Origin of the sequence: Pseudoalteromonas sp. 1_2015MBL_MicDiv, from assembly GCF_002407505.1 — a bacterium.
GTDB lineage: Bacteria > Pseudomonadota > Gammaproteobacteria > Enterobacterales > Alteromonadaceae > Pseudoalteromonas > Pseudoalteromonas fuliginea.
Genome location: NZ_CP012737.1, coordinates 1499460 through 2422205 on the forward strand (window position 1 = coordinate 1499460; position 922746 = coordinate 2422205).

The following is a 922746-nucleotide window of genomic DNA, read 5'->3' on the forward strand; positions in this document are numbered from 1 at the left end:
CCATCCAACAGGTATTCACCTTCGTTAAAAGGCTCGAGCATACCTGCAATATTTAAAAAGGTTGTTTTTCCTGAGCCGCTAGGACCGGTAACAGCAATAAATTCGCCTTCGTTTACTTGCAGGTTAAAGTCTCGAAGCGCGTGGGTTTGTACCATTTCTGTTTGATATACTTTACTTACATTGTTCATTTGTAACATGGGTGTTCCTAATTATTTTTAGCGTTGGTTGAGAACGTCTGTTTAATTTAATAAAATCGTATCGGCTTGCTTAAAGTCGCTGTAGCTTGAAATAATAATTTCATCGTTTTCTTTTAGTCCGCTCAAAAGCTCAACCGCATTAATGCTGGTGGCGCCTATTGTAATAGGTATACGCTTTGCGATATTGCCATCGACTTTATAAGCTATAATTCCGCCTTGCTGCATAAATGCACCACGCTTTACTTGCATTACACCTTCTCGGTTGTCGAGTAAAATACGTGCAGTTAAGCGTTGGTTCTGACGAATGTTGTTAGTAACACCTTTAAATCGGACGCGTGCTGTTACTTCACGATTATTAACTTCTGGTGATATGGCGGATAAATTCCCCATCACTGTTTCATTGCCTAACTTAAGCTCTACTTCCATACCGAGTCCTAATTCGTTGGCGTAACTTTCAGGTACTTGAAGTTCCGCTTCGAAATTACTTAAGTCGACGAGTGTCATAAGAGGTTGGCTTTGCGTCACTGCGGCTTTTTGTTGCACAAGTAGGTTACCCACGATCCCAGTAACGGTAGCTTTAATAGATAGGTTGCTTACTTTTCTGATTAAATCATCAACAATAAGTTGCTGGCGGGTTACATCACTTTTAGCTGCTTGTAGTTCAAAGGCGAGCGTGTCTTTTGCAAGTAATACCTCTTGTTGTGCATGCTTATATGTGAGCTTTGCACGTGATAAATCATCAACTGCTTTTTCAAGATCAATTTGGCTAATTAAGTGCTTTTGTATTGATAACTGCGCCCGGCGATTTTCGCGCTCAGCGGCGTTAAGCTCAACTTGTGCCATATCAAGTGTTTTATTTAAAGTGAGTGTTTGGCGTCTTGCTTGCAAATGCTGCCTTTGCTGCTCGCCTTGTAGTCGTTTAAGTACAGACTCCTGTTGCTTTAATTCGTTAGTTAACTCAGGGCTTTGCAGCAGAGCAAGTATGCCCCCTTGCTTTACTGTATCGCCAGCCTTTACTTTTAAATCTATAAAACCACGTTCTGGGCTGTATATTTTAGGAGCATTAGCAGCAACAATTTTACCACTGGCGGCAATGTCTCGAATGAGCGCTTTAACGTGTACTTTGGCAACCTGTATTTTTGAGCGGCTAATAGAGCTTTTAGCGCTATGACTTGTTAAAAAAATATAAGCAATTGTAGAGACTGCAATGAAAATAACCGCAGTGATGATCGCGTATTTTTTATAGTTTATAGGTGCCTTTACTTGTACGTCTTGTGCGCTGGTATCTTTCATCATTAGGCTCTCCTACACGGCTTTTATATATTTTTCACACAGTAGAAAAAAAACTGCGGTGCAAATAGCGACAATAGGAGATATCAAAAATAAACTAAGCATAAACATAATTATTCCACTTAACGAATGTGTATAGCTCTATACGATTAGCATGCCAAAGCGTAACTTACTGTAATTAGATGATTAAATTTATTTTATGTGTTTTTTATATGTCCGCGGACATAAAAGTGTCCGCAGTGGACGCATTAGTAAATAAAAATTCACTATTAAGAGATTAAAAATGCCACAAATATTAATAACTATACTAATGACCAGTAAAAAGCAGAGAGGTTAAGCCTCAAAATTACGGAAATAACACAAAACTATCTAAATGTTAACTAACTTTATCGGTGTATGTTGAATATTTATTCACTGAATGAGGGCTTTACGTTTACGTAAGCTGTAGCTTTTGACTTGGTTGTTTTTACAAAATGTTAAACTTGACACCAGTGTCATGAAAAAATAACGCCTAATATACGACTAAATGTTAAAAATAATGATGAAAAAGAAATCTTGCTATGAAGTGAGAAATATTCAAGAATGTGAATATGTATTCAAAATGCTATTGACTCTATTTACGATAGAGGCTAGTTTTGTCCGTCTGTTAGCAAATCGTCGAGCAGTTCATCCACGCTAACAGTGCAGCAAGGGGAGGGGTCTATGTTATACGACTCAAAATTAGAAAAAGAAAATTGTGGCTTTGGCTTAATAGCCCAAGTTAATGGTCAAGCTAGTCATAGGCTTATTCGTACTGCTATTACGGGGCTTGATCGCATGCAGCACCGTGGCGGTATATCTGCCGATGGTAAAACAGGCGATGGCTGTGGTTTATTATTACAAAAACCAGATAGCTTTTTTCGTGCTATTGCGGCTGAGAACAATTGGCACTTAGGTAAAAATTATGCCGTAGGTATGATTTTTTTAAATTCAGACCCTGTTTTAGCACAAGCTGCAAAAAAAATACTTAGCGAAGAATTAGAAAAAGAAACGCTAAATATTTTAGGTTGGCGCGTAGTGCCAACCGACCCATCAATGTTAGGTCCTATAGCAGTACAACAATTACCTGGGTTTGAACAAATTTTTGTTAGTGCGCCAGAAGGTTGGCGCTCTAAAGATTTAGAGCGGCGCTTATATGTAGCGCGTCGTCGCGCTGAAAAGCGTATTGTTGATGATGAAGCTTTTTATATTGCAAGCTTATCTGGATTAGTTACTATCTATAAAGGCCTTATGATGCCTGCAGATTTACCTAACTTTTACCTAGATTTAGCTGATATTCGTATGACCAGTGCGATTTGTGTTTTCCATCAGCGCTTTTCTACTAATACTCAACCGCGTTGGCCTCTTGCTCAACCTTTTCGTTATTTAGCACACAATGGTGAAATTAATACCATTGAAGGTAACCGCCAATGGGCACGTGCGCGTTCTTATAAGTTTGCGTCACCACTTATTCCTGATTTACAAACAGCGGCACCGTTTGTAAACGAAACTGGTTCTGATTCATCAAGCTTAGATAATATGCTTGAACTGTTTTTAGCTGGCGGCATGGATTTATTCCGTGCGATGCGTATGCTCGTTCCACCTGCATGGCAAAAAAACCGTGCAATGGACGATGATCTACGTGCATTTTACGACTTTAACTCTATGCATATGGAACCATGGGATGGTCCGGCAGGTATTGTAATGTCGGATGGTCGTTTTGCGGCGTGTAACCTTGACCGTAATGGACTCCGCCCAGCACGTTATGTAATTACACAAGATGGCTTTATTACGCTTGCATCAGAAGTGGGTATTTGGGATTACACTGCTGATGAAGTAGTTGAGAAAGGTCGTGTTGGTCCAGGTGAATTATTAGTTATTGATACTAAGCTTGGCAAAATTTGGCACTCGGATGAAATCGATCAAGATTTAAAATCTCGCCATCCTTACAAGTCATGGCTTGAAGAAAACGTTAAACGTTTAGTTCCATTTGAAGAACTTACTGAGCAAGATGCCGGTAATCGTTCTTTTGATAATGAAACGCTAGCTAAATATCAAAAAATGTTTGGTTATACCAACGAAGAGCTTGATAGCGTTATTCGTGTAATGGGTGAAAACGGCCAAGAAGCAACAGGCTCAATGGGTGATGACACGCCATTTGCTGTGCTTAGTGAAGGGCATCGTTCACTTTATGATTACTTCCGCCAAAAATTTGCGCAAGTAACAAACCCACCTATCGATCCACTGCGTGAAAATCATGTAATGTCACTTGCGACATGTATTGGTAGTGAGCAAAATGTATTTAACGAAACAACAGGCCACGCTAAGCGCCTACAGTTTGATACGCCAATTTTAATGTACGCAGACATGCAGCAATTATTAAATGCTGATGAAGCACATTACAGCTACTGTAAAATTGATATTACGTATACAGTTGAAGAAGGATTGGAAAAAGCAGTATCGCGAATTTGTGATATTGCGCAGAAAAAAGCAGCATCGGGCTGTATTATGCTTGTTCTAACAGACCGCAACTTTGATGAAACGAATTTACCTATTCCAGCAGCTATGGCTGTGGGCGCGGTGCAAAATCGTCTTGTTGATAATAATCTTCGTTGTGAATCGAACATCATTATTGAAACTGGTAGTGTGCGCGATGCACACCAATTTGCAGTTTTATTAGGTTTTGGTGCAACTGCCATTTATCCATACCTTGCGTATGAATCGTTAGTTGCAATGAGCGACAATAAAATTATTGATAAGTCGTATTGCGAAGTAACGCTTGCTTATCGTAAAGCCATTAACAAGGGCTTATATAAAATCATGTCTAAAATGGGCATAAGTACGGTTGCGTCATATCGTTGCTCAATGTTGTTTGAAGCGGTTGGTTTATCTGATGCTATTGTACAAATGTGTTTTAAAGGAGTGGCAAGTCGTATACAGGGTGCCTGTTTTACCGATTTTGATGACGATCAACAGAGCCTACATAAACTTGCTTTAAGTAAACGTAAATTATTAAGCCACGGCGGTTTGTTTAAGTATGTTCATGGTGGCGAATATCATGCTTATAATCCGGATGTAATCCAAACCCTACAAAAAGCAGTTCGTTCTGGTGAATACAGCGATTACAGTGAGTATGCAAAACTCGTTAATAATCGTCCGATTGCTACGCTACGTGACATGCTTTCGCTTAGATTGCCGGAAACCGGCATTAGCATTGATGATGTCGAGCCTGCAGAAAATCTTTATAAACGATTTGATTCGGCCGCAATGAGTATTGGTGCTTTATCGCCAGAAGCGCATGAGGCGCTAGCAATTGCGATGAACCGCTTGGGTGGGTGTTCAAACTCGGGTGAAGGCGGCGAAGATAAGCTGCGTTACGGTACCGAAAAAAATTCACGTATTAAGCAAGTCGCTTCAGGTCGATTTGGCGTAACGCCGCATTACTTACGCAGTGCTGACGTTATTCAAATTAAAGTAGCGCAAGGTGCAAAACCAGGTGAAGGCGGGCAATTACCAGGTGAAAAAGTAACCCCATATATTGCTAAACTTCGTTATTCGGTGCCAGGTGTTACGTTAATTTCGCCACCACCACATCACGATATTTACTCAATTGAAGATTTAGCACAGCTAATTTTCGATTTAAAACAAGTAAACCCTAAAGCACTTATTTCTGTAAAACTGGTTTCAGAACCTGGCGTAGGAACCATTGCGACAGGTGTTGCTAAAGCCTATGCCGATTTAATTACTATTTCTGGCTATGATGGCGGTACAGGTGCAAGCCCACTTACTTCAGTTAAATATGCCGGTAGCCCATGGGAGCTAGGCCTTGCTGAAACACAGCAAGCACTTGTTGAAAATGGCCTTCGTCATCGCATTCGCCTGCAAACAGATGGTGGCTTAAAAACAGGTTTAGATATTATTAAAGCAGCAATTCTAGGTGCTGAAAGCTTTGGCTTTGGTACTGGCCCAATGGTTGCCCTTGGTTGTAAATACTTGCGTATTTGCCACTTAAATAACTGTGCGACCGGTGTTGCAACACAAGACGAAACACTTCGCCAAAAGCATTATCACGGCCTACCAGAAATGGCGATGAACTACTTTAAGTTTATAGCGCAAGAAGCCCGTGAAATTATGGCAAGCTTGGGTGTTGTAAACTTAACTGACTTAATTGGTCGTTTAGATTTACTTGAAGCAATTGAAGGCAAAACAGCAAAACAGAAGAAAATTGATTTATCTTCTGTAGTTGCTCAGCCTAATAACCCAACTGGTGAAACACTTTATTGTAGTGCGCCTAATAGCTCACATTATTTAGGAAAGCTTAATGAAAGCCTACTTGCTAAGGCGCAAGAAGCAATTGACGCTTCAAGCGGTATTTCGCTAGTAAGTCGTATTTGTAATACAGACAGATCGGTTGGTGCAATGCTTTCTGGCTATATTGCAGATAAATATGGCAACCAAGGTATGGCTGCGGATCCAGTCGTAATTGAATTACACGGTACTGCGGGTCAATCATTTGGCGTGTGGAATGCAGGTGGCCTTGAAATGACATTGGTTGGCGATGCTAACGATTACGTAGGGAAGGGCATGGCTGGTGGCAAGCTAGTTATTCGTCCACCACTTGGCTCGTCGTTCGAAAGTCATAAAGCTACAATTGCAGGCAACACATGCTTATACGGTGCGACAGGCGGTAAATTGTTTGCAGCTGGATGTGCCGGAGAGCGTTTTGCAGTTCGTAACTCAGGTGTACAAGCCGTTGTTGAAGGCGTAGGTGATAACGGTTGTGAATACATGACTGGCGGCGTTGTATGTGTACTGGGCAACGTAGGCGTTAACTTTGGTGCAGGTATGACAGGTGGTTTCGCTTATATTTTAGATGAGCGAAATGATTTTGAAAAGCGCATTAATCCCGAGCTAGTAGAAGTGGTTACACTTGAAGAATTAACATCGCATCAAGAACATTTACGCGGCTTAATTGCTGAGCATTTAGAGCTTACGGGTTCATGCAGAGCAGAAAGTATTCTAGCTAACTTTGAATTGTACTTACCTATGTTCAAATTAGTAAAACCAATATCAAGCGACGTAAAAAGTTTACTCGGGCATCGCGCTCGCAGTAGTGCCGAACTACGTGTTCAGGCGCAATAAGGGGGCAGTATGAGCGAAAATGTATATCAATTTATAGACGTGCAGCGTGTAGACCCACGCAAAAAACCAATCTCGTCACGTAAAAAATCTTTCGTAGAAATTTACGAGCCCTTTTCAGAAAATCAGGTTAACTCACAAGCTGACCGTTGTTTAGATTGTGGTAACCCATACTGTGAGTGGAAATGTCCTGTACATAACTACATTCCACAATGGTTAAAGTTAATACGTACGGGCCGTATAATAGAGGCTGCTGAGCTTTCTCATCGTACCAATAGTTTACCAGAAGTGTGTGGCCGCGTTTGTCCACAAGACCGCTTGTGTGAGGGCTCGTGTACGCTCGATGAAGAGTTTGGTGCGGTAACAATTGGTAATATTGAAAAGTACATTACTGATGAGGCATTTAAAATGGGCTGGAAGCCTGATATGTCTTATGTAACATGGACCGACAAAAAAGTAGCCATTATTGGTGCTGGCCCTGCAGGTTTAGGATGTGCTGATATTTTAGTACGAAATGGCGTTAAGCCAGTGGTGTTTGATCGCCATCCAGAAATAGGTGGACTACTCACGTTTGGTATTCCTTCTTTTAAACTTGAAAAATCAGTAATGCAAAAGCGCCGTGAAATATTCACTGAAATGGGCGTAGAGTTTAAGTTAAATGTTGAGGTAGGTGTTGATATTACGCTTGATCAAATTTTAGCTGATTACGACGCCGTATTTTTAGGGGTGGGTACGTATCAGAGTATGCGTGCAGGTCTTGAAAATGAAGATGCACCAGGCGTTCATGATGCACTCCCATTTTTGATTGGTAATACAAATCGTGTAATGGGCTACGACGAGACAAAACAACCGTGTATTGATATGGCTAACCAAAAAGTAGTTGTACTTGGCGGTGGTGATACAGCCATGGATTGTGTGCGTACGTCTATTCGTCAAAATGCTGCAAAAGTAACGTGTGCTTATCGTCGTGATAAAGAAAATATGCCGGGTTCTAAACGTGAAGTTAAAAACGCGAAAGAAGAAGGTGTCATCTTTACGTATAACGTTCAGCCTAAAGGCATTGTTCTGAACGATAAAGGTAAAGTAACCGGCGTTAAAATGGTTAAAACTAAATTAGGCGAACCTGACGCAAAAGGCAGAAGCCGTGCTGAAGAAGTACCTGGTTCAGAACATGTTATTGAAGCAGACCAAGTTATTATGGCGTTTGGTTTCCAACCACACAAAATGGATTGGTTAGAAAAATACGATGTAGAAATAAACCACTGGGGTGGCATTAATGCTCCAGAACAAGGTGAGTTTACACATCAAACTACTAACCCTAAAATATTTGCTGGTGGCGACATTGTACGTGGTTCAGATTTAGTGGTAACTGCTATTTTTGAAGGACGTAATGCCGCAGAAGGTATTATGGACTATCTTAAAGTATAACTATTTTTTGGTTACTTTAAATATACGTTAAAGCAAGCTTTCGAGCTTGCTTTTTTTATACGTAATAATGCCTTAGACCAACCTGCATAAATTTTTGAGAAATTTAACGAATTAAATTGCACTGTAACGTCGTTAAGGATTTTTTATTTAGAACAACTAGGGTATGTTGATCTTTCAGGATTAAAGTTTGTTCAATTTTGGGGCGATTTAATCGCGGAGCGGGGTTTGTAACCTAGTGGGCTTGTTGGTAACTGCTCCTGCGTTAGCCAACTGGCTTATATTCATTTAAGAATAAAAAATTGAGCAAATCTTCCGCGTCCTGCTAACGCGCCTTACCTAAATCTATGTAGGTAACAAAGAGTTAATCGTCCTTAGAAAGAATCCAAAGGGCAGCGCATATTTGGCATTTATGCTACGTTATCCAAATTTATGGAGAATAATCACACTACATTTGCCTGAATACCAAACATACGGCTGAAAAATTAATCACGAAAGGTCAACACGCCATAATTATTTATCCTTTCATATAAATAATGTAGGCAATTAGGTCTAATATTAGAGAATGCTTAACCGTGAAGGTAGGGAGAAAGAATCTAATTCTACTTTTTCCGTATTTTAGTATGGTATTAAGTGTTGATTAATTAACTAAATAAATACAAAATACGCGGCTTATTTACTATTTGCTTACTTTGCGTTCTGGGTTGGCGTTATTTACGAAAAGAAAACTGATAAATTATGCACAAATACTTCGATAAAACAGAAAGAGAATTAATAGTAAGGTTTTTCTCATCAATAGGCTTTATATCCACATTTTTGATGTCGTGTATTGCATTTATTAATAGCGAATATTTTCTTTTTGTGACACTTTTCGGTTCGTCACTTATCTATATTTGGGCATTTAATGTTTACAAAGAGGTAGAAAAGTCTGCAAATGCGATTTTATATAATCTTTATGGATTGATGCTTTACTTAGTTGTTACTGGCGGCGCTGAAGGTACAGGGCCAATTTGGATATTTATTGTATCACCAGTAACATATTCTATTCGAGGATTAAAGCGAGGGACATCTGATATATTCATATTTTTGCTAGCGATAATGTTAGGCTTTTATTGCGCAGACATGTTTAATATTTATGAATATAAACCAGCACAATTTCCTTATAGAATTGTATTTTCGTTTATTATTGTCGCTTTACTCACAGGTTTTTACGAACAATCAAGAGAGAAGTACAGCAATAAAATAATAGCTTTAAGTCAAAGAAATGAACGATTAGCAACAATCGATCCATTAACTGAGCTTCCTAACCGTCGTCATGCAATGAATAAGTTAAGTGAATTCAAAAAGGAACATGCTTACAAAGGCATACCTTTTGTATTGCTACTAGCTGATGTTGATAACTTCAAAAAAATTAATGATAAATATGGACATAACTTTGGCGATGAGGCACTTATTCATTTAGCTAATATTTTTAAGAAAAATATTCCACAAAATGCTGTTGCTTCTCGTTGGGGGGAGAGGAGTTCTTAATAGCAATACCTAATGTTAGTGTTACAGAAGGGGTAAATGTAGCAGATAAAATCCATGATTCACTTAAAAAGGCAGCGGTAAGTTTACGTACTAATACTGTAAACTTAACAATTAGTATTGGTGTTGTTCAAAGTGAAGAAAACAGATCAATTGATCTTGATATTAAACATGCTGATCAGCAACTCTACAAAGCAAAAGAGCAAGGTAAAAATAGAACTTGCTCAGCTTAGTAACCATCTATATTTGCTAATCCATAGAGAAGGAGTCAAGAGAAGGTTTCGTTTTGGCTTTTCTTCGTTTTACACTCATGTAGCAAAAAAAATTACAGGTAATTTGGAGCGCAATAAGTATCGTGTAACTCCCTTTTAAGTATTGTGAGTCTCTGTCAAACTCAACAGCTAAATATAAACCTGCGAATAACAATTGAAACACTAAAACTATATTTAGAAAGCGTAATAAACGTTGTTTAAATTGAGTATGTTTAAATCGACTTAAAAGCATTAAGAGCACACATACTATTATTAAAAGCCAACTAAAACCTATACACATATAAATGACACTATTTTGCATTATATTTATCTCTTAGCAATTTGATACATGTTGATTTGCTATAAATCGGTAGTTAAATAACATTAGGCATGTGCCATTATCAGTTCTTTTGCGTTAGCTTTAGCCGTCTTACTTACGTTGTCTCCAGCTAATAAGCGAGCTATTTCATTAACTCGTCCATCTTTATTTAAAGGCAGCATATGAGTAAATGTTTCACCTTGAGCAATTTCTTTAGCTACAAAGAATTGTTGATGCGCACTGCTAGCGACTTGCGGTAAATGCGTTACACAAATTACTTGAGTTGATTTACCTAACTGACGTAATAGTTTTCCAACTGCCGATGCGGTAGGGCCTGATATACCTACGTCAACTTCATCAAAAATAAGTGTTGGGGTTGTTACTTTTTGTGCAATAATAACTTGAATTGCTAAGCTAATACGCGAAAGCTCCCCCCAGATGCTACTTTAGCAAGCGGTTGTAGTGGCTGTCCTGGGTTAGTTGAAACTAAAAATGATACATTGTCGTACCCTAAACTGTTGGGTGCACGCTCAACTTCTTGAGTTAATGCTATTTCAAATACACCATTTTCCATTGACAGGTTAGCCATACTCTCACTGATCAAAGTGTTTAGTGTATTTGCGTACTCTTTACGACTTTTGCTTAACTGATCGCTTGCCTGTTGGTATGTCACTCGCGCATTTTCTATTTCGGATTCTAGTTGTTCTAATCGAGCACTATTAGTACTAATTGACTCCAGTTCCTGTGAAATAGATTGATGAAACTCAACTAGGGCTTGTGGTTTTATATGGTGTTTGCGAGCTAAGTCCATTGCACCACTTAGTCTATTTTCTACTTCAACTAAGCGAGCTGGGTCTAAATCTGCTTGTTCAGTGTAATCACGCACTTCGCGACTCGCTTCTTCAACTTGTACAGCGGCTTCGCTAAGCATAGCAGCTACGCTTACTAAACTTTCGTCATATTGAGCCAGTTCGGTAAATTGCTGAGCACTATGTTGTAACAACGAGCACGCATTTTGTTCATCGCTTTCGTAAAGGTGCTGTAGCTCTCGTTGGCAGGCTTCTAAAATGGTTTGGCTATTACTGAGTTTATAATGCTCAGCCTCTATTTGTTCAAATTCATTTTCTTGCAAAGCAAATTCATCTAGTTCTGCAACTTGATATTCTAAAAGTTGTTTTTGAGCCGCTTGCTGTAATTGTTGCTGCTCTAGGTGCTTAAATTCTTTTTGTAAGTTAGCGAACAGCTTATAGTTTTGGCTCACGCCGTTAACTAAATCATTGTGACCGGCATAGGCATCAAGTAATTGCAATTGATGCTCAGCTTTCAAAAGATGCTGATGGGCATGTTGCCCATGAATAGAAATTAAGTATTGACCAAGTTCTTTTAGCTGTGCGGCGGTTACCGCACTACCATTAATATAACTTTTACTGCGGCCATTTTTACATACCACCCGACGTAATAAGCACTCGTTATCGGCATTTGCTAACATGTGTCGTTCTAAAAAAGCGTTAGCTAGTGGAAGTGCACTTAAATCAAATTGTGCACATACTTCTGCCTTATCCGTGTTAGGGCGAACCGCTGAGGCTTCTGCTCGTTCACCTAAACACAGTGAAAGCGCATCAATGGCTATAGACTTACCTGCACCCGTTTCACCGGTGATGGCGGTCATACCGTTTTGCCATTCGGTACTTAAATTACTTACTATTGCAAAATTTTTAACTTCTAAACCAATTAACATACTGTTTATCCATCCAGTCAATTAACTGTTAATTTATACAGTGTTTTGGTTTTTTGCAAATTAATTTTTTAGTATTTAAGCAACACTTGCCTCTTCGTTAATAGGAGAGTCATTAGTTTCTTGTTGCAAAAATTCAACTTCTTCTTTTTTATCAATGTGTTGATGGATGTCTTCTGTTTGGATAGTAAATATTAACGAAGGTAGTTGAGTGTCATAAAAAGCTTTGTTATATAAAATACCTTGATGAGGTAGCTCAGCTATAAAGTGCTGTAAGTTATCAATTAAACTTTTAGCCGAATTAGTTTGATAAGTTTTATTTAATTCGTTAGATAAAGTGCTGACGAGTAAATCAGTTACATCTTCTAATTTTTGTAAATTGTCATCATTATATGCTTGTACTACAAAAAAATTACTAACAATTGCCTGGACTCTAGGAACGTGTTTCGGGCGTATTACCTTAACATCCAACAATTCATTTAGTTTGCTTTTCAAACGTGTACTAATTTTTGAAACTCGATCATTAAAAATTCTCTTCTTGGTTTCGCTTGCTATACGACGATTATTTTCAACTATTAAATAGCTACCTAGTAGCGTAATTAATAACAAAAGTGAAAAAAATACAACATACGTCATTTGCTATAGTTCCTAATAATATTATTTTTTATTTTGCGATATTTTGCTCTAAAGTCTTACACTTGGCAATAAAATTAGTATAAACGACTACCCCAATTTAATTTAGTACGTAAAACGTTGTAGTAAGAATAATTTTTTGGATGAATTAAACGCAGTTTTTTATCTGCTTTCTTAATGACAACCTCATCGCCAGGTAAAACAGCAAGCACAACATGGCTGTCGCAACTTACCTGTAGGCTATCTGTATTTTCTAGGCTTAGCTTCAAGCGTACTTCGTTATCAGCATCAACGACTAATGGTCTGCTCGATAATGTATGTGGGAACATAGGTACTAACGAAATAGCATTAAGCTCTGGTGTCAAAATAGGTCCGCCACCTGAAAGTGAATACGCCGTTGAGCCTGTTGGTGTTGATACAATTAAGCCATCCGAGCGCTGTGAAAATACAAAATCTTTATTAATAAAGGCTTCAAACTCAATCATATGTGCAACTTTATCGGCATGAAGCACGGCTTCATTGACCGCAGAATTAGCGCTTTTTAATTCGTTGTGGCGGTATACCTCTACTTCAAGTAAAAAGCGATTTTCTTCAATAAAATCACCACTTAAAACTTGTTCTAAACTTGGTTCAAAACCTTCAGGGTTTAAATCAGTTAAGAACCCAAGGTTCCCCCTGTTAACACCGATTACTGCTACGTTGAAACGAGCTAAAACACGTGCTGCGCCCAACATGTTACCGTCACCTCCAACGACAATAGCCAAATCAGCCAGCTCCCCTAAGTCGACTAACTTAACTAGTTTATCTGTGGGTACATCAACTAACTGGCCACCAGTGCGTTTTTCTACGATAACCTCAAAACCAAGTGCAAGTAAAAATGTATGCAGACGTTGTAGTGTTGCGGCTGCACCAGGGTGGTTTGGTTTACCAATAAGGCCAATGGTTTTAAAAGGAGAATCCATAATGTGTACACTATAAGTTTGAATGTTTGTAGAGTAACCCAAAAGAGAAGTGTTTGAAAATACAGATCTTAGCTTAAATTGGTATGATTAACTTACCTAGGTAATTAATTTAGTTTTATTAGCTACCAGCATACTATGTGACTTGAAATAACTGTAAATGCCCCGATATATCAGACATGCAACAAGATGTAGATAACATGAAATTAAATCCACGAGATCAGCAAATTTTTTCAGCTGTTATGAACATGTACTGTAATGGTGAGGGGTTACCCGTCCCATCAACAAAAATTGCTAAGCTTAAAGGCATGGCTGTGTGTTCGGCTACGGTACGTAATGCGATGGCTCGCTTAGAAAAAGTGGGCTTATTGTATTCACCTCATACATCTGCAGGCCGTGTGCCTACAAATGAGGGGTTTGATTATTGGTTTGACGAGTTCTTTCCACTCGCTGATATTGCTAATTATTGGCAACCAGAGCAATCACAACTCGTTGAACTTGCTCATGGTTTGAGCCAAAAATATCAGGTGTGTTGTTGTGTGGGTTTGCCACAAGCCAGCTCGCAGCAAGTATTTAGAGTAGAGGTACTTGATTTTGATTCTACCGACTGGCTTATTTTATTAATAGACAGAGCAGGGCAGAGCCATAATATTTGTATTGATAAGCCTCATGATTCGTCAGACTCTGTTCGTTATCAGTTTGCAACGTGGTTAAACACCGTCTTTAGTCAACAAACCTTGATGGAAGGTTTATACCGTATGCAAGCTATGGCTAATACCGCGCCTCGAAATTGTCACGATTCGCTTAATCAATGGACGCGACAACTAAGCCAAAAATTAGGCTCAGATAACAGTATTGTTGTTGGCGAAAATTACCTTTACAAACAAATTGATTGTGAACAAAGCTTAAATATTGGTGTCTCATTTTTAAATTATGTAGAAGATAAGCTCGCTTTTAAAAATGGGTTATCGGTACTTAATAGCGAAAAATTACCTTTTACTGAGTGCGATGAATTGATTGTAATAAGCGTGCCGTACTTTCAAAATCAAGAATACCAAAGCCGCTTTTGTATAATTTGCCCTAAATCAGCGCAAATTGAAGAAATAATCCAAGAATTTAAATTAATTGAGACATCTAACTCTTGAATCTTTTTATTCAATCCCCATAATTACCGCAGTTGAAAAGAATTGGAGCACGTATTTTATGTCTGAGCAGACACAAAACCCTGAGCAAGAAGTAGAATTAAACGAAGAAATTTCTAAAATGCAGGCTGATGTAGAAGCAGCAGTAGAAGCCGCTGAACAACATGCAGAACAAGAGCAAAGCCCTGAAGCAGAAATTGCTATGTTATATGCAGAGCTTGAAGCTGCAAAGCAAACAATTGCGGATCAAAAAGATGGTGTTGTTCGCGCAGCAGCAGACGTAGATAATATTCGTCGTCGTGCAGCACAAGATGTAGAAAAAGCGCATAAATTTGCACTAGAAAAATTTGCTAACGAATTACTACCTGTAATTGATAATCTTGAGCGTGCTATTGAATTTTCTGATAAAGAAAATGAGACTTTAAAGCCGTTGCTTGAAGGTATCGATATGACGGTTAAGAGCTTCAATGACGCTGTTTCTAAATTTGGTGTTGAAATTGTAAACCCACAAGGTGAGATGTTTAATCCAGATTTTCATCAAGCAATGTCAATTCAACCAAGTAACGATGTAACACCTAATACAGTACTTGCTGTTATGCAAAAAGGTTACACATTGAATGGTCGTTTATTACGCCCTGCAATGGTTATGGTTTCTAAAGCTGCTGATGCTTAATTGAATTATTAGTTTTAAAAAATGCCTCATATTGAGGCATTTTTTTTGTCTTTTTTATAGTGAATTAACTGTACGAGCATAGTGAGTAACACGGCACTAAACATTAAGCTTGAAAATGGCACTGCGCTTTTTGCATGCATAATAGCGAGTAAGGGGCCAACTAATGCGCCACTACCAAAACGAAGAGTGCCAATTACGGCGGTTGCCGTGCCTGTGTTTTTTTCAAACTTCATTAAAATTAACGAGTCAGCATTACTTGCTGTGACGCCTAAACTCATCATTAATGGCGCAATAGCAGCCACAATATAATAAAGTGATAAATGCAATAAGCTAAATGTTAATAGCGCAAGCCCAGATACAAACCCACATACAAGCCCAATATAGAGCATCTTTCGAGAGCCCAGCCTTGGTACAATTCGCGTATTTAAAAAGTTACCAAACATCAGCGCCATTACGTTAAAGGCAAATAATACACCAAATAATTGTTCTGACACTTCATATAAATCTAAATATATAAAAGGTACTGAGGTTAAAAAGCAAAAAAATCCAAATGATACAAACATAGAACTGAGTATGTCGGCACGTGCATCTTTATTACTGAGCACTGTTTTATAGCTATCAAAAAATAAAGCGAGACCCTTTTTTTCATTTTTGTGAATAGGAATATCGATTAGATATACTTGTACAAACGCTAATATTAAAAAGCTATATCCAGCAAGCACCAAGAATATGGTTGACCAAACAGAAAACCCTAAAATAAACGAGCCAACTGAGGGGGCAACTAACGGTGCTACCATCATGATCATCGATACATACGACATTCCTTTAGCTGTGTTTTGCTGATAAATATGGCGAATAATACCCGGTACTACTACCGTTGCTGCAGCTCCCGTAAATGCTTGTACTGCTCGAAGAGTCCAAAAGGCATGGATTTCGGTGGTAAATGCAAGTGCAAGTGAGCTTGCGCCAAATAGGGTTAAGCCAATACGGGCGAGCTTACGGCGGCCAATTTGATCGGCAATCGGGCCAAAAAATAACATCCCCAATGAATAACCTGCTAAGTAAATACTCAACGATATTTGTACATTTGGCATATTAGTGTGTAAATCGTTTGCAATTACCAGCATGGCGGGCAAATACATATCAATAGCCAATGGCGTAATCGCCACAATACTGGCTAATAAAGGCAATAAAATACGGGTATTAAAAGACGAGGCTGAGGCGTCCATGTGTAAACTCAACAATCACTAAAAACAAGGACTGTAGTGTAACAGGGCATTGTATTTGGATAAACTTAGTTCGCCTGCTAAGTTTATCGTCTTATCGCATCTTGTTAATATAGCGCTATATAAAGCAAATATTTTAAATTGGTACTGTGTTTGCTATTCTACAAGCAATAAAAAATTAATTGCTTAAGAGAATTACCATGAAAAAACTAGTACTTGCGGTATTAGCGACAGCCGTTTTGGCTGGTTGTAAAACGTCGCCAACAGGACGCACACAAATAGCGCTTTATTCAGACCAACAAATGAGTGAAATGGGCACTGCTAGTTTTGCTGATATGAAAAAAAACCAACCAATTAATAAAGATGCAAAAACAAATGCATATGTAAATTGCATTGCTGAAAAAGTAGTGGCTGTATTACCAAAAGAATACGCTTCGCAAAATTGGGAAGTGGTTGTATTTGAAGATGAATCTGCTAATGCTTTTGCACTACCAGGTGGTTACATTGGTGTTCATACTGGCTTATTAAAAATTGCTACTAATCAAGACCAATTAGCAACAGTACTAGGGCACGAAGTAGGCCACGTAATTGCTGAGCATTCAAATGAGCGTGTTTCACAAAGCTCTATTTTAGATACAGGTATGCAACTTGGTAGTGCGGCACTTGAAATGGGTAATATTCAATACCGTAACGAAATTATGCAAGGCTTAGGTTTGGGTGCACAGTATGGTGTTGTTTTGCCATTTAGCCGCTCGCACGAATCAGAAGCCGATACTATTGGTTTAGATTTAATGGCTGAGGCTGGCTTTAACCCACAAGAGTCAGTAACCCTTTGGCAAAATATGAGTGCGGCAGGTAGTGGTACAACACCTGAGTTTTTATCAACTCACCCAGCGCCAAGTAACCGTATTAAAAACTTACAAGCGCAAATGAGCAAAGCACTTAGTGAGCAAAGTACTGCTAAAGCACAGGGTAAAAACCCACAGTGCACACTGTAGTTAAGCGCTTTACTATTTGAAGTAGTGTACGTTTAGTATTAATGCGTAAAACCCCTGTAAGTATTTTACCTACAGGGGTTTTATTTTAGTTCTTAAGCGTGGTTATTCAGCAGAAAGTGCTTGTTTAAATACATTTTTAAAGCGTTCGAAATCTTCAATGTGCGGCAGATGCCCTAAGTTATCCAGCTCGAATAATTGTGCGTCAGGGATAAGTGTTGCAGCGTGTTTGCCTAATTTATCATATCGACCAAGCTCGTAATTAACACCCTCTTTTTTCCAGTTACGGCCAGGGCCGGTTCTATCCCGCGTACCTATAATTAATTTAACCGGCATAGTTAAATCTTTAAATTCGGTTATTACAGGTTGAGTGAAAATCATATCGTATGTTTTTGCATTCACCCATGCCATTTGTTCTTTATCTGGGCCTTGTATTTGCCCTGTTATGAAGTCAGTTAAGGCTGAATATGTGGCATTCCACTTACCATCGTAGTAATTTTTTTGTTGATATTTTCTTACGCCTTCCGGCGTTTTTGAAAACTCATTTTTATAGAAAAAATTTGTATCTTTGTAATCAACATACTGCAAGTAGTTTTCAAGCCCAATAGGGTTTAATAAAATTAGCTTTTTAGTTGTATTTGTATACATTAATGCAAAACGACTCGCTAGCATCCCGCCCATTGAGTGCCCTAATACAATCGACTCTTTTATATCAAGTGAGTCCATTAACGCATGAGTATGATGAGCAAGAGCCGCAAATGAATACTGGTAATTAGTTGGCTTAGACGACTTACCAAAACCAATTTGATCTGGAATTAATACCCCATAACCTAAAGATTGCAGATATTGCGCAGTGGTAGTCCAGTAATCTGCATTAAAGTTTTTGCCATGCATAAGTGTAACTGTTGGCATGTCGGATTTGGTTGGCTTTAAGTAAATATAGGCCATTTTTAATGATTGTTTTTGCGACTCAAGTGCAAAGTAATTTACTTTAAAATCGTATTCGTAATTAGTTAAAAGTGCATCATAAGAAAGGGCAGATGTATCTTGAGAAGTGCCAGCTAAGGCATTGTTTGTTAGTACTAATAAAGTAGAGAAACAAATAACTTTAATCGACGACATTCAGTTACTCCTATTAAAGGCGAGCGCTTGGCTTAAAAGAAGTACAACAATAACTAAGTATTTACACCTGTTCAATTAAATGTTTTACGTGGACGAAAAGAAGCGAAGCTAAATTAAAGCTTCGCTTATTAATTACTGAGTAAAGAGCTGATTGTTAAAGCTTAAAACGTCCACTCAATATGGATTTGTGGTACCGATTCAGTGACTTCAGTACCTAGTTTATTGTGCCAGTATTGTAATTCCATACCCAACAGGAGTGTGTTTTCTTTCATTTGAAGAGCGTGGCCCATATCCCACACTAAAATAGGCTGTGCGAGTATCCAAGCTTGTACATCGTTACCAAATTCATCTTCACGTTCAGCAATGTATTCAGCGTGGCCTTTAAAGCTAAACTTTTGTGAGCCAATAGAGAAAGGATACTCAAAAGCTACATCAAGCATCCAGCTATTAGTTTCAATAGGTGCACCGCCTTTTGCTACACCTTCACTATCGTCAATGTAAGCTGTGAACAACGTTTGAAAAAAGTTAAAACCAGGTACATCCCAGCTTAATTTAACACCTGGTAGGTATTTCATTACTTTTGCATCACCAGCAACGTTAATACCGCCCGTAAGGCCAACATCTAATAATGCACCAGAGCCAATTTTTTCGTCGCTAATGGCCGATAAGCTTACCGTTGAGTACCATTCACCATAAAAATCAGCATCTTGGTAACCATCATCTATATCGTCTTTACTGTAATCGATAAAGAAGAAGTTATCGCCGTAGTCATAGCCCGATGCATGTTGAACCGAGTAAACGGTAGTATCGGACTCTTGTTTAGAAAATGGATTTTTTTGACTGCCATTATTAATGTGTAGTGCTGTACTGCTCCAATTAGCAGCAAAAGCCGACGATGATAAAGCAAGAGAAGTAAAAGTAATAAAAGGGAGTAATTTTTTAAATTTCATAACTGTTTAATAACTATAATTTTAGTGACACGCGGAAGCAGAGATTATAGCAGAAGAGATTGATTTGTTGATCGCTAATTTAACACATGTTGCAGCTTACTTTATAAGCTGCAACATGTGGAGACGCAATTTATTACGCTTTATTGCGGCGTAAGCAAATGATAGTTATTGCCGTAAATGCTAGGATAAAACAATAATAGGAAGAGGTTGATACTTCCCAAGGGCTTATTTTAAACGTAGCGCCAAGTAACAATGCTTGTGCGCCGTATGGTAAAGAACCCTGCGTTACACAAGCAAAAATATCTAGCAAACTTGCAGAGCGTTTACCGCTTATTTCACCATCATCAGCAAGCTTTTTAGCAATAGGGCCGGCCACAATAATAGATACGGTGTTATTGGCAATACAGACATTACTTGTTAAAACTAACGCAGCGATACCTAATTGATCTGCCACTTTACGGTGCCATTTTGCAATGATTTTAGTAATTGCTTGAATTTTTTGAGCAATGTAATCAAGGCCACCATTAATACGAATAAATTCAGATAAGCCACCAATAAACATTGATAGTAAAAATATTTCCTGCATATCGGTAAAGCCTTTGTAAATGTCTTTTACAAAGCTTGCGCCTTCATAACTTCCTGTAAAGCCCATTAATGCGGCAAAAATAATACCGCTAAACAACACTACAAAGACGTTCAAGCCAGCAACTGCTAGCACTAAAATAAAGGCATACGGAAGCACTAACCAAATATCGTAATCCTTGGTTTCAACAACTTGAGCAGCAGGTGTTAAATAAAACAATAAGCCAATAGTCAGTATTGCAGCAGGGACAGCAATTTTAAGATTCTCTTTAAACTTGTCTTTCATTTCACAGCCCTGCGTGCGCGTAGCTGCAATAGTGGTGTCTGAAATAATAGATAAGTTATCGCCAAACATAGCGCCAGATACAATCGTACCGGCCATTAATGCTGGATCTATACCTGTTTTAATTGATACCGCATAAGCGATAGGGCCAATGGCGCCAATCGTACCCATTGACGTACCCATTGCTGTTGATACAACCGCTGCAATTAAAAATAAACCAGGGAGTAACAACGAAGGTGGAATAAGCGATAAGCCTGCATTTACTACCGCATCTACACCACCGGTTGCACTGGCAACGGCAGAAAAAGCACCCGCAAGTAAGTATATTAAACACATGGTAATAATATTGTTGTGTCCGGCACCTTTAATAAAGGTTTCTACACATTGGTTTACCGTGCCTTTATTTAAAATAAACGCAAGCATGATGGCGGGCAATATAGCAACAGGTGCGGGTAGTTGGTAAAAAGCATAATCAACCCCTTGCGATTGCAAATACAAACCTGAGCCTAAAAATAGCGCTACAAAGGTAAGTAGGGGAAGTAAAGAAAGTATTGCTTTGTTTTTATTAAATGATGGCTGCATCATAATCCTCATAACCAGTAAAATTTATCACAGCCAAAACTCCTCTTTTAGCTGAATTTAGCAGTACAACTTTTTAAAAAAAGTTGTTAGCCGCAGCGTCCGCAAGCCAAAGACCAAATCGACGCGAAAGAGAAGTTTAAATGTATAGATGGCTAAAGTAAACTGGTATTGTTATTATTATTAAATTAAAAGGTCACCTGACTATTGCATGACTTTTAGATAATATCTATAAAACAACGCGATTTTCAGCGATTAATATTTATCCAACTGCATAAAAATACCCACCTGCGTATTTTGTAATGCCCGGATATATGGCTAATAAACGGATTCAAATTAAATTAGGTAAAAACAATGACTACAAATCGAATAGGCGTTTTTGGTGCTAATGGCAGAATGGGCTTAGCTCTATTAGAAGCAGCGACAATTAAAGAGCAAACACAACTTACAGGTGCATACGTTCGTAGCAGTTCATCGTTATTAGGTATTAATGTAAATCAAGTAAATAGCGCAGCCGACAGCAGTGTTAGCTTTAGCGAAGAAACCACAATAGATAATGTAGATGTTTTAATCGACTTTACGCTTCCCGCTGGTATGAAAAACCATTTAAAAACCGCTGTAGCACAAAAAATTCCTATGGTTATTGGTACAACGGGCTTAACAAGCGACGATATGGCACTTTTACACGATGCCGCTAAGCATATTCCTATTGTATTTGCGCGAAATTACAGCGTGGGTGTCAATGTATTACTCAACCTTGTGCAAACTGCAGCGACTAAGTTTGGTGACGATTTAGATATCGAAATATTTGAAGCGCACCACCGTCATAAAATAGATGCACCATCGGGTACCGCACTGGCAATAGGTGAGTCAATCGCGCAAGCGAAAGGCTGGGATCACGACGAGGTTGCGGTATATGACCGAAGCCAAGTAGAAACAGCTAAATCTCAAAATGAGATTGGTTATTCTGTCCTAAGAGGGGGCGATATAGTAGGTGAACATACCGCATACTTCGCTACAATGGGCGAAAGGCTTGAATTGACACATAAAGCAAGTTCGAGAATGACGTTCGCTCTAGGTGCTATAAGGGCTGCAAGCTGGTTGAAAAACAAACCTGCTGGACTTTATGATATGCAAGATGTGCTAGATCTTAAGTAGTTTAGTTACTATTTTAACTGTTTGGGTCTAATTTCACCTACAGTGACTTATTTGTAACAATTAACCAAATAATGTTAGACCTAAATAGCAACTTCATGTAATATGCAGCCAATTTGCCAAAAATTACTAAATGCGTGTTTCCAATTATACCCAAGTGGCTAGTAAATCCAGGGTTTCAGTGGGAATGAAAATAGTTTTAGGCAAGAAAAATGATTGAAGGTTGAATGCTTTACATCTGCATCATTTAAGACTGCGTAAAACAATTTAAGCTCACAAAAATCTGGTTTTGACGATCCCTCTGGGTATTGGCGGGGTGTTAAGCAATTGCTTACTCCCGTTTTTTACTGTTAGGAGGTTTAACTTGACTAAATCCGCTCTGTTAGTCCTAGAAGACGGCACAGTGTTTCGCGGTACTGCAATCGGCGCTGACGGCATGTCAGTCGGTGAAGTGGTATTCAATACGTCTATGACTGGTTATCAAGAAATTTTGACTGATCCATCATACGCGGAACAAATCGTAACTTTGACGTACCCACATATCGGTAATACGGGTACCAACAGCGAAGACGAAGAAGCGAATCAAATTTGGGCTAAAGGCCTAGTGATCCGTGATTTGCCACTGCTAGCAAGTAACTTTCGTAACGAGCAATCGTTAGATGATTACTTAAAAGAACGTAATATTTTAGGTATTGCGGACATCGACACCAGAAAGCTAACTCGAATTTTGCGTGATAAAGGCGCACAAAACGGGTGTATTGTTGCCGGTGACGAGCTAGACGAAAATAAAGCGTTACAAGCCGCGCAAGCCTTCCCAGGTTTAAAAGGCATGGATTTAGCAAAAGTTGTCTCAACCAAGGAAAATTTTGAGTGGCGCGAATCAAGCTGGACATTAGGTGAAGGATTTAAAACCCTTGACGCTGCTGATGAAAAGTTTCATGTTGTTGCCTACGACTTCGGTGTAAAACGTAATATCTTACGTATGCTTGTAGACCGTGGTTGTAAACTTACAGTAGTACCAGCGCAAACTTCAGCCGCTGACGTACTTGCTTTAAACCCTGATGGTATCTTCTTATCTAATGGCCCTGGTGACCCTGAGCCATGTACTTACGCTATTGATGCAATTAAAACCTTTTTAGAAACCGACACACCTATTTTTGGTATCTGTTTAGGTCATCAGTTATTAGCCCTTGCCTCAGGTGCTAAAACAGAAAAAATGAAATTTGGCCACCACGGCGCTAACCACCCAGTTAAAGACCTAGACCGCGATGTAGTTATGATCACAGCTCAAAACCATGGTTTTGCAGCTCAAGAATCAAGCCTACCAAGTACGCTTCGTGCCACGCATAAATCGTTATTTGATGGAACGCTTCAAGGTATTCATCGTACAGATAAACCTGCGTTTAGCTTCCAGGGTCACCCTGAAGCAAGTCCAGGTCCACACGATGCAGCACCATTATTTGACCACTTCATCGATTTGATGCAAGCGCGTAAACACTAATTTAACTGGAGTAATAATGCCAAAACGTACCGACATAAAAAGCATTCTTATCTTAGGCGCAGGCCCAATTGTAATTGGTCAAGCTTGTGAATTTGACTACTCTGGTGCTCAAGCGTGTAAAGCACTTAGAGAAGAAGGCTATAGAGTTATATTAGTTAACTCAAACCCTGCAACTATCATGACCGACCCTGAAATGGCTGATGCTACCTACATCGAACCAATTCACTGGGAAGTGGTAGAAAAAATTATTGAAAAAGAAAAGCCTGATGCAGTACTGCCTACAATGGGTGGTCAAACAGCATTAAACTGTGCACTTGATTTAGACAAGCACGGTGTATTGGCTAAGCATGGCGTTGAGCTAATTGGCGCAACGGCTGATGCAATCGACAAAGCAGAAAACCGTGAACGCTTTGACGTAGCAATGAAAAACATTGGTCTTGAATGTCCACGTGCTGAGATTGCTCACACAATGGAAGAAGCAAAAGATACAATGACCCGCATTGGCTTGCCGTGTATCATTCGTCCTTCTTTCACCATGGGTGGCACCGGTGGCGGTGTTGCTTACAACATGGAAGAGTTTGAAGAAATTTGTGAGCGCGGTTTAGACTTATCGCCAACAAACGAATTATTGATTGATGAATCACTGATTGGTTGGAAAGAGTACGAAACAGAAGTTGTACGTGATAAAAACGATAACTGTATTATTGTTTGTACCATTGAAAACTTTGACCCTATGGGTGTTCACACTGGCGATTCAATCACCGTTGCACCAGCGCAAACGTTAACCGACAAAGAATACCAAATTATGCGTAACGCCTCTATGGCGGTATTACGTGAAATTGGTGTAGAAACTGGCGGTTCTAACGTGCAGTTTGGTATTAATCCTGAAGATGGCCGTATGGTTATCATTGAGATGAACCCACGCGTATCACGCTCATCTGCACTTGCATCAAAAGCAACGGGTTTCCCAATTGCTAAAATTGCTGCAAAGCTAGCAGTAGGTTATACGCTTGATGAACTTCAAAACGATATTACTGGCGGTAAAACTCCAGCGTCTTTTGAGCCTTCAATCGATTACGTTGTAACAAAAATTCCTCGCTTTAACTTTGAAAAATTTGCCGGTGCTAACGACCGCTTAACTACGCAAATGAAATCTGTTGGCGAAGTAATGGCGATTGGTCGTAACCAACAAGAATCATTACACAAAGCATTACGTGGTCTTGAAGTGGGCGCAACAGGTTTTAACCCAATAGTTGCACTTGATGACCCTAAAGCGAAAGAAAAAATCATCCGCGAATTACGCGAGCCAGGTGCTGAGCGTATCTGGTACATTGCCGATGCAATGCGCCATGGTATGAGCGTTGATGATGTTTACGAGCTGACTAAAGTTAATCGCTGGTTCTTAGTACAAATAGAAGATATTTTAAAAGACGAAGCAAAAATTGGTGAAGTAGGTATGGCTGGTTTAAATGCCGACTTCTTACGTAAACTTAAACGCAAAGGTTTCGCAGATCCACGTATAGCTGAAATTGCTGGTGTATCTGAAGCTGAAATTCGTAAAAAACGTCACTTATTAAACATCGTGCCAGTATACAAGCGTGTTGATACGTGCGCCGCAGAATTTAGCTCAGACACAGCTTACATGTACTCATCTTACGATGAAGAGTGTGAAGCAAACCCAACAGATAAAGACAAAATCATGGTTATTGGTGGCGGGCCTAACCGTATCGGCCAAGGTATTGAATTTGATTACTGTTGTGTACATGCCTCGCTTGCGCTTCGCGAAGACGGCTATGAAACCATTATGGTTAACTGTAACCCTGAAACAGTATCTACCGATTACGATACATCAGACAGATTATACTTCGAACCAATTACACTTGAAGACGTACTTGAAATTGTACGTGTTGAAAAGCCTAAAGGCGTTATCGTGCAGTACGGTGGTCAAACACCACTTAAATTAGCACGTGAGCTTGAAGCTAATGGTGTGCCAGTAATAGGTACTTCACCAGATGCGATTGACCGTGCAGAGGACCGCGAACGCTTCCAACAACTTGTTGAGCGTTTAAATTTACTTCAGCCAGAAAACGCAACAGTAACTTCAACTGAAGAAGCACTACTTAAATCAGTTGAGATTGGCTTCCCATTAGTTGTACGCCCGTCGTATGTACTAGGCGGTCGTGCAATGGAAATTGTATACGACGAAGATGATTTACGTCGCTACATGACCGAAGCGGTACAAGCATCAAACGAAGCACCTGTATTACTGGACCGTTTCTTAGATAATGCGATTGAAGTTGACGTTGACGCAATTTGCGACGGCGAGCAAGTAATCATCGGCGGTATCATGGAGCACATTGAGCAAGCGGGTGTTCACTCGGGTGACTCAGCCTGTTCATTACCTGCGCATTCTTTATCACAAGAAGTGCAAGACGTAATGCGCAAGCAAGTAACCGACATGGCGCTTGAGCTTGGTGTTGTAGGTTTGATGAATACACAGTTTGCCGTAAAAGATGGCAAAGTGTACTTAATTGAAGTCAACCCGCGTGCCGCACGTACTGTACCGTTTGTATCAAAAGCAACCGGTGTAGCGCTTGCAAAAGTGGCGGCTCGTTGTATGGCGGGTCAGTCTTTGGCAAGCCAAGGTATCACTAAAGAAGTGATCCCTCCTTATTACAGCGTTAAAGAAGTTGTTTTACCATTTGCTAAGTTTCAGGGTGTGGATCCAATCCGTGGTCCTGAGATGCGTTCAACGGGTGAAGTGATGGGTGTTGGTGATACTTTCGCCGAAGCATTCGCAAAAGCACAATTAGGTGCAAGCAACACTTTACCACGCGGTGGTCGCGCGTTATTATCTGTTCGTAATAGCGATAAGCCACGCATTGTTGAATTAGCCAAGATTATGACCGACTTAGGTTTTGAACTTGACGCAACGGGTGGCACGGCACACGCTCTTGAAGAAGCTGGCATTGAAGTACGACGTGTAAACAAAGTATATGAAGGCCGCCCGCATATTCTTGATTATATCAAGAATAAAGAGTACAGCTATATCGTTAATACCACCGAAGGTCGCCAAGCGATCGAAGATTCGAAGGTGTTACGTCGTGGTGCATTGCAAAATAAAACCAACTATACGACAACCTTGAACGCGGCTTTTGCTAACTGTACTGCTAACAAAGCAGATGACCGTAGTAAAGTAACGTCAGTTCAAGAGCTACACCTGCGATTGAACTAAGGAAATGTGCCAAGGCCAACTAGGGCCTTGGTGTTAAGTGAGAAAAGTATGCAATCAATTCCGATGACAGTTCGTGGCGCAGATTTACTGCGCAAAGAGCTTAACGAATTAAAAACAGTTACCCGTCCAAAAATTATCGCCGACATTGCTGTTGCGCGTGAACACGGTGACTTAAAAGAAAACGCTGAGTACCACGCTGCACGTGAGCAACAGGGTTTTTGTGAAGGTCGTATTCAAGAAATTGAAGCTAAACTTTCAAATGTTCAGATAATCGACGTAACTAAAATGCCAAATACGGGCAAAGTTATTTTTGGTACCACAGTAACTATAGTAAATGTAGATACGGATGCTGAAGTAAAATATCGTATTGTAGGCGATGATGAAGCAGATATTAAAAACAACTTAATTTCTGTTAATTCACCGATTGCACGTGGCTTAATTGGTAAACAAGTAGACGATGCAGTGTCTATCCAAACGCCAAAAGGTATCGTTGAGTACGAAATCATTGAAGTTGAGTATCTTTAACGCATAACTCACTTTAACGTTTTAAATAAAAACCGATGTATTTACATCGGTTTTTTTATGCCTTAAATAAATCACTATACTGATAAGGGTGTTCATATTGCATAAAGAGTAAGCATGATGATATAGGTACATAATCACTTTATACCAATCTGCTTATATATGGGGTCTATTTAACGTTAAGAAAATTACGCTAGAACTAGGCAAAAGTTTTTATATCTAGTTGTTCTAAATAAAAAACTTTTAACGACGTTATAGTGCAATTTAATTCGTTAAATTGATCAAGGATTTATGCAGGTTGGTATTATTAAAAAGGAACACTCAATGGCTAATATACTTTACCCAGCGCCTTTAAAAGTAGGCTCTAAAATTGCTATTTGCTCACTTTCATCTGGGCTAAAAGAAAAATACCATGCTCGATTAGACATTGTTATAAATGGACTAAAACAAAGAGAGTATGGTGTTGTTGAAGGGGAGTTTTTACGTCAAAACAAACCACGTGAACAGCTTAACGCAAAAGCGCATGCTCAGCAGCTAATGGTTTTTTTACTTGATGATGAAATAGATGCGATTATGCCGCCGATGGGTGGTGAGCTGGCAATGGAGATACTGCCACTACTTGATTTTAACGCCATTAAAGAAGCAAAGCCTAAGTGGTTAGTTGGTTTTTCTGATGTGAGTACTATTGCATGTGCATTAACAGCTAAGTGCCAATGGGCAACCCTTCACAGCGCTAATCTTATGCAGTTACATCCAGATGAAAAAAATCCGTATAGCTTACAAATATTTGAAACTCTGACCTACGAAGCCGGTAGTAAATTTGAGCAAGGTCCTTCTTCTTTATATCAAAAAAATAAGCCTGATTACGCGCAAAACCCGAACGAATTACTCAGCCCGAGTGAGCCCACAAATTGGCAATGTTTAAACTACACAGATAAACGTACCATAGAAATGTCTGGTCGGTTATTTGGTGGGTGTTTAGATACCGTAGGTTTATTGCTTGACTCGCCATTTTTAGCGCTGCATGAGTTTAAGACGCACAGCGCACCTGAAGGACTTATTCTATACCTCGAAAACTCAGAACTTACACCAACAACCGTTGCACGATTTTTACTGTCATTAAAATTAGCGGGCATATTTGACGACATCAATGGTTTGATTTTAGGGCGAAGTGAAATTACACAAAGTCATTACGATGCCTTTGATTATCGTCATGCGCTTGATGTTGCACTAGGTGGGTGTTTATTTCCTGTAATTATTGATGCCGATATAGGTCATGTTCCACCTAACTTAAATTTAGTAAACGGCGCTACTTGTACAATCACCGCTGAAATAAATGAAGGTAAAGTCATCAAAGCCTCATTAAATACCGAGCTTTGTTAGAAGTGTACTCACTTACCTTTGATAAGTAATTAGGTTAAAGGGTATAATAAGCCCGCTTTTATAGCGCTCTAGTTATAAAAGTGAATTCTCAGGGCGGGGTGAAATTCCCCACCGGCGGTATGTTTAATGTTTTTTATGACTTAAACGAGCCCGCGAGCGCTTTATTTAACTTATTTTAGGTTAAGTAAAGGTCAAGCAGATCTGGTGAGATGCCAGAGCCGACGGTTACAGTCCGGATGAAAGAGAATATGGCTTATTATACTAATACCGATTTTATTAAAGGCCTGATCATTGTATCGCGTTAAGTGAGCTGTTTTTTTGCGCTATAATTAATCACTAATTTAATGCAGTTGGTATAACACTGTGCGCTGCATTTTGCTGCGTGCTTTTTGTTATTCTATTTAAGCTATTTTGGTAGTGTTCGCTTTAAATTTAAGTGATGTATTACTGATCCTTTCACAGTCCTGAATCTATTATTTTTAATTGGAATATAATGATGATTCAGTCTCTACTTACTCAATTCGGCGAAAGCCATACCCGCGTACAAAGCGCAATCACTGCACTACAGCAAGGCCAAGGCGTACTTGTTGTTGATGATGAAAACCGTGAAAATGAAGGCGACTTTGTTTTTTCAGCTGAGCATTTAACGACTTCTCAAATGGCCGAGATGATCCGCGAAGGCAGCGGCATTGTTTGCTTATGCATGGGGGAGGAGCGCATTAAACAGCTCGATTTACCGCAAATGGTAGCTAACAATACGAGTCAAAATAACACCGCTTATACAGTCACTATTGAAGCTAAACATGGCGTTACAACAGGTGTGTCTGCTGCTGATAGAGTAACTACTATAAAAGCAGCGACAGCCGATAATGCAAAACCAAGTGATTTATCGCGCCCAGGGCATGTGTTTGGTTTAAAAGCACAAACGGGTGGCGTATTAGTGCGTCGCGGTCATACCGAAGCATCAGTTGATTTAATGCAACTTGCCGGCTTAAAACCATTTGGCGTAATTTGCGAACTTACTAATCCCGATGGTTCAATGGCGCGCTTACCTGAAGTGAGTGATTATGCTAATAAGCATAATATGACCGTGGTTTCTATTGAAGATCTCGTGCAATACATTCAAGCTGCGCAGCTTAAAGTAGGTTAAATTACTATTTTATCAGCCTTAGATATATTAAAAGCACGCACCTGTTGCGTGTTTTTATGGGCCTAACTTGCTCTTAAAATATAATAATCACTTGTTTTTATTTACGTTATTTAAGAAGCTTAGCGAAGGAATTGCACTTTCTGTAGCCGCTACATACAGTACTCTATAAGGAATTACCCCATTAAAATAGATTATTCTAACTATACACTTGAAGAATTGTTCGATGTAAAAGCTAATATAGATAAAGATAAATACACTGAGAATTTCAATGCATTAATGGCTGAATTTTTAAAAAGAGAAAACGAATTAAAACACTATAATGATGCGATAGAAAAAGAGGCTGAGGCTAAAAAAATATTACGAATGACCAGCTGCTCTAATAAAAGAATAGCGGGTGTGTTTTTATTTGGTTTGTGTATCAGTTTACCCTTATTGTTGTTCGCTGAACTGTCGATTTTAAGCACGATTAATCAATTTTACAGCGTGGTACTTTTACTTATGGTGGGGTTACCTTTATTGCATTCTTTTCGTTATGGCTGGACACTATCTAAATACGGTATAGTGACTGTAACCGACGATGTGTTTTCCTTCACTGTAATGCAATTTTTTTATAGCTGTACTTTTTGTTCAATACTTTTGCTTACCATATTAAGGTGGCCTTAACAGTTACTGCAGCACATTAGTACAGAGTAATATGCTTGGATCCTTTACTGAATATGAGTTGTATTTATAAATGTATAAGCGAAAAAATAGCAGCTGATATAAACCAGCTGCTTGGTTTGAAAAATTATAAAACTTGAATAACTTGCTCTTTAGCTAAACGTGATTTAGGTAATTTGGCATTATAATCTTCTGCGTCATCATGGTAGCCAAGCACTAAAGCTACATCACAAATGTAACCATCTATCTCTTTTTCAAAAACTTCGCCAATCAGCTCGGCATCTACGCCTTCCATTGGAGTTGAATCAATCCCTAAGCGTTCTGCTGTATGCATTGTATTACCAAGCGCTATGTAAGTTTGTGCTTTAGTCCACCTCGAATAATTGTTATTTTTTAAGAAAACTTCCAGACTTTATTTGAGAGGCTAATTAAAGTGTGTGACATTACATGTTAACTGTCAGTGCTAACGTTATAGTATAAGTGAAAGATAGTACGGCTTATTTTGCTTTTGTAAGCGAGTTAATGCCATGCTATATTGACGTTAACTTATATAAAAGGAATTAATAATATGATCGTTAAATTTAATAAACTTTGGTCTAATCATCCATATCCTGACGCACCTTGTGATAAATCTCTGTTTGGAAATCAATGCGCTATTCGCATGGGGGTTGCGCTAGAAAAGTCAGGAATAGATACTTCGTCTTTTGATAGTATGTATCCTCAACGCCGGTGCTACCCTGGTTTAAAGCATAGTCCTAGACATATCTTGGCAGCTCAGGAGCTTGCAAATTGGATTGACTCTCCTCGTAGCACTGCATTTGGTACTAAAAAAGTAATTAAAGGGGGCGCTTTATCCAAGTTGAAAGATAAAAAAGGAATTATATTTATAATGAATGGCTGGGGTAATACTGATCACATTGACTTGTGGGATGGGGAGTACCTAAAGGGTGGTAACACAGATTGGCTGAATTTAGGTGATGAGATCTGGTTTTGGGAAATTTTAGTATGAGAAATAAATTAACATTTAGCTCTATGTTACTTTTATTTTCTTGTTCAAATATAAACGCTGGCATACTTTTAGATGCTGAAATTTGCGAAGTTTCAATGGACAATAATAGTGAAAAACTACAGTTGTCACCTCCATGCTCATTAGTCAAAACTGAAAATGGCAAGAAAAATTTTTTTCAATTTAATGAAAGTAAAATTTATATTATTTCTGGAGCCCCGGCTAAATTAGAGAAATTAAAAAGATGGTCAGTAAAAGAGAGTGATAGATGTTCACTGGAATATCAGGCTGTTATAGTCGTTAGTAATAAATTTTCTCTATCTAAACTGAAAGATAAAGGTTTAGTGTGTCCTGATATTGGTTTAGATGAAAAGTTTTATCAACAATTTGTCCAATATTAATCTATGAAAGAGTAGTACAGTTTTCTCGCTTACTCCATATACCTTACGGATTATAAAAAACCACTTATTATAATAAGTGGTTTAATTGAAAACTGTTATTAATATAGTATTACTTATAAAACCTGAATAACTTGCTCTTTAGCCAAGCGAGATTTAGGTAGCTTAGCATTATAATCTTCAGCGCTATCGTGATAGCCAAGTACTAATGCGACGTCGCATACGTAACCATCAAGTTCTTTTTCAAAGACTTCGCCAATCAGCTCGGCATCTACGCCTTCCATTGGAGTTGAATCAATGCCTAAACGTGCAGCGGCATGCATAGTGTTACCCAGTGCAATGTAAGTTTGTGCTTTAGTCCACTCTTCATTAATGCCTTGCTCATCAGTATTCATATCAACAAACGCATAAGCACCGAAAGCTTGTTCGCGATTTTCTGCTTTAGTTCGACCATTTTTAATATCTGCATCAATAACTTGTGCGTAGTCATCGCGAGTATATTTAGGATTGTGAGCGAATAATATTATATGCGAAGCTGTTTTAATATGTGGCTGGTTAAACGCAAATTTATTAGCAAATGTACTATGCATACGCTCTTTAGCCTCATCTGATTCAATTACGATGAATTTCCAAGGCTGCGAGTTAATAGATGATGGAAATAGGCGCATAGCTTCGTAAATAACGGCTAAATCGTCTTGAGATACACGTTTCTTTGCATCGTAACGTTTTGCTGTGTAACGCTTTTCTAAGTCATTAATAATAGGGTGAGTCATTAGTTTCTCCATTGAGTAGGTGTTTTACCAGTATTTACTATGTTGAGTCAGTTTTAGTAAAAACAAACCCTTTTAAAAATTTATTACAAAAATAATATCGTGTTTTTAAATCACTCTACTTATTTAATTCAATTGATATCTACGTAGAGTAAAGTCTATCAATATAGCTAGGTACGGATAGTAGTGGGTTATTACAATATGATAAACAGGTACATGGTTGAATCATTATCAAATATTATTAGGTAATAGTTTCTTTAATAAATATAAATACAGCCATAGCCACCCCGAAATATTGGCTGAAGACACCAATTACATTGGTGCCTTCAATTAATTCAGGCAGCGCGTATTTAGTATTTATGGAATTAAAAACCTTCCAACACTATTTTGCCAATAGAGCGACTTTCTTCAAGTTCTGCGTGTGCAATACGCAGGTTAGCCGCATTTATAATGCCTAAATTTTTACCAATCGTTGTTTGAATATGGTCCTGATCAATTAACTCAGCAACATGATTTAATAACTTACTTTGCTCAATTAAATCTTTGGCATTAAACATTGAGCGGGCAAACATAAATTCCCAATGTAGAGATAAACTCTTCATTTTTAATTTACTAACGTCTAGTGACTCAGGGTCGTCAATCATTGCAATTTTACCAAATGGTGCAAGTACCTCTGTATACGCTTCAAAGTAAGTATCAGTACTGTGCAGACTTGCTACATGTGTTACCGAGCCAATGTTTAATGCGTCAATTTGAGCGGGTAATGGTTTTGTATGATCAACGACATAATCTGCGCCTAGTTTTTTAACCCATGCTTGTGAGCTTTCACGCGATGCAGTGGCAATCACCGTTGCGCCAGTAATCGCTTTAGCAAGCTGAATAAAAATAGAACCAACGCCGCCTGCGGCACCTGTTACTAAAATAACTTCGTCTGATTTTGTTGTTGAATCAGCTGCTTGTTTTACAATGTTTAAATGCTCAAATAATAATTCGTACGCTGTTATTGCAGTAAGGGGTAATGCAGCAGCTTCAGCATCGTTTAAGCTTTGTGGTTTGAACCCTACAATGCGCTCATCCACTAATTGAAATTCTGCATTACTACCTGGGCGGGTAATATCACCTGCGTAGTAAACAGCATCGCCAGGTTTAAATGCCGTTACAGCATCGCCAGTGGCAACAACTTCACCAACGGCATCCCAACCAATAACTTTTACTTCACCATCAGCAGGGGGCATAGATGCACGCACTTTGTAATCTGCTGGGTTAACCGCAATAGCTTTAACTTTAATTAATAAATCGCGACCTGTTGCAACTGGCTGTGGTAATTCAACATCAATTAACGATTCAGGATTAGAAACAGGAAGAGATTTTTTATAACCAATGGCTTTCATAATAAGTGTCCTAATTTGTTTACATATAAGGTGCAAGCCATGCTTTGGCTAGCTGATGGATATATAGTAGACCTTGCTTTAATATAGATAAACCGCATAATTGTTGAATCATTATCAAATAAAAATAGATAATATGAACATAGAAGATTTAAAACTTATTTTAAAAGTAGCTGAGTTTAGAAGTATTACGCTCGCAGCTGCTAAGTTAGATATGCGTACAGCCACAGCAAGCGCTGCTATTAAACGTGTTGAGGCAGCCCTTGGTAGTGAGCTATTTGTTCGTACAACACGTCATTTAAGGTTATCGGCTGCTGGGGAGCGCTACATACCACAATGTGAGCAGGCTTTAGCTGTACTTGAGCTTGCAAAGCAAAATCTAAAAGGTGAGCATGACGAAATTGAAGGGGAGTTGCGCGTTGCCCTTTCATCTGACTTAGGCCGTAACTTAGTGATCCCATGGATTGATGAACTCATGGACACTCATCCAAAGCTAAGTTTAAGAACGCATATAAGTGATAGTAATATCGACTTTTACCGTGACTCAGTTGATATAGCGCTTCGTTATGGCTCGCCTAATGATGCTAGCGTTTATGGATTCAAAATTTGTAACGTACCGCGCTTGTTATGTGCAACTGACGAATATCTCTTACAAAACGGGGCTCCCATGCATCCCGATGATTTAGCGTCGCATCAAGGTTTGTTTTATCAATTGCAGGATATTATAAATAATACGTGGGAATTCACCGATGGTGAGTCAAAATATAAAGTTAAAATGAATGGCAGGCGCGCCTCAAACGATGGCGATTTAGTAAGGCGCTGGTGCGTTGCGGGTAAAGGCTTGGCTGTCAAATCAGCCCTTGATATAGCCGATGATTTACTCAATGACAGGGTGGTTACTGTAATGCAAGATTATCAACATGTTAATGGTGAACTTTGGCTTATTTGCCCAAGTAGGCAGTCAATAACCCCAGCGGTGCGTTTACTACGTGATGCATGCAGAGCAAAATCCCATGCTATTTTGCAGCAGTTGGTAAAGAAAGGAATTATTGATAAAAGTGTACTGAGCTAATTAGTCTACTTAATAATGCCACTGGCTTAGAGCTGGTGGCATTTATCGTATTCGTTAACTTAGCTTTTTATTAAAAAACTCAACTGTACGTTGCCATGCAAGCTCGGCATTGTCTTTATCATATCGACCTGTAGAGTCGTTATGAAATCCATGATTTGCCCCTTTATACATATGCATAGTGTATTCAACATTATTAGCTTTTAAATCTTGTTCGTACTGTGGCCATGACGCGTTTACACGTTTATCCAGCTCGCCTAATTGAATCATTAGCGGCGCTTTAATATTTTTACGTAAACTTTCGCTGGCTGGAGTACCGTAAAAAGGCACTCCGGCGCTAATTAAGTTGCTATCTACTGCCGCTAAATAGTTAACAATGTAGCCGCCAAAACAAAAACCGACAGCGCCTAACTTACCGTTACTGTTAGCATGCGATTTTAAAAAGTGCGCTGCGGCAACAAAATCGTTTTGAATTTTAGCGCGATCCATGGTTTTTTGCATAGCGCGTCCTTCATCATCATTACCAGGGTAGCCACCCAGTGGAAATAGCGCATCGGGTGCAAATGCAATAAAGCCTACCTTCGCTAAGCGTCTTGCTACATCCTTTACGTATGGGTTTAATCCACGGTTTTCGTGTACCACGAGTACAACAGGGAGCTTACCTTCTATGTTTTTAGGGGTTGCTAAGTAACCTTTGCCTTTACCGTGCCCGTCTGGCGAATCGAATTCTTCGTACGTTGCTTTAATATCATCGTCATTAAACGACACTTGTTCAGCCAATGCGTAATTAGGTAATAATGCTGATGTAAGTACAGCCATCGAAAAGCCAAGTGCGGCAAGGCCACCGAGTTTTTTCATAAACGTGCGGCGGTCCATCAAACCATGGGCGTATTCGTCATACCAATCAAAGGCTTCTTGAGGAATGTGATCAGAAGGGGATGTATTCATAGCTGTTCCTTAACTTTATTATGTCTATTTATTATTTAAATACCATAACGTATTAGGGATAAAAAACGAGCAATATTTCTCTCAATTATTAGGACTGTTGCCAAAGTTATCCTGCGTGTTAAAAAATAAGTAATAGAAGTATTGTTAGCAAATAGGTGAATATCATTTTTAAGCTAAAAATAAAAAGCTCGACATAATATGCCGAGCTTTTTTGGTTGGGATGTTACTTAATTTAGCTATTAGTAGGCGCTGGTTGGGCATCTACTAGTGGTGGCTTGCCACGCATTTTACGTACTAATCGTTTAGCATCTTCTAGTGCAACGTACTGGCACGGTATAAGTATCAGTGTAATTACTGTGGCAAATAACACACCAAAAGCAAGTGATACAGCCATTGGGATAACAATTTTAGCTTGTAAACTCGTTTCAAAAATAATTGGCATTACACCAATAAAAGTCGTGATTGAGGTAAGTAATATCGCTCTAAAGCGACGAGCACCGGCTTGCATTACAGCATCCTTAATCGCAACGCCTTCAGCGCGTGCTTTGTTTACAAAATCAACCATAACGAGGGAGTCATTTACGACCACACCCGCTACAGCAATAATGCCAAACATCGATAAGCTGCTCATAGTCATACCTAAAATCATATGGCCAAACATCGCGCCAACTACACCAAACGGAATAACCGACATTATAATAAGTGGCTGCGAGTAAGAGCGAAGCGGAATCGCTAACAAGGCAAATATAATCATCATTGATATACCAAAGTCACGAAGCTGCTCTGAAGCACTATCCATCTCTTCTTGAATGCGCCCAGCTACATCACTTGTAACGCCAGGGTAACTTTTAAGTAATGTTGGTAAGTATTCATCACGAATTTCTTCTGCAATTGCAAATGGTTCGGCTTGGTCGGTATTTACCGCAGCCCATACGTTTACAGTACGTTTAGAGTTTTCGCGGCGAATACGGTTTACACCGTCAACCAATTTAACTTCGGCTATTTCACTTAGCGGAACTTCAGCGCCAGTAGGCGTAATAATACGCACACTTGCTATGTCGCTAATTGAGTTACGTTCGTCTTCTGGATAGCGGATCATCACTTTAATTTCTTCGCCTTCACGCAATATTCGCTGCGCTTCTAAGCCGTAGTAACTAAAGCTAACTTGCGACGCTACATCAGCAAGCGTTAAACCCATGCTGTAAGCGAGTGGTTTTAAATCAAGTTGCACTTCGTCGGTAGCGCTTTGCATTGAATCGTTTACGTCGCCAACGCCTTCCATTGTTTGTAATTTGGCTTTTAATTTACCAGCCACTTCTTTTAGTTCGTCAGCATTTTTGCCTTCAAGTTTAAAGCTAACGTCGCCATCATCTCGACCGCCATTCATTATACTGTCTTGAATGGTCATGGTTTTAATGCCTGGTAGGGCGGGCATTTGCTCGCGCCATAACGCACTTAGGGCAAAGGTATCGATAGGGCGTAAATCAGGCTCTACCAAAATGGCCATAATATTTGCTTGCGTTCGTCCGCGCAGACTTACCGATAAATCGCGGATCATCGGTTTACCGTATTGCTCTTGTAGTTGCTGATCGACCTTTAACAACACGCTTTCTATTTTTTGTGCGGTTTCAAGTGTTGCTTGCTCAGATGAAGCAAGGTTCATTTCTATATCAATACGTGGAAAGTCGTGCGGTATTTTAGGGTTTGGTACAAACTTAACTAAACCACCTGCAAACATACCTGCGCTTACAATAAGCAAACACATAAAGCCAACAATCACTGTATAGCGATAATGAATACAGCGGCTAACAAAAGGAAGGTAGTAGTTATTCACAAAGCCTTTTAAACCACTATCAATCACCATACGTAAGCGATGTAATAGGTTTTTAGGATTTGGTTTACGTGGGTTCATTGCTGCAATATGTGCAGGCAAAATAAGTTTTGATTCAATGAGTGAAAAAATCAAACATAAAATAATCACGCCACCAATTGCTTTAGAAAAAGCAGCGCCAGGGCCGGTTGCGAGTGTTTGTGGTAAAAATGCCGCAATGGTTGTTAGTACACCAAAGGTTGCTGGCATCGCAACACGTTTTACACCGCGTACAACATTATCAAGAGTGTGGCCGTATTTTTCTATTTCGGCGCTGGCTGATTCGCCCACAACTATGGCGTCATCAACAACAATCCCGAGCACAAGTATAAAGGCAAAGAGTGAGGCTAGGTTAATTGTTACATCTAAAAAGCCAATGGGCATAAACAAAAAGGCGCCCAGAAAAGACACCGGTAAACCCATCATTACCCAAAATGCTAAGCGTAGCGGTAAAAATAGTGCCAGCACTATCATTACTAACAAGCCACCCCAAATCATGTTATCGACCATCATATCGAGTCGACCTTCAAGGTAGTAAGTTAAATCAACAATAGGAGAGAGCTTAACGCCTGCTGGTAAAAGTGGCTCTTTAGTTGCCATGTAACTTTTAAGGACTTTTGCTACATCGGTAATATCTTGATCTTTTGATGCGTTAACTTCAAACGAGAGTGAATTTTTACCATTATATTTTGAATATTGTAGACCTTCTTCAAAGCCATCATTAATAGTTGCAACATCGCCTAAATAAATTTGTGCACCATCAGCAAGGGTAATAAGGGGGAGTTTTTCAAACTCAAAGCCACGGTAGGCTTGTTTTTCAACACGCATCGAAATATAACCATTTTCAGAGCGTATTTGCCCCGCCGACATATTGGCCGAAAAGTTTTGTACAGCCCCTGCAATATCTCTAAATGTTAAGCCATATTCGCGCAGTTTATCGGGGCTGACTTCTATACCAATTTCGTATTCTAAGCCGCCGTTAAAATTAACAAGATTCACGTGAGGCAGTGCTTGTAGCTCGTCTTTTATATCGTTACCAAGCTCTTTTAACTGGTAGTTACTCATGTCGCCGTAAAGCGCGAGTATCATTACTTCTTGCTCAAACTTATCGCGGCGAACAACAGGGCGTTCCATCCCTGCAGGAAAGGTGTTTATTGAATCAACTTGTACTTTAATTTCATCAAGTACTTCTTGTGGGTTGTATTGTTCTTCTATTTCAATCCAGGCTTGTGAAAAACCACGGTTAGAGTAAGTAATTAGGCGTTTAATGCCTTCAATGCCTTCGAGGTTTTCCTCAACTTTTATGGTTATGCCTTCTTCAACCTCTTGCGGGGCTGCACCTGGGTAAACTGCTTGTACGCTTATCCAGTTGCTTTCAAACTGTGGGAACATTTGTTTGCGAATAGTCATCGCCATTAAAACACCGCCCACTAATATAAATATCATTAGTAGGTTGGCTGCAACGGGATTTCGGGCAAACCATGCTATTAACCCTGTTTCACGAGTGTTCATGATTATTCCTCTTTCAGCGCAAGTTGAGTTACATCAGTTTTATCAGGCGCGATATCTTCAACTTTTACTGCCATACCTTCAGTTGGGTATTCAAGCGCTGAGGTAACAATTTGCTCGCCATTGTTTAACCCTTGGCTGGCTATAATCATGCCGTTTTGCTCGCGTATAATATTGAGGGTTTTAAACGACAATGTTAAATCGTCATTTAAAATGACAATTTTATTATCTTTAACTAAGTGGTGCGCAACAATAATTGCGTTATCAAGCGGGCGACCTTCAATGGTAGCATTAATGTACGAACCAAAACGAAGAGGGCGTGTTTTGTCGCCATAAGGTGTTGCAAGTTGTGCAACCAAATAGCTCATACGGCTTGTTTGATCAACCACACCTTCGGTGCGAATTACTTTGGCTTGCCACATTGTTTGTTTACCTGCGTATTCTGCGTTAAATGTAACATTTGAGCCTACGCCGCCATTTTTTAAATATTGCAGTTCTTGATCGGCAACCGGTAAACGTACCTCTGCAACTGAGGTTGCACTCAATGCACCAAAACTATTACCTGGGTTTACTACTGAACCCAAGCTAATTGTGCGCTCATTAATAATGGCATCATAAGGGGCTTTAATATAAGTACGCTCAAGATTGCGGCTAGCACGCTTAACACTTGCTTGAGCAGAGCGGTAACGCGCTAATTTTTCTGCCAGCTGTGGTTTTCGTAAATAAAGTTCGGATGCAATAGCGTCGCTTGAGTCTGACTTAATACGCTCCCACTCAGCTTTTGCTACATGTGCTTGTGCGCGTTCTATTTCAAGTGCAGAGCTTGCTTGTGCTAAACCTGCTTGCGCTTCAATAAAGTCTGCCTCGTAATCATTTGCATCAATTCGTGCTAAAATATCGCCTTGCTTTACAAACGCGCCTTCAACAAATTGATCTGATACCGAAATAACTTGCCCGCTAACTTGTGCTATTAGCTCGGTACGATACTTTGGTTTAACAATGCCGTACGATTTAACATCGAGCGTTATAGAATCTAAAAGTACGCTTTGTGTTGCTACTAAAGGGCGTAAATCTTGCTCTGGCTTTTCTTCAGGTGGCTGTTTCATCATCTTAAAGGCTATAGCTAGCGCAATGCCGCCTGCTAAAACAGCGATTGGGAGTATTATTTGTTTTGTAGTAGCCACAAGGCATTCCTTCATAATTGGTGGTGACAGAGCAATAATACGCAATAAAGTGTTTACAAGCTGTTTTAAGATGTAACAAAGCATTACATATGTGTGTTACAACTCGCTATGCGACTAATTAAGTTCCTAAAAAGAAATTAAAGTAAGTGTTTTTTATTCAGAGGAAATTATGAAAACCGAATCGATGAATTGCAGGCTAGGCTGCGGCGCATGTTGTATTGCGCCAAGTATTAGTTCGCCTATTCCAGGTATGCCAAATGGTAAAAAAGCCGGAGAGCGCTGTATTCAGCTGGACGAACGTAATTTATGTAAGTTATTTGGTGATGAAAGTCGGCCTAAAGTGTGTAGCGATTTTAGCGCCACGTTTGATGTGTGCGGGTCAACAAACGCGCAAGCCCTAGCGCTTATTACAGAGCTCGAAGAGCTCACTTAGTGAGCTATTAAAATACACATATATTTACACTTATTTATTACTGTGTATTTATTTTAAGTAATTAAAAGCTGCGCTTTTCACGCGAGCAAGCTCTGCGTCTACTGTCAAAGTGGAGGTTTGTGTCTGTTTTGTAGACGTGAAGCTTGCTTACGTTACTAGTTACCAGCTATACGTTGCGCTTAACGTATATTGTTCACCGCGCCCAGGTGTACCAGGTATTTCTTCAAACGACTCATCCCATAAGTTATCTGCCGCTAAGGTGATAAATAAATTACTCAACTGTGGCGGCGTTATTTTAAGCGTTAGCTGGGTAAATAACGCGTTGTCATTGCCGTTTCTAAGTGCATTTTTGTGTTGTGTACGCCATTCGTTATCTATTCTAAATTCTAAAATATCAGTTGGGTTGTACACAGCGCCAAGTGTTAAACGGTGATCAGGAAAGTTTAATGCGTAAAAACTGGCATCAATATCGGCTACGCCGTAGTTTTCTGATTTATGTAAATAGGTGTAGCTTGCTATAAGTTTTGCTGTATCAAAGTGCTTAGTCGCTAAAAATTCAACCCCTGCAGTATCAATATCAACTGGGTTTGCAAAGCGCGCTGAAGTTGAATCAAAGTTAAAGGTCCAATCGGTTAAGTTATTATCTTTGCGATAAAAAATAGCCGAGTTTAACTGCCAGCTTTGTTCTTCAAGTAATAAACCTAGCTCCAAGTTTGAAGTGGTTTCGCGCTTAAGGTTGTAATTACTTCTAAATAATCCACCAGAATCACTGCCGCCAATGGCGGTATAGCCTGCAACTTGGCTTGCTTGTGCATAAGATAAATAAAACGTGCGCTCAAAACCTTCGCTGTTTTGTGTATTTAGCGTTACATCACCAATGAGTGACAGTTCAGAGTCGTCTCTATTTGTATCGTCAAACGCAGCACCTAAACGAAATGTAAGTTGTTTATTATCCTCAAGCACCATTTGGTATTCAGGCAATACGCTTAATTTATAATACTTTCGTGAGGTAAAGTTGTTTTCAAGTGTTGTTGATTCAATCGAGTCATCAATAAATTGTGCTGAGTAATTTATTGCCAGTGCATCGCTTTGTGCATGGCGACCCGAAAGTCCAAGCGATTTAACGTCGCTTTTATGAAAAGCTTCAAATGCACTAGGATTTTCGCGCGAGTAAATATAGTGATCGTCATGGGTACGATAATACGCCGATACTTCAAAGTTACTGTTATCAGCGTAGCTTTGCTTGTGATTAAGCATCCAAAGGCGGGTTTCTAAATCTTCAGTTTCGTTAACGCCAAAAGGGGTGTACAAGTTAGGCCAGCCAAAAAACTTATCTTGCGAGCCATAAAATAAATCGGTTTGGCTGTCCTCGCTTGCTAATTGCACGCGAGCTGAGGCGCGCGAAAAGTCATGGTCACCATTATCAATGGTTCCATCACTTTGCGAGTGAGAATACTCACCTTCAAAGCCCAGAGTATAGTTAACTAAACTATCAAGTTGTGTGTTTTTAGCAGCATGAATGCTTTGCAGATTAAAGTCATTTGTGCCAGTACCAAGCGATATACTGCCGCCTGTAATAATTGGTTTCCAACCAAATGAAACCGTACCTACAGAGCTATTCATACCGTAAAGTGCGTTATCGGCACCGGTTAAAACATCTGGGCCGCTTAGCATTTGCGGTGCAATGGGGATTTCAGCAAAATAATGACCAGATTGCGGGTCAAGCAGGGTAGCGCTTCCTACTCTAAAACCGGTGTTTTCGAAAATACCGCCGCGTATAGTTACATCAGCCTGCGCCTCAGCCATATTACGCGATTGTAAATCAACACGAGGGTCATATTCTAAATTAGAAATAGGCGAGTCGAATGTACCTACTGGCAACTTATTTGCAGTGGGTGAGGCCTCAACCGTTATTTTCTCGATTGCCGACTCATCAGATAGCGTATTAGCATTAGCAAATGCAGTAACGCTGCATAATATTGCAGGTATTATAAGGTGTGGTGTGCGATTCATGTGTTTCTCATCATTTTTTATTTGTAGCTGCGGTTACAATTAATTTCAAAGCTTATATTTGAGCATGATAAAATAACTAAATGTAACAGCAGTCATTTTGTGCGCGATTGTACATTAATTTGCTAATAACTGCATTTGATAACCATTTACACTTTATTTATTGGGTAACATTTATAATGGATACGACACAACAAAATACTATTTACTTTGCTGGTGGCTGCCTGTGGGGCGTACAAGAATTTTTAAAGCACTTACCAGGCATAATAAGTACTGAAGCAGGGCGCGCTAATGGAAAAAATGATAATACACAAGGCGATTACGATGGTTATGCCGAATGCGTAAAGGTCATTTTTGATCCAAAAGCGGTTAGCTTAAACGAGCTATTTGGCTTCTTTTTTGAAATTATTGACCCGTATAGCATTAATAAACAAGGGGATGACGTAGGCCCTAAATATCGCACTGCCATTTATAGCAAAAGCCAAGATCATTTAAATGTCGCTAGCAATTATATAAGCCAGCGAAATGATGCTGATAAAATTGTGGTAGGGGTAGAGCTGCTAACGAACTATGTACCAAGTGATCCTGAGCATCAAGACCGTTTAACTAATTACCCTGATGATTATTGCCACATACCGCTTGAGCTATTGCATAAGTATAAATCGTAATTTAGAGTGGAGTAAGGGCATAAAGATAAGTAATTAGAAGCTATCGCTTCTCGCGCAAGCAAGCTTAGTGTCTACAGGTAAAGTTTAATTCGGTGTTTTTGTAGACGTACAGCTTGCTGACGTGACGAGCGCAGCTCGTAATTTAAGGTTGAATATAGCGTTAGGTAAAGGTAAGTAATTAGAAGCTATCGCTTCTCGCGCAAGCAAGCTTAGCGCCTACAGGTAAAGTTTATCCGATGTTTGTTTTGTAGACGTGCAGCTTGCTGACGTAACGAGCGCTTTATTTCAAAAGTCCCAAAAACAAGCACCCATAAAAAAACTCACATATTGTGAGCTTTTTCAAACTAACTTTAAACTTACAGCTGTTTTTGCGGCGGGAAGTTACTTAAAATTTCGCTGACTGTTTTATTAATTGATGCTTCACGTTGTTCTGGCGATTGATTTTTCTTTAAACGGCCTTCTTTTGCGCCGCGCCATACTAGCTGGTTAGATTCACGATCTACAATATCGATAATCAGTGTACCCACTTCGTATTCACGCGCAGTTGTATCGCGTTGAAAACCAGTACCCCAATAACCCCAATGCGGGCGGTAGTTTATATTGAAGTTGTCTACTTCAAGCTCTTTGTCTACCGATGCATGATAGTTAACAAGTACATCAGCATTTGCTGCATCAACTAAGCTCATACCTAATGTTTGGCTAAGCTCTTTATTAACAGCAGCGCGTACACGCTTTTCCATTAGGCCATTAATTTGATAGTTATTTGTATCTTTAGTTAGGCTGGCGTTTTCTACCCAAGCAAATGTTTTAAAATTACTAAAGTTAGCTGATTTATCGTAATCCCAATCTGGGGTTTGTGTACAGGCTGTAAGAAGTGCTAGCGCTGCAACAATAAGTATATTTTTCATTACGTTTGCTCCAATAAAATGCATTAATTTAAAATAACACACATAGTTTAAATGTGTATTATTTAAACGTCCTATATTTTAGTTTAGTTGGTTTGCCTTAACGGCCAATTAATTGTGTTCAACTTCAATCCAATCTTTTTCATCTACCCAGTTTTGTGCACCGTCTTTTACCGAGCGAATAGGCACAATGTAGTCACAACTTATTTGTGGTTTAACTGAGGCAAATATAGGCACAAAACCAAAGCTTAGTGCGGTTTCTATAATTGCTTTTTGATTTTGCGGATCGATATCGGCCGCTTCATCTATATAAATTGGTATACGGTATAGGTTTTGTTCCTGGTCACTTAATAAGTAGCGAATAAACAACATGCCACACAATAACTTAATAGTAATTCGTGTCCCGTTTGAACCCGCCGAATCTATTTTTTCAAAGTGCTCTGTTTCACCTGCACGGTTAACCACTTCAAATCGAATATCAAATAAATCGGTAAGCGTTAAACCCGCTTTATCTGAGGCGAGTTTAATTAAGTGATCTTTCGCTTCGTTTACCGCACTTTCGCTGTACGGTTCTTGGCTCAGTAAATCAAGTGTGTCACCTTGCTCAAACTGATGCGACGTGCTGATAATGGTATCTATACTATCAACCAGCATTTTGCGCGGTATGACGTTAATTTTAAACGCTTGCAGGTTTGAAATGCGGTGCTGGCTTATGCCTTTATTAAAGCTATTCATTTCGCGGCGAAGGCGGTCTAAATCTTCTCGCAAGCCTTTAATAGTTGCGGCCACTTCGGTAAGCGCAACACGAGCTTGGCGTTCAACAGCATCGCGTTCGTTATCAATGTTATGAAACGCGCTAATTAGCTTTTGGTATTTAGTATATTCGTCGTTTTCGTTGTCGAATTTAGTAATACCCGCGTTATATACATGCAAATAGGTGTTGCGTACGTTTATGTCAAAATTACGCAGCTCTTGACAGTCTTTATTAAAGTGATGAACAAGATCGCTTAAGTTATCAAAGTCGACTGTAATATCAATCATATACGGGGTTACTTTACCGCTGTATAAATCAAGCGTGTGGTCAATTCGATCGCTTTTAACTTGGCGTAAGCGCTCAGTTTGGCGATTAATTTGCTCTTGTTTAGATTTAATTAACGAGCGACGATCGGCAATTGAGCCACTATTTTTTTGAATATCTTGCAGGTAGTCGTCAACTTGTTCGCGCTCAGCTAATAACTGCTCTTTTAGCATGGCTTGCGCTTCAACCGACTGCTGCATTATATCAAACTGTTCTAAGCGTTTTAGGGCGCTCTCAGCGCTCATAAGCTCATCGTATAGCGCGTCTTTTTCTTTTTGCTTGTCGGCAACGTTTGCTGCAACATCGCGTTGTTGTTTAAATTCTTTAAGTGAATGCTCAAGTGCACTGAGCTGAGCGGTTAATTGCTCTTTGTTTTCGCCGCTTTGCATTTGCACAGGCGAGAGCTTTTTAAGCTTAATGCTCGCACCTGGCAGAGTTAGTACACCGCCTTTAACGTTTTCGCTAAGTAGCGATAAAAATTCACCAAACGCATCTTCGTCATCAATGGTTATATCGCCATTAGTGGTGGTTGCAAACGAGAGAATATCTGGGTTTAAAATCCGTGATATTTCCTCTACTTCTTTTAACGAGAGGTCTTCGCGCATGCGGGTAAACAAATTAAACTCAAGGTTTTTAAGTTGCAGCTTTAAGCTCTTAATTTGTTTTTGTGTTTCGCTAATGCGGTAGTCAAGCGTATGTAGGCTTTGCCCTTGTGCGCTGGTTATAGAGTGCGAAAGCGACTCGTAATCTTGCTTTAACTGAGTCAGGCTGGTTTTAAGGGTGGCTTTATTTACCAGTTCAAATTCGCTTTTAAGCGCATCGTAATCTAAAAACCACTGCTCAATTTGTGTTTGTCTGCGCTCTATGTCGCGCGATTGCTGTACGTATAGGCTTTGCTTTTGCTCAAACTCGTGTTTTTCGTGCTCTATATCTTCAAGCGCTATACCCAGCTCATTAAGTTGCGATTCTTGATAGGTATCAAAATCAATCAGTGCTTGGTCAATTTTAGGTGCGTATGCGGCTAATTTACCTTTAAGCACGGTTTGGTTTTCAAGCATTGATTCAAGCGCTGCTATTGGCTCTTGCATTGACTCAAGGGCTTTTAATTCGCGTTTTGAGCGATTTACTTTATCAAACGAGCGACGCCATACTTCATAAAAGTCGACTTTAGAGTTCGACATATGACGTTCAAACACGCGTAACATAAAGCGTTTTACGTCGCTTGCGCCTAATTTGTGTAAGTTAAGAATACGTCTAAATATTTCTTTATAAATAGAGGAGTCTTGCACATTATTAAGCGGGATCATTTTTAAGTTAATGTCGCCGTCAAATGGGGTTGCGCCGCCAGTCAGTAGCGCGTTTAGCTCTTGTGCTTTTAACTCAATAGGGTTGTAGTTAAGCGATTTTAAATGGTTGAACAGCTTGGTAAATTTAATAATAGTTTTACCTTGCGTGTACTGCTCTAAATCAAGCTTTCCTTGATAACAAAAGTACTGATGCGCGTAACCGGCAATTTTACCAAGTCCCGCAACGCCTATTACTACCGAGCCATGAGGCAAGTTAGCTTCTAGTAAAATGTACGACTGATCGGATGAAAAATAAAATTTACGAGTTTCATCTAAATCGTGTCCGTCCCATTCGGTTAAGCGCAAATCGTTAATAAGCGGAAACTGCAGAGCGTTAATAACCGAGCTTTTACCTGTGTTATTGGGCGCGCAAATAGAGCTGCTTTTATCAAGCGGGATCACACATTTTGCATAGCCTGCGGTGTTAAGTAGGGCGAGTTTACTCAGTCCGTATAGATTTTTCATTCCTCGTCCTCTGTAATATAGGTTTCTTCGTTTACTTCCATTAATGCATCTATATAGCGGTGAATTGGCGCTTGTAGCATAAAGCCGCCTTCTACTTCACGGGCTAAACCTAGGCGCACCATGCGCAGGTAAACGTCTTTGCGCAAATCAGATCCCGAAAATATCTCAAGCTGATCAAACAAATGTTTGTTAATTTGCACCAGCGTTTGCATAAGCTCTAAATCGTTTACGTCGTCAAACAATGCGCGCATTGGGTCTTTACCCGTATTGGCGTAGTGCTCAATTAAAATGTAAATAGTGAGCGCGATAGCGCGAGATATTTTGCCCATATTGGGTGTACTTTCGTCGCTACCAAAGTAATAAAAGCCACGGCTGTCGTGTTTTAAATCGTTACCCAGGGCGGTAAATAGGGCGGTGTAGTCTTCTATGTGTTGGTCAAGCTCTTGCCACATTACGTTGTCTTGCTCGCAAATGTGATAACCCGCTACTAATTTTTTATTAATGGCTTGTAGATGGGTTAGCTCGTCTAAGTTTATGTGTGTCATGGTTTATTTACCTGCCTTTGGATCTGGCTGAGGCTCTGAATTAAATGGATATAAAGAAAAGTGCTGACCGGCAATTTTTACGCGGGCTTTTTCATCGCTTTGAATTATTTTAATATCGCAGTCGCTGACTAATTTTTGATACAAAAATAGCATTTCGTCGGCATCGAGATCTGGATAGCTTTCGTCTAAAAATTGCAGCAAGGGCTGCGGCTTTTTGCGTTTTTTATTAAAGCGCTTAGCAAAGCTGGTTTTAACATCGTTGTAGTCAGGAATATTAGGCGTAACAAATGCAGGCACGTCTTGCTGGTCAGGCAATTGGTATTCTTCGTGTTCAAATTCAACCAAGCTTGCCATGTAAGCGACAATATGGCGTTGCTGACCAAGCGAGTAGCGCTGCGCGTCACTCACAAAATGTGGCTGCACCGCGCTTAGCATATTGTCTACGCCATTTTTACGCACAAGCCCAAGTACTTTGGCAGCTTGGCGAGTAATTAAGTTATTACGGCGTAGCTCTTCGCGCAGCGGCATAAGCATATCGGCACTTTTACGTAAGCTTTCTCGGCCCATTAAATGCATTTCGAGTATACGGGTACGTAATTGTTCCAACATACGTTTGTCATTATACGCTTTACCTGAGCGCTCAATGTGCAGTATTTGCTTACTTATTTGCTCTTCAATGAGGGTAAAACACGCATGAAATTCACCACGAATATCAACCATTTTAAGCATTGGATCTATGTATTCGTCAAACGCTTCTATTACCGCTTTATAACGCTTTTGCAGCGATTGCACCGCATTATTTGATTTGGCTTGTTCAACAATATTTAAAATAGCGTTTTCGTTGTGCGTATAGAGCTTCATTATTTTACGCACCCGATCATCCATAATGCGGCTGTAGCGGCGTAAGTCGTCAAAGTCTTCTATTTCGCCAGCGTTATCTAGGCGGTTGCCTAAACGAGCTAGGTCCTCTACTAGTACGCTAATTTCTTGTGCTAAACCTAAATGCTCTTCTTGCAGTAAAAACGTAGCAAAATCAGCAATAGCACGATTTATTTCAAGCTGAGAGGATTTAGCCAGCGGAATTAAAATATCTTGGTTTAACAAACGATTTGTTTCTTTATAAATGCGTTCGTTTGACCACGTAGGCTGCTTTTGCTTAATCGCGTTTTGTACGTCTTTTAGGCTAAAGTCAGCCATTTTAAAACGTTTAAATAATAGCTCTAATACACCCCAATGTTCGGTTATGGTGTTTAGCAGCTTTTTAGCTGGGATCATAAGGGGTTACAACATCCTAGTATTTTATTATTGAGTTCTTTTAGAAGACTCATTATTACGTATTTTTAATTAACCTTGTCTGTATATAGTATTCGTTTTTAAGACCATTTAATAATAGTTTTTGCATAGAGGCAGTGCTAAAATTCGCGCCGAAAATAGGCACATGAAATGGAATGTTATTTGTGTGTTCTTTAAAACTATATCAAAGGTTGTTTAACTACCATGGTTTCCTCGATTATTCTAACCCTGATAGCGATTGCATTTTTACTGATCGTTATAGAAGATATAATCCATGTCAATAAAGCTAAAACCACGCTGTTTTTTGGTACGCTTTGCTGGATTCTTCTTTTTATATACCCTCTACACGGGCAAAGCCCCGATACGATTCAACACCTCTTAAATGAAAATATTTTAGAAATTGCCTCATTATGGCTATTTTTAATGGCTGCAATGACCTTTGTAGCGTATTTAAATTCAAAGGGGTTTATAGAAAATATTGTGCACCGTGTTATGCCAAAAAGTATTAGCGAAAAAAAGCTCATGTTTTTGGTGGGTGGTTTTGCGTTTTTGTTTTCGTCGATTTCAGATAACGTAACAGCGACGCTTATATCGCTTGCGGTTGTTATGTCGTTAAAACTTGAACCTAAAAAACTCATTAAATACGCCACGCTTATTGTGTTTGGGGTTAACTCAGGTGGGGTATCGCTAATAACAGGTGACGTAACCACACTAATGATATTTTTAGATGGCAAAGTAACCATTGCTCATTTATTACTACTTATAGCGCCAGCACTTGCAAGCGTTATGTTGCTAGCCGCGTTACTGTCTATCGGTATGAAAGGGCGTGTTGGGTTTGCTGGTGCAGGTAAAACCCGCATTGAAAAAACCGACATTACCATTTCTGTTATATTTTTATCTACCGTAGTGAGCACACTTACGCTGAGTGTAATTTACAGCGTACCGCCTCTATTAACCTTTTTGTTTGGCTTATCAGTGATGTTTTTAGTGGCGCAATTTTTAATGCGCAAAAAAGACATAAACAAAGACATAATCGATTTTGTTCGCGATATAGAATACGACACATTATTGTTTTTTGTAGGTGTACTTTTACTTGTAGGCGCACTTAAAGAAATAGGTATGTTGAGTAAATTTACCGACTTATACACGGTAATGGCACCAGAATACGCAAACTACTTAATGGGCATATTATCAGCAGGGGTCGATAACGTACCGCTTACTGCTGCATTATTAAAAGCCGATATAGTAATGAGCCAACAACATTGGTTGTCGTTTACGTATGCAACGGGCGTGGGCGGTTCAATGCTTATTATTGGTTCGGCTGCGGGCATTATTGCCATGAGCAAAGTTAAAGCACTTACCTTTATGAGCTACTTGCGTTTATCGCTGCATTTATTAATTTGTTACACGGTTGGATATGCGGGCTCGTATTACATGGGCAGTTTTATTTAACTCATAAATTATTAAATGCTTGACAGCTAGACGTCTAAACGATAACTTTCAAAGCCCCGCTACTTAGTGGGGTTTTGTTTTATTAGCCACTGGTTAATAAAGCATTCAGAAGAGGTGCGATACTTAGGTACTTAATGTTAGGCGACGAAAGCCGATGATCATTAAGGAGGGAAGTACTCGCCGAGGAAAATAATGGTACGTCGTCATTGTTTTTCGGTTTATGGGGCTGAATCCTCAAAACTGTCACCAATATAGGTGGAGAGCTTCTGGCAGTGGACTTATCTTCAAGCATTCCTTTGCCAAGTTCTTCTTGTTTTATTGCGGTTTGGATACCGCGAAAGGAGACTAAATGACTACCCAATCAGTGCCACAAACAGTATCAGGCGCAAAATCAGATTACATCGTTGCCAAATTTGGCGGAACCAGTGTTGCAAATTTTGAAGCGATGAGTCGCTGTAGCGAAATTATTGTTGCAGATAAAAGCGTACGTATTGTTGCCGTGAGCGCCAGTGCCGGCGTAACTAATCACTTAGTTGCACTGTGTAAATCAAGCATTACCTCAAGTGAGCGCCAAGAACACATAAACGGCGTGCTTGCTATTCAACAAACTATTTTAGATGAATTATCGCTAGATGCCGATTTAGCGGTTGGCTTTAGCGAAACCCTAAAAGCATTTCAAACATTGGCTCAAGAGCCACTGACAATCGATCAGCAACATGATGAGCTACTTAGCTTTGGTGAGCGTTTATCGTCGTATTTGTTTGCTCAGGTACTGCGTTTACAAGGTTTAAATGCCGATCGCTTTGATGTGCGCAAGGTGCTTAAAACCGACAGCCAATTTGGCAAAGCAACGCCCAACGTTGCAGCCACAGCGCAAGCTGCTAAAGAGCATTTAATTCCGTTATTAGACACTCAAGTAATTGTAACTCAGGGATTTATTGGTAGTGACGAATACGGTCACACCACAACGCTAGGACGTGGTGGTTCAGACTACAGCGCTGCATTATTAGCTGAAGCAATTAACGCTAAAAGTGTGCATATTTGGACCGACGTAGTGGGCATTTTTAGCACCGACCCGCGTTTGTGCGCAAAAGCGACGCCGATTGCACGCTTAAGTTTTGACGAAGCCGCTGAAATGGCAACCTTTGGCGCAAAAGTATTGCACCCAGCGACTATTTTACCAGCAAGCCGTAGCCACATTAACGTGTTTGTAGGTTCTAGCCGAGAGCCTGAGCGAGGCGGTACGTGGATTGAGCGTGAAAAATCGCAGCAACCAGGTATACGCGCAGTAACGCAACGTAAAAACCAAATTTTGCTTACGCTCAAAAGCCCAGAAATGCTACTAGCAAGCGGCTTTTTAGCACGCGTATTTACACTATTAAGTGAATACAATATATCGGTAGATTTGGTAACCACATCAGAAATCAGTGTAGCTATAACGCTTGATAACGCGCAAAACGCCTCGCGCCCAGAGCTTGATCAAGAATGCCTAGATAAGCTTGCAGAGTTTTGCCATGTTTCGGTAGAAAACAACCTAACATTGGTGGCACTTATTGGCTCTGAGATTCAATTACGCCAACACGAAATGAACTTAATGAGTGTACTAAAAGACTTTAACATTCGATTAATTTGTCACGGTGCTAGTAAGCACAACCTGTGCTTTTTAGTAGAGCAAACTGAGTCAGATAACGTAGTACAATCTATTCATAGCCGTTTATTAGAAAACGATTTTGCTGCGTAAATCGCGCTTATTCACGAAAGTGATTTATTAAAGTTACTTAACAAAATCAGTTAATAAAAAGCATCGCCAGTCGGTGCTTTTTTTATGCACCACACTTATATCAAAACAAACATTACTGTCACTGCTATCAGCTACAGTAACGCTATTACTGCAAGCACTGAGCTTTGCACTATGTAATTCGTCAAACACATTAGGGCTAAGTAACTTTGCAATAGGGCGGCTGGTGGCTTTAGCAAGTGACTCTTTTAATGTCCAAATTCTAAAAAACGTATCCGCTTGGGCTTGGGTATTAGTGGGCTTTGTAATAAGTGTAATTTCATCATTATGATAAAAATGCTTAGCGAGTTTTTCAAATGGGCGGTTTAGGCTTACTTTTTCAATATCAAAACCAAATTCACTTTTACCAAGGTTAAGCGCAACCCCAACTAAACCATGCGAGTGCGAAATACAGGTATTAATAACATCACCATTTACATGTAGTTGCAGCTTTGAGCTTGCCTCGTCAAATTCTGTACTCATTTTATTAAGGGCTACGTGCGCATGTTGCGGCTGCGTTATTTTAATAAGGTGCTTTAACAATAACCGCGTAGCTAAATACTCTTGCTTAGCTTGCGGGCTTTTGCGGCGGTTTATAATGGCTAACTCAAACAGGCTTAAGCAATCGGGCAAATTAAAGTCACTAAGTTCAAGTGTTTTAGCATTAAATAATAAAATACTGTTACTAGCTAAAGACAAGTTTACTAATTGAGTTGAAGTAATACTCAAGGCGTTTTTAAAATAGTGTTCAGTCATAAAAGCCCTAAAGCAAAAGAAGTCGCTGATATTGTGAGCGGTTAACGCCCCTAATAAAGGCTGGGTACAATTTTATTACTCAGCTGGCATGAAATATGGTTTAATTCACAATAATCAAAATAATAACAGATTTGTAGATGTATGGCACAAGTGCGTGATGGGTTTCAAAGCCGACTTGGTTTTGTTTTAGCCGCTGCTGGCGCAGCAGTGGGTTTAGGTAATATTTGGGGTTTTCCTACGCAAGCGGCCAACCATGGCGGCGGTGCTTTTTTACTGGTTTACTTTATTGTTATATTTTTACTTGCGCTCCCTGCATTGTATACCGAACTTTATTTAGGCCACAAAGCACAAGCTAATCCGGTAAAAGCATTGGGCGATGCATGGCAAAGCACTAACCGCAAAGTAGGTGCAGCAGCAGGTTATATTGGTCTTGCGGGCGCGGTTGTTATGCTAAGTTTTTACTCAATAGTAGCAGGGTGGATGCTCTCCTACGCTATTGAACCCATAACAACCTTTTTAGGTTTCACAGGCGCAAGCGAATTTTTACATAGCGACTCAGTGCTTCGTAATTTTGTATTTACGCCGCTTATGCTTATTTTAACTGCCAGTATTATTTTAAAAGGTGTTAAATCGGGAATCGAAACCTGGTCGCGCCGTTTAATGCCTCTGCTACTCGTATTGCTTGTTGGTTTAATTGCCTACATTGCAACACTCGATGGCGCAAGTGAAGGCTTTGCCGCGTATTTAATTCCTGATTTTAGCCAAATACTCGATCCTAATTTAATTATTGCCGCAATGGGGCAAGCGTTCTTTTCGCTCTCGTTAGGTGTGGGTTGTATGATGATTTACGGATCGTATTTACAGCCAGATGCTAATTTACCAAAGCTCACCGCAGGTGTTGCCTTACTCGATACCAGCGTTGCTTTTTTAGCGGGGTTACTCATTATTCCTGCTATTTATGTAGCGCAGCATAACGGCGTTGAAGTATTTAGTGGTGGTAAACTAATTGGCGAAGGGCAGCTTATTTTTGCTATTTTACCTGCGCTATTTAGCACCATGGGCGAAATTGGCTTATTAGTTGGTTTATTGTTTTTTGTATTAATGTCTATCGCATCGGTTACGTCAACTATATCGACCACCGAAATTCCGGTAGCGTTTTTAGTCGAAAATCACAACGTTAGCCGCACCAAAGCAACATGGGCGGTAAGCGCCGTTGTACTTGTGTGTGCGAGTGCGATTATACTAAATTTTGATTGGTTATTTGGCTTAGTTATTATGCTATTTACCCAATACCAATTACCACTAATGGGCTTATTTTACTTTATTACAGTAGGGTGGATGTGGCAGCGTGGTAATAAATTACACCAAGCAACAACCGGCGTACATTACTGGTTTGCTCAGTATATTCGTTTTGTTTGCCCAATATTAATGACCTTGGTATTTGCAAATGTTGCATTTGGTTAATTTTATTTAAACCCTAAAAATAGATTAATAAAGCGAAGTGAGTTTTAAACGCACTTCGCTTTTTTTTGTGCCTGAAATTTAGGTATAGCTTATGTCTTTATAAAACCTCGTTAGTCAGAGGCCTACCTTCACTTACTTCAAGCGCGTTAAGTAGGGTTGTGTTTGCTATTTCGGTGAGTGCTTCTTGGGTAAAAAAGCCCTGATGGCCTGTTACTAAAACATTTTTAAAGCTCACTAAACGCGAAAATATATCGTCTTGGTTTATTTCGTCGCTGTGGTTTTTAAAAAACAGCTCCGACTCTTGCTCGTAAACGTCGAGCCCTAAATACCCTAATTTTTTAGTTTTAAGTGCATTAATGCACGCTTTGCTGTTAAGCAGTGCCCCGCGAGAGGTGTTAATAAGCATAACGCCGGTTTTCATTTTGCTAAATGCCTCATCATCTATTAAATGATGAGTTTGTTCCGTTAATGGGCAATGCAAAGAAATCACATCGCTTTGGCTAAGCAAGGTGTCTATATCGGTAATTGTATAATTGCCAGGTTGTGCGTAGGGGTCGCACACTAATACTTTAGCGCCAAAGCCATTTAAAATGTTACACAGCGCAAGGCCAATTTTACCGCAACCTACAATACCCACGGTTTTATTGTGCAAGTTAAAGCCTAGTAATCCGTTTAAATCAAAATTGTCTTCGCGTACGCGGTTATACGCTTTATGGGTTTTACGGCTAAGCGTGAGCATAAGTGCAATACAATGCTCGGCTACTGCCTCAGGGCTGTATGCTGGTACGCGTAATACTTTAATTTTATGTGCTTTTGCTGCAGGTAAATCAACGTTATTAAATCCTGCACAACGTAGCAAAATAGTATTTATGCCTTCGCTTGCCAGTTGTTCAATAACCGTGGCGTTTACGGTGTCGTTTACAAATACACATATGGCATCAAACCCGTTTGCTAAAATAGCCGTTTGTTCGCTTAGAGCTTGCTCAAAATACGTTATTTTTATATCACGATTATCGCGTGTACTTTGTTCAAAAAAAGGCAGTTCGTACTTTTGAGTACTAAAAAAAGCAATGTTCATGGTAATAGCTCCGACGCTTAAGGAAAAATAATAGTAACATTAAACTACTTTACAAAAACGTGCCTAATTAGTTCTCCTGCTACTAATTTAAGCTTTAAGCGAAGTAAATATAGGTGTTTTAGGCGATATTCTTTTATCACTTTTTGCTGTGTTTACCTTTGCTGCTTGCAGTAGGTTGCTTTCTATTACTTGTTTAAGTGTTTCGGGCTTAGTGCGCGGTGCATAGCGAGCAACCTGCTGACCTTGCGAGTTAATTAAAAACTTAGTGAAGTTCCACTTAATTGCACGGTTTTGTGAAATACCCCGAGTATGTGATTTCAAATAATTAAACAACGGGTGAGTTTCTGGCCCATTTACCATTACTTTACCAAATATCTCAAACGAGATATTAAATTGATCTTGGTAAAAGTCTTTAATGGCTAAATTATCAAGCGGCTCATTTTGACCAAACTGATTACACGGAAATGCCAATATTGTAAATCCGCTACTTTTATATTCTTGATATAGTTTTTCAAGCGCACTTAATTGCACCGAAAAATTACACTTACTCGCTGTATTAACAATCAGTATGGTTTTTCCCTGTAGCTTACTAAGAGGAAAGCTTTCGCTGTTGTAAAGTGGTGCATTAAATTGATAAATACTATCCATAGGTTACCTACTTACATTTCCGATTAAGGAAATTTTATAAAGATTTTCATTCGCTTTTTTATCAGCCGGTTGACATAATCTAAGCCTAGTTTCTAAGTTATCAGTTAAATAGGTCATTTTTATGTCAATGAAAGTCGCATTTATAGGTTTAGGCGTAATGGGTTACCCAATGGCGGGGCATTTAGCAAAAGCAGGGCACAGCGTATGCGTTTATAACCGCACTCAAGCTAAAGCACAAGCGTGGACTGCAGAACACTCAGGAAGCTTTGCACCAACCCCGCGCGAAGCTGCCAACAATGCCGACATCGTATTTATGTGTGTTGGTAACGATGACGACTTACGCTCAGTAGTGTATGGCAACGACGGCGTGTTAGCGGGCATGTTGCCGCACACTGTTTTGGTTGATCACACCACAACCTCTGCTGAAGTAGCCCGCGAAGTAGCTGCAAAAGCTGAACTACAAAATGTCGACTTTATAGATGCGCCAGTTTCGGGCGGACAAGCTGGCGCCGAAAATGGCGTATTAACGGTTATGGCAGGTGGCAGTGAAGCCGTATTTGCTAAAGTGCAGCCAGTTATGGCGGCGTTTAGCCGTTTTAGCCAACTGTTAGGCGGCGTTGGCTCGGGACAATTTTGTAAAATGGTTAATCAAATTTGTATTGCTGGCGCAGTACAAGGTTTAGCCGAAGGCTTACATTTTGCCAAGCAAGCAGGGCTTGATGGTGAAAAAGTAATAGAAACCATTTCTAAAGGCGCAGCCGGTTCGTGGCAAATGGAAAACCGCTACAAAACAATGTGGGCGGGTGAATACGAGTTTGGTTTTGCCGTAGATTGGATGCGTAAAGATTTAGGCATTGCACTTGATGAAGCTAAAAACAACGGCGCTACTTTACCAATGACCGCAACGGTCGATCAATATTACGCCGATGTACAAGCACTTGGCGGCGGTAGATACGACACCTCAAGCTTACTAGCACGTATTGAAGCGCTGCATAAAAAGTAACGCTGTATACGCAAAGCTTGCTTGCGTATAAAAACGTAGTTTTTAAAATGATAAAGATATTAAAAGCTGCGCTTTTCACGTGAGCAAGCTCGACGTCTACCGCCAAAGTGTAGCTGTGAGTTTTACTTGTAGACGCGAAGCTTGCTTGCGTATAAAAACACAGTTTTTAAAATGACAAAGATATTAAAAGCTGCGCTTTTCACGTGAGCAAGCTCGACGTCTACTGCCAAAGTGCAGCTGTGAGTTTTACTTGTAGACGCGAAGCTTGCTTGCGTATAAAAACACAGTTTTTAAAATGACAAAGATATTAAAAGCTGCGCTTTTCACGTGAGCAAGCTCTACGTCTACACTCAAAGTGTAGATATGCGTCTACACCGAATTACATGCTTTGTGCGTAGTTATACAGCGCCTTTAAAATTGTAAGATTTTTTTCGCTGTCGTCATGTTCATGCGCTAGGTTTTCAAGGGTGATCATAAAATCTTGCGCGTTAATCGATGGTTGATCTTCCCCATGCATTAACTTGTTTTGGCAATACTGGCGCCACTGGTCAAGCTCTTGCTGGTTTAGCGTTTCAGGCCAGTTACGGGCGCGGTATCTAAACAACAATGTATTAAACTTTTTATCTTCAAAGTCTAACTTCAACCCAGCCAATTCATCTGGTTTTGCATCACGAATAATCGCAAACTTAGCCTTGTCGGCATGGCTTGTAAAGCCATCGTAAAGTAAGTAGTCAACGTTAGTTGTTGCGCTGTAATCACCTTGCTCGTTAAACACTTCCGTTACTTTATCGCGAAGGTCGGTATTGGCTTTTAAAATAGCTAAGTTAGTTAAGCACTGCTCGCGGTTAATCCCTAGGCGGGCGGCGTTTTCAGGCAATAACGTTTTAGCTGGGGCTAAAATAGGGCACTTGTTTAAATGCACTAATTTTAAGCCAACAGGTAATTCACCCTCGGCTAAATCAACACGTTTGGTGTATAAACGTTTGCGTAACTCTTCTACGTTTAAATCAATGAGTACTTGCGGGTTTTGAGTTAAATCAAAACAAATAACCGCGTTTTTATTTACCGGATGAAAGCTCATTGGTGCAACCCAGCTTGTACAGCCTTGTGTTGCAGGTATGCGCGATGTGGTATGCACCAGCGGCGTCATGTTAAATACATCAACCAATTCAGCAAGAGCTTTTTTATTACGCAGCCCAAAAAAGAAGTTATACAGCTTTGGCTGTTTTTCTTTTATTAGCTTAGCCAGTGCAATAGTGGCGGTTACATCGCTTAGTGCATCATGCGCAGCGGCGTGTTCAATACCATTAGCTACCGTTAAATGTTCTAGCTTAAAGCTTGGGCTGCCGTCTTCTTTTAACGGCCATTCAATGCCTTCAGGGCGCAGCGCGTAACAAGCACGTACTAAATCAATAATATCCCAGCGACTATTATTATTTTTGTATTCGCGCTCGTATGGGTCGTAAAAATTACGGTAAAAGCTATAACGGCTTACTTCGTCATCAAACCGAATACTGTTATAACCGGCAACACAGGTGTTTGGCACGCTAAATTCGGCATGAATTTTTGCTATAAACTCAGCCTCAACCAAGCCTTTTTTCATCGCCACTTGCGGCGTAATACCCGTAATTAAACACGCCTCAGGGTGAGGCAAGTAATCCGCTTGCGGCTTACAATATTCAATAAGCGGCTCGCCAATAATATTTAAATCAAGATCGGTACGAATACCCGCAAATTGGCTCGGCTTATCTTTTTGTGGGCTCGCCCCCCAAGTCTCGTAGTCGTGCCAATAGATTGTTGCTTGATTTTGCTCTTGATATGCCATGCTGAAAACCCTGAGTAGTTAACTTAAAAGCGCCTAAATACGTGCCAAGTTACTAAAATAATGAATTATTTAGATTATGGCATATGGGCGAGGGAGTTTATAGGTTTGTCTGATAAATGAGGTGTTAGTTAGATATTTTGAATTTTGAGGGCTAGAGCTTACCTATACTTAATTAAGTAATTCAAAAGTGGGCTTTATTGCTGCAAATAAAATTAACTGTTACATTTGTAACTATATTATATGAAAGGACTCTGTAAAAATGAAACTCAATCAAGTTTTATCAATTGTTAACCAAGTCGAAAAATCTAAATTTATTTCATGTCTCGACCGCCTTTGTTCTGATGCTGCTAAGAATAATAAAAAACTAGCTAAAACAATAGACAATATTGACGGTCAAATTAAAAATGCGTCTGGTAGCGAAATTACCCAATTATTCCATACCGTCAGAGATTTTTTTAAATGCTCTGTAAAAGATCAAATATTAATGAGTACAGCACAACTCAACTTGCTAGTTAATATTTTGAGCCGTGACGGGAATGGAGTTGCTCGAATTAGCTGGATTGAATCGCTTTATGAGAAAGAGTGGGCTGAGTTATCAAGGCTCTCAAAAGAGCTTAAAGATTATATCCAACAAAATTCAGCTGAAAGTATTTTAGAAAGAAATCGCGCCTTGAAAATTTATCATGCGTGCATGAAAGAAGCATACTTTAATGATGAAAAGAATAATCGCGATGCTAAAGTAACTGACGATGAGCGCAGCATTCTGAATGTGCTTGCAGATGAGTTGAATTTAACAACAGATGAATGCGCTGCTGTAGAGCATTTAGTCGATGTTATTCCTAAAAATGGAGTGCTGGATGCTTTAAATAGCCTGAGGGATATGGGGTTATTGTTTATAAGTAAAAAACGCCAAGAAGTGTTCATTCCAGATGAAATAGTAACTTTACTTAATGAAATTCAAGGGAAAGATTTAGCCGATAAATATATATTAAGAATCCTCAGAACTCTTACTGACGCTGAGCTTTCAAATGCACTTAAAGCGCATGGTCGTAAAATAAGAGGCGTAAGCCGAACTGATAAGATTCAAACAATTATTCATTCAGGACTTAGCGCAGCTAGATTACTATCAGATGATATCCACAGTCTTGAAGATAATCAAAATCAACGTAAAGAGCGCTTAAAACAGTTAATTCAAGACTTAGAAATTGACACTGAAAAACTTGGCACTACTTTAGATGAGCGTATTAGTTTAATACTATCATCGCTATCAGGTGCAACAGAAAAGGAGTTTGATTCCCTCAGCGCTAGTGGATTTAAGCAGCTTCTAAAAACATTAGAAGAACATTTTCCAACAATGCAAGTAGTGCTTAAAGAAGCATTTGAGCTTGAAGCTAATGAAATAATAGATACTGAAAAATTACGTGCCTTGAGTATCACACCTCATGATATTTTATATTTACTTTCAAATGATGAAGTAAGAGAAGTTCGAGATAGTATGGGGCTATCTAAACGTGGTAATGCGCGTTTTGCTATTTTAGAAAGCTTTGCTAATGCGACCGATAAACTAATTGAAAATTACGACGCATTAGCGCGTCGTGATATCAATACTCTTAGGGAAGTTGGTGCAGATGTAACAGAAGCTGATATTGGTGTTAAGTTTGAAGAAGTCACAAAAGCAATTTTTGAACTACTAGAGCTAAATATCGACGAAGACCTTCGTAAAGATTTAAATACTGCTAAAGATAAAGCAGATATCGTAATTTCACTAAGTGATAACGACATAATTATAGGTGAAGCAAAAACCTGTAAAAATGGAGATTTCGCCAAATATTCAACAACGTCGCGGCAAGTAAAAGCCTATGTAACTCGCGCAGAAAACCAGGGTAAACGAGTTGCACAAGTGTTGATAATCGCGCCCAGCTTTTCAGATGATTTTATTGAGTCCGCCGAAATGGATACTGAAGTAAATATCTCATTGCTAGAAGCGCATGGTCTTAAGTTAATACTTGATGCTTACAAATCTAAACGTAACCCAAGTTTCGCTCCTAAGTTACTTACTAAAGGTGGTTTGCTGAAAGCAGAGTTAATAGCCAAGAATATCTAAGGCAGATACTAAAGGCATGTACTAACTTAAAAAATCAGTTAATTTAATAAAAGAAAGATCTACCTAATACAATGAAATTAAAGTTAAAAATAACATTACTCTACTCACTTTTCATATCTACTAGCGCTTTAGCTGGACTGGCTAAAGTTCAATTAAATGGCTTTGACGTTGAATACGAGCTAGCTGGTAAAGGTAAACATACTATTTTACTTGAAGCGGGCGGCTCTGCTGGTTTAAGTGATTGGGAACCGGTTTTTGAATCCCTAATTCAACACGCTAGAGTTATACGGTATTCTCGTATTGGTAATGGCGGCTCTGCACAAATAAAGAAAAATTATAGCTCTGAGGAATATGCAGCTGAGGCTTTGTTACTTCTTCAAGTACTAAAAATAAAAGAGCCTGTTGTGTATGTTGCACACTCTTATGGTGCTTATATTGCGCGTGTATTTGCTGCAACATACCCTAATCAGGTTAAAGCGTTGATGTTGATTGAGCCTGGATCAGAACACGATGTAGATATTATGCGCGGGATTGATTTGTCACGCGCTGAAAAAGAAATTGCAGCAATAAAGCTCGACGATATGAAAAATGGAATGTCGAATCAGTATTTAGATTTTTGGGCAAAACGCCCGCTACCAGATTATCCACAAATTGCTGATATACCAGTAACTGTTATAGCCTCAGTTAAAAAATATAAAAGTCCATCGGTATTATTTTTTACCGACAAAGCACGTGAAATGTGGGGCGACTTACATTCAAAGTGGGCTAATGCCTTTCCTCGAGGTGAAATAGTAATAACGAATAAGAGCTATCACTACCCGCAAAATGACGAGCCAGAAATGGTTGTAGCCCAAATAGTTAAGTTACTAGAACGCACTCAATAAGTTTAAGTTTCGTTGGTTGTTTTTATAAATATCAATTGTCGTAAATTAGTAATTTGGCATTAGACTAAAGTCTATAGGTTAGATTTATTCACTTATTAGGTTTGTTTTAATCGTTTGTCGGTTTTGTGTTAATTCTCTAAAGTTCAGTTGTCGGCAACAAGCACGGCTTAACCAACAGGACTACGACCATGAAACTTACTCTTATCAAAACTATCGCTCTTAGCTCACTACTTACATGTTCAGCTGCTGCAATGGCTGAGCAAAGTGATTACAAATTAATGGTTATTGAAACTGCAACAGCGCCACAGCCACTTGAGCAATCATTTAACAGCTGTGCACTGAATGTTAAGTCAAAAAATTATGCAGAAGCTGAAACAATTTGTACACAAGCAATCGCGCTTTTAAAAGACGCAGATGGCCCTAAATTTAAAGTACGCCAACTTACATCGTTTGCATTAAGCAATCGTGGTGTTGCACGTTTAAAAGCGAACAACGACACTGCTGCACTTGCTGATTTATATGAAGCATCAAAATTATCTAACAGCACAATGGTATCGCACAACTTATCTCGCGCTAAAGAAGATCTTTCATTATAAGATTTATTAATAAAGTGCTTACTAAAGCATGATATAAAATAGCGACAGTACAAAAAAGCCATGTTAGGTTTACTCCTAACATGGCTTTTTTGCGTTTTAACAACACAAGTTTACGGACTTACTAAATAATAACTAATTTAATATTACGGATTAATAAAAATGGAACTTACAAGCAGCTTAACCATATTTGAAATTGGCGCGATATTTTTATCAATTACGGCGTTACTCACCTATGTGAATCACCGTTTTATTGGCTTGCCAACAACCATTGGTGTAATGGTCATTTCGATGGTGGTTTCTATTGCGGCTATATTTTTGGGCTTTTTAGGGTTTGATGATCTTATAGATTACGAAGTGAGCTTGCTCGATCAGTTAGATTTTACTGAAGTTTTGCTTGATGGCATGCTCTCTATGCTGCTTTTTGCTGGGGCGCTGCACGTAAATGTTAGCGATTTAAGGCGCTATAAATTGCCAATAGGCATTTTAGCCTGTGTGGGTACGTTGCTATCAACGGTTATTATTGCTGGCGCGCTTTATTTAGTACTTCCTTTGCTTGGTTTTGATTTAGCGTTTATTTGGTGTTTACTGTTTGGTGCATTAATTTCGCCAACCGATCCTATTGCGGTAATGGGAATTTTACAATCTGCGGGTGCGCCTAAAAGTATTGAAACCGTGATTGCGGGTGAATCGTTATTTAACGATGGTATTGGCGTGGTTATTTTTGTGCTTTTATTGGGTGTTTTATCAAGTGGTGATATTCCTACAACCTATTATGTAGCGCACACGCTGGCGGTTGAAGCGGGTGGCGGTATTGTTTTTGGTTTGGTATTAGGTGGTATTTTATATTACTTACTCAAAAGTATTGATAGTTATCAAGAAGAAGTACTACTTACTTTAGCGGGCGTTATTGGTGGCTATGCACTGGCAAGCCATTGGCATTTGTCGGGCCCACTTGCAATGGTAATGATGGGGTTAATGGTGGGCAATCATGGCCGTAGTATGGCTATGAGCGACAAAACACGCCATTACGTTGATTTGTTTTGGGAGCTAATTGACGAAATTTTAAATGCCATTTTATTTGTACTCATAGGGCTTGAAGTCGTCATGATTGCATTTTCGAGTAATTTATTTATTGCTGGTGGCTTAACAATTTTAATCGCCTTACTCGCACGTTTAATCGTTGTGGGTATAATAACCACTACATTTAATAAGCAATTAGAGTTGCCATCTGGCGCATGGAAAGTTTTAACCTGGGGTGGCTTGCGTGGTGGTATTTCTGTTGCATTGGTATTGCAATTACCTGATGGGAACGAGCGCGATATTTTATTAGCTCTCACTTATGCGGTTGTGGTGTTTTCTATTTTAATTCAGGGTTTGAGTATTGGTAAAGTAGCCAAAACTATCCGTTAAATATAATTTTTTAAAAGCGTGTGAAATAGCTGTATTTCACACGCTTTTTATTTCCTCTTATAAAAACAAAAAGGGAAGTGTGTGTTTCAAAACAGTTAATTCATTAATGATGAAAAGTTACTAGAGTCGAAATTATAAATACATGACTTAGTATTGCATGTGATTAAATGTATAAATTTTTTTGATTGTTATTCAATTACACTAAGGCAAGATGCTTAAAATAAAACGGACCAAATAAAAGCATAAATAATTATATACGTTCTAAAATGCAAGATAGCTATTTCAGACACAAGGGTTGGTGCGTAAGCTACTTAAATATATAGAAAAATGCTAACCGTATTAGACTAAGGTCTATAGGTTAATTTTCTTCACTTATTAGGTTTGTTTTAATCGTTTGTCGTTTTTGTGGTAATTCACTAAAGTTCAGTTGTCGGCAACAAGCACGGCTTAACCAACAGGACTACGACCATGAAACTTACACTTATCAAAACTATCGCTCTTAGCTCACTACTTACATGTTCAGCTGCTGCAGTAGCTGATGCAAGTGATTACAAATTAATGGTTATTGAAACTGCAACAGCGCCACAGCCACTTGAGCAATCATTTAACAGCTGTGCACTGAATGTTAAGTCAAAAAATTATGCGCAAGCTGAAGCAATTTGTACACAAGCAATCGCGCTTTTAAAAGACGCAGATGGCCCTAAATTTAAAGTACGTCAACTTACATCGTTTGCATTAAGCAATCGTGGTGTTGCACGTTTAAAAGCGAATAATGACACTGCTGCACTTGCTGATTTATATGAAGCATCAAAATTATCTAACAGCACAATGGTATCGCACAACTTAACTCGTGCTAAAGAAGAATTATCTCTATAAGGTCTTTTTATAAAGTGCTTATTAAAAGCATGATATAGATAGCGAGAGTAAAAAAGCCCATAATAGGTTAGCGCCTAATATGGGCTTTTTTGTGTTTTTTGGGTTTATCGTACGAGATTGAATGATGCCTAAGTTAGAGTGGTTATATAATGAATGTGCTAGATAAATCAGATTATACAGAAGATTGCTGGTTTATAAGATAGGATAAACTATATTCACGAAGGTAGAAAATAATGAGAAGCCCCACAAAACCCGTGATGATTTATGAACAGTGGGTACAATTTTTTGAAACCATATTGGAAAATATTAAAATTACGTAAAGCCTGACTTAAGCTCAGGCTTTACGTGTCAGTAATGACCAGAGAAAACGTTAAAGACAATAATTAAAAATTACCTTCACATAAGATGAGTTGGCCTCCGCGAGAGCATGTTTGCATCATAGGCGGGTAAACTGTAGTTGATGTTTCTGTTACATTGCCATCGTTATCAGTTACTTTTAATTTAACTTCAGAGGCTGATGTAATATCAACATGACTTTTGGTTGTACTTTGGCCATTTACCCATTTCTCTACTTTTTGAACCTCGCCATCTCTATCGCTAAATGTAAATTGAGCAACTATAACCCCTGCAGCATAGTATGTGGTATCTGTTCTGCTATCGTAACTTTCTTCTACATAATGTCGGTTGATACTTGCTTTTGGAGTATATTGACAGGATTCATTTGATATTGTTTCGTATGCAGAATTAGGCAAGTTACTACTACAACGGTAGTTTTTCCATGAACCATTATCATATTTGTCCTGAATTATTGTATACCATTGGCTATAACTTTTAGAAACATATTCACTCAAAAAATGACCATCAAATGTACTACAGCTTGCTAATCCGTAATAGTATTCTAATTGATTTGTTGTTGTTTCACATTTTACTTTTTTATCACCAGCAGCAGATGCCAAAAATGGCAATGCGAACAATAAAGACATAGTTGTTGAAGTTAAAAATTTCATAGTTACGTACCTGTATAGAAAACAAGCCTTTATGTTATCGAATTGTTTATTTTTTGTAAAGTGGGTGGCGCATTAATTTGAGGCTAAATTTTTAACTATATTAAATCGATTTTTGCATATAAGAGCACGATGTAGTTATTATCCGCTCGATTGATTTACCAAGCGCTGAAAAAGAAATTGCAGCTATAAAGCTCGACGATATGAAAAATGGAATGTCGAATCAGTATTTAGATTTTTGGTCAAAACGTCCACTACCTGATTATCCACAAATTGCTGACATACCAGTAACTGTTATAGCCTCAGTTAAAAAATATAAAAGTCCATCGGTATTATTTTTTACCGACAAAGCACGTGAAATGTGGGGCGACTTACATTCAAAGTGGGCTAATGCATTTCCTCAAGGTGAAATAGTAATAACAAATAAAAGCTATCACTACCCGCAAAATGATGAGCCAGAAATGGTTGTAGCCCAAGTAGTTAAGTTGCTTGAACGTACTAAATAAGGTGTTGGTTTGGTTGCTGATTGTATAAATACCAATTGCCGTAAATTAGTAGTTTGGCATTAGACTAAAGTCTATAGATTAGATTTATTCACTTATTAGGTTTGTTTTAATCGTTTGTCGTTTTTGTGGTAATTCACTAAAGTTCAGTTGTCGGCAACAAGCACGGCTTAACCAACAGGACTACGACCATGAAACTTACACTTATCAAAACTATCGCTCTTAGCTCACTACTTACATGTTCAGCTGCTGCAGTAGCTGATGCAAGTGATTACAAATTAATGGTTATTGAAACTGCGACAGCGCCACAGCCACTTGAGCAATCATTTAACAACTGCGCACTGAATGTTAAGTCAAAAAATTATGCACAAGCTGAAGCAATTTGTACTAAAGCAATCGCACTTTTAAAAGACGCAGATGGCCCTAAATTTAAAGTTCGCCAACTTACGTCATTCGCATTAAGCAACCGTGGTGTTGCACGTTTAAAAGCGCATAATGACACTGCTGCACTTGCTGATTTATACGAAGCATCAAAATTATCTAACAGCACAATGGTATCGCACAACTTATCTCGTGCTAAAGAAGAGCTTGCTCTTTAATAATAACTTTATAGCCATTGATGGGCTGTTACGTTTTCGAGAATAACAAAACCCCACGTTAGGTAGTACTTAATGTGGGGTTTTGCATTTAAAACACATTCGTTTACAAAAACCACCTACTATGCAAACCTCTAACTTTAGGTACGTATAGCCTGAATTAGAAAGTAACAGCTCCTTCTCGTTGTGCTTAATTAATCTGAACTCTGGATAATAAATCTATCTCGAGCAGCTATTTTCAGCGCTAACTGCGTTTAATTTACTTGCAATAGGCCAGCTATTGACGCGTAAATTCGTCTTGTTTCCACTGAAAATTTCTGGCTAGAGAAAATAAACTTAAATATCATTATAATTCAATGTTTTAGTAAATATCTTAACCAGAGTTTAGGTTAATTAACAAATGTAAGTGCTTAAATTAACATTCCATGTAATGATATAGGTACAGGGCATGTTAACTTGTTGCCATCCCCCCATAAAAACTCAATAAATTTCTGTTGTTTAAATTAATACCAACCTGCATAAATCTTTGAGCATTTTAACGAATTACATTGCACTATAACGTCGTTAAAAATTTTTTATTTAGAACAACTAGATAAAAATTTTAGCCTAGTTCTAGCGTGATTTTCTTAACGTTAAATAGATCTCATATATAAGCAGATTGGTATTACTTATTTTTTATAAAAATAATTCATTTAATTTATAACAATATGATTTTTAATAATAATTAAAGTACAAAAAAGGAAGTCTTTGTATGTTTTTTAAAAAAAGTCAGTTAGCTATTTCATTAGCGTTTACGCTAGGCCTTGTTGGATGTGGCGGCGATGATAAAGCGAGCGTTGCAGAGCCCGTTGCAGAGTCTGTAGTAGTCAATGCAGACCCCGTGAAGGTAGACCCAGTAGAAGTTAACACCATCTCTCTTACTGGAAAGGTTATTGATGGCTATGTATCTGGTGCAATAGTATGGCTAGATATTGATGGCGATGGTATTTTTGACGAGCAAACAGAACCTTCTGTAGTCTCTGAAGAATCGGGTAATTATAGTTTTAATTTTACAGAAGAGCAGGCGCTGTGTGTGCCGTATTCAACTATGTATGTTGATGTACCTGTTGGCGCAATTGACGAGGATTTAGGAGAGGTGACACAAGCGTATCAAATGTCATTTCCGCCCTCAATTGAGGCTTTGACTGATGAAGATATTCGAAATATATCCCCTTTAACAACCGTTATTTGGGAGCAGTTGAGCCTTCAATTACAAAAAAGTGGTAACAATAATTTAAGTTGTGATGCACTTAAGGAAAATATTGAGCTACTTGCAAACCTTCAAAGCGAAATAACAAATGTAATGCAAAACTTGGTTGCGCATTATAATTTGTCGACGGAACAAATTTACTCAGATTTTATCGCTACTAACGACAGCGACGCTTACGACAGAGCACAAGCAATTGTTAAGGGGTTAAAAGCGGCCTATAAATTCAAGCAAGAGCTAGATGCTCAGTTTCCTGATGCAGAAGAAGTAAGAGCAGTGATTTACCAAGACACAGCAAAAGATGCAGAGTATGGGTTTGAAAATGCATGGTACCGCGACAAAGTTATTTTTGCGGGCACTGAGTTTTTTCATGAGCAAGTAAAGCTTAAAAATACAGACGAACTCGATAAAATTGATTTTATTTTAACTCAACTTCAATCAATAGATACGCCTTGGGGCGAAGAGTCGTTAAATGGAAAATTAAGAGTTAGAGATGATGTATACATTAACGTCGATCGTACTTACCGATGCTCTAGTATTGAGAACGTTAGTTTTGAGAAAAGTAATGTGCGTTACAGCGTTGATAATACAAGCCCGTCGGTTAACTTCCCAACAGCGGATGAATGCGTTAGTTCTAATTTAGATACACCGTTCGAGCGAGGTTTTAGCATTAGCTATACTGAGTCGGGATCGTTTTACCAAACTGACTTTGCCTTTAGAGAGGAAAATGCCGACTTTCAAACATTATCTGATTGGGTAAATGTTAAAGACAAAGCTGCTGATTTAGACACTCAAGATTTAGTTACTGTACTCGCTGCTATGCCCTATAAGTTTGATGACGAAACATCTATTGATGCTAGCTTTTGGCGTAAATACAAAACCACAGACAACGTACGTATTATTAAAACAATTGAAGGGCAATGGTTTAGAGAGACTCGCCGAGAAGATGGAACAACGCTGTATGAATGCGGTGAAAACGGTGTTGATTGGGGGCCATGCGAATAGTTTCTCCTTAAAGTATGAATGTTAATTATTTATGCTAATTAACCTGAACTCTGGATAATAAATCTATCTCAAGCGGCTATTTTCAGCGCTTTGGATAAAACGACAAAATGTTCAACATTAAAAACCACGTTAGGTTAATACCTACCGTGGTTTTTTGCTTTTAACTAAAGGTCCTTATAAATCATTTGGTTATGTGGTTTTAACCTCAGCTGTAACGCATGTAATATTGGTGTAATAGTAAGATTTTATCCCGTACGCTAAAGTATTTTAGAAGGAACATATTTAAAAATACTTAAATGATCCGTGTTTAAGTTTTTAAGGTGTTCGGGGTATTAATATCTAGGAGAAAACTACAATGCAGCAAGAAGCAATAACTAAACTTAAAAACCGTAACATTAGTCACCTCAAAGCCGATTTAGCGTGCGTAAAAGCAATAGCTCAAGCTGCTATAAATGTTGAGCTTTTCACTATTCCGATTTATATGGTATCGCTTTATTCTATAAAGGGAATGCATCAAATTAACAGTGCCGGAAGTAAACTTTACACTGGGCGCTGGTGGCCAGGCTCTGGTGCAACGGCCGCAACTAAGGAAAAACCACTAACAACCAATGAAAATGTGTTTAATAAGGTATACAGCGTTTTTATTGAAGAGATGTTGCATCTACAGTTAGCTTCTAATATGGCTAGCACGATAGGTGTCACGCCTATTTTTACAAGTAAAGCATTACAAAGCGACGATTATGGTTGGCATTGTTATAAAGCAAATTCAACATTAATACCGCATATCTTAGATTTTACAGACTGGAAGGGCAAAGATCCTGATTTAAGTAAGTTAACAGTAGAGCTGAGGGCAATGAATGAGGCGCAGGTCGATCTTTTTTTAGCGATTGAAGAAAAAGCTGAGCGTGGACATGAGATGTTATTTAACCCTCCAGTAAAGCGGAAAAACGGCGATGTGGGAACGAAGTATTTTGAATCAGCGCCATTTAATTGGTTTACACCGAGTATGGGAGAAACTGATTTACCATTATTTGGCTCTATTGGTCATATGTACTTGTGTTATTGGGATTACTTAGAGATTACTTATTCCGATGGTAGTCATTTACTATCGCACTTAATTTCACCTGCAAAAGACAATGGCTTACAGCGAGATCAATTTAATAATACCCCACCGAGAGAAGCTAAGCAGTATCCAGGTATTAAAACTGAAATAGAATGTACAACTCAAGATTTGAATAACGTAAAACTACAGCTCATCAATAATATTAATGCTATTACTGACCAAGGTGAAGGTGATGATGTGGTTAAAACGATTATAGAGCGTTGGGTAACCGAGCCTTGGGCGGTTTCGTTTGAGAAAGCTCAAACAAAAAAAGCGGGTATGCTCAGTAGCGTGCAATCTAAGTTTCAGCCGAGTAAAGAGGGCTTAATTAAAGATTACCCAGGGTATGATGATCAAGGTAATCCTACAGCGGCTGCATCAGGCTCTGCTCAAGCGCGCTTTGATAATGGGGGGAAAGATCATTTTGAACTATTCGACGAAGTTAAAAGCTTAATAGCTAAAGATGATTATATTACCTGGGATGTATGGCATGAAAATAACCCAGATAAACCTTGGAATGATGCAATGCTAGGTATTGATGGTGCACCTCACCTACCTAAAACATCCGATATTGCAGCGGCTTTAAATCGATTAGGTTCACCAGCAGAAATAGATAATACGTTTACTATTTTTAGCTCTTCTGCTGTTGGTACCATTAAAGGAATTACAACATCACTGAACAAATATTGGGCTGATCCTAAGTCACAATTTCCTTCGCCTGCGATGGGTGGCTCTGGAGATCGTGTTTCTATTTGTTGGGCTGTTACGGGCCGTTGTCCTGATCTAGTTACAGGCATTGAAAATCAAACAAAACAACAGTTGTATCATGCGTGTCAAGGTATGGCGATAGATGAAAGTAGTGGTGATGATAAGAATGTGTGTGCTGATAAATTGGCGTATCACAGCTGTAAAGGGTCGAACGAGTGTAAGACACAAGGTGGTTGTGGCTTTGTGCAAAGCGCAACGGGTGGCGGTAATTGCGGTAGTTCTGCGGCAGCAGGATTAAAAAGCGCGCCAGCAGATAATTTATGTGGCAGTTTGGGAGGTTGCGCTGTGCCTATTTCAGCATCACAACTTTACCCTGCACAAAGTGATGCTAATTATGAAATGCAGTTATATAAATTTGGTGAAGCCCCACACTTTCATGCACAAGAAATACAATGGCCAGAATTAGTTGCAAGAGATATGTTACCTCCTACTGTTGTTGAAAAAAACTCTATGCCTTATCACCAAGGTGAAGCTGTTTACGATGTTGCATGGCGCAGCTACTGTGCTGCAAAAGGTTTGGTGAAAGTGCAAGGTAGTGGCCATAATAAATCCATTCATATTCCTTCATCGCCGGCACCATCTGATATTCGTTTGGTATTACCGCCTTCAACTTAAGCGATTTTTTCAATAGCAAAATTAGTGTAATCAATTCAGTGCACCATTACACAGCTATAAACCGTAAGGCTCCTTTATGGGGGCTTTACTCATTTATAAGGACCAACATTTTGACGAAAAATATGCTTAATTTAGAGCCATTGGGATTTGGGGTTGGATTAAGAACACAGCATTTCCCTTATCTCATGAATGAAAAAGACTGGGGGATTGATTGGTTTGAAATAATTAGTGAAAATTTTATTGATAATTATGGCTATGCTCGTCACGTATTAGAAGAAGTCCGTGCAAAAAAACCGATTGTAATGCACGGTGTGTCAATGAACATTGGCAGTACAGATCCCTTAAATCAGGTATACCTTGAAAAGCTAAAAAAACTTGCTCATGAAATCGAACCTGAATGGATTTCAGATCACCTTTGTTGGACAGGTACAATGGGTGTTAATAGTCACGATCTTTTACCTATGCCACTAACTAAGGAAAGTTTTCAGCATGTGGTTTCAAGAATTCATTATGTGCAAGATTTGTTACAACGCCCATTAATACTTGAAAACCCTTCTAGTTACTTAGAATTTCAACAAAATACTTTTACTGAATGGGACTTTTTATCAGAACTAGTTAATCAAACTGGCTGCGGACTGTTGCTAGATGTAAATAATGTTTATGTGTCATCTTATAATCATGGTTATGACCCTGAAACATTTATTAAAAATCTCCCTCATGATCACATTGTGCAGATACACCTAGCAGGACCCACATTAATGGGGGACTGCCTTATTGATACGCATGACAGACCCGTGCCTGAAAAAGTGTGGTATTTATATCGACTGGCTCAGTCACTTGCTGGCGGTAATATTGCTACTTTACTAGAATGGGATGCCAATATACCTGACTTTCCTACGTTAGTGACTGAATTGAATAAAGCGCGTTCAGTTCTTAGAGGTGTCATGCCAAGCACAGATAATATTTTTAGTACAATGAATGACACAATAGCACTCTCTACTCCAATAGTCCGTTAAATAACATATGGTTAGATTAAAGTATGAATGAAGTAACGCTGAAGAAAACACAAGAATGGATGATGACGATGTTAGTTGTACGTGGCGATCTTAGAGAAAAAGTGATGCAAGCTTCTGCACATACTGATTTATCTTGGGAGTTATTAACCGAAGGTAAAGAAAGATCAACATTTTTTCGCCGCTTAAACATATATGCTGCAGGGTATGTTATGCGCTTAGTTGAATGCTTAAAATCTGAATATCCAACTCTTGAGAGCTTTATGGGGGAAACAGTTTTTGCAGATTTTGCAAAAGCATACATTGTTACTCTTCCCTCGGAAAAGCCAAGCTTGTATGACTTAGGTGCTGGATTTTCACTGTTTCTTCAAAGTACTCGCCCAGAAGGTAATTATAGCTCTGAGGAGGAAGCCTTTTTTTCTTTGCCGGCTGAAATTTCTCGTGTTGAGCGAGCGCAGGCGGAGGTATCATTAGCTAAAGGATTTGAAGGAGAGCAAGATGAACTCGCTGTATTAGATTTTTTTTCGATACTACAACAAAAGCTTACTGTAAAAACACCTCCTTGTTTACGTTTAGTTGAATTAGCTTACCCAATTATACCATTGATGGAAAAGCTCCAATTACATGATGGATATGATATGCCTGTAGCAAAATTAAATTTTGTCGCTTTGTCTCGTATTAATTATAAATTAAGTACATTAGCGCTTGAATCTTGGCAGTTTGAATTTTTAAAAGTGTGTGAGCAAGAGCCTCTTTTATCAAATTGTATTGAAATTACGTCAAAAGTCACTGGTTTAGATAAAGGTGATTTATTAGCGCGTTTATTGTTCTGGCTGCCCAACGCTACTGTGCATGGATTACTTAAAGTAACTTATTAATATAATCAAAAATATCACTTTATTCCGGCTTTTAAATTACAGCTTAAACTCTATTTTATTTATTAAACACTTTTTAATCTGTTTTTTACCTAGCATTACTGTAAAATTATCGGCTTAACATTTGTATAGCAATGTTTACAATTGTTATTGCTCGTTAAGTATTTAAACTAATTTAAGTAGAGCTTATGATTTTTTACATTATAGGGTTAAGTTTACTTGTTATTATTTTATGCGTTGCGCTTTATGTAATTTACAGCAATATAAATAAAAGTCGAGTAAGAAAATCCAAGGAATACAACGTACTGTTTGATAAAGACACGATAGTGGATGATTTAATCACTCAACTAACAGAAAAAAATCAAACACAAGAAAACCAAGATAAAACAGCTAAAGGTAAAGAAGAAATCCTTGCAACATTTGTTGAGTTACATCGCTCTGGTAGCTTTTGCGCACATTTGAGTGAACAGGAAATTATTTACTTTGTGAAAAAGAAATTAAACATGGAGAGTAATAAAAATGGATAGAGAAAAAGCAGTCCCAGCAGTAAAAAGTGACTCATTTATGAGTCGGTTTGGTCGTCGTAATGTAATTATAGTGTCATCAATTGTTGTTGTATTGGCGGTAATTGCAACGCTTACATCGCAAGTTGTTTCGTGGAATGAAGCCGATGAGCGTTTAGTACATCAATCGGCTTTTACAGGTAACTTAACCGTAATAAATCAAGCCGGCCCTTATTTAAAAGCGTTTGGTAGTACATCTGCTTATAAAAAAGTAATTTCGATTAATTTTACGGGCGATGCCGGTGCAACAGCAAGCGCAATCGTGCCGTTAATACCAATTCGATTTTTAGATACCACAACGGGCGGCGCACGAGGTGTTTCTCGTTTTAGGTTACCAGGCAATGTACCAGCAGCTGAGTCGGGTGCTCTACGTGGTTTACTTAAAATACACGAAGAGTTTGGTTCACAAGAAACATTAATATCTAATTTATTAATGCGTGCAACCACTGAAAATGTAAAAGCATCGGCGCGTATGATGTCGGTAGAGCAACATTACTCTGGTGGTAATGGTCAATTAAGCCAAGATTTTGCTGATCAATTAACCAACGGTATTTTTGTTACTGAACAAATTATTAGTACAGGTGAGCGCGATAAATCTGACGATTTAGGTAATTTAAGTAAACAGCAACGTGTCACTATTAATATTAAAGTGGACGATGAAGGTAATACATTGCGCAACGCACCTATTTTAGGCGCTTACGGTATTACAGTAGTTGATGCCAGCATTATTGATATTGACTACGAAAGCAAAGTAAATGCTCGCCTTGAAGCCCAAAAGCAAGCAGCTGCTGATGAAGCACTAGCGCGTCAAAATCTTAAAAAAGCTGAGCAACAAGCACGTACTGAAGTGGCTTTAGGTGAACAAGCAATTGCTAAGCAACGTGCTGAATCTGAAAAGCTAAAAATTAAAGAGCAAATTGATGCTGAACGAATTAAGGCAAATGCCATTATTTCTGCGCAGCAACGAGTGGCTGTAAAAGCGGAGCTTGCAAAAGAGCAAGAAGAGATTTTAAAGCAACAACGTTTAGAAGCATTAGGTATGGATGTTTTAGCTGAGGCTCGTTTAAGAGCTAAGTCTGCTGCACTTGATCCAAAGTATGTATTTGATGAAACGCTAAAAGCAGAGGTTAAAATTCAAACTGCTTTATTTACAAGCTTAGGTAATAGCCGTTTAGTGCCTGAAATTGTAATAGGCGCAGGCCAAGGTGAGCAAAGCAATGGATCTGAGTTTATGCGCTTATTAGCCGCCGATGCAGCATTGAGTCTTAAAAAGCGTTTAGAAAAAGAGAAAAAATAAACGATTAGTTAAGTATTGCACAAACAATAAAAACGTTGGCTGATTCGCATTGGCCAGCGTTTTTTATTGCGTAAATTTTGTTATTGTATGGTGCGGCTTAGCTTGTGAAAACAAGCTTTTTAAATTATGAAATAAAAGAGTGAGCAGTACTTATGGATTCCAGTAATCAATTTATTTTAGATTTAGGGCAAGAGCATATTACCATTCAGCGACGATATGAAGCGCTGGGAGCATTTAACGATTTTTTGATTGCTGTGTGGTTTTTAATTGGCAGTTTTTTCTTTTTAAATGACTCACTAATAGAAAGTGGCACATGGCTGTTTATAGCGGGCAGTGCCCAATTGCTTATAAAACCTGTTTTGAAGTTGATCAGCTTAGTACATGTTAGTCGGGTATTTCATTCAAATAAAACAGCATAAACACGACTTATGATGAGTTCAGTTATTATGGCTAATAATTTACCAATATAAGTTATTTAAATATCAAGGATAGAGCATTGAAAGTACTTAAGTGGATTGCAATTGGCATTGCTACTGTATTAATTATAGGCTTACTAATTCCCGAAAAAATAATGATTCCGGTACAAGGTGCCACAAGTAAAGATTGGAACCATAACACGTTTTGGTACGAGCCTTGGGGTAGGTCGGGTGTGCACAAAGGAATTGATATTTTTGGCATAAAGAACACTCCTGTAGTTGCCTCAACAAATGGTGTTGTTATATTTGCAGGTGAGTTAAGCCGAGGTGGTAAAGCGGTTGCTGTACTTGGGCCAAAATGGCGCGTGCATTATTTTGCACATTTAAATGAGTACAGTGTAAGTGCTGGCGATACAGTGAGCATAAACAGTCAAATTGGTTTACTGGGCGATACTGGAAATGCCGCAGGGAAACAGCCTCATGTGCATTATTCTATTTTATCGTTAGTGCCCATGCCGTGGCTTTTTACAACGCAAAATCAAGGGTGGAAAAAGATGTTTTTTTTGAGCCCACATAAAAAATTAACGATTAAGTGACCATTGTATTTACTATAAAATGACCTTTTAAATTTAGCTGTTAATCCCGTATAAAATGGGCTTAACAGCTTCAAAGTAATAAATTTTAATTGTTAATACTGATTTTTCGTTTACTGCATTGCTACTGCGAGCTGGTGGTATAAACCAATACCAACAATCACATTAAACGGGAAAGTTACACCGAGTGAACTCAGCATAGCAAGACCAATATCGGCTTTAGGGATTGCCGCCTTTATTGCAGCGGGTGCGGCTATGTATGAGGCGCTGGCTACTAAGCTGCCTAAAATAACTACCGAGCCTAATTCTAAATTTAAAAGTGTGCCTACTGCTGTGCCAATCGTGCCTAAAAATAGCGGGGTGACGATAGCAAATACCGCTAGTTTCCAATGCTTCCAAGGGATAGGGCGTAGAGTTTGCGCGGCGACTAAACCCATTTCTAGTAAAAATAATGCAAGTACAACTTTAAAGCTACTGGTTAAAATACTAGTTACCTGGCTGCCTTGCACCGTGCCGTACATCATACCTATTACTACACCGCCAACGAGCAAAATTACGCTTTTGTTCGTGAGAGTTTCGTGCCAAAGGGCTTTTAACGACAGCTCATTATTTTGGCCGTTTTCTTTATCAAGCTTTCGGTAAAGCAATAAACCAACAATAATTGCAGGGAGTTCTAGCATCACTAAATACAATGTTACTTCTGCACCTACTACTAATTTAGCCGACTCGGCATAGGCGAGCGCAACAGCAAATGTACCAGCACTCACTGAGCCGTAATGTGCGGCAATGCTGGCGCTATTAGCAACAGAGAGTTTAATCACGTATTTTAAAATAGGGTAAAGCATAAGGGGTATAAGTGCACCAAGGAGCATAACCGATCCCATTTCGGGCAGTAGTTGCCAGCTTAAGTTACCGTGCAGCACCATACCGCCTTTTAAGCCGATAGTTAACATAAGCAATAAGCTTAATGTGTCGTAGGTGGCTTTTGGAATGGCCAAATCAGAGCGTAAAATACCCGCTACTAATCCTAAAATAAAAAACATAACAACAATATCTGGCACTGGCTTTCCTTACTAGTTGGTAAATTAAGTAGCGCTATTGTAGATAAAACTTTGTATAGTAAATAATAAAATAAATACGAGTTAGTTATAGATGTTTATCTATGGGTTGCTTATTAGATAACTATTATTAGGTACATTATGAGGTAGGTATGGATTTACGACATATATCGTTTAGGTTGCTTGAAGTATTTATGAGCGTGGTTAAAACGGGTTCAATAAGCGAAACCGCAAGGCGTTTACATCTAACACAGCCAACGGTATCGCTACAAATAAAGCGACTGCAAGAAGCGGTAGGCGAGCCACTACTTCTTATACAACAGCAAAAGCTACATGTGACCGATGCAGGACTTGAACTGTTTAAAATATGCCAACAGGTGTTTGGACATTTTGAAGACTATCAAGATTTTTTAACCGAGCTTAATGGTGGATCGCGCGGCCGTTGTAAAATTGCAATGGTTAATACGGCGCAATATATTTTACCAAAACTACTTGGACCTTATAGTAATTTACATCCCCATGTTGAGCTCCCGCTTGAAATAGGTAACAGGGCTGAGGTACTTGATAGGTTTGAGCGAGGAGAGGACGATATTTATGTATTTAGCCACCCGCCGTCGCTTGAACACGCACAAGCTGCGCGTTTTTTGCATAATCCACTGGAATTTATAGTGCCGCTAAACCACCCGTTAGCTCATGTAAAAGCCGTTAAATTAACTGATTTAATGCAGTATCGTTTTTTACTACGAGAAAATGGCTCAGCAACACGTATGTTATTTGAAAGCGAGTTACAAAGCCGAGGGTTAGTGCTGAGCGATAGCGTGCAAATGGCGAGTAATGAAGCAATACGCGTCGCGGTTGCATCGGGGATGGGCATTGCGGTTTTATCACGCCATGTACTTGCAACAGACGATACTAGTTTTAAAATTTTAAACGTAACCAATGCACATCTGGCGAGTCATTGGTATTTTGTAATGCGAACAGATAGGCACATATCGCATGCTGCACGTAACTTTTTAAAGTTTGCGCAGCAGCACATAGAGCAATATTTAGATACGCAGTGGGTGCGCAATGAGTTACATAACTTAGATTTAAACTAGATTTAAATTAGGTTTAAAGTTAATTAATATCCGGTGTTGAGTCTCTTAAAATAAGCTTTGGCTGAAACACGTGCTTTACTGTTATGCCGCTCTTTTTATAAATATCTTTAAGTACTAAGTTAGCCGCAGCTCGGCCCATTTCGGGAACTGGGTTATCTATTGTAGTCAGTGTTGGGTAGAGGTAATTGGTAAAAATTACGTTATCGAACCCAATAATGGCTAAATCTTTTGGTAGGTTAAAACCGTGTTCGCGGGCGTATTTCATGGCACCCGATGCCATTTCGTCATTGGCACATACAAGGGCGGTTATTTGCGCTTTGTTTTGAATAAAATGCCTTAAGCCGTCGCTGCCGCCGGTTTCTTTAAAGTCGCCTATGTAAAATAGCTTTTCGTCAAAGGTTAGGTTGTATTCTGCTAATGCCTGTTTGTGACCTTTTAAACGATTTGACGCATCTTCTTTAAACTGTGGGCCTGCTATGTACGCAATGTTTTTATGACCTTTGTTGATCATGGCTTTAGTGGCTAAGTAGCCGCCCATTACGTTGTCGAGGCTAATGCAGTTTTCTTCAATTTCTTTAACGTAGCGGCTCATTAAGTAAATAGGGGTTTTGCCTTTACTTAACTCAATTAGATACTCGTTTGATACCGCTTCTACGTGGGCAATAATAGCGTCGCAATTACGGCCTATTAAAAATTCAAAACCGCTTTTTTCTTTTTTCTCGTCACTGTGCCCAGGCGTAATAATAACGTGTTTACCCGCAATACGAAGGTGCTCTTCAATGGCTGACATCATTTGACCAAAAAACGGACCATCCAACTCAGAAACTAAAATACCGACGCTGTTTGTAGTGCTAGACGCCAAAGAGCGAGCAATAGAACTTGGCTGATAGCCTAGCTCTTTCATTGCTTCTAATACCTTTTTTTTAGTTTTTTTGCTTACGTAGTCGTTGTCGTTAAGTACCCTTGAAACAGTTGATAAAGACACACCTGCCATTTCTGATACTTGATAAATTGTCGCCATTGATGTCCTAGCTTATATGTGTTTTTAATCGCGCTTTATAAAATATAAAGTGCGAAGGGTCATTAAAAGTTAATTTACACATTACTGCGTCTAATTGCTAAGTCTTCTGTTATTTTTTGCGTCATCGCTGAGGTTAGTGGATAAATAAGCATCAATGCAGCGCCTAAAAAAGCAAATGCGGCAGGTATCCAGCTCATAAGTAGCTGCATACCAGGTAGGGCTTGCGTAATTGTTAGCTCATCCATGCCGTTATAGCCGTAGCCTGCAAGTACCACTAATACTAAAGCACCTGCAAAACCACCACCGGTTTTTTGCACAAATGTACCCGCAGAATAAATAAGGCCAGTAGCGCGGCGTTTGTTTTTCCACTCTGAATAATCGGCTGAATCGCCAAGCATACTAAAAAATAATGTTGGCATCATCGCGGCAAAAAATTCAGCAGCGCAACCAAAGGTAAATACAGCGACCAGGTTATCGCTAGGCACCCAGTAAAATGCAGTAGTGAGTATGCCGCTTAGCATTAATGATGCTATAAATAGGTTTCGTTTACCCATAATTTCGGCCAGTTTACCCGTGGCAAGTGCGCCTAATATAGATACAACCAACAAGGCAATAAAGTATTGCCCAGCCATAAGTTCATTGGCTACGTGGTACTTAAAGTAGTACGCAATTACACCGTATTTTATGCCATTAAACATCATGGTTAAAAAACCAATGCCGAGTAACACCAACCAAGGTTTATTGGTCAGAAGATCAACCATATCGCGCTGTGATCCCGTTAAACTTTGCTTATCTTTATTGAGTAGTTTTTTAATAACGAATGTCATTGCAGCCATAACAAGGGCAAAAAATACGCCGCTGTATAAATCGCGGTAATAAAAAAACAGGGTGGTAGCAAGCAAAGGTAGGATTATAAATGGCAGGCTTTTGGTTAAATCAAACAACTCTGATTTTAAATTCCCTTCATTTGAGGCGTGCGGTGTTACACGCTCTTTGGTGGTAGCAAACGTTATAATCATTAAAATAATAAGTAAGCTGGCAAATAAGTACATAGTAAGCTGATAGCCTTTGGCGTTGTCGCCGCCACCAAAAAATGCCACTAGCTCAGGTAAAAAACCCATAACCAATAAGCCACCAGTAAACGCACCTGCAAACCTAAAACCAGAGAGCTTTGTGCGTTCTGTATCGTCTGGTGTCATAACGCCCATAAGTGCCGAGTAGGGCACGTTACTTACTGTGTAAGCAAGCGTTAAACCTATGTAAGTTACGTAGGCATAAATAAGTTTATTGGTGGTGCTAAAGTCGGGTGTAGTAAAACACAACACCATAAACAAGCCCAAAAATGGTGCGGAGTAGAGTATCCACGGGCGAAATTTACCAAAGCGCGACTGCGTTCTGTCGGCAATCATACCCATAATAATATCGGTTACGCCATCAGACAGCCTTACCACCAAAAACAACATGGCAGCGGCGGCTGCCGATATGCCAAATGTATCGGTGTAAAACACCGCTAAATAAGCAAGCGCGCCGCGCCATACTAAGTTAGCGCCGGCATCGCCCATGGCGTAACCGACTTTTTCGTATAAAGGGAGTTTGTTCACAGTGTGTGTTCTTATTGTTATAAGCCGATAAATTATCGGCTAGTTATTAGGTTACTGTACGCTTTACCGCTGGCTTTAACAGTTCGTTTTTGTGTGTTGTAGTCTACGTGTACTATTCCAAAACGCTTTAAATATCCTTCTGCCCATTCAAAGTTATCCATTAGGCTCCACGCAAAGTAACCATCTACTTTTACGCCTTGCTTGGTTGCGTTATGTAGGGCATTTAAATGTTCGTGGTAATATTCAATACGGTCGTTGTCTTCTACTTCACCGTCTTTAAATTCGTCAGCCATGGCTGCGCCGTTTTCGGTAATATAAATAGGCGGTAGGGTGTATTTTTCGTTTAACGATACAAGTAATTCTGTCAGCGCTTTAGGATAAATTTCCCAGCCTATATCGGTCATTGGCGCTTTATGTGGCAGCTCATGGTAAAAGTCGGTTTCGCTTGCTTGATAATGCATGCGGGTATAAAAGTTAACCCCTAAATAATCCAGCGGTTGAGCAATTATTTCCATGTCGCCATCTAAAATATCTGGGCGGTGGGCGTTAGGTAATTGCTTAATAATATCAGGGTATTTACCTTGCATTACAGGCTGCATGTACCATTGGTTTATATAGTCATCAGCAAATGCAGTGGCTTTTAAATCGTCTTCACTTTGGGTAACTGAGTAACAAGGCGTAAAGTTAAGTACAATACCGTTTAGTGTATTTGGGCTATTTTTAGCAAGTACTTGCATAGCCAAACCGTGACCCAGTAATAAGTGGTGCGCGGCTTTGCGACCAAATTCGCGACCTACTATGCCAGGCGCATGTACGCCTATTTCGTAACCTAAGTAAGAGCTGCAAAAAGGCTCGTTTAAGGTGGCGTAAGAGTGCACACGTTCCCCAAATGCTTTGGTAATTAAATCTGTGTAATGTGCAAATTCGTAAGCGGTGTTACGGTTTAGCCAACCGCCTTCATCTTCAATATGTTGTGGTAAATCCCAGTGGTATAGCGTTACAAAAGCTTTAATGTTACGGCGTTTTAATTCATCTAAAATGTCGGTATAAAACTTAACGCCTGTCGGGTTTAAGTGACCGCTTTTAGTCATTACGCGCGGCCACGAAATCGAAAGTCTATAAGCGTCTACACCTAATGATTCAATTAAGTTTATATCGTCTTTCCAGCGAGTGTAGTGCTCGCAGGCTACATTGCCATTTGAATTATCGACTATTTTGCCTTCTTTACTGCAAAAGGTATCCCAAATACATGGCAAGCGATCAGCTGCGCCGCCTTCAATTTGAAATGAGGCCGTAGCTACACCATAAGTAAAATTTTTGGCTAAAAGTGGTGAGCCACTAGGTAAAGATAATTGTTTCATTAAGAGAAAACCTCTGCTTCTTTTTTGGTAAAGTTTGCTTTGTATAGAGCGTATATTAAATTCATTATTGGAAGCGCTTCCATATTTAATTTGATTAATCACTAAGTATGGTATTTAATAACTTTAAGGAAGCGCTTCCATATTTAGGTTAGTGGCTATTGTTAAACAGGTCAATAGTTAAATTTAAATAACAAATAGGCGCTCACAAAATCACACTGACACAACACAGGGCTATAAAAATGAAAAAAAGCTTAAACACTAACAGGTTACACATGCTCCCTATTTTAATAGGAGGATTGTGCGTTTTAAGTGGGTGTAATAAACAAGAGATTAACGCAAATAATAGCCAAGGCGCCGTAGCCAAAAAGGCTGAGCATGAACAAGGTGATTTATCACTTTGGCCAACGCTTAAAAGCAAAGTAATGAAAACGCCTGAAATTGAAAATACGATTAAACAATATTTAAAAACAATGACGCTTGAGCAAAAAGTAGCGCAGATGATCCAACCTGAAATCCGCGATATTAGTGTTGAAGATATGCGCAAATATGGCTTTGGTTCGTATTTAAATGGCGGTGGCTCGTTCCCGAATGCTAATAAGCATGCAACGCCTGCCGATTGGATAACACTTGCTGAGAGTATGTATCAGGCATCGGTTGATGACTCAATTGATGGCAGTAAAATTCCAACTATGTGGGGCACCGATGCCGTACATGGCCATAATAATGTGATTGGCGCGACGTTATTTCCGCACAATATTGGTTTAGGTGCAGCAAATAATCCTGCATTAATTGAGCAAATTGCAGCAGCTACGGCAATAGAAGTAATGGCAACAGGGATAGATTGGGTATTTGCACCAACAGTTGCGGTTGTGCGCGACGACCGATGGGGCAGAACGTACGAAGGCTACTCAGAAGACCCTGCAATTGTACGTGAGTATTCAGCCGCAATTGTAAACGGATTGCAAGGTAGAGCCGATGAGGACTTTTTAAGTGATAAACGCGTAATTAGTACTGTTAAGCATTTTTTAGGCGATGGCGGCACTGTAGATGGTGACGATCAAGGCGATAACATTGATAGCGAAGAGGTGTTATATAACATTCATGCGCAAGGTTATATTGGCGGCCTAACCGCAGGTAGTCAGTCGGTTATGGCATCGTTTAATAGCTGGAATGGTAAAAAAAATCACGGCAATAAATACCTACTTACCGATGTATTAAAAACAAAAATGGGTTTTGATGGCTTTGTTGTAGGAGATTGGAACGGACACGGACAAGTTGCAGGCTGTACAAATGAAAGTTGTCCGCAGGCTGTTAATGCGGGGCTTGATATTTTTATGGTGCCAACGGGTGCATGGAAACCACTTTATGAAAATACAATTAAACAAGTAAAAGCGGGCACAATAACAATGGCGCGAATAGATGACGCCGTAGCGCGTATTTTACGCGTTAAATTACGTGCAGGTTTATTTGATAAACCAAGCCCTGCAAATCGAAAATATTCAGGTAAATTAGAGCTAATAGGTGCGCCAGTACATCGCGATATTGCCCGCCAAGCGGTACAAGAGTCGTTAGTACTGCTTAAAAACAACAACCATTTATTACCGCTTAACCCATCAAGCAACATACTTATTGCGGGCGATGCGGCCGACAACATAGGCAAGCAATCGGGCGGTTGGAGCATTACGTGGCAGGGAACTAATAATCAAAATGCAGATTTCCCTGGGGCAACGTCTGTTTATGCGGGGCTAAAAACACAAATAGAGGCTGCTGGCGGTAACGCTATTTTAAGCCCAACGGGTGAATTTAATACCAAACCCGATGTAGCCATTGTTGTATTTGGTGAAGAACCGTACGCAGAAGGACATGGCGATAAGGACAACCTTGAGTTTGAACGTAACAATAAACGCTCTCTTAAAATATTAAAAACATTAAAGCAGCAAGGTATTGCGGTGGTGTCGGTGTTTATATCAGGCAGACCAATGTGGGTTAACAGCGAGCTAAACGCGTCAGATGCATTTGTAGCAGCATGGCTTCCTGGCACTGAAGGACAAGGCATTGCTGATGTTTTATTAGCGGATGAAAATGGGCAGGTACAGTATGACTTTAAAGGTAAATTGTCTTTCTCGTGGCCTAAATCGCCACTTCAAACCGCAGTAAATAAGGGCGATGCTGATTACTCGCCATTATTACCCTATGGCTTTGGCTTAACGTATAAAGATGAAAGTACGCTTGGCAATAATCTAAATGAAGACTCAGGTGTTGATATTAGTAACCTTGCGCCGTTATCTATATTTAATGGCAGCTTTAGAACACCGTGGCGTTTGTTTTTAAATTCAAACAGCGAGCAGCACCAAGTAGCAAGTAACAGTGTAAAGCTTGGCAGCATTACTTATCGCACTGAAGACAAAGCGATTCAAGAAGATGCGATGCAATTTAATTTTGATGGCACTGCAGCCAGCTATATCGAAATTAATAGTAACTTTACTGAAGACAAAGTGGCCTACAGTGAAGCAAATTCAGCCCTTAGCTTTAGCTATAAAGTAAACCAAATACCTAGCTCAGAAACATACCTTGCAATGAAGTGCGAACAAGGCTGTGGCGGCGAGCTTAATATTACCCGTGAGCTTGAAAATGCTACTTTAAATACATGGCAAACCATGAGTATAGATTTAACGTGTTTTGCTAAAAAGGGCGTTGATTTTGCCAGAGTAACCAGCCCTTTTATTATTAAAACGGCAGGAGAGCTTAGCGTTTCAGTTGCAGATATTAGCTTTGAACCACAAGGCGCTAAAAGCGCCGTGGTTAAGTGTGAAGAGTAAAACGTAAAAGTTGTTGTGTGTTGTCTCAAAGCCCTTAGTAATAAGGGCTTTTTTTAAAGAGGATATTTATGCTGGGCAATACTGTTTTAAAAATTCATGATGAGGCGGTAATTGGCTGACGCGTTGCTCTATTTGTTGCTTAATACCGTGTAAAAAACGGGTGAGTTCTTCGTCGCTCATCATGCTGGCTATTAAGTGATGTTGATTAGGCTCAATACCTTGGCCAAGCATAACTTGCACCCACGAATCGACTCTAAAAATGTCGCCATCGTCTAAAAATACACGGCCGGTTTGTTTAAACAAATCAATTTTATGCTGAAGTGTTTTTGGCACTTCCATGGCACTACAATGCTGCCAAAACTCACTGTCATCGCGATTAGTTACTTTGTAGTGCAGCACAATAAAGTCGCGAATATTTTCAATTTCGCTTTTAAGTTGTTTGTTGTATTCGTCAATTGCGTGATTGGTAATGCCATTAAACGGAAATAAACGCATAAAGCGAATAATACCCGACATAATTAAGTGAATGCTGGTGGACTCAAGTGGCTCTACAAAGCCGCTAGCAAGGCCAAGCGCTAGGCAGTTTTTGTTCCAGCCTTTTAAGCGGCGCCCTGTTTTAAATTTAATAATACGTGGCTCTGTAAGCGGCTCGCCCTCAATGTTATTTAATAAGAGCGCTTTGGCTTGTTCGTCATCCATATATTGGCTGCAATAAACTAATCCGTTGCCGACACGGTTTTGCAGTGGTATACGCCATTGCCAACCGCTTTTATGGGCAATAGAGCGGGTAAGTGGCAATACGGTATCGCTGGTTGATTTTGTTTGCACCGCAATGGCGCTGTTACACGGTAGTAAATGCGACCAGTCTTCGTAGCCAGTATGCAATGCTTGCTCTATTAATAAGCCTCTAAAGCCGGTGCAATCAATAAAAAAGTCGCCGTTAATGTGCTCGCCATTATTTAAAATCAATGATTCTATATGGCCCGTTTTAGGGTTTTTTACTACTTTTTGTATTTTACCTTCAATGCGGGTTACACCTAATGGCTCTGAAAATTCACGTAAAAACTGTGCGTAACGCGTGGCATCCATATGGTAGGCATAGTTAATAGGGTTTTGCTGATTAAACGCAAATTTACCGGCTTTAGCCGCTTGCAGCTCGTAGCAGTAATCGCCAAATGGGTTGTTTATCCCAAGTGCTTTGCCTTGCAGCCAAAAGTGATGAAATTCACCCGCCCAACATTCTTTGCCCGTTGCGCCAAATGAGTGAATATAATGCGTGTTTTCATCGCCCCAGTTTTCAAAGCTAATACCTAGTTTAAAACTGGCTTGAGTGGCTTTCATAAATGCTTGCTCGTTTATACCCAGCAATTTATGAAATGTTCGAATAGGCGGAATTGTTGCTTCGCCAACACCTACAGTGCCAATATCGTCAGATTCAACAAGGGTTATGTTTATATTGTTGCCAACTAGTTTAGCAAGTGCCGCTGCGGCCATCCAACCTGCAGTGCCGCCTCCAGTAATTACTACGTTTTTAACAGCATTTGTTTTAGTCATTATGTGGCTGCCCATTATTTGATAAAAGGTGATTTAAAAGCGCGCGATTACTTGGCAGTCCATTTAAGCACTGCGCTATTTTTTCGCGATTTTGCTGATAATAGTAATCCCCAGCACGTGGGTCGTTAAATGTATTTTGTGCAGAGACTGTTTGTGTATCAAAGCCCATGCCATATAAAACGTATTGATAACTGCTTGATGAAAATACTTCTTCGTTTTCAATAAAATCAAAGCGGCTAGGGGGCTGAAATTGCCAAAGTTTAAGTAAGTTTTGCAGGCGCTCGGGCGCGGTATTTAAACTACTAATATTTTGCCAATAGGGAGTGTCGTCGCGCTCGCTTAGCACATAATGAAGTTTTAAAAACTCAATAACGCGCTGCCAACGAGTGCTAAAACGCTCATTAAATCGTATGGCAAGTTGGCTCATGTGTGTGCGGTTTTGCGGTAGTTGCTCGCTTATCATGCTAATTGAAAGCTCAACCATGGCAAGTGCTGACGCTTCAAGTGGCTCTAAAAAGCCAGCAGACATACCCACGGCAACACAGTTTTTAATCCAAAATTTTTGCCTGTAACCAGGGCTGAATTTTAATACACGGTAGTTAAGTTGCTCAGCTTGTTGCTCACTGGTACTTTTAGCTATGTAGCTTTTTAGAGTATTTGTTGCGCTTTCATCACTTTGATATTTACTACTAAATACATAACCTGTGCCACGGCGTGTTGGCAGGGCTATGTCCCAAATCCAACCGTTACTTTGCGCTGTAGATAGCGTAGCAGAGGCAATTGGTTGATTGATGTGTGCATTAGGTATTTGCGCCGCAACAGCGCTGTTATTAAATAAAGTATGATCTTGCGCTATAAACTCACTATTAAAATGATCACCAATTAAACGAGCGCAAGAGCCTGAGCAATCTATAAATAAATCACCTGTTATATCGCCATTATTATTTGTTTTTAATGACGCAATATAGCCATGATCGTCGTTAATAACCTCGGTTACATCGTCAATAATATGTGTAACGTTTAGGTTTTTAACGCAGTGATTTTTTAAAAGTTCAGCAAATTTACCCGCATCTAAATGATAGCCATAGTTGGTGACCGCTGCATATTCGGGAGTTTGTAATTGTTTTGGTGCAAGTGCGGCTTGGCATACAAAGCTTTGCATATTAACAACGTCGGCAAACTTTTGGTTAGGTGCAATACGTTGCCAACTGGCGTGTAAATTAGTGTGCTCGTAGCCTTGTGGATTCATAAAAGGGTGGTAGTAGTTTTCTCCCTCGCTGAGGTTACGCCAATTTATAAATTTAGAACCTTGCTTAAATGATGCGTCGCACTGAGTTATAAAATCACTTTCTTTAATGCCAATGCGCTGTAGCGTATTACGCATTGACGGCCATGTACCTTCGCCCACACCCAATATAGGCACATTTGCCGACTCCACTAACGTTACATTAAGGTGCGGGTGTTCGGCGGCTAATAAGCCTGCGCTTAGCCAGCCGGCAGTACCACCACCTAAAACGACTATTTTTGTTATTGGTTTGGTCATGAGTTAACACCCTAAAGTTGATAACAATTAAACTAGCATTAATACTGTTTTAAATACAAAAAAGCCGCTAGTAAAAACTAACGGCTTTACTTTGTATTACCTTTAGAAGTTGTAACGCATACCAATATTGTAACGTGCACCTAGCTGTTGTAGGTTCCACAATTGAACTGAAGTACGGCCATGTTCGCGGCTGTTTTGTTCAGTAATATTAAGGCCTTCAACAAAAAACGATAGTTGTTCGCTGTAGTTGTACGCAACATTAAAGTCGATTTGATAATATTCTTCAGTAAAGCCTGGCTCGTTTACGTATCGAGCTGCGCTATTTAAAAACTTATCACGCCAGTTGTAAGCAATACGTGCCTGAAAATCATCGTTTTCGTACATTGCTATAAAGTTAGCTGTATCGCTTAAACCCACTAATGCAAATTGTGTTGTAGTAGGGTCAGCGTTTACATCAAAGTCTATGTCGCCATTAACTGTGGTGTAGTTTGCTTGCACACCAAAGCCGCTTTCACCAAAAAAGTGCTGAAAGGCAATTTCGAAACCATCAATAGTGGCATTTTTATTGTTGGTAGGTACTTGCGCTGTAAATTCTAGTAATGGGTCATCGCTGTTAGCAATTACATCGTAAGCGGCTTCAAACTCTTCGTAAGTCATAGAGTCAAAATCAACGCCATTTTCTGTTGCGGCAACCATTTGAAATAAGTTTGAATCGGTTAGAGCAAGTCCGCGAGATTCTAGCTCAGCAATGGCAGCTTGAGCGCGAGGACCCGCTGTTGCATCGCGTAATCCGTAGTAGTTTTGCGTCATGGGTGTTAAACCAATAAAGTTTTCGATGTCTTTAGTGTAATAACCTACCGACACATAACTTGTTTCTGCAAAGTACCACTCAGCCGATACATCAATATTATTTGATTCAAGCGGCACTAAACCAGGATTACCCGTTGACGCAGTAGCTGGTGAAGAACCCGCTAAAAGAGTAGGGGCACCTGGTACACCAACAGTCGCTGCTGAACTTAAGTTGTCGTAAGTTGGGCGAGCAATTGTTGTGCTATAAGAAAAACGCGCTTTTACGTTTTCAATTACTTCTATGTCAAAGTCAAAGCTTGGTAAAAAGTGATCGTAGCTAGATTTAAGCGTGAAATCTTCTTTAGCTGAGCCAAAACGAACATTAAAGTCGTTATTACCTTCCCACGCTACTGCGTTAGGTAAATCGATATTAGCCGTTGAAGTAATGTCGGTAGACTCTTGGCGCGCGCCAATTACAATGTTGTATGGCATATCGCCAATGTAGCCGTTGTAAGTAAATTGCACAAACGCAGCGGTTATGTCTTCTTCAATGGTGCGGTTTGTTGCAAATGCGCCATCGGCTGCAAAGTTAAAGCCATATTCTTCACCCGCCCAGTAACCAATTTGCGATGCGCTGCCGGTATAACCTTGGTTGAACGAGCCCGATGTATCGTAGTCGTCAAACTCAGCTAAAAAGTTTGTTGGGTTAAGGTAGCCATCAGGTAGTTCGCCTGGGTTTTCTATACCCCAGTTACCCATTGTATTACGTGTAAGTGATTGCAGTGAATGGCTTTCCATAGAGCGAGACTCTATACCAAAGTCAATTGCGCCGTTTTCAATTTCGTATTTACCATGGATTCTAAATTCTGTGATTTCAGACTCTTGGCGAGCAAAGTTAGAATCTAAAATAGACGTACCCACATCAGAGGCATCTAACGTGTTATTACAATTTAGGTTGTCTCGGCGGCAATCATCAAAATCGATACTCATTGATGGCAGTTCGCGGCTAAAATCAACTTCTTGTGCGTTAACTACGTTTGCGCCCAAGCCTGCGTTTACCCAGCTGCCGTAAGGTGCATCTGGTTTGCTAGTGGCTTTTGAATTGTGCGCATCAAACATAAAGCTCAATTCTGAATTAAAATAGTATTCAACGTTTAAACCAATAGAGTCGTTTTGATTAACTTGGTTTAGCTCTTGAAACGCTAAGCCTAAATCGCGTGTTTGCTGATCGCGACGTTCTTCTCGGTAGTAAATAGGGGTTTTTACCGTGTTGTCGTCAAATGTTAGCGCGCTTTTGTAGTTATCCATCCATATTGATTGCTCAGCACGGGCTTCGAATAAATCTTGCTTAGAATATGTGTAATCAAGCGTGGCTGTTAAATCGTCAATTGGGCTGTACTGCAGCGTTAATTGTGCGTTTGTACGAGTGCGTTCTCTGTCGGCAATGGTGTAGCGCAAATCTGATGGCATTGAATAAAGCTGGCCAACAGCGGGTGCATTAGTTAAAACAATATCGTCTGCAGCTTGTGGGATTGTGCCGTCAAAAGCTGATGTATTCCATTGATTTACAAATGCACCTGTTGATGAGCTATCGCGCTGTTGCATGCTTGCAGTTAACGAGGCACCAAATTTAGCTTCACTGTCGGTCCAGCTAATTAAGCCCGAAAGCTCTGGTGTTATGTCATCACCAACGCGGTTTGTTGAGTCGTGTAATGCTTTTACGCCAATGCTTGAAACAAAGCCTGGATTGTCGAGTGGGCGAGCGGTATTAATATTAATTGTTGCGCCAATACCACCTGATGCAATGCTTGCTTTACCCGTTTTATATACTTCAACCGATTTAACGCTGTCAGACGCTAAGTTTGCAAAATCAAAAGCACGAGAGCTGGGTGTACCGCCGCCTGAAGGCAATGAAGCTGCCGGCATAGTACGTCCGTTTAGGGTTACCATATTGTAGTCGGGGCCAAAACCACGAACCGTTACTTTAGAGCCTTCACCATTTGAGCGATCAATCGACACACCCGTAATACGCTGTAGCGACTCTGCTAAGTTGGTATCTGGAAATTTACCAATATCTTCAGCTGATATAGCATCTACAACGCCAGCGGCGTCGCGTTTTAAACGGGTAGACTCTTTAATACTACTTTTAAAACCAGTAACTTGAATTACTTCAACATCTGTATTTGCTTCTTGTGCATATACAGGTAAAGAGATTGATGCGCCTAAAATCAGAGATAGGCTGGTCGCTATCTTTGTTTTTCTTACAATATGGTTGGACATTCGGTTTCCCTCGCACTTTTATCATTATTATTAACAGCTGTATGGGGCTGTTATTGTGTAATTATAAACATTGTCAAATGTATGGAAGCGCTTCCAGAAAAGCCTATTTAATTTAGCTTTGTGGAAGCGCTTCCAGAAATGCTAGTTTATATTTTGAATAGGGTCAACTATTGTTTTAATAAAATGAGACTAAATTGTTTTTAAAATGTATTTTTTTTGGATTTAATTTTATTTAAATTATAATTGGTTATAAAAAATCGTTTGAAATAGTGCGGTAACAACATTTTATTATAAGAAAACCAATTATTGATTAATTTAGTTATTTACACACTTTTATAAGGTGTTTAAATCAGCTTTTAATACTAGCTAAAATTAATAAATTGGCCGTTGGTCACTCAACAAAAAATAGGTACATTTGCTAACTTAGCGAAAATGCCGATGTAGTGATTATGTAAAACGCAATTGATGAAAAGGCATCAAGCGGCGGTTCTATTTCACTTTATGAATAGGTTATTAAAAAACCAACAATTGTTTAAAAAATCGTTAAATAAATCACTAAAAAGTAATGTAGTTTTTGCAGAATATGGTTTAAGCATAAACTTATAAAGTATTACGCATAAGGGAGTTGCGAGTCGCTAGTTTTATCGCTATTTTAAAGGTTCTCTCATAGATGGATTTTTTATGCGCAATAAATTTTTAGCGAGCTTTTATTCTTTTTTCTTATTAGTACTATTTGGGTGTGATGATCACATTTCGTCTTCGCAGAAAAAAGCCCATTTAGAGGATTTAGTAAAACCATCTTCAGATTCAAAACAACAAGAACAATTTACTAACGTTGAGGATCCAGTGTTAGTACTAGGGCTAGTTGCAACACATTGTAAAATGAATGAAACCGCTTATATAAACGCTAAGATGCAAAAAGTGCTGCGTAATCCAAGTGAAGATATTGCTTATAAACTTGAGCCTACTGATAACGTACTTTCTATTTGTGTTGCTAAAGACGACTCATCATTGAGCTATCGATTTGGTCGAATTAATGACATAGGGCTTGAAAAAGAAGCTACACCAAGTGCACCATTTGGTAGTTACTACAGGCAAGTAGGGCGTATTGGCGAGAGTATTTTATTTTTTAGTAATGGCGAGTATCATTATTATATTATTAACTCAGGCGGCATGGGCAGTGGTGTAACCGTTAATGTTTATAAAAATAAAACGCTAATAACTGAGCTTTTTTCAGGTAATGATCCTTATGATGACTTTGTTATAGCAACTGATTTAAATTTACCAAAAAAGCTGGTCAGTGAAAGGCGACCTTTTAATAAGAAAATGCAGTAAATAATGACTCCACAACAGCAAAAGGTGATTGAACAAGGACACTGGTTTAAAAACCGCAGCCCTTATTTAAAAAGCTTTTTATTAACGCAAGGCAAAACGCTCACGCTAAAAGCCCAGCAATCATTATTTTTGCGAGGTGATAAGCACGATGGAATTTATGCCGTACTTAGCGGCGTGGTACGTATTAGTGGCGTAAGTAACGAAGGCAAAGAAGCCGTATTGAGTTTTGTAGATACGTCACTTTGGTTTGGCGAAGTCACCTTGTTTGATGGCGGCCTGCGCACTCACGATGTGTACGCACAAACCGATGTTGTGCTTTTTTACGTACCCCAACGCGCGCTTGAACAGCTTTTAAATGAACAACCACAATATTGGCAAGAGTTTGGTTTATTACTGGCGCAAAAATTACGCCTAATGTTTACCTCAATGGAAGATCAAGCGTTATTAAGCGCTGAGCAAAAAGTATGTAATCGGCTTTTAATGTTGAGTGAACACACAGAGCATTTAACACCGCTTGTTTTATCTCAGCAGCAACTTGCTGATATGACCTACCTAACGCGCCAAACTATTAATCAAATACTGCAACAACTTGTTAGCCTACAAGCTATTAGCTTGGGGTATCAACGTATTACTATTATAGATAAACAAAAGTTACAGGCCTGTGCTGCACAAGCTTAAATAGGCTGGGTATTTTTAGTTGGAACCAAAATTGCTAAAGATAATGTAATACAACAATGGATTTGAGCTAATGACAACAATAACCTTTAAAAATCAATATAGTAACTATAACTCATCGAGTATAACTAAAGCGGCAAGCCCGAGCGAAGTTACGGCAACTAATGTCCTCCCTAATGAAAAAACAAGTGAAGTTAAAGGCATAAGCTCAGGCCCTCAAGAGCAAACATTTTTAGAAAGCGCGCAAGAAGCGCTGGTTTATCAGCGCTTAGGTGTAAATAAAGACAAGATAGACGAGCTTAAAGCGGCAATAGAAGAACTTACTAAAGAGCTACAAGGTGAGGGTGCAGACCCTGACGCAATTGCTGATAAAATTGAGGAACTTCAAAAAATGATCGATCAAGAGTATCAACAAGGGCGCGAGCGAATTGATATGCAAGGTGAACATGAGCCGGGTAAAATAATTTCTGCATTTGCTTAATTTACACAATGTCGGATACCTGACATTGTTGTTGTGTCTACTTTTGCTAAAGTAAGTTTTACACATAAAATAAAGGCAATAAAATGAAAACACTTCAACAGCAACTTGGTAAATATGGTTTATATCATCGTTCTAAACGTAATGTACTAACGCATTTTTTTGGTATTCCGCTCATTGTATTTGCAGCCTTGTGTTTACTAGCGCGTATTCAAATACCCCTTGGTAGTGTAGTAATTGATGGTGCACAACTTTTTGTATTAGCGTCGGTTGTTTATTATTTTATGCTGAGCTTTTCGCTTGGCTTTATTATGGCCGTAATATTCACCTTACTCCTTGTTGCTGCTCAGCCCATTGCGGCAATGGCGTTTTGGCTTTGGTTGAGTATTGGCGTAGGTGTGTTTGTATTTGGCTGGGTATTACAGTTTATTGGGCATTATTACGAAGGTAAAAAACCTGCGTTTGTAGATGATCTAATTGGTTTAATTATTGGCCCTTTGTACGTAACTGTTGAGTTACTATTTTTAATGGGTTTTTACAAAACATTAGAAGATGAAGTAAACGCGATAGCAGGCCCTACAAAGGCGTAAAATACTTTACTAAGTACCTTAATAAAACTTAATAAATAACAATAAAAGGGCAGATAACGCATGCAATATAATAATAAAACCGTGTGGATCACTGGCGCATCGTCAGGCATTGGTAAAGAGCTTGCTATACAATTTGCCGAGCTTGGAGCGCGCGTTATTTTATCGGCGCGCAATGTAGATAAACTAAACGATTTAAAAGCAACGCTTAAAGGCGAAAGGCACTTAGTTGTACCGCTTGATTTAGCCCAGCCAGAGCAGGTAATAAGCACAATAACAGCAAAAATGAACGAGCTTCCTACAATTGATATTTTAATTAATAACGGCGGCGTATCGCAGCGCAGTTTATTTTTAGAAAACGACTTTAACGTGTACCGCCAATTAATGGAGGTTAATTACTTTGGCTTAATTGCACTTACTAAAGCTATATTGCCTACTATGGTCGCAAGGCGCAGTGGCTCAATTGTGTCTATTAGTAGTGTGGCGGGTAAAGTTGGTTCAAAATTTAGAACAGGTTATTCGGGTTCTAAATATGCGGTTGTTGGTTTTATGGATTGCCTACGTGCAGAAGTAGCGGAACATAATATTCATTGTTTAACAATTTGCCCAGGCTCTATTAAAACAGCAATTGCGCATAACTCATTAAACGAGCAAGGCATAGCGCAAAATAAACCAGAAGAATCGATAGAAAATGGCATGGATGTAAGCGTAGCAGCTACAAAAATGATTCGCGCCATTAGCGATAAAAAAGACGAAGTGATTATTGGCAAAGGTTTAAGTGGTTGGGCGCCTACAATTAAGCGCTTTTTTCCTACTTTGTTTAATCGCATTACCGCAAAAACAAACTATAGGTAGCGTCGTTTATTTCAAAGGCGTAAAATGCCGTAAATTTGATCAATTTAGAAAAGGATTCTAAATGAAGTATTTCTGGCTGAGCCTGTTTTTTATTGTATCAATTTACTCTGGTATTAATCCAAAAGATCAATTTACATGGCTGCTTGAAGTTATCCCCGCAATTATTGGTTTAGTGCTGCTAGCAAGTACCTATAGCCACTTTAAACTTACCCCTATTTTATATACATTTATTTTAGCGCATTGCATAGTGCTGATGATTGGCGGGCATTACACCTACGCCGAAGTCCCTTTTTTCGATAACCTATTTGGTAGCGAGCGTAATAACTACGACAAAGTAGGGCACTTATTTCAAGGGTTTGTACCAGCACTACTAGCACGCGAAATTTTACTGCGCAAAAAAGTAGTAAATGGTCGAGGTTGGTTAATCACTTTTGTTATTTCGGTATGTTTAGCATTTAGCGCGTTTTACGAATTAATAGAATGGTGGGTTGCAGTGTTAAGCGGCGAAAACGCAGAGGCGTTTTTAGGCACGCAAGGTTACGTGTGGGATACCCAATCTGATATGGGACTGGCGTTATTTGGGGCTATTTGCTCATTGTTAATGCTTTCAAAAGTACACGATAAACAGCTGAAAAACGTTAAAAATTATTTATAGGCTATAGGAACGTTGAAGACTTTCTATAAGAATGTTTATAAAAAAATTGGTAAAAAAAGACTATTAACTTATGACTGTAAACACTAATGATTACTCAATTAGCACAGACAAAAGCAAACTTAACTTTAACGTTATTTATAACTTTATTGCTAATAGCTATTGGGCCAAAGGCATTCCTAAAAGCGTGATGCAATCGGCTATTGATAACTCAATGTGCTTTGGTGTTTACAGCGCTCATAACGAGCAAGTTGGCTTTGCCCGAGTAGTGACCGATAAAGCAACCTTTGCCTATTTAGCCGATGTATTTATTGCCCCGCACTTGCAAGGTACTGGGCTGAGTAAGTTACTTATTAAAACGATAGTAGAGCACCCTGAGCTACAAGGGCTCAGGCGCTTTTTATTAGCGACTTCTGATGCGCATGGTCTTTATGCACAATACGGGTTTAAACCGATAGACAACCCCGCACTACTAATGCAAATAAATCCTGAGAATGTGTATGGTAAAAATAATCGTGATACCTAATAAATGGGGGGAAGAGCAAATTCCGTTTAAAGTGCTTGTTAGGTGCTTAAGCTCGATAGCATCATATATGTGACAAATGCAAAAAGACAAATAGGCACTAAAATATATGCGACTACATCTGACATACACCAAGTCCCTTCAAATAGCTGATCCCTTCTAAAAAGAGAAATAGTTCTGCCGTAAACAATTATAAGAACAACAGCTATTATTGGCATCCATGAAATTTCATCATTTGCCAAAAGCAATAATGGCAGCAATAAAGATATACACCACAGAGTAGCTACAAAACTTGCGCTTTTATAAATGCTTGCCAAATACTTCATAACATCTAACGTCCGCATGCTGGTTGGCTAATATCCGAAGCGTAGGAGCCAACCAGTATTTATCATTGTTGAAGCGCTTGTTACATGGCAGGTTACACTATTTTTGGTTTTCAAATTTACCGCCGAATTCTGCTTTTGCTTTGAGCAAATACTCCGAAACCCACTCTAAACAAAGCCCTGTATATTGAATCTCTACTTGTGATTTGACACCACGACCTCTATTACCATCAGCCATTCTATAGAAGCCCATTGGGAAAGTATGGGTTTGGTTAGATGCAAATATGTATTTAAACCTGAAGTCTGAGACGTTACCACCACTTGCAGTCAGAATTTCATCCTGACTTTTGAAAAAGGCATTTTTGCCTTTTAAAAAGTGTGTTTGTTGTTTATCAGATAATTTACGAAACCATTTGTTTGATTTTAAATTTTCTATGACTTCATTTTTACACTCTTAGCTTTTTCCTTTTCCTCGTAGTCCATGCCTAACGCATTGAACATTTTAACCCTTGATAGATGATCGTGTAGATTCATCAATTGCCAACGAGCATTCCACTCTTCACTTGAGCACTTATCACTACACAGGTAATAAAAAGTAAGATAACACTCAATAAGATCTCTAATTAAAGATGCAACAGAACTATAATCCCAGTGAGCAACCTTACCAATCCGGTGGGGTTTTGGAGCCTAGCGACCAATGGAGTGAGCGCAATTACATAACTTCGTAAACAATAGCGAAGCATAAAAATGAGAACTGGTTGGTGATGGTATTCCAGCACACTCTTGAGACAGCTTTGTACATTCTAAAAGCGCAGACTCATACTTTTTAAAAGAATCGTGATAATTTTCCATTGAATCACTTTAAACAGTTGGTTAGGGCTACACTTGGTTAATTATTTACAAAGAATATTGATAACACAAAGACAATAAAAAGTGAGATACGTAACCTACGACACCATTTAAACTTTGACCACTCATTTTCAAGAATGTGTTTTGTGCAACAATTTCCTTTTGTAAATGCCTCGTATGCTTCAGTTAAACGAAAATTTGTTATACCGATTTCCTTATTGTCTCTAGCTAATCGTGCAGCGAAACCCATGTAAAAATAAGTCTCAATAAATCCTACAACTAAAGCGCAAATGATAATTCCTATCTGGAATAGCATATTTGAGTAACCCCAACGAGCTTGTAGATTAACTCGTTTTCTTATTTATTTTTATTTATAAACAAACCATAGCTGAGTTCCTATTTTGATTCAATCGATTACTGAAAGATTAAACTAAACAGCCACTCCGGAAAAATAAAGTCAATCTAGGCTAGGCTCACTTTTTAGGTTAAGAATTTATCTTTTATTACTCGGTTACTTACTTTTTATCCATAAAATAACTCATTATCACACTTAAACCTAAATTACAGGCATCGTAATAACTGCATGATGCAGTTGTGATTTATTACTGAATAGTTTTACTGAGTAGTTTAAATTTTATGCCAGTAGCTTTTCGCAGTTACTGATATTCGCTCGCCGCTTTCGCTTTAAGTTTTCACAATAACTGAAAGATTAAACTAGACAGCCACTCCGAAAAAATAAAGTCAATCTAGGCTAGGCTCACTTTTTAGGTTAAGAATTTATCTTTTATTACTCGGTTACTTACTTTTTATCCATAAAATAACTCATTATCACACTTAAACCTAAATTACACGCATCGTAATAACTGCATGATGCAGTTGTGATTTATTACTGAATAATTTTACTGAGTAGTTTAAATTTTATGTCAGTAGCTTTTCGCAGTTACCGATATTCGCTCGCCGCTTTCGCTTTAAGTTTTCACAATAACTTGCTTGTGAGGCTGGCCTGCCAACTGCGCCATGAAATACGCGCGTAAATTGGGTTGTAAGCTTTAACCAGTTTTCGGGGGAAATATTAACTCTTTCGAGTAAGGGTAAGTGTGTACTTTTAATATAACCGCGTTTATCCTGTCGTATACAACGCCCTGTTAATTCAACATGTTCAAGGTACGATTTAAGCTCAAACGGGAGTCCTTTTGGCATTATCTGACGTGGCATTCCTGCAAAGCGCAGTAGTTGTTTTGGTTGTTTGCCTTCTTTTGCGTATGTTAGTCGTTGTTTAACGCTGGTGTGGTCTGATTCCTCAGGCGTGTTAGCCATTTTAGCTCTAATTGGGTTTAAATCGACATACGCCATACAAGCGGCAAGTGCTGCTTCATCTAGTAATGCTTGTGATGTAAATCTGCCTTCCCAGAACCGTCCTGTGCAGTTATCTTCTTTATTTGCTCTGCGCGCAATGTCTTCATTTAACAGCCTCATAAACCAGCTAATACTTGCTAGGCGTTCTCGATATTCCTTTACTGTTTGATTTAAAAAGTTAAGCTCAGCTTTACTTAGGGCTTCTCCCTGTATGTATTTTTGTGTAAGAGCGGTGCCTTTACAGAGCTTATGCCAGCGAATGATAATCGCTTTATCATTTAATCGATTCACTTTTTTATCATCAACATACAGCACTAAATGAGTGTGGTTACTCATAACGGCATAAGCACATACATCAATACAAAATACCTTAGCTAGCTCAAGCAGTTTATCTTCAACCCAGCCTCTGCGGTGCTCGTAAGATTGACCTGTAAAGTGGTCTTCACCACATAAAAATGCACGGCGCACGCAACGCGAAATACAGTGATAATATTTTGTATCAACCAAACTTACTTGACGCTTTCTTGCAATTGCCATGTGACACCCTGCTTTTTTTGCACTAAATAAAGGCTAGCCTCTAACTTCGAAAAGTGCAAAATTTAGGATGAGTGTCACTATAATTCCATAGACAACCTCGCACTGCTAATGCAAATAAGTCCTGAGAATGTGTATGATCAAAACAATCGTAAGAGCTAATAAACGGGGGCGAAGAACAAATTCCGTTTAATAGTTTTATCAGAGGATACTTTCCTCTTTTTATGAGCAAAGTATGTCCTCTTAATTATTTTTAATATTAATAACAAATCCTGTAACACATTGCGAGTATTAAACTTTAAGTCGGGCTGTTCTTTTAATAATATGCAAAAAAGAGGAAAACGTCCTCATTTTTAGACTTATGAGGAAAAACGCCAGCACGGTACACAAATGCAGCAATTAAGTATTTAAAATGAAAACCAAACCCGATTTTAAATCATTTAATAGTCACTAAAAAACGGTGGGGATAACGTAAGTAACGGCTTAAGTACACTTTTTTGTGTAAGCTTATTATAAAAGGTGGTTTAGGGTCGGTGGAAGCTGTAAAAAGGAGGTCATGAATTATTTACTAAACGCGTCTTCCTACTTTTAAAACAGGGCAGACACGATGTACTTAAACCAATCGACTTAAATATTTAGCCTTTCTAGCGTGCTAAATAAAGCGTTAACGGCGTTATAAATTTCTTATGTAGAACAACTACATAAGGAATTTATGCCTTGTTATCACTCTATTTATCCGTCGCTATAAATGTCTAATAACTTAACACGATTGGTATTATTTGGCTTTTTTAGCCTCTAGAGTTTCTATTTCACTCCAAATTTTTTCGGCTTCTGCACTTAACATGGCGAAGCTTTTAATGTCGCCTTTTCTTTGTGCCTGCATGCCTTGCTCTAGTTTTACATCGTATTCTTTACGCAGTTTTTTTACGGGATCAGGCTTTAAAAATGAAAACATTAGTATTCTCTTAATTTATTAAATTATATGTAGTTAGTGTACGCATTAATGGGCTTAATAGTTCTTTGTTTGGTGAAAATGTTTACTTTGCGCTTTAAAAGCGCAAAGTAAACACGGTGTAATTATTAACGTACTGTGTGCTAGTTCTGGTTCTAGTGCTAGTGCTTACGTTTCTGGCTCTAGGCGTTTAATACCTTGTCCATCAATACCTAAATAAATAAAACCATCGCTGCCTTGGGCTAGGCTGCGAACTCTGCCAATGCCATCGAGTATTTTATATTGCTTAACAACTTTGCCCTTTGAGAGTTCCAGTGTGCTAATAAAAGCAAACTTCATGGAGGCTAGTAATAGTTTACCTTTAAGCTTTGGGTATTTATCACTCGTTACATACAACATATCGGAAGGGGCAATTGAAGGGGTCCAATGTAATACGGGCGATTGCATGCCGTCTTTTTCTTTAAGGTCGGTAAACTTGGTACCGCTGTAGTTAACGCCATAACTTACCAAAGGCCACCCGTAGTTAGCGCCTTTTTTTATTATGTTAAGTTCATCGCCGCCGCGTGGCCCGTGTTCGTGAGACCATAAAATATTATTTTGATTATCAAACCACATGCCTTGTGGATTACGGTGCCCATAAGACCATGCCGCATGTTTTGCATCTTTTTGTTTAACAAACGGATTATCGCTTGGGATACGGCCATCATCGTGTAAGCGATAAATTTTACCGCCATCACGGGTGAGATCTTGCGGGTTTATGTCGCGCGAGCCGCGATCGCCTATTGAAAAATAAACATAACCTTCATCATCAAACACAATACGGCTGCCGTAGTGCTGGCCTTTGGTACTATTATGCTCGCCTTTGTATAGCAATTGCTGATCAGACAACTGCGTATGATCGCTACTTAGCTTAGCGCGCATTAAGGCGGTGTTACTTCCGCTTCCTTTGCCCTCACTACTTGAGTAACTAAAGTACAGCCATTGGTTTTGCTTGCTATCGGTGTGTAGTGCTAAATCAAGCAATCCACCTTGGCCATTAGCTTCAATGTTGGGCAGCCCTGAAACCTTAGCTAACGTAGTTGTATTTTTAGGTAATAAAAATAACGCTCCACTGCGCTCAGATATTAGCAAACCACCATTAGCTAAAGGTTCAATAGCCCAAGGTATAACCACACCTTCTGCCGCTGTTACTGCGTTAACGCTAAGCGATAAGGTATCGAGCTGTTTATAATTTTTTACGTAATCGCTTTTTGCATTTGCGGGTGCATTAATAGTGAACATAGCAACGGCTAAACCTGCACTTATTAGTTTAGGGTGAGTGTTATGTGACCTTAAATTTATCATTATGGCTTCCAAAATTAATCCAATCTTACATAACCTTAACATGGCATAAATGAATTTGTTAAGCGTTGAGTTGAATGAAAAACACACACTTATATATTTTAAAATTACCTCTTCACAGGAAATTGTTTTAGCAAATTGCGCTAATAAAAATTGAATAATTACTCTATTGGGGTTGAAAACTTAAAATTTGAGCGTACACTTGTGCGCTGAAGTTTGGGCGTACACGTGTAAGTTCAAAGTAATTAAGATTTGATAGAGATTTAACCATGATGACTCAAGTATTAAACCAATTTTCAAAATGGTTTTTACACCATCAAAGTTTTGCAGGCTACATAGAGCCAATAATGCAGGTGTTTAAACCTGCGTGGCGTGCAGGGCAGTTTAGAGCGCAAGTAGTTAGTACCGCTGTGCTTGATGGCGGTTTTTTAAGTGTGCAACTCAAACCAAGCAAAGATTGGCAGGCGCATACGTCAGGGCAGCATATAAGTTTAACGGTTGAAATTAATGGGCGATTATTAACACGCGTTTTTACCGTGGCCTCAAGCGCTCAGCAATTTAAAAATACTGGGTTGGTGCGCTTACTAATCAAAACAAATGCGCAAGGGCGCTTTACAGGCTTACTCAGCAGTGCATTAAAAGCGGGGTTGTGGTGCAATATTTCTGCGCCAAGTGGCGACTTTGTATTTAAAAACACACACACGCCAGCCACTTTTATTGCCGGCGGCTCGGGTATAACACCTATGCTGGCTATGCTTGATGATTACTTAAGCCAAACTACGCAAAAAGTATCGTTGGTGTATTACGCAAAAGCCACTGAGCATCAATGTGTTGATGAGCTAAGTGAGTTGGCAGCGCAATTTGAGCATTTTTCGTTTTTATTATTAACGCGTGAGCAATCAAGCGATATAACCAGCAATATTAAGCCGTGGGAAAACCCAGACATTTACTGCTGTGGCCCTCCAGCATTTATGCAAACGGTGAGCGATTTTGCTAAAACACATAAGCTAAATTATTACCAAGAAGCATTTGGTTTAGCGCTACCAAGCTTAAACGACGATAGCCAATTTAATGTAAAAATTAACGCCAGTGCCTATATTGTATCGGGCAACGATGTTTTACTGACTCAGTTTGAAGAAAAAAAGCTACCCGTTAAACGCGGTTGCGGTATTGGTATTTGCCATCAATGCCAATGTATTAAAAAGTTAGGCGTGGTACGTAATTTAAAAACAGGTGAATTGAGTGACAACGGCGAGCAATTAATACAACTTTGCGTAAGCCAACCTGTTAGTGATTTGGAGTTACAATTATGAAAAACATTAACTATGACATGCTCGCAAGCGAGCTAGATGCCATTAAAATGGACACCCTTGGCAAAGTTGGCCAACAAGATGCTGACTATATTCGCTCTGTTGTGCGCAAACAGCGAGTGTGTGAATGGGGCGGGCGAATTTTGCTAATGCTTGGTTTTATTCAGCCACTATTGTGGGTTGCAGGCGTTTTATTATTGGCACTTGCTAAAATTTTAGACAATATGGAAATTGGCCACAATGTAATGCATGGTCAATACGATTGGATGAACGACAAGCAACTTAATTCTCAACATTATGAGTGGGACATTGCGTGCGATGGACAAAGTTGGCACCGCGTTCATAACTTTGAACACCATACGTATACTAATATTATTGGTAAAGACAGAGACTTTGGTTATGGCTTGTTGCGTTTAAGCGATGATTTTAAGTGGCGTTTTAAAAATGTATGGCAGTTTTTTACGTATATTAATTTAAGTGTGCTATTTCAGTGGGGCGTGTCGTATCACGAGTTAGCTGCAGAGCGTGTGTTTATTGGTAAAAAGAAAGAAAACCGCGAAGGGCTTGTATCGCACTCAACACTAAAGCAACGCTTTTTTAGTAAAGGCGCTCGCCAGTTAATTAAAGATTATGTGATATTTCCGTTACTTGCAGGGCCTTTATTTTTATGGGTATTAGCGGGTAACTTGGTAGCAAATTTAATCCGTAATTTATGGACGTCGACCATAATATTTTGTGGTCACTTTACTGAAGAAACAGAGACCTTTAAACAAGAAGACTGCGTAAACGAAACCCAAGGGCAGTGGTATTACCGCCAAGTACTGGGCTCGTCTAATATTAAAGGGTCGCATTGGTTTCATGTTTTAACAGGGCATTTGAGCTGCCAAATAGAGCATCACTTATTTCCTGATATGCCGTCTTCGCGCTATCAAGAAGTGGCACCGCAAGTACAAGCTGTTTTGCAAAAACACGGTATTGATTATCACACTGGTGGCTTTTTTAGACAGTATACGTCGGTATTAAAACGTATTATTAAATACTCGTTTAAATAAATTACTTGTTTTAAAAAATCGATCTATGTAACAGCATAGGTCGATTTTTTTGTTTATAGCACCCAAAGCGGTTGATTAGTAAACAGCACTTGCAAAAAATTCTCATAGTTAATTAAAAAAGCCTTACTTTAGCTATGGTTAAATAGCGTGTGATTGTCATACAATGGAGGGAAATAGACCACACAAGAGAGATTAAAATGGCCGCATTTGGTACCGTGTTTATGCCGCAGATGATTCAAGCTCGTTTTTCTGATAATAAATGGAGCGAAAGCTCAATTGTCCCTTCCGATAAACTTGAACTTCATGCTGGTGCGCACGTTCTTCATTATTCAAGTACATGTTTTGAAGGCTTAAAAGCCTTTCGCCATGAAGATGGTTCTGTTTATCTTTTTAGAATGGATGCAAACATTGCACGCATGCAACAAAGCTCAGCGCTACTAAGCTTACCGAGTTTTGACAGCGATATGCTAAAAACGATGATTATCGATATTATGCGCCAATACGCAGATGAAACGCCATTACCGCCGGGTTCTATGTATATTCGCCCAACGCACATTGGTACTGAGGCTGCAATTGGTAAAGCCGCAGCGCCATCAATGAGCTCGCTTTTATACACATTACTATCGCCAGTAGGTGATTACTTTGCCGGTGGTGCAACTGCACTACGTGTACTGCTTGAAGAAGATGGCATGCGCTGCGCGCCGCACATGGGTATGGTAAAAAGTGGTGGTAACTACGCCAGTGCTCTAGCACCTATTAGTGCTGCACGAACTAAGTACCAAGCAGATCAAGTTTTATTTTGCCCAGGTGGCGACGTTCAAGAAACCGGTGCTGCTAACTTTATTTTAATTGATGGCAACGAAATTATTACTAAAGCGCTTGATAGCACGTTTTTACATGGTGTAACGCGTAATAGTATTTTAACCATAGCCAAAGATTTAGGTATGACGGTAAGCGAGCGTAACTTTAGCGTTACTGAGCTACTAGAACGTGCTGCTAAACCAGGTACTGAAGCGGCGCTTTCGGGCACTGCCGCTGTACTAACTGCCGTGGGTACGTTTATTCATAAAGATAAAGAATACAAAGTAGGTACTGGCGAGCCAGGCCCAACGACTGCGCGACTTCGCCAAGCATTGAACGATATTCAATGGGGTAAAAGTGAAGACAAACACGGCTGGTTAACTAAAATTTAATTATAGATTTAATAGCAACTCGCATTAAAAAGCCACCTAATCGGTGGCTTTTGTGTGTTTGGTTACTTTAAGCTGTGCTTATTAAAACTTCATTTCTATTTTACCGTACACGTAGCGTCCGTTAAATCCATACGCTGAGAAGCTAGAGTAAGCAAATAAACGCGAGAAGGTTGTTAAATCGTCAACATTTTCACGGGTTGCGTCTGGGTAAATATCAAAAATGTTATTAGCCCCTAAGCTCAGCGATACGTTGCTAGTAAGCAAGTAGGCCACATCTAAGTCAGTTATCCATTTAGGTTTAAGCACTTCGTTACGTTCTGGGTTATCTGAAGGGTCTTGTGTTTCACCGTAACGCGTTGTTCTAAGCGTGGTGCGCCATTGATCCATATTCCATGTTGCACTTAAATTGTATTTATTACGCGGTGTACTTACTTCAAAACGACGTAGTTCGTTACCAGAGAATAAGTTGTCTTGATCGAACCCAGCACCTTGCAGAGTTGCTGGTGGGTCAATAATATTTGTTACTTCATTTTTGCCGTAGTTATAACCTAGGTTAAAGGCTAAATCGCCGTAACCATCGGTTGGTACATTATAAGAAGCTACAACATCAACACCGCGCGTTTTACTGTCAATTGCGTTTAAGAAAAAACGACCTTGGTTAGCGCCTGTGCCTTCAAGAAGTTGCTCAATAGCAGCGCCCGATAAGTTGTTTGATAGCACAATGCGGTCATCAATTAATATTTGGTAGTAATCAACCGATAAGCTGAAATTAAAGTCGGTAGACCATGTAAAACCAACGCCGTAGTTTGTGGCTTCTTCAGCATCAAGACCCGGCGAGCCCAGTGCTTTTGCTACATCGCTGCTTGGTGCAAAGGTACCGGTTTCGGTTGGTTCACCATCAACAAATACAGTGGCCACTGAGGTAAAGTATTGTTGCTGCAAAGAAGGTGCTCTAAAACCAGTAGAAACAGAGGCGCGTAGTGCTAAGTCTTCAGTTAATGAGTAACGAGTTGCAACTTTACCATTAACGGTATCGCCAAAGTCTGAGTAATCCTCGTAACGAGCGGCAACTGTTAGGTTCCAATCATCGGTAAGGTAAGTTTCAAGGTCTATATATAAGCTCACGTTATGACGGCTATTATCACCTTCGGATTCCGGTGTAAATCCAGGAAAGACTTGTGAGCCCGCTGCGCCAAATGGGCCATCAACAGGGTCGGTTACTGCACCGCCTGGGCCAAATGTGCCTTGTGCGTATGAGGCTTCTTCGCCTGCATCTATTTGGTAACCTTCGCGGCGATACTCAGCACCTACAGCTACGTTTACAGAGCTTTCTAAAAAGCTGACGTCTACTTCGCGGCTAAAATCAACGTTTAAGGTAAGTTGATCGTAAGTAAGGGTGCCGGCATCAAAGTTTGTTTGGCTAGTAGGGCCGTATGAAGTATTTAAGCTGTTGGTAACACCAAATTCAAATGCATCTTGACCATATACGGCCGATACATCGTAATTCCATTCGCTTACGAAACCTTTAACACCCAGAGCTAATGAAAAGTCATTTATATCTGAGGTAATAACCGGTAAAAAACCATCAGGATAAATCTCTTCTACGTTACGACTATCGTTTGCGCGACGATAAAACCCGCCGCCTTCGCCTTCACGTTTGCTGTAAGAGCCAAATGAATATAAATCGGCGTTGTTTGTTAACTGGTAACCCGCGTTGTAAAAAATAGAGAAGTCTTCAACATCGCCATTACCAAAGTTATGGTTATATCGATTTACGGTCAGTTCGCGTGGGTCGAGTGAGCCATCTTCTAATCGTGCATAGTTTTCACGTTGGTCGTAGTCTGAGCGGTTAGTTGAATGGCGATCGCGGTATTCTGTTGAGATGTTTAAAAAGCCATTATCGCCTAGTTCAAAACCCATATTACCTTGTAGGGTTAATGTTTGACCGTCGGTTAACGAGCGATCGCTACCCTCGGTAAAGGCTAAATCACCATCACTGCCTTCAGATACTGACTTTAGCTGTGGTACACCGTCCATTTCGGTTACGTTAGCGCCGTAGTTTGCTGAAAACGAGCCACCGCTGCTGGCACTTTTAAGCACAATATTAATAACACCAGCTATAGCATCAGAGCCATATTGCGCTGCTGCACCATCACGTAATACTTCAATGCGGGCAATAGCATTTGCTGGTATCGCATTTAAATCAACCGATGATGAACCACGACCCGTTGAGCCATTTAGGTTAAGCAGTGCATTACTGTGGCGGCGCTTGCCATTAACAAGCACTAGTGTGTGATCGGGTGCTAAGCCACGAAGTTGGGCAGGGCGCACATGGTCGCTACCATCTGTAAGGGATGCCTGCGGAAAGTTAAAGCTGGGTAATAAACTGCTAAGCAGGGCATTCGTTTCAGTAAAACCTGAATTATTGAGTGCATCAGCACCTATAATATCAATAGGCACTGAACTATCTTCTACTGTACGACCTAATCGGCGAGAGCCTATGACGCTTATTTGTTCAATATTTTCTTCTGCTTTGGTGTTCTGCTCTGCAGCATTTACGCAGAGCGAACCCAGTAGTGCAGCAGAGGCGCTCATTGCGAGTAATATTTGTGGTACCGATGTCTGTAATTTAAATAATGGCTTTTTATTCATGTTCTATTTCCCTCATTCGAAACCCATTGAATTATTCTATTTTTTTATACAAAAAAGTGGGTAAACCTCTTTGTTACTTTGAACATATACTTAATTAACAAAGTCAGTCAATTGAATAACATTCAATTAATCTAGGGATTTTTATAATTACATTTGGTTGTTTTTTATAATGACCATTGTTTTAGTTATATAGCTAAGGTGATTGCTAAGTAATTGATGAATAATGAATTTTATTTAAAAGTTAAATTTAACGTTTAGTTAACTGGTAAGATGAGATTGATGGGTTTAATTAATTGAGAGTAGGAAGCCGTTTTTATTGGGCTGGCAATAAACAGCTGTTGAGCTATAAATATTTTTAAAAAATGTAAAATACAAAACCACCCATTAAATGTTAACTAAATTAACATTTAATGGGTGGTTTATAAATTATGTACTACTTATTAGAACCTATACTCTAAAGCATGAAGTAATTTTGTTTTTATAAGTAATTGGTATAAAAAAGAGTGCTAAAAATAGTGTTAAAATTTAATTTTTCCTACAAGCATATCTTTAAACATTACCCAATCTCCCCACAAACTGTAAAAAGGGTGTTTAAAAGTAGCAGGGCGGTTTTTTTCAAAAAAGAAATGCCCGACCCACGCAAACCCATATCCAATAACAGGTAATAGCCATAATAAACTGTATTGCTGTTTCAATAATGCTATTGCAATTACAGCAAGAACCAGTGTGCTTCCTATAAAATGTAAGCGGCGGCAAATAACGTTGCGGTGCTCTTTTAAATAATAAGGGTAGAAGGCTTTAAAGCTTTTAAATGTGGGGTTTGTACTTTGCATTGCGTGCTCTTTTATTGTTTTTTATTTTATGAGGATTGTGGGCTATTAAAGCGCACCTTTACATTTGTTTACAACGACAAATAGCATTGAACGCATCTTAATAGACAAAAGGATTAAAAGTTAATAACTTCTTATGCTATTAATAATAAATAAGAACCGAACTCACCATGTTTAAGCAAACTTTAACATGTGCTGTACTTATGGCACTTAGCGGTTGTTCAGAGCCAACTAATACAGTAACTCAAGAAGAAGTAAAAGTATCAATGAAACAAGTAAATACAATTGTGTACCCAGAGACTAAAAAAGGTGAAGTGGTAGACACTTACTTTGAAGAATCGGTGACGGATCCATATCGTTGGCTTGAAGATGATATGAGCGGCGAAACTGCTGATTGGGTTAAAGCGCAAAACAATTTAACGTTTTCTTATTTAGAACAAATACCTTATCGCGATAAGTTAAAGCAGCGCCTTGAAAAACTAATGAATTACGAAAAAATAGGCGCTCCTTTTACTGAAGGCGATTACACCTATTTTTATAAAAACGATGGCCTGCAAAATCAATATGTTTTGTACCGCAGTAAAGAGGGCGGCAACGTTGAAGTATTTTTAGATCCAAACAAGTTTAGTGACGATGGTACGACGTCTATGTCTGGTTTATCGTTTTCCAAAGATGGCTCGTTGCTCGCATATCAAATATCTGAAGGTGGCAGCGACTGGCGTAAAATTATTGTTATCGATACTCACACTAAAGAGCAAGTTGAAGAAGCGCTTGTTGACGTTAAATTTAGTGGCATTGATTGGTTAGGTAACGAGGGCTTTTATTATTCAAGTTACGAAAAACCTAAAGGCAGTGAGCTTTCGGCTAAAACAGATCAGCATAAAGCGTATTACCATAAGCTAGGTACTGCTCAATCTGCTGATAGTGTTGTATTTGGTGAAACTGATGAGCAAAAACATCGCTATGTAGGCGCTGATGTAACTCATGACGGCCGCTACTTACTTATTTCAGCTAGTACGTCAACCTCAGGCAATAAGCTGTTTGTAAAAGACTTAACAAAGCAAAACAGTGAGTTTGTAACGGTTGTAGGAAATACTGATTCAGATACATCAGTTATTGATAACGAAGGCAGCAAGCTGTTTTTAGTTACTAACCTTAATGCACGAAACAAAAAAGTAGTGACGGTTGATGCAAGTAACCCAAGCCCAGAAAATTGGGTTGATTTAATTCCTGAAACCAAAAACGTACTAAATCTTACAAAAGGCGGCGATACCTTTTTTGCCAACTACATGGTTGATGCGATTTCGAAGGTAAAACAGTACAACAAAAAAGGTGAGTTAATTCGTGAAATTGCTTTACCGGCTGTAGGCACTGCTCGTGGCTTTGGTGGTAAAAAAGATCAAACAACGCTTTATTATTCATTCACTAATTATACAACACCGGGCACAACCTATACATTTGATGTATCAACTGGCGAGTCGGATGTTTATCGTAAGTCGGCTATTGATTTTAATAGCGATGATTACACGTCTGAGCAGGTGTTTTACACATCAAAAGACGGTACTAAAATACCGATGGTAATTACCTATAAAACAGGCATTAAGCTTGATGGATCTAATCCTACAATTTTATACGGTTACGGTGGTTTTAATATTAGTTTAACGCCAAGCTTTAGCCCGGTTAATGCAGTATGGCTTGAGCAAGGTGGTGTATACGCCGTTGCTAATATTCGCGGTGGTGGTGAGTACGGTAAAGACTGGCACAATGCCGGCACTAAATTGCAAAAGCAAAATGTGTTTGACGACTTTATTGCGGCGGCTGAGTACTTAAAAGATAAAAAGTACACCTCTAAAAAACGCTTAGCACTTCGCGGTGGCTCTAATGGTGGCTTATTGGTTGGCGCCGTAATGACGCAGCGCCCAGACTTATTTCAAGTTGCTCTTCCTGCTGTAGGTGTACTTGATATGCTGCGCTACCATACATTTACAGCAGGCGCTGGTTGGGCATACGACTACGGTACCAGTGAGCAAAGCAAAGAAATGTTTGAATACATTAAAGGTTACTCACCACTTCATAATGTAAAAGCAGGTGTTGAGTATCCAGCTACAATGATCACAACGGGCGATCATGATGACCGCGTTGTTCCTTCGCATTCGTTTAAGTTTGCCGCTGAGCTTCAAGCAAAGCAAACGGGTAATAATCCAACGCTTATTCGCATAGAAACCAATGCGGGGCATGGTGCAGGTACTCCAACAAGCAAAACAATTGAGCAGTTTGCTGATATATTTGGTTTTACGCTATATAACATGGGTGTAGAGTCGTTATAAAAGCGCTTTAACAAAATAGCTAACAAAATAGCTAACAAAATAGTCAAAACAAAAAAAGCCGAGTAAAGTTAATTTACTCGGCCTTTTCTTTTTTTTTGTGTAAGCTAATGGATATAGGTTGTTTTTTAAGTATTTTTATTTGGGTTAATAATAAAAACCAGATTATAAAAATGAAAGTTAACTTTCCTTATTATCATGATACGAGCTCTTATAATTTAATATTCGCTCGATCACAAAACACATACACTGTAATAGCAGCATACTAGCACTCACCCACTGTAATCCATCATAGTTAAATATTATTGATATCAAAAATAAGCTACCAAATAGCCCAAGATATAATTTGTAATCTTTTAAATTAATAACTCTTATCTTACAATTTTCATATGAAAGTATAGTTAGCAATAAAATACTAAAAATTAAATATATTAAGGTAATAATGTAAGAGCTTATTGAACCAAAAGCAAAAAAATACAACCATAAAAGATAGTAATTTATAAAGCTTTCAAATGTTTCTTTACCAGAAAGTTCAAAAACTTTAATACAAATAAAAGGTGATATAAGCGGTAATAAAAATATAAAAAGTATATCCATAATAACATCCAAAATAGGAGGGTGAAATTTTTAGATTATATGATTAATAACAGACTTGCTGTATTATGTCTCCCCCACCAGAATTAGTCCAGACGTTCATACATACAAAGCCTCTTTCAAGGGTTTCGACTCCATCCCAGTTACTCCCACCCTCTGAGCCACTTCCTGATGATTGGCTTGAGCGTATATTAATCAATTTACCGCCCTTAATGACTAGCGTATCACCTGCTTTTAAATCAGTTTGATACCAATTAGTGCTAGTCAAAACCTCGTTTGTGGCTACAGCAGTAGCAGTTGCAGTGAGGTTCGCACTAATAAAAACTTTTAACGCTTTTGCAACCTGTGTTGCTAGCTTCCCCACCCGATGTGAAGTTATTAAGGAAATTGCAATTCTTCTCGCATCATTATTACCATCGATAAATGGCTGATTTATCGTAAGTTCTATTTTTTGGCTGGATATGTAATTTATAAAATCATTTTTCACCCATTGCTCACAGCTATAATCTGGGTCGTATTTACATTCTAAAGGCATATCTAATAACCCAATAGCATTATCTTTTTCTATATTATTACCCGCTAATAAAGTCGAGGATGTAGTAACGCCAGAATAAAATTCATCCAAGTAATCTTTTAGAGTAATGCTTTCAATGAATTGATCATCACTAAAAAAATTAAAAACCTGTGATTCACTCAAAAACGTATCATAAAAACTGAATAGATATTTCAGTTCTTTATGTATATCACAACCAAACTTACAGGTAATATTCAAATGCCCATTATCGTCTAGAGGGTAAATTGTAGGTTCCTTGGGTTTTATGGAGTTCATGTATTTTGTTAAGTCATTTGCGTTGACCACATTAGAAAAGCTTAGTACGGAGAGTAAAACAACTGAGCATAGTATTTTCATGGAATTTCCTTATAAATAAATTTTAATCAGTGAACCATAGCTTTTGTTTAACAAAAATTCAATCATTAATTGACCTTGCATCTCATTTTTTTACTTTGTTTTTTTAATTTAACAGGTAAATGGTTTAAAATTAGTTGAACTTTACTTCGTATTACATTTTTATTGCATAGGTGAAAACAATCGTTGATACGTTTTATAAGCGTATTCGTCGGTCATTCCGCTCAAATAATCGCAAATTATACGCATACCTTGGTTTTGCTTTTGTGCTTCTATGTATTGTGCTTGTGTTGTTTCGGGCAATAAACGCAGCGGATCGCTAGCAAAAGCGGTAAATAACTCTATTAGTAAGTTTTGACCTTTGAACTCTATTTGCTGCATTTCGGGGTCACGTATTAAACGTTGAAACACAAAATGCTTAAGTATTTGCAATACACTGTCGTATTGGGCATCTAATTTAGCGGTGTTCTTTAAAATAGGGCATTCAAAGTCATCGTTTTGAATATCTAAATGTATATGAATAATAAAGGTATTAACCAGCTCACCTATGGCATCTTTTCGCTCATAATCATTTTTTGAAAACAAACGCTGGGTCAGCGATTCAAGCATGGTGTTTAACCAGGCAAAATTTAGTGCTTTTAAATGAGGCAGAGCATGAGTTTGCCAATCGTCTAACGTAAGTACGTGGGTTGCAATGGCATCTTCTAAGTCGTGTACCGCGTATGCTATATCGTCGGCGTGTTCCATTATGGCGCTATCGAGCGATTTATACGTTGTTTTAGCGCGGTACTTATCAATAGCGGCATGGCTACCTAGCAATGTTTTATCGTTTTCAATTAGTGGTTCTACTATCCAATTAAATATGGCTGCATCGTCGTTGTATAACCCTTTGGCAGGTCTCCAATCATCCGCTTTTATAAATGCACGACCGGTTGTATCGTCAGGAATGGTATGCCAAAGCGTATTAATAAACGCGGGGTATTTTATAAAGCCTAATAAAGTACGACGAGTGAGGTTCATGCCGTGGCCATTACTGTAGGGCTCAAGTTTTGCAACTATGCGCAGTGTTTGTGCGTTACCTTCAAAACCACCGTGATCGCGCATCATGTAATTTAGTGCTATTTCACCACCATGCCCAAAAGGCGGATGGCCAATATCGTGCGCTAAACACAGTGTTTCTAGCAGTCCGGTTGATGGAAAGTGCGTAAAGTCACTATGTTGCGCTTTTAAATGGCGCAATATGCCGGTACCAATTTGCGATACTTCTAAAGAGTGGGTAAGGCGAGTGCGGTAAAAGTCGTTTAGGCCAATGCCCATAATTTGAGTTTTAGCTTGCAAACGCCTAAATGCAGCGGCATGAATAATACGCGAACGATCGACCTGCCACGGCGAGCGGTTATCGCTAGGACGATGTTTATATTGCTCTATTATTCGGCTTTGCCATTGTTTATCCATACTGCTTACTCACACATAGTTAATATTATTAAACTTTGCTTAGTATACCCATGCACTTATAAATTGCGAATGAACAAATGCACTACATAGGCTCTGTTTTATCTAAAACCCAAATACATTGCGAAGATTCAACCGTAAAAGGTTATCAAACCCCAGTTATTCGCGTTTATAAAGTGGCTTAGGTATAATGCGCCTTCGTATGCTTGTGTATAAACCATGCATAGTTGTTGTTTCAAAGAGAGAATACATGTTAAAAACGATTTTTAAGCTTTTACTAACCGTGTTTTTTGTATGGGCGCTTGCATATCCGTTTATACAAAGTGACGATGTTGAATCGGAAGAACAAACGTCAGAACAACCAAAAAAAGTGAAGAAAAAAGAAAAACCATTACATAATGTAAAACTGCCAAAGTTTTCAGAATTTAGTGATGTTAAAGAAAAAAAACATGCATTTTTTAGCTTTATTCGTCCGCACGTTGAAGCCGAAAATAAAAAAATACTACAGCAACGCGCTAAGCTTGAAATAGCACGCATGATGCTTGAGGATAACGAGCCACTGCAATCTAAACAAAGCAAAGATATTGTTAAAATTTTAAAGTCGTACGGCTTACCAACCACGGTTGATACGCTAATACTTACACAAGCACTGCGCCGTGTTGATATAATTCCTAAAGAATTAGCGCTTATGCAAGCAGCGAATGAATCTGCGTGGGGCACATCGCGTTTTGCACGTATTGGCCTTAACTTTTTTGGTCAGTGGTGTTATTCAAAAGGTTGTGGCATGGTGCCAAGACGCCGTAATACAGGTGCTGTGCATGAAGTGGCTGCGTTTAAGTCGGTAAGAGCGGCTATAAATTCTTACTTTAAAAATATCAACACACATCCTGCTTATAAAGATTTACGCGCGATTCGCGAAAATTTACGCCTTGAACAAAAGCAGATCAAGGCGACAAAACTAACGCAGGGTTTAATGTCATATTCTGAACGTGGTGAAGCGTACATTGAAGAATTGAACACCATGATCAACCAAAATAGAGCTTACTTTGATGAATAAACGTATTCTAAATTGCGTGAGTGTTATCTCGTTGTTGTTGCTTAGTACGACGGTATTTAACGCCAATGCGAGAGAATTTGTGATGTCGTACGACGGTTTTTACGATCGCTTAAAGGTAGTTAACAAAGGCGATTTTCAATATGCGCGAGTTAACTTTTATATAAGTGATATAGCAACTAACGAAGCGTGCGCAATAAAAAGCGGTACTATTTTAACCGAAAAAAACGAGTATCCGCTCAACTTTACCGATAAAGCACAGCTACTATTACCGTTCGATAAGCAACTTGATAGCGATAAAGCGGTGATTGTTGTTCAGCCACAAAACCCTGAACATGATTGCCAATTAAAGTTACAAATAGAAGCAAATGAACTTGAAGGTTTAGCGCTTTCAAAGCAGTCGTTATATACCATTAACGAAGAACTTGATGAGCTGTTAACTGATCTGTCGGGCTTTTTTGTAAGTAAATTAATGTGGTTTTTATTACCAGAGCAAAAGGGCGTAGCAGTTACATTTAAAAGCCCAATGCAATTTGATGATAAGAGCATAACGTGTGAAAAGTCAGTGTGTTACTTTGCAGTTAAAGATAGCTGGGAAGATGATACCGCAGCATTTGGCGATATATCGCAGGTTATTAAAGTAACGCCTTGGATTGTTAAGTAGCTCACATACAAAAGCGGCATTTAGCCGCTTTTTTTGTAGCAAAATTAGTATTTGCTTTTAGTCTTTATTTAATAAGTGGTGAAGATGAATCGCGCTGCATTAAAGTGGGTTCAAAAAAGCGATTTATAACAAGGTTTTTATTTTGATAAACATCTTTAAGCACTAATTTAGCGGCCATTTCGCCCATTTTCCCGACCGGATTATCTATGGTCGTGAGTGTAGGGTACAGATAGTTTGCAAAAATAACGTTATCAAATCCAACAATCGATAAATCGTTTGGTAAATTATAACCGTGCTCTCGAGCATATTTCATAGCACCGGAAGCCATTTCGTCATTGGCGCACACTAGTGCAGTAAAGCTGAGCTTTTCATCAATAAAATGTTTTAAGCCTTCACTACCACCGGTTTCGTTAAAATCGCCAATGTAATAAAGCGCAGGATCAAATTTAATACCAGCCTCTGTGAGTGCTTGTTTATGACCCTCTAAGCGGTTAAAAGCATCGGCTTTAAACTGCGGACCTGCAATGTACGCTATTTGTGTATGGCCTTGATTTAATATAGATTTAGTGGCTAGGTAGCCACCTAATTGATTATCTAAACTGATACAGTTATCTTTTAATTGCTCTACGTAACGGCTCATTAAATAAACGGGCGTAGAGCCTTTACTTAGTTTTATTAGGTAGTCGTCTGAAACGGCTTCTACGTGCAAAATAATAGCATCGCAGCGTCTGCTAATTAAAAACTCAATGCCTTCTTGTTCTTTGTCTTCTTCACTGTGCCCGGTGGTAATAATAACGTGTTTACCCGCAGCACGAAGCTCCGACTCAATACCTGCCATCATTTGGGCAAAGAAAGGACCATGTAACTCAGACACTAAAATACCGACACTGTTAGTACAGTTAGAGGCTAAAGATTGCGCTATTGAGTTAGGCTTGTAGCCAAGCTGCTCCATGGCATCAAGCACTTTTTGTTTGGTTTTATCGCTTACACGGGTATTTTTGTTCATCACGCGAGAAACGGTGGCTAACGATACGCCCGCAAGCTCTGAGACTTGATAAATTGTTGCCATGTTATTTGTTCACTCGCTTATCCTTAACTAGGGTCTGTTGATCTTTGCGGATTAAAATTTGTTCAAACTAGGGGCTATTTAATCGCGGCGCGAGGTTTGTAACCTAGTGGGCTAAGTAAAAACCGAGCAACAAAGAGTAAATAGCCCCTAGAAAGAACCCTTTGGGCAGCGCCTGTTTGGCATTAATGCTACGTTATCGCCCATTTATGGGGAATAACCACACTACATAGGCTCTGCCTTGCCTAAATACCAAACAGACTGCTGCAAATTTAACCTTGAAAGATCAACAGACCCTAGTTGTTAGTTTAGATTGAATATTTTCAACAACCTGATTAGTCAGTGTATATTTTTTCATTATGTAGGCAACAAATAAAGATCCAAAAGCAGGCAAGACAGTAAATGAAAGTAAAATACCGTGTTGAGTATCAAGTGTTTGTACTGCATCGGCCTGATAGCTGTAAAAAGATAACAACCAGCCTGCAATTGCGCCGCCTACCGCCACGCCCATTTTAATAAAAAATATGACGCCTGAATAAACTAAACCCGTAATGCGTACACCTGTTTTTTCATGCCCGTAATCTATGGTGTCGGCCATTTTGGCCCACAACAACGGGGTTGCCATATCTAAAAAGAATTTCCATAAAATAAAGGCAGTAAATGCGAGTACTAATTGATCTTTACTAATAAAGTAGCTAAAACCACAAATAGCGGCAGCAATAACTTGTAAGCTTATATAGGCTTTTATTTTACAAAAGCGCTTTGCAAGCGGTTGAGCTAAAGCACAACCTACCATGCTTGCTGCAACGCCTAGTGTCATAAATAAGGTGATTAAATCGTCTCGACCTAAATAGTATTTTACGTAGTAAACAGCAAGCGTAAGCCTTAATACTTGACCGGTAAGTAAAAAGAACGCCGCTAAGCAAAGCGTTCGCCATTGATCGTTTTTAATTAATGCTTTAACACTTTGGGCAAAAGGAATGTTTTGCTCTTTTGGCTGTTGTATACGCTCTTTTGTGCCTAAAAAACAAAGTAAAAAAAGTACAAAGCCTAAAATGCTCATTGCAGTCATGGTGTATTGATAGCCCTTAGCTGCATCGCCTTGGCCAAAGTACTCAACCATTGGCATAGTACAACCCGCTACTATTACGCCGCCTAACATACCAAATACAAAGCGGTAAGACTGAATAGTCACGCGCTCTTTTGCGTCGCTTGTAAGTACACCGCCCAGTGCACAATAAGGAATATTGATAGCGGTGTAAGCCACCATAAGTAGTGTGTAAGTAGTAAAGGCGTAAATTATTTTATCGGTGCCTTCTAAATCAGGCGTAGTAAACGCTAAAATACTAATAATAGCAAAAGGAAGTGAAAGCCAAAGTAGGTAGGGGCGAAAGTGCCCCCAGCGCGTATGTGTTTTGTCAGCAAGGTTGCCCATTAATGGGTCGGTTACGGCATCAAAAATACGTACTGCTAAAAACATAGTACCGACAACAGCGGGTGATAAACCCACTACGTCTGTGTAGTACAGCATTAAAAACATCATAACTGTTTGAAAAATAATATTACTGGCGGTGTCGCCTAAGCCATACGCTATTTTTTCTTTTACACTGACCATGATTATTTATCCCGCTTTATACTTGTTTTTAGTTATGGGTATGCTCTTATCTTTTAGAGATGAGTTCTTTATAAGCTAAGCCACTGTTTTTAATAGTGCGTTGCTGGGTTTTATAATCTACATACACAATACCAAAACGTTTTAAATAGCCTTCTGCCCATTCAAAGTTATCCATTAAGCTCCAAGCAAAGTAGCCATGTATAACAACACCTTGTTCAATTGCATTATGAACCGCGTTTAAATGAGTATTATAATAACTTAAACGGTCTAAGTCGTTAACTTCACCATTATTATACGTATCGGGCATTGCTGCACCATTTTCGGTTATATAAATAGGCGGTAAGGTGTATGTTTTATTAAGCGATACGAGCAAGTCAGTGAACGATTGCGGATAAATTTCCCACCCCATATCAGTTAGCGGGCCCATAGGTGCAATAGGCTCATAAATGTCAGTAGGGTGCGCTTTATAAACTTGGCGGGTATAAAAGTTAATACCTAAGTAATCAATAGATTGAGAAATTAGTTCCATATCGCCCTCAAGAATCTCAGGCTGATGGTTTAATGGTAATTGATTAATTATATCGGGGTATTGGGCATCAATTATTGGTTTGATATACCACTGATTAAGGTAGTCGTCTGCAAATGCAGTGGCTTTTAAGTCTTCATCACTTTGAGTTAGGCTATAACACGGCGTAAAGTTTAGCACTATGCCATTTAAAGTATTAGGCGAGTTTTGCTTTAATACGCTCATAGCGAGTCCGTGGGCTAATAATAAATGGTGCGCTGCTTTACGACCATATTCTTTACCCACTTTACCTGGGGCATGGATACCAATTTCGTAACCTAAAAACGCACTACAAAATGGTTCATTCAGTGTGGCATAAGAGTGAACGCGATCGCCAAAGGCTTTGGTAATTAAATTTACGTAATGCTCAAAAGCGTAAGCTGTTTGTCTGTTAAGCCATCCGCCTTCATCTTCAAGATGTTGCGGTAAATCCCAGTGGTACAAAGTAACAAAGGCTTTAATATTGCGACGTTTTAGCTCATCTAAAATATCAGTATAAAACTTCACGCCTACAGGATTTAACTTTGCGTCTTGGGTCATCACGCGCGGCCATGAAATAGAAAGCCTGTAAGCATCTACGCCAAGTGACTCAATAAGGTCTATATCATCACGCCAAAGGTTATAGTGATCGCACGCGGTATGACCGTTTGAGCTATCGACTATTTTATTGGGCGTATCGCAAAAAGTGTCCCAAATACATGGGAGACGATCTTGTGATCCGCCTTCTATTTGAAAAGAAGCCGTGGCCACACCGTACACAAAGTTTTTAGATAAAAGCGGTGAATGGGGCGGTAGTGATAATTTTGTCATTAATAACAAACCTTTTGTTGGTCATTTACAGAGAGATCAGCCCTGTGTTTTTATTTAATTAATGCTGTATGCGTGGTACAAAAAATAAAAAGTGTTGAAATATACAGCTTGTTCGTATTTAATTGCATATGAAAGCGCTTACATTTAAGGTTAGTGTTTATTAATTCTTAGGTCAACTCTTTAATGCTTCTGGATGGTTTAAAGACAGCTGAAAACTGCAACAGAGCAGCTTAAGAATAGATTTATAATAATAAAATACGGAGAACACATGGCAAGTTCAGCACCAGTGACAACACACACACAGTCGCAAAACTATCAGGATAAAAATTACAGTTTTGCATTAACTTCTTTAACAACATTATTTTTTATGTGGGGATTTATAACCTGCTTAAATGATATTTTAATCCCACACTTAAAAGCCGTATTTAACCTAACGTATGTACAAGCAATGCTTGTGCAGTTTTGCTTTTTTGGCGCTTACTTTTTAATGTCACTTCCAAGTGGACACATTGTTAAAAAGCTTGGTTATAAAAAAGGAATCGTGGTTGGGCTTTTAATTGCGGCAGTCGGGTGTATATTATTTTACCCAGCAGCGTCTTTACATAGTTATCCTGTCTTTTTATTCGCTTTATTTGTACTTGCCAGTGGCATAACGTTATTACAAGTATCTGCAAATCCTTATGTAAGTTTGTTGGGTTCAGCAAAAACAGCGTCGTCTCGATTAACGCTTACTCAGGCTTTTAACGCGTTAGGCACTACGGTTGCGCCATCATTTGGTGCTCTGTTAATTCTAGACTCAGCGTCAGATGCCTTTTTAACACCGGCTCAAAATGCAGAGTCAGTTCAACTTCCTTACCTCCTTTTAGCTGCAATGCTTATTTTACTAGCCGGTATTTTTGCTTGGCTTAAATTACCAGACATTATGAGCGAGCAAAAAGCAGAAGCCGAAAAATCAGAAGCAATTGAAGGCAGTGCTTGGCAGTATCGCCATCTTGTATTAGGTGCTGTGGGTATATTTATGTATGTAGGCGCCGAAGTGGCAATTGGTAGCTTTTTAGTCAGCTTTTTAGCACAAGAAAATATAGCAGGGCTAAAAGAGCATGTTGCAGCTCATTACATCACTTATTATTTTGGTGGTGCTATGGTTGGGCGTTTTATTGGTGCTGCTGTAATGCAAAAACTACCCGCTGGTAAAGTACTTGGCTTTAACGCAACCATGGCTATTATTTTAGTCATTATTGCCATGAGCACGTCGGGTCAATTAGCAATGTGGTCAATACTATTGGTTGGTTTATTCAATTCTATTATGTTCCCAACTATTTTTAGTTTAGCGTTAAATGGACTTGGTAAGCATACCGCTCAAGGCTCTGGTATTTTGTGTTTGGCGATTGTAGGTGGTGCAATAGTGCCACTTTTACAAGGTGCGCTTGCTGATAGTGTGGGTGTTCAACTTTCGTATGTTTTACCTATTTTATGTTACATATTTATCGTTTTTTACGGCCTACGAGGCAGCAAACCAGTATTAGTGAAGGAGCCATCATAATGAAAACGACTTTTAAACTTAATGCATTAGCAATTGCAACGTTAGTAGGAAGTGTTACTGCATTAAGCGGATGTACTAACGAAAGTAATGTTGAAAAAGTAAATGTTGAAGCGCAATCAAAGCTTGAGAAAATTTGGCCAAAGCTTTCAATTGCAGTGAAAAAAGATCCAGCGATTGAAGCTCAAATTGTCACGTTTTTAGAAAGTATGACGCTTGAGCAAAAAGTAGCGCAAATGATTCAACCAGAAATTCGTGATATTACCGTTGAAGACATGCGCAAATATGGTTTTGGCTCTTACCTTAATGGCGGTGGTGCTTTTCCTAATGGCGATAAGCATGCAACGCCAGAGGATTGGGTTGCACTTGCAGAAAAAATGTATCAAGCATCTATTGATGACTCAGTGGATGGCAGCAAAATTCCAACTATGTGGGGCACCGATGCAGTACATGGCCATAATAACGTAATTGGCGCGACGCTTTTTCCACATAATATTGGTTTAGGCGCGGCTAATAACCCCTATTTAATAGAGCAAATAGCGTCTATTACCGCAGTAGAAGTAATGGCTACGGGAATAGATTGGGTATTTGCACCCACTGTAGCAGTAGTACGAGACGACCGATGGGGCAGAACGTACGAAGGCTATTCTGAGGATCCAAAAATTGTTCACGATTACTCAGCAGCGATTGTAAATGGATTGCAAGGTAAAGCCGATGGCGACTTTTTAAGTGATAAGCGCGTTATTAGCACGGTTAAGCATTTTATTGGCGATGGCGGCACCGTTGATGGGGATGATCAGGGAAATAATATAGACAGCGAGCAGTCGCTATTTGATATTCATGCCCAAGGTTACGTAGGTGGTTTGTCGGCGGGTAGTCAATCTGTTATGGCGTCTTTTAATAGCTGGAATGGCGTTAAAAATCACGGCAATAAATACTTACTTACAGATGTATTAAAAACACGTATGGGTTTTGATGGTTTTGTAGTGGGTGATTGGAACGGCCATGGGCAAATTAAAGGCTGTACTAACGAAAGCTGCCCAGAAGCGGTAAATGCTGGCCTTGATATTTTTATGGTGCCAACAGGCGCGTGGAAGCCGCTATATGAAAATACAATTGCACAAGTAAATGCAGGTAAAATAAGTATGAGCCGCATTGATGATGCGGTTGCACGTATTTTACGCGTTAAGTTACGCGCTGGGTTATTTGATAAACCAAGTCCGGCTAAGCGTCTTTACTCGGGTAAAACAGAGCTTATTGGCGCGCAAGCGCATCGCGAAGTAGCACGTCAAGCTGTGCGCGAATCGCTTGTATTACTTAAAAACAAAAACAGCTTATTGCCTATCGCAGCTAATCAACGCGTACTTGTTGCAGGTGATGGTGCCGATAATATAGGTAAACAGTCGGGTGGTTGGAGTATTACGTGGCAAGGGACTAATAATAAAAATGCAGACTTCCCTGGAGCAACGTCAATTTACAAAGGGCTTGAAGAGCAAATATCTGCAGCAGGTGGAAGTGTTACTTTAAGTGCTGATGGTACGTTTGAACAACGTCCTGATGTTGCCATTGTTGTATTTGGTGAAGAACCTTACGCAGAAGGGCACGGCGATAAAGATAACCTTGAGTTTGAGCGCGGAAATAAAAAGTCGTTAGCACTTTTAAGCTCGCTAAAAGAGCAAGGCATCCCTGTTGTTTCTGTGTTTATTTCAGGTCGCCCTATGTGGGTTAACAGCGAACTTAACGCATCTGATGCGTTTGTAGCTGCATGGTTACCTGGTACAGAAGGTGCGGGTATTGCTGATGTTTTATTAAAAGCGGCAGACGGCACCATCCAAAATAACTTTAAAGGTAAGCTATCGTTTTCTTGGCCTAAATCGGCGGTACAAACTGCGGTTAATAAAGGCGATGAAAATTACGATCCATTACTTCCTTATGGTTTTGGTTTAACGTATGGCGATAAAAACGTGCTAGCTGACGACCTTGATGAAGACTCTAAACTTGATAACTCAGGGCTTACAAGTATGGATATACTTGTTGGTGCACCTGTAGCACCATGGCGCTTATTGTTAAAATCGGGCGATGAGCTTTTAGATGTATCGAGTAGTACCCATGAATTTGGTGCAATTAAATACCGTACTGAGGACAAAACAGTACAAGAAGACGCGCGCCAATTTAACTTCAGCGGTGCAGAAAAAGCCAGTGCTGAAATAGTAACAAGCTTTGCAGAAGATACCATTGCCTACGTTGAAGCAAACAGTGTGATTAGCTTTGATATTAAATTAAACGAAGCACTAACGAGCGATGTAGCCCTTGCTATGACTTGCTCAGGTGAATGTGGTGCAAGCATTGATTTAGCAAACGTAGTGGATAAAACTATTGAAAATAAATGGCAGTCAGTATCAATCGATTTAGGTTGTTTTGCTGATAAGGGTGTTAATTTTGCAAACCTAACAAGCCCATTTAGCTTACGCAGTAATGGTAAAACATCAATTTCTGTAGCTAATATTCAGTTTTTGCCAAATATGGCAGGCGAGGCTACGCTCTCTTGTAAGTAGTTTATTAACTCTATTGTGTGTTTACCAAAGCCCTTCAAATGAAGGGCTTTTTTTATGTAGAGGATTAATACTAACCTGCATAAATACTTGAGTAATTTAACGAATTAAATAATTCTTAAACGTTGTTAATTTAGAACAACTAGATACAAAATCTAGCTTAATTTTGGCGCAGTTTATTTATAATGACTAAGTCAAACTTTCTAGGGCTGATTTAATATCAGGGTGATGAAAGCGATAATTATGAGCTTGCGCCTTACGTGGGATAACAAATTGCCCAGTGGTTAATAAATCTGACATTTCACCCATTAGCAGTTTAAGTACTGCGGTTGGCATAGCGATAAATGCAGGCCGCGACAATGCATTCCCTAAGCTTTTACTAAACTCGGCATTACTGACCGGGTTTGGTGCTGTTGCGTTAACTGGGCCTGAAATTTCTGGGTGCTTAATTATAAAGAGTATTAGCTGAATCATATCGTCAATGTGTATCCACGACATACCTTGCTCTCCGTTACCAATCGGGCCGCCTAAGCATAATTTAAAAGCGGGTAGCATTTTACCTAATGCCCCACCTTTTTTAGCTAAAACAATACCCGTTCGTAAAAGGCACACTCTGGTTTGTTCTGATTGCGCGAGTAAAGCTGCATTTTCCCACTCTTTACAAAGCTGGTGGCTGAATTCGTCGTGTGGGTTTTCAAAAGTTTCATCAATAGGGTTACTATTTTGTCGACCATAAAAACCAACGGCACTACCTGATATAAAAGTATGTGGGGGAGTGTTACTGGCTTTAATTGCTTCACTAATTTGCTGTGTAACACCAATACGGCTGTCTCGTATTATGTGTTTTTGTTTGTCACTCCAACGTTTATTAACAATCGGTTCGCCAGCTAGATTAATAACAATATCAACGCTGTTAAAATCCACTGAATTAACATTACTTACGGCTTTAACTTTATGGCCCAATAATACGTTTGCTTTAGTCGGGTTTCGGCTAAGCACAGTAACAGTATTATGGTGAAGTAAAAAAGGGCATAAGTGCTTACCAATTAATCCAGTCGCGCCAGTAACAAATATATGCATTATTAATCCTTACAATAAAATAGTAGCAAGTGATTAAAAAACATACTCGCTAGCAAACAGCTTTGCAAATTTATACGTAAAGCATACTTTTATGATCACTTGGTAATTATTTCATTTCATTAGCTTTTGCCTTACACTGGGGCAATATAATTAATAAAAGGATTAGTGAGTTGGCAAATTTAACTGGAGTGAATAAAAGTTTAATAGTTTTTGCTGCCTTGGTCGTTGTACTTGCGGGTATAAAATCAGCAAGTGTAATTATTATTCCATTTATTTTAGCGGCGTTTATTGCCATTATTTGTAATCCATTTATTAAGTTTTTCGCGCGATATCGAATTCCCAAAGGTATTGCTGTTATGTTAGTGGTACTAATTATTGTTGGTTTAGGCGTAAGCTTAGGTGGGCTTGTTGGGCAGTCCATAAACGATTTTTCGCAGCAGCTTCCTGAGTATAAAACACAGCTTAAAGAAGAGTTTGTATGGCTGGTCGATTTAGCATCTCAATACAACATATTGATTAATAAAGAACAGTTAATCAATATGTTCGATCCAGGAAAAATGGTCGATGTAGCCACGGATATGCTCACTGGTTTAGGTGGGGTAATGGCCAACATGTTTTTAATTATTTTAACGGTTGTGTTTATGTTGTTTGAAGGGCCGATGCTGAGTAATAAAATACACATGGCCCTTGATGATCCCGATAGTAAAATGAAACAAATAGACCGCTTTTTAGAGTCGATAAACTCCTATCTTGCTATTAAAACATTAGTGAGTTTAGCCACCGGTATAATCGCTGCATTTTATTTATGGATTTTAGATATCGATTATTTTGTACTGTGGGGAGTATTAGCGTTTATGTTTAATTACATTCCTAATATTGGATCAATTATCGCAGCTGTACCTGCGGTATTACTTGCCCTTATTACTCAAGGCCCATTAGTGGCAGGACTTGTTGCTGCAGGGTACTTAACGATAAATACGGTAATGGGCAATATTGTAGAACCTAAATTTTTAGGTAAAGGGCTGGGTCTTTCAACATTAGTGGTGTTTTTATCATTAATATTTTGGGGTTGGTTACTAGGCACTGTAGGTATGCTTTTATCTGTGCCATTAACTATGATTGTAAAAATAGGCTTAGAAGCCAGTGCCGAAGGTCAGTGGGTTGCCACTTTATTGGGCAGTGGTGAAGACGCCGCCAAAAATAACTAGTCGCTGTAACTATCAAGGGCTGGATAAATTACAGCTCTTGATTGCTAAAGACTAATGATTGAATTAATAGCTTCGTCAACTGCATTTATTGCACCCTCTAAGTATCCTGCTTCTTGTTTTGCAAATTCACTCGCTACAAAATGAATATTTAGGTTACTTAGCTGCTCACCCAAGCCTGAAAAATTAAATTCTGGGTGTTGTGAAGACTGAGTACGGTCGTCCTCATTGGCTACAAGCTCATCCTCTGCCCAGTCTTTAATAAAGTACCCTGTTGCCTTTTTAGCATCCTGACCATAAAAGTAGCTAAGCTGCTGGACACAGGCTTGAATTAACTGCTCTTTAGTTACTTCGCTTCGTGATAAGTAGGGCATACCTATAAAACCAAATAATGCGGCGTAATTATCATCTTCAGCACTGGCATCGTGAATTTCGACCATAGGGCCGACACGGTTAAAGCATTGTCCTGATAAGTTATTATCACGCCAAAATGCATGTTCAAAAGTAGCTATAAACTTGGCTTGTCCTGCCATCCATGTCGGTACGCTGTTGAGGCGGCTTATGAGTGTTGGAGTAGCCCATTGTTCAGGTGTTAAATGGGCTGTCACCATGCGTGCAGGAATTGCTGACATTAGTTTATTCGTATTGAAGTGTTTTATATTACCTAAATGATTCACTGTAATTTGCCAGCTATCACCGCTCTTTTTAAGCTCAGTGACATTGTGGTTTAACAATACAAAATCTGGATTAAGTTGCTCATACAATGCAGTTATTAAGGTATTCATACCGTGTTTGAGCCTAAATAATTGCATCTCTCCAGCGCCTGCAATTTGTTGTGGTTGCTCTGAATGTGGCGATTGGTATAACACATCGCCTTTGGTGTATTGCTCAAATAGACTTAAGTTGAGTGACTTGATTAGCGCTTGAATTTTTGGCTGGTGAGGAAATATCCATGTAGGGCCCAAATCAAAACTAACACCACTATTTATTGGTGATTGCGCCGAATAAATTCTGCCACCTAATTGCGATTTAGCTTCTAATAATAAATATGGGGTATTAAGTAGTCGCAACTGATACGCACTGTATAAGCCCGCCAGCCCACCACCTATAATAATTACAGGTTTAATCATTTTATTACCTATAAGCAACCGATTAGTAGATTGCTTGTTTTAAAATGGTTTTTTAAGTGCATCAGTAAATTGGTTGATAAGTTGGATTTCACAGATTTTATAACTAATAGCCGCAGTTGTTGCATTAGGGAGTTTTAATAAATAACGCCACTGGCAAGCGCTTTCTATGTATTTTTCATTATTACTAATGCTGCGCATAAATAATGGAAGTATTTGGGTATTACCTGTACTTTCTTGTGATGTAGTGAGTTCGTATTTACGCTTTTGTATCCAACTGCCTTGCACTAGTTTTGCTTTATTTATTTGTGTATCTAGGCATTGGATATAACGCTTAGCTTCATCCGTGGTTGCTTTTTTTACTAAAGTACACGCTTCATTAGCAAAACTGTATTGGCTAATTATTAACAGTACAATTGCAGTTAGCTTTAATAAATTATTACTTTTTATCATTATAATTAAACTCTAAAATAAATTGAGCACCGCCCAAGTTATCAGCTTTAGTGATAGTGAGAGTACCGTGATACGACTTAACTAAATCAGATACAATTGCCATACCCACACCGTGTCCGCTTTCATATGTATCTAGGCGTGTACCACGAGTGAGTAAAGACTCGCGCTTGTCTTCTGGTACACCAGGACCATCATCGCTAATACCAATACACAGAGTTTTACTTTGGACTACTTGTATTTCGACTTGTGAACGACATGCTTTACAGGCGTTATCAATTAAATTACCCAATAGTTCCATTAAATCGGTTTGATCACCTAAAAAGTAGTCTTTATCTGTTACTGTGCAACTAAAAATAATATCTTTATCACGATACACTTTTGCCATAGCACTTAAAATAGAATCGAGAACTGGCTTAATTGGCGTTTGTTTCTTCCAAGTATCAGAGGCACCGGTTGCTGCCCGTTTTAATTGGTGCTCGATCATCACATTAATACGGTCAAGCTGCTCTTGTGCATCTGCATCATTAGCCAGCGGGCTTGATTTCAAAACAGCTAGTGGTGTTTTAAGCGCGTGTGCAAGGTCGCTCAATGAGGCTCTGTAGCGCTCTTTCTGACGTTGTTGAGAATCAAGGAGTAAGTTTAAATCGGACTTAATAGTTTGCAACTCAATGGGGTATAACCCTTTAATTTCTTGGATATCGCCAGACTCGATCGCTTTTATTTCTTTATCAAGTCGTTGCAGTGGCCGTGCACTCCAAATAAAACCAACCGCCATAAGACCCGCGATTGCAATGCCCATTATAAACATCCAATCAACAAGTGTTTGCTTAAAACCGTCCATTAAACGCAGTAAGGCATCGTTACGTTTAACTAATATGAAGCGTGCCTGTTCTGATTGATCTATGTTGTTTAAAATAACAGTAAGGCTAAGTTGCCAGTACGCAGTGTTTTTATATTCAACTCGTCTAAAGTCCGCTGCACCTGCTTTTGTTTCTACTTGCTGAGGTACAAAATTAACGTTAACAGCTGATTCAGAATGCCAAATGGGTTCATCGTCACGATAGATCATTGCGTAGGTATCGGAGTTTAGTCTATTTAACTCAGGCGCTAAAATTGTACTTGGCATAATAATGCCATGCTCAGTAAAGTCGACTTCAGATATAAGCGAATATAGCTGTGCTTCGAGGGTTTTTTCTGTCGCATCAACAAGTGAAGCGTAATACGCTTTGCCAATTGAATAGAACAGGATTGGGAGTGCGACTAATAAAACAAAGACAAGGATAAATCCTTGCCTTATTTTTAACGATATTTGCGGTATTACCACTGACTTTTAAGCCTGTAACCGCGCCCACGTAGTGTCTCTACTGGGTTTAATACACCTTCAGGGTCAAGTTTCTTGCGTAAACGCAGTACAAATACTTCGATAACATTTGAATCAAGGTCAAAATCTTGATCGTAAATGTGCTCAGTCAATTCTGATTTTGAGATTACTTTTTGCGGGTTTACCATTAAATATTCAAGCACTTTATATTCGTAAGCGGTTAGGCTGAGCTCTTTATCATCAACCCAAACTTGCTGCGAGCGTGTATGGATTTTGATTGGGCCTGCTGTCATTTCTGGATTTGCCTTACCTGCACTGCGACGAATTAATGCATTACAACGTGCAATAAGCTCTTCAACGTGAAATGGTTTTGTAAGATAATCGTCTGCGCCAGCATCTAAACCTTCTACTTTGTCCTGCCAGCGATCACGCGCTGTTAAAATCAGAATAGGGATAGTAATACCTTGTGCACGTGCTTTATTAATCAATTCGATACCGTCTATTTTAGGTAAACCTAAATCAACAACGGCCATATCAAGCGGATATTCAGTAATATGGAAAAGACCTGCTTCACCATCGTGGCATAAATCCACGCTGTAACGTTCTTTTTCTAAAGCATTACGTAGGTTATCTGCTAAATGTAAATCGTCTTCTATAACTAAAATTCGCATCGGTTAATCCTTTTTTACTTCGCCAGTTTTTTTATTTATATGTAAATCGACGACATGGCCGTCAGATTTGAGTATTCGCACTGTATAAAAGTCAGTTTGTTCAGAAATCTTAAGCGTTTTACCGTTAATGGTTTTTTTTGCGAGTATTACAGCCTTCTTTTTGCTTACTTCAGCTTTAGCCGTTGGATTTGTGGCTGTTGTATTTACTTGAGAAAAGCTAGCAAAGCTAGTACAAGCAATAAAAGTAAGACTTAATAATATGCGCATGATAGAACCCCTAGACCAAACACACTTAGTTTAATTAACTAAGTTACTAAAATTCAAGTAAAAACACTAAATTAGCTTTTACTTTAACAATTTTAATTAAAAACCCGTGAACAAACCCTGAACTATGTTAATAAGCGATTATTTATAGTTAAGCAGGGAAAACTTTTTTAAATGGTTTAACAACAGTATTTTCATATACGCCTGCGGCAACATACGGATCAGCCGCAGCCCATTCACGCGCGGCTTCTATTGAATCAAACTCAGCCACAACGAGTGAACCGGTAAAACCAGCCTCTTGAGGATCTTCACTGTCAACTGCTGGAAAAGGACCTGCAGTAAATAAGCGATTTTGTGAATCAAGCTCATTAAGACGTTCCAAGTGTGCTGGGCGTGCTGCTTTTCTAAGCTCTAAGCTGTTTTCAACATCTGTTGAGTGAATCATGTACAACATAAGAAATCTCATAAAAATTGTTAAATTTGATTAACGCAATACTATCACAGCGTTGAAAATTGGTGAATTAAAAGCGTATTTAGGCAGGTTTACACTTCGATTTTATTTTTACACTGTATTTGCTTGAAAATATCTGTGTAACACTGGTAGAGTCGCTGAAATATACAAAATAATAAAAAGGTTTTATGCATGAGCGATAATAGAGAGCGATTTAGTTCCCGTCTCGGATTCATACTAGCGGCAGCAGGTTCTGCTGTGGGTATTGGTAATTTAGTTGGTTTTCCTGTTTCTGCTACCAAAAATGGTGGTGGCGCATTTTTATTAATTTATGCTTTATTTGTCGTATTCATTTGCTTACCTGTCATGATGGCTGAAATGGCAATGGGCCGTAATGCTCAAAAAGATCCACTCGGCTCGTACAAGCTGTTGGCAAACAATGACAAAAAGTGGAAGTTTGCAGGATTTTTAGCTGTGCTTACACCATTTATGATTGCAGTGTTTTACATGGTAATTACAGTGTGGATTTTCGGCTACTTAATGCAAACTGGTTTGGGGAATTTAGATTTACTCGCTGAACCTAGCCATTTTGGTGTTTTTATTAATAGCTACACTGTTTTTGGTTACATGGCGGTAGTGGTAATTATTGTTAACTTAATTTTATTAGGGGGTGTTAAGCAAGGCATAGAAAAAGCCGCTAAATTTCTGATGCCAGCACTTCTAGTCATGCTTCTTGCTTTAGTTATTTATGTATTAACACTTGATAATGCAATGGCAGGTGTTAAATATTATATTATCCCTGATTTTTCTAAAATGAGTGCAAGCGTACTTAATGGGGCGCTAAGCCAAGCATTTTTCTCGTTGTCGTTAGGTATGGGTATATTAATGACTTACGCGTCGTATATATCTAAAAAAGATGACATTGTAAGTAGTGCAAAAATGGTAGCAATTACTGACTCGTTAGTCGCCTTTGTCGCAGGTCTTATGGTGTTACCGGCTATATTTAGTTTTGATCCAAACACAGACCCATCAGCACTTTCTGATTCGTCAGTGTCGATGATTTTTGTGTACTTGCCGAAAATATTATTAGCACTGCAAAATGATATCGGATACGTAGGCGCATCAATTGTAGCATTCTCGTTTTTCTTGTTGGTATTTTTTGCTGCAATTACGTCATTGGTATCTATTGTTGAAGTACCGACAGCCACATTAAGCGACCGCAAAGGAATTAGCCGTAAAAAAGCATTGGGTATTTTAACACTTACAACTGGCGTGCTAACTATTTTATGTACTATGTCGTTTGGTATGATTGACAGCCTTACCTCGTTTACCAGTTATGGCGGTGTAAATAAGAGCTTTTTCGATATTATTGTTGATGTATTCTACGACACAATTTTACCGCTTAATGGCTTAATGGTGTGTTTGTTTGTAATGTACCGCTGGAAAAAAGCACGTTTAACACAAGAGCTAAGCTTAGGCTCGCCTAATTATGCTGGTAGCTTAATGGAAAAATACGTTAATTTTTCACTTTCAACGTTTATTCCAATTATTTTAGCGGTAATATTTATAAATACAGTCGCGACTAAGTTTTTTGCTCTAAAAATATTTGGCTTTTAAATACAGACCCAATTATATAAGCCGTACTTGTTGCGGCTTTTTTGTATGTAAATTTAAATAAAGGTTACTTTAATTAAATGCGCCTGAGTCGAGATAGCTGCCAATGCCAAGGGTAAACATCCAAAGCCCCCATAAGCTATGCTCAATAACGCACACAAAGGTTGAGCGGCTTTTTGCGTAGGTATAAGCAAACAGTAAGCCACCTAAAAATGCTAAGGCTACTGCAATCCAATTTGCATACACAATATGCGCCAACGCAAATACACTCGCACTAACTACAATACGCACTGCTTTTTTTGGCATAATGCGTTTATAACGATGGAAAAAATATGTTCTGAATATTAATTCTTGAGGAATAACCGACAGTATTGGATACAGCACCAACAGTAAAAGCCAATCATTAAATGAGTTACGGGGAAGGGTAAACCAGTTGCCTTGATGAATAATCCCGTAAAACATGCCTGAGAACAGCGCACCTAAAAAAAAGAAGCTAAACACACGCCTTTTAACAGCAGAAAATTGCCCAAGGCTTGTGAGTCTAAATCGTTTAAAATGGGGATCGCCTAGTAGCAACATACAACACACACTCATAAGTATAATAAGCGCAGGGATAAGCCAATTAGCTAAGTGCTCGCGTAATCCAAAACCCAACAAGGGCAGCAATATAAAAATGAGGGTAAATTCAAACCAGCGGTATTGATTAGCGTTCAAGGTCGTCTCAACTTGCTTTTTTTAATAAGCTAACAAGCTAAGACGACACTTTTATGACGAGGGGGCTTACTTTGCAGGCTCTTCTTCATCAGGGAAGTATTTATATAAGGCGATAATAGTGGCAAAAATGCTTACAAAAGTAATACCCATTAAACCAAACACTTTAAAGTTAACCCAAAAGTCGAGCGAAAAATTATACGCAATATAAATGTTTAGTGCCGCTATACCAGCAGTTATAGCAACCCACATTAGGTTAAGCTTATCCCATAACGGTTCTGGGACAACAATGGCTTGTTTTGTATCATTAGCGTTTTCGAGGATTGAGCTAAGCGCTTTTTTAACGAGATTTTTATTAAGTACATAACGGCTAACAAGTAACGTTAAACTTAAACCTGCATATATGAGTGTTGCTTTCCATTTAATGTATTGCTCATCATGAAGTACCAGCGTTAGCGTACCAAACACGGCAGCAATGCCAAAAAATATCCAATGACGAGTAGGTACATTGCCATGTTTAAAGTAGCTATAAGCAACTTGAATAAGCGTAGTGGCCATCAATAAACCGGTAGCCCAATAAATATCGACGAGTTTAAACACTGCAAAAAACAGTATGAGTGGAATGTATTCAATTAATGCGTGCATATACTACCTAAATTATACAAAAAAGAGTCAAAGGCTTTTTACCACATAAAGCTTAGCAACTACAAGGTTGACTTGTTGCCCTGTAACCCTTAGCCTGCGTGGCTTTATTACCAATTTGGTTTGGTATTTTTCATATCATCATATTCCCACGCTTAACCAACACTGATTTGGCGTGTATTTAGGAGCCTAAAATGAATAAAGCAGAACTCGTTGCTGCCATTGCACACAAAAGTGAATTAACAAAAAAAGATGCTCAAGCGGCACTTTCAAGCTTGCAAAAAGTCATTACTAAATCGCTTTCTGAGGGCGATCAAGTTCAAATTAATGGCTTTGGTACCTTTGCGCTAAGTTATTACCCAGCGCGTACTGGGCGTAACCCACAAACAGGGGCTGCAATTGAAATAGAAGGCGCAAATAAAGCGGTTTTTAAACCCGCGAAAGCGTTAAAAGATCTGCTTTAAATTTATTTAAGGTTTTAAACCTCGTATTGATAGATAAGTTACATGAGCGCGAAGTAAATTCGCACCTACGGGTATATGCTGTAGTTCAGGATTACACGTCGCGTTTAATGGCTTTAAATTACATGAGCGCGAAGTAAGCGCACCAATGTGGAAATATGTTGTAGGTGAGGTTTTACACCTCGCTTTTGGTGGTGTTAAATTACATGAGCTGGAAATAAAGTGGCACTTATGTACATTATTCATAATCTCTAAATAATTTACATGGTAGCATAACTCTATTTCAATTTACTCCTTTATTTTCAATTGCTTGTTATCGGCACGCATCGTGCTTTTTTAATTGTGTATTTTAAATATAACTTTTAAGAAAATAAGGAGATCTCAATGAGTACATTACAAATAAGCACACGTTTACAAGGCAAAAAAATCGCAATTTTAGCCACTGATGGATTTGAGCAAAGTGAGCTTTTATCTCCACGCAGCGCATTACTTGATGCTGGTGCAAACATCGAAATAGTATCAATTAAAGAAGGCCAAATTACTGGCTGGGATGAAGACAAGTGGGGCGATAAAGTAACAGTAGATAAACTAGTTACAAACGCGGATCCTGCTGATTACGACGCGCTTATGCTTCCTGGTGGTTTATTTAATCCAGACAGTTTACGCCAAGATAAAGATGCTAAAGCATTTATTGATGGCTTTTTTGGCGCAGAAAAAAACAAACCCGTTGCTGCTATTTGCCATGCGCCGTGGTTGTTAGCTGAAATTAATAAATTGCGCGACCGTACCATTACCTCTTTCCCTAGTATTAAAAGCGATTTAATTAATGCAGGTGCTAATTGGGTTGACCAAGAAGTATGTGTAGATAAAGGTTTAGTAACAAGCCGAAGCCCAGCTGATTTGGAAGCATTTAATGCTAAATTTATTGAAGAGATTTTAGAGGGTAAACACCAAGCTCACTAATTTGCTTTTCAAAAACAAAAAAGGGCATTTAAATGCCCTTTTTTAATGTGTAAATTTACACTTTTTATAATGCGGTTGCGGCTTTCATTTCACTAACAAATGCTTTTAACTGCGTTGTCATTGCGTCTAAATCGTTAAGGTTAGCTTCAATAATTTTAACTACAGCAGAGCCTGAAATAGCACCTGCTGCGCCTGCGTTAAGTGCGGCTTTTACATCATCTGGTGTTGAAATACCAAACCCTAAAAGAGCAGGAGCTGCATGGTATTCTTTTAATTTAGTGACAATATTACCCGCTGGCATTTGTGCTTTAGTATCGGTACCGGTAACACCAGCGCGCGATAGTAAATACGTATAACCACGACCGTAAGAGGCGCATTGGCGAAGTGTGTCGTCATCCGCATTAGGTGTTGCAATAAAAATTGGGTCTACACCGTTATCCATTGCCGATTTTCTAAATATTTTAGATTCATGCAGAGGCACGTCAGCCACTAAAATAGAGTCTACACCTACCGCTTTTGCATCTTTGTAAAATGCTTCTATGCCGCGCTTAAAAACAAGGTTTGAGTAAAGCAATAATCCAATTGGAATATCGGCGTTATACTCGCGTATCTCTTTAATAATATCAAAGCAATCTTGCGTGTTAATGTGCACATCAAGTGCGCGAATATTAGCTTTTTGAATTACAGGACCATCCGCAATCGGGTCCGAAAACGGAATACCAAGCTCAAGCGCATCAGCGCCGCCGTCAATTAGGCTTTTAATAATCGCAACACTTTGCTCTTTACCTGGGTCGCCAATTGTTACAAATGGTACAAACGCACCTTGTTTTTGCTCGTTAAGCGCTGCAAACATTTTGCCGTAACGATCCGTTTTTACTTGGCTCATAGCTGACCTCTTTCAGTTAGTACATTGTGAACGTGTGCTAAATCTTTATCGCCGCGACCACTTAAATTAATCACTAAAACGCTTTCCTCGGTTTGCTCTTCTGCGTACTTAAGCGCATAAGCTAACGCATGGCTTGATTCAAGCGCCGGAATAATCCCTTCGTTTTTAGCAAGTGATTGAAACGCATCAAGCGCTTCTGTATCGGTAATACCCACGTATTGAGCGCGACCAGTTTCGTGTAAAAATGCGTGCTGAGGACCAACCGCAGGGTAATCAAGACCCGCTGATACAGAGTAAGACTCTTCAATTTGGCCATCGTCGTTTTGCATAATATACGTATAAGTACCGTGTAATATGCCTTTGGTGCCTTTACAAATTGTTGCACCGTGCTCATTTGTATCAAGACCTTTACCAGCAGGCTCAACACCAATTAATTTAACGCCTGGCTCGTCAATAAAGTCAGTAAACATACCAATCGCGTTTGAACCACCACCAACACAAGCAATAACAGCGTCAGGTAAACGACCTTCTGCTTTAAGTACTTGTTGTTTGGCTTCTTCACCAATAATTTTTTGATACTCGCGTACAATTGTTGGGAATGGGTGTGGACCTGCAGCTGTACCTAGTAGGTAGTGCGCGTCTTGGTAATTTGCTGACCAGTCACGCAGCGCTTCATTTACTGCATCTTTTAATGTGCCAGAACCCGCTGTTACCGGAATAACCTCTGCGCCCATTAACTTCATTCTAAATACGTTAGGTTGCTGACGCTCAACGTCTTTTGCGCCCATATAAATTCGACATTTTAAACCCAGTAGTGCACATGCAAGCGCGGTTGCAACACCGTGTTGACCAGCACCGGTTTCAGCAATTACTTGTTTTTTACCCATGCGCTTTGTAAGTAACGCCTGGCCAAGTACTTGGTTGGTTTTATGTGCGCCGCCGTGTAGTAAGTCTTCACGCTTTAGATACAGTTTTACTTTTGGGTTTTTAACTAAATTGCGCGTTAAAGTAAGTGGGGTAGGACGACCCGCATACTCGTTTAATAATTTACTTAGCTCTGCCTGAAACTCAGGATCTTTTTGTGCTTTGTTAAATTCATTTTCTAACTGCTTAAGCGCAGGGACAAGTAACTCGGGTACAAACATACCGCCAAACTCGCCAAAATAAGCTGGATTTTGCATTTTAACCTCAATAATTTCTGATGCTTGTAAAAGCATTATGTAATTTGTTAGGGCACTTTTTACCCGCAGATTCTTCAACGCCTGAGTTTAAATCAAGGCCTAGGGCACCTTTAAAAAGCGCATCTTCAATATTGTCTGGATTTAAGCCTCCAGCGAGCATAAATGGTGTAGTTCCACCGCTAAGCACCGACCAATCAAATGCTTTACCTGTACCGCCAGCTTGTGTATCGCTGTGCGTATCGTAAAGGTGTCGATCAACCCCATTTACAGGCGTTGGCAATGCATCTTTTATTGCTTGAGCTTTCCAAATTTCGCAATTAGTTGGTAACTGTGTACGCAAGTCAGCAATGTAATCGTCACTTTCTTGACCATGTAATTGAACTGCCGCTAATTTTAGCACACTTGCGTATTGAGCAACTTGCTCAATGGGGGCATCTACAAATACACCAACAAAATTAAGTGGTGCGCTTTGGCTCAGCTCTCTTGCACAATCTAAATCGACATAGCGAGGCGATTTAGGATGAAAAATTAAACCGCCATAAACAGCACCGTTTTGATATGCCGCTTGTGCATCTTGGCTACGTGTTAAACCACATACTTTATTGTCACCTAAAATAACACGGCGACATGCTTGCTCTAAATCACGCTCGCCCATAAGTGAGCTGCCAATTAAAAAACCATCGCATAATGGAGCTAAACGTTTTACGTCATGATGGGTGTAAATACCCGATTCCGAAATAACCACTTTATCAGCCGGAATAAGCTTTCGTAGTTTTTCAGTAGTGGCTAAGTCGGTGCTTAAATCGCGTAAATCGCGGTTATTAATACCAATAATTTGTGCATCAAGCGCAAGTGCGCGGTGTACTTCTTCTTCATTACTTACTTCGGTTAACACCGACATATTAAGTGAATCGGCAACAGCATGCAGTGCTTTATAGCTTTCGTCATCGAGTACCGAAAGCATCAGTAATATAGCGTCACCACCATATATACGTGCCATATACACTTGGTACTCGTCTATAAAGAAGTCTTTACAGATAAGCGGTTGTTCTACTTGGCTGCGCACAAATTCGAGGTAATCAAAACTGCCTTGAAAATATTTAGCATCAGTTAACACGCTCATGCAGGTGGCGTATTTTTTATAAACTGAGGTAATTTCGGTTAAATCAAATGGCTCTCTAATTAACCCTTTTGAGGGCGATGCTTTTTTACACTCTAAAATAAACTGTGTGCCTGGGGCTGCTAATGCTTTGTAAAAACTACGGCTTGTAGGCACTGCAAGGTGCTTAAAGCTTTCAAGCGGGCGTGCGGCTTTACGCTCAATGAGTTCTAATTTTTTATCAGCAACAATTTTGTCTAATACATTAGCCATTACTTACCTCAATAATTGCATTTAGTGTGTTCATGGCTTGCCCTGAACTTAATAATGTTTGTACTTGTTTTGCCCCTTCTTTTAACGTTTCTGCTTTACCTGTTAGGTATAAAAGGGCAGCTACGTTAACCACAATAGCAGCATTATGTGCATCTGTGCCTTTGCCTTGCAAGATGGCGAGGCTAGCATTTGCGTTGTATTGTGGGCCTTCACCAGCGAGTTGTTCAAGTGAATAGTTTGCAAGGTCGAAGTCGCTTGGGTTTAGTGTGTACTGCGTAATCTCGCCATTATTTAGCTCAACTACCGTTGTTGGGCCGTGTAGAGCTATTTCGTCAGTGCCCGAGCCGTGAACAATCATAGCGCGCTTTGTGCCAAGGGTTTTAAGTGTTTGTGCCATTGGCATACACAACGCTTCGTTATACACACCTAACAATTGCACTTCAGGTGCTGCAGGGTTAGCAAGCGGGCCTAAAATATTGAAAATAGTGCGTGTTTTAAGCGATGTGCGTACGCCCATCGCATGGCGTACGCCACTGTGATAGTGCGGTGCAAACAAAAAGGTAAAATTGGTTTGCTCAAGACATTTTGCTGCTTGCTCTGGGCTCATATCTATATTAATGCCCAAGGCTTTGAGTAAATCGGCTGAGCCTGAATTACTCGATACACTGCGATTACCATGTTTTACCATGTTAATACCAGCAGCAGCGGCAACAATTGCTGACGTTGTACTTATATTAATTGTGTTTGAGCCATCGCCACCAGTGCCACAGCTATCGGCAAGTTGCGTACTGCTGGTAGTAAAAGCAACAGCGTTTTCGCGCATTGAGGCTGCAGCACCTGCTATTTCATCGCTTACTTCGCCTTTAATTTTAAGGCTTATTAGTAGGGCGGTTAGCTCAATCTCGCTCATGTTACCTTGCATTATTTCATCAAACAGTGCTTTGGCGTCTGCGTAGCTTAATGATTGCCCTGTAATTAGTTGTTCAATAGCGTGTTGAACATTTATGGGTTGTTCTGGTTGTGTACTCATAATGTCCTCTTTTATTTGGCGCGTGTTAAGTAAGCGACACTTTGCTGAAGTAGCATTGCGCCGTTTGGCGTCAGTATTGATTCTGGATGAAACTGGTAACCCAATGCGTTGTCATCATGATGATAAATAGCCATTGGGATATCTTCGTACTGGGCAATAACCTTTATATTATCAGGCACTTTTGTTGCCATTAATGAATGGTAACGTGCTACAGGCATTGTATTGCCCATACCATCAAATACAGGGTGCTCGCCTAATTTAATAATTGAAGACTTACCATGTACGGTTTCACCCGCGTGACCGATTACTCCGCCATAGCTTTGTGTTAACGCTTGTTGGCCTAAACAAATGCCTAACATTGGGAAGTGGCCTTTAGAGAGCTCGATAAGCTCCATTAAACAGCCTGCATCGCTTGGTGTGCCAGGACCTGGGGAAAGTACTAAGAGTACTTGTCCTTGCTCTTGGCGCATTTTATTAAAAATAACCTCAGCGCTAATGTTGTTTCTGTAAACAACCAGTTCGCAGCCAAGCATCGTAAGCTCATCAACAAGGTTATATGTAAATGAGTCAAAGTTATCTAAAAAATAGATTTTAATAGGATTCGTTTTACTCATTTTATACCGCCTTATACGTAGATTTTATGGCGGTGATAACCGCTTGTGCTTTAGCGCGAGTTTCGTTTGCTTCTGAAATAGGATCAGAGTCAAACACTACACCGGCACCTGCTTGCACGTAGGCTTTGTTATTTTTAACAAAAGCTGAGCGAATAACAATACAGCTATCCATTGCGCCATCACCGGTTAAGTAACCTACTGCGCCGCCATAGCTGCCACGGCGCTTACCTTCAGTTTGACGAACAAGCTCAGCAGCACGAACCTTTGGTGCACCAACAAGCGTGCCCATGTTCATACACGCTTGGTAAGCATGCAATGCATCAAGCTCGGGTTTTAGTGTGCCAACAACGCGTGACACTAAATGCATTACTTGTGAATAGCGGTCTACTTTTAATAGCTCTTTGGCAAAACGAGTACCTGCAACACTAATGCGGGCTACGTCGTTACGCGCTAAATCAACGAGCATTAAATGCTCGGCGCGCTCTTTTTGATCGTTTCTTAGTTCCAACTCAATGCGGCTGTCTAGGTCTGGGTTTATTTGCCCGTTAGTAAATTTGCCGCGCGCTCGAGTACCAGCAATTGGGTATACTTCTACTTGCTGATTACTTACGTCGTACTTAAGGGCCGACTCAGGAGACGCGCCAAATAAAGCAAAGTCTTCATCGCGCATATAAAACATGTAAGGGCTTGGGTTTTGCTTTTTAAGCTGGCTATACGCATGTAAAGAATCAGGGCAAGGTAGTGAAAATGTACGCGACGGCACTACCTGAAAAATATCACCATCTACAATGTTCTTCTTAAGCTTAACAACTTGCTCGCAGTAAGTGTCATCGTCTATATCAACGCTTACCTCACATTCGCCACTTTGCATTTCCGCACTAAATTCTGCTGCGTTATCGCAAAGTGTATTTAATCGTTCTAACTCTTTACCTACTTCAAAGCAGTTAGCGTGTACGTCTGGGCCATTAAATACATTACCAATGAGCTCAGTTGTTTGCTTTTGATGATCAATAAGAACTAAGGTTTCGGCTAAGTAAAATACGTAATCTGGGCAGGTGTTTTCGCCATCAGGTACATCACTTAATTGCTCAAAGTTTGCCACCATATCGTAAGCAAATACGCCGCCTAAAAATACCGAAAATGGATTGTTGGTTGTGCTTTTAATACTGTTGATACACGTACGTAGTGCGCTAAATGCGTTATCAGCAACGAGCTTGCTCGCTTCGTCAGTATCGCCGCTAGTGTCTAAATAACAAAGGGTAAGTGTTTCGCCGTCTAAAGTGGCATCACAGCTTTTAACATTTGCCTGCAAGTAGCTAAGTAGTTGTTGCCCATTATTAGATTGAGCATTAATAGTGACTGTTTTATCTTGGCATACGATGCGCAGTGCACAGTCGACTAAAATTAAACTTTTTACACTGTCTTTAGAATCAATCTCAGCCGATTCAAGCAGTAGTGAGTTAGGCTTATCAAGTGCCGCGTATAATGCAAGAGGGCTACTAATATAGTCGCGTACTTGCGTAATGCTTGTTACTTCGCCTGGTGTGGTAGTTATATGACTAAAAATCAAACCTCATTCCCTCAAAAAATTAAACCCCGCAGTGCTTTTGCAATGCGGGGTTTGAATAACGATATCTAAATTACAAACAGATCATTACCGTCCCGCTATATCAGGCGCCACCACCAACGATGTGTAAGAGTAAGACCGTTATTCATGTTTTTCTGCCTCAAAATTTATTAAATATTGTTAACGTATATGTTTCGTAAAATTTAGTTATAAAAAAACCCGCATAGTTGCGGGTTTTGAATTTTTGCTAGACACGACAATTCATCACCCGAAAATTACGAGTGCCACCACCAAATAGTGTTTAAGTTTGAATTGATCATTATTGTTAATTCTTAATGTGTCTGAAAGTGGCTACAGTAAAACGTATCTTATGCTTTTGTGTCAAGTGTTTATTTAAAACAATTTAGTCAAAAAAGTTGTTATACTTACATAAACACCAGTAACCCTTAATTTTAAGCAGTTTTCTTTTGATAAAATACGATTTACATAGCCATACTACACATTCAGACGGGCGTTTAACGGTTGAAGAATTATTGCATCGCGCTGTTGATAAAAATATTGATGTGTTTGCTATTACCGATCATGACACTGTGGCGGCTATTAAGCCTGCTCAGCAATTTATTGAAGCAGAAAACTTACCGCTTTCATTAATAACGGGTACCGAAGTGTCTACCAAATGGGAAAGCTTCGAAATTCATATTGTAGGTTTAAATATTGATATTAATAATATTGACCTTACCTCTTTATTATCGGCTCAGCAGCAAAAGCGAGAAGAGCGTGCACTAGAAATTGGCGCACGCCTTGCAAAAAATGGTTTTAATGGCATTTACGAGCAAGCTAAAGAGCTGGCAAAAGACGCGCAAATTACGCGCGCACATTTTGCACGTGCCCTTATTGAGCGCGGTGTAGCTAAAAATTTCCCGGGTGTTTTTAAAAAGTACTTAGGGCGCGGCAAAACAGGCTACGTACCTAGTTGCTGGTGCACCATGCAAACCGCTGTAGAGGCAATACATGCCGCTGGTGGTGTTGCTGTACTTGCTCACCCAAGTAGCTATCAAATGTCAAACAAGTGGCTACGCAAATTATTAGTAGAATTTAAAAGTGTAGGAGGAGACGCAATGGAAGTTGCACAACCTCAACAGGCGCCAAGCGAACGTCAATTTTTAGGTGAACTCAGCCGTGAGTACGAACTACTTTGCTCGCAAGGGTCTGATTTTCATTTTCCGACAAGCTATTTAGAGCTTGGCAAAAATTTATACTTACCGAAAGACTGCCAAGGTGTTTGGCAAGTTTGGGAAGGACAAGAAGGGGCATTAACATGAGTCAATTATTCCATATTCATCCTGATAACCCGCAACCAAGACTGATTAGTCAAGCCGTTGATATTATTAAACAAGGCGGCGTTGTTGTTTACCCAACAGATTCGGGCTATGCCATTGGCTGTAACATTGGTAATAAGCAAGCCAAAGAGCGCATAGAGCGTATTCGTGGTATTGAAAAAAACGATAATTTTACGCTAGTTTGCCGTGATTTATCGGAGCTATCTACTTATGCACGTGTAGATAACCAGCTATTTAGATTAATTAAAAATAATACGCCAGGGCCTTATACCTTTATTTTTAAAGGCACAAAAGAAGTCCCTAAGCGTTTATTAAACGACAAGAAAAAAACCATTGGCATGCGTGTAATTGAACATCCAATTGCTTGTGCGTTACTTGCCGAACTTGGCGAGCCGCTAATGTCGTGTTCTTTAATTTTACCAGGGCAACAATTTACAGAATCAGATCCTGATGAAATATTAGAGCGATTAGATAAGCACGTTGATTTAATTATTCACGGTGGTTACTTGCCAGAGCAAGCAACCACAGTAATCGATTTGTCGGAAGATGACGTTAAAATATTACGTGTTGGCTGTGGTGATACAAGCCCGTTTGAGTAATAACAAGTGAGCGAAAATACTGCTGATACAAAAAGTAGTGAAAAGCCAGTGCAGCAAAAGCTGCCACTGGCTTTTTTGCATGGTAAAGCGGTTGTAGATAAACCCGAAGACTTATATATTCCGCCCGATGCGCTCGAAATAATATTAGAAACCTTTGAAGGCCCGCTCGATTTACTGCTTTATTTAATTAAAAAGCATAAGCTTGATGTGCTCGACCTTTCTATTTTTAGTATTACAGAGCAGTATGTAAGTTACGTTGAAATGATGACCGAGTTTCAACTCGAACTTGCCGGTGAATATTTAGTTATGGCCGCGTTACTTGCACAAATTAAGTCGCGCTTATTACTTCCTGTACACGAAGAGCTTGAAGAGGAAGAAGACCCTCGCGCTGAGCTTATTAAACGTCTACAAGAATATGAGTTATTTAAAAAAGCCGCCGAAAACCTCGATGATATCCCCCGTGTTGGGCGTGATATTTTTATAGCGCATGCCGCTATGCCAATAAATGAAGACACAAGTCAAAACCTCCCCGATATTGAACTTAAAGACTTAATGCTGGCGCTGAGTGATGTAATGGCGCGAGCAAAAACGTTTGAACATCATCAAATTACTGCCGAAGTACTCTCAACCCGAGAGAGAATGAGCCAAATATTACAACAGCTATCGAAAGCAAATTCAGCAGTGGTGTTTAATGCGCTTTTTACGCCTGATGAAGGGCGTAGTGGTGTGGTAGTTAGTTTTATAGCCATGCTTGAACTCATTAAAGAAGGACTTGTTACTTGTTTGCAAGTAAGCCCAGAGAGCTTAATTTATGTCAGCTTGAGCGAGCAATCCACTCTATAAACTTATCTGTTTAATCCTCAACTTCTAAAACTGACTTTAATTATCAAAGTTCTGTGCGTATACGCACGTAAAGTGTTTGTAAATGTTATTTTCATTTAAGGCTATGCACTATATTGTAACGTCATAGCATTATAGGACGTTACACATGTTTAAAAATACACCTTCATCTTACGGACTTGTCGCCATTATTTTACATTGGCTCATGGCGTTGACTATTTTTGGCCTGTTTGGTTTAGGTTTATATATGGTTGAGCTTACTTATTACGATAGCTGGTATAAAGGCTCGCTCGATTTACATAAAAGCATTGGTATTACGCTTGTCGCCGTATTTTTATTTAGAATTTTATGGCGTGCTTTATCTACACAACCTAAACCATTAGGTGAAAGTAAAGGCATGAACCAATTAGCACATACTGCGCATATTGCTATGTATATTATTTTGGCTGTTATTGTTGTTGCAGGGTATTTAATATCAACCGCAGACGGGCGTCCAATAGAAGTATTTACTTTATTTAATGTATCAGCGCTTGATTTTGCCTTTGATGACCAAGCCGATATTGCAGGAAAAGTACACTATTACGGCGCGTGCACATTAATCGGGTTTGCAGTATTGCATGCACTAGGGGCGTTAAAACATCACTTTATCGATAAAGATAAAACCTTAATTAGAATGATCAAACCATTAAAGGATGATTAAAATGAAAAAATTATTAGTAAGCACAGCCGTTTCGGCTGCAATGATGTTATCGGTAACAACTGCTAATGCAGCCGACTACGTAATTGACACAAAGGGTGCTCATGCATTTGTAAACTTTAAAATTAAACATTTAGGTTACAGCTGGTTACATGGCCATTTTAATACCTTTGATGGTAAATTTAACTACGATGCTAAAAACCCTAATGCGTCGCAAATTATGGTTAATATAGATACAACAAGCCTTGATTCTAATCATGCCGAGCGCGATAAACACCTTCGTGGTAAAGAGTTTTTAAATGTTGATAAATACCCAACAGCGACGTTTAAAAGCACCAGTATTAAATTTGAAGACGATTCAGGTCAAGTAACAGGTGATTTTACGCTGCATGGTGTAACCAAAACCATTACTTTTGAAATTGATAAAGTGGGTGAAGGTAAAGATCCATGGGGTGGTTACCGTGTAGGCTTTGAAGGTGAAACAAGCCTTAAGCTTACCGACTACGGTATTGATTACAATTTAGGGCCAGCCTCTACCCATGTAGATATAGGTTTATTTATTGAAGGTATTCGTCAGTAATATATAAAATACTTAATTATAAACAATAAACAGCGTCATTTTTAATGGCGTTTTTTTCTATAAATACTTATTTTTTTATACGCTCTTGCAATAAAGGCCTTAAATGCTCTGGCAACCAGCGCATTAGCACATCATTATAAGCTGGTGTTTTTTTTATTACTTTGAGCTGCTCATTAAGCATTGCTATATCTTTTGCACCTTGCTCATTTTTAGTGCAACCAATAAAGCCATAACTTAACGCAGGGGATTCGATTAACGGTCGTTGTGTTAAATTTTTATCAAAATTCATTAATTTAGCTAAATAATAATGTTCGCTTGGGTAACCCAATAAAATATCAATCCGTTTTAAATTAAGCATATAAGTAAGGCTCGCTAAGCTGTCGCGAGTAGGTCTTATTACTAAATCTATATCGGGAGTTGTGTTTATAACCGAATCTATCTCTTTTCCATAAGAACGACTCATTGATATGCCGAGTGTTAGCTTTTTATCACGTATTAAATCTAATAATGACACTTCAGTCGCATCAGGCAATTCAAGTGCGTCTGCAAGCTTGCTATGCATAGCAACAGAAGGTGATAGGCCTGTAGTTGAGCTTTCGTCTGTAAAGTAAATATGCTTTTTTCGGTAATCATTTTTATAAAGAGATAATGCGCAAGTATTATTGGACGTATTTGATAGCTCTTGGATTACTTTTCCCGAAGGGATGATAATTTGATTAAAGGTAATAGCGGGTAGTTGTTTTTCAAGTAGGGATATAATGCTTTCATCGCGGCCTTGGTGTTGATATTGGCCATTTAAAATGTAGTACGGTGCAAAGTCGTGCGTTAACCAATTAATGGTTTTAGCATTACTTACAGGGCTTACAAAACAAAACATTAAAAAAAGTATACATAAACGGAGCATTACAGCAGTTGCCAATAATTATTATTGTAAAACTATTGTAACCATTAAAGGGCTAAAAAGTAAAATGCCAGCAACGAGGCTGGCAAAATATATTTTCAATAATCACAATAATAAAAAGCAATTAAAGTTTTGTTTAACTAGCTTTTAGCCATTTAACAAATTGGCGTGCATCACTCGCTTTTTGAAATAATGCATTTTTTAAACCTTGTGTATCACTAAAGATTACACGATGTTTGTTTACTGAAATTGATTGCACTGGATGTGCAATTTGGATCATAGACCCATTATATTTATAAGACATAATAAAACTCACTTTATTCTTGTTATTTATTCTGCGCTATATTTTATAGCTTCGTGCAGTCAATAAATAAACGATGTTGTGTTTAGCTTCATTACAGTGTTGACGATCTTTATGACACTTTTGCGATGATAATAAAATTCATCTCGGTATTATTTAAGGGGTTCTCGCCGTACAATAACTTAGCTTTCAAATATACGTTTTGCGGGGCTTACTGGATCAGGGTAAATGGTTAACCGCGGCGGTTTCTTTAAACCAGAGAGGGAAGTTAACTTATATGTATATTATGTGCAAGCTATTTTTTTATTTATTTATAATACATTTTATCAACTGCCTATGGCCTCCAATTTTATTTACTAAAGGATAAGTATGAATTACCTAATTGCGAGCGATATTTTTGGTTTAACACCTGCTTTTACGCAGTTTACAGAGGGGTTTGACACTAAGGTAACGGTTATTGATCCTTATGATAATGAGTTGCAACCTATTGATAGTGAAGAATATAACTACAATAAATTCATACAGAAATGCGGGCATGATAAATACACCGACAAACTTCAAAAATGTTTTGCGCATTTGCAAGCACCAACAACTTGTATCGCATTTAGCGCAGGGGCAAGTGCAGCATGGCGCGCACAGTTATTAACAGGCAATACACACCTTAAAAAGTTAATAGGGTTCTACCCATCACAAATTCGTAATTATTTAGCATTAGATGCAAACGTACCCTGTGAGTTTATTTTTCCTAAACATGAGGTACATTTTAATGTTGATGAAGTGATAGCCATTTTAAATAATAAGTCCGCAGTAAAGTGTAATAAAACAAACTACCTACATGGTTTTATGAACGAGCACTCAGTCAATTTTAATGAGCAAGCGTATAACTATTTTAGCCATTACTTAAAAGTAGCGTTATAGCTGATTAATTTGCGCTTTTGTAATATTAGGAAAGTCAGTGCGATTATTGTATTGTGCGTATAGAGTAGAAAAAACACTGCTTCTAGATTGTTTATCAAGCTCTTTTATAAACATTCTAGCATTAGAGCGTGCTGGCCTACAGCATAATTGATACGCCTTTATAACACTTGCCAAAGTTTGCCCTTGTTTTTGCAATGCTAGATCTGCTTGGGCAAAAAAAGCTGCGCCTGTCCAGTAAACACGTTGCTGAGCACGTTGTTTCCACATATCGGCAGAGAGCTTATTAAGTGGCTGTGTTTTAGTTTTGGTTTGCAGGCGGGCACGATCAAACCCTGCATTTAAGCGTTGTACAAACTGCGGCTGGGTGATTATACCGCTGTCACGCATTATTACGTTTTGCATATAACTGGCAAAACCCTCGCTTAGCCAAAAACCGGAGTAGGGAAATAGCGGCAAATATAAATGTGAAAGTTCATGGTATAGCGTCCAATCTTTAGTGAATGCTTTTAAACTGGCGTAACGATCTATATGTAGTTCTAGCCCATCGGGATTATTTCGCTTTACAGTAGCCCAAGGTACTGGCTCAAAAGCAAAATATTGCGGTTTTAAATAAATAGGTAAGGTACTTTGTTTTAGAGGCCCTAACGTATTTTGTGTTTTTTCAACACTTTGATTCACCCAAGTAGACACCGTCCTTTGACCACTACTTGAGAGTGAATTGAGGTTGTGTATTACTACCTCAACGGCTAACGTTTTAAACGAGTTGATTGATAGTAGCAATATAAAAAAGAGTTTCATTAAAGTGTTCCACTGTAATTTAATAGCTAATACGATAAGGCTAATTAAACAAGACCAACCCATGACGTAAATAGTCACAGTTAATTTGTTATTTTTTTAAATGATAGTAACTATAAAAGTACAAATACAGACACGCCTTAATTAGCATGCTTTAATCATATTTATAGAACCTTTGTAGGTGTTAGCAATGCAGTACCAACATATAAATGTGCCAACGCAAGGTCAAAATATCACGATAGACCAATACGGACAGTGGCAAATTCCGTTAGAACCTATCATTGCTTATATTGATGGCGATGGCGTGGGTTTAGATATCATGCCGGTAATGCGCCACGTTGTTGATAGTGCAATTGAACATTGCTACAAAAACGCTCGAAAAATACATTGGATGCAGGTTTATAACGGCGAGCAAGCCGCAAAACTGTATGACGGTGACTGGTTTCCACAAGAAACAATTAACGCAGTACGCGCCTGTAAAATTGCCATAAAAGGGCCGTTAACAACGCCGCTGGGTGGTGGCTTTCGCTCACTCAATGTAGCCCTCAGGCAAGAAATGGATTTATTTGTAAATATGCGCACTATAAAAGGCTTTAGTGCACTCCCTTCTCCTTTAAAAAATCCTTTTTTAACAAACATAACCGTGCTGCGCGACAGCAGCGAGGATGTGTATTCAGGTATTGAATGGCAAGCAGGCAGTGTAGAAAGCGAAAAAATGCTCGACTTTTTATGCGAAGAAATGGGGGTAACGCGCTTAAGGTTTACACAAGAGTGCGGTATTGGCATTAAAAATATATCCAAAGAAGGCTCTGAACGACTAATGCGCTTTGCAATTAAGTATGCACTTAAAAACGATAGTGAATCCTTAACACTAGTGCACAAAGGCAATGTACTTAAATTTACCGACGGGGCATTTAAGCGTTGGGGGTTTGCACTTGCAAAAAGCGAGTTTAATGCCACCGCACATGAAAATGGGCGTTGGCTGCAAATAGAGCGAGGACACCAAGCGCCCTTAATTATTAAAGAAGTCATAGCTGACAACATGCTGCAACAATGTTTAATGCATCCAGAGCAATTTGATGTAGTGGTGACGACTAACCAAAACGGCGACTTTTTAGCGGATATGCTAAGCGCACAAGTTGGTGGTGTTGGCATAATGCCCGCAGCTAATTTAAATAATGATGTTGCATTTTTTGAGCCCACACACGGCACGTTTGAACGTATAGCAGGGCAAAATAAAGCAAACCCAAGTAGCAGTATTTTAAGTGCGGTATTAATGCTTAAATTTATGGGATGGGACGAGGCCGCATTACTGATAGAAAGTGCGTTAGAGCAAACATTTAAAAGTGGTGAAGTAACCTTTGATTTAGCGCAAGAGCAGAGCGATAACTCAAGTATTCATAACTCGACAACCTTAACTTGTACTGGCTTTGCAAAGAAGGTTATCGAGCACTTTTAAACACATTCATTATTAAGCTGCTGAGGCAGTTTTTACTCTGTGCATACAAGGGCGGTTGGTTAACTGCGCTGCACGATGGTAAATATCATGTGCTTGGGGTTCATCGCATTGTGTACCGCTAAGCGTATCCATTAGTGCGACAACAATAATTGCAGGAACCTGGCAGCAATATTCATCTAAAACAGCTTCTGTCGTTTGCGCATCAACATGGCAAAGCGGGTGGTTTTTAAGTTGGTATGCGTTTAATAATGTATCTACTTCTAATACATCATCTGGTTGATGTTTTGTTTTACGACATTTACAACCAAACTCATCAACTAAAGTAGCTAATGCTTGATAAGTCTCAGTGGTGTTAGTTTTTGCGCATAACTGCTCTTCAATAAACTGATGTAAGTTAGCATCAATAAATAACCCGTCTTGTTGTGTGAAGCTTGATGTTGTCATAATTATTACTCTTAGTTTGTTGGCTTAACTTCACTCTAGCGCTAAGTGTATTATTAATGAAATTGTTGTTTTCAATAACTGACATTGATTTCATCAATAGTAAGTTTTAAAACTAAATAAAAAATAGAAAACATACCTAAATTATACTAATTAATTTGGTGCAGAGTGGTAAAAACGTGCACAAAACTGGAACAAGGGGAGTCATTGAGGAATAAATATGGACTATTAGTTAATTGTTTTTATTGAATTTTAATTTTTTTATGAAGTTGGTACTAAGCTTGCTAATCATACACTGTAGGTAGACTCCTATATCGACGATTTCCAAAAGCGCCATGGTATTTTCCCAAAGTTGAATACCACGGCGCTTTTTATTTTTCGCGTGTATTTTATTTAGTCGTAACAATAGTAATGTTAAATTTTAATAAAGTAGGGAATAGCCACTAAAATAGCGCCTACAATCAACAGCATGCTAACACTGCTCATAAAATACGGAAATACCAATAGCGATAAACCAATACAAAGTGGTACTACGGTTTTTTTTCTTCGCCCGTAAGTAAGGTAGCCAATACCAATGCCACCAAACAAAACACTCCACGCAATTATTGATGCACTATCCATTTGTAAATTACCTATTTTGAAATACTGATTTAAATTACGACCGACATAGCCAGCTTTTCAATACCATGTGAAGGGGTCCATCTTTTAAATTCCACGAAGCCATGCTTTTTATATAAATTTATTGCAGGAGTATTAGCAACCGCAGTCTCCACTATTGCATGAGAAAAATCATCCATTGCTAAAACATAACTTATTAGCTTACTTGCGATACCTTTTTTAAAATGACTAGGATCAACGGTTAAACTGCAAATATCTAAATACTCGTTGTTTGTATCTACTTCTATAACGGCTGCTAAACATTCATTTTCGCTGTAGCCATAAAAGGTTGTTTCTGATTTTTTTATACCTTTAATATTACGCGCTAAAGGAGGAAAGTTATGCGCGCCGATCAGTTTAGCCTCTATAGCGTAGGACTTTTGAAAGACAGCAAAAATTATATTTGCAGTATCGTTATTCTTATTATTAAGTTTGTTTATCATTATATTCTTCTAATGAAAGTAAAGCTTGGACAGTATGCGCGATAGTAAAATACCTGGTGCTTGATGTGATGAAAATAATAATTTATCTATCTGCAATCGTTTTAGCAAACGCTAATAACTCACGCCTTAACCATTGGTGCGCTGGGGCGTGGTGCAGCAGTGGGCTCCATATCATTTTTACTTCAATAGGCACTATTTGAAATGGTACAGGGCTGATTACTAAATCAGTATGAGAGGTTAATAACTTAGCTTGCCTGCGCGGTAGGGTGGCAATAAGTTGCTCTGATTGGCAAAGCAGGCTTGCAACCATATAGTGGCGAGTAAAAACACGTATTTTACGTGTTTGTTCTAGTTGCCAAAGCGCTTCATCTACCCAGCCTAATTTTTGCTTTCCTGATTTATTAGTAACAGCGGCTTCAGGCCCCCAGCCGGCACGATTTACCCAAATATGCTCTTTTTTTAAGTAGTCGTCTAACCCTGATTGTTGTAAAAATGTATTTTTAGGATGCGTTAAACAACAGTAGTTATCTCGCCATACACTGGCTTGATGAAACGAGCGTGGCAAACCATTAAAGCGATTTATTGCTAAATCTATAGTGCCTTTTTCCATGTCTTGTAGGTTTACGTCGCTTGGACTTAATACATCAAAATTAATACCGGGGTTTTTACTAAGCTGCGCAGTTATAAAAGGGGCTATTAAGGTCGACTCTATGTAGTCGTTTGCCATTATTCTAAACGTAACTTCAGCCGTTGTAGGGTTAAATTGCTCACTAGGCTGCGTAATAGCTTCAGCCATTTTTAAGAGCGCCTCAACTTCAGGCTTTAATGCAAGTGCCTTTGCCGTTGGTGTCATAGAGCCTGCAGCACGCACCAGCAATGGGTCGTCAAATAAATCGCGCAAACGTTTTAGCGCATTACTCATAGCCGGTTGCGTAAGAGCAAGTTTATTTGCAGCTTTTGAAACACTTTTTTCATCGATGAGTACATTTAAGTAAACTAACAAGTTGAGGTCGACGTTTCTTATATTCATATGGGCGTGTTGGCCTTTCAGGGTTGAAATTTGTTCAATCTAGGGGCGACTTAATCGCGGCGCGAGGTTTGCCACCTAGTGGGCTAAGTAAAAATCGAGCAACTAAGAGTTAATCGTCCCTAGAAAGAACCCTATGGGCAGTCTGTATTTGGCCTTTATGCAGCGTTAAAGTACATTTATGGGGAGTCACCACATTACATGTACTTTGCCTTGCTTAAAAACCAAATACACGGCTGCAAAATTAACCTCGAAAGGTCAATACGCCCAATAAATTCTATTTATACGCTTTATTAATTATCTAAATTAAAGCCTGCTTGCTAAGGTGTAAACAATTAATAAAAAATAACCGCCATAACTGGCATCAATATAAGTGCTGTATTTATGCAAAATAGGCTAACAAATCAATCTAATAATACGCTGCAAAACGTTATTGCCAGCAAGCTTGCACGATCTGTTTTTGCTGGATTTGAGGCGATGTTTTCGCAATTTTTAAATATTACACTGGGTGCGCAAAGCCGTTTTGAACAACGACAGTACCACAGTGTGCAAAGTGCTATGCGTGAGCGTTTACAGGTTTACGAGCGCGAAGTGAAAAACGTGAGTGAAGCCGTTAGAGTTATTGCTTACGCTGAACTTACTTGCCCACAAACGTGGCAGTTAGCTAAAAATATTTACGGCGATATGGTACAAAATCACGAAAATAAACCTATTGCGCATACTTTTTTTAATTCAACGTTTGGCGCAATTTGGGACGATAAAAAAATTCGTACTGTGCATTTGTTTGTATTAAAAGCAAAGTATCGTAGTGAGCCACGCTCTTATGAAAGCTTAGTTAGCAGGGTATCGCTACATAGTGGGTTTAATAACGCCGTTAAAACGCTTATTACTAATCAAGTATTTAGAGTGCCATTTAGTAATTTAGAACGCGATGTAGCCACATTACAAAGTACGTTAATGCAAGGCGCTAAGCAGCAATGCAAACAGGTGTACGAACTTATCAATTTAAACGACGGGTATATTGAATACGCCAACTCATTATTTTTTAGAAACAAAGCCTGTTATTTAATTGGGCGCTGCATTGCTAAAAATGGCGACAATATGCCTTTTGCTATCGCTATTTTAAATACCGATGAGGGACTAAAGCTTGATGCTGTAATGATTTGCGCCGATCAATTAAGTTTATTATTTGGTTTTGCACGCACCTATTTTATGGTTGATACCGACAAGCCCGCTCGTTATGTAGATTACTTAAGTGTGTTAATGCCACACAAACAACGCTTTGAGTTATTTAACGCCATTGGTTTTATAAAGCATGCCAAAACTGAGTTTTATCGGCACAAGGTTGATACAACTAAAAATAGCCCAGCCAACTTTAAGTATGTCACAGCAGCAGGGACGCCAGGTATGGTAATGCTGGTATTTACTATTGAAGGGCTAGATTACGTTTATAAAGTAATTAAAGACAAATTTAGTGCGCCAAAAACAGCCACCAAAGCACAAGTGAAAGAAAAGTATAACTTTGTAAAACAAGCCGATAGGGTTGGTCGTTTGGTAGACACACACGAATTTAGATATTTAGCGTTTGATTTAAGCCGTTTTAGTGATGAACTTCTTGAGCAGATGAAAAGCCAAATTGGCAGCAGCATAGTTATATCTGGCAAGGCACTAATTTTAAAGCACGTTTATGTTGAGCGTAAAATGACCCCGCTTAATTTATATATTAACCAATGCGATAACAAAACCTTAGAGAGCGTGATGCATGACTACGGTAAAGCAATTAAAGAGTTAGCGGGCGCTAATATATTTCCGGGCGACATGCTAATGAAAAACTTTGGCGTAACGCGATGGGGGCGAGTGGTGTTTTACGACTTTGACGAAATTTGCCCGCTTACCGATTGTAACTTTAGAGACGTGCCACAAACCCAAAATGCACTCGAAGAGCTAAGTAGTAACTCGTATTTTGATATAGCTGAAAACGATATATTTCCGAGCCAATTTAAGGTGTTTTTTAGTGCCAACGATATTGCGTTTAACTATTTTAATAATAAGCACAGTAACTTGTTTTTAGCGACGTTTTGGCAGAGTTGTCAGCAACAAATACATAATGGTTATCTACCCGATGTTTATCCTTACAAACAAAGTTGGCGCTTTTGAGGTTGTTTGAATCTGTGTTCATCCCCATCTATATGTTATTACAGTTTTTAAACTTGGAGTAATAATGAAATATATTTCTCATGAAGATGGCAACCTTGCATTTAGTGAAACCGAAAAACCGGTTTTAAAGAGCCATGAAGTACTTGTTAAAGTTGCAGCAATAGGTGTAAACCGTGCAGACAGTATGCAGCGCCAAGGTAAATACCCGGCCCCTGCGGGAGATAGCCCGATTTTAGGTTTAGAATGTGCGGGTACAGTTACTGAGCTTGGAAAAGATGTAGATAAAAGCTGGCTAAACAAGCGTATTTTTACGTTGTGCTCAGGTGGTGCTTATAGCGAATATGTAGCAGTTGATGCAAAACAGCTTATGGAATTACCCGATGATGTAACAATGGCAGAGGGCGCCGCAATAAGCGAAGTGTATTTAACGGCATTTGGCGCATTATTTGAGTTTGGTAAATTACAAAAAGGGCAAACAGCGCTTATTCATGCAGGTGCTAGTGGCGTAGGCGGTGCAGCAATTCAAATGGCTAAAAGCGCAGGTGCTACCGTGGTTATTACCGCTGGTACGGATGACAAATGCCAACACGCAAAAGAGCTCGGTGCCGATCATGCAATTAACTACAAAACCACCGACTTTGTAGAATATATGAAAGCAAATGAGTTAACAGCAAATGCAATTGTAGATCCTGTTTCGGGTAGTTACTTAAATAAAAATGCCGCTATTGCAGCCATGGATTGCCAAATTATAATGCTTGCATTTTTAGATGGACGTTTTGCAGAAGTTGATTTTGCGGCACTTTTACAAAAGCGTATTTCGTTTCATGCCTCAACGCTTAGAAATCGTAGTATTGAGTTTAAACGCCAGGTACGCGACGACTTTGTAGCACGCTTTTACAATGATATTGCCACTAAAAAGTACGACTTTAACCTGTATAAAACATTGCCTTGGAGCGACGCAAACGAAGCCCATGCTATTTTAGAGCGCAATGAAAACGCAGGAAAAGTGGTTTTACTTGTAGAGTAACTCTTTAATTTTAGGGTTTAGCCCATATACTAAGCCCTATAAAAAATATTTAAGGTTTAATAATGAATCCAATACTAGCAATACTTAAAGAGCACAATGTAAGCGACGAAAAAGTAAAAGCATTGTTTGAAGCGTTTACTCAAAACCCAATGATGGCAATGGCGCTTGTTCAAGAGCTTGGTATTCCGCCAGAAAAGTTACAACAATTAATGGCAGTCGTGATGACTCAACCGCATCTTATTAAAGAAGCGACTGACGAACTTGGTTTAGATTTTGAAAAAGTAAAAGAAGCGAAAGAAAAACTAAATCAACAGTAATTGATAATCTAATTTTCAGATTGATCATATAGCAAGGTAAGCAACGACCTTGCTATACCCGCCGTAAAGCACACACTTTTTGTTACACTCTACATTGAACTGCTCAGCATTTAGTTAGTCATAATAATACTTAATTAACGCAGGGAAATAATATGAAACCGCTTTATAAGTTTTGGAAAAACAACCGATCTCTTATCGTATTTATTGCACTAATGAGCGTATTTAGAAGCGCTGTAGCCGATTGGTACGAAGTGCCAACAGGCTCAATGAAACCAACAATTCAAGAAGGTGACAGAATACTTACCGATAAAATGGCCTATGATATTCGTGTCCCATTTACGCATATAAAACTACTTAAACTAGTGGACCCACAAACCGGTGATATTATTGTTTTTGACTCACAAGCTGCTGATAACCGTTTAATTAAACGTGTAATTGGTGTGCCAGGGGATACGGTTGCGCTTGAAAATAATGAGCTCATTATTAATGGTAAAAAACTTAATTATGCAGATCAGCAAAGCAACATAGACTCGCTTGATAAAATCGAAGATTTAAACGGGTTAGCGCATTCGATAAGAGTGGCAAATATTCCTTCACGTTTATCGGGCTTTGACGCAATTACAATTCCTGATGATTATTATTTAGCAATGGGCGATAACCGCGACAATAGCGCTGACTCGCGTGTAATAGGTTTAATTCCGCGTAATGAGTTATTAGGAAAAGCAGAGCGCGTTATAGTCTCACTTGATTACGATAACTATTACCTACCAAGAAAAGACCGCGTATTGAAAAAGCTCAATTAAAAAAGATGATTAATTTTATAGTTAAAATATAACTGCCTATTTAGGCAGTTCACTTATATATTTTTTTACAAGCTTGGTAAGAACACTACGCTCTTGTTCAGTATTTAATACCTTACAAAAATCGCCACTGACTGCAGCGCCACAAGCACCTGCTTCAAACCACTGAGATATATTATCTAAATTCACACCACCAACAGGCATTAATTGTGCTTCTGAAAAAGGACCGGTTAATGCTTTAAAGTAACCGACGCCCATACTGCCGGCAGGAAATACCTTAATAATATCAGCGTTATATTCAATTGCATTTGCTACATCGGTAGGTGTTAGTGCGCCCATTAATACGGGTAACCCGTACTGGTGGGCAAGTTCGACAACCGATTTGTTGGTATTTGGCGTTACGATAAACTGCGCGCCCGCATCAATAGCTTGCTGGGCAAGGGTGGTGTTAATTATTGTGCCAGCACCAATAAGTGCGTTTTTATGCGCTGCGCGAGCTTTTGCTATTTCTTGCTCAAAGCCAGGTGTGTTTGAAGTGATCTCTAATGAGTGTATGCCCGCATTTATTAAACAATCAATTAATGGAGCTACATCGGTTTGTTGTTTTAAGCGCAGTATGGCGACTAATTTGTGTTGCTTTATTTGGCTACTTACTTTTGTTCTGTTGGTATCTAAAATTTGGGTCATAATTACAATTCACTTTATTTAATGCAAAGGCATTTGTATAAACGGCTAGGCTTAATATACGACTAAACATTACTTTTGCCCATAAAAAAACCGCTGATGTATCAGCGGTTTTTATTGTATGAGTAATATTACATTACGCGCATACCAGGCTCTGAGCCGTCATCTGGGTTAAGAATATAAATTTCTTTTCCGCCAGGGCCTGCTGCTAATACCATGCCTTCAGACATACCAAAGCGCATTTTACGAGGCTTAAGGTTAGCAACCATAACGGTTAGCTTGCCTTCGATATCCTCAGGTGCATAAGCTGATTTAATACCCGCAAACACTTGGCGAGTTTCGCCGCCTAAATCAAGTGTTAGCTTAAGTAGTTTATCTGCGCCTTCTACGTGCTCTGCTTTAGCAATCTTAGCTACGCGTAAGTCTACTTTTGCAAAATCATCGAATTCAATTTCGTCGCTAATTGGCTCTTTTGCAAGTGGGCTGTTAGGGTCAATTGTTACTTTTGGTGCTAAGCTTTCTTTAGATTCTTCAACCATTTTGTTCACTTTATCCATTTCAACACGTTGCATTAACGGTTTAAATTTATTGATAGGGTGGCTTACTAGTGCATTTTGAACGCCGTCCCATGCAAGGTCGTCATTTAAAAACGCTTGTACGTTATCAGCCATTCCTGGTAACACGGGTTTTAAGTAAGTAATTAAAATGCGGAACAAGTTAAGACCAAGAGAACACACTTCGTGTGCTTCTTGTTGCTTAGTTTCGTCTTTAATTAATACCCAAGGCGCTGCGCCATCAATAAATTGGTTTGCTTTGTCGGCAAGCGCCATTATTTCGCGAATTGCGCGGCTGTAATCGCGGTTCTCGTAGTGTGTTGTAATGCTCGGTGCAGCAGCTTGAAACTCTGCTAACAGCTCTGGTTGCATAATAGTGCTGCTTAGTTTGCCATCAAACTTTTTAGTAATAAAGCCAGCACAACGGCTCGCTATGTTGACTACTTTACCTACTAGGTCTGAATTTACGCGCTGTGCAAAGTCTTCTAGGTTTAAATCCAGATCAACAATACCGCTGCTTAATTTTGCTGCGTAGTAGTAACGTAAGTACTCTGGGTTTAAGTTATCTAAATAAGTACGCGCTTTAATAAACGTACCCTTTGATTTAGACATTTTTTCGCCATTCACAGTTACAAAACCATGAGCGAATACGTTAGTTGGCTTTCTAAAATTAGCGCCTTCTAGCATTGCTGGCCAAAATAAGCTGTGGAAGTAGATAATGTCTTTACCAATAAAGTGGTAAAGCTCTGCATCTGAACCTTCAGCCCAAAACGCATCAAAGTCGAGGCCTTTTTCGTCACATAGGTTTTTAAAGCTCGCCATGTAACCAATAGGTGCATCTAACCAAACGTAAAAATATTTGCCTGGTGCATTTGGGATTTCAAAACCAAAATAAGGTGCATCACGGCTAATATCCCATTGCTGCAAGCCATCGGTAAACCATTCGTCTAGCTTGTTAGCCATTTCTTGTTGAATAGTGCCCGAGTGTAACCACTCCTTTAGCATGCCTTCAAATGCTGGCAGGTCAAAAAAGTAATGCTCAGAATCTTTAAGTACAGGTTCTGCGCCTGACATTACAGAACGCGGATTAATAAGTTCGGTAGGGCTGTATGTAGCACCACACGAATCACAGCTATCGCCGTTTTGGTTTTCAGACTTACACGTTGGGCAAGTACCTGTTACAAAACGGTCTGGTAAGAAAATACCTTTTTCAGGGTCGAATAATTGCGAAATAGTGTGCTTTTTAATATGACCGGCATCGTTTAGGCGGTTATAAATAAGTTCGCTTAATTCTTTGTTTTCTTGGCTGTGCGTGCTGTGGTAGTTATCAAATTTGATATTAAAGTCAGCAAAGTCGCGTTGGCGCTCTATGCTCACTTGTTTTACCATTTCTTCAGGCGTGATCCCTTGCTTTTGCGCATTAAGCATAATTGGCGTGCCGTGGGCATCGTCTGCGCAAACATAATAAGCTTCGTGGCCTTGTAGTTTTTGAAAACGTGACCAAATATCAGTTTGAATATATTCCAATAAATGACCTAGGTGAGTAGGGCCATTTGCATAAGGTAATGCGCTGGTAATCAGGATCTTTCGCTGCGTCATAATCATTCCGAATTGAGGATAAAGCGCCGTTTTTATTATACAAACGGCAATTATCATTAATTTATCTACAAGCTATCTGCTTAGAGTGCGCACAGCTTATGGATTTTTATTAATTGACTGGTGTTAATGCCCTGAATGTTACATAATTCCGTGGCACTTTTCATCAAAGAAACGCTATTTAATTGCTATGTTTGGACTGTCGAAACTATTCTCTTCTAAATCGGTGCAAAAACAACCGATTATAACTGCCTTAGCGGCATATCGTAGTGCGGCTTTTGCCGTCGGTATTGACGAAAGCTTTATCGATACTATTACTCAAAATGACGATAAATCACTACACATTAAATTAACTCTGCCATTTGCTGGGCAATCAGAAATGCCTTTAGTTGAGCAACACGTAAGTGAAAGCTTAAATGTGCCTATAACAATTAGCGCCAAGGTTATCATTAAAGAGGCGGCTAAGTTTAAAGCGATTAAACATATTGTACTTATTGCCTCAGGCAAAGGTGGAGTAGGTAAGTCAACTACTGCTGTTAACTTGGCAGGCGCGCTTAAAAATGAAGGCGCAAAGGTGGGTATTTTAGATGCTGACATTTATGGCCCATCTATCCCAATGCTTTTAGGATTAGTGGGCGCAGAGCCCGTCACTAAAGATAACAAACAGCTACAGCCTTTTGATGCAAATGGCATTAAAGCGCAGTCAATTGGCTTTTTAGTTCCAAGCGATGATGCCACGGTATGGCGTGGACCAATGGCGTCAGGCGCGCTGAGCCAGTTACTTAACGAAACCGATTGGGCCGAGCTTGACTACTTAATTGTTGATATGCCACCTGGCACCGGTGATATTCAGCTTACAATGAGCCAAAAAGTACCCGCTAGCGGCACTGTTATTGTCACTACACCGCAAGATTTAGCGCTAGCCGATGCGCAAAAAGGCATTGCTATGTTTAATAAAGTAAACGTACCGGTGCTTGGCTTAATTGAAAATATGAGCCACTACATTTGCAGCCACTGCGGTGAGGCAAATCACGTATTTGGTAAAGACGGCGCACAAAAACTGGCGCACAAGCATGGCGTGCCTGTACTTAGCCATATTCCTCTTGCCATAGATATACGCGAGTATTCTGAGCAAGGTAAACTTATTGCAAACGATAACAACGCCGCGATAAGCAAAACATACAGCGCAGCAGCGAGGCTAATAGCCAGCACGCTTTATTATCAACAGCATCACAATTCGATTGAAATTGTGATTACAGAAGATTAATAAATAATGAGACTTTCAGACACACATATTAATGAATACTTAAGCGATGGCCGCATAGTTATTGAGCCTGCACCAACGAGCGAGATGATTTCCGGTGTAACGGCCGATTTACGCTTGGGTAATAAATTTAGAACTTTTAATGCGCATAATGCCGCATATGTCGATTTAAGTGGTCCAAAAGATCAGTTAAATAAAGCCATGGAATCGATCATGAGTGAAGAAATAGTGCTTGATGAAGGTGAAGCATTCTTTTTACACCCAGGTGAACTTGCACTAGCTATTACCCATGAAAAAGTAACGTTGCCAGCAGATATAGTAGGTTGGTTAGATGGACGCTCATCGCTTGCGCGTTTGGGTTTAATGGTGCATGTAACCGCGCACCGAATAGACCCAGGCTGGAGCGGCAATATCGTTTTAGAGTTTTACAACTCAGGTAAATTACCACTGGCACTACGCCCGCTGATGAAAATTGGTGCTATGAGCTTTGAAATGTTATCGGGCCCGTGTGAAAACCCATATAATATTCGTAAAGATGCAAAATATAAAGATCAAAGCAGCGCAGTAGCAAGTCGTATTAGTGACGATAAATAATCACCAAATATAGACATTACTCGTCCATTTTATGAAGCGCATAACCCAGTAGTTCAAAATAGTGGTTAAGCGCTTCATTTGCTTTATTAATATGCTCACTATTTGGGTATATTAAATTACTACTTTTTAAGCCTCCCACTAAAAAACTATTTTTTATATATGTGTGGCCTTCAATACAGGCTTCAAAACACCGTGCTGCAAGCTCTTCTGGCATGCTCATATAATTCATATTGTGGGCTTTATCGTGTTCTATACACGTTTGTACAAAGTTATTTGCATCAATACCATCTTCATCTAAAAATACATGTTTATAAAAACTGTTCAAAGCATTATTAAGTGGATGCGATAAATTAGGCGTGTTTGAAAGCCACAATTTTGAGGCAAAGCCAAAGCGGGGTTTTGCTGCAAATAAATGCTCGCTTATATGATGGTCAAATGCATGGAACCATTCGTGAGCAAGTGCACCACCGCCTGCATTTTTTGCAAGAGCAAGTGTTTGAGAGGCTGCATTATAATGCGCTTGCACACCTTTTTGACCACCATGACCAAATGCAAAGTTAAGCTTGCCGCGCAGGCCAATAGCTTTGGGCGGTAAATGCAGTATTTGCGCAAGATCCGCCAGCGCATCGTAAATTAAATTGGCGCTAATGTAGCGCTCTTCTTTAGTTACCCATTTACCAACGACCATAGATCTAAAGCCGAAGGTATCTCTTATATCGCTAAAGTCGACTTGGTCGTCAAAGCGATAGTCGGGTCCTTGGCGAGTAAAGCCACGTTTTAGTCTGTTAGGGTAGTTACGCATTGCAAGTTTCATATAGTAACGAGTTTAATCTAAGTAACGTGCTTTTACGTGCTCGGGCATGTGTTGGGTTTGTTTTTGTATTAATTCATTAAGCGCATTATAAAGTGGTGCGGGATTTAGCTGCTCTATTAAAAACAAACTATGCGCTACAGCTTCAAGTGTGGATAGGCTGTCGGCCCGAGGGGCTTTACGAATAGCATAACGATTTTTAGGTAGCTGTTTAAAACTGACCGTTTTAAATTTATTAAGTAATGTGGTGAGTTGCAAAATTTTGTAGGCTTTTTTCCATGTACCATCAACCACGATTAAATGGGTGACGTTTTTTATACTAGGCTGCTCAGCGCTATCGTCTAAATTTATAGCGTGTTCGTTAGGGTAGAGTAAAACAGTTGAGCTTACTGGCAGTGTTTTTAGTATGGAAAAGTCATCATTATTTTCGCCTTTGATTATTTGGCAATCAGTTAGGCATAAATTGAGTAGTTTAGCTGTATTTTTTGCTGTTTTTTCTTCACTCGGGTGCTGTAGAATAATAACCGTAACTTTGTTGTTTATATTTGTAATTGCGTTGCAAATACAGGTGTTTAGTGAAAAGTTACAATGATTACAAAGTGTGCGTGCCATTTAATAAACTTTTTGTTGCCAGTATGATCCTCGTAATTATACATTTATAAGGTAATTAAGTTGGTTTTTTTTACGCATCAATATAAAGTAGTACTATTAAACTGTAACTTACATGGATTGTTTTAAGGGCTTAAAATATGACAGAAATAAATATTGATACATCAGCATTAGAGAGTATGGAATCGTTATTGGGTGAGCAGTTTGCTGATACACTTGATTTTTGCTGCTCAGAGTTTGAACGTTTAGGCTCAGAAGTTTTAGCAACCATTGGTAAAGATAAAGAAGCAGCTATTCGCCACTCCCATAGCTTAAAATCGAATGCGGCGCAGTTTGGAGCTTCAAGCCTTGCTGAAGTATCGCGTGTTATTGAACAAAATTTAAACCTAGATAACTTAGCTGAAGCTATCGACGCATCTAATAGCTTAATGGCTCAAGTAACAGGCTCTCAAGCTAAGCTAAATGAATGGTTAGCATCTCGTTAATTATTGAAGCTGAAACGTGAATTTATTTCAGTATTAAGCACCTAAATTGACTGGCATTTTACGCCTTTACTAGGTTAGTCTAAAGGCTCACTAGGGCGTGTTGATCTTTCGGGATTGAATTTGCAACGAGTGTCTGGTTTTTAGGTTAGGCAGAGCCTATGCAGTGTGGTTTTTCCACATAAATAGGCGATAACAACACATAAAAACTAAACACGCATTGCCCAGAGGGTTCTTCCTAGGGGCTATTTTCTCTTTGTTACTCAATTTTTACTTAGCCCACTAGGTTACAAATCTCGCGCCGCGATTAAATCGCCCCTAGGTTGAACAAATTTAATCCATAAAGTCAATACGCCCTAAAGAGGTAAAAATGTCTGATATTAAAAAGAGTCACAAATTAGAAGGTGTATGTTATGACATTCGTGGGCCGGTTTTAGCACAAGCTAAAAAAATGGAAGACGAAGGTCAAAAAGTATTAAAATTGAATATAGGTAATCCGGCTGCTTTTGGTTTTGATATGCCAGAAGATATGCACCGCGATATTATCCGCAACTTATATTCAGCCCAAGGTTACTGTGACTCTAAAGGCCTCTATTCAGCCCGCGTGGCTATTTATCAGCACTACCAACAACGTGGATTACATAATTTAGATGTAGATAACATTTATATTGGTAATGGCGTAAGCGAACTTATTCAAATGATCACCCAAGCGCTATTAAATAATGGCGATGAAGTGCTTATTCCAGCTCCAGATTATCCACTTTGGACTGCTTCTGTCACGTTATCGGGTGGTAATCCGGTGCATTATTTATGTGATGAAGAGCAAGATTGGTTTCCGGACATTGCAGATATAAAAAGCAAAATAACATCTAAAACTAAAGCGCTGGTATTAATCAATCCTAATAATCCGACAGGTGCGGTTTACAGTGACGATTTGCTAATGCAATTAATTGATATAGCGCGTGAACATAAACTACTGCTATTGAGCGATGAAATTTACGAAAAGATTTTATACGATGATATAACGCATACTTCAATCGGCTCACTTTGTGATGATGTACCAATCATTACTTTTAACGGTTTAGCTAAAACTTACCGTGCAGCGGGGCTGAGAATGGGGTGGATGGTGCTAAGCGGTCGTACCTCAGTTATGGATGATTTACGCAAAGGTCTTGAAATACTTTCATCTATGCGTTTGTGCGCAAATGTACCTGCGCAATATGCAATTCAACAAGCGTTGGGCGGCGTGCAATCAATTGATAATTTGATTAACCCAGGCGGGCGCTTATACGAGCAGCGCGATATAGCATGGCGCGGGTTAAACGCTATTGAAGGCATTAGTTGTAAAAAACCTAAAGGCGCGCTTTATGCGTTTGCCAAAGTAGATACAGCACTTTTTAACGTTAAAGATGATGAAAAGATGATGTACGATTTGCTAAAAGCCGAAAAAATATTACTTGTACATGGCAGGGCGTTTAATTGGCCCGAGCCGGATCATTTTAGGTTGGTATTTTTACCAAGCAAAGATGATTTATCCGATGCGATGTTAAAAATGAAGCGCTTTTTTAAAGACTATCGCCAAGTATAGCTATTAACAAAATAAAAAAACGAGCCAAATTTGGCTCGTTTTTTACTTTAGTCATGAATATATTAGCAGGGCGTGTTGAACTTTGTTCAATCTAGGGGCGATTAAATCGCGACGCGAGGTTTGTAACCTAGCGGGCTAAGTAAAAACCGAGCAACAAAGAGTTAATTGCCGCTAGGCAGAACCCTGCGGGCTGAGGGATCCCCACTTTATCCAGCGGCCTCTTTTTGATAATTAAAAATAAAGTTTTTTAAACTTTTTTCTATATAGCTTTGTGTAATACGTCTCTTACATAGCTTTATGACTTGCTTGGCTAAGGTTAAAAATGAAAGAACTCGGCGATTCTTAACACTATTTGCTTGAAATTTTATATGCCACTTTCTTTTTTCTGCTTCACACCCTATAAACCATAACGCAGTGCTCGCTATTGTGGCTATCAAGCATAATATTCCTATTCTATTTATGCCGGTGCTTTTACTAAAACGCCACGAAAAACCATATCTCAAACTTTTGTCATCGCGGAAATTTTGCTCTATTTGCATTCTTTTACTATATAAACCAACTACTCGCTTACTCGTCATTGTATTGTCTGATGTCGCGAGTAACCATGGCTCTTTCGCTAAGTTTTGATACATTTTTGTATCTTTCGTAAATCTGCTTTTTCCTTTTCTTCCTTTATTTTTTCCATGATATACGTGTAAAAATGCATCGCATGCTGTCGGGCTGGACTGAGTTAGTCGTGCTTGACCTAACGCCTTTGGTATATCGCTGGCACCAGCCCTAAGTTGTTTTAATGTATGCCATTGTGATTGCATGGCTAGTTTACACTTCATTGAGCCTCTTAATCGACCTATCATATGCCAACCAAGTTCGCGTACTTTACTATACCAAGGCGTAAGAAAGCCGCCGTCTGTTACAATATAGACACTAGGATGTCGTCCAAGCACTTCATAAAGTTCATCTAAAAACAGGCTGTTGGTTGCTGGGCTATCAAAATTCTTCTGCTCAACAATCATGTTATAAATCACGATAGAGCGCCCATCCACAAGTAAGCTTGCTCGCAGTAAGTGATAGTCGTGACCACAGGCACCGCTCCAGTCAACGGCAATTGCAAGCATTGGTAAAGAGTCGATAATAGGATGAGCTAATGCTTTATAGATAGCGACCCTTTCATTGTAGAGGTGAGTATTTTTTAAGAAGCGATCAACGCGTTTTATTTTATGTTTTACATCCACAGCGCCAGACAAATTTCTGCCGATTTCAGTTAAGGTAAGTTTATTGCCCGAAATTAATGCATTACTGCAGCTTAGTAATGTTTTTACTCTGGCATTATTGAATGGCGCTAATGCATGTTTAAAGTACTTATGGCAAACTGATGTGTCAGGCATAGCAGTTGTGACTTATGTGGGTTGTGGTGATTTACATAAGATCATAAATTGCTGTGCCTGTCACGTTTTGGGGATTCGTCAGCCCTGCGGGCAGCGCATGTTTGGCATTTATGCTGCGTTATCGCCTATTTATGGGGAACAACCACCGTTCATAGGTTCCGCCTTGTCGAAACACCAAACATGCCGCTGCAAATTCAACCACCAAAGTTCAGCACGGCCTAATACGCTTTATCTACACGCACCGTGTTGTCGTTCAAGTAAACTAATCTTACGTTATCACCTTTACTAAAACGCATTGATTGGTCTTCATCTTGAACAACCATAAACTGGTCGCCGTTTTCAACTTGTATTAATAACTCTACAAAATGATTTTGCTGATAATGACTTTGCTGCTGCCTGTTATGTGCAACACTGCCGCCAATTACCGAGCCTAATATTGTTGCTACTGTGCGGCCGCTACCGCCACCAAACTGGTTGCCTACAACACCGCCGAGTAATGCACCGCCGAAGGTTTTCCAGCCGTTGTTTTTGTCTTGAATGATTTCTTGTTCGGTAATATTGCGGACCGATTTTACGTCACCAAATAAAACTTGCTGCACAGGGACTGCTTTATTGCGCTCGTATTTAGCAAACGTAGGCGCACTTATTATAAGTAAGGCGCACATAATTACAGTAATTGCTTTCATAATTTGCTCCTATTGGCTACCAGCCAAAGGTTGATTTTTCTTTCGTTTTACGAATTTCAGTTTCGTCTGCCCATTCAACTAGGCCGCTTTCCATATCCATTAGACGCATCGTAAATTTATAGTATACGTCTGATTTATCAGCATTTGATTTAACGATACTTGATAAATTTCCGTATAACATATATTGCGCGCCAATTTGTTTACCAAATGCAACGGCTGTAGCAGGGTTAACAAGGGCATCTTCGTTTTGAAACGTTAATTGCTCACGTACTGACTCAACACGAGTCATATCTACAAAACGGAACTTACCGCTGCGTAGCATTTGTGTTGAGATTGAATCGGTGATTGATTCAGTATCAATGTGTTCACTGGTTTTGTTTTTAATACGCTCAACAAATACTACAGGGCGTTTATTAGCGGTCATTGTGCCAACAACGGGTGAGCTGAGTAATGAATCGGTCATTTGGCTCGCTACTTTTTGTAAGTCAGTAGAGCCAAAATTAATATCGGTTGTTTCTACTGCTTGTGCATCGCCATAACTTACTACGGCTTTATTAGCACAGCCACTTAATACTAAAGCGCTCAAGCCAACTAAAGCGTAAGTTGATGCTGTTTTAAATTTGTTACTGATGATCATGGTTGTTTCCTTTAATCTTTAAATTCTTGTGATTCGGTAGACACTTCTCTTACTGCTAAAGAAAAGGTAACTGCATCAGAGCTTGGTGCTAAGCCCGGTAATTGTGTTTTTGCAAAACCAAATAAGGTGAGTGCTTGCCAAGGTGAGTGGTTGCCTTTAATAACAAAGCCGTCTTTATCAAACCAATTAAATTGATACTGTAAATACTGTGATTTTTTATACTGACTCGAAAGTGTCACTACCACATCGGTTAACTGGTTTGTTTGACGGGTCTTTATGTCAGTTATAGTCAGCTTTTTACTTAAAGCTGGGTTATCAACACGTAATTGCTCATTAAACTGGCTTTTATTTTGTTCAACAGAAATACCGGATGTAATCGGTTTACTTGAACATGCACTTAGCATTAGTACTGCTAATAATGGCGCTATGTATTTCATGATGGCTCCTAAAGTTGAACTACGTGGTAATTAAAGTAGTTATTGATAGAGGTTAAGTAAATTAACGTTAACCCTTGCTTACTAATGGTGAAATTTATAGGCGCTTGTGTGCCTATATGCAGAGAATGCTCACCTGTATTTAGGTTTTGCCTTGCAACACTTATTTGATTTGGAAGCGTAAGCCAACTGCGTGTATCAGCTTGCTCAGATGCCAAATTATAAATATTGGCAATTATGTTACCTACATCACCGGCGCTGCGAGCAAACTCTGCACGCACTTTTTCTTTTGCCACTAACCTAAGTACTTGACGGGCTACTTTTGCAGGTATTTGATCTTCTAATGTTTTGGCTGCAAGTGCTTCAATATGTACCAGTGGACTAAGCGTTAAGCTTTGTGCATCAATGTTTATGGCGTTAAGACGGCGCACATAGGCGTTATCTTTATATACCGGCATTGCTAGGCTATAAAAGCGTGCATCGCCACGTGATGAATAAATTGGTAAGCGCAGTTTAAATTCATCTTGTTTTGGTACTAAGCCTTGTTCAAATAAAACAATCACTTCGCCTTGTGATGAAGAAATAGTTGGCGCATCACTAAAACGTTTTTTGAATTCACTTAAGTCTTGCGCAAACCCTTGTTTTTTAGCAAGGCGTATTACGTCCTGTTGTAAATAAATATTGTTAGGTTGTATAGCGAGTGCTTTTTTATAATCAATATAAGCATCGTCGTATTGTTTAGCACTTTGGTAAAGCAAAGCAGATAAGTAAAACGTGTAGGCATTTTGAAAGCCATTTTTTACATCCCTGGTTACATTGTTCATACTCGGGTAGTGCTGTTGCGCTTCTTTTATTGTTGAGTCTATTTCAGTTTGATTTTCTGCAAGTGCATCAACTTGTACTTTATTAGCTCTACGAATTTCTACTAAAGCGCCTTCAATATCATTTTTATATACATAGTTAAGTGCTTTATAACTATGAAGCATGCTCATTTCGTAAGCAGGTGGAACATAGGTAATGGCTGAGTCGTTAGTAAATAACGCATTACTTTGTTCAAGGCCCGCACTAACTTGTATTTTGGCGGCTTCACGTTTTTTTTGCATTTGCGTATACACATTCTCAAATTTGCTTTGTGCATCATTTGCTGTATTCGCTAAGTCGTTTAAACGAGCTTGCTCGAGTTGGTTGAGTAAGTAGCTGCTGTGCAGGGTGCTATTATTAGCAATAAGGGATTGCGCTTCTTCGATATTATTTTTCTCGATCGCATTTCTTATTGGTGTCATTTGCGTGGCATAGTCATTAAATAGGTCACTAAAACCTATTGTGCTACACCCACTTAAAATAAAACAAAAGCTTAAAGTTATACTTAGGCGCACTGCGCACTCCTCTTAATTTACCTGCATACATTAACATATTATTTTTAGCTAAATGTGTGAAATATTGTAAAAAATCGTAGAGTAAAATTGCCTGCTAATCTAGAAATATAAGATCACACTGGTGAACAAAACGTGAACTCTATTAATTTTTTATCAACTACACTGAAATAGTAATTTAGCTTTTACGGTCTAGCTATTTGTTATATCACTTAGAGGAAATAAAAAATGAAAAAGTTCACAGGTGCAGCAATGGCTGTAATGGTTGCAGGTTTAGTTGGTTGTAATGCTACAGAGGCAGAAACATCACCATCAAGTTCTGTTGCAAATAATGGCGCAACAACTGATTTAGTTCATTGTTACGATGCAAATGTGTGTGGCGGTCATAACGATTGTAAAACAGCTGAAAATGCATGTGCTGGTCAAGCATCATGTAAAGGTACTGGTTTTGTAGCTATGCCTGCAAAAGCGTGTGCTGACGTTGGCGGTAAAGTAAAAGATAAATGGGTTGGCAGTGTAGCTAAAGCTGATTTAGTACATTGTAATGATGTAAATGTATGTGGCGGTCATAATGATTGTAAAACAGCTAATAACGCGTGCGCTGGACATGCATCATGTAAAGGGACTGGTTTTGTATCAATGCCAGCAAAAGCATGTGGTGACATTGGTGGTTCTGTAGGTAGCTAATACCAATTTTATTAAAAATATGATCTTTTTATCGCATTAAATAGCACACTTATTGCGTTATTTTCTTAGCGCTATAATAGATCACAAATTTAATGCAATTGGTATAAAAATTTATCGAACGCATAAAATAAGCCTGAACGATGTATTTTATTATTCAGGCTTATTAAGGAAGTTTATGACAAATCGTTTTTTAGGTTTTGGTTTAGGACTAAGAGCCCCTCATTTTGAGCAAATTATTGCAGAGAAACCAGCTGTAGATTGGTTTGAAATTATTTCAGAAAACTATTTTGTAGCCGGTGGAAAACCTTGGCATTATTTAAATAAAATCAGATCTGATTACCCCATTGTGATGCATGGTGTATCAATGTCGATTGGTAGTACAGACGCAATCAACAAAGACTATTTAAATCAGTTAAAAAACACCATTGCAAGAGTAGAGCCGCAGTGGGTGTCTGATCATTTATGCTTCACTCAAGTTGGCGGCATAAATAGCCACGATTTACTGCCAATGCCTTACACCAATGAGGCGCTTGAACATTTAGCTAATAAAATATCGCAAGTTCAGGACTACCTAGGCCGAGAGATGATTTTTGAAAATGTGTCGAGTTATTTAACATACAACGCTTCACAAATGAGTGAGTGGGAATTTTTAGCGCAATTACATAAGCAAACTGGCTGTAAGTTTTTAATGGATGTAAACAATGTTTATGTAAGTGCACGTAATCACGACTTTAACGCAATGGATTATTTATCGGCTATTCCGAGTACTGCTATTGCGCAAATTCACTTAGCAGGACATCAAGACTTTGGTACGCATATTATAGATACTCATGATGAAGATGTCCCAGATGCGGTATGGGACTTATATGCTCAGTATGCAAAAACATTAGGCCCTGTAAGTACTATGATTGAACGCGATGATAATATTGGCTCCCTTGATGATTTAATAACTGAACTTGAGCATGCTAAAACGCTAGTGAAACCGTTTTGGGATATTAGAGCATGAGCGATTTAGCGAAGCTGCAACAACAGTTTATGGATTTACTGCAAGGTGAAAGTTCGGATATTAGCGACCAAATTGCGCAGCAAGGGCAGTTAAACACACAACAGCGACTCTCTATTTATCAAAACGCTTATAAAATTCGTTTAAGAGCTGTTGTAGAACAAGATCACGAACAGTTGGGCATTTACTTAGGTGATGATTTATTTGAGATGATGGTTGATGGTTATTTAGCTTTATATCCTTCAACTCATACGTCACTACGAATTTTTGCAGATAAATTACCTGATTACTTAGCCACCAATACTCCTTTTAACGATTACCCCATACTTGCAGATATAGCCAAATTTGAACGACTATTGCTAAGCGCGTTTGATGCAAGCGATAAAACATTACTCAATGTATCAGAGCTTGAAAGTATTGAACCACAGCAATGGCCAAATTTACTATTAAAATTACATCCAAGTGTACAGTTAGTCGCGTTTAATACGTTGGCGGTTGAAAGTTGGCAGGCAATAAAAGAAAAGCAAACACCGCCAGAACCAATAGCCTCAGAACCTCGCTTTTGGGTTATTGCACGTGATATTGACAGGCGTACACAATATTTAAGCGTTGATGCACAAGAGCATCGCTTACTGAATCTATTAAAACAAAACACACCCTTTGCACAGTTATGCCAATCCTGTTTAAATGAGCTCCCTGGTGAGCAAATCGCTGGGTTTTTAATTACTAAAATTAATCAGTGGCTTGAACGTGGTTGGTTAATTAACGAGTAAGTTTAAACAACAATGTTTTTTTGTTGCAAAGGAATTTTTTTGAAAGCCACCATATACACAATCATTGCTTTAATTGCGTTTGCCGCAAATTCTCTTTTTTGCAGAATGGCTTTAGCCGAAGGCTATATAGATGCTTGGAACTTTACAGTTATTCGCTTACTAAGTGGTGCAGCGTGTTTGGGCATTATAATGGCTATTTATACCCATAATTTAAAAGGTAAAGGCACATTTAACCCCGCTATTATAAGTGACAGAGGAAGCTGGCGAAGTAGTATTAGCCTTTTGGTTTATGCACTTTGTTTTTCGATTGCTTACGTAGAGCTTGATACAGGCACTGGCGCACTTATTTTGTTTTCCGCTGTGCAACTTACTATGATTGGCTGGGGTATATATCAAAAAGAGCAGTTGAGTGTGCTTCAGTGGTGCTCGTTTATAGTGGCGCTAGGTGGCTTTGTATATTTAATGCTACCATCTGCTGCAGTGCCTTCACTGTTTGGTGCATCACTTATGGCACTCAGCGGTATAGCATGGGGTATTTACAGTATTCGCGGTAAAGTGTGTGTATCGCCACTGCGTACTACTGGGTTTAACTTTATAAGAAGCTTAGTTGCTATCCCTGTTTTATTACTCGTAGGTATGAGTTATTTAAAAAATATCAGTATTGAAGGGGTGTTACTTGCGTGTGCCTCGGGGGCAATAGCGTCTGGAGTTGGTTATAGTGTTTGGTATGTAGCAATGCCACTGCTTAAAAGTACCCAAGCTGCTGTTGTGCAGTTGTGTGTGCCGGTACTTGCAGCCATTGCTGGGGTTTTGTTTTTATCTGAGCAGGTAACAATGGAGTTTGTAGTCGCAAGCTCCTTAATATTAGGGGCCGTGCTGGTGTTTATTTTAAATAAAAAGAAGGCTTAATATAACCTCATAGCTTAGTTCTTAAGGAACACAGACCGTGTGACTTCCTATCTTAAAACGGCAAATATCATTGTTTTTCTCAATGCTTTGCCGCTTACAATTTACCGCTAGTAGCTCAAATACACGATGTATCTTATGGCTGCACCGTGTTTGTTCTATGCAATCCAGAATATCATCCAACCAAAGATAACTGCACTTACTCGCTCTAAATGTCGAGATCGCACACTTAAACATACCCGCTGCACTATGGCAGATAAAACGCTTGATAAGTGTTTGCAGTATGCTCAGCCAAACCAATGATTCGGCAATATGAGGATCTCGTGTGATGAACCCTTTAAGGTTATTCCATGACTTTAGTTCTTTGAAAAACAACTCAATTTGCCAACGAGTTGCATATATATCGAGTAGTTCGTCAAAGCTAAACTGTGCCTCTTTTAAATTAGTAACAAGGAAAACGGGGCGCTTTTCATTCGGTAAATAGATAAGCCTGTACTCGGGCCCATTTTTCTTCCAACGTACTGTTAATTCAAGTGGTTGGCTTGCGAATTTATCGAGTAACGTTTTGATTTTAATGTTCTTTTCTTTAAGTTCTATACCCGCGCAATAAGCTGATGTAACGATTGGGTTAATGTTTTTATTTGCTCTGATCAAAAAATATCCGCCATCTTGAGCTACTTGCTCAAAGTAATCTAAGTCAAAATACCCAGCATCAGCAAGTAATAACGTATCTTCAAGTGTGTGGCTACCTGGTAAAAAGGCGCGCTCAGTTTCAACATCAGGACGAATATCTATTTCGCAGGGTTGTTCATTAAATAGGTCATAGGTAACGTGCAACTCAATTGCGGCAGGACTTACAGCAGTAAAACGACCAGCAAAAACCTGCGCTAATTCATCATGTAGAGCAAATGAAGAACCATCTTGCAATAACACTCGCTGTACTCCTCGCTGGGTAAAAAAGGTTTTATCCAGCGTGTTTACAGTCAATTTAGACATCGCTTGAATAACGAGCTCACGGACAAGCTCAGTCAAGGCTGGTTTTCGAATTTGATTATGAAAGGGTTTATAACTTATCGTGCAATTAGCCTGCGTTCGCAAGTTTTGATGGATATCTGACAAGTTAGCGTCTTGCAGGCAAGATAAGCTTTTAAACACGGCTTTGAGCAGAGAAACGATCGACAGGCAACGGTGTCGAACTTGAAATCCAGAGGTTTTTGCAAGCTCAATGAGGTGTTTTTCTGAGATAAGGGCTTTTAATTGGTTTGAAACTTGGTTAATCTGCATGTGAACTCTGTTTTTAGTCATGTTTTTATTGGCGTAACTATTTGATCATTAACAGAGTTCAACTTCAAGTTTTCTTAAGATCCAACCTATGAATATAACCTAACCTTCTTTTAGGTGTGGGCTTACGTTTGTTACAAAGCGTGTATAAATAGCAGGTAAGTTATCAAGTATCGCCTGCTTGCCCTGTAGTTCACTGTTTTTTATACATTCAAAAAGTACTTGCTCGCTAAGTTTATTCACTAATAATTGTGATTGCTTAATATGGCTTATATGCCAAAGCTCAGGTGCGACGCCACCTAAATCATGCTGGTAAGGGCGATAAAAGCCAAATTTAACTAAGTTAGTATCAAGCCAATTACTTAAAGGCGCAAAAGGCCCACCTTGTAGGTATTCATCAGGTGCTAGCTGCAGTTTATAATCATCACTTACCGCAGCTTTATCAAACACATCTAAGTCAGTCCCTAAATGATGCCTGCTTGCCCCAGGTAGTGCAGAGTAGAGCATTATTGCTATACATTTATCAATCTCGCTTAGCTTAGTTAAATCTACAACTTCTTGCTGTTTATTATAAACAGGTCGACTACCTAAAAACTTATTATTCCAAATAATTGACTGACGTTCAAAGTCGCGAAAACTTGAGGCAATAGTAAGATCAAATCCCGCTTTTTGAGCTGCACTTTGCAGCGCTAAAAAGTCGCTAATAATAGCGCTGTGCAAGTGATGATTTTGTATATCAGTTAAATGTGTATCACTTTGCCCTGTAATACACATTATCGATGTTGGTTGAGTGGCATCCATTATGTTAAAAGTTGCTCTAATATTTGCTCGTAAATGTTGGTAAGGGCTATTAAATCATCGGTACTTACGCATTCATCTACTTTATGAATAGTAGCGTTACGTGGCCCTAGTTCAATTACTTTAGCACCTGTTTGCGCAATAAAACGCCCGTCAGATGTGCCACCTGTGGTTTCTAGGTTTGTGGTTAAACCGGTTACCGATTTAATAGCATTGACTGTGGCATCAACAAGAGGTCCGTGCTCGGTAATAAAAGGCAAACCATTTACTATCCAACTTAATTCATAATTTAAGTTATGCTTTTGTAGAATGTCATTTACACGTTGTTGTAATTGCTCATGCGTTACTTGCGTACTAAATCTAAAGTTAAACTGTATTTCTAGTTCACCCGGGATCACATTACCAGCACCTGTGCCGCCATTAATATTTGAAATTTGAAAGCTGGTAGCAGGGAAGTATTCATTTCCGTTATCCCACACCGTTTGGCTAAGCTCAGTAAGTGCAGGGGTTGCTAGATGAATTGGGTTTTGTGCTAAATGTGGGTAGGCTACATGCCCTTGTACGCCCTTAACGGTTAAAAAAGCGGTGAGTGAGCCTCTTCGACCATTTTTAACAACATCACCTAGTACATCTCGTGATGAAGGTTCGCCAACTAGGCACATATCGATTTTTTCACCGCGTGCTTCTAGCGTATCAATTACACGAGTCGTCCCGTTTACAAATGGACCTTCTTCGTCAGAAGTAATTAAAAATGAAATTGAACCTTTATGATCTGGGTGCTTAGTAACAAAACGCTCGGTTGCTACAAGCATTGCTGCAAGTGAGCCTTTCATATCGGCAGCGCCACGGCCATGTAAGAGACCGTCTTTTATTAATCCTGAAAACGGCGGATGTTGCCAATTTTTTTCAGGGCCTGTTGGCACCACATCGGTGTGACCTGCAAAACAAAAGTGCGGTGATTGTGTGCCTTTTCGAGCCCAAGTGTTAAGTGTGTCGGTAAAAAATAATGGCTCTATATTAAAACCAACCGCAGCAAGGCGATCGTTCATCATCTGTTGGCAGCCAGCATCTTCGGGGGTTACTGACTCTCGTTGGATTAGCGCTTGAGCGAGTGCAATTACGTCAACAGTCATTATTTAAAAATCTCATCGTATTGAACTGCTTTAAAACCTAAATGGTAGCTGCCATTGTTTACGAGTACCGGACGTTTGATCATTGCAGGTTGTTCAACTAACAGTGAAATAGCACTCTCTTTAGTTAAGCTTTGTTTCTGCTCATCAGTTAATGCACGATAAGTAGTACCACGTTTATTAACAAGCTGTTCCCAATCAAGCTTATCAGCAAAGTCACTCACCATTTGCTCATTTACGCCATCTTTACGGTAGTCGTGAAAAGTAAATTCGACATTGTTATCGGTTAAATATTTTTTAGCTTTTTTAATCGTGTCACAATTGCTAATGCCGTATAAGGTAATCATAGATTTAATTCTTCTTAATAATAGTTAATAGGGTGTCTTCACCCGCTTGTACCAGTGAGTGAGAGTAATGAAATGTACCAAGGTTGTGGCCATTTAGTAAAATGAGGCTAGCAAGCATAGGAGTATCGAGCTCTCGTAAATCAAAATAAGCAAGGCGTTGGCCTTTGATTATTTTGCTACCATTGAGCTGTGCTATATGAGTGTGTGTAATTGGTTGCGATGTTGAAATGGTTAAGTTGATTAACACTTTCAACCCATTTTTTGCTTGTAATATAAACTCCGTGCCTGCATTTTTTACCTGTAATAAAGTGCCATCAAACGGCGCTAAAATTTTATGGTTAGTTAGTTGCACTATAATACCTGGCCCAAGTGTGCCAAAGCGAAACAAAGGTTCTGGATGTTCATTTAGCTCCAGTACTTTGCCTGAAAAAGGGCTGGTAATATTAATGGCGTTACGAGGTATTTTGTTTTGCGCAATATATTCTACTTTTTGTGCTTTCATAATTTATTCAGCCACCACATTGTAGCCATCTTTTTTTAGTGCCGTAATAGCTTGAAGTGCAGTTTGCTTTTTTACAAGTATGTAATCGGTGTCGTAGGTTGAAATTGAAAATATAGATATTTTAGCACGTGCTAATACGCCCGAAATATTGGCCATTATCCCGGTTAGCGAAAAACCAAGTGGGCCAACAACTTCAAGTGCTTGCCAATTTGGCTCTGTGTCTAGGCTGTTTATTTCAAAGCTACTAGGGCATACAATTGAAAGTTCGTCGTGGGTTTTAGAAATAAAAAACAACGGGAGTTTTAACAGCGCCGCAGGTATGTCGGCATCTATATCTAAGCTATGTATAGATAAAACGGTGCTGTGTAATTGTAATGTTTGTTTTGACATTAAAAACCTGCGAAACAGCAATATCGGTAGGTTTATAGTATAGATTATTAGCTTTAAATTAAAGGTGTAACAGTAACTAACCTGATAGTAAGTGAGTTAATTCCCGAAGGTAGAAAAACTTACCCACAATTTCTGTGGATAAGTATGGGGGTTGCAGGGTATAAATAGCCTAACTATTTAATTATTAAATAAATAATAGCTAGGCTATAAAAAGCACATGTTAGTGTTGGTGTTTAATTAAGTGCTTCAGCTTGTGCTGCTTGAATGGCCGTTAGTGCAATGGTATACACAATATCATCAACTAATGCACCACGGCTTAAGTCGTTAACAGGTTTGCGCATACCTTGTAGCATTGGACCAATACTTATTAAATCAGCGCTACGTTGTACTGCTTTATAGGTAGTATTGCCTGTATTTAAATCAGGGAATATAAATACAGTCGCTTTACCTGCAACAGGGCTATTAGGTGCTTTTTTAAGTGCCACGTTTTCCATAATGGCTGCGTCGTATTGAAGTGGCCCATCAATGATTAAATCAGGACGCTTTTGCTGCGCTATTTTTGTGGCTTCGCGTACTTTTTCTACATCAGCGCCCGTGCCAGACGTACCCGTACTGTAACTGATCATAGCTACACGCGGCTCTATACCAAATGCAGCAGCAGAGTCGGCAGATTGAATCGCTATATCTGCAAGTTGTTCAGCATTAGGGTCTGGGTTAATCGCACAGTCACCATAAACTAACACTTGGTCAGGCAGCAGCATAAAAAACACGGATGATACTAACGATGATCCTGGCGCTGTCTTAATTAACTGCAGTGGTGGGCGAATTGTATTGGCAGTGGTGTTTACTGCACCCGACACTAAGCCATCTACCTTACCTTGCTCAAGCATCATTGTGCCAAGTACCACGTTATCTTGCAGTTGCTCTTGCGCGACTACGGCAGTTAGACCTTTGCTTTTTCGGATTTCGACCATAGGCGCAATATAATCATTAATGATGCTTTTAGGCTCAATAATACTTACGTGTTCGTTAAGCTCAATCCCTTGTTGCTCTGCAATGCGCATTATTTCTTCGCGATCGCCAAGCAATATAGTTTTAGCAATGCCGCGTTGGCCACAAATAGCAGCCGCTTTAATAGTACGAGGTTCATTGCCTTCTGGTAGCACAACTGTTTTTCCGGCTTTACGGGCTTTGTCTGTTAACAAGTAACGAAATGCTGGAGGCGATAATTTACGTGTTTTACCTACGCTTTTTGCTAACGTGTCTAACCAGTCAGAATCAATATGTTCAGCGTTATGATCTTTTACTTTTTCAATTCGTTGGTCGTCGTCGTTTGGTACTTCCATATTAAAGTTATGCAGTAATAACGAGGTGCGCCATGTATCGCCATCAGTAGCGAGTATAGGCAAGCCAGTTTGCATAGCTTGCTCACACAAGGCCATAATACGTGGCTCTGGCTCAAAGCCACCGGTGAGTAATATAGCGCCAAGCTTAGTGCCATTCATAGCTGATAAACATGCAGCTACGAGTATGTCTGAGCGATCGCCTGGTGTTACCAATAAGGCACCTGGGGTAAAGTAATTTAAAATATTTGACACTGTACGCGCACAAAAAGTAATACGACGCAGGCGACGATGCAGCATATCGCCTTCGTTTATTATCGTTGCTTTTAAATACGCGCTTAAATCTTTTACGCGAGGTGCGACTAAGTCAAAATCCCACGGAATTGCACCAAGTAACATAAACGGGTTTTTTCTAAAAATAGGTAACGACGCTAAACGATTTAATTCGTTTTCAAGTTCTTCTGGTTTGTAGGTGTCAACTAAATCGGCGCGAGCGCGGCCCTCTTCATCAAGTGGCGCATTTACTTTATTAAAAATACAGCCAAGTACGCGAGGGTGATCAATTCCACCATAGTTACCCGCTGCGATTTCAAGGCGGTCTTCTATTTGTGTAATGCTGTAATTACCGGGGGTGAGTACAAATACAATGTCGGCGCCAAGTGTTTGTGCAATTTCACGATTTACACGTCCAGCGTAAGGTTGACGACGAGTAGGGACCATACCTTCTATGATGGCTACTTCATCGTCGTTTATTTTGCTCTCAAAACGCTCAACAATTTCCTCTAGTAGGTCGTCACCTTTGCCATCGCCAATCATTTGCTCTGCGTAATCGAGTGCAAAAGGTGTAGGTGGGTTAATCGGTGAGCCTTGGGTAACTATTTGCGTTGATTTTTCAGGGCCCGTTTCACCCGAGCGGGGCTGCGCAATTGGTTTAAAAAAGTTAACTTTAACTGTTTTTTGCTCAAGAGCGCGGACTAAACCAACAGAGACAGAGGTTAGACCAACACCTGTAGAGACAGGAATTAACATAATACGACGCGCCATATTAAAGCTCCTTTGCTATGTCTGCAGCATCAAGTGCAATAACCCACTCTTCATTTGTAGGCATGACAACGGCTTTACTACGTGCCTGTGAAGAGCTAATAATACCTTCTTGGCCAAAACGAGCATTAAGATTAGCTTGTTGATCGCAATCGAGTCCTAAAAAGGCAAGCTGTGAGATTACTTTTTCACGAATAATATCAGAGTTTTCGCCAATACCGCCGGTAAAAATAATCGCATCAAGGCGTTGTAGTGGTACCATATAAGCGGCAATTTGTTTTGAAAGACGGTAGCAAAACATATCAAGCGCGAGTATTGCTTTTTTATTACCGGCAACAGCCGCTTCTTCGATTGTGCGGCAATCATTAGAAAGCTCGCTGATACCTAATAAACCACTTTTTTGATTGAGCAAGTTATCTATTTGCTGTGCAGTGTAATCGAGCTGCGTGGTTAAAAAGTTAAACAGGCCTGGATCTATATCGCCACTACGGGTGCCCATCATTAGGCCCTCTAGTGGTGTTAGGCCCATACTGGTATCTACACTCTTACCATTTTTAATAGCACACACTGAACAACCATTACCTAAGTGGGCACTGATAAAGTTACTTTGCTCAATAGGTTGATTAAGTAGTTTTGCTGTTTGGCCTGCAACATAAAAGTGGCTTGTGCCATGAAACCCATAACGTCTAACGCCAAATTCTGTATATAGCTTATATGGCAGTGCATAAAGGTAAGCTACTTCATTCATCGTTTGGTGGAACGCAGTATCAAATACGGCTATTTGTGGTAAGCCTTCGAACGATGCCTGTGCAGATGCAATGCCTAATAAATTAGCATGTCCGTGAAGTGGCGCAAGTGTTGCTGCCTGTGTAATACCCGCAATGACCTTCTCGTCAATCAAAACAGATTGCGTAAAATGCTCGCCGCCGTGCACAACACGATGACCCACAGCAATAAGTTGCTCATCTAAACTATGATCTTTTATTAGGCTTACTAACGTATCTATTGCCTCTGCATGGGCTTGACCTGCTACTAAGTTAATGACAGTTTTAGCGCCTTTGAATTTATATTTTATAGAAGGAGTTGTTGCACCTAAGCGCTCTGCTAGACCAGATATAATTTCGTGGCCCGTGTTTGCATCAATAATGGCAAATTTTAAGCTGGAGCTACCACAATTTAGTACTAAAACGTGTTGTGACTTAGGGGAGGTTGTTGGCATAAATTCATTTCCATAAACAAAATTTAGTAAGTGAACGTGAAACATTAATCGTTACACTCAGAGTGATAAATAAGGCTCAAACATTTAATTAAGCTAAACTAAAATGTAGCTGAATCAATGCGAAATATTTTACCCCAGTTATGGAATTTAGTTTAGTGTTTTGCACACTTTAACAGCAAAATTAAGCACTTTTACTGAGAAAGTAAAAGCCCTTAAAATTGTGTTACACTTTAGAAATAATCAATTTAGTATTGTGTTTTAATAGAGTCACTGTGAGGAGTCATGATGCAAAAAAGTGTGATGTCACAAGTACAAACAGGGCGGTTGTATGCAAAACAATGGCCAATGAGAAAAGAGTTAGCACCTCTATTCATCGAGTTTAAGGTTATTAAAGCTACTGATCTTGCGATCACAGTTATGCCTATTTTAGCCATGCTTACGTTATTTTTTCAGCTGAATTACCTCGGTTCAGACTTCTTACCGCAAGCTATTGCGAGTGCTTTGTTTTTTATCTCGTTACCGTTACAAGGGTTATTATGGCTAGGTAAGCGTGCGCAAACACCTTTAGAGCCAGCCATGCAAAAGTGGTATCACGAGCTTTATACAAAAATGGTTGCCAACGGTTATCAAGCGCAGTTAAGCGAAAAAAAGCCTCGTTATTTGGAGCTTGCGAGTCTACTTAAAGACATGTTTGATAAAATGGATAAAGCGTTTACGAAAGAGCAATTTTAGACGTCGTTAAACTTACGCCTAAATAACCCCAAATTTGATTATGCAGTTTTTGTAAACTGCGTAATGTAAAATGACAAGGTGACAGTATGCTCGCCTTTTTCCCTAAGTGTTTCCCAATGTTCTGGCCTGAACTTCCATGCAAATGGCGTCATCATTATTAAGTCTTTAATATCAGTAAAGCTAAGCGCTACATGCTCTGTTAAAAGAGCTTGCTCTGATTTTTGAAACCCTTTTGGCGAAGATATTTCAGTATGTTCGTTTACTTTTGAATATATATACGATTTTAGCTCTTTTAAATGACAAGGTCCTGGGCTTGCAACCACTAATGTTGCGTTTTGATTTGCAAGGCGCTCAAGCTCTTGCTCAAACAAAGGTGCAAATACGCTAACAAGTACATCAGCAAATTGGCTTTCAAAAGGCGCTTGGCTAATTGATGCCACACTAAAGTTGCAATTAGAGTAGCGCTTTGCTGCATATTTAACCGCAGATTTTGAAATGTCGACGCCGTACACAACTGCGTTTGTTTTACTTGCTATTGCTTGGGTATAAAACCCTTCACCGCATCCCAAATCAATAATAGTATTTGCACTTATATTACTGATTATATCGCTAAGGTTTTCTTGTAAAAAGCCATAATAGCCACGTTCTAAAAATGCACGCCTAGCTTGTACCATTTCAAGCGAATCGCCTGGTTGTTTTGAGTTTTTTTGTTGCACAGGCAGTAAATTAACATAGCCCTCTTTAGCAACATCAAAGCTATGGTTGTTAGCACAACGAAGTGTTGAATCAGTTTTCAAAAGTGCGTGGTTACACAGCGGGCATTGATATTGTAGACTCATGAGCCTAGGTAGTCCTTATCGTAAAAAGTTTTTACCCAATGCGGGCGATAGGTGATCATAACTGTTATAGCCATGCCGTTGAGCATTGCTTCAGGAAACCAAATTATGGCACTTAAATAAACGTAGTTATCTGCGAGTTCTTGCCAATTGTATTGCCCTATAGCTAAGTAAAATAAAGCACCTAGGCTTATTTTTATACAGGCTATAACCCCTGCAGTTATGAACGCACAAACAAATATATAAACAAAAAAATGACGAGGTAAATACTGGTAACTAATTATAAAGCCAAGGTAGCTTAATAAAATAGGAATAAATGCACAAATAAGCAGTTGAACTGGCAACAGTTCAAGTTCAATTTGACCAAATGCAGTCAGTAGGGCTGTGGCAAGTAGGCTACTTAAAATAGTCAATCGCCAGCCTAAAATTAATGTTGCAGCTGTAACGCCTAATATGTGTAAATCGAGGCCAGTTAAAATTCCTGCTTTTATTCGCCAAAGCACTGCAAACACTAACGCACATGCAAGCACCCCAGTTTGACGGGCTGGCGTATTAAGCAATGTTTTATATGTTTTTTTATCAAAGCTTAGTAGGGCAATAATAATTACAAGGGCCCAAAGTAGCCCTTGTATTGTTATGCTGAGCATAGTAATTACTTAAATGTTGACCATATAGGGGCATGATCTGAGGGTTTTTCAATACCGCGCAGTTCGTAATCAATACCAGTATCTATACAACGTGCTGCAAGCTCATTAGTTGCAAGTACTACATCTATTCGAAGTCCTCGGTTATCTACAAACCCCTTAGAGCGATAGTCAAACCATGAGTATTGATCGTCTGTTTCTGGGTTTTGTTCTCTAAAGGTGTCTTTAAAGCCCCAATTAAGTAATGTTGCAAGCCATTCACGCTCTACCGGTTGGAAAGAACATTTACCCGTTTTTAACCAACGTTTAGCATTTACTTCACCAATACCAATATCTAAATCGGTAGGTGATATGTTGATATCGCCCATAACAATTATATCTTGATCGGGTGTATGGTTTGTTTCAAGGTGAGTCATCAAGTCAATATAGAACTGGCGTTTATAAGGGAATTTAGTTTCGTGATTGATATTATCGCCTTGCGGGAAATAACCATTCATTACGGTTAAATCACGACCGTTTTCTTGCTCTACAGTAACGCTTATCATGCGTTTTTGCGATTCCTCTGTATCGGTAGCAAATCCTTTTAAGACCGATTTAGGCTCTTTCTTGCATAACATAGCCACACCATAATGTGCCTTTTGACCATGGTAATAAACGTGGTACCCCATTTTTTGCACATCTTCTAGTGGGAACGCCTCATCATGAACCTTAATCTCTTGCAGTCCAATCACGTCTGGTTGATGTTTATCGATAATTGCTTGTAATTGATGAAGACGAGCACGCAGACCATTGATATTGAAAGAAATCACTTTCATTGAATTTACCTTAAAATTGGTTCTATTTAATGCACTAAATTGTATCAGTATTTACGCGTACATAACATGACTGAAATGGATAAAATCGCTGCATAATTGTTGACCAAATGGTGTTTGAAGTTTAAACATTGTTAATGCTATATTAATTTGTTAAATAAATAAAAAATTCAATTGATATCTAAAAAGTAGGTTATATAATGCGCGAAATCACTCAATAAGCTCGTTCAAATAGGATCTCACATGAAAACACAACTAATTTTAGCTGCAGCACTTTTAGCATCAACTACGGTCTCGGCACAAAGTAATTCGTATTTTAGTAAAGATAATAAAATAGAATCTAAATTGTGTGTATTAAGTGCCAATGAAGGCTTTTCTGCCGCTCGTAAAGAAGCAGCCCAGCATGGTGTGTTTTTATCACGCTTTTCACAAAGTATTTTGTGTAATGGCGAAGATATTCGTGATATTGCTAAAAAAGGAACAACTACTGAAGTGATTAAAACTAAAGTTGAAGTGTTTGCTAAAGACACTCAACAAGAAACACAACTGTGTATGACTGCTTTGAAACAAGGTTTAGCGCCAGTTCGTCAAAAAATCGGTAATTTAAACTCTCTAAAGTGTAATGGTCAAAAAGTAACTGATTTTGTAAAACGTTATCAAAATGCGGCTATTTAATAACACAAAAATTTGAAAAGCATGCCCAGTATATTTATATATACTGGGCTTTTTTTTGCAAAAATTACAAAGCACTTTGCAAAGTTTTCAGATATAACTTATTGAAATTGTTTGTTAAATGCTCTTTTTATTTGTAACTATTTGATTTTAATTAGTTAATTAACATTGGCATCCGAATTGTATTAGCTAAAGTGACATTTATTTAATTACAAGGACACGTCTTATGAAAAAGTTAACATTAGCAACAACAATTTTAGCATCTTTAAGCCTCGCGGCTTGTTCTTCAAATCAAGGCCTTGAGAAAATAGACAGTGATTTTGCAAGCCTGGACAATGACAGCGATGGCTACATTTCAAAAGTCGAAGCGGATGATGATAGCATCTGGGAGCATTTTTCGAATATTGATACCAATATGGATAATGAAATTAGCCGTAAAGAATTTAACGCCTACATGCAGCTAAATGCAGGTAAAGTGGCGACTGATAGTGACGTAAGTGAATCAGCGTTTAAAGCTGAAATAGCTAAGTTTGATAAAATTGAGAGTAGTTTTTCAAGTTTAGATAATGATAGCAACGGTTATATTTCGATTGCTGAAGGCAACGATGATGATATTTCAAATCATTTTGGTTATATGGATGAAAACCAAGATAAGCGCATCAGCAGAAGTGAGTTTAAGGGCTACATTAAAAAATACGGTAATGCTGTAGCCGAAGATGACGCACTAGAAGCAATTAAACGCAGCTAATTTTTGCTTTTAAAATAATCAAGTTAGAAGCCAGTGATTGTCACTGGCTTTTTTGTGTTTTAAATCTAGTTATTTGGTAGATATATTTTCCTAGTTTGGTGTTGTTCTGTCATAATAGATGGCTGTGTATTTTTATTTGTTAAGAGTGTGTATGGCGGGTCGGCGAATTAGTGATGAACAACTAGTTGAGATCATTGAAGCAGCTATTTTTGTTGCAGATAAGCCTGTTAGTAAACGCCACCTTAAAGACGTAGTATTAATAGATTTAGCTATTTCTATGGCGCGAATAAACGACGCAATAGATACTATACAAGAACATTTTCAAACTCGTGGTATTCGTCTAGTCGAAGTTGGCAGTGGTTATCGCTTTCAGGCATGTAGTAGTTTAAGCCCTTGGTTAAATAATTTGTGGCAAGAACGTGCGCCTAAGTATTCACGTGCTTTACTGGAAACATTATCGCTTATTGCATACAGGCAGCCCATTACACGTGGCGAAATTGAGCAAGTAAGGGGAGTTACTACGGGTTCGAATATTATAAAAACCTTACTCGAAAGAGAGTGGGTTAAAGTGGTGGGGCATAAAGAGGTTCCGGGTAAACCGGCTTTATATGCAACTACTAAACAATTTTTAGATTATTTTTCGTTAACAGGTTTAGATAATTTACCAGCGCTGCCAACAGAGCAGCAAAGTAAAATTAACCAGTTATTAAGTGATCCTTCTGTGAGAGAACCATCCGAATGAGTATACAAGGTGAAAAGTTACAAAAAGTCCTAGCCCGTGCAGGCGTAGGCTCGCGCCGTGAAATGGAAAAATACATTGATGCAAACCGCGTTAGTGTAAACGGTAAAGTGGCAAAGTTAGGCGACCGTGTTGAGGAAACAGACTTAATTCGTGTTGACGGACACACTGTGAAAATTGAAGAAAAAGCAGATAGAATTTGTCGTGTAATTATGTATAACAAACCAGAAGGTGAGCTAAGTACACGTAAAGATCCAGAAGGGCGTCGTACTGTATTTGACCGACTTCCTCGTATTGATGGCGATCGTTGGATTGCAGTAGGCCGCTTAGACGTTAATACATCAGGTTTGATGCTGTTTACTAATGATGGTGAGTTAGCAAACCGTTTAATGCACCCAAGTTATGAAGTAGAACGTGAATACTCTGCACGTGTATTTGGTGAAGTAACCAACGAAACGGTTAAAAACCTACTACGTGGTGTTGAGCTTGAAGATGGCCCAGCCAAATTCACGACTGTAACCCCAATGGGTGGCGAAGGTGTTAACCGATGGTTTAACGTAACGTTAAATGAAGGGCGTAACCGCGAAGTCCGCCGTTTATGGCAATCTCAAGATGCGGAAGTATCTCGTCTTATTCGTATTCGTTACGGTAAATTGGAGCTAGATAAGCGCGTACCGCAAGGTGGTTGGATGGAGTATGATCTAGAAACGGTAAACTATTTACGTAAAACCGTTAAATTAGGTCGCGAGACGCAGACTAAGCTTTCTGTTATGCCAGAAAAGCGCAAAGATAAACGCGCTAAAATCAACCAAATCCGTAAAGCAGTTAAAAAACACAATCAACGTGTTAAGCCGACTAAACGTAAATAATCAATTAGTTATTTATTTAACACAAAAAAGCCGCTCATTGCGGCTTTTTTAATGTGCTTTTAAATAACACAGGACTTAGGCTGAGTTATTTTTTTACCTGAGCATCTAACGATTCGCCATTCACTTCACTAGAATCGTCACTCATTAGATATAAATAGGTAGGCATTAAATCCTCTGGTGTAGCAAGCGCGTCTCTATCTTCACCTGGATATGCAGCCGCTCGCATTGAAGTGCGCGTAGCACCTGGGTTAATACAGTTTACACGAATGTTTGTTTTACCTACTTCACATGCCCATGTTTGCATCATGCCTTCTACTGCAAATTTCGAAATGGCATAAGGTCCCCAAAATTCACGGCCTTTGCGACCAACACCTGATGATGTGAATACGATTGATGCATTATCAGATTTACGAAGAACCGGAAACAAGGCTTTAGTGATCATAGCTTGTGCAGTCACGTTCACTTTCATTATATTTTCGAACGTAGATGAGCAAAAATGCTCAAGTGGGCCAAGCGAGCCTAAAATACCGGCATTATTAAGAAGCCCATCTAGGCGGCCAAACTGATATTCAATCGTTGCGGCAAGGTCGCGGTAGTTTTGCTTCGTTGCGCCTTTTAAATCCATAGGCACAATTGCAGGTTTAGGATAACCTGCATTAACAATTTCATCGTAAACACATTCAAGTTTATTAGTTGTTTTACCTAATAAAATAACCGTAGCACCATACTTTGCATATGTAATGGCTGCTACTCGACCAATGCCATCGCCGGCGCCTGTTATTAAAATAACTTTATCTTTGAGTGCGTTTTCAGCTGCTTGATAAGTGTGCATAAAAGTACCAAATTGTATGATTTTTTTAATTTTAACATAGCAAAACGTGAAGTAATCGAATTTATTGCAAAATTAGGTGGCGAAAATAGAAACTTTACGTTAAGTTTAACTGGTCTAATGTCTCATTAATAACCTGATTACATTGTTTTAACTTAATACACTGATTAAACACACTATAAAAATAAAATATGTGCGGAGCCAACAATATGAAAAAAATGCTACTTTCACTCTCGGTTACAGCTGCTTTAGCAGGTTGTGGCGGTGGAGAAACGTTAAAAGATGTTAAAAACGACACAGCCCCAGTTATTCCAACGGCAACAGTAAGTTTTGACCCTGCTAATGGAGTTATATCTGTTCCAAACGATTTGTTAATGAGTGGTACCCAAGACGGTACATTAAACATTCCTGGTGAATTAGATGATGATAACGTGTCTATTCCACGCACAGCTTATGCCAACCCACAATTGGCTCTAGGCGCACTTGATGGTTGGTCTTCGCAGGTTCCTTATAAAATTGATTTAACATTCCCACCGAGTGTGAGTTTAGATGAAGCGTCTGCTGGGGCTCCTGGTACGGTTAGAATTTTTGAAGTAATAATGGGTGCAAGCTTAACGGATGAAGAATGTTCGGTAGTAGCTGCAGGTACTGCTTGTAAATTAGTGGGCGAACTTACCTTTGGTGTTGACTTTGTTACTCAGGCTTCAGGTAATGCTGTTGCAATTGTTCCTCTAAAACCATTTAAAGCTGGTAGTTCATACATTAATGTATTAACAACAGGGCTTAAAGACTCATTGGGTCGCTCTATTGAGCCATCTTCAACTTATGGGTTAGTTAAACAAGAAGCGCCATTAATTACAGCAGCCCAACTTGGTTTGCAGGGCGCAGTTAATAGCTACGAAAATGTAGTTGTTAGTTCTGGAAATATTACGAAAGACGACATTATTTTCTCAGGTGCGATGACTATTCAATCAGCAGGGCCTGTGCTGGGTACTATCAAGCAGTTGTTAGCAGTGAGCTTGCAACAGCCAAGTATGGCAACACCTGCTGTGCAAGTACCAGAACAACCAATGGTAAATGTACAACAAGTATTTGCTTCACAAGGTGTTGAAGTATCGCCTGCTTTTTCTGGTGTTCAATACCAAAAGGGTAGCATTATGCTTCCTATGTACCTAGGGACTCCAACAGGCACTGAGATAAGTGATTTAAACGATACATATTGGCAAGGTATGTGTGATAACGCAGTAGCAATACTTGGTTATAAAGCTGTTGCAGGTGATGCTTTTCCTGCAGAACCTATTAGTGAGAATGACGGGTTATGTTTTGCATTGAGTAGTGGACAGCTTCGAGATTTAGGTTTAGACAGCACGCGTCATTTAACTAAATATAATACCATTCCAAAAGTACAAAGCATGGCGAATGTGCCAGTACAACTAACAAAACCTATTTTACCAATTATTAACGGTGTTCGTGCACAACTACAATTACCGGCTATTGAAATGCCAGAAAATGGCTGGCCTGTTGTAATTATGCAACATGGTATTACTACGCAAAAAGAAAGTATGCTAGCGTTAACTGCCCAACTTTCTATTCAAGGTTTTGCAACTGTAGCAATTGACCACCCAAGACATGGTGAACGCGGTATCGATGTTGATGGTGATGGCAGTGATGACTTTAATGCAACAACAGGTTCGGTACTTAGTTATATGGACTTGAGTTCATTACTTGTTGCGCGAGATAGCCTACGTCAATCAGCGGCTGATTTATTAGGCTTACGCTTGGGTTTAAACTTCATTAACGATACGACTATCAATAGCAAAGATGTTACCTACATCGGGCATTCGTTAGGGTCTATTGTAGCCCCGGCATTTATTGCTCAAGCTAATAGCCCAATGGCACCTACTGTTGACCCACTGTTTAATGTAAATACAGTAGCACTTGCAAGTGGCGGCGGTGGCATAGCAAGCTTCTTACTTGAATCTGCTGCGTTTGGTCCATTTATTCAAGGTTCAGTACTTTCACAAGCTGGTACAACCGAAGCTGATGAACTTAATGTCTACCTACAAGGCGCTGCGCTTTCTAACTGTGGCTCATTAGTACCAGACATGGAAGCTTACTTGACATGTGGTTACAATGAATATGTTGCATCACTTACTACTGCGGGTGAAACGACTAAACTTACTAACATTCAAGGTGTATTTACACAGTTTGCATTTGCGGCACAAACAGCACTTGATAGTGGTGATCCAACTAACTACGCTGCCACGGTGAAAGCATTAGGTACTCCTGTTTATACTAATGTTGTTGTGGGTGATGGTGTTGATAACAAGCCCGACCAAGTGATACCGCCAATGGCAGCTAATAATCCTATTTCTGGCACAATTCCATTAGCTAACTTGATGGGTCTTGAAACAGTAAGTACTTCGCAAGCATTAAGTGAAACACCTTCGAGCTATTTAGTTAAATTTACTAAAGGGCATCATGGTTCTATATTAACGCCAGCTCAAGATGCTGCACAGGCTTCAACTGTTGAAGGCAGTGCTGCTGCTAATGCAGAAATGCAGCTGCAAGTAGCTACTTATTTAGCTGCACGTGGACGTATGTTATTAGTTTCCAACCCTGAGGTTGTGACTGATTAATAACCAGTAAAATAATTAACCTTTAAAAGCCACTGAAAAGTGGCTTTTTTTTGTTTTAAAGCATGTTAAATTAGCTGAAATTTATAAATGGAGAAACCAGTTGGAATTTTTATACGAGTACGGTTTGTTTTTTGCTAAAACAGTTACTTTTGTTATCGCTATAGCAGTTATTTTAATGTTAATAGTTGGCGCTGCAGTTAAGCCAAAAGCTAAAAAAGGTGAAATACAAATAGATGATATATCAGAACAATTAGTAGAACTTAAAGAAAGTTTTTTGCAAAATACGCTCGGTAAAAAAGAGCTAAAGGCGCATCAAAAGGAGTTAAAAACGCAAAGTAAAAAAGCAGATAAAGACGAAGCTAAACCTCGTTTATATGTAATTGACTTTGTGGGCAGTATGGATGCACACGAGGTGGAAAGCTTACGAGAAGAAATAACAGCCATTATCTCTATTGCTGAGCCTAGTAAAGACAAGGTCCTTATTCGTTTAGAAAGTGGTGGCGGGGTCGTACATGGCTACGGACTTGCTGCTTCGCAACTACAGCGTATTAAAAATGCTGGCATACCCTTGAGTGTCTCAATTGATAAAGTGGCTGCCAGTGGGGGGTACATGATGGCATGTGTTGCCGATGAAATACTCGCTGCACCATTTGCAATTGTTGGCTCTATTGGGGTGATTGCTCAAATTCCTAACTTTAATAAAATATTGAAGAAAAATGATGTTGAATTTGAACAAATAACTGCTGGTGAGTTTAAGCGTACGCTTACTTTATTTGGTGAAAACACAGATAAGGCCCGTGAAAAATTTCGTGAAGAAATTGAACAAACTCACGACTTATTTAAAACATTTGTGAGTACACAACGCCCAAGTTTAGATATAAATCTAGTTGCGACAGGCGAGCATTGGTTTGCAACTCAAGCTATTGAAAAAGGCTTGGTAGATGTTATAAAAACAAGTGATGATGCTTTATTAGAGCAACAACATGAACGCCAAATCTATAAAATTAAATATAAAGTCAAAAAAGGACTGAGCGATAAGCTCGCGCTTGGCTTGAGTAGTGGCGTAAATAAAGTCGGGATAAACTTACTTTCTAAATTTAAGTCCCTAAATCCTTAGATTAGAATTTTTAACCTGAGAACAAGCTAATTATTTTTACTCGAAAAAAAACCTTGATGCAAAACATCAAGGTTTTTTATAACTCAATAGTCATAGATTATGAATCAATAGACTTATGATAATCTTCTAAATCTTTAGCTGCGTTAGGGTCATTGAATACGCTTTCATCAAGTTCACCTTCAGACTTGGCAACAACACAGGTAACCATACAGTCACCAGTAACATTTACCGCAGTACGGGTCATATCAAGTAATCTATCTACGCCAATTATAATAGCAATCCCCTCTACAGGTAAGCCAACTTGGTTAAGTACCATTGCCAACATTATTAAGCCAACACCAGGAACACCGGCTGTGCCTACAGATGCGAGCGTAGCTGTTAATATGACCATTAAATAGTCAGAAATCGTTAAATCAACACTAAACACTTGTGCAATAAATACGGTTGCGACGCCTTGCATAATCGCTGTACCATCCATATTAATGGTTGCACCTAGGGGGATAGTAAATGAGGCAACTGAGTTGCTTGCACCTAACTTTTTAGTCGCAGTTTCAAGTGTAATAGGCATGGTTGCGCTAGAGCTTGATGTACTAAATGCAAATAAACAGGTGTGCTTCATTTTAGCTAAGAAAATACGTGGGTTTAAGCCCGTTAGTATTTTTAATAGTAATGTGTAATTTACAAGCGCATGTAATAGCAGGGCCAAAACAACAACGCCAAAATATTTAGCTAGGCTCACAATTAAATTGAGCTCTATTGTAGTGAACAGCTTTGCCATTAAAAAGAACACGCCATATGGTGCGATGTTCATTAATAAAGTAACTAATTTTAAAATAACTGTGTTTAAGTCTTCAAATACATCAGCAACGCGTTTGCCTGCTTTACCACTTAGTGCCATAGCAATACCAAATAGTAATGCAAATACAATGACTTGTAGCATGTTGCCTTTAGCCATTGCTTCAAATGGATTTGTTGGGAACATGTCTATAATAACTCTAGCTAGAGTAGGTGCTTCTTTTGCATCGTAACTCGCTTGAGAAGGTAAGCCAATTCCTTCCCCAGGATTAAATAATAAGGCTAGGGAGATTGCTACTGTAATAGCTATAGCTGTAGTTAGTAAATATAAACTAATAGATTTGCCACCTAAGCGTCCCAGTTTTTTTGGATCGCTAAGGCTGCAGGTTCCACAGACAAGTGAAACAAAAACGAGCGGAACAACTAACATTTTTAAGCTAGCGATGAATATTTGCCCACCCACATGAAAAAGGCCATCGACAAAAAATGCTTTAATTGGCAAAGAGAATAACCCAAGTGGTATTAGATAATCGTCTTCACCAGCTAAAATAGCCTGAAATATAAAGCCTACTACAACCCCTAACCCCATACCTATCATGATGCGAGTGGTTAAACTCATTGAACGGATTTTTGACATATACCCTAATCTACTTTTAATAAATTTTGTCATAGACTACCAGCCTATAAATATTTATACAGAAAAAGTTAGTATTTATTGAAAATTATTTTATACAAAAAAGTAATAAAAAACTGTGATTTTAAACTAGGTTATAGGTTAATATTAGGTAAATAACGTTTAGTTAATAATAACAACACTAGGGAGAGGTCAATGCCTTTAACGCGATTGCTCAGTATTATGTTACTTAGCTTTTTACTCATGGCTTGTGGCGGAGGTGGGACGCTTGAAAAAGATGGCACAGTGGGTGGTGATACTGATACCGACACAACTGTTTATACATTAACCCTTCAAGGGTATTCTCAAACTAGTGACTCTGAATCAAATGCAGTAACTGCTGACGCGCCAATAGATTTACGTGTAACACTTAAACAAAATGATACCCCAGTTGCAGGTAGACGCATAACGTTCAGTTTAGCTGATGGTGTGGGTGAACTTACTCCAGAGTCGGCATTAACCCAAAGTGACGGTATTGCCACTGTTGAACTTTCTGCGGGAACAATTACAGGCGCGGGAGAAGTTACTGCGACGTATACTATTGATGGCGCATCGTATACAGACGTTTTTGATTTTCAAACTCAAACTGAAGTTATACCTAAAGTAGAGCTGGCCGTTAATTTACAAACATTAAATGGGGGAGAGGCCAGAAATGTAAATTTTTTAACGCCCGCAATTGCACAAGCAATACTTCTATTAGACGGTGAACCAGCTGCTTTTCAGCTAATACAATTTAATCTATCAGGCTTTGGAACAATAAATCCGTCTAATGGAACAGCAATGACCAATAATGAAGGCATTGCTAAAATAGATATACTTGCTGGCACTGAAGCTGGTGCAGGAACTGTTTCAGCTACTTATATTACTGAAGATGGCAGTAATATAAACTCTAATGCTTATACTTACACTACAGCAGGCGACGCTCCTGTACTGGGATTGTCGGAAGATTTTACGATTGATTTAAGCTTACTTTCGGCGACAACGCTGGCACAAACGAGCCAGATTAGTGCAAGTGAAAGTGGTTTAATTAAGGCGCTTGTTCTAGATTCTGATAGTCAACCAGCGGTTGGAGAAGTTGTTACCTTTAACTCATCGCTTGGTAGTTTATTGCCCAGTTCAGGGACTGCACTGACTGACTCAAAGGGTATAGCTACGCTTAATTTGACATCAGGAACAATTGAAGGGGCTGGTATTGTTACCGCACAGTTTGAAGCGGTTGAATCTACATTGGGCTTTTATACCAGTGGGGATGCGATTGATCCAAATCAAAGCAGTGCCGATATAGCATTTACAATATTCCAAAACTGCCCACCTGACTTCAAAACGACGAAGGATGTGAGTTTATGTGAAGAGACTGCCGGTATTTCTGGTGATTCAATCGGCATCCTTTATATTAAAGTTAATAAAAAAGATTCAACCATACCACTAACTCAAACTCTCGTTACGGCAACAACAACGATTGGCTCTATTTCACCTACAACGGGCACCGCAATCACCGATGTAAATGGTGTTGCAATACTTGATATTATCCCCGGCAGAGATGTAGGGGCTGGAGAAATAACTGTTTCAGTATTAGGGAGCAGCATTACCAAAGCATTTCAGATAGCTGCTGTAGATATTGATATTACTATAACAAGCTCTTTAGCTGATGATGAATTTCTAGCCGCAGGTGCTACAGCACTAATTTCTATTGAAATTACTAAAGATGGTGAAGCCTATACAACCCCATTAAATGTAGAATTTTCATCAGGCTGTGTTGCAAGTGGTTTAGCTGTAATGGATGAAGCTGTTACCAGCATTGGTGGTTTCGCCCGTTCAACTTACCGACCTTTAACGTGTGTTGGCGGCGATATTATTACTGCAACAGTTGTTACTGGAGGTGATACTGTATCAGGTACGGCAACGATTAATGTATCTCCAGCTGATATTGGCTTCATCCAATTTATTGAAGTAACACAACCTGTTATTTCATTAAAAGGTACAGGTGGAGCTAACAGAAGTGAAATTTCAGAAGTTAGATTTAAACTAATTGATTCTAACGGTAATGCACTAGCTTCTAGAACTGTCGACTTTACATTATCCACTTCAGTGGGTGGAATTACGCTTAGTACCGCTTCGGCTATCACCAATAGTGCTGGTGAGATACAGACTACAGTTCAGTCTGGTGCAGTTGCGACTCCTGTGCGTGTTATTGCTTCAAGTAAAGATGATGTTGGTGGCGAAACTGTGGTTGTAACAGCGCCTTCGGATATTTTAGTTATAAGCACAGGGATTGCTGATCAAAATAGCTTTTCACTATCTCGCTCAGAGTTTAATACGCATGGTTTAAATGTTGATGGGACTTTAGTATCTGTTAATGCGCGCTTAGCCGATCATTTTAATAACCCGGTACCAGATGGCACTGCTGTAAGTTTTATTACTGAAGGTGGTGTTATCGAACCAAGCTGTACGACTACGAATGGCGTTTGTAGTGTTATGTGGACAAGTAGTAATCCACGCCCGTTTACCGATTCAATGTACGAAAATACAATTGCTCAAAAATGTGATAGTGGATTACCGTGTCCATTAGGTATTTTAAATAATGATCTAACATTAGATTTACCATTAGGGGGGCGTGCAACCGTTCATGCATATGCTATTGGTGAAGAGACTTTTTCAGACTTAAATGGTAATGGTTACTTTGATAGGACAGACTTCTTTGATGATTTATTTGATATTCCAGAAGCTTTTATTGATAACAATGAAGATGGCACTTTTGGCGGTAAAGACTGTAACGATGGAACGGATCCTTGTTCACGTGATAACTCAACAGGCGATGAGTTTGAAGAGTTTGTAGATTTTGATGGTAATGGTTCTTGGACTACAGAGAACGGTTTATACAATGGTTTACTATGCCGTCAAGAAGACGAAACTGCTGGTATATGCAGCCGCCAAATGGTTAACGTATTTCAAAACCAAGAAATTGTAATGTCTGGTGATGCTGCTTTCTTTAGGTTAATAACTTATGCCAATGATTGTGCTGCTATTACAGGCGTAACAGCGACTGAGGTGCGTGTAAATAGTGACCCTACAGGGCCTTTAGTGCGTAGTTCAACAGGCCAGCTAATGTGTGGAGTTGATTCAATAGACTTAACAGTAGCGACAGGAACTAATAGTGTTGGATTAACCGTGTTCATAGCTGATGCCTATAATAACCCTTTACCCGTTGGGAGTGAGGTAAGTATCGCCTCTGAAAATGGTATTCTAACGGGCACTAACAGTTATATCTTTCCTAATACAACAAGTTTTGTGCCTGTAGGTATTTCCTTTGGTATAACAAGAGAGCCAGCCGATGGAAGAAATGATATAACTGATGGTTTTTTAACAATTAGTGTTGAAGCTACATCGGGTCTTATTTCGTCAACTTCAATTGCAGTTACTGACGACGCTAAGCTATAATTTTATGATGTTTTAAAAAAATGCCAACCTTTAGGTTGGCATTTTTGTTTGTGTTCTATATATTCCACAACAATTATTCTAAAAACACCTGTTTGTTTAAATTAGCAACAGAAATTGTTCGTTTATTCAGTAAATACTGAAAAGTTTGTATTAAAAGCTTGTAACAACTAGTGTTTGTAGATATACCTATAAATATTCGCGCCGCTTAGAGCGGTAAACACATTTTTAATATTTGGTTAGAAATAGGCAACTATGGGCAAATCGCTAGTAATTGTAGAGTCACCTGCTAAGGCTAAAACAATTAATAAATATTTAGGTAATGATTTCATCGTAAAGTCTAGTATTGGACATGTACGAGATTTACCTACTTCGGGTTCGAGCAAAGCTAAAGTGCCGGCAACTAAAACGCCAGCAGAAGTTCGTAAATTGCCACCTGAAGAAAAAGCAGCGTATAAAAAACAACGAGATTATACCAACTTAGTCGCACGTATGGGAATTGACCCTGAACAAGGCTGGGAACCGCATTACGAAATATTGCCGGGTAAAGAAAAAGTTGTCCAAGAATTACAAAAACTGGCAGAAAATGCAGATCAAATATATCTCGCAACGGATTTGGATAGAGAAGGGGAAGCGATTGCTTGGCACCTTCAAGAAATCATTGGTGGAGAGCCTGAAAAGTATAAACGCGTAGTTTTTAACGAAATTACTAAAAATGCGATTCAACAAGCGTTCGAAACGCCGGGTGAGTTAAATACCGATATGGTTTTTGCTCAGCAAACGCGACGCTTCTTAGATCGCGTTGTAGGCTTTATGGTGTCGCCATTACTGTGGGCAAAAGTCGCTCGCGGACTTTCTGCAGGTCGAGTTCAGTCAGTTGCAGTGCGTTTATTGGTTGAACGTGAACGTGAAATTAAGGCATTTATACCAGAAGAGTTTTGGGATATTCATGCTGATGTTAAAAACACAGAGTCAGAGTTACGTTTAGAAGTAACCAAACAAGACGACAAGCCATTTAAGCCAGTAAATGAAGCTCAGGCTAGCGCAGCAGTTAAAAGCCTTGAGAATGCCGAATATAAAGTTGTTAATGTTGAAGAAAAACCAAGTAAGAGTCGCCCAAGTGCGCCTTTAATTACTTCAACAATGCAACAAGCGGCGAGTACACGTTTAGGTTATGGCGTTAAAAAGACCATGATGCTTGCTCAGCGTTTGTATGAAGGTGGTTACATTACTTATATGCGTACCGATTCAACTAATCTGTCAAAAGATGCAGTTGCTATGTGTCGTGAATATGTAACCGAGCAATTTGGTGAAAAATATTTACCAAAAGATCCGATTAACTACAGTTCTAAAGGCAATGCACAAGAAGCGCATGAGGCTATTCGTCCATCAAGTGTAACAGTGCTTTCTGGTCACATTGAAGGCGTTGACGCTGATGCTAAAAAATTATACGAGCTTATTTGGCGTCAATTTGTTGCATGTCAAATGGTGCCTGCAGAATATGATCTAACTACTTTGACTGTTGCAGCAAACGATTTTCAGCTCAAAGCAAAGGGTCGCGTATTACGCTTTGATGGTTGGACTAAAGTGCAACCTGCAATTCGCAAAAAGAATGAAGAAGATCAATCATTACCACCGGTTACATTAGGTGAAACACTGACTCTTGTTGAACTTGATCCTAAGCAACATTTTACCAAGCCGCCTGCGCGTTTTAGTGAAGCGAGTTTGGTTAAAGAGCTTGAAAAACGAGGTATCGGTCGTCCTTCTACGTACGCATCTATTATTTCAACGATTCAAGACCGTGGTTATGTACGTGTTGAAAATCGCCGTTTCTTCGCTGAAAAAATGGGTGAAATTGTTACCGATCGTTTAGTTGAAAACTTTACAGATTTAATGAATTTTGACTTTACCGCTAAAATGGAAGGTCGGCTAGATGATATCGCGGAAGGCGAGCGCGTTTGGACTGAAGTACTTGATAAATTCTATGCTGATTTTTCAACGCAACTAACTGTCGCCAAAGATGAGCCAGAACAAGGTGGTATGCGTCTTAACGAGATGGTTGAAACAGATATTGAATGCCCTACGTGTAGCAGAAAAATGGGTATACGCACGGCCTCAACCGGTGTTTTCTTAGGGTGTACTGGTTATAGCCTTCCACCAAAAGAGCGTTGTACTACAACGATGAACTTGGTATCGGGTGATGAAGCTGTAGCTGCAGATGTTGAAGATGTAGAAACTGAAAAGTTAATGCAAATGAAGCGTTGTCCAATTTGTGAAACAGCAATGGACTCATACCTAATTGACGAAACTCGTAAATTGCACGTGTGTGGTAATAACCCCGCATGTAAAGGCCACGTAGTTGAGGAAGGTACCTTTAAAATTAAAGGCTATGATGGACCAATTATCGAATGTGATAAATGTGGTTCGGACATGGAGCTTAAATCGGGTCGCTTTGGTAAGTACTTTGGCTGTAATAACGAAGAATGTAAAAATACTCGTAAGCTACTTAAAAATGGCGAAGCAGCGCCGCCAAAAGAAGATCCTGTTCACATTACTGAATTAGAATGTGAAAAATCAGATGCGTATTTTGTTTTACGTGATGGCGCTGCGGGTATATTTTTAGCCGCAAATACTTTTCCTAAGTCACGTGAAACACGTGCACCTAAGGTAGAAGAGTTAAAACGCTTTAGAGACCGCATTTCGCCTAAGTTTTATTATTTAGCAGATGCACCAGCTAAAGATCCTGATGGTAATCTTGCTGTTGTACGCTATAGCCGTAAAAATAAATCTCAGTATGTTATGACTGAAGTTGACGGTAAAGCTACCGGCTGGACTGCTCATTATGAAGCGGGTAAATGGACAGAAGAAGCGAAGAAAAAAGCAGCACCTAAAAAGAAACCAGCGGCTAAAAAAGCCCCTGCTAAAGCAAAGGCTAAGCCAAAAGCAAAAAAAGAGGCTGAATAAGTAAATAATCGCTTATTCATCGCTTTTAAAAGCTAAAAAAACCGGAACGCACAGCTTGTGTCGATTCCGGTTTTTTTTATCTATTTATATGTACTTCGCAATGGCTTTGTTAGCCGCACATATAATACCAACCTGCATAAATATTTGAACAATTTATCGAATTAAATCACTCTACAACGTTGTTAAAAATTTTTATTTAGAACAACTAGATACAAAATTTTTGCTTAGTTCTAGCGCGATTTTCTTATCGTTAAATAGACCACATATACAAGCAGATTGGTATGAATATTATTAAATTTTTACAGAAGATATTTTCTTGTATCCTTCTGATTCAAGTTCATCATTTACACACTTTAATACGTATGCATTTAGATCTTCATTACTTACGTCGTCATCTTTAGCCCAGTTAACACACATTTCTGTGTATTCTTTTATTGTTTCGGCTGAGGCGTTTGTCGCATCGTCTGCTACTGCGTAAGTTGCAGATACTGCAAATAAAGGTGCTACGATTAATGCTAGCAATGCTTTGTTCATTCGTTTATTCCTAAAAAAATGGTGTGACGACTGAATTACGCTATTTAAGTTGAAGCGTAAAACAATAGTGCCCAGTACAGAACAATTCTGTTGGTATGCTGATTTTTAAACGAAATTGAGATAAAAGATAACGAAATATTTTTATCGTGAAGATGAGTAATTCATTTATCGGTATTTTCACATCATTGTGTTGTTGTGAGTTATAAGCTAAGGTCGCTTTTTTAAATTAAAAGACCAAAAAATGTCATCACATACACCTCAAAAAAAGCCACGCCAAGCGAATAAATTAGAGCATGCGTTAGAATCTTTTATCTTTAAAGGACGTTGGCTTCTGGCCCCATTTTTTGTTGGTTTACTCTTTGCAGTTGTATTGTTACTAATAAAATTTTTTAAACAGCTTTATTTAATGGGTATTGCGACGTTTTCAGCAACTAATCAAGAATTACTTGTTGGCATTTTAACCTTAGTTGATACCGCACTATTAGCAGGGCTATTACTAATCATTACATTCAGCGGTTACGAAAACTTTGTTTCAAAGCTTGATATTGATAATCATGAAGACAGACCATCTTGGATGGGGAAAGTCGGTTTTTCAGGGCTAAAAATGAAACTAATAAGCGCAATCGTGGCTATTTCAGCTGTTGAATTATTAAAAGTATTTATTAACTCAGGTGCATACCCAAACGATGAATTACTGTGGAAGGTGATTATTCATATTACGTTTGTTATGTCTGGTGTTCTATTTGCGCTAACTGATTACTTAAACAGTAAAACCCAAAGTCATTAGAAAAATTAAATGTACAAAAAAGCCCAAGTAATTTACTTGGGCTTTTTATGTTTAGAGCTTAGCTGTAACATTAAGTGTAATTATTGATGTCATTAACACTCTGCATAAAAGCAAGCGTAAGGCTCAAGCGTTAGTGTATCTTGGCTTAATTTTGCGCTGTGATGGCTAAGCTCAGTATATTCTTTAACGATTGATGTTGGCATATCAATACTTGCTTGTTGAAAGCTTAGATTAAACATGCAAAGCATTCTTTGCGTTCCAAGGGTTCTATAAAAAGCAAGCATAGGCTCAGGCGTTTCAATAAACTCAATATCACCCTCAAGCAAAACCGTTTGCTTTTTTCGCCAGGTCATAAATTCACGGTAGGCATTTAAAATTGAGTTGTTATCATTTGTTTGCATCGCAACTGATTGTTTTTTGTGTGCATCATCTACTGGGAGCCAAGGCTTGGCTTCACTAAACCCAGCGTGCTGCGATCCAGTTTGCTCCCAAGGCATTGGCGTTCTACAGCCATCACGCCCTTTAAAGTTAGGCCAAAACGTTATGCCATACGGGTCTTGTAAGTCTTCAAAGGCAACACTTGCTTCACCTAACCCTAATTCTTCACCTTGGTACATACACACGCTGCCGCGAAGAGAAGCAAGTAGGGCGGTTAACATTTTACATTGCTGAGAATTGATTTTGCCGTTTTCGCTCCAGCGGCTTGCTACGCGCTCTACGTCATGATTGCTAAATGCCCAGCATGGCCAGCCCTCAAGCATATGTTGTTCTAGGGTTTGAACCGTAGTTCTAATATATTCACTTGAGTAATCATTTGTTAATAGCTCAAAGCTATAACCCATGTGCAGTTTGTCGCCACCTTGGGTGTACTGCGCCATTGTAGCTAATGAATCTTCTGATGAGATTTCGCCAAGCGATACAGTACCTGGGTATTTATTAAGTAATGCACGAATATCTTGCATAAACTCAATGTTTTCTGGCTGAGTATTGTTGTAATAATGGTACTGAAACGCATACGGATTATCTTCACTAAAACCACGGCCTTGACGCTTATCTTTTGGTTTAGCTGGATTATCGCGTAGTCGTGCATCGTGATAACAAAAATTAATAGCATCGAGTCTAAAACCATCAACGCCTTTTTTAAGCCAAAACTCTACATTATCAAGCACTGCTTTTCTTACATCTGGATTATGAAAGTTAAGATCCGGTTGTTCGGTTAAAAAATTATGCAAGTAGTATTGCCCGCGACGAGGTTCCCACTGCCAAGCCCCACCACCAAAAATAGAAAGCCAGTTATTTGGCGCTGTACCATCTTCTTTTGCATCGGCCCAAACATACCAGTCGGCTTTATCGTTTATTAAATTATCGCGGCTATCTAAAAACCACTGATGTTGATCAGAGGTGTGACTTAATACCTGATCAATAATTATTTTAATATCACGATCATGGGCTTGGCTTATTAGCTCATCAAAATCATTTAAATCACCAAAAAGCGGGTCAATGTCGCGGTAGTCACTAATATCGTAGCCAAAGTCTTTCATTGGCGATTTGAAAAAAGGTGAAATCCAAATAGCATCAACGCCTAAGCTTTTAATGTAATCAATACGATTAATAATTCCTTTTAAATCACCAATACCATCGTTGTTGCTATCTTGAAAGCTACGCGGATAAACCTGATAAATAACCGCACCTTTATACCACTGCTTTTGGGTCATGCTTTTCTCCGTCATTCCACACAGTACTTAGACTATTCTTATTTGTGATTAAGATTAATCACGTTATTTGAAAAAGCATACGTGAAGCCTTGAACACTGTAAAAAGCCTGCATACGTATGCACTAAAATTAATACAATTAAATTATTAAAAATAAGTACTTAGGCATCATTAAAAATGTTCGATTTGTGTGTTTTTTTGTTTACCAATTATATAATTTAGCTATTTTCTTACTCGAACTAAACCTAATAGCTTGTCCTATAAGGGAAATATATTTTATGTTTCACCTTTAATGGTCTGACCAATTCAACACTTGGTTGATGTTTGATAGTTCTTATTTTTCATAGCGGTACTAATTAGTTTCACTTTGTTTACATCAAGGTCAGTGAGCTATTAACTGTTAATAGAGTAAATTTAACGAGCAATGTTTTTCAATTGATTTTATTTGTTTTTATATGTAATCAAATCAATTGGTTAGTCTTTATTTTTTCAAGTTTATGTTAATGTTAAATCCTTCTGTAACGGTTGAATACGTATGCATAAAGTTGTTAATAAAATAAAGCTGGCGTTAATATTCATCCTGACAACAAAATTAGCTCGCCTGTTTGACTATCACTCAAACAATGAATGCGGGTATCACAATATGGGTAACGGGAAACATTATGTCTATGTTCAAACCAAGTATATTAACTTTGGCATTAACAGCTGCAGGCTTATCAAGCTTTGCAACACTAGCTGCTCAAGAAAATACAATAAAAAAAGATGACGTAGAGGTTATCGAGGTTAAAGGCTTTCGTGGCAGCTTAATTGAATCTATAAACACTAAACGCTTTTCTACACAGGTTGTAGAATCTATTTCTGCAGAAGATATAGGTAAGCTACCTGATTCGTCTATTGCTGAGTCTATTGCACGTTTACCAGGTTTAACTGCACAACGTTTAGATGGCCGAGCAAGTCGTGTGAGTGTTCGTGGTTTTAGTGAAGATGAAAGTGCGACCACTTTTAATGGCCGTGAGCAAGTGTCTATTGGTGACAACCGAGGCGTAGAGTTTGATCTTTACCCATCTGAAATAATGAGCGGTGTTACTGTTTATAAAACACCTAATGCCAGTATTGAAGCCGAAGGTATTGCTGGTGTCATTGACATGCAAACGGTTAAGCCTTTAAGTAAAGGTGAACGTGTTGTTATGTTTAATGGTCAGCTTGAAAAAACAAGCTTTGACAAGTTAAACCCAGATGGCGATAACCAAGGTTTCCGCGGTACTTTTTCGTATATTGACCAATTTGCAGATGACACTATTGGTGTGGCATTCGCGTATAACAAAATGAGTTCTCCAAACCAAGAAAAGCGTTGGAATTCGTGGGGTTATCCTGATTACAGTGTTTCTGAAAATAAGCTTAAAGACGATACAACGGTTGGTCCATATAGCTCAATACTAGGTGGCGCTAAACCTTATGTGCGTTCATCTACATTAGATCGTGACTCAGCAATGCTGGTTATAGAAGCATCTCCGAATGATCGCTTGAATATGACATTCGATGCATTATATGTTGATTTTTCTGACGAAAGAATTTTACGCGGTATTGAAATTCCATTTGCATGGGGTCAAGGTAGTATAGATCCAAACAGTGTTATTGTAGACGAAGACTCTGGTTTTATTACTAGCGCTAAGCTGCAACAAGGCCAGCGTGTTGTTGTTCGAAATGATTATGAAGAACGTAATGCTGAACTAAAGCAATTCGGTTTTAATACAAAATACGATATTAATGATGCATGGTCTGTAGAGTTTGATGCAAGTGTATCTGAAGTAGAACGTCAGCTTTGGAGTATAGAAAGCTACTCAGGAACTGGTCGCGGAGACAGTAATGGTGTTGCTGATAACTTAGGTTATACCTTTAATGGTGGCAACACGGGCGCGCAATTTACCCATGAACTTGATTACAGTGACTATAACTTAATTCAACTAGGTGGACCGTTATCTTGGGGCGCAAGCTCTGCGTTAAATGATAAATACGGCCTAAATGATACGCCTTACCAAAATACAGCACAAGATGGCTTCATCAACGCACCAGAAATTAATGATGAGCTTCAAACATTAAAGTTAGCTGCTAGCAAAGTGCTTGAAAATGACTACATAAGCGCTATTAAATTTGGTATTTCGTACCGTGACCGTGAAAAAACTAAAAAGTCAGAAGGTTATTTTATGACTTTGAAAGATTTTTCACTTGATAACCCAGGAATGGTCTCAGTACCTGAAAAATACCGTTTGGGCACTGCAAGTTTAGACTTTATTGGTATGGGTAATATGATTGCTTATGACACTAATGGTCTGGTTAATGACGGTTACTACAATCTCCTACAAGAGAGCTTAACAGATCAAAAACATAAAACGCAGTCTTGGACAGTACAAGAACAAGTTACAGCTTTATTTTTGCAAGCAGATATTAATACTGAACTAGGTTCAATTCCTGTTTCAGGTAACGTTGGTGTGCGTTATGTTAAAACGGAACAATCCTCACAAGGTTCTGCTGCGACGACCGAAAACGGTTTAGTTGTTGTATCTCCAACAGACATTAGCCATGATTACTCGCATGTATTACCTAGCTTAAACTTATCATTTGCAATAGATGAAGAACAAACGGTTCGTTTTGGTGCAGCTAAAACTATTTCACGTGCTCGTTTAGATGAAATGAACGCTTCTGTAAATGCAACATATAGCCCAACTCAAGACTCTAACGGTAATAACTGGAGTGTATCTGGTGGTAATCCGCAGCTTGAGCCTAAAGAAGCCACTGGTTTTGATTTAAGCTATGAAAACTATTTTCATGAAGAAGGTTATTTTGCAGCAGCGTATTTCTATAAAGATATTTCTACTTGGATTTTTGACGGTAACTACGCAATAGATATGACTGGTGTCGCTAATCCATCAACAGGTGAAATACCAGCAAATAGCCAAGGTTCTGGCTCAGGCAAAGTAAATGGTGGCGGAGGTGACCTTTGGGGTTACGAGCTATCTCTTTCTTTACCATTGAGTATATTTAGTTCATCACTGGAAGGCTTTGGCTTAATTGCCAGCCATACTGGTGTAGAGCAAGATATTGAAGATCAAAATGGGAATGAATATGAACTGCCAGGTTTATCAGAGAAGATCGATAGCTTAACTTTTTATTACGAAAGAAATGGCTTTCAAGCGCGTACAAGTATGCGTAAACGCTCTGACTTTAAAGGTAATGTTAACGGCTTAGGACTTGCGGCTACGCAAGTAGATATTAAAGGCGAAACAATTTGGGATATTCAAACTGGATATGATTTTGCTGAATCTGGCTTACAAGGTCTGGAAGGGTTATCTGTTACATTCCAAATTCAAAACTTAACCGCAGAGCCATTTACTTCGCTTTCGGGTGATAACAATTTACAAGTACGTGACTACCAAGATTACGGTCGCACTTACTTGTTAGGCTTTAGCTACAAGCTATAATAAAAATTGTGTGTAGAAGCCCTTGTGATTTATTTTACAAGGGCTTTTTTATAGCTACTTTACCTAACTTTTTAATCATACTTTGATTTAATAAAACGTGGATAATAAGATGAAATCAATAAAACACGTCGTGATCGCAGGCGGTGGTACCGCAGGTTGGATAACTGCAGCACTGCTTAATAAAGTGTTAGGTAAAGTAATTAATATCACATTGATAGAGTCATCATCTATTGGCACCGTGGGAGTTGGAGAAGCAACCATACCACCTATTATCCAACTTAATAACGCATTAGGCATTAACGAAAAAGAGTTTATAAACGAAACCAACGCAACAATTAAACTCGGTATTGAATTCGAAAACTGGAAAAAACCAACGCACAGTTATATGCATGCGTTTGGCCCGATTGGAAAAGACTTCCCGTTTTGCGACTTTTATAACTTTTGGTTAAAAGGTCGAATCACGGGTTGCGAAGACGATTTATGGGATTTTTCGTTAAATTACCAAGCCGCTAAACAGCATAAATTTGCTCCCTTAAACACAATACCCAATACCCAATTACCTGGGCTAAGTTACGCTTATCATTTTGACGCCACACTTTACGCTGAATATTTAAAAAAGCTGGCAATATCGCGTGGTGTAAAACACATTGATGCCAAAATTAGTGAGGTTACACAATGTTTAGCAACGGGTAATGTAGAAACACTCATACTCGATGATAATAAGCAAATCAACGGTGATTTATTTATAGATTGCACAGGGTTACGTGCGTTGCTTATTGAGAAAACACTCAATACCGGATTTGTAGATTGGTCTCATTATTTACCATGCGATAGTGCCATTGCAGTACAAACAAAATCAAACGATGAATTAAAACCTTATACGCAAGCAATTGCGCACAGTGCCGGTTGGCAGTGGCAAATTCCGCTACAAAGCCGAATAGGCAATGGCTTGGTTTATTGTAGTCGTTATTTATCGGATGAAGACGCAAAGGCGTTGTTGCTTAATAACTTACCCGCAGATCCAATAACAGAACCTCGATTTATTAAATTCAAAACAGGTAGACGTGTAAAGCAATGGCATAAAAATGTAGTCGCGGTTGGTTTATCAAGTGGCTTTTTAGAGCCATTGGAATCTACAAGCATTCACCTAATTCAAAGCGCAGTTACGCGGCTGATTAAATTATTTCCGCACCATGGTATTAGCGGTGCGTTAGCAATCGAGTTTAATAAACAAAGCGTGACAGAAATAGAGCACATGCGCGATTTTATTATTTTGCATTACAAACTTACTGTGCGCGAAGACTCCGCATTTTGGCGTCAATGCATCCAAATGGATATACCGGATTCACTGATCCATAAACTTAATCTATTTAAACAAACAGGTAAGGTGATTCGTGAAAATAATGAGTTATTTGCCGAAATAGCATGGCAGCAAGTGATGATTGGACAAGGCTTAATACCTGATGACTATTGCACTATTGCTAATTCGTTTACGGACGAGCAGTTAAGTGATTTGTTTATTAGTTTAAAGACATTAGTAAATTCGACAGTTGAAAAACTTCCTACCCACAAAGAATTTTTAGCCAGTATTAAAAGGGCGTCATAATGCGATTTATACAGCAAATACTCTTACTCTGTTTATATACTATACCAAGCATGTCTTATGCTCTTAGCGTTGAACCAGCTAATTGGTGGGTGGGCATGAAAAAAAATACAATTACGCTAATGTTGCATGAACAAAACATTGCAAACACCCAATTTAAGCTTTTACCTTATCAAGGAGTTGAGCTGGCCAATATTACGCGCACCGAAAACCCTAATTACGTATTTTTACATATAGCCATTAGCGATACAGCCCAAGCAGGCACATTAAAATTTAATAGCAATGGTAAGAATAATTTCATTTTCTCTTTACTTGAGAGAACAAAAAATAGTGCTGTGCGAGAAGGTTTTAGCAGTAAAGATACTGTGTATTTAATTAATCCTGACCGTTTTGTAAATGGCGATAAACAAAATGACACCGTGAGCGGTATGTTGGAGGAAGTAAATCCAACATTTAAAGGAGGGCGACACGGTGGTGATATACAAGGTGTTATTAATGCATTGCCATATTTAAAAGATTTAGGTGTAACGCAGTTATGGTTAACGCCGGTGCTTGAAAACAACATGCCCGATTACTCTTATCACGGTTATGCTATTACTGATTTTTATAAAGTAGACCCACGCATGGGTTCTAATTCACTTTATAAATCGCTCTCAGTAAAGGCCAAAGGGCAGGGGATTGGTCTTGTAATGGATATGGTGCTTAATCACTTTGGTGCTGAGCATACATGGATGAAGGATAAACCGAGCAAAGATTGGATCAACTTTAATGGCGAATTTGAAAATGGTAAAAATGCGACAAGCCATGCCCGCCAAACAATTCAAGACCCACACGCAAGCGATTACGATAAACGCCAGTTTAACGATGGCTGGTTTGTAGCCAGCATGCCGGATTTAAACCAGCGCCAACCACTTTTAAGCGAATATTTAACTCAAAATGCGATTTGGTGGATTGAATACGCAGATTTAAGTGGTATTCGCGTTGATACTTACTCTTACTCAGATAAAGCATTTTTGAGCGATTGGACAAAAGCAATTATGCAAGAGTATCCGGATTTTAATATTGTAGGAGAAGAGTGGACCTCTAACCCTGCTATTGCCTCTTACTGGCAACGTGGTAAGCATAACCAAGATGGCTATACGTCAAGCCTACCAAGCGTTATGGACTTTTCGTTGCAAGAGTCGGTAATTCAAGCGCTAAATGAAGATGAAAGTTGGAACACCGGTTGGGTTAAAGTATATGAATCGTTAGCTAATGATTTTTTATACCCTGATACCAATAACATTATGGTATTTGCAGATAATCACGATATGAGCCGCGTTTACACTGAACTTGGCCAAGACGAAGCCAAAACTAAAATGGCAATGACCTTGTTTTTAACCACACGAGGTATAGCCCAAATGTACTACGGTACGGAAGTGCTATTAGATAACACCCCAAGTAAAGACCATGGTGATATTAGAATAGACTTCCCAGGTGGATTTAAAGGCCAAACTCGTAACGCCTTTACGGGCGAGGGGCTAACAAAACAGCAAAAAGAGATGCATAAAACAATTAGCACCTTGCTTAACTTTAGAAAAAGTAGCACTGCGCTTGATAAAGGAAAACTTGTGCACTTTACGCCTCAACAAGGTGTGTATAGTTACGCGCGTATTAGCGACGAGCAAACTGTGTTGGTATTTATGAATAAAAACACAAAAGAGCTCACTAAGAATATTGAGTATATGCAGGAAGTAATACCAAAAAATGCCAAAGCACTAAACTTATTCACCCACAAAACACAGGTGTTGGGTAATACAGTTGCTTTACCGGCAATGAGTGCAACGGTATTAATTATAAATACCTCTCAATAGTTTACCTGAATACGTATGCAGCAACTGTATGGTTGCTGCAGTAATCTTTAGTATAAAGTTAATAACAATACTGACAAAAAAGACACACAATGAAAAAATCAGTTTATGTACCCGCAGTACTTTGTAGTGCACTTATTGCTACAGGGTGTTCAGAAAACAACAAACCTGAACAACAACAAACACCCGCACACATGCAAAATGAGCTTACCAAGCCGGTTGTATATCAAGTATTTACCCGTTTGTTTGGTAATACTGAAACAGCCAATGTTTCATGGGGCACTAAAGAGCAAAATGGTGTAGGTAAATTTGCCGACTTTAACGATGCAGCCCTAAAAGGCATTAAAGAGCTAGGTACAACGCACGTTTGGTATACCGGTGTGTTACACCATGCGTTAGTAGGCGATTATACCGACTATGGGATCTCACAAGATGACCCCGATGTAGTAAAGGGCCGTGCAGGTTCGCCATATGCAATAAAAGATTATTATGATGTAAATCCTGATTTAGCAATTAACGTGACGAATCGTATGGGAGAGTTTAGCCAGCTCATTGAGCGTACGCACAGCCATGGCATGAAAGTCATTATTGATATAGTGCCTAACCATGTTGCGCGAAATTATCAATCATTAGGAAAGCCTAAAGGGGTTGAAGATTTTGGCGCGCAAGACGACACCAGTAAAACGTACGATAAAAACAACAATTTTTACTATGTGCCTGGGCAGTCATTTCAAGTGCCTACCTCTACAACCTATAAAGTGCTAGGCGGGAATGCTCATCCTCTTGTTGATGGTTTTTTTGATGAAACACCCGCCAAATGGACAGGTAATGGTGCTCGATCTCCAAAACCAGATATGAACGATTGGTACGAAACAGTAAAAGTGAATTACGGTGTAAAGCCTGATGGCAGCTACGACTTTGTAGGGTTACCAAATGAATACAAAAATAAAGATTACCGTGCTCACTACGCGTTTTGGCAAGATAAAGAGCTCCCTAACAGCTGGTACAAATTTAGAGACATTGCGCTTTTTTGGTTAGATAAAGGTGTTGATGGCTTTAGGTACGACATGGCCGAAATGGTGCCGGTTGAATTTTGGAGCTTTTTAAACTCATCAATAAAAATGCAAAAACCTGATGCATTTTTACTTGCCGAAGTTTACAACCCAAAAATGTACCGTGCTTATATCCATCAAGGTAAAATGGACTATTTATACGATAAGGTCGGTTTTTACGATACCTTAAAAGCAATTATGCAAAGCAAGCAACCTGCAAACGCTATTTTTGATGCGCAGCAACAGGTTGCGGATATTGAACAGCACATGCTGCACTTTTTAGAAAATCACGATGAACAGCGTATCGCAAGCCCAGATTTTGCAGGCAAAGCCGAGTGGGGTAAACCAGCCATGGTGGTTTCAAACCTGATTAGCCGTGCACCAACCTTATTATATTTTGGCCAAGATGTAGGGGAGGATGGATCTGAATATGCAGGCTTTGGCTTACCAACCCGCACCAGTATTTTTGATTACATTGGCGTACCAGCGCATCAAGCATGGATGAATAGCGGTAAGTTTGACGGCGCTAATTTAACAAAAGAGCAGTCAGCACTTCGTGATTACTATAAAGCCATTCTGTCACTTAATAGTTTACCTGCAGTGGTGGGCGGTGAAATGAGTGAGCTTAGTGTTACAGGAAGTGAGCGAGTTGTAGGCTTTACCCGCAAACTTGGCCAACAAATGCTTTACGTATTAAGTAACTTTAGCGAACAATCTCAAACAATGACGGTTAATTTATCAAAAGTGCAATTAGCGGGACTCAGCGAATACACTCAATTGCATGACTTACTTGAGCAGCATAGCACCGAGATTACATCAGGGTCTCAAGGCGCAACCTTCACACTTACACTTGATGCATTTAGCAGCGCAGTATTAACAAATAAGGCTAATAATGAATAATCAAAATAATAGCGACAAGCCAACTCTAAGCTTTTGGCAAATATGGAACATGTGTTTTGGCTTTTTAGGCATACAGTTTGGTTTTGCCCTGCAAAACGGTAACGTGAGCCGAATATTCCAAACATTAGGCGCACAAGTTGATGATATTCCCATTTTATGGGTAGCAGCACCGCTAACCGGTTTAATTGTGCAACCTATTATTGGTTATTGGAGTGATAAAACGTGGTGTCGTTTTGGTCGTCGTCGTCCATTTTTCTTTTTGGGTGCAATATTAACAACCATTGCATTGTTTATTATGCCGCATTCGCCAACATTGTGGATTGCTGCTGGTATGTTGTGGATTATGGATGCGTCAATTAACGTAACCATGGAACCATTTAGAGCACTTGTTGGTGATAACTTGCCAGAAAAACAACGCGCTACCGGTTACGGGTTACAAAGTTTTTTTATTGGAATAGGTGCAGTTTTGGCATCAGCACTGCCATGGATGATGACAAATTGGTTTGATGTGAGTAACACGGCAGCTATTGGTGAAATACCTGACTCAGTTAAGTACTCATTTTACTGGGGTGGCGTTGTTTTACTAGCTGCTGTGTTGTGGACTGTTGCAAAAACAAAAGAATACACACCTGAGCAATTAGCTAAATTTGAGGCACAAAAAGGGCCAGTTGTAACGGCTGAAATTGCTGATATTAACTACAATAAAGGCGGCATTATATTTGTTGTATTAGGCCTTGCAACACTTGCCCTAGTGATGGGCTTAGCGCTTGAAAAAGAACTTTATTTATTAGCGGGTGGCTTACTTGCCTTTGGCATTGTGCAGTGGATAGCTGGTTTATTAAAAGCTAAAAATCACACTCAAGGGGGCTTTTACCAAGTAGTACAAGATGTATTTACAATGCCAGAAGCCATGAAGCATCTTGCATGGGTGCAGTTTTTTAGCTGGTTTACTTTATTTGCCATGTGGATTTATACCACCGCAGCAGTAACAAGCTTTCATTATGGTAGTAGCGATGCAACCTCTAAAGCATTTAACGATGGTGCAGACTGGGTGGGTATTTTATTTGCCGCCTACAATGGCTTTGCAGCTATTGCCGCTATGTGTATTCCGTTTTTAGTTAAAAAAATGGGCTTAAAAGGCGCGCATTGTTTTAACTTATTACTAGGCGCACTAGGCCTTGCCAGCTTTATGTTTATAACAGACCCCAAAATGCTGCTTATTCCTATGATTGGTGTTGGTTTTGCGTGGGCTTCAATATTGTCACTGCCTTATGCAATGCTAAGTAACTCATTACCGAGTAATAAAATGGGTGTTTATATGGGAATATTTAACTTCTTTATTGTTATTCCACAGCTACTTGCAGCCAGTATTTTAGGGCTTATTTTGAGTCATGTGTTTTCTAATCAGCCCATTTACGCTTTGTTAATTGGTGCTGCGTCATTTGTATTAGCAGCCATTGGTGTTATGCGCGTTAAAAATTCTAATTAAGAGTAAAAAAATGAAAAACTATAACCTAATTACTATTTCATTATTAGCACTTGGATTAACTGCATGCGGTGCTCAAAATACGAATCAGTCACAAACAGTACAAACATCTAAAACAACTGCGCCTGGTGCCCCGGGCAGCGACCCGTTTTGGTCATACGCAGGTAAAACAGGGATTGGCACATCGTACGAGCAATACCAAAATGGTCATTACACAAGCGATGCACCAACAGGTGTAGTATCAAAAGTCTGGTTTTCAATAGCTAAAGGCATGATCACCGAAACTATGTTTGGCCTTATTCATCAAGCACAAATAAAAGATATGCAATTTGTGGTAACAGGAAAAGACTTTACTGTTAGCGAAGCAGACGATCTTGATGTCACTATTGATTATCTATACAAAGACGAGCAAGGCCGTCCGTTATCACTTGCTTATAAAATAGTAAGTAAAGATAAACAAGGCAGATTCACTCTTGAAAAACACGTTTTTACCGATCCTGATGGGCAAAGTTTATTTGTTCGTAGCGTGTTTAATACCGACCTTAAAGACGTTAAAGCCTATGTTGTGGTAAATCCATATATTGATAATAACGGCCTTGATGATTTTGCAAAAACTACCGAGCAAGGTTTAGTTGCTTGGCAAGGTGACAACTACTTAACATTGCAAGCAAATACTGAATTTGGCGCAAAAACGGTTGGCTTTACGGGTGTAAGCGATGGTTTGGATGAGCTTAAAAAGTCACAATCATTAAATACCAGCTATAGCAATACTGGTGAGCAGTCAGGTAATGTCAGTTTACTTGCTGAGCTTGGCAATATTGAAAGTAATACCACGTTTGATTTAGTACTGAGCTTTGCACATAACGAGCAACAAAGTGCAGAGCAGGGCGCCCAAACATTAGCAAAAGGTTATCAAAGTGTACTTGATAACTACAATGGTAAAGGTGCGGCATTTGGTTGGCAAGATTACCTACAAAGCCTTACACCTATTAATAAAATGACGGGGCAAACGGCCGATAACGGTAAGTTACTTTATACCAGCGCAATGGTATTAAAAGCACAAGAAGACAAAACGCACGCAGGTGCGCTTATTGCGTCGTTGTCTAATCCGTGGGGCGAAACCGTATCGGCTAAAACAGGCTCAACTGGTTATAAAGCCGTGTGGGTACGAGATTTCTACCAAGTAGCTATGGCATTTATGGCACTGGGTGATACAGCTACAGCAAAAATAGCATTCGAATACCTTGAAAAAGTTCAAGTTAATAGCAAAACGCCAGGTAACAATGGCGATACAGGCTGGTTTTTACAAAAAACACATGTCGATGGCGAACTAGAATGGGTGGGTGTACAGCTTGATCAAACTGCGATGCCAATTATGCTTGCGTGGAAATTACACCAAGCAAATGTACTTAGTGATGCCGAGCTTAAAGACTGGTACGCACGTATGTTAAAACCAGCGGCGGATTTTTTAGTCGAGGGCGGCCTTGCTAAAATTTTGTGGAACGACACGCAAATTACACCACCGGCAACACAACAAGAGCGCTGGGAAGAGCAAAGCGGTTATTCGCCTTCAACTACAGCCGCAATAGTAGCAGGCCTTGTTACAGCCAGTGATATAGCAGCGCTTAGTGGCGATGATAAAAACGCACAGCGCTACCTAGCTACGGCTAAAAAGTATAACAACGATATTGAATCGCAAATGTTTACCACTAAAGGTAACTTAAAAGGCGAAAATAGTGATGGTGAATACTTTATTCGTATAGGCCAAGATACCGATGCAAACTCAGACACTAAAATTAACGCTAATAATGGCCGTGAAGGTTTTAACAAAAAGCAAATTTTAGATGGCGGCTTCTTAGAACTAGTACGCTACGGCGTACGTGGTGCTAACGACGAAAGCATTGTTAAAACATTGCCTGAGTACGATGACGAAACGCTTGAAGATAACCTACAAGTTAAATACAGCTTTAGCTTTGACGACGGCAGCGGCACATTTGCAGGCTACCGTCGCTACGGTAATGATGGCTACGGCGAAGATGAAGTAACCGGTACTAATTACGCAGAGGGTGGCAGTAATACACCAGGCCAACGTGGTCGTGTATGGCCGTTTTTCACCGGTGAGCGTGGTCACTATGAAATAGCTGCAGCTAATGCGAACAACGCTCTGGATGATGCTAAACAAGCGCAAATTAAAAACAGCTATGTTAAAGGCTTAGAGCAATTTGCCAATGAAGGCATGATGTTACCAGAGCAAGTATGGGACGGCGTTGGTGTAAACAAAGCAGGTTATACACTGGGCGAAGGGACTAATTCAGCAACACCTCTAGCTTGGACACACGCAGAATACATTAAGCTGGTACGCTCACTCAGTGATAAACAAGTATGGGATCACTACCCAGTTGTTAAAAAAGCACTAAAATAGTAATTTTTCATATTTTTAAATTTAAAAGCCATGGTTTATAACCATGGCTTTTTAGTATCTGTGACCTAAGAGTTGTTAAGCTGACCTCCTTGCTTTTAGTTCATCAAATCTGATTATCCATAAAGCGTATGTTCACCTCAATCGGAACACTTTTATTGTGGCTGGTTGATCTTTCAGGATTTAAATGTGTTTTATCTAAATGCGGCTTAACCGAGGCGTAAGGTGTGTAACCGAATGGAGCTGGTAACGGCTCCTGCGCTAATATAATGACTTACATCGCCTATGGTGAATAACCTCGACCCATAAGCGCCAATTTGCCTAAAACCAGACATACTGCTGTAAATTTAACCTCGAAAGGTAAATAGGCTCTAGTTAATTTATATCTATTTAACCTGAATTCTGGTTAAGAGATTTATGAACATATTGAACCACAATGATAGTTAAACTTATTTATCTCAAGCAGTTATTATCCAAAGTTCAGGTTATTTAATAATGATAAATATGACAACTTAATTTTTATTTACGTGTAATTTACTCGGGTTGTATTGCCAGTGCTTCGCTTTACCGTATTAGGGTAGTCAATGGGTGTAACTAATTTGTAACCTGTTAACAGGTAGTAAATAAAGCTGTTTTACATGCCTCTGACAACCCACACAAATTGAAAGGTGATACCCGTGCAAAAAATAAACACAATAACTTTGGCAATCGCACTTGCTTGTTCGTTGCCTAGTATTGCTCAAGAGTCTTTAGCAGATCAAAGCAATAGTAACGAGGTTAAAAAAAATGACACTGCATTAGAAGTTATATCGGTAACGGCGACTAAGCGTAAAACAAGGTTAATGGAAACACCCGTCGCAATTACAGCGTTAACATCGGCACAATTAAAACAAAGTGGTGTTAATAATATAAGGGATATAGCAAATCTTGTACCTGGGCTTGATATATCAACGGCAACAGATCAATCAGCACCAGTTATATCTATGCGAGGCGTGCGCTCTACCAATATTACTGAACTTGGCGACCCTGCTGTTGGCGTGCATTTAGATGGAATTTATTCACCAAGAATGCAAGGTGCTTTAGCATTAATGTACGATGTTGAGCGTATTGAAGCACTACGTGGACCACAAGGTACGCTGTTTGGCAGAAATTCGACCGTTGGTAGCATTAATGTTATTTCTGCAAAACCTGATTTTACTGATGATTATGGTAGTGTAACGTTAGAAGCGGGCAAATATAATACACGCAGTGCGGAAGGTTTTTATAACTTTTCAGTTAGCGACGATTTTGCGGTCCGTATTGCAGCTAAAGGGTTAAAACGTGATTCTTATTTGGAAGGTTATTACGATCCTAACCAATACGATACTCGCAGATTAAGTGATGCAGTACTAAATACAGACGTTATTTCACAAGATTCATATCAAAACATTGGCAGTACACTTACTCAACGAGAGAATTGGTGGATAGATGCAGCTGGTACCAACCCAGAGTCGCAGCAAGTTCGCGCGTTAACAGAAGCTGACAAATCAGATTTTTATAATAGTGCTAATGAGTATTCATTTAGAGTAAGTACGTTATGGTCGCCTTTAGATGGTAATTTCACCAACCATACCGTATTTCAAAAATATGTTAACGACAGTGGTAATAATGTTGATTTGATAAACTGCGATAAATTACGAGGTCGCCCAACAGAGTACGGTGGCGATTGTTCAAACTTTTTACCTTCAGATAATGCATATCAAGCGGTTGTGAATGTACCCGGTGAACTTAAATTAGATATAACGTATTTACGTAACACTCTTAATTATGCATTAACAGACGATCTTGATTTAGTGTGGTTAGTGGGCTTTGAAGACATGGAGCGCTCCTCAAAGCAAGATAGCGAAGCGGGTTTAGATGTTTGGGATGGTGCAACTTATTTTTTAGACGGTACTGGCGCTAAATCTTATTCTACAGAGCTGCAACTACAATCATCGGATATGACTGACCTTACTTGGATTGTGGGCGTTAACTATTTTCACGAAAAAACCACAACGCTCGGGTATTACGATAATCCAATGGACGATAAAGTATTTTGGGATCAACCTGATAGATCAACCGATGCATTCGCATTTTTTGCTCAAGCTACGTATAAAATAACCCCCAAACTGCACGCCACACTGGGATATCGCTTTAGTGATGAAACAAAAGAAGATAAAGGCGGGCGCTCTTATCGTTGCTCAAATGCAGATGGCTGCGCGCCGGGTTGGTTTAATCGTACTGATTTAAATAACTTGCCAGCAGATTACTTTGAAGATCCTACTATTTACGCATCATTTTTTGAAAATGACAACAAAGGCAGTTGGACGCACCATGACTTTAGAGTGGGTTTAGATTACGACTTGAGCCCCGATACAATGCTTTATACTTATTTAGCAAGCGGCTTTAAAGCCGGTGGTATTGGCGATGTGTTTGAAGTAGTAAACGATAGAACCTCTGAAGTAAATCGATTCGAAACGCAATTTGATCCAGAAGAAGTATTAACATGGGAAATAGGCGCTAAATCGAGCTTTTTTGATAACTCGTTAAATCTACAAGCTGCATTTTTCTACACAGATTACACAGACATGCAGTATGCATCTGTTGGTTCTATTGGTAACGTTGAGCGTCTTTCTGCTGTCGAGGATAATGATGGTAGGCCTATTTTGGATGGCTCAGGAAACCCTGTATTAGATTACATAAATCAGCCTGTTATAGCGTATTACACACAAAATGTACCTGGTTCTACTATTAAAGGAATTGAGCTCGAATTTGATTGGAAGCCATATCCAAATGGTCGAATTACGGGATATGTAACCTGGACAGAGGCTCAAGTAACAGACGACTGGTTTACAAAGTGGGATTACGATGCTGAGTATTTATTTGATATTTCTTATGAGGACTCACTCAATCCTGAAAATCCTTTGTTACAAACTAATTTAAAAGGCAATGACTTGGCGATGACGCCTAAATTTACCGCTAATTTAAGTTACACGCATAGTTTTGATTTTGGTGAATACGGGTTCATACACAGCTGGTTTAATGTAAGTTGGAAAGATAAATCATATTCAACAGTTTGGAACGTTGATAAACACCTCGATGATATGGAGTTTGCCATCTCTGATGAAGCCACGCGTTATATAGATGACTCCCGTGATAGCTTTGCAATGTTTAATGCCTCTTTAAAATATGAACCGCAAAGCCAAAAATGGTTTGCAGAAGCGTTCATTAGTAACGCCAGTGACGAAACTGTTCAGCATTGGAACAGTACCTCTAAAGGCTTTGCTAAAGGCAGTTTTGGTATGCCTAGGTACTATGGTGCAAAAGTAGGGTTTAACTTTTAACCTATAGTGTCAAATATAGTATTAATACGTACGTCCTGTGCTTTAAGCGGTTGTGTAATTACAGTATTTGACGTGCATTTAAATCTTAATAGAGATCATTAAATATGTATAAAAAAATAGTCGTATTCATTTTACTAAGTGCGTTGTTAGTACCTGATGTACTAGCTAATAGTTTTAAAGATAATTTTACATGGGGTTTTGATTCATCAATATGGACACCCAGAACAGGCGATAATGGCAGCCCATTTGGCTGTACATTTGAACCAGGTCTAATCTCACCAAGCTCACATGGCATAACACTGGTAGTTGATAACAACAAATGTGCTGAGCTACAAAGTACAAATACGATAACCTATGGCAAAGTACAAGGAGCATTAAAAACAGGGAATACCCCAGGGACTGTATCATCTATTTTTACCTATACCTCATGGTTTGATGAGCCAGGACGGGCTTGGCAAGAAATTGATATTGAATTTTTACCTTCACTTGGCAATGTCGTTCATACCAATATTATTTATCAGCCAAATGGCGGGGTATATCAAAGTTGGGAAGAAGATATTGATTTAGCACAGTTTGGAGTAAACATTCAAAATGAGTTAGTAGAAATAGGATTTGAGTGGAGTGTAAATCAAATACGCTGGTTTATTTATAATAGCCAAGGTACAGAGCAAACAATTCGCGTTATGTATAAAGACAATGGTGATGGCAATTTAACAAATAACGAAATTCCTGCTTATGCATGGCCGGTTGATAACACCAAGTTGATGATTAATCACTGGCATGGTGATAACTCAGAGCAAGCTTATTATTTTCCAGGTCAGTATTATCAAAGCTCTGCTTGGGCATACTATGACTTCATTCAGTACACGGCTAACTAATTAAGCTCACTTTGTCGTTCTACAGTACTTTGTTTAATTGATCACTACATTAAACGTTGTGTGGTTCATTATTTTATTACGGCTAATTAACCTGAACTCTGGATAATAAACCTATCTCGAGCAGCTATTTTCAGCGCTAACTGCGTTAAATTTATTTGCAATAGGCCAGCTATTGACATGTAGATTCGCCTTGTTTTAACTGAAAATCGCTGGTTAGAGAAAATGAATTTAAATATCACCCTAATTCAATATGTTAGTAAATCTCTTAACTAGGGTTCAGGTTAATTACATAAAATCGCAAGGAAGCGTTTTTCGTAATAATGTTAGCGTGAATGGCTAACAGCATTAAAAATCAAGTTATAAAAACTCTAAGGATCCCTAAATGCTTACTATTAATCGTCGTTTTTGGCGAAATACTTTTCCTGCTTTATTAAGCGTATGTACTTTAAGCGTTAGCGTAATGGCTACAGAATCAGTAGATTGGCCAATGGTTAATACGCAATTAAAGCCTAATCTATCGGTTGAGAACCAAATTGATGAGCTTATGGCGACAATGAGTATTGAGCAAAAAGTAGCGCAATTAATTCAACCAGAAATAAGCTATCTCAGCGTTGAAAAAATGCGAAAGTATGGCTTTGGCTCATATTTAAATGGCGGTAATTCAGCACCATACGGCAATAAAACCGCAGATTCAAAAACGTGGTTACGCTTTGCTGATGAAATGTATTTAGCCTCAATTGATAGCTCGCAAGACCAAAGCACAATACCCACTATTTGGGGCACAGATGCTATGCATGGCCATAGTAATGTATATGGTGCAACGTTATTTCCTCACAATATTGGTTTAGGTGCAGCTAACGATGCAGAATTAATAAAAAAAATTGGCAAAGCAACAGCAAAAGAAGTTTCAGTAACCGGTATTGAATGGAGTTTTGCACCCACAGTTGCTGTAGTAAGAGATGATAGGTGGGGACGTACTTATGAAAGTTATTCAGAAGACCCTGATATAGTTAAACGTTACGCAAGTGCTATGGTGTCAGGTTTACAAGGTGATATAAACGACGATTTTTTAAATGGTTATCATCGTATTGCTACGGCAAAACACTTTGTGGGTGATGGCGGCACCGAAAACGGTATAGATAGAGGAAATACTGTGATTGATGAAAAAACACTGAGAGACATTCACGCGGCGGGTTATTTTTCGGCGATTGAATCAGGTGTGCAATCAGTCATGGCTTCGTTTAATAGTTGGAATTCAAGACGAGTTCACGGCAGTAAATATTTATTAACGACTGTACTGAAGAAAAAAATGGGGTTTGATGGATTTGTTGTAAGTGATTGGAATGCGCATAAATTTGTAAAAGGATGCGATCTTGAACAATGTGCCGGTGCATTTAATGCAGGTGTCGATGTAATGATGGTGCCAGAACACTATGAGGCATTTTATCACAATACAATTAAGCAAGTTAAGCAAGGCGATATAAAGCTTGAGCGAATAAATGACGCGGTTAGGCGTTTTCTTCGCGCAAAAGTGCGTTGGGGATTATTTACCAAGGATAAGCCATCGAGTCGTGCAGAATCTAAAAATACAGACTGGTTAAATGCCCCAGAGCATAAAGCTTTGGCACGTGAGGCGGTTAGAAAGTCTTTAGTATTATTGAAAAATAATACACTAAAAAATAATCAAAATGTGTTACCAATATCTCCGCGTAGCAAAATATTAGTGACAGGTAATGGCGCACATAATATTGCCAAACAAGCGGGTGGTTGGAGCGTATCATGGCAAGGAACTGATAATACCAATGCAGATTTTCCAAATGCAGTGTCTATTTTTGATGGTTTAAAAGAACAAGTACTTGCCGCTGGTGGTGAAATTGAATTATCGCAAAATGCACAATTTAAGCAAAAACCCGATATAGCAATAGTCGTGTTTGGCGAAGAGCCTTACGCCGAGTGGTTTGGCGACATACAAGGGCTTGAATATCAGCGAGATAATAAAAAAGATCTCGTTTTATTAAAATCGCTGCAAGCACAAAAGATTCCGGTAGTGAGTGTATTTATAAGCGGTCGTCCGCTTTGGGTAAATAAAGAGATAAATGCGTCTGATGCGTTTGTAGCCGCATGGTTACCAGGCTCACAAGGGCAAGGTGTTGCTGACGTTTTACTTTTAGATAAAAACGATGCTGTTCAATACGACTTTACAGGTAAATTAAGTTTTTCGTGGCCAAAATTTGACGACCAATTTATTCTCAATAAAGGCGATAAAAACTACGATCCTTTATTTGCTTATGGTTATGGACTTAGTTATAAAGAACCTAAAAGTGTAAAAAAACTATCCGAAAAAACCAGTCCAAAAGCTAATGAAAGTGACAGCCAAGGCACCTCATTTTTTGTTAGAAACCTAGCACCTAACGTTCGCTGGGCGTTATCAGACCAAACTCAAATCAACATGATGACTAAAAGCTCATCAGCCATGAGCGCCGACGGCAAAAGTATTTCTATGCAATCGGTTAACTTAGCGTATCAAGAAGATGGCAGGCAGTTTGTTTGGAATAATACACAAGAGATTGCCACAGTGAGTTTACGTTTCGAACAAGCAACGACAGAGTTTAAAGACGTTGATAAACAGTTCATACAATTTGATATACGCGTTGATGATGTGCAATCGGATGTTGTTGAGCTTCGCGCAATGTGTGGGGAACAAGTATGTTTGACTAAAATAAGTCTAATGACTCAACTTACCCAATTAAAAAATAAAGGCTGGCAAACTGTCGCTATAAAGTTGGGATGTAGTGCAGCGCAAACAAAGATGAACGAAGTCACTGAAATACTTAGTATTAATGCTCAGCATCCACTCAACTTAGCAATTGCGAATGTTGCGTTAGTGAAAGCGACACAGAGTAATAGCCTTATTATAGGCTGTAATGATTTATAAACTAATACCTGTTTTCATTTTATTAGGATAGATGTGAAATTAGAATCTCGGCGTTATTTATTTTGGGCTTTTCAGTTGAGTGGTTGGGGGATTTATGCACTTTTAACTGAAATAATGATAAAGCTACCTAGTAACGAGCCTTGGCAAATTCATATTCCGCATTTGTTACTCGACACCTTATGCGGGCTTTTCATAACGCTTGGTTTAAGGAAGTGTTATTTTTTCGCAAGAACAAAATCGGCAAACATAAGTATTCCACTGCATGTTTCAGCGCTGTTGATTGCAAGTATAGTGTGGACCGCTTTTAAATGGGCTGCTTTGCAGTGGTTTTATGGCCATTGGTGGTCAGCGATGAGTTGGTTTGACTTTGGCACCTGGAGTACGGCGTCACTTACTATGTTAGCAACATGGACGGGGGCTTATTTTGGTATTACATCTTACCTTGATAACCAAGCGCAAAAACAAAAAGCTGCTGTTGCTCTTAACTTAGCAAACGAAGCACAGCTTAAAATGCTGCGTTATCAGTTAAATCCTCATTTTATGTTTAATAGCATTAACGCAATTTGTACGTTAATACTAAAAAAAGATAATATGCATGCAGTTGATATGCTTGAAAAACTATGCGATTTATTACGGTATAGTTTGTACACCGATCCGCTTGCTAAAATAACAGTGCACGAAGAAGTACAAATATTAAATACCTATCTTGATATAGAGCAATGCCGTTTTGGTAATAAGCTGAATGTAAACATTATTACCGAGTCTCACTGCGATGACTTTTTAATTCCTTCTATGCTTATTCAGCCTTTAGTTGAAAACGCTTTAAAGCATGGAATGGATCAAGCTCAAAACATAACAATAACGCTAAGAATAGAGCAAAAGAATAATACGTTGTCTATTTCTGTTTTAGATACAGGCAAAGGTTTTAACACAAATACTAATTCTCAAAGAGGAATAGGCTTAAAAAATTGTGAACAACGATTAAGCTTAATTTATCCTCAAAATAATAAATTTAAAACAGGTAACAACGAACTGGGCGGAGCGTGGGTTAATATGGCAATTCCACTTGAGCGTACACAGGAGAATATGCATGCAGCTAAAAACACTGATAGTTGATGATGAGTACAGTGCTATAGAAGGGTTGATGATAAGGCTTGAAAGCTTTCCTCAAATAGATGTTATTGGCCATGCTAATAGTGTAGATGACGCCGTAAGTATTATAAATAAAACCCAACCAAACCTTATTTTTTTAGATATAGAAATGCCTGAAAAATCAGGCTTTGAGTTAGTTAAATACTTTATTGGGAATTATTGCCCTGCTGTTATTTTTGTTACAGCTTTTCATCAGCATGCAGTGCAAGCTTTTGAAGTTAAGGCGGTAGATTATTTGCTCAAGCCGGTTAAATTGCAGCGCTTAGGTGAAGCTATTGAGCGCGCAAGTGAACGTTTAAGTAGCGTGGTTAACAAGCAGCAATTACTTGAAATGCGCGAAAGTTATTTAAACGCGCAGCAACCAAGACTCACCAACTCAACAAAAATTGAAACGTTAGTTGAGGCTAATAACTTAATTATACAAGATGGTCGAAACCCTATACAACTTGTACCTTACAACGATATTTTATGTATAGATGCAGCAGGTGATTATATGTGTGTACATACTCAACAAGAAACATTTGTGATGCGCGCTCGAATGAAAAGTCTCGAAAAAGATACACTCCCAGCTGATTTTGTACGCATACATAAATCAGCTATCGTAAATCTGAAGCATGTAAAGCGTTTAGAACCTCTGCGAAATAGTGAGTACAACGCTATTTTAAAAAATGATAAATCTATGAAAGTAAGCCGTACTTACAGCAAAGAACTAAAAAGTCGATTACTTAAAAACTCTGGTTACTTATTATCACAGAGTTTGAATTAGAAATAATGGTTTCAGTGGCAATTATATTGCTCAATTATTTTATCTTCTTCATTCTCTGGTTCAAGAATGAAACTAAACCAGTAGCAGATAGACGAAGTGATGAAAAAGCAGAACTGCACGTCCTGGTTATAAAAATGAAAGGGTTTAATGAATAAAGCCTCGCTATAAAGGGTTTAATGAATACGTAAATAATTTAAAGCTTGAATTCAAGAGTCCTAATGATTGGGAGTTAGTAATGAATATTGATGAAAATAAAATAGATGAAGCTGCATTAGCGTTGATGTATCTCACATTACATGAGCACAATCGAGCTTGGAAGCAAGTTGATTGGGAAGTAACCAACCGGTTGTTTGAAAAAGGTTTAATCTGTAACCCTATTGGTAAAGCTAAATCTATCGTATTAACGGATGATGGGCTTAAACAATGTGAAATGTTATTTAATAAGTTATTTGTAAAAAATGAGCCCTAAAGTTTACAATTAAATTAACTTGAGCCTCTGGCAATTAATAGCGGCGGTAATAAAGTGCTTTGCACTTCTTCCCCGCGTATGAGTTTTAATAAATTTTCAACTAGCATTTGTCCTGCAACCGTCGTATTTTGCTCTATGGTCGTAAGTGGTGGGTTTACATAGCTCGCAATAGCAATGTTATCAAAGCCGACAACAGCTACGTCTTTAGGTACCTTGATATTTGCTTCTTTAAGCGCTCGTATTGCGCCAATGGCGATTAAATCGCTTGCAGCGAATAAGGCGTTAAACTTTATATTATTAGCAATAAGGGAGCGGGTGGCGTGATATCCAGATTCTTCTGTAGATATAGCGTTGGCCATCTTTCTTTCGTTTATTGTTACTTTATTAGCAAGTAGCTCATCTTTGAAGCCTTGAAAGCGTGCAAAAAATTCTGGACTATGATCTGAAGCATCACCTATAAACGCACAATCGTTACGATTATGTGCAATAAAATGGGCTGCAGCTTGCTTACCTCCACCATAGTTATCACAGCATACGGTTAGATCAGGGCGGTTATCAACCGTTGCTCCCCAACATACAAATTTAGTATTTTGTTCAAGTAGGCTTTTAAACTTTGGTTGAAAGTCGATGTAATCACCATAACCTAATAAAATGATGCCATCAGCTCTGTGGCTATCTTCGTAGTCAGCTTGCCAATCAGCACTAGCAGATTGAAATGAAACTAATAAGTCATAGCCTTCTTTAGCGCACGCGCGAGTTATGCTACCTAGCATAGCCAAAAAAAATGGATTAATTTGTGAGTCATCTGAGGTTGGGTCTTCAAATAATAACAACGCGAGTGTACTACTTTGTTGCGTGCGAAGATTACTGGCATTTTTATCTACTTTGTAGTTAAGTTGTTTGGCTACATCGTGAACACGTTTGCGTGTTTCTTCATTAACCAGAGGGCTATTACGTAAAGCACGAGAAACGGTTGATTGAGACACTCCAGCATAGTGGGCAATGTCGAATGAAGTAGCTTTACCTTTCATTGTTACAACTTAATTAAAGTAATAAATAATTGTGCCATTCTCGTTTATTAATGGATTTTTTCAAGCTTTTTATGGTTAAAGGCATTTATTTATTGATTTGACCATGACACCGGTGTCATAATGTGGGCGTTTTATCATTTTGTTGTCAAAACGTATTGGCTGTCTATATTCTTATAGGCAGCATTTTTACTGTGATAGCTGCTTTAGGGTGATAGCCTAAAGTAAATAAATACCAATGGTTTACCGTTGTAGAATAATAAGCATTAATCGCTTAAACAAAAGAGATAACACCATGAGCTTACACGCTTCTACCAAATTTGATCCTATCCTAGTTGCTGATGTCGGCGGCACCAATGCTCGTTTTGCTCTAATTACAGCTTTTGACGAGGCAAAAAACCAATTTATTATAGAGCATAACAACACATTTCCCAGTGCTGATTTTGGTTCGCTTGAAAATGCATTAGAGCGTTACTTATCAACCATCTCTCATATTAAACCTAAACGCGCATGTTTAGCAGTTGCAGGCCCTATAAAAGCAGGGCAAGTGCATTTAACTAATTTAGGCTGGCATTTTAGTGTTAACGAATTTAAACAACATTTTAATTTAGAAAAATTAGATGTTATTAACGATTTTGCTGCTTTTGCGTATGCGTCGCCTTATTTAGATCCTCTGCAAAATGTGACTGTGAAATCAGGGCAAGCTGATGAAAATGCAAATATTGGTGTAATGGGGCCCGGTACTGGCTTTGGTGCTGCGTGTTTAGTAAGAACAGCTCACTCTACGTCAGTATTAAGTTCTGAAGGTGGTCATATATCGCTTGCGGCGGTTAACGAATTAGATACCGCACTAATTACAGAACTCAGAAAAGAGCATCAGCATGTATCTGTAGAAACCGTATTTTCTGGTCCAGGCATTACACATTTATACAAAGCAATGGCTGCAGTTAAAGGTGTTACTGCAAAAAACCTTGATGCGGCGCAAATTAGTAGCTTAGCTAATAGTGGTGAGTGTGAAGTGTGCGATGCAACTCTCAATCAATTTTGTGATTGGATAGGCAGCGTGGCAGGTGATTTAGCATTGGCTTATGGCGCATTAGGTGGTTTGTTTATTGGTGGTGGTATTTTGCCTCGCATGCAATCTCGCTTACTTGAAAGTCGTTTTGTTGAACGTTTTTCGCAAAAGGGTATTATGTCGCAATATACAGGGCAAATTCCCGTAACGCTTGTAACGCAAGATAACATCCCGTTAATTGGTGCCGCAGCATGTTTGCACAACAGTAAATAAGGTCGTTTCCTTGTTTGCATTTGGAAAATAGAGTGATGAAAAAAGTAACAATCAACAGCGTAGCAAGCCATGCTGGTGTTTCTAAAAAAACGGTATCACGCGTTTTAAATAACGAACCTAATGTTAGTGTGGCTACGCGTGAAAAGGTGCTTGCAGTATTCAAAGAGCTTGATTATACCCCAAACCCAATAGCACGTGGGCTTGCTCAAAATCGCAGTTTTATCATTGGTTGCCTCTACGATAACCCAAGTAAAAGTTACATTACGCGAGTGCAAACAGGTGCGCTAGCTGCTTGCCAAGAGAATAATTACAACCTTTTAATTCACCCTTGTGAATTTAGAGGTGAAGCTCTTATCAACAATATTGAGCAATTATTACAAACATCACGGTTAGATGGAATTGTTCTGACGCCACCATTTGGTGATTTTGCTGAGTTGGTTAATTTTTTAAAATCAAAAAAAATTCCTTATGCCAGAGTGGCATCAGCAATATTAGAAGATGATTCAATCTCTGTGCGCAGTAATGATGAGCAAGGTGCATTTGAAGTAACAGAACATTTGATAAGCCTTGGTCATAAGTCAATTGCTTTTATCAAGGGGCATCCAGATCATAGTGCTACGCAACAACGATTTAAAGGTTATAGACGTTCGCTTGCCAGCCATGGTATAGAATTTAACGAACGCCTAGTAGAGGAGGGTAACTTTAGTTATCACTCTGGTGTGGATAGCGCGCGTAGTATTTTAGATTTGTCACCAAGGCCAACCGCTGTATTTGCTTCAAACGATTACATGGCTGCAGCAGTACTTAAATTAGCAACTCAGCGTCAATTAAGAGTGCCTGATGATATTTCAATAGCAGGGTTTGATAATGCACCGATTGCACGCCATATTTGGCCAGGATTAACAACAATTGCACAACCTGTTGAGGAAATGACTAAGCAGGCTGTTACTCAACTTATTTCTCATATAGAACAGCCTCAAGATGAACCATTTCAGGTAATTCTTGAATCTCGTTTGATCACACGTGAATCAACAGCTCAAGTTAAAAAATAGTCTAAATTCTTTTTCACAGTAGCCCGAATATGAGTGACGCATATTTGGGCTTTTTTATTTTTATAAACTTGCTAAAAAGCCGCTTATACCTAAAAATTATAATGTTCATTAATCGGTCATGTTAAAAAGTTAGTCTATTTTTATTACTCAGGGTTGACACCGGTGTCATGGTCATGCGTTAATACAGTGACACCGGTGTCAGGGTTGTTGTGAGAGGCTCCCTGGTAGCGTACCTTTGAACGGGTAAATCAAAGATGCTCAGTACAGTTATTTACGTGGAGTCTGTAATTGCTACTGAGCCTTTATCCTCTAACTAATAGAGATGAGTTAAATTATGTTGCACCCTCGTATTCAAGAAGTTACCCAGCGCGTTATAGAACGCAGTAAAAATACCCGTCAAGCCTACTTAGAACGTATTTCGCACGCAAAAAAACAAACAAGAGTTCGTGCTGGATTAGGTTGCGGTAATATTGCGCATGTTATGGCTGCATGTAGCAGTGATGACAAAGCCCGCTTAAAGGCTGATGAGCAGCCAAATCTTGCTATTATTAACTCATATAATGATATGTTATCGGCTCATGTGCCATACAAAGACTACCCAGATTTAATTAAAGACATTGCAACAAAATACGATGCTACAGCTCAAGTTGCTGGTGGCGTTCCTGCAATGTGTGATGGTGTTACGCAAGGGCGTGACGGCATGGAGCTTTCGTTATTTTCTCGTGACGTAATCGCTATGTCTACAGCAATATCGCTTTCGCACGATGTGTTCGATGGCGTTTTTTGTTTAGGCGTTTGTGACAAAATTGTTCCTGGTTTATTAATTGGTGCATTGTCGTTTGGTCATTTACCTGTGTTCTTTTTACCAGCAGGTCCAATGCAATCAGGTATTCCTAACAAAGAAAAAGCACGTATTCGTCAAAAATTTGCACAAGGTTTAGTGAGTCGCGAAGACTTACTTGAAGCTGAAAGTGCGTCTTATCACAGCGCAGGTACGTGTACGTTCTACGGTACTGCAAACTCAAACCAAATGTTAATGGAAATAATGGGCTTGCACCTTCCGGGTAGTTCGTTTATTAATCCTTACACTGAGCTTCGCGATGGCCTTACTGGTAATGCTGTAGAAACCATGCTTAAGCAGCTTACCGATGATAAAGAAAGTCCGTGTTTAGCCGATGTGATCAGTGAAAAAACGATTATAAACGGTTTAGTGGGCCTGCTTTCTACAGGTGGCTCTACTAACCATGCAATCCATATTGTTGCGATAGCAAAAGCTGCCGGCATTCAGGTTACGTGGAAAGATATGTCTGATTTATCAGAAGTTGTACCACTGCTTACACGTATTTATCCTAACGGCTCAGCTGATGTAAACCACTTCCAAGCAGCTGGCGGTATGGGTTTCTTAATGCGAGAGCTAGCAAGCGCTGGTTACTTACACACAGACGTTAAAACAATGCTAGGCGATGGTTTAGCACCTTACATGACAGAGCCTCGTTTAGATAAAGACGATAGCTTGATCATGAGTAACTCAACCGGCCCAACTAAAGTTAAATGGGTAGATTGCCCAGCAAACTCACACGATGAAGAAGTACTTCGCCCAGTGAGCAACCCATTTAGTAAGCAAGGTGGTCTGCAACTTCTAACGGGTAACTTAGGTAAAGCTGTTATCAAAGTGTCAGCGGTTGCTGAAGAACATCAGATTGTTACTGCTCCTGCGAAAGTATTTAGCTCACAAAGTGCTCTGCAAGATGCATACACGCGTGGCGAATTAAACCAAGACTTTATTGCTGTGCTAAAAGAGCAAGGCCCTAAAGCGAAAGGCATGCCAGAGCTACATAAGCTAACGCCAGTAATGGCAACGCTTCAAGATGAAGGCTTTAAAGTCGCCATTGTTACTGACGGCCGTATGTCGGGTGCATCAGGTAAAGTACCTGCAGCTATTCACTTAGCGCCAGAGGCTGTTGAGGGCGGTATTATAGCTAAAATTCGAGAAGGTGACTTAGTGACGCTTGATGCGCCAAACGGAATTTTGAAAGTACATGTTAGCGATGAAGAACTTGCAAAACGTGAACTAGAACTTAGCCAACCAAGTGCAACATTTGGTACGGGTCGTGAATTATTTACAGGGTTTAGAAATATCGTAAGCAGTGCCGATTTAGGGGCGAGTGCTTTTGGACTTGAATGAAAATTAGCCATACTGGGTAATGAGGAACAAGTAATGAGTATTGAAAAAATCTTAGCATCGGCACCAGTGGTGCCAGTGGTTGTAATCGAAAAATTAGAAGATGCTGCACCACTTGCTAGAGCGTTATATAACGGCGGTTTAAAAGCCTTAGAAATTACACTACGTACACCAATTGCCGCAGAAGCTGTAAAGCTAATGAAAGCGGAAGTACCTGAAGCCTATGTAGGTACTGGAACAGTTGTAGATAAAGCAAGCTTTGATCTTTCAGTAGCTGCGGGTGCTGATTTTATGGTGAGCCCAGGTGTTAGCGATGAGCTGATTGCTTTAGCAAAAGAGTCAGATATACCATTTTTACCAGGCGCTGCAACGGCGAGTGAAGTTATGCAGCTTGCGTCGCATGGTTTTAAGTTTTTAAAATTCTTCCCTGCAGAAGCTGCAGGCGGAACAGCAATGCTTAAATCAATCTGTGGCCCATTACCACATATTACTTTTTGCCCAACTGGCGGCATTAGCCTAGCAACTGCACCTAATTATTTAGCGCTTAACAACGTTATTTGTGTTGGTGGTACTTGGATGCTAGATAAACAACTAATTGAAAATAAAGACTGGCAAGCAATTGAAGCGCTTGCTCGCCAAGCAAGTGAACTTAAATAGGAGTCTAAAATGATTAATGTAGCAATTAACGGTTATGGCCGTATCGGTCGCAATGTATTACGTGCACTTTACGAGTCAGCTCAAAACAACGAAATTAAAATTGTCGCAATTAACGATTTAGCACCAGCTAACGTAAATGCACATTTAACGCAGTATGACTCAGTTCATGGTATTTTTTCTAAAAAAGTAACACTTGAAAACAACACTATGCTAATTGGTGATGACGTAATTACGTTAACGCAAGAGCGTGATCCTGCAAACTTACCGTGGAAAGAGCTAAACGTAGATATCGTTTTAGAATGTACTGGTTTTTTCACTAAACGTGATGACGCTGCTAAGCACATTACTGCAGGCGCTAAAAAAGTAATCGTATCTGCTCCAGGTACTGGTTTAGATGCAACAGTAGTACATGGTGTAAACAGCGACGTAATTAATGCTGATAGCAATATCATTTCTAACGCTTCTTGTACTACTAACTGTTTAGCGCCAATTGCAAAGGCAATTAACGACACTGTAGGTATTGAACAAGGTAGCATGACAACTATTCACGCTTACACCAACGATCAAAACTTATCTGATGTTTACCACCCAGATTTATACCGTGCGCGTAGTGCAACTCAATCTATGATCCCAACTAAAACAGGTGCTGCGGCAGCTGTTGGTTTAGTATTACCAGAACTTGCTGGTAAATTAGACGGTATGTCGGTACGTGTACCTACAATCAATGTTTCTTTAGTTGATTTTACGTTTATCACTAAGCGTGATACGACTACAGAAGAAATCAATGCAATCATGAAAGAAGCATCAACGGGTTCAATGAAGAGTATTTTAGAATATAACGAGCTTCCGCTTGTTTCTATCGACTTTAACCATAACCCAGCGTCGTCTATCTTTGATGCAACGCAAACTAAAGCCAATGGCAAACTAGTTAAAGTAATGGCTTGGTACGACAACGAGTGGGGTTTCTCAAACCGCATGTTAGACCAAGTTAAAGCATTAGGTCAGTACTTATAATTGACCTTGTAAAAGTTTAGCTTTATCCAACCAAGCCACGCATTGCGTGGCTTTTTTGCGTTTGGTTTATCTGTGTATTTTGCAATTCAAAATTAGCAGGGAACTATTTGTATTTTTTATACCCTAAATTTTGTTAATATGTGGGTGTGTAAATCAATGGAATTTCGTTGTATTTAATCAACTCAACGACGCAAGGAATAATAAAAATGATCAGAGCTTTATCGCGAAAAATATTTCGCACAAATCATCTTCAGATAGGTGAGGGCAACATAAGTGGCTACATAGCCTGCTTTTTAGCAATACTGAGTTGCTTAGGCGTATTAGCGTTTCACTTTCCTGAATACTTAACCACACCAGAGCTGAGAAAAAGCTACAGCGTCGACTTTTTACGTCAGCTTATGTTTGCATCATTATTGGTCTCGGGCAGTTTAGGATTACTTAACTTTGTACGTAATACCAATAAGCGTTTAGGGGCTACAGCGTGGTTTTTTATTTTACTCGCTATTATGTTTGGCGGACCAAACGTTGAAGTAAACGAATTTGCTTCTGATACACCTTATATAGGGCTTGATTGGTTTATTTTAGATTTACTCGGCTCAACACTTATATTCATTGTGATTGAAAAGTTATTACCTCATCGTAAAGATCAAAAAATATTACGTAGCGAATGGCGAGGCGATTTAAGCCACTTTTTTGTAAATCATTTGATTATTGGCTTTGTATTACTCGTTACTAACCACTTTGTGCATTATGGCTTTGGCTGGGCTGTGTCATCTACAGTACAAGGTTATATAGAGCAAACACCATTTGTAGTGCAGTTGTTTTTAATAATACTCGTGGCTGATTTAATGCAGTATTGGGTGCATCGTGCTTATCACGAAGTCCCTTTATTATGGCGCTTTCATGGCGTACATCACAGTGCTAAAGAAATGGATTGGTTAGCGGGCTCTCGCCAGCATATTCTTGAAATACTCGTTACTCGCAGCTTAGTGCTCACGCCTATATTTGTACTTGGATTTTCACAGCAAATAATTAGTTTGTACGTAATAATTGTGGGTTTGCAGGCGGTGTTTAACCATGCAAATGTACGTGTGAAATTTGGTTGGCTAAAATATTTTATGGTTACACCGCAGTTTCACCATTGGCATCATGCGTCAGATAAAGCCGCGATTGATCGTAACTACGCTGCACATTTTTCGTTTTTAGATTACGCGTTTGGTACTGCTGTTAAAGGCCAAAAAGAGTGGCCACAAGCGTATGGTGTCGTCGGGGATTACATGCCCGTAGGCATGCTTAAACAACAGGTTTACCCGTTTAAGCGCACTAAATAAGTTCGGAAAATCCGAATAAACATAAATTAAAAGCGAGCAAGGTGTTACATTTTGCTCGCTTATATTATTATTAAACTTATTTTAGCTCAGCTAATAACTCAGTAAATGTTGGCCTTTGATTTAATGCAGGTTGCATAGCACATTTTGCCATATCGGACATTTTAACAAAGAGTTCACTTTGCCTATCATCACCGGTTACCGTGCCTAATAAGTCTTCAATTAAACACCCTAATGCACGTACTTCAATTAACTCGATTTGCTTTTGTTGATAATCACTTAACATGGCTAAGTTTGTGGCTGCACCAAAATCACCAAATAAAACATCAGCATCTTTGTTTATCATGGTGTTATGCGCATACACGTCGCCATGGCTTACTTTACGAACATGCAAGTGATGTAGTGTACTTACCATTTGCTGTGCAATTTTTAAAATAGCTTGAGTTGAGTAATGGCAATCATCATTAAAGGTATCACGCGTACAGGTTTCAAGGTTTGGAGGCAGGCCTAAATTAGCAAAGCTTTTATCTATTAGCTCCATTACTAAACCTAGCTGATCACTTTGCTCAATGTAGGCAAGTACTTTAATTAAATTAGCGTGAATGCCTGCTTGTAAGCAGCAATTTACTTCATCAAGCGGGTAGCCGTCGCTGGTAATTGCGCCTTTAAATAATTTAATCGCCACAGCACTTTCAACAGCTTGCGCTAAATGAATAACGCCGGATGCACCTTGACCAATAATATGACTAAGTGTGTAATCGTTAAGAGGCTTATTTTCTAAGCTGCACTTTGTAAGGCACTGGGCTTTATTAAAATCGTTACCGGCGAACGCAAGCCAAGCAAGTTTAGGCAGTTCAAACAGCCAGTCGTCTACGTGTGTTAAGTTATTAGCAGAGAGCCTAACAAGCTCAAGGTTTTTACACTGCGCCATGCTACTTGGCAGTTGCTTAAGTTGATTGCCTGCAAGCGCAAGCTTTTTAAGCTGGGTATAATTACCAAAATCTTCAGGCAATTCGCTTAACGTATTATCGGTGAGTATTAGCCACTCAATATTTTTTGGCAGGCTGTTTAAAGCAAATTCAGAAATTTGGTTACCTTTAAACGCGACCATAATTAAAGCAGGGCATTTAGCCAGCACAGCAGGAATATGCTTAAACTGATTAAACGATAAAAACACACGCTTCAGGTGTGTTAAACAGGCAAATTCATTAGGTAGTGTTGATAAGTTATTATTTGATAAATCGAGAACTTCAAGCGTGTCAGCTAAGCTAAAAATTTCTTCAGGAAATGTCGTTAGCTCTTCTACCAATTGCAGGCGAGTAGCACCAACAAGTTTGCCACTTTTAAGCTCTTTAAGGGAGTTCATATTAATACCATGTTCTAAAAATGAAAAAGCCAACATAGCTGTTGGCTTAAAGTCGTTCTAACTTACTAAATCGCTCTTTAGAATTGCGCGTTATGGTAAATGTTTTGTACGTCGTCGCAATCTTCTAACATGGCTAAAAAGCGTTCCATAACTTCAACGTCTTCGCCTTCAATCGGCGTTTCAATTTGTGGCACAAAGCTAATTAGGTCTTCGTCAAATTCAGTCACGCCCATTTCTTCAAGCGCGGTACGTGTGTTGTTGTACTCTGTATGAGGAGCAAAAACAGTAACTTTACCGTCATCTACTTCTACGTCAGTTACATCAACATCAGCCATCATAAGAGCTTCAAGTACGGCTTCGTCGTCATCACCGTCAAATACAAAAATAGCAAGGTGATCAAATAAATGTGAAACAGAGTTTTGAGCGCCAATTTTAGCATTTGCTTTGGTAAAACAAACACGTACATCAGCAAAGGTACGCTTGTTGTTGTCTGTTAAACAGTCAACAATAATCATACAGTTACCAGGGCCGTAACCTTCGTAACGTGTTGCTGCGTAGTCTTCACCGCCGCCGCCTTTTGCTTTGTCGATTGCGCGGTCAATAACGTGTGCTGGTACTTGGTCTTTTTTAGCGCGTTCAATTAAACGACGTAATGATAAGTTACCATCTGGATCTACACCGCCGTTTTTTGCACAAATATAAATTTCTTTGCCGTACTTAGAATAAACTTTAGTTTTAGCACCCGCAGTCTTAGCCATTGAATCTTTTTTGTTTTGGTAAGCTCTTCCCATCTGCGTTTCGCCTTAATATATGTAAATAATAGAATAAAATTATAATGCGTATTCTAAAGGTAAATGCATTCAAGGGCTAGTAAGTATTAAAACAGATTAGAACAGCTGCGTTTAAAAACTATCTAAAATGTATTCTAGTGAAGTGTTTTGGTACTGACTTAAAGAAGGTTTAAGAGCAAATTTAATCCAATAAAAAGGCAACTCATTTAATGAGTTGCCTAAAGAGTAATAAAATTAAACGAGGCAAATTAATAGCCTTATATATTACTTACCAAATACGTACACGCTCATCTTCAGGAAGGTATAACGCATCGCCTGGTTTTACATCAAACGCTTTGTACCATGCATCGTGGTTACGTGGCGCCTGTGCTCTAAAGCGACCAGGGGCATGTGTGCCACCACGAAGCTGGTTAAGCATGCTTTGTTCAGTACGTTTTTCTTTCCATACTTGAGCCCACGCAAGGAAGAAGCGCTGATCGCCAGTAACACCATCAATAACAGGCGCTTCTTTACCATTTAAACTTAGCTTGTACGCGTGATAGGCCATTGATAATCCACCTACATCACCAATGTTTTCGCCAAGGCTATTTCGACCATTAACAAAATTACCTTCAATTGGCTCGTATTTACTGTACTGCGCAGCCAGTTGATCGGTTTTCTTGTCAAATGCAGCGCGGTCAGCATCATTCCACCAGTTACGTTGCACACCGTTTTCGTCTGATTTTGAACCTTGAACATCAAATCCATGACCCATTTCGTGACCAATTACAACGCCAATACCGCCATAGTTTACTGCCGGATCGGCATTTGGATCGAAAAACGGCGGTTGGAATATTGCAGCCGGAAATACAATTTCATTAAACGAGCTATTGTAGTAAGCGTTTACGCGTTGTGGCGTCATGCCCCAGCGGTTACGGTCTGTTTTTTGTAGCTCTTTTTCAACACTTTCAGCGTGGAAAAATTCACGCATCTTTTTCACATTACCGATTAAATCGTTTTTAGTAATGCTTAAACCATCATAAGACTGCCAAATATCGGGATAACCAATTTTTGGTACAAATGCAGCCAGTTTAGCGTGCGCATTTACTTTAGTTTCATCGCCCATCCACTCAAGGTTATCAATACGTTCACCCAGGGCTGTACGAAGGTTTTCAACCAGCTCTGACATTTGTTGTTTAGATGATTCAGGGAAGTAACGCGCTACGTATATTTTACCAATAGCAAAACCAAGCGAACTTGTGCCTGACATTTCACTTATTGCACGTTTCCAACGAGGGCGAGGCTCTTGCTGTCCGTTTAGTTCTTTGCCAAAAAAGCAAAGTTAGTATTAAATACTTCTTCTGATAGTAAACCTGCGTTACCGCTAATAGCGTGATACGTTAGGTAACCTGAGTTCTGCTTAAGCGATAACTAATGCGTTAAGCTCTACGTCAGTTAAATTAAGGTGTGGCTTCTTTTCTTTCAAGCAATAAGCCACCAATCCAGCGACTAAATTCAACATAAAGCCGTTCATACTCCGATGTCTTGAATGTTCAATGAAGGATATGTTCTTGAGCTGGTCATTAATTGTTTCGATTATAAAGCGTTTTGAAAGCATTGCTCTATCCCATAATGACATCGCTTTTGCCTTCATATTTTTGCGAACCGTCGTAATGAGCTTTACCCCTTTATCGAGTAAATCGGCTTCTAAAGCTTTACTTAAATACCCTTTGTCACCATATAATTTATCCGTCAGGCAGCTCGCTAATTCACGGACTGGTTGAGTATCATGTACATTTCCTGTTGTCACTTTCGCAGCAACAATTTCACCATGGTGATTAACGATTAAATGTAGTTTGAAGCCATAAAACCATCCCATTGTTCCTTTGCCACGCTGGGCTATTCCATCAAAGGTTTTGTGTCTTGGAATACGAATGTTATGGCACACCTTAATACATGTGGAGTCAATGAATTCAACGCCTGTGGGTTTACCTTCAAGTGAAGTTAAATAGGCACACATCGGCACAATTACCCTCTGCATAACGGCTAAAAATCGTGTGTAACTGAGCAAGTTGGGAAATTCACTTTTGTACATAAGTGATACATAGCCAAGGTAGTAATTCTTGAAATCTCGGTGATGTGACATATGAAAACTAATAACAATAGTCATAATTTCACTGGTCGTCATACGTCCTGAACGCTGACGTTTTTGGGTGCCATCTTCGAGTAATTGTTTTTCCCATTGGGGTATAAATACTTTATAAAAATCATCGACATCGCAAAATAATTCAACTAATTTAATCATGCCTGTTCCTTGCTTATCCAATCGTTTTTGGTCGAAAGATCGGATCTCGGAACAGGCATTTAGTTCAATTTATTAAACGAGATTCAGGTTAGGTAGTCTTTCCATACTGCAATATCTTCTTGATTGATTAGCTCAATCATCGCTTTTATAGGTTCAGGCTGAGAGACATTTAACTGAGGTACTTTATAACCTGTTTGCGCAAAATATAAATCCCAGTTAAAACCAGGATAAGCAGTGCTTAAATCAGCGCGTTCAATTTGGTTTAGCGTTAAATCGCGATTACGGCGCTTTTCACGAGGCCAATGACCTTGTGCAATTTTGGTTTCAAGATCAACAATTGCTTGAGCGCGCTCTGCGCTATCTTCTACTCCTGCACACTCAAGCATGTCAGCAATGTGAGCAACATAAGCTGTACGGGTTTTAACAAAGCGCTCAGCATCTTCAAGGTAGTAAGAACGATCTGGTAAGCCTAAACCACCAGCACCTAGCGACATTTCATATTTGTTAGGGTCTAGGCGATTAAACCACATGCCGCCACCAAAAGGGGCTTTATTACCGGTTAATCAAGACTTACCAAACATCTCAGCTAAATCGTCGGTCGACGCTATATCATTAATTTCACTTAACAATGGCTTGATTGGCGCCACACCTAGTTTATTTAGTGTTTCGGTATCCATGTAGGCGTTGTAAAAATCAGCAACGAGTTTTTCTTCTGCGTTTAAATCTTTACGTGCGGCTATTTCTTCAATAATAGCTTTAACATCGCCTTCGCTTCGCTCAGCTAATCCTGAAAATGCACCGTAGCGGGTTTTATCTGCAGGCATTACGTAGTTGTCATACCATGTGCCGCTGGCATACATAAAAAAGTCATCGCCTGGTTTAACAGCTTCGTTACGCGCTATTAGGTCAACACCAAAATTACCTAACTCTGCTTTTTGTGTCACTGCTGCAGTGGCTACTTTAAGTTGTTGCTCTTCTGTTTTTGTTGTTTGCGGCTCTGAACAACCGGTAATAAATGTGGCAGCTAATGCTGCGGCAATTAAACTCTTTTTCATTACTTACTCCTGAGTATCACTGATTGAATTAAAGCAGCAGTGAATCATTTTTATTGTTACGAATATTTAACTTATCGATTGTTATTGATATTAATCAGACAAACAAACCTTTTGAGGTGAATTACCACAGTGCTCGATAAAACTAAGATAGAGGAAAAGAGAAAGGCTAATAGGTGCTATAAACGCTTTATTTAGCTCGAATACTTAAAAGTATCCGAGCTAAGAGGGGTTACACACTATTTATTTTTTATGCTGGAGCTCCCACATACGGGCATATTCTCCGTCGAGAGTAAGTAACTCATCGTGCTTACCTTGCTCAATAATTTGCCCGGCTTTGAGCACAATAATGGTGTCTGCATCGGTAATAGTAGAAAGGCGATGAGCAATAACAATACTCGTATGATTACTGGCAACTTCGCGCATTGCAGCAAGTATTGCTTGCTCAGAATGAGAGTCGAGTGCAGATGTTGCTTCATCAAAAATTAAAATAGGGGACTTTTTCAAAATGGCGCGCGCAATAGCAATACGCTGTTTTTCGCCGCCGGATACTTTTAAACCACGCTCGCCAACCAATGTTTTATCGCCTTTATCAAGTGTGCCTATAAAGTCTTTTAAATGCGCCATTGCAATGGCGTCGTCAATTTCAGCATCGCTTGCTGTTGGTCTACCGTAAGCGATATTTTCACGAATCGTGGTGTTAAACAACACGGTGTCTTGCGGGACTATTGCAATGGCTTTTCGTAAACTATTAAGTGTTACTGAGTTTATTACTTGATTATCAATGCTAATTTCACCGGTGCTTACATCATAAAAACGATAAAGCAGTCGCGCCAATGAGCTTTTACCTGCACCACTGGCACCAACAATGGCTACTTTGCTGCCAGCTTTAACACTAAAACTAAGGTTATTAAGAATAGGGCGATGCGCATCGTAACTAAAACTTACATTATTAAATGTTATTTCACCTTGGCTAATATTGAGCTCTTTTGCATTAAGTGCATCGGTTATTTGTGGTTTTTTGTTAAGTAGTCCAAGCATGTTTTCAAGGTCGGTTAGTGCGCGCCTTATTTCGCGGTACACAAAACCTAAAAAGTTAAGCGGTAAAAATAGCTGAATCATATACGCGTTGATCATCACAAGTTCACCAATAGAGAGAGTTCCTGCAACTACTTCGGTTGAGCCCAACCACATTAACGCGGTAATAGCACAGGCAATAATAAGTGCTTGGCCTGAGTTGAGGGCGAGCAACGACATTCTATTTTTTAAACGGGCTTTTTCCCAGTTTGCTAAAAAGGTGTCGTACGTTTTAGCTTCAAACTGTTCATTATTAAAATATTTTACAGTTTCATAGTTAAGTAGGCTGTCTATAGCGCGGGTATTACTTTGGTTGTCGGCAGCGTTTGCTTCGCGAATAAAGCGGTTTCTCCACTGAGTAACCACCACAGTAAAGGTAATATAAATAGCGACTGCCAATAATGTAATAAGCGCAAACCAAACAGAAAACAACGTGCCAAAAATAATCGCAACGGTCAGTATTTCAAATAAAGTAGGCACAATGTTAAACATTAAAAAACGCATTAAAAAGCTTAACCCGCTTGTACCGCGTTCTATATCGCGGCTAATGCCACCGGTTTGCCTATCTAAATGAAAAGCCAGCTCAAGTGAGTGCAAATGCTTAAATACTTTTAAACCAATATCACGCATGGCGTGCTCGGTTACCCGAGAAAATACAGCATCTCTTACCTCACCTAAAAATACGCTAGCAAAACGCAGTCCACCGTACATCAATAGCAATAAAGCAGGAATAACTAACAGTGGGTTAATCGACTTATCTACAGAGTCTATTATTTCTTTAAGCGCCCAAGGCATTAAAAGCGTGGCACCTTTTGCGCCTATAAGCGCGATAAGTGCAATAAAAACACGGCCTTTAAATTTTGTAAGGTAGGGCCACAGTGTTTTTACACTTTGGCGTAAATTCATGGCGTCTGGTCGTTTTTCTGTGCTTTGTCTGGGGCGCATTAGCGATCTCTGTTAAAACTAAATACTTAATTAATAAGCATTGTATTTTAAATGCTTGCCCTTATATACTACGCATCCCTTATTTTAGTTTTAAAACGTGAATGTTTAAATTTAGAGTGTTTTTAACTGCCTTTTTGCTACTTGCTGCACTTTTTAGTGTGCAGAGCAATGCTATGGGCGCCTCACAAAATTTAAATATAAATATTAGCACGCAGGTTTCGCCTACTGATATTGCCGATTTAACTAAAATACAGCCTATTAGTAAGTCTGTAGATACTTCGCAACATAAAAAAACGCATCAAACCGATTTTGACGCGCACCAACCAAGATTAACTGCCAATAATTCATCTTTGTTTTTGCACACTGTGCAAAATGAGCCAGAATACGATGTGGTTTTTGAATTTTTTGCTCAAAATCTTGTTAGGCATATATTCTTACCACCAAGAGCCGTTAACCGTATACAACCTTGGTATACGCTTGTAACTAATAGTAAAAAGTCGCGCTTAAGTGGCTGGAAAGATGTTAACTTACTCTACACTGCCGTAACTACCTACCACGCTTAATTTTCCTTATTTAATTTTATTAGGTTTTAACTTTTAAAGTTTTAGCCTGCAGATTAATTGTGCTTTTAAAAAGTACGTTGCTAGCATTTCTGGCAATAAGGATTAAACATGTTAAGTTTTAAAAAAGATAAAAAGCCGTCTACGGCTAAGTTCAAATTAAGCTATATAGCCATGCTAATAGTATTGGTTTTATTAGCTATCAGCGCATTACCAAACCTATATCCAAACAAATCGTGGTTGCACATAAGTGCTGCCCCGCACAGCGAAACGCAATCTTTACCAAGCACTAAAACCCTAGTTACCTTTTTAAATAACCAAGGGCTTGAGGTTGAGCAGGGTTTAGATAAGCAATCGACTATTAATGTACTTTTAAACGAGCCAACTAAAAGCGCTCAGGCGCAAGTGGCTATAAAAGCGCAATATCCAAACACGCAAGTAAAAATTGTTGAGCATGCAACCAGCCCTACATGGTTACAAGATTTTGGTTTATCACCAATAAAGCTGGGCCTTGATTTAAATGGCGGTGTGCTATTTGTACTAGACGTAGATTTAGATAAAGCCGTTGATGAGCAATTAGTCAGTGCGTATCAACAAGCTAAATCAATCATTATTAAGCAAAAAGCACATGGCGTAAAAGCGAAGCAAACTCAGCACGGGTTTGAAATAAACGCATTGCCTAATGCAACCGACAAGTTAACCCCCGTTATTAAAGAGCTACAAAGCCGATTTGCTAATTTAGCCGTTGTAACAAGCAATAATGGCAGCGTTAAAACTGCCAAATTTAGTTATTCAGAGCAAGGCCGCAGCAGCTTTGATAAAGAAGTAATGGGGCAAACACTTACAACCCTTCGTTCACGTATTGAAGAGTTAGGCATTACCGAAGCGGTAACACAGCAACAAGGCAAACATCGCATTCGTATAGAGCTTCCTGGCGTACAAGATCCAACCGAAGCTAAGCGTATTATTGGTGCAACAGCATCGCTTGGTTTTTATCAATTAAAAGAAATAGGCGGACAAACATTTAATATGCAATCGGGCGGAACGATAAAGCTCGATCCTGTGCCAATTTTTACAGGCGATCATATTAATAATGCAAACATAGGCCGCGACGATTGGGGTAAACCACTTGTACAACTAAGCCTAGACGGCCAAGGTGGGGATGCTATGTCGGCGTTTTCAAAAGCCAATATTGGTAAGCCAATGGCGACGGTTTACTCTGAGTACTCTCAAAATGCTAAAGGCGAAGTAGTTAAAAAAAGCGAAGTTATTAATGTTGCCAATATTGCTCAGCATTTAAGTTCGCGTTTTAGTATTACCAATATGAAAAGCCAACAAGCGGCAGCCGACCTAGCATTATTACTACGTGCAGGCTCGCTTACCGCACCCGTTACAATTGTGCACGAACAAACAATAGGCCCAAGCCTCGGCAGCGAAAATATTAGTAATGGCTTAGCCGCGCTTATGTTAGGCATGGGTATTACGCTTGCATTTATGGCGCTTTGGTATCGCCGTTTAGGCCTTATTGCAAACGTAGCACTTATATTAAATTTAACGTCGCTTGTGGGCTTAATGTCATTATTACCAGGGGTTGTGTTAACCCTGCCGGGTATCGCTGGCCTAGTATTAACCATAGGTATGGCGGTAGACACTAACGTAATAATATTTGAACGCATTAAAGAAGAACGTCGCCAAGGCCGTGCACCATATCAAGCTATTCAAGAGGGTTATAAACAAGCCGCAAATACAATATTTGATGCCAATATAACCACCATGATCACCGCACTTATCTTATACGGCATAGGCTATGGGCCCGTTAAAGGTTTTGCCATTACATTAGCACTGGGGCTTTTAACGTCTGTATTTACAGGTGTGTACGTATCAAAAATATTAAGCCAAACGTTGTATTTAAAAATGGGTAAAAAAGCAGGAGTAAAAGCACATGCTTAACACTTTTTTGAAAGGTGAAAAGGGCACACGTTTACGTTTTATGGGCATGCTTTTAAGCGCCATTTTAGTGCTGCTATCCGTATTTACGCTTGCGCAAAAAGGTCTAAATTTTGGCCTAGATTTTACCGGCGGTTATTTAACTGAGTTTACAACTAGCCAAAGCGTTGAGCTAAAAGAGCTTCAATCGTTTATTGCTAAAAATCACAACGGTGAGTTTGAGCTAACCGCACAAGGGAATAGCCATTTTCAATTAAGAGAAGCGCCAAGTGCATCAACTACATCAACAACAGCTAATAGTCCTGATTGGCAAAGCGCCGTTACACAAAACGATGATATAAACGCACAGGTTTTATCGTCAGCTTATATTGGCTCACAAGTGGGCGATGAGTTATTTGATCAAGGCTGTTTAGCCATGTTTGCTGCAATGATTGCAGTAATGATTTACCTTGCAGTGCGTTTTGAGTGGCGCTTAGCCGTTGGCTCTGTGGTTGCGCTAGTGCACGATTTAATACTCGTACTTGGGTTATTTTCACTATTACAAATTGAGTTTAACCTAACCGTGCTGGCAAGTTTACTGGCTATTATTGGTTACTCACTTAACGACTCAATAATAGTGGGAGATAGAGTGCGCGAGCTTTTACGTGTTCCATCAAACAATATACTTAGCCCTGCAACTATTATTAATAATGCGATTAAAAGTACACTAACACGTACCTTAATAACGTCGGGTACCACACTTGCAACGGTTGCGAGCGTTTGGTTACTTGCAGGCGCACCACTGCAAGGTTTTGCTATTGCATTATTTACCGGCATTGTAGTGGGTACGTTCTCGTCTATTTGTATAGCGGCAACCTTGCCAGAGCTATTGGGCTTAAGCGCTAAAAACTACGAAGTTAAAGTAGATGCCCACACGCAAACATTATTAGATATGCCATAAAGTTTTTAATAAAGGATAAGCAAAGAGCTGCACCAACCAACAGCTCTTTGCTTGTTTAATGCTTATTTAAACCCCGCTAGTATTCCCACCAAACTTGCGGGGTTTAAAACAATGGTTTTAAGCCTAGCAAAAATGTTAAACTAACTGCCTTATTTTTACTGCCAGTATTGTATTAATCCCCATGAATAAAACCCACGTTATCGAACATCTTCGTTTTGCGCTAGAAGCGCAGCTTACAACAGCAAAAGTAGCGGCAAAAACTGCGCACGACACCGCCACACATGAAGAAAACATAGCCGAAAACAAATACGATACCCTAGGGCTCGAAGCCGCTTATTTAGCACAAGGCCAAGCCCAGCGCGTAAACGATTGCTATAAAAGCATAGAATTGTTTGAGCCTGCCTTTAACGAAAAGCCTACCGACAAAATAGCTATCGGTTCGCTGGTATGTTTAGAAGATGATAACGCAGCCCAAAAATGGTTTTATTTAGGCCCTGCAGCTGGTGGTTTAACAGTAAACGTTAAACAGCACGCAATTGCTGTTGTAACACCCGGCGCACCAATGGGTAAGCAGTTACTAAATAAACAGATTTATGATGAAATTACGTTAACAATTGCAGGTAAAGCCCACGAATATGTTGTGGTAGAGATCTTATAAAGCTTTGGTTTTTAAGAGAAGCGTTTGCTGGCAAAGCTATGCCAACGTAATAATCGCTTATTTATATTCATAAATTAATTGTCGGATGGCATGGCTCCGCCATTTATCCAACCTACAGCTATGTTTTTATAGCGTAACGTGGTGTGTATTTCAATTTCTACAAAGGCATATAATGAGAAGTACCTAATAGTTTAAAAGTGAGCAGGGTTGACGTTAGGTGCTTCCTTTTTAATTGAGTTTAGTGGTTATACAGCCTCGTTAGTTGTATTTCCCAAGTTGGCTACTCGGTGCTACTATAGTGATACATCTGTTTGGGGATTATTATGAGAGTAGAACTAGTAACAACATTGAAGCGTCAAGCAACGAAGATATTATCTGAACTTCATTCCTCTAAAGAACCTGTGTTGATAACTGAACATGGGCAACCATCTGCATACTTAGTAGATGTTGATGATTATGAATTTATGCAAAAGCGTATGCAAATTCTTGAGTCTCTTGCAAAAGGAGAGCAAGCAATAAGTCGTGGTGAAAACATGTCGAATGTTGAAGCTAAAGATAAAATGAATAAATGGCTGAAATAATTTGGACTAATCCAGCTTTGAATGATCTTAACGATATCGCTGAATATATCGCATTAAGCAATTTGCAGTCAGCGAAAAAATTGGTTTCCAAAATATTTGAAAAAGTTGAACGTCTCGAACTCTTTCCTGAATCAGGTAAAAAACCAATTGAGTTAGCTAACCTAAATTATCTTGAACTGGTCGTGAATCCTTGTCGTATATTTTACAAAAAAGATAACGATAAAGTATATATTTTGCACGTAATGAGACAAGAACGAGACTTACGAAAATTTTTGTTGCTAACGTAATATACAGCTAACAACACGCCCTGAGGTGGACAGCAAGCGCTAAAGCTCACTTTCCACCGCAAATTTTAACAGCGGTGAACTCTTACTTTTCAATGCAGTTAAGTAAGTTGATTCATCGTAGGGCGTATGTGTTTTCCAGCGCCTAAATAGGATTTGCATCCACTTAAATGCCAATGATCTAATGATGGTATTATGGGTTTTTCCTTTGGCTTCTTGCTGGCGATAATATGCTTTAGCCCAAAATGAATAACGCACAGATAATCCTGCCCATTCCACAAATGTTTGCCTTAAAAATTTAGTGCACGAATATCGCCAGTGTATCCATTCTTTCTTGCCACTGTACCACTACACTTTTTATATCCTGTGTAAAAGTACAGTAATAGATTGAACAAAAATAGGAACTCAGATATGGTTTGTTTATCAATAAAAACAAATAAAAACGAGTTACTCTACAGGCTCGTTAGGTGCAAAGGAGATAACTGTGGATCATCGAAAGGTTGCATTAGAATGGAGTAATCGTGTGGCTGCAGTAGCACATGGCCATTATCTCGCTGCATCTAGATACTCTCGACTCCATTTTTGGCTTGGCTTACCAACAGTTTTACTCGCAACAATTGTTGGAACAACGGTTTTTGCTACACTCCAGCAAAAGCCAGAAATTTGGTTGCAAATCACAGTAGGCTTAATGAGCATTACCGCAGCCGTACTATCTGCACTACAGTCATTTCTAAATTATTCAGATAAAACTGAAAAGCATAGAACTGCAGGCGCACGTTATAATGCAATCGGGCGTGAGTTGGAGCAACTTTTAGCACAAGAAGATAACTGGGCCTTACTTGATACTATTCGAGAAAAGATAGACCAACTTTCCCAAGAAAGCCCTCACATTCCAAATACTGTACGAAGCTCTATAGCGGATATAAGTGAAGGTGCTCTTTGGACAGAGTAGTTTAAAATACACCTAACTAGAAAATAAAGCGTGACTGCTAACAGTTTACTCGGTTCCACTTCGTTTCATATTTTGGCAAGCTATTGACCGATTAATGCTTTGTTAGATTTCTACGTAAGCTCAGTCTATTCAGCTCTGGAGAATAAATGAACAAAGGATTTGCGGGTATATTTGAAACGGATTCTGTACTAAAGACTGTCGTTTTATGTGTGTTAACTATAGGCTCACATTTAATATATAAGCTTTACCGATTTACGAGCCAGATCAATCTTCATACCGAACTTAAAATACCTAACTTATTTATTACAACTACCATTGTTTTATTTATTATTTCTTTAGGTAGTTTAATTTATGGTTTAGCTAATTATCATGACCTTGCTATTCTAAAAAGCTCAATTGGTATTCATGCTATATCTAGTGCTTTCGATGTAACTTGGATTGTCATGGTTCGTAATCGTATTAACTTAATAGCGGACTCTAATAGAGGTGACAAACTTTGGTTAAATCCTTTTATTACGTCAATTTTCCATGTTATTTATATACAACATAAAATCAACCAAGGCTTGGCTAAAAACGCAATATAATAAGCAAGTAAATAGGGGCAATATTGTTATTTTGCTTTAGTGAACACTTCCTCATTCCTTTGAGGAGGTTAGGTGAATTAGTTTTGTTAAACACTTAACTCAATTAGCCTTTTTCACAAACTTAGCAGTTACCATCATTTCGCCAATGCCTTCTACTTTACAATCAAGTTCGTGATCTTTTTTATCAAGCACACGTCTAACAACCGCTTTGGTGCCAATTTTAATTACTTGTGAGCTGCCTTTAATTTTTAAATCTTTGGCTACTGTCACTTTGTCGCCATCATTAAGTAATGTGCCGTTGGCATCTTTAACTAAAATAGCGTCTTCATCGTTTGTATTATTTGGGTTCCACTCATGGGCGCACTCGGGGCAAATAAGCAGTTGTTGGTCTTCGTAAACATATTCACATTGGCATTTTGGGCAAGCAGGCAGCGACATTTTTAACTCTCTTAAGGTGTTGTTTTGCGTATTTTAATCTGCGTTATTAGTTAATCAATATTTTTCATCTTCACGCTAAAAATATCTCGTTTGTGCGTTTTTAAAAAAAGGCATATAAAGCACATGTCGCTTAAGCAATTTAAGCGCTAACTCGTACAGTAGGTACCTGTTAAAGCACCCATCATATTAAGTGATTCGCGCAATGCCCACTTAGTACGATGGGTGTTTCTATTTATAATGCTTAGTATTTTACTAAGCATGCTTTTTATATTTTGACTTAACTAGGAAAAGTCGTGTTTAAAACCTTAATTGTGGTTGATAACAACGAGCAAACGCTTGCTCAATCGTTCGAAAATGTAATTACGTTTAATACTTATTTACGTGATTACCCAAAACAAAACGAACCCAAAACACGCATTATTAATCTGTGCGACTCAAGCCAATACTTGAGCAAAGGTTACTATTGCTCATTACTTGCAGAGGCGCGCAAGCACCAAGTTTTACCCAGTGTAAAAACCATAAATGCACTTCGAAGTGGTCAAGCTCCTATGTTAAATGTTGGCCAAATAGATGGCACACTTTACTTTGGTAATGCCCAAAACGATTTACAATCAAAAGCGGCAAAGTCGGTATTTAAGCAATATCCTGCGCCTATTTTATTTGTTGATGAACAGGGGTTACTACAACAAGGGTCTTTGTCGTCTTTAAATGAGCAGCAGTACAGCGACTTTGTAGCCAAGCTAGATAACTTTACTAAAACGCAGTGGCGAATTGGTGCGGTGCAACGTCGTTTTAGATGGGACATGGCAATACTTGTTGATCATAATGAAAAAGTACCGCCGAGCGATAAAGACGCCATCGCACGCTTTATTAAAGCAGCGGCTAAACACGGTATTTATGCACAAGCATTAAGCTTTGACGAAATTGATAATATTGCCCAGTTTGATGCGTTATTTATTCGCCAAACTACAGCGATTGACCACCCAACGTATCGCCTTGCAAGTAAAGCGCAAAGCCTAGGTTTAGTAGTTATTGACGATGCTGAGTCTATTTTACGTTGTTGTAATAAAGTGTATTTACACGATGCGTTTAATTATCAAAAAGTGCCAAGTTTAAAAACGGTTGTAGTGGCTGATCAATCAAGTGAAACGCTTGAGCAGCTAGAAGAAGCGTTTACGTATCCGCTTGTTTTAAAAATGCCTGAAGGGTCTTTCTCAAAAGGTGTATTTAAAGTATCAAACCGTGACGAGCTTAAAGCTAAGCTTACAGAGCTGTTTGAGTTTAGCGCATTAGTGCTTGCACAAGAGTACATGTATACCGAATACGATTGGCGAGTGGGTGTGTTAAATGGTCGTGCAATTTATGCATGTCGTTATTTAATGGCGCGTAACCACTGGCAAATTTATAACCACGATGCTAAACGGTTTTTCTCTGGTGGCTTTGAAACATTGCCAACCTTTGAGTTACCAAAAGCGGTATTAGATGCAGCTTTAAAAGCATGTAAAACAGTGGGTAGGGGTTTATATGGCGTTGATGTTAAAGAGCATCAAGGCAAAGCATACGTGCTTGAAGTAAACGACAACCCAAGTATTGATTACAAAGTAGAAGACGGCTATTTAGGCGATGAGCTATACATGATCATTATGGATGAGTTTAAACAACGCTTAGAAGCACGAGGCCGTGGGTAATAACATGAGCAACCTTGTTATTCGAAAGGCGCTTAGCAGTGATTTAAACGCACTGATTGACGTTGAAAACGCCTGCTTTAATAACGATAAATTGAGCCCGCGCAGTCTAAAACGCTGGCTTAGTGCAAAACACGGTATTTTACTCGTTGCAGAAAATGGCGAGCAAATATGCGGCTATGGGCTAGTGTGGTGCCATAAAGGGACTCGTTTAGCGCGTTTATATTCGCTTGCTGTTTTACCAACTATGCAAGGTAAAGGTATTGCAAAAGCACTGCTTACTAGCCTTGAAAAAGAAACGTGTGAGCGGGCTCGTATTTACCTTCGTTTAGAAGTGGCAGTAAATAACGAAGGTGCCATTGGGCTTTATAAAAGCTTGGGTTACAGAGTGTTTGGTCAATACAGCGATTATTATGATGACCACAGTGACGCACTACGAATGCAAAAAAACATTCGACAAACAAGTGAGTTAAAAGTGGCGCGTTTAACGCCGTGGTATCAGCAAACTACCGAGTTTACGTGCGGACCTGCTGCGCTATTAATGGCAATGGGGGCACTTGAGCCAACTACTGAGCTTACCCAATCGCATGAGCTGGCACTTTGGCGTGAAGGTACCACCATTTTTATGACATCGGGTCATGGTGGTTGCCACCCGTTTGGTTTGGCACTTGGGGCTAATAAGCGTGGTTTTAAAAGCGAGGTAATGGTTAATACCACAGAGCCTTTGTTTTTAGATGGCGTACGCAACGAAAACAAAAAAGTGGTACTTGCCACCGTGCATCAACAATTTGTAGATGGTATTGCACAAGCAAATATACCGCTTACGCATAAAGATGTAGAGCTTGAGCATATTGAGCAGTGGTTAAGTAAAGGCTTTAGTGTGCTGTTATTAATTAGTACATACAGTTTTGATGGAAAAAAATCGCCACATTGGGTGTGTGTTACGCACCTTGATGAGCACTGCGTGTATGTTCACGATCCGTTTTGTGAGCCCGGTAACGATAAACAGCTCGCAATAGATTGCCAATATGTACCTATTGCACGAAGTGATTTTAGTAAAATGTCAGCGTTTGGTAGCCAACGTTTAAGAACGGCGGTGGCTATAGCTAATAAAATATAAGGTTAACAGTGACTTTTTTAGATTTAATTGATGTAGCCCCGTATTCGTGGGCAGCTATTGGTACTGCGGCTTTTTGCGGTGCTATTATTGGTATAGAGCGCCAATTGCGTGGTAAACCTGTAGGCATTCGTACTTCTGCGTTAATAACTTTGGGTACGTATTTGTTTTTATCCACTGCGTTTAATTTACAAGGGGATGTAATAGATCATTCTCGTGTAGTGGGGCAAATAATTACAGGTATTGGCTTTTTAGGGGCTGGCGTTATGCTCGCAAAAGATGGTGCGGTAGTTGGCGTAACCTCTGCTGCAACCATTTGGGTGCTTGCATCAATAGGCGTTATGATAGCGACCGAAAACTTAGGCGCAGCTATTAAACTCTCTGTTCTGGTGGTGGGTATTTTATACGGTGTAGACGTACTTGAGGCTAAATTTAAAAGCTTAAGCAAAGGCGTACACACTAAAGTAAAAAACTATCAAAAGCGCTATTATCGAAAAGAATTTAACGAATCAGAACGCCACTAAAAGTGGCGTTTTTTAGTGTTATTGAAATAGTTACTAGCCAAACAACTTTCTCCTAACTACTTTTCTGTAGCCACTGGGTGTTTGGCTTAATACTTTTTTAAACACGCGTGTTAAATGCCCTTGGTCATTATATCCAACTTCTAAAGCCACTTCTTGAATTGATAAATTTGATGATGCTAATAACTCTTTTGCGCCTTCTACACGTAGTTGTTGCCAATACTCAATTGGGCTTTGGTTAGTGGCGGCTCTAAAACGGCGGGTAAAAGTACGGTAGCTTAAGCTAAATTGTGCCGCGACTTCTTGCAGGTTTAACTCGGTGGCTAAATTGGTTTTTAGCCAAAATTGAATTTGCGCAATTAGCTCATCGGGGTGGCGGTCTACTGCACCTTCTAAGTAGCGTTGATCTTCGTAGGGTTTACGTATTTCGTGCGAAAAATTACGCTCTACATGCTGCGCGGCAGCTTTTGTGTAGTATTGGCTAATAATATGTACGATCACATCTGCAAGGGCATTAAGACTGGCCACCGTATACATTCGCTCTGACTGGGTTATAAAAAAGTCGGGCTTTAGGTGCACCTGCGGGTAGTCATGGCTAAATTGTTTGGCGTAATGCCAATGGGTGGTAGCAGGGTGGCCATCAAGTAATCCTGCCTCAGCTAGTAAGCAGTTGCCAGTACCTACACCAATTATATGACTGCCTTTACTAAAGCTTTCACTTAGCCAATCAACTATTTCTTGATTTGTTCGCACCACTGGGCGCGGATTTCGCCAAATACCCGGCACTATAATCAAATCGCTGTAGGGCGCGTTAGTTGTTATGCAATCAGGATTTATAGCAAGGCCTGCGCGGGTGGGTATAGATTCAGCACTTTTAGCCACTAAATTTATAGCAAGTGGCCTAAAGCTTTGCTTATCAAGATGCCCTTTAGCAAAGGCCTCGCCGGCTCTTAGCATTTCTATAGGCAGCGTTAAACTAGTCACTAATAAATGCGGATATACCGCTATAGCAATGTTTAGTGGTGGATTAGTGTGTTTATCAGTCATATAAATGCTCCGACCAGTACATTTTGGCCTTTTGTGCTGAATATTTGGCTATTAAAGCACAATGCGTGGTGCATAATCCATTTAAACTGCCTCTTCTCCTCATAACACGTTTCTAAAAGGTAAATTATGACAGCATTACCCGTTATAGTAGGCATGGGTGGCATTAACGCCGCTGGCCGTACTTCTTTTCATCAAGGTTATCGCCGTATCGTGTTAGATAGTTTAAATGCTCAAGATCGCAGTGAAACATTTTTAGGCCTCGCCACACTGATGAATCTAGTAAGCGTTGTAAACGGCCAGTTACAAGATACACAAGGTAATAATGTTGAGCAAAGCGACATAGAAGCACGCTTTGGTGAGCAAATTATTGCTGGTACACTTATTCGTAAAATTGAAAAAGAACACTTTGATGCCGATGCCACACCGTGGCAGCAAAAAATGACACTAACCGCATCAAGCGATAACGCAATTGTGTTTGAAACGCGCGCTCGCGACTTACCTGCACCAGTTCCTGCTAGCTGGCAAGTTGAAGAGCTTGAAGGCAAAAAAGTTAAAGTAACTATTGCAGCCGACTTAGACGTAAAGCACGACTCAACACGCGATAACCCAATTAAATCTGCTGGGCAATTTCCGACTGGGTTTGATCCATCAGTTATGTATAACAGCCGCTATCAGCCTCGTGGTTTGCAAGCCACTATTTTTGCAGCTACCGATGCTATTAAATCAACAGGGCTTGATTGGCAGCATATTATGAATAGCGTAGAACCAGATAAAATTGGTACCTATTCAGCATCGGTAATTGGCCAAATGGACGACAAAGGCCTAGGCGGTTTAGTAAAGGCGCGCCAACAAGGCGACCGTGTTAGCACTAAGCAGTTAGCACTGGGCTTAAATACAATGTCGACCGATTTTATAAACGCCTATGTTACGGGCAATGTAGGTACTACATTTTCGACCTCGGGCGCATGTGCAACGTTTTTATATAATTTACGTGCAGCGGTTAATGATATACAAGCAGGGCGTACACGCGTTGCGGTTGTCGCAAGTGTTGAGTGTGCTATTACACCAGAAGTTGTAGAAGGCTTTGGTAACATGAGCGCACTTGCAAACGTTGAAGGGCTGCGTCGTTTAGATAACCTATCAAATGATGAAGAACCAGACTACCGTAATAGCAGCCGCCCATTTGGCGATAACTGTGGCTTTACATTAGGTGAAGGCGCGCAAGTTGCTATTTTAATGGATGATGCTTTAGCCCTTGAGTTGGGCGCTGATATTATGGGCAGCGTACCGGATGTGTTTGTCAATGCAGATGGCGTTAAAAAGTCGATTACGTCACCTGGCCCAGGTAATTATATTACCATGGCAAAATCAGCCGCACTTGCTAGCAGCTTATTAGGTAAAGAAGCACTGCAAGAACGTAGCTTTATTTTAGCCCATGGTTCTAGTACACCGCAAAACCGTGTAACAGAGTCTTTGATTTATCATAAAGTAGCGCAAACGTTTGCTATTGATAACTGGAAAGTAACAGCGCCAAAAGCGTATGTTGGCCATACTATTGCACCTGCAAGCGGTGACCAGTTAGCGATTGCGTTAGGCATATTTAGTCATAATATTATGCCGGGTATTACCACAATTGATAAAGTGGCTGATGATGTTTATAGCGACCATCTTGATATTCGTAATAGCCATTACGAATGCGCTGATATGGATATTGCTTTTATAAATTCAAAAGGCTTTGGCGGAAACAATGCAACAGCTACTGTACTTTCACCAAAAGTAACAATGCAAATGCTTGCTAAGCGCCATGGCGATGATGTTATGACTAGTTACACACAGAAAAATAGTGTGGTTAGCGCTTCGCAGAAAACGTATCAAACGCAAGCAGATTTAGGGCAGTACGAGCTTATTTATCGCTTTGGCGACGGACTTATTGACGACAACGACATTGTAATAGACGAGCAAAGTATTCAGTTACCAGGCTTTGAAAAAGCAATTACGTTTAGCACAACAAACTCCTATCAAGATATGTTTTAAGCACACATACTTGTTAGCAAGGCGCTTTTTAAGCGCCTTTTTTAATGCCTCAAATATATTTATCTATTAAGTTTTTTCTAAGTAAAGCTCATTAAATGAACTAATTTTTGTATTTACACTTGCTTTTATATCGATCGTTTGTTTCTATTATATAAACACTATCTAGGATGGATAAAATCGATGAAAAAACTCATATTAGCGCTTTCTTTAACTTCTGCTTTTACTCAACTCCCTGCGTTTGCTGACGACTTTGTCCCTGCAGAGGTGATTAATAAAAATTACGATCAACTTACTAATACCTCACCGCGTGCGTCTCGATTAGAAGGAATTAATTTAAGTAGTTATCTTGTTGATGAAAACGGCCAAGTGAGCGATATCGAAATTGTAGCTACAGCTGGTCAAAAAAAGTATCAAAGAGAAGTAATGGACTACGTGTCTAAGCTCAACTACAAAAGTGCAAAATTAAATGGCGAGACTATACCTGTAGCAAAAACTATTACTGTAAGTTCGCAAAATTTACATGCTGGTTTTTCAAATGATAAAGCGTCTCGCGGCTTTTTTAATGATTATGAACAAGCTAGTAAGTTAATCGATGAAAAGAAATACGATGAAGCTAAAAGCCGTATTAATGAGTTAGAAAACGAACATACGAAAAATACGGTTGAGATTGTTTTGCTTGCATGGCTTAAAAGCCAGCACAGTTATTTTGTACAAGACTGGAAGAGCTTTGATCAGCACATCAACGAAGCATTTTTATTTCGAGGTAACCTACCAGATCAAATTCAAAAACGTGTGATAAAAAATGCATTACAATGGTTTATATCAAAACAAGATTATGTACGTGCCTATGACGCAATAGATGCGTTAGGCAATATTGAATCCATCACTTTTACACAGCAAAATAAGGAACAGTTATTAGCTCAAGTTACTGACATTTATAAAAGTTCTGGCGATATAAAACAACAAATAGAGCTATTGCCTAAGCAGGCGGTATTACCTTTATTGTCAAAAAGTGAAGTAGCGCTTGAAGCGCAAATGCCGCTAACTAAAGTCCAGTTACGCTGCGAGAACAAAGTAGTAAATTACGATACAAGCACAATTGATAAAATTGTAATTTCACAAAACGATGTGCGTTGTGGGTTATTAATTAAAAGCGCTCAAGCACAAACTGTTACGCTAAAGCAAAGTGGTGATAGCTTTTTATAAGTTTTACGTATTGGTTAATGACATAAAACCCCGCAAATATTATGCGGGGTTTGTGTTTTTACTTATATATATTTAGCAATTAAGCTATGTTTGTGGCTTCGCTTCCAAACAATGTATCGCTTAGCGAGTAGGGTTGTTAGCCCTATTACAACGGCTATAAATAAAAGTGTTGCTGTGTAACTCATGCCATAACCTTCAGGCAAACCAACGAGAGTATCTGCGTAGGTCATATCGCTAAAATTAAAGCCAAGAATAGGTATAATTAACCAAGCAATAGCATGTAATAAATACAAATGCACAAGGTATGAAAACATACTTGTTTTACCCAGTACTTGTAAAAAGTTATGCGAAAAATCGGTTTTTAAACCACTTAATGCCTTTAAAGAAATAAGCCCAAGGCCAACAGTAAGTAACATAAACTGCAGCGAAAGCGGATACTTTGTTGGGTTTAGAAACGACATAACAGTGAGTAATGAGCTTGTATGTATAGCAAACTGTGACATATCACCGTATAAGTTAAATCCACGTAAAATGCCATAAAGCACAAGGCAAGTAACCCCTAATAACAATGCGTGATTCATCACTTTTTTACTGTATTGTTGCGCTTTGTAATAAACACCAGCGCAATATGCCAATGCCATTAAGCCAACAATGGGGGCAACTGGGTAGGTTGTTCTAATTTGAAAATCAAAAGGGAGATCAAGTACATTTTTTTGATGTGCAATAGACCATGCAGTATGTGCAAATGTATTAGGCTCAAAGCTTGTTCCATCAAATAAATTATGCCCAAACACGAGTAATAAGCCTGCTACAAAAATGGCATAAATGCCCAGGAAACGCAGCAGTCCTAAAATAACAAAGCCCCAGCCGATAGCCCAAATAACTTGTGCGTATAGCATTGGGTATAATGGGTTAAAGCTCCAAGACCACGAAACAATAGTAAATTCAAACAAAATTAGCACTAAACCACGAATAATCAAGCTTTGTGAAAATGCTTTAGTGGATACATATTTATGCTCTGTTATAGCCGCAGATAGACCTGCTAAGAATACGAAGAGTGGTGCGCAAAAGTGAGAAACATAACGCGTAAAAAAGGTAACGGGATCAGTCCCTGGAATGGTCATCGGATCGGTAACTGAGTAATTAAGGCAATAATACATACCATGGTCAATAACCATAAATATAATTATTATGCCCCGTAATATATCAATATGGTGTAAGCGGTTATCGGTTGAAGGTAGCGACATAAGAGAGCTATATAGAGTGATTTAAAACTGTATTTATTATATGTTATATTGTATCAAATTGAAATCGTGTATTTATATTTTGCCACTGATTATACACAAGTAATACGACCAATATTTGCTCGCATTACTTGTAATAATATAGCTAATTATCACTTAAACTTTTTTACATACCTTAGCGTTATAAAATTAATAATGGCAAGCAAAATGGCTATTTCGTAACGGCTATAGGCTACAGCGATACCAATTAAGCCCATATTCCAAATACTGGCTGCGGTTGCTGTACCGGAGGTTGATTTGTTATTTTTCAAAATTGCGCCACCGCCAATAAAACCAATGCCAGTAATGATGCCTTGCAACATTTTAGATTGAGCTTCTGCGCCATCTAAAACCGACATAGCGATTAATGCATACCCACACGATGCAACAGCAACAAGAGGAAAGGTACGAAGACCTGCGCCATCATTACTTCGCTCTCTGTCGTAAGCCATGGGTAGTGCAAGTAGGTATGCAATTCCTAAGTGTATTAAGTTATCGATGATTTCATTCCACTGTAAATCAATTTCCATTATTGAGCCTATGCGGGTTAATTTTGTTAATAATAAGCAAACAGCGGGCCATTGCATAAATAACTAATAATCAATGGTTTATTGTAGGAAGCTGAGTTTAATAAAAATTATTGAGGAAACTTTTACATGTTCTTATTACTATTTTACGCGATAGTTAATTTGATCTGAGTTTTAAAGCCCCGTATTCATTTATCATATCTAAAAGACACCTATGTGAACCTTTTACCTTTAAATAAAACATTAATCACAACAACTAAACTTGAAAAAACAGCGTTACTATTTTGCGCTGGGTTATCTGTTTTTGCTTTTTTATTCCCTGAATTTCTCACAGAACACTTACAACCCGCTATTAATAAAATTTTAGGTTATTTAGGGTCGCCATTTTTTATATTGCAGCTGGTGGGTGCTACAAGAAAGTTTATAAATGATTTTAGGTAGTAATACTTACATTTTTTTACAGAGTTACAATAAAAAACGTATACAATTTAGGTAATATTTTGTTAAGGATGAATGATGAAAACAATTATTGTACTTTTGTTTTTTTATTGCCTTTCTGGCTGTACAGTTGCGGGCGCTATTATTGATGGGCAAGCACAATCTCAGGCGCGTAATGATAAAAATAGTATTAGCCCGGCGCAGTCAACACCTTATAAAAACCCACTAGAGCCAGTACCTACAGATAAAAACGGATTTAACTTTACTGATATGGGATTAAAGATAGATTCGGCTCTTGTTAGCCTAGTTAAAGGGGAAAGCACTACTACGCAAGTATGTAGGCAGGTCACTAAAAGTCTAAAAGAGTGTGTAGAGGTAGAAAAGTCATCTCTACACACTAATGAGGCTAAGCAGTTAAAAACTGATGATGAAATAATAAGTGTTGGTCAATAAAGCTGCTTATAAAAAAGTAGCTATGATCGTAGCCTGCTTGCATTTCAAGTGTAAGCGGGTAGCTTTTTTTATCAGCAATAGCGACTAAGTTTTCTGGCTTAAGTTGCTCTTGTAAAAAACCATCGGCATCACCTTGACTCACTAACATGGGTAAGTAATGAGCTTGCTCTGCGTTTTTCATCAGCTCGCAGCTGTCGTATTGCTTCCAAAGCGCTTTATCATTTCCTAAATAACCAGTAAATGCTTTTACACCCCAAGGGCATTCAATCGGATTTACAATAGGGCTAAAAGCCGAGGCACTTACAAAAGCAGTCGGGTTTTTAAGTGCGACCATTAATGCACCGTGCCCGCCCATAGAGTGACCACTAATTGCTTTTGTACTTGTTACCGGAAAATGTTGCTCTATCAATGCTGGTAATTCACTAACAACATAATCGTACATATTAAAATGGGTGTTGTAAGGAGCTTGCGTGGCATTTACGTAAAAGCCTGCGCCTTGTGCAAAGTCGTAGCTGTCTTCATTGGGTACGTTTTCGCCACGCGGGCTAGTGTCAGGCGCTACAATAGCAATACCCAGCTCTGCTGCTTTTTTAAATGCACCGGCTTTTTGCATAAAATTTTCGTCGGTACAGGTTAATCCCGATAACCAATAAAGTACCGGTACTTTATTTGCCTCACTTGCGCCAGGTGGTAAAAATACGGCAAAGCGCATAGTGCAATGTGTACTTTGCGAGCTGTGAGTATATTGCTTATGCCAACCGCCAGACACTTTTACACTTGAGATATTTTCTAACATACTTAATCCTTAAAAGCCGTAAACTTAAAAGTATTACGGCTTATTAATAAGCTATTTTACGAATGCAGTTTATTAGTAATGAATGACTGTACGAATACTTTTGCCTTCGTGCATTAAATCAAACGCTTCGTTAATATCTTCAAGGCTCATTGTGTGAGTAATAAAGTCGCTAAGAGCAAATTCACCTGCCATGTAACGCTCAACAATTTCAGGAAGTTGTGAACGGCCTTTAACGCCACCAAATGCACTACCACGCCATACACGCCCAGTTACCAGCTGAAACGGACGGGTTGATATTTCTTGGCCTGCACCTGCCACACCAATAATGACCGACTCACCCCAACCTTTGTGGCAACACTCAAGCGCTGAGCGCATAACGTCAACATTACCAATACATTCAAACGAGTAGTCAACGCCGCCGTCGGTCATTTCAACAATAACTTCTTGAATTGGCTTGTCGAAATCTTTTGGGTTAATTAAATCAGTTGCACCTAGTTTTGTAGCTAAATCGAATTTAGTGGTGTTTATATCAACACCAATAATACGACCAGCACCAGCCATCTTTGCGCCAATAATCGCAGATAAACCAATACCGCCTAAGCCGAATATAGCAACCGTGTCGCCAGGCTTTACTTTAGCTGTGTTGGTAACTGCGCCCATACCTGTTGTTACACCACAGCCTAGTAAGCAAATCTCTTCTAGTGATGCTTCTTTATTTACTTTAGCGAGTGAAATTTCTGGCAATACAGTGTACTCAGAGAACGTTGATGTCCCCATGTAGTGATAAATTGGTTGGCCATCTTTAAAAAAGCGTGTTGTGCCGTCTGGCATAAGGCCTTTACCTTGAGTTTCGCGCACGGCTGAGCAAAGGTTAGTTTTACCTGAAGTACACATTTTACACACGCCACATTCAGCAGTGTATAGAGGAATAACATGATCCCCCACTTCAACACTGGTTACGCCTTCGCCAATTGCGTATACAACGCCTGCGCCTTCATGGCCTAAAATAGCAGGGAATATGCCTTCAGGATCTTGGCCCGATAATGTAAATGCATCGGTATGACATACACCAGTAGCGGTAATTTTTACCATTACTTCGCCTTTTTTAGGCATCATCACATCAACTTCTTCAACACTAAGTGGTTGATTAGGACCCCAAGCAATGGCAGCTTTTGATTTAATAAATTCAGACATGTGTTTTATTTCCTTTAACTGGCTATTAAAAAATAATTGTAGACCCAATTTGCTTGGGTGATGGGCTTATTGTATTTGTTTCTCAAATAATGATAATCTCAATTTTATTAAAACACTTTTACAGTATGGTAATAATGACGCGTTGGAATGGAATAGATGAGTTTATAGCTGTAGGGGAGGAGGGCAGCTTTACTGCGGCTGCAAAAACGCTTGGGCTTTCGGTTGCGCATATTAGCCGTCATGTAACAGCGCTTGAGCAACGTTTAAATACACAACTATTAACTCGTACAACCCGTAAAGTGGTTTTAACCAAAGAAGGCGAAGTGTACTTACATCAAATAAAGCACTTACAACACGCTATGGATGAAGCAACTCAAGGCCTTGCTCAGCAACAAAGCACACCTAAAGGTAAAATAAAGCTCACAGCACCAGTTATGTACGGAGAGAGCTTTATTATGCCCATAGTGCATAACTTTATGAAGGATCATCCCGAGGTCGAAGTTGTTGCCACACTAAGTAACGAGCAAGAAAACTTATTAGAGGGCGGATTTGATTTAGCCATAAGGTTAGGGCATTTAAAAGATTCGAGCTTAAAAGCGCGTAGGTTAAGTGCGCGGCGTTTTATTATGTGCGCGGCACCACAGTATTTAACGCGATTTGGTGAGCCGCATACTTTAGGCGAGCTAAACAGCCATGAATGCTTAATTGGGAATAGTAGCTACTGGCGCGTAAACGAAAATGGGCGCGATAAACACATTAAAATAGCGGGGCGGCTACAGTGTAATAGTGGTTGGGCGCTGGTGGATGGCGCAAAAAAGGGGCTCGGTATTGTACAGCTCCCAGACTACTACATTGAAAACGAAATTAACTCAGGGCAATTGGTGCCTATTTTAACACCCTATCAACCACAGCAAGAAGGGGTATGGGGCGTATATCCACCAAGGCAGTTTGTGGCCACTAATGTACGGGTATTGCTCGATTATTTAGTTAAAGGGCTGAAAGCTTAACCGCGAATTAATGGTTAAGCATGTATTGCTGTAAATATAGCCAAGTATCAGATTTTTAAATTATTTCTTACATTTTACGCCATACCCAAAGGCACTTTTTTCGTGCTACTATTGCTCAATACTTTTACGATAAGTGTTAAAAATAATATGTTTCAACCGGTTAGCTTATTTATAGGGCTTAGATATAGTCGCTCATCTAAAGGAAATGCGTTTATATCGTTTATTTCGTTTTTTTCTATTGCCGGTATCGCTATTGGTTTAATGGCATTATTTACGGTAAGCAGTGTAATGAATGGGTTTGAAAATAGCCTAAAAACCAATATGCTTGGACTTATTCCGCATGTTGAAGTTAGCGCAGGTAAAAACACTGCCACTCAAATGGGCACTCTTAAAACCGACCTCGAACAATCTCCTTATGTTGATCATGTAAGCTTATATCGCCACGGCGAAGCTATTTTGCAAACAAATAAAGACTTGCACGGCGTTTTACTACAAGGCCTTTATAAAGACAGCGGTTCTTTGTATAAAATTACCGATAAAATAGTGCAAGGCGATTGGAAAACTGTATTAAACAAAAATTACAACATTGCTATAAGCCGTTATTTGAGTCGTAAATTAGGCGTTAGCGTGGGTGATAAGCTTCGCGTTATTATGCCTAATGCTTCAACATATACACCTCTTGGGCGAGTACCCAGCCAGCGTTTATTTAAAGTTGCCGCAATATACGAAACCGGATCTGAGATAGATATGGCACTTGCGTTTACGAGTGGCGCTTCACTACAGCGGGTGTTAAAGCTGGATAAAAACACCACCCCAAATTTAAGTGTTTCATTGCACGAACCTTTCGAACTAGATGAATTTATTGAAGCAAGCCAACGTATTTTAAAAGATCACAATTACAGTGATTGGCGCAGTACCCAAGGTACTCTATTTGCAGCCGTGGCTATGGAAAAGCGCATTATGTCTATGTTGCTTGCCCTCATTGTATTGGTGGCTGTATTTAATATTGTATCGGCATTAACCATGATGGTAAGCGAAAAACAAGGTGAAGTAGCCATACTGCAAACGTTAGGTTTAACACCTTCGCAAGTGCAAAAAGTGTTTATGGTGCAAGGCTTATATAACGGCGTAATTGGTACCGCAATAGGCGCATTTTTAGGTGTAATATTTAGTTTATATATAAATGAGCTACTTGCATTAGTGGGCTTAAACTTACTGGCGGGTATAGAGCTTCCGGTAAAATTTGATATTTTGAGTTTAGTAATAATAGCGTTTGCCAGTATTGCTATGAGCTTTTTAGCTACCTTATATCCTGCGCGTAAAGCCGCAAAAGTAAAACCAGCAGAGGTATTACGTTATGAATGATTTAGTAATTAGTTGTGAAAATTTAAGTAAGGTTTATCAAGATGGCAGCAACCAAGTTGAAGTATTAAAAGGTGTTGATTTAGCGCTGCAGCAAGGTGAAATGCTCGCTATTGTAGGGAGTTCTGGCTCTGGTAAAAGTACGCTTTTACACATACTTGGCACATTAGATACCGCAAGCTCAGGTACCGCTAAAATTAAAAACCAAGAAGTTGCAAAACTTTCGCGAACAGAGCAAGCCGCATTTAGAAACCAAAATTTGGGCTTTATCTATCAATTTCATCACTTATTAATGGAGTTTAGCGCAGTTGAAAACGTGGCTATGCCATTATTAATTAAAGGCTTGAGTGCAAAAGAAGCCAAAGCTCAAGCGCTCGATATGCTCGAAAAAGTAGGCCTTGCACATCGCAGCTCGCATAAACCGTCTGCGCTTTCTGGTGGAGAGCGCCAACGCGTGGCTATTGCCCGTGCATTGGTTACAAAACCTGCGCTTGTGCTTGCTGATGAACCAACCGGTAATTTAGATAAACAAAATGCGATTAAAATTTACGATTTAATTAATGAGCTTAACCAAAGCTTAAACACCAGTTTTGTGGTAGTTACACACGATTTAGAACTTGCCGATAAGCTAGGCAAAATAGCTTATTTAGACGATGGAAAACTAGCTATTAAAGAGTCGCAGCATGTTGCTTAGTGCATTTTTAAGTAAACGTTTTAGAGCCTATTCAGGCCACAAAGATGAAAAAAACGGCTTTGTTAGTTTTATCGCTAAAGCGTCGACTATTGGTATTTTATTAGGTGTCGCGGTTTTAATTGTGGCGCTGTCGGTAATTAATGGTTTTGAGCAGCAACTAGTACATAGATTACTAAGTGTTGTGCCGCAGGTTGAATATGTAGCACCAAGTAGACCCATCGCGAATTGGTCGCAAAAGGTTGAGGATTTACAAACACAACCGCATGTAACAGGGGTTGCGCCATTTATTGCAGTGAACGGGATGGCGCAATATAAAAGCCAGCTAAAAGCGATAGAAATTCGAGGTGTTGAGCCATCGCTCGAGAGTAATGTATCGGCGGTAAACCAGTTTACCAGTGGTAAATTAGTGAGTCAGTTAGGCCTTGACGATGTAGTTTTAGGTAAGCAAATAGTAAAACAGTTAGACGCCAAAATAGGCGATAATATTACATTACTTATTCCGCAAATTAGTCAAAAAGGTCAATCATTATTAGCGCCTAAACGCGTAACACTTAACCTTGCAGGTGTTATAGAAATGGGCGGCCCGATTGATAGCACCGCTGCGTTTATACATCTTAATAAAGCGCAGCAAACATTGGGTTACGATGAAACTCAAGTAACAGGGCTGCGCTTAAGTGTTGATGATGTGTTTTCGGCGCACCAAATAGCGCTAAAAGTGGGCCAAACTATTGACGACTACGTGTATGTTTCCAGTTGGTTTAGAACCCAAGGCAGCCTTTATCAAGATATTCAAATGGTACGTACCATTGTTTATATTGTGGTGTTTTTAATTATAGCGGTAGCCAGTTTTAATATTGTATCGTCCTTAGTGATGGAAGTACGCGAAAAACAAGGCAATATCGCGATTTTAAAAACCATGGGCGCGAAAGACAGTACTATTTTAGCCACCTTTGTAATGCAAGGCTTAATGCAAGCATTTGTAGGCGTGGCACTAGGAACACTAATTGGTGTGGTATTAGCGCTTAATATAAGTGAGCTTTTTACGTGGATAAGCCAATTATTTGGAGCCAATCCACTTGAGGGCGTTTATTTTATAGAGTTTTTACCAAGTAAATTAGTACTTGAAGACATTGGTATTACAGTGATTGTTACGTTTGTGCTTGCGATACTTGCCACTATTTATCCTGCATGGCAAGCAACGCGCGTAGATCCTGCCAAGGTGCTTGGTAACTAGGTATAAGAAGCTCAGATAAAAATTAATAGGGTGGTATTAGTAAACCTGTTAAACTAGGCGCTTATTTAAAATTAAGCAATAACTGCTTGGTTGCTATACCTCACTTTGGGATTTACTTTGACTAATAACGATATTTTACGCCGCATTCGCTACACTTTTAACTTAACTGATACTGCTATGGTCAATGTTTTTGCATCAGCAGAGCATACGGTCACCAAAGAGCAAGTAATTGCATGGTTAACTAAAGAAGGTGAAGAGGCTTTTACCCCAATAAGTGATACTGAGTTTGCTAGCTTTTTAAATGGGTTTATTAATACCCAACGTGGCAAACGCGAAGGTGAGCAACCAGAACCTGAGAAAAAGCTAAACAACAATATTATCTTTATGAAGCTACGTATTGCTTTAAACATGAAAGCAGAAGATGTTATAGCAACACTTGCACTTGTTGATTTTGACTTAAGTAAACATGAGTTAAGCGCTTTTTCTCGTAAAGTAGATAACAAACATTACCGTGTTTGTAACGATCAAATATTACGCTTGTTTTTAACCGGTGTACAAAAGCAGCATCGTCCAGAAGAGTCTGCTGAGTAATTGATTTTAGCTAATTAGTTAAAAACTAATTAGTTTTTAGTTAATGGGCTTGTGTATGCGCAATGCTACATAAAGCCTATTATCAATGGTAAACCCCAACACTTAATAATTAAATACATTTATAACAACACCAAGTTACTTATTGGTTTACTTGCGTGTAAAAATTATAATGCCCCCGTATAAATAGTTCATAGATTTACTCTAATTTTGGCAAAATGAAGATAATAATTGCATTCGTAAGCTATAACGCTGTAAAGCTCGGCCATAACAGCGTAGGATCAGCTTACTTTCGAATGAAAATTAGGTTTGCACTTTAGGTGCATTAACATATAAAAAATTATGCAACTAACTGCAAAACCATCACTTCCTAATGCGTTACTTATTTCTATTAGCACACCACAATTTAAAGGTGACGAAGCAACAGAGTCGCTTGCAGAGCTTGCGCGTTTGGTGACTACGTTAGGATTTAAAGTAGTAGGTACGCAATCGCAAAAGCAAAGCTCAACTCAAAAAGTTAATGTACTGGGCTCAGGTAAACTAGCTGAAATAGCTCACCTTACCGGCAATAAAGGGATGGTTGAAGACGAGCAAGAAGATGGTTTACTTGATGAAGACCCTTTACCCGAAATATCGTCAGAAATTCCATCAGACGATTTAGATTTTGCATGTGCCGATGTAGTGGTATTTGACTGCGATTTAACGCCCTCTCAACTGCGTAATGTTGAGAACCAATTAGGTGTAGAAGTATTTGATCGCACCGGTATTATCATTGAAATATTTAGTCGTCATGCGCGTACTAAAACTGCAAAATTACAAGTTGAAATTGCTCGCCTTAATTATGTAGCGCCACGACTGCGTGAAACATCAACAGGTGATAAAGAACGCCAAATGGGTAAAGGTGCGGGTGAAACCACACTTGAGCTTAATCGCCGTAAGGTGCGCGATCAGTTAGCAGAATTAAAGCGCGAACTTGTTAGTGTTCAAGATGTAATGATGGACAGACGTACGCAGCGCTCTGAGCTATTTTCAGTGGCTTTAATTGGTTATACCAATGCAGGCAAGTCATCAATGATGCGTGCTATTACAGGCAGTGATGTAGAGGGCGAAAACAAGCTTTTTGCTACGCTAGATACTACAGTTCGTGCGTTATATCCCATTACCCAGCCTCGTATATTGGTTTCAGATACAGTTGGTTTTATTAAAAAGTTACCTCACGATTTGGTGGCTTCATTTCATTCAACGCTCGCTGAAGCACATGATGCGTCGTTATTGTTGTATGTTGTAGATGCTTCAGATCCTTCTTTTCGCTCACAACTTGAAGTAGTACATAAAGTACTGGCAGAAGTTGGGGTGGAAGGCAGCAAAAAATTATTAGTACTGAATAAGTCAGACCAATTAAGTACTGAACAGCAGCAGTCGCTAATGGATGAATTTCCTGATGCGATGATGACCTCTACGCGTAATCCAGATGATATTAGTAAATTGCACAAATACATTATTGGCATTGCTCAAGAGGACATGATTGAAGAAGAGATTGTTATACCGTACACAGCCAAAGGTATCGTGGGCGAAATCCGATCGAGTATGAGTGTTGTTAAAGAAGAATATGAATACAGCCATATTAAATTAACAGTGCGCTCGAGTGCGATTGATTTAGAACGTTTAAAAAAGAGAATGTTGAATTTATAATAAATTCAGTACATAAAAAGCACAGCCAATTGGCTGTGCTTTTTAGTATTAGTTCTAATATACGTAAATTTAACGCTGCTAGCTTTGAACATAGCTCTGAGATAAATTCCCTATCCAGAGCCTCAGTTACTTAAAGACGAAACTAGGAAAAAGCGTTGTCGCTTAGCTCATCTTGCATTTGCTCACGCATTTTAAATTTTTGCAATTTACCTGTTACCGTCATTGGGTAGTTTTCTACAAAACGGATATGTCGTGGCATTTTAAAATAGGCTAGTTTGTCTTTTAAAAAGTCACGAATTGCTTGCTCATCAAGTGCAGCGTCTTCTTTTGGTTGGATCCAAGCGCACACTTCCTCGCCATACCTTTCATCTGTTATACCAAATATGGCAGCATCTTGAATGCCCGGGTAGGTGTAAAGTACTTCTTCTATTTCTCGAGGGTAAATGTTTTCGCCGCCGCGAATAATCATATCTTTTATACGCCCAACAATCGTGACAAACCCTTCTGTATCCATGACACCTAAATCGCCAGAGTGTAGCCAACCACTTTCATCTATTGTGGCTTTTGTTTTAGCATCGTCATTCCAATAGCAGCGCATTATGCCTGCACCTTTACTACACACTTCGCCAGGTTGACCAATTTTTTGAATGTTACCCAACTCGTCAATTATTTTAACCTCGGTATGGGCAAGGGCGCGGCCAACTGTCGTTACTTGCCGCTCTATTGAAGAGTCTGTTTCGGTAATGTTGTTTATGGGGCTGCACTCTGTTTGCCCGTAAGCAATCAGTACTTGATGCATGTTCATTTGTGTTTGTACTTTTCGCATTACTTGCTCTGGGCATGTAGAGCCTGCCATTACACCCGTGCGTAAAGTACTTAGGTCATAATCGTTAAAATTACTCAGCTCAAGCTCACTAATAAACATAGTAGGTACACCGTGCAGCGCTGTACATCCTTCTTGTTGAACTACATCAAGCGTCGTTTTTGCATCGAACGAATCACTTGGGTAAATGGCTGCTGCACCTTTACTAACACACAATAAGCTACCCAATACCATTGCAAAGCAATGATATAACGGGATAGGGATACATAACTTGTCATCGCTCGTAAAATGCATAGATTCGGCGACGAATAGCGCATTATTTAAAATGTTTTTATGCGTGAGCGTTGCACCTTTTGGGTTGCCTGTTGTGCCTGATGTAAATTGTATATTGATGTCTTGCTCAGCATTTAAGTTTGCACCTATTGCTTTTAATTCAAGCTCATGTGCTGCTGTTGGCAAGTTAATAACATCATTAAAAGAGTGCATACCAGGAGATGTTTCATTGCCAATGCGAATTATATTTTTAAGAGTGGGCAGTGCTTTTAAATTAAGTGTGTCTTTATCGCAAGTTGTAAGTTCTGGAGCCAAACTATTAAGCATTTCTAAGTAATCACTGCCTTTAAAGTTTGTTGCTGTGATTAGAGTAGAGCATTCAACACTATTTAAAGCATATTGTAATTCGTTAGGCCGATATGCCGGGTTGATGCACACCATGATTGCGCCAATTTTTGCCGTTGCAAATTGGGTTAAGCACCACTCAATATTATTAGGAGACCAAATACCAACACGCTCACCTGGTTTTACGCCAAGTGCCAGTAACCCCATAGCAAGCTGATTAACTTCTTTTTTAAATTCTTTATACGTTAAGCGAATACCCTGATGGTGAACTACAACAGCTAACGCCTCTGGATTTTTGTCGACAATAAAGTCAAAGTACTCGCCTATAGTTGAATTTGTTAAAGGTGTGCTTTGTATACCTTTAAAATAGCTTTGGGATAACGGCAAGTGATTTATTTGTTCTACTTCTTTTACCGCAATAGTGTGTGTGTGCATTGCTCTCTCCATGGAAATGTGTGTGAGTTATTAAACTACAAAGTTAAAATAAACACATATTGTCGACAAAGAGAAGTGCGGTTAGACTAATGTCTTATTAGATTAATAAAAGCTAATACTACTTTTTAGACATGAAAAAACGCGTCTTACATTGTAAGTACGCGTTTTTAAAAGAGTAATGAGTTTACATTTCGTCGCTGCGGTATGTTTTTTTCATGATGTAAACGTAAGCGTTTACAAAAGCATTTTCTTGGTACTTTTTAAGGCCTGTTTCTTCAAAATCAATAGGGATAGGGTTGCGTTTTAACTGCTCTTTAACTTCAGTTGTGGTAAACAAACGTACATCTAAATTGTCGATTAATTGAATCGCAGTTTCCATTTTGAATCCCTTCGCGCTGCCAGCAAACTTACCTTTAGGCTGACGCTCACGAATTGCAACAGAATCAATTTGGTAATCTTGCATTAGTTTTGCAAAATCGAATTGAAATTTACGCATTACTTCAGTGTCGTTACCGTTGCCTAAGGTAAAGCGTGTTTGGCGCACATCGCGAATATCAAATACGTCATTATCTTTACTTAAAATACAAAGTAGTACATCACTACCGGTAATTTCTACACCACATGTTCTCATGTCTATTCTCTAAAATAACTTAATTACGCAGTATTATACGCAACGCACATTAAAATGCGAGTGTGAGTATAGTTGTAGGCGCGTAATTAATGCATTGATGCTTTTATATTTTAATAAAATGATTTTTTTGCTTTAAAAGCTACATTTTGTGGATAAAACGGGTGGATTTCACCCCTTTAAACTTGTAATTAAATGCGCGGCACGCGACAATATATCTTTGTAGTTGAACAGACTCGTCAACTACATTAATTAGTCAATGCTTATTCGTAAAAGCGTTGTCGAGCCATTCTCATTTAATTTAATAAAAATACACGTGATACATTGTAGGTGTCACCACTGTAGTAAGGATTTATAATGCCAGTTATTACTCTTCCAGACGGAAGTCAACGTAGTTTTGAAAACCCTGTAAGCACGCTTGATGTTGCAAACGATATTGGTCCTGGTTTAGCTAAAGCGACCATTGCCGGTCGTGTTAATGGCGACCGTGTTGATGCATGTGATAAAATTTGTGAAGATTCTCGCCTTGAGATCATTACCGCAAAAGACGATGACGGCCTTGAAATCATTCGTCACTCTTGTGCTCACTTAATTGGTCATGCAGTTAAGCAACTTTTCCCAGACGCCAAAATGGCAATTGGTCCTACCATTGATAACGGTTTTTACTACGATATCGATATGGAACACTCATTATCACAAGATGATCTTGAAGCAATTGAAAAGCGTATGCTGCAACTAGCTAAAACAAACTACGATGTAGTGAAAAAAACAGTAAGCTGGCAAGAAGCACGCGATACATTTGAAGCGCGTGGCGAAACATACAAAATAGAAATTTTGGACGAAAACATCGCTAAAGATGACCGTCCTGGGTTATATCATCACGAAGAATATGTAGACATGTGTCGTGGACCTCACGTTCCTAACATGAAATTTTGCCAAAACTTCAAAATAATGAAAGTGGCGGGTGCATATTGGCGTGGTGATTCAGAAAACAAAATGCTACAACGCATTTACGGCACCGCGTGGGGCGATAAAAAGCAACTTAAAGCGTATTTAAAGCGCCTTGAAGAAGCTGAAAAACGCGATCACCGTCGTATTGGTAAAGCGCTTGATTTATGGCATTGGCAAGAAGAAGCACCAGGCATGGTATTTTGGCACAACGATGGTTGGAGCATTTACCGCGAGCTTGAAGAATTTGTACGTGAAAAATTACGCGAATATGAGTACGAAGAAGTAAAAGGTCCAATGATGATGGATCGTTCACTTTGGGAAAAATCAGGTCACTGGGAAAAATATTCAGAAGCAATGTTTACCACTGAGTCTGAAAAACGTGAATACGCAATTAAACCAATGAACTGCCCTGGTCACGTGCAAATCTTTAACCAAGGTTTAAAATCGTACCGTGATTTACCACTTCGTATGGCTGAATTTGGTTGTTGTCACCGTAATGAACCATCAGGTGCACTACACGGTTTAATGCGTGTACGTGGCTTTACACAAGATGATGCTCACATTTTCTGTACTGAAGAGCAGATAATGGACGAAGTGTCAGCGTGTATTAAGATGGTTTATGATACATATGAAACATTCGGATTTGAGAAGATTGTAGTTAAGCTATCTACTCGCCCAGAGCAACGCATTGGTGAAGACCATATGTGGGATAAAGCAGAGCTTGCTTTAGCTGATGCACTTAAGCTAAACGATATTGAATTTGATTATCTTCCGGGCGAAGGCGCGTTTTACGGTCCGAAGATTGAATTTACTTTGTACGATTGTTTAGACAGAGCGTGGCAGTGTGGTACAGTGCAATTAGACTTTGCATTACCGGGTCGTTTAGGTGCTACTTATGTAGCAGAAAATAACGAGCGTCGTACACCTGTAATGATACATCGTGCTATTTTAGGTTCTATTGAACGCTTTATTGGCATTTTAACTGAAGAGTACGCTGGTTTATTCCCGACGTGGCTTGCACCAAAGCAAGTGGTAATTATGAATATTACCGATAAACAGGCTCCTTATGTTAAAGAAGTTGTACAAAAATTAAATAAACTTGGAATTAGAGCCGCTGCTGACTTGAGAAATGAGAAGATTGGCTTTAAAATCCGTGAGCATACACTGAAGCGTATTCCATATTTACTTGTTGTTGGCGATAAAGAAGTTGAACAGCAAGAAGTAGCAGTGCGTACTCGCACAGGTGAAGACCTTGGCAAATTTAATGTTGATGATTTTGTAGCTAAAATTAGCGAAGAAATTAAAAATCGACAGTAAAAACCGAGCGTGTAAGGCATTAACAAACAGCCAATTACACGCTTATATTATTGATATTCTTGGAGGAACGTACTATTAGAGGCGGCAAGAAAGGGCAACAAACAGCTCAAAAAAATCGTATTAACGAAGAAATTACAGCGCAAGAAGTTCGTTTAATTGACATTGAAGGCGAACAAGCTGGAATTCAGTCATTACAAGACGCGCAAACTATGGCCGATGCAGCGGGTGTTGATCTTGTTGAGATCAGTCCAAACGCTGAGCCGCCTGTTTGTAGAATCATGGATTACGGTAAGTTCATCTTTGAAAAAAGCAAAGAACTAAAAGAGCAGAAGAAGAAGCAAAAGCAAATCCAGATAAAAGAAATCAAATTCCGTCCAGGTACGGATGAAGGTGATTATCAGGTTAAGCTTCGCAACTTACGTAAGTTCTTAGAAGCTGGCGATAAAGCTAAGATTACTATCCGCTTCCGTGGTCGTGAAATGGCTCACCAAGAAATTGGTATAGAATTATTAAACCGTATCAAAACCGATTTAGAAGAGCTTGCTGTAGTTGAGTCTTTCCCAAATCGTGTTGAAGGCCGCCAAATGGTTATGATGATGGCGCCTGTTGCTAAAAAATAATTTTTAAGCGATAATACGCACCGAAATTAGCTCAGGTCTGCAAGCAATATGCGAATATTCACCTGAGTTAACCGGTTTTAAAGTAAGATTGCGGCATTTATGTTGGGTCTTCACCGGAACATGGCAGTAAGTCAGGCCTAAAAGTGGAGCTATAGCAATATATCTCACGCCTGCTTACTAATTTAAAAGCAATACAATTGGAGTTATTGCAATGGCTTATAAGCTAAAAAGTCACAGTGGCGCTGCTAAGCGTTTCAAAAAGACTGCTTCTGGCGGTTTCAAGCGTAAACAAGCGCATCTTCGTCATATTCTGACTAAGAAAACTTCTAAGCGTAAGTTACACCTACGTCCTAAGATGATGGTTCATAAAAATGACCATGGTCTAGTTTCACGTATGTTACCGTTCGCTTAATAGGGGTTTTTAGAAATGGCAAGAGTTAAACGCGGCGTTGTCGCACGTGCACGTCACAAAAAAGTTTTAAAACAAGCAAAAGGTTACTACGGAGCACGTTCACGTGTTTACCGCGTAGCTTTCCAGGCTGTTACTAAAGCGGGTCAATACGCTTACCGTGACCGTCGTGCGAAGAAACGTACTTTCCGTCAATTATGGATTGCACGTATCAATGCTGCTTCACGTCAAAATGGTCTGTCTTACAGCCGTTTTATCAATGGTCTTAAAAAGACTTCTGTAGAAATCGATCGTAAGATCCTTGCAGATATCGCTGTTTACGACCAAGTTGCATTCGCAGCGCTTGTAGAAAAAGCAAAAGAAGGCCTAGCCGCTTAAGCTTTTTTGTATAAGTATTAAAGAGGAGCCTATGGCTCCTTTTTTTGTGCCTGCTATTTAGTAATTTTATTTCAATTACAAATACCTATCCGTAATAATATTTGCTCAAGTTGGGAGATTAAACCAACCTGCATAAATCTTTGAGCAATTTAACTAATTATACCAATCCGCAATAATACCTAATCAATTTAAGGGATTAAATTTGACGTTAACTGCGTTAAAATATTTCTTATATAGAACAACTATATAACGAATTTTTTGCCTTGTTATCAACACGATTTTCTTACCTAAAAACAGAACACTTAATTAAGCGAATTGGTATTAAATTGGACTATAACGTCGTTGAAATTTTCTTAATGTTAAATAGACCCATATATGAGCAGATTGTTATTAAACCTAGCGTTAACGGCGCTAAAAATTCTGATTCAGTTCAACAATGAAGAAGAGTTTGAACCAGTTGTTTTTTTAAAACTTTATACCGATTGTTCGTTAGCGTAATAAAGCCTTAAATTTCAAACATAAGTGAGTCATATGCTATTGGCTGCTTTTTTTTGTTGAATCACCGCAGTTTCCTCATTATAAAAAATTTAGTTGATATAATTTATATAATTAAGGCGTTTGTTAGAGAATTTTATGTTTGCAAGTTTACTCGTTTTATCTGCAAGTGTGGCGTATGACGCACATTTACCTCCACTCATTGAGTGGCAGGGAAAAAGTGTAGAGCTTTTACAAAAACAGGGCCCATTAACAACCGATTTTGAGTTGTCTAACGGTGAGATATCGCCTAATTATGCAGATACTATGGCATTTGTTGATAGGCTCGTTGCAGCAAACCCTACTCAGTTTCAATCTCAAACTATTGGCTATAGTAATAGTAAGCGTGCAATAAAAATGCTAATTGCCAGTGAGCAAGGTTTTTTTGAAGCAAGGCAAATGGCTAATAGCACTAAGCCAACTATTTTTATTCAGGCAGGAATACATTCTGGGGAAATAGACGGTAAAGATGCCATGTTTATGCTGCTCAGAGACATAGCGACGGGTAAGCGCCGTGACATTTTAAAAAAGGTAAACATATTATTTATTCCTATTTTAAATGTAGATGGTCACGAACGTAGCAGTGCATTCAATCGCATTAATCAACGGGGCCCTGCAAAAATGGGCTTTAGAACAAATGCTAATAACCTTAATTTAAATCGTGATTTTACTAAATTAGATACCCCAGAAGTTAGAAGTGTTTTAAAGGTTATTAACGACTACAACCCAAATTTATACATTGATGTACACGTTACCGATGGCGCAGATTATCAATACGATGTGACTTATGGCTACAACCCTGTTTTTTCAAGCGAGTCGCCTGCGGTATCAGATGCACTAAACCAGTTTTTTAAACCTCTGATTGACGATACGCTCGCTAAGCAAGGGCACATGCCAGGGCCACTTATTTTTGTTATGGATAAGCGCGACTTTAAAAAAGGATTAGCGGGGTGGGTTGCTACACCGCGCTTTTCAAATGGTTGGGGTGATTTAAAGTCATTACCGACTATTTTAGTTGAAAATCATTCATTAAAACCTTACAAGCAACGTGTATTAGGAACTTACGTGTTTTTAGATGGTGCTATTACTGCGCTATCAAAGCATAGTCATGAGTTAGCTAATGCAGTAAAAAAAGAGCAAGAATTTGTTCCTAAACAGTTAATAGTAAAGCGTGGCTATGCCAAGCATGCTGACACGATTGCGCAGTTTAAAGGTATCGAATATTCATCAAGCATGAATGCACTCTCGGGCCAAAAAGAAGTTAAATATTTAGGTAAAGCACATACATATATCGACTTACCTATTTATTGGCAAAAAGATGTACAACATACAGTTGAAGTACCTAAAGCTTTTTTTATTCCGCCTGTATATCGCAATATTATTAAGAAACTAAAGTTACACGGTGTCTCTATTAATAAACTTGAAGGGGCAAACACACAGCCTTTAAAAGTAGCAAAGGTGGCAGACTACACGTTTGATAAAGCACCATTTGAAGGCCGTTTTAGAGTGTCAGCAAGTTTCGATTATGTCCCCGCTATAAATGTAGATTTAGATGGTTGGTATCAAGTCAATACTCAACAAAAAGCAGGTGAGCTTGCTGTGCATTTATTGCATCCTGAAGCACCCGATTCGTTTTTTGCATGGGGGGAATTTAATACTATTTTCCAGCGTACTGAGTATATGGAAAACTATGCACTAATTCCGTTTGCACGCCAAATGCTAAAAGATAATCCAAAGCTAGCGCTTAAGTTTGATGAAAAGCTTAAAGATAAATTGTTCGCAAGCGACGCTGAAGCGAGATTAAACTGGTTATATGAGCAAAGCCCATTTTATGATCAAGCGTATTTAAAGTACCCAATACTGATGTCATTCGAAGAAGAAGTTGTTATCCCGGATCAAAAAAATAAAGAAATCTAATATGCAAATTATAACCATACCCGTCACTGCATTTGCACAAAATAGTCGTATTATTTGGTGTAGTGAAACTAAACAAGCCGTAGTCATAGACCCAGGTGGTGACCCTGATAAAATAGTAGCAGCCCTTAATGAGCATAAACTAGAGTTAAGTGCTATTTGGTTAACGCACGGGCATTTAGACCATGTGGGTGGGGCTGATATTTTACGTAATCAATTTAACGTACAAATTATTGGCCCACAAAAAGATGAGTACTTCTGGTTTGAAAACTTACCTATGCAAGCACAAATGTTCGGGTTTAAACCCATTGAGCCTTTTTATCCGGATATTTGGCTAAACCATAACGACACCGTGAGCGTAGGTAAACTTAGCTTTTTAGTGAAGCATTGTCCGGGGCATACACCTGGTCATATTGTGTTTTATCAACAAGACTATGAATGCGTTATTGTAGGTGATGTTATTTTTAAAGGCTCAGTAGGGCGAACTGATTTCCCTAAGGGGAACAGCGAACAACTTATAGAGTCGATTAAGACGCATATTCTAACCTTACCTGATAATACTAAAATATTGGCAGGGCATGGGGGCGACACTACGGTTGGATTTGAAAAACAAACAAATCCTTTTGTGAGTGGTAAGTTTGGTTAAGTTACTTATTTTAAGTTTGGCAAACTGCATAAAAATTAAAAATAAGCAGACTGAGTTTTAAAATGGTTGTATAATTTAACCAGTTTATTTGATAAATAAGAAATAAAATGTCTCTAAATCACGTAGATCGCCAAATATTGGCACTTTTACAACAAGATGCTAGTTTATCAACCGCAGAAATTGCTGATAAAGTAGGCTTGTCTCAATCTCCATGCTGGCGTCGAATTGCCAAGCTAGAGCAAGATGGTTATATAAAAAGCAAAGTGGCTCTCTTAGATGAGAAAAAACTTGGCTTTGATATGCTTGTATATGCACATGTGCGTTTATCAAATCACGGTAAAAAGAACCTTGCTGAATTTGAAAAACTTATAATGAGTTATGATCAAGTAACAGAGTGTTACACCATGGCCGGAACAATGGACTTTATGCTACGCATAATTTCACAAGGTATAGAAGGTTATGAGCACTTTGTACGCGATAATTTACTAAGCTTGGAATACGTACAAGAAGTACATTCTAATGTAACAATGACATGTGTAAAACGTAGTACATCTCTTCCTTTATAAAAGCACTTCTTTAAAAGCTAAACCTCTTTTAGTTTAGCTTAACCACATAATGACAATTGTTAACTGAGCGCTAATTTGTTAGAATTTAGCGCTTTTTTTATACCCATAACACCATTTGAGGAACTCAATGTTTAACTTACTCAGTAGGGCGCCTAGCTCTGCTAAAAACGATATTCTATCTGGATTAACTGTGGCGCTTGCCCTAGTGCCAGAAGCTGTTGCGTTTGCCTTTGTTGCAAATGTAGAACCTTTAGTTGGTCTATATGCCGCGTTTATCGTTGGTTTAATTACGGCTATATTTGGTGGCCGTCCTGGTATGATTTCAGGTGCAACCGGTGCCTTAGCTGTTGTTATGGTAAGTTTAGTACTTGATCATGGTGTAGAGTACCTATTTGCTACCGTACTCCTAATGGGGATATTGCAAATACTAGCGGGGATATTTAAGCTCGGTAAGTTTATCCGCATGGTTCCTCATCCGGTAATGCTTGGTTTTGTAAACGGCTTAGCTATTGTTATATTTTTAGCCCAATTAGGACAATTTAAAGTGCCTGACGGTATGGGCGGGCAAGAGTGGATGACAGGCAGTCCATTGTTTATCATGCTGGGATTAGTGGCATTGACAATGGCAATAATTCACTTTTTACCAAAACTAACTACAGCGGTTCCTTCGTCATTAGTTGCCATAGTAACAGTGACAGGATTAGTGATTGGTTTTGATTTAGAAGCGCATACCGTGCTTGATTTCTTAAAAGGAATGACGGGCGACGAAGCGGCAACAATAGCCGGCGGTTTACCAGAATTTCATATTCCTATGGTGCCTTTTAACTTTGAAACACTGCAAATTATTTTTCCGTATGCACTTATTTTAGCAGCTATTGGGTTAATTGAATCGTTATTAACGCTTAGTTTAATTGACGAAATAACAGAAACACGCGGCCACAGCAACAAAGAATGTATAGGTCAAGGCGCTGCAAATATTACCTGTGGTATGTTTGGTGCAATGGGGGGCTGTGCAATGATTGGCCAGTCTATGATAAATATAAATTCAGGTGGGCGCTCTCGTTTATCAGGGATAAGTGCTGCGCTTATGTTACTTGGTTTTATTATTTTTGCCTCAAGCCTAATTGAAATGATCCCATTAGCTGCACTTGTTGGTGTAATGTTTATGGTTGTACTGGGTACATTTGAATGGGCAAGCTTTAAAATGATGAAGCGTGTACCATTATCGGATGCGTTTGTAATTGTGCTTGTATCAGGTGTCACGGTTATTACCGATTTAGCAATTGCGGTGTGTGTAGGTGTTATCGTCTCAGCACTTGTATTTGCTTGGCAACATGCTAAACAAATATATACAACTAACTACATTGATGAAGAAGGCGCTAAAGTCTACGAGCTACATGGTCCGTTATTCTTTGGTTCGGTTAAAAACTTTTCTGAGTTGTTTGACGTAAAAAATGATCCTAAAAATGTGATTGTTGAATTTAAACATAGCCGAGTATCGGATCACAGTGCAATAGAAGCAATTGATACGCTTGCTGAAAAATATACAAAAGCCGGTAAGCAACTTCACTTGCGTCACTTAAGTAAAGACTGTACTCAGTTATTACATAAAGCTCGCGATTTGGTTGAAGTGAATGTGATTGAAGATCCAACTTATAAAGTTGCTTCAGACAAGCTTGCATAGTTACTTATTCAATAAATAGCATTAAAAAAGCGAAAGGTTACGGCCTTTCGCTTTTTTATTATCAGCGGTGCTGAACTTTGCGTTAAGGCTCTTAAAAACTAAGACAGTTGGCAGTGCTAAACATTCTTATAAATCGATATAATGTGTAAATATAATTATTATTAAAAGTTAATTTTACGCTGTTTTTTATTATCAAAATAAGAAAATATCAGGCCAAGCGAAAAGTTGATTTTATATAATTAGGCTTTAACACTGTGGAGTAAAAGTAAATTTTGAACTGGCAATCGTTAGTTGATAACCGACAACGCTTTTTTTGGCTTTTGCAAATTGCAGGCTGGATTGGTTATGCACTGGTAAATTACATCGGCTCTAAAGTATTTGAAATGCGTGATATTTACGTGTTTGTTATTTTACTCAATGCTTATGCCGGCTGTTTAATGACAGTGCCACTTCGTTATATCTATCGCACAATATGGAACGCCTCCCCTTGGGTGCTTATATTGGTGGTATTTGGTGCCTCTTACATCACCGGTACTTTGTGGGCGGTGGTTCAAAAGTTCAATCTATGGGAAATTTACCGACACGGATATAGACCTGAAGAGTGGTTTTATTACTTACAACAGGGTTTAGATTCAGTTTATATTATACTGTGTTGGAGTGGTTTATACTTTGGCGTTAAGTATTATCAATTGCTACAAGGTGAACGGCAAAAGGCGTTAAAAGCGACAACCATGGCACATGAAGCGCAATTGAAAATGCTAAGATATCAACTAAATCCTCATTTTTTGTTTAACACACTTAACGCAATTTCTACATTGATTTTGGTGAAAGAAAATAAAGATGCTAATTTAATGGTCTCTAAACTTAGTGACTTTTTGCGTTATACATTGAATACTGATCCGATTAAAAAAGTTCCGCTAGAGCAAGAGCTTCATGCGCTTATGTTATACCTTGAAATTGAACGTGTGCGATTTGACGAACGATTAAAAGTAAACGTTGAAGTAAGCGAAGAAGCTAAGCAAGCATTATTACCGAGCTTAATTTTGCAACCTATTATAGAAAATTCAATTAAGTACGCTATTGCACACTTAACAGAAGGCGGTGTGATTGATATTAAAGCGCAAGTGTTTGCTAATGAGTTACTGTTAGAGGTTGGCGATAATGGTCCTGGAACAGAAATAAAAGATGGCCAACTCGTCAATGCCCAAGGGGTTGGTGTCGCAAACACAAAAGATAGATTAAAAACGCTCTACGAAAATAATTATTCGTTTGTATTATCACATAATACGCCAAGTGGATTAAAAGTTAATCTGCGAGTACCGTTTGAGAAGGCTGTGAAGAAATGATAAAAATAAAAACACTTATTGTTGATGACGAACCATTAGCACGTAAAGGTTTAGATGTAAGGCTTGCAGAATTTACAGATATTGAAGTAATTAAATTATGTAGCTCTGGTGCTGATGCAATTGAAACATGTAAAAACGAAAAAATAGATTTGGTATTTTTAGATATTCAAATGCCAGGCATGAATGGGTTTGAAGTCGCACGAGCACTTAGCGAAAGTACGAAAGTATTACCTGCGATTGTGTTTGTAACTGCATTTGACCAATTTGCAGTGAAAGCGTTTGAGATTCATGCATTAGATTACATTTTAAAACCCGTTGACGATAACAGACTAAAACAGGCGGTAGAGAAAGTGCATACCTATTTAAAAACGCAGCAAGACAACGCCCATAAGAAAAAACTAGCGAGTTTTGTAGCCGGTATTACAGGTAATAATTGCGAAGAAATACTTAAGAAGTTAGCCACTGGCGATACATTGACAGACAGACGCTACCCAGAGTCGTTAGCCGTAAAAGAGCAGGGGGAAATTATTCGCGTTCCGGCAGCAACAATCCAATGGGTAGATGCAGCTGGCGATTATATGTGCCTACATTGCCAAGATGGACAAACACATATTTTACGTAAAACAATGAAAGAGCTAGAGCAAGAGCTAGATCCTCATTTGTTTGTCCGCGTTCACCGAAGTGCCATTGTTAACACAAAACAAATTAGTAAATTGGTTACACAAGTTAGTGGTGAGTACTTGTTGGTGCTTGAAAATGGACAAGAACTAAAAGTAAGCCGAAGCTACCGAGATAAAGTAAAAGCGGCATTAGCAAGTTAAAGCCAACGCTTTTATTACAGGCACAAAAAATGCGAGCTAAGCTCGCATTTTTTATATTTAGTAATTATACAACAGTTACGATTTTCATTGTGTTAGTTGCGCCCACGGTTTCCATTGAGTCACCGTGAGTAATGATCACTGTATCGCCAGATTCTAAAGAGCCTTGAGCAACTAAAGTATCAAGTGCTGCTTTTACCATACCGTCTTTTTCAGTTTTTGTAGAATCAAAAAATACTGGGTAAACACCACGATAAAGTGCCGTTTGACCTAACGTACTTGCATGACGTGAAAGCGAGTAGATTGGTAAACCAGAGCTAATACGCGACATCAGTTTAGCCGTACTGCCAGATTCAGTTAGTGTGATGATTGCTTTAACAGAATCTAAATGGTTTGCTGCATACATAGCAGAAAGGGCAATTGATTCAGCATTATTAGAAAAGCGACTATCTAAACGATGTTTAGAAACGTGTGTTTCTTTTTGAGATTCAGCACCTAAACAAACACGTGCCATTGTAGCAACTGTTTCTTCAGGGTAATCACCAGCCGCTGTTTCAGCAGAAAGCATTACAGCATCTGTTCCATCAAGAACAGCATTTGCAACATCCATAACTTCTGCACGAGTGGGCATCGGGTTATCGATCATCGATTCCATCATTTGCGTTGCTGTTACTACAGTACGGTTTAATGAACGAGCACGACGAATAATTAGTTTTTGCTTGCCCATTAGTGCAGCATCACCAATTTCAACACCTAAATCACCACGAGCAACCATTACAGCGTCAGACGCTAAGATAATGTCATCAACCGCTTCTTGTGTTTCAACGGCTTCAGCACGTTCAATTTTTGCAAGTAGTTGTGCTTTTGAACCAGCAGCTTCAGCTAGAGAGCGAACGTAGCGCATATCATCACCACTACGAGGGAATGAAACTGCAATATAATCTACGTCAATTTCAGCTGCCGTGATTAAATCTTCTTTATCTTTTTCAGTAAATGCTGGAGCAGTTAAGCCACCACCTAAACGGTTAATACCTTTATTGTTAGATAAAACACCGCCAACAGTTACAGTACAATGTACTAAGTGCCCAGCTACTTCATCAACACTTAGTTGGATAAGGCCGTCATTTAGGAGGAGTAAGTCGTTAGGGCTAACATCGTTAGGTAATTCTTTATAATCAATACCTACAGAGTTAACATCGCCTTCGCCTTTTTCCATTTTTGCATCAAGAGTGAACTTTGCACCCACAGCAAGCGTTACTTTACCTTCTTTAAAAGTAGAAACGCGGATTTTAGGGCCTTGAAGGTCAGCAAGGATGGCAATATGCTTGCCTAATTTTTTTGCAATATCGCGTACAGCTTGCGCACGGTCTTTATGATCTTGTGCAATACCATGTGAGAAGTTTAAACGTACAACGTTGGCGCCGGCGCGAATAATTTTTTCTAAATTGTTATCTCTATCGGTAGCAGGCCCAAGGGTAGCGACTATTTTTGTGCGTCTTAGCATCAAATTCTCCTGTGTGCTTAAGATGTAAGCGGGTTAACGGTTGTTTTGTTATTTAAAATACAAATACAAAAAGGTAAAAATATTTTTAGTTATGGACAATGTTTGTATTATTGCCACTATTTTATACAAAACTATTGTGTCATCATTATGACACCGGTGTCAGAATGCGTCAATGTTCTTAAATTTTAAATAGCATTGCTTTTTGTCACCCTGAGAGCACTGATGTTTGATATAATCGCGTAGCTTATTTATCTATATTAAAAAAGCATGTTGTATTAGTTATGTGATTAGTCTTTTATGACTGTATCAGTATAATGCACACGGTATTATTTACATTCACTAACCAAATAGTTGTTACCGAGGAGGACACTAAATGCAAGTTGCATTAGTCGGGTTAGGCGTTATGGGGAAAAATCTTGCTTTAAACTTGATTGAAAAAGGGATTACGCTAGTCGCTTATGACAAAAATCCGCATGCGGGTGAAGAGTTATTAAGTTGTGCTAAATCGCAAGGTATGGCCGATAGACTGCATATTGTTTCTGATTTAAGAGACATGGTAAAGCGTTTAGAAGTACCTCGTTCAATCTTACTGCTTGTTCCTGCTGGTGAGCTAGTTGATACAGTTTGTAATGAACTGGTGGATGCGGGCGTTGATTGCAATGACATGATTGTTGATTGTGGTAACAGTAATTATAAAGACGGTATAACGCGTAAACTTAAGTACCAAAATAAATTTGAATTTGCCACTATGGGTATTTCTGGTGGTGCAGAAGGCGCTCGTCATGGCCCTGCAATGATGGCAAGTGGTTCTGAGGGTGGTTGGGAACGTATTGAACCTTGGTTTGAAAAAGTAGCTGCAAGCTATAATGGCGACTCATGCTTTGCGCGTGTAGGCCAGTCTGCGAGTGGTCATTTTGTAAAAATGGTTCACAACGGTATTGAATATGCACTGATGCAATTAATCGCTGAAGTGTACCAATTGCTTCGTTTAGGCACAGGCCGTTCACCCAAAGAAGTGGCTGCTATTTTTGATGATTGGTCAAAAGGTCAATTAAATAGTTACCTGCTTTCGATTTCTAGCCATATCTTATCCCTTGAAAATCAAAAAAATGTTCCGCTTGCGGACTTAATTGATAATAAAGTTGGCGCCAAAGGGACCGGTCTCTGGACTGCGCAAAATGCACTCGAACTTGGTATTGCTGTCCCTTCACTTGTTGCTGCTGTGCAAGCTCGCCATTTAACCAATGCATGCGATACAACTGCCGCACAAGAGATGACATATGCAACTAAATCAACCAACAACGTTGATATTGATTTAGAAGAGCTAAAAGATGCATTTACGCTTGCAAGCTTATTGGCTTATCGCCAAGGTTTAGCGCTTATAAAGGGTGCATCGCGTACACATCAATGGAAAGTTGATTTATCTAAAACATTACAAACTTGGCGCGCAGGTTGTATTATTCGCGCCGATTATTTAGATAGCGTAGCGCAAGGCGTTGAATTTATTGATTCTCTTGATAAAGAAGCTGCGGCACTTCGTAAGGTAACAGGCCAAGCAATTATGTCTGGCTTAGCGTTTCCAGTGCTTAGCTCATCGCAAACTTATTTAGCGACGTTAACTACACCAAGTAATGGGCATTTAGTACAAGCCCAGCGTGATTACTTTGGTGAACACGGTATTAAAACCCACAGTGGTGAAATGTGCCATTTAACAGATTTAGTAGAGATAGACGCTAAAGTTAGATAATAAGCAATTGTTTAAAAGTTTAAAGGCACGCTTATTAGCGTGCCTTTTTGTTTTTAGTTGTGCGTTATTATCTGCTTAATTCACCACGTAAATTGTCTTGCATTAAATGGCGAATAGTCTCAATTTCAAGCTTTTGACTAAATAAGTAATGCAACTTAGTTAAACAGGCTTCTAACGTCATATCATATCCACTAATAACACCAATATTTAATAATGCGTTACCTGTTGCATACCCCCCCATGTTTACATGACCTTTTAAACATTGGGTTAAATTAACGATGACCATTCCGCGCTTACTTGCTTCACTTAGCACCGATAAAAATTCTGGATCTTGAGGTGCATTACCCACTCCAAAACTAAGTAAGACCAAGGCTTTAATATTGTCGTTTACTAAGCTTTTAACTACGTCTCGGCTAATACCTGGGTATAAATATAGCACCCCGATAGGTTGAGGCGTTATAGGCGTTACTTGCAGCTCGTTTTCAACGTAAGGGCTAAGCTGACCTTTAATAAGTTGAATACTAATACCAGATAGCGCTAAAGGTTCAAGGTTAGGCGATGCAAATGCATTAAAACCGTCAGCATGGGCTTTTGTTGCTCTATTTCCTCTAAATAGCTGGTTATTGAAAAACAAGCTTACTTCAGCAATCGGATAGTTTGCGGCTAAATACATTGCGTTAAGCAAGTTGACTTGTCCGTCTGAGCGCAATTGTGAAAGCGGAATTTGCGAGCCGGTTACAATCACAGGCTTAGTCAGATTTTCAAACATGAACGAAAGTGCAGAGGCGGTGTACGCCATTGTGTCAGTGCCGTGCAGAACAACAAAACCATCGTATTGTTGATACTTACTTTTAATATCATCAGCAATAAGTTGCCAATGAGCAGGCGACATATCAGACGAATCAATAAGAGGACAGTATTCGTGAATATCAAATAAAGGCATTTCATCACGATTAAATTCAGCGTTGTTGACCACTGTCTCAGTTAAAAAGCCTTCGGCCGGAATGTAACCACGGCTCGATTTTTTCATCCCTATAGTACCGCCAGTGTAAGCGATATAAATGCGTTTGCGTTTCATAAAAAAAGCCCAGTAAAAAAACTGGGCTTAGTATAACGTTAAGCAGCTTCAAATACAGCTGATTAGACGAAGCGATGCACTTTTATTGTGCAACGTCACACACTAGACAGCGTGCATATACACCTTGTGGATCGTTGTAATCTTTAAGGTTTTCAACTTCAGTACTTAATTGGTTAATAACGCTTTGCAAGTTAGCTTGCGTAACGAGCACTGATGTTTTTTGTGATTGTAGGCCTAACATTGATTTAATCGACGCATTTCCAAAGATATCTTGCATCATTTTTTCTTGCGGGCTTAAATCATGCGTCATTGTTTTAGCTTCGTAGTGATTTAGTTTTGCAAGAGCAGCTGCAGCATCAATTGCATCTTGTTTATTACCAAGCTTATCTACCAAGCCTAACTCTAGAGCTTGCGAAGCAATCCATACGCGCCCTTGTGCTATTTTATCAACTTGCTCTGGGGTCATATTACGTGCTTCGGCCACAACATTTAAAAAGCGTCCGTATGCTTCTTCAACACTCATTTGAATTATTTGACCCATTTTTTCGTTTAGTGGGCGAGTGATAGAAAAACCTGCCATTTCAGTTGTTGCAACACCATCTGAATAAACACCAATTTTAGACAAGGTTTTTTCAAATGTCATAAACGTACCAAACACACCAATAGAACCTGTTATTGTACTCGGCGCTGCCCAAATTTCGTTTGCTGCAGAGGCAATCCAATAACCGCCCGATGCTGCTACAGAACTCATTGAAGCAATAACCGGTTTACCCGCTGCCTTTAGTGCGAGCACTTCAGCACGAATAACTTCAGAGGCGAACATGCTACCACCACCAGAGTCGATACGAAGTACAACTGCTTTAACTTTATCATCAAGGCGTGCTTTACGAAGAAGGGCTGCAGTAGAGTCGCCACCAATTTCGCCAGCTTTACGTTCACCGTCAACAATTGTGCCCTTTGCAACAACAACGGCTACTTTTTCAGTTAGTGGATTATCAAATGCAATAGGTGGTTTAACTAAGCTTAAGTATTCACGAAATGATACTTGCTTAAATGTTTTACCATCTTCTTGTGTGCCAACTAAGTCGATAAGTTGTTGGCGGATCTGTTGACTTGTTTTTAACGAATCAACCCATTGATGATCTAGTGCATATTTACCAGCGTCACCATTTGCGGCTTGCATTTTTGCTAAATACACATCCATTGTTTCGTCAAAGTTTGATTCATCAAAAGGGCGTACTGCAGCAACATCTTGTTTGTATTCGCTCCAAAGGGCGCTTAACCATACACGGTTAGCTTCTTTCGCTGCATCAGACATGTCATTACGGATAAAAGGTTCTACTGCCGACTTGAAAGTACCAACACGGAAAATATGCTGCGTTACTTCAAGTTTTTCAAGTGCATCTTTGAAGTAAAGTGGGTACATGCCATACCCCTCAATTGCAACGCTACCGTAAGGGTGCATAGCAATTTCATCAGCATGCGATGCTATATAGTATTGCGCTTGCGTATAGTAATAGCCTGATGCTATAACTTTTTTACCTGTTTCTTTAAAGCGGTCAATGGCACTTGAAATTTGCTTAAGCTTATTCAAATGTGCTTTAGGCATTTCTTGTAAATCAAGAAGTAACACAGTAATGCGTTCATCTTTAGCCGCTTCATTAATTACTTCAACGATATCATCTAGTAAAATTTCACTTGGTACTTCTGAACCTGATGTCACATCGCTGATAGCTGCTTCAATTGGATCAATGTATGTTTTTTCTTCTACGATAGGACCATTAAGATTTAATCTTAGGACAGAACCATCTTCAATAATTATCTTATCGTCATCGCTTGATATACCCGCAATAAAAACAATTACAAGTAATAAAAACAAAATGTTAAGTACTAATCGACGAGAAAAGTTAATCCCAGCCCAAATACCTTTAAATATTTTTGCTATCAAAATAGCTCCTTAATTTGGTACAGCTAATACGTTTGTTCCATCTTATCCTAGAATAAAAAAAAATTTAACTGCTAAATCGTAACGAAGTGTTTATGAATGTGTTTAAGTGCCCATAAATACAGTATTTTTGAAGTATTTAATAATTTTTTGCATCAAATTAATGCGCATTAAAAATTAGTTAATTATGTTAAGAGGTTCACAATTAAATGCAGTCAAATATTGCTTATTACTTGCCATTGAAGCAGAATTAGCTAATGTATACAGGTTAGACCAGTTAACGGGGCAGAGGATGTTAGAACAACAACTACAATTAAAACACACACAATTACGTAACCGCTTAGTGATGGGCTCAATGCATACGGGCTTAGAAGAAGGCTGGCATAACCGAAAACGCCTACGTGCTTTTTATGAAGCACGTGCCAAGGGCGGTACCGCAATGTTAATTACGGGCGGATACAGCCCTAATTTACGGGGTAAATTGACACCTATTTCTTCCTCATTTAATAGTTATTATGACGTATTTAAGCATCGTGCATACACAGATGCTGTGCATAAACATGGCGGGAAAATTTGCCTGCAACTATTACATGCTGGACGCTATGCATATCATCCATTCAATCAAGCGCCAAGTGCCATACAAGCACCTATTAACCCTTATAAACCTAAAGCTATGTCATTAGGGTCTATTAAAAAAACAATTAAAGACTTTGCGCACTCTGCCTATATGGCTGAAAAAGCAGGGTACGATGGCGTAGAAGTGATGGGTTCTGAGGGTTATTTAATTAATGAATTTATGGCGCCTCATACTAATAAACGCGAAGATGAGTTTGGTGGTAATCTAGAAAACAGAATGCGACTTGCGCTTGAAATAGTTAAAGCAGTGAGAGCAAAAGTATCTGAAAAGTTTTTAATCATTTTTAGATTATCAGTAATAGATTTAATCCCAAATGGCTCAACACCCAATGAAGTGACAATTCAAGCTATTGAACTTGAAAAAGCGGGCGTTGATATTTTTAATACAGGCATTGGCTGGCACGAAGCGCGTGTACCGACTATTGCGAGTATGGTGCCACCTGGTGCATTTAAAGAAGCTTCAAAACGCTTAAAAGATGTAGTTAGTGTCCCAGTAATTGCTGTTAACCGAATTAATACACCTGAAATTGCTAATGATATTTTAACTGCCGGGGAAGCAGACTTAATTTCAATGGCTCGTCCGTTATTGGCTGACCCTGAGTTTTTTAATAAGTATGTAAATAAGCAATCTAAGCAAATCAATATCTGTATTGGGTGTAATCAAGGTTGTTTAGATCACGTGTTTAAGAATAAACGTGCTACCTGTTTAGTTAATCCACAAGCTGCATTTGAGCTAGATTACCCATTAGAGCAAGCGACTAAAGCTAAAAATGTATTGGTAGTGGGGGCCGGTCCTGCTGGTTTATCGGCAAGTTGCTATTTAGCGCAAAAAGGCCATCACGTCACGTTAATTGATCAAAAAGAGCAGATGGGTGGCCAATTTAATTTAGCTATGCAAATACCCGGTAAAGAAGACTTTAACCACACTTTAAATTATTACACTAATGAGTTAGCACGTTTAAATGTGAGTGTTGAATTGGGTAAAGCTTATAATGACAGTATGCTTGAAAGCTATGATGATATTGTTATTGCTACAGGTGTAAGACCACGTGAAGCAACGATTAAGTGTAATGATGGTAAACGTGTTTTTGCCTACGACGAAGTTATTCGTGGCGAAGTAGAACTGGGTAAATCAATTGCAATTTTAGGCGCAGGTGGTATAGGTTTTGATATGGTCGCATTTTTAAGTGAGCACAAATCACAAACTATTAGCGATTTTAAAACGCAATGGGGCATTGAATGTGAGCCACAACCACATAAAGATGAACGCCAATTATACATGTTAAAGCGAAGTGCAGGGCGCTTTGGTAGTGAGTTAGGCAAAACAACAGGCTGGATACATCGCCAAGTCGCAAAACAACATGGTGTTAAGCAAATTGCTGATTGCCAATATAACAGTTTTGATAAAAATGGTTTATCCATAACTGTTGCAGGTGAGACACAAACCTTACCAGTTGATACTGTTATTGCCTGTATCGGGCAGGTATCAAATAATGAAGTGCTCAAAAATCAACTTGATAATGCTAAAGTACATGTCATAGGCGGTGCTAAACTCGCTTCAGCAATTGACGCTAAGCGCGCGATATTTGAAGCATTGCAAATTGCCCGCAGTATTTGACGAACATAACGCTATATTTGTGCAATGAAATACTTTTTGTTTTAGTGCGGTCTTGGTTGTTTATAGTCTATAACTAAATAAACAATGAACGAACAGGACACACATGAAAAATAAAATAATTGGTATTTACGATACAATTTTGGGTAAATTATCATTTTTAGATGGTTTACCCGCTTTACTATTTCGTTTGATTTTAGCGCCAGTAATGATTATTGCAGGTTACAATAAACTTGCGATAAGCGGTGAAACCGAAAGTTTTTTTGATAACTTTTTAGCCTCTCCCGACGTTGTTCAATGGTTTGGCAATAGTGAATGGGGATTAGGATTACCTTTTCCAGATTTACTTGCTTTTTTAGCGGGGTGGAGTGAGTTCTTAGGCGGCTGGTTTTTACTGCTTGGTTTGCTCACTCGCTTAGTTAGCATTCCGCTGATGTTCACGATGGTTGTAGCGGCAACATCAGTGCATTGGCATAATGGTTGGTTTGCAATAGCACCCACAAACCCTGATACCAGTGCAGCACAAGTACTTGATTGGCTATCTGTTCCAGGTGCTAAAGAAAGCCTCGAAAACTCTTTAGAAGTACAAAACCGAATCGGGATAATTCGTGGATTAGTCGAAGAACATGGTTCTTCCGATTACTTATACGAAAAAGGTAAACCATCGATTTTAAACAATGGCATTGAGTTTTCAGCAATCTACTTTGCTATGCTATTTAGCTTATTTTTTATGGGCGGCGGACGTTTTGTCAGTATTGATTATTGGCTAAAGCGAGTTGCTCTAAAAGAATAACGACTTAACATGTATTACTAACGGCTACTTAAATTATTATTTATGTAGCCGTTTTGCGTTTTAGACTTTCAATATTTATTTTTTCAGCATTAAAATGTTACCCTAACGTTTTTAATTTTAAGGAAATAGCTGTGAACGCAATCGAGCTTCTACTTACCCGTCAATCTGATCCAAAATTAACTGATCCCGCGCCAAATGAGGAACAACTTGCAATTATTCAGCAAGCAGCATTACGTGTTCCTGATCATGGCTGTATAGCCCCTTGGCAGTTTATTATTGCCCAGGGTGATGCGCGTCATAAATTAGGCGAAATTTATCATCAAAGTGCAGTGACAGAGCTACAAGAAGAAAAAGTAATTAATCGTGCTAAAGAGCTTCCATTGCGTGCACCTATGATTATTATTGCGATTGCAAAATACCAAGAACACCCAAAAGTCCCTCGAATAGAGCAAATACAAAGTGCAGGATGCAGTGTATTGGCAATGCAACAAGCCGCATTTGCACAAGGTTTAGGTGGCGTTTGGCGTACGGGGTATTTTGCACAAAGTCAGGCTGTTAAAAAGGCACTTAATTTGCAAGAACACGATGAAATAGTGGGCTATTTATATATAGGTACGCCGACTGTAGATTGCAAAAAATCGGCTCGCCATAAACCTGAAAATTATTTTAGTTATTTGTAAAATAGTATGAACTTTTCCTAATTCTAATAGTCTTAAATCATTAATGTTGTATATTGCTTAGAGAAAAAATTAATGGTTCGGCTGTGAGAAGTGCTTGGAAGCATAAAGTATAATAATTCTTCTTCAGTTTGTTTTTTAATCGGTTGTTTTTTGATAATGTATGGAAAGTCTTAATAAAAATAACGATAAAGAAGACGAAAACGATGGGTAATTTATTTTTACGTGAAAAAGAAAACTGGTTAGCATGGTCAATCTGGGGTGTTTTGGGAGCTCTTGTCACACTCTATGTTGCTATGAGTACTAATATAGCGCATTTTGCGGCAGGTTCGGCTATTGGTGTATTAGTAATATTAGCTTGGTGGATGCAACAATCTAAACGATTTGATTTTGGTCGGGCATTTAAAATATGTTGCTATGTATTAATGTTAAGTCTATTACCCACCCTTATCCTTGTTGTGATACCCAGTGGTGATTTAAATCAATTTGATATGATTTTTCAAAGCATAACGCTATTTGCACTGAGTTTGTTAGCATGTTTGATTTGTTCGTTTATTGCACGAAGACCAAAGCAGTATTACTAACAAGTAGATTATTAATAAATATATTTAATTTTTTACTCACTAGAGTGTATTAGTTCTTTACAAGCAATGCATTTCACTCTATTATCCGCGCCGTACGGAGAGATGGCAGAGTGGTCGAATGCACCGGTCTTGAAAACCGGCATGGGTTTATAGCCCATCTAGGGTTCAAATCCCTATCTCTCCACCATTATTTAAAAAACCGCCTTATTGGCGGTTTTTTGCTATGTGGAACTAAAAATGACAAAACAAATTCAATCAATCCCACAATTACTAATTAAACATACTTTACTATGGACGGTATTTGGTTACTGCTATCAAAGTGCTATTAGCTTATTAGTAAAAATGGCTATAGACACTCAATCAGAATACCCATTAATTACCGCTTTAATTTATGGTGTTGGTTTTAATGTTTTAGCTGCCCATCTTATTACTAAATACGATAAGCATTGGCCAGTTATTGGCTCTGTTTTTATCGGTTGTATAGGGCTGCTTGTCGTGCCATTTTTACTGCTTGGCGAATCAGGATTACTAACAATGCCTCTACTTGTTGGAATTTTATTCAGTTTGCCGCTTTGCAGTTATATTGTTGGCCTAATTAAGCTAAAACTCAGCAAAAACTAGCCCCAAACGCGGTTTATTTTGTGATAGCATAGTCGCGTCTTTTAACTAACAAAACGTGAAAAACACATTATGTCAGATAATTTTACTACAGATGCTGAAAAAGCAAGTTACGGTATTGGCTTACAAATGGGTGAGCAACTTAAGTCTAATCCTTTTGAAGGCTTAAACCTAAATTCAGTATTTGAAGGCATGAAAGATGCGTACGCTGGTAGCGCATTTCAAGTTGAGATCCCTGAGATCCAAGCTGCATTTGAAAAAATCAACGAAGAGATTCAAGCTCGTCGTGAAGAAGAGTCTAAAGTACTTTCTGCAGAAGGTATTTCATTCTTAGAAGAAAACGCAAAACGTCCTGAAATCACAGTAACTGAGTCTGGTCTTCAATACGAAGTACTAGCAACTGGCGAAGGCGAAAAGCCAACAGCTGAGTCTACAGTACGTGTTGATTACCACGGTACACTTATTAACGGTACTGTATTTGATAGCTCATACGAGCGCGGTGAACCAGCTGAATTTCCAGTTGGTGGCGTGATCAAAGGCTGGACTGAAGCATTACAAATGATGCCTGTAGGTACTAAATGGCGTATCTACGTTCCTCATGAGCTTGCTTATGGTGAACGTGGCGCAGGTGCTGCAATCGCACCTTTCTCAACGCTTGTATTTGACGTTGAACTACACGAAATCATTTCTTAATTTAAATAAATTTTAAAATTAAGAGTTTAAAAAGCCGTATTCAATCTGAATACGGCTTTTTTGTGTCTGTAATCTAAGTGTTTTATACCAATTCGATTAATTAAGTGATCTATTTTGCGCTAAGAAAATAGGGTTGATAACAAGGCAAAAACTTTTTTAACTAATTGTTATCACTAATTGCTCCTGCATTGCTCTACCTCCTACATCCATGCAGTCGTATATCAGAATTTTTTACACAGTTAGAGTAAGATTTAATCCCTTAAATTGATTAACTATTATTAGGGATATATATTCTAACAATAAAAAAACCGCATTAATAAAATGCGGTTTATAAATATATAAGCTAAAACGATTTTTAATTATTAAAAATAACCACGAACACCAAAGCGAAAGTTTCTGCCTGGAAGTGGGGCGGTATCTTTAATAAAAGAGGTATGCACAAAGCCTAACTCGTCAGTAATATTATCTACATTTAGATAAAGTTGTGCATCTATTGCGCCTAATCCTAATTGGTAGTTAGCCTGTGCATCGAATAATGTATAACCATCTGTTTTAGTTTCAAAGGCCGTTATATCACTTTGATCAAAGTAATGCGTGCCAGTAAGTGTCAACTGTAAATCACCTAAAGTGTATTGCAGTTCAGAACCTAACTTATTAGCTGGAATACGCGGTAAATTACCTTCATCGTCTTTTAATTTAGCGCGAGTCGAGTCGCCAAATACTTTTACCATAGCGCTTGGTGTTATTTGGTAATGTGCATCAAACTCAATTCCATAAAGCTCAGCGTCTTTACTTGTGAACTGATAAACGGCAACGGCATCGTCATGGGCACCAATAGCTGATTCTAAACCATCCTCTTCGTCAAATACTAATCCTGTATTTTCTTGAAAGTAAAAGTTTTTAATATCGTTATAGAAAAAGTTAACGGTATAACCAAAATCGCCACTAAAACGTCTAAAACTTAAATCTAAGTTTGTTGAGGTTTCTTGTTTAATATTTTCTGGTTCGAAATGTGCTTCATTACCTTCAATGTTATACCCAAGACCTAGCTCATACGTACCAGTGGCAATGTGTAAGCCATTGGATAATAATTCAGCAGAGAGTGGTGCACGTTCTGAATGAGAAATACTCGTCGCAATACTATGGCCTGGTTTGTATTGCCAAATAGCGCCAGCAGATACACTTACATTAGTAAAACTTTTGCTGTAACCGATTGTTTCTTCATCGTCATGGTCATCTTCAACTTCGTCGTGATCATGGCCGTGTTCAACTTCTGAAATTTGGCTTTTTATTTTATAATCTTCAACACGTGCGCCCAGCTCTACTGTCACATCACCAAATTCACGTTCTTCTAATAAATACACAGCGTTAGTTGTTGTTACGCTCGCTGGTGTAAATGCTTCTTCACCAATAGCATCGTAATCAGAATCACTGTAATGATAACCAACCATACCGTGCCAATCAGCAAATTTATGCTCTACATTTAAACGTGCTTCTGTCGTTTTATTTGTAAAGGTTGTACCAATTGCACCGTCTTCAATTTCGCTATGCGAATAATCAGTGTAGCCAACACGTAATTTGATTGTTTCAATCCAGTTATTATGCAGTGCGTAACTTACAAGTCCTTGCCAGCGGTCTTGCTCTAAATGAGCATAAACTGGGTCTTCAGCCGTTTCATCTTCATGCTCAGCATGCTCTTCTTCAGTTTCGTCTTCGTGATCATGCTCGTGATGATGTTCATGCCCCGGAATACCGTAATCAGTTTCTATATTGCCATATGAAAAACCAACCGTTAAGTGCTCCCCAACATAGCTAGTACCAAAGTTAACTGTTTCACTATCGATAAAGGTATTTTCTACTGAGTTTTCAATTTCTACATCGCCATCTTCATCTGAGATAGTAAAAGTCGGTGTTTGATAATCATCACCTGTACGTTTTGTACCATCAAAATGAAAATTAAAATTGTTATAACCGCTTTCTAATTTTGCAGCATATGTATTAGCGTTTGATACAGTGTCGTGACTGTATTCTGCCGCGCCCGTTAGTTCATCAATGTTACTAGTAGGAATGCGGTTATCTACTACATTTACTACACCACCAATCGCACCCGAGCCATAAAGTAGGGTACTTGGGCCGCGTAATACTTCTATCTGCTCTGCGGCTAAACTATCGCTTGATGTTGCGTGGTCTGGACCAATACGCGACGCATCACTGCTATCTAAACCATTTTGCATGATTTTAACGCGAGGGCCACCTAAGCCACGAATAATAGGGCTTGAAGAAACAGGGCCAAAGTAGCTGGCGTTAACACCTGGCAAACCCTTTAGCGTTTCACCAAGTGTAGGTTTAGATTTATTTCTAAGCTCATCACCAGATAAAACACTCACTGGAGAAATCATTTCTAGACTATTTTTATGAAGCGCTGAGGCATACACAACAACAGTTTCTACCGAGGTTGGTTTAAGAGAAACGGTTACATTGTTAGATAAACCTGTAACATCTATTCGAGAATCAATGTAATTATTTTTACTTATATGCAGTTGGCTTGCTGTATCAACTTCAATAGAGAATTCGCCAAGCTCATTACTTTTTACGCCTTGTGTCTTACCATGTATATGAATAGTCGCATTTTGAATTGGTTGATTTTTATTATCTGTTACTTTGCCATTAATTGTGGCAGCAAGTACTGAATGAGAACATAAAACAGAAAAAATAGCGGAGGAGATTAATGTTAGCTTTGTCATGGATATATTGGTTCGCGGTTATTATGTTGTGATATAATATAACACCGAGAAATAAACGAATCAACAATGTTATACCATAACTTTTATTTTTGCGTTAAATAGGCTAAAAACACCGATAAACAGTTTTATGAACAATCAAGTATCTATAAATGTAGTCAGTATATTTAATTAATTCGCCTAAAATTATTTATACTTAAATCATATAAACTAATTCATTTCAACAATAAAAAATAAATAAGATATTGTTTATTATGCATTTATAAAATTATTTTCGAACTTTTTATAATCAGAGTGTATCTTTAGATTTGCCGTTATTGTTAACAGTTAATTGTTTTGGTTTCAGTGTTGTGTAATTATCCTGCCTAGTTTTAAATGCTTTTAGCTTTGCTACTTTAAAGCTCGCTATTAAACCAACACAATAATAGGCTCAACATGAATCACATACCTAAAGACGTAAGATTGACACTAATGCTTTGCTGTTTAGTAGGACTTGCAGGGTGTAATAATGGAAAAATATCAGAAAAAAAACCGAACAATACAGTCGTTGATTTTAAGAAACAGCTTGTTATTTTTGATTTCGAAAAAAACAATTACAGCGATAATATAAATACCATTAATGCTTCTACTAAACTTGTTGAGCAAAGTGGCAATCATAAATTACAAGTAAATCTATACTCTAAATCACACACCGAAAGCGATTTTGAGTTTGTTAATCCACAAGGTTGGGATTGGCAAGCTATTGGTAACTTTGCCCTTGCGATTGATATTCAAAATCCTAATAGCGCATCCACCCATATTTATGTGAAAACTACCGATAAGACAGGCAAGTCACAAACACGCAGTGTCGTTGTACCCGGGCACTCAGAAAACACTTATTACATCGAGCTTAAAGGCGCTAACCTTAATATAAACTCAGGCATTCGCTCAAATCCACCCAGTTGGCATAGCGGTTATACACCTATTATTTATAGGGGTGGGCAAAAAAATATAGATGTAAGCAGCATTGTAAAGGTGTCGCTTGGTGTAAAGGGCTTACTTGAAGATAAACGTTTTTTAATTGATAACTTACGCTTGATAAAACCAACTAATTTTGATGTAAGTTACCTCAAAGGGTTGGTGGATGAATTTGGACAGAATGCAAAGTTAAACTTTATTAACAAGGTTACGTCAACTGAGCAGCTATTAGTTATCTCACAAAAGGAACAAGCTCAGCTGCAAGCACAACCACTGCAAGGGCGCTCTAAGTTTAGCGGCTGGAAAAATGGCCCACAATTAAAGGCTACAGGGTATTTTAGAACCGAAAAATACAAAGGTAAATGGAGTTTAGTTGACCCAGAAGGTTATCTGTATTTTTCGACCGGTATCGATAACGTCCGCATGGCAAACACCTCAACGATTACTGGCTACGATTTTGATCAAAGTTATATTAAACAACGCGAAGCTGGCGACTTAACACCCGAAGACTCACTTGGATTAAACCCAGCGGCTGTAGCTGCTTGGCCAACACGTTATCAAAGCTCAAAGCTCAGAGCTGAGATGTTTAACTGGCTACCAAAACAGGACGATCCCCTTGCCGATAATTATGGCTACAGACGCGAAGTACACAGTGGAGCAGTTAAAAAAGGCGAAACGTTTAGCTTTTATCGCGCGAACTTAGAGCGAAAGTATCAGACACATAACAACAATGAATTAATGAAACAATGGCAAAAAACAACAGTTAATCGTATGTTGTCGTGGGGTTTTACATCGTTTGGTAACTGGATAGAAGAGCAGTATTACCATACTAAAAAATTACCTTATTTTGCTAATGCATGGATCATTGGTAACTTTAAAACAGTAAGCAGCGGTAACGATTATTGGAGCCCACTACCAGATCCATTCGATCCTTTATTTGTTGAGCGCGCCGATGTAACACTTGCAAAAGTAGCTCAGCAAGTCAAAAACAGTCCATGGTGTGTTGGAGTGTTTATTGATAACGAAAAAAGCTGGGGCATGATGAATTCAGATACCACACGTTACGGCATTGCCATTAATACACTTAAAAATAATGCCAAAAATAGTCCAACTAAAGCTGAATTTGTACTTTTAATGAAAAATAAATACAGCAAAATAAGTAAATTAAATAAAGCATGGAATACAACACTCTCATCGTGGGATGAGTTTGCAGAGGGAGTGACTTTAACGCAGTTTAACGATCACGTTAATACCGATTTATCAGCGATGTTGTTCCATTATGCTAATCAGTATTTTGCAGTGGTGGATGAAGCAATTACAAAACACTTACCAAATCAGTTAAATATGGGAGCGCGTTTTGCCGATTGGGGAATGACTCCTGAAATTAGAGCCGCCAGTGCAGCTCACGTTGATGTAATGAGTTACAATTATTATCGAGAAGGCTTAAACCAAGAGTTTTGGGAGTTTTTGTCGGATATAGATATGCCAAGTATTATTGGCGAGTTTCATAATGGAGCTCTTGATTCGGGTCTGCTAAACCCTGGACTAATACATACTCAATCGCAGCAAGAGCGCGGATCAAAATACCAAAATTATATGAATAGCGTAATTGATAACCCTTATTTTGTCGGCGCGCATTGGTTTCAATATATAGACTCACCTTTAACAGGGCGTGCATACGATGGCGAAAACTACAATGTGGGTTTCGTAAATGTGGCTGATATTCCTTACGAACCACTCGTTAATGCAGCTAAAAATGTGAATAAATCTTTATATGAGCGCAGGTACCGCAATGATAAAAATTAAACACATTATTAACGTTCTAACTGCTTTGTATTTAAGTGCTTTTGGTTTAACGGGGATAGCATTAGCCGAACCAACCAAAAAACTATTGTATGAGCAGGGGCCGTATCAAATATTTAATGAACAAGCGCTTGAGGTACTCAACTTAAAGATGCCATTGCAAATACTTGCCTCTGGGTATGAATGGCTAGAGGGACCCGTGTGGGTAAATCAAGGGGGGTATTTGTTATATTCTGATATACCTAATCATCAAGTATATAAATACACGCCAGGTAAAGGTGTTAGCCTATATCTAGCGCAAAGCGGCTACTCAAATGGCTTATTGGTTAATGCACAAAACGAGCTTGTTCTTTTGCAATCTCGCTCTCGTGTTGTATCTAAAATGAAAGCGCCTTTAAGCGCCCCAAAATCTGATTACTTACCTATAGTAAGTCACTTTAATGGTCAAAAGTTTAATAGTCCAAATGATGGTGCATTTAATAACAAAGGCACACTTTATTTTAGTGATCCACCTTATGGACTTCCTAAGCAGCTAAATGACGAAAATAAAGAGTTAAGTTTTCAAGGTGTGTATTCGGTTAAAGATACAGGAGAAATAACGTTATTAGACGACGAATTAATTTATCCTAATGGTGTTGCGTTGTCGAATGATAACAAAATTTTGTATGTAGCTGCATCGAATGAAAATAAACCCGCTTGGTACCAGTATTATTTAAATAGCAATGGAGGTGTTATTAGCAAATCACTGTTTTATCAGCTGCCACCAATTGCAAAGCACGGCAAAGGATTACCTGATGGTTTAAAAGTACATAAAAGCGGGATTATCTTTGCTACAGGACCCAATGGTTTATGGCTATTTAATAAAAAGGCTGAACTATTAGCTAAAATTACCACGCCAAATATGAGTGCTAATTTGGCATTTAATACTCAACAGAACCGTGTTTATATAACCGCGCATACACAGTTATTAGCGCTTGATTTAAAGTGAAAATCAATTGTAAGCCCTTTGAATTGTAGTGTTAATTGTTAATATTTGTTGGGTTGTTTATATGGGGCAACAAGGTGATACTTTTATATCTGTTAAACAGATCCGGCTCAAGTAAATATACCTTCAGTAAACTGCAAATTTATTTTTGACATTTTGCAGTTTAAAACAATTATCTTTAAAAAGTCTCACAAGTTAATTTCATTTTATTAATGACATGACCTTTACAATAATTCAATCGTGTTGTAAATTGTTAACAATGAACAGTGTTATGTGAACTAATTCGGTGGTTTAATGAAAGTATCATCACAAACAATAAAAAGTGTAAAAGTAGAGTATTACCAAATTCCGCTAGCTGAAGTATTAAGTGATGCTAAACATGGCGATCACACTCACTTTGAAATTATTGCATTACATATAATGACCCATGACGGCTTTGAAGGTATGGGTTACACCTATACTGGTGGAAAAGGTGGACGTGCAATTTATTCACTCCTTAATGACGAAATTAAACCGGGGTTAATTAACCAAGATTCAACGTCAATTATGGCAATCTGGGATAAGTTACAGTGGGATCTACATTATGTAGGCCGTGGTGGTTTACTTAGTTTTGCTATTTCAGCAGTTGATATAGCGCTGTGGGACATTAAATGTAAACGTTTAAATGCACCCTTATGGCAAGTTGCTGGGGGCAGTAGTGATAACACAAAATGTTATGCAGGTGGAATAGATTTAAACTTTAGTGAGCAAAAACTACTTGATAATATTGGTGGTTATTTAAATCGTGGTTTTAACGCCGTAAAAATTAAAGTGGGTAAACCAGATTTTAAAGAAGACATAGAACGTGTAGCTGCAGTACGCAATTTAATTGGTAATGACAAAATACTCATGGTCGATGCTAATTACTCGATGAGTGTGGAGCAAGCAATTCGCTTTGCAAAATCGATTGAAAAATATGATATTACATGGTTTGAAGAGCCCACCATACCAGATGATTACAAAGGTTTTGCTCGCATAGCACAAGCAACCTCAATACCGCTTGCCATGGGCGAAAATTTACACACACTGCATGAGTTTGGCTATGCAATTGACCAAGCTAAATTGGGTTTTTTACAACCAGATGCATCAAATATTGGTGGTATAACAGGGTGGTTACATGTAGCCAGTATGGCATATACCCATAACTTACCTATTTGCAGTCATGGTATGCATGAACTGCATGTATCACTACTGGCATCTCAGCCACATGCTGGTTTTTTAGAGGTTCATTCTTTTCCTATTGATGAATACACAACGCGTCCTTTAAAACTTGAAAACGGCAAAGCGTGCGCGCCAGATATAATAGGTACAGGTGTCGAGTTTGACCCACAACTCGTTAAACCACATTTAGTTAAGCACTCCTAGTAAAAAATAAACGAGTCGTTGTGCGGCCACAAGAGCAGTGAAGTGATTATTTAACAAGGAGTGATGAATAATCCATCATAAATTAAATCTTATGTGCATTGCCCTTGTGGGCGCCTTTATAAAAATAGTTACATTACTTACAGTGCAAGCTGTTGATATTAAATCCACTATAATAGGAGTATTTAACGTTAAAAAATTGTTTTCTAAAGAGGCAATATTTTATATTTAATTATTCAGAGATTTATCTGAATTGGCATTTACCACAACCCAAATTGCAAAGTAAGTGGTAAAGCTTTAGATTGCTATAAAGTAATGCACTCTTTGCTGAATAAGCAATACAAATTAAATTAGTTAGTAACTCTCACATCCCCACTAAAAGCCAACATAAACTGTTGGCTTTTTTATGCTTTTAAATTGTATTAAAAAGCATGAAACTACCATTTTTAAGCAAAATGCGTGTATTTCCATCATAAAGTTGCCCTTAATATGTTGTATATAAATTCATTTATTACAGTGTTAGGTTTTATTATGACGTCAAAAATAATAGGTGTGAGCGATTTCCCTGATGCATTTTTAACAAAACGCACAGCAAGTGGCATGGGACAAATGGACGATCAAAACGATCCCGTCAATATGATATTAGGTCTAAAAGATGTACGTAAAGCGGCGCATAATTGTGCTGTTTTTCAATCAGGAGCTAAACCAGGGCGTATTGTAATTCCATCAGAAGTCGCAATACGTGAAACACGTCAAATCCCATTTGAAGTAGACCCACCTGAGCACGGCGGTTTTCGTGAACTATTAAATCCATGGTTTAAGCGTCCATTAGATGAGGGTTACCAAGCGCGCTTACAAGCTATTATTGATGAAACAATAGACAATGCCTTCAAAGCCGAGTCGTTAGATGTGGTGTCACAATTTGCACTTCCGCTGCAATCTAAAGCGTTAACGCTGTTACTTAATACCTCAATGGATAAAGCACAAACATGGATAGATTGGGGTACGCACGTATTTAGAAGTGAAGATAGTGACCTTGATAGCGATAAAGCCAATATTCTATACGATTACATTGATGAGCAAATAGAAAACGCCATTGCAATCCCGGGTGATGATTTATATTCAGTGCTTTTAAATTCAGAGGCGAACGGTAAAAAGCTGAGTAAAGAAGAAGTAAAAGGTGTGATGATCCTGACCTTTGCAGGGGGGCGCGACACCGTTATAAACGCGATCACAAACTCTATTGCCTACTTTAGCGAAAACATCAGTGATTTAAAGCGTATTGATGATAAGCCTGAAATATTAAACAGGGCCGTAGAAGAACTCATTCGCTATTTTTCGCCGCTTACGCAAATGGGCCGCGTCGCTACGCAAGACACAAGCGTATGTGAGCACGCTATAAAAGCCGACACACGAGTTTCGTTATGTTGGGCGTCGGCTAATCGCGATGAAAAGGTATTCAAAGATCCCAACAATGTCGACTTCGACCGAAAAGTTAACCCGCATATTAGTTTTGGTTTTAGTCATCACAATTGTTTGGGCGCAACGCATGCTCGCCAAATTCTACGTCAACTAGTGTTATCACTTGCTAATAAAGTTGCTCGAATAGAGACAATAAAAGCAGATGAAAATATTGAAAAACTAGGTGAGTTTTCAAGAAAGGTAGGCTTTAACAGTCTGCACGTTAGCTTTAAATCAAAATAAAAACACCGTACAAAATAGTTAAATAAATACAGTAACAAGTAAAAGTAGAGGATTAATACGATGGCGAAAGTAATATTTATAACCAAAACAAATAATGCAGTTGAGGTTGAGGGCGACAGTGGCTCGCTAATGGAACTAGCATCAGCAAATGGTGTTGCTGGTATTGATGGTGATTGTGGCGGTGTATGTTCGTGTGCAACGTGTCATATTTACTTAACACCGGATGACTTTAAAAAAGTAGGTACACCCGATGAGATAGAAAGCGACATGCTAGAGCTGGACGATAACGTAACGCAATACAGCCGTTTATGTTGCCAAATTGAGGTGTCTGACAATATTGATGGCATGACCTTCAGAGTAGCCAATTAAAAGCGGGTACAGCATTATGCAAAACACACATACAGAACCAAATCTACTTGAGCAAAGCGTGGTGGTTATTGGCGCAAGCCATGGCGGGGTTAACTTTGCTTTTACCCTTCGCCAGCAAGGTTGGCTGGGTAAAATTACGTTACTCGACAGCGATCCAGAGCTGCCATATCATCGGCCACCTTTGTCTAAAAAAACGTTGCAATCGGATGATGTAAAATCGACTCCATTAAAAGTAGAAAAAGCTTATACCGATAGCAATATAGATTTATGCTTGGGCCAGCGTGTTACTGCAATTAATAAACAAAGTAAAACAATTACGCTGAAATGTGGAAAGCAAATAGCCTTTCATAAATTAGTGATAGCGACAGGATGTTCGCCCTTTATTCCGCCTATTAAAGGGCTTATTGATACCGTTGACGATAAAGGGAATGCACAATATTTTGCGATGCGAACACACGCAGATGCAGTGGCAATAAAAACAGCACTCAATAAAAGTAATGATAAACAGGTTGTCATTATTGGTGGCGGCTACATTGGCCTTGAGTCGGCGTCATCGTTTATAGCGTTAGGTGCAAAAGTAACGGTAATTGAAAAACAACAAAGCATACTCTCGCGTGTTACATCAGCTGTTATGTCTGACTTTTTAACTCAATTGCACATAAGCAAAGGGGTAGATTTGCAAACAGCGAAAGATGTTGTACAAATAAAGCACACAGCTAATAAACATTATGTTGTATGCAGTGATGGCACTCAATATCCCGCCGATTTTATTTTAGTGGGCGTTGGGGTAAGGCTTAATACCGAGCTTGCAGTGACTGCAGAGTTAGCGCTCGAACAAGGTATTAAAGTAAATGAAGTGTGCCAAACTTCACACCCTGATATTTTTTCTATCGGCGACTGTACCTCACACTTTAATAAAATTTATCAGAGATGGATAAGACTTGAATCGGTTCAAAATGCCGTAGAACAAGCTAAAACAGCTGCACAGTTTTTAGCAAAAAATAGTGAACCGGTTCCTGCTTTACCTTGGTTTTGGTCAGATCAATACGAGTACAAACTACAGATAGTGGGTTTATCACAAGGGTATAACGAAATTGTCGTACGCGAAGAGTCACCGGAACAATTTTCGCTTTGGTATTTTAATAACGACACATTGTTGTGTGTAGAAGCGGTTAATCATGCTAAAGCCTACGTACTTGGTACACAGGCTATAAAGCAAAATATAAAGGTTAATAAGCGGATATTAAGTGATTTAGCAACACCGCTTGCAAAGCAACACCTACTTGAGACGTAGCTGCTGGCGATACTGGTGAGGGGTAACTTTAAAATGGTGCTTAAACTGCTTAATAAAATACGACGGGCTGGAGAAACTCAAGTCGTAAGAAATATCAGTTACCGAGGCATCACTTTGCCCAAGTAGTCGTGCGGCATTATATAGCTTGTGCTGAATAAGGTAGTCGGAGTACGGCACTCTAAAATGCTTTTTAAATACTCGTGAAAAATACGAAGGTGATAAATAACAAAGTGCTGCGGCTTGCTCTAGCGAAAGATTGAGGCCATTTTTTGTTTTTAGCTCATTAACAACGGGTGTTAACTTTTTAAAGCTAGCTGAACCACTCAACGGTTTTTGCTGGTTAGATAAACTACTTTTACCGTATTCGCACACCATGGTTATTAAACTATTAAACAGTTGTTTGCAGGTTTTACTTTTTGGGTTTTCGTTAAACTCGCTCAACATCCATGCGAGTAGTTTATGGATTCTTTTTTGTAGTTCAACGCTAAATGTTAGATGTAAACCGGTTTTCAATAGATCTAAAAACTCTTGTAGGGCTGGGTCGTTAAGGCGCTCAGGCATAAACTGCACAATATACCAAGATTTAGGACGTGGGTTTAAAGCAAAATCATGCGTTTCCATTGCAGGCGTAAAAACGGCCTCAAAATCAGACAGAGTTGATTCACCCTGATGGTAAAAATAAGTGCCATCAATTTGTTCAAAAAATATAAATTCTTGCACCTGATGAAAGTGCATAAAACATGAATAGCTATCGTGCTGAAGATAACTTACATGATGAATTTCGAAATCGTAACCGTCTTTTATACAAAACGGTTCACAGTAAATTGTCGGTTGCTTCATAACATAATACTTATATTTAGAGACTTAGGAGTCTACATGTACAAGGCAAAAGCTGCAATTGCAGATGGAAAAGGCGGTTTTTTCTTCGATACCGTTAATGTCGGAAAACCAAGTACTGGCGAAGTAAAAATTAAAATAAAAGCCTCAGGTATTTGTCATACCGATTGGGATTCAATTAAAACATGGAATAAAAAATTTATCATTGGTCATGAAGGCGCAGGAACCGTTGTTGAGTTGGGCGAAGGTGTAACGGAATTTACTATTGGCGATAAAGTAATGCTAAATTGGGCAATTCCGTGTGGTGAGTGTTTCCAGTGCCAAGAGGGTAATTTACACATTTGTGAAGTAAATAGCCCCGTAACTGGCAATGGTTTATGCGGACACGCAGGTAAACAAGCGTGTGAGCATAATGGCAATAGCTTAGAGCGCTCATTTCATTTAGGTACGATGAGCGAATACACCGTCGTTAAAGCTGCTGCAGTTATAAAAATACACAGTGACATTCCTTTTCCAAGTGCAAGTATTGTTGGTTGCGGTGTAATGACCGGTTACGGATCAGTGGTTAATGCCGCTAAAGTAAAAGCAGGTTCGTCAGTAGCCGTATTAGGCTGTGGAGGCGTAGGACTAAATGCAATACAAGGGGCTGCAATTTCAGGCGCCGCTAAAATAATAGCAATTGATTTGTCACCGGAGCGATTAACACAAGCTAAAGCATTTGGTGCTACACATACCGTACTTGCTAAAAAGTATGACCCTGATTTAGTTCATATGATAAACGAAGTTAAAGCGCTAACAAATAGTCGCGGAGCCGATTATGCCTTTGAGTGTACAGCAGTGCCGGCACTTGGTTCAGCGCCATTAGCATTAATACGCAGCGCGGGCGTTGCGGTGCAAGTGAGTGGCATTGAGCAAAAAATAGATTTTGATTGCGAACTATTTGAGTGGGATAAAATTTATATAAATCCGCTCTACGGGCAATGTAATCCTAAGCGCAACTTTGCTCAAATACTAGACCTTTATGACGCAAAAAAGCTCAAGCTCGATGAGCTAGTCACAAAAACTTACTCGTTAGATGAGTTACAAACAGGCTTTGACGACATGCTAGCAGGGCGTATCGCTAAAGGTGTCGTCGTGTTTGATGATTAAAGGAGCATAAAATGGCAATTCATCGTTTAGAGGTATCAAATAACTGTTACACCGCTGATAACTTTGTAACGCTAACCGCGTATAGCAGTCACTTAAAAGGGCGAGGTGATATAAGCATTTACCAAGAAGCAACCAGTAATAAAAATGTACCTATAATTGTATTACTGCATGGTGTGTATGGTAGCCACTGGGTGTGGAGCCAGCTAGGGGGCGTACATAAAGTGTATCAGCAGCTTCGCAGCAGTGGCCTTAACGAGTTTGTATTAGTGATGCCATCAGATGGCGCACACGCCGAGGGCAGCGGGTATTTGCCACTTAAAAATGCAGATTATGAAGCATGGATAGTTGATGATGTGATTAGCGCTGTTATTCAAACTCAACCAATGTGCTCGAGCTCATCAAATATTTATATTACGGGCCTTTCAATGGGAGGGTATGGAGCATTATGTTTAGGTGCAAAGCATCCAACTATTTTTAGCGGTATATCAGCGCATTCATCAATTACTGAGCTTGACGACTTTAATCTCTTTGTTGATGAACACACTCTAAAGCCACTAAAAAAAACCACTGATAAGTACAAAGGCGACGTGTTTAAAACATTGATCGCGAATAAAAAGACATTACCGCCACTGCGATTTGATTGCGGAAAAGACGATGTACTTTTTAGTGCTAATACTGCGCTTGCAAAAAAGCTAGTTGATGAAAATGTTCCTCATACGTTCGATATTTTTGCAGGCACCCATTGCTGGGAGTATTGGCACGAACATGTAGCTAAAACTATGATCTTTTTTGCTCAATTAGAAAGCAAAACTCACACACAATTAAAATAAGGAGATAACACATGAAAGTCATTAGCTCACTTTTAATTGCATTTGCATGTACTGCATCATGCAATTTAGTCGCGCAGCCAGAAGTATCCGTAAATTTAAACGTAAAGCGAAGTATTGACGGCCTATCAACCTTTGATAGAAGCAAATACATTGTTATGCATTCGATGCTAACAACAACCGATTGGAAGGGGGAAGAAGATAAGCTTGACTACTTACTTAACGACCTTGATGTGTACTTTGGTCGCGATAATGGTTCTATGCCGTATTACGCGACTCAAGTTGAGCAAAACTCAAATAACCTAGGGTACGCAAGCCCTGAGAGTATCGCTGCTTATGGCAAAACTGCTCGCGAAGATTATTATGGTAAAACGTTGTCGAAGCTTCAAATGAAGCCGACTTATTAGTAGATAGTTACGTAAACAAGAACAAAGCATATGTAATTATCAGTAATTTAGAAACAAGTGCTAATAGCGCCTTGCTAAATTTAACAGAGCTACCAAGGAATCCGATTAATAACATTAAAATTAAGCACTTGCACTTTGCTAATGGTGAGCCAACACTTATAGCAACATCACAAAATATTGGTGTAAAAAATGAGTTACCAAAAAGCATTAACATAGGCGCAGAAGCCACAGTAATTATTGAATATACGTTCAGCAACAATATAAAAATTACTGCTAAGTCTGACGAGCATAAATACTATGCAACAACCTACAAACAGCCAATTAAAGCCAATACAGCGCTTAAATTTAACATTAACAATGTAAAAACAAGTGAATATGGTAAAGGTATATTGCGTTTAAGTTTTGGTAGAGAGCATGATTTAGCTCAACAATCTATCGTTAAAGTAAATGGCACTTTAGTTACTGTACCAACCGATTATGCCGGTGATGAGCAAGTATTTCGCCCACAAGTATTTAGCATGCTAGAAATCAAAGTTCCAAACGAGCTGTTAAAAACCAATAATACGATATTAGTTACATACCCAGATGATGGCGGATTTGTTAGTAGCGTGACGCTTCAAGCGTTTGAGTACAGTGATGATATTTAATTTAAAAAACTAACTATTTGTTATGTTATAAAAAGCAAGGTCACTAATTATTAGTGGCCTTAGTTGTCACAGAAGTCTTATTCAATTTTAAAAATAGATGGCATAATTCGTATGCATTAGTGATTGATCTTTATGTGTATTATATTTACTTGTGCTATTGGCCGAAAAGAAAACAGATGCTTTAATGGTCGGCGGAAGCTTATGTTATGTCTATCCCGCACTACTTGTTTATGAGGTACCAATATCAATTTTATTAAAAAAATTTAATGTTTTTAATTTACCTATGGTTCTTTTAGCGAGTGTAATCCCATTTATTGTAATTATTTCAATAGGTTGGATTGAACCTGTAGGGCCTTTTTTTTTAATTTGCTTTGGCTCTATTGTAGTTGCTATAGGTTGTTGGTATACAGATTTACTCTTTTTTAAAAATAAAAACTAACCAATAACCTGTTGCAGTTTAAAAGAGAATTATCGACTATCAATCATAAGTATATCGAGTTTATGTTGAGCTCTGGTTTGATTCTTTATGTCGATAGGTTCAATCATCTCGCATTCGTCTCTGATCATTTCAGGAATGAGGCTAGGGTAGTGGCGACAGTCCTCTGGGCGGTCGAGATAAATACTGCAGGTGTACATGTTTTTAGCCAAGGGATCTTTTTTAGGCGCAATTTCTAAAAAAGGGCATGCATCTAGTCTCAATCCTGTTTTTGGGTCAAACCAAATTTCGTCGTTTTTCACGTATTCGTAGATTTCGGGGTTAAAAAGCTCCCATAAATCAATTTCTTCTTTTGATGCGCTTAAATCGCCACCACCGTATTTAATACAGCACTTACCGCATTGATTACATTGTTTCATAATTTGCTAATTGAATTGGTTGTCAACGAGTTTAAGTTAGCTGTGAGTGTAGCACTGAATTTATTATTCGCTGTTTGCTTAATTAAAAAACCATCCCTTTAATACAGTAGTTACGGTATTAATCTAGATGCAAAATCCCTTGTTACATTTTATATAGTGCAAACATTATTTAATGGTTTACTCTAAAGGTAGTTAAAAATGTTATGAAATCAGTTTGAGTAACTTGTGGCTGTTACAATTACTGTACAAAAATATTTGATCAGGAATTATCATGAAAGAAGCTGTTTCAAAGTTAAAAACAGAATTTAATGCAAAGTTATTGTATTGGAACAATCTTAAAAGTAACAAAGCTAAAGCGCTAATTCTCTTATTGTTTATAGCTGTTATTGCGCTTAAGGTATTTACAACCATATTTACCTTCGATTGGCTTGCGAGTTTATTTCGCATTTAAGGTTACAAGCAATAATTTCGGTAAAATTTTAATCACAAAGTGTTTAACGCCTACCCGATGTTTATTATTAATGTATTATTACGCTATAGACCAAATTAAATAAATCAGTTGTTAAAACATGTTTTGTAATGGCTGAATGCTATATTTTGGCTAAATTGAGTGAGTAATTGAGTTTAGCTGCATTAAAAGGTAACACGTAATGATGAACACAAAAGTATACAAAGCGGTACACGACTTAGCAGAAGAACTAATGACGGCTGCTAATAAAAATGATCGTGAAAAGTTTGAGTCTTTATTTGCTCAATTAAAAGCTATTTGTATGGAAAACGAAAATACGTCTAAAGATCACCCAGTGCAATGGGAAACCCTAGCTGATTTTACCGAAGAGCTAGAAGAAGCGATCACCACTTATGAAAAAGCGTTAGAGAAGTCAATTGCAATTAATAACAAAGATCATATGTCATCGGTTGCTTTTTCAATGGCTACGTTACAGTTAGAAATAGGTCAAAAAGACGAAGCGATTAAAAACTTACAAAACGCTAAAGTTAGTGCTAATAAAATTGAAGACAAAGAGCTTAAAGCTGAAATACATGACTTACTAGAGTCACTTATTGAAGAGGAAGGTTAAGTATTTAAAAGTATAATTAGCCCCCATTAAATGTGATTTTTGTGGACTTAACTTGATATTAATAACGCGCTGGTGGTTTATACCCTCAGCGCTTTTTTATGTTTACTATAAATGACAAAAAGAAATGCTTTATTTTTGAGCCAGTTTACTCATAAAGTTTATATTTATTAATCAGCCTGTTACTTATTAAATTCTATTCAGCAAATCTATAGATTACTTTTTATGAGTGAGTCCCACTAAAATAAGTTAACCAATGTGGTCATGAGTCATCTTCCTTTTGAATGAATAACAACAAATTGTTAACACTGAAAAACGTCTGAAATAATTAGAATGTAATTAAAAGTCACACATAAAATATTTTTTATCAAATGCTTGGGTTCTGGTTTGGCTAAAAACCAAGCATGCTGCAGCAAATTCAATCTCAAAAAGTTAACACTCTCTAAATACCTAGTTGTAAATAGGGTGTTCAGCTTGTTCATTTACGGCGTTAACTTAGTCCCGTTAATTACCACTAAAGTGTGAAATTTGAACAAAACTTTAACTAATCGTTGCATTTTGTTAATTGTTAACATTATATTAATTGTGAGTTCCATGCCTTTACACAAAGGATTAATTTTTACACCAAGATAGGTAACAGTTATGAAAAAAAGATCATTGTATTGTGCGGTTTCGAGTGCGCTATTACTTTCAAGTACCTTTAATGTGCACGCTGTTAAAGTGCAGTTTAATATTGATACAAAACATGCTGTAGGACAGTTTGATAGCTTCGATCGTCGTAAATTTATTACGTTACATTCATCAAATACCGAAAGTGACTGGTTTGGAAATAACGCTCAAAGCTTAAATGCGCCTAATGCTGATCCTGATTTAATGACCCATTTTTTAGAAGATTACGATGTGTACTTTGGTCGTGATACAGGGGGCATGAAATATCAACTAACACAATTACCAGAAGATTCAGCAAAACCAGGTTATGCAAGCGCGGCAACCGCAACAACAAATGGCGGCGGAGTAAAATGGAATTACACCAATATTACAACAGCTCAAGCTAAAACAATGCGAAAGCATGAAGGGCGTAACAGCGATTTAATTGTCGCTGCACAGCAACATCCTTATTATCCTGATGGCACTAAAATTGGTAATCAAAATTGGTCTTTCTCGCAAAGAGATACTGCGGCTGAACCACTAGGTACAGCCATGGGCGACTACATGGCGCAGTTTTTACAAAAATACTTTAAATCAGGCCCATCAGATAGCCTTGGTCAAAAGCGCCCAACGTATGTTGAGGTAATGAACGAGCCACTGTTTGAACTGCACGACTTTCCGCATACCGGTTATGATAAAGAAAGCCTCTATGACATTTTTAGATTGCATAACTCAGTTGCTGATGTGATTAATGCTAACCCTGCACTGAATGATGTGAAAGTAGGGGGCTTTACGGTGGCGTTTCCTGATTATGAAAAAGGGTCACAATTTTTCGATAACTGGAAGCAACGCGACAAGGCATTTTTAGATATTGCAGGAAATAAAATGGACTTTATTTCGATGCACTTATATGACTTTCCAAATTTCCCAGGTGGCCCTGGTGGTCAGCATCAAATACAGTACCGAAAAGGCAGCAATATGGAAGCGACCCTTGATATGGTTGAGCAATATATGGCTTATAAATGGGGAAGTATTAAGCCGTTAGTTATTTCCGAATATGGCTCTCAATTACAAGGCTCATTTGGTACTAAATGGACACCGCAACGTGACTGGTTATGTCTAAAGGCAATGAGCTCTATGCTGATGAGCTTTATGGAAAGGCCAAACCGTATTGATAAAGCCATTCCGTTTATTCCATTAAAAGCAGAATGGGGCCGTATAAGCGACACTATTCCCTATTACTGGCGTTTACTGCGTCAAGCTAAAGAAGGTCAAGGTGAAACCGGCGAGCAATGGGTTTACACCGAAATGGTTAAGTTTTACCAGTTATGGTCTGATATAAAAGGGACGCGAATAGATAGCTGGGCAAGCGATATGGATATTCAAGCTGACGCGTATGTTGATGGCAAAGATGTTTATTTGGTATTAAACAGCCTTGAATTTTCGCCGACCAATATTGATTTAAGTGTTTTAGGCAAGGGTTCTAACAACGTAACGGGTGTAAATATTAAGCATTTATATCCTAATGCCCAAGGCAAACCAGTATTGGATAACAGCAACAGAACAACACTCCCAAGCTCTGTTGTATTAGGCTCTGAGTCAACCATGATAATTAAAGTGAGTCACCAAAAAAATGTTGTTATTAACAATATTAATCAAGAGACTAAGCATTACGCAAGTGCAGTAGTTAAAAATATTGCAGCCAACGCGACCCAGTTCTTTACTATTAACAATGTAGATAAAGGGGCTAATGGCGAGGCTACATTGCGCTTAGGTGTTGGCCGCCCTCATGGTAAGTCGTTAACGCCAGTTGTAACTGTTAATGGTAATAGAGTCGCTATTCCTACTGATTTTAGAGGATATGATCAAAAAAATGGTGGCCTTGGACGTGAGCGTTTCTTTGGTGTTATTGAAATTCCAGTGCCATATAATAACATTAAAAAAACTAACAATATTGAAGTTACATTCCCTGACAGCGGTGGTGCAGTTAGTTCACTAACATTACAAAACTTTAAAATGAGTAAACGTATTACTCGCTAAAAACGTGTAATAAAGGTTTAGTAATAAACAAATTGCGGGTTTATCTATATGATAGCTTCGCAGTTTTTTATTTGTATCGCTACTACTGCCTAACACAATACAAATAAACTAATACTAAATATGCTGGGAATGGCTTTAGGTGTATTTTTGCTGTTAAGCCTGTGAGTTTTATGCTTTACAATGAGTACAAGGTACTCATTATTAAAAATAAACACTATTCTCAGAGCGTTAAACTTAGCATGACTGTTTTATTAATTTAATTGGGTATGTTTTAGAGGAGTTCCACTGACCTACATATAAGTTGTTGTCTTGATCTACGCAAATACAATGCACGTGATTAAAAATGTTCCCGTTACTTTGCATCGGCTGTAGTTCTCCATTTATATACTGCGGTTGCGGTGCCCCTAAATTAGCTATTAGCGTGTTACTTTTATCAAATATACTAATAAAGCCAGAGTCGTCAGCATTTTTATTGTCAATATGCGACCAGCAAACAGGTGCATAAAATAGTTCACCTTTGAACACGGGACCGCCAATATATGCCCCATTAGCGCTAATTCTATTAAGGTACTTACCATCAAACGAAAATACTTTTAAACATTGCTCAAAACGAGAGCTTACTATTAATGTAGGATTTAAGGGATCATGTAAATCTACTTCAACCCCATGGGCTGACGAATCCCCAAAACGTGACAGGCACAGCAATTTATGATCTTATGTAAATCACCACAACCCACATAAGTCACAACTGCTATGCCTGACACATCAGTTTGCCATAAGTACTTTAAACATGCATTAGCGCCATTCAATAATGCCAGAGTAAAAACATTACTAAGCTGCAGTAATGCATTAATTTCGGGCAATAAACTTACCTTAACTGAAATCGGCAGAAATTTGTCTGGCGCTGTGGATGTAAAACATAAAATAAAACGCGTTGATCGCTTCTTAAAAAATACTCACCTCTACAATGAAAGGGTCGCTATCTATAAAGCATTAGCTCATCCTATTATCGACTCTTTACCAATGCTTGCAATTGCCGTTGACTGGAGCGGTGCCTGTGGTCACGACTATCACTTACTGCGAGCAAGCTTACTTGTGGATGGGCGCTCTATCGTGATTTATAACATGATTGTTGAGCAGAAGAATTTTGATAGCCCAGCAACCAACAGCCTGTTTTTAGATGAACTTTATGAAGTGCTTGGACGACATCCTAGTGTCTATATTGTAACAGACGGCGGCTTTCTTACGCCTTGGTATAGTAAAGTACGCGAACTTGGTTGGCATATGATAGGTCGATTAAGAGGCTCAATGAAGTGTAAACTAGCCATGCAATCACAATGGCATACATTAAAACAACTTAGGGCTGGTGCCAGCGATATACCAAAGGCGTTAGGTCAAGCAAGACTAACTCAGTCCAGCCCGACAGCATGCGATGCATTTTTACACGTATATCATGGAAAAAATAAAGGAAGAAAAGGAAAAAGCAGATTTACGAAAGATACAAAAATGTATCAAAACTTAGCGAAAGAGCCATGGTTACTCGCGACATCAGACAATACAATGACGAGTAAGCGAGTAGTTGGTTTATATAGTAAAAGAATGCAAATAGAGCAAAATTTCCGCGATGACAAAAGTTTGAGATATGGTTTTTCGTGGCGTTTTAGTAAAAGCACCGGCATAAATAGAATAGGAATATTATGCTTGATAGCCACAATAGCGAGCACTGCGTTATGGTTTATAGGGTGTGAAGCAGAAAAAAGAAAGTGGCATATAAAATTTCAAGCAAATAGTGTTAAGAATCGCCGAGTTCTTTCATTTTTAACCTTAGCCAAGCAAGTCATAAAGCTATGTAAGAGACGTATTACACAAAGCTATATAGAAAAAAGTTTAAAAAACTTTATTTTTAATTATCAAAAAGAGGCCGCTGGATAAAGTGGGGATCCCTCAGCCCCATGGGTGTTGTGTAAATTGTAATTTTTGTCTTCATTATGGTGACCGCCCCAATGGTTTATATAGCGACCTTGTTTATCATAATGCAGTAAAAAGTCGCTGCCATAACCATCGGTGACATATAAATTCCCATTGGGGGCAATGGCAATGTCAGTAGGGCGAAAAGGTTGCTCAGGTTTATAAGCACCGCACGTTTGTGGATGGCCGATACTGTATATTAGTTTGCCATCTAAGGTCATTTTGGCAATAAAGCCAGACTGTGGAATGACATTGTTAGTAGGGCTATCCCATTGCTCTGTGCTGTGACCATCCCAGTGGCGATTAACAATCCAGCCACTATCTACAACGTATAAAAATTCTTGCTCGCCTTCTTTTACAATTTTTATAGCGTGTCCACCAGGAAAAGAGCTTCCAAAAGCGTCAAGTAATTCACCGTTTTGGCTATACACTAAAATATTATTAGTCGTGTTATCGGTGATCATAAATATTCTCCCTTGTGAGTCCATCACCATCGCATGACAATTTTCTATAGGGTATTTATTGGGGTTTAACTTTCCCCAGTGGGCGTCTATTTTGTATTTAAATTTACCTTGGCCAATTATTTTCCCGTGTGGGTCTTCGTCATTTTTAGGAGTAGCGTGAGGTATAAGGTGTTTTTGCTCTGAGGTTAACATACAGAATTTTCCATATAAAAAAACCAGCTTATGCATTGGGCTATAATGCATAAACTGGTTTAGGCTAGAAGGTTACTTTAAGTGCGTTCTTTTGCTTTAAAATTTAAAATAGCATCATCGTTAACGCGATTTAAAGGATAATAAACAGCTTCGTTTTCTTTAAATGGTTGGTTGCTAATCGCATTGTAAGCACTGATCATTGACCAACGAGGTTCGGCAGCGCGGTTTTGATTTGATTTATGCAGTAAATTACAGTGGAAAAACAGTACATCACCTGGTTCAAGTTCTACGTTCATAAGTTCATGGTACTTCATTGCTTCTTCTACAAACTCTAAACAGGCGCCTTTTTGGTCACCGGTTTTACTGTGATCCAATCGTCCTAAATGATGTGAGCCTTTAAGTACTTGCAAGCAACCATTTTCTTGCGTCGCTTTATTAATGGCGACCATACAGCTAATTGATTTTGGATAAAGCATGTAATTATCACGATGCCAGTAGCCAAAATCTTGGTGCCATTCCCAGGCGCCACCTACAAATGGTTCTTTCATCATAATTTTAGTGCTGGTGTGGTACACCTCTTCGCCAATAAGTGTTTCGCATACTTCAATTAAGCGACGACCGCGAGAAAACATACTGTATAAATCGTCGCCTGTTTTTTGCCATAAACAGACTTTACTTACAGCGCCATCGGCGTCTTTTTTGTCCCATGCTCGTTCATAGAGTGTATCGTCATTAAAAGCAGTTTGTTGTAGTAGCTCAATTTCATCAGCGCTGTAGTAATTTTTGACAATAATATAACCATCACGGTGAAAATCAGCTATTTGTTGTGGTGTTAAATAAGTGTGTGACATAAATGTAGTTCCATTTTCTCTTGCAGTTGTATATTGTTAACAATAGTTGCTCGGTTAAGCATCTAGGTCAAGCGTAATTTATATAAAAATATAGAATTCATATACGAATGAATTTTTTTAATTAAGTTATTGATTTTAAACCATTATTAAAAATTTAAAGCTAAAAAAAAGTTTTAAATTTATATATAAACAAACATATTGTTTATCAATTTTAAAAGGCATAAATAAGTACAAATGAACGATAAATCAAAAACTAAATATGCAGTTCCTGCTTTAGATAAGGGGTTGGATATATTAGAATTTTTAGCAAAAAATAAAAGGCCTTGTACACAAAGTGAGATAGCGGCTGGTATTTTAAAAACACCTAACGAAGTCTATAGAGTACTTGTTGGGCTTGAAAAACGCGGTTATCTAATTCGCTCTGAAACCTCTGGTCGATATCATTTGTCATTAAAGTTGTATAATTTATCGCGAAGTATTTCACCAATGGATAATGTACTAAAATCGGCCTTGCCACATATGGAAGATCTAGCTGTAAATATTGAACAGTCATGTCATCTAAGTATGCTTTATCAAAGCCAAGCTATGGTGGTAGTGCAAGCGCGTAGCAAAAGCCCTATGCATTTGAGTATTGCAGAGGGGGCTTTATTTCCACTTAGTAGCTCAAGCGCTGGTAAACTGCTTTTAGCCAACAGTAATGACGAAGTGCGGCAAATGCTTATCGAACACGATGAAATTTACAGTGCTAGTAAAGACGCCTATAAAGTATTATTAAATGAGCTAAATACAATCAAAGTGCAAGGGCACATAATGCAAAGCAATCCACTTATCGCCGGAGTACACGATTTTAGTGTCTTAATTGGCAGGCCTAATGCAAATTTAATAGCTGCATTGACCATTTCTTCTTTTGACTCAACCCTAAACACTCACGCTAATAAACACAGTGTAATTAGCGAGCTTAAAAATACCGCCCAAAAAATAACCTCATTACTAGAGCGCTAATACCAACTAGCGCTTTTGTAGGGAGCAACCCGCTCAACAGTCATGCATAAGTCTCAGTACTTTACTACTTGCTTACAATGTCGAATAAAAAACCAACGCTAACTGTAAAATAAATGGTCAATTTGTTTGACTTAATTAGCTAAACTAATTTATTTTAAAGTTAATTGTTAACAATATTACAATAGCAATAAGCATCCCGTAAATAATCCGTCAACGATTACACGTAATAAACACAATATTTAGGTGCAAAAATGACTAACAGACAATTTAAATTAAATGCGATTTGCGCAGCAATGCTGATAACTTCTCCTGTAAGTTATGCCGCACAGGAAAACGAGACAACTGTACAAAGTGATGTTGAAGTTATCCAAGTAACAGGTATCAGAAGCGCATTAAGTAAATCTGCTTCAATAAAGCAAGATTCATCAGGCGTCGTAGATGCTATATCAGCAGAGGACATTGGTAAGTTACCTGATACTAACTTAGCTGAATCGCTGCAACGTATTAGTGGTGTATCAATCGACCGTGCAAACAATGAGGGCAACCAAGTTAGTGTTCGGGGTTTTGGTCCTGGCTTTAATTTAGTAACCTTAAATGGTCGTCAAATGCCAAACTCTTCGGTTTTACAAGAAGCGGGAGTTTCTCGCAGCTTTAACTTTAGAGAAATCGCGGCTGAAAGTGTGTCGGGTGTATCAGTTTATAAAACGGGTAAAGCTAATGTAGCCTCAGGCGGTATTGGCGCAACCATTAATATAAATACAGCAAAACCATTTGATTTTGACGGTTTTAAAGCATTTGCAAATGCAAAGGCAATTAAAGACACCAGCTCAGAGAAATCAAACGTAACACCAGAAATTTCGGGAATGGTTAGCCAAACATTCGCTGATGATACGTTTGGTGTTTTACTTGCGCTGTCGCATTCAGAGCGAGAAAGTGGCCGAGAGCGCGTAGGCACATCGCAAGGTTGGGTACGTAACCGAGCAAATGCTGCCGGTATTGATAGCAGTGCAATTGATACCACAGTTAATCCAACGGGTACTTATTGGGTACCTTGGACGCCAGAAATGGAGCGCTTTGAAACTAAGCGAGAACGCCAAAATGCGCAGTTGGTTTTACAGTATGCTCCTAGTGACAACTTAACGGCTACACTTGATTACACTTTATCGCGCTTTGAAGAAATTAGTAACACAAATAAAATGGCATTTTGGTTCGATAACCCAACAGGCACCGCCGATGAAAATGGCACTTTAGTCGATATTAAAAATGCAAATGATGAGTTGAATTTTTGGGCGTGGGAGCTTTACGAAGAAAAAGAAAACGATTCATTAGGCTTAAATTTAGCGTGGCAAGCAAGCGATTCATTGAAACTTACGTTTGACGCTCATAACTCTACATCACACTCAAACCCAGATGGTGATACAGCTGAAACAATTGCAAATTTAAAGAATGTCCCAGGTTCGGTTAAATCCATCAATGCTAACTTCTCTGGTGATATTCCGAGTATTGGGGTTGATGATTCAACATTGGCGGGTGGGGCTTACAACCCAGCTAATATTGTGTCAGATTTATATCAGCGCCGTGGCTATGAAATGAAAAATACCATTAAGCAGTATCATGCAAGTGGGCAATGGGAGAATTTGAAGAGTGGGGCACTCAGCGCTATAAATTTTGGTGTAATGTATACCGATTATCAAATTGATACTTATCTTTCTGAGCAGTTCTCATTTGTGGATATTCCTCTAGACAACCTAGGGCTAACCTTTGATGAACAAGGTGACTTTGCTGATGAGTTTTCAGGTTCGGATCAGCTATTTCCATTTATTCCACGTTACAGTGCCAACGATTTTGTAGATATTGTCAGAGATGAAGGATTATTTATTGAGCCAAATATTTCTACAAATGGGGTTGAGGAGCAAACGCTCGCGATATATGTATCATTTGATCTTAAAACCGAATTTAATGATATTCCAATTGATATGAATGTCGGTGTGCGCTACGAAGACACCGATGTAACAGGTTATTCAGTCAAGCCTGGGGTTGTTGCTTTTAACTATCGTCATGCTGAAGAGCTTCGCCCTGTATTTGCTGCAACAGCAACACCGCAGGAGCTTGAAGGTGGTTATACACGTGTATTACCAAACTTTGATATAAGCGCCGACTTAGATGACGGCTTTAAAACTCGTTTTTCATATAGTCGTACATTAGCTCGTGCAGGTATTGGTGGTATGTTCCCATCAACTACCATTAACGCCCGTCCTGAAGGACCGTTTAATGCATCGCAAGGTAACCCTAACTTATTGCCAATTACGTCAGATAACTTTGATTTTTCAGTTGAGTGGTATGGAGACGACGGAAGCTATGCATCAGTTGGTTACTTTAAAAAGTTTGTTGAAAACTTCATTGGTGCAGGCGTAGTGCAAGGTACGCTAAATGATGTAAATGGCGAGCCGTTACGCGATCCAAGTGTTAACCCCCGCCCTGGTTGTCCTGATAGTTCAGATACACCTAACCCAGCATGTTTAAGCCAAGCGTCAGACCCGATTGTTACATTTGATATTGCAACGCCAGATAATCTTCAAAATCGTGAAGTAGATGGTTGGGAATTAAATGCGCAGTACATGGTGCCTGATACAGGCTTTGGCGTGGTTGCTAATTATACGATAGTGAATAGCGATGAATCGTTTAAACCGTATGATTTTGACCAAACAATTGCACTAGCAGGACTAAGCGATTCAGGTAATTTGGTCGGCTTTTACGAAAACGATGATTACCAAGTACGTTTAGCCTATAACTGGCGCGATGATTTCTTACTGTCTTTGGGAACTGAGCCTACATTTACAGAGGCGTATGGTCAGCTAGATTTTAGTTTTAATTACACCATTAACGACACCTTGGGTGTTAGCTTTGATGCACTTAATTTAACGAATGAAACAACACGCCGCCATGGTCGTTTTGCAGAGCAATTAGTATCTGCTGAGCAATATGGTCCGCGCTTTAGCATTGGCTTAAGTGCTAAATGGTAAGTTAGTTTATTGACAAATAATACAAAACGACAGCTCAGCGCTGTCGTTTTGCTTTTTAACTAACGAGGTTGCTATGAACGATGATATTAAATCAATAGTAATAGTTGGCGGTGGAACTGCAGGATGGCTAAGTGCAGGAATAATTGCGGCGTATTTGCAAAAACATCACAGCAAAAAAATAAATATAACGCTGTTAGAGTCCTCAGATATTCCTACAGTTGGCGTTGGCGAAGGAACTTGGCCTACAATGCGCAGAACCCTTAAAGACATGGGTATTCGTGAAACTGAATTTATAAAAAAATGTAATGTATCGTTTAAGCAAGGTGCTAAATTTGCTAAGTGGGTAACCGGAGAAAATGATGATTACTATTATCACCCGCTTGAGCTACCTACGGGTATGTTTGAAAATAATTTAGCCACCAGCTGGCTTAATATTAATAACGCACAACCTCCTTTTGCCCAGTATGTAAGTGCGCAGCAGTCAATATGCGAAAGTGGATTAGCTCCCAAACAAATCACCACACCCGAATTTAGTGCAATAGCAAATTATGCTTATCACTTGGATGCAGGCTTATTCGCTACATTTTTAAAAAACCACTGCATTGATAATCTTAATGTTAAACACATTGTAGGCACTGTCGTCGGTGTAAACAATTGCACAAATGGCGATATTAAAAGCGTTAGCCTTAATAATAAAATAGAGATAGCTGGGGATCTATTTATCGATTGCAGTGGCTTTAAATCGTTATTACTAGGTGAGAACTTAGGGGTGGGGTTTAAATCTTGTAAAGATGTATTATTTGCTGATAGTGCGCTTGCCATACACATGCCATACAAAGATGACGAACCAATATGCTCGCATACTTTATCTACAGCACAAACATCGGGCTGGATTTGGGATATAGGATTACAAACACGCCGTGGAATAGGGCATGTGTACTCTAGTAAACACATTAGTGATGAAGATGCTAAGCAGCAATTATTTGATTACTTAAATATTAATAAAGATCAGCAAAGCGAATACAAAGTTAAAAAGCTTAGTTTCGAACCAGGGCATCGTGAAAAATTTTGGCATAAAAACTGTGTCGCAGTAGGCCTCTCAGCTGGTTTTTTAGAGCCACTGGAAGCCTCCGCTTTATTACTGATAGAAATATCAGCCAATTTTGTTGCGCAGCAATTTCCGGCCAATAGGCATGTAATGAATATAACCGCGCAGCGTTTTAACCGTACATTTAGCTACCGATGGGAGCGAATAATCGACTTTTTAAAGTTGCATTATATGTTGAGTAAACGAACCGACAGCCCATTTTGGCAAGCGCACTGTCATCAAAATACTATTCCACAAAGCTTAAAAGATAACTTATCACTTTGGGAATTTCATACACCAAGCGATAACCACTTTGATCATTCACAAGAAGTGTTTCCAGCAGCAAGCTATCAATATGTGATGTATGGCATGGGGTTTACAGGCTCAAGCGAACTGTATGGCAACTCAGAAAGTTATTTTAAAAAGGCCATTGCGCTTGTTAATAACAACCAGCAATACACCCAAAAATTACTTAATAAATTACCTACCAATAAAGCATTATTAACGCAAATTAATCAATTTGGTATGCAGCAAATATAGTTAAAACATAAGAGCGACACACTATGACAAACTCAGTATTACTCGATAAAAATACACATAAGCACACTCGTATTAAAACTGAACGCGGTACACAATACGGCGAAGCAGTAAACTACATTCCGGTTATTGCTGATGAGCTTGCTCAACTTGCATTAGACTACCCAGTCTATTTTATGAAGAACAATCAAACTGGCCAGTTTGAACTATATGCTTTAACTGGCTTTGATGAGGGGCAAAACTTATTTTTACAAAATGATATATGGCATGCCACATACGTACCTTTACACTTACAGCGACAACCATTTAAGTTAGGAATAGGAAATAAACTTACTAACAAGACCGAGCAAACAGATCTCGCTGTTACAATTAACGAACAACACCCAAGAGTAAATAATAGTGAGGGAACACGGTTATTTAACGAAACAGGGGAGCCAACCACATATTTAAATAATGTTAGTGAGCAATTGATAAAGCTTATGCATGGCGGCGAACGTACAACCGCTTTTATCAATACCTTACTAAAACACGATTTAATTGAAGCAATACAGCTAAACATCACTAAACCAAATGGCAAAACACAAGGCTACAATGGCTTGTATTCTATTGCCGCAGATACACTACAGCAACTACCTGCAGAAGCACTAAACGGCCTGCACTCAATGGGTTATATACAAGCTTGTCATCTAATCTTATGTTCAAGCGGGCATGTTAAAAAATTAGTAAAATGGTTACATTGCAGTGATTGAACAGTAGTGTTGTTTATGTATTTCTATTAGCGTAATTTGATCATTAAACTATTTTTAAAAGGAATTTGTATGATTAAGCTAACTCTATTTTTAGCTACGACGTTAAATGTAAATACAGCCTCGTTTGAAGAAGATATGGTAACTGCATTACTTGAAAGAACAACACATAACGTTACCTACGATGGGTCTTATCGCTCAATAACTTACCCTGGTGGGGATGTACCAAAGAATACTGGTGTGTGCACAGATGTTATAATTAGATCATATCGTCAATTGGGTGTTGATTTGCAAAAGCGTGTTCATGAGGACATGGTAAAAAACTTTGAGCTATATCCCTCTAAGCGTATTTGGGGTTTAACCAAACCTGATAAAAATATAGATCACCGACGAGTCCCTAACCTGCAAGTATATTTTAAACGGCATGGACAAGAGCTTACTAAATCTAATAACGCGAGTGACTACAAGGCAGGCGATATCGTCACGTGGATGCTGCCAGGTAATTTGCCGCACATTGGTATGGTTATTAAAGAGCAAGATACACGTTCTGGTAGTCCGTTAATTGTACATAACATTGGGCGAGGGCCTGAAAAAAGCGATATCCTTTTTGCCTATAAAATTACAGGACATTATAGATTCTTGCCTAAAAAGCACACAAATTCATTTAATTAAGTAATCTATTTTTTAGGCAATAAAATGGCGTTGTTAATAAGGTGTAAATTTTGTATCTTGGTTGTTAAGTGCTAAGTGTGAATTTTGCTTATGTAATTCTGTATTTGGGTAATAGATAATTACTATATTACATAAGTTTCTCTTTTACAGAGGTAAAACCTACTTTAACTGCTTAAAAAATTGATAACCTTCTGCATTTTTCAGCTTTTTAGTAAAGCTCATTCCTAAGCTTTTTAGCTTTACTGCATTATTATATGTGCTGATTTTGGATTTTAACTCACTTATAGCTTGCGCTGTTGAGCCTATACTATCTAGCGCTAAAAAATACAAATAGGCGTATTGCACGTTGCTATTTTCAAGTGCCATTGCGTGTTTAAACGAGTCAACAGCAGCGAGTTTGTTACCGTTTCTAATAAGCGCCATACCGTTTGCATAATGTAGCGGCGCAGAGCTAGGCACTGCTGTTAAACCATTATTAAGCACGCTTTGCATTTTTTCTGTTTGGCCAAGTCGGTAATAAATGTCGGCTAGATTTACATAATTTGCATCAAAGTAAGGGTCAACGCTAATGCCATTTTGTAACGATTCAATGGCGCCGTTTATGTCTTGCTTGTTGAGCGCGAGCATACTTTGATTAATGTTACCTTCACCGCGCCATGTATTTACGTTATTAGCGTGTGCAAGCTCTATAATTGATTGATTAAGCCCATTTAACTGCGCTGTTGTTTGGCTTAGGTTTTGCGCTGCAGCAACACGCACCGACTTTAATTTGTCGGTTAATAGTTGCTTATAGCTTTTTAAGCGCTCTGCTTCGGGCAGCAAAAAGCCTACTTTAGCAATCGCCAAACGAATAAGCGGAAGCGGTGAATTAACCCAACTTTTTACTGTGGCATCGTTAAGCTCAGCTCCTGAATTGCCTAAATAAGCAATTGCACTGGCGCGATCTATTTCGTTTAACGAAAAGTCATTAATTAAGCGCATATGTGCATTTTGCGATATGGCTTTGAGTGAGCGTAACTCAAGCATACTGTGCTCACTTGCACTTAATGCCGGTGCTTTACCATGCCATTTTTTAAGTGTGCTTGCTGCCCATTCGTTTGTTTGACCGTCGTGGCATTGCACACACGCATTGGGTGTATCGTATTTTATTGATATATTAGGTCGCGGAATTTTAAAGCTATGGTCGCGCCTGTCATCAACGCCCATGTACCTAGTTGTGGGCATATGGCAATTAACACATTGCGCACCGGTAGATTGTTCTTTATGACGATGATGCTCGGGCTTGTTGTATTCACTGGCACTATGGCATTGTAAACACAATCCATTCGTTTTTGTTTTAACTTTCATAGTGTGTTTATCGTGGCAGTCAACGCAGTTAACACCGGCTTTGTACATTTTACTTTGTGCAAAAGAGCCAAATACATACACTTCTTCTTTAATTTGGCCATCGGCGTGATACAAATTAGGTTCTAAAAATGAAGGACTAAATTGGTCCAAAAACGCTTGGTTGTTATCAAAACCATCAGTAAGCGGGCTTCTAAGCGAGTGGCACGCATAACAGCCTTGCATAAAGCTGTTATCGCGGGGCTCACCTTGCCAAGTAGCAATTTTATTATCGCCGATAATTTTCCACTGCGACATATTGGTTGGGCTTGTTTGAGCTGCCTTTATGTTTTTTTTAGTTTTATGTTCGTCCGTTATATCGTTGTGGCAAGATTTACAGCCCACATTTATATTTGAAAAGTGCGTATCAAAGTTTTCTTTTTCAGTATTGTAATTACGCTTTAAATTATCCGAATGGCAATCGGCGCACATACCGTTCCAGTTTTGTAGAGGTTGTAGCCAATGTAGACGGTCGTTTGGTTTCACATCTTCGTTAGCGTAGTTGGCATACCATCGTTGGCCGCCTTGGTTTTTAGGACGGCTATCCCATGCAAAAGGAAATACTTGGTACTTACCTTCTTCAACTTCAATTAAATACTGTTGCAGCGGATCAAAGCCAAATACATAACTTACGGTGTACGTTTTTTTAGTGCCTTGCTCGGTTAAATCAACTAAAAAGGCATCTTTTTCTTTATAGAATACGGCTTTTTGGGAAAAGTGGGTCGCCGTTACATTACTAAAATCACCAAGCACGGTATCTTTATTGGCTAAAGCCATTGAGCTGGCATGGTCTGATTGTTTCCAATCGCTGGTTTGTTTTTGATGACAAGATTGGCACTCATCGTTTGCACTAGCTGAAAAACAGCTACATAAAAAAAGAATAGCAAAGAGGCTCTTTATTATATTTATCATTTTGGACTCGATCCATAGTCTTTATTTATATTAGCAAGTATTAAATTCTCGCTTGAGATTTATTCATGTATTTCATTGCAATCAACAGAGCTTGTCTTGGTAATAGTTGAAAAGTGAGACTCGCCGTTATCAAGCCCTGTATAACTAAAATAGTTATTTTTAAGTGAAACTTTATAATATTAGTGGTTTTATTTACATATTTATTGGTGCTTTAAATCCTGATCACACTTGCAACCCTTATCAAATACCCTATTCCTCGTGATTTGAAATAGTACGACCCTTAATCTTAATTAGTTCGAATTGGAGATTTATATTGACCATTAATAAAAGCATGATTGTCAACCGTTAACAATAACAAAAAGACATCAATTATTAAACTTCATTAGCATTAATATTTAAGAGTAATTAGATGTTAGATAACACAGCGATGCAGCTTTATAAGTTATTAAGTTACATCGATATAATGACCTTAGGCATAAACGCTAATAGTCGGGTATAGCTGACTAAATTGTAAAATTCATTTTTGTATATAAGTGAGACATAACTAAGGTCATAACTTCACTGGTCGTTGACATTTTTGAGTGTCATCGTCGAGTAATTGTTTGTTTCATTGAGGGGGAGTATTTTGCAAAAATCGTCGACATCGACATCGACATCGACATCGACATTGACATCGAAAACTAATTCAACAGTTTTAATCATGCCTATTCCTTGTTTATCCAATCACTCTTGAGCGAAAGTTCGGAGCTCGGGACAGGCACTTAGTTCAATTTCTTAAACAAGATTCAGCTTAATTAATTTATTACTACTGACTTTAAATTCGATTTGCAGTGGCGTTGATTAAGCATAAAGTTTATTTCATCACTTGATATTATGTTTTACGGCTTTAATTGCTGCGGCGCTATCTTGTGCTTTTAGTGCTTCTAAAATAGCGCGATGCTCGTTTACACATTCAGAGCTTGAGGTGATGCGTTTATAATTTAAACGCATACGCATGACATACGGGTACCAAATATTAACTAACTCTTCACCACCCGCTTGATAAATTAAATATTGGTGAAATGATATATCGATTTTAGTTACTTCGGTGTAATCTTCGCGGTCGAGGGCATCTTGCAGTGAGACTAAAATACTTTCAAGTTCAGCAATGTTTTGATCAGTTAAATTACCGTTTAACTCAGTGATTGCGTACTCTTCAATGCTGCGACGAAGTTTAATCATTAAACGTTGTAGCTTAGGCTCTAGTACGCTGTTGACTGATGCGCCGCAATTATTTCGCGAAATCAACAGACCTTCTTTTGTTAACTGCAAAATCACATCTCGAATTGGACCTCTGGAGAGACCAAAGCGCTCAGCCAGCTCTTTTTCATTTAACTTAGTTTGTGGTGGCATTTCACCAGAGATTATATCTGAACGTAATTGTTCAGCGATTTGATCTTTTACAGACAAAATTTTTGTTGCTCTGTTACCAGCCATATTTATTCCTAGATTTAATTTACTTTATGTGACCTTAGCTACGGTTAAAAAATAGTCGTTATTCGAGTTAAGATCATGTACTTATCTCAGTGTATATAAAAAAAAAGGAATGGTCTATTGTTAACACATTACAACAGACCAATAAATGTACAATTAAATGATGAATGTGCAATTATTTTTTAAATCGTCGCTCATACATAGACTCATTCATCGCTTTAGCGGCTTCAATCATTTCAATGTAGGGTCTATCAGTGACACTTATAAAGCCTACGTTATAATTTTCGCCATCGTAAGCTCTGCCTGTAATCGGAGAATCTATATACTGAAACCAATGAGCACCTATAAAGTAGGGGTTGTCGATCACTGAGTTCATATAATCGGTATACATATTTGCTCTGTCTTGTTGATTAGCAGCATGTATTAACCCAGGATGAAATAATCCTGAATCAGATGAACCAACATGAAACTCACCAATTATAGCGGGTTTGTCAAATTGTGATAAAAACGCCCACTTGTCATCCCTTAGACCTTCTTTGTATGCGTTAAAACTTATTACATCAACATATTTAGCCGAGGCTTTAACAACTTCTATAGGCATGCCCCAATCAGGAAAACGCGCACCTAAATACATATGATTTGGTAGGTATTTATCCATAGCGGCATTTACCACACTAAAGTACTTATCAGCATAGGCGGTGAGTAATATAGAAAAATCGACAAGCTGCTCTTCATTTTTTATATCAACCGTTACACCTTTGTCAAACTCAACCCATGAGGCTAAGTTTAAGTGCCATACCTTATTAAGTTTAGCGACATCAGTATATTTTTCTTTCATTAAGCGAGAAAATTCAGCTTTAGTAGGCACTGTTTTAGCATCACGGCCTAATGTGTTTATTACAATACCATAATGGCTTTTAACAGAATCAGGGCGGCCAAAGCTTTTTTCGTTATCAATGAATACACCTACTGCCCAAGGCGAATTTTTAACTTCTTTTGCAACAACACTAACGGTTTCGTTAGCACGCACTGTAAATTCAGGGTCGAATACATCCGGCATGGCTCCCCAAAAATCGTTGCCGCTTGATACGGTTTTAAAATCACCTATAATCCAACCATTGGCAAAATAGGGCACTTTTTGATTATCGTAGTAGCTCGGATCTGTCCAGTTGCCTAATGAACTAAAGCCCCATGTAATCATTCTATCGAGGGTAACTTCTCGCCATTTTTGCATGTAATCTGCATTATTTTGACCATATTTGCGTTCTAAATTAGCAGCGTAGAAGCTATATGTTTCACCGTGTTCTAACGGACCCGAATGCGCACTTTTACGATAGCCAAAATGTTTACCGAGTGGATCGCTATAATCAGGTAGCCATTCAAATAAATTTTTACGCACTTGTGACGCTACAAAGCGGCTTTTAAGCGCTTCTTTATTTACTTGGTTTAAACCTTTTGAATCCTCAGGTGTTACACCGGCATCAGCTGGTTTAGCTAACAACGCTTGATCAAAATCGTAACCCGTCAGTGTTGTTGAGTTTGCAAGACGAATAATATCAATGCCAGTTGCAAGATATAAATAGCCATCAGGGTCGACTAATGACCATTTATCGTTGTATTTAGCCGTTCTAAAATAACCAGTCGCTTCTAATTTTGGACCTTTTGCCCAGCCACCAAAGCGTGAGCGATTAGTAGGGCGTTTAGAAAGTAACTGTGTTGCTTCTTGTTTTTTGTCGCTCAATAGCTCGGCTTCTGAATGTACTTTCCCTGCAAATTCTTGTTTTGCATTTTGGCCAAATTCATCAACAATTTTGGTTAAAAAAGCGGTATTAAATTGAGGGTTTTTACGAAGTGAAATAGATTTTATTGCCAGCTCTTTGTCATGTAATGTACTTTGCACGCTAATTGCTATTTTAGCGATGCCTTTTAAGTTGAGATTTTTTTTACCCCACATAGAAATAAACTGTACCTCATCAGACTCCCACGTATCAGGGTTAGAGCGAAGACCAGAAGTAAAGTTAAGTTCTACATTTTCTTTGCCATCGGGCGTTGCAAGGTCGTGGCCGTCAAGTTTTGCGTAATACGTGTTGTATCCACCTACCGGCACATTAACGCTACGCGTATAGTTAGCACCGTCAATATCGGAGATATCTAAATAAATTTGTACAGAGTGTGTTCCCGGGTTTGCCAATTCAAAGGCAAGATTGAAATCATTAAATTCACTCCAATCCCAAGGTTTTTCCGGTGAAAAAACAATACTAGCGTACGAGTTTTTCTTAGATTGAAACTGTACATTTAAAACCGAGTTTTCATTTTTTACTATAGCGGAATTACTTTGGTAATCAACAGACGTCGCTGTATGGTGAGTGTCATCTGCAAATAAATACATTAATGTATTAGTAGATTTAATCTGTACGGCATCTGTTGTGGGGCGATCAACTTTAACGTCTTCTTGATTACAGGCACTTAACGCAAGCAAGAGCGATGTGAGGAGTATGTTCTTTTTATATGTCATTGCTGTTTAACCTTTAATTACAATTTAACATACCATACATTAAAAAAACAAATTTGAAAATTGTTAACAATGTGCAATTTTAACTTTTTAGAATGTACACCAGTAAGGTAATGATTTTATTTAATTATTTTTTTATATTTATTACAAAACAAATGAACATAAAGTAACGTTCTTTAAAATATAGGTTGCAAGTATATTAATTTTAAAATACTCTCGAAATCACACCCATGGTTAATTGTTAACAATATATAATTTAGCACAACCCCTTACTTTATTCTCTACATAAAGTAACACACAATAACAACAAAGTTGGATTGAAGTATGAATGGTAGTAAACGTAATGTGTTTTTCTTTGCATTTATTGTCGCCTTTGGTGGCTTTATATTTGGATTAGACGCTGCTCTTATTTCAGGTACGGTTCGTTTTGTATCGGCAGAATTCAATTTATCAGACATTCAAATTGGCACAGTCGTGAGTGCACCTGGTTTTGGTGTGCTATTTGCTTTAGTCATTACCGGTTACATATGCAATATGTTTGGCCGAAAAAATACTTTAATAGGCATTGCGTTTATATACATACTGTCGGCAATTGCATCGGTTTTCGCGCCAAGCTACGAGCTATTAGTTGCTGCTCGTTTTATAGGTGGATTAGCATTCACGTCTTTATCGGTCGCTGCTATGTATATAGGTGAAGTTGCACCGTCTAAGTACCGTGGTAAATTAGTGTCTATGATTCAAATAAATATTGTTGTTGGATTATCCGCAGCGTATTTTGCTAACTACTTACTTGTTGATTTAGCTCACAGTAATTTTGAGTGGGTAACACAGTGGAATGTGCAAGATAATTTATGGCGCTGGATGCTAGGCGTTGAGATTATTCCTGCTATTTTATGGTTTTTATTATTATTTACTATTCCTCAAAGCCCGCGTTGGTTAGTTATGAAAGGCAACGAAACACGCGCTATAACTATCTTGCATCGTTTAAATAAAAATACTGAATTGGCCCAAGAGCAACTTAAGAGTATTAAAGAGAGCTTGGTTGATTACAGCGAAACAGGTGGGTATTTTTCTTCATTTAAACAACTACTCGAAAGTCGTGTTCGCGCCGCTGTCATTATTGCTTTTACTATTGCTATTGTGCAGCAAGTGACGGGGATTAACGCCATAATGTTTTATGCTCCAACGGTGTTTGAACAACTGGGAGTCGGCACTGATGCGGCTTTTTTTAACGCTGTTTTAATTGGTTTAGTCAGTATTGTATTTACTGTGGTAGCTATTGCTTTGATAGATAAGTTAGGGCGCAGACCCCTTGTTATTTGGGGATTAGCAGCTGCAACAATTAGTTTGTTTATGTGTTATTTAGGCTTTAGCCAGGCAGAGTATAGTTTGTCGGCTGAAGATATAGCCTCGTTTTCAGCGTTAAACTCTATTACAGGACTGGAGCACATAATTGGTACTGTGTATCACAGTGATATTGAATTTAAGCAAGCACTAGCGAGCGTACTTACTGCTTCGCAACAGCAATTATTTGAAAGCGATTTAATTTCACGCGCAGCAACTATAAACGCGCCACTTATATCATTTGGTATAGCGGGCTTTATTGCAGCCTTTCACTTTTCGATTGGGCCAATTATGTGGGTGATATTTTCTGAAATATTCCCGACTCGTATTCGAGGTGTGGCTATTCCTACCTTCGCATTTATTGCCAGTGTAATTAGCTATTTTGTTCAGCAGTTTTTCCCATGGCAGCTAAGTAATTTAGGCGCTGCAAACATCTTTTTACTTTATACCGTATCGGGTGTTGCCGGCTTTGCATTGCTATTTAAGTTTATGCCAGAGACTAAAAATAAATCGATAGAAGAAATTGAAGTATACCTAGAAGGCCTACACACTAAAAAAGTACAGGAGGGTGTGTGAGTACTTTACTCGCTATTGGTGAATGTATGGTCGAGCTAGTACCAACAGGTATTAGCGAATGCAAGCAGTCTTTTGCGGGCGATACTTACAATGCTCTTGTGTATGCAAAGCGTTTTGCAAACACACTAAATTGCGCGCTATTTTCAGCTGTAGGTAGCGACGTACTGAGTGCCAATATGCTCAAATGTTGGCAACAAGAAGGTATTAGCACGCAAAACGTGATTACAACAGCAGACTATAACGTGGGTATTTACGCTATTTCAACGGATGCTGATGGTGAGCGAAGCTTTGATTATTGGCGTAATCAATCAGCAGCGAAGCATATGATGAGTTTATATACTCAAAAGCCATTTAATTTAGGTTTGAAAGAATCAGACTGGGTGTTTTTCAGTGGCATTAGTTTAGGTATTTTAGATGATGAATCTAAACAAGGTTTACTCACATTATTAGCTGATTTAAAAAAACAAGGCTGCACAATTGCGTTCGACCCTAATTATCGCGCGCGTATGTGGCAATCAAAAAGCCACGCTATTGAATGGCTAGAGCGTGCTTATGCGCTTAGTAATGTAGTTTTACCAGGTCTTGATGATCACCGTGTGTTATTCGGTCATTCAAGCAGTGCAGAGATTGTTAAGTACTGTACACAATTTGATATCGACGAAATTGTTATTAAAGCTGGTAGTGCCGGGATGCAGGTTTATTGCAAAGATGATCTTAAAGCGTCATGTCCGTTTACACCCGCTGCAAAGCAAGTTGACAGTACAGCGGCTGGCGACTCATTTGCCGGAACCTACTTAGCCGCCAGAATGTGCGCACAAACCCCTCAAAATGCATTAGAAATGGCTGACAGTGTTGCCTCACAAGTTGTGCAGCATCAAGGCGCGATTTTACCTCTTGACGTATACCAGTCGCTAAATATAAGCCTAGGTAAGTAAGGAATTAACATGTCTGATAAAAAATTAAGTTTAGCAAGTAAGCGTGCAATAGAGCGTGGCTACGATAAATATGGCCCGCAGTGGCTGACAGAATTTGATGTGGAACCGTTGCTGGGTGATTTTGCCTATGAAGAAGGAGTTATACGTCGCGATCCTTCATCTGTTTTATACATTGATGGTGTTTATCATTGTTGGTACACCAAAGGTGAGGGGGAAACAGTTGGTTTTAATGCACAAGACTCAAGTGCAAAAGTGTTTCCTTGGGATTTAACGCAAGTTTGGCATGCAACGTCAAAAGACAGCATAACGTGGCAAGAACAAGGGGTCGCTGTGAGTCGAGGCGACGCTGGTAACTATGACGATCGCGCTATTTTTACCCCTGAAGTATTTGCGCATCAAGGTAAGTATTACTTGGTGTATCAAACGGTACAAACACCGTACACCAATCGCCAATATGAGCATATTGCTATAGCGCATTGCGATACCCCTTTTGGTCCTTGGATTAAATCACCTGAACCTATTGTTAGCCCAAGTAAAGATGGTCAATGGCACGGTGATGAAGATAATCGCTTTGCAGTAACAGCTAAAGGTAGTTTTGATAGCCATAAAGTACACGATCCGTGTTTGGTGTTTTTTAATAACAAATTTTACTTGTATTACAAAGGTGAGACCCAAGGTGAGGGAATGAACTTTGGTGGTCGTGAAATCAAACACGGTGTTGCTATTGCTGATGATGTATTAGGGCCTTATGTTAAATCGCCTTACAACCCTATTTCTAATAGCGGTCATGAGGTCGTTGTTTGGAATTACAAAGGTGGTATTGCTAGTTTGCTAACAACCGATGGCCCTGAAAAAAATACTATTCAATTTGCTCAGGACGGTATTAATTTTGAAATTATGGCGCATATAAAAGGCGGTCCAGAAGCAATTGGCTTATATAGACCTGCACAAGGGTTTGATCAAAACACAGCGCCAGGCATTAGTTGGGGCTTGTGCCATAAATACGATGCCAGTTGGAACTGGAACTATATTTGTCGTTTTACTCCTCGTAAGCAAGTGCTCGACGCCGGTACCTTTCAAAACAGTAACTAGGGAAAGTAAACAATGAGTGAGCAACAAAATCAATTTGACCCGACAGAGCATCCACATCGGCGTTTAAACCCATTATTAAATGAATATGTGTTGGTGTCGCCACACAGGGCTAAACGCCCATGGCAAGGTCAAGAAGAAAGTGTAGATATTGAGGTTAAACCAGAATACGACGAAAGCTGCTTTTTATGTAAAGGCAATACGCGTATCAACGGCGAAGTAAATCCAGATTACAAAAACACCTTTGTGTTTACTAATGACTTTGCCGCCTTGCGTGAAGGTGTGCCTGATGTGGAGCAAACCGATCCCCTATTTAGCATGCATACAGAGCGTGGCACTGCGCGTGTTATTTGTTTTTCGCCTAATCATGCAAAAACACTACCAGAGCTCAGTGTTTCGCAAATTACAAATGTAGTAAGCACATGGCAAGAGCAATGCCAAGAGTTATCAAAAACTTACAACTGGGTTCAGGTGTTTGAAAATAAAGGCGCTGTAATGGGATGCTCTAACCCGCATCCACATGGTCAAATTTGGGCACAAAATAAATTACCGAGTTTGGTTGCACGTAAACATACAAACCTTAGTAACTATTATAAACAGTATGGCAGTAGTTTATTGCTCGATTACGCAAAACGTGAGATGGAATTAAATGAACGCGTAGTATGTGTAAACGATGATTGGCTTGTGGTTGTCCCTTATTGGGCTGCATGGCCATTTGAAACACTGCTATTACCTCGGTTTGCGGTTACTCAAATGATAGAGCTGACAGACACTCAACAAAGTACTCTAGCTGAAATTATTAAAAATATAACGACTCGTTACGATAACTTATTTCAGTGCTCGTTCCCTTACTCTATGGGCTGGCATGGCGCGCCTTATGATGGTCAAAGCCACTTATTTTGGCAATTACATGCGCAGTTTTTACCGCCATTACTACGATCAGCCAGTGTGAAAAAATTTATGGTTGGTTACGAAATGATGGCCGAAGCACAGCGTGATATAACACCCGAGCAAGCTGCCACTATTTTGAAGAAACAATCACTAACGCATTATAAAGAGAACACTAAATGAATGTTGAACAAAGCGCACGGTTAGCTTTTTTAAACCACTTTGGACGCGATGCCGACTTTGTTGTCAAAGCCCCTGGGCGTGTTAATTTAATTGGTGAGCACACCGATTACAATGACGGTTTTGTACTGCCTTGTGCCATTGAATACGCTACTTACATTGCAGTGTCACCTCGAACTGACGATGTAGTAAATGTACTTGCACTTGATTGCGATAACCAAACCGACAACTTTTTAGTAAATAAACCGCTTAATAGCCACAGTACGCAAACGTGGAGTAATTATGTTCGCGGCGTAGTTGATGAACTGCAAAAACGAAATCATCAACTCAGTGGCTGCGACATATGCATCACATGTAATGTCCCGCAAGGAGCTGGTCTTAGCTCATCGGCTGCACTTGAGGTAGGTATTGCTTATGCGTTTAATCATTTATGTGAATTGTTTATTGAACGTAAAGAGATTGCGAAAATAGCACAAGCAGCAGAGAACAACTTTGTAGGGTGTAACTGTGGAATTATGGATCAGCTTATATCGGCGTGTGGTACACAAGGTAAAGCACTAGGGATAGATTGCCGCTCACTTGATTTAGTGGAAGTGAGCATTGACCCTGCTATGACCATTTTAATGATTAATTCCAACGTTAAACGCGGCTTACTCGATAGCGAGTATAACCTTCGACGCGAGCAATGCTATAGCGGCGCTAAAGCTTTTTCGAAGTCAAGTTTACGTGAGGTGAGTATTGAGGAGTATGAATCGCAAAAACATATGCTAAATAAAGACGTTGCTAAACGTGTAGAGCACATTGTTTATGAAAACCTCCGCACCCTTGAAGCTATGCAGGCTTTTACTCATAACGACATAACGAAACTTAGTACATTAATGGCTCAAAGCCATGGCTCTATGCGTGATTTATTTGAAATAACTACACCGCAAATAGACACATTGGTGGATATTATTAGCCAAGTAATACAAAACAATGGTGGTGTAAGAATGACTGGTGGAGGCTTTGGCGGGTGTGTCGTCGCGTTTGTACCCAATATACTGGTAAAAGATGTTATTTCTGCTGTTGAGTCGCAATACGAGCGTTTAACAGGCTTGAAAGAGTCTATTTATACCAGCTTACCGTCTGCTGGTGTATCACTCATAAGAGCGTGAGGAAAATTCAATGAAAAAAGTACTGGTTACGGGAGGCGCAGGCTATATAGGTAGCCACACTGTTTTAAGCTTATTAAAAGATGGCTATAACGTTGTTGTGATTGACGATTTAAGTAACTCGAGTCGTGAATCGTTAACTCGTGTTGAAGCTTTAGCGCAACGTAAAGTTGAATTTATTCATGCCAGTTTACTTGATTACGATAAGTTATGCGCCGCATTTACAACGCATCAGTTTGATTCGGTCATTCATTTTGCAGGTTTAAAGGCGGTGGGGGAGTCAATAGAAAAACCGTTGGAATATTACTACACCAATCTGGTCTCTACGTTAAACCTATGTCAGTGCATGCTCAAATTTAGCGTGAATAAATTAGTATTCAGCTCATCAGCCACCGTTTATGGGCAAGGCGCATCAGTACCTTACACCGAAGATTTACCGCTTGGTCGCGCGGCTAGCCCGTATGGGCAAACAAAGGTAATGATTGAGCAAATACTACAAGAAATAGTAGCGTCAAATACTGGTTTGCAAGTAGCAAGCTTACGCTACTTTAACCCTATTGGCGCAGATATTAGCGGCCAAATAGGGGAAGATCCATTAGGTATTCCTAACAATTTAATGCCCTTTATTGCTCAGGTAGCGGTAGGTAAACGTGACAAATTAGCTATTTTTGGAGGCGATTACCCTACTGAAGACGGTACATGTGAGCGGGACTATATACACGTTAGTGATTTAGCCAAGGGTCATATTAAAGCTCTTAAATGGCTTGGCGAGCAACACCATAGCTTATATGAAGCATTTAACTTAGGCACTGGCACTCCTTATTCTGTGCTTGGTATCGTAAAAGCATTTATTGAGTATACCGGAGTTGATATTAACTTTGACATTGTAAAGCGCCGCGATGGCGACTTAGCTGCTTTTTGGGCCGATTCATCTAAAGCCAAGGCTATTTTAGGCTGGCAATGTAAATACACCCTTGCAGACATGATGAAAGACACGTGGCGCTGGCAAAGCAATAACCCTAATGGCTACCCAAATGTATAACCTCCTTATGTAAAAACACTGTCTACACAAGGCGTCCTAATTCACACACAATAATAAAGGTGATTAAAATGAAACGCAGAAGTTTTTTAAAGCTCAGCGCCGGCCTACTAAGTTCAAGTATGCTCGGTGGTTGCAGCGGTTTATTTGCATCATACCGAGGTGACTTAACCTCAACTGCACCATTAGATAATACGAATTTAAGCAAGCAAGTGTGGCTCGGTAAGCATTTTTGGGGGAACAGACTCCAAGACTGGCAACGCATAGGTAATGAGCTTTTATGTACTCGAGAAGAAAAAGATTTTGAAGCGCGTACCGTATCGTTACTCACCAGGCAGCTTAATAGCTCTTTACAAAGTGGGCGTATAAAAGCCACCGTACGCAATTTAACGCCGAACGAAAAAGGCTTTTGTGGATTTTTATTAGGGATTGGTAAAGGTGAGCTAACAGCTAAAGGTGCTGCTTTAGCGCAGCGAGCTGGTGGCGAAAATGGCGGAATAATTGCGGCCTTTGACAGTTTAGGTAAATTATCATTTAGACAGTTTGATGATGAAAGCAAAGCCCTTGATTTTACTATTATTAATCGTACTCCATTTAATATACAACAATATAAAAGCGGCGATAAAATAACACTCGATTGCCATTTAGACCCAATAGATGCAAACCATTTTGATATTCGTCTTGTGGCAAGTAACACAAATACTGCCCAGGAGTTAGGATTTGCAGTACTTCACAAAGTCCCCGCAGATCAACTGCAAGGAGGTATTTCGTTATTAAGCTCCTCAGAGCCTTTTGTAGCAGGTGCTCGTTGGGGGTTTAGTGATATTGAAACCGGTGGAGGTAAAATAACTCTAAATAATGCCAATACCTTAGGCCCCGTTATGGGGTGTATGTATAGCGTTAATCAGCAGGTACTCAAGTTATCTTGTCAGTTAATGCCTATTAATATTAAAGAATTTTCACGCGTAGAGCTGCAATATAAGTTTGAAAACCAATCCGATTGGCAGCATGCAGGCACAGCAAAAATTGAAGATGGTTTTGTAGTAAGGTTTAGATTAAGTAATTGGGATTATTTAAAACAAGCTCAATACAGAATTGTTAACCCACAAAAGCCTGATGACACTTTATATTCTGGAACTATTGCTAAGGACCCACAAAGTAGTAAAGAATTTACGATTGCATTGTACTCTTGTATTATTCCTACTTCTAAAAGCTTAGACAACACACATTACACATGCCTTATTAGTAGCGAGCGCGATTTAGGACGTTACACCAAAGACAATATTTTATTTCCTCACACTGAACTTGTAGAAAATGCTAATTACCATAACCCTGATATGTATGTCTTTTGTGGCGATCAGTACTACGAAACATACCCGACTCGCTATGGTCGCCACACCAAAGATGCCAAACTAGATACCTTATATAAATGGTACTTATGGTACTGGGCGTTTGCCGATAGTATGAAAGATAAGCCTACACTTGTTTTAGTTGATGACCATGATGTGCTGCAAGGTAATTTGTGGGGCGATGGTGGCGATCACTCCGATATGCTAAAAGAAGAAGATGGCGGTTATAAGTGGGACAAAGACCTTGTTAGAATGATCTACCGTATGCAAAATGGGCATAATCCGGACCCTTACGATCCCACACCGATAAAATATGATATTCCGGTTAGTTATGCTGCATTTGAATATGGCGGAATTAGCTTTGCGATGGTTGAGGATCGTAAATTTAAAACGCCACCTGACTACAAAGCTAATAAGCTTGCCACAACGGGTGAGTTATTAGGTAAGCGCCAAGAAGCCTTTTTAAAAGACTGGCAAACTATGCACCCGGGTAAACCTAAAATATGTATTACAGCTTCCATGTGGGGGTCGCCTCAAACCGATGAAAATGGCAAAGCATTAATAGATTACGATGCAAATGGCTACCCGGCTGATGGGCGTACACGCGCAGTAAAACTAGTAAGTGACGCTAACGCATTAGTAATTGCGGGAGATCAACACCTCGGATTGCTTGCCTATCAAGGAATCAATACTTTTGATGATGGTAGCTTGTTTTTTGCAGGCCCAGCTAGCGCAGCATTTTGGCAGCGATGGTTTGAACCCCACGCACCTTTACCAAATCAGCGAAACAACGACAAAAACACCGGTGATTTTACAGACACGTTTGGCAATAAAATGCGAGTTCTAGCGGCAGCTAACCCAAAAGTTACGCATAAAGTTTTTGCTAAACAAAATACAACGTGGGGTAAGTTTTTAGCTGACAGAAACTTAAAAAGTGAAGGTTATGGGATTATTAAAATAAACCATGCAAAAAAATATTATCAATTAGAGTGCTGGGAGTGGAATACAGATCCATCAACAGAAAAGCAGTTTACTGGTTGGCCGTATATAAAAGAATTTTGATTAGGCTAGAACTATTGACAGATAAACTCTGTGTAAATATTTACTTTAACACTGTTACTTAAGAGCAATTTAATGCTTACGCATTAAGTTGCTTTTTTATAATTAAACAATTATTGTTAACAAAATACAGTTGATAATTGTTTGGTTATTATATTATTGTTTACAAAAGATTAACCTGCCAACATAATAAAACCTTAGAAAGGGAACACACACATGACAATCATCAACAAAGCGTTCAAATTGAGCGCGATTACGGCCGCAGTACTTGCAACACAATTGGTGTATGCCAAGCAAGACAAAAGCACACAAGAAAAAACGAAAGTAGAAGCCGATATTGAAATAATTGAAGTAAGCGGTTTAGCGGCGAGTCTTAAAAAATCCATTAATGATAAGCGTTTTGCTGAAAACGTTGTTGACTCCATAAACGCTGAAGACATTGGTAAGTCCACTGATCAAAACATCGCTGATGCGCTTTCACGCGTAACAGGGGTATCTGTACAAACTGTTGATGGTGAAGGCGCACGGGTAACTGTTCGTGGCGCTAATTCACAACAAAACAATATTAGTATGAATGGGGTGCAATTGGGCTCAACTGGCTATAGCCAAGGTGTCGATTTATCACAGTATTCTTCAGATATCTTATCTAAGATAGAGGTTGTAAAAACCCCAAGTGCAGATCATGAAGAAGGTGCGTTGGGCGCAAATATTAACCTTAGTACAACCAAGCCACTTGATTTAAATTATGAAATAAATACGGTAACACTTGAAGGCCGTTATAACGATCTGTCTGAAGAAGATAACTACAAAGTATCAGGTACTTTTTCAAGAAAGTTTTTTGATGATACGTTTGGTGTGGTGGTTACCGCAGTTAAAGAAACAAATACTTATCGTAAAGACCAATTTTCAGCAACGGAGTGGTATGCATTAGAGTCGCCTCTAGCTACAGATACAAACGGTAATATTGTTGAAAACGTTGTCGGTATAGCCCCTCGTAATGTTCAGTATCAATATCATGAAAGTGAAAATGATAGAACTAATTTTAATATTGGTTTGCAATGGATAGCATCAGAGAATACTGAATTTAATTTTAATGCTATTTTGGGTAAGCAAGATATAAATAACTCAATGCATGGTATTAACACGCGCTCGTCTCAATATGGAAATTTAATTGAAGGTGTTGACCCTGGCTTGGGCGGTACAGGCCCTGCATTATTTACAGATCCCGAAGCAAGTTGGCGAACTATTGATCTTGAAACGAATACGTTTACAAAATTTGTAAACCGTTTTAGTAATGGTGGACTTGTGCAATCTGAAGGCGATTTTGAAAATAAAAATCAGATCCTGTCATTAGATATGAATCATAGTTTTACCGATTCATTTGCGATGAAAGCAGGTGTTGGCTATTCAAAAACACAGCAAATACCTAATAACTCAGTTTACGTTGCATTACAAAACTTTGGAAATATTAATGCGTGGATAATCAATAATGTACCGCCAGAAGATATAGAGCCTGTTGGTTATGATTGTACTAGCAGCTCTGTGTGTACGCTAGTTGCGGGTCAGGGTTTAATTGATTATGGCCCTAATGACAATTTTGGTGATCCGCTGAATGTGTGGGATAACTATAGTACAACAGGTTTTAATCCTGATGAACTAAGGGCTCAACATCTTTCATATATGAGCCGTTCATTAAATGAAGTTGAAGATACCCAAAAATCATTATTTGTAGATTTTGATTACGCTCTTAATTTCGATAATTTTAGATCGATTGAGTTTGGTGCTAAATGGTCAAACCGTACAAAATACGTTGATGCGCAAATTGGTACATTCAGCTCAGTGGGTGAGGGCGTTGTGGTAACAAACCCTTACACTGGTAACCCGGCTGTATTGGGCAGTGGATTGCGCGATATTTCTGGCGATTTGATAACTGATGGCGAAGAGTTTCCAGTTGATGACTTTATGGCTGGTCTTGGTTATGCTCGTGATAGCATTACAGATGGTTGGAACCGTTTTTCAGCATTTAAAGCATTTGAAGTTGCCCAAGGTAGTACCGAAGTTGCTTTTAATACGGATGATTCGAATACACGCAATACTGAACTAGACAACTTAGCATTTTACACTAAGTTAAACTTTGAATTGATGGATGGTAAGATTTCAGGTGATTTTGGCGTTCGTTATGTTAAAACCACAGTAGAGGTTCAAGGTGCATCAGGAGTACAGTTTGCATTTGACCCATCTAACGCAGCTCGTTTAATGGACCCATTTAAACTGGCAGAGCTACGCGATACTAGTTTACCTGAATGTGCACCAATTTTATTCTATGGTACTGATTATAATGCAGAAACACGTTGGTCTCGTGTAGACGGTTTGGGCTACGACACAAATGCTACAAAAGACTTAAGAGATGATACTGCGTTAGCTGACCAAGGTGCATGTCACGATCCTAATGCTGTACGTGGGAATCCAAATGAATCTGAGTGGTGGTTATGGCGCCATTCTGATGTATCAACAGAAAAAAATTATGTTTATGGCGAACGCAAGTTTGATGATAATGGCAACTTATTACCAACTGAGGATCGAAGCCTTCGTTCATTCAGTGTGACAGATGAGCATGACTATGATTTATTCTTGCCAAGTTTAAATATTAATTATTTGTATGATGAAGATACCATAATCCGTTTTGCGGCCTCAAAAACAATGGCTCGCCCTCAAATAGACTCGTTGCGCCCAGGCTTCAAGGTAAGAGAAACACAGTGGGGTGGTGAAAATCGTAATAATACTATCACGCTCACTAACCCTAAACTTGATCCATTAGAATCAATTAATTTAGATATTTCTTATGAGTGGTACTTTAATGAGTCTGGTCTGTTAGCTGCAACTTTGTTTTACAAAGATATGACTAACTTTGAAGAGTCAGAAACTATTGTGACTTATATGGATGATTTACGTGGTATAGGTTTAACTGAAGGTGAAACTTACGACCCGAATGATCTTGTACTTATTTCAGGACAAGACAGCCTTGAAGGATGTATGCCTAGACGTTTTCAAGGCAGTACAGACTACCAAGAAGAATGGCTATATTCTGATGATTTAGAACAGTTGTGTGCCAAGTTCAATACTACGCGTATTAAAAACGGTAAAGGCGCGTCGATCAAAGGTCTAGAGCTACAATACATGCAAACTTACGACAATTTGCCTGGTATTTGGTCTGGCTTGGGACTACAAGCTAACTACACATATCAAGATAGTGAGTATGACCAAGAAGTATCATCAATTGATAGCAATGTTAAGCTACCATCGCTTGCTGTTGCTTATACACCAGAGCATAGCTACAACCTGACAGGTTTTTGGGAAAAGGACGGTCATCAACTTCGTCTATCATACCAAGGTACAACTGATCAGTTAGTACAACGCTCTTGGGAAAATGGTTCTTTGTGGGAAGAGGGACGCCAGACGCTTGATTTTTCAGCAAGCTATAAAGTAAATGATAAAATGACGGTTTCACTGCAAGTAGCAAACTTAACGGATGAGGGCGTACGCCAGTACTTTACTAGTCGCTTCTTATCCGCTGGTGGTCAGACTTTCTCTGAAGGGAGTCCACTTGAAGGCGAAGCAACCAAGTCGCGTACGGTTTATCAATACCATACTGGCCGAACACTTAGACTTAATGCCCGTATTAATTTCTAAAACGATAAGATAATGAAAAAGCCCGCAGTATTACTGCGGGCTTTTTTATTTTTTAATAAAAATAGTGTCATTTTGATTTCTCAAGACAATACCTAGCATGAAATAAAACTTATAACTCGTTAGATAAAACAACAAGAAAGGGTAAAACATGTTTAAAGTATTTTCTAAATGTACGCTGGCAACAATAGTTGTCACATCGTTTTTTGCTGGTGCTGATCAACCACGCGAACTTGACTCCTCAACATGGCAATTACAGTGGAATGATGAGTTTAATTATGCAAATGCTGAATTAGATAAAAACTGGGTTTCTCAAAATGGGCCGACAGAAAACCCATGGGTATTAAGTAGTCGCTGGCGCGATAATGCACAAGTTAAAGACGGAATACTGCACTTATTAGCAAAGAAAGAACCTCGAGGTGGCCAAGACTGGACGACAGGTAATATTTGGTCAAAACGCTCATTTCATTATGGCTATTTTGAAGCTCGCTTTAAATATGCTGGTGCCTATGGCACGAATAACTCATTTTGGTTTTGGCCAAAACAAGGGGTTAAAGATGGCTTAAAGGCATGCGAGATTGATATTAATGAAGGGCATTTCCCTAATATAATTAATACCAACGTACATAACTGGACTGATACTTATACACTACCAAATGGCCGTGTTACTCACAGTGATAACCAGTTACACCACACTTTAATCGGCAAGCCTGATCACACTGTTGAGTTTAACAAGCCAGTTAAAACTAAAAAAATACGATTAACATCGACTAATCCTACGTCTCTTCATATTTCTGAATTTAGAGTCTTTGCGCCTAGCGCTCAATACCCTGATGCATTTGACGAAGAAAAAATAAAGAATATAAGCAATTTAGCGCAAGCTGATGATGTTTCTATAAAAACGAATGGGTTATTTAATAAGTTAATATCAGAAGAGTCTTTTGCTATTGATGGTAATCCGCAAACACGCTGGGTGTCAGAAAAGCATGGTGAAAAGTTTTTAGAACTCAGTTGGGATAAGTCGCATGAAATTGGCGCTATTCAATTTATAAATGGTTGGTTGCAAGAGCATGGTGTTGATAAAGGTGCTTATCGAAACCTAATTTCCGATTACAACATCGAGTATCACGATGGAGAAAATTGGCAAAAAATCACCTCATATAATGCCGCTAACGTTGCTGATTTTTCAAAAGAGTTTCATACCTATGGGCTTGAATGGGATAAAGATTACTTTAATTTTTATTTTGACGGTGAACTCTATTACACCATGAGAAATGATGTCTGCTTTAGTGAAACAACGATGTTATTTAGTTTAGCTATTTTAAAAGCGGCGATTGCAGGTCCTGTAAGTGATGATATTGATGGTACCAGCATGGCGATAGATTGGGTTAGGTACTACACCCGAAAAGAAAATAGCGAGGACTAAGGCTATGCATATTATTGATATAAGTGTAGTCGTTATATTTTCTTTATTGATCATTGGGTGTGGTTTAAGTTTTTCTGCTGCTGGAAAGAATATGAAAAGCTTTTTCTCTGCGGGAGGTGCGCTACCTTGGTGGATGAGCGGGTTGTCACTGTTTATGAGTTTCTTCTCGGCAGGTACATTTGTTGTATGGGGAGCTATTGCATATAAGCATGGCTGGGTGGCGATTACTATTCAATGGACAATGTGTTTAGCAGGGGTGTTGATTGCTTTATTTATTGCGCCTAAATGGCAGAAAACCGGTGTATTAACCGCAGCCGAATTTATTAAGCAGCGCCTTGGCTTAAATGTACAAAGAACTTATACCTATATTTTTCTCTTAATTGCGAGCTTTTCGACTGGTGCTTTTTTATATCCAGTGGCAAAAATAGTTGAAGTCGCTACGGGTTTATCTCTTGAATATACCGTCATTATTTTAGGACTATTGATCTTAGCCTATACCGCTGTTGGCGGTTTATGGGCGGTGATAATTACCGACATTTTGCAATTTGTGGTGCTCACTGCAGCAGTATTAATTGTGGTACCGCTATCATTTGAGGCGATTGGCGGCATTGAGAACTTTATCGACAAAGCACCTGATGATTTTTTTAACTTAGTAAATGATGAGTATTCATGGGAGTTTATCTTTGCCTTTGGGCTCTATAACTTATTTTTTATTGCTGGTAACTGGTCTTATATTCAACGCTTCACCAGTGTGAAAACACCAAAGGATGCAAAAAAGGTTGGGGGACTATTTGCGATTCTTTATCTTATTTGCCCAGTAGTTTGGATGTTAGCCCCGATGATTTACCGAACGATGAACCCCAGTCTAGTTGGGTTGGAAAGTGAAGGAGCTTATTTGCAAATGTGCAAAGAAGTATTGCCAGTAGGGATGCTTGGATTAATGCTAGCAGGAATGGTATTTGCGACATCAAGCTCAATTAACACGTCTTTAAACATCGCCGCAGGTGTTATCAGTAATGACATATATAAAAATATAAAACCAGATGCTTCCCAAGCTACGCTAGTTAAGGTCGGTCGAATTGCAACTGACGTACTCGGTCTAATTACGATTATTGTTGCGTTACTAATTCCCTTACTTGGTGGTGTAGTTGAAGTGGTAATGACCATGGCTGCGCTCACTGGTGGACCGTTGTTTTTACCACCCATTTGGTTGCTTTTTTCTCGTTATCAAACTGGGAAAACGATTTTAATAACCACTATTTTTAGTTTACTGGTGAATGCTTTTTTTAAGTTTGTGAGTCCTTGGTTATTTGATTTTAGCTTAGATAGAGCGCAGGAGATGATGATGGGGGTGTTATTTCCTGTATTGATGCTAACTGTATTTGAGTTGTACTTAAGAGCACACAGAAAAACACCTGCGTGTTATGAAAACTACTTAGTCGAATTAAGCCAAATTAAACCGACGGCCGAATTAATAACACCAGGGAAAAGTGCGGATAACAATCATGGTATTCGAGTTTTAGGGTTTGGTATTCTCTCTACTGGCGCGATTATGCTTTCGTTGGCCGCAATTGCAACCACCGGAAAAATCGAAATAACAGTAATAAGCAGTGGCATTTTTATATTAGGGGGTGTTTTAGTTTTTAAGTTTAGAAGTAAGGCAGTAAAGGGACTTATCAATGAGCAATAGCAATAACAAATTAAAGCAGCAAAGTTACCCATGGGATATTCCAGCTAAAAAACCAGCACGAGAATTGAGTGCTGCAATGTCGAGGTTGTATGACAACTATTTAACCCCTCGTCCGGAAGACAATCCTTTATTTACTAGTTTTAAGTACACTGAGCTCACTGGGTTTAGCTATCATAATAATGATGGGACTATTTCAAGACGCGACCCATCTAAAATTATAAAAGTTGATGGTCTTTATTATGTTTGGTACACAAAACGGTGCACTCAATTCCCACCAAAAGGGGCGCAGCACTGTAACGAGTTGACTCCCTCCACTGATTGGGATTTATCCGAAATTGGCTATGCCATTAGTATTAATGGATTTGACTGGGTTGAACAAGGTATCGCCGTCACCAGGCCCAAGCACCCGCAGTTAGGTTGGCGCTCGGTTAGTACACCAGATATCTTGATTTATGATAATAAATATTATCTTTATTATCAAGCCTTTAATGAAGCTAGCGGTAAGAAAGGTGATCATTGTCCGGTAACACTATCAGTTGCCGATACGCCAGATGGACCGTGGTTGCCACATGGTGAGGTTATTATTGAAAATGGTGAGCCGGGAAGTTGGGATCAATTCTCGATTCATGACCCTTATTTATTAATTTATAACGGAAAAATACATTTATACTATAAAGCCGCCTACGGAGATAGACCCGATTACTTAGTGGGTAATGGCTTGGCAACCGCGAATAATCCTTTTGGGCCTTTTGAAAAACACCCTCTGAACCCTATTTTAAACTCAGGCCACGAAACTACTTATTTTCCGTTTAAATCAGGAATAGCTGCTTTTACTATCAGAAATGGCAATGAAAGTAACACCATTCAATATTCACCTGATGGGGTGAACTTTTCGATTGCCGCAGTGACCTCCCTCATGCCAATTGCAGCAGGTCCTTATGTTGCCAATGCATTTGACTGTGCAAGCAAAGCAAACGGGATTGAGTGGGGCTTGTGCCACTTTTCAGACAAACAAGCGCGCAATAAACACAGTTTTTTAGCCAGATTTGATTGTAGTTTAATGGTAAATGAGCTTGAAAAAGAATTAAAAGTCACGGATGTACCTCACCAGCCTAGTGTTTATTTTGCGCAGTCATTAAGCCCAGAATTAAAAAATAAACGCTCATATCAAAAACAAGAAAAAGAGATCAAGAGTTATGATTAAGCAAAACTTTAATGAAGCTGCACGCGAAAATAAGAAACAACAATTAAATACTCAGTTTGTGGTTGCCGGTGGTGGCTTAGCAGGTACATGTGCAGCAATCAGTGCGGCGCGAGCGGGTAGCAAGGTTGTGTTAATTCAAGATCGTCCCGTACTCGGTGGTAATGCGTCAAGTGAAGTAAGATTATGGGCGTTGGGGGCAACATCGCATATGGGCAACAATAATCGCTGGTCACGTGAGGGTGGGGTTATTGATGAGATCATGCTGGATAATCTTAAGTTAAACAGACATGGTAACCCATTAATTTTCGATACCATTTTGCTCGACAAAGTAATTGCCGAAAAAAATATTACCTTGTTGTTAAATACCTCTGTGTTTGATGTAAATAAACAGCACAGCACTAAGATTGCCAGTGTAGAGGCATTTTGCAGTCAAAATTCTACTCATTACATTATTAGTGCGCCGTTATTTTGTGATGCGACCGGTGATGGCCTTGTTGCGTTTAATGCTGGAGCGGGGTTCAGAATTGGTGCTGAATCAAAAGCAGAGTTTGGTGAGCTGTTAGCATCTGATGAAGAGAACATGGAGTTACTTGGCCATACATTATTTTTCTACAGTAAAAAAATGGATCAGCCTATTAGTTACAAAGCCCCTGATTTTGCTTACTCGTATGAACAAATAGAGGCGATACCTCGCTGTAAAGATATTGCCGGAAGTGACTCTGGCTGTAAGTTTTGGTGGATAGAATTTGGCGGAATACGCGATACTATTTATGAAACGGAGGATATTAAATGGGAGCTTTGGAAACTCGTTTACGGAATTTGGGACTACATAAAAAATAGCGGCAGGTTTGATGATGTCGAAAATCTAACTTTAGAATGGGTAGGCACAATTCCTGGCAAACGCGAAAGCAGGCGCTTTGAAGGGGAATATATGATAAAACAGCAAGATATTATTGAGCAAACCCAGTTCAATGATGCTGTATCTTTTGGTGGATGGGCGATTGATATTCACCCCGCTGAAGGCATATACAGCGAACGACCTCCTTGCTCTCAATATCATTCAAAAGGGGTTTACCAAATACCGTACCGCTGCTTTGTTAGCCGTGATATAGAAAATTTATATTATGCAGGACGAATAATCAGCGCAACACATATGGCGTTTGGTTCAACACGAGTTATGATCACCTGCGCACACGGCGGACAAGCGGTGGGGGCAGCTGCTGCTATGTGTAATAAACTCAATATCACACACAAAGAGCTATTACAGCCAGAACACATAGCACAGTTACAGCAAAACCTGAATCTAAATGGCCAAAGTATCCCTGGGATCCGTTTAGATAAGCACAATAATTTAGCAGCCCAAGCCTCTATTACTGCATCGAGTGAATTAGTGTTCAATGGTTTTCAACCTAGCGGCAGTAGAATGCAATTAGATTCATCGTGTGCACAGTTGGTTGCTTTTGCAAAAGGCCAAGGACCAACAATTAGCATAACGGTTTTTGCTCATAAAGAGACAGAGTTAACGTGCCAATTACGCACTAGTATCAAGCATGAAAACTATACGCCAGATGTTATAAATAAAACTATCAGTTTGTCTGTCACGGCGGGCGAAAGTACACTCGAATTTGATTTTAGCGATTGCAGCTTAGAGATGCAGTACGGGTTCATTTGTTTTTTACAAAACAGTGATATAGAGCTTGCTACCACAGAGCAGCTCATTACGGGCACTATGGTTGTGTTCAATAAAGTTCATAAAGCGGTATCAAATAAAGGCAAACAAACAGTGCCTGAAAATAGTGGTCTTGAAGAGTTTGAATTTTGGACACCAGCGCGGCGGCCAAACGGTCAAAATTTGGCAATCGGTATATCTCCCGCCATTCATAATCACCAAGCGACGCAGATAATTAACGGCTTTGTGAGGCCTTGGCTACAAACGAATGCATGGGTTGCTGACTTAGCAGATCCATCGCCAACCCTAAGGTTAGCATGGCCAGAAAAAGTAACGATGAGGCAAATAGTTCTTTATTTTGATAGTGACTTTGACCATGCGTTAGAAACCGTATTAATGGAGCATAACGAAGACCAGGTACCTTATTGTGTGCAAACCTATACAATTAAAACAGATTCTGGTGAGGTAATTGCACACGTTACGGGTAATTATCAAAGTATTAATAAAATCGATTTAGTAGAGCCTATAACAACGCAACAATTGATTCTAGAATTCGCTCATCCATCTAAAAATGTGCCTGCAGCACTGTTTGAAATTCAAATTAAGTAAAGGGAATTGAATAAATGAGTTTATGGCTAACAGGATTACATATACGACTTGAAAAGTGCGCTCAGCTGTTTGTTTTTATATCCTTTATTTTTTGCCTTGGTGGTTGTCAAAGTATCAGCGATGAACAATCTCGACTTAATTATTTTTTAGTCGGCAGCTACACAAATGAGCCTGATCAGGGCGTTTATTTAGTTTCTTATAACGAAAGTGATGATCTATTAATTAACGAACGCGTCGTTGTATCGACAACCGATCCAAGCTATCTAAATTGGCAACCGACAATAAACAAATTGTATAGCATTGGCAGAGGGCTTGATAAAAAATCTGTTATTAACGTGTATGACTGGAAAAGTAACGCGTTTACAAAGCTTAAAACGTACCCGATTGAAGGAAAAGGGCTATGTCATATTAATATTTCGGATGATCGCCAGCAGTTAGCTGTTGTAAATTACACGACAGGTAATAGTGAACTGTTTAATATTAATAAGGCAGGATTATTAGTATCACGGGGTCAATTTACTAATACAGGAAGTAGTATTACGCCCAGACAACGAAGTGCTCATTTACATTTTTCGGGGTGGGATAAGCAAAGTCGCTATCTGTATTTGACGGATTTAGGTACAGACGAGATTATTGTTTTTGATAGCTTAAAAAGTGATTTTACGCCAGTACACCGCATTGAATTAACGCCGGGGGATGGGCCTCGCCATCTTGCTTTTCATCCGGCTAAAAAGTTAGTGTTTAGCTTAAATGAATTGAGTAACAGTATTAGTATCTTCAAAATATTACAAAATGGTGCGTTATTACACGTTTCAAAAACAAATATAATGCCCGCAAAAGTTGGCGATCAACAAAACCTTGCATCGGCAATTCGTATTTCTGAGGATGGTCGTCATGTTTATGTTGCTGTGCGCGGTGAGAATGCAATTTATGGTTATCAATTAATGGCAGAAACCCGACTACAATTAATTAATAAAGTCTCAAGTGGCGGTTTACATCCTCGTGATTTTAATTTTTCAAAATCACAAAAGCAGCTATTAGTGGCTAATCAATATAGTAATAATGTTGTGATTATTAAGCGTGATTTAGCATCTGGGAAGTTATTTACGACTCAAAGTCAATTGCAAATTGACGCACCATCTTACGTCAGTTATTTCAATTAGGACTTTGATTTGAAAGAAAATATAATATCGTTAGATGGTAAAAGTGATGGTTTTATAATTGACGATATATTACAAGGCAATGTTGCTGCATATTCTCTGTTAGTTGAGCGTTATCAGTCTGCTGTGAGGGCCTTTTTAGTTATTCGACTAAATACCCCTCACGAAGCAGAAGATTTAGCACAAGAGACCTTTATTATTGCTTTTAAAAAAATCGCTGAGTTTAACAGTGAAAGTTCCTTTTTAGCTTGGTTGAGGGGGATTGCTGCTTATTTATTAAAAAACCATCAACGTAAACACCGAGCCGTGGCATTAGGCAGCGCTGATGAGTTAGAGCACTTAATAAATCAACACATTGATGAAAATATCCATGAAGGGGCCGAGCTTGATATGTTTGATAATTTAACTATTTGCCTTGAAAAATTAACCGAGAAAATGCGCAATTTATTAACTGAACATTACACATTAGGTGTTTCATTGGCTGAGCTATGTCGAAAATATGAAGATAAACATTCTACTATGACTATGCGCTTATTTAGAATTCGTCAATCATTGAAAACATGTATTGATAAAAGAATACAGCAGCAGCAACGATGAGCATGACTGAACAAATGACGAAGCACCAACAACAGCTATTAGCCGCGTATTTGGCTGGCGAAGATGTTGCCGACGAATTGCTTGAAGCCTGTCAGCATGATGTTAATTTACTTGCACAAGTGAGTAAATATGTGACGAGTGAACGTTTATTAAAAGCACATCATCAATCGGATACGCGACCAGACAATTTTACCCGCAGTGTAATGGCAAAACTAAGCGAGCAACAAAAAACGATTCGGCCGAAAAGTACAATGAGCTGGTTTTCAAGCCCGTATGCGCTTGCTGCAAGTATTATGCTTTTTGTCAGCGTTATATTTTTGGCAGAGCACTTGGACTACACAAATAAGTTTGCTGAAGTCACAAAAATGACTGCTTCGCACAACGCTAATTTTTCTGTTGGCAGTCAATTAGGTCAAGGAGATATTATTCTTGAGCATGGTTACAGTGAAATTTTACTCGAAAATGGCGTGGTACTCGTTTTAGAAGCGCCGGTTAAAGTGAACTTGCAATCCAGAGATAAAGTAACGCTTCATCATGGTAAGTTAGTGGCCCGAGTACCACAAAATGCAATTGGCTTTAGAGTTGATACCCCAAGTTCAGAGATAATAGATTTAGGCACAGAATTTGGCGTCGAAGTGTCTAATAGCGGTGAATCTCAAGTACATGTGCTCGATGGTGAAATAAAAGCGCGTGGCAATAAAACGCAGTCTTATCAACATGTGAAAAAAGATCAGGCATTAGCGTTTGATTTAAATCACCAAATTACCAGCTTTGTTAGCGTACCTTCTGATTTTATGCGTGTATTACCTGGAGACTCAATAGAGGAGCCTCACTTATTACATTGGTCATTTGATGATAAGCAGCAACATAATTATCTCTCCATCGGCCGTGGTATTGATGGGCAGCAGTATGTAGCCAAAGATAAATCACCTATTGATGAACCGTTAACAGAGGTAGCGGGTGTATATGATAAGGCAATTAGCTTTAATGGTGAAAATAATTGGTTAGAAACACAGTACCCTGGTGTTGGCAGTGATAACCCCAGAACGGTCGCCTTTTGGCTCAAAGTACCTAGTGATTTTTTACCTGAAAATGCATACGGCATTGTGAGCTGGGGATTACAGCAAGATTATTCAGCGTGGCAAATTTCCCCTAATCCAGAGTTAATTGACGGGCCTTTAGGTAGGATCAGAATAGGGACCTATAATGCTCAAATTGTGGGTAATACCGACTTGCGAGATGATGAGTGGCACCATATTGCAGTGGTTTTATACGGTGGACTAAAGAGTAACTTAGCGACACATGTTTTGCTATATGTTGATGGTAAGCTTGAAAAAACGCAGAAAAAGTCAATCGCTAAAGTCGCAACAAATTTACAGCACCCAGCCTCTCGGCCACTGACGATAGGCAAAAATATTGGTTACATAGAGGGTGCGACACATGAGAAGCAAATGTTCTTTAAAGGCGGACTCGATGAGCTTTATGTAGTAGAAGCGGCATTGAATCAACAGCAAATAATTCAACTAATGACTCATAACCAGTTAAATGAATAAAAATATGTGTCAGAGTGCGTTTTCATAACATTACCTATTACTCGTTAAAGTATAAGGTAATAAAATGAATAAAATAATTAGATGCTTATCTATCTTTGTATACTCAACGTTAGTTTTAAGCGGTGAAGGTGTTGCAAGGGAATTTGACTTGCAACACGATAACAAGACTATTTTAATTGACGATTTTGAGCACGCTAGTAACAGTTATAAACTAACAAATAAAAATATAAAAACGACACAAGTAATTAAAAATAAAAATAAAGCATTAGAGCTTTCGTTTTCCACTAAGCATAAATTCTCTGGGATCACACTCAAACCGAATAAGTTATGGGATCTGAGTGTTTTGGGCAATAGCGCTTTATTTTTCGATGTTTCAAACGTAAGCGACTTTCCAGTGATGCTCAGTGTGAATATCACAGGTAAAGATAAACAAGTCCAAAGACGCACAATTGGGCTAACAACTAACGAGCACGCTACATTATATTTTGAGCTCAACTCCCAGACTTTAAATGTTGATACAGGACTCAGAGACACTCCTGGTAGCTTTAAAACAGCCGCACGAAAAATGATCTTGAGAGGCGCTAAACTCAATGTAGATTTTAGCCAAGTTGAAAGTATCGCTATCTATACAGAAACTCAAATAAATCCAACGGCTGTAACCGTCGATAATTTACGATTCGAAACGATACCCGATGCAAAACCAGATTTTTTAACAAACATCGTCGATAAATTTGGTCAATCTACACAGGTCAACTACCCGTTAAAGGTCAGTTCTGAACAACAATTAAGAGCAATCGCAAATAAAGAGTTAAATGATTTGTCGAAAGTAACCCCGCGGGCGGATAGAAGTAAGTTTGGCGGTTGGAAGCAAGGGCCTAAGTTAAAGGCAACAGGTTTTTTTCGTACGGAAAAAGTAAATGGCAAATGGGCGTTAGTTGACCCCGAAGGTTATTTGTTTTTTTCCTCAGGTATTGCCAACGCGCGAATGGCTAACACAACAACATTTACAGGTGTAGATTATCGCGATGATGCGGTCAGAGCGCGTGACCCTGATGATGTAACGCCAGAAGATTCAAAGGGCTTAAATAGTAATTTAGCTAAATATCAAAAATCAGCCTACATCGCTTATCCAGACCGAAGAGCCATGTTTAATTGGCTACCACAGTATAATGATAAGTTGGCAAATCACTATAGTTACAAGCGCTCATCTCATCTTGGACCAATCCAACATGGGGAAGTTTTTAGCTTTTACCAAGCAAATTTAGAACGTCGTTATGCTCAGCAATACCCAGATTCTTATATTGATAAATGGCGCGAAGTAACCTTAAAAAGAATGCAAGATTGGGGCTTTACTTCATTTGGGAATTGGACCGATGCTAGTTTTTATAATAATCAACAAGTTCCCTATTTTGCGAATGGGTGGATCATCGGCGACTTTAAAAGGTTGAGTTCTGGTTTTGATTATTGGGGAGCCATGCCTGACCCTTTCGATCCTGAATTTGTTAAAAGAGCTAACATAACCACTCAAGTTATTGCTCAAGAAGTACAAAATAACCCTTGGTGTATTGGGGTGTTTATTGATAACGAAATGAGCTGGGGAGGAGAGGGCTCAACAACCTTACGTTATGGCATTGTACTTGATGCACTATCTAAAACGACTGGGAATAGCCCGACCAAATCAGTGTTCAGTGATATGTTAAAACAAAAGTATAAAACCATTAGCCAGCTAAATAAGGTATGGAATAGAAATATTAAGTCATGGAAGGTATTTGATAATACTGGCGTTAACTATAAAAAAGACAGTAATTTTAATAACGCTATGATTGCCGATTTGTCGTGGTTGTTAATACGTTTCTCCGATGAATATTTTAAGGTTGTAAATCATTCTTTAAAATCAGTATTGCCTGACCATTTATATATGGGCGCGAGGTTTACTTCTTGGGGGACATCGCCAGAAGCTCGCTGGTCTGCTAAGAAGTATGCCGATGTGATCAGTTATAATTATTATCGTGAAGGACTAGACCCGATGACATGGGATATGTTGAAAGAACTAGATATGCCTACGATTATTGGGGAATTTCACATTGGTTCAGGTGATACTGGTCAACCGAATCCAGGCATTATCCATGCTGCTAATCAACGCGATCGTGCTGATATGTACAAAACCTATATGAAAACGGTTATTGATAATCCGTATTTAATTGGTGCTCACTGGTTCCAATATATTGATTCGCCAATTACCGGTCGGGCGTATGATGGCGAAAATTATAATGTTGGATTTGTAACAACAACAGACATTCCCTATCCAGAGTTAGTTGAAGCGGCTAAACAAGTTCATAAATCGTTGTATCAGCAGCGTTATGGTGATGTGAAAATTAAATAAACTCATTTAGCAGCCCTCATTGATGATTTTAATTGGCATTGTTGTTGGTATTCTTTTGGTGATAACTCGGTGTGTTTTTTAAATACTGTTGAAAAGTACGCTGAGTTATTAAATCCTACCGCATAGGCTGTTTCGGTGACTGTTTTAGTTAACAAGAGTAATTTAGCTTGGTTTATCCTCACATCAGCTAGATATTGATTAATCGTTGTTGCCGTTAATTGTTTAAAAATTTTCATTGTGTGAGAACGGCTCGCACCCACAGCACTGACAATATCTACAATGGATATATCATGGTGGTATTGCTCAATAATATACGCTTTTACTTTATCAACCAGCTGCATGTCAGGGGTGTTACTATTTAACTGATTAATTGCGTGGTGTAATACTGTGATCACTTGATGCAGGGCACTATCAATATTGATGATAGTGTTAGCATCATCAAGGTGATTACCGATATTCTCCAGTTCACCAAGTAATGCTTTACTATTTCCGCAATGAAAAATGACCCTATCAAATATCATAAATGCGATTTCTTTTGCCCTGATCTGATAACAGCTTAACGAATTGTCACAGTAAATTTTTAGCTTAACTAATAGTTCGTCTAACTTGGTCGCTGTTAAATGTGGATTAGCAGTGCAGATAATCTCAAGTAGATCAGCACGCTCTTTCAGTGGATATGCTTTATTCAATTTGTCTAGGTAATATTGGCTAAAGTCGCGATTATTAGCTGCTGTAAATTGCGCTATGGCGAGTGCATTTTGGTGTTCTGTGTGTTGTTTAATTTTATCATTAGTAAATTGAATATCGTTATAAACCGCCCAGCTCCAAATTAGTGCACTTAAGCTTGCACCAACATAGTAAATCACCCACAGCTCAAATGCGTTGCCAATGCACATAAAAACACTCAGTGTAAGCGCGCCATAAACATGGGTTGCAACATACGCTTTGAGATTTGTTTGTAATAGTAAAATACAAGGGAGTAATAATTGCACGCTGATTAAAAGCAATTGGGATGAGTAAATATGCTGTGCGTTTATGTTTTCTAACTTAACTAACCAAGGTAGCTCATTGGGACTGTAAAAATATAAGGGGGCTGCACAAAGGAAAAAGCACGACCATGCAATCCCTAGTATAACGGGTGCTATTAATAAGGGTTTTGGTAATTGCAACTTAGCTTGTGTTAATAGTGCATAAAGTAAGCAGGGGGTGCCAATACTAAAAAGCAAAATGTTTCTAAAAAAATCATACCATCTTTTCCCTTCATTAAGTGGCATTACATTAATAATTGGGCCGCATAAAAAAAGAATAAAACAGATTATAAAAGCGCAATAAAAAGGGTAGGCATCACCAATGCGTTCGCGCACAAGCGTAAAATAAATGAGTACCATAATGAAAATGTTGGCAGCCGCAAATGGGATCACCGTACGTAAAAATATATCCCAGTTTAATTCGGTGTAATACATAGCTATTTTTTATTTTTATAAGGCAAGAACCAAAACAATAGTGGTGATGGGGGTTACAAGTCAAGCTTTGTTAACAATTTACTTTTTTAGTATGGTAAATTTAAATTACCCCTCTTTTAGTCTGTTGATTAATAATGAAAAGATTATTTTATAACTCGTTATGGAGGATATTGAATGCAGCAAAACCAACACTTAATTTAAAGTAACGCATTATTTAAATATCAATTTAGATGTTTGTTATAAAGGGACTATATGCGTATTAATTTAAAATCTGTCTATTGGTTATTGCTGCTTAGTGTATTGAGTAATGTATGTTACGGCGAGGAAAAACCTAATATATTGCTGGTTATTGCGGATGATGCGGGTTATCACGACTTCGGTTTTCAGGGCAGTGAAGTAATGCAAACGCCAACAATCGATAAGTTGGCAAGTCAGAGTGTTGTATTTGAGCAAGCCTATGTTACAGCGGCTGTGTGTGGGCCTTCACGCGCGGGCTTGTATACGGGGAAATATCAGCAAAGATTCGGTTTTGAAGAAAATAATGTGCCAGGTTATATGAGTAAATCAGGCTTCACTGGCGACAAAATGGGCTTACCTCTTACTCAAGTTACTATGGCCGATCACCTCAAAGAACTGGGTTATCACACGGGATTATTTGGTAAATGGCATCAAGGTAATCACGATGATTATCATCCAACTAAGCGTGGCTTTGATAACTTTTATGGCTTTCGTGAAGGTGCGCGTGGTTATTTTGCATACAGTAATGAGGAACAACAAGCTTACCCTTCCCAAAAGATGGAGCGAGACTTTAAACACTATATTGAACACGAAGGGTACTTAACAGATGCACTGGCGACTCAAACCAGTCATTTTATTGGTCAATCCGTCGTCAATAAACAACCTTTCTTTGCAGTACTATCGTTTTCAGCGGTGCATGCGCCGATGCAAGCAACGAATGCTGATTTAGCTCAATTTCCACATTTAACAGGTAAGAGAAAAATATTAGCTGCGATGAATTTTGCTATGGATCGCGCTATTGCTGTCGTATTAGATAAGCTTAACGCACTTAAAATTAGTGATAACACTCTAGTGGTGTTTATTAATGATAATGGCGGACCGACTGATCAAAATTATGCCAATAATTATCCATTAAGTGGTACTAAAGCCAATCATCTTGAAGGCGGGATCCGAGTACCTATGTTATTAAAGTGGCCAAAAAGGCTTTCAAGTAATAATACGCGCTATACGTATCCGGTGAGTTCACTCGATTTATTACCGACTTTTATTCATGCTGCTAATGGCAAAGTGACTGAGCAGATGCAGCTCGATGGCGTTGATTTGATGCCATTTTTATTATCAAAGAGCACACAACGACCTCATCAAACCTTGTACTGGAAAAAGGAATCTCGAGCCGCTATTCGAGACAAAGACTTAAAGCTACTGCGTTTTCCTGACCGGCCCGCTGAATTGTACGATCTTTCTGTCGATGTATCAGAGAACCATAATTTGGCATCGTCGCAGCCAAACCAAGTAGCGAACTTGATGAAAAAACTATTCCAGTGGGAACTAACACTAGAAAGACCTTTATGGCAATTAAAGCGTGAATACGAAGGTCATGCAATGACACGTATGGATAGCTATCGCATACATCAAAAAAATAATTAAAAAGAGGATTAAATAATGAGACGACACGTGTTATTGATACTGATAACTATGTTTATGAGTATAAACAGTTTTAATGTCAATGCCAGCGAGCAAAAACCAAATATAGTGGTGATCCTCGCCGATGATTTAGGGTATGGTGACTTAGGGTTTACTGGTTCAAAAGAGATTAAAACACCTAATATTGATGCATTAGCGAGTAATGGCACCCGCTTTAAAAATGCGTATGTGACACACCCTTACTGTGGTCCTTCACGTGTAGGCTTACTGACTGGGCGTTATCAAGCGCGTTTAGGTATGGAAAACAATGTAAGTTATATGCCACAAGATAAATATATGGGACTACCACTATCTGAAAATACCTTTGCTAATCGTTTACAAGACGTTGGCTATCATACATCGGTATTTGGTAAGTGGCACTTGGGTGGCGCACCGCATTTTCAGCCTAATAAGCGTGGCTTTGACTATTTCTATGGTTTTTTAGATGGCGGGCATAATTATATGCCTGATCAAGTGACGGTTGGCGGAGATGGTTATTCACTGCCGCTGATGCGTAACACTCAAGTAACCGAATTTGATGAATATTTAACGACAGCGCTTAGTCGTGATGCAGTGAAGTATATTCACCGACAGCAAGAATCGCCATTTTTTATGTATTTATCTTACAACGCACCTCACACGCCACTACAAGCACCCGCTGAATATATTGAAAAATATAAGCATATTGAAGATGAAGACCGACGTGTTTATGCAGCCATGATTGATGTTATGGATGAAGGAATAGGTATGGTAGTCGATGCACTTAAAGACATAAATCAGTTAGATAATACACTTATTATCTTTTTATCGGATAATGGCGGAGTATTTCCTGAAAGCTGGCAACCGACTAGCGATTGGGCTGACAATTCACCTTTTAGAAGAGGTAAAGTGGCTTTACTAGAAGGCGGGATCCACGTTCCTTTTATCGCTCATTGGCCAGGGGTAATTCCTAAAGGCGAAGAGTTTACTGGTTTAGTATCGTCACTTGATATTGCTGCAACCTCAGTTGCACTAGCGGGTGCTGATAATAAGAAATTAGATGGTGTTAATTTACTGCCATTTTTACAAGGCACTAAACAAGGCAGCCCACATCAGGCGTTATTTTGGCGCTTAGAAGAGGCACCGAATATTTATGCTGTACGTACCGCTGATTATAAATATATGAACCAACCACTACCGAATGTAGGCCGTAGTTTTTTTGATATGAAAGCGGATCCGTATGAGCAACATAACTTGGTTGATACATTACCCGCTGAACAAGCGAAATTAGCCAAGCTGTGGAATGAGTGGAATAAGCACAATACAAATAATGTATTGCAGCAATCATGGGAATACAAAGCACAAATAGATAAGTTTTTTGAGCAGTTAAATAAGCAGAATATTGAACAGGCAAAACAAATCCCAAATTACATTATCAAGTAAATATAATAAGCCCCCTGTCGTTATTCGCTTAATTAAGGGGGCATGAGAGTTGCGGCTATGGATTAGTTATTTAAGTTACCAACACTTATCAATTGATCTGTAGGTTGTTTATTTAAATGCTCAGAGCTGCCATCTCGCCATGTAACAATAACTGATGAGATTGAATCTGCCTGTGCTAATCCAAAATGTACAATATTAAGTAAGCTTTGCGAGTGGGTAGCACTTTGTGAACCAATAACTTGATATTGGCTCGCAGTTGCTGTTTTAATTTGTACTTTTGCACCATATGGATCAACCCCACTTTTTGAGTACCCAACTCGAATAAGGGTGAAGTGTGCGTGACTTAACTCTGTGGTATTTTTATATAAATGCCATTGGCCGTTATCTTCATCTCCGCTTAGTAGGTCGAGTTTTCCGTCTAGGTTGAAGTCAAATGCGGCTCCCATATCGCCATGTGAGTCTAAGCCACGTTCGGTATCGGCGTTATGAGTGATTGTTGCTTTAAAGTTGTAATCACCTTGGTTAATGAGTAAAACATCGGCAACTCGCTCTTTTAGTTCACCAAAGCGATAGACCATAAAGTCTATTTTTGTGTCGTTATTAAAATCGCCAGGTACAACTCCCCAGTTATTACTGTTTGTTAATGCTGGTAATTTAGATGAAATATCAACTAGCTTACCATTATCGTTACGTAGTAATACATCAGGAAGGGCGAGATTTTGTGGTTGCCAATCGCTTTGATAGCCTTTTACATTTTTGAATGATGCGCGTACATCCCATGCAAGGTTATCGGTAAGTACCCATTCTACTCGCCATCTATTATTCCCTAAATACCCAATGTACCAGCCAGTTTTATCAAGCTTAGTTGGAAACCCGCGCGCTCTTTTCTGGCTAATGGTTGTGTTTTTATTGGGTGTATTTATTAATTCTTTTTTCTCGCCTATGTATACATCCATATGGCTTAATAGCTTGGCACGCGGGAAGTGATAAAAGTCACTTAGTATAAGGCTTCCTGAGTTTGTGTTGTCGGTAATGAGTGTTATGCCATCGTGACTTTTATTACCTTCATCACGCAGGTCTAGTCGTTTGCTACTTTTATTAAACGATAGACTGTTATTAGCGATAGTGTAGCTTAGCTTTCCGCGAGCAAGGTAGTAGTCCATATCGCCGTCGTTATCTATATCAGCTTGCGCAACTGCGAGCGTGCCTTTGTAGGCTTCACTATTTGCACCTAATAGATCTTGAGTGGTATTGGCGAAGGTAAAGTCGTTATTACCTTGATAAATAGCTAAATTGTTGTATCCATCAAAAGCAAAAATATCGAGTATGTTATCGTTATTGTAATCGGTTAATAATACACGCTCGGCTTTTATATTTTCAAAAGTAGCTGATGGGTGATAAGTAAATTTTCCATTGCCGATATTTTCAAAAATGATATTACGAGGGGTGTTTTCGTGAATTAATTTTTCGGCGTTTACTTGGATAAAATCAAGATCACCATCGCTATCTATATCAACCCAGCGCACAGAACGCCCGCGAGCCCCCATTTTAGATAAGCCAGCTTCAACGGTTTTATCTTCAAATTTACCATTATTGTTTTTAAGTAGTCGCTGGGGTTGAGGTGTAGTGCCATTTCCACCACCTAGTGCAATAAGTACATCGAGATCACCATCGTTGTCGTAATCACCGGCCGACATACCGTGTAGATCTGCTCGTGGAAAAATATCGTTTTGTAGTGTGTATGTGCCATCTCCATTTGCCATAAATAAACGAATAGGAGTGGTGTCGTGATTTGTTAGCAGCAGGTCATAATGACCATCACTGTTTATATCGGCAATGGTAGGGCCGCCATATTTCCAGTTTTTTTGTGTTATTAAGCCAGCTTGTTCAGAGACATCAGAAAATACAACGTTGTTACTTGTTTGGCTACTAGGCGTTTGTGTGGTTTGGCTGCATCCCGCTAAGTTCATAGCGCTAATTATCACTAAGCTAAAAATTGATTTTTTGTTTTTAATCACTATTGTGCCTCCTTACATTGTGTTGATTGTTAACAATATAGATTGAAAGTAAAACATACAAGTAAATTTTATTACCCAAGCCTTAATGTTTTTAACTGACTCGCTTTACTGCTCTGAAGTTATATTAAATATTAAGAGTGGCTTTACAAATTACATACCTAGGTGTAAATTGTTAACAATAAACCATATCAAAGGTGTGATAGTTCACTTTGATATTCCTCGTATCGTCATTGTTTTAATGATGCATTACTTGGTCACTATTTAATTAAACATTCTTGAAGGTATAAAAATATGCAAGCTGCACAATATATAGGTAACAAGTCATTTAACATTGTTGAAGGCACATCTATTAAACCTAAAGCGGGTGAGATTAGATTGAGTGTTGGATACGTTGGGATTTGTGGTACTGATATGCACATATACCATGGTGTGATGGATCAACGAGTGTCTATTCCGCAAACAATTGGCCATGAAATATCAGGTGTTGTTGCAGAAATAGGTGAAGGCGTTGAAGGCTTTGCTGTCGGCGAAAACGTGGTAGTACGTCCACTAGATTGGTGTGGCGATTGTCCTACGTGTAATGCAGGGCATACGCATATTTGTCAAAACTTAAAGTTTATGGGAATAGATACGCCAGGTGCTTTTCAGTCAAGCTGGACAGTTAAAGCGCGTACTTTGCATAAATTACCAGCAGGCGTTGATTTAAAACAAGGCGCATTAATAGAGCCGTTATCGGTTGCGTGCCATGATGTACGACGCTCGCGCTTACAAGCGGGTGAGAAAGTTGTTGTGCTTGGTGGCGGGCCAATTGGGCAATTAGTTGCTGCGGTTGCTAAAAGTGTTGGCGCAGAAGTACTCGTGTCTGAGCCTAACGAAAGCCGCCGTGCTTTTGCCGATGAGCTAGGTGTTAAATCGGTTAATCCCATTGAAGAAGATTTAGCTGCCTATGTAGATAGCTGGACGCAAACAAAAGGTGCTGATGTTGTATTTGAAGTATCAGGCGTAAAACCCGCAATAGAGGCTATGACTGAAATAGCAGGGCGCCGGGGTCGTATAGTCATGGTGGCTATTCACAGTGTTAAACCTGAAATCGATTTATTTCAATTCTTTTGGAAAGAGTTGGAGTTATTAGGTGCACGTGTATACGAAGCGGCCGACTTTGATTGGGCTATCGAATTAATTTCATCGGGCCAAATAGATCTTAAACCTTTTATTAGTTCGGTTAGTTCGTTAACTGATATTGGTAGTGCATTTGCGAGTATGGATGGAAATCCAGAAGGTATGAAAGCGCTTGTTGAATGTAAACCACAATAATAAAAATTATAAAGGTATGAAAATGAATAATATGTTAGAAAAATTTAGTTTAGAGGGCAAAGTAGCCCTTGTTACAGGTTGTAAGCGCGGTATTGGTAAAGGTATTGCTCTAGGTTTAGCACAGGCTGGCGCTGATATTATTGGTGTATCTGCAAGCTTAGAGCTTGAAGACTCTGAAGTAGAAAAAGAAGTTAAAGCACTTGGCCGAAATTTTAAAGCCTACCAATGTGATTTTGGTGATCGTGATGCGCTTTATTCGTTTATTAATGATGTAAAAAGTGATTTTCCAAAAATTGATATTTTAGTCAATAATGCAGGTACAATCCTTCGTGCTCCTGCGGCTGAGCATGGCGATGATTTATGGGATAAAGTGATTGAAGTTAACTTAAATGCTCAATTTATTTTAAGCCGCGAAATAGGCAAACAAATGATAGAGCATGGCGAGGGTAAAGTTATTTTCACGGCTTCTTTGCTCACTTTTCAAGGTGGTATTACAGTACCAGGTTACGCAGCTAGTAAAGGTGCTATTGGGCAATTGGTTATGGCGCTTTCTAATGAATGGGCTGGCAAAGGCATTAATGTAAATGCGATTGCGCCAGGTTACATTGATACCGATAACACTGAGGCATTACGCAATGACAAAGAGCGTAATGCAGCCATCTTAGCGCGTATTCCACAAGGTCGATGGGGAAATCCTGAAGACTTTAAAGGGCCTGCTGTGTTCTTGGCTTCTGAGGCTGCTAGTTACGTAAACGGCGCTATTTTATTGGTTGATGGCGGATGGATGGGGAGATAGTTCAATGAACTTTCATAATAATGTGAATTTTATAAATGGCGAATATGTTGCTTCTAAAGCAAGTGGCACGATTGAAATATTAAGCCCATCTACAGGTCAAAAAATTGGTGAAATACCAAAAGGCTGTATAGAAGATGCGCAGTATGCACTTGAATCAGCGAATGTAGGGCAGAGAAAGTGGGCTAAATTGACAGCTCGCACACGTCAAAATATATTGCGTGTGTTTGCTAATAAAATTCGTGAAAATAAAGATATTCTTGCGCCAATGCTTGTTGCAGAGCAAGGTAAATTACTATCAGTTGCACAAATGGAAGTCGACGTAACAGCGACTTTTATTGACTATGCATGCGACCATGCACTTACTATTGAAGGCGATATTTTACCTTCAGATAACGATGATGAAAAAATATACATTCATAAAGTGCCACGAGGCGTAGTTGTGGGTATTACTGCGTGGAATTTTCCGCTGGCATTGGCTGGTCGTAAAATTGGACCTGCGTTGATCACAGGTAACTCTATTGTATTAAAACCTACTCAAGAAACACCTTTAGCAACCACCGAGCTAGGTCGTTTAGCAAATGAAGCGGGTATTCCTGCTGGCGTGCTAAACGTTATTAATGGATCAGGTTCTGTTGTTGGCCAAGCATTGTGTGAAAGCCCAATTACTAAAATGATCACCATGACAGGCTCTACTGCTGCAGGTAAGCAAATCTACAAAACTAGCGCAGAATACATGACGCCTGTAATGCTTGAACTTGGCGGTAAAGCCCCAATGGTTGTTATGGCCGATGCCGACCTTGATGAGGCTGTTGAAGGTGCGCTTTGGGGTCGTTTTGCTAACTGCGGGCAAGTATGCACCTGTGTTGAGCGTTTATATGTTCAAGAGTCTGTGTACGATGCGTTTATGGCTAAATTTATACCAGCTGTAAAAGCACTTCGTGTTGGAGATCCTATGAACCCAGATACGCAAATGGGTCCTAAATGTAATCAACGCGAAATAGACAACATTGATCACATAGTTCAACAAAGTATTCAACAAGGCGCTTCTGTCGCCACTGGTGGTAAAGTTGCTTCTGTTGAGGGTTTTGAAGGCGGTTGTTGGTACGAACCCACGTTACTTGTAGACGTTAAGCAAGATAACATTGCAGTGCACGAAGAAACTTTTGGCCCAGTACTCCCTATTGTTAAAGTTAAAGATATGGAGCAAGCGATTGAATACTGTAACGACAGTATTTATGGCTTAAGCGCTTATATATTTACGCAAAACTTTTTCGATATTAATAAAGCCATTAACGAATTAGAAGTGGGTGAAGTTTATATTAACCGTGGTATGGGTGAGCAGCACCAAGGTTTTCATAATGGCTGGAAACAGAGCGGCTTTGGCGGCGAAGATGGTAAATTTGGTCTAGAGCAATATCTAGAGAAGAAAACCGTTTATTTGAAAGAAAAATAATACTCCAAAATTTAGCCGTAATGCAGCTTAAGCAAAAAGCCAATAATGTTTTCATTATTGGCTTTTTATTTGTCAGCAGATTACTTTAAATTAATACTTATATCGCCATTGGGTTTACAGCAGCACAACAATATTTCGCCTTCTCGTACAAACGCAAGTGGCTCTTCGTTATACTCAACACTGCCAGACACTAAAGTAGCTCTGCAAGCTCCACAGTAGCCTTCACGGCATTGGAATGCGACGTCTATTTTCATGGATTCTAAGCAGTGTAAAAGAGAAGGGCAGCCAGTATTAAATTCTATACACTGGCTGTTTTCTGCAAGCGTTATGCTTGCAGTCGACTTGTCACTCATTATAAATCAAAATCACCAAATTCTGATGCATCAACTTGAGAGTCTATTTGACCAACAAGGTATGAGCTTATTTCTGCTTCTTGTGGTGCGACTTGTACATTATCAGACACGAGCCATGAGTTGATCCATGGAATAGGGTTACTGTTGTTTTCAAACTGTGCAGGTAAGCCAATCGCAGTCATACGGGCGTTGGTGATGTATTCAACGTACTGACATAAAATATGTTTATTTAAACCAATCATTGAGCCATCTTTAAACAGGTATTCTGCCCATTCTTTTTCTTGCTCTGCGGCTTCAACAAACATTTTAATTGCTTCGTCTCGGCACTGAGCGGCAATAATCGCCATTTCTGGGTCGTCTTTACCGTCTTGCATAATATTTAAAATATGCTGAGTACCCGAAAGATGCAGTGCTTCATCGCGCGCAATAAGCTTGATGATTTTAGCGTTACCTTCCATCAGTTCACGCTCAGCAAACGCAAACGAACATGCAAAGCTTACGTAAAAACGAATCGCCTCTAAAATATTTACCGACATCATTGCAAGGTAAAGTTTCTTTTTAAGCTCAAATAAATTCACGATAACGGTTTTACCGTTAATTTCGTGTTTTCCTTCACCGTATAAATTGTAAAGTGATACAGAGTTAATTAGGTCATCGTAATATTTTGTTACCGCATCAGCACGTTCGCTAATTTTATCGTTGCTAACAATGTCATCAAAAATAAGCTCAGGTGCTTGTGTTACGTTACGGATAATATGTGTGTATGAGCGGCTGTGAATTGTTTCACTAAACGCCCATGTTTCTATCCATGTTTCAAGTTCTGGTAGCGATACGATAGGCAGTAGGGCTACGTTTGGTGAACGCCCTTGTACACTATCAAGTAATGTTTGGTATTTTAAGTTACTTAAAAATATGTGCTTTTCGTGATCTGGTAATGCCTGAAAGTCTAAACGGTCTTTACTTACGTCCACTTCCTCAGGACGCCAAAAGAAAGACAATTGTTTTTCGATTAGCTTTTCAAAGATAGGGTACTTTTGTTGGTCGTAACGAGATACGTTAACTGTTTGGCCAAAAAACATTGGCTCTTGCATTTGGTTATTATGGTTTCGGCTAAAAGTAGTATAAGACATGTTTATCACTCAAAAAAACTATCAGAAAAAGCGGGCTAAATGCCCGCTTAAAATAAAAATCAGCAGTTATATTTTACACGCGCCGCCTTCACAATCATCATCTTCCACTTCTGGAGTGTCTTCTTGTGAATCTGATGCGCCATCACGGGTGTTGTGATAGTACAACGTTTTAACGCCCAGTTTGTATGCGCTCAGTAAGTCTTTTAATAAGACTTGCATAGGTACTTTACCGCCTTCGAACTTGTTTGGATCATAATTTGTGTTTGCTGAGATTGTTTGGTCAACAAATTTTTGCATTATGCCTACAAGCTGTAAGTAACCATCGTTTGATGGGATATCCCATAATAACTCATAGTTATTTTTTAAGCGTTCATACTCAGGAACTACTTGTTTTAAAATACCATCTTTGCTTGCTTTAACACTAATATGACCACGTGGAGGCTCAATACCGTTTGTAGCGTTAGAGATTTGCGACGATGTTTCTGATGGCATTAACGCACTTAATGTTGAGTTACGCATGCCGTGCTCTTTAATGTTTGCACGTAATGTATCCCAATCAAGATGAAGTGGTTCATCACAAATCTTATCTAAATCACGTTTGTACGTATCAGTTGGCATAATGCCTTGATAGTACGTTGTTTCGTTAAACTTAGGACATGCACCACGCTCTTTAGCAAGCTCGTTAGATGCTTTCATCAAGTAGTATTGAATCGCTTCAAATGTTTTGTGAGTCAGGGCGTTCGCGCTGCCATCTGAATAACGTTTACCGTTTTTAGCTAGGTAGTATGCGTAGTTAATTACACCTATTCCTAACGTACGGCGTCCCATAGTTGCATTTTTAGCAGCCGGTACAGGGTAGTCTTGGAAATCAAGTAAGTTATCAAGTGCACGTACAGCAAGCTCAGCTAATTCTTCAAGCTCATCAAGTGATTCTATTGCACCTAAGTTAAACGCAGAAAGTGTACAAAGGGCAATTTCGCCTTCTTCGTCATTTACGTTATTAAGTGGCTTAGTTGGCAATGCAATTTCTAAACATAAGTTAGATTGGCGAATAGGCGCAACTTTAGCAATGAACGGGCTGTGTGTATTACAGTGATCCACATTTTGTAAGTAAATACGACCAGTACTTGCACGTTCTTGGGCAAACATAGAGAAAAGCTCAATGGCTTTGATACGCTTTTTACGGATAGACTCGTCTTGTTCGTATTTGACGTAAAGCGCATCAAATTCTGCTTGGTCTTCAAAAAATGCATCATAAAGGCCAGGCACATCTGATGGGCTAAATAACGTAATGTAATCGTCTTTAATTAAACGAGAATACATTAATTTATTAAATTGTACGCCGTAATCTAGGTGACGAACACGGTTGTCCTCTACACCACGATTATTTTTAAGTACCAGTAGGTTTTCTACTTCTAGGTGCCAAAGCGGGTAGAACAATGTTGCAGCGCCGCCACGTACACCACCTTGCGAACAACTTTTAACCGCTGTTTGAAAGTGCTTATAAAAAGGAATACAACCAGTGTGATACGCTTCGCCATTACGAATATGGCTACCTAGCGCACGAATTCGACCTGCGTTAATACCAATACCCGCACGTTGTGAAACGTACTTAACAATAGCTGATGATGTTGCATTGATTGAATCGAGGCTGTCGCCACATTCAATTAATACACATGAGCTAAATTGACGAGTAGGGGTACGAACACCAGCCATTATTGGTGTAGGCAATGAAATCTTAAATAACGATACCGCATCATAAAAACGTTTAATGTAATTAGTACGCGTTTCACGTGGGTAGTCAGCAAATAAACTTGCCGCTACTAAAATATATAAAAACTGTGCGCTTTCGTAAATTTCACCTGTTACACGGTTTTGAACGAGGTACTTACCTTCAAGCTGTTTTACAGCAGCGTAGCTGAAGTTAAGATCGCGAGAATGATCAAGGTACGCATCAAGCTCATCTAACTCTTGCTCTGTATAATCTACTAATAAGTGAGCATCATAGCGTTTGTCTTCAACCATTTTAGTTACATGATCAAATAAACGTGGTGGCTCAAATTGGCCATAGGCTTTTTTACGTAGGTGGAATACAGCTAAACGCGCTGATAAATACTGGTAATCTGGCGATTCTTTTGAAATCTGATCTGCAGCTGCTTTAATAATGGTTTCGTGAATATCTTTGGTACGAATACCATCGTAAAATTGAATGTGTGATTTTAATTCAACTTGTGAAACCGAAACGTTATTTAAACCTTCGGCGGCCCATTCAATAACGCGATGGATCTTATCAAGATCAAGCGGCTCTTTACGCCCGTCACGTTTGCTTACAGATAACTGTTGGTTCATAGCTTTGCCTGTATTCCTTGGGGATTATGTATTTTGACCAATGTTTACACCTCAAATTAGCAAGGTGTAGTGCTCATTTATTATAGGTTTCACCAAATTAGTGAATTTAATTGAATAACATTTGGCCACAATATCTGGTGTTGTTCAATTTAGAGATCACAAGATAGTGTGGTCTGCATTGTTTTGCAAGGGACATAATTGCCCCTGTTTGTGGATAACTTTGGGATAACGCATTTGTGTTAGTAGACACTCACCTTCGAACAATCATTTAAGTTGAAATATGCAAAAATCAACTAATGATCTGCTAAATTTACGCATTTTAAAAATAAATTTTGACTGCTTTTTTTATCAGCAAGCTTTGCCTAAAAACTAACACAATCACAATATATAGTGTTTATTAATTAACATAGCACTATATATGGTTAAAACCATCAATTGGACTTAGCCAGTTTAAATTGGCTTTCCAGCTTAATGCCTCATCTTCACTGGGAATGTAACCCCAAAGTGCAGTCGCGGTATGCATACCTGCTGCTTTGCCTGCTTGTATGTCACGCTGTGCATCACCAATGTATAAACAACGCTTTGGCTGTACTTGCATAAGCTTTGCACAATGTAGCAGTGGTAAAGGTGATGGCTTAGCCTCTGCTAAAGTGTCACCACTTATTACTACACTGGCATTTTTTAAAGCAGGAATAGCTGCAACTAAAGGATCGGTTAAAAACCCTGGTTTGTTAGTCATGATCCCCCATTTGATCTTTTTCTGATCTAGGGCGATAAGTAACGATTCAACTCCGCTGAAGCAGCGTGTGTGATTTGCTATGTTTGCAGCGTACTCGTCAACTAATTGCTTTATAAGCTCGTTTTGGGGTTGTTTGTCCCATAACGCTTTAAAACCAGCCTCTAATAATGCGCCAGCGCCGTTAGATGCCGCAGGACGGTATATATCACTACTAACAGGCTCTATTTTATTGCTAATAAGCACCGCGTTTAAAGCGGCACCTAAATCATCAGCAGTGTCGAGTAGGGTGCCGTCTAAATCAAATAAAAATGCATCGTACTCAATAAGGGGATGGGGGGCTTGAGAGTTAGCCATTAAGCTAACTTCTCAAAATAAAGTATGTAATTTACGCTAACGTCGTTATTAAGCGTATATTGCTTTGATAGTGGGTTATAAGAAAGGCCTGTACTTGCACGAACTTTTAAACCCGCTTGCTCTGCCCATGCAATGAGCTGTGCAGGTTTTATAAACTTTTTATGGTCGTGTGTACCTTCAGGCACCATTTTTAAAAGCTTTTCAGCACCAACAATAGCGTATAAGTATGCTTTAGGTGTTTTGTTCAGGGTTGAAAAAAACACGTCTGCGCCTGGTTTGGCTAATGCGGCTACGGCATGAATGATAGATGCTGGGTCGGGAACGTGCTCAAGCATTTCCATACAGGTTATTACATCAAAGCGCTCTGGATTTTGTGAAGCAAACTCTTCTGCAGGCACTTTTATATAATCTACATTTACGCCAGTTTCTAAACTGTGCAACTTAGCAACAGTTAAAGGCTCTTGCCCCATGTCGATGCCAGTTACTTTTGCGCCCATGCGCGCCATGCTTTGGCTTAAAATACCGCCACCACAGCCAACGTCGAGTGTTTCTTTATCGAATAAACCTTGCGTTTTGTTTGCTATAAAGTCTAAACGTAACGGGTTAATTTCGTGAAGAGGTTTGAATTCTCCGTCTAGGTCCCACCAACGCTCGGCGATGGCTTCAAATTTTGCTATTTCTGCGTGATCTACATTTTGATGTTCGGTCATAAAATACTTCCTCGTCAATCTGAGGCCATTATATAGGGCTAAATTGGTAAATCGCAAAGTTTTGCGCCTGTAAATTAAAATTAATTGTGATAGCATGGCTGTTAGAAATAATAACAATACTCTTAATCCCCAATACCGGGTCGTTGAGAGCTGATACTGAAGGAATGTGATATCAAATGACTGATCTCGCCAATGAAATTCTGCCAGTCAATATTGAAGACGAGTTAAAAAACTCCTACTTAGATTACGCGATGAGCGTAATTGTAGGACGTGCATTACCAGACGTACGTGACGGCTTAAAACCTGTTCATCGCCGCGTTTTGTTTGCAATGAACGAGCTTAGTAATGACTGGAACAAGCCTTACAAAAAATCGGCCCGTGTGGTCGGTGACGTAATCGGTAAATACCACCCACACGGCGACAGTGCAGTTTATGACACGATAGTTCGTATGGCTCAGCCATTCTCACTACGTTATATGCTTGTAGATGGCCAAGGTAACTTCGGTTCGGTTGATGGCGATTCAGCTGCGGCAATGCGTTATACAGAAGTACGTATGGCAAAAATGTCGCATGAGCTATTAGCTGATCTTGAAAAAGAAACGGTTGATTTCGTTCCTAACTACGACGGCACAGAACAAATCCCTGACGTTTTACCAACAAAGGTCCCTAACTTATTAGTTAACGGATCATCAGGTATTGCGGTAGGTATGGCTACAAATATCCCACCACATAACTTAACAGAAGTTATTAATGGTTGTTTAGCGCTTATAATCAATCCTGAATTAACTATAACTGAGTTAATGGATTATATTCCGGGCCCAGATTTTCCAACCGCTGCAATTATCAACGGTAAGAAAGGTATTGAACAAGCATACCAAACTGGCCGTGGTAAAGTGTACATGCGTGCACGTGCTGAGATTGAAACGGATGAAAAAACAGGCCGTGAAACAATTATCGTTCACGAAATTCCTTATCAAGTTAACAAAGCACGCTTAATTGAAAAAATTGCTGAGCTTGTTAAAGATAAAAAAATTGAAGGCATTAGTGCACTACGTGATGAATCAGACAAAGACGGTATGCGTATCGTTATTGAGATCAAACGTGGTGACGTAGGCGAGGTTATTTTAAACAACTTGTATGCGCAGACTCAGTTACAAACTGTGTTTGGTATGAATATGGTTGCGTTAATTAACAACCAGCCTAAGTGTTTCAACTTAAAAGAAATGCTAGAAGAGTTTATTATTCACCGTCGTGAAGTAGTAACTCGTCGTACAGTATTTGATTTACGCAAAGCCCGCGATCGTGCACATATGCTAGAGGGTTTAGCTATTGCGCTTGCAAACATTGACCCTATTATCGAACTTATTCGTAAATCCCCTACACCTGCTGAAGCTAAAGTTGCTTTAACGGCACGTTCGTGGGAATTAGGTAATGTAAAATCAATGCTTGAAAAAGCAGGCGAAGATAATGTTGCACGTCCAGATTGGCTAGCTGCTGATTTAGGTATTCGCGACGGTCAGTATTTTATTTCAGAGCAACAAGCCCAAGCAATCCTAGATTTACGCTTACACAAGCTAACAGGTCTTGAGCATGAAAAAATCCTGAGTGAATATCAAACACTATTAGATTTAATTGCTGAGCTTTTACATATTTTGGCAACGCCAGAGCGTTTAATGGAAGTTATTCGTGATGAGTTAGTTGAAATTAAAGCACAATACGGCGATGAACGTCGTACTGAAATTAATGCAGCGGCTCACGATATTAGCTTAGAAGATTTAATTACCGAAGAAGACGTTGTAGTAACGCTTTCTCACGAAGGTTATGTGAAATATCAGGCATTGTCTGATTACGAAGCACAACGCCGTGGTGGTAAAGGTAAATCAGCAACGAAGATGAAAGATGAAGATTTCATTGAACGTCTACTCGTTGCAAATACGCACGATACTATTTTATGTTTCTCTACGGCCGGGCGTTTATATTGGCTTAAAGTATATCAGTTACCACTGGCAAGTCGTGCAGCGCGCGGTAAGCCAATTGTTAACTTGTTACCACTTGAAGCTGATGAACGAATTACTGCTATATTGCCAGTACGCGAGTACGCAGAAGATAAATACATCTTTATGGCAACAGCATTTGGTACAGTTAAGAAAACACCATTAACGGCTTACAGTCGTCAACGTGCAAGCGGTATTATTGCTGTTAACTTAAATGAAGGCGATAGCCTGATTGGGGTTGATATTACCGATGGTAGCAACGAAATTATGTTGTTCACTGATGCAGGTAAAGTTGTACGTTTTAAAGAAGCTGAAGAAACAACGGTTGTTGATGAAAACGGTAATCCTGTATTAGACGAAGAAGGTAACCCTGAGATTCGTTTCAAAGGTGTTCGCCCTATGGGTCGTACTGCTACAGGTGTTCGTGGTATTAAAATGCCAGATGAGCAACGCGTAGTATCGCTAATTGTACCAAAAACTGACGGTGCTATTCTGACGGTAACTGAAAACGGTTACGGTAAGCGTACGCAACTTGAAGATTACCCATCGAAGAGTCGTGCAACACAGGGTGTTGTATCAATTAAGGTGAGTGAACGTAACGGTGCTGTTGTTGGTGCTGTGCAAGTTGACGACAACGATGAAATAATGATTATTTCAAATCGTGGTACCTTAGTACGAACTCGTGTTAATGAAGTTTCTACGGTTGGACGTAACACTCAAGGTGTTATTTTGATCAGAACTATTGACGAAGAGCAAGTAGTTGGTTTACAACGTATAGAAGAAATTGAAGTTACTCAAAGTGACTTGATTGATATTGAAGACGTTGAAACTGTAGATACGGTTATTGATGAAGTAGCGGATGATAATCCTCCTTCAGAATAATTGATATTGAAAAAGCGGCCTTGGCCGCTTTTTTTAATGTTGTTGAAAAAAATTAATAGAGTGTGAAATTATATTCATTCATTAAAATCGTAAGGTTGAGTGGATGGGGATTATACGTTCATGCTTAGTAGTTAAATTACTGGAATGAGGCAAAGGTAATGAGTAAATATAATTTTTGTGCGGGACCGGCTATGCTTCCGCAAGCGGTTATGAAAAAAGCGCAAAAAGAGTTTCTAGATTGGCAAGACTTGGGTGTTTCTGTAATGGAAATGAGCCATCGCAGCAAAGAGTTTTTAGCATTAACTGCAAAGTGTGAAGCGAGTCTTCGCCGCTTAATGAATATCAGTGATGAATTTGAAGTGTTGTTTATGCACGGTGGCGGTCGTGGCCAATTTAGTGCTGTTCCTTTAAATTTGCACCAAGAAGGCAAAACAGCGTTTTATTGCGAAAATGGCGTATGGTCGAAAAGCGCCAGAGATGAAGCTAATAAGTTCACTCAAACGTCTTTTACGGATGTACGTAACGATGCTGATGGTGAATTTTCAATTAAAGACGTTGCTGACTGGGAATTACCAGAAGATGCGGCGTACATTCATTATTGCCCTAACGAAACGGTAGATGGACTCGAGATTTTTGATGTACCGAGTCACCCAACTGCGCCGATTGTTGCTGATATGTCATCGACTATTTTGTCTCGCGAAATAGACGTGAACAAATTTGATTTAATTTACGCTGGTGCGCAAAAAAATATCGGTCCATCGGGTATTTCAATCGTTATTGTTCGTAAAACACTACTTGAGCGTGAAGGGTTAGCAAAGCCTGGTATTTTAGATTACGCCCTTGAAGCAAAACAGGGCAGCATGTTTAACACGCCACCTACTTTTGCATGGTATTTAGCTGCTGAAGTCTTCGAATGGTTAGAGAGAAATGGCGGCGTAAAAGCCATGGAAACACAAAATATTGCAAAAGCTGAGCTACTGTATAATTTTATTGATAATTCTGACTTTTACTCAAATATAGTCGCTAAGCATTGTCGTTCACGTATGAATGTTCCTTTTTGGCTAAACGATGAAAGCTTAAATGATCAGTTTGTAACTCAATCCAATGATGCGGGTTTACTTGCACTTGAAGGGCACCGAATTGTAGGCGGTATGCGTGCGAGTATTTATAACGCCATGCCACTTGAAGGTGTTCAAGCCCTAGTAGACTTTATGGCTGGCTTTGCTAAGGAGCACAGTTAATGGAACAGCTTCGTTTAGAACCAATTACAAAAGTAAATGGCACGGTAACCCTACCAGGCTCAAAGAGCTTATCGAATAGGATTTTGCTCTTAGCAGCACTGGCAAGCGGTACCACCGTTGTTGAAAATTTGCTTGATAGCGATGATATACGCCATATGTTAGGTGCCTTAAAATTATTAGGTGTGCATGTAACTTTAAATGATGAGCGAACAGTCGCGACAGTAAACGGCGTTGGTGGCGTATTTAAAACGCCTAGCGAGCCATTGTTTTTAGGGAATGCCGGCACTGCTTACAGACCTTTAACGGCTGTACTTGCTGCTGTTACTGGTGAGTATGAGTTAATAGGCGAGCCGCGCATGGAAGAGCGTCCAATAGGGCATTTAGTTGATGCTCTTCAAGCATTGGGTGGTGATGTTACTTATACTAAACACAAAGACTATCCACCACTTAAGATTATGGGTGGGCAAATTAAGGGCGGCTCAGTTGAAATTGACGGTAGTATTTCAAGTCAATTTTTAACTGCATTACTAATGGCTGCACCTTTGTTTAGTGGTGATACAAATATAACCATTAAAGGTACCTTGGTTTCTAAACCATATATTGATATTACGCTTGATGTAATGGCACGTTTTGGTGTTAATGTTGAACACAGTAATTATGCAACTTTTAAAGTTAAAGGTGGTCAACAGTATCAATCACTCGATCGAATTATGGTTGAAGGGGATGCGTCTTCTGCTTCTTACTTTGTTGCTGCAGCTGCGATAGCGGGTGGTGAAATTGAGATTAAAGGTGTAGGTGCTAAATCGGTTCAAGGTGATATAGGCTTTGCCAAAGTAATGGAGCAAGTAGGCGCGAAAATCGATTGGTATGATGAGCGTTTAGTTGTTCGCAAAGGCGAATTAAAAGGCGTAGATATTGACGCTAATGCAATTCCTGATGCAGCTATGACACTCGCAACAGTTGCTCTTTTTGCTAAAGGTCCAACTGCCATTCGTAACATTTATAACTGGCGAGTAAAAGAAACAGACCGTTTATATGCAATGGCAACTGAGCTTAGAAAAGTAGGTGCAAAAGTTGTAGAAGGGCATGATTTTATAGAAATTACACCACCTGAACATTTCAATGATGTAGCAATAGATACCTACGACGATCACCGTATAGCCATGTGCTTTGCCATGGTTGCGGTTGGCGGGAAACCTATAACGATTAATGATCCAAAGTGTACTTATAAGACATTCCCTACATTTTTCAATGTTTTAGCGTCAGTCAGTGAATAGGGCTTTTATAACTAATTATAAAAAGTTACACACTAATAGCAGATATATTTTTATAACTGGCGTATAATATGGCGGTTTATTTAGGTGTGCATTGCAGGAGGTTTAAATGCAGGCGTTATTAATGCCCGTGATCACCGTTGATGGCCCAAGTGGTTCAGGTAAAGGAACTGTTTGTCGCTTGTTAGCCGACAAGTTAGGGTGGGATGTATTAGATAGCGGTGCGATTTATCGCGTTTTATCTTTAGCTGCACTTCATCACCAAATTGCATTAGACAATGAAGAAGGGCTTGTCCCTCTTGCTGCAAATTTAGATGTGCAGTTTTTGGTAGATAGCCAAACTAATGCAGGAAAAGTTATTTTAGAAGGCGAAGATGTAACGACTACTATTCGTAATGAAGAAGTAGGCGCTGCGGCATCAAAGGTTGCAGCATTACCTCGCGTTCGTGAAGCATTATTACGTCGCCAGCGAGCGTTTCGTACTGAAAGTGGCTTAATTGCCGATGGTCGCGATATGGGGACTGTGGTTTTTCAAGATGCGCCGTTAAAAATTTATTTAACAGCAAGTGCAGAAGAGCGTGCTCGTAGGCGTTTTGTTGAGTTGAATACGCGCGGCCTTGATGTTACACTGAGTGGTCTATTACAGGACATTCAAGCTCGTGACGAGCGCGATATGAATCGTGCCGTTGCTCCGCTTGTGCCGGCAGACGATGCTATTGAACTCGATACTAGCGAACTCAATGCTCAGCAAGTGTTTGATAAAGTTATGACTTTATTAGATGTTGCAATATCTGAAGGTAAGCTTCCTAAACGAAGCTAAACACATTTTATGCACCAGCAGGATGCCAGTGCTATTTTAACAACCCCATGCAGCATGGTTGCTTATTGGTATTAATATATGAGACGTATATTCGTATGTCAGAAAATTTTGCGCAGTTATTTGAAGAAAGCTTAAAGGGTTTTGAAGCAGAGCAAGGCTCTATTGTTAAAGGTACAGTAATCTCTATCGAGAATAACATTGTACTTGTAGATGCTGGTCTTAAATCAGAAAGTGCTATCCCTGCAGAGCAGTTCAAAAATGCTGCTGGTGAACTTGAAGTTGCTGTTGGCGACGAAGTAGATGTTGCACTAGATGCAATTGAAGACGGTTTCGGTGAAACTATCCTTTCTCGTGAGAAAGCGAAGCGTCACGAAGCGTGGATCCGTCTTGAGAAAGCATGTGAAGAGCAAGAAACTGTTACTGGTGTTATCAACGGTAAAGTTAAAGGCGGTTTCACAGTTGAAGTTGATTCAATCCGTGCTTTCCTACCTGGTTCACTTGTTGATGTTCGTCCAGTACGTGACACAACTCACCTTGAAGGCAAAGAGCTTGAATTTAAAGTAATCAAGCTTGATCAAAAACGTAACAACGTTGTTGTTTCACGTCGTGCAGTTATCGAATCTGAAAACTCACAAGAACGTGAAGAGCTTCTTGCTAACCTTGTTGAAGGTCAAGAAGTTAAAGGTATCGTTAAGAACCTTACTGACTACGGTGCATTCGTTGACCTTGGTGGTGTTGATGGTCTACTACACATTACTGATATGGCTTGGAAGCGTGTTAAACACCCTTCAGAAATCGTTAATGTTGGCGACGAAATCGCAGTTAAAGTTCTAAAATTCGACAAAGATAAAACTCGTGTATCTCTAGGCCTTAAACAGCTTGGTGAAGATCCATGGGCAGCTATCGCTGGTCGTTACCCAGAAGGTTCTAAACTTTCTGGTCGTGTTACTAACCTTACAGATTACGGCTGTTTCGTGGAAATCGAAGAAGGCGTTGAAGGTTTAGTACACGTTTCTGAAATGGATTGGACTAACAAGAACATCCATCCTTCAAAAGTTGTAAGCCTTGGCGACACTGTTGAAGTTATGGTTTTAGAAATTGACGAAGAACGTCGTCGTATTTCTCTTGGTCTTAAGCAATGTATTGCTAATCCTTGGCAGGAATTTGCTCGTCTACAGAACAAAGGCGATCAAGTTACTGGTAAGATCAAATCAATCACTGACTTCGGTATCTTTATCGGCCTTGACGGTGGTATTGACGGTCTTGTACACCTTTCAGATATTTCTTGGAATACACCTGGCGAAGAAGCTGTACGTGAATTCAAGAAAGGCGACGAAATCACTGCAATCGTATTGCAAGTTGACCCTGAGCGTGAACGTATCTCTCTAGGTGTTAAGCAAATCGAAGCTGACCCATTCAATAACTACCTTGATGCAAACAAAAAAGGTGCTATTGTTAAAGGTAAAGTGACTGAAGTTGATGCGAAAGGCGCAACTGTTGAACTTATCGAAGGCGTTGAAGGTTACATCCGTGTAGCTGATATCGCTCAAGAACGCGTTGAAGATGCAACTACTGTTGTTTCTGTAGGCGACGAAATTGAAGTTAAATACGTTGGTGTTGATCGTAAGAACCGCACTTTAAGCTTATCTGTAAAAGCTCTTTTCGAAGCAGAAGAGAAAGAAGTACTAGAGAAGCTTAAGAAAGAAGAGCCAGTGTTTGAAAACGCAATGGCAGCTGCTTTCGCAAATGCACAAAAAGACTAATATATAATTAGTTTTAGTTGGAAGGGCATTTTTTGCCCTTCCTATATTTCTTTTTAAGGAAACGATATGACTAAGTCAGAATTGATAGAAACACTTGCTGAACAACACGCACACGTTCCAGTGAAAGATGTTGAGAATGCTGTAAAAGAAATTCTTGAACAAATGGCCGGCTCATTATCTACTTCAGATCGTATTGAGATCAGAGGTTTTGGTAGTTTCTCTTTGCATTTCCGTGCTCCTCGCACAGGTCGTAACCCTAAGACTGGCGATACAGTTGAGCTTGACGGAAAGCATGTACCTCATTTTAAACCGGGTAAAGAATTACGCGACCGCGTGAATGAAAGTATTGCCTAGTTAACTTAGTGGAGTAGTTACTTGTTTAAGGTCTTAAAAATTATTCTGGTTGCGCTATGCCTAATTAGCGCATTTGTATTGGGTTCTCAAAATCCACAATTAGTACAAATTAATTATATTATTGCCAGTAATACATTACCTTTAGCTGTAATAATAAGTATTTGCTTTTTACTGGGTGTTTTGATCGGTTTTTTTATTAGCTTTAAATTATTTTCACAATTGAAGTGGCAAAACTATCGGTTGAAAAAGTTATTAGTACCTGAAGAAGATAAAAAAAAGCTTGCTGCTAATAAAGACATTTAATTATGATTGAGCTTTTGTTTTTATTACTCCCTGTTGCAGCCGGTTACGGTTGGATTATGGGGAAAAACAGTGCTAAAAACCAAGCTCACTTACTTAATCGTCAGATTACCTCTGAATACAGTAAAGGCTTAAAGTTTTTACTTGATAGAGAAGAAGACCAGGGCTTAGAGCATTTAATTAACTTGCTTGAAGTTTCGGCTGATTCAGTCGAGCACTATTCTACACTTGCCACTATGTTTCGCCGTCGAGGTGAACTAGACCGCGCAATAAAAATCCATGAACTACTTTTAAAACACCCAAGCTTAAATGAACAACAAGCTGCAACAAGCCGTTTAGAACTTGCTGAAGACTATATTATGGCTGGTTTACTTGATGGTGCTGAAGAACATTTAGTCTGGCTAGTTAAAGCAGGGCATGTTGAAGCGCTCGAACCTATTATAACTTTGTATTCGCAAACTCGCGAATGGGAAAAAGGTATTAATATGTTTGAAGCCCATAGCGAGTTATTTTCTAAAGAACAGCAATTCAAAGCTATTGCTAATTTTTATTGCGAATCTGCTCTGAGTGATGATAATCCACAATTAATGAGAAAAGCAATTAGCTTAAATTATAAAGCAGTGCGTCCTCTGTACGAATTAGGTTTATTGGCTTATATAAAAGAAGACTACGTTAAAGCAATTTATTACTGGCGTGAACTTGTTACTCAATTTACTTTGTTTGCTCCGCTATTTATTGATCAGCTCGCACATAGTTATAAACAATTAAATTTAACGCATCAATTTCATGAGCTAGTAGGTGACTTGTTAGAAAAGGGCGGTGTATTAATAAAAATAAAACACTGCCAAGCTTTGCTAGAACAAGGGCATACAAAACAAGCTTTTGATTTTTTAACTGATAGTTTAAAACGTCAACCTACTATTCGTGGTTTTAGTTTTTTACTGCAATTGATGGGTGATCAAAACAAAAACACAAAAGAAGTACTGAATCAAATTGATAAATTGGTTACTTCTTACATAGCGACTAAACCTGACTTTCAATGTCAGCACTGTGGCTTTACTAGCTACACGATTTATTGGAATTGCCCTTCTTGTAAACATTGGGAAACTATTGTTCCAAGCAGAGGATTAGACGGATTTTAATAACCCCTTTAATAATACTGGATTTAAAGATGATCATTTTAGCAAATTAAACTGAGTGTTTACTTAGTTGAAATTTTTGTAAAACACAGTCTATATAAATTTCATTTATCAACACTTAAAATCACCTGCTGAAGATATCGCATTAGATCTATTTATAGTTACTTTATAGCCATACATTAGGATAGTTATGTCTTTTGAACACTCAAAAAAAATTCTTATAGCATTAGATTACGACGATCAACAAATAGCTCTAGACTTTGTTAAGCAACTTTCACCAGAGACATGTCGCCTTAAAGTTGGCAAAGAGATGTTTACTTATTTTGGTCCTACTTTTGTTAAAGAACTAATTGATTTAGGCTTTGATGTTTTCCTAGACTTAAAGTTTCATGACATTCCTAATACAGTTGCAAAGGCTGTGACTGCAGCTGCAAAAATGGGAGTATGGATGGTTAATGTACATGCATCTGGTGGCTTTGAAATGATGAATAAAGCTAAAATGGCCCTAGAAAAATTTGGTGATAAAGCACCTTTGCTAATTGCTGTGACTGTTTTAACAAGCATGGATGAAAAAGAGCTTGAGCGTTTAGGTATTGATAAGCCGGCGAAAGAGCAAGTTATCTATTTAGCTAAACTTGCTCAAGAGGCTGGACTTGACGGTGTTGTATGTTCAGCGCAAGAAGCTGAGGTACTTAAATCCGAGCTGGGGGAAAGCTTTAAACTTATCACTCCAGGTATTCGTCCAGAAGGGAGTGCAGCAGGCGATCAAAAGCGTATCATGACACCTAAGCAAGCCATTGATGCTGGTAGTGATTATTTAGTGATTGGACGGCCTATAACGCAATCTGAAAACCCTTTGAGAGTATTAACTGATATTAACAAGTCCATTGCTTAATTCAATAAAAAGTAGTTGTTAAGTGCTATGCCCTTACTTAATTGGTATATTATGCTACATTAATAGTATCAAAATTCAGTAGGGGATCTATTTTGAAGTCGTTTTTTGGTTTGGTTTTCATTATTATTGCGGGTTTTTTAGTTAACAAGTATGTTCTTTCAAGTAAAGCTTATGATGGCGTGACAAAGGTTACAGATATTATTTCTAGCTACCCTATTAACGTATATGATTTTAAAAAGACGATGGCTGATTACGCTTATCATTTATGTTATAAAAATGAAGGCGTCTTAAGTAACCATAATATTAGTATAAGTGAATGTGTTGATAATCACGATGAGCGAAAACAAGACTGTGACAAAAAGGTATTTCGTTTAGCACCACTTAATCTAGAAACTAAAGAAGATGCGCTTGATTATTCCAGGCAATATACGCAATGCACTTTACCTTATAAGTATATTTTAGGTTGATACACTTTCATTAATATTTTAGGTTTAATAAACGATAAAAACCTTATTTTCAAATCAACTAATCTAAAAAATTAAAGCGTTTAGTAAGTATACTAAACGCATTTTTGTTACTTCAAACGGATTGATTTTGCTTCAATATCTATTAACTCTTGTTTAAATAAGCCACCAATTGCTTTTTTATAATTAGCCTTACTGGTAGAAAACATCTTTTTTATTGCTTCAGGATCAGACTTATCACCAAGTGGAATAACACCGCCTTCGTTTTTAAGTTTTTGCATAATAGTTTCACCAAGGTCACTTACTTTTCCCATACCTGGCTTTTCTAGTACAACATCAATTTTTCCGTCGTCACGTACTTTTTGAATATAGCCTTTAAGCTTTTGACCCACAAATAAGCTTTTAAATACCATATTGTAAAAAACAACACCGAAGTGCGATTCTTCAATTAATACTTTGTAGCCAATATCTGTTTTTCCAGCAACAATTAAATCCACTTCTTGTAAGTGAGTATATTGCGGCTCATCTTTTGACAGGAAACGATTAAAGTTGTTTGAGGCACAAATACGTTGGCTTGCATTATCAAGGTACAGACGTACTAAATAAGAATGGCCTTCTTGCATGCGTGGTTTTTGTTCATTAAAAGGTGCAAGCACATCTTTCTCAAGCCCCCAATCTAAAAACGCCCCAATACTATTTATTTCTTTAACGCGCAGTAGGGCATACTCGCCAACTTGAGCATGTGGTTTCTTTATTGTTGCTGTGGCCAAATTAGCATTGTCTAAAAAGATAAATACACTAATACTATCGCCCGCTTCAAGCTCATGTTTTATTTCTTGTTTTGGTAAAAATACTTCACCTAAATCATGGCCGTCTAAGTAAGCACCTTCGTTACTCACTTCTTTTACAAATAATGTTTGTGTGGTTCCTAGGTAACTCATAATTATTCCTGCTCAGGCTTTTTTTTACGGCGCATTGGTGTATCGCCATCAATGTTCATCGGTGCTTTAATTGGTGCTGTAGGCTTTTTAGGTTTAGCTTTGCGCTTAAATGCAGGCTTTTTAACAGCGGCGGCTTTTTCTTTAGATTTGTCCCACGCTGCCTCAGGTTTTTTCTCTTTTAAACCTTTAAACTTAGCTTTTAAGCTCTCTACGCTCGCAAATTTTAATTCGTCATTTAAAAATGCTTTAATAGCTAAATAACTTGCCCAATCTTTTGGGCCAACTAATGAGATTGCGTTACCTTTAAAGCCTGCTCGTCCTGTGCGACCTATGCGGTGTACATATTCTTCAGCGTGTTTTGGTAAATCAAAGTTAATAACATGCGTTACGCTTAGTAAATCTAAACCACGAGATGCAACGTCGGTGGTGATCAATATTTTAAAGTTTTCGCGACTAAACGAATCCATGATATCTAAACGTTTACTTTGCGTTAAATCACCAGCAAGCGCTACAGATTTGAAGCCTTTAGCATTAAGCGCTTCACTCAAACGGCTCGTGTCAGAACGCGTTGCTGTGAAGATAATACATTGGCCAACATCATCTTGGTTTAAAAAGTGCTCTAATAGCGCTTCTTTATGATCAAGGTGATCGGCAAGGTATAACGTTTGTTTAATATCGCTATGTTGCTCATTTGCTGCACTTAGCGTAATTTGCTTTGGTTTTTTTAATAGGTTGCGTGATAGAGCATCTACTTGTGCATGGTCAAGTGTTGCAGAAAACAATAACGTTTGACGTAAACGGTGATTAGCTTGCTCGTTAATCATTTTTAACTGCTCAGTAAAACCTAAATCTAAAATACGATCGGCTTCATCAAAAATAAGCAGTTCTAGTCCGCTCAATTGTAATGAGCGTTTTGTAATGTGATCAGCTAAACGCCCAGGTGTAGCAACTACGAATTGTGGGTCGTTTCTAAGTGCTTTTATTTGGTCATTAAAGTTTTCGCCGCCAAGTATTTTAACTGCCTTAATAGCTGTGCCAGCAATTAATAAACGCAGCTGAGTAAATACTTGCGTAGCAAGCTCACGCGTAGGAGCAACAATAAGTACACGAGGATCGCGTTTGCTGAGTGCTTTTTGTTTCATAACCCTTTGTACAGCAGGTAATAAAAACGCCAAGGTTTTGCCCGACCCAGTTTTAGACTGAGCGAAAATGTCATGCCCTGCAAGTGCGGTAGGCACTGCATGCGCTTGAATATCGGTGGGCTGGGTGATCCCTTGATGTGCTAGTTGTGTTTCAAGGCGTGTATCAATCCCAAGATCAGTAAACTGCAATGTGTGTTTCTCCAAAATGAGCAAATTAACTCTATAAATTTATCAGCGCATTATAGCTTACACAGCTAGGTCGCTAACAGTAAAAACCAATCTATAGCGCTATTTTTTGCAATTAAACTAAAAAAGCGTAAAATACGCGCCCCATATGCGCCGGATTTACGATTCGGTAAACGCCAATATTGGCTAACAAGGCAAAATAGGAAATATAATGACTGTTGTTCATAAAGATAATGTAACGGGCGATCACTTTGTAGTATGTGCGCTGTATAAGTTTGTAGGTTTACCTGAATTTGAAGCTATCCGTAAGCCATTACTAGAAGTGATGGAAGCAAATGAAGTACGCGGTACTTTATTGCTCGCTGCCGAAGGTATAAACGGCACTGTTTCTGCAAAACGTGAAGGGATAGACAACTTATTAGCATGGTTAGATGAGCAACCAAATTTAAAAAACATCGTTACAAAAGAATCTTACGACGATGAATGTCCGTTTTACCGCACTAAAGTAAAACTAAAAAAAGAAATTGTAACGATGGGCGTTGAAGGCGTAGATCCGCTTAAAGTTGTGGGTAGCTATGTAAAGCCAAATGAGTGGAACGCACTTATATCTGACCCTGAAGTAATTTTAATTGATACACGTAATGATTACGAAATTGAAATTGGTACATTTCAAAATGCGGTTGATCCAAATACTAAAACCTTTCGCGAATTTCCACAGTGGGCTAAAGAAAACTTAGACCCTGAAAAACACAAAAAAGTGGCGATGTTTTGTACCGGCGGTATCCGCTGTGAAAAATCGACAGCCTACATGAAAGAGCAAGGTTTTGATGAAGTTTATCACCTTGAAGGCGGTATTTTAAAATACCTAGAAGAAGTGCCAAAAGAAGAAACCATGTGGGAAGGCGAGTGTTTTGTATTTGATAATCGCGTTGCGGTTGATCATGACCTACAAAAAGGCTCTTATGATCAATGCCACGCGTGTCGTATGCCAATTACAGAAGACGAAAAGTTAAAGCCTGAATACATGGAAGGCGTTTCTTGTCATCACTGTATTGAAGAAGTAACGGACGAACAACGCGCACGTTTTGCAGAGCGCCAAAAGCAAATAGAACTAGCACAAGCGCGCGGTGAGGGCCATATCGGTAATGAAGCACAAGCTGTTTTACAGCAACGTAAAGAAGCTAAAAAAGCCCAAAAAGACGCTCAGCGCGGTAAATAAATTTATACAATAAGTGTTACATTTAAAGAGTCTATTTAGGCTCTTTTTTTGTGCCCAAAGTTGTGCAGTAATTGTTTTCACACCCCGATGATAGTGTTAGTCTGCAAAATAGATTTAGTCATTTTAATGCGCATACAGGAAGGGATTTATGCAAGCCGAACAAGTTGAAATCGCACAATTTTTAGCACAACATCCTCCTTTTGATGACTTACCTCAAAAAGCGCTTAATGAGCTAGCTCAACAAGTAGAAGTGGCTTATTTCAGAGCTCAAACAGATATTTTGAGTTTTGGACAAGACATTTCTGATTTGTATGTAATTAGAAGTGGTTCTGTAGAAATGTATCGCCGAAATGGCGAACTGTACAATCGTTTGGCTACCGCAGGTATATTTGGTCAAATGGGTTTATTGATGAACCGTAAGGTACGTTTTCCTGCAACTGCTCTGGAAGATACGTTAGTATATTGCATAAATGTCGAGCTATTTAATCGTTACTGTGATGAGTTTGATGCGTTTGCTGATTACTTCGAAACAGACGGTAACGTGCGTTTGCATCAAGCTATTGTCGAGCAAGCCGATGGCAATGACCTGACAACCGCGAAGGTAAAATCATTAATTCACAGAGATGTAGTCACCGTAGATGCAACTTCTACAATACAAGATATCGCTAAATTAATGACCGAAGAGGCGGTATCGTCAGTGTTGGTAACCGATGTAAATAAACCCATAAATGATGATCCAGAAGAAGATGACGGACAAGTAGTTGGTATAATAACCGATAGGGATTTACGCACTAAAGTAGTGGCTAAAGGGCTTGCCTTTAACACGCAAGCAAAAGACATTATGTCCACTAATTTAGTACTTTTAGATGCTAATGACTATATTTTCGAAGCCGTATTGGCCATGCTTAGAGATAACTTACATCATTTGCCAGTAGTACAAAAAAGACGCCCAATAGGAGTTATCTCCCTCTCTGATATTTTGCGTTATGAATCGCAAAGCAGCTTATTACTTGTACGTGGCATACTGGCTCAACAAACAATAGAGGATTTGGCGCATTATGCACGCCAATTGCCCAATGTGTTTGTTCGTATGGTGAATGAAGATGCAAACTCACATATGGTTGGTACAGCCATGGCTGTTATAGGGCGTACATTTAAACAAAGACTACTTGTATTAGCAGAAGAAAAGTTTGGGCCACCTCCTGTGCCTTACTGTTTTATTGCTCTGGGCTCAATGGCTCGAGACGAGCAACTTATTGTAACCGATCAAGACAACGCGCTTATTTTAGATGACAGTTACGACGACGAGAAACATAACGCGTATTTTCAAAATATTGCCGATTTTGTGTGTGATGGTTTAGCGCAGTGTGGTTACACCTACTGTGATGGAGAAATTATGGCGTCGTTTAAAAAATGGCGTAAAACCCGCTCACAGTGGTTCGATCAATTTGCAGATTGGATAGCACAGCCAAAACCACAAGCACTGCTTAATAGTTCTATATTTTTTGACTTAGACGGTGTGTGGGGTAAAACCAAGTGGGCCGATGAGCTTAAAATATTTATAGCAAAACAAAGTAAAGTAAATCGCGTATTTTTAGCTAATATGGCAGCAAATGCTAGAAATAGAACACCTCCACTAGGTTTCTTTAAAGGCTTTGTTATGGAGCATAATGGCCAACATAAGCGTTCAATGAACTTAAAGCGAAGAGGGACTGCACCTCTTTCTGATGTTATTCGCGTGCACGCATTAGCTATTGGTTCGCGTAAACAAAATTCGTTTGAGCGGCTAGAAGATATTATTGAAGCGAAACTTTTACCACAGGGTAAAGCGCAAGATTTACGTGATGCACTTGAGTATATTGCCATGATGCGAATTCGCCATCAAGCGTGGCAAATAGAGAAGGGCGAAGAGCCCGATAACGACTTAGATCCACATTTACTTTCTCCGTTCGAGCAACGAAACTTAAAAGAGGCGTTCGCCATTTTAGAAAAAGCACAAAGCTATTTAAAATTTAGCTACACAGCAAACTCTGGTGTGAAGTAGCCTATGAATCCGCGTAATCATAAAGCAATTGATTGGCAAGCTAGGTATAACGAGCTTGCCAATAGCACCAAAAATAAACTCCTAAAACACTTTTATGCGGGTGCTTATAATCAAGACAAAGCTGCAATAAAAGACGTACCTTTTGTAGCAATGGATTTTGAAACAACAGGCTTAAATAGCCAAAACGACGATATAGTGAGTGTTGGTTTAGTGCCATTCAATTTAGAGCGCATTTATTGTAAGCACAGTCGGCATTGGGTTGTGCAGCCTAGGCGAAACCTTCATGAAGAGTCTATTTTAATACATGGAATAACGCACTCTGAGGTGGACGACGCCCCCGACTTTAATCAAATTATAGAGCCTTTACTTGAAGCGCTCAGTGGTAAAGTTGTCGTGGTGCATTATGCCGCAATAGAACGTCACTTTTTAAATAATGCGTTATTGTTAAGGCTTAAAGAAGGTATTGAGTTTGCACTTGTTGATACAATGGAAATAGAAAAAAGAGCACTAAAAGCAAGGCAGGGATTATTAGGGCGGTTGTTTAACACAAAATTAGGTTCTCTTAGACTAACAGATTGCCGTGCGCGTTATTCCCTACCAGCATATCAAAATCACAATGCGTTAACGGATGCACTTGCTACAGCAGAACTTTTACAAGCGCAGCTGAGTTATCATTATCGTGTAGATACTCCAATCTCAGAGCTGTGGCTCTAGCTTTTAATGACCAAACAAAAAAACGCCGCAAAAATTGCGGCGCTTTCGTTACTAATTAAAAGTATTACTCACTAAAAGTATTACTTAACTGGGCGAGGCTCAGTTCGTAAACCTAAAACTAAGCTTAAACACATAAATAATAATACAATAGTAAATGGCAACCCTGTAGAGACAGCGCCTGCTTGTAGTGCTTCAATTGCTTGTGTGCCACCAATCCAAAGTAAAGCAGCTGCAATTGCGCCCTCAACCGATGCCCAAAATATACGTTGTGGTACCGGTGCATCAATTTTACCGCCAGCTGTAATTGAATCAATTACTAATGAACCAGAGTCAGATGACGTAATGAAAAATACCAACACTAATAAAATTGCAATAAACGATAAAATATTAGATAAAGGTAATTCATCAAGCATTTGGAACATAGCTAAAGGTACTTCAGTTAAACCATTAGTGCCTAACGCACCAACACCATTAACTACTTGATCAATCGCAATACCGCCGTAAATAGACATCCATAAAACAGTAACTAGAGTAGGGATAAGTAAAACCGCAATTAAGAATTCACGAATTGTACGACCTCGTGATACACGCGCGATAAACATACCTACAAACGGTGACCAGGAAATCCACCAAGCCCAGTAAAATACAGTCCAACCATGCATCCATGTTTCGTCTTCACGACCGTGAGGATTACTCAATGGAATAATATTTTCTACATAGCCCATTACGGTAGTGGGTACATTACCCATTGCTACAGCAAAGCCTACTAAACAAACAAACAATAATAATGAAAACGCAATTAGCATATTTACATTACTTAGCAGTTTCACACCACCGTCAATACCACGAACCACAGAGACAATGGCTAAAAGTGTTACACCCGCAATAACTAGAATTTGAGAGCCAATGCCACCTTCTGTACCAAATACGTGGTTAATACCTGCAGAAGCTTGTTGCGCACCTAAACCTAAAGATGTTGCAAGGCCAAATAACGTAGCAAGTACAGCTAAGATATCAATGATATGACCAGGCCAACCCCAAGCTCTATCACCTAATATAGGGTAAAAAATAGAACGAATTGAAAGCGGTAAACCTTTGTTATAGGTAAAAAATGCAAGAGATAAACCAACAACAGCGTAAATAGCCCAAGGGTGAAGACCCCAATGAAACATTGTTGCGCCCATTGCTAATTTTGCAGCTTCTGGTGTATTAGCGGCTACATTAAGCGGTGTTTCGTACCAACCAGTAAAGTAAGCAACTGGTTCAGCAACGCCCCAAAACATAAGGCCGATACCCATACCAGCAGCAAATAACATAGCAAGCCATGAAACGCGAGAGTGAGAAGGTTTAGCGTCATCACCACCAAGGCGAATATTACCGTAAGGAGAAACAATAAGTGCTAAACAAAAGAGTACAAAGAAGTTAGCAGCCCACATAAATAGGGCATCAAAATTATTAATAATATCGGTCTTGATACTATCAAGCGCTGTTTTTGCAGTTTGTGGGTCGGTAACAAGTATGGCGATTAAAAAGATGACAATCAGGCCCGCACTAGTTCCAAAAACAGGGTTGTGAATATCAAACCCCCACTTTTGTACGTTGTCCTGACCTACGGTGTAATCCGTGTTGTCAATACTATATTTGTCATGATTTTCCTTCATGCAATACCTCTTTAGTTGTCCTAACAAGCCAAAATAAATTCGGCGTCATATCGAATTACATTAGTCTTTAAATATTAAGTAAAAAGTAATACCGTAATTATTTGAAGACTAACTAATTTGAAGCGTGATCATACAGCTAGTAGTGTATGAGTTAAATATTAAATGTAAATGAATTTGTATTTAAAACGCTGTTTATATGGCCAAATTCATGATTCTTTCATTTAAAAGCCCTAAATTTAAAAATTCAGTGAACGTTAAAATTTAGTTTGCTATTAAAAGTATTAATTTACTTGATTAAGAAAAAAAGATCATTTTTAAGTAGCTTAATTAATGCTTAAATATTAGGACTTGTTAGTCTTTTAGGATTGAAATTTGTTAAGTCTAGTCGCGATTTAATCGCTCCTAGTTTTATAGCTTAGCGGTTCGGTAACAGCTTATGCGTTATTTTTCATGCTTGCATACACGTAAGAATAATCAAAAACCGGCTAGCAAAGAGCAAATTTCTCTTCAAGCCTATTATAAATTTATAAGCCGATAAGCATCTTTAATCAAGTTGTAATATGAATATGATTTAACACAACATTAGGGCATGTTGAATTTTGGCGATTGAATTTACAGTAGTATGTTTGGTTTTTAGGCAAGGCAGAGCCTATGTAGTGTGGTCATTCCCCATAAATAGGCGATAACGCAGCATAAATACCAAACATACACTGCCCTTTGGGTTCTTTCTAGGGACGATTAACTCTTTGTTACTCGGTTTTTACTTAGCCCACTAGGTTACAAACCTCGTACCGCGATTTAATCGCCCCTAGATTGAACAAATTTCAATCCAAAAAGCTCAGCATGCCCTAAGCTATATTTTATAAATAGATAGGCAAAGGATTAATACTATTATGCGTGAAAGCGTTACAAACGATACCAATCAAAACGAACTTGTTAAACACTTTTGCAGCGTTAGAGACGAAAGCCTAGCCATTATCGAACCACTCACTGTAGAAGATTGCCAATTACAAGCTATGGCTGATGCTAGTCCCACTAAATGGCATTTAGCGCATACCACGTGGTTTTTTGAAACGTTTTTACTTAGTGTTCATTGTAAACAGTACGCAGTGTTTAACCCTCACTATAAAATGCTTTTTAATTCTTACTACAATGGGATTGGAGAGCAATTTAAACGGGCAAACAGAGGAAGCTTATCTAGGCCAGGTTTAGACGAAGTGCTAGCTTACAGAGAACATGTAGATAGCCGCGTGATTGAATTACTTAAGACTGACGTTAACCCGCACATTAAAGATATTATTGAACTTGGGTTACACCACGAGCAACAGCATCAAGAGCTAATGCTTATGGATATTAAATATAACTTTTCAGTAAATCCATTATTTCCTCAATATAAAACATCGCTTTTAAATAGCCAAAAAAAATCAGCTGATATTAAACCCCTTAATTTTATCAATTTTGAACAAGCCATTATTAATATTGGCACAAATGCCGACGATGAATTTGCATATGATAACGAGTGCCCCAAACACCAAGTACTAATTCATCCATTCAGTTTTGCTAATAGATTGGTCACTAATGGTGAATATTTAGACTTTATAAATGCCGGTGGATATAGCAATCCACAATATTGGTTAAGCGACGGTTGGGCGCATATTCAAAACACTCGTTTAACGCATCCATTATATTGGCATTGCATAAATAACGAATGGTTTGAGTTTACACACTACGGATTGCAGCCTTTAAATTTAAGTGCACCCATCAGCCATGTTAGTTATTTTGAGGCCAGCGCCTATGCTAATTTTGTAAGGGCTCGCTTGCCTACAGAGTTCGAGTGGGAATATGCTGCTAAAAATACACCTTCAACAGACACTAATAATAACTACCTAACACCACAACAAGCAAAAGATGATACTGAAATAAACCAGTTAACGGATTCATGCTGGCAATGGACAAACAGTGCATATTTGCCATACCCCGGTTTTAAGCCTATTGAAGGAGTAGCAGGGGAATACAATGGTAAATTTATGAATAACCAAATGGTGTTACGGGGCGGGTGTGTGTTTACCCCTCAAAACCATTTACGACAAACATACCGAAATTTTTATTACCCACATCAAGCGTGGATGTGCAGCGGGATAAGACTAGCTAAGGATATAGTATGAGCCAAGTTACAGCGATTAAACAAAGTAACATAACCGACACTGAATTTTTAAACGACGTGATAAGCGGATTAACTCAACAACAAAAAACGCTTCCGTGTAAGTATTTTTACGATGATAAAGGTGCTGCATTATTCGAGCAAATAACATCCTTACAAGAGTATTATGTTACACGTATTGAGCTGTCTATTTTAGAGCAATACTCGCAGTCGATTGCTCAAATGCTACCTGAAAACCTCTCTATTATTGAGCCTGGGTGTGGTTCGGGTAAAAAGGTCGCGTATTTATTAGCGCATATGGCAAACGTAAAAACCTTCGTACCGTTTGAAATTTCTGAGGAGATGCTCAGTTATTCACTTGCACATTTGTCGCCATTATTTCCAGATTTGGCAATTTCGCCATTACTAGGAGACTTTACACATAATCAAATGGTTAAACAGCTAACCAAAGACACCGCTTTAGATAGTCAAACCAATTTGGTGTACTTTCCGGGCTCGACTCTTGGCAATTTTTCTCCAGTTAAAGCCATCGAGATTATGAATAATTTCCATCGCTTATGCGGTGTAAACGGTTATGTATTAATTGGGGTTGATTTAGTTAAAGAGCGCCAAGTGTTACTTGATGCATATAACGATAAAGCGGGAGTTACCGCCGCATTTAATAAAAATTTACTACAACGTATTAATAACGAGCTAAACGGCACATTTAATATAGATAACTTTAGCCACGAGTCACGCTTTAACGAGCAACATAGCCGTATTGAAATGCATTTAGTAAGTAATTGCACTCAAAGCGTGATTATAAATGATCAGCAAATAGACTTTATAGAAGGTGAAAGTATCCATACAGAAAACTCTCACAAGTACACGCTCGAGTCGTTTAAGCAGCTAGCAGCGCAAGCTAATTTAAAGTTAGAGCAAACATGGCAAGACGATAGTAACTATTTTGCATTGTGCTTGTTAAGACCGCTATAAACGTTTACTTAAGTTATCTTTAGTAAATGACAACTTTAGCATTGCTAAACTCATAGCTTAGCAATGCGCCATTATTTGATTGCTGGATAAGCTTGGCTTTATTTAAACCGTACAGTCTAAATAGCAGTGGGGCAATAACAGATACCGCAGATCCCGTAGCACTGTCTTCATTTACACCAAACTGGGGTGCAAAGTATCTAAAATGCGCTACAGCATTTTTTTTGTCTGTATTTTTTATACTGAGCGCTATAACAGCATTTTTATGGAATTTACTCAAAGCGTTAAAATCAACATGTAAGCTTTTTAAATCGTCTTTTTCAACGTCTTTACTAAATTCTTTATTAAATAATACAACCGTATAACCGTTTTTATCGCCGGTACTGTAGGCTGCTTTTATTGCTGATGAAAACACACTTTTTAACTCATCTGCAGCTAATTCGCTTTTTTTAGGCTCTATGCTTTTTAGTAATAACTGGGTGCGTTGTTTTTTTACTCTTATAGTAAAACGCTCATTACTCATTGATGTAAGTACTTCTGGGCAATAACCAAAATGCTTTATTAAAAAATTAGCGGCCGCTAAAGTGCCATGTCCACAGCGTTTAATTTCACTTGTTTGGTTAAACCAGCGAATATTACAATGGCGTTTAGTTATCTCATTGTGATTTAAAAATACGGTAGCAGGGTGGTTTGATTGTGATGCAATATATTGCATTGTTTTTGATGTTAACCCATTTTTATAAATAACAATTAAAGCACTAGAGCCTTTTAAGTTATTTGCAGGGCTATAAAAAACAGATTCGGTGGAAGTGAGTTTTATAAAGCGAAGCGCAAGCCATTTGGGCTTACGCTTCGTTAAACAAAGAGTGTTAACCTTTGCTTGCATACGCGTCGTTATGAACGCCCGCAGCACGACCTGATGGATCAGCATTGTTTTGGAACGATGCGTCCCATGCAAGTGCTTCAGGAGTCGAACAGGCTACTGATTTACCATGCGGTACACATTTAGCTGATGCATCACCCGGAAAGTGCGATTCAAAAATAGTACGGTAGTAGTAAGCTTCTTTTGAATCTGGTGTATTAATAGGGTATTTAAATTTTGCATTTGCAAGCTCTTGATCGCTCACTTGCTCATTTACAAACTCTTTTAACGTATCAATCCAACTGTAACCAACACCGTCTGAAAATTGCTCTTTTTGGCGCCATAAAACTTCATCAGGCAAGTAGCCATCAAAACCTTCACGTAAAATGTGTTTTTCAATTTTGCCATCTTTACACATTTTGGCTTCAGGGTTGATACGCATAGCAACATCAACAAATTCTTTATCGAGGAACGGTACACGTGCTTCAACGCCCCATGCAGCCATTGATTTATTAGCACGTAAACAGTCAAACATATGCAGTTTTGATACTTTACGGTTTAATTCTTCATGGAACTCTTGTGCATTTGGCGCTTTATGGAAGTATAAGTAACCACCAAATAGCTCATCAGCACCTTCGCCGGATAACACCATTTTAATGCCCATCGCTTTAATTTGGCGAGCCATTAAGTACATAGGTGTAGAGGCACGAATTGTTGTTACGTCGTAGGTTTCTATGTGGTAAATCACTTCACGCAGTGCATCAATACCTTCTTGAATGGTAAAAATGATAGGGTGGTGAATAGTACCAATCATGTCAGCTACTTTTTGGGCAGCGGCTAAATCAGGTGAACCCTCAAGGCCTACTGAAAAAGAATGCAGCTTAGGCCACCATGCATCGCTTTCGTCATTATCTTCAATACGTTTGGCAGCAAAGCGCTGGGTGATAGCAGAGATAACTGATGAGTCTAAACCACCAGAAAGTAATACACCGTAAGGCACGTCACACATTAGCTGGCGTTTAACGGCCGCTTCTAATGCATCTTTAACGTCTAGGGCTTGTGCGCTGTTATCTTTAACTGCATCAAACGTTTCCCAATCACGCTTGTAATAAGGCGTCATTTTACCATCTTTGCTGTACAGGTAATGCCCTGGTGGAAATTCTTCAATATGCTTACAAATTGGAGAAAGTGCTTTTAGCTCAGAAGCAACGTAAAAGTTACCGTGCTCGTCGTGACCAGTGTAAAGCGGGATAATACCAATATGGTCACGGCCAATTAAGTAGGCTTCATTTTCTTCGTCGTATAAACAAAATGCAAAAATGCCATTTAGGTCATCTAAAAAGTCAGGCCCTTTTTGTTTGTACAGCGCTAAAATAACTTCACAGTCTGATTGAGTTTGAAAAGTAAAATCAACATCTAGCTCTGCTGCAAGTTCTTTATGATTATAAATCTCGCCGTTAACCGCTAAAATATTTGTTTTTTCAGGATTGTATAAAGGCTGTGCACCGCTTGATACACCAACAATAGCTAAACGCTCATGCACTAAAATAGCTTTTTCAGATGCGTATACACCAGACCAATCTGGGCCTCGGTGTCTAAGCAGCTTTGACATTTCAATTGCTTGGGTACGCAATTGAGTGGGATCAGATTTTATATCTAATACCCCAAAAATTGAACACATAGTAACTCCTCATTCCTATTATGTGTGCAGCAAAGCCAATTTGCTGTGCTGCGAAACCTTGTTTTATCAGAAAAAATTACTCAAGTCACATAGCTTTTACAATTAATTAAGAATAATTTATGCACCAAGTTATATTTAACTGCACCAAAGTGGTTAATGTGTGGTACCTGCTGCTATTTTTACGTCACTATTATTGTTCAAAGCTTGCGCAACCATCACTTTCAGCGCGTTAATAACGGTTTCCTCACTCATGCTTGGTGCGCCATTGTGGTGCACAGCTTGGCTTGGTAAATAAGGAATATGCACAAAGCCACCTTTCATTACAGCGCAGTGATCATTTATGTAATGCATAAGACCATACATAACGTGATTACACACATACGTGCCTGCAGTATTCGAAATGGCAGCTGGTATATTACTGTTGTGCAATGCTTGTAACATGCGCTTTATTGGTAAGTTTGTGAAATAGGCATCAGGGCCATTTTTTTCTATTGGTGTATCGACAGGTTGATTACCTGCATTGTCTTTAATACGCGCATCATCAACGTTTATTGCTATTCGCTCTATTGATATTTCACTGCGCCCACCTGCTTGGCCTATACACAAAACAACCGCCGGATTGTGCGACTCAATGGCGCTTATAAGCTGACTGATAGACGTATTAAATTCACAGGCAAGTTCTAGTGTGCATATTTTGTGTTTCATGATGATAGTTTCATCAAGTTTTTGCACTGCTTGCCAAGAAGGATTTATAGCTTCGCCACCAAAAGGCGCAAAGCCGGTTATTAATACACAAGCCATTGAAGAAGTTGATTTAGTCATTAAACACCAAGCTATACATTAAAATAATATTAACGGCGAGTAAGGTAACTGCCGTCGGAATTTGAACCTTTATTACATGGTACTTATCTTTTAAGTCTAAAAGAGCGGCAGGAATAATATTAAAATTGGCTGCCATCGGCGTCATTAACGTACCGCAATAGCCGCTATACATACCTAGCGCCACTAAAGGTGCAGGGCTTGCGCCATGACCTTCAATTAAAAATGGCATCGCAATACCAGCAGTCATCACTGGAAATGCAGCAAACGCGTTACCCATAATAATGGTAAAAAATGCCATACCTATACAATACAAAACAACCAGCATAAAACGGTTATCAGGGGCTATAAATAAAGTAACTAGTTCTTTAATTGAGTCGCCTGTTTGCGCCACAATAAATACCCCACCAAGCATGGCTAGCATTTGCGGTAAAATGGCTGCCCAACCAATAGAATCTACTAAGCGGCGTGATTCGCTTACGGCTTGAACAGGGCTTCCACCGGTTATTTTCCAGCCAACAAGTAATGCAAAAATACAAGCAATGGTTAAAGATGCAAGTGTTAAGTGGCGTTGATCAAGTAAGTAAACATTGTTTATAGCTACATTACCAAATAGTACAGTAAAGACTACGGTAACAATTGGGATCATTAAAGCGGGAATAAATAACTTATTACCTAGAGTCTTAGCGCTTTGGTTTTGAACCTGCTCGCTGGGAATAGAGTAACTTCCCATAGAAACTAAATTTAAGCCGGCTAATAAAGCAATGAGTAATACGCTAATGCCCACCATTAAATACGTTATTTGTGCACCAAGAGTTGCAATAGCAAAATCACCAAATAAAAAGCTACTGCCAAATAAAAACCAAAATAGGGCGGTTGTAAGCCTTTTGGGATGATTTTTGTCTTGCAGGGTACGTACTACTAAAAACATTACCATGATGCCAATAAGCAGGTATATGTTTTCAATAGTCACGAGTGCAGTGCTTGAGTGCGATACATCGGCGTCAATTACTTTACTCATAGTATTGGCTCCGGTGCATTGTACTTTTGAACCGCTTTTGCAATTTTACTTTCGAGTCGAGCTAGTCTAAATAAATGTATAACTAAAGCGCATATTGCAGTAGGGATTGCCCATAGACCAATATGCAGTGGTTCAATACCGGTTATACCGTTTTCTTTTAAAAATGCATCCATAAGTAAAACAGCACCAAAGGCTATAAATATGTCTTCACCAAAAAATACTGCAATGTTATCAACTGCCGCCGCATGGGCGCTGATCATGTCTTTTACGGGTTTAGGCAATTCGCCATATTTATTTGTAGCAGCTCCTAATGCCATAGGAGCAAGCAAAGGGCGAACCGTTTGTGCTTGTCCACCGAGTGACAGTAAACCAAGTGCAGCCGAGCATTCTCTAACAATAAAATAAAGAGCGAGTATACGCGCGCTGGTGGCTGTTTTAATTTGTGAAATCCAATCGCGCGCACGTTGTTGTAATCCATAACGTTCAAGCAGTGCAATAACAGGTAAAATTAAAATGAAGCTCGCTAATTGGCGCGAGTTCATAAACTTTTCGCCAAACGTTTGCAGCAAGCTGATAAAATCAAGATTGACAGCCCAGCCGGTCGCAAGTCCTGCAAAGGTAACCACTAGTAAAGGGTTAAAGCGCAGTGCAAAACCGATAACTACAACAGGAATGCCAATAAGCGGCCAATAATTTAAATCGAACATAGTTTTCCTATTTATTTTTAGAATGTTTTTATAGGTTATTTTTAAGTGCAAGGCTCAATTGATGCAGGTGTCCGTCAAGTTTCTGCTTCGCCTTTGCTGCTTCTTCAAACGTTACATATTTAAACTCAACAGTATCTAAAGGTCTAAATTGTGCAAATTGATGTAAGTCGGCTTCAATAACAGTGCCTAAAAGCGGATAGCCCCCTGTGGTTTGGCCATCATTTAGTAACACAATAGGCTCTCCATTTGGTGGTAGTTGAATACTCCCAGGACTCACCCCTAATGATGGCAAAGAGTGCGAATGTGCCAAATTATTTTTATGCTCAAGCCTTACGCCCATTCGGTTGCTGTTACTACTAACTTTAAATGCGGTAGATACAAAGTTGCTAAGTAAAGGCTGGCCTAATAAATTAGCATGAGGACTTTGGTGCAGCCGTATAAGCTTGCGCTGGGCGGGGGCCATTGCGCCTACTTTTATAAACTCTCCATAATAAGGAGTAATAGGTATTTCATCACCAGTGGTGAGAGCTCTACCTTCAATACCAGCAAAACACGCGTTTAAATCTGTAGATTTAGAGCCCATAACCTCAGTATTTTGTATACCGCCTTTCACTGCTAAATAAGCTCTTAAGCCGGCTCTACCAGTAGCAAAGCTCAGTACTTGTTTGTTTTTTACTGCATATGTCCAGCCAGGATAAATTGCATGTCCATCGAGGGTTGCTTGCAAATCGGCACCATGCAGTGCAATTACTGTGTCGCAGGTAAATTCAAGCTCGCACAAACCAACGGTTATTTCTAAAACGGCATCATTGTCGTTATTGTTAAGTAATCTATTAGCAATTATTTGTGCAATAGGGTCCAAGCTACCCGCTTTGCTTACACCTAAATGGCGGTAGCCTTCACGGCCAAAATCTTGAATTGTAAGCAATACACCACTTTTAAGTACTTTAATCATGATTTGCTCCTTTATTAACGAGCGGAACAAATTCAAGCGTATCGCCTGGTTGAATTAAACAAGGTTGCTCAGAGGTCGAATCAAACAAAGCAGTGTCTGTATGACCTATTATGTGCCAACCACCAGGGGTATCTGCGGGGTAAATTCCGGTTTGTGCAGCACCTATCGCAACAGAACCTTTAGGAACTTTAATGCGTGGCTCATCACGTCTTGGTGTATGTAATTGCTCATTTAAGCCATGTAGGTAAGCAAAGCCGGGCTGAAAGCCTAGAAATAAAACGTGGTACTTGGTTTTACTATGAATATTAATAACTTCATCGGCACTTAAATTATGATAACGAGCCACGTAATTAATATCCTCACCCTTGTAGGTCGTTTCGATTAAGTGATGCTGCCCCTTAAATGTACTCGTTTTAATGTCATTCCACAGCGAAGGTAGCACTTGTAACCACTTTTTTAAGTGTTTATCTGATTTTAAATAAAGAGTGAGCGAGTTCATGGCTGGCACCAAATCGCTAAATTCATCAGTGCTTTTACAGTGGCTAGTTAAAGCCCAAATTTTCTTTTGAATAGAGAGTCTATCTTTAGCGTTTAAATTCGATGCATCAAACAATAAACTACTGTTTGTTAATGCATAAATATGAGGAGTTGGCTTCATTAAATAAACCTATTTGTACAACATAATTTAAACGTAACACAGTTTTATTAATTTATTTATACCATTGCGACTAAGTAGTTATGTTTATTTGCTCAGCTTGGTTTAAGAGTGTTTTTATATTCAATTAATCGTATTTAACTTATTGAGGACCAAAACTTAATACGCTTCGTACTAAATAAGTAATTAGGTTGAAATGAAAATTAAGATAAGGAGGTCTTAATTAGCACGCACTTGTTTATGAGGTACTTTATGAAACACCAGCATTTATTATATTTATCAGGCGCTGCTATTATATTTAGCGCAGGCAGCTTTGCTTTATCTATGGAAAAGGTAGAACACAGTAATGTAGAAGCCACCATGCATGTAGAAACCATTGTACTGGGGTCTGGTTGTTTTTGGGGAGCTGAAAAACGCTACGAAGCGCTTAATGGCGTTATTGATGCCGAGTCGGGTTATGCTGACGGTAATGGGTTTAAAGCAACGTACAGAAATATTACTGATCAGTCTCGTCGCTTTGACGAGAACAATTATGCTGAAGTTGTGCAAGTTATGTATAACAGCAATATAATTTCAGCAGAAGATCTCTTAAAAAACTATTTTGAAAGTCATGATCCTACGCAAAAAAATCGCCAAGGTAACGACATCGGTACGCAATATCGTTCAATTGTATTAACGACTACTGATGCACAAGCTAAAGTTGCTGAGCAAGTTAAATCGCAATATCAGCAGCTTTTAACTGATGCGAGCTACGGCAAAATCGAAACGGTTATTAAACCACTTACAGGTTTTGTATCGGCAGAAGAGTATCATCAAAATTATTTAGAAAAAAATCCCAATGGCTATTGCCCAGATCATTCTACCGGTGTTGTTTTTAATAAAACACCCGTAGAAAAAGTAGATAACACTGCTTTAATAGCAGGCAAGCAAATCGTAGTCTTAGATTCACGTGAATACTGCCCATACTGTGAAAAATTTAAAAAAACAGTCGCAAATGATTACAAAGGCACAATACCAATGTCGTTTCGCCATGCTGACCAGCTTGATGATTTAACTATTAAGTCAGCCACATGGGCAACACCGACCATTTTGTTTTTAGAAAATGGCGTTGAGGTATATGGCCGCCAAGGCTATGCAACACCTGAAGAGTTTTATAAAGCATTAGGCGCATTCAAATTAGGTAACAGTGATGCTTATAAAGTTGCATTCGATGCACGAACAGATAGGCCCTATTGCAAAGAATACAAAGAGTTTAAAAATACACCTGATGGTACTTTTGTTGATAAATTAAGTGGAGAGCCTCTATTTGATACAAGCGATAGGTTTAACTCAGGTACTGGTTGGTTGTCATTTACTCATCCAGTAAAAAACAACGTAACACAGCATGACGATAGCAGCTGGGGCATGACACGTATTGAGCTTCGCTCTAAAAGTACAGGTATACACTTAGGGCATTTATTTCCAGGTGAAGGCCCAAGAGGGCGTGATCGCTACTGTATTAATGCAACCGTTCTTGATTTTGTACCAAGAGATAAAAGCTAAATAGCTAAATAAAAAGCCTGGTTTAAAGCCAGGCTTTTTGCATAAAACAAAATAGTTTTATCATAATCCCCGTAAATTTGTTAAAGTTTGATTGGCTTAAATCCGGCAGCAATATATTCTTTAGGTTATTAATGAATCTATTATCAAAAATAGCTAAGCAGTCAATTTATCTACCTTTTATTTTTCTGTTCTTAATGACCAACGCTAAATCAGCCACTCATTATTTAGTGGGTGTTGAAAATATAGAATACCTTCCGTACTTTGACGGTAATGGGGCTGATAGCAGTGACTATTATGGCTTTAGTCAAAAATTACTTACCTTGTTTGCTCAACAGCACGATTTCAAATTTGAGTTCTACACATTACCAATTAATCGTCTCTATAAAGAATTTATTGACCACCATCATGTTGATTTTAAATACCCAGATAATCCTCAATGGAAACCAAGTTATAAAGCTTCCTTTGGTGATTTAAATGAAATTATTTATTCGCAGCCAACCGTTGTAACTAAAACGGGTATTGCGAGTTTAAATAAAAATATCACTATTGATGAATGCGTTAGTTTTGCAACGGTGAGAGGGTTTACGCCTCAAAGCTTTAAACTATTAATGAACAACGAAAACGTTGAGTTAATTGAAACCGCTAATGTAAGGGAATTGATAGAGTTGCTTTTAAAAGAGCGAGTGGAGTGTATTTACATATCTAACGATGTATTAAACTATAATATCGTTAAATACTTTAAATTAACCCGACCCGTTTATTTTCAAAACGAATTGCCGGTAGATTTACAAGCCTTTTTATTATCGTCAATTGACTACCCTGACGTGATTAAGAAATTTGATACATTCTTGCTTTCACATAAAGTGCAAATACAGGAACTGAAAAAAGAATATCAAATAAAAAATTAACTTAAAAAGCCCCGTAAGTTATAACTTACGGGGCTTTTTAAAAGGTATTAACCTGTATATAACTATCAGGGCGCGAGCATACTTTGTTAAAAATGTTAACCAAAAAGAAGTTCTTCTCTAAAAGCATCATCATAACAAGCTCTTACACACTTACTTCTTATTGACCCCTTGCTTTTCGTATGCTGCTTTATCATGTTCCTAACGACGCGTCTAAATAGTGCCATATGTTGCGCACTTAATGGCTCATTTATTTGACAGGCATCTTCTTTAAATACGACATCCAGTATCCAGTGTTGCTGATTTTCTATCAGCCAATGTTGTCTTATTGCTTTACTTATCAATATATTGTCTGTCAACGATGTTAGGTAGTAATGTGTGTCAATACTCGTTCTATTACCCTTCGTTCGCTCTCGCTGCACCGCAACGATTGTCCTAACTGATGGCCAGCTTTCTTTAATTTCACTCGGTAATAAACGCGCATCAAGACAATCTATCGTGCGTACTTCTTTTCGCCCATGCCCTGCATCTTGTGTTACATGACTAAGTATCTCTGAGTTTTCAGATTCATACTGGTGTGTAAATGCATCTTGAATCGCGCTATAAAGTTTCTTTTGATTACCCTTTGCTTGCACTAGATAATCTGCATGTCTGCTAATTAGCTGTTTTAGCGTTTCTTTTTGGCAGTGCAAAGCATCAAGTGTAATGACGGTGTTATTGATATCGAGTATTTTCAATAAATCCCGAACTGCCGGTATTTCATTCGTCTTACTGCCAACTGTTTGGTGGAATAATGTGAGACCTGCCTCACAATCAAATGCTGAGACGAGGTGTAATTTATCAGCAATGTGTTTACTTGCTCCGCGAATAGTTTTGCCATCGAAGGCAATGACAGGATGCGCTGATTTAACGCGGTTTTGATTGACCCAGCTATACATCGCGAGTAGTAATGAGTCAGTATCAACGGTTCTAAAAATCCGAGCAATACTATGTCGAGTGGGTATGCCATTTTTGAAAGAACGAAATCCTCTTAACCAATAAAGCTTACTTTCGCCATAGACTTCAATATCTTGCCAGTTTTCACACCCTGATGTAACGGCAGTAATAATAAGAAAAAGCACATCAACTAAGTTATGGTGCTGATTTATATGTGAACGATTATCTTTGACGAGTTCTAAATGTGAGAAGAGTGACATAATAAGTTTAAGGTGATTAAATTTATGGTATTAGATCATAAAATTTGTTTATTTACAAAGTGTGATCCCGCCCTGATATAACTATATTATGTATGTGCTTAATAATAAAAACAGTTCAAGCTAAGTCACCACCTAACTTGAACCATTTTTCACACTGACAACATCTTCACACACAATATAAAGATTCTGTTTGCTACGCTTAAGTAGCTTTGTTTTACATATCATGTGGTTTGAGCCGAGAATAAAAACAGTTCAAGCTAAGTCACCACCTAACTTGAACCATTTTTCACACTGACAACATCTTCACACACAATATAAAGATTCTGTTTGCTACGCTTAAGTAGCTTTGTATTACATATCGTGTGGTTTGAGCCAAGAATAAAAACAGTTCAAGCTAAGTCACCACCTAACTTGAACTGCTTTTCACACTGACAACATCTTCACACACAATATAAAGATTCTGTTTGCTACACTTTGGTAGTCTTGTATTACTTATCATGTGGTTTGAGCCGAGAATAAAAACAGTTCAAGCTAAGTCACCACCTAACTTGAACCGCTTTTTCACACTGACAACATCTTCACACACAATATAAAGATTTTTTACTGCTACTTATGAGTTACTAAAACTCAAAAGGTTGCATTTATTACTCTTAAAAACAATTTAATGTAAGTTGTTTTGAGTTGATGGAGTAACTTTAATATTTAACTTTATTTTCGACAAACGATAAAAACGAAACCAATGAGTGAAAAAAATTAAACTATAGACTTTAGTCTAATGCGTGGCGTTAAGTTTATGTATTTAAATAAAAATATTATTCAAAAATTTAAATTAGATTTAAGCGAACCATTAATACAACCCGTAATTAGGTGTATTAATAAACCCGCCTAATAAAGGATTATTCTTGGATTTTTCTAAATGTGCTTACAACCCACTTCGCAAATAAATCAAGTGGGTGATTAGGTGTGTTGGATTCGTGTTGTACTAAGTAGTATTTATCTTTAGTTGTTAAAGGCTGTTCAAATAATTTATACAGCCACTTCTCATCTAACCAACTTTGGCTAATTGGCAGTGGAATAAGCGCAATGCCCATGCCTTGCTGCGCAGCACGTGCTACACCAAACATACTATCTATTTGGATAATTTGCGAAGGAGAAAAGTCATCAATGCCTGCTTTTTCAGCCCATTGATGCCACGCCCAAGGACGCGCTTTATGTAGAATTAGCGGAACTTGGTTTAATGCTTTACGATGATCATTTTTCCACTGGTTGAGCAGTTTTTCATTACACGCAGGGATATATTCAAGATTAAATAATTCAGTTACTAAGCCTTCAGTAGGTTTACTAGAGGACAATACAATAGATAAATCGCTATGCCGTGTTATTTCTTTGCGTGTTTTAAGCGTATCCATTTGTAAATTAATATTAGGATGCTCTGTCGTCCACTCACTTAATTTAGGCATAAGTAATTCGCTTGCAAAAAACTCAGGCAAGGTAATTGTTAAATTAGTGTTTTGTTGCATCTGACTAAACTCGTTAATGGTACCTTCTAACATGGTAATGATAGGAGATACGGCATCAAAAAAGTTTTTACCAGCTGTTGTTAAACTTATTGAACGTGTTTTACGCTGAAAAAGTTCAATACCAAGCTGTTCTTCAAGTTGTTTTATTTGATGGCTTACTGCCGAAGGTGTTAAGTACAGCTCATTAGCTGCATGCTTAAAACTTAGGCTTCTTGCTGCAAAGCAAAAAGATCGAAGGCCACGAATAGGAGTTTGCATGTTTTCCAGTATTAAGTTGTTTGTATAGCCTAGTATAGGCAAAAATCGAACCAGTTAGTAATGTTAGTAATTTCAACAAGTTAAAATTACTCATAGAGCAAGTTCACAAAAGTGGTGCATGATAACAACAAAGTAGTGCAAATGCTCTAGCTAACTAATCATCTATTTATGCAACTATTATAGATAAAAATTTACTACAGATGTATGAATTAGCCTAAAAATAATGCAAAAGGACAAAAAAAATCCCTCTTGCGAGGGATTTTGGGTAACTCAGCGCCATTGGCACTGGGAATGAGGTCGGTACAGGGTAAAGCGTTATTTTTAAGCTAAAGCCTAAAAAACCATTTCTGGAACTTCACCGTCAACAAGTAATTTACCTGCTGTTTTACTAATGATTTCATCAACAGATACGCCCGGAGCACGTTCTAATAGATGAAATGCGCCGTCTTTAACTTCTAATACGGCTAAATCTGTTACTATTTTTTTTACGCAATTAACGCCAGTAAGCGGTAAAGAGCAGGCCTCTAATAGTTTAGAGTCACCATGCTTACTTGCATGGGTCATAGTAACAATAATATTTTTCGCGCCAGCGACTAAATCCATCGCGCCACCCATGCCTTTAATCAGCTTTTTAGGGATCATCCACGATGCGATGTTGCCGTTCTGGTCAACTTCAAATGCACCCAGAACGGTTAAGTCTACATGACCACCCCGTATCATGGCAAAACTATCTGCACTATTAAATATGGCTGCACCTTTGGCTGCTGTCACGGTTTCTTTACCCGCGTTAATCATATCGGCGTCTAGCTCTGCTTTAGTGGGGTACGGGCCCATGCCTAAAAGGCCATTTTCGGACTGTAACATAACTTCAATATCATCTGGTACATAGTTTGCGACGAGTGTCGGAATTCCTATGCCCAAATTTACGTAGTAACCATCTTGAAGTTCTTGTGCAACGCGCATTGCAACTTGTTCACGTGATAATGCCATAATTATGCTCCTGCTTAATCTCGTGTTGTTACACGTTCAATGCGTTTTTCAAAGCTGCCTTTAATAACGCGATTTACAAAAATACCTGGGGTATGAATTTGGCTTGGCTCAAGCTCACCCGGCTCTACAATTTCTTCTACTTCGGCAACGGTAATTTTACCCGCTGTTGCAGCCATTGGATTAAAGTTCATGGCGGTGTGTCTAAACACTAAATTACCAAAGCGGTCGGCTTTCCACGCTTTAACAATAGCAAATTCACCTGTTATAGATTCTTCTAAAATATACGGGCGACCATTAAACTCTTTTACGTCTTTGCCCTCAGCAACTGGAGTACCGTAACCGGTGGCGGTGTAAAACGCAGGTATACCCGCGCCACCAGCGCGCATTTTTTCAGCAAGTGTGCCTTGAGGCGTAAGCTCTACATCAATTTCGCCACTTAATAACTGCTGCTCGAATAGGGCGTTTTCACCAACGTAAGAGGCAACTACTTTTTTAATTTGTTTGTCTTGTAATAAAATACCTAAACCAAAGTCATCAACACCACAGTTATTAGATACTACAGTTAAGTTTTTTGTTTGCATGTGCTTAATTTGTTTAATTAAGCCCTCAGGAATACCACATAAACCAAAACCACCGGCAATAATGGTATCGCCGTCTTTTAATCCTTCCATTGCAGCTTCGTAACTAGAAACTACCTTATCAAAACCGGCCATGAGTCTCTCCTCATTGTGTGCTATTTGTTGTTAATTATCTTTAATCATCATTTTATAAGATAGCCATTTAACCTGAACTCTGGTTAAGAGATTTACTAACTTATGAATCAGGGTGATATTTAAGTTTATTTTCTCTAGCTAAAGATTTTCAGTGAAAACAAGGCGAATTTACGCGTCAATAGCTGGCCTATTGCAAGTAAATTCAACGCAGTTAGTGCTGAAAATAGCTGCTCGAGATAGATTTATTATCCAGAGCTCAGGTTATTTAGTGTGTAGTGCCACAGATACTTTGCTCACAGGTTGCTTACCAAGTGCTTTGGTTATTTCCCAGCCAGCGTCACTTAACCTTTGTAAATCAATTGAGTGTTCAATGCCAAGCCCTTGCAGTAAGTAAACGACATCTTCGGTGGCAACATTTCCTGACGCACCCTTAGCATAAGGACAGCCACCAAGGCCCGCAACTGCCGCGTCAACCGTTGCAATACCTAGGCTTAAAGCTGCGTAAATATTTGTGAGCGCTTGGCCGTATGTATCATGAAAATGCACGGCCAACTTGGTTTTATCAATGTGCGTTAAAAGTAACTCGATTAACTGCGTTACTTTTTTAGCGGTGCCAACACCTATGGTATCGCCAAGGCTTACTTCGTAACATCCTAAATCTAGTAGCTTTTGCGATACCTTGAGTACTGCTTGTGGGTTAATTTCACCCTCATAAGGGCAACCTAGCACACAGCTTACATAACCACGTACGCGAATATTATTCGCTTTAGCAAACGCCATTACTTCGCTAAAACGTTCAATACTTTCGTCTATTGAGCAGTTGATATTTTTTTGACAAAACGACTCACTTGCAGCGGTAAATATAGCAAACTCTTTAATGCCAACAGCGTGCGCTGCTTGTGCACCTTTTAAGTTAGGTGTAAGGGCGCTTAAATTTACATCGGGTAAATCTAGCGCTGATATTACATCCGCTGAGTCTGCCATTTGTGGCACCCACTTAGGGGAGACAAACGCACCAGCTTCAATATCTTTTAAACCTGCAGCACTTAGGGCGTTAATAAGCGCTACTTTATCGGCTGTGCTTACTGTTTTTTCGTTTTGTAGGCCGTCTCGCGCGCCAACTTCAACAATACGTACTTTACTTGGAAAGGCACTCATTATGCACCTTCCTCAGTTGTATCTTCGACAATAGCAAGTAAGGCTCCATGCGTTACTAGTTCGCCCTCACCAAAACAGTAGCTTTTTAAAATGCCGTCGTGTGGTGCGTTAAGAGTGTATTCCATTTTCATGGCTTCGATAATAACAACCGCATCGCCTTTGGTAATTGTGCTACCAATGTCAATTAAGTGTTTTACTACCGTGCCATTGAGTGGGGCGGCAAGTGGCAGTGCTTCGCTTTCGTGCGAACTAATATAATGTTTATCAACTAGTTCAAGCTTAGTTTGCAGTGCTTTATTCATAACAGTGACAATATTGCCAACAGTATTATTACCTACAGTAGTTACGTGCGCGCTATGTTTTTCGCCGTTAATAAATACACTGCAAAGATTATTATTTAATGTGCCTTGTAGGTTAAATACATGCTTGTTATGCGTAATATTATAGCCCGCTGTGGTTTTTATAGCGCTTAGCTGTAAATCGGCAAAAGGGATTTTAATTGCTTGTGGTGCATTTAGTGTAAAACCACTCAGTTGTTGCCACGGGCTTGCACTGTTTGGCGCATTTTGGGTGTTAGTTAACGATTCTAAATATGCAAAAGCACCAATAAGCTGACTTGCTTGCAATAACGATTCGTTAACCGCAACTAACGAGTCACCTTGCTCTGCAATAAAGTGTGTACTTGGCGCACCCTGTTTAAAGGTAGGGTGGCTTGCTAAATTATGTAAAAAGCCAATGTTAGTGCTAAAACCCGCTAAATTAAATTGCTCAAGAGCGTGTTGTAAACGGCTCAGTGCTTGTTCGCGAGTGTCGTCGTGCACAATAAGTTTTGCAATCATCGGATCGTAAAACGGGCTGATTTCGTCGCCTTGTGCAATGCCTGTATCAATGCGTAAAAATTCGCTGTTAAGCGGTGTGTGTAGTGCTTCAATAGTTCCCGAGCACGGGATAAAGTCGTTAGCTGGATCTTCTGCGTATATACGCGCTTCAAAGCTATGACCCTGCAATTGAATATCGCTTTGTGTCAGTGGCAGTGTTTGCCCACCCGCAATATTAATTTGCCAGTTGACTAAATCTACACCGGTTACCATTTCGGTCACAGGGTGTTCTACTTGTAGGCGCGTGTTCATTTCCATAAAGAAAAATTCATCGCCACACAGTAAAAACTCAACCGTACCCGCGCCTCTATAATTTATAGCCAGTGCACAACGTACAGCTGCTTCACCCATTTCTTTGCGTAGCTCGTCAGATAAACCCGGAGCAGGGGCTTCTTCAATTACTTTTTGATGACGACGTTGCAAAGAACAATCACGATCGCCTAAATAAACACAGTTGCCATGGTTATCTGCAAATACTTGCACTTCAACATGGCGAGGCTGGTTTACGTAACGCTCAAGTAATACTAAATCGTTACCAAAACCGGCAATGGCTTCACGTTGCGCACCTTGTAATGCGCTCATAAAGTCTTGTGCTTTTTCAACCACACGCATGCCTTTACCGCCGCCGCCAAAGGCCGCTTTAATGAGTACAGGGTAGCCAATTTTTTCAGCTTCACTTTGTAAAAAAGCAGGGTCTTGTTTATCACCATAATAACCTGGTACTAATGGCACATTAGCAGCTGCCATTATTTCTTTAGCGCGGGTTTTAGACCCCATTGCTTCAATGCTACTTGCTGGTGGTCCTACAAAAGCAATGTTATTAGCTTCGCAGGCTTTAGCAAATTCGCTGTTCTCAGATAAAAAACCATAGCCAGGGTGAATACAATCAGCGCCGCAGTCTTTGGCAACTTGTAAAATTTTGTCTGCTACTAAATACGAATCTTTACTTGGCGCAGCACCAATATGGTAAGCCTCGTCAGCAATTTTTACGTGCTGGGCATGTTTGTCTGCATCAGAATAAACTGCGACCGTGGTTAAGCCCATTTTTTTTGCGCTACGCATTACACGGCACGCAATTTCTCCACGATTGGCAATCAGTATTTTTTGTAATCGTTGTGTGTTCATAATCAATCCTACAGTTGCCAAGCGGGTGAGCGTTTATCAAAAAAAGCACTTAGCCCTTCTTGACCTTCTTCAGATACGCGAATTTTTGCAATACGTTCTGCGGTAAGCTCAATGAGTTCATCGGTTATTGGTTTATTTGCTACATCGTTAATTAATGCTTTTGCGGCTTTTACTGCAACAGGTCCGTTATCAATCAGTGTTTGCAGCATATTATCGAGTGCACAGTCTAAATTACCGGTTACTTGATGAATTAAACCAAGTTGTTTAGCAGTATGTGCATCAAACACTTCAGCCGTTAAAAAGTACCTACGAGCAGCACGCTCACCAATGGCTTTAATGACGTATGGACTAATAACCGCCGGAATAAGGCCCAGTTTTACTTCGCTTAAACAAAATTGCGCATCGTCTTTACTAAGGGCTATATCGCAGCAGGCAATTAAACCCAAAGCACCACCAAAAGCGGCACCTTGCACAGCACAAATTGTAGGATGCGGGGAGCTTGCCAAGACCTGCATTAATTTAGCTAATTGCATTGAATCAGCTAGGTTATCGGTGTAGTTGTTATCAGCCATTGATTTCATCCAGGCTAAATCGGCGCCTGCTGAAAAGTGTTTACCCTCTGTTTTTAAAACCAAAGCACGAATATCAAGCGTATTTGCATGTTCAATACACTGGATCAGCTCATGTATTACTTCGCTGTTAAATGCGTTTCTTTTTTCTGGGCGACTTAACACAAGTACAGCCACATTAGATTTTGTTATTTGTAGTGTTACTGACATTTTGCGCTCCGGTTACATTCTAAATACGCCAAATTTCGAATCACGTTTTGGTGCGTTATTCGCAGCTGTTAACGCAAGACCTAATACATTACGCGTATCGGCAGGGTCTATAATGCCGTCATCCCACAAGCGTGCACTTGCGTAATACGGATGACCTTGCTCTTCGTACTGATCAATAATTGGCTTTTTAAAATCACTGATTTCTTGCTCGCTCATGCTTTGGCCTTTACGTGCTAAACCATCTTGTTTAACTTGCGCCATTACACCGGCTGCTTGCTCGCCGCCCATTACCGAAATACGAGCATTAGGCCACATCCACATCATGGTGGGTTCAAATGCGCGGCCACACATACCGTAGTTACCTGCGCCGTATGAGCCGCCAATAAGTACTGTGAATTTAGGCACATCAGCACACGAAACCGCCATCACCATTTTAGCGCCGTGCTTAGCAATACCTTCAGCTTCGTATTTTTTACCCACCATAAAGCCGGTAATATTTTGTAAAAATACTAAAGGAATATTGCGCTGAGCACACAGCTGAATAAAGTGCGCGCCTTTTTGCGCCGACTCACTAAATAAAATACCGTTATTAGCTACTATGCCAACAGGATTGCCGTAAATACTGGCAAAGCCGGTGACCAGCGTTTCACCAAAGTAACGTTTAAATTCATCAAATGATGAATCATCCACTGTGCGCGCTATTACTTCGCGTACATCAAACGGCTTTTTAAGGTCGGTGCCTACAATGCCGTAAAGCTCATTAATATCGTAACGGGGTGGTTTTACATCATCTAGAAGAGGGGCCGTAGGGCGTGTGTAATTAATACGCTCAATACATTGGCGCGCAATAGACAGCGCATGAGCATCGTTTTCAGCGTAGTGATCGGCAACACCCGACACTTTACAGTGCACATCGGCACCGCCAAGCTCTTCGGCGGTTACTTCTTCGCCCGTTGCTGCTTTTACAAGCGGCGGACCGGCTAAAAATATAGTGCCTTGATCTTTTACAATAATGCTTTCGTCTGCCATAGCAGGTACGTACGCACCACCTGCGGTACATAATCCCATTACCACGGCAATTTGTGGAATGCCTTTACCCGACATACGGGCTTGATTGTAAAAAATACGACCAAAATGCAACTTATCTGGAAATACATCATCTTGCTCAGGCAGGTTAGCACCGCCCGAATCTACAAGATAAATACACGGTAAGTGGCAGCGCTCTGCGATGTCTTGTGCGCGTAAATGCTTTTTAACGGTAAGCGGAAAATATGTACCGCCTTTAACCGTGGCATCGTTTGCAATAATCATGCATTCAACGCCTTTAACACGGCCAATACCGGCTACAACGCCTGCACAAGGTATTGCTTGTTCGTACACACCAAAGGCAGCAAATTGCGAAATTTCTAAAAACGGTGAGCCTTCATCAATTAATGTACTTATACGGTTGCGTACAAATAATTTACCACGGCCTTCGTGGCGCTCTTTTAATGCAGCGCCTCCGCCTTGGCTAATTGTTGCTACTTTACTGCGTAAATCATCCACCAGCGCTGACATATTTTTATGGTTTTGCACAAACGTTGGATCGTGAGGATTAACGCTCGATTTTAAAATCGTCATGGTTTAATCCTTAACGGCTTTCAGTGAAAAGTTCGCGGCCAATAAGCATGCGGCGTATTTCTGATGTACCTGCACCAATTTCGTATAATTTAGCGTCACGAAGAAGACGGCCCGTTGCGTATTCGTTTATGTAGCCATTGCCACCTAAAATTTGAATCGCATCAAGTGCCATTTTAGTTGCAAGCTCAGCTGCGTATAAAATTGCACCAGCGGCATCTTTACGGGTCGTTTCACCACGGTCACACGCTTTAGCTACCGTATATACGTATGAGCGGGCAGCATTCATTTGTGTATACATGTCGGCTACTTTGCCCTGAATTAACTGAAATTGACCAATCGGGGTATCAAACTGTTTACGCTCATGAATGTACGGTACAACTATGTCCATACACGCTTGCATTATGCCAAGCGGGCCCGCTGCAAGTACTACGCGTTCGTAATCAAGGCCACTCATAAGTACTTTAACGCCTTCGTTTAAGTTACCTAAAATATTCTCTTCTGGCACTTCGCAGTTTTCAAATACTAGCTCACAGGTGTTTGAGCCGCGCATGCCCAGTTTGTCGAGCTTTTGCGCTGTTGAAAAACCAGGAAAGTCACTTTCAACAATAAACGCGGTAATGCCTTTAGCACCGGCGTTTAAATCTGTTTTAGCGTAAATAACGAGAGTGTGTGCGTCTGGGCCGTTGGTGATCCACATTTTGTTGCCGTTTAAAATGTACTTATCGCCTTTTTTTTCGGCTTTGAGTTTCATCGATACAACGTCAGAGCCCGCATTAGGCTCGCTCATTGCAAGAGCACCAATGTGCTCGCCACTAATAAGCTTAGGTAAGTATTTTTCTTTTTGAGCTTGTGACCCGTTACGGTTAATTTGATTAACACACAGGTTTGAATGTGCGCCATAGCTTAAGCCAATAGATGCACTAGCACGGCTTATTTCTTCCATAGCAATAACATGTTCTAAGTAACCTAATCCTGCGCCGCCAAGTTCTTCAGATACGGTCATACCTAGTACGCCCATTTCGCCCATTTGAGTCCAAAGTTGATTTGGAAAAGCGTTATCTAAGTCCGTTTTTTCAGCAAGCGGGGCAATCTCCTGACTCGCAAAACTGTTTACGTGGTCGCGGATCATATCGGCGGTTTCGCCAAGGCCAAAGTTCATTTCTTTATATAGTGAAATAGTGCTCATGATTCATTCCTGTATGACGTGTGTGTTGTCAGTGTGTTGTTATTTTAAAAATAAACTTACTCGTCTATTTTATTAAGCGTGTCTCTGCAGCGGCGCTCGGCCGTCACCAACTCCATAAGAACAACTTTAATGTCGTCCATTTGTTGAGATAGGTCTGCTTTTTTTTCTGAAATAAGGTCAAGCATAGTAACCAGCTGCTTTGCGCTTGATTTATCTGCGTCGTACAGTTCAAACAAACGACCGGTTTCGGCCAATGTAAAGCCCAATCGTTTACCACGTAATATTAGTTTTAAACGCACTTTGTCGCGTTTTGAATAAATACGGGTTTGTCCATTACGTTCTGGAGTTATTAGCCCTTGGTCTTCGTAAAAACGAATAGAGCGGGTTGTAATGTCAAACTCTTTAGCGAGTTCGCTAATGCTAAATGTTTGTTCATTACTGGCCGGTATATTGGCTGAGCTTGCAAAGTTTGTTTGATTATCTGGTTTCATAGTTGTATTTGCCTCATTCGAATAACTCCAATATAAGTGAAGTTTACGTAAAGGTAAAGCTTGGTGTGATTTGAAACTATTTATAAAGGGATGTTTAAGCGAGGTATTGATTTATATTATTAATATTCAATGGGTTATTTTTATTTTGTCAGTGTAGTCTAACCGATGGAAAATAATCCTTACACTTATAAAACTAAAAATTAAGCTGTTTTTAGTTGACGTTGGCGTAAACGTTAGTATTGTGTAAGGGTATTAAACAATAAATGAATACTAAATTAATAGAGCAAATATACTAACAACTATTTGCATATAAATACAATGGAGTTAGTTATGACTTTAGAATCAGTGGTAATTGTAGCAGCAAAACGCACCCCAATGGGTGGTTTTATGGGAGCGTTAAGTGATGCGCAGTCTACCGAGCTTGGCGCTACCGCTATTGCCAGCGCACTTGCACAAACTGGTTTAGCTAATGATGCAATAGACGAAGTAATTATGGGCTGTGTATTACCAGCAGGCCTTGGACAAGCACCCGCACGCCAAGCAATGTTAAAAGCAGGCCTTGCACTTAGCACTGGCGCTACAACAATTAACAAAGTATGTGGCTCTGGTTTAAAAGCGGCCATGCTTGCAAACGATTTAATTAAAGCAGGCTCTATTCAATCTGCTATTGCCGGTGGTATGGAAAGCATGACAAACGCACCGTACTTTATTCCAAAAGCGCGTGGCGGAATGCGTATGGGTCACGGCGAAATAAAAGATCACATGATGAGCGATGGCCTTGAAGACGCCTACGACAACAAAGCAATGGGTTGTTTTGCACAAGACACCGCCGACGAATACGGCATTGGCCGCGAGCAAATGGATGCGTTTGCATTAGGCTCATTAAGTAAAGCTAAAGCCGCGATACAAAATGGCAGTTTTGATGACGAAGTTGCACCTCACACGATGCAAACACGCAAAGGCGATGTAACAGTATCGATTGATGAGCAACCAGGTAACGCCCGCCCAGAAAAAATTCCTACCTTGCGTGCAGCCTTTAAAAAAGACGGTACTATTACAGCGGCTAATTCATCGTCAATTTCAGATGGTGGCGCAGCGCTTATATTAATGAGCGAATCAAAAGCAAAAGAGCAGGGCTTAACACCGCTTTGTAAAATTGTGGCGCACAGCACGCATTCTCAAAAACCAAGTGAATTTACAGTAGCGCCCGTAGGGGCTATGAACAGCGTGCTTGAAAAAGCAGGCTGGGCTGTAAACGATGTTGACCTTTGGGAAATTAACGAAGCATTTGCCATGGTAACCATGCTGGCTATTAACGAGTTAAAACTTGATGAAAGCAAAGTAAACGTTAACGGCGGTGCATGTGCATTGGGTCACCCAATTGGTGCAAGCGGCGCGCGTATTTTAGTAACGCTAATTCATGCCCTTAAAAACCGAGGCCTTAAAAAAGGCATTGCGTCTTTATGTATTGGTGGCGGTGAAGCGGTTGCTATGGCCTTAGAAGCTTACTAATTACAGTTACATCAATAGCTAGACGAATACTTACACGAATAACTATAAAAGCGCTGCACTAATAATACTAACAAAGCGGCGCTACCAATTTTAAAAGAGAACACACAACTCACACACTAGGATTTAATCATGCACCAAGTACCACTACTTATTAATGGCGAATTTATTCAATCAGCATCAAAAGAGCTTATCGATGTTATAAACCCAGCAACTCAAGAAGTACTTGCACAAGTGCCATGTACCACAGAATCAGAAATGGACGCAGCAATTGCCTCTGCCTCTGAAACGTTTAAAACATGGAAAGACGTACCCATTACTGAACGTGCTCGCATTATGATGAAGTACGCGGCGCTATTAAAAGAACATCACGATGAGCTTGCTACCATTATTTGCCACGAATTGGGTAAAACGTTTGAAGATGCAAAAGGCGATGTTTGGCGTGGTATTGAAGTAGTAGAACAAGCAGCGAACGCACCATCATTAATGATGGGTGAAACAATGGAGAACGTAGCGCGTAAAATCGACACGTATTCTTATATGCAGCCACTTGGCGTATGTGCGGGCGTAACACCATTTAACTTCCCTGCAATGATCCCCCTTTGGATGTTCCCGCTGGCTATTGTGTGTGGTAACACCTTTATTTTAAAACCGTCTGAGCAAGATCCACTTACACCAATGCGCTTAGCAGAGCTATTTATTGAAGCCGGCGCACCAAAAGGCGTATTACAAGTTGTTCACGGTACAAAACCACAAGTAGACCGCTTACTAGAAGATAAAGCAGTGCGTGCTATTTCGTTTGTTGGCTCGTGTGGTGTAGGTGCTTATATTTATTCTAAAGGCACACAAAACCTTAAGCGCGTGCAAGCGTGTGTTGGCGCTAAAAACCACATGGTTATTATGCCAGATGCAAGTAAATCGCACGTTGTAAATAACCTAGTAGGCGCATCGGTCGGTGCTGCTGGCCAGCGTTGTATGGGTATTTCGGTTGCTGTATTTGTAGGTCAAGCAAGTCAGTGGGTAGATGAAATTAAAGCAGGCTTTGAAAATGTACGCCCAGGTGTGTGGGATGATGCAAACGCGGCATACGGTCCACAAACATCAAAAGCAGCAAAAGCACGTATTTTATCACTCATTGCTGGTGGTAAAGAGCAAGGCGCTACTTGTTTAATTGATGGTTCTGACTTTACGGTTGAAGGGTATGAGCAAGGTAACTGGGTTGGCCCAACGTTATTTACCGATGTAACCAAAGAGATGGATTTATACAAAGAAGAAATATTTGGTCCAGTACTGGCGTGTATGTTTGTAGACACGCTTGATGAAGCAATTGCACTTATTAACGACAGCCCTTACGGTAACGGCACATCGTTATTTACCTCAAGCGGCGCAGTGGCTCGTAAATTCCAACACGAAATTGAAGTAGGCCAAGTAGGTATTAATGTGCCAATTCCGGTGCCACTTCCGTTCTTTTCGTTCACTGGTTGGAAAGGCTCATTTTATGGCGATACACACACTTACGGTAAACAAGGGATTCGTTTTTATACAGAAACTAAAACGATTACATCACGTTGGTTTGAAGACGACATTGCGTCGGGTCCAAACATGAGTATTAACTTAAAATAATCGTAATTAAAAAATGAGTAAATAAAAGAATAATTAATAAAAAAGATGGGCGCGAAGGCTACTTCACACACAACACACACATAAGCCTTCGCCGCTCGTCACAAACTATCCCTGTGACGGGAAACACTAACAACACAACTAACACAATTAAAGAGGTCTACCATGGACTTTAACTTATCAGAAGATCAACAAGCCTTTGCTCAAACAGCACGCCAATTTGCCGAGTCAGAACTTGCGCCCCATGCAGCAAAGTGGGATCGCGAACATATTTTTCCTAAAGACACGATTAAAGCTGCGGGCGAGCTTGGTTTTTGTGGTTTATACACGCCAGAGGAAGCAGGCGGCCTTGGTTTATCTCGTTTAGATTCGAGCATTATTTTTGAACAACTTGCTATGGGCTGTACCGCAACAACGGCTATGTTAACCATTCATAATATGGCTACCTGGATGGTAGCAAGTTTTGGTACCGATGCCGTTAAAGACAAATACGTAGAGCAATTAGTAATGGGCGAGTTACTTGCCTCTTACTGTTTAACAGAGCCAGGCTCGGGCTCAGACGCCGCATCACTTAAAACCAAAGCCGTGCTTGAGGGCGATGAGTACGTTATTAATGGCTCAAAAATGTTTATATCGGGCGCTGGCGAAACCGAAGTATTAGTGGTAATGGCACGTACAGGCGGCGAAGGCGCTGCGGGTATTTCGGCATTTGTAGTGCCTGCCGACGCAAAAGGCGTTGAATATGGCAAAGCAGAGGAAAAAATGGGTTGGAACGCACAACCAACACGGCTAATTAGCTTTGAAGATGTACGCATTCCTGCGCATAACTTATTAGGCGCAGAGGGAGAAGGCTTTAAATTTGCGATGCAAGGCCTAGATGGCGGCCGAATTAACATTGCCACATGTTCAATTGGTACAGCGCAAGCGGCGCTTAATACAGCCCGTGAATATTTAAAAGAACGTACACAATTTGGTAAGCCATTGGCTGCGTTTCAAGCATTGCAATTTAAAATTGCCGATATGAACACCGAACTTGTAGCTGCGCGCCAAATGGTAAGGCTTGCTGCATTTAAACTTGATAATAACGACGTTGAAAAAACCACTTACTGCGCCATGGCTAAACGCTTTGCTACCGATGTTGGCTTTACTGTGTGTAACGACGCACTGCAAATTCATGGTGGTTACGGTTACATAAAAGAATACCCGCTTGAGCGCCATGTACGTGATGTACGCGTTCATCAAATTTTAGAGGGCACTAACGAAATTATGCGTGTGATTATAGCGCGCCGTATTTTGGCTGAGTCTGCAAGCGACGTTTTATAAGGAGCAATGTATGTCAGAATCTAAATCTAATCCGAGTATTGAACTTACAACCGAAGGTCATGTTGCTATTTTAACGATGTCTAATCCGCCAGCAAACACCTGGACAAAAGACACCCTAGTTGATTTAAAAAACAAAGTTAACGCGCTTAATAATAATAAAAATATTTATGCATTAGTACTGACTGGTGAAGGTGAGAAGTTTTTTAGCGCAGGTGCCGACCTAAACGTATTTGCAGGTGGCGATAAAGGCGTTGCCGCCGATATGTCGCGTGTATTTGGTGAAGCGTTTGAAGCACTGACTAATTTTAGAGGCGTGTCGGTTGCTGCCATTAACGGTTATGCAATGGGCGGTGGCTTAGAGGTTGCACTTGCGTGCGACGTACGTATAGCGGAAGAACAAGCACAAATGGCGCTTCCTGAAGCTAAAGTTGGGTTATTACCGTGTGCGGGTGGTACACAAAATTTAGCATGGTTAGTTGGCGAAGGCTGGGCAAAACGCATGATTTTATGCGGTGAGCGCTTAAAAGCCGATAAAGCCCTGCAAATTGGCTTAGTAGAAGAAGTAGTACCACAAGGCGAAAGCTTTTCAGCGGCATTAAAACTTGCCAACCAAGTAGCCGATCAAAGCCCTACCTCAGTAGCTGCGTGTAAAACATTGATTCAAAAAGGGCGTCATCAACCAATGGCAAGTGTATTGCCTCTTGAACGTGAATTATTTGTTGGTTTATTTGATACCGAAGATCAACAAGAGGGCGTAAATGCATTTTTAGAAAAACGCCGCGCTAACTGGGTAAACGGCTAATGAGTGCTTTAACATTATTAAATAGCGCCGATGAGCCCGTGGTATTTGAAACCGCAACCGCAGAAAACGGCAGTTTAATAGGGCTTATTACACTCAACGCGCCAAAAGCGTTAAATGCACTTAATTTTGAGATGATCAAGTTACTTGAACCGCAATTGCGAGCTTGGCAAGACGATGATGCTATTGCAATGGTGTTGTTAAAAGGCGCAGGCGATAAAGCATTTTGTGCTGGCGGCGATGTTGTAAGCCTTCATCATGCAATGGCGCAAGGTAAACCAACAAGCTTAGTTGAAGAGTTTTTTACGCTTGAGTATAAGCTTGATTACCTTATTCATACCTTTGATAAACCAATCCTCGTTTGGGGTAACGGCATAGTAATGGGCGGCGGTTTAGGGCTAATGGCCGGTGCTAGCCACCGCGTTGTTACAGAAACATCACGCATTGCCATGCCAGAGCAAACCATAGGTTTATACCCTGATGTAGGCGGCAGTTACTTTTTACATAAAATGCCACAAAGTGTGGGGCTATTTTTAGGGTTAACGTCGGCATCAATTAACTGCGACGACGCGCGTTTTGTATCACTTAGTGATCACTTTATCGACAGCACTAAATATGATGCCATGCTTGCACAAATTTCAGCAGCTAAATGGGGCAAAATCGCAAGCTTAAATCATGAGCGTTTAACTAAGTTATTAACCGATTTAGACAACCACTCTGCGCGTATGCCAAAAGGCAATATAAAAGCTAATTTAAAAACGATTCAAAAGCTGGGTGAGTTTACAACCTTGCAGGAGCAAGTTGATTATATTTTAGGGCTAGCTACTGACGATAAATGGTTACAACGCGCCCAAAAGTCACTTAAACACGGATGCCCACTAAGCTGCGCACTCGTTAGTGAGCAATTAAAAACAAGTAAAGGCAAAAGCTTATTAACGTGTTTTAAAATGGAGCTGGGTATGTCGGTGCGTGCTGGCGAAGTAGGTGAGTTTCAAGAAGGTGTAAGGGCGTTATTAATAGATAAAGACGGCGCGCCTAATTGGCAGTACAAAACTCTTAGTGATGTACCACAAACAATAATCGACAGCTTTTTTGCTAATCGCTTTGGCGAAAACCACCCACTCAATGGCTTAGACACGCCAACACACAAATAAAGGAAAGACGATGACTAAACTCAATATTGGTTTTATCGGCTTAGGTAATATGGGCAGCCCAATGGCGGCTAACTTAATTAAAGCTGGACATACTGTGAGTGTGTTCGATTTAAACCAGTCGGTCGTAAATGAACTTGCAAGCAAAGGCGCAAAAGCAGCAGTTGATGCAAAGCAGTGCGCAACCAATGCTGACGTACTTATTAGTATGTTACCTGCAGGCAAGCATGTTAAATCGCTGTATTTAGGAAATAACGACGACAGCGGTTTGATTAATGTGCTGAGCAAAAATACATTAGTAATTGATTGCTCAACAATAGATGCAGAATCAGCACGTATTGTAGGCAGTACACTTGGTAAACAAGGCATAAGCTTCGTGGATGCACCGGTATCGGGCGGCGTTGCAGGCGCAACTGCTGGCACTCTTACCTTTATTGTAGGTGGCGAAAAAGCAGCGTTCGATAAAGCAAATACAGTGCTTAGTGATATGGGTAAAAACATATTTCATGCAGGCGATATTGGCGCAGGGCAAGTAGCAAAAATATGTAATAACATGCTACTTAGCATTTTAATGGCAGGCACCAGCGAAGCACTGCAAATGGGTATTAACAACGGCCTAGATCCTAAAGTACTTAGCGACATAATGACCGCAAGTTCGGGCCGTAACTGGACGCTTGAACTTTACAACCCTTGCCCAGGTGTAATGGATACAGCCCCTGCAAGCAACGATTACAAACCTGGCTTTATGGTCGATTTAATGGCTAAAGATTTAGGCCTTGCCATGGAAGCCGCGCAGCAAAGTAATTCATCAACCCCTATGGGGTCAATGGCTAAAAATTTATACACTATGCTACAGTACCAAGGTGCGGGTAGTGATGACTTTAGTGCCATTTTTAAACTGTTTTCAAAGTAGGAGCAACGCGTGGAAATTAAAAATAACACGGTAGTAATAACCGGCGGCGCACAAGGTTTAGGCTTTGCAATGGCGCAAAAGTTTGCACTTATGGGTGCTAACATTGCTTTAATAGATATGGCACAAGATTTATTAAACACCGCATGCGAAGAACTCACACAGCTTGAAGATGTAACTAGCAATATTAAAGGTTATGCCGCAAACGTAACAAATGAGAGCGAAGTAGAAACCGTATTTAATACCATTAACAGCGATTTTGGCCACATTGGTGTGCTTATAAACAACGCCGGTATTTTACGCGACGGCATTTTTATAAAGGCTAAAGACGGCAAAGTCGTTAAAAAAATGTCTCTTGAGCAATTTCAATCAGTTATTGATGTAAACCTGACCGGTGTGTTTTTAGCAGGGCGGGAAGCTGCAAGCCACATGATTGAATCAGGCAAAGGCGGCGTTATAGTTAATATGTCGAGCGTAGCGCGCGCAGGTAACATAGGCCAAACAAATTACGCAGCATCAAAAGCAGGCGTAGTGGCCCTTACCACCACATGGGCTAAAGAACTTGGCCGCTTTGGTATACGTGTAGGCGCTATTGCACCAGGTGTAATAAGTACTGCCATGACCGACGCCATGAAGCCTGAAGCCAAACAACGTATGCTCGCAGTAACGCCAGTAGGGCGCTTAGGCGAAAGCGACGAAATTGCCCATACTGCACAATACATAATCGAAAATGACTTTTTTACAGGCCGCGTGGTAGAAATAGACGGCGGCATTCGTTTGTAAACCGAACTGGATTAAGGTTGATTAAAAAAGCATGGCTGTTTTGGGCTGTGCTTTTTTGTTTTAAATCGGGGAGTTTATAATATTGAAAAGGGCTGATATTGTCGTTGGCAATTTGCTATAAAACATGAGTAGGATACCCGTTGAATTAAAACGTAGAACATTTTAGCGTTCTAAATAACTCATTAACTGCGTTAAAAACTTCTCATATAGACAAACAATATAACTAAATTTTTGCCTTGTTACTGAGATATTTATAATCTTGAAAAAGGGCTAATAACACCGTTGGCACCTTGTTGTAGTACATGGGTATATATTTGTGTAGTACGCACGTCACTGTGCCCAAGTTGTGTTTGTACTGTGCGTATATCAGCGCCGCTTTGCAGCAAATGCGTAGCGAATGAGTGGCGCAAAGTATGTGGGGTAACGTGTTTGTTAATTTCGGCTTTTGTTGAAGACAGTTTAACTGCCTTTCTTACCCCTGAATGATCTAAGTGATGACGTCTTATTTCTCCTGTTTCAGGGTCTGTACTTAATTTATGTGATGGGAACAGAAACTGCCATTGTAATGACTTATTAGCGCTTGGGTATTTTTTACTAAGTCGATAAGGCATCCATACACCGGCGTACGCATTATTTTTTAAATCTAACTGTAAATATTCATCAACCTGAATTATTTGATTTCTTAGCATTGGTATTAATTCTTCAGCAAGTGTCACAATACGATTTTTATTACCCTTGCCGTTCCAAATGCGTATGTTTTTATAGTCGAAGTCAATATCATGAACTCTTATTTTTACTGCTTCCATCAGCCGTAAACCACTTCCATATAGCAGGCTTGCTATCAAATAATGTCGCTTATTTATATTTCTAAAAAATAGCGATACCTCATTTTGTGTAAGTACGACAGGAAGTTTCTGTTGACGGTTACTTTTGATGAAATTTAAATCTAATGAAAGCTCATTCTTGATAATATGTTTATATAAAAAAGCAAGTGCATTTAAAGCGGTTGCTTGTGTTCTCGCTGCCACTTTTTTAGTAACTGTTAAGTGATTTAAAAATATTTCTACTTCATTATTGCCCATACTGGTAGGGTGCCGCTTATTATGAAAATGGATATAGGCAGTAATCCAAAAGACATAAGTTTCAATAGATTTTTTAGCATAATGATGGCTATACATATAGTTGATAATACTATTAAGGAAAGGGGACTTAGTTTTCATTTTAAATCTCAATTAGCTGTATTTATATACAGTATTGGCGTTTTTCCTCCTAAGTCAAGAAATGAGGACGTTTTCCTCTTTTCTGCATTTTAATAAAAGAACAGCCTGACTTAAAGTTTAAAGCTGGCAATGTGTTACAGGATTTGTTATTAATATGAAAAACAATTAAGGGGACATACATTGCTCATAAAAAGAGGAAAGTGTCCTCTGATAAAGCTGTTAGCAGTCTTATTCAGTTTGTATAAATCAGGGATTGGTTTTTAGTAAAAGGTTTTACGTTTCACTTTACCTTTACCAAATTCGAATTTACTTTACGTTAATCGTTTAATGCTGTTTTCTTAGCGTAAATTTTTAAGTAAAGTGTATTAAAAATAGTGAGTTGTATTTTTCGTTAGTTACAGCGGTAAACCGCAAACGTTTAACTTACACAGCTAACAAGGCAAATCAGCAGGACTAAAAACAGCTGGCTATTGCTCGTACCTCGCTATTTTAGCCAACAATTTTTAGCCTCTGTTTGAGGCGTTAGGCTTTCAGGAGGCATTGTGATTCGTAATGCGGTTGGTAAGGATGCTACTTCTATTGCTGAAATATATAATCATTATATTTCAGATACTGTTGTTACATTCGAAACAGAAATTATAAGCTCTGAGGATATTCTCAGTCGTATATCTAAAGTTCAGTCCGATGATTTACCGTGGTTAATTGCTGAAGATGCTTCAGGAAAATTAATTGGTTATGCTTATGCTACCAAATGGAGAGAGCGATTCGCTTATCGCTTTTCAGTCGAGGTTACTGTTTATTTAGCACCAACATTTATCCGTAAGGGTATAGGCTCTCAGCTTTATGATGCTTTATTCTCAGAGTTGAAATCTCGTTCTATTCATTCTGTGATTGGCGGCATTACATTGCCTAATCCCGCTAGTGTCGCACTTCATGAGAAATTTGGATTAGAAAAAGTAGCTCATTTTAAAGAGGTAGGCTTTAAATTTGAACAATGGAAAGATGTCGGTTATTGGCAAGGTGTATTAAAAGCCTAACAAGAAATTAAACAAGGACAAAAAACAGTTGGCTTTTGCTCCTTCGTCGCTATTTTAGCCAACTATTTTTTGCCTGTTAATTAGGCGTTATGTGCCCACCAAGTAATTGTGATTCAAACTAATATGGAGATTGATTTTGAGTTTTAATATAAATGTAGTTTGTCCTAAATGTGAAAAACAGGATATTCATTCCTTCATTGGTCCAAATAGGCAAAAAACTACATGTAAGAAGTGCTCAACAGACTTTCATTTTCTTTATGCCACAACAAGAGCAAAAAAATCTCGAGGTGATAGAAAATCAAATACTCGTGAGTTAGATATTCGTGTTTACTTAACAGATGGTTCTGAGGAGTATATTCAATTTTCAAAATCAGGTTGGGATGATATTGAATTAAGAGCAAAAGACGATGTTGTATTTTCTTTTTTAGGTGACAATGTCAGGGTTGTGCAAAATATTCAAATTGGATCATATACAAGCATATCAGTACCTAGTTGCTATATAGCAACATATGTATTTGGTGCGTATTCTTCTGAAGTTTCATTTTTAAGAAGCTGGAGAGATAATACATTAAATCCATCTATTCTAGGACGAATATTTGTCAAATCTTATTACTATATAAGCCCTATATTATTAAGGTTGTTAGGTAGCAATAAATTGTTTTCTAAAAGCTGTAAAGTCTTCTTAAATCGTATTTTAAAAAGGTTAGGCTATAAAGGCACATAACAACACGCCCTGAGGTGGACAGCAAGCGCTAAAGCTCACTTTCCACCGCAAATTTTAACAGCGGTGATCCCTTACTTTTCAATGCAGTTAAGTAAGTTGATTCATCATAGGGCGTATGTGTTTTCCAGCACCTAAATAGGATTCGTATCCACTTAAATGCTAATGATCTGATGATTGTATTATGAGGTTTTCCTTTGGCTTCTTGCTGCCAACTATCGTGGCCAAGTAACGATGCTTTTGCCCAAAATGAATAACGCACAGATAATCCATTCCATTCCACAAATGTTTGCCTTAAAATTTATTGCATGAGTATCGCCAGTGTATCCATTCCTTCCTCCCACTGCGTTCGGTATGCGTATTTTGTATGTTATCATCGCATTTATAACGGTCACAATTTGACCCCATAGCGGATAAAAATAATTAGGAAATTAGGATGGTGCCCATACTAATTTTTACGAAAAAAGCCAGTAAAAACAGTGTGATGGGTGTATTGTTATAAATAATGAATCACGTAAAAACTGAGCTATGTAGACAAAGTGAAAGTAAAAATAGACAGCCCAATCGGGCTACGATAGTGGTTTATTAAAGAATGGCAAACGACTCGGCTGTATTATACCAGCTTTCTTTTAAATAAAAAGCGGAACATTACAGTGAATAAAGGCATGAATAAACTGACCTTACGGGGTTAAGCGAAAGTGAATGTCTTTACTTTATTTTGTGGTAACTGAATTGCCTTGTTCATAATATAGAAAAGCTGCAAACACGATGCATTGAGAAGGATAAGCGTTTTTACCCTAAATAAAAGCCACTCAAACACCCGTATTTCCTTCTAAAACGTCAATTAAAACAATATCAAACACTTCTATATTTTGCGTAAAAATACAGTAATCAATTGAACCAAAATAGGAACTCAGCTATGGTTTGTTTATCAATAAAAACAAATAGAAACGAGTTAATCTACAGGCTCGTTAGGTACACATGAAATCTATTGATGTAGGCAAAAATATTTGTGATTGAATTAACTACTTTTGATCTTTGGCTTTATGTAATCCTTGGTATTACATTGTCGTTTGGTGGGTTCTTTGTATTTCACTACTATAACGCTTGGGCCAAACGGCAATTAGAAAGTACTGACTCATCATTTATTCGCGGTTCAGCGTTAGTTTGGTTTGTTAGTTTTGGTATTTCATTAACGGGGGTTGGTATAACTTATATTTTTGGTTTACCACTATTTAGTTTATATTTTGGCTAGGTGCAAAGTGTACCTAGCAAGCCAATAATGGTAAGGACGCAAAAAGCATGGCTGCGCTCGTACCTCGCTAATTATAGCCACGCATTTTTCGGCCCATATCGGGGCGTTATATGTACAAGGAGAGTTCAGTTGATGCGTTATCTATTTTTACTGTTGATTATACCTTTTTATTCTTTTGCCGAAATTAACCTTCCTCTGCAAAAAGAACTAATTGAAATGGAAATTGAAGATCAACATATTCGAAATAAAATAGGAGAAGCTGGGTGGCAAAACCCACCTAAAGCACTCCTAGAACAAATGATGAAAATAGATGAGAGTAATACAGGAAAACTTAAAGCTATCATTAAAAAGCATCATTGGGTAACAAAGGATTTAGTCGGAGTTAAAGGAGTTGAAGCAGCATTTTTAGTCATTCAGCATTCACCTGATGTTGCATTTAAAGTAAAAATGCTTCCTTATTTAAAGCAATCATATTTGAATGGCGAAGGTGTTAGCGGACAACAAGTCGCTCTTTTAACTGATAGAGCTCTTATTGCACAAGGAAAGAAACAAATCTATGGTACTCAAGCTGACGTGAGTGAAAGTAAAGTTGTGTTTAGCCCTATAGAAGATGAAACTAATGTAGATAAACGGCGTGAAGAAATGAATATGCCCTCTTTAGATTTTTACTTAAAAATAATGGAAAAAATGTACGGGATTAAAGAACACCCTGAAATAGACTTGAATTAATGTACATATAACAACACGCTCTGAGGTGGACGACTAGTAAAATTTAGCTATTAATTGCAAATTTTAATAGTGGCGCTGTAAAGCCGCTAAATACGTCGATTCATCGTAGGGTGTATTCGTTTTCCAACACCTAAATACAATCTAACAAGGAACGTATATGAATTTATCTGAAGGCAAAACTGTAATTGAGTTTGAAATATCAGAAACAGGCCACCAAATTGTTGAAGCTAAAATTAACGGTAAATTGTTACGTTTTATTTTAGATACTGGCGCTGGAACATCTGTTTTAGACAGGGGATGCCTAAGTGAGTTAGGCATTGAAGAAAAACTCAATATTGAGAATGCGGCAGGCTTAGGCACTTCGGATCACGCTATGGGAGATATAGACGTTGATTCAATTGAGTTTGGAAATGCCTTGTTTGAAAGTCCTGGCTTTGTGTCACTTAATCTGGACCATGTTCAGGTAGCGGGTGGTGAAAAGGGAGTACATGGCTTGTTAGGCTCTCCCTTTTTTACTCAATACCAAGCAGTTATCGATTTTTCAAAAAATAGGTTGGAGCTTTTTAATAAAGAAATTAAATAACTAACCTAAACTTTGTGCTTTAAATTTTATCTAACGCACCATGTTTATGGATTTAACTATGGCATGGTGCGACAGCTGTTATTGTTTACAATTTGTATTTCAAAGCTACTTTTCTAGTTCTTTTCTAATAATTCTTTTCTTATAATTTCAGCCCCAGCGCTCAAGGCATTTAGTTTACCTCTGGCTATATGGTGAGGTAGTGGAGCCATGCCGCAGTTGGTACACGGGTAGAGTTTGTCGGCATCTACAAATTGCAGTGCTTTACGTAGCGTATTAGCTACTTCTTCTGGCGTTTCGATAGTGTGATTTGCTACATCAATTGCGCCTACCATTACTTTTTTACCGCGAATGAGTTCTAGTAAATCCATTGGTACATGCGAGTTATGGCACTCTAGTGAGATAATATCGATATTAGATTGCTGAAGCTTAGGGAATGCTTCTTCGTACTGTCGCCATTCAGATCCTAGTGTTTTTTTCCAATCTGTATTGGCTTTAATGCCGTAGCCATAGCAAATATGCACGGCGGTTTCGCATTTAATACCTTCAATTGCTCGCTCTAAACAGGCAATTCCCCAGTCGTTCACTTCATCAAAAAATACGTTAAACGCGGGCTCGTCAAATTGGATGATATCAACGCCGGCGGCTTCTAATTCTTTTGCTTCTTGGTTGAGAATTATGGCAAATTCCCATGCTAGTTTTTCGCGGCTTTTATAATGATCGTCGTAAAGCGTGTCAATCATTGTCATTGGGCCTGGCAATGCCCATTTTATTGGTTGCTTGGTTTGCTTGCGTAAAAATTTAGCGTCTTCAACAAACACAGACTTTTGACGGCTAACAGGGCCAACCACTGTAGGTACACTTGCGTCGTATCGGTCACGAATTTTTACTGTTTTACGTTTTTCAAAGTCAACGCCATTTAGGTGCTCTATAAATGTAGTTACAAAATGCTGCCTTGTTTGCTCACCATCGCTAACAATATCAATACCTGCTTGTTGCTGGTCAAATAATGACAAACGTAGGGCGTCGTGTTTTCCTTGGGTTAATTCATCACCTTGTAATTTCCAAGGTGACCAAAGTGTTTCTGGCTCTGCAAGCCATAAAGGCTTAGGTAAACTGCCAGCGGTAGATGTAGGTAGTAATTTTTTCATAATAAATAATGCCGTATATTTTAGTTAATTATTAAACGTAGCGTTAAGCGTGTTATTACTGGTTGTTACTATTAGTTGTTATGACAGATAGCGAGTAGAGAATTGCTCAAGAACTGTTTGATACGGCTTGATAAAATGCTCTTGTGCAAACTTGCCTTGCTCATTTGCTAACTTGCCGCGCTCTTCTCGGTCATACACAATTTGCGTTAGTGAGTGATCCAAGTTTTTTAAGTTTGGTTTATATGATTTACCCGCTGTTGCGTTGGCATTATAAATCTCTGGTCTGTAGATTTTTTGAAACGTTTCCATCGTACTAATAGTGCTTATAAGCTCAAGATTGCTGTAATCATTAAGTAAATCACCAAAGAAAAACAATGCTAAAGGCGCGGCACTATTTGGCGGCATAAAGTAACGTACCTGCAAGCCCATTTTTTTGAAGTATTGCTCAGTTAAAGACGATTCATTTGGCTCGTATTCAACGCCAAGTACCGGGTGTTGGTTTTCAGTGCGGTTGTAGGTTTTGTTATCTGACACACTTAGGCATATAACCGGTGGTTTTTTAAAGTTTTGTTTGTATGTATCCGAATTTACGAATGACTGAAATAGCTTCCCATGTAAAACCCCAAAGTCATCAGGAATGCTAAATTGAGGCTTGCCTTTATTGTGCTCTTGTAGAAGTACGCTAAAGTCGTAGTCGCGCACATACGATGAAAAGTTGTTTCCTACAATACCTTCAATGCGTTTATTTGTTTTATGATCAACAATATTTGTTTTTAATATTTCGATAGAGGGGAAGCTTTCGCCGCCATCTTCAATACCTATCTCAACAGAGATAATTTCAAGCTCAACAGCATAACGCTCACCTTTGGTGTTATCCCAATGGGCTAGGGCATTAAAACGGTTGTTAATCATGTTTAAGGCGTTACGCAAGTTTGCTTTGCGGTATTCACCTCTGGCTAAATTAGCAAAGTTGGTTGTGATACGCGTATTAGTTGATGGATGATAATTTTCGTCGAGTGAAACGCTCTTAATATTAAATGTAAAATCTTTTTTCATCGTGTTTATATCCAATTTTATAATTTAAACCTGATTGATGCTTTGCGCTTTATTAACCTTTTAACTTAGTGTGCTGGTTTGTTATTCAGCGGCTTTAAGTTTTTAGTAATAGTGTTTAGCGCTAAGGGATGAGTAATTTATACGTTGATTGGTATATGAAGAAAAACGGTTTAATTTCACATAAAACATGAGTCATATTCATTAATCATTATTGTTAGATTTGATTACGTAGCAGTTGACGAAAAAAAGGCACAAATCAGTAAAAATAACGGATGGGTGTTTAGCCGTTTAGACTTCTTTGGTGGTGGTGTGCACTTTATTCATGTTGAACATGAGGAATATTCAAAGGGGTTTTTTATAGCTATAACAGTACATTAGCCAAATTTCAGTATGTTAAGTCGTTGTTTTTACTAAGAGTCATCACTGGATAAGTTTTAATTAGCTATAAAAGCAGATACTTCAGCTCATCTAACCTAAATGATAAACCGACTTTTTTGAGTACGGATATAAATGCTTGTAAATTAATAAAAGCGTTATTAGCCATATTAGTAGCAATGGTAGTACGTTAACTAAGTTATACTCGTTTTTCATCACCTCACCTATTGAGTATTCGTGGATATCAAAGGCACTTGTATTGCATCAACTATTGATGAGCATGGCCCTGTTTATGTATATCAAACAAAAAAGAATCTAATTCTCAGCTTTGACGGAAAAATTTATCAAAGCTGTATTAAGTTAAATAATATTAATGGGTTAAGCTTAGCTTATACGCAAGCTATGATGGCTGCGCTTTTTTTTATACCCAATTTAAAAACCGTGATGATAATGGGACTTGGGGCGGGCTCTATAGCAAAAAGTCTTTATCATGCGTTTCCTGCACTGACCATACATACCGTTGAATACCGTAAAGCCGTGGCTGATATGGCTATAAAATATTTTGAACTGCCTGTGTCAGAACGTTTGTTTATTCATATTGATGATGCGGCAAACTACATGAAAAAAACGCAGATAAAAACGGATGTTATTTTTTCTGATTTATATAGCTCAGAAGGTATGGAGTCAGATCAAGTGCAATCATCCTACTTACGCGATTGTAAAAATGCGCTCACTTTTGATGGGGTTTTAGTACTTAATATTTGCCATACCAAAGTTGGGCAAAGAGAAGCGTTCGATCAACTTCTTGAGAAAGAATTTGCAGGAAAGATTCTTAGTTTTATTATTGAAGGCGGCAATAAAATTGTTTTTGCTTTTAACAATACAATGCCTGTACTTAGTGAGGATGAATTACTTGCTAAGGCTCACGCGTTACAAAAATTAATAAACGTACCAATGACGCGCTATGCTGGGCTTTTATTTAATTAAAAATGGTTAGTTTGATGTACTGTTAAATGGCGCGTTTAAATCCATCCGTCTATCTGTTGTTCATTTAAACTTAGTTAAACTAATCATACTCTGAATAAAAATAATAAAGTACGTACCCGTACGGAAACTCTCATACATGGATTACTGTAAAAATATAATCGCTAAATTTATAAGCGCGATGCAAAAGCGGCCTGGATTATTGGCTGTATTGGCGTTTTTGTCGGGCGTTGCCAGCTTTGCACTTGTAGATAGAAAAGAGTCTTTTTCGCAAGTTATTGCGATATTTTTACTTATTAGTTGGTTGTGGCTAATTATTGATAATTGGTTACGTGACAAAGTAGAAGAAAAATTTGGTGTGTCTGTATCTCCTAATGTAATGCGTTTTGCGCTACAAATGGTGCAACAAGAAAGTCTATTTTTTGCTTTGCCGTTTTTTTTAGCGGTTACGCAGTGGGATCATCCTCAAGCATTTTTTACCTCCCTCATTGTGTTATGTGCGGTTATATCGGTAATCGACCCCTTTTATTATAAGAAGCTTGCTAAAAACCGTACGCTATTTAGTGTGTTTCATAACTTTGCTTTATTTGTTGTTTTACTTGTTACCTTACCTATTTTGTTAAATCTTACAACAAGCCAAAGCTTAGCTGCAGCCCTTGTAACGGCTGTAGTGGTTACTCTTCCGAGTTTAAACAATTTAATGCCTAATGCACGCTGGTGGCGTTTTCCTATTCTTGTATTTATTTTATGTGCTTTGAGCACTGCTGTGTGGCAATTAAGAAGCTATGTGCCTCCTGCAGCGCTGCGATTAACCGATATTACGTTAGCTCATGAAGTTGATTTACAGCATAAAAAGCCAGTAGGGAGTATCAAACAGTTAGACTCTTATACACTGCATCATCAAGGTTTATATAGTTGGACTGCTGTTAAAGCACCAAGAGGCTTAAATGAAAAAATATTTCATGTGTGGCTTCATAATAAAGAAGAAGTTGATCGGATCACGTTAAATATAAACGGCGGGAGAGAGCTTGGTTACAGAGCATGGACCCACAAGGTAAATTTTCCTAGCGACTCTGTTGGTAAGTGGCAGGTAAAAGTAGTCACCGAATCAGGACAGTTAATAGGTTTAACGAAATTTACTGTTACACCTTAATTAACTAATCCGGCTGTATTTTAAACACATAGCTGATATAGTTTTTCTATTACAAACTAATGGACATAGTTAATGAGTATTGCATTTGAGATTTTTATTTGGCTAATAGTTGATACTGGCTTGAGCTTTTTATTTTACTCGACCGGTTGGCTGTTATTAAAAGTGGTTACGTTTGGGCTGTATAAAAGCGAGTTTAAAGATTTTGCATCTTATAAAGCGAGTAAAGCTAGAAGAGTCGACTTAACCTTCCTACTCGGTTTTGGTTTTTATGTTGCACTGATTACCCTTATGGCTTACTTGACTCACTAGCTAGTTTTAATCCACAAAGATCGGTTACTAAAGCTCAGTTTTAAATTTAATTATTATTATGCTTTGAATCAATAAACAATGCGTATGTGTAATACACAATAACTAAAAAATGTTAGTGTTTAGCTATCGTTTAAAAAAGTTGAGAATTACATATGAAGTTTTTAGTATTTTTAGGCACAGTACGCGATAGCACTCCACCAGAACCAGCTCGCTTAGGCTTAAGGGTTTCTAGGACTTGTATAGAATGCTTAACAGAGCATTTTGGCAGTCATGAGTTTGAGCTAATTGATGCGTTGGACTTTCCTAGCGAAAACGTATTTAAACCATACTTTGCATACGCTAAAAGTAATGCACCTACAGAGCTCACTCTATTAGCTGATAAAATTAAAGCCGCAGATGGATATATAATGATTAGCCCTGAGTACAATCACAGCATGAGTCCAGCTCTCGCTGACTTACTTAATCATTTTGGTAGCTCACTATTTTCGTATAAACCAAGTGCAATAGTAACTTACTCAGCAGGGCAGTGGGGTGGCGTAAGAGCGGCCATTAGCATGCGCACGTTTTTATCTGAACTTGGCTGTTTGCCGGTATCGGCGATGATCCACGTGCCAAAAGCGCAAGATGTGTTTAGTGAGGATGGCAAACCTGTTGCAGGAGAGAGTCAATCATCGTGGTTTAATTATTTCTCACGCACGTTTGGCCAACTAATATGGTGGGCGCAGGCTGCTAAAGAGCATACCGAGGTGGTTGACCCACAAAGTTTGCTAAAAAGCTTTAAAACAGATCCTTCTCAGCGCAATGCGCCTTAATACCTGCTAACTAATTGTGTCTTGAAATATCTAGCCTTACTAAGTATGCTAACGCTTAGTGCATGTAGTTCTGTTCCCCATAAAATTGAAATGAGCCAAAGTACGGCTGCAAATATGAACCTTATCGCTTTTACTGAGCAAAGTGCACCGAAGGGTGTTGCTGGCACTTACCAGTTTCAAATTAAAGCGGCGGGAGCTCAGGGTCGTTGGTTATATTTAAATACCGAAATTGATTATCGCGCGTTCAATTACGGTATCAATACAGCCTAATGTGGTAGCAGAGCTTCAAAGTAAATACGGACAACCAGCAGACACCTTTTTTATTGATAAAACAATAGAAGTAACAGGCGAAGCTAAACGAGTAACTATCGATTTTACGAGCCGTGGTAGAGCCACTAATAAATATTATTATCAAACGCACATAGCTGTGTCATCTATTAAGCAGCTTCGTGTTATAGAAAGTTAGCAAAAAGCAATGGACTGTGTTTATATACAGTGCATTGTAAAAAGCTTACTTTGAGCTTTAACGTTTACACTTAAATTTACTGCTATGGCGCTACTTTAGCGCTGTTTTATTCAACGATTTCAAAACTCTTATTTAACCTATTGTAATTTCATTACATAAAACTAATAATTAGGGCGTGTTGATCTTTGGTGGGTGAATTTGCAGCAGTATGTTTGGTTTTTAGGCAAGGCGGAGCCTATGTAGTGTGGTTATTCCCCATGAATAGGCGATAACGCAGCATAAAGACCAAACATGCGCTGCCCTTTGGGTTCTTTCTAGGGACGATTAACTCTTTGTTGCTCGGTTTTTACTTAGCCCACTAGGTTACAAACCTCGCGCCGCGATTTAATCGCCCCTAGATTGAACAAATTTCAATCCACAAAGATCAACACGCCCTAGTTAGTTTTATAAATTTGAGTACCTGTATTGAAAGCCAAAGAAATCCGCAATTTTTATATCAACGAAGAGCAATCTGTTTATTTGCTTTCGCACCGCGATGCTAAAAAACACCGCCAGTGGCTTAATATTTGTATTAAGCAGCTAACACTGCTGGGCTACAAAAACGTTGAAATGATTGGCTCGGGTGCTTTTGGTTTTGTGTTTGCAGGTGATGACGATAACGGCTTACCTTGGGTATTTAAGTTTTCGCGTATTACACTTGCCCAAAGTGTACGCGACCGCCTAGAAGACGAAGCGTATATGCTTTCGCAAATTAATAACCCCTTAGTGCCTACCTTTTATGCGTTTGAGCGAATTAAAAAACAAGGGATTTTAATGATGGCGCGTGCCATTGGAGAGGACCTTGAAAAAGTATCGCTTAAAACAGGGCGCTTTAGTGCCGCGCAAATAATGGCGTTAGCTGTTAGATTACGTAATGTATTAATTGATTTACGTAGCCACAAAAATGGCGTTAGCCCACAACCTATAGTGCATGGCGATATAAAACCTTCAAACCTTGTTTGGGATGCAAACACTGATGCGCTGTCGTTAGTGGATTGGGGCAGCTCTGTGTATGCACAGCTCGATAGTGATGGTAACCCTGTTGCCAGTAACTTTATGGATTTAATGTCGGGTGATTTAAGCACAACGAATGCTCGTATGGGCGATGTATATTTTATTGGTGAAGCGCAAATGTCGGGGGAGCAATCATCCCCACGATTTGACGAACAAGGTGTAGCCGCTACGTTGTATGCGCTAGCGTCGGCGCAGTCGTGTCGCTTTGGTGCGCAAGCCATCCCTGCAAGCAGCTTAGGGCTGCCAAAAGAGCTGGCTAAAGTCATTGATGGTATGCTCTCTAAAAGTAAAGCCATACGCGATGGTGCTGGTGATTACTTTATGCGTAACATTACAACTATGGCCAAAATGTATTTACCTGAACTTGATAAAAAACAAAAAAAAGCAGATATCCCTTTTTGGTATGGCAACGACGAGCAGCCCGACACGGTGGTATATAGTTCACGAAAACAGTTTTTACGCCAGGCCGATCATAACCAGCAATTACTAGATATAAACGACGCGCAACTTGACCGCTATTATAAAGAGTTTTTGTTTGATACAGGCGATACCGAAAAAGCATTTTTGGCATCGATAAGCCGATTAGCTAAGTACCCTGTAGTAGGTGGGCTTAGTTTTCATTGGAAGGATGAGTCGATGTTTGTTGAATCGTCTTTAATTATGCATGACGAATCATTGGGTGATGCGTTTAGCGATGCGATTAATAACACGGTAATGCTTGCTCAAGCGATTAATCAAAAAGGGTTATTTAAGTGTTGTTTGTTTGATGCCCGTAAAACCATCCAGTTAGAGCGAGATGGCACCGGTGCATTTAAGTTTGATAGCCTACCAGAGCTTGAATACGAAGTTGTAAGCATGAAAGCAAACGACATAACCCGCCCGCATTCATACTTTGAAGACGGTAAAGATCCTGATGAGCAACTACAGCTACCTAAAAAAGTTATTAAATGCGTATTTGAGCTTAACCAAATTCATCATACTGGGTGTATTATTTTTGAAGCGCTGCCCGACAGAATGAAGATTCACCATTACTACCGCTTACTCGATTCGAGCAAAGAGATTGAGTTTAAACGTTTGCTAAATAAACTTATGCAATACGCGGTAAATATTACGGACGTGGGTGTTGCGGGCTTTATGAAGCTCCCATATAAAAACACCCGTGAGTTTAGTTTATGTGAGCAGAAACAAGATCATTACTTTCCTAAAAACCCCAAGCTTGTATCTTTATAGAAAGAACACTTCACTAAAGAGTGTTAAATAAGAAGACAAAGATAAAAAAGAGCACAAATTGGTTTAACTTGTACTCTTTGCCACTTAATTATTTAGGTAAGTATTACTAATTATTAAACACCTTACTAAAGGGCCACGTTGGTGATAGCTCAAATTGATGAGTTAGCTTTTGCGTTTTATTAGTCGCTGTAATTTGATAATGCTGCTTGTGCTCATTGTTACTAAATAGCTTAACGTTAAAGTTAACTTTGGTTAGTTTACTTGGCAAAGAGTAGCGCCCAGTAATGGTTACTTGGTCTATATTGTCGCTTTTATGTTTATGCGACGCTTCTGGGTTTAGCAAAAGTCCGTCAATAGTAAATTTATACTGATGATCCGCTAAATAAACGTTCTTTTTAACTCGTTTAGTTATTAGCTTTTTATGAGCGTTAAACTCAATTATTGACACTTTGCCATCCTTGTTTTCATCAACCCCTTTAAAAGCTGACATAGGGATTGAAAGCACAATAAACACGTTATTATCTACAAAGTTTAATGTTCCGTGTTCTGCAACCATTAAATGCGCGTTTGCTAAGGTTGGTGTGCTCAATAAACCTAACGTAACCATACTTAATAGACATTTTTTTATGTAAGGCATAGCTTACTCCTAACTAAACTTCGCCTTTAACGCAGCGTTGAAAAAACGGGTAAGTGTCTGTTGCGTAGTAGTGGTATATCCCATCAGGAAACTCAGGTGTTACGCCAACGCGGCCATTACATTCATCTAAATCACCAGAGCCTGCTACGTATTCCCAATCTTGTGCAAATGTACCTAATGGGTATATATCGGTAGAAGGGCGGTTTGCGCTTACAGATGTTATGTGTTGGTAGCTACCGGTCATTACGGTTAGCGCTGAAGTTGCATCATTTGAGTCTGAATAGCCGTAACGTGCATAAATAGGAAAGCCGTCTGCTGCCCAGCCTATTAGAGTCATAGTTGAGCTATTACCACCTCGCAGTATTACAAAGCCTTCAGGCATACCATGATAATGATATGTGCCATCGGGTTGTACGTGTGCATTGTTGTCGTCTGTTCCAAAACTAAACGTGTCTTGGCTTAAAGCTTCTATATTCCAATTACCGCTGTTGTCGCCTAAATCACAATCGGTGCCTGAATCATCGCAACTTCCGCCTGTGCCGGCGTCTATTTTAATGCCGTTAAGTACAACGCCTATCATTCCACGAGGCCCCCCAAGCATGGTTGCTTGTGTTGTTTCTACAGGCTCAAGTGTGTAGCTTTCATTTACTGATTGTTCAGAAATAGTATTTGGGTTATCGGCATTAGGGAATGTACCTACTTCGTGATCAGGTATGCCATTAGCGACTAAGTTGCGTGTAGTTCCTGTGCATGACCAATCTGCAGCGCTGGTGGCTTGTACTGATTCTGACTCGTTATATTCACTGTAGCTATATTCACAAAGCACGCCTTGGGTTGAGCTACTCGTACCTGTACCGTTATCTGAGGTGGTTGGTGATGAATCTGTAGTTGTTGAGGTATCAACTATGCCTTCTCCACCTCCACAAGCAACTAACGATGAAACAACTAGAGCCAAGGTGCTTAGCTTTATAGCATTTACCCGATTTGAGTTTTTAATATTAACTGCGTGTAGTTTCATTGCTGCATACCTGATCAATTAAGTTACTCAAACAATAATCAGCAATTGTGCAAATAGTGTGTAAACAATGATGACAAATTAGCAATGATGTAAATAGGCGAAGTATTAAAGCTAAGTTGAGATTTAACTTTATTGGATTGTGTTTTATTTTAAAATTTCAAAAAGTTAAACTAATGCAAAAATAGCTAATATAAAAGGTTACCTTAATGGCTAAAACAAAACCTGAAGTGACGTTACAAAGTCACGGTATTTACTCTAAGTGGGACAGCGAAAGTAAAGCATTGCCACAAATAGAGCAATTTACAACAAATGTAATAGCTGAGGTAGATGTTGAGTTTGGCTTAATCGTAAATATTAAAAAGGGTAAAGGCGAAAAGCTTCACTATTGTATATACCATCCAGATATTCCAGACAGTGAAGGTGATGTAATGGACCCCTTTGAAGGCGATGTATACGTTAAAAACAGTGATTGGAACTTTTATTTAGGCGACACGCTTTGGTTGCCAATAGAGAATAAATTGGGTGATTGGCGTATGACTATTGAGCTAAATGGGAAAATTATTGCTGATAAAACTTTTAAGGTGGCATTAGAGGCAGAGCGTACTGAAACAGATTTTTGGAAAAACCGAGGGTATTGATTTCTATTTGTTAGCTATATGGTGTGGATGTAATAAAAATTAATAAAAGAGAATTGTAGAGCCATTTAAAATAGCTCTACAAAATTAAATTAGCGTGTTTAGTTACCCCAAGGGTTACTAGAATTAGAGCGTCGTTTACGATCGCGAGCACGTTGCTTTGATGCTTTTTTTTCTATAATACGTTTAGCATCAACAAAACTAAGTTCACACGGCTCCCCCGGTTTATGATCAGCTGGGATCACGCGATCACGTGGCGGTAATTCGTATTGAACATCATCAGGCTTAGGTAAGTTTTTAAGGCGATAAAGGTAAAAGTTATCTACTTTTTCTTGTGCCCATTGTGTTTTACGTAAAAATTTAACCGCTGACTTTATATCAGGATTGTTTTTAAAGCAGTTAAGTTGTAAATAAGCGTGTAGGAGCTCCCACCCGTATTGTTCAACCAGCTCTTCAACCACTTGTTCTAATTTAACGCCTTGCAGTGGATTATTACTGAAAAGTTCTTGGTTGCTCATAGGTGTTGCCTCGTTATTAAAATACAAATTGCATTATAAATTTAATAACGAGGCTTTAACAGAGTAAATAGCTTAACTTTGACAATTAACTACAACACGACCGCGAATTTTGCCTTGCATAAGTAGCTCTGCGTTATCAATGGCGTGTTCTAGTGATATTTCTGTCGAAATTTTATCTAAATAATCAGCGTTTACTAATTTAGCTAAACGATCCCACGCTTCAATTCTGTCGGCTTTAGGGCGCATTACGCTATCAATGCCTATTAGTGACACACCACGTAATATAAATGGGGCAACTGAGGCAGGTAAATCCATGCCTTGAGCAAGTCCGCAGGCGGTTACTACACCCCCATACTTTAATGATGCACAAATATTAGCAAGTGTATGGCTACCTACTGAATCTATTGCCGCTGTAAAGCGCTCTTTTTGCAAAGGCTTACCAGGATTTGAAAGCTCGTTTCTGTCAATTACATGTTTAGCACCTAACTCTTTTAAATATTCACTTTGATCTAATCGACCCGTAGCTGCTGTTACGTTGTAGCCAAGCTGGTTTAATAAATAAATAGCAAAGCTGCCTACGCCACCATTGGCACCTGTTACCAGTATTTCGCCAGATTCAGGAGTTATCCCTTGTTTTTCAAGTGCTATAACACTTAGCATAGCGGTATAACCCGCAGTTCCTATTTGCATCGCTTGTTTTGGTGAAATACCTGCAGGCAAGGGGATTAGCCAATCGCTATTAAGTGCCGCTTTTTGAGCAAGCCCGCCCCAATGTTTTTCGCCTACACCAAAGCCATTTAATATTACGTTATCGCCATTTTTAAATTCATCGCTGGTGGAATTTGTAACCGTACCCACTAAATCGATACCTGGCACCATAGGAAAACTGCGTACAACGGGGCCTTTCCCCGTAATTGCTAAACCATCTTTATAGTTAAGTGTACTGTATAGCACGTCGATAGAGACGTTTTCGTTTGGTAAATCACTACTTTCGATAGTCGATAATGAGGCGCTGTAGTTATTATCTTCTTTATTAATAACAATGGCTTTAATTGGGTTACTCATGGGATATCCTTTTAGACCGATCGTCTTTTAATTGATAAATAAAAACGCATTAGGTTAATAATGCGCGTAAAAACATTTCTGTATATAAAGTAAGTGGGGTATTTGATTTTGTGAGCTTGGCGCGCATAACAGCGCCTTCCCAACCAATCCAAAAGTACTCACTCATCAGTTTTGTATTTACATGGCTTGCAATTGTGCCTTGTTGTTTAGCTTGATTTAAGCAAACCTCTACCTGGTTTTGCCAAGCAGTGTAGCTTTGCATTAACCTGATTTTAAACTCTTCACTTAAATGGTTAAGCTCTTGATTTAAGTTACCCACTAAACACCCACGTTTGTAATCGTATTTTTTCATCCCTTTAATTGCGCTTTGGGTAAAATTAACGATTCGTTCAAGTGGGGGAACATCTTCTTGCTGTAGGTAATGGGTAAGCTTGGCAATAAAATAACTGTCGTATGCATCAACTAGAGCAATGCCGTAGGCTTCTTTACTTTTAAAGTAATGATAAAAAGAGCCTTTAGGCACAGCCGCTTTTTTTAAAATAGTATCGAGCCCCGTGGCGCTAAAGCCAAATTCAGTTAATGTTTCGAGGCCCGTGCGAATAAGTAACGCTTTGGTATCGGCGTTCTCTCTGGCTATTTTAGGTGGGCGACCACGGCGTATTGGTGTTGATGTATTTTTGTTCATGCACACATATTAGACCGGTCGACTTTAAATAATCAAGTATAAATTCAAATTGTTTAAAAATACTTCAAGTTAGGGGCGGGCTACTAATTTAAGATTAATGAAATAAAAGTGTCACGATTACATTTTTGTTTGGAACTTAGTCAATATTAGTCGGTCACAAATAAAGCACATAAGTGCTTTTTAGCGATTATTGAGTCGCATTTTATTTAGCATAAAACCGGTCAAATTAAATGTTGTATGACCACTTACTTTTTTAAATGTTAATTCATTTTTGCATCAGCAGCTTAGTTAAAGTCAAACAATTTAATTGCTTTTACGATTTGAATTTTACATTTTTATTAACTATTCATTAAATGTAGATTTCACTAATGCTACACAATATATAAATAAAAAGGTGAGGATATTACCGATGAAGAGACAGAAAAGAGATCGTTTAGAAAGAGCTCATTCTCAAGGTTTTAAAGCAGGTTTAGCAGGTCGCTCAAAAGAGCTATGCCCTTATCAACAAGTAGATCCCAAATCAGAGTGGTTAGGAGGTTGGCGTGAAGCGATTGAAAACCGCAACATGTACAAAACCTAAAATCAATAATCGAATTTAAGCAAAAAGGCCTCCACGTTGGAGGCCTTTTTGTACGCATTTAAAAATTAAAACGCGCTAGTGTCTTGGAACAAGCCCACTTTTAAATCTTTTGCTTCGTAAATTACTCGGCCATCAACTTCTACAGTGCCATCTGCAACACCCATGAACAATTTACGTTTAATTACGCGTTTCATTACAAGGCGGTAAGTTACTTTTTTATTAGTTGGTAAAATTTGGCCAGTAAATTTAACTTCACCCACACCTAGCGCACGACCAAGACCAGGGCCACCAGACCAACCTAAGTAAAAACCAACTAGTTGCCACATAGCATCTAAGCCTAAACAACCTGGCATTACTGGGTCGCCTTTAAAATGACAATCGAAAAACCAAAGGCTAGGGTCAATATCAAGCTCAGCAACAATTTCGCCTTTACCATGAATTCCGCCATCAGCAGTAATAGAGGTAATGCGATCCATCATTAACATGTTGTCACTTGGTAAACGGCAGTTACCTTCACCAAACATTTCACCTTGACCACACAGGATCAACTCTTCTTTTGTATAGCTATTTTTAGGTTCCATAACACTTATCTTCGCTTAGAAATTGCCAAGTACTTTAGCGTACACTTGTACGCTAAACAACTCGGAGCAGTTAAAAAATCAAAATATTGAATATTAAATCATCAATCAATCAACGCGATTGGTTTTTGCACTATAAAACCGCGCAATTACAATCAGAAATCATTATAATTAACGCTGTCTTATAACAAGTCTAAAGGAAGTTTATGATCCTTTTTGTTAACTCACTAACTGTGATTGATTTTTCTTACTTATGTAACAAACGCGGCGCCGTTGGCGAGAGCTGGATTGTTGATTTAACTTTGCACGGTAAACTTAACGAAGAGTCTATGGTTTTAGACTTTGGTTTAGTTAAAAAGCAAATTAAAGGCATTATAGATGAGTGTATTGATCACCGTTTAGCAATTCCTACAGGGCTTAATGGCACTGTATCTGAATTTGACGAGCATAAAACACTCGACTGTACATTTGGTGAAAATAATCACTTAGCTATGAGCGCTCCTCATCAAGCTTATTGCATGATTAACGCAGGCGAAGTAACTGTTGAATCGGTTACCGAATTTTTAATTGCGACTATTTTACCGAAGCTACCAGATAACATTGAAAAAATTGAGCTGTCTCTTAAGCCTGAACACAGCCAAAGTTTTTACTATCATTATAGCCATGGCCTTAAAAAACATGACGGTAATTGCCAGCGTATTATTCATGGGCATCGTTCTCAAATTGGTATTAGCCTAGATGGTATCTCTATGCCGCGCTTGCAAAAAGAATGGTCTCAAAAGTGGGAAGATATTTACTTAGCCACCAGTGAAGATCAAATTAATGCAGCTGATTTAAAACACATACCAGCCAAAGCGGGTGACGTATGTTTTGCTTATACATCGGCACAAGGCTATTTTGAAATGGCTATTAGCGAGTCTCGTTGCGACATTTTGCCAGTAGATACTACTGTAGAATGTATTGCAGAACATGTAGCTGGCCAAATTAAAGCCCAATACCCAGAAAAAGCAGTGAAAGTAACGGCTTATGAAGGTGTTGGAAAAGGATCGATTAGTTATGTTTAAAACACTTTTAGCAACAGCGCTTGTTGCCTCTGCTAGCTTTAGTGCTATGGCGCTTGAGTTAAAAGGACATTTAACACAAGGCGGTTTAGTTACAGGAAAGCTAGAAAACGCTAAATCAGTAAGCTTAGATGGCAAAAGCTTAAAACTTTCGCAAAATGGTGACTTTGTATTTGGTTTTGGTCGTGACGCTGAAACTACTCATACTTTAAAATGGGTAGATAACAATGGTAAATCGCATTCACAGCCAATAGCTATCACTAAGCGCGAATATAAAATTGATAAAATTACCGGCGTAGCTAAAAAATATGTATCTCCACCAAAAGAAGTTAGTGCGCGTATAAGCCGCGAAGCAGTTGCTGTGCGAAAAGCCAGAGAAGTAGAGTCTGATTTATTGTACTTTTTAGATCCTGTTTTAAAGCCTGCAGAAGGGCGCATATCGGGTGTTTATGGTAGTCAGCGCTATTTTAATGGCGAGCCTCGTCGTCCGCACTTTGGCTTAGATATTGCGAATAAAACAGGCTCACCTGTTTACGCGCCTATTAGTGGTACCGTGGTATTTGCTGAACCTGATTTATACTACTCAGGCGGAACATTAATTATTGATCATGGCCATGGTATTACCTCAACTTACATTCACTTAAGTAAGCTTGATGTAAAAGTGGGTGATAAAATTGAGCAAGGTAACAAAGTGGCTGAAATTGGTGCAACAGGGCGTGTAACGGGTCCTCACCTAGATTGGCGTTTTAACTGGAAAGGCGAACGCCTTGATCCTGCATTACTAATGCAAGATACATTAGCAAACAAAAAGTAGAGATTATGACTGACGTAAATCGCGATGCAATAATTGCTCAGCGTATTGAAGACTCAACCACATCGGTAACTAAAACCGTGTTTCCAGGGCGTACTAATCATCACAATACTTTATTTGGTGGTGATGCACTGGCGTGGATGGATGAAGTGGCATTTATAGCAGCGACTCGTTTTTGTCGTAAGCCTTTGGTAACTATATCTTCTGATAGAGTTGACTTTAAAGAAGCCATACCAGCAGGTACTTTTGCAGAGTTAATAGCTAAAGTAGTGCATGTAGGTAACACCAGCTTAAAAGTTGACGTAGATATATTATTAGAAACCATGCACAAAGACGATAAGCATTCAGCCATTAGTGGCAGCTTTACGTTTGTAGCAGTTGATGATAACCACAGACCGACTCCGGTAGTATGCGACAAAATGATTTATGGTTTTGATTAACTTAAAGCTTTGAATATGCGCTAAAGTAAATTTATATAAGCACCTTAATTGGTGCTTATATAAACCCCTTAAAAGAACACATCATACTAGGTGTTCATTAAATATAACCTCAACAACAGAGTTAGTATTAACTAAAAAGTAATAATACAAGGGGGATTGATAGGGGTGAGAGTTGTTGGGTTTGGATACTAAAAAGGTATGCTTTTAACATACCTTTTTGGTTATATTTAGCTTTTAATTACATTTATTAAACTTACATAAATACTTTTTAAAGTACCATTGCTGCAATCCAGCCAAATATCAGCAGCGGAATGTTAAAGTGAATAAACGTTGGAATAACAGAATCTCTAATGTGGTCGTGCTGGCCATCGGCATTTAAACCCGATGTTGGGCCAAGCGTTGAGTCTGAAGCAGGGGAGCCTGCATCACCTAGAGCGCCCGCAGTACCAACAAGCGCAGCGGTAGCCATAACAGAAAACCCAAGGTCTAAACATAAAGGAACAAACAAAGTTGCAATAATAGGCACTGTTGAAAACGAACTGCCAATTCCCATTGTAATTAATAACCCGACTAACAAAATAACACCGGCGGCCAAAGGTTTATTACCATCAAAAAGGGCGGCTGCGCTGTGTACTAAGCTTGCTACATCGCCAGTGGCTTGCATAACCGATGCAAAACCTTGTGCCGATATCATTATAAAGCCAATCATGGCCATCATCGCAACGCCTTTACTAAATACGTCGCCGTTTTCTTCCCACTTAACTACACCAAAAACACTAAATATCATTACACCTACTAAGCCACCTAAAATCATTGAGCCACTTAGGTTTTGTGCAAGAAGTGAGGCAAGTACTGCAAAAAGCCCCACAATCATTACTTTTTTAGGGTTTTCTACCTCAGCAGATTTACTCACAGTTGTTAATGGAAGCTCGGTGTATTCGCGGCGTTTTTTGTAAGTAATAAATACCGCAATAAGCAATCCAATAAACATACCTAATGCAGGAATTATCATCGCCACAGGGACTTGGGTATTTACAATGTCTAGGCCGTTATCAACTAGGTTTTTGTGCAAAATCGAATATAAGTAAATACCCCCAAAACCATAAGGAAGCACCATGTAAGACGTTGCTAATCCAAATGTTAAAATACACGCTATAGCACGCCTGTCTAATCTTAACTGATTAAAAACAACAAGTAACGGCGGGATCAAAATAGGAATAAACGCTATGTGTACAGGGACTAAGTTTTGCGAAGAAATTGCACAACCTAAAATAATTAATAAAATGAAGTAACTTAAAAATGTTTCATTACCGCTGCCTTTTGCATTTACTTTAGCAAGTAGCTTATCAGCGAGAATGCGTGTTAAACCCGACTTAGAAATAGCAACGGCAAACGCGCCGAGCATAGCATAACTTAGTGCAATTTCAGCTCCAGCTGAAAGGCCAGAATTAAACGCATCAACACTTTCTTTTATGCCCAAGCCTGCAGTAAGACCTGCAACTAACGCGCTTATGATCATGGCAACAATGACGTTAACGCGAGCCAGAGATAGCCCGAGCATTAAAATAACGCCTATAACAACAGCATTCATAGTATTCTCTATTTGGAAATTTTAATTAATTTTATCAGATCTTTAGCCTGAGTTTTACGCTCTTTCGTAAAAGGTTTTTTACCATAGCGTACTTGGCTAAATAACTGCCTAAAAGTGTTTATAGATTGTGCAGAATGAGGAAGTTGACCAGCAAAAAAGTCTAACTGCTGACTTGGTGTTAAATTATTGGGGATATTTATTTTTTGTTTTTTAGCCCATGCTTTTACTTCATAAAACTCTTTAACCATAGGCGCTAATTTAGCTGGGCGTTTTGGTAAGTTTAAATAAATAAAATAACCTATAAAACAAAAACCAGCTGTTAGTAAAACCATTAATGTTACAAGCCAAATGTTTTTACTACCAAAAATTGATTTTAAAAAATCATTTTGTTTTTCTTCGTCAAAACCAAGTACCCAGCTAGACCATTGATAATCGAGATTTTCAAGTTCCAACCTTAACCAATTAATAGCGGGGAAACTACTTAAACTCACTAAACCAAAATCAAGGTTACTTTTAAATTCGTCATTCAGCTCTTCGTTTTGCGAAAGTGAGCCATTTAAACGCTCAGGTGCTACAACAGCGGTTGCATCAAAAATAACCCAACCTTCGTTTTGTATATATACTTCTACCCATGCATGTGCGTCGTACTGGCGAACAGTGAGCGTATTATTATCTTGATTTAATTCACCACCTAAATAGCCACTTACTAGTCGAGCGGGTATACCTGCGGTTCTAAAAATGTACGCAGCGGCACTGGCATAGTGGCCACAAAAGCCACGTTGGTTTTCAAATAAAAATTGGTCAATTGTATTATCACCGCTCATAGGCGTGGGTGTTAACGTGTAACTAAATCTCGTACCTGCAAAGTACTGTAATAAGCTATTGTAAAAATCGCGGTCAGAGTGTGTATTTTGCTTTAAGTTTTTAGCAAGTAATGATGTTTTTACATTCTTTTTATAAGCGAGGTATTTGTAGCGTTTTTCTTCAAATTCGCCAAGCGGTAAAGTTGTGAAGTTAAAGCTATTTACATCGTATTGTAAGCTTTTAGCTTGGCGACTTTTTTTACGCAATAAACCTAGCGAATTACCTTCAACATTTGGTGAGTTACTACTGGAATACGCTAAACCATAGAGCCATTTTTGTGTAGCAGGCTCTGTAATAACTGAGTAGCTTGCAATAAGTTGCTCATCATTTTCGCTCTGCGTATTTGTTTTTACATTATTATATTTTAAAAAGTCAGACGTAAGCCACGCATTACCATTAAATTCATCATGAACTATTGCTCGCCAATAATAAGGCGCTACAGGTTTTTCTTCGTTAAATTTAGCTCTAAACACAAGTTCATCTGAGTTTGAAAGCTTTGCAATATCGAATGGATCGACCTGTTCAGAAAGCCCTGTTTTAGCAAGCTTAGGCCCAGGAAGCTGCCAAAAGGCGGGCATTTTTGGTAAAAAAAGCAGTAAAAATATAGCTAAAGGAAGCGCTAAAAGTAGCAATTTACCACTTTGCTTAGAGGCTATTTTTAAATTATGTTTGGACTCGAGTAGGCCAAGTACTGCAAAGTTTAATATGTATAAACTACTAACAGTTAAAGTCGTTAAAATGCTTTGGTTAAATAAATACACAGATGAGAGTGAAAAAAACGTAAGCGTTGTAATTACATGATAGTGTTTTTTGGTTTTAGCCTGTAGCAGCTTAAATAAACTAGCAAGTAGCAGCATGGCCACAAATAAAATAACCGTATCCGACATGCCTACTGTGTAGAGCATTAAACCTAGTGACACACCTGCGAGTATATTTGCCAGCCAAGCATTTGGCTTTGGTTTATTACTTAGCGTTATGTAAAAGTTCCATGCACAAATAAGTGTAAGTACACCAACAAAAACAAGCGGTAAATGTGATACAAAAAATACAATCAAACATGCATATATAAAAGACAGCGAATAATTTATTACTTTTTCGTTTTTAAGTATGTCCATTACACATCACCATTAAATGAGCATAATAATTCTAAGCATTGCTGCTTATGATGCTGTCCGGTATTTGTATTTATTGTTTTATTCGGTAGCTTTAACATAAAAGGGGTGTTTTTCTCGGTTGCTTCACACACTAAAAAGCATAACTGACTTAAGCGCTGCTCTGTATCTCCATTCATTAACGTAAAATCGAGAAGCGCATTCGCTGTTTTAAAGTCTACAAACTCTTTAACTAACAACTGCTGAGTTTTTGCGTAATGTTTCCACGACACTCTTTGCAACCCCATTTCAGGTAAATGTGGGATAAGAGACTCAAACTCTTCGCTACCAGATTGTGTAGAAATACCTTTATCGGCTTGCTCATCAAGCATCGAAACATGCGCATCACAGTGAACCTGTTCAAGTGACGGGTACACAAATACTTCTTCTTGTAATTGAATGTAGCTCCAAACAGTTATCAAACCAAAGGGATAGTTACTCGCTATTTTAACACGTTGCACTGAGTACTTACCGCGTGAGCTGTAGGGTAAGTTGAGTGTGAGTACCTGAGGTTTACTATCAACTTGGCCGGTATGTTTGTGAGTTTGCTCACTACCTTGATATGTTAAATTAATAGATTGGGTTACTGAAGGGCTTTGTAATTCAAATACAATACTCGGTTTTTGAGGAGCGTAGCTGTTAAATGCATCTTTAAATTTAACTGTTAAGCCTTTAGCGTTACTGTAGCCCATTAATACAGCAATAATCATTACCACAAACATAAGATAAGACATTATTAAAATTAAATTATTTTGATAATTAATGCCCATCACAAAGTTTAAAATAGCTACAACTATAAAGTACCAACCAAGGGATGATGGCAATACATAAATTGTTCTGTGTTCAAGTGTAATTGAGTTTTTTAAATGCTTATTTTTTAATAACTTATTAAATAAGCTTTGCTTAAATGACTTAAAGAAAGAAGGGCGCTTAGCTGTTTTTTTTGGCATAAAAGCTTATACCGGAACTAAAACGTTTTTTAAAATATCATTTACCTGCGCCTCACCCGACTCATTATGTAAACCTAATCGATGCTGACACACACTTGAAAATACGGCTTGAACATCCTCTGGCATTACAAAGTCACGGCCATCAATAAAGGCCCACGACCTAGCCGCTTTAGCGAGAGCCATACTGGCACGAGGTGATAACGATGCTGCAAACGCATTGCTTGTGCGTGTGTAATTAACGAGTTCAATAACGTAGTCAACTACTGGACTACTTAAAGTAATTTGGCTTATCTGGGTTTGAATTGCCGCTAACTCTTGTTGGTTAATACGCTGTGGTAATTGGCTATAATCTCGTTTTTGCATATTCAAAATTAAGCGTTTTTCGGCATCTTTAGGAGGAAACCCCAAGCTTATGCGCATTAAAAAACGGTCTAATTGCGACTCAGGTAACGGATAAGTACCCGATTGATACAGCGGGTTTTGTGTTGCGATAACAAAAAATGGATTTGGCAGCGTATATTTTTTTCCATCTACTGTTACTTGTTGCTCTTCCATTGCTTCAAGCAACGCACTTTGTGTTTTGGGGCCTGCGCGGTTTATTTCATCTGCTAAAACTACTTGGCTAAAAATAGGGCCTTTATGAAACGTAAAGCTATGCTCGGTAGAGTTAAATACATTAGTCCCAAGAATATCAGCAGGAAGAAGATCACTAGTAAATTGTATACGTTGATATGATAAACCTAATACTGCTGACAATGCATGAGAGAGAGTGGTTTTTCCCATACCAGGCAAATCTTCAATGAGTAAATGCCCTTCGCTAAATAAGCATGTAAGTGCCAGTTTTATTTGCTGTTGTTTACCAAATATAACAGTCGAAAGATCTTCTATAATCGCAGTAACAGTACTATGCATGCTAACCTTATTATTATTCTATTATTTCAAGACGCTTCATTACAGTGTCGACTTTTTTTGTGTTAAAGGGTTTTGCAATAAAGCCTTTAGCACCCATTTCCCACGTGTTTTGTACGTTTTCGAGACTATTGTGGCCCGAACACATAACAACATGAGTGTGTGGGTAAGCACTATTAATGTATTCCAATATCTCTTCACCGTTAGAGTCAGGTAAATCGACATCTACAAATATTACGCCTGGCGGTTTATTGTCCATAATAGGTTTAGCAGAGCTAAAATCAGCGCTTTCTAATATATCTTCAAACCCTAAGTCAGTTAAAATTTGGTTTAGATAATCACGAATTTCCTTAACGTCATCAATAATGAGGATGGGCTCTAGCGGGCGAACAAATTCCATATGTAGGTTACTTCTATTTTGAATACATCTAAGTGCTTTAATACTAAGCTAACCCCATCATAAGCTCAAGAACGTTACTTAAAAAACACTAATAAATAAACTGTTTATAGGTTTGCCCAACAGCCTATTTTTAAAGAATTACCTGCTTTTATATCTTCTACTAACTTATATATACATTAATTGTATTGAACAATAATGACGCATCTACAATAAATTCGTTAACCCAACACCTTATTTCCTCAAAGTTTGATGTAACAAATTTGCTACTTAACTTATTGATTCAAAAATATTTACATATAAATTCGATTTTTTGTAAACGTTTTGTAATAAAAAATCGTTGACCTTCCAAATTCATTCTGTGATTATGCTCATCAGATGGGCTTATGCTCACAAGTGCAACTTCATTAACTATTTAATGTTTTGCTCAGATAGCCTCATCTATACACACTGAATTAATACCAATTTCATTAAATGCATATGTAATTTAATAAAGTTGGCATCACACACCACACTAAATAAAGAGCTTATTATGTTGAATAATAAAAAGACTAAATTTGCAATTTCTCTCATAGCGGCAGCTATGGCTACATCAGCACCAGCACAGGCTGATATTTCTGAATATTTAGATCGCGTTGACGTAGACTTTTTACTAATGCAAAACTTTCAGTCAATTCAGGCTAAAGATGGTGCATTTCGTCCAGAAGATGAAGAACAAGAATCAGGATTTGGCCGTATTAGAGCTAATCTAATGCTTAAATTTCATATTAACGAGTTCATCACTGCCGATATAGATATTGCAGAAGAGCCTAATGACTTTGGTGGCGAAGATCGTGACTTTTCATTTCACAACGATTTTGCAGGTGTTGAATTTGACTTACTAGGTCTATATGGCACACCAAAAGAAAACGCAAATTTAACACTGCGTTTGGGTAATATTGGTGGCTCACCATTTCAATTTAAAGGTTTTCAAGACGGCGCAGATAACCAAAGTAATGCACTTATTGGTAATGGTATTACCGATTACGCAACCGCAGAAAACGGCGCACAGCTAAGTTACAGCGAAACTTTCGATAGTGGTGTAGTACGTGCTTATAATGTTACAGGTCACATTACGACTTCAAGTTTCGGTGAAGCATTTCAAGAAGACAGAGGTTATAACTACCGACTTCAAGGTACTCTAGAATTTGAAGGTGGCTTTAAAGCAGGCTTAAACTTATTAAAAGCGAATCAAGGCGACCAGTTACGTTTTGAAAATGGCGTAGCAAGTCTTGATGGTGTAACCACAACAAACTATCGCTTTGGCGATGGTGAAAACTATAATTTCTCAGCGTCACCTTCAAACGAGCGTGACACTCACGTTGGCGCAATGCCAGGGCTTGAGCAATCAATCATCCAGCTTAACTTAGCTTATCAACCATCTGACGAAACTAGCTTAATTTTTATGCTTGGTAAATCGTCTGATGATTACACATTTGCAGATGCCGCTGGTAATGCAGTTGCCGGTATTACCTACTTTGGTACAAACGGCATAGCTGATGAAAATGGCACTACTTTTGATTCAAACAGTGTAATAGAAGGCGACTCATCGGTTGAGTACTTCGTGTTTGAAGCACAACAATATCTAATCCCTAAAAAACTATATGTAGCGGCTCGTTATGCAGAAGCCGATAACACTTCCGACTTAATTGAACAAACAGACAACACAGTAGAGCGTATTCAAGTAGCCGCAGGTTACTGGTTTAACGATAAAACGCTTTTAAAAGTTGAGTATGTTAACCAAGAAGAAGGGGTTAATTCGGGCGGCCAAATCGGTAAAGGATTTGACGGCTTCACTTCTGAAATATCTGTTAAATTTTAAATCATTATCCAACTAGTCTAACTATTTATACAAAGGACCTAAAAAGGCACTTTGCGGGCAGTTTTATGCGTTAAAACTGCCATAAATAGAATTGGTAATAGATTGAAATTTAATAGCACTTGTTAAAACATAACGTGTATGGGGAATACCCGATGAAAAATAAATTAATTATGCTCGCGTGTGGCTTTATAAGCATGGGCGCTGCGGCAAAAGAAACAATTACAATAGCGACTGTAAACAATGGTGACATGATCACCATGAAAGAATTAAGTAGTGACTTTACCAGCAAAAACCCTGATATAGATCTAAAATGGGTCACTCTAGAGGAAAACATCCTTCGCCAACGTGTCACTACCGATGTTGCAACAAAGGGCGGCCAATACGATGTTATGACCATAGGTACTTATGAAGTACCAATTTGGGGCAAGCAAAATTGGCTAAAAGAGCTGGATAATTTAGGTGAAAACTACGATTTAGACGATTTAATTCCGGCAATTCGAAGCGGTTTAACGATTAACGACAAGCTTTATGCTGCGCCATTTTATGGCGAAAGCTCAATGGTTATGTACCGCACTGACTTAATGGAAAAAGCAGGGCTGACAATGGCTAAAGCCCCAACATGGGACTTTATACGCAAAGCTGCTAAAGCGATGGCAGATAAAAAAGAAGGTGTTTATGGCCTTTGTCTACGTGGTAAAGCAGGTTGGGGCGAAAACGTTGCGCTTATTACATCCATGGCAAATTCGTTTGGTGCGCGTTGGTTTGATAAAAATTGGAAGCCACAGTTTAATACTCCAGAGTGGGAAAATACCCTTCAGTATTATGTCGATGTAATGAAAGAGTCAGGACCTGCTGGTTCATCTGCAAACGGGTTTAACGAAAATCTTGCACTATTCCAAACAGGAAAATGTGGTATTTGGATTGATGCAACCGTTGCAGGCGCATTTGTTACTAATAAAAAAGACTCAGAAGTTGCCGATAAAGTAGGGTTTGCACTTGCGCCAGATAATGGTCTAGGTAAACGCGGTAACTGGTTATGGTCTTGGACTTTAGCCGTACCGGCAAGCAGCAAAAAACCAGATGCCGCAATGAAATTTATTAGCTGGGCGACATCAAAAGAATACACTCAACTTGTAGCTGACAAAAAAGGTTGGGCAAAAGTACCGCCAGGTACACGTAAATCACTTTACAGTAATCAAAAGTACATGGACGCAGCACCGTTTGCGCAAATTACCTTAGATTCTATCCAATCTGCAGATCCTAAAAATCCAACCGTTAAACCGGTGCCTTATGTAGGTATTCAGTTTGTTGCTATTCCTGAGTTTCAAGGAATTGGTACAGCTGTTGGGCAACAATTCTCAGCAGCATTAACTGGCCAAATGACCGTTAAGCAAGCGCTTAGTACGTCTCAGCACCTCGTTGAGCGAACAATGCGTAAAGCTCGCTATCCTAAATAGCATGTAATGGGCGGGTAAGTACTCAAACTTACCCAATATTTTATGTCAATTCTATTTACTTGTTAGTTATAAACGCTATCAAGGGTTTCTGATTTTCACTTGATAGTTAACAAGTAAATAGAATTGGCTTTTTTAAGGTCACCTTTATGGCAACAACTAACTCGCGCACGCTTGCTCGGTTTATGCTTCTTCCAAGTGTAATTTTATTACTTGCTTGGATGATAGTTCCGCTGTGTATGACACTGTATTTTTCTTTTATTGATTACAACTTACTCGTTCCAGGGGATAAAGAGTTTGTAGGCTTTTTAAACTATGAATTTTTTCTAACTGATCCGGCTTTTTTTGAATCATTTTTTAACACGCTTTACCTAGTAACTGGGGTTTTACTTATCACTATTTGTGGTGGTATTGGCTTAGCTATTTTACTAGACCAAGCAATATGGGGACGAAACTACGTTCGCATTATGGTACTAGCCCCATTTTTTGTAATGCCAACTGTGTCGGCATTAGTATGGAAAAACATGCTAATGAACCCAGTTAATGGCTTATTTGCACACTTTGCTATTTGGCTTGGCTTTGAACCTATCGACTTTTTTGCTCAAATGCCGCTATTTTCAATCATCATAATTGTGTCTTGGCAGTGGTTACCGTTTGCAGCTTTAATACTGCTAACAGCAATACAATCACTCGACCGTGAACAATTAGAAGCGGCTGATTTAGACGGAGCTGGCCCATTTAGTAAGTTCTTTTACATCGTTTTACCGCACTTATCGCGCGCTGTAACTGCGGTTATATTAATCGAAACTATATTTTTACTGTCAATTTTTGCTGAAATATTAGTTACAACCAGTGGCGGTCCTGGTTATTCGTCAACCAATATAACGTACTTAATTTATACGCAATCGCTACTTCAGTTTGATGTAGGCGGCGGTTCGGCAGGGGGCATAGTTGCAGTTATTATTGCAAATATAGTCGCTATATTTTTAATGCGCTTAATTGGCAAAAACTTGGAGGGTTAATTATGACTATAAAAGATAGCCGTCGTTCCAAACTAATTTATACCATTGCTGCATGGACAATAAGCGGCATGATTTTCTTTCCAATTTTATGGACGTTAATCACCAGCTTTAAAACGGAAGCCGAAGCAATTTCAGCAAGCCCAAGCTTATATGCGTTTGATTGGACGCTCGAAAATTACCGCGATGTACTGTCGCGCTCGCCATACTTTAACCATTTTTGGAACTCTGTAGTTATATCACTAGGTTCAAGTTTACTGGGGTTATTAATTGCGGTACCTGCTGCGTGGTCTATGGCGTTTGTGCAAACTAAAAAAACAAAGCACTTATTAATGTGGATGCTTTCAACCAAAATGTTACCACCAGTAGGCGTACTTATTCCTATCTATTTATTGTTTCGCGACTTTGCATTACTCGATACAAAATTAGGTTTGGTTATTGTAATGACACTCATTAACTTACCAATAATGGTATGGATGCTTTACACCTACTTTAGAGAAATACCAAACGAAATACTTGAAGCTTCTCGTATGGATGGCGCAACAATTGGTGAAGAAATATTCCATGTTTTATTGCCAATAGCCTTACCAGGTATAGCCTCAACGCTATTACTCAATGTTATTTTGTCGTGGAACGAAGCGTTTTGGACACTTATTTTAACCGCTGCAAATGCTGCACCTTTAACGGCATTTATTGCCAGTTACTCAAGCCCTGAGGGGTTATTTTACGCTAAGTTATCGGCAGCATCTGCCATGGCCATTGTGCCAATTTTAATACTTGGTTGGTTTAGTCAAAAACAATTAGTGCGTGGATTAAGTTTCGGCGCAGTAAAATAGGAGAATACACATGGGCAGCATCACACTAAAACAAGTCACTAAAAACTTTGATGAAGTTAACGTAATTAAACCGCTCGACTTAGAAATTAAAGACGGTGAGTTTATCGTTTTTGTTGGGCCATCGGGCTGTGGTAAATCTACATTACTTCGTATGATCGCAGGGCTTGAAGATACCACCAGTGGCAATATAGAAATTGACGGTATTGACGCTACAAAAACACCGCCTGCAAAAAGAGGCTTAGCAATGGTGTTTCAATCCTACGCGTTATATCCGCATATGACCGTGCGTAACAATATTGCTTTTCCTTTAAAAAGAGCCAAAGTTAGCCCTACAGAAATCGAAAGTAAAATTGCTAACGCCGCTAAAATTCTTAATTTGACCGATTATTTAGACCGAAAGCCTGGGCAATTATCGGGCGGTCAGCGCCAGCGTGTAGCAATAGGGCGCGCAATTGTACGCCAACCTTCGGCATTTTTATTTGATGAACCGCTTTCGAATCTTGATGCGTCATTACGTGTAAATATGCGTTTAGAAATATCTGAATTACATAAAAGTTTAGCCACAACAATGATTTATGTTACGCACGATCAGGTTGAAGCCATGACAATGGCAGATAGAATCGCGGTATTTAATGCCGGTATTATTGAACAGGTAGGCACACCTTTAGAGCTTTATAAAAACCCAGTAAACAAATTTGTAGCTGGTTTTATTGGCTCTCCAAAAATGAACTTTATAGATGCTCCACAAAATGAAGATGCGAATGTTAGTTGTATTGGTATACGACCAGAGCATATAACACTCTCTACTGAGCAAGGAACGTGGGCTGGTACTGTCGGTGTAATTGAGCATTTAGGATCGGAGAGCTTTTTACATATAAATATTGAAGGCAAAGGGACCGTAACAGTAAAAGCAGATGGTGATTGTCCGTTAAAATATGGCGACAGTATTTACCTAAGCGCACCGGCTGATAAAGTATTAAAGTTTGATAATAACGGTTTAACAATTCGCTAGAGCCAATCTTTAATTACCTTAAATAGCACCTTTATAATGGTGCTATTAACTAAATTCTAATTACATAATCCTATGAAACCTAGGTATTTTTTATTAAGGAATGGTATATTTACAACTATAAATAACAAAAACGTTATTAATAAATAGATACTCCAAAATTAATAAAATAATTTATATAGCAGCACATATAATTGAAATTATGTAATGAAAATAAGGACTTAGTTTTCCTTCTATTTTAAGAGGTTTACGTGGTAAAGCTATCAAATACAGAAATTAGAAAGCTAGATGATGCAGCCAGAGCAGGGTGGTTATATTATGTTGGCGGTAACACACAAGATGAAATTGCTAAAAAGCTAAATATATCTCGCCAATCTGCACAAAGAATGGTCGCATTATCTGTGAGCCAAGGATTAATTAAAGTTAGACTTGACCACCCGATTGCCAAATGTATGGATTTAGCTGAAAAATTAAAAAGCCGTTTTGGGTTAGATTCGTGTGAAGTTGTACCGAGCGATCCCTCAGAACCTTCATCTACATTAGGTTTGGCTCAAGCTGGCGCGGCAGAAATAGAACGTCATTTAAAATCAGAACAACCCAAAGTACTTGCTATGGGAACAGGTCGAGTTTTACGTTCATGTGTAGATGAGCTAAGAACTGTTGATTGTCCGCAACATAAAATTGTAGCAATGCTAGGTAATATGGCTTTGGATGGATCGGCTTCACCTTATGATGTTGTAGTAAGAATGGCCGAACACACCAATGCAAAACATTATCCAATGCCATTGCCAGTTTTACCCAGAAGCATTGAAGAAAAAGAACAATTACACGCACAACAAAATATTACCGGTAATTTAAAACTCGCTAAAGATGCCGATGTAACATTTGTGGGTATTGGTAGCTTAGGTGAAAAGTCGCCATTACATATAGATGGTTTTATTGATGCGCAAGAACTTAAAGAGCTACAAGATCTTGGTGCTGTTGGTGAAATGATTAGTTGGGTGTTTGATAAAAACGGTAAGCTTTTAGATTGCACAGTTAATCAGCGTGTAGCAAGTACGCCATTAAAAACAAATGCTAACAAACAGATTTATGCGATAGCTGCTGGTGAAGAAAAAGTGTTAGCCATTTTGGGCGCAGTAAGGTCAAACATGATCAGTGGATTAATCACTAACGAATATACAGCTGAGCGTTTATTAAGTATTGATTAAACAAATTGAGAAATAAAGTATCTGTATTAGTAATACCTGTTATTGTAATAAAATCACTTAATGTCCGATACCGTCTAGTATTGGACATAGCAAGGGCGCATTTAAGCGCTCTTTCTATATATACATAAACCACCTATAATTTATATTATGTTAAATAGTATAAATAAATATATAATCAAGTTCCTCACCTTCATTAATTAACGTACAAACGCGATATTTTGACTATTTAATAAGCATTAACCTACTTATCTTAATGGTTAGTGCCTTACCCATTTACGGTATTAGCTTCTTGAACATATAAAAATACCGCTTGGTTATTGTAAGGGGCTGTTCATTTCTAGAATAATGATGATGTGATGATTTTCGACCTCATCTTTTGGAAAAGCCCATTATTACTGGGTTTCGTTAGTTTATAGTGTGAAATTCTATTAAACACGATTACGTATGGTTTTAGACGAAAACGTTCAAACTGACTCATTACTCAATCATTCCTGCTCATTTTACGTTTAGAATTAGATCATTCTTGATCGTTTAACTTTCCTTTAAACAGACTTTAAACGCCTTTTAAACACGGTTTAAATATTTTGAACTGCCAATGTTTAAATTTTCTCAGCCGCTACAATCGTATTAAACTGAGGGCCTAAGTTAATCGCGATCATAAAATCTTGATATGATAATTTTACTTGGCTGCCTATGTAGGTAAACGTATTTGGATTTTGAACAGCGTTCATTAATATCTGGATTTGTTCAAGCGTAAGCTGGCCAATTAAAAACTTTTCAATTTGAGCACTGCTGACTGTAACAGCGCTACTATATATAGGTGCGTTTTTACGTGACAATTCATTTAATAAATTTGTAGGCAAGTGCCCTAGCGTAAATTGCTGGCTATCTGGTACTGACTTTTTAAGCGCTAACTTTGCTGCTTGTAAGTTTACCTTCTTTATATAGTACTGCTGAGATTTTAAAATGGCTTCGTTAAATTGTGGGATTGCTAATTTTTGGATATCGGTTGATAAAGTCATTACTGATTTACCCGCTGCAATGTCTGCGCCTAACCATGCTTTGCCCGGATTATAATCCCAGCCTAAATCTATGCCTGGCAATTTATTAAGTTCTTCACCTGTTGATGAATCTACAACTTTGAATGACTCCATAAATTTATTAACTTTTTCAGGTTTGCTAATTGATAAACCCATGCGTGCAATATCTCGCGCATTAAGTGATACCACTTTACACCTACAGTTATAACCATTTGGTGGATAATGCGTATCCCAAAACGGATGATCAACTGGTAATAAAATGTAATTCCACTTGCCGTGTTCAGGTCTAACGCGACTATCACCGGCAGTTAAATATAATAAATAAGGTCTGCGCTGTTTTATCCGCTCTTGTTGTTGCCAACGGCCAGCTGCTCGCGCGGTGTTTTTATTATTTTGATAAATGACTTTTGATCGCCAGCCTCGTTTACCATTGTATGACCAGCCATGATCATCAACTATTTTATCAAAACGTTTTCTAAAGTCCGATATCGTCTCGCCATCACTAATTGCCGAATCTACCGCTTTATAAAAATCGTTAAGTATTGATAGCTGAGTTGCACCGGCAACAGTAAATGCTTTTGCGTGAATTAAGCCCTGCAAATCTTTATATGACTCACTGGTAAGCTTAATTTTATCTTTGAAATGATAAATGGCTTCCTTGAATTTAACAAGGTCGCCATATTGTGGAGCTAATAAGTCCATATTAGTGCTCTTTTAGCGACTGTTGAATGTCTTGAATTTCGTTTCTACGTGAATTATCGCGGCTATTTCCGAAGAAAAAATTTAAAATCGACGCTACAACCGTGCCTAAAATAAAGCCTAAAATGGTGTCTGCAAAGCGAGTTGCGGTATCTGGTATGGATAAAAACGTTATACAGCCGATGTATATAACGGTTGCAACTGACCAAAACCACGCATAGTAATAAATGAACCGTTTAGAAAACTTATCATCTTGATTAAGTGCCTGTATCTGCATATTACGGGCACTTTGAGTATTTTTAAACGCTAAATCATCAAGCTCTTTTTCACGGTTTAAAATGGTTTGCCGTAACTCTTGTTGTAATACACTGGATTGCTGAACCAGGTTTAATGCTTGCTCAGGCGTGCCACCATTAGTAATGGTTTGCGCAATATCTACCACTTTGGACGCGACCTTTGATCCATTGTCGCCCCCTATCCAACCGCCTATTTTTTTATCCAGGCCTGTGAGCTTTGCTATGCCAAGTGCTATTGTAATTGGGTCCATAATTATACCTTTATATAGTCGTTGTAAGTTTTACCACCAATTTTAATAAGCTCTAAACAATCCAGTTTTTTATACTGACGAACGAGGCTTTTAGCGGTTGTAAAATCGCATGTGTTGTATTCGGTTATTTCATAAAGCTCAGGCATTTCTTTTTTTGCACGGCGCTTACCCCATGCTTTTTCTGCATCTTTGATTGATTTGGCTGTGTATCTGGCGCGGGTTCGTTTACGCCAAACATCAGGTATACACGCAGGGCGTTCGTTATCTTTAGAGTACCAACCACCTTTAATTACATCGTCGACGTACACAACTAAACTGGTTTTAGACTCAGATACACGACCACGTGTAACAGTTATTTCAAACTCACCGTATTTGAAAATAACCGAGCCAAAAAAGCCTGCTAAGTGCTTTTCTATCTCTATCCACTGCTCTTTTGTGATGGCCATAAGCGCCCCGCTACAGTTTTGCTATATCGAGTGAAATTGCTTGCTCAATGCCTTTATCATCCTGCTTGTAAAAGCGGATAAAACGGCAAGAATCAACCACACCAACCGACTCAGCAATAATATTCATGGCTTTGGTCCACTTGCCTGAATCATCTGAAATTTCGAGTTTACGCAGGGCTAAAATTCGTTGCGGATTAAGTGATCCTTGCTTATCGGTATTAAACGTTTTGCTAACAATGGCTTTAATATTTTGGTTGCCACCTTCGGTCCATTCGTCCAGGCATTGATCAATTAATTGCTTGGCAAGGGTAAGCTCTGGGCCAAGTTCAATCCGCTCTTGGGTTTGTAGGGTTACTTTTAATTGGCTGTCAAAGGTGCGTAGTGTCACATTGCCTTTTTTACCGCCTAAGTTAACGCCATGTTCTTGGGCTAATAGCTCTATAAAATCGTCTGCTTCAGCCATTAAACTTTGTTTAAACTCTGCCAGTGCTTCTTGCATATCAACGGCTTTATCAATGGCTTTTTTAACAAACTCGTCTTTGATCAAGTCTGTTTGTTTGATGTTGGCAATAGCTACTAAATTGCTTTTACCGTCTTTTAAATAACCATCAGGAACGTTATTCATCATCTATCTCCACAGTTTTAGAATTAGCCTCATTCATGCCTGCCATAAATTCATACTCCATTGCTGTTTGGGCAACTTCTGCCAGTGCTGAGTCTGAAATATCAGGGAATTGTGAGGTGATTTTTTGTTTAAGTTCGTCCAGGTCTTTTGATGCCTGAGCAAAATGAAAAAGCTTTTTAATGGTGTCTTCACTTGCGTGATCAAACACATCAAATTCGTTGGTAAGCTCTACGTTATCGGTTGTCTTTTTGGCAAACTCAGATTTAGCAGCCGTGGCTATGCCTTGGCCTTCTTCTGGTACATCAAGGATTGCTTCGCCGTCTTTAGGCTTTGGTACACCGAGTTCTTGATAGGCCCAATCTTCACCAACGGGCACAATACGGGCTGTCTCGCGCACGCGGGTTACGGTGTCAGTGTTGATCTCGCGTTTGTCTTTAAAGATGAATTTAGCCGGCTCGCCACCATCAAAATTTACAGTGTGAAGCGAGTTTAAAAGTTGGTTGCGAAATGAAGCCACAAGCACCCTGTCTGAGCGCTGATTATCGCCTGCTCGTTTTGCGTGGGTTTCGCTTGCTGCACGTGCGCCCCCATTTTTTTGCTCTGTTGCCAAGGTCTGGCTAGTTAGCGCTTTACTTATTTCAGCATTACAAAAGTTTACCAGGCGCTCAGGGACTGGCTCGCCAGATATTTTGCTCTCGATGATCTCAATGCTGGTGTCATCAGGTATGGCGGCTATGCCGTCTTGTACAAGCTTAGCTAACCCATCAAGCAAGTTATTTATATCTGAATCTTTACTGCCTATTGGGTATTTACCCACAGGAAATGGAATACCAAAGCGCTCGCACAGCTGTACAAAAAACTTAAAGCCGCCATGCTTGAACGTCCATGGCCAAAAACAGCTACTTAATAACGCGATACCATACGGGTTTTCGGCGCTTGGCATGTGGCGAACGCACGACCAACGGCGTTGATCGACTAACTCGCCTTGTGGGTTGTCGCTGGTTTTAACAAGCAACTCGTGATCACTATTAAACGCAAAGCGGCTGTTACGCCAGGTCTCTACATATTCGGGTTGCCAATGGCCATCGTGTTTAATGTATTTGCCTAAGTGGGTAACGCTAAAGCCATTTAAAATGGCGCTGTAGTTGTGCCAATCCATATCGGCCCATTCTGTATGGGCACAAGGTTTTTTAGCAAAAAAGGCTTTAGCTAGTTCATAACTTTTTAAACTGGCTGCATCGTCACCGCCTGGCACTAGCTCGGTATTAAAGCTAAATAAGCCACTGCGTAATGAACGCAATTCACCTATAACATGCGCATCACGGGCTATTTCTTCATAAATAGCGGTGTTTTTACCCGCGCGGCGCAGAATTGGATCTGGGTTTGGTAGCTCAGTAATAAGCGACGTTAGGCTTGGATCTAAACGGTTTTGGTCAAACATACGGTTAAGTGCAGCGTATGCTTTAGATGTAACGCGTGGTTTGCTATACATGATAGCCCCTTATTTGTTTAGTTACTTTGCGGCTATTAACACGGGGAATACCGCCCGCACCGGTGCTGGCTACCATCCATAAAATGGCTAATCCACAGCTTAGATCGTAGTGATGGTTTGTTTGCTTTTCAGGCCAGTTTTCAAGCTCGTCAAGGAGTAAACGACACCGTGAATGAAAGGCAATTTGTGCTGGCGTGTTTGTAACATAGGTCTCTAACGAGCCGATGCGTTCCTCTGCAGGTATGGTTGCAGTAACACCACGTAAAGGCAGTGCTATACCTTGCTCTAGGCCTGTTGTAATAAACTGGCTGCGCATAAAATCAAAGGCGTTGTTGTTCTCAAAGCCCCACACACGGCAGTTATATTCTTTTTGCGCACGTATTAAATCGTTAAGTAACCGGCTGGTACCTCGTACTTTACGGCTTTCATATTCAACGTGTAGTTTTTGTAATTCATTAGAGTAAAAGCCCACTAATATAGCGCTAGGGTCGGCTTTTTCTGTTTTGCCCATGCTTGGGTCACATGCGCCATAGGGTATCCATTCGTTTAAGCGATCAACCCAAAAATCAAATTGATAAAATATGGCTTCTTCGTCGCTTTTGGCAATGCCTTGCATCTCGCGGTTAAACTCACGCTTATTAGCTGCCCACATACACATCAAATCGTAAAGCGTACGCACACTTGGCCAGCTTGTTTTAGCGGCTTTAAGCATTTGTTTTTTATTTTTTATCCAAAACTTAAATGACGGTTTTTGCTCTGTAGAAACCGCTTGTCCCTTTACCGCTGCGCGTTTTTCAAAGCGTTTGTCGTCATGTACCATTAAATCGCGACACTCTTCCCATAAATCCATGCGTTCTGGCATTTGTTTAATGGCTTTAAACCGGTGAACAATATGCCCTGGTGCTTCTTCGGCGCGGCTTATTGGGTCATCGTTATTTAAAACGGTGTTTACACCTAAAAACTTAACTGTTCCGTCGGGTGGGCCAAGGTATTGCACGGCGGCCTCTAAAAAACGCCAGCGGTTATCACGCTCGGTTGGTGATTTAGCCTCGGCATCTGTAATAATGTCATCTGATAGTAGTAATTTAGGGCGGCTTGCACCGTGGAATGTTCCGCGTACTGATTGCTCAGCACCACGGCTTTCAAAACGAACACCTTGGGCTGTTACAAACTCACCTAGCTTCCAAACGGGGGATTTTTGGCATACTTCGGGAAAGTCTAACGCCAGATTATTATTGTTAAGCAACTCGGTTTTAACGACTTCTAATGTTTTGGTTGGCATTTTTGTTTCAGCGCCAAACAAGATCACAAAATCGATAAATTGACTTAGCTTTTGTAAACCAAGTTCTTGGCAAATATCTTGGTCTTGCAATAACGCTAAAACAGCCACATACACCGGCGCTATTTTTACGCCAAGTGTACTTTTACCCTCACCACGCGGGGCCACAAACCAGTTTTTCCAACCATTTTTAAGCTTGAGGGCTTCGGGGAACCAGTTCATAAAATAGCTTTGGAATTCAGACGCTGTTTGATCGTCGTCAAGCCACATATGATGCGGAAAATACGTATACACAAAAAACTCAAAATCGCCGCCAAGTACACGTTTTCGGCGTGATTTTATTGCAGCAGGGCTTGGGTCTATGTTGCGCTCTTTTGCTTCAATATCGCGGCGTAGCGAGCTAGTTATTTGTTCTATTTCAGCTAAAAACTCACGTGAATTCATATCGGCCATTAGTCGCTTAACTCCTGATCGAGTCGTGGACCAAAGGCGGTAAGTATTTCAACAAATTCGGGCGCAAAGTCGGGGTATTTAGTTGATACAAACTTAGCAAGAATTTTTAACACCTCAGTGGCAATGGTGCGCTTTTCAAGCTTTTTATTACCGCCCGATACCTTCATTACTTTACTCATCATGTCGGTCAGTGAGCTAAGTACTTTGGTGCGTTGGTCAAGCGGCAGTGCTGCACCCTCGGCTGATTTTAAAAGCTCAAAGGTTTCGTTTACTTGAATGGTGAATTCTTCAATAAAGTCGGTGGTAAACTCCCCTGCTGTACCCTCGCTGCGGCGGCTTGCTGCACGGGCTAAGTCCCAATCGTCGCCGTTGTCTTTGGCTTCCATTTTCCAGCGACGTGCTGTTCCGTCTGCCACGCTGTGTTTAATAGCCGCTACGCTTAACGCAAGCAGCTCTGATACATAGCTGTGGCGTACGGCGTTTTTCTTTTCTGCAGGGTGCGCCATTAGTTCATCAATCCATTTTTTACGGCATAGGCAATCAACGACACCGCTAAACCTGCAGTACCACCCATAGCCGCCACCTTAACGCGCTGGTTAGTAAGTTTTTCTTCCACCTTAGTTAAACGTTCATCCTGCTTATTAATCGCTGCAATTTGGCGTTTTTCGCTGTCCTTTAGCTCTACTTTTAAAGCATCGGTTACAACCTTTTGGCGCGCTTCGCTTTTTTCGATACTGTGGTGAATATCTGCTTTTATCTCTGCAACACTGTTTAAAATGGCTTCTTGGCTGGCTTTAATTGAACCAATAGACTCAAACAGTAGGTTTTCTTGCTCTGGGGTCATGAGTAGTCCTTACGGGTTAAATACTTTAATGCCCGTCCATGTAGGCGTGCGTACATCAAAATGAAACCAACTCACTTGCCCTTCAATGGCGGTGATGTAGGGGAATTCTTGCGGGTGTGCTAATACATAGTCGCGTACTTGCTGTGCGGTGTAGTTTTTAAAGCTGCAGTCGAATGCTTTGCCTAGCTTATGTTGGCTGCGCTTTGCCCCAATAGTGCAATCAAGTGGACGATAGCCACGGTATTGATTAGCGCCGCCCCAGCTCCAGTTATTTACAATGCACGAGCCAAATTTATCGCGTAGCTTTTGCAGCGTGCGCAATGCTTTTGGATCAAAAAAGTGAACTAAAAAAAGAGGGTCATCGCTGTATAAATTATAAATAGACTGTGGAACTAACTCTTTAAAAGTAAAGCTCGGTGCTAAAGGCACGTTAACGCTTTTATGTATTGCCATTTTGCAATGTCCTTGTGAGTACATTTAATCGTTTTTTTGTGAGGACATAACAGGCAGGTAAGCGAGTACTGCGTACAGGTTTGTTATTGGCTGGGTTTAGCAGCGCTTTAACGCGGGTACGCAATGCGGGCAGGTCTTTTAACGGGCAACGGCGAGAAATTGCAATTTGCTCGGCTTTAGAACTGGCCTTAATAATTTGTTGAGCTAAAAACTCAATAAATGGCGCATGCACTGTATTTGTCATGCGGGTAGTAAATCAATTTAGGGGATTGGGTAACACTGTAAAGTTGTTTGCGGCTGTGGCTTTCGAGCTGGTCTATTAGGTTAAATTAAAAAGGCTTATTAATACAAGGGGGCAAGCCAATTTAATTTATGTTTACAATATTAAGTTTGAATGTAAATATCTATCGAAGTTGTTTCACAACATGATTACGATAATTTTGCTCTGCAGCATTTAAGAAATAAAATTAATAATTAAAAAGTTTAAAGGTGATTTAAATGTTAGAGCTTGTCCCTGATTGGAAAGTACTTAAAAAATTTGCAGATATTAAACTAGTTAAATTTTCGTATGTATGGATAATTATTGTTCCTGTTCTCGCTAAGTTACTTGTGCAAATAGGGGATGTATTACCAATTAAAATTGGCGAAGTCACTTTTAATATAAATCTCAGCCTACCATTTAGTTGGCAAATGTTCTTTTTCTCAGCACTTTCCTTTTCTTTAGCGCAATTCATTTTTAACTTAGTCTGTCCTGAAATAGTCAAGGATTTCGAAAATCAAAGAGAATTTGAAAATGATGGTAAAACAGTCATTCAATTAGGCTCATATTTAAAACGTTTATTATTGTGTAGAAAAAATAATGATTATAAAAAAAGTGGTGTATTTGTTGAGTTCGTGAAGAAAAAAGATCTAATAAATAAACCTAATGATATAGCTACACAGTATATAGCTCATTTAAATGATGAACAACAATATAAAGTTGGCTTTACAAGAGCAAATGATTTTGAAAAGACAACTAATCTATTGATAGACTTATCACCAGATAGAAAAAAAGCGATCTTTGAGTATGTTTATACAGTTTTTAAGGTACAAAATCCTATCACTAGAATTATAGTTGCTTCTTTATATACGTTAGGTTTCATTTTATCTGCTGTTGTTCTACTCCAGAATGTTATTTCTGTAATACATACTATATTTTAACCTCTCTAAACGCCTCCCTATACTCATCCATTAAACCCGTTACATCTAACCCCATAACTTTACGTTGGTTGATGTAACGGGCCAATAGTTTTAAACCGTATTCGTACTGCCACTTCTTAGGCTTAGCGCCACCGCTAAGTTGCAATGCAGTTAGCAGTACAAAGTTATTGTTTTGCATGTTTGTGTTTGGGGTAAGTTTGGATTCTTACCTCAGTACCGTCGGTAATACGGATGAACTCAAACCAGCAATGAATGCAAATAGTGTGATCGTTATAAACCTCGCCTTGTGGTGGGCGCATGGTTTTTAAGGTGTTATCGCACTCAGGGCATTTGTAATGAATAACAGGCTTACTACGTAATATTGCGCCGTTAAAAAATGCCTGGCATTCAGCTTTAATGTCTTTCAAAAGCTCCATGATGCCCCCTACAAACTTAAATTTAATTGTGTTTCGTGCGCCTGTTCGTCTTGGTATGCACTGTAAATACTGCTTACTTGCTGACGGGTGATCTTAAATTGTTTAACCAGCTGCTGAATGTTGCTGCTTTTAGCGTCCAGGGCTTGGCAAATTTGTTGATTACGAATTTGCATAAGCACCTTGTGCAGCATGGGTATTTGGTAGCTTGAGCCTACATTGGCATTTATTAGCTCTTGCACCAGGACTTTTCCAAACACCTTAACTACTTCGTGATCCTCGGTTGGCTTTTCAGGAATATAAAACATTTGCCCTTGTTGCTCGGTGAGTACCGCAATGGTTTGTTCAACCCCCAAGTGTTTAACAATACGGCGCAGGCCGTGCGGTAATGCCCGTAAATCTATGCTTGATTCGCTCATAATGGAAAAGTTTTGGATCTCTTCGTAATTAGCCATTTACGCCCCCTGCTTTGCTTTGTGGCGTATAAGCCATTGCTTAAGTACTTCAATAATATGTGGCCATTGCTGGGCGCTTTGGCTGAGCTTTTTGCCTTGTAAGTGCTTTTCACAAAACGAGTCACAGGCCTGTTTTGAATCAATATTTACCGCGCCTGCGCGGCTTAATTGGCCCCACAGGCTGTAAATCATTTTTAGCTGTGCGGGTAGCTGTTTTTTGCCTGCATTTGGGTTCATTGCGCGGTAACGAGCAAGTAACTGTTGTTGCTCAAGCTTTGTTAAACCGGTGCAAGTGTTTGTGCGTTTATTACTAATGTAAGCCACATTAAGTTGATGGGTATCTTGTTCAATACCTGCCGCCTTTTGTGCAATTTTTATTTGTTGTATTAAATTGCTCACGCTATGTCCTCCAACGCTTCAATTTCAAAGTGTGGCGCTTGGCCTAAACCAATAATTTTAATGCCCCAGTCTTTCATGCCGTCGGTATAAATAAGCGGAAAATCACGGTAAATGGTATTAAAACGGCGTGCGGTATGAACATGTGAATTAACTTCATGGATTTGATGAATACTAAATAGCTTGTCGGCTGCAAGGGTTGCAAAAGCCGCTTTTATGTTGCCGTCGTATTTATCTATTAGCTCGCCTGTAGGGTCTTTTTTTGCAAGTGAGTTTAGCATTATTGCGTTTGTAACCAGCGAGCTAAAAGCTAAGTGAGCGGTATAACGCTCTGTGTTTAATTTGATTGAAAAAGCCATGATTAGATCCTTATTTAAATAGTGTTTAATCGGTGTTTTAAACCGCTGGTTTGTTAAGTACTGATGAAAAAATGCCATTAACTAAGAGCTTGTCGACGGCAGTGTCTGGGTTTTTGTTGGTGTGGTTAAGCAAGTGCGGTAACAAGTTTTCAACGAGTTCTCGGGCGTTACCTTCAACCCGTTTGTGAAGCCACATCCACCACTTTGCATCGTCTTGGCCGAGCTTAATGGTGCCCTCTGTTAGCTCTAAAAACAGGGTTTTAATGTCTTCAACGGTAATTTGGCCGATAGGCTTTGGCCAAAAGCACACACGGCTCGCTATAAGTTCATAGCGCTCTTGCGTTTGTAGCTTGTCTACTAGTTGAATATTGCCAACAAGGGTTACCCCCACAATGGCTTGATCGCTAATAGTACGCAGTGGGTCGAGCGAGTTAGGTTTGCACTTGTCGGCTTCGTCTAAAATAATTAAACGGTCGGTATCGCGTAGTGCCATAATAATTTTTTGCATGTTTTTATAGGCACTTGGGCAACGCGATAAGCCCAGGGCTGTGGTTAGTTGCTCAAGTACTTGGGAGCTGCTGGTTTGCTCGCTGCCGGCAATTAAAATGGCCTCTTTGTTGTGGCGGCAATATTCCGCAATGCCTTTGGTTTTACCAAGGCCAGCTTGGCCTGCAAACACACTAAAGCGTTTACGTGCTCGCGCTTGGTCGCATGCCATGGCAATGAGTTTTGATGTGCTAGTAGGAATAAAGCGCACATCACCGTACACAATTTCAATTTTTTTGCGTTCATTAGATGATTTGCCTTGGTCAACCTCTGCTGGGCAAATAAGCGCCCAAATGTCGTGCAAGTGCTTAGTGGGCTTAGCGTTGTACTTACCGTTAATTAATTGGCTAATAGACGCAGGGCTTTTACCCATACTCACAGCAATACTGGCGCTGGTAATGTTTTGCTCGCGTATTTCTGGTGATTGCAAACGCAGGCATATACGCGCTGCGAGTTCGCGATCTGCTTTGTTGTACGATTTATTAAAGCCGTTGCGTTTTTCAATCTCAGTAATAGCGGCGTTACCAAACAGCTTTTGCCACATCGCCACAATGATTTTTTCAGGGTTAATGGTGCATTTGTTTGCCAGTACTTCTTTAACTGACTGCAGGGCAAAGCCACAGTTAAGCTCTTCGGCGGTCATGCCTGTGGTGCTTAACTCTTGGTTTATTAGCTCAACACGTAGCGTTTGCTCTGCTGTGTATGGGTGTGGTTGGCTATAGCTCATAAGTGTGTTCCTTGCATAATGTTGGTTGGTCTAATAATTCGTTTAAATCGATTTCGTGCTGTGGCCGTGCTGGTGTTACATCAAAATCAAATATGCTTACCGGTGCGTTTTGTGGGGCTATGGCCTTAATAGGCGACGCGTATTGCTCAACGGTGTCTACGTCAATAACGTGATCTGCAATTTCTTGGGCGCGTACTTCTTGTAAATGCACTTGTAAGCGTTTTTCACGGCCCATGCGACGTTTGCTTTTTGCCTCGTCAATGCGCGATGTTGGTACTGCGTGCGACTTACGTTTAAGTTTTGCGGTCATCACGTATTCACCGTTTGGCTTATAAAGCTTGGTGTAACTGTCGTCTTGCAGGTCGTAAGCAGCAATGAGTTGTTTGTCGTTAAACTGGTGCAAAAAGTCCGCTGAGTAATCACGTTTATGCAAACGAAAGCGGCCACGGCGAATGTTGACCATTTCGCGCGGTAAAATAACAAAGTCACTTTCAAGCGGTGCTACACGCTCAAGCCCTTCGTCCCACACTTGTTGGCGCGTTTTGCCTTTAATCTCAGGGTGGGCGCTGCTGTGGTAATCGTTTAAAAACGCTTTAAATTCGGTTATCCACTCGTCTACAGTGGGTAATTGACGTTTACCTTGTTTAGCCTCTTTAAGTACCAATTGCTTGTGGCGGTCGTCGTGGTCACGCCCGCAATAGGTGCTAAAGCGTTTTCCAACACGGTCTTCCATGTGTAAAAAGAACCGCTCTATCCACTTAACGCGGGCATTGCCTGGTATGGCAAAAATAACGTCAATTTCAAACTGCGCATAAAACCCAGTCGTTTCATCGTTCATTAGTTTGTTTTTGTAGCCTGAGCCATTATCAAGGTAAAACATGGCTGGTACGTGGTTTAGGTCGCGCATTGAGCGACTAATTGCGGTGAGCGTGTCAACCACGTTCTCGGCTACGCCCAGTTCCCAGCCGACAATGCAGCGGCTTGCTACGTCTTGAAACGCGGTTAATTCAGCACGGTAAGGCTTGCCCGTTTTAGGGTGCGCTAGGTATACGTCAAGCGTATGGCCATCGCCGTTATACATAACGCCTGGCTTTAAGTTATCGGTTGAACGCAGTAAGTGATCTTTATGTTTTTCACGGTAGAGTTTTGCGCCCATACGGTACGGGCTTTGTGGGCCTAGCTCATGGGGTAGCGCGTTTATAAAGCGGCGCACTTGATGATGCTCAGCCTTGTAGCCCTCTTTGTTTAACTGGTCGCTCACTTGCGCAAAGCTTGGGCTGTTTGGGCTGTGGTAAAGCTCAAGGCAGCGCGCAAGCCAGCTATATTGGGTTTGGGCTTTGCCTTTGTGATTTGGTAATAGGCTGTTAATGCCGTTGTCTTTATAAGCATTGCACCAGTTATAAATGGTGGCGCGCCCTGGTAACTTACCTAGTGCATCAATCGCGCTTGCTAATGTGCTAAGCGCCGTGTTGGCACGGTAGTTTTTTACTAGTGCCTCAAATGCTTTAGGTATGCCGCACTCTTGGGTAAGTAAATGGCGAACTAGCACCGCCCTACTTTGGGCTTTTTTACGGGCTGTTTCGCTGGCATTTTGCCAACTCAGTTCCAAGCCTGTGCTTGGTAACTTATTGTATTTTTGGACTGCAGGGTGCATTGCTCTCTCCTACTTTGTATTAAAACGGTCGTTATACATAGCCAGCATGTATTCACGGTTTGCTTGGGCGTCTTGCCATTCGTCTTCGGCAAATTGCGGTATGCACTCAGCGCCGGCTAAATGATCTGGGCCAAACTCACCGCTTAACCGGTTTAACATGTGGGTAATACGCTGTTGTATGCGTAGCCATAAATGCCAAGTTGTTTGCGCTGCGCCTATGCGGTGGTTTAGGTCAAGGTCGCGGGTGTTGCATAGCTGCTCCGCCATGGCTATAAACGCTTCAAGCGACTCGTTAACAACGGCACTGTGCGCAAACGCATCACGGCGAACCTGTGCAACCAATATGGGTAGCTCGTACATTTGCTTAGGGGCTTTGGTTAAGCGCTCAGTCTCTAGGGCATTAATCAGCGTGGCTGTTTGATCTTCAAGCTCGATATGCTTGTCTTTTAGCTTGCGAATTTCTTTACGAAATTCACGCACTGATAAATCATTAAGCGTGTCTAGGTCGTCGTCATCGAGCGATTCAACGGTTTCAACTGGCAAACGCGCCATTTCAATCAGCTTGCTTTTATTCATGTTTAAAACGCCAAACGTCTGGCGTTTTGAATCTGGTAATGCCATAAGCATTTTTGCAACAGCTATGGCATTTTTTGCAGAGCTAGCCGAAATGCCGCGTTCTTTTAAATTCGTAGTAAAATTGCCGTGTTCTGTTTCTGTTTTAATTGCCATATAAAGAAACCCACGTTTTGCAGTGTTAACTATTGCTTGTTCTTCTAAGCTCATAACAGCAGCCCATGCTTCCTCAATTGTTTCAGGGATCACTAATTGAATCTGACCTGCCACTTTCTCAATTTTAGCTAGTAAGAGCTGTTGCTCCTCGGCACTAAAAACCTGAATTTCAGACGGTTCTTGGTCTTTGATAGTCATTGTTTTGGCCTTATTTATTCAGTTAGAAAATCAGAGACTTCGAATTGAGGGTTTTGTGGGTCGCTAACAGTTAGCTGGCTAAGAATGGATTGCTGGCTTTTTTTCTTTGCCTCAATTTCCATTTCAAGCTCAGCATGTTTTTGTAGCATTTGCGCTCGTTTGTCTACTGGCAAAAATAATAAAGGCGCTAACAAAATTGAGGCTGGTTCAATAGTTTGTAGTGCCCAGCATAATGCTGGTAATAAATGAATTGGCATTTGTTGCGGTTGGCTAGGTGCAAACCATTTGTTTAATTTTACTTGATCGACATCGCCATTATCTGTGGCTGCATAATTCATACGGTCTGCCAATTGTGCGCGTGAAAAGCCACTTTTGCGCATACATACATTTACCGTTTGGCAAAACTTGTGGTACACGTCGCATTCCGGCGGTACGTCATCGTGCAATAGACTTTTTATTTGATTTGAATAGTTCATAGTAAATATTCCCTGGAAATTAACCTGTTATAGCTAACGTCATTACGCCATGCTTTGTGGTGCTGGTACGGGTTGTCGATTACGGAGTGCCGCATAAATTTGCTGTTTGCGATCGGTACGGTCTTTTGGACCTCTGCGTGAGGTGCCATCGTATTCATTTGCGAATACTTCGGCTAACTCAAGATCAAGTGATAATGCAATTGCCTCAGCAACAGGTTTAGAACGAGCTGAACGTTTTGCCACATTGGTTACATGAGAAGGTGTTATTTCAAGCGCATGAGCTATATCTGTAAACGTAATATCTCGCTCTCTAAGGGTTTTCTTGATCTCTTCAAATGTCATTTTTTTAGAAGTCATGCTAAATTAATCCTATGTAAAATTGTTGTGTCTAATTTATATGTCATAAGTACGTTTTTTACTTTAGTGACTAATTAATAGGACGTCAACATAATTATAAAAAATAAATGTAATTAAAAAAAGGCATTGACTGACCGATATGTTTGACACTACTATTGTTGATATTGATTTCAGCGTTTTTGATCGTCTGAGTGAAATACTTGAAGTTAAAAGTGATAGAGCACTTTCACTTGAACTGGGGCTTTCCCATTCAGGTGTATCTACCGCTAGGAAAAAGAATACACTCCCATATAGCGCTATTGTTAATACATGCGTTAAAAGAGGAATTTCTTTAGATAAAGTATTTGATTTAGACGTTATTAAATCTAATGAGATCAATAAACCACCTTCGAAAGACAACCAGCCAATACTAGGTGTCGATGATTTATTGGCGGCTAATGCTTTGGTTGAAAAAGTTTTAGAAGAATTACTTTTTACTAAAAACTTGCCTGCAGAACGTGAACTCTTAATTTGCAAGAAGTTAAGACCGATGCTAATTCAAAAAGCTTTTGAGCATAATATGAATGAAGTGTTTGTTAAAACTGTTGCTGAGGGAGCGTTGTATATGGCATAAAAAATGGAAATTAAGAATGTTTAAATCTAAATTAAAAATCGTAACCTTACTTTGTGCTGCGTTAACTGTTTGTAATGTTGCAGCCCTAACCCCTCTTAAAGACCGTGCTGTCATCCAGTATATGAATGCGGATATCCTCCTTCCAGATAACTCAACATTAAATGTAGATATGAGCTTTGATTGTGGAAGTGACTTTGCAAAAACTGCCATGATTGTAACAAGCGAAGCTGGTGCATATTTGCTCGCCAATGCATTTTCTAATATTTACGGTCCAGCCGCAGGGCAGCGAGTATTAGATACATGGAATACTAAAACATCAGAGAATGATCCACGTAAACCAACATTTCTAGTTATTACCCCTCCACCTGAAGGTACCGAAAATTGGTATAAAAGTACTATATCAAAAGGTGATAAAAAATTGTTAAATAACAGGGTGGAAATGTTAACGAGCGAAGGTGATCACGCTCCTGAGCCCATGATTATGGGGGTATGCGGATCTCGAGATCACGTTCCAACAGGTCAGCAATTAATTCACTAGGAAAAGTGTAAAACCAACACCTGTTGGTTAAATATAGGATGGACGCCATATGAATAAGTTACTATTTTTGCTCTGTATTTTTTTGAGTACTTTTAATTGTTTTGCGTTTAACATGCAGCATTTGAATGCAGCAGCTCAAGATAATAATAAGAACATATATTTCTCTTCTCATGATGGCGTTTATCGTTTTGATGGAAACCATTATCTAAATCTATCGACTATCTCATCACTACCTAGACGCTGGACAAATGATGTAATATTTCAATCTCCTGGCTATTTATATATTGCATATAATGACCAAGATGTTTGGAAGTTCGATTTGAAATTACTTAAAGCAACGCAATTAAGCGATATCGCCGCTACAAAATTATCTGTTAGTAATACGCATTTGTTTATGTTGGGCAAAGAAGAGCTAACACTATTAAACCTTGATACGTTAGAAACAACTAAACCATTGAGTAAGAAACTTAAAATGTTTGATGTTTCAGCTTCTGCAAACCATGGTTATTTAATGGCCAACGATGGGGTTTATGTTATTAATGAAGGAAGTTCACGTTTAATTGATAACTCTAATGTTAGTAAGGGTGAGTTGGTTGCAACGCCATACGGTGTTATTTACTTCTTAAATAATAAAATGGTTTCATACTCTTATTTAAATGATCTGAAAATAATAAATGAGGATATTACCAGTGCTAAGCACTTACGTTTTTCGCCTCCTTACTTCTTATATTATGTTGACCATGGTTCTATAAACCAAGCTGAAATTACTCAGCTTTCAGTTTTAAGAAAAGGTATTAATCCTAGACCGCAAGCCTATAAAGATCTATTTGTTGATGATGAGCAAAACCTTTGGACATTGGATGTTAGTCGTTTTGAAGTTGTTTCTTCGAAAGTGAAATTAGATCGTCTTGAAATAGAGTCTATTTACAATGTTATAGCATCTGTCAACGATACAACATGGTTAGGGACAGATGATGGCCTTTATAAATATGAAAATGGTGATTACGAGCCTTTAACCGATTTGAATAAAAAGATTTCTGAACATAATTTTTCTATTACAGCTATTAATCAAACTGGTAACAAAGTCTATATCACAACAAATCTGGGGGCATATGCAATCGATCTGAGGAACAATGATGTTGAACAGTTTTATTCTGGCTATGTCATAAATCTAAACATAATTGATCAACGTTTATATTTGTCTACTAATGATGATGGTGTTCAAATATTTAATTTAGACTTAGAGCAATTAGACTCTGGGCATATTAATAAATTTCTACCAAATAATATTGTATGGTCAGTCAAAAAACTCCTAGGTACTCTTTATGTGGCTAACGAAAAAGGACTAGTATCGTTTAATCAGCGAAATGAAGCGATTTTAGAACTAGAAAAACATGCTCCAATTGCTGATGTTCAATTGCTCGGGAATACCTTATATGCAGCAACTTACGGCAATGGCTTGTTCCGAAAAGTTAACAATAAATGGGAATCTATTGTTAGCCCTTTATACATAAATGAATTGCATTCATTAAGCCAAGAGCTTTACTTATCTACAAATCATGGGATTCATAAATACAGCTCTAATGATACCTATACAACACTGTTAAATGGCACTGGGCAATATTCATTTACGCCAAACAGCATTTTAGGTATCAGTGATAAAATTACAGCTGCCAGTAACCGCGGCGTAATTAAGGTCGAACGCAATAAACAGGGGCAAGTGCCGAACGGTAAAATTAGTTATATTAAAACAAGTGAGAAAACTTACCTCAACCCTGAAACATTGAAAGTTAATAACTCAGGCTGGCTTGATATTGCTTTGACTAACTATAATTATACATTGAGCAATGATATCAACTACCAATACCGTTTAAATAACAGTCAATGGCACGATATTCCTACCCCATTAATTCAATTGAATAAACTCAATCCTGATAATTATAAACTTGAGTATAGAAGTAAAGTGGATGGAGCTGTTTGGAGTAAGCCATTATCATTTCATTTTGCTGTTAAAGGCCCTTGGTATAGTTCAAATAGTGCGATGTGGTTTTATGCTTTTGTAGCAGTTGGTTTGATTATATGTGCTGCAGGCTTTGTTTTCTTTTGGCTACAGAGCTTCCATCGTGTATTTAAATCACACCAAACACAATTACAACGTGAAGGCTTAAGTGTTGCTGCTATTAACTTAGCAAACGGCATTGATTTATGTGGTGGGAATGAAACTATGGTGTGTGAAGGGTTAGTTAAACTAAAAAAAGCACATGACATTTTAAACCCTATTGCAAATAGTCATGCTAGCCTTGGCCATAACGACTTGGCTACAGCAATTGATATGCTGCACGTTAAATGTTTATCTAGAGATGGAATTGAGCCTGAATTTAATGTAACGATAGGAAAAGAGGCTCTTACTAAACAGTTGCAATGTGATATTTACGCGGTGTTATATCATGCTGTTGAGAACGTATTTAAACATGCTAGTGCAACTAAGATCACTGTGCACCTAAATAAAGTGGGTAACAAATTAATGTTGCAAGTAATAGATAATGGCAAAGGCTTATCAATACTTACTCGCTCCGTGAATTTTGGCCTTGGTTACTATGTTATGGATAGCATTGCGAAAGAGTACAAGCAGCCGATTAAGCGTACTTCGGGTAGGAAAGGAACTAAAGTTATTGCACAGTTCCCAGTGATATTGCAGCCAAAGCCGATTCAGGCCAGAAATGAAAAAGCCCCTAGTTAGGGGCTTTTTCTTAAAGATTAAAGCAAGCTTAAAGTACTCTTTGCAATAGCTTGTACGATAGTGTGATCACACTCATATTCTAAAGCTGCTTCAACAAGTATTGGTCTTAGCGACTTACGCACAGAAAGTGACCTTTCTCCTGTTAACTCATTGAACGCTATGGTCTCATCTATTACTGATTCCACTAAGTTGTTTAAATGAGTTACTTCTTTTTTGATGGTTTTATATGAATTAGCTAGATTTGATTCATTTTGGTGACTTATTGTGAATGTTTGTTTTATTCCAAATATGTCATCTAGTGAAATACTTTTTGCTATACACGTCCTTATAATGCCTTCGTATGGTAATGAACTACGTTTCATAGCATTTATGAATGCAGACTGTGATAAACCCATAGCAAGGGAAAGTGCCCTGGTACTACTAACATCAAACTCTTTTTTAAGCTTTTGAGTAGTAAGTTCAATATCAATTTTTTTAAAAGTATCAATAGTCATATTGGTTAAGAATACAAAAAATAGAGTTGGAGGGATAAGCCAATTAATAGCATTTTTGGGAAGTATAAGTATTTAAAGTAAATTTTCATGTGTTTCCTTTTTTGTTTTTAATCCTACTGGTTAAATTAACTACCCCGTTTTTATATGTAAAGGTTTTTCCGACAGTGGTTTTTACCCCGGTTAGTTATTGTAGATGCTCACTGATTGTATTTAATTTACGTGTATTTAATTTAACTGATTGGAGAATGATGATGAGTAAGCTACATAGTATGACGGTTGATGAGTCGCTTGCTATTGAGCTGGTTAAAAAATTAGTATTCTAACGTTGACCAAAACTATTTACTATAAGATTATAAACACTTAAAGTACTAATGAAGATACGGAAATATTCACAACAGACACTGTAATTTATGCAGTTTTGTTTTTAAAAAGGAGTTTTAAGCATGCAACAAGTACAAGAAGTAACTATACAAGATATAGAAAACGACCTCACCTTAGTTACGGGCGATCGCATTTTAGCGAAAGCTCAAGCCCAGTCTTTAGCTATTCATCATCGCGGTGAAATTATTGATTCTGTAAAATATCGCCGAGGCCATATTTCTTTAGATGATCTGGTTTATTCTCGTAGTGTTCGTTGGGAACACATGAAAGCTCATTCTAAAAAATTAACACAAAACATGGCGAGTGCTGGTCGCGGGGAAAAACCTAAAAATACAGCTGCTCATCATATCGTGTCGTGGAATGCGATGGGAGCCGCACGTTCACGCTTAAGATTAGCCGCTTTTGGGATTGATATTGACCACGAAGCAAACGGTGTATATTTACCTCGCTTTAAAAAGCACGTGCCTATGGATTCAATGCCTGATGCATACTCTCACTCAAAAGTTCATACGGGTAAGTATTACTTAAACGTAGAGTATTTATTAAATGAAACCATTGCTGAAGGTTTAGGCCACCGTGGGATAATGGAAACGCTAAGAGAAATAGGCGATGAACTTAAGACAGGTGACTTCCCTATTCAGCAACTTTTATCTAGTGGAATGTGACAATGTTAGAAGAATTTAGCAAAGTATATAGCGTAAGTGTTGAACCGGACGAGTTTTTACTTTTGAATGAGACCGAATTTGAACAGACAATGCAGTTAACTGAAGAACAAATATTGTTATTTGACGGAAGCTCTCTTGAAAAGCAATGGAGAACATTGGGTGTAGATTGGTTGGTTGACGAAAGCCCCGCTATGCAGCGATTGAATAAACCTGACATTGCAGGCCTTGGCGCTTCGGCTCTTCTTGTTTCGCCTCTGTTTGCGCCATTGTTTTTAAATAATCCATGGCCAAATGTTGAATACTTACCATGTGACTTAAAAGGTGAGCACTGGCTTGCATTTAATGTTGTTGGTTTTGAGAAAGCACTTAACGAAGAGCACTCAATAAGAAATATGAAAAACGGAAAGCCAAGTAGGATCAGGAAATTTAAAAAGATGGTTTTCACTAAAGACGATATTAAACATAGTGGGTTGTTTAGAGTTAGAGAAGCAGGCTTGTTTTATTACACTACGGATTCTAAAAACAGTTTATATACGTTAGTAAAAGAGCATGGAATTAAAGGCATTTACTTCAATGAAGTTGAAATAGTGTAGCCTTTAATTTTTATTGCCCTGTGACAATGTTTGTTGCAGGGTATAATTTGACAGTCCAATATGTAATTTCCCACATTTAAAGTTCTCTCTGTAAGCTACTTTAAACCCCCTACTTTGCTTTATGGCTACATTGTCTTGCATTAAAACCGTTTAAACACGCACGGTTAAATTTAAACGCAGTTTAAACATGGTTTAACTTGGATTTAAAGGTGAGGGTGAATAGTTTTGGCTGAAAGAGGATTTTAAACAGTCTGCTTTGTGTGTATTATTCAAAAAAACAAATAATAATACATATAAGGAAATATAAGAATGGTTAAAGATTATCTGATTTTACGTTACTCATTAGTTGAAGAAAAACAAAAAGCGCTTAATGTAAAAGCGATTCCACCGATTAAAGGCCACGCAATTTTACCAGCCATTAAGAATGATAGAGAGTTCAAGTCTGCAGGTGCTCTTTATAGTGTACTTGGATTTAAAGAACTTGTTCCATCTTTTGGGTATGATTTTCCTAGTGAACGTTTTTATTGTGGAAAGATAGCAAAGCTTAAAAAACAGCAGACAGGTGAAAAGATTCCTGGTGACATTGTTGAGGTGGTGCATGATAATTGGATCCCCCTATCAATTGTAATTGATATTGAAACGCAGCACATATTTGTCAGAAAAGATTGGCGATACGGCGACCCTGAACACATTACAAGGTCATTGCAGACAGCTTTTACAGACCCAATCCTTGCGACTTATAACCATCGTATTTTTATTGAAGGTAAATCAGAGTCAGCTAAGTTTTGGAATATTGTAGGTTCAAAGAGTAAAATTTATAGGCTAGAGTTTAAGTTAATATCGCCGAATATTTTAGATACCAACCAAAAAGCAAGGGATGCAGTTGAAGCATTGCAAGATATATTTGGACAAGACGAAATTGATATTACTTTGAAAAATGACTCTGGTGATTTAAAAGTACCCGAAGCACCAGTGTCAAACTACCTAGAATATATTGCAGAGGGTGAAGGTAGCTGGGGTGTTGTTACAGAAGGTGAAAGGGGCGGCAAAAAGGCGCATAGTAGTAACGAGAATATTGATACAGTAAGCCTACCATCTATTGAAAATGATAGTGAAACAGATGATTCACAAATGGAGTTAGGTGAAAAAGCTGATTCTGTGCATACCTTAAATTATAAAGAGTCAAATTTAGGTGCTGAAGTTTATGCGACAATTAAACATATGGGTAAAAGTTAAAAAGCCATTATTAATTGGTTTATATATTTTGGTGTCTTTAATTCTATGTTTCGCTGTTTTACACATAACTAACGGGGCTGCAATAAAGTTATTTGATACTGTATTGGCTGTTTTTCCCTTTTTTGTAACTGCTGCGAGCGCACTAACATGGGCGTTGTTTAACTACATTGAAGGTGTGTTAAAAGATGTTAGTGAGCTAGAGGGTGCTCAAAAGAAGATAGATAAAGCAATAAATCTACTAACTGATTTAAAAAATGAAGTGATTAGCAATGCTGCTTTTATCATTTTATTATTGATTTTAGATGCTTTGTTTAATGGCCTTTCTAGTTTGTATTGGGGGATTCGACCCTTGCGCAGTGGCTGTTTTTATCTGTGAGGGGATGTATTATTTTCTTAGCAATTTATGCAGCACATGATCAGTTCCAAGGTTTTAAAACAGCACAACAATTTAGATTGGTGATCAATCAGGGTAAGAATAAAAAGCAGTAGTAAAATTTACTTGTACAGCTATGAAAATAGTTTATAAAACCCGCACTTAGCGGGTTTTTTTTACTTCCTTCTTATGTGCACATTTATTTGAGCAGTAAAACTCGCCGTTTAGCTTAATGGGTGTGTACAGTGGGCTGTTGCACGATTTGCAGAGTGAGAATGCCCGGGCGTGGGCATCGTATTCGCAGTTTGAGCATTGCCCGTCAAGAAACGTTATTTCGCCTTGAGTGAGTGGAATGTTACATAAATTGCAGTGCGCCATAAAATATTCCTTGCAGTGTTTTAAATACCCGCTTAGCCTATATACGTTCCCCCTCTCTTAACGCTGTAAAGTCTTTTCCAGCGGTTCAATAGTTACTCCCCGCATACACTGGTGCCACTTAGTTAGTTTATTGGCACTTGGAACATGGCAGATAAAACAAACCCAAACACCTCGTTTAATTGGTTTGAAGTATTTAGAGCCGGAACACAAACCGACTCTAAAGGTGAAACACATGTTTTTAGCGAAACCGATTTAAACAGTGTTGTAACCAACTTTAAACCTAAAACCGCACCGCTTGTAATAGGCCACCCCAAAATGGACGACCCTGCATGGGGGTGGGCCAGTGAGCTAAAAGCAGAAGGTGGCTCTTTGTTTGCTAAAGCAGAAGATGTGTGTGCTGAATTTGCACAGGCCGTACAAAGCAAGCGCTACCCTAACCGCTCAGTCAAACTTGAAAAGGTGGCTAATGGCTACCAACTTGCCCACATTGGCTACTTAGGCGGTAAAGCCCCTGCTGTTGAAGGCCTAGCATGGCAGTTTAACCAAGCGGATGACACCGATACTCTAACCCTAGAATTTGCTGCTGGTGATATTGACAACATATCGCTGCGCACATCAAACACCCTTACTCGCCTTATGGGCAATTTACGCCTGTTTATTACTGACCGCTTTGGCAGTGAAGCAGCCGATAAAGTTGTGCCTAATTACGAAAGCGAATGGTTAAAAGAAGAAACCATTATTGCTGAGCACGAACGCGGTAAAGCCAATACCCGTGAGGGTGCTGAATTTAATAAAGGCGACGCTATTAATAACAGCAATGCCACCCCACCCACCCATGAGGACAATGCAATGGATGAAAAAGAAAGAAAGGTGCTGCAAGACCAAATTGATGCGGCCAACGCTAAAAACGCACAGCTTGAATACGCGCAACGTGTTGCAGCGGCTAGCACCTTTATTAACACCGAAGTAAATGGCGGTAAGGCCCCACGTTTAACCAATACCGATGGCATGGCTGAGTTTATGGCCAAGCTGGATGACGGCGACACTACTTTTGAGTTTGCTGCCGCAGACGGTAAAAGCCAGGAACTTAAACCCGCTGCGTGGTTTGAAGGCTTTTTAAAAGGCCTGCCTGAGCAAACTGGCTTAACCCACGAGTTTAATAAGGACGATAAAAACGGTGAAGTCACTGATGACAGTGCAGAAGCGCTGGCAGCGAAGGCGCTTGAATTTCAACAATCACAATCTAGCAAAGGCATTGAAATTAGTATTACTGCCGCGCTAGACCACATTAAAAAGGCGTAACACCATGGCACAACCAGGATTTATTAGAAACTTTAGCGCTGAAGACATCATACCGCCAAACCGTTTAGTGGCTGTATCGGCTGCGGCCGACTTTCATGTTGGTTTAGCCATTGATGCAAGTGCAATATATGCCGGTGTTACTGAGCAAGGCACTGACGATCATTTACGTGTTGATGTGGTGATGACCCAAAGCGCACCGATTGAGTTTGGTGGTGATATTGCGGCTGGTGACTTAATTGTTGCTGATGCGGACGGTAAAGCTATCGGCCTTGATTTAGCGAGCTACGTGGGTGAAACCAAAATACACGTTGCAGGCTGGGCAATGGAAGAAGGCGACGCTGGCACCATTGGCGACATATTTTTAGCTCCGCAGTTAATTGCGACTATTCCGAGCGCTTAACGCGCTTGGGTTAACTTAAATTTTTAAAGTGAGGATTTGCCATGAGTAATGGTATGCCATTTACCCCCGACGTTGAGCAAACGGCGATAGCCATTGCTTATACAAATAAAAAGCTAATTGCTGATAATTTAGCGCCATATTCATCTGTTGGTAAACGATCGTTTGAATGGACTGAATACAACAAAGGCGACAAGTTTACGCTGCCAGATACCAAAATTGGCCGTAAGTCTAGCCCGAATCAAGTTGAGTTTGGTGTAACGGAAAAAGAAAGCTCTGTTGTTGATTATGGTTTATCTGATGTTATTCCAAATGATGACCAGAATAATGCACCAGCAAACTATAACCCACGTACGCATGCCGCTGAGAGCATTGCGGACTTAGTTTTACTTGGTCGTGAAGTGCGTGTTGCTGAGCTGTATAACACTGCGGCTAACTTTGGTAAGTCTGAAAGCTTATCGGCACAAGGGTTTAAATTTTTAGATGACCCTACGCTTGATATTTTACCGTTCTTTTTAGAAATGCTAGACGAGCCATTAATGCGCCCTAACGCGATGAATATGTCTCAAACAGTGTCTACCAAGTTACGTACCCATCCTAACATTGTTAAAGCGTATAACGGCACCAGTGGCGATAAGGGCTTAGTACCTTGGAGCTGGATTAAAGAGCAACTCGAAATTGATCATATTAATGTGGGCCAAGCTCGCTTAAATACAGCGAAAAAAGGCAAAGACGTTGTGCTTAAACGTGCTTTTGCTGACAACTTATCGTTTACGTATCACGACCCATTGGCGTCATTTCAAAACAAACGCATGACCTTTGCGCTAACTGCTCGTTATGGCTCGCGTGTGTCATCAAATCGTGATGTAGCCGCAGGTTTAAACGGTGGTGTAGAAGTGATGGTGGGTGAAGCTGTTAAAGAAATAGTGTTAGCCAAAGACTGCGGTATTTTGCTGACCAACGTGTTAACGCCTAAATAATAAATCATTGTTCCCTGTGTAAAGGCCTCAGTAACGAATTGCTCGGGCCTTTTTTTTACTAACTGAGGTATGTATGTTTACGACAGAACAAGCAGTTATAGACAAAATTGGCATTAATACGCTGTTGCAGTTTGCGTCAAGTAAGTTTAACGAAGTGGGCAATCGCGTAACGCGTGATGATGTTGAAGCCGCGCTTTTAAGTGAGACGTACAGTGAGTTGCAAGAGCAAATTAATGCCTGGTATGCGCAAGCACAAAAAAATGTAAATGCGGTTATAGCCGGTTATGTATCGCGGTTTGCATTAAACCAAGACGATATTAATAACTCGGTATTGCCAGGCATTGCTAACGATTTAATGCATTGTGAGCTTGCCCCTAACATTGCTGACGAAAACCTTAAAGCCCTTAAAAGCCACGCCATGGCGATGCTTGATAAGGTTAGTAAAGGTGTGATCCAAATTAAGGAAGACGCGCCTGCAGGCGTAAGAACTGGGATGCGAACCAAACCTGCAGGCTCTCAATTTAATTGGGAACGCTATTAATGGCGGGTGTATTTATACATATAACCGGGAATGCCCTACCGCGCTTAGCCAAAATTGCAAACACAAGCGGTAAACCAGCTGATGTATTGGACGACATTGGTGCATTTTTAGACATGGACGTCACCACTCGATTTTTACGTGAAGTAACGCCAGAGGGCCGTAAATGGGAGCAATCGCAAGCAGCAAAAGACCGTGGCGGTTTAACGCTGACTGATGAGCGTAACCTTGCAGGCTCTGTTACGCATAACGTAAACGGCAATACGCTTGAGCATGGCTTAGGTGAAAAGTATGCAGCCATACACCACTTTGGTGGTGAAACTGGCCGCAATAAAAGCGTGACGTTACCTGCACGGCCAATACTGGGTATAGCTGCTGTGCAAGAAACTGAGATTAACGACATCATAGCCGATTGGTTAATTTAAACAGTCCCTTGGTTAAGTTTAAAGAGTATTTAAATGGCATTTAACTTTGATTTAAACAACATAGAAGCCCTGCTAAGTGCAACTATTTTTAATGCCACTGTGGAGTTTGCGAGCGATTTTAACCATGTACGTGAACATGCTGTACACAGTGCGCAGCTGTTTGTATTGCCATTGGCCGATGACAATACCAACACCAATGAAGTGCACGGCGTTGACGAGTACCAGGTTAAAGATGTGTTTGCGGTGATGATTGTTATTCCCTGTGCTGCAGGTAATGCGCACAGCGATATACAAATAAAGCAATTACGTAGTGATGTGAAAGACGCCGTTGCAGGTTGCCAGTTCGCTGGTTGGAACCCAATTAAGCTAGATAAGGGCCGCACTATTGAGCTTAACAAACAAACGAATAACTTAATTTACCAATGCCAGTTTAATGTAACTGGCCTACATACCGTAACTGTGAAGGTGATGCCATGAGCAAACAAACCGAGTCGCAACCGACTAAACCCGCTGAACAACAGGCTGACGTTAACATAAAGCCTAAAAAGTCGAGCGCGATGACGATTGCCCAAAACGTTAACCAGGCTTTAGCTAAAGCAAAAGGCAACAGAGATGAGATAGCCGGCGCTTTTAACTTAAAAAGCGGTGAGCTAATTAAAGTGGAGGTTAACACATGAGCAGTTGGCGATTTAAAGACAAGCTTATTTTAGCGGATGCCTTGGGGACAACGCTCACTGGCCTGCATGCCATTTATGCTAGCGATGTTGAGTTTGCACTTGAGAGTGAAAGTGAAAAAGACGAGTTGGAAACCAGCTATAGCGGTGCAAGTATGGAAACCTTTTACGGTGAACATATAAGCCTTAACTTTAAAACACCACTTGCCATGAGCGGCACAGCTGGTAACGAACCTGCCTTTGCCCCGCTGCTACTTGCTTGCGGCATGGTACAAGTGGCCGATGCAACAAGCGTTACCTTTACAAAAGGGGCCGCTGTTGCAGTTACATGCTTAGTACGCTTTGGTAAAAATACCCACAACATTAGCGAAATGAAAGGCAACGTGAGCTTTGCGCTCGAAAAGGGTAAGCCCATGTTGAACTGGCAGTTTAAAGGGTTATTTAGCCCGCCGGTTGAAAGCCTTGCCGCCCCTTCGGTTGATTGGGACCGATGGGTGCGCCCCGAAGTACTCGGCGTAAGTAACAGCAGTGATTTTAAGCTTAACGATGTCAAACGTACCCTGCATAAACTTACGGTCGACTTAGGTAATAACGTGGTGTTTGACCGTGCCATTAACCATGAAGAAATAATGATAACCGGACACGAAAGCAGCGCCAATTTTACGCTAACCGCCGAAGAACTGGCCACCTTTAACCCGTTTAATGAGGTTGGCAAAGTGCAGTTATTTGAATTTACTCATGGCACTGCGGCAGGTAAAAAAGTGACTATTATTGGTCGTTACCAAATGCCGGTGCCTAAATACACAAGTTTGGATTCAGAATTGACCGGCTATGAGTTTGACGGGAAATTAGTACCCAGTGGCACAGGCTACGACGAATTAACGTTAGTATTTGAATAGGTGTAACCATGAAATTAAAACTATTAAACGACTTGAAAAAAGCAGTTATAAGCGCCCCGCTTAACTTTGAGTTTGGTGGTCTACTTTTTAAATTTACCGCCCAAATTAAGCTAGTTCCTGAAAGTGAACTTAAAATACTCACTGAGAAACAAGGCGCGAATGACGGGGATATTGTGCGTGAGCTGTTAGTAAGTTGGGATGACTTTATTGATGACGGCAAAGATGTCCCTTTTGATAAAAGCACACTTGAAGAGTTACTTGTTTATAGCGGCTTAACAGCGCGCTTAAGTGTTGAGTGCATTAACGCCCAGTACCGTATAAACGAAAAAAACTAACCGATGTTGCTAGGTGGTTTTTGGGCGACCTAGCAGCAGCCAGTAAAACACTTGATGACGACGAAGCCCATTTTGGTGCGCCTATGGCGCAGGAAGCACCTAACAAAGACGACACATTGTTTGTATTGCCCTCAAACCACACAGCGGTATTGGCATTAACTACTGCAAGTAGCCAGTGGCAACGAGATAATGACGGGGTTGAAATTGCCCTTGATTATGCTAGGGCAGATATTGCCTGGCGCTATGCAAACATAACAATTAACCCTGATGATTTTGCAAAACTGCAAACCCTAGAGCGCACCATAATTGGACTAATAAGGCGACCCGATGAGCAACAACTTGAATTTGGCGTTACGCTTAAGTTATGACGGTAAAGCTGTTACCACGGGTGCGCGCCAAAACGTAAAAGACATTAATCGCATTAAAGACACAACCAAAGAGCAATCAAAGTTTGCTCAAGACGAGTCGGCAAAGCAAATTGATCATTCTCGTAAAACGGCTACATCATTAAGTACAATACCTACCGCCATACACGAGCAAATACCTGCATATCAACGCGTTGGTGTTAGCCAAGCAGCGGCAATGAAGCAGCAAAGCAGCGCTACACGCAATTACGTAAATGAGTTAAATAACCCCCCTAAGGCCATTGATAAACAAGTTGTAGCCAACGAAAAAGCGGCAGTCAGTCAAAAAACCACGTCAGCAAAAAAAGACGCAAGCGTAAGGCAGAGCGTAACCGAACTAAATCGCGTACCAGTGGCTATCAATAAACAAATTACAGCCCAGAAAAAAGCAGCGGTTACGCATGCCTCAACTGCTAGACAACAGCAAACATACACGCGTCAAACGGTTAATGAGTTAAATCGTGTACCAGTGGCTATTCAGCGCCAAGTTGCTGCTAACCAGCAATTAGGCGCAAGCCAAGCCCGCATTATGCAACAGCAAGGTGCGATGACCCGCCAACTAGGGTTAATGAATACAGCGTACGGGCAAATTGGTGCAACACTTACAGCACTTGTTGGCATTGGTACCGCGACGATGTTTGTGCGAGATACGGGCGCCGCACAATTACTTGATACTCGCTTAAAAGGATTAACGGGCTCAGCTGAAAATTACGCCAAAGTACAAGAGTATTTGTTTGCCACATCAGACCGATTAAACACCGGTTACACCACCCTAGCCGACTCTTACAGTAAAATTTTAACGCTACAAGAAGTGGGTGTTGTTACCCAAACCCAAGGTAAAGCCATTTTAGAGGGCATGGCTAACGCCGCTGCTAAAACAGGTGCGAGCAATGTTCAGCTTGGGCAAAGCTTATTTGGTATGACCCAAGGGATGACTGCCGGCGTTTTACGTGCAGAAGAGTTAAACCAAGTAACAGAACCTATGCCAGGGCTTTTACAAAAACTCGATAAAGCAGCAGGTAAAGCCGCCGGTGGTTTTAGGCAAATGGTGAACGATGGCCAAGTAACCAGCCAGATGTTTAAAAATTACCTTATTAAAGCACTTAACGATTACGCCGGTGCTGCTGAAGCCACCGAGGGTAAAATAAACGCCAGCTTTGCTGAAATGGGTAACGAGTACCAGCGCTTAATACGCAAATATGAAGAGCCTGTAAACTTTGCAGTTACCAGCGTGGTTGATTCAATTACCGATACCATGGCGTATTTACGCCAAAACGAAGACGCTGTTGATAATTTGGTATTTGCGACAGGTGCATTGGCTACTGTATTAACAGGCCATTTAGTCGCGGGTTTAAGTGCCAGTGCGGCAGGCTATGTTGCTAATGTGGCCGCTAAGAACCGTGCGTTAATTGCTGATGCAGCCCTAGCAAAACAAAATCAAGCCAATGCTGTATTAGAGCTACAACGCGCCGCAGAAATGAAAATATATGCACAGCACACGCTTGCTGTGGCTAATACAACCAATATACGAACTGCAGCAATTGCCCGTTTAGCCGCCGCGAATACGCGATACACAACAACTCAAGCAGCTGCTACTACTGCTACAAATATTTATATTGCTGCAGCTGGGCGAGCCACCCTCGCAGCGCGTGGCCTAAGTACAGTAATGGGGCTATTAGGTGGTCCTGTTGGTTTACTGGTTACTGCTGGGCTTGGCCTAGCTTATTTTGCAAGCCAGGGCGATGACGCTACTGACTCTGTTAATAAATTAAAAGAGGCTAGTAAAGATTTAAACCCTTATGCCAATTTAACCGGTAGCCAGGCGCAAGGCTTGTTGTTAATGGCACAAGGGCGGATTAAAAACGCGATTCAACTTGCTGATGAAGCAAGAGAGCGTTTTAACAACCCGTTTTTAAAAGGTAAGTTTACAGATGTTGAAGTTGCTGAAAAGCGCGTTACCGACTTAAAAAATGAAATTGTGGCACTGCAACAAGTGCTTGCAATTAAAGAGCAAGAAAAGCCAAAACCTGTTGTAACAAGTACTGCCCTGCCAGATAACATAAAGCGTTTAGAAGTAAGCTTAATGGGCGAAGAAGCGCGTTTAAAAGACAGCTACGAAAAACGTAAGCAAATGGTGATCGTCGCGCGTGAAAACGATGCCGCGAATAAAGTAAAGTACGATGCTATTTTAAAACAGCTTGATGTTAAGTACGGTGAAGACTTAAAAACCATTGCACAAAAACGTGAAACTGAAAAAACACGTATACAAAACCAAGCCGAAGAAAAACGTAAAAACGATTTACAGGCAGACTTAGAAAACCGTATAGCGGTTATAAAAGGCTTTGCGGGTCGTGAAGCATTAGCCGCTTACAATAATGAGCTGAGTGTTGAACAAGCTAGGCAGCAAGCCAGAGTTGATGCTGCTAGGCGTGCCTCGCTGGGTGTAAAAGATGAAAAAGAAGAGGTTGTTTTAAATGCAGATAACCAAATTTTACAGCAAACCCGAGCAGATGAATTGCTGCTTTTGCGTGGATTTCATAGCCAAGTAGAGGCTGATACGCAAGCTCATAAAGATAGGGTTCGTGATATTGAGTTAGAAAACGAACGTAAACTGCACGATGACAAAATTGCAGGGCTTATGGGTTACAACACAGCCAAAGAGCAAGAAGACACGGCCAGCTCTAAGCGGGTTATGTCTGCTTTTGCTGGTCAATTTGCACCAGAGTATCAAAAAGAGCTTGTTGCATTAACTGGCTTTGAGTTGCAAACAAATTCGGAAAAAGCGAAAAATGTGGTGGGCATTGGTGCGGCAATGTTCAAATCTTTGGGTAGCCAAAGTAAAACAGCTTTTAAAGCGTATAAAGCATTTGCCATAGCGCAAGCGGTAATTAATACCTACCAAGGTGCCACTGCTGCGTTTACGTCTATGGCGTCTATCCCGCTTATTGGCCCTGTACTTGGTGGTGTTGCTGCAGCTGCAGCAGTAATAAGTGGGTTACAACAAGTACGCCAAATTAAAGCGCAACAACCAGCGGGTATTGCACACGGTGGTTTAGATTATGTGCCGAACGAATCGACTTATGTATTACAACGTGGTGAACGTGTATTAAGCCCTAAACAAAATACAGAAATTAGCCAAATGGCGCGCCGTTACAATGCAGGCGGCGCAGCGAATGATGGTAGTGGCTCAGGTGGCGTTACGTTAAATATAACCAACCAAATTACTGTGCAAGGTGGCGCGAACGAACAAACCTCACAAGCGGTTGGTCAAGACATAGCTCGCCAGGTTATAGGTGTTGTGGTGGCTAATATTCAAGAAAATGGATCGATTATTCGCGCAGTGCGTGGCGCTGCTTAGTTGTTAAGTAATTGAGATTGGTGTAAAAAGAAGTTTTAAAAAGCGAGGGAATGTTTATGATTAAAGACCGCAAAGAAAAAATAACTAATATTTTAAAGCCGTTAAATAGAAACCCTGCAATTTATTCTATATTTATAGGGATATTTGTTTGTAGCTTATTCATATATGAATTTTTTAATAAATTCAATTTCAATTTAAATACTCCTCTTGAAAGTTGGGTTGCAACTGCGACATATTTTAATAATGTATTTTCTCCTATCTTATTATTCGTATCGATACTCTTACTTTATAGAACATGGAAAGATTCCAGGTCTGCACTCGAGTTACAAAAAGTTGAACTAGAAGAAACGAAGTTAGTTCTTAGGGAACAATCGGACACTCAAAATTTTAGTGTTATCAAAGATGCTGTATTTGAAATTGCAGAACAAACTAAACTACTATCTCAAAGGAAGGTTGTCCTAATTCAATATAGTAAAGAAATGAAGCTTTTTGATGCTAACGATGAGTCATTGGCAGTTGAAAATGAAGACGTAGATGATGATATGAAGTATAAATCCACTACATATACCATTGAAAACTTTTTACATGACCATTTCTTATTGGCTAAAGCTGGAAGACTATCTGATACACCTCGATCTAGTTCACAAAAAAATTTAATATTTAGCGGTCAGTTTTATGATTATATAGAGAAAGTAAAGACATTAGCTCTGTTTATGCAAGCGCTAAAAAGTACTGAATATCGTCAAATTTTAGAAATAACATTATTCTCGAAGCTCACTATTTTCACTTGGCTTTTATTTGTTGAAATAGCTTTTCACCTTTTAATAACAGCGAAAGAAGGAGAAAAAGAAACTGCAGAACTTGTTTTTCTTGAGGTTGCTGGTTTAACATGTAAACAGCTAAAAGAGGTATATTGGATAACTTCACTCTCTGATGAAGTGCTTTTAGAGCTAAAAGAACGTAAGCTACTATGACTATGTAAACCTCTTTCCAGCCGAAAGCTTACCCCCTAAATTCTATACTCGTTCCCAGTGTTTTATTATGAAAACTGGTAACGATGCAACCACTCCCTCTACCCAAACGGCCTAAGCTTTCTAACTTTACGTTAGTGCCTAATAGCCAAACTCATTTAAATAAAGCCAACAATGCCACTGAGGTTTATGACCTTGAAGGTGCTTACTGGGAATTTGAAATTGAACTTACTAATGTGCCTGAGCGCGATGCATTAGCCCTTGATGGTTTTATTGCCAGCTTACGTGGCCAAGTAGGCACGTTTACCTTAATTGATTACCGCCGCGAACAGCTTGATAAAGATTTTACGGGAGTTGTGCGCGGTGAAAACCAAGACGGTAATATTTTAAATATTGACGGTCTACCCGCTAACCAGACCTTGCTGGTTACTGGCGAACGCATGCAAGTTGGCGTTGGGCAAAACACTGAGCTTAAAATATTAACATCTGACTTGATAAGTAATTCGATTGGCCAAGCAACTGCTATTTTTGAATCCCCTGTTCGTAAAATTCCTGCAGACAATACTTTAATTACCTTTAAACAACCCGCTGGGTTATTCCGACTTACTGACAATAAGCAAGGGCTTGCCAGTGCACAGTATAAAAAAGGCATTGTGACGAGCTGGAAGATTAAAGGAAGAGAGGCATTTTAATGGAAAGTTTAAACCCTGCCTTATTGAGTGATTTAGCAAATAGTGGCCGTGCACGCTACTTTGTACGCTTAGCTTTTAAAAGTGGTGATGTGTTGCTGCATACCGGTGTCGGTGAACGCCGATTTAATAATTTAACCTGGCATGGTGTAGGTATGCTTGGCACTGTAAGCGAAATCCCCGCTAGTGATAAAAACGACAGCACGCGGATCCGCTTAACATTACATACACAAGATAAAGCGGTGCTAGGAGAAGTCGCCGAAAACGATCCAATAAGCCATCACTGCGAAATTTACCTTGTGACTGTTGATGAGCATTATCGTGTGAACCAAAGCCAACTCCTAGAAAGTGGATACATTGTTGCGTGTGATATTGAGCGTGGCGATGTGTCCCAAGTGCAACTCAGTATTGCTGGTGAAAGTGAACGCTGGAAAGATGCGCGATTAAATCAACGCTGGAACCACGCAACACAAACGGCTATTTACCCTGGTGATATGTTTTTTAGTGAGCAAAGTACCGCCAATACACAAAATCTTCCTGATACTCAGCCTGGCAACTATATAGGAAATAAACGCTATGAACGTCGCCGCTAAGCTTGCTGCTTTCATTAATCAACGCAAATGCTCACCTTTTAAATGGGGTGAAAATGATTGCTGTCTTTTTGTTGCCGATTGGGTGCTATTTTCAACGGGTAATGATGTGGCGAGCGACTTTAGAGGTAAATATCAAAGTGAAAAAGGTGCGTTTAAACAGTTATTTAAACAGGGTTTAAATAATGTTGAAAGTGTGTTTAAAGACCGTTTAAACCCTGCTATAGCACTTAGTTACGCCCGCCGTGGTGATATCGCCGTGGTTGAATTTAAAGGTGAGTACGTAGGCGGCATTGTAACCGTTAACGCCGTGGTATGCGTTGGTGAAAATGGTTTAGTGACCTTGCCTATGGGCGTTGTTAAGACGGTTTACCCATTGGAGGTGCGTAATGTCTAAGGTAGTTGAAGCCGTTGTTGATACTGGTGGCGATATTTTCGGTTTTGGTCGCAGTCTTTATGATAAGACAGTGGGTGCGCTGTGGGATTCACTGACACCTGATGTACCTGAAGAGGACTTAGCGACATTAGCAAAAGGCTTACAAAAAGGCATTGACCAACCACGACGTATTACCTTTGGTCGTGACCGCGTTGGGGGGGTTATTGCACACCAAGCGGAGGTTGAGCGTAACGATAAAAAATTTGTTCAAATGATTGTGCTTATAAACGGCGCACCTATTGATGCATTAGAAGATGTTTATATAGCTGATAAGCCGATTACTGCTTACCCAACTGAAAGCTGGGATTATCTACTCAGTGATGGACGCCAAACCAGCGCTAACGTAAAAGCCGTAAGTAAAATGGCTGGTTGGACGAATGAACACATAGGCTTTGGCCAAGCGTATATTTTTATTGAGCTTGAAAATAACCGAGAAGTATTTGAAGACGGTATATCTGAAACTGAGTTCTTAATACGTGGCGCACGTGTTTGGGATCCCCGCGACACAAACCAGAACCCTGATGATGAAAATACATGGCTGTGGACCCAAAATGCGGTGCTATGCGCCCTGCATTATGTGCGTTTTTATGGCGCTCACGAAGTGCCTTTTGAGCGTTTACCATTACAGTGGTGGATTGCTGCTATTAATATATGTGATGAAGAGGCTGAGTTTAAAGACTCTGATGGCAATGTTACGACTGAGCCACGATATACAACCAATGGAAGTTTTACATTTAGCTCTAAACCACTTGAGGTCTTAAATCAGTTAGAAGCGTGCTTTGCCGGTAAGATTTTTAGGCAAATGGGCCAATGGTATGTACGTGTTGGTGCCTGGTATGGCAACCCGACATATACGATTAACCAGGGTGATGTCCATGGCAATATAAAAATAAAATGGCACGCAGATTTACGCGACAGGGCCAATATTGTTAGAGCGACATTTACCGATCCTGCTCAGAATTATGACAGTACAGATGCCCCCCCTGTAGTTGCTGATAACTATCAAGCAATTGATAATCAAATACTTGAAAAATCGATAAGTTTACCATTTGTAAGGAGCGCCACCACTGCACAGCGTTTAGCAACTATATATTTAGAGCAAACGCGTTTAGGTGAAATTGAGTTACCACTTAAACACAAAGGCCTAGCTGCTGCTGTAGGACGCACGGTGTATTTAAACTTACCAGGTGAGTCGATAAACAATAAGATTTATCGTGTTGTTGAACGTCGCTTTAGATTAGATGGTGGCGTTACTGTGATGTGTATTGAGGATGGCGCTGATTTATGGGCCGATAACCTTGTACCAGGCGCGCAGGATTTAACACCCAACAGCGACTATTTGGTCGGCAAACCGCAGTCTATTTTTGATGTACGGGTAGTAATTGATGGCGATGGAAACGGTATTATTAAATGGCATCACCCTGCTCCACTTACTGTAAATGAATACGACGTAGAGTTTATAAATACCACTGCAAATGAGCAGGTATTTAAAACCTCAGTAACGTACACACAAGTAACTATTCCAAATTTACAATTGGGTGAATATATCGCCCGCATTAGTGCTAAAAATATCTTTGGCCAACGCTCATTGATTGTTGCTGTGCAATTTAGTGTATTAACCCCGACTTTGCCGACAGTGTATGTAACTGCTGATTATAACCAAATTACGCTCACTGCAGAGATTGCAGCAGCTGGCATTGGCACACAGTTTGAGTGGGAGTTTTTAGGGACTATTGACTTACCAACAAGCGGCGAACGTGTGCTTGCACAAATTTATAATCGCATTGGCTTACAAAGTATAACTGAGTATAAATTTAGGGTACGCAGTGTTAATCACTTAGGTGCAAGTGATTGGGTTAATGTAACTGCAACTACAACAACTGTTGATTTATCAGAATACATTAATGACATTGAATTAACTCAGTTAAGCGAAGATGCACAAACGCTCATAGATGACATTAACAATCAAGTTGATCGCCTGCGCCCTGGAACCGAAAACAATATACCTGAGGTGCTTGCAAACACCGTTAGTGAACTTAATTTAGAGCAAAATAGACGCACGGATATTGAAAAAGGTGTGCTGGATTTATCAGCAAATTATACAAATTGGCGTCAAAATTACGAGCAACGTCAATTAGGTAATGAGCGCTTAATTGATGCGGCTGTATTTGTTGATCCAGAAAGTGGCACCATTGTTAACCGTGCGTTTGCGTACACAGACGAGGCATTTAGCGAGGCCAACGTATTAATTGACGGTGTAAACGCAAGCATTGAACTGCAGGCAAACCGTATTTATCAAAGCAACACCCGCTTAAGTCAAGCTGAGGCAACGCTATTAGTGCAAGCGGGGCAAATAACACAGCGCGCCACATTTAGTGAAGTTCAAAGCGAAATAGCGGGTGCAATTGAAGCGTTAAGCCCCGCTTACAGCTGGCAGTTTAATAGTAATAATGAGGGGTTTAGTAATGTAGATAGCCACAACGCACAAGGGTACATTGTAGCCCATGGCACGGTTAGCGCCCCTGCGGTGAGTTACAGCGCCAATGAAAGCCCAATGTTTAGGCTGCGCGTGCGTTTGCATGCTGAGGCCACTTGGTTGGGTGAGGTATCTGTAAACAATGGCACTGCGGTTATTAATATCCCTGCCCCTACGAGTAATGAATGGCAAACACTGCAAATAGACGCAACCAGCACTAATGGTTACACAGGTACCGTTACTAATTTAGCGTTTAACCTGGGCGATTGTGACATTGATTTTATTGAAATTGGCAAACGTGGTGCGAACGACCTCGCACTAAATGATATTACCGCTCGCAACACCTCGCTTGAGAACGACATTAATGCTGCAACGGGTGTTATGGCGCAATATGCCACTACCGCATGGGTGAATGCGTTTGGCTTTCAAACCCTTAGCAGTGTAAATGCGATTGTTGATACGTTTAATACAACGTACCAAGTCAGCGCTACGCTTGAGCAATTAACCGATAACAACACCCTTGAAAAAGCCAACAATGCCCAACAATTTATTAATGGCGCAGCGGCGTATATACAAAACCAAATTACCGCCTTTAACGCCGCAGACGGTGGCATTGATGCCCAATTTAGCAGTGTTGATGAAAAGCTTGATGCCATCAATGGCTCAATCAGTCAAAACATAGTGCAAGTGCGCGGACTTGAACTTGAACTGCAAGACGCAAATTTAAATGATGTGATTACCGCTGCTAACCAGTTACTACAAAACAACGAGCTAGCAACGCAAGGTATAAAGTTAGCTTTAGCACAAGATGAGTTAATGGCCAAAACCACTGAGCTTGAAAGCGTTGCAAGTCAAACGCTTGAACTCGCAGCGGTTTATGAACAAAGCCTAGGCGCAATTACCGTATTAAATAAAGTTGTCGCTAATGATCACCAAGCAAGCGCTATACGTGATGAGCGCTATCAAGCCACGTTTGATAAAGTAACTGCCCGTTTTAGTGATGTAACTACAGCTATTGCTACAATTAATGAAGCAAACACGGTACGCGATGAGGAATTTGCCTCACTTATTGACGATACCATTGCTGAGTTTGATGAAATAACCCAAACCTTTGCAAGCCAAAACCAAGCGTTCACAACGCTTGAGCAAACGCTTACCAGCAAAATAAACACCGATACCGATGGCGCAAAAAATGAAGCCATCGCCACAGCACAAGAGTACACCCGCACCGCAGTGGGTTACTGTGTCGACGCCGAGGGCAATATCACCAACGAAAGCGACGCCGTACAATGTGTTGCAAACAGCGGTTCATGGGTTAATGGCCCCCTAGCTGAGTTTATTGCCAACCTGCAAATAACGGACGGTGAAAGCACCGCAAGCATTAAACAGTTACGCCAATTATTTACCACTGTGGATGGCAAACTCGTTGCCCGTGGCGGCTGGACGCTTGATAACAATGGTCGCGTTACCGGTATCGCGGGCTATAACGATGGCGAGTTAGCCAACCTTGATTTTATTGGTGATATTATTCGCCAAGGCGCAATGGTCGATGGCCACTTTGTGCCTACTTCATATGTTGATAATACAGATCCGACAAAGCCACAGCATGTCATTAAGGGTCGTTTAGTATTGGGTGATGGCCACTCTGTTAGCTCACTGGATGATATTAAAGCGCAAGATGGTCAGAACGGTGCTACAGGGCCGCAAGGTATTGAAGGCCCCAAAGGTGCAGATGGTCAAAATGGTATGGACGGCGCAAAAGGTGATAAAGGTAACAGTGGCACAAATGGAGCTGATGGTGCGCGCGGGGCTGGCCGTTACACCGTAGCTACTTCAACCGGCGCATGGTCAAACTCAATAGCCAATGCGGCAGTGCCCAGTAACTCACCTGTTATTGACGACATAGTGACAATTTATAAAGCCAGCGATCCCGTTATTGAAACCACAAAAAAATACAATGGCTCATCATGGATTGGCTACGCACTTTTAGTTAATGGCAATGCAATGATAAAAGGATCTCTCGATGGTGATTCGTTTAAAGCTGGAACCCGCATTGAATCCCCTCGTATAGATTTAATTGGTAACGCATTTATGGAAATTCGATACGCCGATGGATTTGGCCCTGATAACCTATTTTATTGGTTCGGCCCTCAAATATTATCAAACGGTCTCCCTAACTTGGATGCATTAACAAAAAGCAACGCGACAGAGTGGAAAGACACTGTAGGAAACTCATATTTTGGTGGCTCTGTTGCCGCTGGTAGATATAGCACAGCATTAACTACAACTGACTTATCAGCCAGTGCAAATGTCGAAATTGGACCGTTCGGTTCAAATGGTGGTGTGATAAATATTGTGTGTTCATTGCAATTTAACTCATTGGCCTCTGGCTCTAGTACTAGCCCACCAGGTAAACCCTCTGATCCACAATACACGATTCAATTATCTGAGCTTTATGGTAATAGTTGGGTAGTAAGGCAAACGCAAACATACAATGGGGCTGGATCAATAGTTCGTTATGAATACGATCATGAGACACGTAAATATTATTGGTCATTAAGCCAATCCGTTTCAGGTTCATTTACTTACACAGATGGTAAAAGAACAGCCTCTGATAGAACTTATAAGCTTGCTATTACGAGTCGTACAGGGGCAAATATTAACATAGGCAGTTATCAAAAACCGTCTCAGAAATTATCAATCATTTCACAAGAGGACTAAATATGGCCGCATTTACAGCCAATCAAGTGACCGTGAATAACGGTCAAAAAAACATTGTTATTAACAGTAGTGAAACCCCTGTAGGGGTACGTAAAGGCGATTTTATTGGCATAGCCAGCTTTGCGCTAATTGAAATAAACCGCACGTATGTAGATAGCAACAATAAACACGTTATTGAGCTAGTCAAAAACTGGGGTAATAGCAATCAAAGCAATCAGCCAGCGATTGTAATACCCACTACAGTGGATTTTAAACAGGCTGCTGACGCACTAAAAACAGCTAATACACTTTTTAATGACAACACCCAAGCTATGCAAAATTGGCAAACAAAAACGGGTAATGTTACGTTTAATAACATAGATGGTACAACAACCACAGTTAAAACATTAAAGCAGATTGAAAATGAAGCTCAAGCGCAACTAGAAGAGTACCACCCCTACCCCTACGCTATGCGCAAGGTTGAGTTCGAGGCGCGAAGAGCTGCTAATAATGAAAAATTTGCAGCAAGTGGCTTTGTGCATTTTGGTAAGATGTTAGATGCTGCCGGAATAATAGAAGTCATAAATGAAGGGTTGGGTTTATCGGGGGGGCGCGCGTCGTCATTAGCGGGACAACTTGCTCTTGGGTATTTAGGTAATTCCGCTGAAACTGGTAACAGTAAAACAAAGCAGGCCGTAGTAAATATCTGTGGGGTTGTTTCTAATATTATTGGTTTAAGTAGTCACCAAAGTGACTACGGCGCGCGTGTTAAACTCCCCCCCACAGAAGACGGCACACGTACTTACGATAGTGCAACAGGTTTAAGTGTAACTCACGCTAGCCCCGCAATAGCATTTGCAAGCGAAACAACGACAAATAAAGTAGTAACTGAGCGTGTTGATATGTGGGGCTTTGAAGTATTCTTACGTGAAATAAATCATGCTGACCCGTTTGTATATGCCAACGGGGTAATTCAAAGTTTGGCAACTAATATTAATAATATTATGACGGTCAGTGATACCGTCCGCCCCAGCTCATATTTTGCGTGGTATGAAGGTGATGAATCTAGCACGGGCAAAGGCGTTAACTGGCAAACCGCAACAGAAACCCAGCGTATAGCTATCGCGAGCGACCCCAATAATAATATTTACTTTGACGATGCAACTGGTAAATTTTACCAGTGGTGCTTACGTGGACGCAGTGTTGCAGGTCTCGGAAACGGTGATTGGGATGCCATAGATACCGCCCCTGTGGGTAATTTAACACTCAGGTTTGATGGTGCCAGTACGAGTGGTCGCATCACTCCACAAGGGGTGATGAATGCGCCGCCTGCTGCGGGCGTAGACACAGGGGTGAACTACTTTTCCAACACTCTTAGTGCCTATAACCTTAGTCCTTATACGGGGGTATTTTCTTCTCGACGTAATGATGACTCAGATGCTTCTCATACCTATTTTTTAGTGTGCGGAACGGTTAATCGCTTAAATCAGGGGGCTTATCATCCAAGCTTTAACTCGGGGGGTACCTCGAATACTGTAAATGAAGGGCAGACGAGTAACGGAAAGTGGTATGTTAGTGGTTATGACAGAATAACAAGCAAGAGTCAGTGCTTTGATTTAACCTACCATAGGCCCGTCTACGGTAGTATTTCAAACCCTGCGAGTGTTAAGGGTAGACAAGACAGCAAGGCTTACGACGCCATTTACGCAAGCGGTCAAGGTGGCGTGTGCGGTGATATGCGCTATTCAGCTTGGGGACTAACTCAAGAAGACTTTGCAGAAGCGGACTTGAAAATAAAAAGTGGTGAATATCGTGGACGTGAGCTTTTAGTAACAAGTAAAGTATTAGACACGGGCTACTGGGATACGTCTGACCACTCAAATAAGAGATTTAAGTGGATAAACTATCAAGGATCCATTGTTGTGTATCTTAACCCTACGCTCTGTGGCATAGCTTCGGGCGACAGCATAATAATTGTCGATAAAACTGCAGGGTTCGTACTGCGAATTAAGAACGTTGCTGCAGTGGGAGTATCTGTACTTTCAGCACCTTTAGATAGCTGTACCTCTTTAATTGGGGCTATACCGAGTACAAATACAAATGGAGAGACCTCTACTGAGATTTATCTAATACATGAAAAATCAGGTGATTACTCTTTATCCTCTGAATACCTACACACTGAAGTAATAGGAGATCCTGCTAACATACTGCAGTGTGACGCTCTTAAAGAGGGTTGGGTGGGTAACTGGAATCCTAACATACCTAGCGGTATAGATGCCGTGAAACTGACTAGAAAGGCATTAAATACGACGGGCGATATGGCCGTTTATACTTCTGACTTTGGGAGTTCTTGGGGTAGTAGTGAGTCAGCACAAAACCTCGATCTAACTAACAACACAATCAAGCATCCAACATTACTAGGTGAAAGTAACGTTGTTGTGTATACCTACGCTGCCCAAGCTAAGTATACTCAGTCAGGGGCAAATAGCCCAATACATGGTGCATCCGTTGGGGTTGGACAGGTCTTCACTAGTATGGATGCAGCAGTGAATAAAGGTGTTCTACTGTGTAGCTTTCTTACCGGAAAAGTATCTACTCATCAAACAACTGCGCTGTCAATAGGTGAAGAAACATTATATCTAACTAGTCACTCAATACTGAGCGCTGCGAAAACCCTTTGGGGGGCTAATGTATCGGTAGGTGAGACCAAGCACACCCACTTGAATTTAAGTGCCCCGACTAATCAAAGTCACGCATTCAAAGCGCTTAATTACAACGTAGTTGAAAATCAACAAGGCTTCATTAACTACGCGTACACGGAACTTAAGCACGATGGAACAGATTGGGGTGACGATGGAAAAATCCATATAGTAAGTAACTCTTCAACAATGCTTGATGACAACGGGCAGACAGTAAAAGTAGGTACTGCGCGGATTGTAGAGCCTCTAGGGTGGATTAAAAATGACAAATAATTTTTTAAACTTTATCGTCGTAGACGAAAATAACGAACCAGTTTTAAATGAACAAGGTTTACCGCAGTTATTACAACGTCCTGCAACTAAAACTAGACAAGATATTGAGCGTTTAATTGCGCTCAATAAACCTGTGGAGGTGATTAATAAATTTGCTGAGCTGGTAAGTTTGGGTGAACAATGGGATTGGGCACAAAGCTACTACGATTATTTAGTTAACCTTAATAGCCTAAAAGAGTACAACGCAAACTTACCCGATCCTATTGCAAATAAAGATGGAACAATTACAACTATAAATCCTAAACCATTACCAATCGAGCCGCAGTGCTTGGTAGTCAAAACAGTTGAAGAAGTCTTAGCACCTTATGCTATGACATTATTTCGATTAGATCGTAAGAGCCAAATTGCTAATGCTAAAGTAACTATATCAACAGGGAAAACGTTTGATGCAGATGAAATGAGTATTATAAGACTCGGTAATGCTGTTATTAAAGCCATTAAATTAAATAATGATGCAATAATAGAATGGTCAACTGATGATGTACCAACAGGGATAATGGTTGATTGTACTAAAGCTGAAATCATTGAGGCTCACGACAAAGCTACAGATATGTTTAAATATATGTGGAGAATACCAAAAAGCTAAACAAGTTTAAGCGGGCTTAAACCCGCTAAAAAACATTAAAATCCATACCCTTTCACACAAATAAATAAATTTAAATGTCAATTTAACATAATTTGAAAATTCTAGAATCTACCGTGTTTTATTCCAGATTTTAACGGCGGCTTACAGTTATTAATATTATCAAGCGGTATAAACAATGATTATCTAATAGCTACTTTACCCAATCAAACTTAACGTATTGAAATAAATAGCTTTTTAATAAACCTAGTAATTCACTAGAATGTTTTATCATTCATAAATTCACCAATAAGCTCAGACACTTTATCTGGATGTTCGTCTACAACCCAGTGTGCGGCTTTATCTATCCAAACCAATGACGAATTTGGAATTGCTTCTTCTAACATTGGTGCATACTTTGGCTTTTGAAACTTGTCTTCTTTACCCCATATTATGAGTGTTTCATGAGGTAAGCTTTTAAGATCGCCTGTAATAGCTTCGGTATATTCTTTATTGAGCCTACGCATGTTACTAAATAAAGCGGCTTTTCCTTTTTCATTACTCCATGGTGCTAAGTATATTTTCATCAACTCTTCAGTCATTACACTCGAGTCGTAAACACCTTTGGGCATGAAATCTCTTAATGTATCAACAAATTCATCTACAGTTGTTTTTTCTTCTACACCTGGTTCTAGCAAAGGTTCAAATTCTGGTATTGGCCAAGAATCAAAACACACGCTATCAATTAAAACCAACCCGTTTACTTTTTCCGGATGATTTACAGCCATTAATTGAGCAACACCACCACCAATATCATGTGCAGCAATATTAACTTTAGAAATACCGAGTTCTTCTATAAACTTACATATTATTCTACATTGCGCATTTATAGATACATCAGTGTTAATTGGCATATCAGATTCACCAAAGTTAAGTAAATCAGGTGCTATTACCCGATATTTTGATGCAAGTTTTGGCATCACATTTCGCCATAAAAATTTATTTGTCGGAATACCGTGTATCAATAATAAAGGTGTTCCTTGTCCCATTTCTTGATAAGCAATTTGATGACCTTCTACTGTAACGTACTGTGTTTTGCTCATGCTTGTGCCTCGTTAATTTAAAAAATTATAATGTTTATTAAACTATAAAATTGGAATATAGCCTTATAAAGCAAATTCCATCCCAAGATGAGCATTTATTAGTTATTAATAAATTATAATAATTTAAAGTCAAACCCTTGCGATACCTGGGCTTTAGGCTAAATAAGTTTATTTGTTTTTTATTATTATAGAGTTTGATAATTGTGATTGTTAAACCACTTTAAGAAGTGTGAAACGTTTGCTCTTATATATGCAACAATTACAAAAGCGAAGTTGCTAATACTTTAAAGGAATAATTTGAAGTAATTATTCTTATTAAAGGATTTTTACAAGTTTAAATAAATTAAAGGTTTAATATACACAAAAGCGCTAAATAATATTAGCGCTTTGAAAATTACAATTTAAGTTTTTAGTAAGCGATAAATAAAAACAGTGAACCGCCCTGCTGTTTTTTATAAATCAGACCAATAAGGATTTAATATTTTCAATAAGCACATTTTTTTTAACTGGTTTTAATAATTGGCCATCAAAACCTAAATTGATATATTTATTATCACTAAAAGTATGTGCAATAATTTTTGTTGTGGTTTTATCAATGTGCTTTCTTATTTTTAGCATCGCATCTGTGCCCGTAAATTCAGGCATAATTATATCCATTAAAATAATGTCATAATTATTTTGTGAAACCATAATAAGTGCTTCTGCCGCACTTGAAGCAAAATCAACGTTAAAACATTCATCTTCAAGCATTTTTTTTATAACAATCTCAATTAAAAGATCGTCATCTACCAACAATACATTGATAAGTTTATTTTGGCTTTGTGTTATGGAGGAAATGTTATTCGGCATCGCTTTATTAGCTGGCTTTGGTTTTACAAACTCTTTAACATTACTTTCTGATGACATTGATAATTTACTCCTAGTATTTTTTGAGTTTGTAACTTATATAAAATTAATTACTTACTATGTAGGTATATATCGGCAGCTTGAAGAATTTACTTAATAATATATAACCACTGTTCTTTATATAAAGCAATTATTGGCCCAAGTAATTTATGTTTAAAATTAGTAACTTATTTACTGCTCAATAAGATTTTTAATTGTGATTAGCAAATTGCGATGCAAAATTAATTTTATTAAGCTGTTATCCGTGAGGTTCAGAAAGGCGGGTGTTTTTACTGTATAGGAAGTAAAACACAGACTTGATTATCTATGTTTTACAGTTTAACTAAAATAGTTTTAATGCAGTGCTGCCGTGAACGGGATGCTTTCACAGATTTTTGCTTCAGCTATAAGCAATTCTTCTAAACGTATATCCACTTCCTCTTTTTCGAAGTACTCGTAAGCAAGTTCAACAAAAAGATTTTTATGCTTTTCTTCTGATTTAGCGATAGCAACATAAAAGTCTTTTTCTTTACCCTCAGGAAGTGCTTGTGCAACTAAAGAAAAACGCTCGTGCCCTCTTGCTTCAATTACACCGCCAACCAGTAATCGGTCCATTAAAAAACCATCACGACCATGTCTAAACAGTGCACGAATTTGTTTTATATACGGATCTTTTTTGTCATCGCCTAAGTTTACATCACGCTCTAAAAGTAATTTAAGTACTTGTTTAAAATGTATTAATTCTTCTAGCGCTAAGTCGGTCATAGCTTTTACTAATCTACGTTTGTCTGGATAATGCGAAAGCATAGACATAGCCATACCCGATGCTTTTTTTTCTGCAGCGGCGTGATCTTGTAAAAAAGTATTAAAGTCAGCAAGGACAACTTCGGTCCATTCAAATGGGGTGTGATATTTTAATTCAAACATGTTCTGTACAACTTAAATAATAATGCGGGGGATTTTAACGTATTTGATTTAAAAAATCTTGTAAGGCAGTAATTTATCTATGCGCCCTTTAGCCGTAGATTCAACTTTTAACGGGTGTTTAATATCGTTCCATGCGGTGACTTTGCCGCCCATATTCATTTTTTCAAAATCAGTTTTATCACTTTTTAATGCTAAAAAGTTGCATAACTTTTTGTAGCTTTCTGGTTTTGCTATATCAATGGATAAAAAATCGTTGTCGCGGTTATTAAAGTACGTTTGAGCGTCATTAAAATGTGTTTTATAGCAGTGAGTTAAGTAACTATCGTCGCTAATATTATTAAGCGAAAGCTCACTAAATGTGTTTAAATAACAGCGTTTTATATGAATATTAAAGCCCCCGTCGCCGCGCGTTAAATTAGTGTGCATACGCGTTAAAAGCTGCTTTATTGATGCAAGCCACGCACTCAATTCGCGCTCTAAATAAATAAACTTAGAGTTTGGATAATGAATATCAAGCGCTTTAAAATCGTTAAATATGGGAGTGTCGGCAATTGCGCTGGCATTTTCAAAGCAAGCATTAGTATACGCGGTATGCGCCGTTGTAATACCAAGCTCTAAAAATGCGTGGCACACACTGGTTGTGCCGGTACGCGGTAAACCTATTATAAATATTTTGCTCATTAACTTTTCTTTAATTAGCCACGTGTTACTAGCAATACAAAGGCGCTAACAATAATCACTAAAAATGTCGCAATAGTACCAATTTGGCGATATTTCAGGTTTTTTTCTACTATGCCTATATTTTGAAACACACGCCCTATTAATAACGCACCACCTAATATATGACAGTAATGGCTAGCAAGCCCTTGGTATTCTGCCAAAAAAAGTAAAATTAAAGCAATTGGCACGTACTCCATAAAGTTAGCATGGGCACGCACAGCACGTTGCAGCGTTGCGTTACCACTATCACCAAGTGATATCTGCTCCGCGCGGCGCACTTTTATTACGTTAAAGCTCAAATAAATGTAAAACAATGCAAGTAATGCAGCATAAGTTGAAATGATCATGGCGTTTTCCTGTTATTTTATCGCATAAGCATGCGCTTTATTATTGTGGGCGTGATAATAACATATAAATTTGAGCAGCATTATCAGAAGTTTAATAAATGCCTATGCTAAGCTAAGGGTATTAAGTAAGTAGAAAATTACATAAGGATTTTATGTTTGTACCTCGCAAAGTAGCCGACAGTTACCGTGAAATGATTAACAGTATTGGCTTTTACCCTTCTATGCTTTCAGTGGGCTTTTTAGTATTTGCCATTATAACTATGTCGGTTGAATATTTAGCCCCTATTGAGCAGCTAAAATCGTTTATATCGGTTGTACTTGTTGATAGCGCCGAAAACGCGCGTACTATTTTAAGCACTTTAGCAGGCAGTATTATTTCGCTTACCGTGTTTAGTTTTTCGATGGTAATGGTTGTTTTAAATTCGGCCAGTGCGAGTTTATCGCCTCGCGTAGTGCCAGGGCTTATTACGCGTAAATCACACCAAATGGTTTTGGGTTTTTATTTAGGCAGCATAATTTACTCAATTATTATGCTTATAAATATTAATAAGCTTGATGGTGGCAGTACGGCAATTCCTTCAATTGGTGTGTTGTTCGCACTTATTTTTGGCTTGATTTCATTAGGTTTATTTGTATTTTTTATACATTCAATCTCTCGTGCTATTCAGGTTGATAATGTGTTAAATGGCTTATTTAGCCAAACTAAAAACGAAATTAAAACAATAATACAAAGGCAATCAGATAACCCCGTTGAAGACTTTCCAGACTTTAGCAAGTGGCACTCTGTTGTCAGTAAAACAGAGGGATATTATAAAGGCGTACATACCGATAAGCTGTGTGCCATTTTGGCAGAGCAAGATATAAAGGTATATATCTCTGTTAACCAAGGTTATTTTACCGTTAAAGGTTACCCGTTTTTAAAATGTAATAAAGATATAGCAAACGATGAAGAGCTGATAAATAAAATTCTCGACTGCTTTATTTTTTATATAGAAGAATACATTAGCGATCATTATCGTTATGGGTTGACCCAAATATCAGAAATTGCGGTTAAAGCAATGAGCCCAGGCATAAACGATCCAGGTACTGCGGTTAAATCAATTGATATGCTGAGCATTTTACTTATTCAAAGGCTTTCAATTAACGATATTAACTACTCGTTTAAGCACAGTGACAATGCCCCATTGCTATACCTTCATGAAACAAGCTTTGACGAATTATTACACGACAACTTTACACCGCTGCGTAATTACGCCAAAGGCGATGCATACGTAATGACAAACGTGCTTGAGGCATTTAAAAATATTTTGTTTGTTGCCCATAAAGATACCGATGCACGCAACAGTTTATTTAATTATTTAAATGCAATTGTTGATGACATAAATGAACATGTAACTAATGAATACGACAGACGCGAAGTAACTAATATGCTTAACTCAATAGCGCGTATTAGCCAAGAGCAAGGTGAGAAGTTGGTGGCACGTTTTGAGCACCACCAAAAATAAAGTTTAATCTATGTAGTAAACAGCGTAGCTTGAAGCTGTTACTTTAATCTCTCCAGCATGGTAGGCATCAGGTACATAATTACTTGGTGCGCTATCAGCCATCATTACTTTTTCTGCACGCATATAAGGCTGTGATTGCACATTGAGTGGACTTAGTGATGCGCTATACAAACCTTTTAAATCAACGCCATAATCTTCACTAAACTCTTTTGCTGCATCGCGTGCATCTTTTATTGCTAATTTTTGCGCTTTTTTATGTAGTTCGTTGTAGTTACTTGCTAAAAATTGCGTTTGGTTAATTTCGTTAATTCCGTTGTTAACTAAGCTTTGTAGTAACTCTGGGTATTTATTTATATCGTTGAGTTTTACTGTTAATGTGCGAGAAACTTTGAAGCCTTTAAAGTCTTGATTACCGGTTGTGCGGTTATATTGACTATCACGGTTTATTGAAATTTGCCCAGCATTTATATCACCTTCTCTAACCCCTACTTCTTTTACGAGCTTAATTGCTTTAGCGATGGTTAAATCGGTTTTATTTTTAGCTGTAATTAAGTCCTTATCAACTTCGGTAATACCTACACTAAGCTGTACGTAATCCGGCATTGTGGTAAGAGTGGCTTCGCCCTTTACGTAAATATGAGGGGCATCGGGAGTAGCTGCAGCAAGTGCATCAAAGCTAAGTACATTTAAAGCCAGCGCGCTACCTAAAACAAGGGTAAGAGTTTTCATTAAGTCGATCCTTTAATTTTGTTAAACCCAGTAAACACCGTACGCGGTTAATTAAATATGAACAAGCACAAAAAAAACAGGCATTTGCCTGTTTTTTGTTAAGCATTGTAACTGTGCCTACAACGTTATTTATTTTTAATTATGTATAAACCTAATTAAACACTACAACGCTTATAGTTACGGTATTTTGGTAACCAGTAATTTTTGTCTATTGCGGCCCATAAAGCATCATCAGTGATCTCAAGTGCAACACCTTCTTCAATCGCTTTTTTAGCAATAGCAAATGCAATACGTTTACTTAGCGTTTCAATTTCAGTAAGCGCAGGTAACAAACTACCTTTACCTGTATTGGCACGCGGCGACGACTCTGCAAGCATTTCACTAGACACACTTAACATTGCATCCGTAATACGCGTTGCTTTAGCGGCAATAACCCCTAAGCCAATACCTGGAAATATATAACTGTTGTTACATTGTGGAATTGGGAACGTTTCGCCATTGTACTCAACGGGTGCAAATGGGCTACCGGTTGCAACAAGCGCTTTACCATCAGTCCATTTAATTACATCTTCTGGGTATGCTTCTACCTGCTTAGATGGGTTACTTAATGGGAAAATAATAGGTTGCTCACAACCTGCGTGCATTGCACGAATTACCTGCTCGGTAAATAAACCTGGTTGGCCTGAAACACCAATTAAAATATCAGGTTCTGCACAGTGCATCACATCAAGAAGTGATGCGTATTCACCGCTGTAAGTCCAATCACTTAACGAGCCTTGCGGTTGTGCAAGTGCTTGTTGGAAGTCGCGTAAGCCTTCCATACCTTCACTAAGCAAGCCAAAACGGTCAACCATAAATACTTGGCTACGCGCTTGTGCTTCCGTAATGCCTTCAAAAACCATTTGGCTAATAATTTGCTCAGCAATACCACAACCAGCAGAACCAGCACCCACAAATACCACTTTTTGCTGGCTCAGTGTTGAATTTTTAACGCGACACGCAGCAAGTAAAGAACCAACCGTTACAGCCGCAGTACCTTGAATATCATCATTAAAGCTACAAATTTCATTGCGGTAGCGCTTAAGTAATGGCATTGCATTTGGCTGTGCAAAATCCTCAAACTGCAGCAATACATTTGGCCAGCGACGTTTAACCGCTTTAATGAATAAATCTAAAAACTCATCGTATTCGTCTTGAGCAATACGCTTATGACGTGCGCCCATATACATAGGATCGTTCAAAAGCTTCTCGTTATTAGTACCTACATCAAGCATTACAGGTAATGTGTATGCTGGGCTTATACCACCACACGCTGTGTAAAGTGACAATTTACCAATTGGGATACCCATGCCACCAATACCCTGATCGCCTAGGCCTAAAATACGTTCGCCATCGGTAACAACAATAACTTTTACTTTACCTTTGGTAGCGTTGCGTAAAATGTCATCAATTTGAAAACGGTCTTCGTACGAAATAAATAAGCCACGTGCACTGCGATAAATGTCTGAAAACTTTTCACAAGCGTCGCCAACTGTAGGCGTATAAATAATAGGCATCATCTCTTCAAGATGGTCACGCACTAAACGGTAGTACAGTGTTTCGTTGTTATCTTGGATTGCACGTAGGTAAATGTGCTTATTCAAATTTTCGGTAAAGCTAGAATACTGCTGATAACAACGCTCCACTTGCTCTTCAATTGTTTCAAAGCGTGGAGGAAGTAAACCAGCAAGATTGAAATTTTCGCGTTCTTTTTTACTAAAGGCACTGCCTTTGTTTAATAGCGGCGTTTCAATTAGGCCAGGGCCAGAATGATGAATATATAAGTAGTTAGGATCAGTATTTGTTGTCATATTTCCAAGCTTTAACGGAGTCTTAAGTTATGATCTGTCATTATCATTGTTAGAAGTTTAATTGCAATGACAATTAAGTTGGTCAGACCATTGAGAAAAACACTTGCAAGCCGCACTGCCTGCAAGTGTATTATACATAAATTAAAATTTGATAGTGACGTGATTATCAGTTAAATCAGATAATGCAACACCTTCACGGCGCGGATCGGCGCCGCCATACAATTTGTTATTTTTAATTTCAACGGCATGTAAGCCTGAGTTCAAATCGAGAACACGTACATTGTGTCCGCGTTTAGCAAGCAAAGGTGCAATAGCTTCAAGCGTTGTGCCTTTTTCAAGGCTGGTGTAATCGTTACGATTTGTTGTACGTGGTAAGTTTATAGCGTCTTGCGCTGATAAGTTCCAGTCAATAACACCAACAACCACTTGCGCAACATAATCAATAATGCGACTACCACCAGGAGAACCCACAACTAAACGTAAGCTGCCATCTTTGTTAAATACCATTACTGGTGACATAGAGCTACGCGGGCGTTTACCAGCCTCTACACGGTTTGCTACAAGCTTGCCGTTTTTACGTGGCGAAAGCGAAAAGTCAGTTAGCTGGTTATTTAAAATAAAACCATTAACCATAACCGTAGAGCCAAACGCCATTTCAATTGAACTGGTCATCGAAACTGCATTACCTTTACTATCTACAACAGATACGTGTGAGGTAGAAGGTAATTCGTATGAATCATCCATTGCATAACTTAAGTACCCTACAGGATTACCAGCTATGGCTTTTTGATCTGTTTCTGTAATTAATTTAGCGCGCGAGGCAATGTAATCTTTGTTTAGTAGCTCTTTTGTAGGTACTTGGGTGAAATCGGGATCCCCCATGTACATATCGCGATCGGCAAATGCTATGCGCGAAGCTTGGCTAAAGTAATGAATCGCCTTTTCGCCGTTTGGCTTAAGTGCGCTCATATCTTTATGTTCAAGTAAGCCTAGCATTTGCAGTACCGCAACACCGCCACTGCTTGGTGGAGCCATTGAACACACATTATAGGCACGGTATTGTATACATACCGCATCGCGTTCTTTGCTTTTGTAATCTGCTAAGTCTTGTACGCTTAATTTGCCTGGGGCAATTTTAGAGCGCTGTACAGCATTAACCATTTGTTTAGCGTTTTCGCCTTTGTAAAATGCATCAATGCCTTGCTTTGCAATGTCTTTGTATAAATCTGCAAGCGGTTGATTCTTTTTAATTGTGCCCGCTTCAATCAGTTTACCATTTGGGTAAAAGTATTCGTTGATTATCGGCATGCTCATTACACCGGGGTTTAACTGGCGGGCTAATAAGCCATGTAAACGCGGCGAAACTACAAAGCCTTGCTCAGCAAGTTCAATAGCGGGTTTAAAAAGTTCTTCCCATGGCAATATACCGTATTGTTTATGCGCACTTGCAAAGGCATGCAAAATACCAGGCACGCCTACTGAGCGCCCGCCTACAACGGCTTCAATCCATTTAACGGCTTTACCGTGTTTATCTAAAAACAGCGTTTCATCTGCATTTGCAGGTGCGGTTTCGCGGCCATCAAAACTAGTCAATTTATTGTTAGCTTTGTTGTAATACATCATAAATGTACCACCGCCAATACCAGAGGATTGCGGTTCAACTAAAGTAAGCACTAGTTGAGTTGCTATTGCAGCGTCAACGGCACTGCCGCCTTGGGCTAAAATTTGTTGACCGGCTCTTGAAGCATACGGATTTGCCGCTGCAACCATGTACTTGTCACCTACCACAACTTGCTTGTGACTAAGGCCCGTTGCTGCTTCTGGTTCGCGAGTTTCTATCGGTTGCTGTGCAAAAGAAGGCAATGTTATTGCGCACAGTCCAATAGCAAATAATGAGTTAAGTTTAAAATGCATAAAAAGTCTAAAAACACTTAATAACGATAAGGTAATTGGCATCTTAAAGTTAAACGGGCACAATATGCAAAAATTTATACTAAAAAATTACAATAAAATGCTTAATTTACCTATTCAACCTCGTTATATATTACCGCCTATTATTCTGCTGCTTTTTAGTACCATTTTTGCTGCATTTGATTTAAATAATTTACTTGAATTTAACCGAGAGCTAATTAATCAAGGCGAACTGTGGCGAATTTTTTCTAGCCAATTTGTTCATGCTAATTGGGCTCATTTGGGATTAAATGCCAGTGGTGTTTTATTAATTTGGTTACTGCATGGCGAATACACATCACCTACTCGTTACGCCGTTAATATAAGTGCGCTGGCACTGTGGTGTGGACTTGGCGTGTATTGGTTTTGCCCAAGCATACATATTTATACCGGATTAAGTGCTCTGCTGCATGGCGTAATTATTTGGGGGCAGTTAAAGATATAACTGTAGGGCTTAAGTCGGGGTATTTATTATTTATAGGCGTATGGATTAAAATAGCGTTTGAGCAATTTAGCGGCCCTAATGCTGATATAGGAAAGCTTATTAACTCAACTGTAGCTATTGATGCACATTTAATTGGTGTTATTGGCGGGACTCTGCTTGCCATACCACTGATTATAGAGCTCTTTAAAAAGAAAAAATAAAGTTAGATTTTGTTCAATCCAATAAAAACGCCGCATTAGTTTAGTCAACCAATGCGGCGTTTTTGTTTTTATAATTTAAGCGTAAAGATTAAAGCGTTTCTTTAAATAACTTATAAATACGGCGGTATTCGTCTAACCAACTTGAAGGCTGTACAAAACCATGTGGTTCAACAGGAAATATAGCTGTTTCAAAGTTTTGTTTTTCAAGCTCTATTAAGCGCTGTACTAAACGCACTGAGTCTTGAAAAAACACGTTATCGTCAACCATGGGGGCATTAATGAGTAAACGTTTGTTTAAACCCTCAGCGTAATAAATTGGCGAGCTGCGTTCATACGCAATCGGGTCAACATCAGGATGGTTTAATATATTAGCCGTGTAACCTGTGTTGTAATGTGCCCAATCGGTAACAGGGCGTAGTGCTGCTCCTGATTGAAATAACTCAGGCGCAGTAAACAATGCCATAAAGGTCATAAAGCCGCCATAAGAGCCACCATAAGTACCGACTGCTTTGGTATCAACGTTGGCATTTTGCGCCATCCATTTAACGCCATCGGCTAAATCTTGTGTTTCAGGTGTGCCCATTTGACGATAAATCGCAGTACGCCAATCACGCCCGTAGCCTTTAGATGCGCGGTAATCCATATCCATTACTATATAACCTTCATCAGCAAGCAATGAATGAAACATAAATTCACGAAAATAAACCGAAAACCCCATATGTGAGTTTTGCAAGTAACCCGCGCCGTGGTTAAAAATAACCGCTTTGCGATTTTTACCTACTTCACCTTCAACGTAATCAGCTGGGTAGTATACTTTTGCGTATATAGGTTGTTCAGTATGGCTCGATGGCACGGCAACAATTTTAGGTGCAGTTAGTTTTTTAGCTAAAAACTCATCCGACACTGTGTGCGTTAAACGCGTTGCTTTTGCATTGGCTTGTGCGTCTGCTACATAAAGCTCATTAGGCATGGTAATAGTAGAGTGCTTAAGGAGTAACTTGGTTTCATCTGGGCTTAACGTGTAATCGGTCATGCCGTTTAAATCAGTAACTTGCTCACTCTTACCTGTTTGCGGGTTAACACGGTAAATTTCGTACAGGCCTGGGTGTTCAACATTCGCTTTGTAATAAATTGCGCTGTCGTCGCTGGTAAGCGTTAAGTTAGAAACCTCAAATTGGCCTTGTGTAAGCGCAGTTGCACTACCATTGACTGGCTTTTTATAAAGCTGGCTGTAACCCGACTCTTCCGATAGGTAATAAAGCGTGTTTGAGTTATGTAACCAACCAAAGTCGTTAAATGCGTAAGCAATCCATGCATCGTCATGTAGGCGATGTTGCGACACAAGTTTGTTGTTTTTAAAATCAACGTTCGCAAGCCAGCGATCTTTGTTGTCCCACGCTTCAAGCATGACAGCCACTTGTGAACCGTCATCGTTCCATACTATTGGGCTTTGCTCAAAACCCCAGTCCATAATAACGTTAATGCCACGAGGCGCCTTTTTAGACTTATATGTTTTACCATCACGTGCATAATTTTCTTTTTTAACTGCGGCTAAAACATCTTCATCAAAACCCGGTAAGGTATTAAAGCTAAGTGATGTTTGCTCTTTGTTAGTTAAATTGATGTAGACAAGCTGTGAGGTTTCTTCTTTAGCATCTGCAACACGGCGTCGTGCTTTTTTAGGCTCAATGGTTGCATCATTAGTGATGTAATTTGGCATAATATCGCCATCTGCGCGCCAATCAGTTTTTTCTTTAACTACGACTAATAACGCATCACCATTTGGCGAAAGCTGTGCCTCTGCAACTTTATTACCGTTACCTAAGTAGTAAGCCGTGTTAGCAATTGAATCATTTTGTTCATTAATTTTCTCATTGCGTGCTTGCTTATCTTTTTTATTTTTTTGTTGAAGCGCCACAAATTTAATCAGTTTATGCTGCTCTTTAGCAATATAGGTGCTTGGCTCTTCAATACCTTTTGGCTCATCAGCAAGTTTTAAGTTAGCAAGCTCGCTCGTTAAGCCTGTTTTTAAATCAACTTTAAAAAACACATTACCTTGGCGGTAAACTAAATCGCCATTATTTAAAAATTGTGGCTTGGACTCGCCCGCTGATGTAGCTGTAATTTGTTTAAGTTCACCCGTTTTTAGGTTTTTAACAAACACATTGCCTTTAAACGTGTAGGCCGCCATTGTTTTATTTTTAGAATAAACGGCTTTATTTGAACCCACAGTATGAAGTTTATTAAGAGCTACTTGCTCTGCTGTTTGGCTAGTAACCGATTGGCTAAATAAATCGCGTAGTGTATTACCCTGCTCTTTTTGAGCATAAATAATAGTAGCTGAATCGCTTGACCAATAAGCGCTCTCTGGCTGATTACCCATCCAATCGGGATCGGCCATTGCTTGTTCTAGCGTTATTTTTTGTGAGCCGATATCTGCTGGTGTGTTTACAACCGCAGCAACCTTGGTTGCTGGTAAAGCACTTTGCTGTGTTGAAGAGGTGTTAGCGGTAGCGCTACAACCTGCAAGCATGATACTTGAGGCAACGGCTAAGGCCACTAATGTTTTAGATGAAGAAAAATTAAAAATCATAGTGCTTCTATACGGTTATTATAATTAGGCCGTATTTAAGCAGAAGCACTCAAGTTATTGCAATTATTTAAGATAAATAGCCATTAAACAGGGTAAAGCTCAGTTTACTAATTGTAATAGACGTTATTCAATTACTAAATCAAGCCACACCAGTCGATGATCGCTTGATGCGTTTCTGTCTTTAATTAAACGGTATTCATTACTGGTTTTAGTTGGCCAAAATACCCCACCGTCCTTAATTTTTAAGCCATAGTTTGACGGTAAAACGTAATCAACACGGGCTTGCCAATTAGCACTGTAATTTTGTGCATAAGGCACATCATACTGCTCTTTAGCACCTTCACTTTTTGGAACAAAGTGAGCATTTATTAATGGGTTTTTAAGTAATTGGTCGGTGGTATTTGTACGGGCTTTATCGCCTTCAGGGGCTGCGTTTAAATCGCCTAAAATAACAAAACGAGAGCGAGCTTTTAAACCGCCCTTTTCGCCTTTATCATCGTAAATATACTTAGCGTTTGAAACGTAATCGGCAATTAACCTTACTTCATCGTGGTTACGCTTGCCGTTTCTGTCCTCTTCACCGTCAAATACAGGCGGTGTTGGGTGAGATGCAATAACATGAATGGTTTTATCGTTTACGCTAATAGGTAAATCCCAAAACGATTTAGAGCTTAGTCTAAGTGCTTGCCATTCTTGTGCGTTATACCAGTTTTCGCCTGTTTTAGGCATTACAGGCATTTGAGCATTTGGCATGTCTTTATATTTAAAAGTTTGAAGGGTTCTTACTTTATCAAAATCGATTGGGTATTTTGACAAAATAGCCATACCATAATGCCCTTCAAAAAAGCCAAAGCCTTGTGCATCGCCCATCACGCCATTTTTTTTGCCATCATTATCTAAATCAAACTCGGTGGCTAGGCCTGTATTTACTGGGGCTATATAAGAGTAAGGATAGTTAATAGCGGCTTGTTCTTGCTGACCTACATTTAAATAATGTTTATTAAAGTATTCAATGCCCTGCTCTTTTGGGATGTAATCAAATTCGTTAAGTAAAATAATATCAGGGCGAACACGCTGAATAATTTCCGCTATGTTCTTAATTTGCTGGTGGTTTGCTTTAAGTGAGTTAACTAAGGCATCACTTTTAACTTGCTCGCCTTTAGGTGTGTGATTAGTTGCATCCATACTTACATTAAAAGTAGCAACACGAAGAGAGTCTGATGCAAATGTATTTAAGCTAAATAATGCAGTAATGGCTAGCACGCCAGATATTGTTTTTAGTTTCATTGTTTTACTTCACAAATTTAAAATTAGACTTTAACAGTATTACATATTCAAAGCCCATTTTTATGACAAAAAAATACCGGCTTAAGCCGGTATTTATATAAAGGTATGATAACTATTCACTGAGTACTAAATTGGCAGCTGCTTTTAAAATACCAGGGTACTCTTGTTCAGATAGGTATTCTGAAAGTTCGCCAAGCTTATCGGCGAGTTCATTTATATTTGTAGCCGATACATTTATATGGCCCATTTTACGCCCTGGCTTTGCTGTTTTTCCGTACCAATGACTTGTAACATTCGCTATATGTAAAATTTCACTCGGTATTCTTGATTGTCCTAATACATTAATCATTGCTGTAACGTATTTAAGTTCTGTATTACCAAGCGGCAAACCTGCAACAGCACGCATGTGGTTTTCAAACTGGGAGCAATGGCAACCTTGTTGCGTCCAGTGGCCAGAGTTATGTACGCGCGGTGCAATTTCGTTAACGAGTAATGTGCCTTGAACATCAAAAAACTCTATAGCCAATACGCCAACGTAGTTAAGCTCGTTTGCTATTTTTGTAAATGCATTGTTTGCTTGCGCTTCAACATTTTGATTATTTTTACCGGCAATAGAGAGCGTCAATACACCATTGGTGTGCTCGTTTTCTGTTAGCGGATAAATAGCAACATTACCGTGTTTGTCGCGCGCACCAATAATAGATACTTCACGATCAAACGGGATCATTTTTTCAGCAATAATCGAATGAGGCGCAAGCTCGGTGCCTGATGCAATAAAATCAGCCATTTGTGACCAAATTTCGTCTATTTGATCATCCGATTTTAAACGCCATTGGCCTTTTCCATCGTAACCCGCTTGGCATGTTTTAATTACAAGTGGTTTACCTAGAGTTTTAACGGCAAGTTCTAAATGCGCTTTTTCAGTAATTAGTTGATACGGCGCACAAGTTACGTTTGTTTTATCAAGCAATGCTTTTTCAAGCGAGCGATCGCCACCGGTTTTAATAGCGGCTTTACCTGGGTAAAACTTATTGCTGTTACAGCAAAGTGTTAGTACGTCATCAGGAATATGCTCAAACTCGGCAGTAATGGCATCAGCGTTTGATATAGCTTGCTCAAGCGACGTGCTATAAACATCGCCTGTTAGTGGGTGCTTAATTTGCTTGCTGCCTACATCGTACGCCACAACGTTTAAATTAAGCGGCGCGCCGGCAAGACTCATCATACGTGCAAGTTGCCCTGCACCTAATATTAAAATATTCATTATTACTCTGCAGGGTTTGGATTAGCTAATATAGTGTCGGTTTGCGCTTTACGAAACGCTTCAATTTTTGCAAAAATTTCTGGATTTTGACACCCTAAAATTTGTGCAGCTAATAACCCCGCGTTTGCTGCGCCCGGCTCACCAATTGCTAGCGTACCTACTGCAACGCCTTTAGGCATTTGGCAAATAGATAAAAGTGAATCAACACCATTTAATGCTTTTGATTTTACAGGCACGCCAAGTACAGGAAGCGACGTAAAAGCAGCTGCCATACCTGGTAAATGCGCAGCGCCGCCAGCGCCAGCAATAATAACTTTAATACCACGTTCTGCGGCTGAACTTGCGTAATCAGCAAGTAATTGAGGAGTGCGGTGTGCAGACACGACTTTGGTTTCGTACTTAATGCCAAAATGCTCTAGCATAAGTGCTGCATGTTCCATGGTTGGCCAATCTGATTTAGAACCCATAATAATGCCAACAGTCATAAATACTCCTCAGTAATGTATTTTAAAAATAGCGGACTTATGTCCGGTTTTAGGCGGGTATTATACCCAAACCAAGTTTAATTGCGACTCACAAAAACAAAAAAAGCCATGTTTAAACATGGCTTTTTAGAGTTAACGGGTAAATAGCTAATTAAGCTTCTTTACTCGCTAGGTATTCTGCGTAGTTGCCTCTAAAGTCGATAACTTTACCGTCTTTAACTTCCCAAATTCGGGTCGCAACCGATGATACAAACTGACGGTCGTGCGAGACAAACATTAATGTACCTTCATAAGCTTCAAGGGCTAAGTTAAGCGCTTCAATAGATTCCATATCCATGTGGTTGGTTGGCTCATCCATTAGCAATATGTTTGGTTTATGCATCATAATTTTACCAAACAGCATGCGGCCTTGCTCACCACCTGAAATTACTTTAACTGACTTTTTAATATCGTTTTGAGAGAATAACATACGGCCTAAGAAGCTACGAACCACTTGCTCGTCGTCGCCTTCTTGTTGCCATTGTTCCATCCACTGAAACAAGTTCATGTCGGTTGCAAACTCATCAGCGTGATCTTGTGCGTAGTAACCAATGTTCGCGTTTTCAGAAAACTTAAACTCACCAGCTTTAGGCGCTAAGCGCCCTGCTAATGTATTAAGTAATGTTGTTTTACCAACACCATTTTCACCAATAATAGCAATGCGTTCGCCAACTTCTACTAAACCTTCAAGTCCAGAAAACAACGTATTGTCGTCAAAACCTTGTGTTAGGTTTGTCATTTCAAGCGCGTTTCTGAATAACTGCTTTTCTTGGTCGAAACGAATAAATGGCGTTTGACGTGAAGATGCTTTAACTTCGTCTAACTGAATTTTGTCGATACGTTTAGCGCGCGATGTTGCTTGCTTAGCTTTAGATGCGTTAGCAGAGAAGCGAGAAACAAACTGTTGAAGTTCAGCAATTTGGTTTTTCTTTTTCGCGTTTTCGCTAAGTAGCTGCTCACGTGCTTGCGTTGCTGCAAACATGTATTCGTCGTAGTTACCTGAGTAAATACGTAGCTCACCGTAGTCAATATCGGCCATGTGGGTACACACAGAGTTTAAAAAGTGACGGTCATGCGAGATGATTATCATGGTACAGTCGCGTTGGTTTAACACGTCTTCTAACCACTTGATGGTGTAAATATCCAAGTTATTGGTAGGCTCATCAAGTAGCATTATATCTGGGTCTGAAAACAACACCTGTGCAAGTAGCACGCGAAGTTTAAAACCAGGTGCAATTTCTGACATAGGGCCAAAATGTTGGTCAGTGCCAATACCTACGCCTAACAGAAGCTCGCCTGCTTTAGATTCAGCAGAGTAACCATCCATTTCAGCAAACTCAGTTTCAAGATCGGCTACTTTCATACCGTCTTCTTCACTCATTTCTGGTAAAGAGTAAATACGGTCACGTTCTTGTTTTATTTTCCACAGCTCTTTGTGACCCATGATCACAGTATCAATTACTGAGTATTCTTCGTAGGCAAACTGGTCTTGGTTTAGTTTAGCAACACGTTCATTTGGATCAGTACTTACATTACCTGAAGACGCTTCGAGCTCACCACTTAGAATCTTCATAAATGTTGATTTACCACAACCATTTGCACCGATTAAACCGTAACGGTTTCCGTCGCCAAATTTTGCTGAGATATTTTCAAATAATGGTTTAGCACCAAATTGCATGGTGACATTAGCTGTACTAATAATAGCGCTACCCTCCAAAGGAGTAATGATGTATTTAAATTGCGCGCAGTTTAAACCAAAATGGCCTGTTTTTCTATGAAAGTTTAAAGGCAGACCACTACGTTTTAGCCATTTATTATGACTATGTAGTTAGTAGCTAAAATAACGGATTAGATTTAATGGTTTCGTTAATTTTTATGCAAATTAAAATCCAAAAATTATTTTTTATAAACAGGCATGAGGGGTTAGAAATAGGGATACAGATTAGAGTAAAAGCACTTTTAACGTGTTTGTGTGTTTACTTAACTCATTTTGCTACAACCTATAAAAATAAAAAGTTATATTTATGAAAATAAAGCGATTTTAGAGCTTTTGCACTAGTTACTATTTTTTAACCAAGATGAAATTAATTCAAATTATAATTTTAACACACCACTTATTACCAATCCTTTTTCCCTACAAAACAACTAAAAAAACAAACCTCAGCAACACTTGAAAAACAAAATTAACCTTTAGTGAATATCTATTAAGTTTAACGCTTAATTTTAGTGAGTATTTTTCACTTTTGAGCTGTTTATTGCTTTGTTAACCTTTGAATCTGAATTTTTACCTACGTAAAAAACTGACCAATTTACACAGGGCAACACACAAGATGAGCAAAAAATTAGCAACACTTATTAGCGCAAGTATTGTATTCGCACCCGCTGTTTCGGCAGTAGAGTTATACAAAGATAATAAAAACACTGTTGAAGTAGGTGGATATCTTGATGTACGTGTAATTAATACACAAAACGAAACCGAAGTTGTTAACGGTACTTCGCGCATCAACTTTGGATTTACCCGAAAGCTTAAGAAAGACTGGACTGCCCTTGCACTCGTGGAATGGGGTGTAAACCCTGTTGGCAGCAGTGATATTATTTATAACAATCGTTTTGAGTCTATTCAGGACGAGTTTTTGTATAACCGTTTAGGTTACGCAGGCCTTTCGCACGAAAAGTACGGGCAACTAACTATTGGTAAACAATGGGGTGCATGGTACGACGTGGTTTACGGCACAAATAATAGCTTTGTATGGGATGGTAATGCTGCTGGTGTTTACACCTATAACAAAGACGATGGCGCTGTTAATGGCACTGGCCGTGGAGATAAATTAGTGCAGTACCGCTATAGCTATAACGATTTTAGTTTTGCAGTACAAGCGCAGCTTAAAAACAGCGAATTCTATACCTGTGACGTAACCGACATTTCAGAAGAAGAATGTGAAGCGCTATGGAACTCTGGCGATAGTGCAGCCCAAGAAGTTGAATTTAATTACACATTTGGTGCGTCTGTAACTTATACCCCAACTGACATGCTAACACTTACAGCAGGTATTAACCGTGGTGAGTTTGATTTAACGTTTGGCGATGGTTCTACTCGCAATGTTGAAGATTTAATTTATGGTGCAGGTATTATGTGGGGCAACATTGATAAGCCCGGCCTATACGTTGCTGCCAACGTAAATAAAAACAAAAATCACGACACAGATAACATTGGTCGCTTAATTAAAGACGCAATCGGTATAGAAACATTTGCATCTTACCGCTTTGATAACGATTTTCGCCCTTTTATTGCCTACAACATGTTTGATGCCGGTGATGATTACGTAATTCAGCCAAACTTTAACGCCGACCCAAACGATATATTTAAGCGTCAGTTTGCTGTTATTGGCCTTCACTACTTAATTGACGAAGACACTATTGCCTACATAGAAGCGCGTAAAGACTTTAGCGACTTTGAAAGCGATAACGACGATCAACAAGCACAAATGGAGCAGTCGGAAGATGACGGTATAGCATTTGGTTTTAGATATAAGTTTTAAATATAAGTTTATAAAACGACTACAACATCCCTAAGCACAACCCTTTTAGCCCTTTTAACTTTTTTAACTGGGCTTTTTTCATTCTTCCATACTTTTTTGAATACTCGATTTTACATTTAAGGCTATCATTAGCAGCCGCATTGCTATCAGATTTTTAATCTATAATATCACCATTCACGATGCCCCTATTTTTACGTTTACCATTTTGCAGCCCATTACTATGAGCGAGGAAAACTTTAATTAAGCACTCATAATCCACTACTCGGCATTTATATTTTTAGTGGATGTAGTTATCGCAGGCTTTATTATTTTGACTACCTCTTTGATTACTTTTTTTAATTTGACTCTATTGCTAAGTTTAGCATTATAACGATATTGGTATGATGTGTTCTTTTGATATAAAGCCACCAGCCAATTTATATTGGCTCCATTAAGAGTATAAAAAGATGCTGAAACTATATTGAAATAGCAAAGTACTTACACTGCTTATTGCTGATCACAAAGGCGAAAGGCTGATTAAAAGCAGTAACAAATAGATGTGTTTATGCTCATAGGTACTGACTGCATTCTAACTCAATAGCCATGAACTGTATATAAACACAGTGCACGTATTTCCTGACAAAAATAATTTAAACCAGCTTGATTTTGTAAGTCGTTGATAATGTTAAACTAAGTAAAGTACTATAAAGCTGATTAAGCATTCTAAATACACAGAACAACGTTAACTGTATATACACACAGTTAACACTTTGAATCAATCTAATCTACTTTTTAATAAACGTACTATAACCAGCTAATGCCTTAGCTACACTAAGTGGTGGATTATCTGAGTGCTCAGCACCTTCATTTACAGCGCTTTGCCACACAAGGTTATTATTAGGGTTGGCTGTTAAAGCGGTCTCTAAATTATTAAACGCTTTTAACATTAACGGGTGCTCTGCCCCACCAACCGATAGATATAAATAAGTAGGCACCTTAACTTTGTTTGCTTGAGTAGTTAAAAATGCTTTTACATTATTAACTACGGTCATGTCGTCTTACCAAGCAGCTGGGCTAAATGCAAAGTACCCATTAAACAGTTCAGGTTTTGTATGCAGTGTATAAAGTACAAAGCTACCACCTGCCGAAAAACCACTCAATACACGGTTATTACTAAGCTTATATTTTGCTGATAAATAAGGGAGTAACTCAGTTTCAATAAACGCTAAAAACTTGTCGGCTTCACCATTTGGTTCAATAAGTGTTTCGTGCTCTGGACGCGCTTGTGTATTTACATCTTGGCGGGCATAAGGAGGCACTAAATCGCGATTACGTGTATCTGTAAAAAACAAATTAGGAATAGACACCAATATAGCCTTATCCCCTTTTTCGCTCTTAGCTTGTTTTGTAAGTGCTTTGTCCCATGTATCTAAATTAAAGTTACCATCGGTTTTAATAATTAACGGATACGCTTTTTTAGGATTGTAATTAGCGGGCAATCTTATAAACACTTTGCGCGACTCATTAAGCACGCTTGAGTTAATTGTTACATCTGTATAGGCCGATACATAATGGTTATAATAACGTATAGCTAAAATACCAATAGCAAAAATGACTACGGCTAAACTTAAATTAATAAAAGAGTGTTTTGTTATTTTTATTGTCATGCGGCATTCCTTTCAATGTTTAGGAGTTATTTAATCGAGCTTAACCCATTGTTTTATTTCCAGCGCGGTCATAATAAGCTCAACCGAAAACGCGGCTAAAATCATGCCCATCACTCGCGTTAAAATAGACGCGCCACCAGTACCAATTAGCTTAATAATTTTACCCGAAAGCAGCAACAGTATTAAAGTAATACCCAACACACCAAGTGTAACAAGCGCTGTGCCTATTTGAGTAGTAATTGGGTGTATGTGGTTATCGGTAAGTAGTATTACCGCCAAAATAGCGCCAGGAGTCGCCGTTGCAGGTATAGCAAGCGGAAACACCGCAATATCGTGATCGGGGTCTTGTTTAGCTTTGTTAGAATCGTTTCCAAATATCATTTGCAGGCCAAACAAAAATAATATAATTCCGCCCCCTAACTGAAACGACACCAACCTAATTCCCATCGCATTTAGTATTAGTTGTCCTATTAAAATAGAACCTAATAATACGCCCCCGGCATAAAGCACCGTTTTAAATGCAGTTTTACGACGTTGTTGATCAGTTAAATGAGAAGTAAGTGCGGCAAACAGCGCCATAGTGCCTATTGGGTCAATGGTCGCCCAAATTACAAGCGCATCTTGAGAGAGTTTATCTAGCATATAAAATCCTTGTTAAGCGTAAATGTTTAATAAAACACGGGTAACAAATTCATTTGCTCACGCTTAACTATAATAGAAAGCCGCTATTTTTTGTATTTTATTTACTGAGCTTTAAGGATTGAGGATTAAAAAAAGATAAGCACTTATAATTGCCGTCTTGAGTTAAAGTGATTTATGCCAAATAGAATTTTCTCTTAAGCTAAAACCTAACTTAATAAGTAAATTATGGGAACGTGCATTATGTGCACTCACCTCGGCCGACAAATGTTTAAGCGCAATATCCTTAACTAGGGTTTCAATAAAACCGCTCACTACTTCAAACATTATGCCTTTACCCCAAAAGTCGGGGTGCAGCTCAAATCCTATAAATGCACTACTTTTACACGGCGTTAAATTATAAAGCCCACAAGTACCCATTAACTTCCCAGATATATTATGTTCAATTGCGACTCTAATCACTTCGCCTTCGTAGTATGCACTAATATCATCTTGTATTAATTGTTTGATTTGCGTTTTACTAAGTGGTGTTTCGTAGTCGTTAAATTCTGACACGTGTGGGTGGTTTAAAATATTAAATAAACACGCAGCGTGTTTGTGGGTAATTAAACGCAGCGTAACGCGTTCAAGCTTTGTGGTATTAAACATTTTATTTAAGTGGTTAGTTAAATTAGCTCTTTATGGGCACGCATTATTAACTTACCATACGCCATTAACAAGCATTATCTTTAAGCAAAAAGAGTGGATAACGTAATGAGTGACGATTTTAAAGTAATACAACCCACTACCACAGTATATTGCCCAAAGCGCGGCGAAGGCTGGACCTTAACAGGCATTACTAATATTAACGAGTTTACCTCAGTAATGTTTGACGGCACACGCTATACACTTCCAGCACGCGAAATAGTAGAAGAACTTCTCCCTAACCAATTAGCGCGTGAGCAAAATAGCTAACCAAACACATACACAGTAAAAAGGCTGCAATTTTGCAGCCTAGGGTCTGTTGATCTTTGCGGATTGAAATTTGTTCAAACTAGGGGCTATTTAATCGCGGCGCGAGGTTTGTAACCTAGTGGGCTAAGTCAAAACCGAGCAACAAAGAGTAAATAGCCCCTAGGAAGAACCCTTTGGGCAGCGCCTGTTTGGCATTAATGCTACGTTATCGCCTATTTATGGGGAATAACCACACTGTATAGGCTCTGCCTTGCCTAAATACCAAACAGACTGCTGCAAATTCAACCTTGAAAGATCAACAGACCCTAGTATTTAATTAACGAGTTAAAATGCATCGTCTTCGCTGTAAACATTAACGTTTAGCTCGTCATCATTTTCAAATACCACAAACGAAATAGGCTTACAGCATACTTGGCAGTCTTCTATGTATTGCTCATCAATATCTGCTGCATCAAGTAATACTTCAATACTTTCACCACAATAAGGGCAGCTTATTGATGTTTCTGTTAACTGGTTCATTTATCACCTGCTAATTTATATCTCGAATGTTGTCACTTTAATGAACACGTAAACATAATTCAACACCCCATTAAATAACGCATACTTGGCTAACCCAATTAAACCATGCTACTAACTTAAATAGTGATCTTACTACTAGTCTTATCCATATAAGTTGTCAAAGCACGAAATAGTATTAGCACTTAGCGGGTCTAACTTCTTAAGTATTTAAACTCACACTTCAGGTGGATAATTTTATGAAAAAATCACTCGCATTAGTATTAACATCTGCCGCAATATTGTTTAGCACATTTTCCCATGCAGAAAAAACCGAAAAAGCCGTTTTAGCTGGAGGTTGTTTTTGGTGTATGGAAAGTGATTTTGAAAAGCTAAAAGGCGTAACCGATGTAATATCGGGCTTTACTGGCGGTAAACTTAAAAACCCGACGTACAATGGTAATCATAAAGGCCATTACGAGGCCGTAGAAATCACTTACGATCCAGCTATAGTAAGCTATCAGGGTATACTTGATCATTACTGGGTAAATATTGATCCCTTTGATGCAAGAGGCCAATTTTGCGATAAAGGCCCTAGTTACTTAAGCGCTATATTTGTACAAAACGACGAACAACGTAAATTAGCCGAAAAAACAAAAGCAGCAGTAGTTGCCGAGTTTCCTAATCAAACTGTGGTTACACCTGTATTAAACGCAAGTACCTTTTACCCTATTAAAGGTAGGGAAAGCTTTCATCAAGATTATTACAAAAACAACCCTATCAGATATAACACCTATCGTTGGCGTTGTGGTCGTGACAGCCGCCTAGAAGAAATTTGGGGCGACAGAGCAACTCACTAGTATTTATTAAGCAACTTAAATTACACCAACAAAAGGCTGCATATTGTGCAGCCTTTTCGTTAATATCGTTTTAGTTTACGTTTAAAATTTATACGTTGCAGATAGCCTTACACTTCTGGGGGTGCCTGGTTGAACCCACGCATCAGCAAATGAGTTAGTGTAATAGGTTTCATCAAACAGGTTATCTACCTCTGCACGCAAGCCAATTGCTTTGGTTACATCAACATCTAAAAATGTACGTGCTGTTGAATAGCTTGGTAGCTCAAAATCGGTACCAAAAAAGCCGTTTCGAGAGTCTACATAAACTAAACCTGCGCCAAACTTAATTGCTTTGCCATATAACTCGGCTGATTTAACAAGCTGTAAACTGAGTTGATGCTTAGGAATATTTAATAAAGAACTACCCGCTTCAACGGTATAGCCAAAGTTAGCATCAAAAAATGAGTTTTCAATAGTTGCATCAACATACGCATACGATAGCCATAGGCTTACATCATCAGTAAGTTCGCCTGTAATATCAATCTCAACACCTTTACTTTGTGCTTCACCAATGGCTGCGTAAGTAAACGCAGTTGCATCATCTACAACTAGCATGTTGTCTTGCTCTACTTTAAACACGGCAACAGTACCAAATAAAGCGCCATCGTTTAAAGTAAATTTAACCCCCAACTCTGTTGAAGTAGATTGATTTGGTTCAAACCCATCGCCATTTGTATCAGTGCCCGATAAAGGCCTAAAGTTTTCGCCATAAGCTGCATAAACAGATACAAACTCGCTCGCCTCATACACAACACCCAACTGGGGGCTAACACGTGACTCATTTTGTTTTGATTGCGTATCAGCTAAACGATTATTGAGTGTTTGCTCGTAGTCATCAAAGCGAACACCAACGCGAATATCAAGCTTATCGGTTAGGCTTATTTGGTCTTGTATAAATACACCTAACGACTCTTGAACTTCTAACTTATCGGTATTGGCCGTTGGCGTAGGTAACTCATACGCCCCATATACAGGATTAAAAACATTTATATACTGATCGCCACGAACACGAAGAACAAATTGATCATTTTCGAACTTATCAGAATCAACACCTACTATTAAGCGGTGTTCTAATCCTGCAACCTCTAAATTACCCGTCACTTCTGCTCTAAACACCTGATATTTTGCATCGTAATCACGGAAACGTCTAAAGCGATTTACCTCTGCATCAACTACACCCGCAAAACCGGTTTCGGTAGCAAACCCTTCAAGCGACGTATCACGGTAGTTAGCGCCCAGTAATACGCTCCAATTATCATTAAAGTCATGAATAAACTCCAATTGATGACCCAGTACGTCAGCCTCTATTGGACCATCACCTGGCTCACCTAAAAAGCGACTTTCAGGAATAAGCCCAAGCTCGCCATCTATGGCTAATACGCCTCTATCAAAAGGAACTTCTTGGTCGCTGTATTCAAGCTCATATATTAATTGGCTGTTGTCATTAATGTTCCATGTAATTGAAGGGCTAAAGCCCTTTTTTGTTGTTTCTATCGTATCGCGAAAACTTTTGGCATCTTCATAAAAACCAACCAGCCTAATTGCTACGTCGTCATTAAGGGGGGTCGTGTAATCTACATCAGCGCGGTAGGTATCAAAGCTTCCTACGCTTAGCTTTAGCTCGCCGCTCGTATCAAACGTTGGGCGTTTAGTTACTAAGTTTACCGTACCGCCAGGTTCACCACGGCCAAATAAAGCAGCACGTGGACCTTTTAACACCTCAACCGATTCAATACCCGACAAATCACGTGAGCCACCAAAGCCACGCCCGGCATTAAACCCATTAACAAGGTAATTACTTGGTAAGTTTTCATCGCCGACAAAGCCACGTAGAGCAAAGCTATTCCAAAGTCCGCCAAAGTTATTTTGACGCGCTACCGACGCCGATAAATCAAGCGCTTGATTTAAATTTATCGCACCCGCGTTTTCAAGTGCTTCTAAATCTATTTTTAATTCTGATTGCGGCGTTTCTAAAGGGCTAAAATTTCCTTGATAAGCTTGGCGTGTTCCAGTAACAGCAAGCCTTTCAATAACACTCATATTTACACTATCAACTTGCTCACTTTTATCAGCTGCTATTACCTGACTGCTAAATAAACTCACTAAACATGTGCTTAAATAAGTAAGTTTCAGCCCTTTTTTATTAGTATTCATTATAAACCTTGTTAATTAGTTGACTCATAAATTTTATTTTAACTGAACGCCTATGACCTCAGGCTCATCCTTTTTATTCAGTATTGTTTTACTAAAACTAGGCATGTTGTTAAGCGCAGCTTTAGTGGGCTCACCTTTAATAAATAACCAAGGGTAGTAAAATTCCCTTAGGCATTTATGAAACCCTCGTATTTGATGCTCGTATCTAAATGCCGCTATTGCATCTGTTTTGGCTTTTCGCGTTAAGCTGCGTTGTAACAATAATGCAGGCGAAAACCACGATACCATTCCAGCTAACTGATACTTTTTGCGTGCTGCATCGCGGTACGCATGCGAAAGTTCAGCCGCTTTTTCATCCCCTACTTGTTGAAAGGCGTAATACCATTTCCACTCAAACTCGCTTTGCATATCAACATGATCTTTCCATGCGGGATTATTAGCTACAAAGGCGTCCATTGTAATTTGTTTTGGTAAGTCCCATGCATCGTTAACCGCCTCTCGCTGGGTAAGTACAATTTCGCCACCTTTAGGTGAATGCACTATTTTGTTAATCGCTAAATCACCTAAAATAGGAATAATAAAAGCAACTAGCACCCATATACCTATTAAAGCGGAGGCAACACGCGGCGCACTACTTGCTTGCTTGCCCATCAAAATACAAAGTGCAGCCCAAAAAACTAGATAGGCAACACACATAGTTGTTATCAATAAAACATCATAAATTGAACTACCAGCTACATAAGCGCCACCATAGAATGGCAACATTAAACACACGAGTAATAAAATAAACCTCACCAATATGCGTGCGCCCCATAAAGCAAAGTAAGAGCTCGACGTTGTGACTAATAAATCGTAACGACCACTGGTACGTTCGTTGGCAAATAAATCATGGAACAGCAAAATCACTATCAGCGGTGCCAAAGCACTTAACACAAACGCAAAATCAATTTTACCTGCTTGGGCAAGCTCAGGGTTTTGCGCATCGCTTTCGTAAATTTGTCCCTCCAGAGCAAGTAAGTTTACGCGGTGTTTCCATGGGTAAATATCGCGTTCACCCAAAGCAGCAAACGCTAAATTTGAAGGCGCTGAATACGTTAAATGAAAAGTATAATAAGCCAACATACCTGCATCAGTTTGCTGCGTTTGCACATTTAATCGTTCGGTTAAATCAGCTGATTTTAAACGTTCAATAGTTTCGCGTTGCTGACTTACTTCACTCAACCCACTGATAACGGCAAAGGCAGACACAGCAAATGTACAAAGTAAAAGCACCACTAAATATTTTTGACGAAGTAAAAAGCCAAATTCTCGCTTGAGGTGTAAAAATAAATAGCTCATAACAAACGTTTCCCTACAAACTTAATACCGCCGGCCAACACTGCAATCCACAGTAATAGCTGTAAAAATGCAGATGTACTTCGCTGGGCTCGCACCAACGCACTATCGCTATGAAAGGTAAAGTTTTGCAGTATTTTCCAATTATCAGCGCTAACACGTGCTTTTTTAGTGGCTGCGGCATCAGCATTGCGGTTCATGTCGTCTTGGTAATCAAGTTCTTCAATATGAACTTTGTTAAGCCCTTGCACAAAATCAAAACGTAGCTGCTCGGTTTCGCGTAAAAAGCGATGATGCGTTTCTATACTTGTACCAACCACAATCATAGAGAGCGAGCGAATCGCTACCATTGGTGAAACCCAACCAAAATAACGCGATACCTGCGTTTGCTTAAGCTCAGCTTGCATACGTTGCTGGGCAAATTGATTAAGTACTTCAGTTTGCTTAGCCTCTGATTCACTTGCCACTAACCCTCTAAAGTTTACCGGCAGCTCGTCAATGCTATTTACGTTGTACTTTTTAAGAAGTGATTGTTTAAATTGCTCAAAGGCAGGGTCGTTAGTGTTATGGCCATCGCCTAGCTTTCTAATCTCGGCTTTTACAGCAAAATCTGTTTCTATTTTACCGGCAGATGGCACAACTGTAGCTGCTGTCGTACTCGCTACGCGTGGCATAACAATACACAGTAAAATCCATACAAAGGCAAGTGCGGTAAAACTGCCACTGTTTTTACTAAACACACTAGAGGCCAGTAAAATAAGTAATACCCACACAGTTAAATATAAAGTGTAGCCAACAACAAAACTTACAACTGCCAGTAAGCTTTCACCTGTACCAAGTGTGAATAAAGCCGATACCGTAAGCGGAGTCAAAATTAAACCCACAACAGAAAGTAGCGCTAATCCTTTACCTGCAATTAGCGTTACACCAGATGTACCTTGCGATAACAAATACGAAAGCGTTTGCGATTCGCGCTCTCGGCTAATACCGCTGTAACCAATTAAAATCAGTAATAACGGCGCTAATGTTTGCACTATAAAGGCAGGCGTTAAACTGCCTAATTTAGTTAATGCAGTCCCTTGGCGACTATCTGCAAACATTGCGCTATTTTGCCTGTGCCCTTCTAAAAATATAGAGTTGCCTGTGTAAGCGTCAATACCGGGGTCGAGCGTACTAAGCGGCGCAGGCGTTCTAAACGCATAATGCCCGTAATGCACCATTCGGTGAGGATGTCGGTCGGGTTGATCAACAAAGCTTTTATCGCTTGTTGTTTGCAGTTCGTGCCTAGTATGGCTTAATTCCAGCATGGTAATGGCCGTTACAACTACCGAAGAAAGTGTAAGGATCAAACCAATAGCAAGCACAGTGACTGCCAATTTAGAGCGTAGCCAATAACGCCATTCATCCTTGGCTATTAGCACTACTTTTGAAACGTTGTTTATACTCATTAATTGCCTCGGCTTTTATAATCACCAAAGGCAGCATGAACTTGTTCGGTATTAATACGCCCATTCTCAGGGGCATTAAATTCTCCTACCAGCTCGCCATTTTTTAATAAACCAATGCGATTAGCAACTTGGCAAGCACCATAAACATCATGCGTTACCATTAAAATAGTCGCACCAGTTAATGCAAGTTCACGTACAAGTTGATTAAATTCATCAATAGCAACTGGATCAAGGCCTGAGGTTGGCTCATCAAGTAAAAAAATCGGTGCTTCACGCAGTATCGCAAGTGCAATCGCTGTTTTTTGTCTCATGCCTTTTGAATAAGTTTGCATGTTGCGATCCCACGCATCTTGTTGCAGTGCAACACGATTAAAAGCCGCGTTAATTTGCTCATCTGATTTTTTAATATCAGCGAGTGATAAAAAATATTCAACATTTTCACGAGCAGTTAAATGGGGATATAACGTAGCCGACTCTGGCAAATACGCGGTTTTACCTCGTACAAAATCAAGCGCTTTACTCACCTCTTTACCCACGACTTTTACAGAGCCTTTAGTGGGCTTATTAAAACCCAATAACGTTTTTAAGGTGCTAGATTTACCCGCACCATTTCCTCCTAGTAGCGCATAAACCTCACCTGCCGCCACGCTGAAGCTTAAGTTTTTTAAAATGATGTTGTTTTTAATGCTAAAACTTAACGAGTCTACTTCAATAACTGCTTCGTTTTTAGTGGCTTGGGTCGTATTTGATGCTTTATTACGTGTTTGTTCCACACGCTGAGGTTCTATTGGTGATCTTTGATTAATTGCTGTTGATGTTGTCACATTCAAACTCTATTAAGGGGAAATTAGAATACCGTGAATGTTATACTATATCAAATACCAATTGCAACACTATAACATATTAATAACTAACAATAGATACATCGTGCTGGGTTTAATTAACGAAAAGTTGTTCTATCCAAAATTACCATTTAGTGGAACAACTAAGCACAATAAAGAATAAGAATTGTAAAAAGCAGCAACTAATCAAAGTGATAAAACATATTTAAAGACCAATCTATAAAGAATAGTGAACAATAAACTTTTCAATTGTTAGAATGCCCACCTATTTTATTATCAAGAGATACAATGGCAAATTTCAATACTCATCTTAATACTGCCGTAATCATCACAGGCTTATGCTCTGCCACCTTATTATCTGCAGGCCATATTGATTTAAAGGGCGCACTCTGGTTATGGTTTTTAGGCTCAATTGGCGGCTTATTACCCGACATAGATTCAGATAACTCCACGTCACTCGATACTATTTTTAACTTATTTGCACTCAGCGCTGTATTACTGGTACTGCATTACATAACCACCAAGCTCATTATTGAAATTAGCTTTGTTGAGTTAATCGTAGTGCCCTTATTGGTTTACGGATTTATGAAATACATTATTAGACCCATTTTTGAATGGATCACAGTACACAGAGGTAGTTGCCACTCTTTACTATTTATACTGTTATGCGCGCTATTAACAACTCAAGTAACATGGAAACTAAATGACCAATCAACTACACAAGCAGCCGTCTTTGCTTGGTTAACAGGTGGGTTTATTTTACTCGGCGGGTTAATTCATTTATTGCTGGATGAAATTTACAGTGTCGATTTAAGTAATGTCACCATTAAACGCTCTTTCGGCACTGCTTTAAAAATAGCTGACTTTGATAATAAATTAATTACGCTAGCTTCAATTATTGCCATTGCAGGTTTAATCTATGTTGCCCCTCCTACAAAGCAAACTATTACAGCGTTAAGTGACTGGTCTCATTTTACGTTTTTATCATGACGTTTTAAGTAATAAGCCGTTTAACCACATACTCAAAATGTGTGCCCTCTTGATAATTAAGATAGTTAAATGTTGATTTACTAAGAGGGCATGAGGCACTGCGCTTTTAGACCACACATTGCTTGAATCAAAACGATTTTGCCAATTAAATTTAGATTCAAAAAGTCATAGCTTTAGGCTATTTTTTATTAATTAATACTTTTATAGGTTTACGTGAAATAATTAACTCGTTTTACCTGTCTTTTACCCAAGTATGAGAGCTATTACAGCTTTTAAAAGCATTAAATATAAAATTATAAGAGGTCCAAATGGAATTTACGAATAAACGCACCATCCTAATTACAGCATCTTTATTGTTGGTGTTAGCGATATCACAGGCTATTTTTTCTGCCCTTTACAGTGCTCAAATTAGCTTTTCAAGACAGTTCGCTTGGGGGCTAGAAGCGCTGGTTTTTACTTTGCTTGTTGCCTTTGCGGGTTCTGCCATGGTGCAAGCAAAAAATTCTCAGCTGGGATGGTCAGCTATAGCGTTTAGTGCAGTACTTAACATAGTACAGGTAAGCGTTGGCCTAACTTTATTTTCAACATTTGGAAAAGTTGCTGGTACCGTAGAAGGCGCACAACCTTTAATTGGTGGCGTGGTTTCTTTGTCTTTCATGATTTACTACGCAGCCAAAGTATTATTGGGATTAGCAGCACTTGTTTTTGGCCTGTCTTTTATCGCTAAAGGCGGGAAAGCGATTGGAGGCCTTACAGCCTTAGCTGGCGGAGTTGCAATGTTAGCCAATGGTATTTTAATAACCTTTGGCCGTGATGGATTCCTTCCATCAGGTGTTGCTGGCGCTTCGGGCATGATTGCAACGTTACTTTTGGCAATCTGTTTAATAAGCCTTAACCGTAAACAAGACTAAGGCTTAATACCTTATTAGTAAGGTAGTTACTTAAATAAGTTATAAACATCGGCGTGTATTAGAGTACTAATTCGCCGATGTTTTACGTTTAATGTGACAGCCATCTTAAGTTTAAGGCTAATTCACAAAGAGGATATGAGGCGCTTCGCTTTTAGAGCGGATAATAGATTGAATCAAAATTTATATCGGTAGACGATTTCTTTAGGTGTAAATGCTCAATCATTTTTTATGAATAACTTGGTAATATAATTTTTGCCGTTATCTTGGATATAATGTATTTCAACATAACCTCCATCAAAAATAACCTTATCGTTATATTTCCGGTTTGCAAAAAAATATGGCGCTGTTTGATAGTTATTATATTTAAAAAATACTCCTGACACTGAAAAACTCTGTGTTCGACTTGCTCCTTCTTTTTCTACTAATTTTTCAATTTCGCCTGTTACAACTCTCTGCTCATGCGATTTTATTTTAGCTATATATTGCATTTTTGAATATAAAGAAGTTATAGAAACTAGATTGTAAAGAATAAATATAAAAAATAAGACGAAGAAATTAAACTTAAAAAAACGTTTAATATATAAATCGTATAATTTTTTTAGCTTCCCAATAAAGATTAAACTGATAACTATAAAAAGCACATATGGCAAAAATTCAATGCTATTAAAGCTTATTGTTGTCTCGTAGTAGTTTTTCATCATATGCACTTAAAATGTCTCAACTTTTACACGACTAAATCAACCACCATGATCGAAATACAAAGAACTCTCTCAAGACCGATTCACAAAGAGGGTAAGAGACGCTGCGCTTTCAGAGGTTACATCAAACACTTTTAACCAATTGATGTATGAAGTCAAGATTTGATAATCATATAGAAAGCTCCTTGAGTTTTTCGATACAGTTGTGTTGACCAAAACATAAACAGTATCTCGAGGAGCTTAGTATGAAACTATATGGTGGAATTGACTTGCATTCAAATAATAGTGTTATTGCTATCATTAATGAACAGGGTGAAACGCTTAGCTGCAAGCGTTTAAATAATGACATTTCTGTCATTTTATCTTTTTTAGCCCCTTATAAAGACAAGTTAACAGGGCTTGTTGTCGAATCAACATTTAATTGGTATTGGTTAGTTGATGCATTAATGGATGCAGAATTTAAACTACACTTAGCGAACCCTGCTGCTATCCAGCAATATTCTGGATTAAAGTATGCTGACGACCATAGTGATGCACGCTGGCTAGCTGAAATGCTACGTCTAAATATTCTGCCTGAAGGCTATATTTACCCCCGTGAACTCAGGGCTGTTCGCGACTTAATGCGTAAACGAATGGACATTGTTCAACAGTCCACTAAAAACTTATTATCGGTGCAAAGTTGTTACATGCGTCATCTTGGTTATAAGCTCGGTAGCAACAAAATAAAGCAAATGGCTGCTATCAGAAAAGGCGTTGATACTGAGCAGGTACATGCAGACTTTAGCTCAATGAATACAGCACTGTCAGTCATTTCTAACCTCTCATTAATACGCTGTGCTCAACAGCAAATTAATGCGATAGAGGGAGCTATTTTAAAACAAACATCACTCTCCCCTGAGTTTATAAACCTATCCAGTATTGATGGAATTGGGAATACTTTAGCACTGACTATTATGTTAGAAACCGGCACGATTAAACGTTTTGATAGCCCAGGAAATTCTCATCGTATTACCGCTGTGTTAAAGGGGCAAGGTACAGCAATGGAAAGAAAAAAGGCGCTACGAATCAGAAGAATGGTAATCGTTATTTAGCGTGGGCCTTTACTGAGGCTGCTAATTTTGCAATTCGTTATAACCCAACAGTTAAAAAATATTATCAACGAAAATTGGCTAAAACAAACAAGGTAGTTGCGATTAAAACGGTTGCACATAAGCTCGCAAGAGCGTGTTATCACGTGCTTAAAGACAATGTACCATTCGATGAACACAAGGCGTTTGCTTAGCGTCTATAAAACAAATTAGGTTAACGTGTTGAGCTAGTAATGGGGTTGGTAAAACCATTAGATTTGATTGAGCCTGCACGTTAACCGCTCATATTTTAAATACTGGATATGCCCAATGTTTGAGCCACAAAGGGTTGGTTATATGTAAGCATAAACCACAGACTTGTTACAGCGCAGTGTGTAAACACAGCCAGAAACTGGACTGACATTGGTACTAAACGATGACTGAGGCGAAAGCCAAGGGCCTTAATTAATCATCAATAATGCTTAATTAAACTGCCTAAATTCATATGGCGTTCTTTATTCAAACCAAGGTGCATATTCGCACCAATCGACGTCATTACTAGGTGCATAGTCATATTTAAATTGAGTCTAAATAATAAGAACACTTGATTTTTGAATAAAGAGATCAAGAAAACACAGCTGCCTGCTTGACCGGAACTTTCTAATGGGTGACCCCTTTAGTTGCGCATGTTGCGCAAAACATTTTAGATCGCTCATTCTCTCCGGAAGCTCCAAATCAATCGTGGGTCACTGACATTACGTATATTAAGACGCATGAAGGTTGGCTATATCTTGCCGTTGTTTTGGATCTTTACTCACGGGCAGTGGTCGGTTGGTCAATGAGCTCTAGAATGGAAAGCGAGCTTGTTACTCAAGCGTTGTTATCAGCTGTTTGGCGACGTAAACCTAAAAGCACTGTACTGATTCACTCGGATCAGGGTAGTCAGTTTTCAGGGTACGAATGGCAAAGTTTTTTAGAGAAGCACAACTTGAAGCCTAGTATGAGTACCAAGGAAACTGCCACGATAATGCCGTTGCTGAAAGCTTTTTCTAGCTACTTAAGCGTGAAAGGGTAAAATGAAAAATCTACGTAACACGAGAGGAAGCAAGGGCTGACATATTCGATTATATAGAGATGTTTTATAACGCTACACGTAAGCATAGCCATGCTGCTAACATGCCACCTTTGGTATATGAAAAACTAGAGAATTATAAGCAAAAGATAGTCTAGTAACTCGGAGTGAGATTCGTCTTTTTTTATGGTTTGTATTTTTGCATGTAGAAGACAGTACTCGGTCGGGTCACAATGACACACAACCGAGTGAGTCCAATCAATATACCCTTCATGAAGCCTGCGTTGCCGCAATCGCACTGCCAAATGCGAAACCCGCTCCGACAAACTGAATACCCAGGGTTGTACCAACATAGTAGGGATTTTCTATTTTTAAGACATCTCCCATGGCACTGAGGGTATCCCCTGCCGTGGATGTCGTATCGGCGACCCAAACGTTCCAGTCAGTTTTCTCAGTGGCATCCGCCGCAATGGTCAGCCCCATTACAATGACGGAGACGGCAGCACTTAACCGGTTCCTATATCCCAGTTTTCGCCATCCATCTCGTTGATAATCATCATCATGCCAAGGCTGACATGCTAACAAGTCTATGCTACTGGTGATATAAGAAATAAGTCTTTGAATGTAAGCCGCCTCTCGAACACTGTGACTACCGGCACTGTCGTCACTCATCACTGGGAAGCTGACTGAAGCCCCCATGATACCCACTATCTTGCTCGCAGCATTCCATTTTGGCTCATCGGCTAACTCTGTTTTCCCGAGGATCAGCATGAAGATAGAATTATTCGCAGCAATCAGGCCTCCCCATTCTGCGTAAGAGTGCAAAAGATTCCCTCCACCGGCTCGCACCAGATTGCATTCAGCCATGGCTCCAGATAACGGTTCAGTTGTCTTTGAAGGCAGTAACAAATCATCAGGATTGGCAGGAGCAAACACCTCCTCATACATATCCTTACTCCCAAACCATTCAGGCAACTTCTTGTAGAACTTTTTAAAGGTAAAGATCCGATAGGAAATAGATACTGGCACAGCCGTAATGAACGCTAACACATCCAATAGTTTCGGCGCATCGACTTTATCCGATTCATATAAACCACCGATAAATTGATAAAAAATCGTAAAAAATGGTACCTCTACTTTTTTATCCAATAGATTTTGAATATGTTTCAATCCTTCAACCAACATTCTTGCCATTCCGGCAAACATGGACTTTACGGTTTCCATAATAGCAATGCCCAGATCAGCGATAATACGCATCAGCTCTTTAAGGAAGCGCGTTGGGTGCAGCAATCCGTCTAGCGCCGCCTGAGTCTGATCGTTGAGAAGCACAACTAATTTTTTTGCCAGAGACTCTTTATCATCAAGATAGGTCTCCAACGCCGGGAATCCATCGGCTTCGACATTGCGAAGGGCGCTGGCACCACCAGTGTGCAGCAGGTTGTACAAGCCAAAGTTAACAATGGGATTGTTAAATAGCCGCATAACACTGCTAAGCAGGCTATTGCGAGGCTCTTCCAGGTCTGGGGCGTCATCGCCACGCATTACCAGGAGTTTGTCTTCCAACACATTCAACTCCTTATCGACATACGCTTCCCACTTTTCTGCCTGAGCCTCAAAATACTGGATTTGTTGTTGCACACCATTTCGTGTTGAGGACGCAATCCGCTTATGGGTGTACCAGATATCATCAACACCCAGTAAACTTCCGAGCCAACCTACCACTTTGTCAAACACCAGCTTAATGGCATCAAATACGTAGGTCATAAAAGGAAAGATTTCCTCTACTGTTTTGATAACAAATTTCACCAGAGACGCGCCGATCTTGATAACAAATGTCAGGATCTTACGCTTAACTTTGGCAACAAAAGAGCGCACTGTGATAAAGGCATTTTTCACTGCCATGAAGATAGAGCCAATAACATGACCTGCCCACTTAAACGGATGAAAACCGCCATCGTGATGCAGCTCATCATCAGCTTCATTGCTGTTGAGATATTTGATGTCGTCACCAACAAATTTCGCTCCCCAGTTCTGATCCTGAATGCCTTCTTCGGTACTCTTCATGATTCCCGTGATACCCTGGCGCTGATCAGCAATCAACTCTTTACGGTTACTCACCATTTGTTTGAAGATCAAGCTGGCCTGATTCAAATTACTGTCTGAGGGCTGTTCTTCATTATCCCACAAAGGTAAGTCATCACCGGTACGCGCGTCCTTGAAATCTGAAACGCCATTCACCTGACTCAGGGTTTCCATAGCGGCATGGGCAGGATCAAATACATGGCTTATTTTGTCTGCGCTGAGACCCACCTTTATCAGGGGGGTATCCAGAGATTCACAAGGGAAAATAACCGTCACCGCCCCTGTCATGTCAGTCATGGCCGCTTTGGGCTGTTCAGGTCCCAAAATGTGGCTTACGCCATTGATCTCTGCCTGTATGGTGCGGTCAGATGTCAAAAAACACTCATGATTGGGTAACAGATTTCCGTTGTCGTCATAGACACTCATGCGGGTGATATAGGACGACTGTTCAACAATTTTCTGTGGTTCGGCAACGCGAATATATTGCTCGTTCCAAAGCCCCGACGTGGGATCCAGAAAGAAGTGAATCAGCTGTTCGCGCTCATCCACCACCACCAGATGATTTTCTAACTGTGAGCTTTTTACACAGGAAAACTGACGCACCCCCTTCATCAGGGGGATATCTGGCGTCCATTGTGTCTTATAAGTGCCCTGTTCAGACTCATAATATTGATTGGTGAGATATACTAACCGGCTATGATCGAGTGCATCGTATTCCAATGCAAACAATGATATCCCTTCATCAGAACGCGATGTGGTGAGTTGCGTAAAAATACTGTCGCCGCGCCCTTCGATGAGAGTATCGCGATAGTACTCGTCATAATGGAGGGTAACTTCTCGTCCAGCAGAGACCACATAATTTGAATCTTCATTCCCCGGCAATAAAACGATAGAGCGGGTATCTTTTGATACAGAAAAACGCGAGTTGTTCTCCCCTGTTAACGATCCACTAGGAGAAAACAGCAAGGTTTGCGCATCTTCAGCCGACTGATACAACAGGAAGAAACCGGCATCTCCCAGATAGTGCCCCACCTGAAAGTCATGTATTTTCTCGGAATTCGCAGGGATGACATTTTGCACTGGGCTATCACCCAACCTTAGCGTGTAGTAGTAAGCTTGCTCCCCTTCGGTGGAAAAGGCTGCATGGTATTCACCGCAGCGTAGACGATTAATACGACCCAAATTTTCCGGCAGTCGCTGCTCCGTCCACGTGATAGCCCCCTTGTTGAAGGCGCCTCTGAGATCATTATCCAGCAACTCAGAGTAAAACATTCTCTCCCCTGTTTCGTTGCCTTGTTCATCTCTGTCGACAGCCACCAGCAGCAACCTGATTTGAGCATCATCATTTTTTTGATACTGAGCAAAGTGACGGACTTCACCTTTAAAAAGCTCACAGCTTTCCCAGGGCGCATTGCGGTTTTCTCGCTCAAGATGGGATTCAGGTTGCACAATTGCCCCAAATATATTGTCTTCACCAATGGCAAATACAATGGGCAGCTTTTTGTGGTCCAGTGCTGCCACCAGATCGTTTCCAGCCTTAATTGACTTCAGCGTTGCGTAGTTGCGGGTCAGTTCAGCACCGTGTTGAATTGAGGTTAAACTAGTCATTATTTCTCTCCTTTGTATTCAGGCGCATAAGATGCCTGTACCGCTACAACAGAATCTCTGTCTAAAGCCGAATCAGGTGCGTCAAAGTTCATTCCTGCGTAGGTATACACATTGCTCAACGGCAAAATAATGCGGGGGCCAGTCACCGCTGGAATAATTTTGTCCTCTATCTCAGCAAGAATTTCATCCGGCTTGATACTATCGTAAAACCCCACTGAGTTGATCAGCTTGTTGCCATCCTGAACAACACCGTCCTCGTTTTTAATGATGCCAAATACGTTTTCACCTATAACTTTAGTGCACGCTGTGAAGCCCCCATTGGAATCGGGAGACAGGCGAATACGCAGTACCTGACACTGAGGACTCTGACTGGAAGGCATTTTATCGGTGCGATAGTTTGAAGCATCACCGTTGCGCTTGCCGGTGTCCCAAAGGAAGATGATGCCATCGTATGAGTAGTAGTTGTTTTTCACCTGAAAATGCAAGAACAAATTCATACCATTCTCGTCAAATGACAAGGTAAGCCGAGGTTTGTAATACATTTTGACTTTCATGCCAGATCCCGTGCTGGCACCAGAGTGTGGATTAAAAGAACTGGAACCGGCCTCGCCCACCATTTTTCTCTCGCTGTAGGTGTAGCCTTCATTGATGAGTTGCTGAAGACTGACATTTGGCGTCGAATAATTCTGTGTACTTTCTACCGTCAAAGTTTTACCTGAGGATTGTGAAGGACCGCCAAGAATCTGTTGCGTATCAACAGTATTTTTATTTTCAATACCGTTGAAAACGTTGTTGATGATGTCAGTGAGCTGTGCCATTAGCGGGTCAATAACTGCCGACTTGTAAAGCCCACCATCAATGGCAAATACAGAGTAGCCGTCTTTGGCATCCCCAGCCGTGATCAAGCTGGCATCCAGCCGGCCCTTGTTAGGGCTGATTTCTTCCTTGTCTGTATCCATCAGGTAGTTCACAGATGAACGTCGCAGATCTGCGCCAGTACCAGCTTCATTTGCCGCATAAGACACTGAATAAGACATCGCTGTGGGCTGCAAGACGGCTTTGTCTCTTGTTGCCAGTTTTGGCACTACCACGGTATAGCCTAAAACATAAGGATTAATGCCATCTTTGGCGGACAAGTGTACATAAGAGCTCATCATGGATTGCATAAAACCGGAAATTTCTTTTTGCTCGTCATTGTCTGGAACCACCGAGGTGTCATTGATGTAGTCGATATTTTCAAGATCCAAAAATAACGTCTGAACAGTGAAATCCTCGTCCGTTAATGGATCTCCTTCTTCTGCAGTAGCCTTTTGTAAACGCAGTACTTCAGCATCAACGGCGACGTTGGCCTCCTGAGAAATGTATTCCGTCTGTTGAGTTTTGCGTGTCGGAACCAGACTTGGTTTGACCTCAAATAGGATTTTCATGCCGTCAATACTGGTACTTTTAATGGACTTAAATTTAGAGTTGTATTCTGCTTTTTTGAACACAATGGTGAGATTAACTGTCCCATCCTTTTCACTAACAGGTTCAATAAATGGCACATTAATTGTCCCGAAAAAACCTTTTATAAAAATAGGTTCATTATCCTCAAGAGATGGCTTAAAGTTATTGAATGCATCCTCATATTCAGTTTTCGATGCCACCACCTGACGGTTGTAAACTTTGCTGTCATCCTCAGTTTGCCAATAGCCAAACTCCGTGCGCATAACATGTTGTGAAGAACCGGGTTGAACGGGCATTTTTGCCATCTTTTTGAACTGTTCATTGATGGTTTGCATCGCCAGAAAAATCACCATTTGATAATTGGCCAGGCTCTTGTTAGGTACACTATCCGTCATTGTTGTCTTCCTTTTTTAAGATTTTTATTTTTTAATTCAATGGGATAGTATCAGAGCGAATGAATATTAACCCTATCTCCCCCCCCTTAAAGCTCTTTTTTTTCAGTCTTCCATCAATAATCTTGCCAGAGAAAGCGGATTTGTCTCCCGACTACGTGGCCTCGAACCACTCAAATTGCTTGCCGCTCTTTGTAATGTGTTTGGAACCAGAGACAAAGCGAACCTCGCTGATATTCAGCGAGAACTTTGTGCTCTGTCCGTCTCAGCCCCCGCTTACAAGCCGTTTCATAACCAGTTCAAAAAAGAAAAGCTCACCAATTTCATGCAGAAACTGGACAACAACAAAGCCAACAACAGTCCGCTAAACGGCGAGCGTTACCGAGTCCAGCCAGCGTTTTTTGCGGGCGATTTTGCCCACCCTTGTTATAGCTTTTCATAAGTTGTCTCGTACTCTTTGGAGACAATGTATTCAATATTTGGATGCTGCTTAAAAAAGGCATTAACCACCTCAGAACAGGATTTATAGTTCGTGAAGTCATAGAAATTCACTTCTAATTGATGAGCACCGCTACTATGACCATCTAGTTCGCCTAAACCCTTGCCCTCAATTATCTCGGCCAATTCATCGACTATTGCTAGAGCTATCTTCTCGGAAAAAATCGTTTTCTTTGATCATAATCCAAAGCTGATTATCTTCAGAACCTGAATTACCCTCAGTGTTGCTGCCTGAGAATAACTTTCTTAGAGCGTTAAGCATGATCCCTCCTTGAGCTATAACGAGCCTGTAGATTAACTCGTTTTTTTATTTCTTTTTATTGATAAACAAACCATAGCTGAGTTCCTATTTTGATTCAATCGATTACTGTATTTTATGCAGAATATAAAGTGGGAGTTTGGTGTTGTTTTAATTGACGTTTTGGAAGGAATTACGAATGTTTTAGTGGCTTATTTGAGGTTAAAGGGACTTCCCCTTCTTAATGCATCGTGTTTTGCAGTTTTTCTATATTATGAACAAGGCAATACAGTTGCCGCAGCGTAAGCTAAAGGCATTCACTTTCGTTTGCCCCCGTAAGGTCAATTTATTCATGCCTTTGTTGACGGTAATATTGCGCTTTTTATTTAAAGGAAAGCAGGCTCAATACAGCCAAGTTGTTTGCCATTCTTTAATAAACAGCTGTTGTCGCCCTATTGGGCTGTCTATTTTTACTTTCATTTTATCGATATAGCTCAGCTTTTTTCGTGATTCATTATTTATAAAAATGCACTCTGCATGCTGTTTTTGTTGACTTTTTTCGTAAAAACTAGGCTGGGTGTCATCCTAATTGCATGCCGAGTGCCGGAATAAATTTCGGCTGCTTGCGCTTGTTAGCTACGCATGCTTTTCCAAAGAGTCCGCATAATCTTTAACTAGAACCGAAAACATGCTCTCAAATCTATCCATACCTTCATTCTCTTTCACAAACGTCAGCTCAATCACATTATGCATTCTGTCAGTTAATCGTGTTTTTAGCTCAACCGAGGGAAGCTTTGCAAATTGCCCAGAAATCATTGTGATGTCATAAAGTAATTCAATGCCGTGTATAAGGGGGCTTTCATTATCGCTCCATGCAATGGCTACAAATTGACAATTAAATTGCAACGGTGCCATTTTAAAGGCCCCGTTTAACAATGGGATTCCCAATTCTCTAGCTACCTCATAGTGTTTTTCTGTTGAAGTGCTTCCGCTAATTTCGACGTTACTTAGATTTGGCTCGATAGACTCAACCCACTTACCAAATTTTTCGATTACATTATCTATTGAGCTTGTTAAGTCTGTACGTTCCCATGAGTTATTTGGAAATATAGTCTCAAAGAGTGTGTCAAAATCAATAATTTCAATACATTTATGCTTATCTATAGCAACTAACTCTCTATTCAAATGCTCTTGAAAATGTCGCTTAAGATCAAAGTAGTGATTAAAGGCGATATTTTTTTCAGTCAGAAAATTCGATTTTGCGGCTAATTTAGAGCTATGAAATCTACTAATGACTAAAGAAACCGGAACTGAAATACTAGCTATAAAAATTGGAAGCTTTAGGAAATCCATAATATTTCCATAACTCTCTGGTTTTGGAATGCAAAAACACCAGATTGGAGACGAAAGATAAATTCCAATCCCCGAAAACAGTATTATTGGCCACCAGAATAATACGTGCTTATTAAGTGGTGCGTTATCATCAAGCTTTAATGGATTCCATATCATTCTTTATAGTTTACTCCTCGGTGCTGCCCATGAGCTAAAAATTTTGTCTACGACATTTGTCGTTTTACAAACCGGCAAATGTCCATATATTACAATTAATTTATCTTAGCCATCAAATAACCACCTGTAAACAATTAGTTAACTGCCAATTTTTTTTAGTCAGTGCAGAAATACACCGAAATGGTGGAGATCAATAATATTGGACAAAACAACAAGCACTGTATATATATACATAGCCCATTTTTTGGGGATTCATATCATCCTTTTAAACTATGATTGCCAATCAATAAATTTATTTGGAGCCCTTTTATTTTTACAAAACTTATAAGGATGGTTTTAATTTATCTTACTGTTGATATGATGACTCAATAATTACAATCATCTTTTTCTCTTTTTAATTCTCAGTAAGGATCACCATGTCTAACTATAACGAATCTCCAGAACAAATTGAACAAGCCACTAAAGGCTATGTGATGCAGCAAACTATGTTGCGTATTAAAGATCCCAAACCGTCGCTCGAATTTTATCAAAATGTATTAGGTATGAAGCTGTTAGGTAAGTATGACTTTCCTGAAATGAAGTTTACATTGTACTTTTTAGGCTACGAGCCAGAGCAGCCAGAAGGTGATGATAAAACCAAAGCTAAATGGGTATTTGGTCGCCCTGCACTCATTGAGCTTACCCATAACTGGGGCACAGAAAACGACGACAGCTTTGAAGGATACCACAGCGGTAACCAAGAACCTAAAGGCTTTGGTCACATTGGTATTAGTGTACCCGATGTATACGCAGCCAGTGAACGCTTTGCAAAGTACGATGTAGAATTTGTGAAAAAGCCAGACGATGGCTCAATGAAGGGCTTAGCATTTATAAAAGACCCTGACGGCTACTGGATAGAAATACTCTCACCAGAAGGCATTACCGATATTATTTTTGGTAAATAACCAGCTTACTACACACTAAAAAGCCAGCTATTACGCTGGCTTTTTAGTGTGTAAATAAGAGTTACCTTATTTACGTAGTGCGTCTATTCGCGCATCAAGCGGTGGGTGCGATGAAAACAGCTCAGCAACACCTTTGCCACTTGCAATACCAAAGGCCATCATTGAGCCTTCTAATTGCGAAGGATGGTTTTGCTTTAATCGCTCAAGGGCTGAACGCATTTTGTCAGCACCAACTAGTTTTGCTGCGCCGCTGTCGGCTGCAAATTCTCGTTTACGGCTGTAACTTGCAACCACTATGCTTGCTAGTACACCAAATAGTACTTGGAATAACATATCGAATAAGAAGTATGTCCAACTACTGCCGCCCTCTTCCTCATCGCTATTAATAAAGTTATCTACAATGCCTGCCAGTACTTTTGCGGCAAATATTACAAAGGTATTTACCACGCCTTGTATTAGCGTAAGCGTTACCATGTCGCCGTTAGCCACGTGCGATACTTCGTGGGCAAGTACGGCTTCGGCCTGATCTTTGGTCATGTTGTGCATTAAGCCTGTGCTTACTGCCACTAACGAGTTGTTTTTACTTGGGCCCGTTGCAAACGCGTTCATTTCTGGGCTGTCGTAAATAGCCACTTCTGGCATTTTAATGCCTGCTTTTTGTGCTTGGGCAGATACCGTTTGTACAAGCCAATGTTCGGTTTCGTTTCGAGGCTGCGTAATTACATGCGCGCCTGTTGATTTTTTAGCGATCCATTTCGACATAAATAACGAAATAAACGATCCACCAAAACCAAATACGGTGGCTATAAGTAAAATTCCGCCAAGGCTACGATGGCTTAAGCCCAGCGCACTCATTATTATTGAAAGCACTACACCTAATACCAACATAACCGCTAGGTTAGTCAATAAAAACAAAAATATACGTTTCATATTGTCCTCACAAAAATAGGTTTGATCACCGAACATAAAATTAAATTAGGTTAAAGCAATCACTGCGTTATGACACACTATGTCATAACGTTAGCGCTATTCTGTGACAAACTATGTCATAACACAAGTGTTATTTATGTGTTTATTGATAATTTTTTTAAGAAGCGTTTTACAGCAAATTTAAGACTAAAGTTTCTTTATAAGTCAGCTTATTACAAGCTGTTATTAAGCTCTGCCATATCAATTGGAAAACCACGCTCGTGTGCCAACATGCGTGCAACTTCGTCAATTTTGTCACCGCTATTATGTTTAAGATACGACCATTGGTGTGTACTACGGTGATAATTTACAGCAGGATCGCTGCTTATTATTCCTAATTTTATAAACTCACCCACTATTTGATCTGCCGCTATTAACGTTGACGATGCTTTAACATTTTCAGCCCGTGCGTAACTAATATGCGAATATAAGCTTACATCGGCTACGCGCAAGGTGTCGTCATCCCCTGGGATTTGTTGCCCGCCAAACAAGGCATTATTTTGTGTATTAGCAGTTTTAAATGCAGGTACAAACTCGGCTACATAATCAATTGCTGTTTGGGTGCGTGTTTGCAATGCTGCTTCATCCCAGCCATCTTTAATATAATGCAGGTATTTATTGGGGAGTTTAGGTTGTGCGCTCATTGGCGTTGCATCAGCTAAGCCATCATTAAACAATGTAATGTTATTAGTCATACCATGTATTTGAAAATAACCATTAGGGTAAGGGGTTAGCTGCGCCATACCTTCTGGCGTGCCACGGTTACCATAAATAATTATTTCGGGTATCTGCCCACCAGCGCCTTGCCAATGAGTAATGTAAGAGGCTTTAAATTCAACCATGCGTTTTACATTTACCCCAACCAAGTCGTCAATAATACCGGTTTGAAAACCACACGCATTAATTAGGTAATCTACTTCAACGGTTTTAGCGTCTAAACTGGTTTGTGTTTGGTATTCAATGTTCCACTTGGTTATTTGTTTATCAATCTTATTATTGGTAACAGGCGATACACTTTTAACGCATGTATTTGTTAAAACATGAGCGTGTTTGTACTGTGCAAGGGCGAGTTGTGCACTGGCCGATAAACGAAATATATTCCAACCATATTCTTGTGCAACTATGAGCGGGAACTTTAACTTATCTAAATCTAAATGCTTAGCCACGGGTATCATCCACTCATCTAACGACGTGGGCTTGGCTACTTGTTTTTGTTTAGCAAGCTTTAGCATTTGCTCATAACTATATAACTGATAATAATGCTCTGGCTCGCCTAATACTTTATTAGCGCTATCTTGCTCAACAAGCTCGCTGTAGGCTTTTACTAATTTATTTAAACGCGGAAATAAATCCTCGGGTGAGTCGTCATCACGCTTAGGCACTGCAAATACTGTGGGGCGAACATCGATGGTGTGAGGATAAAGGCGAGCAATATCTATACATTGCTTGAGTAAATCTATGCAGTCTTCGTCGGGTATTTCACGATATAAATTGCCACCTGCATGCAAATGGCACATTGGAGGGCCATCAATTAACGACTTTTTCTTTTCAAGTACATAAGTCTCTAACCCTAACGCAGCAAGTCTAATGGCTATTGTGGCGCCAGCTGTGCCTCCACCTATTATACCTACGCGTTTTTTAGGTAAGCCATAGTTTAGTGCTTTTGGCTCAGCGCTTACGTGCGCATCTGGGGCGTAGCTTTCAATAAATGGGTGCGTCATATAGTCGTTATGTCCTTAGTAACATTGTCTTTAAGCAAACTATGTATTTATAAACGTTTATATGTGTACTAAGGCTGACTATTTCAAGATTTACCTAAAAAAGTAACTTTTTTAAAACCACTTAAGTGTTAATAGATAACGCACTAAGCAAGCTTTTGTATATTTGTAACTTAGGAGTTTGCTCGCTGTATGGGCTTATAGCAAGTATTGGAAACGGTAAACGTGCTTTAAGTGAATCAAGGTTTGCTTGGTACTCGTCCATGTTTTTATCGACTTGGTTTGCAATCCAGCCAACGCAGTTTATACCCATACTTTGCATATGCGCAGCGGTTAGTAACGCATGATTTAAGCAACCTAGCTTCATACCAACAACAAGTATTACCGGCAGTTGCTCTGCTTTAACCCAGTCGTATAAATAATCGTTTTTATTAATAGGTAATGCCCAACCACCAGCACCTTCGGTAAGTATAATGTCAGCGCCCTGTTGTTTTACGTTTTTATAAGCATCACTAAGTTTATCTACAGTAATACTCACCCCAACTTTCTCCGCTGCTATGTGCGGTGCAATAGGCGGTGCAAACGCAAACGGATTTACTACGTCGTATTTAGCGCTCACTGTTGCGCTTTCCATTAGTATGAGAGCATCGGCATTTACCAGCTGATCGAACGCCATTTCGCAGCCAGCAGCAAGGGGTTTAAAGCCAATGGCTTGTTTTTTGTGTTGGGCAAGTAACTTTAATAGCAAACTGGTAACGTGGGTTTTTCCGGCATCGGTGTCGGTGCCTGTTATAAAAAATTCTTTCATGCGTTGCCTTTAATGTCTTTGGGCTTATTTAGTGTTTTTGTAATGATAACAGCACCACATGATAAGACACACATGCTTTGTTATTTATAAGCGGATACGCACTGCATACTTTTTGTAGCGCCGATTTGGTAAGTAATCCTTGGCGCGTATTGGTATGATTTTGTGTCGTTGCACCAATAGCCTTAATAGAGGCAATAGCTTTTAAAGGTGTTGTGTATTCATCGGTGTAAATACGCTTTTTAGCGCTGTTAATAATAAACCCTGCATTTTGGACTGATTGGTTTATATGCAATTCACTATTAAAGGTATTTATGTGGCTGTTTGAATCAAGCGCGGCAAAGGCTGTTTTTATTTCGTTAAGTGAGCCCTCTACCACAGTGCTTATGTACGCCCGCCCGCCTGGTTTTAATATGTTGTAAAGTGATTGCATTAAAGCCGAAAAATTAGCAGACCACTGCACTGCAAAGTTACTGTAAATAACATCAACACTGTTTGCTTGTAGCGGTAAGTTATCCATATCGGCGCATATTTTTGGTGCGGTTAAATTACTACTTTGCAGCATGTTTATGCTCAAATCCATGGCAATAACGCTTGTAAACATACTTTGTAAGGTATGCGTATTAACAAGCGGGCCTGCGCCTAAATCAACACAAAGCTTATTTTTATTAATGCCTGGTTTTATTAGCGCAAGTAAATCGCTTGCTGCGTGTTTTTGTACATTTGCATGGGTGTTATAACTCGCCGCCGCTTTTGAAAACTTACTTTGTGTAGACTTTTTAAGCTCCTTGTTTAGCTCTCGATTTGGCTCCTTATTTAATTCTTTATTTGAATCGCTACTTACTAGGCACGGTTTTACAAGTTGTGTTTGCACTAGATCTGTTTTTAATACTGGCTGAGCAGTCATGCTATTGCACCTACTAAATGCTTAACTAAGTGCGTTATGTCTTGCTCGGTATGTGCGGCGGTTAAAGTAATGCGTAAACGTGAGGTGTTATGTGCAACCGTGGGCGGTCTAATTGCAGTGAGCCAAATACCCTGTTGTTTAAGTTTATCGGCCGCTTGCAACGTTTGCTCAGCGCAGCCTAATACAATGGGCTGTATGGCTGTGTTTGATTCCATTACAGCAATATTGTGGGTTTTAGCGAGTTGCTTAAATAATGCAATATTGGCATTTAGCTTATCGCGTTTATCATCAGCTGTTTTTATGCTTTTAATACGCGCAAGTGTGTGACTTGCCATAAGCGGCGACATAGCAGTTGAATACGTGTAATCGCGATTAAACTGCAGCATGTAATCAATAAACTGTTTACTGCCTAATACACACGCGCCACTACTAGCCACTGCTTTACCAAAGGTAATGACTAATATATCTGGCAGCGTTTGAGTAATAAATGCTTCGCAACTGCCCAAACCGGTTTTACCTAATGCGCCAAAGCCGTGTGCGTCGTCAATCATTAGCCATGCGTTGTGCTGTTTTGCAAGTGCGAGTAATTCTTTAAGAGGCGCGGTATCGCCATCCATCGAAAACACACCTTCGCTTATAATAAGCTTGTTTTGCGCTTTTGATTTTTCGAGCCGTGAACGTAAATGGTTCATGTCGTTGTGATTAAAACGCACTAAAGCCGCGTTTGAATGCATAGCCCCGTCAATCAAGCTTGCATGGTTTAACTTATCTTGAAAAATAGCACTGTTTTGTGCAGTTGCTTTATCTTGAAACAATGCTTTAATTACGCTGCTATTAGCGCTAAACCCTGAGTTAAATAGCATTGCAGCGCCATAACCGAACTGCTCACATAAGTATTGTTCAAGCGCTTTTTGCTGCGCCTGATAACCTGTAACCAATGCTGAGCTGTGACTGCCTAATGCGTGGGAGTCATTAAGATTAACAGCCACATCACCAAAACCTAAGTAATCGTTACTGGCAAAATTAAGATAGGTTTTATTATTAACCGTTATGGTGCGCGCTGTTGCATGTTGCACTACGTGGCGTTTACGAAGTAACGCATCTTGCTGGCGAGCCTGCAGATGCGTATTTATAAAATCAAAAGGCATTGATATAAGCCTACGCTTCGTAAAACAATTCAGAGGTTGCTTTGTCGGCTACTTGCGATGAAAGCGAGGCTTCTACTGCTTCGTCTGAATAGTCATGACGCGTTTCTGGGTTCATACCTAATTTTTTAATTAGGTTCATATCGGCATCAGCGTCTGGGTTTTCGGTGGTAAGAAGTTTGTCGCCATAAAATATTGAGTTAGCGCCTGCAAAAAAGCACATTGACTGCATTTGCTCGTTCATGGCGTTGCGTCCTGCCGATAAACGTACATAACTGTGTGGCATCATAATACGCGCTGTTGCTATGGTACGTATAAATTCAAAATGATCTAAATCGTCTGCGTTTTCAAGCGGTGTGCCTTTAACTTTAACTAACATATTAATAGGCACGCTTTCTGGCTGTTGTGGTAAATTAGCTAGTTGCATAAGTAGTCCAAAGCGGTCGCTTGCTTGCTCGCCCATACCAACTATTCCGCCCGAGCATACTTTCATACCGGCATCGCGTACGTGGTCAATGGTATTTAATCTATCTTGAAAAGTACGGGTTGATATAATTTGCTCGTAATACTCAGGTGACGTATCAAGGTTGTGATTGTAGTAATCAAGCCCAGCGTCTCTAAGTTCATGCGCTTTTTCGTTTGTGAGTTTACCCAGCGTCATACAGGTTTCTAACCCTAGCTCTTTTACTTCTTTAACCATTTGCGAAATGTATGGCATATCTCTGTCTTTTGGATCTGACCATGCAGCGCCCATACAAAAACGGGTAGCGCCTTTTTGTTTTGCAAGGCGTGCTTGCTCTACTACTTTTTCTACTTCTATTAAGCGTTCGCGTTCTAAATCTGTTCGGTAATGGCCCGACTGCGGGCAATACTTACAATCTTCTGGGCAAGCGCCTGTTTTAATTGATAACAACGTAGAAATTTGCACTTCATTTGGGTTGAAGTTAGCACGGTGAACTGATGCGGCTTCAAACAGTAAATCGTTAAATGGCATTTCAAATAATGCTTTAACTTCAGCGTGGGTCCAATCGTGACGAACAGGTGCAAGTTCCATAATACTCTCTTATTTTTTCTCAACGGTGATATTGGCTTAGTCTACGAGTTGAAGTAACATTGTCAACGAAGCCCACCAAGTTAAGGTTTACATATGATTAAAAAGAATACGATTGACCTTGGTTTTGATCGTGAGCACATTTGGCACCCATATACGTCTATGACTAAGCCAATTCCGGTATACCCCGTTACACATGCAAATCACAACATTATTCACCTAGAAACTGGCGAGCAATTAATCGATGGCATGGCCTCGTGGTGGAGCGCAATACATGGCTATAATCACCCTGTTATAAATAATGCCATGATTGAGCAAATTAATAATATGAGCCACATTATGTTTGGCGGTATTACGCATAACAGCGCGGTAGAGCTTTGCAAAAAAATAGTAAATATAACGCCGCCTAGTTTAACTAAAGTGTTTTTAGCCGACAGCGGATCGGTAAGTGTTGAAGTAGCGATTAAAATGGCGCTGCAATATTGGTTAAGCCAAGGCATTACAACAAAACAAAAATTAATGACGCCTTACAAGGGCTACCATGGCGACACCTTTGCAGCCATGAGCGTATGCGACCCAGTTAACTCAATGCATAGTTTGTATAGCGGCTTTTTACCTGAACACGTATTTGTGCCTGCACCGGTTAGTCAATTTTGGGGCGAGTTTAACCAAGCTGAAGCCAAAGAGCTTGAAGCGTACTTTAAAGAAAACCACAGCCAAGTAGCCGCCTTTATAATTGAGCCAATAGTACAAAACGCGGGGGGTATGAACTTTTATCACCCTGATTATTTAGCCTGCGTACGTAAATTATGCACCCAATATAACGTACTGTTAATTTGCGACGAAATTGCCACAGGCTTTGGCCGTACAGGTAAATTATTTGCTGTAGAGCACGCCAATATAGAGCCCGATATAATGTGTATTGGTAAAGCATTAACTGGCGGCTCAATGACGCTATCGGCCACTATCACTAGCGATAAAATAGCCATTGGCATAAGCGAAGGTGAAGCAGGCGTTTTAATGCACGGCCCCACTTTTATGGGCAACCCGCTTGCCTGTGCTGCGGCCTGCGCAAGTATTGATTTATTGCTTGAACAAAACTGGCAACATCGAATAAAGCAAATAAACACCCAACTACAACAACTTAATAAATGCAGTGAACTAGATGCGGTTGCCAATGTGCGTACCTTAGGTGCAATAGGCGTTGTTGAACTAAACGATACTGCACGTAATGTTGATGTTGCTAAAATTCAGGCTTATTTTGTAGAGCAAGGTGTATGGATACGCCCATTCGGTAAACTAATTTACCTTATGCCACCGTATATAAGTGACGATGCAAGTATAAAAACACTTTGTGATGCCATTTACAATGCCATTAAAGGCAAGCATTACGCTTAATAGCTGGTAGTGAATACTGGTTATAGCGCTATTTGCTGTAACCTACCGCTACATTTAGTGTTTTTATCTATTAAGCGAGTTTGTAGTTATTGATCTCGTTAACTATTAGCTATATGATAATGTCTATCATTTACAATTACCTTTTGGACTTCTTTGCTATGAAATTACTATTTAAACCAGCCAAAACTTTAGGTGCAAGCCTTTTACTAGCCTCGGCGTTTATGGCTCAACCAGTATTAGCTAACGGCCCTATTGGCGAGCATGTTAATCATCTTCAAGCTAACCTTAAAAGTTACGCAGAAGAAGTAGAATGGATGGTAGGCAAAGTTGATACCATGGTAAGCGACTACGATACTAAAGGCGCAAAATCTGTAAAAACTGATGATTTAATTGAATATTGGGAATCAGTTAAGTTTCACAGCGCAATAGAAACTAACTTTGTACCAGTATACGCTTCTATTTGGCAGGGTCTTTATGGCGTAAAAATGGCCATTGATAATAAAGAGCCTGCTGAGGAAGTTCGTAAACAGCAAAAAGCGATGAACATAGCCTTGTGGCAAGGCCTTGGGGCTGTTAAGCTTGCTGCAAAATTCCAGCAAAAAGGCTTGTTAGACACTGTAAAAGCAACCGCTACAACTCAAATGACACAAAGTGCCACAATTGATGAAATTAAGCATAAATTAGACCGTGTAGTAGCTAAATTTGCTGAGCGTTTACGAGACGAAGCAACTGAAATTGTTCACGATACTTATCTACACCTGTTTGAAGGCGTTGAAGGTACTCTTATTGAACAAGATGCAAAACTAGTTGAAGTGCTGGAAAAAGACTTTAACGTAACACTGCCACAAGCCATTAAAAACAGCAAAAGCGTAGACGAAGTACGCGATGTGATCAGTGACATGCAAACAAAATTAGACCGCGCTAAGGTTTTAATAGAAAAAGCCGAAAAAGCCCGTAAGGATGTATTTTAAGTGAAGCGTAGGACCTTTATTCAAGGCCTAGCTGCGTTAGGGGTGGTTGGCTCATTGCCACTGCCTCTTTCTCGTGCGCTAGCCGCTGATATAGCAAACCCTGTTTCTGTTGACGATTTACCAAAGCTTAAAGGCGAGTTAACGCTTTATTTAGGCCGAGGCGAAGGTGGTTTGTATGAAAACGTATTACAAGCAATCCAGAAAAAAAATCCAGACTTTAAACTCGGTATACGCCGAGGTCCTACTGCTGCTTTAGCAAATACGATTGTTGCAGAAGCTAAAGCTGGCGTTCGCCGCGCTGATTTATTTTGGGCGGTTGATTCAGGCGCAATTGGTTTAGTAACCGATGCTGGCCTTGCACAACCTATCCCAGGTGATTTATCTGCTCAGTTACAACCACAGTTTAGATATAAAGAATGGGCACCAGTAACTGGCCGTATTCGTACATTGCCATATAACACGTCGCGTTTGACTAAAGATCAAATTCCAACAAGTATTATGGAAATTGCCGACAGCGATTTAAGTATTGGTTGGGCACCCGCCTACGCTTCTTTTCAATCGTTTGTAACCGCAATGCGAATTTTAGAAGGCGACGACAAAACCGCTAAGTGGCTTAAAAAGATTCAAAAACGTGCTAAAACATACGCCGGCGAGCTAGGTGTTGTTATGGGCGTTGAGCGCGGTGAAGTTGATATTGGTTTTGCAAATCACTATTACACTTTGCGTTTAAAATCAGGTAAGCCTGATGCCAAGCTAGATTTAGCATTTACACAAAATGATGCGGGCTGTTTAGTTAATGCATCGGGTGTATTAGCGCTTAACGACGATCCGCTTGCAACTAACTTTATGCGTTACTTACTAAGTAAAGAAGTACAGGGTTACTTAGCCAGTGAAGCGTACGAAATTCCGTTAGTAAATGGTATTACCCAACCTGAGGGTTTACCGTCACTTGCTAATATTTCTCCACCTAAAGTAGATTTAACACAGCTAGCTGATTTACGCCCTACTATAGATTTGATGCGAAGCAGCGGCGTATTGTAATGAAAATACCTGCCTCTTATCCAATGGCGCTGCTTGCAGCGCTTGTTGCGCTTACCCCTGTTTATGTATTAATTGTGCTTGCAAGCGATGCAAGCTCAGTGTTTGACACCCACAATCTTCAAATTTTAGGTAACACGTTATCGTTAATGGGTTTAACGGTACTCGGATCTATTTTAATTGGTGTGCCACTGGCGTTTATTAGCGCGTATGTGCATTTACCATTTAAAAAGCTCTGGCTGGTTGTATTTGCAGCCCCACTTGCAATTCCCAGTTATATTGGCGCATTTACACTTTATGCTGCTTTTGGCCCCGGTGGCGAAATAAATACCTTAACAGGAATAGAAACACCATCAATGTATGGCCTAACAGGTGCCGCCATTGTAATGACGCTTTATACCTTCCCGTTTGTAATGATGACAACTCGCTCATCCCTACTGAGCCTTGACGCAAGCATGGTTAATGCCGCGCGTACGCTGGGAATGTCGATGACGCAAAGTATATTTAAAGTTATATTACCGCGCGTAGTTAACGGTATTGCAGCAGGCTCTTTGTTAGTCGCGCTTTATACGTTATCAGACTTTGGCACGCCCGCAATGATGCGCCTAGATACCTTTACCCGCGTAATTTATGTTGAATACAACGCCTTTGCGTTAGGGCGCGCTGCAATGCTTTCACTTCAACTGATGGTTATTGTCGGTTTTTTACTTTTAGTTGAATCACAAATAAAAACAGCACCTGAGCGCAATGGTCGTCCGTTAATTTTATTTCCAAACAAATTACAGTTAAGTGCCATGTTTGTTACGTTTGCACCTGTTTTACTACTCGCTATTGGCTTGCCTTTGGCTATATTTTCACTTTGGTTAGCTCGTGATGGTTTTAGCTCATTTGATTTTAATATTGCATGGAACTCTACGTATTCATCGGGTATTGCGGCAATTGTAGCTGTTATCGTTGCGATCCCCGTTGCACATGCCGCACTGAGTGGAAAAGCGGGTCGTATAATGGAGCGTGTTACTTACTTTGGTTTTGGTATTCCGGGCATAGTAATGGGCACAGCGCTTGTTTACGGTGGTTTGCAGTTACCGTTTTTATATCAAACACTGGGATTGCTTATTATTGCTTATATGCTGCGATTTTTACCACTTGCTGTAGGCTCTGTTAGAACAAGCACTGAACACTTAGATCCAAGCTTAGTAAAGTCTGCGCGCGTATTAGGGGCAAGCCCACATGAAGTATTTACTCGTATAACACTGCCTTTAACTATGCGCGGTATTATTGCCGGTGCAGCATTGGTGTTTTTAGAGTCAATGCGCGAACTAGAAGCCACGCTACTCCTTGGCCCAACAGGGTTTGAAACACTCTCTACCTATTTATGGCGTGTATACGAAGCGGGCTACTTTGGTCGCGCTGCTATTCCTGGATTATTGTTAGTAGTGATATCTGCCTGCGGGTTAGCTATTATGATGTCTGGCGAAAAACGCAACCAGTTTGAACATTAAGGATTTAAAAAATAATGCTATCTGTAAGTCAGTTGTCTATAGATTATGGCAGTAACCGCGTAGTAAGCGATTTAAACTTTTCGCTGGGTGAAAACGAAATCCTTATGCTTGTAGGGCCAACAGGTTGTGGTAAAAGTACAATTTTACAAGCCCTTGCTGGCCTTATACCTATTAGCGAAGGCGAAATAAACACGGGTAAATGGCGCGCTACACCCAAATTAACACTACCTCCTGAAAAACGCAGTGTAGGTATGGTATTTCAAGATTTTGCGTTATTTCCGCACTTAACCGTACAGCAAAACATTTGCTTTAGATTAAAAGATACAGCTCCTGCTGAGTATTGGATAAATCTACTTGGGTTGAGCGATTTTAGAGACAAAAAACCAGCAACGCTTTCTGGCGGACAAAAGCAACGTGTAGCACTTGCGCGCACCCTTGCCCACCAACCTGACTTTGTATTACTTGATGAGCCGCTTTCAAACTTAGATGCCGCCCTTAAAGACATGCTTCGTTGGGATATTAGAAACGCACTTAAAGCTGCTGGCGTACCGGCGATTTGGGTAACACACGACCAAGAAGAAGCACTCTCAGTTGGCGATCGTGTTGGTGTGCTTAAAGGCGGCAAAATTCAGCAAATTGATACACCAGAGCGCTGCTTTAGTACCCCAAACAATCGCTTTGTGGCACGCTTTTTAGGTGAAGCCAGCTTTATTAGCGGCCAATTTAGCCAAGGACAAGCCACTACCTCAATTGGTAATGCGCCCGCTCATGGCGTTGACTGTGAAAGTGGCGACGTTGATGTACTACTTCGACCAGACGATGTGTTACTTGTACAAAGCAGTGTTGGTAATAACGGCGAAGTAATTTGGGTACGCTTTGAAGGTGGCAGCCGCTTGTGCGCTGTAAAACTTGCGTGCTCTACGGTGGTAACTAGCAGAGTAAGCCATGAAGTTGTGGTAAACCCAGGCGATGAAGTGCATGTATCACTAAGCACATCGCACCCACTAGCCGTTTATAAATCTATAGATTAATATCTATACCTAACTCAAAATTAAGAGGAAACCCCATGAACGGACCAAACCCCAATAATCCTTCACCAATGGAAGGTTTTCCTCAAGTAGGTTTTTTAAAAAACTATATTACTTCTATCAATATTGAAGTAGGCGATTATACATATTATGACGATCCTGATGGCCCTGAGAATTTTGAAAAAAATGTGCTTTACCATTTCGATTTTATTGGGGATCGTCTGATCATAGGTAAGTTTTGTGCGATAGCTAAAGACGTTACTTTTATAATGAATGGCGCTAACCATCAAACTTCTGGATTTTCTACTTATCCATTTTTTATATTTGGTAATGGCTGGGAAAAATTTGAACCAAAATCAAATGATTTACCCTTTAAAGGCAATACAGAAATTGGTCATGATGTTTGGATTGGTTATAACGCTACAATTATGCCCGGGGTAAAAATTGGCAGCGGCGCTATTATTGCCAGTAAATCAGTTGTTACCTGCGATGTACCTGCTTATAGCGTTGTAGGTGGAAATCCCGCTAAAGTGATAAAAACCAGATTTGACGATAAAACAATAAATACGCTGCTAGATATAGCTTGGTGGGATTGGAGCAATGAAAAAATCACTGCTCATTTAGATGCCATTACACAATGCGATATAAAAGCCTTATCTAATCTCTAAGTGATTACCACTCAAACATGTACGCCATTTTGCTAATCGTTTTAAGTGGGATGTGATGGGAGTTGCGTTTAGCGTATAAATGCTGCATTGATTTGTCTTTCACTTCACCCACTATCACTTCTTTTACTTGATAACCTAAAGCGATAGCCGCTTGCGAATACGCTACAAATTCCCACTTTTTAATATTAGTGTTATCTACAATTACCAAAGGCGTGCCTTGGGAAAGTGCATTTATAAAACGCGCTAAATTTAAATTGTGAAATTGCGGTAATTTAAACTTGTCAAAATGATACTCGCCTTGCTCATTAATAAAGTAATCATCTGTTGAGCAAATTAGGTACTGGCTTTCGTCAGCGCCGCCTAATTCGTCGGCAAGGTTTTGCGCGTAATAAGACTTACCACTTCCAGGTAGTCCACGTAATATAAAAACTTGTTTCATAGCATCGATTTTTTAAAGGTGAATAAAAATAAATTTAATTAGTTTGTTAATAATGCCACAAAATCACTAAATTTGAGAGTAACAAATAACATTAGAAGTAATAAACCCTCTAAAACTGCTTAAAAATAAACCGCATGCATAAAAACTTTTAAAGAGTTGCCCACAATAGTTTTTTTATTTAACTTTACTAGGTAAGATACAGGGTTCAAGTGCAGCGCCGTTTATGTGCAATTTATGCCCGAGTGTTGCGCACAGTTAAAATAAAATAGTTAGGCAACTTATATCATTGGAGTGAAGATGAGCCATTTAGCGATTTCAGAGCTATTAAAAGGCAATGTTGCGGTAGACAGCCAAGTAACAATTAAGGGCTGGATCCGTACTCGCCGCGATTCAAAAGTAGGAATTTCATTTTTAGCCGTTCATGACGGTTCGTGTTTTGATCCTATTCAAGCGGTAGTTCCTAATTCACTGAATAATTATGATGAAGTTACTAGCTTAACAGCCGGTTGTTCTGTGTCGGTTACTGGTGTTTTAGTACAATCTGCTGGCCAAGGTCAATCTTACGAAATTCAAGCTAACTCAGTGACTGTGTTAGGTTGGGTAGAAAACCCAGATTCATACCCAATGTCGGCAAAGCGCCACAGCATTGAGTACTTACGTGAGCACGCTCACCTTCGCCCTCGTACAAATATGATTGGCGCGGTAACTCGTGTACGTAACTGTTTAGCACAAGCTATTCACCGTTTTTACCACGAGCAAGGCTTTTACTGGATCAGCACGCCAATTATTACGGCAAGTGACTGTGAAGGCGCTGGCGAAATGTTCCGTGTATCAACGCTTGATATGCAAAACTTACCACTTACAGACAAAGGCGATGTTGATTACAGCGAAGATTTCTTCGGTAAAGAAGCATTCCTTACTGTATCTGGTCAGTTAAATGGCGAAACTTACGCGTCTGCAATGTCAAAAATTTATACATTTGGCCCTACATTCCGCGCAGAAAATTCAAATACATCTCGCCACCTTGCAGAATTTTGGATGGTAGAGCCAGAAGTTGCGTTTGCTGATTTAGAAGATATAGCAAAACTGGCTGAAAACATGCTTAAGTATGTGTTTAAAGCGGTACTTGAAGAGCGCCGTGATGACATGGAATTTTTTGCACAACGTGTAGAAAAAACCGCAATTACGCGTTTAGAAGAGTTTGTAGATAAAGACTTTGCACAAGTTGATTACACAGACGCTGTAGAAATCCTTAAAAACTGTGGAAAAAAGTTTGAGTACGCTGTTGAATGGGGTGTAGATTTACAGTCTGAGCACGAGCGTTACTTAGCTGAAGAGCACTTTAAAGCACCGGTAGTTATTAAAAACTACCCACGTGATATTAAAGCATTCTACATGCGCCAAAACAAAGACGGTAAAACCGTTGCCGCAATGGATGTTGTAGCACCTGGTATTGGTGAGATCATTGGCGGTTCACAACGTGAAGAACGTCTTGATGTACTTGATGCACGCTTAGAAGAAATGGGCTTAAACAAAGAAGATTACAGCTGGTACCGCGATTTACGTAAATACGGTAGCGTGCCACATTCAGGCTTTGGTTTAGGCTTTGAACGCTTAGTTGCTTATGTAACAGGTATGGGCAACGTACGTGACGTTATTGCCTTCCCTCGTACTAAAGGCAGCGCAACTTACTAATATTTAGTAAGATGTTTATAAATACTAAAAACCAGCCAATTGGCTGGTTTTTTTGTGTCTTGAATTAACCGAATAAAAAAGCCGCAGCACTCAAAGAACACCACGGCTTTCAACCAGAATAAATTTTGCTCGATTAAGCGTTATAAAGCGCCTTCAAGCTGTGGCAGTACTTCAAATAAGTCAGCCACTAAACCGTAATCAGCGACTTGAAAAATAGGTGCATCTGGGTCTTTATTAATCGCGACGATTACTTTTGAGTCTTTCATGCCCGCTAAATGCTGAATAGCACCGCTAATCCCCACGGCAATGTATAAGTTAGGCGCTACAATTTTACCGGTCTGCCCTACTTGCATGTCGTTAGGTACAAAGCCTGCGTCAACTGCTGCACGCGACGCACCAATAGCTGCACCTAGTTTATCGGCAATACCATTAAGTAATGCAAAGTTTTCGCCGTTTTGCATACCGCGACCACCCGATATGACCACACTAGCAGCTGTAAGCTCTGGACGTTCTGATTCTGTTTGCTCAACATTTACAAAGCTGCTTAATTGCGAATCTGATACTGTATCAATATTTGTTAAAGCAACAGCTGATTGCTCACCTTGTAAATCAAAACTACTGGCACGTACGGTAATTACTTTTTTACTGTCGAGTGATTTAACCGTGGCGATTGCATTACCTGCATAAATAGGTCGTTTAAATGTATCTGCGTCCACTACTGCGATAATTTCAGAAATTTGCGCGACATCTAATAGCGCGGCAACACGTGGCATAAAGTTTTTGCCCGTTGTAGTAGCACTTGCAACAATGTGGCTGTAGGTGTCGCTAAGTGATAACACTAAATCGCTCATGCTCTCAGCTAACTGATGTTCATAAACGACATTATCGGCCACTAAAACATTAGCTACGCCATCAATGCTGGCAACTTGTGAGCTCATTGCGCTTAAGTTGTTACCTGCAATTAGTATATCAATAGGAAAACCCATTTTTACTGCGGCGTTAATAGTTTTTGAGGTTTCTGGTTTTAAGGCACCGTTGTCGTGCTCTGCAATTACGAGTGTTTTCATTTAAATCACCTTTGCCTCTGTTTTTAATTTTTCTACAAGCTGTGCAACGTCTTCAACAATAATTCCTGCGGTGCGTCTAGCTGGCTCTTCAACACTTATTAATTGAATACGCGGTGTTAAATCAACACCAAGCGAATCTGCTGCTATTACTTCAAGCGGCTTACGTTTGGCTTTCATAATATTTGGCAGTGATGCGTAGCGAGGCTCGTTTAAGCGTAAGTCGGTTGTAACAACTGCCGGTAAATTAAGTGCTACCGTTTGCAGCCCGCCATCAACTTCGCGGGTTACGTTTACTTTGCCATCTTTAATAACCACTTTTGATGCAAATGTACCCTGCCCACGATTAGTAAGCGCAGCGAGCATTTGACCTGTTTGATTATTATCTGAGTCAATTGACTGTTTACCTAAAATGACAAGTTCAGGCGTTTCTTGCTCTACAATTTTAGCGAGTAGCTTTGCAATATGAAGTGACTCGAGCTTTTCATCGGTTTCGATGTGAATGGCTTTGTCAGCACCCAATGCTAATGCTGTGCGTAATTGTTCTTGTGATGCTTTAGGACCAATAGTTACGGCAACCACTTCAGTGGCTGTGCCGGCTTCTTTGAGGCGAATTGCTTCTTCTATGGCAATCTCACAAAACGGGTTCATTGCCATTTTTACGTTGGTTAAATCAACGTCGCTGTTATCACTTTTAACGCGTGCTTTTACGTTGTAATCAATCACTCTTTTTATTGGTACGAGAACTTTCATAGGAACTCCATAATTATTTAAACCTACAAGGTAACGTGCACGTCAACCTATTTATTTTATGAAATTAGACTACTTCCTGTTGACGTAAACGTCAACCTAAAATAACCTTTAACTATTCACAGTCTGTAACGTTTAATTTGCAAGGTTAAAAATAGGCTGTACACCTTATTTAAATGCGTAGTAAACATTCAAATAAGTCCGTCATAGATAAAGAGGTTATTATGGTCGAACGTGAAACCATGGAATTTGATGTAGTAATTGTTGGTGCAGGCCCTGCCGGGCTTTCAAGTGCAATTAAACTCGCGCAATTAGCACAAGAAAAACAACAAGAGTGCATGATTTGCGTAGTCGAAAAAGGTTCGGAAGTAGGTGCACATGTACTCTCTGGTGCTGTTTTTGAAACCAAAGCTTTGGATGAACTACTACCTAATTGGCAAGAGCTTGGCGCACCGGTTACAACCAAAGTAACTAACGATGAAATTTATTGGTTTAACAACGAGCAAAAAGCGACATCAATCCCCCACTTTGCTACACCAAAAACATTTCATAATGATGGTAACTACATTGTATCTATGGGTAACGTGTGTCGATGGCTTGCAGAGCAAGCTGAAAACTTAGGCGTCGAGATTTTTCCAGGATTTAGCGCACACTCTTTAATAATTGAAGATAAAGCAGTAAAAGGGATTATTACTGGCGATATGGGTGTCGACAAAGAAGGGAATGAAAAAGACGGTTACATGCCAGGCATGGAGCTTCGTGCAAAATACACTATTTTTGCCGAAGGTTGCCGAGGTCATTTAGGTAAACAACTAATCAATGAGTTTGCACTTGATGCGGATTCATCGCCGCAGCATTACGGTTTAGGCTTTAAAGAAATTTGGCAAATAGATGAAAGTAAACATGAGCTTGGCAAGGTAGTTCATGGTACAGGTTGGCCACTTAGCGGCGATACTAATGGTGGTGCATTTATGTATCACAGTGAAAACAATCAAGTTGTTGTTGGTTTAATTGTTGATTTAAATTACTCAAACCCACATTTGAGTCCGTTTGATGAGTTTCAGCGAATGAAACACCATCCAGTTTTTAAAAACGTACTTGAAGGCGCTGAACGTATTGCTTACGGTGCGCGTGCTATTGCTAAAGGTGGCTTGCATTCATTACCAAAAATGCATTTTGCTGGTGGTTTACTTGTAGGGTGCGATGCAGGCACACTTAATTTTGCAAAAATTAAAGGTAATCACACAGCAATGAAATCGGGAATGATTGCCGCTGAGGTTATTTTCGAAGCGCTGCAAAATGAGTTAGCAAATACCGATTTAACTAAATACCAGACGGCGTTTGAGCAATCGTGGGCATATAAAGAGCTATATCAATCTCGTAACTTTGGCCCTGCAATGCACAAACTTGGTAAGTTTATAGGTGGTGCGTATAACACGCTTGATCAAAATATTTTTAATGGCGGTTTACCGTTTACATTTAAAGATAATACGCCCGATCACTCTACCCTTGTTGATGCAAAAGCTGCTGACAAAATTGCGTATCCAAAACCAGATGGACAACTTAGCTTTGATAAACTCTCAAGTGTGTTTTTATCAAATACTAACCACGAAGAATCACAGCCGTGTCATTTAAAGCTTAAAGATGCGTCAATTCCTATTAACGTAAACCTAGTTAAATTTGATGAACCCGCACAACGTTATTGTCCTGCTGGCGTTTACGAAGTACAAGAAATAGCAGGCAATAAAGTGTTTGTTATTAATGCCCAAAACTGTGTGCACTGTAAAACTTGCGATATTAAAGACCCCAGCCAAAACATTACGTGGGTAACACCTGAAGGCGCTGGTGGACCAAATTACCCTAATATGTAACTAAATTATGCGTCGTATAGTTATATAACTACGTTTTTTACATATAAATTATAAACATATCCTAAATTGCAGGGGCTTCGGCCCCTTTTTTGCGCTATGCTCATATGCAGTATTAATAAATGAGTAATATCTATGCCGTCGTCAAAAGTTGTTTTTCGTTTTTTAGCAGAGCCTACCGATGTAAATTTTGGTGGTAAAGTTCATGGTGGAGTCGTCATGAAGTGGATTGACCAAGCTGGTTATGCATGTGCAGCTGGCTGGAGTGGTCATTATTGTGTGACTGTGTCAGTTGCTGGGGTTAAATTTAGACGTCCAATATTAGTAGGGCAAATTGTCGAAGTAGAAGCTAAAATAGCGCATACCGGTAAAACAAGTATGCAGATATTTATTCAAGTACGTTGTGGCGATCCAAAAACACAAAATATGGTTGAAACAAATCACTGTGTTATAAGTTTTGTCGCAATGGATGAAACGGGTTATCCAGTAGAAGTGCCTGAATTTAAAGCTGTGACAGACGAAGATTTAAAATTAGAAAACTACGCTATTAAAATGAAAGAAATAGCAATTGAAACTGAAAACCTGTTACACAATGTATAACTTTTAGCTGTTCTGTAAATTCAAAATGTAGCTGTGTAAAAAACTCATGTTGTTTTGTAAAACGTACAAAACTGCTTAGAAAACAAATCACTACAAAAGCTCGCATTGCTTAAAAACCAAACAACCCCTTGTGATAACCAGTACTAAAGTAGGTATTATGAGGGGTTTTTACTTTTTTTTAAAATTGGCATGTTCACTGCACTTATTAAATTGAAGTTTGATTGACTTAATCGAACATTAATTTTTAATTTGTAAAGGAGCTATTCACAATGATTAAAACACTTTCTCTTTCTGCACTTGCATTAGCAACACTGGGTTTTAACACAGCAGCACACGCTGATATTTCTGATTTTGATTCTCCACGTATTTATACTGGTATCGGTTACGGTCAATATTCTTTTGAGTTTGAAGACAGTGACAACGACACTGACTTTGACGACGATGCACAAATGCTCAAAGGGTATGTTGGTACTCAATTTAACGAGTACTTAAGCTTAGAGCTTGCTTACCAAAACTTTGATGAAGTTAGTGACATAGACAGTAAAGCTGAGATTGATGGCGTATCACTTGCCGCACGCCTAGGGCTTCCTCTATCTGAAAGCTTCACTGTATACGCAAAAGGTGGTTGGCTTGAATGGGACGCAGACTACACACAAGACTTACCAGTAGGAAGTATATCAACCTCTACAGATGGTGGAGATGCGTTTTACGGTGCAGGTATTGAATATGCGCTTACAACAAATGTTCAATTTCGCTTAGAGTATGAACGTTACAAACTTGACGATGATATTGATCCAGACATGGATGTAGCGTCTGTATCAGTTCAATACATGTTTTAATGAGTCTTTAACATGTATTAAAAGGGTAAGCTTAAGAGCTTACCCTTTTATGTTTTAAGGCCTGCTAATTTTCATCATATAAACCAAGCAGTCTATAAATAATAAACTTATTCACATTAATGCCATAGCCGCTAAATAAAGGTAGAATAGCGCTCTATTTTATTTGTATCCGAGTACTATGAGCGATTATACCATTTCGGCTATTGGCCACATTGAATCCCCTTATAAACAAAAGTTTGCTATACCTAGGCAGCCTCGTTTAGTGCCACAAGCCAAGGCAAAACTTATTTTTGCACCTGATTTTAATCGCGAAGAGTTTGTACGTGGTTTAGATGAATTTACTCATATTTGGTTGTTATTTCGTTTTCATGAAACGGCCGATAAAGGTTATTCTGCTATGGTTCGCCCACCCCGTTTAGGTGGCAATGAGCGAAAAGGTGTATTTGCTACCCGCGCTACATTTAGACCAAACGCGATTGGTATGAGCGCAGTAAAACTTGAAGGTATTGAATATAAAAACGGACAACTTAGTTTATTACTCGCTGGCATTGATTTACTTGATGGCACACCCATTATCGATATTAAACCGTACTTACCCTATTCAGATGCAATGTTTGACGCCAGTGCTGGCTTTGCAGATACACGCCCAGAAACACAAATGACGGTTGAATTTAGCCCTCAGGCAATTGAGTTTGTTAATGCGCAAACACAGTACCCAGATTTACATGATTTTATAGCTAATGTTTTAAAACAAGATCCCCGCCCTGCCTATAAAAAACAAAAAGATGGCGAGCAAAGCTACGGTATGACTTTGTACAATTATAATATTCGCTGGCAAGTCAATGGCGAGCATAACCTAGTAACAAGCATAGAAAAAAACTAAATAACTCACTTAGCGCTTTAGTGTAAAAGCATCCGCTGTTAAACTTAAGCTCTATTAAAAGAACATAATTACTCTATTTCGGAAAAAACATGCGTACAAGCCAATATATACTCGCAACACTTAAAGAAACGCCATCAGATGCTGAAATCGTATCGCATCAGTTAATGCTTAGAGCCGGTATGATCCGTCGCGTCGCTTCGGGTTTATACACTTGGTTACCCTCTGGTTTACGTGTGCTACGTAAAGTAGAAAACATTGTACGTGAAGAGATGGACAAAGCTGGCGCCATTGAAATGCTAATGCCAGTTATTCAACCTGCTGATTTGTGGGAAGAGTCTGGTCGTTGGAATGAGTTTGGTCCTGAGCTAATGCGCTTTACTGATCGTCATAATCGTACATTTGCACTTGGACCAACGCACGAGGAAGTGATTACTGATTTCGTCCGTAAAGAAATTAATAGCTATAAACAGTTACCAGTTACTTTATACCAAGTACAAACTAAAGTACGCGACGAACGCCGTCCTCGCTTTGGTGTGATGCGTGCTCGTGAATTTACAATGAAGGATGCCTACTCTTTTCACCTAAGTGAAGAATGTTTAGATGCAACATATCAAGCGATGCACAAGGCATATTGTAATATTTTTGAGCGCTTAGGTCTTGATTACCGCCCTGTACTTGCTGATACTGGGTCTATTGGTGGTAGCTTATCTCACGAGTTTCATGTACTTGCTGAGTCGGGCGAAGATGCAATTGCATTTAGTGATGGCAGTGATTACGCAGCTAATATTGAAAAAGCAGAAGCACTAGCGCCAAACGATCCACGCCCAGAAGCAAGTAAAGAGTTAAAAGCATTCCCTACTCCTGACGCTAAAACAATTAATGAGCTTAAAAAGCATTACGGTGTAAAACCTCATCGTGGTGTTAAAACCTTAATTGTTTACGGTGCACCTGATGAAAACGATGTACGTGGTTTAGTGGCGCTTGTACTTCGTGGCGATCATGATTTAAATGAATTAAAAGCTGAAAAGCACCCATTAGTAGACTCTCCGCTTGAAATGGCAACAGAGGCAGATATTGTTGCTGTTATTGGTGCAAAACCTGGCTCATTAGGCCCTGTGGGCTTATCTATGCCTATTATTGTTGATAGAGCCGCTAATATCCTTGCTGATTTTGTTGCCGGTGCTAATAAAGACGACGAGCATTACAGCGGTATTAACTGGGATCGTGACGTAACTGATTACGAAGTTGCTGATATTCGTAATATTGTTGAAGGCGATATGAGCCCATGTGGCCAAGGCGTTTTACAAATAAAACGCGGTATTGAAGTAGGTCATATATTCCAACTTGGCACTAAATACTCACAAGCAATGAAAGCGGGAGTATTAAACGAAGGTGGTAAAAACCAAACCATGACCATGGGTTGTTACGGTATTGGTGTTTCACGTATTGTTGCTGCTGCTATTGAGCAAAACAACGATCAATACGGGATCATTTGGCCAAAATCAATCGCACCATTCGATTTAGCGATTGTTCCAATGAACATGCACAAATCGCATCGTATTCCTGATATTGCAAATAACCTTTACCAAGGTTTAAAAGATGCTGGTCTTGATGTGTTATTTGATGACCGTAAAGAGCGCCCTGGTGTTATGTTTAATGACATGGAGCTAATTGGTGTACCATTTACGCTGGTAATTGGTGAGCGTAACCTTGACGAGAATAAAGTTGAGCTTAAAAACCGCCGCACCGGTGAAAAGCTAATGATTGATATTGACACTGCAATTGAAGCAATTAAAGCGGCTGTTAAAGGTTAATAACACGCACGCTCAAAATAGACTAAAAGGCCGCATTTAAAATGCGGCCTTTTTTATGCGTAATAATAGCTGCTCAATGACTCACCTTTCCTAGCTTTGTAGAAATCTTTTAATTACGTGCCTTGGTATAAATTGTCATGGAGGCTTCGTTAAAGTGTCTCATAAGTGTCATTAGATTTATCTACAGTGTTTAATTATTACACTATGGATGACGGGCATGACAAACAATCAACTGCGTAAAAAACAACATTATCCAGCCATTTGGATATCTGATGTTCATTTAGGTTACAAAGATTGTAAAGCTGATTACTTACTTGATTTTTTAAACTCGGTAGAATCCGATACACTTTATTTAGTCGGTGATATTATCGATTTATGGTCAATGAAACGTCAGTTTTATTGGCACTCTTCACATTATCAAGTATTAAATTCTATACAACAAAAAGCAGCTAATGGGACACGCATCATTTATATTCCCGGTAATCACGATGAGACGTTTCGTAACTACGTTGATCAAACTTTATTCGGTGTTGAGGTCCATCAACAGTTTATTCACACCACTAAAGCTAATAAGCGATTCTTGCTTGTTCATGGTGATGAATTTGATATCGCAACTCGCTATAACAAACTCATTAGCATAGCTGGTGATGCCGGATACGACTTTTTATTATTTTTAAATCGTTGGATAAATCGTATACGTAAAGTATTTGGTGGGAATTACTACTCACTTGCCGCGTGGATCAAAGCGCGAGTACACAAAGCCCGTGAAGCTATTGAAGCCTTTGAGGATGCCGCTATCCGCGAAGCTAAAAAACAAAAAGTAGATGGTATTATTTGTGGACATATTCATCACCCTAAAATAAAAGTGGATGATGGGATTATGTATTGCAACGATGGGGATTGGATTGAGAGCTGCACGGCACTTGTAGAGCAAAAAGATGGAAAAATTGAGTTATTACATTGGTCAGATACGCAAACCGTGCTCGACAGTGCTGATATTACAAAACTAGCTGCACCGATAGTCAGCTCAGTAGAAGCTAAACCAAAAAAATCAGCTGCATAGCAGCTGAACACTTACACAATGGATGTGATTCAGTTTAACCAAGTCAATAGCTTACTCTTTAGCGTTTGTGGCTTTATTGGCTTAGTAATATAATCGTTCATCCCTGCAGCTAAACAGCGCTCTCTGTCGCCTTCCATCGCACTTGCTGTCATAGCAATAATTGGCACATACGAATATTCACTTCCCGCTTTACCACTTCTTATTGCGCTAGTAGTATCGTAACCGTTGAGATTTGGCATTTGACAATCCATTAAAATAATATCGAAGGTTTGACCCTCATGTAGTTTTAATACCTCTAATGCTTCTAAGCCATCTGATGCGGTGGTTATTTTTACTTTCGTATGTTTTAAAATAGCTTTAGCAACTTCAACGTTGATCATATTATCATCAACTAATAATACGTTAAAATTCGATAAGTCTGGCTCTATAGGTTCTTCAATTAAATGGTTAGCTGCTGCAACCACAAGTTCATTATTTGCGCCGAATAAACTCGCTAACTTGTAGCTAAACTGATCTTGGGTAAGTGGTTTATTTAAAATATGGCTATATTCGGCCACTATCGTAGACTGCTTGTTTACTACCATATCACGTAAAATCAGCACATATTTCTTATCATATTGATTACAAAAACTAATGAGGGCGTCAATTTGTGGATGCTCATCATCTATAATTAATAAGTCGGCATCAAATGCACTATGTCCACTAAAATAATCTAAGCGGACAATTTTATCCTTATCTATTTTACACGCATGTATTAGTAAATTTGTGACGTTGTTAAATACGTTATCACGCGCAATTAATGTTGCCACGTTAATTGATGTCGCTAATTCAATGCTGGTATTTAACTTTTTCTGCTGTGCAACATGCAACTCTACCGTAGCAATAAAAACACTGCCAATCCCTTTTTTACTAGTAACCGTAATATTACCTCCCATCAACTGGGCTAACTTTTTGCAAATAGATAAACCTAAACCTGTTCCACCAAAGTGACGAGTCGTACTTGAATCCTCTTGTGTAAACACCTCGAATAATCTATCTAAATTTTCAGGAGCAATACCAATCCCGGTATCTTTGATCGTAAAACTCATTAACAGTTTAGAATTGGTGATGTACTTAGAGCCAATTGTTAAGCTAACCTCACCTTTGTGGGTAAACTTAAAGGCATTATTAACTAAGTTTATCAAAATTTGTTTTAAGCGGTGACTGTCACCAATCACCATCCGGTCGATAACGTCTTTTGTATCTAAAAAAACTTCAAGTCCTTTTCGTTGTCCTTGCAATGCTAAAGAAGTAATCATATCACTGCATACGGTGACAACATCAAAAGTATGATTATCAATATCGAGTTTTCCGGCTTCAATTTTAGAGAAGTCTAAGATGTCATTAATTAAGTTCATTAATGAATGTGCACTGCTGTTAGCTAATTTTAAATAATGATGCTGTTGCTCAGATACCCCCTCCTCTTTTAACATTTCTAGCATGCCTAATACGCCGTTCATTGGGGTACGAATTTCATGAGAAATGTTAGCAACAAAGTCACTTTTTGCTTGGCTCGCTGCTAGGGCTTGATCTATAGCGCGTTCGAGTTCTATGGTTCTTTGGGATACTTTAAGCTCTAAAGTACTATTTAAACCTTCAAGTTCTGATTGTATGTTTTTCAGTGAAGTAATATTTCTTAAAATCGCAGCAACTTGATAGCGGTTGTTATACACATCAAAAATACTACTGAGTGTTATCGAATAAAATTGCTTGTTACCAAATGCATCAGTATAAATAGCTTCGAAGGGCATTTTTGCCCCATCAATTATAGTTTCTTCAATACAATTAATATCCGCTTTATTTAAGTTAAATAGTGAAATGAAATCGTTTTCTTTGTCCTTGAGAGTACTGCCAAATACATTTTTAGCCGTGTTATTAAAATGAACAATTTGTCCTGTTTCTTCAATTGTAAAAATAGCGTCCAAAGAATTTTCTATTACTTTGTTATTTTGCTCTTTCAATGAATGTATAAGTAATTTACGGTTTATGAATCTTTGATATATAGAGGTTATTATTAAAAATATGCTAAAAAACACTACGAGTAAAATAATGAAATTTTGTCGCCTTTCACTTACTTTCAATAATAAATCATGAGTATTTAAGCTAACAGCTAATTCAAGAGGGAGCATCGCGATATCTCCTTCAAAATAAATCCGTTTTTTTAAGTAGTATTGTTGAGGGTAACTATTTATTGGTAGTGTATTGCCAACAGACATTTCTTCGGCTTCATTAAATTCATCATCCCAAGTCCTACTTTGGTTAAACTCAAAGCCAAATCGTAAGTCAGTATCTGGATGGTATAAAAATTCTCCTTCATTATTCATTAAGTAAATAGCAACGCCCTTTGGAGACTCTACAATTAAGCTTTTAAATAATTCGTCTGCAAAATAATTAGTGACTAGCACTGCAAACACTTGCTTATGTTCATCGAAAACAGGTTTAGCAACTCGAAAAGTACTAATGTAAGGCTGCTGTATTTCGCCATTTTCTCGATTGTAATTTATGGGGGAAATGTAAACTGAATTTGCATCTAATATACTGGCTTTAATTACGTAGTCTCGTTGTCCTTTTTGTTGTAATTGTTCTCCATAGAGTCTAACTAGGCTGCCAAGCTCAGTACGATCGACCCGAACAACTTCTTGGCCACCGTCTGCTAGTGAAATATAACGTGCCTGTAATATGCTTTCGTCTGTGCGCATAAAACCCGAAAATATACTTGCTAGTCGTTCTTGCCAGACCGCAATTGGCGTACCCAATAGTGGATCTATCAATTTATGTTCTGAGGCACGAGAAATACCTTGGATTGGTGGTGTAGCATCTAGAAATCGGATAGCAGTAACGCTGTCTTTAAAGTGCTTTTTTAAAGACAGCGTTTTTGTTTCTAATTCTCTTTTTAATTCAATTTGAGCCGTATGATAAACGTCACTTCTTACTTTTTCCTCAAATAAATAAATTGAGGGTAATGAAATAACTATAAATGTTATTACGACCAAAAGTATCAGCTTGTTATTTTTTGTGCTTCTTAAAAAAATATTCTTTTTTAACATTTACCTTCGCCACTAAATTGAGCTACTAAACAGTATAGAGTATTAAACAATTAAATATCCTAGCAACCAGAACTTACAGGCCTATAAGGGCTAATTTTTCAATATTCAGCTTTTAGTTACTTAAAGATTGATAACCTGAGATGGCATCGTAAATCCATTTTATGTACTAATTTTGCAATTACTTTATTAGTAACGGGTAACTATTTACGTATAAGTTTTCAGCATTCAAGATTGAAACTTGTTCCGTCAAGGGGCTATATCGCGGCGCATGGTTTATAACCTTTGGGCTAGCTAGCTGCTCCTGCGTTACCTTACTGACTTACATTAACAATAAGTAAGATGTCTGCAGATTACTAACGCGCTTTACCTATCTCAATATAAGCGGCAAAGAGTCATAAGTCATAAGGGAGAATGCAATTGGCAGCGTATGTTTGGCATTTATGCTGCGCTATCGCCTATTTATAAATAATCCCTTATAAGTAACACCACATTATTTAGGCTGTATTTTGACTAAAAAACAGGTCTATTTTTGAAATTTCACCCACAAAAGTTCAACACGCCTAACCTAAATTAATAAACACCGAGGTAATTATAAGCATAGAGTACGTTAATACGTTCTGAACAGATCTGAACAGATCTGAACATTGGGAACTAATGACCATGAGAGCAACATTCGTAAACAGCTGTTTAAAAGGTTTTTTATACCAATCCGCAATAATACTTAATCAATTTCAGGGATTAAATCTGACTTTAACTGCGTTAAAATTCCTGTTATACGACTGCATGGATGCAGGAGGTAGAGCAATTAGTGATAACAATTAAATAAAGAAATTTTTGCTTTGTTATCAACATAATTTTCTTACTTCAAAATAGGTCACGTAATTAAGGGTATTGGTGTTATTGATGATTTCCATAATTAAAATCAACATATAAAAATAGCAGCTAAACGCTGCTATAAAACTTAAATAGACGCTTACTGGCTTTGGTAATAAATTACCAAAGCCAGAATAACTTTATATCATCTAAAAAGTACATCTTCGCGATTAAACCACTTAACGCAAAAGGCCAGTAGCCCTGCTGCAATGATTGCAGTGGCTAAAAATATTAAGCCTATGAATGTGTAATCAACAGTCCCTTTTACTATTTCTTTAATCGCTAAAGCCACGTTTGTAACTGGAATAAATGCTGTTTTAGCAGTGAGTTCCATATTTGGCATGATTGAAATAATAATCGGGAAAAATACGCCCATACTAAGTGGTGCCATATAGTTTTGCGCTTCTTTAAACGTGCGAGCATAGATAGATATAGCCAGAGCTAAAGCCGAAAATATAGCTGCAACCGGTAATAATAGTAAAAATATCATCAGTAAGTCGGTAACTGCTAATGTACTAAATGCCGCTTTAATAAAATCAAGATCGGCAAATGCGAGGGCCAGTGCTATCCAGCAGCCCATACTTAAGACCGTTATGGTTGTGGAGGCAATGGATGTAGTTAACAAGGTTATAAATTTACCAAGCACCAGCTCTGTACGCGTAATAGGTGTAAGTAGGAGTGTTTCTAGCGTGCCGCGTTCTTTTTCGCCAGCGCCTAAATCAATAGCGGGATAAGTTGCCCCCATCAATACTAATGGAATAAGTAGGTAAGGTAAAAACCCGCCAATTTTTTCGCCAAGGTTTTCACGTTTATCGGCTGTATCTACTTTTATGACTTCAATTGGATTAAGAATAGATTTTTGAACAGACTCTTCAATACCAAAACTGATTAGCTTTTGAGTTTGCAGCACGTCACTGTATTCTTTTGCGAGTTCTTTAACGCGTTCGAATAAAAAGTTGATAGATTTTGAATCGTTAAAAACAACCTGCCACTGGCTTTGTTTTCCATCGTCCAATGTTTGCACAGCATGACTTGGTAAATAAATACCCATATCAATATCGCCAGCGATTACACCTGCTTTAAGCTCATCTATATTGTTAAAGGTTTTATCCCCTTTATAAAGCTCAAAACTTTTGTGATAAAACACTTTATCTGTAAACTCTTGTGCGTAGTCACCGTTGATAATCGCGTAAGTGTTTACTTTTTGCTCAGCGTCCATTGCAGCTTGCGAGCTTATAAATGCCATTACGGCAAACAATAACGGAAATATAGCAACAGGGAGCGCGACTACAAATAATAGCGTTTTTTTATCGCGTAATAACTCTCTTAATTCCTTTTTAAATACCTCAAACATCATGTTTCTCCGTTAATATATTCATAAACGCTTGGTTAAGCTCATCACTATTACCTGCTTGTTTAAACTCTTCTACTGTCCCGTCAAAACAGCTAATACCTTCGTTAATTACAGCGACACGGTCACATAAAAGTGCAACTTCATCTAGATGATGGGTTGAGAAAATAACAGGCGTCCCTTGCGCTTTTAAACCTTTGATAAATTTAATAACGGTTTGTGTTGTCATTATATCAAGGCCCGTTGTTGGCTCATCAAGTACCACAACTGCTGGGCGATGAACAACTGCACGCGCTATATTTGCTTTTTGCTTCATACCTGTTGAAAGGTTTTCTGCCCGTTTATCTACAAATTTGTGCATATCAAGCAATGTAAATAGCTCATCACAACGCGATGCTATATCGCTTTTGTTCATGCCATGAAGCTTTGCAAAATACTCTATGTTTTCTTTTACAGTTAAGCGGCCATACAACCCCGTAGAGCCTGATAAAAATCCAATAGACTTACGGCCCAGTAGCGGTTTTTTTACAATATCGTTTCCGGCAATCGTTATTGAGCCTTCATCGGGCTTTAACGCGGTTGAAATCATTCTAAGTGTCGTCGTTTTACCCGCACCATTTGGGCCGAGCAATCCAAGTACCTCACCTTTAGCGCAACTAAAACTAACGTCTCGTACTGAGTGAAAGTAGTCTTTATCTTCACGAGGATCGATGTCGTCTATTTTATTTTTTTTGTGATCTTTAGTTAGCTTAAATTTCTTTTTAAGCCCAGCAACTTCTATCATGTTCGCATCCTTCGTTTCGCTCTAAAATAATCTGTATTGTTGTAAAAAGAGTCGTCTTTGTTTTCGTCATGCCAGCCAGGCACACCTAATAAAGGCAGTGGTGAAAGCTTTTTGTTATCGGCTAAGCAGTTATCTGTATTAATCATCTCATAAAGGGCTTGGTCAAGGTACTGGTATTGAGTTACTAAATCTTTACAAAATATTTCATTAGGTACACAAACAAATAACGCTTTACCCGTTAAACCTATATAAGGCTTTGTTAGCATTTCATAATTAGCATGACCAAACATAAAAGGTTTTATTGTTTTACCCCACTCATGTTTGTGTTCAACGAATGCAGTTTTCCATTGGTGATCGCATAGCCACTGCTGCCATTTACTCTCACTTATAGCTAATACAACACCACACTCATCAAAAAGCGTTAGTGCATTACGATGCTTAGTACGCTGTTGCAGTCCATGCTCAGCTATATCTTGCACATGTCTATGGTTTATTAACGCTTTGGTTTTAGGAAATAAACACCATATAAACCCACCAAATAAGTCATGCCAGTTTTCACTGCGTGTAGGTACAACACCCGTTTCAAAAATTACTTGCTCGTAATACCGCTCGCCAAAGTCTACCTTTGCATCATCTTCAAAAGTAATAGGAATATTATTCTCATTAATAGCGGTTAAAAATGGAGAAAACCACTGCGGCGCCGGCCAATCTGTTAGTTCGTTAACTTTAAATAGCTCACGTAAATGCGCAAATGCACCTGTTTCTAAACTACTGATTTGCCACTGCTCGGGGGGAGTAAAACGCTTCATTTAAACCTTTAACAATTTATGCCTATAATTTACGAGAAGTTTACCGCAAAAACTGGTTCTGCTTAATAGAAGTTAATATACTAATCACAACTTAAAACAAAAAAGAGCTGACATGAAACATTATTTCTCTCTCACACTCCTCGCTACGGCTGTTTTAGCAGGTTGCGCAACAACAAGTATTACTCCTACTGATGTAACAAATGGTTATAACAGTATTCAAGCTGATGAATTGGCTAAACATGTAAAAGTACTCGCATCGGATGAGTTTGGTGGCCGTGCTCCTTCATCACCTGGCGAAAAGCTAACGCTTGATTATTTAACTGCGCAGTTTAAAGCTTTAGGTTTAAAACCAGGTAATGGCGACAGTTACTTACAAGAAGTGCCATTGGTTTCTTTAGAAGCTGATTCGAATATGGTCCTTAGTATTGGTGGTAAAGACTATCAATATAAAAAAGACATGGTTATGGGTAGCAGCCGCATTAGCGCACAAGAAGGCATAGAAAATTCTGAACTTGTATTTGTGGGCTACGGCGTTAATGCACCTGAATACAATTGGAATGATTACGAAGGATTAGACGTTAAGGGCAAAACGGTTGTAATGCTGGTTAACGATCCGGGCTTTGCAACAAAAGACCCTGCTTTATTTACTGGCGATGCAATGACTTATTACGGTCGTTGGACATACAAATATGAAGAAGCAAGTCGACAAGGTGCAGCTGGCGCAATTATTATTCATGAAACAGCACCTGCGTCATACCCATGGTCAGTAGTTGAAAACTCTTGGAGTGGTGAGCAGTTTGGTTTTCAAAAAGAAAACAACAATATGGATCGTGTAGCTGTTGAAGGCTGGGTTACAACTGACGTAGCAAAAGAGCTTTTCACTAAAGCAGGTTTAGATTTTGATACCGTTAAAACAAATGCTGCTAAAGGTGCTTACCATGTTGATATGGGCGATTTAACTGCTTCTGTTAATGTTAAAAATACGATTAAAAAATCAGTGTCGTATAACTTTATTGCCACGTTACCAGGAAGCGAGCAACCAGATGAGCATGTTATTTACTCAGCTCACTGGGATCACTTAGGTACAGACAAAACACGTAAAGGCGATCAAATTTATAACGGTGCTCATGACAACGCAACGGGTACAGCTGGGCTAATTGAAGTAGCTGAAGCCTTTACTAAGTTACCTAAGCACCCTAGCCGCTCAATGACATTTTTAGCGGTAACTGCTGAAGAGCAAGGCTTACTTGGCTCTAAATACTATGCAGCAAACCCAGTGATTGCAGCGAATAAAACAGTCGCTAACATAAACATGGATAGCTTAAATTTATTAGGCAAAGTAAAAGACATGAATGTGGTTGGTATTGGTAAATCACAAATGGATGAGTTTTTAGCAACTGCAGCTAAAGAGCAAGGCAGAACAATATCAGGCGATCCTAAACCGTCATCTGGTGGTTATTACCGCTCTGATCACTTTGCATTTGCTAACATGGGTATTCCAGCCATGTACGCCGGTGGCGGCACAGTAGCTGCTGATGAAGAAACGGCTAATTACCGTAAACGTATGAGCTTAGTACTTCGCGGTTGTTACCATCAACCATGTGATCGTTATAGAGATGAATGGGATTTATCGGGTGCTGTTCAAGACTTACAATTGTTTTATAAAGTAGGTTTTGATATTTCTGAGCAAGAGCAATGGCCAACGTGGAATACAAATTCAGAATTTCAACGTAAATAATATAAGTCGTGTTTACCATCAAAGGTTAAATTTACAGCAATGTGTTTTTTATTTTTAGGTTAGGTAGCCTATTGTGATTATAACCCACAAGTAGGTGATATTGACACATAAATGGATACGCACATTGTTTTATTTTAATCGGAAATTCAAACAAGCATTCGATTTAATTAATGCAAATGATATTGATTATCGTTTAATTAAAATATACAGTGTGACTTAGATAATTTATTAGGTCGCATTGTATGATTTTACTCTCTCACTTTGGTTTAATAACTCCCGCGTCAAGACAGTTTATAGGCCAAAACAAACGTTTATTGCTACCTTTATTTATATTGGTTTGCTTAGCATTACCTACCTTACGTGAAATTACTGTGACTGCGTTAAGCGATGCTTTTTTTCAAGTGAGTGTGTTTGTTGCTGCTACCCTTTTGATTTATTACTACGCTATAGAGCATTTACCTCAACTAGAGCTGAGTTATTTAAGTGCTAAGTCGCCTATTTTAGAAATTAGTTTTGCTGCTGTTTTAGGTGCATTACCTGGCTGTGGTGGCGCTATTATAGTTGTTACGCAGTTTACTAAAGGTCAAGCGAGCTTTGGCTCTATTGTGGCGGTGCTAACAGCAACGATGGGCGATGCTGCTTTTTTGCTACTTGCCACACGCCCTACTGAAGGTTTAATTATTATGGGGATAGGATTAACTGTCGGTATAGTAAGTGGATTACTTGTTAATGCAATGCACAGTAAAGATTTTTTACGCCCAACAGCGCAAGAACAAAAACATCAAATTAAAATTTTACCCACTAATATTATTAAAATTAGTAAACCTGTGTGGATGATAACAATTGTACCTAGCTTAATCATTGCTTTCTTAATTGCATTTAATGTCGACTTCACAAAATTTGGCACAAATATAGATACTATGATCAGTTTTTTTGGTGCCGCAATGGCACTCTTTGTTGTCAGTATTTGGGCATTTTCGTCAAAGGGTGAAAGTTATCAAGAAGTGACCTCAGAAGATGATACGTGCAATCCTCCTTCTAAAATAATTAAAGTATTACAAGACACACACTTTGTAACTGCATGGGTAGTAGCCTCTTTTATGTTATTTGAAATTTTAGTCAATATTGCAGGACTGAACTTAAAAACGTGGTTTGTACATTACGCCTATTTAGCACCGCTTATTGCAGTTGTTATTGGGTTTTTACCTGGCTGTGGCCCGCAAATAATTGTCACTACATTGTATATTCAAGGCATTATTCCCTTTAGTGCTTTAGCAGGAAACGCGATTTCTAACGATGGTGATGCGTTATTTCCAGCAATAGCAATGGCTCCTAGAGCTGCAGTGATAGCTACGCTTTATACATCTATTCCCGCTTTACTTGTAGGCTATGGACTCTATTTTTTGGTTGATATCTAAAGATATACTGTAAATTATAAACACAAAAAAGCTCAGCAATTGCTGAGCTTTTTGCTAAAACATAGTAACTTACTCTGCTGCCACAAAACCTTCTTTAGGGTTTTGGCCAAAATCGTTTTCACCTTCGTGAGAATCTTGCGCTAAAAAGATAATTATAACTATCCAACCAATAATAGGTACTAACCAAAGTAGCTGCCACCAACCAGAGCGGCCAGTATCATGAAGGCGACGAGCACCGGCGCTTAATTGAGGAATTAATAGTGCAAGGCTATAAATAGTGCCAATAAGAGCTATACCAAGTACTTCATCAACTACTGATAATGCTAAAGCGATTAAAAAGTTAATCAAATAAAACATCCAAAAAGCTTTGCGGCGATTACGACCTGAAAAATCTGCGTAGCTACGCAACGCATCCATATAATATTCCATAATAATATTCCTTAATGTTATTTTTTATATTCCCTAATGGGCTTGATTTCAATTACTTTTTAGTAACAATTGTATCTTAATTAAAAACAGTTCATATTAAAACAAAAACCAGCTTAAAGCTGGTTTTTTATTACACATTAACAATTGAGTTATTAACTCATTGCCATCATCATTGCCGAAGGATTTTCTAAGTACGATTTCCATAGGTTATTAAAACGAGCAATAGTCCCGCCATCAATAACGCGATGATCGCCAGACCAACTCACTTGCATAATAGCTTTACTCACAACTTGCCCACTTTCGTCAAAACGTGGTAGATGCTGTAGTTTACCAAGCGCAACAATAGCCACTTCTGGTTTATTAATGATAGGAGTTGCGATAGTGCCGCCAATTGCACCAATATTAGAGATGCTAATCGTCCCACCTTTTAAATCATCCGGTGCAACACGCCCTTCTCGCGCTGAATGAGTTAAGCGAGTTAAATCATTGGCTACATCTACAATGCTTTTACTCTGGCACGATTTAATATTAGGCACTAACAAGCCAATTTTTGAATCAACCGCTATACCAATATTATGATCGCTATAATAGGTAAGCTCTGAGCAATCATCATTCACTTTTGAATTCAGTACAGGGTACTCTTTCATTGCTAGCGAGAGTGCTTTTACAAAAAATGGCATCATGGTGAGCTTTACGCCTTGTGCTTTGTACTGCTCTTTTAAGGAGCTGCGCAAAGCTATAAGCTGTGTTAAGTCTATTTCATCACTAAACGTAAAGTGCGGAATAGTTGAAACCGATGCCACCATTTGCTTGGCCATGGCCGCTTTAATGCCTTTAATTTGCTCTACTCGTACACCATCGCTTTGATTCTGTGTTTGGTTTTGCACTGCACTTTGAGAAGCATCGCTATTAAGCGGTGAAGTATCAATAGTATTTGGCACTTCGCCTTTTACAAACTCTTCAATATCTTGCTTGTAAATTCGACCATTTTTACCACTACCTGGTACACACGTTAAATCAACATCAAGTTCACGTGCTTTACGGCGAACCGCGGGGGATGCAACCGCTTTTTGATTGATAACTTTAGCAGCTTGCTGCGTTTTAACAGAGGCAACTTTTTCAGCGACGGCATTAGTTTGAGCCTTTACGACCGCTTGGTTTATATCAACACTTGGCTTTACTGCACTGCCTGCAATTGTCATTTGAAACAACGGGCTATGTACTTTTGCTATTTCACCTTTTTGGTAATATAACTTTTGCACTGTGCCTGTATATTTTGCCGGAATTTGTACTAATGCTTTGTCGGTCATTACGTCACAAACCGCTTGGTCTTCTTCTATTTCATCGCCTTCTGCGACTAGCCAATCAACAATCTCACATTCGACAATACCTTCACCAATATCTGGTAGTATAAAGTCCTCAACTACATCAGATGCTTTGTTATAAGTTTGATTTTCAGCTTGTACTAGCTCTTCTACTACTTCATTACTCGTACTATCACCAGTTACATCCATAGCAAATAAAGGGGCATGTACTTTAGCAATTTCACCTTTTTTATAATATAGCTTTGTAATAACACCATCATGCACTGCCGGAATTTGTACTAATGCTTTGTCTGTCATCACATCACAAATTGGCTGATCCTCAGATACGGTATCGCCTTCTTGAACTAGCCACTCAACAACTTCGCATTCAACAATGCCTTCACCAATATCGGGTAATATAAAATCTTTAGCCATGGTAACCCCTAAAAATCCATTGATTGTTTAATTGCAGCCAACACTTTTAGTGCGTCCGGTACATATTCTTTTTCAAGTGCCAACGGGTATGGTGTATCTAAGCCACATACACGTAAAATTGGCGACTCTAAATGCAAGAAACACGCTTGTTGTATTGTTGCTGCTATCTCGGCACCAAAGCCATTAGTTATGGGCGCTTCATGGCTCACGATTAAACGGCCGGTTTTAATAACCGATTTAGCAATAGTTTCAACATCCCATGGTAAAATACTACGAAGATCTATTACTTCACAGCTTATACCTTGCTCGCTTGCTTGCTGTGCTGCCTCTTCAATAATCTCCATTTGTGCACCCCACGCTAAAAGCGTAATATCGGTACCCTCTTGTACTACTTCAGCCGTGCCTAATTCAATACTATAATCTTCTTCAGGCACTTCGCCTGTTGATGCACGGTATAAACGCTTAGGCTCAAAAAATATGACTGGGTTATCATCTTTAATTGCAGCACGTAATAAACCTTTAGCCTGATAAGGGTTACGCGGTACAACCACTTTTAAGCCCGGTGTATGCGCAAAATAAGCTTCGGGTGATTGCGAGTGATATAAGCCGCCTGCAATACCACCGCCATAAGGCGTACGAATAGTTAAGTTACCCACATTAAATTCATTACCACTACGGTAACGAAATTTAGCAGCTTCATTTACTATTTGATCGAACGCTGGAAAAATATAATCAGCAAATTGAATTTCTGCCAATGCAGGTGCACCAAATGCCGCTAAACCATTAGCAAAGCCTAAAATACCTTGCTCGGTTAGAGGCGTATTAAAAACACGATGCTTACCGTACTTTTCTTGCAAGCCTGATGTTGCTCTAAATACACCACCGAAGTAACCAACATCTTCGCCAAAAATACAGGCTTGAGGGTGTTCGTTCATCGTAATATCCAGGGCAGAGTTAATTGCGTGAAGCATGTTCATTTTAGCCATTACTTAATTCTCCCTGCGGTTACTGGGTAAGCATCTGGATGCTGCTTTATATGTTCTTTTAATTGTTCGTACTGGCGTTGCAATAAGGGAATAGGTGTATCGTAAACGTCTGAGACCAATTCTTCTAAAGCAGGCTTGGCAACAACTTCAGCACGCTTTAGCGCTGCTAAAATTTCTTCACGAATCGACTCTTTTGCTTTTATGTCGTCTTCTTCGTTTAACCAGTCTTGCTTGACCAGCCATTTTCTAAATTTATCAATAGGACACGTTTGATGATTCGCTTCTTCATCTTTAGAGCGATAACCACTTGGATCGTCTGATGTAGAGTGCGCGCCTAATCGATAAGCAATTGATTCAATAAGTACAGGTTCACCTTGTGTTGAGGCTATTTCCCGTGCTTTTTTGGTCGCTGCATACACTGCAAGTGCATCTGTGCCATCAACACGAATTGTTTTAATACCATAACCAACACCACGCGAGGCGATACCATCGCCTTTAAACTGCTCATCAGCAGGGGTTGATATTGCATAGCCGTTATTACGTGCAAAAAATATAACCGGCGCTCTGTGAACAGCGGCCATATTTAAACCGGCATGAAAGTCACCTTCTGATGCAGCACCTTCGCCAAAGTAACAAATAGTCACATTATCAATTGTGCTGGCAAGCTCGCCTGTTTTAGCGTCGATGTGCTTTATTTTTTGGCCATATGCATAACCCGTTGCTTGTGGTATTTGCGTACCCAATGGCGATGAAATCGTCATGTAGTTTAGCGCTTTAGAGCCATAATGGATTGGCATTTGGCGACCTTTGCCTAAATCCAATTCATTTGAAAACATTTGGTTCATAAATTGATCAAGTGTAAAACCACGGTAATGCAATGCAGCTTGTTCACGATATTGCGCCATGATCATATCGTCTTGATCAAGTGCAGCAGCAGAGGCTGTAACTGCGGCTTCTTCGCCTAGGCATTGCATATAAAAACTAACACGGCCTTGGCGCTGCGCGCCTTGCATACGTTCATCTAACAAACGTATAAAACGCATTGTTTCATATAACTTAATAGCGGTATGTTTTGAAATGTCAGGTGCGGTTGCACTAGGATGAATGTCGCCGTCCTCAGTTAAAATACTAAGGGTTGGAATATTAAGTGCTTGGCCATCAATAAATTCAAGCGCGTGGTTAATATTCAGCGATACGTTATTTGGATTACTCATAACCTACCTTCTTTTGTTGTCGGTAAAACAGTGCCCCTTTAAATTATTATTGTGGGTGATTGTTGCTGGTTAAACTTTGCAACATCTGCACTATCTTTAATTAAAGCTGCCAACACTTTACGTTAACGTAAAGTGTTATTCAACAAATCTGGGACGAAACAAAAGCAAATACGGGCTAAATAAGTGGCAAGTTAACGATACGGCTACTTTAATTAATAGTAATCATATAGTTAACTTTAAGTTACTAGTGGTCTGATGAGTCAAATTAGATGAAATTACTATCAATATCCATTGGAATAACAGTAAGGAGTGCTCTTTGCCCTAATGCTACGCTCGCATTTGGAAAAATAATAGCCTCTCCTTCAACGTCAGCGTAAATCGCTGTATCACCGTCGGTTGCAAGTAGTTCACCTTTCGCAAAGCCAATAAAGTTCTCGGCATCGTCAGAAAAAGGAAAACTAAAATTGTCCTGTGTCCTGTTAATTGTTCTATGCACTGAAAACAACTCAAAGTCTTCTGCATTAAATTTAAGGTATTCAACGTCAGTTTGGCTAATTAATGCAGTCAGTGTTTGCTTTGTTTTTTCAAAACGTGTCATATCGTTTTGCCCAAATGGCTTAACTTGTCCAAGCTCTACTGTAAACGAGTCTGCACCATGTACAAATGACGAATAGTAGCTAAATGTTGTTGCAGGTGATTTCATCATTAATACGGTATTTACACCACAGCTTAACAAAAATTGTAGCTGTGATTTTTTCCACGGTTTTCCGTGTAAATATGGATACACGGCAAACTTTTCATTCTTTGATCCACGAATAGCAGTATGTAAATCGTAATGACATCGGCTACTGCCTTGCTCGCCACGGGCATAAAAATCGCTTACGTATTGCTCAAGCTTTGCAGCGCGGTTTCGCTCATTATTCATTGGTACACCTTCAACTGTATGGTGACCATTAAATAATCTATTTAGGTTTTCTTCTACAAAACGCAGGCCAATATTAATTGATTGTGGATTACCGTAAATAAACAAAGCGCGCTGCTTAAGTATCAGCTCGCCTTTTATAATTTGTTTAATGAGCGCATCACAAATTTCAATTGGCGCAGTTTCGTTACCGTGTACAGCGCTTGAATAAACTACATCTTTTGACGTTGTAACAGCAGGTTGAAACTCAATGACTCCGGTATCGTGGATATTTACACGAGTCCCATTATCTAAAACAAACTCACCTGCATCTAAATGCCATTCGTTGTCACGACTAAGCGTTAAAAAATCGCCAGTTTGTTTTAATTCATTTAAGTAAGATGGATTGGCTGACATATAATAAGCCCTTTAAAAATAATGTGAGAGTAGACTCTTATGTATATATTTTTATAAATACACAAGGTATATAAACGAAAACGGCTGAATAAATCAGCCGTTTTAAAATTATTAGATTAAGTTAGCTTATAACTGAATCTACAAGCTTTTTAGCTTCTTTTTCAAGTAACGCTAAATGCGCTTCACCTTTAAATGATTCAAGGTATATTTTATAAATATCTTCAGTACCCGATGGACGCGCTGCAAACCAGCCATTTTCAGTGACCACTTTTAAACCACCAATGGTGGCATCGTTACCTGGTGCATGAGTCAATTTTTGCAAAATAGGCTCGCCAGCAAGTGTATCTGCTTTAACATCAGAAGCACTCAATGCTTTTAAACGTGATTTTTGACCGCTTGTAGCAGGTGCATCTAGGCGTTTATAAATTGGAGAACCAAACTCTTGTTCTAATTCTTTATAAAGTGCTGATGGCGTTTTACCTGTTACTGCGAGTATTTCTGCAGCGAGTAGACCCATAATAAAGCCGTCTTTATCTGTACACCATACAGAGCCATCAAAACGTAAGAATGCAGCACCGGCGCTTTCTTCGCCACCAAACGCAAGCTTGCCTTTACTTAAGCCTTCAACAAACCATTTAAAGCCTACGGGTACTTCTTTAACTTTACGGCTGTTACGAGCGGCTACTTTGTCGATCATAGAGCTAGAAACCAATGTTTTACCAATTTCTACGGCTTCATTCCAATCACGGTGTTTAAGTAAGTAGTCGATTGCCACTGCTAAAAAGTGGTTTGGATTCATTAAACCATCTGGCGTTACAATACCGTGGCGATCGTAGTCAGGGTCGTTACCAATAGACACATCAAAATCATCTTTTAATGCAATAAGGTTCGCCATTGAATAAGGTGATGAACAATCCATACGAATTTTGCCGTCTTTATCAAGTGGCATAAAAGCAAACCGTGGATCAACAACATCATTAACTACGGTTAAATCTAAATTATATTTTTTAGCAATAACAGGCCAAAAATTAATACCTGAACCACCTAGTGGATCGATACCAATTTTAATACCTGCATCGCTAATTGCTTTTAAATTAACGATATTTGCTAAATCATCAATATAAGGAGTCATTAAATCTTCGTAGCGGATAAAGCCAGAACGCGATGCTTTGGCGAATGGGAATAACTCAACTTCAACTAAATCTTCTAATAAAAGTTGATTAGCTCTGTCTTCAATCCATTTAGTTACATCGGTATCAGCAGGTCCGCCATTAGGTGGGTTGTATTTAAAGCCACCATCTTCAGGAGGGTTATGCGACGGTGTAACTACAATCCCGTCTGCAAGCTCATTTGGGTGTAGCTTGTTATGACTAACGATGGCATGACTGATTACAGGTGTTGGTGTAAAGTCACCGTTTTCTTGCGTTATCACTTGCACTTCGTTAGCAACTAAAACTTCAATAGCTGAATTAAATGCAGCCTCACTCAATGCGTGCGTATCTTTACCTAAAAATAACGGACCAAAAATATCATTTTGTTTTCTGTAATCACAAATAGCTTGAGTAATCGCCAAAATGTGTGATTCGTTAAATTTAACATCGTAAGAACACCCACGGTGGCCTGATGTACCAAAAGCAACGCAATGCTCAGGGTTCTGCTCAAGATCTGGTTCATTTAAATAATAGGCAGATACTAATTTTGGAACATTAACCAGTGCCGATTGTGGAGCAGTTTTACCTGCGCCTGAGTGAATAGCCATTATATTTCCTTACAGGTAATCGCGAATTTTTTCAGCTTGCTCTGCACTGTAACCAAGGCAAAGAGCCACTTCATGAAGCATCATTTTTTTACGCGTTGTATTAGAATTCGTCATAACCCAATATTCACTATCAGTTATGTTTTTAGGATTCATGCTACTGCCGCTATTAACTAAGTCTTCTTTGCTGGTAGCAAAGTAAACACGGTCGCGGCCTTTTATATCTAATACGGCCGAAAAGTCAGTTTTATGTGTACGGTAAAATGCACTTAAAATAAACAAAAAACGTCCAACAACGCCCTTTTGCATTGCCAGCTCTTCTTTATTTAGTACATTAAAAACATTATCACTTTTTTGCTGCACAGGTGCGTGAGCTACAGGTGTTTGTTTTTTTGTAGTCTCTGCAGCCGTTGGGTCTGAGCTTTTTAATGTGGCAGTGGACGTAGTCGCAGTTTGATTGTTTTGAGTTAGTTCTACGTTTGCGGTTAGAATTTTTTCGCCGCTCAGATTTAATAAACGACGTAAAATAGTGGATGCACTTTCACCAATACTTTGCGTATTGCTTGCAATATATTGATATAATTCGTCGTCTATGTCGATTTGTTTCATGTTATTCCTGTCATTACGGGTCACATTTCTTTCTCCCGTGTGATTATACCCAAACCAATCAGAAATGCGAGTTACAACAAGCACTCCCGTAAACATATTAATATTTACTTGATTGTTGTTGATTTAACAAACAAAAGCCCAATTGAATAAATAGTCGCTGTATTTTTTGCTTTTTAGAGCAATGCTCGGCAAACTATGGCCAAATTTTCAGGAGGCTAGTATGCAGTTAAATTACAAGCAACAAGGGCAAGGTCCTAACGTTATTTTGATCCACGGGCTTTTTGGATCATTAGAAAACTTAAATGTTATTGCAAAGCCATTAAGTGAACACTTTAATGTTATAAACGTTGATTTGCGTAACCATGGTCTGTCACCTCATAGCGATGAAATGAATTACCCAGCAATGGCACAAGATATTGTTGAGTTATTAGCCCGTTTAAACATAGACAAGGCCCATTTAGTTGGCCACTCTATGGGTGGTAAAGTGGCAATGGAATTAGCGCTTACCCATCCTGAGCTGGTAAATAAATTGGTTGTACTTGATATTGCACCTGTTAGTTACCCCGCTCGCCACACAAAAATACTGCAAGCATTAAAAGCAGTTTCAGCACAATCAATCGACGATCGAAAACAAGCTGATGCAATTATGCAGCCTTTTATCGAAGAGCTTGGAGTTCGACAATTTTTACTTAAAAGCCTCGCTAAAAATGAAGAAGGTCGTTTTGCGTGGCGATTTAACTTAAATGTGCTCAATGAAAAATATTCGACAATCACATCCAATGTTAATGAAAACAATTCTTGTTTATGCAATACTCTTTTCATTAAAGGCAACGATTCTGACTATATTTTGCCCGAACATCGTACTGCAATTACAACACGCTTTAAAAACACCAAGGCTAAAATTATTCATGGAGCAGGTCATTGGCTTCATGCTCAAAAGCCCCTTGCTGTTAATAAAGCGATAAATGACTTTTTAACTGCGATTTAAAGTAATTTTAATCGCGTGTTTTTGATTCTGCGCACTAAATATATGAATATTTATATGCTATAGTACGCGCCGTTTAATTTAAAGGTTATACGTTGATGGTCAGTCAGTTAATTAACGAATTTGATACCCTAGGGTTGTATTTTGGCTTAGCCGGTATTTTCATATTCATCGGCATGGCAATTAAAGACGTACTAAAAAGTGGTAATGTACCAAAGTTCGGACAATACATTGTCTGGGGAGTGCTCTTTTTAGGTTGTTCAGGCTTTATTGCTAAAGGGCTTATTCAAGTATTTTGGCAAGGCGCAGGTGTAGGTTAAGCATGGCGAAGTCAGAAACAGATAGAACTACACTCGATTTATTTGAATACGAAAAACGCCCAGGCAGGCCTAAAACCAATCCCCTTTCACGGGATATGCAGTTAAAGGTAAATAAACGTAATCAAATAAAAAGAGATAAAGCACGTGGTTTAAAACGTGTTGAATTTAAAGTTTCATCACAGTTATATCAAGCATTAAGTGATATGGCAGATGCACAAAATATTAGCCGCAGTGCGCTGATTGAAACGATTTTACAAGAAAGATTGGCTATTGATACATAAAAGGTTTTAAATCCATGGCAAGTGTAGGCATTTTTTTCGGAAGTGACACAGGTAACACAGAACACGTAGCAAAAATGATCCAAAAAGAATTGGGTAAAAAGCTAGTGGCTGTTCATGATATTGCAAAAAGCTCTAAAGAAGAGATAGCTGAATTTGATTTAATCTTATTCGGTATTCCGACTTGGTACTACGGCGAAGCGCAATGTGACTGGGACGACTTTTTCCCTGAGCTTGAGGAAGTGGACTTCGAAGGTAAGCTTGTGGCTATTTTTGGTTGTGGAGACCAAGAAGATTACGCAGAGTACTTTTTAGATGCAATGGGCATGATCAACGATATAGTTACTGAGCGTGGCGCTATTGTTGTGGGCCATTGGCCAAGCGAAAGCTATGACTTTGAAGCGTCTAAAGGCATGGCTGATGAGAAGCACTTTGTAGGCTTGGGTATCGATGAAGACCGTCAACCAGAGCTAACTGAGCAACGTGTTAAAGCATGGTCGGCTCAAGTGTATGAAGAAATGTGTTTAAGTGAATTAGCTGACTAATTTTCTACATATATCGCGAGCTGTTTAAATAACTATCAAACAGTTAGCGATTTAAGCTTTAATAGCAATATAAATCAATTGTTCTTTGCACTTAACGCTTAGGCACGTTATCCTGTTTATTGCTAATGTGTCGTGTACATCTTTGCAAGATGTCTAGTATAACCAAATAAAATTGAGACAGATTTAATGACTGATCATAACTTGGAACTTAAAAAAGCCGGTTTAAAAGTAACTTTACCGCGTATTAAAATATTAGAGATTTTACAATCTCCAGATAACCAACACATCAGTGCTGAAGATGTTTACAAAATTCTTTTGGATCTAGGTGAAGAAATTGGTCTTGCGACTGTATACCGCGTACTTAACCAATTTGATGATGCAGGTATTGTAAGCCGTCATCACTTTGAAGGTGGAAAATCAGTATTTGAACTCTCTGGAAGTACGCACCACGATCATTTAGTATGTTTGAAATGTGGCAAAGTGGTAGAGTTTGAAGATGATATGATTGAACGTCGTCAACTTGAGATTGCTGAAGAAAATGGTATAACACTTACAAACCATTCTTTATATTTATACGGTGAGTGTAATGATAAAGCAGCGTGTAAAGAATTTAGCGACGCAAACAGCTAATAGCGCTTTTTAAAGCAATAAAAAACCTGCTAATTGCAGGTTTTTTTGTGTCTAAATTACGATAGTATATAGTGAGCCGGTATAAATACAGGCTCATTATTAAACGTAGCTACTGTGTTTTAGACCATGAATCACGAAGACCCACTGTTTGGTTAAATACAACGTTCTCTGATTTAGAATCACGAGAGAAATAACCCGTGCGCTCAAACTGAAAGCCCTGCTCTGCTTGAGAATCAGCAAGCGATGGCTCTAATTTAGCGTTTGGCAAAACAATCAATGACTCTGGGTTTAGTGTTGTTTCGAACTCATCAGCAGCTGCTGGGTTTGGTACGCTAAACAAACGGTCGTATAAACGCACTTCTGCAGTGATAGACTCTGGTGCTGAAACCCAGTGAATAACGCCTTTTACTTTACGTCCATCACTTGGGTTTTTACCAAGTGTTTCGCTGTCGTAAGTACAGAAGATAGTTGTGATTTCGCCATTTTCGTCTTTTTCAACACGCTGCGCTTTAATAACATAAGCACCACGTAAGCGTACTTCTTTATCAAGTACTAAACGTTTGAATTTGTTATTTGCTTCTTCTTTGAAGTCTTCACGTTCGATATAAATTTCACGCGTAAACGGTACATCACGACGACCCATTTCTTCTTTATTTGGGTGATTAGCCACAGATAAAATTTCAACCTTGTCTGCATCGTAGTTTTCAATAACTATTTTAACAGGATCGAGTACAGCCATTGCACGTGGTGCATTTTCGTTTAAGTCTTCACGGATACACGCTTCAAGCATGCCCATTTCGACCATATTCTCTTGTTTTGTTACACCAATACGCAAACAAAATTCACGAATTGAACCTGGTGTATAGCCACGACGACGTAAACCTGCAATTGTAGGCATACGTGGGTCGTCCCACCCTTCTACATGGTTATTAACCACTAAATCACTAAGCTTACGCTTAGACATAATTGTATATTCAAGATTTAAACGTGAGAACTCAATTTGCTGCGGGTGACATTCTAAACTGATGTTATCAAGTACCCAGTCGTATAAACGGCGGTTATCTTGAAACTCTAATGTACATAATGAATGTGTAATACCTTCAAGCGCATCAGAAATACAGTGCGTGAAGTCATACATAGGGTAAATGCACCACTTATCAGCTGTTTGATGATGGTGCGCAAAACGCACACGGTAAATAATTGGATCGCGAAGCACCATAAATGAGCTTGCCATATCAATTTTAGCACGCAGAACACATTCACCCTCTTTGAATTCACCAGCACGCATTTTTTCAAATAACGCTAGGTTTTCTTCAACTGACGTGTCTCTATATGGACTGTTTTTACCTGGCTCTTTTAATGTACCACGGTACTGTCGCGCTTCGTCTGCAGTTAAAAAACAAACGTACGCTAAGCCTTTATTTATTAGCTCAACTGCGTAACCATATAAAGTATCAAAATAGTTAGAAGAATACTTTATATCGCCATCCCAATTAAAACCTAACCACTGTACATCCTCTTTAATAGAATTTACGTAGTTAATGTCTTCTTTTTCAGGGTTTGTATCGTCAAAACGTAGGTTACATAAACCGTTGTAGTCTTTTGCGATACCAAAATTTAAGCAAATTGATTTTGCATGACCAATATGTAAAAAACCATTTGGTTCAGGTGGAAAACGTGTATGCGTTGTAGCATGTTTCCCGCTTGCTAAGTCTTCATCAATTCGGGTTCTAATAAAGTTACTTGGGCGATTCTCAATTTCCGCCATAGGAGTGTGATCCTCTAATATTACGTAATAACAAAACTAATGCATTATTACAAAAACATACACTAACATACAGCAATAGATTAAGGTTTATTTTAGATATTGATTAACTTTAATCCACAGGTTCCATTGTTTATGAATAAAATTTGTTTTAACGCAATATTTAAGTCATCAAAACCGATTATAGTAATCGAATAACCTACTTTATAAGGATCCGAAGATGGCTACACTTAATCAACACCGCGTATATATTCCAACAAACGCACGCGCTAATCACTATTTATTGGCTGAAATAACACCTAGTGAAGCGTTTTACAGTAGTTTTACCACTATAGATTGTTGCTACGAGCGCATTGCGCGTCAACTATTTGCATGTTGTGATGAATATGAGCTTCATAATGTACATTTACTTGCCAACGATAAGCTACCGGTTGTACGATTTCATGATGAGTCATACCAGTTAGAAACGGATAAGCAGATGCTGTTTTTTTATAATCCTCGCTATCACGAAGCGCATAAACTTTATTACACACCAAACACGAAAAGTAAAAAAATACGTTTACTTTTTTTAGCCACCGGTGAGGACTTACGTGCGAATTCAGCTTTGTTTCACAATAAAGTACAAAAAGTATTGACCCTTTTACAAGAGCAATTATTTCTAAATCAACCTCAATTTAAACTTCGCGATCACCAGCATCTTACTTACGATTTGTTTGCTAAAGACAAAGGCAATAGAGAAAGTTATGGTTATAAGCTAAGAAGCCTCTACCCTCGTTATCAGTCGAGGCAATGCAATATACCGGGTCACTATGCTGAAATGACTTACACGACTTTTACTATTCCAATTTCTCGTGCAATCAAAACACAGTTTCAAACAATGGTAAACGATCAGGATTTTAAAAAGTTTTATGACTACTTTGCTGATAGCTTTAAACGCGCATGTGAAATTAATAAACTAACGCATGGCGCAATGGTTGCCAATGGTGCAATACCAATTATCCGTAACAGTAAAATAGATAAAAATGAAGGCAATGTAGAATTGCAGAAATTAAGTTTTGATGTTGAATCAAATGAAAGTCAGATTAAATATTTTTATGATGAAACTAAACTAGTAGAAACCATCCATTTCGTTGTCGTTGCGACAAACCAAGATAAGCATGAGATTGGGTATGGGCGCTTCATGAACCAAGTAGAAAAAACGGTTCACGCTTTATGTGAAGAGCTTGCTATAAATAAACAACGACAAGATTTGTCTGTGCGCTTCTTTCAGCACATTAGTTATCCATTCTAAATTTAACCCAATAACAAAAAGGCCCGCATAAACGGGCCTTTTCAGAGGGAACAAGCAATTACCAGCCTGTTTTCTCTTTAAGTGCTTTACCGATTTCAGCAAGTGAACGTACAGTTTTTACGCCCGCAGCTTCTAATGCAGCAAATTTCTCATCAGCAGTACCTTTACCGCCTGCGATGATTGCGCCAGCGTGACCCATACGCTTACCTTCTGGTGCAGTAACACCAGCAATGTAAGATACTACAGGTTTAGTTACGTTAGCTTTGATGTACTCTGCAGCTTCTTCTTCTGCAGTACCACCAATTTCACCAATCATTACGATTGCTTCAGTTTGTGGATCTTTTTCGAACATTTCTAAAACGTCGATAAAGTTAGTACCTGGAATTGGATCACCACCAATACCAACACACGTAGACTGACCAAAACCAGCATCAGTAGTTTGCTTAACCGCTTCGTACGTTAAAGTACCAGAGCGAGAAACAATACCAACTTTACCTGGCTTGTGGATGTGACCAGGCATGATACCAATCTTAGTCTCACCAGGAGTGATAACACCTGGACAGTTAGGACCGATCATACGAGTACCTGTTTGATCTAGTTTAACTTTAACGTCAACCATATCAAGTGTAGGGATACCTTCAGTGATACAAACAATCAGCTCGATGCCAGCATCGATAGCTTCTAAAATTGCATCTTTACAAAAAGGAGCTGGTACATAGATAACTGAAGCAGTTGCGCCAGTTTCTTTTACAGCATCACGAACTGTGTTGAATACAGGAAGACCAAGGTGCGTTTGACCGCCTTTACCAGGGCTTACACCACCAACCATTTGTGTACCGTACTCAAGCGCTTGCTCAGAGTGGAAAGTACCTTGGCCACCAGTGAAACCTTGACAGATAACTTTTGTATCTTTATTGATTAATACAGACATTATTTGCCCTCCGCAGCAGCAACAACTTTCTCAGCAGCGTCTGTTAGTGATTCAGCAGCGATGATGTTAAGGTCAGACTTAGCTAGAACTTCACGACCTAGTTCAGCATTAGTACCTTCTAAACGTACAACTACAGGTACGTTTACGCCAACTTCTTTAACTGCGCCAATGATGCCTTCAGCAATCATGTCACAACGAACGATACCGCCAAAGATGTTAACTAAAACAGCTTTAACATTGTCGTCAGAAAGAATGATTTTGAATGCTTCAGAAACACGTTCTTTAGTCGCGCCGCCGCCAACATCTAGGAAGTTAGCCGGTTTGCCGCCGTGTAGGTTTACGATGTCCATAGTACCCATTGCTAGGCCTGCACCGTTAACCATACAACCAACATTGCCATCTAGAGCAACGTAGTTAAGCTCGAAGCTTGCTGCGTGTGCTTCACGTGCATCTTCTTGAGATGGATCGTGGAACTCACGGATTTTAGGTTGACGGTAAAGTGCATTACCATCAATACCGATTTTTCCGTCAAGACAGTGAAGGTTACCTTCGTCTGTAATTACTAACGGGTTGATTTCAAGTAGTGCGAAATCAAAATCAGTAAACATTTTACCAAGACCCATAAAGATCTTAACAAACTGCTTCATTTGTACTGGGTTAAGACCCAATTTGAAGCCTAGTTCACGTGCTTGGTAAGCTTGAGGACCTACTAACGGGTCGATTTCAGCTTTGTGGATAAGCTCTGGTGTTTCTTCTGCAACAGTTTCAATTTCAACGCCGCCTTCAGTAGACGCCATGAAAACTACTTTGCGAGATGCACGGTCAACTACTGCACCTAGGTACAATTCGTTAGCAATGTCAGTACAGCTTTCAACTAAAATTTTAGCTACTGGCTGGCCTTTCTCGTCTGTTTGGTAAGTAACTAGGTTTTTACCCAACCAGTTAGCTGCAAACGCTTTTACTTCGTCGATAGTTTTTACTAGCTTTACACCGCCAGCTTTACCACGTCCACCTGCGTGAACCTGAGTTTTAACAACCCACATATCACCGCCGATTTTTTCAGCAGCTGCTGCAGCTTCTTCAGGTGTATCGCAAGCGAAACCTTGAGAAACTGGTAAACCATATTCGGCAAAAAGTTGTTTTGCCTGATACTCATGCAAATTCATGATGCTTTATCCAATTTTTTATACTAAAAGAGCTGAATATTTTTGAAAATAAACAACTATCCCAAATTGCGCACCTAGTATAGATCCCAAGGCTTAACATGAAAACCCCAGTACGACCAAAGGCGCAAAAAAAAAGCTGTGAATGTTCATTCACAGCTTACATTTCATACAACTAGATTAAACATCTAGCAATAAGCGTGTTGGATCTTCAAGTAACTCTTTAATAGTTACTAAGAAACCAACAGATTCTTTACCATCAATGATGCGATGATCATAAGAAAGCGCTAAATACATCATAGGTAGTATCTCAACTTTACCATTTACAGCCATTGGACGGTCTTGAATTTTATGCATACCCAAGATTGAAGACTGTGGCAAGTTAATGATAGGTGTAGATAGTAATGAACCAAATACGCCACCATTAGTGATAGTGAAATTACCGCCGGTCATATCTGCAAGCGTTAGCTTACCATCACGACCTTTAAGTGCTAATTCACGAATACCCTTTTCGATTTCAGCAACAGATAGTTTGTCACAATCTTTAAGTACCGGAGTAACTAGTCCACGTGGAGTAGATACTGCAATGCTGATATCAAAATAGTTATGGTAAACAATATCGTCACCATCAATTGATGCATTAACATCAGGGAAGCGTTTAAGTGCTTCAGTTACCGCTTTCACGTAGAAAGACATGAAACCTAAACGAATACCATGGCGCTTTTCAAATACTTCTTGGTACTGCTTACGAAGGCTCATGATTGGTTCCATGTTCACTTCGTTGAATGTTGTTAACATTGCAGTTGAGTTTTTAGCTTCAAGAAGGCGTGTAGCAATCGTTTTACGTAAACGAGTCATAGGAACACGTTTTTGAGTGCGGTCGCCCATCGGTGCTGCAGGAGCTGAAGCTTCTGCTTTTTTAGCCGCTGGTGCTGGTGCTTTTAAGAATGTATCAACGTCTTCTTTAGTTACACGGCCATTTTTACCCGTGCCGTTAATTTTAGAAGCGTCTAGGCCTTTCTCAGCAATTAAACGACGAACTGATGGTGTTAACACATCAGAGCTTTCGCTTGAATCTGCTGCTGGCGCTGCGTCTGCTTTTGCAGCTGGAGCCGCTGGTGCACCGCCTGCTTTAACCGAACCAATTACTTGCTCGCCTAGTACAGTATCGCCTTCGTTGTGAATGATATCACCCATGATGCCATCTTCTTGAGCTACTACTTCAAGAACAACTTTATCTGTTTCAATATCTACCAAGTTTTGGTCGCGTGTTACTGCGTCACCTGGTTGTACATGCCATGTAGCAATTGTTGCGTCTGCAACTGATTCTGGAAGTACAGGTACTTTAATGTCCACTTCTTTACCTTCTGGTGCTGGTGCTGATTGCGCCGCTGGCGCGTCTTCTGATTTAGCGGGTGCTGATTCTTCTTTAGATGAACCTTCACTTGCTGGCGCTGCATCAGCATCACCAAGTAAACCCATAACTTGATCGCCAAGTACGGTTGCACCTTCTTCTTGTGATATTTCTGTAATTACACCGTCATGCTGTGCAACAACTTCTAAAACCACTTTATCTGTTTCAATGTCTACTAAGTTTTGATCGCGAGTTACTTTGTCGCCAACACTTACATGCCATGTAGCAACGGTAGCATCTGCAACCGACTCAGGAAGAACAGGAACTTTAATTTCTGTGCTCATTGCTTATCCTTTATTTTCTATAGTAAGCGCGTCGGCAACGAGCGCTTGTTGTTCTTTAGTATGTACTGACATGTAACCACACGCTGGTGATGCAGACGCTTTACGCCCTGCATATTTTAATTTAGCACCTTGTGGGATTGCATCAATAAAGTGATGTTGTGAACAGTACCATGCACCTTGGTTTTGTGGCTCTTCTTGACACCATACAAAATCAGTTACGTGTTGGTAACGCTCCATAATTGTTTGCATTTCGTCGTGTGGGAACGGATATAACTGCTCAACACGAACAATAGCAACATTATCTTGTTCAAGTTTGCGACGCTCTTGTAATAGCTCGTAGTAAACTTTACCACTACAAAATACAACGCGTTCTACTTTCTCAGGGTTAATATCATCAACTTCGTCGATCATATTATGGAAAACACCGTGCGAAAGCTCTTCAAGCGATGAAGTAGCAAGAGGGTGACGCAGTAACGACTTAGGCGTCATAACAATCAGTGGACGACGAAGTGGTCGAACTGATTGACGACGAAGCATAGCGTAAACTTGTGCCGGAGTAGACGGAACACATACTTGCATGTTGTGATCAGCACATAGTTGTAGAAAACGCTCTAAGCGTGCTGAACTATGCTCTGGACCTTGACCTTCATAGCCATGTGGTAACAAAATTGTCAGACCACATAAACGGCCCCATTTTTGCTCACCAGAACTTAAAAATTGGTCAAATACAACTTGTGCACCGTTGGCAAAGTCACCAAATTGCGCTTCCCAAAGTACTAATGACGTAGGCTCAGCTGTTGCATAACCATATTCAAAAGCAACGACAGCTTCTTCAGATAAAACAGAGTCGAATACTTGGAAAGTACCTTGATCTTCACTTAAGTGCTGTAGAGGTGTATAAGTAGCACCATCTGATTGACTGTGAACAACAGCATGACGATGAAAGAATGTTCCACGACCTGAATCTTGACCCGTCAAACGAATGTCAGTACCTTCAGTTGCAATTGTTGCATAAGCAAGTGTTTCTGCCATACCCCAATCAAGAGGTTTCTCACCAGAAGCCATTAACTTACGATCATCGTAAATCTTTTTAACGCGTGACTGTGCTTTATATTGCTCAGGGTAAGAAGCAATTTTCTCACCAAGTGCCTTAAGCTCTTCAACAGGTACGCTGGCATCGTAATCAACATCCCATTCATGGCCAACATACTTTGCCCAATCTGAAGAATGTGATGTCTCTGGCTGAATTTCTGAAACAACACAATTTCCTTCATCTAATGCATTACGATACTCATCAGCTAAGGCTTTTATTTCTTGTTCAGAAAAAGAACCTTCAGCAATAAGTTGATCGGCATAGATTAAACGTGGAACTGGATGCTTTTTAATTTTTTGGTACATTAAAGGCTGCGTAGCATTAGGCTCATCAGCTTCGTTGTGACCATGGCGACGATAACACACTAAATCGATTACTACGTCACGCTTAAACTGGTTTCTGAAATCAAGTGCAAGTTGAGTAACAAATGCAACTGCTTCAGGGTCATCAGAATTAACGTGGAAGATAGGTGACTGAACCATTTTAGCAATGTCAGTACAGTAATCAGTAGAGCGTACGTCGTCTTGTTTTGATGTAGTAAAACCAACTTGGTTATTTACAACAATACGAATACTACCACCACAACTAAACGCGTTAGTTTGTGATAAGTTAAACGTTTCTTGTACAACACCTTGACCTGTAACCGCAGAATCACCATGAATTGTGATTGGTAGCGCTTTAATACCAGAGCTGTCACCTAAGCGATCTAAACGAGCACGAACTGAGCCCATAACTACTGGATTTACAATTTCAAGATGAGACGGGTTAAACGCAAGCGCCATATGAACATTGCCACCTTTAGTAGCAAAGTCAGATGAATAACCCATGTGGTATTTAACATCACCAGAACTTAATGTTTCTTTGTGTTTACCAGCAAACTCATCAAACAACTCTGATGGATTTTTACCTAGTACGTTCACAAGCACATTTAAACGACCACGGTGAGCCATACCAATGACAGCTTCTTGTTGGCCGCTTTCACCAGCGCGGTGAATAAGCTCTTTTAACATTGGAACTAATGCATCGCCACCTTCAAGTGAGAAACGCTTAGCACCTGGGAACTTAGCCCCTAAATATTTTTCAAGACCATCAGCTGCCGTTAATCCTTTTAGGATACGCAGCTTTTCTTCTTTTTCGAATTTAGGCCTAGACTGAACAGATTCTAAACGCTGTTGTAACCAACGTTTTTCTTCTGTCGATGTGATGTGCATATACTCGGCGCCAATCGAACCACAATATGTAGTTTTTAGTGCTTGGTATAGTTCACCTAAAGGCATAGTATCGCGGCCAACGGCAAACGATCCTACATTAAATTCGCGGTCAAAATCAGCTGCTGATAAGTCGTGGTAATCTAGCTCTAAATCTCGTACACGTTCTCGTTCCCAAATACCTAATGGATCTAGGTTTGCATTTTGGTGTCCACGAAAACGGAAAGCATTAATAAGTTGTAGAACTTTAACCTGTTTAAGGTCACCGCCACTACCCTCTGCTACCACTACTTCTCTATGCTTGTTTTTGGCAAGCTGTGCAAACTGCGCTCGAACTTCTGAATGTTTTACTTCAACATCCACACCATCAACTTTAGGTAATTGTTCGAACACTTCTCGCCATTCTTCTGGCACAGAAGTCGCATCGTCTAAATACGCTTCATAAAGCTCTTCTACATAAGCAACGTTACCGCCGTTTAAATGTGAAGATTCTAGCCATGCCTTCATCACACCTTCGTGCATTTATAAGCCCTTTTCTTTAGCGCAGAAATTAATAGTTATCATAACAAGATGGCTAATAATCTGTATTAGCCATCTTACGTTTACTAAGTAATCAAACCGCTCGGTTTAATAACATAGATTTGATTTGCCCAATTGCTTTGGTCGGGTTAAGACCCTTAGGACAAACGCTAACACAGTTCATGATACTGTGGCAACGGAACACACTGAACGCATCGTCTAAATCCGCTAAACGTTCTTCAGTTGCTGTATCTCGGCTATCAGCCAAGAAACGGTAAGCGTGAAGAAGCCCTGCTGGACCAATGAACTTGTCTGGATTCCACCAGAACGAAGGACACGATGTCGAACAACATGCACACAAAATACACTCATAAAGCCCATCTAATTTATCACGCTCTTCGATGGTTTGAAGACGTTCGCCTGCAGCAGGCTGATCATTAATTAAATAAGGTTTTACTTTTTCGTATTGAGTGTAGAACTGACTCATGTCAATAACAAGGTCACGAACCACAGGTAAACCAGGTAATGGACGTACTACGATTTTACCTTTGCCATTTTTTTGTAGCGTAGATAAAGGAGTAATACATGCTAAACCATTTTTACCATTCATGTTAACACCATCAGATCCACACACACCTTCACGGCATGAACGACGGAAAGATAATGTAGGATCTTGTTCTTTTAAAAGAATAAGTGCATCCAACACCATCATGTCGTGACCTTCCTCTGTTTGCAAGGTGTATTCTTGCATACGAGGAGCGTTGTCAATATCTGGATTATAACGATAAACTGAAAATTGTACTTGTGCCATCGTCTATCTCCTAGTAAACACGTGCTTTAGGTGGGAAAGCTTCACGCGTTTTAGGCGCATAGTTTACATCACGCTTGCTCATTTCATCCGTTACAGGATTAAATACTGAGTGACATAACCAGTTTTCGTCATCACGATCTGGGTAGTCAAAGCGAGAATGTGCGCCACGGCTTTCTGTACGGAAGTTTGCAGCTACTGCAGTTGAGTAAGCTGTTTCCATTAAGTTATCTAGTTCAAGACATTCGATACGCTGCGTATTGAAGTCTGATGATTTATCATCAAGACGAGCATGTTGCAGGCGTTCACGAATTTCTTTAAGTTCTTGAAGACCTGCAGCCATTGAATCACCTTCACGGAATACCGAGAAGTTAAGCTGCATACATTGCTGTAGGTCTTTTTTGATTTGAACTGGATCTTCACCTTGACCAGCCGTTGAGTTTTCCCAACGATTATAACGTGCAAGAGACGCTTCTAAGTCTGATTCTGAAGCTGACTTTGATACTTCAACATCTTTAAGGTACTTACCTAAGAAGTTACCAGCAGCACGACCAAATACAACTAAATCAAGTAACGAGTTACCGCCTAAGCGGTTTGCACCGTGTACAGATACACAGGCAATCTCGCCTACTGCAAATAAACCTTCAACTACTGTTTCGTTGCCTTGAGCATCGATTTGTAGCGCTTGGCCATTTACGTTAGTAGGAACACCACCCATCATATAATGACACGTTGGGATTACTGGAATTGGCTCTTTAGCAGGATCAACGTGAGCAAATGTTTTAGCAAGATCACATACGCCTGGAAGTCGTAAATTAAGTGTTTCTTCACCTAAGTGGTCAAGTTTTAACTTAAGGTGAGGACCCCAAGGACCATCACAACCACGACCTTCACGGATTTCAGTCATCATTGAACGCGCAACAACGTCACGAGACGCTAAGTCTTTCGCGTTTGGTGCATAACGCTCCATGAAGCGCTCGCCATCTTTATTTAAAAGATAACCGCCTTCACCACGACAACCTTCCGTAACTAGCGTGCCAGCACCAGCTATACCCGTTGGGTGGAACTGCCACATTTCCATGTCTTGCATAGAAATACCAGCACGTGTTGCCATACCAACACCGTCACCAGTGTTAATGTGAGCATTCGTTGTTGATGCAAATATACGACCTGCACCACCAGTGGCAAGCACTACAGCTTTAGATTTGAAATAAGTAATTTCACCTGTCTCAATCTCAATTGCAGTACACCCTACTACATCACCATTATCGTTTTTAACTAAATCAAGTGCATACCATTCAGAGAATACATTTGTTTTGTTTTTTACGTTTTGTTGATAAAGAAGGTGTAATAGCGCGTGACCAGTTCGGTCAGCTGCAGCGGCTGTACGCGCGGCTTGTTCACCACCAAAGTTTTTCGATTGACCACCGAAAGGACGTTGGTAAACACGGCCATTTTCAAAACGAGAAAATGGTAGACCCATGTTTTCTAATTCAGTAATCGCTTCTGGGCCTGTTTGACACATGTATTCGATTGCGTCTTGGTCACCGATAAAATCGGAACCTTTAACGGTATCGTACATATGCCATTCCCAGTTGTCTTCGTGTGAATTACCAAGCGCTACTGTAATACCACCTTGTGCAGATACAGTGTGTGAGCGTGTTGGAAATACTTTAGAAATTAATGCACACGTTTTGCCAGATTCAGTAATTGCTAGAGCGGCACGCATACCTGCACCACCTGCACCAATTACTACGGCGTCAAATTCACGAACAGAATATTTCACTTAAACACCCCATAATACAATTAGACCAATAGCTACGTACGCAACGGCCATTAGGTTTAATATAAAACCTAAAACAGCACGTAACTTCGCACACTTAACATAGTCTGTAAGAACTTGCCAAAGGCCAATGCGGGTATGAACCATAACGCACACAAGGGTAATTAATGTAAACCCTTTCATTGCTAGGTTAGAGAAGAGGCCTGTCCAGGCTTCGAAAGTGACTTCTGGCGTCGCTAAAAAATAGCCGATAATAAAAATCGCATACGCGCTGATTATTAATGCCGTGGTACGTAAAGATACGAAATCTTGTACACCATCACGTTTAAGAGTTGCTTGATTTAAAACCATATCCACACCCCTGCCAATACGGCAAACACAACACCAAGAGCCATTGAAACTTTAGCGCTGAGGTTACCTGATTCAAGTTCTTCCCAATGTCCCATATCCATAATCATATGACGGATACCACCAATAAGGTGATAACCTAATACAGAAACAGTGCCCCAAGCTATAAATTTGGCAATGAATCCGTTAAACAGACCCTTGACGAATTCAAAACTTTCAGCTGAAGAGAGAGACTCAGACCAAGCCCAAATGACAAACGTTAAAGCAAAAAACAATGCAACACCGGTGACGCGGTGGAATATTGACGCTTTAGCCGTTGCCGGCATAGATATAGTTGTTAGATCTAGATTTACAGGTCTTTGCTTTTTCACAGTTACTTGCCCATCTTGCTCGCAGTGGAGCTCATCTACTTGCTTTTCTAAAAACCCACCAAATATTACTGGTGGAACTATCAAAGTAAACGTATTAAAACAGTTAAAGTTCACATTTAAGCAAAAGTTAAGCTGTAAAAAAATGTTTACCCAAATACAATGCGGTTTAAAACCACTGTTAGTATATATACCCACAGGGCTTTTTACAATTCTTGTTTATTTATAGATGTTTGCGAATTAGCCAATGGTATTATATTTAAATAATACAGAATATTTATTATACATATATGCATAATGTTTATAAAAATTGACTTTACACCCCTCTTTCACGTTAAAATGCGAAGATGTGCTTAAAACAGATTTCAGAACTTTAAAAATCTAAAAATCAGAATAGATATCTTAATAGGAGATACATAACGATGGCAGATAAAAAAGCCACAGTCCAAATTGATGGGCTAGATCCAATCGAACTTCCAATTTATCAAGGCACTGCTGGCCAAGATGTAATCGACGTCCGTACGTTAGGTTCACATGGTCACTTTACTTATGACCCAGGTTTCATGTCGACTGGTTCTTGTGAATCTGCAATCACCTACATTGATGGTGGTAAAGGCATTTTACTTCACCGCGGTTACCCAATCGAACAATTAGCTGACGACTCAAACTACATTGAGTTATGTTATTTACTGTTAAATGGTGAATTACCTTCTAAAGAGCAATACGAAGTTTTTAAGAATGAAATCACTACAAGCACTATGCTTGACGAGAAGATTGCTAACTTTTTCCAAGGTTTCCGCTTTGACGCTCACCCAATGGCAATGCTTTGTGGTGTAGTGGGTGCGTTATCATCTTTTTATCATGAAGACCTTGATATTACTGATGCAGAACAACGTAAAACAAGCGCAGTTAAGCTAGTTGCTAAGTTACCAACTATTGCTGCAATGGCTTATAAAACAAACATCGGCCAACCGTTTGTATACCCACGTAATGATTTAAGTTATGCAGAAAACTTCTTACATATGATGTTCTCTGTACCTGCTGAAGAATACAAAGTTAACCCTATAACAGCTAAAGCAATGGATAAAATATTCATGCTTCATGCTGACCATGAACAAAATGCATCAACGTCTACAGTACGTCTTGCAGGTTCATCTGGTGCTAACCCATACGCTTGTATTGCTGCTGGTATTGCTTCTCTTTGGGGCCCTGCTCACGGCGGCGCTAATGAAGCATGTTTAAACATGTTAGAAGAAATCGGTTCTGTTGACCGTATCGATGAATATGTAGCAAAAGCTAAAGATAAAGCTGACCCGTTCCGCCTTATGGGCTTTGGCCACCGTGTTTACAAAAACTTTGACCCACGCGCTACAGTAATGCGTCAAACGTGTCATGAAGTTTTAGCTGAGCTTAATATCCAAGATCCATTGCTTGATATTGCAATGAAACTTGAGAAAATCGCGCTAGAAGACCCGTACTTCGTAGAGAAGAAACTTTACCCTAACGTAGATTTCTACTCAGGTATTATCTTAAAAGCGATTGGTATTCCAACAAGCATGTTCACTGTTATTTTTGCAATGGCACGTACTGTTGGTTGGATCACTCACTGGGACGAGATGTTATCTCAACCTGGTCATAAGATAAGCCGCCCTCGTCAGCTTTATACTGGTTACACTGCACGTGACTACGTATCAACTGATAAGCGCTAATCCGCTTTAGTATTGTTTGAATATTTTAAAAGGCCGCTTTGCGGCCTTTTTTATTATTTGTTACTTGAGAATAATAAAAAAGTGTCTACAATTCTCGCCTTAAAATGACTACATTGATGAAGCTAATGACTGTTTTAAAGTTTGACATAAATAAAATTCGAAGTGACTTCCCTACCTTAAATCAAACTATAAACGGCTACCCGCTTGTTTATTTAGACTCAGCTGCAACCTCGCAAAAGCCTCAATCAGTTATTAATGCAATTACTGAGTTTTACACTTCTCAAAACGCAAATGTACACCGTGGCCGTCACTCGCTCAGCGAACAAGCTACTAATTTATACGAGCAAGCACGAGATAAAATGGCTCAGTATTTTAATGTGTTCAGCCACGAGATTGTTTGGACAAAAGGCGCTACAGAGGCAATAAACTTGGTCGCTAACGGCTTAAAAAAGCGTTTAGATAAAAGTCATACCATAATGATATCTCCACTTGAGCATCATGCAAACATAGTGCCTTGGCAAATAGTGAGTCAACAAACAGGTGCTAAATTAGTATCGCTGCCGCTTAATAAAAACGGCACACTAAACACACAAGAATGCTGTGAATTTATAAAAGAAACAGAACCTGCCTTATTAGCTATTACACAAGCATCGAACACACTCGGTAATATCACTGATTTAATGCCACTAATTGTAGCTGCAAAAGAGGTGAATTCACTTGTTTTAGTCGATGGTGCGCAAGGTGCACTGCATTTAAAACCTGATTTACGGGAATTAAACTGTGATTTTTATGTCTGCTCAAGCCATAAAATGCTTGGTCCAACAGGCTTAGGTGTACTTTATGGTCGATATGAGGAATTAAACGCCTTAGATATATATCAATCAGGCGGTGAAATGATCGATAAAGTATATTTAACCCACAGTACTTATCGCCCAGCACCTGCAAAATTTGAAACCGGCACACCGAATATTTCCGGCGTTTTAGGCTTTAGTGCTGCATTAGACTATTTAAATGAATTAGACCACGGTAAAATTCAGCGCTACGAGCAAAAATTATTTAATTATGCAGCAAAAAAATTGGTAATGATTGAGGGTATTACAATATATAGCAACCTAACTGACAATATTGGTACGCTCTGCTTTAACTTTAAAAATGAGCATCCTTACGATTTGGCAACTTTACTTGACGGATATGGGGTTGCAGTAAGGAGCGGACACCATTGTACACAACCTTTAATGGCACATTTAGGCGTTAATGGAACAGTTAGAGCTAGTTTAACCTTTTACAATACCTTTGAAGATGTAGATATATTTATCCATTCGCTTAAAAAATGTATCGCTTTATTGGATTAAACGTCACTTTAATAGAATTAATTAGGATAACTCATGACAAATACGTTTAAAAAAGTCACTGAATCTATAAAAAATGCACCCGCTTGGCAGCAAAAATATCGTGAAATAATGCTGTTGGGTAAAACATTACCTATATTACCAGAATCGCTGAAAATTGATGATGCCCTTGTACCAGGCTGCGAAAGTAAAGTGTGGATGTTTGTAGAGTTTGATTTAACAGAGAGCTCTTTAGTCGTTATAGGTGACTCAGATACACGTATTGTAAAAGGCTTACTAGCCTTAATATTAGCGCTGTATAACGGTTTAACACCAGAGCAGGTAATTAAAATTGATGCGTATGAAGAGTTTGAAAAATTAGGCTTAATTAGTCACTTAAGCCCTTCTCGTGGCAATGGAATTAAAGCCATGATTGAAAAAATAAAAACCATGGCACAACAAAAAGTGCTCTAAGCTCTATCACAATCAAGCGTTGTAAGTAGACGCTGCTTTTTATCCAAATATTTTCGAACAGCTTTTGCCGCAACAAAAAAGCCGAAGCTTCCTGTGATCATAGTCACAGATCCAAAACCATTATTACAGTCCATATTCATCGAGCCATCAGCACTTTGCTTAGCATGACATACACTGCCATCGCTTCCTGGGTAAACCAATTGCTCTGTTGAGTAAACACAATCAATATTGAACTTACGCTTAGGGTTATTACTAAAATTATACTGCTTGCGCAAAATATAGCGCACTTTTGCAAGTAATGGGTCTTGCGTAGTTTTAGCTACATCACCAAAAGTTATTTGGCTAGGATCAGTTTGCCCGCCAGCACCACCGGTTGTAATTATAGGGAGTTTATTACGTTTACAATGCGCTATTAATGCCGCCTTTTCTTTAACTGCATCAATACAATCAATCACATAATCAAAACCTTGAATATGTTCTTGAATATTATCAAGTGTAATAAAATCATCTATTACACTAATTTGGCATTCTGGGTTAATAAGCTCGCAGCGCGCTTTCATTGCATCGACTTTAGCTTGACCAATAGTGCCCGTTAACGCATGAATTTGCCTATTTACGTTAGTGGCGCAAATATCATCCAAATCAATCAATGTTATTTTACCAACACCAGTACGCGCGAGCGCTTCAGCCGCCCAGCTTCCTACACCACCAATACCTACTACACAAAAGTGTGCTTCTTGAAGCCAATCAAACTGTTGATGACCATATAGACGTTTGATCCCGCCAAAACGTATATCTGTAACTTTTTCGCTCATTTACCAATCCAGTTGCCATGGCGATTGCCATGCTTGAAAATCTTGATGTTTAATTAACGCCAAATACTCATCACCACTATCGGGTAATAAAGTTAGCTGTATTTGTTCACCTTGCCATAAAAAGCTTAACGCATATGCATGTAAATAGGTACGATTAGAAGGCGTGCCTGAATACATTGCATCGCCAAAAATAGCTGCGCCCACACTTTTTAGTGCCACTCTTAATTGATGCGTCTTTCCTGAATAAGGCTTTAAAATATACCCTCTAAATCCTGGCTTATAACTCAGAGAATAGAATCGGGTGATTGCAGGGTTAAGTGTACTCGTTAGTAACTTAAATGAGCCACGGCGAGATTTAGCCATATCGCCTTTTATCCACCCTTGCTTCTTTTTAGGTTTAGCATCACTAATCGCTAAATAAAATTTATTAATCGCATGCTCAGTAAACATAACAGTAAAGGCGGCTGCAGAGGCTTTGTTTCTTGCTAAAATAATAAGCCCTGATGTCACTTTATCTAAACGATGAACGGCATAAAGCTTTTGCGATAATTGTTGTTCGGCTAACACAACAAAACCAGGCCCCTCTTCTGAATGAAAATTAAGACCTGCTGGCTTTTCTAAAATATAAAAATCGTTATGTGTATAAACAACGTTTAATATCTTACTTACTTGCTCACTCACACGTTTTTACTTTTAATATACGCTATCACTTTAGCTAAGTCATCGGGCGTATCGACACCTGCATGGGGAGCTATTTGAGCTTGTTCTATTTTGATTTTATAACCATGATACAAGACACGTAACTGCTCAAGCGATTCAAGCAATTCAAGTGGTGATACACTCAGTTCTATATATTGTTTAATAAAACCCGCTCTGTACGCATAAATACCTACATGGCGTTGGAACGGTGATAAATTAAGAGCCGTGCTATCATCCATCATTGTATTTCTATCAAACGGTATACTTGCACGAGAGAAATACAGGGCATTTTTATTTATATCACTCACCACTTTAACGGCATTAGGATTAAATACTTCATCACGCTCTTCAATAGCAACACTTAACGTTGCCATTGGTGCTGTTGAATCACTTAATAGTGCAGCAACTTGAGATACGTTTTCTGGTGCAAGTAATGGCTCATCGCCTTGTACGTTAACCACAATTGTATCGTTATCAAGTTCAAGTAAATCAACTACTTCTGCTAACCGTTCAGTGCCAGACTGGTGATCTTCGCGAGTCATTACTACGTCGCTAGTAAATAAACTTACTGCATCAAATACTTTTTGATGATCGGTTGCTACAATAACTTTGCTAGCCCCTGATAAACATGCTTTTTCGTAAACATGTTGAACCATTGGCTTACCGCATATATCGGCAAGTGGTTTTCCTGGTAGTCGGGTTGATGCAAAACGCGCAGGTATAACAACTACGAATTCCACTTTTCAACCTCTTCTAAAGATAACTCACGCGCTTCATTTTCAAGTAATACTGGAATATCATCTTTTACAGGATAAGCAAGTTTAGCTGCCGTGCTAATTAGTTCGTTATTTTCTCTATCAAAACGTAATTTACCCTTGCCTACTGGGCAAGCAATTATCTCGAGTAGTTTTGTATCAAAGGCCATTGAGTATTCCTTTTTCTTTTAATAATGAATTTAGTTTATTTATAACGCTATCGGTAGGTTGTGCATCTACTGGTAAATAATACCAATTAGGTTTGGCAAAGGACTGACATTTAACGGCGTCTTTTTCGGTCATTATAATGCAATCATCGCCAAACTGGACAAAATCATCGGCTGTATAAGCATAATGATCTTTAAAATGATGAGTCGATAATAACGTAATGCCTTGTGCTTCAAGTGAGTTTTCAAACCGTTTAGGATTACCAATTGCACTTATTGCATGTGCATGAGTCACTGTGTGTTTTACATCATCACTTGAATTAACTAATCGTAAGTTACTTACTTTTAGCGTGTAGCTATTATTAGCCTCACCACCATTTTCAATTACTATATCCACATTTTGTAAGCGTTTAGTTGTTTCGCGAAGTGGCCCTGCAGGCATAACAAAGCCATTACCAAAACGGCGTTCACTATCAACAATACAACACTCAATGCTACGTGGCATTTTATAATGCTGCATTCCATCATCAGAAATAATGACATCTAGCGTATAGTTATTTTCTAATAAATCGATATTGTGTTGTCTATTAGGACCAACCGCTATTGGGCATTTTAAACGGTGGTATAAAAGTACAGGCTCATCTCCAGCCTGTTGGGCGTTAACAACTGAAGTGACTAACAGCGGGTAATTATCTGATTGCCCACCGTAGCCTCTACTAATAATACCCACTGATAAACCTTGCCCGGTCAAATACTCATACAACCACAAAACAAAAGGGGTTTTACCATTGCCGCCTACACTTATATTGCCGACTACAATAACAGGCGTTTTACACTCAAACGCTTTAATTATTTTAGCGCTGTACAAGCATTTTCGAAATGTCGATACAATCCAAAACAGAGCACTCAATGGTAATAACAATAAAGTAATTAGACCAAATGGTTTATACCAACTTTGTTCTATTTTGCTCACGCCTGATCACCAAACTGCATTTTGCAAAGGGCTGAATACGTACCGTCATTTGCTAATAAGCTATTGTGATCGCCACTTTCTATTACACGACCGTTATCAATAACATAAATTCGATCACTGTTTTCAATAGTAGATAAGCGATGCGCAATAACAATTGAGGTTTTGTCTTTCATTAGCGTTTCTAACGCTTGCTGAATAAGCTTTTCAGACTCTGTATCAAGTGCTGATGTTGCTTCATCTAAAATCAAAATAGGTGCATCTTTTAATATTGCACGCGCTATAGCTATTCGCTGGCGTTGACCACCAGAAAGCATTACGCCATTTTCACCTACCATGGTGTTTAATTGTTCTGGAAGATCTTTAACAAACTCCCAAACATGCGCTTGTTTTGCTACTTGTACTAATTCGTCATTAGTTACATCATGCTTTATGCCATAACAAATATTGTTGGCAATCGTATCGTTAAATAACACGACTTGCTGAGAAACCAAAGCAAATTGGCGACGCAAATCTGTTAATTTATAATCCTTCAGGGCTATGCCATCAAGTAATATTTCACTCGGCAGATCTAAATCATAGTAACGTGGTAATAAATTAGAAATAGTTGATTTACCCGAGCCTGAGCGCCCTACTAAGGCAATACTTTCACCCGCTTTAATCGTTAGCGACAAATCGTTTAATACGGCTTCATCTTTAGTTGGGTACTTAAAGGTTACATTTTTAACTTCAATTAACCCTTTCACTTTATCAACAGCGACTGTGCCATTATCTTTCTCTACATTTTCATCAAGTATTAAAAATATACTTTGAGATGCAGAAATGCCACGTTGCATATCGCTATTAACATTAGCCAATTGTTTAAGTGGGCGCAGCAACATCATCATTGATGATATCAAAACAACAAAATCCCCAGAGCTTATAGTATCAATCATAGAAGGCATCGATACCACCCATAAAATAACAGCCATAGCACTTGCGGCGAGTATTTGAATAATAGATACACTTAAGGCTTTTGTCGCATCCATTTTAATGCGCTGCTGACGGTTATGATTATTAATTTTAGAAAATTTATTTATTTCTTGCTCTTGTCCACCAAACCCGTGAATTACTTTATGTCCGCTAAGCATTTGTTCAGAGCTACGTGTAACCTGCCCCATAGCTGATTGGATACTTTTAGAAATATGGCGAAAACGTTTCGATACAACCGCTACAATAATAGCGACGAGAGGGATGATGACTAGAAATATAAGTGAGAGCTTCCAACTGGTATAAAACATTACACCAAGTAAAAAGACGACAAAGGCCCCTTCACGTACAACAATAAGTAGCGCTTTAGTTATTGCTTGTTGAACTTGCTCTGTGTCAAAAGTGATTTTTGAAATTAAATCGCCCGTAGAGTTTTTGTCATGAAAAGAAACGGGCAAATGCAATATGTGCTCAAATAACTCTTGGCGTAAAGATCGTACAACTTGTGAACCTACATAGCTTAAACAATACGATGACATAAAATTAAAAATACCACGCCCAATCACCAGTGCAATAACAACAAATGGAGCATACTTTAATACATCGCTGTTTCGTTGGTTCAAACCTTCATCAATAAATGGTTTCATTAATTGAATAAATAGCGCGTCCATTCCTGAATAGCCAATCATTCCTATAATAGCGACGAAGGCTACACTCTTATATGCACCGACGTAAGAAATTAACCGTTTATAAATTTGTGTAGTACTTTGATCCATAACACTCTCTTCATACAATTACAGACTCTATTGTATCCTTAGGGACACTAAAACAAAACGTCAATTTTTGATAAACCAGTAACTTTCATCCTCTCGAGCCGCTTTTACTCGAACATTATCATTGTAAAATTCAATACTTATTTGTCCTTGTTGACCTGTCACATATTGAGTTGCATTTATTTTGTCGTAACGATCAACAACCTCCTCCTTCGGGAAGTGCCATTGTCCTTTGTAAGCACTAGAATGAATAACAATTTTAGGATTTACAGCACTTATAAACTCATTACTAGACGATGTATCGCTACCATGATGTGGGCTTAGCATAACGGTACTTTTTAAAAAATAGTTCTCTTGCAATAATTGCAACTCTCGTTGTTTAGATATATCACCCGTTAATAAAACACTGTGGGTTTTATCAGCAACACGAATAACGCATGAATCATCATTCTCATTTTTGAAGTTTAACGTTTTAAAGCTTTCAATTTGAAGGCCAAAAATATCTATTTTGGTTACTTTGCAAGTGTCTTGTAAGTTATGAGGATGAAATGTGGTAAAACGAGTTTCGTAGCCTGCTTTTATAAAATGATCTACACCGCCCGCATGATCGTTATCTTCATGACTTAAAATAGCTGTTGATACAGTAAGATTGTTTGACTCAATAAAGGGCAGTAAAATACTACGGGTACGACTAAAACGATTGAAATAACTAGGCCCAAAATCATAAATTAGTGCATGTTTATCTTTTTCTATTAGCACCATTAATCCATGTCCTACATCAAAAACATGTAATTGCCATTTTGGCTTATCCACTATTAAGTAGTTAAACAATATGACACTTAATGGGACACCTGCTAGCCATTTATATGGTACTAAATAAAAAATCGAAATAGTAATGTATGAAAAAACAACAACAATAGCGTCAATATTACCTATATTTAACCAACGAATATAACTAGGTATTTTCAATAGCCATTCAAATAAATAACTTAAGCCTTCATCAAAAACACTAATAATCATGCCTATATCAAGTAAGCTGCTAATAAATGTGATAATAATTAGACAAGGCATAACGACTAAAGAAAGTAATGGGATAGCAATTAAGTTCAGTACTAAACCAACTAAGCTCACGCCATTAAAGAAGTATAATGAAACTGGTAATAAACCAATAAATAAAGCAATTTGAACGACAGTTAATGCAACGACCTTATTTAGAAATGATGTATTAAAAACCGGTATTTGCTTAACAACTAGAAATATAATAACCACAGCAATAAACGAGAAATACAGCCCAGCGTTTAATACATTAAAAGGATTAACTATAAGCAGAATAACAAGTGCATATAAAATACTTCGCCAACGTAATGGTTGTTTTGCCAAAAAGTAGAGTGCTAAATAACACCCAAGCATGATTAAGGCGCGTGTAGCTGAAACTAAAAAGTCACTCAAATATACATAGATAAACGATCCAATAAAGCCAACTAGACTATAAATAACAGACAGGTTTTTAGTCTGCTTACCAGCGTATTTTATTTGTTTAAATAAAAATCGCGTAATTACATAGCAAAAACCAAATATTAACCCGATGTGTAATCCGGATATTGCCAGTAAATGGCTCAACCCCAATGATTGCATTAATTGTTTATCTGTAAAGCTCATTAACGACTTATCACCCGTTAATAGTGCATAATATAGCCATCTAAGTTTTGTATTACTGTAAGTCCTTTTTATATATTCCCTATAATTTATAAGGTGGTTGTGTTTTTTATTACGCGCAACAATAAGTTCTTTATTGAGTATTTTTCCTTTAAAAAATATTCGTTGTGTAAAAGCATATCTCTCGTTATCAAATACATTAAAATTTTTAGTACTTCGAAAGTTTTTTATAGCTATTGTTGCTTTAAAAGTATCACCAACAAAAAGTATTTGTTCAGAATTCACACTTAGCATTGCACTCGGTGCCCTAAAATATGCGTATTGAGCAGTATCAAATTCTATTATTTTTACTCTTATGTATTGAGGTTGCTTATTTGAAATTATATCTTCGACAATTAGATCAGCTGCATATGCATACTTTTCATCCTGTTTTGGGCTTTCAAAATTATAAAAAGTATAATAATGCAGTGATACACAACAAATAGCGCAAATAAAGCCTAACAATACATTTAAAAACGGCTTAAAATACAAACTCACAATAAGGACTGATATTGTGAATATTATAAATTCGAGAGTTTGATAATAAAATACGGTTGCGATACAGCCAATTACAAACCCAAGACTTATCCACACTGATGTAAATGGTTGCTTTAAATGGCTAAAAAAACGATCCAAAGATTTTTACCTGATCCAAATAAAATTAGACATCATAAATATCTAAGAATTTTTGGGCACCTTTTGCAAGATGCAAATCTTTGGCACTTAAATAGACGGTCCGCTCGAGGAGCATTTGCTGTTGGGCTATTTTTTGCTTTCATCCCTGTTCCCTTTCAAATGGTCTTAGCCGCAGCTGGAGCTATAGTATTTAGAGTTAACTTACCTATTTCGGTTGCTTTAGTTTGGCTTACAAATCCATTAACTATGCCCCCTATATTCTACGGTTCGTATTTAGTTGGTACATTAATTTTAAACCAGCCAGAGCAACACTTTGCCTTTGAACCTAGCTGGGCTTGGTTTCTAGAAAGTATAGAAACCATTGGACCCGCTTTTTTAATTGGCTCATTGGTATGCGCCTCTATCGCGAGCATAATTGCTTACTTTAGTATAGATATTATTTGGCGACGTTCGGTAGTCAAAGCGTGGGCAACACGCAACAAATAACCAAATATTTATAAGCTCTAATTACTATAGACGAAAAAAATCCCAACTTAATGAAGTTGGGATTTTTTTATGCGAATCACTTTAGTTAATTAAAAACGGAATATACGTCTTATGCCAACTAAGGGGAGTAATAATAATGTGAACCAAGGAAAGCTCGCAGAGTTACGTTCATAAACTTCTGCTTCAGGAGGTGCACAGTTTTCAACTTCACCATTAGCAATAGGAGTTAACTTTACTGCAACTGCGACACTTTCAAATTCAATATTGCCTTCAATATCAGTAACAATTCCACCTAACGAATCACGTTTTTCAACTGTTTTGGTTGCTACACCAAAAATCTCATTATTTTCGTTAATTACTTTAGCTTCAGCCATTGTATAAGCATAATTTGTCTCACCATCAGTTTCATAGCATGGTAATAAGTCATTTAGGTTGGTTATTTTATCTTCGCCAATCTTATATACAAATGCCTCTTTACGACGTGAGCTATCTGAAACACCTACCTCACCTTCCCCAACAATATAACCTTGGCTATTTATATCATTACCATAAGAACTTGAACTAGAAAAATAGTCAGTAGGAAATACCGTATTGCCTGTTGCTATATCATGATAAAAAAACTTATTTCGAAGTGTTCCTTCAATTCGTTTAATAGCATAACCCGTAATAACATCATTATTACTTATTGCTAATGCTTTACCGCCTTGCCAATCATCTTCTTGATTTATAAAATCAACTACCGCACCCTCTTTATAATAAACGGGCATGGTTAATATAATGTCATCATCTTTGTAGTATCGCGTATGCGATGAACCTACAGCAACACCATTACTATTAACCGCAAGTGCAGTACTTATAAATGCATCATCTTCAGTTTCACCTTCATCAGGTGTCAGTGCTAAACCAAGCTCTTCGACAGAAGTAATATTTAATGATTCATCAAGTTCCCATTTTACAGCACGCTTATTAAATAAGCCTCGTGATATATTAGAATTTAATAAATTAACACATACTGATATAGGTTCATCTTCATTATCACAACTATCTTCAATATTTTCTAACCTATCCGCTGGAATATCTATTGATATATTTCCAACAACCGTGTATCCGCTGTTTGTCTTTATAATATCGTTAGCACGACTTGTACCGCCATGTTCATTAAACTCAGGGATTAACGGAACTTGTAAACCATCTGCGCCAATTACGATGCCTCGTTCAATAAATTCATGAGTGAACCATGTTTCAGCTTCGTCATCTCCATCAGGAGTGAATAAAACTTTATCGTAGGGTGCACTGCCCCAACCAACTGAAACACCATCTTCGCTAACAGCATTATACAAATTCGTAGTAGAGCGCGTTAATCCATCGTAATCAACTGAAGCTATATCAAATAAAGGCTGCTCTGTTAAAGTAGAATCATTAAAATTAACGCCTATTAATGAACTTATTTTCTGATACTCAAAATTTGTAGAAATCGATGATAAAAAGCTAATCATAAAACTATGAGCGTCAGAGTTAGTCGCAACAGCATCATTGTTTTCGATATCATCAAGCGTAAAGGTAATTACTTTATCGCTTAACTCAAATGCATCTTCTGTATTACTGTAACTATTCTTGATAATACTTTCTGAAAAATCTATATAGCTTGTATCAATTGGTAAATTATATAAACCATTAGCGACACCAATAATATGGCCGCTTTCACTAACATCGGTAACGTAAGAGTGTTTAGCGTTTTCAGAAGACCCTAACTCAGTTAATTGATATGTCGCACTTATTGCTGAAGTGCTTAATGTCGCTAAAATACTGGCAGCGAGTAATTTATATTTCATTTTAGTCCTTACTACTGATTCTGTAATTCTTCAAGTTCTTCCCAGCGCTCAAGGGCAGCTTCAAGGTCAGACTCAAGTTGTGCTAAATGGTTCAATGCTTTAGTTGTTACATCACTCTCTTGTTTAAAAAAGTCTGCGTCACTCACTACAGCTTGTTGAGCTTCAATTTCAGCTTCTAGTTTTTCCATTTTATTCGGTAGTTGCTCTAATTCAAGTTTTAATTTGTAAGAGAGTTTATTTGTCTTAGCTGCAGGTTTGGCAGCTGGAGTTACTACTTTTTCAACTTTTTTTATTGGTTGTTGCTGAATTTTTTTTTCTTGTTCAGCTAAGTAACTAACATAGGCTTCATAGTCGCTATAACCACCAACGATATCTGTTACTTTACCATTGCCTTCAAATGCCCATACACTAGAACATGTATTATCAATAAATTCTCGGTCATGGCTTACAATCAGCACTGTACCTTGGTATTGATTAATAATGTCCTCGAGTAACTCTAACGTTTCAATATCCAAGTCATTCGTTGGCTCATCAAGAACAAGTATATTAGATGGTTTTAAAAACAGTTTAGCTAATAGCAGTCTATTTTTTTCACCACCAGAGAGTGCTTTAACCGGTGTACGAGCGCGTGCTGGCGGGAATAAAAAGTCTTGCAAATAACCTAAAACATGACGTGAACGACCGCCCATCATCACTTCTTGTTTACCTTCGGCAACGTTATCTTGAACTGTTGCTTCTTCGTCAAGTTTTTCACGGTACTGATCAAAGTAAGCAAATTCTAAATTAACACCTTGCTTAGTTATACCGCTATCTGGTTCTAAATCACCAAACATTAGTTTTAATAGTGTTGTTTTACCAATACCATTTGGACCTACTAAGCCGATTCTGTCACCACGCATAACAAGTGTCGAAAAATCATCAGCAATAACTTTGTCTTTAAATGCATGGCAAAGGTGCTGAGCTTCAAATACTAATTTACCAGAGCGGTCTGCTGTTTCAATATTAAAGTCAGTTTTACCAACTTGATCAACACGTTGTTTACGCTCATTACGTAGCTGCTTTAACTCTCTAACACGCCCTTCGTTACGTGTTCTACGCGCTTTAACACCTTGGCGGATCCACGTTTCTTCTTCTGCTAAACGCTTATCAAATAATGCATTTTGCGCTTCTTCTACTTTTAAATCATGCGCTTTTTGCTCTAGATAAGTCGCGTAATCACCTGGGTACGAAATAAGTTTACCGCGATCTAAATCTAAAATACGCGTAGCAACAGCACGAATAAACGCACGGTCATGTGATATAAATACAATGCCGCCTTTAAATTCTTTTAAAAACTGTTCAAGCCACATGACACTTGCCATGTCTAAATGGTTTGTCGGCTCATCTAGTAGCAATAAATCAGGCTCACTTACAAGTGCACGCGCAAGTGCCACTTTGCGTAACCAACCACCAGAAAGGGACTCAAGTTTAGCCTCTGGCGTTAGTTCTAATTGTGTTAAGACTAATTGAATTCGGCTATCAAAGCGCCAGCCATCAGCGGCTTCAAGTTGGTTTGATAAACGTTCAAGCTTGTTTAATAACTTATCAGTACACTGTGTTTGCAATTCGTTACTAACATGATGAAAGTCAATGAGTAAGTTAGCAATTTCTGGCATACCTTGCGCAACGTAATCAAATACTGTTCCACTTGCACCTTTTGGTGGATCTTGCTCTAAGCGTGAAATTCGTATTCCGCCAAGCTGATTTATTTCACCATCATCTAAAACAACTTGGCCATCAAGTACTTTTAATAACGTTGATTTACCCGCGCCATTTCGGCCAACCACACACACTCTTTCGCCACTTTCTATAACCGCATCTGCTTTGTTAAGCAAAGCATGTGTACCAAAAGCAAGTTGTGCTTTTAAAATTCTAATTAAATCCATAGTTCTTATTTGCTCTTATTCTGCTTGTGCTAAAAATTCGCGCACAGAGTGTAAAGTAAAAGGCCAATATAATTTCTCGCCTTTTTCACTTTTTAATACAGGAATAGTAATTTGATACTCAGCAATAAGCTGCTCATCAGTCATAATATCGATTAGTAATAACTCACTGTTGTCATTTAGTACATCAGTGATAAGTTGCTCAGCTTGCTCGCACAAGTGGCAACCATCAGTATGATATAAAATCCATTTAGCCATGCGTAATTAGCCAGCTATTATGGATTTTTTTATTACGTTTGAAGTCTGGTGATAGTGTTTTATCTGAGATATTAACGGCTTTTAAACCTAAACCAATCAGGCCAACTTCATCCATTACAAAACCACGTTTGTTATTAGAGAAAATCAAAGTACCTGATGGACTTAAAATCTTTTTAACCCACGTTAATAATTTAATGTGATCGCTTTGCACATCAAACGCGTCTTTCATACGTTTTGAGTTTGAGAACGTTGGAGGGTCTAAAAATATCAAATCATATTGTGCTGTCGCATGCTCTAACCACTTTAAACAATCTGCTTGTTCAAAACGGTAACGTGTATTACTGATATTGTTTAAATCGAAGTTATCTTGGCCCCATTTTAAATAGGTTTTAGATAAATCAACTGTTGTAATTGCTTTAGCGCCACCAAGTGCAGCATGCACAGAGGCAGTACCTGTGTATGCAAACAAGTTTAAAAAGCGTTTATCTTTTGCATTTTCTTGAATATAACGACGCATTAAACGGTGATCTAAAAATAAACCTGTGTCTAAGTAGTCAAATAAATTAACTTTAAACTTAGCACCAAACTCTTCAACTACCATAGTTCGGTTTTGTTTAGACATGGCCGTATACTGGTCTTCACCCTTTTGCTTTTTACGCACTTTTACAGCAATATTTTCAGGCGAGATATCAAGTTGTTGCGAAGTCAATGTTATTACGTCTTGCAGGCGTTTTTCTGATGTTTTTTCATCAATTTCTTTAGGCGCTGCATATTCAAAAATAACCGCTGAATCACCGTAAATATCTACAGCAACATTGTACTCAGGGATATCCGCTTCATAAACACGATAAGCGTCTACTTTATTTTGTTTAAGCCAGTTTTTTAAGCCTTGCTTATTCTTTTTCAATCTATTTGCGAATGACGTAGAGCCTTCAAAATTAAGCGCTTTTTTATCATCGGTGGTCAAACTTACTTGCTTATCATCTAATTGATATAAGTTGAGTTCAACATCAAGTGGGCCATTTTTAAACTTATAACGCTTAAGACGCACAAGTTTTAAAAGTTTAAATAAGCTCTCGTCCATACCCAGTAAGGCAAGTTTCCAATGATTAAAGTGCTTTTTAAAGCCAACACCTAAATTACGGTGTAAATCAACAAGCTCAGCCATAGAACCAATACGCTCACCATAAGGTAAGTTTGAAATTACCACACCAGGTAACTTAGCAACGGCTGTAAGCTTAGTGGCATCACTTTGCTTAAACTTAATAACATCATCAAGCTCAGCCCGTTTGGCATTATCAATCGCTTTACTTAAAACTTGTTCATCGTAATCGTGGCCAATTAACCACAATTTAGGGTCGGTAATGTTAGCAAGTAACTCTTCTTTAAGTTCTTTAAACTTAGCGGCTCTAAAACTGGGTAAACGTTCAAAAGCAAAGCCTTCACGGAATAATCCCGGCGCTTCGTTTCGTGCCATGCCGGCCGCTTCGATTAAAATAGTACCCGCACCACAACATGGATCGAATAAAGGCTGTTTTACATTATCAAGCCAACCACTTCGCTTAATTAGTGCAGCAGCTAGGTGCTCTTTAATTGGCGCTTTACCTTGGCCTTGACGGTAACCACGTTCAGACAAACGAGGGCCAGAATAGTCAATATACATAGAAACGCCGTAACGATTTAGTCGTGCAACAACACGTACGTTAGCGTCTTGCTTATCAACGTTGGGACGCTGCTCGTATAAATCATTAAAATAATCAACAATCGCATCTTTTATTACAAGACCAGAAAATTGTGTGTTTTTTAATGAGTCATTGGTACCGTTGAAGTCGACAGCGAATGTTTGAGTAGGTCCAAACCACTCTTGCCAAGGTTGCGATCGCGCAAAATTATACAGGCTATTTTTGTCATCTACGCCTTCTTTTTCTTCAATAAGCATAAGCACACGCGTTGCAAAACGACTTGATAAACAAACCTTTTGCGCCAGTAATGAGTCAGCCTCAAAACGAACAGAACCAACAGTTTGCTTAGACACAGTTGCGCCAAGCTCTGTTAATTCATCAACCAATAAATTTTCGATTCCGATAGAAGTAAGTGCGATAAATTGCAAAGTAATAACCCTTAATAGCTAATTGCGCAGGATTATAACATAGGTTGAGTGACATACACGCCATAAAGACACGCTTAAAAACTTAAATTTGATGAGGGTCTGTTGAACTTTCAAGGTTAAATTTGCAGCAGTCTGTTTGGTATTTAGGCAAGGCAGAGCCTATGCAGTGTAGTCATTCCCCATAAATGGGCGATAACGTAGCATTAAAGCCAAACAGGCGCTGCCCAAACGGTTCTTCCTAGGGGCTATTTACTCTTTGTTGCCTAAGTGGGTGTAGGTAAGGGGCGTGAGCAGGACGCGGAAGCTTTGCTCGGTTTTACTTATTCTTACATGGATGTAAGCCAGTATGGTAACGAAGGAGCAGTTACCGAGCCCACTAGGTTACAAATCTCGCGCCGCGATTAAATAGCCCCTAGTTTGAACAAATTTCAATCCGCAAAGATCAGCAGACCTTAGGCGGTTTGACTTTGGTATTGCTGATTTAGGATGGGGTGGACTCGATTATTCAAAATACGGATTACTTCAAATTGTGCTAAAGATAAGTTTTCGTCCAATTTAAATGTTTCACTTAGATTCAAACAAATAGATGCATCAGAGCAGTGCTCTACAATTAAGAAATCACCCGATTGCGCTTTAGATGTTAATTTTACTATTGCCTCTACGCTTGGCTCTGTCCCGGTGTATTCTTCAAAAAACCAACTTTTTGCTAAAACGGGCTTTAAGTGATACTTAACAGCGGTCGCATTTAGCGATATTTGACAAACTTGAGCCGCAGTCCACAATTCAAATCCATCAAGGTAATTATAAACTTGCTCGTAAAATGCCGCATCTTCGAGGCTAAAGCGTGGATTCTTAAAAACAGAATCCGTTAACTGTCTTAACTTATAAGGCGTACATAATTGCATATCGTCATTTAAATCAAGTAATAAACGGTTTTTATCAGGACAAGCAATCCACTGCCATTGCTTTGATGCTTGTAACATTTACTCCTCCTTGGGTTTATTAAAATAATTAGACGTTGCTTAGAGTATAACGGCTTCTGACCATTTTTAAAATGCTTGCTTAGAACATTTATCGAACGATCAAAAGCTTAGATAACTGATCCTTATAAGCCGTTAACGATCGTCTTTACCAATTGTGGACCTTTGTAGATGAACCCAGTATAAACTTGAACTAAATTTGCGCCTGCATCTAACTTTTCTTTTGCAGATGTAGCATCGTCAATACCGCCTACTCCGATGATTGGCAACTTACCTTGTGTTAAGCGCTTTAATTGGCTTACGACCTCTGTAGAGCGCATTCTAACAGGGTGACCTGACAAACCGCCGGCCTCTTCTGCATATTGCTGCCCCATAACTGCAGCTCGTTCAAGCGTAGTGTTAGTTGCAATCACACCATCAATTTTATTATTTAAAAGTGACTCACTTACTTGCTCTATTTGTATTTGATCCAGATCCGGCGCAATTTTTATCAGCATCGGAACTTGCTTATTGTGTTTAGCTGCTAGATCAAGTTGCTCGCTTTTAAGGCTTTGCAGTAAATCATCAAGCGCAGCACCATATTGTAAATCACGAAGTCCAGGGGTATTTGGTGATGAAATATTTACCGTAATGTATGAGGCATGCTCAAATACTTTACGCATACAGTGAATGTAGTCATCTTTACCTTGCTCATTAGGTGTATCTTTATTTTTACCAATATTGATACCGAGTATCCCACTGTACTTTGCCGCTTTTACGTTAGCGATTAAGTTATCAACGCCTTTATTATTAAACCCCATGCGATTAATAATTGCATTTGACTCTGGCAACCTAAAAATACGAGGTTTATCATTACCCACTTGAGGGCGCGGTGTAACCGTACCGACTTCGATAAAACCAAAGCCCATTTGGCTAAATGCATCTATACATTCAGCATTTTTATCAAGCCCTGCAGCAAGCCCAACTGGATTTTTGAATTCAAGGCCTAAAAAATTAACTGGTTTGTCTGCAATACTTTGCGACCAAGCGGCACTTAACGGTGTGTTAGCGAAGCGACGTAAGTTACTTAGAGCAAACTCATGCGCCCACTCCGCATCACGGGTAAACATAAAACGGCGAGCTAAATCGTAAAACATGAATATAATCCTCTATTAAAATACAGACAAAAAAATACCTCAGACAAGGCTGAGGTATTGTATAACAAAATAATCAATTCATTTATTTTTTGTGGAATAAAAACAAATGAAAGGCTAAATTATTTTCCTGAAGTATTACAATTATGGCTCAATAACATTAATTCACGAAGTGCTACAGAGAACTTAGCAAAATCATGACTTTGTGAAGTTTTAAATTCAGCCAACATCTGTTTCCAACGAAGTAATAATAACTCTTGGTTATCCATCCATTCATCTATTTGACTATCAACATCTTTTTCATCAGCTTCAAAGCTATTTAATACTACTTCAGCTAACGTACGTTGTTGCCAATCTAGCTCTTCACGGTAAGAAGAACGAGCAAGCGCTTGCCAATGGTTTGCAACCGGTTGATGGGTAATTTGATCTAAGAACCAATGCAGCCCCATTCGCGCACCAAGTTTAAAGTACGTATTAGATACCATTGAGATACCTCGGCCCGAACTATTCGCAATTTCCGCTAAGTCCATTACCGAGAACAAACTTGATAATGCCACAATTCGCTTAGCGATAGCTTCCGGTACACCACTTTCAATTAGCTTATTAGCTTCTTGTACTATGCGATCATTTTCTTTTTCAACAATATAAGTATTTAAGTTTTCACTTAAATCTTTGAATGTTGGTGCAAAGTACTCAATTCCTTGCTCAATCGTTTGCGCCTTATTACGATGACGTAAGAACCAACGTGTAGTACGACGCACAGTACGACGAAGTTGGTAAAGCATCTCAGTTTGTACAGCTGCTGGAATCTTATTATCTAATGCGCTTATAGAAGACCATGTATCGCGCATTTCAAAAATTTCACTGGCAATTGAATAACACATAGCTATTTCAGCTTCGCTTGCGCCAGTTTCTTCATGCATACGTACCATGAAGTTTAAACCCATATCATTAACGATATTGTTAGCAAGTTTAGTTGCAATAATTTCTTTACGTAGTGGATGGTTGTTCATCGCATCGTTAAACTTCTCACGTAATGGCCGTGGAAACGATTTGACGAGCAGCTGGCGGTAATATGGGTTTTCAGTAATTTCATCACTTACTAAAGACTCTTTTAATACCATTTTAGCGTAAGACACGAGCACTGAAAGCTCAGGGCGAGTTAAGTCTTTACCTGCGGCTGCACGTTCTGCCAATTCTTCATCACTAGGAATGAACTCGATAGCACGGTTTAGCTTGCCGTCTTTTTCAAGTGCATGAATAAAACGTATTTTTTCTTTAAGAGTAGAGGTGCCCTTCGATTGCGTAATTGAAATCGTATGCGTTTGACGATAACAATCTTTAAGCACTAATTCAGAGACTTCATCAGTCATTGAATAAAGTAGTTCATCGCGTTGTTTGCGGGTTAAATCACCTTCCGCAACTAAGCCATTAAGTAAAATTTTAATATTAACTTCGTTATCAGAACACGCAACGCCCCCTACGTTATCGATAAAGTCAGTGTTGACACGCCCGCCTTTTGCTGCAAACTCTATACGGCCAAGTTGAGTTGCGCCTAAGTTACCGCCCTCACCTATAATTTTTGCACCCAACTCATTACCATTAATGCGAAGTGCATCGTTTGCACGATCTCCAACATCTGCATCAGTTTCTTTAGAGTTTTTAATGTACGTTCCGATACCGCCATTCCACAGTAAATCGAAGTTCATCATTAATGATGCTTTCATTAATTCGTTTGGTGTCATACTTGCTTTTTTAGTGCCAAGCATTTTTTTCATTTCAGGGCTTAATGTTATTGATTTAGCCGCGCGAGAAAAAATACCTCCACCTGCAGAAATAAGGTCTTTGTTATAATCTTCCCAAGATGAGCGCGGCATATTAAATAGACGTTCGCGCTCTGGGTAAGATGTCGCTGCATCTGGGTTAGGATCAATAAAAATGTGCATATGATTAAATGCAACTTGTAAACGAATATGTTTAGACAACAACATACCATTACCAAACACATCCCCTGCCATATCGCCTATGGCGACCACTGTAAAGTCGGTAGTTTGACAATCGATATCCATTTCACGGAAATGACGCTTAACTGATTCCCATGCACCTTTAGCAGTGATACCCATTTTCTTGTGGTCATAACCAACAGAACCACCTGAAGCAAACGCATCACCTAGCCAGAAGTTATATTCATTCGCAATACCATTTGCAATGTCTGAGAAGGTGGCTGTCCCTTTATCAGCCGCAACTACTAAGTAAGCATCATCTTCGTCATGACGAACAACATCTCGAGCTGGCACTATTTCACCACGTTCAATGTTATCTGTAATATCTAATAAGCCGCGAATAAATATTTTATAACATTCTTGGCCTTCTTTTATAAACGCTTCGCGTTCAGTCGGTAGCTGTTTACATACAAAACCACCTTTAGAGCCAACAGGTACAATTACTGTATTTTTAACTTGTTGCGCTTTTACCAGACCAAGGACTTCTGTACGGAAATCTTCACGACGATCAGACCAACGAAGTCCACCACGAGCCACCTTACCATAACGTAAATGCACGCCTTCAACACGTGGGGAGTAAACAAAAATCTCAAATGCAGGAAGTGGCAATGGTACATCAGGAATTAGACTAGGTTGAATCTTAAATGAGACATAAGATTTAAACTGACCTTGTGCATCTTTTTGATAATAATTAGTACGAAGCGTTGCAACAATCATATCAACGTATAAACGTATAATTCGGTCATCATCAAGGTTGGCAACATTTTCAAGTTCTAGGTAAATTTGTACTATTAATTTCTCAAGTGTTTTAGCACTAGCCGGGGCTTTAATTGAGAACTTTTTAGCGAACAAATTAACTATTTGCGCAGCAATATTTGGGTAATTAGCAAAAGTACTTTCAATATACGTTTGCGAGAACGTAACACCAATTTGACGCATATATTTAGCATAAGCACGTAAAATAGAAGCTTCACGACCTGCTAGGCCACCCATTAAAACTAAACGGTTAAAACCATCGTTTTCTAGACGGTTGCCCCAAACATTTGTTAATGCAGCGCGAAAACGTGCTGAAATTTTATCAAAGTCAGCCATTCCTTTGCTGTCTATTAGCATAGAAAAATCCATGATCCAATTAATACGACCATCACTGGTTTTAACTGAATATGGCGTTTCGCCAACAACACGTAGACCAAAGTTTTCAAGCATTGGCATAACATCAGATAAATGAATTGGCTCATCTTTATGGAATAAGCTTAATCGTACAATATTGCTATTAGCTTCTTCTTGTGGACGATAAAACAACATTTCTAGTTTATTTTCGTCGGTCAATAATTCTAGTTTTTCAATATCTACAACTGCGGCACTGGGAAGCACTTCATCCTTATATGAACGTGCAAACGCATTACAGTATTTACGGTTTAAATCGTTACCGCGTGCTTCACCAGCTGATTCTAAAAGCGCAGACTGCAACTTGTCTTCCCAAGTACGCGCAGCTTCTATTAAATTATTTTCGATGTCTTTCACGTTATATTCAATATTGTTATCGGTCACACGAACAGTGTAATGGGTACGCGCCAGTGTTGACTCAGAAAAGTAAGTAGTAAATTCGACTTTGTTGTCAGAATTAAATGCGTTGCCTAAAATATCTTGCGTTTCACGACGAAGCGCTGTGTTGTAACGTTCTCGAGGAACATAAACCATACATGAGAAAAATCGGCCGTAAGCATCTTTACGAACGAATAAGCGACACATGTCACGCTCTTGTACTTGTAAAACCCCCATGGCAACTTCAAGTAGTTCGTTTTCACGCGCTTGAACTAGCTCGTCGCGGGGATAGGTTTCTAAAATATTTAAAACCGCTTTGTAAGCGTGTGTGCCTTTAGCAAAATCACATATCTCCATGATGCGGTTAATCTTACTCTTTAATACAGGGACATCCGCAGCGCTATTATTATAAAAACTTGAAGAAAACAACCCAATAAAACGGTCTTCGCCAATTACATTCCCTTCATCGTCAAAACGCTTTATACCAACATAGTCAATATAAGCGGGGCGATGTACACGAGAAAGTGAATTGGTTTTTGTTAAAATTAATAAATTACTGCTACGCGCTTCTTGGCGTGCTACTTCTGGTAATTCTGATAATAATCGTGTGTGTTCTTCAGTTGAATTTTTCATCAAGCCAAGGCTAGTGTCCATTTTACCTTTTAATTGGTAATCACCTTGCACAGGGCTTAATTCATATTCGCGATAGCCCATTAGTGTGAAATTATCTTTAACTAACCAATCTAAAAACTCTACCGTTTCGGCAACTTCGTTTTCATTTTTATTGTGGCGACGCTTAGGTAGCTCTTTGGTGACCGCAATTAATTTTTTACGAATAGGCTGCCAATCTTCAACTGCAACGGATACATCAACGAGTACTGATTCTAATTCTTTTTTGAAAGACTCAATTACAGAAGAATCTGTTTGACGATCAATTTCAATAAAGAAAACCGTTTTAGTCGACGTCGATTCTTGCTCTGCTTTTAAATTAGATAAACCCGATATTTTCGTGTTTTTGTCACGTTGAATTTTAAGTGGGCTATGAAGTAATAAGTGAGAGGCGATATTTTCACGAGTCATGGCCATACGCACTGAATCTACTAAAAAAGGCATATCTTTAGCAATAATTTCAACAATTGTATGCGATGACTGCCAGCCATCTTTAGCCACTTCGGGATTGAAAACGCGGATAACAGCATTATCAGTTGTATTCTTTTCTAGCGAATTCCAAAGGCTTAGTGCAGCGCCATATAAGTCACTATCGTTACGATTAGCCAAATCCTCTTTAGACATGTTGCTGTACAAGGCTTTGGCGAATTTTTCAACGAGTAACACATTATCAGCGTGAACTTTTTTTTGGATCAGCTTACAAACATTATCTAGGATAACCGAGGCTTGGCCTTCATTTCGTGTCATTGTATGTTCCTTAATCTATTACTGCCTAGTGGCAGAATATTTGTACAGCCATTTATTAGCGTGGAGTCAGTTAAATTCTAACCCTTTTACAGCTAATAAACAGCCTTTTCGATGAAAACATTTTAAGCTTTTCAGCTATTTGGTCATCTATTCACAAATTATAGATATAAATGGCCATTACTGGCCATTAAGGAGCAAAATTATTCACTTTATTTCTTCTGGTCAGTCCAGAGTAAGCTTCCAATCGCAGGTAATAACAGTACTGCACCTAACATATTTACTAAAAACATAAAGGTAAGCAGTATTCCCATGTCTACTTGAAATTTCAAATCAGAGAAAATCCATGTGCTAACACCAATTGCAAGCGTAATACCCGTAAATAACACGGCACTACCACGTTCAACCAATGCATTGCGATAAGCAACACTCAGTGGCACGTTTTGTTTAAGCTGCCCCATCATTGATGACAGGATATAGATGCCATAATCAACACCAATACCGACTCCTAAAGCAATCACCGGCAATGTAGAAACCGTTAAGCCTATTTCTAGTTGAACCATAAGTGCTTGAGCAAGTGTTGATACAATATAAAGTGGTAATACCACAGCAATCGTTGCTTTTACGCTTCTGAAACTTAATAAACATAAAATAATTACTGCACCATAAACGTATATCATCATTGGTATTTGTGCTTCAGATACTGACTCATTTGTTGCAGCCATTACCCCAACCGGCCCTGACGCTAATTTAAAGGCTAATTTATCAGTGCCCTCTTCTATTGAAAACTGTTTAACGTTTTCAATTACGCGGTCAATCGTTTGTGCTTTGTGATCATCTAAAAAGATAATAACAGGCATAACAGAACAATCACCATTGAGTAAACCCGTACTCGTTTCTACTCTTGAAGTGGATTGCACTAAACTAGCAGAATTTCGTGGAAGACTTTGCCACTTAAGGTTACCTTCGTTATAGCCTGCATTAACTGACTGCGCAACGGAACTCAAACTAACAACTGATTGCACGCCGACTACATTTTCAACTTTATATTGAAAGCGACTAATACGCTCCATAACATCATGTTCAGTACACGCTGCAGGATAGGCCTCAACAATGACCTTTAAAATGTCAGATGAAATTGTATATTTATCTGATATTAAGAAAGTATCTTGATTATAGCGAGCGTCTTGATGAAGGGAAGGTGCTCCGGCATGTAAATCACCTATGCGCATTTTATCTGCTTGCCAATAGCCCAAAGCAAATAACACCAAAGTAAAGCCTATAATCATTTTAGCAATTTTAGGATCGGTTGCTTTAACGAGTATGTCACGAATCGCATCAAGCAGATTTGGTTTATCCGCATCACCTGATTGAATATGCACACTGCCTTCAAATTTCATGTAAGAAGCCCAAACAGGCAATAAAATTAAATTAGTAAATATAATAACCGCAACACCTAAACTGGCTGTTATTGCCAGCTCACGGATAATACCAATATCAATGGTCAATAATGTTAAAAAGCCAACAGTGTCTGATAAAAGTGCAATACCACCTGGAATAAGTAACGTTCTAAAACTTGATTGACAGCAAATCCTAGTACTTTTCCCTTCACCTACTTTTTTGCCTATTGCATTGATCATCTGCACACCATGACTTACGCCAATAGCGAAGACTAAAAATGGCACCAAAATAGACATAGGATCAAGGCCAAAGCCTAAACTCGAAAGTAAACCTAGCTGCCAAATAACAGCAATGATGGAACACGCAATAGGTAAGATCGTTAACTTTAAACTACCACAAAACAGCCAAACCATAATAAAGGTAAAGGCGATAGCAATGGCAAAAAATACGACTACCCCTTTTGCGCCTTCAGCTATATCACCAGCCATTTTTGCAAAGCCAATAATATGAATACTTACTTTGTCTGTACTTAAAGGCTCTCTTAAATCACTTTCTAGCTTTTGTGCAAAAGCTAATGTGTCTAATTTTTGTTGTGTTTGAGGATCTGTTTCTAAAAGTTGAGCCGTTACCATCGCGCACGAATAATCGCTGGCAATCATACGCCCTACAACTTTTGCTTTTTCAATGTTTTCCTTTACTACACCTAAACCACGCGTATCTGCTTTAAAGTTTGCCGGAATAATTGGACCACCTGCAAAACCATCCTCGACTACTTCAACAAAACGAGCGCTGGGGGAGAATATAGAATTTACTAATGGACGGTTTACTCCAGGTATAAAATAAAGCTGATCATGAACCGCTTTTAGCTGAGTAAAAAATTCTGGATTAAATATATTACCACTGTCGTCACAGACTGAAATAAGAATACTGTTTGCACCACCAAACTGCTTTTCATGCTTGGTATACACTTTCATATAATCGTGGTTTAACGGGATATTTTTATTAAACGATGCATCAAGTTGAATTTGCGTTGCTTTAAATACAAGTAAGCACGTTATGAGTGCAAAGCTTATAAGCATGATTAAGCGATGTCTAAAAATCGCTTTTTCTATTAAATCTAAAATCTTATGCATTAAGGGGTCAACTCCTTCACTTTAATGCCATCTTCTGTAGCCATGATTAGGTTATTATTTATAATCACACCATCAAGTATTGCTTTACCATCAGCGAGTTGCTCGTGAGTAAGTAACCCATCTTGTAAATGAAAAATAACTCCACTGTTGGCCAGCATTAACCATTGTTCATTGTTATAATTAATGATGCTGTTAACGGTTGCAGCTTTTACATTTTCTAAATGCTGCCACTCTTGCTCCCCTCGTTGTTTCGTAAATACGTTACCGCGTAGACCTGCAACAACTTCTTGTTGTTCATCTGAATTAAACGCAAAAAAGGAACCAGGGTAAATTTCGTCTAAACGCTCCCAAGTAACACCATTGTCAGAACTTCTGGCCATTAACCCCATTTCACCAACGATTATTAATCCGTTAGTCGTTTTTTCTATACGATTAAAATGCGGTAAAATTGAAGCTGTTTCAGCCTCATAACCTTCAGGATCATTTTCTTTTAAATCATTTAAATAATCGCGATCATCACTAAATAACAAAGAGTCTAAAAAACGCTTTTGCCAATGCTTTCCACCATCTGTGGTGTGGTAAAACATACCATATGCGCCAACGGCAAAGCCTTGTAAATCGTTTTCAAATAAAATATCTAAACACGGTTTATCTAATTCAGGTTTTACTTGTTGTAATTGCCAATTAAGACCACCGTCAGTAGTATTTATGATTGTTGCATCGTGGCCACACGCCCATCCATTATTTTCGTTACTAAAATCAACGGCAGTTAAGAGCACTTGAGTTGGAACTAGCTCAGCTTGTTGCCATGAATCACCCGATGTACTTTTAATAACAGTACCGTGTTTACCAACAGCAATTAAGCCATTACCCGTGTTAGTTATATCGGTGAGTAAGGTTTTAGCTGCATTTGTTGCACTGATTGCATAGTTAGGGGCTTCTTGTGCAACACTCGCACCGCTTATTATCAGGCTGGCATATACCAAATACTTCATAAATTTTAATCGCCTTGTACGAGAGAGTTGTTTGTCTTTTTACTAGGGAGTGCGTTGCGCGCTGTAAGACAAACGCGATGAGAAAGGAAAAGGCACTTAACATATTGTTAAGTGCCTAGTTTAATACTATCTACCTGCGCGACGTAAAGCACTTGAAGTAAATTCGTTATCGTTAAATGACTGTGAAAAATCGTACATTTTTTCTTGGTTATCTAAACCAATTGCTAAATAACGACGAGAGTTCAAATCATGGTAAACCTCAAGCGTACTCCACTGTGTAGGTACTTCGTAATAGTTAAGGCCATAAGCCATTGCTACACGATAAAGTTGGTCGCGGTTATCATAAATATCAGTGACCTGTACCTGCCAGCTATCTTCATCAATGTAAAATACACGTTTTTTATAAATATGGCGTGTATCATCTTTCAAGTTAGCTTCAACAACCCATACACGGTGCTTTTCGTAACGTGTATGTTCTGGATTAATATGACCTGGTTTTAAAATGTCATCATATTCAAGTTTGTCACTATGTAGCTTATAGCTATTATACGGCACATATAATTCTTGCTTACCTTTTAACGTCCAATTGTAACGATTAGGCGAGCCATTAAACATATCAAAGTCATCGGTAGTACGTAAGCTATCCGCTGCAGTACCTGGTGCATCATATGCCACGTTAGGTGCGCGACGAACACGTCGTTGACCTGAGTTATACGTCCAAGCTTGGCGTGGTGTTAATATTTGGTCCATCGTTTCATGAACTAATAACGCTGTACCCGCTAAACGAGCAGGCTCTGTTACTTTTTGTTTAAACTTAAACAAAATGTTTGAGTCTTGTAGCTCAGCTGGTGTTGCGCTTGGGTCTGAATATTTAACTAATAATTGCTCATCAAAGCCAACATAATTGTAAGAACCTGATGCGGTTGGTGCAGCTTGTCCACCAAAACGCTCAATAGATTGGCCACGATAGCGCAATAAGTGATTCCAAATTGCCTCTAAACCAGTTTTAGGGATAGGGAAAGGGATACCAATTGCAGTATTTTTAATCCCGTTACCACCTTCAACTAGCTCTGCCGTTGCTGCAAACTTTTTCGTTGCATCATAAACAAATTGAGGATACGAAGCAGAACGACGTGTTTCGTATACTGGCATTTTGAACGTGTCTGGATACGCTTCAAATAAAGCAATTTGCCCGGGGCTTAAATTTGCTTTGTATTTTTCAATATTACTTTTATCAATAGTGAAAAGCACTTTATCTGTTGAAAACGGGTCAAGATGATGCATACCAGGTTCATAACCTGCTGGCGCAGATGTAATCCCGTTATTCCATGCAGGAATAGAACCATCAGCATTGGCTGATTTTTCTGCACCCATTGGCGTTAAATCTTGGCCTAAGTGAGCAACTTCATCAGCACTTAATTTGGCTAATGCCGCGCTGCTTGCAAACAAGCTACAAAAAGCAGTAGCAATGAGGGTAGGTTTTTTAATCATAGTAATGTTACCCCTAAATAGAATATTTTAAATTGAAAGAAACGTAATCGCGGTCTGAGAATGTATTAACACCACCGCCGCCCCAAAAGGAGTTATAGCTCACATCAAGTGACCATGCATTTTGGTAATTAAAGTTCATGGTAGCACCTAAAGATTTACGGTCTTCAATAAACAAGAACATAGGATCTGGTGTATTACCATTTACGTCATGAGAGAAAACAAAACGTGGTGAAAAGTTAATACCATTGTAGAGATTAAAATAATCACCTTTAGCAATTAAGCGGTAACCCCAAGAAGAAGCGGTTGCAAAAGACTTTTCTTCAGCACCATTTGATAAACCAAGCTGTAGCGTTGAATAATCGGTAGTACCTGGACCCGTAATTGTTCCACTTCGGCCAGTGCCAGATACATTTAAGCGCATTTCATCGTATTCAGGCATATTGTGAATTTTTACAGCGCCCACTTCACCAACAACAGCCCAGCTATCAGCACCTAACGAAGGGCCAAATAAATGGGTCGCAGTGAACTGAATCTGTGATGTATCACGTTCAATATAACCTTGGGCAACTTCACCTGGGCCAACTGAGCTTATAGCATCACCAAAACTCATTTGCGAAATACCCGCAAAATCAGGACGAATACCCGCAACAGCTAACTGTTCAGGCATTGCTGTGTAGAGTAATTCTACGTCATCAATTTGCAGTGGTTCATCTTGACGAAAAGCAAATTCACCGGCAAAGGCTGTTTCGCCTATCGTGGTATTAAAACTTAAACCGTATAATTTGATATCTTCAGGGTAATCGTTTTCCGCTTTAGAGAAAGCAGTTAAATCAGCAACATTATCAGACGTAATTTCTGTTGTCATAATCATTGCTAAATCTTGTGCAATAGCTGCTTGAGTAAAGTTTGATACACGACCAGATATAAGCGGACGACGACTATGATAATTCACATGATACAGTGCAATTTCAGTATCATTAAATTCAGGCAAAAATACACCTAAACGTAAACCGTATTGGCCGCCATCTTCAGGTTCTGTTTTACCGTTACCGCCTTTACCTTTAAGTGCAACTTTAGTGGGGTAAGCAAGGTACATTTGAGCAAGTAAAGCACTGCCTTCAGCACTAGATGGATCAATCCCCTGTGCAGCTGCCGCTAAAGCAAAGTCAGATGTTAGGTTGTTTAGACTATCAGTTAAAAATGCAACATCAATATCAGGGTTAGATGTAAAACCTAACTGAACATTTTGCTGATAACCATTTTCTGCCGCAAAGTCATTAGTAGAAAAGTACGTACCTGCTGCAGGCAAACGCGTTTCTTGCCATTGATACTGATAAAAACCTTCAAGCGTAATATTGTCTGTTATACCCAATGAAGCCCATAACATGCCCACCGGAATGAATGCCTCTTTAAGCTCAGCACCAGGTGCTTTTAAACGATCTATATCTACAGGGTTTACATTAATACCATGAGATATAAGCGTACTTTCGCCCCAGTTGACAACTTGCTGACCTAAACGCACTGATAATGGGTTGTTACCGTCATTTAAATCAAAATCAGCCCAAACAAACGCATCTAATAAACGAATGTCGGCGCAGCTTTGTGCTTTAGTATCTTTATCGTCACATGGGTCAACACCTTGACCTGATGTAGGATTAGCATATGCATGATTGCCATCCATTAAGGCAAAATCATAAAAATACATAAAACGTGTAAACAAACCGTAGTTGTCTTTATTTATTGAAAGGTCGTGTGTACCTTTTAATAATTTAGAAAATGAATCACCACTATCGAAATTCAAATTACCCGCGTCACCATTATTTGAGTAAGAGCCTGGTTGAGCCCACACATCTTGAGATGAATAAACGGTATTACTTAACGCAGGATTGTAACCTGCCCAGTTAAACGCGGGGTTATTACTTTTACCAATTAAGCTAAAGTCTCGGTCTTCTACACGGACACTTTGCCCATATGAAAAGGTTGAATCGAAGGTAATATCAAACCCTCCGGCTTCAAATGTTGCAGCTTGTACATTAGCTGTTGATAAACCAAGGCTAGCGACTGCTAAACCTATAGCGATTTTATTTTTAACAAAAAGCGATCTTCTTATCATTTTTGGTTCCCCCCTGTCGCGGGTCATTTTGTGTGATCAAGTTATTGTTTTTAGTGTAATCGTAACGATAGAAGCGAAATGGATAAATTACAAATAGTCGCATTCAATCTGTTATATATTTTCATTCTGGTTGACGTTTACGTATTGGTAAGACGTCGTACCAGATAATTTATACACGTAATTTAACAATAGAACAAATTGAAATTAACAAAAAGACAATATTTTATGATTTTATAACATAAAAACAGCGTACTAAGCCACTCGTTCAATACGAATAAATTTATTTTCAAGGGTTAATAACATTCTGAAACGCCCTCTTATACCTAAGCTAGTAATAAATGGCCTTAAGTGATTAGCAGAAAAACGCACTGTTTTCCCGCCATCTTCGACAACCTGCAATGAGCTAAAACGACCATGGTAGTAATCCATGCATTCGCTGTAGCTCAATCTTAAATTAAAATAATATTCGATCATTTACTTAAGTGCTTTTTCAACCTTTTCAAATAAATCGGCGCTTAACCCATCTAAATTAGCTAAACGTTCTAGTTGCAGTCTCATTGCTTTTGAACGTGTATTATCGTATCGCTTCCACGACATAAACGGCGTTAGCATACGAGATGCATTTTGAGGGTTTATAGCATTTAATTTAATGAGTAAATCACCTAAGAGCGCGTAACCTTTACCATTAAGGCGATGAAACTGAGACGTATTGAAATGGCTAAAGCTACCTACAAGTGCTCGTACACGATTGGGGTTTGAAAAATCAAAACACGGATGTTCGTAAAGCGCCTTAATATTATCAATTGCATTGTCACCAGTTTGCATCGCTTGCAAAGCAAACCATTTATCCATTACTAATACATCGTGACGCCATTGACTATCAAAGTAGTTTAACAATTCTTCACATACCTCATGTGACGCGTTAACAGCGGCACTTAGTGCACCTAAAACATTCGTCATATTTTTTGAGCTTGCAGCATGTTTAATAAAATCAGCAGTGTGCGGGTCATTAGTTTTAGCAAGGTAATGAAGGCATAGCTGCTTTAAAGACCGAATTGCAACGGCGCTTGCATTTACACTGCCATCATCGATTAACGATTCAAAACACGTTATAAACTCGTTAGTTAACTCATCCGCTATTTGCCTTTCAAATTGCTCAGCAATATTGACTATTTCATCTACTGGAATTACTTCAAATTCAGCAGCCAACGTATCAAAACTTGGTAATTTTAATAGCTCTGCAATAAGCGCTAGATCGCCCTGTTTTTCATTAACTAATCCACGAAGCGCATTAATTATCTCATCACTAAGCCCAACACTTTCAACACTGTTTAGATTCGCTTTCATTGCTTTAATAAATAGCTGCTGCTGTGCATCCCAACGAGAAAAGTCACTGCGTGCGAAACGCATAATATGAAGTAGCTCATGTTCATCTGTCTCTTGGTTTAAAATACATGGAGCAGAAAAGTCTTCAAGTAATACTGCAACAGGTTTAGCAGTCATATTATCAAAGTGAAATGTCTGTGATGGTTGAGTTACATTTAGAACGTGGTTAACTTTTTCGCCTTGGTACTCAAGCTCAATACTTTGTCCATTTACATCTAACAGTTCAATTGCAAATGGAATGTGCAAAGGTGCATTACTTTGCTGGTTCAGCGGTGCAAATTGTTCAATTGTTAAACTGTATGTATTTGAATCCAGATCAAAATTTTGAATTGCATTTAAACGAGATGTACCTGCTTGACTATACCAACGTTTAAACTGATCTAAGTTAACGCCTGATGCGTCGTTCATTGCACTTACAAAATCATCACAAGTAACAGCTTGTCCGTCATGGCGCTCAAAATAGAGTGCCATACCTTTTTGAAAGTTTGGCTCGCCTAATAATGTATGCATCATTCGGATTACTTCGGCGCCTTTATCGTACACAGTAACCGTGTAAAAGTTATTCATTTCAATAACTTTTTCTGGACGAATAGGATGAGCCATAGGGCCAGCATCTTCGCTAAACTGGTGTGTGCGCATTACTTTTACAGCGTCAATTCGATTAAGCGCACGAGAGCCTAAGTCACTACTAAACTCTTGATCCCTAAATACAGTTAAACCTTCTTTAAGCGATAACTGAAACCAATCTCTGCACGTTACCCGATTACCTGTCCAGTTATGGAAATACTCATGCCCTACTATAGATTCAATCGTATGATAGTCTTTATCTGTCGCTGTTTCTTGGTTGGCTAAAACACATTTACTATTAAATATGTTTAAACCTTTATTTTCCATTGCACCCATGTTGAAAAAATCAACGGCTACAATCATATAAATATCTAGGTCATATTCTAAATTAAAACGCGCTTCATCCCACTGCATTGCTTTTTTAAGTGAGGCAATAGCATGTGGTGTTTTAGATAAATTACCTTTATCTACAAATAGAGCAAGTTCAACATTTTTACCGCTTTGAGTAATATAGCTGTCTTTTAATACATCAAAATCACCTGCAACCAAAGCAAACAAATAACTTGGCTTTTTAAACGGGTCTTGCCATTTAGCAAAATGACGCCCATCTTGAGTTTCACCACTGTCTACTTGATTACCATTAGATAGGAGCTGAGAAAATTTTGTATCTGCAATTACGGTCACATCAAATGTAGATAAAACATCGGGGCGATCCATGTAATAGGTTATTTTTCTAAACCCCTGCGCCTCACATTGCGTGCAATACGCACCACCTGATAAATATAAACCTTCTAGTGAAGTATTAGTCTCAGGTGATATCTCGGTGACAATACTTAATTGGCAACTATCCGGTAGATTATTAATTATTAGTTGCTCGCCAATAATTTCATAATCCGTTATAGCAACAGTATCAATTGATAAAGAGAGCAGGCGTAAATCAATACCATCAAGCACTAAGGGTGCTTTGTTATCACCTACTCGTGTAAGTGTTAATAAGGAACTTACCTTCGTTGTTAATGGCTGTAAGTCAAATGTTAGCTCAGTGTGGTCAATTAAAAAGTCTGGGGCTTTGTAGTCTTTAAGATATTGTGCTTGAGGTTTACTTGATTCAGTCATAGATGCTCCAAAACAGCTCCTTTAAATTTAAAAGAGCTGTTTAAAATTAGGCCGATTGTTTTGGTTTGATACGTAAAATTTTAATACCTAAATAGGCATAAACAACCGCTAATACAGGGTTAATTAAATTAAAGAAAGCGTACAGTGCATAGTCAAACGGATTTATGAGTAAAACGCTTTGCATGTAAGCGCCACAAGTGTTCCACGGAATTAGTGGGCTAGTAATTGTACCGCCATCTTCCAATGTACGAGATAAGTTAACAGGCTTCAAACCACGTTTTTTATATTCATCTTTAAACATACGACCGGGTACAACAATAGCAATATATTGATCAGCAGCTATCACGTTAGTACCAATACACGTTGCTATTGTTGCCGCAATTAACGATCCCGTACTTTTAGCTATTTTAAGAATACTTTTAACAAAAATATCAAGAAGACCTGTTTTTTCCATGATAGCGCCAAACATAAGTGCGGTCATAATAAGCCAGGTCGTTGTAAGCATTCCAGCCATACCACCACCACTAAGTAGCGAGTCCATTTTATCATCGCCGGTGTTTATGCTAAAACCGTCAAAAAAAGTGGTCCAAACAAGCTTAAAGTAGCCTACTAACTGTCCTTGAGAGACATCAATTTGACTAGCAATTAAATCAGATTGAAACAACATGGCCCAAACAGCGCCCACAACAGCACCAATAGAGATAGCAGGAAAGGCTGGCATTTTTTTAATTGCTAAAACTAACAATACAATTAGTGGTATTAGCATTTCAAAACCAATATTAAAATTTTGTTGTAAAATAGCTGTAATTTCGTCAATACGCCCTGCTTCACTTGAAGCCGTTGCATTAAAACCCATAAATATAAATATAATCAGTGCAATAACAAAGCTAGGTACTGTCGTCCATAACATATGTTGGATATGCTCAAATAAATCAGCCCCAACAACTGCAGGTGCAAGATTTGTAGTTTCTGACAGTGGGCTTAACTTATCACCAAAGTACGCGCCCGATATAACCGCGCCGGCTGTTACTGTTTGTTCAAGCCCAAGACCGGTTGCTACGCCAAGTAAAGCAACACCTATTGTTGCAGCCGTAGTCCACGAACTACCAATACTCATTGCAACAATGCCACAAATTAAGCAGCTAGCTGCATAAAACCAGCTCGGATTGATAACCTGTAAGCCATAATAAATTAAGGTCGGTACAGTTCCTGATAGTAACCAAGTACCAATTAATGCACCTACCATGAGTAAAATTAGAATAGCACCAAGTGAAAGCGTTATGCCTTCAATCATTGCTTGCTCTAACTTTTTCCAAGTATAACCATTTTTAAGACCAATTAAAGCAGCTGCAAAAGTTGCGAACAAAAGTGCAATCTGGTTAGGACCTGATGAAGAATTATCACCAAATAAGTATACGGCAGCGCCGAGTAGGCAAATTAATACAGAGATAGGAACTAATGCATCAAAAAACGAGGCAGGCTTGATTGGTTTATCTTCCAATGGCTTCAAAGTAGAGACTCCTACACACACTCAATGTGTGTTTAATTATTATTTTTAGCACGTAAAGCGCATTAATTGAACTTTAATGATCTAGCTCAACTTTATGTAATGGGAGATTATAACAATTTAGTAAATTATAGGTAGCAAAAAAGGCGCAAAAGCGCCTTTTTTATAGAGGTAAAACCAGCGGTTACTTCTTAGCTATGCGACCATAGTTAATATAATCTTGGGTAATTAAAGCGGCTTCTTCTAAAAATGGATCTAGCTTTTCAATAACCTCAGGTAAATCATCTAAGTTTTCTACCGGATCTTTACCTAAACGCTTAAGACGCTCATTAGTACGTACAAGTGCACGTGCCTCACCTTCGTCTTTTTCTTTAATGCGCGTAGCTTCAACTAAAGAGATCGTTTTACGATCTTTCTCTTCGTTGTATAAGGCAATATCATTAAATACATAACCAAACTCAGGTTCTGATTTAATTCGTACCTCATGTTGCTTCTCAAGATAGGTAATAACTGGCGTTAAATTACCAAGTTTTTTATATTTCGCTTTAACAATGCTATCCCAAGGCAGTGCATTATCTTGTTTACTTTCGCCCCACTGTGCAGGATCGATTGCTGATGGAAACGAGATGTCTGGAATCACACCTTTGTGTTGCGTACTACCACCATTGATGCGGTAAAATTTAGCAATTGTATATTGCACGCTACCCAATGCATTATCATACAAGTCATAAGCACGGCCTAAGCCTTTGTGCTGTTGAACCGTGCCTTTACCAAAGGTTTGCTCACCAATAATAACTGCGCGGCCATAATCTTGCATTGCCGCTGCAAATATTTCTGATGCTGACGCACTGTATCTATCAACTAATACCGTAAGTGGACCATCATAATAGGTAATGCCATCGCGGTCTCTTTGTTCTTCAATACGGTTATTTAAAGTGTGTATTTGAACAACAGGTCCTTGGTCAAAAAACAATCCCGAAAGCTGGGTAGCTTCATATAATGAACCACCACCGTTTTGGCGTAGGTCAATAATAATCCCATCAACCTTTTGCTCTTTAAGCTTAGCAAGTTCAACTTTTACATCTTTCGAAAGATTATTGTAAAAGCCAGGGATTTCAATCACACCCACTTTGCTTGTTAAATCTGAATATTTAGCTTCAAAAACTTCTGATTTAGCGGCTCTGTCTTCCAATCTGATTTTATCACGGGTAATTTCAACAACTTTTGGTGTGCCGTGAGCATCAGCGCCTTTTAAATACTGAAGACGTACTTTAGTACCTTTAGGGCCTTTAATTAAATCAACAACGTCATCTAAGCGCCAGCCAATAACATCAACAAATTCTTCACCATCTTGAGCAACACCAATAATTCTGTCATCGGCTTTAATTTGCTCTGTTTTATCCGCAGGACCACCAGGTACTAAGCTGCGAATAACTGTGTAATCTTCATCTGGACTCAATACTGCACCTATGCCCTCGAGCTCTAGGTCCATATCCATTTTAAATTGTTCAGCACGACGCGGCGATAAATAAGACGTATGCGCCTCAATACTGCGTGCTAAAGAATTTAATACTAATTGAAATGCATCTTCTGGATTTGATTGCACTAAACGCTTTTCTGCATTTTTATAGCGTTTGGTCAGCACTTCTTTAATGCCTTCCCAATCTTTACCTGTCATTTTTAAACGCAGTGCATCGTACTTAACACGTTCGCGCCAAATTTCATCAAGCTCGGCTTGAGATACAGGCCACGCAGCTTCTTCACGATCAAAAAAGTATTCATCTTCTTTATCAAAGGTCATTTCTTTTTCAAGTAATGCTAGGGAATACTCGTAACGTTCAAAACGGCGTTTAAGGCTTAAATTAAAGATATCAAATGTGAAACCCAATTTGCCGGTAGTTATAGCGTTATCAAAGTCATCGCGGTATTGGTCAAAAGAAGCAATATCGCTTGCTAAAAATACGCTTTTATTAAAATCAAGGGATTCGATATAACGATCGTACACTTTACTAGAAAGCTCATCGTTAAATCGAACCGGGATATAGTGTGAACGAGTAAATAAGCTAGCCACGCGTTTGCTGGCAGTACCATGTTGACTTTCTTGCTTGAGCAGTGGTAAATCGTCAATAGTGACGGCTTCTACAGCAGCAAATAATGAACCTGAAAACAGGGCAGCAACTAACGGAATGAGCGTAAACTTTTTACTCATACAAACTCCTTAATTTATTTACAGTTTAAACGATGTATAAACTGTCAGCTTTGGTTTTAACTTGCATGCCTGTCACTAATTCAACATGAACGTCATCTTTGTTCACTTCAGTGATTACTGCATTTACAAGTGCTTGGCCAAGTTTAACCTTAACCTTATTATTAACCTTGACCTCAGTAGCTGGTAAAGGTTCAATTTTTCCTGAACGTTTAGCAGGAGCTGCTTTGGCAGGTTTATTAGCTGCGGAAGCGTTTTTATCACCTGTTTTACTAGCATGCGCTGGTTTTTTCTTAAAAGATTTAGAATCTGAGTCTTGGCGTGGACGTTGTTGTTTTTTACGTTTTGCCATTTTAGCGCGGCTTTCTTCCAATGCTTTTTGTGCATGGTCGATATGCTCTTGCTCAACTTTTTCACCTTGATTACCATCAAGATCAATACGAAACTCTGACTTAGTTACCGCTTCTAAATAACGCCAGTTAGACGTGTATTTTCTGAGCGCTTGACGAACTTGAGTCTTGCTTACTTTGTCAGAGCCTTCAATACGCTCAGCGATATCTTTGAAAATACCTACTTTAAGCGGCTTGATGCCATCTTTTTGTTTAAAACATTGTGGGAATTCTTGATACAAAAATTCCAATACTTCGTTAATATCTTTTAGCTTGTTTGTGGTTTCCATTTTAGAACCTATTTTTCACATCTTTTCATCAAGGGACGAATCGACGTAGTGTGTTACCCAGTCGACCAGCTCTTCAAAGTCGGCTTCTATTACAGCCATATCGCCTCGAAGGTGTTCCCAAATACCATTAATCGTTTCATCAATAAATTCACATTCAGAATCGTCCGGAAGACGATCCCAGGCAATATGAATCAAATCATTGAGCGTTTCCGCTACATGTTCTTCTTCGCCTTCCCAGTCGCCAACATCTTGCACAGCAAACAGGTAGTCTTGAACATTTAGCAAATCTTTCATTACAGGCTCGCCTCTAAGCATTTCACTAGCGCTTCAAGTCCGGCTTTATCGTCAGTATCAAATCGACCAACACTTGGACTATCGATATCAAGAACAGCAAATACTTTACCATTTTTCAAGATAGGTACAACAATCTCAGAATTTGACGCCGCATCACAGGCAATATGACCGTCAAAAGCGTGAACATCTTCAACTAATTGTGTTTCTGCGGTTGCCGCAGCAGTTCCACATACTCCTTTTCCTACTGGAATACGAATGCATGCAGGATTACCTTGAAACGGGCCTAGTACTAATTCAGTAGGAGAATCCATAAAGTAAAAACCCGCCCAATTCACATCTTCTAAAGAGGTAAATAATAACGCGCTTATATTTGCCAAATTGGCAATTACATTAGATTCACCAGCTATTAGTGATTCAGTTTGCTTAACTAATGACTGGTAAAAATCGTACTTTTGCATACCAAACTACTTCTTATTAAACAGACAGTAGCTAAAGGTACTCTTTGTCGTTAAAAATTGGAACCTTTAAAGGGTAAAAAAAAGGAAATTGCGCTGTTTATCAGCGCGCTTGGTCAATAATTCTGCGATTATTTTTTTGCACAATTACGAAGGCCAAATAAAAATAGTCCTGCGGCGAATCCAGACATCACACTATTAATTAAAAATATCTCGCCTGTTGAAGCACTTAATAGATAACTAAAAATAGCCCCACCTAATAACCCAAGTGTTAAAACACCTGAATAATTAACTTTTGAATACTTAAACATGAGTAAATAACCCGGCACAACAAAAGCCGCCATTGTTAAACCTACAATATGTGCATTTGATATGGCTGTCATCAATAGTTGAAAGAACACTGATAGAAAATCACCCTGCAACGCTAGTGCATAATACAAACCTAATAAACTGCCAACAATCACCGGGGACAATAATGAAAGCGCGACGCTTTTTGCAAGTTGATGTTTCATCTAATAATCCTTAATACAGCGTATAAAATTTAATGTATTAAGCATGCACCAAGATCTAAAGCTTAGAAATAGAGACTATGGTCGTAACTTATGATGATAAAACATACAACATATAAGCTAGGTAATTTAATAAAGTAATAAAAGCCCAGTTTTTAAAAGAAATAACAAATAGCTCAGTAGTTACAACTGAGCTATTTTTTGTGATAAATCGATATTTTTATTTATCGCCAACTCTTCAAGCACTATGACTCTTTCAACTAAAACGTCTAACTTTCTTTGCAGCATAACAATCGTATTTTTCTGATTTTTATCTTGTAATAAAAGTGACTTTTCTTTAGTAGTCGTTTTATAGGTAAAGTAATTTTTAATTAGCACTAAAAGTAAAAAAGGCGACAAAAAAATCATTATAATTAAAAATAATTCAAACATTATTATCTCCTTCAAGTGTTTTGTGTTGCTAATTTATAATGCTGAGACGAAAAACCTGGACGTTTTTTAAATAGCGTAGAGAGTGTTATTTGGCGCGGTTTACCACGACGGATAAGTAAGTTTACGTAGACTATGCTTAAAATTATTGCAGTTGCCTTGAACAAATTGCCTTTTAAATCCCCTGCTGCACCACCTGACATGCTAAATATGCCATAAGCCGCATTCATAAATATATGCATCCATAATGGAAACCAAATACGGTATCCACATTCGCAAAATAACCACGCAAACCAAGTTCCTGCGATTGTTGTAATTGCAACAGCCATCACAGCTGAAATAGCATCATGTCCTTGATAAATATGACCCAAACCAAATATCGTTGAGCTAATTAATGCGGCGGGAATAAACCCCCAACGACAAAAACGAAATAACACGCCGAACAAAGCAGCTCTAAAAATTATTTCTTCAAAAACTCCCGCGTATATTGAACCTGTAATTATCCCCGTAATTGAAAGGTTTAGCGCGTTACTCAAATAAGCGTAACCTATCACCATAGGTGTGCAACAAACTACCGCTGCGAGTAAATAACGTTGAAAACCTTCAATGTCGACACCTAAAACGTTGTACCAACTCTCATGTTTAAATAATAATGTTGCCACAACTAACAATGGCCCATAAATAAACAAGTATTTAGCAGGAAATAACAAAAGGGCTGATTGTTGATCAAGGTCAGATAGGACACTTACCCAGTTATCCCCCAGAACTCTTTCATCATGTAATGACAAAATATAAATGTGGTGATTAGTAGCAGTGCTTTAATTGTATGTTTCATACTTACCTTCTTAAGTTACAATTTTAAATTCAACTTAATCATGGCAATCACTAATTATGAAATCGATCAATTAGGGCTAAATTTCACTTTTAGTTGCTAACTACATGTTTTTGGGGCCATCAACAAACATCAGGGGTTAACAGCAAGGCTTGTTTAATGACATCAACATAAGTTCGCGAAACTGGAATTGTGAAATCAAATGAGTTCATCGATAACTGTAATCCTCCGGCATTCCCTTTACTTACTGCGACTAATTGTAAATTAACTGCATAAGACCGATGACAGCGATATAAAAATGTATTTTGGGGTAATTGTTTTAATAAACCAGTTAACGTTATACGCAGCAATTTATGAGAAACAACATCGTTTTCTATCGTTGCGAGCTCACAGTAATTATCGGCTGACTTAATAAACAATATATCCGATAGCGCAATTGTTAGCTTGTCACCTTTATTATCGCCAATAAGTGTTATTAGACGATGTGGGGGACGTTATTTTTTTCTACCTCTTCACAAGCACGCTGTTTAGTCTTAACAACCGGTATTTTTTCAGTTGTTAAGACCATATGCTTTGCATGACGATTGACAACAAATATGAAACTAATCGGGAATAACCCCACTGCTAATGTATATACAATGAAGAGTATTTGGTTTTGCCAATGCCAAGCCCCTAACATAGCAACAACAAAATATCCGTGGTTAAACAAAGCAGTAATTAAAATATAAAGGCTGGGGGTCACTATTATTTGAAGTTTATTGCTAAGATTTAAGCGAATTAAAAAGATCTCAATAAAACCCGAAAGCAATAAAGCGCAAAACGTGACTAAGCCGTAGCCTGAAAGGCGGAGTAATTTATAAGGTTCAGTATCGTTGGTTGTACCAAAAGGTTGGAATACGAATAGAATAAATAGAGTTACTATCGAAAATAAAACTGCCCTGTATATAACCAATTTTCTTGACGCTAAATCATCTTTAAGCCACAACGTCATATTTTACATACCTTTAAAAACATGCTTGCTAATAAAATACCACAAATTCATCGCTAATTACTGGTTTCATTTTCTCAGTAAATATAAAATGATAAGTAATACCAATTAGCTTATATATGAAGTCTATTTAACGATAAAGAAATTGCGCTATAACTAGCCGAATTTTTATACCTAGTCGGCTTGGTAACTGCTCCTGCGTTATCCTACTGGCTTACATTCATGTAAGAATAAGTAAAAATTGAGTAAAACATCCGCGTCCTGCTCACGCCCCTTACCTACATACTATATGTAGGCAAACCCAAGAGCAGCGCACGCTTGGCATTTGAGCTGCGTTATCGCCTATTTATGGGGAAATGACCACATAACATAGGCTCTGCCTTGAACAAAAACCAAACAGTCTACTGTAAATTCAAGCTCGAAAGATAAAAAGGCCCTAATCTGCCCATATAGACTCTATTTAACAATAATGCATTTTAGTTTTTTATAGACACAAAAAAGCCCGCTAAATTAGCGGGCTATTTTGTTATATGGTGGAGAGATAGGGATTTGAACCCTAGATGGGCTATAAACCCATGCCGGTTTTCAAGACCGGTGCATTCGACCACTCTGCCATCTCTCCGATACTGCTAAGTTAAAAGTAAGAGTGTACTAATAACTATTTAAATGAATGATACTTTAATTACCACACACTTATTAAATAAGTGGTGGAGAGATAGGGATTTGAACCCTAGATGGGCTATAAACCCATGCCGGTTTTCAAGACCGGTGCATTCGACCACTCTGCCATCTCTCCGCACGGCCTGCATAATAGGGAAACCCATCCCTTTTGTGAAGCTTTTTTTTAAATTAATTGTTTAAGTGCTTAAAAAACAATTGATTTGTTTAAAGTTAAGACAAAGTGTTTTTAATTTAATCGCTAATGAACTTTTATTTAAATATTTAACTCTATTGATCTACAAAGGTTTGCCCAAACATATAAGAGTTGGTAATCTAATTTTAGTTAAATTATCGAAACACACACGTTTCACTTAAAGGAGCTCTACAATGGCGTTTAATCAATCGTACAATACCGCGAAACCGGTAATGTCTACCATTGAAACAAACAAGGTACTTAAAAACACCTACTTTTTACTAGCTATGACACTTGCATTTAGTGCAGTTACAGCCGGTATTTCAATGGCACTACAATTACCTTACTTTATGGGAATTGTGTTTACACTCGTTTCGTTCGGTTTATTATTTGTTGTAAATAAAAAAGCAGATACAGCATCGGGTGTATTTTGGGTGTTTGCTTTCACAGGTTTAATGGGGGCTGGCTTAGGTCCATTGCTTAATCATTATGCTGCATTACCAAATGGCCCAATGCTTATTATGCAAGCCTTAGGTTCTACAGCGCTTATCTTTTTTGGTTTATCTGCTTATGCACTAAATACTAAAAAAGACTTCTCATTCATGGGTGGCTTTTTAACGGTTGGCTTAATCGTTGTGATTGTAGCAAGCATCGTTAATATTTTTATTGGCAGTTCATTGATGTTTATGGTAATTAATGCAGCAGTTGTACTGATTATGTCTGGTTTGATTTTATTCGATACAAGCCGAATCATAAACGGTGGTGAAACTAACTACATTCGTGCAACAGTGTCTTTATACCTAAGCGTATATAACTTATTTACTTCTTTGCTTGCTCTACTTGGCGCAAGTGATGACTAATTAAATAGTTCTGTTAAAATAGCCCCTTTATTGGGGCTTTTTTATTGGAATTGTTTTGACACGCTTTGTTCTTTCATTACATACACCACCATCCGATCACGATACCACGCAACGCATAGTTAAATTTGCGAATGCATGTTTAGCCCAAGGGCATACCATTGATGCTATTTTTTTATACCAGCAAGGTATTTATCATGCATCTACCCACTTTGATTTATCCTCAGATGAACTTCAAATTTCAGCACTTTGGCAGCAACTCGCTGATCAAAAACTAAATTTAATGCTGTGTGTTACCGCCGCGCAAAAGCGCGGGTTGGATATTAAAAACACAGGTGTATTTAAAGTCGCAGGGTTAGCTGAATTTGCAATGCTTGCAAGCGACGCAGATAAATGGGTGCAATTTAAATGATAAACGTATTAGTAATGAGTCAGTGCAGCCCATTTGACGATTTAAATATTCGTGATGCACTTGATATGACATTGATATTTGCTGCTGTTGACCAAAATGTAAGTTGGTTGTTTAGCGGCCCCGCCGTTTTAGCTTTAAAAAAGCATCAGCAACCAAATGATATTGGCTTAAAAGACTTTTTTAAAAATATTAAAACACTCGAAATTTACGATGTTGAAAACATTTACGTGTGTGAAAAATCATTGCTTGATTATGGTTTAAATAAACATGATTTACTCATAGAGGCAAAAGCACTCAACTTTAGCCAACAACAAACATTAATTAAAGCCCAGCAGCATTTGGTGAATCTATGAGCACGTTACATATTTTTTCAAAGCCGCTTAACTACTACTGTGCAAATCAATTAGAAAATTTAATTTTACCAACCGATAGCATTTTGCTGGTTGGTGATGCCTGCTTTGCAAAAAAACAATTTAGGCAGTTTGCAGATACACTGTTAATACTTGAACAAGACGCGCAAGTACGTGCAATAAAATTAGCAGATAACGATAAAGCAATTAGCTATGAAGACTTTGTGGCACTCACTTTATCAACTAACCAATCAATTACGTGGTAACTCATGCTTGAATTTAACAACCAACAGATTGAAACCGACAAACAAGGCTACTTGCTCGACCATACTTTATGGTCAAAGGAGCTGGCGCCTGTAATTGCTACTCAAGAAAACATCACACTTAGTGAGCAACACTGGGAAGTCATTAACTTTGTTCGTGATTTTTACATTGAATATAACACCAGCCCAGCAATTAGAATGCTTGTAAAAGCAATGGCTAAAGCACTCGGTGAAGACAAAGGAAATAGCCTTTATTTATATAAATTATTTCCTAAAGGCCCAGCCAAGCAAGCAACAAAAATTGCCGGATTACCAAAACCAGCTAGGTGCATATAATGAGAGCTAAATCAGGCAATAATCAAGCAGCACAAGCCAAGCCAAAAAGAAGTACTGGCCGTACTTATTCTCGCAGTGCACTTAATAAAACGCCATCTGGTAAAAGAGAAATAAAGCCGCAAATAGCATCTAAAGACAGAAAAATTGTGTTATTCAATAAACCATTTGATGTGCTATGCCAATTTACAGATGACGCAGACAGAAAAACGCTTGCAGAATTTATCCCGATTAAAGAAGTTTACGCCGCAGGAAGATTAGACAGAGACAGTGAAGGTTTATTGCTTTTAACAAACTGTGGAAAATTACAAAACACCTTGACTGCTCCTGATAAAAAAACGAATAAAACCTACTGGGCACAAGTTGAAGGTGAACCAACGAGTGAATCAATTAATGATTTATGTAATGGCGTAGAACTTAAAGACGGGCTTACACTCCCCGCTAACGTTAAAATAATTGATGAACCTACGATTTGGGCGCGTAATCCCCCTGTACGTGAACGAAAAGCAATCCCCACTACTTGGCTAAGCATTACCATTAACGAAGGTAAAAACAGACAAGTCCGCCGCATGACGGCTCATATTGGCCACCCTACTCTTCGCCTCATTCGCTATAGCATTGGTAACTATACGTTGGATGATATTAATTGTGGTGAATACAAAGTAATTAAGGGCGTAGTTGATGCATAAACCGCATGTTACGGTTGCAGCTATAGTAAAAAAGCAAAATGAGTTTTTACTTGTAAAAGAGCGCGATAAATTTACAAAGCAAATTTGTTACAATCAACCTGCGGGTCATTTAGAGAAAAATGAGACACTTGCACAAGCTGCAAGCAGAGAGTTACTTGAAGAAACAGGCTTAGCGCTTGAGCCTATTGGCTTTTTAGGTGTGTATAATTTGCATGCCGATAACGCAGTGCACTATTTACGGTTCTGCTTCTTATTTGAAGCACCTCAGAATATACCAGTCCCAAAACCGCTAGATAGCAACATTATTAGCGCGAATTGGCACACCTACGAGCAAATAAAATCGCTACCGCTCAGAAGTCCCTTAGTTTTAAAGTGTATTGATGATAGTCTAAATCGGCCAATATTAAGTCTCGAAACTATATACAATTAGGCTTAAACTATTTTAAGCCTAAGGCCTGTTTATCTCTCGAGGTTAAGTTTGCAGCTGTATGTTTAGTTTTTAGGTATGTCTGCGCCTGTAGTGCGTGGTTATCCCCGATAAATAGGCGCTAATGCAGCATAAATACCAAACAAAATAATATGCAGGTTATTTAATTAGCACTTAAAGCAATACAATTGCGGCCTTGTCTCTTTGCATAATAAAGTGCGCTGTCGGCTGCTTTTATAAAATTTAGCTCATCACTAGCTGTGCATTTATCTATTGTATTTATACCCATACTTACAGATAAAAAACCGGTAAAACTACCTTCATGCGCAATGGCTAAGTTTTCTATCGCTCTTTGTATCTGCTCAGCTATAAACAAAGCACCTTGCTTGTCCGTTTGTGGTAATAAAACTATAAACTCTTCCCCACCATAGCGAGCAACAAAATCCTCAGGGCGACTCACTGTTGATGCTATTTTTTGAGCCACATCATATAAACAAGTATCACCCGCTACGTGCCCGTATAAATCATTAAATTCTTTAAAGTGATCTATATCAAGGATGATTAATGACAATGAACCTTCGTACGCCTTCGCACGCTCAAACTCATGTGTTAACTTTTCGTCAAATCGACGTCTATTCGCTATTTTCGTCAGCGCATCCAAAAAAGCCATATCTCTGAGTATATCTTCTGCTTGTAAACGCTCAGTAGCATCTTTAAAAACAGCCAAAAATTCTTCCCCAATATCAATTCCTGATACCTCCATCATTACTTGAGAACCATTTTTACATGACACTCGGTAGTTATTAGCTGGAATGTCGTTGTTATTTTTCAGGGCTAGTTGCAAAGAATTGTCCCAAAGTGTTTTAGCGAACTCCCTATACTTGATATCTGGGTAAGCTTTTTGCCACCAAACATTTAGATTGGGGACATCTTTGACCGTATAACCAAAAACGTCTACAAAGCGTTGATTTACTCTTAAAATATCGCCAGTTCTTGCACATACATTACACACTGGCATAGGTAATGCTGCGAATAATTTAGCGTAGTGGCTAAGTTCATGTTTACGCATTGGATGCTGTGTACTTTGCGATAAATAACTCATTGCCGTATTATTTTTTTCAGTATTTATCTTTTCATCCATTTCTAACGCGAAATACCATTCAAGCCACCAATATTCAACGTGAGCCAATGCTTTTTTTTCAATACGATCTTGAAAAGATGATTGCTTAATGAGGCCGAATAACTCAGTTATATGATTTGGTTCTTGATAAATACGAAGGCTTTTTAGTTTTATCAGTTCATAGAAAAGATGATAAGCGGCTTTCTTAAATTCAGTATTTGTATTTGCTGATAAATCATTTGGTGAAAAACTAGACTTTAGAGTGTAATGCTCTACGAGTGATTTTATCTCATTTATTTGATAAGCATAATTCATATATTCATTCCGTTGACTATATAGGTGGCGTCCCTAAAATTGATACCATTTAAACAATATCAACTATTTACTATTTACTATTTACTATTTACTATTACCTATTTCCTATTTCCTATTTCCTAAGTGTATATTTACCCAAGTAGTTTTAAAAGAAAATACTATTAATAAAATTCAATATTTGCATGAAAAAAACTAATAAACTTAGTGCCTACTGACCTTTAGGATTAAAATTTGTTCTATATAAGTGAAATTAAATAGTGCGCGAGGTATCAGCCTAGTAGGCGGTATCTACTCCATCGTTACCGTACATACTACATCCGTCGTTAAAAATGAGTTGATTGCCCACGGACAAACCAAAGGGCGCGAATGTTTAGTATTTATGCAACGTTATCGCTTATTTATAAGAAATAGCCACACACCATAAGCGTTACCTTCCCTAAAAATCAATATACTGTTTCAAATTCAACCGCGAAAGGTAAACAGGCACTAATTAATGCGTGAAGTTATGTCCGCTCAAACGGCTCTTAAGGCTAGTTTGCTATTTGTTATACAAATAAAATAGTGACAAATTATGTCTTTGCTGCGCTACGCTCTTTAAGCACAAACAAAATACATGCTATAATCGCGGCCTTTCCAAGTTAACAGCAATCTGTATAAGCGAAATTATTCATGAGCGAAAATAGTCACATTAAAGTCATTGTTGGCATGTCCGGCGGTGTTGATTCTTCTGTATCTGCATATTTATTACAACAACAGGGCTACCAAGTTGAAGGCCTGTTTATGAAGAACTGGGAAGAAGACGACAATGATGAATATTGTGCCGCCGCTGATGATTTAAAAGATGCGCAAGCTGTGTGTGATAAATTAGGTATTGAGCTTCACACTGTTAACTTTGCAGCAGAGTATTGGGACAACGTATTTGAGTACTTTTTAGCAGAGTACAAAGCAGGTCGTACACCGAATCCAGACATAATGTGTAATAAAGAAATTAAATTTAAAGCCTTTTTAGAATTTGCGGCTCAAGCACTCGGTGCTGACTTTATTGCAACGGGTCACTATGTTCGCCGTGAGCTTCGCGATGACAAATACGTTATGTGTCGCGGACTTGATAACAATAAAGATCAAAGCTACTTCTTATATACCCTAAGCCATGAACATATTGGCCAAACGTTATTCCCGGTAGGCGATATCGAAAAACCAGAAGTACGCCGCATAGCAGAAGAGCAAGACCTAATCACGCACGATAAAAAAGACAGCACAGGTATCTGCTTTATTGGTGAGCGTAAATTTAAAGACTTTTTACAAAAGTTCTTACCAGCACAACCTGGCGTTATTGAAGACACTGACGGTAATAACGTAGGCGAGCACGAAGGCTTAATGTACCACACACTTGGACAACGCAAAGGCTTGTTAATTGGTGGTATGAAAGAAGGTTCTGGCGAACCATGGTACGTAGTTGATAAAGACTTAGAACGTAACGTACTTATTGTGGGCCAAGGTAAAGATCACCCTCGCCTATACAGTAATGGTCTTAATGCAAACCAATTGCATTGGGTTGATCGCATTGGTCCTAAAGGTACCACTCGCTGCACAGTAAAAACACGTTACCGCCAAGAAGACTTAAGCTGTACCCTACTTGTAGGTGAAGACGGCATGGCCCGCGTATTGTTCGACGAGCCACAAAAAGCAGTGACACCTGGTCAATCTGCCGTATTTTACGCAGAAGATGTGTGTTTAGGCGGTGGTATTATTGATTCGGTGATCAAGTAATGAATCAATACCAAGTCATGGCGCTTGCCGCCATGTGTCAAGTTGCTAAGCAAGTTCAAAAAATTGCCCAGTACGGCAGTAATAATGAGCACGACTTAGAAGTATTACTTTCAAGCATTATTCAAACATCACCGGCTTCGCCAGAAGATGTTTACCAAGGTACTGAAAACTTACGTGATGGCTATAAAACATTAATGGCGCAGCTAACCGCAGGTGCTCAAAAAGATGTTGAAATAGTAAAATACGTAGGTGGCTTAATGCAGCTTGAGCGAGCACTAAGTGCAAACGACAAAAGCTTAAACGAATTAGGTAAACGAATTGATGATATTCATCGTCGTTTAGATCATTTTGCTATTACCGACGAGAGCGTTGTTGCCGGTTTAGCAGATATATACTCGTCGGTGCTGAGCCCCCTTGGGCACCGAATACAGGTTTATGGTAAACCCGAGTTATTAAAACAGCAGCTCACTCAAAATAAAATCCGTGCGTTATTATTAGCCGGCATTAGAAGTGCAGTATTATGGCGACAAATGGGCGGTAAACGCCGTCACTTTTTCTTTGCAAAAAGAAAAATACTCGCCATTGCTAAAACAAAAATTTAACTATCGTTCAAACTAAAATTTAGGAGTTATTATGGAGCTTTCAGCGTTAACGGCTATCTCTCCAGTGGATGGTCGCTACGGCAGCAAAACCACTGAACTGCGCAGTATTTTCAGCGAATTTGGCTTAATCAAATACCGCGTAATTGTTGAAGTGCGTTGGTTGCAAGCGTTAGCTGCAGCAAGCGATATTAAAGAAGTGCCTGCATTTAGCGAACAAGCTAATGCACTTCTAAACGCCATTGTAGATAACTTCAGTGAAGCTGATGCACAGCGCGTTAAAGACATTGAACGTACGACAAATCACGATGTTAAAGCGGTTGAATACCTACTAAAAGAAAAAGTCGCCGATAACACTGAGCTTCACGCAATAAACGAATTTATTCACTTTGCTTGTACTTCAGAAGATATTAATAATCTATCTCATGGTTTAATGCTAAGCGAAGCGCGTAAAAACGTTTTACTTCCTTATTGCGATGAACTTTTAAGCGCAATTAAAGAAAAAGCAATTGAATACAAAACAATCCCAATGATGACTCGTACACACGGGCAACCTGCTACACCATCGACTATGGGTAAAGAGTTTGCTAACGTATACATGCGTTTAAAACGTCAACGTGACCAAATTGCACAAGTAGAAATGTTAGGTAAAGTTAATGGTGCTGTTGGTAACTACAACGCTCACCTTAGCGCATACCCAGATTACGACTGGCATACACACGCAGATAAGTTTGTATCAAGCTTAGGTTTAACACTAAATCCATTTACGACACAAATTGAACCGCATGACTATATTGCAGAGTTGTTTGACGCAATTGCACGTTTTAACACTATATTGCTCGATTTTGATCGTGACATGTGGGGCTACATTGCCCTTAATCACTTTAAGCAAAAAACAATTGCTGGCGAAATTGGCTCATCAACAATGCCGCATAAAGTTAACCCAATTGATTTTGAAAACTCAGAAGGTAACTTAGGCTTAGCAAACGCTATTTTTGCTCATCTTGCACAAAAATTACCAGTTTCTCGCTGGCAGCGTGACCTTACCGATTCAACGGTATTACGTAACTTAGGTGTAGGTATGGGTTATGCGATTATTGCATACCAATCAACACTTAAAGGTGTAAGCAAGCTTGAAGTAAACGAGCAACGTTTAGCTGACGAGCTTGATCAAAACTGGGAATTGCTAGCCGAGCCGATTCAAACCGTTATGCGTAAATATGGCATTGAAAAGCCATACGAAAAACTTAAAGATTTAACACGCGGTAAACGTGTAAATCAAGAAATAATGGCTGACTTTATCGATGGTCTTGACCTTCCAGAGCACGCTAAAGTAGAAATGAAAAAACTAACACCTGCTAATTACATTGGTCGTGCTGTTGAGTTTATTGATGATTTAGTTTAAAAACTAAATTGCTCTTTTAAAAAGCGAAAGGATCATCCTTTCGCTTTTTTTGTTTTACCCCATTGCACTAACTAGTAGGCATAATGTATGTATCAATTAAAAATAAATAATTTGTCTGAGCAAGAGTTTTTAAGCCATTATTGGCAAAAAAAACCGCTTTTAATCAAACAAGGTTTTACTGATTTTCAAGACCCACTTGATGCTAATGAGCTTGCCGGTCTCGCAATGGAAGAAAGCATAGAGTCACGCATTATCACCAATCATAAAAATGATTGGCAAACGCACCAAGGTCCATTTGAAGACTTTGAGCAGTTAACAGACGATCACTCTACATTGCTCGTGCAAGCAGTTGATCACTGGCATAGCGATGCTGCACAACTACTAGAGCCATTTAGGTTTATTCCAAACTGGCGCATAGATGATTTAATGATTAGCTATTCAACGCCTAATGGTGGTGTTGGCCCACATTTAGACCAATATGACGTATTTATTATTCAAGGCGAAGGTAAACGTCATTGGCGCGTAGGCCTGCCCGATCCAACACTTAAGCAGTTTGCTCAAAACAAAAAATTACTGCAAGTAGAAGCATTTGAAGCCGTAATCGATTGCATATTAGAGCCTGGCGATATTTTATATATTCCACCTGGGTGTCCTCACGAAGGTTACGCTGTAGAAAATGCACTCAATTACTCAGTTGGTTTTAGAGCCCCTAATCAACAAGATTTATTGTCGAGCTTCGCCGATCATATTATTGATACCGAAAGTGGTCAAAAACGCTACACCGATGGTAATCTCACACTCAGAGAATCTAAAGGTGAGCTTAATAATATTGAAGTCACTAAAGTTAAAACATTAATGCAAGGACTGCTTGAAAACGACACGTTATTCAAACAATGGCTAGGAACAACCTTAAGCCAACCTAAACATGAAATGGACTTAGCGCCTGCTGAAGAGCCATTTTCAGCTGAGCAAATAACGAATGCATTAACTAATAACACCATTGTGTTTGAACGCTTAGGTGGCACACGCGCTATTTATCAATTGCTTGAAGAAAACATTTTGTTAAGTGTAAACGGCGAAAATTACACTGTGTTATCAACTGACTTAGCTGCTGTGAAACTACTAACTGACGATATCGAGTTTGAAGCCTCGCAGTTAAAATTTTTAAAACCTAGCCTAGTATTTATTCAAACCTTTACTACACTCGTTAATGAGGGAATTTGGTTTAACTAGGAGTTTGCCATGGGCTATCAAGTTGATAAAGTAGAATGGGCTATACGTAAGGATATGCTTCAACTAATTCGTGAGCGTGTTTTTGTTTATGAATTACACATACCTAAACGTATAGAATTTGATAGCCTAGATAAATTTGCGTTGCATGTACTTGTTACAGACGACACTCACTGCCCCGTTGCTACAGGCCGATTATGTACTGATGGCTTAATTGGTCGAATAGCTGTACTACCCGCACACCGAAACCGCAATGTATATAAATCGCTTCTCAATTTCATTATTGATTTAGCATCAAATCAGGGGATAGAAGCTGTCAGTATTAATTGTATTCTAGATGAAGTAGAACGTTTTAAGCGAAATGGCTTTATTCAGCAAGGAAATGTGTTTATGGAGGCGGGAATTCCTAGGCAACGTATGCAATGCTCTGTTTCGGCGTTTAATACAACGCCTTTCACACTTGTCCATTAGATAAAGAAAAGGGCAATAAATAAACCATCACCCTCTACTTTTTTACTTAACCCAAACTGTAGTTACTTTGCCTCATTTGCCCACAGAGGTTCATTTTCATACATTTCATACAAGCCATGTGCTCTATTTATAAGTAAGTTAGCAAAATCTACCTGCGTTTTGTCACGGCCGCCTGTACTCATAATTTGATCCGCTTTTAATTGCCACTGCAAAGAAAAGTAACGCATTGCATCGCGGGCATCTGTAGCCGCACTAACCTCAGCATGATCTGTAGGTAACCGCCCTGTTACCACCCAATATGTTTTACCGTTCTGTGCTTTAAATTTCCACATTGCGCAAAGTGGCGCTAAAAATCGGCTATCTTTATCAACTACTGATTTTGGCATAATGCCCTTTTCAGCTAAGTGCTTTTGCGCTGCCTGAAAACATTCACGCTGCCATGCAACACGTTGTTGCTCAGCTAAAGCTTGCTCTTGTGCTGTTAACGGTTTTTTTTCTTGTTGCTGCATTTTTAATAACCTTTTACTTCTTTTTTTACACTCTAAGGGCTTAGTAAATAAGGTGCAAGTATAAAATGGCCGTTTACACCTTCAAGCGCTCTGTTTGCTGAATTTTCAGCCAAACTACTATTTTATATTGTGATCAAACGAACCTACATCACCCGGAAAAACTACTGGAGACTCAACACCGTCTTTACTAACAGAGGCTACACCAAAGTAATAATTATCAATCACTACATTTTTAAGTGTGAACTCTGAAACCCTGCCAACGTATTTACTAAACTGCCATTGCGGCTCGCTCGTGTAACGCCAATAAATTTTGTAACCCGCAATATTTTCATCACTGCTTTGTTGCCATGAAAACGACGTATCAGCTGTAACTGCTCCTGTTATTTTAACTTCTTTTGGCGGTGCGGGCGCCCACGCCATTGATGCCATCGTTACCGCATTAAGTGAAGTTAACTTGGCCGTATAGTCAAAATCAACGCCCTCAATAGTATCACCATACTCAACCCCATTTTCGGTGCGTAAATCTTGATGCTGGCGATCGTAATGCTCGTTAGTTTCCATAATACGCACTGCTGCAAAACCTGCATCGTTAAATGGACGATGATGCCCACCACGGCCAAACCTATCTAATCGATATACAAGTATTGTATCTAAATTAGGAATGTATCTATCAGCAATAGTATCTATGTAGCGCGCTAAATTACGACTCGCAGAATCAACTTCACCACCTGTAAAGCGCCGAGTATTAGCTTGCTCTTTTGTTTCTACAACACGGGTACCTTCTGAAAATATACGTGCAGTTGTATTATCGGTTACCCCATTAATACCGGTAATATTGCCAATCATATCGTTGTTTAAAACGCCATGAACTTGCCAGTCATGCTTTTGCGCGTAAGCCGTTAATATTTTCCCGCCAAACAAACCTTGCTCTTCGCCCGAAAGCGCCGCGTAAACTACCGATCCATTAAATTTGTATTTACTTAAAACACGAGCAGCTTCTATTATACCTGCCACGCCTGATGCGTTATCATTTGCCCCAGGTGAATCACTCGTAAAGTCCATAACATCACTTACACGAGAATCTATGTCACCCGACATCATCACCATCCGATTAGGCTCGCTCGACCCACGTTGAATAGCCACTATGTTAACCACTTCAACAGGATTAGGAATGCGTTTTTCGCCCGATATAGTGTCCTTTACTTCAATAATTTCTAGGCAACCGCCACACTGTGCGGATATTTTTTCAAATTCTTTTTTTATCCAGCGCCTAGCCGCACCAATGCCTCGAGTATCCGATTTAGTTTCTGAAAGCGTATGGCGAGTACCGAAATCCACCAGCGTTTGAATGTCACTACCAATACGTTCGGCTGATACTTGAGCTGCTATATCATGTAATTTTTGCTGTTCTGTGTATTGAAGTTGTGTTTTCCCATGTGCTGATAGTGCAAGTGTGCAGGCGCCTGCAATTGCAGTAAATTTAAGTAACGTTGTTGTGATTTTCAAAGGTGTTTTAAGCATCTATTAGCTCCTAATTATTATAGTGTAACCATTACTTAACTAAGATTTTATGGCAATACATTTGAGGTAGATGTAGAAAGGATCACGCTAAAACGCATTTACAAGAGGTTATTAGGATAGTAAAAAGCCCACTACCTTTTATAAGTACTGGGCCAAAATTTATTATGCATACTTTTAATGAGTGGTTTTAATATCAAATTCTTTCAAAAAGGCCTCATGTCCTCCTAAGCTTGCAAGCACACCAGCAGAAAACATAAATATTAATACAAATGCTAAACAGCTCAAAAAATCAGAATTATTTGCTGGATTAATATAGTAGTTAAGTAAAAAACCACTTAATACACCTATAAAAGCAATTTTGTTAAATAAAAAGTAACTTGGGATCTCAAATGCCCAAACAGAGGTATTGTTTACAAACTGCCTATATCCATACGTAATAAAAGCCAGCATACCAATAATACTAATTAAAAAAGTAGATACTGTCGTTAATACACTCATATTTTTATAAATAAGCGCATGTCCTAATTGTAAAGAATAAATAAATACTGCAAACCATACTAAAACAGCTGGCCCTAAAATTAATCCCATTTTCAATCCTTGAATAATACTTAAGCAGTTAATTGCCAATACACTATTATAGTAATAAGTAAAATTACATGTGTTCTGCACAATAATCTATTTAAAAATTTATTTTTCGTGGCACACTATGAACGTGTTTATAAAAAAGTTTAAGTTATGCGTCAGCTAAAAAACGATACCATTGAAGCAAATCAAATCAAATCAGAACAAACTGATTTTGGCCCTATAACTGTATTTCAAAATCAACAGTATCGTTGGCTAACACTTGCACAAAAAAAAGATGAAGATATTACTATTCAAGGTGTTATGTGCCTTGTGCATCCAGAACAAGTAATCGTCCCTGTAAATCAATGCATGTTGCTCTTTTTACTTAAACCTGCAAATACACTAAACATATTAAATTTAGGCTTAGGAACCGCAGGGTTTGAGCGAATCATGTATCACCTGCAAAACCATACGCCTTACGTAAATACCATTAATACATTTAGTACAATCGAAATAAACCCAAATATAGCCTCTATTGCAACGCAATTATTTAACCTACCAAGTAACCACAATATCCACTTACAATGCGCTGAACAGTATATTTCAAAATGCACAGCTAACTTTAACGTAATTACTATTGATATTTTTAGTGGTGAACATCATCAGCCTTTTTTAACCAATGACAGCTTTTGGCAAAACATAAATCGCTGTAGTGAGCCAAATACTCAAGTAATCGTTAATTTAAACCCGCAAACAGGTCAAGAATTACAAGCCCTTTTGGTACTGATAAGGCAACATTTTAAATGCTTGGCGCTAATAGAGTTTAATGAATATAAAAATATAGTATTGATATTGTGCCAACATACGTTAATGCATATTAACGTTGATGAAATACAAAACTCACCTGTGTTTATAAATTTTGCGCCAGACCTTTATAAAAGTATTAACAGCATTTACCACATTGAATAAAACGTCTTACCGCCCAGGTTCATGTTTTTCATAGCACGGTAAGCTTGTTTCTAACAGCTCCCAGTTAGCCTTAGATGTAACAAAGTTATGCGACAATACTTGTTCAGTAATATCGCTATCAAATATACCTAGACGAATTCGTATTCTGCTTTTGTCATCTGCATTACTACTATAAACAGGAGAGCCACAACATTTACAAAAATAGCGCGTACGCCCTGCTTTAAAACTATATTCACTGAGTCGTTCTTGCCCTTTCGTTATTGTAAAGTCATCTGTATTTACAAAGCCATTAGTTGCAAATGCAGTCCCGCTATTTTTTCTACATAGTGAACAATGGCAATGAATAATGCTGGTTATACTACCCAATACTTCAACACTTACTTCACCGCACAAACACGAACCCGTATACATAAAACGTCCTAATAATTTAATTAATTTCAACTCAGCTAAAATTCGCTGAGCTGATTGAATACAATGACAATATTACATTTTTCAAGCTCTATCAAACCATAACTAATGTTTTAATGATTGACATAAAAAAGTTAAATTGGTTATATGGCTTTTAATAAAAACTATAGCCAAAATTTAAATTGGTTAACCAAATATCAATAATATTACGAGAGCCAATTATGTCTTCTAAACACATTTTATTTCTTTGCTTATTCAGCACGCTATCAGCATGTTCAAACATTCAAAAAAACACATCGAGCGATTGGCTGCTTATTGATGACTTTGAACATTCACTTAGCAAGTGGCAAAGTGTTGATACTCAAAATGAAACCAAACCACAAGTTAAAAATCCACAAATAACAGTTATACAACCAGAACAAGCAATCGCATCTGTTAATCATTATTTACTAAAAAAGCCTGCGGCAGAAGGCATTGTAGGAAATCGTAAAGCACTTTCTTATACAAAGCTTCCACTAGCGGTTGAAGTTGGTCAAACCTACACATTTTATATACGTATAAACGTCGCTGCGTTTCCCAATAATCACGCTTTTGGGCTGAGTAATCTTACTCCGGAGTTAATTAATAAACATGCGTACGATGCATTTGAGCCAACACTTCGCGTAACCGATAAAACAGAATCAAACGGGCTTGTAAACGATGGCGCATTAATGGTTAAAACCGACAGCGGATATAGCAACATTCAAAACTACACTACAAAACAGTCAGCCAAGCCTCTGCAAACAAATACGTGGTACGACGTATGGTACGTTGTTAATAACGCAGCAGTCTCAGAGCAAGGGCAACAATACGATGTTTATGTAAAAGGTGGTGAATTTAGCAAGCAAACTCTGGTATATAAAAATGCACAATTTAGAATGAAGCGCGAACAACCTCTTATATACTTTTTAGCAAACTGTAATACGGGCCCAATTAAAAAACCTTATGGTAATGGTGGGCTCAAATACGATGATTTATACATGAGCGAAGGAATAAATCTAAGTAACCCAACGCAATAAATAAGAATAATACTCATAATTAATGACCTACAAACCTGCATTTAAAAATACTTAAATGGTATAATACTCGCCATTATTTGCCATTTAAGTTTTTAAAATGTATCGATTATTTGAAAAAATGACAAAAGCATTTCCTGAGGACCAACCCACTCAGCCGCCTTCTACTTTATTTGCTTTTTGTCGCCACTACACCAAAGGAATGGAGCTGTCGCTACTACTTATGTCAATCAGCGCCGCCATGCTTGCTATTTTAGAGGTTTCTTTATTTAGCTACATGGGCCAACTTGTCGATTGGTTAACGGCCTATACACCCGAGACTTTGTTTGTAGAGCAAAAGTCAGAACTTATAAAAATGGCCGTAATGCTGTTAGTTGTGCTGCCCGTTGTTGTATTTTTTCACTCTGCTATTTTGCACCAAGCATTGCTGGGCAATTACCCTATGTCGATTCGCTGGTTAGCGCATCGTTATTTACTGCGCCAAAGTGTCAGCTTTTATCAAAATGAATTTGCTGGACGAATAGCCACTAAAGTACTGCAAACTTCTTTAGCCGTTCGCGAAACAGTGACTAAACTACTCGATGTATTAATGTATATCGTGGTTTATTTTGGCTCTATGGTATTTTTAGTTGCCGAAGCCGATTGGCGCTTAATGATCCCGTTACTGGTTTGGTTAGCTTTATACATCTGCGTGCAGCTTTATTTTGTACCGCGCCTTAAAAAGATTGCCAGCTCACAAGCCGATGCGCGCTCAGAAATGACCGGTCGTATTGTTGATAGCTACACTAACATTTCAACTATTAAATTGTTTTCGTATACCCAACGTGAAGAGCAATACGCAAAACAAAGCATGGATGTATTTTTACAGCCTGTGTACAAGCAAATGCGCTTAGTAACCAGCTTAAACTTTGTTATTCAAAGCTTAAATTACCTATTAGTATTTTCGGTTGCCGCTGTATCACTTTATTTATGGTCGCTTAGCGCAATTAGCGCCGGAGCTATTGCAGTTGCTGTTAGCTTAGCGCTTAGATTAAACGGTATGGCGCAGTGGATCATGTGGGAAATAAGCAGCTTGTTCGAAAACATTGGCACCGTAGCCGATGGCATGAAAACACTTTCTAACCCTATTGAAGTTGCCGATAAACCAAATGCCGATACGCTTAACGTAAGCCAAGGTGCCATTGAGTTTAACAACGTACACTTTAACTACGGTAAAGCAGCAAACGAAACTAATCGAAGCCCAGTAATGAACGGTTTAAACTTAAATATTAAACCTGGCGAAAAAATTGGTTTAGTCGGTCGCTCTGGCGCTGGTAAATCAACACTTGTTAACTTATTACTGCGCTTTTACGATACAAACTCAGGAACAATAAAAATTGATGGGCAAAACATCACAGACGTAAGCCAAGAAAGCCTACGCCGATATATAGCCATGGTAACGCAAGATACCTCCTTGCTTCATCGCTCAGTAAAAGACAACATTTTGTACGGTCGCCCCGATGCAACCCACGATGAAATGCTCAACGCCACCAAACAAGCTAAAGCACTTGAGTTTATAAATGACTTAGTCGACAGCAAAGGCAATAAAGGCTTTGATGCACAAGTGGGCGAACGCGGTGTTACGCTTTCGGGCGGTCAACGCCAACGTATTGCTATTGCACGTGTGCTACTTAAAAATGCCCCCATACTTATACTCGACGAAGCCACCAGCGCACTCGACTCTGAAGTAGAAGCTGCAATTCAGGCAAGTCTTGATGATTTAATGACAGGCAAAACAGTTATTGCCATAGCGCATAGGCTCTCAACCATTGCGCAAATGGATAGATTAATTGTACTCGATGATGGGGGCGTGGTTGAACAAGGCACTCACGAGGAACTAATCGCTAAAGCCGGAATTTACGCTGCACTTTGGACTCACCAAACTGGCGGATTTATAGGAGTAGATTGATCATATAAGACCCTAGATATTAGCCTTTATTTTGATGCAACTAAAAACATAAAAGCGAAGCTGCTTACAAGGCTCTTCGCTTTAAATGTAAATTTTTTGTTTCTTGAAACATTTGTCTAAATATTAGTGTCGTTCACTGCTTTGTAAAACGTTCATTCACTTCATATTTCTAATTGTTAAAATATTAATAACTCAACGTCCCTAGCATAGCTCTTTACTATAGATTTAAATAAAAATTGTAAAAATAAAAATAAATTATTTTTCAATTTATACATCAAGTTATAAAAAAATCCAACCTTGCTTCATTAAAAATATTTCTCTAGTTCCAATATTAGGTATTTATTAGCAGTAGTAATATCTCTATTTTGATAAAAGTTAAACTGATTGATACAGAGAAAAAACATCTCGCCCAAGCAAAAACATAATGTTAACAGGTGCGATTAAATTATTAACAAAATAAATATTTAATTATCTATTGTTAACAATGTGTAATTGTGTAAACATTAAACAGTTGCTTTGGTGTTACTTTAAAATCAGTACAACAAAGTTACATTACACACTATTTCACTTTTATTAAAACGTATCCATGTCGGTGTGCTTATGCTGGTATTTTCATAAGCTTGAGTTTGAATATGGATACAAATAATAGAAGGTACACACAAAAGAGATTGTTTCATCTAGGGCCTGTTTATCTTTCGATGATTAAATTCACTAAAGTTACTCGCACTAGTTAAAGAAGCATATCTACATTAATTTGCATGGAGATTTTATATGAATATATTAAAACTACTATCCTGTTCTACTTGCGCAATACTCTGCACAGCAACACATTCTGCAGATTGGGACGCATATAGTATTCCGGCTTCTGCTGGATCAGGTAAAACATGGCAATTACAAACTGTTTCCGACCAATTTAACTACCAAGCCGGTACTTCAAATAAACCGGCAGCATTTACCAATCGTTGGAATGCTTCGTATATTAATGCTTGGCTTGGGCCTGGTGATACTGAATTCAGTTCAGGTCATTCCTACACTACTGGTGGTGCGTTAGGCCTTCAGGCAACTGAAAAAGCAGGAACAAATAAAGTGCTTTCGGGAATTGTTTCTTCAAAAGCAACTTTTACATACCCACTTTATCTTGAGGCAATGGTAAAACCGAGTAATAACACTATGGCTAATGCCGTATGGATGCTGAGCTCTGATTCAACTCAAGAAATTGATGCAATGGAGTCCTACGGCAGTGATCGTGTAGGGCAAGAGTGGTTTGACCAACGTATGCACGTAAGTCACCATGTTTTTATACGTGAGCCATTTCAAGATTACCAACCAAAAGACGCAGGCGCATGGGTATACAATAGCGGTGAAACATACCGAAATAAATTTCGTCGCTACGGTGTACATTGGAAGGACGCATGGAACCTAGATTACTATATTGATGGTGTATTAGTTCGCAGCGTTTCGGGTCCGAATATAATTGATCCTGAAGGCTATACAGGCGGCACAGGGCTAAATAAACCAATGCACATCATTTTAGATATGGAACATCAGCCTTGGCGTGATGTAAAACCGAATTCAACCGAGCTAGCTGATTCAAACAAAAGTATATTTTGGATTGATTGGGTACGTGTTTACAAAGCAAACTAAGTCATTCTAAAATATTTGTAATACTAGGTTTTATTACTTCTCGTTATACGACACGGAGTAATAAAATTTAAGCTCCCCAAAACTACTTAATGCGGCTATTAAAGCCGCATTGAGTATAATTAACCTGAACTCTGGATAGTAAATCTATCTCGAGCAGCTATTGACGCGTGAATTCGCCTTATTTTCACTGAAAACCTCAGGCTAGAGAAAATAAATTTAAACATCTTTATAATTCAATATATTAGTAAGTATCTTGACCAAAGTTCAGATTAATTAATCTCAAAAAATAAATACATCACCACCCCTCTATTTAATTAAAAATAAAAATCGGCATCTACTATTATCTTCATAAAAATAAATTTGTTCATAAATACTTTGTCGGCTTAATCATTAAGCTAACAGCTTTATGGCGCTAGCAGCGCTTGCTGATCTTTGAGGATTAAATTTGTTCAACTCAGGGGTAATTTAATTGCAGCGCGAGATTTGTAATCTAGTGGGCTGGGTAACTGCTGCCACGTCCTAATCACTCCTTACCTACAACAGGCAACTATGAAAGAAACCGTGGGCAGCCCGTGTGTTCTTTATGTATAGTTGTCACCTATTTAGGAGAATAGCCATACTACATAGGCTCTGCCTTGCCTAAATACCAAACACAGTGCTGTAAATTCAACCTCAAAAGATAAACAGGCGCTAGTGTGTATCAGCGTTATAAAATTTTATTTTCGCTTGATCTATTTCACTCGATGACAATCTTAATGTTTCGTATAATAATTCAAAATCAAAATCATTTTGTCCGTAAACAAATTTTAATATTGATTCTATTAATAACATTCGCTCATCTTGATCCGATATATCATTAGCAAGCTCTATAGCAAAAGGTAAATTACGTTCAAGAGATTTTTCGCCAACAAAACGTTTTGCATAACTAGCTTCATTACTCGGCATTAATGACTTCAGCCAATCACGTGCCATATCAGGATCATTTTCAATTAAACGAGAGCCAATATTGCTCATTACCCATTTTTTAGCAGAAACTGGCAGTGTGGGCGCTAAATCAATCAACATACCTAATTTATTATAAGGTATATCAATACTAAGGTTATTTAATAGCTTATCACGGAAAAAAGGATCTTCTTGCGCTAATGCCACGTCAAACGAACGACCTATATATTCCTCGTTAGTCGCCATATATTTCAGTAGTTGCACTATTCCTACATGCCTACTTGCTTCATCTTCAATACTATTAACCCAGTTCAAAGACTGTTCTAAATTTTCTGAAGCGAGTTTTTTTGTGTAAAATTTAATGGTCTCAAATTTTAATTGAGAGTTAGGCAATTCTGAAATTATATTTTCAGCATCATTTGGTTGCTGCTGTATTAATTGCATCAAAACAAAACCCATTAAATGCGCATACATATCTGGGCGTGGCTGTTGGCTAAACCACTCCATCACTGCGCCAGCATTTTCTCTACTCCATTGATTTAACAGTTTATCTATCACACCAGATTTAACGGCAGGGCTCAAAGAAAATCTAACGTCTTCAATGGCTGTAATGGGGCTCTCATCCATAAGCGAAGAGTATGCAACAGTGATTAAATCAACTTGAGTGCTATTATCAAATCCTTTATTTTGAATCCACTCAGACAAATTTTGTAGATCATATTGACCAATGACAGGAACAACACTATTTAGTAAGCGATTACGCATTATGGTATCCAGCCCAAGCATATGCTCTAAGGCTGATGGCCAATTTACCTTAATCCATGCCAAATAAAGAGGTTGCGTTGTTGCAAGTTTAATCTCTACCGTTTCATCACGTAATTCAATAAGAAGTAGTTCAATACAAATAGAAAACTCATCATTGACTTTCATATCGCTTAATTTCGTATCACAGCTATCAAACACAAATACCAAGTGCTGATCCGCCTTAGTTGAAACAAAGCGTGTTGTCTCTAAAGTAACTTCACTTTCGGGTGAGTCATCAGTATCAGAGGCATCTGGACTTAGCAAAAAAAACTCGGCACGTAGATAAAAAACAAATAGTGCGGCAATCGACAAAGCTAAAACTATTTTAATTTTAATAAGTGCCTCCTTATACCAATTTTAATACCGTAAATAATACGTTTTATGCAGGCCCTGTTCACCTCTTTGGATTAAATTTGCTCTATCTGAGACGATTTAATCACGACGTAAGATTTGTAACCTCGCGGGCTAAGTAAAAACCAAACAGCAAAAAGTAAATTGTCTGGATAATACATAAAGGTAGTGTAAATAATTTACTAAGATAGTTAGATATTGCCTGCCTATTTATCACGCGTCAATTAATATAATAAATACATTAAATTAACACAAAATACACACGATTAAAAATAGCCCTATCATTTTAATGGGACCCACTCCCTTTACAAAAAAAGCGAAGTAATTATAAAATCACTACGCTTTGATTATAGATATTGTGATGAACAATATTTATTACTTTAATAGATAAGCTATACAATTAACCTCAAACCAATCATCACTAGCATAACCACATTTGCAATCACACCAATTAAGAAGAAGTAACTACGCGGGCTTGGGTTTTTCTCTGTAGCTATAGCGTAGTACAGCACCATGTGAATTAAACGCGCAATTAAGTACACCCAAATACACATTGCAAATATTGGGCTTTGGTAATTAATTACAAATGCAAATAACACAGTACCTATAAATAATGCGCTGTTTTCAAGCGTATTATGAAATGTACGATGCGCCCTGAATATAAAGCTGTCGTGCGATAAATCTTCATCAATTTTACCTGGCACCGCATTGGGCTCTTTTGCTTTACTAAACGTAGCCACTGCCCATTGTACAACCAACATAATTAAATACAGGTAAAACGCTAAGTAAGCCGAAAGTGTAACTTCAGTCATTATTAAATCCCTCATTGTGTTTTTAATTGGTATTATCCAGCAAGTTTTAGGCCGCACTTAGTTTATTGATAAATATAAGTTTAATTTAGTAAAATTATTTATGAATGTAAGTAATTCCACCTTTTTATAAAAATTACCGACTAGATAAACCTTATTATCCAAACGCGACTGATTTACGAAACCGCGATAATGCAAATATAAAAAATACACTGCCGATTACGAATAAAGCCAAAAAGTAAGGCCAAACTACATCCCACCCCGCTCCTCTATATAAGATGGCTTGAGCAAACTTTACAAAATGAGTCGTAGGTGCAAATAACATAATATTTTGTACTATATCAGGCATGCTTTCGCGAGGGGTAACCCCGCCCGACAACATTTGCAATGGCAATAATATAAGGATCATCAGTAAGCCTAATTGCGGCATGGTACGCGCCTGCGTTCCTAATAATATTCCCAATGATGTTGTCGCAAATAAATGAATGGCGGCGCCCAATAAAAACAACGCTGCTGAGCCATGAATAGGCACTTGTAAAAAGCCTTCAATTACAATAAAAAGTGAAAAAGTGGTCAGTAATAAAATAACTAAACCATTGGCCCAAATTTTAGCAATTACAATTTCAAATGGCGTTAATGGCATTACTAATAAATGCTCCAGCGTACCGTGTTCACGCTCACGTATCACCGCAGCTCCGGTTAAAATAATCGAAATCATGGTAATAACGTTCATTAATTCCATCACACTGCCAAACCACACACTGGTCATATTGGGATTAAACATTATGTGCGCCGATTGCTTAATAGGCAGTGTGTATACCGATCGATAGCCTTGAACAAATTCATTAATTTCAGCACTAATAATTGTTTGAATATAATTATCACCAATAAATGCTTGCGACATACGTGTAGCGTCTATATTCACTTGTAATGTAGGTTGCTTACCTGCAAGAACGTCACGCTCAAAGTGTGGCGGAATATTTAGCACAAAGGTATAACTTCCGTTATCAAGCGAGGGATCCACTGCACTTAATGCAATAACGTCAGGCGTTTTAAAGTAAGGGTCGTAAAATGCATTAATTATACGCTTAGATAGTTGTGATTGATCGCCGTCAACAACTGCAATAGGTGCATTATTTAACTCAATGGAAGTTGCCGAAGACACAACATAAATTAATCCTGTAAAAGCAAAAAACACAAATAATAACAGCACTTTATCGCGCCATAAGCTACGCAGTTCTTTGATACCTAAATTAAGAATATTACTAAGGCATTGCATGGCTATTTATCCTGCTTTGGAAGTAAAAATACACTGGCTAACGTCAGCACTGGTATAAAAGTAAGCAAAGGTAAAAACTGCGCCGATAAATCAGAAAAATTAAGTGCTTTATTAAACACACCACGGCATGCTTCTAAAAAGTATGTAGTTGGAAATAGTTTTCCGATTATTGCAGGAAAGCCTTCTAAGGATGAAACGGGGTCAATCAACCCGCAAAAATTAACAGCAATCATCAATACAACCACAGTTGATGCCGCTAATGCCGATATTTGTGTCTTAGTAAAAGCCGAAATTAACAGCCCTAAACCAGTTGTTGCTGTTACATACAATAAAGCAGCCAAGCTCAACGCCCATAAACTTCCTTTTAGCGGAACACCAAATACAGTGACAGCTAGGGCAACTAAGCCAAAAAAACTTACCATACTAACTAAAATGTAAGGCAGTTGTTTACCAATAATAAATTCGAGTCGCGTAACCGGTGTAACATATAAATTAGTGATTGAACCTAATTCTTTTTCACGTACAACACCCAACGCCATTAATATTGCAGGAATAAACACTAACAAAAGTGGAATAACAGCAGGCACCATGGCCTCAATACTTTTAAAGTCTTGATTATAACGATAGCGTGATTCAATATTCGCCGGTACTAAATTGGGTATGACCCCATAAGTACGCAATGATAAGTCAGTTAGGTAACTGTAATACGAACTCGTCATATAACCCGATATAGTTTCTGCCCTAAAAGGCATTGAACCATCAATCCAAACTACAATTTCTGGCGTGCGCTCGCGTTTCAATTGCTGGCCAAAATTAGGTGGGATCTCAACGGCCACACTTAACTCGCCGCTGCGCATTCGTTTATCTAGCTCTGAAGGGCTTTTAATATCAGCTTTTTGTATGAAGTAGCGCGATCCGGCAATATTTTGAACGTAATCGCGACTCTCAGGGGTTTGATCTTGGTCCATCACCGCAAAGCTCAAATCTTCAACATCAAAGGTAATCCCATAACCTAAAATAAACATTAAAATAATTGAGCCTAACAGCGCAAAGGTTAAACGAATAGGATCGCGCCATAGCTCCAGCGTTTCGCGATGAGCATAGCCAAACAAGCGTAAAAAGCTAAAAGCGGTATTCGCTTTTTGTTTACCGATTGGCACCGTTTTAGGTTCACTTTCAGGTAACAACTCTGGCTCTTTAGCCATCGTTGTAGACAAAGCAGAACTCGCTTGAGACTCAAGCACCGCCTCTTCTAAATAAGCAATAAAGGCATCTTCGAGCGTATCTGCACTGCGCGCTTTGCAAAGTGCAGCGGGTGTATCACTGGCAAGTATTTTTCCTGCATGCATCAACGAAATTCTATCGCAGCGTGCGGCTTCATCCATAAAGTGAGTCGAAATAAAAATAGTAACGCCCTGCTCACGCGATAACTCAATAAGTAATTCCCAAAAGTCATCACGTGCAACAGGATCTACGCCCGAGGTAGGTTCATCAAGTATAAGCATTTCAGGGCTATGCACTACCGCAACCGCAAGCGATAAACGCTGGCGAATACCTAACGGTAAATCGACAGGAAAATCATCACGGTATTTTTTAAGGTTAAACCGTATAATTAATTCATTAACGCGCGGCGCAATTTGCTCTGTTGGCAAATGAAATAAGCGCGCATGCAACATCATATTTTGCTCAACGGTTAATTCATTATAAAGTGAAAATGCTTGCGACATAAATCCAACGCGCTTACGAGTTTCTATATTGTTAGCATCAACAACTTGACCAAATAACTTAGCTTCGCCACTGCTTGCCGGTTGAAGGCCTGTCAGCATTTTCATAGTTGTGGTTTTACCACAACCATTTGATCCCAAAAAGCCAAAAATCTCGCCTTGTTCAATACGTAAACTAACATTGTTAACCGCTGTAAAATCGCCATATATTTTACTAAGCGCTGTAGCCTGAATAGCGGCTTCATCAGTTTTTAGATTATTCTGACGAGGAGGAACCACAAGTACGTGATGATCATGACGCTTTTCTTCAGGTAGCAATGATATAAATGCTTCATCAAGGGATTTTTTCCCTGTTTGAGCCTTAATCTCCTCTGGGCTACCAGTACCTATAACTTTGCCATCGTCCATGGCGATTAGCCAATCAAAATCATCTGCCTCTTCCATATAAGCGGTCGCAACGAGCACACTCATACCATTATGCTGAGCGCGAATATGGTTAATCAATTGCCAAAATTGGCGACGAGAAAGCGGATCGACCCCCGTTGTTGGTTCATCCAAAATTAATAACTCAGGGTCATGAATTAACGCACAGCATAAACCGAGTTTTTGTTTCATACCGCCTGAGAGTTTTTCTGCAGGACGATCGGCAAACTCAGTGAGTCCAGTGCTTTTTAATAAGTTTTTGATTCGGTGCTGACGCTCTTTTTTTTCTTGCCCAAAAAGCCGACCAAAAAAATCAATATTTTCAAAAACAGAGAGTGTCGGGTATAAGTTTTTGCCTAATCCTTGTGGCATATAAGCAATACTTGGCGAAGTTGAAGTACGAAAGCGGCTACTACGCATATTGCCCCCTAACACTTCAACGTCACCATTTTGAACGGCACGTGCTCCTGCAATAAGTGCAAGCAAACTCGACTTACCTACGCCATCAGGGCCTATAAAACCCACCATACTGCCCGTAGGTAACTCCAGATTAATATTATCCAACGCTAAATTATTGCCATAGCGATGCGTAACCTGAGTAAGCTTAACCACACTAAAAGGCTTTTTAGCTTTGTTGCTCTGCTTTTTGCGATTGTTTTCATCAGCCATTATTCAGGCACTCTAACCTGCAACTGCATAGGCCAATTTTGCTCTGGTGCTAATAAAACATAAGCAAGTCCAGGCACGCCTGTTTTAACTTGTTCAATATGATCGTTTAATAATTTTGAATCTAGCTTCACTTTTACTCTAAACATCAGTTTGTCACGCTCGTTACGTGTTTCTACCGATTTAGGCGTAAATTGTGCTTGCGCTGATACAAAAGTAACTTTAGCGGGTAACGTGTATTGCGCAATTGCATCTATTACAATGCGTGCCTCAGAGCCTATTGTCACTTTGCCAGCTTGCGCTGTTGGCAAATAAATGCTCATGTACACATCGGTTAAATCAAGCAAAGAAAAAACCTTACCACCACTGCCAAGCACTTCACCTGGCTCTGCTAATCTATATAATATTCGGCCACTAATAGGCGCTTTAAGGGTGCTATCGGCAATATTACTTTGTAATCGCTCAATACGCGCTTGTGCTGCCTCTATTTCTGCATCCGACTGCACCACTTTTACATTTGCCGCTTTTAAAGCCGCTTGCGCTGTTGCAGCGCTTGTTCGTTGCTGATCAACTACTTCTTTTGAAATATGCCCTTGTTTGAGCAGTGCTACAGAGCGACGTAACTCGGTTTCTGCAAAAGTAAGTTCACTTTTATGTTGTTCTACAATTGCCAAAGCATATTTACGTGACTCAGTAGCAACACGTAACCCAGCATTAGCCTCACGTAATTGTGCATTTAAATCGTCAGTATCAATAACCGCCAATGTTTGACCGGCTTCGACCATGTCACCTTCTTGTGCTAAAACCTCAATCAAGCGCCCCGGCAATTTTGTTGCAATATCGTACTCGGTCGCTTCAATGCGGCCATTTCCATAGGCTACGCTCTCTGGCAATTGTTCAGATAGCAGTGCAGGTTGCTGAGTTTGCCAAACATACCAACCACCCCCACCCAATATGATCACAGCAGCGATTGTACTGAGAGATTTGAGTGTCGATTTAATCGTCATGCGGTAAAACTCCATGTATATAAAAGTAGGTAAATGTAGCCAGTCTTGGCCTATTTATAAGATTAGGCTAATACTGCACTATTTTTGGTATTAACTATCACTGTATGAGTTAATTGTAATATAGGTGTGACTCTACTTTGTTACTTCACGATAGTAGATTATTTTAATGAATTTTAAATGTCAGTATCCCTATTAATAATCTATCATTACCGCCGCTTATAAGCTTGATGCAGATCAAAAAACATTCAACTCAATAATAAAGATTTCAAATAAGCTAACAACCAATCAAAACGGTTAATATTTTTAAACGACAAAAAATATAATTAAACAGCCCGATTATTTACGTATATTTTTTACCATTAATATCTATTTTCGAACGTATACATTCCTTTATAAACTTCAACATTTGGTGGCTTTTTATAATTGTTAAAGTAATCGTAACCTTCTTTAAGGTTAAGCCAAAAAGGGTACCATTGGTTTGCTTTATGCTTTGATAAAACTTCATCCTCAAGCATAAACGGAAATGAATGAACCCTAAAAAAAGATTGCCCCGATTTTAACGCTGCAGCACCCAACGCGTAAATCTCATTTATATATTCATCAGTCATCGCATAACACCCAATAGAAACACAGTTGCCATGCACCATCAGTGCACTGCCAGTTCGGTTGTGTGTCCGGTCATATTTATTTGGAAAGCCCAAATTAAATGATAAGTGATAATTGCTCCAAGGATTAAGCCCACTAGCATCAACATAATAAAAGCCTTCAGGGCTTTGGTTGTCGCCTTCTTTTAATTTAGGGCCAAGATCACCTGAAAAAGTACAAATTTCATAATTTTTGAAGTGTATAAATGTGCCATCATCCGACTCCAGCCAGACTTCAAGAATACCTGGGTCTTTGAATATTCGAATAAATATAGGTGCACCATATTCAAGCCCTTTATCAGATAGTTGCTTTTTTAAAGTGGGTGCAACCATTGATATCGCTTTTTCAGAACGTGCACTGGTAGGAAATTCTGCAGCAAAAGAATTAAACATAAAAAAAACCAAGAATGTAATTAATTTCTTCATAATAAAAACACCCTTTAAGACCTTAATTTTAGTGTGATCAACACAACACCGTGGTCGGTGCTTAGATCGTCTCGATCATACTCGGGATTTATTAAGTGCCTGTCGTAAGTGTCATAACCACTGACTTCAAAAAAGCTGTCATCGTAACTAGCATCAAACTCACACGACAATAAAATGTAATCAAGCACAGAGCTGCTCGCGCCATAATAATGTGTTGCCGGTCTTAACGGTGCTGCCTTTGTTATGTTTATATTTTTTACTTGGCTGTTACTGCTATCACAATCGCTTTGTACATCGTTTGTTATTGCTTCATCGCTAATCACTTCATCATTACTTAGCTGCGACTTAACAAACAAATCCCATGAATCATTTAAACAATATTTAGCAAGGTAGGTTTTAGCGTCAAACGTAGGTGCAAAGCGTAGCGTACTCATCAGTAAATGACTTAATACACCATCCGCAAGTTCATTATTAAAGTCCCCCATTAATAGCATGGGTTGTTGCGTAGCTTCACGGCGAGTAATCATTTGTATCATTAGTAATGTAGCTTCACTGCCACGCTGAATCGTTGAGCCCCACCCACCCGCTACGTTCGCTTTTAAAATTTCAATTATGTTTTGCTCGGGTGTAAGCTCTTTATTATGCTCATCAACATTAATCATTGGGCGCTTAGATTTAAAATGCACCACGTAACAATCAGTATTGCCTATATGCGGCAAAGTAACGGTCGCTCTCAATACCTTACGACTAAAAGTAAACTCACTATTAAGGCCAAGCGTACTTGCAAGCTCGCTGTCATGCTCAACCGCTGCTACTTCAACTATGGGATATTTAGAGGCAATCGCTACTACTGGCCGTTTATAAATAAAATCATCAATCACCTCTGGCGTATCAACTACTGCAAAGTAATTATAGCCTTGCTCAGCAACTAGCTCTTTTAACGAATCAATACTAAACACTTCCTGAAAACCAATCACATCAGGGGCATGATCTGTTAAGTAATCAACAACCCAACGCTGCTTTTTAGCCCACTGCTGCGCGGTATAAATTTTCTCAAATTCATAGTATGCATTGGGCGGCTCAAGGTAGTTAAACAGGTTAAATGTGGCTATTTTTAGTTGGGTGTTCATGATTTCTGACTCAATGGCAGGAATAGAGTTTGCACTTTCTTGCGTACATAACGGGGGAAGATTACTGATAAAATTAGCCTGTATAAAATTAATAAAAATAAGAAGTAACCCACTGCGAAATTGATAAACACATAAAAAATTAACAGCTTCTTACAATTCATGACAATACCCGACAAGCCCTGAGAATTACATGTCTACTGATATGTTAGCCTTTGAGCTATAAATTTACGACTTAAATACCTCATTTCTAGAATCAGTTACTAAATGCAATAAAACTAAAAATTATGGAGATTATTATGAACACCAGTAATAAAGGACTACGTATTTCATTGTTGTTTGGCTTTGCAACTATTTTAAGTGGCTGTGGTGAAAGCTCAGATGAGCTAGATGATAAATTAACTCATGAGGCAAGAGTATCTTTTGTAAATTCACTAGACTACATGGCCGATCTTCATCTTAAAAAAAGGAACATTAGCACAGGTTATAGCGGCCTATTTGATAACGATACTATTATTTCAGCCGATGTAGCAAGTAACACAGTAAGCACAACTTATCGTTACAGCTATAAAGCAATTAACAATATGATCAATTTAGGTGTTAAAAACAGCATTACCACAAACCAAGAAGAGCGTATAACCAAAACTTTAAGCAATAACGATAACCTATGGGTTATTGCTTGGAAAGCATCGGGCGAACAAACTGTTTCGGTGCTTAATAAAAAGCAAAACAATAATGCAGACGTATTTAATGTACGTTTATTTGCTAACGGTAATTACACTGTTTTAATCGATAATACTAAAACAATAACCACTGAAAAAGGTAAAGTCACCGACTACTTAAGCGTTAACAGCTGCGCTAATGGTTTAAAAATTGCTGATAAATTTATTGATTTATGCACTGGTGATTTTGGCGCTTCTTATTTACTTATTGTTGATAAAAACGGTAAACGAGTAATGGCTGAGGAATAACATTTATAGCGCCTTAAATGCAGTAGCTTTAATATGCTACTGCTACAAACCCTATTATTTACCATGCACTTACAACAAACAAATACCCTTTTGAGCGTACCGTTTTAATTTTTAAAGAATTACGCGCATCATCGCCCAATTTTTTGCGTAACTGACTAATATGGTTATCTATACCACGTTCAATACCGTCATAATAATAACCTTTTAACTGTTCAACAATACTATTACGAGACAAAACCGTGCCAGCATTTTTAGCCAGCAATATTAAAAGGTCGTATTCACCATCGGTAAGTTGCACTGGCAAACCACCTAACGTAACCGTTCTATTGTGGGATGCGATAACGAGTTCTCCAAAGCTTATAAAACCTTTAGCTTGTGTGTTTATCCCTGCAGCTTGCATAGGTTGCTCACGCCTTAAAAACGCTTTAATTTTAGCAAGTAATAAACGAGGTTTTACCGGTTTGAGTAAGTAGTCATCTGCGCCAATTTCAAGCCCAACAATTTGATCAATTTCTTCTTCCCGTGCGGTAAACATAACAATATAACCATTGTACAAAGGCCTAACCTCACGACACACCGTTAAGCCATCTTTTTTGGGCAACATAACATCCAAAATAACTAATGCAGGTTGCCACTGTAGAATAGTTGTAACCGCATCCTCCCCATTAGCCGCTATTTTAACCTCATACCCTTCAAGCGTTAAATACTCATCAATAGACTCTGCCAACGGCAAATCGTCTTCTACAACTAAAATTTTTGGTTTCATAACGTATTCCATGTCATACCTATCGGCTTATATACAGGCTCTATTTAACGATTATAAGATTGATCTCTTACTAAGCAGAGTTATGTGTCTAATCATTTTAACTAATTGCAAACCTATCCGTGACTTACATGTTAGTAGGCCAACGCAAAATAAAACGTGCGCCACCTAAAGAAGACTCATCAACACTCGCCTCACCACCATGCCAATCTAATATTTGCTTCACAATAGCAAGGCCTAAACCGGTTCCGCCTGTTTGTAAATTACGACTTTCATCTTCTCTGTAAAATGCCTCAAATATCTTTCTTCGAGCTGAGTTAGCAACGCCATCGCCGTCATCCTCTACATATATTAACCAACCTTTCCCTACTTTTTGATAACTGATCTGAATAACATCTCGCCCATAAGCAATCGCATTTCGAATCAAATTACTTAAAGCTCGGCTCATATAAAACTTATCAAACAGTGCTTCACACTCAGCATTTTCAAGTAACGTAATTGTTTTTTTTGGGTTTGCTTCTTGCCAAACAATTAGCTCTTGTTTTATCCATTGATTAAGCTCAACGGTTTCTAATGCTAATGTTGGGGCTTCTCTATCAAAGCGAGCGTGGGTAAGCATTTCAGACACAAGTAAATTCAATTCATTTAGCGAAATTTCAATACGATCTAACTGCCCTACCTGATAGTCGTTTGTTGTACTGCCACGAAGTAATTCTAAGTTAAATTCGATACGCGCAATAGGTGTGCGTAACTCATGCGACACCGCATTAACCAAATTTTTATGTGAAGAAATTAAACGCTGTATTTTTTCGGCCATTATATTAAATGTTTTAGATAAGTTATTTAAATGACTAAAACGAATAAGCTTAGCCCGCGTTTCAAACTTACCTTGCCCAAGCAGCGCAGCAACCTTGTTAAGAGATCGCATAGAACGCCACCCAGGAATTAACCAAATAATAATAGGGATCAGTAAAAAAAAGCCGAATATAAAATAAAACACACTCAACATATACACAACTTTACTTTTTAGCTCAGGGCTAAATGGGCCTAGCACAATAACCTGATCGCTATTGCCAATACGTTGCATCACTATATCGGCGGGATACCCTATAAAATCAGAATCGGTTGATGATATAGAAACCATCACGCCCTGTTCTAATTCAGCCATTTGTTGCGATGTGTAATTTAATTCGCTCAAGGTTTTCATTATCACAGGATATGCAAATTCATGGCTTAGCGAATCAATAACCTGCGGCCACTCTTTTTTAGGGTACTGTATTAACCTATTATTAAGTAAATAAAAAGTGCCCATCATCCAACGCTGTGCTTCATTTACTAAATGCTTGGGCACAGAGTTTGGCTTAACAATAACTAAGAGCTGGCTGTCATCAATTTTTCGATAAACTAAATCAGCAAATGGGTCGCCTAAAATTTTATTTTCTGTAAGTAAGGTGTTTTGCTCGCTCGAAAAATCACTTTGATTATATGCTTGCAAAGAAAGCGCAAAGCCAAAATTAGCCTGTATATTGTTTAAATAAGCTAATCTGTCGTTTTTAGGTATACCTTTAAGTTGGTCGGCAAGTAAATCAGTAGAACCCGATGTTAAAAACTCTAACGCCCATTTTTCAGTGGGATGCCTCACCTTGTTTTCAAATTGCGGAATAATAAATAACTGAATACTCACCACTGAAGAGATAATAATAATTAGTAAAAAAAGTAGCGATTTTTTCATGTGTTATATGAGGTCAATAAGTAAACATAAACCTTATCATACATTTATATAAATACTATTGTTGATTACGTGAGCAATTGAGTTAAGTGTTAGCTGAATGCGTACCTATAAGCATACTTTACTATAGCAAAGTTTAAAGCTGCTCGTTTAAAAGCTTGATTCTACATTTTAAAATCATTATATCTCTCAATAAATAGCATTCATGCTACTAACCAGATAAAATTCGCGGCAATTAAATATGAGCGAAGTGAAGTTGTCATGAGTAGAAAGATTGAACTATTAGCCCCAGGCGGTGATGTAAACGCGGTAAAAGCCGCCATTGTAGCCGGTGCTAATGCGGTTTATTGTGGGTTAGATACCTTTAATGCACGTAACCGAGCGTCTAATCTTTCGTTTGATGAGCTTAACGGCGCACTTCGCTTGGCCCATGAATACGGCTGTGAAATATTTTTAACGCTAAATGTAGTTATATTAGAGCACGAAATGGGCGCGCTATTTAAGCTATTAAATCAGCTGGTAAATACCACGCTCGACGGCATTATTGTACAAGATTTAGGGTTGTTCAATATAGTTAAAAAGCACTTTCCTACTTTGCATATTCACGCATCAACGCAGTTAACTACGCATAACGAATCACAGGTTGAGTTTTTAGCGCGCATTGGCGCTACACGTGTAAATTTATCGCGCGAGCTTAACTTAACTGAAATTAAAATACTGACCGACGTAGCGCATAAATGCGACGTATTAACCGAAGTGTTTGTACACGGCGCATTATGTATTGCATTTTCAGGGCAATGTTATTCAAGCTCAGTGAGTGTAGGTAACTCGGGTAACCGTGGTCGCTGCTCGCAAGCGTGTCGTGATGAATACGAGCCAACGGCTATGGGTAACAAACACCCATTAAACTTAAAAGACAACTCAGCTTATTTTGATTTGCCGGAGCTGGTAGCCGCAGGTGTTGATTCGCTAAAAGTAGAGGGCCGAATTAAAGGTGCTAACTACGTACATACGGTTATTGATAGCTGGCGCAAACAGATAGACACTTTTGTGCAAACCGGTAACCTAATTGAAGACGACTCAAGCTTATACAAAGTATTTAACCGTAACTTTACTAATAAATTTTTAACCGGTGACATGACCAAAAACATGTTTACCGATAACCCGCGTGACCATAGTTTTGATCACGCTAACGAAAAAAACAACGCAATTTCGGTCGTGCAAATTTACGATGCACAGCAAGAGCTTTCTACCCAAAAAAGTGAAATTGATTCGTTAGTTAAAAAGAAAATTGAATTTTTAGATATTTCAAAACGCGAGCTTACATTAGAATTTACAGGGCGATTAAATCAGCCATTCACTGTAAACATAGTTATTGAAGATAAAAACGATATTACGCTTTCGAGTAAAAACGAAAAAGAGCCTCTACGCTTTGAAGTTCAATCGCAAATGCCTATGCAAACCGCCGATAAATCGGTTGTTGATATTGCTGCTATTGATAAACGCTTTAAAACCTTTAGTAATGCCAATTTTGAAATTAAAAATATGGATTACTCAAACTTAGGCAACAACTTAAGCATTCCGTTTAAAGAGCTAGCGCGCATTAAAAAGCAAGTCGCGTTTTTATTAAACGAAGGCAAAGACGTACTCGCGCCTGTTGAATTACCAAAACTAGTAAACCACGAAAAAGCAGAGAATAAAACAACACTCTCCATTTTAATATCGGACATAAAAGACGTTCACCTTTGTGATTTAACAGATGGCGATGTTTACTTTAAATTACCTGAGAGCTTTAGAACCGATAACGATAAATACATTAATGTATTTTTAGAGCACCCACAGTTAATTCCGTGGTTTCCGGCGGTGTTAATTGGTAAAGATTTTGAAGAAGCGGTACGTTTACTCGAGGTTGTAAAACCTAAGCTTATTATTAGTAACAACACAGGCGTAGCATTTAAAGCAGTGCAAATGGGCATTAACTGGATTGCAGGCCCATTATTAAACACCACAAACTCTTACGCGTTACTAACCCTACAAGAAGATTTAAACGCAAAAGGCGCGTTTATTTCAAACGAAATAAACAAACAGCAAATGCGTAGTATTAAACGCCCTAACAACTTTAAAGTGATGTACAGCATTTATCACCCAATACTAATGATGACCAGCCGACAGTGTTTTTTCCAGCAAACCGTTGGCTGTAAAAAACCACGCATTGACGCAAGCTGTATGTTGAGCTGTAAAAAAGAAACCACCGTTACCAATGTTAAAGGCATTAGCTTTGCTATTGATAAACAAAAAGGTGGCTACCCGAGCATTTATAACCATGAGCAATTTTTAAACATGGATATCGTAACCGATTACGCCGACAAGTTTGACGAGTTTATGATTGATTTAACCGACATTGGCTCAGGCGATAAAGAAAAGCTAGACAAAGCCGTGTTGCTTGCCCATTTTCAAGATTTAATTAGCGGGCAAACACACGCTGCTGATCAGTTAAATCACATGATAAAAGTAAAAACGCGTCAGCAATATGTTGAAGGCTTAAACAGCTAAGGTAAGTATTAAAATGACACTGCCATTATTATATTCATTACAACACTGCCCATACGCAATGCGTGCACGAATGGGTATTTTAATGGCAGAGCAACCCGTTTTACTACGCGCTATTAAAACTAAAAACAAGCCACCGCATCTTTTGCAAATATCGCCAAAAGGCACGGTGCCTGTTTTATTACTGCCGAATAATCAAGTTATAGATGAAAGCCTAGACATTATGCTCTGGGCTTTAAAGCAAAACGATCCGCATAATTTACTGCATACTCAAGACCCATTAGCACTTGAGCACATGCTTGAGTTAATTAAGCTAAACGACACGCAATTTAAACCCGTGCTCGAAAAGTACAAATTTTATGCGCGCACAAAAGACATGGCACACCTTTATTACCAAAAATTCTGCGAAGAGTTTATTAAGCAATTTGAAGCAAAACTAACCACGCATAAATACTTAATGGGCGATGAAAAAAGTCTAGCCGATTATGCCCTGCTGCCATTTATTAGGCAGTTTGCTCGCGTAGATAAACATTGGTACTTACAAAGTGAATACACGCATGTACGCGCATGGTTACACGAGTTTTTACACGCCGCTATGTTTACCAAAGTTATGACCAAATTTGATTTGTATATGGACTGCGGCGAAGAGTTTTTATACGGCGTTAAAAAACCTTAACTTAGCCTTTGTTTTATAAGGAATTACATTACTTTAACTAGCTGTAAATCTAAGCATTGAATTATTCTCATCATCGGATTTAAGCCCTATATTTACGCTATACTGCCCTCCCCATTATTAACAAACGCTATGCATTATGAACTACTCAAACTTTGGCACTAAATTTACACAACCCAACGGCATTACCCAATTAATGGAAGATTTAGGTGGTGCTAAAAACAGCAACAATCCTAATATTGTTATGCTCGGTGGCGGTAACCCCGCATTAGTGCCACAAGTAAATGAGGTTTTTTTAAGTGAATTACAAAAACTCGTTGCCAGCAATAAAGTATCGCAAGTATTTGGCCTTTACGATGGCCCAACCGGTAACGACGAGTTTAGAGCAGCATTAGCTGGCCAGCTAAGTAAAGAGTACGCATGGGATATTAGTGCCGATAATGTAGCACTTGGCAATGGCAGCCAAGCTAACTTTTTTGTGTTGTTTAATATGTTGGCAGGCGAAATGCCGGATGGCAGCCACAAAAAGATTTTATTTCCCCTTGCGCCAGAGTATATAGGTTATGCCGACCAAGGTTTATCGGCTGATATGTTTGTTGCCATAAAGCCTGATATCGAAATTTTAAATACAGGTAGCACATCAAAACAGTTTAAATACGTCATTGATTTTAAAGCGGTTGAAAACACATTAGCAAACGACAGCAGCATAAGCGCGCTGTGCGTATCACGCCCTACCAACCCAACAGGTAATGTAATTACTGACGATGAAGTAAAACACCTTGATTTGCTTGCTAAGCAATATGGTATTCCACTCATTATTGATAACGCATATGGCGATCCGTTCCCAGGTTGTATTTACACCGATGCAAACCTAACGTGGAACTCAAACATTATTTTATGTATGTCACTTTCAAAACTGGGCCTACCGGGTTTACGCAGCGGTATTGTGGTTGCCAATAATGAGATTATTAAAGCAATTGGCCGCGTAAACGGCAGCATGGTTTTATCGCCAAATAGTATTGGCCCAAGCTTAGTGACACGCTTAATTAACGACAACGAACTACTCCCACTGTGCCGCAACGTTGTACTGCCTTTTTATCGCAATAAAGCACACATAGCGATTGAGTTGTTTGATGAAGTATTTGCCGAACTACCTGTTTATTTACACAAAGTTGAAGGCGCATTTTTTATGTGGCTGTGGTTTAAAGATGCAAAAATAACAAGCGAGGTGTTATACCAACAACTTAAAGAGCAAGACGTGTATGTGATCCCAGGTCACAACTTTTTTATTGGTATTGACGACAGCTGGGCGCACAAGCACGAGTGTATTCGTATCAACTATGCTACCGATGCAGATACCCTAAAAAAAGGCTTAGAAGCGATTAAAGCAGTTATGGCGTGAATTTATAAAGCTGTGGTAAGAGTCTACTATCGTAGGCTTTAATCACATTTTATAAGCCCCCCCACTTACTATAAGGCCACTTAGCTTTATTAAGTAGAAGGTTGAGGCTCTTTTATTGCCTTATTTTTTAGGGCCTTAGTAAGCATCGCAAACACAAAGCCCCCTATTGCGCCTGCAAGCAGTTGAGCATAAAAACCCCAGCCTCTTGCGCCCGCTATAATATGAATATTCATAATTGATTCAATGGCAGTTAAAACAATAACAAACGCCACAATGCCAGCAATAACAAATAGCTGAGTACTGTATTTTTGAACCTTTTTGTTAAGCTTTACGGTAACAAAAAAAGCGATGGCAAGTGCTACGGCAATAATAGCGCCGTAGGTAGGTAATAAGCCTAACCAATCATCAAGCGTTAAACTAGCACGATCACTAAAGCCCACCACCACACCTACATTAACTAATTGATTGACAACGTATTGGCTATGAAACAAGCTAGCAAGTGTGAATGTAAGTAACCAAGAAACTAAAAATGAAGGCAATATACGTGTTAAAAACGACATGGTTATCTCAACTTAAAATAAAGCTTTTTTCTTATACTAGCCATGCTAGCAAAGGCTTGCCCCGTAAACAATGTATCTCTTTTTTTACTTTGCTTTCGCTTTTTTCGTTTTCTGTTAATGCAGATGTTGCGTTACCAAAGGAGCAATACAGTACAAAAACACTGGCTACGCAATTACAGTCTCCGTGGAGCATGGTTGAACTACCAAACGGCACGTGGTTAATTACAGAGCGTGATGGTCACGTCGTTATAGTTAAAAACAATGTGCAATCAAGAGTAAAATTAAACCTAACAGGTTTATACGTTGCAGGCCAAGGTGGTTTACTCGACATTGTATTATCACCAGATTATAACAACTCCAAAGAAGTTATTTTTACTTATGCCCAAGGTGATGCAAGCGCAAACAGGCTTGTTGTTGCCAAAGCCACGTTTAATGGTACTGACTTTTCAAAGCCTAACGTTATTTATAAAGTAGCGACTGATAAAAACACACCGCAACATTACGCAGGACGCGCCCTTGTCCTACCTGACAATACGTTATTAGTTTCAACAGGCGATGGGTTTGATTTTAGAGAGCAAGCACAGGTTATCATCAGCCAACTTGGTAAAATATTACGTATAAACCTAGATGGCACCATTCCAACAGATAACCCATTTATTAATCACAAAAACCTAAATGCACATGCTGTTTACTCACTTGGTCATCGTAACCCTCAAGGCTTAGTTTATGATTACGATACGCAGCAAATTGTAAGCCACGAACACGGCCCTGCAGGCGGTGACGAGCTAAACTACTTAAACGCTGGCACTAATTACGGCTGGCCGGTAATCACCTATGGCAAAGATTACTCGCAAGCGCGTATTTCACCATTTACCGAATATAAAGGCATGCAAAAACCAAGCGTTAATTGGACGCCATCAATAGCGCCATCAGGTATGGCGTATTACGGCTCTAAACATACCGCCTTCCCTTCATTACAACAACATTTGCTAATCACTACTCTCGTCGATAAAAAGCTCTACAGCGTTAATCTGGTAAGTGGTAAGTTTACGCAGTCTCACGTATTTCCTAAGGCTGCAGGCAGGTTAAGAGATGTGTTTATAACTGATAAAGGTAACGTCGCGGTATTAACAGACGGCAAAGAGGCAAAGCTAATGTTGATGACATCAAATTAATTCACAAAGGGAGTAAGAGCCGCTGCGCTTTTAGAGTAAGGTAGCGGCTTTATTACGTACTTAATAACGTTTTTAAGTTTTCAACTGCGTACCATATACTTACTGTGCTTGTTATTTACCCGATTCTAATTGCTGTTTCAATAACTCAATAAGTTGAGTGCTAAGCCCTGTAATTTCGGCCTCCAGCACCTTCACTTTAACTTGTGACTTTTCATCATCTTTACTGCGTAATAATGCAGTTTCCTGTAGTAATTTTTCAATTTTTTCTCGTATTTCAGCAATCTGTTCATCAAGAGGATCTCCTTCAGATTGTGATGCTTGATTTACATCTTCATTGCCTGATAACTTACGTAACGCCTCTCGATTTTGATCTTCCAGACTTTTTTCTTTTCCTTCTTCGGATATATCCACTTGGTCACTTTGAACAGCTACTTTGTGCACAGTCGCTTTTTCGGTTACTTCATCAGCTACCACCTTTAAAGTTTGTTTTTGCGGGTAAATTTCTAAAGGTTTAGAGTTTATGTGAACTGACATTTTATCCATTTTAATATTCCTTGTTCAGTCAATTATTGGTGAGAAGTAGTTAACTATAAATATAATGCTTTACCAAAAGCCAATTGTAATAGCCCTCGTTTGATTCTTTATTAGATTACACTCTACTCACAAGCTTGCCCATTGTTGTTTTAAACCAACAAGGTGAACAATACCAAAAGATAAACAAATAATAGAACTCCAAACCCAAAATTCAGGCGAACGCCCCATAGGGCTGAGGGATCCCCACTTTATCCAGCGGCCTCTTTTTGATAATTAAAAATAAAGTTTTTTAAACTTTTTTCTATATAGCTTTGTGTAATACGTCTCTTACATAGCTTTATGACTTGCTTGGCTAAGGTTAAAAATGAAAGAACTCGGCGATTCTTAACACTATTTGCTTGAAATTTTATATGCCACTTTCTTTTTTCTGCTTCACACCCTATAAACCATAACGCAGTGCTCGCTATTGTGGCTATCAAGCATAATATTCCTATTCTATTTATGCCGGTGCTTTTACTAAAACGCCACGAAAAACCATATCTCAAACTTTTGTCATCGCGGAAATTTTGCTCTATTTGCATTCTTTTACTATATAAACCAACTACTCGCTTACTCGTCATTGTATTGTCTGATGTCGCGAGTAACCATGGCTCTTTCGCTAAGTTTTGATACATTTTTGTATCTTTCGTAAATCTGCTTTTTCCTTTTCTTCCTTTATTTTTTCCATGATATACGTGTAAAAATGCATCGCATGCTGTCGGGCTGGACTGAGTTAGTCGTGCTTGACCTAACGCCTTTGGTATATCGCTGGCACCAGCCCTAAGTTGTTTTAATGTATGCCATTGTGATTGCATGGCTAGTTTACACTTCATTGAGCCTCTTAATCGACCTATCATATGCCAACCAAGTTCGCGTACTTTACTATACCAAGGCGTAAGAAAGCCGCCGTCTGTTACAATATAGACACTAGGATGTCGTCCAAGCACTTCATAAAGTTCATCTAAAAACAGGCTGTTGGTTGCTGGGCTATCAAAATTCTTCTGCTCAACAATCATGTTATAAATCACGATAGAGCGCCCATCCACAAGTAAGCTTGCTCGCAGTAAGTGATAGTCGTGACCACAGGCACCGCTCCAGTCAACGGCAATTGCAAGCATTGGTAAAGAGTCGATAATAGGATGAGCTAATGCTTTATAGATAGCGACCCTTTCATTGTAGAGGTGAGTATTTTTTAAGAAGCGAACAACGCGTTTTATTTTATGTTTTACATCCACAGCGCCAGACAAATTTCTGCCGATTTCAGTTAAGGTAAGTTTATTGCCCGAAATTAATGCATTACTGCAGCTTAGTAATGTTTTTACTCTGGCATTATTGAATGGCGCTAATGCATGTTTAAAGTACTTATGGCAAACTGATGTGTCAGGCATAGCAGTTGTGACTTATGTGGGTTGTGGTGATTTACATAAGATCATAAATTGCTGTGCCTGTCACGTTTTGGGGATTCGTCAGCCCATAGGGTTATTTATTAAAAAGAACCCTGCAACACCACGGGCTAAATAAATAAAAGTTATTAATACAAGAGCTAGGCGGATGAATGGAAGTTTAAAAATAACACCTGCAGCTGAAAATGCACACATTAAACTAGACAGCCACACATTAAACTAGACAGCCACTCCAATTGTAAACTAATCTAGCGCGCCACTAAATTTACTTTTTTGGGCTAAGAGTTCACCTCTTTTTATATCTTTACCCGCGCGTTACACATTAAATAAGCAATTATCACTGTTAAACCTAAATTACACGCATGAAAATGACTGCATAATGCAGTTGTGATTTATTACTGAATAATTTTACTGAGTAGTTTAAGTTTTATGCCAGTAGCTTTTCGCAGTTACTGATATTCGCTCGCCGCTTTCGCTTTAAGTTTTCACAATAACCTTCTTGTGAAGCACATTAAACTAGACAAGCACATTAAACTAGACAGCCACTCCAATTGTAAACTAATCTAGCGCGCCACTAAATTTACTTTTTGGGCTAAGAGTTCACCTCTTTTTATATCTTTACCCGCGCGTTACACATTAAATAAGCAATTATCACTGTTAAACCTAAATTACACGCATGAAAATGACTGCATAATGCAGTTGTGATTTATTACTGAATAGTTTTACTGAGTAGTTTAAGTTTTATGCCAGTAGCTTTTCGCAGTTACTGATATTCGCTCGCCGCTTTCGCTTTAAGTTTTCACAATAACCTTCTTGTGAGGCTGGCCTGCCGACTGCACCATGAAATACACGCGTAAATTGTGTGGTGAGTTTTAACCAGTTTTCTGGGGAGATATTAACTCTTTCGAGTAAGGGTAAGTGTGTACTTTCAATATAACCACGTTTGTATTCTCGTATACAGCGCCCTGTTAGCTCAACAAGTTCAAGGTACGATTTAAGCTCAAACGGCAGCCCTTTTGGCATAATTTGACGTGGCATGCCTGCAAAGCGCAGTAGTTGTTTTGGTTGCTTGCCATCCTTTGCATACGTTAAACGCTGTTTGATGCTGGTATGGTCTGACTCTTCTGGGGTGTTAGCCATTTTGGCTCTAATGGGGTTTAAATCAACATACGCCATGCAGGCCGCAAGGGCTGCTTCATCTAATAATGCTTGAGACGTAAATCGTCCCTCCCAAAAACGGCCAGTGCAGTTATCTTCTTTATTTGCTCTGCGAGCAATGTTTTCATTTAATAGCCGCATAAACCAGCTAATACTTGATAGGCGCTCGCGATATTGTTTTACTGTTTGATTAAAAAAGATAAGTTCAGCTTTACTTAGCTTTTCACCCTGTATGTATTTTTGCGTAAGTACAGTGCCTTTACACAGCTTGTGCCAGCGAATAACAATCGCTTTATCATTCAGCCGATTCGCTTTTTTGTCATCAACATACAACACTAAGTGCGTATGATTGCTCATGACAGCATAAGCACAGACGTCAATACAAAATACCTTGGCTAACTCAAGCAGTTTGTCTTCAACCCAGCCTCGTCGATGCTCGTTGGATTGACCTGTAAAGTGGTCTTCCCCACATAAAAATGCACGGCGTACGCAACGTGATATGCAATGGTAGTACTTTGTATCAACCAAACTTACTTGGCGCTTTCTTGCGATTGCCATAAGACACCCTGCTTATTTTTCACACTGATAAAAGCCTAGTACTTAGTTCACTAAACTGCAAAAAATAGGATGGGTGTCAGTTTATTGTGGTTCTTATTGATAAACAAACCATAGCTGAGTTCCTATTTTGGTTCAATCGATCACTGTATTTTATGCAGAATATAAAGTGGGAATTTGGTGTTGTCTTAATTGGCGTTTTGGACAGGATTACGGGTACTTGAGTGGCTTTTATTTAGGGTAAAAGCACTTAACCTTCTTAATATATAGTATTATTTTGCAGCTTTTTATTTAGAGGAAAGCAGGCGGTATACAGCCGAGTCGTTTACCATTCGTTAATAAATAGCTGTCGTCGACCTATGGGGCTGTCTATTTTCACTTTCATTTTATCTACATAGTTCAGCTTCTTACGTGATCCATTATTTATAATAATGCACTCTTCATGCTGTTTTTGTTGGCTTATTTCGTAATAATTAGTATGGGTGTCATCCTAACTTTTACGAGATTCAATCTCGTTTGGGTGAATATTTTTTAGGTCCCTTGGTACGAAGCTCATTAGGAGCATGGCGCATGATAATCATGACACCATAGCTCGAATATATGTCAGTACCTTTGCTTTTTAGCAAGCTTGTGACGCATCATTACTGCGAAATGGAATACATGATAATGAATAAAAGCACCAACTTAGATGTTTATACATCGGCTCGTCTTGACTTCAAGGGAGCGTCCATATATGTCACTGTTATCCTACATTGAGAGATATTTGGATCGGTATTCATTACGGGAGATGAACCGCCCATTGCGGACCCGCATGATGGGTGGTGTGGGGCTGGAGATTAGAGACCTCCGGCTACCCGATTAGCTTTCTGGTGCCACTTGAACGAGTTTCTGTTTAACATTATAGAAATAATAGATAGCCAGACCGAAACCAATAACAAAACTTAGAGAGTGCCCTGCTTTTGGATAACCTACGGATTTAAAATCTAAATATAACGCTGGTATAAGTGCAAAAACGATAGCACATAAGAATATATACCCTCGTTGAATTTTACTAAAAATCAAAAATAAGCCAAAACCTGCCAAGCCAAAAGCAGCTTGTGATGCACCTGTACCTACATTCCATGGTGGAGGTGTAAATTGAGTACTAAATAGTGTTCCAATAGAACCTGCAAAAAGCCAAATAATTAACATGTACTTAGAACCAACGGTTCGCTCAATAATAATACCCAAGAATAAAATAGATAATACATTGTAGATCATATGCTTTTGATGGACATGGATTAATTGAGAAGATACTAGCCTCCATATTTCAAGGTGCTTTATACCCTCTACAGTTAATCCACCAAAATTAGTAAGTTCCGTTATTCTTGATTTACCGAGGACCGAGCCACTAATTTGATAAGCGACATAAAACGATACGCAAACAGTAACTATGCATATTAAAAAGGTAACGACAGGTTTGTGATTAATCTGCATACTATTTCCGAAAGCTAACGTCATATAGAACACCACTTCGGGGGTTTATAACACCCCAAAACGGCGTATATTACATGGCTCAATAATTCCACTAAATAACTCTAATGTAAACAAGTAATTACGTATGTTATAAAATGCTCGTTGTTAAAATACACCAAAACGACTTTTAATAATGTTATTGGACAAAACACAGTCCATGCACACAGCGCATTTAAAGGTTGGTTATTATTTTATGAAATCTCTCTTTCTAACAACAATTAAAGGCCATGTGTATAGCAATCACTATTGTTACAAACTGCACAAAGAGCACTATTGAAGCTTATCTGTTTTGGATAACTGCCTATATCCGCTTTAATAATATTCAAACGCCCTAGATCTATGGGAGATACTCAAGTGAAGTTATGTTTAAACCATTTAGTAAATTCGCAAAATGTAGCGCAAGAAACTGATAAAAGGGACAGGCGTATATTTTTGTCAAATAACTGTAACGCGCTAAAGCACGTCCTACATATTAGCTGAACCTTATTATTACCTTTTTTAACCTAAAACAAAAAAACCGCTGTTCATTGCAAACAGCGGCTTTCTAATTAAGATTTACAAGCTTAAAGCTTGCTTAACTTAAACTTGATTTTTATTGCTTACCAATTACTTCAAGTCCACCCATGTATGGGCGTAATACTTCTGGTACTACTACTGAACCATCGGCTTGCTGGTAGTTTTCTAGTATTGCTACTAGTGTACGCCCAACAGCTAAGCCTGAACCATTTAGTGTATGTAGTAGCTCTGGCTTTTTAACACCTTCACGACGAAAACGTGCTTGCATTCTACGCGCCTGAAAATCTGCCATGTTTGAACATGATGAAATTTCGCGGTATGTGTCTTGAGCAGGTAGCCATACTTCTAAATCGTATGTTTTAGCTGAGCCAAAGCCCATGTCGCCCATACATAAAATCACTTTACGGTACGGAAGTTCAAGCGCTTGTAGTATTTGCTCTGCGTGACCTGTTAACTCTTCAAGTGTTGCCATTGAGTCTTCTGGTTTTACAAGTTGTACAAGTTCAACTTTATCAAACTGGTGTTGACGAATTAGACCACGTGTATCGCGACCATAACTGCCTGCTTCACTTCTAAAAAATTAAGGTGGTTGTCTAGTTTATATGTGTCTAGTTTATATGTGCATCTAGTTTATTTGGGTTCTGTAAAAGAATAGCCCCCCGAAAATTTGACTCAGGCGGAGTGACCATATGTGTCTGTGTTATTTCGCTAAATATCTGACCCTAGAATTTCTAAATATCACAACGAGGATTTCGTGTAATACAGTGTAATAGATAATTCAAAACAAAAAACTATTATTTATCCGTAGCCACAGAGCAGTGTTCAGGAAAATAGAAAAATCTGAATAATACAGCGGCTACCAATTAATGCAGTGGAATTTATTAACCACTTTAAAAACAAGGTGTCATTCGAAAGCTAACTAATCAAAAATTAAAAGGATTATTGTATGGAAATCACAGCAAATAATGAAGTTGAAAACATTAGTTTTAAATCAACTATAGAAGAAATGAGAAAGCACTATTTACTCCAGCTAGGCAACACGAAACGGGTAACAGGGTTTGGCTTATCTCGACTAAAAGTAGCATCTTCATCAGAAAGATCAGAAGGCGAAAATGAAGAGTTAGTAGAAGTCATGGGAGATACTGTTTCCAATGTACAAGCTATGACAAGTGACTTTTCAGCCACAACACAAGTTAGTGTTAACGCTTCCTCAGAGGAATATATTAATAGTAATAACTCTGAAAGTGATCAAGCTAGATTCAAACAACAAATGGAAGATCGTCGTAAAAAAGCGTTAGCCGCAAGTGAAAAAGTAATCAATGCAGCATTTGATAAAGCTTCTGAACTTGGTGAAAAGCACCCAAACCTTCAAAATGGTATATTGTCAGTAACAGACACTATGACACAAGGAATCGTGAGTGCTGCAAATTTTGTAGCAGATATTGTAATTGAAGTCGTTGGCAAAGTAATAAACGCACTAAGTAAAGCTTGGAGCTGGATTACAGATCAATTTGCAACTGCTGCGAAGTCGATAGGCAATTTCTTTTCAAATATTTTCTAATGATATATTAATTAAACAAGGGGAATTTCGCCCCTTGTTCTAACCTTCTACGAAGTGTCTTCCTGTAGCATTTTTGGCGCGTTCGATGGTTTCGTCACTCATACGGTACTGGTTTGGATCATGCCCATGATGTCGATAGCTAGCACAATCGTATTTGTATTTAGACAGTATTTAAACAGGACAGCTACTCTAATTGAACAGATAAAAATCTACCACTGAATTACTTTCATTTGACTCATTAAATAAATCATTGGCACTCTTAAACCTAAATTACACGCATGAAAATGACTGCATGATGCCGGTTTAGATTTTCACAGTAACTTGCTTGTGAGGCCGGATTACCACCCTGGCTCTATGGGAGATACTCAAGTGAAGTTATGTTATGTTTAAACCATTTTGTAAACTCGCAAAATCTAGCGCTAGAAACTGATAAAAAAGAAAGGTGCATATTTTTGTTAAAGAACTATAACGCGCTAAAGCACGTCCTACATATTAACTGAACCTTATTACCTTTAACTTAAAACAAAAAAGCCGCTGTTTATTACAAACAGCGGCTTTCGTATTAAGATTTACAAGCTTAAAACTTGCATAACTTAAACTTGATTTTTATTGTTTACCAATTACTTCAAGTCCACCCATGTATGGCCGTAATACTTCTGGTACTACTACTGTGCCATCGGCTTGTTGGTAGTTTTCTAGTATGGCTACGAGTGTACGGCCAACGGCTAAGCCTGAACCATTTAGTGTATGTAGTAACTCTGGCTTTTTAACACCTTCACGGCGAAAACGTGCTTGCATTCTACGCGCCTGAAAGTCAGCCATGTTTGAACATGATGAAATTTCGCGGTATGTGTCTTGTGCAGGTAACCATACTTCTAAGTCGTATGTTTTAGCTGAGCCAAAGCCCATGTCGCCCATACATAAAATTACTTTTCGGTATGGTAGGTCAAGTGCTTGTAGTATTTGCTCTGCGTGACCTGTTAACTCTTCAAGCGTTGCCATTGAGTCTTCTGGTTTTACAAGTTGTACAAGTTCAACTTTATCAAACTGATGCTGACGAATTAAGCCACGTGTATCGCGACCATAGCTGCCTGCTTCACTTCTAAAACACGGAGTGTGGGCAACTAAACGAATTGGTAAATCGCTTTCGTCGTAAATTTCGTCACGTGCGCTGTTTGTAAGCGGTACTTCAGCTGTAGGAATTAAGCTAAAGCCAGCTTGTTGTTCGCCATCGTCGTTTACAAGGCCTAATGTGTGGAACAAATCGCCCGCAAATTTAGGTAATTGGCTTGTGCCGTAAAGGCTTGCGCTATTTACTAAGTACGGTACATACATTTCTGTGTAGCCGTTTTTGTCTGCGTGTGTATCTAGCATAAATTGCGTTAGAGCACGGTGCATACGCGCTACTTGACCGCGCATTACTGTAAAGCGTGCGCCACTAATTTTAACGCCCATTTCAAAATCTAAGCCGTTTAAGTCTTGGCCTACATCAACGTGGTCTTTAACTTCAAAATCGAATTTTTTAGGTGTTCCCCACGTTAAAATTTCAACGTTGTCATCTTCGTCTTTACCGGCAGGTACTGACTCGTCTGGCAAGTTTGGAATTGCTAAAGCAATGTCGTTAATTGCGGCTAGTACTTCGTCTTGCTCAGTTTTAGCGGCGTCTAGCTCACTGCCTAAGTTAGCTACTGCATCAAGTAGTGGCTGTGCGTCTTCGCCTTTTGCTTTGGCTTGACCAATTGCTTTTGCGCTTGCATTACGTTGACTTTGAAGTTCTTGCGTTTTTACTTGTAATGTTTTGCGTTTTTCTTCAAGTGCCGTTACCGTCGCTACATCGAGTTCGTAACCGCGCGCCGCTAAACGTGCTGCAGTTTGTTCGATGTCTTGACGTAAAAATTTAGAATCTAACATGTTAGTTTTTTAACCTTTTTGCATTACTAGCTGAAGGCCCAGCCAAGCCATAAAAATACACACCATCACGTTTAAGATGATATTGAGGGCCATTTTAATAAAGTGACCTTGTTGTAATAACAACAACGAGTCCATTGAGAATGTTGAAAAGGTGGTTAATGCACCTAAAAAGCCAATACCGATAAGGGTTTTAGCGGGGCTTGCGGTGATAATTTCTTTATCTATCAAACCGTACAAAATGCCCATTAACAATGAACCCAGAATATTAACCGTCAACGTGCCAAAAGGGAATCCCCTACCGAGGAGTTTTAGCATGCTTTCGCTAATAAAAAACCGTAAACACGCACCTGAGGCTCCGCCAAGGGCGATCATCATATAAAGTTTAATCATTTTCGTATCGTCTAAGTGGGCTTTGCGCATCGCGCTCTTTTAGGTAATCGAGTTTTTGTTTAATTTTTTGCTCAAGTCCGCGCTCGCTCGGTAAGTAATATTCTTTGCCGTCCATTTCTGGTGGTAAATATTTTTCTCCTGCGGCAAATGCGCCTTCTTCGTTATGCGCATAACGGTACTCAGCGCCGTAACCTAAGTCTTTCATTAAGTTGGTTGGCGCATTACGCAGGTGCTCTGGCACTGGGTAACTTGGCTCGTTTTGAGCATCAGCTTTTGCTTGATTAAACGCCATATACACCGCATTACTTTTAGGTGCGCTGGCTAAGTACAGTGTGGCTTGTGCAATTGCACGCTCGCCCTCGCTTGGGCCAACACGTTGAAATATATCCCACGCATTTAAAGCCACTTCCATTGCGCGCGGATCGGCGTTGCCAATGTCTTCTGTTGCAATGGCAAGTAATCGCCTTGCTACATATAAAGGGTCGCCGCCACCGGCTAAAATTCGGCAATACCAATACAATGCACCGTCGGGGGAGCTACCTCGTACTGATTTGTGAAAGGCTGATATTAAATCGTAAAATTCATCGCCGCCTTTATCGTATTTAGCTAAGTGCGTTGGTAGCACTTGGCTAAGTACGTGCTCATCTACGTTGTATTGACCATTTTGCTCGGTTGTTAAGTCAACTGCTTGTTCAAGTAAATTAAGTACTTTACGCGCATCACCGCCACTTGCTTGGCACAGTGCCTTTTTAGCGTTGTCAGCAATAGTGATGTGCTTTTGGCTTAGCTGCTCGTCTTGTTTAAGTGCACGTTCTATTACGGTATATAAGTCGGTATCGGCAAGCGATTTTAAAACATACACGCGTGCTCGCGACAATATAGCGTTGTTAAGGGCAAACGATGGGTTTTCTGTGGTTGCACCTACAAATATAAAGGTGCCGTCTTCTATGTGCGGTAAAAAGGCATCTTGTTGGGATTTATTAAAGCGGTGAACTTCGTCAACAAACATAAGGGTTCGTTGGCCACGGCTTTCTAGGTTGTCCCGCGCTTGCGTTACGCTATCGCGTATATCTTTTACGCCTGCGGTTACCGCTGACATTTGAATAAGTGAGGCATCAGCATGGTTGGCAATTATTTGCGCAAGCGTTGTTTTACCAACACCGGGCGGGCCCCATAAAATTAAACTATGGCATCGCCCTGCGACAATGGCTTGATGCAGTGGTTTATCAGCGCTTAATAAATGCTGCTGACCAATGTATTCATCAAGCGTTGTAGGGCGCATACGCGCGGCAAGTGGGCGTACATCAGGCCCAAAGTTAAAACCTAAATTACTCACCGTTACTCTGATCGTCTATTTCAACACCTTCGGGAGGCGTAAATTCAAACGTGCTTTTATCAAGCGGCGCATTAACTTGTGCATCATTAAATGTAAATGACGATAACTGCCCTGAATTGTCGGTAACTACTAATTTAGCAAGGCCTTGCTCATTACCTGCAAAGGTTATATCAAGTTGCTCAACTTGGCTTTCTACGCCTTTATTCGGTGTTACGCTAAAACCTGTATTTGTTGCAAGTACGCTGTACTTTTCCCATTGTGCTGGATCTTTTGAGGTAAGTAACACAAACGGTGTTGAATCGATTAAACCGCTGGTTTTCATAATCGTTACTTGCTCAGCAAAGCTGTCGAAGTAATAAGTTTTATCACCGTTTGATACAAATAACGTATCGTCTGGGTTTGTTTGCTGCCAGCGAATCATCATAGGCTGTTGAAGCGCTATTGTGCCCTCGCCTTGCATAACAGCTTGGCCTTCTTTGTCTGTTACTTTTTGTGCAAACTGCGCTTTGAAACTTTTTAAAGTGGCAAGTCTGTCTTGTAATGCTTGGCTGCCGTCAGCAAAGCTTGGTGCGGCAAGTACGCTGCCTAATACTAATAATAAGGCGTTAACTTTTTTCATGAATTTGCTCCATTAGGCACTAATACATCGCGAGCACCGTTATGACCTGGTGAACTCACGATACCCGATGTTTCCATTTGTTCTACTAAACGTGCTGCGCGGTTATAGCCAACACGTAATTTACGTTGCACTGACGATACCGATACTTTGCCGGTTTCAATTACAAACGACACAGCTTCGTCGTATAACGGGTCTGATTCTTCATCTGCGTTTTCGCTAGCTTCACCTGGTAATAAAATATCTTCACTGGCATCACCATTGAGTATTTCATCAATATAATTTGGTTTAGCACGCGCTTTCCAATCGTTTACTACGGCGTGTACTTCGTGGTCGTCTACAAACGCGCCATGCACACGCTCTGGTACGCTAGTGCCTGGCGGTAAATAAAGCATGTCGCCCATACCTAGTAAGTTTTCGGCGCCTTGTTGGTCAAGTATTGTCCGTGAATCTATTTTGCTCGATACCTGAAACGCCATACGTGTTGGAATATTAGCTTTAATTAAGCCAGTAATTACATCTACCGACGGACGCTGCGTAGCAAGCACTAAGTGAATGCCTGCCGCACGTGCCTTTTGGGCTATACGTGCAATAAGTTCTTCTACTTTTTTACCTACAATCATCATCATGTCGGCAAATTCGTCTATTACTACAACAATACTTGGTAATTTACCTAGCTCGTCGGGGCCTTCTTTCATGCCATCAGTGTCTTTAAATAATGGATCAAGAATTGGGTAACCCGCTTCATTGGCTTCAAGCACTTTTTGGTTGTAACCTTTTAAGTTACGCACACCCAATGCTGACATTAATTTATAACGACGTTCCATTTCGCCAACACACCAACGCAGTGCGTTAGCGGCTTCTTTCATGTCGGTCACTACTTCACACAATAAATGCGGAATGCCTTCATATACTGAAAGCTCAAGCATTTTAGGGTCAATCATGATCATACGTACATCGTCAGGACCCGATTTGTACAGCAAGCTTACGATCATGACATTAACGCCCACTGATTTACCCGAACCGGTTGTACCGGCCACCAATAAGTGTGGCATTTTACCTAAATCAGCACATACCGGCTGACCGGCAATGTCTTTACCAAGCACCATGGTAAGTGGCGACGGATTTTGCTCAAATTTAGGGGCGTTTATAACTTCTGATAAACGAACTATTTCACGGTGTTTATTTGGAAGTTCAATACCAACATAGGTTTTACCCGGAATAACTTCTACAACACGTACACTAATTGCCGAAAGCGAACGGGCTAAATCTTTAGCCAAGCCCGTAATTTTAGACACTTTTATACCTGGCGCTAAATCAAGTTCAAAACGTGTAACAACGGGGCCTGGGTATACCGCTACAACAGTTGCTTGTACGTTAAAGTCGAGCAGCTTTGTCTCTACTAGGCGCGATACTGTATCGAGTTCTTCTTGCGAAATTGGGTTTTTAGCTTTGTCCGGTCTATCGAGTAAATCGAGTGACGGTAATGGCCCCGGTGGTGGCTCTTGCGTTAATAATTGCTCAAATTTTTCTTTTGCTGTTGGTGGTGGCTGATAGGCTGCTTTTGGCTTAGGCATTGGCCTTGCTGGTGATACAACCGTTGTAACTGGCTTTTCAGGTTCTACAACTTGGCTTTGATCAAGCGCATTTAATGCAGCAGCCGTGTCCATTGGCTCGTCGTCTATGGCGCTAAAGCCAATTTCTTGATCGAGTATATCGTCGAGTTCATCAAACGGCATAAAGTCGTCACTAATTTGTGGCTCGCTAAATAGCGTTTGCGGTTCGTTAATTGCTTTTTGTTTATCTGCTTTTTTAGCCGATGCAGGCAGCTCTATTTGCTCTTTTATATCGTCTTCAAAATGGGCGTCTACTTCATCGTTATTATTTACTGTACCTGCAGCGTGTTCTCGGTGCATCCAGCCTTTTGCATACGACACGATAAAACGATAAAACCTAACCATTAAATCGCCAAGATAATCAACAAAATCAACCCACGATACACCCGTTAATAGAGTTAGTCCGGCAAAAAAGAAACACAGCAATAATATAGATGTACCGGTAAAGTTAAATGCAGGCATCATGGCTGATGCAATAACATCGCCCACTACCCCACCAGAAGAGAAGTTATAAATATCGTCAAAGTTGATACTGCTAATAGCGGTAGCTGAGGTAATAAATAAAGCAAAACCAATAACTCGCAGCGCTAAAGTAGTGTAATCAAGCTGTAAAATGCGGTGAGGTTGTTTAAATAACAAGTAGCCAAATAATTGAATGGCAGCAGGTACTAAATAAGCCAACCAACCAAAAGTAAGTAATAAAATGTCAGCTATCCATGCACCAGCTGTGCCCGTAATATTTTTTACGTTTCTAAATTCACCAGTTTGCGACCACGAAGGATCAACTGGATCAAAACTGATTAAGGCACATAAAATAAATATTGCTGTAAAGGTACTGATAATCAGCCCTGTTTCTAATAGTCTTTGCACACCGTTTAGGCGCATAGTTCCCTATTCCTCTTTATTATTCTATTTTATTCACACTTACTTAGCAGTGAAATACCTTAGCAGGAAATGCAATTTGTTGCACTTTATCTTAACCTTGATGGCCTGATTATGAACACGTTTTTATAATTTAGGCAGATAAAAGCAAATGTCAGCCTATTATAAATACTGTTAAGCAATATACGGGCGAATAATTACACCTTCTTCACCTTTTACTTCTTCCATTACTACATAAGTACGGCTTTCACTTACATTTGGAAGTTTCAATAGTATGTCGCCTAATACGCCACGGTATTCTGACATATCATTTACGCGTGTTTTAAGTAAAAAGTCGAAATTACCCGACACCAAATGGCATTCTATAATTTCTTCATGCTTTTTTACAGCAGCACTAAACTCATCAAATACATCGGGTGATGTTTTGGTAATTGTTACCTCTACATACACCGATAAACCTTGCCCAAGCTTAGCAGGGTCGACCACTGCTTTGTAACCTAATATGTAACCTTCTCGTTCTAGTTTTTTTACCCGTTCGAGACAGGGCGTGGCGCTTAGGCCAACTCGTCTGGCCAGTTCAACATTGGAAAGGCGTCCATCATGTTGTAATTCCATCAAAATTTTCCGGTCAATTCTATCTAATAACTGATGCATAGTACCAACTAGTTTTTTATGCTGTTTATTTTTATTATTTAGATAATAACACTAGAAACCACTTTAAAAAAGGTGAGACACACTGGCTTATGATGAATATAATAGTGAAAAATGTTAATCCGTTCTTAATAAGGCAAATGTTATGATTATTGGTGTACCTAAAGAAATTAAAAACCATGAATACCGTGTAGGTATGGTTCCTGCGAGTGTTCGTGAATTAGTAAACCACGGTCACCAAGTGATTGTAGAAACTGATGCAGGCATGGGCATTGGTTTTACTAACGAAGACTACACACAAGCAGGTGCTGAAATTTTAGCAACTGCTGCTGATGTTTTCGCTAAAGCCGACATGATTGTAAAAGTAAAAGAGCCACAAGCTGTTGAACGTGCAATGCTACGTGAAGACCAAATCCTTTTCACTTACTTACACCTTGCACCTGATCTTCCACAAACTGAAGACCTTGTAAAAAGCAAAGCTATTTGTATTGCATACGAAACTGTAACTGACTCACGCGGTGGTTTACCGCTTCTTGCGCCTATGAGCGAAGTGGCTGGTCGTATGTCTATTCAAGCTGGTGCACAAGCGCTAGAAAAGTCTAACCACGGTCGTGGCATGCTACTAGGTGGCGTACCAGGCGTTGAAGCTGCTAAAGTTGTTGTAATTGGCGGCGGCATGGTTGGTCGTAGCGCTGCTCAAATGGCTGTCGGCCTTGGTGCTGAAGTTGTGGTTCTTGATCGTAACATCGACGTATTACGTGCACTAGACGCGCAATTTGGTAATAAAGTAAAAGCTATTTACTCAACTGCTGATGCACTAGAAAAACACGTACTAGAAGCTGATTTAGTAATTGGTGGCGTACTAATCCCAGGTGCAGCTGCACCTAAACTAGTCACTGCAGAGCACATTAAAGCAATGAAACCTGGCTCTGCAATTGTTGACGTTGCAATCGACCAAGGTGGCTGTATTGCTACCTCTAAAGCAACGACGCATGCTGATCCTACTTTCATCGTTGATGAAGTTGTTCACTACTGTGTTGCTAACATGCCAGGTGCTGTTCCACGCACATCTACGTTTGCACTTAACAATGCAACATTGCCTTTCATCATTAACCTTGCAAATAAAGGTTATAAAAAGGCGCTACTAGATGACGCTCACTTCTTAAAAGGCTTAAACGTAATTAAAGGCCAAGTAACTTACAAAGAAGTAGCACAAGCGTTCAACATGGAATATGTTGACCCACGCACAGCGGTAGAAAACGCATAATTTAGCGTTTCGTAGTTAAGTTGGTATTAAGTAATGTAGCAACCTAACTACAACCCATAAAAAAAGCAGCTAATTAGCTGCTTTTTTTGTATTTAAATTTCAGATTTATATAAACTTATTTAGATAAAACGCTTAATTATAAAATCTACTTTTACACGCTTAGCTTGGCCAAGTAGTTTTTTAACTGGCTGCGGGTAATCATCCATCGTTTCTAAATCATCTGGGCCTGTTAAACGGCGACAGTGTTGTAAAATTTCATGCTTTTCGTTATCAATGGCATCCATAATTGTTTGCTCTGGATCTTCTATTAAAATACCATTTTCGATATCAAGGCCCCATGCACGCGGATTTAAGTTATGCCCGCTCAGTAAATGTTTTGTTCTATCTGAACAAATACCTTTTAAATGAAACGAATTACTTCCATCTTTCCACAAATACACATTTAAATTGCCGTTATCGATATGGCGTTTTTGCGTTTTTACAAACTTATGCAAAATAGTTTCGTATAAATAAGGTAGTGCCCCTATTTTACTAAACGGCTCACTTGGCGGTAAATAAAAGTCATTTGCTGTTTTATCGCCTACCACAATAGTCACTTGTTTGCCTTGCTTTAATAAACGGCGCAGTGATCGCATAAGCGGCGCCGGAAAATTAAAGTATGGCGTATACAACACAAGCTCTTGCTCTGTGGTATCAAATAACGCTTTTATTAAACGATTTAATTCGTTATTACGACGGCCAAGCCCCAAAAATAAACGAATACCTAATGCTTGCGTATTTAGTTGCTCTGCTGCGTTGTAACTTGCGACTTTTAAGTCACGCATTAATTGCTTTTGATCAAGTTTGAAGTCTTGTAAACGCTTAAGCGGTCGTGTGTCTATGCGTGGCACAGCATCGGAGCTAATTAGCTTTGTCTCAATAAAATCAACCACTGAGTCACACAGTTCGCTCTGCGTTATTAAAAAGTAACGATCGAGTCTGTAACGCTCGTTATACTGCAAATACACGTTGTTTAAGCTTGCGCCGCTGTAAAGTAAGGTATCGTCAATGACAAAACCCTTTAAATGTAATACGCCAAATAATTCTTTAGCTTTTACAGGTACGCCATAAACTTGTACGTTCGATTTAAACTTTTCTAAATCGTCACAGTATAAACTTGCATTGCCGTCAGACTTCTCTGCACCAATAAGACCACGTTGCGCACGATGAAAATCCACCAGCACTTTTATTTCAAGTGCTGGGTTTGTTAATGACACACGATGCAAAGCTTCTAAAATTTCGCGACCTGCTTCGTCATCTTGTAAATAAAGCGCTGTGATATAAATTCGTTTTTTTGCGCTACTGATCAAACGTAGCAATTGCGTTCGGTAATCTTGCGCATTGGTTAAGACGTTAACGTCTTTTGAAGTCAACCCGAATGCGGGTTTTTCCTGCCAAAATAACATAGTTGCCTATTCACTTGGGTCACATAATCTATCAGTGACAAATAAAATTAGGTAAAACATAACAAAAAAAATCAAAGTGGTCATGAATTAACGTTGTTTTGTTGCCTGTTAGTCTATTTATTGAGCTACTTTACTTTATTAAACGCAAAAGCCACAATCTCTAGTACACAATACTGCACAGCTTTTCGATTTGCTAAAAAAAATAATCTCGGATTTTGTTTACTTCTGCCTTGTTTTTCTTAGAATCGAGCGCATTAAAGACCGTATTAAACGTTTAGGAAAAAATAATGACTGAAGCAAAACATTGTAAGCTACTAATTTTAGGCTCTGGCCCAGCTGGTTATACTGCCGCAGTATATGCAGCACGTGCAAATTTAAACCCTGTTTTAATTACAGGCATTCAACAAGGTGGCCAATTAACAACCACGACTGAAGTTGAAAACTGGCCTGGTGATGCACACGGCTTAACGGGCCCTGCATTAATGGATCGTATGAAAGAGCACGCTGAACGCTTTGAAACTGAAATTGTGTTTGATCACATTAATAAAGTAGATGTATCTAAGCGCCCTTTCACACTAACTGGCGACCAAGGTACTTACACATGTGATGCGTTAATCATTGCAACGGGTGCTTCTGCTAAATACTTAGGCTTAGAGTCTGAAACTAATTTCCAAGGCCGTGGTGTTTCGGCATGTGCTACATGTGACGGCTTTTTCTATAAAGGTCAGAAAGTAGCGGTTGTTGGTGGTGGTAATACGGCGGTTGAAGAAGCGCTTTACTTATCTAACATTGCTGACGAAGTACATGTTATTCATCGTCGTGATAGTTTCCGCAGTGAAAAAATACTTGCTGACCGCCTTGCTGAAAAAGCAGCAAACGGTAACGTTGTAATGCATTACAACCGCACGCTTGACGAAGTATTAGGCGACCAAATGGGTGTAACAGGCGTTCGTATTAAAGACGCACACTCTGATGCAACACAAGAGCTAGATTTAGCCGGTGTATTTATTGCTATTGGCCATAAGCCAAATACAGATATGTTTGTTGGCCAACTAGAAATGAAAGATGGCTACTTAGTTGTAGAGTCTGGATTGAACGGTAACGCGACTCAAACAAGTGTAGAAGGCGTTTTTGCTGCTGGTGATGTATCTGACCACATTTACCGTCAAGCAATCACATCAGCGGGTACAGGCTGTATGGCTGCCCTTGATGCAGAACGTTTCTTAGATAATTTATAAGCAATTAAATAAATTATTATAGGGCTGATTATTCAGCCCTTTTTTTATGCCTAAAATATAGTTACACTTTTACGATCAATTATAAGATAAGTACTGTATGAGAAATCAGCTATACCAATTAAGCGAAAACGATATAGCATTCCCCAATCCGGAATACGCATTAGAATCCCCTGATGGCTTACTCGCAATTGGCGGAGATTTAAGTTTACCTCGCCTAAGTAATGCCTACAAAAGCGGAATATTCCCTTGGTTTAGTGAAGATGAGCCTATTATGTGGTGGTCGCCGAGCGAACGCGGGATTTTTGAACTGGATGATTTTCATATAAGTAAGAGTCTGCGTAAGCATTTAAAAAAGCACCCTGTGAGAGTAACCATTAATAATGCCTTTGAAGAGGTGATAGAAGCATGTCGCGATCAACGCCTTGACACCGATGGTACCTGGATCACTTCTGACATGCTCAACGCTTACGTTAATGCACACAATGCGGGCATTGCTCATAGTTTAGAGGTGTGGAGTAACGGAGAGCTTGCAGGAGGCTTATACGGCATTATGCAAAATGGTGTATTTTGTGGCGAGTCGATGTTTCATCATCAAACCAATTGCTCTAAGCTTGCGATGTGGGCACTGGTAAATTGGCTTAAACGTCACAATGCGCATTTTATTGATTGCCAGTTAGAAAACCCTTATTTAATGACCCTCGGTGCACAAGTAATTCCTCGCTCAACATTTTTGACTAAACTAAAAGCTGCACATAGCTATATCGTTAACCCTATTATGTGGGAGCCACAAGAACTTGACGCAATCTATGAATGAACAACTTCTTGCACGTGTTGGTTTAACCCAAGAGTTTGACTGTAGTTATTTGCCCAACAGACAAGAACAACTTTTAGTTATTCTAGATCCTAGTTGCTACAGTACCGACAAATTTGAGTCATTATTAGGTTTAGGGTTTCGTCGCAGTGGTAACCAAATATACCGCCCGCATTGCCCAATATGCAGTGCATGTAATTCTGTACGTGTATTAGCACAAGACTTTATCCCCTCAAAATCGCAAAAACGTAAACTAAACAAAGCAAAAAGCCAGTTTGAAGTGAAATATTCGACGCAAGAGCGACCTGAGTACTATCCGCTTTATAGTAAGTACATAACAATGCGTCACCAGGATGGAAGTATGTATCCTCCTGAAAAAGAACAGTTTCAAAGCTTTTTACTTTGCAGTTGGCTCAAAATAACATTTATTGAACTATGGCACCAAGATACTTTAGTCGCAGTTGCCGTAACTGATTGTATGAATAGCGCTATTTCTGCAATCTATACCTTTTTCGACCCCGATTTTGAACACTATAGTTTAGGCTCTGTGATGATATTAGAGCAGCTTAGATTTGCAAAAGAGCAAAATAAGCAATACGTGTACTTGGGCTATCAAATTGATGAATGCAACAAAATGAAGTACAAAACTCAGTTTTTACCAGCTCAAAAACAGCTTAATGATGAGTGGGTGGCTATTTAATTTACAAATATAGCCCCTGCGCCTTTACTTATTGGTGTATTTTGGGCAAAATCTGCAGCGTTTAACTATTAAAGAGGTGTTACGCTAAACATGGCGAAAGAAGACGTAATCGAAATGCAAGGGACAGTCCTTGATACTTTACCAAATACAATGTTCCGAGTTGAGCTAGAAAATGGTCACGTAGTTGTGGCTCATATTTCAGGCAAAATGCGCAAAAACTATATCCGTATTTTAACCGGCGATAAAGTAACGGTAGAAATGACTCCTTACGATTTATCGAAAGGTCGTATCGTATTCCGTGCTCGCTAAGTAAGTGCGTAAACGAGATTTAGTTTTTGGCTAGTATTTTACTAGCTTTAAGCGTTTATTAAATGTAATTGATAGACCTTGACTAGCAATTACATTTAATAAACAAAAAGCCCAGTTTTTACTGGGTTTTTTGTTGCCTATAAAAAGGGCAAAAAAATGGCCCGCTATTATGTAGCGAGCCATTTTATTTAACTAAATTTTTTAATTAACGTTTTACGCTGGCGTTAAGCTACTCTCGTAATCAAACCGAATCTTCTTGTCTTTAACCGATACTTTAACCGTACCGCCATCAACAAGTTCACCAAACAGTATTTCGTTAGCTAATTGCTTTTTAAGCTCTTCTTGAATAACACGTGCCATTGGTCGTGCACCCATTGCTTTATCGTAGCCTTTATCTGCCAACCACTCACGTGCTTTAGACGTAAGCTCAAGGTTAACCGATTTTTTATCAAGCTGGGATTGCAGCTCCACAATAAATTTATCAACCACCATTAAAATAACTTCACGTTCAAGGTGATTAAACCAAATGATGTTATCTAAACGGTTTCTAAATTCTGGCGAGAATACTTTATTAATTTCGCCCATTGCATCATGCGTGTGATCTTGCTCTGTAAAACCAATCGACTTACGTGTGGTTTCTTGCACACCAGCGTTAGTTGTCATTACCACAACTACATTTCTAAAATCGGCTTTACGACCGTTATTATCGGTTAACGTACCGTGATCCATTACCTGTAGCAGGATGTTATAAATGTCTGGATGCGCTTTTTCAATCTCATCTAAAAGTACAACTGCATGTGGGTTTTTAATAACAGCTTCTGTTAATAAACCGCCTTGCTCAAAGCCAACATATCCTGGTGGAGCACCAATTAGTCGACTTATAGCATGGCGCTCTACATATTCAGACATATCAAAACGAATAAACTCAACACCCATGCATTTAGCAAGCTGTTTAGTGACTTCTGTTTTACCCACACCGGTAGGTCCTGCAAATAAGAACGAGCCAACTGGTTTTTCTTCGCTTGATAAACCAGAGCGAGATAAACGAATAGCTGATGTAAGCGCGTCAATAGATTGATCTTGCCCAAACACAAGCATTTTAAGATTACGGTCTAGGTTTTTAAGCGTTTCTTTATCTGTTGACGATACGCTTTGCGCTGGGATACGTGCCATTTTAGATATAATTAGTTCTATATCTGCCACGCCAATGGTTTTTTTACGTTTAGAGCTAGGTTGCAGGCGCTGACTTGCACCGGCTTCATCAATTACATCAATTGCTTTATCTGGCAAGTGGCGTTCATTAATATATTTAGCACTTAGCTCTGCTGCTGCTTTTAATGCTTTTTGAGTATAACGAATACCATGGTGCTCTTCGTAACGCTCTTTTAAGCCATTTAATATTTTGGTGGTATCGGCAACACTTGGTTCAAGTACATCTATTTTTTGAAAACGACGTACTAGTGCACGATCTTTCTCAAAAATATTTTTATACTCATTGTAAGTTGTTGAACCCATACAACGTAACTTTCCACTTGAAAGCAGTGGTTTAAGCAAGTTTGATGCATCCATAACGCCACCAGACGCTGCGCCGGCACCAATTATGGTATGTATTTCATCAATAAATAAAATAGACCCAGGTTGTGCTTGTAGCTCTTTTAATAAGCTTTTAAAGCGCTTTTCAAAATCGCCACGGTATTTAGTACCCGCAAGTAACGCACCCATATCTAGCGAGTACACAACAGCGTCTGCAATTACTTCTGGTACTTGCTTATTAACAATACGATACGCTAAGCCTTCAGCAATTGCTGTTTTACCAACGCCAGCTTCACCAACAAGTAATGGGTTGTTCTTTTTGCGACGACACAATACTTGTACCGTGCGCTCTACTTCGCTGTCGCGTCCAATCAAAGGGTCTATATTGCCTTCACGTGCTTGAACGTTTAAGTTGGTTGTAAAGCTGTCTAGCTTACTTGCTTCTTCATTTTGAACTTCTTGCACTTCTTCATGAATATCATCGGTGTCATCCCCTAACTCATCATCGGCTTTAGAAATACCGTGTGAAATAAAGTTAACAATATCTAAGCGCGATACATCTTGCTTTTTGAGTAAATAAACAGCTTGGCTCTCTTGCTCAGAAAAAATAGCAACTAGCACGTTTACGCCAGTAACTTCATTTTTACCTGACGATTGCACATGAAACACCGCACGCTGTAATACACGCTGAAAACCAAGCGTTGGCTGAGTTTCACGTTCTTCTTCTAGATCTGGGATGACGGGTGTTGTTTCGTCAATAAATTCTAATAATTCGGTTTTTAAGCCAGAAAGATTAACACCGCACGCATTTAGGGCTTCTCCTGCTGAAGGATTATCTAACAGCGCAAGTAAAAGGTGCTCTACGGTCATAAACTCATGACGGCGAGTGCGCGCTTCACGAAACGCGGCATTTAATGTGAGTTCTAAGTCTTTGTTTAGCATTGGCAACCCCTTACTGAGATAATAATTTATACCACAACAATCGGATGTTTGATCACCCTAATTGGTATTTATACCAATTGCATTAAATTGGTATTTATTCCTGCTCACAACTACAAAGCAGTGGATGCTCGTTATCACGCGCGTAGCGGTTAACTTGTTCAACCTTAGTATGGGCTACATCGGCGCTGTAAACACCGCAAATACCCTTACCTTTTTCATGAACCTGAAGCATCACGTCGGTTGCTCTATCGCTATCCATATTAAAAAACGTCGTTAAAACTTCTATTACAAAGTCCATCGGCGTGTAGTCGTCGTTATTTAAAACAACTTTATATTTTCGCGGTGGTTGTAGCTTTTGCTTTTCACTGTCGCGAACTGTGTCAATTACACCTGAATCTTTCATACCACTCATAATTAAATATAGTCTTGTCTTTGTAACTCAAGCAAACTTGAATAAAAAATAAATAAAATGTTAAAAAAATAACTCAAAACACTTGACTGGTTGGCTAAATAAACTACAGTCAAACATAGATTGATTAAACCTTAATCAGTCTAGCAAATTATACGGTTTAGAATAACTAAATTAGTCAACTTATTGAAGGATGTAGAAGTATGGCTTGCGGTAAAGTTAAATGGTTCAACAACGCCAAAGGTTTTGGTTTCATCGTAGAAGACGGCTGCGAGAATGATATTTTCGCTCATTACTCAACTATTGTAATGGACGGATATAAAACACTTAAAGCTGGTCAAGATGTAACTTTCGAATTAGAACAAGGGCCTAAGGGCCTCCACGCTAAAAATATTGCCCCTGATGGCGACATTATAGAGTGAACAATGTTCTGTTCGACTAAAGCGAGTGACCTTTTTAGATCCTCGCTTAATTCCTTAAGCATACTTTTTATCTCTTCATCCTTATTTATTGCCTCTTTTTGCCCAAATTCAACCCTTTTCCTTGAATTTATTTTATATACCCCAATGTTCTAAGAGTTAATTGTTTAACTGAGTATTGAGCTCGTTCATACTCTAGCCCTTTTTATTTAAGCTTGTTACACTCTTAATGCTAGAACAGCGCATTAACACAACAGTTATCATACTTTTGCCAGTTTTAAATGTACTAGGCTAAAGGCTGATTTATTTTTGTTGATTTTTTAGCTATAAATACAATTCCAGTTCGTCAGGTGTGACTATTCTGCTTTTATAAAAAAGCTACGCTGAGTACCAACACCTAACAAACTATTCATTACGAGCGTACGTGTTTATTAACTTGTTTAATAATATTTACTCATTAGTAATGATTTTCTTTGCATTGTTGAATAAGACCTTATCGGTCGACTATCTAGGAATGATGATGACATCAAAAATTATCTATACAAAAACGGACGAAGCTCCGGCACTAGCAACTTACTCGTTGCTACCTATCATCCAAGCATATACAAATGCGGCCGGTGTTGAAGTTGAAACTCGCGACATTTCATTAGCAGGTCGTGTAATTGCTAGCTTCCCTGATTATTTAACACAAGAACAACGCATTGGCGATGCACTTGCTGAACTTGGCGAGCTTGCTAAAACACCAGAAGCGAACATCATCAAATTACCAAACATCAGTGCATCTGTTCCACAGCTGCGTGCTGTAATTAAAGAGCTTCAAGCAAAAGGTTACGCGCTTCCAGAATACCCTGTTGAACCTAAAAATGATGAAGAAAAAGCAATTCAAGCTGCTTACGACAAAATTAAAGGCAGTGCAGTAAACCCAGTACTACGTGAAGGTAACTCTGATCGTCGCGCACCAGGTTCTGTAAAAGAATATGCACGTAACAACCCACATTCAATGGGTGCGTGGAGCAAAGATTCTCAGTCTTACGTTGCAAGCATGAGCGAAGGTGATTTCTTTGGGTCTGAGCAATCAGTCACTGTAGATACAGCCACTGATGTGCGTATTGAACATGTTGCAACTAACGGTGACGTTACTGTTCTTAAACAAAGCACACCTCTTTTAGCTGGCGAAGTAATTGATGCATCAAGCATTAGCGCTTCTAAGCTTCAAGCTTTCTTGGCTGCTGAAATTGATGCTGCTAAAGAAAAAGGTGTTTTATTCTCGCTTCACATGAAAGCGACAATGATGAAAGTATCTGATCCAATCATCTTCGGTCACGCTGTTAAAGTATTCTACAAAGATGTATTTGCTAAACACGGTGAGCTTTTTGAAGAGCTAGGTGTTGATGTAAATAATGGTTTAGGCGACGTATATTCTAAAATTCAAACACTAGACGATGCTAAGCGCGAAGAAATCGAAGCAGACATTCAAGCTGTTTACGCGAACCGCCCTGCTATTGCTATGGTTGATTCTGACCGTGGTATTACAAACTTACACGTACCAAGTGACGTAATAATCGATGCATCTATGCCTGCTGCAATACGTTCAAGCGGTCAAATGTGGAATAACGATGGTAAATTACAAGACACTAGCTTTGTAATTCCTGATCGTTGTTACTCAGGTATTTACCAAGCAACTATCGATTTTTGTAAAGTAAATGGCGCGTTTGATCCAACAACTATGGGTAGCGTTCCTAACGTTGGCCTTATGGCCCAAAAAGCGGAAGAATACGGTTCTCACGATAAAACATTTGAAGCTAAAGCGGACGGTTCTATCCGTGTTGTTGATGCTAATGGTAATACATTACTTGAGCACAGTGTTGAGCAAGGCGATATCTGGCGTATGTGTCAGGTTAAAGACGCACCAATTCAAGATTGGGTTAAGCTTGCAGTAAATCGTGCACGCGCAACAGGCGTTCCAGCTATTTTCTGGTTAGACGAAAACCGTGCACATGATGCGCAGCTAATCAAAAAAGTAAATAAATACCTACCAGATCACGATACAGCTGGTTTGGATATTCAAATTTTAGCACCGCTTGAAGCAACATTGTTCTCATTAGCGCGTATTAAAGAAGGTAAAGACACGATTTCTGTAACAGGTAATGTATTACGTGATTACCTTACAGACTTATTCCCAATTTTAGAGTTGGGTACGAGTGCTAAAATGCTTTCAATTGTTCCACTTATGAACGGTGGTGGCTTATTTGAAACTGGCGCGGGTGGTTCTGCACCTAAACATGTTCAACAATTCGAAAAAGAAAATCACTTACGTTGGGATTCTTTAGGTGAATTTTTAGCACTAGCTGCATCACTTGAGCACCTTAGCGTAACTACGGGTAACAACAAGGCACAAGTACTTGCTGATACACTAGACAAAGCGACAGGTACATTCCTTGCTGAAAACAAGTCTCCTTCACGTAAAGTGAAAGAAATTGATAACCGTGGTTCTCATTTCTTCCTATCTTTATTCTGGGCACAAGAACTTGCTAAGCAAAATGATGACAGTGAACTTAAAGCACAGTTTACTCAAATTGCTAGCGACCTTGAGTCTAATAAAGAGCAAATCGTAAGTGAGCTTAACGATGCGCAAGGCCCTGCAGTTGATTTAGGCGGTTACTTCCAGCCTAACGATGATGCGGCCTTCAAAGCGATGCGTCCAAGCACTACATTTAACGATATTCTTGCTAAATTAGTATAAATATCGGTTTAAATTTAAAAGCCGCTTACTTGTAAAAGTAAGCGGCTTTTTTATATCTGTATCTTGTAAAAAAGGCCGCTATTTTATAAATAGCGGCCTTTAAAATAATTATTTAGTATATGCACGTGGCATTTTTGAGTCAGTTGTATAGCGGTCACGTAGTTTATCTTGACGAGATTGTGTAGATACCTCAACCCCATTGATAAACATTTTGCTCACATGACTGCTTAGTTCAAACGGGTCATTACTCCACATTACTACATCAGCGGCTTTACCAACTTCAAGGCTACCTGCATTAATACCAAATACATCAGCAACGTTTGATGTAACCGCTTTTAACGCACCTTCTTGGCTCATACCGTACGACACAGCATTGCCCGCATCAAAACGTAGCTGATATATGTTGTGGCTTGCATCGCCGCCTACTGTTAGTAATACTTTAACGCCTGCTTTTTCAAGCACACTAGCATTATCTAAACTCGCATGAAGCGAATCAAAACTTCCTGGTAAGCTATCCATTGCACTAATGATCACTGGGATATTTGCTTTAGCAACGCGCTCTTTAACTACAACAGCATCTTGCGCACCGTTAAGCACTAAATTAATGCCAAATTGCTCTTTTACTTTAATGAGCTCAATAATATCAGCCGCACGTGATACGCCAACCACTAATGGCATTTCGCCAGTGAGTACTTTTGCCATGACTTTATCTTCAGTACTTGGTTTGTCATCATCTTTTTTGGCTTTTTTACCAGCTTTAGTTTTGTGCTCATCAAGCTTATTAATCAGTGTTTGCAAAGTAAAAGCACGAGAGCCTTTGCTGCGCTCACCTAAGTAAACAATTAAAGCGGCCTGTTTTTGTATGTCGCTGTCAAAACTACCACTTAAATCAACAACACTCGCAAGGCCTGAAAAAATGCTATCGCCGCCATGAGGAGTAATTACATCGCGTGTTACGCCGCCTTTACGAGCATAAGGCACTAAGCTTGAATGAGCATTGTAAGCCAAGCTTACGTCAAAATCGATACCGGCTTTATCCTCGCCTGCATCGCGTGAGCCCGCAACTGCACTTACTTCAACTAAACCAAGTTGATTAATACTTGCAATAAAGCCAGGGGTTACAATTTGACCTTTTGCATCAATAACCTTATCGGCTTTCACTTCAGTTGGGTTAATCGCGGTGATTTTACCATCTGTCATTACAATGCTTGCCGCTTCTAATACACCTTGATCAGATGACGTATGTAATGTTGCATTAATAATTGCTAACGATTGTGCGCTTACAGCACCAGATGCTAATAATCCTGCAGCAACCAGAGAAAGCGAAAACGAACGTGATAAATTTTTCATTCTGGGTGCTCCTTATTGTTGACCTAACATAAAATCACTTACTGCTTGATACGCGCTGTCGTTTCTATCGTAAACTTTTGCACCATCAACAAACACTTGTTCAGCTTTAGCATAAACACTAAATGGGCTTTGATTCCAAATAACAACATCGCCCTGCTTACCGGCTTCTAGTGAACCTGTTTTATCATCAATACCTAACGATTTAGCAGCGTTAGACGTGATCCATTTAATAGCGTGTTGCTCAGAAATATCAAAACCATTTTCGTTAGCGCGGTACATAACCTTGCCCGCTTCTTGGTTTAAACGCTGAATAGTAGTATCTGAATCTGAGTGAACAACTGCACACGAGTTTTTAACCGCATCAACAATAGCCACGTTTTCTTGTACCATATCGTAGGCTTCCATTTTAAAGCCCCACCAGTCTGGCCAAAGTGCAGCACACGAACCATTCTGGGCAAGTAAGTCAGCGATTTTATATGCCTCTACACCGTGATGAAAAGTACCGGCGTGATAACCAAATTCTTTTGACAGGTCAATCATCATTGCCATTTCTTCAGCTTTATAACAATGATTATGAATCATCACTTCGCCTTCAAGCACACCGCGTAGCGTATCGTGTTTAATATCACGTACTGGTGCTTCTGGGTTTAAACCTGCCGCGTAATCGGCATCGTACTTATCCCATGCACGTTTGTATTCAGCAGCTTCAGCCCATGCCATACGGTAACCAGCCATATTACCCATACGAGTTGAAGGCAGCACGCCTTTGCGACCATAAACACGTTTAGGGTTTTCACCACATGCCATTTTTAAACCATACGGCGCCTCTGGAAATTTCATCCCTTGCATAGTGTGTGCAGGGACATTTTTAAGCGTAACACCGCGACCACCAAATAAGTTAGCTGAGCCTGGTAAAATTTGCAGAGAAGTAATGCCGCCTTCGCGGGCGCGGTTAAAGCCTGGATCTTGTGGCCAAACAGAATGCTCAACCCACACTTCTGCAGTGTTAGGGCTGGTCATTTCGTTACCATCTTGATGCGACTCAACAGACGGGCTTGGGTATGCGCCTAAATGTGAATGTACGTCAATAATACCCGGTGTTACCCATTTGCCTTGTGCATCAATTGTAATATCAGCAGTGGCTGTTAAGTCTTTACCGACTTGTTGTACTTTGCCGTCAACAAGTAATACATCTGTTTCATCTAAACGCTCACCAGTACCTGTTAAAACGGTGGCATTGGTAATTAATGTGCTAGATGTAGAAACTGGCTGATAAGTACTTGGGTAAGGGTTTTTGTTAATTGTTATTTTATCGTCTTGCGGGCCGTTTTCTTGGCAACCTACAAGTGCAGCAGCTAAGCCCACTGCTAATAAAGAAGGTGCAAATTTTTGCATGTTGTTTGGATCTCCTGTTTTTTTGCTACTTTAGCGAAAGCTAAGGAATAAAGCCAAAAAAACAGGTGAAAACGCAGTTAATTAAGATGAATATCTGTAATTATTTCTTTATATAATTGTTATACAACTTTTCAAGCGCACCTTCGGTGGTAAGCGAGGGGTCTTTGCTTATAAAGTGCTTTACCGTACGCGTTACAAAATCAGAGTTTTGCTTATGTAGCTTTGAAAAATCTTTAATAAGTGTATTACCGTCTTTAGCTGCAGTTACTTTGTCATGACGGTGACGATACTGGCTCAATGCTTTATTAAAATCACCTTGGTAGTCTTCAACCAAAATTTTATAAAAGTCACTTTTTTGTACGTTTAAATCATTAATGCAGTAATTTAGCGCTTCTTTAAAGTCGGTAAATATCATGCCCTCTACATCAAACTCTTTCGTTTTTTCACGCACTGCTACTTTGGCATCTTCTGTGGCGTAGCTAAAACCCGTAAAGGCTAAACGCTCAGCGGCTTCTTTTCCTAATTTCATACCCGCTTGAATACTATGGGCAAACTCGTCGCTCATGTCGCCAAGTTCGCTTTCTTCCCACATGTTATAAACGCGCAGTGGTTTAGCATATTTATTTGAGAGCTTTTTTTTAAGCTTGGTAAAACGCTCATCAATCGTCATCAGTCTTTCGTTATGTAAAAGTGCATGACACTCATAACACGCAGGGATAGAGATAAAGTCAGCCTCTTCACCTAAATCAACAATGCTTTGTAGCATATGCAATGGCGGACAATGGTCGCGCTCTGTTGCTTCACAACCACAATAAAAACACTGGTTAAAATACTGCTGATCGCAAGCGTATGCTTGCTGATAATAACTGGCTAACGTTTTGCTCACCGTTGCTCCTAAAAAACACGACTAAATTGTGGGGGCGATAATAACAGCCTGAAAAAATAAATCAGCTGTAATAAAAAAATTTATATAAGTGTGTCAAAAAACATACTTAAATTGCTATTAATTCATACACCTAATTATAAGTGTGCATTAATCACATACTTGCTTACAGCTTGTTGCATTTGGTTAACAGCTTTTTTATTCAATTCGTTTAATACTTACCCTGCACCCGCAAATAATGAGGAATAAATTATGAACATATTAAAAGCAACTTTATATACCGGCTTAGTATTAAGCGCGGCACTTATTACAACACCAACTTTAGCAGCAAAATTTGTAGCTGCTGATACAAGCCCAGGTACACAGGCTTGTATGGCTGTTGCGTCTAATAAAGCCTATAAATTGCGTGCAACACTGCGTGATTTACGTACCAGTAAAGCCGCCATCAACAAACTGCAATGTAATAACTTACCAATAACAGAGTTTGTATCACTCTATAATTTAGATAAAAGCGCTAATTATCTAAATATTAAAGCGACAACACGTACATCAATTAAAGATTTAGCCAAAGTAAACATGCCTACAGTAACTATTATTACAAGCCCTAAATAAATGGCAGCTAAAAAGCAATCAAGCAGGCTGTTAAACCGCTTGCTTAATTCATTTTAAGTTAGATAATCACCGCTATTAAGCCAAATAAACCACCAAACACACCGCCCCACACAACAAGCCAGCCTAGATGCTCGCGGATCATAGTTTGAATAATCTCTTTCACCATTTTAGGGGTAAGCTCATCTAAGCGCTCATCCACTAATTTAAGTACCGTTTTATATAAACTCTCTGCGCTGTTACCTTGTGAAAGTGTTTGGGTTACTAATGCTTTAAAATCGTCAGTTTGAGAGATCTCACCAAGCGACAGTTGCATTTTTTCAATAAACTTTTCACGCATTGGCTCTATTGCCGCTGTACCGCCAAACATTCCTAGCATACTGCCAAACTGAGATTGCTCTATTACTTCTAACAAATTGTCAAAAGCAGGGTTTAAATCAACATTGCTAATTATTGGCTCAAAATCGATATTTGGTTGCGCTTTATTTAGTAAATTATTAATTTTTTGCTCTGAAAAAAACTCCGTTAATATTAAGTTTCTTATGGCCACTTTAAAACTTTCAAATTTAAGTGCTATAACGCCTGAGCCATATAAAAACGGAACCTTTTCGAATAACATATGAATAGCCAATAAATTAGTTACCGCGCCAGAAAGTGCAAATAAACCAACAGATAGCACAATTGCTTGGTTAAACACAAAACCTACAACAACACATAAACCTGCTAGCGAATTGGTTATTAAACTTTTGTTCATTCTTACTCCATTACAGTAAATGTAGTTTTATGCAATATAGCCGTTAATTTTACAACGTTTAGATTGTTAAATTAATTCCTTTTTGCCATAGTTTAACTATCTGTTTAAAAGGTGAGCAATTGTTATGTGGAAAACAGTAAACGAGCACATCAGCCAAGCTATTCATTATGATTTTAAACACACCCACAAACGCCAACTACAAAGTTCCAGCTCCGATAAACTATTTCATTTAAGTAACGGTACACAAAACTACTTAGTAAAAGTAGCATTAAAAAATGAACTGGAACGTTTTGAAAGTGAAGCTATCGGTTTAGAACTTTTAGCACAAAATAGTGTATTTATGGTGCCCGATTGCATTGTAACAGGTGCTAACATAGAATTTTCGTTTATCGTTTTAGAATGGCTAGTACTTGATAAACAACCTCATGATACGTGGTCTGCTATGGGTAAAAACTTGGCTAAAATGCACTCCATACATGAACAGGCTATGTTTGGTTTTGATGTAGACAATTATTTAGCTACAACCATACAACCTAACCGCTGGCATAAAAAATGGGACGTATTTTATGCCGAAGAACGTATCGGCTGGCAATTACAGTTACTCGCTGAAAAAGGCATTAACTTTGTTGAACCCGAACGCTTAATAAATACGATAAAAGAACAACTCCATAGCCATCAAGTAGAGCCATCATTGCTGCACGGTGATTTTTGGCGCGGAAACATGGGGTTTATCAATATGCTTCCAACCGTATTTAATCCAGCTTGTTATTATGGTGATCGGGAAGTTGATATTGCGATGAGCGAGTTGTTTGCCCCGCTCCCTGAAAATTTTTATACTGCCTACAATCAGCAATATCCGCTTTCGCAAAACTATCAAAAACGAAAATTGATTTATCAATTATACCCAATTTTAAATCACGCTAACATTTTTGCTGGACACTATCTCACTGAAGCAAAACAACATATAGAAATGCTCACAGCAACCAATGTAAAATAAGTGTCACAATCCTCCAGACCGACTATATTTAGTAAAGTAAGGAGTTCAGCTTTGATCCATTAAGTTTTTGCTAGAGTTATTTGCAACCACTTAATTATTTATAACTGGAGTGATTATGAAAGACTTTTTGTCACAACGAATCGCCTGCCCACATTGCGGACACCACATTCATTTAGACTTAGATGCAAGTATGGGCGATCAAGATTATATAGAAGACTGTGCAGCCTGCTGTAACCCAATTCATTTAAACATGCATATAGACTATGCTAACAATAAATTAGAGCTACACGTAGACAGCGACGACGAACAAATATTTTAATTTAAACCTGATGGCGTAAGTAATTTTCTACCGTGTTTACAATAGTATAAGTTTGCTGATCTACTTCAATATTTAGCTTATCACCTACTTGTGCTGCACCAATGTTTGTAATAGCGAGCGTTTCGGGAATAAGGTGTAACCAAAATCCTTGCTCGTCAATTTCACCCACGGTTAAGCTTGCGCCATTTATAGCAACAAAGCCTTTATATAACACATACTTTTTCCACTCTTTTGGCAAGCTTAATTGAATTTTACAGTTATTCTCAAGCTTCACAATTTGAGATATGTATGATGTACAATGAATATGCCCAGACACTATATGCCCACCCAATTCAGTACCAAACGTAACTGAGCGCTCGTAATTAACTAAGCTGCCTAGCTCAAGCAACCCTAAATTAGTTAGCTTTAGGGTTTCGTCAATCACATCAAAATGTACTTGCGCCACCACATCATGGTTACTTAATTCAACTTGCACAACAGTTAAGCAACACCCGTTAATAGCTATACTTGCGCCTAAATCTAGGTGTCTTGCATATTCATCACTTACCGATATAACTAAACGTAGAACGCCGGCTGTTTGAGTTTTAGAAACCACTGTTGCTTGCGTTTGCACTATTCCTGTAAACATAAAATCACTTAAAATTATTACAAAGTGATAGTTTAACGTATCAACTAATAAAATCATTCACTACTGAGATTTTTATTTGAAACACAATAGATTACAATTGTGTTCTGTTTTATTAAATAGCTGTTTTTATGACCTTTTGTAATTGGGAAGCTAAACGCTTACTCTCTCTTGCTCTTCCTGTTTTTTTAGCTCAAGTTACCCTTGTTTTAATGTCGGTGGTCGACACTATTATGGCCGGTCAAGTAAGTCCTACAGATTTAGCGGCACTGTCTATTGCCACAGGTATTTGGAATCCTTTGTTACTTGCATTACAAGGCATTTTATTAGCGCTCACCGGTATCATTGCACAGTACGCAGGTGCGAATGACAAAAAAGGTATTAGCCATTATTTTCAACAAGCCCTTTATTTAACCGTACTATTGAGTGCTATAGGGTTCGGTATCACTTATCTAGCTGACATAATTATATTAAGGCTCGATACCAGCCCAGCAATTGCAAGCCTTGCTTTTGACTACATTCATTTTGTTAAATGGGGTGTATTCGGCTTTTTAATTTTTACCACTTATAGAAACATGACCGAAGGCATGGGCATGACTAAACCCGCTTTTTACATAAGCTTGCTGGGTTTAGCTGTGAATATTCCGGTAAATTATATTTTTATAAATGGTTTGTTTAGTTTACCTGCCTACGGCGGCGCGGGTTGTGGTATTGCAACAGCAATTGTTTTAACTGTTATGGCAATTGCACAAGTGACTTACTGCCAACTAAGTAAAAAAGTAGACGCTAAAGGCCTGCTTACTCCATTTGAAAAACCTAACCTAGCCACCATTGCAACTATTACAAAATTAGGTATTCCAATTTCATTAGCCACCTTTTTTGAAGTAACCTTATTTGCCTGTATTCCTCTATTTATAGCGCATTTAGGCGCTGTGGCTGTATCAGGTCATCAAATAGCAGCCAGTGTAACTACATTATTGTTTATGATGCCGCTAAGCCTTTCTATCGCTATTAGTATCCGTATTGGTAATCTATATGGTCAAAATCATTTAAAGCAATTAAGGATCGCCGTATCGACCAGTTATATTTTAGCGATTGTTATCGCACTGTTTTTAGCACTTATTACATTTACAGGTCGTGATTTAATTAGCCAGTTGTACACAGATAGTCCCGAAGTAATTGCCCTTGCTACCTCAATTATGATTTTAGCCTGTGTTTATCAACTACCTGATGCTCTGCAAGTAGCCGCAAACGGTGTATTACGGGGTTTAAAATACACAGCACCTATTTCCTATATCACCTTTATATCGTATTGGTTAATCGGCTTTAGCTTAGGTTACGTATTGGCAAGAACAGACATAATAGTGCCAGCAATGGGGCCACACGGTTTTTGGGTCGGAATAATAGTCGGGCTAACCGTTGCCGCCGTATTGTTGATACTCACAGTAAATAAGCGCTTTAAACGTGAACCATTCATTACCGAGTAAATTAATAATAAAGCGCTCACTACCAGTCGTTATATTGCTGCTAGTGAGCGTTTTTACGCTAACTAGTTGCAGTAAAGCACCTAGCTCAATAAATAATACTTACATAACGCGTTTAAGTGACACACTTAACACCTCACCCATTACACCGGTAGTGCTTGAGCAATTAAAACTAACAAGACCGTCAGTGCTCAGCGAGAGCAAAATTACCCTAAGCATAGTTGAACTTGCTGGGCTTACCCGCTGTAGGCTTAATATACTTATAAGCGAGCACAATAATCAACTTGGCAAAACAGCAACTGCGGCGAACCAACTAAAGTACCAAATAAATTTCATTCAAAGCGCTGATAATTGCTTAAATACACTTGATGACAATACCGCTATTTATAGCAAAATAAGTGACGCAAAAAATCAAAAGCAAGCACACTTAATGCACTACTTTAATACCATGCTATTTAAAGAGCCTGAGCTTAATCGTACTTGGTTACTCACTTCAAACGAGCTTTCAATGCAACCTGCAGGGTATAGCGACACTGTGGAGGCGCTTACGCAACTTGTTACTATAAAGAAACAGATAAAATCTCAGCAATTTAGTCAAGTTAATACTGACAGCCTGTTTAATGCATTAGAGCAACTCAACAAATACAGATTTAACCAAGCGCTTGTTCAATCCGCTAGGCAACAAATAGCACTCAACAACAGCGCAACACAGTTTGTAAAAACAATAAGCTTCGGCGATCTTTGCCCTACGGGTAAAAATAAAAAAGAAGCTAAAATAATAAGTAATGTATTTCAAAAATATTATTTAAAACAAATTCAGCCATACCAAGCACAACTGACCGGATACCTTGAAGTATTACAACCACTTTACAACCGACTTTGGTTTGAAGAAAATATAACGGTTAAGCAAATCAATTATTTAATAGACGAAAACTCACCCAACAATTTACTAAATCAATTAAAAGGCTCAGCAGTAGAGCATGTAGTTTGGTGGCAAAAATTTTATAAAACGTGTGAAATAAGCCCAATATGAATAAAAAAACGGCAAATAAACTTAAAAACAACAAACTTGCTTGATTCACCACCCGCCACGCTATATATTAGCCGCCGTTGTTAAGTAATTAACAACTTACTTAAACAGTAATACGACTGTAGCTCAGTTGGTTAGAGCACTACCTTGACATGGTAGGGGTCGGTGGTTCGAATCCACTCAGTCGTACCAACATTAATGAAACGTATAATTGAAGGAAAGAGCACTACCTACTCTTGACCACCCGGTCCAAGGGTCAGTAACTCGAATCCACTCAGTCGTACCAACATTTATTCTTAACTTAAAGAGTAAATCTATTTAAGTTAAACCTCAAAAATTGTACGACTGTAGCTCAGTTGGTTAGAGCACTACCTTGACATGGTAGGGGTCGGTGGTTCGAATCCACTCAGTCGTACCACTTCAAAGTAATAAAAAAACCGAAGAAAAAGCACTACCCACTCTTGATCACCCGGTCCAATGGCCAGCAGTTCGAATCCACTCAGTAGTACCACTTCAAAGTAATAAAAAAACTGAAGAAAAAGCACTACCAACTCTTGATCACCCGGTCCAAAGATCAGCAGTTCGAATCCACACAATTGTTAAGCATATCAGGTAGCCTTATAAATTGTGGGTGTTCTTTTTATCAAAACTTTTAAGATTTAAGTTCTCCAGTTTTACTATCAGTCAACAAACACTTCGCCTTAAAATTACTTACATTAAGACGAAGTGCACACCCCTAATTAATCTTATGTAAAATTAGATTAGAGATAGATTTAATCATTGTGTTATTACGTTATAAGGATAAATATTTTCGCGGTTTTGGAATGCCAAAATAGCCGTATTTTTAATTATTCCTTGCTCAATGTTTATTGCACGGCGAATGGTTTCATCTTTTTGCCACTGCAAAGTACCTTTAAGTATCGTTTGTAAATAAACTATGAGCGCCGCAGAAATTGAACGCGTCGCGCTTTCCCATAAATAACTCGGTGTATGATCAACGCCATAATAATCCGTGTTGTTATATCGAAATAAAGGGTTTTTAAACGTTGTCGGCTTTGCAAAAAAGAATCCCATCCCCTCATCACAGCTAACATCAATAATTAAGCTGTTTGGTTTTAAGCAGTCGGCCTCTGATTCAATTACAAAGTTAACCGGATGAGCTGTTTCTTGATAAGTCCCGTTAACGATAATATCGGCTTCGCTAATAAGATCGCTAAGTGGTCGATTAGTCCCATCATGCTCAACAACCATCATACGAGCTTCTCCTTCAACACCTTCTCGTACCTTAACATAATGACAATCTAATATTTCTTCACGCACTTCATGATCAGGACGCTGAATACAAATTGTAATATCTCTAAAGCCATGCGCTTTAAGAGCGTAAATAGCGCCTCTACTCACTGCACCAAAACTAAATATAATCGTTTTACGTTGATCGCCATAATGACCATCAATACCCTTAAGTTGCAATGCATGTATTACAGCGCAATACCCTGCCATTTCATTGTTTTTATAAAAAGTATGGCGCCCTACATTTCCGTTTGGTGACCACACATACATATCTTCAAAAGCAATTAAGGTAAGTTTACGCTCTATCGCCGCTTGTGTTATTTCATGCTGTTGAACGCAGTGGGCATAACCCCAAATAGTGCCTCCTTCGCGCATTTCTTCTAAGTCAGCAAGTACAGGCTTTGCAATAATGGCCGTGCCAATATGGGTAAGTATTTCGCTGCGCGATGCAATGCCACCCGTTAATGTTGCAATATATTCATCGCTAACATTAAAAGCGGTGCCATAGCCTTGTTCAAACACCATTTGTTTTCTAAGGTTTTCTGGAATTCGTAATAAGTGCTCTGGGTGAATAGGATACCGTCTTTCATCTGTCTTGCGGGATGTTCCGATAACGCCGATAGTTAATTCACTCATGCTAAGTCCTGTTTATAAAGTAAGTACGCTTGAGTTCATCAGCGAATAATCATACTTCGCCAATAAACTTAGGCGGTGTTTTTTTTCTGTACGTTTTTGGCTCGGATGAACCAACTCTATTTTACAAAGGTGTAATTTTGACAATAAATAATGAAGAGCAGTGAGTTAACTTGCATTGAGTTGCAAGCTGAAGCCTATTACCTTTTGAGTAAAAGTGCTGACTGAGTATATCAGAAATAAGTATTGCTAACTTGGGTATCTCAGACTGAAATAAAAGGAGTACTCGCTAATTACTGAGGTTTTACCTTAGTGATTTACTCTGTAGAGCAGGTTTAATCTGCTTTGTATTGGGTTAGCTGAACGTTTGGCTTTAACATCAACTCCGGCTATGTGCCAGAAGCTGCCTTTCCGGTTTAACTCATTTCTGCCCCTTTATGAGTTAACGTAAATACTCTAAGGTCGCCTTTGAGCGAGATATAGTCATTCTAGTGAGTCGTCATTAACTTAGTAATAATAAGAGGAAATTTTCCTCTTATTTACATGTTTATATAAGCTACAGTAAGGATAATCTTTATATATGGCAATAATTTACACTATTTTCTATTAATATAAGTTCATAAAGTAAGAACGTTTCCACGCTAAAATAGGGTTATGTGGTTCAAATGAAATTAAAGCTATATAAATACTTAGGCTATGACGAGGGAGCTAAAGCTTTACTCGAAAATGGGACACTAAAATACAGCCATTTTAGTGAATTTAATGATCCTTTTGATTGTGTGGTTTCATATGATATTAATGACTCAATCGAATATTATAAATCGAGAAAAGATCTATTTAAAACTGTTGGAGATAAGCTTAAATTAAGCCCGTCAGAAAGAATTTCCAAAAGGAAGCAATTGTTAAAAAATTTTGAAAATTCAATTCGTAATGGTGAATTCCATAAAAGCCTAATGGATCCAATAGGTATTTGTTGTTTATCTTCAGTGCCTGATAGCATCTTAATGTGGTCACATTACTCTAAACACCATAAAGGAATTGTTGTTGAATTTGATACTTTCCAAGATAAATATGCCCAGCTGTCAGAGGTAGAAAAAAATCTAATTGGCTATCCGATCGTTTACCAAGAAACTATGCCCAAAATTAGTGTTAGAAATGGGAAGGATGGTTTTGCTGCGGTTGAAAGTACAATATTAACTAAGTCGCCAAGCTGGGGATACGAAAAGGAAGTAAGAGTACTTTCAACTAACTCAGGTCCTGGAATTCATAAATTTGATCACTCTCTTATATCGAGGGTTATTGCTGGCGTAAAAATGTCTGATGAAGAATACACCGACTTAGTTGACAGAGTTAAGAAAATTAATTTAACTAAAAATTTGTCAATCAAAGTAGTTAAAGCAAAATGAGTCCAGATAACTATAAACTGATCACCACATAATGTGGCGTTACCAATGTTTGGCACATTTGCCAAGTTCGACTGTGAACGAAAAGTGGACGCTGATATAAGTTAAACTTGCTCCTATTTTGATGCGAAAAAACTAGCTTAATTCTAGCTATTTTAATTACTTGTTTACAAGTGTAATTGTTGGTGAAATTATCAAAGTATGTAATATATGTCGTTTTAGTGGGTTATAAACTACAAAAAATGGTGTTCAGTTAGATGGTATAGCTACGGAGGGATATGTGGCACGTTCAATATTAATTACAGGTAATGGCATTGGCCTTGCACTAGACCCTGATTACTTTTCTTTACAAAATGGACTTGAAAGTGTCTGGAGCAATACTGAACATCTGAGCAACGAACACAAAGATTTAATTCTAAGTGCGATAGAAGGAACTACTGATGAATTACCTCCGAGTTCAGAAGATCAATTAGATAAATTGCAAGTGGCAATTGTTGCTACTGAGTTTTTGAGCAATTTTGAAGTTAGCGGCACTTCATGGATTTCTGAACCCGCGAAAGAGTTACCTTCTACATTTAGAAAATATATCCATGAGGTTGCTCTACATTATCAACGCTCTGGACAAAATTTACCTAAAGCATTTGTTGAACCATTATCTGAATTTGTTAAAAATACAAAAACTCATGTTGTCACATTAAATTATGATAATTTGCTATACGATGCATTTATAGCTGAGAAAATCCTCAATGGTTATAACGGAGCATTAATTGATGGTTTTTGGAGTTCAGGTTTTGATGAGGGGCATTTAGATCGACATAATGTAAATAGGCATGGTTGGTATATGCATTTGCATGGTTCACCGTTATTTGTTGAAAATAGTAAAGTGATGTATGCCGGCAGAGACTTTTTAGATCCAGAAGATAAATGTCATATAGTTTTAACTCACGTCGAACATAAGCCATTGATTATCGGATCATCTCATATATTGAGCGCCTACTGGCGTAGGCTTGAAAAAGCATTTGAAGAATCATCGCAAATTATTTTGTTCGGTTACTCGGGTTACGATGACCACTTGAATAATAGAATAAAACTAAGAAAAGATGAAAAAGAACTTCTAATTGTTGAGTGGGAAGGTGCTGGCTCCGAGCATGAGAGAAAAAGGTTTTGGGAGACTAAAACAGGATTTAATCGTTTCGAGTTAGTAAGGCTGGAAAACATTTTAGAGTTTACAGGTTGGTAGCTATATCAATTGCTAGAACGATCAAAAATAGCTGGCTTTTTCACTTTCCTCGCTAATTGTAGTCAGCTATTTTGTTGTCGTTTAGCAAAGCGTTAGGTTTTAAGATGTAGCCGAGAAAGCTTTAAAGGTTTTTCTAAAGGTTAAGTATTAAAGGAAAATTATGAAAATATTAATTTCTATTATTTTTTTATTCGTGGTTGCTTCGGTGTATGGAAGTACTGAATGGAGCGATGAGGAAAAAAACAAAGCTGGGTGGAAATATGCAAAACAGATAGAGTGTGCGGAGCTAGCATTTTATTCAAATGATTACAAAAAATCTGAAATTCATGAAAAAGAAGCAAATAGAATCTTAAATGAAATTATTGCTTCGGGAAAAATGATAAAAGATGAATTTTCTGGGTATAAATCGCGTGCAATTGGGGTCACAGAAGGTATAGAAAAGACCCTTCAGATTTATGATAAAAACTATCCATCTGAATATAAAAAAGTTTATTCATTTTTTAGGTGTCATTCGTAGAATATACCTATCGAGGTGTTTCACCGTCAGCTATTGGCACTTTTACGAAGTTCGGCTGAGAGCGATTAAGGGACATTAATATTGACTAAGTATAATAACTAGTTCAGTGGTCGAATTTTTGTATGCTCATGCATTCACGGAAATGAGCAACGCGCGCACGTTGTTCTATTTAGCTTTGTTCAAAGAGAATAGGAAACTATTTGATAGCAATATGTTAGGTAATTTGTTAAAACTACCTCAAGTAGAAAAATAGCGTGACACGAGCAGACATATGCGCGATCAGCTCACTAGGCTTACAGGAAAGTAAATGCGCGATATCTTCGGTCAGCACAAGCAAGACTTCAATGAAATTAGGCGCTTGTGTTTAATCTGTCATGGATTGGATTTAACAACAAGTAGTCTTTCATCAGAAAATTCTAGATTAGTCATGTCTAAAAATGTTGAAGGTACTTTACATAATTTAGTGTCTAGCAATCTTCTTAGTCTAGTAATAGCAATTAGAGTAAATCTCTATCAAAATGCAATCAATCAACCTAATTTGGAATTACCAAATTCATCATGGTTATATTTCGATGATAAGTTAATAGAGAAACCTGCAACTCTTAAGCAGGTCTGCGATAAAATTATTCATGCAGATTCTTTTTCCAAAACAGTTCCACCTAGCGGACTTATTGTGGTGGGTTAGTAAATTTGGCCACAGAGTTAGAGATCTAGACATGAGGAAAAGTAAGCCAAAATGCAGATGCTTCAAATCATAGTCAATCTCGCTCTAGCTTGCTATGGGGCAGAAACGAGACACGCTTGAATGACCACATATAGCACTTAAGCTGAACTTCGGCAAAGAGCGAATAACAGTCGCTCACTAGCTTAACAAGCTAGTGCCTATAGTTCTTCAAAGCAGACGTTTAACTAATTCGTTCCTGCCCCAAAATGTGTTCATGTAATTACCCTAAAGGGCAGCTTTAAGGGAATATAGTCATTAATAGAAAACAAGTAATAGCTATGTTATTTAAGCTTATAAATTATATAAAGCATATTTTTCAAAGGTATTGATATGGATACATCAGGGTTTCTTACATTAGTTGCTGTAATCTTAACAGCACTTTCTTTGACTTCAAAAGGAAAGAAGGTCACCTATTCTCATAAAATTGGTCGCCTTCATAAACTTCTCTTGTTTATCATGTTTGTCTTAGTTATTTATTCATTGTTCTATGATACTTTTAAGGCTCAAAATCTGTTACTTCCATGGTATTTCGTCGAAGGCTTTGATGAAAAGCAGCTTCTTCTATGTGCATCTTTAATAACTAGTGCTGCACTAGCAATAACTTTTAGATATTGTGAGACAAGAAAGTCAAACTTAATCCCTCTATGTAAAGACATAAGAAGCCTGCTTAATAGAGCAGCATTTAGTGATTTAACTTATGTTTTACAAAATAATATTTACTTCTTAGAAAAACACATGGATGAAAACATAACAAGGAAAACATTAATAGAAGTTATATTATCAAACAAATACACCTCCTTCTTACAAGACAATGATTACAAGTTATTACTTGAACTCTTAAGAATAGATTCAAAAAATGATGTATTCATCGCAAAATTCAATGAGTTCATATCTCAGCAACTTGATAATCATGAGTCTCAACTTTTATGGGAAATTGCAATACTGTATCGCTCTTACTCACCACGAGTTCCCTCTGCAAACACACCAATGCTGGAATATCTATATGCCAACACAGATGCATCAACTAAATATTCAATATATGAATGTATTGGTAATAGTGCTCAGAAGTATGTTCTTGATACCAACAACCTTAATACCCTGAACATTAGCCCTAACAATGTACAAACTGACAGCATAATAAACACTAGTCAGATTGCTAAATACATATTCATATTTTTCAATCTATTGAAATATGATTTGATACAAAAAAAGCCTTTGAGATTTGAACATTCAATTCGAACACCTTGGATTTTCAATAAGTTTTTTTTGAGACCTCTTATACAAATAAAAATTGAATTGCGGGATTTTGAGAATGAGTTTAATACTCGAATTGACTATTTCATTTATGAATCAATACTCTCTTTCGAAAGACTCTTACATGATGTAGATATCTCATATCTCGATGATCTAAGCTCACAAGATTTAATTGAGTGTGTAGCGAACTGCATATTTCAAATTATATCTTCAAATAAGTTTGAAGATGAATTTAAAGAAGAGATAATCAAACTAAGCATAGCTATATACTCTGAGCTTGGTAATAATAAACAATTTGCTGAACTATGCTTCCGTAGCTTTATTGGAGATAAAGTCTGCCCTTATACACCACCTAGCAAATTTGAGATTAAGAAAATAAAAGACTCTTCAATTTTTTTTGAAGATGCAGACCTAACGTAACTTCCTCTCATACCCTTTTTCTGCGGCTAGTTTACTACCAGCCGTATTTGCCTTCTTATTTTGCTTTGTTTAATAGTCTTAATTTGAAGTCAAACGGCTCTTGTTGGCACAAAGCTGACCTTAGGCTCTAACTCGAAATTGTCCAAAAACGAGTTTAACCGACCGTCTGCTTCTCGCTCACTGCAGACTATCAGCTGTATTTGCTTTTTAGTTGCTTATTACACAAACTGCGCAACTACGTCTTGTTAAAAAAGCTACGTCACGTCTAATATTATTCATCTTTAAACATATTCGAAAGCTGATGACCCAGTTAACAACTAAGGGAAAACAGCGATCGAGGCAGCTTAAATCGAAATAATAAAAGTTTAAAAAATGATGTTAAACGCTATTGCAAATCGTGATATTGAACAAGCGACTCACACTTTACTTAAGTGCATTAGTAATTTAACTATTGAGAAATGAGGTAATTACTACGAGTTTATAAAATGTTTGGGTTTGGTAAAAAAAGCTTAACGAGTGAAGCAGTCTAACAACGCCAAAACTATTGCTTTAGTTCTATTATTCTAGTTCTATTGCTTTAGTTTTGGCGCTTATTAAAGGGATAATACTAGCCTTTCATTTGTTCAAGCTCTTTGCCTTTGGTTTCGTGTAAAAACTTAAATACAAATATAACTGAAACAAACGCACAAAATGCGTAAAAACCATAAGCCCCAGCTAAACCAATGCCTGTGAGCATAACAGGGAACGACCAGGTAATTAAAAAGTTAGCTATCCACTGGGCAAAGCCGGTAACTGCAAGGCCAGAGCCGCGAATTTGGTTAGGGAACATTTCACCTAGCATAACCCACATTACAGGGCCCCACGATAGATTAAAAAAGAACACATACGCATTAGCGGCTATTAAAGCAACTATGCCCTGCTCTCCTAATTCTAAATTACCTGTTGAGCCAATATCTGCATTTAAAAAGGCATAAACAATAACCGAAAGCGTAACCGTCATACCAATTGAGCCGGTTAACAAAAAAGGTTTTCTGCCAATTTTGTCTATAAAATACATGGTAATAAACACTGCTAAAATACTTACAAAGCCGCTTATTATATTAATAAGTAACGCGTCAGATTCAGTAAAGCCTGCTGCTTGCCAAAGTACCGCGCCGTAGTAAAAAACAACGTTAATGCCGACTAATTGCTGAAATGTAGCTAAGCCAATTCCTATCCAAACAATGGGGCGTAAACGTTTTTTAGGTTTATCAATAAGATCAGATAATTTAGGTTGGTGTTTATCGCCAGCAAGAGACTCTGCTATTTCATTTAATTTAAGAGCGGCAGTTTCAGCACCATATAATGACGATAAAACACGTGCAGCAGCGTCTTTTTTACCAGCCATAATTAAGTATCGTGGGCTTTCAGGGATAAAAAATAAAGCGATTAAAAACAAGCATGCAGGTAATAACTCAACCCAAAACATCCAACGCCATGTTTCAAAGTCGAGCCAAAATATAGACGTAGAGCCGCCAGCCGTATTTGCTAAAAAATAGTTACTCACAAATGCGCTAAACAAACCAAATATAATAGCCACTTGTTGCAGTGTAGAGAGCGTGCCTCTGTATCGTGCGGGGGCAATTTCGCTAATATAAGCTGGGGTCATAACCGATGCAGCCCCTACCGCTAAGCCGCCTAAAATGCGATAAATCACAAATTCAAACGATGTGACTGACACACCCGAGCCCCAAGCACTTATAATAAATAAAGCAGCGGCAAAAAGTAAAATTAGACGCCGACCAAATTTATCAGCCAACCGACCTGCGCAAAACGCACCAATGGCACAGCCAATCAGCATACTCGATACGTTAAATCCCGTACCTGCACTACTGGAGCCAAACGCCGTTTGGAGTCCATCAACAGTGCCGTTAATTACGCCGCTGTCAAACCCAAATAAAAAACCGCCAATGGTCGCAACAAAGCAAACCAGTACTATTAAAAGTACATTTTCTTTCTCGTTCATAAGTATCCATATTGTGTGTTGTTGTTATTTTATATAGATTTTGAAGCTCAAAAGGGTGTGCATATTCGCTTATTTAGTTATTTTTATTGGTTGAGCTTGATTCTCTTTCTATTAATTCAAAATCTAAAATATGTCTTAAGTCTAAGCTTTTTACATTGCTTAAATCGTTATACTGACCCGATGCAAGTAAAGTAATCGCAAGCTCAGCCATTTCATTAATGGGCTGTTTTACCGTAGAAATATTTGGCCACACTATGGTTGCAAGTTGCGTGTCATCAAAGCCAACAACCGACAGTTCGCTTGGAATATTAATACCTTGTTTTTGAGCTATTGAGATTACAGCGGCTGCCATATCATCGTTAGCTGCAAAAATAGCTGTTGGTTTATCATCAAGCGAAAGTAATTTTATTGCCGCTTCCATGCCCGATTGATAAGTAAAACTGCCCTGCTCAATATACTCAGGTGGCGTTATTATTTTATTAGAGCGCAGCGCATCTAAATAGCCTTGGTAACGCAAACGGCTAACACCTTGTTTAGTGTCGCCAATAATATGTGCAATTTTGCTATGCCCTTGATTTATTAAATGCTCTGTAACATCAAACGCCGCTTGATAATCGTCCATGCATATATAAGGGGAGCGATTTAATTTTGTATCTGGCGTTATTCTTACAAACGGAATATTTGCTTTAGTAAGAACATCTAAAACCTCTTCGTTGTCGCACATAGGTGGCAGTAAAATCATGCCATCAACCTGTGTAACATCAATAAGTTGCTTTACCGATTCAATTGTTTTGTCAATATCGGTATGCGCTTCGTCAACAACAAGGTGGTAGCCCAGTGCGCGGCATTTTTTAAGCGCTGCCAATAAAAATTGACTTATGTAAGAGTCACTTGGGTTATCGTATAAAAGCCCTAAAAAGAATGACTTAGTACTAGCAAGGCGCCTAGCAGACACATTTGGCCTGTAATTTAATTGCTCTACAACAGCCATTACTTTTTCGCGGGTTTTGTCGCTTACTTTTTTGTCTTGGTTGAGCACGCGCGAAACTGTCATCATTGATACACCAGCCTGCTCGGCTACATCTTGTATTCTTGCTCTTTTAGGATCGGCCATTACTGTTATTACCTACTCACAATCAGTGGATTGTTATAATTAACTTTCTTAATTTTCATTATACATAATTGTAAAGCTTGATATTGTTTACAGCGCGTTTTAAATGATTACTTATTGACAAAGTCTTATACTACACTGAAAATGTTAGCGCTAACAACAAATTTATAATACTCACACCCAATAATATAAAAAACTTAAAAAGGCCTATATTATGAGCATGCTGCAAAACCCAATTCTAAGAGGCTTTAACCCAGATCCCAACATTGTCAGAGTTAATAACGACTACTACATAGCCACTTCAACATTTGAATGGTTTGGCGGTGTGCAAATTCACCACTCTACCGATTTAGTAAATTGGCGAGTTATAGGCCAAGCACTTAACACCGTAGAGCAACTCGATATGCGAGGAGTGCCCGACTCTTGCGGCGTATGGGCACCGCAACTTAGTTACAATAATGGCCGTTTTTATTTGGTATATACCAATGTAAAAAGCTTTGATGGCCCTTGGAAAGACACACCAAACTATTTTGTATCAACCACTGATATTACCGGTAACTGGTCACAAGCGACTTACTTAAACTCTAGCGGTTTTGATCCGTCTATTTTTCACGATGATGACGGTAAAAGCTATTTGCTAAACATGCTGGTTGATCACCGTAATAACGCACTATTTGGTGGCATAGTAATGCAAGAGCTTTGCCTAAAAACCAATAAGTTAATAGGCGATATTAAACCTATATTTTCAGGCACAAAACTTGGTTGCACTGAAGGCCCACATATTTTAAAGCGCGGCGATTACTACTATTTAATTACCGCTGAAGGTGGCACTGGGTATGAACACTGCATTAGTGTAGCGCGTGCTAAAAACGTATTTGGCCCTTACCAAGTACACCCGCACAACCCCGTTATTACAGCAGCCCACGAGCCGAGTAATACGCTGCAAAAATGTGGCCATGGGGATTTTTTTCAAACGCAAAACGGTGATTGGTACACGGTATTTTTAACATCTAGACCACTGACTGAGCTTGGCCGCTGCATTACAGGGCGTGAAACAGGGATTGAGCAAATAATCTGGAAAGACGATGACTGGCCTTATGCCAAACACACAAATAAAGCCCCGAGAATACACGTACCCGTTGAGGGTTTAACACTAAACCCACAGCCGCAACCCACAACACATATTGATTTTAGTAAAGATGATCTGACTGTTGATTTTCAGTCATTGCGCATACCTATGTGCAAAAATTGGGTGTATAAAAACACTCAAAAAGCATCGCTTACCCTAGTAGGTAAAGAGTCTTTAAGCTCATTGCATCAGCAAAGTTTTATTGCCAGGCGTGTACAGGCCCATCATACTGTTAGCAGCACATGCGTTGATTTTGCGCCAAGCAGTTTTCAACAAATGGCGGGGCTAGTATGTTATTACAACACCGCGCATTACTACTATTTGCATATAAGCGGCGGCGATGTAGGCGATGAAACCACACCGCGTTATTTAAATATAATAAGCTGCGATAAATACCAAACAAGTACGCCTGTTGCACCGCTTTTGCTTAAAACAAACAAACCTGTTTACTTAAAAGCTGATTTTAATGGCGCGCAGCTACAGTTTTATTATGCTACCGAGAAAAACTGCTGGATAAAGTTTGGTCCAGTGCTCGATGGCAGTATTTTATCTGATGATTACGTGCAGCAATCACCGCAAGGGTATCGCCCGTGTTTTACCGGCGCTTTTGTTGGTATGGCCTGCCAAGACTTATCGGGACAAAATAAAGAAGCTCACTATTCATTTTTTAATTATGACGAACCTAGCGGCGAATAAATCGCCGCCAGTTAAGTTTATTATTTGATTGAAAGCTTTTTGAAACTGCTTTAAAACTATTTTAAAACAGGGCTTTAATACGCTCCATTTGCGATTGTAAAAGTAAACTTTGAGAGTGGCTCATAATGTCACTCTCTCGTTTATTTTCGCTCAGTAAGCGCCCTACTTCTTGGGCTTCAAAGCTGTAACCTTGTGACTGCCTCCCATCTTCAAAATGCTCAATTAAGTCATCAAGCTCATACAAAGAGCACTCATAAGCCCTAAATGCATCGGGTATTTTTATATAGCCTTTGTCGCCAATAATATACGCGCCATTCCCTAACCGGCATTGAAATGACGTTGCTAAGCTCACCATTACGTCGCCACAATTAGCAGTAATAAGTACATCGTCTTCCACGCCTTTGTAGCGAATATTTGCTCTTACGTGTAAGTTTTCAAGGTCGTTATTTAAAAAGTAATTGGCAATCGCAAGCGGATAAATTCCCATATCAAGTAAACAACCGCCCGCTAAATCTGGGTTGTATTCACGCCCATCGGGATTAAAAGGCACAGGATAGCCAAAGTCAGCTTTAACATGTTTAATAGTGCCAATTCGCCCTTGCTCTACCCATTGTTTTGCTTTTTGTATTGCAGGTAAAAAGTACGTCCACATGGCTTCCATTAAAAATACGTCGTGCTTTTTAGCCAGTAAACACAACTGCTTGCACTCTTCAGCCGAAACCGTAATGGGCTTTTCGCACAATACATGCTTACCTGCTTTAATAGCATCGCTGGCATTTTTAAAGTGAAAGTTATGCGGGGTCGCAATGTAAACTACATCAACGTTTTTATCGTCAAATAATGCCTGATACCCTTCGTAGGCATTGGCCGCACCATACTTGCTCGCAAAAGCGGTTGCATCATCTCCATTTCTTGCTGCAACTGCGTACGCAACACCATTATTTGTATGTGCTAAGTCTTCACAAAATTGTGCAGCAATTCGGCCACAACCAACAATACCCCAGTTTATTTTTTTCATAGTGTTTCCTTATGATCTTAAAAAGAAATTTAAGTGAACTCCAACAACCAAGCAATAAACTTGCAAATTAATTGTTAAACATAGTTTAAAACTAGCTTGACTTAACAATATCAAATCATTAATGTTAGCGCTAACACTAAAACAACATTAAGTATCACATTTATGTTCCTTGGTATCGATTTAGGCACTTCAGGTGTAAAAGTAATTATTTTAGACGAGCAAGACCAATTGCTTGCTCAAGCAAATGGATCTTTAAGCGTTTCACGCCCAGCCCCCTTTTTTCTGAGCAAAACCCTACAGATTGGTGGCTTGCTACCTGTAGTGCAATCGAGGAGCTTAAAAATACTCACCCTGCATTACTAAAATCGGTAAAGGCTGTGGGCCTTTCTGGGCAAATGCATGGCGCAACGCTGCTTGATAAAAACAATAATATTATTCGTCCAGCCATTTTATGGAACGACGGGCGCAGTGCAGCACAATGTGTAGAGCTTGAAAAACGCGAACCAAATTCTCGTAATATTACCGGCAACATAGCAATGCCTGGTTTTACTGCACCTAAATTGGTGTGGTTAAAAGAGTTTGAACCAGAAAACTTTGCAAAAGTAGCCAAAGTATTATTACCAAAAGACTACCTACGCTTTTTAATGACCGGTGATTTTGCATCAGACATGTCTGACTCAGCAGGCACACTGTGGCTAGACGTAGAAAAAAGAGCATGGTCGCAAAAAATGCTTAGCGCTTGCGACTTAACAGAGCAACACATGCCTACCCTTTTTGAGGGCACACAAATTACTGGCAAATTAACAGCCCAAGTTGCTGCTAAATGGGGTATGGAGCAAGTGCCTGTTGTTGCAGGTGGTGGCGATAATGCCGCAGGCGCTGCTGGTGTTGGCGTAGTAAGGCCTAAACAAGCGTTTTTGTCATTAGGTACTTCTGGCGTTTACTTTGTTGCTAACGATAAATACCTGCCTAACCCAGAAGGTGCTGTACATACTTTTTGTCATTGCATTGAAAACACCTGGCACCAAATGTCAGTGGTGTTAAGCGCAGCAAGCTGTTTAACCTGGGTCACTAAATTAACCGGTTTTAAAAACGAAAGCGCATTGCTTGAACAAGTAAGTAAATGCGATTTTAGCAAACCAAGCTCAGTCATATTTTTACCTTATTTAACTGGCGAGCGTACGCCGCATAATAACCCCGATGCCAAAGGCGTATTTTTTGGTTTAGACAGCGATACCGATGCAGCAGCTCTTGGCCGTGCAGTACTCGAGGGCGTTGCTTTTGCCTTTGCCGATGGCCAGCAAGTACTGCTTGATGCCGGCGCACAAATTGACGATGTAACCGTTATTGGTGGTGGCGCTAAAAGCCCACTGTGGGGAAAAATCATCGCAAGCGTACTTAACCGCCCCCTAATTTACCGAGAAGGCTCAGAAGTTGGTCCCGCATTTGGCGCAGCAAGGCTTGCCCGAATAGCAGTAACACAACTCTCTGCACAACAAGTGTGTGTTAACGGCAAAGTAACGCAAACCATTGAGCCAGACCCAATCATGCAAGACTTTTACGCACAGCAATACACAACATACAAAGCACTTTATCAAAGTGTAAAAACATACTTTTAATACACTATTATAAAATTAATGGAGCACAATATGAGCGAGCAATTTTTTACAAACGTTGAAAAAATTAAATTTGAGGGTGAAAACTCTAAAAACCCATTTGCATTTCGTTACTACGACGAAAACCAAGTAGTGCTTGGCAAAACAATGAAAGAGCACCTTCGTTTTGCAGCTTGTTACTGGCATAACTTTTGTTCTACAGGGTTTGATATTTTTGGTGAAGGTACGTTTGACCGTCCTTGGATCCAACCTGTAGGCAATCAATTAGAACTTGCTGAACAAAAAGTAAAAGTAGCCTTTGAATTTTATGAAAAATTAGGCGTTCCTTACTTTTGTTTTCATGATGTTGATATTGCCCCTGAAGGCAAAACACTACAAGAAAGCCACGATAACGTAACGCATATCGCTAACATTATCGAAAAAGAAATGCAGCGCACAGGTGTAAAACTACTGTGGGGTACTGCTAACTTATTCTCAAATCAGCGTTTTTGTGCCGGTGGTGCAACAAACCCTAATCCTAATACGTATGCATATGCAGCAGCACAAGTTAAACATGCAATGGAAATTACGCATCGTTTAGGCGGCGAAAACTACGTACTGTGGGGTGGTCGTGAAGGTTACGACACACTACTAAATACAGACCTTGCACAAGAAAGCGAACAGTACGCACGCTTTTTAAAAATGGTTGTAGAGCACAAGAAAAAAATTGGTTTTAAAGGTACATTATTAATTGAGCCAAAACCACAAGAGCCGACTAAGCACCAGTACGATTACGATACAGCAACAGTTGCAGGCTTTTTGTATAAGCACGGCTTACAAGACGAAATTAAAGTAAACATTGAAGCAAACCACGCAACACTTGCGGGTCATAGCTTCCACCACGAAATTGCAGTTGCTTGCGCAGAAGGCATTATGGGTAGTATTGATGCTAACCGTGGCGACATGCAAAACGGTTGGGATACTGACCAATTTCCTAACGACGTAGCTGAGTGCACACTTGTTGTTTACGAAATTTTAAAAATGGGTGGCTTTACAACGGGCGGCTTTAACTTTGACACTAAACTTCGTCGTCAATCGTGTGAACGCGATGACTTATTCATTGGTCACATTGGCGGTATGGATACGATGGCTAAAGCATTACTCAATGCAGCAGCAATGATTGAAGGTGGCGAGCTGTCTGACTTTGTTGAAAAACGTTACGCAGGCTGGAAAGAAGACCTAGGTCAAAGCATTCTAAATGGTGAGCAATCACTTGAGAGCCTTTCAGCCTTAGTACACGAGAACAACATTGATCCTAAGCAAGTTTCTGGTCGCCAAGAACTGCTTGAGAATATTGTTAACCGCTACGTATAAGGACATCGCCTCGGTTTCAAAGCCGAGGCGTACATCATTATGAACTTGTTAGAACAACTCAAAAAAGTAACCACAGTCGTTGCCGACAGTGGCGATGTAGAGTCAATCAAAGCTCTACAACCGGTTGATGCAACAACCAACCCTTCGTTAATTTTACAAGCTGCAAAATTACCTCAGTATAAACATTTAATTAGTGATGCTATAAGCAAAGCTGGCAACGACGTTGACGCTATTTGCGACCAACTTATTGTTAACTTTGGCTGTGAAATACTAAAGGTAATACCTGGGCGTATATCAAGCGAAGTAGATGCGCGTTTATCGTTTGACACCCAAGCAAGTATTGCCAAAGGGCGTAAGCTTATTTCGCTTTACGAGCAAGCGGGTATTTCAAAAGACCGCGTACTTATTAAACTTGCTTCAACATGGGAAGGCATTAAAGCCGCCGAACAGTTAGAAAAAGAAGGTATTAAGTGTAACTTAACCCTGCTATTTTCGATGGCTCAAGCCATTGCATGCGCACAAGCTAACGTAACGCTTATATCTCCGTTTGTTGGGCGTATTCTTGATTGGTACAAAGCGGCTGAAAACAAAGAATACACACCAAGCGAAGATCCTGGTGTGCAGTCGGTTACAGGTATTTATCAGTACTACAAAAAGTACGATTATAAAACAGTGGTAATGGGCGCAAGCTTTAGAAACACTGAAGAAATAATCGAACTTGCTGGCTGCGATTTACTGACTATCTCGCCATCATTACTCAATGATTTACAAAGCCAAGAAGGTACTCTGGTTACAAAGCTTGACGCTGCAAACATTGCCAAAGCACCGCAAAGCGACATAACCCCACTCACCCACGAGCAATTTTTATGGCAGCACAACGAAGATGCAATGGCCAGCGAAAAGCTCAGTGAAGGTATTCGTAACTTTGCCAAAGATCAGCGTATTTTGGCTAAATTGGTTGAAGACTTACTAAACTAATTTCCCTCAAGCCTGCCATATTATGTGCAGGCTTTTTTAATTTTATTTGAGGTAATACATGACTCAGCTTTCTTCTCGTGCGCCTTTTGCAAATGCTATTCGCGCACTTAGCATGGATGCGGTACAGCAAGCAAATTCAGGGCATCCGGGCGCACCTATGGGTATGGCCGATATAGCCGAAGTACTGTGGAACGATTTTTTAAACCATAATCCAAACGATCCAAATTGGGCAAACCGAGACCGCTTTGTACTCAGTAACGGTCACGGATCTATGCTTATTTATTCTTTATTGCATTTAAGCGGGTACGAACTACCACTAAGCGAGCTTAAACAATTTAGACAAATGCATTCAAAAACCCCAGGGCACCCTGAATACGGTTACACCCCAGGTGTTGAAACAACAACAGGCCCGCTTGGCGCAGGTTTATCAAATGCCGTAGGTATGGCTATTGCCGAAAAAGCCCTAGCAGCACAATTTAACAAAGAGAGTTTTGATATTGTAGATCATTACACTTACTGTTTTATGGGTGATGGCTGTTTAATGGAAGGCATATCGCACGAAGCATGTTCGCTTGCAGGCACATTAGGGCTGGGTAAACTTATTGCTTTTTGGGACGATAACGGCATATCTATCGACGGACACGTTGAGGGCTGGTTTACCGACGACACCGCAAAACGCTTTGACGCTTACGGCTGGCATGTAATAAAAGATATAGACGGCCACGACCCAGAACAAATTGCCAGCGCCATTGCACAAGCAAAACAAGTGAGCGATAAACCTACTCTACTTTGTTGTAAAACCGTAATTGGTTTTGGCTCGCCAAATAAATCAGGCTCGCACGATTGCCATGGCTCGCCATTAGGTGATGACGAAATAACTGCGGCGCGCAAATTTTTAAACCTACCAAATGAAGCATTTAGTATCAGTGATGATATTTACGCCCATTGGGACGCTAAACAAAGCGGTGATAAAAAACAAAAACAATGGCAACAACTGTTTAGTGACTACACCAAAAGCCACCCTGAGCTTGCCAAAGAATTTGAACGCCGCGTAATTAAACGCACCCTACCTGAAAGTTTTGAAGCTATTGCAAACGACTACATTGCACAGTGCAACAAAGACGCTGCCAATATAGCCAGCCGAAAAGCCTCGCAAAACACTATTGAAGCCTTTGCCCCGCATTTACCAGAGTTATTGGGTGGCTCTGCCGATTTAGCTGGTTCTAATTTAACGCTGTGGTCTGGCTCTAAAGGCATAAGCGCAGATGACGCCAGCGGTAATTACCTATTTTATGGCGTGCGCGAGTTCGGTATGAGCGGCATTATGAATGGCATATCACTGCACAGTGGTTTTATTAATTACGGCGCTACATTTTTAATGTTTATGGAATATGCCCGTAACGCAGTAAGAATGTCGGCACTTATGGGTATTCAAAATATATTTGTGTATACCCACGACTCTATAGGCCAAGGTGAAGACGGTCCAACTCACCAACCTATTGAGCAACTAGCCAACCTACGTATGACGCCAAACTTAGTCACATGGCGCCCATGTGACGCAGTAGAAACTACAGTATCGTGGAAAAACGCGATACAAAATCAGCAGCAACCTACTGCGCTTATTTTTAGTCGCCAAGGGCTAAACCACCAGCCACGCAGCGCTCAGCAAATTAGTGACATAGAAAAAGGCGGCTATATTCTTAGCGAAAGCAATAAAGCACCTGAGCTTATTTTAATTGCAACAGGCTCTGAGGTAGATTTAGCAATGCAAGCTGCTAAAGAGCTCACAGCACAAGGCGTTGCAGTGCGTGTGGTATCAATGCCAAGCACCACATTGTTTGACCTGCAATCAGACGATTATAAGCAAAGTGTACTGCCAAACTCAGTTGTAAACCGTATTGCAATTGAAACATCACACCAAGATTACTGGCTTAAATATGTAGGCTTACAAGGCAAAGTAATTGGTATGAGCACTTTTGGTGAGTCGGCGCCAGGTAATGTGTTATTAGAGCATTTTGGCTTTACCACCAAAAATGTAGTGAGCACCGCGCAGGCGTTAATTAAAGCCAACGCTTAATATATTTAGTACGCGTAATGCGCTAAATAATCCAAACTTTATCCAATTAATGCGCTAAGCCTCCCAAAGCTCGGCGCATTTTTACAATTAACCAACAAAGGTGAACTATGAAATACTTACTATTAATTATGCTTTTTAGTGCAAGCACTAGTTTTAACGCATGGGCAAATGACGAGCAAAATGATGAACTAATGCTAACGATTTTTTTAAAACACGACCAATCAAAAAATCTCTCTGAAATAAAAGAAATACTCAACAATGCTAACTTTTACAAACATTTTCCGCCAGAGGGCACAACGGTAGAATCTTGGAAAGTAATGATGGGCATAGGGCAAGTAGTCACTTTGCGCTTTCCGGCAGCGCTGTTACCAAAAGTAAACTTATCGATTGAACGTTATGGTTGGAAAGCTTACAGCACTGAGTTTTACCCAACTTACGATCTGTACCCAATCGTAAAAGAAGAAATTAAAAAAGCTAGAACGAACAATTAAAAGAGTAACCACAATGACAACTTCACTTATTCAATACACACTAAGTAATGAGGTAAACGACACTATTTCTATTATTAACTACGGTGCCCGGCTTACCAGCTGGGTTACCCATATTGATAGTAAAAAACGAAATATTATACTTGGCTATTCTAATATTAATGACTATTTAAACGACACGTTTTACTTAGGAGCTATAGCCGGCCCTTATGCAAACAGGCTAAGTAACGCCCAAATAAACATTGATGATAAAACCTATGTACTTAATAAAAACGAAGGAGTAAACCAACTTCACGGCGGCCAAAAAGCATTAAGCGACTTATTTTGGCAGCTCGATTATCATCAAAAAAATGCATTAAGTTTAAGTATTACCCTGCCTGATGGTTACAACGGCTACCCCGGTAAAACTATATTTAACGTGCTGTATACCTTTACCACTAACAGTAAAAACCAAAGTAATCTTGATATTAAATTTACGATTACCAGTAATAAAAAAACCATTGCAGGGCCAACAGCGCACCCATATTTTAATTTAAATGGCATTACTAACAGCGCACAAGGGCATACATTAAAACTGGCTGCCGCGCATTATACCCCCGTAGATACAAACGCCATTCCCACAGGTTTAATAACGCCTGTAGCAAATACCACTTTTGACTACGCAAATATGCGCGTGCTTAATAAAATCGATAAACTCGATCATAACTTTGTAACCGAGCAAGTACTTAACCTGCAAACCAATAAGCAACACGCGACGCTTACAAGCGCCGATGAAAAAGTAATGCTGAGTGTGCTTTCTAACTACCCTGCTATTCAGGTATATACAGGGCAGCACTTAAAAAATCCGTTTAATGCATACGACGGTATATGCCTAGAGCCGCAATTTTGCCCCGACAGCCCCAATAACCCACACTTCCCATTTAGCTATTTAACACCACAAGTGCCTTTGCAAACGCATATTAGTTACTGCTTAACTAAAACCAATAAAAAATAGCTATTTTATAAACCAAAAAAGGATCGCTATTAAGCGATCCTTTGCTGGAGGTTAAATACTTAGTGCGATTATAAGTCGCTTACAAAGCTTTTAAGTTTAAGCTCACGGTCAATTAATAATGGGTAATCGGTGCGCCCTTGCATTGGCCAATCGTTACGCCAAGTGCCTGCATCGCTTATACCCCAAAAAGTAACGCGGCTTACTTTATCGTCATGTTTTTTAAGTATGTCGAACACGGCTTTATAGCGCTCGCCTAACTGGGTGTTTACTTCACTCGGTAAACCATCTGGGTATGGGTTAAATCGCTCTTGTAGCGCAATATCTAACGAAATGTCAGCGCCTTGCTCTTCACCTTCAGGGAACGGTAATACCGAAATATCAAGCTCGGTTATCATCACATCAATGCCCGTTGCAGCGTATGCCACAATAGAGTCTTCCATTAACGAAAGCTCTGGGTTATCAAGCGAGTAATGCGCTTGCATACCAATACCATCAATTTCAATACCTTTGCTTTGCAAATTTTTAATAAGCGCAATTGCACCGGCTCTTTTTTCTGGCTTATATAAGTTGTAATCGTTGTAATATAACTTGGCATTAGGCGCTGCCTGCTTAGCGTATTTAAACGCGTATTCTATAAAGTCATCACCAATAATGGTGCTCCATTTAGATTCACGCAGTGTGCCGTCTTCGTTAAGTGCTTCGTTTACCACGTCCCATGCAAAAATACGGTTTTTATAACGCCCTGCAACAGTATTAATATGGTTTTGCATACGCTTAAGTAATGCATCGCGCGTTAGCGGCTCGCCCTGCTCGTCTTCAAAAACCCAATCAGGTGTTTGCGAATGCCACACTAATGTATGCCCAACTAATTCTTGGCTGTTCTCTTGTGCGTACTGAACTAACGCATCAGCGGCTTCAAAGTCATACGTTTCAAGCTCTGGGTGTATACGCTCCCACTTCATTGAGTTTTCTGGCGTAAAAGTATTAAATTGCGCTTTAGCTACGTTTAAATCTTCAGGCAAAGCCCCTAATATTTGGTCGCGGCTAATCGCTGTACCTATTTTAAAGTGATCTTTAAATTGCGCTTTAAGCGTTAATTGCTCCTGCGCTTTTTGTGCTTTTAGTGTCGGTTTACTTTGCTCTGCTGAGCCATTACAGCCAAGTGCAAGGCTCGACATTCCTAATAAAATAGCAATCGTTAGTTTATTTTTATGCATGATGTACCTGTTGTGTGTTTTTAGTGTGCAAGGTAAACTTAACACCATATAGTCTTTTTGACAACAACGTTTTATTAAAATAGACTGAACAAAAATAACACAGCATACATTTCTTAATTGCATACCTAACTAGCAAGATAATTAGTAAATAAATTAGCAAGGACACACATGAAAAACACAACAAACACCTTATCACTAACAGCCGTAGCCATTTTTGCATTAATGGTCGCATTAACTGCTGCATTACCTGTCAGCGCAGCAGATAAACCAAAGCAACTTACCTCATCTATAGTGAGCCAAAAAGACGCGCACATCACTCACTACGAAGGCGGTGATTTTCATACCTACTTTTACGGCAATACATCACTCACCAAAGGCGCTATTACGGGCGTTGCGGTTATTAAACCTAATAACGAAATACATCCCGCCCACCAGCATCCCGATGAAGAATACTTAATGATTCTTGAGGGTACTGGCACCTGGACGCTTAATGGAAAAAGCCAACCAGCGCATACTGGAGATATTTTATTTGCAGCCCCTAACGACGTACACGGCATTTATAACAACGGCGATGTGCCACTTAAGTTTGTAGTCGTGAGATATCAGGCTCAGTAGTTTTGAATGGCTTTTTGAGTTTTTTAGTTTTTAGTTTTTTAGTGAAATAGACTAAGTGAATTATGCACAAAGAGGTTAAGAGGCGCTTCGCTTTTAGAGGAGAGGAAAACAAAACAGCCTGTATGAGTTCAGGCTGTCTTATCTATTTTTTCTAAAGCCATCAAGAAGAAATTATGAACTACCGTTTTATATAACAAAGATTTACCCATGCATAGTTAACCAACTTACTAGTTTAGTATCTGAAACTGAAACAGTTCCTCCTTTAATGGACTTTTTCTTACCTTCTCTTTTCCTAACTGCTTCTTTTAAAGATGGGTCCATTTCTTCAAAAATCTTATTGGCTTCATACTGATAGCGTATAAAAGCTTCTTCTGAGGAGGTTATGCTCGTTGATTTTTCAACAGTATAAAAAAGAGCATTAAAGGTGCTTTTTAAATAATGTTCAAGGTTAACTACCAATAGTTCCAAACGCTCGTGTGAAGTCGCATTATGTACAATTGCATTTCTTACTCGATAAAGTCGATTTATATGCAATTCGACTTTACGCTGATGAGACTCAATTTTCTGGGCTAAATCGAAAGGTGATGTACAAAGACCTATAAATTTTCTAAACCTAAATTGCGCATACGGATAAGTTTCTAATCGTGTATACACTTCACTTACAAAATTCGAATTTTTTAAAGCTGTATATATTTCACCAAGATTAGAAGTTTGGACATCGAAAGATACTCCATCTAAGTCAATTGGTTTCCAGTCTAGTGCTTTTGCACAGCCTCTAAATGCAAAGAGTTGTTTTAATGGATAATCCATTGCGATGCATGGAATAACCGCATTGATTACATGTTCATCGTGTTTTAAAGTACTATTTTCCTCTATTAACGTTAATGATTCCAATGCAGACCAAAATGCAGTAAAGCGACTTTCCAACCCTTTTTCATTAACTCCATTTTGAAAAAATCTAAAAGCAGCGCTAATTTTATTACTCGTTTTTATAGAACCTTTTTGCCTTAAATGAGTTATTGCACTCATATAAACAGTAAGGTCGTCATCAATCCACCTATCTAATGAATTTTCCAAGTCTTTATCAAATCTAGCTAAATTTTTTGTTTGCCCACTCTCATCAGTTATATCTGCTTTGACAAGTATACTGATCTGATCTTTACCTAAGAAGTATGAAAAAATATCAAGAGCTTGTAATAATTTTTTTTCAGCAATATTTCTAGCTGCGCTAAAAGAAATAGCGTCTACATTAATATTGGAATTAATTATATAACTTCTATCATTTTCTGTTCTTGGCTGAATAATAAATTGATATTCTCCTTGAGTATCAACCGTCGTATTTTTTAGTAGCTCATACAAAGGTTTATTATCTAACGATAATTTCACATCATACTTTTGCGTACTAATTATTATATGACTTGCTAAGCTGTTAAATGCTTCTAAGAAATTAATTTGCGTTTTTCTTTTTATCAAAAAATTTCTGCATAATAAATAACATTCAGATGTAGGCATACCTAATGTTATTAAGTGACTCATTAGTGCACAGGGCGGGATCACACTTTGTAAATAAACAAATTTTATGATCTAATACCATAAATTTAATCACCTTAAACTTATTATGTCACTCTTCTCACATTTAGAACTCGTCAAAGATAATCGTTCACATATAAATCAACACCATAACTTAGTTGATGTGCTTTTTCTTATTATTACTGCCGTTACATCAGGGTGTGAAAACTGGCAAGATATTGAAGTCTATGGCGAAAGTAAGCTTAATTGGTTAAGAGGATTTCGTTCTTTCAAAAATGGCATACCCACTCGACATAGTATTGCTCGGATTTTTAGAACCGTTGATACTGACTCATTACTACTCGCGATGTATAGCTGGGTCAATCAAAACCGCGTTAAATCAGCGCATCCTGTCATTGCCTTCGATGGCAAAACTATTCGCGGAGCAAGTAAACACATTGCTGATAAATTACACCTCGTCTCAGCATTTGATTGTGAGGCAGGTCTCACATTATTCCACCAAACAGTTGGCAGTAAGACGAATGAAATACCGGCAGTTCGGGATTTATTGAAAATACTCGATATCAATAACACCGTCATTACACTTGATGCTTTGCACTGCCAAAAAGAAACGCTAAAACAGCTAATTAGCAGACATGCAGATTATCTAGTGCAAGCAAAGGGTAATCAAAAGAAACTTTATAGCGCGATTCAAGATGCATTTACACACCAGTATGAATCTGAAAACTCAGAGAGACTTAGTCATGTAACACAAGATGCAGGGCATGGGCGAAAAGAAGTACGCACGATAGATTGTCTTGATGCGCGTTTATTACCGAGTGAAATTAAAGAGAGCTGGCCATCAGTTAGGACAATCGTTGCGGTGCAGCGAGAGCGAACGAAGGGTAATAGAACGAGTATTGACACACATTACTACCTAACATCGTTGACAGACAATATATTGATAAGTAAAGCAATAAGACAACATTGGCTGATAGAAAATCAGCAACACTGGATACTGGATGTCGTATTTAAAGAAGATGCCTGTCAAATAAATGAGCCATTAAGTGCGCAACATATGGCACTATTTAGACGCGTCGTTAGGAACATGATAAAGCAGCATACGAAAAGCAAGGGGTCAATAAGAAGTAAGTGTGTAAGAGCTTGTTATGATGATGCTTTTAGAGAAGAACTTCTTTTTGGTTAACATTTTTAACAAAGTATGCTCGCGCCCTGCATTAGTGCATTTGTTTGGTTGTATATTTTGGTCAATGATCCATCAGAAGAATCTGCACCATCTTTCAAAAGCCTAGTTAATTCTTCAACAGAAACTCTTCGGTAATGTTTTTCAAGTAACCCCTTTAGCTCTACTAAAAAGCTAATTATGAGCTCTTTTTTGTTTTCTAAAGGGTTATCATACTCGCTAAAGATAGCCTTTAATTGTTTAGGTATGTCTTTAAACTCGGCTTTATTCAATAAATCATTGCTTTCAATTAATTGATTAAATTCCTCAGCTACATGTAACCTTTTCTCTGACGCTCTATATTTATTGCCTAACGCGTAAAGGTCTAAAAGTTCTAGAACGGAATTTAAAATGTTATTATAAGAAACTCGATCACTATCAAGGCTTCGTACATTACTCATACTTGCCCAACATTCTAAAAAAAACAATTGTTGTTTTTCTAAGTTTCGGCTAATGTTATTTTGTATTCTCAATTATTGCGCAGCCATTTAAAGTTCGTTATAATTAATCTATCAAATTTATATCAATAGTTCATCTATAACTGTTGATTCAGAAAAAAACGGTCTCCGCTTTTGACTGTGGGTAGTTCCCGGAAAGTCTTGAGACCAACCTTTCAAGAAGGCGCTTTTAGCGCCTTCTTCTTCTTTTAGGTCAGTATTAATACCCTGACTATAAATATAAATTGTATTCTAAACAAAAAAGCCGAGTATTTAAAAATCCTCGGCTTTGACTACACAATGCGGTTTACTGAACTACATCAGCAATTGTTTTAATAATCGGTTTAGGGTTTAAATTACGATCCCATAATAATGGGTAGCTTGTTCTATTTGGGATTGGGTAATCGTTATACTAAGGCATGCTATCAAACAACCCCGAAAAGTAACGTCGGCTACCTTGCTTCGCTTTGTATAAAAAATAATCTGTATAAAAATACAGACTATTTAATTTGGGGTTAATTACTTTTAGTTAGATTTATTATTCGACCAAAGTCACCGATACATCATCTACATAAAAGTCAGCGGTGAGTTCACTTGACTCAACATAAAGTAAAGCGGCGCTTTCCTGCGTTGTAATTGAATGTGTGTAAGTACCTGATAACTGTACCCAGTCGCCTGCTGCAACGGTTGTAACAGGCGTCAACTCAAGGTATTCAGTGCTAGTGTGCTCTATTTGTAGCGTTAGTTTTATATCTGGCGACACTGTAGTGCTGTCGTCAGATAACTTAACCCATGCAGATACGTTATAGGTTTTATCTGCTGTAAATAAACCTTTTACATCCTTTTGTATGCCATTCCACGTTTCAGTTCGCCCTTGTACTAAAGCGCTATTATTGCCACTGTGAGCTTGGGTTGTTTCAAGAGTTATGCTTGCACTGCCACGGGCTTGCCATGAATCTAGTCCGGCTTCAAAGTCGCCATTAGTTAGCAGCTCTGATGAAGGTGCTGGTTCAGCTACTTCAATTAGCTCTTTTAATGCATTAGCAAATCCCTGTAAGGCAGGCTTTGCAGTAAAGTCATTAAAAAATAACAGTGGCCATTCTGTTGTTGGCTCTGGCCAGTTTTGTAACCAGCTATCCTCGTCAATTACGCCCCAAATAGTAATGCCACCGCGTTGATCTTCAGGTACCGTTTCTAAGTATGTTTTAACAATATCGTAGTAGTACTGCTTTTGTTCATCCGCTCTTTCACTTGTTAAGTAAGTTAGAGGAATGCCGCCTTCGTTGTTCATACGAACATCTAGCTCGGTAATTTTCACTTTTATTTTAGGCCGAATATCGACCACTTTTTGAAGGTGTGCCTGAATGGTTGAAATATCAGGGCTGTTAAGTGAAATATGAGATTGAAACCCTATACCATCAATAGGCACGCCATTGTTGTGAAAATCGTTAACCATATTGATAACAGCATCTAATTTATCTGCATTCCAAATCAGGTTGTAATCGTTGTAGTATAAGTCGGCATCAGGATCGGCCGCTCTTGCCGCTTTATATGATAACGGTAAAAATTCAGCACCTATATTTTCAAACCACACAGATTCGTCGGCGCTGTCGTTTGTGGTTTTTTCACCACGGTATTTACCGTTTTCCATAAACGCTTCGTTAACTACATCCCAGCTAACTACCGTATCGTTATCACCTTCTTCTTCAAAATGAGTGGCAACTTGAGTGATATGATTTTCCATCATGGTTATCCACGCGGCTTTATCACCTTGAAAACTTTGCATCCAAGGCGCAATTTGCGAGTGCCACACAAAAACATGACCATGTACCGTGAGTGAGTTGTCTTTGGCGTAGTTAACTAGCTCATCAGAATCATCGTAAAAGAATTCACCTTGGGTTGGTTGTAAATAGGTAGGCTTCATAATGTTTTCAGCAGAGAGTTGATTAAAATGTTGTTCAATAATCGTTTTAATCTCTGGTCTGTTTATTATGCTGTTACCAAATCCACCCGCAGGAACAGCTACACCAATATTAAAATTAGGTGCTAATGCTTTTAAACTTTGTGCTGTCACTTCGCTGTATTGAACATCAGGTATTTCTTCTGCTGGTACATCGTCTAAAATAAAGCCTGAAAATTCGTCTAAGTATATAGACTTGTTAATGTTCTCTTCTTTTGAAAAGTGAATTGCCAGCCTAACTAAAGAGTCAGCTTCGGCTGTTGCGGCTGTTAATGTTATTTTTTGCCACTCGCCTGTGAGTGTTTCTTTTACTAGGCTAAGTTGGCCATAATCTGGCGCAGGTGTTTGAATCCAAAAATCGGCACTGGTTCCCTCTTCACCTTTGGCCCAAACACTAAACTCGTAATTTTTACCTCCAGTGATAGGAAGGTCTTCATAAGCTATTTCAATTCCCCAAGGGTTGTCACCCAATGTATTAACAATAACCTCAGCTGCTTTGGTGCCTTTGTAAGTATTAACGCCTTCTTGCGATTCAATTATCTCTATAGTAGAAGTAGCGCTTGATTCTTGATCTGGTCTAAATACCCAATTTCCGACAGGCGTTGTTTGCCCTGTAGTGTCTTCTTCAAACCCACCATTTGTTATTTCAGCTGCTATTGGCGCTTCAGGCGCTGGAGTATCAGGGGCTACTACTTCCGGTATAGGTTCAGGCACCGGTGTATCTTTACTATTCCCCCCGCACGCCATTAATAGTGATACTAAGGTCACTAATCCGGTGTTACGAAAAATCGATTTATTCATTTTTTATTCCTTAGACTAAAGCAATAAATGAGTCGTTTTTAAACTAGGTGCAGTAAAGCCATTTGAGTGAATAAAATATGATAAGAGTATTTCTACTGCATTATCAAAATCTATTATTCAATATGACTACAACTAATTAGAAAAACAAACAGTCATTTATATTTATTATTTTAATATCTCTTCAAACGTTAATATTTACTTTGTACAAAGGTACAAATATAAATTTAAAATCATAAAGTTATAGTTAAGGTTTAAATTAAAATTTATTGTTTTATATCGTGTGTGTGAATATGCAATCATAAAATCAACCTAAAACCAACATTGTTATAGTCCATTTAACAATAAGGATCAAGGCTAAAATTTGACCCGTTTAATATTGAGTATGCTTTGAGTTTGATAAAAATAATTAAAGAGAAGGTGTAAGTGATACTTGTGCTTGTATTACTTAGGTAAGATCAAGGTTTACCAGCTCATCGCTTAGTAAAATGACTTTTATTTGCCTCCATATAAAAATTTGCAAACAAAAAAAGCCGAGTATTTAAAAATACTCGGCTTTGACTACACAATGCGATTTACTTAACTACATCAGCAATTGTTTTAATAACTGGCTTAGGGTTTAAATTACGATCCCATAGTAATGGGTAGTTTGTTCTGTTTGGGATTGGGTAGTCGTTTTTCCACGACATACCATCGTGTAATCCCCAAAAGGTTACGCGGTCTATCTTGTCGCGCTTTGCGTAAAACAGTTCAAACAAGGCTTTATAACGGGCGTTTAGTTGCGCCTCTACGTCGCTTGGCAAGCCATTTTTGTATGGGTCGAGGTAGGTTTCAAACTCTTCTAGCTGAAACTGCGGTTTCATCATATCGGTGCCGGTAATCTGCCCTTCTTTTGTTAAAGGCAGCACGTCTATATCAAGCTCAGTGATCATCACTTTTATACCCAGCGCGGCGTAGGCGTCAATGGCTTGTTCAATATATTGCATTTCAGGAAAGTTAAGCCCCCAGTGCGCTTGTATGCCAATGCCATCAATGCGGATACCTTCTTTTTGCAGCATTTTGATCATACGTATAATGCCGTCTCTTTTTTCTGGTCGCCATGCATTAAAGTCATTGTAGTAAAGCTCGGTATTAGGTGAATACTGCTGGGCGTATTTAAATGCGGCTTTTACCATGGTATCGCCATCACCTACGCGGTTAACCCACACAGTTGGGCGATAAGAGCCGTCATCAGCAATCACTTCGTTAACTACATCCCACGCATCTACTTTGTTTTTATAGCGCCCTGCTACAAGCTCTATGTGTTTGCGCATTTGCTCAAGCTGCTGTGCTGGGGTATTTGGCTCATTTTTGCTATTTGTAAAAAACCAGTCGGGCGTTTGGTTATGCCACACTAAGGTGTGGGCTACGGTAAACATATTATTTTGCTTGGCAAAATCTATAAACGCATCTGCACCACTAAAATCGACCTTACCTTGCTGTGGGTAAATTACTTCTGCTTTCATGGCGTTTTCTAGGGTGACTGTATTAAATTGCTTAGCAATAATTGACTGCGCGGCGGCGTTTTTGCCTGTCACTATATCTTGATTTACAGCAACCCCCATTTTGAATGAGTCTGCAAAGGTGTTTTTAAGAGCTTGGTCTTGTGCAGCGTTTACGCTTAATGATCCTGCAAGTAAAAGCAGGCTGAGTGTGTGTGTTTTATGCATGTGTGTGCTCCGTTGAATCGTTATTATTTTCGATAAATATCATACAACGAAAAAAATAAATGATATAGTCAAAATGACCATTAATTATAAATTAAACAAACCTGAGTAAACGTCCATGCTAAAAACACACAAAAAAATGCTAAGCTTAGTTGTATTAATGCTCTGTTTTAATAAAGCAGCGCTGGCACAACAACCTGAAAATACACCTTTGTTAAACACTGTAAACAGCCAAAGCAATGAGCAGTCGCCATTAATAAAGGGCGTAACACCCACACTTGTTAGTGACAATTTATTATTTTTAGAAGGCCCAACGTGGTCAAGCCAAGACAATGCGTTTTATTTTTCAGAAATGAACTTTGCTAGCTCGCAAGCACTTGGCCCTGATTCGACCATTTATAAATTAGTGCTGCCCAATACCCTCACCACTTATTTAAAACACAGTGGTACAAACGGCTTGTATGCCAAAGGAGAGAGCCTCTATACGCTTAACCATAGTACGCAATCGCTTTCTAAAATTAATATAAAAAGTAAGACCAATACCGTAATAGTCAATAAATTTGATGGGCTAAGCTTTAGCTCGCCAAACGATATGACTATGCATAAAAATGGCGATATATTTTTTACCGATCCTAATTGGCAACTAGGCGAACGCACTCAGCAAATGTCTTATACCGGTGTGTATAAGTTAAGCAATACGGGCACACTTAGTTTAATTGACGCTACGCTTGAAAAGCCCAACGGTGTTGCACTATCCCCAGATCAGCATACCCTTTATATTGGCGACTTTAGCAATCGCGTAAGCAAATACACTATTGATGAAAACGGTGATATTTCACCACGCGAAGACTTTATTAAAGTAACCTCGCCCGATGGTATAAAAGTAGATTCTGCTGGCAATATTTACGTTAGCAGCCACAAAAAAGGCATTATTAATATTTATACGCCAGAAGGTGCATTTATCGATAAAATTGAACTGGGCCCTAATGTAACTAACCTTGCGTTTGGTGGTAAAAACCGAAAAACGTTATTAATAACTACCGCTAAGGGGTTATTTACACTTGATGTAAAAATAGCTGGTTTGGCTAATTAATTAAATTAGTTAAGCAACGTATTAAAGAGAAAGTTAAGTTTATTAGTTAAGCGTAAAAACCGGTGTAACTTGGTTATACCGGTTTTTTATTATTTAAGTTATTGCTACCTAAGCTTTTGCCGCTTAGGTAGTGTTATTTTAATTAAACGTGTTGTTATAAAACTTAAAATTGCCCGATACATGCAGCATAGCTAACATATACAGCGAACCATTGTAGTAACGGTAGCTACCGGTTGGTTGCGATAAAGACCAAAACTCGTTAAAAAATTCATTTGCTTGCCCAGCGTTTGTTGAAGCAAGTAACGCTACTGCATTCGCGGCCTTTTGACCTTCGCCTGCACAGCCTTTGTTTTGCGCACCACCGTACGAATACACTTGCTCGTAACAGTTTTTACTGTTGTTTGTTTTTGCATAACTTAAAAAGCCTAATGCTTTATTTACTGCATTTTTATGCCACGCTTGAGCACCCATTAAATGCGCATCTAAACCCACATTCATAATTACGCGCCATGCATCAAATTCATACCATTGACCAGGGTTTGCTTGGCCGTTAAAAATGTAGCCAATAACAGGGCTGCCATCTAAGCGCGATAAAAATGTAGGTAAATTCCAATGCGGATTATCACTTACTTTTGTAAAATGGTTTTTAAGTAAGGTTCTACTTTTTGTGGCTACTTGTCGCCAGTAATTTTTGTCTGCTTGGTTAGTTACGTTATTAGCAAAGTAGTCGTAAAACGCAGGTATATGGTAAGAAGGGTCTGTTAAGTTATCAATGTAAGGCGAAAAGCGGATTATTTGGTTTTCCATCAGCTTATTTTTAATTGTATTTAACATGATAATAGCATCGTTGTAGTAGTTAAACTCCCCCGAATTACCCCAACGAGCTGACGCATTAAGTAGTGCAAACGCAAAGTACTCTTCGCCATCAGGAGCGGGGCCTTCATCTACTTTATAAACAAAGCCGTTTTGATTAAGCTTTAGTTTCCACGCGTAAACGCCTTGTTTTTTAGCATCAGGGTGGTTGTCTGGATTTTTTTGATACGCTTTTGCAAAGCGCCATAGGTTATCAAATTCTTCTTGTTTATTAAGCATGACAGCGGCGGTCATTCCCCACGATTGCCCTTCTGTTCTTATATCGTCGCCTTCGTCTGGGTTAATTGCTTTTATGTAGTGTGCTTTATAAACACCGTTTTCGGTGTACGGGTAGTAAAGTTGTTGTGTGTTGTTATAGCCAAACATATTGTCAAAAGTACTATTCACCTTTTGTTGTATGTTTGTTTTACCCATTTCTTGTGCGAGGTTACGGTATGCCCCTGAACTGTCAGCGCCTACACTCGATGGGTTACTATTAAATGCAGCAAGTGATTGATAGCTTATTAGTGTTAACAATAAAGTTGTTATTTTAAAAAATACTTTCATGTTTATCCTCTTTATTTGAATTATATTAGCGTGCAAATTTAATATAGTCTTTTTGACCATTTGATCAAGGGGTTCTCAAAACTATTTGTTTGTTTTATAAACTACATGAAATGAGTAAGGTGTTTAAACAGTGCCTAAAATGCAAAAGGCCCCTTAAAAAAGCGGCCTTAGTCGATGTAAATAATACTAAAAAGTACATTTATGAGTTATTCATTAATTACTGCTTTTTAACCCTTTACCTGTTGCAGCCCAATAAATTCCGCCATAAATATGCTCGGTTAAAAACTCACTTTGATACACCGCATTAGTATGCCCAAGGGCTGTATAAAACGAGCGTCCGCCATCGTAATTGTGATACCACGAAATAGGATGAAACGCCCCCATACCTGAGCCTGTTTTGTTATTACCCCAATCGGCAGTTGGGTTGTAACTTTGCTCATCAACGGTGAGTAAGTAGTTTAACTTAGTCAGCTCTGGCCCAAACTCGTACCACTCGTCTGTCCAAAGCATCTGCTGCGGCATGTGATTTAAGCCAATAAAGTTAGTATTAGGCACTTTACTTAATACACCAGTTTGAATAACAGGATGAATATTAAAGGTGCGCCCCACCAGCTTTTGGTACCAAGACCAATCGTATTCGGTATCTGATGCGCTATGAATGCCAACAAAGCCTTTGCCTGCTTTTACAAATCGCTCAAGCGCGGCTTGCTCTTTTGGGTTTAAAATATCGCCCGTGGTTGATAAAAATACCACTACATCAACATTTTTTAAGTAATCGTCGTTAAAATAATGGCTTTCTTCGTGCCAAATTAAGTTAAAAAAGTGCTTATCGGCTAAGCCTTCTAGCGCTTTAACGCCTTCGGTTTGCGACTTATGGTGCCACCCTGCAGTTTTTGTAAATAGCAGCACATTAAATTGCTTTTTAGGGAGGGTATCAAACCCTGTAGCATGACTTTTTTGCACTGTTGCCATACTCAGCGCCAATACAACAAAGCTTAATAGCCAACCTTTATATGCGAATCGAGGTAAAGAAAAAGACATAGTAATCCTATTTAAAATGAACAAACATATTGGCCGTTAGCCGCCCTGTTTGTGGACACGACGAAATATCGGTAGATGTATTAAGTAAACTGGTGTGCAGCAAATATCCAGGAAACACAATAAGCCTATTTGGCTTATATTCTATGTGCTTGTAGCACTCAAATTCACTGTGCTGCGTGGTGCAATAACTAGGCTTTGCATTATCTAGTTCAAGGTATTTCTGAGCATATGTTAAATACGTGTTTTTGCGCTTTGAGCTTATTGATTCAAACCCTGTTTTTTTATGTCTAAAAAATCCAGTGCCGCCGTGCTCGCCTTCGCCAAGGTAATGAATAATGGCAATTAAGTTTGGATCGTTTGTATCAAAGTGTGGCAAGGTTTGTATTGGTGATAGCTGCCGCTCCGTTTTAGTAATTAACGATAAGGTATTATCTTTTGGGTATGGGGTAAGTGTTTTCCCAATATTAAATACGTTATAAAGCCCCTGTATAAGAGGCTTTAAGTAATCAACCACACATTGCTTTGGAAGCGGCATGCGTAAACCTGGGTATTGAGTGAGTTCGTCGGGTTTAAACTCCCCATTACTTTTAGCAGCACTTTGCGCTAGGTTTATAAGTTTTTGCGGCACACTTAGGTAGTCGTCAATTATAATAATTGGCGTTTGCTCTTGCCCTATAAACTCATATTGCGGCTGTAAGTTATTGCCAAGTGTTAGCATAATACTTACTTAGCCTTGCAATAATGATTAATAAAATCAATGTGACTCGGTAAGCTATTTGCTTTTTTAGCCACATGATTTTTTATTGATTCTAAAAAGCGTTTTAACTCATCATCGCTCATGCTATCTACAATTGGGTGATAATTTTGCGGCAGTAGCCCTTGCCCTAACATCACTTGTAACCACGATGCTTCGCCAAATAGCTCTTGCTCTGCTTTATATACATGCCCGCTTTGCTTAAATAGCTCAATGCGTTTGGCAAGCGACTCTGGAATTGGCATGTTTTTACAGTAACGCCAAAAGTCGCTGTCGGTGCGCTGCGTCACATGGTAATGAAGCACAATAAAGTCGCGAATGTTTTCGGCTTCAAAGCGCATTTTGTTATTAAAGTCATCTTGATAGCACGACTCGATTGCTTTGGTTGGCATGTTTTGCATTAATCTAATAATGCTTTGCTGAATTAAATGAATACTGGTTGATTCAAGCGGCTCAATAAAACCGCTTGCTAAGCCAATAGCCACACAGTTTTTGTTCCAATGTTTACGCCGTGTACCGGTGCGGTATTTAATAACGCGCGGCTCATTAATAGGTCTGCCTTCTACGTTATTGAGGAGCGCTGTTTTGGCCTCATCATCGCTCATGTATTTACTACAAAACACTAAGCCATTACCACGGCGGCTTTGCAGCGGTATTTGCCACTGCCAACCACATTTATGCGCCATTGCACGTGTGTATGGCACTATTGGGCTTACTAATTCTGTTTGTACTGCTACTGCGCTGTCGCACGGGAGCCAATGGCTCCAATCTTCGTATCCGGTGTGTAGCGCTTGCTCTATTAATAAACCTTTAAAGCCGGTGCAATCTATAAATAAATCGCCCTCAATAATTTGCCCGTCACCTAAAGTAAGCGATTTTATAAAGCCATTGGTGGGCTCTAAATTAACTTTGCTTATCATGCCTTCTATACGTTTAGCGCCGTTTTGCTCTGCAAAATTTCGTAAAAATTTAGCGTACAAACCGGCATCTAACTGATAAGCATGGTTACGGTCTTGATTCGGTACTACGGCAAATTTACCCAAGCGACTTGCTACGTGCTCTGTGCAATAGTCGCCAATATCGGCTGCAACACCTTGTTGCATACCTTTTAGCCAAAAGTGCTGAAAACCTGCAGCCCAACAGCCTTGCCCAACATAACCAAATGAGTGAAAGTAGCTTTGCTGGTTTTGTTTCCAGCCCTCAAACGATATGCCTAATTTGAACGTGGCGCTAGTGGCTGCCATAAATTCTGATTCGCTGATTTTTAGTAAATCATGAAATATATGCAGCGTAGGAATAGTTGACTCCCCGACCCCCACGGTAGGAATTAAATCGGATTCAACTAAGCACACTTCAATATTTTTACCTAGTAGCTTTGCCATTGCAGCGCTACACATCCAACCGGCGGTACCGCCACCTGCTATTACGATTTTTTTAATTGCATTTTGATTCATATTTCAAACCTTACAAGTACGCTTAGCGTCTTAATTTATTTTGTAATTCGGCTCTTAATTTACGCGCTGTAAGCTCATCCATTGGCTTTGCTAAAATAGACTGTGCAGGCGTTGGTATGTGGGTAAATTCGTTATCAGCAAATACGTAGTAATTAAACAAACGTTGCCATGCTGCGCGCTCATGCTTTGGTAAATTACGTATGTTTAAAATAGCAAGGTGCAACGCATTAGTAGGCTGCCCATACACCGCAGGCGTATTTTTAAACCAATAATTAAACAGTATATTTAAACTGCCAAGCCCCTCTACTTGGTGCCACCACATGCTGGGTAATATAAGGGCATCGCCGGCTTCAAGATCAACGGTAATTGCCGCTTTTATTGCCTGCTCAAACTTAGGGTATTGCGTGAAGTTGGGCGCAGTTGTGGTAGTTAAGCTTATTGGCTGACCACCGGGTGCTTTATCAAGCGGGCCTATATATAAATTATCTATTTGATCGGGGGCAAATAAAGTAAAACGCCTTTTACCTGCAACGCAACATGCTAAATTTTGCGCTACGTCGTAATGTGCTGGCACGGTAACTTTTCCGCCTGCCCATACATTAAATAAACAGCCTTCGTTTAATGCGTTAACTTGGCAGTGATTAACCAAACCAGGTAAGCACTGTGCAATGCTAGTAGAGCCAATGTATAAAGTGTCCGCTTGTGGGTTATTTGCACTTTGCATTATTTGCTCAAGCGCATTAATAAATGCCGCTTGTTGATTAGTAAAGTTAAAACCGCTCATATCGGAGTTATACCCTACAACCCCGCTTTGACTGGCAGGTATTGTGCAAGTGTTAACTAAAAAACCTTCGTAAAACGGTGTTAAATAATCAATCGCAGCTGCATCAGATTTTTTAGCGGCAATAACGACGGGCCAATCGCTTACAAACCCTTTTAGTACAATAGGCACAGACGAGTTTAAAAGCTCCTTGGGCAACGTGCTGGGAGTTAAGCCATTAAGCGTTTGAATTTTATTTGCTAAATTTTCCATAGCGAAATACTTACACAGCGTGCTTTTGTAGCATAAGTTGCTCGTTTTTAAGCGCCACTAAATCACGCACATGTACTTGCGATGCAATGATCATGTATATACACGCTAAATACCCTTGTGAGTGCAGCTCTGCAATTGCATCGCTACTTAGTTGGTTAAGCGTGTCTTCGTTTATGGTATAAAAACCAAGTAAGTTATGTTTAAGCCCGTTTACTAAATCAAGCTCTAGTGATACTGATTCAAGTAAACCATGTTTAATTAAGGTTTTAATAAAGGGCTGGTTTTGTTGTAAACCATGATGCAGGTTGTCGAGCACATTTATTACGTTTTCGAGGTAATCGCTATTCCCGCCGTGTTCTAAAAATAAGTTAATACCCTGCTTTGTTGTCACTTTTGGCGAGTCTAAATCAATGCTAAGCATGCGCTCTTGCGTTGCTACACCGTTTTGCATTGTATTTTGAGTAGCAATAGCAAAAGGCAGTCGCTGCATACTTAACGGAATGTAGTGTGCTTGCCATTGCTGGTTTACTAAAAATAAGTTTTCGTCTTTATTTATGCCGTACAAACACACCGGCGAAAATGTATTTGTTGTATCGTCCTTGGTAAAAAATATTGGATAATGTGCTTGAGCGACTCTAAATTCGCTCACAAATGTATCGCTGTACCAAACCCCGTCACCTAAGTGTGTGCTGCGTGCAGGGTTTATTTTTAAATGCTGATGCTCAACATTATTTAATAATGCATGATTGGCCATGGATTGTGTGCTCCAATTGTTGTTGTGTGCCTTTACCTACTGCTACGAGTTAAATGTAACAAATAGGTTAAATTCACATTGACTATAACAGCTGGGTATTATTATTACTAGGTTAATTTAGGCAAATAAAAAGCCGCAAAATGCGGCTTTTATAAGGTTGCTACAAGGGTAATTTATTAAAAATTATAACGAACACCTAAACCGTAACGAGAGCCAGTTTGAGTGATGTTATAAATCAGCTCTTGCTTACGCCCGTACGATGTTACGTACTCGTCAGTAATGTTTATACCTTCAATAAATACGGTAAGTCCCTCTACTGCCGGTACTTCGTAACTTACGTTAAAGTCTATTTGGTAATACTCATCAGTGTAAATTGGTGCGGTTAAATCGCCATTTACACGACGCTCATTTAAAAACGAGTCGCGCCAGTTATACGCAATACGCGCTTGTAAGCCTTCTTTATCGTAAAAGAACACCACGTTTGCCGTGTCACTTAACCCTACTAGTGCTTCTGTATCCTCTAGTGAGTCGTTGTCGTATTCAAGGCCTGAGTCAACCATAGTGTAGTTAAAAATACCGCCAAAACCTGACTCACCAAATAAATGCTGAATATTAAATTCAAAGCCATCAATAGTGTATTCTTGGTCGCCATTTACAGGCACGTTTATTCTAAAGTTAATTGGATCATCTGAGTCTGGGTCAGCAACAATTGTGCCACCGTCTAATTCACCATCTTCATCAAAATTAGGCTGCACATTTGGATCATCAGCAAAGTTTTCAAAAATGTAATTTCTGATGTCTTCGTTAGATGCATTACCACCTAGTGCACTTGATGCAGCTCTAAATTTTTCACCATTTAATGGGTCATATAAGTTAAATATATTTGAGTCGATAGTGCCTGTAGTGATCCAATTTGTTACGTCTTTTTTAAAGTAACCAAACGAAATATAGCTTCCTTCGTCGTAATACCATTCACTTGATAAATCGTAGTTAATTGATTCAAGCGGTTTAAGACCTGGATTACCAGAGCCACCCGAATAACCACTTAAACTACCACCGGTATTAATAGTTGTACCGCCTTGCAGCTGACCGTAGCCCGCTCTTGAAATAGTTTTACTCGCTGCTGCACGGATCATTACATCTTCAACAACTTCAATATTAAAGTTAATATTTGGCAGGAACTGGCTGTAATCTGCCGATTGGCTTAGCGTTTCAATACCGGTAACACCGGTTACTGATGTGGCTGTATCTTCGTTCCACTCTACGCGGCTGTAACCTGGTGCGGTTGCTTTAGAAAATACGTCTGTTTTTTCGTAGCGTAAGCCAATTTGCAGGTCGAAGAACATGCCGCTCAATTCGCCTTTGTAGTTTACTTGTGCAAAAGCAGACTGCGTTTTTTCTTCAGTAAAGCGGTTTGTTGCTGCATCCCAGTCGGTTGAAGCACAAAATTGTCCTTCGCCGTTTGGTCCTGCCGCTGCGCCGTCGGCTGCTTTACAATCACCATAAAGGTTATCTACGTTGGCAATAGGGTCTGCGTACTCTGCTGCATTTACAATCGCATCAAAGTCGGCAAAAAAGATTGTATTAAATAAATCGTATTCGCCTTGTGTTGCAGTGCCTTCAAAGTTACCCGCTTTAGCTTGAAACTTATCTAAAATAGTATCTTGGCGCCAATCGATATCAGCAAAGTCGCCCTCAACACCAACCCCACCCCAATCTGGGCGCTGCACTTGTGTATGACGGTAATGGTTATTTACTTTATTAACTGCAACACCAAAATCAATACTTAAACTGTCGTCTAAGAAGTACTTACCTGAGATTTGTGTTTGATCGATTTCTGAATCGTATTTGTCGTTTGCAAACCAGCTACCCGATAAACGCATGGTTTCTGGGGTAAAATTTTCAATGTTACCAATAGCAATACCGGGTAAGTCGCCGGTTAAATCAAGCCCGGTACGTGAACGTGTGTACGATGGTAACTGAATATTGTTACGTGTACCGTGGCGTGGATCAGTTGCTTTCATTGATGCTTTTGAACTGTGGTGATCAAACTCTAGGTTAAGCTGATCAGACACTGTCCACTCTAAATTAAAGCCTAATGAATCTGTTTTTTCTTCGCGACCCCAAGAACCTACCGTAAGCGACGTATCGCGGAAATCGGCATCACTTTGAATGTCATAAATTTCTGAGTAAATAAGTGGGTACGCGTTAGACTCGCCCGCCCAAACAGATTCACTTCTGTCGCCAGCATAGTTAAACCAAACTGAGGCATCAGTGTGCTGCTCTTCAACGGTTGTTTTAAAGCCCGTGTAATCAAGGGTTGCTGTAATGTTTTCAACAGGTTGATATTGAAATACCAACTGACCATTTACACGTTCACGTTGACGTTCTTCAAACACATAACGTGGTTGTTGCGGGTTTGAGTAAATGCCTGATGTAGGTCTGTTTGCTCCGCCTTCTGCGCCTGCAGGCACACCGCCCCATCCTGTATTTGTGTAATCAGATGCTCTGTAGCCTTGATCTTGAATAAACTGTTGCATACCGCTTTCACGGTCTTGGTAGCTACCTGAAATTGAAATACCAAACTTGTCATCCCCAAATGTTTGCGAATATAAACCGCTTACCTCTGGTGTAATGCTGCCCTCGTCGGTTGATTGATCGTCTACAGCTTTTACGCCAAACGATGCTTTTATACCGGGGCTATTTAAGGGTCTGTTGGTTGTTAAGTTTATAGTTGCGCCAATGCCACCTGAGGTAACACTTGCGTCTGATGTTTTATAAACTTGCACGCCCGATACGCTTTCAGATGCGACATTTGCAAAATCAAATGTGCGGTCACCTGTTGTATTTGGAAGTTGGCGGCCATTAATAGTAATTAAGTTATTAGCAGGTCCAAATCCACGTACTGTTACGCGGCTACCTTCACCGCCCGCTCTATCAATTGATACGCCGGTAATACGTTGTAGCGATTCAGCAAGATTGGTATCAGGAAATTTCCCCATATCCTCAGCCGAAATTGCATCGACAATACCAGAAGAGTCGCGTTTAACATCCATAGAGCGTTGCAATGAACCTCTAATGCCGGTTACTTGTATTATTTCTACATCTTCATCGGCAACAGTTTCGGCAGCGTAGCTTTGGTGAGGAAGCGTAACGGTACCCATTGCAGCGAGTATGGCTGTTGAAATTATCTTTTTCTTAAACATCATGATGCCTTTTTCTTATTTAATTATTATTGACGTACTGCAAGACTTTAAGAATTACTCGAAACATAATTGTAAACTATTTGTTTCATTTTACGGTCAATAAATAATTATTGTGTGTGTATGTTTTAAACGTTTTACAAAGACCACAACCAGTTTTAAACATGTGCTACTTAACTAAAAACCGTTAAATAACAGAATGTTTATGCTAATTCTTTGTGCTAATTTTTTGCTTTAAAATATTTTCATTTTGTCATATGTCCTCAGCTTCTTCTTATTTTGACCATTAACAATAAAAAATTAATGGTCATATTGACTATATCGTTTTTATGCAAATAAAAGCTTAAGCTTTGCTTACGCAGATAATTTGCATTGTTTGTAACTATTTTTACTAAGCGTGTTCATATGGGCTTATTGTTTGAATTTTTCCGTTTGAGTCGTGTTCGAGCTTAGCCATTTTCATACTGCGTAAATGGGTTTGCCCGCCCGACAACGTGCTGTCGTGATAAAATAAAAACCAATCACCATTGTGTTTAACAATTGAGTGATGCGTGGTCCAACCTAGTACTGGGTTTAAAATAACGCCCTGATAGGTAAATGGTCCGTATGGGTTATCGCCTGTTGCGTATACAATTTTGTGCGTATCACCCGTTGAATACGAAAAATAATAAACACCATTGTGTTTGTGTACCCAAGGGCCTTCAAAAAAGCGGCGGTTATTATCGCACACTGTAATTGGCGAGCCGCTCTCATCTAATACAACAACCTCTTTTACGTCTTCGCTTAGGCTGATCATATCTTCAGATAATTTTGCTACACGCGCAGGGATTGCAGGTTCACCATTTTTGGGATACGCGTCTTCTTTGTTAAATTCGCTCGTTTGCCAATTTTGTAATTGCCCGCCCCACAAGCCACCAAAATACAAATAATGGCTTGAGTCGTCATCTTCAAATACAGCTGGGTCGATACTAAACGTGCCTTGAATGTAATCATCTTCGGCTTTGAATGGACCTGTTGGGCTGTCACTTTTTGCAACGCCAATTCTGAAAATACCTTGCTGATCGCGCGCCGGAAAATAAAGGTAATACTGACCAAGTTTATGCGCTGCATCGGGTGCCCACATTTGCTTGCTTGCCCATTTTACGTCATCTACACAAAGTGCTACGCCATGGTCTATGGCTTTGCCTGAGCTTTCGTCAAGGGAAAACACATGGTAGTCGCGCATTGCAAAGTGGTCGCCGTTATCATTAATTTCATTTTTTGATTCAATGTCGTGCGATGGATAAATATACACTTTGCCGTTAAACACATGCGCAGACGGATCGGCTGTATACATGTGATCAACTAACACATTATGATTTTGTATTAACGAGTTGGCTCGTTGTAGGTCTTTTAACTGTTTAAGTTCAGCGTCACTTAATCCATTAGATGGGGGTGCTGCTTGCGCTGTATTTTGCATTTTTACTCCTAGTATTGCCTGCCCACTTTGCACTTGTAAAAGGTGCAAAGTGGGCTGCTAAATTAGTTTATGGTTTTGTTATCAGCCAGCTGCGTTTGAATGCGCTTTACTTCAGGCTCGGTAAGTTTGTAACGTGTTATAAAAATTAAACATGCCACGGTACAAATTACTGGAATGCCAGCAAAGGCGAGTAAAATGCCTGATAACGTGTGTTCTGATTGCTCTTGATTAGGCACGTATGCATAGCCAGATAATATCCACCCAGCAATCGCACCGCCGATTGCAAAGCCTAATTTTATTGCTAATAAATGGCCCGAAAACGTAACAGCGGTTAATCTACGGCCAATTTTTAATGCGCCGTAATCAACCGTATCTGCCACCATTGAGAACATGATTGGGGTAATTATCATGTGAGCAAAGTTAGCAATAAAGTAGACAATAAAAATGGTGACTATGGCGTCGCTCTCAAGTACGTAAAACATGCTGTGAGAAATAATTACGACAACTAAAGCGACTATAAATAGCGTTTTCTTTTCAATAAATTTGGTTAAAAAGTTGGTAGACACAGCGCCGAGTACTGAGCCAATTGCTGAGAGTGTTAAAAAGTTAGAAGTAAGTGAGGCTTCTCCTACGTAGTACTTAATATAATGCGGTGCTACTGAGGCTCTAACGCCAATTAATATTAATGTTGCTAGGCTTATAACGGCTATAACAACCCATTGATCGTTTTTAAATAAGCTTAAAAATTCAAGGAAGGCATTCTTTTTACTTTGCGCGGGTTTAACTTGTTTGGTTTCTTTGGTCATTTTAAAACACAGTAAAAAACAAGCCGCTGCAAGTCCGCCTAAAAACACCATTGCTAGCGGGTAACCTACTACATCGTCACCGTCGCCAAAAAAAGCAACTAGCTTAGGCAGTGCCCATACAATTACAAGCAGTGCAGCCATTGCCATTGCAAATCGGTATGACTGAAGCGATGCACGTTCTTTAGGGTCGTTTGTCATTACTGCGCCAAGTGCGCCGTACGGTATATTAATGGCGGTATAACACGTCATTAATAGCCCGTAAGTAAAGTAGGCATATATAAGCTTGCCCGTAGAATCAAAATCTGGAGTTATGAATGCTAAGCAAGCAAACACACCGTAAGGCACGGCTAAAAATAATATATATGGGCGGTAAGAGCCCCAACGGCTGCGCGTTCTATCGGCAATACTGCCCATTATTGGGTCGGTAAAACCATCAAATAAACGAACCGCTAATAATAAGGTACCCGCAGCGGCTGCAGATAAACCGTAAACATCGGTATAAAATATCAACATAAAGTTAGCGACCATTTGAAATACAATATTACTGGCTGTATCACCAAGGCCGTACCCTATTTTTTCTTTAATTGTGAGTGTGTGTTTTGTGTTGTTCATGTGTGCTCAATTTTCAATGCAAATCGATATAGTCAAAAATACTATATGCATTTTTAGCGCATGTAAACATTTATGTTACATTTTTAATTTGCTAGTAATGTATTTAATACACGACGCTAATTAGCCGTTAAATTTACTAACATACAAAGGTATTATCCGTTCAATAAAAAACCAATACCAAATCAAAGTCGAATATCGGCGTGAACGCGTAAAAACAGGTACAGTTTATAAAGTGAGTAATTAAATAGATGTGATTGTTTTAAATAGGAATTATAAAAGCTTTTTATTTGCGCTTTACCCACCTTTTATATACCCTTAATAGTCTTTATAACAATATCTACGTATAGCTTTGGCTGAGTAATTTATGCACTATAAAACATCAAACATTTCTAACAACATCGACGAAGAATCGATTCCTGATGACTGCATTAGTAATCTAACCGTAGATAATATTGTATTTGCTATTCATGAAGGTAAGTTAAAGGTGTTGCTGGTTAAATATAACCGCGGCCTTGCAACAAGCCAGTGGGGTTTAATTGGTCATTGGGTTCGAAAGAATGAAAACCTAGATTCAGCCGCACTTCGTGTCGTTAAAAGTACAACCGGTGTTGAAAACCTGTATTTAGATCAGCTAGGTGCATTTGGTAACGTAGACCGCTACCCTGCTAGACGTATTATTACTATTGTTTATTATTCACTCGTTCGCTTTGAAGAAACCAACCTTGTGAGTGGCGACAATGCTTTAGAGTGTGAATGGTTTGATGTAAATAGTGTACCCGCTTTAATGTTTGACCATGCCGATATTTTAAAAAGTGGCTTAGACTACTTACGCTACAAAGTAAGACACGAGCCTATTGGTTTTAGCTTACTCCCAGAAAAATTTACCCTGCTTGAGCTACAAGGAATTTACGAGTCGATTTTAAATAAATCACTCGATAAACCTAACTTTAGACGTAAGTTTCAAAAAATGAACTTACTAATAAACTGCAAAGAAAAACAAACAAATGTAGCTCACAGAGCCGCGACTTTGTATCGTTTTGACATAAACGTGTATGAAAAATTAAGAGAGTTTGGTTTTACGTTTGAGTTTTAAGTATGCAAATATTAGTCAAAGCAATTAATTAAACAATCTTGATAAATTCTCTTAGGGAAATGAGCTTTGAATAACGACCTAATAGCTTTGTTATTCATTGCTTTGTTCAACAGGGGTAAAGCGCCACCCTTTGAAAACTAACTTACTTGCAGATCCATTACCACCAGATGAAGAACCACCAAAGCTTGCTTCATTTAATGCCGTGTCAAAGTGAATACCACCGGCGCCGCTTACAATAACGGTGTCTCCTAAAATAGACCCTTTAAAACCGACAGCCGAAGTAACTTTTACTTTTGTAAGTGGTGCGTATATAACAGCGTAAAGCTCTCGTGTACCGCCTGAAAACTCTATCCCAGTGTCATTTCCATTGTATGAACTATAAATGCTAAAAACAGGCTTACCTTGATCCGTAACTCCATTGTCGGGGGTGTACACTTGTGCCCCATTTCCTATCTTAAGCTTTCCTTTAATTATGATAGTTAAGCTACTGTTATCAGGGATCGTTAGCGAACTTGCGCCACTCATTGTAAAATCGCCAGCAACAAACATAACTGCATTATGATTACTTTTTACCTGCATTCGCCCTTTAATTGTCACATCATCAAAATAAAATATTTGAGTTGCTGAATCAAGAAAAGTAGCAGTTTTAGCATTGATGGTACCATTTGGAGTGCTACCAAAATCTACTAAAAAGTTAGCCGTGTTAGTTTCTAACTCGAGTAAGTCACCAGCTCTGCTATTGTTATTTATAAAAAGGTCAGGGCTTGTTGTATTAACTGACACGCCATCAATTGCTGTTGCAATACCAAGTGGATCACACGCAGTTAACCCTCTATTATTTTCACTCTCTGGTGTTATTTTTTCAACCGGCTCAATAGTTGGCATTGATATTTCTGTACTTGATACCCTGTAAGGTGAAAAAGCATATTCAGGAGTATCACCTTTAAAAGAGCCACGACCTGCATACCTTAAATCTTTACCTGCAATAGTGCTGCCCCACTGTTTAAGCGTCACATTGCCTTGAACACGCACTCCACCGTAGACACTGCCACCTGTTTGCTCATAATTACCTGATGTATAAACGCCGTTACGTATTGTTGTTTGATTAAGAGCGACTAAATCATATGAGCGAACAGTTCCCTGAATGGTATTACCTGTAATAGAAATTGGACCTGATGAACTAATATCACCACCAACCTGAGTTTGCTTTACTGATATAGATTGGTTTGCTGAAATACTACCCGAGACAGTACCACTACTTTGTGTGAAGCTTAAATATGCTGATGCATCCCCCCCAATGACCACGCCACCAGAGAGTATTAAATTTCCATTACTATGAATATTGCCTGTGACATCTGCGCCTTGCCTAATTGATAAGTTACTAGAGGATAAAACATCACCTTCAATTGTACCGCTACCATTTAGAGTAATATCACCAGTATCGTTAACTGTATTAACGAAAGACTCTTCTGAAATATTTTTACTGCCATCATCTAGAGTGTCGTTATAATCCCCTAAAGACGAATCATAACTATCAATTAAGCCACTACCAGTAATTGCAACACCAGAGCACCCTGTAACCCCTTGGGAGAAAACAGAATCACTGGTGGTTCCGCCTCGACCTGCAACAAATTCGAATATGGCTTGCATTTGATCCTCGCCTTCAAAGCGAGTACCTTCACTTGAAATTAGTACATCACCGTTGCTATCAATTTTGATAGTTGCGTTATAAGTACTAGACTCAAGTGAACCAGTGCCTGAAACTTGGGTATTGTTAGCAATTAAATCATTAATAGTTATAGTAGGGTCTGCAAGCATTTCTGCTTCAAGTTTCTCTATGCTTGAAAATACCCCTTTTCAGACATTAATCTTGCGTTTAGTTTTTTTTGAAAGTTACCACTCAAACGCTCTTGAATAACACTGTCCCTAATCGTGCTCAGTACAACAATTGAAGCCATTGATGTTAAAATAAGTACAGTAACAAGCGTAAAGCCGGATGTGTTTTTCATTTATTGAAACGCCTTATTCATTACTATCTGTGAAAGAGATATATCAATAACTAAACGCTTATTAAATTGGCTTGGTAGATTTATAAGCTCAACAAAAATGCTCACCATATTATTATCAATTGCATAGCTAATTGTATTAACGCCTTTTAATATTTTGACCTTGCCGTTGCCAATATCGCAAAATAATGAGTCATTTTCGTGGCTATATTCTTCGGTAAATGCAGCATTAATTATAGAGCCTGTGCAAGCAAGTACACCCGCTTCTTGAGTAACTTTTAAAATTTTATTGCTATAAGTAGGAATTGAGTTGGTTTGCTTTAAACTTCGTGTAAATATCTTGCTGCTAAATCGGATCACATCTAGCGAATTTTCTAAGTCTTTCACCGTCGTGGTACTATTGTTAATTGAAGAATAAGCCAAACTCACACCGCCTAATAAAAACATACCAGCAGCAAGCGCGACCATAAGTTCGATTAAAGTAAAACCCCTGTGCTTATTAATTAACTGTTTCATGGAGTACATCCGGCGGGTAATGTTGGGAAACTGCCCGTAATTACAACGCGATTTTCTAAATTATCAGTCAAGCGCTTATCTTGCCATGTTACTTCAACCGACAGCTCATTTGAAAAATTAGCAGGTAAAGTGAGTGTATATGCATCAATTTGCGGAGATAAATAGCTTCTAAAACCAGCGTCATTGTATAAATCTGGATTGGTTTGTTGCAACTCACATAAGTGAGGCCAAATGCGCTCTAAAACATTATTAGCTTCAATGATGGACACCGTATAATTAAAACTATTTGTAATATATTGCAATGATTTTAATTGCCCTGATGCTAATCCTAATAAAGCAATGGTCGCAACAATTAATGCAATCATAACCTCTAAAAGAGAAAATCCTTTGCTGTAGTTTGTTAGCATATTTCAGGGTCCTCAGCTAACCAACTTTGTCCACTTTGTAAAATACATAGAACAAAATCGGCAGTTGTACTATCGCTATCGCTCACTAAAATTTGATACGTTTTATCTAATTCACCTGAGCTTGTAACCTCAATATCTTTTAAATCTACAGAAATACTACTGTGTGTAATTTCAAAAACATTTAAAGTAGTTTGCGTCGAATTAATTGCCGTTTTTGCCAGCCATTGATTATTCTCAACTTTAAGGAAAGTAGTTTGGTCTCTCTTGATTGCCTCACTGCGTGCAAATTTAAAAACACTGTGCAGTTGATTCGAGTTTGTAACTAGTCTATCTCGCTTTATAAATGTAATAAACGAAGGAGTCGCAACTGCTGCTAAAATGCCGATTATAGTTATTAAAATTTCGAGTAAAGTAAAACCAATGTTTTTTTTTACCAACATTGGGATTTACTCGCTGATTTAGTGCCGCTTTGGTTTACTGATAACTTGCCACACTCATCACCACTTTGCGCGCCTTTAGGTGTAACTTCTATTATAAATTCAGAACCATTTGAAGCGCCTTTACTTGCATCACTTGTATATTTAAATGAGTAATAATCTGAAGCCGAAAAAGTAAAGGTAGCAGGATAGCCACCAACACGAGTGTACTGCCTTTCTAAAACAGCCGTTTGCTGTAATAAAACCTGTTGAACATCGGCTCTGCGACTTTGTTGTATATAGCTCGTATAACTTGGAAGTGCAACTGCGTATAAAATCCCAATTATTACAATTACTATCATTAATTCAGTAAGGGTAAACCCACTATTTTTTTAGCCGCTGCGTTTTCAATTATTTCATTCCATTAATTTACAGTCAGGATACCGTTCTTAAAAATAAAGATGTGCGTATATTTATTAATACTTAGTAACTTTTATTTGGTCAATTATATAATAAGTTTAATTTTTTAGAAGCTTCAAGATAACTTTAGTCATGCCGTTATTTAATGAAACAACAAAATCATCCAATTAGTGTGAAGCCCAAAAGAGCTTACCACATATAAACCTCCCGTTGAGCTTGTTATATATTAACAAGCTTTTAAAAATTGTTATCATTTAACAATATACGTCACTTATTGATATTTGCAGCAACATGTTGAATCTTTAGGCAAGGCAGAGCCTATGAAGTACGGTTATTCCCCATAAATAGGCGATAACGTAGCATAAATACCAAACATGCGCTGCCCTTCGGGCTGAGGGCTCCCCACTTTATCCAGCGGCCTCTTTTTGATAATTAGAAATAAAGTTTTTTAAACTTTTTTCTATATAGCTTTGTGTAATACGTCTCTTACATAGCTTTATGACTTGCTTGGCTAAGGTTAAAAATGAAAGAACTCGGCGATTCTTAACACTATTTGCTTGAAATTTTATATGCCACTTTCTTTTTTCTGCTTCACACCCTATAAACCATAACGCAGTGCTCGCTATTGTGGCTATCAAGCATAATATTCCTATTCTATTTATGCCGGTGCTTTTACTAAAACGCCACGAAAAACCATATCTCAAACTTTTGTCATCGCGGAAATTTTGCTCTATTTGCATTCTTTTACTATATAAACCAACTACTCGCTTACTCGTCATTGTATTGTCTGATGTCGCGAGTAACCATGGCTCTTTCGCTAAGTTTTGATACATTTTTGTATCTTTCGTAAATCTGCTTTTTCCTTTTCTTCCTTTATTTTTTCCATGATATACGTGTAAAAATGCATCGCATGCTGTCGGGCTGGACTGAGTTAGTCGTGCTTGACCTAACGCCTTTGGTATATCGCTGGCACCAGCCCTAAGTTGTTTTAATGTATGCCATTGTGATTGCATGGCTAGTTTACACTTCATTGAGCCTCTTAATCGACCTATCATATGCCAACCAAGTTCGCGTACTTTACTATACCAAGGCGTAAGAAAGCCGCCGTCTGTTACAATATAGACACTAGGATGTCGTCCAAGCACTTCATAAAGTTCATCTAAAAACAGGCTGTTGGTTGCTGGGCTATCAAAATTCTTCTGCTCAACAATCATGTTATAAATCACGATAGAGCGCCCATCCACAAGTAAGCTTGCTCGCAGTAAGTGATAGTCGTGACCACAGGCACCGCTCCAGTCAACGGCAATTGCAAGCATTGGTAAAGAGTCGATAATAGGATGAGCTAATGCTTTATAGATAGCGACCCTTTCATTGTAGAGGTGAGTATTTTTTAAGAAGCGATCAACGCGTTTTATTTTATGTTTTACATCCACAGCGCCAGACAAATTTCTGCCGATTTCAGTTAAGGTAAGTTTATTGCCCGAAATTAATGCATTACTGCAGCTTAGTAATGTTTTTACTCTGGCATTATTGAATGGCGCTAATGCATGTTTAAAGTACTTATGGCAAACTGATGTGTCAGGCATAGCAGTTGTGACTTATGTGGGTTGTGGTGATTTACATAAGATCATAAATTGCTGTGCCTGTCACGTTTTGGGGATTCGTCAGCCCGAAGGGTTCTGCCTAGGTGCAATTTACTCTGTGTTACCTAAATGGATTTAGGTAAGGGGCGTGAGCAGGACACGGAAGCTTTGCTCGGTTTTTACTTATTCTTACATGGATGTAAGTCATTAGGGTAACGCAGAAGCAGTTACCGAGCCCACTAGGTTACAAACCTCACGCCGCGATTAAATCGCCCCTAGATTGAACACCTTCCTATACCTATATTTGAATGACTCTGCATTGTAGTTTTTCTCATCAAAATGCATTGCACTTTGCAAAAAAGAGCAATAACAACCGGACCCTTTTCTTTTAGAACTCATTAAATAATTATAAATCAATAGATTATAAATTTATGTGTCTTGGAATAATTCCTGCTATATCAAGTTAGGAAAATAAAACACAAAGGCATAACAATGAAAATAGTGTGTATAGGCGGCGGTCATGGATTAGCGCAGGTTTTAAGCGCAATTAAACCAATGTGTAATAATTTAACAGCAATTGTCGCAACAACTGATAACGGGGGAAGTACGGGAAAAATAAGGGAATCTCAAGAATGCATTGCTCTGGGTGATATTAGGCGCTGTTGTCTGCAACTTGCAGAAAATAGAAAGGCACTTAACTCAATTTATGAACACCGGTTTTCAGAAGGTGTGTTAGACGGCCATTGTTTAGGCAACTTAACGTTGTTGGGCTTAACTGAGCTCACCAAATCTCCCACCAAAGCTGTTGCTTACTTTAATGCAATACTTGGTAATTCAGAAACTGTTTTGCCTATGACAGAGATCCCTACAGATCTAATCGCCACCCTTAAAAATAATAAAGAGGTCTTTGGTGAGTGTGCTATTGATGCGTTAGACACATTACCAACAAAAGTGCATTTGTCTAAAAATGTGCCCGCAGCGCCAGGGTGCGTAAGTGCTATTTTGGAAGCCGATTTAATCATAATTGGTCCAGGCAGTATTATTACAAGTGTTATGCCTGCCTTTTTAGTAGAAGAGATCTCTTTAGCTATTCAAGAAACATCTGCCTGTCGTATTTTCATTGAGAACACAACACTAGAAAATAGCGTCATGAAACACACGTCAACTACTGGGATCGACTGGCTACAAGAGCACCTAGGTTTTAAAATATACGATTTAAGTATTTCACCTTCTGCAATTGAAGAGATTTTTAATGACAATAAAAATGCACTACAGTCCAGAGAACATTTGCATGATATTGACGAACTAAAAAACATATTCTCGGAGTTACTTAAAGTACCAATTCAGCTTTGTGAGCAATCTTGATTGCTTGCAATAATAAATGCCATTTCGTTGAATGTTTGCTTGCTTTGCACTTCGACTATTTCTAGAAGATTATGTAAATCCTTTTTTGAGTGCTCGGTTTTTATAAGTTCCTCAATATATTTACATGTATCACCTAGCGCTATCGCACCAAAGCTATAACAACTACTTTTGAGACTATGTGCGTTAATTTCTATCTCATCACGCTCATTTGAATTAAGTATTATCGCCATTGTTTTTTTTGATTCGTCGACAAAAAATTTTAGTAGTTCAACAGCTGTGTCGTCGCCAATATCATTCTTGAGCTGTTCTATTACCGCTAAATCTATCATATCTACCTTTTGGAGTTTATTATGAATTACCAAGTTATTTTGTTTGTTGACTCTTCCATGTTGGGGGGATTGAAACCCACATCGTTGAATTATCAAAACTACTGAGTAAAAATAATGTTCGTAGCTCAATTTTATTTTATAAAAATCATGGCAATCAAAAATTTTATGATTTATTGATTAAAGAAAACATAAGGTATGACTTTTTACAAGGGAAAATTAAAAACCTCGCTAATAAACTACTCAGTTATGATAACAACACTGTCGTTCATACGCATGGCTATAAGGCAGGTATATTAGGCCGATTAGTATGTAACATTATCAACAAACGCTGTATTAGCACATACCATGCTGGCGAAGTTGGGAATGGAAAAGTTAAATATTATAATAAACTAGATCAATGGCTTTCATCGTTATCTATAAATTTTGCGGTCTCAAACAAAATAAAAAATACAATTAGCAATGTAAAATTACTTGAAAATTTTATCTCTTTACCAGCGCCTTCAAAACCGGTTATTCATACATCAACTATCAAGATTGGGTTTGTTGGCAGGCTTTCTTATGAAAAAGGACCAGATATATTTTTTCAATTAGCTGAAAACATGAAACAGTCTAACAATGTTGAATTTCACATTTTTGGTGACGGCCCTCTAAAAAATAAAATACCTGTTATAAACAACCTACATTATCATGGCTTAACTGAACGCAATAATATATGGAATCAAATAGATGTCTTACTTATTTGTTCTAGAGAAGAAGGCTTGCCTATGACATTATTAGAAGCAATGTCTCAGCATAAACTGGTTATAAGCAGTGCTGTTGGCGCTATACCAAGTATCATTAAAAATAACAAAACTGGTTTTTTAATGAGTGTTGGTGATGCTAAAGATTGTCAAAAAAGCATAGAGCAATTAATTGATTTCCCTCCCCAAGCAAAAGTTAACTTATTAAATGACGCATATAACATGCTAGAGGAGCGTTTCTCTGGTAAAAAACAATTTTTATTGCTTCACCAAGCGTATACAGGAAAATAAACTATTCATTTTCTTCCCAGCTTTTAATCTTTCGATAAAGTGTCGATGGGCTAACATCAAGTAGTGAAGCGGCTTTAGGTATATTTGATGAACATATTTTTATTACACGTTCAATATATTCTTTTTCAGCTAACCATAATGCTTTAACATCATTTTGTGTATTTGGTAAATCGTCAATTAATATATTCGCAGGTTTAGTTTGAATACTCATTGGCGCTGGTTCAATCGCTTTTTTTGAATTTTCAGGTAAAGCGGGAAGCATATCAATATCTATAAATGCCTCAGGATGGAGTACCAATACATTACGAATCACATTTTCTAACTGCCTTACATTACCAGGCCAACTATATTGCATAAGTAATTGCTTAACCCCCCCTGCCATGCCTTTATATGGATGACCTTCGTCTTTCGCTATTTTAACAAATAAAGCTTCAGCAATTTCTATAATATCTTGGCCGCGCTCTCTTAGTGGCGGTAATTCAATAGGTATAACATGTAATCTATAATATAAATCTTCTCTAAACCGGCCACTTTCCACTTCAACTAATGGATCTCTATTTGTTGCACACACAAATCTAACATCTACTTTTACAACTTTCTCACTGCCAACTTGTTGATAGCTACCTGTTTGTATAAAGCGAAGTAATTTACTTTGTAGGTTAATGTCCATTTCACAAAGTTCATCTAAAAACAATGTTCCACCATCGGCTTGACCTGCAGCGCCAACGCGATTCGCAATTGCCCCCGTAAAAGCACCTTTTAAATGACCAAAAATTTCACTCTCAATTAAATCTTTAGGGATAGCCGCGCAGTTTAGTGCAACAAAAGGTTTATCAGCGCGATTTGAAGCTTGATGAACTGCACGAGCACATAGCTCTTTTCCCGTACCACTTTCACCTGTAATAAATGCAGTGGCTTTACTGGCCGAAGCAGAACTTATAATTTGATAAACAGATTGCATCTGTTTTGAACTACCAATCAAATCAAAGTATTTTCCGTTTTCGTATTTGTTTTTGTATTGGCTAACCGTTTGTTTTAAGTTTTTAATTTTTAACGCATTATTAACTGTAATCCGAAAACGGTCGGCTTCTATTGGTTTTTCTAGGAAGTCACATGCACCTAGCTTTATTGACTGAATTGCTATTTCTTTTGTAGCATGCCCTGTTAATACAACAACTTGTGGGCAGTTTTCTGGATCAAATGTAGCAAGGATATCTAATCCATTCATATCCGGTAGCATTACGTCGAGCACGATTAGATCAGGCTGAACCTTATTAATAATCGCTATTGCAGTTGCACCATCACTTGCCACGAGTGTATTTACTCCTGTCGGTAATAAATATGATTGGTACATCATTGCAAGAGATTGAGTATCTTCGACAATTAACACTGTTGGTGGCATAGTTAATTCCTTGTTAGCAAGCCAAAAAGAAGCTGTGAATCTGTAATGATTTAACTATAAAAGGTTAATTAAAGCAAATTCAATTAATTACAATAAGCGAAGCATCATCAATTTCTTTTGAAAGCGTAACCTGTGAGTTTTCCCATAACGTGTTAGCAAACTCGGCATGAGCGTGTTTATCTAACGGTATAATTTTAGTTAATTCACATATTTCATCTTTATCGGTAAAGCGGTTTTCAGTCCAGCCATCCGTATATAGTAAAATATGTTCAACGTTATCAAGCGCTGCTTCATAAAGTGTATAACTATGATCTTGAGCGAGACCAAGCAGCGGACCGGTGCCTTTTAATTGACAAATTTCGCCTGTTTTTCGCAAAACGACAGGTGGAGGATGACCTGCATTTAACCAATATATTTTATTATTTTTTAAAAAAAATATGACAAGCGTAACTAAACTAGATTTACATAGCTGTTGTTTATAGATCGCGTTATTTAAAGCCACTAACATTTTTTGATAAGGAAGACCGGTTGCCAAAAAGCCACTTATAAAACCCTTAATAGCAAAGCTTTCTTTTAATGCTTGTAATCCGTGTCCCATCATATCACCTAGAATAAAAGCACTACATTCATCATTAATGGGCATAAAAAAATCGCCGCCGTTACCCAAACTAATTGAACCAAAAATATGAGCGGTTTTCTCATCTTGTAAATGAATTTTAGAAGGCGCTGACTCAAAAGTAGTTTGATAAGACAAGTAAGCAAAACGATGAGTTACACGTTCGATGCTTTGTAGTAACTTATTTTTTTTAATCGGTTTAATTAAATAATCGTCAACACCTAAGCGATTTATTTTATGTATCACTTCATCACTGTCATCGCCAGTTAACATAACAACTGATAGTTGCGACTTTAAATTAGACTTATTAAGTTTTTCTAATAAGGGCTCACATGTCCCATTTTTTAATTTATGATCCAGTAATAAAATACTTGCGTCAGCGGTTAAAATTGCCTGCCATCCTGATTCTATACTTTCACAGGCAATCACTTGAAATTTATCATTTAGATAAGCGCTCATGAGGGCAAGCTGAGTGACATCATCATCAACGTAGATAATCGTTGGACGCCTATCTATTTGCTCTAAAGGGAATGAAAAAAAGTTTTTGCCATTTTTCGTTATATAATCTGCGTCCTTAAAATAATAACGAATTAACTCAACTCCCATTCCTCCTTCAACGAGTTTTCCAGAGTCTATTTTCCACGATGAATTGTTGTTTTTAAAAAGGTTATATGGGGCTAGCTCATCGATGAATGTTAATATGTAGCTGTCGCTACTAGGCTGGCTAATACGTAATAAAATTTGATGCTCAGAACCTTGGTTGTGTCTAATTAGATTTGTTAAATACTCTGTAGTAACTAAGCCCGCAGCATCCACCTCATCCTTTTTTACATTGAGCGCTCTTAAAACGTGCTTTAGAATGAGGCGAATCTCAGTCAATGTTGGCCATAGTAGTTCAAAGCGTCTTTCAAATAATATATCCATTGCACCCTCAATGATGTTCAAACAACCATCTTTGTTTATTAATTCTTGCTTTAAGAGTAGTACATAACTTTGGCCATTTTGTCGTATGCTTTTCTAAAAGTTTAACTATACGCTCACCTAATGGCGCAAAATTATGTTGGCTTATCAATATTTTGATATTGCTATGCCCTGCTTGCTTTAATTCTCTCACACCTTTGCAAAGCGACTCTTCATCGTTAACCCCCAGCCCCACGGTAACGAAGGTTAATTCACTACATAAACTTAAGGAATGCAGTGGCACATTATTCCTGTTCAATTTTAACACCGGTGACATGTCAATTAATATATAATCGTATTCTTGCTTTAGCCGATCAACTGCGTCATTTAGTACATGTTTGTTCTTCGCCGGTTCAATCCTAGCTAGGTTTTTAATGGTTAATAAACTGATACCTTCATAATTAGTCACGCCTAATTGACAAGAAATATCATCAAAGCACCATGGTTTAGAAATTGTTGGTAACTTATCATCTGAGCAAAATGTATTGATTGGGTTTAAATCAATTATTAGCACTGATTTAAGTTGGCTTTGTAATCGCTTAGCAACACTAACACATGCACTAGATGACCCTTCTGAACCTGATAAAGAGATAAAAGTGATACAACGAGCTGAATTATCAATCATCATGTTACATATAACTTCCAGCTCATAATACTGTTTTGGTATTAATTTCATAAGCCCACCACTAATGCAAGAATAGTAATAACATCTAAAAAGTTATCTTTAAATTGACTAAGTAAATCCTGCCCTTTCTCTGGTATGTAAAGCGTATCACCCGCTCTTAATACTGGAATATTTACTGAATTTGGTGATTTAATAAACGCCTCTAAATCAAATACACGAGACTGTTCTTTACAACATGAATGATTAACGACAACTATTTTATCTATCAATGCTGAGTTAGAAGGGCCGCCTGCTTCAGCTAATACATCTAAAATGGACATTGTATCGTCAAAATTGTATCGACCCGGTTTTTGCACAGCCCCCATTATACGTACTACCCGTTCTTTAGGTGTACGGAGCCAATCTTTGTCTTTTTCAGGTACAAAAATGGTGTCTCCTGGTAATACATTAGGAAACAAAGTTTCATCGCCTGTTTCAAAGTACATGGCGAGATCTAATTTACTTACTTTAGCTCGATTACCATTACGGTGAGTGATTCTAATATTACGAATATCTGCCGTCGATGTTGGGCCGTCTGCTGCAGCTAAAATATCAATAAAGTGCATGTTTTCGTTAAACGAGTAACGACCTGGCGAACCTATTTGCCCCATAATATAAATAGACTTACTCGACTCTTGGCGGATCCATTGGGATTTATTATCCGACGGATCAACTGGTAGCTCTTCAAATATAACTGTATCACCCGCAACTAAATTTGGCAGCGGTGTGTCACCATTAGTAATAGTATACTTTTCAAGATCAAAGCGTTGTGTAACATCACCATTACGCAGTATTTTTATATCATTGATATTAGCGCTTTTTGTAGGCCCCCCTGCATGAGCTATTAAGTCTGTAAAATCCATTTCATTACTCCATTCGTATCGACCTGGAGAATGTATGGCACCAATTATTTTGATAGCTCGTTTAGTCGGAATTTTAAGCCAGCTTTTTTCGTTAACATCTGTTTTTTCAGGTACAAAAATTACATCGCCAGGGTTTAAATCTGGTACTTTGGTCGTTACACTGCCTTCGCTATAACGCTGTAAATCAAATAAAATACTGTCTCCTTCTGGTGTTAATATTTTGATATGGCGAGTTTCAGCAAATCGTGTTGGTCCGCCTGCATTGGCTAAAATATCTAAAAAGTTTGTGCTATCGGCCGCTTCGTACGCGCCTGGTTTTTGCACTTCTCCCATAATATAAACCGTACGTGACGTTGTGTTTACGTCATCAACCATAATAGGCACATACACAGTAGAACCAGGTTTTAGCAGTTGCATAGTGCTATTTGAGGGTTTATCTAGGTACCCTTTCAAATCAAAAATAACAGGTGTTTTATCAACAATGACTCTTATTTTAGTTACATCAGCATAACGAGTGACCCCTTCTGCGCGCATCAGTGCATCTAAAATACTCATATTTTCTTTAAAGGAAAAACTCCCTGGATTATGTACTTCACCTAGAATAGTTATCGCGCTGCTATCACTGGCATCCCCTGTTGCACTGAGTGTTTGCGCATCAAAGTCTATTTGCACATTACCAAGCAAAGGCGATACTGGCACAAACACAGTATCTTTGCTTTTTAGAGAAGGTAACAGGCTAATATTTCCTGTATCTAAATATGATTTATAATCAAATTCAATTACCTCATTACCACGCCTTATCTGTATTCTATCTAGCTGAGCACCGGGTTTTAAACCGTTTGCTTTAGAGATAACCATTTGAATATTGCCATCATCAGGAATACTCACTTGCGATGGTGTCACTACATAACCAAGTACATTAATAAGAATATCTCTGCTGTGGATCGCTACATAAAAATCATCCATTGCAACAAATAGTTCAGCAAGTACGGGGGTTAACTCACTTTCAATTTGCATAGTCGTTTTGTCAGCCACATTAAATTGGCCTATTTCTGGGAGGTTAATTTGTCCTCTTTTATCCACTTCAAACGTTGTATCAAATTCTGCTTCACCTGGAATATATAGAAAAAGCTTATTTCCCACTTGCACTATGGCATTACTTTCATCAGAAGCTGAGTAAACACTGAATGATAAAATAAACACCGCAATCGCGAATATATATTTCATAATTTACTCCTCTTTGCTTTTAATAATTTTTGTCCAATTAACAAGTGCTTTAGCGTTATCACCTTGCATATTATTATTGCTTGCATTGAGGACTATCGCTTCAACTCGCCTATCAGAATGGCGGACACTTTCCGTTGGGGATTGCTTGCTATAGGGCTTTAAGCTTCCTTGTGTAAGTGTGGTAATACTTTGAGTTTTAACACCATAAACGACGAGCCAATGTTTTACTGTTTCAGCTCTTTTTAATGCAAGCTCATAATTATTATTCCCTTCACCAACTGAATCAGTATGACCCACTAACAAAATTGAAATACTATCTAGTTGCTTAGCTAAATCAGCAGCTTGAGCAAGCCTTGCTGCATATTTAGGGGTTATTTCAAACGCATTAAATGCAAATTGATTATCACTATTTAGTAAATCCGCTACTTGTTTTTTAACACTAGATACAGTCGTTTCTGAAGTGGTATTAACTGCACAATGAGTGAGCTTTTGAACCGTATCAAAATGGTTTGTTAGTTGATTGAGCCCATGGTAGTGAATCAATAAGTCATGCTCTGCATCTTCCCACATTTGCGCAGCTATAAGCCTTCGAATACGATTTTCGTAAATTTGAGCTTTTAAAAGCTGTGCAGGCATACATGCTTTTATATCTTGTGACTTTAAAAGTTCTAATTTAAAAACAAGGTGTTCAAATTCACTTCTCACCACATCTTCGGGTTGTGTAAAGTTATTATCTGTTTGCTCATCATTTAATGGATAGTTTTGATATTTTTCGGCCCAACCCCCTTGCCCCTCATCAGGCCAAGAAGCACACCCACTTAAAAGCAAGGTTATGATGAAAAAAATGTGTGCTTTCATATCGCTCTCCTTATCGTTAAAGCGAATCAATAAATGGAATGGTTTTATCCACTCTTAGAAGATTCATTAGCTTAAACGGCTGCCCAGTTACATTGAGTAATGACAATTTATGGCTTCTTTTTTCTATTCTTTTATAAAGAAAGACAATCGCGCCAATACCCGAAGAGTCAATAAACTCAGTCTTTGAAAAATCCAAGATAATAAAGTCTGTACCTGTATCAACTAGCTCTTCAAATTCATCTTTAAATCCATCAACAGTAAAACCTGAAAAGTCATTTGGAAGCGATACTATTTTATGTTCATTTTCACTGGTTAAATTTATCATCGTAGTTACCTATTAAATATTAAATTCAATATAACTATTACAAGAAACGAACCAACTTTAAGTTGTTGATAATTAATGGCTTTTCATTTGTCGGTGGGAGCACTTGAGGATAGTAAAGCATAATGCAATTCCCTTTTAAAAGTAGGATTGCATTATGCAAAAATAATTATTGCCCTTTTCCAGTAAATATAACAACGAGTGTTTTCAAAAAAATAGTCAATTCCATATAAAACCAACTACGTGGAGATGATGTACTTAACATATAAGCATAATCCCAACCTATTTTTTTCCTTGCATCATCAATACTTTCATCATATCCATTCATTACTTGAGCAAGCCCCGATATACCTGGCTTTATACCGTAGGTACGCTGAGAGAAATAAGGAATATCTTTTTCAAGCTTGGAGTAAAATACAGGTCGCTCTGGTCGAGGACCAATGAGTGACATATCGCCTACCAGCACATTCCATAATTGAGGTAATTCATCTAAACGCGTTTTACGAATGAAACGCCCTATAGGTGTAATTCTAGGGTCGTCCTTACTTGCCCATACCGCGCCACTTGCTACTTCAGCATCAACCACCATCGAGCGAAATTTAAGGACATTAAAAAGGGCAACAAAGTTATCATTACTCTCTCCCACTCTAAGTTGATTAAACAGTACCGGTCCACGTGAACTTACTTTAATTGTTGCAGCCACTAAAAGCATGATCGGAGACAGTAAAGTTAGTCCTACCACAGAGCCAACAATATCAATTATGCGTTTTATAACTTTAATGCTGACGTTTGGTTCAGCTTCTCTATCATGAACCCTTTCCCAGTGTTTTTTATAATCACCACGTTCAAATTTAATAATGCCCCATAACGCTAAAAAATAAGCATTAAGAATATAATTAACTTTATCAACGATAGGGATCTTGGCCTTAATGTTGAGGGTATTTTTAATCACAAAGAGACTATGGACGGCTACAATCACGCAACACAACAACTTAACTAACAATAAGTTCGAGAAAAATGCCATTGAAAACAGTAAAATATAAATTAAAGCAAGCAATATTGGCATTACGCCACGCAAAACTTTATGTGAAATAAAGTTAAAACTAACCCACCCTAATCTAGGATTGAATAGCTCAAATAATATTTTAATTTGTTGCCAATTGCCTGCTCCTAATCTCACTCTTCTAGCATAGTCATGGCTTTGCTCATCGCACTCTCTTTCAATAATGTTAATATCGCTATTTACGACCGCTTTGCCGCCATTTTTTAAGGCTTTCATAGACAATATAAAATCATCATTTATTGTATTTTCATCCAATATATCTGTGTATTTTGAACGAATAGCAAACATGGCTCCTGGCACACCAATCACCGCACCAAGTGATGATTCCATACTTTTTACATTATTTTGATATTGCCAATAGTGTTGTTGCTCTGGGGTTGCGTGTTCATCTAGAACATAAACACCTGTAATGACCTTAATATCAGGATCTTTAAAATCAGTATCAATTTTATTTAATACATCAATACTTAATAAGGCACTCACATCGGTAAACAGCAAGACGTCGTAATTTGATTTAGTTAGTGTAATTAACTCGTTAATACCATGTGCTTTGCCTTGGTTTTGTTTATTATAATGCAAGTGGCACACTACGTTTTGCTGAGCAAGATGTGATTGAGCTAACATCGCTTCTTCGTATGTGTTATCTGTACATCCATCTAAATAAACATGAATGGCATAAAGCTCAGTGTTATAGAGCATAGCGCCGAGGTTATGTAATTTTTCTTTAATGTGTTCTTGCTCATTAAAAGCACACACCAAAATACCAAATCGATTATTTTTTCTTGTATTCCCCTCTGGGAATATACGTTTATGAGCCCGTCGACTAACCAACTTTAACAGCGCTAAATAGCCAACGTGATGGTACACAACGGTTACAATCAACACCATGAGAACAATTATTAAATAAGTCATGATTTTCCCCTTACGATGGTAAGCCATTATAAAAATGGTCGTACTCTTCACTCATTTTATTAGCATCAGCGATTGAAAAAATATGCTCCCTTATACATTCTCCCTGTTTCATATTAATCGCTTTAATAACCGCAAGTTTAAGCCCCATTTCATCGCCTGGTTTAACCAATACACCTTGCTTATGGGTTAATACTTCGCTGATCCCCCCAACATCAGTGGCAACAATAGCTTTACCACACGCCATAGATTCCAAAATTGATAGCGGTAACCCCTCTCTTTGTGAGTAAAGACACATTACATTGATTGCAGAGTAAAATAATTGCATGCTTTGTACATTACCTAAAAAATGTACTCGCTCTGAAACACCCAATGAGCTAGCATAATCAACAAGTTTGCTGCGTAAGCTACCACTGCCAGCAAACACTAATTCGATGTTTGCTGGCAATGAAGATAAAACCCTTATAAGCGGAAAATGCCCTTTCCCTAGCTCTAAACGAGCAGAACAACCAATCAAACTCACCTTTTTAGGTAAATTTAATTCATGCCGAGCGTCCAACTCATTGGTACTAAAAAACTGTTTAAAATCGACTCCATTTAGGATTGTTCTATCGGTTCTAATTGCTGTTTCGTTATAAAAATCCTTCGCCACAACTTGTGCATCCGCGACCCAGTGTATTTTTGTTAGCTTATTTAATAATTTAGTTATTAAACGTTGCTTAAAACTTTTTAAATACCACGCGTCATGGATAGTCGAAACGTGCTTTATCTGGCGATTTTTTAAACTTACAATACTTGCATAAAGCATTGGCCCTATATGATGGCTATGGATGACATCTATATTGTGTTTTTTTAAAAGAGCTGACAGTTTTCGAACTGTATTTAGATCAAATTTTTCAGCCTTATTTAGGCAAATTAATCTGTGCTCAAACGCAGCTAGCTGCGGCCAGTCTCTAACTGCTTCACTAAAACTTCCTTCGAGTGAAACAAAAACACTCGTATCAGAAAATTGACTTTTTTGCATTAGTGTCGCGGCCATTTTCTCAAGGCCACCTATTTTGAAATGTTGAACCAAATGTAATACATTCATGTTATTTCCTCTGATCAATAGAGTTCACTGATGAATTGAAAACCAAATCCACAGGAGTATTTCTAACAATGGGTAAAATAGTCACGACCTCAAGAGCTGAGAGCTTCTCTATGGTTTGAATATCCTTAAGGTGGCTATCGAATAAAGTCGCAACAAACACTATTGTGCTACTTGTAAAGATACCTAAAATGATGCCTACAATAATTGATACGGCAAAAGATGTGTTGATAGGTTGTGTCGGGCTATATGCACGCTCGATGTTTTTTACTTTATCTGGGCCTTCATATTTAACTAACTTTCCTGTTACCTTCGCCATTTCGTAACGGCTTAACATATCTTTATATAATGATTGCTTAACATCGTAATCACGTTCTAATTTTCTTAATTGCTTTTCAATATCACTTGTCACTAAAAGTCTTTCGCTTACTGTATTAACTTGCTGTTCGAGCATGCTGTATTCTTGCTGGTGCTGAGTAACTGAGTTTTTTGCTTCTTCTAAATTAAGAATTTGAGAGACAAGTACACTGCTTTCGTTATCCCCGCCACTGGGTAAGGTATTGGCCATCTGCCAAAGCTGATCAAGGTTAGTAAGGTCAAGCTCTTTGCTACTTTCAATTAATGACTGTTGACGATTTCTTATACTTTGCATCTCTCTTTTTTTTGAAATTACCTTACTGTGCTTTTCTGTATAACGTGTTTTTAAAAAGCTAAGTTCAGACTCTACTGCAATAATTTTTTCTTCAATACGTCCTAGGATTGGATTGGCTTGTCCCATTTTTGTTGTCAACGCTTTAAGTTTGGCTTGCGCACCCGATAAAACGATAGATTTTTGCTGTTGGTCACTCAATAACTTATCGAATGTTTGTCGGTTACTGTGTAAAACGGCAGGCAGAGTGTTACTATTTTTAGTTTTGAACATAGCCAGTGATTCTTCCGATACCTCAAGCTCATCCCGAAGACTGACTAGTTGCTGATAAAAAAACTGTTCCGATGTATCAAGTGATGCTCTTGTTGGGGCTAATAAACTTTCAATAAATTTTTCGACCACTTTCTCCAACACCATCTTCATTTTTGTCTGGTCATGCCATATGAAGTTCACACGAACAAGTTCATCGCCAACAAGTGATAAAGAAAGTGCTTGAGAAAGCTCTTGGTGGATTTTTTCTATCTCAGCTGAGGTAGCCGTTTCAGAAATTAAGCCTGTTTCTTTTGCTACAGCTATTAGTACTTTTCGGCTAATTACAAGTGTTCTAAGCGCCGCCATTCGATTTGATAAATCGAAAGAAAAAGATAAATCATCCAGGTATGGATTAAGTAACGAAGACTCTTCTATTAAAATAGTTGCATGGTTTGTGTATTGCTTTTGCGCAGTCACAGCCAAGATAATCACGACTGAAGGAACAATCAAAAGTGGTAAAATGAATAGCTTTGCCCTTGTATAAACACTATACAAGGTTAAATAAAGTAACCTTTTTATTTGCTCTCTTACTAACATAAACCCTACCTATACATTTGCATATTGCTATGCGAAATTTAGCTGCTATTTGCATAATAAAAATTTAAGCTGCAAATAGCGTACTTTAAGAAGGTAGTTGCACAGGCTGCGCCAAGATTATCGTTTACTGCCTAAGGCGCTTTATTTAACATTAAAATATCATGTTGAACGAGCAATGCTTTTGACTCCCAACTATGATCTTTAGCGATGTCCTGTTGCGCTGATTTAAGAGAGCTTAACTGTTCTTTATCTAAGGCAATTGCCTGATCTATTTTATTTATAAAATCGAATTGATTTTTTGCTATGTAAATATTCGACTTATAACGTGTTACGGCTGGAAAGTCCGTGGCAACAATCGGGCTTCCTGCGGCTAAATACTCTTTTAACTTTAACGGATCACATGCTCTAATTTGCTCATTATTTACAAATGGTAAAATAGACACATCCCAATGTGCCGAAAACTCCACTAAACGTTCGTGATCAACAGCTGGCACATGTGTAACGTTTTTAAACTGCATTAGCTCAGATGTGCAAGCAACAATATCTCCGACCAAAAGCAGTTGATAATTTGGTCGCTCCGCAACAAGCGCTGTTAATAAACTGATATCTAACCACTGATTAATACTTCCATAAAACCCAATTACTGGTCCATTTAAAACATCTATTTCTGGGGCTCTCTTTACATCAGACGTAAATAAATCATAACTCACACCATGGGGAAGTAGCTTTGTTTTATGAGCCGGCATTTTATTGTTTAAAAAATCACTCACAACATAAATTAGGTCGGCTTTCTTAATTAAATTTTTCTCAAAGGATGACACTAAATTAGGATCGACACCTGCCAATGCATTAAAATCGTCACCACAGTAGTAAATAAGGGTGTCTTGTGCTTTTTTAGTGAAAAAGTATTCTGCGGTAGGCACACTTAACCAATACGTTAACGGGCCATTACTTTGAATATCTTTAAAATAAAAAGAAAAAACCCACCTATTATAACGCCTCACAAAGCGATTATCGTGCCATGGCAAGACTGGTAATCGGTAAACTTGCATCGTCGAAGGTGTTTTAATTACCGTGTTTTCAGGTTTACTAAAAAGCTGCTTAAACTTTCCCCAAACTCGTTTTATATCGTGTAATTTAAAGCGAGGTTTTCGCATACCTATTGAGTTAACCCAATGTATTTCATGATTCTTAGCCAATTGAGAAAATAAATGTTGCGTACTACTCGGGTGACTTGCCCAATCTTCGCCAAAAACGATAAATTTCATATTATTATTCCTTGATGTGTTTGACCACTTTAGCTGGATTACCTGCTGCAATAGTAAAAGGCGGAATGTTTTTCGTAACAACGCTTCCTGCGCCTATAATTGCCCCCTCGCCTATAGTAACGCCAGCAAGAACAGTCACTCCAGTACCAAGCCACGCACCACGTTTAATAGTAATGTCGCCAATTTGAGACTCATCATCACTCTCCCCAAGTGCTCTTCGTTCACAATTAACTGGATGGCCAGGAAAACCAGCTAAAAAAATACGTCCCGCGAGCCGCACATCATCTTCTAACGTAATATTTCGACCTACCGAAAATGCATTCTGCCAACCTATATCTACATTATTACCAATAACTAAAGTTGGCGTGGTAACGCTACCCATCCGCCCACAAAAAGTCGATATACCCGACATCCGTACATTATCGCTGCACTCAATTTTAAGCTCCCCTAAAACTTGTGGCATACCTGAGTAAAGAAACAACTGTTTTTTACTCCCTTTTATCTGACTTTTAAACAGTGGGGTGTAATAAAGTATTCTTAGTAATTCATGGGAAAATGTTTTTAAAAATTGATGTAGGTAATAGAATCCAGAGTGAAATAACGGAATAACCACCATTTGTGGATTGCGAAGATAAGTTGCAAAATAAAACAGCGATTTCGCAACAGGATGAGGGCTATTCTTAAGCCAGTATTTAAAATGTATTAACATACTACGATTCCTTATTGCTTTGTATTGTGAGCTTTTCTAGCGCAATTGTTAGTGCCAGAATAATATATAAAGGCCAAGTAAATGCTTGTGTTAGGAATGTACCAGCAACCATAAACCCAATAATGCCAGCCTTTAATGCATTAGCATTAACAACAACTTGGTGGTTGTAGTTAAGTTTATTAATGCAATAAACTCTCGAAAGACTTCGGTAAATACTGGCAATTAAAACCAGGAATATACATATTCCAACAAAACCTGTTTCACCTAAAACCTGAAACCAGGTGCTATGTACTGCATGATTCTTGCCATCCCAATGAGGACTGTAAAAGTAATAATTTACAAAAAAGTTATCTACACCAACGCCTGTTAAGGGGTTCGACAGCGCCATATTAATTGCCGCTTGCCACGCGTATATTCGACCCATTGCAGATTCATCAACCCCATCTTCTGCAGCTCCACCGCTTTGCCTGTCGCTTATACCAGCAAAAACCATCATAGCTAACATCGCAACACCTGCACACATTGCAACAACGACAGGATTTTTTACTTTTTGATATAAAAAGAAGCTTAAGATAGCCGCAATTCCTAATACCCCACCGCGACTTTGCGTAGCAATAACACCAGAAATAGTAAAAATTAAACCGATTGCTGCAAATATTCGACGGTATTTATTAACTTGTGAATTGAATAACTCAGCGGCTAAAAAAGAAACGGGAAACATTAACACTAAAGATAAATCGTTTGGATCACCCAGTTGTGAGCGATACTCACGAGAAATAGTCACCCGAGTACCTTCAATTAGACCAATGCCATTAATTTTGTTGTTTAAAGCAACCAATGCAACAGCAACACCAGAGATCATGATCCCCATGCGAACAAAACTAAAATGAGAGAACCGTGTTAGCCACCAGCTGATAGCAAACACCATAATAAATACCTTAACCAGTACCCCTATCCAATACTCTATTGCCAGCCCTTTGTTTGTTGCACTAAACACACACACCGTAAGCCAAGCAAACCAAATAACAAAAATCAGATGTGTTGAGCTCCAATGCGGCTTTAAGGTTTTTGAAATAAACAAATGCCATGTAATTCCTAACAGCGAGGCGAGCGCCAACATTTTAGGTATTTTGAGGGGCATTAAAAAAACAAAGGCTTCGTGTAATCTAAAATAACTAAATAGAATAAAAAAAATAATAAATACAGTACTTATCTTAACCGCTAAGTATCCTGCAAATGGCAGCAGTAATAATGCAAATGCAGCAATAGGACCAAATAAAATATACAGCACAAGCGTTAGCGCTGTAATAAGCAACCCATTTATAATTAAACAATGTTTTTTATACCAATTAATCATGCACTCTGCCCTTCAATATGTGATGAATGACATTGCTAATTATTTGATTATATTTATGACAAAGGATCATTAAAAAACAGATAAATGTGATGAGTTGGCAGATTACATATTGTGGAAAGTCAAAAGCACTCATCATATAAATGACTAAAAAACATCCCCAGCTCGGCACAAGGTTTTTTACACTAAACGACAAATATTCAAGCTTTTGACTTATAACAAAAAAAGTATTGCTTTTAATAACTGGGCTGCCATTAAAGCAATAACAGCACCCAGTACAGCTAATTCAGACACCAAAAAGAAAAGCAGTATCAGTGCTGTTAAAGCACTAATAACATTCACTACAGTGACAAAAAAACCGTTGAATTTGGTATAACAACCAATATTTAATAAATCACTGTGGTGTCTTAGTACCACAATCACAATTAAACTCGGTAACAGCCATATATTTAATTGATAGCTATCGGGTAATACTACGACTAAAAGATGAGGCGCCACTATCGTCATAGACGCACAAAGTAATATGCCAATATCCAAACTAAGTTCGCATAAAAACACATAACGAGTACGATCTTGTGCTAACTCATTAAAACGACGAGAAAACCACCACATTCTAATCGGTTCAAAAGTAAACGACGCCATTAATGCAAACTGCACTGCAACGTAGTATTGAGCTAGTTTTTCTTTACCTACACTTGCTACAATAAACCAGTTTTCAGCACCGTTATTTGCGTATACAAACAATGAAGAGATAATAATGCTTAATAAAAACAGACTATTTTTATAGCTAATATTCCAAGGAATATATTTAAAGCCGATGCTAATCTGCTGAAAAACAACCGATAATGCTATAAATAATACACAAGCACTCGATACAACACCCGACACCATCACACCGGTTACCCCATAGCCTAAATAAAGCAATACAAGCGTACACACAGTTTGAACAATGCCCTGTAGTATAGCTAAAATACAAAACTGCTTAGCCATCTCGTAGTATCTAAAGTAACAAAATAAAATTGAAAGCAGCGATGATAGTGCTAAATTAACAGCCAACAGTTTTATATCTATCAAAGTTAATGAAACAGGCAGTAACGCGCTAAACGGCTCTGCAAAGTAAACACATACACACACAAAGATACTGCTGAATAAACCACATAAAATAAATGCATCTCTAAATAATGCTCGCTTTTTTTGAGGGTTGTTTATTTGTTGCTTAAAAAGTAATTCCGGTAAGCCTAAACATAAAAGTAACGACATAACCGCTGATATTGACACTAAAAAAGTTAGCTCACCAAACTCAGTTTGACTCAAAATACGTGTAGAAATAGGTAATAAAGCAAACCCCAGCACTTTAAGTGATAAGGTAGATAAACCAAAATATGCAATTTGCTTAATTCCATTCATAGTTTCACCTACACAGTTTGAATCCAGTTAGATAGCTTTTTAGCTTGCGAATTTGCATCAAACTTTTTAGTCACTAATTTTTTAGCATTTAGTCCTTTTGCGTATCTTTCATACGGGCTAAGGTCACAAAATTCAGTTAAAATTCTTTCGAGACCGCCAATACTAGAAGGCTCACATTTAAACCCAACGGAGTCATTAACAATTTCTTTTGCTCCCATCAGTTCTGTCGTTATTACAGGAATACCACTGGCCATCGCCTCTTTTAAAACCACAGGTCCGGTATCGCGGTCACCATTACTAGACACACAAAAAGGAGCCACTAAGGCAGAGTAATCACTGGTGTTTTTTGCTAGCCATGTGGGGCTTTTTGCACCTAAAAACTTAACTTCAGTAACAATATTAAGTTCTTCACATAAATAAATTAGATCATTTAATAAAGGCCCTTCCCCTACAATATCTAGCGAAATAGAGTATTTTTTATTTAACTTTTTTATTGCTGGTAATAGAAATTGCAGACCTTTTTTTTCAACTAATCGCCCTACAAATAAGAGCTTTACTGACTCATTTAGACGACTTGGTTTGGCGTTAAACATACTTAAATCGATACCACAGTGCAGTAATTGAACCTTACCTGCGCTGTAATTATTTAGCTTTATCTGCATGTCTTTACATACCGCAACTGAGAAATCACACAGTGATAATTTAAGTTTTAAATCAGAATCGTTCACGTAAACATCGTGACCGTGCCCTATTGAGGACACGCTAACACCTGCAATTTTGCTGGCAACTATTGAATATGTGAGCGGGGCATGCATGAAATGGCAATGGATATGAGAGATTTTACGAGAATGAATTATCTCAGCAATATTCAGTCCATAACCCATTAGCGATACAAGAGAGATAGCGCTAAATTTACTGGCCAATATGCTACTTTTAAGTGCCATAACAGGGTGTTGTAATGCAAAACTAATAGCAGACTGAGTCGATTTTTTTATAACAATAATACGAACGCTATTATCTAAATTGATGCACTCATTCAAGTTTTCGAACGTCAGCACACTTACTTTATGTCCTGCTTTAACTAAAGCATTGATTTCAGTAACGACAAACGTTTCTGATGGAATGTGAAAGCTGGGGACAACAATACCAATATGTTTCATTTTAAAAACTCCAGATAAACTTAATGTTACTTCGCAAGAACTATGCCCTGCAAAAAACGGCTTAAATGAGCATTAAAAAATCAATATGCGAAGATAAATCGCAATATGCAAACCATTAAACAAAAAATCGCCCCGAAGCGTATTAAAATCGTTGGCGCTTATCTTGCGTAGTCTAACTACCTGAGAAAATGAAGGTTACTTAATATGAGCATTGAAGTAAGCGTTATTATTCCTAATTACAACTGTAAACCCTATTTAGCAAAGGCAATATCAAGCATTGTTAGACAAGAGAATATTAGCTACGAAATACTCGTCGTCGATGATGGTTCAACTGACGGCAGTGTCGAATGGTTAGAAAATCTTCAAAAAACACTGCCTGAAATTAGAGTCATTGCACAACCAAATACAGGGGTTGTAAAAGCGAGAAACAGAGCAATATCTGAGGCTAAAGGCGATTACATTGCCTTTTTAGACGCCGATGATTACTGGACAGACGACAAGTTATCCAATCAAATTAACTATATGAAACAAAATAGTGACTGTGTTTTAAGTTTTACTAATTACATGCATGTAAATGAAAAATATGAACCAATTATTGATTGTTTCTCTTATTGGCCGGAGTTCTCAAAATTTATAGATAAAAATAGCACAGGGTATCAAAACCTTAAATCACCTATGGACTTACTCCTATTTGCTAATGTGATAGGCACGTCTTCTGTGGTGGTAAAAAAATCAGCTATCAGCTTCGTTGGAAAGTTTGATACTTCACTCAATAGCGCAAGTGATTGGGATTGTTGGTTAAAATTAGCTCGAATTGGTGATGTTGCATTTTCACTTCAAACATCAATGGGCTATTTAATGAGGGCAGGCTCAATCACAGCAAATAGAAAAAATAGACTTAATGCAATGAAAGTAATCATTTCTCGATGCAAAAACGATACTGGATTTGATACAAAGCTTAAAGCTAAAGCGAGAATGTTAGAGTGTTATGGTGAGTACTACAGGGAAATCGGGCTCAAATTTAAAGCCTTACGTATTACAGCGGCTGCTTTTATGTTATTTCCTCACAAACGAAATTTTCAGCACCTATTACATGATATAAAACAGACGATTAAGCCATCGTGAGCAATTTTTATATACCAAAGCCCATTAAATAGCTTACGCAAACCGACTTTTAAAGGCTCAGCATAAAATCCTGAGCCTTTAAGGTTAATCAATAATTAAATCATAACTAAGCATTCTATGATCACTGCCTTTAAAGTCACTCGCTGTTAATCTTTGCAAATTAATGCCTTCACTCATTATACAATGATCTATGGCTAAGCCTGTAAAAATAGATCGCCCACGTTCAAAAGGCATAAAGCTCACATACCGCTCACTTTCTCCGTAACACGTTTTACTATCATCCCAATTAAAGTATTGAGACCAAGGGACAATATTTAAGTCACCAGCGATTACCCAAACGCCCTTTTCATTATGTGCTGCCGTGTTTAGTGCTGCTAATAACGTATTTCTATTTTGCCAATGTTGTCTTGACCGTGGGGAAGGAGGATGAGCTACAAAAACCGTGACAATGCGATCTATAAATAAAAACTTCAATTTAATGTAACCTAATCTATCAGCATCCAGTTTAACTTGATGCTTATACACCATAGGTATTCGTGATAAAACAACTATGCCATAGGGAATTCCTTCTATCTCTTCATAGCCAAACATATCAGTTGTACTTAAAAATTGGTTCAGTAAATTACGATTTTTGTCGCTGAATTCTTGTAAAATCAACACATCCCATTTTTTTTGCAACAACGTTGCTAAATGAGTTTCTATATATTTATTACTATAGTTTAAGTTTATTTGCTTAACAGATAATACCGGCCCACTGTAGGATGTTGAGCTAGATAGATTAAATAACACAGGGGTAACCCCTACAATACACACAAGTAGTAATGCGGCTCCTAATTTAAATAGTTTGAGGGTAATTAATAGCAGCGCACACACTAACGCAGCTGACAATAATTGTAAGCGCAGAGACATAAACACATCTGCATAAAAATGCTCTAAAGGATTATACGCAAGTGCAATAAATAACAATGCGGCTAACAAAAGAATAATCCGCAAAAAAAATCGTTGCGGATTATTAATACCTAAGGCTCTAAACATAAATTTTTGACCCCGTGAGTGAAAACTTTCAAAGGTTATCGCATTATAAATAACTGTTGTTGTTCGCCTGAATTATATTCCCATGAATATAAAAGTGGCTGAGTAGAGCTATCGTAAAACCAAATTTCGGCTATTAACTCAATATCTTCGCGACTCAGTGTAAGCTGTTTTTCAAGCATACTATTGGCCAATGGCCCTCTATAAACGCAGTTATTATAATCTGCCCGCTGTGCTGATATTTTCTTTTGGCATACATTTAAATACGCTCTAACCTCTCCCAGTCCAAGATCAACATCAAGATTAAGTGAGTATTTAGTGGAAAGGTTAAATTGTTCATCAATTTGTAAAGCTGCTATTCCTGCAGGTTCATTTGAACTTTCCAAAGGTAGAGATACCGCTGCCTCAGGAGCTTTTGATTCTTCTGAACCCGAGCCGCCACATGCAATTAAACCTAGTGATAACATTGAAATTATAATAGCGTTATTCATTATTGATCCCCTTTTACAACATTATTAATACTGTAATCATTAAACCATTTTGTTTTTTGCGCACCCGATGACTCTGCAAATTCGGCAAAGCTGCCATAGGCATCAGTTATATCAACACCCTCAAGTGGATGGAGCCATTGCATACCAACTTCCATTGCCCAAGGTAAGCCACTTTCACTAAGGAAATACAAACCTTTACTTTGATCGCTCACATCATCAGAGCCAACATAGTTATAAAATGAGGAGTCAAACGCTTCAGTCGGCGTTTGATTTTTGATATGCACTTCCCAGCTTCTGGATTCTTTTCCTACCAAAAAGTCTCCGTGATAAAAACCATCTGTTGCAAAAATAAAGGGGTCAAGAAGTGTACCTGGAGAGGCTGTGATTGCTTTTGGTAATTTTAATGGAATGGTCATGCTAAATGTGACTTTAACGTTATCATCACAGTTATTTTCTGTTCTAAAGTATTCACAACCGGACTGTTTAGAAACGTACTCCCACGTATCTTGCATAAAAATTAGAATAGCTTCATCGCGGTTTTCTTCTAAATAACGGCCATTTTGCAATTGCCCATCAATAACCAAAGAAATAGCACTCTCATCAACTTCATTTCTTAAAATTGAGAGTGGATTACCATTTACCGTTTCCTTTAGCCTCACAGCAAAGCCATTATGATAGGTCGCACCAATACCTATAAGTTGACCATCTATTTTGTAGCCAACTACACTGCTCCCTTCTATTAGCTGAGTCGTTCTGTAATTTAGTACGACATCATTAAAATCGTAATCACCTGCAAACGGCCATTTATCTTCGTAAGCAAGCGTTACCCAATCACTCTCACCTGGATACACTGCACTGGCAAATGTAGTTACTTCGTAATCTTCAACTTCGCCGCCAAGTACTCCCCCTGTTGCGGTGATAAGCGAGGCTTCGGTACCATCAGTTACTCTAAATCGAGCCCATGTTTGGCCTGATTTTGTATTACTAGGAACACTGACCAGAATACTGTTATCACCCTCATTAAGCTGAAGTTTGGTGACCGTTCGTTCATCTTCACTAAATGCTCCGTTTTGATCCCAATCAAACCATGCATATAAAAAGCTAGTCGCTGATGCCCTAACTATGATTTGGCTATCTTGACCTGCAGATATTGCAGTTACAAAACTAACCCCATCATCCGATCCATCAATCGGAAAATTAACTAAATCAGCTTCTGTATTTATATTTTCGCCATCAACAGAATCTCCTAGATAAATTAACTCACTGCCAGTGCTATTAGGATCAAACAGATGCCTAGCGCCACTTTTTTCAAGACTCGTGTTATAAGGTGCTGGTGCATCACCAAAATCAATTGAGCTATCGGTGACTTTAACTTCAGCTATGGCACAACGTGCCCCATCGTTTTGGCTTGATTTAGGGCCTGATGTAAATACGTTAGCAACCGGCGTATAGTCAACAACTGGGCTAATGCTTAAATCAACCTTATGAATTTTACCGCTTTTGTTATTACTGAAATAAAATTGCCCATTAATATCAAAGTATGCAGCTCCAAAAGCCCCAGTATCATCACCAATGTCTACTTGAGTAATAAATCGAGCGGTATTAGCTGCTATGTCTATTTCATGCAAGTCACCATTAGATTCTACAGCGTATAATAAATTACTCTTTGGGTGAAAAGCGAAATCAAATATACCTAGCTTCCATGTATCTGAATCAGGTAGAAGTGTGGCCGTAATAGAGGCATCTAAATCACCATCTAGGTTGATAGAATAAAGACCAAAATTTGGAGTATAAACATAATATGAAGCGCTCTGAGTTCCTTCATCTTCAATGACTTGAATATCACCAACGTAAAAATTTGTTGCAGGAAGACCCACAACATCTAAGCGTTTCATTTCAAAATCATCATCGATTTGCACAACACTACTTGGTAATTGCTTACTAAACCCGTATAAATATTGATCTTTATAATTAAAGCCTATTGCGTTAACACTTTCATTATTAGCCTCATTTGCAAATGTCAGCTCTGTCGTTAAAACGGTAGGTTTAGCAGACACTAAATCTATTCCATACAGTTGTGCTTTTGAGTTTTGCATTAAAAAAGCCTGACTTGGACATTCATCAAATGGCTGACTTAAAACAGCACACGGAACTAGTGATAAAAGTGCTGTGGATAATTGGGTTAATTTCATAATTAGTTGCCCTTATTTATTAAGTAAATAAATCAGTGCAGACTTCATTCCAAAATTTAGTACATTGAATTCTTTATAAAAAAATAAAATAGAGCGATTTCTATGCATGTTGCAACTCTATTAATTTGCATTATGCGAATTAATACCGTGTTTATAAAATAGATATGACGGAAAAAGTTCTAAGTATGAGAGGTGTTAAAATTATTAGTATCGCAAATAAACCAGCTAGCTTATGAACTCTATAAATACCAAGATATTAACTTTTTATCTAACCATAGGTGCTTTTTAAAATTAAAATGCCCTTAGGTAATCTATCTTCCTTGTTTGTCAGCGCTTTATCTGTAAGCTTTATTAGGTGTGCGAGAATCACTGTTATTTAAATAAAATATTCCCTTATACTTTGGGAAACTAACTCATTAGGTTATTTACATGTTTGATCACGTAAAAAGAGATTGGCTCTCTAATGTTCGTGGCGATGTGCTTGCTGGTATTGTTGTGGCGCTTGCCCTAATACCTGAAGCGATTGCCTTTTCTATTATTGCCGGTGTTGATCCAAAAGTAGGTTTATACGCCTCATTTTGTATCGCCGTTATTATTGCCTTTGTAGGCGGACGTCCTGGCATGATATCGGCGGCCACCGGTGCAATGGCACTGTTAATGGTGACGCTAGTTAAAGATCATGGTTTGGAATACTTACTGGTTGCTACCTTACTTACCGGTGTACTACAAATATTTGCAGGCTTTTTAAAGCTCGGTGAATTAATGCGCTTTGTATCGCGCTCTGTTGTAACAGGGTTTGTAAACGCGCTGGCGATTTTAATATTCATGGCGCAGTTACCTGAGCTGACTAATGTTACTTGGCATGTTTATGCGATGACCGCGGCGGGCTTAGGTATTATTTACTTATTCCCATATATTCCAACTATTGGCAAAATACTTCCCTCTCCTTTAGTGTGTATTGTTGTTATTACACTGGTTTCAATATTTTTGGGTCTTGATATAAGAACCGTTGGCGACATGGGCGAACTGCCAGACACTCTACCTATATTCTTATGGCCCGATGTACCGCTAACACTCGAAACACTGCAAATTGTTTTACCGTATTCAATTGGTCTTGCTGTTGTCGGCTTACTTGAGTCAATGATGACCGCCACTATTGTTGATGACTTAACTGATACAACGAGCGATCGTAATAAAGAATGTAAAGGCCAAGGTATTGCTAATATTGGCGCAGGCTTATTTGGTGGTATGGCGGGTTGCGCTATGATTGGGCAATCAATTATTAACGTTAAATCGGGGGGGCGCGGCAGGCTTTCTACCTTTATTGCAGGCACATTTTTAATCATAATGGTGGTGTTTTTAGATGAGTGGCTGCGTTTAATTCCTATGGCAGCCCTAGTTGCCGTAATGATTATGGTATCGATTGGTACATTCTCTTGGACATCTGTTAAGGATTTAAAAAAGAACCCGCTTTCATCAAACGTAGTGATGATTTCCACCGTTATTGTGGTTGTTGCCACGCATAACCTAGCCATTGGCGTTTTAGTTGGTGTGTTGTTAGCTACGTTGTTTTTTGCCAATAAAATTGGTCGCTTTATGGTGGTTAAAACCAAGCATGATGAAAGCAACGATAAAATAACCTATGAAGTCGTTGGCCAAGTATTTTTTGCCTCAGCTGAGCAATTTATTGCATCGTTCGATTTTAAAAATGCGGTTTCTAACGTCGTAGTTGATTTAACCCATGCACATTTTTGGGATATAACCGGTGTATCGTCACTCGACAAGGTGGTTATTAAATTTAGACGTGAAGGCGCAACGGTTAATATTATTGGTATGAATAGCGCAACCGAAACTGTAATTGATAAATTTGGTGTGCATAACAACCCTGAAGAAGTCGAAAAACTACTTGGCGGACATTAAGGAGAATGCAATGACTAAAATAATTACCTATGTAGATGGCTCAGCCATTACAAAAAATGTAACCGATGCTGCTATTTGGGCTTCACAAAAGTTAAATAAACCAATTAGCTTTGTGCATACAATTGAAAAAACGCAGCAAACAAATGTTGGTGACTACTCTGGTAGTATTGGGCTTGGTGCACAGTCAACACTTCTTGATGAAATGACTAAGCTTGACGAACAACGCTGCAAAGTAAGTTTAAAAATGGCTGACGAATTATTAAACTCAGTAAGTGAGCATGCTAAATCGGCAGGTATTACTAATTTTGAATTAATTAAACGCCACGGTGATTTGCTCGATACCGTTATAGACTTAAAAGACGACACACGCCTTATTATTATTGGCCAAAATGGTGCTGGACATAGTAATAGCTTTGCGGTGCTGGGCTCACATATAGAAACCTTAGTGCGTAATGCAACACAACCTATTTTGCTTATTCCAGAAACATTTAAACAACCTAAATCATTTATGATTGCGTACGACGGCCGCGAAACAGCCGACAAAGCGCTACAACAAGTGATTGATGGTGGCTTATTACATGGCTTGCATTGTCATTTAGTGAGCATTAAAAATAACGAAAAAGACCTTGAAGAAAAATTTGTTAATGCACAGCACAAGCTTGTCAGTATGGACTTTGAAGTGTCGGCAAGCTTTTTAGAGGGCAATATTTTTGACTCGTTAATGCAATATAAAGAGCAAAATAATGTAGAACTAATTGTAATGGGTGCATTTGGGCACTCTAAATTAAGGCAGTTTTTTGTGGGCAGTAACACCATTAAAATGCTCGAAAACAGCGATGTGCCTGTGGTTATTTTAAAATAAGTTTAAAATCAATCTTAAAAGCCTAAAATCACTTAACTGATTTTAGGTTTTTGTTTTTGGCCTAGCTTCAAACTTTTCAAATAAAAACTGAATAAACGACGTGACCTTTTGAGCCACAAACTTTCTATGCGGATAAATAGCAAATAAGCCAAACTCAAAGGTTTTATAGCCTTGCATAACCTGCACAAGCTTGCCCGATGCAATATCGTCTCTCACCACTATTTCAGGGATTAAGCCAATACCGCCACCCGCTACAACCACCTCTTTTACTGCTTGAGGATTATTAACCGAAACACGCGAGTTTACGTTTGCCGTTAATGCCTCACCAGTAGGTGAAACAAGTGGCCAATGGCGACCTATTTTAAAGTTGCTATCAATCACTGTGGCGTGTTGTTCAAGCTCATCAACACTCGTAGGAGCACCAAAGCGGTTTATATAATCTGCCGACGCACATAAAATTAAAGGGTAACTGGTAATTTGCCTCGCGATTAAATTAGAGTCAGACACACTGCCAATTCTTATTGCTAAATCAACCCCCTCTTCTAGCAAATCAATTGTTTTGTCTGAAAGCACTAAATCAATACTTAAATCGGGGTATCGGCTCAGTAACTCAGGCATTAACGGCGCAAGGTTTGATTCACCAAACGACACCGGCGCACTCACCCTAAGTTTGCCGCTAGCAAGCGCTGTTTGACCCGATAAGTTATCGAGCATTTCACTGTAGCTTTCAATTACCGGCACTACGCTTGTGTAATAACTTTGCCCCGCTTCGGTAATCGAAATTCTGCGCGTGGAGCGGTTAAATAATCTAACCCCTAAGTCTTGCTCTACAATGCCCACGTATTTACTAACCAGCGCCTTTGAAAGCCCTAGTCTGTCGCCTGCGGCTGTAAAAGAGCCTGTTTCAACAACCGCTATGATTGTTTTAATGCCAATAATAGTATCCATGATTGTCAATATAGCATTGACATTTATTCCTTACTAGCTCGGTTTTTCAAAACTGTTAATAGTGAAAGAATAGCGTTATTAAAAATCACTATTCAAATTAAAAAAACAGGACAACCCATGAGCAATCTAACGCTATACCGTTTTACTTTATCTGGTCATTCACATCGTGCAGAGTTATTTACATCGCTTTTAAAGCTTGATGTAAATATGGTTGATGTGGCATTGCAAAACGGCGCACAAAAACAAGCCGACTTTCTAAAAATGAATATTTTTGGACAAGTACCAGTACTTAAACATAACGATGACATTATTAACGATTCAAACGCTATTTTACTGTACTTGGCACAAAAGTTTGATGCTAAAAGAACCTGGTACCCAGAAGATATTACGGTGCAAGCGCACATTCAGCGCTGGTTGAGCGTTGCTGCAGGGCTTGTGGCTTCAGGACCGTGTGCAGCGCGTTTAGTTACTGTGTTTGGCGCGCAGCTTGATCATCAAAACGCGATAAATATTGCCCACACATTATTTAAAACAATGGATGCACACTTACAAAATCGCGAATACTTAGTAGGCACTCAGCCTACTATTGCCGACATTGCCAATTTTTCGTACATAGCGCACGCACCAGAGGGCGGCGTATCGCTTGAACAATACCCAAATATTTTAAGATGGTTAAACAATGTACGTAAACTTGATGGTTTTATAGCAATGCCTGAAACAAAAGCGGGTTTACTCGCTTAGTTTTAAGTTTTTAATATTGTTTTATAAGAGGCTATTAAGCCTCTTCTTTTGTGCTTGTTTAAGTGCTACTTGAGATTCAGTGATAATATTTATAATTGGTAATAGGTTACAAAGTTTGCTATTGATATAAATTAACAATATGGAGCCTCTTCATGTAAACAATGAATGCCCTCTGTTAAGCTATTATGAGAATAAGCTGTCGGTAAATTAGATTAACCTAAAACCTACTCCGTTACCCAGTTTTGTTGAATTGCATATAACTTTGTCTTGTCAGTTAGTTCAAAACCGCTTATGTATTGAGCACCATTAAATAATGTTGATCCGACTATAAAACCGCCTGACTTTAATTCATTAACATAGACCTCACTAAATATTCTTGAACACCCTAATAGATTCTGTACATCATCGAGTGTGTAAAAACCAGCACCTTTATTATAACCTTCAACCCAGATCTTTAATAATTCAATCTTTTTATCCATAACACTTTCAACTGGCTTTTCGAAAACCGATTCAAATGGGTTATTGCCGACAGGTGGTTCTTTAAATAGTGGTGCTTCATGAATTTCACGGAGAAGGTTATCAAACTGCAATTCAAATTCATCTTCGCGAGAAAAGTTGATATGTAAACGACTTTTTAAAAACGTGGGAACAGTATGAGTTCCATCTTGACGAATTAGAGGGATAACTTTTTTTGTATCAATCTGATTCATATATTCAGAAGTAATAATCATTTTCTCATAACCAACACCACCTAAACCGTCATTAGCTTTATTAACATATACGTCAGTACAAACCATAATAATACGATCTGATTCCGCCACACTTGCTTCCATGAATCTTCCTAAATCATCACCTAAACCAAGTCGGAATTGGTCTAAAACGGCATCAATACCTGAGTTTCGTAATCGTTGTGCTAGTTCTAGCACCCACTTTTTATGAGCTTGGCTATCATGAGAATATGAGATAAATACTTTAGGTACAGTAGTGGTCACAAGAATTTCCTTATTAATCAGCCTTTTTATTAAATGATCATAATATAGCATAACCATCAGATACACTTGATAAAAATAGAATGCTCAATATGAAAATCGGCTAGTAATGACTTAAACAAAAATTGAAGTAGAGTGCTAATTTGGCAAACCATTAAACAATAACGTCCTCACATATAATACATATACTGAATTTAATGAAATACCACCTGTATATTTTTCTTTTCAAGCTTTACAGCTCTAAATCAAGCTCCTCTATGCCTTTAGCCGGTACGGCGCAGCAAATTAGCGCCTGACCTGCCTCTACTGGGTAGCTTACGTTATTGCGATACACTACGGCGCCTGCGTTTATTTTTACGGCGCAACTGCCGCAGCTGCCGTTTCGACAGCCAAATTCAGGTTCTAAACCATGGGATTCGGCTACATTAAGTATAGTGTTATCGCCTTTATTCCAGCGTTGTTCAAAGCCCGATTTACTGAATTTAATCACGGTGTTGTCGGCTTCCTCAGTGCTAATCTCTTTGCTTTTATTAGGTGCTTCGTTTGTGTTAAGCACTTGGCGCTTAATAATGGAGGGCCCAAATGCTTCAGCAAATATGTTTTTGTCCTGCACACCGAGCAATAACAGTTCGTTATATACGTGTTGCATAAACGCAGCAGGTCCGCATAAAAAGAACTCGTAATCATCAAGTGGTAAATAGTACCTAAACACATCCGCATTTATGCGCCCTTTTAAATCAAAGCTCTCATCTTTTAAATTAGAGCCACCGCCTTGCTTTTCATCAAGCTCAGGCTGAGATAAAAGTGAGTAGTAATCAATTGCGCCGCCACTCGTGTCTGCAAGTGTTTTTAGCTCGTTATAAAACGCACGCTGCTGTTTATTTTTAGCACTGTGAAAAATATGCAACGGGCGAGTATAACGGGTTCTTAACCCTTCATTGGCAATATGTTTAGCCATTGAGATCATAGGTGTAATACCTATTCCGCCACCAATGAGTACCGCAGGTTTAGCACTGGTTGGGTCAATAAAAAATTGCCCTTGTGGGTATTTAGCTAAAATAACGTCACCTACTTTTACGTTATTATGAAAGTAGTTAGACACCTCGCCATTTAGCTCTTTTTTAATCGATAACCGATAAAATAGTTCATGCGGGCTCGATGACACGGTGTAGGTTCTAATAACAGGTTTGCTATTACTGTTATTGCTACTATTTTTACACGGTATTTGTACAGTTAAATGCTGCCCAGCTTTAAACGGTAACAAGGTTGTATTGTTATGCCCTTCTAAATAAAAGGAGGTAATTACATTACTTTCTTTAATTATTTTGGTTACTTTTAAAGGCTGCCAAGTATGTTTTAGTTTTTCGGCTTGTTTGTTTTTATCAGCCTCAAGCCACGTGCCCGTCATTTTAGTATTAGGGGAATAAGCATCAAATTTAGCACTAAACGGGAGTAAGTTTTTTAGCCACATTCCTTTAGTGAGGGTAAATTTCCAGCCTCGGTCTGCGCCAATAAAGCCCTCTAACTCTGGATGCCCGTCCCATAAAATTTCAACGCTGCCAGTAAGCATTAATACATTACCCGTGTCAAAATCAGGAAATAACAAACCTGCTTTTGGGTTTAACAAAAAGTTACCCAAGGTATTAAAAAAATTGTTACCTGCGTAGTCAGGAATCGTTAATGTATTGCCTTCTCGCTTTACAAAGCCCGGCAACCCACCACGGTGAGAAACATCAACCCCTTCAATTTTTGGATTGTTTTTTGCGGTTATAAAACTCGATACAAAAAATGTATCGGTGGTGTCAATTAACGCACTGGCTACGTTATCAAGTGTATTAAATTCAACTTTTTGTACTGCACTACTTTTAACTAAAGGATCTCTATTAAACGTTAAGTCGCGCGTTTGAATATACTGCGGGCAATTTCCAAAGGATTGATCAACATTAAAACTCACCTGATTATCGTCAATTGCCTCACCCACGCGCACATTTAAACGGTTACGCCTGCGCGTGCCTAGCTCAATGCCTAATAAACCAATTGGCGAGCCGGCAATATTTAACGTGTTATGTAGAGGGTCGTTTTTATCAACCGCGTGGGTCATTAATAACGACGTAGGCGTTGGGGCGCTTAAAAAGCCTGGCTGCCCTGAAACAATAGATACCCACGGATTAGCGTTTTCATCAACACTGCCTGCAACCACAAATAGTAACTGCTCAAAAAATGCTTGATGCTGCTCTGGCATAAATGAGCGCACGGCACGTTTACCAAATGCTGCCATTATTTCTCGTTTACCGAGTTTGTCTTGTATTGCCAGCTCGCCTTCATGAAAAGGTGAAGCACCTATTGAGTCTGTGTTTATCATTTTGCTTGTAAATCCGTGTGCGTATTTCATGGGCTAAATTTAACGCAATACACAATAAATGATAATGGGTGTTTTATTGACTGATAATGCACAAAACAATGACAATACTTGCACCCTCTTAGTGCCAGTCGCGCACCAGCATATAACAAAACGGGTTTTATCCTCACTCTAAAAAAACATTAAATACAATTTAAACAATAACTTAAAAAACTGGCTGTATTTTTGCAAACACTCTGTTAACAAGCCCGTTTTACTTACGGCAAAAATTTAGGTTGTGAGCACAATAGCTATTAGCAACCATAGGCAAAGAAGCCCGCACACAGTTATGCATATTGCGTATTTGTGGCGGGCTTTTTTGTTAATTGTATTTAAACCGTCACTTTAAGGAATGCCCTATGCAAACCTCGCAAAAAATACTCATTATTGGTAATGGTATGGTCGGACACCACTTTGTTGAGCAAATGCGCCAAAGCGATGCCAACGCAAACATTACCGTACTTTGCGGAGAAGCAAATCTTGCATACGATCGCGTGTACTTATCAAGTGTATTTGATGGCAAAACAGCCGCCGATTTAGCACTTACAACTCACGACAACTATAAACAGCTTAATATTAATGTGCATACCAGCCAGTGGGTTGAAGGCATTGATAGATCAGCAAAAATAGTGACCACATTAACCGGTGAGCAATACCCGTACGACAAACTTATACTTGCAACCGGTTCGTTCCCATTTGTGCCGCCTATAAAAGGTAACGACCACCCCCATTGTTTGGTGTATCGCACATTAGAAGATTTAGAACAAATAAAAGCCAGTGCCGCTGTAAGTAAAAGCGGTGTTGTTATTGGTGGTGGTTTGTTAGGGCTTGAAGCGGCAAACGCCATTAAGCAATTAGGGCTTGATACCCACGTAGTTGAATTTGCGCCACAACTTATGGCTGTTCAACTTGATGGACAAGGCGGTACGCTACTAAAAAATAAAATAGAAAAACTCGGCGTAACAGTACATACATCAAAAGCAACCAGCGAAATAGTAAAAGGTGAAACGAGCCGCTTTAGATTAAATTTTTCGGATGAGTCATTTTTAGAAACAGACCTAATTTTGTTTTCTGCCGGTATTCGCCCGTATGACCAACTCGGCAAAATTGCTGATTTAGAACTGGGTGAGCGCGGCGGTATTATTATTAATAACCAATGCCAAACGTCAGATCCTGATATTTTAGCCATTGGTGAATGTGCCCTGTGGGACAAAAAACTATTTGGCTTAGTTGCACCGGGTTACAACATGGCGCGCGTTGCAGCGAGTCAATTAAGTGGTGGCGAGCTTGAGTTTTTAGGTGCCGACATGAGCACAAAACTTAAGCTGTTAGGCGTAGAAGTAGGCTCAATTGGCGACGCTCACGCAAAAACGCCAGACTGTAAAGAGCTTATATATCAAGACGCTATTCGCGGCTGTTATAAAAAAATCATACTAAGTGAAAAAGGCGACAAATTACTGGGCGCTGTACTTGTTGGCGATACCAGCGATTACGATACTTTATTGCAGTACATGCTTAACGACATGGACTTACCAGAAAACCCTGAGTGTTTAATTTTACCAGACAGCGGCGGCGCGCCGTCGTTATCGGGCAGTGCCCTACCCGATACCGCCACTATTTGTTCGTGTCACAATGTGAGTAAAGGCGACATTGTAGGTGCAATTGATGGCGGCTCATGCGATTTAGCCTCTGTAAAATCATGTACTAAAGCAGCAAGTGGCTGTGGTGGTTGTGCAGCGTTATTAAAATCTGTTGTTGATAACGAATTAGCAAGTCGCGGTGTTGAAGTAAACAACCATGTATGTGAGCACTTTGCATATTCACGCCAAGAACTACTGCACATGGTAAAAGTAGAAAGCATTAAAAACTTTGATGACTTACTAACTAAACACGGCAGTGGTCATGGCTGTGAAATATGTAAACCTGCCATTGGCTCTATTTTAGCCTCAACATGGAACGACTTTATTTTAGAACCCGCTCATGTTGGCTTGCAAGACACTAACGATACCTACCTCGCAAATATGCAAAAAGATGGTTCGTACTCTGTAGTACCGCGTATTGCTGGTGGCGAAATAACCCCCGACAAACTCATTGTAATAGGACAAGTAGCAAAAGACTTTAACCTGTACTGCAAAGTCACTGGCGGTCAACGTATTGATTTATTTGGTGCGCGCTTAGAAGAGCTTCCTGTTATTTGGGAGCGACTTATAGAAGCCGGATTTGAGACCGGTCATGCCTATGGTAAGTCTCTTAGAACCGTTAAATCGTGTGTGGGTAGTACGTGGTGTCGTTATGGTGTGCAAGACAGCGTTGGACACGCAATTGAAATTGAAAACCGCTACAAAGGGTTACGTGCACCGCATAAATTTAAAATGGCGGTATCGGGTTGTACCCGCGAATGCGCCGAAGCACAAAGTAAAGATATTGGCATTATAGCCACCGAAAACGGCTGGAACTTGTACGTATGTGGTAATGGCGGTATGCGCCCTCGCCATGCTGATTTATTTGCGACCGATTTAGACACGCCAACACTGATTAAATACATTGACCGCGTAATTATGTTTTACATTAAAACGGCTGACAAATTACAGCGTACATCGGTATGGATGGAAAATCTTGAGGGCGGTTTAGACTACCTTAAAAGCGTAGTAATTGACGACAGCTTAGGTATTTGCGACGAGTTAGAAGCGCAAATGGAATTAATTACACAAACCTATGCGTGTGAGTGGAAAAAAGCCATTGAAAGCCCAAATGCTGCCAAACGATTCCGCCAGTTTGTTAATAGCCCCGAAACCGACGATAACATTTTATTTGTACAAGAGCGTAACCAAATCCGCCCTGCTACAGAAGCCGAAAAGCGTGAGCAACGTAATACAAAAAACCGTATTCCAGTAATGGAAGTTGAAGAGGAGCAAGCTGATGTCTTGGCATAATATTGGAACAATCGACAACCTAGTGGCTAATAGCGGCGTATGCGCATTAGTTAATAATCAGCAAGTGGCTATTTTTTACATGCCAGAAAATCCAACGGCTGTGTTTGCCATTAGCAACTACGACCCGATTGGCAAAGCCAATGTATTGTCGCGTGGCATTATTGGCTCAATCGACAATAAATTAGTTGTCGCATCGCCTTTATATAAGCAACACTTTTGCCTAGAAACAGGCGAATGTTTAGAAGCAGAAGCAATACACTTACCGGTTTTTAATGCAAAAATTGAAGACGGCAGTGTATTTATAAGCTCTGAACCAAAAGTTACAATAGCTGTGGCTTAAGGGAATAGTATGAGTGTACTGTCTTATTTTTCGGGTATTGAAAACGTGTGGCTAAATAAGCTTGTTACTAAGCTAACAAGCTCAAATAGTCGCAGCGTCAAAAGCGGCAACGTTTATATAATTGGTGCGGGCCCAGGAGACGCAGAGCTAATTACGGTAAAAGCGCAGCGTTTAATTAATACCGCCGATGTTGTTTTATACGATTGGTTAGTAAGCGATGATTTATTAAAAACGCTTCCTAAAAAAGCACAGCGAGTATTTGTAGGTAAACGTGAGGGTAAACATTCGATGACCCAAGCTAACATTTGCGAACTACTGGTTAAATACGCACAACAAGGCTTAAACGTAGTGCGTTTAAAAGGCGGCGATCCGAGTATATTTGCACGTATTAACGAAGAAGCCGATGCGCTTAGTGAGCATAATATTAATTTTGCTATTGTTCCGGGTGTGACAACGGCTTGTGCTACGTCCGCTTATACGGGAATTCCGCTAACAGCAAGGGACGTAGCGCGCAGTGTTACGTTTTTAACAGCGCAGTTTGCCGATCCTAACAAGCAACCTCATTGGCAAAATTACGCATTTGAGCAAGGCAATAACAACCCCACTTTAGTGGTTTATATGGGGCTTTCGCGCTTACAAACGCTAAGCTGCGGTTTGCAATCAGTGGGCTGGCCAAGTAATACACCCATCGCACTAATAGAGAATGCCACTACTACTAAGCAAAAAGTAATTACCAGTACGCTTGAGAAAATAGTAAATGAGCATGCTAAACACAACCTTCAAGGCCCTACCCTAATTATGATTGGTGAAGTAATAAATCATAAAATGGCAATTAGTCCTGAGTTATTAAACAGTATCAATGTTAACGCATGATACAAAATGAATAATGCACTTTTCGCGCTTACTACCTCCCCAGGAGTAGGCGCTTTTTTTGTTTTTAATTTGGGTTCAAGTTGTGTGCAATAACATGTTTAAATGCACCAAATAAGTTAAAAGTAATGGCAATTTAAATTATAGAAATACAGTGACAAACAAAAATTATACTTTAAGTAATTGTATTAGCTTGATTTTAAATTCAATGATGAAATTTATTAATGATTGGAACAGTGGTTGCACTTTAAAAACAAAAAAGTGTGGAATCATACCAATGGCGACAAGTAATCCTCTCACAAAACAGTTTTTATTAGCGGCTAAGTATCAAGAAATACATGCCCTAAAGCAATTACAAAACAGTTGTGCCTCGCTTACTAAATTAGGCGATTTTGTACACCAGTTACAAAAAGAGCGCGCGATGAGTAATATATTTTTGGCCTCAAATCGCGAGCGATTTAAAACCCAATTACAAGAACAAATCCCTTTAAGCAGCAGCGCACAAACTGCATTTTATGATTCTCTTAAACAAACATTTATAAACGACAACGCCGATACTGGTCATACTCGGTTATTTAATTTAATTACCTATAGCCTGCAAACACTTGAGGCATTGCCCGTACTACGCAATCAAATAGCACAACAAAACATTAGTGCAGTGCATGCTACGCAGTCGTTCACTCAGTTAATTGCTAGTTTACTCAATATTATTTTAGAGGCAGCAGATGGCGCAAGCGATCCCAAAATAACGCGCTTATTAGTCGCATTTTTTAATTTTATGCAAGGTAAAGAGTACGCAGGACAAGAGCGTGCCTGTGGTGCACAAGCATTTGCAGCGAGTAAATTTACCACAGAACAAAAACAACAACTCGCGCATTTTGTACAAGAACAAAACCACAGTTTTGACTTTTTTAATGAGTACGCCGATACGCACCTTTTAAAATGCTTTGCCACATTAACAACACATCAGGTTAATAATCAGGTAGAGCAACTTAGAAGTTTACTGCAAAAACTCGATGACGAGAACGCTCAACCGCTCTCGCAACTAAGTGAAGTATGGTACGAAGTAACCACCACGCGCATAGATATAATGCACAAAATTGAACAAAATATAGCAGATCAATTAATTGATACCGCAGCAATGCAAATAGCCTGTGCTCAACGTAGCTTAAATACCAATAAGCAGGTACTTAACAATATGGCAGAGCAACACATAGCCCCAATTTTTGGGCAATTAGCCATTAAGCAACCAGAGCCAGAAGTAAGCCAAAATATAGCGGCCGATAAGCTCAATAGTAATAAAAGTATGTATGATTTAATTATCGAGCAAAGCCAGCATATTAAACAAATAAACCAAGCGTTACTTGACGCTAAAAAAGTTATTAGTGAGCAAAAGGTCATTCACCAAGCCAAGTACATACTTATTGAGCAGTTAAAGCTCACTGAAGAACAAGCCCATAAACAACTTCAAAAGCAAGCGATGAATTCACATAAAACGTTATACAGCGTAGCGCAAACAATTGTGGAACTGAGTGATTGAAGTAATAAATAATCTACTTTCTGGTTAATAAAATGGTCAATACTACAATTCAAAAATTTTACTTAGCCTGTATTGCAAGTAGCATTAGCTTTGTTCAATTTCCACTAAACCCAAATTTAGCCGTGTGATTAAACTTCATTAATTAAAGTTTAATTTTGCGAGCTTAACACGCCCTATTATACCTTTTCTGATTAAACTAATTATGACCAACTCCCTTAATTAAGTGAGCTACTTTGAGATAAGAAAACCTGATAGATAACAAGACAGAAATTTCGTTATTAGTAGTTCTCGACAGTTGCCTCTGCATCCATAGTCGTAAACCAGTAATTTTAACGCGGTTAGCGTCAGAGTTAATTCTCAAATTGATTAAGCATTATTGCGAACTGATATTAAACCGTATATTAAAATGCCTGTGTAATTGCTTTTAAAAACCTAAAACACGGTGTATTTAAATTAGGTAAGCTTTTAATTTAAAAAGTTAATTTATAAAAATAGATTATTTAAGCAAACTCATAATAATCAACTACAATAAGTTAATTACTTGTTACATAGCGTTTTAATGTGAGGGCATTTTATATTAAGGCCTGTTCATCTTTCGAGGTTGAATTTGCAGCAAGCTGTTTGGTATTTAAGCAAGTTAGAGCCTATGTAGTGTGGTTACTCCCCAAAAATAGGCGATAACGCAGAATAAATGCCAAATATGCGCTACCTAAGGGTGATTGACTCTTTGTTGCTCGGTTTTTACTTATTCTTACAGTGGTGTAAGCCATTAGAGTACGCAGGAGCAGGTGCCGAGCCCACTAGGTTACAAACCTCGCGCCACGATTAAACAGCTCTTAGATTGAACGAATTTCAATCATGAAAGTTCAACAGGTACTAGTTAAGTGATTAGATTGAAGGAAGTGTTAATGCCTAATGTAGGACGCTATATTGAGAATATATTACCAACAGATTCGAATTTTTTTGTTGATAACGACATTCAAAAAAACTTAGAGCACATTGTTGAACTAATCTTAAATGTTTTTGATGCTACGGCATGCTCTATTATTGCAAATTCACCACAGGGTCAAATTGAGTTGTACCAATATGGTTCGAAAATAGCCATAACCACAGAGGCGCTAAATAGTGAAGTATTTAATGAATCTATTATCGAGGGTAACTCAAAAAGCAATTCAAATACTCCCTTAAATGTAAACTCCAAAATGCGTAGGGTTATATCACTCATTATTTTACCATCGAACTTAAAATTGGGTTGGTTGATATTTGAACGAAAAAGTGAATCCGCATTTACAGAAAAAGATAAAACGATATTAGCCACCATACAAAAAAATATTGTAAATCAATTACTCCAACTTAATTTTATATTTAAAAAAGAAAAAGATGCTGAACTTCATTCAATGATTTCTGAGCTAAATAGAGATTTTGTTTTTATAAAGGACGAAAACTTTAAAATTGTATACGCAAATGATGCCTTCAAAAATAGTTATCCAAAAAAAATGCAAAACAAAATAATCGGCTTTACTACAATTGAACACTACGAAGAAGATGCGGCTACAGCATTTTTAGCGCAAGACAAAATTGCTTTAAATTGCGGCATTAGTAAAACAGTCGAAAATTTAGCAATGCCTAATGGCATGCAAATTACTGTAGAAACTATAAAACAACGCTTTGAAGATAAGTCTGGTAAACATTATATTTTAGGTGTGTGCAGAGATATAGCTGAAAAAGAAAATTTAATATCTAAATTACAAAAAGCAAACAGTGAACTTGACGAGTTTACCAGTATTGCTTCTCACGATTTAAAATCGCCATTAAATGCAATTAAGCGTTTATTAGAGTGGATTTCGGATGACTGTAAAGATCTGCTTCCTGAAGAGCATTTAGAAAACTTTCAATTAGTAATTAATCGCACTAATAGAATGCAGGTATTACTAGAAGATTTACTGAGCTATTCGAGAGTAGATCGCTGTGATTCTACCCGCTCTGACTTGTCTTTAGAAAATGTTTATCTTGAAATCGCTGAATGTTTAGAGATCCCCGAAACAGTAACTGTTCATATAGATGCAAATGATAAATTATTAAACATACCAGTAGTCCCCTTCAAAACAGTCATTTTAAACCTAATTAGTAATGCTATAAAACATAACGATAAAGAGCTTAGTGTTATACACGTTTCTCTACGGCCTTCTGATCATTATTATCTTATTGAAATAACAGATAATGGTCCTGGAATAGATCCAAAGTATTTTTCACTCATTTTTAAATTGTTTCAAACTCTGCGATCTCGTGATGACGTAGAGGGCAGTGGTATTGGCCTTTGTGTAGCAAAAAAACTCATTATTAATTATGGCGGTAAGATTGAAGTAGCATCTGATGGGAAGCTTGGCAGTACATTTACTATTTTTTGGCCAAAAATTTAGCAATAAAATTGTTTTATTAATTAAAGATGAGTATTGGTATAGTGCTAAACCCTTAAGGAACTTATGTATATTTTAATAGTTGATGATGACTTAGTAGATCGTAAGTTAATTAAAAAGATGCTTATTTCAGACGGCTCTCAACTTCATGATATTACTGAAGTAACATGTGTTAAAGAAGGTTTAAATGCCATTGAAAGTATGCATTTTGACATAATACTACTCGATTATAATATGCCTAAAGAAGATGGTATCGAAATGCTTCTTGAAATGCGAGCAAAGCCAAAACTTGGTAATACTGCAATAATTATGATTAGTTCATCAGAGAACTCAACCCTCGCAATTGAGTGTATAGAAGCCGGTGCACAAGATTTTTTACCTAAGGGTGATATTACACGTAGTAGTTTAAATAAAGCACTTATATACGCTAAAAAGCGATTTGAAGCTGAACAACGCATGCATGACAGTTACCTCGCTGTAAAGCATATGGCAGAAAGGGATCAGCTAACGGGTTTGTCAAACCGATACCATTTTGAAGAAATATTAAAAGTAATGATTGCCAATAATAAACGGACTAAAAATAGTGTCGCGCTTTTGGCATTGGATTTAGATAATTTCAAACATATAAACGACACATTAGGGCATAATGTTGGCGATCAGATTTTAATACAAACTGTAACAAGAATTAACCACTGCCTAAGAAGAGACGAAGGGTTTGCTCGATTAGGGGGAGATGAATTTGCTGTTATTATTGGTGGTATAAGTAATATTAATCAAATAGGTATGATAGCAAATAGGATATTAGCTAATGTTTCTGAGCCATTTTTACATAATGGTAGAACGATTAACTGTAGTGTGAGTATTGGCAGTGCTATATATCCTCAAGATGCGACGGAGTCACATGAACTGCTTAAATGTGCTGATATTGCAATGTATCGCTCTAAGCAAAACGGTAAGGCAAAAATTAGTTTTTATAAAGAACAATATCAATACGAGTTTAGTCGTCGCGTTGATATTCAAAACAAAATTAAAGAAAATTTAGAACAAGAAAATTTTCGAATATTTTACCAACCTGTTTATTGCTCTAAACGGCAAAAAATATCAGGTGTAGAAGCTTTAATTCGCTGGCCAGATTCCGATATTAGTTATACTCCTGATGAATTTATACCCATTGCGGAAGAATGCCGATTAATTGTGACGCTTGGCGAGTGGATTATTTCAACAGCTCTACAGCAATTATCATTATGGCAAACTCGTTTTAAAATTCCGCTAAATTTATCAATAAACATTTCCCCGATACAACTTCAGAGTGAAGGATTGCTCGCTTATTTACTCGCAGCTGTAAAGCAATATGATGTGAATGTTAATAGTATAATTTTAGAAATAACTGAAACAGCCTTTATCAAAGATAACGAAGAAGTTACTGATATATTAACCACCTTATCTAATAATGGCTTTAGAATTGCTTTGGACGATTTTGGTATGGGCTATTCATCTATATCTCATCTTATATCTTACCCCATTGATATTGTTAAGTTAGATAAAAGCATGCAATCATCTGATAGTGAAAAAGGGAAACGACTAAGAGTAATTGAAGGGTTGTCTCTGATGCTTAAAAAGTTAGATTTTGATATTGTCGCCGAAGGTATTGAAACCCAAGCACAGCACAATTTATGTAAACAATTAGAGATAGACTATTTGCAAGGCTTTTTATTTTCAAGGCCCATGCCTGCAAACGACATAGACTTATTACTCACTAAGAACGCCGACGATTCAATCTAGAAATATTACCTATATTGAAATCGTCAAAATAAAATAACAGAGGCTGTATTTTGCTAAACCGAAAAACACCTAAAACTCTATTTTCACTCAATATAAACTAATAATATATTGAGATCATAATAATTTTTAATCTCCCTGTATTGGAGTATCAATGACAGACAGTACCTTCTCTTTTAGATCTTCAGCCTTAAAAGTTCCCTTAACTAAATAGCCTTTAACAAAATCATGCGCCATAATAATTTTTTTCTCTTCTTCTCGTTCTGATGAGCTGAACATCATAACTACGCAAGAACTTATTTCAATGACTTTCCTGAGCTTGGCAAACTCGTCTAAAAATTGAATACCATTAACTCTGGGCATATTAATGTCTAAAAAAATCAATATTGGGGGAAAGCCATCTGGGTGTTCTTTTCTATTCGCTTCATAATTTTCGAGAAATTCTAACGCCTCTTGACCATCTTTTTTTTCAAAAATGGTAAGCTCTAAGTTAGCTTCTTTTATTAATCTTTTAAGGATATACCGATCAACTTCATTGTCATCGATAATTAATATAGGTGGTTTTACTTTTTTCATCTTAATTTATCCATAGGTATTGTTATTTTGAATGTTGTACCGCTATTAGAACTTTGCAATGATATTTCTCCATCTAAATACTCTATATGTTTTTTAACTAGTGCCATACCCAAACCTGAGCCGCTACTCGTCTCAACATGAAATCGCTTGAACATATCAAACACTTCGCTGTGATGCTTATCAGGTATTCCAATCCCATTATCGGTAACTGTAATATTGAACGTCTCTTGTTCGTTAAAAATATCGCAGTGAACATAGGGCGCATCCTTATTTGTGTCGTAATATTTCAACCCATTTGATATCAAATTTTCGATGATTTGAGCAAAACGCGCTTTTTCTGATTTGATAGGTGTCGATAAATTAATATTCGTTGTTAATGTACAAGGATTATCTTTCATTAACCAAGCCAGTCGTTCTTCCATATCAGTAATCAGCTGATTAAAGTCAATTAATTCTTCATTTTCATTACCTATATCTGCTTTTGCTAATAATAAAATATCAACAACAAGTGTTTCTAACTTCTCCATTTGTTGGTAAATAATTTTCGCATTTTGACAGGCCTCTTTAATATCACCAGCTTCTATATCTTGAATAACAAATTGGGCCAAAGATTTAGCGCCTGATAACGGTGACTTTAAATCATGTGATGCCCTATAAGCAAACTGAGCCAGTTCATCATTTGCCTGCTGCAAAGAAGCTGTTTGGCTGTTTACAATAGCTTTTAGCTCGATACTATTTTCTATGTTTAATAAATCATCTTTGATACGCTGTCTTGCTGCTATTACCAATGCTTTTAATTCACCCGTGGTATTTTTATCAAGTTCGTCATCTAAATTAGTACTATCTTCAGGTTTACTAGTTAAAAGAATGGTTAAATTGCGTATAGAGCTAGATATGGTACGTGACAGGTAACTGATTAAAATAATATTAAAAAGGGATATGATTAAAACAAGTGGTATTAAAGTGCTCAATATAAACGACACTGTTTTTCTGATTGGTTCTTCAAACATTTCTGAATGTTGATTGAATCCATCAAGTGCAACATTAAGGTTTAGTAAAAAATCATCTCTACTGAGTTCACCTTTCTTATATTGAGTAACTGACAGTAGTGCTTTATCCGCAATTTCTATATCATTTTCGCAAATAGTTAAAGCTTGATCAGTCTTAATGACTTTCATAATAACACGGTTTAAATAATTAACTTCATCAAGACAATCAATAGGTTGCTGCTTTATAGCCAATATATCAAACTCTATTGTATTTATGTCTACAGGGGTGTCGTTTTTTATTTTTTTTACTGTCTTTGTTAATTGGTTAATATACTTTAAATGAAGAAAATTAAGCTGATGAAACTTAGCGCCTTTAGCTATTTCAAAGGCAGAAAAAACGGTAATACTTACTTCGGCTGTCGTTAAGATTACTATAAGCATCAATTTTTTAGTTATATTCATATACGAAGCCTGTTTTTCTATTCGCTATTGGTTAATAACCGTAACACTATATTTATTATGGTTTTTCTAACCTTAGTTATAGCAGGCATTCTTTTTTTTACTAGTTAATGTATAAGTTTTGCGCTTATTTAGAGAATTTAATTACTGCATAAGAATTGCACCGCATTCATTTGGCCGATTCAACTTTAATAGCAAGTTTCTTTTTTAACTTTTCTTGCCACTCTACAGCAAGCTCTGGCAAAGTTAGGGCCTCTAAAAGTACGTCTTCGTAACCTACGTATTTTTTGTCAAAAAACGCCTGAAACAGCTTTTTAACTGAAATATTATGCGCCGCTTTTTTTTCTATAGTGACTGTATCGCCTGTTTTGGCAACTCCTTGCTCAATGACTCTAAAATACACACCCGTGCAATAATACTGCGTGAACAGTTTAAGGCTGTTTTTATTATTAAGGGCGATAGCCAATTTAAAACAGGGCACACGAGGCTGGCTTACTTCAAGCAGTGCAGTACCAATTCGAATATGATCGCCTATATGTATATTCGCTTCATCAAGGTCAGAAATTGTGAAGTTTTCACCAAATATGCCACTGGTTAAATCCTCGTTTGCAAGCGTTTTCTTCCAATAGTCATAATGATTGTGCGAAAAAGCATATACCGCTTTATCTACGCCGCCGTGGTAAACTAAATCAGCTTGCTCATCACCTATAATACTTAGCTTTTCAATAGTTACCGGTTCGTTAGTAGCCGTTTTAAATATACCTGTTTTAACTTCTTTGCCGTTATGCACAACCGTTTTTATTTTAGAGATATTGGTAGAGATTATTTTCATTAAGACTCCCATTTACCTAATGCTTGTTTGTCACTTTGTTTAAACTCAACCCAATTTGATGAGTCTTTAAAGTGCTCTTTTTTCCAAAACGTGGCGTGGTTTTTTAAGTAATCCATTATAAATTGTGCGCCTTCGAACGCGGCTTGGCGATGGCGGGACGTTACGCCAACAAATACAATTTGCTCGCCAAGTGCTAAATAACCAACGCGATGAATAATACATATTCGAGCCAGTTGCCAGCGCGTTTGTGCTTGCTCTGCAATAGATTGAAGCAGTTGCTCGGTCATACCAGGATAGTGTTCAAGCTCAAGTGCAATAACGTTATCGCCACTGCTGAACTCTCTTACCAAACCTGTAAAGGTGACAACAGCGCCATCGCTTTTATTATTACTACAAAGCGTATTGTGCTCGTCACCTACATTAAAATCATCGGTTTGCACTTGAATATGTATGCTCATTAGCCACCTGTAACCGGCGGGAAAAAGGCAAGCTCATCCCCTGCTTTCACTATTTCGTCGCTTGATGACATAGTTTGGTTAAGCGCTGCAAGTAGCTCACGCTCCTCCAGCCACGGTTGCCAATGCGGGTATTGGCTTACTAATCTTAATTTAAGCTCTGAAATAGTAAGCGGCTGCGTAATCTCAAGGCTTAATTTACTGCACTTTAACCGCTCTTTTAGTTGCCCAAAAAACAATAACTCTACATTTTGGGCGCTAGATATAACATTGTTTGGATTAATCTCGTTGCCAACTGCCATTTTTTCCCCCAGCTTTTTGAGTAACGCGCATGCCGCTAATTTCCATTAGTGGGTCGGCTGCTTTACACATATCAAACAAAGTAAGGCTAGCCACAGATACCGCTGTTAACGCTTCCATTTCAACCCCAGTTTTACCGGCAAGTTTGCAGTAGCTGGTTATTTTAATTTGGCTGTTTGCTTCATCAAGTTCAAAATCAACAGCGACTTTGCTAAGTGCAAGCGGATGACAAAGCGGGATTAAATCGGCGCACTTTTTAGCGCCTTGAATACCTGCAATACGTGCCACGCCTAACACATCGCCTTTTTTGTTTTGATTAAGCATTACTTGTTCAAAGGCAAGTTTGCTCATGCTAATAAATGCTTCAGCTGAGGCATCGCGCAAGGTTACGTCTTTGAGCGATACATCAACCATATTCGCTTGGCCGTTTTCGTCAACGTGGCTCAGCATACTATTGCTCACGCGATTCACACTTTTTACCAATGGTAATGTGCGGTGCAAAGTTACACGGTTTATGCATTGAGTTAAGTTGATCTTTTATAATGCCTGTCCATGCTGTTTTGCATGCGCCTGTAGAGCCTGGCATACAAAAAATAACCGTGTTGTTAGCAAGTCCTGCCAATGCACGAGATTGAATAGTTGAGTTACCAATTTCACCGTACGATATATGTCTAAATAGCTCGCCAAAGCCATCTACGCTTTTATCAAACAGCGGCGCAAATGCCTCAGGTGTTGAATCGCGCTCGGTAAAACCTGTACCGCCAGTCACTAAAATAGCGTGAATGGTGTCATCGGCTATCCACTGCGATGCAATAGCGCGCATTTGGTAAACATCATCTTTTACAATTTCTTTATCCGCTAAGTGATGACCCGCCTCAGTTAGCGCTTTAATTAAGTAATGACCAGAAGTATCGGTAATCGCATCGCGCGTGTCGCTTACTGTAAGTACGGCAATGTTTAAAGGTATTTGTGACTCAGTTGTGTGGCTCATAATGCTCTTCTTAATTGATTAATGCTTTGGTCAAAATGCTCATTTACAGCTTTAAATTGCGCCGGTGTATTGGTGTTTATTAATGCGTGCGCTTTATTACATAAAAGCGTTTGCACACCAATGCTTTGGGTAAACTGTTTTATTGATTTATGACTGTTAGCGTTTGTGAGTATGTGTTTTAAATGATTTTTTACACTGCTTGTATTACGAATATACAGCGGTAGTGGTTCATTTTCAAAGTGCCAAGCATGTATTTGTGACTGATTTAATTGATTGCTCACACTTTGTACTTTATTTGACTGAGAAGCCAGCACAATTGTGCTTAACAAACTACTCGTAAGTAGAGGCATATCTACCGCAGTAATAAGTAAGTCGTACTCAGTGGCTATTAATATGGAATAAATTCCGCCAAGGGGTCCACTATTTGGGTATATATCTTTAACGTACTTTTCTGAGGGATAATCGCTCGGTGAATAATGGCTCGATGATTTAACTGGATTTGTAACGTTGCGACTTATTAGTATGTTTTTAGCGCCTGCGTCTTTTAATAAATCACACGCATTGTGCAATAGAGTTTTGTTGTTTAAAACTAAATCGGCTTTGTCTGTGCCCATTCTTGATGACTTACCACCAGCAAGCACAACACCTGTAAAATCTCGCTTAACTTTCATATTAGCCGCCTAACATGGCTAAGTGAGTTGTCGCACCTGTTAAGCGTTTATCCAGCTCATGGCTTATTTCTTTATTGCCCATAGCGGCTTGAACTGCCTTTACGGTCGCTGCAGTATCGTCCTCGTTGAGTAGTTCGCGTAAATCTATACCTTGCTCGGCAAACAAGCATAAGTGTAATTTACCCAGCGCCGACACCCTTAAGCGATTACAGCTTTTACAAAAATCTTTGCTGTAAGGCATTATTAAACCAATACGACCATCGTAATCAGGATGACAAAATTCCTCTGCGGGTCCGTTTAATTTTCCCCTAACGACTTGTAACCAGCCTTGGGCGAGTAATTGGGCTTTAACCGTTTGCCCACTTAAGTGGTTTTCTTCAAAAAAGGTTGCGCCGTCACCGGTTTCCATTAATTCTATAAAGCGCACTGTAACTTTGTGGTGTTTTACCCACGCTAAAAAATCCTTCAATTGGTTTTTATTAAACTGCTTGGCAAGCACTGCATTTATTTTTATATCTTTTATGCCCAGATCTACCGCGCGTTCAATCCCTTTTAAAATAAGGTTAAGTTTGTCGTGCCCTGTTATGAGTTTAAACATACTCGGATTTAAGCTATCAATACTGACATTAAGCGCATCAAGCCCGGCTTCTGCAAATTCATCAATTTTCTTTAATAAATTAAACCCGTTGGTAGTAATGGCTACTTTTTCTATGCCAGGTGTATTTTTACAGAGTTTTATAATATCGGTTACGTCGTTTCGCAAGCACGGTTCGCCACCTGTAATGCGTACTTTTTTAGTACCTAGCTCTGCAAACGCATTTACTAGCGTGCTAATTTCGTTTTTATTTAAAAAATTACGCGGCGTATCGCACTGATACCCGTTTGGTAAACAATAACTACAACTAAAATTACATACATCAGTTATTGAGAGGCGCAAATAGTTAAACTGCCGACCAAATTGATCATTAAGCATATGCTTCCTTTTTTTCTTTACATTACAACCGCAACATCAATGCTGCTAGAGCCTGCTTTGTAATGTTGTTTTATTAATTGGCTTAATTGTGTTTTACACGAACCGCAGTTCGTTCCACATTTAAGTTCAGACCCCAATTGCTCGACGGTGTTTGCACCGTTTTTAATGGCGTTTATAATTGGCTGCTCTCTAACTTTAAAGCAGCTACACACTTGCACGCCTTGGGTAAATTCTTCATCGGGAGTTGCATAAAGCAAAGACTGTAATTGGGTGAAAGTTAGTAATGGCTCTGCAAATAAATGGTTTATCCACTCGAGTGATATTTCTTTTTGCTCGTTAGAAATAACACCAACAAACGCTAATTGATCGTTTTGAATACATTGCACGTGCATGGCTTTTGCCGTATTCATAGCCGACCACTGCCCTTGTAAACCGGTTAAGGTTTGGCAGTAATACAGTAAATCACTTTGTGGCTCATTAAGCGCCAATTGGTAATTAAAGCAATTACTAGCATTAACTTTGAGCCAAAAATCACTGTTTATAACAAGTTCGTTTTTAGCAAACAGCTGCATATATTGCCCAAAGGGTGCTTTAACTATATTAACAGCGCCGTGTTTGCACTCAGCCTGACCAGATAGAGGGTCAACTACCGATTGATACAGCCCGCTTACTGTTGCTGACGATGCAAATTGCTTGTTCCAGTGAATAGGCATAAAGCATTCGCCTTTTCGCACGGCATCGGTTACTTTTGCATGCGCGGTAACCTGCCCTGTTTGGGCAATTGCACTAATTAAATCGTTTTGTTTAATTGCTAATTTACTGGCATCAAGCGGATTAATTTCAATATACGGGCGTGTAATATGCGATGAAAGCGCGGTACTTTTACCGGTGCGGCTCATGGTATGCCATTGATCGCGTATACGCCCTGAGTTCATTACAAACGGATAATCACTTGATGTTTTTTGCACAGGTAATTGCGGCGTTATCGGTATAAAACGTGCTTTTTTATCAGCGGTGCTAAATTGGTTATCTGTAAAAACCTGACCATTTTTATAAGGCTGATTTTTAACAACCGGCCACATAATGGGTTTTAAATTATCGTACTGGCTTTTTGTGAGCCCAACTAAACCAGAGAGGTTTAACAATCGGCTGCCGTTATTTTCAAAATCAGTTAATTGTGCCCATTCTTCAAAAATGCCACTGGGATCTATAAAATCAAATCCTTCAAAGCCCATTTTTTTAGCAACGTCGCACATAATTTGCCAATCGTTTTTAGCACCCGAATAAGGCGCTACTAACGGTCGTTGCCTTGATATTCTGCGTTCTGAATTAGTTACTGTGCCGTTTTTTTCACCCCAACCGGTTGATGGAAAAGCAACATCGGCAAATTTTAACGTATCACTTTTTGCAATACAGTCAGATACAACCACCAGCTCGCAAGTCTCTAATGCCTTTTTAATAGCGGCGTTATTAGGCAAGCTCACCATTGGGTTTGTTGCCATTATCCACACTGCTTTTATTTTGCCTGCGGCTATTTCATCAAACATATCAATGGCATTACTGCCTGCTTTTTTAGCAATAGTTGGCGAGAGCCAAAAGCGTTGTACAAGTGATTGATGCGCTTCGTTTTCAATATCTAAATGCGCCGCTAACTGATTAGCCAAACCACCTACTTCGCGGCCGCCCATCGCATTGGGTTGCCCCGTAATCGAAAACGGACCACTGCCTGGCTTAAGTAATTTACCTGAGGCTAAATGAGCATTGATAATGGCGTTGCATTTATCTACACCCGAGCTTGATTGATTTATACCCATTGAATAAAAGCTAATCGCACTTGGGCTGTTAGCAAATAGCGCGTAAAACTCAGTGACTTGCTCAATTGCTATATCGCAAAAGTCGCTAACTGCCTCACAGCTCCATTTTTGTGCCTCTTGCAATGCGCTTTCAAAGCCGTTTGTGTGCTGAGCAATAAATTGCGTATCGAGGTGGTTATGCTCATTTAAATAATTAAGCAAACCGTTATAAAGCGCGGCGTCACTGCCTGGTTTTATATTTAAAAATGTGTCGGCAAGCTCAGCGGTGTCGGTTTTACGCGGATCAATAACCACCACTTTCATATTTGGGTTAAGCTGCTTTGCACGTTCCATTCGCTGATACAAAACCGGATGAGTCCACGCTGCATTTGAGCCAATTAAAATAAGTAGCTCAGTTTGCTCTAAATCCTCGTAAGTACACGGCACTACGTCTTCACCAAAAGCGCGTTTATAACCTGCCACAGCAGACGACATACACAGGCGCGAATTTGTATCAATATTGCCTGAGCCTATATAGCCTTTCATTAATTTATTAGCGATGTAGTAATCTTCAGTAAGTAACTGCCCTGACACATAAAATGCCACCGCATCAGGTCCGTGCTTTTGTATTATGTCGTTAAATTTATTGGCAACATGGTCAGTGGCTTCATCCCACGTAACAGCTTGATTATTAATAAGAGGCGACGTTAAGCGGTTATCACTGCCTGTGGTGTCGAGCAAATGGGTGCCTTTTACACATAAACGACCAAAGTTTGCGGGGTGCTCTCGCATGCCTTCAAGCTTGGTTGGCACATTATTAAAAAGTGAAATATCAACACCGCACCCTACACCACAGTAAGCACATGTTGTTTGTTTTAAACTGGTTTTATTTATAGTTGGTGACGTGTTTGCGGTTGTCATACTACTGCTCTCTTTTAGTGTGCTTTAATTTATGCAGGCTGTTTTACAGGCTCATTAAGGGTAACTACGTTAATAGTGTTACTTGCTTTAGCGAGCGCGCTGTTTATTACATTTTGAACGAGCTTTTCACAGCCTCCACAACCTGTACTGGCTTTGGTGCTTTGCTGCACACTTGCCAAATCTATGCAGCCGTTAGCGACTGTTTGTTCAATGGTGTGTTTAGTTACTTTATGACAAGCGCAAATAATAGCGTCATCAGGCAAGTCGTCGGCGCTTAGCTCTGCTATTTCGCCAGCAAGGGGCATAATGAGCGCTTCGGGGGCAGTGGTAAGTTCAATGTCGTTTAAATGATATTGCAGTAAATTGTCGTAATCGCTGGTATCGCCAACAAGTACCGCGCCAATCAGCTTATTACTTTGTGAGTTAGTGACTATTTTTTTATAAATACCATTGGCTTGGTCTTCAAAGTAATAGCTTATTGCGCCTTCGCTGCGTGCATGCGCATCGCCAATAGAGCCTACTTCAACACCCATTAATTTAAGCTTGGTGCTCATATCGGCACCATTAAATTCATCGGCTTTATTGTCTAAGCCAGTACTTTGCAAAGTACCTTGCTGCGTATCTTGTAAAATATGCCCAACTGCTATTTTAGCCATGGCGTAACCGGGTGCCACTAAGCCAAAAATAAAATTATTCCACAGTGCACATTCACCAATAGCGTATATGTTTTTATCACTTGTTTGGCAGTGGTTATTAATTACAATACCGCCGCGCTCGCCTAACTCTAAATTAAACTCGCGGGCTAAATTATCATAAGGGCGAATACCCGCCGAAAATACAATCATGTCTGTTTCAAGGGTTTTGCCACCTTTAAAACACATTTTATAACGGCAACTTTCGCCTTCTACTATTTCCTCAGTTGCTACCGCTGTATGCACAGTAACGCCCAAATCCGTAATTTTGTTTTTTAGTAACCGACCGCCACCAGCATCAACTTGTACACCCATAAGTTGCGGTGCAAATTCTATTACGTGAGTATGTAAACCCAATTGCTTTAATGCGTTTGCAGCTTCAAGCCCCAGTAAACCGCCACCAATTACCACGCCTACTTTGCTGCCGTGGGCTGAATTTTTTATTGCGTGTAAATCGTTAATGGTGCGATAAACAAGGCAATGCTCACGATCTTTACCCGGTATAGGCGGTACAAATGGGAATGAACCTGTAGCAAGCACAAGTTTGTCGTATTCAAACAATTCCCCTTTAGCGGTCGTTACAGTTTGCGTATCACGATTTATATCAACCACTTTAGAATGAGTATGAAAGCGTACTTGCCAATCGTCATAGGTTTTATTACATGTAAGTGCGAGGTCGTCTGCGGTTTTGCCTTTAAAAAAAGAGGATAGTTGTACACGGTCATACGCTAAACGGTCTTCACCGCTAAGTACCGTAATTTCAAATTGCTCATCAGCTTGATTTTGAGAAACTAGCTGCTGCACAAAATGGTGCCCGACCATTCCGTTTCCTACCACTACAACACGCTGCTTGCTTAACATTTACCCACCTTAAAGTGATACCTATTTTAGTAATTGACTAAAATTGAAATCGAATAATTTGTTATAGGTTTGTTATAGCAATATGTAAGCCAAATATATAAGCATTTAAAATCAACAAGTTGCCTACATTGGTGCAGAGGTGAAAAGCATAAAGCCCCACAAGATGGTGCAATTGCACCATCTTGTGTCGCTATAAATTACAAGTGAATATTAGAAGATAATGAGGGTTAAAATTTAGCGCTCATCCATACCCACAATTTTTGAGTATCGACTTTATTAGCAGCGGTATCGCCCGCTGAGTAATCAGCGTATTTAACACCTACTGCGTATTGTTTATTAATAGGTTTAACGTATTGTACGTTTAATTCAGTACCCAAATCGTCAACCCCATTTGATTGCTCATTAGCATCAAAACTGTGATAAGCCACCAACCATTTTCCGTCAAACGCTTTACCATTTAAGCTTATATAAGTGTCGTCCAAGCCTTGTGCGGGTGTATTTAAAAACGTATCTGCCCAACCATTAAATTTATGTAACGTGGCAAGTGGTGTTGCAAACCCGTAATCGCCATTATCAGAGCCAAGTGACTCTATGCCAACTTTTAATGTTACTGTTTTTACACCCAACCCATTTATATCCACAGCGCCTTCAAGTGCATAGTAATCGGCATCAAAATCACTCACGCTTGTTGAGGCAGACTGCGTTGCATACTCCGCTTTGTAATAAAATTTTATGTCGTTTAGGGTTTTATTACCGTTAAAAGAAACGCCATAAGTGTCTAAACTGTCGTCTTGTAGTGCATCGTCACTTAATAAGTAACTGTATAAAACCACTTTACCGTAGTCTGTTTTAAAGCTTGCATTAATTAGATGATCGGATGATTTAATGTCTTTATCGTCAGCAAATATGCGGTTACGCTTATTTAAATAACTGTACTGTAAATCTATGTTATTAAATGCGTAATTAATGGTTGCGGCATCAAAGGTTTGTCTGTCTTGGCGCCAACCTACGTGCCCAACAAAACGCTGCCCATCAAGAGCTATTACTTGGCGTCCTACTTTTAGTGATAGACCATCGCGGGCATATTTAACAAAGCCTTGATCTATCTCAGTGTTTTCTGGGTCTGCAATAACAGAATAATTAGTGTTTTTCCCCACCGTATTGTTGTAATCATCTACGCCCAATAGGTTGCGAGTGTTTTCTACTTCAATAAGGGCTGAAAAACCATTCACCTCATCTGTTTGATGCGTTAAGCGGGTTCTAAGTGTTAAGCCGCTTGCATCTTTTAGAGCATTTTCTTGATCAACGCTTTCAAAGCGCAGTCTAAAATCAAGATCAGTTTGCGCAGCTTGACTTATTGAAGGCGCAGTGAAGCAACCCAGTATAAAAATAATAGGTAAGTTGTTCTTGTAATTAAGCATTTTGGTTCTCTAAGTTTTAATTATTAATACACATACCAAAGCAATAAATAAACACAGCGAAATACATTTCCACACCATAACTGGATCGCGTTTCATTATTGAACTTTTATTAGCGGTACTTTCTAAATAAGGATTAGGTTTGTTGATATCGTTTATAAACTCAGAAAAAGCTTGGTATCTGAGCTCAGGTTTAGGGGCAAGCGCCTTCATAAGGGCTTGATCTAACCAAAACGGAATATCGGCTCTGTATTTACGAATACTTGTGTAATGCCAATGGCTGTAATCTTTTGGCGCTACGTGGTTAAGTGGCAGTGGTTTATAAGGCAATTTTGAGCACAATAACTCATATGCAATCACGCCAAGTGAAAACAAATCACTTTTAAAATCGGCGTGCATAGTAATAAGTGTTTCGGGTGCGGTGTAATCGGCTGTGCCTTGCGGGCAATCATCCGCAATTTGTTTAACCGACTCGTCCATAGCCGCAACACTTACTGTGCCGTAATCTATCAGCGTTACTTTACCGTGCGCATCTATCATTACATTATCGAGTTTTAAATCGCGATGCACCATATCGAGTCGCTGAAACGCCCTTAGTGCATGTACTATTTGTTCAATAATACTGCGCACTTGGGTTATTTCTGGGTGCGGCACGTCGTGCTTCCAATCACTGAGTGTTTGCCCGTCCATGTACTCACAAATATGATACAAAAAACGACTCTGCGATTGCGTACTCAGTACTTTCATCACGTTTAAATGGTTTATGCGTTGCCCTACCCAGCCTTCTCTTATAAAGCCTTGAAGGTAGTGCACATCGTCTTCAAAATTAACCGAAGGTGCTTTTAAAACCACTGGCGGTATATCGGGCGCTTGTTGCACTAAATAAATGTGCGAACGACTACTGGCATGCAATTTACGAATAACCGTGTAGTCATCAATTTTTTGCCCAACATTAAGCGCAGGTGGGATTTTTCGTCGTGTTAGCGAATGATAAAGTTCATCTAACTTTTGCTCGGCAATATTTTCTACTTTTACCAGTAAACAACTTACGTTGTCTTCACTGCCTCGCGCTAATGCAAGTTCGGTAATTGCTTTAGCTGCATTTTCTAAATCAGTGTGCTCGTTAATTAATTTAGCTATATCACTACTTGGAAGCACATCGTGTACGCCATCGCAGGTTAATATATAAATATCATCTGCTTTTAGGTCAACCTCGTATACATCTATTTCTTGATGAAGTTGTGCGCCAAGTGCACGCGTTAGCGTATCGTTTACTTTGTGATCCCGTGTTATTGCCTCTATTTTATTTCCTCGCAAGCGAGTAATACGCGTATCACCTAAGTGAAATATATAACCCGTTGCCGACTTTAAAATAAGTGCTGTAAAAGTCGTCATCCAATCGGCTTGGCGCTGACCTAAGTGATTGTAATTAACTGATTGCGAATAAAGCCACTGATTTAAACTTGCTAACACCTTCGACACTGACTTTTTAACCGCCCAACTTTCGGGGGTATTTAAATACTCATTTATAAAATGAGTAACCGAAAGTTGAGACGCTTGTTTAGAATTTTTTGCTGATGAACACCCATCGGCTAAGCAGGCAATAACGCCTTTAGACTCTTTTTCTTGCGCTTTGGTATTAAGAGCTGCAAACGCATCTTGGTTTTCTGCTTTTAAGCCTTTTGCGCTGTGTCCGCCAAATGAAACGTTGAGTTCATTTTTTAGCGCTTTAACGTGGAGTGTTTCATCAAACATAGTCAATAATGCCTTAAGTCACTGAAATAAGTTCAACGGTGCCGTCTTCATTTACTTCGGTAATATGTCCGTCTGGCTCGGTCATAAAAAACAGTGCAGCTAGACCAAGTAATGCACTACCTGCAATAATGAAAAAGAAGGTTTGATAATTAACAAGTGACAATGCCGTTAAGTAAACAACTGCACCAACATTACCGTAAGCGCCTGTCATACCTGCAATTTGCCCTGTTAAACGACGCTTAATTAGCGGTACTGCCGCAAATACAGCACCTTCACCAGCTTGCACAAAGAACGAACACGCCATAGCTGCAACAACTGCAAGCCATAAAGGCCACGATGCATCAACCAAGCCCATTACAAAATAACCAACAGCAAGACCCGTCGTAAGTACAATAAGGGTTATACGGCGACCCAATTTATCTGAAATCCAACCGCCACCTGGGCGAGATGCTAAATTCATAAATGCATAAGCAGAGGCTAAAATACCCGCGTAGACCATATCAAGCGCAAATACATCCATAAAAAACAGCGGTAACATAGATACAACCGCAAGTTCAGAACCAAAGGTTGTGAAATATAAAATATTTAAAACAGCCACTTGCTTAAACTCATAACGATGCGACTCAGGTACAGGCTCTTTAAAAATATGACCATTTACATCAAAGGTTTTATACACTTCGTAAATATAAAGCAGAACTAAAAAAGCATACACGGCAAGTACAAAGTTAGCCGAAATTAGGTTAGCACCGGTTGGTGAAAGCTTCCAAGTAAGTAATGCTAGTGCACCATACATAGGGATTTTCATAATAAGAAGTAATACAAAGTCGCCTTTACTGGTTACTTCCATTGCGCCTACTTTTTTAGGCTTAAAGTATGTACCGCCTTTTGGTGTATCGGTTACATTTAAGTACCAAATAATACCAAATATAACGCTTAATACACCCGTTAAACCTACTGCGTAACGCCAACCATCTTCGCCACCAAACATAAGTGCAATAATTGGTAATAACATAGCCGCTGCTGCTGAACCAAAGTTACCCCAGCCGCCATAAATACCTTCCGCTATACCCAACTCATTAGCAGGAAACCATTCACTCACCATACGAATGCCCACAACAAAGCCAGCACCAATAAAGCCTAGCGCAAAACGCGCTATAGCGGCTTGTTCAAATGTGGTTGCCATAGCAAACATAAAACACGGAATACTACAGGTAATAAGTAGCGCCGCATAAACAATCCGGGGACCAAATTTATCGGTCAGCATACCCACCACAACACGGGCAGGAATAGTTAACGCTACATTTAAAATTAGTAATGTTTTAACTTGTGCCATGGTAATACCAAGCGAGCCCGCAATTGCACCCAATAAAGGAGCATGGTTAAACCATACAAAAAATGACACAAAAAAGACCATCCAACTTAGATGTAATACTTTCATTTTTCCTTTAAAGGATATTAAGTTAAATCCAGAACTCGGTTGCATGTTTATTTCCTCGTAAACGTATTATTATTTTATAAATGCCCCACTCTTTTATATGAGTAGCAGCCCAAACTTTGTTAAATTTTAGTTAACCCAATAGAGCAATTACTGAGCCACTAATTAAAAACCATATATTTCAGTTGGTTATATGCATTTATTATTTTAATGCGTTATAGTTGCACTATATGAGTGAGGGGGTATGGGCTGTTACAGTGCAAATAAAAAGCGTTACTACTTGCTCTAGGATTTAACAAATTGGTATTGTTCAAAAAAAGTATGAGATGTTTAAAAATGCAAAAAGCACCGTTAACGTACCAACAACAACTACGCTATTCTCGGCACATTATGCTGCCGCAGCTCGATATAGACGGACAAGAGAAGCTATGGCAATCGCATGCTTTAATTGTTGGTGTGGGTGGGCTTGGATGTGCGGTAAGTCAATATTTAGCGGCATCTGGCGTTGGCACGCTTACCTTAATTGATAACGATGAAATAGACGTGACCAACCTGCAAAGGCAGATACTGTATAAAGAAAGTGATATTGGTAGCTCAAAATGCAGTGCTGCAAAAAAACAGCTTAACGCACTTAATAGTGAAATAGACATAAACACCATTGAGGCATTTTTTGATGTAAATACCTCTACAGAACAGCTATTTAATAACATTGATATAGTGATTGATTGCTCAGATAACCTAGCAACGCGCAACGCACTTAATAGCACTTGTTTTAAAGCTAAAGTTCCACTGGTGTCTGGCTCTGCAATACGTATGGAAGGACAAGTCGCGTGTTTTACTATGGATGAAAATAGCCATTGTTATGGTTGTTTATCGCAATTTTTTAGTGAACAAACACAAAGCTGCTCCGAATCTGGCGTACTTTCCCCTATTGTGGGGCTAATAGGCAGTATTCAGGCAACTGAAGCGCTAAAAATGCTTGCTGGTTTGCCAAGTGGCTTAAGCGAGCACTTATTGCTGGTGGATGGTTTAAGCATGGAATTTAATCGTTTTAAAATAGCTAAAAACAGTCAATGTGCAGTGTGCAGCATTTAGTTATTCTAGATTACTGATTGTTGTATAAAGCACATCGCCCACTTTAAAGTCGTTTTTATCCCACACTCGTCTTGAAGCCAAGCAATACAAAGTTTGCCCATCTACATTAAGCGTTAACTGCCACTTATTATTAATAAGCTCAGCCTGAGTTAATACCGACCTTAAAACATTACTGTGCGTTGTTTGCTCAGGCTTTAACGCACTAAACGACATTTGCTCACTTTCTATAATTAGCTTATTACTGTTATCGACAAGTGCAGGGAGCACAAAAAGCGGCTGCTCACTTTGCTGTAATTGCAGTTGATATAGCCCGTAGTCTTCATCAAATTTGACCACATCGTAATTAATTAAGCTCAGCGGTGTTTGCTTATCGTTTGCATAAATAGCTTTTGCAACGTGTGCACTTGCACCTTGGTTTATCACCTTACCTTTATCAAGCTGAATAAGGATATCGCAGCAAAATAGCAGCTCTTTTAATGAGTGACTTACTATTATAAATTTAATATAAAACTTAACGGCTAACTCATTGAGTTTAGTGAGCGTTTTAAAACGCAATGACCAATCAAGCGCACTAAAAGGCTCATCGAGCATTATAAATTTTTGACCGGCAAGCAAAGTGCGCGCAAATACTACAAGCTGGCGCTCGCCGCCCGATAAGCTTTGTACATCACGATTTAGTAAGTCTTGTAATTCAAGTGTTTTAACAACGTATTGAAGCGTTAAGCTGGTTTGCTTATTCCCGCAGTGTTTTTGTGTAAACGCTAAATTACCTGCCACATCTAAATGAGGAAACAACGGGCACGATTGCAACTGAAGCGTTATACCGCGTTTATCGCTTGGCAACTCATGCACTGGCTGATTATTAATATGAACACTTTTTGCAGGCTCTAAACCACTAATACAACGCAGTAATGTTGACTTACCAGAGCCTGAAGGCCCGTAAACACCCAATACATTAAACGACTCAAGCTCAAGGTTTATATCTAAATCAAAATTATTGAGTGCTTTAAAAAGGCTTAACTTAATCATGTTATTGCTTAACCCCTACAATGCTTTTATTAAACTTAAATAACAGCACTAAACAGGCAAACGAAATAGCCAGTAAAATAAGTGAAAGCTGATGCGCCGCCGTATAATTTAACGATTCAACATGGTCATAAAGCGCAATAGACACCACCTGTGTTTGCCCCTGAATATTACCGCCAATCATTAATACCAAACCAAATTCACCCAATGTATGCGCAAAACCTAAAGCAAACGCGCTACCAATACTGGGTTTTAAAAGCGGAATAATTAAATGCACAAAGCGTTTAAACGGGCTTAACCCAAGCGCAATGGCAGCTTCGTTATAGGTTTGATTAATATGCTTAAACCCAGCTACAAGAGGCTGCATTACAAAAGGCAGCGAATAAAAAAGCGAGCCAATAACTACGCCCTGAAAACTAAACGCAAGCTGCGTACCCGTTAGCCAAAACCAAAACTGCCCAAAAGCGTGATCAGGCGAAAATAAAACAAGTAAGTAAAACCCTAATAACGTAGGCGGCAGCACTAAAGGCATTGCAATTAATGCCTCTAAAAATGGTTTGAATTTACCGTTATAGCCAGCAAGCTTGTAAGCCAGTGGAATACAAAAAACAAGAAGGAGCACTGCGGTTATAAAGGCAAGTTTTATAGTTAACCACAGCGCGGTTAAATCACTTTGAAGCATTGTTGTCCTTTATTCTGTAACCTAATTCAATTAACTGCTGCTGCGTAGCTTCTGCCATTAAAAATTGCATAAGTTGCTTAGCGCTAGCATGCTTTTTAGTCGAGCTAATAATAACGCCTTGTTGAATTATATCGGGATATTGATTGGTAGGCAGCACGGTATAATCTAAATATTTTTGATCTAGCGTGTTACTGTAAGCCGCCTTTAGGGATGAAACAGCCACCAGCCCTACTCCTACATTACCACTTTGCACAAACTGAAACGCATGCGTAATATTATTCCCGTACACATAATTTATTGGTTTTTTAAAATGGTTATTCGCGTAGTGCTCTGAGGCACGTCCGTATGGTGAAAAACGCGGATTAGCAATGGCTACTTTATCATTTACTTTTTCAGCTTTGGGTTGCCACAAAGCAAGTTCGCCTAACGCGTAAGTGATTAAGCTGCTTTCCTCGGCATAGCCTTCTTTAATAAGTGATTGTGGGCGAAAATCGTCGGCCGATAAAAACACATCAAATGGCGCGCCATGCACTATTTGCGAATATAAAACACCGCTAGAAGCGGCTGATATTTTTACGTCAACATTAGGTAATGGGGATTTTTTTAGTAGGGTTTCCAATACAGTTTTAAAATTACTCGCTACGGCTACTTGCAGCGTTTCTTTTGCGTTTACGCTGCACGAAAGCATGCATATCACACACAAAAAATAACCCAACCATGTATTGTAAAGCTTTGACATTATAAGTATTGTTTCAAAATAAAATGATTTAAGTAAGCAATATATATGAACGATGTTTGCAATGCACCCGGTTTATTACCAATTGAAACTGCAATACAAAATATACTTGGCACAATAACGCCTGTTAAAGACGTTGAAACCATTTCTATAATGCAAAGTGTTGATCGCGTTTTAGCAAGCGATGTTAAGTCAACTATAAACGTACCTGCTCATAACAACTCTGCAATGGATGGCTATGCGCTGTGTATTTCAGATAAAAGCTTAACCTACACACAAGTAGGTAGTGTGTTTGCAGGTCAAATTTTTGAAGGAACACTTACCCCTGGTCAATGCGTAAGAATAATGACCGGCGCCGCCATTGCACCTGGCGCTAACGGCGTTGTAATGCAAGAAAACGCCTCGGTTGATGGCGATAAAATTACGTTTACTGCGCAACCTGAGCTAAATGAAAACGTGCGTTTTGCTGGCGAAGATATAGCAATCGACGATGTTATTTTAAAAGCAGGCGATAAATTAAAAGCCGTTGATGTGGGGTTACTTGCATCTTTAGGAATTGCCAATATAGACGTGGTAAGAACCTTAAAAATAGCCGTGCTTTCTACAGGCGATGAGCTAATTGAACCTGGTCAGCCGCTTAAACAAGGCGCTATTTTTGAAAGCAACCGCGCTGTTATTATTAGTGCGCTACAACAAAAAAATATCGATGTGATTGATTTAGGAATTATCCCTGATGACAAAGAACTCATCACTAATGCATTTTTAAAAGCGAACGAACTCGCCGATGCCGTAATAAGCTCAGGCGGTGTATCCGTTGGTGAAGCCGACTTTACAAAAGAAGTGCTCAACGAAATTGGCAATATTCACTTTTGGAAAATAGCCATGAAACCAGGTAAACCTTTTGCCTTTGGTAAACTAGCTAACAGTTACTTTTTTGGCTTGCCAGGTAACCCTGTGTCGGCTGCTGTTACGTTTAATCAATTAGTAGAGCCTGCACTGCAAAAGCTGTCGGGGCTTGGTGAAGTAAACCCTAAAATGCGCTTTAACGCGGTTACTACATCCGTTATTAAAAAGCGCCCTGGCAGAGCTGACTTTCAGCGCGGTACTGCAACAACTAACGAGCAAGGTGACTTGGTGGTTGCCCCGTTTAATAAACAGGGCTCGGGTGTGCTTTCGTCGCTTAGTAAAGCTAACTGCTTAATTGTAGTGCCAGCACAAAGCGGCAATATCGAAAAAGGCGCAACAGTAAGTATTGAGTTGCTATAAATGCTTACTATTAGACATAAAAAACCAACTAATATTGGGTTTTTATGTCTAATATTTAAGTCAATTAATTAGAACAACGATTCAAAATCGCCATTTGAAAATAAAACCCCGGGGATGCCACGAACGGCAGTAACGTCAGCTATTTTAGTATCACCAAAATATAAACCTCCACTGTAATTACGGCCCTTTTGTTTTACATCTAACCAACGGCCATTTTCGCCTTTCGCAATGAGGTTAATATTGCCACTAACATCACGAATACGTAAATCCAACGCCCTATTTTTTACACTAACAAATATATCTGTAGAAGTAAGTTCAGATAAATTTTCAACATCACCTACGTATGCAAATTTAAAATCGCTTGCACCACTCAATGGAAAATCTAACTCAAAAGTAAAGGCTAAATCATCATTGTCTTCGCCAATAAAAGGCGAAGCCTCTACTGCTGTGATATGAAATGCAGTGTTTTGAATGCCGCTTACGTAATTACCATTAAAATCAAAGGTAGATAACGTAGTTGACTCCTCACCTAGTGAATTAACAAAACGATTTAAGTTTAATGATAAGTCACCTTCTAGTTTACCCGCTGCTTTATTGATAATTACATTGGTCGTGATCTGCGCTATACCTGTATCAGCTTCTGGGTTTAATTCACTTTGAGCATCTATACCATCAAATTGAATCACCAGCTCACTCACATCAACACTTAATACCGTAGCGCCATTTGTGACAGTTGCACTCATTACACCTTCAATTTTATCTCCCAGTACACCACTTACCCTAAATGTTGGGATTGATAAATCAATTGCTATAGGTAAATCATCATATGTGCCAGTAATAGCCCATGTATAAGGTGATTGGCTATAAATGATATCCAAATCACGAAGCTTATATTGTCCTGCTGGCGTAGAGCCTTCTGCAAGTGGAGAATAGTTTGTAATAACTTCATTTAAAGCATTAGTAAGCGCACTAAGAGTTCTTTGTGTGTCTTCATCAAATGCACCTTCAAGCTCAGTAAATTTTGCGTCTAATTCATCTGAGTAAGCTTTTTCTTGAAGTCTTGCAACACCTATTATATTTCGCGTATCAACAAGTAACTCTCTTGAATCTAAGCTTTGTATTTCTGCTGAACGAGCCTGCCAATTTGTGAATGTAGTTACGCTCGCAATGGTTTGCTTAACTTGACCAGCGACATTTTTCAGCAAAGCATTACCTTGGTCGCTAAATAAGTTATCTGTAACATACTGCACTGCTAAATCGCTGTAATCTTGCCACGCTTGCTGGTCAGTCTCCAAGTTAGTAAATGCATTAAAAGCACTTACAACGCTAAACGTACTATCAGCAACACCAGCTAAAATTGCCGCGTAAGTAAATGCGTTAGTAACCATTTCTGCTTCAACACTTGCATTTAAATTACTGTGCGTTAAATGATAAAAAGGCGTGGCTGATAAACTAGCCTGTGTAGCACCAAAACCTTCGTCAGTAATTGCTTTACTCAATGGCGATAAATAAACCGTATTTACACCAGGAGCACTAAAAGCAGCTGCTTTGTAATTAAGAGTAACGGCTGTTAATTCTTGATAGTCGATTAAACGGTTCGCGTTTAAGTCATTTGCATCACCACGAACTGTTCTGCCGCAACCTGTAAAGCGTGGGCAAGGTAGCGTTGTATCACTAGGTATAAACTCAAAGCTATTAAAAGTAAGTGGAGTTACAGTTATACTCGCAGTATTGATGTTTTCGACTTCAATTGATTCTTTCACCACCCCATCGCTATCTAAAACATTAAGCGTTCCCTGTGGTGATTGCCAATTAGATACATAAAAATTTACAGAAGAAGATGTTGAAACTTCACTCACTGCAACAGATTCTGAACTGTCACTGTCTGATGAAGAACCACAACCTACCAATGCAATAGCGACCCCTAAAGGTATAATTTGTTTTAACATCTTCATTCCTTAAAACTTAATGTTCACGTACCAATTCACATTCGCATAATAGGCTTTATCTAAATCTAAGCTATCTGTTTGTAAATTAAGACCAAAATATTTACTTTCTATACCAACCAAAAACGCTTCACTTTTTGTTTCGTAGCCTGCTTGTATTTTCCAATGATCCCAAAAATGAATGCGGCCTTTCAATTGACTAAACGTGTCTTTATCGTAACGTTTTAAAGTTAGTTGGGTTGAAAAACGCTCATTTATTCTATAATCAGCAAATGCTTGTAGTCGCATCTCCATCTCAAAATCATGCGATTCGGTATTTCCAAATGCCGACGTTTTTAATGATACTGTTGGCTGGGTAGTAATGTCGCCGTTGTCATTTTCACTAAATGGAACTTCTGTAGTTTGGCCTTTAACAAAGCCACTATCGTCGTAATCTGTTTTATAGAGTAAATCTTTTACACTAAAACCAAGTTGTAATTCATCATTCACTTGCCAATCAGCAAAAATATCTAGGCTATAGCCAAGCCCTTCAGGCTTCTGGTCTGGTGTGAATTTTTTAAATAAAATATCTTTTGAAAAATTGTAATCAACAGTTACAGCACCTTCAACTTCATCGCTATAAATTTCGCCATTTACAGTAGCATCTTGAAAATGCGTACTCGCAAAAACGGATAATTTAGGTGTAATTGTTAATGTATTTTTATCTAAAAAATTAAAATCGTAAGATACAAATACACCGTTAGACGTTGCTTGTTTAGCATCTAAATTATATGTATAAAAACGATCCTCAAACTCTAAATCATTTTTTTCAGTGTGAGTGTATTTGGCCGTATCTGGATCAAAATTAAGCACGTAATCATAGCGACTTTGTAAACCAACCTTAAAATTCCCGAAACCCACACCGACTTCAAATATATTGTAAGTAAATGCACTGTCACCCGATTTTAGTGGTGCATCGAAATCATCGACAAAAGCTTGTACTGGCTGTGCTTCGGTGTAAATTTCTGCGTCAAAATGGGTAAATATTTGAAATTGGTTATCTGCGGAAACAAGTGGAGAAATAAGAGCTGTTGAAAATCCTAACAAGAGAATTTTTTTTTTCATAATTTAATCGCTTTCTATAAAAAAAGGGAAAAGCGCTGCTTTCCCCTTTTATAGTTTAAATATTACTTAGATGAATCAATTAAATCAACATCAGTGTAATCAACCACGTCACCATCAATGTAAGTAATTGAAAGGCCGTTTGTTGTTTTAGCTGCAGTACCAAAAGAGATCATCATCTCATTGTACATAGCCATAACGTCACCAGTGTAACCTGCACTTTCATTACCAGTAATAGACAACGTGTAACCCATTGCATTATTTACTGTAATATCTAAAGCACTAGCTTCTTCCATGTCGCTGTCAAGGTATGTAGTCATTACTTTAAAGTCTACATCACCAGATACACCTTCTAATGAAATAGAACTTGAATCTGTTTCTTCATCAGCTGTAATGCTTAACACGCCGTTAAAGCCAGAATCGCCATCCATGATTTCAATATGGTTAGTCGTTTCAGTCATTATGATTTCTGCATCATCTACATTATCAGCACTCACTGCGCCATCAAAAGTAAATACTAAACATGAATCGATTTGAGTAGCATCAATTGTACCTGCTGCAAATTCAACACAATCTGTCAATGCTGCTACTTGCGTATCAGCAGTTACAAGCTTAATAGATGCATCATTTTCACCTACCAGCGTAGCACCCCAAGCAACAACTAGCTTATCACCTTCATAAGAAGCCGCTGCGTTAATCATTTCACCTGTAGTAGCATTGCTAAGCATAAGTGTAAGGTCATCTAAGCTGTAATTGTAAGCCCAGTTAGGGAAACGTGTAGATGTACCCGATGCAGAATCACCCATACCAGAAACTTCATCGATTACATCAGCTACAATTTCAGCAGCATCAATAATAGCATCACCACCAGTACTCGTTAGCACTGTCATAGTCGCTAATGACTCTGACGTAGCTTTAACAGAAGCTAGTACAGTTAGTTTAGGAAGCGCTTCTTCTGCAGCAACTTGAAGCGCTAACGCAGCTGTAAACTGCTCTGATGCTAATTCAGCTTTATCTGTAGCAACTTTAACCATTGCATCAGCATCATCAACTAATGCTTGTGCTGCGTCTTTATCTTCATCTGTTACAGCAACATCTAAATATGCTTGTGCAGCTGCTTTAGCTTGCGCTATAGCAATTTCCAATGCATCTACAGATGCAGCAAATTCAGATGCGGCAGAGACGGCTGCTGTTGCAAGCTCTAGAGCAGCCGCTGCATTAACAGCGGTATCGATCGTCGCGTTTTGTGCATCAGCAAGCGCTGAAGTAGAAGCAGCTTCTGCTGTCATTGATAGGGTTTGCTTTGCATCTGCAACATCTGCTGCATCAATAGCAATAGCTTTTGCCGCCGTTACTTCTACATCAAACTCTGTAACAGCCGCATCAGCAGCAATAACTAATTCAGCAAGCGCTGCGTCAAACGCACTTACTTTGTCAACTTCTGTATTTGCATCAGATAGTAAATCTTCCGCATTATCAAGAATTTGTTGGTATGTATTATTTTGGTCAACAAGTAATGTTGCTGCTGAAACAAGACCTTGAGACTTAATAAATAATTTATTTACTTTATTTGCTAAATCGGCAGTTTCAGCTTCATTAACAAGTGTAGCTACTGCACTTACAAATGCGACAGCACTTGCTGCATCAGTAACCGTATCGCCACCTAGAGATTGAGCATCTGCTAAGTTAGTCTCAGCTGTCACTACTAAAGCTTGTAAAGTAACAAGTTCAGCTTCTGATGCTGTAACTTCTGCTGTAACAGAAACAGCTAATTGAGCATAAAAATTGTCATCAGCTTCACAGTTATCTGTACAACCTAACTTTTCTAATGCTTTTTTAACTTTTTTAGCAATAAGCGCTAAACTAGCGTCAGTTGCTGCGCCATTTTTAATTGCTTTATTTTTTGCGGCTTTTGCTTTAGCAGCAATGCCGGCTGCTTGTAAAATAAATGCATCTTTTTCAGCATCTGTTGCATTTGGATTAACAACATTGAATGCATTTAAAATTGCAGCTTCAATAGCAGCATCATCACCAGTAGCTACGGCTAAAAAGATGTTAGATGTGTTTGTTACTGCTTGTTGAAGTTTAGCGGCTAACGCTGCAATTTCAGTATCATCACTACCGTTTAACTTACCATCTTTAATGCCCGTTTTTAATTTACTTAGCACATCACTGATAGAATCTAAACCTTGAATAGATGACGCTATTTGAGAAATTGCTAAAATACCTTCACTTAACTCTTCTTCACCATCTACATCACTTAAATCAACTGCACCACCATTTGAAGGGTCAGCAAGTAACTCTGGTATTAGAAATGTGTTATCAGGTCCCATCAATTGAAACAAGCTACTCATATTTACTTCAGCAATAAAAGTAGGATGAACTTCAATTTGAGATTCAAGAAGTAACTGAGAACCGATAGTCGTTAAAAATGTAGCATTAGCTCTTAAAGAACGAGATACACCTGGGTCGCCTTGAGCTCCACTTGCACCAGACGTATCAGCTGTAATTGCTGGGACAAATTTGATTACTGAAAGTTCTAGATCAGTTTTGTACCATTCACCAAATTCAATTGCAGTATCGCCATCATTTACATCATCAACTTCTGGGGCCGTTGCGTAAGAACCACAACCTAAGTAAGCATCACATCTTAAAAAGCTCTCATCGCCTTCTGCTGACGTTTTAACTGTGATGTAAACTGGTCCAGTAAAGTTATCTTCTAAGAAAATGCTGTAGCGTCCGCTTTCATTTGTTAGAACATCATCAGGGTTACCTGCAATTTTGTTTGCTTCTAAATCAGCATCTGCGGCATCTTGCGATAAACCTTCTCCAGAGAAAGATTCAGCTTCAGAAGAGGCTTCTAATCTAAATGCAACAGGTACACTTTGACCAGTTGCATCTAATGTAGAAACGCTTACTACCGCGTTCATCATTGCGCCTTTAACAGCTTTACCAGTTACTTCAACATTAAATTGAGCATCATCTGATGAGCTAAAAGATTCAACAGGAGGTACGTATACATTCCTATCGTTATCAGAACCACAAGCTGTTAAACCCAATGTAAGTGCAACTGATGCTGCAATTGGTGTAAATTTGATCATACGCTTCGACATTTATTTCTCCTTGATAGCTTGAAATGAGTATCAGAAATTAGTTTAGTCACAATTTGCATTGTTCAAGTTTATAAGTTTACAAAAATAATAAACGAACACGCAATACTAACCTTTGTTACTAGAATTCTAAAAATACCATTAAGCCATATATTTTTGCTACATATTTATACATTTTATTAAATGTATTTTGATTTTATCTACATACTATTTCTTTATGACCCTCAGTAATCTAATTAAAAATCATAAAAACTCAGGACGCTAAAATATAGTATATCCATTTTGTGAATTGAATATTACATTTAATTTAGTTTGTTAATATTATTCTTCAAGTAAATGCGATGAATCGAAGAAAAAAGCGGTTTTTTTACTGAACTGGAATGAAAATTAACTAAAAAATATGACTATGACAACATTCAAATTTTTTCTATCGCTAAGCATTGAGTCATATATTTGGTTTTTCTTTTTATTACCTAAGGCAATTTAATCCCGATGCGAGGTTTGTAATCTAGTGGGCTCGCTAACTGCGTTGAAAATAGCTGGCTAGAGAAAATAAGTTTAATATCAGCATGATTCAATATGTTAGTAAATCTCTTAACCAGAGTTCAGATTAAGTAATAACCGAACAAACAGTCCCCAAGACGAATCCAAGGGCAATGTATGTTTGATATCTATGCTGCGTTATCGCCTATTTATAGTAAATAACACCATAGGCGTTGCCTTGCCTAAAAACCAAACATACAACTGCAAATTCAACCTCGAAGATAAATAGACCCAGATATTGAAATAATTACTCGATAGAAAACCCCACTGTATAATCACAAGAGGGACTTTATTTTAATAAGGAACCCTTACAACCCCTTCCATTAATACCCGTGCACTGCGGCTCATACTTGCTTTAGTGACAAGCCAATTACCTGCACTGTTTTTAGCCTCAGCCCCTACTTTTAGCGTGCCCGACGGATGACCAAAGTTAACCTCACTTAATGCGCCGCCACCAGCGGCTATATTAACGAGTGTGCCTTCAATTGCTGCAGCTGTGCCAATAGCAACAGCAGCTGTGCCCATCATGGCATGGTGCAGTTTACCCATCGACATAGCGCGCACTAATAAGTTGATATTTGCAGCTTCAATAAGCTTTCCGCTAGACGCTTTGTAATCTAAAGGCGCTGCAACAAACGCAACCTTTGGTGTGTGTTGGCGAGCTTGCGCTTCACTAATGTTAGTGATTAAGCGCATTTTAACAGCGCCATAAGCACGAATGGTTTCAAGCTTTTCAAGCGCTGCAACATCGTTATTTATATCGTCTTGCAGCTCTGTGCCGATATAACCAATATCAGTGGCGTTAATAAATACAGTAGGAATACCTGCATTTATCATGGTTGCTTTTAAAGTACCAACACCCGGTACTTTTAAGTCATCAACTACGTTACCTGTTGGAAATAACGCGCCATCGCCATCAGCGGGGTCCATAAATTCAAGTTTTACTTCAGCTGCAGCAAAAGTAACACCATCGAGTTCAAAGTCACCGATTTCTTGCACTTCGCCATTTGTCATAGGGACATGCACTAATATGCTTTTTTTAATATTAGCCTGCCACACACGCACGATAGCAACACCGTTATTAGGTACTCTGCTTCTATCGACTAAACCATTACTAATGGCAAAAGCACCGACTGCTGACGTTAAGTTGCCACAGTTACCACTCCAATCTACAAAAGGTTTATCTATAGCCACTTGACCAAACAAGTAATCAACATCGTGTTCGGCTTGCTCACTTTTACTTAAAATGACGGTTTTACTGGTACTTGATGTAGCACCGCCCATGCCATCCGTTTGCTTAGCATACGGATCGGGGCTGCCAATAACACGCAGTAATAAATTATCGCGCGCCTCGCCTGCTACTTGAGCAGGCTTTGGCAAATCAGTTAAATTAAAAAATACACCTTTACTGGTGCCGCCACGCATATAGGTTGCAGGCACTTTAATTTGCGGTTTAAACATAATGCTTGCCCTTATGCAGATTGTGTTGCTTCTAAAAAGTCTTGAGCAAAGCGCTGTAATACACCACCAGCTGCGTAAATAGAAAGCTCTTCTTGGGTGTCGATACGGCACTTCATAGGCACAGTGAGTACTTCACTATCTTTACGGGTAATAATTAAATTAACAGTAGCACCTGGCTTTAAATCGCCTGCTACATCGTACGTCTCACTGCCATCCAGCTTTAGCGTTTTACGCGTTCTGCCCGCTTTAAACTCAAGCGGTAAAACACCCATACCAATTAGGTTAGTACGGTGAATACGCTCAAAACCTTCAGCTGCTATTACTTCAACGCCTGCAAGTCTTACGCCTTTTGCTGCCCAATCGCGCGACGAACCTTGCCCGTAATCGGCACCGGCTACAATAATAAGCGGTTGTTTACGCTCCATGTAAGCTTCGATTGCTTCCCACATACGAGTATTAGTGCCTTGTGGTTCTAAGCGTGCGTAAGAGCCTTGCTTAACTTCGCCGTTTTCGTCCAGTACCATTTCATTAAGTAGTTTAGGGTTTGCAAATGTTGCACGCTGCGCTGTTAAATGATCGCCCCGGTGCGTTGCGTACGAGTTGTAGTCTTCCTCTGGGACGTTCATTTTGGTCAGGTATTCGCCAGCAGCGCTGCTTGCCATAATTGCGTTTGATGGCGATAAATGATCCGTTGTAATGTTATCGCCAAGAACTGCAAGCGCACGCATACCGGTCATTGTGCGCTCACCCGCAAGTGCACCTTCCCAATAAGGAGGGCGACGAATGTACGTACTTTCTGGGCGCCAGTCGTAAAGTGGATCGTTATCTTCACCGTAATCTACGGTTAAATTAAACATCGGCTCGTATACTTTTCTAAATTGCTCTGGCTTAACGCTTTGCTTAATTACTGCATCAATCTCTTCGTCAGATGGCCATAAATCTTTAAGCGTAATATCGTTGCCTTGTTGATCTTGCCCTAGTATCCCCTTTTCAATATCAAAGCGAATAGTACCCGCAATAGCGTACGCAACAACTAAAGGAGGTGACGCTAAAAATGCTTGCTTAGCATAAGGATGAATGCGTCCATCAAAGTTACGATTGCCAGAAAGCACCGCTGTAGTGTATAAATCGCGATCGATTACTTCTTTTTGAATAACAGGGTCAAGCGCCCCGCTCATACCATTACAGGTAGTACACGCAAAACCAACAATGCCAAAGCCAAGTTGCTCAAGCTCTGTTAGTAGGTTTGCATCTTCAAGGTATGATTGCACTGCTTTTGAGCCTGGTGCTAATGAGGTTTTAACCCAAGGTTTGCGCATTAAACCCTTAGCATTTGCGTTACGGGCAAGGAGTGCAGCGGCAATTACATTGCGTGGATTACTAGTATTGGTACAACTAGTAATAGCCGCAATAATACATGCGCCGTCTGGCATTAAGCCTTCTTCATTTTCAACAACACCCGAAATACCTTCTTTAGCTAAATCGCTTGTCGATACACGGCGGTGCGGATTAGATGGACCCGCAATATTGCGCCCCACGCTTGATAAATCAAACTTAAGTACGCGCTCGTATTTTGCGGTTTTTAAGCTATCGCTCCAAAGGCCTGCTGTTTTTGCGTAGTTTTCTACAAGGGCAATTTGTTCTTCTTCGCGACCTGTTAAACGCAAGTAATCTATTGTTTTATCATCGATATAAAACATGGCTGCAGTTGCACCAAATTCAGGCGTCATGTTCGAAATGGTTGCTCTGTCGCCAAGTGTAAGCGCGTCGGCACCTTCACCGTAAAACTCTAAATAAGTAGAAACAACACGTTGCTCACGTAAAAATTCAGTAATGGCCAACACAATATCGGTTGCGGTAATACCGGGTTGGCGCTTGCCTGTTAATTCAACACCGACAATATCAGGCAAACGAATATAAGAAGCACGGCCAAGCATAACGCTTTCAGCTTCAAGCCCGCCTACACCCACAGCAATAACACCCAGCGCATCAACATGTGGCGTGTGGCTGTCGGTACCTACTAGTGTATCTGGAAATGCAATGCCATCTCGGTTTTGAATAACCGGCGACATTTTTTCAAGATTAATTTGATGCATAATGCCGTTACCCGGTGGAATAACGTCAATATTTTTAAACGCAGTTTTTGTCCAGTTTATAAAGTGAAAACGGTCATCATTTCGTCTGTCTTCAATGGCGCGGTTTTTTTCAAATGCGTCAGGATCAAAACCGGCATGCTCTACCGCTAACGAATGATCCACTATTAACTGCGTGGGTACCACAGGATTCACTTTTGCCGGATCGCCGCCTTTGGCTGCAATTGCATCACGAAGCCCAGCTAAATCAACAAGTGCTGTTTGGCCTAAAATATCGTGGCAGACCACACGCGCCGGATACCACGGAAAATCTAAATCTTGCTTTCGCTCAATTAGCTGATTAAGTGCATCGGTTAACATGGCAGGGTCGCATCGGCGTACTAGGTTTTCGGCAAATACACGTGATGAATAAGGTAGCGTAGCGTATGCACCTGGCTTAATTGCATCTACGGCTTCTTGCGTATCGTAATAGTCGACATTTGAGCCCGGTAGAGGTTTACGGTATTGGGTATTATTAATTATGGTCATAATAAATTCGCTAATTGGTGACGGTGTTTGCTCACAGCTAGCGTGTTTAATGAAAAGTTTGAGAAAAACTGCTCGCTAGTGGCTATGTGCAATAAAAAGTGAGCACATGCGTGCTCACCCATTTTTTAACGTGACTCTATTGGTGTGTAACTACGAGCATCAGGGCCTGTGTAATCGGCACTTGGGCGGATAATACGGTTGTTAGCGCGTTGCTCTTTTACATGCGCAGTCCAACCAGTAACACGGCTCATTACAAATATTGGCGTAAATAATTTAGTTGGAATATCCATAAAATGATAAGCAGACGCATGGAAAAAATCAGCATTACAAAACAGCTTCTTCTCGCGCCACATAATCTCTTCACAACGAACTGACACAGGGTAAAGCACGGTATCGCCTACCTCTGCTGCTAGTTTTTCAGACCATTTTTTAATAATTATATTACGTGGATCAGATTCGCGATAAATAGCATGACCAAAGCCCATTATTTTGTCTTTACGTTCAAGCATGCCCATGACTTCTTGTTCAGCATGCTCAGCACTTGTAAAGCCTTGAATCATATCCATAGCCGCTTCGTTAGCACCACCATGAAGTGGACCACGCAGCGTACCAATCGCGCCAGTTACACAAGAATGAATATCAGATAAAGTTGAAGCACATACACGTCCCGTAAAGGTAGAGGCGTTAAATTCATGCTCTGCGTATAAAATTAGTGATACGTTCATCACTTGCGCAAATAACTCGCTGGGTGCTTTGTCGTGTAACAGTGTTAAAAAGTGTGCGCCAACAGAGTCGTCATCTGTTTGTGTTTCAATGCGTACGCCATCGTGTGTAAAGCGGTACCAGTAACAAATAATACTTGGGAACACAGCAACCATACGGTCGATTGCATCATTAGCTTGGCTAAAATCGTTTTCCATTTCAAGGTTACCCAACATTGAGCAACCCGTGCGCATTACATCCATTGGGTGCGCGTCTTTAGGAATATTTTCAAGCACGGTTTTAAGTGCATCTGGTAAGCCGCGTAAACTTTTTAGTTTTGCTTTATATTCTGCCAATTCGCTAGTTGTAGGTAACTCACCGCGTGAAAGTAAAAAAGACACTTCTTCAAACTGCGCTTTTTCGGCAAGTTCGCTAATATCGTAACCACAATACGTTAAACCAGAACCACTTTGTCCAACAGTACACAATGCTGTTTGACCAGCCACTTGTCCGCGTAAACCCGCGCCGCCTAATGCTTTATCTACCATGTTCTTCTCCTATCTTAAATTTGTGTGTGATTTTATTTTTTAATAATTATTATTTGTCAGATTTTGATGAAAAAAGTGTGTCGAGTGTGTTCTCGTACGTGTGGTAATCTAAAAAGTCGTAAAGTTCAGAGCGCGTTTGCATATTTTCAATTTGGCTTTGTTGCGAGCCTTCATTTAAAATTGCTGAATACACGTTTAATGCTGCTTTGTTCATGGCTCTAAATGCACTTAGTGGGTAAAGCACCATTTCAACACCTACATCGCTTAACTGCTCTTTTGTGTAAATAGGTGTTTGGCCAAACTCAGTAATGTTTGCCAAAATTGGAACGTTGATCGCTTTTGCAAATGCTTGGTAATCAGCAAGGTCGTGTACGGCTTCTGCAAAAATAGCGTCAGCACCGGCTTCAACACAGGCAGCTGCACGGTCAATAGCGGCATTTAAACCTTCTTTTTGAAACGCATCGGTACGGGCCATAATGTAAAAATCGCTGTCGGTTTTTGCATCAACCGCCGCTTTAATACGGTCAACCATCTCACCTTGGCTTACAATTTCTTTATTTGGGCGATGCCCGCAACGCTTTTGCGCTACTTGGTCTTCAATATGAAAACCCGCCGCACCGGCTTTAGTCATTTCTTTTACTGTGCGTGCAATGTTAAACGCCCCACCCCAACCGGTATCGGCATCAACAAGTAGCGGCAAGTCGCTAGCACCCGTAATACGGCGAATATCTTCAAGCACGTTATCAAGACTTGTCATACCCAAATCTGGCATACCAAACGAGGCGTTTGCAACACCGGCACCTGAAAGATAAATAGCTTGGTGACCCATTTTTTCTGCCATCATCGCGGTGTAGGCGTTAATAGTACCTACCACTTGTAACGGGCGGTTATTGGCAATAGCGTGTTTAAATTTTAACCCTGCTGACATTACTTTCTCCTCACTTTGAACGGTTGCTACGTGGAGTAACTTATAGTTTTAATCTGTAATTATGACTGTTTAACTGCTCTACTTAACTTTTAACTTTTAACTTTTAGCTTTTAGCTTTTAGCTTTTAGCTTTTAGCAGCTTATGCTTTTTACTTAGCTAATAAGTCGAATTTGGTTTGAATATTTGCTTGCGACGCACTGATATGGCGCTTCATGAGCATTTCGGCCAGCTCGCCATCGTGGTTTTCAATGGCGTTAATAATCGCTAAATGCTCATCAAACGCTTTTGATACACGCGGCCCCACCATGCCCATTTGCACACGGTACATGCGTATTAATTGATAGAGCTCATTACACAGTAAATGAATTAAATGCGCGTTTTTACTGCCTTGAATAATACGGTAATGAAAGTCTAAATCGCCGGCTTCTTGATAGTAAGATTCGCCCTCTTTAACACGCTGTGTTTGTAGGTGCTGATTAAGTAATTGCTTTAAGCCTTTTACTTCTTCGGGTTCCATATTGTCGGCAGCAAGCCTGCATGCTAAACCTTCAAGCGAGCTGCGAACTTGATAAACTTCAATCAAACGCTCAGCGGTAAGGGCAACTACTCGGCAACCTACGTTAGCTTTACGTTCAACAAGGTAGCAACTTTCTAAGCGATTTAACGCTTCTCTAAGCGTTGCACGGCTTACACCATAACGCTTTGCAAGTTCAGGTTCTGATATTTTACTGCCTTGAACTATGCTGCCTTCAACAATCTCACGGCGCATATCTACAAATACTTGATCTGATGCGGTAGTTATAGGCGCTTCGTTTAAAAATGTGTGTGTCATAAGTTATTTTTTAGATTGTCGACAATTAATGTGATTACTATGGGCTTATTAAAAAATCATGTCAACCCTTAAACCTATCAAAACGACTAAAAAACACACCCATTGTCGACACTATTAATTTAAAGTCGTATAAAATCACTTTTAAGATAGAGAGAAACAACAAAGTGTCGACACTACAGTCAAACTGATGTTACGTTTTTTAGCGCTGAAAATACCTAATATAAATGCTATTATCGCGCTTTATTTTTATAGTATGAGCTAACGCGTGAACGCCAACACTTTTATTCCTGAGCACTTTATTGATGACGTAAAAACCTATTTACCAGCGCATCTAAACTTAGATGACTTTTTAAATGCGTGTCGCAGGCCGCTCAGAAAATCTATCCGCGTTAATACATTAAAAATTAGCATTGAAGAATTTGTAAAACGTGCCACTGAAAAAAATTGGCTGCTAACCCCAATCCCATGGTGCAGTGAAGGCTTTTGGTTAGAGCGTCCAAGCGATGAAGAACAAAACCTGGCCCTAGGTAATACCGACTTGCATTTAAGCGGTGCTATGTATGTACAAGAAGCAAGTTCAATGCTGCCGCCTATTGCCTTAAAACAAAGTATTAAACTCGCTAATTCGCAAAATAACACCGTGCTTGATATGGCATCAGCACCGGGTTCTAAAACATCACAACTTGCAGCACTTATGGATAACCAAGGCGTGCTTGTTGCAAATGAGCTTTCGTCATCTCGTTTAAAGGTACTTAGCGCCACCTTAAAACGCATGGGGGTTGGTAACTGTGCGCTCTCGCACTTTGATGGCGTTATATTTGGCAACTACATGTTTGAATGCTTTGATAGCATATTGCTAGACGCGCCATGCTCTGGCGAAGGTACTGTGCGTAAAGACGCCGACGCACTAAAAAATTGGTCAATAGAATCAAACATACAAATAGCCCAAGTACAAAAAGACTTAATTAAAAGCGCATTTTACGCATTAAAGCCAGGTGGCACGTTAGTGTATTCAACCTGTACACTTACTCCGCTCGAAAACCAGCAAGTATGCGATTATTTACTCAGTGAATTTGGCGACTATATAGAGCCACAATCCCTAAGTGATTTATTTGAAGGTGCAAGCGAAGCCACAACTAATGAGGGCTATTTACATGTATGGCCACAAACCTTCGATAGCGAAGGCTTTTTTATTGCTAAATTTAAAAAGCACGCAAGTTGCGATAACCCAAATCAAACTGTTAAAAAAGGCGCGTTTCCGTTTAACGAGTTTGATAAAAAGCAAAGTGCCGCGTTTATGCAGTCGCTTAAAAAGCACTTTGAATTAACTAATCTTCCTGGCAACTTAATGCAGCGCGACAAAGAGCTGTGGTTATTTCCACAAGGGTTTGAAGCCCTGCAAAATAAAATTAAGTACGCACGCTTAGGTATTCAAATTGGCATTATTCATAAAAATGGCGTAAGGCTAACGCACGAGTTTGCAACCGTATTTGGCAATGAGTGTAAAACTAATGTATTTGCTTTAAATAACGAGCAAGCAAATGATTGTTTTCAAGGTAAAGATATACGCTTAACTGAAGCAACTCAGACAATAGGTGAGGTGGTATTAACTCTGTGTGGGTGCCCTATTGGGCTGGGAAAATGGCAAAAAAATAAGATTAAAAACTCACTGCCGCGAGATCTCGTGCAAAATACGCAGTTAATAAGCTGGGTATAAAAAATGGATAACCATTTTAAACTGCGCATAAAAAATCTAAGCATTTGTTATTAAATATAACTAAATGCAAAATTTAGTTATGCCTTTTATCATTACTTAACTACACTTTTAAGTACTTTCTTCTTCTCCCTAAGAATCTAGAAAGTTTTTTTAGTTAACGCAAGACTCAACAGAGAGTCATTCTAAAGCCCAGAGTTTTCCTAATTACTCTGGGCATTTTTTAATTTTCAACTAAATCAAATTCGGTTAATTCCCCAGAGCCATGAATCAATTGATAGCGCGCTAAATTGCCTTGTTCGAGTGTTATTAAACTAATCGCAGAGTCACTTACTAAATACTTTTGCCCTTCGCCCTTAGTTTGGTGTTTATCTACTTCCATATGCCAACGTTTAGTAAAAAAGTTAAGTGGGCTTTTTGGTCCATATAAAATTGAATCTAGTTCATCGAGTACGTTTATTAATTTACGTGGAAATTCGTTTTTAATACCACTGGCGGTAAGTTGCCAAATTCGGTTTGGGTGATTACCAAAACGTTTTTGCACTGAAAAACAAAATGAATAGTGCACGTCTCCCGATAAAATAAGCGTTTCGTTTGGTGTATCAGTTCGCCTAAACGTATCGAGTAGTTTTTTAGCCGATCCTTCGTGTGCCATCCAGTTCTCTACATCAACCATAAGCGGTTGCCCGCAAATATTAAACATGGCTTGAATAGCTTCTATTGATTTAACACCAAATACGGGGGCTGGTGATACAATAATAACCTGATCGTGGCTTAATAGGCTTTCTTCAAGCTCTGTTAGGCGTTCCCAATCAAGTAGACCTGAAGGCTCGTTAAAATTTTGCTCATTTCGCCAACGGTGCGTACGTGTATCTAGCACCACTACTTTTGGGGTTGTAGTTAACTCGTAATGCCAAAAACTAAAATCGTTTAGTGGTTTATCAAATGCTTTAAACTGCCATAAATTATTAGCAGTACGGCTTTGCTTAAAAGGTGTTAGTAACTCGCCTGTTTTATTTAGTGCGTCGTTCCCCATTCCTTGGAAAAGCCAATAACTAATTAAGCCGTTATTAATGATTCGTTTACTACTTGGATTTTCATTTATAGCTTGCTCCCACCCAGCGGTGAGGTTCCAATCATCGGTTACATCGTGATCGTCAAACATCATTAATGTCGATACATTGGCAAACAACCGCTCTACTTCACTTAAGCCTTTTGCATAATCAATCAGTGCTGTTTTTTCAGCGTCAAAAATAGTTTTGTTTTGCTTGTTTTGACCTGAATACGTTGTATTTTGTATATCAACGCATTGCCAAGCAGCAGCACTAAAATTTAATAAATAAAGCGCTATGTATTCTTCAAAATGGATAAGGTGATTGTAGGCTTTTACACTTGAAAAGTGAGGTTCGTCTTTTTTTAGCCAGTAACCTATACCTAATTTTGAACGTTTTTGCCAAGGCGTTTTTGGTAAATACAAATGACGATTATAAAGTTGCTCTTTTATATCGTCCGGTAACTCAATGGCAAGTGGTTGCTCTTTATAAATACCGAGTTGCTTAACTAACTGATGAATAGCTAATAACATGGGGCCTGCTACGTCATCGGCGTAAACCTGGTCACCGCTCAGTAATAGCAATTGTGCGCCTTGATTATTATTACCGCGCTGATTATTTTGCCAGTGACTTGCAGACACTAAGCTATCTTTTGCTGGATGATGTGCATTACGGCACGAGCCATGCAAAATATCATTTAATTTATTAGGAATTACAAATGCAGGCGTTGTTTGACCGCTATAGCACCAAGGCGATAAATCGATTACTGTATCGTCAATTACAAGCTCATAGTTTAATAAGCTATCTAGAGGGAGTTTGTTGTCTATTGGCTTTATAATGACGAAATGCAGATACAAATGTTCCCCTAAAGAAACAGTGTGTTGATCACTATAACACTCAACATTTAATAAGTTTATTTGGCAGTTTGCAGACTTGCTGGTAGCAAACTGAATACAGACTCCAGTTTGCTCTGCACGGCGCACCATTGGCCCCATTAGTAAAATAGGAAGGTTTGCCGTGTTAGTAATCATGCATTTAGCCTTTAGCTGCTAATTTAAATAAAGAATAAAAGTTCTCGGTAGTCGCTTTAGCCAGTTCATTAAAGCTAATGCCTTTAAGTTCGCTAATGTAATAAGCAACGTCTTCTACGTATGCTGGCTGATTTGTTTGCCCACGATACGGTACCGGTGCTAAATAAGGCGAGTCGGTTTCTATTAATAAGCGATCGAGTGGGATTTTTTTTACGACTTCTTTTAGTTCTAAAGCATTTTTAAAGGTAACAATGCCGGAAATCGAAATATAAAAGCCCATGTCTATCGCTTTTTTGGCCATATCCCAGTCTTCAGTAAAACAATGCAATACGCCACCGCAATTTTCCGCTTTATGTTCACGCATTAAGTTTATGGTGTCGACACGTGCATCGCGAGTATGAATAATTAACGGCTTTTGTAATTCGTTAGCTACTTCAATATGCCCAACAAAACTGGCTTGCTGTACTGCATGTGTATCTTTTGAATAATAATAATCAAGGCCTGTTTCGCCAATAGCGACTACTTTGTTGTGCGATGCTAGGTCAATTAACTGCTGCTTGTTAAGTGCGTCTTTTTGATCAAGTGGATGTACGCCACAAGAAGCTGATACATCGTCGTAATGCTGAATTTTATCAAGCATACTCGGGAACTGATCAAGTGTTACACTTACACATAAAAAATGCTCAACCTTTTTAGCACGTGCTTTATCAAGCACTTGGTCAAGGTTTAAATCAAGTTTATCAAAATCAAGACGGTCTAAATGGCAATGCGAATCTACAATCAAAATTGGGCCTGTTTTTTACTACATGGTGTAAGTCGGATTACCGGAGTTTAACATAGTCCCCAGTAGCTTTTCGATCTTAGAATTAAGGTTTGTTTTATCATCTAAGAAAGTAATACCTATCCCTGGTGGGTTAGAGCTTTGTGCACCTTGTGGGGTGATCCACGACACTTTACCCGTCACTACATCATCTTCTAGTGCATCAGGCAAGGTAACTCTAAGTGCCAATGAGTGCCCTACTTCGTAACGCATATTAGTGGGTACAAATAAGCCACCTTTTTTTAAATAAGGCATATAACAACGATATAATTCATCTAGATCATCTATATCAACTAATAGCTCTTGCATGTTTAATCCTTTTTATGAATTACGTAATATGTGCGCTAATCGCGATACTGCAAGCGGTAAATTAAGCCCAAGGATTTTTGTGTTATTTTGCAAAAATTCACTCAGAGCCTGTTGCGCAATCTGATATGCATCAAAGCTCATGCCTTGCATTAACTGCTGCTTTAGTTGCTCACTTAAGAACAAAGTAAATATGCGAACAAGCTCAGGCTGTTTATTTATAATATCGACTAACACTTTAAAATTATGACTTTGTTTAAACTCAGTTGCAAACTTATAAAGCATATCAATACTTTGTAACTGACTTTGCTCTTGCCAATGCTTAACTTGTAATGGTTGGCTATAAAAAAGTGGCAACCAGCTATAACCTTTAATTTGCAATGACTCAAGCCATTGCTGGGCAAGTTGTGTGTTTATTACTTTTATATCTGTTTTAGCACACCGGCTTAATATCGTGGCCGGAAGCTGTGCAGCTTGGCTTGTTGTAAGTATCAAAAATCGGCTATTACTTGGCTCTTCTAGCGTTTTTAATAATGCATTTGCTGCGGCGGTTGTCATTTTTTCACAATTTTTAATAACAACTACTTTGTTACCATTTTGCGCCGCAGAGTGATTCATAAAATCACTGATCCCGCGTATATCGTCTACGCCAATACTTTGCCCATCAACCTGCGTTAAACGTTTATCAGGGTGCGTGCCTGCAAGTGTGAGTAAACAACTTTTACAGTGGCCACACGGTGCTAAAATACTATTAGCAGCTGCTGATTGCTGTACTATATTTTGGCACAATAAGGCATTAGCTAACTGATCGCTTAACTCGAATTTACCAACGCCAATGGGTCCACAAAACAACTGTGCATGATGAAAACGTTGGCCACGAAAGCTCTGCGCTAAGCGTTGCTGTGTATCGTGTAGCCAAGGCAGTGCCATATTATTTTAGCCCTTCAAAAAATGTACGTAGTACGTTAGTTATATCGCGGTGTACTTTATCGATGTCTTGGTTTGCATCAACTGTTTTAATTGAGCTGTCGTCGTTAGCAAGCTCAAGGTAACGCATGCGAGTGCGCTGAAAAAACTCAATAGCTTCTTGCTCTATTCTATCAAGTTCGCCTCGCCCTTTTGCACGTTCAAGGCCAATAACAGGGTCAATATCAAGGTAAATAGTTAAATCGGGCTTCAATCCTTTTAATACCATTGATGATAACGACGCTAGTGTATTTGAGCTAATACCTCGTCCGCCACCTTGATATGCTTGAGATGATAAATCATGGCGATCAGCCAATATCCATTGACCTTGCTCAAGCGCAGGATTAATGACGTTATGCATTAACTGCGAACGCGCCGCATACATGATCAGCAATTCGGTTTCAAAGGCAATTTCTTCTTCATGCTCTGCTTTTACAAGTGTGCGCAGTGATTCGGCTAGTGGTGTTCCGCCTGGTTCACGTACATTTATAAAGTCGATCTGTTTTTTGTTTAAAAAATCTTGGCATAACGAAATAGCTGTTGATTTACCAGCGCCTTCTAGCCCTTCTATTACTATAAATTTTGGTTTCATAAAATATTAATTCTTTTTATTTAATATATACGTTTTAACTGCCGCGTTATGCTGTTTTAACGTGGTTGAAAACTGGTGGCTACCATCGCCTTTTGATACAAAGTAAACGTATTCACTTTGCGGCGGATTAACTGCAGCTAAAATAGCGGCTTTTGATGGCATTGCTATAGGTGTTGGCGGTAAACCATTAATACGATACGTATTGTAAGGCGTATAATCGCGCAAATCTTTACGTTTAATATCACCATCAAAATCAGCGCCTAGCCCGTATATTACGGTGGGATCGGTTTGCAGGCGCATATTGGTGTTTAATCGATTAACAAACGCTGATGCAATTAACGGACGTTCGCTGGCAAGGCCTGTTTCTTTTTCAATAATTGAAGCCATTATTAGTGCTTCGTATGCTGTTTTATAGGGTAGATTAGCAGCGCGCTGCTGCCAAGCATCATCTAATGTTTGCTGCATTTTTTGTGCTGCACGTTTTAATACACCGCTTGCAGTATCGTTATTATGATAATGGTAAGTGTCGGGGAATAACCAGCCTTCTAAGTGCGTGTCATTACCCAGTATTTGAGTACTTAGTTCATCACTTTTTAAATCGTTTTGTAAATTATCGGCTTTTTTAATAGCACTTAGTACTTCACGTAAGTTTTGCCCTTCAATAATGGTAAAACTAAAACTGACTTGCTGGCCTTGATTAATTTTTTTTATATTACTGATAACACTATCGGCTGTTAGCTCGTAAAGCCCCGCTTTTAAGTCGGTGAGTGTGGGATCTAATTTGGCAATTACCTGATAGCGCCAGCAACTTTCGACCCAGGTATTAGCTTGCCATTGCTGGCATAACTTATTAAAGCCAGTGCCATGCTTAACTTCAAATTGTGTGTTTTGAGCTACCTTTAACGGGCTATTTATTGTTGCTTGTAATTGCTGGTAACCAACAGCAGTGGTTATAACAGCTAAAAAGAGTACCGATAAAATAACTTTTAACACTCAGCCTCCTTGGCTAATAATTTAGTTAATAATGCGTGGCTGTCGTCTGTATTAAATACCTGTTGTTCAATACGTTTTACGGGTACTGCTCCCATTAAGCTATTACACACAAATACGGCGTCTGCTTGGATTAGGTCTTCTACTTTCACGCGTTTAAATTCAACTGGTAATTTAGCACATAACGATTGTAGGTAAACGCCCTTTATTCCGCACTCATCAAGCAGTGGCGTAAACACACACTTATTTTTAATCGCAAAAATATTAGCTGCTGAGGCTTCAATTACATTGTTATTGTAATCAAGCACTAACACATCGTCGCAGTTTTGCGTTTGCATGGCTTTTTTAACTAGTACTTGCTCAAGCCGGTTTAATGTTTTAAGACCCGCTAAATGAGGTTGTGCAGCTAATTTAATCGGGCTTATTTCGAGATTTACACCCTTTTTAGTAAGCGCACTGTAATTACTAGGGTAATCTAATACACTCAATAAAATAGTAACATTACACTCACTTGGCAGCCCATAACCACGTCCGCCTTCGCCTCGCGTTACAAGTATTTTAAGCACGTTGAGTGATGCTGCTTTTATATGCAAAGCAATTTGATTTTCAAGGCTATTAAAATCTAGCTCAGGAAAACCCAAACGCTGTGCACATTCAATCAAACGCGCTTTATGGTGAGCCCAATACTGTACTTGCCCATCAACAACTTTAGCCGTTGTAAAAAAGCCGTCACCGTAATTTAAGCCTCTGTCACGCGTGCTTAAAGTGCTGTTTTGATCTACTGCTATTATTGTTTGCATTTTATTTGGCATATAAAAAAAGCCCAGTTAAACAACTGAGCTCTTATAATTTGGTTCGTTGTTAAAAAAGATTATACCTTTTTAAACAGCAACGAGCCATTAGTACCACCAAAACCGAACGAGTTACACAGTGCAAAGTCTAGCTTTGCATCACGTGCAGTGTGCGCAATATAATCTAAGTCACACCCTTCGTCTGGGTTATCAAGGTTAATAGTTGGCGATACTTTTTGATCCGTTAACGATAAAATCGAAACGATTGATTCAACAGAACCCGCAGCACCTAATAAGTGACCCATCATTGATTTAGACGAACCGACCATTACATCTTTAGCTGCATTACCAAAAATAGATTTAACAGCGGCAGTTTCGGCTTTATCACCAGCATGCGTTGATGTGCCGTGTGCATTAATGTAACCAATTTGCTCAGCGTTCACTTGCGCATCATTTAGTGCATTTTGCATTGCAAGGGCAGCGCCTGCACCGTCTTCTGGTGGTGATGTCATATGGTACGCGTCGCCACTCATGCCAAAGCCTACAAGCTCAGCATAAATTTTAGCACCACGTGCTTTAGCATGTTCGTACTCTTCAACTACAACAACACCTGCGCCGTCAGAAAGCACAAAACCATCGCGGTCTTTATCCCAAGGGCGAGAAGCCGCTTGTGGATCGTCATTGCGGGTTGATAGTGCACGTGCAGCATTAAAGCCACCCATACCAATTGGTGTACAGGCTTTTTCGGCGCCACCGGCAACCATTGCATCAGCATCGCCATAAGCAATCATACGCGCAGCATGGCCTATGTTGTGCAAACCTGTTGTACAAGCCGTTACAATAGAAATATTTGGGCCACGAAGCCCATGCATTATTGATAAATGACCTGAAATCATATTAATAATGGTAGATGGCACATAAAATGGCGATAACTTACGCGGACCACTATTTAATAGTTTAATGTGGTTTTCTTCGATAAGCGTTAAACCACCAATACCCGAACCTACAGCCACACCTATACGTGTTGCATTTTGCTCTGTTATCTCGAGGCCAGAATCTTCAAAAGCTTGAACACCCGCTGCAATGCCGTACTGGATAAATAAATCCATTTTTTTTGCATCTTTTGGTGACATATAAGCCGATGCATCAAAGTCATTAATTAAACCAGCGAACTTTGTACCAAATTTTGATGTATCAAAGTGGGTTATTGTTTGAATACCACTTTTACCATCTAATAAGCCTTGCCAGGTTGATTGAACATCATTACCTAGCGGCGTCAACATTCCTAAGCCAGTTACGACGACTCGACGTTTAGCCACGGTTTGCCTCCAATAAGGGATATTTTTATAAGGTGGATGATCATACCCAAGCTACCTCAAAGTGCTAGTCCCAAAATAGATTAAAAACGCATAACACTAGCAAAAATAATTTTTAGTTAAGATTGGGAGTTAAGGTTTGTTTTTGAATCACGAACTTTGAGGTGGTTTGGATATATAGATTAAGGGCAGCGAATGCTGCCCTTAATTTGCGATTAATTACTCAGCGTGAGCTGTAACGTAATCGATTGCAGTTTGAACTGTAGTGATCTTTTCAGCTTCTTCATCTGGGATCTCAGTATCAAACTCTTCTTCAAGAGCCATTACTAGTTCTACAGTATCAAGAGAATCTGCACCTAAGTCATCTACGAAAGAAGATTCATTTTTAACTTCTTCTTCTTTAACACCTAGTTGTTCAATGATGATTTTCTTTACGCGTTCTTGGATATCGCTCATTCTTCTTTCCTTTATTAAAAACGCCAATGCGTTATTTTCAGATTGCGGCGTAGTTTACGCCGCATAATTCTCTGATTCAATGATTTGGCCATAAATAATTGTCTGGTCAAACCTCTGAGTGTAAGTTTTATCTTTTATCGCTTATTTTCACAGCAATTTCAAGTATGTTTAAAGCAAGTTCACAAATAATTCAATGTTTTTGAGTTAACTAACTTAACTTAATTTTATTATTTAGCCGATATTATGACTACTAAACCATGTACATCGCACCATTTACATGCAAAGTTTCGCCTGATACATACGCAGCTGCGTCAGATGCTAAATAACACACTGCAGCAGCAATTTCGTCTGGTTGACCTAAACGCCCTGCTGGAACATTGGCAAGCGTTGCTGCTTTTTGCTCATCAGTTAAATCATCAGTCATATCAGTTTGAATAAAACCAGGTGCCACTACGTTAACTGTAATACCACGAGATGCAACTTCGCGCGCCAGTGACTTAGAAAAACCAATTACGCCTGCTTTAGCCGCTGCATAATTAGCTTGCCCTGCATTACCCATAGTGCCTACTACTGAGCCAATATTGATAATACGGCCTTTCTTTTTCTTCATCATTGGACGAAGTACCGCTTTAGATAAACGGAAAATCGAGCTTAAGTTAGTATCGATTATATCGTCCCACTCAGTCTCTTTCATACGCATTAATAGGTTGTCACGTGTGATACCTGCGTTATTAACAAGTACGTCAATATCGCCAAAATCAGCTTTTATTGCGGCAAGTGTCGCTTCAATAGATGCAGGATTCGTTACATTTAATGCATAACCTTTACCACTATCACCCAGGTACTCACTGATTTTAGCAGCGCCTGACTCGCTTGTAGCAGTGCCTGCAACTTTTGCACCTTGTGCAACTAATGTTGTTGCAATTGCTTTACCAATACCACGGCTGGCGCCAGTAATTAGGACAATTTTGCCCTCTAATGAAAATAAATTAGACATTTTATATACTCTTATTTAGCTGCATCAATTGAAGCGGCGTCGTTTACTGAGCCACAGATCATTGCTCTATCAATTCGTTTAGCAAGTCCTGTTAATACTTTACCAGGACCAAATTCGTAGCTTTGTGTTACATCTTGCGCAACCAAGGCTTGTACTGTTTCTGTCCAGCGAACTGGGCTGTATAGTTGACGTACTAGTGCGTCTTTAATTTCATCAGCGGTCGATTCAGCTTTTACATCAACATTATTAATTACATCACACTTAGGTGTATTAAATGTTAAAGCGGCTAAGTCTACCGCTAGCTTATCCGCTGCTGGCTTCATTAGTTCACAATGTGAAGGTACGCTAACCGAAAGTGGTAATGCGCGTTTAGCACCAGCATCTTTACATGCTTGTGATGCTCTATCTACTGCCGCTTTATGCCCTGCAATAACAACTTGACCAGGAGAATTGTAGTTAACTGGAGATACAACCTCACCTTGCGCTGAGGCAGAACACGCCACTTTTATTTCTTCATCGCCTAAGCCAATAATCGCAGCCATTGAACCTACGCCTGCAGGCACAGCTTCTTGCATATATAAACCACGGTTTTCAACAAGCTTAACAGCTTCACTCAAGCTTAGTACGTCGCTACACACTAGTGCTGAATATTCACCTAAGCTGTGACCGGCCATAACAACGTCGGCATCTGGGTTTGCTGCAAGCCAATCACGATAAATAGCAACACTTGCAGTTAATAATGCAGGTTGTGTACGATGAGTTTGATTTAATTTTTCTTCTGGGCCATTAAGAACTAGCTCTGCTAAGTCGTAACCCAATGCATCTGATGCTTCTGCAAATGTTGCTTTAACAATGTCAGAACTCTCTAGTAGCCCTTGTAACATACCAACGCTTTGCGAGCCTTGACCTGGGAATAGAAGTGCAATTTTTTGTGCCATACTTTGCTCTTTTTAATTAAACAAATAAATAATGAAATACACGGCACATCAATTATTGATTAACCGCCGTGTCTTTAGAATGTGTTTTTTCGAAAATAGCGGCTATTTTATCAGGAAGTTGACGTTCAACCTCCTTTACCGCTTCATCAATTGCTGCTTGAAATGCTTTAGCTGACGCATTTCCATGACTTTTAACGACAATACCGCGCAATCCTACCAGAGAAGCACCGTTATACTGGTCGGGGTTCACCCTTTTATAGAGTTTTTTTATTATTGGACGCAATATAAACGCCATACATTTATATAAAAGGTGCTTTTCGAGCGCAACTGTAAACTTATTCATAATAAGCTTGGCAATGCCTTCGCATGTTTTAAGTGCAACGTTACCCACAAAACCTTCGCATACAATAACATCAGCCTTGCCAGAAAAAATATCGCTTCCTTCGCTATAACCAATGTAATTAATATGTGGGCTTTGCTGCATTAATTGTGCAGCCTGTTTAATGTCATCGTGACCTTTAATATCCTCAGCGCCAATATTTAATAAGCTAACGCGAGGGTTATCGCAGCCAAGTGCTTGGCCAGCAACTACAGAGCCCATAATGCCAAACTGATACAGCATTTGCGCATCGCAATGCACATTAGCACCTAAGTCGAGTAAATATACTGGGTTTTTAAGCTCTGTAGGAACGGATGAAATGAGTGCAGCACGTTTTACACCTGGCAGCATTTTTAGCACATAGTGAGCCATAAAAAATAGCGCACCAGTATTACCTGAACTAACACACGCTTGAGCTTCGCCTGACTTAACTAAATCAAGGGCAACACGCATAGATGAATCTTTTTTTGAACGCACAGCAATTGCAGGTTCACAAGCATTAGTGACTATTTCACTACAGTGACGAATTATGAGTCTAGGATGAGGTAAGGAATCGAGGGATTCGAGTTCTTTAGATATAACGTCTTCATTGCCACATAAAATGAGAGTTAAATTGGCATGAGCGTTTACTGCGTGAACGGCAGCAGGAATAGATGAACGGGGGCCGTAATCGCCCCCCATCATATCTAACGCTATGGTTAGATCATTCAGCATATAAGTAATCTCTTATTTAGAAATTACTTGAACGCCTTTGTAGTAACCATCTGCAGTCACATGGTGACGACGATGAGTCTCACCAGATGTTTGATCTACAGTTAAAGTTGGACCACTGATCGCATCGTGTGAACGGCGCATGCCGCGTCTTGCACGAGACTTTTTGCTTTTTTGTACAGCCATAGTCTTCTCCTAAGAATCTTTCTTAAGTTGTTTCAAAATATCAAATGGATTAGGTTTATCATCTTCCGCCTTTAAAACACCAAAGCTGGCAGGCTTTGCTGAATAACTGCATGAAGCTTCGTTGTGGGTAGCTACTAATGGAATTGCTAAAATTAGTTCGTCTTCAATTAAATCAAAAACGTTAACTTCACCATTTTCATCAAGCGCTACTTCATCGTAGTCTTCTGGAAAAATATCTAACTCTGTATCTTCACCTACTGGTGAATATGCAAAGTCTTGAACCAAATCCAACCCTAAATCACCATTACAACGTTGACAAATGACAGTCACGTGTGTGGACAAATTGCCTCTAATCACAGCGAAACCTTGATCATCATTCTTGCAATGTATTTTTACCGCTATTTCACCTACTTCTTCCTGCACAACTTTCTCTAAACGAGTAAGTTTTTCAAGCGGTACAATTCCGTCATACTTTAAACGGTGCTGCGCTGCTTTGCCTGGATGAAGAGTGATGGGAATTTTCACCTTTTGCATAGGGGCTGCATCATATAGATAGTTAGTTTGTTAGTCAAAGTAAAAAACCATTTTTACTTGGTTTTTAACGTGTTTTACTCTCGGATCTGATTTATCCTAACTCAATCTGAATTATCTTAGGGAAACAGTCCGTGAAGCACCCACTTATTTTAGCGTCAAGCTCGCCTTTTAGGCAGTCTTTATTACAAAAATTTAATTTACCATTTGATACATTTTCACCAGACGTTGACGAGTCAGCACTTGAATGCGAAACACCTACCGAACTGGTTAAGCGTTTAAGTGAATTAAAAGCCTCTGCAGCTAATAAACACTTTAACAAAGGGTTAGCTATTGGATCAGACCAAGTAGCTGTGTTTAATAATCAAATTTTAGGTAAACCACACAATAAAAAAAATGCCGTAAAACAACTAAATTTATTTAGCGGTAATACTGTAACATTTTTAACTGGGCTTTGTGTTTACGATATTGTAACTGGAACAAAAAAAACCTGCGTAGAACCGTTTAATGTGACGTTTAAAACACTCAGTGATGCACAAATTAGTGCTTATTGCGACGCAGAGCAGCCATATAACTGTGCTGGGAGTTTTAAAAGTGAAGGGTTAGGTATTTGTTTATTTGAAAAGTTAAGCGGAGACGATCCTAATAGCTTAATTGGGTTGCCACTAATTAAACTCAGCCAATTACTGGCTGAGTTTGGTATTGATGTACTTACCGCTCAAAACAAGTTCTAGTTAAATAAATTAGCCAAGCAAAACCTGTTGCAGCTGCAGATAGTTATCTACCGTTGCAACCGGATTAAGCTCATTTAATTGCTGTGCGTTGTGCACCCCCATGGTTGCACCAATTCTATCCATGCCTGCAGCTTTTGCCATTGTCATGTCTATTTGAGTGTCACCAATCATTACGGCATCTTGAGCGCTTATGCCAAGTTCTTCAAGTAATTGATACAGCATATCCGCAGACGGTTTAGACAGTGCGTCATCGCTTGTACGTGTTGCACTAAAAAAATGTCTAAGTTGGCTTTGATCAAGCAAGCGCTCTAATCCATCTCGACCTTTACCTGTGGCAACAGCTAAAACAATGCCTTGCTTTTTTAAAACAGTTAAAACGCTGACAACATTAGCAAATACAGGAGTTGGCGTGGTATCAACACTATATTGGTGTTTATACCCTTTAATTAGCGCTTGATGCTGCGCGGTATCATCAGGAAATAAAACATCAATTGCTTTTTCAAGCGACATACCAATAATATTTTTAATTGCTAAATCACTTGGTGACACTAAATTAAGTGACTCAGCACTACTACGAATACAGTTAACTATTTTAGTGACTGAATCCATAACGGTGCCATCCCAATCAAAAATGACAAGCTTATATTTTTTAATTGGCGTCACTGCAATCATTGTTTTGCGTCTCGTAATTTTAGTAATGTATTTTTAAGCGTTTTATCAAGGGGCGCTTCAATACGCATCGTTGTTTCGTTTTTAGGATGATAAAAACTTAAATCGTGTGCATGTAAAAATAATCGGTTTAAGCCAACTTTACGCATAGATTCATCAAACCCTTGATCGCCGTATTTATCATCACACGCTATTGGATGACCTTTACACTGCGTATGCACACGAATTTGGTGTGTACGACCTGTAACAGGCGACGCTTGTACAAGCGAGCAATCATTAAAACGTTCAAGTACTTTAAAACGCGTATGCGAAGGCTTGCCCTCAGTGTTATCTACACGTACTACGCGTTCACCCGATTTAAGCGTATTTTTACGCAGCCCTTCGGTTACATTTTTAGTTTTAGAGTCCCACTGCCCTTCAACTAGTGCCCAATAATTTTTTTCCATTGTTTTTTCACGAAGCTGTTCATGCAATGCTGTTAACACCGAACGACGTTTTGCTATAAGTAAACAACCCGATGTATCACGGTCAAGCCTGTGAACTAGCTCAAGACTGCGCTCCTCTGGGCGAAGCGCGCGCAAAGCTTCAATTAAACCATAACTTAAACCACTGCCACCATGAACAGCCATGCCTGAAGGTTTATTTATAACGATAAGGTATTTATCTTCAAATAAGATATCGTTTTCAAGGCGAGTTACTTTATCTAGTTTTGATGGTACAAACTCTTCACGCTCAGCAACCCTGATAGGTGCAATACGAAGCACATCGTCAAGCTGTAGTTTATATACAGGCTTAATACGCTTTTTATTAACGCGTACCTCACCTTTGCGCAAAAGTTTATAAATAGCGCTTTTAGGCACCCCTTTTAAATGGGTAATAAGAAAGTTATCAATACGCTGACCTAAATGGTCTTCATTGATCGTGACATAAGTTACTTGTAAGTCGTTTTTTTCTGACATTGCCTAATCACTAATTTAAGTAAAATAATTTAGTTGCTAACACTGTAATAATAGTGGGATAATCAGCAGCGCAAATATTTAGTATTTGCAAATAACAACGGTGCTTTTTAACACATTAAAACATTCGTGATGCACATTCTGGGTAGCCGATCATACAGATCCGAGTTAAGTTTTCCAAAGCTTTTATACATACCTAGTCAACACGTGCGATCAATTAACGGCAATGCGCGTAATATATTGCTGGTTAAGTTTGAACATGAAGTGGTTTTTAATGCGATTGAGAAAGCAATGAACAGATAATTTGTCTGATAGTGACGACGTAAAAACACGTCGTTCAGCATTTGCTCAATTATTGTAGTACCGTACAGCAGCTTATTTAGAACTAAAAAAATCTAATAAATAAGCGTTCATTAACATTGGTAGCAACTTTTGCTCTTAAAATGGATATTAGTGATACATAAATATGTATTACTCACCAACTTAATGAGCCCTACGCACCTAATATGAATGACATTTAGTAAGATTGATATGACAGGCCAACTTCTGGGTAAAACATGTAAACGTAGCTGAAAAGCCGACTGTTTTAACACCATTTAGAATTTAATAACGGTAATACACGTTATTGTTTGCCAGCATTTAAAATACTGCGTACGAAAATACAGAGCCGTTCCGTTAAAGACCCAGTCGTGAGGCTGCACATTCTAAAAATAGGAACAACTGAACAGGCGATAAAAACATCGTCATGTCAGCGACATAAATAAGTAGAGTAACAATATGAAACGTATGCTAATCAATGCAACGCAGCAAGAAGAAATGCGCGTAGCACTGGTTGATGGCCAGCGCCTATATGATTTAGATATAGAAAGCCCAGGTCACGAACAGAAAAAAGCCAATATTTATAAAGGCAAAATAACCCGCATTGAACCATCTCTTGAAGCAGCATTTGTTGAATACGGTGCTGATCGCCATGGTTTCCTCCCTTTAAAAGAAATAGCCCGTACTTACTTCCCTGCAGGTTACACTTTTCACGGTCGTCCGAATATTCGCGACGTAATCAAAGAAGGTCAAGAAGTAATAGTACAAGTTGATAAAGAAGAACGAGGCCAAAAAGGCGCAGCGTTAACTACTTTTATCAGCGTTGCTGGTAGTTACTTAGTTCTAATGCCTAACAATCCTCGTGCCGGTGGCATTTCTCGCCGTATTGAAGGTGATGAGCGCACTGAACTTAAAGAAGCATTAGGTCGTTTAGAATTACCTAAAGGTATGGGCTTAATTGTTCGTACTGCTGGTGTTGGTAAGTCATTTGAAGAACTTAACTACGATTTAAAAGCATTATTAGTACACTGGGAGGCTATTGGCCAAGCAGCCGACAGTGCTAAAGCTCCTTTTTTAATACACCAAGAAAGTAACGTAATATTTCGCGCCATTCGCGATTATTTACGTCGCGACATTGGTGAGATATTAATTGATAAACCACGTGTTTTTGAAGAAGCTAAAGCGCACATTGAGCGTTTTCGCCCTGATTTCATGAGCCGCGTTAAGCTTTATCAAGGCGATACGCCATTATTTACACATTATCAAATTGAAAGCCAAATCGAGTCAGCGTTTCAGCGTGAAGTGCGTCTTCCGTCTGGTGGTTCAATAGTTATTGACCCTACTGAAGCATTAACATCTATCGATATTAACTCGTCTAAAGCAACAAAAGGCGGTGATATTGAGGAAACAGCACTAAATACTAATTTAGAAGCTGCTGATGAAATTGCACGTCAGTTACGTCTTCGTGATCTAGGTGGTTTGATTGTAATCGACTTTATCGATATGACCCCTCCACGTCATCAACGTGAAGTAGAAAATCGCTTAAAAGATGCTGCTCGCCCAGATCGTGCTCGTGTTCAAATTGGTAAAATCTCACGCTTTGGTTTACTTGAAATGTCGCGTCAGCGCTTGCGTCCTTCATTAGGTGAAGCAAGCCAGGGCCCATGCCCTCGCTGTAGCGGACAAGGGACTATTCGTTCTAACGAATCAATCGCACTTTCTATTCTTCGCTTAATTGAAGAAGAAGCAATAAAAGACAATACGACACAAGTAAATGCACAAGTGCCTGTTGCTGTTGCCGCTTATTTGTTAAATGAGCAACGTCGTAGTGTTCATCGTATTGAAAAACATCATAAATGTGATGTAGTGATTATTCCTAATCAACATATGGAAACACCACATTACGAAGTTATGCGTTTACGTAAAGACGAAACACTTGAAACGGTAAGCTACGGACAAGTTATTGCGCCTGAGCCTGAAGTATTTGAGATGTCTAAATCTCCAAGTACACCAGTACGTGAAGAGCCAATGCTAAAAGGTGTAGTAATGCCTTCTACACCAGCTCCACAAGCAGCGCCTGCACAAACAGCTAAGCCAGTGACCAAAGAGACTAAAGCTAATGGTGGCTTATTTACAGCAATCACTAAGTGGTTTAAGTCGTTATTTGCTACTGAAACGGTAGAAGAGAAAAAAGAAGCCGCTGAAAAGCAGCAAGAAGAAGCACGCAATAACCGCAGAGGTAACGATAACCGCCGTCGAAATAACAATCAACGTCGTCGAAATAACCCTCGCACTAAGCCTCGTGCTGAACGCAGCAATACTGATCAAGATGAAGCTAAAACTGATTCACCAGTAACTAACGAGAACCAAGAAAGAAACGAAAATCGCAACAAGCGTCGTCGTAATCCTAACTCTCGTAAGCGCCCAGAGCATAAAAACCAAGAAAAAGATCAAGTTAAAACTGAAGCCCCTGCAAAGGCGGAAGTAGAAACTGATTCTAAACTAGCACAAGCTGCAGAGCCTAAAGAGCAGAAGCCTAAAGTTCGCCGTCAACGACGTAATTTACGTAAAAAAGTACGTTTACAAGACGAAAATGCTGAACAAGCAAAAACAGTAGATAAAATAACAGAACAAACTGTGGTAAGTGATGAAAAACCACAAGTTAAAGAGCAAGTTACGCCTACTGTAGAAAAGCAAACGCAAGCTCCAGCAGAAAAAACAGCGCATATTAAAGAAGAGAAAGTTGACGTTGTTGATTCTAACGATGAAACATCTGCATCTGATGAAGAACAAGAGCAAACACGTACACGTTCACGCCGCTCTCCTCGTCATCTTCGTGCATCTGGTCAACGTCGCCGCCGACCAGAAGGTGAAGGTTCTGAAAACAAATCAGACGAAACACCTGCATTTGTACCAGTAGCAGATCAAGCTGCAGCTGAGTATGAAGCTGAACTTAAAGCTAAATCGCAAGAAACCGCTGTTGATGCTTCTGAAAAAGTTGAACAAGCACTTGCTGTAGAAGACTTGGCTAAAGTTGAAGCGGTTAAAGAATCAGCTGAAATTGAAGCCCCTGTAGTGACTGAGCAAGCAGCTGAAATTGAAGCACCTGTAGTGACTGAGCAACCAACTAAAGTTGAAGCGCCTGTAGTGACTGAGCAACCAGCTAAAATTGAAGCGCCTGTAGTGACTGAGCAACCCGCTAAAGTTGAAGCACCTGTAGTAACTGAGCAACCAGCTAAAGTTGAAGCACCTGTAGTGACTGAGCAACCCGCTAAAGTTGAAGCGCCTGTAGTGACTGAGCAACCAACTAAAGTTGAAGCACCTGTAGTGACTGAGCAACCAGCTAAAGTTGAAGCACCTGTAGTGACTGAGCAACCAGCTAAAGTTGAAGCACCTGTAGTTACTGAGCAACCAGCTAAAGTTGAAGCGCCTGTAGTGACTGAGCAACCAGCTAAAGTTGAAAAATCAGTACAGCATGTTAAAACCGTCGTTTCGCAAGGATCTGCAAGTGCGCCAATGGCACAACCTACTCCTGTAGCTGATAGCGAAGTAAAACATATCTCTGTTGCAATGGCTCACGACAAACGTGAACTAGTACCCGACAGTGGCTTACGTGCAGGCTCAATCAAACCTGCTGGTCGTGCAAGCTCTGCAATGACTAAAACAATGAGTGCTGATTAGTAACTAACGCTCATTAAAAAGCCCCGCTATGTACTCAATAGCGGGGCTTTTTTGCTTTAAGTGCTATGTAAAGCGCTTCTAACGTGATCAAGCTCTACAAGTAAACACCAAACGTTAAATCCATAACCTGTATGCTGGCGTTTAAAAATAACGTTTTTACCAAAATTATTAACTAGCAGTACCTTTTTAATGCATTGCAATACATTAAAACTCACCTCACCTTTTTTAATTCACTATTTAAAGCTTTGAGAAGCTGCGCTTCTAACGTGAGCAAGCTCTACGTCTACAGATAAGCACCAAACGTTAAATCCATAACCTGTAGACGCACAGCTTGCTGGCGTTTAAAAACGACGTTTTTACCAAAATTGTTAACTAGCAGTACCTTTTTAATGCATTGCAATACATTAAAACTCACCTCACCTTTTTTAATTCACTATTTAAAGCTTTGAGGAGCTGCGCTTCTAACGTGAGCAAGCTCTACGTCTACAGATAAGCACCAAACGTTAAATCCATAACCTGTAGACGCACAGCTTGCTGGCGTTTAAAAATAAGTTTTCTCATAAAAAAAACGCGGTCTACTTGCCGCGTTTTCAATAAAGCTAAAACATTATTTATGTAACGTTTATTCTTGCTCTTGTTCCATAAAACGTTGTAACTGATCTTTTAAATTTGGCGGAATACCTTTAATCACTAAGGTATCAGTCGCTTCATTATAAGTAACGCGCTCACCTAAATGTTTACGCTCAAAACTTACACTTACGCCACCACCTAGACCTGAAAACTTAACCATACTGGTTACCGTTTTTTTATCTACAGGGAAGGTTTCTTCTAAGTCATAGCTTTGTTCTTTACAAAAACTATCGAACGGGCTGTCATCGCCTTTAGTGAGCGTTGCTGAAAGCTCGCTTACGCTGGCATCTTCGCCTGTAGTTACGCAATCATTACAGTAATCAAATACTTGTTTACGTAAGTCGTCTTTTTCTGATTTATCAAACTGTTGCTCTGATAAATAATCCTCTACTGCGCTAAGCATTACTTGGCTTTGCTGTTTTGAATCAATACCCTCTTCACAACCTAAAAAGTCTAAGAAAAAGTCAGCAACTTTACGTCCAGCTCGTCCTTTGATAAATGAAATATAACGGTTGTCGTCAGCTTGTGTATCCCACGCTGTTAAGTCGATGCGAGCAGCGAGTTGCATACGCGATATATCTAAATGGCGAGAAGCTGCTAAATCAAGCTCTGAAGTCATTGAATAATGCTCTTTGATGTTAATCATCGCAATTAACATGTAATCGGTAGCAACATACTGATAATGACAAAATACTAAATAACCTGTTTCGCTAAAAGCATACTTATCAAGCTCTTCTTTTAAGACTGTTGAAGCTTGCTCTGTCATATGCCAAAAGCCCAACTCATCATTACGGTAACTTTGCATTGCTGATGCTACAATACTGTTTTTATCTCCACTGAAAGCACAATAACCTTTACCAGGTTTACCGTTGTACGCATGATGTAACTGCTCAATGAACACGGCCACTTTATCGTTGATGATCATTTCATCATTTCGAAGGTGAATTTGCGTATCGTCGTCTTTTTTGTCTACATAATGAACGACTAATTTTTTAACGTCTGTTGTCATCTTTGTTTTTCACGCCTCTAGTGTTAAAATACGGGAATATAACTATTTTATTGAACCAACTGATGCCAATCTTATCAAAATACTCTAATGAAGAAGTAGAACAAATCGTCGATCAGCTTATTGATGTGCTAACTAAACATAATGCACCGGTTGATTTAAGCCTTATGTGTTTAGGAAATTCTATCACGCATATCTTAAAAGAGCATGTACCAACAGGGAAAAGACAAGCCGTAACTGAGAACTTTGCAAAAGCATTGTCACAGTCGGTTAAATAAACTCTATGAACTTATCGCAGCACAATCAGTTTTCATCAAAAGCGAGTCAGTTATTAAGCTGGGGGCATTGGTTCACCTTTGCCAACATCGGCTTAGCGCTATTTATTAGCTTAAGCTATTTATTTGCCGATTCGCCACCAATTAGCTTTATGGGCATAACTTATATGCTAGTGACATGGCTTAGCCACACTAGTTTTATTGCCTTTTTAGCATTTGTGCTGACGGTATTTCCGCTTAGTTTGATTTTCCCCTATCCTAGGCACATTCGTGGAATGGCTGCTGTAATTGCTACGTTTGGCGCATCACTGCTTACTCTTGATGCTTATGTGTATGTTAATTTGGGCTATCATTTAAGCACTTCCGCTTTGCCTGAAATCATCTCACTGCTGTGGCATCGATTAACAAGTTCGCCTGCTTTAACAACTCTTTTTGCCGGCGGTATTGTTCTGCTAATCTTAGGTTTTCAACTCGTTGCCAGTAATCTTACATGGCGGCATTTAGCGCGTCTAAAACAGTTTAAATTTGCACGTTACGCAAGCTCATTTTTAGTTATATGTTTTGCGCTTAGCCACAGCATTCATATTTGGGCAGATGCTAACTTAAAATTTGATGTAACAAAGCAAGATAATGTTTTACCACTTTCATATCCTACAACAGCTAAAAGTTTGTTAGCTAAAAATGATTTACTAGATATCGAAACATATAAACAAGCTCATAGCGTTAAAATTAATAACCAAAATATTAACTACCAAATACCAACTCCTCTTGAGAAATGTGAAGATTACACTCAGGCTAATATCGACATTTTTGTTTTTGAAACCGACCAACAATTAGCCGACTTTATTTCAGAAAATAAAGGTCTACATAAAACAGAGCAATTTTTACAGCCAACTAATCATAGCGACATGCTATTTAGTTTGGTATACGGTTTACCTGCCTTTTATAAAGTTGCGATAATTGAAGAGCACACTCTTCCCGCATGGCAGAGCCAACGTCGCAGTATTGAAGTAAGTGGTATTAACGAGCTGAGTTTTATTAATGACCAAGCTCACACTAACAGTGCGATTAGAGTTATTAGCGGTTCAAAAGTTGTATCCCCACGCGATAACGCAACGCAAATATTTGCTTTTAGCTTAGTAAATGATACTCAAGAAGTGGTAAGTACATCAACCTTATACAGCTCAGATAAAAGAATCTCAAAAATTGAAGGCTTAATTCAACCAAGTGATTTAATTGCGACTAGTGTCGGTCAGTACTTAAATTGTAAAGCGATTGCCAAACAAACAATGTTAGGTGTTAACTTATACAAGAAAAAAGACAATATGGGTGTTAATTACTCCCAAGGTGTAGTCATAGCATACAAAAAAGATAGGATCACATTAATAGACTCTGATGGGAATTTTAAAAACATCTCTGCCGCTGAAGGGTTCTCTATTGAGCAAGGTTTAGATATTCCATTTTTAGTACAAAGCATAAAGAAGTTAAAAACTTTCACTCAATAACTGTAATCCTGACCTAGCTTGCTATAACGTCAAGCTAGGTTATAGTTTTTATTTTGGAACTGCGTTTTTAGCAACGCAAAATAAATTCATGGATGCCCTGCTATGATTAAACTTGTTAGTTACTTATTTTATTCACTTTGCATCTTTATCTGCTTTTATAATAACGCCACGACTTACTACAAATGCGTGACAGAAAAAGAGACTGTTTTTTCTCAGTTTCCTTGCGATCATCGCGCAACTACATACAAAGTAAATACCACAAACATACTGCAAAATGGCCCTGAAGTTGATTATAGAAAACAACTAAACGATCTTGAGCGAGAAAGGCTTTTGGCTGGGTTACAAGCTGAACTTCGCAGTAACAACCATAAATTAACGATACTCGATCGTGAAAAAGAGCGAGCTGAATACAAGCAACAACAGCGCCTTAACCATATTTTAGCCGACGATGAGAAAAATAGAATAACTAAAGATATTACCAAGAACATTAAACGAATTAATAAAGAATATAAAAAAGAAGTATCTGCTATTGCTAAAAAAATTAAAGAACTAGAAAAAAAAATATTAATATACAAATAAAACGCTCATAAAGCATTATGAGCGTGTTCGTAATTTAGCTTGGTTTTAAACTTAAAATAACATACCCTTAACACAATAGAGTATAAACTCTAACGTATAATAAGGAATGCTTATGCAGCCACATCGTATTGCTGAACTAATTTTAACTGGCTTTAAAAAGCACTATAAGCTATTTCAAAAAACCACGGCAAAGGCTCCTCTCGCTTTTGCTAATAAAGATTGGCAAGCAATTAACGATATAAGCCGTTTACGTATTAGCTATTATGATGATCGTGTTAACGAAACGACACAATTTTTAAAAATAGAACATCCTACAGATACCCTTGATGAATCTCTTTGGCTTGCAGTAAAAAAAATATATCAACACTTTTTATGCTTTCATCCACAAGCAGAGCTTGCCGAAACATTCTATAACTCTGTATTTTGCCGTCTTTACCATAGACGTTACTTTCATAATGACTTTATATTTGTACAAGCCACATTAAAAGACGCGCCATCTGTACCGGTTGAATCCGAGTATAGAAGTTATTTCCCGGTAGTTGATGGTTTAAAGCCTACGATAAAACGTATTATCAATCACTTTGATTTTAAAGCCCCATTTGTAGATTTAGAACGAGATATACGCTTGCTTGTTAAAGCATTTTACAAACAAGCCCCCGATACTCACCACCAACCTTGGCAAATGCGCTTTGATATATTACATACTGCATTTTATCGTAACAAAGCGGCGTATATTGTTGGCCGTGTAGTTTCTCAAAGCGGTGTGCAACCTTTTATTATTGCAGTACTACATCATAAAGATAAAGGCTTATACTTAGACGCCTTGCTCACTAAATCATCACAAATGCGTGTTATTTTTGGCTTTGCGCGTGCTTATTTTATGGTGGAAACTCATGCACCTTCAGCGTTGGTAAGGTTTTTAAATCAGCTAATGCCAAACAAAACAATTGCAGAGCTATACAACGCGATCGGTTTTCATAAACAAGGCAAAACTGAATTTTACCGCGAGTTTTTAAGTCATTTAACGCATTCAAGTGATGAGTTTACAATTGCACCTGGTACACCGGGCATGGTGATGATGGTATTTACCCTCCCCTCTTTTGGTTATGTATTTAAAGTCATTAAAGATAAGTTTGGTGAAAGCAAACCATTTGGTCGCAACACCGTTTTAAAGCGCTATCAGCTCGTAAAGAGTCACGATCGCGTTGGGCGTATGGCTGACACTATAGAGTATTCTAATGTCGTATTTCCTTTGGCTCGTTTTGATAGTAATTTGCTTGAGCAATTACATAAAACAATTGGCTCCTCTATGATAATTGAAGGCGATTGGTTGATTATAAAACACCTTTACATTGAACGGCGCATGACACCACTAAATCTGTTTTTAGAAAACGCTGATGACGAAAGTGCAGCAGATGCAATAGAGGAGTACGGCCAAGCACTTAAAGAAATGATTGCCGTTAATATATTCCCTGGTGATATGCTATTAAAAAACTTTGGGGTAAGTAAGCATAAACGTATTATTTTTTATGATTACGACGAAGTACAATACCTTACAGATATGAACTTTAGAGAATTACCTAAAGCTAAAAATTACGATGACTATTTAATGAGTGAACAAAGTTACTCTGTCGCTCCACAAGATGTTTTCCCGGAGCAGTTATGTACTTTTGTTACACCTAACCCAACTTATAAACAGTTTTTATTAAGTACACATCCCGAATTAGTTGATGTTAGTTTTTGGAAGCAAGCACAGCAAAACATAAAAAATGGGCATGTGAGTCATATTTACCCATACCCGACAGCACAGCGCTTTATTCACCATTGGTAGGCGCTAAAGGACACACAATGAATATAAGTAAAATAGATTTAAATTTACTGGTTTACCTCGACACACTACTACGAGAATGCAACGTAACACGCGCTGCAAACCAGTTGAGTATTACACAACCTGCAATGAGTAATGGCCTTAAACGTCTTCGTAACCTATTTAACGATCCTATTTTAGTTCGTACCAGCGATGGTATGGTCCCAACTGAGCGTGCTTTGGAGTTACAACCTGTTATACGTGGCATATTAATGACTCTCGAAGAAACTCTAGCACCTAATCGAGAATTTGAGGCAAGCCAAAGTAAACGTGTGTTTAGGATTATGGCCAGCGATTACGCTGCAAGTACCCTAGCGCCTAAACTGCTTAGTAAATTACATGACGAGGCACCCGACACCACATTAGATATACTTACCCCAAGTGATGTGACTTTTCATGATGTAGAAAATGGTAAAGTTGATATGGCTATCAATCGTTTTGAAAACTTACCACAATCTTTTCATCATAAGCGTATTTGGAAAGACAGTTTTTGCTGTTTAGTAAAAGCCGATAATCCAATAATTGAAAGCTTTAGCCTTGATAGCTATTTAAAAGCACGCCATATTTGGGTAAGTAAAACAGGTTTTGGTGTTGGTGTAGGAATGGATCCAAAAGACGTGCAAAAGCTAGGGTGGGTTGACGAAGCCCTCGCTCACTTTGGTAAACATCGTAATATCGCTACATTTACGCGTAATTACCATGTAGCGATTCATTTAGCAAAAGAGAAAAACCTTATTGCCACTCTACCATCTAAAGCCGCTAATATTTATGTCGACGATCCAGGACTTAAAATACTAGAACCTCCTTTTCCTATTCCTCCTTTTGAACTTGATATGATTTGGAGTCCACTGCTACACCGAGATGCGAGTCATATTTGGTTGCGCCAAAAAGTAGCTGAAGTTGCCGAGGAACTAAAGTAGCTTTATTACATAATACCTTGTAAAAATTGCTAGGCTAATAGAAAAAATTAACCTAGCAATTTAAAAATAAATAATAAAGCAATTAATATCAAATATTTATACATGAAAGGCATTATGGAATGACCTTTGCTTTAATTAAATCGAAGTTTATATTCATTTAATTAAAGAGGTCATTATGAACACCCATCAAGGATCAGAAGTAAATCATATTACAGACATCATTCAAGTAATGAACAGTGGCATCGACTTTTATGAAAAAGCCCTAGAAAAAATTGAAGACCCTGCAATTGGCGCTCTTTTTCAGCGCATGATCGATGCACGTAAAGTGAGTGTTGAGCGCTTGCAGCCCTATGCTATTAATGAAAAAGGTGAACGCGAAGATGGCTCTTCGTTCGCTATTGAAGCACGCCGTGCATACACTGAACTGCTCACAACATTTAGCTCACACAACGACAGCACCTATGTGAAGGAGCTAGAGGAAGTTGAGGATAAAACCCTTGAAGAAATTAAAGCCGCGATGGATAAACCACAACCTGCTGACTGTGAAGCTGCTTTGGCTAAAACACTACTAACAATGCAGAGTTGCCATGCAGAAATGAGTCGCATGAAAAACCATTAAACTTGATTTTGACGCCAAGCACCCAGCCATAGCGCTGGGTTTTTTATTGTCTTAAAGTATTCATTTATTTTACCTTACATATAACGACATAATTTATACAAATATTTAATATTATTAGAATATTTAATTAACTATATTTTATTTTAGCTGTGCTAGTTTTATTAATAGGATCCTGAAATCTTGCTGTGGCGCCGCAGCTTTAAATTATAAATAAGGTCCCAATATGAAAAAAAAACTAGCTCAACTGCAAAATAATGCTGATGTAGATATGACTCCAATGTTAGACATTGTATTTATACTACTCATTTTCTTTATTGTTACTACTTCATTTGTTAAACCTGTGGCCATTGAGTTAAATCGTCCGCTCGATAGCCCTCAAATAGATAAACCGGTTAAAAATGCTTTATTTAGTATAGATGAAAGTAATGGGGTTTATTTCTCAGGTAGGTTGATTGACTTAGAGCAAGTGTCGACTAACCTAGCAATGTTTGCCGCAAAATATGAAATAAGTTCAGTATTGATAAAAGCTGACGAAAACAGTAATCACAACACCCTAATGAACGTGATGAATAATATTAAAGAGTATGAAAACTACTCCATTTCTTTAATCTCGAAATAATACTAAGCGGATTAAATGTGGTCTATTTAACGATAAGAAAATCGTGTCGATAACCAGGTAAAAATTTCGTTGTTTAGTTGTTCCATATCAGAAATTTTTAACACAGTTAGCGACAGGTTTAAGCCCTCAAATTGATCAAGTATTATTGCGGATGGGTATTATACCAACCTGCTTATATATGGGTCTATTTAACGTTAAGAAAATTACGCTAGAACTAGGCAAAAATTTTTGTATTTAGTTGTTCTAAATAAAAAATTTTTAACGACGTTATAGTGCAATTTAATTCGTTAAATTGATCAAAGATTTATGCAGGTTGGTATTAGATATAGGATAACTCCTTAAAGTAACAAAAAAGGGCCTTGCGGCCCTTCAACTTTAAATAACAATAGGAGAGTTATTTATTAAAAACGATATTCTGCGCCTATGTAGTAATAAGCACCATTAAAACCAAATGGAGCTGAACGGCGAGAGTATTCAAATACACCGGAGCTGCTTACTACAGTGTTACCGTTAGCATCAACGATTGTGCCTGAACGTGAGTTACCAATTTTGTTTTTGTCTGGGTAAACGTCAAACAGGTTATTAGCACCAATATTCACAGATAAATCTTCTGTTACGAAGTAATTAACTTTAACATCCGTTAAGATTTCTGCCGAATAAGTTTGGCTATCACCATCCTCTACGGTGTATTCACCAAAACGATTCAGTGATAAATTAACCGTCCAGTCATCACGTTGATAAAGCGCGCTTAAATTAATGCGATCCTCTGGTTGCCACTCTTCGATGATTGAAATCTCTTGTTCCGAGAATACATCTTCAACCGGCACAGTTTCTAAACCAGAACCTGATGGCGTAAATAACGATACAACATCAGTTTCAGTAAAGTTAGCCGCAAGTGTAAAATCAAGCGTACCGCCTAAGCCTTCTGTATTCCATGTTGCAACAAAATCGATACCACGAGTTTCTGTATCTGCACCATTTAAGAAAAACTGACCAGCGCCTGCACCTGAGCTAACTAAGGCCGCATCTAAGCTTGAAGAAAGCCCTTTACCCAAACGGTTACTAATAACAATACGGTCGTCAATATCAATTGAGTAGTAATCAACTGTTAAGTTGATGTTATCTGTCATGTTGTAAACGATACCTAAACTACGGTTTTGAGATTTCTCTTCTTTGAGTTTTGGAATACCTAAACTTTGTGCAAGTGTTGAGTCATTTCTAAATGTCCCTACTTCCTCAGCAACTAATGTACCATTAGGGCCTGTCACGAACTGCGTACTAATATTGTTAAAGTATAGTTGTTGCATAGATGGCGCTCTAAAGCCTGAACTTAATGCACCACGTAATGAAATATCATCTGTAACCGACCAGTTACCCGCTAGTTTAAAGTTAACAGTATCACCAAAACCTTTGTAGTTATCGTAGCGAAGTGCGCCAGATATAATAACATCTTCAATAAAGTAGGCTTCTGCATCCATATAAAATGAAATAACATCGCGTGACTCGTCAACCGACGATGCTGGAGATGAACCACCAAAACCTTGTGTGCCACCAGATGCATCTTCACTGCCTACACCACCACTTAACCCATCGTAAATACTTACGCCATTGTTTGTATCATAATCTCGGTATGCATATTCATTACCTTCTAGGATACGGTATTCGTCAGTACGAATCTCAGCACCCATTGCTAAAGAATAATCATCAAAGTTTTGTGTGAAATCAAGATTGATTGTTTGTAGTGAGAGCTCCATGCCATAAGCGTATGCTTCACGTGGAATAGTTGTACGAATATCAGCTGCACTTAAGCCTTGGTCGTAACGTAAAAAATTAGCGTATGAAGCATTAATTGTGTCACTTGTCGTGTAATCAATGCTGTTTTCACCGTAAGTGTAGGATAAATCTAAGCTAGCATCGTTATCAAATTGTGTCTTATAACCAAAGTTATATGAAATATCATCGATCGTTGTGTTGATTTTTGGTAAAAAACCTAGCGGAATCGTCGCATCATTATCTTGTAGTACTGGATTGCCACCCGCATTTGCATTGTGACGGAAAAATGCAGCTGATTCGTTATCACGCGTTGAATAAGTAATAAAGCCATAAAGCTCGCCATCGCCTAACTCATAACCTGTGTTAATTGTTAAACCAAACTGTTGAGAGTCGGCATCACCAATTCTAAATGTATCTCTGTCTGCGGTCACTTCTCGTGGATCGCCAGCCAGTAAAGTACCGTCACTTAATTCTGTACAACCGTAAAATTGGCATGAACCATGTAAACCAGCACGGTTAGTAGGTGAACGGTCGCGATAGTTAATTGTTGCATTTAAATAACCGTCATCGCCTAGTGCAAAACCTTTGTTAAAATCGACGTTAACTGTTTCGCCATCACCTTCTGAATATTGACCATAATTGATAGCCGCTTTACCGCCTTCACTACCATCTTTAAGTACAATATTAATTACACCGGCAATTGCATCAGAACCATACTGAGCCGCAGCGCCATCACGCAGAACTTCAATACGTTTAATAGCTGACGCAGGTATTGCATTCATGTCAGTACCCGCAGTACCACGTCCTACTGATGTATTAATATGAATAATACTTGCTTGGTGGCGACGTTTACCATTGATCAACACTAACGTTTGATCTGGACCTAAACCACGCAGTGTGGCAGGTCTTAATGCATCGGTACCATCACTAATCGACGAGCTTGAAAAGTTAAATGAAGGGGCAATAGACTGTAACATACGGCCAACTTCTGTTTGGCCCGTATTTTCAAGCGCTTCTGCACTTAGAATATCTACTGGAACGGGTAAATCTTCAACTGAACGTCCCGCTACACGGCTACCGACAATAGCAATTTTTTCAATTTTTTCTTGAGCAACTTCTTCTGCTGCATTCACACCTTGCGAATTTGCCGCAAGTAACGCTGGTAATATAGCTGCACTGACCGCTGAAAGCTTCATCATGTTGTTATCATTCCTGTTGATTTGTTTGAGTTTTATACTCAGTAATCCATTTTGATCAACAACCGCATCGAGCTCAGTTCCACCTAGTAATGCCTGTAAAGCATCAAGTTGGGTATAAAATCCATATACCGAATTTGCATCATACTGCTTAGCTAACTCATAAGAAAACACCACGGTTTGCTCTGTTTGCTTAGCAAATTCAATTAAGGCTTTGTCTGCTCGCTGCGCTTTTATATCAAATTGCACCATTTGCCCAGTGGTTTGCGTCGCGGCTTGTACACTGATGCTAAAAATAGCGGGGACAAGCACACTTAAACCACCCAATAAATACGTATGGTTACTGCGCAACTTATATAAACAGCTGACAAACAAAAATCCTCTATGGTTTTGTTTCTTTTTTTTAATCTTTTTTTTACGTGATATCTTTATAGGTGCAACTTTATCTAACATTAGCTTGATTTGCATAGCTGCTACTTATGATTCTGTATGGCGTTTAAGACTAACTACATGCTCGCCTAAGCGTTCATGATCAATCGAAAAATTAGTTTGTAAGCTCTCAAGTAAGCCAGCTACATCGCCGGCTTTAAATACACCAGCCACTTTAATACTAGCAAGTTCAGCTGACGACAATTCAAAACGCGTTGCGGTATAACGGCTTACTTCATTTAAAGCATCGCTTAATTGTTCACCATTGAAAATTAACATACCATTTTGCCATGCTAAATCGCGCTGAACATCGCCCGCAGAAAGTTGCGTTATCGGCTTTGTTATACTTTGCTCAATAATCGCTTTCTCGCCCGAAGTAACAATATTTGCATTAATTTTGCGAATTTTTTGCGTACTATTATCAGCAAGTTGATATGCTTTAAAATCATTAGCATCTACAGCAACACTTGGGTCGGTGATCATCACTTTACCTTCGGTAACCACAAGTTCTAAATCTGATGAAGTATTGCGTTGCACATTAAATACCGTGCCTAACGCGGTAAAGCTTTTATCACCAGCCATAACACTGAACGGACGCGTCGTATCTTTAGCCACATTAAATCGCCCTTCTCCACGACTGAGTAATAGCTGCCTGCGCCCTTTGCTGTAAGCAACTTCAAGTAAACTATTGGTATTTAACTGAACAATCGTTCCATCGGGTAAAACATAAGTAGCTTGCTCACCTACTTTCGTTTTATAAATTTTAGTATAATTAACTTTAGCAAGTTCTTGGTTATAACCATTTTCTAAATTGATCAGTAAATAGCTACACACCATTAATGCTGCAAATAAACTGGCTGCAATCGAGTAAGAAAACATCCATCTATTTTTAGACTGTTTGCTACTACGGTGCGGGAATAAATGACTTAATTCGTTTAAAACAGATATTTCATCCCAAAGCTGAGCAAGTTCATATACAGCATCTTGATGAGCAGTGCTTTGCATCATCCACAATTTAAATTGCTCTTTTTCGTCAGCACTTAAGCCGCGATCTATTGCACTTATCCAATTACAGGCTTTTTCGAGAATTAAATCTTTTGAGGTAAATTGATGTACGTTGCTCATTTTGAAACCCTCTCTAGGGGTAACGATTGCACTGACATAATACTTGCATCAGGAAGTTCGTGGGTTTTGTCATGCTCTCGCATATACAACATAGTCTGTAGTAATCCTTTGGCAATGTGCTTTTCAACCGTACTTTGACTTAATTGCATCTCGCTCGCTATCTCTTTTTGGCTCATGCCGTATACTTTTTTTAATATAAAACATTTACGAATTGATACACTTAATTGCTCTGTGGCTTTACAAAAAAGTAAAAAGCGCTCTTTAGATGTGTATTCATCTTCTAACTGCATTGATTTAAGTAATACAGGCAACTCACTGTCTTGCTCAAGGGATTCGTTAAATTTATTATCCCATTTAGCAATATGATTAAGTGCTAAATGCTTTGCTGTTTTAAGCATATAACTGCGAGTAAATTGAATATCTTGCTTTAAGTCAGCTTCATAGCTTTTTATAAATGTTTCTTGCACAATGTCTTCTACGTCATCGGGCTGAACTATTCGAGAGACAAAGCGCTTAAGTTGACTTGAAATATCAACAAATGTTGACGTAAACGTTATTTTTTTCGTCATCCTTAACTAGCACCTGTTGTTATTTTTATTACCTTTAGATTACGAGTTTTGAGCATAAAAACAAGCAAAATGTTAACTTTGGGTTATTTATATGTATTGTTTTTAAAAAGGAAAGTTTATGAGTAAACTTTTAGACTATATACGATTAAGTTTTTTTGCGTGTGGTTTACTTCTAGGTGTGCAAATACCTGCATTTGTGAGTGATTTTGGGCAAGCTATAAATGCGCAGTTAATTGAAGCTAACAACGCAATTAAGCCATTTAAGAATGACGCAGCGCAATACTTTAATAATGACTTAGATAAACTCATTAAACATTATCAACATTTAGATGATGACATTATTAATAAAGGTGCAAACAATATTAATGTGTTAAATAAACGCCAGCAAGCTTTACAAGCAGCTGTTAATGCGTTTTCTGAATCTCCCTACTTATTTACCATAACCAGTAATTTAAGCGATATAAAACAGCAAGTATGGCAACGCTTTGAAGGTCAAATCATTTTAAAAAAAGACTCTATTATAGCCGCCATTGTTGCAGCCATAATTGTTGCCTTGCTTGCAGAGCTTACTGGTTATTTGTTTTTAACTGGAGTAAAACGCTCATTTAAACGCTTATTCGCAGCTCAAAAATAGTGATTTCATAAAATCATAAAATACATCGGTTTTGCGGGTTGTTAAACTATTTTGCGGACGTAAAAACCAAACAGGTGCATCATCTTGTGCCATTACCCCTGGCATAACTTCAACCAAAATACCGTTTTTAAGATCTTCATTAATCGCTATTTTTGACTTAATAGCAATACCATGACCTGCAATGGCAGCTTGTGTCATATTATCGGAGTTTGAAATAGTAAAACGAGTTTTAGCATTAAAGGTATAGATTTTTTTGTGTTCGTCAAAAAGCTTTAACTGGCGTTGCCACGGCAGGCAAACCCAATAATGTTCACTCAATTGCGTTAAATTTTCAGGCATGCCGTACTTTTCTATATAGCTAGGGGCTGCACACAGTATGCGACTATTGTTTACGATTTTACGAGAAAGTAATCCTGAGTCATTTAATTTTCCCACCCTAATTGCAACATCTTGCGCATCATCAACCACATTTACAAAATGATCCGTTATTAAAAAATCAAGCTTTAGTTCAGGGTAAGCTTGCTCAAACTCATTGAGTTTAGGCATTACGTATTTTGAAAAAACCCATGGGGGCATTGTCACTCTTAGTAAGCCACTTACCGATGAGCTACGCGCACCAATACTATGCTCAGCATCGCGTAAAGCTTCTATTATGGCGCCAACTCGGGTGTAAAATATTTCTCCAGCGGGAGATAACCGTACTCGTCTACTATCTCTAAAAACAAGCACTGTAGCAAGCTCTCGTTCTAGTTTACTTAAGCGATGGCTCACTGTTGCAGGCGATAAACGCTGCTCACGGGCAGCAGCAAGTACTCCCTTGTTTTCAACTACAGCTATAAATGTTTCTAGGTCGCTCAAATTATACACAAACTTGCCAATCTCTATTTTCAATGTTTAACATTTTCGAATGAAGCTTTCAGTTTTGCAATGTTTATTTAAATAACTGGAACACTATAATTGTAGATAGTTTAATTATTGAGGTTCAATCATGAGTTTAAAAGCGCAAATAGATGCCTATAACGTACAAAAAGAGGCCAAGTTACCAGCTGACGTTTTAGCATTAATGAACACTACAAACGAAGAGCTTATTGCACAGCATATTAAAGGTAATGCGTTGCAAATTGGTCAAAAAGTAGAAAACTTTAGCTTAGCCAACCATAACGGCGAAAACGTTGAGCTTGCGGATTTATTAAAAAAAGGCCCAGTAATTATTAGCTTTTATCGTGGTGGCTGGTGCCCATATTGTAATTTAGAGCTAAAAGCACTTAACGACTACTTACCACAATTTAAAACTCAAAGTGCTCAGTTAGTCGCAATATCACCACAACTACCTGATGAGACTCTCTCAACTGCACAAAAAAACAACCTTGAATTTGACGTGCTTTGCGATGTGAGCAATAAAGTAGCTGAGCAATTTGGTTTATTATTTACACTTGATGAGCGTATCCAAGCGTTATATACACAATTTGGTATTGATTTTGAACACTACTACGGTGATAAAAGCTTTAAATTGCCGCTACCGGCTACCTATGTAATAAACCAAGAAGGTGTTATTACATACGCATTTTTAAGCGAAGATTACACCCTACGCGCAGAACCTATTGATGTTATGGCAGCACTTGAATCGGAGAATAATTAATGTCTATTTTAAAATCGTTAAAAACACTCACTCTTTCACTACTTGTGGGCACAAGCCTTGTATCTGGTTACGCCGTAGCTGATGAACCAAAAGAACAAGCAAAACCTAAAGTGCTTATTTTTGATGTAAACGAAACCCTACTTGATTTAACGTCAATGCGCACCTCTATTGGTAAAGCATTAGGCGGACGTGAAGATTTATTACCACTGTGGTTTTCAACTATGCTGCACCATTCATTAGTAGATACAGTAAGCGGTAGTTATCATGACTTTGGGCAAATTGGGGTGGCGTCACTCCTCATGGTCGCTCAAAACAACAATATTGATATTACTAGTGAACAAGCTAAAACAGCTATTGTTACACCTCTTTTAACGCTTCCTCCACACAGCGATGTTAAAGAAGGACTGGCGAAACTCAAAGCACAGGGCTATAAATTAGTGAGCCTTACAAATTCTTCAAACAAAGGTGTAAAGGCACAGTTTGAAAGCGCTGGTTTAATATCTTACTTTGATGCACGTTACAGCATTGAAGATATTAAAATTTACAAACCAGACTTACGTGCTTATGAGTGGGTACTTAAAAAGTTAAATGTAGATCCAAATGAAGCAATGATGGTAGCAGCCCATGGCTGGGATGTTGCTGGTGCTAAAGAAGCTGGCTTACAAACCACTTTTATAGCACGCCCGGGTAAAGCACTTTATCCATTAGCTAAAAAACCAGATCACGTTGTGAAAGATTTACATGAATTAGCCGCTCTACTTAAATAAGTATGCGCTGATGAATCAATACCCAAGCGGCCAATGTTAGGATGACATTGGCCGCTTTTTTATAACTCCTAGAGCGTGTTGAACTTTACGGTATTTATTCTCATAATCAGCATGTTAAAAAATTGAATGTAAACAAAGTATTTAGCCCGCTATGCGTTATTTTATCTGCTAGCAATTTAGTACTCACAACGCTACTATTAACTAAATACGTGGTGGAGAGTGTAATGAAAAGTCAAAGATTAGGTGAGTTTGAGCAATACTTTCAAATTGATGAAAGTATTAGAGTGAATTTATTAGCTGTGACAAATAAGCAAGTCCCTAAGTCACAACTTGAGCTTGAAGACGATATTCCTCCATTATTTAAATTAGCCAACGAAGTCAGTGAACTCGAACAAAGTTCTTTGCGTCCTCTGCGTAACTTAGGCGATATAGCACAAGAGTTAGCCGCTTTTTTACAAGCGCAGTCACGTAAAATAGATTTAATAATGAGCCATATCTTGGCCTCAGAACAAGCCCAAGATAACGCAATCCAATGTGACAGCTATGGCGGTGGCGGTATTCGCTTTACATCACCAGAAGTACACTCAATTGGCCAAGCATTTAGAACAAAACTGTTTTTACATCACGAAGCATCTGCTGTGTACTGTTATACTGAAGTTGTGGCAGTAGAGAAACAAGATAGTGAACATTACCAATACACCCTGCTTTTTACCGCAATTAGAACCACCGACCAAGAACTTATTGTTAGAGCGAGTTTACATGCTCAAACCCGCCAACTTAAAAAACGTCAAGAACTTGAACTAAACCAAGGCGACCTAAACAGTGATAATTAGCTGACATCTTTATGTAAAATGCTAAACTAGCGTCATCTTAATTAGTATATAAAATTCATGAACTTTAGACTTTTACCAGAATGGGCCGAGCAAGACGCCGTTATGCTTACGTGGCCTCATAAAGACACCGATTGGGCCGACAACTTATCGCGTGTAGAACCTGTATATATTGAACTTGCTAAACACATAACAACGCAGCAACAGCTTGTTATTGTGGCGCATAACAGTGCCTTAAAAGTGCATATTACAGCTTTACTAAATAGTGCTAACGTCTCTCTTAATCGTGTTCATTTTGTAGTAACGCCTACTAACGATACATGGGCGCGCGATCATGGTCCGCTTACTTGCGCCGCTATTGATTCACCAGAGCAATTAAAAGTATATGATTTTACTTTTAATGGTTGGGGCAATAAATTTGAAAGCGCATTGGACAATCAAATTAATCGTACTTTGGTAAAAGAGCTAAGTAGCACAAACAACCAATATCAAGCGCTCGATATGGTACTTGAAGGTGGCGGTATTGAAATAAACGAGCACGGTGTGTTGCTAACAACCAGTGAGTGTTTGCTTAATAAAAACCGTAACCCTGATTTAAACCCAAATGATATTGAAGCACTTTTAAAAGAGCACTTAGGCGCGACCAGTTTTTTATGGGTTGAACATGGCTATTTAGCGGGCGATGACACCGACAGCCACATTGATACTTTAGTGCGTTTTGCACCAAATGATACCCTTGTATATGTGCAGTGTGACGATAAAACTGATGAGCACTACAGCGCACTTTATGAGATGGAAAAACAACTAAAAACCTTTAAAACTGCCGATAACACCCCATATAACTTAATTGAGTTACCGTGGCCAAAAGCCGCTTATGACGATGAGCAAACACGCTTACCGGCTACCTACGCTAACTACTTAATTATTAATAATGCTGTGCTTGTGCCAACGTATAATGATGCCAATGATGAGCGTGCTCTTGCGCAAGTTCAAAAAGCATACCCACAACACACTATTATTGGCGTTAATTGCCAACCAATAATTGAACAATTTGGCAGCCTGCACTGTATTACAATGCAATTACCTCGTGGATTTTTAGCTGGAGCAGCACAATGACAAGCCCTGCAAAATTAACCGTTGCGTTAGTGCAACAAAGCAATACCGATAACGCTCAGGACAATATGGCAAAATCAATGAGTGCCATTCGTGAAGCAGCTCAAAAAGGTGCAAAACTGGTTGTACTTCAAGAGCTACACCGAAGCCTCTATTTTTGCCAAACCGAAAATGTTGACGTATTTGATTTAGCCGAAACCATTCCAGGCCCTAGCAGTAATGCCTTAGGTGAGCTTGCTAAAGAGCTAGGCATTGTTATTGTAGCCTCTTTATTTGAAAAGCGCGCTACGGGCCTTTATCACAATACTGCGGTTGTATTAGAGAAAGACGGCAGCATTGCGGGTAAATACCGTAAAATGCATATTCCTGATGACCCAGGTTTTTATGAAAAATTTTACTTTACCCCAGGTGATATCGGTTTTGAGCCTATTCAAACCTCGGTGGGTAAATTAGGCGTGCTAGTATGTTGGGATCAATGGTTTCCTGAAGCTGCACGTTTAATGGCAATGGCAGGCGCTGAAGTGTTAATTTACCCAACCGCTATTGGTTGGGATCCTAACGACGACATTGCTGAGCAAACTCGTCAAAAAGATGCGTGGGTTATTTCCCAGCGTGCCCATGCTGTTGCCAATGGTGTGCCAGTAATTAGTTGTAATCGCGTAGGTCATGAAAGTGACCCAAGCGGGCAAAGCGATGGTATTGCGTTTTGGGGGAATTCGTTCATTGCAGGCCCACAAGGTGAATTATTAGCAGAGGCTAATAATACTGATGAGCAAATTTTAGTGGTTGAAATTGATCAAAAACGCTCAGAAAACGTAAGACGTATCTGGCCTTTCTTACGTGATAGACGAATTGATCACTATAAAGACCTAACAAAAATATACCGAGACTAAGTAAACTTAACTCAAGATGGCTCTTACTTGCTAAGAGCCAACTATAAATGGAGTAATAAATGGCGTTTGAGCAATGGGCAGCCTTGCCTTGGGTAAAATCTCAAAAAGATAAAATTCAATGGGGCCAGCTAAGCGGAAGTGGTTTAAGTATTGCCATTGCTGAAGGCGTTAAACAACAAGACAACTTAGTCTTAATTGTTACGCCTGATACACCAAGCGCACTGCGCCTTGAAACAGAATTAGAATATTTATTACCCGATAACCCGGTAATGGTATTTCCTGATTGGGAAACTCTGCCATACGATCACTTTTCTCCCCATCAAGATATTATTTCAGCCCGATTAGCGACATTAAACACCTTAAAAAAAGAACAACAAAGTGTGTTAATTGTGCCTGTATCTACCTTAATGTTGCGCACAGCCCCAGCCTCGTTTATTTACGGTTCAACAATAAACTTTAAAGTAGGCGACAAGCTAGACACACATAACTTTCGTGACAACTTAGAACAAGCTGGTTATTTAAATGTTCAACAAGTAATGGAGCACGGTGAATACGCTATACGCGGCTCTATCGTTGACTTATATCCAATGGGTAGCCCGCATCCATTTAGACTCGATTTTTTTGATGACGAACTCGACACAATTCGCTTATTTGATGTAGAAACGCAGCGTTCTGATGAAAAAGTAGATAAAATTGAGCTACTTCCAGCGCATGAATTTCCTACTAACGACGCTGATATTGAACGTTTTAGAATAAGCTACCGTGAAAAATTTGGCGCAAGCTCGCAGCAAGATTCAGTATACATGCAAGTAAGCAAAGGTAACTGGCCTGCAGGTATTGAATACTACATGCCGTTGTTTTTTGAAAAGCTCGCGACTATTTTTGACTACCTGCCAGATACAACAACCGTTATGCAGCTGGGTGATTTAGAGCATGCGGCAGATAACTTTTGGCACGATGTAAATGTACGCTATGAAAACCGCAGAGTTGACCCACTTCGTCCATTACTTGAACCTAATGCGCTTTATCAGCCTATTGAAGAGCTGTTTTCTAATTTAGGCAATTTTGCACGTATTAGATTATCCCTTGCAAAGCTTGGCACTAAAGCAGGTAATAAAAACTTAAGCGTTAGCGAGCTGCCAGCAATTCGAATAGACCATAAACAGCATGAACCTTATGGCGCGTTTATAAATTATGTAGCAGAACAAAAAAAGAAAAAAGGCCGCATATTACTCAGTGTTGAATCGGACGGTCGTCGCGAATCATTGCTGAGCATTTTAAAACCAAGCGGTTTAAAATTTAAAGAATTTGAAACACTCGAACAATTTATAAAAAGTGCAAGTGACGTAGGCTTAATAGTAAGTCCGCTCGAGCAAAGTGTCGTACTTGGCACTAAGCCAAGCCTTTCTATTATTACCGAGCAAGAACTGCTTGGCATAAAAGTATCTCAGCGCAGACGCCGCAAGCACAAGTACGAAGCCAGCCAAGATGCACTAATCCGTAATTTAGCAGAGCTCAAAGAAGGTCAACCTGTTGTGCATCTCGATCATGGTGTTGGGCGTTACCAAGGTTTGCAAACAATTGATGCTGCAGGTGTAGTTACTGAGTTTGTTACGATTACTTACGCAAGTGAAGCTAAATTGTACGTGCCAGTATCTGCATTGCATATGCTGAGTCGTTACTCTGGTGGTGAAGAAGGCAGCGCCCCGCTGCATAAGCTTGGCTCAGATGCATGGGAAAAAGCAAAAAAACGTGCGGCTGAAAAAGTTCGTGATGTAGCAGCAGAATTACTCGACATTTATGCACAGCGCCAAGCAAAACCTGGTAATAAATTTACTCTAGACGCCCCCGCATATCGTCAATTTAGCGATAGCTTCCCGTTTGAAGAAACAGACGATCAGCGCAACGCCATAGAAGCAGTGTTAGGCGATATGCAATCAAAACAAGCCATGGACCGCTTAGTGTGTGGTGACGTAGGCTTTGGTAAAACAGAAGTGGCCATGCGCGCTGCTTTTGTAGCAGTTAACGATGATAAACAAGTGGCAATTTTAGTGCCTACCACCTTGCTGGCTCAGCAGCATTATGAAAACTTTAAAGACCGTTTTGCTGATTTTCCTATTGAAGTTGGTGTACTTTCACGCTTTAACTCCACTAAAGAGCAAAAAGACACGCTTGAGAAAATGGCCAACGGTAAGCTCGACATAGTTATTGGCACACATAAACTTATTCAACAAGACATTAAATTTAACGATTTAGGCTTACTTATTGTTGATGAAGAGCATCGCTTTGGTGTTCGCCAAAAAGAGAAAATTAAAGCACTGCGCGCTGACGTAGACATACTCACACTGACTGCAACGCCAATACCTCGTACACTTAACATGGCCATGAGCGGCATGCGCGATTTATCAATAATCGCAACGCCGCCTGCTAAACGTTTAGCGGTAAAAACCTTTGTGCGTCAACGCGATGTAGAACTAATACGCGAAGCAGTACTGCGAGAAATTAAACGCGGTGGCCAAGTTTACTTTTTGCATAACAATGTAGAAACTATTGAGCGTGTTGCACAAGAAATTAGTGAATGGGTGCCGGAAGCGAGTGTGACTACAGCTCATGGCCAAATGCGCGAGCAAGAGCTTGAGCAAATAATGACTGACTTTTATCATCAAAAATACAACGTGCTGGTATGTACCACAATTATCGAAACAGGTATCGATGTACCTACGGCCAATACCATTATTATGGATAGAGCAGATAAACTCGGCCTTGCGCAATTACACCAATTACGTGGGCGAGTGGGTCGAAGCCACCATCAAGCGTATGCCTACCTACTAACAGGTGACCCTAAAGCGCTTTCTAAAGATGCGAGCAAACGCTTACAAGCAATCGAATCGTTAGAAGATTTAGGTGCAGGTTTTGCCCTCGCTACACACGATTTAGAAATACGTGGTGCGGGTGAGTTACTTGGCGATGATCAATCAGGTCAAATGCAAACCATCGGCTTTAGTTTGTATATGGAAATGCTCGAACAAGCAGTAAATGCGCTGCGCGAAGGTAAAGAACCAACGCTTGAAAACCTACTTCAAAAACAAACCGAAGTAGATTTAAAACTGGCTGCATTATTACCTGATGACTACATACACGATGTAAATGCACGCTTAGGTATGTACAAGCGCGTTGCTAGTTGTGCTAACCTTGATGATATGGATGAACTACAGGTCGAGTTGATAGACCGTTTTGGTTTACTGCCTGATGCTGCTAAAAACTTATTTAGCCTGCAGCAACTTAAAATGCAAGCCAGTAATTTAGGCATTACAAAAATTGAAGCGAACCCTAAAGGCGGTTACTTTGAGTTTAGCCAAGATACCAAGGTTAACCCTAGCTTCATCATTGGCTTGATACAAAGTGCGCCTAAGGTGTACAAAATGGATGGCGCAAATAAACTGCGCTTTGCAATTAGTGAGGCAAATGCCCGCGAACGCTTAAAAATGGTCACTGCAATGATTGCAGATTTCGAAAAAAAGGTTAGCCATTAATGTTGCTAAAAAAATCGCTTGTTGTTTTATGCTGCTTATTTAGCAGCACTGCATTTGCAGAGCGTTGGTTTGAGGTTGAGGTGCTTGTATTTAAACAACTCCCCGCCCCTTACTTACAAGAAGACTTTAGCCTTAAACACAAAGCTATCGAAGATAAGAACACCCTAGACTTACTAACACCTCTTTATAAAGAGCAAGCAATGCAAGCGTGTATTGATGGTGACGTTCGTTTTCAAAAACGCTCATTTACCGACTCTTTAGTTAATCTAAATCCACAGTCGAATGTGTGTGACGATAGTATTGACTATATACAAAGCTACGATGAACTCCCGGTAACGCCAATTGCTGAAACGCAAGAAACTATGGAACAAACCTATCTCTTATCACCTGAACAATTACAGTTTAAAACTCAATACACAGAGCTTGTACGAAAAGGATTAACACCTATTCTGCATACTGGTTGGCGCTTTGAAGAAGCGAGTAAGTCCCGTGCACCAAGCGTGCGCTTAATTGCAGGTAAACATATAAGAAATAACATAAACACCATTCCTAGCTACTCAAACCCCGATTTTGTCAGCTTACTAAACTCCCAACCTAAGCTATTTAACGATCCAGATAAACTAAACGTTAATTGGGAATTAGAGGGCTTATTTAAAATCCATCTACGTCATTATCTCTACATAACAGCCGATTTTGATATCAGTCAAAAGCTAGAAAATGGCGACATAGAATCAGCCCGCTTTTCACAGTTTAGACGTGTGATAAGCAGCGAGATTCATTACTTTGATCATCCTCGTATGGGAATGATTGTACAAATAAGAAAATTTAATCATTAATCGTATTTACCAAATAGGAAATAACAATGAAAAAACTCCTCATTATTGTGGCTACACTTAGCCTTGCAGCTTGTTCAAAAGTAAGCTTAGAGAATTACGAAAAAATAGAAATCGGAATGGATAAAACTGAAGTAGAAACACTATTAGGTAGTGCGGATAACTGTGTAGAAAAAACACTTCATACTAATTGCGTTTGGGGTGATGAGACTAAAAATATAGAAATCACATTAGTATCAGATAAAGTAACTTTATACAGTAAGCACGGTTTAACTAAATAGACGTATACTTATAAAAAAGGAGGGCAGATTTAAGTCTGCCCTCCTTTTTTATACTAATTGCATTAAATTAGTGAGTTATTTAATTCGCTAGAATGATCATGTTTTTAATAAAAGGCGTATTATTTTGTAGAATAAATAAGTTCTATATTGACTATTTTACTGCGATTAAGGGTGATTTTATAACGTTGGTAAAGCTTTTTATCCTCTTCAGTTAACACCAGCACCATGTTTAATTGATAGCGCCTTTCTACTGCCTGCTTAGAAATTTTATTACTGTCTAAATGATATAACTTCCCCTCCCCCGCTTTAAGTAACGTGCAAACGGTGCAAGGTTAAAATGTAATGTTTGCTGTAGCGTATCATAACCTGGTAAAAATTCTTTTGCGCTTACACGCGTTTCACTTGCAAAATGCAACCACTGAGCCGCTTGTTTATTTTGCTGACGACGTTTTGAAAAGATAGATTTAACTTCTTTAGGGATTTTTTTAAAACGTGTGTATTCGAGCCAAATAAACTGACTCGCTATTTTATCTTTAGTAATGCTATTTTTAAAACTAAATCGCCATTTAGGTCTACCCTGCACAATAGCCCGCCAGATTACACGTGTTATGTCTTCTTTAAATATTTCTCGTAAGCCATAGATCACCCCTAAAATCAAAATAAGGGTTGCAGTTACTTCTGTAAAACTTGAGCGCGCGTTTAATATTACCACCATCACAAAAGCCATTATAACGGCCGTCACTGTACCTTTAACCAAACGTTTTAGATAGCTATTCAAAAATCGCGTTTGCCGCTGTAATATAACGCCATGCTCAATTAAGCGTTGTAGCAAGCGCATCTTATTCGTTATTCGATTAGCATCTTGCATGGTGGTTTCAGAATTATAATTTTTATCAGCGCGGTACGTATTTTCATTTTTACAAAATTGCAGTAACTCATTACGTTCTTTTGCATAATCGCTGCTACGTGGACCTTCATCTAAAAGCTTTAAAAAAGATTGCTCAACATGCCAACTCAAGTAATTATCGGCATTGGTAAAAAATGGCAGTAACTTTTCATCATCAGGCGTATATCGACGCAGCTTTTTTAAAAGTCCTTCACTTTGTTCGTACACTTCATTGGCGCGTTTATAAAAATCATCAGCCTCGCTAATTTTTAACGCATCTTTTATATCGGCGTCGAGTGCTAAACGTACTTGGTAACAGAATAAATTAAGATTTTGCCGGTAATCTTGCTGTTCGCCTTTGTTTTTACTAACAAAACGACTTCGCACCAAGGGCAAATGAATATTATTAGCGTTATACGCTAAGTGCGATTTAAAATGGTTATTAAAGTAGGATTCTTCAGTGAGGGTTTGCGGATTAATCCCCATTTCGTTCGGAATCGAAAAGTACAGATCAATACGCTGCTCAGAACGGGGGTTCAGTTCTGGTTCAATGACAAAAGATAAGTTTTCGTCTTGTTTTAACAATCAGTTCTCCTTCTAATTTACTCTTTAAGTGTACTTGCCTCCTTCGTTTTGTTCAATAAAAAAGGCCCAGTAAATACTAAGCCTTAATCAATTTATATTGCTAATTAAAGTTTAATATTAACACCAGCAAATAAACGGCGACCTAGTACATCATATGTAAATGGGTCAGTGTTTGAGTCATTGTTACCTGAGTAATACGGTGGCTCTTTATCAAACATGTTATTAACACCAGCAGAAACGGTCAATACATCATTGATCATGTAAGATGCGCTAATGTCGTGGTATACAACTGATGGTGTAGTTGGTGCATAACAGCTATCATCGCTAACACATGCAAAGCTATCCATACCCGCTATGTAACGAGCTTCATAAGTAGCATCCCAGTTATCGCCTTTAACTTTTAAGCTAAAGTTTGACTTAATGTCTGCGTAACCACCTGAACCACTGGTAATTAATCCTGAATAATCTACGATAGCACCAGTATCAACAACATACTCATCTAAGTAAGTTGTATCTAGGCCTGCTTTCCACGCTAAACCTAACGCATCAAATGAGTAGTTAAGGTTTAAATCGATACCAGATGTTTTCTCTGAACCAATGTTACGTAGTTGGTTATTGAAAACAATACGGCCATCAGCTTGGAATACGGCTGAAGTACTAGTACATACATCATTAGAGCTACTATTTGCATTACCAATACATTGGTCAACTACAAATTGGTTGTTGTAAGTAGAAATAGCATTTTCGATTTCAATGTCGTAGTAATCTAACGTCATTGAAAAGCCTTCAAACCATTCTGGCTCATATACAACACCAAATGTAAGCGTATCAGCTTCTTCAGGTGTTAGGTTTTGGTTACCACCAACAGTTACTTCTGCTTGGCTATCAGCACCTGGGTAGCTTACTTGTTCATAAGATGGCGCGTTACCTGAATAAAGCTCATCTACAGTTGGTGCACGGAATGCCGTAGAACGAACACCGCGTAGCATTAGTTCATCATTTACACGCCAAGTTAAGCCTAGTTTCCAAGTTTCATCTGAACCGAATGTGCTGTAATCAAACGCACGAATCGCTGCACTTAGTTCGATAGAATCAGCAAAAGATGCATCAGCTAATAAAGGAATTGCAAATTCAACAAACGCTTCATTTACATCAAAGCCACCGCTTGTTGGATCTACACGAGGGTCATTGCCTAAACCTTGTGCTGCAATTGAATCAGGTGTGTACCAAGCTTTTTCTTGACGGTGTTCAACACCGGCTGCAAATGCTGCATAGCCAGCAGGCATTTCAAATAGTTCACCTGAAAGTGATGCCGCTAGGATAAATAACTGGCTGCCACCTGAGTTTTGTTCTGTGTAAATATACTCTTGTACATTTGACTGAGCCCAAGCTGCTTCATCTAACGGATTAAATGTACCGGCTTCAATTGCAGAATTAATTGCAGAAACATTGTGCAAGTTACTCATTTTATCTACAGAGTCGTTACGACCAAAGTTTGCAGAAAAATCCCAAGAGTAATCGCTAATTTCACCTTCAGCGCCTAGCACGATACGAACGGTATCAACCGTTTGAGATAAATCACGCGTACCACTTTCAGCCATACGACGACGGTAGCTAATCTTGTCATTGTAAGCGTAGTTAGTTGCTGTAGTTACGTAATTATCATCTGCATCTTTTACAAATGCATTATTAGCAACTTGACGTTTATCATAAGTTTGGCTTAATAAACTATCACCCATGCTATCAGCATAAGTAAAACCAAAATTAATAGGTTGCGGTGCTAATTGTTGCTCAGACCAACGCTTGGTATAAGTAAATTCACTGAAAAGTCTAGTATCATCACTTATTTCATATTTACCAACACCTGTAATGTTTAAACGTTCCATAGGTGTGTATAAGTAGCTCTTTGCTGCATAGTTATATGCATCAGCTGCATCGGTAAAGCGATGTAAGCTACCACCAAGTCCGCTTAAGCCGCTATCATTTGCAACGCCTTGTTGTTCTATTTCGCCATCACTGTTTACTATGCCAGCAGTGTTTACGTTGTAAATGTGTCCGCCTTCGCTGAACGAAGAACCACCACAGTAAAGACCATTGTCGCCTTCAAATAATGGGCAATTTGAAAAACCACGATCAGCTTGGCTTGCTTCTCCACGATTAGTGTACTGCGCACCAAAAACGATATTACCTTTATCGAATGAAGTACCTACAGTAAAGTCAATCGACGTTTCAGATGCATCATGTTTAGATGTCATTGCTGAATTAACGTTTAAATCTAACCCTTCAAAATCATTTTTAAGAATGATATTTACTACACCTGCAACCGCATCTGTGCCGTATACAGCTGAAGCACCGTCTTTAAGCACTTCAATTTGTTTGATCATTGATACTGGAATAGTGTTCAAATCAACAGTTGATGAAGCGCCAGTACCTGAGTTGATCATACGGCGACCATTTACAAGCACTAAAGTACGCTGTGAACCTAAGCCACGAAGATCAATAGATGCATTACCGCCTGAACCATTGTTCACGCCAGGATTAGTCATTGCACCGCCAGTGGCTGTCATTTGTTGAAGCACACTGTCTACAGATGTTGCGCCAGAAGCTCTGATTTCATCTGCGCCAATTAGCGTTACTGGGCTAGCGGTTTCCATGTCAGAACGCTTAATGCGAGAACCCGTAATTTGAATCTTTTCGATTGATTTTGCTGCTTCGTCAGCCGCTAAAACTTGCACACTTGAGAACATCGGGATTGCTGCGATTACAGCTAAACCAAGAGTTGATTTTTTCATTAAAGAACCCTACTTGTTGGAAATTTACCGTGATTGGTAATGCTCACTTGTTATAAGAATAGTGAGTCAGGTCGGCAACTTAGGCGCTTTTAACTGAACGAAAACTTAACGAGCGGTCAAATTTTAATTTCTGTAAAAATAGAATAACCAGTAAAGGTACACACGTTACAGATTGTTTCATTGTTAATTAATAAATACACATAAATATCAGTGGCTTATATGATTTATGATACATTCGAAAAACACCTGAAATCAAAGTGATTCACTTTGTAATCAAATGTAATTAGTGGAAAAATATCCCGATATTTGATTAATTAACAAGTTAATCACAGCGCATTATTAAAACCGCAAAACTAAATGTTAATTACTAACCATATTTATGCAGAATGAGCGATTAATTAGTCTTATTTAGCTGCTTAGGAGGCGTTTCAGGAGAAATTTTTTATTCAGGAAACATTAAAAATTGAACTTTTTAAAATCACATCAAAAGTAAATATAATTTTAGCCATGGCTTACTTTTAGATATTTATTTTAAAAGCATACATTTACTTTTTAGCTTAAGTAAAAGCCTGTTTCGTACCGTTGCTTTATAGATAGCTGACAATAATTATTAAACACCAAATACTCGCTGTTCAAAATATCTCTTTAAAATGTTTTTTGCTGGCCTAGTAGTTACAAGTGATCAGAACTGGGCTTTGCTTAACCTGAAATCGGATTACTTATTCTTTAGTGTAGGACTGTGGATATAAACTAGGAATGGCTATCAACAAGGTTAGGTCATAAATTGCGTCATCACTTTAATAAGTTCCTACCCAATCAATAAAAACTTAATACGTGCTAATTTATGTAAAAGCTTTAAGGACTGTTGACCTTGCAGAATTAAGTTTGTTCTACGTAATGGAATTTGATCACGGCGCGAGATTTGTAACCATGCAGGCTAAAAAAGCGAGCTACAAAGGGAAATCGCCCCTAGGTCTAATTCATAGGGCGGCACATGTTTGGCATTTATACTGCGTTATCACCGCTTGGTTGAAATTAAAATACTGCACAGGCGTACGCTGCCTAAAAACGGTGCATTCTGCTGAAAATTCAATCTCGAAAGATAAACCGCTTCTGGGTGATCTAATTAATTTAAATATCGTAACTTTATATGTTAGTACGTTACATAAAAATTATAGTTAAGTACTTGTTCTACTGAAGATGTTTGATTAAGTATTGTAAGCTCCAAGCGCCAAAGCATATTCTTTTCAGAGCAAATACCGACCATAGTGTTGCTTTGCCAAAGTCCACCCTTTTTTATGAACTGTTGAGGTATGTACCCCATATACATAGTAACGCCTTTTAATTTTGCGTCTGTAATGTGCAATCCGTTTGGTAGCTCACTAAAAATTGTAAATGGAGTTTCGGGGGAAAGTGTAGAATTGCTTAACCATACTTTAACACCACTTGGGAAAGTACATGGTAAATTGGCATCACATTGCGTTGTTTTTAGAAGCTGGGCTTCATTTTTTTCAGAAAAATCACATGCTATTAATAAAAAAAACGCTACAAAAAATATGGGTAATCTATATATAAGCATAACAATCTCGCTGTAAATAAAAGCGAATACTAATAATCGGGTCTATAAATAACAAGTGGGAGTGTTACTATTAGTCGAAATATGGCACAAACTGTATCAAAAAATAAACAACAAGCTCACAAAGTTTGATTGATGTCATAATATTACGTAATTGACCTATCTTTTTTAGGTCAAAAAATTTATCATTTCACCCGCAAAAATTAAGGGTTTCTCGAGTTTGTTTTCTGAAGCATTCATGCTTTGAACGTTTTAGGTAACATGCTTGTGAAGTAATAGTAGGCCCCACTTTTTAAAAGTGGGTAATTCATTTCTAAACGCATTTATTGCAGCGGAAGCCAGAAAATGAGCCAAACAGTAGCATCACAAACTGAGTATAACTATAAAGTTGTACGCCAATTCGCTATTATGACAGTGATTTGGGGCATCGTTGGCATGAGTATTGGGGTTCTGATTGCTGCCCAATTAGCTTGGCCAGCACTTAACTTTGATACACCATGGTTAACATACTCTCGACTACGTCCGTTACACACGAACGCAGTAATTTTCGCATTTGGTACTAGTGCACTTTTTGCGACGTCTTATTACGTCGTACAACGTACTTGTCAAACGCGTCTTTTCTCAGACAAACTCGCCGCCTTTTCATTTTGGGGCTGGCAGCTGGTTATAGTATTAGCAGTAATAACGCTTCCTTTAGGTATTACTAGCTCAAAAGAATATGCAGAACTTGAGTGGCCAATCGATATTTTAATCGCTGTGGTTTGGATTGTTTACGCCATTGTATTCTTTGGTACTTTAATCAAGCGTAAAGTGTCGCACATTTATGTTGCTAACTGGTTCTATGCTGGCTTTATAATTACTGTTGCAGTGCTTCATATTGTAAACAGCATGGCTGTGCCTGTGTCGTTAACTAAATCATACTCAATCTATGCAGGTGCGGTAGATGCGATGGTCCAGTGGTGGTACGGTCATAACGCTGTAGGTTTCCTATTAACTGCTGGTTTCTTAGGTATGATGTATTACTTTGTACCAAAACAAGCAGGTCGCCCAGTTTACTCATACCGTTTATCGGTTGTTCACTTTTGGGCACTAATTTCATTATACATCTGGGCAGGTCCTCATCACCTTCACTACACTGCACTTCCTGATTGGACGCAAAGTTTAGGTATGGTTATGTCTATTATCTTATTCGTACCGTCTTGGGGTGGTATGATCAACGGTATTATGACACTGTCTGGTGCGTGGCATAAACTACGCACTGACCCAGTATTACGCTTCTTAGTTGTTTCATTGTCTTTCTACGGTATGTCTACGTTTGAAGGTCCTATGATGGCAATTAAATCTGTAAATGCGTTATCTCACTACACAGATTGGACAATCGGCCACGTACACTCAGGTGCGCTAGGTTGGGTTGCTATGATTTCAATTGGTGCTATTTACCACTTAATTCCTGCGTTATTTGCGCAAGGTCGTATGTATAGCGTTAAATTGGTTAATACCCACTTCTGGTTACACACTGTAGGTGTTGTTTTATACATTGTTGCAATGTGGATCTCTGGTGTAATGCAAGGTCTAATGTGGCGTGCAGTGAATGCTGACGGTACATTAATGTACAGCTTTGTGCAGTCTTTAGAAGCGTCGCATCCTTTCTACATCATGCGTTTTGTAGGCGGTGTATTCATCGTAACAGGCATGTTAGTTATGGCTTATAACGTTTTCCGTACAATTTCAGCTGAGAAAGAATCTCTGAAGTTAGACGCGCAAGCACAATTAGCATAACGGAGTGAGATGATGAGCAATAAAAATTCACAAAATAAACATGAGATAGTAGAAAAAAACGTTGGCCTTATGGCTATTCTGACTGTTTTTGCTATCAGCTTTGGTGCATTAGTTGAAATTACTCCGCTAATGTTCCAAGACGACACAACTAAACCAGTAGAAGGCCTACGCCCTCTTAACGCTTTAGAAATGGAAGGCCGTGATATATATGTACGTGAAGGTTGTTATAACTGTCACTCACAAATGATCCGCCCTTTTCGTGATGAAGTTGAGCGTTACGGTCACTACTCTGTAGCAGGCGAATCAGTATGGGATCACCCTTTCCAATGGGGTTCTAAACGTACTGGTCCTGACCTTGCTCGCGTTGGTAAACGTTACTCGGACGATTGGCATTATGCTCACTTAGTTGACCCACGTGCCGTGGTTCCTGAGTCGAATATGCCAGGTTTTCCTTGGTTAGCAGAGGATAAGGTAGATACAAGCCTGACTCTGAAAAAACTACAAATTTTCCGTGATACTTTTGCTATTAACCCAGAAAACCCTAAACACCCGGGCCTAGGTTATGGCAGCGACGAAGAACTTAAAGCTGATGTTGAAAAAGTTAACGCTATGAATAACGGCGAAGGCGCAACAGAGATGCAAGCTCTAATCGCGTATTTACAGCAACTTGGTACCCACTTGAAGTAAATTATTATGGATTACGGAACATACAGAGGCATTTTGACTCTGGTAATTTTAGTATTGTTTATTGTGATTGTTGTATGGGCATACAGCAAGCGTAGCAAAAATCGTTTTGATAGCGCTGCTAATGCCATTTTCGAAGATGAAAAAAAACATAACAACACACTCTCTAACGAGGAAAAGGAGTCTGAAAAATGACTAGCTTTTGGAGTATTTGGGTTATTGTATTAACCCTTGCATGCTTATGCATCATCTTTGGCTTATTAGTTTGGAACTTAAAAAACTATGCTGGCGTAAAAGAAGGTGAAAGCTGTGGACATGAATTTGACGGCATTGAAGAGCTAAATAATCCACTACCAAAATGGTGGACTTACATGTTTTTCGCAACTTTTATTTGGTCAGTATATTACCTTGCAGCTTACCCAGGTTTAGGTAACTGGGAAGGGTTAGGTAAATGGACTAGTTCTAATCAAGGTATTACGTCTTTAGCTGAGTCTAAAAAAGCAGTTGCAGAGGCCAAAGCTGAAGGTCGTTTTGTTAAACTCGATAAAGAGTACGAAGCCGCAGAAGAACGCTTTGGTCCTATTTTTAACCGACTTGCACAAGTGCCGGTTTTAGATTTAGTTAATTCTAAGTTTGAAGGTGACGCAGCGCAGCAAGTTGCTCTAAAAAATGGCGACAAACATGAGCAAACAGATGGCCAATTAGCCATCGAAATTGGTCAGCGTTTATTCTCACAAAACTGTGCGCAATGTCACGGCTCTGATGCGCGTGGTGGAACTGGCTTCCCTAACCTAACTGATAAAGATTGGTTATATGGCGGTACACCAGACAAAATTAGAGAAACTCTGCTTAATGGTCGTATTGCAGCGATGCCTGCTTGGGGCCCAGCTCTTGGCGAGCAAGGCGTTAAAGAAATGACAGCACATGTGCTGAGCCTTTCTGGCCGTACTGTTAACCAAAAAGATGCAGCAGCAGGTGCCGCTAAGTTTGCAATGTGCGCCGCATGTCACGGTGCTGATGGTAAAGGGTCGGTTGCACATAACCTACCATTTGGCGCACCTAACCTGACTGATAATATTTGGTTATACGGTGGCTCTCAACGCGCTGTTGAAGAAACGCTTAACCACGGCCGTGCTGGTGTAATGCCTGCTTGGAAAGACATTTTAGGTGAAGATAAGATTCACTTATTAACAGCCTACGTTTACAGTTTATCGCAAGATAAATAAGCACGCGGTTAATAAAATGTTTATAAATTAATTTATTTAATTCAATAGATTAATCCAGATCAAAAAAGCCTCCACTGTGAGGCTTTTTTTTAGTCTTTTACGTATAATTCCTATAAAATAACGCTTCCTAAACTAATTTTAGAGACACTATGCAACCTACTCCGTGGTATAAAAATTTTTGGCCTTGGTTTTTAATCTTTTTTCCGTTAGTTGCCATTATTGGCTGTATTAGCTTGTTTATTACGGCGATAGGTAACGGCCCAGATATGGTTGTTGACGACTACTACAAAAAAGGGAAAGCAATAAACTTAGAATTAACCAAGTTTGAAAAAGCAAAAGCACTTTATTTACACGGCGAATTAAATGTTACTAATGAACGTGTAAGCTTTAAATTTACAAAAGGCGATAGCAGCAATGTGCATGTATTAAAGCTCTCGTTTTACCATCGCACCATTAAAGCGCATGACTTTGAAGCCACACTTACGCCTAATGCCAATCAAGAGTTTACTGCATTACTTGATGAGTACACAGCGGGTGCATATTCTGTATTTATTGAGCCAATTGATGGTAGTTGGAAACTAAAAGAGAACATTGTTCTACCGACGGCTGAAACCGTTTTAGTTAATCCTAACTATAAGTAGTCATTACTATGTCTAACTTTTGCTTTCATTGCCTTGAAAGTGTGCCAACCGGATTTAGCGCAAGCGTTATCATTGACGATAAAGCCCAGCCGATGTGTTGCATTGGCTGCCAAGCTGTTGCGCAAAATATTGTTGATCAAGGTATGACCGACTACTATAAATACCGAACAGTTCGCGCTGGAAAAGTCGAACAGCTAGTACCTGAGCAACTCGCATTTATAAAAAGTTATGACAACGAAGACATTCAAGACGAATTTATAGCCACTAACGATAATATCTCTGAGGTATTGTTGAGCGTTGAAGGTATAACCTGCGCAGCGTGTGCATGGCTTATCGAAAAACAACTCTTAAGCTTAAATACTGTAAAACGGGTTGATGTAAATACATCTACCAACCGCGCGATGATCCAATGGGATAAAACCAGCACCCCATTAAGTGAAGTTATTACTTCCTTAGCTAAAATTGGTTATAAAGCCTACCCGTTTCAATCAGATATTGAAGCACAACAAAAACAGCAAACCGCCAAAGCCTATATTCGCCGTTTAGGTGTTGCAGGCTTAATGACCATGCAAGTTATGATGTTTGCATTTGCCATGTACTTTGGCATGTTCTCCGGTATGGACAGCAATTTTGAGCAGTATTTTAGATGGATCAGCTTAGTACTAGCCTCTCCGGTTATTTTATACAGTGCACTCCCCTTTTTAACCAATGCTATAAATGGACTAAAAGCAAAACAGCTCAATATGGATTTACCCGTATCACTGGCTATTTTTGGTGCGTTTAGTGCAAGTTGTTACGCCACATTTATGCAAGTCGGCGAAGTGTATTTTGAATCTGTGTGCATGTTTACCTTTTTACTTTTATTAGGTAAGTACCTTGAATTTAGAGCGCGTTTAAAAGCGAGCGAATTTACTGCCAACTTACAAAAATTATTGCCATTAACAGCCCGCACCATTAACGACAGTGGTGAAGAACTTATAATTGCAGCCAAAAAACTAAAACTTAATGACGTAGTACTCATTAAAGCGGGTGAAACAATCCCTGCCGACGGCGAACTTATTAAAGGTAAAACTACGGTTGATGAATCAATGATGACGGGAGAACACCAGCCTGTCACTAAATTTATTGGTCACAATGTCTATGCCGGTTGCGTTAACCACGACGGCGTTATTGAAATAAAAATTAATAAAATTGGCCAAAATACGCTTTTAAATCAAATTATACGCTTGCAACACAACGCATTAACTAAACGTCCTAAACTGGTTGAAATTACAGATAAAGTTGCGCAATGGTTTATTGCGTCTTTACTTATATTTGCTTCACTTACAGCTATTGGCTGGTACCAAATTGACCCTGAACACGCATTTTGGATCACCATTTCGGTTTTAGTTGCTACCTGCCCATGTGCCCTGAGTTTAGCGATACCAACCGCACTTACATGCGCGGTTGCAACACTTACTCGTAAAGGCGTGTTGATAAAACAAGCACATGTGCTCGAAACACTCTCACAAATTACGTTATTTGCGTTTGATAAAACAGGCACGCTCACCCAAGGTAAATTTAGCCTTGATGAAGTGGATATAATCGATAAGCAATACACAAAAGCGCAAGTGCTAGATATGGCAGCTATGTTAGAGCGTTATTCTGAACACCCTATAGCCAGCGCATTTGATGAAATTACCCCTGCTCACCACAACCTTGATAACGTTGAAGTGCATCCAGGTCTGGGAATTAGCGCACAAGATGCAAACAATCATTACGCAATTGGTAAAAGTGGTTGGTTTGATAGCAAAAAATCAAATGCACAAGCGAGCTTGTATATTAATAAGCAAGTTGTTGCACGTTTTTACTTTATTGATAAAGTGAAAAACGATGCTCAAAAGCTTATAGACTCACTTCAATCGCAAAATTTAACGTGTCATATGTTAACCGGTGACGCGTCGGATGCAGGGAAAAAAGTAGCTAAACAACTCAACCTTGCAAGTGTGCAATCTGGATGTTCGCCACAAGATAAACAAACAGCCGTTGAACAATGGGCGTCACAAAACGAAGTAGTTGCAATGGTCGGCGATGGCGTAAACGACAGTCCTGTATTTGCCAGTGCACACTTATCCATTGCAATGGAAACAGGTGCTGACATATCAAAAAATAGCGCCGATGTAGTGCTTCTTAATAGCGATTTAGCTTCAATCGATCATTTACTCAATGTTGCAAAACAAACCCGGCGTATTATTAAGCAAAACCTTGCGCTGTCTCTATTGTATAATGCGTCCATATTACCATTGGCGGCATTAGGCTTAGTTGCTCCGTGGATGGCTGTTATTGGCATGTCTGCCAGCTCAATTATCGTGATTAGTAATTCACTAAGGCTATTAAAGTTATGAGCATAATTTACATTTTGATCCCCATTGCCATTTTGTTTGTCATTATTGCTATTGGCGTGTTTTTTTGGGCCGTAAAAAGTGAGCAGTTTTCTGATTTAAACAAACAAGGTCATAGTATTTTGTTTGAAGACGACAAAGAGCAACACAACAAAAGTAATGATTGATCCTCTTTATACCAGTGCATTTTTAATGGGGCTAATAGGTAGCGGCCATTGCATTGCTATGTGCGGCGGTATTGCAAGCTCATTACAACTGGCAAGCGATAAACGTAAAACATTTACCTATTCATTTGCTTATAATATTGGACGCGCACTTAGCTACATGGCAGCAGGCGCGCTTGTTGCTGGTATTAGCAGTCAATTTGCTAGGCAAAATACGTCTTTTTCTTTAGCCCTTTCATTCATTGCAGCTATTTTTATGCTCCTAGTCGGCGTATATATAATGCGCTTGGGCCCTACGCTGCAGTGGTTAGAGAAAATAGGTAAAACCTTGGTATGGCAACACATTGTTAAGCTAAATAAATATTTAATGCCTATTAACTCTCCTTTTAAAGCCCTAGGTTACGGTGCATTGTGGGGCTGGCTGCCTTGTGGACTTGTATACTCAGCGCTTACATGGGCGATGACTAGTCCAAGTGCTTTAGATGGCGCTTTAGTGATGCTTTGTTTTGCTTTAGGTACTTTTCCGGCAATGATCACTCTAGGTATCACCGCACAAAAGCTAAATAGTATTATTAACCATCCATGGACTCGCATTGTATTAGGCAGTGTTATAATTTGGTATGGTATCTACTTATTGATTATTGCAACCGACAAGCTGGTACACTAATCTAGACAACGTCGTGCATAAAAATTAAAAACGGATTAAAATATGGATTTCTCTCAAAGTCGCGCTAAAAGCAATTGTGCTATTAGCTGTAATAACTGCAGTATCAGTCAATTGTGTTTGCCATTTTCACTCAATGGCCAAGAAATGGATAAGCTTGACGAAATTATTGAGCGAAAAAAACCACTCCATAAAGGCGACTACTTATTTGAATCAGGCGCCCCTTTACAAGCTATTTATGCAGTACGTTCAGGTTCATTTAAATCTTATACACTATCAGAACAAGGCGATGAGCAAATAACCGGATTTCATTTAGCGGGCGATTTGGTGGGCTTTGACGCGATAAGCAAAATGGCGCATCAGAGCTTTTCGCAAGCACTCGAAACGTCAATGGTATGCGAAATTCCATTTGATACACTTGATGAACTTGCTGGTAAATTACCAAAACTTCGTCAACAAATTATGCGTTTAATGAGCAGTGAGATTACATACGATCAAGAAATGCTGTTATTACTTAATAAAAAATCAGCAGAAGAACGCTTAGCTAGTTTTATTTATAACCTGTCAGAGCGTTTTGGCGAGCGTGGTTTTTCGCGTAAAGAATTTAGATTTACCATGACTCGTGGTGAAATAGGTAACTACTTAGGCCTTACCGTAGAAACTATTAGCCGCTTATTAAGCCGTTTTCAAAAAGCTGACTTAATTAAAGTAGAAGGTAAATTTATTACTATTTTAGATAACAATGCATTAGCTAAAGCCGCAGCAATTGTTAAATCTTGCTAAATAAAATAGTTTGATTTAGAACAACAATTTATGTGCTACCCCTTTAACTGTTTTGTATTTACGTTACACTAAAAATACACCCGTTAAGTAAATGGAGTAGCACATGGACACTATTAAACGCATTATTGCAGTTATTGACCCTACCAAAGACGATCAACACGGTTTAGCACGTTCAATAGATTTAGCTAAGAAATCTGGCGCAAGTATTACCGCCTTTATGACGGTTTATGACTTCTCTTATGAAATGACCACAATGCTCTCTGGCGATGAACGAGAAGCTATGCGCGACGCTGTTGTTAAAGACCGCGAACTATGGCTAAGTGATTTGGTTTCTCCCTACAAAGATATAAGTATTGAAACTCAAGTTGTATGGCATAACCGCCCTTATGAAGCTATTATTGATGCCGTAATTGATGAAAAGTACGATTTAGTAATTAAAGGCACACATCAACATGGTGCACTTAAATCCGTTATTTTCACCCCTACAGATTGGCACTTAGTACGTAAATGCCCAGCTCCGGTATTGTTTGTAAAAGAAATGGCATGGCCAGCAAACGGAAATATTTTAGCTGCTGTAAATGCAGTTAGTGAAAACGAAGAACATGTAGCACTTAATAAACGAGTTATCAAAGATGCACAATTTTTATGTGGACTCGCCAATGCAACACTCAATTTAGTTAATGCCTACCCTGCAACCCCCGTTAATATCGCTATCGAAATCCCTGAGTTTAACCCTGGACTTTATAACGAATCAGTTAAAAAACATCACCACGAATCAACCAATGAACTTGCCGCTGAATTTAATTTAAGCCAAGAACAATGTTTTATTGAAGAAGGCTTACCAGAGGATGTAATTCCTGATGTGGCTAAGCGATTAAATAGTGAATTGGTTGTTATTGGTACTGTAGGTCGTACAGGTTTAAGTGCAGCACTTGTAGGTAATACTGCAGAGCATGTAATTGATAGCCTTGACTGCGATGTATTGGCACTTAAACCCGATGGTTACGTAAGCCCGTTGGCAAAAAAGCTAGATTAACCAAAAAATATTTTAGCAAATAACAGCACGTACCTTACTTGCTAAAAATACCGCGTTTAATTACATCCTAAACTCGCATATTCAGGTGGTTTGGGTATAATACGCCCCTTTATTTTTAGCAAATAACTTTGCTGCATTGTTTTACTAGGGGGCGTAATTGTCACACTCAGATCAAGCTAAAGCTCAATTTAACTTAAATAAGCTGCAAAAGCGTTTACGTCGCCAAACTGGTCAAGCCGTTATGGACTTCAATATGATTGAAGAAGGTGACCGTATAATGGTGTGTTTATCAGGTGGCAAAGACAGCTATACAATGCTTGAAATGCTGCAGCATTTAAAACGTGTTGCACCAATAAAGTTTGATCTAGTTGTTGTAAACCTTGATCAAAAACAACCAGATTTTCCTGAGCATGTATTGCCCCAATACCTTGATAAATTAAATGTTGAATACAAAATTGTAGAAGAAGATACTTACAGTATTGTTACTGATATTATTCCTGAAGGGAAAACAACCTGTTCACTTTGCTCTCGTTTACGTCGTGGTATTTTATACCGCACAGCAAAAGAGCTAGGTGCTACAAAAATTGCGCTTGGCCATCATCGCGACGACATGATTGAAACCTTGTTTTTAAATATGTTTTACGGCGGTAAACTAAAGAGTATGCCCGCTAAATTAATGAGTGATAACGGTGAGCACATGGTTATTCGCCCGCTTGCATATTGCAGAGAAACCGATATAGCCCAATACGCATTTGCACAAGGTTACCCTATTATTCCTTGTAATTTATGTGGCTCGCAAGAAAACTTACAACGTAAACATACAAAAGCGATGCTCGCTAAATGGGATGCTGAGCACCCAGGACGTATAGAAAGCATTTTTACTGCAATGCAAAATATAGTTCCTTCGCATTTGGCCGATGCTGATCTATTTGATTTTAAAAATTTACAAACCGGTGAAGTAATTAATGGTGGTGATATCGCCCTTGATAAACCCGACATTCCTAAAGTGCCTGTTACAAATGAACTTGATGAACAAGAAGCGCCAAGTTTAGTTACTATAAACCTAAGCTAACTAATTTAAGGGTTTGTATTTATATACAAACCCTTATAATTTACCAATTTAGTATTACGCTCTATTTTCAACTCTCAGCTAAGCCTTGTAAAAACTCCAAGCTCAGCTTTTCTTGTGCATTAGCCTGATAGGGTAATTGCTGCAAGCTATCGTACGAAAAATCGTTAATATCAAATTGACTTATTTCACTATTCCCAAAGCTGTTTCGCTCACCTGGGCTTGGTGACATTCTCTCAACAACAAAGTCACTTAAGCGCATTTCTGTAATACCTTGTGGTAATACAGACCAGTGAGCTTTTAGATTAAGTGTTTGACTCCCCTGCGTTAACCTCTTCTTTGATACTAAATGAGCTAGTGGTGTATCACCATTATATAAATTAGCTCTCACCCGATATAAACCGCTTTTTATGACGGTTAGATTTGCTGGTATAAGCATATTTTCATTTTGTGCATAGGCTGTATTAAAGCCAATTAAGGTTGCACTTGGTGGCATATATTGAATTTGCGCAACTACGGGTACTTTTTTACCTGCCACATCAGCCTCTACAAACAATTGTAAACTACGAGGATAATCTTCTTTAGCTTTAAACGTTATACTCGCCTCTCCTTCGTGTGCACTGCCAGTATGAGTATTTAATACCTCTTTTGTGTCTGTATTTGCCAGCTCAACCACCACTTTACCGAGCCCTTGCGCGCTTACGTTTAACCTTATTTCTTCTGGGTATACAAAACGATACTGCTCAAGGCTTAACGTAAGCGCAGAGCCAGTTTCGTCAATTGGGCTCGATACCGGATAAAACTGGTTTGGCTTTAGACGATCCTCATCTAATGTGCTCAACGGTTGAGAATAAGGAGGAAATTTAAGTGCACTTTCGTATTGCATAACTATTTGTTCAGCTGCTTTTGTTAAATCTTCATTAAAAGCAATTTGTTGTTTAGATGGTGTTTTTTTTACTTTAGGTACATCAATGGCTATTACTTTTACAGGATCTGTATTTGGGGCACTAAGAGACTTTGATATTGGTTTTTTTTCTGTCTCATCCAGTTTTTTTGAGTCATTATTATTTGTAAACCATAGCACAAATAAAGCAACGCTAATGATTAAAGTGATCAGATAAAATTTTTTCATAGGCTATATTCATATCCTGCATAAAGCGTGCAGTTAGTAACTGCACGCTTTTATATTATGGAATCACATTATAAATAAGCGCCGATGCACTTAAATTATTAGAATCCTTTATGTACCGGTATTGTTTTTTCCAAAACCAAGTACCTGTTGATTCATCAAACGTATTAAAACCTACGTTTTGGCCATCAACATTCACATTATTCATCGCAATAGTTACATTACCTTTGCGTTGTGCATTATGAATTTCATTGTGGCTATAGCTATCACTCATCATCATAGGATAATGGTTTGGCATAAAGCTTGTTACTGCATCGCCTTGTGAATCTAACTGTCCATCTGTATCGATACTGCGGCTACAGCTTCCAAACGATCCTACAGAACTTGCCCCACATGATGAGTGTGATGCTACAACGGAGTCATCGTTACCTCTTAAAAAACCACCCGTTAGGCCTAAGTATGCATTACCATCAGCAACAAAACGTAAGCGTGGTGTGCGTGCGTCAGGAAATGGTGAAATTTTACGTGCATTATTTACTTTTAAATCGTGTAATACACCAATTGCTTGCGTTACATCGCTGCCTAACCACCATTTGAGTGCAGCATCTATCGCAAAGTTCCATGAAGCACCGGTTAATGCACTCACTGCAATATCAGCGAGCTCACTTCCACCGCCAGCCCCTGCCAAATCAAACGTAGCAACAATATTAAGCGGTTGTAGCCCCGCGTTTTCTAACCAGTTTTCTTGATTATCAATAATATGGCGTGCAACTAAGTCACCTGTAGAATGAGTTACAAGCACACAGCCATCGTTACACAAATTAGAACGCGAAATTTGTTTCAACTTAGGCCAAACCCAATCAGTGGCTATTTTACCCTCTACACGCTCGTATGAAGGCCAATCAATGCGTTCGTCAGCGCGATTACTCCAGTACGATTGCCAATATGTTTCACCATCATTGACAACATCACTGCCTGATTTATTTGTTATTTGCGACACTTGTAAGCCATGAATTAATATAATTTTGTAATCTTTACTCGCTGCGGAAAAACTCATTAACATAGCGAGTCCCGCACCAAGTAAATGGCTTGGTTTTATTAGTTTGTGTGTGCGTTTGTTGTTGTTCATACAATTCCTTAATGTGGTGTGTTTTATATTTACTATTTAACCTCAACTCTAACTAATAGATTTACTAACATATTGAACCACAATGATAGTCAAATTTGTTTTTCTCTAAGCCAGCGATTTTCAGTGAAAACAAGGCTAATTCACTCGTCAGTAGTGGATCTGTTGCAATCGCAGTTGGCGCTGAAGTAGCAGTTTGAGATAGATTTACTATCTAAAGCTCAGGTTATTTATATTTAAGGTATTCATGTTCAATGTACTTGAGCTTGTCAGCTCAGGCATTCAACAGTATTAGGAACAAACCACTAAAATGCAACATTTTATTATCATTTGTGTTGGAAAATAATTTATTTCACATTTATTAATGGGTTAACAAAACGATAATTGTTAAATTTGAAATTATTGGACTGATTTAAAAGATTACACTGAGGAGTATTAAAATTAAACTAATTCGGTTAGCTTCGTGTTTATGAATGCAAATGTGGCTAAGTTTTTCTAAAGCATTTAAACCTTTAATGTTTAAGTGCTTTAGGAAGACCAGCTTTAAAATGAGGAGACAATTAGGCTAACCATTAGCTTTAAGTTCATTAGTAAATTGCCCTATAGCATTCACAACTTCTTGCGCACCTTGTTGAATTTCCTGCATCACATCACCTGACTCTTTAGATAATGCTAAACCTTGCTCTGCTTTCTCTTTACCTTTCTCGATTACAGCCACCGTATTTTGTGTCTGTGATTGATTACGCTGCACAACTTCAACAATTTCTTCTGTTGCTTTTGAGGTACGCGATGCAAGCAACCTTACTTCGTCTGCAACAACAGCAAAACCTCGACCTTGCTCTCCAGCCCTAGCTGCTTCAATTGCGGCATTCAACGCTAATAAATTTGTTTGTTCGGCAATACTGCTGATACTTTGTACAATGCTCGCAATTTGTTGTGACTGCTGATCGAGCGCTGATATTTCACTAGCAGCTTGCTCCATGTTAACGGCCAACTCAGTCATAACAGCGACTGTATCTTGTATAACAAGCGCACCTTGCTCTGCTTTTTTATCGGTTTGGGTTGAGGTGCCATGAGCAATTTCGGCCGCTTGTGATATTGCTATTTCTTGATTTACTTGCTCTGTAATAACTGTCGCGAATTTCATTACTTTATAAAGTTCATTTGCATCATTTGAGATTGGATTGTATGACGCTTCTAACCATACAATATTGCCATGTTTATCTACGCGCTTAAAACGTTCCGCAATAAATTTTCCTTCCCGCAACTTAGTCCAAAATTGCAAGTACTCTTGAGAGTTTGCTTCTGATCCCTCACAAAATGTACGGTGGTGCTTGCCTATAATTTCACTTTCTTTATAGCCCATAGCTACCAAAAATTGATCATTAGCTTTTAAAACATGTCCTTCTAAATCAAATTCGATTACAGCCATAGAGCGATATATTGCTTTAATAGTGTCGCTTTGCTCGCGAGAAGCTGTAATTGTTTTTGTAAGCACACTACCAAATATAGAAAAATAAAGAAGTTGATCTTGCTCGCCTTTCACCGGATGAACTATTAAGCGAAGCCATTCTGATTTACCATCACGGCGTATTATTTGTAATGCGCCACCCCAATGCCCTTCTTTTTTTATAGCTTGCTGTAGGCTTTTAAATTCTGAAGATTGACGAGACGACTCAGTAATAAAATCATCAAAAGAGTTATTAGTAAGATCGTCTTCGTTGTAGCCTAAGTTTTCTAAAAACCTATCATTAGCGTGCGAAATTCTACCATCATAAAGAATGTTTAGTACTAACATCTCTCGGTAAAGCCCTTCCCACACTTGTTGTAACGGATAGAGTTCTGCTTTTAAAGAGGCTATTTCATTTTGCTTATTTTTAGAAAAAAACATTAATATCCTTACTAGGGCGTGTTGACCTTTGTGGATTGAAATTTGTTCAATCTAGGGGCGATTAAATCACGGCGCGAGGTTTGTAACCTAGTGGGCTAAGTAAAAACCGAGCAACAAAGAGTTAATCGTCCCTAGAAAGAACCCAAAGGGCAGCGTATGTTTGGTATTTATACTACGTTATCGCCTATTTATGGGGAATACCACACTACATAGGCTCTGCCTTGCCTAAAAACCAAACACACTGCTGCAAATTCACTCACCAAAGATCAACACGCCCGAATACATTCAATATAAAGTTAATTTTAGTATAGAAGACATTTATAATAACGCGATAAATAACAAGCAGTTTGAAGCTAAATTATTAATCAAAAATACAAACTAAGCTTAAAATTGTAACCTTTCATATAAACCTGATGCCCTAGATACGCTTTTATTCATTGCTAATTGCAGTACTTTTTTGTCAGCCACCAGTTCAAACTTATTTTTAGCGCGGGTTATCCCCGTATACACCAATTGCCGGTTAATACCCATACGCGCTTGTTTTAGCGGTGGCAATACCATAGCGGTGTAACTAAACTCTGAGCCTTGTGATTTATGAATAGTCATTACGTATACTTTATCGTGTGCAGGGAGTCGTGCTGGCGAAAATGCTCGTTGATTACCTTGCTCATCAATAAATATGGCTTTGAGCTGATTACTTTCATCGGGCATTAAAATACCAATATCGCCGTTAAATAACTTAAGCTGGTAATCGTTTTGGCTCACCATAATAGGCATACCCGTATAGTGGTGAGTATTAGGGCTAACTGTTATTAAACCTTGCTGCTGCAATACGCGCTCTATTCGCTGATTTAAGCTATGCACGCCGTAATCGCCCTCTCGTACCGCAGCTAAAAGCTGATAACTAGCAAAAGCAGCATGCACCTGTGCAACATCTGCACCTTGGGCAATTAAGTTAAGGTATTTTGCATAATGACTTGCTGCACTTTTAACTAGCTTTTCAATCGGTTTTGCTACAAAGTCGTAATCTAAAATTACATCGTTAAAACGCCCTTCAGTACTTTCTTGCTCAACGTAATTTAAAATACCGGTGTTATTGGTGTTTACCGCAAGTGCGAGTTGACCAATGCCGCTTTGTGCATCAAATCGATAACTGTGCTGTAAAAAGGCAACGCAATCTGCGAGTTTAAATTCACTCACGCTTTGCGCTACGAGCTTAGGCTCATTATTAAAACATAAGCTATTTAGCTCATCACAACGTGCTTGCGAGTAGCGTGGCGTTTGTCCAAGTGTTAAACCTTGGCATAAATCGCTCATTACGCTGCCGGTATCTACCGAGGCAAGCTGATCTTTATCACCTAGGAGTATTAATCGCGCGTGCGCAGGAAGTGCTTCTATTAATTTAGCCATCAGCGATAAATCGACCATACTGGCTTCATCAATAATTAGTACATCTAAATGCAACGGATTGCTTTTGTTATGTCTGAATTTATTAGTAAACGGTTTTACGCCTAATAAGCGATGAATAGTTTGGGCGCTTTGCGGTATCAGCGTTTTTATATCATCAGGAATCGTTGTGAGCATATTTTTAGCGCCCAAAATAGACTCACTTAAACGTGCAGCGGCTTTACCAGTCGGTGCCACCAGCTTAATGCTAAGCGGCGCGGTTTTATAAAGTGACTGTAAAATAGCCAGTAACTTAGTCACTGTGGTAGTTTTACCTGTCCCAGGACCACCCGTGATCACGCTAAAGCCTTTGGTGGCGGCAATCGCACATGCCACTTTTTGCCAATCAGTTTCAATTGCAGAATCTGCAGGAAAATAGGTATTTAAAAGTTCAGCCAATACTTCATTGTTAATATTGAGCTTTCGCTCGCTCATACTTAGTAATCTATCCGCGAGTGTTTGCTCATAACCGGCAAGGCGCGCAAAATAAAGTCGCTCGTTAAACAGTTGCAGTGGTTTATTTTCGCCTACGCTTTCATGGCTTTGTAAATAACTAAGCGCTGTGTGTACGTTAAAGTCATCACCAAATGGGCTTAGCGTACTGGGTACATTGCCATCGAGTTTATTAAAGTCACTATTGCGCAAGTTAAAAGGATTATTCCAATCAACCTCATTTAAAGTTAGGCAGCTATGCTGACTTTGCTGCGATAAGCAAAGTAATAAAATAATATAAAACAGCTCATTATGAGTTTGCTCAATGTCATTAGCACACAGTAATTCTGCGAGTTTAACATCAACCACACGTAGTCGATTTTGCGCTAATAAATACTCAAGTAACGGGACTTCGATAATCGTATTATTTAACACAATGTCCTCTAATGAAGCATCTTGTGCTACATTTTTTGAAGTAAGAGGCTCTACGGCTTCATTATTAAGTGTCTCGTCTATATCGTCAAACAAGCCAGGTTGCTCATTTAAATCGCTCATAGCATGGCTCCTTGGCTAAATAAGCCATCTAAAATAATCACTTGTTCTTCAGTTAGCTTTTTAAAGTACACGCCTTGCCCTGCGGGCATCCCACGTAAAAACGTGTAATACACGCCGCCTAAATGGGTTTCTACCGAGTAATCAGCTATACGTTGTTTTAATAAACGATGCAGCGCTACCGTGTAGATTAAATACTGTAAATGATACTGATGACTGCTCATCGCTTGCTCAAGCATGTCGCTCTCGTAATCAGCTGGCGTGCTACCTAAATAATTAGACTTATAATCTAAAATATAATATTTACCTTGGTAGCAAAATATTAAATCGACAAAGCCTTTTAACAAGCCCTTTACTTGCGAAAATTCAAGCTTACTTTGTGCAAAACCAAAATGTTTAATTAGCATTTCGTTTAGCTTAGGTGCACTTAAGCTCTCAAGGGGTAAATTAAATTCCATTTCGACTAGGCAATCATTGGGTGTAAGCACACCCAATGAAAGAAGGCTGTTATCTAGGGGACACGCAAGAACATCAAGCACCCATTTTTCAGCCACTTCTCGCCATTGCTCACCTATGTGGTACTTTTCAAGGCTGCGCTTAACTACCTCAGATAAGTTTTGCTCAGTATTAGTTGGGTGAACTATTGGGCTAGTAAAATCTATTTGTTCAAATATTTCGTGTAAACAACTACCAGGCTTTGCCCCTTTAGGAAAACTATAAGGTGATGGTAGTTCGTCCTCTTGCACGGCAAACTCGTCTTTTTCGTGATCTTCATCACTTCGCCCTGGGGCTAATTGGTCGCTGTGTTTTTTAAAGCTCAACGCACTAAAGCTGGTTGCTCGCCAATTACGCTCAATATTTGCCGTTACTTTATTAACACTTAACGTTTGCTGCGCAATTTTGCTATTACTAAAACAAAGCGTGCCCTGCTCTAATAACGTTTGTGAGGTAAATTGCTGATAGCTCATTGCGCTATTAGCGTCGCAAAACTCACTTAAATGCGTGCGCCATGTTTGGCTACTGGCAAGTTCTAGCCCTGCAAATAAAACATGCCCTAGTGCACTACTTTGCATTGCTAAGCGGCTACTTTGCCCTTGTCCAATGTTATAAACCCCCAGCGCACAAAAATGCACAGCGCGAGTAAGTGCTACATAAAGCAGGCGTAAATCTTCAGCTAGGCGTTCTTGTTCTGCTTTTTGAAGGGCATCTTCGTCTTTACTTAAATCGTAAACTAGCTTGCCATTATTATGATAAAGCGCTTCTTTTGTTTCGCGATAACCACTGGCAAACGGCATAAATACCAGTGGGTATTCAAGCCCTTTTGAGGCATGCATAGTGACAATTTTAACTAAGTTGGCGTCACTTTCTAGGCGTACTTGTACTGTTTCACCGTCTTGTTGGCTTACCTTTTGTGCAAACCATCGCAGTAAACGCAGCGTGCCTTCAAGCTCTATTTGTTTTTGCTGAAGTATTTCGCCCAAGTGCCTAAAGTCCGTCAGCCAACGCTCAACGTTATATCCTAACCCTTGCCATTTAGCGCTAAGTTGGTTATGGCTCATTAAGCGCTCAAGCATTGCCATAGCGCCTTGCTTGTTCCAAATGTGGCTAAGTTGTGCAAAAAAGTTTAAGTAGTCTTGCCATTTATTTTCATCATCAGCGAGTGCATGTATTTCGTTATAACTTAAACAAAATAGCGGACCAGCTAAAACACCGCGCAGCAATGACTCATCATATTGTCCATGCAGCGCTGTTAAAAAGTTAAGTAGGTGATGACTAAGCTCTTGGCTAAAAACGCTTTCTCGCGATAAATACACGCTGGCTATTTTGGCATCACCTAGCGCTTTTTTCATTATTTGCGCTTCAACACGGTCGCGCACTAATATACAAATATCGGCAGCGCTGACAGGGGTACTGCCAATACACGCATCCCCTTGTTTTGCTTTTTCAAGCAGGGTCACTATTTTATTAGCAAAGTGAGTGGCTAAATGTGCTTGCCCTACACCTTTGTTGGTTGGTTTGTTTTTTTCATCGGCGGCTTCATCCACAAATACATTAAATTCGAATGCGGTCGCGGGTTTGCCATCAATTAAAAAAGAGTCTTCCGCTTTTTTACCTTTAGCAGCTACTGCGTTGAACGGTATAGCGTCGTTATAAATAAAGCTGTTAGCATGTTTGCCAAATAAACTATTAACGCTATTGACTATGTCGGTGCTTGAGCGAAAGTTAGTACCCAGCGTAAATTGCTGATCAGTCTGTACAGCTTCTTTTGCGCCAATATACGTAAAAATATCCGCGCCCCTAAAGCCATAAATAGCCTGCTTGGGGTCGCCTATCATGGCAAGCGTGGTATTTTGTTGCCCATAAATTTTACTAAAAATACCGTACTGAATCGGATCGGTATCTTGGAATTCATCAATCATGGCAACCGGAAATAACTGCGCAATTTTTTGCGCTAGTACGTCGCCTTGCTCGTTATTAAGCGCACTGTGTAAATTAGTCAGTAAGTCATCTGGGGTGATCACGCTTTGCTCTTGCTTACGCTTAACTATTGCACCTTTTACCCAGCGTGCTGCATGTTGTATAACTGCTATTTTGAGCCCTTGGTTTATGGTGTTATTTAGGGCGGCAAGCTCGTCAAACTGACTCAGTAATGGATGCACAAATAATGGCTGATTTTTTTTATAATTAGCTACATCGCTTAAGTTTTCTGTACTCCATACTTCAAACGAATACTTGCTAGTGCCAAATTCAAAAAACAAATCGCCGCCTAAACAAAATGCCTCAAGCGCACTAAGGCTGCCTTTTCGTGCTGGCGTTTTAGACCCGCTTAAACCCGAGCCTTTAATAGCACCTATAAACTCTTGCTCTAACACCGCTTTTTTAAATGCAGGTACACGGATTATATACTCGTCACGGGCTTTCCATACATCATCTAAATTTATTTGTGGTGTAATGTGCGCATTAGCTTTATTTAAAATGCTCGCCACTTGAGCGAATAAAGCCTCTGGTGCGGCAAATACATCTAAAATAGCATCGGTGCGTTCTTTGTTAAGTGGGTATACAAACGCGCGCCAAAAATCTTTAATGGTTTCGAGCAGTATGTCGCGCTCATCTAAAATAAATTCGAGATTAAACGCCACACCCGACTCAAACGCATGTTGTTTTAGCATCCGCTGACAAAAGCCATGAATAGTAAAAATAGCCGCTTCGTCCATTGATTTAGCAGCTGCATCGAGTAAATCAAACGCGCGGTGCTTATCATCAATTTTGGCAATTACGCCTTCAATGAGTTCGTCGTTTGGGTCTTGTCCAAGCAATGCGTCGCGCGCAGCAATAATTCGGCTACGTACGCGGTCTTTAATTTCTTGGGTGGCAGCGTCGGTAAAGGTTACTACCAAAATTTGCTCAACACTGAGCGGCGTATTTAACTCACCCTCTATTTGCATACCTAGTAAGTAACGTAAATACAGCCCCGTAATTGTATAAGTTTTACCAGTACCCGCACTGGCTTCTATTAAGCTTTGACCAATGAGCGGCATAGTAAGAGGATTAAGTGCTTGCATGGTCACTCTCCTTTGCGTGTTCAAATAACGGCGTGAGCAATTTATCACTCCATTTTATAAATTCTTCTTGGCAGTCGTTTAGCGATTGCACCGTTAAGCGAATATACGGATTTTCGCCCTCACCTCGCCCTATGTATTGCGGGCTAAATTTGCTCATTGCTTTTGTTATATCGCCGCCGCTTTTAACGTATTCATAACCACTTACCGGAAAAAATGGCACAGGCTCTGCGCGCAGCGCTTTGTATAACTCAAACCAATCAAGTAACAATGCATCGGCATCAGCTTTATTAATCGGCGCAAAGGTAATTTGCTTATCGAGCCCAAGTAACAATGTTTCTACTTGTTGATCCATACTTTGCGCTGCGAGGTGATAAATAAAGCCTTTAATTAAATCTTTCGCTTTAATACTCGCACTGCGGTAAAACACTTGTTTTTGCAAATACACATGATTGAGCCAGCCCTCTATTTTGCTGCCTTCAATGGTAAGCAAAACTTCTATCGGCTCACTTTTTCCGCCTTTAATGTGCTCTTTTACTTGCCCTGCAAGCGCGTCAACTCGGTGCTCCATACTCTCAAATATGAGGCTGCCTACATTGGCTTGAGGTAACTCACCTCGCTGCAGTATTTGTTCGGTATTTAGTGGTTGCTCGTTTATATTGGCTTTAAGTATTTCATCAAGGTAAAAATAACGGCGCAGCGCATCTAAACTAAAGGGTTCTTCGTCTTTTGCTACTTCGTTAAATTGTGGCAGGCGTAAACCTAATGTTTGTTGATAAAAGCTCTCTTGTGCGCTGCACACACTTCTAATAAACACATCAAGATCTAGCTGCTCTGGCACAGTCACATCAAGTGCAATAACTGGCTCTGGTTTAATTGACTCACTTGGCAGCCAAATTGGGTTGTAACTGTGGTTACTCAGCACAGTATTAGCTTGCTCATCGGCTAAATAATAATGGCTATTAAAGGGCTGTAAATGCTGCTGATTGATTAGACATGCGGGCAGCGTTTTTTCACTTTTATCGTTTAATACAAAACTACGGCCAATATATTCTAACAGCTCACTTACAAGCGTTGATGGCATGCGCGGTTGGTTATCAAAACACGAGCGACCAATGTAACTCATGTATAAGTTGTCGCGGGCACTCAGTAGCGCTTCTAAAAATAAGTAGCGGTCATCTAATTTACGTGATCGGTCACCTTTTTGCTTTTTAGAATAAGGCACTAAGTCAAAACCAATGGGTTGTACGTTACGCGGGTAGTCAGCATCGTTTAAGCCCAGCATGCATACCACCTTAAATGGCACGGCGCGCATGGGCATAAGCGTACAAAAGTTTACTTGTCCAACCAAAAACCGCTGCCCTACGCCTTTTTCTTGAATGCCTTGTTTAATTAAGTAACTAACAATACGCTGCGACACCGCTTTGCTGTAATCGCCGTTGTCGTGGTGTTTTTGTAACTCTTCGAGCACGTTTTGAAGTACTAATAAATCCCAGCTGTCGTCGCTTTCACTTTCGTATATGGCGTTTAATAGCTCGCTTAAAATATGCGCTTTATTAGTGAGCGTATCATCGGGCGTTAGCTGCTCTTTAAAGCTTTGCAGTACATCAATAAAGTGCACGAGCTTATTGAGTGTATCAAGCGCCATGCCTTCTACTTCGTCAGCGCTATAAATGCCGTTAAACGGGCATTGTTCGTCGCGCATGGCAATGCCAAGCAATAAACGGTTGAGCCCGTGTTGCCAGGTATTTAAATCGATAGCGGGTAAATCAAAGCTGCTTTTATGCGCTGCGTTTATACCCCATTTAACCCCAACACGTTCAAGCCAGTATTGAATTTGCTCGTATTCGTGCGCTTCAAGCCCAAATTTTTCGGCTATTTGCGTCACTTGTAATAAATCGAGAATATCGGACACACCAAAGCGCGAAAACGGTAAGTTAGCTAAACTCGCAAATGAGCTAAGGACGGGCTTTTCTTGCTCTATGGCTAAATCGGCCAATGCGTAAGGAATAAAACGGCTGCCTTGTGCTCCGCCAAATACGGCTTCAATGTAGGGGCTGTAAGTACCTACATCGGGCATCATGACGATTATGTCTTTGGGAGTAAGCGTTGGGTTTTGATTAAATAAGTTAAGTAAGTAGTCGTGCAAGCGCTCAACTTCCCTTAGCGGTGTATGGCAATCGCTTAGCGTAATACTGGTGTCGGTTGCGCTGATTGGTAACTTACCTTCGTCGTTTATAAACCACTCTTTGTTATCGGTCAGCGATTCACCTTTAAACGCAAGCTGATAAATCTCGCTTTGTACTTGCCCTAGTAAGGTGTCGTCAAACACATCAATAAAACCATCTATCCAACGGGCATCTAACTGTACAAGTTGTTCAAAATAGTCGCGACCTAATTTACCCCACGACGATAACAACGGATTACCTATAAAGTAGTATTCTTCATCTGGATTGGTTTGTTTTTTTTGTTGCGCTTCCACCAGCGGCATTTTGGCGTATTTAGCGCTTATTTTAGCTGCTGTTTTTTCATCTATAATATCGCCCCAGTAATGCTCACTTGGGTTAAAAAAGAATAATATAACCTCTGTTTTTTTACTCAGCGCTTCAAATACGTCTAGCTGGGAACTGGCAATCGCCGATATACCAAATAAGCTAATGCGTTGTGGCAGTAAGCTATTATCCATGGTTTCAAGTGCTGCAAGTAACTGCCCTTGCATATTAGCGCGATGAAATTGGCTTTGCCCAAGCTCTTGGCTTAGTTTTACAATGCGTCGCCATAAGTCAGGTTGCCATGGGGCAATGGCTACATCTACATCATCAAGCTCATCTTTTCCGCTATCCCATGTGGCTATCCAGTGCGGTCGGTACATTAAATATTGGTCGTACACATCGGCTATTTTTTCGCACAGCGCAAAGGTCTTTTGCCCGTCAATATCGCCCTCTAAATAAGTTTTTAGCGGCAAATATAATGGCTCGTCAATACAGGTTGGTAAAATTGCAAACAGTTTCCAAGCAAGGTTGGGCTTATTAAATGCCGACTCTTTAGGGACATTTGGCAGCAATTGCTGATACAGCTGCCAAATAAAGCTCGACGGCAGCGGAAAATCTACCTGCGCTGCAACCCCTAAGTTTTCACTCAAACCTATTTTTAACCACTGCGACATACCCGGCGATTGCACTAGCACTACTTCTTTGTCGAACGGGCTTTGCAATGGGTTTACTTTTAACAGCTGGTGGAACTGCGCTTGCAGGGCTTCCATCCGGTTTGATTGAATAATATTTAGCATATAACACTGACCTTGCTTGAGATAAAACCAGTGTAAGATATTTTCAATATTAGGGGTAGCGCAAACGGGTAATTGGCTTTAATAAATCAGAGAGTTAAGAACTAATTTACAGATTTTTATACGCACAGCATCTATTTTATATACTGTGCG

768 protein-coding genes, 5 tRNA genes, 20 pseudogenes and 2 riboswitches (1 of these 795 cut by a window edge) are annotated in these 922746 nt (G+C 39.1%); of the genes and pseudogenes, 390 read left to right on the forward strand and 403 right to left on the reverse strand.

All coding sequences use genetic code 11. The annotated features are described in order from the left end of the window. Together AOR04_RS06890 and AOR04_RS06895 are read right to left on the reverse strand one after the other, a co-directional pair. Positions 1–197 carry the beginning of an ABC transporter ATP-binding protein gene (locus AOR04_RS06890; RefSeq protein ID WP_008138399.1) on the reverse strand. Its footprint begins 514 nt before the window's first position, so the window shows 197 of its 711 coding nt (coding positions 1–197); the start codon lies at positions 195–197; the stop codon falls past the left edge of the window. Between the two features lie 42 nt (positions 198–239). Beyond that, positions 240–1493: an efflux RND transporter periplasmic adaptor subunit gene (locus AOR04_RS06895; protein ID WP_096792852.1), complete on the reverse strand. Its 1254-nt coding sequence runs from the start codon at positions 1491–1493 to the stop codon at positions 240–242. Positions 1494–2189: 696 nt separating this feature from the next. On the opposite strand from AOR04_RS06895, the gene gltB reads away from it, so the two are divergent. From gltB to AOR04_RS22090, 3 genes and pseudogenes are all read left to right on the forward strand, one after another. Next, positions 2190–6647: a glutamate synthase large subunit gene (gltB, locus tag AOR04_RS06900; RefSeq protein ID WP_096792853.1), complete on the forward strand. Its 4458-nt coding sequence runs from the start codon at positions 2190–2192 to the stop codon at positions 6645–6647. A gap of 9 nt (positions 6648–6656) precedes the next feature. After that, on the forward strand, positions 6657–8072 hold the full coding sequence (locus AOR04_RS06905) for an FAD-dependent oxidoreductase (protein ID WP_024598346.1): 1416 nt from the start codon (positions 6657–6659) through the stop codon (positions 8070–8072). Between the two features lie 816 nt (positions 8073–8888). After that, positions 8889–9829 (forward strand): annotated as a pseudogene (locus AOR04_RS22090) (GGDEF domain-containing protein). 402 nt (positions 9830–10231) lie between these two features. Here AOR04_RS22090 and recN read toward each other — a convergent pair. The 3 genes and pseudogenes from recN to nadK all read right to left on the reverse strand — a co-directional run bounded on the left by recN (position 10232) and on the right by nadK (position 13496). Continuing rightward, positions 10232–11904: pseudogene (gene recN, locus AOR04_RS06920) on the reverse strand (DNA repair protein RecN). A 75-nt stretch (positions 11905–11979) separates the two neighbouring features. Continuing rightward, positions 11980–12537: a hypothetical protein gene (locus tag AOR04_RS06925; RefSeq protein ID WP_096792855.1), complete on the reverse strand. Its 558-nt coding sequence runs from the start codon at positions 12535–12537 to the stop codon at positions 11980–11982. 74 nt (positions 12538–12611) lie between these two features. Continuing rightward, positions 12612–13496, reverse strand: coding sequence for an NAD(+) kinase (gene nadK, locus AOR04_RS06930; protein ID WP_007375835.1), 885 nt, complete (start codon positions 13494–13496; stop codon positions 12612–12614). Positions 13497–13672: 176 nt separating this feature from the next. Here nadK and AOR04_RS06935 point away from each other — a divergent pair, with 176 nt between their 5' ends. Next, complete coding sequence (locus tag AOR04_RS06935; protein ID WP_007375834.1) at positions 13673–14638, forward strand: hypothetical protein; 966 nt, start codon at positions 13673–13675, stop codon at positions 14636–14638. A gap of 58 nt (positions 14639–14696) precedes the next feature. Further along, on the forward strand, positions 14697–15308 hold the full coding sequence (grpE, locus tag AOR04_RS06940; protein ID WP_096792856.1) for a nucleotide exchange factor GrpE: 612 nt from the start codon (positions 14697–14699) through the stop codon (positions 15306–15308). A 26-nt stretch (positions 15309–15334) separates the two neighbouring features. Here grpE and AOR04_RS06945 read toward each other — a convergent pair whose 3' ends face one another. Continuing rightward, positions 15335–16537 carry a Bcr/CflA family efflux MFS transporter gene (locus tag AOR04_RS06945; RefSeq protein ID WP_004335389.1) on the reverse strand — a complete coding sequence of 401 codons (1203 nt, stop codon included), beginning with the start codon at positions 16535–16537 and terminating at the stop codon, positions 15335–15337. A 197-nt stretch (positions 16538–16734) separates the two neighbouring features. Between AOR04_RS06945 and AOR04_RS06950 the strand changes: the two genes are divergently transcribed. After that, positions 16735–17532 (forward strand): M48 family metallopeptidase, encoded by a 798-nt coding sequence (locus AOR04_RS06950; RefSeq protein WP_008134732.1) that lies wholly within the window; start codon positions 16735–16737, stop codon positions 17530–17532. 102 nt (positions 17533–17634) lie between these two features. Here AOR04_RS06950 and AOR04_RS06955 read toward each other — a convergent pair whose 3' ends face one another. From AOR04_RS06955 to AOR04_RS06965, 3 genes are all read right to left on the reverse strand, one after another. Further along, on the reverse strand, positions 17635–18651 hold the full coding sequence (locus AOR04_RS06955; protein ID WP_096792857.1) for an alpha/beta fold hydrolase: 1017 nt from the start codon (positions 18649–18651) through the stop codon (positions 17635–17637). 161 nt (positions 18652–18812) lie between these two features. Continuing rightward, entirely contained in the window at positions 18813–19601 is a 789-nt protein-coding gene (locus AOR04_RS06960; protein WP_096792858.1) for a nucleoside-binding protein, read from the reverse strand. A 133-nt stretch (positions 19602–19734) separates the two neighbouring features. Next, a complete protein-coding gene (locus AOR04_RS06965; protein WP_008134735.1) occupies positions 19735–21048 on the reverse strand; it encodes a Na+/H+ antiporter NhaC family protein in 1314 nt (437 codons plus the stop codon). Between the two features lie 351 nt (positions 21049–21399). Here AOR04_RS06965 and dapB point away from each other — a divergent pair, with 351 nt between their 5' ends. The 7 genes from dapB (at position 21400) to AOR04_RS07000 (ending at position 30654) form a co-directional block, all read left to right on the forward strand. Continuing rightward, entirely contained in the window at positions 21400–22203 is an 804-nt protein-coding gene (gene dapB, locus AOR04_RS06970; protein WP_096792859.1) for a 4-hydroxy-tetrahydrodipicolinate reductase, read from the forward strand. A 361-nt stretch (positions 22204–22564) separates the two neighbouring features. Next, positions 22565–23701, forward strand: coding sequence for a glutamine-hydrolyzing carbamoyl-phosphate synthase small subunit (gene carA, locus AOR04_RS06975; protein WP_096792860.1), 1137 nt, complete (start codon positions 22565–22567; stop codon positions 23699–23701). A 16-nt stretch (positions 23702–23717) separates the two neighbouring features. After that, a complete protein-coding gene (gene carB / locus AOR04_RS06980; protein ID WP_033037722.1) occupies positions 23718–26936 on the forward strand; it encodes a carbamoyl-phosphate synthase large subunit in 3219 nt (1072 codons plus the stop codon). A gap of 48 nt (positions 26937–26984) precedes the next feature. Next, positions 26985–27461 carry a transcription elongation factor GreA gene (gene greA, locus AOR04_RS06985; RefSeq protein ID WP_004335404.1) on the forward strand — a complete coding sequence of 159 codons (477 nt, stop codon included), beginning with the start codon at positions 26985–26987 and terminating at the stop codon, positions 27459–27461. Positions 27462–27782: 321 nt separating this feature from the next. Further along, complete coding sequence (locus AOR04_RS06990) at positions 27783–28841, forward strand: S66 family peptidase (RefSeq protein WP_096792861.1); 1059 nt, start codon at positions 27783–27785, stop codon at positions 28839–28841. An 80-nt stretch (positions 28842–28921) separates the two neighbouring features. Continuing rightward, a riboswitch (FMN riboswitch) is annotated at positions 28922–29093 on the forward strand. A 244-nt stretch (positions 29094–29337) separates the two neighbouring features. Next, positions 29338–29991, forward strand: coding sequence for a 3,4-dihydroxy-2-butanone-4-phosphate synthase (ribB, locus tag AOR04_RS06995; protein ID WP_096792862.1), 654 nt, complete (start codon positions 29338–29340; stop codon positions 29989–29991). Positions 29992–30267: 276 nt separating this feature from the next. After that, positions 30268–30654, forward strand: a complete 387-nt coding sequence (locus AOR04_RS07000) for a hypothetical protein (protein WP_096792863.1) — start codon at positions 30268–30270, stop codon at positions 30652–30654. Between the two features lie 124 nt (positions 30655–30778). Here the strand turns inward: AOR04_RS07000 and AOR04_RS07005 are convergent. After that, positions 30779–31030, reverse strand: a pseudogene (locus AOR04_RS07005) (NAD(P)H-dependent oxidoreductase); the annotation flags it as partial. Positions 31031–31219: 189 nt separating this feature from the next. On the opposite strand from AOR04_RS07005, the gene AOR04_RS07010 reads away from it, so the two are divergent. After that, entirely contained in the window at positions 31220–31660 is a 441-nt protein-coding gene (locus AOR04_RS07010; RefSeq protein WP_232525520.1) for a T6SS effector amidase Tae4 family protein, read from the forward strand. Continuing rightward, positions 31657–32058: a hypothetical protein gene (locus AOR04_RS07015; RefSeq protein ID WP_096792864.1), complete on the forward strand. Its 402-nt coding sequence runs from the start codon at positions 31657–31659 to the stop codon at positions 32056–32058. The genes AOR04_RS07010 and AOR04_RS07015 overlap by 4 nt, the downstream gene beginning before the upstream one ends. A gap of 113 nt (positions 32059–32171) precedes the next feature. Here AOR04_RS07015 and AOR04_RS07020 read toward each other — a convergent pair whose 3' ends face one another. Both AOR04_RS07020 and AOR04_RS07025 read right to left on the reverse strand, forming a co-directional pair. Then, the gene (locus tag AOR04_RS07020; protein ID WP_096792865.1) at positions 32172–32828 is read right to left on the reverse strand and encodes a nitroreductase family protein; all 657 of its coding nucleotides are present in this window, start codon (positions 32826–32828) and stop codon (positions 32172–32174) included. A 362-nt stretch (positions 32829–33190) separates the two neighbouring features. Beyond that, positions 33191–34216, reverse strand: a complete 1026-nt coding sequence (locus AOR04_RS07025) for a zinc-binding alcohol dehydrogenase family protein (RefSeq protein WP_096792866.1) — start codon at positions 34214–34216, stop codon at positions 33191–33193. 133 nt (positions 34217–34349) lie between these two features. On the opposite strand from AOR04_RS07025, the gene AOR04_RS07030 reads away from it, so the two are divergent. After that, the gene (locus AOR04_RS07030; RefSeq protein WP_096792867.1) at positions 34350–35285 is read left to right on the forward strand and encodes a LysR family transcriptional regulator; all 936 of its coding nucleotides are present in this window, start codon (positions 34350–34352) and stop codon (positions 35283–35285) included. Between the two features lie 54 nt (positions 35286–35339). Here AOR04_RS07030 and AOR04_RS07035 read toward each other — a convergent pair whose 3' ends face one another. The 3 genes from AOR04_RS07035 to AOR04_RS07045 form a co-directional block, all read right to left on the reverse strand. Continuing rightward, entirely contained in the window at positions 35340–36230 is an 891-nt protein-coding gene (locus tag AOR04_RS07035) for a dienelactone hydrolase family protein (protein WP_024607552.1), read from the reverse strand. 232 nt (positions 36231–36462) lie between these two features. Next, positions 36463–39612: an efflux RND transporter permease subunit gene (locus tag AOR04_RS07040; protein WP_096792868.1), complete on the reverse strand. Its 3150-nt coding sequence runs from the start codon at positions 39610–39612 to the stop codon at positions 36463–36465. Between the two features lie 2 nt (positions 39613–39614). Continuing rightward, positions 39615–40793, reverse strand: coding sequence for an efflux RND transporter periplasmic adaptor subunit (locus AOR04_RS07045; RefSeq protein WP_096792869.1), 1179 nt, complete (start codon positions 40791–40793; stop codon positions 39615–39617). Between the two features lie 169 nt (positions 40794–40962). Here AOR04_RS07045 and AOR04_RS07050 point away from each other — a divergent pair, with 169 nt between their 5' ends. Beyond that, entirely contained in the window at positions 40963–41226 is a 264-nt protein-coding gene (locus tag AOR04_RS07050; RefSeq protein WP_008134548.1) for a YkgJ family cysteine cluster protein, read from the forward strand. 159 nt (positions 41227–41385) lie between these two features. Here the strand turns inward: AOR04_RS07050 and AOR04_RS07055 are convergent, their stop codons facing one another. After that, positions 41386–43239: a TonB-dependent receptor plug domain-containing protein gene (locus AOR04_RS07055; protein ID WP_096792870.1), complete on the reverse strand. Its 1854-nt coding sequence runs from the start codon at positions 43237–43239 to the stop codon at positions 41386–41388. A 176-nt stretch (positions 43240–43415) separates the two neighbouring features. Between AOR04_RS07055 and AOR04_RS07060 the strand changes: the two genes are divergently transcribed. Then, entirely contained in the window at positions 43416–43904 is a 489-nt protein-coding gene (locus AOR04_RS07060) for a peptide-methionine (S)-S-oxide reductase (RefSeq protein WP_096794098.1), read from the forward strand. 356 nt (positions 43905–44260) lie between these two features. Here the strand turns inward: AOR04_RS07060 and AOR04_RS07065 are convergent, their stop codons facing one another. The 4 genes from AOR04_RS07065 to AOR04_RS07080 form a co-directional block, all read right to left on the reverse strand. Next, positions 44261–44812, reverse strand: a complete 552-nt coding sequence (locus AOR04_RS07065; protein WP_096792871.1) for a DUF4136 domain-containing protein — start codon at positions 44810–44812, stop codon at positions 44261–44263. Between the two features lie 108 nt (positions 44813–44920). Then, complete coding sequence (locus AOR04_RS07070) at positions 44921–47698, reverse strand: ATPase (RefSeq protein ID WP_096792872.1); 2778 nt, start codon at positions 47696–47698, stop codon at positions 44921–44923. Then, entirely contained in the window at positions 47695–48243 is a 549-nt protein-coding gene (locus AOR04_RS07075; RefSeq protein ID WP_024605891.1) for a condensin complex protein MksE, read from the reverse strand. Before AOR04_RS07075 ends, AOR04_RS07070 begins: the two co-directional genes overlap by 4 nt. A gap of 3 nt (positions 48244–48246) precedes the next feature. Next, positions 48247–49518, reverse strand: a complete 1272-nt coding sequence (locus AOR04_RS07080) for a hypothetical protein (protein ID WP_096792873.1) — start codon at positions 49516–49518, stop codon at positions 48247–48249. Between the two features lie 222 nt (positions 49519–49740). On the opposite strand from AOR04_RS07080, the gene nhaD reads away from it, so the two are divergent. Together nhaD and lysC are read left to right on the forward strand one after the other, a co-directional pair. Beyond that, positions 49741–50988 carry a sodium:proton antiporter NhaD gene (nhaD, locus tag AOR04_RS07085; RefSeq protein ID WP_096792874.1) on the forward strand — a complete coding sequence of 416 codons (1248 nt, stop codon included), beginning with the start codon at positions 49741–49743 and terminating at the stop codon, positions 50986–50988. Positions 50989–51089: 101 nt separating this feature from the next. Next, positions 51090–51262, forward strand: a riboswitch (Lysine riboswitch). A 75-nt stretch (positions 51263–51337) separates the two neighbouring features. Further along, positions 51338–52729, forward strand: coding sequence for a lysine-sensitive aspartokinase 3 (lysC, locus tag AOR04_RS07090; RefSeq protein WP_096792875.1), 1392 nt, complete (start codon positions 51338–51340; stop codon positions 52727–52729). 33 nt (positions 52730–52762) lie between these two features. Here the strand turns inward: lysC and AOR04_RS07095 are convergent, their stop codons facing one another. Continuing rightward, the gene (locus AOR04_RS07095; protein WP_096792876.1) at positions 52763–53521 is read right to left on the reverse strand and encodes a 4'-phosphopantetheinyl transferase family protein; all 759 of its coding nucleotides are present in this window, start codon (positions 53519–53521) and stop codon (positions 52763–52765) included. A gap of 141 nt (positions 53522–53662) precedes the next feature. Here AOR04_RS07095 and AOR04_RS07100 point away from each other — a divergent pair, with 141 nt between their 5' ends. Continuing rightward, positions 53663–54985 carry a sodium-dependent transporter gene (locus tag AOR04_RS07100; RefSeq protein ID WP_096792877.1) on the forward strand — a complete coding sequence of 441 codons (1323 nt, stop codon included), beginning with the start codon at positions 53663–53665 and terminating at the stop codon, positions 54983–54985. Between the two features lie 97 nt (positions 54986–55082). On the opposite strand, the gene AOR04_RS07105 is transcribed toward AOR04_RS07100, so the two are convergent. Further along, entirely contained in the window at positions 55083–56063 is a 981-nt protein-coding gene (locus AOR04_RS07105) for a 2-hydroxyacid dehydrogenase (RefSeq protein ID WP_096792878.1), read from the reverse strand. Positions 56064–56150: 87 nt separating this feature from the next. Beyond that, positions 56151–56711 (reverse strand): glutathione peroxidase, encoded by a 561-nt coding sequence (locus tag AOR04_RS07110; protein WP_008134532.1) that lies wholly within the window; start codon positions 56709–56711, stop codon positions 56151–56153. A gap of 121 nt (positions 56712–56832) precedes the next feature. On the opposite strand from AOR04_RS07110, the gene AOR04_RS07115 reads away from it, so the two are divergent. Beyond that, positions 56833–57714 carry an NAD(P)-dependent oxidoreductase gene (locus AOR04_RS07115; RefSeq protein ID WP_096792879.1) on the forward strand — a complete coding sequence of 294 codons (882 nt, stop codon included), beginning with the start codon at positions 56833–56835 and terminating at the stop codon, positions 57712–57714. 379 nt (positions 57715–58093) lie between these two features. On the opposite strand, the gene sbcB is transcribed toward AOR04_RS07115, so the two are convergent. Further along, a complete protein-coding gene (gene sbcB, locus AOR04_RS07120) occupies positions 58094–59539 on the reverse strand; it encodes an exodeoxyribonuclease I (protein WP_096792880.1) in 1446 nt (481 codons plus the stop codon). 259 nt (positions 59540–59798) lie between these two features. Between sbcB and AOR04_RS07125 the strand changes: the two genes are divergently transcribed. From AOR04_RS07125 to AOR04_RS07145, 5 genes are all read left to right on the forward strand, one after another. Beyond that, positions 59799–61643, forward strand: a complete 1845-nt coding sequence (locus AOR04_RS07125; protein WP_007378126.1) for a hypothetical protein — start codon at positions 59799–59801, stop codon at positions 61641–61643. 71 nt (positions 61644–61714) lie between these two features. Beyond that, positions 61715–62527: an alpha/beta fold hydrolase gene (locus tag AOR04_RS07130; RefSeq protein WP_096792881.1), complete on the forward strand. Its 813-nt coding sequence runs from the start codon at positions 61715–61717 to the stop codon at positions 62525–62527. A 188-nt stretch (positions 62528–62715) separates the two neighbouring features. After that, positions 62716–63123 (forward strand): hypothetical protein, encoded by a 408-nt coding sequence (locus AOR04_RS07135; protein ID WP_096792882.1) that lies wholly within the window; start codon positions 62716–62718, stop codon positions 63121–63123. Between the two features lie 159 nt (positions 63124–63282). Further along, positions 63283–64533 (forward strand): cation:proton antiporter, encoded by a 1251-nt coding sequence (locus tag AOR04_RS07140; RefSeq protein WP_096792883.1) that lies wholly within the window; start codon positions 63283–63285, stop codon positions 64531–64533. A gap of 468 nt (positions 64534–65001) precedes the next feature. After that, positions 65002–65409, forward strand: a complete 408-nt coding sequence (locus tag AOR04_RS07145) for a hypothetical protein (protein ID WP_096792884.1) — start codon at positions 65002–65004, stop codon at positions 65407–65409. Positions 65410–65792: 383 nt separating this feature from the next. On the opposite strand, the gene AOR04_RS07150 is transcribed toward AOR04_RS07145, so the two are convergent. Then, a complete protein-coding gene (locus tag AOR04_RS07150; RefSeq protein ID WP_149604853.1) occupies positions 65793–66392 on the reverse strand; it encodes a hypothetical protein in 600 nt (199 codons plus the stop codon). A gap of 146 nt (positions 66393–66538) precedes the next feature. On the opposite strand from AOR04_RS07150, the pseudogene AOR04_RS07155 reads away from it, so the two are divergent. The 10 genes and pseudogenes from AOR04_RS07155 to AOR04_RS07200 form a co-directional block, all read left to right on the forward strand. Beyond that, a pseudogene (locus AOR04_RS07155) lies at positions 66539–66919 on the forward strand (alpha/beta fold hydrolase); the annotation flags it as partial. 188 nt (positions 66920–67107) lie between these two features. Beyond that, entirely contained in the window at positions 67108–67515 is a 408-nt protein-coding gene (locus AOR04_RS07160) for a hypothetical protein (RefSeq protein WP_096792885.1), read from the forward strand. A gap of 748 nt (positions 67516–68263) precedes the next feature. Continuing rightward, on the forward strand, positions 68264–69763 hold the full coding sequence (locus tag AOR04_RS07165) for a hypothetical protein (protein WP_096792886.1): 1500 nt from the start codon (positions 68264–68266) through the stop codon (positions 69761–69763). Between the two features lie 355 nt (positions 69764–70118). Next, the gene (locus tag AOR04_RS07170; RefSeq protein WP_096792887.1) at positions 70119–72248 is read left to right on the forward strand and encodes a ferritin-like domain-containing protein; all 2130 of its coding nucleotides are present in this window, start codon (positions 70119–70121) and stop codon (positions 72246–72248) included. A 110-nt stretch (positions 72249–72358) separates the two neighbouring features. Beyond that, positions 72359–73264 carry an MNIO family bufferin maturase gene (bufB, locus tag AOR04_RS07175; RefSeq protein ID WP_232525521.1) on the forward strand — a complete coding sequence of 302 codons (906 nt, stop codon included), beginning with the start codon at positions 72359–72361 and terminating at the stop codon, positions 73262–73264. A gap of 23 nt (positions 73265–73287) precedes the next feature. Beyond that, complete coding sequence (locus AOR04_RS07180) at positions 73288–74139, forward strand: HvfC/BufC N-terminal domain-containing protein (RefSeq protein WP_096792889.1); 852 nt, start codon at positions 73288–73290, stop codon at positions 74137–74139. 185 nt (positions 74140–74324) lie between these two features. Next, positions 74325–74663, forward strand: a complete 339-nt coding sequence (locus AOR04_RS07185; protein ID WP_007375493.1) for a hypothetical protein — start codon at positions 74325–74327, stop codon at positions 74661–74663. Beyond that, positions 74656–75996 carry an SPFH domain-containing protein gene (locus tag AOR04_RS07190; RefSeq protein ID WP_096792890.1) on the forward strand — a complete coding sequence of 447 codons (1341 nt, stop codon included), beginning with the start codon at positions 74656–74658 and terminating at the stop codon, positions 75994–75996. Before AOR04_RS07185 ends, AOR04_RS07190 begins: the two co-directional genes overlap by 8 nt. 152 nt (positions 75997–76148) lie before the next feature. Beyond that, positions 76149–76415, forward strand: a complete 267-nt coding sequence (locus AOR04_RS07195) for a YrhK family protein (protein ID WP_033038340.1) — start codon at positions 76149–76151, stop codon at positions 76413–76415. A gap of 77 nt (positions 76416–76492) precedes the next feature. Then, positions 76493–77008, forward strand: coding sequence for a M23 family metallopeptidase (locus AOR04_RS07200; protein WP_033038338.1), 516 nt, complete (start codon positions 76493–76495; stop codon positions 77006–77008). Positions 77009–77118: 110 nt separating this feature from the next. Here the strand turns inward: AOR04_RS07200 and AOR04_RS07205 are convergent, their stop codons facing one another. Continuing rightward, on the reverse strand, positions 77119–78066 hold the full coding sequence (locus tag AOR04_RS07205) for a sodium-dependent bicarbonate transport family permease (protein ID WP_096792891.1): 948 nt from the start codon (positions 78064–78066) through the stop codon (positions 77119–77121). A 149-nt stretch (positions 78067–78215) separates the two neighbouring features. Between AOR04_RS07205 and AOR04_RS07210 the strand changes: the two genes are divergently transcribed. Continuing rightward, positions 78216–79160 (forward strand): LysR family transcriptional regulator, encoded by a 945-nt coding sequence (locus AOR04_RS07210; protein WP_096792892.1) that lies wholly within the window; start codon positions 78216–78218, stop codon positions 79158–79160. Between the two features lie 19 nt (positions 79161–79179). On the opposite strand, the gene AOR04_RS07215 is transcribed toward AOR04_RS07210, so the two are convergent. The 3 genes from AOR04_RS07215 to AOR04_RS07225 form a co-directional block, all read right to left on the reverse strand. Next, the gene (locus tag AOR04_RS07215; RefSeq protein ID WP_010553502.1) at positions 79180–80181 is read right to left on the reverse strand and encodes a LacI family DNA-binding transcriptional regulator; all 1002 of its coding nucleotides are present in this window, start codon (positions 80179–80181) and stop codon (positions 79180–79182) included. Between the two features lie 74 nt (positions 80182–80255). After that, a complete protein-coding gene (locus AOR04_RS07220) occupies positions 80256–81782 on the reverse strand; it encodes an MFS transporter (protein WP_033038334.1) in 1527 nt (508 codons plus the stop codon). A 32-nt stretch (positions 81783–81814) separates the two neighbouring features. Then, positions 81815–83143 (reverse strand): GH1 family beta-glucosidase, encoded by a 1329-nt coding sequence (locus AOR04_RS07225; RefSeq protein WP_096792893.1) that lies wholly within the window; start codon positions 83141–83143, stop codon positions 81815–81817. A 239-nt stretch (positions 83144–83382) separates the two neighbouring features. Between AOR04_RS07225 and AOR04_RS07230 the strand changes: the two genes are divergently transcribed. Beyond that, positions 83383–85962 carry a glycoside hydrolase family 3 protein gene (locus tag AOR04_RS07230; RefSeq protein ID WP_096792894.1) on the forward strand — a complete coding sequence of 860 codons (2580 nt, stop codon included), beginning with the start codon at positions 83383–83385 and terminating at the stop codon, positions 85960–85962. 66 nt (positions 85963–86028) lie between these two features. Here AOR04_RS07230 and AOR04_RS07235 read toward each other — a convergent pair whose 3' ends face one another. From AOR04_RS07235 to AOR04_RS07245, 3 genes are all read right to left on the reverse strand, one after another. Then, positions 86029–87516, reverse strand: a complete 1488-nt coding sequence (locus tag AOR04_RS07235; RefSeq protein WP_096792895.1) for a tryptophan halogenase family protein — start codon at positions 87514–87516, stop codon at positions 86029–86031. Further along, positions 87509–89059, reverse strand: a complete 1551-nt coding sequence (locus AOR04_RS07240) for a tryptophan halogenase family protein (RefSeq protein WP_096792896.1) — start codon at positions 89057–89059, stop codon at positions 87509–87511. Before AOR04_RS07240 ends, AOR04_RS07235 begins: the two co-directional genes overlap by 8 nt. Before the next feature lie 102 nt (positions 89060–89161). Next, positions 89162–92128, reverse strand: coding sequence for a TonB-dependent receptor (locus AOR04_RS07245; RefSeq protein ID WP_096792897.1), 2967 nt, complete (start codon positions 92126–92128; stop codon positions 89162–89164). A 681-nt stretch (positions 92129–92809) separates the two neighbouring features. Between AOR04_RS07245 and AOR04_RS07255 the strand changes: the two genes are divergently transcribed. The 7 genes from AOR04_RS07255 to AOR04_RS07285 all read left to right on the forward strand — a co-directional run bounded on the left by AOR04_RS07255 (position 92810) and on the right by AOR04_RS07285 (position 97236). Continuing rightward, positions 92810–93463, forward strand: a complete 654-nt coding sequence (locus tag AOR04_RS07255; RefSeq protein WP_096792898.1) for a hypothetical protein — start codon at positions 92810–92812, stop codon at positions 93461–93463. A gap of 3 nt (positions 93464–93466) precedes the next feature. Next, positions 93467–94141 (forward strand): Crp/Fnr family transcriptional regulator, encoded by a 675-nt coding sequence (locus AOR04_RS07260; RefSeq protein WP_096792899.1) that lies wholly within the window; start codon positions 93467–93469, stop codon positions 94139–94141. 70 nt (positions 94142–94211) lie between these two features. Further along, positions 94212–94619, forward strand: coding sequence for a hypothetical protein (locus AOR04_RS07265; protein WP_096792900.1), 408 nt, complete (start codon positions 94212–94214; stop codon positions 94617–94619). A gap of 83 nt (positions 94620–94702) precedes the next feature. Beyond that, positions 94703–95206 (forward strand): Mpo1 family 2-hydroxy fatty acid dioxygenase, encoded by a 504-nt coding sequence (locus AOR04_RS07270; RefSeq protein WP_096792901.1) that lies wholly within the window; start codon positions 94703–94705, stop codon positions 95204–95206. A gap of 60 nt (positions 95207–95266) precedes the next feature. Next, entirely contained in the window at positions 95267–96058 is a 792-nt protein-coding gene (locus tag AOR04_RS07275; RefSeq protein ID WP_096792902.1) for an SDR family oxidoreductase, read from the forward strand. Between the two features lie 61 nt (positions 96059–96119). After that, a complete protein-coding gene (locus AOR04_RS07280) occupies positions 96120–96713 on the forward strand; it encodes a DUF2238 domain-containing protein (protein ID WP_096792903.1) in 594 nt (197 codons plus the stop codon). Between the two features lie 70 nt (positions 96714–96783). After that, a complete protein-coding gene (locus AOR04_RS07285; protein WP_096792904.1) occupies positions 96784–97236 on the forward strand; it encodes a GNAT family N-acetyltransferase in 453 nt (150 codons plus the stop codon). 420 nt (positions 97237–97656) lie between these two features. Here AOR04_RS07285 and AOR04_RS21690 read toward each other — a convergent pair whose 3' ends face one another. The 5 genes from AOR04_RS21690 to AOR04_RS07315 form a co-directional block, all read right to left on the reverse strand. Next, positions 97657–97794, reverse strand: a complete 138-nt coding sequence (locus AOR04_RS21690) for a hypothetical protein (RefSeq protein ID WP_198403012.1) — start codon at positions 97792–97794, stop codon at positions 97657–97659. A 194-nt stretch (positions 97795–97988) separates the two neighbouring features. Further along, the gene (locus tag AOR04_RS22130; RefSeq protein WP_442960153.1) at positions 97989–98225 is read right to left on the reverse strand and encodes a DUF5677 domain-containing protein; all 237 of its coding nucleotides are present in this window, start codon (positions 98223–98225) and stop codon (positions 97989–97991) included. 1098 nt (positions 98226–99323) lie between these two features. Continuing rightward, on the reverse strand, positions 99324–100298 hold the full coding sequence (locus tag AOR04_RS07305) for a transposase (RefSeq protein ID WP_096792907.1): 975 nt from the start codon (positions 100296–100298) through the stop codon (positions 99324–99326). A gap of 772 nt (positions 100299–101070) precedes the next feature. After that, positions 101071–101250 (reverse strand): DUF6435 family protein, encoded by a 180-nt coding sequence (locus tag AOR04_RS07310; protein ID WP_007375469.1) that lies wholly within the window; start codon positions 101248–101250, stop codon positions 101071–101073. Between the two features lie 165 nt (positions 101251–101415). After that, positions 101416–102591 (reverse strand): PQQ-dependent sugar dehydrogenase, encoded by a 1176-nt coding sequence (locus AOR04_RS07315; protein ID WP_096792908.1) that lies wholly within the window; start codon positions 102589–102591, stop codon positions 101416–101418. Positions 102592–102857: 266 nt separating this feature from the next. Here AOR04_RS07315 and AOR04_RS07320 point away from each other — a divergent pair, with 266 nt between their 5' ends. The 3 genes from AOR04_RS07320 (at position 102858) to AOR04_RS07330 (ending at position 106143) form a co-directional block, all read left to right on the forward strand. Then, positions 102858–103901 (forward strand): flavin reductase family protein, encoded by a 1044-nt coding sequence (locus AOR04_RS07320; RefSeq protein WP_096792909.1) that lies wholly within the window; start codon positions 102858–102860, stop codon positions 103899–103901. Then, positions 103898–104950 (forward strand): fatty acid desaturase family protein, encoded by a 1053-nt coding sequence (locus AOR04_RS07325; RefSeq protein WP_096792910.1) that lies wholly within the window; start codon positions 103898–103900, stop codon positions 104948–104950. Before AOR04_RS07320 ends, AOR04_RS07325 begins: the two co-directional genes overlap by 4 nt. A gap of 191 nt (positions 104951–105141) precedes the next feature. Beyond that, positions 105142–106143: a branched-chain amino acid aminotransferase gene (locus AOR04_RS07330; protein WP_257790458.1), complete on the forward strand. Its 1002-nt coding sequence runs from the start codon at positions 105142–105144 to the stop codon at positions 106141–106143. An 81-nt stretch (positions 106144–106224) separates the two neighbouring features. Here the strand turns inward: AOR04_RS07330 and AOR04_RS07335 are convergent, their stop codons facing one another. Further along, positions 106225–108795 carry a TonB-dependent receptor plug domain-containing protein gene (locus AOR04_RS07335; protein WP_096792912.1) on the reverse strand — a complete coding sequence of 857 codons (2571 nt, stop codon included), beginning with the start codon at positions 108793–108795 and terminating at the stop codon, positions 106225–106227. A 518-nt stretch (positions 108796–109313) separates the two neighbouring features. Next, positions 109314–109628 carry a DUF962 domain-containing protein gene (locus tag AOR04_RS07340; RefSeq protein WP_096792913.1) on the reverse strand — a complete coding sequence of 105 codons (315 nt, stop codon included), beginning with the start codon at positions 109626–109628 and terminating at the stop codon, positions 109314–109316. Between the two features lie 167 nt (positions 109629–109795). Here AOR04_RS07340 and AOR04_RS07345 point away from each other — a divergent pair, with 167 nt between their 5' ends. Then, the gene (locus AOR04_RS07345) at positions 109796–111952 is read left to right on the forward strand and encodes a prolyl oligopeptidase family serine peptidase (RefSeq protein WP_096792914.1); all 2157 of its coding nucleotides are present in this window, start codon (positions 109796–109798) and stop codon (positions 111950–111952) included. A gap of 637 nt (positions 111953–112589) precedes the next feature. On the opposite strand, the gene AOR04_RS07355 is transcribed toward AOR04_RS07345, so the two are convergent. Beyond that, positions 112590–113453, reverse strand: a complete 864-nt coding sequence (locus AOR04_RS07355) for a hypothetical protein (RefSeq protein WP_096792916.1) — start codon at positions 113451–113453, stop codon at positions 112590–112592. A gap of 159 nt (positions 113454–113612) precedes the next feature. Continuing rightward, positions 113613–114905: an anti-phage deoxyguanosine triphosphatase gene (locus AOR04_RS07360; RefSeq protein WP_096792917.1), complete on the reverse strand. Its 1293-nt coding sequence runs from the start codon at positions 114903–114905 to the stop codon at positions 113613–113615. A 247-nt stretch (positions 114906–115152) separates the two neighbouring features. Here AOR04_RS07360 and AOR04_RS07365 point away from each other — a divergent pair, with 247 nt between their 5' ends. Then, positions 115153–115959, forward strand: a complete 807-nt coding sequence (locus AOR04_RS07365) for a glucosaminidase domain-containing protein (protein WP_096792918.1) — start codon at positions 115153–115155, stop codon at positions 115957–115959. Next, positions 115952–116620 (forward strand): DUF2987 domain-containing protein, encoded by a 669-nt coding sequence (locus AOR04_RS07370; RefSeq protein ID WP_198403013.1) that lies wholly within the window; start codon positions 115952–115954, stop codon positions 116618–116620. The genes AOR04_RS07365 and AOR04_RS07370 overlap by 8 nt, the downstream gene beginning before the upstream one ends. Positions 116621–116684: 64 nt before the next feature. On the opposite strand, the gene AOR04_RS07375 is transcribed toward AOR04_RS07370, so the two are convergent. From AOR04_RS07375 to AOR04_RS07385, 3 genes are all read right to left on the reverse strand, one after another. Further along, positions 116685–117689 carry a LacI family DNA-binding transcriptional regulator gene (locus AOR04_RS07375; RefSeq protein ID WP_096792919.1) on the reverse strand — a complete coding sequence of 335 codons (1005 nt, stop codon included), beginning with the start codon at positions 117687–117689 and terminating at the stop codon, positions 116685–116687. Between the two features lie 283 nt (positions 117690–117972). Continuing rightward, positions 117973–119301, reverse strand: coding sequence for a glycoside-pentoside-hexuronide (GPH):cation symporter (locus tag AOR04_RS07380; protein WP_007375457.1), 1329 nt, complete (start codon positions 119299–119301; stop codon positions 117973–117975). A 46-nt stretch (positions 119302–119347) separates the two neighbouring features. Further along, positions 119348–120676 carry a GH1 family beta-glucosidase gene (locus AOR04_RS07385; protein ID WP_096792920.1) on the reverse strand — a complete coding sequence of 443 codons (1329 nt, stop codon included), beginning with the start codon at positions 120674–120676 and terminating at the stop codon, positions 119348–119350. Positions 120677–120944: 268 nt separating this feature from the next. On the opposite strand from AOR04_RS07385, the gene AOR04_RS07390 reads away from it, so the two are divergent. Together AOR04_RS07390 and AOR04_RS07395 are read left to right on the forward strand one after the other, a co-directional pair. Then, on the forward strand, positions 120945–122219 hold the full coding sequence (locus AOR04_RS07390) for a sugar MFS transporter (RefSeq protein ID WP_096792921.1): 1275 nt from the start codon (positions 120945–120947) through the stop codon (positions 122217–122219). Continuing rightward, on the forward strand, positions 122219–124771 hold the full coding sequence (locus AOR04_RS07395) for a glycoside hydrolase family 3 protein (RefSeq protein WP_096792922.1): 2553 nt from the start codon (positions 122219–122221) through the stop codon (positions 124769–124771). The genes AOR04_RS07390 and AOR04_RS07395 overlap by 1 nt, the downstream gene beginning before the upstream one ends. Before the next feature lie 186 nt (positions 124772–124957). On the opposite strand, the gene AOR04_RS07400 is transcribed toward AOR04_RS07395, so the two are convergent. After that, positions 124958–125848 (reverse strand): TIGR01777 family oxidoreductase, encoded by an 891-nt coding sequence (locus tag AOR04_RS07400; RefSeq protein ID WP_008138320.1) that lies wholly within the window; start codon positions 125846–125848, stop codon positions 124958–124960. 170 nt (positions 125849–126018) lie between these two features. Here AOR04_RS07400 and AOR04_RS07405 point away from each other — a divergent pair, with 170 nt between their 5' ends. Then, positions 126019–127056, forward strand: a complete 1038-nt coding sequence (locus AOR04_RS07405) for an AI-2E family transporter (protein ID WP_096792923.1) — start codon at positions 126019–126021, stop codon at positions 127054–127056. A 44-nt stretch (positions 127057–127100) separates the two neighbouring features. On the opposite strand, the gene AOR04_RS07410 is transcribed toward AOR04_RS07405, so the two are convergent. The 6 genes from AOR04_RS07410 to AOR04_RS07435 form a co-directional block, all read right to left on the reverse strand. Beyond that, complete coding sequence (locus AOR04_RS07410; RefSeq protein ID WP_096792924.1) at positions 127101–128183, reverse strand: flavin monoamine oxidase family protein; 1083 nt, start codon at positions 128181–128183, stop codon at positions 127101–127103. Positions 128184–128222: 39 nt separating this feature from the next. Beyond that, positions 128223–128633: a hypothetical protein gene (locus AOR04_RS07415; RefSeq protein WP_096792925.1), complete on the reverse strand. Its 411-nt coding sequence runs from the start codon at positions 128631–128633 to the stop codon at positions 128223–128225. Beyond that, positions 128620–129957: an ATP-binding protein gene (locus AOR04_RS07420; protein WP_008138328.1), complete on the reverse strand. Its 1338-nt coding sequence runs from the start codon at positions 129955–129957 to the stop codon at positions 128620–128622. The genes AOR04_RS07415 and AOR04_RS07420 overlap by 14 nt, the downstream gene beginning before the upstream one ends. Further along, entirely contained in the window at positions 129951–130625 is a 675-nt protein-coding gene (locus AOR04_RS07425) for a response regulator transcription factor (RefSeq protein WP_007375447.1), read from the reverse strand. Before AOR04_RS07425 ends, AOR04_RS07420 begins: the two co-directional genes overlap by 7 nt. A gap of 3 nt (positions 130626–130628) precedes the next feature. Next, positions 130629–130892 (reverse strand): PepSY domain-containing protein, encoded by a 264-nt coding sequence (locus AOR04_RS07430; RefSeq protein WP_007375446.1) that lies wholly within the window; start codon positions 130890–130892, stop codon positions 130629–130631. A gap of 148 nt (positions 130893–131040) precedes the next feature. Beyond that, positions 131041–131343 (reverse strand): YciI family protein, encoded by a 303-nt coding sequence (locus AOR04_RS07435; RefSeq protein WP_033022975.1) that lies wholly within the window; start codon positions 131341–131343, stop codon positions 131041–131043. Between the two features lie 189 nt (positions 131344–131532). Between AOR04_RS07435 and AOR04_RS07440 the strand changes: the two genes are divergently transcribed. After that, the gene (locus AOR04_RS07440; RefSeq protein WP_007375444.1) at positions 131533–132957 is read left to right on the forward strand and encodes a sodium-dependent transporter; all 1425 of its coding nucleotides are present in this window, start codon (positions 131533–131535) and stop codon (positions 132955–132957) included. Positions 132958–133026: 69 nt separating this feature from the next. Here AOR04_RS07440 and AOR04_RS07445 read toward each other — a convergent pair whose 3' ends face one another. Both AOR04_RS07445 and AOR04_RS07450 read right to left on the reverse strand, forming a co-directional pair. After that, positions 133027–133668: a CPBP family intramembrane glutamic endopeptidase gene (locus tag AOR04_RS07445; RefSeq protein WP_096792926.1), complete on the reverse strand. Its 642-nt coding sequence runs from the start codon at positions 133666–133668 to the stop codon at positions 133027–133029. Between the two features lie 66 nt (positions 133669–133734). Next, positions 133735–134310 carry an inner membrane-spanning protein YciB gene (locus tag AOR04_RS07450; protein WP_096792927.1) on the reverse strand — a complete coding sequence of 192 codons (576 nt, stop codon included), beginning with the start codon at positions 134308–134310 and terminating at the stop codon, positions 133735–133737. A 191-nt stretch (positions 134311–134501) separates the two neighbouring features. Between AOR04_RS07450 and AOR04_RS07455 the strand changes: the two genes are divergently transcribed. Together AOR04_RS07455 and AOR04_RS07460 are read left to right on the forward strand one after the other, a co-directional pair. Beyond that, positions 134502–134771 carry an HU family DNA-binding protein gene (locus tag AOR04_RS07455; protein ID WP_077538106.1) on the forward strand — a complete coding sequence of 90 codons (270 nt, stop codon included), beginning with the start codon at positions 134502–134504 and terminating at the stop codon, positions 134769–134771. Between the two features lie 381 nt (positions 134772–135152). After that, complete coding sequence (locus AOR04_RS07460) at positions 135153–135731, forward strand: type 1 glutamine amidotransferase domain-containing protein (RefSeq protein WP_096792928.1); 579 nt, start codon at positions 135153–135155, stop codon at positions 135729–135731. A gap of 64 nt (positions 135732–135795) precedes the next feature. Here AOR04_RS07460 and trpA read toward each other — a convergent pair whose 3' ends face one another. Genes trpA through AOR04_RS07490 form a run of 6 tightly spaced genes read right to left on the reverse strand, consistent with a single transcriptional unit; the run spans position 135796 to position 142384 of the window. After that, positions 135796–136617: a tryptophan synthase subunit alpha gene (trpA, locus tag AOR04_RS07465; RefSeq protein ID WP_096792929.1), complete on the reverse strand. Its 822-nt coding sequence runs from the start codon at positions 136615–136617 to the stop codon at positions 135796–135798. Then, positions 136614–137798 carry a tryptophan synthase subunit beta gene (gene trpB / locus AOR04_RS07470; RefSeq protein ID WP_096794100.1) on the reverse strand — a complete coding sequence of 395 codons (1185 nt, stop codon included), beginning with the start codon at positions 137796–137798 and terminating at the stop codon, positions 136614–136616. The genes trpA and trpB overlap by 4 nt, the downstream gene beginning before the upstream one ends. Before the next feature lie 7 nt (positions 137799–137805). Further along, a complete protein-coding gene (gene trpCF, locus AOR04_RS07475; RefSeq protein WP_096792930.1) occupies positions 137806–139170 on the reverse strand; it encodes a bifunctional indole-3-glycerol-phosphate synthase TrpC/phosphoribosylanthranilate isomerase TrpF in 1365 nt (454 codons plus the stop codon). Continuing rightward, on the reverse strand, positions 139163–140200 hold the full coding sequence (gene trpD / locus AOR04_RS07480) for an anthranilate phosphoribosyltransferase (protein ID WP_096792931.1): 1038 nt from the start codon (positions 140198–140200) through the stop codon (positions 139163–139165). The genes trpCF and trpD overlap by 8 nt, the downstream gene beginning before the upstream one ends. An 11-nt stretch (positions 140201–140211) precedes the next feature. Further along, positions 140212–140814 carry an aminodeoxychorismate/anthranilate synthase component II gene (locus AOR04_RS07485; protein ID WP_096792932.1) on the reverse strand — a complete coding sequence of 201 codons (603 nt, stop codon included), beginning with the start codon at positions 140812–140814 and terminating at the stop codon, positions 140212–140214. Between the two features lies 1 nt (position 140815). Further along, a complete protein-coding gene (locus AOR04_RS07490; RefSeq protein ID WP_096792933.1) occupies positions 140816–142384 on the reverse strand; it encodes an anthranilate synthase component 1 in 1569 nt (522 codons plus the stop codon). A gap of 464 nt (positions 142385–142848) precedes the next feature. Here AOR04_RS07490 and rnm point away from each other — a divergent pair, with 464 nt between their 5' ends. The 5 genes from rnm to AOR04_RS07515 all read left to right on the forward strand — a co-directional run bounded on the left by rnm (position 142849) and on the right by AOR04_RS07515 (position 146437). Then, positions 142849–143703, forward strand: a complete 855-nt coding sequence (gene rnm, locus AOR04_RS07495) for an RNase RNM (protein ID WP_096792934.1) — start codon at positions 142849–142851, stop codon at positions 143701–143703. Continuing rightward, positions 143700–144320 (forward strand): L-threonylcarbamoyladenylate synthase, encoded by a 621-nt coding sequence (locus tag AOR04_RS07500; protein WP_096792935.1) that lies wholly within the window; start codon positions 143700–143702, stop codon positions 144318–144320. The genes rnm and AOR04_RS07500 overlap by 4 nt, the downstream gene beginning before the upstream one ends. A 6-nt stretch (positions 144321–144326) precedes the next feature. After that, positions 144327–145163 (forward strand): segregation and condensation protein A, encoded by an 837-nt coding sequence (locus AOR04_RS07505; RefSeq protein WP_008138354.1) that lies wholly within the window; start codon positions 144327–144329, stop codon positions 145161–145163. 145 nt (positions 145164–145308) lie between these two features. Beyond that, positions 145309–145860 (forward strand): cytochrome b, encoded by a 552-nt coding sequence (locus AOR04_RS07510; protein ID WP_002961572.1) that lies wholly within the window; start codon positions 145309–145311, stop codon positions 145858–145860. Between the two features lies 1 nt (position 145861). Further along, positions 145862–146437, forward strand: coding sequence for a YceI family protein (locus AOR04_RS07515; RefSeq protein ID WP_096792936.1), 576 nt, complete (start codon positions 145862–145864; stop codon positions 146435–146437). A 67-nt stretch (positions 146438–146504) separates the two neighbouring features. Here AOR04_RS07515 and AOR04_RS07520 read toward each other — a convergent pair whose 3' ends face one another. Together AOR04_RS07520 and AOR04_RS21695 are read right to left on the reverse strand one after the other, a co-directional pair. Further along, entirely contained in the window at positions 146505–147314 is an 810-nt protein-coding gene (locus AOR04_RS07520; RefSeq protein WP_442960148.1) for a hypothetical protein, read from the reverse strand. A 160-nt stretch (positions 147315–147474) separates the two neighbouring features. Beyond that, on the reverse strand, positions 147475–147642 hold the full coding sequence (locus AOR04_RS21695; RefSeq protein WP_007375427.1) for a hypothetical protein: 168 nt from the start codon (positions 147640–147642) through the stop codon (positions 147475–147477). 366 nt (positions 147643–148008) lie between these two features. On the opposite strand from AOR04_RS21695, the gene AOR04_RS07525 reads away from it, so the two are divergent. Beyond that, positions 148009–148557 (forward strand): hypothetical protein, encoded by a 549-nt coding sequence (locus AOR04_RS07525; protein ID WP_007375426.1) that lies wholly within the window; start codon positions 148009–148011, stop codon positions 148555–148557. On the opposite strand, the gene AOR04_RS07530 is transcribed toward AOR04_RS07525, so the two are convergent. Continuing rightward, the gene (locus AOR04_RS07530) at positions 148552–149355 is read right to left on the reverse strand and encodes a M61 family metallopeptidase (protein ID WP_096792938.1); all 804 of its coding nucleotides are present in this window, start codon (positions 149353–149355) and stop codon (positions 148552–148554) included. The genes AOR04_RS07525 and AOR04_RS07530 overlap by 6 nt on opposite strands. 187 nt (positions 149356–149542) lie before the next feature. Here AOR04_RS07530 and icd point away from each other — a divergent pair, with 187 nt between their 5' ends. After that, a complete protein-coding gene (gene icd / locus AOR04_RS07535; RefSeq protein ID WP_096792939.1) occupies positions 149543–150811 on the forward strand; it encodes an NADP-dependent isocitrate dehydrogenase in 1269 nt (422 codons plus the stop codon). Between the two features lie 12 nt (positions 150812–150823). On the opposite strand, the gene AOR04_RS07540 is transcribed toward icd, so the two are convergent. From AOR04_RS07540 to AOR04_RS07555, 4 genes are all read right to left on the reverse strand, one after another. Beyond that, on the reverse strand, positions 150824–151255 hold the full coding sequence (locus tag AOR04_RS07540) for a hypothetical protein (protein ID WP_096792940.1): 432 nt from the start codon (positions 151253–151255) through the stop codon (positions 150824–150826). Positions 151256–151666: 411 nt separating this feature from the next. Next, positions 151667–151873, reverse strand: a complete 207-nt coding sequence (locus AOR04_RS07545; protein WP_096792941.1) for a hypothetical protein — start codon at positions 151871–151873, stop codon at positions 151667–151669. A gap of 29 nt (positions 151874–151902) precedes the next feature. Then, complete coding sequence (locus tag AOR04_RS07550; RefSeq protein WP_096792942.1) at positions 151903–152352, reverse strand: GNAT family N-acetyltransferase; 450 nt, start codon at positions 152350–152352, stop codon at positions 151903–151905. An 82-nt stretch (positions 152353–152434) separates the two neighbouring features. Further along, positions 152435–153382, reverse strand: coding sequence for a LysR family transcriptional regulator (locus tag AOR04_RS07555; RefSeq protein ID WP_024595339.1), 948 nt, complete (start codon positions 153380–153382; stop codon positions 152435–152437). A 381-nt stretch (positions 153383–153763) separates the two neighbouring features. Here AOR04_RS07555 and aceK (AOR04_RS07560) point away from each other — a divergent pair, with 381 nt between their 5' ends. The 4 genes from aceK (AOR04_RS07560) (at position 153764) to lepB (ending at position 157683) form a co-directional block, all read left to right on the forward strand. After that, a complete protein-coding gene (gene aceK, locus AOR04_RS07560; RefSeq protein ID WP_096792943.1) occupies positions 153764–155536 on the forward strand; it encodes a bifunctional isocitrate dehydrogenase kinase/phosphatase in 1773 nt (590 codons plus the stop codon). 64 nt (positions 155537–155600) lie between these two features. After that, positions 155601–156563: a zinc-binding dehydrogenase gene (locus tag AOR04_RS07565; RefSeq protein ID WP_096792944.1), complete on the forward strand. Its 963-nt coding sequence runs from the start codon at positions 155601–155603 to the stop codon at positions 156561–156563. Positions 156564–156625: 62 nt separating this feature from the next. Further along, entirely contained in the window at positions 156626–156880 is a 255-nt protein-coding gene (locus AOR04_RS07570; RefSeq protein ID WP_002963210.1) for a DUF2999 family protein, read from the forward strand. Between the two features lie 152 nt (positions 156881–157032). Next, on the forward strand, positions 157033–157683 hold the full coding sequence (lepB, locus tag AOR04_RS07575; protein WP_096792945.1) for a signal peptidase I: 651 nt from the start codon (positions 157033–157035) through the stop codon (positions 157681–157683). Positions 157684–157719: 36 nt separating this feature from the next. Here lepB and AOR04_RS07580 read toward each other — a convergent pair whose 3' ends face one another. Next, positions 157720–158367, reverse strand: coding sequence for a bifunctional 4-hydroxy-2-oxoglutarate aldolase/2-dehydro-3-deoxy-phosphogluconate aldolase (locus AOR04_RS07580; protein WP_096792946.1), 648 nt, complete (start codon positions 158365–158367; stop codon positions 157720–157722). 128 nt (positions 158368–158495) lie between these two features. Continuing rightward, the gene (gene metG, locus AOR04_RS07585; RefSeq protein ID WP_096792947.1) at positions 158496–160517 is read right to left on the reverse strand and encodes a methionine--tRNA ligase; all 2022 of its coding nucleotides are present in this window, start codon (positions 160515–160517) and stop codon (positions 158496–158498) included. 187 nt (positions 160518–160704) lie between these two features. Between metG and apbC the strand changes: the two genes are divergently transcribed. Next, positions 160705–161781 (forward strand): iron-sulfur cluster carrier protein ApbC, encoded by a 1077-nt coding sequence (gene apbC / locus AOR04_RS07590; RefSeq protein WP_096792948.1) that lies wholly within the window; start codon positions 160705–160707, stop codon positions 161779–161781. 6 nt (positions 161782–161787) lie between these two features. Then, a complete protein-coding gene (gene dcd, locus AOR04_RS07595) occupies positions 161788–162372 on the forward strand; it encodes a dCTP deaminase (RefSeq protein WP_076923901.1) in 585 nt (194 codons plus the stop codon). 16 nt (positions 162373–162388) lie between these two features. On the opposite strand, the gene AOR04_RS07600 is transcribed toward dcd, so the two are convergent. Then, positions 162389–163174 (reverse strand): CLCA_X family protein, encoded by a 786-nt coding sequence (locus AOR04_RS07600; RefSeq protein WP_096794101.1) that lies wholly within the window; start codon positions 163172–163174, stop codon positions 162389–162391. Between the two features lie 24 nt (positions 163175–163198). Continuing rightward, positions 163199–163795 (reverse strand): tRNA-uridine aminocarboxypropyltransferase, encoded by a 597-nt coding sequence (locus AOR04_RS07605; protein ID WP_096792949.1) that lies wholly within the window; start codon positions 163793–163795, stop codon positions 163199–163201. A gap of 137 nt (positions 163796–163932) precedes the next feature. Between AOR04_RS07605 and AOR04_RS07610 the strand changes: the two genes are divergently transcribed. Both AOR04_RS07610 and AOR04_RS07615 read left to right on the forward strand, forming a co-directional pair. Further along, positions 163933–164277 (forward strand): Hpt domain-containing protein, encoded by a 345-nt coding sequence (locus AOR04_RS07610; protein WP_002959674.1) that lies wholly within the window; start codon positions 163933–163935, stop codon positions 164275–164277. A gap of 367 nt (positions 164278–164644) precedes the next feature. Then, a complete protein-coding gene (locus AOR04_RS07615) occupies positions 164645–165862 on the forward strand; it encodes a pyridoxal phosphate-dependent aminotransferase (RefSeq protein ID WP_033028407.1) in 1218 nt (405 codons plus the stop codon). Between the two features lie 206 nt (positions 165863–166068). Here AOR04_RS07615 and AOR04_RS07620 read toward each other — a convergent pair whose 3' ends face one another. The 5 genes from AOR04_RS07620 to AOR04_RS07645 all read right to left on the reverse strand — a co-directional run bounded on the left by AOR04_RS07620 (position 166069) and on the right by AOR04_RS07645 (position 170380). Continuing rightward, positions 166069–167247, reverse strand: coding sequence for an IS4 family transposase (locus AOR04_RS07620; protein WP_096792381.1), 1179 nt, complete (start codon positions 167245–167247; stop codon positions 166069–166071). Positions 167248–167465: 218 nt separating this feature from the next. Next, the gene (locus AOR04_RS07630) at positions 167466–167933 is read right to left on the reverse strand and encodes a glycine zipper 2TM domain-containing protein (RefSeq protein WP_096792950.1); all 468 of its coding nucleotides are present in this window, start codon (positions 167931–167933) and stop codon (positions 167466–167468) included. 16 nt (positions 167934–167949) lie between these two features. After that, entirely contained in the window at positions 167950–168570 is a 621-nt protein-coding gene (gene lpoB, locus AOR04_RS07635) for a penicillin-binding protein activator LpoB (RefSeq protein ID WP_007375407.1), read from the reverse strand. An 11-nt stretch (positions 168571–168581) separates the two neighbouring features. Beyond that, entirely contained in the window at positions 168582–169007 is a 426-nt protein-coding gene (locus tag AOR04_RS07640; protein WP_007375406.1) for a YcfL family protein, read from the reverse strand. Between the two features lie 8 nt (positions 169008–169015). Continuing rightward, on the reverse strand, positions 169016–170380 hold the full coding sequence (locus AOR04_RS07645) for a COG3014 family protein (protein ID WP_096792951.1): 1365 nt from the start codon (positions 170378–170380) through the stop codon (positions 169016–169018). Between the two features lie 225 nt (positions 170381–170605). On the opposite strand from AOR04_RS07645, the gene bufA2 reads away from it, so the two are divergent. The 4 genes from bufA2 (at position 170606) to AOR04_RS07665 (ending at position 173749) form a co-directional block, all read left to right on the forward strand. Next, positions 170606–171064, forward strand: a complete 459-nt coding sequence (gene bufA2 / locus AOR04_RS07650) for a BufA2 family periplasmic bufferin-type metallophore (RefSeq protein WP_007375404.1) — start codon at positions 170606–170608, stop codon at positions 171062–171064. A 175-nt stretch (positions 171065–171239) separates the two neighbouring features. Continuing rightward, on the forward strand, positions 171240–172070 hold the full coding sequence (gene bufB / locus AOR04_RS07655) for an MNIO family bufferin maturase (RefSeq protein ID WP_007375403.1): 831 nt from the start codon (positions 171240–171242) through the stop codon (positions 172068–172070). Continuing rightward, on the forward strand, positions 172067–172840 hold the full coding sequence (locus AOR04_RS07660) for an HvfC/BufC N-terminal domain-containing protein (RefSeq protein ID WP_007375402.1): 774 nt from the start codon (positions 172067–172069) through the stop codon (positions 172838–172840). The genes bufB (AOR04_RS07655) and AOR04_RS07660 overlap by 4 nt, the downstream gene beginning before the upstream one ends. Positions 172841–172879: 39 nt before the next feature. Continuing rightward, the gene (locus tag AOR04_RS07665; RefSeq protein WP_096792952.1) at positions 172880–173749 is read left to right on the forward strand and encodes a DMT family transporter; all 870 of its coding nucleotides are present in this window, start codon (positions 172880–172882) and stop codon (positions 173747–173749) included. A gap of 21 nt (positions 173750–173770) precedes the next feature. On the opposite strand, the gene AOR04_RS07670 is transcribed toward AOR04_RS07665, so the two are convergent. The 8 genes from AOR04_RS07670 to AOR04_RS07705 form a co-directional block, all read right to left on the reverse strand. After that, positions 173771–175030, reverse strand: coding sequence for an IS4 family transposase (locus AOR04_RS07670; protein ID WP_157770536.1), 1260 nt, complete (start codon positions 175028–175030; stop codon positions 173771–173773). A 99-nt stretch (positions 175031–175129) separates the two neighbouring features. Continuing rightward, positions 175130–175828, reverse strand: a complete 699-nt coding sequence (locus AOR04_RS07675) for a M15 family metallopeptidase (protein ID WP_096792953.1) — start codon at positions 175826–175828, stop codon at positions 175130–175132. Next, positions 175828–176958 (reverse strand): succinyl-diaminopimelate desuccinylase, encoded by a 1131-nt coding sequence (gene dapE / locus AOR04_RS07680; RefSeq protein WP_096792954.1) that lies wholly within the window; start codon positions 176956–176958, stop codon positions 175828–175830. Before dapE ends, AOR04_RS07675 begins: the two co-directional genes overlap by 1 nt. Then, positions 176958–177302, reverse strand: a complete 345-nt coding sequence (locus AOR04_RS07685) for an ArsC family reductase (protein ID WP_008134091.1) — start codon at positions 177300–177302, stop codon at positions 176958–176960. Before AOR04_RS07685 ends, dapE begins: the two co-directional genes overlap by 1 nt. Positions 177303–177306: 4 nt before the next feature. Next, positions 177307–177804: a PTS glucose transporter subunit IIA gene (locus tag AOR04_RS07690; protein WP_007375397.1), complete on the reverse strand. Its 498-nt coding sequence runs from the start codon at positions 177802–177804 to the stop codon at positions 177307–177309. A 3-nt stretch (positions 177805–177807) separates the two neighbouring features. Continuing rightward, the gene (locus AOR04_RS07695; protein WP_007375396.1) at positions 177808–178194 is read right to left on the reverse strand and encodes an ACT domain-containing protein; all 387 of its coding nucleotides are present in this window, start codon (positions 178192–178194) and stop codon (positions 177808–177810) included. Between the two features lie 233 nt (positions 178195–178427). Further along, positions 178428–180581 (reverse strand): phosphate acetyltransferase, encoded by a 2154-nt coding sequence (pta, locus tag AOR04_RS07700; RefSeq protein ID WP_007375395.1) that lies wholly within the window; start codon positions 180579–180581, stop codon positions 178428–178430. A gap of 1 nt (position 180582) precedes the next feature. Then, a complete protein-coding gene (locus tag AOR04_RS07705) occupies positions 180583–181797 on the reverse strand; it encodes an acetate kinase (RefSeq protein ID WP_096792955.1) in 1215 nt (404 codons plus the stop codon). 285 nt (positions 181798–182082) lie between these two features. Here AOR04_RS07705 and yfbV point away from each other — a divergent pair, with 285 nt between their 5' ends. Next, positions 182083–182529 (forward strand): terminus macrodomain insulation protein YfbV, encoded by a 447-nt coding sequence (gene yfbV / locus AOR04_RS07710; RefSeq protein ID WP_033039346.1) that lies wholly within the window; start codon positions 182083–182085, stop codon positions 182527–182529. 38 nt (positions 182530–182567) lie between these two features. Here yfbV and AOR04_RS07715 read toward each other — a convergent pair whose 3' ends face one another. From AOR04_RS07715 to xthA, 3 genes are read right to left on the reverse strand one after another with little or no spacing between them, the layout of a single operon-like run. After that, on the reverse strand, positions 182568–183368 hold the full coding sequence (locus AOR04_RS07715) for a putative RNA methyltransferase (protein ID WP_096792956.1): 801 nt from the start codon (positions 183366–183368) through the stop codon (positions 182568–182570). Next, positions 183365–184012 carry an energy-coupling factor ABC transporter permease gene (locus AOR04_RS07720; protein WP_096792957.1) on the reverse strand — a complete coding sequence of 216 codons (648 nt, stop codon included), beginning with the start codon at positions 184010–184012 and terminating at the stop codon, positions 183365–183367. Before AOR04_RS07720 ends, AOR04_RS07715 begins: the two co-directional genes overlap by 4 nt. 5 nt (positions 184013–184017) lie before the next feature. Then, positions 184018–184824, reverse strand: coding sequence for an exodeoxyribonuclease III (gene xthA / locus AOR04_RS07725; RefSeq protein WP_007375390.1), 807 nt, complete (start codon positions 184822–184824; stop codon positions 184018–184020). Positions 184825–185064: 240 nt separating this feature from the next. Here xthA and AOR04_RS07730 point away from each other — a divergent pair, with 240 nt between their 5' ends. From AOR04_RS07730 to rluB, 4 genes are all read left to right on the forward strand, one after another. After that, positions 185065–185496, forward strand: a complete 432-nt coding sequence (locus tag AOR04_RS07730; protein ID WP_008134083.1) for a hypothetical protein — start codon at positions 185065–185067, stop codon at positions 185494–185496. 223 nt (positions 185497–185719) lie between these two features. Then, complete coding sequence (locus tag AOR04_RS07735) at positions 185720–186241, forward strand: EF-hand domain-containing protein (RefSeq protein WP_007375388.1); 522 nt, start codon at positions 185720–185722, stop codon at positions 186239–186241. 151 nt (positions 186242–186392) lie between these two features. After that, entirely contained in the window at positions 186393–186983 is a 591-nt protein-coding gene (gene scpB, locus AOR04_RS07740) for an SMC-Scp complex subunit ScpB (RefSeq protein WP_007375387.1), read from the forward strand. After that, positions 186980–187849, forward strand: coding sequence for a 23S rRNA pseudouridine(2605) synthase RluB (rluB, locus tag AOR04_RS07745; RefSeq protein WP_002959716.1), 870 nt, complete (start codon positions 186980–186982; stop codon positions 187847–187849). The genes scpB and rluB overlap by 4 nt, the downstream gene beginning before the upstream one ends. Before the next feature lie 85 nt (positions 187850–187934). Here rluB and AOR04_RS07750 read toward each other — a convergent pair whose 3' ends face one another. Then, complete coding sequence (locus AOR04_RS07750; RefSeq protein ID WP_007375386.1) at positions 187935–188681, reverse strand: YciK family oxidoreductase; 747 nt, start codon at positions 188679–188681, stop codon at positions 187935–187937. Between the two features lie 206 nt (positions 188682–188887). Here AOR04_RS07750 and AOR04_RS07755 point away from each other — a divergent pair, with 206 nt between their 5' ends. Both AOR04_RS07755 and sohB read left to right on the forward strand, forming a co-directional pair. Then, positions 188888–191317: a VolA/Pla-1 family phospholipase gene (locus AOR04_RS07755; RefSeq protein WP_096792958.1), complete on the forward strand. Its 2430-nt coding sequence runs from the start codon at positions 188888–188890 to the stop codon at positions 191315–191317. Between the two features lie 100 nt (positions 191318–191417). Beyond that, positions 191418–192434 (forward strand): protease SohB, encoded by a 1017-nt coding sequence (gene sohB / locus AOR04_RS07760; RefSeq protein WP_033039337.1) that lies wholly within the window; start codon positions 191418–191420, stop codon positions 192432–192434. A 97-nt stretch (positions 192435–192531) separates the two neighbouring features. Here sohB and AOR04_RS07765 read toward each other — a convergent pair whose 3' ends face one another. Further along, positions 192532–193866, reverse strand: a complete 1335-nt coding sequence (locus AOR04_RS07765) for a dicarboxylate/amino acid:cation symporter (RefSeq protein ID WP_008134075.1) — start codon at positions 193864–193866, stop codon at positions 192532–192534. Positions 193867–194058: 192 nt separating this feature from the next. Between AOR04_RS07765 and AOR04_RS07770 the strand changes: the two genes are divergently transcribed. Both AOR04_RS07770 and topA read left to right on the forward strand, forming a co-directional pair. Continuing rightward, positions 194059–197340, forward strand: coding sequence for an Ig-like domain-containing protein (locus AOR04_RS07770; protein WP_096792959.1), 3282 nt, complete (start codon positions 194059–194061; stop codon positions 197338–197340). 252 nt (positions 197341–197592) lie between these two features. Further along, positions 197593–200301, forward strand: a complete 2709-nt coding sequence (gene topA, locus AOR04_RS07775) for a type I DNA topoisomerase (protein ID WP_008134073.1) — start codon at positions 197593–197595, stop codon at positions 200299–200301. A 291-nt stretch (positions 200302–200592) separates the two neighbouring features. On the opposite strand, the gene AOR04_RS07780 is transcribed toward topA, so the two are convergent. Continuing rightward, a complete protein-coding gene (locus AOR04_RS07780) occupies positions 200593–200835 on the reverse strand; it encodes a hypothetical protein (RefSeq protein ID WP_007375379.1) in 243 nt (80 codons plus the stop codon). A 241-nt stretch (positions 200836–201076) separates the two neighbouring features. Between AOR04_RS07780 and AOR04_RS07785 the strand changes: the two genes are divergently transcribed. Then, positions 201077–201622, forward strand: a complete 546-nt coding sequence (locus AOR04_RS07785) for a TIGR00645 family protein (RefSeq protein ID WP_096792960.1) — start codon at positions 201077–201079, stop codon at positions 201620–201622. A gap of 92 nt (positions 201623–201714) precedes the next feature. Here AOR04_RS07785 and AOR04_RS07790 read toward each other — a convergent pair whose 3' ends face one another. After that, positions 201715–203337, reverse strand: a complete 1623-nt coding sequence (locus AOR04_RS07790) for an alpha-glucosidase family protein (RefSeq protein WP_096792961.1) — start codon at positions 203335–203337, stop codon at positions 201715–201717. A 660-nt stretch (positions 203338–203997) separates the two neighbouring features. Here AOR04_RS07790 and AOR04_RS07795 point away from each other — a divergent pair. The 12 genes from AOR04_RS07795 (at position 203998) to AOR04_RS07850 (ending at position 225686) form a co-directional block, all read left to right on the forward strand. Continuing rightward, a complete protein-coding gene (locus AOR04_RS07795; RefSeq protein WP_096792962.1) occupies positions 203998–206814 on the forward strand; it encodes a TonB-dependent receptor in 2817 nt (938 codons plus the stop codon). 109 nt (positions 206815–206923) lie between these two features. Next, positions 206924–208420 carry a tryptophan halogenase family protein gene (locus AOR04_RS07800; RefSeq protein WP_096792963.1) on the forward strand — a complete coding sequence of 499 codons (1497 nt, stop codon included), beginning with the start codon at positions 206924–206926 and terminating at the stop codon, positions 208418–208420. A 50-nt stretch (positions 208421–208470) separates the two neighbouring features. After that, complete coding sequence (locus tag AOR04_RS07805) at positions 208471–210270, forward strand: glycoside hydrolase family 13 protein (RefSeq protein ID WP_442960154.1); 1800 nt, start codon at positions 208471–208473, stop codon at positions 210268–210270. A gap of 89 nt (positions 210271–210359) precedes the next feature. Further along, entirely contained in the window at positions 210360–212219 is a 1860-nt protein-coding gene (locus tag AOR04_RS07810) for an alpha-amylase family protein (RefSeq protein WP_096792965.1), read from the forward strand. Then, entirely contained in the window at positions 212212–213708 is a 1497-nt protein-coding gene (locus AOR04_RS07815; RefSeq protein ID WP_096792966.1) for an MFS transporter, read from the forward strand. Before AOR04_RS07810 ends, AOR04_RS07815 begins: the two co-directional genes overlap by 8 nt. 10 nt (positions 213709–213718) lie before the next feature. Then, positions 213719–216127 (forward strand): glycoside hydrolase family 15 protein, encoded by a 2409-nt coding sequence (locus AOR04_RS07820; protein ID WP_096794102.1) that lies wholly within the window; start codon positions 213719–213721, stop codon positions 216125–216127. 674 nt (positions 216128–216801) lie between these two features. Beyond that, positions 216802–219486, forward strand: coding sequence for a TonB-dependent receptor (locus AOR04_RS07825; RefSeq protein WP_096792967.1), 2685 nt, complete (start codon positions 216802–216804; stop codon positions 219484–219486). Between the two features lie 104 nt (positions 219487–219590). Next, positions 219591–220364, forward strand: coding sequence for a family 16 glycosylhydrolase (locus tag AOR04_RS07830; protein ID WP_096792968.1), 774 nt, complete (start codon positions 219591–219593; stop codon positions 220362–220364). A 382-nt stretch (positions 220365–220746) separates the two neighbouring features. Next, complete coding sequence (locus AOR04_RS07835) at positions 220747–223299, forward strand: glycoside hydrolase family 3 protein (protein ID WP_096792969.1); 2553 nt, start codon at positions 220747–220749, stop codon at positions 223297–223299. A gap of 33 nt (positions 223300–223332) precedes the next feature. Next, positions 223333–224415, forward strand: a complete 1083-nt coding sequence (locus AOR04_RS07840; protein ID WP_096792970.1) for a sensor histidine kinase — start codon at positions 223333–223335, stop codon at positions 224413–224415. Beyond that, entirely contained in the window at positions 224390–225217 is an 828-nt protein-coding gene (locus tag AOR04_RS07845; RefSeq protein ID WP_096792971.1) for a LytR/AlgR family response regulator transcription factor, read from the forward strand. Before AOR04_RS07840 ends, AOR04_RS07845 begins: the two co-directional genes overlap by 26 nt. A gap of 235 nt (positions 225218–225452) precedes the next feature. Continuing rightward, a complete protein-coding gene (locus tag AOR04_RS07850) occupies positions 225453–225686 on the forward strand; it encodes a DUF6429 family protein (RefSeq protein ID WP_007375365.1) in 234 nt (77 codons plus the stop codon). Between the two features lie 14 nt (positions 225687–225700). Here AOR04_RS07850 and AOR04_RS07855 read toward each other — a convergent pair whose 3' ends face one another. After that, positions 225701–226717, reverse strand: coding sequence for a LacI family DNA-binding transcriptional regulator (locus AOR04_RS07855; RefSeq protein ID WP_096792972.1), 1017 nt, complete (start codon positions 226715–226717; stop codon positions 225701–225703). Positions 226718–227009: 292 nt separating this feature from the next. On the opposite strand from AOR04_RS07855, the gene glk reads away from it, so the two are divergent. The 6 genes from glk (at position 227010) to AOR04_RS07885 (ending at position 234238) form a co-directional block, all read left to right on the forward strand. After that, positions 227010–228002 carry a glucokinase gene (glk, locus tag AOR04_RS07860; protein WP_007375363.1) on the forward strand — a complete coding sequence of 331 codons (993 nt, stop codon included), beginning with the start codon at positions 227010–227012 and terminating at the stop codon, positions 228000–228002. 35 nt (positions 228003–228037) lie between these two features. Beyond that, the gene (locus tag AOR04_RS07865) at positions 228038–229054 is read left to right on the forward strand and encodes a LacI family DNA-binding transcriptional regulator (protein WP_096792973.1); all 1017 of its coding nucleotides are present in this window, start codon (positions 228038–228040) and stop codon (positions 229052–229054) included. A 334-nt stretch (positions 229055–229388) separates the two neighbouring features. Continuing rightward, positions 229389–231239: a phosphogluconate dehydratase gene (edd, locus tag AOR04_RS07870; RefSeq protein ID WP_096792974.1), complete on the forward strand. Its 1851-nt coding sequence runs from the start codon at positions 229389–229391 to the stop codon at positions 231237–231239. Between the two features lie 33 nt (positions 231240–231272). Further along, entirely contained in the window at positions 231273–231893 is a 621-nt protein-coding gene (eda, locus tag AOR04_RS07875; RefSeq protein ID WP_096792975.1) for a bifunctional 4-hydroxy-2-oxoglutarate aldolase/2-dehydro-3-deoxy-phosphogluconate aldolase, read from the forward strand. A 9-nt stretch (positions 231894–231902) separates the two neighbouring features. Further along, positions 231903–232907: a type I glyceraldehyde-3-phosphate dehydrogenase gene (gene gap / locus AOR04_RS07880; protein ID WP_007375359.1), complete on the forward strand. Its 1005-nt coding sequence runs from the start codon at positions 231903–231905 to the stop codon at positions 232905–232907. Positions 232908–233113: 206 nt separating this feature from the next. Beyond that, positions 233114–234238 carry a sterol desaturase family protein gene (locus tag AOR04_RS07885; RefSeq protein ID WP_096792976.1) on the forward strand — a complete coding sequence of 375 codons (1125 nt, stop codon included), beginning with the start codon at positions 233114–233116 and terminating at the stop codon, positions 234236–234238. A gap of 76 nt (positions 234239–234314) precedes the next feature. Here AOR04_RS07885 and AOR04_RS07890 read toward each other — a convergent pair whose 3' ends face one another. The 6 genes and pseudogenes from AOR04_RS07890 to AOR04_RS07915 all read right to left on the reverse strand — a co-directional run bounded on the left by AOR04_RS07890 (position 234315) and on the right by AOR04_RS07915 (position 241750). Then, positions 234315–235637: a leucine-rich repeat-containing protein kinase family protein gene (locus tag AOR04_RS07890; protein ID WP_096792977.1), complete on the reverse strand. Its 1323-nt coding sequence runs from the start codon at positions 235635–235637 to the stop codon at positions 234315–234317. 41 nt (positions 235638–235678) lie between these two features. Beyond that, positions 235679–236392 (reverse strand): YebC/PmpR family DNA-binding transcriptional regulator, encoded by a 714-nt coding sequence (locus AOR04_RS07895; RefSeq protein WP_096792978.1) that lies wholly within the window; start codon positions 236390–236392, stop codon positions 235679–235681. A 268-nt stretch (positions 236393–236660) separates the two neighbouring features. Further along, positions 236661–237778: pseudogene (locus AOR04_RS07900) on the reverse strand (M13 family metallopeptidase); the annotation flags it as partial. A 13-nt stretch (positions 237779–237791) separates the two neighbouring features. After that, positions 237792–238676 (reverse strand): IS982 family transposase, encoded by an 885-nt coding sequence (locus tag AOR04_RS07905; protein ID WP_096792979.1) that lies wholly within the window; start codon positions 238674–238676, stop codon positions 237792–237794. An 86-nt stretch (positions 238677–238762) separates the two neighbouring features. Continuing rightward, positions 238763–239731: pseudogene (locus AOR04_RS07910) on the reverse strand (M13 family peptidase); the annotation flags it as partial. 240 nt (positions 239732–239971) lie between these two features. Next, complete coding sequence (locus AOR04_RS07915; protein ID WP_096792980.1) at positions 239972–241750, reverse strand: ABCB family ABC transporter ATP-binding protein/permease; 1779 nt, start codon at positions 241748–241750, stop codon at positions 239972–239974. 101 nt (positions 241751–241851) lie between these two features. On the opposite strand from AOR04_RS07915, the gene AOR04_RS07920 reads away from it, so the two are divergent. From AOR04_RS07920 to AOR04_RS07945, 6 genes are all read left to right on the forward strand, one after another. Then, on the forward strand, positions 241852–242313 hold the full coding sequence (locus AOR04_RS07920; protein WP_096792981.1) for a hypothetical protein: 462 nt from the start codon (positions 241852–241854) through the stop codon (positions 242311–242313). Between the two features lie 108 nt (positions 242314–242421). Then, positions 242422–244260, forward strand: a complete 1839-nt coding sequence (secD, locus tag AOR04_RS07925) for a protein translocase subunit SecD (RefSeq protein ID WP_096792982.1) — start codon at positions 242422–242424, stop codon at positions 244258–244260. Next, positions 244253–245197 carry a protein translocase subunit SecF gene (secF, locus tag AOR04_RS07930; protein WP_096792983.1) on the forward strand — a complete coding sequence of 315 codons (945 nt, stop codon included), beginning with the start codon at positions 244253–244255 and terminating at the stop codon, positions 245195–245197. Before secD ends, secF begins: the two co-directional genes overlap by 8 nt. Positions 245198–245378: 181 nt before the next feature. After that, positions 245379–245855: a GreA/GreB family elongation factor gene (locus AOR04_RS07935; RefSeq protein WP_096792984.1), complete on the forward strand. Its 477-nt coding sequence runs from the start codon at positions 245379–245381 to the stop codon at positions 245853–245855. A gap of 323 nt (positions 245856–246178) precedes the next feature. After that, positions 246179–246436, forward strand: a complete 258-nt coding sequence (locus AOR04_RS07940; protein ID WP_096792985.1) for a type II toxin-antitoxin system Phd/YefM family antitoxin — start codon at positions 246179–246181, stop codon at positions 246434–246436. After that, entirely contained in the window at positions 246424–246723 is a 300-nt protein-coding gene (locus AOR04_RS07945) for a type II toxin-antitoxin system RelE/ParE family toxin (RefSeq protein WP_002962733.1), read from the forward strand. The genes AOR04_RS07940 and AOR04_RS07945 overlap by 13 nt, the downstream gene beginning before the upstream one ends. Positions 246724–246762: 39 nt before the next feature. Here AOR04_RS07945 and AOR04_RS07950 read toward each other — a convergent pair. Then, a pseudogene (locus AOR04_RS07950) lies at positions 246763–247062 on the reverse strand (IS110 family transposase); the annotation flags it as partial. 142 nt (positions 247063–247204) lie between these two features. Between AOR04_RS07950 and AOR04_RS07955 the strand changes: the two are divergent. Both AOR04_RS07955 and AOR04_RS07960 read left to right on the forward strand, forming a co-directional pair. Next, positions 247205–247672 carry an SLATT domain-containing protein gene (locus tag AOR04_RS07955; RefSeq protein ID WP_157770539.1) on the forward strand — a complete coding sequence of 156 codons (468 nt, stop codon included), beginning with the start codon at positions 247205–247207 and terminating at the stop codon, positions 247670–247672. 146 nt (positions 247673–247818) lie between these two features. Continuing rightward, positions 247819–248256: a hypothetical protein gene (locus AOR04_RS07960; RefSeq protein ID WP_096792987.1), complete on the forward strand. Its 438-nt coding sequence runs from the start codon at positions 247819–247821 to the stop codon at positions 248254–248256. Positions 248257–248355: 99 nt separating this feature from the next. Here AOR04_RS07960 and AOR04_RS07965 read toward each other — a convergent pair whose 3' ends face one another. Beyond that, positions 248356–248694 (reverse strand): zinc ribbon domain-containing protein YjdM, encoded by a 339-nt coding sequence (locus AOR04_RS07965; RefSeq protein ID WP_039490162.1) that lies wholly within the window; start codon positions 248692–248694, stop codon positions 248356–248358. A 293-nt stretch (positions 248695–248987) separates the two neighbouring features. Between AOR04_RS07965 and AOR04_RS07970 the strand changes: the two genes are divergently transcribed. Genes AOR04_RS07970 through AOR04_RS07980 form a run of 3 tightly spaced genes read left to right on the forward strand, consistent with a single transcriptional unit; the run spans position 248988 to position 252020 of the window. Then, positions 248988–250382 (forward strand): RimK family protein, encoded by a 1395-nt coding sequence (locus tag AOR04_RS07970; protein ID WP_096792988.1) that lies wholly within the window; start codon positions 248988–248990, stop codon positions 250380–250382. Between the two features lie 4 nt (positions 250383–250386). Further along, positions 250387–251499, forward strand: a complete 1113-nt coding sequence (locus AOR04_RS07975) for a GNAT family N-acetyltransferase/peptidase C39 family protein (RefSeq protein WP_096794103.1) — start codon at positions 250387–250389, stop codon at positions 251497–251499. Positions 251500–251507: 8 nt separating this feature from the next. Next, positions 251508–252020, forward strand: coding sequence for an MgtC/SapB family protein (locus tag AOR04_RS07980; protein WP_002960746.1), 513 nt, complete (start codon positions 251508–251510; stop codon positions 252018–252020). Positions 252021–252053: 33 nt separating this feature from the next. Here the strand turns inward: AOR04_RS07980 and AOR04_RS07985 are convergent, their stop codons facing one another. Further along, positions 252054–253064, reverse strand: a complete 1011-nt coding sequence (locus tag AOR04_RS07985) for a GlxA family transcriptional regulator (protein WP_096792989.1) — start codon at positions 253062–253064, stop codon at positions 252054–252056. A gap of 126 nt (positions 253065–253190) precedes the next feature. Between AOR04_RS07985 and AOR04_RS07990 the strand changes: the two genes are divergently transcribed. Both AOR04_RS07990 and AOR04_RS07995 read left to right on the forward strand, forming a co-directional pair. Next, positions 253191–255098 carry a beta-ketoacyl synthase gene (locus AOR04_RS07990; RefSeq protein ID WP_096792990.1) on the forward strand — a complete coding sequence of 636 codons (1908 nt, stop codon included), beginning with the start codon at positions 253191–253193 and terminating at the stop codon, positions 255096–255098. 180 nt (positions 255099–255278) lie between these two features. Next, positions 255279–256304, forward strand: coding sequence for an energy transducer TonB (locus AOR04_RS07995; protein ID WP_096792991.1), 1026 nt, complete (start codon positions 255279–255281; stop codon positions 256302–256304). A gap of 62 nt (positions 256305–256366) precedes the next feature. Here the strand turns inward: AOR04_RS07995 and AOR04_RS08000 are convergent, their stop codons facing one another. Both AOR04_RS08000 and AOR04_RS08005 read right to left on the reverse strand, forming a co-directional pair. Next, positions 256367–257551, reverse strand: coding sequence for a DUF1624 domain-containing protein (locus AOR04_RS08000; protein ID WP_096792992.1), 1185 nt, complete (start codon positions 257549–257551; stop codon positions 256367–256369). Between the two features lie 149 nt (positions 257552–257700). After that, complete coding sequence (locus AOR04_RS08005; protein ID WP_024590122.1) at positions 257701–258117, reverse strand: MgtC/SapB family protein; 417 nt, start codon at positions 258115–258117, stop codon at positions 257701–257703. Between the two features lie 513 nt (positions 258118–258630). Between AOR04_RS08005 and AOR04_RS08015 the strand changes: the two genes are divergently transcribed. After that, entirely contained in the window at positions 258631–259005 is a 375-nt protein-coding gene (locus tag AOR04_RS08015; protein WP_096792994.1) for a hypothetical protein, read from the forward strand. Here AOR04_RS08015 and fghA read toward each other — a convergent pair. Next, positions 258959–259801, reverse strand: coding sequence for an S-formylglutathione hydrolase (gene fghA, locus AOR04_RS08020; RefSeq protein ID WP_096792995.1), 843 nt, complete (start codon positions 259799–259801; stop codon positions 258959–258961). The genes AOR04_RS08015 and fghA overlap by 47 nt on opposite strands. Positions 259802–259873: 72 nt before the next feature. Further along, on the reverse strand, positions 259874–260995 hold the full coding sequence (locus tag AOR04_RS08025) for an S-(hydroxymethyl)glutathione dehydrogenase/class III alcohol dehydrogenase (protein WP_096792996.1): 1122 nt from the start codon (positions 260993–260995) through the stop codon (positions 259874–259876). Between the two features lie 134 nt (positions 260996–261129). On the opposite strand from AOR04_RS08025, the gene AOR04_RS08030 reads away from it, so the two are divergent. From AOR04_RS08030 to hflX, 6 genes are all read left to right on the forward strand, one after another. After that, positions 261130–262002: a LysR family transcriptional regulator gene (locus tag AOR04_RS08030; protein ID WP_198403014.1), complete on the forward strand. Its 873-nt coding sequence runs from the start codon at positions 261130–261132 to the stop codon at positions 262000–262002. Between the two features lie 147 nt (positions 262003–262149). Then, on the forward strand, positions 262150–263367 hold the full coding sequence (locus tag AOR04_RS08035) for a lipoprotein-releasing ABC transporter permease subunit (RefSeq protein ID WP_096794104.1): 1218 nt from the start codon (positions 262150–262152) through the stop codon (positions 263365–263367). After that, entirely contained in the window at positions 263360–264058 is a 699-nt protein-coding gene (gene lolD / locus AOR04_RS08040) for a lipoprotein-releasing ABC transporter ATP-binding protein LolD (protein ID WP_096792998.1), read from the forward strand. The genes AOR04_RS08035 and lolD overlap by 8 nt, the downstream gene beginning before the upstream one ends. After that, entirely contained in the window at positions 264048–265292 is a 1245-nt protein-coding gene (locus AOR04_RS08045; protein WP_096792999.1) for a lipoprotein-releasing ABC transporter permease subunit, read from the forward strand. The genes lolD and AOR04_RS08045 overlap by 11 nt, the downstream gene beginning before the upstream one ends. Before the next feature lie 117 nt (positions 265293–265409). Beyond that, a complete protein-coding gene (locus AOR04_RS08050) occupies positions 265410–265883 on the forward strand; it encodes a DUF1456 family protein (protein ID WP_002960721.1) in 474 nt (157 codons plus the stop codon). A 339-nt stretch (positions 265884–266222) separates the two neighbouring features. Next, positions 266223–267572 carry a GTPase HflX gene (hflX, locus tag AOR04_RS08055; RefSeq protein WP_096793000.1) on the forward strand — a complete coding sequence of 450 codons (1350 nt, stop codon included), beginning with the start codon at positions 266223–266225 and terminating at the stop codon, positions 267570–267572. A gap of 142 nt (positions 267573–267714) precedes the next feature. On the opposite strand, the gene AOR04_RS08060 is transcribed toward hflX, so the two are convergent. Together AOR04_RS08060 and AOR04_RS08065 are read right to left on the reverse strand one after the other, a co-directional pair. Next, positions 267715–269448: an AMP-binding protein gene (locus AOR04_RS08060; RefSeq protein WP_096793001.1), complete on the reverse strand. Its 1734-nt coding sequence runs from the start codon at positions 269446–269448 to the stop codon at positions 267715–267717. 184 nt (positions 269449–269632) lie between these two features. Further along, the gene (locus tag AOR04_RS08065; protein WP_002960715.1) at positions 269633–270079 is read right to left on the reverse strand and encodes a DUF3010 family protein; all 447 of its coding nucleotides are present in this window, start codon (positions 270077–270079) and stop codon (positions 269633–269635) included. Between the two features lie 354 nt (positions 270080–270433). Between AOR04_RS08065 and thrS the strand changes: the two genes are divergently transcribed. The 10 genes from thrS to AOR04_RS08115 all read left to right on the forward strand — a co-directional run bounded on the left by thrS (position 270434) and on the right by AOR04_RS08115 (position 281262). Further along, positions 270434–272344: a threonine--tRNA ligase gene (thrS, locus tag AOR04_RS08070; RefSeq protein ID WP_024606251.1), complete on the forward strand. Its 1911-nt coding sequence runs from the start codon at positions 270434–270436 to the stop codon at positions 272342–272344. A gap of 59 nt (positions 272345–272403) precedes the next feature. Continuing rightward, positions 272404–272964: a translation initiation factor IF-3 gene (infC, locus tag AOR04_RS08075; RefSeq protein ID WP_007375325.1), complete on the forward strand. Its 561-nt coding sequence runs from the start codon at positions 272404–272406 to the stop codon at positions 272962–272964. A gap of 211 nt (positions 272965–273175) precedes the next feature. Then, positions 273176–273376 (forward strand): 50S ribosomal protein L35, encoded by a 201-nt coding sequence (gene rpmI, locus AOR04_RS08080; RefSeq protein ID WP_002960713.1) that lies wholly within the window; start codon positions 273176–273178, stop codon positions 273374–273376. Positions 273377–273391: 15 nt separating this feature from the next. Then, entirely contained in the window at positions 273392–273751 is a 360-nt protein-coding gene (rplT, locus tag AOR04_RS08085) for a 50S ribosomal protein L20 (protein WP_002960711.1), read from the forward strand. A gap of 633 nt (positions 273752–274384) precedes the next feature. Next, positions 274385–276202 (forward strand): M14 family metallopeptidase, encoded by a 1818-nt coding sequence (locus tag AOR04_RS08090; protein ID WP_096793002.1) that lies wholly within the window; start codon positions 274385–274387, stop codon positions 276200–276202. A gap of 1 nt (position 276203) precedes the next feature. Next, positions 276204–276845 carry an MBL fold metallo-hydrolase gene (locus AOR04_RS08095; protein ID WP_096793003.1) on the forward strand — a complete coding sequence of 214 codons (642 nt, stop codon included), beginning with the start codon at positions 276204–276206 and terminating at the stop codon, positions 276843–276845. Positions 276846–276952: 107 nt separating this feature from the next. Then, positions 276953–277411 carry an Lrp/AsnC family transcriptional regulator gene (locus tag AOR04_RS08100; protein WP_007375323.1) on the forward strand — a complete coding sequence of 153 codons (459 nt, stop codon included), beginning with the start codon at positions 276953–276955 and terminating at the stop codon, positions 277409–277411. A 127-nt stretch (positions 277412–277538) separates the two neighbouring features. Continuing rightward, positions 277539–279095 carry a SulP family inorganic anion transporter gene (locus tag AOR04_RS08105; protein ID WP_008133998.1) on the forward strand — a complete coding sequence of 519 codons (1557 nt, stop codon included), beginning with the start codon at positions 277539–277541 and terminating at the stop codon, positions 279093–279095. Between the two features lie 272 nt (positions 279096–279367). Further along, entirely contained in the window at positions 279368–280441 is a 1074-nt protein-coding gene (locus AOR04_RS08110) for a sensor histidine kinase (protein ID WP_033029398.1), read from the forward strand. Further along, on the forward strand, positions 280438–281262 hold the full coding sequence (locus AOR04_RS08115) for a LytR/AlgR family response regulator transcription factor (RefSeq protein WP_007379105.1): 825 nt from the start codon (positions 280438–280440) through the stop codon (positions 281260–281262). Before AOR04_RS08110 ends, AOR04_RS08115 begins: the two co-directional genes overlap by 4 nt. A gap of 64 nt (positions 281263–281326) precedes the next feature. Here AOR04_RS08115 and pyk read toward each other — a convergent pair whose 3' ends face one another. Further along, positions 281327–282763 (reverse strand): pyruvate kinase, encoded by a 1437-nt coding sequence (gene pyk, locus AOR04_RS08120; protein WP_007378051.1) that lies wholly within the window; start codon positions 282761–282763, stop codon positions 281327–281329. Positions 282764–283136: 373 nt separating this feature from the next. Here pyk and gndA point away from each other — a divergent pair, with 373 nt between their 5' ends. Then, positions 283137–284510 (forward strand): NADP-dependent phosphogluconate dehydrogenase, encoded by a 1374-nt coding sequence (gndA, locus tag AOR04_RS08125; RefSeq protein WP_007378052.1) that lies wholly within the window; start codon positions 283137–283139, stop codon positions 284508–284510. Between the two features lie 67 nt (positions 284511–284577). On the opposite strand, the gene ansA is transcribed toward gndA, so the two are convergent. Both ansA and sppA read right to left on the reverse strand, forming a co-directional pair. Next, entirely contained in the window at positions 284578–285588 is a 1011-nt protein-coding gene (gene ansA, locus AOR04_RS08130) for an asparaginase (RefSeq protein WP_007378053.1), read from the reverse strand. A gap of 82 nt (positions 285589–285670) precedes the next feature. After that, a complete protein-coding gene (gene sppA, locus AOR04_RS08135) occupies positions 285671–287536 on the reverse strand; it encodes a signal peptide peptidase SppA (RefSeq protein WP_096793004.1) in 1866 nt (621 codons plus the stop codon). A gap of 289 nt (positions 287537–287825) precedes the next feature. On the opposite strand from sppA, the gene AOR04_RS08140 reads away from it, so the two are divergent. The 7 genes from AOR04_RS08140 to AOR04_RS08170 all read left to right on the forward strand — a co-directional run bounded on the left by AOR04_RS08140 (position 287826) and on the right by AOR04_RS08170 (position 293149). After that, positions 287826–289787 carry an oxidoreductase gene (locus AOR04_RS08140; RefSeq protein ID WP_096794105.1) on the forward strand — a complete coding sequence of 654 codons (1962 nt, stop codon included), beginning with the start codon at positions 287826–287828 and terminating at the stop codon, positions 289785–289787. 103 nt (positions 289788–289890) lie between these two features. Then, positions 289891–290577 (forward strand): HvfX family Cu-binding RiPP maturation protein, encoded by a 687-nt coding sequence (locus AOR04_RS08145; RefSeq protein WP_008136701.1) that lies wholly within the window; start codon positions 289891–289893, stop codon positions 290575–290577. A 131-nt stretch (positions 290578–290708) separates the two neighbouring features. Continuing rightward, a complete protein-coding gene (locus tag AOR04_RS08150) occupies positions 290709–291257 on the forward strand; it encodes an NAD(P)H nitroreductase (protein ID WP_008136700.1) in 549 nt (182 codons plus the stop codon). A gap of 203 nt (positions 291258–291460) precedes the next feature. Next, positions 291461–291838 carry a hypothetical protein gene (locus tag AOR04_RS08155; protein ID WP_096793005.1) on the forward strand — a complete coding sequence of 126 codons (378 nt, stop codon included), beginning with the start codon at positions 291461–291463 and terminating at the stop codon, positions 291836–291838. Positions 291839–291934: 96 nt separating this feature from the next. After that, positions 291935–292025: transfer RNA gene (locus tag AOR04_RS08160), tRNA-Ser, on the forward strand. Between the two features lie 50 nt (positions 292026–292075). Continuing rightward, on the forward strand, positions 292076–292459 hold the full coding sequence (locus AOR04_RS08165) for a hypothetical protein (RefSeq protein ID WP_096793006.1): 384 nt from the start codon (positions 292076–292078) through the stop codon (positions 292457–292459). A gap of 69 nt (positions 292460–292528) precedes the next feature. Further along, positions 292529–293149 carry an FKBP-type peptidyl-prolyl cis-trans isomerase gene (locus AOR04_RS08170; RefSeq protein WP_007378060.1) on the forward strand — a complete coding sequence of 207 codons (621 nt, stop codon included), beginning with the start codon at positions 292529–292531 and terminating at the stop codon, positions 293147–293149. 362 nt (positions 293150–293511) lie between these two features. On the opposite strand, the gene AOR04_RS08175 is transcribed toward AOR04_RS08170, so the two are convergent. Further along, positions 293512–295893 carry a TonB-dependent receptor gene (locus AOR04_RS08175; protein WP_033029387.1) on the reverse strand — a complete coding sequence of 794 codons (2382 nt, stop codon included), beginning with the start codon at positions 295891–295893 and terminating at the stop codon, positions 293512–293514. 468 nt (positions 295894–296361) lie between these two features. Between AOR04_RS08175 and AOR04_RS08180 the strand changes: the two genes are divergently transcribed. The 6 genes from AOR04_RS08180 to AOR04_RS08205 all read left to right on the forward strand — a co-directional run bounded on the left by AOR04_RS08180 (position 296362) and on the right by AOR04_RS08205 (position 304403). Next, positions 296362–298653 carry a beta-galactosidase gene (locus AOR04_RS08180; protein WP_096794106.1) on the forward strand — a complete coding sequence of 764 codons (2292 nt, stop codon included), beginning with the start codon at positions 296362–296364 and terminating at the stop codon, positions 298651–298653. Further along, positions 298640–299638, forward strand: coding sequence for an SMP-30/gluconolactonase/LRE family protein (locus tag AOR04_RS08185; protein WP_096793007.1), 999 nt, complete (start codon positions 298640–298642; stop codon positions 299636–299638). Before AOR04_RS08180 ends, AOR04_RS08185 begins: the two co-directional genes overlap by 14 nt. Before the next feature lie 291 nt (positions 299639–299929). Beyond that, complete coding sequence (locus AOR04_RS08190) at positions 299930–301039, forward strand: mandelate racemase/muconate lactonizing enzyme family protein (RefSeq protein WP_007378064.1); 1110 nt, start codon at positions 299930–299932, stop codon at positions 301037–301039. A gap of 528 nt (positions 301040–301567) precedes the next feature. After that, the gene (locus AOR04_RS08195) at positions 301568–302740 is read left to right on the forward strand and encodes a cytochrome P450 (protein ID WP_096793008.1); all 1173 of its coding nucleotides are present in this window, start codon (positions 301568–301570) and stop codon (positions 302738–302740) included. A gap of 60 nt (positions 302741–302800) precedes the next feature. Next, a complete protein-coding gene (locus tag AOR04_RS08200; RefSeq protein ID WP_096793009.1) occupies positions 302801–303109 on the forward strand; it encodes a 2Fe-2S iron-sulfur cluster-binding protein in 309 nt (102 codons plus the stop codon). 16 nt (positions 303110–303125) lie between these two features. Then, a complete protein-coding gene (locus AOR04_RS08205; protein ID WP_007378068.1) occupies positions 303126–304403 on the forward strand; it encodes an NAD(P)/FAD-dependent oxidoreductase in 1278 nt (425 codons plus the stop codon). On the opposite strand, the gene AOR04_RS08210 is transcribed toward AOR04_RS08205, so the two are convergent. Continuing rightward, the gene (locus tag AOR04_RS08210) at positions 304389–305138 is read right to left on the reverse strand and encodes a helix-turn-helix domain-containing protein (RefSeq protein ID WP_096794107.1); all 750 of its coding nucleotides are present in this window, start codon (positions 305136–305138) and stop codon (positions 304389–304391) included. The two genes, AOR04_RS08205 and AOR04_RS08210, sit on opposite strands and share 15 nt — an antisense overlap. A 141-nt stretch (positions 305139–305279) precedes the next feature. Between AOR04_RS08210 and AOR04_RS08215 the strand changes: the two genes are divergently transcribed. From AOR04_RS08215 to AOR04_RS08230, 5 genes are all read left to right on the forward strand, one after another. Beyond that, positions 305280–306389, forward strand: coding sequence for a Zn-dependent alcohol dehydrogenase (locus AOR04_RS08215; protein ID WP_096793010.1), 1110 nt, complete (start codon positions 305280–305282; stop codon positions 306387–306389). Between the two features lie 11 nt (positions 306390–306400). After that, a complete protein-coding gene (locus AOR04_RS08220) occupies positions 306401–307219 on the forward strand; it encodes an alpha/beta hydrolase (protein ID WP_008136679.1) in 819 nt (272 codons plus the stop codon). An 11-nt stretch (positions 307220–307230) separates the two neighbouring features. Then, positions 307231–307623, forward strand: coding sequence for a hypothetical protein (locus AOR04_RS21830; protein WP_232525523.1), 393 nt, complete (start codon positions 307231–307233; stop codon positions 307621–307623). Positions 307624–307661: 38 nt separating this feature from the next. Beyond that, positions 307662–308270, forward strand: a complete 609-nt coding sequence (locus tag AOR04_RS21835; protein ID WP_232525533.1) for a hypothetical protein — start codon at positions 307662–307664, stop codon at positions 308268–308270. 157 nt (positions 308271–308427) lie between these two features. Beyond that, the gene (locus AOR04_RS08230; protein ID WP_157770540.1) at positions 308428–308709 is read left to right on the forward strand and encodes a hypothetical protein; all 282 of its coding nucleotides are present in this window, start codon (positions 308428–308430) and stop codon (positions 308707–308709) included. Between the two features lie 29 nt (positions 308710–308738). On the opposite strand, the gene AOR04_RS08235 is transcribed toward AOR04_RS08230, so the two are convergent. Then, entirely contained in the window at positions 308739–309125 is a 387-nt protein-coding gene (locus AOR04_RS08235; protein WP_033029369.1) for a YkgJ family cysteine cluster protein, read from the reverse strand. Positions 309126–309396: 271 nt separating this feature from the next. Between AOR04_RS08235 and AOR04_RS08240 the strand changes: the two genes are divergently transcribed. The 3 genes from AOR04_RS08240 (at position 309397) to AOR04_RS08250 (ending at position 312889) form a co-directional block, all read left to right on the forward strand. After that, positions 309397–309576, forward strand: a complete 180-nt coding sequence (locus AOR04_RS08240) for a hypothetical protein (RefSeq protein ID WP_007378075.1) — start codon at positions 309397–309399, stop codon at positions 309574–309576. A gap of 199 nt (positions 309577–309775) precedes the next feature. Next, positions 309776–310204, forward strand: a complete 429-nt coding sequence (locus AOR04_RS08245) for a hypothetical protein (RefSeq protein WP_007378076.1) — start codon at positions 309776–309778, stop codon at positions 310202–310204. Between the two features lie 639 nt (positions 310205–310843). Next, positions 310844–312889 (forward strand): hypothetical protein, encoded by a 2046-nt coding sequence (locus AOR04_RS08250; protein WP_007378077.1) that lies wholly within the window; start codon positions 310844–310846, stop codon positions 312887–312889. A gap of 234 nt (positions 312890–313123) precedes the next feature. Here AOR04_RS08250 and AOR04_RS08255 read toward each other — a convergent pair. Beyond that, positions 313124–313564 (reverse strand): annotated as a pseudogene (locus tag AOR04_RS08255) (6-bladed beta-propeller); the annotation flags it as partial. A gap of 78 nt (positions 313565–313642) precedes the next feature. Between AOR04_RS08255 and AOR04_RS08260 the strand changes: the two are divergent. Continuing rightward, positions 313643–314821: an IS4 family transposase gene (locus AOR04_RS08260; RefSeq protein ID WP_096792381.1), complete on the forward strand. Its 1179-nt coding sequence runs from the start codon at positions 313643–313645 to the stop codon at positions 314819–314821. An 11-nt stretch (positions 314822–314832) separates the two neighbouring features. Here AOR04_RS08260 and AOR04_RS08265 read toward each other — a convergent pair. Together AOR04_RS08265 and AOR04_RS08270 are read right to left on the reverse strand one after the other, a co-directional pair. Next, positions 314833–315513, reverse strand: a pseudogene (locus AOR04_RS08265) (6-bladed beta-propeller); the annotation flags it as partial. A gap of 77 nt (positions 315514–315590) precedes the next feature. Beyond that, a complete protein-coding gene (locus AOR04_RS08270; protein ID WP_096793012.1) occupies positions 315591–316364 on the reverse strand; it encodes a phytanoyl-CoA dioxygenase family protein in 774 nt (257 codons plus the stop codon). A gap of 234 nt (positions 316365–316598) precedes the next feature. On the opposite strand from AOR04_RS08270, the gene AOR04_RS08275 reads away from it, so the two are divergent. The 5 genes from AOR04_RS08275 to AOR04_RS08295 all read left to right on the forward strand — a co-directional run bounded on the left by AOR04_RS08275 (position 316599) and on the right by AOR04_RS08295 (position 323431). After that, complete coding sequence (locus tag AOR04_RS08275; protein WP_096793013.1) at positions 316599–317366, forward strand: IclR family transcriptional regulator; 768 nt, start codon at positions 316599–316601, stop codon at positions 317364–317366. Between the two features lie 251 nt (positions 317367–317617). Beyond that, the gene (locus AOR04_RS08280; RefSeq protein ID WP_096793014.1) at positions 317618–320389 is read left to right on the forward strand and encodes a TonB-dependent receptor; all 2772 of its coding nucleotides are present in this window, start codon (positions 317618–317620) and stop codon (positions 320387–320389) included. A 73-nt stretch (positions 320390–320462) separates the two neighbouring features. Beyond that, the gene (locus tag AOR04_RS08285; protein WP_096793015.1) at positions 320463–322016 is read left to right on the forward strand and encodes a tryptophan halogenase family protein; all 1554 of its coding nucleotides are present in this window, start codon (positions 320463–320465) and stop codon (positions 322014–322016) included. Between the two features lie 23 nt (positions 322017–322039). After that, complete coding sequence (locus AOR04_RS08290) at positions 322040–322762, forward strand: SapC family protein (RefSeq protein ID WP_096793016.1); 723 nt, start codon at positions 322040–322042, stop codon at positions 322760–322762. 69 nt (positions 322763–322831) lie between these two features. Continuing rightward, positions 322832–323431 (forward strand): DUF1287 domain-containing protein, encoded by a 600-nt coding sequence (locus AOR04_RS08295; protein ID WP_096793017.1) that lies wholly within the window; start codon positions 322832–322834, stop codon positions 323429–323431. 159 nt (positions 323432–323590) lie between these two features. Here AOR04_RS08295 and AOR04_RS08300 read toward each other — a convergent pair whose 3' ends face one another. From AOR04_RS08300 to AOR04_RS08310, 3 genes are all read right to left on the reverse strand, one after another. Continuing rightward, positions 323591–325726 carry a multiheme c-type cytochrome gene (locus tag AOR04_RS08300; RefSeq protein WP_096793018.1) on the reverse strand — a complete coding sequence of 712 codons (2136 nt, stop codon included), beginning with the start codon at positions 325724–325726 and terminating at the stop codon, positions 323591–323593. Positions 325727–326587: 861 nt separating this feature from the next. Next, complete coding sequence (locus AOR04_RS08305) at positions 326588–327202, reverse strand: GntR family transcriptional regulator (protein ID WP_096793019.1); 615 nt, start codon at positions 327200–327202, stop codon at positions 326588–326590. Positions 327203–327374: 172 nt separating this feature from the next. Further along, positions 327375–329714 (reverse strand): hypothetical protein, encoded by a 2340-nt coding sequence (locus AOR04_RS08310; RefSeq protein ID WP_033031703.1) that lies wholly within the window; start codon positions 329712–329714, stop codon positions 327375–327377. Between the two features lie 321 nt (positions 329715–330035). Between AOR04_RS08310 and AOR04_RS08315 the strand changes: the two genes are divergently transcribed. The 16 genes from AOR04_RS08315 to AOR04_RS08390 all read left to right on the forward strand — a co-directional run bounded on the left by AOR04_RS08315 (position 330036) and on the right by AOR04_RS08390 (position 355299). Further along, complete coding sequence (locus AOR04_RS08315) at positions 330036–331631, forward strand: MFS transporter (protein ID WP_007583098.1); 1596 nt, start codon at positions 330036–330038, stop codon at positions 331629–331631. Next, on the forward strand, positions 331628–332566 hold the full coding sequence (locus tag AOR04_RS08320; RefSeq protein WP_096793020.1) for a sugar kinase: 939 nt from the start codon (positions 331628–331630) through the stop codon (positions 332564–332566). The genes AOR04_RS08315 and AOR04_RS08320 overlap by 4 nt, the downstream gene beginning before the upstream one ends. 9 nt (positions 332567–332575) lie before the next feature. Then, positions 332576–333658, forward strand: coding sequence for a glycoside hydrolase family 117 protein (locus tag AOR04_RS08325; protein ID WP_007583100.1), 1083 nt, complete (start codon positions 332576–332578; stop codon positions 333656–333658). Between the two features lie 12 nt (positions 333659–333670). Then, complete coding sequence (locus AOR04_RS08330; protein WP_007376628.1) at positions 333671–334726, forward strand: UDP-glucose--hexose-1-phosphate uridylyltransferase; 1056 nt, start codon at positions 333671–333673, stop codon at positions 334724–334726. Beyond that, complete coding sequence (galK, locus tag AOR04_RS08335; RefSeq protein WP_096793021.1) at positions 334723–335877, forward strand: galactokinase; 1155 nt, start codon at positions 334723–334725, stop codon at positions 335875–335877. The genes AOR04_RS08330 and galK overlap by 4 nt, the downstream gene beginning before the upstream one ends. Positions 335878–335887: 10 nt before the next feature. Further along, positions 335888–336916, forward strand: a complete 1029-nt coding sequence (gene galE, locus AOR04_RS08340; protein ID WP_096793022.1) for a UDP-glucose 4-epimerase GalE — start codon at positions 335888–335890, stop codon at positions 336914–336916. 68 nt (positions 336917–336984) lie between these two features. Continuing rightward, positions 336985–339324, forward strand: a complete 2340-nt coding sequence (locus AOR04_RS08345) for an alkaline phosphatase D family protein (RefSeq protein WP_096793023.1) — start codon at positions 336985–336987, stop codon at positions 339322–339324. 213 nt (positions 339325–339537) lie between these two features. Beyond that, positions 339538–343011 (forward strand): TonB-dependent receptor, encoded by a 3474-nt coding sequence (locus AOR04_RS08350; protein WP_096793024.1) that lies wholly within the window; start codon positions 339538–339540, stop codon positions 343009–343011. Positions 343012–343159: 148 nt separating this feature from the next. Then, entirely contained in the window at positions 343160–344434 is a 1275-nt protein-coding gene (locus AOR04_RS08355; protein WP_033039547.1) for a family 16 glycosylhydrolase, read from the forward strand. A 4-nt stretch (positions 344435–344438) separates the two neighbouring features. Then, positions 344439–346124, forward strand: a complete 1686-nt coding sequence (locus AOR04_RS08360) for a sodium:solute symporter family protein (RefSeq protein WP_096793025.1) — start codon at positions 344439–344441, stop codon at positions 346122–346124. After that, positions 346114–347328 carry a glycoside hydrolase family 117 protein gene (locus tag AOR04_RS08365; RefSeq protein ID WP_096793026.1) on the forward strand — a complete coding sequence of 405 codons (1215 nt, stop codon included), beginning with the start codon at positions 346114–346116 and terminating at the stop codon, positions 347326–347328. Before AOR04_RS08360 ends, AOR04_RS08365 begins: the two co-directional genes overlap by 11 nt. Further along, positions 347321–349606 carry an FAD-dependent oxidoreductase gene (locus AOR04_RS08370; RefSeq protein WP_096793027.1) on the forward strand — a complete coding sequence of 762 codons (2286 nt, stop codon included), beginning with the start codon at positions 347321–347323 and terminating at the stop codon, positions 349604–349606. The genes AOR04_RS08365 and AOR04_RS08370 overlap by 8 nt, the downstream gene beginning before the upstream one ends. A 14-nt stretch (positions 349607–349620) precedes the next feature. Continuing rightward, complete coding sequence (locus tag AOR04_RS08375; protein ID WP_096793028.1) at positions 349621–350769, forward strand: lactonase family protein; 1149 nt, start codon at positions 349621–349623, stop codon at positions 350767–350769. Positions 350770–350778: 9 nt separating this feature from the next. Further along, a complete protein-coding gene (locus tag AOR04_RS08380; protein WP_096793029.1) occupies positions 350779–351363 on the forward strand; it encodes an RNA polymerase sigma factor in 585 nt (194 codons plus the stop codon). Positions 351364–351365: 2 nt separating this feature from the next. Then, positions 351366–352916 (forward strand): LamG-like jellyroll fold domain-containing protein, encoded by a 1551-nt coding sequence (locus AOR04_RS08385; RefSeq protein ID WP_232525524.1) that lies wholly within the window; start codon positions 351366–351368, stop codon positions 352914–352916. Between the two features lie 64 nt (positions 352917–352980). After that, complete coding sequence (locus AOR04_RS08390) at positions 352981–355299, forward strand: beta-galactosidase (protein ID WP_096793030.1); 2319 nt, start codon at positions 352981–352983, stop codon at positions 355297–355299. A 2-nt stretch (positions 355300–355301) separates the two neighbouring features. Here the strand turns inward: AOR04_RS08390 and AOR04_RS08395 are convergent, their stop codons facing one another. After that, positions 355302–356762, reverse strand: coding sequence for a helix-turn-helix transcriptional regulator (locus tag AOR04_RS08395; RefSeq protein WP_096793031.1), 1461 nt, complete (start codon positions 356760–356762; stop codon positions 355302–355304). Between the two features lie 252 nt (positions 356763–357014). Here AOR04_RS08395 and AOR04_RS08400 point away from each other — a divergent pair, with 252 nt between their 5' ends. Both AOR04_RS08400 and AOR04_RS08405 read left to right on the forward strand, forming a co-directional pair. Continuing rightward, complete coding sequence (locus AOR04_RS08400) at positions 357015–358427, forward strand: sulfatase-like hydrolase/transferase (protein ID WP_096793032.1); 1413 nt, start codon at positions 357015–357017, stop codon at positions 358425–358427. Between the two features lie 15 nt (positions 358428–358442). After that, complete coding sequence (locus AOR04_RS08405; RefSeq protein WP_442960150.1) at positions 358443–359885, forward strand: sulfatase family protein; 1443 nt, start codon at positions 358443–358445, stop codon at positions 359883–359885. A gap of 62 nt (positions 359886–359947) precedes the next feature. Here the strand turns inward: AOR04_RS08405 and AOR04_RS08410 are convergent, their stop codons facing one another. Beyond that, a complete protein-coding gene (locus AOR04_RS08410) occupies positions 359948–361903 on the reverse strand; it encodes a CRTAC1 family protein (protein ID WP_096793034.1) in 1956 nt (651 codons plus the stop codon). 291 nt (positions 361904–362194) lie between these two features. Between AOR04_RS08410 and AOR04_RS08415 the strand changes: the two genes are divergently transcribed. From AOR04_RS08415 to aldA, 3 genes are read left to right on the forward strand one after another with little or no spacing between them, the layout of a single operon-like run. Continuing rightward, on the forward strand, positions 362195–363217 hold the full coding sequence (locus AOR04_RS08415) for a zinc-dependent alcohol dehydrogenase (RefSeq protein WP_096793035.1): 1023 nt from the start codon (positions 362195–362197) through the stop codon (positions 363215–363217). A gap of 31 nt (positions 363218–363248) precedes the next feature. After that, positions 363249–364013, forward strand: coding sequence for a 2,5-didehydro-3-deoxy-L-galactonate 5-reductase (locus tag AOR04_RS08420; RefSeq protein ID WP_096794108.1), 765 nt, complete (start codon positions 363249–363251; stop codon positions 364011–364013). A gap of 4 nt (positions 364014–364017) precedes the next feature. Then, a complete protein-coding gene (gene aldA / locus AOR04_RS08425) occupies positions 364018–365466 on the forward strand; it encodes an aldehyde dehydrogenase (protein WP_096793036.1) in 1449 nt (482 codons plus the stop codon). 80 nt (positions 365467–365546) lie between these two features. Here the strand turns inward: aldA and yfaE are convergent, their stop codons facing one another. From yfaE to ubiG, 5 genes are all read right to left on the reverse strand, one after another. Continuing rightward, entirely contained in the window at positions 365547–365819 is a 273-nt protein-coding gene (yfaE, locus tag AOR04_RS08430) for a class I ribonucleotide reductase maintenance protein YfaE (RefSeq protein WP_008139206.1), read from the reverse strand. Then, positions 365819–366949: a class Ia ribonucleoside-diphosphate reductase subunit beta gene (gene nrdB / locus AOR04_RS08435; protein WP_096793037.1), complete on the reverse strand. Its 1131-nt coding sequence runs from the start codon at positions 366947–366949 to the stop codon at positions 365819–365821. The genes yfaE and nrdB overlap by 1 nt, the downstream gene beginning before the upstream one ends. Before the next feature lie 66 nt (positions 366950–367015). Beyond that, positions 367016–369298, reverse strand: a complete 2283-nt coding sequence (gene nrdA / locus AOR04_RS08440; protein ID WP_096793038.1) for a class 1a ribonucleoside-diphosphate reductase subunit alpha — start codon at positions 369296–369298, stop codon at positions 367016–367018. A gap of 412 nt (positions 369299–369710) precedes the next feature. Beyond that, positions 369711–370391, reverse strand: coding sequence for an HAD family hydrolase (locus AOR04_RS08445; protein ID WP_096793039.1), 681 nt, complete (start codon positions 370389–370391; stop codon positions 369711–369713). Then, positions 370391–371101, reverse strand: coding sequence for a bifunctional 2-polyprenyl-6-hydroxyphenol methylase/3-demethylubiquinol 3-O-methyltransferase UbiG (ubiG, locus tag AOR04_RS08450; protein ID WP_007376602.1), 711 nt, complete (start codon positions 371099–371101; stop codon positions 370391–370393). Before ubiG ends, AOR04_RS08445 begins: the two co-directional genes overlap by 1 nt. Positions 371102–371277: 176 nt before the next feature. Here ubiG and gyrA point away from each other — a divergent pair, with 176 nt between their 5' ends. The 10 genes from gyrA (at position 371278) to AOR04_RS08500 (ending at position 382230) form a co-directional block, all read left to right on the forward strand. Next, positions 371278–373977, forward strand: coding sequence for a DNA gyrase subunit A (gene gyrA / locus AOR04_RS08455; RefSeq protein ID WP_007376601.1), 2700 nt, complete (start codon positions 371278–371280; stop codon positions 373975–373977). Positions 373978–374135: 158 nt separating this feature from the next. Further along, a complete protein-coding gene (gene serC / locus AOR04_RS08460; protein WP_096793040.1) occupies positions 374136–375218 on the forward strand; it encodes a 3-phosphoserine/phosphohydroxythreonine transaminase in 1083 nt (360 codons plus the stop codon). Beyond that, a complete protein-coding gene (gene aroA, locus AOR04_RS08465) occupies positions 375218–376495 on the forward strand; it encodes a 3-phosphoshikimate 1-carboxyvinyltransferase (RefSeq protein ID WP_096793041.1) in 1278 nt (425 codons plus the stop codon). The genes serC and aroA overlap by 1 nt, the downstream gene beginning before the upstream one ends. 106 nt (positions 376496–376601) lie before the next feature. Further along, positions 376602–377312 (forward strand): (d)CMP kinase, encoded by a 711-nt coding sequence (gene cmk / locus AOR04_RS08470; RefSeq protein ID WP_007376598.1) that lies wholly within the window; start codon positions 376602–376604, stop codon positions 377310–377312. Between the two features lie 95 nt (positions 377313–377407). After that, positions 377408–379075: a 30S ribosomal protein S1 gene (gene rpsA / locus AOR04_RS08475; RefSeq protein WP_002961176.1), complete on the forward strand. Its 1668-nt coding sequence runs from the start codon at positions 377408–377410 to the stop codon at positions 379073–379075. Positions 379076–379141: 66 nt separating this feature from the next. Continuing rightward, entirely contained in the window at positions 379142–379429 is a 288-nt protein-coding gene (gene ihfB, locus AOR04_RS08480; protein ID WP_007376597.1) for an integration host factor subunit beta, read from the forward strand. A 21-nt stretch (positions 379430–379450) separates the two neighbouring features. After that, complete coding sequence (locus AOR04_RS08485; protein ID WP_007376596.1) at positions 379451–379732, forward strand: lipopolysaccharide assembly protein LapA domain-containing protein; 282 nt, start codon at positions 379451–379453, stop codon at positions 379730–379732. A 2-nt stretch (positions 379733–379734) separates the two neighbouring features. Beyond that, positions 379735–380871 (forward strand): lipopolysaccharide assembly protein LapB, encoded by a 1137-nt coding sequence (gene lapB / locus AOR04_RS08490; protein ID WP_007376595.1) that lies wholly within the window; start codon positions 379735–379737, stop codon positions 380869–380871. Between the two features lie 187 nt (positions 380872–381058). Beyond that, the gene (gene pyrF / locus AOR04_RS08495) at positions 381059–381763 is read left to right on the forward strand and encodes an orotidine-5'-phosphate decarboxylase (protein WP_008139217.1); all 705 of its coding nucleotides are present in this window, start codon (positions 381059–381061) and stop codon (positions 381761–381763) included. Positions 381764–381855: 92 nt separating this feature from the next. Further along, a complete protein-coding gene (locus AOR04_RS08500; protein WP_096793042.1) occupies positions 381856–382230 on the forward strand; it encodes a hypothetical protein in 375 nt (124 codons plus the stop codon). 107 nt (positions 382231–382337) lie between these two features. Here the strand turns inward: AOR04_RS08500 and AOR04_RS08505 are convergent, their stop codons facing one another. Both AOR04_RS08505 and AOR04_RS08510 read right to left on the reverse strand, forming a co-directional pair. Continuing rightward, a complete protein-coding gene (locus AOR04_RS08505) occupies positions 382338–383168 on the reverse strand; it encodes a CvfB family protein (protein WP_007376592.1) in 831 nt (276 codons plus the stop codon). Between the two features lie 2 nt (positions 383169–383170). After that, positions 383171–384499, reverse strand: a complete 1329-nt coding sequence (locus tag AOR04_RS08510) for a DEAD/DEAH box helicase (protein ID WP_008139225.1) — start codon at positions 384497–384499, stop codon at positions 383171–383173. 208 nt (positions 384500–384707) lie between these two features. Between AOR04_RS08510 and trhO the strand changes: the two genes are divergently transcribed. From trhO to AOR04_RS08525, 3 genes are all read left to right on the forward strand, one after another. Continuing rightward, positions 384708–385715 carry an oxygen-dependent tRNA uridine(34) hydroxylase TrhO gene (trhO, locus tag AOR04_RS08515; RefSeq protein WP_002961191.1) on the forward strand — a complete coding sequence of 336 codons (1008 nt, stop codon included), beginning with the start codon at positions 384708–384710 and terminating at the stop codon, positions 385713–385715. A 148-nt stretch (positions 385716–385863) separates the two neighbouring features. Then, complete coding sequence (locus tag AOR04_RS08520) at positions 385864–387759, forward strand: DUF294 nucleotidyltransferase-like domain-containing protein (RefSeq protein ID WP_096793043.1); 1896 nt, start codon at positions 385864–385866, stop codon at positions 387757–387759. Positions 387760–387762: 3 nt separating this feature from the next. Continuing rightward, the gene (locus AOR04_RS08525; RefSeq protein ID WP_024595068.1) at positions 387763–388473 is read left to right on the forward strand and encodes a 3'-5' exonuclease; all 711 of its coding nucleotides are present in this window, start codon (positions 387763–387765) and stop codon (positions 388471–388473) included. An 80-nt stretch (positions 388474–388553) separates the two neighbouring features. Here the strand turns inward: AOR04_RS08525 and AOR04_RS08530 are convergent, their stop codons facing one another. Next, complete coding sequence (locus AOR04_RS08530; protein ID WP_007376589.1) at positions 388554–390134, reverse strand: BCCT family transporter; 1581 nt, start codon at positions 390132–390134, stop codon at positions 388554–388556. Positions 390135–391027: 893 nt separating this feature from the next. On the opposite strand from AOR04_RS08530, the gene egtB reads away from it, so the two are divergent. Both egtB and egtD read left to right on the forward strand, forming a co-directional pair. After that, positions 391028–392299, forward strand: a complete 1272-nt coding sequence (egtB, locus tag AOR04_RS08535; RefSeq protein WP_096793044.1) for an ergothioneine biosynthesis protein EgtB — start codon at positions 391028–391030, stop codon at positions 392297–392299. Beyond that, positions 392296–393270: an L-histidine N(alpha)-methyltransferase gene (gene egtD / locus AOR04_RS08540; RefSeq protein ID WP_096793045.1), complete on the forward strand. Its 975-nt coding sequence runs from the start codon at positions 392296–392298 to the stop codon at positions 393268–393270. Before egtB ends, egtD begins: the two co-directional genes overlap by 4 nt. A 19-nt stretch (positions 393271–393289) precedes the next feature. Here egtD and AOR04_RS08545 read toward each other — a convergent pair whose 3' ends face one another. The 7 genes from AOR04_RS08545 to pxpB form a co-directional block, all read right to left on the reverse strand. Further along, positions 393290–394153, reverse strand: coding sequence for a PhzF family phenazine biosynthesis protein (locus tag AOR04_RS08545; RefSeq protein WP_096793046.1), 864 nt, complete (start codon positions 394151–394153; stop codon positions 393290–393292). Continuing rightward, positions 394137–395810: an asparagine synthase B gene (asnB, locus tag AOR04_RS08550; protein ID WP_096793047.1), complete on the reverse strand. Its 1674-nt coding sequence runs from the start codon at positions 395808–395810 to the stop codon at positions 394137–394139. The genes AOR04_RS08545 and asnB overlap by 17 nt, the downstream gene beginning before the upstream one ends. A gap of 153 nt (positions 395811–395963) precedes the next feature. Next, positions 395964–396632 (reverse strand): pyroglutamyl-peptidase I, encoded by a 669-nt coding sequence (gene pcp / locus AOR04_RS08555; protein WP_096793048.1) that lies wholly within the window; start codon positions 396630–396632, stop codon positions 395964–395966. Beyond that, positions 396625–397650 carry a DUF979 domain-containing protein gene (locus AOR04_RS08560; protein ID WP_096793049.1) on the reverse strand — a complete coding sequence of 342 codons (1026 nt, stop codon included), beginning with the start codon at positions 397648–397650 and terminating at the stop codon, positions 396625–396627. The genes pcp and AOR04_RS08560 overlap by 8 nt, the downstream gene beginning before the upstream one ends. Further along, complete coding sequence (locus AOR04_RS08565) at positions 397647–398357, reverse strand: DUF969 domain-containing protein (protein WP_008139239.1); 711 nt, start codon at positions 398355–398357, stop codon at positions 397647–397649. The genes AOR04_RS08560 and AOR04_RS08565 overlap by 4 nt, the downstream gene beginning before the upstream one ends. Positions 398358–398385: 28 nt before the next feature. Continuing rightward, the gene (locus tag AOR04_RS08570) at positions 398386–399312 is read right to left on the reverse strand and encodes a biotin-dependent carboxyltransferase family protein (protein WP_096793050.1); all 927 of its coding nucleotides are present in this window, start codon (positions 399310–399312) and stop codon (positions 398386–398388) included. Beyond that, positions 399305–399970, reverse strand: coding sequence for a 5-oxoprolinase subunit PxpB (gene pxpB / locus AOR04_RS08575; RefSeq protein WP_096793051.1), 666 nt, complete (start codon positions 399968–399970; stop codon positions 399305–399307). The genes AOR04_RS08570 and pxpB overlap by 8 nt, the downstream gene beginning before the upstream one ends. Before the next feature lie 249 nt (positions 399971–400219). Between pxpB and msrA (AOR04_RS08580) the strand changes: the two genes are divergently transcribed. Continuing rightward, a complete protein-coding gene (gene msrA, locus AOR04_RS08580) occupies positions 400220–401509 on the forward strand; it encodes a peptide-methionine (S)-S-oxide reductase MsrA (RefSeq protein WP_096793052.1) in 1290 nt (429 codons plus the stop codon). A gap of 131 nt (positions 401510–401640) precedes the next feature. Then, positions 401641–402417 (forward strand): amino acid ABC transporter substrate-binding protein, encoded by a 777-nt coding sequence (locus AOR04_RS08585; protein ID WP_232525525.1) that lies wholly within the window; start codon positions 401641–401643, stop codon positions 402415–402417. Positions 402418–402512: 95 nt separating this feature from the next. On the opposite strand, the gene AOR04_RS08590 is transcribed toward AOR04_RS08585, so the two are convergent. From AOR04_RS08590 to AOR04_RS08635, 10 genes are all read right to left on the reverse strand, one after another. Further along, entirely contained in the window at positions 402513–403610 is a 1098-nt protein-coding gene (locus AOR04_RS08590; protein WP_096793053.1) for an ISAs1-like element ISPsesp1 family transposase, read from the reverse strand. Between the two features lie 896 nt (positions 403611–404506). Then, on the reverse strand, positions 404507–405388 hold the full coding sequence (locus tag AOR04_RS08595; protein WP_096793054.1) for a LysR family transcriptional regulator: 882 nt from the start codon (positions 405386–405388) through the stop codon (positions 404507–404509). A gap of 333 nt (positions 405389–405721) precedes the next feature. Next, the gene (locus AOR04_RS08600; protein ID WP_007376577.1) at positions 405722–406378 is read right to left on the reverse strand and encodes a CoA transferase subunit B; all 657 of its coding nucleotides are present in this window, start codon (positions 406376–406378) and stop codon (positions 405722–405724) included. A gap of 14 nt (positions 406379–406392) precedes the next feature. Further along, positions 406393–407091, reverse strand: coding sequence for a CoA transferase subunit A (locus AOR04_RS08605; protein ID WP_008135270.1), 699 nt, complete (start codon positions 407089–407091; stop codon positions 406393–406395). A gap of 261 nt (positions 407092–407352) precedes the next feature. Further along, the gene (locus AOR04_RS08610) at positions 407353–408249 is read right to left on the reverse strand and encodes a hydroxymethylglutaryl-CoA lyase (protein WP_096793055.1); all 897 of its coding nucleotides are present in this window, start codon (positions 408247–408249) and stop codon (positions 407353–407355) included. Beyond that, positions 408249–410252: an acetyl/propionyl/methylcrotonyl-CoA carboxylase subunit alpha gene (locus AOR04_RS08615; RefSeq protein WP_096793056.1), complete on the reverse strand. Its 2004-nt coding sequence runs from the start codon at positions 410250–410252 to the stop codon at positions 408249–408251. Before AOR04_RS08615 ends, AOR04_RS08610 begins: the two co-directional genes overlap by 1 nt. Positions 410253–410260: 8 nt before the next feature. Further along, positions 410261–411031: an enoyl-CoA hydratase/isomerase family protein gene (locus AOR04_RS08620; RefSeq protein WP_096793057.1), complete on the reverse strand. Its 771-nt coding sequence runs from the start codon at positions 411029–411031 to the stop codon at positions 410261–410263. Between the two features lie 12 nt (positions 411032–411043). Beyond that, entirely contained in the window at positions 411044–412651 is a 1608-nt protein-coding gene (locus AOR04_RS08625; RefSeq protein ID WP_096793058.1) for a carboxyl transferase domain-containing protein, read from the reverse strand. 10 nt (positions 412652–412661) lie between these two features. Beyond that, positions 412662–413837, reverse strand: coding sequence for an isovaleryl-CoA dehydrogenase (locus AOR04_RS08630; RefSeq protein ID WP_096793059.1), 1176 nt, complete (start codon positions 413835–413837; stop codon positions 412662–412664). A gap of 56 nt (positions 413838–413893) precedes the next feature. Next, positions 413894–414328 carry a MerR family transcriptional regulator gene (locus AOR04_RS08635; RefSeq protein WP_096793060.1) on the reverse strand — a complete coding sequence of 145 codons (435 nt, stop codon included), beginning with the start codon at positions 414326–414328 and terminating at the stop codon, positions 413894–413896. A 330-nt stretch (positions 414329–414658) separates the two neighbouring features. Between AOR04_RS08635 and AOR04_RS08640 the strand changes: the two genes are divergently transcribed. The 7 genes from AOR04_RS08640 to AOR04_RS08670 all read left to right on the forward strand — a co-directional run bounded on the left by AOR04_RS08640 (position 414659) and on the right by AOR04_RS08670 (position 422423). Beyond that, positions 414659–415840, forward strand: a complete 1182-nt coding sequence (locus tag AOR04_RS08640; protein WP_096793061.1) for a thiolase family protein — start codon at positions 414659–414661, stop codon at positions 415838–415840. Positions 415841–415969: 129 nt separating this feature from the next. Further along, positions 415970–417460, forward strand: coding sequence for a CoA-acylating methylmalonate-semialdehyde dehydrogenase (locus tag AOR04_RS08645; protein ID WP_007376568.1), 1491 nt, complete (start codon positions 415970–415972; stop codon positions 417458–417460). Positions 417461–417622: 162 nt separating this feature from the next. Next, positions 417623–418780, forward strand: a complete 1158-nt coding sequence (locus tag AOR04_RS08650; RefSeq protein WP_002961869.1) for an acyl-CoA dehydrogenase family protein — start codon at positions 417623–417625, stop codon at positions 418778–418780. Between the two features lie 10 nt (positions 418781–418790). Beyond that, entirely contained in the window at positions 418791–419582 is a 792-nt protein-coding gene (locus tag AOR04_RS08655) for an enoyl-CoA hydratase (RefSeq protein ID WP_096793062.1), read from the forward strand. Continuing rightward, positions 419582–420733, forward strand: coding sequence for an enoyl-CoA hydratase/isomerase family protein (locus AOR04_RS08660; RefSeq protein ID WP_096793063.1), 1152 nt, complete (start codon positions 419582–419584; stop codon positions 420731–420733). The genes AOR04_RS08655 and AOR04_RS08660 overlap by 1 nt, the downstream gene beginning before the upstream one ends. A gap of 10 nt (positions 420734–420743) precedes the next feature. Beyond that, positions 420744–421643 (forward strand): 3-hydroxyisobutyrate dehydrogenase, encoded by a 900-nt coding sequence (mmsB, locus tag AOR04_RS08665; RefSeq protein WP_096793064.1) that lies wholly within the window; start codon positions 420744–420746, stop codon positions 421641–421643. A 9-nt stretch (positions 421644–421652) separates the two neighbouring features. Continuing rightward, the gene (locus AOR04_RS08670) at positions 421653–422423 is read left to right on the forward strand and encodes an SDR family oxidoreductase (protein WP_096793065.1); all 771 of its coding nucleotides are present in this window, start codon (positions 421653–421655) and stop codon (positions 422421–422423) included. Positions 422424–422674: 251 nt separating this feature from the next. On the opposite strand, the gene AOR04_RS08675 is transcribed toward AOR04_RS08670, so the two are convergent. After that, a complete protein-coding gene (locus tag AOR04_RS08675; RefSeq protein WP_096793066.1) occupies positions 422675–423643 on the reverse strand; it encodes an integron integrase in 969 nt (322 codons plus the stop codon). A gap of 542 nt (positions 423644–424185) precedes the next feature. Between AOR04_RS08675 and AOR04_RS08680 the strand changes: the two genes are divergently transcribed. Continuing rightward, positions 424186–424680 (forward strand): arsinothricin resistance N-acetyltransferase ArsN1 family B, encoded by a 495-nt coding sequence (locus AOR04_RS08680; protein ID WP_096793067.1) that lies wholly within the window; start codon positions 424186–424188, stop codon positions 424678–424680. A gap of 136 nt (positions 424681–424816) precedes the next feature. Continuing rightward, positions 424817–425404 carry a CFI-box-CTERM domain-containing protein gene (locus tag AOR04_RS08685; RefSeq protein ID WP_096793068.1) on the forward strand — a complete coding sequence of 196 codons (588 nt, stop codon included), beginning with the start codon at positions 424817–424819 and terminating at the stop codon, positions 425402–425404. 28 nt (positions 425405–425432) lie between these two features. Here the strand turns inward: AOR04_RS08685 and AOR04_RS08690 are convergent. Next, a pseudogene (locus AOR04_RS08690) lies at positions 425433–425818 on the reverse strand (IS110 family transposase); the annotation flags it as partial. An 81-nt stretch (positions 425819–425899) separates the two neighbouring features. On the opposite strand from AOR04_RS08690, the pseudogene AOR04_RS22135 reads away from it, so the two are divergent. From AOR04_RS22135 to AOR04_RS08710, 4 genes and pseudogenes are all read left to right on the forward strand, one after another. After that, a pseudogene (locus tag AOR04_RS22135) lies at positions 425900–426206 on the forward strand (hypothetical protein); the annotation flags it as partial. A gap of 207 nt (positions 426207–426413) precedes the next feature. After that, positions 426414–426656, forward strand: a complete 243-nt coding sequence (locus AOR04_RS08695) for a hypothetical protein (protein ID WP_096793069.1) — start codon at positions 426414–426416, stop codon at positions 426654–426656. A gap of 132 nt (positions 426657–426788) precedes the next feature. Continuing rightward, the gene (locus tag AOR04_RS08700; protein ID WP_096793070.1) at positions 426789–427385 is read left to right on the forward strand and encodes a DUF6624 domain-containing protein; all 597 of its coding nucleotides are present in this window, start codon (positions 426789–426791) and stop codon (positions 427383–427385) included. 157 nt (positions 427386–427542) lie between these two features. After that, a complete protein-coding gene (locus AOR04_RS08710) occupies positions 427543–427968 on the forward strand; it encodes a retropepsin-like aspartic protease (RefSeq protein WP_096793071.1) in 426 nt (141 codons plus the stop codon). Positions 427969–428081: 113 nt separating this feature from the next. Here the strand turns inward: AOR04_RS08710 and AOR04_RS08715 are convergent, their stop codons facing one another. Further along, on the reverse strand, positions 428082–429116 hold the full coding sequence (locus AOR04_RS08715; protein WP_096793072.1) for a methionine synthase: 1035 nt from the start codon (positions 429114–429116) through the stop codon (positions 428082–428084). Between the two features lie 78 nt (positions 429117–429194). Then, the gene (locus tag AOR04_RS08720; protein ID WP_096793073.1) at positions 429195–430172 is read right to left on the reverse strand and encodes a DUF1852 domain-containing protein; all 978 of its coding nucleotides are present in this window, start codon (positions 430170–430172) and stop codon (positions 429195–429197) included. A gap of 612 nt (positions 430173–430784) precedes the next feature. On the opposite strand from AOR04_RS08720, the gene AOR04_RS08725 reads away from it, so the two are divergent. From AOR04_RS08725 to AOR04_RS08750, 7 genes are all read left to right on the forward strand, one after another. Next, positions 430785–431534, forward strand: coding sequence for a spermidine synthase (locus AOR04_RS08725; protein ID WP_096793074.1), 750 nt, complete (start codon positions 430785–430787; stop codon positions 431532–431534). A gap of 136 nt (positions 431535–431670) precedes the next feature. Further along, on the forward strand, positions 431671–432684 hold the full coding sequence (locus tag AOR04_RS08730; RefSeq protein WP_096793075.1) for a DUF5924 family protein: 1014 nt from the start codon (positions 431671–431673) through the stop codon (positions 432682–432684). Between the two features lie 72 nt (positions 432685–432756). Beyond that, positions 432757–432993, forward strand: coding sequence for a hypothetical protein (locus AOR04_RS08735; protein WP_008136419.1), 237 nt, complete (start codon positions 432757–432759; stop codon positions 432991–432993). A 152-nt stretch (positions 432994–433145) separates the two neighbouring features. Beyond that, positions 433146–433805, forward strand: coding sequence for an NADPH-dependent FMN reductase (locus tag AOR04_RS08740; RefSeq protein ID WP_096793076.1), 660 nt, complete (start codon positions 433146–433148; stop codon positions 433803–433805). A 45-nt stretch (positions 433806–433850) separates the two neighbouring features. Next, on the forward strand, positions 433851–434075 hold the full coding sequence (locus AOR04_RS21840) for a hypothetical protein (RefSeq protein ID WP_232525526.1): 225 nt from the start codon (positions 433851–433853) through the stop codon (positions 434073–434075). 1 nt (position 434076) lies between these two features. Beyond that, on the forward strand, positions 434077–434271 hold the full coding sequence (locus tag AOR04_RS21845; RefSeq protein WP_232525527.1) for a hypothetical protein: 195 nt from the start codon (positions 434077–434079) through the stop codon (positions 434269–434271). A 465-nt stretch (positions 434272–434736) separates the two neighbouring features. Further along, entirely contained in the window at positions 434737–436554 is a 1818-nt protein-coding gene (locus AOR04_RS08750) for a protein kinase domain-containing protein (RefSeq protein ID WP_096793077.1), read from the forward strand. Positions 436555–436660: 106 nt separating this feature from the next. Here the strand turns inward: AOR04_RS08750 and AOR04_RS08755 are convergent, their stop codons facing one another. Both AOR04_RS08755 and AOR04_RS08760 read right to left on the reverse strand, forming a co-directional pair. Further along, positions 436661–437191, reverse strand: coding sequence for a hypothetical protein (locus AOR04_RS08755; RefSeq protein WP_096793078.1), 531 nt, complete (start codon positions 437189–437191; stop codon positions 436661–436663). 13 nt (positions 437192–437204) lie between these two features. Next, a complete protein-coding gene (locus AOR04_RS08760; protein WP_096793079.1) occupies positions 437205–438209 on the reverse strand; it encodes a YHYH protein in 1005 nt (334 codons plus the stop codon). 206 nt (positions 438210–438415) lie between these two features. Here AOR04_RS08760 and AOR04_RS08765 point away from each other — a divergent pair, with 206 nt between their 5' ends. Beyond that, complete coding sequence (locus tag AOR04_RS08765; protein ID WP_007377140.1) at positions 438416–438847, forward strand: DUF3859 domain-containing protein; 432 nt, start codon at positions 438416–438418, stop codon at positions 438845–438847. 98 nt (positions 438848–438945) lie between these two features. Here the strand turns inward: AOR04_RS08765 and AOR04_RS08770 are convergent, their stop codons facing one another. From AOR04_RS08770 to acuR, 3 genes are all read right to left on the reverse strand, one after another. Continuing rightward, positions 438946–439362: a VF530 family DNA-binding protein gene (locus tag AOR04_RS08770; protein WP_096793080.1), complete on the reverse strand. Its 417-nt coding sequence runs from the start codon at positions 439360–439362 to the stop codon at positions 438946–438948. Between the two features lie 72 nt (positions 439363–439434). Beyond that, positions 439435–440427: an acrylyl-CoA reductase (NADPH) gene (gene acuI, locus AOR04_RS08775; protein ID WP_096793081.1), complete on the reverse strand. Its 993-nt coding sequence runs from the start codon at positions 440425–440427 to the stop codon at positions 439435–439437. 49 nt (positions 440428–440476) lie between these two features. After that, positions 440477–441112: an acrylate utilization transcriptional regulator AcuR gene (acuR, locus tag AOR04_RS08780; RefSeq protein ID WP_033029609.1), complete on the reverse strand. Its 636-nt coding sequence runs from the start codon at positions 441110–441112 to the stop codon at positions 440477–440479. A gap of 409 nt (positions 441113–441521) precedes the next feature. On the opposite strand from acuR, the gene rmf reads away from it, so the two are divergent. Continuing rightward, positions 441522–441692: a ribosome modulation factor gene (gene rmf / locus AOR04_RS08785; protein WP_002960897.1), complete on the forward strand. Its 171-nt coding sequence runs from the start codon at positions 441522–441524 to the stop codon at positions 441690–441692. Positions 441693–441757: 65 nt separating this feature from the next. Here rmf and fabA read toward each other — a convergent pair whose 3' ends face one another. Then, the gene (gene fabA, locus AOR04_RS08790) at positions 441758–442273 is read right to left on the reverse strand and encodes a bifunctional 3-hydroxydecanoyl-ACP dehydratase/trans-2-decenoyl-ACP isomerase (protein WP_002960896.1); all 516 of its coding nucleotides are present in this window, start codon (positions 442271–442273) and stop codon (positions 441758–441760) included. A 203-nt stretch (positions 442274–442476) separates the two neighbouring features. On the opposite strand from fabA, the gene AOR04_RS08795 reads away from it, so the two are divergent. Genes AOR04_RS08795 through AOR04_RS08805 form a run of 3 tightly spaced genes read left to right on the forward strand, consistent with a single transcriptional unit; the run spans position 442477 to position 444582 of the window. Beyond that, positions 442477–443334 carry a 6-carboxytetrahydropterin synthase gene (locus AOR04_RS08795; protein WP_096793082.1) on the forward strand — a complete coding sequence of 286 codons (858 nt, stop codon included), beginning with the start codon at positions 442477–442479 and terminating at the stop codon, positions 443332–443334. Beyond that, the gene (locus AOR04_RS08800; protein WP_008136440.1) at positions 443327–444145 is read left to right on the forward strand and encodes a M23 family metallopeptidase; all 819 of its coding nucleotides are present in this window, start codon (positions 443327–443329) and stop codon (positions 444143–444145) included. Before AOR04_RS08795 ends, AOR04_RS08800 begins: the two co-directional genes overlap by 8 nt. A gap of 5 nt (positions 444146–444150) precedes the next feature. Then, on the forward strand, positions 444151–444582 hold the full coding sequence (locus tag AOR04_RS08805; protein WP_002960891.1) for an acyl-CoA thioesterase: 432 nt from the start codon (positions 444151–444153) through the stop codon (positions 444580–444582). Between the two features lie 268 nt (positions 444583–444850). Here the strand turns inward: AOR04_RS08805 and AOR04_RS08810 are convergent, their stop codons facing one another. Genes AOR04_RS08810 through AOR04_RS08830 form a run of 5 tightly spaced genes read right to left on the reverse strand, consistent with a single transcriptional unit; the run spans position 444851 to position 450447 of the window. Next, complete coding sequence (locus AOR04_RS08810) at positions 444851–446173, reverse strand: Na+/H+ antiporter family protein (RefSeq protein WP_096793083.1); 1323 nt, start codon at positions 446171–446173, stop codon at positions 444851–444853. 8 nt (positions 446174–446181) lie between these two features. Beyond that, positions 446182–448152 (reverse strand): transglutaminase family protein, encoded by a 1971-nt coding sequence (locus AOR04_RS08815; protein ID WP_096793084.1) that lies wholly within the window; start codon positions 448150–448152, stop codon positions 446182–446184. Beyond that, a complete protein-coding gene (locus AOR04_RS08820) occupies positions 448152–449138 on the reverse strand; it encodes a DUF58 domain-containing protein (protein WP_096793085.1) in 987 nt (328 codons plus the stop codon). The genes AOR04_RS08815 and AOR04_RS08820 overlap by 1 nt, the downstream gene beginning before the upstream one ends. A gap of 6 nt (positions 449139–449144) precedes the next feature. Further along, positions 449145–450050 carry an AAA family ATPase gene (locus AOR04_RS08825; protein ID WP_076925994.1) on the reverse strand — a complete coding sequence of 302 codons (906 nt, stop codon included), beginning with the start codon at positions 450048–450050 and terminating at the stop codon, positions 449145–449147. A gap of 13 nt (positions 450051–450063) precedes the next feature. Next, a complete protein-coding gene (locus AOR04_RS08830) occupies positions 450064–450447 on the reverse strand; it encodes a response regulator (protein ID WP_096793086.1) in 384 nt (127 codons plus the stop codon). Between the two features lie 529 nt (positions 450448–450976). On the opposite strand from AOR04_RS08830, the gene AOR04_RS08835 reads away from it, so the two are divergent. The 6 genes from AOR04_RS08835 to AOR04_RS08860 all read left to right on the forward strand — a co-directional run bounded on the left by AOR04_RS08835 (position 450977) and on the right by AOR04_RS08860 (position 457834). Then, positions 450977–452305: a hypothetical protein gene (locus AOR04_RS08835; RefSeq protein WP_096793087.1), complete on the forward strand. Its 1329-nt coding sequence runs from the start codon at positions 450977–450979 to the stop codon at positions 452303–452305. A 152-nt stretch (positions 452306–452457) separates the two neighbouring features. Continuing rightward, positions 452458–453762 (forward strand): ABC transporter substrate-binding protein, encoded by a 1305-nt coding sequence (locus tag AOR04_RS08840; protein WP_096793088.1) that lies wholly within the window; start codon positions 452458–452460, stop codon positions 453760–453762. Positions 453763–453908: 146 nt separating this feature from the next. Beyond that, positions 453909–454781 carry a carbohydrate ABC transporter permease gene (locus tag AOR04_RS08845; protein ID WP_002960879.1) on the forward strand — a complete coding sequence of 291 codons (873 nt, stop codon included), beginning with the start codon at positions 453909–453911 and terminating at the stop codon, positions 454779–454781. Between the two features lie 2 nt (positions 454782–454783). After that, positions 454784–455614, forward strand: coding sequence for a carbohydrate ABC transporter permease (locus AOR04_RS08850; RefSeq protein WP_002960878.1), 831 nt, complete (start codon positions 454784–454786; stop codon positions 455612–455614). Positions 455615–455624: 10 nt separating this feature from the next. Continuing rightward, positions 455625–456626, forward strand: coding sequence for an ABC transporter ATP-binding protein (locus AOR04_RS08855; RefSeq protein WP_096793089.1), 1002 nt, complete (start codon positions 455625–455627; stop codon positions 456624–456626). 248 nt (positions 456627–456874) lie between these two features. Further along, on the forward strand, positions 456875–457834 hold the full coding sequence (locus tag AOR04_RS08860) for a sugar-binding transcriptional regulator (protein WP_002960874.1): 960 nt from the start codon (positions 456875–456877) through the stop codon (positions 457832–457834). 599 nt (positions 457835–458433) lie between these two features. On the opposite strand, the gene AOR04_RS08865 is transcribed toward AOR04_RS08860, so the two are convergent. From AOR04_RS08865 to AOR04_RS08910, 10 genes are read right to left on the reverse strand one after another with little or no spacing between them, the layout of a single operon-like run. Further along, complete coding sequence (locus AOR04_RS08865) at positions 458434–459576, reverse strand: phage head morphogenesis protein (RefSeq protein ID WP_096793090.1); 1143 nt, start codon at positions 459574–459576, stop codon at positions 458434–458436. 1 nt (position 459577) lies between these two features. After that, on the reverse strand, positions 459578–460120 hold the full coding sequence (locus AOR04_RS08870) for a hypothetical protein (protein WP_096793091.1): 543 nt from the start codon (positions 460118–460120) through the stop codon (positions 459578–459580). Between the two features lie 2 nt (positions 460121–460122). Further along, on the reverse strand, positions 460123–460566 hold the full coding sequence (locus AOR04_RS08875) for a hypothetical protein (protein ID WP_096793092.1): 444 nt from the start codon (positions 460564–460566) through the stop codon (positions 460123–460125). Between the two features lie 10 nt (positions 460567–460576). After that, complete coding sequence (locus AOR04_RS08880; RefSeq protein WP_232525528.1) at positions 460577–461194, reverse strand: DUF3164 family protein; 618 nt, start codon at positions 461192–461194, stop codon at positions 460577–460579. Then, positions 461184–462683 (reverse strand): phage portal protein family protein, encoded by a 1500-nt coding sequence (locus tag AOR04_RS08885; protein WP_232525529.1) that lies wholly within the window; start codon positions 462681–462683, stop codon positions 461184–461186. Before AOR04_RS08885 ends, AOR04_RS08880 begins: the two co-directional genes overlap by 11 nt. Beyond that, on the reverse strand, positions 462676–464415 hold the full coding sequence (locus tag AOR04_RS08890; protein ID WP_096793095.1) for a hypothetical protein: 1740 nt from the start codon (positions 464413–464415) through the stop codon (positions 462676–462678). The genes AOR04_RS08885 and AOR04_RS08890 overlap by 8 nt, the downstream gene beginning before the upstream one ends. Next, on the reverse strand, positions 464415–464921 hold the full coding sequence (locus tag AOR04_RS08895) for a DUF1804 family protein (RefSeq protein WP_096793096.1): 507 nt from the start codon (positions 464919–464921) through the stop codon (positions 464415–464417). The genes AOR04_RS08890 and AOR04_RS08895 overlap by 1 nt, the downstream gene beginning before the upstream one ends. Next, complete coding sequence (locus AOR04_RS08900; RefSeq protein WP_096793097.1) at positions 464921–465259, reverse strand: hypothetical protein; 339 nt, start codon at positions 465257–465259, stop codon at positions 464921–464923. The genes AOR04_RS08895 and AOR04_RS08900 overlap by 1 nt, the downstream gene beginning before the upstream one ends. Before the next feature lie 9 nt (positions 465260–465268). Beyond that, the gene (locus tag AOR04_RS08905; protein WP_096793098.1) at positions 465269–465712 is read right to left on the reverse strand and encodes a hypothetical protein; all 444 of its coding nucleotides are present in this window, start codon (positions 465710–465712) and stop codon (positions 465269–465271) included. Then, entirely contained in the window at positions 465699–465956 is a 258-nt protein-coding gene (locus AOR04_RS08910; RefSeq protein ID WP_096793099.1) for a hypothetical protein, read from the reverse strand. The genes AOR04_RS08905 and AOR04_RS08910 overlap by 14 nt, the downstream gene beginning before the upstream one ends. Positions 465957–466210: 254 nt before the next feature. Between AOR04_RS08910 and AOR04_RS08915 the strand changes: the two genes are divergently transcribed. Further along, positions 466211–466912, forward strand: coding sequence for a hypothetical protein (locus tag AOR04_RS08915; protein WP_096793100.1), 702 nt, complete (start codon positions 466211–466213; stop codon positions 466910–466912). Here AOR04_RS08915 and AOR04_RS08920 read toward each other — a convergent pair. Genes AOR04_RS08920 through AOR04_RS08965 form a run of 10 tightly spaced genes read right to left on the reverse strand, consistent with a single transcriptional unit; the run spans position 466902 to position 473222 of the window. After that, entirely contained in the window at positions 466902–467090 is a 189-nt protein-coding gene (locus AOR04_RS08920) for a hypothetical protein (RefSeq protein ID WP_096793101.1), read from the reverse strand. The two genes, AOR04_RS08915 and AOR04_RS08920, sit on opposite strands and share 11 nt — an antisense overlap. Further along, on the reverse strand, positions 467077–467328 hold the full coding sequence (locus tag AOR04_RS08925; protein ID WP_096793102.1) for a hypothetical protein: 252 nt from the start codon (positions 467326–467328) through the stop codon (positions 467077–467079). The genes AOR04_RS08920 and AOR04_RS08925 overlap by 14 nt, the downstream gene beginning before the upstream one ends. An 8-nt stretch (positions 467329–467336) precedes the next feature. Next, positions 467337–467780, reverse strand: a complete 444-nt coding sequence (locus AOR04_RS08930) for a Mor transcription activator family protein (RefSeq protein WP_232525530.1) — start codon at positions 467778–467780, stop codon at positions 467337–467339. Continuing rightward, a complete protein-coding gene (locus AOR04_RS08935; RefSeq protein ID WP_096793103.1) occupies positions 467781–468179 on the reverse strand; it encodes a phage protein GemA/Gp16 family protein in 399 nt (132 codons plus the stop codon). It lies immediately after the preceding gene. Then, a complete protein-coding gene (locus AOR04_RS08940; RefSeq protein WP_096793104.1) occupies positions 468176–468535 on the reverse strand; it encodes a hypothetical protein in 360 nt (119 codons plus the stop codon). Before AOR04_RS08940 ends, AOR04_RS08935 begins: the two co-directional genes overlap by 4 nt. 37 nt (positions 468536–468572) lie before the next feature. Continuing rightward, entirely contained in the window at positions 468573–469808 is a 1236-nt protein-coding gene (locus AOR04_RS08945; protein WP_096793105.1) for an AAA family ATPase, read from the reverse strand. Next, on the reverse strand, positions 469798–471462 hold the full coding sequence (locus AOR04_RS08950) for a Mu transposase C-terminal domain-containing protein (RefSeq protein ID WP_096793106.1): 1665 nt from the start codon (positions 471460–471462) through the stop codon (positions 469798–469800). The genes AOR04_RS08945 and AOR04_RS08950 overlap by 11 nt, the downstream gene beginning before the upstream one ends. Positions 471463–471471: 9 nt before the next feature. After that, positions 471472–472389 (reverse strand): hypothetical protein, encoded by a 918-nt coding sequence (locus AOR04_RS08955; RefSeq protein WP_096793107.1) that lies wholly within the window; start codon positions 472387–472389, stop codon positions 471472–471474. Positions 472390–472403: 14 nt separating this feature from the next. Then, positions 472404–472865 (reverse strand): hypothetical protein, encoded by a 462-nt coding sequence (locus AOR04_RS08960; RefSeq protein WP_198403015.1) that lies wholly within the window; start codon positions 472863–472865, stop codon positions 472404–472406. Positions 472866–472907: 42 nt separating this feature from the next. Next, the gene (locus tag AOR04_RS08965) at positions 472908–473222 is read right to left on the reverse strand and encodes a helix-turn-helix domain-containing protein (protein ID WP_096793108.1); all 315 of its coding nucleotides are present in this window, start codon (positions 473220–473222) and stop codon (positions 472908–472910) included. A gap of 139 nt (positions 473223–473361) precedes the next feature. Here AOR04_RS08965 and AOR04_RS08970 point away from each other — a divergent pair, with 139 nt between their 5' ends. Genes AOR04_RS08970 through AOR04_RS08980 form a run of 3 tightly spaced genes read left to right on the forward strand, consistent with a single transcriptional unit; the run spans position 473362 to position 477113 of the window. Beyond that, entirely contained in the window at positions 473362–473835 is a 474-nt protein-coding gene (locus AOR04_RS08970; protein ID WP_096793109.1) for a helix-turn-helix domain-containing protein, read from the forward strand. A gap of 16 nt (positions 473836–473851) precedes the next feature. After that, the gene (locus AOR04_RS08975) at positions 473852–474373 is read left to right on the forward strand and encodes a hypothetical protein (protein ID WP_096793110.1); all 522 of its coding nucleotides are present in this window, start codon (positions 473852–473854) and stop codon (positions 474371–474373) included. A 49-nt stretch (positions 474374–474422) separates the two neighbouring features. Beyond that, on the forward strand, positions 474423–477113 hold the full coding sequence (locus AOR04_RS08980; protein ID WP_096793111.1) for an ATP-binding protein: 2691 nt from the start codon (positions 474423–474425) through the stop codon (positions 477111–477113). A gap of 17 nt (positions 477114–477130) precedes the next feature. Here the strand turns inward: AOR04_RS08980 and AOR04_RS08985 are convergent, their stop codons facing one another. After that, positions 477131–477607 (reverse strand): hypothetical protein, encoded by a 477-nt coding sequence (locus AOR04_RS08985; protein WP_096793112.1) that lies wholly within the window; start codon positions 477605–477607, stop codon positions 477131–477133. Positions 477608–477771: 164 nt separating this feature from the next. Here AOR04_RS08985 and AOR04_RS21580 point away from each other — a divergent pair, with 164 nt between their 5' ends. The 23 genes from AOR04_RS21580 to AOR04_RS09095 all read left to right on the forward strand — a co-directional run bounded on the left by AOR04_RS21580 (position 477772) and on the right by AOR04_RS09095 (position 502025). Next, the gene (locus AOR04_RS21580) at positions 477772–477930 is read left to right on the forward strand and encodes a hypothetical protein (protein ID WP_157770541.1); all 159 of its coding nucleotides are present in this window, start codon (positions 477772–477774) and stop codon (positions 477928–477930) included. Positions 477931–478050: 120 nt separating this feature from the next. Continuing rightward, the gene (locus AOR04_RS08990; RefSeq protein ID WP_096793113.1) at positions 478051–478653 is read left to right on the forward strand and encodes an AHH domain-containing protein; all 603 of its coding nucleotides are present in this window, start codon (positions 478051–478053) and stop codon (positions 478651–478653) included. Positions 478654–478655: 2 nt separating this feature from the next. Then, complete coding sequence (locus tag AOR04_RS08995) at positions 478656–479246, forward strand: hypothetical protein (protein WP_096793114.1); 591 nt, start codon at positions 478656–478658, stop codon at positions 479244–479246. Positions 479247–479555: 309 nt separating this feature from the next. Further along, the gene (locus AOR04_RS09000) at positions 479556–480482 is read left to right on the forward strand and encodes a hypothetical protein (protein WP_096793115.1); all 927 of its coding nucleotides are present in this window, start codon (positions 479556–479558) and stop codon (positions 480480–480482) included. Continuing rightward, positions 480451–480858, forward strand: coding sequence for a hypothetical protein (locus tag AOR04_RS09005; RefSeq protein ID WP_096793116.1), 408 nt, complete (start codon positions 480451–480453; stop codon positions 480856–480858). Before AOR04_RS09000 ends, AOR04_RS09005 begins: the two co-directional genes overlap by 32 nt. A 519-nt stretch (positions 480859–481377) precedes the next feature. Next, the gene (locus tag AOR04_RS09010; RefSeq protein ID WP_096793117.1) at positions 481378–482535 is read left to right on the forward strand and encodes a hypothetical protein; all 1158 of its coding nucleotides are present in this window, start codon (positions 481378–481380) and stop codon (positions 482533–482535) included. Positions 482536–482539: 4 nt separating this feature from the next. Beyond that, positions 482540–482935, forward strand: coding sequence for a hypothetical protein (locus AOR04_RS09015; RefSeq protein WP_096793118.1), 396 nt, complete (start codon positions 482540–482542; stop codon positions 482933–482935). Between the two features lie 41 nt (positions 482936–482976). Further along, the gene (locus AOR04_RS09020; protein ID WP_096793119.1) at positions 482977–483912 is read left to right on the forward strand and encodes a capsid protein; all 936 of its coding nucleotides are present in this window, start codon (positions 482977–482979) and stop codon (positions 483910–483912) included. A 73-nt stretch (positions 483913–483985) separates the two neighbouring features. Then, entirely contained in the window at positions 483986–484453 is a 468-nt protein-coding gene (locus tag AOR04_RS09025; protein WP_096793120.1) for a hypothetical protein, read from the forward strand. After that, positions 484453–484875, forward strand: a complete 423-nt coding sequence (locus tag AOR04_RS09030) for a phage virion morphogenesis protein (protein WP_096793121.1) — start codon at positions 484453–484455, stop codon at positions 484873–484875. Before AOR04_RS09025 ends, AOR04_RS09030 begins: the two co-directional genes overlap by 1 nt. 33 nt (positions 484876–484908) lie before the next feature. Beyond that, positions 484909–485352 carry a phage tail terminator protein gene (locus tag AOR04_RS09035; RefSeq protein WP_096793122.1) on the forward strand — a complete coding sequence of 148 codons (444 nt, stop codon included), beginning with the start codon at positions 484909–484911 and terminating at the stop codon, positions 485350–485352. Further along, entirely contained in the window at positions 485349–485552 is a 204-nt protein-coding gene (locus AOR04_RS09040) for a hypothetical protein (protein WP_096793123.1), read from the forward strand. Before AOR04_RS09035 ends, AOR04_RS09040 begins: the two co-directional genes overlap by 4 nt. After that, on the forward strand, positions 485549–486448 hold the full coding sequence (locus tag AOR04_RS09045; RefSeq protein WP_096793124.1) for a hypothetical protein: 900 nt from the start codon (positions 485549–485551) through the stop codon (positions 486446–486448). Before AOR04_RS09040 ends, AOR04_RS09045 begins: the two co-directional genes overlap by 4 nt. An 8-nt stretch (positions 486449–486456) precedes the next feature. Further along, positions 486457–486783: a hypothetical protein gene (locus AOR04_RS09050; RefSeq protein WP_096793125.1), complete on the forward strand. Its 327-nt coding sequence runs from the start codon at positions 486457–486459 to the stop codon at positions 486781–486783. Positions 486784–486803: 20 nt separating this feature from the next. Continuing rightward, positions 486804–487151 carry a hypothetical protein gene (locus tag AOR04_RS09055; protein ID WP_096793126.1) on the forward strand — a complete coding sequence of 116 codons (348 nt, stop codon included), beginning with the start codon at positions 486804–486806 and terminating at the stop codon, positions 487149–487151. Beyond that, positions 487111–490545 carry a tape measure protein gene (locus tag AOR04_RS09060; protein ID WP_232525457.1) on the forward strand — a complete coding sequence of 1145 codons (3435 nt, stop codon included), beginning with the start codon at positions 487111–487113 and terminating at the stop codon, positions 490543–490545. Before AOR04_RS09055 ends, AOR04_RS09060 begins: the two co-directional genes overlap by 41 nt. A 56-nt stretch (positions 490546–490601) precedes the next feature. After that, a complete protein-coding gene (locus AOR04_RS09065; protein ID WP_096793127.1) occupies positions 490602–491519 on the forward strand; it encodes a hypothetical protein in 918 nt (305 codons plus the stop codon). Positions 491520–491602: 83 nt separating this feature from the next. Beyond that, on the forward strand, positions 491603–492208 hold the full coding sequence (locus AOR04_RS09070; protein ID WP_096793128.1) for a hypothetical protein: 606 nt from the start codon (positions 491603–491605) through the stop codon (positions 492206–492208). Next, the gene (locus AOR04_RS09075) at positions 492208–492798 is read left to right on the forward strand and encodes a hypothetical protein (RefSeq protein WP_096793129.1); all 591 of its coding nucleotides are present in this window, start codon (positions 492208–492210) and stop codon (positions 492796–492798) included. Before AOR04_RS09070 ends, AOR04_RS09075 begins: the two co-directional genes overlap by 1 nt. Continuing rightward, on the forward strand, positions 492782–493192 hold the full coding sequence (locus AOR04_RS09080) for a DUF6950 family protein (RefSeq protein ID WP_096793130.1): 411 nt from the start codon (positions 492782–492784) through the stop codon (positions 493190–493192). Before AOR04_RS09075 ends, AOR04_RS09080 begins: the two co-directional genes overlap by 17 nt. Further along, positions 493185–498428, forward strand: coding sequence for a phage tail protein (locus tag AOR04_RS09085; RefSeq protein ID WP_096793131.1), 5244 nt, complete (start codon positions 493185–493187; stop codon positions 498426–498428). The genes AOR04_RS09080 and AOR04_RS09085 overlap by 8 nt, the downstream gene beginning before the upstream one ends. A 2-nt stretch (positions 498429–498430) precedes the next feature. Continuing rightward, positions 498431–501379, forward strand: a complete 2949-nt coding sequence (locus AOR04_RS09090; protein WP_096793132.1) for a hypothetical protein — start codon at positions 498431–498433, stop codon at positions 501377–501379. After that, positions 501369–502025, forward strand: a complete 657-nt coding sequence (locus AOR04_RS09095; RefSeq protein ID WP_096793133.1) for a hypothetical protein — start codon at positions 501369–501371, stop codon at positions 502023–502025. The genes AOR04_RS09090 and AOR04_RS09095 overlap by 11 nt, the downstream gene beginning before the upstream one ends. Before the next feature lie 254 nt (positions 502026–502279). Here AOR04_RS09095 and AOR04_RS09100 read toward each other — a convergent pair whose 3' ends face one another. The 5 genes from AOR04_RS09100 to AOR04_RS09120 all read right to left on the reverse strand — a co-directional run bounded on the left by AOR04_RS09100 (position 502280) and on the right by AOR04_RS09120 (position 505983). Further along, the gene (locus AOR04_RS09100) at positions 502280–503104 is read right to left on the reverse strand and encodes an alpha/beta fold hydrolase (protein WP_096793134.1); all 825 of its coding nucleotides are present in this window, start codon (positions 503102–503104) and stop codon (positions 502280–502282) included. Positions 503105–503563: 459 nt separating this feature from the next. After that, the gene (locus AOR04_RS09105; RefSeq protein ID WP_096793135.1) at positions 503564–504010 is read right to left on the reverse strand and encodes a response regulator; all 447 of its coding nucleotides are present in this window, start codon (positions 504008–504010) and stop codon (positions 503564–503566) included. A 333-nt stretch (positions 504011–504343) separates the two neighbouring features. Beyond that, positions 504344–504916: a tRNA-(ms[2]io[6]A)-hydroxylase gene (locus AOR04_RS09110; protein WP_096793136.1), complete on the reverse strand. Its 573-nt coding sequence runs from the start codon at positions 504914–504916 to the stop codon at positions 504344–504346. A gap of 48 nt (positions 504917–504964) precedes the next feature. Then, positions 504965–505597, reverse strand: coding sequence for a sulfotransferase (locus AOR04_RS09115; RefSeq protein ID WP_033029593.1), 633 nt, complete (start codon positions 505595–505597; stop codon positions 504965–504967). Positions 505598–505611: 14 nt separating this feature from the next. Further along, positions 505612–505983, reverse strand: coding sequence for an MAPEG family protein (locus AOR04_RS09120; RefSeq protein WP_008133520.1), 372 nt, complete (start codon positions 505981–505983; stop codon positions 505612–505614). A 152-nt stretch (positions 505984–506135) separates the two neighbouring features. On the opposite strand from AOR04_RS09120, the gene AOR04_RS09125 reads away from it, so the two are divergent. Beyond that, positions 506136–507488, forward strand: a complete 1353-nt coding sequence (locus AOR04_RS09125) for a DUF2254 domain-containing protein (protein WP_096793137.1) — start codon at positions 506136–506138, stop codon at positions 507486–507488. 3 nt (positions 507489–507491) lie between these two features. On the opposite strand, the gene AOR04_RS09130 is transcribed toward AOR04_RS09125, so the two are convergent. The 3 genes from AOR04_RS09130 to ggt form a co-directional block, all read right to left on the reverse strand. Further along, positions 507492–508217 carry an SIMPL domain-containing protein gene (locus tag AOR04_RS09130; protein WP_096793138.1) on the reverse strand — a complete coding sequence of 242 codons (726 nt, stop codon included), beginning with the start codon at positions 508215–508217 and terminating at the stop codon, positions 507492–507494. A gap of 155 nt (positions 508218–508372) precedes the next feature. After that, the gene (locus AOR04_RS09135; protein ID WP_096793139.1) at positions 508373–510067 is read right to left on the reverse strand and encodes an NAD-dependent malic enzyme; all 1695 of its coding nucleotides are present in this window, start codon (positions 510065–510067) and stop codon (positions 508373–508375) included. A gap of 141 nt (positions 510068–510208) precedes the next feature. After that, entirely contained in the window at positions 510209–511981 is a 1773-nt protein-coding gene (gene ggt, locus AOR04_RS09140) for a gamma-glutamyltransferase (protein ID WP_033023692.1), read from the reverse strand. A 97-nt stretch (positions 511982–512078) separates the two neighbouring features. Here ggt and rrtA point away from each other — a divergent pair. Further along, positions 512079–512662: pseudogene (gene rrtA / locus AOR04_RS09145) on the forward strand (rhombosortase). 88 nt (positions 512663–512750) lie between these two features. Here the strand turns inward: rrtA and AOR04_RS09150 are convergent. From AOR04_RS09150 to AOR04_RS09170, 5 genes are all read right to left on the reverse strand, one after another. Beyond that, positions 512751–515255: a S9 family peptidase gene (locus tag AOR04_RS09150; RefSeq protein WP_096793140.1), complete on the reverse strand. Its 2505-nt coding sequence runs from the start codon at positions 515253–515255 to the stop codon at positions 512751–512753. A gap of 123 nt (positions 515256–515378) precedes the next feature. Continuing rightward, positions 515379–516542 carry an endonuclease/exonuclease/phosphatase family protein gene (locus AOR04_RS09155; protein ID WP_008135168.1) on the reverse strand — a complete coding sequence of 388 codons (1164 nt, stop codon included), beginning with the start codon at positions 516540–516542 and terminating at the stop codon, positions 515379–515381. Positions 516543–516654: 112 nt separating this feature from the next. Then, positions 516655–517806: a 5-(carboxyamino)imidazole ribonucleotide synthase gene (locus AOR04_RS09160; protein ID WP_096793141.1), complete on the reverse strand. Its 1152-nt coding sequence runs from the start codon at positions 517804–517806 to the stop codon at positions 516655–516657. A gap of 2 nt (positions 517807–517808) precedes the next feature. Then, positions 517809–518291 carry a 5-(carboxyamino)imidazole ribonucleotide mutase gene (gene purE / locus AOR04_RS09165; RefSeq protein ID WP_002962540.1) on the reverse strand — a complete coding sequence of 161 codons (483 nt, stop codon included), beginning with the start codon at positions 518289–518291 and terminating at the stop codon, positions 517809–517811. Between the two features lie 151 nt (positions 518292–518442). Further along, a complete protein-coding gene (locus AOR04_RS09170) occupies positions 518443–520032 on the reverse strand; it encodes an ABC-F family ATPase (RefSeq protein WP_096794111.1) in 1590 nt (529 codons plus the stop codon). Between the two features lie 628 nt (positions 520033–520660). On the opposite strand from AOR04_RS09170, the gene AOR04_RS09175 reads away from it, so the two are divergent. Continuing rightward, positions 520661–521869 (forward strand): porin, encoded by a 1209-nt coding sequence (locus tag AOR04_RS09175; protein WP_096793142.1) that lies wholly within the window; start codon positions 520661–520663, stop codon positions 521867–521869. A gap of 764 nt (positions 521870–522633) precedes the next feature. Here AOR04_RS09175 and AOR04_RS09180 read toward each other — a convergent pair. The 3 genes and pseudogenes from AOR04_RS09180 to AOR04_RS09190 form a co-directional block, all read right to left on the reverse strand. Further along, positions 522634–523515: pseudogene (locus tag AOR04_RS09180) on the reverse strand (alpha/beta hydrolase). Between the two features lie 30 nt (positions 523516–523545). Beyond that, on the reverse strand, positions 523546–524157 hold the full coding sequence (locus AOR04_RS09185; protein ID WP_033039113.1) for a MarC family protein: 612 nt from the start codon (positions 524155–524157) through the stop codon (positions 523546–523548). Between the two features lie 162 nt (positions 524158–524319). Beyond that, positions 524320–524802, reverse strand: a complete 483-nt coding sequence (locus tag AOR04_RS09190; RefSeq protein ID WP_096793143.1) for a GNAT family N-acetyltransferase — start codon at positions 524800–524802, stop codon at positions 524320–524322. A gap of 105 nt (positions 524803–524907) precedes the next feature. On the opposite strand from AOR04_RS09190, the gene AOR04_RS09195 reads away from it, so the two are divergent. Next, positions 524908–525108 (forward strand): hypothetical protein, encoded by a 201-nt coding sequence (locus AOR04_RS09195; RefSeq protein ID WP_002962626.1) that lies wholly within the window; start codon positions 524908–524910, stop codon positions 525106–525108. Positions 525109–525432: 324 nt separating this feature from the next. Here AOR04_RS09195 and AOR04_RS09200 read toward each other — a convergent pair whose 3' ends face one another. Beyond that, positions 525433–525627, reverse strand: a complete 195-nt coding sequence (locus tag AOR04_RS09200; RefSeq protein WP_002962627.1) for a CPXCG motif-containing cysteine-rich protein — start codon at positions 525625–525627, stop codon at positions 525433–525435. Between the two features lie 236 nt (positions 525628–525863). Here AOR04_RS09200 and msrA (AOR04_RS09205) point away from each other — a divergent pair, with 236 nt between their 5' ends. Further along, complete coding sequence (msrA, locus tag AOR04_RS09205; RefSeq protein ID WP_096793144.1) at positions 525864–526463, forward strand: peptide-methionine (S)-S-oxide reductase MsrA; 600 nt, start codon at positions 525864–525866, stop codon at positions 526461–526463. Between the two features lie 81 nt (positions 526464–526544). Here msrA (AOR04_RS09205) and AOR04_RS09210 read toward each other — a convergent pair whose 3' ends face one another. From AOR04_RS09210 to AOR04_RS09225, 4 genes are read right to left on the reverse strand one after another with little or no spacing between them, the layout of a single operon-like run. Continuing rightward, entirely contained in the window at positions 526545–528656 is a 2112-nt protein-coding gene (locus tag AOR04_RS09210) for a TonB-dependent siderophore receptor (RefSeq protein WP_096793145.1), read from the reverse strand. A 33-nt stretch (positions 528657–528689) separates the two neighbouring features. Continuing rightward, positions 528690–529994 carry a DUF3526 domain-containing protein gene (locus AOR04_RS09215; RefSeq protein ID WP_096793146.1) on the reverse strand — a complete coding sequence of 435 codons (1305 nt, stop codon included), beginning with the start codon at positions 529992–529994 and terminating at the stop codon, positions 528690–528692. Further along, the gene (locus AOR04_RS09220) at positions 529991–531439 is read right to left on the reverse strand and encodes an ABC transporter permease (RefSeq protein WP_096793147.1); all 1449 of its coding nucleotides are present in this window, start codon (positions 531437–531439) and stop codon (positions 529991–529993) included. Before AOR04_RS09220 ends, AOR04_RS09215 begins: the two co-directional genes overlap by 4 nt. Further along, positions 531439–532263, reverse strand: a complete 825-nt coding sequence (locus tag AOR04_RS09225; protein WP_198022406.1) for an ABC transporter ATP-binding protein — start codon at positions 532261–532263, stop codon at positions 531439–531441. Before AOR04_RS09225 ends, AOR04_RS09220 begins: the two co-directional genes overlap by 1 nt. A gap of 306 nt (positions 532264–532569) precedes the next feature. Between AOR04_RS09225 and AOR04_RS09230 the strand changes: the two genes are divergently transcribed. Both AOR04_RS09230 and AOR04_RS09235 read left to right on the forward strand, forming a co-directional pair. Then, positions 532570–533271, forward strand: coding sequence for a metal-dependent hydrolase (locus AOR04_RS09230; RefSeq protein ID WP_033039098.1), 702 nt, complete (start codon positions 532570–532572; stop codon positions 533269–533271). Positions 533272–533579: 308 nt separating this feature from the next. Next, positions 533580–534182, forward strand: a complete 603-nt coding sequence (locus AOR04_RS09235; RefSeq protein ID WP_096793148.1) for a thiamine biosynthesis protein ThiC — start codon at positions 533580–533582, stop codon at positions 534180–534182. A 215-nt stretch (positions 534183–534397) separates the two neighbouring features. Here AOR04_RS09235 and AOR04_RS21585 read toward each other — a convergent pair whose 3' ends face one another. Beyond that, positions 534398–534670, reverse strand: coding sequence for a hypothetical protein (locus tag AOR04_RS21585; RefSeq protein ID WP_149605304.1), 273 nt, complete (start codon positions 534668–534670; stop codon positions 534398–534400). Positions 534671–535125: 455 nt separating this feature from the next. On the opposite strand from AOR04_RS21585, the pseudogene AOR04_RS09245 reads away from it, so the two are divergent. Both AOR04_RS09245 and AOR04_RS09250 read left to right on the forward strand, forming a co-directional pair. Beyond that, positions 535126–536162, forward strand: a pseudogene (locus AOR04_RS09245) (IS110 family transposase). A gap of 473 nt (positions 536163–536635) precedes the next feature. After that, positions 536636–537177 (forward strand): annotated as a pseudogene (locus tag AOR04_RS09250) (IS3 family transposase); the annotation flags it as partial. Positions 537178–537289: 112 nt separating this feature from the next. Here AOR04_RS09250 and AOR04_RS09255 read toward each other — a convergent pair. The 5 genes and pseudogenes from AOR04_RS09255 to AOR04_RS09270 all read right to left on the reverse strand — a co-directional run bounded on the left by AOR04_RS09255 (position 537290) and on the right by AOR04_RS09270 (position 544792). After that, complete coding sequence (locus AOR04_RS09255; RefSeq protein WP_096793150.1) at positions 537290–540709, reverse strand: hypothetical protein; 3420 nt, start codon at positions 540707–540709, stop codon at positions 537290–537292. Next, entirely contained in the window at positions 540709–542550 is a 1842-nt protein-coding gene (locus tag AOR04_RS09260) for a hypothetical protein (RefSeq protein WP_096793151.1), read from the reverse strand. Before AOR04_RS09260 ends, AOR04_RS09255 begins: the two co-directional genes overlap by 1 nt. 622 nt (positions 542551–543172) lie before the next feature. Further along, positions 543173–543307, reverse strand: coding sequence for a hypothetical protein (locus AOR04_RS22020; protein ID WP_257790445.1), 135 nt, complete (start codon positions 543305–543307; stop codon positions 543173–543175). A 217-nt stretch (positions 543308–543524) separates the two neighbouring features. Further along, positions 543525–543808 (reverse strand): annotated as a pseudogene (locus AOR04_RS22140) (hypothetical protein); the annotation flags it as partial. Positions 543809–543919: 111 nt separating this feature from the next. Further along, positions 543920–544792: a hypothetical protein gene (locus AOR04_RS09270; protein ID WP_096793153.1), complete on the reverse strand. Its 873-nt coding sequence runs from the start codon at positions 544790–544792 to the stop codon at positions 543920–543922. A 416-nt stretch (positions 544793–545208) separates the two neighbouring features. Here AOR04_RS09270 and gloA point away from each other — a divergent pair, with 416 nt between their 5' ends. Then, positions 545209–545736 (forward strand): lactoylglutathione lyase, encoded by a 528-nt coding sequence (gene gloA / locus AOR04_RS09275; protein WP_096793154.1) that lies wholly within the window; start codon positions 545209–545211, stop codon positions 545734–545736. A 66-nt stretch (positions 545737–545802) separates the two neighbouring features. Here gloA and htpX read toward each other — a convergent pair whose 3' ends face one another. From htpX to bioB, 6 genes are all read right to left on the reverse strand, one after another. Continuing rightward, the gene (htpX, locus tag AOR04_RS09280; protein WP_002961248.1) at positions 545803–546666 is read right to left on the reverse strand and encodes a protease HtpX; all 864 of its coding nucleotides are present in this window, start codon (positions 546664–546666) and stop codon (positions 545803–545805) included. A 212-nt stretch (positions 546667–546878) separates the two neighbouring features. Beyond that, complete coding sequence (locus AOR04_RS09285; protein WP_096793155.1) at positions 546879–548426, reverse strand: FAD-dependent oxidoreductase; 1548 nt, start codon at positions 548424–548426, stop codon at positions 546879–546881. A 121-nt stretch (positions 548427–548547) separates the two neighbouring features. Further along, entirely contained in the window at positions 548548–549231 is a 684-nt protein-coding gene (gene bioD, locus AOR04_RS09290) for a dethiobiotin synthase (protein ID WP_096793156.1), read from the reverse strand. A 28-nt stretch (positions 549232–549259) separates the two neighbouring features. Beyond that, complete coding sequence (locus AOR04_RS09295; protein ID WP_096793157.1) at positions 549260–550135, reverse strand: methyltransferase domain-containing protein; 876 nt, start codon at positions 550133–550135, stop codon at positions 549260–549262. Further along, the gene (locus tag AOR04_RS09300) at positions 550132–551283 is read right to left on the reverse strand and encodes an aminotransferase class I/II-fold pyridoxal phosphate-dependent enzyme (protein ID WP_096793158.1); all 1152 of its coding nucleotides are present in this window, start codon (positions 551281–551283) and stop codon (positions 550132–550134) included. The genes AOR04_RS09295 and AOR04_RS09300 overlap by 4 nt, the downstream gene beginning before the upstream one ends. 10 nt (positions 551284–551293) lie before the next feature. Then, the gene (bioB, locus tag AOR04_RS09305) at positions 551294–552334 is read right to left on the reverse strand and encodes a biotin synthase BioB (protein ID WP_096793159.1); all 1041 of its coding nucleotides are present in this window, start codon (positions 552332–552334) and stop codon (positions 551294–551296) included. A 93-nt stretch (positions 552335–552427) separates the two neighbouring features. Between bioB and bioA the strand changes: the two genes are divergently transcribed. The 6 genes from bioA to AOR04_RS09335 all read left to right on the forward strand — a co-directional run bounded on the left by bioA (position 552428) and on the right by AOR04_RS09335 (position 558936). Beyond that, positions 552428–553729, forward strand: coding sequence for an adenosylmethionine--8-amino-7-oxononanoate transaminase (gene bioA, locus AOR04_RS09310; protein WP_096793160.1), 1302 nt, complete (start codon positions 552428–552430; stop codon positions 553727–553729). A gap of 158 nt (positions 553730–553887) precedes the next feature. Then, positions 553888–554700 carry a hypothetical protein gene (locus AOR04_RS09315; RefSeq protein ID WP_002961238.1) on the forward strand — a complete coding sequence of 271 codons (813 nt, stop codon included), beginning with the start codon at positions 553888–553890 and terminating at the stop codon, positions 554698–554700. Beyond that, positions 554701–555741, forward strand: a complete 1041-nt coding sequence (locus tag AOR04_RS09320) for an extracellular solute-binding protein (RefSeq protein WP_096793161.1) — start codon at positions 554701–554703, stop codon at positions 555739–555741. Further along, on the forward strand, positions 555741–557240 hold the full coding sequence (locus AOR04_RS09325; protein WP_096793162.1) for an ABC transporter permease: 1500 nt from the start codon (positions 555741–555743) through the stop codon (positions 557238–557240). The genes AOR04_RS09320 and AOR04_RS09325 overlap by 1 nt, the downstream gene beginning before the upstream one ends. A gap of 14 nt (positions 557241–557254) precedes the next feature. Further along, a complete protein-coding gene (locus AOR04_RS09330; RefSeq protein ID WP_096793163.1) occupies positions 557255–558271 on the forward strand; it encodes an ABC transporter ATP-binding protein in 1017 nt (338 codons plus the stop codon). Between the two features lie 35 nt (positions 558272–558306). Beyond that, entirely contained in the window at positions 558307–558936 is a 630-nt protein-coding gene (locus AOR04_RS09335; RefSeq protein ID WP_096793164.1) for a Vat family streptogramin A O-acetyltransferase, read from the forward strand. 4 nt (positions 558937–558940) lie between these two features. Here AOR04_RS09335 and AOR04_RS09340 read toward each other — a convergent pair whose 3' ends face one another. After that, positions 558941–559375, reverse strand: a complete 435-nt coding sequence (locus tag AOR04_RS09340; protein ID WP_008133749.1) for an AAA family ATPase — start codon at positions 559373–559375, stop codon at positions 558941–558943. Positions 559376–559672: 297 nt separating this feature from the next. Between AOR04_RS09340 and asnS the strand changes: the two genes are divergently transcribed. Continuing rightward, positions 559673–561070 (forward strand): asparagine--tRNA ligase, encoded by a 1398-nt coding sequence (asnS, locus tag AOR04_RS09345; protein WP_096793165.1) that lies wholly within the window; start codon positions 559673–559675, stop codon positions 561068–561070. A 140-nt stretch (positions 561071–561210) separates the two neighbouring features. Here the strand turns inward: asnS and AOR04_RS09350 are convergent, their stop codons facing one another. Both AOR04_RS09350 and AOR04_RS09355 read right to left on the reverse strand, forming a co-directional pair. Then, a complete protein-coding gene (locus AOR04_RS09350; RefSeq protein WP_096793166.1) occupies positions 561211–562137 on the reverse strand; it encodes an electron transfer flavoprotein subunit alpha/FixB family protein in 927 nt (308 codons plus the stop codon). Next, positions 562138–562887 carry an electron transfer flavoprotein subunit beta/FixA family protein gene (locus AOR04_RS09355; protein WP_096793167.1) on the reverse strand — a complete coding sequence of 250 codons (750 nt, stop codon included), beginning with the start codon at positions 562885–562887 and terminating at the stop codon, positions 562138–562140. Between the two features lie 221 nt (positions 562888–563108). On the opposite strand from AOR04_RS09355, the gene AOR04_RS09360 reads away from it, so the two are divergent. The 6 genes from AOR04_RS09360 (at position 563109) to AOR04_RS09385 (ending at position 569951) form a co-directional block, all read left to right on the forward strand. Continuing rightward, positions 563109–564755 carry an electron transfer flavoprotein-ubiquinone oxidoreductase gene (locus AOR04_RS09360; protein ID WP_096793168.1) on the forward strand — a complete coding sequence of 549 codons (1647 nt, stop codon included), beginning with the start codon at positions 563109–563111 and terminating at the stop codon, positions 564753–564755. A gap of 132 nt (positions 564756–564887) precedes the next feature. Beyond that, positions 564888–565352 (forward strand): acyl-CoA thioesterase, encoded by a 465-nt coding sequence (locus AOR04_RS09365; protein ID WP_007375777.1) that lies wholly within the window; start codon positions 564888–564890, stop codon positions 565350–565352. A 269-nt stretch (positions 565353–565621) separates the two neighbouring features. Then, complete coding sequence (locus AOR04_RS09370; RefSeq protein ID WP_008133741.1) at positions 565622–566191, forward strand: outer membrane beta-barrel protein; 570 nt, start codon at positions 565622–565624, stop codon at positions 566189–566191. A gap of 178 nt (positions 566192–566369) precedes the next feature. Next, positions 566370–567074, forward strand: coding sequence for a tRNA (N6-threonylcarbamoyladenosine(37)-N6)-methyltransferase TrmO (gene tsaA / locus AOR04_RS09375; RefSeq protein WP_033031846.1), 705 nt, complete (start codon positions 566370–566372; stop codon positions 567072–567074). 89 nt (positions 567075–567163) lie between these two features. Further along, entirely contained in the window at positions 567164–568888 is a 1725-nt protein-coding gene (locus AOR04_RS09380) for a proline--tRNA ligase (protein ID WP_096793169.1), read from the forward strand. 217 nt (positions 568889–569105) lie between these two features. After that, positions 569106–569951, forward strand: coding sequence for a UDP-2,3-diacylglucosamine diphosphatase (locus AOR04_RS09385; protein ID WP_096793170.1), 846 nt, complete (start codon positions 569106–569108; stop codon positions 569949–569951). 29 nt (positions 569952–569980) lie between these two features. On the opposite strand, the gene AOR04_RS09390 is transcribed toward AOR04_RS09385, so the two are convergent. From AOR04_RS09390 to AOR04_RS09405, 4 genes are all read right to left on the reverse strand, one after another. Then, the gene (locus tag AOR04_RS09390; RefSeq protein WP_096794112.1) at positions 569981–572983 is read right to left on the reverse strand and encodes an ATP-binding protein; all 3003 of its coding nucleotides are present in this window, start codon (positions 572981–572983) and stop codon (positions 569981–569983) included. Between the two features lie 1072 nt (positions 572984–574055). Continuing rightward, entirely contained in the window at positions 574056–575264 is a 1209-nt protein-coding gene (locus tag AOR04_RS09395; RefSeq protein ID WP_096793171.1) for an ABC transporter permease, read from the reverse strand. After that, positions 575257–576045, reverse strand: coding sequence for an ABC transporter ATP-binding protein (locus tag AOR04_RS09400; RefSeq protein WP_024596859.1), 789 nt, complete (start codon positions 576043–576045; stop codon positions 575257–575259). Before AOR04_RS09400 ends, AOR04_RS09395 begins: the two co-directional genes overlap by 8 nt. Next, positions 576042–576854: a DUF3025 domain-containing protein gene (locus tag AOR04_RS09405; RefSeq protein ID WP_096793172.1), complete on the reverse strand. Its 813-nt coding sequence runs from the start codon at positions 576852–576854 to the stop codon at positions 576042–576044. Before AOR04_RS09405 ends, AOR04_RS09400 begins: the two co-directional genes overlap by 4 nt. Before the next feature lie 112 nt (positions 576855–576966). On the opposite strand from AOR04_RS09405, the gene AOR04_RS09410 reads away from it, so the two are divergent. Both AOR04_RS09410 and AOR04_RS09415 read left to right on the forward strand, forming a co-directional pair. Beyond that, on the forward strand, positions 576967–578592 hold the full coding sequence (locus AOR04_RS09410; protein WP_096793173.1) for a M28 family metallopeptidase: 1626 nt from the start codon (positions 576967–576969) through the stop codon (positions 578590–578592). A 242-nt stretch (positions 578593–578834) separates the two neighbouring features. Then, positions 578835–580010 carry a putative manganese transporter gene (locus AOR04_RS09415; RefSeq protein ID WP_096793174.1) on the forward strand — a complete coding sequence of 392 codons (1176 nt, stop codon included), beginning with the start codon at positions 578835–578837 and terminating at the stop codon, positions 580008–580010. A gap of 69 nt (positions 580011–580079) precedes the next feature. Here the strand turns inward: AOR04_RS09415 and AOR04_RS09420 are convergent, their stop codons facing one another. From AOR04_RS09420 to seqA, 7 genes are all read right to left on the reverse strand, one after another. Then, positions 580080–580439, reverse strand: a complete 360-nt coding sequence (locus tag AOR04_RS09420; RefSeq protein WP_033014910.1) for a DUF805 domain-containing protein — start codon at positions 580437–580439, stop codon at positions 580080–580082. A gap of 152 nt (positions 580440–580591) precedes the next feature. Then, the gene (locus tag AOR04_RS09425; RefSeq protein WP_096793175.1) at positions 580592–582178 is read right to left on the reverse strand and encodes a dihydrolipoyllysine-residue acetyltransferase; all 1587 of its coding nucleotides are present in this window, start codon (positions 582176–582178) and stop codon (positions 580592–580594) included. An 8-nt stretch (positions 582179–582186) separates the two neighbouring features. Beyond that, a complete protein-coding gene (locus tag AOR04_RS09430) occupies positions 582187–583164 on the reverse strand; it encodes an alpha-ketoacid dehydrogenase subunit beta (protein WP_096793176.1) in 978 nt (325 codons plus the stop codon). Beyond that, a complete protein-coding gene (locus AOR04_RS09435; RefSeq protein ID WP_096793177.1) occupies positions 583164–584378 on the reverse strand; it encodes a thiamine pyrophosphate-dependent dehydrogenase E1 component subunit alpha in 1215 nt (404 codons plus the stop codon). The genes AOR04_RS09430 and AOR04_RS09435 overlap by 1 nt, the downstream gene beginning before the upstream one ends. Positions 584379–584643: 265 nt before the next feature. Then, a complete protein-coding gene (gene astE / locus AOR04_RS09440; RefSeq protein ID WP_096793178.1) occupies positions 584644–585696 on the reverse strand; it encodes a succinylglutamate desuccinylase in 1053 nt (350 codons plus the stop codon). Positions 585697–585817: 121 nt separating this feature from the next. Beyond that, positions 585818–587455, reverse strand: coding sequence for a phosphoglucomutase (alpha-D-glucose-1,6-bisphosphate-dependent) (gene pgm / locus AOR04_RS09445; protein WP_096793179.1), 1638 nt, complete (start codon positions 587453–587455; stop codon positions 585818–585820). A gap of 9 nt (positions 587456–587464) precedes the next feature. Continuing rightward, positions 587465–588061, reverse strand: a complete 597-nt coding sequence (gene seqA, locus AOR04_RS09450) for a replication initiation negative regulator SeqA (RefSeq protein WP_096793180.1) — start codon at positions 588059–588061, stop codon at positions 587465–587467. A gap of 220 nt (positions 588062–588281) precedes the next feature. On the opposite strand from seqA, the gene AOR04_RS09455 reads away from it, so the two are divergent. The 5 genes from AOR04_RS09455 (at position 588282) to fur (ending at position 590819) form a co-directional block, all read left to right on the forward strand. Further along, positions 588282–589049 (forward strand): alpha/beta fold hydrolase, encoded by a 768-nt coding sequence (locus tag AOR04_RS09455; protein WP_096793181.1) that lies wholly within the window; start codon positions 588282–588284, stop codon positions 589047–589049. A gap of 95 nt (positions 589050–589144) precedes the next feature. Beyond that, a complete protein-coding gene (locus AOR04_RS09460) occupies positions 589145–589366 on the forward strand; it encodes a DUF2788 domain-containing protein (protein ID WP_002962930.1) in 222 nt (73 codons plus the stop codon). Between the two features lie 2 nt (positions 589367–589368). After that, positions 589369–589647, forward strand: a complete 279-nt coding sequence (ybfE, locus tag AOR04_RS09465; protein ID WP_002962928.1) for a LexA regulated protein — start codon at positions 589369–589371, stop codon at positions 589645–589647. Between the two features lie 14 nt (positions 589648–589661). After that, a complete protein-coding gene (gene fldA, locus AOR04_RS09470) occupies positions 589662–590189 on the forward strand; it encodes a flavodoxin FldA (RefSeq protein WP_007375757.1) in 528 nt (175 codons plus the stop codon). A gap of 186 nt (positions 590190–590375) precedes the next feature. Then, on the forward strand, positions 590376–590819 hold the full coding sequence (gene fur / locus AOR04_RS09475) for a ferric iron uptake transcriptional regulator (RefSeq protein WP_002962922.1): 444 nt from the start codon (positions 590376–590378) through the stop codon (positions 590817–590819). 109 nt (positions 590820–590928) lie between these two features. Here the strand turns inward: fur and glnS are convergent, their stop codons facing one another. After that, positions 590929–592587 (reverse strand): glutamine--tRNA ligase, encoded by a 1659-nt coding sequence (gene glnS, locus AOR04_RS09480; protein ID WP_096793182.1) that lies wholly within the window; start codon positions 592585–592587, stop codon positions 590929–590931. Between the two features lie 217 nt (positions 592588–592804). Here glnS and AOR04_RS09485 point away from each other — a divergent pair, with 217 nt between their 5' ends. Next, positions 592805–593875 carry a DUF3083 family protein gene (locus AOR04_RS09485; protein WP_096793183.1) on the forward strand — a complete coding sequence of 357 codons (1071 nt, stop codon included), beginning with the start codon at positions 592805–592807 and terminating at the stop codon, positions 593873–593875. 58 nt (positions 593876–593933) lie between these two features. Here the strand turns inward: AOR04_RS09485 and sucD are convergent, their stop codons facing one another. The 8 genes from sucD to sdhC all read right to left on the reverse strand — a co-directional run bounded on the left by sucD (position 593934) and on the right by sdhC (position 603797). Next, positions 593934–594806 (reverse strand): succinate--CoA ligase subunit alpha, encoded by an 873-nt coding sequence (gene sucD / locus AOR04_RS09490; protein WP_096793184.1) that lies wholly within the window; start codon positions 594804–594806, stop codon positions 593934–593936. Continuing rightward, complete coding sequence (gene sucC / locus AOR04_RS09495) at positions 594806–595972, reverse strand: ADP-forming succinate--CoA ligase subunit beta (protein WP_007375754.1); 1167 nt, start codon at positions 595970–595972, stop codon at positions 594806–594808. Before sucC ends, sucD begins: the two co-directional genes overlap by 1 nt. Positions 595973–596149: 177 nt before the next feature. Further along, the gene (gene odhB / locus AOR04_RS09500; protein WP_007375753.1) at positions 596150–597667 is read right to left on the reverse strand and encodes a 2-oxoglutarate dehydrogenase complex dihydrolipoyllysine-residue succinyltransferase; all 1518 of its coding nucleotides are present in this window, start codon (positions 597665–597667) and stop codon (positions 596150–596152) included. Between the two features lie 3 nt (positions 597668–597670). Further along, complete coding sequence (sucA, locus tag AOR04_RS09505; RefSeq protein WP_033028374.1) at positions 597671–600490, reverse strand: 2-oxoglutarate dehydrogenase E1 component; 2820 nt, start codon at positions 600488–600490, stop codon at positions 597671–597673. Positions 600491–600581: 91 nt separating this feature from the next. After that, the gene (locus tag AOR04_RS09510) at positions 600582–601298 is read right to left on the reverse strand and encodes a succinate dehydrogenase iron-sulfur subunit (RefSeq protein ID WP_096793185.1); all 717 of its coding nucleotides are present in this window, start codon (positions 601296–601298) and stop codon (positions 600582–600584) included. A gap of 10 nt (positions 601299–601308) precedes the next feature. Beyond that, positions 601309–603081 (reverse strand): succinate dehydrogenase flavoprotein subunit, encoded by a 1773-nt coding sequence (gene sdhA / locus AOR04_RS09515; RefSeq protein WP_096793186.1) that lies wholly within the window; start codon positions 603079–603081, stop codon positions 601309–601311. Next, positions 603082–603429 (reverse strand): succinate dehydrogenase, hydrophobic membrane anchor protein, encoded by a 348-nt coding sequence (gene sdhD, locus AOR04_RS09520; protein ID WP_007375749.1) that lies wholly within the window; start codon positions 603427–603429, stop codon positions 603082–603084. It lies immediately after the preceding gene. Continuing rightward, positions 603420–603797 (reverse strand): succinate dehydrogenase, cytochrome b556 subunit, encoded by a 378-nt coding sequence (gene sdhC / locus AOR04_RS09525; RefSeq protein ID WP_076914908.1) that lies wholly within the window; start codon positions 603795–603797, stop codon positions 603420–603422. The genes sdhD and sdhC overlap by 10 nt, the downstream gene beginning before the upstream one ends. A 419-nt stretch (positions 603798–604216) precedes the next feature. Here sdhC and AOR04_RS09530 point away from each other — a divergent pair, with 419 nt between their 5' ends. The 3 genes from AOR04_RS09530 to AOR04_RS09540 all read left to right on the forward strand — a co-directional run bounded on the left by AOR04_RS09530 (position 604217) and on the right by AOR04_RS09540 (position 607305). Beyond that, positions 604217–605503: a citrate synthase gene (locus AOR04_RS09530; RefSeq protein ID WP_007375747.1), complete on the forward strand. Its 1287-nt coding sequence runs from the start codon at positions 604217–604219 to the stop codon at positions 605501–605503. A gap of 125 nt (positions 605504–605628) precedes the next feature. After that, the gene (locus tag AOR04_RS09535) at positions 605629–606855 is read left to right on the forward strand and encodes an aminotransferase class V-fold PLP-dependent enzyme (RefSeq protein ID WP_096794113.1); all 1227 of its coding nucleotides are present in this window, start codon (positions 605629–605631) and stop codon (positions 606853–606855) included. A gap of 33 nt (positions 606856–606888) precedes the next feature. Continuing rightward, positions 606889–607305 carry a SufE family protein gene (locus AOR04_RS09540; RefSeq protein ID WP_007375745.1) on the forward strand — a complete coding sequence of 139 codons (417 nt, stop codon included), beginning with the start codon at positions 606889–606891 and terminating at the stop codon, positions 607303–607305. Here the strand turns inward: AOR04_RS09540 and tcdA are convergent. From tcdA to AOR04_RS09575, 7 genes are read right to left on the reverse strand one after another with little or no spacing between them, the layout of a single operon-like run. Continuing rightward, complete coding sequence (gene tcdA / locus AOR04_RS09545) at positions 607302–608120, reverse strand: tRNA cyclic N6-threonylcarbamoyladenosine(37) synthase TcdA (protein WP_096793187.1); 819 nt, start codon at positions 608118–608120, stop codon at positions 607302–607304. The genes AOR04_RS09540 and tcdA overlap by 4 nt on opposite strands. Then, a complete protein-coding gene (locus tag AOR04_RS09550; protein ID WP_096793188.1) occupies positions 608121–608801 on the reverse strand; it encodes a TIGR01621 family pseudouridine synthase in 681 nt (226 codons plus the stop codon). Beyond that, a complete protein-coding gene (kdsB, locus tag AOR04_RS09555) occupies positions 608798–609559 on the reverse strand; it encodes a 3-deoxy-manno-octulosonate cytidylyltransferase (RefSeq protein ID WP_096793189.1) in 762 nt (253 codons plus the stop codon). Before kdsB ends, AOR04_RS09550 begins: the two co-directional genes overlap by 4 nt. Further along, positions 609547–609744 carry a Trm112 family protein gene (locus AOR04_RS09560; RefSeq protein WP_007375741.1) on the reverse strand — a complete coding sequence of 66 codons (198 nt, stop codon included), beginning with the start codon at positions 609742–609744 and terminating at the stop codon, positions 609547–609549. The genes kdsB and AOR04_RS09560 overlap by 13 nt, the downstream gene beginning before the upstream one ends. Next, the gene (gene lpxK, locus AOR04_RS09565) at positions 609734–610714 is read right to left on the reverse strand and encodes a tetraacyldisaccharide 4'-kinase (RefSeq protein WP_096793190.1); all 981 of its coding nucleotides are present in this window, start codon (positions 610712–610714) and stop codon (positions 609734–609736) included. Before lpxK ends, AOR04_RS09560 begins: the two co-directional genes overlap by 11 nt. Then, complete coding sequence (msbA, locus tag AOR04_RS09570; RefSeq protein ID WP_096793191.1) at positions 610711–612456, reverse strand: lipid A export permease/ATP-binding protein MsbA; 1746 nt, start codon at positions 612454–612456, stop codon at positions 610711–610713. Before msbA ends, lpxK begins: the two co-directional genes overlap by 4 nt. Positions 612457–612516: 60 nt before the next feature. Next, the gene (locus AOR04_RS09575; protein WP_096793192.1) at positions 612517–614784 is read right to left on the reverse strand and encodes a DNA internalization-related competence protein ComEC/Rec2; all 2268 of its coding nucleotides are present in this window, start codon (positions 614782–614784) and stop codon (positions 612517–612519) included. Here AOR04_RS09575 and AOR04_RS09580 point away from each other — a divergent pair. Further along, positions 614764–615270 carry a DUF2062 domain-containing protein gene (locus AOR04_RS09580; protein ID WP_033014898.1) on the forward strand — a complete coding sequence of 169 codons (507 nt, stop codon included), beginning with the start codon at positions 614764–614766 and terminating at the stop codon, positions 615268–615270. The two genes, AOR04_RS09575 and AOR04_RS09580, sit on opposite strands and share 21 nt — an antisense overlap. Positions 615271–615359: 89 nt before the next feature. Here the strand turns inward: AOR04_RS09580 and AOR04_RS09585 are convergent, their stop codons facing one another. From AOR04_RS09585 to AOR04_RS09700, 24 genes and pseudogenes are all read right to left on the reverse strand, one after another. After that, positions 615360–617102 (reverse strand): DUF3466 family protein, encoded by a 1743-nt coding sequence (locus AOR04_RS09585; RefSeq protein ID WP_096793193.1) that lies wholly within the window; start codon positions 617100–617102, stop codon positions 615360–615362. Positions 617103–617113: 11 nt separating this feature from the next. Next, positions 617114–619027, reverse strand: a complete 1914-nt coding sequence (gene uup, locus AOR04_RS09590) for an ATP-binding cassette ATPase Uup (RefSeq protein ID WP_096793194.1) — start codon at positions 619025–619027, stop codon at positions 617114–617116. A 15-nt stretch (positions 619028–619042) separates the two neighbouring features. Further along, on the reverse strand, positions 619043–619282 hold the full coding sequence (locus AOR04_RS09595; RefSeq protein ID WP_002961779.1) for a glutaredoxin family protein: 240 nt from the start codon (positions 619280–619282) through the stop codon (positions 619043–619045). Continuing rightward, complete coding sequence (gene rlmKL / locus AOR04_RS09600; protein ID WP_007375734.1) at positions 619275–621392, reverse strand: bifunctional 23S rRNA (guanine(2069)-N(7))-methyltransferase RlmK/23S rRNA (guanine(2445)-N(2))-methyltransferase RlmL; 2118 nt, start codon at positions 621390–621392, stop codon at positions 619275–619277. Before rlmKL ends, AOR04_RS09595 begins: the two co-directional genes overlap by 8 nt. Positions 621393–621844: 452 nt before the next feature. Then, complete coding sequence (locus tag AOR04_RS09605; RefSeq protein WP_007375733.1) at positions 621845–622375, reverse strand: cell division protein ZapC; 531 nt, start codon at positions 622373–622375, stop codon at positions 621845–621847. A gap of 122 nt (positions 622376–622497) precedes the next feature. Then, positions 622498–623508 carry a quinone-dependent dihydroorotate dehydrogenase gene (gene pyrD / locus AOR04_RS09610; protein WP_096793195.1) on the reverse strand — a complete coding sequence of 337 codons (1011 nt, stop codon included), beginning with the start codon at positions 623506–623508 and terminating at the stop codon, positions 622498–622500. A gap of 119 nt (positions 623509–623627) precedes the next feature. Further along, entirely contained in the window at positions 623628–628469 is a 4842-nt protein-coding gene (locus AOR04_RS09615; protein ID WP_096793196.1) for an NAD-glutamate dehydrogenase, read from the reverse strand. Positions 628470–628678: 209 nt separating this feature from the next. Beyond that, positions 628679–631000: an efflux RND transporter permease subunit gene (locus AOR04_RS09620; protein WP_096793197.1), complete on the reverse strand. Its 2322-nt coding sequence runs from the start codon at positions 630998–631000 to the stop codon at positions 628679–628681. Then, complete coding sequence (locus AOR04_RS09625) at positions 631000–631995, reverse strand: WD40/YVTN/BNR-like repeat-containing protein (protein WP_096793198.1); 996 nt, start codon at positions 631993–631995, stop codon at positions 631000–631002. Before AOR04_RS09625 ends, AOR04_RS09620 begins: the two co-directional genes overlap by 1 nt. A 126-nt stretch (positions 631996–632121) precedes the next feature. Then, positions 632122–633486 (reverse strand): DUF1329 domain-containing protein, encoded by a 1365-nt coding sequence (locus AOR04_RS09630; protein WP_007375728.1) that lies wholly within the window; start codon positions 633484–633486, stop codon positions 632122–632124. A 13-nt stretch (positions 633487–633499) separates the two neighbouring features. Then, complete coding sequence (locus AOR04_RS09635; RefSeq protein ID WP_096793199.1) at positions 633500–635599, reverse strand: DUF1302 domain-containing protein; 2100 nt, start codon at positions 635597–635599, stop codon at positions 633500–633502. Positions 635600–635851: 252 nt separating this feature from the next. Beyond that, on the reverse strand, positions 635852–636073 hold the full coding sequence (locus tag AOR04_RS09640) for a DUF2835 family protein (RefSeq protein WP_033014893.1): 222 nt from the start codon (positions 636071–636073) through the stop codon (positions 635852–635854). Then, the gene (pepN, locus tag AOR04_RS09645; protein ID WP_096793200.1) at positions 636074–638668 is read right to left on the reverse strand and encodes an aminopeptidase N; all 2595 of its coding nucleotides are present in this window, start codon (positions 638666–638668) and stop codon (positions 636074–636076) included. A gap of 46 nt (positions 638669–638714) precedes the next feature. Beyond that, complete coding sequence (nhaC, locus tag AOR04_RS09650) at positions 638715–640178, reverse strand: Na+/H+ antiporter NhaC (protein ID WP_198402991.1); 1464 nt, start codon at positions 640176–640178, stop codon at positions 638715–638717. A 181-nt stretch (positions 640179–640359) separates the two neighbouring features. Continuing rightward, positions 640360–642384, reverse strand: coding sequence for a carboxy terminal-processing peptidase (gene prc / locus AOR04_RS09655; protein ID WP_096793201.1), 2025 nt, complete (start codon positions 642382–642384; stop codon positions 640360–640362). A 25-nt stretch (positions 642385–642409) separates the two neighbouring features. Next, on the reverse strand, positions 642410–643060 hold the full coding sequence (proQ, locus tag AOR04_RS09660; RefSeq protein WP_007375722.1) for an RNA chaperone ProQ: 651 nt from the start codon (positions 643058–643060) through the stop codon (positions 642410–642412). Between the two features lie 15 nt (positions 643061–643075). Then, complete coding sequence (locus AOR04_RS09665) at positions 643076–643354, reverse strand: hypothetical protein (protein ID WP_002961910.1); 279 nt, start codon at positions 643352–643354, stop codon at positions 643076–643078. Then, a complete protein-coding gene (locus AOR04_RS09670; protein ID WP_007375721.1) occupies positions 643354–643812 on the reverse strand; it encodes a GAF domain-containing protein in 459 nt (152 codons plus the stop codon). The genes AOR04_RS09665 and AOR04_RS09670 overlap by 1 nt, the downstream gene beginning before the upstream one ends. A gap of 128 nt (positions 643813–643940) precedes the next feature. Continuing rightward, the gene (locus tag AOR04_RS09675) at positions 643941–644321 is read right to left on the reverse strand and encodes a hypothetical protein (RefSeq protein WP_007375720.1); all 381 of its coding nucleotides are present in this window, start codon (positions 644319–644321) and stop codon (positions 643941–643943) included. Between the two features lie 180 nt (positions 644322–644501). Continuing rightward, positions 644502–644750: a hypothetical protein gene (locus AOR04_RS09680; protein ID WP_096793202.1), complete on the reverse strand. Its 249-nt coding sequence runs from the start codon at positions 644748–644750 to the stop codon at positions 644502–644504. An 11-nt stretch (positions 644751–644761) separates the two neighbouring features. Next, complete coding sequence (locus AOR04_RS09685) at positions 644762–645409, reverse strand: CPBP family intramembrane glutamic endopeptidase (RefSeq protein ID WP_232525459.1); 648 nt, start codon at positions 645407–645409, stop codon at positions 644762–644764. 292 nt (positions 645410–645701) lie between these two features. Next, positions 645702–646570, reverse strand: a pseudogene (locus tag AOR04_RS22145) (LytTR family DNA-binding domain-containing protein). 528 nt (positions 646571–647098) lie between these two features. Beyond that, a tRNA-Ser gene (locus tag AOR04_RS09695) sits at positions 647099–647189 on the reverse strand. A gap of 83 nt (positions 647190–647272) precedes the next feature. Continuing rightward, positions 647273–647363, reverse strand: a tRNA-Ser gene (locus AOR04_RS09700). Between the two features lie 251 nt (positions 647364–647614). Here AOR04_RS09700 and AOR04_RS09705 point away from each other — a divergent pair. From AOR04_RS09705 to AOR04_RS09735, 7 genes are read left to right on the forward strand one after another with little or no spacing between them, the layout of a single operon-like run. Then, positions 647615–648280, forward strand: coding sequence for a Bax inhibitor-1/YccA family protein (locus AOR04_RS09705; protein ID WP_007375716.1), 666 nt, complete (start codon positions 647615–647617; stop codon positions 648278–648280). A gap of 55 nt (positions 648281–648335) precedes the next feature. Beyond that, positions 648336–648689 carry a sulfurtransferase complex subunit TusD gene (gene tusD, locus AOR04_RS09710; protein ID WP_096793203.1) on the forward strand — a complete coding sequence of 118 codons (354 nt, stop codon included), beginning with the start codon at positions 648336–648338 and terminating at the stop codon, positions 648687–648689. After that, positions 648686–649042 carry a DsrE family protein gene (locus AOR04_RS09715; RefSeq protein ID WP_096793204.1) on the forward strand — a complete coding sequence of 119 codons (357 nt, stop codon included), beginning with the start codon at positions 648686–648688 and terminating at the stop codon, positions 649040–649042. Before tusD ends, AOR04_RS09715 begins: the two co-directional genes overlap by 4 nt. Continuing rightward, the gene (locus tag AOR04_RS09720) at positions 649039–649305 is read left to right on the forward strand and encodes a DsrH/TusB family sulfur metabolism protein (protein ID WP_007375713.1); all 267 of its coding nucleotides are present in this window, start codon (positions 649039–649041) and stop codon (positions 649303–649305) included. Before AOR04_RS09715 ends, AOR04_RS09720 begins: the two co-directional genes overlap by 4 nt. A 3-nt stretch (positions 649306–649308) precedes the next feature. After that, on the forward strand, positions 649309–649638 hold the full coding sequence (locus tag AOR04_RS09725) for a TusE/DsrC/DsvC family sulfur relay protein (protein ID WP_007375712.1): 330 nt from the start codon (positions 649309–649311) through the stop codon (positions 649636–649638). Next, positions 649638–650324, forward strand: a complete 687-nt coding sequence (locus AOR04_RS09730) for a pseudouridine synthase (RefSeq protein WP_096793205.1) — start codon at positions 649638–649640, stop codon at positions 650322–650324. The genes AOR04_RS09725 and AOR04_RS09730 overlap by 1 nt, the downstream gene beginning before the upstream one ends. Continuing rightward, entirely contained in the window at positions 650317–650754 is a 438-nt protein-coding gene (locus AOR04_RS09735; RefSeq protein WP_033039907.1) for an NUDIX hydrolase, read from the forward strand. The genes AOR04_RS09730 and AOR04_RS09735 overlap by 8 nt, the downstream gene beginning before the upstream one ends. Positions 650755–650914: 160 nt before the next feature. Here the strand turns inward: AOR04_RS09735 and AOR04_RS09740 are convergent, their stop codons facing one another. Beyond that, positions 650915–652186, reverse strand: a complete 1272-nt coding sequence (locus AOR04_RS09740; protein ID WP_096793206.1) for a sensor domain-containing diguanylate cyclase — start codon at positions 652184–652186, stop codon at positions 650915–650917. Between the two features lie 669 nt (positions 652187–652855). On the opposite strand from AOR04_RS09740, the gene mnmA reads away from it, so the two are divergent. From mnmA to AOR04_RS09765, 5 genes are all read left to right on the forward strand, one after another. Next, a complete protein-coding gene (gene mnmA, locus AOR04_RS09745) occupies positions 652856–653956 on the forward strand; it encodes a tRNA 2-thiouridine(34) synthase MnmA (protein ID WP_007375708.1) in 1101 nt (366 codons plus the stop codon). Further along, positions 653956–654558 carry a high frequency lysogenization protein HflD gene (gene hflD / locus AOR04_RS09750; RefSeq protein WP_096793207.1) on the forward strand — a complete coding sequence of 201 codons (603 nt, stop codon included), beginning with the start codon at positions 653956–653958 and terminating at the stop codon, positions 654556–654558. The genes mnmA and hflD overlap by 1 nt, the downstream gene beginning before the upstream one ends. 31 nt (positions 654559–654589) lie before the next feature. Then, positions 654590–655960, forward strand: a complete 1371-nt coding sequence (gene purB, locus AOR04_RS09755) for an adenylosuccinate lyase (RefSeq protein WP_096793208.1) — start codon at positions 654590–654592, stop codon at positions 655958–655960. An 87-nt stretch (positions 655961–656047) separates the two neighbouring features. Further along, positions 656048–657193 carry a ribosomal protein uL16 3-hydroxylase gene (locus AOR04_RS09760; protein ID WP_096793209.1) on the forward strand — a complete coding sequence of 382 codons (1146 nt, stop codon included), beginning with the start codon at positions 656048–656050 and terminating at the stop codon, positions 657191–657193. Positions 657194–657202: 9 nt separating this feature from the next. Next, positions 657203–657661: a GNAT family N-acetyltransferase gene (locus tag AOR04_RS09765; RefSeq protein ID WP_007375704.1), complete on the forward strand. Its 459-nt coding sequence runs from the start codon at positions 657203–657205 to the stop codon at positions 657659–657661. A gap of 62 nt (positions 657662–657723) precedes the next feature. Here the strand turns inward: AOR04_RS09765 and AOR04_RS09770 are convergent, their stop codons facing one another. The 3 genes from AOR04_RS09770 to AOR04_RS09780 form a co-directional block, all read right to left on the reverse strand. Then, positions 657724–658170, reverse strand: a complete 447-nt coding sequence (locus AOR04_RS09770) for a DUF4826 family protein (protein ID WP_033028402.1) — start codon at positions 658168–658170, stop codon at positions 657724–657726. A gap of 117 nt (positions 658171–658287) precedes the next feature. Next, positions 658288–659691, reverse strand: coding sequence for a M28 family peptidase (locus AOR04_RS09775; RefSeq protein WP_096793210.1), 1404 nt, complete (start codon positions 659689–659691; stop codon positions 658288–658290). 174 nt (positions 659692–659865) lie between these two features. Then, positions 659866–660279, reverse strand: coding sequence for a hypothetical protein (locus tag AOR04_RS09780; RefSeq protein WP_096793211.1), 414 nt, complete (start codon positions 660277–660279; stop codon positions 659866–659868). 147 nt (positions 660280–660426) lie between these two features. On the opposite strand from AOR04_RS09780, the gene AOR04_RS09785 reads away from it, so the two are divergent. After that, positions 660427–661224: a hypothetical protein gene (locus AOR04_RS09785; protein WP_008133642.1), complete on the forward strand. Its 798-nt coding sequence runs from the start codon at positions 660427–660429 to the stop codon at positions 661222–661224. Between the two features lie 6 nt (positions 661225–661230). On the opposite strand, the gene AOR04_RS09790 is transcribed toward AOR04_RS09785, so the two are convergent. Then, positions 661231–661635 carry a GFA family protein gene (locus AOR04_RS09790; protein WP_007375699.1) on the reverse strand — a complete coding sequence of 135 codons (405 nt, stop codon included), beginning with the start codon at positions 661633–661635 and terminating at the stop codon, positions 661231–661233. Positions 661636–661853: 218 nt separating this feature from the next. Here AOR04_RS09790 and AOR04_RS09795 point away from each other — a divergent pair, with 218 nt between their 5' ends. The 3 genes from AOR04_RS09795 to AOR04_RS09805 all read left to right on the forward strand — a co-directional run bounded on the left by AOR04_RS09795 (position 661854) and on the right by AOR04_RS09805 (position 666279). Continuing rightward, positions 661854–662690 carry a hypothetical protein gene (locus AOR04_RS09795; protein ID WP_096793212.1) on the forward strand — a complete coding sequence of 279 codons (837 nt, stop codon included), beginning with the start codon at positions 661854–661856 and terminating at the stop codon, positions 662688–662690. Positions 662691–662787: 97 nt separating this feature from the next. Next, positions 662788–664635 carry an ABC transporter ATP-binding protein gene (locus AOR04_RS09800; RefSeq protein WP_096793213.1) on the forward strand — a complete coding sequence of 616 codons (1848 nt, stop codon included), beginning with the start codon at positions 662788–662790 and terminating at the stop codon, positions 664633–664635. A 771-nt stretch (positions 664636–665406) separates the two neighbouring features. Continuing rightward, positions 665407–666279 carry a beta-agarase gene (locus AOR04_RS09805; protein ID WP_198402992.1) on the forward strand — a complete coding sequence of 291 codons (873 nt, stop codon included), beginning with the start codon at positions 665407–665409 and terminating at the stop codon, positions 666277–666279. A 690-nt stretch (positions 666280–666969) separates the two neighbouring features. Here AOR04_RS09805 and AOR04_RS09810 read toward each other — a convergent pair. From AOR04_RS09810 to AOR04_RS09840, 7 genes are all read right to left on the reverse strand, one after another. Next, complete coding sequence (locus tag AOR04_RS09810) at positions 666970–668337, reverse strand: hypothetical protein (RefSeq protein ID WP_232525462.1); 1368 nt, start codon at positions 668335–668337, stop codon at positions 666970–666972. Between the two features lie 431 nt (positions 668338–668768). Next, complete coding sequence (locus AOR04_RS09815; protein ID WP_007375694.1) at positions 668769–669188, reverse strand: MAPEG family protein; 420 nt, start codon at positions 669186–669188, stop codon at positions 668769–668771. A 154-nt stretch (positions 669189–669342) separates the two neighbouring features. Further along, positions 669343–670464 (reverse strand): ABC transporter permease, encoded by a 1122-nt coding sequence (locus AOR04_RS09820; protein WP_096793214.1) that lies wholly within the window; start codon positions 670462–670464, stop codon positions 669343–669345. A gap of 2 nt (positions 670465–670466) precedes the next feature. Further along, positions 670467–673280 carry a ribosome-associated ATPase/putative transporter RbbA gene (gene rbbA, locus AOR04_RS09825; protein ID WP_096793215.1) on the reverse strand — a complete coding sequence of 938 codons (2814 nt, stop codon included), beginning with the start codon at positions 673278–673280 and terminating at the stop codon, positions 670467–670469. Then, a complete protein-coding gene (locus tag AOR04_RS09830) occupies positions 673280–674284 on the reverse strand; it encodes an HlyD family secretion protein (protein ID WP_096793216.1) in 1005 nt (334 codons plus the stop codon). Before AOR04_RS09830 ends, rbbA begins: the two co-directional genes overlap by 1 nt. A gap of 359 nt (positions 674285–674643) precedes the next feature. Next, entirely contained in the window at positions 674644–675321 is a 678-nt protein-coding gene (locus AOR04_RS09835; RefSeq protein WP_007375690.1) for a L,D-transpeptidase family protein, read from the reverse strand. A gap of 47 nt (positions 675322–675368) precedes the next feature. Then, positions 675369–676484, reverse strand: coding sequence for an endonuclease/exonuclease/phosphatase family protein (locus AOR04_RS09840; protein WP_198402993.1), 1116 nt, complete (start codon positions 676482–676484; stop codon positions 675369–675371). 296 nt (positions 676485–676780) lie between these two features. Here AOR04_RS09840 and AOR04_RS09845 point away from each other — a divergent pair, with 296 nt between their 5' ends. Then, positions 676781–677452 carry a hypothetical protein gene (locus AOR04_RS09845; protein WP_096793217.1) on the forward strand — a complete coding sequence of 224 codons (672 nt, stop codon included), beginning with the start codon at positions 676781–676783 and terminating at the stop codon, positions 677450–677452. Between the two features lie 58 nt (positions 677453–677510). Here the strand turns inward: AOR04_RS09845 and AOR04_RS09850 are convergent, their stop codons facing one another. Both AOR04_RS09850 and AOR04_RS09855 read right to left on the reverse strand, forming a co-directional pair. Continuing rightward, positions 677511–678218 carry a response regulator transcription factor gene (locus AOR04_RS09850; RefSeq protein ID WP_033030387.1) on the reverse strand — a complete coding sequence of 236 codons (708 nt, stop codon included), beginning with the start codon at positions 678216–678218 and terminating at the stop codon, positions 677511–677513. A 124-nt stretch (positions 678219–678342) separates the two neighbouring features. Beyond that, positions 678343–679947, reverse strand: a complete 1605-nt coding sequence (locus tag AOR04_RS09855) for an ATP-binding protein (RefSeq protein WP_096793218.1) — start codon at positions 679945–679947, stop codon at positions 678343–678345. 258 nt (positions 679948–680205) lie between these two features. Between AOR04_RS09855 and AOR04_RS09860 the strand changes: the two genes are divergently transcribed. The 3 genes from AOR04_RS09860 (at position 680206) to AOR04_RS09870 (ending at position 684569) form a co-directional block, all read left to right on the forward strand. Next, positions 680206–682497, forward strand: a complete 2292-nt coding sequence (locus tag AOR04_RS09860; RefSeq protein ID WP_096793219.1) for a peptidase U32 family protein — start codon at positions 680206–680208, stop codon at positions 682495–682497. A gap of 13 nt (positions 682498–682510) precedes the next feature. Further along, positions 682511–683170: a glutathione S-transferase gene (locus AOR04_RS09865; RefSeq protein WP_096793220.1), complete on the forward strand. Its 660-nt coding sequence runs from the start codon at positions 682511–682513 to the stop codon at positions 683168–683170. Between the two features lie 136 nt (positions 683171–683306). After that, positions 683307–684569: a valine--pyruvate transaminase gene (locus AOR04_RS09870; RefSeq protein ID WP_096793221.1), complete on the forward strand. Its 1263-nt coding sequence runs from the start codon at positions 683307–683309 to the stop codon at positions 684567–684569. An 89-nt stretch (positions 684570–684658) separates the two neighbouring features. On the opposite strand, the gene AOR04_RS09875 is transcribed toward AOR04_RS09870, so the two are convergent. Then, complete coding sequence (locus AOR04_RS09875; RefSeq protein ID WP_096793222.1) at positions 684659–685129, reverse strand: hypothetical protein; 471 nt, start codon at positions 685127–685129, stop codon at positions 684659–684661. Here AOR04_RS09875 and AOR04_RS09880 point away from each other — a divergent pair. Beyond that, on the forward strand, positions 685114–686304 hold the full coding sequence (locus AOR04_RS09880; RefSeq protein ID WP_096793223.1) for a PQQ-dependent sugar dehydrogenase: 1191 nt from the start codon (positions 685114–685116) through the stop codon (positions 686302–686304). The two genes, AOR04_RS09875 and AOR04_RS09880, sit on opposite strands and share 16 nt — an antisense overlap. A 111-nt stretch (positions 686305–686415) precedes the next feature. Here the strand turns inward: AOR04_RS09880 and AOR04_RS09885 are convergent, their stop codons facing one another. From AOR04_RS09885 to AOR04_RS09910, 5 genes and pseudogenes are all read right to left on the reverse strand, one after another. Beyond that, on the reverse strand, positions 686416–686847 hold the full coding sequence (locus tag AOR04_RS09885; RefSeq protein WP_096793224.1) for a hypothetical protein: 432 nt from the start codon (positions 686845–686847) through the stop codon (positions 686416–686418). 239 nt (positions 686848–687086) lie between these two features. After that, the gene (locus AOR04_RS09890) at positions 687087–688265 is read right to left on the reverse strand and encodes an IS4 family transposase (RefSeq protein WP_096793225.1); all 1179 of its coding nucleotides are present in this window, start codon (positions 688263–688265) and stop codon (positions 687087–687089) included. 756 nt (positions 688266–689021) lie between these two features. Next, positions 689022–689996 carry a transposase gene (locus AOR04_RS09895; RefSeq protein WP_096793226.1) on the reverse strand — a complete coding sequence of 325 codons (975 nt, stop codon included), beginning with the start codon at positions 689994–689996 and terminating at the stop codon, positions 689022–689024. Between the two features lie 855 nt (positions 689997–690851). Continuing rightward, a complete protein-coding gene (locus tag AOR04_RS09900) occupies positions 690852–691469 on the reverse strand; it encodes a rhomboid family intramembrane serine protease (RefSeq protein ID WP_232525463.1) in 618 nt (205 codons plus the stop codon). Between the two features lie 631 nt (positions 691470–692100). Beyond that, positions 692101–692601: pseudogene (locus tag AOR04_RS09910) on the reverse strand (aminoacyl--tRNA ligase-related protein); the annotation flags it as partial. A gap of 369 nt (positions 692602–692970) precedes the next feature. Between AOR04_RS09910 and AOR04_RS09915 the strand changes: the two are divergent. Continuing rightward, complete coding sequence (locus AOR04_RS09915) at positions 692971–693585, forward strand: hypothetical protein (RefSeq protein WP_033040169.1); 615 nt, start codon at positions 692971–692973, stop codon at positions 693583–693585. A gap of 606 nt (positions 693586–694191) precedes the next feature. On the opposite strand, the gene serS is transcribed toward AOR04_RS09915, so the two are convergent. The 6 genes from serS to lrp form a co-directional block, all read right to left on the reverse strand. Further along, a complete protein-coding gene (gene serS / locus AOR04_RS09920; protein ID WP_096793228.1) occupies positions 694192–695496 on the reverse strand; it encodes a serine--tRNA ligase in 1305 nt (434 codons plus the stop codon). A gap of 9 nt (positions 695497–695505) precedes the next feature. Continuing rightward, positions 695506–695886: a fluoride efflux transporter CrcB gene (gene crcB, locus AOR04_RS09925; RefSeq protein ID WP_021032117.1), complete on the reverse strand. Its 381-nt coding sequence runs from the start codon at positions 695884–695886 to the stop codon at positions 695506–695508. Then, entirely contained in the window at positions 695879–697222 is a 1344-nt protein-coding gene (locus AOR04_RS09930; RefSeq protein WP_096793229.1) for a replication-associated recombination protein A, read from the reverse strand. Before AOR04_RS09930 ends, crcB begins: the two co-directional genes overlap by 8 nt. After that, the gene (gene lolA / locus AOR04_RS09935; protein WP_096793230.1) at positions 697215–697841 is read right to left on the reverse strand and encodes an outer membrane lipoprotein chaperone LolA; all 627 of its coding nucleotides are present in this window, start codon (positions 697839–697841) and stop codon (positions 697215–697217) included. The genes AOR04_RS09930 and lolA overlap by 8 nt, the downstream gene beginning before the upstream one ends. Continuing rightward, entirely contained in the window at positions 697838–700339 is a 2502-nt protein-coding gene (locus tag AOR04_RS09940) for a DNA translocase FtsK (RefSeq protein WP_096793231.1), read from the reverse strand. Before AOR04_RS09940 ends, lolA begins: the two co-directional genes overlap by 4 nt. A 171-nt stretch (positions 700340–700510) precedes the next feature. Beyond that, positions 700511–700990, reverse strand: coding sequence for a leucine-responsive transcriptional regulator Lrp (gene lrp / locus AOR04_RS09945; protein ID WP_033014887.1), 480 nt, complete (start codon positions 700988–700990; stop codon positions 700511–700513). 142 nt (positions 700991–701132) lie between these two features. Between lrp and ald the strand changes: the two genes are divergently transcribed. Beyond that, positions 701133–702254: an alanine dehydrogenase gene (gene ald / locus AOR04_RS09950; protein WP_007375670.1), complete on the forward strand. Its 1122-nt coding sequence runs from the start codon at positions 701133–701135 to the stop codon at positions 702252–702254. Positions 702255–702373: 119 nt separating this feature from the next. Here the strand turns inward: ald and pssA are convergent, their stop codons facing one another. Continuing rightward, complete coding sequence (pssA, locus tag AOR04_RS09955; protein WP_096793232.1) at positions 702374–703699, reverse strand: CDP-diacylglycerol--serine O-phosphatidyltransferase; 1326 nt, start codon at positions 703697–703699, stop codon at positions 702374–702376. Positions 703700–703986: 287 nt separating this feature from the next. Here pssA and trxB point away from each other — a divergent pair, with 287 nt between their 5' ends. From trxB to infA, 4 genes are all read left to right on the forward strand, one after another. After that, positions 703987–704937, forward strand: coding sequence for a thioredoxin-disulfide reductase (gene trxB, locus AOR04_RS09960; protein WP_096793233.1), 951 nt, complete (start codon positions 703987–703989; stop codon positions 704935–704937). Positions 704938–705034: 97 nt separating this feature from the next. Then, complete coding sequence (aat, locus tag AOR04_RS09965; RefSeq protein WP_096793234.1) at positions 705035–705751, forward strand: leucyl/phenylalanyl-tRNA--protein transferase; 717 nt, start codon at positions 705035–705037, stop codon at positions 705749–705751. Continuing rightward, on the forward strand, positions 705744–706448 hold the full coding sequence (locus AOR04_RS09970; RefSeq protein ID WP_096793235.1) for an arginyltransferase: 705 nt from the start codon (positions 705744–705746) through the stop codon (positions 706446–706448). The genes aat and AOR04_RS09970 overlap by 8 nt, the downstream gene beginning before the upstream one ends. A 90-nt stretch (positions 706449–706538) precedes the next feature. Then, a complete protein-coding gene (infA, locus tag AOR04_RS09975) occupies positions 706539–706757 on the forward strand; it encodes a translation initiation factor IF-1 (protein WP_002962494.1) in 219 nt (72 codons plus the stop codon). Between the two features lie 213 nt (positions 706758–706970). On the opposite strand, the gene clpA is transcribed toward infA, so the two are convergent. Both clpA and clpS read right to left on the reverse strand, forming a co-directional pair. After that, entirely contained in the window at positions 706971–709232 is a 2262-nt protein-coding gene (gene clpA / locus AOR04_RS09980) for an ATP-dependent Clp protease ATP-binding subunit ClpA (RefSeq protein ID WP_096793236.1), read from the reverse strand. A 94-nt stretch (positions 709233–709326) separates the two neighbouring features. Then, the gene (gene clpS, locus AOR04_RS09985) at positions 709327–709635 is read right to left on the reverse strand and encodes an ATP-dependent Clp protease adapter ClpS (protein WP_007375663.1); all 309 of its coding nucleotides are present in this window, start codon (positions 709633–709635) and stop codon (positions 709327–709329) included. 209 nt (positions 709636–709844) lie between these two features. Here clpS and cspD point away from each other — a divergent pair, with 209 nt between their 5' ends. Together cspD and AOR04_RS09995 are read left to right on the forward strand one after the other, a co-directional pair. After that, positions 709845–710063 (forward strand): cold shock domain-containing protein CspD, encoded by a 219-nt coding sequence (gene cspD / locus AOR04_RS09990; RefSeq protein ID WP_002962500.1) that lies wholly within the window; start codon positions 709845–709847, stop codon positions 710061–710063. A 517-nt stretch (positions 710064–710580) separates the two neighbouring features. Continuing rightward, a complete protein-coding gene (locus AOR04_RS09995) occupies positions 710581–712803 on the forward strand; it encodes an NADP-dependent isocitrate dehydrogenase (RefSeq protein ID WP_096793237.1) in 2223 nt (740 codons plus the stop codon). A 108-nt stretch (positions 712804–712911) separates the two neighbouring features. On the opposite strand, the gene AOR04_RS10000 is transcribed toward AOR04_RS09995, so the two are convergent. The 3 genes from AOR04_RS10000 to AOR04_RS10010 all read right to left on the reverse strand — a co-directional run bounded on the left by AOR04_RS10000 (position 712912) and on the right by AOR04_RS10010 (position 716434). Continuing rightward, positions 712912–714153 carry an amidohydrolase family protein gene (locus AOR04_RS10000; protein ID WP_096793238.1) on the reverse strand — a complete coding sequence of 414 codons (1242 nt, stop codon included), beginning with the start codon at positions 714151–714153 and terminating at the stop codon, positions 712912–712914. 12 nt (positions 714154–714165) lie between these two features. Then, positions 714166–715548: an amidohydrolase gene (locus tag AOR04_RS10005; RefSeq protein ID WP_008136198.1), complete on the reverse strand. Its 1383-nt coding sequence runs from the start codon at positions 715546–715548 to the stop codon at positions 714166–714168. 100 nt (positions 715549–715648) lie between these two features. Continuing rightward, positions 715649–716434 (reverse strand): hypothetical protein, encoded by a 786-nt coding sequence (locus AOR04_RS10010; protein ID WP_096793239.1) that lies wholly within the window; start codon positions 716432–716434, stop codon positions 715649–715651. Positions 716435–716683: 249 nt separating this feature from the next. Between AOR04_RS10010 and AOR04_RS10015 the strand changes: the two genes are divergently transcribed. Then, positions 716684–717043: a DUF3718 domain-containing protein gene (locus AOR04_RS10015; RefSeq protein WP_096793240.1), complete on the forward strand. Its 360-nt coding sequence runs from the start codon at positions 716684–716686 to the stop codon at positions 717041–717043. 58 nt (positions 717044–717101) lie between these two features. Here the strand turns inward: AOR04_RS10015 and AOR04_RS10020 are convergent, their stop codons facing one another. Further along, on the reverse strand, positions 717102–717794 hold the full coding sequence (locus tag AOR04_RS10020) for a hypothetical protein (RefSeq protein ID WP_007375657.1): 693 nt from the start codon (positions 717792–717794) through the stop codon (positions 717102–717104). Between the two features lie 124 nt (positions 717795–717918). Here AOR04_RS10020 and AOR04_RS10025 point away from each other — a divergent pair, with 124 nt between their 5' ends. Both AOR04_RS10025 and AOR04_RS10030 read left to right on the forward strand, forming a co-directional pair. Then, positions 717919–718791 (forward strand): fructosamine kinase family protein, encoded by an 873-nt coding sequence (locus AOR04_RS10025; protein WP_096793241.1) that lies wholly within the window; start codon positions 717919–717921, stop codon positions 718789–718791. Positions 718792–718906: 115 nt separating this feature from the next. After that, entirely contained in the window at positions 718907–719110 is a 204-nt protein-coding gene (locus AOR04_RS10030) for a CPXCG motif-containing cysteine-rich protein (RefSeq protein WP_007375655.1), read from the forward strand. Between the two features lies 1 nt (position 719111). On the opposite strand, the gene AOR04_RS10035 is transcribed toward AOR04_RS10030, so the two are convergent. Then, positions 719112–719738, reverse strand: a complete 627-nt coding sequence (locus tag AOR04_RS10035) for a riboflavin synthase subunit alpha (RefSeq protein ID WP_096794117.1) — start codon at positions 719736–719738, stop codon at positions 719112–719114. A gap of 128 nt (positions 719739–719866) precedes the next feature. On the opposite strand from AOR04_RS10035, the gene AOR04_RS10040 reads away from it, so the two are divergent. From AOR04_RS10040 to AOR04_RS10055, 4 genes are all read left to right on the forward strand, one after another. Continuing rightward, the gene (locus AOR04_RS10040; protein ID WP_096793242.1) at positions 719867–721222 is read left to right on the forward strand and encodes an MATE family efflux transporter; all 1356 of its coding nucleotides are present in this window, start codon (positions 719867–719869) and stop codon (positions 721220–721222) included. Next, the gene (locus AOR04_RS10045; RefSeq protein ID WP_096793243.1) at positions 721200–722252 is read left to right on the forward strand and encodes a DUF3080 family protein; all 1053 of its coding nucleotides are present in this window, start codon (positions 721200–721202) and stop codon (positions 722250–722252) included. Before AOR04_RS10040 ends, AOR04_RS10045 begins: the two co-directional genes overlap by 23 nt. 112 nt (positions 722253–722364) lie before the next feature. Further along, a tRNA-Val gene (locus AOR04_RS10050) sits at positions 722365–722441 on the forward strand. A 149-nt stretch (positions 722442–722590) separates the two neighbouring features. After that, positions 722591–722667 (forward strand) — tRNA-Val (locus AOR04_RS10055). Between the two features lie 359 nt (positions 722668–723026). On the opposite strand, the gene AOR04_RS10065 is transcribed toward AOR04_RS10055, so the two are convergent. Next, the gene (locus tag AOR04_RS10065; RefSeq protein WP_096793245.1) at positions 723027–724175 is read right to left on the reverse strand and encodes a N(5)-(carboxyethyl)ornithine synthase; all 1149 of its coding nucleotides are present in this window, start codon (positions 724173–724175) and stop codon (positions 723027–723029) included. A gap of 662 nt (positions 724176–724837) precedes the next feature. On the opposite strand from AOR04_RS10065, the gene AOR04_RS10070 reads away from it, so the two are divergent. The 5 genes from AOR04_RS10070 (at position 724838) to AOR04_RS10090 (ending at position 729730) form a co-directional block, all read left to right on the forward strand. Continuing rightward, entirely contained in the window at positions 724838–725578 is a 741-nt protein-coding gene (locus tag AOR04_RS10070) for a DUF2971 domain-containing protein (protein WP_157770542.1), read from the forward strand. Between the two features lie 277 nt (positions 725579–725855). Continuing rightward, entirely contained in the window at positions 725856–726815 is a 960-nt protein-coding gene (locus AOR04_RS10075; RefSeq protein WP_033038837.1) for an SIR2 family protein, read from the forward strand. 160 nt (positions 726816–726975) lie between these two features. Further along, complete coding sequence (locus AOR04_RS10080; RefSeq protein WP_096793247.1) at positions 726976–727332, forward strand: hypothetical protein; 357 nt, start codon at positions 726976–726978, stop codon at positions 727330–727332. A gap of 307 nt (positions 727333–727639) precedes the next feature. Next, positions 727640–728017, forward strand: a complete 378-nt coding sequence (locus tag AOR04_RS10085; RefSeq protein WP_096793248.1) for a hypothetical protein — start codon at positions 727640–727642, stop codon at positions 728015–728017. A 369-nt stretch (positions 728018–728386) separates the two neighbouring features. Beyond that, positions 728387–729730 (forward strand): hypothetical protein, encoded by a 1344-nt coding sequence (locus tag AOR04_RS10090; RefSeq protein WP_096793249.1) that lies wholly within the window; start codon positions 728387–728389, stop codon positions 729728–729730. A gap of 607 nt (positions 729731–730337) precedes the next feature. Here AOR04_RS10090 and AOR04_RS10095 read toward each other — a convergent pair. Continuing rightward, entirely contained in the window at positions 730338–731741 is a 1404-nt protein-coding gene (locus AOR04_RS10095; protein WP_425469399.1) for a sugar porter family MFS transporter, read from the reverse strand. A 67-nt stretch (positions 731742–731808) separates the two neighbouring features. Further along, positions 731809–732849 (reverse strand): LacI family DNA-binding transcriptional regulator, encoded by a 1041-nt coding sequence (locus tag AOR04_RS10100; RefSeq protein WP_096793251.1) that lies wholly within the window; start codon positions 732847–732849, stop codon positions 731809–731811. Between the two features lie 211 nt (positions 732850–733060). On the opposite strand from AOR04_RS10100, the gene AOR04_RS10105 reads away from it, so the two are divergent. Beyond that, the gene (locus tag AOR04_RS10105; protein WP_096793252.1) at positions 733061–734671 is read left to right on the forward strand and encodes a glycoside hydrolase family 43 protein; all 1611 of its coding nucleotides are present in this window, start codon (positions 733061–733063) and stop codon (positions 734669–734671) included. 61 nt (positions 734672–734732) lie between these two features. On the opposite strand, the gene AOR04_RS10110 is transcribed toward AOR04_RS10105, so the two are convergent. Then, the gene (locus tag AOR04_RS10110; protein WP_096793253.1) at positions 734733–735689 is read right to left on the reverse strand and encodes a Gfo/Idh/MocA family protein; all 957 of its coding nucleotides are present in this window, start codon (positions 735687–735689) and stop codon (positions 734733–734735) included. 162 nt (positions 735690–735851) lie between these two features. On the opposite strand from AOR04_RS10110, the pseudogene xylB reads away from it, so the two are divergent. The 6 genes and pseudogenes from xylB to AOR04_RS10140 all read left to right on the forward strand — a co-directional run bounded on the left by xylB (position 735852) and on the right by AOR04_RS10140 (position 743195). Continuing rightward, a pseudogene (xylB, locus tag AOR04_RS10115) lies at positions 735852–737308 on the forward strand (xylulokinase). Between the two features lie 30 nt (positions 737309–737338). Beyond that, positions 737339–738658, forward strand: coding sequence for a xylose isomerase (gene xylA / locus AOR04_RS10120; RefSeq protein WP_024599023.1), 1320 nt, complete (start codon positions 737339–737341; stop codon positions 738656–738658). A 39-nt stretch (positions 738659–738697) separates the two neighbouring features. Continuing rightward, positions 738698–739636 carry a transaldolase gene (gene tal, locus AOR04_RS10125; RefSeq protein WP_096793254.1) on the forward strand — a complete coding sequence of 313 codons (939 nt, stop codon included), beginning with the start codon at positions 738698–738700 and terminating at the stop codon, positions 739634–739636. Positions 739637–739694: 58 nt separating this feature from the next. Continuing rightward, entirely contained in the window at positions 739695–741713 is a 2019-nt protein-coding gene (gene tkt / locus AOR04_RS10130) for a transketolase (RefSeq protein WP_096793255.1), read from the forward strand. 107 nt (positions 741714–741820) lie between these two features. Then, on the forward strand, positions 741821–742204 hold the full coding sequence (locus tag AOR04_RS10135) for a hypothetical protein (RefSeq protein ID WP_096793256.1): 384 nt from the start codon (positions 741821–741823) through the stop codon (positions 742202–742204). A 13-nt stretch (positions 742205–742217) separates the two neighbouring features. Beyond that, positions 742218–743195 (forward strand): aldose epimerase family protein, encoded by a 978-nt coding sequence (locus AOR04_RS10140; protein WP_096793257.1) that lies wholly within the window; start codon positions 742218–742220, stop codon positions 743193–743195. 68 nt (positions 743196–743263) lie between these two features. Here AOR04_RS10140 and AOR04_RS10145 read toward each other — a convergent pair whose 3' ends face one another. Further along, entirely contained in the window at positions 743264–744412 is a 1149-nt protein-coding gene (locus AOR04_RS10145) for an endo-1,4-beta-xylanase (protein ID WP_096793258.1), read from the reverse strand. Positions 744413–744580: 168 nt separating this feature from the next. Between AOR04_RS10145 and AOR04_RS10150 the strand changes: the two genes are divergently transcribed. Continuing rightward, positions 744581–745027 carry a cupin domain-containing protein gene (locus tag AOR04_RS10150; protein WP_232525464.1) on the forward strand — a complete coding sequence of 149 codons (447 nt, stop codon included), beginning with the start codon at positions 744581–744583 and terminating at the stop codon, positions 745025–745027. 201 nt (positions 745028–745228) lie between these two features. Here AOR04_RS10150 and AOR04_RS10155 read toward each other — a convergent pair whose 3' ends face one another. Further along, positions 745229–746539 carry a hypothetical protein gene (locus AOR04_RS10155; RefSeq protein WP_157770543.1) on the reverse strand — a complete coding sequence of 437 codons (1311 nt, stop codon included), beginning with the start codon at positions 746537–746539 and terminating at the stop codon, positions 745229–745231. 106 nt (positions 746540–746645) lie between these two features. Here AOR04_RS10155 and AOR04_RS10160 point away from each other — a divergent pair, with 106 nt between their 5' ends. Next, positions 746646–747743: an ISAs1-like element ISPsesp1 family transposase gene (locus AOR04_RS10160; RefSeq protein WP_096793260.1), complete on the forward strand. Its 1098-nt coding sequence runs from the start codon at positions 746646–746648 to the stop codon at positions 747741–747743. Between the two features lie 5 nt (positions 747744–747748). Here the strand turns inward: AOR04_RS10160 and AOR04_RS10165 are convergent, their stop codons facing one another. The 3 genes from AOR04_RS10165 to AOR04_RS10175 form a co-directional block, all read right to left on the reverse strand. Beyond that, complete coding sequence (locus AOR04_RS10165) at positions 747749–748252, reverse strand: hypothetical protein (protein ID WP_096793261.1); 504 nt, start codon at positions 748250–748252, stop codon at positions 747749–747751. A 502-nt stretch (positions 748253–748754) separates the two neighbouring features. Beyond that, entirely contained in the window at positions 748755–750977 is a 2223-nt protein-coding gene (locus AOR04_RS10170; RefSeq protein ID WP_096793262.1) for an endo-1,4-beta-xylanase, read from the reverse strand. Positions 750978–751549: 572 nt separating this feature from the next. Next, a complete protein-coding gene (locus tag AOR04_RS10175; RefSeq protein WP_096793263.1) occupies positions 751550–752683 on the reverse strand; it encodes an endo-1,4-beta-xylanase in 1134 nt (377 codons plus the stop codon). 115 nt (positions 752684–752798) lie between these two features. On the opposite strand from AOR04_RS10175, the gene AOR04_RS10180 reads away from it, so the two are divergent. After that, positions 752799–753773 (forward strand): SMP-30/gluconolactonase/LRE family protein, encoded by a 975-nt coding sequence (locus AOR04_RS10180; protein ID WP_096793264.1) that lies wholly within the window; start codon positions 752799–752801, stop codon positions 753771–753773. A 138-nt stretch (positions 753774–753911) separates the two neighbouring features. Here AOR04_RS10180 and AOR04_RS10185 read toward each other — a convergent pair whose 3' ends face one another. The 9 genes from AOR04_RS10185 to AOR04_RS10225 form a co-directional block, all read right to left on the reverse strand. Continuing rightward, positions 753912–755192 carry a glycosyl hydrolase family 8 gene (locus AOR04_RS10185; RefSeq protein ID WP_096793265.1) on the reverse strand — a complete coding sequence of 427 codons (1281 nt, stop codon included), beginning with the start codon at positions 755190–755192 and terminating at the stop codon, positions 753912–753914. Between the two features lie 213 nt (positions 755193–755405). Beyond that, on the reverse strand, positions 755406–756233 hold the full coding sequence (locus AOR04_RS10190) for a ThuA domain-containing protein (protein ID WP_096793266.1): 828 nt from the start codon (positions 756231–756233) through the stop codon (positions 755406–755408). Positions 756234–756240: 7 nt separating this feature from the next. Then, a complete protein-coding gene (locus AOR04_RS10195; protein WP_096793267.1) occupies positions 756241–756951 on the reverse strand; it encodes a DUF6445 family protein in 711 nt (236 codons plus the stop codon). Between the two features lie 5 nt (positions 756952–756956). Beyond that, positions 756957–758441: a tryptophan halogenase family protein gene (locus tag AOR04_RS10200; RefSeq protein ID WP_096793268.1), complete on the reverse strand. Its 1485-nt coding sequence runs from the start codon at positions 758439–758441 to the stop codon at positions 756957–756959. 22 nt (positions 758442–758463) lie between these two features. Then, the gene (locus tag AOR04_RS10205) at positions 758464–759474 is read right to left on the reverse strand and encodes a cupin-like domain-containing protein (RefSeq protein WP_096793269.1); all 1011 of its coding nucleotides are present in this window, start codon (positions 759472–759474) and stop codon (positions 758464–758466) included. A 10-nt stretch (positions 759475–759484) separates the two neighbouring features. Then, positions 759485–760228 (reverse strand): SapC family protein, encoded by a 744-nt coding sequence (locus tag AOR04_RS10210; RefSeq protein ID WP_096793270.1) that lies wholly within the window; start codon positions 760226–760228, stop codon positions 759485–759487. Between the two features lie 176 nt (positions 760229–760404). Beyond that, entirely contained in the window at positions 760405–763434 is a 3030-nt protein-coding gene (locus tag AOR04_RS10215; protein WP_096793271.1) for a TonB-dependent receptor, read from the reverse strand. A gap of 388 nt (positions 763435–763822) precedes the next feature. After that, positions 763823–764890, reverse strand: coding sequence for a glycoside hydrolase family 43 protein (locus AOR04_RS10220; RefSeq protein ID WP_096793272.1), 1068 nt, complete (start codon positions 764888–764890; stop codon positions 763823–763825). Between the two features lie 62 nt (positions 764891–764952). Next, positions 764953–766308, reverse strand: coding sequence for an MFS transporter (locus tag AOR04_RS10225; RefSeq protein ID WP_096793273.1), 1356 nt, complete (start codon positions 766306–766308; stop codon positions 764953–764955). Between the two features lie 364 nt (positions 766309–766672). Between AOR04_RS10225 and AOR04_RS10230 the strand changes: the two genes are divergently transcribed. Next, positions 766673–767401 (forward strand): NUDIX hydrolase, encoded by a 729-nt coding sequence (locus AOR04_RS10230; RefSeq protein WP_096793274.1) that lies wholly within the window; start codon positions 766673–766675, stop codon positions 767399–767401. A gap of 90 nt (positions 767402–767491) precedes the next feature. On the opposite strand, the gene AOR04_RS10235 is transcribed toward AOR04_RS10230, so the two are convergent. From AOR04_RS10235 to AOR04_RS10260, 7 genes are all read right to left on the reverse strand, one after another. Next, positions 767492–769219: a polymer-forming cytoskeletal protein gene (locus tag AOR04_RS10235; protein ID WP_232525465.1), complete on the reverse strand. Its 1728-nt coding sequence runs from the start codon at positions 769217–769219 to the stop codon at positions 767492–767494. Between the two features lie 17 nt (positions 769220–769236). Continuing rightward, a complete protein-coding gene (locus AOR04_RS21865; protein ID WP_232525466.1) occupies positions 769237–769410 on the reverse strand; it encodes a pilus assembly PilX N-terminal domain-containing protein in 174 nt (57 codons plus the stop codon). Then, positions 769411–769923: a PilW family protein gene (locus tag AOR04_RS10240; RefSeq protein ID WP_096793275.1), complete on the reverse strand. Its 513-nt coding sequence runs from the start codon at positions 769921–769923 to the stop codon at positions 769411–769413. Further along, positions 769920–770330, reverse strand: a complete 411-nt coding sequence (locus AOR04_RS10245; protein WP_007375193.1) for a type IV pilus modification PilV family protein — start codon at positions 770328–770330, stop codon at positions 769920–769922. Before AOR04_RS10245 ends, AOR04_RS10240 begins: the two co-directional genes overlap by 4 nt. After that, positions 770324–770770, reverse strand: coding sequence for a GspH/FimT family pseudopilin (locus AOR04_RS10250; protein ID WP_096793276.1), 447 nt, complete (start codon positions 770768–770770; stop codon positions 770324–770326). Before AOR04_RS10250 ends, AOR04_RS10245 begins: the two co-directional genes overlap by 7 nt. Then, the gene (locus AOR04_RS10255) at positions 770761–771105 is read right to left on the reverse strand and encodes a type IV pilin protein (RefSeq protein WP_442960155.1); all 345 of its coding nucleotides are present in this window, start codon (positions 771103–771105) and stop codon (positions 770761–770763) included. Before AOR04_RS10255 ends, AOR04_RS10250 begins: the two co-directional genes overlap by 10 nt. Before the next feature lie 468 nt (positions 771106–771573). Then, positions 771574–772752 (reverse strand): IS4 family transposase, encoded by a 1179-nt coding sequence (locus AOR04_RS10260; protein WP_050484169.1) that lies wholly within the window; start codon positions 772750–772752, stop codon positions 771574–771576. Between the two features lie 489 nt (positions 772753–773241). Between AOR04_RS10260 and AOR04_RS10265 the strand changes: the two genes are divergently transcribed. Continuing rightward, entirely contained in the window at positions 773242–774114 is an 873-nt protein-coding gene (locus tag AOR04_RS10265) for a gluconeogenesis factor YvcK family protein (protein WP_033037793.1), read from the forward strand. On the opposite strand, the gene AOR04_RS10270 is transcribed toward AOR04_RS10265, so the two are convergent. Further along, positions 774093–774443 carry an Hpt domain-containing protein gene (locus AOR04_RS10270; protein ID WP_007375197.1) on the reverse strand — a complete coding sequence of 117 codons (351 nt, stop codon included), beginning with the start codon at positions 774441–774443 and terminating at the stop codon, positions 774093–774095. The genes AOR04_RS10265 and AOR04_RS10270 overlap by 22 nt on opposite strands. A gap of 101 nt (positions 774444–774544) precedes the next feature. Between AOR04_RS10270 and AOR04_RS10275 the strand changes: the two genes are divergently transcribed. Beyond that, positions 774545–775474, forward strand: coding sequence for a glycosyltransferase (locus tag AOR04_RS10275; RefSeq protein ID WP_232525535.1), 930 nt, complete (start codon positions 774545–774547; stop codon positions 775472–775474). A gap of 1 nt (position 775475) precedes the next feature. On the opposite strand, the gene AOR04_RS10280 is transcribed toward AOR04_RS10275, so the two are convergent. The 14 genes from AOR04_RS10280 to AOR04_RS10345 form a co-directional block, all read right to left on the reverse strand. Next, on the reverse strand, positions 775476–776876 hold the full coding sequence (locus tag AOR04_RS10280) for a sigma-54-dependent transcriptional regulator (protein ID WP_096793277.1): 1401 nt from the start codon (positions 776874–776876) through the stop codon (positions 775476–775478). Between the two features lie 79 nt (positions 776877–776955). After that, a complete protein-coding gene (locus tag AOR04_RS10285; protein ID WP_008135518.1) occupies positions 776956–778416 on the reverse strand; it encodes a SpoIIE family protein phosphatase in 1461 nt (486 codons plus the stop codon). Positions 778417–778423: 7 nt separating this feature from the next. Beyond that, entirely contained in the window at positions 778424–779128 is a 705-nt protein-coding gene (locus AOR04_RS10290; protein WP_007375201.1) for a ParA family protein, read from the reverse strand. Continuing rightward, entirely contained in the window at positions 779125–781206 is a 2082-nt protein-coding gene (locus AOR04_RS10295; protein WP_096793278.1) for an SLBB domain-containing protein, read from the reverse strand. Before AOR04_RS10295 ends, AOR04_RS10290 begins: the two co-directional genes overlap by 4 nt. 3 nt (positions 781207–781209) lie before the next feature. Then, complete coding sequence (locus AOR04_RS10300; RefSeq protein WP_096793279.1) at positions 781210–782064, reverse strand: OmpA family protein; 855 nt, start codon at positions 782062–782064, stop codon at positions 781210–781212. A gap of 16 nt (positions 782065–782080) precedes the next feature. Further along, a complete protein-coding gene (locus AOR04_RS10305; RefSeq protein WP_007375204.1) occupies positions 782081–782389 on the reverse strand; it encodes an STAS domain-containing protein in 309 nt (102 codons plus the stop codon). 166 nt (positions 782390–782555) lie between these two features. Continuing rightward, a complete protein-coding gene (locus AOR04_RS10310) occupies positions 782556–784361 on the reverse strand; it encodes a sugar transferase (RefSeq protein ID WP_096793280.1) in 1806 nt (601 codons plus the stop codon). Between the two features lie 10 nt (positions 784362–784371). Continuing rightward, positions 784372–785448, reverse strand: a complete 1077-nt coding sequence (locus tag AOR04_RS10315; RefSeq protein WP_096793281.1) for a glycosyltransferase — start codon at positions 785446–785448, stop codon at positions 784372–784374. 1 nt (position 785449) lies between these two features. Continuing rightward, positions 785450–786943 (reverse strand): GumC family protein, encoded by a 1494-nt coding sequence (locus AOR04_RS10320; RefSeq protein ID WP_096793282.1) that lies wholly within the window; start codon positions 786941–786943, stop codon positions 785450–785452. Between the two features lie 131 nt (positions 786944–787074). Next, entirely contained in the window at positions 787075–788211 is a 1137-nt protein-coding gene (locus AOR04_RS10325; protein ID WP_096793283.1) for a glycosyltransferase, read from the reverse strand. Between the two features lie 4 nt (positions 788212–788215). After that, entirely contained in the window at positions 788216–788920 is a 705-nt protein-coding gene (locus tag AOR04_RS10330; RefSeq protein WP_096793284.1) for an acyltransferase, read from the reverse strand. A gap of 1 nt (position 788921) precedes the next feature. Next, positions 788922–790277 carry an O-antigen ligase family protein gene (locus AOR04_RS10335; RefSeq protein ID WP_096793285.1) on the reverse strand — a complete coding sequence of 452 codons (1356 nt, stop codon included), beginning with the start codon at positions 790275–790277 and terminating at the stop codon, positions 788922–788924. 210 nt (positions 790278–790487) lie between these two features. Next, positions 790488–791681, reverse strand: a complete 1194-nt coding sequence (locus tag AOR04_RS10340) for a lipopolysaccharide biosynthesis protein (protein WP_232525468.1) — start codon at positions 791679–791681, stop codon at positions 790488–790490. Positions 791682–791689: 8 nt separating this feature from the next. Further along, a complete protein-coding gene (locus tag AOR04_RS10345; RefSeq protein WP_008135498.1) occupies positions 791690–792841 on the reverse strand; it encodes a glycosyltransferase in 1152 nt (383 codons plus the stop codon). A 204-nt stretch (positions 792842–793045) separates the two neighbouring features. On the opposite strand from AOR04_RS10345, the gene AOR04_RS10350 reads away from it, so the two are divergent. Continuing rightward, a complete protein-coding gene (locus AOR04_RS10350) occupies positions 793046–793966 on the forward strand; it encodes a glycosyltransferase family 2 protein (RefSeq protein ID WP_096793286.1) in 921 nt (306 codons plus the stop codon). A gap of 84 nt (positions 793967–794050) precedes the next feature. Here the strand turns inward: AOR04_RS10350 and AOR04_RS10355 are convergent, their stop codons facing one another. From AOR04_RS10355 to AOR04_RS10365, 3 genes are read right to left on the reverse strand one after another with little or no spacing between them, the layout of a single operon-like run. After that, the gene (locus AOR04_RS10355) at positions 794051–795001 is read right to left on the reverse strand and encodes an endonuclease/exonuclease/phosphatase family protein (protein ID WP_096793287.1); all 951 of its coding nucleotides are present in this window, start codon (positions 794999–795001) and stop codon (positions 794051–794053) included. A gap of 35 nt (positions 795002–795036) precedes the next feature. Next, a complete protein-coding gene (locus AOR04_RS10360) occupies positions 795037–795489 on the reverse strand; it encodes a hypothetical protein (protein WP_096793288.1) in 453 nt (150 codons plus the stop codon). After that, complete coding sequence (locus tag AOR04_RS10365) at positions 795489–797681, reverse strand: LruC domain-containing protein (protein WP_096793289.1); 2193 nt, start codon at positions 797679–797681, stop codon at positions 795489–795491. The genes AOR04_RS10360 and AOR04_RS10365 overlap by 1 nt, the downstream gene beginning before the upstream one ends. A gap of 429 nt (positions 797682–798110) precedes the next feature. Here AOR04_RS10365 and AOR04_RS10370 point away from each other — a divergent pair, with 429 nt between their 5' ends. After that, positions 798111–799601 carry a SulP family inorganic anion transporter gene (locus tag AOR04_RS10370; protein ID WP_096793290.1) on the forward strand — a complete coding sequence of 497 codons (1491 nt, stop codon included), beginning with the start codon at positions 798111–798113 and terminating at the stop codon, positions 799599–799601. A 10-nt stretch (positions 799602–799611) separates the two neighbouring features. Next, a complete protein-coding gene (locus AOR04_RS10375) occupies positions 799612–800463 on the forward strand; it encodes a universal stress protein (RefSeq protein WP_096793291.1) in 852 nt (283 codons plus the stop codon). A 42-nt stretch (positions 800464–800505) separates the two neighbouring features. Here the strand turns inward: AOR04_RS10375 and AOR04_RS10380 are convergent, their stop codons facing one another. Then, entirely contained in the window at positions 800506–801411 is a 906-nt protein-coding gene (locus tag AOR04_RS10380) for a LysR family transcriptional regulator (RefSeq protein WP_096793292.1), read from the reverse strand. Between the two features lie 117 nt (positions 801412–801528). Here AOR04_RS10380 and AOR04_RS10385 point away from each other — a divergent pair, with 117 nt between their 5' ends. Continuing rightward, entirely contained in the window at positions 801529–802152 is a 624-nt protein-coding gene (locus tag AOR04_RS10385; protein ID WP_096793293.1) for a glutathione S-transferase, read from the forward strand. A 224-nt stretch (positions 802153–802376) separates the two neighbouring features. Here the strand turns inward: AOR04_RS10385 and AOR04_RS10390 are convergent, their stop codons facing one another. Then, positions 802377–803144, reverse strand: coding sequence for a toll/interleukin-1 receptor domain-containing protein (locus tag AOR04_RS10390; RefSeq protein WP_096793294.1), 768 nt, complete (start codon positions 803142–803144; stop codon positions 802377–802379). A gap of 229 nt (positions 803145–803373) precedes the next feature. Further along, positions 803374–805503: a 2Fe-2S iron-sulfur cluster-binding protein gene (locus AOR04_RS10395; RefSeq protein ID WP_096793295.1), complete on the reverse strand. Its 2130-nt coding sequence runs from the start codon at positions 805501–805503 to the stop codon at positions 803374–803376. 395 nt (positions 805504–805898) lie between these two features. Here AOR04_RS10395 and nirB point away from each other — a divergent pair, with 395 nt between their 5' ends. From nirB to AOR04_RS10425, 6 genes are all read left to right on the forward strand, one after another. Further along, the gene (gene nirB / locus AOR04_RS10400) at positions 805899–808472 is read left to right on the forward strand and encodes a nitrite reductase large subunit NirB (RefSeq protein ID WP_096793296.1); all 2574 of its coding nucleotides are present in this window, start codon (positions 805899–805901) and stop codon (positions 808470–808472) included. Next, on the forward strand, positions 808459–808812 hold the full coding sequence (gene nirD / locus AOR04_RS10405; RefSeq protein ID WP_096793297.1) for a nitrite reductase small subunit NirD: 354 nt from the start codon (positions 808459–808461) through the stop codon (positions 808810–808812). The genes nirB and nirD overlap by 14 nt, the downstream gene beginning before the upstream one ends. Before the next feature lie 9 nt (positions 808813–808821). Then, positions 808822–809685: a uroporphyrinogen-III C-methyltransferase gene (gene cobA / locus AOR04_RS10410; RefSeq protein WP_096793298.1), complete on the forward strand. Its 864-nt coding sequence runs from the start codon at positions 808822–808824 to the stop codon at positions 809683–809685. Between the two features lie 274 nt (positions 809686–809959). Continuing rightward, positions 809960–811222, forward strand: coding sequence for a nitrate- and nitrite sensing domain-containing protein (locus AOR04_RS10415; protein ID WP_096794118.1), 1263 nt, complete (start codon positions 809960–809962; stop codon positions 811220–811222). Between the two features lie 902 nt (positions 811223–812124). After that, entirely contained in the window at positions 812125–813642 is a 1518-nt protein-coding gene (locus AOR04_RS10420) for a PAS domain-containing sensor histidine kinase (RefSeq protein ID WP_232525536.1), read from the forward strand. Between the two features lie 63 nt (positions 813643–813705). After that, positions 813706–815421: a two-component system response regulator gene (locus AOR04_RS10425; RefSeq protein ID WP_096793300.1), complete on the forward strand. Its 1716-nt coding sequence runs from the start codon at positions 813706–813708 to the stop codon at positions 815419–815421. Between the two features lie 126 nt (positions 815422–815547). On the opposite strand, the gene AOR04_RS10430 is transcribed toward AOR04_RS10425, so the two are convergent. From AOR04_RS10430 to AOR04_RS10495, 14 genes are all read right to left on the reverse strand, one after another. Then, positions 815548–815994, reverse strand: coding sequence for a response regulator (locus AOR04_RS10430; RefSeq protein WP_007375231.1), 447 nt, complete (start codon positions 815992–815994; stop codon positions 815548–815550). Beyond that, on the reverse strand, positions 815991–817445 hold the full coding sequence (locus tag AOR04_RS10435) for a sensor histidine kinase (protein WP_096793301.1): 1455 nt from the start codon (positions 817443–817445) through the stop codon (positions 815991–815993). The genes AOR04_RS10430 and AOR04_RS10435 overlap by 4 nt, the downstream gene beginning before the upstream one ends. A gap of 166 nt (positions 817446–817611) precedes the next feature. After that, positions 817612–818274 (reverse strand): MOSC domain-containing protein, encoded by a 663-nt coding sequence (locus tag AOR04_RS10440; RefSeq protein WP_096793302.1) that lies wholly within the window; start codon positions 818272–818274, stop codon positions 817612–817614. Next, complete coding sequence (gene moaE / locus AOR04_RS10445; RefSeq protein ID WP_007375234.1) at positions 818274–818732, reverse strand: molybdopterin synthase catalytic subunit MoaE; 459 nt, start codon at positions 818730–818732, stop codon at positions 818274–818276. Before moaE ends, AOR04_RS10440 begins: the two co-directional genes overlap by 1 nt. Then, a complete protein-coding gene (locus AOR04_RS10450) occupies positions 818732–819031 on the reverse strand; it encodes a MoaD/ThiS family protein (RefSeq protein WP_096793303.1) in 300 nt (99 codons plus the stop codon). Before AOR04_RS10450 ends, moaE begins: the two co-directional genes overlap by 1 nt. Then, the gene (gene moaC / locus AOR04_RS10455) at positions 819009–819479 is read right to left on the reverse strand and encodes a cyclic pyranopterin monophosphate synthase MoaC (protein WP_007375236.1); all 471 of its coding nucleotides are present in this window, start codon (positions 819477–819479) and stop codon (positions 819009–819011) included. The genes AOR04_RS10450 and moaC overlap by 23 nt, the downstream gene beginning before the upstream one ends. 1 nt (position 819480) lies before the next feature. Further along, positions 819481–820020: a molybdenum cofactor biosynthesis protein B gene (moaB, locus tag AOR04_RS10460; protein WP_096793304.1), complete on the reverse strand. Its 540-nt coding sequence runs from the start codon at positions 820018–820020 to the stop codon at positions 819481–819483. Beyond that, positions 820017–820691, reverse strand: coding sequence for a molybdenum cofactor guanylyltransferase (locus AOR04_RS10465; protein ID WP_096793305.1), 675 nt, complete (start codon positions 820689–820691; stop codon positions 820017–820019). Before AOR04_RS10465 ends, moaB begins: the two co-directional genes overlap by 4 nt. A 1-nt stretch (position 820692) precedes the next feature. Beyond that, positions 820693–821664: a GTP 3',8-cyclase MoaA gene (gene moaA, locus AOR04_RS10470; RefSeq protein ID WP_096793306.1), complete on the reverse strand. Its 972-nt coding sequence runs from the start codon at positions 821662–821664 to the stop codon at positions 820693–820695. Positions 821665–821681: 17 nt separating this feature from the next. Next, positions 821682–824378 (reverse strand): nitrate reductase, encoded by a 2697-nt coding sequence (locus tag AOR04_RS10475; protein WP_096793307.1) that lies wholly within the window; start codon positions 824376–824378, stop codon positions 821682–821684. A gap of 29 nt (positions 824379–824407) precedes the next feature. Continuing rightward, positions 824408–825931 carry an FAD-dependent oxidoreductase gene (locus AOR04_RS10480; protein WP_096793308.1) on the reverse strand — a complete coding sequence of 508 codons (1524 nt, stop codon included), beginning with the start codon at positions 825929–825931 and terminating at the stop codon, positions 824408–824410. 227 nt (positions 825932–826158) lie between these two features. Continuing rightward, positions 826159–827352, reverse strand: coding sequence for an alginate export family protein (locus AOR04_RS10485; protein WP_096793309.1), 1194 nt, complete (start codon positions 827350–827352; stop codon positions 826159–826161). Positions 827353–827361: 9 nt separating this feature from the next. Next, positions 827362–829104, reverse strand: a complete 1743-nt coding sequence (locus tag AOR04_RS10490) for a bifunctional protein-serine/threonine kinase/phosphatase (RefSeq protein ID WP_096793310.1) — start codon at positions 829102–829104, stop codon at positions 827362–827364. A gap of 13 nt (positions 829105–829117) precedes the next feature. Further along, on the reverse strand, positions 829118–830587 hold the full coding sequence (locus tag AOR04_RS10495; protein WP_096793311.1) for a NarK family nitrate/nitrite MFS transporter: 1470 nt from the start codon (positions 830585–830587) through the stop codon (positions 829118–829120). Positions 830588–830875: 288 nt separating this feature from the next. On the opposite strand from AOR04_RS10495, the gene moeB reads away from it, so the two are divergent. Next, entirely contained in the window at positions 830876–831634 is a 759-nt protein-coding gene (gene moeB / locus AOR04_RS10500) for a molybdopterin-synthase adenylyltransferase MoeB (protein ID WP_096794119.1), read from the forward strand. On the opposite strand, the gene AOR04_RS10505 is transcribed toward moeB, so the two are convergent. Genes AOR04_RS10505 through modA form a run of 3 tightly spaced genes read right to left on the reverse strand, consistent with a single transcriptional unit; the run spans position 831635 to position 834081 of the window. After that, positions 831635–832663: an ATP-binding cassette domain-containing protein gene (locus tag AOR04_RS10505; RefSeq protein WP_096793312.1), complete on the reverse strand. Its 1029-nt coding sequence runs from the start codon at positions 832661–832663 to the stop codon at positions 831635–831637. It lies immediately after the preceding gene. Between the two features lies 1 nt (position 832664). Continuing rightward, complete coding sequence (gene modB / locus AOR04_RS10510) at positions 832665–833342, reverse strand: molybdate ABC transporter permease subunit (protein ID WP_002959821.1); 678 nt, start codon at positions 833340–833342, stop codon at positions 832665–832667. Next, positions 833329–834081, reverse strand: a complete 753-nt coding sequence (gene modA / locus AOR04_RS10515; RefSeq protein WP_198402994.1) for a molybdate ABC transporter substrate-binding protein — start codon at positions 834079–834081, stop codon at positions 833329–833331. Before modA ends, modB begins: the two co-directional genes overlap by 14 nt. Positions 834082–834126: 45 nt before the next feature. Here modA and moeA point away from each other — a divergent pair, with 45 nt between their 5' ends. After that, positions 834127–835344, forward strand: a complete 1218-nt coding sequence (gene moeA, locus AOR04_RS10520) for a molybdopterin molybdotransferase MoeA (protein WP_096793314.1) — start codon at positions 834127–834129, stop codon at positions 835342–835344. 68 nt (positions 835345–835412) lie between these two features. Here moeA and AOR04_RS10525 read toward each other — a convergent pair whose 3' ends face one another. From AOR04_RS10525 to AOR04_RS10560, 8 genes are all read right to left on the reverse strand, one after another. Beyond that, positions 835413–837293 carry a hypothetical protein gene (locus AOR04_RS10525; RefSeq protein WP_096793315.1) on the reverse strand — a complete coding sequence of 627 codons (1881 nt, stop codon included), beginning with the start codon at positions 837291–837293 and terminating at the stop codon, positions 835413–835415. Positions 837294–837302: 9 nt separating this feature from the next. Continuing rightward, complete coding sequence (locus tag AOR04_RS10530) at positions 837303–838394, reverse strand: hypothetical protein (RefSeq protein WP_096793316.1); 1092 nt, start codon at positions 838392–838394, stop codon at positions 837303–837305. A gap of 62 nt (positions 838395–838456) precedes the next feature. Further along, on the reverse strand, positions 838457–841504 hold the full coding sequence (locus AOR04_RS10535; RefSeq protein ID WP_096793317.1) for a hypothetical protein: 3048 nt from the start codon (positions 841502–841504) through the stop codon (positions 838457–838459). Between the two features lie 834 nt (positions 841505–842338). After that, a complete protein-coding gene (prpF, locus tag AOR04_RS10540; protein ID WP_096793318.1) occupies positions 842339–843505 on the reverse strand; it encodes a 2-methylaconitate cis-trans isomerase PrpF in 1167 nt (388 codons plus the stop codon). 11 nt (positions 843506–843516) lie between these two features. Further along, positions 843517–846126, reverse strand: a complete 2610-nt coding sequence (gene acnD / locus AOR04_RS10545) for a Fe/S-dependent 2-methylisocitrate dehydratase AcnD (protein WP_096793319.1) — start codon at positions 846124–846126, stop codon at positions 843517–843519. 125 nt (positions 846127–846251) lie between these two features. Continuing rightward, positions 846252–847376, reverse strand: a complete 1125-nt coding sequence (gene prpC / locus AOR04_RS10550; RefSeq protein WP_096793320.1) for a bifunctional 2-methylcitrate synthase/citrate synthase — start codon at positions 847374–847376, stop codon at positions 846252–846254. 49 nt (positions 847377–847425) lie between these two features. Beyond that, positions 847426–848304, reverse strand: a complete 879-nt coding sequence (prpB, locus tag AOR04_RS10555) for a methylisocitrate lyase (RefSeq protein WP_002962361.1) — start codon at positions 848302–848304, stop codon at positions 847426–847428. Positions 848305–848452: 148 nt separating this feature from the next. Beyond that, a complete protein-coding gene (locus AOR04_RS10560; RefSeq protein ID WP_096793321.1) occupies positions 848453–849136 on the reverse strand; it encodes a GntR family transcriptional regulator in 684 nt (227 codons plus the stop codon). A gap of 265 nt (positions 849137–849401) precedes the next feature. Here AOR04_RS10560 and rsmF point away from each other — a divergent pair, with 265 nt between their 5' ends. Beyond that, entirely contained in the window at positions 849402–850853 is a 1452-nt protein-coding gene (gene rsmF / locus AOR04_RS10565) for a 16S rRNA (cytosine(1407)-C(5))-methyltransferase RsmF (RefSeq protein ID WP_096793322.1), read from the forward strand. A 220-nt stretch (positions 850854–851073) separates the two neighbouring features. On the opposite strand, the gene AOR04_RS10570 is transcribed toward rsmF, so the two are convergent. The 14 genes from AOR04_RS10570 to yceD all read right to left on the reverse strand — a co-directional run bounded on the left by AOR04_RS10570 (position 851074) and on the right by yceD (position 862915). Next, complete coding sequence (locus AOR04_RS10570; RefSeq protein ID WP_096793323.1) at positions 851074–852933, reverse strand: alkaline phosphatase D family protein; 1860 nt, start codon at positions 852931–852933, stop codon at positions 851074–851076. A gap of 4 nt (positions 852934–852937) precedes the next feature. Then, positions 852938–853717, reverse strand: a complete 780-nt coding sequence (locus AOR04_RS10575) for a TatD family hydrolase (RefSeq protein WP_096793324.1) — start codon at positions 853715–853717, stop codon at positions 852938–852940. A gap of 18 nt (positions 853718–853735) precedes the next feature. Continuing rightward, a complete protein-coding gene (locus tag AOR04_RS10580) occupies positions 853736–854062 on the reverse strand; it encodes a PilZ domain-containing protein (protein ID WP_007375260.1) in 327 nt (108 codons plus the stop codon). 12 nt (positions 854063–854074) lie between these two features. Beyond that, entirely contained in the window at positions 854075–854989 is a 915-nt protein-coding gene (locus tag AOR04_RS10585; protein ID WP_007375261.1) for a DNA polymerase III subunit, read from the reverse strand. A 1-nt stretch (position 854990) separates the two neighbouring features. After that, complete coding sequence (gene tmk / locus AOR04_RS10590; protein ID WP_008135397.1) at positions 854991–855617, reverse strand: dTMP kinase; 627 nt, start codon at positions 855615–855617, stop codon at positions 854991–854993. 6 nt (positions 855618–855623) lie between these two features. Then, entirely contained in the window at positions 855624–856610 is a 987-nt protein-coding gene (gene mltG, locus AOR04_RS10595) for an endolytic transglycosylase MltG (protein ID WP_096793325.1), read from the reverse strand. Beyond that, positions 856604–857419, reverse strand: a complete 816-nt coding sequence (pabC, locus tag AOR04_RS10600) for an aminodeoxychorismate lyase (protein WP_096793326.1) — start codon at positions 857417–857419, stop codon at positions 856604–856606. The genes mltG and pabC overlap by 7 nt, the downstream gene beginning before the upstream one ends. Positions 857420–857478: 59 nt before the next feature. Next, entirely contained in the window at positions 857479–858717 is a 1239-nt protein-coding gene (fabF, locus tag AOR04_RS10605) for a beta-ketoacyl-ACP synthase II (protein ID WP_096793327.1), read from the reverse strand. Positions 858718–858933: 216 nt separating this feature from the next. After that, positions 858934–859170 carry an acyl carrier protein gene (acpP, locus tag AOR04_RS10610; RefSeq protein WP_002962377.1) on the reverse strand — a complete coding sequence of 79 codons (237 nt, stop codon included), beginning with the start codon at positions 859168–859170 and terminating at the stop codon, positions 858934–858936. Between the two features lie 250 nt (positions 859171–859420). Continuing rightward, on the reverse strand, positions 859421–860167 hold the full coding sequence (gene fabG, locus AOR04_RS10615; RefSeq protein ID WP_096793328.1) for a 3-oxoacyl-ACP reductase FabG: 747 nt from the start codon (positions 860165–860167) through the stop codon (positions 859421–859423). Between the two features lie 11 nt (positions 860168–860178). Continuing rightward, positions 860179–861105, reverse strand: a complete 927-nt coding sequence (fabD, locus tag AOR04_RS10620; RefSeq protein ID WP_096793329.1) for an ACP S-malonyltransferase — start codon at positions 861103–861105, stop codon at positions 860179–860181. A 52-nt stretch (positions 861106–861157) separates the two neighbouring features. Then, a complete protein-coding gene (gene plsX / locus AOR04_RS10625) occupies positions 861158–862198 on the reverse strand; it encodes a phosphate acyltransferase PlsX (RefSeq protein ID WP_007375268.1) in 1041 nt (346 codons plus the stop codon). Positions 862199–862210: 12 nt separating this feature from the next. Beyond that, entirely contained in the window at positions 862211–862381 is a 171-nt protein-coding gene (rpmF, locus tag AOR04_RS10630) for a 50S ribosomal protein L32 (protein WP_002962381.1), read from the reverse strand. Positions 862382–862390: 9 nt separating this feature from the next. Continuing rightward, the gene (gene yceD / locus AOR04_RS10635) at positions 862391–862915 is read right to left on the reverse strand and encodes a 23S rRNA accumulation protein YceD (RefSeq protein WP_007375269.1); all 525 of its coding nucleotides are present in this window, start codon (positions 862913–862915) and stop codon (positions 862391–862393) included. Between the two features lie 131 nt (positions 862916–863046). Between yceD and AOR04_RS10640 the strand changes: the two genes are divergently transcribed. Next, positions 863047–863646, forward strand: a complete 600-nt coding sequence (locus AOR04_RS10640; RefSeq protein WP_033037821.1) for a Maf family protein — start codon at positions 863047–863049, stop codon at positions 863644–863646. A gap of 9 nt (positions 863647–863655) precedes the next feature. Here the strand turns inward: AOR04_RS10640 and AOR04_RS10645 are convergent, their stop codons facing one another. Beyond that, positions 863656–864318, reverse strand: a complete 663-nt coding sequence (locus tag AOR04_RS10645) for an HAD-IA family hydrolase (protein WP_096793330.1) — start codon at positions 864316–864318, stop codon at positions 863656–863658. Next, a complete protein-coding gene (gene rluC, locus AOR04_RS10650) occupies positions 864315–865274 on the reverse strand; it encodes a 23S rRNA pseudouridine(955/2504/2580) synthase RluC (protein WP_002962392.1) in 960 nt (319 codons plus the stop codon). The genes AOR04_RS10645 and rluC overlap by 4 nt, the downstream gene beginning before the upstream one ends. Before the next feature lie 774 nt (positions 865275–866048). Between rluC and rne the strand changes: the two genes are divergently transcribed. Further along, entirely contained in the window at positions 866049–869270 is a 3222-nt protein-coding gene (gene rne, locus AOR04_RS10655; protein WP_096793331.1) for a ribonuclease E, read from the forward strand. 622 nt (positions 869271–869892) lie between these two features. On the opposite strand, the gene yejK is transcribed toward rne, so the two are convergent. After that, on the reverse strand, positions 869893–870909 hold the full coding sequence (gene yejK / locus AOR04_RS10660; RefSeq protein ID WP_007375275.1) for a nucleoid-associated protein YejK: 1017 nt from the start codon (positions 870907–870909) through the stop codon (positions 869893–869895). 62 nt (positions 870910–870971) lie between these two features. Here yejK and AOR04_RS10665 point away from each other — a divergent pair, with 62 nt between their 5' ends. The 7 genes from AOR04_RS10665 to AOR04_RS10695 all read left to right on the forward strand — a co-directional run bounded on the left by AOR04_RS10665 (position 870972) and on the right by AOR04_RS10695 (position 877290). Beyond that, on the forward strand, positions 870972–871184 hold the full coding sequence (locus tag AOR04_RS10665; RefSeq protein WP_007375276.1) for a DUF1414 domain-containing protein: 213 nt from the start codon (positions 870972–870974) through the stop codon (positions 871182–871184). A gap of 5 nt (positions 871185–871189) precedes the next feature. After that, the gene (locus AOR04_RS10670) at positions 871190–872686 is read left to right on the forward strand and encodes a DUF3413 domain-containing protein (RefSeq protein WP_096793332.1); all 1497 of its coding nucleotides are present in this window, start codon (positions 871190–871192) and stop codon (positions 872684–872686) included. Between the two features lie 102 nt (positions 872687–872788). Continuing rightward, on the forward strand, positions 872789–873265 hold the full coding sequence (locus AOR04_RS10675; protein WP_096793333.1) for a hypothetical protein: 477 nt from the start codon (positions 872789–872791) through the stop codon (positions 873263–873265). A gap of 112 nt (positions 873266–873377) precedes the next feature. Continuing rightward, positions 873378–875096: a bifunctional isocitrate dehydrogenase kinase/phosphatase gene (aceK, locus tag AOR04_RS10680; protein ID WP_008139195.1), complete on the forward strand. Its 1719-nt coding sequence runs from the start codon at positions 873378–873380 to the stop codon at positions 875094–875096. A 17-nt stretch (positions 875097–875113) separates the two neighbouring features. Then, complete coding sequence (locus tag AOR04_RS10685; RefSeq protein ID WP_007375280.1) at positions 875114–876052, forward strand: LysR family transcriptional regulator; 939 nt, start codon at positions 875114–875116, stop codon at positions 876050–876052. 175 nt (positions 876053–876227) lie between these two features. Beyond that, positions 876228–876671, forward strand: coding sequence for a ferritin-like domain-containing protein (locus AOR04_RS10690; protein ID WP_096793334.1), 444 nt, complete (start codon positions 876228–876230; stop codon positions 876669–876671). 223 nt (positions 876672–876894) lie between these two features. Continuing rightward, positions 876895–877290, forward strand: a complete 396-nt coding sequence (locus AOR04_RS10695; RefSeq protein ID WP_007375282.1) for an ExbD/TolR family protein — start codon at positions 876895–876897, stop codon at positions 877288–877290. A 401-nt stretch (positions 877291–877691) separates the two neighbouring features. On the opposite strand, the gene AOR04_RS10700 is transcribed toward AOR04_RS10695, so the two are convergent. From AOR04_RS10700 to AOR04_RS10710, 3 genes are read right to left on the reverse strand one after another with little or no spacing between them, the layout of a single operon-like run. Further along, positions 877692–880727 (reverse strand): TonB-dependent receptor plug domain-containing protein, encoded by a 3036-nt coding sequence (locus AOR04_RS10700; RefSeq protein WP_096793335.1) that lies wholly within the window; start codon positions 880725–880727, stop codon positions 877692–877694. 9 nt (positions 880728–880736) lie between these two features. Beyond that, entirely contained in the window at positions 880737–881813 is a 1077-nt protein-coding gene (locus AOR04_RS10705) for a FecR family protein (protein ID WP_007375284.1), read from the reverse strand. Continuing rightward, a complete protein-coding gene (locus tag AOR04_RS10710) occupies positions 881810–882382 on the reverse strand; it encodes a sigma-70 family RNA polymerase sigma factor (RefSeq protein ID WP_007375285.1) in 573 nt (190 codons plus the stop codon). The genes AOR04_RS10705 and AOR04_RS10710 overlap by 4 nt, the downstream gene beginning before the upstream one ends. Before the next feature lie 118 nt (positions 882383–882500). On the opposite strand from AOR04_RS10710, the gene AOR04_RS10715 reads away from it, so the two are divergent. After that, positions 882501–883016 (forward strand): DUF2937 family protein, encoded by a 516-nt coding sequence (locus AOR04_RS10715; RefSeq protein ID WP_033028297.1) that lies wholly within the window; start codon positions 882501–882503, stop codon positions 883014–883016. On the opposite strand, the gene AOR04_RS10720 is transcribed toward AOR04_RS10715, so the two are convergent. Then, on the reverse strand, positions 882996–883883 hold the full coding sequence (locus AOR04_RS10720; protein WP_096793336.1) for a LysR family transcriptional regulator: 888 nt from the start codon (positions 883881–883883) through the stop codon (positions 882996–882998). The genes AOR04_RS10715 and AOR04_RS10720 overlap by 21 nt on opposite strands. Before the next feature lie 121 nt (positions 883884–884004). Between AOR04_RS10720 and AOR04_RS10725 the strand changes: the two genes are divergently transcribed. The 8 genes from AOR04_RS10725 (at position 884005) to AOR04_RS10760 (ending at position 892905) form a co-directional block, all read left to right on the forward strand. Further along, a complete protein-coding gene (locus AOR04_RS10725) occupies positions 884005–884655 on the forward strand; it encodes a peroxiredoxin-like family protein (protein ID WP_096793337.1) in 651 nt (216 codons plus the stop codon). Next, on the forward strand, positions 884655–885422 hold the full coding sequence (locus tag AOR04_RS10730) for a haloacid dehalogenase type II (RefSeq protein WP_096793338.1): 768 nt from the start codon (positions 884655–884657) through the stop codon (positions 885420–885422). The genes AOR04_RS10725 and AOR04_RS10730 overlap by 1 nt, the downstream gene beginning before the upstream one ends. 224 nt (positions 885423–885646) lie before the next feature. Beyond that, complete coding sequence (locus AOR04_RS10735) at positions 885647–886255, forward strand: PilZ domain-containing protein (protein ID WP_096793339.1); 609 nt, start codon at positions 885647–885649, stop codon at positions 886253–886255. 57 nt (positions 886256–886312) lie between these two features. Then, on the forward strand, positions 886313–887368 hold the full coding sequence (locus AOR04_RS10740) for an agmatine deiminase family protein (RefSeq protein WP_096793340.1): 1056 nt from the start codon (positions 886313–886315) through the stop codon (positions 887366–887368). After that, complete coding sequence (locus tag AOR04_RS10745; protein ID WP_096793341.1) at positions 887365–888258, forward strand: carbon-nitrogen hydrolase; 894 nt, start codon at positions 887365–887367, stop codon at positions 888256–888258. Before AOR04_RS10740 ends, AOR04_RS10745 begins: the two co-directional genes overlap by 4 nt. A 59-nt stretch (positions 888259–888317) precedes the next feature. Next, entirely contained in the window at positions 888318–891791 is a 3474-nt protein-coding gene (gene mfd / locus AOR04_RS10750) for a transcription-repair coupling factor (protein ID WP_096793342.1), read from the forward strand. After that, positions 891791–892627: a peptidoglycan binding protein CsiV gene (locus AOR04_RS10755; RefSeq protein ID WP_008139176.1), complete on the forward strand. Its 837-nt coding sequence runs from the start codon at positions 891791–891793 to the stop codon at positions 892625–892627. Before mfd ends, AOR04_RS10755 begins: the two co-directional genes overlap by 1 nt. Before the next feature lie 26 nt (positions 892628–892653). Then, on the forward strand, positions 892654–892905 hold the full coding sequence (locus AOR04_RS10760) for a hypothetical protein (RefSeq protein ID WP_007375295.1): 252 nt from the start codon (positions 892654–892656) through the stop codon (positions 892903–892905). A 119-nt stretch (positions 892906–893024) separates the two neighbouring features. On the opposite strand, the pseudogene AOR04_RS10765 reads toward AOR04_RS10760, so the two are convergent. The 3 genes and pseudogenes from AOR04_RS10765 to AOR04_RS10780 form a co-directional block, all read right to left on the reverse strand. Next, positions 893025–894376: pseudogene (locus AOR04_RS10765) on the reverse strand (hypothetical protein). A 104-nt stretch (positions 894377–894480) separates the two neighbouring features. Beyond that, positions 894481–897168 carry a TonB-dependent receptor gene (locus AOR04_RS10770; protein WP_007375297.1) on the reverse strand — a complete coding sequence of 896 codons (2688 nt, stop codon included), beginning with the start codon at positions 897166–897168 and terminating at the stop codon, positions 894481–894483. A gap of 1153 nt (positions 897169–898321) precedes the next feature. Then, complete coding sequence (locus tag AOR04_RS10780; RefSeq protein WP_096793344.1) at positions 898322–898747, reverse strand: hypothetical protein; 426 nt, start codon at positions 898745–898747, stop codon at positions 898322–898324. Positions 898748–899089: 342 nt separating this feature from the next. On the opposite strand from AOR04_RS10780, the gene ccoN reads away from it, so the two are divergent. From ccoN to ttcA, 11 genes are all read left to right on the forward strand, one after another. Next, positions 899090–900523, forward strand: a complete 1434-nt coding sequence (gene ccoN / locus AOR04_RS10785) for a cytochrome-c oxidase, cbb3-type subunit I (RefSeq protein ID WP_002961515.1) — start codon at positions 899090–899092, stop codon at positions 900521–900523. A 12-nt stretch (positions 900524–900535) separates the two neighbouring features. After that, positions 900536–901210: a cytochrome-c oxidase, cbb3-type subunit II gene (ccoO, locus tag AOR04_RS10790; protein ID WP_033016430.1), complete on the forward strand. Its 675-nt coding sequence runs from the start codon at positions 900536–900538 to the stop codon at positions 901208–901210. 6 nt (positions 901211–901216) lie between these two features. Further along, the gene (locus tag AOR04_RS10795) at positions 901217–901402 is read left to right on the forward strand and encodes a CcoQ/FixQ family Cbb3-type cytochrome c oxidase assembly chaperone (protein ID WP_024597380.1); all 186 of its coding nucleotides are present in this window, start codon (positions 901217–901219) and stop codon (positions 901400–901402) included. Continuing rightward, positions 901399–902433 (forward strand): cytochrome-c oxidase, cbb3-type subunit III, encoded by a 1035-nt coding sequence (gene ccoP / locus AOR04_RS10800; RefSeq protein WP_007375299.1) that lies wholly within the window; start codon positions 901399–901401, stop codon positions 902431–902433. The genes AOR04_RS10795 and ccoP overlap by 4 nt, the downstream gene beginning before the upstream one ends. 149 nt (positions 902434–902582) lie before the next feature. Next, a complete protein-coding gene (locus AOR04_RS10805) occupies positions 902583–903074 on the forward strand; it encodes a FixH family protein (RefSeq protein ID WP_096793345.1) in 492 nt (163 codons plus the stop codon). 8 nt (positions 903075–903082) lie between these two features. Continuing rightward, positions 903083–905458, forward strand: a complete 2376-nt coding sequence (locus AOR04_RS10810) for a heavy metal translocating P-type ATPase (RefSeq protein WP_096793346.1) — start codon at positions 903083–903085, stop codon at positions 905456–905458. Next, positions 905455–905622, forward strand: a complete 168-nt coding sequence (gene ccoS, locus AOR04_RS10815; protein ID WP_002963071.1) for a cbb3-type cytochrome oxidase assembly protein CcoS — start codon at positions 905455–905457, stop codon at positions 905620–905622. Before AOR04_RS10810 ends, ccoS begins: the two co-directional genes overlap by 4 nt. Further along, positions 905615–906286 carry a sulfite exporter TauE/SafE family protein gene (locus AOR04_RS10820; protein WP_033028309.1) on the forward strand — a complete coding sequence of 224 codons (672 nt, stop codon included), beginning with the start codon at positions 905615–905617 and terminating at the stop codon, positions 906284–906286. Before ccoS ends, AOR04_RS10820 begins: the two co-directional genes overlap by 8 nt. Before the next feature lie 42 nt (positions 906287–906328). Then, positions 906329–907066, forward strand: a complete 738-nt coding sequence (locus tag AOR04_RS10825) for an FNR family transcription factor (protein ID WP_007375303.1) — start codon at positions 906329–906331, stop codon at positions 907064–907066. Positions 907067–907169: 103 nt separating this feature from the next. After that, entirely contained in the window at positions 907170–908102 is a 933-nt protein-coding gene (gene uspE / locus AOR04_RS10830; protein ID WP_007375304.1) for a universal stress protein UspE, read from the forward strand. A 157-nt stretch (positions 908103–908259) separates the two neighbouring features. Next, positions 908260–909174, forward strand: coding sequence for a tRNA 2-thiocytidine(32) synthetase TtcA (gene ttcA / locus AOR04_RS10835; protein WP_096793347.1), 915 nt, complete (start codon positions 908260–908262; stop codon positions 909172–909174). Between the two features lie 67 nt (positions 909175–909241). Here ttcA and AOR04_RS10840 read toward each other — a convergent pair whose 3' ends face one another. From AOR04_RS10840 to recC, 6 genes are all read right to left on the reverse strand, one after another. After that, positions 909242–910303 (reverse strand): hypothetical protein, encoded by a 1062-nt coding sequence (locus AOR04_RS10840; protein ID WP_007375306.1) that lies wholly within the window; start codon positions 910301–910303, stop codon positions 909242–909244. 55 nt (positions 910304–910358) lie between these two features. Next, positions 910359–911429 (reverse strand): hypothetical protein, encoded by a 1071-nt coding sequence (locus tag AOR04_RS10845; RefSeq protein WP_096793348.1) that lies wholly within the window; start codon positions 911427–911429, stop codon positions 910359–910361. Positions 911430–911991: 562 nt separating this feature from the next. Next, the gene (locus tag AOR04_RS10850; RefSeq protein ID WP_096793349.1) at positions 911992–913317 is read right to left on the reverse strand and encodes a methyl-accepting chemotaxis protein; all 1326 of its coding nucleotides are present in this window, start codon (positions 913315–913317) and stop codon (positions 911992–911994) included. 384 nt (positions 913318–913701) lie between these two features. After that, the gene (gene recD / locus AOR04_RS10860) at positions 913702–915750 is read right to left on the reverse strand and encodes an exodeoxyribonuclease V subunit alpha (RefSeq protein WP_096793350.1); all 2049 of its coding nucleotides are present in this window, start codon (positions 915748–915750) and stop codon (positions 913702–913704) included. Further along, positions 915747–919310, reverse strand: coding sequence for an exodeoxyribonuclease V subunit beta (recB, locus tag AOR04_RS10865; protein WP_096793351.1), 3564 nt, complete (start codon positions 919308–919310; stop codon positions 915747–915749). The genes recD and recB overlap by 4 nt, the downstream gene beginning before the upstream one ends. Next, positions 919297–922596, reverse strand: coding sequence for an exodeoxyribonuclease V subunit gamma (recC, locus tag AOR04_RS10870; RefSeq protein WP_096793352.1), 3300 nt, complete (start codon positions 922594–922596; stop codon positions 919297–919299). The genes recB and recC overlap by 14 nt, the downstream gene beginning before the upstream one ends. Between the last annotated feature and the right edge of the window lie 150 nt (positions 922597–922746).

What these genes read in the sequence shown, in the direction of transcription:
- AOR04_RS06895 (WP_096792852.1), bottom strand. Translation starts at nt 1,493, where the DNA reads ATGATGAAAGATACCAGCGCACAAGACGTACAAGTAAAGGCACCTATA.
- gltB (WP_096792853.1), top strand. Translation starts at nt 2,190, where the DNA reads ATGTTATACGACTCAAAATTAGAAAAAGAAAATTGTGGCTTTGGCTTA.
- AOR04_RS06905 (WP_024598346.1), top strand. Translation starts at nt 6,657, where the DNA reads ATGAGCGAAAATGTATATCAATTTATAGACGTGCAGCGTGTAGACCCA.
- AOR04_RS06925 (WP_096792855.1), bottom strand. Translation starts at nt 12,537, where the DNA reads ATGACGTATGTTGTATTTTTTTCACTTTTGTTATTAATTACGCTACTA.
- nadK (WP_007375835.1), bottom strand. Translation starts at nt 13,496, where the DNA reads ATGGATTCTCCTTTTAAAACCATTGGCCTTATTGGTAAACCAAACCAC.
- AOR04_RS06935 (WP_007375834.1), top strand. Translation starts at nt 13,673, where the DNA reads ATGCAACAAGATGTAGATAACATGAAATTAAATCCACGAGATCAGCAA.
- grpE (WP_096792856.1), top strand. Translation starts at nt 14,697, where the DNA reads ATGTCTGAGCAGACACAAAACCCTGAGCAAGAAGTAGAATTAAACGAA.
- AOR04_RS06945 (WP_004335389.1), bottom strand. Translation starts at nt 16,537, where the DNA reads ATGGACGCCTCAGCCTCGTCTTTTAATACCCGTATTTTATTGCCTTTA.
- AOR04_RS06950 (WP_008134732.1), top strand. Translation starts at nt 16,735, where the DNA reads ATGAAAAAACTAGTACTTGCGGTATTAGCGACAGCCGTTTTGGCTGGT.
- AOR04_RS06955 (WP_096792857.1), bottom strand. Translation starts at nt 18,651, where the DNA reads ATGTCGTCGATTAAAGTTATTTGTTTCTCTACTTTATTAGTACTAACA.
- AOR04_RS06960 (WP_096792858.1), bottom strand. Translation starts at nt 19,601, where the DNA reads ATGAAATTTAAAAAATTACTCCCTTTTATTACTTTTACTTCTCTTGCT.
- AOR04_RS06965 (WP_008134735.1), bottom strand. Translation starts at nt 21,048, where the DNA reads ATGCAGCCATCATTTAATAAAAACAAAGCAATACTTTCTTTACTTCCC.
- dapB (WP_096792859.1), top strand. Translation starts at nt 21,400, where the DNA reads ATGACTACAAATCGAATAGGCGTTTTTGGTGCTAATGGCAGAATGGGC.
- carB (WP_033037722.1), top strand. Translation starts at nt 23,718, where the DNA reads ATGCCAAAACGTACCGACATAAAAAGCATTCTTATCTTAGGCGCAGGC.
- greA (WP_004335404.1), top strand. Translation starts at nt 26,985, where the DNA reads ATGCAATCAATTCCGATGACAGTTCGTGGCGCAGATTTACTGCGCAAA.
- AOR04_RS06990 (WP_096792861.1), top strand. Translation starts at nt 27,783, where the DNA reads ATGGCTAATATACTTTACCCAGCGCCTTTAAAAGTAGGCTCTAAAATT.
- ribB (WP_096792862.1), top strand. Translation starts at nt 29,338, where the DNA reads ATGATTCAGTCTCTACTTACTCAATTCGGCGAAAGCCATACCCGCGTA.
- AOR04_RS07000 (WP_096792863.1), top strand. Translation starts at nt 30,268, where the DNA reads ATGGCTGAATTTTTAAAAAGAGAAAACGAATTAAAACACTATAATGAT.
- AOR04_RS07010 (WP_232525520.1), top strand. Translation starts at nt 31,220, where the DNA reads ATGATCGTTAAATTTAATAAACTTTGGTCTAATCATCCATATCCTGAC.
- AOR04_RS07015 (WP_096792864.1), top strand. Translation starts at nt 31,657, where the DNA reads ATGAGAAATAAATTAACATTTAGCTCTATGTTACTTTTATTTTCTTGT.
- AOR04_RS07020 (WP_096792865.1), bottom strand. Translation starts at nt 32,828, where the DNA reads ATGACTCACCCTATTATTAATGACTTAGAAAAGCGTTACACAGCAAAA.
- AOR04_RS07025 (WP_096792866.1), bottom strand. Translation starts at nt 34,216, where the DNA reads ATGAAAGCCATTGGTTATAAAAAATCTCTTCCTGTTTCTAATCCTGAA.
- AOR04_RS07030 (WP_096792867.1), top strand. Translation starts at nt 34,350, where the DNA reads ATGAACATAGAAGATTTAAAACTTATTTTAAAAGTAGCTGAGTTTAGA.
- AOR04_RS07035 (WP_024607552.1), bottom strand. Translation starts at nt 36,230, where the DNA reads ATGAATACATCCCCTTCTGATCACATTCCTCAAGAAGCCTTTGATTGG.
- AOR04_RS07040 (WP_096792868.1), bottom strand. Translation starts at nt 39,612, where the DNA reads ATGAACACTCGTGAAACAGGGTTAATAGCATGGTTTGCCCGAAATCCC.
- AOR04_RS07050 (WP_008134548.1), top strand. Translation starts at nt 40,963, where the DNA reads ATGAAAACCGAATCGATGAATTGCAGGCTAGGCTGCGGCGCATGTTGT.
- AOR04_RS07055 (WP_096792870.1), bottom strand. Translation starts at nt 43,239, where the DNA reads ATGAATCGCACACCACACCTTATAATACCTGCAATATTATGCAGCGTT.
- AOR04_RS07060 (WP_096794098.1), top strand. Translation starts at nt 43,416, where the DNA reads ATGGATACGACACAACAAAATACTATTTACTTTGCTGGTGGCTGCCTG.
- AOR04_RS07065 (WP_096792871.1), bottom strand. Translation starts at nt 44,812, where the DNA reads ATGAAAAATATACTTATTGTTGCAGCGCTAGCACTTCTTACAGCCTGT.
- AOR04_RS07070 (WP_096792872.1), bottom strand. Translation starts at nt 47,698, where the DNA reads ATGAAAAATCTATACGGACTGAGTAAACTCGCCCTACTTAACACCGCA.
- AOR04_RS07075 (WP_024605891.1), bottom strand. Translation starts at nt 48,243, where the DNA reads ATGACACACATAAACTTAGACGAGCTAACCCATCTACAAGCCATTAAT.
- AOR04_RS07080 (WP_096792873.1), bottom strand. Translation starts at nt 49,518, where the DNA reads ATGATCCCAGCTAAAAAGCTGCTAAACACCATAACCGAACATTGGGGT.
- nhaD (WP_096792874.1), top strand. Translation starts at nt 49,741, where the DNA reads ATGGTTTCCTCGATTATTCTAACCCTGATAGCGATTGCATTTTTACTG.
- lysC (WP_096792875.1), top strand. Translation starts at nt 51,338, where the DNA reads ATGACTACCCAATCAGTGCCACAAACAGTATCAGGCGCAAAATCAGAT.
- AOR04_RS07095 (WP_096792876.1), bottom strand. Translation starts at nt 53,521, where the DNA reads ATGACTGAACACTATTTTAAAAACGCCTTGAGTATTACTTCAACTCAA.
- AOR04_RS07100 (WP_096792877.1), top strand. Translation starts at nt 53,663, where the DNA reads ATGGCACAAGTGCGTGATGGGTTTCAAAGCCGACTTGGTTTTGTTTTA.
- AOR04_RS07105 (WP_096792878.1), bottom strand. Translation starts at nt 56,063, where the DNA reads ATGAACATTGCTTTTTTTAGTACTCAAAAGTACGAACTGCCTTTTTTT.
- AOR04_RS07110 (WP_008134532.1), bottom strand. Translation starts at nt 56,711, where the DNA reads ATGGATAGTATTTATCAATTTAATGCACCACTTTACAACAGCGAAAGC.
- AOR04_RS07115 (WP_096792879.1), top strand. Translation starts at nt 56,833, where the DNA reads ATGTCAATGAAAGTCGCATTTATAGGTTTAGGCGTAATGGGTTACCCA.
- sbcB (WP_096792880.1), bottom strand. Translation starts at nt 59,539, where the DNA reads ATGGCATATCAAGAGCAAAATCAAGCAACAATCTATTGGCACGACTAC.
- AOR04_RS07125 (WP_007378126.1), top strand. Translation starts at nt 59,799, where the DNA reads ATGAAACTCAATCAAGTTTTATCAATTGTTAACCAAGTCGAAAAATCT.
- AOR04_RS07130 (WP_096792881.1), top strand. Translation starts at nt 61,715, where the DNA reads ATGAAATTAAAGTTAAAAATAACATTACTCTACTCACTTTTCATATCT.
- AOR04_RS07135 (WP_096792882.1), top strand. Translation starts at nt 62,716, where the DNA reads ATGAAACTTACTCTTATCAAAACTATCGCTCTTAGCTCACTACTTACA.
- AOR04_RS07140 (WP_096792883.1), top strand. Translation starts at nt 63,283, where the DNA reads ATGGAACTTACAAGCAGCTTAACCATATTTGAAATTGGCGCGATATTT.
- AOR04_RS07145 (WP_096792884.1), top strand. Translation starts at nt 65,002, where the DNA reads ATGAAACTTACACTTATCAAAACTATCGCTCTTAGCTCACTACTTACA.
- AOR04_RS07150 (WP_149604853.1), bottom strand. Translation starts at nt 66,392, where the DNA reads ATGTCTTTATTGTTCGCATTGCCATTTTTGGCATCTGCTGCTGGTGAT.
- AOR04_RS07160 (WP_096792885.1), top strand. Translation starts at nt 67,108, where the DNA reads ATGAAACTTACACTTATCAAAACTATCGCTCTTAGCTCACTACTTACA.
- AOR04_RS07165 (WP_096792886.1), top strand. Translation starts at nt 68,264, where the DNA reads ATGTTTTTTAAAAAAAGTCAGTTAGCTATTTCATTAGCGTTTACGCTA.
- AOR04_RS07170 (WP_096792887.1), top strand. Translation starts at nt 70,119, where the DNA reads ATGCAGCAAGAAGCAATAACTAAACTTAAAAACCGTAACATTAGTCAC.
- AOR04_RS07180 (WP_096792889.1), top strand. Translation starts at nt 73,288, where the DNA reads ATGAATGAAGTAACGCTGAAGAAAACACAAGAATGGATGATGACGATG.
- AOR04_RS07185 (WP_007375493.1), top strand. Translation starts at nt 74,325, where the DNA reads ATGATTTTTTACATTATAGGGTTAAGTTTACTTGTTATTATTTTATGC.
- AOR04_RS07190 (WP_096792890.1), top strand. Translation starts at nt 74,656, where the DNA reads ATGGATAGAGAAAAAGCAGTCCCAGCAGTAAAAAGTGACTCATTTATG.
- AOR04_RS07195 (WP_033038340.1), top strand. Translation starts at nt 76,149, where the DNA reads ATGGATTCCAGTAATCAATTTATTTTAGATTTAGGGCAAGAGCATATT.
- AOR04_RS07210 (WP_096792892.1), top strand. Translation starts at nt 78,216, where the DNA reads ATGGATTTACGACATATATCGTTTAGGTTGCTTGAAGTATTTATGAGC.
- AOR04_RS07215 (WP_010553502.1), bottom strand. Translation starts at nt 80,181, where the DNA reads ATGGCGACAATTTATCAAGTATCAGAAATGGCAGGTGTGTCTTTATCA.
- AOR04_RS07225 (WP_096792893.1), bottom strand. Translation starts at nt 83,143, where the DNA reads ATGAAACAATTATCTTTACCTAGTGGCTCACCACTTTTAGCCAAAAAT.
- AOR04_RS07230 (WP_096792894.1), top strand. Translation starts at nt 83,383, where the DNA reads ATGAAAAAAAGCTTAAACACTAACAGGTTACACATGCTCCCTATTTTA.
- AOR04_RS07235 (WP_096792895.1), bottom strand. Translation starts at nt 87,516, where the DNA reads ATGACTAAAACAAATGCTGTTAAAAACGTAGTAATTACTGGAGGCGGC.
- AOR04_RS07240 (WP_096792896.1), bottom strand. Translation starts at nt 89,059, where the DNA reads ATGACCAAACCAATAACAAAAATAGTCGTTTTAGGTGGTGGTACTGCC.
- AOR04_RS07245 (WP_096792897.1), bottom strand. Translation starts at nt 92,128, where the DNA reads ATGTCCAACCATATTGTAAGAAAAACAAAGATAGCGACCAGCCTATCT.
- AOR04_RS07255 (WP_096792898.1), top strand. Translation starts at nt 92,810, where the DNA reads ATGCGCAATAAATTTTTAGCGAGCTTTTATTCTTTTTTCTTATTAGTA.
- AOR04_RS07260 (WP_096792899.1), top strand. Translation starts at nt 93,467, where the DNA reads ATGACTCCACAACAGCAAAAGGTGATTGAACAAGGACACTGGTTTAAA.
- AOR04_RS07265 (WP_096792900.1), top strand. Translation starts at nt 94,212, where the DNA reads ATGACAACAATAACCTTTAAAAATCAATATAGTAACTATAACTCATCG.
- AOR04_RS07270 (WP_096792901.1), top strand. Translation starts at nt 94,703, where the DNA reads ATGAAAACACTTCAACAGCAACTTGGTAAATATGGTTTATATCATCGT.
- AOR04_RS07275 (WP_096792902.1), top strand. Translation starts at nt 95,267, where the DNA reads ATGCAATATAATAATAAAACCGTGTGGATCACTGGCGCATCGTCAGGC.
- AOR04_RS07280 (WP_096792903.1), top strand. Translation starts at nt 96,120, where the DNA reads ATGAAGTATTTCTGGCTGAGCCTGTTTTTTATTGTATCAATTTACTCT.
- AOR04_RS07285 (WP_096792904.1), top strand. Translation starts at nt 96,784, where the DNA reads ATGACTGTAAACACTAATGATTACTCAATTAGCACAGACAAAAGCAAA.
- AOR04_RS21690 (WP_198403012.1), bottom strand. Translation starts at nt 97,794, where the DNA reads ATGGCTGATGGTAATAGAGGTCGTGGTGTCAAATCACAAGTAGAGATT.
- AOR04_RS07305 (WP_096792907.1), bottom strand. Translation starts at nt 100,298, where the DNA reads ATGGCAATTGCAAGAAAGCGTCAAGTAAGTTTGGTTGATACAAAATAT.
- AOR04_RS07310 (WP_007375469.1), bottom strand. Translation starts at nt 101,250, where the DNA reads ATGTTTTCATTTTTAAAGCCTGATCCCGTAAAAAAACTGCGTAAAGAA.
- AOR04_RS07315 (WP_096792908.1), bottom strand. Translation starts at nt 102,591, where the DNA reads ATGATAAATTTAAGGTCACATAACACTCACCCTAAACTAATAAGTGCA.
- AOR04_RS07320 (WP_096792909.1), top strand. Translation starts at nt 102,858, where the DNA reads ATGATGACTCAAGTATTAAACCAATTTTCAAAATGGTTTTTACACCAT.
- AOR04_RS07325 (WP_096792910.1), top strand. Translation starts at nt 103,898, where the DNA reads ATGAAAAACATTAACTATGACATGCTCGCAAGCGAGCTAGATGCCATT.
- AOR04_RS07335 (WP_096792912.1), bottom strand. Translation starts at nt 108,795, where the DNA reads ATGAATAAAAAGCCATTATTTAAATTACAGACATCGGTACCACAAATA.
- AOR04_RS07340 (WP_096792913.1), bottom strand. Translation starts at nt 109,628, where the DNA reads ATGCAAAGTACAAACCCCACATTTAAAAGCTTTAAAGCCTTCTACCCT.
- AOR04_RS07345 (WP_096792914.1), top strand. Translation starts at nt 109,796, where the DNA reads ATGTTTAAGCAAACTTTAACATGTGCTGTACTTATGGCACTTAGCGGT.
- AOR04_RS07355 (WP_096792916.1), bottom strand. Translation starts at nt 113,453, where the DNA reads ATGAAAATACTATGCTCAGTTGTTTTACTCTCCGTACTAAGCTTTTCT.
- AOR04_RS07360 (WP_096792917.1), bottom strand. Translation starts at nt 114,905, where the DNA reads ATGGATAAACAATGGCAAAGCCGAATAATAGAGCAATATAAACATCGT.
- AOR04_RS07365 (WP_096792918.1), top strand. Translation starts at nt 115,153, where the DNA reads ATGTTAAAAACGATTTTTAAGCTTTTACTAACCGTGTTTTTTGTATGG.
- AOR04_RS07370 (WP_198403013.1), top strand. Translation starts at nt 115,952, where the DNA reads ATGAATAAACGTATTCTAAATTGCGTGAGTGTTATCTCGTTGTTGTTG.
- AOR04_RS07375 (WP_096792919.1), bottom strand. Translation starts at nt 117,689, where the DNA reads ATGGCAACAATTTATCAAGTCTCAGAGCTTGCGGGCGTATCGTTAGCC.
- AOR04_RS07380 (WP_007375457.1), bottom strand. Translation starts at nt 119,301, where the DNA reads ATGGTCAGTGTAAAAGAAAAAATAGCGTATGGCTTAGGCGACACCGCC.
- AOR04_RS07385 (WP_096792920.1), bottom strand. Translation starts at nt 120,676, where the DNA reads ATGACAAAATTATCACTACCGCCCCATTCACCGCTTTTATCTAAAAAC.
- AOR04_RS07390 (WP_096792921.1), top strand. Translation starts at nt 120,945, where the DNA reads ATGGCAAGTTCAGCACCAGTGACAACACACACACAGTCGCAAAACTAT.
- AOR04_RS07395 (WP_096792922.1), top strand. Translation starts at nt 122,219, where the DNA reads ATGAAAACGACTTTTAAACTTAATGCATTAGCAATTGCAACGTTAGTA.
- AOR04_RS07400 (WP_008138320.1), bottom strand. Translation starts at nt 125,848, where the DNA reads ATGCATATATTTGTTACTGGCGCGACTGGATTAATTGGTAAGCACTTA.
- AOR04_RS07410 (WP_096792924.1), bottom strand. Translation starts at nt 128,183, where the DNA reads ATGATTAAACCTGTAATTATTATAGGTGGTGGGCTGGCGGGCTTATAC.
- AOR04_RS07415 (WP_096792925.1), bottom strand. Translation starts at nt 128,633, where the DNA reads ATGATAAAAAGTAATAATTTATTAAAGCTAACTGCAATTGTACTGTTA.
- AOR04_RS07425 (WP_007375447.1), bottom strand. Translation starts at nt 130,625, where the DNA reads ATGCGAATTTTAGTTATAGAAGACGATTTACATTTAGCAGATAACCTA.
- AOR04_RS07430 (WP_007375446.1), bottom strand. Translation starts at nt 130,892, where the DNA reads ATGCGCATATTATTAAGTCTTACTTTTATTGCTTGTACTAGCTTTGCT.
- AOR04_RS07435 (WP_033022975.1), bottom strand. Translation starts at nt 131,343, where the DNA reads ATGTTGTACATGATTCACTCAACAGATGTTGAAAACAGCTTAGAGCTT.
- AOR04_RS07440 (WP_007375444.1), top strand. Translation starts at nt 131,533, where the DNA reads ATGAGCGATAATAGAGAGCGATTTAGTTCCCGTCTCGGATTCATACTA.
- AOR04_RS07450 (WP_096792927.1), bottom strand. Translation starts at nt 134,310, where the DNA reads ATGCACGCATTAATTGAATACATTCCACTCATACTGTTTTTTGCAGTG.
- AOR04_RS07455 (WP_077538106.1), top strand. Translation starts at nt 134,502, where the DNA reads ATGAATAAAGCAGAACTCGTTGCTGCCATTGCACACAAAAGTGAATTA.
- AOR04_RS07460 (WP_096792928.1), top strand. Translation starts at nt 135,153, where the DNA reads ATGAGTACATTACAAATAAGCACACGTTTACAAGGCAAAAAAATCGCA.
- trpA (WP_096792929.1), bottom strand. Translation starts at nt 136,617, where the DNA reads ATGAGCCAAGTAAAAACGGATCGTTACGGCAAAATGTTTGCAGCGCTT.
- trpB (WP_096794100.1), bottom strand. Translation starts at nt 137,798, where the DNA reads ATGCAAAATCCAGCTTATTTTGGCGAGTTTGGCGGTATGTTTGTACCC.
- trpCF (WP_096792930.1), bottom strand. Translation starts at nt 139,170, where the DNA reads ATGGCTAATGTATTAGACAAAATTGTTGCTGATAAAAAATTAGAACTC.
- trpD (WP_096792931.1), bottom strand. Translation starts at nt 140,200, where the DNA reads ATGAGTACACAACCAGAACAACCCATAAATGTTCAACACGCTATTGAA.
- AOR04_RS07485 (WP_096792932.1), bottom strand. Translation starts at nt 140,814, where the DNA reads ATGAGTAAAACGAATCCTATTAAAATCTATTTTTTAGATAACTTTGAC.
- AOR04_RS07500 (WP_096792935.1), top strand. Translation starts at nt 143,700, where the DNA reads ATGAGTCAATTATTCCATATTCATCCTGATAACCCGCAACCAAGACTG.
- AOR04_RS07510 (WP_002961572.1), top strand. Translation starts at nt 145,309, where the DNA reads ATGTTTAAAAATACACCTTCATCTTACGGACTTGTCGCCATTATTTTA.
- AOR04_RS07515 (WP_096792936.1), top strand. Translation starts at nt 145,862, where the DNA reads ATGAAAAAATTATTAGTAAGCACAGCCGTTTCGGCTGCAATGATGTTA.
- AOR04_RS07520 (WP_442960148.1), bottom strand. Translation starts at nt 147,314, where the DNA reads ATGTTTTGTTTTGTAAGCCCTGTAAGTAATGCTAAAACCATTAATTGG.
- AOR04_RS21695 (WP_007375427.1), bottom strand. Translation starts at nt 147,642, where the DNA reads ATGTCTTATAAATATAATGGGTCTATGATCCAAATTGCACATCCAGTG.
- AOR04_RS07525 (WP_007375426.1), top strand. Translation starts at nt 148,009, where the DNA reads ATGAATTACCTAATTGCGAGCGATATTTTTGGTTTAACACCTGCTTTT.
- AOR04_RS07530 (WP_096792938.1), bottom strand. Translation starts at nt 149,355, where the DNA reads ATGAAACTCTTTTTTATATTGCTACTATCAATCAACTCGTTTAAAACG.
- icd (WP_096792939.1), top strand. Translation starts at nt 149,543, where the DNA reads ATGCAGTACCAACATATAAATGTGCCAACGCAAGGTCAAAATATCACG.
- AOR04_RS07540 (WP_096792940.1), bottom strand. Translation starts at nt 151,255, where the DNA reads ATGACAACATCAAGCTTCACACAACAAGACGGGTTATTTATTGATGCT.
- AOR04_RS07545 (WP_096792941.1), bottom strand. Translation starts at nt 151,873, where the DNA reads ATGGATAGTGCATCAATAATTGCGTGGAGTGTTTTGTTTGGTGGCATT.
- AOR04_RS07550 (WP_096792942.1), bottom strand. Translation starts at nt 152,352, where the DNA reads ATGATAAACAAACTTAATAATAAGAATAACGATACTGCAAATATAATT.
- AOR04_RS07555 (WP_024595339.1), bottom strand. Translation starts at nt 153,382, where the DNA reads ATGAATATAAGAAACGTCGACCTCAACTTGTTAGTTTACTTAAATGTA.
- aceK (WP_096792943.1), top strand. Translation starts at nt 153,764, where the DNA reads ATGCAAAATAGGCTAACAAATCAATCTAATAATACGCTGCAAAACGTT.
- AOR04_RS07565 (WP_096792944.1), top strand. Translation starts at nt 155,601, where the DNA reads ATGAAATATATTTCTCATGAAGATGGCAACCTTGCATTTAGTGAAACC.
- AOR04_RS07570 (WP_002963210.1), top strand. Translation starts at nt 156,626, where the DNA reads ATGAATCCAATACTAGCAATACTTAAAGAGCACAATGTAAGCGACGAA.
- lepB (WP_096792945.1), top strand. Translation starts at nt 157,033, where the DNA reads ATGAAACCGCTTTATAAGTTTTGGAAAAACAACCGATCTCTTATCGTA.
- AOR04_RS07580 (WP_096792946.1), bottom strand. Translation starts at nt 158,367, where the DNA reads ATGACCCAAATTTTAGATACCAACAGAACAAAAGTAAGTAGCCAAATA.
- metG (WP_096792947.1), bottom strand. Translation starts at nt 160,517, where the DNA reads ATGACGCAGCGAAAGATCCTGATTACCAGCGCATTACCTTATGCAAAT.
- apbC (WP_096792948.1), top strand. Translation starts at nt 160,705, where the DNA reads ATGTTTGGACTGTCGAAACTATTCTCTTCTAAATCGGTGCAAAAACAA.
- dcd (WP_076923901.1), top strand. Translation starts at nt 161,788, where the DNA reads ATGAGACTTTCAGACACACATATTAATGAATACTTAAGCGATGGCCGC.
- AOR04_RS07600 (WP_096794101.1), bottom strand. Translation starts at nt 163,174, where the DNA reads ATGCGTAACTACCCTAACAGACTAAAACGTGGCTTTACTCGCCAAGGA.
- AOR04_RS07605 (WP_096792949.1), bottom strand. Translation starts at nt 163,795, where the DNA reads ATGGCACGCACACTTTGTAATCATTGTAACTTTTCACTAAACACCTGT.
- AOR04_RS07610 (WP_002959674.1), top strand. Translation starts at nt 163,933, where the DNA reads ATGACAGAAATAAATATTGATACATCAGCATTAGAGAGTATGGAATCG.
- AOR04_RS07615 (WP_033028407.1), top strand. Translation starts at nt 164,645, where the DNA reads ATGTCTGATATTAAAAAGAGTCACAAATTAGAAGGTGTATGTTATGAC.
- AOR04_RS07620 (WP_096792381.1), bottom strand. Translation starts at nt 167,247, where the DNA reads ATGCCTGACACATCAGTTTGCCATAAGTACTTTAAACATGCATTAGCG.
- AOR04_RS07630 (WP_096792950.1), bottom strand. Translation starts at nt 167,933, where the DNA reads ATGAAAGCAATTACTGTAATTATGTGCGCCTTACTTATAATAAGTGCG.
- lpoB (WP_007375407.1), bottom strand. Translation starts at nt 168,570, where the DNA reads ATGATCATCAGTAACAAATTTAAAACAGCATCAACTTACGCTTTAGTT.
- AOR04_RS07640 (WP_007375406.1), bottom strand. Translation starts at nt 169,007, where the DNA reads ATGAAATACATAGCGCCATTATTAGCAGTACTAATGCTAAGTGCATGT.
- bufA2 (WP_007375404.1), top strand. Translation starts at nt 170,606, where the DNA reads ATGAAAAAGTTCACAGGTGCAGCAATGGCTGTAATGGTTGCAGGTTTA.
- bufB (WP_007375403.1), top strand. Translation starts at nt 171,240, where the DNA reads ATGACAAATCGTTTTTTAGGTTTTGGTTTAGGACTAAGAGCCCCTCAT.
- AOR04_RS07660 (WP_007375402.1), top strand. Translation starts at nt 172,067, where the DNA reads ATGAGCGATTTAGCGAAGCTGCAACAACAGTTTATGGATTTACTGCAA.
- AOR04_RS07670 (WP_157770536.1), bottom strand. Translation starts at nt 175,030, where the DNA reads ATGCAGATTAACCAAGTTTCAAACCAATTAAAAGCCCTTATCTCAGAA.
- AOR04_RS07675 (WP_096792953.1), bottom strand. Translation starts at nt 175,828, where the DNA reads ATGGATGCCACTCAACCAACATCGATAATGTGTATTACAGGGCAAAGT.
- dapE (WP_096792954.1), bottom strand. Translation starts at nt 176,958, where the DNA reads ATGACTGTTGACGTAATTGCACTCGCTCAAGCGCTAATCCAACGAGAG.
- AOR04_RS07685 (WP_008134091.1), bottom strand. Translation starts at nt 177,302, where the DNA reads ATGATTACCTTATACGGCATTAGCAATTGTGACACGATTAAAAAAGCT.
- AOR04_RS07690 (WP_007375397.1), bottom strand. Translation starts at nt 177,804, where the DNA reads ATGAAAGCACAAAAAGTAGAATATATTGCGCAAAACAAAATACCTCGT.
- AOR04_RS07695 (WP_007375396.1), bottom strand. Translation starts at nt 178,194, where the DNA reads ATGTCAAAACAAACATTACAATTACACAGCACCGTTTTATCTATACAT.
- pta (WP_007375395.1), bottom strand. Translation starts at nt 180,581, where the DNA reads ATGGCGCGTCGTATTATGTTAATTCCTGTCTCTACAGGTGTTGGTCTA.
- AOR04_RS07705 (WP_096792955.1), bottom strand. Translation starts at nt 181,797, where the DNA reads ATGCCAACAACCTCCCCTAAGTCACAACACGTTTTAGTACTAAATTGT.
- yfbV (WP_033039346.1), top strand. Translation starts at nt 182,083, where the DNA reads ATGCAAAAAAGTGTGATGTCACAAGTACAAACAGGGCGGTTGTATGCA.
- AOR04_RS07715 (WP_096792956.1), bottom strand. Translation starts at nt 183,368, where the DNA reads ATGAGTCTACAATATCAATGCCCGCTGTGTAACCACGCACTTTTGAAA.
- AOR04_RS07720 (WP_096792957.1), bottom strand. Translation starts at nt 184,012, where the DNA reads ATGCTCAGCATAACAATACAAGGGCTACTTTGGGCCCTTGTAATTATT.
- xthA (WP_007375390.1), bottom strand. Translation starts at nt 184,824, where the DNA reads ATGAAAGTGATTTCTTTCAATATCAATGGTCTGCGTGCTCGTCTTCAT.
- AOR04_RS07730 (WP_008134083.1), top strand. Translation starts at nt 185,065, where the DNA reads ATGAAAACACAACTAATTTTAGCTGCAGCACTTTTAGCATCAACTACG.
- AOR04_RS07735 (WP_007375388.1), top strand. Translation starts at nt 185,720, where the DNA reads ATGAAAAAGTTAACATTAGCAACAACAATTTTAGCATCTTTAAGCCTC.
- scpB (WP_007375387.1), top strand. Translation starts at nt 186,393, where the DNA reads ATGGCGGGTCGGCGAATTAGTGATGAACAACTAGTTGAGATCATTGAA.
- rluB (WP_002959716.1), top strand. Translation starts at nt 186,980, where the DNA reads ATGAGTATACAAGGTGAAAAGTTACAAAAAGTCCTAGCCCGTGCAGGC.
- AOR04_RS07750 (WP_007375386.1), bottom strand. Translation starts at nt 188,681, where the DNA reads ATGCACACTTATCAAGCAGCTGAAAACGCACTCAAAGATAAAGTTATT.
- AOR04_RS07755 (WP_096792958.1), top strand. Translation starts at nt 188,888, where the DNA reads ATGAAAAAAATGCTACTTTCACTCTCGGTTACAGCTGCTTTAGCAGGT.
- AOR04_RS07765 (WP_008134075.1), bottom strand. Translation starts at nt 193,866, where the DNA reads ATGTCAAAAATCCGTTCAATGAGTTTAACCACTCGCATCATGATAGGT.
- AOR04_RS07770 (WP_096792959.1), top strand. Translation starts at nt 194,059, where the DNA reads ATGCCTTTAACGCGATTGCTCAGTATTATGTTACTTAGCTTTTTACTC.
- topA (WP_008134073.1), top strand. Translation starts at nt 197,593, where the DNA reads ATGGGCAAATCGCTAGTAATTGTAGAGTCACCTGCTAAGGCTAAAACA.
- AOR04_RS07780 (WP_007375379.1), bottom strand. Translation starts at nt 200,835, where the DNA reads ATGAACAAAGCATTGCTAGCATTAATCGTAGCACCTTTATTTGCAGTA.
- AOR04_RS07785 (WP_096792960.1), top strand. Translation starts at nt 201,077, where the DNA reads ATGTCATCACATACACCTCAAAAAAAGCCACGCCAAGCGAATAAATTA.
- AOR04_RS07790 (WP_096792961.1), bottom strand. Translation starts at nt 203,337, where the DNA reads ATGACCCAAAAGCAGTGGTATAAAGGTGCGGTTATTTATCAGGTTTAT.
- AOR04_RS07795 (WP_096792962.1), top strand. Translation starts at nt 203,998, where the DNA reads ATGTCTATGTTCAAACCAAGTATATTAACTTTGGCATTAACAGCTGCA.
- AOR04_RS07800 (WP_096792963.1), top strand. Translation starts at nt 206,924, where the DNA reads ATGAAATCAATAAAACACGTCGTGATCGCAGGCGGTGGTACCGCAGGT.
- AOR04_RS07805 (WP_442960154.1), top strand. Translation starts at nt 208,471, where the DNA reads ATGTCTTATGCTCTTAGCGTTGAACCAGCTAATTGGTGGGTGGGCATG.
- AOR04_RS07810 (WP_096792965.1), top strand. Translation starts at nt 210,360, where the DNA reads ATGAAAAAATCAGTTTATGTACCCGCAGTACTTTGTAGTGCACTTATT.
- AOR04_RS07815 (WP_096792966.1), top strand. Translation starts at nt 212,212, where the DNA reads ATGAATAATCAAAATAATAGCGACAAGCCAACTCTAAGCTTTTGGCAA.
- AOR04_RS07820 (WP_096794102.1), top strand. Translation starts at nt 213,719, where the DNA reads ATGAAAAACTATAACCTAATTACTATTTCATTATTAGCACTTGGATTA.
- AOR04_RS07830 (WP_096792968.1), top strand. Translation starts at nt 219,591, where the DNA reads ATGTATAAAAAAATAGTCGTATTCATTTTACTAAGTGCGTTGTTAGTA.
- AOR04_RS07835 (WP_096792969.1), top strand. Translation starts at nt 220,747, where the DNA reads ATGCTTACTATTAATCGTCGTTTTTGGCGAAATACTTTTCCTGCTTTA.
- AOR04_RS07845 (WP_096792971.1), top strand. Translation starts at nt 224,390, where the DNA reads ATGCAGCTAAAAACACTGATAGTTGATGATGAGTACAGTGCTATAGAA.
- AOR04_RS07850 (WP_007375365.1), top strand. Translation starts at nt 225,453, where the DNA reads ATGAATATTGATGAAAATAAAATAGATGAAGCTGCATTAGCGTTGATG.
- AOR04_RS07855 (WP_096792972.1), bottom strand. Translation starts at nt 226,717, where the DNA reads ATGAAAGGTAAAGCTACTTCATTCGACATTGCCCACTATGCTGGAGTG.
- glk (WP_007375363.1), top strand. Translation starts at nt 227,010, where the DNA reads ATGAGCTTACACGCTTCTACCAAATTTGATCCTATCCTAGTTGCTGAT.
- AOR04_RS07865 (WP_096792973.1), top strand. Translation starts at nt 228,038, where the DNA reads ATGAAAAAAGTAACAATCAACAGCGTAGCAAGCCATGCTGGTGTTTCT.
- edd (WP_096792974.1), top strand. Translation starts at nt 229,389, where the DNA reads ATGTTGCACCCTCGTATTCAAGAAGTTACCCAGCGCGTTATAGAACGC.
- eda (WP_096792975.1), top strand. Translation starts at nt 231,273, where the DNA reads ATGAGTATTGAAAAAATCTTAGCATCGGCACCAGTGGTGCCAGTGGTT.
- gap (WP_007375359.1), top strand. Translation starts at nt 231,903, where the DNA reads ATGATTAATGTAGCAATTAACGGTTATGGCCGTATCGGTCGCAATGTA.
- AOR04_RS07885 (WP_096792976.1), top strand. Translation starts at nt 233,114, where the DNA reads ATGATCAGAGCTTTATCGCGAAAAATATTTCGCACAAATCATCTTCAG.
- AOR04_RS07890 (WP_096792977.1), bottom strand. Translation starts at nt 235,637, where the DNA reads ATGTTGGCTTTTTCATTTTTAGAACATGGTATTAATATGAACTCCCTT.
- AOR04_RS07895 (WP_096792978.1), bottom strand. Translation starts at nt 236,392, where the DNA reads ATGGGAAGAGCTTACCAAAACAAAAAAGATTCAATGGCTAAGACTGCG.
- AOR04_RS07905 (WP_096792979.1), bottom strand. Translation starts at nt 238,676, where the DNA reads ATGATTAAATTAGTTGAATTATTTTGCGATGTCGATGATTTTTATAAA.
- AOR04_RS07915 (WP_096792980.1), bottom strand. Translation starts at nt 241,750, where the DNA reads ATGCGCCCCAGACAAAGCACAGAAAAACGACCAGACGCCATGAATTTA.
- AOR04_RS07920 (WP_096792981.1), top strand. Translation starts at nt 241,852, where the DNA reads ATGTTTAAATTTAGAGTGTTTTTAACTGCCTTTTTGCTACTTGCTGCA.
- secD (WP_096792982.1), top strand. Translation starts at nt 242,422, where the DNA reads ATGTTAAGTTTTAAAAAAGATAAAAAGCCGTCTACGGCTAAGTTCAAA.
- secF (WP_096792983.1), top strand. Translation starts at nt 244,253, where the DNA reads ATGCTTAACACTTTTTTGAAAGGTGAAAAGGGCACACGTTTACGTTTT.
- AOR04_RS07935 (WP_096792984.1), top strand. Translation starts at nt 245,379, where the DNA reads ATGAATAAAACCCACGTTATCGAACATCTTCGTTTTGCGCTAGAAGCG.
- AOR04_RS07940 (WP_096792985.1), top strand. Translation starts at nt 246,179, where the DNA reads ATGAGAGTAGAACTAGTAACAACATTGAAGCGTCAAGCAACGAAGATA.
- AOR04_RS07945 (WP_002962733.1), top strand. Translation starts at nt 246,424, where the DNA reads ATGGCTGAAATAATTTGGACTAATCCAGCTTTGAATGATCTTAACGAT.
- AOR04_RS07960 (WP_096792987.1), top strand. Translation starts at nt 247,819, where the DNA reads ATGAACAAAGGATTTGCGGGTATATTTGAAACGGATTCTGTACTAAAG.
- AOR04_RS07965 (WP_039490162.1), bottom strand. Translation starts at nt 248,694, where the DNA reads ATGTCGCTGCCTGCTTGCCCAAAATGCCAATGTGAATATGTTTACGAA.
- AOR04_RS07975 (WP_096794103.1), top strand. Translation starts at nt 250,387, where the DNA reads ATGAGCAACCTTGTTATTCGAAAGGCGCTTAGCAGTGATTTAAACGCA.
- AOR04_RS07985 (WP_096792989.1), bottom strand. Translation starts at nt 253,064, where the DNA reads ATGACTGATAAACACACTAATCCACCACTAAACATTGCTATAGCGGTA.
- AOR04_RS07990 (WP_096792990.1), top strand. Translation starts at nt 253,191, where the DNA reads ATGACAGCATTACCCGTTATAGTAGGCATGGGTGGCATTAACGCCGCT.
- AOR04_RS07995 (WP_096792991.1), top strand. Translation starts at nt 255,279, where the DNA reads ATGAAAAAACTCATATTAGCGCTTTCTTTAACTTCTGCTTTTACTCAA.
- AOR04_RS08000 (WP_096792992.1), bottom strand. Translation starts at nt 257,551, where the DNA reads ATGTCGCTACCTTCAACCGATAACCGCTTACACCATATTGATATATTA.
- AOR04_RS08005 (WP_024590122.1), bottom strand. Translation starts at nt 258,117, where the DNA reads ATGGAAATTGATTTACAGTGGAATGAAATCATCGATAACTTAATACAC.
- AOR04_RS08015 (WP_096792994.1), top strand. Translation starts at nt 258,631, where the DNA reads ATGAAAACAATTATTGTACTTTTGTTTTTTTATTGCCTTTCTGGCTGT.
- fghA (WP_096792995.1), bottom strand. Translation starts at nt 259,801, where the DNA reads ATGTTAGAAAATATCTCAAGTGTAAAAGTGTCTGGCGGTTGGCATAAG.
- AOR04_RS08025 (WP_096792996.1), bottom strand. Translation starts at nt 260,995, where the DNA reads ATGTCTGAATTTATTAAATCAAAAGCTGCCATTGCTTGGGGTCCTAAT.
- AOR04_RS08030 (WP_198403014.1), top strand. Translation starts at nt 261,130, where the DNA reads ATGACGCGTTGGAATGGAATAGATGAGTTTATAGCTGTAGGGGAGGAG.
- AOR04_RS08035 (WP_096794104.1), top strand. Translation starts at nt 262,150, where the DNA reads ATGTTTCAACCGGTTAGCTTATTTATAGGGCTTAGATATAGTCGCTCA.
- lolD (WP_096792998.1), top strand. Translation starts at nt 263,360, where the DNA reads ATGAATGATTTAGTAATTAGTTGTGAAAATTTAAGTAAGGTTTATCAA.
- AOR04_RS08045 (WP_096792999.1), top strand. Translation starts at nt 264,048, where the DNA reads ATGTTGCTTAGTGCATTTTTAAGTAAACGTTTTAGAGCCTATTCAGGC.
- hflX (WP_096793000.1), top strand. Translation starts at nt 266,223, where the DNA reads ATGCAACTAACTGCAAAACCATCACTTCCTAATGCGTTACTTATTTCT.
- AOR04_RS08060 (WP_096793001.1), bottom strand. Translation starts at nt 269,448, where the DNA reads ATGCACACACACACTATTGCGGTAAAAGAAGTAGAACAAATAAATCAC.
- AOR04_RS08065 (WP_002960715.1), bottom strand. Translation starts at nt 270,079, where the DNA reads ATGAGAACATGTGGTGTAGAAATTACCGGTAGTGATGTACTACTTTGT.
- thrS (WP_024606251.1), top strand. Translation starts at nt 270,434, where the DNA reads ATGCCAGTTATTACTCTTCCAGACGGAAGTCAACGTAGTTTTGAAAAC.
- rpmI (WP_002960713.1), top strand. Translation starts at nt 273,176, where the DNA reads ATGGCTTATAAGCTAAAAAGTCACAGTGGCGCTGCTAAGCGTTTCAAA.
- rplT (WP_002960711.1), top strand. Translation starts at nt 273,392, where the DNA reads ATGGCAAGAGTTAAACGCGGCGTTGTCGCACGTGCACGTCACAAAAAA.
- AOR04_RS08090 (WP_096793002.1), top strand. Translation starts at nt 274,385, where the DNA reads ATGTTTGCAAGTTTACTCGTTTTATCTGCAAGTGTGGCGTATGACGCA.
- AOR04_RS08095 (WP_096793003.1), top strand. Translation starts at nt 276,204, where the DNA reads ATGCAAATTATAACCATACCCGTCACTGCATTTGCACAAAATAGTCGT.
- AOR04_RS08100 (WP_007375323.1), top strand. Translation starts at nt 276,953, where the DNA reads ATGTCTCTAAATCACGTAGATCGCCAAATATTGGCACTTTTACAACAA.
- AOR04_RS08105 (WP_008133998.1), top strand. Translation starts at nt 277,539, where the DNA reads ATGTTTAACTTACTCAGTAGGGCGCCTAGCTCTGCTAAAAACGATATT.
- AOR04_RS08115 (WP_007379105.1), top strand. Translation starts at nt 280,438, where the DNA reads ATGATAAAAATAAAAACACTTATTGTTGATGACGAACCATTAGCACGT.
- pyk (WP_007378051.1), bottom strand. Translation starts at nt 282,763, where the DNA reads ATGCTAAGACGCACAAAAATAGTCGCTACCCTTGGGCCTGCTACCGAT.
- gndA (WP_007378052.1), top strand. Translation starts at nt 283,137, where the DNA reads ATGCAAGTTGCATTAGTCGGGTTAGGCGTTATGGGGAAAAATCTTGCT.
- ansA (WP_007378053.1), bottom strand. Translation starts at nt 285,588, where the DNA reads ATGAAACGCAAACGCATTTATATCGCTTACACTGGCGGTACTATAGGG.
- AOR04_RS08140 (WP_096794105.1), top strand. Translation starts at nt 287,826, where the DNA reads ATGTTAGAACAACAACTACAATTAAAACACACACAATTACGTAACCGC.
- AOR04_RS08145 (WP_008136701.1), top strand. Translation starts at nt 289,891, where the DNA reads ATGAAAAATAAAATAATTGGTATTTACGATACAATTTTGGGTAAATTA.
- AOR04_RS08155 (WP_096793005.1), top strand. Translation starts at nt 291,461, where the DNA reads ATGGGTAATTTATTTTTACGTGAAAAAGAAAACTGGTTAGCATGGTCA.
- AOR04_RS08165 (WP_096793006.1), top strand. Translation starts at nt 292,076, where the DNA reads ATGACAAAACAAATTCAATCAATCCCACAATTACTAATTAAACATACT.
- AOR04_RS08170 (WP_007378060.1), top strand. Translation starts at nt 292,529, where the DNA reads ATGTCAGATAATTTTACTACAGATGCTGAAAAAGCAAGTTACGGTATT.
- AOR04_RS08175 (WP_033029387.1), bottom strand. Translation starts at nt 295,893, where the DNA reads ATGACAAAGCTAACATTAATCTCCTCCGCTATTTTTTCTGTTTTATGT.
- AOR04_RS08180 (WP_096794106.1), top strand. Translation starts at nt 296,362, where the DNA reads ATGCTTTGCTGTTTAGTAGGACTTGCAGGGTGTAATAATGGAAAAATA.
- AOR04_RS08185 (WP_096793007.1), top strand. Translation starts at nt 298,640, where the DNA reads ATGATAAAAATTAAACACATTATTAACGTTCTAACTGCTTTGTATTTA.
- AOR04_RS08190 (WP_007378064.1), top strand. Translation starts at nt 299,930, where the DNA reads ATGAAAGTATCATCACAAACAATAAAAAGTGTAAAAGTAGAGTATTAC.
- AOR04_RS08195 (WP_096793008.1), top strand. Translation starts at nt 301,568, where the DNA reads ATGACGTCAAAAATAATAGGTGTGAGCGATTTCCCTGATGCATTTTTA.
- AOR04_RS08200 (WP_096793009.1), top strand. Translation starts at nt 302,801, where the DNA reads ATGGCGAAAGTAATATTTATAACCAAAACAAATAATGCAGTTGAGGTT.
- AOR04_RS08205 (WP_007378068.1), top strand. Translation starts at nt 303,126, where the DNA reads ATGCAAAACACACATACAGAACCAAATCTACTTGAGCAAAGCGTGGTG.
- AOR04_RS08210 (WP_096794107.1), bottom strand. Translation starts at nt 305,138, where the DNA reads ATGCACTTTCATCAGGTGCAAGAATTTATATTTTTTGAACAAATTGAT.
- AOR04_RS08215 (WP_096793010.1), top strand. Translation starts at nt 305,280, where the DNA reads ATGTACAAGGCAAAAGCTGCAATTGCAGATGGAAAAGGCGGTTTTTTC.
- AOR04_RS08220 (WP_008136679.1), top strand. Translation starts at nt 306,401, where the DNA reads ATGGCAATTCATCGTTTAGAGGTATCAAATAACTGTTACACCGCTGAT.
- AOR04_RS21830 (WP_232525523.1), top strand. Translation starts at nt 307,231, where the DNA reads ATGAAAGTCATTAGCTCACTTTTAATTGCATTTGCATGTACTGCATCA.
- AOR04_RS08235 (WP_033029369.1), bottom strand. Translation starts at nt 309,125, where the DNA reads ATGAAACAATGTAATCAATGCGGTAAGTGCTGTATTAAATACGGTGGT.
- AOR04_RS08240 (WP_007378075.1), top strand. Translation starts at nt 309,397, where the DNA reads ATGAAAGAAGCTGTTTCAAAGTTAAAAACAGAATTTAATGCAAAGTTA.
- AOR04_RS08245 (WP_007378076.1), top strand. Translation starts at nt 309,776, where the DNA reads ATGATGAACACAAAAGTATACAAAGCGGTACACGACTTAGCAGAAGAA.
- AOR04_RS08250 (WP_007378077.1), top strand. Translation starts at nt 310,844, where the DNA reads ATGAAAAAAAGATCATTGTATTGTGCGGTTTCGAGTGCGCTATTACTT.
- AOR04_RS08260 (WP_096792381.1), top strand. Translation starts at nt 313,643, where the DNA reads ATGCCTGACACATCAGTTTGCCATAAGTACTTTAAACATGCATTAGCG.
- AOR04_RS08270 (WP_096793012.1), bottom strand. Translation starts at nt 316,364, where the DNA reads ATGTCACACACTTATTTAACACCACAACAAATAGCTGATTTTCACCGT.
- AOR04_RS08275 (WP_096793013.1), top strand. Translation starts at nt 316,599, where the DNA reads ATGAACGATAAATCAAAAACTAAATATGCAGTTCCTGCTTTAGATAAG.
- AOR04_RS08280 (WP_096793014.1), top strand. Translation starts at nt 317,618, where the DNA reads ATGACTAACAGACAATTTAAATTAAATGCGATTTGCGCAGCAATGCTG.
- AOR04_RS08285 (WP_096793015.1), top strand. Translation starts at nt 320,463, where the DNA reads ATGAACGATGATATTAAATCAATAGTAATAGTTGGCGGTGGAACTGCA.
- AOR04_RS08290 (WP_096793016.1), top strand. Translation starts at nt 322,040, where the DNA reads ATGACAAACTCAGTATTACTCGATAAAAATACACATAAGCACACTCGT.
- AOR04_RS08295 (WP_096793017.1), top strand. Translation starts at nt 322,832, where the DNA reads ATGATTAAGCTAACTCTATTTTTAGCTACGACGTTAAATGTAAATACA.
- AOR04_RS08300 (WP_096793018.1), bottom strand. Translation starts at nt 325,726, where the DNA reads ATGATAAATATAATAAAGAGCCTCTTTGCTATTCTTTTTTTATGTAGC.
- AOR04_RS08305 (WP_096793019.1), bottom strand. Translation starts at nt 327,202, where the DNA reads ATGGCTGGTAACAGAGCAACAAAAATTTTGTCTGTAAAAGATCAAATC.
- AOR04_RS08310 (WP_033031703.1), bottom strand. Translation starts at nt 329,714, where the DNA reads ATGACATATAAAAAGAACATACTCCTCACATCGCTCTTGCTTGCGTTA.
- AOR04_RS08315 (WP_007583098.1), top strand. Translation starts at nt 330,036, where the DNA reads ATGAATGGTAGTAAACGTAATGTGTTTTTCTTTGCATTTATTGTCGCC.
- AOR04_RS08325 (WP_007583100.1), top strand. Translation starts at nt 332,576, where the DNA reads ATGTCTGATAAAAAATTAAGTTTAGCAAGTAAGCGTGCAATAGAGCGT.
- AOR04_RS08330 (WP_007376628.1), top strand. Translation starts at nt 333,671, where the DNA reads ATGAGTGAGCAACAAAATCAATTTGACCCGACAGAGCATCCACATCGG.
- galK (WP_096793021.1), top strand. Translation starts at nt 334,723, where the DNA reads ATGAATGTTGAACAAAGCGCACGGTTAGCTTTTTTAAACCACTTTGGA.
- galE (WP_096793022.1), top strand. Translation starts at nt 335,888, where the DNA reads ATGAAAAAAGTACTGGTTACGGGAGGCGCAGGCTATATAGGTAGCCAC.
- AOR04_RS08345 (WP_096793023.1), top strand. Translation starts at nt 336,985, where the DNA reads ATGAAACGCAGAAGTTTTTTAAAGCTCAGCGCCGGCCTACTAAGTTCA.
- AOR04_RS08350 (WP_096793024.1), top strand. Translation starts at nt 339,538, where the DNA reads ATGACAATCATCAACAAAGCGTTCAAATTGAGCGCGATTACGGCCGCA.
- AOR04_RS08355 (WP_033039547.1), top strand. Translation starts at nt 343,160, where the DNA reads ATGTTTAAAGTATTTTCTAAATGTACGCTGGCAACAATAGTTGTCACA.
- AOR04_RS08360 (WP_096793025.1), top strand. Translation starts at nt 344,439, where the DNA reads ATGCATATTATTGATATAAGTGTAGTCGTTATATTTTCTTTATTGATC.
- AOR04_RS08365 (WP_096793026.1), top strand. Translation starts at nt 346,114, where the DNA reads ATGAGCAATAGCAATAACAAATTAAAGCAGCAAAGTTACCCATGGGAT.
- AOR04_RS08370 (WP_096793027.1), top strand. Translation starts at nt 347,321, where the DNA reads ATGATTAAGCAAAACTTTAATGAAGCTGCACGCGAAAATAAGAAACAA.
- AOR04_RS08375 (WP_096793028.1), top strand. Translation starts at nt 349,621, where the DNA reads ATGAGTTTATGGCTAACAGGATTACATATACGACTTGAAAAGTGCGCT.
- AOR04_RS08385 (WP_232525524.1), top strand. Translation starts at nt 351,366, where the DNA reads ATGACTGAACAAATGACGAAGCACCAACAACAGCTATTAGCCGCGTAT.
- AOR04_RS08390 (WP_096793030.1), top strand. Translation starts at nt 352,981, where the DNA reads ATGAATAAAATAATTAGATGCTTATCTATCTTTGTATACTCAACGTTA.
- AOR04_RS08395 (WP_096793031.1), bottom strand. Translation starts at nt 356,762, where the DNA reads ATGTATTACACCGAATTAAACTGGGATATATTTTTACGTACGGTGATC.
- AOR04_RS08400 (WP_096793032.1), top strand. Translation starts at nt 357,015, where the DNA reads ATGCGTATTAATTTAAAATCTGTCTATTGGTTATTGCTGCTTAGTGTA.
- AOR04_RS08405 (WP_442960150.1), top strand. Translation starts at nt 358,443, where the DNA reads ATGAGACGACACGTGTTATTGATACTGATAACTATGTTTATGAGTATA.
- AOR04_RS08415 (WP_096793035.1), top strand. Translation starts at nt 362,195, where the DNA reads ATGCAAGCTGCACAATATATAGGTAACAAGTCATTTAACATTGTTGAA.
- AOR04_RS08420 (WP_096794108.1), top strand. Translation starts at nt 363,249, where the DNA reads ATGTTAGAAAAATTTAGTTTAGAGGGCAAAGTAGCCCTTGTTACAGGT.
- aldA (WP_096793036.1), top strand. Translation starts at nt 364,018, where the DNA reads ATGAACTTTCATAATAATGTGAATTTTATAAATGGCGAATATGTTGCT.
- yfaE (WP_008139206.1), bottom strand. Translation starts at nt 365,819, where the DNA reads ATGAGTGACAAGTCGACTGCAAGCATAACGCTTGCAGAAAACAGCCAG.
- nrdB (WP_096793037.1), bottom strand. Translation starts at nt 366,949, where the DNA reads ATGTCTTATACTACTTTTAGCCGAAACCATAATAACCAAATGCAAGAG.
- nrdA (WP_096793038.1), bottom strand. Translation starts at nt 369,298, where the DNA reads ATGAACCAACAGTTATCTGTAAGCAAACGTGACGGGCGTAAAGAGCCG.
- AOR04_RS08445 (WP_096793039.1), bottom strand. Translation starts at nt 370,391, where the DNA reads ATGGCTAACTCTCAAGCCCCCCATCCCCTTATTGAGTACGATGCATTT.
- ubiG (WP_007376602.1), bottom strand. Translation starts at nt 371,101, where the DNA reads ATGACCGAACATCAAAATGTAGATCACGCAGAAATAGCAAAATTTGAA.
- gyrA (WP_007376601.1), top strand. Translation starts at nt 371,278, where the DNA reads ATGACTGATCTCGCCAATGAAATTCTGCCAGTCAATATTGAAGACGAG.
- serC (WP_096793040.1), top strand. Translation starts at nt 374,136, where the DNA reads ATGAGTAAATATAATTTTTGTGCGGGACCGGCTATGCTTCCGCAAGCG.
- aroA (WP_096793041.1), top strand. Translation starts at nt 375,218, where the DNA reads ATGGAACAGCTTCGTTTAGAACCAATTACAAAAGTAAATGGCACGGTA.
- cmk (WP_007376598.1), top strand. Translation starts at nt 376,602, where the DNA reads ATGCAGGCGTTATTAATGCCCGTGATCACCGTTGATGGCCCAAGTGGT.
- rpsA (WP_002961176.1), top strand. Translation starts at nt 377,408, where the DNA reads ATGTCAGAAAATTTTGCGCAGTTATTTGAAGAAAGCTTAAAGGGTTTT.
- ihfB (WP_007376597.1), top strand. Translation starts at nt 379,142, where the DNA reads ATGACTAAGTCAGAATTGATAGAAACACTTGCTGAACAACACGCACAC.
- lapB (WP_007376595.1), top strand. Translation starts at nt 379,735, where the DNA reads ATGATTGAGCTTTTGTTTTTATTACTCCCTGTTGCAGCCGGTTACGGT.
- pyrF (WP_008139217.1), top strand. Translation starts at nt 381,059, where the DNA reads ATGTCTTTTGAACACTCAAAAAAAATTCTTATAGCATTAGATTACGAC.
- AOR04_RS08505 (WP_007376592.1), bottom strand. Translation starts at nt 383,168, where the DNA reads ATGAGTTACCTAGGAACCACACAAACATTATTTGTAAAAGAAGTGAGT.
- trhO (WP_002961191.1), top strand. Translation starts at nt 384,708, where the DNA reads ATGACTGTTGTTCATAAAGATAATGTAACGGGCGATCACTTTGTAGTA.
- AOR04_RS08520 (WP_096793043.1), top strand. Translation starts at nt 385,864, where the DNA reads ATGCAAGCCGAACAAGTTGAAATCGCACAATTTTTAGCACAACATCCT.
- AOR04_RS08525 (WP_024595068.1), top strand. Translation starts at nt 387,763, where the DNA reads ATGAATCCGCGTAATCATAAAGCAATTGATTGGCAAGCTAGGTATAAC.
- AOR04_RS08530 (WP_007376589.1), bottom strand. Translation starts at nt 390,134, where the DNA reads ATGAAGGAAAATCATGACAAATATAGTATTGACAACACGGATTACACC.
- egtB (WP_096793044.1), top strand. Translation starts at nt 391,028, where the DNA reads ATGCGTGAAAGCGTTACAAACGATACCAATCAAAACGAACTTGTTAAA.
- egtD (WP_096793045.1), top strand. Translation starts at nt 392,296, where the DNA reads ATGAGCCAAGTTACAGCGATTAAACAAAGTAACATAACCGACACTGAA.
- AOR04_RS08545 (WP_096793046.1), bottom strand. Translation starts at nt 394,153, where the DNA reads ATGCAAGCAAAGGTTAACACTCTTTGTTTAACGAAGCGTAAGCCCAAA.
- asnB (WP_096793047.1), bottom strand. Translation starts at nt 395,810, where the DNA reads ATGTGTTCAATTTTTGGGGTATTAGATATAAAATCTGATCCCACTCAA.
- pcp (WP_096793048.1), bottom strand. Translation starts at nt 396,632, where the DNA reads ATGACTAAATCAACTTCTTCAATGGCTTGTGTATTAATAACCGGCTTT.
- AOR04_RS08560 (WP_096793049.1), bottom strand. Translation starts at nt 397,650, where the DNA reads ATGAGTAAAGTAATTGACGCCGATGTATCGCACTCAAGCACTGCACTC.
- AOR04_RS08565 (WP_008139239.1), bottom strand. Translation starts at nt 398,357, where the DNA reads ATGTTCGATTTAAATTATTGGCCGCTTATTGGCATTCCTGTTGTAGTT.
- AOR04_RS08570 (WP_096793050.1), bottom strand. Translation starts at nt 399,312, where the DNA reads ATGATTAAAGTACTTAAAAGTGGTGTATTGCTTACAATTCAAGATTTT.
- pxpB (WP_096793051.1), bottom strand. Translation starts at nt 399,970, where the DNA reads ATGAAGCCAACTCCTCATATTTATGCATTAACAAACAGTAGTTTATTG.
- msrA (WP_096793052.1), top strand. Translation starts at nt 400,220, where the DNA reads ATGAAACACCAGCATTTATTATATTTATCAGGCGCTGCTATTATATTT.
- AOR04_RS08585 (WP_232525525.1), top strand. Translation starts at nt 401,641, where the DNA reads ATGAATCTATTATCAAAAATAGCTAAGCAGTCAATTTATCTACCTTTT.
- AOR04_RS08590 (WP_096793053.1), bottom strand. Translation starts at nt 403,610, where the DNA reads ATGTCACTCTTCTCACATTTAGAACTCGTCAAAGATAATCGTTCACAT.
- AOR04_RS08595 (WP_096793054.1), bottom strand. Translation starts at nt 405,388, where the DNA reads ATGCAAACTCCTATTCGTGGCCTTCGATCTTTTTGCTTTGCAGCAAGA.
- AOR04_RS08600 (WP_007376577.1), bottom strand. Translation starts at nt 406,378, where the DNA reads ATGGCATTATCACGTGAACAAGTTGCAATGCGCGTTGCACAAGAACTT.
- AOR04_RS08605 (WP_008135270.1), bottom strand. Translation starts at nt 407,091, where the DNA reads ATGGCCGGTTTTGATAAGGTAGTTTCTAGTTACGAAGCTGCAATGGAA.
- AOR04_RS08610 (WP_096793055.1), bottom strand. Translation starts at nt 408,249, where the DNA reads ATGAGTGCCTTTCCAAGTAAAGTACGTATTGTTGAAGTTGGCGCGCGA.
- AOR04_RS08615 (WP_096793056.1), bottom strand. Translation starts at nt 410,252, where the DNA reads ATGAACACACAACGATTACAAAAAATACTGATTGCCAATCGTGGAGAA.
- AOR04_RS08620 (WP_096793057.1), bottom strand. Translation starts at nt 411,031, where the DNA reads ATGTCAGTAACACTACAAATAACAAAATCTAATGTGGCTGTACTTGTG.
- AOR04_RS08625 (WP_096793058.1), bottom strand. Translation starts at nt 412,651, where the DNA reads ATGACGATTTTAAAATCGAGCGTTAATCCTCACGATCCAACGTTTGTG.
- AOR04_RS08630 (WP_096793059.1), bottom strand. Translation starts at nt 413,837, where the DNA reads ATGAGCACTATTTCACTATATAAAGAAATGAACTTTGGCCTTGGCGAA.
- AOR04_RS08635 (WP_096793060.1), bottom strand. Translation starts at nt 414,328, where the DNA reads ATGAAACCAGATAATCAAACAAACTTTGCAAGCTCAGCCAATATACCG.
- AOR04_RS08640 (WP_096793061.1), top strand. Translation starts at nt 414,659, where the DNA reads ATGACTTTAGAATCAGTGGTAATTGTAGCAGCAAAACGCACCCCAATG.
- AOR04_RS08645 (WP_007376568.1), top strand. Translation starts at nt 415,970, where the DNA reads ATGCACCAAGTACCACTACTTATTAATGGCGAATTTATTCAATCAGCA.
- AOR04_RS08650 (WP_002961869.1), top strand. Translation starts at nt 417,623, where the DNA reads ATGGACTTTAACTTATCAGAAGATCAACAAGCCTTTGCTCAAACAGCA.
- AOR04_RS08655 (WP_096793062.1), top strand. Translation starts at nt 418,791, where the DNA reads ATGTCAGAATCTAAATCTAATCCGAGTATTGAACTTACAACCGAAGGT.
- AOR04_RS08660 (WP_096793063.1), top strand. Translation starts at nt 419,582, where the DNA reads ATGAGTGCTTTAACATTATTAAATAGCGCCGATGAGCCCGTGGTATTT.
- mmsB (WP_096793064.1), top strand. Translation starts at nt 420,744, where the DNA reads ATGACTAAACTCAATATTGGTTTTATCGGCTTAGGTAATATGGGCAGC.
- AOR04_RS08675 (WP_096793066.1), bottom strand. Translation starts at nt 423,643, where the DNA reads ATGAAAACTAAGTCCCCTTTCCTTAATAGTATTATCAACTATATGTAT.
- AOR04_RS08700 (WP_096793070.1), top strand. Translation starts at nt 426,789, where the DNA reads ATGCGTTATCTATTTTTACTGTTGATTATACCTTTTTATTCTTTTGCC.
- AOR04_RS08710 (WP_096793071.1), top strand. Translation starts at nt 427,543, where the DNA reads ATGAATTTATCTGAAGGCAAAACTGTAATTGAGTTTGAAATATCAGAA.
- AOR04_RS08715 (WP_096793072.1), bottom strand. Translation starts at nt 429,116, where the DNA reads ATGAAAAAATTACTACCTACATCTACCGCTGGCAGTTTACCTAAGCCT.
- AOR04_RS08720 (WP_096793073.1), bottom strand. Translation starts at nt 430,172, where the DNA reads ATGAAAAAAGATTTTACATTTAATATTAAGAGCGTTTCACTCGACGAA.
- AOR04_RS08730 (WP_096793075.1), top strand. Translation starts at nt 431,671, where the DNA reads ATGGATTACTGTAAAAATATAATCGCTAAATTTATAAGCGCGATGCAA.
- AOR04_RS08735 (WP_008136419.1), top strand. Translation starts at nt 432,757, where the DNA reads ATGAGTATTGCATTTGAGATTTTTATTTGGCTAATAGTTGATACTGGC.
- AOR04_RS08740 (WP_096793076.1), top strand. Translation starts at nt 433,146, where the DNA reads ATGAAGTTTTTAGTATTTTTAGGCACAGTACGCGATAGCACTCCACCA.
- AOR04_RS21840 (WP_232525526.1), top strand. Translation starts at nt 433,851, where the DNA reads ATGCTAACGCTTAGTGCATGTAGTTCTGTTCCCCATAAAATTGAAATG.
- AOR04_RS08755 (WP_096793078.1), bottom strand. Translation starts at nt 437,191, where the DNA reads ATGCCTTACATAAAAAAATGTCTATTAAGTATGGTTACGTTAGGTTTA.
- AOR04_RS08760 (WP_096793079.1), bottom strand. Translation starts at nt 438,209, where the DNA reads ATGAAACTACACGCAGTTAATATTAAAAACTCAAATCGGGTAAATGCT.
- AOR04_RS08765 (WP_007377140.1), top strand. Translation starts at nt 438,416, where the DNA reads ATGGCTAAAACAAAACCTGAAGTGACGTTACAAAGTCACGGTATTTAC.
- AOR04_RS08770 (WP_096793080.1), bottom strand. Translation starts at nt 439,362, where the DNA reads ATGAGCAACCAAGAACTTTTCAGTAATAATCCACTGCAAGGCGTTAAA.
- acuI (WP_096793081.1), bottom strand. Translation starts at nt 440,427, where the DNA reads ATGAGTAACCCAATTAAAGCCATTGTTATTAATAAAGAAGATAATAAC.
- acuR (WP_033029609.1), bottom strand. Translation starts at nt 441,112, where the DNA reads ATGAACAAAAATACATCAACACCAATACGCCGTGGTCGCCCACCTAAA.
- rmf (WP_002960897.1), top strand. Translation starts at nt 441,522, where the DNA reads ATGAAGAGACAGAAAAGAGATCGTTTAGAAAGAGCTCATTCTCAAGGT.
- fabA (WP_002960896.1), bottom strand. Translation starts at nt 442,273, where the DNA reads ATGGAACCTAAAAATAGCTATACAAAAGAAGAGTTGATCCTGTGTGGT.
- AOR04_RS08795 (WP_096793082.1), top strand. Translation starts at nt 442,477, where the DNA reads ATGATCCTTTTTGTTAACTCACTAACTGTGATTGATTTTTCTTACTTA.
- AOR04_RS08800 (WP_008136440.1), top strand. Translation starts at nt 443,327, where the DNA reads ATGTTTAAAACACTTTTAGCAACAGCGCTTGTTGCCTCTGCTAGCTTT.
- AOR04_RS08805 (WP_002960891.1), top strand. Translation starts at nt 444,151, where the DNA reads ATGACTGACGTAAATCGCGATGCAATAATTGCTCAGCGTATTGAAGAC.
- AOR04_RS08810 (WP_096793083.1), bottom strand. Translation starts at nt 446,173, where the DNA reads ATGAATGCTGTTGTTATAGGCGTTATTTTAATGCTCGGGCTATCTCTG.
- AOR04_RS08815 (WP_096793084.1), bottom strand. Translation starts at nt 448,152, where the DNA reads ATGGACATACTTAAAAACGAAAAAGTAATAAATTATTCGCTGTCTTTT.
- AOR04_RS08820 (WP_096793085.1), bottom strand. Translation starts at nt 449,138, where the DNA reads ATGCCAAAAAAAACAGCTAAGCGCCCTTCTTTCTTTAAGTCATTTAAG.
- AOR04_RS08825 (WP_076925994.1), bottom strand. Translation starts at nt 450,050, where the DNA reads ATGCATAGTACTGTTACTGCGATTATAGAAGATCTTTCGACTGTTATA.
- AOR04_RS08830 (WP_096793086.1), bottom strand. Translation starts at nt 450,447, where the DNA reads ATGGAATTTGTTCGCCCGCTAGAGCCCATCCTCATTATTGATGACGTT.
- AOR04_RS08835 (WP_096793087.1), top strand. Translation starts at nt 450,977, where the DNA reads ATGTTGAATAATAAAAAGACTAAATTTGCAATTTCTCTCATAGCGGCA.
- AOR04_RS08840 (WP_096793088.1), top strand. Translation starts at nt 452,458, where the DNA reads ATGAAAAATAAATTAATTATGCTCGCGTGTGGCTTTATAAGCATGGGC.
- AOR04_RS08845 (WP_002960879.1), top strand. Translation starts at nt 453,909, where the DNA reads ATGGCAACAACTAACTCGCGCACGCTTGCTCGGTTTATGCTTCTTCCA.
- AOR04_RS08850 (WP_002960878.1), top strand. Translation starts at nt 454,784, where the DNA reads ATGACTATAAAAGATAGCCGTCGTTCCAAACTAATTTATACCATTGCT.
- AOR04_RS08855 (WP_096793089.1), top strand. Translation starts at nt 455,625, where the DNA reads ATGGGCAGCATCACACTAAAACAAGTCACTAAAAACTTTGATGAAGTT.
- AOR04_RS08865 (WP_096793090.1), bottom strand. Translation starts at nt 459,576, where the DNA reads ATGGACTTATTAGCTCCACAATATGGCGACCTTGTTAAATTCAAGGAA.
- AOR04_RS08870 (WP_096793091.1), bottom strand. Translation starts at nt 460,120, where the DNA reads ATGGACCCAATTACAATAGCACTTGGCATAGCAAAGCTCACAGGCCTG.
- AOR04_RS08875 (WP_096793092.1), bottom strand. Translation starts at nt 460,566, where the DNA reads ATGGCCATCACAAAAGAGCAGTGGATAGAGATAGAAAAGCACTTAGCA.
- AOR04_RS08880 (WP_232525528.1), bottom strand. Translation starts at nt 461,194, where the DNA reads ATGATGAATAACGTTCCTGATGGTTATTTAAAAGACGGTAAAAGCAAT.
- AOR04_RS08885 (WP_232525529.1), bottom strand. Translation starts at nt 462,683, where the DNA reads ATGTATAGCAAACCACGCGTTACATCTAAAGCATACGCTGCACTTAAC.
- AOR04_RS08890 (WP_096793095.1), bottom strand. Translation starts at nt 464,415, where the DNA reads ATGGCCGATATGAATTCACGTGAGTTTTTAGCTGAAATAGAACAAATA.
- AOR04_RS08895 (WP_096793096.1), bottom strand. Translation starts at nt 464,921, where the DNA reads ATGGCGCACCCTGCAGAAAAGAAAAACGCCGTACGCCACAGCTATGTA.
- AOR04_RS08900 (WP_096793097.1), bottom strand. Translation starts at nt 465,259, where the DNA reads ATGACCCCAGAGCAAGAAAACCTACTGTTTGAGTCTATTGGTTCAATT.
- AOR04_RS08905 (WP_096793098.1), bottom strand. Translation starts at nt 465,712, where the DNA reads ATGGCAATACATAAAAGCGTTAACGTGCCTTTAGCACCGAGCTTTACT.
- AOR04_RS08910 (WP_096793099.1), bottom strand. Translation starts at nt 465,956, where the DNA reads ATGACAAATACAGTGCATGCGCCATTTATTGAGTTTTTAGCTCAACAA.
- AOR04_RS08915 (WP_096793100.1), top strand. Translation starts at nt 466,211, where the DNA reads ATGTTAGAGCTTGTCCCTGATTGGAAAGTACTTAAAAAATTTGCAGAT.
- AOR04_RS08920 (WP_096793101.1), bottom strand. Translation starts at nt 467,090, where the DNA reads ATGCAAAACAATAACTTTGTACTGCTAACTGCATTGCAACTTAGCGGT.
- AOR04_RS08925 (WP_096793102.1), bottom strand. Translation starts at nt 467,328, where the DNA reads ATGGAGCTTTTGAAAGACATTAAAGCTGAATGCCAGGCATTTTTTAAC.
- AOR04_RS08930 (WP_232525530.1), bottom strand. Translation starts at nt 467,780, where the DNA reads ATGGCTAATTACGAAGAGATCCAAAACTTTTCCATTATGAGCGAATCA.
- AOR04_RS08940 (WP_096793104.1), bottom strand. Translation starts at nt 468,535, where the DNA reads ATGGCTTTTTCAATCAAATTAAACACAGAGCGTTATACCGCTCACTTA.
- AOR04_RS08945 (WP_096793105.1), bottom strand. Translation starts at nt 469,808, where the DNA reads ATGAGCTATAGCCAACCACACCCATACACAGCAGAGCAAACGCTACGT.
- AOR04_RS08950 (WP_096793106.1), bottom strand. Translation starts at nt 471,462, where the DNA reads ATGCACCCTGCAGTCCAAAAATACAATAAGTTACCAAGCACAGGCTTG.
- AOR04_RS08955 (WP_096793107.1), bottom strand. Translation starts at nt 472,389, where the DNA reads ATGACTATCAAAGACCAAGAACCGTCTGAAATTCAGGTTTTTAGTGCC.
- AOR04_RS08960 (WP_198403015.1), bottom strand. Translation starts at nt 472,865, where the DNA reads ATGAACTATTCAAATCAAATAAAAAGTCTATTGCACGATGACGTACCG.
- AOR04_RS08965 (WP_096793108.1), bottom strand. Translation starts at nt 473,222, where the DNA reads ATGACTTCTAAAAAAATGACATTTGAAGAGATCAAGAAAACCCTTAGA.
- AOR04_RS08970 (WP_096793109.1), top strand. Translation starts at nt 473,362, where the DNA reads ATGTTTGACACTACTATTGTTGATATTGATTTCAGCGTTTTTGATCGT.
- AOR04_RS08975 (WP_096793110.1), top strand. Translation starts at nt 473,852, where the DNA reads ATGTTTAAATCTAAATTAAAAATCGTAACCTTACTTTGTGCTGCGTTA.
- AOR04_RS08980 (WP_096793111.1), top strand. Translation starts at nt 474,423, where the DNA reads ATGAATAAGTTACTATTTTTGCTCTGTATTTTTTTGAGTACTTTTAAT.
- AOR04_RS08985 (WP_096793112.1), bottom strand. Translation starts at nt 477,607, where the DNA reads ATGACTATTGATACTTTTAAAAAAATTGATATTGAACTTACTACTCAA.
- AOR04_RS08990 (WP_096793113.1), top strand. Translation starts at nt 478,051, where the DNA reads ATGCAACAAGTACAAGAAGTAACTATACAAGATATAGAAAACGACCTC.
- AOR04_RS08995 (WP_096793114.1), top strand. Translation starts at nt 478,656, where the DNA reads ATGTTAGAAGAATTTAGCAAAGTATATAGCGTAAGTGTTGAACCGGAC.
- AOR04_RS09000 (WP_096793115.1), top strand. Translation starts at nt 479,556, where the DNA reads ATGGTTAAAGATTATCTGATTTTACGTTACTCATTAGTTGAAGAAAAA.
- AOR04_RS09005 (WP_096793116.1), top strand. Translation starts at nt 480,451, where the DNA reads ATGCGACAATTAAACATATGGGTAAAAGTTAAAAAGCCATTATTAATT.
- AOR04_RS09010 (WP_096793117.1), top strand. Translation starts at nt 481,378, where the DNA reads ATGGCAGATAAAACAAACCCAAACACCTCGTTTAATTGGTTTGAAGTA.
- AOR04_RS09015 (WP_096793118.1), top strand. Translation starts at nt 482,540, where the DNA reads ATGGCACAACCAGGATTTATTAGAAACTTTAGCGCTGAAGACATCATA.
- AOR04_RS09020 (WP_096793119.1), top strand. Translation starts at nt 482,977, where the DNA reads ATGAGTAATGGTATGCCATTTACCCCCGACGTTGAGCAAACGGCGATA.
- AOR04_RS09025 (WP_096793120.1), top strand. Translation starts at nt 483,986, where the DNA reads ATGTTTACGACAGAACAAGCAGTTATAGACAAAATTGGCATTAATACG.
- AOR04_RS09030 (WP_096793121.1), top strand. Translation starts at nt 484,453, where the DNA reads ATGGCGGGTGTATTTATACATATAACCGGGAATGCCCTACCGCGCTTA.
- AOR04_RS09035 (WP_096793122.1), top strand. Translation starts at nt 484,909, where the DNA reads ATGGCATTTAACTTTGATTTAAACAACATAGAAGCCCTGCTAAGTGCA.
- AOR04_RS09040 (WP_096793123.1), top strand. Translation starts at nt 485,349, where the DNA reads ATGAGCAAACAAACCGAGTCGCAACCGACTAAACCCGCTGAACAACAG.
- AOR04_RS09045 (WP_096793124.1), top strand. Translation starts at nt 485,549, where the DNA reads ATGAGCAGTTGGCGATTTAAAGACAAGCTTATTTTAGCGGATGCCTTG.
- AOR04_RS09050 (WP_096793125.1), top strand. Translation starts at nt 486,457, where the DNA reads ATGAAATTAAAACTATTAAACGACTTGAAAAAAGCAGTTATAAGCGCC.
- AOR04_RS09060 (WP_232525457.1), top strand. Translation starts at nt 487,111, where the DNA reads ATGAGCAACAACTTGAATTTGGCGTTACGCTTAAGTTATGACGGTAAA.
- AOR04_RS09065 (WP_096793127.1), top strand. Translation starts at nt 490,602, where the DNA reads ATGATTAAAGACCGCAAAGAAAAAATAACTAATATTTTAAAGCCGTTA.
- AOR04_RS09070 (WP_096793128.1), top strand. Translation starts at nt 491,603, where the DNA reads ATGCAACCACTCCCTCTACCCAAACGGCCTAAGCTTTCTAACTTTACG.
- AOR04_RS09075 (WP_096793129.1), top strand. Translation starts at nt 492,208, where the DNA reads ATGGAAAGTTTAAACCCTGCCTTATTGAGTGATTTAGCAAATAGTGGC.
- AOR04_RS09080 (WP_096793130.1), top strand. Translation starts at nt 492,782, where the DNA reads ATGAACGTCGCCGCTAAGCTTGCTGCTTTCATTAATCAACGCAAATGC.
- AOR04_RS09085 (WP_096793131.1), top strand. Translation starts at nt 493,185, where the DNA reads ATGTCTAAGGTAGTTGAAGCCGTTGTTGATACTGGTGGCGATATTTTC.
- AOR04_RS09090 (WP_096793132.1), top strand. Translation starts at nt 498,431, where the DNA reads ATGGCCGCATTTACAGCCAATCAAGTGACCGTGAATAACGGTCAAAAA.
- AOR04_RS09095 (WP_096793133.1), top strand. Translation starts at nt 501,369, where the DNA reads ATGACAAATAATTTTTTAAACTTTATCGTCGTAGACGAAAATAACGAA.
- AOR04_RS09100 (WP_096793134.1), bottom strand. Translation starts at nt 503,104, where the DNA reads ATGAGCAAAACACAGTACGTTACAGTAGAAGGTCATCAAATTGCTTAT.
- AOR04_RS09105 (WP_096793135.1), bottom strand. Translation starts at nt 504,010, where the DNA reads ATGTCATCAGAAAGTAATGTTAAAGAGTTTGTAAAACCAAAGCCAGCT.
- AOR04_RS09110 (WP_096793136.1), bottom strand. Translation starts at nt 504,916, where the DNA reads ATGTTTGAATTAAAATATCACACCCCATTTGAATGGACCGAAGTTGTC.
- AOR04_RS09115 (WP_033029593.1), bottom strand. Translation starts at nt 505,597, where the DNA reads ATGAGCAAAATATTTATAATAGGTTTACCGCGTACCGGCACAACCAGT.
- AOR04_RS09120 (WP_008133520.1), bottom strand. Translation starts at nt 505,983, where the DNA reads ATGATCATTTCAACTTATGCTGCATTACTTGCATTGTTTTACATTTAT.
- AOR04_RS09125 (WP_096793137.1), top strand. Translation starts at nt 506,136, where the DNA reads ATGTTTGTACCTCGCAAAGTAGCCGACAGTTACCGTGAAATGATTAAC.
- AOR04_RS09130 (WP_096793138.1), bottom strand. Translation starts at nt 508,217, where the DNA reads ATGAAAACTCTTACCCTTGTTTTAGGTAGCGCGCTGGCTTTAAATGTA.
- AOR04_RS09135 (WP_096793139.1), bottom strand. Translation starts at nt 510,067, where the DNA reads ATGACAACAAATACTGATCCTAACTACTTATATATTCATCATTCTGGC.
- ggt (WP_033023692.1), bottom strand. Translation starts at nt 511,981, where the DNA reads ATGCATTTTAAACTTAACTCATTATTTGCTATTGGACTGTGCGCAATA.
- AOR04_RS09150 (WP_096793140.1), bottom strand. Translation starts at nt 515,255, where the DNA reads ATGATTTTTAATTTTTCTTCATCTAAAACATTAGTGGCCTTAGCCGTT.
- AOR04_RS09155 (WP_008135168.1), bottom strand. Translation starts at nt 516,542, where the DNA reads ATGAAACTAAAAACAATATCTGGCGTGCTAGCCATTACTGCATTATTT.
- AOR04_RS09160 (WP_096793141.1), bottom strand. Translation starts at nt 517,806, where the DNA reads ATGAATATTTTAATATTAGGTGCAGGGCAACTTGCACGTATGATGAGT.
- purE (WP_002962540.1), bottom strand. Translation starts at nt 518,291, where the DNA reads ATGACTGTTGGCATTATTATGGGTTCTAAATCAGATTGGCCAACCATG.
- AOR04_RS09175 (WP_096793142.1), top strand. Translation starts at nt 520,661, where the DNA reads ATGAGCAAAAAATTAGCAACACTTATTAGCGCAAGTATTGTATTCGCA.
- AOR04_RS09185 (WP_033039113.1), bottom strand. Translation starts at nt 524,157, where the DNA reads ATGCTAGATAAACTCTCTCAAGATGCGCTTGTAATTTGGGCGACCATT.
- AOR04_RS09190 (WP_096793143.1), bottom strand. Translation starts at nt 524,802, where the DNA reads ATGTTTAATACCACAAAGCTTGAACGCGTTACGCTGCGTTTAATTACC.
- AOR04_RS09195 (WP_002962626.1), top strand. Translation starts at nt 524,908, where the DNA reads ATGAGTGACGATTTTAAAGTAATACAACCCACTACCACAGTATATTGC.
- AOR04_RS09200 (WP_002962627.1), bottom strand. Translation starts at nt 525,627, where the DNA reads ATGAACCAGTTAACAGAAACATCAATAAGCTGCCCTTATTGTGGTGAA.
- msrA (WP_096793144.1), top strand. Translation starts at nt 525,864, where the DNA reads ATGAAAAAATCACTCGCATTAGTATTAACATCTGCCGCAATATTGTTT.
- AOR04_RS09210 (WP_096793145.1), bottom strand. Translation starts at nt 528,656, where the DNA reads ATGAATACTAATAAAAAAGGGCTGAAACTTACTTATTTAAGCACATGT.
- AOR04_RS09215 (WP_096793146.1), bottom strand. Translation starts at nt 529,994, where the DNA reads ATGAGCTATTTATTTTTACACCTCAAGCGAGAATTTGGCTTTTTACTT.
- AOR04_RS09220 (WP_096793147.1), bottom strand. Translation starts at nt 531,439, where the DNA reads ATGAGTATAAACAACGTTTCAAAAGTAGTGCTAATAGCCAAGGATGAA.
- AOR04_RS09230 (WP_033039098.1), top strand. Translation starts at nt 532,570, where the DNA reads ATGGCAAATTTCAATACTCATCTTAATACTGCCGTAATCATCACAGGC.
- AOR04_RS09235 (WP_096793148.1), top strand. Translation starts at nt 533,580, where the DNA reads ATGGAATTTACGAATAAACGCACCATCCTAATTACAGCATCTTTATTG.
- AOR04_RS21585 (WP_149605304.1), bottom strand. Translation starts at nt 534,670, where the DNA reads ATGCAATATATAGCTAAAATAAAATCGCATGAGCAGAGAGTTGTAACA.
- AOR04_RS09255 (WP_096793150.1), bottom strand. Translation starts at nt 540,709, where the DNA reads ATGACTAGTTTAACCTCAATTCAACACGGTGCTGAACTGACCCGCAAC.
- AOR04_RS09260 (WP_096793151.1), bottom strand. Translation starts at nt 542,550, where the DNA reads ATGACGGATAGTGTACCTAACAAGAGCCTGGCCAATTATCAAATGGTG.
- AOR04_RS22020 (WP_257790445.1), bottom strand. Translation starts at nt 543,307, where the DNA reads ATGCTTAACGCTCTAAGAAAGTTATTCTCAGGCAGCAACACTGAGGGT.
- AOR04_RS09270 (WP_096793153.1), bottom strand. Translation starts at nt 544,792, where the DNA reads ATGATATGGAATCCATTAAAGCTTGATGATAACGCACCACTTAATAAG.
- gloA (WP_096793154.1), top strand. Translation starts at nt 545,209, where the DNA reads ATGTCTAACTATAACGAATCTCCAGAACAAATTGAACAAGCCACTAAA.
- htpX (WP_002961248.1), bottom strand. Translation starts at nt 546,666, where the DNA reads ATGAAACGTATATTTTTGTTTTTATTGACTAACCTAGCGGTTATGTTG.
- AOR04_RS09285 (WP_096793155.1), bottom strand. Translation starts at nt 548,426, where the DNA reads ATGACGCACCCATTTATTGAAAGCTACGCCCCAGATGCGCACGTAAGC.
- bioD (WP_096793156.1), bottom strand. Translation starts at nt 549,231, where the DNA reads ATGAAAGAATTTTTTATAACAGGCACCGACACCGATGCCGGAAAAACC.
- AOR04_RS09295 (WP_096793157.1), bottom strand. Translation starts at nt 550,135, where the DNA reads ATGACTGCTCAGCCAGTATTAAAAACAGATCTAGTGCAAACACAACTT.
- AOR04_RS09300 (WP_096793158.1), bottom strand. Translation starts at nt 551,283, where the DNA reads ATGCCTTTTGATTTTATAAATACGCATCTGCAGGCTCGCCAGCAAGAT.
- bioB (WP_096793159.1), bottom strand. Translation starts at nt 552,334, where the DNA reads ATGGAACTTGCACCTGTTCGTCACGATTGGACCCACGCTGAAGTTAAA.
- bioA (WP_096793160.1), top strand. Translation starts at nt 552,428, where the DNA reads ATGATTAAAAAGAATACGATTGACCTTGGTTTTGATCGTGAGCACATT.
- AOR04_RS09315 (WP_002961238.1), top strand. Translation starts at nt 553,888, where the DNA reads ATGAAATTACTATTTAAACCAGCCAAAACTTTAGGTGCAAGCCTTTTA.
- AOR04_RS09325 (WP_096793162.1), top strand. Translation starts at nt 555,741, where the DNA reads ATGAAAATACCTGCCTCTTATCCAATGGCGCTGCTTGCAGCGCTTGTT.
- AOR04_RS09330 (WP_096793163.1), top strand. Translation starts at nt 557,255, where the DNA reads ATGCTATCTGTAAGTCAGTTGTCTATAGATTATGGCAGTAACCGCGTA.
- AOR04_RS09335 (WP_096793164.1), top strand. Translation starts at nt 558,307, where the DNA reads ATGAACGGACCAAACCCCAATAATCCTTCACCAATGGAAGGTTTTCCT.
- AOR04_RS09340 (WP_008133749.1), bottom strand. Translation starts at nt 559,375, where the DNA reads ATGAAACAAGTTTTTATATTACGTGGACTACCTGGAAGTGGTAAGTCT.
- asnS (WP_096793165.1), top strand. Translation starts at nt 559,673, where the DNA reads ATGAGCCATTTAGCGATTTCAGAGCTATTAAAAGGCAATGTTGCGGTA.
- AOR04_RS09350 (WP_096793166.1), bottom strand. Translation starts at nt 562,137, where the DNA reads ATGAAAACACTCGTAATTGCAGAGCACGACAACGGTGCCTTAAAACCA.
- AOR04_RS09355 (WP_096793167.1), bottom strand. Translation starts at nt 562,887, where the DNA reads ATGAAAGTTCTCGTACCAATAAAAAGAGTGATTGATTACAACGTAAAA.
- AOR04_RS09360 (WP_096793168.1), top strand. Translation starts at nt 563,109, where the DNA reads ATGGTCGAACGTGAAACCATGGAATTTGATGTAGTAATTGTTGGTGCA.
- AOR04_RS09365 (WP_007375777.1), top strand. Translation starts at nt 564,888, where the DNA reads ATGCCGTCGTCAAAAGTTGTTTTTCGTTTTTTAGCAGAGCCTACCGAT.
- AOR04_RS09370 (WP_008133741.1), top strand. Translation starts at nt 565,622, where the DNA reads ATGATTAAAACACTTTCTCTTTCTGCACTTGCATTAGCAACACTGGGT.
- tsaA (WP_033031846.1), top strand. Translation starts at nt 566,370, where the DNA reads ATGAGCGATTATACCATTTCGGCTATTGGCCACATTGAATCCCCTTAT.
- AOR04_RS09380 (WP_096793169.1), top strand. Translation starts at nt 567,164, where the DNA reads ATGCGTACAAGCCAATATATACTCGCAACACTTAAAGAAACGCCATCA.
- AOR04_RS09385 (WP_096793170.1), top strand. Translation starts at nt 569,106, where the DNA reads ATGACAAACAATCAACTGCGTAAAAAACAACATTATCCAGCCATTTGG.
- AOR04_RS09395 (WP_096793171.1), bottom strand. Translation starts at nt 575,264, where the DNA reads ATGTTTGAGGTATTTAAAAAGGAATTAAGAGAGTTATTACGCGATAAA.
- AOR04_RS09400 (WP_024596859.1), bottom strand. Translation starts at nt 576,045, where the DNA reads ATGATAGAAGTTGCTGGGCTTAAAAAGAAATTTAAGCTAACTAAAGAT.
- AOR04_RS09405 (WP_096793172.1), bottom strand. Translation starts at nt 576,854, where the DNA reads ATGAAGCGTTTTACTCCCCCCGAGCAGTGGCAAATCAGTAGTTTAGAA.
- AOR04_RS09410 (WP_096793173.1), top strand. Translation starts at nt 576,967, where the DNA reads ATGAAACATTATTTCTCTCTCACACTCCTCGCTACGGCTGTTTTAGCA.
- AOR04_RS09415 (WP_096793174.1), top strand. Translation starts at nt 578,835, where the DNA reads ATGATTTTACTCTCTCACTTTGGTTTAATAACTCCCGCGTCAAGACAG.
- AOR04_RS09420 (WP_033014910.1), bottom strand. Translation starts at nt 580,439, where the DNA reads ATGGAATATTATATGGATGCGTTGCGTAGCTACGCAGATTTTTCAGGT.
- AOR04_RS09425 (WP_096793175.1), bottom strand. Translation starts at nt 582,178, where the DNA reads ATGGCTAAAGATTTTATATTACCCGATATTGGTGAAGGCATTGTTGAA.
- AOR04_RS09430 (WP_096793176.1), bottom strand. Translation starts at nt 583,164, where the DNA reads ATGGCTAAAATGAACATGCTTCACGCAATTAACTCTGCCCTGGATATT.
- AOR04_RS09435 (WP_096793177.1), bottom strand. Translation starts at nt 584,378, where the DNA reads ATGAGTAATCCAAATAACGTATCGCTGAATATTAACCACGCGCTTGAA.
- astE (WP_096793178.1), bottom strand. Translation starts at nt 585,696, where the DNA reads ATGTCAGCCAATCCATCTTACTTAAATGAATTAAAACAAACTGGCGAT.
- pgm (WP_096793179.1), bottom strand. Translation starts at nt 587,455, where the DNA reads ATGGCTATTCACTCAGGCGCAGGTAAAACTGCTCCACAATCGGCACTG.
- seqA (WP_096793180.1), bottom strand. Translation starts at nt 588,061, where the DNA reads ATGAAACAAATCGACATAGACGACGAATTATATCAATATATTGCAAGC.
- AOR04_RS09455 (WP_096793181.1), top strand. Translation starts at nt 588,282, where the DNA reads ATGCAGTTAAATTACAAGCAACAAGGGCAAGGTCCTAACGTTATTTTG.
- AOR04_RS09460 (WP_002962930.1), top strand. Translation starts at nt 589,145, where the DNA reads ATGGTCAGTCAGTTAATTAACGAATTTGATACCCTAGGGTTGTATTTT.
- ybfE (WP_002962928.1), top strand. Translation starts at nt 589,369, where the DNA reads ATGGCGAAGTCAGAAACAGATAGAACTACACTCGATTTATTTGAATAC.
- fldA (WP_007375757.1), top strand. Translation starts at nt 589,662, where the DNA reads ATGGCAAGTGTAGGCATTTTTTTCGGAAGTGACACAGGTAACACAGAA.
- fur (WP_002962922.1), top strand. Translation starts at nt 590,376, where the DNA reads ATGACTGATCATAACTTGGAACTTAAAAAAGCCGGTTTAAAAGTAACT.
- glnS (WP_096793182.1), bottom strand. Translation starts at nt 592,587, where the DNA reads ATGGCGGAAATTGAGAATCGCCCAAGTAACTTTATTAGAACCCGAATT.
- AOR04_RS09485 (WP_096793183.1), top strand. Translation starts at nt 592,805, where the DNA reads ATGGCTACACTTAATCAACACCGCGTATATATTCCAACAAACGCACGC.
- sucD (WP_096793184.1), bottom strand. Translation starts at nt 594,806, where the DNA reads ATGTCTGTATTAATCAATAAAGATACAAAAGTTATCTGTCAAGGTTTC.
- sucC (WP_007375754.1), bottom strand. Translation starts at nt 595,972, where the DNA reads ATGAATTTGCATGAGTATCAGGCAAAACAACTTTTTGCCGAATATGGT.
- odhB (WP_007375753.1), bottom strand. Translation starts at nt 597,667, where the DNA reads ATGAGCACAGAAATTAAAGTTCCTGTTCTTCCTGAGTCGGTTGCAGAT.
- sucA (WP_033028374.1), bottom strand. Translation starts at nt 600,490, where the DNA reads ATGCACGAAGGTGTGATGAAGGCATGGCTAGAATCTTCACATTTAAAC.
- AOR04_RS09510 (WP_096793185.1), bottom strand. Translation starts at nt 601,298, where the DNA reads ATGGCACAAGTACAATTTTCAGTTTATCGTTATAATCCAGATATTGAC.
- sdhD (WP_007375749.1), bottom strand. Translation starts at nt 603,429, where the DNA reads ATGGTTTTAAATCAAGCAACTCTTAAACGTGATGGTGTACAAGATTTC.
- AOR04_RS09530 (WP_007375747.1), top strand. Translation starts at nt 604,217, where the DNA reads ATGGCAGATAAAAAAGCCACAGTCCAAATTGATGGGCTAGATCCAATC.
- AOR04_RS09535 (WP_096794113.1), top strand. Translation starts at nt 605,629, where the DNA reads ATGACTGTTTTAAAGTTTGACATAAATAAAATTCGAAGTGACTTCCCT.
- AOR04_RS09540 (WP_007375745.1), top strand. Translation starts at nt 606,889, where the DNA reads ATGACAAATACGTTTAAAAAAGTCACTGAATCTATAAAAAATGCACCC.
- tcdA (WP_096793187.1), bottom strand. Translation starts at nt 608,120, where the DNA reads ATGAGCGAAAAAGTTACAGATATACGTTTTGGCGGGATCAAACGTCTA.
- AOR04_RS09560 (WP_007375741.1), bottom strand. Translation starts at nt 609,744, where the DNA reads ATGGCCTTTGATACAAAACTACTCGAGATAATTGCTTGCCCAGTAGGC.
- msbA (WP_096793191.1), bottom strand. Translation starts at nt 612,456, where the DNA reads ATGGATCAAAGTACTACACAAATTTATAAACGGTTAATTTCTTACGTC.
- AOR04_RS09580 (WP_033014898.1), top strand. Translation starts at nt 614,764, where the DNA reads ATGGCTAAAAAAACGATCCAAAGATTTTTACCTGATCCAAATAAAATT.
- AOR04_RS09585 (WP_096793193.1), bottom strand. Translation starts at nt 617,102, where the DNA reads ATGAAATATAAATTACTCGCTGCCAGTATTTTAGCGACATTAAGCACT.
- uup (WP_096793194.1), bottom strand. Translation starts at nt 619,027, where the DNA reads ATGGATTTAATTAGAATTTTAAAAGCACAACTTGCTTTTGGTACACAT.
- AOR04_RS09595 (WP_002961779.1), bottom strand. Translation starts at nt 619,282, where the DNA reads ATGGCTAAATGGATTTTATATCATACTGATGGTTGCCACTTGTGCGAG.
- AOR04_RS09605 (WP_007375733.1), bottom strand. Translation starts at nt 622,375, where the DNA reads ATGTTACAAGCATCAAAGCAATGGCAGTGGATTGCTTGTCCTGATAAA.
- pyrD (WP_096793195.1), bottom strand. Translation starts at nt 623,508, where the DNA reads ATGTTTTACGATTTAGCTCGCCGTTTTATGTTTACCCGTGATGCGGAG.
- AOR04_RS09615 (WP_096793196.1), bottom strand. Translation starts at nt 628,469, where the DNA reads ATGACACGAAATGAAGGCCAAGCCTCGGTTATCCTAGATAATGTTTGT.
- AOR04_RS09620 (WP_096793197.1), bottom strand. Translation starts at nt 631,000, where the DNA reads ATGCATAAGATTTTAGATTTAATAGAAAAAGCGATTTTTAGACATCGC.
- AOR04_RS09625 (WP_096793198.1), bottom strand. Translation starts at nt 631,995, where the DNA reads ATGAAGTATTTGGTATATGCCAGCCTGATAATAAGCGGTGCGAGTGTT.
- AOR04_RS09630 (WP_007375728.1), bottom strand. Translation starts at nt 633,486, where the DNA reads ATGATTAAAAAACCTACCCTCATTGCTACTGCTTTTTGTAGCTTGTTT.
- AOR04_RS09635 (WP_096793199.1), bottom strand. Translation starts at nt 635,599, where the DNA reads ATGATAAGAAGATCGCTTTTTGTTAAAAATAAAATCGCTATAGGTTTA.
- AOR04_RS09640 (WP_033014893.1), bottom strand. Translation starts at nt 636,073, where the DNA reads ATGATCGAATATTATTTTAATTTAAGATTGAGCTACAGCGAATGCATG.
- pepN (WP_096793200.1), bottom strand. Translation starts at nt 638,668, where the DNA reads ATGACTGAATCAAGTAAACCTCAAGCACAATATCTTAAAGACTACAAA.
- prc (WP_096793201.1), bottom strand. Translation starts at nt 642,384, where the DNA reads ATGAGTAAAAAGTTTACGCTCATTCCGTTAGTTGCTGCCCTGTTTTCA.
- proQ (WP_007375722.1), bottom strand. Translation starts at nt 643,060, where the DNA reads ATGGAAACCACAAACAAGCTAAAAGATATTAACGAAGTATTGGAATTT.
- AOR04_RS09665 (WP_002961910.1), bottom strand. Translation starts at nt 643,354, where the DNA reads ATGAAAGATTTGCTAAATGTTCAAGACTACCTGTTTGCTGTGCAAGAT.
- AOR04_RS09670 (WP_007375721.1), bottom strand. Translation starts at nt 643,812, where the DNA reads ATGCAAAAGTACGATTTTTACCAGTCATTAGTTAAGCAAACTGAATCA.
- AOR04_RS09675 (WP_007375720.1), bottom strand. Translation starts at nt 644,321, where the DNA reads ATGAAACATCAACTTGCAAAAAGCGTCGCGCTTTCATTATTGTCCCCG.
- AOR04_RS09680 (WP_096793202.1), bottom strand. Translation starts at nt 644,750, where the DNA reads ATGTTTGAATTATTTTTAATTATAATGATTTTTTTGTCGCCTTTTTTA.
- AOR04_RS09705 (WP_007375716.1), top strand. Translation starts at nt 647,615, where the DNA reads ATGGCGTTTAATCAATCGTACAATACCGCGAAACCGGTAATGTCTACC.
- AOR04_RS09715 (WP_096793204.1), top strand. Translation starts at nt 648,686, where the DNA reads ATGATAAACGTATTAGTAATGAGTCAGTGCAGCCCATTTGACGATTTA.
- AOR04_RS09720 (WP_007375713.1), top strand. Translation starts at nt 649,039, where the DNA reads ATGAGCACGTTACATATTTTTTCAAAGCCGCTTAACTACTACTGTGCA.
- AOR04_RS09725 (WP_007375712.1), top strand. Translation starts at nt 649,309, where the DNA reads ATGCTTGAATTTAACAACCAACAGATTGAAACCGACAAACAAGGCTAC.
- AOR04_RS09730 (WP_096793205.1), top strand. Translation starts at nt 649,638, where the DNA reads ATGAGAGCTAAATCAGGCAATAATCAAGCAGCACAAGCCAAGCCAAAA.
- AOR04_RS09735 (WP_033039907.1), top strand. Translation starts at nt 650,317, where the DNA reads ATGCATAAACCGCATGTTACGGTTGCAGCTATAGTAAAAAAGCAAAAT.
- AOR04_RS09740 (WP_096793206.1), bottom strand. Translation starts at nt 652,186, where the DNA reads ATGAATTATGCTTATCAAATAAATGAGATAAAATCACTCGTAGAGCAT.
- mnmA (WP_007375708.1), top strand. Translation starts at nt 652,856, where the DNA reads ATGAGCGAAAATAGTCACATTAAAGTCATTGTTGGCATGTCCGGCGGT.
- hflD (WP_096793207.1), top strand. Translation starts at nt 653,956, where the DNA reads ATGAATCAATACCAAGTCATGGCGCTTGCCGCCATGTGTCAAGTTGCT.
- purB (WP_096793208.1), top strand. Translation starts at nt 654,590, where the DNA reads ATGGAGCTTTCAGCGTTAACGGCTATCTCTCCAGTGGATGGTCGCTAC.
- AOR04_RS09760 (WP_096793209.1), top strand. Translation starts at nt 656,048, where the DNA reads ATGTATCAATTAAAAATAAATAATTTGTCTGAGCAAGAGTTTTTAAGC.
- AOR04_RS09765 (WP_007375704.1), top strand. Translation starts at nt 657,203, where the DNA reads ATGGGCTATCAAGTTGATAAAGTAGAATGGGCTATACGTAAGGATATG.
- AOR04_RS09770 (WP_033028402.1), bottom strand. Translation starts at nt 658,170, where the DNA reads ATGCAGCAACAAGAAAAAAAACCGTTAACAGCACAAGAGCAAGCTTTA.
- AOR04_RS09775 (WP_096793210.1), bottom strand. Translation starts at nt 659,691, where the DNA reads ATGCTTAAAACACCTTTGAAAATCACAACAACGTTACTTAAATTTACT.
- AOR04_RS09780 (WP_096793211.1), bottom strand. Translation starts at nt 660,279, where the DNA reads ATGGGATTAATTTTAGGGCCAGCTGTTTTAGTATGGTTTGCAGTATTT.
- AOR04_RS09785 (WP_008133642.1), top strand. Translation starts at nt 660,427, where the DNA reads ATGCGTCAGCTAAAAAACGATACCATTGAAGCAAATCAAATCAAATCA.
- AOR04_RS09790 (WP_007375699.1), bottom strand. Translation starts at nt 661,635, where the DNA reads ATGTATACGGGTTCGTGTTTGTGCGGTGAAGTAAGTGTTGAAGTATTG.
- AOR04_RS09795 (WP_096793212.1), top strand. Translation starts at nt 661,854, where the DNA reads ATGTCTTCTAAACACATTTTATTTCTTTGCTTATTCAGCACGCTATCA.
- AOR04_RS09800 (WP_096793213.1), top strand. Translation starts at nt 662,788, where the DNA reads ATGTATCGATTATTTGAAAAAATGACAAAAGCATTTCCTGAGGACCAA.
- AOR04_RS09805 (WP_198402992.1), top strand. Translation starts at nt 665,407, where the DNA reads ATGAATATATTAAAACTACTATCCTGTTCTACTTGCGCAATACTCTGC.
- AOR04_RS09815 (WP_007375694.1), bottom strand. Translation starts at nt 669,188, where the DNA reads ATGACTGAAGTTACACTTTCGGCTTACTTAGCGTTTTACCTGTATTTA.
- AOR04_RS09820 (WP_096793214.1), bottom strand. Translation starts at nt 670,464, where the DNA reads ATGCAATGCCTTAGTAATATTCTTAATTTAGGTATCAAAGAACTGCGT.
- rbbA (WP_096793215.1), bottom strand. Translation starts at nt 673,280, where the DNA reads ATGGCTGATGAAAACAATCGCAAAAAGCAGAGCAACAAAGCTAAAAAG.
- AOR04_RS09830 (WP_096793216.1), bottom strand. Translation starts at nt 674,284, where the DNA reads ATGACGATTAAATCGACACTCAAATCTCTCAGTACAATCGCTGCTGTG.
- AOR04_RS09835 (WP_007375690.1), bottom strand. Translation starts at nt 675,321, where the DNA reads ATGTTTAATTCTTTTGCTGCAGAATTTCCTACCAGTGCACGTTCTGAA.
- AOR04_RS09840 (WP_198402993.1), bottom strand. Translation starts at nt 676,484, where the DNA reads ATGAACACCCAACTAAAAATAGCCACATTTAACCTGTTTAACTACCTT.
- AOR04_RS09845 (WP_096793217.1), top strand. Translation starts at nt 676,781, where the DNA reads ATGAACACCAGTAATAAAGGACTACGTATTTCATTGTTGTTTGGCTTT.
- AOR04_RS09850 (WP_033030387.1), bottom strand. Translation starts at nt 678,218, where the DNA reads ATGAAACCAAAAATTTTAGTTGTAGAAGACGATTTGCCGTTGGCAGAG.
- AOR04_RS09855 (WP_096793218.1), bottom strand. Translation starts at nt 679,947, where the DNA reads ATGAAAAAATCGCTACTTTTTTTACTAATTATTATTATCTCTTCAGTG.
- AOR04_RS09860 (WP_096793219.1), top strand. Translation starts at nt 680,206, where the DNA reads ATGAGTAGAAAGATTGAACTATTAGCCCCAGGCGGTGATGTAAACGCG.
- AOR04_RS09865 (WP_096793220.1), top strand. Translation starts at nt 682,511, where the DNA reads ATGACACTGCCATTATTATATTCATTACAACACTGCCCATACGCAATG.
- AOR04_RS09870 (WP_096793221.1), top strand. Translation starts at nt 683,307, where the DNA reads ATGAACTACTCAAACTTTGGCACTAAATTTACACAACCCAACGGCATT.
- AOR04_RS09875 (WP_096793222.1), bottom strand. Translation starts at nt 685,129, where the DNA reads ATGTCGTTTTTAACACGTATATTGCCTTCATTTTTAGTTTCTTGGTTA.
- AOR04_RS09885 (WP_096793224.1), bottom strand. Translation starts at nt 686,847, where the DNA reads ATGGATAAAATGTCAGTTCACATAAACTCTAAACCTTTAGAAATTTAC.
- AOR04_RS09890 (WP_096793225.1), bottom strand. Translation starts at nt 688,265, where the DNA reads ATGCCTGACACATCAGTTTGCCATAAGTACTTTAAACATGCATTAGCG.
- AOR04_RS09895 (WP_096793226.1), bottom strand. Translation starts at nt 689,996, where the DNA reads ATGGCAATCGCAAGAAAGCGCCAAGTAAGTTTGGTTGATACAAAGTAC.
- AOR04_RS09900 (WP_232525463.1), bottom strand. Translation starts at nt 691,469, where the DNA reads ATGCAGATTAATCACAAACCTGTCGTTACCTTTTTAATATGCATAGTT.
- AOR04_RS09915 (WP_033040169.1), top strand. Translation starts at nt 692,971, where the DNA reads ATGGAAATCACAGCAAATAATGAAGTTGAAAACATTAGTTTTAAATCA.
- serS (WP_096793228.1), bottom strand. Translation starts at nt 695,496, where the DNA reads ATGTTAGATTCTAAATTTTTACGTCAAGACATCGAACAAACTGCAGCA.
- crcB (WP_021032117.1), bottom strand. Translation starts at nt 695,886, where the DNA reads ATGATTAAACTTTATATGATGATCGCCCTTGGCGGAGCCTCAGGTGCG.
- lolA (WP_096793230.1), bottom strand. Translation starts at nt 697,841, where the DNA reads ATGAAAAAAGTTAACGCCTTATTATTAGTATTAGGCAGCGTACTTGCC.
- AOR04_RS09940 (WP_096793231.1), bottom strand. Translation starts at nt 700,339, where the DNA reads ATGCGCCTAAACGGTGTGCAAAGACTATTAGAAACAGGGCTGATTATC.
- lrp (WP_033014887.1), bottom strand. Translation starts at nt 700,990, where the DNA reads ATGCATCAGTTATTAGATAGAATTGACCGGAAAATTTTGATGGAATTA.
- ald (WP_007375670.1), top strand. Translation starts at nt 701,133, where the DNA reads ATGATTATTGGTGTACCTAAAGAAATTAAAAACCATGAATACCGTGTA.
- pssA (WP_096793232.1), bottom strand. Translation starts at nt 703,699, where the DNA reads ATGTTATTTTGGCAGGAAAAACCCGCATTCGGGTTGACTTCAAAAGAC.
- trxB (WP_096793233.1), top strand. Translation starts at nt 703,987, where the DNA reads ATGACTGAAGCAAAACATTGTAAGCTACTAATTTTAGGCTCTGGCCCA.
- aat (WP_096793234.1), top strand. Translation starts at nt 705,035, where the DNA reads ATGAGAAATCAGCTATACCAATTAAGCGAAAACGATATAGCATTCCCC.
- AOR04_RS09970 (WP_096793235.1), top strand. Translation starts at nt 705,744, where the DNA reads ATGAATGAACAACTTCTTGCACGTGTTGGTTTAACCCAAGAGTTTGAC.
- infA (WP_002962494.1), top strand. Translation starts at nt 706,539, where the DNA reads ATGGCGAAAGAAGACGTAATCGAAATGCAAGGGACAGTCCTTGATACT.
- clpA (WP_096793236.1), bottom strand. Translation starts at nt 709,232, where the DNA reads ATGCTAAACAAAGACTTAGAACTCACATTAAATGCCGCGTTTCGTGAA.
- clpS (WP_007375663.1), bottom strand. Translation starts at nt 709,635, where the DNA reads ATGAAAGATTCAGGTGTAATTGACACAGTTCGCGACAGTGAAAAGCAA.
- cspD (WP_002962500.1), top strand. Translation starts at nt 709,845, where the DNA reads ATGGCTTGCGGTAAAGTTAAATGGTTCAACAACGCCAAAGGTTTTGGT.
- AOR04_RS09995 (WP_096793237.1), top strand. Translation starts at nt 710,581, where the DNA reads ATGACATCAAAAATTATCTATACAAAAACGGACGAAGCTCCGGCACTA.
- AOR04_RS10000 (WP_096793238.1), bottom strand. Translation starts at nt 714,153, where the DNA reads ATGAAAAATTTATCACGTTCGTTTTCGCTTTCTCTGGTTGCTGCAGGA.
- AOR04_RS10005 (WP_008136198.1), bottom strand. Translation starts at nt 715,548, where the DNA reads ATGCAAAAATTTGCACCTTCTTTATTAGCAGTGGGCTTAGCTGCTGCA.
- AOR04_RS10015 (WP_096793240.1), top strand. Translation starts at nt 716,684, where the DNA reads ATGAACATATTAAAAGCAACTTTATATACCGGCTTAGTATTAAGCGCG.
- AOR04_RS10020 (WP_007375657.1), bottom strand. Translation starts at nt 717,794, where the DNA reads ATGAACAAAAGTTTAATAACCAATTCGCTAGCAGGTTTATGTGTTGTT.
- AOR04_RS10025 (WP_096793241.1), top strand. Translation starts at nt 717,919, where the DNA reads ATGTGGAAAACAGTAAACGAGCACATCAGCCAAGCTATTCATTATGAT.
- AOR04_RS10030 (WP_007375655.1), top strand. Translation starts at nt 718,907, where the DNA reads ATGAAAGACTTTTTGTCACAACGAATCGCCTGCCCACATTGCGGACAC.
- AOR04_RS10035 (WP_096794117.1), bottom strand. Translation starts at nt 719,738, where the DNA reads ATGTTTACAGGAATAGTGCAAACGCAAGCAACAGTGGTTTCTAAAACT.
- AOR04_RS10040 (WP_096793242.1), top strand. Translation starts at nt 719,867, where the DNA reads ATGACCTTTTGTAATTGGGAAGCTAAACGCTTACTCTCTCTTGCTCTT.
- AOR04_RS10065 (WP_096793245.1), bottom strand. Translation starts at nt 724,175, where the DNA reads ATGAGTGAATTAACTATCGGCGTTATCGGAACATCCCGCAAGACAGAT.
- AOR04_RS10070 (WP_157770542.1), top strand. Translation starts at nt 724,838, where the DNA reads ATGAAATTAAAGCTATATAAATACTTAGGCTATGACGAGGGAGCTAAA.
- AOR04_RS10080 (WP_096793247.1), top strand. Translation starts at nt 726,976, where the DNA reads ATGAAAATATTAATTTCTATTATTTTTTTATTCGTGGTTGCTTCGGTG.
- AOR04_RS10085 (WP_096793248.1), top strand. Translation starts at nt 727,640, where the DNA reads ATGCGCGATATCTTCGGTCAGCACAAGCAAGACTTCAATGAAATTAGG.
- AOR04_RS10090 (WP_096793249.1), top strand. Translation starts at nt 728,387, where the DNA reads ATGGATACATCAGGGTTTCTTACATTAGTTGCTGTAATCTTAACAGCA.
- AOR04_RS10100 (WP_096793251.1), bottom strand. Translation starts at nt 732,849, where the DNA reads ATGGCCGATCCTAAAAGAGCAAGAATACAAGATGTAGCCGAGCAGGCT.
- AOR04_RS10105 (WP_096793252.1), top strand. Translation starts at nt 733,061, where the DNA reads ATGAGCATGCTGCAAAACCCAATTCTAAGAGGCTTTAACCCAGATCCC.
- AOR04_RS10110 (WP_096793253.1), bottom strand. Translation starts at nt 735,689, where the DNA reads ATGAAAAAAATAAACTGGGGTATTGTTGGTTGTGGCCGAATTGCTGCA.
- xylA (WP_024599023.1), top strand. Translation starts at nt 737,339, where the DNA reads ATGAGCGAGCAATTTTTTACAAACGTTGAAAAAATTAAATTTGAGGGT.
- tal (WP_096793254.1), top strand. Translation starts at nt 738,698, where the DNA reads ATGAACTTGTTAGAACAACTCAAAAAAGTAACCACAGTCGTTGCCGAC.
- tkt (WP_096793255.1), top strand. Translation starts at nt 739,695, where the DNA reads ATGACTCAGCTTTCTTCTCGTGCGCCTTTTGCAAATGCTATTCGCGCA.
- AOR04_RS10135 (WP_096793256.1), top strand. Translation starts at nt 741,821, where the DNA reads ATGAAATACTTACTATTAATTATGCTTTTTAGTGCAAGCACTAGTTTT.
- AOR04_RS10140 (WP_096793257.1), top strand. Translation starts at nt 742,218, where the DNA reads ATGACAACTTCACTTATTCAATACACACTAAGTAATGAGGTAAACGAC.
- AOR04_RS10145 (WP_096793258.1), bottom strand. Translation starts at nt 744,412, where the DNA reads ATGCATAAAAATAAACTAACGATTGCTATTTTATTAGGAATGTCGAGC.
- AOR04_RS10150 (WP_232525464.1), top strand. Translation starts at nt 744,581, where the DNA reads ATGAAAAACACAACAAACACCTTATCACTAACAGCCGTAGCCATTTTT.
- AOR04_RS10155 (WP_157770543.1), bottom strand. Translation starts at nt 746,539, where the DNA reads ATGCCTACATCTGAATGTTATTTATTATGCAGAAATTTTTTGATAAAA.
- AOR04_RS10160 (WP_096793260.1), top strand. Translation starts at nt 746,646, where the DNA reads ATGTCACTCTTCTCACATTTAGAACTCGTCAAAGATAATCGTTCACAT.
- AOR04_RS10170 (WP_096793262.1), bottom strand. Translation starts at nt 750,977, where the DNA reads ATGAATAAATCGATTTTTCGTAACACCGGATTAGTGACCTTAGTATCA.
- AOR04_RS10175 (WP_096793263.1), bottom strand. Translation starts at nt 752,683, where the DNA reads ATGCATAAAACACACACACTCAGCCTGCTTTTACTTGCAGGATCATTA.
- AOR04_RS10180 (WP_096793264.1), top strand. Translation starts at nt 752,799, where the DNA reads ATGCTAAAAACACACAAAAAAATGCTAAGCTTAGTTGTATTAATGCTC.
- AOR04_RS10185 (WP_096793265.1), bottom strand. Translation starts at nt 755,192, where the DNA reads ATGAAAGTATTTTTTAAAATAACAACTTTATTGTTAACACTAATAAGC.
- AOR04_RS10190 (WP_096793266.1), bottom strand. Translation starts at nt 756,233, where the DNA reads ATGTCTTTTTCTTTACCTCGATTCGCATATAAAGGTTGGCTATTAAGC.
- AOR04_RS10195 (WP_096793267.1), bottom strand. Translation starts at nt 756,951, where the DNA reads ATGCTAACACTTGGCAATAACTTACAGCCGCAATATGAGTTTATAGGG.
- AOR04_RS10200 (WP_096793268.1), bottom strand. Translation starts at nt 758,441, where the DNA reads ATGAATCAAAATGCAATTAAAAAAATCGTAATAGCAGGTGGCGGTACC.
- AOR04_RS10205 (WP_096793269.1), bottom strand. Translation starts at nt 759,474, where the DNA reads ATGGAAAATTTAGCAAATAAAATTCAAACGCTTAATGGCTTAACTCCC.
- AOR04_RS10210 (WP_096793270.1), bottom strand. Translation starts at nt 760,228, where the DNA reads ATGGCCAATCATGCATTATTAAATAATGTTGAGCATCAGCATTTAAAA.
- AOR04_RS10215 (WP_096793271.1), bottom strand. Translation starts at nt 763,434, where the DNA reads ATGTTTAAGAAAAAGATAATTTCAACAGCCATACTCGCTGCAATGGGT.
- AOR04_RS10220 (WP_096793272.1), bottom strand. Translation starts at nt 764,890, where the DNA reads ATGCAAAATACAGCGCAAGCAGCACCCCCATCTAATGGATTAAGTGAC.
- AOR04_RS10225 (WP_096793273.1), bottom strand. Translation starts at nt 766,308, where the DNA reads ATGAACAACACAAAACACACACTCACAATTAAAGAAAAAATAGGGTAC.
- AOR04_RS10230 (WP_096793274.1), top strand. Translation starts at nt 766,673, where the DNA reads ATGCACTATAAAACATCAAACATTTCTAACAACATCGACGAAGAATCG.
- AOR04_RS10235 (WP_232525465.1), bottom strand. Translation starts at nt 769,219, where the DNA reads ATGCTTGCAGACCCTACTATAACTATTAATGATTTAATTGCTAACAAT.
- AOR04_RS21865 (WP_232525466.1), bottom strand. Translation starts at nt 769,410, where the DNA reads ATGAAAAACACATCCGGCTTTACGCTTGTTACTGTACTTATTTTAACA.
- AOR04_RS10240 (WP_096793275.1), bottom strand. Translation starts at nt 769,923, where the DNA reads ATGAAACAGTTAATTAATAAGCACAGGGGTTTTACTTTAATCGAACTT.
- AOR04_RS10245 (WP_007375193.1), bottom strand. Translation starts at nt 770,330, where the DNA reads ATGCTAACAAACTACAGCAAAGGATTTTCTCTTTTAGAGGTTATGATT.
- AOR04_RS10250 (WP_096793276.1), bottom strand. Translation starts at nt 770,770, where the DNA reads ATGTTGGTAAAAAAAAACATTGGTTTTACTTTACTCGAAATTTTAATA.
- AOR04_RS10260 (WP_050484169.1), bottom strand. Translation starts at nt 772,752, where the DNA reads ATGCCTGACACATCAGTTTGCCATAAGTACTTTAAACATGCATTAGCG.
- AOR04_RS10265 (WP_033037793.1), top strand. Translation starts at nt 773,242, where the DNA reads ATGAAAATAGTGTGTATAGGCGGCGGTCATGGATTAGCGCAGGTTTTA.
- AOR04_RS10270 (WP_007375197.1), bottom strand. Translation starts at nt 774,443, where the DNA reads ATGATAGATTTAGCGGTAATAGAACAGCTCAAGAATGATATTGGCGAC.
- AOR04_RS10280 (WP_096793277.1), bottom strand. Translation starts at nt 776,876, where the DNA reads ATGCCACCAACAGTGTTAATTGTCGAAGATACTCAATCTCTTGCAATG.
- AOR04_RS10285 (WP_008135518.1), bottom strand. Translation starts at nt 778,416, where the DNA reads ATGGATATATTATTTGAAAGACGCTTTGAACTACTATGGCCAACATTG.
- AOR04_RS10290 (WP_007375201.1), bottom strand. Translation starts at nt 779,128, where the DNA reads ATGAAATTAATACCAAAACAGTATTATGAGCTGGAAGTTATATGTAAC.
- AOR04_RS10295 (WP_096793278.1), bottom strand. Translation starts at nt 781,206, where the DNA reads ATGAAATATATATTCGCGATTGCGGTGTTTATTTTATCATTCAGTGTT.
- AOR04_RS10300 (WP_096793279.1), bottom strand. Translation starts at nt 782,064, where the DNA reads ATGAAAGCACACATTTTTTTCATCATAACCTTGCTTTTAAGTGGGTGT.
- AOR04_RS10305 (WP_007375204.1), bottom strand. Translation starts at nt 782,389, where the DNA reads ATGATAAATTTAACCAGTGAAAATGAACATAAAATAGTATCGCTTCCA.
- AOR04_RS10310 (WP_096793280.1), bottom strand. Translation starts at nt 784,361, where the DNA reads ATGACTTATTTAATAATTGTTCTCATGGTGTTGATTGTAACCGTTGTG.
- AOR04_RS10315 (WP_096793281.1), bottom strand. Translation starts at nt 785,448, where the DNA reads ATGAATGTATTACATTTGGTTCAACATTTCAAAATAGGTGGCCTTGAG.
- AOR04_RS10320 (WP_096793282.1), bottom strand. Translation starts at nt 786,943, where the DNA reads ATGTTAGTAAGAGAGCAAATAAAAAGGTTACTTTATTTAACCTTGTAT.
- AOR04_RS10325 (WP_096793283.1), bottom strand. Translation starts at nt 788,211, where the DNA reads ATGAAATTTATCGTTTTTGGCGAAGATTGGGCAAGTCACCCGAGTAGT.
- AOR04_RS10330 (WP_096793284.1), bottom strand. Translation starts at nt 788,920, where the DNA reads ATGTTAATACATTTTAAATACTGGCTTAAGAATAGCCCTCATCCTGTT.
- AOR04_RS10335 (WP_096793285.1), bottom strand. Translation starts at nt 790,277, where the DNA reads ATGATTAATTGGTATAAAAAACATTGTTTAATTATAAATGGGTTGCTT.
- AOR04_RS10340 (WP_232525468.1), bottom strand. Translation starts at nt 791,681, where the DNA reads ATGAATGGAATTAAGCAAATTGCATATTTTGGTTTATCTACCTTATCA.
- AOR04_RS10345 (WP_008135498.1), bottom strand. Translation starts at nt 792,841, where the DNA reads ATGAAACATATTGGTATTGTTGTCCCCAGCTTTCACATTCCATCAGAA.
- AOR04_RS10350 (WP_096793286.1), top strand. Translation starts at nt 793,046, where the DNA reads ATGAGCATTGAAGTAAGCGTTATTATTCCTAATTACAACTGTAAACCC.
- AOR04_RS10355 (WP_096793287.1), bottom strand. Translation starts at nt 795,001, where the DNA reads ATGTTTAGAGCCTTAGGTATTAATAATCCGCAACGATTTTTTTTGCGG.
- AOR04_RS10360 (WP_096793288.1), bottom strand. Translation starts at nt 795,489, where the DNA reads ATGAATAACGCTATTATAATTTCAATGTTATCACTAGGTTTAATTGCA.
- AOR04_RS10365 (WP_096793289.1), bottom strand. Translation starts at nt 797,681, where the DNA reads ATGAAATTAACCCAATTATCCACAGCACTTTTATCACTAGTTCCGTGT.
- AOR04_RS10370 (WP_096793290.1), top strand. Translation starts at nt 798,111, where the DNA reads ATGTTTGATCACGTAAAAAGAGATTGGCTCTCTAATGTTCGTGGCGAT.
- AOR04_RS10375 (WP_096793291.1), top strand. Translation starts at nt 799,612, where the DNA reads ATGACTAAAATAATTACCTATGTAGATGGCTCAGCCATTACAAAAAAT.
- AOR04_RS10380 (WP_096793292.1), bottom strand. Translation starts at nt 801,411, where the DNA reads ATGGATACTATTATTGGCATTAAAACAATCATAGCGGTTGTTGAAACA.
- AOR04_RS10385 (WP_096793293.1), top strand. Translation starts at nt 801,529, where the DNA reads ATGAGCAATCTAACGCTATACCGTTTTACTTTATCTGGTCATTCACAT.
- AOR04_RS10395 (WP_096793295.1), bottom strand. Translation starts at nt 805,503, where the DNA reads ATGATAAACACAGACTCAATAGGTGCTTCACCTTTTCATGAAGGCGAG.
- nirB (WP_096793296.1), top strand. Translation starts at nt 805,899, where the DNA reads ATGCAAACCTCGCAAAAAATACTCATTATTGGTAATGGTATGGTCGGA.
- nirD (WP_096793297.1), top strand. Translation starts at nt 808,459, where the DNA reads ATGTCTTGGCATAATATTGGAACAATCGACAACCTAGTGGCTAATAGC.
- cobA (WP_096793298.1), top strand. Translation starts at nt 808,822, where the DNA reads ATGAGTGTACTGTCTTATTTTTCGGGTATTGAAAACGTGTGGCTAAAT.
- AOR04_RS10415 (WP_096794118.1), top strand. Translation starts at nt 809,960, where the DNA reads ATGGCGACAAGTAATCCTCTCACAAAACAGTTTTTATTAGCGGCTAAG.
- AOR04_RS10425 (WP_096793300.1), top strand. Translation starts at nt 813,706, where the DNA reads ATGTATATTTTAATAGTTGATGATGACTTAGTAGATCGTAAGTTAATT.
- AOR04_RS10430 (WP_007375231.1), bottom strand. Translation starts at nt 815,994, where the DNA reads ATGAAAAAAGTAAAACCACCTATATTAATTATCGATGACAATGAAGTT.
- AOR04_RS10435 (WP_096793301.1), bottom strand. Translation starts at nt 817,445, where the DNA reads ATGAATATAACTAAAAAATTGATGCTTATAGTAATCTTAACGACAGCC.
- AOR04_RS10440 (WP_096793302.1), bottom strand. Translation starts at nt 818,274, where the DNA reads ATGAAAATAATCTCTACCAATATCTCTAAAATAAAAACGGTTGTGCAT.
- moaE (WP_007375234.1), bottom strand. Translation starts at nt 818,732, where the DNA reads ATGAGCATACATATTCAAGTGCAAACCGATGATTTTAATGTAGGTGAC.
- AOR04_RS10450 (WP_096793303.1), bottom strand. Translation starts at nt 819,031, where the DNA reads ATGGCAGTTGGCAACGAGATTAATCCAAACAATGTTATATCTAGCGCC.
- moaC (WP_007375236.1), bottom strand. Translation starts at nt 819,479, where the DNA reads ATGCTGAGCCACGTTGACGAAAACGGCCAAGCGAATATGGTTGATGTA.
- moaB (WP_096793304.1), bottom strand. Translation starts at nt 820,020, where the DNA reads ATGAGCCACACAACTGAGTCACAAATACCTTTAAACATTGCCGTACTT.
- AOR04_RS10465 (WP_096793305.1), bottom strand. Translation starts at nt 820,691, where the DNA reads ATGAAAGTTAAGCGAGATTTTACAGGTGTTGTGCTTGCTGGTGGTAAG.
- moaA (WP_096793306.1), bottom strand. Translation starts at nt 821,664, where the DNA reads ATGCTTAATGATCAATTTGGTCGGCAGTTTAACTATTTGCGCCTCTCA.
- AOR04_RS10475 (WP_096793307.1), bottom strand. Translation starts at nt 824,378, where the DNA reads ATGACAACCGCAAACACGTCACCAACTATAAATAAAACCAGTTTAAAA.
- AOR04_RS10480 (WP_096793308.1), bottom strand. Translation starts at nt 825,931, where the DNA reads ATGTTAAGCAAGCAGCGTGTTGTAGTGGTAGGAAACGGAATGGTCGGG.
- AOR04_RS10485 (WP_096793309.1), bottom strand. Translation starts at nt 827,352, where the DNA reads ATGCTTAATTACAAGAACAACTTACCTATTATTTTTATACTGGGTTGC.
- AOR04_RS10490 (WP_096793310.1), bottom strand. Translation starts at nt 829,104, where the DNA reads ATGTTTGATGAAACACTCCACGTTAAAGCGCTAAAAAATGAACTCAAC.
- AOR04_RS10495 (WP_096793311.1), bottom strand. Translation starts at nt 830,587, where the DNA reads ATGCAACCGAGTTCTGGATTTAACTTAATATCCTTTAAAGGAAAAATG.
- moeB (WP_096794119.1), top strand. Translation starts at nt 830,876, where the DNA reads ATGCAAAAAGCACCGTTAACGTACCAACAACAACTACGCTATTCTCGG.
- AOR04_RS10505 (WP_096793312.1), bottom strand. Translation starts at nt 832,663, where the DNA reads ATGATTAAGTTAAGCCTTTTTAAAGCACTCAATAATTTTGATTTAGAT.
- modB (WP_002959821.1), bottom strand. Translation starts at nt 833,342, where the DNA reads ATGCTTCAAAGTGATTTAACCGCGCTGTGGTTAACTATAAAACTTGCC.
- modA (WP_198402994.1), bottom strand. Translation starts at nt 834,081, where the DNA reads ATGTCAAAGCTTTACAATACATGGTTGGGTTATTTTTTGTGTGTGATA.
- moeA (WP_096793314.1), top strand. Translation starts at nt 834,127, where the DNA reads ATGAACGATGTTTGCAATGCACCCGGTTTATTACCAATTGAAACTGCA.
- AOR04_RS10525 (WP_096793315.1), bottom strand. Translation starts at nt 837,293, where the DNA reads ATGTTAAAACAAATTATACCTTTAGGGGTCGCTATTGCATTGGTAGGT.
- AOR04_RS10530 (WP_096793316.1), bottom strand. Translation starts at nt 838,394, where the DNA reads ATGAAAAAAAAAATTCTCTTGTTAGGATTTTCAACAGCTCTTATTTCT.
- AOR04_RS10535 (WP_096793317.1), bottom strand. Translation starts at nt 841,504, where the DNA reads ATGTCGAAGCGTATGATCAAATTTACACCAATTGCAGCATCAGTTGCA.
- prpF (WP_096793318.1), bottom strand. Translation starts at nt 843,505, where the DNA reads ATGTTTAAACCGCAAATTAAAGTGCCTGCAACCTATATGCGTGGCGGC.
- acnD (WP_096793319.1), bottom strand. Translation starts at nt 846,126, where the DNA reads ATGACCATAATTAATAATACCCAATACCGTAAACCTCTACCGGGCTCA.
- prpC (WP_096793320.1), bottom strand. Translation starts at nt 847,376, where the DNA reads ATGGTAGATAAAGCATTAGGCGGCGCGGGTTTACGCGGACAAGTGGCT.
- prpB (WP_002962361.1), bottom strand. Translation starts at nt 848,304, where the DNA reads ATGTCAGCAGGGTTAAAATTTAAACACGCTATTGCCAATAACCGCCCG.
- AOR04_RS10560 (WP_096793321.1), bottom strand. Translation starts at nt 849,136, where the DNA reads ATGACACACACATTTTTAAACGAAGCGCCTATAACTACCGCATCAGAT.
- AOR04_RS10570 (WP_096793323.1), bottom strand. Translation starts at nt 852,933, where the DNA reads ATGATTACTAACACGGCAAACCTTCCTATTTTACTAATGGGGCCAATG.
- AOR04_RS10580 (WP_007375260.1), bottom strand. Translation starts at nt 854,062, where the DNA reads ATGCAAGAGCTATTAGTTGATATAGATGATCTAGATGAATTATATCGT.
- AOR04_RS10585 (WP_007375261.1), bottom strand. Translation starts at nt 854,989, where the DNA reads ATGGCACTGCCTTGGCTACACGATACACAGCAACGCTTAGCGCAGAGC.
- tmk (WP_008135397.1), bottom strand. Translation starts at nt 855,617, where the DNA reads ATGAAACCAAAATTTATAGTAATAGAAGGGCTAGAAGGCGCTGGTAAA.
- pabC (WP_096793326.1), bottom strand. Translation starts at nt 857,419, where the DNA reads ATGCCAAATAAAATGCAAACAATAATAGCAGTAGATCAAAACAGCACT.
- acpP (WP_002962377.1), bottom strand. Translation starts at nt 859,170, where the DNA reads ATGAGCGATATCCAAGAACGCGTAAAGAAAATCATCATTGAACAACTA.
- fabG (WP_096793328.1), bottom strand. Translation starts at nt 860,167, where the DNA reads ATGTCTAATTTATTTTCATTAGAGGGCAAAATTGTCCTAATTACTGGC.
- fabD (WP_096793329.1), bottom strand. Translation starts at nt 861,105, where the DNA reads ATGGCACAAAAAATTGCACTTCTATTCCCAGGTCAAGGCTCGCAAAGC.
- plsX (WP_007375268.1), bottom strand. Translation starts at nt 862,198, where the DNA reads ATGCTGAATGATCTAACCATAGCGTTAGATATGATGGGGGGCGATTAC.
- rpmF (WP_002962381.1), bottom strand. Translation starts at nt 862,381, where the DNA reads ATGGCTGTACAAAAAAGCAAAAAGTCTCGTGCAAGACGCGGCATGCGC.
- yceD (WP_007375269.1), bottom strand. Translation starts at nt 862,915, where the DNA reads ATGCAAAAGGTGAAAATTCCCATCACTCTTCATCCAGGCAAAGCAGCG.
- AOR04_RS10645 (WP_096793330.1), bottom strand. Translation starts at nt 864,318, where the DNA reads ATGATTGCAGTGACGCCAATTAAAAAATATAAGCTTGTCATTTTTGAT.
- rluC (WP_002962392.1), bottom strand. Translation starts at nt 865,274, where the DNA reads ATGTCAGAAAAAAACGACTTACAAGTAACTTATGTCACGATCAATGAA.
- rne (WP_096793331.1), top strand. Translation starts at nt 866,049, where the DNA reads ATGAAACGTATGCTAATCAATGCAACGCAGCAAGAAGAAATGCGCGTA.
- yejK (WP_007375275.1), bottom strand. Translation starts at nt 870,909, where the DNA reads ATGACAACAGACGTTAAAAAATTAGTCGTTCATTATGTAGACAAAAAA.
- AOR04_RS10665 (WP_007375276.1), top strand. Translation starts at nt 870,972, where the DNA reads ATGCCAATCTTATCAAAATACTCTAATGAAGAAGTAGAACAAATCGTC.
- AOR04_RS10670 (WP_096793332.1), top strand. Translation starts at nt 871,190, where the DNA reads ATGAACTTATCGCAGCACAATCAGTTTTCATCAAAAGCGAGTCAGTTA.
- AOR04_RS10675 (WP_096793333.1), top strand. Translation starts at nt 872,789, where the DNA reads ATGATTAAACTTGTTAGTTACTTATTTTATTCACTTTGCATCTTTATC.
- aceK (WP_008139195.1), top strand. Translation starts at nt 873,378, where the DNA reads ATGCAGCCACATCGTATTGCTGAACTAATTTTAACTGGCTTTAAAAAG.
- AOR04_RS10685 (WP_007375280.1), top strand. Translation starts at nt 875,114, where the DNA reads ATGAATATAAGTAAAATAGATTTAAATTTACTGGTTTACCTCGACACA.
- AOR04_RS10690 (WP_096793334.1), top strand. Translation starts at nt 876,228, where the DNA reads ATGAACACCCATCAAGGATCAGAAGTAAATCATATTACAGACATCATT.
- AOR04_RS10695 (WP_007375282.1), top strand. Translation starts at nt 876,895, where the DNA reads ATGAAAAAAAAACTAGCTCAACTGCAAAATAATGCTGATGTAGATATG.
- AOR04_RS10700 (WP_096793335.1), bottom strand. Translation starts at nt 880,727, where the DNA reads ATGCAAATCAAGCTAATGTTAGATAAAGTTGCACCTATAAAGATATCA.
- AOR04_RS10705 (WP_007375284.1), bottom strand. Translation starts at nt 881,813, where the DNA reads ATGAGCAACGTACATCAATTTACCTCAAAAGATTTAATTCTCGAAAAA.
- AOR04_RS10710 (WP_007375285.1), bottom strand. Translation starts at nt 882,382, where the DNA reads ATGACGAAAAAAATAACGTTTACGTCAACATTTGTTGATATTTCAAGT.
- AOR04_RS10715 (WP_033028297.1), top strand. Translation starts at nt 882,501, where the DNA reads ATGAGTAAACTTTTAGACTATATACGATTAAGTTTTTTTGCGTGTGGT.
- AOR04_RS10725 (WP_096793337.1), top strand. Translation starts at nt 884,005, where the DNA reads ATGAGTTTAAAAGCGCAAATAGATGCCTATAACGTACAAAAAGAGGCC.
- AOR04_RS10730 (WP_096793338.1), top strand. Translation starts at nt 884,655, where the DNA reads ATGTCTATTTTAAAATCGTTAAAAACACTCACTCTTTCACTACTTGTG.
- AOR04_RS10735 (WP_096793339.1), top strand. Translation starts at nt 885,647, where the DNA reads ATGAAAAGTCAAAGATTAGGTGAGTTTGAGCAATACTTTCAAATTGAT.
- AOR04_RS10740 (WP_096793340.1), top strand. Translation starts at nt 886,313, where the DNA reads ATGAACTTTAGACTTTTACCAGAATGGGCCGAGCAAGACGCCGTTATG.
- AOR04_RS10745 (WP_096793341.1), top strand. Translation starts at nt 887,365, where the DNA reads ATGACAAGCCCTGCAAAATTAACCGTTGCGTTAGTGCAACAAAGCAAT.
- mfd (WP_096793342.1), top strand. Translation starts at nt 888,318, where the DNA reads ATGGCGTTTGAGCAATGGGCAGCCTTGCCTTGGGTAAAATCTCAAAAA.
- AOR04_RS10755 (WP_008139176.1), top strand. Translation starts at nt 891,791, where the DNA reads ATGTTGCTAAAAAAATCGCTTGTTGTTTTATGCTGCTTATTTAGCAGC.
- AOR04_RS10760 (WP_007375295.1), top strand. Translation starts at nt 892,654, where the DNA reads ATGAAAAAACTCCTCATTATTGTGGCTACACTTAGCCTTGCAGCTTGT.
- AOR04_RS10770 (WP_007375297.1), bottom strand. Translation starts at nt 897,168, where the DNA reads ATGAAAAAATCAACTCTTGGTTTAGCTGTAATCGCAGCAATCCCGATG.
- AOR04_RS10780 (WP_096793344.1), bottom strand. Translation starts at nt 898,747, where the DNA reads ATGCTTATATATAGATTACCCATATTTTTTGTAGCGTTTTTTTTATTA.
- ccoN (WP_002961515.1), top strand. Translation starts at nt 899,090, where the DNA reads ATGAGCCAAACAGTAGCATCACAAACTGAGTATAACTATAAAGTTGTA.
- ccoO (WP_033016430.1), top strand. Translation starts at nt 900,536, where the DNA reads ATGAGCAATAAAAATTCACAAAATAAACATGAGATAGTAGAAAAAAAC.
- AOR04_RS10795 (WP_024597380.1), top strand. Translation starts at nt 901,217, where the DNA reads ATGGATTACGGAACATACAGAGGCATTTTGACTCTGGTAATTTTAGTA.
- ccoP (WP_007375299.1), top strand. Translation starts at nt 901,399, where the DNA reads ATGACTAGCTTTTGGAGTATTTGGGTTATTGTATTAACCCTTGCATGC.
- AOR04_RS10805 (WP_096793345.1), top strand. Translation starts at nt 902,583, where the DNA reads ATGCAACCTACTCCGTGGTATAAAAATTTTTGGCCTTGGTTTTTAATC.
- AOR04_RS10810 (WP_096793346.1), top strand. Translation starts at nt 903,083, where the DNA reads ATGTCTAACTTTTGCTTTCATTGCCTTGAAAGTGTGCCAACCGGATTT.
- ccoS (WP_002963071.1), top strand. Translation starts at nt 905,455, where the DNA reads ATGAGCATAATTTACATTTTGATCCCCATTGCCATTTTGTTTGTCATT.
- AOR04_RS10820 (WP_033028309.1), top strand. Translation starts at nt 905,615, where the DNA reads ATGATTGATCCTCTTTATACCAGTGCATTTTTAATGGGGCTAATAGGT.
- AOR04_RS10825 (WP_007375303.1), top strand. Translation starts at nt 906,329, where the DNA reads ATGGATTTCTCTCAAAGTCGCGCTAAAAGCAATTGTGCTATTAGCTGT.
- uspE (WP_007375304.1), top strand. Translation starts at nt 907,170, where the DNA reads ATGGACACTATTAAACGCATTATTGCAGTTATTGACCCTACCAAAGAC.
- AOR04_RS10840 (WP_007375306.1), bottom strand. Translation starts at nt 910,303, where the DNA reads ATGAAAAAATTTTATCTGATCACTTTAATCATTAGCGTTGCTTTATTT.
- AOR04_RS10845 (WP_096793348.1), bottom strand. Translation starts at nt 911,429, where the DNA reads ATGAACAACAACAAACGCACACACAAACTAATAAAACCAAGCCATTTA.
- AOR04_RS10850 (WP_096793349.1), bottom strand. Translation starts at nt 913,317, where the DNA reads ATGTTTTTTTCTAAAAATAAGCAAAATGAAATAGCCTCTTTAAAAGCA.
- recD (WP_096793350.1), bottom strand. Translation starts at nt 915,750, where the DNA reads ATGAGCGATTTAAATGAGCAACCTGGCTTGTTTGACGATATAGACGAG.
- recB (WP_096793351.1), bottom strand. Translation starts at nt 919,310, where the DNA reads ATGCAAGCACTTAATCCTCTTACTATGCCGCTCATTGGTCAAAGCTTA.
- recC (WP_096793352.1), bottom strand. Translation starts at nt 922,596, where the DNA reads ATGCTAAATATTATTCAATCAAACCGGATGGAAGCCCTGCAAGCGCAG.